We start from the raw sequence: 922,746 nt of genomic DNA, 5'->3' as shown, positions 1-922,746 counted from the left end.
TAATAGAGCCTGTCAGCAGTTCGACACGGATATCCATGCCAAAGAGCAGTTCTTTGATCGTTTCATAATGCTGGTTCGCCAAGATTTCGGTGGGTGCCATCATGCAAGCCTGATAACCGTTATCCAACGCCAACAACATACTCATCAAAGCAACCAGTGTTTTCCCGCTTCCTACATCTCCCTGCAAAAGGCGGTTCATCTGCCTGCCACTGCCGACATCGTTCCGTATTTCCTTCAATACCCGCTTCTGTGCACCTGTCAGTTGAAAAGGAAGATTCTTTGTATAAAATGTATTGAACACCTCTCCCACTTTCTCAAAGATATATCCACGATATCTTTTTTGTCTGTCTTTAGCGTAGCGGAGGATATTCAGTTGAACATAAAACAGTTCTTCAAACTTAAGGCGATATTGCGCCCTGCGAAGCACATCGGGATTGGTCGGGAAGTGGATATTCCGGAGAGCTTCCGTCAAAGGCATCAGATGATGTTCCGCCAGCAATTTGGAAGAAAGTGTTTCAGGCAGAGGCTCCTGTATTTGTTGAATCACCGTTGCCATCATCTTCTCAATCGCGTGAGAGTTGAGGAAACTGCGCTTCATCTTCTCTGTCGTATTATAATAAGGTTGCAATCCCACCGAAGAAAGTTTCAAATCTTCCGGCTTGTCTACATCGGGATGCGCCACATTGATACGTCCGTTGAAAACTGTCGGTTTACCGAAGATGATATATTCCTCGTGCAGTTTATACTTACCTAAGATATACTTAATGCCTTGAAACCACACCAGATCCACGACTCCCGTACCATCCGAAAAGTGCGCCGTCAAACGACGTTGACGTCCTTCGCCAATGGTTTCGAAACCGAGAATTTCTCCTTTCAACTGGATATACGGCATATTGCCATCTATTTCGTGAATGTAATAGATGCGGCTCCGGTCAATATATTTATAAGGGAAATAATAAATTAAATCGTGCAAGGAGTAGATTTCCAACTCCTTATTTAATACAGCGGCTTTTTGAGGGCCTACACCGGAGATAAATTTTATGTCGCGTGTGGCTAAATCGAACATTTATAAAAGAGCACTCCCTACTTTTAAATCGAAAGGAGTCGTTATTTTTATATTTTCACGGTTACCTTCCGCCAGATACACAGGTATTCCCATTGCTTCGACAACGGAAGCGTCATCTGTAAAGAAGGGAGTAAATTCTTGTGCATAGGCTTGTTTCAACAACTCTACATCGAAAACCTGCGGTGTTTGCACCAGCTTGTAATCATTCCGGCTGACCGTTTCACTTCCGGCATCTGTCAGATGGCGAAGTGTCTCTACCACATCCACCACAGGAATCACTGCTTTCTGCACTTTTGCCAAGTCATAACAACGGCGAATCACTTCTACCGACACAAACGGACGTACTCCATCATGCACCCCTACCAGTCCCGGCTCCTGCACCAGTGCCAGACCGTTCTTTACAGAGTGAAAACGTGTTTCGCCTCCATCGGCAAGGGTATGTTCCACCGCAAAGCTGTGTTTTTGGCAAAATTGCTTCCAAAAGTCCTGCTGTTCCCGTGGAAGCACTACTATGATTTGAAGTGTTTCGTCATATCTCCTGAATACTTCCAGGGTATGCATCAACACAGGTTTATCACCCATGGGAAGGAATTGTTTCGGGAGGTCACTTCCCATTCGCAAGCCCTTTCCACCGGCGACAATGATTACATATTTCTTCATGGACGGTTTAGCGTTTAACACACATCGCTTCTACCAGTTCGTCTACTTTTTCTTTACCTACCAACAGGTCAACGATTGTCAAAGCAAATTCCATGGCAGCACCCGGTCCCGTACCGGTAATGATGTTTCCATCACGTACGACAGGTTCATTTACACATTCTGCACCATCCAGATATTGTTCAAAACTCGGATAACAGGTAGCCTTCTTTCCTTTCAGCAGTCCCAGCTTACCCAACACCATCGGAGCAGCACAAATGGCCGCAATAGGTTTACCTTTTGCGGCAAAATCAAGAATCAATTTACGCAATCCTTCGTGCTTGTCAAGTGTGGCAGCTCCCGGCATTCCTCCCGGCAACAGCAGCAGTTCTGCATCGAAGAAATCGCAATTCTCGAAGTTGATATCGCAAAGGACGGATACGTCATGTGCTCCCACTACAATTTCATCCGGTGTAACGGATACGATTTCTACATTAAGTCCGGCACGTCTCAACGTGTCAATAGCAGTAAAGGCTTCAATTTCTTCAAAACCATCTGCAAAAAAAGCGTATACAGTTCCCATAATCCTTTATATATTTGGTTAATGATACTATCTCAAGTTAAAATAATAGGTGATTGTCCCTGTCTGGTTATTCACCCCATCTATCGTATTAAAACGGGCTTTCTTCGCTGCATCCTCCGCCGCCTTACGCAAAGCGGAATTTACCGTATTCGTTTGAGGGCTAATACTGGTCGATATCACTTGCCCTGCAGGATTCACGGTGATATTCACCACTACACGTCCTTCTTCCTGCACATTATATACAGGCTTCGGCAAACTGCCCGTACCTAAAGAACGTCCGCCAAGGTCAAATGTTCCGTAACCTCCGGTTCCGGTCTTCGCTCCGGTAGAAGAATTTCCCTCCTTGCTACCTTCGGTTCCCGTGCCACTAGCCGCAGTTCCTTTATTTCCTGTCATTTGCGCTCCCTTTCCAAACGCACCGGACACCCTCTTTCTGGCAGCTTCTTCGGCAGCCTTACGTTCACGTTCCGCTTTTTCTTCTGCCAGCCGTTTCGCTTCCGCAGCTTTTTCGGCTTCCGTTTTTTCGGGCTTCTTCACCGGTTCTTTCGGCTTGACCACCTCTTTAGGTTTCACCGTTTCTTTTTTCGGTTCTTCCGTCTTAGGTTTCAGGGTTACTGTTTCCTCTTCAGTCTGCGTCAATAAATCCTGTTCCGAAGGAAGTTCCGGTGCTGTTTCCGCGGGTGCTGCCGCATCTTCATCCATGATATCCACGTCTACCAGAGAGGGATCATCGAAGCCACTCGCTGCGTCTACATTTCCCATCATTACAGGCACTCCGCCTGCATCTTCATCCGGTTGAGGGACAGTAAAGCTCACCAGAATCAAAAGAGCAATCACTGCCACATGCACCAACAGTGCACCCAGCGCTCCTATGTATTCACCCTTTTTTCTTCTGTCCATTGTTTCTTATTTATTTTCAGGCGGGCGTGTAGCCAACACCATCTTAAAATGATTCTCGTTTGCAATGTTCAATACCCTTACGATCTCACGGTAAGGTACCGATTCATCTGCATACAATGCCACGTACATTTCCGGCTCCTTCTCTGCGCAACTCTGCAAGAATGAAGTCAGATCGTTCAGCGCCACCGGCTGCTCTTTTTCATTGCCGAAAGCGGCATAGAAATTCAAGTCTTTATCGATAACCACTCTTGTCAGCGGTTTGGCCGAAGTCTGCTGCTTGCCTTGCGGCAACAGGACTTTGATAGCATTGGGCGACACCACCGTAGAGGTTATCATAAAGAATATCAGCAACAGGAAGATGACGTCCGTCATGGAAGCCATGCTGAAATTGGGCGATACTCTATTTCTTCTTTTTAATCCCATCAGCCTATTATTTTGCCGGCTCGTTCAACAAGTCCATGAACTCCATTGTACGAGACTCCATTTTATTTACCACACGGTCTACCAGCATCACCAGATAATTGTAGGCAAACATAGCAATGATACCGACAATCAGACCACCGACCGTAGTAATCATAGCTTCATAGATACCACCAGAAAGCAAAGTGATATCAATGTTTCCGCTTCCGGCATTCGCCATTTCGTAGAATGCACGTACCATACCGGTCACCGTACCGAGGAATCCGAGCATCGGAGCACCTCCGGAAATAGTTGCCATTACAGTCAATCCTTTTTCCAGCTTTGCCACTTCAATATTACCTACATTCTCAATAGCTACCTGTACATCGTTAATAGGACGTCCTAAACGGCTGATCCCTTTTTCTATCATACGTGCCGAAGGGGTGTTTATCGTACGGCAATAGTTAATAGCCGCTTTGATCTCACCGCTATGAATATAGTCTTTAATCCGCTCCATAAACATCGGGTCTTCTTTTCCTGCCTTGCGAATCATGTAGTTACGTTCAAACAGGATATAAAAACAGACAACCGACAATACACCCAGCACAATCATAATCCATCCACCCTTGATAGCCATATCAAGCATGTTCATTTCAGGAGCGTTCACCTCCGTCAATACGGGGTTGGCAGTAGCCAGCGAGTCGGCCATATTCATAGCCCCTTGGGCTAACAAGATCATTTCATTCATGAGCGTAGACAGTTTTTATATTCCTGAATGGTACGTTCGAGTCCCAGATACAACGCATCGCTAATCAACGCATGTCCGATGGAAACTTCATCCACCCAAGGAATGTTTTTATAGAAATAATTTAAATTAACCAGACTCAAGTCGTGTCCGGCGTTCAATCCGATACCCAGTTTACGGGCAGTCTTCGCGGCTTCGATAAAAGGAGCGATGGCAGCTTCCGGATTCTTCGGATAGTTCGTTGCGTATGGTTCGGTATACAGTTCGACACGATCCGCTCCCGCTTTTGCTGCATATTCCACCATTTCAGGATCGGCTGCCACAAAAACGGAAGTACGAATACCGGCGCTGTTAAACTGATCGAGCACTTCAGTCAGGAATTCCAGATTTGCTTTGGTGTCCCAACCGGAATTAGAAGTAATCTGTGAAGGATCGTCGGGAACCAGAGTTACCTGATGAGGTTTAACTTTCAGCACCAGGTCAATGAACTCCGGAGCAGGATAACCTTCGATATTAAATTCCGTGCGCAGCAAAGGGCGCAAATCATATACATCTGAACGACGAATGTGGCGTTCATCGGGACGAGGATGAACAGTGATACCGTCTGCACCAAAAGATTCACAATCAAGCGCTACCTTTACTACATCGGGGACATTTCCTCCGCGAGCATTCCTTAGCGTAGCAATCTTGTTTATGTTTACACTTAATTTAGTCATAGTTCTACGTTATATTTGCCGCAAAAATACAAATATTATTATTAGTTGCCTAATAATACGAAACGCATTATGGGTTCTTTTTTGGTTATTTAAAGTAGAAATCCAAGAAAAAATGCCAAATTTGCATCCTGAACTAATGATATTGCTTATGAAATTCGCCATTTTCGGAAATACTTATCAGGCTAAAAAGTCTTCTCATGCTGTCACCTTGTTTAAACTTTTAAAGAAACAGGGAGCAGAGATTGGTATGTGCAGGGAATTTTATCAATTCCTAGTTTCTGAAAATATGGATATTAAAGCAGATCAATTATTTGATGGTGATGATTTTACTGCCGATATGGTAATCAGCATCGGAGGCGACGGAACATTTCTGAAAGCTGCCCGCCGCGTAGGAAGAAAAGGGATTCCTATTTTGGGAATTAACACAGGACGTTTAGGATTTCTGGCAGATATTTCGCCGGAGGAAATGGAGGAAACATTTGATGAAATCCAAAACGGCAGATATAGTGTGGAGGAACGGAGCATACTTCAGTTGATCTGCAACGACAAACATCTCCAAGATTCTCCTTATGCCCTCAACGAAATAGCTATTCTCAAACGAGACAGCTCCTCAATGATTAGTATCCGGACAGCTATTAATGGCGCGTATCTGAATACTTATCAAGCTGACGGGTTAGTAATTGCCACTCCAACAGGTTCCACAGCCTACTCTTTGAGCGTAGGAGGCCCGATCATCGTCCCTCATTCCAACACTATTGCCATCACTCCGGTGGCTCCACATAGTCTCAACGTCCGCCCTATCGTTATTCGGGATGACTGGGAGATTACATTAGATGTAGAAAGCAGAAGTCACAACTTCCTCGTCGCCATCGACGGGAGGAGCGAAACTTGCAAAGAAACGACTCAACTAACCATCCGTCGGGCAGATTACAGCATAAAGGTAGTGAAACGTTTTAATCACATTTTTTTCGATACACTCCGCAGCAAGATGATGTGGGGAGCTGACGGAAGACGGTAAGCAGTTCACATTATGCAACCGTTATTCCTCATCACCCGATTCAACTATACGGTACTTAAAAATAGAACTTCTAAAAAAAGGGACATTCAAGTTGTTGGGAATGCAACAAATTGGGTATAGATTCCAACTAAAGAGAAAAAGGGCCGGGATTTACTATCTTCAGAAATTAGATTAACATGATTTCCCCTTATATTTACTCAATAAGATTAAAATTATACTGATTGCATTTACAAATCATTCTTTTATAGACAACAGTCCTTCATTTTATCAATTTCTCCTTATCTTTATTCGCATACAAACTAGAGAGAAAAACTGCTTCCAATCATTCCCATATGAGTTCCTCACCGAGAAAAGAGTTGTCCCTCACCGAAGAACTTATCCTTCCTCGGTGAGGGACATCTCGTTGATTTTAATCCAACGAAGGCTTCTACGATTAAAAAGCCGCATATTGTATGCAAATTCATGCTACATTCACCCTATTTTCTGTATATTATTGCAATTATTTATGCAGCTCTTTCCCCAGTTCATCCATAAAAGAACAGCTGTTACCCGAAGAAATATTAAAAACAGACCATCGGGTTAGTTAATATAGAAGAAAATTAAAATATCGGTAGAGAAAAATAATACTCCGATATTAATTTAATGTAAACGACTGCGAACCAATCAGGTTCCCGCCTTCAAAAATATCTACCCGGTAATTTCCGGCATATAGAAACTCTTCTACATCCCAAAACACATTGATATTCTGTTCTTCTCCGTTATACTCAATATACTTCTTAATTGAATAAACCAATGTACGGTTTTCATAAGGGAAAGTATTGGATGCACTCTTGGTCAGTACATCATTATCGGGTTTGGTAATACGTATATAGATGGTACGTTCACCGTTTTCAGCAGTTATATTCTTCACGACCGTGAAACTGATTGCCAATTTCACCACGTCTTTCACTTTCTTCGCCACTTTACCGCGTTTATTGCGTGGTTCGATACGAATATTAGTTGCATCGAGTTGTGCGGCTAACGTCACCTTCTTATCCAGATTTTTCTTTTCTTCGGAAAGGTTACTGATTTGTTGTGAAGCCTGATTATATTTTTGTGTTACTTCTGCAATGACCTGTTTCTGCTGTGCAGCCAGTTTATTTAGTGAATCAATCTGATTAATATAACCAACCATTACTTTACGTAAGGTAGCCAATTCTTTCTTTAAACGACGAATCTCTGTTGCATTCGAACTCTTCACAGTACGAAGTTCTTCTAATAGACGTTGGGTCTTTAACTGTTCCTGTTCTAACAATACTCCTAATGAGTCATTAGTAACCTTAAACTTCAATTCATCATATTCTTGCACAAAACGACTATATTCGTTTTCCAGATCTTCCTTATCCAATTGGAATTCCTGCACTAACTCCCGATTAGCTTTTTTTTCGGTAAACAATAAATAAGTAATACCAATAATAGCTATCACCAAGATAGCCACGGCCGCAATAAGAAGGCTTTTTTTACTCATAGTTTCAGTTGTGAATTGATAACGTGCGCAAAAGTAATCATTTCGCAACAGAAGTCAAGCAGAAAAGCAGAGAGTTTTTTGATAACCCTCTGCTAATCCATACAATTTTAACTTATTTGCTTGCTAACTTATTCAGTTCAGCAGGTGTTACTACTGTAACCAATAAACATCTTGCTACTTTTTCTTAAAAGAATGAAAGACAAGTCCCGGAATATTATTCGTTACTAGTTTAAGATCACCCATATTTAAATACAATGCATTCTTACATTGAGTCTGATATTGTTTTACCCCAATCTGTTCCACTATATTCTGTACAACCTCTTCACAAGGAGAATTTATTCCATCGGATAGGTTCCACAATTCTTCCACATTATCTTTGCGCTTAGTAACAAACCGAAATCCCCTTTTCTTCAATTCCTGTACCAACTCTTCTTTCCCGATACGTGCATTCACATGTACGGTTTTATTCTCCAAGAGAACACCTTTTTCATAAGTATCCACCACTTTCTGTATATCACGTTTTATCCTGTCGATCGTTGATACAGGAGGAACAAACTGCCAAAACAATAATGGAATATATCCTTGAGTCAACTCATACAAAGGTTGTGATATTAAATATTCATTTAAATAAGTCCCCTGTACGGAAACCTTTGTTTGCTCCCGATTCTTATACATAAAATACATACCCATATTTGCACCGAGATTATACATATCCATCATATCATGAGTAGCAATCAAAGAATAAACTTGTGCCGGAGTATGTTCACAAATACCTTTTGATATATTATCAATCTGCCTGTTGACAACACCGCTCTCCCAATCGGCCAAGTCCTTACCTTTTTCAAGAGATAACGTATCATAGTCCACGACATTTCTTGATATCGTTTTGATGTCATGCTCTGAACCGGATTGGGTATATAAAATATAAAGAGAGCCGTCTGCATACTCCTGACCATCCACTCCGGTTTTACTAAGTTTCCGACAATAAGATTCACTTTTCACGTCTTCTCCTATGCCTGCGATAATTACATTTTCTACTTCATGTTCTATTATAAACTTCCGATATTCATCAGGCAAAGCCAATAATTTTATCCAGGCAACTCCGACACCATCCATGGAAGCATCATATCCCAATGTCGCATAACAGGGTACTCCAGCTTGCGAGGAATATTCCAATATAGAAGAAACTTCTTTGGTAGAATTGACAGAAACCAAAAAATGTAATGGCAATACGGGAGCCTCCATAGCTGCAGAAAGATAAGGAACCGCCGGTACTCCCGTAGCTATTATCACAGTTTTAAGTTTCTTCGACTTACCCAAATACTCATTATATAAATCTACTGTATGCTGAACGGATTGTTGAAGGAAATCAGGTGTCCCCCATACCGGTTTGGGACCTCCTCCCGGACCAATCCGCCATGTATGGCTCACACCTGCCGTCAGATTAGCTAAAGATTTTTGGACAGCATATTCCGCACTCATCCCACCATCGAGCATAAACACATTCAAACCTTTATATTCCTCTTTAGCAATCTGATAGGTAGTCAACATTCCGGGAGTTACCACCCTAAAATAAGAAGAATATGTCAACTGTCCCTCCTCTTTTTGATAAACACCTACGGCTGCAGGCGTAAATTCTGAAGGAACTTCCCAAACAAATGGTTCTCCGCCAATCTCCGCAAGAACCGGTTCTCCTTTCTTGGAGAGATATTTCAGTATAATCGTTTTACCTTCTGACTTCCCATCAAAAGTAAACACAACCTTCTCCCCTTGTGAATAAACGAATTTATCCGTCAGCACACGAGCTCCAATCTCTCCTCCTGCCAATAGTGCAATGAAGAAAGTTACCATCAATTGTTTTATATTCATTTCGTTAGTTTAAATCTTAAATCCGATGTTATATCAATGTTCTACTAATCTCATATTTCCAACCTGTGCACAAATAGTACGAAGCTCCTCCAATGTCAGGTACTCCATCGACTTAACCGTATTCCGATACTTCTGCACTCCAATACGTTCAATTATATCATAAGCAAATTCTTCAGCCGAACCTATTTTATGATTAATGCGTCCCAAATACTCTTCCGTTTCTCCATCATCTTCCGGATTCCATTTATCTACACTCTGCCTAATTCTAATATTCTCCGAAGTGACACCTCTTGCTGTCAGCTCGTCATAAAACTCATAGCGTCTCATATTAGAATTCAGATAGAAAGATCCCTCATACAAATGATCAACAACATCAGGAAAATACCCGGCAATAGCTGACTTCAGATAACCATCAATACGTTCTACTGTAGAAGCCGCCGAATTAAATTGCCAATATAATAAAGGTACATATCCAACAAACGCTTCATATTGAGGGTGATTCGTAAGATACTCGTTAAAAATAACTCCATTCACAAAAGGTGCCTGCAACTTGCTTTGATTCTTTTTTATATATTGAAGCGTCAGGAAAGAAGATATATTGTACAAAGCCATCATATCATCAGTCTCAATCGTATAAGCTTTCACATTTGCCATCGCTTGCGCAGAGCCGGATATATTGGCTATCTGATCATCGACAATTCCACTTTCCCAATCAGAGATATACTGTCCTTCACCCAATTTTAACTGATTATAGTCATACAACCGATGTTTCAGTGCGTCAATATCAGCATCCGAACCAAAGTTAGTATACAATATATATAAAGAACCAGGTGCATATTCATCGGTAATTGTATTCTGCGTCAAAACCCTTCGGGAATAAGACTCTCCATGTCCTTCCTGACCTACTCCATAAATATAAACTTCTTCTACCTGATGATCTTTTATAAATTGCTTATATTCTTCCGGCAAATCCAATAATTTTATCCAGGCAACTCCCACTCCGGGCATAGAACCGTCATAACCCAATGTGGCATAAGAGGCATATCCATTTTGATTGGAATAATCGAGTATAGCTTGTACTTCGGAAGCAGAATTAACCGATACCAGATAATGAATAGGTAAATAGGCTGCCCCCATCATTGTTGCAAAGTAAGAAACAGATGCGATCCCCGTTCCAATCACCACTCTCTTTATCTTTGTGGCAGCTCCGATCTCCGAATTGTAAAGCTCAACAGTTTTGCGAACGGAACGTTGCAAAAACTCCGGAGTAGGCGCAACCGGATAAGTACCACCCTGCGGAGCCTCCTCCATGGTGGCAGCTATTCCCTGATCGAAAGCAACTATCGTTTTTAATACACCGAACCCGGCACTCATATCTCCTATCTGACGATAAACAGGAAGTCCCTGATAATCTAACTTTTGAATATCGTAAGTCAACAGCGACTGCTCGTTGACAGCTCTGAAATATGTTCCGTCAATTGTAGTGGTTATCCCATCTTCAAAATCTAACAGGAACTTGACAGCACAGAAGGAAGAAGGCTTTAATGCAGCTGGAAGGGTATACAGTGTCCCGGTATCCACAGGAACAGATTGTCCCGGTTCTATTTGAATATGGGAAGCAACAGACTTTTCTGTCAATACACACCCTCCATCATCCAAGTTCTGAATCACCACTTTTACTTCACGAATATCCATCGGATAGTTCGTTTCATTTTTCAAGGTAAAAGAGCAATTTACAGGATCTCCCGGCCAATAGGCAACTTTATTTAATTTCACATCAGAGGCTTTAGCCATTGTTGTACGAAAGCCGTCATCAACAACTTCCGAATCTTTGCATCCGCTCATGATAGCCAATGCAGAAAAAGCGATGATTATACTTGAAATATAACTAATTATTCTCATTGTGTTTTTCTTTTAAAATTGAATCCTTGTATTTATTCATCAATAAAGTAGCAATCTCAACAACATTACCAACCGGTTCGGAAGGATAACGTTCATGTGACTTGACCCAGTCAATTTCAAACTGCGTCACTCTTTGATGAAAAGCATCAGCATTAAACGGCTGCTTGTTAGAAACAGAGCGAATAACTTCATCTATAAACATTTCCCAACGAGGCGCATAATATCCCGATACTAAACCTCCCCAAGTACGATTTGCGTAATCGTTTAAACTCTGATCTTTATCTCCCCAGGTTGAAACGATAGTACGGGCATTTTCTTCGTAATAGTTTTTAGAAACTTCGTCTGTACCTAATGAACGGGCATCTTCAATCCATTTTCCCAGTAAAAAAGAAGATTGTGTACTTAATAAAGTATCAACATCACGCAGTAGTTGTTTCATTTCAGCTCCTTTTTGTTTTAATAGCGGTAATTGCTTCCGGGAATAAGCTTCCGCAAATTCATCGCGAAGCTTCCCGAAATAATTCCCCAGCACTTGCCTTCCTATATTAACAACATCATATTCATAAGCAGAATGTCGATGTTCTCCGGCTTTCAACAACATCTCCCATACCTCAAACAAAGTTTCATTAGAATACGCTACCGTAGGCGTAGTTGTCCAATTGCCATTTCCTTTTAAACAAGGACGCGCATTCATCAATGCCCCTTGTCCCAAAGCAGCTGGTACTGTATAAATACTGTCATAAAGCAATTTCCATGCCCGACGCATTTGTTGGTTTCTCAAGCCAATTCGCCTGTCTGCCAGTTGTTCTATCCATACAGAGTCCGGCAGATTACAATCCCATGCTTTACTGAAAACATATTCATACATGAAAGGATTTACATCAAACCCCTCCAAAGTAGAACCCAGTCCCGAAAAGTTTTCTCCACCATTGGTATATACATTTTCGATTCGTTTCCCCACTTCTTTGGTGTTTCCGGCAAGCATTGTATTTCCTCCGAAATTTCCTAAATAGCACCATAAATATGGTTGCCCGAAATACCGATCTGTCTGCTTCCAGACTTCAGTATTCTCACAATAATAGTCCAGTAGCAACAGTTTATCTTGAGGGACTGCTTTCAAGAAAGCTTCTACCCGTTCGTTTGTCCATAAATGTCGGTCAATATAGAATAACCATGTCATTTGTAACCAAGTAGCATCCGGATCGACATGCGTCATCGATTGATAAATATGCTTCGAGCAATTGGCTAAAAATTCCGGTTCCCAACTTGGAGGGGCTACTTCATTAAAAGGATCTGCCCCATAAATATGGTCTGTTCCGAACAACTTAGTTTGCTCTTCCAGAAACTCTTTCTGTATGGTTGCAAACAATGGGTCAAGCGGATCCAGAAAGTGGCTTCTGTATTTATCCTCGAAACCTCCCCAAGAGCTCATCCGGCTAATCTTAGCTTCCGGATAGATTCTTTTAAGTTCCGACGGTACATGTCCGGCAAATGCAGGAAGTATGGGGCGCATATTAAATTGACGTTCACGGGCTACGATTTGTTTCTGCAATGCTTCTTGTGTATCCAGCCATTCTTTAGGCAGAGGCCCCTGCCAATAATCCAGGTTAGACATACGATGCCAAGGCAAGTGAGCAGGCCCTGTGAAATAGTTCCGTATTTCCTCATCCGTCAATCCTAATTTCGTCCATACGCGATACCAGACAGATTCTTGTCCGGTGATTGCCAAAGGCATATTGATTCCATTTAAAGCCATCCAGTCTATCAACCGTTCCCAATCCTTCCATGTCCACCATGGCATTGTATAACCGAAGGTACAGTAATTAAGAAAGAATCGGTTCTTGCAACGGGCAGTCGAAGTTATTTTTGCCGGTGGCATGGGTAATACTTCCGGCATCTCCACCGTATCGTTCACATACCAGGAAACAGAGGTAAGGCAGTAATGATTCAGATAATAGTTCAGCCCTACAGCCATCGAATTTGCGTTATTTCCCCGTATTCGTACTGTTCCTCCTTGCGCTTCTATTTCATACCAATCTTTATCAATCTTTTCCGATTGTTCAAAACTAAATTGGGAAGCATACTCCGGAAATAAACGTTCCACCATCTGTTGCATCGCTTTTTCATCTTCTGTACTTTCTTTGCAGGAAGAACACAATACGATCAACATCAGTAGAAATAAACATTTAATCTTACACATACTATTTATATTTTCATTTATATATTTCTTTTAAAAAACGAATGTATCCGATGTTACCCACTAGACACATTCGCTTGTCAAAGGGAGTAGTGTGATTACCGACCTAGTTGGTAATCGTCAGATGTGTAAGTCCCGCATCATCAAAATTCTTTTTAGTAAGCGGCACATCCGGTCCTATAATAACTGTGTTAAGTTTCTTCAGTTTCTTCAGAACTGTCAGGTCAACTTTCGGATTAATCGTTTTATCCACCGAGAAACCTTTACCCTTTATGATAGAAAGTGTTTCCAGATTAACAAAAGGTAAAATATCAACCAATGTTTGTATTTCTCCCTGAATCGTCAGTGATTTAAAGTTCTCTATATCCTGGCAAGCAGGCATACGGTCGGCAAATCCTATCAACCATGTGTCCCACCAATCGAAATATTCAAAACGTAAATCGGTAGTGGACCAGTCTTCGCCGATTGTAGGACCATATATCAATGCCCATTCACCGGATAATGATTTTTTAAATTCCGAATCATTGTAGAAAGGAACATTTTCCGGACGGGTGTTTGAGGCAGGTACATATTTATCCATCAAAGATTTAGTCTGTACTTCAATCGTTTGTTCCGGACCGGCAACTCCTTTCGCCAGAAGTTGTACTTTGATTGTACTCTTTTTATTATGAGGCAAATTGGCAACGTATGAATAATCCGTAGGTTTAAATTTATCCATCACCTCTTCACCATCCCGATCCGTATAAGAAACCTTTATCTCGTCAACAACGGGAGGAAATGCCCACTGCAAAACAGCAGAAGTGGCACTACTTACTCCGACAGCGGCTTCAATCGGTAAGGAAGACAAATCAATATCTGTCGTATTAATCACAGTCTGTTCTGAATAATTCCAGTAATCTCCTGCTGATTCCGTACGTCCCAAAGCTCTTAGATAATATGTGCTGTTAGGGTTTAAGAACAGAGTCTCCGTAAATTCTCCCGACAATTCTGTCAAATTCTTCTTTATTCGTTTGTAAGTATGTGAACCGCTTTCGCTTTCATTCATAGCCGTACGTTGTCCGGGATATTGCTCTTTGCCATATACCAATCCTATTTCCTGATTCTTGGAGCGTTCGTCATTTACCTGATAAGTAAAAGTAACGTTCGCTGTAATGCCGTACAACACTTCCACCTTCTTGATTTTCAATGTTACATTAGGGGTAACAATCAAGTCCATTTTCTTCAAACTACGAATATCACCATAAATGGTATCCAACTCAAAGAACGGTCCGTTCGCCCATACTTTATAGCGGGAAGGATATACTTTGGTATTGCGATATGTTCCTTCAGGAAGTGTGTTATACTCCAAGGGAACCGCTACATTTCCATACTCCAGATCAAGTAACTTTAATTTAGCTCCATAATATTCGGTAGCCACCTTTTCACCGGTCAGCCTGTCAATAAAAGCGCCTTCGTAGCCACCGGTCAAATCGTCCACACGTTCGTCAAGCTCACACCCTGACAGATTCAGTGTTAACACTGCTAAAAGTAACAGTTTGATATTTATATATAATCTAGCTCTATTCATATTCTTTTCTTTTAGGGTTATCAATTCCAACCGTCATTCTGCACGATACCCGGGCTTTTGCTTAAAGGAAGCGGACAATAATAGTCTCTTTCCTCGAACCATTTCACTCTCGTAGCCAAATCCGGTGCTTCTACTTTCTCCAACGTATAATAAACGGAGGCAGGAGAAGTTGTTTCATCGATATGAAGAATGGGATAGAGAGCCTTCAACGTTTTATTGTGCATCTTTTCTTCCCCAATGCGCCAACGCTTCAAGTCCCAATAACGGAATCCTTCATACATCAAGTCTATCCGGCGTTCATGCCGTACAACCTCCAAGTCCATCGTTTTGGCAGGCAATCCTCCATGTATACTACGCAATTGGTCAAAAGCGACTTGGGCAACCGCTAAATAGTCATTCACTCCATAGGTTGAAAGCTCAACGGCAGCTTCAGCCAAATTTAAAATAACCTCGCCATACCGAATAACGACTGCATCCTGATCGTTTTCTTGTATAAGATAATCATCCAGCCTCTTCACTCCATAAAGTGTTTTTTTCAGAAAAAATCCCCAGTTAGTAGTTCCTGCGGCAGAAAGGTTCAAGAAGATACCATCTGCTCCACTTTTCATGTATTTTTCGTGACCGGGCACTTTCCCTGCTCCCATCCAATCTTCTGATTTTTCATAAGAATATTCTTCAGTAGTTCCATCTGTCCTTTTCACAAGTGTTTTCCGGTAAATAGAGAAACGTTCTCCCAAAAACTCTCCTCCCGGATAAATAACAGTAGCATCCAGACGTTTATCACGGTTTGCAAAAAAATCTTCGGGATTATTCTTTGAAGCGGCATAATCCAATGGCTGGATCTTGCCGTCTAATGTTTCAAATTGTTCGACAACATCTAAAGGAGGAACCATAAAGGCACAATAACTAGACCGTTTGATACGATAAGATTGGTACCAGTAATCTTCATATACAGCTACTCCTGTCTTGGCAACGTTAGCAAAACGGAAAATTATCTCATTATTATTTTCATCTTTTCCATTAAACAAATCGCCAAATTCAGTAGAGAGCGCATACTTACCATCATCAACGATTTCCTTTGCTGCTTTTGCCGCTTCCAATAAATATGTTTTCGCCATTTCTTTGCGGATTCCCTGGAAACTATTATTTGAAACTTTTCCATACTTAGCAATAGTCCCCGCATACAACATAGCCCTCGACTTCAACGCCAAAGCTGTATACCGATTGGCACGGTCACGATCTTCTGCTGCAATACGCTGTACTTTCGGAAGCAATACAAGAGCCGAGTCCAAGTTATCTTTTATATAATCCCAGGATTTTTCCTCTGTAGAACGATTGTTGATGGAACTTACATCATCCAACGGACTTGAATACAAAGGCACGCCCCCATATCGTTTCACCATCTCAAAATACAGATAAGCACGAATAAAATAAGCCTCACCGACTGTACTCAACACCCCTTCATTATCCGAATTCTTATAAGTGGCGATAAACTTATTAACAATATTGATTGTCTTATAATTCCATACCGCCTCAAATATTTCACCTTTGCTTTGAGAAAAGACTCCTCCAAAAACAGTACCCGGAGTGTTATTTCTCATGACCCCATTCTCGTAGGTAATATTGCTCGCTCCATCATCGGTAAAAGCATCCAGATGATGTTGCCTGTACGACATTGCTCCGTCACCGATACAATGGATTGATTTACGTAATTCCGCATAATTGGATAAGAACTGTGCTTCTGCCAGTTCGGGATATTTGGCAATGTCCTCTTCACTAAGAATGGTTTTCGAATCGACAGTAAGCCAATCGCTACATCCACAGCACAAGCTCAATGCCAATACCATATATATGATAGATTTTACTTTCATAACCTGTTAGAATTTAAGATTTATACCTACATTAAATGACATGATTTGCGGATAGCTGGCAAACGAATACTGACTTTCAAGCTGTTCCGGATCAAAGAATTTCTGTGAGGAGAAGGTCAGGCAGTTATAAAGATTCGCATAAATCCTCAACTGTTTGATATTAGCCTTCTGGGTAATTCGTTGTGGCAAAGTATATCCCAATTCCACATTTTTCAGACGAATGTAACTTCCATTCCACATCCAAAAATTAGAACTTAGACGATTGATCGTTACTGATGTAAAATCCCGGACCGCAGGAAAATACCCGGGTATCCATTCTGAATTCGGATCAGTATAATCGGCACGATGCCAACGATCGCCGAAATATTCCCAAGTGTTCAGGTTGGTAGCCCCTTCCTGGAAAGCATCCATATCGAAAGCACCGATCTGGAAGTCCGACAATGCTCCTCCCTGCCAGAACATGGAGAAATCAACTCCCTTCCAGGAAAGTCCCAGGTTAATACCATATACCAACTCCGGATAAGCATTTCTTCCGATAGGACGTTGGTCATAATCATCAATATAGCCATCGCCATTCCAGTCTTCATACTTTAAGTCACCCGGCAATATGGCACTGTTATTATTCGAATTATTATGCATGGGCGCATTAACTATTTCTCCATACGACTGATAACGTCCAATACAGTTATATCCCCAACGTACGTTATTCCAATGTCCTTCAGTGTTCCATTTCCATTCGTCATAACCGCTTGTAAATCTTCCGTGCTCAATGTTCCCTTTCCGAGTCCTGGACCACGACATATTTCCTCCGACAAAATAGTTGACTTCTCCTATTTTATGCTGATGATTTAATGAAAATTCAAAACCACGGGTGTTGTCATGGTCTAAGTTATACCAAGTGGCTAATGCTCCTGCATTATCATTGGCCTTTTGTGCCGGAAGTCCCTTACGCTGACGATAGAACACATCTGCCGATCCGCTAAGTAAGCCATTCCACAACTTAAAATCAACACCTGCATTTATCATTGATGATGTAGCCCATGTAAAATCCGGATTAGGATTCAAAGTGGGGTTCAATCCATAGATGATGCGGTCGCCAAAATTCATCGGAGTACCCGGGTATTGATAGCCGCTTTGAAAATAGTATTGCTCATTATTGGCATAATATTGACTGGCAGCCGACAAGTCACCCAATTCTCCCCAGGAGGCACGAATTTTAAACTCATTCAAGACTTCCTTCAACGGGTTCATAAACTCTTCGTTTGTCAGCATCCATCCTACAGAGGCAGAGGGAAAGAAGCCCCACTTATCGGCAAAATACTGGGCACCATCATATCGGAAGTTGAAATCGACAAAATACTTGGAACGGTAATCATAAGAGAAACGACCGATGAAAGAAGCCGTCCTGTATTTACGGAAAACTTCACTATTTGTCACTTGTTTATTGGCAATTCCACCCGCCATCATATCCAACACAGTAGAAGGAAATTCCCCACGAGACGTAACAGTAGAACGGTTTTCCGCATCCGAAAATTCAAAGACCAGTCCGCTGTTTATATTATGATTCCCGAACGAACGGATATAATTGATAAAACCTTGTCCGGTTATATTATAGGAAAAACCATCTTCCAAACTCAAACTTGCTTTATTGGCATTAGAGGCGGAAACACTCTCATAATATTCCTGCGCATCCTCCCGATAGCCCATATAAACGATATTCATATTCCAGTTCTTATTCCACGAATCAGATTGCGTATATCCCATCGTAGCCTTCAAAGAGAGCCCCTCTACAAAGGGAACCTTATACTCCAAAGAAAAATCCACATTCAGATTCTTGGCTATTTTCTTGGAATATCCGGATGCCTCTTTATCCGCCAATGCCATCGGATTCACCGTGCCTTCCCCACCAAAAGCATAATAGTCGTCATGCCCCGGCCACTTTACCGGAATATTCGGAGCCATATCTTTCATTTTGCGGGCTATCTCATACGAAGCGGATCTCGGATAATTCAGACTGTTAATGACAGCTCCCACTCCGACAGATAACTTCAAGTTTTTCAGTATATCCGCATCCAAATTACTACGGAAATTGAAACGATTCTTATCAGTAGAATTTGTTGACCAAATACCTCCCTGATATAAATAGCCGGCTGAAATAAAATAACTGACTTTATCTGTGCCTCCCGAAATATTGATATTGGACTGGGTGATAGGAGCGTTCTTTATCATTTCCTCATACCAATTGGTATTATAAGCATAGTCACGTGTAGCCATATCAGCGGGAGTAATCACCGCGTTCTTATCATTAATCAATTTCATATTAGCATAATATTCACCGACTAATGTCTGCCACAGCGGGGTTGATGCGGGCTGTGGATAGTTATGCGGCATTTGCAATCCGAAGCGTGTATTGATATCCAATGTCGTCGGTTTGTTTTTTCCTCCTCTTTTGGTTGTTACAAGAATAACTCCATTTGCTCCCTGCATCCCATAAACAGCGGCAGCCGATGCATCTTTCAATACAGAAACGGACTCAATTTCGGAAGGATCGATATCACTATAATTTCTTCCCGGAATGCCATCCACTACCACCAAAGCAGAACCAAAACCGCGAATTTTCAAATCGGCACCATCCGAACCCGGTTCAGCACTGGTCTGACGGGAAAAGACTCCGGACACACGCCCTGTCAACGCATTCTCCAGATTGGGGACTGTGGACTTAACTAATTCCTGATTGTTTATAGTCGAGACGGAACTGATTAATTTCTCACGTGTACGGGTCGTATATCCCACCACAACCACTTCATCAATTGTTTTTGTATCTTCAACCAACACCACTTCCGCCAGCTTATTCATTTCTTTTGCCGAATAAGTCATAGGAGCAAAACCGATATAGGAGAAAATAATCTGCGAATCATCCGAAGGCACATGGATGGAATAAGCACCATTAAGATCACTGACGGTCCCGATATTAGTACCTTGCACTACAATACTAACTCCGGGCAACGGTTCACGAGACTGGTCGAATACCACTCCTTTTACAATAGAGCTTTGACCTTCTTTCTTCGTTTTTTCCTGCAATACTTTCTTTTTAATAGTTATCTGTTTTTTATTAATGCTATAGGTAAGCTCCATGTTAGCAAAAACTTTATCCAGAATTTGCTCTACTGTCATGTTTTTGAAACGTGCAGGAACCTTCACATCCTTATCTATCAATACGTCATAGTAGAAAAAGACATAATCACTCTTTTCTTCTATCTTCTTAAAAAGTTCCATTAGTCCCAACTCTTTATAGTCCAAAGTAATTGTTTTCTTCTGGGCATACAATTCAGTAGGAAAAGCGGATAGCAGAAACACACCCAATGCTAGAAAAAAGCATATAAAGGGCCTTCTCACACTTAGGCAAGTGTGATTCTTTTTTTGATGTTTTTCATTCATCTGTTTAAGAATTAAAATTATACTTCAATATTTTAAGGCTATTCTATTACGAATAAAACTGGCTGGTATCCTTTCCCTCTCAAAAGGATAAATTAGAGTATGGTTTTTCACATATTAATCATAGGCTATTTTTTCTTTATTGTTACTTTATAAACATTGTTTTCCTTACTTATTACCACAGGAGCCGTTTCTGTGATAGTATTCAATATCTGTTCGATCGTATCGTCCAAATTCAGTTTTCCGCTACAAGTGATTTGTTGTTGTTTATCATAATCAATTCTTACGTTATAGTATCTGGACAGTTGTTTGAGTATTCCGCCAAGCTCTGTGTTTTTAAACGATAATCGTCCCTCCTTCCACGACACATAATCCTCCACATTCACTTTATCTACCACATATTTATCAGTGGATTGCCTGAACCGGTCATTGGGTAAAATACGTACAGATTCTCCATTAGATGCTGTTACCTCCACTTTACCTGTAACCAGCACAACACTTTTCTCTACATCTTCCCGATAAGCCGAAACATTGAAAGAAGTTCCCAACACTTTTACTCCCATATCCGACGTCTTAATAATAAAAGGTTTCTCCGGATTAGGAGTCACGTCAATATATATTTCTCCATCTACATATATTTCACGCTTCTTATCCTCAAAATGTGTTGGATATAGAAGCACCGTTCCTGCATTCGCCCATATTTTCGTACCATCGCAAAGAGTGACACGGGCACGTTTGCCATACGAAACAACTAATTTATTAAATTCCCCTTCACCAGCATCTGTCATCATTTGATCGTAAGCCAAATCCGGATTACCTTCAAAAGTTTCTTTCAACTGATCGTCAACAAAAAGCTGCGTTTTACCACTCATAAACACAGAGTCATTCACTTGCAACAAAGCTAGATAATCAATTGCCGGAGCACTTTTCCAAATAACCTCTACCGAAACAAACAGGATAAGAATAGCTGCCGCAACTGAAGCGCTCCACCATCTCATCTTATACAATCGATGTTTACGTTGAGACATTTTCCGATTTTGAATGGCTTGTTCCAGTTTCAAACAAGCATTATCCACTTCTTTTGGGGGTAAAACCGGCTTTTCCCACTTCAACGCCGCCAGTCTCTCCATCGCTTCTTTTAAATACGGCTCACGATCGGGACAATCGGCAATGATTTTTCGATAATAATCTCCTTCTCCGGAATAATACCAGAAAAGAAATAAATCATCGTTCAAAAAATCGGCTGTAGTATATGATGAATATTCTTTCATTATTTATTTCAATTAAAGACCTGTTTACTATATATACGAGATTCGTATGCCTTTCATCTCCTTTTTTCCTCAAAAAAATAAATAAAAAAGCAGAGAGGTATAGGTTTACGCTCCCCACCTTCCGTATACAATACTCTTTTTCAATTATTTAAAGACAGAAACGCCATGCAGGTATAAGATAAGAAAAAACAGAAAATAATCTTTTGAATCCAGTTTTCTTAATTTCTCCATCGCTTTAAAGACTTGTCCGCGCACCGTTTGAATTTTCATATCCAGCATTACCGCAATCTCTTCATAAGGCATTTCCTCTATAAAATGTAAATAGACTATTTCCCGCTGATGATCTGTCAGCAAATCAAGAATTCTATTCACCCTTTTTTTCAGTAATAAGTCTTCTTCATCAGAAATAAAGCTTTCTTCAACGGATACGGATAATTTAAAACTCCTTTCCTCTTCTTCTATAGAAGATGTATCTTTCTTTGTACGCTCCCAATCAATCAGCTGATTCCTAACCGAACGCAACAAATAAAATTTTATTTTCTTCTCATCAATACACAGGCGCTCATTGAAATACAATTTTAGATATACTTCTTGAATTGCATCTTTCACATCTTCGGTATTGAACCCCAAACTCACTCCATAAGCATACAAATCTTGATAGTAGAATTTGTAAAGTGCAATAAATTGCATATCCCCTTCCTGAACAGATTGATGATTTGATTCCCAGAACTTCATTTTGATATTTTCGATATTTTCAGCAGTTCATTAAACTTTCAATTAACAGATTGGCACAAAGATAATAAGCTTTCGGACTTTATTCGTTCATTATTTAAAAAACTTGCCAGGTTCCCTGCCACTTTAACTGGTATCTTCTTTTTCCATACAAAAATGAATCAAGCATACGGTTGAAAGGTATTGCCAAAAATTCTCCATCAAGATACTATCGTTATTTCTTTCTCTGCCTAATATTATTAATCTCATTGCTTACAGGGCAGACGCATTAAAAATTATTGTTCTGTAAAAGTTGTGACAAATATTTTTCATCCCATCCGGCTTTTAGTCTTTTCAGATTCATACTTCCTTTTGTTGTTTTATCCTTCTTTAGTATGGTAAGTGCCATCTTTGTTGCCACCGAAAAGTTTCTGGCTGCATTTTTCACCTTTTTACTGTAGTCTTCTCGAAAGGTAACATCCAATTGCCAATGAAGATTATTCTCAATAGACCAATGCTGTCTGATGGCAGATGCAATCTCCTCCGGTTTGGTATTATCAAGTGAAGTTACATAGTATCTGACCTCTTGAGTATATTCTCCTGTTGCTACTATTGTTCTCTCCGACTTTATCCCTACAATAGACTTCAACCCCACAAGTTTCTTCTTAAACATTTTCTCCATTATAGAACCATAACTGACTACAGTACAGGTTCTTTTCTCAACTCTTCCATGTCCGGTATTTTCCGACACATGCCTGGTGACTCTATTGATTATTTCATCTCTATCCTGATAATCGTCAATAATTTGTTTAGCTAGTTGATAATTTTTTTTCTTATTCTCCTTTATAGCTATAATATAATTTGCATCACGCTCAATAATGGTCTGGGTTATATCTTTCTGGCATCCCATCGCGTCAATTGTAACAATACAACCACTTAGTTCCAAAGAGTTAATCAACAATGGAATAGCTGTGATTTCATTGCTTTTATCATCTACTTTTACCTGACCTAAAGAAATTCCATTAACGGCAGACCAGGCGGAAACCATCCATAATTTGAATCCTTCTTTTCCCGTAGTATGCTCTCCATCACATTGGCTTGGACCACGCATGAGCTTGCCATCTATAGCTACAACGCCTTTCACCTCCTGACAAACTTGTTTTACCCAATTACGAAAGATCAACTCAAAATACTCGGGCTTTATTATACTGAAGAATCTATTAAAAGTATCATGACTAGGGATGAACTCCAGGTCAGGTATGCGACTTTTGAAAAAAGCAATTTTCGCATTGCCAAATTCCTCAATCTCATTCCAAGACTGGGCGCCACAGATTACAGCAGCAATGGATATATAGATAATAGTTTCCATTTTATGTACTTTTTTGCGGTTCATCCTAGGATCTTCTATTTGTTTACAAAGGTCAATTATGCCAATTTTCATGTTAGTTTATGTTTTATAATATCTTATAAAGATAAGGAAAATAATCGACATATACAATAGATAATACACTAATAGTCAATAATATAAAAATAAAATACAAGTTGTAAGATAGTAAAAAATATAATGCGTCGACCCTGTCATTGCTTATTATTACTTCGTTCCACTATAGTTACTCTTGCGTTCAACTATAGTTATCCGTAAGGGACACTATAGTTATTCTTGCGGAACACTATAGTGGAACGAAATAATAGTAGCGAACGAAGTAACTCCGAATAGACAAGCAATTATAAAAAAATAGCTGAATGAATCATTTGCCATAATAGTACATTCTTACGCAGCTACATTCTGTATATAACCATGCAAAAAACAGCTTCTTCCACCCAAACTTTTTATCATACCTATATATTATCGGGAACTTCGACCTTTAACTAAAATTATTACGGAAAAATTTCTTTAATTAGGATTATCGTTGTAATTTTGTCGCGCTAAAAGATAAAACAAATTATCAACTTTTTAAATATATAGTATTATGTCAAAAGTAACCGTAGTAGGCGCAGGTAACGTAGGTGCTACATGTGCAAATGTACTTGCTTTTAATGAAGTAGCAGACGAAGTAGTAATGCTGGACGTTAAAGAAGGCGTTTCAGAAGGTAAAGCAATGGATATGATGCAGACAGCTCAATTGTTGGGTTTCGACACTACATTGGTAGGCTGCACGAACGACTATGCTCAAACTGCTAACTCTGACGTTGTTGTGATTACTTCAGGTATTCCTCGTAAACCGGGTATGACTCGTGAAGAACTGATCGGTGTGAACGCTGGTATCGTTAAATCGGTAGCAGAAAACCTGTTGAAATATTCTCCTAACGCTATCATCGTTGTTATCTCCAACCCAATGGATACAATGACTTATTTGGCATTGAAAGCTCTGGGCTTGCCGAAAAACCGTGTGATCGGTATGGGTGGTGCTCTGGATAGCTCTCGTTTCAAATATTTCTTGTCTCAAGCTATCGGTTGCAACGCTAACGAAGTAGAAGGTATGGTTATCGGTGGTCACGGTGATACTACGATGATTCCTTTGACTCGTTTCGCTACTTACAAAGGTATGCCTGTAGCTAATTTCATCTCTGCAGAGAAATTGGAAGAAGTTGCTGCTGCTACTATGGTAGGTGGTGCTACGCTGACTAAATTGCTAGGTACTTCTGCATGGTATGCACCGGGTGCAGCAGGAGCATTCGTAGTTGAATCTATCCTTCACGACCAAAAGAAGATGGTTCCTTGTTCTGTATTATTGGAAGGTGAATACGGCGAATCAGATCTTTGCATCGGTGTTCCTGTAATCCTTGGCAAGAACGGTATCGAAAAGATCGTTGAACTGAACCTGAACGAAGACGAAAAAGCTAAGTTCGCAGCTAGCGCAAAAGCTGTTCACGGAACTAACGCTGCTTTGAAAGAAGTAGGTGCTCTGTAATTAAAATCCCCTTACTTTATATATCAAGAAAGGCTGTTCCTCGCCATGAGGAATAGCCTTCTTTCTTTTCAACAGAATCCATCCCCACTATATTTCTAAAAAAAGCTAATTCGTTTTGAGTTCTCACAGAAAGCACATACATTTGCATCGTTGTTTATGCAATTATTGTTTAAGTAAACAAGTACAAAAAAACAGACTACTTCAATAAACAAATTACATAAGAACCGGGTTATTAAATATAGAAGTATCACCTTATTAATATGCAAGATGCGATGAAAAAAGTATTTCTTCTGACAATTCTGCTAAGTCTCACTTTCATAGGAAAAGCGCAGAACTTTCTAAGTCTGGATAGTTGCCGCGCATTAGCTCTTGCCAACAACAAAGATTTGTTGATAAGCAATGAGAAGATAAATGCTGCTCATTATCAACGGAAAGCTGCATTTACGAATTATCTTCCCAATTTCTCGGCAACCGGAGCTTACATGAGAAACCAGAAAGAGTTTTCATTATTAAACAACGACCAGAAAGCTGCGCTTTCAGGACTAGGAACTAATCTGGCAGGCCCTATCCAACAGGCTGCAACCGAGATTGCAACAGCACATCCTGAATTAAAACCACTTATTGCTTCCTTAAGCGGAAAACTAGGAGCGGCTCTGCCTGCTCTCGACCAAGCGGGAAACTCTTTAGTGGATGCGCTCCGCACAGACACCAGGAATGTCTATGCAGGTGCTCTTACATTGACACAGCCTTTATATATGGGTGGAAAAATCCGGGCGTACAACAAAATAACAAAGTATGCCGAAGAGTTGGCTCAAGAACAACACCACGGTGGCATGCAGGAAGTAATCATGAGTACAGACCAGGCTTATTGGCAAGTTATTTCGCTGGTTAATAAGAAGAAGTTGGCGGAAGGTTATTTAAAGCTCTTGCAACAGCTGGACGGTGATGTGGAAAAAATGATTAATGAAGGAGTAGCCACCAAAGCGGATGGCTTGTCTGTACGCGTCAAGGTGAATGAAGCAGAAATGACACTCACCAAAGTGGAAGATGGATTGAGCCTTGCCCGAATGTTGCTGTGCCAACTATGCGGTATTGATCTTAGCTCCCCCATCACGCTAGCAGATGAAAATATGGAAGATATTCCATTACTGACAACAGACCCTCATTTCGATTTATCTACCGCTTATGAGAATCGTCCGGAAATACGTAGTCTCGAATTAGCGACACAGATTTATAAACAGAAAGTAAACGTAACCCGTGCCGAACATCTTCCTTCTATCGCATTGATGGGGAATTATATGGTAACCAACCCTTCTGTCTTCAACAGCTTTGAAAACAAATTCAAAGGCATGTGGAATGTGGGAGTGATGGTACAGATACCTATATGGCACTGGGGAGAAGGTATTTATAAAACGAGAGCGGCAAAAGCCGAAGCCCGCATTGCACAATACCAGCTTCAGGACGCACGCGAAAAAATAGAGTTGCAAGTCAATCAAGCCGCTTTCAAGGTAAAAGAAGCAGGTAAGAAACTGGTTATGTCTTCCAAAAACATGGAAAAAGCGGAAGAGAATCTGCGCTATGCAACGCTTGGTTTTAAAGAGGGAGTGATTGCCACAAGTAATGTTCTTGAAGCACAAACGGCATGGCTGTCCGCTCATTCAGAAAAGATTGACGCACAAATAGATGTGAAGTTAACAGAAATCTATCTGAAGAAATCTCTGGGAACACTGAAATAAATAAAAAGCAGAAAAATAAAGTAAAGAACCCAATCAGAAACAACCCAATCCCTAACCAACTCACAATCCATAAAACATAAATCATAAATCATAATTCATAAATCATATGGCACCTATAAAATCACAAAACAGCAATATGCTGCTTGCATTCCTTACTCTACTTGGAGTTATTGCAATCGTTGCAGTCGTTGGCTTCTTCATGCTTCGCAAAGGTCCTGAAATTATACAGGGACAGGCTGAAGTTACCGAGTATCGCGTTTCGAGCAAAGTTCCGGGACGTATATTGGAATTTCGCGTGAAAGAAGGACAAAGTGTCAATGCCGGAGATACGCTGGCTATTTTGGAAGCTCCTGACGTAGTGGCAAAAATGGAACAGGCACGTGCTGCCGAAGCTGCCGCACAGGCACAAAACGCAAAAGCAATCAAAGGCGCGCGTGAGGAACAAATCCAGGCAGCATACGAAATGTGGCAAAAAGCCCAAGCAGGCGTCACCATTGCCGAAAAATCATATCAACGTGTAAAGAACCTCTATGAGCAGGGAGTAATGCCTGCACAGAAATTGGATGAAGTCACTGCGCAACGGGATGCAAGCATTGCTACAGAGAAAGCAGCCAAAGCGCAATATACTATGGCAAAGAACGGAGCGGAACGTGAAGACAAGATGGCCGCGGAAGCTTTGGTAAACCGGGCAAAAGGTGCTGTTGCCGAAGTAGAATCGTACATAAAGGAGACTTATCTCATAGCTCCGGCTGCCGGAGAAGTTTCAGAGATTTTCCCGAAGGTAGGCGAATTGGTAGGTACTGGTGCTCCCATCATGAATATCGCTGAACTCAACGATATGTGGGTAACATTCAATGTACGCGAAGATTTGCTCAAGAACCTGACGATGGGGTCGGAGTTCGAAGCTATCATTCCTGCTCTGGATAATAAAAAGATCCAGCTCAAAGTATATTATCTGAAAGACTTAGGCACTTATGCTGCCTGGAAAGCAACCAAAACGACCGGACAATTTGATCTGAAAACATTCGAGGTGAAAGCTTCTCCGGTAGAGAAAGTGGAAAATCTCCGTCCGGGTATGTCTGTTATCATTGACAAGTAACCATGAAAGAGAGAGAAAAGAAATATATAGCTTTGTGGCAGGTTATGCAAAGAGAGTGCCGGCGATTGGTATCACGCCCGCTCTATCTCTTCTGTATGGTCATTGCCCCGCTGTTTTGTTATATATTCTTCACCACTTTAATGGATTCGGGGCTTCCCAAGGATCTTCCTGCGGGAGTGGTGGACATGGATGATTCGTCTACTTCCCGTAATATTGTCCGCAATCTGGATGCTTTTTCGCAGACAGGGGTTGTAGCTCATTACAGCAATGTAACAGATGCGCGTATTGCCATGCAGGAGGGAAAAATCTACGGGTTCTTCTATCTCCCCAAGGGTTTATCGGCAGAGGCACAAAGCCAACGGCAGCCAACGATCTCTTTCTATACCAATTACTCATACCTGATTGCAGGCTCTCTATTGTTCAGGGATATGAAAATGATGGGAGAACTCACCTCAGGAGCCGCTGCAAGGACCATGTTATATGCCAAAGGTGCAACAGAGGATCAGGCTATGGCATATCTGCAACCGATTGTTATCGATACACACCCACTGAATAATCCGTGGCTAAACTATTCGGTATACTTATGCAATACACTGATACCGGGAGTACTCATGCTATTAATATTTATGGTAACTGTCTATTCAATCGGTGTAGAAATCAAAGATCGTACGGCTCGCGAATGGTTACGAATGAGTAACAACTCCATTTATATTGCATTGGCCGGGAAGTTGCTTCCCCACACTGTAGTCTTTTTCATTATGGGTATATTCTATAATGTATACCTGTATGGATTCCTGCATTTTCCTTGCAACAGCGGTATATTTCCGATGATATTTGCCACGCTCTGTCTTGTACTGGCATCCCAATGTTGTGGTATTGTCATGATAGGAACCCTGCCGACTCTACGACTCGGATTAAGTTTTGCTTCCCTATGGGGAGTCATATCGTTCTCCATTTCCGGATTTTCATTCCCGGTCATGGCTATGCATCCTGTTTTACAGGCTTTGAGCAATCTATTCCCGTTGCGGCACTATTTCCTTATTTACGTGGATCAGGCGCTCAACGGATATAGTATGGCTTACTCATGGACCAACTATATGGCACTATTAATATTCATGATGCTCCCCTTCTTCGTGGTTCACCGCCTGAAGGAAGCATTGGTTTACTATAAATATATACCCTAAATGAAAGATATAAAATTAAAAGATAAGATAGCTCAAGGCATCAATGACCTGTTTTATATCTGGAAACGGGAGTTTCAGACAACTTTCCGCGACCAGGGGGTACTGATATTCTTTATACTCGTCCCGTTAGGTTATCCGTTGCTATATAGTTTCATCTATGATAACGAAGTAGTGCGTGAAGTTCCTGCTGTTGTTGTTGACGATTCACATTCATCTCTTAGCCGCGAATATCTCCGCAAGGTAGATGCTACGCCCGATGTTAAAATCGTCTCCTACTGTGCCGATATGGAAGAGGCCAAACAAATGCTGAAAAACCGGCGTGCATACGGCATCATTTATATCCCTTCGGATTTTAGTGACAATATTGCCAAAGGAAAACAGACACAAGTGAGCATCTATTGCGACATGAGCGGATTGTTGTATTATAAATCGATGCTTCTTGCCAACACAGCGGTTTCTCTGAATATGAATAAGGATATCAAGATTGCACGCAGTGGAAATACAACCGACCGGCAGGATGAAATCACCGCTTATCCGATCGAATATGAAGAAATCTCTATCTTCAACCCGACTACCGGATTCGCTGCTTTCCTAATTCCTGCAGTACTAGTATTAATTATCCAACAAACATTATTACTTGGTATCGGTCTCGCTGCGGGAACAGCTCGTGAAAATAACAGGTTTAAGGATCTCGTGCCTATTAACCGTCATTACAACGGAACGCTACGAATTGTATTAGGAAAAGGCTTGAGTTATTTCTTGGTCTATATATTGGTAGCTTTCTACGTACTTTATGTGGTCCCAAGATTATTTAGCCTCAACCAGATCGGACAACCCAGTTCATTAGTATTATTTGTTGTCCCCTACCTTGCGGCTTGTATTTTCTTTGCCATGACAGCTTCCATTGCTATCCGCAACCGGGAGACGTGTATGCTGATTTTTGTATTCACGTCAGTCCCCTTGTTATTTATTTCCGGAATCTCTTGGCCGGGAGCAGCTATTCCCCCGTTTTGGAAGTATGTATCTTACATCTTCCCCTCTACCTTTGGAATTAACGGCTTTGTAAAAATCAATAATATGGGAGCTACTCTTAGTGAAGTAGCTTTTGAATATAAAGCTTTATGGTTGCAAGCCGGCATTTATTTCCTTACCACCTGTTGGGTATACCGCTGGCAAATACTAATGAGCCGCAAACATGCAATAGAGCGATACAAAGAATTAAAAGAGAAAGAAAACTTATCCAAGCAGATAAGTGATTAATGAGTGAAAATTACAAGAGAGAGAGTTTACGGTGTATCCTTTCCATAGAGGGTATGCCGTTTTTTTTCGAATAAGAATATAAAAATCCCCCGTTCCAAGAGAGTATAGAACGAGGGATTTTAGAGATATTATAAAGAGAGTATAATAAGTTTAGAACTTGTAACCTACACCGATAGAGAAGTTCATGTTCTTCGGAGCGCCGTCACCATCAGCAATTTTAGTTAATCCAAATTCTCCAGATAAGTCAATAAAGAATTTATTAATTTCATAAGCAACGCCTACACCGAGACCAGCATCAAATCTCTTCCACCCATCATCTCCAAAAACATCATCCTTTTCATCAACTCCATCATATTTATATTTACCTGCAACACCAAATGCAAAATAAGGACCTGCTTTTACCACGATATTCTGATTATCAGCAATGGCAAATCTTGCTGCTGCCAATATCGGCAATTCTAAATACATTGGATTACACTTCACACCATCAGCTTTATAACCTTTAGAAGTAAACATCAAAGATGGTTGAACAGACCACATTTCCGTAAATGCATATTCTGCACCTACACCAACATTAAAACCAATCTTCATGTCTGTGTCTACATCACCTGTAAGATTACTCATATTCATACCTACTTTGGCATTCCAAGAAATCTGAGAATAAGAAACGATAGAAACAAGTGCAAATAGCACAAAAATCAAACCTTTTTTCATATCATTCATTTTTTAGTTGCCTTCCTCTTCCCTCTGGTTAGCATTGTTAGTTAATAGTTTTGTTTTAAGTGCGGGGAATTATTCGCAACCGGTTAAAGCATTGAAACGCACCCTTCCACATTTAACGTATATTTTGTAGCCGCAAATATATTTCATTTATTTTATATAAAAAAATCCTAGATACTCTCTTTTTTGCATAAATGTTATTAAAGTGTGACTATTTAGGCAAAAACAATGCTCATCCGGTCTGTTTTTATGCCTAAATATTTTCAGGATCATATCACAATTAAAATATTCTTGCAAGATTTATACATTTACAATTATTAACCGACTAACTATTGCGTATTTACGAAATATTCGTAGATTTGCGAAGTATTCGTAATTAAACAACATCTCCATGGAAAAGTTAACTATACAAGAAGAAGAAGTAATGATCTACATTTGGGAGTTACAATGCTGTTTCGTAAAAGACATTGTTGCAAAGTATACGCAACCGGCACCTCCTTATACCACAGTAGCATCTATCGTAAAGAACCTTGAGCGGAAAGGATATGTCACGCCGAAACGTGTGGGTAATACCTACCAATATACTCCCGCCATTCGTGAAAATGAATATAAACGTCATTTCATGAGCGGTGTAGTTCGTAACTACTTTGAGAACTCTTACAAAGAAATGGTTTCTTTCTTTGCCAAAGACCGGAAGATTTCGGCCGATGATCTCAAAGATATTATCGATCTTATTGAAAAAGGAAAAGAAGATTAATAGAAAACATTCATCATCATGACTCCGGAACTAGCTTATTTTCTAAAGATAAATGTAGCGATAGCACTGTTCTACGCATTCTATCGGTTGTTTTTTCACAAAGACACCTTCTTCCATTGGCGCAGAATGGCTTTGTTATGTTTCTTTGCCATCTCTTTGCTTTACCCTCTACTGAATATCCAGGGATGGATAAAAGCTCACGAACCGATGGTGGCAATGGCAGATCTTTATGCAACCATCCTGCTTCCGGAGCAAGTTGTGACTCCTACACAAGAGACTGTCATAAATTGGCAAGAGGTTATCATACAGTTCGCTAAAATTATTTATTGGAGCGGAATGTTATTACTTACCGCACGTTTCTTCGTACAACTGGGTAGCATCATCCGATTGCATTTCCAATGCTCAAAAAGCAATATACAAGGAGTACGCGTACATCTATTAAAAAAAGAAACAGGTCCTTTTTCTTTTTTCCACTGGATATTCATACACCCGCAATCACATACGGAATCTGAAATCAGTGAAATCATTACGCATGAAGAGACACATGCCCGTCAATACCATTCGGTGGATGTACTTTTCAGCGAAATAATGTGCATATTCTGCTGGTTCAACCCATTTATCTGGTTAATGAAACGAGAAGTCAGAGGAAACCTCGAATACATGGCAGACCATCGTGTATTAGAGACGGGACATGATAGTAAATCATACCAGTACCACTTATTGGGACTGGCACATCACAAGGCTGCAGCAAATTTATCAAATAGTTTCAATGTTTTACCACTCAAAAATCGTATTAAAATGATGAATAAACGAAGAACGAAAGAAATAGGAAGAACAAAATATCTGATGTTTCTTCCCTTGGCTGCCATCTTGATGATTGTCAGTAACATCGAAATGGTAGCACGTACTACTGAAAAATTTGCAAAAGAAATGATGGGACAAATAACGGAAGAAGTTGCCATGCAAGCTGAAACCACAAATATTCCCGAACTTTCTACAAGAGAAATTCAAAAAATCACTCTTCCGCAAGGTACAAAAGGAAAGGAAGTAACGGAAACACAAATCAAGAGTGTACCGGATTCAGTTGTCTTTCAGGTTGTAGAAGAAATGCCGGATTTTCCGGGAGGGATGAAGGCATTGATGGATTACTTGTCGAAGAATGTCAGATATCCGGCTGAAGCACATGAAAATGGCATACAAGGACGTGTAATTGTAAGCTTTACCGTTAAAAAGGACGGAAGTATAGCCAACACAAAAGTAGAACGAAGTGTCAATCCGTATCTCGACAAAGAAGCCATGCGTGTCATTGCTGCCATGCCTAAATGGCAACCTGGCAAACAAAGAGGGGAAGCAGTAAATGTAAGATTTACAGTTCCCGTTGCTTTCAGACTATCCGATCCAGAACCACCCAAGGCCGAAGAGATCAAACAGTCTGATCTGGACGAAGTAGTTGTAGTGGGATACGGTCCACAGGAAGATTCAACTCCCGGTGCAGTAGGTGTGAAAGGAGAAAACGCAGATCAGGCTTTCACTGTAGTAGAAACAATGCCCAAATTCCCGGAGGGACAAGCCGGGTTGATGCGTTATCTTGCTAGAAGTATCAAATATCCTGTCATTGCTCAAAAAAACAAAGAACAAGGCAGGGTAATCATACAAATGATTATCGGAACAGACGGTAGTTTGTCAAACGTAAAAGTATTACGTAGCGTATCTCCGTCACTGGATGCAGAAGCCATCCGTGTAGTGGGCAACATGCCTAAATGGGAACCGGGAATGCAAAAAGGACAGGCTGTTCCTGTTAAGTATACCCTCCCTATCACGTTCCGGTTACAATAAATAACTTCCCCGATACCGCTCCCTTTCCTCATCGGTGAGGAACGGGGCGTTCATCGGTGGGGGAACCTTCTCCTCCCCGGTGCCGGACATATCTTTCCCCGGTGCCGTAAAAAGTCATTTCTTTTTCAGCTTTTTGCAAGGATAGTTATAAAAAGATCCTTATATTTGTTCGTGTAATAAAACATTATTCACATGAAAAGATTCGCATGGATTATTGGTTTAATATTCTGCACAATCTGCACCATACAAGCCAAAGACAGAGTTATCGAGCGGCCTCCTTTTCTAGCATGGAGCTCCAATAGTATTGAGATTGATAAAATTGTCATGAGTGATACCGTGACAACAGTGTATATAAAGGCTTTTTATCGTCCGAAATACTGGATTAAAATAGCAACGGGCAGTTTTCTGAAAGATAATAACGGAATGCTTTATCCTATCCGAAAGGGAGTTGGAATCACATTGGATAAGGAATTCTGGATGCCGGAATCGGGAGAAGCGGAGTTTCAACTCTTATTTCCCCCAATACCTGAAAATGTAACCAGTCTGGATTTCTCGGAAGGGGACTTCGACGGGGCCTATAAGATATGGGGAATACAATTAGACAAAGATACATTCTATAAACAAAAACTTCCCAAAGAAGCAGTCGTACACAAAATAAACAAGAAAGCGATATTGCCTACTCCAAAGTTGGTTTATGGGACTGCTACACTCAAAGGGAAAATGCTGGACTATCAGAAAGAGATGATGCAACAAATGAAGATGCATATAGAAAGCCCTGCATTGAATGTCCACAACGAACAGAATATCATAAAGATCAAAGAAGACGGCACTTTTCAGGCGGAGGTCAAAATAACGTCCGTTACAAGTGTATCATTAGAACTTCCTTTTGGCTGGATCGAGTGTCTGATAGCTCCCAACGAAGAGACATCGCTCATCATCAATACAAAGGAACTATGCCGTAGACAGGCGCATCTGCAAAAAAAGGATAAAACGTATGGAGAACCTGTATACTTTAATGGTTATCTGGCTAGTCTGCAACAAGAATTAGCTTCCGTAGATATAGATATTGTGTTGAAAAGAGTTTATTACATGGATATGTATAACGACATTGCCGGGAAAAGCGCAGATGAATACAAGGCTTATGTATTGGAGCGTCTTCCATCCATTCGAAAAGAAATTGCACAATCCCCATACAGCAATGCGTGTAAAGAGCTATTAAATATTCAGGTAGATCTGGCAGCGACTGGTAAAATCGCCATGACGGAGAGAGAACTAAAATCAGCATATATCGCTGTTAATAAACTGAATAAAGAACAGACTGACGACTATTTCTACAATACCCGCATTGATATTCCTACAGAATACTATGACACATTGAAAGAGTTCACTTCTATCAACACTCTGAAAGCGCTATACGGTAAATATTACGCATCAACAATATACTTGATAAGTTTTCTGCCAAATTCTTTAGATGTACTTAAAGAGACACTGGGAACGGGACAGGGACCCTTATTCGATAACATTAAATTTAATAAGCTGTATCAATCCATAAAGGATTTTACCCCGTTAACAACAGAGCAGAATGCCGAACTAAAAACTTTTTCTTCCCCGGCATACGCAGAGATGCTTACTCAAACGAACAAAGAAATAATAAAGAAAATAGAATTAAACAAAAGAAAGACAGGCTTCACTGTAAACGAGACGGGACAAGTCTCCAATGAGGACTTATTCCCATCCATTATCTCTAAATTCCGTGGACACACGTTGTTAGTCGATTTTTGGGCAACTTGGTGTGGCCCTTGTCGCACAGCCAATAAAGCCATTACTCCAATGAAAGAGGAATTAAAAGACAAGGATATTATCTACCTCTACATCACAGGCGAAACTTCACCCAAAGCCACCTGGGAAAATATGATTACCGACATTCATGGTGAGCATTTCCGTGTGACAAATGAACAATGGAGTTTTCTGATGTCCAGCTTCAATATCCGGGGAGTTCCCACTTATTTTATTGTTGATCCGGAGGGTAATATCACCTTCAAACAAACTGGATTTCCCGGAGTAGACACCATGAAAAAAGAGCTTATGAAAGCTTTGAATAAGTAATTCGAACGTTAAAAAGATAGTGACGGTATATGCTTAGGATAGTGACGGTATATGATAATGATACCGTCACTATTTCTATCGGATAGCGTCACTATCTTGTAGAGGAAAATCCGCCAACAACAATTGCTATATAAGTATGTCATCATAATTAGTTTATATAATATATTTAGGCACGGATTACGCGGATTATAATATAAGATTATTTTGCAAGAATACGTAATCCTAAAAATCAATAAATAAACGAGCCTCCATAGTCTTTGAAAAGACTACAGAGGCTCGTTTTATATCCTATGGATAACTTACTGCAAAGCTATCCAACTCCAGATTCCACTTATTTATGCATTTCCACGATTTGAGTCGGCGCCATCTCTACATTCCGTCGATCTACTTGGCGAACGACACTGGCAGCCAGGGATAAGAAAGCACGTCCGGTTACGGAATCTTCATCCAACGCAACAGGTGTACCATTATCTCCCCCTTCGCAAATGCTTTGTACGATAGGTATCTGTCCCAACAAAGGAACATTCATCTCTTCAGCCAGTTTCTTTGCGCCTTCTTTTCCGAAGATATAGTATTTATTTTCGGGAAGTTCGGCAGGAGTAAACCAAGCCATATTTTCAACCAAACCAAGGATAGGTACATTTACCTTATCATTGGTAAACATATTGATTCCCTTACGGGCATCTGCCAAAGCCACTGCCTGCGGAGTGCTGACAACAATCGCCCCTGTCATGGCCAGCGTTTGAACAACTGTCAAATGAATATCACTGGTTCCGGGAGGAAGGTCTATCAGAAAATAATCCAACTCTCCCCAAGCTGCATCAGCAATCAACTGTTTCAACGCATTACTAGCCATTCCACCACGCCACAAAGTTGCCTGATCCGGATCGACAAAGAAGCCGATAGATAATAATTTCACTCCATATTTTTCTACCGGAATAATCATGTCACGACCGTCGATACGTTCAGCATAAGGGCGTGCATCTTCCACCTGAAACATCTTCGGCATAGAAGGACCAAAAATATCAGCATCAAGCAAACCTACTTTATAACCTAATTTAGCCAAAGCAACAGCCAGATTCGCAGACACCGTAGACTTGCCTACTCCACCTTTACCGGAAGATATGCCGACTATATTCTTCACTTGCGGAAGGAGCTTGCCAACTTCCGGACGGGCAGCTTGTTTACTTTCCGCTGTGATCGTTACCTGCACATCAGGAGAGACATACGTATGGATAGCTGTTTCCGCAGCCTTCAACATTGATTTCATAAACGGATCAGTCGGTTTCTCAAAGATCAATGAGAAGCTGACAGTCATGCCATCAATACGGAGATTATCGGCAACCATCTCCGCTTCCACCAGATTCTTTCCCGTACCGGGATAACGCACCGTTGCCAATGCATCTAATATCAATTTAGGATAGAGAGTCATTTTATTTACTATTTGACGATTTACTATTTACAATTTAAAATCACCATTCGATTAAGTGTCAGTTCACTTTAAGGGCGATTGTTACTGCACAAAACTATTTACTTGTACTTAATCCGCTACGTTTGCTACGATTGTAACTACGATAAGGATCAAGTTCTATTTCTACATCCGGTTCTTGCAATTGACCTTCCTGCGGAAGCCGGAATTTGATATACTTAATAGCTAAACCACGATCGAGCCATTGTTGTTCATAATAAGTCTTGATACCGAGAATATCATCTACCAAATCGGAATGATATAAATCTTCGGTCATAAACTCAACGGGAAGACGGTTCGCTTCAATCATGTATTTTGTATAGGTAAACATGAAGTTGCTGTCCGTTTTCAGGTGGATAATGCCATTCGGCTGCAAGAATTTACGGTACCGTTCCATAAAATAGGTGGAAGTCAATCGCTTGGTTGCTTTCTTCATTTGCGGATCAGAGAAGGTAAGCCATATTTCACTTACTTCGCCTTCGGCAAAAAAACGTTCAATGATTTCAATATTGGTACGCAGGAAAGCGACATTCTTCATTCCGGCCTGTAATGATTCCGTTGCTCCCGTCCACATACGGGCACCTTTTATATCAACTGCTATAAAGTTCTTTTCGGGAAACATTTTACCCAAGCCGACGGTGTACTCACCACGTCCGCAGCCTAGTTCGAGCACAATCGGATGATCGTTTTTAAAAAACTCCTTATGCCATTTCCCCTTCATGTCAAAAGGCACGTTATCTACTGCCGAATAAGGATATTCGAACACGTGTGGATAACTCGCCATATCGGCAAACTTTTCTAATTTATTCTTTCCCATATCAATCCTGATTAGGCCGCAAAGGTACTGATTTTGACGCAACCGACAAAAAGAAATGGAGCACAGATTTCTCTATGCTCCATTCTTCTATAATATTGAATGATTCGTGTTATTAAATCTCAACATTCACCTCAACGTTTACTTCTACATTTCCACCTTGTTGTGCTTTCAAATCTTCATAGAAAGCTGCACGGGAAATAGCAACATACGGTTGCAGGAAAAGAAATCCGATACCAAAAGTAAAAATACAAAGGATAGCCCAACCAATGAAGCTTAAATCAAGCATGAACAACTTCATCTTGTTCCCTTCCATCATAGCCATACTTTTCTCAATAGCTGCATTGTTTTTCATTTCCGGTTCATCTTTCAAGATAAAAGATGTCATTGCATAAGAATAAGACTTAATGATACCCGGTATAACCAGCAATAATGACCACAAAACTGTATAGACAGTCTGAAGCAACATAGTTACAAAAATACGTCCATAATCCTGGAAACCTTCGAACAAAACACCAAAGTCAATGTCTTTGCCTCTACATACACCAAGCATTACAATAGTAAAACCGTATGCAACCGGAAGTCCGACAAACAATGAACATAATCCGCCAATCACAGGTATAGCAGATAATCCACCGGCAATAACTGAATAAATAAGTGCAGCAACGGCTGCCATAGGCCACTTTCCTCGAAGTGCCTCACGCGCCTGAGCACGCAGTTCTGAGTTTAGTTTTAACATAGTGAATAATATTAATTGATAAATGTGTTATTTCATTATATACAGTTATTCCACAATTGTCACCCAGCCATGTGTATCCGGCTCGTCGCCATACTGAATTCCACGCAGCTTATTGTACAATTTTGTACAGATAGGTCCCGGCTTACCGTCTTTAGAGATAACGTATGATTTTCCGTTTTCCAAATCATCGATACGCTGAATCGGGCTGATTACTGCGGCAGTACCACAAGCACCTGCTTCTTCAAACGTTTCCAGTTCTTCTTCCGGTATCGGACGGCGTTCCACCTTGATACCCATATCTTCTGCCAACTGCATCAAACTCTTATTGGTAATAGAAGGCAGGATAGAAGATGATTTCGGAGTGATATAAGTATTATCTTTAATACCGAAGAAATTGGCAGCACCACATTCATCGATATATTTTTTTTCTTTCGCATCAAGATAGAACTCGCAGGAATAACCCAGATCGTGTGCTTTCTTGTTAGCACGAAGGCTGGCTGCATAGTTGCCACCTACTTTATAAATACCTGTTCCATGAGGAGCGGCACGATCGAACTCACGAATGATAACGTACGGATTGGTAGAGAAACCACCTTTGAAATATGGACCTACCGGAGTTACGAACACTACAAACATATACTCTTCAGCAGGATGTACACCTACTTGGGCACTTGTTCCGATCAACAGCGGACGAATGTAAAGAGAAGCACCGGTTTCATAAGGAGGGATAAAACGTTCATTCAGTTTTACGACTTTCAAAATTGCTTCTTTAAACCGTTCTGTCGGAAGTTCTGCCATCAGAATTCCCTGGCAAGTAGATTGCAGACGGGCAGCGTTTTCTTCCAAACGGAAAATACGTACTTTACCATCCTTTCCACGGAATGCTTTCAGCCCTTCAAAGGCTTCCTGACCATAGTGCAAACAGGTTGCCGCCATGTGCAAATTGAGGTGTTCGTCACTACTAACCTCTAATTCTCCCCATGCACCATTACGGAAGTTGATTCTCACATTGTAATCTGTCTTCATGTATCCGAATGACAGATTCGCCCAGTCTATTTCTTTCATATTGTTATGTATTAGTTTATTTTCTATTGCATTGAAACGCAAAAATAACTTTTATTCTTCAGATAGCCTCTTTTCTTGCAATAATTTTTCGACTTCCCGGTCGGCTTTTGTCAGTTTATCCTTGCAAAAAGCAATAATCTCATTGGCTTCTTTTATTTTCTCACTCAAAATGTCGATATCCAGTTCGTTATTATCTATCTGGCGAACGATCTTTTCGAGACGTTCCATTGCTTGGGAATATGTTTCTTTTTTTGCTGCCACGATGATTGATATTTAATGGTTAATGATGAATGTTCTTACAAATACACAGTCGACGGATAGTTACTTTTCCACCACAGATTGCACTTCTCCTTTCAGCAACCGGGTTGTCAAGCGATCTCCCGGTTTCAGCGAAGATGCATCCGTCACCGCTTTCCCGTCTTTGATTGTAATACTATATCCCCGGCTCAAGAGTTTATCCGGAGAGGCGTCTGCTATTCGCTGTTGTAAAAGTTCCAACCGGTGAGACTGACGGGCCAACAATGCTTTCGCCACTTGTGACAAATCCTTCTTTGCTGCCAGCAAAGAAAAACGAGCATCCGCAAGTTTGCGGTGAACAAGATTGGGAATACGGATTTGGAGCGCCTCCAACCTTCGTTGTTCCTGCTCAAGAAGCATATAAGCTCCCTGTTGAAGACGTACAGATAATTCTTCCAGATGCTCTGCTACTTCCGTTACCTGATGAATCAGAAGCTCGGCAGCAGCCGTAGGAGTCTTTACCCGGGTATGAGCCACAGAGTCAAGCACTGTATCATCGCGTTCATGACCAATACCGGTAATGATAGGTAATGGAAATTGCGCACATGCAGCTGCTAGTAGATAAGTATCAAAACCGGATAAATCGGAAGTAGCCCCACCGCCACGAATAATGACCACTACGTCAAATTCATTGATGCGGGCATTGATACGGTCTAAAGCCACCAATACAGACTCTTCAACCTGATTGCCTTGCATTAAAGCCGGAAAAAGTTCTGTATAAAAATAGAATCCGCCCGGATTGTGCTGTAACTGATGGCAGAAATCTCCATATCCGGCTGCGGTAGCCGAAGAAATGACGGCAACACGTTGGGGAAGAACCGGCATTTCAAGTTCTTTATTCAACGTCAAGACTCCCTCCTCTTCCAACTGCAATAATATTTCCCGACGACGGCGAGCCATATCTCCCAACGTGTAAGCTGGATCAATACCAAGCACCGTCAGACTGTAACCGTATAACTCATGAAACTGAACAGTTACTTTCACCAGCACTTTAATACCGGAGGTAAATAGTTGTCCGGTACTTTCCTCAAAATAGGGTTTCAGCAAGCGGTAGATATTATTCCAAATCATCCCCCGTGCTTTGGCTACGAGATTATTACTACGAGGATCTTTCTGCACAAATTCCAGATAACAATGCCCCGTCGTATTGGAACGGACATCGCTCAACTCTGCCTGTATCCAATATTCATCGGGCAGGCATTGCTCCAGACTACGGCGGACGAGTGAATTCAGTTCTAAAAGGGAAAGAGAATCCATAAAAAAGAACAGTTAACGTTGAGTTGATTGATATGCCTTCCACAAATCAGGAATACCGTATCCATATATATTATCCGGAAAATCAGCTCTGTCACCTGACTGACGCACCAAATCAATAATCTGCTTTGCCGTCAGCTTCGGACAAGCCTGCCACAAACAAGCTACCATACCGCACATAATCGGAGAAGCAAAAGAGGTTCCATTGGCGCGACGAAGATTTCCATCCGTTCCCATCACATCCGAATTTAAACCGACAGCCACTACGTCCGGCTTCACACGTCCGTCAGCCGTATTTCCTACAGAAGAAAACGGCGCCAGTTCTCCTCTTTTTGTTACAGCTCCTACAGTTATGATATTCTCCGCATCTCCCGGAGGAGTAATCTTCTTCCACGAACCGGCACCCGAATTTCCGGCACTGCACACAACTACCATTCCTTTATCGGCAGCCTTCGCAGCTTCCCGGGACATCAGCGCATAATGACCATTCAAGTCACGGTATCTATAATTCTTCGCAGGATCGTCAAATGAGTAGTAACCAAGCGATGTATTCACTAAATCCACTCCTACACTATCGGCAAACTCGATAGCTGCCGCCCAATAATCCTGCTCTACCAAATTTTCCGAATATTCGTCTTCACTACGCAGCAACCAATAAGAAGCTTCAGGAGCAGTGCCAATCATTACATGTGGCTGGTTCATAGCCATACAGGACAATACAGACATTCCATGACTGCTTTCTGCATAAATATCTGCCTCCGGATTCACAAAGTCACGCACACCGAGAATACGGATATTTTTCATGGCATCAATCTTATCCACATTATGGAATCCGGCATCAATTACGGCAATGGTCATTCCCTGACCCTTAAAGCCGGCATCATGCAGGAGATCGACGCGGCTCATAGCCGCTTGCGTGATTGCAGGACCGTAAAGGCTATCGGTGCGCAACGGTTTATTTATCAATGAGTCTCTTTGAAATGCTCTTTGCGTGATACCTTTCCACACCCTTTCTGTAGAACGTACAAAAGGCAGTTGAGCTATTTTGCTGATTAAAGTACTGTCATTACAAGAAACAGTAACGAAATTATCCCATTTCCCGGTCACAAGTACATGAACACCAGTTTTTCGTATGGCATCTACATACGTCCTGCAAACCGGTAAATCGGTAGAATCAATGGGCAATCCCTGTTTTTTTCTCCGCTCAATAGATTTCTTAGACAAATACTTTTCCGGTTTCTGCAAAGAATAGTCCGTAGCCGCTTTGTCTTTCAGACTAATCCGGTATTTTAAGGTATCTCCCGGAATAAATTGGGCAGATACCCCCAGATACATATTTAGAGCGAAAATCAATACTATAAACTTCTTCATAAATTATCTTTCTATTTTAATCAATCATAATTCTTCATTTTCTATAATCACCAGCCCGATTCCTCTTTGGGAAGCGATGAAAGCTCCTCCCAGCACCCGTCTTCCATCATAAAACACAGCAGATTGTCCGGGAGCAATGGCCGAGGCCGTTTCGAGGAAACGTACCAACAAACGTCCGTCTTCCAATCTTTTCACCCGACAGGGAATCGGACGACTGCGATAACGAATCCGCACTGTCAGATTCTCACACCCGAACAGTTCCCGTTCATCCACAATCTTATCCTGCTCCGCCAACATGTATTCAGTTTCCAATTGGTCGGCATCTCCAAGCATCACTGTATTTTTCTGCGGATTAATTTTCAACACATAAGCAGGCTTTCCTAAAGCGATCTCCAGTCCTTTTCGTTGGCCAATCGTATAATAAGGTGCTCCTTTATGTTTCCCCAGTTTTACTCCTTCAGAGTTGACAAACCATCCCGGTCCGATTTCACTATCCAGTTCAGGACACTGCTCACGAAGAAAATCACGATAATCTCCTTTAATAAAGCAGACTTCCATACTTTCTCCTTCTTTCGACTTTGCCTCATACCCTTTCTCCGCAAGATACTCACGGACCTTTACCTTCGTATAATCTCCCAACGGGAAAATGCAACGTTTCAGCACATCCTGCCCCAATCTCCAGAGAAAATACGACTGGTCTTTCTTATCATCGTCTCCGGCTACTATATAAATGTTTCCGTTTTTCTCTTCCAATCGCGAATAATGTCCGGTAGCTACCCATGCACAATTCAACTTATCCGCCCACTCCGTCAGAACACGGAACTTAAACAACGGATTGCACATCACACACGGATTCGGTGTACGCCCCTGCTTATATTCATCTATGAAGTTTTTTACGATGGTCTCTTTAAAAGGAATACGCTCATCTGCCACATAATGTTCAATCCCCATTCGTTCAGCTAACTCCCTGGCGTCCTGCGGTTCATCTCCCCACACACGCATGGTAACTCCTACAATCTCATATCCTTGTTCTTGCAGCATCAAGCAAGTAGCGGTGCTGTCTATGCCACCGCTCATACCTACCAATACTCTCTTGTTTCGTTCTTCCATTCGAATTTTGAAAATTTACATGGTTACAAATGTACGAGATTTCAAAGAGAAAAGTTGCTTTTCTGAAAGAAAATCCTTATATTTGAAATATACCAAAAGCGAGAACAATTATGGCTAACCCTAGATTACCGGGCATTTCCGAAAACGAAGAAGCCTTATTGTATGCCAAATTGAATGAGTACAACCGAGGCAGAGCCTCTTTTAAAGAGGCAGGAGTCTACTTGGTGGTGTTGCCCCGACCGGGGAAACCAAACTATTCCCTTTGGCTGTACTCTCCCCTGCCCGAAAAGCAATCTATTCTTTATATACATGACCTGTCACCGGACATTAACGAATCCCTCCGAATGGCCAGTACAATGTTTTACTATTCAAGGCGTTGCCTTATTCTCATGGATTACAATGAGAAAAGAATGCAGAGTAACGGTGACGACCTTATCTTTTTCGGAAAATACCGGGGACATTTTCTTCATGAAATTTTGAAGATAGATCCTGCCTATTTAAGTTGGGTAGCTTACAAGTTCACCCCCAAAATACCTAAACAGGAACGCTTCGTCCAAATAGCACAGGCTTATCATTCCATACATTTGGATATCATGATCAGAAAGTCGAGAGAGAAACGTTCATCAAGCCGCTATTTGGGAGAATTAGGGGAAAAACTGACTGACTTAAAATTAAAAGTCACACGCGTACGACTGGAAGACGATCCATACAAAACAAGAGTGAACGGCACTACCCCACAGTTTTTTGTCAAGCAGATACTAACTTTAACCGATGCCAGTGGAAACCTGGTTATTATAAGTATTCCATCAAAAAATCCCAGTGCGGTTTCATGCACTCTATCAGGGATAGAACATGAATACCGACTGGGAGATATTATCTACATTGCATCGGCGAAAGTATCACGCCAATACGAAAGCTATGGTTCAAAGTACACGCGCCTTAGCCATGTGAAGTTCGCAAGCCTCAACGTTTAGTCCAATCGTCCTTGACAAAACTTGCCGGATAAGAAATTTTATCCACCACTCCGTCTTTCTGACGAATCCAGGACGTAAATGTACGAGCCCCCTCATCTAATACGATGATACGGGCCCCGTTAGGCAAATGATTATATTCCGTATTTCCACCGGTGAAGCGTCCATAAGCCAGAAGAATATCTTTCCACATCACTGCATAATCATTATCATGATCGTGTCCTACAAACATACCCATCACATCACCCGCTTCTTTCATTGCCGCAAACATTCCCGTATTCAATTTAGGTGCACAAGCTTCCTCCATACGAGTTCCGCGAAGAATCGCGTTTTCGGTACGGGCAGCTTCATTGTATTCAGGAAGAGGAATATGGAAAAAGGCAAGAGCCGGCAAAGGCTGTCCACCATTTTGCGCTTTATAAGCTGCACTCTGCTGGCGATACCAGTTTATCTGATCGAATGTAAGCCATGCATATCCCTTCACATCTTTCAAAGGAGAATAGGAATGAGAATCCATGCAATAAAGCAAAGCTGCATTCTTCTTAACATTAGAAGACGATTTCACGGTTAATACATAGTCCGGCGATAAGACTGTTCCCCGGTCAGGCAATAAATTTCCGGGAACTTTACGGATAATATCATATAACTGTTCCCGTGTCATTCCCTGTTCATTGTCATGATTACCAAAAGTGACCACGAAAGGCAGTTTGCGTTTAACTACCGGTTCCAATACCTGCAACATTCCGGAATCTGCCGGAGCAGAATAAACAACATCGCCGGTAAAAATCACCAAATCCGGGCGTTCATCATCAAGCACCTGATTTATGCGTTCCAAAGCGATATCAGAAGCCCGGTTGCCGTATTTAAAATGCACATCGGTAAATTGCACAATTTTGAATTTACCATCTTTACTAAATTTCAGTTCACTCTTTTGAGCCATACAAAAAGTTGTTACCAACAAAAAGGTAAGTGTTAAGTAAATTTTTAAGAGCCGAATCATATTTATTTGTTTTAGGGGTTAAGAAATCTTCTCTATCAATACGGTAGCATAGGCTGATATACCTTCTTCACGACCCGTAAAACCGAGTTTCTCGGTAGTAGTCGCCTTAATGGAAATATCATCCGCATCAATTCCCATGACAGTTGCCATCGTCTCTTGCATCAAAGGAATATGTGCCTTTAACTTCGGGCGTTCGGCACAAATGGTTGCATCGATATTACCCACTTTATATCCTTTGGTAGCAATCAATTCCACTGTTTTCTTCAGCAGAATTTTGCTATCTATGTTTTTAAATTCTCCAGCCGTATCGGGAAAGTGATAGCCGATATCACGCATATTCGCCGCCCCTAACAAAGCATCGCAAACCGCATGCAACAATACATCAGCATCCGAATGCCCCAACAATCCTTTTGTATGTTCCAAAAGAATACCGCCCAGCCACAATTCACGCCCTTCGACCAGCTGATGTACGTCGAAGCCAAAACCTACTCTTATCTTCATATTTTGTATAACAAATGAGTACTAATGAATAAAAAAGATCAACGGATATAGAAATCCAGCAGTTTTTCCTCTTCCAGATAACCTTGCAAACGCTGTCCGATACTAACAGGACCTACACCGACAGGAGTCCCCGTAAAGAGTAGATCACCGATTTTCAACGTTACAAACTGACTGACATAAGCGATAATATCATCTATCTTGAAAAGCATATCTGCTGTACAGCCACGCTGTACTTCTTTACCGTCGATCAACAGATTGAAGTTCAGATTTTGAATATCTTTATAATGCTCTACCGGAACAAAAGTCCCAATAGCAGCCGATGAATCAAAACCTTTACAAAGCTCCCAGGGGTTCCCCTGCTCACGGAACTTTCGTTGAAGGTCACGGGCTGTAAAGTCGATACCGACTGTCACAGCATCATAATAGCGGTTAGCAAAACGGGGAGCGATATTTTTCCCCAATCGGTTGATACGGACTACCAGTTCCGTTTCATAATGTATCTCGTTGGAAAAGTCGGGGATGAAAAACGGTTTGCCATCTTTCAGAATAGCAGAATCAGGCTTCATAAAAATCACCGGCTCCGTATTTACTTGTGTATGTCCCAGTTCTTTGTTATGCTGGGCGTAGTTCATGCCTACTGCAATAATCTTCATTATTTCTCGTTAAAATTCAATCGGTTAAACATAACAGCCAAATGAGCATATAAAGACGTATTCTGCACCACAATATTCTCGGGTACACGGATTCGGAAAGGAGTAAAGTTCCATACGGCTTTTATACCTCCGTCTACCATCTTATCTGTAATTTCCTGAGCAATATTAATAGGCACGGTCAACACACCGATATTTACATCGTATTCTTTCATCTTTGCCTCAAAATCATCAGAGTGAAAAATAGGAATACCATTCAGGTCTTTTCCCACCAATTCCGGATTCACATCAAAAGCTGCCACAATCTCCAGTCCGAAATGATGCAAACCTGAATCCCGAAGCAAAGCAGCCCCCAGGCTACCTACACCAAACAAGAAGGCTTTGTGCATATTGGTAAATCCAAGAAAACTCTCCAACACTTCAATCAGCGCATCAATGTTATACCCTACTCTCGTGCGCCCGGAGATATTGACGTAGGATAAATCCTTGGCGATTTGAGAAGCGTCAATATTTATTTCTTTAGAGATTTGTGTAGAAGAGACATACTGCTCCCCTTTTTCTTTCATTAGTTTTATGTTGGACAGATACCAGGGAAGTCTGCGCAAGGTAGGCTCCGGCACTTTATCCGCCTCTTTTCGTATAGATGTGCTCATACTTCTTACTAAATTTGGTATTTTGCAAAAGTACAATCTTTTTTGAGACTGACAACCCTATAACAGAAAACCTTAATAGAGATTAAACAAAACAATGAAAAGAGGTTCAAATTTTGCTCTTTTCCATAAGTTTAATACTTTTGAAAAGGATTAAAAATGACGAGTATGAAAAATAATGATTGGAAAGATAGATTAAACGTAGTGTATTCCACGAATCCGGACTTCGGCTATGAAATGGATAACGATGAAGAGCAAGTTACTCTCGACAAAAACAAACAAAGCCTGCGAGTTTCCATTGACAAAAAGAACCGGGGCGGTAAAGTGGTCACATTAATTACCGGATTTATAGGTACGGAAAACGACTTGAAAGAGCTGGGTAAGCTACTGAAAAGCAAATGCGGAGTAGGCGGATCGGCTAAAGACGGAGAGATTATGGTACAAGGAGATTTCAAAACCAAAATCATAGAGCTGCTCATTAAAGAAGGATACTCTAAAACAAAAGGTATAGGAGGTTAAACTAAATAGCATTTTGTAACTAGAAATTTTAAAGATATGAGAAAAGTAACATTATTCTGTGCAGCAGCGTTATTCTCACTGTTGTCATTTGCACAAGACAACAATGCTGATATCGTCAAGGTAGGCGATAGTATGCCTGCTTTCACCCTTCATTCAACAGTGAACGGTACTGTAAACTCCGAAGACCTGAAAGAGAAAGTTGTATTAATCAATATTTTCGCTACTTGGTGTGGTCCTTGCCAAAGCGAACTGGCTGAAGTTCAAAAAACACTCTGGCCTAAATATAAGGACAACAAAGATTTCTGCATGTTAGTAATCGGACGCGAACATACCGACGACCAATTAACGGAATACAACAAGCGCAAAGGGTTTACATTTCCTCTCTACCCGGACCCGAAATGGGAAGTCACAGGTAAGTTTGCCAGTCAATACATTCCCAGAAGTTACTTAATCAACAAAGAAGGGAAAGTGATATCCGCCACTGTCGGTTATAAAAAAGAAGAAATGGACAAGCTGATGAAGGAAATAGACAAAGCATTGAAATAATCCTCCCTAAGAATGTGCCTCATGTTATACATGGCAGTTTCTTGAGGAAAGGAATGATAAGATCAAATCAAAAGAAAAGGCAACTAACTCGTTATGAATTAGTTGCCTTTCTTGTATCTTCAAATAGAGAGTCTTAATGAATATCTCTATTAAGTTAACGTGTTCCGTTTTTAAGGACACATCATAGAATTTGAATCTGATTGATTATTCAGCTTTCAAAGTGAAACGCTTGAAATCAACAATCTTCAGTTCAGGGTCAGCAGCAGCCAACACTTCTCTTACAGTTTTCTTACCGTCCATGATATCTTCCTGGTTCAATAAGCAAACTTCTTTCAAGAACTTGCCCAGACGACCTTTCGCGATGTTCTGAATCATTTGTTCAGGCAGGTGTGCAGCCTTCTCTGCAGAAACAGTAGCAATGATTTCTTTTGCTTTAGCTACATCTTCAGCTGTAATCCATCCTTTAGCCATGTTGCTATCCATGTGTTCTTCGCTGTCCACATGAGCCGGGTTGATGTTAGCTTTCTTCAGAGCAGCCTCTACAGCTTTCTGTACCTGTTCTGCTTTTGTCTTCTCAATAGCAACTTCAATTTCTTTCTGTTTTACTTCTTCAGAAACGCCATCTTCATCAATAGCAATCGGGTTCATGGCAGCAATCTGCATAGCTATTTGCTTAGCCAACTGCTCGTTCACTTCCTTGTTGAAAGCAACAATCGTGCAAAGACCATTTCTGTTCATGTGATTGTAAACAGCAGTGCATACACCTTCTACAGTCATGTAACCATCCAGTTCCATTTTCTCACCTGTGATACCGCTACGGTCAGTCACTGCATCCTGTACAGTACCGTTACCCATCGGCAATGCTTTTACTTCGTCCAAAGTAGCACATTTATTAGCCACAGCAAGATCAAGAATATCCTGAGTCAGTTTCACGAAATCAGCATTCTGAGCCACAAAGTCAGTTTCACACTTCAAAGCAACGATAACAGCACGGTCACCGGTAGTTTTAGCCAAAACGCAACCTTCAGAAGCTTCACGTTCTGAACGCTTAGCAGCAACAGCTTGTCCTTTCTTACGGATAATTTCCATTGCCTTGTCGAAATCGCCTTCAGCTTCAGTCAACGCGTTTTTGCAATCCATCATACCAGCTCCGGTCATTTTGCGCAGCTTGGTAATATCAGCCATACTTACAGCCATAATAATTTCCTTTATTTAAATGAATAATAATTTTCGAAACAAAAAAATGTGCCAATCTGCCAATCAAGATACAAGCGTATAAATATACTCTTGCACATTAGCAAATTGGCACATTTTATATATTAAGCCTCTTCGTCTTCCTTGATGAAAGCAGCAGCTTTAGCTGCGTTAATAGCTTCTTCGTCAGACTTGTCGAGTCTAGCTTTCACTGATTTCTTCTTGCCTTTGTTAGCAGGAGCTTCACCAGCAGCTTCCATATCGATCTTTTCAGCTTTTCTTTCTTCCAAACCTTCGATCATTGCAGCGCAGCAAGCATCCAAGATAACTTCTACAGATTTAGTAGCGTCATCGTTAGCAGGAATTACGAAATCTACGTTTGAAGGATCAGAGTTAGTATCAACGATACCAAATACAGGGATACCCAGACGGTTAGCTTCGCGAACTGCGATATTTTCTTTCATTACGTCGATAACGAACAATGCAGACGGCAGACGAGTCAGGTCAGCGATAGATCCCAAAGTCTTGTCTAATTTTGCACGTTGACGAGAAATCTGAAGAACTTCTCTCTTAGAAAGGTTAGAGTAAGTACCATCGTTAGTCAATTTATCGATAGTAGCCATTTTCTTCACAGCCTTACGGATAGTCGGGAAGTTAGTCAACATACCACCCGGCCAGCGTTCGATTACATAAGGCATATTAACAGATTGAGCTTTCTCAGCTACAACTTGTTTAGCTTGTTTTTTAGTAGCAACAAAAAGAACTTTCTTGCCAGATTTGGCAATCTGTTTCAAAGCTTCAGCAGCTTCGTCTACTTTTGCAACTGTTTTGTGGAGGTCAATGATATGAATACCATTGCGTTCCATGAAAATATAAGGAGCCATTGCAGGGTTCCACTTTCTCTTAAGGTGTCCGAAGTGGCAACCAGCCTCCAATAATGTATCAAAATTTGTTCTTGACATCTTGTTTTTTCTTTAAATCGTTTACTTTCTTTTTTGTTTTTTCTAAACCAACCGCTGGGTAGTCTATGAGCAGAGTCCCAGTAGTTTAGATACTAAACATATTCCTCTATCAGGCAGCACATTAACGCTTGCTGAACTGGAATCTTCTACGAGCTTTCGGCTGTCCCGGTTTCTTACGTTCAACAGAACGAGGGTCACGAGTCATGAAGCCTTCTGCACGAAGAGCGGCTTTATCTTCAGCGTTCATCTTAACCAGTGCACGAGCGATTGCCAAACGCAATGCCTGAGACTGACCAGTGAAACCACCACCACACAAGTTCACCTTGATGTCATACTTCTCAGCAGCACCCAGCTTGTTCAATGGTTGTTTTACAACATACTGAAGAATAGTTGATGGAAAGTACTCTGCAAGGTCTCTCTTGTTAATAGTAATCTTTCCTGTACCTTCGCTTACGAATATGCGTGCAATAGCACGTTTACGTCTGCCTAATGCATTTACTACTTCCATTATATCTTATTTATATGAATTAATATCAATCATTTTCGGGTTCTGAGCAGCCTGTTTGTGTTCGCTACCAGCGTAAACATACAAGTTATTCAGCAATTTAGCTCCCAGGATATTCTTAGGAAGCATGCCCTTCACTACTTTTTTCAGTAATCTCTCTTCACCGTTCGGTTTTGTAATCAAACGGGCAGGAGTCATTTCTCTCTGACCACCAGGATAACCTGTATATGACAAATAAACTCTGTCATTCCATTTGTTACCAGTCAGTTTTACTTTGTCTGCATTGATGATGATAACGTTATCACCGCAGTCTACGTGAGGAGTAAAGTTTGGTTTGTACTTTCCTCTCAGCAATTTTGCAACTTTTGCTCCCAGACGGCCTAATGTTTGGTCTGTAGCGTCAACGATAACCCATTCTTTGGTTACAGTCGCTTTGTTTGCAGAAATGGTCTTGTAACTTAAAGTATCCACTCTAATTTTGTTTTTTAAATGTTACTACTAAAAATTTTCTTCACCACTCATTAGTCTTCCCCGGACAAAGGAATACTAACTTGCTATGAATTAATCTCTTATCATTTTGTGATAATAATCGGCTTGCAAAAGTACGGCTTTTCTTTGAATTGGCAAACTATTTTTGTATATTTTTCCAGTCGCCTATTCTATTGAGAGTCTTCTCAATACCCGTTATTATTCATTCCATTGAGTTTCGGATTACTTTGTATCTCTTTCAGAGGGATAGGGAAAAGTTCATGTTTACCCTCCATAAAATTCCGGTAAGCCGGATATGGTTTGTTCTCTTTCTGATTGACGGAACTGATCTCACCAAACAGTTTCAGAGCCTTTCCCAACACTCCCCAACGTATCAGATCATATTTGCGTTGTCCTTCAAAAGCCAGTTCGAAGCCACGTTCCCAGTAGAGAGCCGTACGGAACTTTCCTTCCGGTGTAGAGTCGTCGATGAAAGTCAGGTTATGTGTCTTTTTCCGTGCGCTCATCATTTCATCATAATTCGCTTCTGTAATAGAAGTTGCTTCAGCACGTGTACGTACGCTATTCAACAAATCCCATGCTTTTTGTCTGTCTGTTCCTGTTTCATTATACGCTTCGGCAGCCATCAATACCACATCAGCATAACGCAAAGGGCAATAGTTCACATCCGCATAATTGATATTCTTGTTCCATGACTCTTTCGGCATCCATTCCCGGCGCCATTTTCCCACATACCAGCTACCTGCATTTCTTTCTTCTTTTACATGCTCTTTTTTAGTACCATTCCAGGTATAACGATAGGTGCAAATAGCGACATCACGACGTTTATCGCTCGCTTCGAAGAAGTTACGCCATTCGGGGACTACTATAAAGAAACCGTTGGCACGTCCCATATACTGATTTGATTCAGATGCAGAAACTCCGGTAGGTTCCGCCACCTGCGGACCGTTATAAATCCCCCATGCTCCACCGTTACGACGTCCTTGTGAATGATAGAAAGCAATCTCCCAAAGACTCTCCTTATTATTCAGTACCCCCTGCGAGTAGCTTTTAAAGAGTGCCTCATAACCACCATCATAAAAATCATGGTACCCTTTCTTTTCAAAAGCCTCCCACTCTTTTATCACTGCATCGAAATATTCCATCCGCTTACTGTCCTCCGGACGTTTCAACTGTCCATTCGATTGAAGGCTATATCCTGCACGTTGCAAATATACACGCATCAGCAATGCACGGGCAGCCCCTTGCGTCACCCGTTCGGGACTGGAAGAAGCAGTTGCCCAATCCAGATTGTTTTTAGCGAAAGTAAGGTCAGATATAATCTCATCATAAATCACTTCCCTGTCCACACGTTCACCAAAAGCAGATTCGTAGGATGATGAATAAGATGTTTTGAAAGGCACATCTCCCCAATATCTCACCAAATCAAATGCGAGGAAAGCACGCAGAAAACGAGCTTCCGCTTCCAATGCTTTCAGACGGGTATTTTCTGCGTATCCTGTCATGCCACAGATTCCGTCAATGGTGAGGTTAGCCCGGTCGATTCCCTCATATTTCAGTTTCCAGATACTTTCAATCCACGTATTCGTGGAGTTTAGCTGATAATGTGCAATATCGTGAACCTGATTGTCAGACTGCGTACGAGCCGTATAATAGGTATCGTCTGATGCAGGAGAAGCCATTTCGTACCAACCATAATGATTAAAGTCCGACACTGAACTATATATTCCCATCACTGACATTTCCGCTTTATCTTCCGAATCGAAATAGCGGTCCCGGTCATATTTTGAGTTAGGTTCTTCCGTCAGCAAATCCTCACAAGAGGAAAATCCTGTTGCCAATAGGGCGAATACGGCATATAATAGATGTATCTTTTTCATGATTACTATGTATTTAAAGAATTAAAATGCTACGTTGAGACCAAAAATAAAAGAACGGCTAAGCGGATACGCTCCAAAGTCAACACCCGGTGTCAAACCGCTTTTCATCGTAGAGACTTCCGGATCGAAACCTGAATACTTGGTCCAAGTCAACAGATTATTACCGGTGGCATACAAACGCAAGTTCTTCAATCCCACCCTTGCAATCAGGTTTTTAGGGAATGTATATCCCAAAATCACATTACTTAGTTTCAAATAGGAAGCATCCTCCACTGCCCATGAATGAATATAATTGTCTCCTTGTTGAGCATCATGATAAGCGGCTACGGTTTTACCTGCATTCAAAGCAGCCAGTTCTCCGGGATCTGTCACTTTCCGTCCATCCGAATTGATGGTCATCCAGCGATTAGAGCTATTCATCACGTCCAATGCGTTGTAGTTCAGGCTACCCACCTTACTGGTAACCAGTTTGGTCGCATTCAGCACTTCGTTGCCATAGCTGAAAGTCAGGAATATACTTAAATCAAATCCTTTGTAAGTAAAAGAGTTGTTCAATCCTCCGTAGAATTTCGGTTGAGCGTTACCAATGACCGTTTTATCATTTTCATCAATCACATTATCATCTCCGGTCAAGTTCTTAAACTTCCACATACCCGGACGAATCCGGCCTTTATCACCATGATAAGGTACTCCATCTTTTAATGTATAAGTCTGCGTAGAAGCATCATAATTGAAATCATCTACCTGATACAGCCCCTCGGTGATGTAACCATAAAACTGTCCTAATGGTTCTCCGACAGCAATACGATGGGTATTTTGGTTAAAACCGAACTTGGCTTCATAGAGTTGTACCGCCTCACCGGTCAATGCTTTCACTGAATTTTTATTGTGCGACAGCGTCAGTGTAGTGTTCCAACTAAACTTCTTTGTAGAGAAATTCACAGTATTCACAGTCAGTTCCACACCTACATTCTTCGTTTCTCCGGCATTAATCAACATACTCTGATAACCGGAAGAATAAGGCAGCTGGGCGTTAAGCAGCAAATTACTACTCCTATTTATATAGAATTCGGGCGAAACAGTGATGCGTTGATTCAGAAATCCTAAATCGACCCCCATATTAAAAGTCTTGTTCGCTTCCCACTTCAGATCGGGATTCGGTATCTGCTTGGAAGCATAACCGGGAGTAAGCTGATCTCCCATAGCTGTGATGATGGAAGACATCAAAGCAAGGCTGTTATAACTACCGATTCTGTTGTTACCCGCCAAACCGTATCCGATACGGAATTTCAAGTCGGAGAAAACATTCAGTTTCTTTATAAAATCCTCTTCACCCACACGCCATGCTGCTGATACGGCAGGAAAATATCCCCATTTATTATTCTTACCGAATTTAGAAGAGCCATCCGCACGGAAAGTTGCGGAAAACAAATACTTATCGGTAAAGTCATAGTTGAGACGAGCGAAGAAAGAGAGCAGATTATCATCATAGTTTTCATCGGACGAAGCAACGGATGGAGTACCCAGACTCATATCTCCCAAAATGAACTCATCGGTAGGCAACCCACTGACACCGGATTCGAGTACACGAGTCCAGCGTTTTACAAATTCCTGTCCCAATTGTACCACCACTTTATGCTTCTTCTGAAAACGTTTGTCATAAGTCAGGACGTTAGAGGTCTGAAAACTTCCGGTCTCCGTATTTCTGATAGAGCCGTAAATACCGCTGCGTCTTCCCATAATAGATTGGTCGCCATAGAAAAGCTCCCGGCGGTAAAGCTGATAACGCATACCCGTATTGTTGCGGAAAGTCAATCCTTTGATGATTTTGAAAGTCAGTCCGCCATTGGCTTGCAAAGTACGTGTTTCCTTATTATCCTTTTCTTCAGCGGCGGCAATCAACGGGTTCTGCATCACGTTTCCGTCCGCATCGCTTAATACAGGGTCTTCTCCTGCCAACAAATCCGAGTCATTACCACGTATACCAATGGTAGGACGGTATTGCAAAATCTGAACCATTTTATTAAACTTTGCATCTACATTGCTTCCGCCTTCATTCGTACCGTTTCCGGCAACACCTGCTCCATACACTTTCAGATAATCGAAGTTGATACGTCCTGTAACGGAGAGCCGCTTATTCACTTCGCTTTTCACGCTAAGCGCAATATTATGTTTGTCGCTGCCGCTATATACCATCGCACCTTCATCCTTGAAGTAACCATAAGACATATTGTAGTTCAACTTATCATTACCACCGTTGACGCCTACCCGGTAATTTTGCGTAACGGTAGTGCGTCCCATCGTACGGTCCAGCCAGTCGATACCTTTACGGTTACCATAGTTTTCATGAAGATCGACAAAACCACCGTAACGATTCTGCCATGACCGCATACTTTCCTCGGGATCAGTAGCATCTCCTAATGTTCTTTCATAATCCGCCAACACAAATTCCTCTACACTTAATACATCCAACCGCTTGGCAAGCGTACGCACACCGACATAAGAATCGAAAGTAAGAGTCGCTTTCCCTTCACTTTTCGCACCGCTTTTGGTGGTGATTACCACTACGCCATTCGCTCCCCGGGCGCCGTAGATGGCTGTTGCCGAAGCATCTTTCAACACGTCGATACTTTCAATATCGGCAGGATCAAGGCTGGACATGCCATCTTCCGTCGGAAATCCGTCGATAATATAAAGCGGTTCGTTGCTTTGCGTAATTGATATACCGCCACGAACACGCACTGACATCGTAGCACCGGGCTGACCGTCTGTTTGTATAATCTGCACACCCGCCATACGTCCCGCTAAAGCCTGGGTTACATCAGACGAAGGAACTTTGAGCAAATCGTCGCTTCTCACAGAAGCCACGGAACCGGTCAGGTCTTTACGCTTTACTGTTGCATAACCGATAGCTACCACCTCATCCAACAATACCGACGCAGCTTTCATGGTCACATCAATCTGTTTTCTTCCTTTCACGGGTACTTCCATATTTTCCAATCCGATAAAAGAGAAAACCAAGACATCTTTCTGCGGATCACTAACGGTAATGGTGTATTTACCATTGATATCGGTAATGGTACCCGTGTTTTGTTTTCCTTTCACGGTTACATTTCCTCCAATCACTTCCAAGCCTTCGTTGTCCACCACCTTACCGGTAACGGTCAAACTCTGGGCATAAATGCCGGATGCACCGACAAGAAGCAACAAAATGCAAATAATTCTATTTTTCATCATATTCTGTTTGTTATTTATATTCACTATGTTTCATTGTTTATCATTGATTTACTACCCGGGTAGATATGGGACTCCGGTCGGTCATTTCAACCACCTGATAAACCCCATCTATCTCATCGTAAAGCAACGAGGAACCCGTATATTGTCGAGAGTAAAAATTGCCATTCAACGCAGGATTGTCTGTTCCATAACTAAATACTGCTTGTTCGGTGCGATGACTCACTGTCAGTTCCGGTGCCTTGGAAGCATCCAAAACCGCTTTGACCGTCCAGTCGCCTACATTAAAGGTATCACCGTCACGGTTAATAATAGAAACAGCCTCATCTCCTACCTGAATAATAGCCAGGAAACGGGTGGCAGAACAACCGTCAACCCGTGCAGTCAAATGCCACTGGTTGGGATACTCCGCTCCGATGATGGCGGGCGGCACTACAAAACGGTCCGTTTGGGACAGCGTAAAAACATGTCCTCCAAAAAGCTGCGTCACAGCCATCCATCCTTTGGTTTTATTATTTGTAGACAACGTTTTCTTTACCGCATCGATCTTAAATTCCGTAGGACTATGCAACAGCCACTCCCAGCAGACAGCCTCCGATGCTTCCAGCTCATCATACACAATCACCGTATGAGGATGAAGCATCAACACGTGCCGACGGTATTTAGTCAACGGGGTGGCACCGAATCCATTTTCAGGCGTCTGCTCAATACCTGCCTGCTTGAAGTAGCCAACCCACATCGGGTCATTGCTGATACCTCTGTAAGCATGTGAAGCATCTCCCAAACAGTAACTGATATGCTGTCCGCCCATAGCACGCATCACACTGCCATAACCTTCGGTAGAATAAGGTTGTCCGATACCGTTTACCAACAGTGAATTATGCGCCCGCGTATGGCGATAGGACATCAGATTATGAGCATCGCTGAAATTCTGATAATAGCCCGTACTGCGATACACATCGACACCCTTATACAACAGATTAAAAGCATTCTGACTGGCAGTAGTGTGACTGCCGGACCCGAATGTACTGGAACGGAACGAGAGCGCAAGATCCTTTCCCGTATCTTCCGGAGCACTGTGCATGGCTACTTCACCGGCGTCTTTATACCATACCATTTTATCAGCCCCGGCAGGAAAAGCTGTATTGTAATCCTGATCGGTACACATCCGGTAAAGACGCAATTCATAATCCCGACGCAACAGGTCCCGACATTCTCCGGCATACCATCCGGCATAGGAATTACCCGTTTCACACGCCAGATAGTCAGCAAAGGCAGCAACCAAACGGTTGGGTTCACTCCCCTTTTCACTACTGTCACCAAAGCCGTTGCTTTTCGATCCCGGCGGGCAAGTATAAACCAACGAACGTCCGGCATTCTGATACCACGGATGTGATAGAAAATCGTACCGACTGATGAATGAAAGAAGAGACGGCATATACGCCAAAGTCAAGATATTGGCACTGAAATAACCGGTACCATTGTGCCATATACCGTCGCGATTGAAACCGGAAGCAGGAGCACGGGCTGTCCACAATTCATAATAATACTCCATCATGGGCAGCACTTCGGAAGAATAGGCCGGTTTGTCGTAAAGCGACAAAGCCACTTGAAAGAGGATGCGCATATTCTGCTGCCAAAAATGATTATCAAAGAGATGGTTTTCCTGAAAACCGCAATTTACCTTGTAATAGTAACGTGCCACACGCATCATCAGTTCTTCGGCAGCAGTACGATCGGAAGCAGACAAGTTATTATAAAGCAGATCGTAGGCTGCAACAAGACACCATGCGATGTTGCTGGCAGTAAAGTTGGATGCAAAAAGCTGTCCATCAGCAGGGGGAGCGACAATCAACGCTTCGAGAAGCTGGCGTAACTTTTCGGCATAAATTTCTTTTTGGGTTAAATGATAGGCCTGATAAAGATAAGTGGCATGTTGCCGGAGCTCTTCTGCACGGCTATATAAATCAGTCATTCCGGTGTATTCGGCTTTCAATGCCTGTGAAGCACGACTTTGTAGTTCTGCATATTCAGGGTGTGAAGTGACACGGTTACGAGCCTCTCCGATACGGTCGTCTAAAAAACAGTAAATACGAGGATGCAGACGGGGAGCATTTGCTAAGAATGTCTGAAAAGGAGGTGTTACAAATTCCGGTGTATCATTCTTTACTTCGAAACGATAGATAGCACTCCATTCACCGGGCGTAGTTCCATTAAGATTGGTGGAACGAAAGCGCCAATACCATGTGCCGACCTCCAAACGACGATGAAGATTATACATACACCATTCCTGCGGTTCGGAAAGTAGCGTTTCGGAACTGCTGAAATCTTCAGTACGTGAAAGGGAAAATTGCAGTCTTTCGCCCGTCTTCATGGCTTGAGGAACAATAAGAGGAGCAGGATTCAGATACAATTCATTATCTGCTTTGGGATAAGGTTGCGTTCGTATTTTATCCTGATAGGCATCGGGAATTCCGGCAGGCGTCTCTGGCTGCGTACTGTCCGGTTCGGGCAGCGAGTCAGATGTACAGCTACAGAACAGCTGTACCATGAACAAAAGAAAAACCGATAGGCGAAATGTGGTGTGCATATTATTTTCTTTTCTTGGTATAAGATTAGAGGGCTATTTTCAAAAGTTTCAATGTAAGAAGAAGGTAAAGCGGGATGGGGGGATCCCACTTTCCTTGAATTTCTATTGAGTAAGGTCGAATATTCAGTGACTATTTAAAGATTGTAATCATTGGGCGGCAAAGAGCTTGTTGATTAAGAGCTGTCTTAACACTGATACCCGCCTCTTGTGCATTAGTAACAACACCATCAGCTACATTAATACGTACACCAGAAACATTACCTTGGTTATTGATAGTACTAGAAGCATAATTCACTGTAGCAATCGTTTCTCTATCAAACATTTTGCCATTGACAAATTCAAACTCCGACATGTTTCTGAAGTCCTCACTACCAGTAGCTGGTATCTCTTTCATAGTAAACAATGTACCCATGAACGCACTCAATTGCGACAATGTAGGAATATACCATGCACTCAAATTCTCACTATCAGGAGCATGTTCTCCCACCCATTTCTCATAAGTTGTTTTAAAGGCAACATCTCCAAGACCTGTTAATAAAACGTCCGTAGTCTGTGTACCATTTGTCATACCTGCAGCTGTTTCAGCCAAAGTAGTCAATAATTCAGTATTAAGAGTCTGACGAGCAGTCGCCACATTCTCAATCGCTACCGCATATCCGGCAATTGTCTTACCTTGAAGTGCTACAGGATAATTAGCCGGCACATCACTACCAATAGCCTCCATCTTGAAAACAATACCGACAGCATCCGCTGCATCACGTACCACTTTACCTTCTGCATTGATATAACTACCAACTTTCATTTCCAATGCTTCATAATCCGGATCCACTCCTACTTCAATGTCAAAGTTTCCATCTCCGATTTCAAATTTAGCCATAATCTGCATATTAGCGTCCAAAGGTAATGTATTTGCCGGTATTTTAATCTCTTTACTATATCCGCCACTCAATGCCATGGTTATTTCTTCTGTAAATTTACTTACATTTGAAGGAGCAAAAAAGAAATTAGCGAACCAATTGCCATCCGCAGAAGCAAAACTTGCATTTGTATAAGTCACAGGAGTCGTAGCAGAACATTTACCCTCTAAAATATCATATCCGCTCAAAGCGTTATATTTTATTTCCAGTTTATTAGCTGCCGCAGCTACTTCCGGATTCTTCGGTTTTACGCTCACATTAGCAAACGGGCGTTTCAATGTCACACTGGCATTACCAATCGTTTCCAATTTTCCGCAGAAAGCGTCGCTGGCTGCCATCAACGCATCATTTGTCAGATCGAATGACGCAGTATTATATCCTACTACTCTCAAATCAGCAGTGTTATATACTTTATTAGCGGCACCACTTTCCGGCACGTATTCAGCCCAAAACAATGCTTTCGACACTTCTTTTTGTTCATCTACGGAAATAGTGAAAGATACCTTACCGTCTGTAACCGGTTTAGTTACCTGATCGCCTATCTTATTGCCATCAGCATTCAGTAATTGCATGATACATTGCATCGTATAACCGTCAGGGATGGTAACCGCACGGCTAAAGACGTTATTTACAGGAGCCTGTACAGAGATAGTAACAGGAGCATTGATTTCTGTTCCGTTGTCCGAAACGATTTCTTCTTGTCCACAGGATGCAAAAAGCACTACGAACAAAGCCATTAGCGAATAAAATAAGTTCTTTTTCATGATCTTAATTGTTTTATGGTTAAGCAATTCTTAATTGATTTATCTATTTTATAATTCTCCAAGGTCTACCTCCAGATCACCGTCATAATCGGGGTCGATCCCTATTCCTCCATTAGCATCGGAAGTCAGGAAGTTACCGCGTACCGTTGTGTTTTTGCCCCGTTCACAAGGAATACGGAAAGCTGTACGTGCCAGCACTTCATTCTTCTCATTCAAGATTTCGAGCTCTACAGGGATGGAAACGGTTTCTCCGGCATCGGTCAACACATAGTCAAATCCCAGTATCAGTTCTTTCGTACCATCGGCAGGGCGTTCAAAGGCCACTTTATATTCCATGTACATGAGCGAGTTCTTGGGTACATCATCCCACAAATTGTAACCGGTAGGCAAATAATCACTGTACTTCACACGAGCGGTAAAACTTTCACCTTTCAGTCCGCCTGTGGACAGTTTATTGAGAAACGTTGCCACATCTTTAGCCACCAGTTCATAGCGTGCTACGGGGCGATACAGTTCAACGTCAAGACTTGTTTCAGCTCCCCAATGATTGCGGAAAGAAGTCAGGTCTGCCATAGCAGAAGCAGCAAAAACATCTTTATAGCGGCTATTCCCTATATACTTTCCGGCAGGAAGGATAAAAGCCAGATTCTTGGCATCGTAAACAAGTCCCTGTTCCGGTGTCTCCGCATTCACATAATCGGCCCACACCAGGATGCGGTAATTACGGGCGTGCAGCTTCATACTAACAGACAGACTGGCACGGTTAAAATCCTCTTCATATACCGTTTGCCGTGCCGCCACCTGTCTATCCAGATAGGCTTCTACGATGAAACGACGCAGATAGTTGGTTTCCGACGCACGGGTGATGGTCACCGGTGCTCTTTCTGCCAAACTTAGATTCATTGCCAGATTAAGGTTGAGTGTTACAGCTGTCGGGTCCACTCCCAGTTCTCCTTCGGGAGTCATTTCCGGTTCTTCGTGCAGGCTGCATCCATTCACCAGCAAGGTGATGAACAACAAGAAAGTGCACTGTGCCAGTATATATAAATTTCTTCTCATATTGTTATCTTATTTATATGTATGTTCCTATCTAAGGTTAGAAGCGGTAGACCAACGATGCTCCCACACGGGTTATCCCCCAGTAATGACGGACACGCGTATCCAGCTGTGCGCCGTTGTCTACATTATAATAGGTGTTATACTTCATGTTGGCATATCCCACTCCCAGATTAAATTCCGCTCCCCAGTGTTTGGAAAGAGGGAGTTTGTAACCGTAGCTTATTCCGGCTCCCAACAGCGGACGATCAGTATCTTGATAACGGTCATCGTTCCACTTCACGTTAAACCATGCCATGTGAGCGTGCAGTCCGACAAAGTGTCCCCGTCCTGTTTCATTTCCTATCCACCAGCGGGCTTCAGGTTGCAATGCTACCGTACGCACGCCGTGCTTATCCCCCAAGTCCCACAAACTGCAAGTCAACGGCAACTCTACCGTGATCTTTTTATGCACCTGCATTTCCACGGCAAGGTTCAGCAAAGCACAAGCATCATATACTACATTCGTTTTCAGTGCCAGATAGCGTTGACCATCAAAGGCAGCCGCTTTCTTTCCTGCATTCTCTTTGCCGGATTGGCGTTTATCCTCCTCCTTTTTTGAAGAAGTCGCAACTGCTGTTTCCTGCTTTTTGCCGTCGGGCTTGTAAACCGTAGTTTCCTCCGGAGCTGCCGAAGTCTGTACACGGGGTTTACCGGGAGTCTGTGCCGACAAGACGGTTATGCCCGATAATGCAGCCAACAGACATATAGTTCTCATATTAAAAGTAGAGTGTCTCATATATTCGTATCTTTCATGTTCATTGATCAGATTTCCAGTTCGGGCACTGTATCCCTCATTACCGTTTCGTACCCATCCTCATTGATGACAGTAGCTTCACCTTTATAAGTGATATTCACCTTCTCTTGAGTGCTGCGGATAAAGAATGAAGGAGCACCGTCGGATTTCAGGTTAACACTGATCAGCCATCCGCCCACTTTGATACGTCCGTCGGACAAGATTTCGGGATCTTTGGCAGGATATTTCAGTGCATGTGTATTGATGACAGTGGCAAAACGATATACTTGTGCCTTTTCCGATGTAGCGGTGAAATGCCAGTGATTAGGATACTTCTTGAACACCCCTTTGTCATCAGCACGTAGCCAGTTGACTGCCGGATAGAAAAAACGGCTCGTCGTATCAGTCTGCAATGTTCCGGTGGAGAAAAGATAAGCGTCTGATGCTCCTCCGCGGTTCGTGGCTTGAATATGCACGAAGCGATGATTCGATTGATCCACTGTCATGGGATTTTCTGTGGTATGCAGCAAATAACTCCAGTTTACAGGTTCGTCTGCCACGAGTTCGTCATAGATAAAGATGAGTCCTGTCTTTCCCAAATTGACAATGTGACGGCGGAAAGTTTTCACATGGTTCTCATCCCAGCCATTTTCGGGCGTATAATACACCTCCGACTGTTCGCCGCGTGTCAGCCAAAGCGGTGAAATCACTTTTCCGTAAGCATTGGAAGCATCACCCAGCACATACCCGATCTTCTCGCTGGCATAATAACGGGGAATCCATCCATATCCTTCCGTACCGATACGTTGTCCCATACCGTTCACCAGAATCGTATTGTGAGCACGCGTGGCACGATGGCACAACATACTATGTACGTCGGTAAACTCAATGTGGTGTCCGCTACTGTAAAATAATGGTTTTCCACCATAGAACGTATTGAAAGCATTCTGATTGGCAAGTGCATGAGAGGTAGAACCATAAGGGCTTGACCGGAAACTCCACATCGCATTTCCACCTACTCTGTCCCAGTTCGTCTGGAAAGAGGCAAGTCCTGTTGCGGGGAAGACGTATCCTGCAGGGAGTGCTGTCAATCCTTCACCTTCCGGCAGAGGTTTATCACATTGCAGGCGGAACCAGGCCAGATCACCGGGCTTACTCAATAAGGCTTTCTTCATATATTCCGGTTCCACTTTCAATGTACGGCGTACGAAATCAGCGGCATACGTGTTTCCGGTAAGGCGTGCCAGCGCATCCAAATAACCTATACGGATACTGTTTGGACGTGCCACATTCTGATGAGAGCTTCCGTTTCCTCCGGATTTGGAGAAAGGAGGTTGCTGGAAGATGGTATACATGATATTTCCCTGATACCAAGGATCGGAAAAGAAGTCGTAACCGGTCAGTTTGCTATAATAGTAAGGTACTTCTACTAATGTACGGGTATTGACCGTAAAGTAAGAATCGCCATTGTGCCAGCCACCGTCTTTGTTCAATCCGGGGAAACGTGCCAACCAGACGTTATAGCAGTAATCCACCCATGTGTTGGCTTCGGGCAGATCGCCATATACACTGAATGCCGCCATTGTAAGGATGCGAAGTGTCATTTGCCACACATGATTGTCGGCGATGTGGTTCTCCATCCGGTTATTAAAGTTCTCATACATTTCACCACCTTTATTTTTGATGGCTTCCAGCAATGCTTTCTTTTGTGATGTATTCAACCGGTCGTAGAAAGAATCATAAGCCATAGAGCAGAGAGACAATAAGCTAGAAGCATTAAAATCTCCTTTCACATTCTTATCTTTATCCCAGTCGGCCATGATAAATACCCGTTTGATGGCTTCGTCAGCATATTTAGTATCCTGCGTCAGCAACCAGGCCCGTATCAATGCTTCGGTATTTCCCTCTTCCGCATCGATGATGCGACGGCTCTCACGAGTGAGGTATGAATTTATCTGCATCTCGTTCTTCAGATTCTTCACCTGCGAGACATTAATATCTTTCACTGATTTCATTGGAGTCTGAAGTACCTGATCTGCACGCTCAAGATACCATTGCCTTTCTGCCTTTTGTTTGCTGTGATTTATAAAGTCCTTCCATTCGTTCTTCATGATCCACACGCGCGGATGGTCGGCAGGTAGTTTTGCCAACACTGTTTTCAATGAAGGCGGACAGAATTTGCCCGAACGATCTTCTACGGTGACTTGCTGTGTGCTTCCCCAAGTCACTTGTCCGTTTTCTACATAACCGAACTGCCAGTACCATACCCCCGGCGCAAGCGGTTGTTCCGGATTATAGAACGGCCAACGAGTTTCCACCTGAACAACTCCGGACTTCAATCCGGCATCCTGCGAATAACGTAACCGATAGGTAATCTTCGTTTTATCTACCTTCTTTACTTTGTGTTCGAATCCATCCAACGGACTGTCCTGCGAGTTCATGTCCGAACGGAGCGGCCATTGAAAAGAAACCGCACGATCATTTACCACCGCTTTATCAAGAGGATAAGGAGTGGCACGCATTTCATGCATCAACGTTGTTTCCGTCAACTTGATGACTGCTTGTTTTTGCGCATGTGTCATCTGTGCAGCCACAGACAAGATTACGAATGAAATCAATAATACTTTTTTCATGATATCAAATGATTGGTTTTTCTGTAGGCAAATGTAGATAAACTGTCCGAAACGGAACTTTCAATTCATTTCTTCCTTCTCTGATACTGTCTAACAGGACTTTGTTTTCGTTCATTTCAACTTAAAATTCGTCCAAAACAAGCGTTACAGGAAGCTACAAAGAGGGTAAAAGGGTAAAATAGCCCCCAAAACGGAATGACTGGAATTGATAGAAAGATGAAGGTTATTAGTTCTTGTTTAGGTTTTCACCACAGAGGACGCGGAGGACACAGAGGTGAATTTGGTTTATGACTTACGGTGGTGACCCTAATTTTGATGCGTAATCCTTCCTCTATAAAGTTGAAAAAACATAAAAACATCTGCCACCTGCAACCAAACGCGTGTAATGCGCTAGCTGATAAGCAGTTGGAGCGTGGCAGATACTGTTGCAGATAGGTTGCAGATCAAAGTATCTGCAACACAGTATAAGCCTTGCATAAGCCAATTCTCCAGGAGGGCAAAAGTTTATTGTATGCATTAACTTCCCGTTTCCAGGCGGGGAACTGTCGTTTCCGGCATTAGAAATTACAGTTTCCACGGCAGGAAACGAGAGTTTCTAAGGCGGGACACTACAGTTTCTACGTAAGGATACTGTCGTTTCCCCGTAGAGACACCACAAATTATCCATAGAGTCTGTACTGTACTGGATTTAGTTGACAACTTCGTTTGTTATACCTAAGTTAGTTAACTCAATATATTTTAAAACCTAAATAAGTTTACTTGTCCCTTTGTAATTCCTTAATAAGTTGTCATATTAAAGATGTTGCAAACATATGTATCTTTTCTTATAAATGCAAGACTTCGGGCTGTAAACTTCATTAAACAACAAAAACTCTTCGCTCGGGGATCGCCCTCGCGGCAAGGGGCGGGAGCACCCGTCCCGACGAGCGGGACTTCAACTACCTTTTTCCGCGTACTTACGAATATGTTCCATCGGTGTTTTCATTTGTATACCTTGATGGGGTCGAACATAATTGTATGCATATATGGCGTCGCTTATACGTTTATCCAACTGTTCAAAGCTGTCATCTTCGCAGTCAAACAACCACCCATTCTTGATCGTGTTATTCATCCGTTCAGCCAGGGCATTATGTAGCGGATCTCCACACTGCGTCATACTAATATTGATATGATGTTTCTTGAGCATATCCACATACAGGTTTGAGCAGTATTGCACTCCCCGGTCAGAATGGTGTATGAGACTACTCAAATCAACATTGTATCTGTTGTAAAAGTCTATAGCCATCCTCAGTGCCTTTAAGGGACCTTCCGCTTCAAGTGTTTTGCACAGGGCATATCCAACTATCGCCCGACTGCCCGCATCGGTAAGAAGAGACAGGTAAGCCCATCCCTGGTACGTGGCAACATAGGTTATGTCCGCTACAACCATTGAACCGAATGTGTCAGCTACAAATTTAGGAGTAACATTTAGCAAGTCCGGATAAATGTAATAATTATGATTAGAATTTGTTGTCTTTGGTCTCACATGTCTGACACGTTGACACAGGCCATTAGCACGAAAAATATTATAGCATTGATCACGCCCAATGACCATCCTGACACCAAACTTGCGGAGACAGCATGCATAGAGTTCACGTATACCAGCCTTAGGCATAAGTTTACGTAACTCATTACAATACAACACAATGCTTGATGTGAGGATGTCTATTTCCTTTTTTCTGTTGACATGCTTATAATAACCTTGTCTGGTTATGCCGAAGTAATCACAGAGGAACTGTAGCCTACCGCGCATATGACGGGCAGAGTTCCCCTGTGACAAGGTATCGATTACTTGGCATCGGAGTTTTTTCGAACCTTGATGTGATAGGTTGACTCAGCAAGATTTATTAATTCCTCACAAGCTTCATGACGAAGACTTTCCTCCTGAAGAGCACGCTGAAGTTTGCGATTTTCGGCACGCAATGCAGCGAGTTCTTTCTCCAGTTCATTGAGAGACTCAGCAGAGTATTTGTTGAAAGAGGGGTGGTCTGTACTCATAACTTTATCATTTATATGATACTTATCAAGCCAAAGAATCAGCAGACGACGGCAAATACCGGTACGTTTGGCAAACTGATACTTCGTTTCCGAAGTAGATAAATACTCACGAATATAAGACATTCGTTCGGATTCTGTGTAAGGAGTGTACTTCTTTTTTAATTCTTTCATGGGAATTTCGCATTTAAGAAGTGTCAACTTATTTAGTACACTACAGTCACCCCAATTATCCCATAGTTTTGCATAAAGGAATCAAGGCTTTTTCTTTGATTATATAACGCGTTGCAGATACTTTATCTGCAACCTATCTGCAACAGTATCTGCCACGTTCCAACTATTTGTCAATTAGTGTATTACACGCGTTTGGTTGCAGGTGGCAGATGTTTTTATGTTTTTCAGGTTCTTCGTCAAATTTGGTGGTAATCTCTTTTTTATTTCGACGGTTTCCCTCTTCTTCTTTCTTAATCCTATAAAAAGTTGTAGATATGTTTGCTTTTTAGTAACTTTAAAGACACCACATCATTAAGAGTTACAATGCAACAAGCCATATCTACAACGTACAAATATACATCAAAAAAAGAAAATACTCCTACAAATAGGGGATTATTCCATGATTTCAGATTCAGTCTTGGCTACGATAATCTGCAACAAGATGGTATCTCTGAAGCTGTTGGCTCATTGACGGTCTTTTTACATACGGCTGGCAAGGGGGCTTCCTGTCCTTATTGCGGACATTTCAGTCACCGATTGCACAGTTACTACTCCCGTCATATTCAGGATCTTGAAGTTTACGGTCATACTTTGGAGTTAGTCATAAAGGTTGGTAAATATTATTGTGACAATGTTTCTTGTCCGCAAAAAATATTCTGCGAACCGTTGTCTTTTCTGGCTCGTCGGTATGGTAGACGGAGCTATCTTGTTGAGGAACGCATCAGATCGATAAGCTTGGAACTTACTTCCCGAAAGGCCTCTTCTCTTTTGCAGCTGTTCCATATAACGGCCAGTAGCTCTTCCTGCTTACGCATCCTACAACAGTGCGGGCAACATAATCCTATGCATAATAAAAGTATTTATGTAGGTATTGATGATTTTGCCTATAAAAAAGGTAAGGATTATATGAGTGTGGTCGTAGACCAGATGACACACATGCCTATTGCTTTGTTAGAGGATAGAAGCGGAGAAGCGCTTGATAACTGGCTCGCCCGGAATCCTCAAATACAATATATAACGAGAGACCGTGGAAGATGTTTCACAGAGGCTATAAACAGAATAATCCCTGGTGTTACACAAATCTGCGACCGGTTCCATCTAACCAAGAATATGACGGACACAATGATACCGGAAATAGAGAAAATGATTCGTCAGACTAAGCAAAAGCTCAAATACGAATATCCTGACAGAGACACGGCTTCTTCGTTAATTCTTCAGGACATATTTAACATGGGAGATGTCCGACACAGAGAAAAATTGAAGATATACAGGGAAAGCCTGAACTTAAAAATGCAGGGGATGACCATTGAGCAGACAGCCGCACATTTAGGCAAGAAAAGTCGCTACATTTATAAGCTCATTCACAACAGGAGAATAGGGGCATACTTGAATGAGCAACAGAAGACAGCTCTTAAATATGTATCCGAACTGGCTACAATCATTAGTGCGGGCTGTATTACCCGAAATATATTGGCACAAAAAATGGGAAGTAAAATCAGTGGCGCACTTATTGGAAGGATAACATCCAGCTTGCGAAAAATGTATCAACAAAAGAGGAAAGAAGTCAAGGAGCATAATGAGAGCATTGAAAACGGAAGTAAAACACAGAGAGTTTCACAGAATCAGATACGCAAATACATTCTAAAGGGAGAATCGGATAATCCTAAACTAGCGGAACTGTATAAGTCCTCACCACAGATAAAAGAACTCTTAAGCGTGTGTCAGAATTTCAGAGATATGATTAATGGGAACACTTATGATAAGGATATTAGAAAGTGGATTGAAAAAGCGAAGGCAACACGGAATATGGCACTGACGAACTTTGCATATGGTATTGAAAAAGACTGGGAGGCAGTACAGGCAGCTATTGATATCCCCTTTAATAACGGATTACTGGAGGGGACAGTGAATAAAATTAAAGCGGTAAAAAGGCAGATGTACAATAGGGCAGGAAGTAAACTACTGAGAGCCAAGATTCTTTATTCACAATAGAAGAAGTACCACCAAATTTGACGAAGAACCTTTTTCAACTTTATAGTAGACAAAAAACTCTCATTCATTTCTGCACCTGCATGAACAAGATTCACCTCTGTGTCCTCCGCGTCCTCTGTGGTGAACAAATGCATAACCGCAAAACAATTACTTAGTATGCTGCTTCACATACTCCGATGGCAGACAACCGACATACTTCTTGAAACTGGTAGAGAAGTAAGAAGAAGATCCGAACCCTACCATTCCGCTAATCTCCGAAATGGAGTAGCGCCCTTCAAGCAACAATTTACACGCTTTATTAAAACGGATGCGCCGGATAAAGTTGGCAGGCGGTTCACCGGATATGGAATTCATCTTGAGATACAGTGACGAACGGCTCATACAAAGCTGGCTTGCCAACTCATCAGAGGTGAAGTCTTCATTACTGATATTTTCTTCTACCACCTGAATAGCTTTGCTCATGAATTCCTCATCCAGATTATTCGAAGTCATTTTAGCAGTATCTATATCAATCGTATTCGAATAATAGTGTTTCAACCGCTGGCGTGCTTTCAGTTGATTAGCTATTTTTCCTTTCAATAAATGAATCGAGAACGGTTTGGCAATGTAATCATCCGCCCCAGCCTGAATACCTTCCGTCTGTGCATCGACACTTCCTTTGGCAGACAACAGCAGGACGGGAATATGGCAGGTTTGCAGATTTCGTTTAATAAGCTGGCAAAGTTTGATACCGGCAATACCCGGCATCATCACGTCGGAAAGGACAATGTCCACACGGTGCTCTTTCATAATAGCCAATGCTTCTTCGCCGTTTCCGGCGGTCAGCGTCACATAGTTCTGCCGGAAATTATCTTTCAGGTAATCCACCATCTCTTTATTGTCATCTACCAACAAGATAGTAGGACGCTCTTCCTCACTGCCGGCTTCTATCTGATCACCGTCCGATAGTTCTTCTGCAACTATAGCCGACGCATCACCAGAGAAATATTCATCAGCCACCGGAAGCTCCCGGAGAGAAGCAGATGTTTCGACTTCATGTGTCGGCAATTCACGTTCTTTCTCCGTGAAGGCAGCCATATCAGCAGGTAGCGTGACTTTAAATTCGGTATATTGAGCTGGTTCGCTTGCTACCGTAATAGTGCCGTGATGCTTTTCCACAAGCATCTTCACCAATGACAGCCCGATACCCGTCCCCTTTCGCTGACCGTCTACCTGATAGAAACGTTCGAAAATACGGGTTAGCTGTTCCGGAGACATACCGATTCCGCTATCTCTTACCGTGAAACCATAGGTATCTCCCTCTGTCCATAAGGAAAGCAAAATACTTCCGCCGTCCGGTGTAAACTTAAAGGCGTTAGACAACAGGTTCATCAAGATAGTCTCTACATACGTCCGGTCCGCCGGAAACAACCGTCCTTCCAGATCGGATTTTATATGAAAGCTGATAGCACGCTTCTGCGCATTTTCTTTAAACAGGGCAAAAGCATCTTGCAACAGTCCTTCTACATTCACCTGCGCAACATGAATGGGCATTGCACCTGCTTCGGCTTTACGGAAATCCAGCAACTGGTTGACAATGTGCAACAACTTACGACCGTTCTTATAAACGTAATCCAGTTTCTGCTGTACCGGAGTTCCTTTCAGATTGCTCTGCCCCAAGAGTTCCTCCAACGGAGCCAGTATCAGACTCAACGGAGTACGCAACTCATGAGACATATTCATGTAAAAACGTACTTTCTCCTGACTGATTTCTTCTATCTTGTTTCGTTCTATCTGTTCGATCCGGACTTGCATCTTCATTTTGGCACGGGCAATAAAAAAATAGATCACAAAGACGAGAAGCCCTACAGAAAAGAAGATGAAAAGTGTCTTTGCCCACCAGGTCTGATACCACATCGGAATGATATGCACAAAAAATTCAGTGGTCGCCTCACTCCACTTTCCATTGTTGTTACATGCCTTCACCTTGAATACATACTCACCGGGCGGGAGATTGGAATAACTTGCCCGTGCAAAGGAAACATGGCGGGAGTAGTTCCACTCGGTTTCAAAGCCTTCCAATTTGTAAACGAACTGGTTCCGCTTGCCAGCCAAATAGTTGATAACGGCAAACCGGATATTAAAAAGTTTCTGATCGGAAGGGAACGACATACCCAGCATCCGCCCTTGCTCGTCCTGATAATAACGTACCCGTTCACTTTTCATATCCGTAATCACCTGATTTAAGACAACGGCTCCTGTCACTACCGCATCCGGGGAATATGGATTATCACCCAATTCGTATGGCTTGAAATAGGCAACGCCCCCAAGAGACCCCAGAAAGAATGTACCATCGTGCGCTTTGCAAGCTCCGAAATAGTTAAACTGATCGTGAGGCAATCCGTCCTGCTTCGTATAGTTGAGGAAAGTACCCTCCTCCGTATTGAAGCAAGCCAGTCCCTTGTTAGTTGTCAACCATAAACGCCCCCGTTCATCTTCCAGTATATTATAAATAAAGTCGTTCGGCAAACCGTCTTTCATCGTATAGTGTTTCCAGGCAGTCGGTGCTCCTTCCTTATAGCAATATAATCCTGTGGAAGAACCGATCCAGATTTCATGACGGCTATCCTCCTGTACACAGAAAGCCTGTATCAACCCATGCAGATAAGCCGAAGAAGAAAGATGCAGTTCTTCCAGTTTACCGCCGGCATACAAAAACAGGCTCTCTTCCGTACCAATCCATATTCTTCCTTTTGAATCGCGAAACAAGGTATATATCAATACATTCTCCAACTTTTTATGCTTTTTAGCCAACGGATGCTGTGAAAGTTCGCCGGTCTGTTTGTCGAAAAGATAAAGCCCGCTCATGCCGCCTACCCAAAGCGTTCCATCCGTTCCGTCTAATAAGGAGTAACAACTGTTAGTCAGGGAAGTAGAATGGGGAAAGGAATATGTTTCTATCCTGCCACTCCGGTGATGCAGACGACTCATTCCCCCTCCATGAGTGCCGATATAGACACTTCCATCCTTGTCCGTCCATATACATTTTATATTGTCCGACTTTAAAGCATTGGCGGAAGTACCCGTCCGGTAATATGAAAAGACTCCGGTTTTCCGGTTATAATAATTTAATCCGCCGTCGTTCGTGCCAATCCAGAGATTGCCATTATCCGGGTCTTCGGCAATACAACTCACTGTGTTATCACTTAACGAATTCCTCCAGGCGGAATGTTGCAAGCGTCCGAATGCCGGAGCGAGAGGATGATAATAATTAAGCCCGCCGTAAAATGTACCGATCCACATTCCCCCTTGATTATCTTTCAAGATAGAACGGATGGAATTATGGCCCAAGGTAGTCGGATCTTCAGGAGAAAAACGACAGATACGGAAAGTTCCCGTCTCCGGTTCAAGGATAAGCAAACCTTCCATGGTTCCTATCCAAACCCTTCCTTTATCATCTCCGGACAATGTCCTGACCGAGTTCGTAAGGAAATAAGCAGGAGTATTTTGCTTGTTATAATGATGTTTTATTTGAAAGTTGTTATCCACACAATACACCCCGTTTGTCAATGAAGCCAGCCAACAGTTGCCGGTTTTGTCGTCATAGAGCATATCGGAGATGGTTTCTCCTTTCAACTGGAGAAGAAGCCGGGTCACGTTTTCGTTGCGTACATAATAGAAATAGACACCTTCCGAAGTTCCCAACAGGAAACCGTCATTCATCCGGCAAACAGAATAGATCGTTTTTCCGGCAAGTTCCGGCTGCACTTTCATCCGCCCGGTCTTTTTATCAAAAATCACCAGACCGATATTGGTAGCAAGCAAAAGCCGGTCGCCTTCCTCCGGTTCTCCGATAGCCAATACTTGCATCGGCTGATTGTCCGGTGAAGAATAATTGGTGAAATTATTCCCTACTATATTATAACGGGATAAACCGACCTGTGTGCCTACCCATACCGTACCTTTCAAATCGGTATGAAGTGAATAGACATGATTGTTTGCCAGACTGGTCGTATCATCCGGCGCTTTATAATACGAAACGAAGCGGGAACCTTCATACCAGTTCAGTCCGTCTATGGTGCCTACCCAAATCTTATTATTATGATCTTGTGTCAGAGCGAGCACAGTATTTTGCGACAGCCCGTCATCTACGGATAATCGCTTAAAATGGATGAAGCTGTCGGCGGCCGATACAGCCAAAGGAAAAAATAAAATGCAAACGGTTAATCCGAATAGGTATCTAAATAGCAAATGTCGGTCTTTCATGAGCTAATATTGAAGAATTTATCGTAAAGATAAGTATTTTCAATTCAATCTGATAAATGAATCCCGTTTTTTAACTCATATAAAGGACCGGCATCGGCTCAAAACAGGACAACTGCGCCAAAGTCCGACAGTTATAAATTCATATTTTAGATGCGGTTGCCCTGAACTTTAAATTTTTTACGGTTTCTCTTCAAGTTAGTAAGACGGATTTTCTGATTTTTCTTTCAGATCTTTATAACGTTTCAAGGCTTCCAGATAATAATAATCAGCATAATTGAGCGGAGTATCAATTTCACTGTCATGCGGGAAACTGCCAACCGAATGTAACAGGATGAAGCCATGATTTCCTCCTTCCTGGGCCAAATAATCATCAGAGGATAACTGTTTCAGGATATGCTCCGCATAACGGAAATATTCTTCCCCTTGTTTCTTGTCGCCATAACCACTCAACTCCAGTAATGCAGAAGCTGTTACGGCAGCCGCAGAAGCATCCCGCGGTTCATTCGGAATATTAGGAGCATCATAATCCCAATAAGGTACATAGTCATTTTCGGACGGACGGTGATCGATAATGAACCGCGCTATTTTATGAGCGGCATCCAGATAGCTCTGTTGCTTAGTGAAGCGATAACACATGGTATAACCATACACTCCCCAAGCCTGTCCACGCGCCCAAGCAGAAGAATCGGCATATCCCTGAAAGGTTCCTTTCGACTCTACCTCACCGCTATCTGCCAGATAGCTCACCACATGGTAGGAGGTCATGTCCTCCCGAAAGTGATTCTTCAACGTTTTGTCGGCATGAGAGATGGCTATTTCACGATATTTCGGATTATTGGTTTGCTCCGAAGCCCAGAACAGCATTTCAAGGTTCATCATATTATCAATAATCACCGGATAACTCCAATCGCCGAAATCCCACGAACGAATCAGTCCGACTTCCGGACGAAAACGGGAGCACAAGCTTTCTGAAGAATGAATCAGAATCAAACTGTCCGTTGGCTCCGGTTTCAAACGGATGCCCTGCCCATAACTGCAAAACATCATAAAACCCAAATCGTGATTACCCGTATAATATTGCATATCCTGCAGACGGTCCGTATATTTACGCGCCTCTTTTGCGAGAGCCTCATCACCGGTCAACTCGTATGCCAGCCACATGGAACCGGGATAGAAACCACTCGTCCAATCTGTGGGGTGCTCCAGTCTGTACTTTCCTTCTTTAATAGAACGGGGAAAACAGGCGGTATCCGGTTCATTCTTCAATTGTTCTGCCATATAGAGCAACTGATGTCCCGATGTTTTCACTGCATGATCAAACCATGCCATCTCATTTCCTTTTGAAGCATCGCAAGCAGTCAGGAGCGCCATACTCCCTACCGCCAGTAAAAGTTTGTTTTTCATTGTTCCACTTTATTTTGTTACTGTATTCTATTACTGGCAACAAAGTTAGAGCAAGTCGCAGACAAACCCTTTGCAAATCTATTTTTTCATTTTTGTTTCTATTTCTACGGACTTTGATTTTGTCCAAAAGTGCTTTGTTTTTATCTTTTATAGAAAAACAGGCACGGATTTTACCAAATAAGCTGTTGTCAGGCATAACCAAACAACTATGCAGCCTTTTGCAAAATCCGTGCCTCCACCCAAAAGTACACGCTCTTTTATCTCACAATATCTTCCGGAAATTTAGCCGGCATTTCCACCCTCTTCCAGGTTTCATAATACCAGGTGTTCAACTCATTTCCATTCAAATCATTCTTGATAAAATATTTCAGATGGAGATAATCATTGTCTTTAATCTCAAATTCCAAAATATTGTCCTGATTGTCCAGCATCGGGAGATGAATGTTCTTCTCGATGCTTTCCTTATAAGAATCGTCCGTGAGTTGTTTATAAGTACCATATCCAGTAATAATTGCATCCGCACCGGGAATAATGGTAAAGTTAACGATTTGTCCGTCATCACTCAATACTTTAAATGTATTACTGGGTTTCAACGCTCCCGGAACATCGGGAGACTCGGATACATAATGGCAGAGCTGCCAAATACCTTTCAAATCGGCCGCTTTGAATTTGGTTTTCTTCTGGGCCGTCGCACCTGTTACCGCTAACAACATTATTGAAAGCATGGTAAAGAAATAGAGCTTTTTCATTGTTGTATTATTTTAGTTAACACTCTCGAATGCGTATTTCCAAATATAAAGATTTATTTTGAGAATACAGCAATTCAGAGCATAAAAAAACTCGCATAACCTGAAGATTATGCGAGTTTTACATAAATATACCGAAATATTAGAAATCAGCATTTCTTGGTGTACGCGGGAACGGTATCACGTCACGGATATTCGCCATACCTGTTACAAACAATAACAGACGTTCGAACCCTAATCCGAAACCGGAGTGAGGACAAGTACCGAACTTACGGGTATCCAGATACCACCACATATCCTTCATCGGGATGTGCATTTCTTCAATACGGGTCATCAGCTTGTTATAGTCGGCTTCACGTTCAGAACCACCGATAATTTCACCAATTTTCGGGAAAAGAACGTCCATGGCACGTACAGTCTTACCGTCTTCGTTCTGCTTCATATAGAAGGCCTTGATTTCCTTCGGATAGTCAGTCAGAATCACCGGACGTTTGAAGTGTTCTTCCACTAAGAAACGTTCGTGTTCGGAAGCCAGGTCCACGCCCCAGTAAACCGGGAATTCGAACTTATGTCCTTTCGCAACAGCTTCTTCAAGAATCTTGATACCATCTGTATAAGGCAAACGTACGAAATCATCTTTCAATACACCTTGCAGACGTTCAATCAAGCCTTTGTCGAACATATCGTTCAGGAACTTCACATCATCCGCACAGTTATCCAACGCCCATTTCACACAATATTTGATGAACTCTTCTGCCAAGTCCATGTTGTCTGTAATGTCGTTGAAAGCCACTTCCGGCTCAATCATCCAGAACTCTGCCAAGTGGCGGGGAGTGTTGGAGTTTTCGGCACGGAACGTAGGACCGAATGTGTAGATAGCGCCCAAAGCAGTAGCTGCCAGCTCACCTTCCAGCTGACCGGAAACAGTCAGACTTGCCTGCTTACCGAAGAAATCATCTTCATAAGAGATAGAACCTCTCTCGTCTTTCTTCAAGTCATACAGGTTCATGGTAGTCACTTGGAACATCTGTCCGGCACCTTCACAATCGGAAGCCGTAATGATCGGCGTATGGAAATAGAAGAAGCCCTTTTCATGGAAGAACTTGTGAATAGCAATCGCCATGTTGTGACGGATGCGGAACACAGCACCGAATGTATTGGTACGCGGACGCAAGTGAGCAATCTCGCGCAAGAATTCCATAGAGTGGCCTTTCTTCTGTAATGGATATGTATTATCGCAAGTACCCAGCACTTCGATTTCACGAGCCTGTACTTCCACTTTCTGTCCGGAACCCACTGATTCTACCATTTCTCCGTTCACGCTGATACAAGCGCCGGTAGTAATCAGTTTCAGCATCTCTTCATCGAAATTAGCCAAATCTACTACGATCTGCAAATTATTTATTGTAGAACCGTCATTCAGTGCGATAAAGTTTACTTGTTTGCTACCTCTACGGGTGCGAACCCATCCTTTCACATTAACCATAGCGCCAATGTCTGTGCGCTTCAACAGGTCAACAATTTTTGTTCTACCAATCTTTTCCATTTAACTTTTTCTTTTTAGATACAAGAAGACGAGGTTTCAAATGCAGGATGAATTCTTTCCTGCTTTCTTTCCCCGTCCTCTGTCAAGTTGTTATTTATTGACTTATTACTCAAACGAACCCATGCGGAGGTAGTTTACTTCTGCTTCCGACAGGTAACGCCAGTCTCCGCGACGCAGACCTTTTTTGGTCAGCCCGGCGAAGAATACACGGTCGAGTTTTACTACTTTATAACCCAGTGATTCGAAAATACGGCGAACGATACGGTTCTTACCGGAGTGAATTTCGATACCTACCTGGTCTTTCTTGAAATCATCTGTATAGCTGATCGCATCTGCATGGATTTCGCCATCTTCCAACTGGATACCAGCTGCAATCTGCTCCATATCTGCTTTAGTCAGGTTCTTGTCCAGATGAACATGATAAATTTTCTTCTTCAGGAATTTCGGGTGTGTCAGCTTGGAAGCCAGATCACCGTCATTCGTCAGTAACAGTACACCAGTCGTGTTACGGTCCAGACGTCCTACCGGATAAATACGTTCGTTGCAAGCGCCTTTCACCAAATCCATTACTGTACGGCGTTCCTGCGGATCATCCGATGTAGTAACGGTATCTTTCGGTTTATTCAGCAATACGTATACTTTGCGTTCGATGCTTACCGGTTCGTCGTGGAACTTAACCACATCCGAACGTTTGATCTTCGTACCCAATTCCGTTACCACTTCACCGTTTACAGAAACCACACCTGCTGTGATAAATTCATCAGCCTCACGACGGGAGCAAACACCTGCGTTAGCCAGGAACTTATTCAGACGAATCGGTTCATTCGGATCAACGAACTGTTCCTTGTACTCGATCTGTTTCTTTACGCTATACTTAGCGTTCGGATCATAATCGCCGGTACGCGGACGAGGACGATATCCTCCTTGACGGTCGTTATTATATCTCGGACGATAACCTCCACCGCCGTTGTTGCTGCGATAGCCGCCACCTTCGCCGTTATTGAAACGGGGACGATACGGACGGTCACCACCTTCACGGTTGTAAGAAGGACGTTGAGGACGGTCGCCACCTTCGCCGTTATTAAAGCGGGGACGGTAAGGACGGTCGCCACCTTCACGGTTGTAGGAAGGACGTTGAGGACGGTCGCCATAAGACGGACGCTCACCACCTTCGCCGCTATTGAAGCGGGGACGGTAAGGACGGTCACCACCTTCACGGTTGTAAGAAGGACGTTGAGGACGGTCATAAGAACCACCTTCGCGGTTGTAAGGACGTTGCGGGCGTTCACCTCCTTCATTATTGTTATTGAAGCGAGGACGATACGGACGATCTCCACCTTCACGATTGTAAGAAGGACGTTGGGGACGGTCGCCATAAGAGCGGTCACCGTACGAACGCTGCGGGCGTTCGCCTCCTTCATTGTTGGCATTAAATCGCGGGCGATACGGACGATCCCCGCCTTCACGGTTGTAAGAAGGGCGATACGGACGTTCTCCACCTTCTCTGTTGTAAGACCTGTTACCATCACGGCCGGCACCTGTATTCTCTTCATTGAAAGAATTTTCGCGCCATTCTTCGTTTTCTGTGCTCATTTTTTTATTCGAATAAAATTAGACTTTGGCCTCACGGCCTATTTAAAAAACACGTTTATTATATAAGTAAACAATTAAAGCCCCGTATATGTATGGGGAGTGATTGCTCTTAACTCTTTTTTAATATCTTCGCTTACATTCAATTCTTCGATAAACTCTTTAATAGAACTTTCTGTAATAGCTTGGTTGGTGCGGGTTAACGCTTTCAAAGCTTCATACGGATGCGGATAAGCCTCACGGCGCAGGATGGTCTGAATAGCTTCTGCCACTACACTCCAACAATTATCCAAATCACGATAAATAGCCGGTTCGTTCAATAACAGTTTGCGCAATCCCTTCAAAGAGCTCTGGATGGCAATCACGATATGACCGAAAGGTACACCGACATTACGCAACACTGTTGAGTCTGTCAAGTCACGCTGCAAACGGGAAACAGGAAGCTTCACAGCCAAATGTTCCAGAATAGACGTTGCTATGCCCAGGTTACCTTCTGCATTTTCAAAGTCAATCGGATTCACTTTATGCGGCATAGCGCTCGAGCCTACTTCTCCAGCTTTGATCTTCTGCTTGAAGTACTCCATAGAGATGTACTGCCAGAAGTCACGATTCATATCCACCATGATGGTATTGATACGCTTCATAGCATCAAAAACAGCAGAGAGGTTATCATAGTTCGAAATCTGCGTTGTATATTCTTCGCGTTCCAGTCCCAGTTTTTCTGCAACAAACCGATTGCCGAATTGTTTCCAGTCATATTGAGGATAAGCCACGTGATGCGCATTGTAGTTTCCGGTAGCACCGCCAAACTTAGCGGTAAGCGGACATGCTTTCAACATAGCCAACTGACGTTCGAGACGGTAAACAAATACCATCACTTCTTTACCCAGACGGGTAGGAGAAGCCGGCTGACCGTGAGTTTTGGCAAGCATCGGAATGTTAGCCCATTCTGTCGCATAGGTTTTCAACTGTGCAATCAGCTCTTCAATCAACGGGTAATAAACCTGATCCAATGCCTCTTTGATAGAAAGAGGAACAGACGTATTGTTAATATCCTGAGAAGTCAGTCCGAAGTGGATAAACTCTTTATAATCATCCATTCCACCCATCTTGTCAAATTCTTCTTTCAGGAAGTATTCTACGGCTTTCACATCGTGGTTAGTTACACTTTCGATATCTTTAATGCGTTGTGCGTCTGCTTCGGAGAAGTTACGGTAGATATTCCGTAAAGTTTCAAACACACTACTATCGATTCCTTTCAATTGCGGCAAAGGAAGTTCGCACAAGGTGATAAAATACTCCACCTCTACCTGTACACGGTATTTAATCAGTGCAAATTCAGAGAAATAAGCTGCCAAAGCTTTAGTTTTGCCTCTATATCGACCATCAATCGGAGATATGGCCGTTAATACATCAAGTTCCATACGTTTTCTTAGATAATTATCAGACTGCAAAATTAACTCTTTTTCCTGAGTTATAAGATAAAAGGAGAAAGAAAGTTTGTATAAAAGAGGTAAGAAATAAAAAAAGTCTCACGAATTTCTTCGTAAGACTTCCTTTTTGGCGTGGGCGTTGACGGATTCGAACCGCCGACCCTCTGCTTGTAAGGCAGATGCTCTGAACCAGCTGAGCTAAACGCCCTTGTTAATGAGCCGGAAGTGTTTCGTTTTTAGTGTGGGCGTTGACGGATTCGAACCGCCGACCCTCTGCTTGTAAGGCAGATGCTCTGAACCAGCTGAGCTAAACGCCCGTACACTTCCGTTTCAAAAGCGATGCAAAGGTACGGCATTTTTTGAATTCTGCAAACATTTCATGTATTATTTTTCAAGAAAGTTTTCATCAAATAAAGAAACACTCTGATTATCAGCAAATAATAATAAAAACTTTTTTCTTGCCACTTTCACTTCTTCCGGTTCATCTAATAAACAGAACAAAATAAAGATAGTCGCGCCTCTTTTTCTATCATTAATAATTAAAATAGAATCTGCAGGAAAACGAATTCCCAATAAAGATAGTAACGCAGGAACGCTTAAATCCGGGAAATAACTTTCCCAGTCAAACGTTAAACAACCTGTTTGCGAACAACACGTGCCGGATTCCCGACTGCCACACTGTCGTCGGGAATATCTTTCGTCACAACGCTCCCCGCCCCTATCACACAGCGATTGCCAATCGTCACGCCGGGACAGATAATAGCACCGCCACCAATCCAGCAGTCTTCGCCAATCGTCACCGGATAAGCATATTCCTTAGAGCCTCTTCTTTCCAGATAATCCATCGGATGATGCGGCGTATAAATCTGCACACAAGGTCCAACCAGCGTATGGGCGCCTATCGTAATATATCCTCCATCCAAGAAAGTGCAATTGGCATTCACAAATACATGTTCACCCAATTTGATTCCGTCTCCATGATCGCAATGGAAAGGCGGGCAGATTATTGAAGTTTCAGGAATCTCCGGTACCAGTTCTTCCAATAATTCCCGATACCCCGCATCATAAGTGCTCATTCCCCGCATACGCGCCAGCAGCTTCTTGGCATGTTCAAAACGCACCTGCAATTCCGGCGCAGCCATATCAGCCAACTGGCTACTACGCATCTTTTCTACTTCCGTCATACTTTATATTTCTTTACCGTTAGTAAATACAAACTTCTTTTCATCCGAAAGAGATTCGTTAAATTCGAATCCTTCCCAGGAGAAGCTTTTCAAACCCTCCGGATTTTCGATTCTGTTCTTCAGAATGAACCGCGTCATTTCACCACGGGACATCTTGATATAGATCACTATCGAAGCTAATTTCCCGTTCTTCCACACCTGAAATTCGGGAGTAACGACACGCACTTCTCTCTCCACACGTTTCCAATCGAACAAACTTTTCATCTCGTCGCTGGCCAGATTGCAGAGTATGCCTCCCGCTTTCTTTATATCTTCGATGAAGACATCCGTCAGACGGGATTTCCAATAAGAGAACATGGTCTGATTACCCGGTTCCGGCAACACTACATCTCCTTCCAAGCGGTAGGAACGAATGACATCTAAAGGCCTTAACAACCCATAACAAAAAGAAGTCAACCGCAGATGTTCCTGCGCATATTCAAATTCTTCTTTCGAGAAATCTTTTGCATTCAGTCGCTTGAATACAATTCCGGTATAAGCCAGCAAAGCGGGCAGTTCCGATGTGTCTTCTGCATGAAAAGCCTGATAACGCTTATAATTCTCCACCGCCATCCTAGCATTTATACGCAACAGGCGTTCCAGTTCATCCACCGAAAACTGTGACATCTGCAAAGCAATCCCGGAAGCTTCTTTTTGAAATCGTGGAACTGTCTTCAAAGGTACTTTCACCTTTGAAGTCTCACTCATAGTCTTGGCACAAGATAGAAGTACTAACATTGTTTTATCTGATTTTATCTTTTCAAGAAACAAAAATAAAAAATAAATCGCTTCTCTTGCTGATGGATAGACAGATTCTACTTAGTTTCAACCAATAATTAACTTTAATCATTTATTAATAACAAAAACACTCCCTATATAGAACACACTCTGATGTGCTATATTTACTAATAAAAAGAAACTCCCTCTTTGGACAAGCCAAAGAGAGAGTTCTCCTTATCTAATAGACAGCTAAAGCTGTTTTTATTTATATTCCTGCCAGCTCTTAATCTGAATATCATTCAGTTTCAATTCGCAGAATGCTTCAATAAAGGCGCTTGCCAAACGAGCATTGGTAATCAACGGAATGTTATGATCGATTGCACCGCGACGGATACGATAACCGTTCGTCAACTCACGCTTGCTGTGATTCTTCGGAATATTAACGATCAAATCAAACTTATGGTCAGCAATCATCTTCATGACGTTGTTCTCTGCACCCGGCTTTTCATCCGGCCAGTAAACCGGAGTAGTTTCTACACCGTGAGCGTTCAAGAAAGCTGCTGTTCCGGCAGTTGCGTAAATCTGATAGCCCTTAGCGAACAGCATACGGCTGGCATCCAGCAAATCTACTTTCGACTTCATTGCACCGGAAGAGAACATCACTGCTTTTTCAGGAATTTTGAATCCGGTAGCAATCATTGAATTCAGCAATGCTTCAGAGAAATCGTCACCGATACATCCCACTTCACCTGTAGAAGACATGTCTACGCCCAATACCGGGTCAGCCTTGTGCAGACGAGAGAAAGAGAATTGAGAAGCTTTTACACCAATCCAGTCGATATCGAATGCCGACTTATCCGGGCGTGAGTATGGAGCATCCAGCATGATGCGGGTAGCAGTTTCGATAAAGTTACGTTTCAGAACTTTAGAAACAAACGGGAAGCTACGAGAAGCACGCAAGTTACATTCGATTACTTTCACTTCGTTGTTACGAGCCAGGAACTGGATATTGAACGGACCGGAGATATTGAGTTCTTTAGCAATCTGACGGCTGATCTTCTTGATGCGACGAGCTGTTGCAAAGTAAATCTTCTGTGCCGGGAATACCAACGTAGCATCACCGGAGTGAACGCCCGCAAACTCTACGTGTTCGGAGATTGCGTATTCTACCACTTCACCATTCTGTGCAACGGCATCAAATTCAATCTCTTTCGTATTTTCAAGGAACTGGGAAACAACAACCGGATATTCTTTAGAAACTTCGGCAGCCATCTTCAGGAAGTTCTCCAATTCTTCATCGTCATAGCAAACATTCATTGCTGCTCCTGAAAGGACGTAAGAAGGACGAACCAATACCGGGTAGCCTACTTTTTCTACAAATCCCTTCACTTCTTCAAGACTGGTCAGTTCCATCCAAGCCGGTTGGTCGATACCCAGTTGGTCGAGCATAGCAGAGAACTTGTTACGGTTTTCAGCACGGTCGATAGAAATCGGAGAAGTACCCAATACAGGAACCGACTGACGGTAAAGTTTCATAGCCAGGTTGTTCGGGATTTGTCCGCCTACCGAGACGATCACACCACGAGGTTGTTCGAGGTCGATTACATCAAGTACACGTTCGAACGAAAGTTCGTCGAAGTAGAGACGGTCGCACATATCATAGTCAGTAGAAACCGTTTCAGGGTTGTAGTTAATCATGATAGACTTGTAACCCAGTTTGCGGGCAGTCTGAACTGCATTCACCGAGCACCAGTCAAATTCTACAGAGCTACCGATACGGTAAGCACCCGACCCCAGTACAACTACTGATTTTTCATTCTTATAATAGTTTACATCGTAGCCTTCCACTGCATAAGTCATATACAGATAGTTAGTCAGTTCCGGATGTTCGGAAGCAACTGTATTAATACGTTTTACAGCCGGGAGGATACCCATAGATTTACGATGAGCACGCACTGCCAGATTTTCTTTCTCCATGTTTCCGGTTGGATTCAGTACGAAACGGGCAATCTGGAAGTCAGAGAAACCTAACACTTTAGCTTCACGCATTACATCGGCAGGTATATCTTCCACCTTATTATAGGTAGACAGTTTCGCTTTGTAGTCTACGATATTTTTCAGTTTGCCAAGGAACCATGGGTCGATCTTTGTCAGGTCGTGGATACGTTCGATGGTATACCCTTCTTCCATTGCTTGCGCGATAGCGAAAACACGCAAGTCAGTCGGGCGAGAAAGTTCTTTATCAAGATCATCAAAGTGCAGTTCGTCATTACCTACGAAACCGTGCATTCCCTGACCGATCATACGAAGGCCTTTCTGGATGATTTCTTCGAAAGAGCGACCGATAGACATGATTTCACCTACTGATTTCATGCTTGAACCGATTTCACGGGATACACCGGCAAACTTCGTCAAGTCCCAACGAGGGATTTTACAGATATAGTAGTCAAGTTGCGGAGCTACGTATGCAGAGTTCGGAGTTCCCATCTCACCAATCTGGTCAAGTGTGTAACCAAGTGCCACTTTAGCAGCTACGAATGCCAACGGATAACCGGTAGCCTTAGAAGCCAATGCAGAAGAACGGCTCAAACGGGCATTTACTTCAATCACACGGTAGTCATCCGTTTCAGAGTTGAAAGCATACTGAATGTTACATTCACCCACAATACCGAGGTGACGGATACATTTGGTAGAAAGTTCTTTCAACAAAGCCAGTTCTTTATCATCCAGCGAGCAGGTCGGAGCTACTACAATTGATTCGCCGGTATGAATACCCAGCGGATCGAAGTTTTCCATGCTGGCTACTGTGAAGCAATGGTCGTTAGCGTCACGGATCACTTCAAATTCGATTTCTTTCCAGCCTTTCAAAGACTCTTCTACCAGAATTTGTTTGGAGAAAGCAAATGAGCTCTCTGCCAATTTCAGGAATTCTTCTTCATTGGCACAGATACCGCTACCAAGACCACCCAGTGCATAAGCAGAACGCACCATGACAGGATAACCAATTCTGCGTGCAGCAGCAATGGCATCTTCCATGTTTTCTACTGCCTGGCTGACCGGAGTTTTCATTTCTATCTCGTCCAGCTTCTTCACAAACAGGTCACGGTCTTCTGTATACATGATAGCTTCTACCGAAGTTCCAAGTACCTTTACTCCATACTTATCAAGAACACCTTGTGTGTAAAGTTCAGCACCACAGTTCAATGCAGTCTGTCCGCCGAATGCCAAAAGGATACCATCGGGACGTTCTTTTTTGATAATTTCTTCTACGAAATAAGTATTCACGGGAAGGAAATACACTTTATCGGCAATACCTTCAGAAGTCTGAATGGTTGCGATGTTCGGGTTTACCAATACTGAGCTGATACCTTCTTCTTTCAAAGCTTTCAGTGCTTGTGAGCCTGAGTAGTCGAACTCTCCGGCTTGTCCGATTTTGAGTGCTCCAGAACCCAAAACGAGAACTTTCTTGATTTCCTTTTCCATTTCTTTTGTTGTTATAATAAGTTGTTATTTCTAAGTTCGTTCATAAAAAAAATGCGTTACCCTCAAAAAAGGATTAACGCATTACCAAAGAACTAAAATATCGTTTTTGGAAATAAAAGAAGAAGCCTGCCGTTTCCGGGTGCAAAACATCCGAATGTAAATAATACTTGCTTCTAATTTCCTGTTGATTCATTGTTGACTTCAAAATTTGTGCAAAGTAACGACATATTTTGCACATGACAAAAAGATATGTTCACTTTTTTACTGAAATAATTTACCGCGTTAATGAAACAGTCGTTTTTCCATTGGCTTTTAATGATTACATTCTTATCTTAAGCAGGCACAAATCATGAAGTAACTGCATTTTGATGTTTCTTTCAGTTTTTATCCTTATCTTTGTCGCCATTATATAATAAGGTAATAAATATGGGAAAAGAAAAAATCATATTGACGGGCGACCGTCCTACCGGAAGACTTCATATCGGTCACTATGTAGGTTCGTTGAAACGCAGAGTTGACCTGCAAAACGCAGGTGATTATAGTAAGATGTTTATCTTCATTGCCGATTCACAGGCATTGACAGACAATATAGACAATCCGGAAAAGGTGCGTCAGAATGTAATCGAAGTTGCTCTTGATTATCTGGCTTGTGGTATTGATCCGACTAAAGCTACGATTTTCATCCAGTCGCAAATACCGGAACTATGCGAACTTAGTTTCTATTATATGGATCTTGTCAGCGTATCCCGCCTGCAACGTAACCCGACCGTGAAATCGGAAATCCAGATGCGTAACTTTGAAGCAAGTATTCCCGTAGGTTTCTTCACTTATCCCATCAGCCAGGCAGCAGACATTACAGCATTCCGCGCAACGACTGTCCCTGTGGGTGAAGACCAGGAACCGATGCTCGAACAGGCTCGCGAAATCGTTCGCCGTTTCAACTATATATATGGTGAGACATTGGTAGAACCGGAAATCCTGTTGCCGGACAATGCAGCTTGTCTGCGTCTTCCGGGAACTGACGGTAAAGCTAAAATGAGTAAATCGCTCGGAAACTGCATCTACCTTTCGGAAGAACCGGAAGAAATCCAAAAGAAAATCATGAGTATGTATACCGACCCGGGGCATCTCCGCGTACAAGATCCGGGAAAAATTGAAGGTAATACGGTATTTACTTACCTAGATGCTTTCTGCCTCCCCGAACATTTCGAACGTTATTTACCGGATTATCCGAATCTGGCAGAACTGAAAGCGCATTATCAACGCGGCGGATTGGGTGACGTAAAAGTGAAACGCTTCCTGAATTCCATCATGCAGGAGACTTTGGAACCGATTCGCAATCGTCGCAAGGAGTTCAGCAAGGATATCCCTGCTATCTACGAGATGCTTCAGCAAGGCTGCGAAGTGGCAAGGGCTGCGGCTGCCGAGACTTTGGCTGACGTGAAGAAGGCGATGAAGATTAATTATTTTGATGATAAGGAATTAATCGAAGAGCAGGTGAAACGTTTCTCGCAAGAGTAAAAGATTTCGTCTGGGAATAAACATAATTATAAGGTAAAGGCTGCCCTTCTTTTGTAGAACAGGCAGCCTTTCTTATCGGATATTTTTCAAAGATTCAGTTTGTTTCTTCCTCGTCATTCTTGAACAACACATCCTTTAGTTTCTGATAAAGGAATGAAAGTATCAGCAATATCAATCCCAGAATGATAAATACAATAATCTTGCCAATGGTCGGCATAGCCCATAAATCATCAAAGACGAGTTTGAGCAGGACTAATCCGAAAGTCGCAAGGCTCACCATGCGGAGTAGTTTCTGATGCAGGCGCATGCCCAACCCCATTTGGACGAACCCGGCAATGCTTAATGAGAGTGACAGCCCGGCACTGAAATCGTCCACTCCTACTTGCCAAAGGAAAGAGCGTACCATTGTCAGCCAAAGGAGCGTGGCAAGAATATTCAGATATACGGTGAAACGGGATTTTATGCCGATTGATATATAGTACATACGTGCTACATAATACAAATTCGCTATTACGAACACAGCTGTCAGCCATGGTAGTACAACAGGAGGGGAAGTCCATATTCTCTGGTCGCCCCATATATTTATAATATATACAAGTACGTTTGCCCCAATAGTCAAGATATAAGAAGTGAGATGTTTCGTTATCGGGAATCGTTTTCTGAAAGCATAGCAAACACTCGAAATGGATATGGCTGTAAACAAGAACATAGCTCCGCTTCTCGTCTCCCCTTCAAAATACAAATTGAATTCCATCATAAATGTATAATAAAGTATGATTACGGAGACGATAAGCATAAAAGGATTCCAAAAGCTGTATTTCAACCGGCGTGCCGTAGAGAAGAAGGAATGATAATATTCCATTAATAAAGCAAATGCTCCTGTCGCTAATCCCACAAACAAAGAGGTGGCAAATGAACTATTCAGAAAAATTGTATCCAAGGAATGATGTTCAAACATCACACCATACACATCCATCAAGTAAGAAACGAAAGTGAGTCCTACCAGGACTTTAGCCGCATACTCATATACTCTAATTTTCGACTTAACATAGAGCCACAACAGCAATACCATTTCCGATGCCCAAAGCAAGGTTATATAGTTTCCGTCCAGTTGAATCGGAACTGTAATGGAGACAAATGTCAGCACAAGCCCCAACGTGGTATGCACGAGGAATTTATATTCCTTCCTATTCTTCCACAACCAAAGAACCAGTCCTAAATTAACAAGAGCGATAAACAGGCTCAACAAGCCGCTTGCTTTGAAAGACAATCCCATATTCTGCAAGAATAAGGCTCCTGAAAGCAAATAGATAAAATTATTCGTTATAATGACGAATACTAATCCCCGGCTCATCGTCCGCATATTCTCTCCACGAAGGATAGAGAACACCGGAAGTAGAAAGATAAAATAGAACAGAGTAGCAAACCAAAACAGATGGTTCGAAATAACCATAGAACTAGAGGTATAGTTAAACAAAAGAAAGATTCCCATTATCAGGCAAGTAAAGACAAATGAAATCATTGGAAGTTCACTCCACTTTTTATAAATGGAAAGTCCGAACATACCCAGGTTTAATATGCTCACGTAAGTGAACAGTACCAAATAACTTCCTTCCCCGCTACTCACTATGAATGGCGCAAGGAATCCTCCTACAAGAGAAATGATAGCCAACTCACGCCGATTATATACCACAGACAGAATAGACATAAACACTGTGACACCAATCAGAATGATAAAGGCCATAGTCTGCGAGAAAATATGATAATAATGGAAAGCAATGGCAACTGTAAGATAGAACACAGCGAAAGCACCACCCGCAAGCAGCGAACTGAAGGTTCGGTATTTCTTTTGCAACCGTTCGGCAACAGCCAGCAATACAGTTCCCGTCAAGAAACCAAGCACGGTACGGAAGGTTTCATTAATCCAGTTTTTATCAATGGCATACTTTACAAAGAAGCCTACACCGATTACAAATATAAGGATACCAATCTTCCCGAAAAGGTTCTCACCGATGAATTTTTCATAGTTCACCTGCTTCTTTTGTTTCGGAACAGTCGGGGCAACCGGAACAACCGGAGTAACCGGTACAACTGGCACAGTCGAAGATTCAGCGGATTCCTTCCGAACAGCCTCTACGCAAACTTCCTCCATTCTTGTTTCAAGCGTCTTTTCAGGCGTCTTTTCCAATGTCTCACGGACAACTGCTTCAACAACCGGTTCGTGTTTTTCCTGAACAGCCTCTTCTCGTTGTCCGGTCTTTACTACCGTAACATGCTCTGCCGCTTGAGGCATCACAGGAATATCTTTTGTTTCTTTTTCTGATATTTCCTCTTTCGGCTTGGAGGCTTCAGCAACAGAATTTTGCTGAACCTTGAGATAATCTTCCATCCGTTTCTTGATCTCATTCAACTCTTTCTCTATCTTTCCGAAGCGATTGTCCAACCTACTCAATAAAATAAATAACATAACCAAAACGAGTAGTGCATATACAGTATTAAAGTCGTCCATAATATTCCAGATTTGAGTTCTATATCACAAATATAGATAATTATTAATAGCTCCAATCAATTGTTATTAAATTATTTGGATTATCCCAATAATGCAATTTTACATCAATTGCATAAATCAGGATACAAATCCTCTAAATCAGGAAAAAAATCTCCTCATTTTATAAAAAAGAATAGAGCTTACAAATTCCAAACAATTATACGGCTTTTATTCTTCTTTTTCCTATCTTTGCCACAATATCAATAAAAATCACACAAATTATTCACTTAAACACAAGAAGCATGAAGCACCTTAAATTTCTATTTGCACTTGGCGGCATTCTTTTCTTATCTTGCCAAACAGTATCCGCACGTGGTTTAAAAATCCCTTTCGGCGACCGCGAAGTATTAACCAAAGTAGCAGATTTGCCTGATACCGAAGAGTACCAAACAGACGATGGAAACTACATTGATCTGGCAACTTTCCATCAGGAGTTCAACATCGCTTACCTTCTCCCTCTATACATAGAGAAAGAGCCTCGCCTGGTCGGCTATTGCGAAAAGGAAGACACTTACTATGAACTGACGGAAGAACAACTGGCTACCATCCTAAAAGAAAATAATTTGGATGGAGAGAAGTTGAACAAGATCGGTTTCTATTCCCGTTATGGCGGTAAAGCTGTCGGACTTCTTATAATTGCCCTTATCATTTGGGGATGTATTCCTGGAAAAAAAAAGAAGTGAAACCCGTGGAAGTATAAAACAAACCATTATTAATAACATTAAAAAGTACAAACTATGTCTATTTACACCTTTATTCCGGTCATTTTCATTGTTCTATATCTAGGATACTGGTTTTACATGAAAAACAAAAACTCGAAACAGGCACAAGTAGTGAACAACACCGATTTCAAAGCTGAATTTGCAAATGCAGAACAGTATAAAAAACTCTGCTTAAACTCTGATTTATCTTTCCTGAAAGAAGCTATGGGAGAAGAAAAAATTGACGCTTTCAACTATGCCAGCAATGAGTATGGTGTAGCATCCGCACTCAAAGACGGAATGAAAGATAAGCTGAAAGGAATGGCCACCTTAGGAACTGTACGTTTCAATACCGTACAAACTCCCAAATATCTGGTATTGAGCGGAGACAATCTGCACCTATTCGATACAGACACAGATGGAGAAATCGACAATCATTTTGTATTCAATCAGGCGCGTCTTGAAAATTCCCGTCTCATCGCAATTCCTATGGAGGGACAAGTACAAGCACAGGCACAAGCCAGAGGAAACAACGTGAAAGCATACAAACTTTCATTGCAAACCGACGAGAAACCTGTTGAACTCATTATCTACTTCTGTCTGATATTTACAAATATCCCGGAGATTCCGACAGATCTACAAGAAACAATACAGGATATTATCATTGGCAATGACTTCTTGAAACAATTGGGTGACAAATATCCTAATTTGAAAGTCTCATTGCCGATATTTAGCTAAAGAAGGACATATACTTAGAAAAAATAACAGCGGAAGGTTAGCTAGTTACCAAACATTATGCGTCCCGGCGGATTTGCAATCCGCCGTTCTCCGAGTATCAGGATTTATAATCCGCAATACACCTATACTTTAATATATAGTTCGGATTAAAAATCCTGATGCTCAAAGCAATCGGATTACAAATCCGATTGAGACATGCGGCTAAAAGAGTATTTCAGCGATCATCAGATTATGCAACGTTCCGACTTTCAAGGCATCACGGGGATGGTACGTTCCACAGCCATGATTCATATTCGCCGACTCCGTCAGGAAGGCAAGCTGCAGAATATCGGCATTCCCAGTCAACCTATTTATGTGCCGGCCCCAGGATTTTATGGAAAGTCCAGAGATTATCAGCCTGTCAAATAAACTAAAACAAAATAAAATACCAGAGGAGATACCCCAAAATAACAGATATAAAAAAGGCGGCTGAAAGCATGAACCTCTCTTTTCAAGGTTCGCTTTCAGCCGCTATCTCTTTCCAGCAAGCGATTACAGAGAATCGCTGAATGCTGAAATCGCTTTTTTACTTTTTATTACTGTGCAGATTCTACCAATACTACACGGTTCAGAATCGGTTGACCGAATTTGTCAACACCACCACCGGCTGCAACTTTCAGTCTATCGGCAGAGATGCCATACTTCTTAACCAACAAGTCTTTAACAACCTGTGCACGTTCCAAACTTAACTTCTGATTGAAAGCAGGAGTACCGGTTGCAGAGTCAGCATATCCGTTGATTGTGTATGTAGCATTCGGAGATTCTTTTATCTTGCTGGCAAGATATGACAAGTTCATTTCTTCTTGCGGAGATAATTTATCAGAACCGATCTTGAAGAATACGGTACGCGGAGCAATGTTAGTATCTGTGATAACAACTTCTTCAGTATCTTCTACTTCTACTGGTTGTTGTGCATTTGCCAACTGTTGTTGCAATTGCATATTAGCTGCTGCCATTGCATTCATCTGATTACGCATCTGATTCAATTCGAGTTCAGAGATAATCTGTGGAGTAGGACGTTGGAATCCGCGGGTAGGGAAGTAATAAGTCACACCGAGGGTAGCACCTAAGATACCGTCATAATCGGGTTTACCTCCATGTTCTCCGTCAAACTTGCCTTCCAGCCCTGTTGCGCTCAACTCCAGATTCAAGTCAACAGCATTCGACAAACGGAAGCGGTTGATAATACCTGCATTGAAAGTAGCGGAGTTAGTGTGAGGACGAGAATAAGCATGAGCCCAACCGGCACCTATATAAGGGATAATTTCATATACGCGGTTCGGATTGTATCCACCGAAAAGTGCGTTCAGGTTAATCATCAAATCACCGTGCAAGTTCATGTAGTCCCATCTTTGTTTGTAAGAACCGTCTTCTCTCGGGCCACCCACTACATAATTAGCAGTTTCGCTGGTAGTGAATCCTTTTGCCTGCAATCCGCTGTATTGCAAACGCAGCCCGAATCCCGGAGTTACCCATTTGCCGACAGACACGTTAAATGTAGGAGCAACACGGTCTCTGAATTTGCCGATATGGTCATTGTTTCCATATAGCACCTGGGCGCCGCCTCCTACAGAGAAGAACCAGTTACTCCAGAAAGGATTAGTTATTACTTGATATTTATCTTGTACCTGAATCACTTCGTATTCAGTTACAGTCATTGTCTGCTGCGCAGAAGCGACAGACGCAACGCCGGCAAATGCCAGCAACATCAGAATCTTTTTCATATACCTAATAGTTAAGTGGTTATTTAAATCTTTTTCTTTGTTGAACTATTTAAATAACACGAACTGAACTAAAAGGTTTTAGAAAAAGATGAAATTATTTGTTTTATTTGAATAATCTTTCGATGTCTTCCTCCTTGATTGTTGTCAAAACAGTTTTCCCATCAGGGGTGTAATTCGGTGAGGGACAGGCAAAAAGGTTGTCTACAAGGCTTACCATTTCTTCATTACTCAACACCTGTCCGTAAACAATAGCCGCCGCGCGAGCCAATGTTAATGCCAGAATACTTTGAATTTCTTCCTTGACGTCACTTCCTTTTTCCATTGCCGTATGCAGCATATTACGCACCAGTTCCACCGGATTCAGACCTTCAATCCCCGAAGGAATACCATTAATGGCATAGCTACCACCTCCCAGATTACTCAAATCGAAACCGACTGCAGACAAATCATCCATAATACTTTGCAGTACAGCTGCTTCCGAAGCCGGCAACTGTAAGATTTCCGGGAACAGGACGCCTTGTGATACCCCCTGTTTTTGTTGGATCTGTACCATATAACGATCAAAAAGCACCCGTATGTGTGCCCGGTGCTGATCGATTAGCATCAAACCGGATTTAACTGAAGTCAGGATAAACCGCCCTTTAAACTGCAAATGCTGATTTCCTTTCTCTATCACCGGTTCACTGGCATACAAAGTAGAAGAAGCGGCAGAGGTGACCGTCTCCATCTTTTCTTCAACGAAAGCGGGTTCGCCGCCAATAGAAGAGTCTTCCCAATCCATTTCTGGTTCCGGTTGCGGGTTATTCATCTTACTGGCTTTCGTCAGCCCTCCGTACAAATCTTCCCATTCCACTTTCGAACGGCTGTACGATCCGCCACCACCGCCACCGGCAGAAACTTTAAACGGATTATAATCTGTATTATAATGTATCTTCGGAGGCTCGGAAGACATTTTCTCCTCAAATGCCGGAATGTCAGGCATGTCTTCCGTATCAAAATCAATAGAAGGGATCGCACTGAATTTACCCAACGACTCCTTCACGGATGCTGAAAGTATCTGCCAAATGGCCTGTTCATTTTCAAACTTGATTTCAGTCTTTGTCGGATGGATATTCACGTCAATATTAGCCGGATCTACATCGAAATAGATAAAGTAGGAAATCTGTTCACCGGTGGGAATCAACTGTTCATAAGCCTCCATGACTGCCTTATGAAAATAAGGATGACGCATATAACGCCCGTTGACAAAGAAATACTGATGTGCCCCTTTCTTACGGGCAGTCTCCGGCTTGGCTACGTATCCGGAGATTTTCACCATGGTAGTATTGACCTCTATGTTCAGTAACTGCTGATTGAGCTTCTTACCGAAAATAGCAAGGATACGTTGGCGTAATTGTGATACTGGAAGATTGAATAACTCCGAATCATTACTATAAAGCGAAAAGGCAACCTCCGGATGCACCAAAGCGATCCGTTCAAATTCGGCAAGGATGTTACTCAATTCCGTTGAATTAGCCTTTAGAAATTTACGACGGGCAGGTACATTAAAGAATAGGTTCTTTACAGAGAAGTTACTTCCTTTAGAACAGGACACAGCCTCTTGGCTTTCCACTTGAGAGCCTGCAATCACCAGCTTCGTGCCCAACTCTTCCGATTCCGGACGTGTCTTTAACTCTACCTGTGCCACAGCAGCGATAGAAGCCAATGCCTCTCCGCGAAATCCCATTGTACGCAAAGCAAACAGATCCGCCGCTTGACGTATCTTAGAAGTGGCATGTCGCTCAAAAGAAAGACGGGCATCCGTTTCGGACATTCCTTTTCCATCATCAATCACCTGAATGCTGGTTTTACCTGCATCAGTCACCAATACATGTATATTTTGTGCATCTGCATCAATCGCATTCTCCACTAGCTCCTTGATGACAGACGCGGGACGTTGTATCACTTCACCGGCAGCAATCTGGTTAGCTACCGAATCAGGTAACAAATGAATTATATCGCTCATTCTTCGTAAATTAATAATTAAAAGTTCCAGCTTCCTGTCGCCAAATAATGCCACAGATAAAGAAGGAAAGCAATGATTATCAGTATGATTCCGAAAGAGACCGGTTTGCGGCCACTCGCTTTTCTTCTTTTCAAATGCGTAGTACCTTCAATGAACTTACCGCGAATATCCTCCGGATTAAATTCCTTTTCCGGAAGCATCCCCAAGTCACGTTTGGCGTTCTCCTCCATCTTTGCGAGCTTTTCTTTCCGCTCGTCTACATAAATGTATTGATGATTAAAGCCACGGGGCTTTCTCATTGAGTTAAACATTCCCATACTACTTCATATTTATTAAGTTTCGCTTTTCTGTTTTGGGTCGCCGGTCGGTGGTCGGTTTCAGTGTATCACCCGCACGCTTACCCCGCCAGTTAAAGATATCATCCTTATTCAGCGGACGGACATAGTCGAACCAGGCAAAAGTGGGAAGACGTAATTTATCAGGCGGTATCTGGTCCATCGGATACATCGTTCCGTTGGATTTACCGATAAACAGTCCTTTTTCCATCTTCTTATCCTTCATATAAAGATGAAGCACACTACCTTCCAGACAATTAAATCCGGTCATCGTACTGTCTTTTTCTTCCGGATAGAAAGCGGTCAACACATTACCAATCACTTCAATATGACGCATATCTCCATTAATGAAATAGGCTTTCATCTCTTTGCCGGACACTTGGTTATAATGAATAGAATCTTTCATTTCCACCGTCAACGCCTGGTTGATGATGTGCGCCCAGTCAATCGTGCTGTCATTCATATAAATCTTGATCTGCTCGCCAAGTAGTTGCTGCCCTTCATTCCAAAGAATAGGGTCGGTATACATGGTCATACAGGAATCCTTCGAATTATAGACCAGTGAGTCACATACTCCCTGAACATCCGTACGATACATACGTACCTTGTGATAAGCTTTCATCAACCGGAAAACGGAATCGGTATTCAGGTTGTAAGACACCAACTGCAATGTATCGCCATGCATAAAAAGACTGTCAGGCCCTTGCGAGTAGTCGATTGCCACCGCACGTTTCGTCGCAAACGCGGAGTCTGTCAATTCATTATAGAAACAATAATCACCCGTCAGCATATTCTTATTAATGGAATCTGTCATCTTCACATTATCGAACGCCTCGCCATAACCGATGATACGGTCATAGAACAGACTGTCGCCTACCAGTTTCTTTCCCTGATTGGTCAGTACCGAACGGTCTAACAATTCGGCTTGTTCGGTCATTGTGTTATAAAATCCCCGTTCCGAATAGATATGATTATTATCACTGACGATATTGGAAGGTCCGAGAATAACTGCGATTTTGCTTTCCGTATTATACCTTAATGTATCGGAAGTCAACACAAACTTTGGGTTTACCAACTTCACATCATGATTGAATACCGACTGTTTTGTTGCAGGACTGTATTCTCCCCAATCGGAAGTCAATACATTCTCTTCATCCATCAAGGTTCCTCCCTCGAAATAATATCCGAGGTCGTAGAGACGGTCGTAATTCAAGCTATCTGTCAACAGGGTGGTGTTCCGGTTAATCATCTTCACATTTTCACGAAGCTGCGCTATTTGCGTCATGCCGTCATAATAAAGATAATCACCGTAGATGAACAAAGTGTCTCCCTGTTCCATACGTACATTACTGAAGGCCTCCACAGAGTTGGTTTTCTCAAAAATCAGTGCACTGTCACAGTACATATACATACTGTCATGGCGCAATTTCACGTTACCAATCAATACCTGCACATCCGGACGCGCCAACTTATCCGCCTGACCTTCATCAGCATGAAGCAGATAAACTTTGGTCTTTTTATTCTCCGGTTGTTTCTTGTTGTCCGATTGTTTCTTATTGCCTGCCAGTGTTTTGGCTTTTGAAGCCGACTTAGACGTATCCGCAGCCGATTTAATTGAATCCCCTGTTACAGGTTTCTGTCCCGTTGGCCTCACTTGTGCTACAAGACATACACCAAACAGGCATAGAAAGCCTATAAGGAGCCATCTATGCCTGTCTTGTTGTTTATTTTTCTTATTTGTTTTCAGCATATAAAATCAAAGCAAGGTTACATCAGTCCTTCTTGACCCAACCCGGATACTTGAAGTCACACTTCTGCCAGTTTTCGTTGATGCGTACATAAGTATGTTTCTGTTTGTCCAGAATCCATTTCTGCAACATCTCTTCACGGCGTTTGTCCATCACAATTTCTTTCAAGTCCTGATAGTCTTCTGCAATGGTTGCTTTATGACCGTTGATTTTTGCTTTCAACTTCACGATAGCACATACTTCTTTTCCATCCTTCTCATTAATCATTGTAAAGGCTTTGGAAATTTCGCCTACATTCATCTTATCCACTACTTTAGCAACGTCTTGAGGAAGATCCTGCATCTGGAACTTAGAAGTAGTCACACCTGAATTTTCATTGATGTTCACCATAATACCATGGTTGTTACGAGTATCTTTATCCTGTGAGATAACGGCAGCCGCATCATCAAATGTAAATTTGTTGGCACGAATATCATCAGCAATAGAATCCAGACGGGCACAAGCCTCGGTCAGTTCTTTTTCCGATACTTTCGGACGCAACAAGATATGGCGAGTGTTGACACGGTCACCACGTTTTTCAATCAACTGGATAATGTGGAAACCAAATTCCGACTCCACAATCTTAGAAACTTTCTTCGGATCTTGCAAACTGAACGCTACATTCGCATAAGCAGGGTCCATCATACCACGTCCCATGAATCCACATTCACCACCTTTAATGGCAGATGCCTTGTCTTCCGAATACAAACGCGCCAATGTAGAGAAGTCGATTTCTCCTTTTGTCACACGATCCGTATAATCACGCAACGTCTTTTTTACATCCTCAATCTCCGAGATAGGAATTTTCGGTTGTAAAGTAATGATCTGCACTTCTACCTGTGTCGGAATGTAAGGAATACTATCTTGTGGAAGGTCTTTAAAATAACGGCGTACTTCTGCCGGAGTCACTTTGATTTCTCCTACCAGTTTCTGCTGCATCTTCTGAACGGTCAATCCGTCACGTGCATTATCACGCAGCGTCTCACGAATCTGGGTGGAAGTTTTATTGAAATACTCCTCCATCTTCTCTCTGGAACCGATCTGCTGGATGTACATGTTGGTCATCATATCCACACGCTGGATGATTTCCGCTTCGGAAACCTCGATACTGTCCAACTTTGCCTGATGCAGGAACAACTTCTGCACAGCAATCTCTTCAGGAATTACACAATAAGGATCGCCGTCAAATCTGCGTCCATTATACAAGGCATCCATACGGGCCTCTTCTACATCTGATTTCAAAATAGCTTCGTCACCTACTACCCAAACTACTTCATCAACCACATTATCTTGTGCATAGGTTGCCACATTAGCAAATATTGCCAGGACAAGGGTAACAACAAATCTAAAGTTCACAAACTTCTTCATTCTTTGTATTTAATAATTATATATAATCTTCTTCTTACTTACTGCCTGCTGATACAAGTCGTTCTTTACCTGTTCCATAAAGCTCACCCGTTTCTGATTAACCAGTAAGTCTTTCACTTCCGAACGGGCAAATTCATACGGTTTCTCTTCACCAATTCCGCGATAATCGCTCACATTCAGGAAATAATAATAGGCCGTATCTTTCAATTCTACCTGACGGTGTTTGTCTACGTACTCTTCCGGTGCCTCTACTTTTAATGGAATCATATCCAGTACATCAGTCACGGACACCCATTTGTCATAGAAGTATTCGTATTTCACTGCATTCTGCAAGCTATATTTTTCCAGGCTCTCGACAGCATCCTGTTTTTCCGACTTATACCACCTGCGCACATTGTTCAGCTGGGGAGCCGTCAACGGCACTTTGATAAACAATCCCTTAATCAACGGGGTTTCCAGCTTAAACAGTTCTTTGTTTTTTCCGTAATATTCTGCGATCTCTTGTTCGGAAATATCATTCGACAGCTTCTGGTTTATCAACTCCTGCTGATAAGTATGCATAATCAACGCTTTCCGATAATTCTCCACTAGTTTGTCTACATCCACATTATCGGGAATATTGTTCGCAGCTTTCTCATATAATAAAATCTCTTCCGCCCAACTACGAATATAATGTTCGGTGAAGAGAATACTATCATCTTTTGACAATCCGACCGGAAGCACGGACATCAAATCTTCTTTATATAAAAAGTTACCGTCCACCTCTACCAAAGGAGTCTTTCCTTTGTGGTCGCGCTGTTCCTTGCACGCTCCACAACCAAGAAGGGTAATCAGTAAGAGGACTAATATTCGCATTGGCAACTAAAATCTACTTATTTAAGGTACGAAGATAGTGAATAATCGGTTACATCAGTTATTATTAACTGTTTTTAAAACCTCTTGGTTTATTTCAACCTTACCAAACTCCCTCAATTCCCGCGCCCAGCACGTGTCAAGATAGCTTCGATAATCCTTTCGCACCTGTTCAATTACTTCCCGATAATCATCCGGTCCTTTCATTTTTTCGCCTACAACAATGGTAAAAGGATAAGACATTACGGGTTCGAAACCACCCTTCTTAAAAACCAGTTTATCTATATATTTATTGTCTCCGTCGGCAAAAATACCTTGTTCAACCTGTATCTTTTCCGTCCCGGATGTATTAAAAGTTTGCCGAAGCTGGTCCGCCCACTCTTTTTCCGGCACTTTCTTCAGCATTTTTTTAGCTTGCTTTGCCGTCTTTTTATCAACGCAATGAAGCACGACTCCTCTATACCGGGGACTCTCCCACCGATAATCCGACGAATGAAATTTGAAATAGGTAGCCAATCCGGCCCGGTCATTAATGGCAGGCAACTCTATTTTCTGCCGTGTGATTTCTTTTACCAAATAGTTTTCGTCAGATTCCCGCAAGGCAACACGAATTTCCGGATGCTTTTTATCTATATTCCGGCTTTCATAATCCAATAATGATTTAGCAATAAACCCTTCCAACTGGCGTTTGACAGCTTGAGGATGAGAAGAGGCAAAACGCGTGAACATAGCTCCGGTATATGCCTGTCCATCAATCGTAAAGAGATTTTGTTCTGTCCGGCCTTTCGTTAACAGTTCTTCCATTGCTGCCTGATTCGGGGTATACTGCCATGACCTTTTTAATCGGTCGAGCATCGCTGCCGTGCCTTTGTCTAAAATTTCCTTACGCCGTAACCGCTCTATCAACCTGCCACTGACATTTTCATAAGCAAATGCTTCCTCCCGGTCAATCACTTTCAAGATATGAATCCCTTCAGGAGTGAAGAATGGCTGTGATACCGCAGCTTTCGCCAAAGAGAAAGCGACATCCTCAAATTCACTCGTTGTCTCCAGACCTTCTATCCATCTACTCTGCTTATCATCCGAATAGATTTCCACCAAACGGTTAAAATTCAAATCCGGCTGATTCTGTATCACCCGGTATATAGAATCCATCCGGGCTTTTTCTTCTTCCAAATGACGGGAAGTCACCGTCTGCGGTAAACGTTTAAAAATTTGCATGACTTGCACCCGGCCGTTACGTGCTTTCAGTCCCATCTTCTGATACAAGACACGGGCACAACTATCCATCACTTGTTTGTCAATCAGATAAGATTCTACCAATTCTGTCCAACATTTCTCGTGTTGTTTACGGAAAACTGTAGTCGTATCAAGCCCGGCAGCCCTGGCTGCTTCCACCTTCAACTTTGATTGAGCGAAAAGTGCCGCATACTCTTTTGGTGAAAGCTGGGCATTTGAGCGTTCTGCATAACGGCGGTATGCATTTTCAAATTCCGAACGGAGTACCTCTCTTCCGTTAACACGCATCAATACCGGATCTTCTTGCGCAAAGACCGCGACAACAAAGAGAGAAATACATCCCAACAACAGGCTTCTTTTCATCATCATTTTTTTTATTTTCCAAACAATAAACAACAAGCATCACAGAGGCAATAACAGATAAACAACAAACGGTGAGCAGTGAACACCTTGCTGACAATACAGCCTGTTCACCGTTCACCGTTAATAGTTCACCGTATCTATCTATTATTCCGGACGGCTATAGTTAGGCGATTCACTAGTAATCGTCACGTCGTGCGGATGGCTTTCCATTACACCTGCATTGGTAATGCGGGTAAACTTAGCATCATGAAGTTTATCAATATTGGCAGCACCGCAGTATCCCATACCTGCACGCAAACCACCTGACAACTGATAGACAACTTCGAAAAGTGTACCTTTATAAGGAACACGGGCAGCAATTCCTTCCGGAACAAGCTTCTTCACATCAGCAGTTCCACTCTGGAAGTAGCGGTCTTTCGAACCGTTCTCCATCGCTTCCAACGATCCCATACCACGATAGGATTTGAATTTACGTCCATTGAAAATGATTGTGTCGCCCGGAGACTCTTCTGTTCCGGCAACCAACGATCCGATCATTACACAATATCCACCGGCAGCCAACGCTTTCACTACATCGCCCGAATAGCGCAAACCACCATCGGCAATCAAAGGAATACCTGTACCCTTCAAGGCTTTTGCTACATCATAGACAGCAGACAACTGTGGAACACCTACACCGGCAACCACACGAGTGGTACAGATAGAACCCGGACCGATACCGACTTTCACTGCATCCGCTCCTGCTTCTACCAACGCTTTTGCAGCTTCTCCGGTAGCAATATTACCCACTACAATATCAATGTTCGGGAAGCGTTTCTTAGCTTCTTTCAGTTTTTCAATCACAAACATAGAGTGTCCGTGAGCCGTATCAATCACAATTGCATCCGCACCGGCATCTACCAATGCCTGCATACGATCCAGCGTATCGGCAGTCACACCTACACCGGCAGCTACACGCAAACGACCTTTGGCATCTTTACAAGCCATCGGTTTATCTTTTGCTTTTGTAATATCTTTATAAGTAACAAGACCGATCAACTTTCCGTCCATTCCGACAATCGGAAGTTTCTCGATCTTATGTTTCTGAAGAATCTGTGCAGCAGATTCCAGATCAGTAGACTGGTTTGTAGTTACCAATCTTTCTTTCGGAGTCATGACAAGATCAATATGTTTAGCCATGTCTCTTTCGAAACGCAAATCTCTGTTAGTAACAATACCCACCAAATAACCTTCATCATCTACCACAGGGATACCACCGATTTTGTATTCCGCCATGATGTCCAGTGCATCCTGCACAGTAGAACCTCTTTTAATAGTTACGGGATCATAAATCATACCATTTTCGGCACGCTTTACAATAGCAACTTGTCTTGCCTGTTCTTCGATAGACATATTTTTGTGAATCACACCGATACCACCTTCACGAGCAATGGCAATAGCCATTTTCGCTTCGGTAACCGTATCCATGGCAGCCGTCACAAAAGGAATTTTTAACTCAATGTTTTTTGAAAACTTAGTCGAGAGATCGACAGTGCGCGGTAAAACTTCAGAATAAGCGGGGATCAACAATACGTCGTCGTAAGTTAACCCATCCATTACAATCTTATCAGCAATAAATGACATAGGGCTATGCGTTTAAAAATTATTGCGTGCAAATATACGGTTTTTATTCAAAACTGCATACCTGCACGCTTATTTTTTTCGCTTTTTTAATTGGCCATTTCAGAGATGAACTTAATACGTACCAAGCGAACTTCCTCTTCAGTGAAGTCATCGCCTAATTCATCAAGCGCATCATCAATCTTATCAGTGGTAGATTCCTTGAAATAATCGTAGATATCGAGCATGTGATCTTCATCCATGATTTCTTCCAGGAAATAATCGATATTCAGTTTAGTTCCCGAATAGACGATAGCTTCCACCTCGTCCAGAAGTTCACCAAATTCGATACCTTTGGAAAGAGCGATATCATCTAACGCCACTTTACGGTCAATTGCCTGAATGATAGCTACTTTCATCTTTGATTTATTAGCAACCGTACGTACCCGCAAATCTTCAGGACGTTCTATTTCATTCTCTTCACAGTGGCGTTTGATTAATTTACAGAACTCTTCACCGTAACGTTTTGCTTTTCCGGCTCCTACGCCCGGTATATTCTGCAACTCATCCAATGTCACCGGATAAATGGTAGCCATCGCTTCCAAAGACGGATCCTGGAAGATCACATAAGGCGGCACTTCCAGTTTCTTCGAGAGTTTCTTCCGCAAGTCCTTCAACATAGAATAAAGAGCAGGGTCTACCGCACAGGAACCACCGCCACGTGCCGGAACTTCTTCTTCCGTCTCTTCAAAGTCGTTGTCTTCGGTAATCTTGAATGACTTCGGCTTCTTCAAGAACTTGTGTCCTTCCTCCGTCACTTTCAGGAGTCCGTAATGTTCCACATCCTTGCTCAAGTAACCTGCGATCAGTGCTTGACGAATCACTGCGTTCCATGTTTTATCCTCTTCGCCCATACCGGAGCCGAAGACTTCGAGGTCTTCATGCAAATGCGCCTGTACTTCGGAAGTTTCTTTACCTTGTAGTATGTCTATAATATAATCTGCCTTAAAATTTTCTTTCACCGCGATAATCGCTTCAATCACGGCACACAATAACTCTTGAGCCTCCACTTGTTTTTTAGGGTTTAAACAGTTGTCACAATTTCCACAATTCTCTTCCGTATATTCTTCGCCGAAATAATGCAGCAACGTCTTGCGCCGGCATACGGAAGATTCGGCATAAGCAGCGGTTTCCAACAGAAGCTGCTTGCCAATTTCCTGCTCTGCCACAGGTTTTCCTTGCATGAACTTCTCCAGTTTCTGCAAATCTTTGTTTGTATAAAAGGTTATGCACTGACCTTCACCGCCATCTCTACCGGCACGTCCGGTCTCCTGGTAATACCCTTCCAGACTCTTTGGAATATCGTAGTGAATCACAAACCTTACATCCGGCTTGTCGATTCCCATACCGAAAGCGATAGTTGCTACAATAACGTCCACTTTTTCCATCAGGAAATCATCCTGATTCTTAGTCCGCGCCAACGAGTCCATCCCGGCATGATAAGGACGCGCATTGATACCGTTTGCCTGAAGGATTTCAGCAAGTTCCTCTACTTTTTTCCGGCTAAGGCAATAGATAATGCCCGATTTTTCCGGATTGTTTTTGATAAACTTGATAATATCCCTGTCAATATTAGCGGTCTTCGCGCGTACCTCATAATAAAGGTTCGGACGGTTGAACGACGATTTGAAAACTTGAGCATCTACCATTCCCAGATTTTTCTGGATATCATGCTGCACCTTTGGTGTCGCTGTTGCGGTCAACGCAATCAACGGAGCCTTTCCTATTTCGTTGATAATAGGGCGAATCCGCCGGTATTCCGGTCGGAAGTCATGTCCCCATTCAGAAATACAATGAGCTTCGTCCACTGCGTAGAACGAAATTTTCACCGAACGCAAAAATTCTACATTCTCTTCTTTCGTCAGCGATTCCGGCGCCACATATAGCAATTTTGTCTTTCCGGCAAGGATGTCCGACCTCACTTGGTCTATCGCGCCTTTATTTAATGAAGAATTGATAAAATGGGCGACGCCATCTTCTTCACTGAAATTGCGCATTGCATCCACTTGATTCTTCATCAACGCAATAAGCGGAGAAATTACAATTGCCGTACCTTCCATCAAGAGCGAAGGTAGCTGATAGCATAAAGATTTCCCGCCACCGGTAGGCATCAGTACAAAGGTATCTTTACCATCGAGCAAGTTGTTAATGATCGCTTCCTGGTTTCCCTTGAACTTATTAAATCCGAAACACTTCTTCAGTTCATCTGTTAAATTAATCTTCCTTGCCATCTTAACTTAGGTTGTTTTATTCAGTTCATGGTTTAACTTTAGTAGGCTCCCTCCTTCAAGAGAGCCAAACAAAGTTATAAACAACTTCGTAATTACCAAGCAAAATGCGACTAATATTTTTAAGAAAATACAGTTACGATCATCTTTTATAGTCTTACTCTCTGATTTTAAGCAGTTTGCAGTCGTGCCATATTCGCTTTTTCCAGTTGCATCTTTGCATAATCCAGCGTCACCTTATACTCTTTTTTGTCCTCTGAAGGGATTTCAAACATGACATCCATCATGATTGTCTCCACAATAGAGCGCAATCCACGGGCACCCAGCTTATATTCTACCGCCTTATCGACGATATATTCGAAGACAGCATCTTCAAATGTGAGCTTGATACCATCCATTTCAAACAGTTTGATGTACTGCTTGATGATAGAGTTTTTCGGTTCGGTGAGGATAGCACGAAGCGCATTCCGATCCAGCGGATTCAAATAAGTCAGTACCGGAAGACGTCCGATAATTTCGGGAATCAGTCCGAATGACTTCAAATCCTGCGGAGCGATATACTGCATCATGTTATTCTTATCCACCGTCGCTGTTTTCTGCGACGCCGTATATCCTACGACATGTGTATTCAACCGTTGGGCGATCTTCTTTTCGATACCATCGAAAGCGCCGCCACAGATAAAGAGAATATTTTTGGTATTTACCGGAATCATCTTCTGGTCCGGATGTTTACGACCACCCTGGGGAGGTACGTTCACAACAGAGCCTTCGAGTAATTTCAGCAATCCCTGCTGTACACCTTCACCGCTCACATCACGAGTGATGGAAGGGTTATCTCCTTTGCGGGCAATCTTGTCGATCTCGTCGATAAACACAATACCCTGTTCAGCTTCAGGTACATTATAATCTGCCACCTGAAGCAAACGGGTTAAAATACTTTCGATATCTTCGCCTACATAACCGGCCTCTGTCAGCACCGTAGCGTCTACAATAGTAAACGGCACGTGCAGCAACTTGGCAATCGTACGTGCAAGCAACGTTTTTCCGGTTCCGGTACTACCTACCATAATAATGTTCGACTTTTCAATCTCCACATCATCCCCGCTGTCTTTTTGCAACAGACGTTTATAATGGTTATAGACCGATACGGAAAGGAAGCGTTTTGCGTCATCCTGTCCGATCACATACTGGTCGAGGAATTTCTTGATTTCTACCGGTTTGGGCAGTTCTTTTAAATTGAGTTTGGTAGCTCCCGCGCTTTTCTTGCCTTCGCCCAATGCTTCCTGAGTGATCTCGTAAGCCTGGGTAGCACAACTGTCGCAGATATAGCCGTTCATTCCCGTAATCAGGAATCCGACTTCATTCTCCGACCGTCCACAGAAGCTACACCTTTTCTTTGTCTTTGAATCAGCCATTTTTATTTCTTAATCAATACCTCATCAATCATACCGTACTCTTTCGCTTCCTGAGCTGTCATCCAGTAATCGCGGTCAGAGTCCGCCCATACCTTATCGAAATCAGTATGCGAATGATCGGCGATGATCGTATAAAGTTCTTTCTTCAATTTCTGAATCTCACGAGCTGTGATTTCAATGTCCGACGCTTGTCCTTGCGCACCACCCATCGGCTGGTGAATCATCACACGTGAATGAGGCAACGCAGAACGTTTGCCTTCAGCACCGGCAACAAGCAGTACAGCCGCCATTGAAGCTGCCATACCTGTACAGATGGTAGCAACATCACTTGAAATAAACTGCATCGTATCATAAATGCCCAGTCCGGCGTATACACTTCCGCCCGGAGAGTTGATATAGATAGAGATATCCTTACCCGGATCAACAGAATCCAGATACAGCAACTGTGCCTGAAGCGTATTCGCTGTATAGTCATCTACTTGTGTACCGAGGAAAATGATGCGGTCCATCATCAAACGGGAGAAAACGTCGAGTTGAGTAACGTTCAACTGTCTTTCTTCCAGAATATAGGGATTCAAATACCCGGCCTGCGATTTAATCACATCATCCAATACCATGCCATTCATTCCTAAATGCTTGGTTGCGTATTTTCTAAAATCATCCATGTTAATTGTTCCTTTCTTATAAATTAAAAATAAACGTAAGTACAAAGAAACGAAAAAGAATACAGAGACACAAAAAAACACAGAGTTATAATTTTATAAAAACTCTGTGTTTCTGTGACTTTATATTCTATTCAACCGAATGATTATTCAAACATCTTATTGAATTCTTCGATTGAAACGTTCTTGTTTTCCAAAGTAACCTGCGCTTTCAGAGCAGCAGCCAGCTTCACTTCTACCACACGACTTACCAAATTATTGATAGTTTCTTTCTTCTTCAACATCTCCTGTGCATAGTTATCAAGCACATCATCAGGGATAGACAACATACCGTATTGAGCAAACTGTGCCTTCGTTGTTTCTCTAGCCATCTTCAGAACATCTTCCTGTTCTACTTTGATTTCGTTTGCTTCAACCAACTGTTCCTTAATCAGGTGCCAAGTCAGTTCCTCGATGCTCTTATCATAGTTTTCAGCAACATATTCTTCGCCCTTTTCTTCGTTATTCAGCAACATGATACGTTTCAGCAGAGCGTCAGAGAATTCCAACTTACCTACTTTTTCCATCATCACTTTGCGAATATCGATCAGGAACTTATAATCGCTGTCAGCAACAAATCTTGCTGCAATTTCTTCTTTAATCTTAGCGCGGAATTCCTCTTCAGTCTTCACAACACCTTCGCCAAATGCCTGGTCGAACACTTCCTGTGTCAATTCACCCGGAACAAAACGAGTGATTTCTTCTACCTGGAAACTGAAGTCAGACTTAACATCTTTCGCGATTTCCTTGTCGATCTTCAACAAAGAACCCAGTTCAGCAGCATGTCCGTCATAAGCAACATTCGGATTGAACACCAATACATCATTTACTTTTGCGTTAGCAAAAATAGCTTTCTGATCGTCATTCTTCATATAAGCAGGCATCAACACAGCAGCTTCTACCTGAATACCACCTTCTTTTGTATTGCCTTCTTCGTCCAACTGTGCCAGCAGACCTTTCAACATATCATTATCTTCGTAAGCATCTACCTTATCATACTTACCAGTGCGTTGAGTGTACATCTTCACCTGGTTGTCGATCATTTCTTCAGAAACTTCGATAGAATAATAATCTACTTTATCTTTAGCGCTTACTTCTGCTTTAAATTCAGGTGCCAAAGCGATATCGAACACGAATTCGAACTCTTCCATTGTATCGAAATCAATATTCTGCTGCTTTTCTTCATTAGGCAACGGCTCGCCCAACATATTCACCTTATTATCTTTAATATAATTGTAAACAGCTTCTTGCAATGCCTTATTCACAACCTCTGCAATCACCGATTTACCATACATCTTTTTAATAAGACTTGTCGGCACCATACCTTTACGGAATCCCGGAATCTGTGCCTTCTGACGGAGTGATTTCAACTCTTTGTCTACTTTCTCCTGATAATCTGCTTTCTCAAGCTTTACAGTAAGCTCTGCGCTTACTTTGTCAATGTTTTGTAATGAAACGTTCATTCTGACAATTATTTATTTGATTTATACTTTGTTCTATACTCAAAGAGGGTGCAAAATTAGTGCTAATCTTTCAAATTTCAAAAGACATTGCAGATTTATTTCAGCAACGCCACCCATCTTTCACACATCTTTTATTAATTATTTCATCAATTCCTCATATATAAACAACAATAAACCATCAGCAACGACCACGCCGCAGGTCCCCCGGCCTACTTTTTTCTCCATCAAGCGAGCGCCCGTAACGAAGCGTTAAGAAGGGCAGACTGTTTGAGCGTAGCGAGTTTCTGCCCTTTAGCGTAGTGAAGGAAGCGAGTAGGAGAAAAAAGTCAGCCTTGAAAAGCCCGATTTAGTGAGTGTAGCCACAAGCTCGCTTGAGGATACCGAGCGTGAGGGCTTTCTCCAACTTTTCTTTGGTTCTTTCTTTTCTTTCAAGAGAAAAGGAAAGAACTTTTTTTTCTGATAATCCGCAAATTAACCTTCCAAAAAGATGGTTAATCCAAAAATTATTCTTTTCTTTGCTGCGGATTGATGGACCATTAGTTTCTCGATTTGATTACAAGGTTTTTACTTCCGTTACGAAACGCATTTGTAAACTCTCTGTCGTTTTAATCTTTTTATTAGTAACCATCTGTCCAGAGAGTTTTATTCATTTATTTATTTTTTATCATTTTCATTATGAACATTTATGTTGGAAACCTTAACTACCGTGTTAAGGAAGGAGATCTGCAACAAGTGATGGAAGATTACGGAGCAGTATCATCAGTTAAAGTTGTTATGGACCGTGAAACCGGTAAATCCAAAGGATTCGCTTTCATCGAAATGGAAGACGACGCTGCAGCTGCAAAAGCTATTGCTGAATTGAACGGAGCTGAATACATGGGCCGTACAATGGTAGTTAAAGAAGCTAGACCTAGAGCTTAATTGCCGACGCTAATATAGCTAAGAAAAAAAGAAACTTCTGTCATCCCGATGACAGAAGTTTTTTTATTACCCTTCCATTCCTTGCACTTCCACGTCCTTCACCTTACGGAGCAAGTCTGAAGCAAAGATAAAGTTATTCAGTCGTTCGTTGGTAGAGGTAAAGATATCATCTTTTGTCCCTTCCCACTCTTTATGTCCTTCATAAATATAAATCACCTTCTCGCCAATTCCCAATACAGAGTTCATATCATGCGTATTGATAATGGTCGTCATGTTATATTCCTGCGTAATATCATGGATCAGATCATCAATCACCAATGACGTTTTCGGATCGAGCCCCGAGTTCGGTTCATCGCAAAACAAATATTGCGGATTCAGGGCAATCGCACGTGCAATAGCCACACGCTTCTGCATCCCCCCACTGATTTCTCCCGGAAACTTATCTTTCGCCTCCCCCAGATTCACACGATCCAAGCAGAACATCGCCCGTTTGGTGCGCTCACGCAAAGTATCATTGCTAAACATATTCAACGGAAACATCACATTGTCCAACACCGTCATCGAGTCAAACAGAGCCGCACTCTGGAAAATCATCCCCATCTCCTTGCGAAGCATCTTTTTCTCCTTCTTCCCCATCAAGACAAGGTTGCGTCCGTCATATAAGACTTCCCCCTTCTCCGGAGTAAGCAATCCTACAATACACTTCATCAATACCGTCTTACCGGAGCCACTCTGACCGATAATCAAATTCGTCTTTCCATTTTCAAAACTAGCATTGATATCGCTCAATACCGTTTTGTCATCAAATGATTTATAAAGTCCTTTAATCTCAATCATCCCATCAAAAGTTTAGTTAATATCAAGTCCGCAAACAGAATCAATACACTGCTGGATACTACGGCATCCGTAGAAGCCTTTCCCACAGCAATCGATCCACCATCTACCGTATATCCGAAGAAAGCAGACACACTTGCAATAATAAACGCAAAAAAGAGGGATTTGATGATACCGGCCCAAATAAACCACTCCACAAACATATATTGCAATCCATATTCCAGATCGACCGCATTCATCACCCCGGCAAACCAACAGGTGCAAAAGGCACCGATAATTCCGGCAAAGATACTGAACGTCACTAAAATAGGAATCACAGTTACCATCGCCGTAATCTTAGGCAGAATCAGGTAGTTTGCCGAATTGATACCCATAATTTCGAGCGCGTCAATCTGCTGCGTCACCCGCATCGTTCCTAATTCCGAAGCGATATTCGATCCTACTTTTCCCGCAAGAATCAAACACATGATAGAGGAAGAAAATTCCAGCAACATAATTTCACGTGTCACATACCCCACTGTCCAGCGAGGCATCCACGGACTTTCGATATTCAACTTAATCTGGATGGTAATAACCGCGCCGATGAAAAACGAAATCAACAGCACGATGCCGATGGAGTTCACACCTAGTTGCTCCAACTCGTTAAGGTATTGCCGGAAGAACATACGCATACGTTCAGGACGGGAAAAAGTCCGTCCCATCAGCATGAAATATCTCCCGACGGTTCTCAATGCTTTTATCATAACTCACACTATTTGTCTGCAAATGTACATTATTTCAGCTTATTTTTACTACATTTGCCGCAAAATAACTAGAATATGGAAGAAAGCAAGATGGTGCTCCGCACGGAAGACCTGGTTAAGAAGTACGGTAAACGAACCGTTGTGAGCCACGTTTCCATCAATGTGAAGCAAGGTGAGATTGTAGGTTTGCTGGGACCGAACGGTGCCGGTAAGACGACTTCATTCTATATGACCGTAGGGCTGATTACTCCGAATGAAGGACGTATTTTCCTCGACGACCTGGAGATTACCAAATATCCGGTTTACAAACGAGCGCAAACGGGAATCGGCTACCTTGCACAGGAAGCTTCCGTTTTCCGCCAGATGAGTGTGGAAGATAATATCGCCGCCGTACTGGAAATGACTAACAAGCCCAAAGAATATCAAAAGGAAAAACTCGAAAGCCTGATAGCAGAATTCCGTCTGCAAAAGGTACGCAAAAACAAAGGTAACCAGTTGTCCGGAGGTGAACGCCGCCGTACGGAGATTGCCCGTTGTCTTGCCATCGACCCCAAATTCATCATGCTTGACGAACCTTTTGCCGGTGTAGACCCGATTGCTGTAGAAGATATCCAGCAAATTGTTTGGAAGCTGAAAGACAAGAATATCGGAATCCTGATTACCGACCACAACGTACAGGAGACACTTAGTATCACCGACCGCGCCTATCTGCTGTTCGAAGGAAAGATTCTTTTCCAGGGAACACCGGAAGAATTATCGGAGAATCAGATTGTGCGTGAAAAATACTTGAGTAACAGCTTCGTTTTACGCAGAAAAGATTTCCAGTTGGAGAAATAGATTCACCACAGATTAACACAGATTTCCACAGATTAAAAATAAAAAACGGGCTAATCAATTTACAAGTTTTGTATCATTTGATTAGCCCGTATTCTTTATGAAATATCTGTGGAAATCTGTGTTAATCTGTGGTGAACTTTACTTCTGTCTAATATAAATATTAACCGGAGTACCTGTCAGATTCCATTTCTCACGCATCTTATTTTCGAGGAAACGTTTGTACGGATCCTTCACATACTGCGGCAAGTTGGCAAAATAGACAAATGAAGGTACTTGCGTATTCGGCAGCTGTGTGATGTATTTAATCTTGATATACTTACCTTTATTTGAGGGAGGCGGATAAGCCTCGATCAGCGGGAGCATTTCTTCATTCAAACGAGCTGTCGGAATCTTTGTCGTCCGGTTCTCATATACATTACGTGCTTCTTCCAGCACTTTCAGAATACGTTGTTTAGTCAACGCAGAAGCAAAGATGATCGGGAAATCGACAAACGGAGCAAAACGTGAACGGACAGCTTCCTCAAATGTCTTCTGCACTTTCACTGATTTATCTTCCACCAAGTCCCATTTATTAATCACGACTACCAATCCTTTCTGGTTCTTCTGAATCAGAGAAAAGATATTCAAGTCCTGGCTCTCAACACCCCTCGTTGCATCCAACATCAGAATACAAACATCCGAACCTTCGATGGCACGAATCGAACGAATCACCGAATAATATTCCAAGTCTTCATTTACCTTGTTTTTCTTACGGATACCTGCCGTATCTACCAGGTAAAAATCAAATCCGAATTTATTGTAACGAGTGTAGATCGAGTCACGGGTAGTCCCTGCAATCTCTGTCACGATATTACGTTCTTCCCCAATAAACGCGTTTACAATGGAAGATTTTCCTGCATTCGGGCGTCCTACCACAGCAAAACGAGGAATATCATCATCCAGGATTTCAGAAGACTCCTTCTTGAAATTGCTGACAATCAAATCCATCAAATCACCCGTACCACTTCCTGTCATGGCAGAAACACAATACGGATCGCCCAATCCCAGTTTATAAAACTCGGGAGCGTTATACTGTAAATCATGATTGTCCGTTTTATTGGCAACCATAATCACCGGACTATTAGCACGGCGCAGAATAGCCGCTACCTGCATATCCAGATCGGTCACTCCGTTCATCACATCCACAACGAACAAAATAACGTCCGCTTCATCGACTGCCAATAATACCTGCTTACGGATTTCCTCTTCAAAAACATCATCCGAATTAACCACCCATCCGCCGGTATCCACCACGGAGAACTCACGGCCCAGCCACTCGGACTTGCCATATTGTCTGTCGCGGGTTGTACCCGCTTCTTCATTCACAATAGCCTGACGAGTCTTCGTCAGACGGTTAAATAAGGTAGACTTGCCCACATTCGGGCGTCCTACAATTGCAACTAAATTACCCATAGTTCAATACCTTGTTTTTTCACGACTATCACAGTCGCATGAATACTCTTAATCTAACTGATAACCAAAATTACGCAGCTCCTTATCCGAACTACGCCAATCCTTATCCACTTTCACATACGTTTCGAGGAAAATAGTCTTTCCAAAGAAACGTTCCAGTTCGCGGCGAGCCTCGGTAGCTACCTTCTTCAACGCCTTGCCCTGTTTACCGATAATAATTCCTTTCTGCGAATCACGTTCCACGTTAATCACCGCACGAATATGAATCTTCTTCGGCTCTTCCTTAAACTCCTCTACGACCACTTCCACCGAATAAGGAATCTCCTTGTCGTAGTAGAGCAGAATCTTTTCCCGGATAATCTCATTCACGAAGAAACGGGCAGGCTTGTCCGTCCACTGATCCTTTCCAAAATAAGGAGGAGAATCGGGCAACAGTTCTTTGATTCGCTTCATCACATAGTCCACATTGAACTTCGATGTAGCAGAAATCGGAATAATTTCGGCTTGGGGAAGCAGTTCTTTCCAATCTTCCACCAGCTTTACCAGTTTTTCCTGATCTGTAAGATCTATCTTATTGATGAGCAAGAGCACAGGCACCGTCATCTGGCGTACCTTCTCCATAAACTCATTATTCTTATCCGGCGTCTCCACCACGTCAGTCACATAAAGCAAGATATCCGCATCCGTCAATGCCGAAGTAGAAAAATTCAGCATCGACTCCTGTAGTTTATAATTGGGCTTCAATACTCCCGGAGTATCAGAAAAAACAATCTGCATTTCATCCGTATTATAGATTCCCATAATCCGGTGACGAGTTGTCTGCGCCTTGAAAGTAGCGATCGAAATACGTTCACCCACCAAGACATTCATCAATGTCGATTTTCCGACATTCGGATTTCCTACAATGTTTACAAAACCTGCTTTATGCATTTCTCTTCATTTTATTGGTTGAGACAAAAAAACGCATCGAATCGAAATAGGATGCGTTTTTGAGTGTTATAGTTCAGTAACTTACGTTACGATTCCTTTTTTCCGTCATAACCCCATTTCACGTAAACTGCGCCCCATGTAAATCCGGCACCGAATGCAGTGAAAATGATATTATCACCTTTCTTGAGTTTATCTTCATAATCCCAGATACACAAAGGAAGAGTAGCAGCACTGGTGTTACCGTAATGCTCAATATTTACCAACACTTTATCCATTGGCACCTCCATACGGTGAGCCACGGCTTCGATAATGCGGACATTCGCCTGATGCGGAACAATCCAGTTGATATTATCTTTCGTCAGACCATTCTTTTCTGCAATAGCAGCAGATACATCCGACATGTTGGATACAGCATATTTAAACACTGTTCTTCCTTCCTGGTGCAAATAGTGCATTTTATTGTCTACTGTGAAATAAGACGGAGGACAAACCGAACCACCAGCTTTCATGTGGAGGAAAGGCAATCCTTTGCCATCAGTTCTCAGTATCGAATCCATGATTCCGTAATCTTCCGTAGTCGGTTCCACCATAAAGGCAGCAGCACCGTCACCAAAGATAGGGCATGTAGCACGATCTGTATAGTTAACCATTGACGACATCTTATCGGCACCGACAATGATAATTTTCTTATATCTTCCCGAACGGATGAAATTAGCAGCTGTCTCCATTAAATACAGGAAACCGCTACAAGCAGCTTGCAAATCGAAAGCAAATGCATTCTTCAGTCCGAGTTTATCACAAAGAATAGAAGCTGTAGAAGGGAAGTGATAGTCAGGAGTAGTGGTAGCGACAACAACCAAATCAATGTCATCAGGATTAGCACCAGTTTTCTTCATCAACTGTTTGGCAGCTTTGCGTGCCATGTATGAACTACCTAATCCTTCCTCATTCAGAATATGTCTCTCCTTTACTCCGATACGAGTCATAATCCATTCGTCGTTGGTATCCACCATTTTTGATATCTCGTCGTTAGTTAAGATATAATCGGGAACGTACCCACCGACTCCTGTGATTACTGCATTTATTTTTTCCATCAAACCTATTTTAAATTAGCAATACTATAATACTTAAAGCAGCCGGAGAGCTTTACCCTCAGGCTGTTTTCAGTATAACTGTACTAATTATACAGCTGCTTCTTTCTCAATAGCGAGCTTACCTCTGTAATAGCCACAAGCACCACATACAGTGTGGTAAACGTGCCATTCGCCGCAATTCGGACAAATAGCCAATGTAGGAGCTACTGCCTTATCATGAGTTCTTCTCTTCGCTTGTCTCGTACTTGATTGTCTTCTCTTAGGATGTGCCATTTTCTTAAAACTTTAATTATTATCTAATATTTTTTTTAATTCATTCCAGCGAGGATCAATTTGTTCCTCCACTTCTTCCTCAATTACGATGTCATCTCCACCTGTGTCGAAAGTATCATCGCTATCCTCATTCGCATTTGTTTTCAAATGCTTGTTCAATTTACTAGTTACCGCTTTATTACACTTACCGGGAGCATGTACATGCTTCATCGGAATAGACAGCGCAACAAATTCATACATGAACCATGCAACGTTGATTTCCCCTTCTTCCTCGGGAATCACAATCAGGTTGTCACCTTCTTCTGCATATTCATGACCAAACTTTACCATCAGTTTATCAGAAGAACTGATAGGTAGCTCCATATCATCCAGACAACGGTCGCATGGTACCCATACCATACCGTCAGTTTGGAAACTCAGCTCGAAAGCACGAGAGGTTCTTTTCACAGTCAATGTAACATTGACCTTTCCTTTCTGAACTTCAGGACCATCAATGTGAGCGAAGTAAAGGTTATCCAATACAAACTCATACTTAGCAGAGTCTGCTTGCATACCTTTCAAGTCAATTTTGTATTTATCAAATTTTCCCAAAGCTTCTCTCTTTTTTAAATCGTTAGCTTACAATTCGGGCGACAAAGATACAAATAAATATCCTCATAACATACAAATTATCAGTAAATATTCACTTTTTTAATAGGTATTATGAGGTTTGTATCTGCTAAAAAGGGTGGTATAAATACCAAAGTAATAAAAAACAGAAAGCCTCGCCCGTCAATAGACAAGCGAGGCTTCTTTAAAACGGCGGCTACCTACTCTCCCACTGTTACGCAGTACCATCGGCGTGACGAGGCTTAACTTCTCTGTTCGGAATGGGAAGAGGTGGAACCCTCGTGCTATAACCACCTGAATAAGGTTATGACATGATGAAAAGTAAAATCTCAAGTTCATTACTAGTATGTTTCTGTTTACTGTTTCCAGTTTCTGTATCAGTAATCCGCTAAACGTATATACCCAACCGATACATATTTGAAAGAAAGTGAACGGGCAATTAGTAATGCTCGGCTTTGATGTTACCACCTTTACACCTGCATCCTATCAACGTCATCGTCTTTAACGACCCTAAGAAATCTAATCTTGTGGCTGGCTTCGTACTTAGATGCTTTCAGCACTTATCCAATCCCGACTTAGATACCCAGCGATGCACCTGGCGGCACAACTGGTAAACCAGCGGTCAGTCCAACACGGTCCTCTCGTACTAGTGTCAGAGCCACGCAAATTTCATACGCCCACGATAGATAGAGACCGAACTGTCTCACGACGTTCTGAACCCAGCTCGCGTGCCACTTTAATGGGCGAACAGCCCAACCCTTGGGACCTTCTCCAGCCCCAGGATGTGACGAGCCGACATCGAGGTGCCAAACCCCTCCGTCGATATGAGCTCTTGGGAGGGATCAGCCTGTTATCCCCGGAGTACCTTTTATCCTTTGAGCGATGTCCCTTCCATGCGGAAACACCGGATCACTATGCTCTAGTTTCCTACCTGATCGACTTGTCTGTCTCCCAGTCAAGCGCCCTTATGCCATTACACTCTACGGACGGTTACCAATCGTCCTGAGGGCACCTTTAGAAGCCTCCGTTACACTTTTGGAGGCGACCACCCCAGTCAAACTACCCACCAAACAGTGTCCTCGCATCTACGAGTTAGAACTCAAATAATCAAAGGGCCGTATTTCAACAGCGACTCCACAAATACTGGCGTACCTGCTTCGAAGTCTCCGGCCTATCCTACACATCAATTACCCAAATTCAATGTTAAGCTATAGTAAAGGTTCACGGGGTCTTTTCGTCCCATCGCGGGTAATCGGCATCTTCACCGATACTACAATTTCACTGAGCTCACGGTTGAGACAGTGTCCAGATCATTACACCATTCGTGCAGGTCGGAACTTACCCGACAAGGAATTTCGCTACCTTAGGACCGTTATAGTTACGGCCGCCGTTTACTGGGGCTTCAATTCAATGCTTCTCTTGCGATGACATCTCCTCTTAACCTTCCAGCACCGGGCAGGTGTCAGGCTGTATACGTAATCTTTCAATTTAGCACAGCCCTGTGTTTTTGTTAAACAGTTGCCTGGACCTATTCTCTGCGCCCAACTCTCGTTGGGACCCTTTATCCCGAAGTTACAGGGTCAATTTGCCTAGTTCCTTAACCGTGAATCACTCAAGCGCCTTAGTATATTCAACCCGACTACGTGTGTCCGTTTGCGGTACGGGTACCTTAAAGATTAAGTTTAGCGGATTTTCTTGGGAGTATGTTTACACGCACTATTACCTTATTCCGAAGAATTTGGTATACTATCAGGTTCGACTCTCTTTGTGGATTTGCCTGCAAAGATCAACATCTACACCCTTCAACGGACTATTCCGTCAGTCCGCGGCGCTATCACGCCTCCGTCTCCACGTCACTCCTTAAGGTAGTACAGGAATATTAACCTGTTCTGCCATCGGCCTCACCGTTCGGCTGAGCCTTAGGACCCGACTAACCCTGATCCGATTAGCGTTGATCAGGAAACCTTAGTCTTTCGGCGAGGGGGTTTCTCACCCCCTTTATCGTTACTTATACCTACATTTGCTTTTCCACACGCTCCAGCAAAGCTCACGCTTCACCTTCGACGCAGAGTGGAATGCTCCCCTACCGATCATTACTGATCCCATAGCTTCGGTAAATTGCTTAATGCCCGATTATTATCCACGCCAAACTCCTCGACTAGTGAGCTGTTACGCACTCTTTAAATGAATGGCTGCTTCCAAGCCAACATCCTAGCTGTCTTAGCAATCTGACTTCGTTAGTTCAACTTAGCAATTATTTCGGGACCTTAGCTGATGGTCCGGATTCTTCTCCTTTAGGACATGGACCTTAGCACCCATGCCCTCACTCCTGGGATCGAACTACTGCGCATTCGGAGTTTATCAAGACTTGATAGGCGGTGAAGCCCTCGCATCTTATCAGTCGCTCTACCTCACAGTAGTAATTCCCAAGGCTGCACCTAAATGCATTTCGGGGAGTACGAGCTATCTCCAAGTTTGATTAGCCTTTCACCCCCACCCTCAGTTCATCCGGAAGCTTTTCAACGCTTATCGGTTCGGTCCTCCAGTTAGTGTTACCTAACCTTCAACCTGACCAAGGGTAGATCACTTGGTTTCGCGTCTACTCCTTCCGACTAATCGCCCTGTTCAGACTCGCTTTCGCTTCGGCTACACATTTTGAAATGCTTAACCTTGCCGGAAAAAGTAACTCGTAGGTTCATTATGCAAAAGGCACGCCGTCACAACTTACGCTGCTCCGACCGCTTGTAGGCGCACGGTTTCAGGGACTATTTCACTCTTCTATTCGAAGTGCTTTTCACCTTTCCTTCACAGTACTGGTTCGCTATCGGTCTCTCGGGAGTATTTAGCCTTACCGGATGGTCCCGGCAGATTCACGCAAGATTCCTCGTGTCCCGCGCTACTCAGGATACCACTACGCTTCGTTTAGCTTCGAATACCGGACTATCACCGTCTATGGTTTCATTTTCCAAAGAATTCTTCTCACTAAAGGTCTTGCGACATCGTGGTCCTACAACCCCAATATTGCCGTAACAACATTGGTTTGGGCTAATCCCCGTTCGCTCGCCACTACTTGGGGAATCATTATTATTTTCTTTTCCTGCAGGTACTAAGATGTTTCAGTTCCCTGCGTTAGCCTCTTGCTATGCAAGATGTCATTCCTTCAGAATGACGGGTTGTCCCATTCGGAAATCTTCGGATCAAAGGTTATTTGCACCTACCCGAAGCTTATCGCAGCTTATCACGTCCTTCATCGCCTCCGAGAGCCAAGGCATCCGCCATGCGCCCTTGCTTACTTTCTTTCAAACGTTTTATTCTCATAATGGTATTGACCATGGAATTGCTTCCGGCTGTCAATATTGCATATTCGAACACGTACGGTTTGATATATACTTTTAGCTCTTACTTTTAATTTTACTTTTTGTACATCATGTCAAAGATCGTTTCTCTTTTCAGAGAGAGTGGAGAATAACGGATTCGAACCGTTGACCCTCTGCGTGCAAGGCAGATGCTCTAGCCAGCTGAGCTAATCCCCCAAGAGGTTGTTCAAGAATATCGTTTTTTAGCTTTTAGCTTTTAGCTTTCAGCTTTCGCTGTTCCTCGTTCTTGAGCTTGGTAGTCCCAGGCAGAGTTGAACTGCCGACCTCTACATTATCAGTGTAGCGCTCTAACCAACTGAGCTATAGGACTAGTTCAACCTTGTCTACCTGATGTTAGACTCGGCTTCTTTTTTCTCTTGTTTATCTCTATCTATACTTCTATAGATGGTTGATCTATATATTATAAATAAACAAATACCAGTAGTACAAAAAACAGAACCTTTAAAGTCACTATTTTTAACGATGGGCGTTTTACATTATTCATGTACAATTGCATCGTCTTACGACATCGCTCCAGAAAGGAGGTGTTCCAGCCGCACCTTCCGGTACGGCTACCTTGTTACGACTTAGCCCCAATTACCAGTTTTACCCTAGGACGCTCCTTGTGGTTACGTACTTCAGGTACCCCCGGCTTTCATGGCTTGACGGGCGGTGTGTACAAGGCCCGGGAACGTATTCACCGCGCCATGGCTGATGCGCGATTACTAGCGAATCCAGCTTCACGAAGTCGGGTTGCAGACTTCGATCCGAACTGAGAGAGGTTTTTGGGATTAGCATCCTGTCGCCAGGTAGCTGCCTTCTGTACCCCCCATTGTAACACGTGTGTAGCCCCGGACGTAAGGGCCGTGCTGATTTGACGTCATCCCCACCTTCCTCACATCTTACGACGGCAGTCTCTCTAGAGTCCTCAGCATAACCTGTTAGTAACTAAAGATAAGGGTTGCGCTCGTTATGGCACTTAAGCCGACACCTCACGGCACGAGCTGACGACAACCATGCAGCACCTTCACAAATGCCTTGCGGCTAACCTGTTTCCAGATTATTCATTTGCAATTTAAGCCCGGGTAAGGTTCCTCGCGTATCATCGAATTAAACCACATGTTCCTCCGCTTGTGCGGGCCCCCGTCAATTCCTTTGAGTTTCACCGTTGCCGGCGTACTCCCCAGGTGGAATACTTAATGCTTTCGCTTGGCCGCTTACTGTATATCGCAAACAGCGAGTATTCATCGTTTACTGTGTGGACTACCAGGGTATCTAATCCTGTTTGATACCCACACTTTCGAGCATCAGTGTCAGTTGCAGTCTAGTGAGCTGCCTTCGCAATCGGAGTTCTTCGTGATATCTAAGCATTTCACCGCTACACCACGAATTCCGCCCACCTCTACTGTACTCAAGACTGCCAGTTTCAACTGCAATTTTACGGTTGAGCCGCAAACTTTCACAACTGACTTAACAATCCACCTACGCTCCCTTTAAACCCAATAAATCCGGATAACGCTCGGATCCTCCGTATTACCGCGGCTGCTGGCACGGAGTTAGCCGATCCTTATTCATATGGTACATACAAAATCCCACACGTGGAATACTTTATTCCCATATAAAAGAAGTTTACAACCCATAGGGCAGTCATCCTTCACGCTACTTGGCTGGTTCAGACTCTCGTCCATTGACCAATATTCCTCACTGCTGCCTCCCGTAGGAGTTTGGACCGTGTCTCAGTTCCAATGTGGGGGACCTTCCTCTCAGAACCCCTATCCATCGTAGTCTTGGTGGGCCGTTACCCCGCCAACAAACTAATGGAACGCATCCCCATCGATAACCGAAATTCTTTAATAGTAAAACCATGCGGTTTTAATATACCATCGGATATTAATCTTTCTTTCGAAAGGCTATCCCCGAGTTATCGGCAGGTTGGATACGTGTTACTCACCCGTGCGCCGGTCGCCATCTTTAGTTTGCAAGCAAACTAAAATGCTGCCCCTCGACTTGCATGTGTTAAGCCTGTAGCTAGCGTTCATCCTGAGCCAGGATCAAACTCTTCATTGTAAAAGTATCTTTTCATCTGTTAAGATGATTTTTTGCTCTGTTCAGGATGCCGTAAATTTATTGACCTTATTCAAATACCTATTATCTTCAATCGTATCGCTACTCTCTCGGACAAGTATTGACGGTTCTATTTTTTTACTTGTACTACTTGTATTGTTTATCAATATTTCAAAGAACTAACGTGGCTTCCGCCGCGCCTGCTTTCTTTGCGAAAGCGGATGCAAAGATAAGGACTTTTTCAGATAACTTCCAAACTTTTTCGAAGTTTTTTTGTTTTTATTTTCTGATGCCTTAATCTTGTAGCAGAATGTCAACCATTAGGCTCTGTCTCTCTAGCAAAGCGGGTGCAAAAGTAGACAACTTATCAATAACATCCAAATATATCTGACTATTTTTCGGCTCTTTCTTGAAACTTTTTTTGTAACTCATTGATTGATAACGATGTCATAGAGTATGTTTTTTCAGATAGACACATCCTTATATGGAACACCTATACATTATTATATAGTGCACTCAAATGTAAGTTCTATTTTCCTATACCTAACAGAAATTCTATATACATTCAAGATTCCACGATCCACTTTTCGATATTACGAGTTTCTGCGCTAAAATTTACTCCTATTTTAAAAAGTTTTCGCTCATCCGTCTCGAAAGGTAAAGCATAATGCTTATCGTTAATCTGTTGCAAAGCCTCTTCTGCTGTGCCATTCAGTTTAAATTCCATTATATAAATAAATTTATCAGTCTGCAAGACAAGATCAATGCGCCCTTCACTCGTATGATACTCTACCTTGGTGTAGAAACCTAGCAGTTTAAAAACGATAAAAAGAACATTTTCGTAATGTAGTTCCTGATCCCGAATCACTTCGTAAGTAGTGTCTGCAAAGAAGCTTTGCAGGCGGTGGAAGAAAGAGTTATAATCACCCGCCTCCACTTCACGGACAAACTTCTGAATTTCAAACGGGGACTCGACCTTATTTACATTTGCATAATAGGGAAGCAAAAAATGAGCAGACTCTTTCCAAAACGGCGCGGACGACTCAAGAAGTAATAACTTCCGCTCTTGACCATTTGATACATTAATGCAGTTTTATCAATATAGAAATAACCGTCATTACGAATCTTTTCGAAATTCTGAATGCCGATAGGATAAATTTTATTGCTCATAATCTCTGCTTTTATAAATTAACGCCAGTCACCTGTCTTGCAAAGACATATATATTTTTAATAGAATTCCTTCTCACGCAAGGTTAAAAGATTCTTTTCCTCAAGCCACTATTACCTCTAATTTTCCCTACAATAAAGTTTGAAAAAGGTTCTTCGTCAAATTTGGTGGTAATCTCTTTTTTATTTCGATGGTTTTCCTCTTCTTCTTTCTTAATCCTATAAAAAGTTGTAGATATGTTTGCTTTTTAGTAACTTTAAAGACACCACATCATTAAGAGTTACAATGCAACAAGCCATATCTACAACGTACAAATATACATCAAAAAAAGAAAATCCTCCTACAAATAGGGGATTATTCCATGATTTCAGATTCAGTCCTGGCTACGATAATCTGCAACAAGATGGTATCTCTGAAGCTGTTGGTTCATTGACGGTCTTTTTACATACGGCTGGCAAGGGGGCTTCCTGTCCTTATTGCGGACATTTCAGTCACCGATTACACAGTTATTACTCCCGTCATATTCAGGATCTTGAAGTTTACGGTCATACTTTGGAGTTAGTCATAAAGGTTGGCAAATATTATTGCGAAAATGTTTCTTGTCCGCGAAAAATATTCTGCGAACCGTTGTCTTTTCTGGCTCGTCGGTATGGTAGACGGAGCTATCTTGTTGAGGAACGCATCAGATCGATAAGCTTGGAACTTACTTCCCGAAAGGCCTCTTCTCTTTTGCAGCTGTTCCATATAACGGCCAGTAGCTCTTCCTGCTTACGCATCCTACAACAGTGCGGGCAACATAATCCTATGCATAATAAAAGTATTTATGTAGGTATTGATGATTTTGCCTATAAAAAAGGTAAGGATTATATGAGTGTGGTCGTAGACCAGATGACACACATGCCTATTGCTTTGTTAGAGGATAGAAACGGAGAAGCGCTTGATAACTGGCTCACCCGGAATCCTCAAATACAATATATAACGAGAGACCGTGGAAGATGTTTCACAGAGGCTATAAACAGAATAACCCCTGGTGTTACACAAATCTGCGACCGGTTCCATCTAACCAAGAATATGACGGACACGATGATACCGGAAATAGAGAAAATGATTCGTCAGACCAAGCAAAAGCTCAAATACGAATATCCTGACAGAGACACGGCTTCTTCGTTAATTCTTCAGGACATATTTAACATGGGAGATGTCCGACACAGAGAAAAATTGAAGATATACAGGGAAAGCCTGAACTTAAAAATGCAGGGGATGACCATTGAGCAGACAGCCGCGCATTTGGGCAAGAAAAGTCGCTACATTTATAAGCTCATTCACAACAGGAGAATAGGGGCATACTTGAATGAGCAACAGAAGACAGCTCTTAAATATGTATCCGAACTGGCTACAATCATTAGTGCGGGCTGTATTACCCGAAAAATATTGGCACAAAAAATGGGGAGTAAAATCAGTGGCGCACTTATTGGAAGGATAACATCCAGCTTGCGAAAAATGTATCAACAAAAGAGGAAGGAAGTCAAGGAGCATAATGAGAGCATTGAAAACGGAAGTAAAACACAGAGAGTTTCACAGAATCAGATACGCAAATACATTCTAAAGGGAGAATCGGATAATCCTAAACTAGCGGAACTATATAAGTCCTCACCACAGATTAAAGAACTCTTAAGCGTGTGTCAGAATTTCAGAGATATGATTAATGGGAACACTTATGATAAGGATATTAGAAAGTGGATTGAAAAAGCGAAGGCAACACGGAATATGGCACTGACGAACTTTGCATATGGTATTGAAAAAGACTGGGAGGCAGTACAGGCAGCTATTGATATCCCCTTCAGTAACGGATTACTGGAGGGGACAGTGAATAAAATTAAAGCGGTAAAAAGGCAGATGTACAATAGGGCAGGAAGCAAACTACTGAGAGCCAAGATTCTTTATTCACAATAGAAGAAGTACCACCAAATTTGACGAAGAACCTTGAAAAATAAAAAAACATCTGCCACCTGCAACAAAATCGAAATAACAAACTGACTGATAAACAATTATAGCGTTGCAGATACCGTTGCAGATACGTTGCAGATAAAAGTATCTGCAACACAGCGGTAAGAAGAAATATTGCACACCAAGCATCAAAGTTTATTTTCCTATCATTGAAGCGCTCGTTTCCTGCGTCAGAACTCCGGTTCCCAGGCGGGAAACTACAGTTTCCGCGCATGGAAACGAGAGTTTCCAGCCAGAGATACTAGCGTTTCCCGCTAGAGACACTGGAGTTTCCATATAGAGAAACGACAGCGAAACCGTAGCTAATGTACTGTACTGGATTTAGTTGACAACTTCGTTTGTTATACCTAAGTTAGTTAACTCAATATATTTTAAAACCTAAATAAGTTTACTTGTCCCTTTGTAATTCCTTAATAAGTTGTCATATTAAAGATGTTGCAAACATATGTATCTTTTCTTATAAATGCAAGACTTCGGGCTGTAAACTTCATTAAACAACAAAAACTCTTCGCTCGGGGATCGCCCTCGCGGCAAGGGGCGGGAGCACCCGTCCCGACGAGCGGGACTTCAACTACCTTTTTCCGCGTACTTACGAATATGTTCCATCGGTGTTTTCATTTGTATACCTTGATGGGGTCGAACATAATTGTATGCATATATGGCGTCGCTTATACGTTTATCCAACTGTTCAAAGCTGTCATCTTCGCAGTCAAACAACCACCCATTCTTGATCGTGTTATTCATCCGTTCAGCCAGGGCATTATGTAGCGGATCTCCACACTGCGTCATACTAATATTGATATGATGTTTCTTGAGCATATCCACATACAGGTTTGAGCAGTATTGCACTCCCCGGTCAGAATGGTGTATGAGACTACTCAAATCAACATTGTATCTGTTGTAAAAGTCTATAGCCATCCTCAGTGCCTTTAAGGGACCTTCCGCTTCAAGTGTTTTGCACAGGGCATATCCAACTATCGCCCGACTGCCCGCATCGGTAAGAAGAGACAGGTAAGCCCATCCCTGGTACGTGGCAACATAGGTTATGTCCGCTACAACCATTGAACCGAATGTGTCAGCTACAAATTTAGGAGTAACATTTAGCAAGTCCGGATAAATGTAATAATTATGATTAGAATTTGTTGTCTTTGGTCTCACATGTCTGACACGTTGACACAGGCCATTAGCACGAAAAATATTATAGCATTGATCACGCCCAATGACCATCCTGACACCAAACTTGCGGAGACAGCATGCATAGAGTTCACGTATACCAGCCTTAGGCATAAGTTTACGTAACTCATTACAATACAACACAATGCTTGATGTGAGGATGTCTATTTCCTTTTTTCTGTTGACATGCTTATAATAACCTTGTCTGGTTATGCCGAAGTAATCACAGAGGAACTGTAGCCTACCGCGCATATGACGGGCAGAGTTCCCCTGTGACAAGGTATCGATTACTTGGCATCGGAGTTTTTTCGAACCTTGATGTGATAGGTTGACTCAGCAAGATTTATTAATTCCTCACAAGCTTCATGACGAAGACTTTCCTCCTGAAGAGCACGCTGAAGTTTGCGATTTTCGGCACGCAATGCAGCGAGTTCTTTCTCCAGTTCATTGAGAGACTCAGCAGAGTATTTGTTGAAAGAGGGGTGGTCTGTACTCATAACTTTATCATTTATATGATACTTATCAAGCCAAAGAATCAGCAGACGACGGCAAATACCGGTACGTTTGGCAAACTGATACTTCGTTTCCGAAGTAGATAAATACTCACGAATATAAGACATTCGTTCGGATTCTGTGTAAGGAGTGTACTTCTTTTTTAATTCTTTCATGGGAATTTCGCATTTAAGAAGTGTCAACTTATTTAGTACACTACATAAGATTTTCAGAGAAGGAGATATACAAGACTAACCCCAGTTATAATCCTCCACGTAACCGTCGAAATACTCATCCAGACTAACGCCAAGTTCCTTGGCTACGGCAATAATCCGCCGTTGTTCGACCGGACTAAGGTTCATGTCTCCCCTACGTTTCAAATAATAGTTCTTTCTACCCATATATTCAATCATACGATAGCGAAAGGTATCTGCCACACGAACCGTAAGAGCACTAATCGTACGCATAAAGCCGCGTGCATAACGCACTTTCTCATTGGAACGGTAATAATCACAAGCACTTTTCATCGCTTTCAGCCGGTTGGGATTCATTATTGACAGGAAAACCCGCTCCGCCGGAGCATACTCTAAGGCGATATGCCGCAGACAAGTCGTGGCACGCGGACATTCTTCGGCTGCACACAAGCCGAAAGTATAAGGAACGATGGAATAATCGAATGGTTCTTTCATTGCTGTTTATCGGTTTTATTGTTATTAAATTCTACAAATGTACGGATAAAAAGGATAAACAGATAAAATATCCATGTTTATTTGCAAGAACGGGCAAATATGACTAACTTAGCAGAATATTATTAACAAAACAAAAGATGAAAATTACTCAATTAAGAGACAAGGACAAAACTACTGCGCTGACTACAATGGATATGGAAACGTGGATAGGAAAAACACGGACAGAAACAAAGACACAGCCTGTGTCCGCCTTCAGAGAAGTGTTGCGATATTCCCTGCCCGACTCACGCTGCTACGAAGCAGACAAGCTTCCGAAGATTCTTCCGGCTGCGGAATTCCGCAGGGCGGAAGGTGGAAAACAAATGAAAAGTTATAACGGAATAGTAGAACTGACCGTCGGACCGTTGTCAGGCGGCCCGGAGATTACATTGGTAAAACAATTGGCATGGGAACAGCCGCAGACTCACTGCGTCTTTACCGGTTCGAGCGGACGGTCAGTGAAAATATGGGCGAAATTTACCCGCCCTGACAATTCGCTTCCACAGAAAAGAGAAGAAGCGGAGATATTTCATGCGCATGCCTATCGTTTGGCCGTGAAATGCTATCAGCCGCAAATTCCGTTCAGCATTTTACCCAAAGAGCCTAGTCTGGAACAGTATTCACGGCTGTCATACGACCCGGAACTTATGTACAGACCGGATTCCGTTCCGTTTTATCTCTCGCAACCGTCAGGGATGCCCGAAGAACTGACTTATCGGGAAGCGGTACGCTCGGAAAAGTCACCGTTGACACGGGCCGTGCCGGGATATGACACGGAGCGCGCTATATTTATGCTTTTCGAAGCGGCTTTGAGAAAGACCCATGAAGAAATCTACGAAGCGGAAGATGAAGGTGCCCCCGAAAGAGGGGAAGACTTTCAGGCTATGGTGACACAACTGGCTGTCAACTGCTTCCATTCGGGCATTCCCGAAGAGGAAACGGTGAAACGTACTATTTTCCACTATTACCTGCGCCGTCAAGAGGTGCTCATCCGCCAGCTGGTCAAGAATGTATATGAAGAACAAAAAGGGTTCGGAAAGAAGAGCAGCTTAGGGAAAGAACAGTACCTGTCACTCCAGACAGAGGAGTTTATGAACAGGCGCTACGAATTCCGTTACAACACCCAAGTGGGAGAAGTGGAATACCGCGAGCGGAACTCATTCCATTTTTACTTCAATCCTATCAACAAACGGGTGCTGAACAGTATCGCACTAGATGCGCAAGCCGAGGGTATTCCGCTATGGGACAGGGACATAAGCCGATATATCTACTCCAACCGCATCCCTGTATTCAATCCGTTGGAAGATTTCCTCTACCATCTCCCCGTCTGGGACGGCAAAGACCGTATCCGCGGACTGGCGCAAACCGTTCCCTGCGAAAACAAGCATTGGGTAGACTTGTTTCACCGCTGGTTTCTCAACATGGTCATGCACTGGCGTGGGACAGATAAGAAATATGCGAATAATGTTTCGCCCCTGCTGGTAGGCCCGCAAGGTTGCCGTAAATCGACATTCTGCCGCAGCCTCATCCCGCCCGCCATGCGTGCATACTATACGGACAGCATCGATTTCTCACGAAAGACGGATGCCGAATTGTATCTCAATCGTTTTGCGCTCATCAACATTGACGAGTTCGACCAGATCAGCGCCACCCAACAAGGATACCTGAAACATATCCTGCAAAAACCGATTGTAAATATGCGCAAACCTTATGGAAACGCCGTACTTGAAATGCGCCGTTATGCTTCATTCATCGCAACGAGCAACCAAAAAGATTTGCTGACCGACCCTACGGGCAGCCGCCGCTTTATCTGTATCGAAGTAACCGGAACGATAGATACAAACAAGGCGATAGATTATGAACAGCTTTACGCGCAGGCCATGTATGAGCTCGACCACGGCGAACGTTACTGGTTCGACCAGTCCGAAGAGCAGATTATGACCAGAAGCAACCGTGAATTTGAACAAGTTTCGCTCGAAGAACAGTTGTTTTACCGTTATTTCCGTCCGGCCAAAGAGAAAGAGGATGGCGAATGGCTCTCACCGGCGGAGATTTTGGAAGATATAAAGAAAAACAGTGCCATACCGTTGTCAAACAAGCGGGTAAGTGTGTTCGGGCGAGTTCTCCGTAAACATGAAATCCCGTCGAAACGTGTACACAGAGGTACTGTCTACCATGTTGTACGAGTTTTATAAGACCAACAGATGCGTTGCAGATACTACATCTGCAACGTATCTGCAACAGGTATCTGCAACGCTGTAATACGTTTATTTTCAATAAGATAATTCAATTTCGTTGCAGGTGGCAGATAAAACAGCACTTTACAAACTTATGTGTAGGTAAAGCTATCTTTCTGTTAAATTCTCAATGAGCCATAAACAAAAATCCCGCCTGTCTGTTACATTGGCAACTTAAACATAGTAACCTAAACATAAAAATTATGGCTAGAGAAAGTGTAAAAATTCTACAAGGGAAACTAGATGTAGAAAGTTTAATCGCACAGTTGAACGCAGCATTAGCTGAAGAATGGTTGGCATACTATCAATATTGGGTAGGTGCATTAGTAGTGGAAGGTGCCATGCGTGCCGATGTACAGGGTGAATTTGAGGAACATGCCGAAGAAGAGCGCAGACATGCGCAACTGCTCGCTGACCGTATCATTGAGTTGGAAGGAGTTCCGGTGCTCGACCCTAAGCAATGGTTTGAGTTGGCAAGATGCAAATATGATGCTCCGCAGGGGTTCGACTCTGTCAGTTTGCTGAAAGACAATGTAGCTTCCGAACGCTGCGCAATCCTTCGTTATCAGGAAATTGCAGATTTTACCAATGGGAAAGATTTCACTACCTGCGACATCGCCAAACATATTCTTGCCGAAGAGGAAGAACATGAACAGGATTTACAAGATTATCTGACGGACATCGCCAGAATGAAGAAATCATTCCTCGACAAGTAAATTCTAATATAATAATTAGGCAAAAGAGGGTGTATCCTGCAGGGGATATTCCCTCTTTTATCTATTATAGTACGATAAAAACAAAACTATTTTAGAGTAAATCAAGAAGAAATCTTTCTTTTTTCGTATTTTTGTCCCAATATGCACGTTTAATCCAAGTAGATAACGAACATTAGCAAAAAAAGAATGAAAGTAATTGATTTAATACATAGCAACAAGAAAACTGCTTTTTCTTTCGAGATACTTCCACCGCTGAAAGGAACGGGAATAGAAAAGTTATATCAGACAATCGATACGCTTCGGGAATTTGACCCGAAATATATCAATATCACTACTCACCGCAGCGAATATGTGTATAAAGACCTCGGTAACGGATTGTTTCAGAGAAACCGCTTGAGAAGGCGTCCAGGAACGGTTGCCGTGGCTGCCGCCATCCAGAACAAATACAATATTACGGTAGTCCCGCATATTTTGTGCAGCGGATTCACACGTGAAGAAACCGAGTATGTGTTGCTCGACCTGCAATTTCTGAATATCACGGAATTACTGGTGTTGCGTGGTGACAAAGCGAAACATGAGTCGGTATTTACACCGGAAGGTGACGGTTATCATCATGCTATCGAGTTGCAGGAGCAAATCAATAATTTCAATAAAGGTATTTTTGTGGACGGTTCGGAGATGAAAGTCAGCAGTACGCCTTTTTCATACGGGGTGGCTTGTTATCCGGAGAAGCACGAAGAAGCGCCTAATATCGAGACTGACCTTTACTGGCTGAAGAAAAAAGTGGAGAACGGGGCGGAATATGCCGTGACACAGTTGTTCTACGATAACAGGAAATATTTTGAATTTGTGGAGCAGGCGAAGGCGGCAGGTATCAATATACCTATCATTCCGGGAATCAAACCGTTCAAGAAGCTGTCTCAATTGAGCATGATTCCAAAGACTTTCAAAGTGGACTTGCCGGAAGACTTGGTGAAAGAGGCTTTGAAATGCAAAAATGACGCAGAAGCCGAGCAAGTAGGTATCGAATGGTGTGTAGCCCAGTGCAAGGAGTTGATGGCTCACGGAGTGCCGAGTATTCATTTCTACTCTATCGGAGCAGTAGACAGTATCAAAGAAGTAGCCAAAATCATTTATTGATATGTTTTTCAGAGACGTAATCGGACAGGAAGAAATCAAGCAACGGCTCATTCAGGAAGTGAATGAGGGGCGTATTCCACATGCCCAGCTTATTTGCGGACCGGAAGGGGTCGGGAAAATGCCGTTAGCTATTGCATACGCACGTTACATCAGTTGCACCAATCGGGGGGAGACTGATGCCTGCGGAACGTGTCCGTCCTGCGTGAAATTCAATAAACTGGTGCATCCCGACGTACATTTCGTATTCCCTATCGTGAAAAGCGCAAAGGGGAAAAAGGAAGTATGCGATGATTATATAGCCGACTGGCGACCGTTTGTTATCAATCATCCTTACTTTAATCTCAATCACTGGTTAGGAGAGATGGATGCGGAGAACTCACAAGCATTGATCTATGCCAAAGAGAGTGACGAGATTCTGAAAAAACTTAGTTTGAAATCCAGTGAAGGGGGATTTAAGATTACGATTGTATGGCTGCCGGAAAAAATGCATCCGGTGTGTGCCAACAAACTGCTGAAGTTGCTTGAGGAACCGCCCGAAAAAACGGTTTTCTTATTGGTATCGGAAGCGCCGGACATGATTCTGCCCACTATCCTAAGCCGTACCCAGCGCATGAATGTGCGGAAGATTGATGAAGCCAGCATCGACCGGGTATTACAGACTAAATATAACATTTTGCCTGCCGACAGTATTTCCATTGCCCATCTGGCAAACGGGAATTTTATCAAGGCACTCGAAACAATTCATCTGAATGAAGAGAACCAGTTGTTTTTTGACTTGTTTGTCAGCCTGATGCGGTTGTCTTACCAACGGAAAATCAGGGAGATGAAAATGTGGAGCGAGCAAGTGGCGGGCATGGGACGTGAACGTCAGAAGAACTTCCTGGAATATTGCCAGCGCATGATTCGGGAGAATTTTATCTTCAACTTGCACCAGCGCAATTTGACGTATATGACGATTAATGAACAGAATTTTGCAACCCGCTTTGCGCCTTTTGTCAACGAACGTAACGTGATGGGCATCATGGACGAATTAAGCGAAGCGCAACTACATATAGAACAGAATGTAAATGCTAAAATGGTATTCTTCGACTTCTCGCTGAAGATGATTGTACTGTTGAAGCAATAATAAATATATAAACTTATGGAATATAAACTTCATAATGGAAGCGGTGGCCTTTGTTGCAAAGGATGCTCCCGACAAGATAAAAAGCTGAACACCTACGATTGGCTGGCGGACATTCCGGGCAATGCGGAAGAGAGTGACATGGTGGAAGTGCAATTCAAAAATACCCGGAAGGGATATTTTCGAAACAGCAACAAGATTAAACTGGAAAAAGGAGATGTAGTTGCCGTTGAAGCGGCTCCCGGCCATGACATCGGCGTGGTTACATTGACCGGCCGGCTCGTTCCCCTGCAAATGAAGAAAGCAAACTTCAAAGCAGATACGGAAATCAAACGTGTCTATCGGAAAGCTAAGCCGGTAGATATGGAAAAATTCAACGAAGCCAAAGCCAAAGAACATGCAACGATGATTCGTGCGCGTCAGATTGCGTTGAATCTCAATCTGGATATGAAAATCGGAGACGTGGAGTATCAGGGAGATGGCAACAAAGCTATTTTCTACTATATCGCCGATGAGCGGGTAGACTTCCGGCAGCTGATTAAAGTATTGGCCGAAGCATTCCGCGTACGTATCGAAATGAAACAAATCGGTGCCCGTCAGGAAGCAGGACGCATCGGCGGTATCGGCCCTTGCGGACGCGAACTTTGCTGCGCTACGTGGATGACGAGCTTCGTCTCTGTTTCTACCAGTGCAGCCCGTTTTCAGGACATCTCATTAAATCCGCAGAAACTTGCCGGACAATGTGCCAAGCTGAAATGCTGCCTGAATTATGAGGTGGACTGTTACGTGGAAGCTCAAAAACGTCTCCCTTCGAGAGAGATAGAACTGGAAACGAAGGATGGTACTTTCTATTTCTTCAAAGCGGATATTCTAAGCAATCAGGTTTCTTATTCTACGGATAAAAACTTCCCAGCCAATCTGGTCACTATCAGCGGCAAACGTGCGTTCGAAGTAATCTCCATGAATAAGAAAGGGATGAAACCGGACAGCTTGCTCGAAGAAGAAAAGAAACCGGAACCGAGAAAACCAGTTGACTTGCTGGAACAGGAAAGTGTTACCCGTTTCGACCGCAGCCGGAATAATAAAGAGGGCGGCAATAACGCTAACCGGAATAATAAAAAGAAGAAGAAAGGAAACAATAATAACGGAAACCGCCCGCAACAGCAAGCAGAAGGTGGCAATCGTCCGCAACAACCTCAACGGGAGAATGAAAACCGCCCGCAGCAGTCAGAAAACGGCAACAGAGGGGAAAGAGACAACCGCCCGAGAAATAACAATAACAACAACCGGAACAGAGGACAGAACCAGGGACGGAACAACGAAAACAGACGTCCGGAAAGAGGATCAAATCAGGAACGTCCACAAGGACAGGAACGTCCGCAGCAACAAGACCGTCAACGGGAACAGCAAGGTCAGGAACGTCAAGAACGTCGTCCCAACCACGAGCGTCCTTCCAGACCGGAAAGAAATCAGAATCAGGAGAAACAGTCAACTAATGAAAAGCCTACTCAAGAATAGTATATTGAGTCTATTCAGCGCTTGCTTACTGACAGCCTGCAATGAACATACAGTGTATCACTCTTATCAATCCCTTCCCAACAAGGGATGGGGAAAGAGTGATACACTCTCTTTTCAGATTCCCATAACTGACAGCGTTCCCACTACTCTCCGGCTTTTTGCGGAAGTCCGCAACAGTATCGAATATCCTTATCATGACCTCCATTTATTTATCAGTCAGAATCTACAGGATTCTACGGTATGGCGCACTGATACCATTGCTTTCTGCCTGGCTGACTCTACCGGAAGATGGACGGGACACGGATGGGGAAGCATTTACCAATCGGAAACTTTTATTACATCTGTTCGCCCTTTACATCCTGCAAATTATACTATTAAAATTATGAGCGGAATGAAAGATGAAAAGTTACAAGGATTGAGCGATGTAGGTATCCGTATTGAGAAGCAGTAAGATTAAAGTCTTCTGCCACGTCCTGCATCAATACGCAGGAAGATAAACAGCAATATCGTAAATCCCCATAAAGAAGAACCTCCATAGCTGAAGAAAGGCAATGGAATCCCGATAACCGGAGTTAACCCCAGCACCATACCGATATTAATAAATAAGTGGAAAAGGAAAATACTGACGACCGAATATCCATAAACCCGCCCAAAGTTGGAAGTCTGCCGTTCGGACAGGAAGATTAATCGTAAGATCAAAATCAGGAAAGCCAACAAGACAGCAGCCGAACCGACAAATCCTTGTTCCTCACCCACTGTACAGAATATAAAGTCGGTATCCTGTTCGGGCACGTACTTTAATTTTGTTTGCGTACCATTCAGGAACCCTTTTCCTGTCAACCCACCGGAACCGATGGCAATCTTGGACTGATTCACGTTGTATCCGGCACCGGTCAAATCTTCTTCCAAACCGAGCACTACTTTGATACGGACTTGCTGGTGAGGTTCGAGCACATTATCAAATACATAGTTACTGGAATACAGGAAGCCGACAGAACCGATTGTAAACAGGGCAATCAGAAAATAAGTACGCTGCCGCTCACTTAATGCCAAATAAATCAGATAGCCTATCACCACAATACAAAGTGCCCATTGCACCCAAACGAGGCTAAAATGCACCCAATATTCGGATATTAAATAAGCAATCAGTAATATAGCCAAACTTCCACCAATGATATTGCGGGTAGCAGACCATTTCTTACGATATACCCACACCATACCACCGGCAAATAATAAGATCAATAGTAATACGATAAATTCTCCCAGTGGTGTAGGAGTATCGGCGATAAAGACTTCATCAAAACGGATGCCGACCACAAAGTAGATTACCGCACATACGCCCGCAAAAAGCACTACCCCCGGCATTCCTTCACGATAAAGAACCAGAAAAAAAGCAAGATAAACCAATGCGGACCCTGTCTCCCGCTGACCGATAATCAATAACATCGGAAGAAGAATGATGAATCCCAGGATAAAGGCACACTTTTCTTTCTTGATACTAAATGAATAAGAGTTCATGTATTTAGCCAACGCCAAGGCCGTAGCGAACTTGGCAAACTCGGCGGGTTGCAGGCTCACAGGCCCCATGACAAGCCACGAGCGTGACCCTTTGGTGTCCGGTGCTATGAAGATGGTAACAATGAGCAAGAGAATCATCCCCACATATATAATGTACGCGAACATATCATACATACGGTCTTCCAGCATCAACAGCACGAATCCGAGCCCGAAGGAACAGATAATCCACACAAACTGCTTGCCGGCACGGGTCGAGAAGTCGAGGAAGTCGCGTTCGCCATAGTCATAGCTGGCTCCGCAGACGCTAAACCATCCGCCAACAATCAGGAGCAGGTAAATAAAAATCGTTACCCAGTCCAGCGTTTTCCACAAACTATCGTTCCTCGTTACCATATAATATCACTCTGTTACTAAATTCTTCCGCCCTCAACTCGTTCTCCGGCGAGAGCTTGCCTTTCAAATACTGTTCCATCATCAGTGCGCCGAAAGGAACTCCGTAAGTAGCACCCCATCCGCCGTTCTCTACATAGACGGCAATAGCTATCTTCGGTTTGTTCATCGGCGCAAAGCCCATAAATACCGAGTGGTCGTGTCCGCGGTTCTGCGCAGTACCCGTTTTTCCACAGGCCTCCAAATCCGGAACCATCACTGACAGCATACGACAAGTTCCTCCGGTGGCTGCGCCACGCATCCCTTCTACGACTGATTCATAATGTCTTTTCTCAATAGTGGTATAGCGTGGTACGCGATAGATGCTGTCCAACTGATTGTCTTGGATTTCCTTTACAATATGCGGTGTCACAAAGTATCCTCTGTTAGCTATGGTTGCTCCCAAATTAGCAATCTGAAGGGGAGTGGATAGAATTTCCCCCTGTCCGATAGAGATACTGATTACTGTCAATCCGTTCCAATGCCCGCGATAGGCTTTATCATAAAACTGCGCATTCGGAATCAAGCCCCGTTTCTCTCCCGGCAAATCAACTCCCAGTTTGTAGCCAAATCCTTGCGAAACCATGTGGTCTTTCCAGACCGTAATGGCGTTTTGCGGCGAACCGTATTTACGATCGCCAAACATACGGAACAGTCCCCAACAGAAATAGGAGTTGCACGATGTAGCAATAGCAGGAATCAATGGCAAGGGAGATCCGTGAGCATGGCAGCCTACTGTCAATCTTCCGTAATGGAATCCATGTGAGCAAGGGAATGCCGGACTTTGTTCGGTGATGATTCCTTCTTGCAGGAACGTCAGTCCTTGCGCTGTTTTGAACGTAGATCCCGGAGGATACACTCCCATCAGGGCACGATTCAAAAGCGGTTTGGTCATATCACGTTGCAAGGCCAAATGGTTCTTGCCACGCTGGCGCCCAATCATCAAATGCGGGTCATAATTGGGAGAGGATACCAGACAAAGAATTTCTCCGGTCTCCGGTTCGATAGCCACGATACTTCCAATCTTATTCTTTAATAAACGTTCGCCCAGCATCTGCAAGTCAATATCCAGACTCAATGTCAGGTTCTTGCCGGGAACGGAAGGACGGTCATATTCACCATCCATATAATGCCCTTGGATACGACCGTGTGCATCACGAAGCAGAATCTCAATTCCTTTCTCGCCACGAAGGTACTTTTCATACGATTTCTCGACTCCTAACTTGCCGACATAATCCCCACGGATGTAGTATCCTTCTTCATCCGCTTCCATTTCTTTTGCGGAGACTTCTCCTATATCTCCCAAAGCATGGGCGGCAGCATTGTACGAATATTGACGAATGGTACGCCGTTGGATATAAAAGCCACGAAACTTAAACAGCTTTTCCTGAAAGACACCACATTCTTCCGCCGAAAGTTGCGACATAAACAACTGGTTGGTATAGCGGGAATACCCCGGATTACGGCGACGGTCTTTCATGTCGCTCATTATTTTGAGAAACTGCGCACGGGTGATATTCAGCGATTGGCATAAATCGAGTGTGTCCAGATTCTCTATTTCCTTTGGCACGATCGTTATGTCGTATGCCGGCTGGTTGAATACCAATAGTTTACCGGTCCGGTCATAAATAGCACCACGCGAGGGGTATTGGATCTTATTCAGAAAAGCGTTACTGTCAGCATTCTTCTTGTAGTCATCGGTCGTGATCTGCAATACAAAAAGACGTATCAGATAAATCAAAACAATGGAGATAGCAATGCCTCCGATTACAAATTTGCGCTTCTCTAAGATATAATCTTTTGCCATCGTTACTTCTTAATCCCTTCTATAGCTATGATACAGGTTACAGTCAGAATAGTGCAAAGAAGCACTCGCAACAGTAACAGCCAAATGCTGGTAAATGAGAAGAACTCAATGGAGAGTAATGCCAGACTGTGCACAAAAACACTTGCAGTGGTATATTTTAAGAAAGGACTGATTCCCATCGTCTTGAAAGAGGGAATAAGGCTGTCCGGATTATCACGGGGCATGAACAGACGAAGCAAAGAGGGACGGAGAAAGGCAAGCAATACGGTAGCTGCCGCATTCATTCCCGGAGTATCGGAGAATATATCAATGGTCAGCCCGAAGAAAAAAGCCCACAACATCAGTTCATTCCGGGAAGTGCCGGAGCTGAATTTCAGAATAAAATAGATATAGAGAAAAGGAGTAGCATAGCCGGCAATATGTACACTATTAAGGATTAGCACCTGAAGAAGTACCAAGCCGATAAACCATCCGATTCTATGTATATAAGTAATAATCATTCTTTCATCACCTTATTTTCAAGTTTCTTCTGTTCTTCCTGACCTGTCCGGGCTACCACCCGAACGTCACTCAACTTACCGAAATCAGTAGCCAGCTTGATTTTCAACAGATAGGAAAGTCCGTCATTAGAGTCGGACATATCATCTACCGTCCCCACCATTATACCTTCGGGAAAGACGGTGGAGAAACCACTGGTAACGACTGTATCTCCCAAATTAAACTCTGCATGACGAGGCAAGTCTTTCAGATAAGCATAGCGCGAATCTCCATGTTCCCATTTCAGGTAGCCGAAATAATCACTGCCGATAATCTTGCAACTGATATTCGACTTGCTGTTCAGTACCGAAATCACCACCGAGTAGGAAGGAGATGTTTCATAAACAATCCCTACAATCCCATTACCATCCACCACTCCCATTTCGGAGCGAATACCGGAAGAGGAACCTTTATCGAGCGTAATATAATTATCAACCAGATTCAAACTGTTCTTTATCACATGCGCTTTAAACAACTGATAATCCGCTTGCGGCACCTGCCGGATGCTGTTGATTGCCATAGAATCGAGCTGCTGCTCTCTCAATGCTTTTTCCAGATTAGTGATCTGTTGTTCGAGCACCATGTTGCGATCCAATAGATCTTCGTTGACTGATTTCAGATGAAAATAAGAGGAAATCCCTCCCGAAACTTCATAAACCGCCCCCACAACCGTATTGGCAGAAGTGAAGAATGCACTCTGCTGATAACGGTTGAACCGAAATAACAAAACAAAACTGGCTACCTCCAATAAGATGAAGAGGAACCAGTAATTGTATTTCAGAAGGAAGTTTAATAAATTCCTCATCCCCGGTTTATCTCATTAAGAAAGAGAAACGGTCTACGTTCTTCAATGCCACTCCTGTACCTTTGGCAACTGCATGCAAAGGATCTTCCGCAATATGGAAAGGAATGTTGATCTTATCGGTCAATCTCTTATCCAGTCCGCGAAGCAATGCACCACCTCCGGAGAGATAGATACCATTGTGCACAATATCAGCATACAGTTCAGGAGGTGTATTTTCCAACGCACTCAAGATAGCAGTTTCGATCTTTGAAATTGATTTCTCCAGACAGTGAGCTACTTCCTGGTAGCATACAGGCACTTCCATCGGAAGAGCCGTGATACGGTTCGGACCGTGAACGATATAATCTTCCGGAGCATCATCACCCAGTTCGGTTAAAGCAGCACCTACATTGATTTTGATACGTTCTGCCATACGCTCGCTGACTTTCACATTATGCTGACGGCTCATATATTCGCGAATATCCTCTGTCAGGTCATCACCGGCTGTGCGGATGGAGTTGTTGGAAACGATACCTCCCAAAGAGATAACGGCAATTTCCGTAGATCCACCACCTATATCGACAATCATGTTTCCTTCCGGAGCTTCCACATCGATGCCGATACCGATTGCCGCAGCCATCGGCTCGAAAATCAAATAAACATCACGACCGCCGGCATGTTCCGCAGAGTCACGGACAGCACGGAGTTCGACTTCCGTACTTCCCGAAGGAACGCCAATCACCATGCGAAGAGAAGGTGAAAACAAATGGTTGCGAGTATTCACCTGCTTTATCAAACCGCGCATCATCTGCTCGCAAGCATAGAAGTCGGCAATCACTCCGTCTCTCAACGGACGGATGGTACGTATGTTTTCGTGGGTTTTTTCATGCATCAACTTCGCCTTTTCCCCCACGGCAATCATCTTTTCTGTACGGCGATCCAAAGCTACAACCGAAGGCTCATCCACCACGATTTTTCCGTTCGTGATGATGATAGTATTGGCTGTGCCCAAGTCCATTGCTATCTCTTGTGTAAAAGAAAATAATCCCATATTTTTAAATGAAGAATTAAGAATGAAGAATTAAGAATGAGGATGCTGTCACGTACAGTCATTCTTCATTATTAGTTCTTCATTCTTCATTAATATTAGTGTTTAAAATGACGGATACCGGTAGTCACCATCGCCATACCGTGCTCATTGCAATAAGCAAATGATAAATCGTCTTTTACCGAACCTCCCGGTTGGATAACAGCCGTAATACCTTCTTTATCTGCAATTTCCACACAGTCGGGGAACGGGAAGAAGGCATCGGAAGCCATTACTGCACCATTCAGGTCGAAACCGAATGATTTGGCTTTTTCAATTGCTTGTTTCAATGCGTCTACACGTGAAGTCTGTCCTACACCGCTTGCAAGAAGTTGTTTATCCTTTGCCAATACGATGGCGTTGGATTTGCTGTTCTTTACAATTTTGTTGGCAAACAACATATCTTCCACTTCTTCCGGAGTAGGAGTTTTGTCTGTCACGGTTTTCAGGTCGGCTACCGTTTCAATATTAGTATCTTTATCCTGCACCAATACGCCATTCAGCAAAGCGCGGAATTGTTTCTTAGGCAATTTAGCTTCCTTACGAACGAGGATGATGCGGTTCTTTTTCTGTCCCAGGATTTCGAGTGCATCCACATCATAATCCGGCGCGATAATCACTTCGAAGAAAATCTTGTTGATTTCTTCCGCAGCTTCTTTGTCGATGACACCATTCGTAATCAATACACCGCCGAAAGCAGAAACCGGATCACCGGCCAATGCGTCTTTCCAAGCTTCCAAAACTGTAGCACGGGAAGCTAATCCGCAAGCGTTGTTGTGTTTCAGGATAGCGAAAGTGAGGTCATCGAATTCGTCGATCAGGTCAACGGCTGCGTTGATGTCAAGAAGATTGTTATAAGAGATTTCTTTTCCGTGAATCTGGTCGAACATTGCTTCCAGATTTCCGTAGAAATAACCTTTCTGATGTGGGTTCTCACCGTAACGAAGTTGCTTCTGGCTATTAACAGAGCAACGGAAAGCAGAACCTTCGCCGGCATCGAAATAGTTGAAAATAGCCGAATCGTAGTGAGAAGAAACGGCAAATGCTTCTTTAGCCATCCAGCGACGTTCTTCAAGTGAAGAAGTAGCGCCGTGCTCCATCAACATATCCAATAATGGTTTGTATTGAGCTTGAGAAGCTACGATGATTACATCGTTGTAGTTCTTGGCTGCGGCACGAATCAGTGAGATTCCGCCTATATCGATTTTTTCAATAATGTCTGCTTCAGATGCACCGGAAGCTACGGTAGCTTCGAACGGATACAAATCAACAATAACCAGATCTATCTCGGGAATTTCATATTTCTCAATCTGTTGCATATCCTGTTCCAGGCCGCGACGACAAAGAATACCTCCGAAAATTTTCGGATGTAATGTCTTTACTCTACCACCGAGAATAGAAGGATAAGTGGTCAAATCTTCCACTGCCTTGCAAGGATATCCCAATGATTCAATAAACTGACGAGTTCCGCCTGTCGACAAAAACTCTACTCCCTCTTCATGAAGTTTGGTAATAATTTCATCCAAACCTTCTTTATGGTATACAGATACCAATGCAGTTTTTATTCTTTTAGACTCTGACATTGAATTGCTTATTAAGTATTTGGTGTGCAAAGTTACGAAATATTGTTTATCGTACGTAATAAATAAGGTGTGAATTAATAAAAAAAAGCGTTGACTCTCCTCAACGGAAAATCAACGCCTCTTCGCATATATATTCTCTATTCAAAAACTATTACCAAATAGACACTCGTTTTTCTTTAGGTACGAACATCGAATCCTGTTCAGTGATTTTGAATGCTTCATACCAATTCTGGATATGAGGAAGAGCACCGTCCACACGCCATTTGCCTAATGAGTGAGGATCAAGTTTGGTTAATCGGAGAATTTCTTCCGGACGGATATTTCCTGCCCACACATTAGCGTAAGCCAGGAAGAAACGTTGTTCCGGAGTAAATCCGTCAACAATTTCCAACGGTGCGGCTTCTGTTGCATTCTTGAATGCCTGGAAAGAAACTTGCAAACCTCCGTGGTCGGCAATGTTCTCTCCAAGTGTCAGACTACCGTTTGCGTGTACGCCCGGAGCAACTTCGATGCTGTCAAAGAAGTTAACCATCACCTGTGCCCGTTCTTCGAACTTTTTAGCATCTTCTTCTGTCCACCAGTCTTTCAGGTTTCCGTCTTTGTCATATTGACGTCCCTGATCGTCAAATCCATGAGTCATCTCATGGCCGATTACCACGCCGATTGCACCGTAGTTCATAGCATCGTCCGCATTCATATCGAAGAACGGAGGTTGCAGGATAGCTGCCGGGAAGCAGATTTCATTGGTAGTCGGGTTATAATAAGCGTTCACTGTTTGAGGAGTCATCAACCATTCATCCTTGTCTACCGGTTTGCCGGCTTTGGCAATCATTTCGTTGTAATCCCATTCGTTGGCACGCTCGATATTTGCCCAGTAAGAATCATCTTTGATCTCCAGTGCGGAGTAATCTTTCCATTTATCAGGATAACCTATTTTTACATGGAAGGTTGCCAGTTTCTCCAACGCTTTTTCTTTGGTCGGTTCACTCATCCATTCCAAACCTTTGATACGTTCTCCTAAAGAAGTTTGCAGGTTCTTCACCAGTGTAACCATACGTTCTTTGGCAGCAGCCGGGAAGTACTTCTCTACATACATCTGTCCTACCACTTCGCCAAGAACACCATCTACGGTGCTCACGGAACGTTTCCAGCGAGGTTGCATTTCTTTCTTACCAGACATTGTCCTGCTGTAGAAGTCGAAGTTTTGTGCTTCAAAATCATCGCTTAGATAAGAAGCAGCAGCATCTATCAATCCCCATTGGAGGTACAATTTCTGATCGTCCAGTGATACGGTATTAATCACATCGGCTACTTCCTTCATGGCAGCAGGCTGACCTACGTTCACTTCTTCCAAATCTTTCAAACCGGAAACAGTGAAATAAGTATCCCAGTCAAAAGTAGGGAAGTTCTTTTTCAGCGTCGCCCTATCCATCTTGTTATAATTAGCATGAGGATCACGCAATTCCACTTGTGAACGAGCCGCTTTCGCCAGGCGAGTTTCGATGTTCATCACTGCTTTCACAGCTTTCTGTGCAGTAGCCTCATCATAACCTGCCAACTGGAACATTTTGGCGATATGTTCCTGATATTTATTACGAATGTTTTTAGTCTGCTCGTCATTCTCCAGATAATAGTCACGCTGTCCCATTCCGATACCACCTTGATAGGTCTGTACGATATTCATGGAACTGTTCATATCATCCGCACTTACGAACATGGTGAAGTAAGGACGGATGCCTTTCTTCTGGCTCTCTGCGATATATGCATAGATTTCTCCTTTATCCTTGAGAGCGTCAATGGCTGCCAGTTCTGCTTTGATCGGAGCTACACCTTCCTGGTTCAGCTTCACGCTATCCATTGCGATATTATAAAGATCGCCTATTTTCTGCGCAGCACTGCCCGGTGCATTATCTTTCTTCGCTGCCAATTCGGCAATCAATGCTTTCAGTTGTTCACGACTGTTTTCGCGCAACATGTCGAATGTACCGAAACGTGAATACTCGTCTGTCAGCGGATGATCTTTCACCCAACCTCCACAGGCATATTGATAAAAACTTGTACCCGGCATAGCCGTGGTATCCAGATTAGCAAGGTCGATACCGGACGTCAGCACGGCCTCTTTCTTACTGTTACATCCTGTTGTCATAAGGCATACGGCAAGAATTGGTAAATACTTGGTTACTTTCATATTGTATAAATAATTAAATAGTCTCTCTAATCAACAATCATCCTACCCGCAGTCCGGCACCGAGGAGGAAGGTGACCGACACCGAGGAACGCCTCGTTCCTCAACGAGAAACACCTGTTTCGACACCGAGAAACAGATACCCGCCAGGAATACCTTCTACCAAGGTATAACGTTTCTCTCACATAGTGCCCGGAAGTATGCGTTTTGTTCTAATTTTTCGTTTCTTCCAGTTCCATCGAAACCCGCTCCCACTCTTCAACGATTGTATCCAACTGCTGTTTCAGTTTTTGATGCCATTCATAGAGCTGCATATCCGAAGCTCCTTCGGGGGTTGCCATCTTCGCTTCCACGATAGCAATCGCGGATTCGGTTTCCTCTATTGAGGCTTCGCAGTCCGCCACCTGACGTTCGAGTTTCTTAATCTTCTTATTAAGTTCTTTCTGGGCTTCGTAAGAGAGCTTATTCTCCGAAGGCTGACCGGTTTCAGGTTCATTACCTTTAGCTGAAGCCGTAGGAGAAGCCGACAATCCCGCTCCTTTCTGAAGCTCGTTCAAGCTATCTATCTTTTTCTTTTGCAAGAATTCATAGATACCTCCAAGGTGTTCTTTTACAAGTCCACCGCCAAACTCATATACTTTAGTCGCAAGTCCATCCAGAAAATCACGGTCGTGGCTGACAAGAATCACTGTTCCGTCAAATTCGCGGATAGCTTCCTTCAAAACATCTTTCGAACGCATATCCAAATGATTGGTCGGTTCGTCCAGAATCAGTAGATTTACGGGTTCCAGCAGAAGTTTAATCATCGCCAATCGCGTACGTTCTCCTCCGGAAAGGACTTTCACCTTTTTATCCGAAGCTTCGCCTCCAAACATGAAAGCTCCCAGTATATCACGTATCTTCAGACGGATATCTCCTGTCGCTACCCGGTCAATCGTATCAAATACAGTCAGGTTCTCATCCAACATTTGTGCCTGGTTCTGCGCAAAATAACCGATTTGTACATTATGTCCGATCGTTAGTTTGCCTTCGAAATCAATCTCGTCCATGATACATTTCACCAAGGTAGACTTACCCTCTCCGTTCTTCCCGACGAAAGCCACTTTCTCTCCCCTGTTGATAGTCAGGTTGACATCATGGAAAACGACATGGCTGCCATACGCTTTGCGCACATCTTCGCAAATCACAGGATAGTTTCCGCTACGACTGGCTGGAGGGAATTTTAAACGCAAGGCGGAATTATCTTCCTCATCTACTTCGATGCGGTCTATCTTTTCCAGTTGCTTGATACGGCTTTGCACCTGTACGGCTTTCGTTGCTTTATAGCGGAAGCGTTCGATGAAGTCTTCTGTATCCTGTATTTGTTTCTGCTGATTTTCGTAAGCACGGAGCTGTTGTTCACGGCGTTCTTTACGCAGGACTACAAACTCATCGTACTTCACTTTGTAGTCGTAAATCTGACCGCAAGTGATTTCGATGGTACGGGTAGTTACGTTATTCAGGAAAGCACGGTCATGGCTGACTAATACGACTGCATTGGCACGTGTAGACAAAAAGTTTTCCAACCATTGGATACTTTCAATATCAAGGTGATTGGTCGGCTCATCGAGCAAAAGCACGTCCGGGCGACGTAAAAGCAATTTTGCCAATTCGATACGCATACGCCATCCACCGGAAAACTCCGAAGTAGGGCGCTCAAAATCTTCCCGGCTGAATCCCAATCCAAGAAGTGTCCGTTCGATTTCCGCCTGAAAGTTCGTACCGCCCATCATCAGGAAGCGGTCGTTTTCATGCGTGAAACGGTCTATCAACTGATGATATTCTTCCGAATCATAGTCTGTCCGTTCCGCCAGTTCCTGATTCATCCGTTCCAACTTCGCCTGAAGCTCAAATATATGTTCGAATGCCAGTTCTGCCTCTCCCATCACCGTCCGGTTGTCGGAAAGAATCATGACCTGTGGCAAATATCCGATGGTTACATCTTTCGGAGTAGCTACCACTCCGCGTGTCGGTGACTGCAAACCTGCCAATATCTTCAGCATGGTTGATTTGCCGGCACCATTTTTGCCGACCAGCGCAATGCGGTCTTTCTTATTAATTACATAGCTGACGTCCTCAAAAAGCGGCGTCGCATTAAATTCTACTGATAATCCTTCTACTGAAATCACTTCTGCTTCTGATTTATAACATTTTGGACTGCAAAGATACTGAATATTTATTAGATACTACTTAGTATGATACGTTATGAAAAACAAAAAAAGCAGTCATTCTTATGAATGACTGCTCTCTATCTTAATCAATGGCTCTTCTTTAGAACAACTTAGCAGGATATTCACCGGCATCTACCAATGCCTGAATCTTGTCTACTACGCTCTGACGGTCTTCCGGATAAGTAACCCCGAACCACTTGCTGGTAGTATCCAGTACTTCAACAGTAGCAGTTCCGTCATTAATCAATTTATCTACCATCAATGGGATGAAGAACTCGCTCTTCAGATTTTCCATATTCTTCGGATCGCTTAAGAAAGTCTTGAAGAATTCCTGGCTGTAAGCGAAGTAATCAGGAGTGAAGCCCCAGAAGTTCATACTTACCGGAGTCGTATCGGGAGTAGCCGTCCATTCGCCATCATCACCGATATATTTCACTTCACCGTCCAAACGTTGAATCTTCGTACGTTCTACTACAGATGTCAACAATCCTTTAGCATCTGTACTACAGATACCACGAGATACCGTACCGCTTTCGCTCAATGTATTTCCTACACGGAAACCTACCATTGAATAAACGTTCTTTGAATTTTCAGGAAGAGCAGAAAGGAATTTACCCATCACTTGGAAAGAATCACGACCATAGAAGTCATCACAGTTAATCACTGCAAACGGTTCTTTAATCACATCAGCACCCATCATTACTGCATGGTTAGTACCCCAAGGTTTGGTACGGTCTGCCGGGCAAGTAAAGCCTTCCGGAAGATCGTCGATTGATTGAAATACCAGTTCGCAAGGAATGTGACCTTCGTATTTGGAAATAATTTTATCACGGAAATCTTGTTCAAAATCTTTGCGGATTACAAATACAAGTTTGCCAAATCCGGCATTGATAGCATCATAGATTGAGTAATCCATAATAGTTTCGCCATTAGGACCCAGTCCGTCTAATTGCTTCAAGCCTCCATAACGGCTACCCATACCGGCTGCCAATAAGAATAAAGTTGGTTTCATAAATTGTGTAATATTAAAAGGTTAGTGATGTCAACGGCATCAGATTTCGTTGCAAATTTACAAAAACTTTCTTTCTTTTGTCTTGAAACAAAAGAAAGAAACAAAGAAAAATTCAAGACTGACTTTTTTCTCCTACTCACACCCTTCACTACGCTAAAGGGCAGAAACTCGCTTCGCTCAAACAATCTGCCCTTTTTAACGCTTCGTTACGGGTGTTCGCTTAACGGAGAAAAAAGTAGGTCGGAAAACCTTTCGGCATGTAAACCTATGCAGAATCAAAAGTACATCAATGACAAATCAAGAAATCCGGTAATTCATTAACCTATGCAGCAAACACGCCGAAAGGGGATCGGCCTCGTTTTTCCGGCGTTAAGCGCAGGCGTTTTCTCCAGCGTTAAAAAGGGCAGACTGTTTGAGCGAAGCGAGTTTCTGCCCTTTAGCCGGAGAGAACACCGGAGTAGCCGGAAAAACGCAGCCTTGAATTTTCTTTGGTTCTTTCTTTGTTTCAAGACAAAGAAAGAACGTTAGAAGGGATAACCGATAGCAAAATGTATTCCCAGATTCTTCATAAAGGATCCTGTGACATTGTAATATCCGCTTCGTTCTGTATCGTAAGGCAGATGCAAAGGAATACCGAAATCAAGACGGAACACAAGAATATCCATATCATAACGAATACCGACACCGGTGCCCAGAGCAATCTGTTTCGGGAACGTTTTCAGTTCGAGTTGTGAATTGGGACGTGCCTCATCCTTGCGCATCAGCCAAACGTTTCCCGCATCCAGGAAAGTGGCTCCCCAAATGCTCTTAAAGATACGGAAACGGTATTCTACATTTGCCTCAAAACGGAAAGTACCCGTCTGGTCGAGGTAAGAGTAGCGGCTTTCCGCCGGATGGTATCCGCCCGGGCCGATGCTACGTACCGTAAAAGCGCGGATGCTGTTGGCACCACCCACATAGAATTGTTCGCTGTAAGGGGCTATCGTTGCATTACCGTAGGCGAAGAGAGCGCCCAAAGCTACACGGGAAGCAATCTTATTATTCTTGTCCATATTCCACAAATGGCGGAATTCCGTATTCAGTTTCACAAACTGCGCGAAAGGGACGTTCAGCAAACGCTTGTCCTCTTTGCTGAAAGACTGACCGAAAGCACGGTAAATCACCGAGGTCAGGTTACCGGCAGAGGTTACAGTCGATTGCCACCAAATCGGATTTTTAATACCGCGTGCGGAAGCATTATCATACGTATAGGTATATTCCATAGCAGGAATAAACTGGTCTTTCAAACTGATATATAATGCAGGATTGGCATCGGCAATTTCCCTGAACTCTTCCGATTGGTGTTGAAGGACGTTGAATGTCAGTTTGAAAGGGGTAATACTATGACGGCTTGTACGTGTCGGTTGGAAATCGTAGGTAGCATTTCCGCCGAATGACAATAGTTTATAATACCTGGCACGGTTCAACTGGTCGATGTATAAACGGAATGTAGTGGTAGCTGGGAAGTCAAACTCCCTTTTCCCCCAATGCGGGAAAACCACGCGCGGGAAAGTCAGAGAAGTAGAAACTCCCATCTCCCAGCTGTTCATTAAAGAGCTTTTTTCTCCTCCGCCGGTTTGCCATTCATAAGAGCCTTTCAGCTTCACGTTCCAGCTCTCGCCACCTCCGAATACATTGTTCCGGGTGACGCCGAATGATGCCCCGGGACCGGTTTGGTCGTTACTTTTGGTTACGACATTCAATTCCAGTTCGGCGTCCAGCGGCTTAGCAAACGTGGCCTGCATGGTTACGTTCAGCGTATCACAAACGGCTGTCGTATCTTTCGGAGCATATTGTAAATCCAGATAACTGAAGATTCCCAACTGGCTAAGTTTCTCCTGCACCTGCTCCTGTCGATACTGACTGTAAAGACGAGTGCGATTGGAAGCCCGCATCTGTGCATTCCGCACAAACTGTTGATAGTTCAACCAACGATAAAGCATATTCGGACGTACCTGCAATTTCTTATAATAATGTATATTCAGATTCTTATACATCATGCTGTCATTGGGCGCCTCACCATTCTTGCCAAACAGGTAAACAGAAGCATCTCCTACATAGTAAGGACGTTGTGCCGCAGCGGGTAATCCCGGAACGGGAATCAGACGAAGGCTGATATGTCCACCGGGAACCAATGTCGTATCTGCCTGATAAGTCATATAATCGGGACGGAAGTAAAAATATCCCCGGTTACGCAACAGCGTACTGATACGGGTACGCTCTTCATCCAGATCGACCACGTTAAACTGCTCGCCGGGACTTATATAAGACATTCGACGTCCCCGTTCCATAATGCGCAACGTTTGGGGAGTGAAACGCTGATAATAAACCGTATCTATAAAATAAGGATTCTTCATGTCTACCGTATAAAGAATACTTGCTTTCAGGCTGTCTTTCTTATCGACCAATGTTTCATAAGTCACTTTCCCATTGAAGTAACCATAATCACGGAGCAAGTTTGTAGCCACCTTGATGCGGACCTCCGGATTGACAGTGGAAATAAATACCGGAGGGTTAGCAGCCAGACGGTTGAACATCCACTTTCCAAATCCTTTTTTATATTTCACAAAGTCATTGTACATCCACATCTTAAAAGGAATAGGCAGAAGCCCTCCCAACATCTTCGTACTGGGAGTTTTATCAAGGGCCGCCTCAATCTCTGTCAGAGCTGTCCCTCCTACCGATGTTGTCGATTTATTCTGTATGACAGTTTTTCCTCCTGTATAAAGTACCTCCCCTTCGGGCAGATGCTTTGTCACCGAACAACCCGAGAATAAGATGATACCCATCAGGCAACTTATTAATATGTTACTATATATACCTTTCATGTTTACTTCTTTTTCTTAAAGATGAACAGTTCGCTAAGTTTATCCAGCTTCTTGCGAAGTACCAGACCGACTCCGGTTTCCGTAATCTCGCCTTCGAGTACACTTTCGTAATTTTTATCGTAGAACAGACGGACATAACGGGTTCCGGTTCTATCCAAACGATATTCCAGAGAGATGTTATCGATGAAAGATTCCGCGTCATTCGTCGCATTCTCACCCGTAGAAACTTTACCTCCGATTACAATCTGGAAACGGTTATTGAAGAGACGTTGTGAATAACGGAAACTGTAATCCGTACGCTTACCACCCGTATCCGACAGATCGTGATCTTCGATACCAACAGAAACGCTGGCATTTTTCAGGTTCCCCATCAATGAGTTGATTTGGCTACTTAATACGGAGTTCAATGCAGAACCCATATTCAGTTTACCCAGTCCACCACCTCCGCCACCAATCGGTCCGGTGCCAAGGTAGGTTTTCATAACCATGATATACAGAGCCTGTTTACCTCTCTCTTCCGCTCCCATAGCCGTCAATTCATTTTGTATGGTTGCGTCTTCGGGGGCAGATACGTCAAAGGCGAAAGAAAGATTATCCAGTCGGTTCTTGACGACGATGGACACATCGAAATTAACCATACGTGTTCCGCCATTCTCTCCTTCGGAGACAGAAGCACGGATACGGTCGGTTGCTTTGAAGTTCAGCATCGGGTCCATAGGATTTCCCGTCCATTCCACATAGCTGCCGTTGTCGATAGCAAATTCTTTGGCAGCGATGACAGGCAAAGCATATTTCATCAAACCGCCGCTCAACGTATAGCGTCCGGTCAATGTCAGATCACCTTGCGGAGTATATTTCATTGAGAGATCACCTCCTCCCTCCAGTTCAACACGATTGTCATTGCTTGCGTCCAAATCGACTTTCAAACGAACGGACGGGTCGATGTGCACCATCATCACCATATCCAGCCCGCCTAAAGAAACGGTCGGAACTTCTTGCTGAACAACCGTCGTGGTGTCACTAAATGAAGTAAAGGTTACCAAACTTCCCAAACGGTCCTGCACAGTCAACGGTGAATCGGTCAATATATAAGAAACATCTGTATTGCCCAGCAAACTCATGTTTCCACGCATATTCAATCCGTCTAACGGCCCTTTCACCGTTGCCCGGAAATCAGCATATACTTTTCCGTAAACCAGACTTTCACGGGTACGTTTGGCATCCAGAAGCGTATAGTTCTGCGCCAGCAGATTCAGATTTGCCATCGGCCGGGACATATCTCTGAAATCAACAGATCCGTCAATCGTAAATGGATTCTTTCCTGTTGTATAAATAGCGAACTTATCAAATTCCAAACGATTATTCTTTATCTGCACCGGGCGGTTATCGAACCGGAAGTTAGCACCATACTGCCGGGAAAGGACAGTAACACTATCCAATATCAGTTCGCCATTAATCAAAGGTTGTTCGGTGCTACCGGTAATGTTCAGATTACCATCCATATCACCGGCTAATGTAACCATCTGATCGGGAATGAATACGTTCGCTACACGGAGTGGGAAGTGTTCCAGAGTAGCATTTACTTCCAAACTATCTTTTCCTGTCCGGGTTGGAACCAATTTGCCATCTGCCACCATCACTTCCACATTGTCATGATTCAGATAAGCGTTAAGATATTGTTTTCCTTGTTCACCCGGCAACCAGGTAGCTCCTAATGTCACATCACCAATTCGTTGACGTTCATAAGTCAGCTCGTCAATAGATGATTCAACCGAGAGTTGAAGATCTTTTTCAGTCTGCACGTAGTGTGCTTCCGCAGAGAATAAACCGGTTATTTCCGGGAAGTAAGGCAGTACTTTACTTAATTCGGCTAAACTGATTCTTCGGATTTCGACATCAATATTCTGTAAAGAAACAGTGTCCCCTTGCACCGAATGTACACGGAATCCCATTCCTTCATCATCCCACATATCTACATTAGCGTATACACGCATATTCTTATGCACATAAATCCAGTTGTGATTCTCATTAAAATGGAATTTCTGGAAGGCGATAATCGGTTCTTCCGGGATTAATGTGAAAGCTAATCCATCGCCTTTTCCTTGCCCTTCAAACAAAGGACGTGCATTGACACCGAGCAGTACGCCCGTTTCTCCTTTTCCATTCTTAAAATCTACCAGCAGTTCCGCATCCCGGTCACGAATCTCTCCTGTCAGTGTAGTAGAGAAGGAGAATTGCGGATTCTTCGGTCCGTTAATAACACCGGCACGCAATTTCATGAGTGTGGTATCTTGTTTGACTGTAAAGAAAATCGTGTCCAGTTGCAAGGTGTCTACTTTCAGAGCATGAATAGCGGCTTTTCCATTAATTCCCCGATTAGGAGCTGCTCCGAATTTCACAGAAGCATCATGGTAAGCTATCTTTTTAGTAGCCAGAAAATATGCCAAAGGGTTTTCTTGTCCTGCAGAGAAAGAGAAAACTGCCGTCGGTAACGCCTTACGCAGTTCAGCGTGGTTCAATGCTTTCTCATCAATCTGCTTCATCAATACATCCACAAAGTGAGTAGATTGGCGAATTAAAGGATTAACGCCGGAACGTGCGCTCAAGTCGAGTTTCATATCTCCGGAAACGAAATGTGCCGAGACTAAATCCCGACGAGCTTCGGCAGCTAAATTAAAAGTAAGCGGACGCTTCATTGGCTGCGGCATGATTCCTAATTCATGTAAATCCAGTTGAGTGACATCAACCGTTATCTTACCATCAGGATAACTGTGCGCCAAATTATATTCCGCATCGGTTGTCATTTTCAATAAAGCATTGTCACTTGTCAGATGTGCGGTGACCAGTGCGCCTTTAAGGTCTCCTGTCAAATTAAGATTGGAGAGATGATATTTTGCATAATGAAGCTGATCTAATGAAAGATTCAGTTTGGCAAAAGAATGATAAGACATGACATCCAGTCCACGACCATTAGCCGCAGCCGAAAGAGACAGTTCGTAGATAGAATCTTTCGGAAGGAAGTTATGGAGTTGCAGATTGTCTATCTTCAGATCAGCTTTGTAAACTTCGGTAGATGTATTTAATGCTGCATTCACGTCCATAGCTCCTTTCCCCTCTTTCAGACGGAGGCCTGCTTTGTATTCAGGACCTTTGATATCAACTTTCGCCACCAGATTCATGCTGTCAGGGACTACAATCGTACCATTGGGAGCCTCTCCTGACAGAGCGGTCAGGAAGTTCAAATTTTGAGTTGTCATTTTCAGCCCAATGGTTCCGGTACGAGTCAGGCTGTCAGCCAGGTTTTCTATCATACCGCCGCCTTCTAAAGCAAAAGCACCCGGCAAGTCTACCGTAAAACGGGAAATCTGCATTTGTTTCAAGTTACCGTCCGTACCGGCACGAATGACAAGCGGACGAAATGGATAGGCTTCTTTAAAGCTATCAGGCAATCCTCCTGCAAATAACATAACATCTTCTTTGCCGATATAGGCATTGAGATTGGCGGACAAACGTCCTGTAGTCGGGATGTTGACAAGTTCCCAATAAGTATGGGCAGATAAATCGATTTCAGAATGAGGGGTTTTTAGTTTTAAACCGGGAACACTAATGATTGAATCGTTAGAGTATGCTCTACCTGTCAGTGAAACAACACTTAATCCGGAACGTTCATTCATTGTAAACTCACGAATGACCGCATTCATGTCCCTGCCTTTATACAACAGGGAATCCAAAGCGATGCGAACATCACGAACGGCAATATGGGAAGCATCAAAACCTTCTATTGGTTGCGCAGTTCCTGTATCATAACTGGCGGAAGTTCCCGACAACAGAAACTTCTTCAAACCATAAAACTGATTTTTCAAATCAGCCTGTGCATCATCAATAGCAGCCTCCCCGATATGAGCTGCCATCCGCATGGAATCAACAGGAAGTTGCATACTGAATGATACATTCTTTAATTTCAACTGATGAAGATCCACTTTCCAGTTTACAGGAGCAGAGGCTGTGGTATCTTTAGGAGTGGTGGTAGTATCATTCATCAGCAACTGCACATGGGTATCAGACAGTTCGGCCTGATTGATAATCGCTATTTCATTGGACAAGTCAACACCATGGCTTTGCAGGAAGAAACGTCCTAAAACGCCTTTAATCTTCATTCCTTCCATCAAATTGGCTGAATTAACGGCTACCCGGCTCAAAGTGACTTCATCCACTTCGACTTTTCCTTTTATTAACGGCCATGCCTGCACACGGACATTCAGGCTTTCCAAAGACAAAAGAGTATCCGGCTGTTGAATAACCTCTACGCCACGAACCAACAGATTAAGCGGGAAACGAAGGTCTATCCGTTCCACCTGAATCTGCATACCGGTTGCCTTAGAGGCATATGCAGTAACCTCCCGACGCAAAAGATTCTGAACGGGAGGAACATAAAGCAATACCATTAGTATTACAAAGAGTATTATAGGAGTAAGCAGTATCCAGCTTACCCAGCGTATCCATTTTCGTTTCATGTAAAATGTGTCAGTGTAAATAAGGTGACACAAAGTAAACAAATTATTCCGAAAAAAGGTTGACGAGATGAGTAAAATGTTTAGGAACAAAAAAATATAGTTATTACGATTTACCGTTTTCCAATAATCTTATCTCAAAAATGACTAGACATTTCTATTCTCAAGATATTAATATTCATTATTAGTAAAGTTTTACTCCAAACAAAACATAGCAGCATAATAATATGTTGTAAAACAAAAAGTTTTATTTTTTAATCTATAAGTTATTACATATATTTGTGAAGAAGTCTATCCATAATACAATAGACAATAGATATCAAAGCATTATCTGTTATAAATAAAAAGGAAACATCTTAATTATTAATTCTAAAATTAATCATTATGAAAAAAAGAATTCGTACATTAACAATGGGAAGTATCTTAGTTTTACATTTAAGCTCATGTCAAGAATCGTTAGACTATAATTTTTACGACCTTAAAAAGATAGAACCGCCAGTAATTAAAACTCTTAGTAGTAATGAAAATGACATAGATGAGAAATTAAATACTATAATTTCTACTATATTAGATATCATCCCATCAATGTATAATGATAATACAAGATTCATTGAAGATATAGGAGCTGATGAATTGAAGATGCAAGCCTTTTTCAACAAAGTAGAAGAAACATTTAATATAAAGTTATTTGATTCTGAAAAAGACAATTGTAAAACTGTTGGAAATCTAAAAGCACTTCTAAAAAAATTATGTTATCCAAAAACACAACAATACTACAGTAATTATGGGCCTGTTATCTTCCAAACAGAAAATGACATTATACCAAATTTCGATTTATCATTTAATTTAAATTGTACTACAAAATGTATGAATCAGCGTTCCAACATTATTTCTGAAGTTACCAATATAGATGCTACAGTTACACCTTTTAATTTTTCATCTGATCAAGATTGGATAATTACAATAACATATAAGTCAGAAAAAGGTAATTACATTGCAAAAACTTTAAACACAGAAATTACATGGAAAGGAACAGTTACTTCAACTATTGCTTATACAAACGGAAATAAAATAATAGAAAAATGGGAAGTAATAATCCATGCTATAGTATCAAATGAAAGAGGGTTAGTTCTCACAACATCGAATATAGAAAAAAAAGGTAAAGAAATAAAACCTAATAAAGAGTCTGATAATAATAAAGATGATTTATCTCACTACACATTTGAATTCTTAAAAAAGATTATTTCTGAGCAATGTAATATTGACCCAGCCTTTATACATAAAGAGTCTCAACTCATTCATGAACTCAATTTAGATAGTTTAGATTTTATTGAATTAATAATGAGAATTGAAGAAGAATATGGAATTGATATTTCTGCAGAAAATGCAGAACGATTAAATACAGCTGGAGATCTATATCAATACATCATAGAACATGCCTAATAGAGAATGATTTCTAAAAAACTTATTAAATGAAAGAAGCTTTCTCTAGCCACTAAAATGAAAAAACTTTTTTATGTTTTCCAACAATAAAAGACACATAAAAATCTATTTTGGAACTATTTCATTAAAACAAGCTATATCATCATTGGCTAAATAGATAAAATCGCTATCATGTAATTTTTCAGAGATTGAATTTCTTTTTTCCCTCTAGTCAGCAACCTCCGTTATACATATTTTAGATTAAAATCAAATATATCGACATTACTCTGTGATAAAAAGAGTCACTACACATATAGAGAACTATTTTATTTTTGGAGGAGATATTGCTCGTATTCTCTAGCTTTTGTCAAAACTATCAATATCTCTTGGAGTACATGGTCGGTTTTTTCTTTTACTTTCTTCGAAAAGTCTTGCCCTCGCTGTACCTCCAACCATTCTAAAAGAGGTATTGCTTCATCCACTCCAATCATTGTAAAGAGAGGGAGGAGCTTATGCGCCATAGCAGCTATCCCGTCCACCTCTTTATCGTTCAGCGCTTGTTGCATCCGTTCGATATTCTTACCTGTTTCTTCAATAAAAGTCTGAATAATGGAGGATGCCGCTTCCGGATCGTCTTCAGAATAAGCAGTAAGTGCAGAGAAGTTTATTCCGGCTGTTGCCATATCTTCTGTGATATGCGCTTCATCAGCCGAGAGTTGTCCTTCATTTACCGTCATCAATAATTCTTTTACTGTAAACGGTTTATGCAGACAACCGGCAAAGCCATGTTCATGTAAAGCAGCCTTATCCATTTCGCTACGGGCGGTCACAGCAATGACGGGGATTGTTTTTGCTTGTGGTATATTAGAAGCCCGCAATAATTTTACCAAATCAAAACCGTTAATAGCAGGCATTTGTATATCTGTTAGCAATACATCGAAAACGGAAGAGCGAAGCTGTTCAATCAACTGCTCCAGCTGTTCACAGCATACCGCATCGATACCATGTTGTTTCAACATGGCAGCAGTCAGATTCAACTGAATCCTATCGTCATCGATCAAAAGGACACGGATGACTTTCATCGGAGGAATCACAGCCGACTCCTCTGTTATATCCGCATTTTCGCTTTCAGTAGATTCACTTTCCGCAATGGATTTACCTACCGGATAAAGAGGCAGAGTTACAGTAAAACAGCTTCCTTTTCCTAATGTGCTTTGCACGTCAATGGTTCCTTCAAGCAAGGTTACCAGTTTCTTCACAATAGAGAGTCCGAGTCCGAAACCTTCTTCCCCCTGCGCACCGGAAAGACGTGTAAACTCCTGGAAGATACGTTCACGATCTTCTGATGCCATTCCTTTTCCTGTATCGGCGATAGCAATGGTTAACTTAGAAGAATCATAGCTGGCTGTCAGACTAATCTCTCCTTTTTGAGTAAACTTTACGGCATTAGACAAAAGGTTGTTCACTATTTGCCGGAGTCGCAAAGGATCACTGATATATCTTCCGTTCAGTTCCGGGGCGACGTGACATTGCAAGGCTAAACCTTTGGCAGCGGTCAAAGGTTCGAAACTGACATAAATCTCGTCGAACAGCTGGGAAGGGTTAAAGGTTACACGGTTCACTTCCGCTTTATTGAGATCGAGCCGATGGAAATCGAGCAAGTCACTGACTAGTTTCAACAAATGTTCCGAAGAGCTTTTCATATTGTCGAGGTAGAACCGTTGCCGTTCATCTTCTGTCAGCCGGGACAGAAGTTCGGTATATCCCATGATTGACCCCAACGGCGCCTTAAAGTCATGGGTAATGGCCAGCATTAATTTCTCACGGGCAACAAGCAAATCTTCCGCGCGTTTATTCGCCACCTCCAATTGCTGACGATAACGGTTGCTGCGAGAGATATCCCGCATAATCAATATCAGGAAAAAAGCAGATAATAGTACGGCACCAACCGCGATACCGCCGATGATACGCGCCGACCGCATTCTTACCTCCTGCTGAAGCTCGGCATCCTGACGGGCACGCAGGGTCATTTCTTCCTCATATTGTTTAATCAGACTATCCATTCGTGCCGTCAACTGTGTATTCATCCGCTGGTACTTCGTACTGGTACGCCGGATGGTTTTCTTCCGTTGCAACCGTTTTTCTTCGGTAGCCATGCGGATTTTCTGCTGAAGAGAATCTTTAGAAGTAGTCGGTTGGAGAATGGTATCAGTGGCTACTTCCAGCGATGTATTAACTAATACGGCACTGTCTTGTTTAGAAGGGGAAAACACTTCGGCGAGCCGTTTGAAGAATCCCTTCTTTTTAGGAGTAGTTATTAACGAGTCACGCTTGGTAATGACCCGATGTTGTACCCGTTGCTGGGTAATGACAGAATCTTGTTCGGAAATGATTTCTTCAATCTCCGAAGCAGAGAGAAGACTGTCGTTTGCTTCACTTAACACCCGCAACATCTGAATCGTGTTTTGATCTTTCTCGTGGAGAAGGGTCAATAGACTATCAGTTCTTAAGTTCTGCTGATCGTCGGCTGCCGACAATGCTTCCATCTCACGATGTACAAACACCAGCGAGAAAAGGAGGATCGCCAGTAACAAAGTGTAACCGGCGGTTATTTTCAACTTTGTAAAACGGAAGGAAGCCATTGGGATAAAAATTTTAAGTATTAAGTATTAGGTTTTGGGGTGAGGTTCGGGAAGTTTTGTCATGTAGTGGAAACGCCACCAGAGCATTAATCCCGCACTCGTCAGACCAAAAGGAAATGCCATCCAGACACCTACTATCCCCCATCCCATTACAAAGCCGCAGAAATATCCTACGGGAAGCGAAATAACGAAATAGGCGATAAAGGCGATAACCATCATTAGTTTTACATCTGAAATTCCACGCAAAGCATTGGCGAAAGTGATTTGAAGCCCGTCGCCAAACTGATAGACAAGGAAAGGAAAAATTAAAGATGTCACCATAGCAACCACTTCCTGGCTGTCGGTAAACCAGCTTCCCAAGTAATTCCGGCAAAGGAAGACAATCAAGGAAAGCACGGCACCCAATGTCATCATCAGATGAAAACCGGCATAGGCGGAACGGCGTACATTGACGATGTCATTCTGCCCTTTGAAATTGCTGACACGAACAGCAACAGCAGCCCCCATACCGTAATACATCATAAAGGTAAACTGCGAAATAGCCAACATCACCTGATGAGAAGCCAAAGCGATCGTACCCAGCCAACCGATCATGATAGCACTCAAACTAAAGGAGGCTGTCTCCATCCCCATCTGGAAAGCAACCGGCCATCCTAGTCCATTCAAGCGTCCAAATACAGCGCGTGACCATCCCAAACGGAAAAAGCCAATCTTATAACGGACAAAACGCGGACTACGCATAAAAATGATTATAAATACAATCACCATCACAATACGCGAAAACAGCGTACTGATACCTGCTCCCAACAAACCTAATTCGGGCAATCCGAGTTTACCGTAAATCAGGATATAGTTTCCTATGATATTCAAGACATTTCCTCCAAGCAATATCCACATGGCGGTTTTGGTATCCGTTATTCCGTCTGTGAATTGCTTGAATCCATTGAAAAGCATGACAAACACTAATGAAGCAAGCAAAACAAGGTAATACGGTTTAATCAGAGGAATCAATTCTTCCGGCTGTCCGAGATGCTCTATATTCAAATAAAGAACAGTCATACATATAGTCAGTAGCAATGCAACCATCAGGTTTGCCAGCAAACTGTTGCGTAATGCCTGTCCGGCAGGAGCATACTGATGAGTCCCATACAGCCCTCCTACAATGGGAGTCAGTCCATACGAAAACCCTGTACTGAAAATAATCGCCAGATTAAACACATTATTTACGAAGGAAGCTGCTCCCAGCTCAATCGTACTATGATGCCCGATCATTAATGTATCAGCAAATCCGAGAACGATCACTCCTATTTGCCCGATCACAATCGGTAGTCCGAGAAAAATTAGTGCTTTGTAATGGTCTTTGTATATATCAAATAGTCTCTTCATCATCTTTTAAATAGGATCTTAAAATCCTCATTTACTTTTATAGTAAAGCACAACTCCGTTCTCCTTCCGGAAAGCGGATTGGGCTACTGTCCGCAATTGTTCCGCCGTGACAGAACGATAACGTTCTACTTCTTTTTCCATGTCTTCCGCTCGGCCAAGCAGTTCGAACCAAGCCAGGTTGGTTGCCACATTCAAATAATTGATGTTACCGAATATCTGGGTGGACTCAAATTTGTTCTTCACTTTTTCCAGTTCCTGTTCGTCAACCAGTTCGTGCTGCAACAGTTCCAGTTCTTCCCTTACTGCCGCTTCCGCCTGTTCCAGAGTGACACCAGCCGAAGGCTTTCCACTAATATGGAATAACCCCGCATCTACACTGCCTGAAATATAGGCATCTATGCTCGAAAATAACTGTTTCTGTTGTACCAAACGCTGGTTCAATCGACTGGAACGTCCGTTGCTCAACACATCCGACAAAATATCAAATGCATAATAATCTGGATGCCGATGGTCGGGCATGTGATAGGCCATAAACAAAGCATCGAGAGGCACATTTCTCTCTACCGTCAACCGCCGTTCTTCTGTCTGTTCCTGTTCTTGTGGCAGGTTCCGCAAAGGAACTTCCCGACGAGGAATAGAAGCGAACCATTTTTCCGTCAAAGCAACTGCCTCTTCGAAAGAGATATTGCCGGTCACGGCCAATATTGCATTATTAGGAGCATAAAAACGAAAAAAGAATGCTTTTACTTCTTCCAGCGTAGCATTGGCAATATGCGACAACTCTTTTCCGATCGTAGGCCATTGATAAGGATGCGTCTGATAAGCCAGAGGGCGCAAAAGATGTCCGACATCTCCATAAGGCTGGTTCAAACAACGCTGTTTGAACTCTTCCATTACCACTCCCCGCTGTACCTCCAGGCTCCGTTCGCTAAAGTCAAGACTCAACATCCGGTCGGATTCCAGCCAAAAGCCGGTTTCTACATTCTGACGAGGTACAGTGAGGTAGTAATTGGTTATATCATTATTCGTCCAGGCATTATTCTCTCCACCCGCCAATTGAAGCGGCATGTCATAATCGGGAATATTCACCGACCCTCCGAACATCAGGTGTTCGAACAGATGGGCAAAGCCGGTATGCTCGGGATCTTCGTCGCGAGCTCCCACATTATATAATATATTAAGGGCAACCATCTGCGTACTCTCGTCCTGCGAATGTACCAGACGTAACCCATTATCAAGAATATGCCTGTTGATTTTCATACGATTCAGTCAAGTATTGTCACCTTTGTTATCTTTACATCTTCTTCGGGACGGTCGCTGCGGTCTGTTTTCACCTGCTGGATCTTATCCACAATGTCCATTCCTTTCACCACTTCGCCAAACACGGTATATTCGCCATCCAAATGCGGAGTACCACCCACCGTAGTGTAGGCTTCAATCTGTTCCGGAGTGAAATGGAATTCCGGTTCTTTGGCAGCCATTTCCTGTGCCTGCGCAAACAGTTTTTCCTGCAAATCATAAAGACCGTTTTCATCGTTTGCTTTCCGCATCTTATAGATTTCCTTCATGTGTTTCTGTGCCAGTGTATTGAAAATAACATTTATCTTATTCTCATTCATCTGGCTTTCCATTCCCAGCAAAGTAGAGTCGTTAAACACTTTACCTGTCACGATATAGAACTGGCAACCGGAAGATTCTTTCTTCGGGTTCACATTATCCCCCTGGCGGGCAGCGGACAGGGCACCTTTCTTATGGAAATATTTAGGATATACAAATTCAGCGGGAACGGTATAACCTACGTCTCCGGTACCCAGCATTTTTCCTTTCGGCGCATTTTTTGAGTCCGGATCACCGGCCTGAATCATAAAATCTTTGATAACACGGTGAAACAGTGTACCTTCATAAACTCCGTCCTTCACCAGTTTGATAAAATTATCACGATGTTTCGGTGTCTCATTATACAGTTTCACCTCAATGTCTCCTAAAGTTGTTTCAATCTTCACCAACGTTTCTTTATCCATGTCTCCTCCTTTTTTTGTTCCGGTTTTGCAGGCAGTAAGTCCGCAAAACGATATGGTTAATATGATCAATAGAATCTTTTTCATAACACTTTTATTTAATTTAAGTTTGCAAATATACCACTTTCACCCAAAACCTCTTACCTTTGTGACTTAAAAGAATCAAAACCTGACATGATGAGCTCCATATTGATCGTTGAAGATGATATCACTTTTGGAATGATGCTAAAAACCTGGTTAGGAAAAAAAGGCTTTGAAGTATCATCAGTGAGTAATATTGCCCGTGCCCGGAAACATATCGAAAGCCAAAGCGTCGATCTGGTTTTATCAGACCTGCGGCTACCCGACCATGAAGGCATTGATCTGCTGAAATGGATGAACGAACAAGGCATGGACATTCCTTTGATTATCATGACCGGCTATGCGGATATACAATCTGCCGTGCAAGCTATGAAACTGGGAGCACGTGATTATATCGCCAAGCCGGTGAATCCGGAAGAGTTACTGAAGAAAATCTCTGAATGTTTGCAGTCCGGAGAAACTCCCGCTACTCATAACACAGCTAAATCGTCTTCTAAAAAAGGCTCTTCTACCTCATCGAAAGATTCAACAGAAAACAACCGTGCCTATCTGGAAGGAGAAAGTGACGCAGCCAAACAACTCTACAATTATGTAGGCCTGGTAGCTCCGACCAATATGTCCGTACTTATCAACGGCTCCAGCGGAACTGGAAAAGAGTATGTGGCACACCGTATTCACCAACTTAGCAAACGAAGCGATAAGCCGTTTATTGCCGTAGATTGTGGCTCTATCCCGAAAGAACTGGCGGCTTCCGAGTTTTTCGGTCATGTGAAAGGATCGTTTACAGGTGCGTTGACTGATAAAACCGGTGCTTTCGTTGCTGCCAATGGCGGTACTATCTTTCTGGATGAAATCGGGAATCTTAGTTACGAAGTGCAGATACAACTGCTCCGTGCTCTGCAAGAGAGAAAAATACGTCCGGTAGGCTCTACACAGGAGATATCGGTAGATATTCGTTTGGTATCCGCCACCAATGAGAACCTGGAACAGGGTATTGAGAAAGGCACTTTCCGCGAAGACCTTTATCATCGTATCAATGAATTTACCCTCCGGATGCCCGATCTGAAAGAACGGAAAGAGGATATTCTACTCTTTGCCAACTTCTTCCTCGACCAGGCAAACAAGGAACTGGATAAACACCTGATTGGTTTTGACGCGAAAGCATCACAGGCTTTATTGAATTATCATTGGCCGGGAAATTTGCGCCAAATGAAGAACATCGTCAAAAGAGCAACTTTATTGGCACAAAACAGTTTCATCACTTTACTGGAACTGGGAACCGAGCTTTTAGAAACTCCTGCATCAAGTAGCACCAGTATTGCACTACGCAATGAAGAGACTGAAAAAGAGCATATTCTGGAAGCACTGCGCCAAACCGGAAATAATAAGAGTAAAGCAGCGCAATTACTGAATATTGACCGGAAGACATTATATAATAAGTTGAAACTGTATAATATAGACTTATAACTCTGTAAATCTACAAGTATACTCCGTAACACCATCGGATTAACTGAATTTTCTCCGGTACTTCTGTTGAAAACTTTATTTCAGCACCAATTTGAGCAAAAATACTCTCCCTCATTAGAGGTACGATATGAACAAGAGAACAGCTGCACGAGTGTGGAATAATTCCACACTCCCCGCCACAATTTCCACACACTCCACACACACTTCCCCAACATCCTGATTGGTTCTATTTCCACATATCTTTATTTATCAACCACTTACCATACATTCTTCTATTTTGGCACACGCTTTGATATTTAATTAGACGTTAGCGAAAAAGCAATAACCAATTCCTTAACACAAGAGAGAGAATTGAAAACATATGTCTAATTATCATTAAAGCAAACGATTATGAAGAAATTAGTATTAGTAGTAGCAATGTTTATGTTTGTTTGTGGTGGTTCATTCCTTGTAAAGGCGCAGAGTTCTGCGGAAGCTGTGACAGCCCCGACAGAAATCAATGCGACAGTTGTCAATGATACAGTAGTAAAAGATACTGTAACCAAAGAAGACGCACCTGCAAAGGCATCACTGATTGCATTAGCCGCCAATGTCAATGATACAGTTGTCACAGACACTGCATCCAAAGACAAACCGGCTGTGCCTGTCAAGGAATAACCTTGCCAACAACATGCAAAACATAGTCTGCCGAAGAATAGTAAGCACACTACAAAAAAAGCCATCCCTACTTTCGTCTATTCCGGGGATGGCTTTTTTTATTATCCTATCTTCTTACAATCATTCTGTAGGAGTACTTGTTTCCAATATCGGATCTGTTTTCCAACTTGAAACAATATTTGCCGCCTCTGCTTCGAAGCTCTTTCCTGCCAAGGACACAAATGTCTTGGTATTACCATTTCCATTATTGAATAACCAATTAGCTACCATTCCATCCTTATCCTCACTCAACAACTTGCCGCTCTGCTCGGAGATCTGTTGATCCGACAAAGCTTTTGTCCAAATACGGGCATAACTGATAGCTCCGTTCAACCGGCGTTTACCATCAGACTGACCGATGTAGAAATCAGAAGTAAGATTGATCTCTTTCAAATCATCCGGCGTACCGTTTGATAATTGAAGCGTTTCTCTGACACCATTTACATACAATGCAATCCGTTCGCTTCCGCTCTTACTATTATCCAATACCACAGCCACATCATACCACTTATTGGTTTCTATCTTAGTAGAGCCCTCATAGCGAATACTACCTTTATCATCTGCAGCAAGCTGAAGGAAACGTTCTTCATCATTGCTTCCTCCCTTATGCACGTCGACACGCAGCAAGAATTTCTTCTCTATACCCATCACCGTATTAATCCGGGCATTTCCATTGTCATTGCCATTCAACGACTCAATATTGAAACGAGCCTCAAATGTGATCGTACTCAAAATCTTTAGCGATTCATCTGCCGTACCATTATATTCAAACGGTACTTTAAAGTAATTACCGCTGCCCAGGTTCGCTACTTTATCTGCCTGTACCACCGTAACGGTCAGACTTAATTCCTGTTCCGCTTCGTCTCTGACAAACACGGTAGTGATACCCGCTTTTTTACCTATTAAATTGAAACGAGTGTCATCCACCTGCTGAATAGCTACAATCTCTTCATTCTCTGCTGTCAGACTATAACCTCCGTTCCCTTTTTCTACCGTAATCATGATCTTATTGTTGACTCCCACTCTCGGTGTCAGATTGGAGACATCAATAGAAATCGGTTTTACCGTCACCTGAACCACTGCCTGTTTTCCTTTATGGTCCGTAAAAGTCACTGTTGTATGTCCGTTCTTCAAACCTGTCAAAGTATAGAAAGGACGGAATTGATCTGTATTAACCATGCTGACAACCGTTTCATCCTCCACCTCATAAGACAATTCATCATTACTGGAAAAGTTTCCCATGCTGACAATCAGTTGCTTTTCACCGGCAACTTCCAAGACCACCTCCGGTTCATTCACTTCCAATTCAAATACACCTACATTCACAGAGATATTGGCAACTACTCCTTCTCCATCCATTACTTCAACGGTAGTGGCCCCATTCTGTGAGCCACTTTTTACAGTTATTAATTCGCCGGAAACGGTAGCCGTTGCAATGGCAGTGTTGAAACTTCTCACGGTATAGTTTCCGTTTCCAACCACTACATTCACTTTGGCTTCCTCATTCTGCCCGATACGTATTACCGGTTTATTCACAATCAACTCTATCAAGTCTTTAGCCACATCGTCGTCATCATCGTCATCACAACCTGTAACGGCAAACGATAATACCGACAAGAGCAACAGACACATATATGTATAGATTCGTTTCATCTGATTTTCTTTTTAAAGTTATACATTCCTACCGGTTTACCATCCGGGATTTTGTTCAATGGTCGGTGTCTTCTGCAACTCACTCTGGCGAATCGGGAACAGATAATGCTGAATAGAGAACGTACGTTCTTCCACGCAGAAACGTTCCATTCTATATTTCACTCCGTCAACCGTAATAGCCCCATTCTCATCCTGCACCGGACGCATTCCGTTAATCATTCGCTGACAACGGGGCAATGCGCCGTTATTGGCAGCCCAGTATTTCTGCGTACGTTTTGAGTTATCGCTTCCGCTGGATTTCCAAAGGCTTTCCTTTGCTAGCTCTTCCTTACTGGTGGGTTCCAGATACAAGCGGCAAGTCCACGGACGTTTTCCCTCATAAAAGAGTTCCACGCGACGTTCGCGCTGAATGTATTCACGCATCAACTGTTGATTAGTCTTTACTTCCGGCGGCATCGGTTTCATAAAAGAACGTTCACGAACCGTATTCACCAATTTATAAGCTTCATCGATATCCTCGCCCAATTCATTACAAGCCTCTGCATAAATATAAATAAACTCCGGAAGACGCCAGATGGCTGGCGCATTGATACTGAAGTTACCGGATTTGTTCCATGACTCCTGTTGGAATTTACGTAAATAATAACCGGTAGTAGTTGCATTGGTAGCACCAATCTTATCGGAACCACTCGCCGTATTGATCGTTTTCGACTCGTTCTTATTATTACGGTAAGGAGCTCCGTGATAAATTACATCACGATAGAAACGCGGGTCACGAGTACCTTTCACATACGGATTAGTATCATCATAGCCACCTTTGCGGGCTTCTGCCGAATATACCGGATAGCCATAATCACCTACGATATATTCGTATTCATCCACTTGTTCCTGTACCGGTTGCTGGCGCGAACTTCCCTCACGGCTGGGCGGATAAATATCACCCTGCCATGCCTGATCCTTGCTCTTCGTCATAAAGAACACATACTCATTGGCAAAGGCATCCATATCATAAAACATATCCCACAAACGAGCATATACACGGCTGTCATTCAGATTACCGTCAGCCGGATCCTTGAAATCATTTGCATCATGTTTCGTATAGAGAGAATAACGCTTGGTTCCGCCGACTTCGAAATCCAGAACGGCTTTAGCCGCTTCTTTGGCTTTTCTCCAACGAGTAGCATCATAAGCATACTCATTTTCAAACACACGACGCAAGTTGTATCCATATTGAGAAGCACCGTTCCACAACGGAGTAGCCGCTACCCAGCGAACAAAAGAAATCAATCCCAGACAGGCTCCCTTATCCACACGCCCAAAATTCTCGGAAGTTTTCACATATTTATTAGGAACCATGCCATAAGCAGTTTGCGCATCCGTCACAATCTTTTCAACCATCGAATGAACAGATTCTTTCTTGAAGTCCATATTATCTCCGGCATTAATCACACGGTCAATATAAGGAGCTTCGCCATACATACGCAATAACAGCATGTGGAAATAACCACGCATGAAATACATCTCACCGATACGGTTGCGAAGATCACCATCCTGCTGTGGGTTGTCGGGCGTATTATACTTCTGTACATTTTCTATAATCAGGTTCGCTTTACGGATTCCTTCATAAAGAGCTTCCCAATATTGCCCTACACTACCGGGCAAAGAATTCGGGTTCCAGGCACCGTTATTGAAGTTATTCGTAATGTTTCCCTCTACGTTGGTTCCTTCACATTCGTCCGTAATGGCACTGTTGCTGAAGTGCTCGAAGAACACCAGCGGACGGTCTGCTTTCTTTGCAGCCGCATATACGTCGGAAACCAGTCCGTTCACTTTTTCGTAACGGGCAAAAACGTCCGCTTCCGTAATATTATCATCATCGTCCCGATCCAGGTAATCGCTACATGAAGTAAAGACCAACGGCAGGACCAATAAAGCAATTGCTGAAAATCTATATAACTTTTTCATATTTCTATCTTATTTAGAATGTTATATCAATACCAAAATTGAATACCTTTTGAATAGGATACCAGGAAGCTCCGTCTCCGGATTTCGTTTCCGGATCTATATCCACATCACCCAGTTTATCAAAAGTCAACAGATTCAGACCTTGTACATAGATACGTGCCTGTTGCACATGGAATTTACGTAATAATTTGGGTGATACATTGTAACCAATTTCCACATTCTTAAGACGCAGGTAGGAAGCATCATACAAAAACAAACTACTGTTTCCATTCTTGTTGTTATCATGTGTTCCATAATGCAATGCCGGATATTTGGCAGTAGCAGCCGTTTCCGGTGTCCAACGGTCCAGATGCATTTTCTTCACACGTCCGATCTTATCTTGTTCAAATTGCGGGAAGTCAAATACAGCAGCCCCATTCAACAGAATAGATGATTTTGTCGCACCTTGCAATAATACACTAAAATCAAAGTTCTTATACTGGAAACCGAAAGGAATACCGAACATCAGTTCCGGACTACGCGGATTTCCCATTGCTGTACGGTCTTCATCATCAATCACTCCGTTACGATCCAAATCCTTATAAACAACATCTCCCGGAATTAATTGTCCCCACGGCTGATAACCGATCTTGTTCAAACGGTCAGCCTCTTCCTGATCGGCTACAAAATGATCGAACACATAAACGAAGTTTTCGTATAAACGTTTACCGGTTTCTTTACGCCAGGAGTTCTTGCGGGCAACTTCCGCTTTATATTCCAAACGGTTGCGGGAGAAAGTCAGGTTCGGACGAATATAGTAACGGAAATCCTTTCCAATCTTATCATTCCAGCTCAATTCGATATCCACACCGCGGTTGCTTACTTCACCCAGATTCTGTAAAGCTGCATCTTTACCTACAATATCCGGATATCCCATGATACCGTCACTATTCATATCTGTAATAATGTCAAAACGATATTCATAAAATGCATCTATCGTCAATGCCAAACGTTGGTTCAGGGTAGTAAAGTCAATACCGACATTCAGTTTACGGGCTTTCTCCCAAGTCAGATTCGCATTAGCCAGATTACCTTCGGAAGTACCGCCTACATTCGTACCAAAGTTATTACCGAAATCATAACCACTGCCACCACCGTAGAAAGCCAGATATGGGAAACGGCTGCTGACATTGTCACTACCTACCAAACCATAGGAGGCTCTTACTTTCAGGAAGTCAATCCAGGAAGCCTTTTTCATAAATTCCTCTTCAGAGACTACCCAACCGATTGAACCAGCTGGGAAGAACCCGTAACGTTTGCCCGGAGCGAAGTTTTCGGAACCATTGTAACCGAAGTTAAATTCCATCAGATACTTCTGATTATAATAATAAGCAAAGCGTCCGGTGATACCCTGGCTATGATAAGCCAGTTCATTGTTAACAGTACGGTTACCACGGTTTGCCAATAACATGGCGGTCACTTCGTGGCGGTTGCTAAACAAACGGTTGTAATCCAAACGTGCCTGTATATAAGTACGTCCGTCAGAAGCGTTATGACTGAATCCGTTGCCAATAGTCTGGTCAATATCATATTTGTTACCCGTTTTGTAAGCACCCGTATAGTGTCCGCCTGCCATATAAGCATCCGAACCTTCGATCGGCATAAACGTCGCATATTTCGGATATTCACGATAACCGTCTTTGTAAGTATCCAGTTTGCGATTAATCCAGCGTCCTTCAGAAGCATCATAAGAGAACATCACTTCCGCTTTTAATCCTTTCGTCAGAAATTCCATATCCAGATTCATGGCAAAACTACCATTCAGATACGTGTTCTTTTCATTCAGATAACCGGTACGGCTCAATTCACCCAGAAGATTGTAACGGTAGATATTGTCACCATAAAGCATTCCACGAGGATTTTGCTGAATGTATTCCTCATTCTGCGGATGCGCATTTTCTTCCACCAGGATGGGCAGATATGGAGGCTGGGTAGCACAGATGGTCATCAGGCGACCGGCTGTTGTACCCGGTGCATTACGGTCGGTAATACGGGCCCCCAAATCCAAACGGGTACTCAAATAACGATTAATGTTGATATCGATGTTCGAACGGAAGTTGTAACGGGTGAACTTGGTTTGCGAGTCATATTCACCGGCATTCGAATATTTGTAGTTACCGCCTTGTGAAAAGTAATTGGCCAATACATAATAACGTACCTTGTCCGTACCTCCACGGATGGAGAGGCTGACATCTTCCTGCAAACCGGGTTTGAAGGCAAAATCATAATAATCCCAGTCATATCCCAAACCATCGGAGTTGTCTCCTTTCGCACGGCGGAAATTGTCAATCGCCTGTTGAGAGAAAAGGTTCAAACTGCTGATGTCTGCGCCCGTCATCTTGGCATCGTTCAATCTGGCTTCATTATATAAAGTTGCATAATCGGCAGAGCCTAAATATTCGGGGAAACCGATCGGCTGGTTAATACCGATAGAGGCTTTCAGGTTCACGGTTGCCTTTTCCGCTGCCTTACCACGTTTGGTAGTAATAACGATTACACCATTTGCACCACGGATACCATAAGCGGCAGTGGCGGAAGCATCTTTCAGGATAGTGAATGTTTCAATTTCATCCGGTGCGAGGTAACTCATGTCACGTTCGATTCCATCGACAATGACAATGGCACTCTGGTTACCGTAAGTTGCCTTACCACGGATAAACAATTCACTTTGATCCACACCCGGTTCACCACCCGCATACTGGTTTACAATCAACCCCGGCAGACGTCCGGCAAGCGCATTGTTGATATTGGCAGTAGGACTCTGCGTCAGATCTTTCGTTGTGATGGTAGCCACAGAACCGATCATGGTTTCTTTACGTTGTTTGGTATAACCAACTACAACCACTTCCTGCAATGCTTTCGTATCTTCCTGCAATAAGACAGTCAGTTCTTTCTTTGCACCGGGAACAATCTCCTGTGGCTGGTAACCCAGATAAGAAAACACCAACGGAGCTTCCGCATAAGGCAGTTTAAGCGTAAACTTACCATCCATATCCGTAATCGTACCTGCATTGGCTACTCCTTTCACGACAACAGACACACCGATCAACGGATCATTTGTCGTCTTGTCCAATACCGTACCCGACACTGTTATTTTATGGTTTTGTGTGGCCTGCACCTTTGCCGTTCTTCCCGTTTGCGCCACACCCTGCAAAGGTATACCTGCAAGAAGAGTGCAAGAAACAGCCACCAGACAAATATTTCTTTTTATATGTATCATCTTTCTTTTCGATTTTCTATGTGTAATAAATCAATCTTATTCCTCTGCTTTCTTACCGAAATCCGGTCCGACCCAGTTGGCCTTTTCCGTTGCTTTACCTTGTACCCAGTCTTCATAACGAGCACGGATTTCAATCATTGTTGCTCCCGGGACTTCCGCATTCAAGGAGATTGTCAGGCGATCTTCCCTGTTGTCACGATTACCGAAGGTCGGTGCTTTTGCCCAGTCGTACTCCCACACATAATAGCCTTCGGGATGAGCCAACGTCCAAAGCACATCAGAACAGCTGCGCAATGCAGCGATAAACTTATTCTTGGTCTTTTCCGGATAAAGGCTGTTAGTCGGCTGTTTCACCATATCCAGGAAGTAACGGACAAATATTCCACGGAATAAAAGATTATCTCCCGAATTTCCTTCACCACTGAATACCGGATAGTTAGAGTCCATTTTCTTATTTACCTGGTAAGAGCCGAAAGCAACCGCATTACGAAGATATTCATCCTCACCTGTAGCGTTGTACAGCTCCAGGGCAGCCGCCATAAATGTTCCCTGATTATAAGACAAGGCTACTTTATCAGGATCTCCCGGTGTTCCGTCATCTTTAATACTAAGATTATCATATACCTGTCCGGTGGAAATATCACACAGATAAGCCGTCATCCAGTTGTATACCTCTTTGGCGAAGTTCAGGTAATAAGCAGCCTGCTCTTCCCAGCCGTCTTTAGCCTCCTTAACGGTAAGTTGATACAATTTCATAGCCAGAAGGCAACCGGGACCATTGGAACAAGACATACGTGAAGCCGGCGCATCCGTTTTCCATGCCATTCCTCCTACCCCTTTATAGTCATTCTTCGCTCCCTTGATATGGTTCCACATCTTCATCAACGCACTGTAGTAATCCTGATCGCCAGTCAATTCATAAACCCGCAGACAAGACAGTGCCATCCATTCCATATCATCATAGAAGTTATTCCAGAAGTCTTTGCCACCATAACCGCAATGTTCATTCCAGTCATCAAAAGCCGGCAGGAAAGGTTTCATGATGTTTTCATACAAATGAGCTTGATATTCGGGATTGTTTGCGTGACGGATATAAGCATCGATCACGATGTCCAATGCATGTCCCTGCGACCATCCGCCGCTACCGCCCGTGCTTGCCGGTTCTCCGGTTTCCGGTGTATTCGGTTTTTCCCAGTAAATGCTTCCGCAAAAGGTATCCCGTCCGCTGGCATTCTCATAGAAATATTTGATATAAGTTCCCGTACTTTTGTCGGCTGCATCTGTCCAGTTCACATCCGACACATATTCACCGGATGAATTACCTTTGTAGATGTCTCCCAGATCGCCGTCGTCACAAGCTGTAAATATTGCCAGTGCACCGCTTAACAACAAAGCTCTTTTTGATAATGATACTATATAGTTCTTCATATTATTATTCAGTTTTAATCTTCATTCGTTTCCGAAGCTACCCAACGGTGGGTGTACGTTCCAAACTCTGCATTGAAATAGAGGGTTACATCGGTTTTCACCGTAGCATAATAGACATTTCCCTGCTTTTCGCCCCATTGCAGTAATTCGTCGCAGAAACGGAAACTGTAATCCCATGGATCTGTGCCCAATGCCAGTTGATATAAATTATAATAGCTGTTGTCGGTAGTCAGATTCGGTTGCCCTTTATCTTTCTCCTTATGTCCCCAACGGTAGGTTGTTCCGTTGATTTCCATCTTAAAGCTATGACGGGTTTCACCGCTTCCTGCCCAACTTTCCGTTTGTTTCCGGGCAGTATAATTCTTCACACCCCATTTGCCATATCCCAGATAGTTGAAATCCTGTCTATACCCACCCGAATGGTTATAAAGATATACAGCTCCTATTTCATCGTAACTGATCGTTTGTTCACCCATATTGATGGTAATCCGGTAGATGCCTGATTGAGGAACCGTAACTGTATAGTCTTCACCATCATTACGCTCACGCAACACTCCGTTGTCGTCTACATAATAATAGCATTTGCGACCTTCTACAGTAGACATAAATATAAATGGCTGGTCGGCTTTCAATTGAGTGAAAGTCTGATAGATTCCTTCATTCTGACGGAGCATTTGTTGTGCTTCCGCTTCATCACCATCATCTTCCGTGCCCACGCCAGTGATATAAACCGGCTCGTTTTCAGAAGGCATATCATCAATGCCGTCCATCATAAAAATTACGAAATAACCTTCCAGACTACTAAGAGCCTGATCCAATCCGCAATAAGCACGCACCTTCCAACGCAGTGTGCCGTTGGTATTGCAACGGAATTTAGCCAGTTTACCTATTGTGTTTGCCTGATAATGGGTTAAAGTCAACTGTGATTCCAAACCGTTATTGTCAGAAAAGATCGTTTCTACCGGTTTGGTAAAGTCTCCCCCGATCGTATCAATCAATACTTCATAACGATATACTGTATTTCCGTGTTTCTCGGTAGGCGTCCATTTCAGAACAATATCCGTCAACGAAGCACCCGAAAGTACTACCCGCTCGCCACTAGCCATTGCATCCATGGTTCTAACAGGTTCAGGCGGAACAATCGGTTCATAATCATCCGGATCAAATCCCGGATTCAGTTTATTGTCACAAGCCGTCAGTCCGATAAGAAAAAACAGCAGGGCAAATTTGATTAGTTTTTTTGTTATCATATTGTTTCTCATATTATTATATTCCTAGTTTTAGTATGAATGAGGACATTCAATTGGTTCAAAGCGGCTCTTATCTCCATTATAAGTTGCAGGAAGTTCCGCTCCCCAGGCAGGTTTATTTTCGCTTATATTCTGCAAACAAACTTGCGCATCCAATCCGTTGCCGCCATTTCCCCAATTTTCAAAAACTGTAGTACCTCCGACACCTTTCGAGAATACCCAATATCCCATCAAGTCAGAGTGTTCTTCTGCATTAAGGATTTTGCACATATTCGCTTTAATTTCACTTTCGGCCAACGCTCTCTTCCACATCCGTGCCTGATAAACTTTGCAATATCCTACCCGATATGAATCTCCGGAACGTCCAATCAACAGCGCTTTATCATTTCCACCTACATCTGTCAGATTGAGAGATGAATTAGGGGCACAATCCTCATAAGAGTTATCTGCAGGAGTCAACGTTTCTCTCACTCCGTTTATATACATTTTATAAGCCTCTTTAGTACTTGATTTCGTTCCATCATATACAATGGCTATATGATACCATTTACCCGGAGTCTTACGTCCACCTTCCGAATCATCGCAATAAATAGTTTGCTGACTACGGAAACGGGGATCACTCTTACCATTAATTTTAGTGGCTATTTCAAAACGCGGATTCACATCCTTAGCTTCTGCACGAAGCAGGAATACACTTTCCAAACCTATAAACGATTGCATAGAACGAGTATAAGTCGGGTAGAACACAACCTCAAAAGTAAGCTGATTCATACTTTTTACCTCTGAATGTGATTCGGCATACTTTTTAATATCAATTTTAAAGCATACGTCATATTCCATACGATAACATACCGGATTCACATAAACTGGTAACGTCAATTTCTGACCTGCCGCATCAGACAGTTCCAGTGTGGTAGTCCCGAGCTTCTTTCCTGTTAGTTTTAACTTGGTAGCCCCGTCTTCCGTAATCAATTCAGCGGTTTTCAAATAGGTTTTATTATCATCCGTGAGTCGTGCCAATTTATAATCACCATTTCCTCTGGTAATAGCTATTTCAGTAGATGCCTCATAACCACCAATGATTAAAGAAGTTGCTTCATTTTCCAGTTTAAGGTTATATGGATTCACTTTCACCGCAATCTCCTCCACAGAACCTTTCTGGTCTGTCACAATCACTTTCACATCACCTCTAGCTTTGGGTTTCAAGGTAATCAGGTTCTCTTTTTCAGTAGCTTCCACAATCGTTGCATCTGTAGTAGGCTCGCCGTCTCCCACCTGATAAGTGAAACGATATCCGCCATTACCTCTCTCAATAGAGATATATTGAGATTCGGCATCCGGTTCGGCAAAGTGGCTTCATTACTTTTCAGTGTCAAATCCACGATGTTCACTACCACAGGAATAGTGATTGTCTTACCTTTCTTATCTGTTATCGTAACATTTACCGGATCGGCTCCAGTCTCGAACTTGGCAGTCAACGGAATAACCTGTCCGGATAGTTCACCCACTTCCAAAAACTTATCAGCACCTTCCGGTATGGAAATCTGATAATCTCCGTTACCGGTCAAAATCTTCACCAGTCTCTTTTCACCGATAAAAAGGTCAAAACCTTCTTCCGGTGCATCTACCGTCAAATTCCAGAGTTTTGCTACCCGAACCAGCACTCTAGCCACTTTCTTACGTCCATCTACTATTAATATAGTGGTTTCCGTACGGTTATTTTCTTCCAACTGGCTATTTTCGGTAGCTTTAATAGTCACCTTATTACCATTGATTGTAGCCGTCGCCACGTTTTCATCAAATGGCTTCACATAATAATCGCCATTACCGGAGGTGATACTCACCGTAATTTCGTCTCCTTGTAGTAGTGTCACCGAATTATTATCGACAACCAGATCTGTTGCCGGTTTCACTTCCTGTTCTTCTTTATCATCACTGCACGATACCATAAAAAATGGAATGGTCAATGCTGAAAGAAATAAAAAACTAAGTTTCCTTTTCATTAGATTAAAGATTAATAAATTAATACTTTTCAAGTTTATCTACTTAAAAACTTCGATGAGACAAAGATAAAATCACTAAACTCTACCAAAAGAAAATTAACTATCCTTTTTTACCTTTTGGCACGGATATTTACTATATTAACACGGATATTTACTTCTTCTTTTTCTTTAAAAATTCCCGCCACAGGCTACTGCTGAACCTCTTCCAAATGTTTCATCCGAAACTCTTTTGGCGTGCACTCATACTTTTCACGGAACACCTTAAAGAAAGTAACTTTGTTCGAGAATCCCGAATCGAATACAATTTCATCAATCGTCTTTTTAGTGGTCAGCAATAAATCTTTCGCTATGTGCAAACGACATTCCTTAATCAGATCGGTCGGGCTATCCTCTCCTATCTCTTCCATCTTCCGATAAAGACTCCGGGGACTGATTGCCAGCCGATCGGCGATATAACGTGGAGTCAAATCTTTGTTCGTTATATTATCATTGATAATCTTCAAAACCGACTGAAGGAACTTCTTCGACTCTTTATGCGTCAACTTCCCGTCCGACTTTTCAAAAGAACTGATCGGCGAACTGAAATAATTCTTCAACACCTCTTTCCGTTCCATCACCTGACAGACAGAAATACGAAGGTACTCCGCACTAAACGGTTTCGTGATATACATTTCCGCACCGGCAGAAAGAGCTTCCATCTGTTGTTCCATCTCGTGCCGTCCGGAAACCACAATAATAGGAATATGCGCTGTCTCTTTCACCGATTTGATCCGCCTGGTCAGTTCAATGCCGCCCATTCCCGGCATCATGACATCACAGATAATCACATTCGGATAAACCTCATTCATCACCTGATCCAGCCGTTCAGGATCTTGCAAGGTTACCACATTGAAGTCAGCCGAGAAGATTTCTCCAATAAACCATAGCATTTCGATTTCATCATCGACAACCAAAAGCGTAGGACGCATCTTATCAAACTCATACTGGGGAAGTTTCAGTATCGATTGAGTATCTATCTTAGGGATGTATTCCGCTGTGAGCCGCTTGGTTTCCGACACTCCGGTAGTCAGTTTCACGACCGGCAAGGTTAGTGTAAACATCACCCATCCGTCAGGAGTATTTTCCACTTTCAACGTACCATTCAGCAACTTTGCCATATTATAAGAGATGGCTAGCCCCAGTCCGTTCCGTGAAAAGTTCTTTTCATCCTGATTCTCGAAATTATCCAAAATGGCATACCGATTAAAAATATACTGAAAATCCTTTTCCTTGATGGTACTTCCTTCATTTGCTACACGAAGAGCCAGCATATTTTCCCGGCTCGTATCCACTTCAATCTTGATACTCTGTCCGTCGGGAGTATATTTAAAGGCATTAGAAATCAGATTAATAATAATCGTATTCAGAAACCCTTTGTCCGAGTTCCACATCACCTGCTCGGGTATCTTGCTCAAGAAAGTGATGTTTCTGGATTTAGCCATTTCAACAAACGTTTTGGCTATTCCTTTCACAATGGAAGACACATTCAATGATTCAACCCGCACTTCCCTGTTTCCCGTTTCAATCCGACGAAATTCGATCAACTCATGAATCAGGTTGTTGAGACGCTCCGCATTCGTCTGAATCATCTGTACGTAGTCCACGACAAATTTACTAAGTCCCTTCGATGAAAGGATTCGTCCGCAAGGACCATAAATCAAAGTCAGCGGAGTACAAAATTCATGTGCGATATTAGTAAAGAAACGAAGTTTGGACTCAAAGACATTCTTTTGATGGCGTTTCTCTATCTCGTTCAGCAATTCCTGCTTTTTACGTTTGGAGCGCAGGATAAAGGAACGTATCAGCAAGGCTGCCAGTAAAAGCAGACACAGGGCATAAATCAAATAAGCCCACCAGGAAGCATACCACGGATCACCTATACGAATCACCAGAGAATAGACATCACTCTCTTTATCAAAGACACTATTGTAATATTTCACCAGTAAGGTATATTCGCCGGGAGCCATATTCGTAAAAGAGACTCCGCTTTCCGAACCATTGTTTACCCATTGGTCACTCAATCCTTTCAGTTTATAGAAATAGGTACAGTTATTACCATTCAGATAATCCACAGAGGCAAATGAAACAGAAAAGAAATTCTGGTCATACTGCAAATTCAAGACTTCAGTTTCTTTTTTCCGGGTGAGAAATTCGCCCAGATTGTATTGTTCACCGAAGATAGACAGCTTATCAAAATAAACAGGAGGCATATAAAGCTGCTCCGGACGGCCATCCGCCCGGATAGCTACGACTCCATTGATTCCGCCAAAGAACAGAGTACCAGTCTGGGAATCCCGAAAAGCGGCTCCGTCACTAAACTCTACCACCTTTAAACCATCTCCAAAACCGTATGAACGAAAGACATTCCTTTTCGTATCGAAATTGATTAATCCAAGATTGGTGCTCAACCAGAAGTCGTCGGACGAGTTTCTAAGAATTGCATGAATGGTATTATTCAGGAAACCATTCTTGGCATTGAAGAGCTGATAAGAGGTTTCCGATGTGTACTTTATCAATCCGTAGCTCGTTCCGAAAAGATAGTTATTGCTGCTGTCTTTACTGATAGCGAGAATATTATTCAGGGTCATGTTTTCGTATTTGTGAGTAGACACCGGTTCCAGGCCATTCGTCGTTTCGTTATAGCGGAATACCCCATATCCTTTATTGCCAAACAACAGGTTGGCTTCATTCTCCGCATAAATAGTAAAGAAATAGTTCGATCCCAGTTCGCCGTCATTGATGATGTAACGTTGCGCATCCACAATCACCGGATTGTCCGGTGTTCCGGCAATACGAGCTTTCACCACTCCCATGCCGACACTCGCCAGCCACAGTTCGGAATCTGCTGTTTCGTAAATGTCATGGATGTATTTGAAATCTTCGTTACCGATCCGTATTGGTATACTCTTGATACGTTTTTCCCGATATGAATAATAAGTTAATCCTTCTTCGTCTCCTATCCAAAGCAAATTCCGGTGGCTCTTGGCAAAACAATAAACGGCATTACTACTCAAAGCACTATTAGAGGTAGTCAACACCTCTGCCCGACAGTCGGAGATGTTTTTATCGAATTCGTAATCATAGATTTTAAGAATTCCGTTTCCTTTGGTTCCCACCCAGAAAGTACATTCATCATCAAGATAGATGGCACGCACGGGGCGTTCTATTTTCTCGGTGTAATTGCTAAGCACCATTGATTTGATAGAATAAAGCGGGTTCGAATAAAGATAAACGCCCTGTCCGTCAGTACCAATCCAGACAACATCCTGAAAACGGTCTTTCTTGAGACAGAATACACCGCTGTTGATAGGTAACGACTGAATTTGATAATGATCCGTCTCCTTCTGTTTTTCCAACAGGAGAATGCCATCCATCAAAAAGCCCACAAAATAGCTGTTATGATAATGAACAATGGACGAAATTTTGCCACGTTCCTGTATTTCCTTACCCAGATTGGCAATAAATTCATTCTTCTGGGTCGGAATATGGAAAGCATAGAAATTAAATTCCTTATCTATATAATAAAGAGATTGCTCGTCATTGAAACAATAAATCAAGGAAGTCTGATAAATCAGGTTTGTTTTCTGGGGTAACAGGGTGATATCTCCCGATGCGGCTTCCTGCTGTATGTCATAACAGCGGTTGTATCCTTTCATGACTACCCACATCCGGTTGTTACCGTCGATAAAGAAGTTTACGATATCGGAAATCGGGATTCCCGTGATATTGATTTTCTTGAAGACTCCTTCTTTTTTATGATAATAATAGATGCAGTTACTATCCTGGATAATGAACAGATTGCCATGACTATCCTTATTCATAAAGAAGAGTTTCTGAAATTCATTATAGTGAGTGATTGTATTGGTTTTCCGGTTCAAACGGTTCAACCCATAGTAGGTTTGAATCCAGTAAATATCTTCGCCCGTATACACAATATTGTCAATCAGATTACCAGATAAGTAATCCTCTTTGTCACGAGTCTTAAATTCCTCAATCTCCTGTCCATCATAAATATTCAGTCCGTCGCAGGTCCCGATCCACATCAATCCACGCTCATCCTGGCACAGAGATGTAATCGAGCTATTAGACATATACTCTTTATCTGCAACTTGCTTCAAATTATAAGCATAAGCGTTATGTATCAACAGATTAAGAAAAAATAATAGAATATAAACCGACTGTTTTCCCATAGTGTATTATTCTTAGATTTGCTATATGACAAAGGTAAACAAAAAAACATTCCGAGCTTTTTTTTTGACCGGAATATAAGTAAATTTCCGTGCCAGAGTAGTTAATTTTAGCGACAAGAGGCGATTTAACCTCTCTATTACTAGAAGCACATTCCTTTTCTCCCTATTTTCGTCGTAGAAATTATTTTCAAATCTATAAATTCATTTGTTCATGAAAACACATTTTTCATTTAAACACTTGCTATTTCTTGGAGGTGCCGTGTTGTACAGCCTGCAATCTTCTGCCGTTAAGAATCCGGTAGACTATGTCAGCACACTGGTAGGCACTCAATCCAAGTTTGAACTGTCTACCGGAAACACGTATCCGGCTACGGCATTGCCGTGGGGAATGAATTTCTGGACACCGCAGACCGGTAAAATGGGAGACGGTTGGGCGTACACGTATGATGCCGACAAAATCCGGGGATTCAAACAAACACATCAGCCCAGTCCCTGGATGAACGACTACGGGCAGTTTGCCATCATGCCTATCACCGGCGGACTGGTATTCGATCAAGACCGACGTGCCAGTTGGTTCTCTCACAAAGCGGAAGTTGCCAAACCTTATTATTATAAGGTGTACCTTGCCGACCATGACGTAACAACCGAGCTTGCTCCTACAGAGCGCGCCGTCATGTTCCGTTTCACGTATCCGGAGACAAAGAATGCCTACGTGATTGTAGACGCTTTTGACAAAGGTTCTTATGTGAAAGTGATTCCGAAAGAAAACAAGATTATCGGCTATTCAACCAAGAATAGCGGCGGTGTGCCGGAAAACTTCAAAAACTACTTTGTAGTTCAATTCGACAAACCGTTCACATTCGTTTCCACAGTTTCCGAAAACAACATTCTTCCGAATGAGATCGAAGCGAAAGGAAACCACACAGGTGCGGTAATCGGATTCGCCACGAAAAAGGGAGAAATCGTACACGCACGGGTTGCTTCCTCCTTTATCAGTCCTGAACAAGCGGAATTAAATCTCAAAGAGCTGGGCAGAAACAGTTTCGACCAATTGGTAACGAACGGAAGAGACGTGTGGAACCGTGAAATGAGTAAGATAGAGGTGGAAGACGATAACATTGATAACCTGCGCACCTTCTATTCCTGCCTGTACCGCTCCATGCTTTTCCCACGTAGCTTTTACGAGATAGACGCTAAAGGAGAAATCATGCATTACAGCCCCTATAACGGTGAAGTGCGTCCCGGCTATATGTTTACCGACACCGGTTTTTGGGACACGTTCCGTTGTCTGTTTCCTTTCCTCAACCTGATGTATCCGTCGATGAACCTGAAGATGCAGGAAGGTTTGGTAAACGCTTACAAAGAGAGCGGTTTCCTGCCGGAATGGGCTAGCCCGGGACATCGGGATTGTATGGTAGGCAACAACTCGGCTTCCGTAGTGGCCGACGCTTACATCAAAGGGTTGCGCGGGTATGACATCGAAACTCTTTGGGAAGCATTGAAGCATGGAGCAAATGCACATCTTCGCGGGACTGCTTCGGGGCGTCTCGGTTACGAGTCTTACAACCAACTGGGATATGTTGCCAACAATATCGGCATAGGACAAAACGTTGCACGTACATTGGAGTATGCTTACAACGACTGGGCAATTTATACATTAGGCAAGAAACTCGGTAAACCGGAGAGCGAAATCGACATTTATAAGAAACACGCGCTGAACTACAAAAATGTCTATCACCCGGAACGCAAACTGATGGTTGGCAAAGACAACAAAGGCGTATTCAATCCGAATTTCGATGCAGTGGACTGGAGCGGTGAATTTTGCGAAGGGAATAGCTGGCACTGGAGCTTCTGCGTATTCCACGACCCGCAAGGACTTATCAACCTGATGGGAGGCAAGAAAGAATTCAACGCGATGATGGATTCCGTCTTTGTCATCCCGGGTAAACTGGGAATGGAAAGCCGCGGCATGATTCACGAAATGCGTGAAATGCAAGTAATGAACATGGGGCAATATGCGCACGGCAACCAGCCTATTCAGCACATGGTATATCTCTACAACTATTCGAGCGAGCCCTGGAAAGCTCAATACTGGATACGTGAGATTATGAACAAACTATATACCGCCGGTCCCGACGGTTATTGCGGTGACGAAGACAACGGACAGACTTCCGCCTGGTATGTATTCTCCGCACTCGGTTTCTATCCGGTTTGCCCGGGAACGGATGAATATATCATTGGAACCCCACTCTTCAAATCAGCGAAGTTACATTTGGAGAACGGAAAGACCATCACGATCAAGGCAGATAACAACCAGCTTGACAACCGCTACATCAAGGAAATGAAAGTAAACGGGAAATCACAAACCCGTAATTTCCTTACACATGACCAGCTGATTAAAGGTGCTAATATTCAATTTCAAATGAGCCCCGTACCCAATAAACAACGGGGAACCACAGAAAAAGATGTACCTTACTCTCTTTCATTTGAATAAAATATTGTACTTTTGGAGATCAATGAATTATCTACCAAACAAACTATAAAAACATGAAACTGAAAAACCTTTTACTAATTGCCCTTGTTGCGATCGTCTTTTGCGGTTGTCAAAGTAACTATCAGCCTACTTCTATCACCGTTGCCTCCTACAATTTGAGAAACGCCAACGGTGGCGATTCAATCAACGGAAACGGTTGGGGACAACGTTACCCGGTCATTGCCCAAATAGTGCAATACCACGATTTCGATATTTTCGGCACGCAGGAGTGCTTTATTCATCAACTGAAAGATATAAAAGAGGCATTACCCGGTTATGATTATATCGGTGTAGGTCGCGACGACGGCAAAGAGAAAGGTGAACATTCTGCTATTTTCTATCGCACAGACAAGTTTGACGTGATAGAGAAAGGTGATTTTTGGTTGTCGGAAACTCCCGACGTGCCGAGCAAAGGATGGGATGCCGTGTTGCCGCGTATTTGCAGTTGGGGACACTTCAAATGCAAAGATACCGGCTTCGAATTCCTTTTCTTCAACCTGCACATGGACCATATCGGCAAGAAGGCACGTGTGGAAAGTGCATTCCTCGTGCAGGACAAGATGAAAGAACTTGGCAAAGGCAAAGAGCTTCCGGCCATCCTGACGGGAGACTTCAATGTCGACCAGACCCACCAGTCTTATGATGCTTTTGTGAGCAAAGGGGTGTTGTGCGACTCTTACGAGAAGGCCGGCTTCCGCTATGCTATCAACGGCACGTTCAACGACTTCGACCCGAACAGCTTTACGGAAAGCCGTATCGACCATATATTCGTTTCTCCGTCTTTCCAAGTGAAAAGATATGGTGTGCTGACTGATACTTACCGCAGCATCGTAGGCAAGGGAGAAAAGAAGCAGGCGAACGATTGCCCGGAAGAAATCGACATCAAGACTTATCAGGCGCGCACTCCTTCAGACCATTTCCCCGTAAAGGTGGAACTGGAGTTCGACCAGCGTCAGCAGAAATAATCTTTGTATCTAGTTATAACCTGAAAGTTTCACCACACAACCCGATATTCCTATGAGAAATATATGTTTTGTAGCCTGTATGTTATTTTGCCTTACTTCCGCAGTGGGAAAGACACCGGGAAATACCCGTTATCTTTCTATTGCCGACTCGATTCTATCTAATGTATTGAATCTCTATCAGACGAATGACGGACTACTAACAGAAACGTATCCTGTCAATCCCGACCAAAAAATTACTTATCTGGCGGGCGGAACGCAGCAGAACGGAACGCTGAAGGCTTCTTTTCTATGGCCGTATTCCGGGATGATGTCGGGTTGTGTGGCTTTATACAAAGCGACCGGAAACAAGAAGTACAAAAAGATTCTCGAGAAAAGAATTCTACCGGGAATGGAGCAGTATTGGGATAACAGTCGCTTGCCGGCCTGTTATCAGTCATACCCCACCAAGTACGGGCAGCACGGACGTTATTATGACGATAACATCTGGATTGCACTGGACTATTGCGATTATTACCAACTGACTCACAAGCCTGCATCTTTGGAAAAAGCCGTTGCATTGTATCAATATATCTACAGTGGATGGAGCGATGAGATAGGCGGTGGCATCTTTTGGTGTGAACAGCAGAAGGAAGCGAAGCATACTTGTTCCAATGCACCGTCTACTGTGCTCGGTGTCAAGTTGTACCGGCTGACGAAGAATGCCAAATACCTCAAAAAAGCAAAAGAGACGTATGCCTGGACAAAAAAGCATCTATGCGACCCTACCGACCATCTTTACTGGGATAACATCAACTTGAAAGGGAAAGTTTCCAAAGAGAAATACGCCTACAACAGTGGACAGATGATTCAGGCGGGTGTATTGCTCTATGAGGAAACGGGAGATGAGCAGTATTTGCACGATGCACAGCAGACAGCCGCAGGAACAGATGCCTTTTTCCGCACAAAAGCCGATAAGAAAGACCCGACTGTCAAAGTACATAAAGACATGGCCTGGTTTAACGTGATCTTATTCAGAGGACTGAAAGCTCTGTATAAGATTGACAAGAATCCGGCGTATGTCAATGCGATGGTGGAAAATGCGCTTCACGCCTGGGAAAACTACCGGGATGAAAACGGATTATTAGGCAGGGATTGGTCGGGACATAACAAGGAGCAGTATAAATGGCTGCTCGACAATGCCTGTCTTATTGAATTCTTTGCAGAGATTTAACACTTCTTCTCCGCAACACTTTCATAATCAATACTAATCAACAAAAAAAGACTATTACCATGAATATAACTAAAGCCTTTTGTTTGTCCATAGCACTCTTGGGCGCTAGCAATATGCAGGCTATAACGAACAGTGATTTTGTCATCCAACAAGATAATACCAAAATCAACAACTATCAGACGAACCGTCCGGAAACATCGAAACGTCTGTTTGTCTCACAAGCTGTGGAACAACAGATTGCGCATATCAAGCAACTGCTGACGAATGCCCGCTTAGCATGGATGTTCGAAAACTGTTTCCCGAACACACTGGATACTACTGTTCATTTTGACGGTAAAGACGATACGTTTGTTTATACAGGTGACATCCACGCCATGTGGTTGCGCGATTCGGGTGCACAAGTATGGCCTTACGTGCAACTCGCCAACAAAGACGCAGAACTGAAAAAAATGCTCGCCGGCGTTATCAAACGTCAGTTCAAGTGTATCAATATCGACCCGTATGCCAATGCTTTCAACATGAATTCCGAAGGCGGCGAATGGATGAGCGACCTTACGGACATGAAGCCCGAACTGCACGAACGCAAATGGGAAATCGACTCGCTCTGTTATCCTATCCGTCTCGCTTATCATTACTGGAAGACGACGGGAGACGCCAGTATATTCTCCGACGAATGGCTTACAGCCATCGCCAAGGTTTTGAAAACGTTTAAGGAACAGCAACGAAAAGAAGATCCGAAAGGTCCTTATCGTTTCCAACGCAAAACGGAACGTGCACTCGATACGATGACCAACGACGGCTGGGGTAATCCTGTAAAGCCGGTCGGACTGATTGCTTCTGCTTTCCGTCCTTCGGATGATGCTACAACTTTCCAGTTCCTCGTTCCGTCCAACTTCTTTGCTGTAACTTCATTGCGCAAAGCTGCCGAGATTCTGAATACAGTCAACAAGAAACCTGATTTAGCTAAAGAATGTACTACACTGTCGAACGAAGTGGAAGCAGCCCTGAAAAAGTATGCGGTTTACAATCATCCGAAATATGGCAAAATCTATGCTTTCGAAGTAGATGGTTTCGGCAACCAACTGTTAATGGATGATGCCAATGTGCCGAGTCTCATTGCCCTGCCTTATCTTGGAGATGTGAAAGTGAACGATCCTATTTATCAGAATACCCGTAAGTTTGTATGGAGCGAAGATAATCCTTACTTCTTCAAAGGTACTGCCGGCGAAGGAATTGGCGGTCCGCACATCGGATATGACATGATTTGGCCCATGAGTATTATGATGAAAGCATTCACCAGTCAAAACGACGCAGAAATCAAGACCTGCATCAAAATGCTAATGGATACGGATGCCGGAACAGGGTTCATGCATGAATCTTTCCACAAGAACGACCCGAAGAACTTTACTCGTTCCTGGTTTGCATGGCAAAATACGCTATTCGGAGAACTAATCCTAAAACTCGTAAATGAAGGAAAAGTAGACTTACTGAATAGTATCCAATAGTCTTCTATTATGTTTTTTATTGTATTCCCGCTTATGAGATAACTGTTTCTAACCTTGAAGCTTACGCTTCCAAAGTAGTTTCAAGGTTGAAGAACTTTAGTTTCACGCCTTTGAAACCACAGTTTCAAGTAAGAGAAACTAGAGTTTCTCACCGATGAAACTAAAGTTTCCCGCTGACGAAACAAAAGTTTCAAGCAATAGAACTTTTAGTTTCAAGTACTGAAACTCTCTCTTCCGTAATAGTCTGATAATCCTTGAATACCGCTCCGGATAGAAAAATAAGTGCCCACATAGCAGAGAAACAATAAAATCCTTGCTTTCACAACAAGGTGACAGCAAAGTTGTCGTCACCTTGCCGTCACATCATGCTGTCACACTGCAGTATATTTATAATCAATCATTTATGCCCAATCAGGTGACAGATGACAGCATTTTATTTATTTTCCAATTTATATGTAGGGAGTATATGACTCCTAAAAAATAAATGACCCATATAATATGAACAATATGAAATCAACTTTTTTATTCCTACTTACTACAACCATGATGACCTGTACTGCCTACGGACAGTCTTCCAATCATAAAGAGAACAAATTACCCGATTGGGCTTTCTGTGGTTTCGAACGTCCAAAGAATGTCAATCCGGTAATATCTCCTATAGAAAACACTAAGTTTTACTGTCCATTGACCAAAGATTCTATTGCGTGGGAATCGAACGATACATTCAATCCGGCTGCTACACTCTACAATGGTGAGATTGTCGTGTTATACCGTGCAGAGGATAAATCAGGTGTCGGTATCGGACACCGGACTTCCCGCCTCGGTTATGCCACTTCTACCGACGGCACACATTTCCAACGGGAAAAGACTCCTGTATTCTATCCGGATAATGATTCACAAAAAGAGTTGGAATGGCCCGGCGGCTGCGAAGACCCACGAATTGCCGTAACCGATGACGGATTATATGTAATGATGTACACCCAATGGAATCGCCATGTACCTCGCCTGGCAGTAGCGACCTCCCGCAACCTAAAAGACTGGACAAAACACGGTCCTGCTTTTGCCAAAGCATTTGATGGAAAGTTCTTCAACCTGGGTTGTAAGTCCGGCTCTATCCTGACCGAAGTTGTTAAAGGGAAACAGGTTATCAAGAAAGTCAACGGGAAATACTTTATGTACTGGGGAGAGGAGCATGTATTCGCAGCTACTTCCGATGACTTAATCCACTGGACACCGATTGTCAACATTGACGGCTCCCTAAAAAAGCTGTTTTCTCCCCGTGACGGCTACTTCGACAGCCATCTCACCGAATGTGGGCCTCCAGCTATCTACACTCCGAAAGGAATTGTCCTTCTTTATAATGGTAAGAACCATTCAGGAAGAGGTGACAAACGCTATACCGCCAATGTCTATGCTGCCGGACAAGCACTCTTCGACGCCAATGATCCTACCCGCTTTATCACCCGTCTCGATGAACCGTTCTTCCGTCCGATGGATAGCTTTGAAAAGAGTGGGCAATATGTGGATGGAACCGTATTTATAGAAGGAATGGTCTACTTCAAAAACAAATGGTATTTGTATTATGGTTGTGCTGACTCCAAAGTAGGAGTAGCCGTTTATGATCCGAAACGACCGGCAAAAGCTGATCCGCTTCCATAGTTATAAAAAGAGTCTTGATTACATTCTTTTTTAAAGGAAAGATGTAATCAGGACTAACTTATTTCTTAAAACTATATTCCCCAAAACGGCTGAAAACAGTAAGTTCTTGTTAAGGATTTGCTTTTCAGCCGTTTCTAGTATAAAATAAAGCTTTCCGAAGCAGAATTAAATGCTACAATCGGAAAGCCTTATAATACCTATTGAAAACTGAATTGAATATTGAGAACCAGCTTTATTCTTTCATTGTCGGAGGCTTCTTCCTCCTTTCAACAATTAGCTGTCTTTTATAAGTAAGCCATCTTTATCCATTTATCTTATTCAAAACAACCGGTCTGTTTGCCGGAGCCTTACCAAAATTCTTATTAGGCTTTTTCCCCATTACAAACTTCAATGTGCTGCCATTTATTATATCCTGATAAGTGATATAACTCTTATCATAAGGCTTGCCATTCAAATACACTTTCTGGATATAGATATTTTCTTTGCTGTTATTGGGTGCTTCTACAGTAAAAGTGTTACCACCACGTACCTTCACTTCTACTTTCTTAAAACAAGGGCTACCGAAAACAAATACACCATCCGACGGGTTCACCTGATAGAGTCCCATAGATGAAAGAAGATACCAGGCAGACATTTGGCCACAATCCTCATTACCGATGATACCGTCCGGCTGGTCTGTGTAAAAATCGCTCATGATAAAACGAACCTTTTCCGCCGTTTTCCATTGTTCACCGGCATACGCGTAAAGATAAGCAACATGATGGCTCGGTTCATTTCCATGTGCATATTGTCCGATCAATCCGGTTATGTCGCTCGATGCTTCTTCCCCCATACTGTCGGTATTGGTAAAGAAACCATCAAGCTTCGTTGTAAAAGGTTTGTCACCTTCAAACAAGGCAATCAGCCCATAGGGGTCTTGTGGAGCAAAGAAAGTATATTGCCATCCGTTTCCTTCACAGAAATCTCCAACAGTATGGATGGAACGTGCCGGATCGTAAGGAGTACGCCAAGAGCCGTCTTCCAGTTTCGGACGAATGAAATGGATAGAAGAATCAAAATAGTTCTTGTAATAATGAGCACGTTTTGAGAATGTTTCAGCATCTTCTGTCTTTCCCATCTTACGTGCCATAGCGGCAATTCCCCAGTCGTCCACTGCATACTCCATGGCTATGGAAGTAGCTTCATGAACTTTGTCGGCAGGGATATAGCCTTTTTTGACTACATAAGGTACTCCTTTCTGCTTTTCATAAGTAGCTGTAGCTATCATTGCTTGCAATGCTTCTTCCGCATCGAACCCGGTAAATCCTTTCAGATATGCATCGGCAATCACCGGCACGGAGCTATACCCCGGCATCTGATCGGTCTCTCCACTCATCAAAGGCCAGATAGGGAGTTTGTCCTGCTGACGATAGATGGAAATCATCGAATTGACTACATGGTCAACCATTTCAGGTTGAGTAATAGTCATCAAAGGATTTAATGCACGGTAGGTATCCCATAAAGAAAGAGTCGTATAGTTGGCTTTCTTCGGGTCTGTGTAAATCATGTCATTCATCCCTCTATACTCTCCATTCACATCGCAAAAAAGCGTAGGGGCAATCATAGTATGATAATGGGCGGTATAGAATACACGTTTGGAAGCCTCATCATCAGTCTCTACTGTCATCTTCTCCAGTTGCTTATTCCATCGGTCGGCACTCATATCCACCACCTTATCAAAATCCCAGTGAGTAAGTTCGGATTGCAGGTTCATCGCTGCGTTGTCACAGCTGACAGAAGAAAGAGCGACTTTTATCTTCACTTCTTTCACGTTGCCAAAAGTAAGGACACTCTTCACCGATGCCACTTTCAGTTGGTCCCAAGGTTGCGGAGCATTATCGTCATAGGCAGTAAACTGCTCTATCTTCTTATCACTTTTCAACACAAAATAAACTTTGCGGGAAGGACTCCAGCCTCTCACATAACGATAACCCTCTACTGTATAATCATCTACCTTACGGATATAGCTGTCGTAAGCATTCGATCCGTTTCCTTCACGTAAGTCGATTAATATGGAAGCCGGTTTTCCTTCAGGATAAGTATAACGATGGAAGCCTACACGATCTGTAGCTGTCAACTCGGCTTTGATATTGTAACGGTCGAGAAGCAAAGAGTAATATTCGGGACGGGCGATTTCATTCGCATGAGAATATCTGGAAGCATACCCATCACGTATATCATCCTGATTGCCTCTGGGAGTACGGATCTCATTCAATGGCATGATGAGAATATCACATAAGTCAGTACAGCCCGTACCGCTCAAATGGGTATGTGAAAAGCCAATTAAAATACTATCGGAATAATGATAACCCGAGCACCAGTCCCAACCTTTATGGATATTGGTAGGACCCAGCTGTACCATTCCATACGGAACACTCGTCCCAACAAAGACGTGTCCATGATAACCGGATCCGATATACGGATCGACGTACTGCAATAATCCTTCACTTTTTGAATAGTTCTGTTGCGCTACTCCATTTCCCGCTGTAAGCAAGACACAAGAAGTAAGTGCAAGTAGTTTAAATGCCTTCATTCGTATTTTTCTTTGGTATGATTGAAAATTATAGTTAGCGAATGATGCAAATATACTACCTATTTAGGAATTAACTAACTGTCGCTAGAGTTTACAAGAAAAATGGCAGGCAGGTTTACTCTTTTGGCAAGTTCCAACCACAGATTTACACGGTTTTCCACAGAAAAACTGCGTACCGTCTACTAAATAACATAATAAATGAATCTGTGGAAATCCGTGTTAATCTATGGCGAATCCTTTCCATAAATTCCCTTCGGGAAGAGGAGCTTCAAGCTCTATCAGTTCTTTTGAGACAGGATGTATGAACCGTACTCTCCGGGCATGCAGACAAATGCTCCCATCCGGATTGGAGCGTGGAGAGCCATATTTCAAATCTCCCTTGATAGGGCATCCCATTTTTGCCAGCTGACAACGAATCTGATGATGACGTCCGGTTTTTAAATCGACTTCGAGCAAATAGTAATTCTCCGAATGACCGATCAACCGGTAATGCAAGATCGCTTTCTTGCTGTTCGGCACTTCTTTGTCGTATGCATAACTTTTGTTCTGCTTTTCATTACGTACAAGAAAATGTACCAGTTCACCTTCCGGTTCTTGCGGAGCATTTTTCACAACCGCCCAATAAGTCTTTTTCACCTCACTGGTGCGAAACATTTCGTTGAGCCTTGTTAATGCCTTACTCGTTTTGGCAAAAATAACAAGACCGCTTACGGGGCGGTCCAACCGGTGTGTCACACCGAGGAAAACATTTCCGGGTTTCTGATACTTCTCTTTCAGATACTGTTTTACAGTCTCCGAAAGCGGCGTATCCCCCGTCTTGTCTGCCTGGACAATCTCGGAAGCGGTCTTGTTGACTACAATGATATGGTTGTCTTCGTATACAACAGTCATTCTGTTCGATTACATATTCATACCACCATCTACCTGAATCACCTGACCTGATACATAAGAAGACATATCAGAAGCCAGGAAGGTAGCGATGTTTGCCACATCTTCAGGAGTACCACCACGACGCAAAGGTATTTTCTTTGCCCATTCAGCTCTTACTTCGTCAGAAAGAGCAGCTGTCATGTCTGTCAGGATGAATCCCGGAGCGATAGCGTTGGCACGGATGCCGCGAGAACCCAACTCTTGTGCGATAGACTTAGCCAATGCAATCATACCTGCCTTAGAAGCAGCATAGTTAGCCTGTCCTGCATTTCCGTGAACACCTACAACAGAGGCCATATTGATAATGCTACCAGCTTTTTGACGCATCATGATAGGTGTACAAGCATGGATGAAGTTAAATGCTGACTTCAGGTTCACGTTGATTACCATATCCCATTGCTGTTCGCTCATGCGCATCATCAAACCGTCACGAGTGATACCGGCATTGTTTACCAATATATCGATCCGTCCGAAGTCCTTGTGGATTTCTTCAACGACCTTTGCAGTATCTTCAAAGTTAGCCGCGTTAGAAGCGTAACCTTTGGCTTTCACGCCCATTGCTTCCAATTCTTTAGCTGTATTTTCTGCATTTTCGTCAATGACAAGGTCAGTAAATGCGATGTTTGCGCCTTCGGCAGCAAACTTAAGAGCGATAGCCTTACCAATACCGCGAGCAGCACCGGTTACAATGGCTGTTTTTCCGTCTAATAATCCCATACTAAAAGTTATTTAATTAAATTTCTGTTCTATGCAGTGCGCCAAACACAATGTTGGACACATATCTATTTCTTGTATCTTCATCCAGATGTGCACCTATATGGCCTCGAATATAAGGAACTTCAATTCCTTTCACACAATAATGTATCAAGTCGGCAGTCATCTCCACATCGTCAATATGGAAAACTCCTTTTGCCTGTCCTTCCAGAAGAACGGCTTTAAAGAGCTGGACTTCCTTTGCATCAAACTTCTTGCGAACTTTTTCCACCCGCCATATATCACGGAAGAAATAAGCACGCAATGTTCCGTTTCGATAGACCACCTCTTTTACCGCGTCCAACCGGGTATATATCATCTCCAACAATTTCTCGTCCGGTGAGATATTTTTCTCGGCCACCCGCTTCATCATATCCGACAGAATATCCAATTCCGATTCCACAACAGCCAAATAAATTTCATCCTTACTTTTAAAATAAGTATAGAGCGTTCGTCTACCTTTTTTAGAAGCAAGAGCGATATCATTCATAGTTGTGTTTTCTACTCCCATCTTCGCAAAAAGCTGACGGGCTACATCTACTAATTTGGCTTTTGTCTTGGATACGGTCATAGGTTACAAATTGCACATTGCTGAATATTTTGAGCAAAAGTAATTCTTTTCTTTAGACCATACAAGAAAATAGAGAGAATATTAACATTTGTATATTAATAGGTGCTAAGAAAAAGTTTCATCATTATTTCATTCATTCTCAACCAAATAAGAAAAAAAATGATGATTTACTCGAAAAATATTCAGCTAATTATTTGTTTGTTTCAAAAAAAGCCGTACCTTTGCACCCGTTAAACATCGCGGAGTGGAGCAGTTGGTAGCTCGTTGGGCTCATAACCCAAAGGTCATTCGTTCGAGTCGGATCTCCGCAACTAAAGATAAGAAGAATCGCAGAAATGCGGTTCTTCTTTTTTATGACGACTCTTCTTTACTGACTTTATTCGGCTCAGTCTGAAACCTTGGGGGATTGCGTTAAAATTCTTATTTTTGCATCATGAAAACATCCTCTTCCCAAACGATTGATCCTGTTGCTTCTTTAAGCTTGTTCTTGCCTTCAGGAATCCTTGATTACTTTACCCTAGTCAATCATGTTTCTCAGGATACTTGCTTTATTCTTTATTTAGAGGAGAAAGCCACTATTCCTGCTGAGTACTCTGATTTCGCCTCAGTCTGAAACCTTGGGGGATTGCGTTAAAATTCTTATTTTTGCATCATGAAAACATCCTCTTCCCAAACGATTGATCCTGTTGCTTCTTTAAGCTTGTTCTTGCCTTCAGGAATCCTTGATTACTTTACCCTAGTCAATCATGTTTCTCAGGATACTTGCTTTATTCTTTATTTAGAGGAGAAAGCCACTATTCCTGCTGAGTACTCTGATCTCCATCTTCACTCAAAAGGTTTCCTCCCTGAGATTGAAGTTCAGGACTTCCCTATCCGTGGTAAAGCCGTTTATTTACGTATCAAGCGTCGTCGCTGGGAAGATCCATCCACTGGGCAGACATATAGTCGTGACTGGAGTTTGGTAGCCACCGGTACTCGCATAACCGCTGAGTTCGGTGCTTTTTTAAAAGAATTACTTAGATAATCACGCCGTTAGCTGCCAAAGTGTAGCTGAGCATTACTGTATGGATGGCAAACAGCTTCAAAGCCAATATAAAGACCACCTGAGTGACTTCCAGAATTGGGATCAGAGAGCACATGCCCAAGAGTATATCCTTTATCCAAAGAATATGGGTTATCACCTATGTATTGACGAAACGGCTTTAAGTAAGGGAGATCTTTATACCATCTTAATAAATAGAGATAAGCGAGGTAGGAAAGGTTCTATTATAGCTGTAATTCAGGGCACTAAAACCGATGATATCATTGCGGTACTTACAAAGATGCCACAGGAGCTGCGTAATCAGGTCAAAGAAATTACACTGGATATGGCCGGGAGCATGCAAAAGATTGCCAAAACGTGCTTTCCACGTGCCATGCAGGTGATTGATAGGTTTCATGTACAAAAACTTGTATACGAAGCTGTACAAGAGTTGCGCATTACATATAGATGGCAAGTGATAAAAGAGGAGAATAAAGCTATGAAAGCGGCAAAAGAGAAGGGGGAAGTATATAAAGCAGAAGAACTCGAAAACGGAGATACACTCAGGCAATTATTGGCCAGAAGCAGATATTTATTATTTAAATCACCTGATAAATGGACCAAGAGTCAGAAAATCAGGGCAGAATTACTTTTCAAGCAGTTTGAAGATATTAAGCACGTATATTACTACTCATTGGAGTTGGGAAAGATCTTTTCCACAAACTATGACAAGGATGTAGCAAGAGCAAAGCTGGCACTATGGTATAATAAGATTGAAGAATATGGATACGATACATTCACAACAGTAGCAAACTCTATTGAGAATCATTATGAAAGGATTCTGAACTTCTTTGTGAACAGGAGTACAAATGCAGCAGCGGAAGCATTTAATGCTAAAATCAAAGCATTTAGGGCATCATTTAGAGGAGTAGTGGATATGAGCTTCTTCCTTTTTAGGCTAGCAAAGGTATATGCATGAAGGGAATTGACTAAACTTAATCCCCCAAGAATTACAACTGAGCCCTGATCTCCATCTTCACTCAAAAGGTTTCCTCCCTGAGATTGAAGTTCAGGACTTCCCTATCCGTGGTAAAGCCGTTTATTTACGTATCAAGCGTCGTCGCTGGGAAGATCCATCCACTGGGCAGACATATAGTCGTGACTGGAGTTTGGTAGCCACCGGTACTCGCATAACCGCTGAGTTCGGTGCTTTTTTAAAAGAATTACTTAGATAATCACGCCGTTAGCTGCCAAAGTGTAGCTGAGCATTACTGTATGGATGGCAAACAGCTTCAAAGCCAATATAAAGACCACCTGAGTGACTTCCAGAATTGGGATCAGAGAGCACATGCCCAAGAGTATATCCTTTATCCAAAGAATATGGGTTATCACCTATGTATTGACGAAACGGCTTTAAGTAAGGGAGATCTTTATACCATCTTAATAAATAGAGATAAGCGAGGTAGGAAAGGTTCTATTATAGCTGTAATTCAGGGCACTAAAACCGATGATATCATTGCGGTACTTACAAAGATGCCACAGGAGCTGCGTAATCAGGTCAAAGAAATTACACTGGATATGGCCGGGAGCATGCAAAAGATTGCCAAAACGTGCTTTCCACGTGCCATGCAGGTGATTGATAGGTTTCATGTACAAAAACTTGTATACGAAGCTGTACAAGAGTTGCGCATTACATATAGATGGCAAGTGATAAAAGAGGAGAATAAAGCTATGAAAGCGGCAAAAGAGAAGGGGGAAGTATATAAAGCAGAAGAACTCGAAAACGGAGATACACTCAGGCAATTATTGGCCAGAAGCAGATATTTATTATTTAAATCACCTGATAAATGGACCAAGAGTCAGAAAATCAGGGCAGAATTACTTTTCAAGCAGTTTGAAGATATTAAGCACGTATATTACTACTCATTGGAGTTGGGAAAGATCTTTTCCACAAACTATGACAAGGATGTAGCAAGAGCAAAGCTGGCACTATGGTATAATAAGATTGAAGAATATGGATACGATACATTCACAACAGTAGCAAACTCTATTGAGAATCATTATGAAAGGATTCTGAACTTCTTTGTGAACAGGAGTACAAATGCAGCAGCGGAAGCATTTAATGCTAAAATCAAAGCATTTAGGGCATCATTTAGAGGAGTAGTGGATATGAGCTTCTTCCTTTTTAGGCTAGCAAAGGTATATGCATGAAGGGAATTGACTAAACTTAATCCCCCAAGAATTACAACTGAGCCCTTTATTCACAACCTAATTTCAGTTATCAACAAGGATATCAACAGGTTAATTTACTTATAATAAAGCAATTAACTATATAGATTCCTTTTCTATCAACAAGGCAGTATTTAGTTATTCACCATACAAAAGCCGGCTGATCCCTCATGAATCAGCCGGCTTTTATGTTCCTCGAAAAAGGGTATTCTATTGATGTTTATAGAACTTCAGTACCTTTTTCGCATAACGTTTTCCTAATAACAGTTGTGCTTCCGTATTAAAATGAGGGTCCTTCTCATCTTTATACCATCCCAATCCTTTCGATGATACCCAATCAGAATGGGGAATAAATGAAGAAACTTTTTTAATCATCTGATTAAAGGGGACTGTACCAGCTTCTCTTTTTGTCCAGTTCCATTGAGAAATCTGTCCTACAACAACCGGTAGATTCGGCATGCCCAGATCTTCCCGCAAGTCTTTCACCAAAGAAATCAGTTTCTGTTTATACGCTTCCGGATTCGAACAATCGGCTTCTCCCTGATGCCAAAGGATTGCTTTCAAAACACCTCCCTGCTTCATTGCAATCCGAACCCGGGAAAGAGCTTCTTCATAATATCCGTCTTTACTCCCTTTTAGCCAGGAGTTGATGGATGAGCCTCCACGCGCATTTACTACCAGTCCGACAGGACGTTTCGTTTGTCGGGCCATCTCTTTAGCAAAGCCGTAAGCCGGTCCCAAGCGTTGCATCGACAGGTCTTTACGGACTGTCGAATAACGATTGAGAGGATTTACTGCCGGTTCAAAATTCCCCTTATCATTCAATAGATATACATTTCGCAGCGTATCCATGACCTCCGGAGTCAATGTTGCACGCCCCGCCATGTTGGATTGACCGATGCATACATACAAATCAAAAGTGGATGGAACATCTTCCTTTACATTTCCTGCAAAAGCAAACAGGGATTGCAGGAGGAAAAAAGACAGTAAATAAATAGACCTAAGCATACGAACTGTGTTTATGATTAATAGTTTCTATAAATACGGATAGCATTCAGAATAGGTTCTCCTTCTTTTTTATGAAAGTCGACACTTACTCCTTTTCCATCCTTTACTGTTATTACAAACTTTTTGATAACAGCACGGGCATATCCGTAATCACGGGCTACGTTGAAATCATCTGAAACGGTTGTTCCATTGATTGAAATACCAAAGCTGCGATTTCCGGCAAATGTTTGTTCCGAGTCAGCTCCCAGATTATAAACCAATGCTTCTCTTTCTTTGTCCGACTCCAACTCTGCCCAGTGCAAATATACGGAATATTCTCCATTTGGTACATCAGCCTTAAAAGATTTTATTCCAACGCGTTGAGTCTGGAAGATTGGATTCATGTCCGTTCCGTGAATATCGATATCCGAACCAAGCATGGTGCCGAATCCTGTTTGACGACGATAAGATGTTCCGCCGATAAATCCCCAACTACCGGGCTTATATTCCTGTTCGGGAATCCATGCTACGTTTGCCGCACGGTCTTCAAAATATCTCGGAGAACCTAACATTACATTTAATTCCGTAAATGGCACAGCTTCGTCTTTCAACTGCGAGCCTACCAACTGGAACTGAATCCGAAGCATATCACGCAACTTGTTACCACCAGTCACAGCAACAGCTTCCAGCAGATTCTCTCCACCGACAAACGGTACATCAAACAAAGCATAATTATCTTCTATCTTTTTCTTTCCCAGACTCTTGTTATTCACAAACAGCTCTACTTCTTCCGCATTAGAGAATACAGGGACGGATTGGATACATTCTTTCTGTGCCGTATTCACCACTCCCCCACGGCTTTTCCACTCCCGATTACCAATGACAAGTATCGGACGACGTGACAAGGCTGTCTTATAGAACCAATAAACATCTTTCTTCTCTCTGTTTAATCCGACAACGCCTTTATTGTTTACATGAGGAACAGCATCTACACGGGATTCGGAATAAAAATCATTCAGATTCCACAGACTGGAACCGGCTACAAACGGACGTTTCATCATTTCATTGAGGTAATGTTTATGATATACCAGTCCATATTCCTGCGAGAAGTCAAAACGTTCCGGCTGGTACGAATGAACTCTCGGATCCACTCCCGGTCCATATTCCGTTACCATCAGCACTTTTCCTTTGTATACTTTATGGGCACGATCAAGCAAACGCTGGAACTCATTGATATCCGGTTCATACCAACCTTGATACAAGTTCCATCCCTGAATCATCGGGATTTCGGTGAGATGAGCGTCTTCGTAGTATTGAGGCATATTGTGATAAGCCATCATCGTATATCTTGAAGGATCTTCCTCACGGATAGTCGCCTCCAAGGCACGGGCTACTTTTTCCGTGAAACGGTAGTAATCTTCCAACTGTTTACCTTCGGTATAGGGACGACGCAGGAAAATCTCATTCATATACCCCCAAATCATTACGGAAGGACGGTTGAAATCCTGACGTACCATCTCTTTCGCCATCTCAACAGAATTATGCAGGAACTCTTCGGTTTCTGTAACAGCATTAACGACGGGAATTTCAACCGAAGTCACAATGCCCAGTTTATCACACATTTCCATGATAACAGGATCTTGGGGATAGTGTGATACACGCAGGTAGTTTCCTCCCATCTCCTTCAATAGCAATACATCCTGTACGTGCAATTCGTCACGCAAAGCATTTCCTTTCTGAAAATAATCCTGATGCCGGGCAGTTCCGATCAGTTTGCGTCCTTTGCCATTCAGGAAAAAACCTTTTTCCGAATCAAACTTGAACCAGCGCAAACCTAACGGATTCACCACTTCATCCAGCAAAGTACCCTTTCTTTTATCAAGAATACGGGTATATACCATATAGCGATAAGGATCGTCTATATCCCACAGACGAGGGGAATCTATTTTTATCTTTTTGGAGATGTCCGTCTTCGTCTCGCCGGCTGCCAGTTTTACTTCTGCCTGCGTCTTTTTCACTTCCTTGCCATCCGCATCACAGATTATATTCTCCACCCTGATTTCCGTAGCCTGGGGCATATCGTTCGTCAGTAGCGTAGTGATTTCTACCGAAGCAGCGGAGTTATTCACTTCGGGGGTACGGATATAAACTCCCGACGAAGCATAATCATTCGTTGCAATGTGCACCGGATTCATAAACTGCAAATAGACGTCCCGGTAGATACCGCCAAAGAAAGTAAAATCGGCAGATAAGGGGGGAATATTCGGATTATAGACATTGTTTACATAAATGGCAAACAGGTTTTCCTGTCCATAACGCAAATGGGAAGTGATGTCAAAACAGAAGCGGGTATACCCTCCTTTGTGCTCTCCAACGAACTGACCGTTCAGGTAGAATCGTACTTCCTGATTGGCTCCTTCAAAGTAGATCACTGCCTGACGTCCCTCCTGGCTTTTGTCTATAAACAACTGTTTTCGATACCAGACCGGCCCCCGATAGAATCCCGGAGTTTCATCGTCTGCATCTTTATCATTCCAGGTATGAGGTATATTGACCGTCTCCCATGAAGAGTCGTCACAGCCAGTCAGTTGTGCTTCAAATGGAGATCCTTTTGTAAATTTCCACCCGTCGTTGATGGTATATACCACGCGTTGCTGTGCCTGCGCCCATCCCACAATAAACAATAGAATAAAGATATAGAATAGCTTCTTCATAATCTATGTATGCATCTAATTAAAACTTTATTTTTATCTCTCTGCCTGTGTAGACACACTCTTTACTCTCAAGAGCAGCACCATCAGGCAGATATAACTTCACACGCATTTTTACTTGTTCCGGCATACCGGGATAACTTCCTTCACGCAGACCGATCGTCAGTGTCCGTTCCGAATCTTTCCATTGCATCAGTACTTTGGAACATACACCATCTTCATAGCGGTAGGAGTCGCCTTCGTCCTCATACCATAAGAAAGAAGCATTCGCTCCTCCGTAAATACGCAGTTCCAATTCACGGTCGGGGTATTCCATCGCATATTGTTTCACTTCTGCCAAAGGCAAGATAGAACCGGCTTTTACATATAGGGGAAGGATGTCAAGGGTGTTTGCCTGCATTTGTTCTCTTCCTCCTTCAAAGGCCTTTCCGGTCCAAAAATCGTACCAATATTCGCCATTGTGTTCCGGCAGATAGACACTGATGTTCTTTTCTTCCGATTGCGGATGAAATACCGGTCGTACCAATAAAGAGGTGCCGAACATATAGGCGTTATCAATATCAAAAGTCCGGGTATCTGTGGTGAAATCCATTGCCAAGCCTCTCAACAGGGTATAGTTATTGGCTGTGACTTGGTGGGACATCGAGTAAATGTAAGGCAACAGACGGTAACGCAGCTGGATATATTTCACCTGATTATCATAAGATGGTGTCCCCTTTTCACCGAATTGCCAAACTTCACGCGGCACATTCGTGCCGTGAGCACGGAAGACAGGAGTAAATGCACTGAACTGGAACCAACGGGAGTACAACTCTTTATAATCATTACTTTTCAACCCATTGGGATATTTTGCATCACGTTCTGTGACAAAGAATCCTCCTGTATCGGAAGTCCAATACGGAATACCGGACATGGATAAGTTCAAACCGGCAACCAGTTGTTTATGCATATTTTCCCATGAAGCCGAGACATCCCCCGACCATACCGCCGTACCATAATGCTGTTGTGAAGCAAAGGCGGAACGGGTTAAGATAAATATGCGCTTCTGATCGCTTTCGGCTCGAAGACGTTGATAGAAGTCCTTCAGCATTTCCAAAGAATAGGTATTCAGATAACGGTGGAAACTGCCCAGATAAGTATTTCCGGCTGCTTTCGTCCTCTCTTCCTGCTTCAACTGTGTGAATCCGTCACGGAAAGAAGGCTCTGTCGCATCCATCCACCAGGCATCCACACCCATATCATAGAGTCCTTTCTTGAGATATTGCCAAAAGATATCCCGTGCGGCAGGATTGTAAGCATCAAAGACTTTATAACCTGCCCATGTAGGTTCGCTAAATAAGGCACCGATAGAATCGAGTGACTGATAGACAGCTGTTTCCGGTCCGAATCCGGGCCATACGGAAAGCATAAAGTGAACATGATCCTGCTGATGCAGTTCTTCAATGACTTGCCGGGGATGATCGAAGTTCGCCGGATGGAAAGTCAGACTGTTCCAATGGGGTTTATCTCCCCAATACTCCCAGTCCTGCACAATGTTATCCAACGGAATCCCCCGTTTACGATACTCCTTTACAACGGCTTTCAACTCATCGAACGATTTATAGCGTTCTTTGGACTGCCAGAAACCATATACCCACTTCCCGAACATCGGCACGTCTCCCGTCAATTCCCGATAACCGGCAACGACTTCGTCCATATTCTTGCCATATACAAAATAATAGTCGGAAGCATCGCCTACCTCGGAAGTAAATGAGTATCCTTCTTTCGTATCTTCAAACTTTGTTGAAGAATAATTATCCCACAAGATACCATATCCGTTAGTCGAGATAAGGAACGGATTGACAATATCCATATTAGCCTGCAACAGTAGTACGGATTTTCCACGATAGTTCATGATTCCGTTCTGATACTGCCCCAGACCGTAAATAGCCTCATCGTCAGTAGGAACAAAGCGTTGGGTTACTTCGAGGCATTGCTCACCTCCGGTAACCGAACGTTTGAAGTGCCGTGCCTTTTTAGCTTCTTTCTCTTTCAGTAATAACTTTCCTGTCGATACTTCCTGAAAAGTGAAAGCCGCATCTTCTTTATCAAAAGCAACGGAAAGCTCACGGGTAGAAAAGATCAGTTGCTGCCCTGTATCTTTCCATTTATAATCTTTGAATGCCGGTTTTTGCGAATCGACAACCAATCTTTTTGTTACCAGCGTATCACCTTCGGGAAAAGACAGAATCCGCACGCATCCCTCCGACATAAACTCAACCCTGTATTGGATACTATCGGATACGAAAGCACATCCCCTGCCGTCTTCATGAACCGGCGAGGAACACCCGAAACAAGATAATACGGATAAAACTAAGAACCAATTTTTCAAACTCTTCATCAATACATTTATTTGACAGTGTAGATGGTATAGCCCAATGACAAATTACGGATAACGACATTTCCTTTTAAATAGAAAGTAGGCATATTGAATCCATTTACGATATTATCTTTATACAGTTCCACTTTTGCACTTTTCCATTCGCCTGTATTGTCGGTACGTATCCGGGATACAATTTTAAACGGTTCTTTCGGTTCGCGCTGTGTGGACGAACGTATAAAAAGAGATTCATTTCCTTTGTCCAGGTATTCAAAATAGAGATACCCTACATAGTTATTCATTTGCAGTTTGGAAACCAATTCTTTGGGCAAAGAGATAGAAAGCGTTTCTTCGGCATTGTAACCACCTGATTTTCGCTTTCCCTGAATCTTCATGTCCGACTCACGCAAACGCATCATCTCAACCGCCAAAGCGGATTTGGCTGTCTTGACATCATTTTCTATTTGTGACAACAAACCTATCGCCACCGGATAACGTCCCTGGCTAATCAACAACGCTGCCTTATCGAGCGAACGTTGACAAGCAGATACGTCCATCTTCGTCTTTTCCAGGAAACGGGCTTCTTTTCGCAAACGGAAAAGCATTAAAGGTAAGGTTAAGCCACGCTCGTCCGCCTGTTCGCCTTTGAATTCTGCCGCATACTTTAAAGTGGTACGTAGTTCACGGTCACCGTTTTCGATGGTAGGTTCTATTTCATGCCCTTCGGTATAGTCGCTCCACGAAGCGATAAACATCATGTCTAGACTGTCTTTCTCCGCCATACAGAACTTCCACATACTTTGGTAAGTTTCTCCATTATTGCGAGGGATATAATAGAAGTGTCCGCGTCCCCAGCCTGCACATCCCCGGTTATCCATTCCCGGCATGGCAAATCCTGACTTAATGGTATAAGCAGGATTGTTACTATGCCAAATCGAGTCACGGAAAGGTTTCATAAACTCAATAACATCATCCTGCGTGGCATAATTATCCCATTCAGCATGTGCCTGATCTCTTGTATGGACACGAGCGGGAAGCCATGCGGTCGGTATTTCTCCCACTTTTTTCCAGGCATCCATATCATCACTGCGGGTGACAGGAATGTATTTATCGTTTTCCAGTTTTCCCCAATCCGCCCAACGGCGTAAGGCTACTGGCTGCTTCATTCCTTGCGGAAACTTCACCAGTGATAATACTTTCTTGTATTCATCGACTTTTGCTCCGGGACCGAAATGATAAAAAACAGGCATCCCCTTCACCATAGGAGCAGTCGGACCGGTAAAGACACTATCTACTAAATATTGGTAACATTTAGCCATATATTCGGTCTTTGCCTCACGGGTGTTAACTTCCGGATAAATCTTCGTAATCCAGTCATAATACAACCAACCGTCGCACCAGTTTACACCGATTTCAAAGTCATACTTCGCTGCCACTTTCTGCATTTCACGCAGCAAGATGTCATTTTCGTGAGGTTTGAATCCCCATTCGATAAAGAATCCGTCTATCTTGGCAGCTTTTGCCGACAATATCTGATATTCGATATAATCAGGATCGAGATTGGACTGCATTCCGACTTGGGGATAAGCCACTGCCGCTATCTCATGTCGTCCTTCACTGTCTATCAGATCGGCATTATAACATAGGGATTTCCTTCCCGTACTTGATTTCTCCGTATTGGCATACATCTCCCAACGCCCTAACTTTCCGTCATGTTGCCGGGTATAACGCACACCGTGGAAGTCAGCATACACTTTCTTTCCGTTCTGCGCCAAGGCCGGTAATGCGATAGATACCAATAAAAAAAGAAGAAGTTTCCTCATTGTTCCAAACTTAATTATTCAACTTATGTATTTTATTACCCTTCGACGACACTTAATCAATCCTCACCCAATACGAAATCGTGCTTTTCCGGATAACTGAAAGTATTGTCTATCATCCAACGACCTTTATAAATCTTAGCTCCGTCCATCTTGAAGAGTTCTTCTCCCTTCTCATTTACAAGTCCTTCGGCCCACCACTCTTCAGTCGGTTTCAGCATCAAGATTCCGTCAGGTCCGTTACAGACACTTTTTATATCAGCTGTATTGTAAACCTTTTCACAAGTCGGAGTATCTGTAGAAATATCAAACTTATAAACAGCCGAAGCGGCAGTAAGCCATAATTTATCTTCTTCACCATATACCGGGAACAAATCGTGTCCGCCTGATTCCTTGTCGAATGTATAAATACGAGTCTGATTGGTGAGCTGCGGATTATTCCGGTCACCATTATATTTCATGCGGAACAAGGCTGTCACACCTGCCTGAATGGTAGCCGTGGCATAGATACATTCTTTTTTCCTATCCCAGACTACATTATGGGCATTACCCAATTTGAGTGTGTTAGCTTTCATTCCCAATACTTTTACCGTATCCACCACAAAGGTATTGATTTCACCGGATTTCGACTCTGCCGTAACTATATTTCCATCCGGTAAAATTTCTGCGGAATGAGGATTCTGTCCGCAGTTTGCATAAAACATCAATTTATGGTCTGACAAGCGGATTAAAGCTACCGCTCCACCGGAAGCAGTCATCAGAATATAGCGTTTATTGAATACCGGTTTTACTTCACTCGGATTAATAAACCAATCCTGATGTGCTGAAGGAACACAAGCGGTATAAGGATCCCAACTCCATACATTACGTTGGGTTTCTGCGTCCCTTATCACAATGGCACGTCTCGTTTGCTCTGCCAAGACATATGCCTTTGCGGGAAGTTGGAACGATTCATTTTTTACTACTGGTGCTGAGTCATCATCGGAGCAAGCCCCCAAAGCTATGTTAAAGCCTAAGAAAAGGGCTAATAAACTTATCTTCTTCATTGTCGTAACTATTTCAATTTATATTTTCTTTTTTTATCAAAATCTCAATGAACTATACCATTCATTGCCGGGTATCATAATAATCAATTAATGGGTAAACAGCCAAATTCAGCTGTCGAACATACGAAAGGAAAGACTCATAGGGTTCATATTCCAACGAAACGATTCCTTTATTCGAGGCACTACCATCCGATGCATAACTGTCGTTATATTCAAAATGTATCCATCCGATACAATTCCGCGTTTCAAGTAAACGGAGACAGAAGTTTTGATGAAATTCTCCTCTGTTTTTTTGTGCATGTACGAGCCAACCACCGCCTTCGGTATTTGCATATTCAACTCCTTTATAACTGGCATCCTCTGCTTTCGTATAAAACTCTGATACCAGAAATGGCTTCACAGCACACCAAGCTTTCAGATTGGCAAGAAAGTCGGTTTCCGGTTGCCAACGTCCGTAGTAATTAACAGAAACAACATCACAATAACGGGCACACGCTTCTACCACCTTCTGATTATATTTACTCCAATCGTGCAGACGCGTACCTAAGATCAGATGTTCCGTATCATAGCGACGGACAGTTGTTGTCGTTAATTGATAATAATAATCAGATACAACTCCACGAAAATCCTCCTGATCTGCTTTTGTTATTGCTGCTGGAGAAACAATCCCTCTTTCTTGCATAAACTTTTCTGCATAAGTCCGGGCTGCTTTATAACGGTCGGGCAGGGACAAAAAATGCTTCAAATCAATTCCCCTTAAAGGATCGCCATTCTGATAACTTGCAAACGGCAATTCATTATCGAGATAATATCCGATAAAATGCTTATCACCTGCAAACAAAGCTGATTTTTCCCGTACAAGATTATCAATATATGCAGCAAATGTAGGTTCGAAAAGAAGAATCAGGCGATTATATTTATCATCATCAAAAGCATATCCTAAATTTTTAGTCATATCCCACATAAAAGTGCGAAGCAAATACAGTGTTTCTGCATAGGCAATCTTCTGTGTCTTCGGAGTCAGCAGATTGGCACGTATTGCTACAGGAAATGTTTCAATACGGTTTGAGCCATACGAAATATAGTTTATATGATTATCTGCCAACAATTTACCAGTTTCCTCACTCCATCGGACCTCACTTCCATACTTTGTACTGAAAGCCTTTTGATGAGCTGTAGATTCCCCCGGACGAACATGCTGAACCCCGTGTAAAATAACAGCTCCATTATCAGGATCGAGCAGGTAAGCTCGTCCTCCACAATGGGCAACCCGGAAAAACCCCTCTTTTCCTGTTACAGAAGAGGGTTGTAATCCGTTCCGTCCTCCCCATGCAGTCCGGGTATAATCTCCCGAAGGAGCATACCGGTTCATATTATCAATGATACGGGTTTCACGGGAGTCTGCGGTAGTCCACAACTGAAAAGTTCCATTCTGCCACTTTCTATACTCTACATTCAGATAAGTATATTCATCTGTGGGAGTAGTGGGAGTTTCCGGTTCTGAAGGTTCTCCCGCATCGGCAGAACAACTTGTTGCGAACAACAATATCAGACCGGATAAATAAAAAAAACGGAAATACCGGTATATATGTCTTTCCATATTACTTTCAGTTAATACATCTATTTATTCAAGAAGCAAGTGGGATTTTACAAACAGATGCTTCAAAGCATGGAAGAAATCTGTTGATGGATAGCTATCGTGTACGAGAAAACTATCTCGTACACAACAACTAACTTCTTATCCCTCTACAATCCACCAGTTCTCTTTCTATCCATACATTTAGCCAATAGGAAAGTGGTTACTTCTTCTTGGAAAATTTGATTTCAACAGTCATTACGCGAGCGGTCGCATTATTAGAAACCAGTTCTTTAGGTTCTGTTATATTAATAACTTTCATAACTCCGATTCTTCCTCCACCTGCAGCAGAAGATCCTCCTGTACGGAAAGCTATAACATTTCCGACTGCAATAGGATCCAGTAGACTTTGAGCAATACTACTTGAAAGTATTTCCGAAGAAATAGAAGCTACAGTTGCATTCTCATAGTCGAAGTTGGATAATATCGCGAAACGTGTTAAGTTTTTCACTTTAATAGCCGATAGTTTACCAGTAGATCCGGAAAACTCACCATCCTTTCCTGTATTATCCATAGAGTATAAGCGAGGACTACCAGAAGCTCCAAAACAATAGAACTTAAAGTCTACATTCTTCGCATTAACTTCATTAGCGATTGCGTAATCAACAGAATATGTTTTCAAATCATTCAAAGATACCATTCCAAATGCATCCGGATATTTCACATGTGCATTATTAGCAAGAGGCTGGCTGCCGACATTCAATGTGGCAACATCCATATTTACATACGCTTTCATGTAACCAATCGCTTCTTTGCCCTCTCTTCCGTCAGAAACAACTACCTTAAGTTTTGAAGTAGCTTCCGTAAAATCTATTTCCGGAGCATAATTTAAAGTATGTTCCCCATTCTTCGTTTCACGCAAGGCTTCAACTTCCGATCCATTTTCAATACGATAAATCACCACTTCGTGTACTCCACGTACTGACTCAATCTGCACAGGTACTCCTTTCTTAGCATCAGTACCTGCAAAAATGGTGGACTCTGTTAAAGTTAATGAAGGTCCGGGGATAGTCTTATAAGTTACAGGCAATGTTGAAATCGTAATGTAGCCGTAGGTATCTTCCGCTTTTACTTTAAAACCTCTGTCACCTTCTTTATAATCTATCATTTCATCAAACGTATATTCTTTCTCCCCACTCAAATTGATTATTCCTTTCGACTCCTGTCCGCTAGCTGAAACCAAATACATTTCAACAGTTTTCAGACCAGCCTCCGAAGTTATTTTAAATGTAGTACGGGGAATAGTAGGATTCTCATCCATTTCATCATAGATGATCTCTTCCGGATCAAAAGTGATAACCGGACGTTCTACGACATCAGTTACCGATATGGGAAGTGTTCCTGTGATAATATGATCCAGCTTATCAGTCGCTTCAATAATAAATGCTTGATAATTTGCATTGTATTCTAAGTTCTCAGACAAACTGTAGGAGTTCGGATTGAAAAAATCCGTAACAGTTTTATACTCAACAGTCCCCTCTACAGTCTGGATTTTCATCGTTACACTCTGTAATCCCGCCTGTGACTTGATTACAGCTACTACAGGCAGATTGTCGACTTTATTCAGATCGACATCCAATTGTTCCATCGGGAATTTGATAACAGGAGCAGATGCATTTGGTTCTATGTTTTCATTGTCGTCGCCGCAAGCCACTAAGTTCAAACAAAGCCCGATTAATAAGATGGTATATAATTTACGAATCATAATAAACTCATTTTAATGTAATACTGATTATTTCTGATAATAACAATATTTCTCGAAGATGTGAATAACACCATTCGTCGGTAAAATATTACTAGTCTTGGCATTGCGTTGAGGCGATTTACCATTGCTACCCGTTTCATTCACTAAGATCTTTCCTACGGCAGCCTGCCATGGGTTCTTCCAAACAGACATCGTCATCAACCCCTTTTCTCCGGGAAGCATTGTCAATACAAACATGGCTTCCACCTGCAGTTGACCGTAAGAACTATATTCCCCATCTACAATATGGTATAAAAGCATATTTTTCACCGTTTCTTTATCACAGTCTGTAATAGAGGCTATCCCCGGGAAAACATTTTCACGGTATGATTGCATGGCCGTATTATTCAGAGCCAGATAAGTGTATTTATTTTCAGTCTGCGTATAATAGTCTTTCAAGCCTGTATACTCTATAGCAGTAGTAAATTCAGAGAAGATATCCTGATGGTCCTGAAAATACTCCCAAGCAGTTACATTTACATGAGGATCGTCGACCGATGCTTCATAATCATAATTCTTTTGCAATTCCAAGTCACACCCAGCTAGCGCAATAACGCTCAAGCAAAAGAAAATCGTTCTATATATTGTCTTTTTCATCGTTTCAATCTTTTTAATTGTTACCATAATATGGATTCTGAGTTATCTTCGGATTCTCCAATATGTGAGAATAATGAATCGGGAACAGTTCATTTCCATCCTGGCTCATGCCGTTAATAGACTCCATCACTTCTTTCCATTTCCCTGTACGTAGCAGGTCAAACCAACGACGGCCCTCACCTACTAACTCTACCTGGCGTTCACGCAGTATATAATTAACGACTTCATCTTCCGATGCAAAGCTAAGTGCAGTAGGAGTAACCAGCCCGGCACGATCACGCACTTTTTTCACTAAATCCAAAGCTTCTTCCCATTTTCCGAGACGGGCACGAGCTTCAGCCTGCAATAACAACATATCCGTGTAGCGATAAATAGGATAAGCAACCTCACAGGTTTTGTTTAATGAGTTACTAATATCACCGGCCATATATTTACGTAATTCATTTCCATTCTGATAATCCTTCACCGTATAGGCTTTGCGCAAATCACCCTGCATATCCGGCTCATTGAAGACACTCATCAATTTATCCGACAGAACGGCAGCACGGTTACCGGAACCGGAGAACCATTGATACATATAACTATATCCATTGGTTCCCACTTCATCCATATTAAAATGAATCAGGAAGATAAACTCTTTTGTTGAGTACTCATCATTTTCAGGAGTATCATCAGACGGTTTGTTATTCAGTTCTTCTGTGAACATTGTATGCCAAGTCTGAATAGAAGGTTCAAAGTCCACCAAACGACCTTTGGACGATTTAATGTCAGCCATTTTATCAATGGTTTGATCGGCCAGATTATATTCTTTACTCCACATATAAGCATCAGCCATGATAGCCCAAACACCACAGATAGAGATACGTTTACGCTCATAATTCTTGTTACGGTTTATCAGTCCTTCCGCTTTCTTCAGGTCCGGAAGAATGACATGCTCCAAAATGTAGTTTTTATCCGTACGCTCTTTATAGATCGCTTCCGAATACTTTTCAGTGGGTTCTATAAACAAAGGTACGTCTCCCCAAACACGGATAGCATAGAAGTAGGCCAAAGCACGCAACGCATACGCTTGTCCGAGGTAATCGTTACGGTCTGCCACATCAGGCATACTGATATTAGGAACATATTTAATAGCCAGATTTGCCTGGTTAATCATCTGATACAGAGTCGTCCACTTTGCACATTTCTCATCCGTAGACATCAGGTTGTTGATAACACGTGCCTGATCGGCCATTACCGGTGCTCCGGGAGCTACATTATCAGAACGGAACTCACCCCAATAGAAATAGTTCTCCCGTAAAGTGGAACGTAACAATCCATAGATTTCATTTATACCTGCCTTAGCGTCACGGGCAGTCTGCCACATGTCACCTGCCGGAATTTCACTTACCGGTTCCTCATTCAGAAAGTCTGAACAGCTATTCAATGATAGAGCCAGGCATACAGCTCCAACAAAATATTTTATATTCTTCATACGATATCTTCAATTAAAAGTTTGCAGAAAAACCAATACCATATTCTCTCTTTCTCGGATAACGGTAAGAGTCTTTACCTACCTGCAGAGGATTGTTGGTAGAGAATTCAGGATCGAATCCCGAATAGTTGGTCCATGTCAAGGCGTTGTTTACAAAAGCGTAGATATTTATATTCTTCAACATCAGCTTCTTTATCCAGTTTTCAGGAAGATCGTATGCTACACGTATGTTCTGCAAACGAATAAATGAAGCATCTTCCAGATAGAACGAGTTACCCATACGGGCATTGTTGTAATCATCATTATACGGACGCGGATAGATTGCCTGGTCACCCGGATGCAACCACATATTATGGATGACTTCCGGTGAAGGAGTAGTTCCGGTGTATTTGAACATATTACGATTATGTTCGGCTGCATTATAAATCTGTCCTCCCAATGAATAATAGAATCCTAAGTATAAACTCAAATTCTTCCAAGTCACCGTTGTATTCAAACCACCGGTTACATCAGGCATGGCATTACCGATCACCATACGGTCATTATCATCAATCACACCGTCACGGGTTCCTTCCGGTTCCTCCCAGTTGTAATCTCCCCCACGGAACGGTTTGCCGTTCGGCAACGTTTTCTGACGGATATTACCTGCATATTCCTTTCCATCCAACAAATATTTGTACTGGAATACACCATTCTCAAACACCGGAGTCAGTTGTTCCCATTTATCAGTAAAAGCATTCGATTCGTCGTATGCAAAGACACCGGCGCTTTTAAATCCGTAGAAGTCACCCACACGGCCACCTTCCTGCATCCACCAGATATCACCTTCCATATATGCCTTACCTTCAGACAGCTTCTCAATACGGTTGACGTTTCTGGAGATATTGAAAGAAGCATTCCACTTCCAGTCCTTCGTGCGGATAATATCACCGGTAACAGCAATTTCAAAGCCTCGGTTACTCATTTCACCGACATTGGTTTTCATATATGCAAAACCGGATTCTTTAGGCAATTGGTAGTTTGCCAGCAAACCGTCTGTATATTTATCGTAATAATCGGCAGTGATTGTCAAACGGCTATTCCAAAAATTCAAGTCCAAACCAAGGTTGAATTGTTTAGTTTCCTCCCATTTCAGATTGTCTTTACCGATACGAGTCGGAATAACGCCACCCACTCCGTCATAAATAGAATTCGGAGAATAAGAGTAGATATAGTCGTAGTTGCCGATTGCTTCGTTACCCGTGATACCGAAACTTGCACGGATCTTACCATCTTCGAGAAACTTTTTCGAGAATTTCATGAATTTCTCATCCGAGAAGCGCCATCCCACAGATACGGAAGGGAAATTACCCCATTTGTTCTCTTTGGCAAAACGAGAAGAACCGTCACGACGCATAATGGCATTGAGCAAATATCTTCCTTTATAATCATAAGTCACACGGGCAAAAATGGAAGCCATAGAGTGATTGCTTAATGTGGAGCCTGTAGATGACAAATCCAGGTTTGCGGCAAAAGCATTCATTGTATAGATAAAATCTGTAGACGAGTTTATCCCCACAAATGTTTCGTTTTCATAACGCCACTGCTGTGCACTAACACCTACCATGGCCGTAAAATTATGATCTTTTATTTTGCGTGCATAAGTAAGGATGTCTTCATTCATCCAGTTCCAGTTCAGGTAATTATAAGAATAACCTTTATTCTGTTTCTGCCATTCGTCGGTGATAAGACTCGGTTCGAGTTTTTTGCGTTTATCCAGATAGAAGTTGGCATTAATATTGGCTCTAAACTTCAAATACTTGTTGAATTTGATTTCAAAGAACTGGAAGAAGTTAGCCTTATAAGAATCAGTAAAGTCGGTGGTATAATTGACCTGCGCAATAGGGTTCTTCTGACCGTTAAACACTCCGACCAAAGAGCCATCCGGATAATAAGTATTGAAATAAGGACGACGAGTCAACACTGCGCTCAATAAAGTACCTTCATTCAGACCTTTCTTTTTAGAATAAGTCAAAGAAATACGGCTACCCATATTCATCCAGTCTGTCGGTGAATAATCGGAGTTGATACGAGTATTTAGTCTCTGGAAACCTGTATTGGAAATAATACCTTTCTCATTATAATAACCGGTATTGATGAAATATTTCAATTTCTTTGTACCACCCCCTACACTGATATCCACCTGATCTTTTTGTGCAGTGCTTGTAATCATGTCCAGATAATCGTTATCCACATTAAAGAAAGAGTTCAACGGATCATTCAGTATATCACTACTTTCATCCGGATTACCTCCGCCGTATGTTTCAAAATACTCTTTACGATACTGGTCGTACAACAAACGTTCTTTACGGTTTGCCTGTGGAACCTTGTGAGACAATGTACCCCACGAGTGATTATACTTGATATCAATACGGGCTTTACCTTCCTGCCCACTTTTGGTAGTGATAATAATCACACCGTTCGCCGAACGTGAACCGTAGATAGCTGCAGAAGCGGCATCTTTCAAAATCTCCATAGAAGTGATATCATTCGTATTGATACCGTCGATACTTTCCAAAGGCACACCGTCTACGATATAAAGAGGAGTAACCCCTTCGGCAGAGAACGTGGAAGTACCACGTATTTTGATAGAAGAAGATTCACCGGGCTGTCCGGAACCGGATACCACCTGTACACCGGCAGTAGTACCCTGCAATGCTTCAAAAACATTAGTAGCCATTTTTTGCTCAATGGCCTCGCTTGAGATGGAAGTAATAGCTCCTGTTACATCACGCTTTTTCATCGTACCGTAACCCACTACCACTACTTCGTCCAATAGCTTAGAGTTCTCTTCAAGCGTAATATTCATTGTTTTATCTTTCACTACCACATCTTTAGGGGTATATCCCATGAATGATACAGTCAAAGTAACTCCCTTCTTCGAAACATTCAATGAGAAATTACCATCTAAATCTGTAATTGTTCCATTAGATGTTCCCTTCTCCATCACATTGGCGCCAGGCAAAGGAAATCCTGTTTTATCCACAATAACTCCCTTCACTGCAAACCCGCCTTGAGCATAAGCCGGATTGACAAGGAAAAAGAGACTCAAGGAAATCAAAAGGAACGACTGAAGCAACCGCACTTTTGTCCTACTCTGCAAATTTTTCATAACTAGAATAAAATTAAATTGGTTAATTATCAAGGTTTTACTCACTACTTAATTAATTGGGGAAAATATATTGATTCTCTCCAATAAGATGTTATCTTTTATTTATTATATGGATATTTGTCTTTCATAATACTACACAATAATTATTATATTAGAATAAAGATTACACAGCACCCGGTCTACCAAATGAAAGTGTGTGCGGACACACCTAACCAAAGAAAACTCAAGTACAAGCTGGCATTATCCAACGCCACAAAAGTATCACATTTGAATATATTGCACCCTATCGAATTGTTCGTTTTATCTAGTCTAAAAATTCAGATGACTTATTTTAATCACTTCACAGAGGGTTCGGAGGAGGTATTATGAGCTTTTCGGTATTGCGTAGGAGCAATATCAAAAAGTTCTTTAAAGCATTTATTGAAGTATTGAGGATTTCCAAATCCTAACCGGTAAGCAATATCCGATATATTCATTTCCGGAGAATTCTGCAGAAAATATGCCGCTTTTTTCAGACGCAGATTCATGATAAAATTATTTGGCGTACTTCCCGTGATACCTTTTATCTTCTGGAATAAGACAGTACGTCCCACCCCCATCTCACGTGAGAAGACATCTACACTGAATTCGGGATTTTCCATATTATCTTCCACTACCTGCGTCGCTTGTTCGATAAACCTCTGATCGAGTTCATTCGTTGCAATCTTCTCCGCTTTGCTATCCAGCTGATGGGCATATTTATTCTGTAAAAGTCTGCGGGTATTAATCAGATTATTGCATTGCATCACCAGCCGCCGCATATTAAATGGCTTCACCACATAAATATCCGCTCCAATTCTCAATCCTTCCAACTCACGTTCGGGCGCACTAAGGGCAGTCAGAAGAACGACAGGTATATGACAAGTTTCAATATTGTTCTTAATTTTGGCACACAATTCCGTTCCAGGCATTCCGGGCATCATAATATCCGAAATAACCAGATCAGGTTGCATCATCTTTACTTTCTCATACCCTTCCTCACCATCACTTGCAGTTTCAACCGTGTACAATGGAGAAAAGATATCTACAAGGATATTTCTGATTTCTTCATTATCATCAATAACCAACAGCTTGCAGTCAGTAGTCCCACTCTCACTTTGAGCCGACTGTACCTCCTTAACCAATAGTTCTTTATCTTCCGAATAATAAATATATTCCTTATCCTGCTCCGGTTCAATCCGGGAAACAGAAGAATCAAAGTGAGCATCTCCTTTCTTCAGAGTGACCTTAAAGCATGAACCTTTCCCCAACTGGCTTTCTACAGTTATATCTCCCTGATGAGCTTTCACAATCCCCTGACTTAAAGCCAGCCCGATACCCGTTCCTCCATACTGTCCGATATTCTCGGCCTGATAGAACCGCTCGAATATCTTCACGTAATCTTCCTCGGATATTCCTGCCCCATTGTCTGAAACGGAAAACATACATTCATCCGCTCCATCAGCCAATTCCATACTGATACTTCCACCGTCTGAAGTATATTTAAAAGCATTCGACAGCAGGTTATTAACCACTTTCTGCAATTGCATACGATCTCCCCACACGAGGCATTGCTCACAGTCAGCATGCAAAACAAACGAAATATTCCTGTTAGCTGCCAATTCTTTGAACAATACATAATGCTCTTTGAGTAAAGAATATAAATCAAATTGAGAAACTTTCAGTTTCAAAAGTCCCTGCTCCTGTTTCCGGAAATCAAGCAACTCCGTTATCAATGATTTCAGGTTACCGGCATTTTTATGTATATTCAGTAATTTCGAATAAGCATACGTAGACAACTTACCGGAATTCAACAACAGATCAACCTGCCCCAGGATAAGGGTAATAGGGGTTCTGATTTCATGTGAGATATTAGTGAAGAAACGCAGTTTGGATTGGTTCATTTCTTCAATATATTGTTTCTCACGAAGTTCAAAGTCCAACGAGGTTTTCAAGAACAGCCGAATTCTATATTCTCTCACTACAAAGAATAGAATCGTCAGAATCACACACGCATAAATTGTATAAGCCCACCAGGTGGCATAAAAAGGTGGTGTGATCGTTATATGAAGAGATCTGATTACTTCCGGAAAGTTCTTCAATCTGATCTCAAAAACATAATCGCCCGGAGATATATTTGTATAGGTAATATCATTCCCCAAACGATTCTCACTCCATTCGTCATTAGAACCTATCAACCGGTATTCTACCTCACCACCGCCAATATGCAGAAAGTTATCTGTCGAGAAACCGATAGAAAACACATTCTGCAAATAATTCAATTTAATCCGGTCGGTATAGGCAAAGGACTTATTTAGGATGCCGGTTTGATCGCCTGTGGTAATCTCTTTATTATTGACATACAAATGAGCCAACTCCAAATCATATATTTTCGGAGGATAGGACAAACTACTTTCACGAATGGCAACCAGTCCGGTAGCTCCTCCCATATAAATATCATGATTGCGGGATACATGCATGGATTTCCTATTGACAAGAGTCAGCGGAAATCCTGTTTTAGAATTGAAGTTTATCACTTTCCCGTCTTTCTGTTCTAACACAGACAATCCATGTCCGGTACCAATCAATAAATTCCCGGAAGGAGTTTCGCCCAACACTCTGATATTTTCTCCCGACAATACGCTTTCAGGAGTATGTAAACGAAACAATCGCTCTTTCTTATCCAACAAGAAAAGCCCGTTGCCATGTGTTCCGACCCAAATGTTTCCCTTTCGATCTTCATAGATGACATTGACCAGCTCTTTTTGAGATCTGACCTGCTTCTTCAGACTTATCCTATACGTTTCAAACCGCCCTTCATCAATCACATAAGCTACACAACCATCATCGGAAGCAAACCATAGCCGGTTTTTCGAATCAAGCAACAAAGTGTTATAATTATGTGTAAACAACTCCTTTTGATGAAACAACACTTCAGTTTTTAAGGCCTGTTTATCCAGACTAACAACTGCAGATGTTGTACCTACATACAATTTACGAGGAGTGTCGGCCAAGGCAAACAGAGCTTCTCCCACACTTTCCTCTCCGAGCGGTTCGAGGTCATATATATCATTCCGATAGTTATCAAGATGAAAACAGTTGACCTTGTTTGTAAAGTCAGCAGCAATCCACAAGCAGTTATTAGCCTCATCAAAAACGACATCTTTCAGATAATCCGTACTAAAATGATATCCGGTATGCGCATTAAAATGTTTGAATGTTCCTTGTTCCGGTTGATATAAATCCAGTCCTCCACCTTCTGTGCAAATCCATATATTTCCGGATTTATCTTCTGCCATAGCACCCACCACCGGAAAAGACAATCCGGTATCCGAAGCATGATAATGTACAAAATGTTGATATTCCGGTGAGAAGAAGTTCACGCCGCCCCAATAGGTCCCCACCCAGACAGTTCCTTGTTTGTCCGTATAAAGAGAAGTCACCGAACGATTGGACATAGCCCCCACCCGGTTAGGATCCGCCTGATAATGAAATATTTTCCCGGTAGCCACCTCAATCTTACTCAATCCGCTTCTGTAACCTACCCATATATTCCCTTCCAAATCCTGACATAGCGCTCTTGCCATATCATCCCGGACCGTGTAAACACTCTTGTTGTTATAATCATAATGATGTATGACTGCACCTTGAGGTGAAAAACAGAAAACACCATGATCCTGCGAACCAACCCAAATATTCTGATCGTTACTTTTTATCAGTTTCATCACCTTGATTCCGGGCAAATAAAGCGACATCGATCCACAAGTATCCACACGCATCACCCCGCCATCTTTCAAAGCAACCCAAAGATTTCCTTCCGAACCTTCTACCATTGTCGGCCCGGTGTCCGGCAAATGTACCTCCGCATACATGGGTTTCACGGAACGGGTATTCTTATCATATAAGAAGAGTTTTCCCCCTTCTGCAATCCACACTCCCAACTTTCCTTTGGCAAGAGTGGAAGGAGAAGGCACCGGAAGAATATAATATTTCTCCGTTTCAAGGTCGAACTGGAAAAGTCCCGTAGAGGTCAAGAGAAAAAGACTCCCCTGGCCGTCCTCCACCATCTGGGTGACATATAGATTACCATAACTGATGGAATCGTTATGAAAATGATTAAAGACTTTGATATGATTGCCATCGAAACAATTCAGACCATCCAGTGTGGCAATCCATATACGCGACTTCTCATCCTGGCAAATATCGCTCACCGTTATTTGCGACAATCCATCCTCCACACCCAATGTTCTGAACTTATATTCCTGTGATTGAAGAGGAGATATAAATCCTAAAAGAGATAACAGAATAAGAAAATGGATCTTAGATAGTTTTTGTCCGCGCATATCAAGAATGATGGTTTATAGCACATTATCTTCGCCACAAAAGTAACAGTTTTTATGATATTCCCAAAATCAGAGCCAAATAACTAATAGATATGAACTTCATCCTATTCATTCTTCCCGCCCGAACGAACGATACTCCAACGGAGTTAGTCCCGTACGTTTCTTGAAGAAAGAGAAAAAATATTCGGTTGACTGGAAACCTAGAAAAAAAGAAATCTCTTTTACTGACTGGGAAGTTCCCACCAGCATTTGTTTAGCTTTACGAAGTTTCAATTCCTGGAAATATTTAGCCGGAGCATAACCTGTATACTCCTTAAAAACACGTCGAAACCATGAATAACTAATATTGAGTCGCATAGCCAACTCTTCCGGGTCCACATTGCCGGAAACATTTTCATTCATAATGATTTTTGCCTGTTCGATTTTCTGATCCACATCACTCATCTCGAAAACCTTATTCTTGGAGACGGAAAGAATCATCCCTATCATGTGGAGCACAATCCCGGAAAGATATTGTTGCGCGGAAATCTTATCCGCTTCGGCTACGGCAAGAGCACGGGAGAATAATGAGACTAACTCTTCATTAAGGCCTATTTCCAGTATTTGCTGTTCCTGCGACAAAAAAGCATCATCAACAATGGCGTCTATCATAGGCCCCTCGAAACCGATATAATATTCCGTCCAACCAGTCTGCCGCAACGGGCGATAAGTATGCCATTGTCCGGGAAACAATACCATCAGCCGACCTTTACAAACTTGCTTTTCAGAGGTAGAATCAGATGAAAACAAACCACGTCCCTTGGTGATATATACCAATTGATACTCACGAAGCACTCTTCCTTTTTCTGCATTAAAGAAGTAACCGGAAGGATGCTCTTTCAACGGATAAGGTGAATCAGGAGGAATGGATTGATAGCCGACGGTATTTACCCATAGCCCGAATTTACGGTCCATGTCATTTACAATCAGATATTTAAATTCTAATCCTAAACTATTATCCTCGATCATACCAGTGTGTTTTCATGTAATTGAGTTGGACAAAAATAGGAATTATTTTCAGAAAAACACCACAGATTACACAGATTTACACAGATTATTTTCTAATCGGAAGCCGATATTTAAGAATTAAATCTGTGTAAATCTGTGTAATCTGTGGTGAAAAGAACTTCCGCAAAAACTAACTTTAGAAAGCTTTGCGATATAGAGCTTCGATATCTGCTACCGAAGTAGGACGAGGATTACCGCCTGTACAAACATCATTGAAAGCAGCTACAGCCAGTGCAGGAATATCTTCTTCCTTCACATTGATTTCATGTAATTTCTGCGGTATATTGATACTGGCAGAAAGTGCTTTCACTGCCTCAACAGCCGCTTTTACTCCCTCGGCTTCACTCATTCCGGTAGTGTCCACTCCCATTGCTTTCGCAATATGGATATATTTCGGAGCTGCCGGAGATTCAGCATTGTATTCCATCACATACGGCAACAATAAGGCATTGGCTACCCCATGAGGAGTATCATAGAACGCACCTAGCGGATGCGCCATCGAATGAACAATTCCTAAACCGACATTCGAGAATCCCATACCGGCAATATATTGTGCCTGTGACATTGCTTCGCGGGCTGCCACATCTTTACCATTATCCACAGCTGCTTTCAAGTTTTGAGCAATCATTTCAATGGCTTTCAATTCGAACATATCGCTCATTACCCAAGCACCCGGAGTGATATAACTTTCGATGGCATGAGTCAAAGCATCCATACCGGTAGCAGCAGTCAGTCCTTTTGGCATTGAGTACATCAGTTCAGGGTCTACGATAGCTACGGCAGGAATGTCGTTCGGGTCTACACAAACCATTTTCTTGCGGGCATCTTCATCAATAATCACATAATTGATCGTTACCTCCGCAGCTGTTCCGGCAGTAGTAGGCAGCGCGAAAGTAGGCACCGCTTTGTGTTTGGTATCGGCTACCCCTTCCAGAGATTTCACGTCTGCAAAATCCGGATTGTTCACAACAATACCGATTCCTTTGGCAGTATCGATGGAAGAACCGCCGCCCAAAGCAACGATAAAATCGGCTCCGGAAGCTTTGTATGCCGCCACACCATTTTGTACATTTGCAATCGTAGGATTCGCTTTTACATCACTATAAAGTTCGTAAGGAATCTGATTTTCATCAAATACTTTAATGATTTCGGCAGCCACACCAAACTTGATAAGATCTTTATCCGTTACAAAAAAGGCTTTCTTAAAGCCACGTCTGGCTGCTTCCACAGCAATGACACTACGGCATCCGGCACCGAAGTACGAAGTTTCGTTTAAAATAATGCGATTCATGGTTATCTATTTGTTTAAAGGGTTAACCGCAGCACCTTCCAGGGTAGAAAATGCCACGGTTTCTAAAGTAATTAAAATCAATGACTAGTATAAATCTTATTTAGGAAGATTGAAAGCAACTGACATTTCTTTCATCTGTTCCTGACTCATACCATCCGGTTCGAAGCCCATATTTTTAGCTGCGATATAAATCAGAGCCGACTTATTGAGTACATCAATCTGATCGAATGCCTGCATCGCATCGCAATCCACTGCAAATACACCATGTTTCTCCCACATCACCACATCGTAATCCTGCAATTCTTTGATGGTAGCTTCAGCCAATTCCACCGAACTAGGTAATTTATAAGGAATGATACCCAAACCACGCGGGCAGAATGCCTTTGTTTCAGGGATCATACTCCACAACAGATTGGTAGCCACATCTTTTTCCAGAAATTTCGGACAATGTGTCATGGCAATCAGTTCAATCGGGTGTGTGTGTACAGATGCTTTATAAGGAGAGTTTTTGCTCAACAGGTCATTGTGTACGCTCAAGTGAGAAGGCAATTCCGATGTCGGGACTACGGCTTCATCCGCAATAATCACATAGCTGGCACAGTCATCCAGAATACGGATTACCGAACCATTTTCCATCGGCCAGCGGGCTAAATCACGCATGCGTTTATTAGTTCCCTTGCAGTAGAAATAGCAGCCTTTCAGATAAGGAAGAGTCACACCGATAGACTTTACTTCGCTGATCGGCTTCATCTGACGGATTTCATCGTCTACAAACTCTGTGATATTAACAGTGATATTACCACCATTACGTTCAGCCCATCCTTTCTGCCACAAGTATCCGGCAACTTCTGCTACCTTGTTTACTTCTTTGGCAAGTGCCGGACGATTCTCTAAAATTGATTTCATTATATATATATTTTAATTAGGCACGGATTACATGGATTTTGCCGCAAGTTATAAAAAAACTGCGTAATCCGTGTAATCCGTTCTTGATTTTTTTAAAACAAATTTGGGAATACTAAAGAGAAGATAAGTACAATCAGACCAGCTATCAGCACAGTTATGGTCTTGTTTGACACCCCTTTCCATTCTTTTAAAATTATTCCCCAAACATTACTAAAGGTTACGTTCAATGCCATTAGAATACACCAGGAGAAAGCCAGTAACACCGGGCTTTCGGTGAGGAAGCTCTTACCCATTTCCAATCCGAAAAACTGCATATACCATAGTACACCAGCCAACGCACAGAACACTAGATTATTGCCCCACACTTTTCCTTTAGCATAGTCACCCATCGTTTTGTTAACCACATTCTGTTGCAAACAGTAAGCTGCATTTGTCAGGAAGCCTCCAAGCGTAACCAGAAAGATAACCGGAAGACCGGCATAAAGTCCTTCCACTCCACCAGCCAAAGCGGCTTCTTTGATAGGTGTTCCCGCATCCAGTCCCAAAGCAAAGCAGGCACTCATGATACCAGCCAAAAGTGCAACCAGTAACCCTTTTGTCAATGCAAAGTCTTTTACAGCAGCACGTTTTTCTTCTTCGCTCATGTTTTGCGCACGCAAACTACCGGCATACCCGATAATAGCAATACCTGCCAACGTGATGCAAACACCCAACAAAAGAATCAGCCCGTTACCTTCAAACAAGTTTGTACCGGCAAAAAGAGCCGGAAGAAGGGTACCGAAACCGGCACAAGTACCCAGTGAGATACTCTGTCCGAGCGCAACACCCAAATAGCGCATGGAAAGTCCGAAAGTCAACCCTCCTACTCCCCACAATATACCATAAAAGATGCTCATTCCAGCACCTCCTGCTCCCCACAAGTCGAACAAACTGCTCTCTTGGGGTACACCCAGTAGTGAACCCAGGAACGGGAACACTAACCAGGCAAATACACCTTGTATTAACCAGAAGCTTTCCCAGCTCCATTCTTTTACCTTTTTGATAGGTACATAAGAACTGGACTGGCAAAAGCTACCGATAGCTATAATCAATAAGCCGATTAAGATTTCCATAACTTATCGTTTAGAAGTTACTTCGGCTTCGTACTTTTCAATTTCTGCGATGAAATCTTCACCAACAGGAACATTGTTCTTCAAGCAGAACATATCCCAAACTGCATTCCAAGGAAGCGCCTTTTCTTCTTCGAGCAAAGCCAGACGTTGGAATCCCTGTCCGTTTGCTTCGTATTCGCGCAACTTAGCAATCGGTTCGAGCAGGGCACGAGTCATACATTTCTGTGCAGCACGACTACCGATTACGTATGCACCAATACGGTTGATAGATGCATCGAAGTAATCAAGACCATAATGTACACGGTCCAAAGCACCGCAGCGAACGATTTCGCTGAACAGTTCCATTGTCGGATCATCCATGATAGTAACATGGTCTGAATCCCAACGAACCGGACGGCTCACGTGCAACATCAATTCAGGCACATAAAGCAACAGTGAAGATACTTTATCAGCTACACTTTCTGTCGGATGGAAGTGACCGGTATCCAGCGTAATCATCTTGTTACGAGAAGCACCATAACCGATATAGAAGTCATTAGAACCCACTGTATAGCTTTCCAGACCGATACCGAACACCTTAGATTCGATACAATCCTTCATATTCTTATATTCGGTAGCGAAGATCTGATCCAAAGAATCTTTCAGCAATGCACGATATTTCATACGATTTACCGTAATATCCTTGCTTCCGTCATGTACCCAAAGATTCATGATACACGGATCCCCCTGTGCCTTACCCATTTCTTCCGCAACGGCACGACAACGTTTGGTATGTTCAATCCAGAATTGACGGATACCTTCATCAGGATTAGAAAGAGACAAGTCACCTGATTTCGGATGAGAGAAAGAGGTAGAGTTGAAATCAAGCTTCATGTTATGTTCTTTACCCCATTCGATCCAGCTCTTGAAATGTTCCGGTTCTACCTGGTCACGGTCTACCACCTTACCTTGGAAATCTCCATAGATTTCGTGCAGGTTCAGACGATGAGTACCCGGAATATAAGAAGCAGCTTTCAAAATATCAGCACGCAATTCATCAATATTACGAGCTTTGCCCGGATAATTACCGGTTGCCTGAATACCTCCGGTCAATGAGCCGGCCTGTACTTCAAATCCTGCAACGTCATCAGCCTGCCAGCAGTGAAGTGACAAATGAAAACCCTGCATCGTTTTCAATACTTGTTCGGTGTCCACACCTACTGCTGCATAACGTTCCACAGCAATCTCATACGCTTTCTGAATCAGTTCTTCTTTTTTCATGATATTCTATTAGTTTAAATAAATGATTATTCTGTCGGTTGTTCAATGCATTATCGAACGCAATTCTTAAAATGGATATAAGCCGCGTCCCAAGCTTCCGTATCTTGCGGCTGATAAGTTTTCAACGGGATAGAGCGGTTGATTAACTGGCGCATACCGGCAACATCCGTTGCTTCACCTGCTGCCATTGCCTGAATCATTACATTACCGATAGCTGTTGCTTCAGACGGACCGGCTATCACAGGAATTCCTATCGCATTAGCTGTAAACTGGTTCAACAAATCATTCCGGCTACCGCCGCCAATTACGTGCAATGTATCAATCGGACGGGGAGAAAGCGAACGTAAATTCTCCAATACCTGACGATAACGCAAAGCCAGACTTTCAAAAATACAACGCACCACTTGTCCACGTTTCTCGGGAACTGCTTGTCCGGTAACCCGGCAATATTCAGCAATGGCTTTTTCCATATCTGCAGGATTCGCGAAACAATCATCATCCGGATTAATCAGACTACGGAACGGCTCGCAAGCATCCGCCTCATTGATTAATTCAGGATAGCTTGTATCTCCCCAATTCAAACGACAACGTTCCAACAACCACATTCCACAGATATTCTTCAACAGACGGATGGTTCCTTCCACCCCGCCTTCATTGGTAAAGTTCAACGCTTCCGTTTCAGCATTAATCACCGGAGCATCCGTTTCAACTCCCATCAGTGACCAGGTTCCGCTACTCAAATAAGCAAAGTTGCGATCCAATGCCGGAACGGCAGCAACAGCAGAACCGGTATCATGACCGGCTACCGCAATTACAGGAATTGCCCCCAGTCCGGTAATCTTTTGCACTTCTTCCGTCAATACTCCCACCTTTTCACCTGGGAATACAAAACGTCCGAAATTCTTTTCACTCAAACCTACTGCTTTCAGCAACTCCGGTTCCAAACGACGTGTTTGAGCATTTACCAGCTGCGCTGTCGAAGCAATTGTATATTCCGTCACCATCTCTCCGGTCAGCATATAACTTAATGCATCCGGCATAAACAGAATTTTATCTGCCGCCTCCAATGCGCTGTCGTGATTGCGACGTAAAGTATCTAATTGAAAAAGTGAATTAAAATTCATAATCTGAATACCCGTTTTGCCATAGACTTCACTACGCGAAATACGGGAAAAAAGAGCTTCCGGTGCACCTACCGTATGAGGATCACGGTACGCGTATGGTTGACGAAGCAGGTTACCGTCTTTTCCGACGCATACAAAATCCACTCCCCAGGTATCAATACCGATAGAAGCAATGGATTCGCCACGATGAGCCACCAACTTCAATCCGTCAATAATATGACGATATAATGCATAAATATCCCAATAGAAATGTCCACCCACTTCAATCAGGTGGTTAGGAAAACGATTAATCTCTTCCAGATTTAATCCGCCTTCAATGAAAGTTCCTAAGATTGTACGGCCGCTCGTTGCGCCCAGGTCGACTGCAAAAAAGTTTTGTTTCATGGTATTCTGTCTATATATTTAAGGTATCCATTTACCTACATGGCAAAGATAGGCGATTCCCTCCTCCCTTTCCTTATGTATTTTGATTGAAAGGGTATACATTTTGACACAAAACAAAAAAGCAGGCTCTCACCGTTTAGCATATTTTTCACTTTTATGCAAAAAAACTTTGGTTTTATGCATCTTTTCTCCGAAATAATGCATACTTTTGCGCCATTCTTAGAATAATTATACAATGAAGAAGAAAGCAAATCGGTTAGACGCCATCAAAATGATTATCTCAAGCAAGGAAGTCGGTTCGCAGGAAGAACTGCTGCAAGAGCTGAACCGCGAAGGCTTCGAACTGACACAGGCCACCCTCTCCCGCGACTTGAAACAATTGAAAGTAGCCAAAGCTGCCAGTATGAACGGAAAGTACGTATATGTACTGCCGAACAACATAATGTATAAACGTTCTACCGACCAGAGTGCCGGTGAAATGTTACGTAACAACGGATTTATCTCTTTACAGTTTTCCGGTAACATTGCCGTTATCCGCACCCGTCCCGGTTATGCGAGCAGCATGGCGTATGACATCGACAACAATGAATTCAGTGAAATACTGGGAACCATTGCCGGTGACGATACAATCATGTTGGTGTTGCGTGAAGGAGTTGCCATCAGCAAAATACGTCAGCTTCTGTCACTCATCATTCCCAATATCGAATAATTATACCTATTATTATATAATAAAGAAATGGACACTCAACAAATAGATGTTATGGTAGCCGACGCCTCACATGAGGTTTACGTTGACACTATTTTGGAAACTATCAGAAATGCTGCCGCCGTACGAGGAACAGGAATTGCGGAACGTACACACGAATACGTAGCGACAAAGATGAAAGAAGGTAAGGCGATTATTGCTCTTTGTGGCGATACTTTTGCCGGATTCACCTACATCGAATCATGGGGAAACAAGCAATATGTGGCTACTTCCGGTCTGATCGTTCATCCCGATTTCCGTGGATTAGGACTGGCAAAACGCATCAAACAGGCTTCTTTCCAACTGGCACGTCTCCGATGGCCGAAAGCAAAAATATTCAGTCTGACCTCCGGAGCAGCTGTCATGAAAATGAACACCGAACTGGGTTATGTGCCTGTCACCTTCAACGAACTGACAGACGACGAAGCTTTCTGGAAAGGATGCGAAGGATGTATCAACCATGATATTCTGGTAGCGAAAAACCGCAAGTTCTGCATCTGCACAGCCATGCTGTACGATCCGACAGAGCCGCGGAACATCAAAAAAGAACAAGAAAGAAATAACATTTAAAAGATACAGCACTATGGAAGAAAAGAAGAAAAAAGTAGTGGTGGCATTCAGCGGCGGACTGGACACATCGTTCACCGTCATGTACCTCGCCAAAGAAAAAGGTTACGAAGTATATGCAGCTTGTGCCAATACGGGTGGTTTCAGCGAAGAACAACTGAAAACAAACGAAGAAAATGCTTATAAACTGGGAGCAGTGAAATACGTGACGCTGGACGTTACCCAGGAATACTACGAAAAGAGCCTGAAATACATGGTTTTCGGAAATGTGCTGCGTAACGGTACTTATCCTATTTCTGTTAGTTCCGAACGTATTTTCCAGGCATTGGCTATCGCACGCTATGCCAACGAAATCGGTGCGGATGCCATCGCACACGGTTCTACCGGAGCAGGTAACGACCAGATCCGTTTCGACATGACTTTCCTCGTACTGGCTCCCAATGTAGAAATCATCACATTGACCCGTGACATGGCATTGAGCCGTCAGGAAGAAATTGATTATCTGAACAAACATGGTTTCAGCGCAGACTTCACCAAACTGAAATACTCTTATAATGTAGGTTTGTGGGGTACTTCTATCTGTGGTGGCGAAATCCTCGACTCCGCGCAAGGACTCCCGGAAACAGCCTACCTCAAACATGTTGAAAAAGAAGGCAGCGAACAGCTCCGCCTGACTTTCGAAAAAGGGGAACTGAAAGCTGTCAACGATGAGAAGTTTGACGACCCGATCAAAGCCATCCAGAAAGTGGAAGAGATTGGTGCAGCATACGGTATCGGCCGTGATATGCACGTGGGTGATACAATTATCGGTATCAAAGGCCGTGTAGGATTCGAAGCAGCCGCCCCGATGTTGATTATCGGTGCCCATCGCTTCCTTGAGAAATATACATTGAGCAAATGGCAACAATACTGGAAAGACCAGGTAGCCAACTGGTACGGTATGTTCCTCCACGAAAGCCAATACCTCGAACCGGTGATGCGTGACATCGAAGCGATGTTGCAGGAAAGCCAGCGTAACGTAAACGGTACGGCTATCCTCGAGCTTCGCCCTCTCTCCTTCTCTACCGTAGGTGTAGAATCGGAAGACGATCTGGTGAAGACTAAATTCGGAGAATACGGTGAAATGCAGAAAGGCTGGACAGCCGAAGACGCCAAAGGCTTTATCAAAGTCACTTCTACTCCGCTACGTGTTTACTATAATAACCACAAAGACGAAGAGATATGATTAAAGCAGGAATCATTGGTGGCGCAGGATATACAGCAGGCGAATTAATCCGTCTGCTGCTCAACCATCCGGAAACTGAAATCGTATTTATCAACAGCAGCAGTAATGCCGGAAACAGAATTACCGACGTACACGAAGGCTTGTATGGAGAAACAGATCTAAGATTCACCGACCAGTTACCTCTGGACGAAATCGACGTTCTCTTTTTCTGCACTGCCCACGGCGACACAAAGAAATTCATGGAAAGTCACAACATACCGGAAGACCTGAAGATTATCGACCTCTCGATGGACTACCGCATTATGAGCGACGACCACGACTTTATCTACGGCCTGCCGGAACTGAACCGCCGTGCCACTTGTACGGCAAAGCACGTAGCCAATCCCGGCTGTTTTGCAACCTGCATCCAGCTCGGTTTGCTTCCGCTTGCCAAGAATCTGATGCTGACGGATGATGTAATGGTAAATGCCATTACAGGAAGTACGGGAGCCGGAGTGAAACCGGGTGCTACCAGTCATTTCAGTTGGAGAAACAACAATATGAGTGTGTACAAAGCATTCGAGCACCAGCATGTTCCGGAAATCAAGCAATCACTGAAACAGCTGCAAAATAGTTTCGATGCGGAGATCGACTTCATTCCATACCGTGGCGATTTCGCTCGTGGTATCTTTGCAACGATGGTAGTCAAAACCAAAGTAGCACTGGAAGAAATCGTTCGTATGTATGAGGAATATTATGCAAAAGACTCCTTTGTACACATCGTAGACAAGAATATTGACTTGAAACAAGTCGTTAATACTAATAAGTGCCTGATACATCTGGAGAAACACGGTGACAAACTATTGATTATCTCTTGTATCGACAATTTGCTGAAAGGCGCCAGCGGACAAGCGGTTCATAACATGAACCTGATGTTCAATCTGGAAGAAACCGTAGGACTACGTTTGAAGCCTTCAGCGTTTTAATGAAGAATGAAGAACGAAGAATGAAGAATTGCCACAATAGAACAAATTCATTATTGAATACAAAAAGCTATTCATTTGCACTTCGAATTGTACAAATGACTAAATATCTTCGAGAAATGAAACAAGAGTTCATCCTCAGCAAACAAATTCTTCGTTCCGGCACTTCTATTGGAGCTTCAATTCGAGAATCCGAATTTGCCCAAAGCAATGCTGACTTCATTAATAAACTAAGTATATCATTAAAGGAAGCTAATGAAACCGACTATTGGTTGAATCTTTTAAAAGATTCAGATTATATCGATTCTAATGCTTTTAATAGTATGGAGATTGATTGTGGAGAACTCATAGCTCTGCTTGTTTCTTCAATCAAAACTGCCCAAAATAATCAAATGAACCATGAAGTAACCTAATTCTTCATTCTTCATTCTTAATTCTTCATTTAATTATTATGAAATTATTCGACGTATATCCTTTATATAACATCAACATTGTCAAGGGCGACGGTTGCAAGGTATGGGATGAGAACGGAACGGAATATCTGGATCTCTACGGAGGTCATGCCGTTATCTCTATCGGACATGCACACCCTCACTATACAGCAATGATAAGTAACCAGGTGGCTAAACTTGGTTTCTACTCAAACTCCGTCATCAACAAGCTCCAACAAGAGGTAGCCGAACGACTGGGCAAGATTTCCGGTTACGAAGACTACAGCCTGTTCCTGATTAACAGTGGAGCCGAAGCGAACGAAAACGCTTTGAAGCTGGCTTCCTTCTATAACGGACGTACCAAAATCGTATCTTTCAATAAGGCGTTTCACGGACGGACATCTCTTGCGGTAGAAGCGACTCACAATCCTTCCATTATCGCCCCTATCAACAATAACGGTCATGTCACCTATCTCCCGCTCAACGATATTGAAGCGATGAAGCAGGAATTGTCTAAAGGAAACACATGCGCTGTTATCATTGAAGGAATACAAGGGGTAGGCGGTATCAAGATACCGACCACCGAATTTATGCAGGAACTCCGCAAAGCTTGCAGCGAGACAGGAACGATCCTGATTCTCGATGAAATTCAAAGCGGATACGGGCGTAGCGGTAAATTCTTCGCCCATCAATATAATGACATCAAGCCGGACCTCATCACTGTAGCCAAAGGTATCGGCAACGGTTTCCCGATGGCAGGTGTCCTGATCAGCCCGATGTTTAAACCGGTATATGGTCAATTGGGAACTACCTTTGGCGGAAACCATCTGGCATGCTCGGCAGCACTCGCTGTGATGGACGTCATTGAGCAAGAAAATCTGATAGAAAACGCAAAGGTAGTAGGTAACTACTTACTGGAAGAACTGAAGAAATTCCCGCAAATAAAAGAGGTACGCGGACGCGGACTCATGATCGGACTCGAATTCGAAGAGCCCATCAAAGAACTACGCAGCCGCCTCATCTATGACGAGCATGTATTTACCGGAGCAAGCGGTACGAATGTACTTCGCCTGTTACCTCCTCTCTGTCTTACTATGGAGGAAGCAGAAGACTTCCTTGCCCGGTTCAAGAAAGTACTCTAATCGCTCATTTGATTAATAAACAGCCAACGATAAAAGCAGCCTTTATTAGAAATTTATTTCTTATTCCGGCTGCTTTTTGTTTTTTCGTAATTAACTGTTACCTTTGCCTTTAACAACTCATTAAAAATAAGCGTATATGAAAATAGCCATTATCGGTGCAGGAAACATGGGCGGCTCAATAGCCCGTGGCCTGGCAAAAGGAAGTCTGATAGACGATTCGGACATCATTGTGTCCAATCCGAGTGCCGGAAAACTAGAGAAACTGAAAAAGGAATTTCCGGGTATCTCTATCACCAACAGCAATGTGGAAGCTGCCACAGGAGCAGATATTGTCATCCTTGCTGTCAAACCGTGGTTTATGGAACCGGTGATGCGCGAATTGAAACTGAAAAGCAAACAGATACTCATCTCCGTAGCTGCCGGCATCAGTTTTGAAGAACTGGCTCATTACGTCGTAGCACCGGAAATGGCCATGTTCCGCCTGATTCCGAACACCGCTATCAGCGAACTGGAAAGTATGACGCTTGTTGCCGCCCGCAATACGAACGATGAACAAGACAAATTCATCCTCCGGTTGTTCAGCGAGATGGGAACCGTGATGCTTATTCCCGAAGATAAAATAGCGGCAGCCACCGCATTGACCTCCTGCGGTATCGCTTACGTATTGAAATACGTTCAGGCAGCCATGCAAGCCGGAATCGAAATGGGACTTCGTCCCAAAGATGCCATGCAGATGATAGCACAATCCTTAAAAGGAGCAGCCGCACTGATTCAGAACAACGACACCCACCCCAGCGTAGAAATCGACAAGGTCACCACTCCGGGCGGAATCACAATCAAGGGGATCAATGAACTGGAACACAACGGATTCACCTCCGCTATCATCAAAGCCATGAAAGCCTCCAAATAATACCATAGAATTATTAATCATAAAAATACGAACCACTTGTATGAATGAACAAATTAAACAGATCGCAGAACGCCTCCGCGGATTACGTGATGTACTGGAACTGACCGCAGAGGATATCGCCCGCGACAGCGACATCTCTGCCGAAGAATACCGACTTGCAGAAACCGGAGACTACGATATCTCTGTCAGCATGTTACAAAAAATAGCCCGCACGTATAATATAGCTCTCGACGCCCTGATGTTTGGTGAAGAGCCTAAAATGAGCAGCTACTTCGTGACCCGTGCCGGCAAAGGAGTCAGCATCGAACGTACCAAAGCTTATAAATACCAATCACTGGCTTCAGGATTCATGAACCGTACCGCCGACCCGTTCATCGTCACCGTTGAACCGAAAGCAAACGACGAACCAATCCATTATAACCAACATAACGGACAAGAATTCAACCTTGTCATCGAAGGACGTATGCTTATCAACATCGAAGGCAAAGAAATCATCCTCAACCAAGGCGACAGTATCTATTTTAACTCTAAACTTCCACATGGCATGAAAGCGCTCGATGGCAAAACAGTACGTTTTCTGGCAGTAATTATGTAATAACATCATGGTAGAAAGATTTTTATCACAGACCTCTTTCAGTTCACAAGAGGATTTTATCAAAAACTTGAAAATAAACGTCCCGGAGAATTTCAACTTCGGCTATGACGTAGTAGACGCCTGGGCTGCCGAACAACCTGACAAGAACGCTTTACTTTGGACAAATGACAAAGGCGAAAGTCGCCAATTCTCATTTGCCGACATGAAACGATCTACGGACATGACCGCTTCTTACTTCCAGAGCCTGGGTATCGGCCGTGGCGACATGGTGATGCTGATTCTGAAACGCCGTTATGAGTTCTGGTATAGCACCATCGCTCTTCACAAACTAGGAGCAACCGTTATTCCGGCTACTCACTTACTGACCAAAAAGGATATTATCTATCGTTGCAACGCTGCCGACATCAAAATGATTGTAGCTGCCGGCGAAGGAATCATCCTGCAACATATCAAAGAGGCTCTTCCCGAATGTCCCACGGTTGAAAAGTTGGTCAGTGTCGGTCCGGAAATCCCGGAAGGCTTCGAAGATTTCCATCAAGGTATCGAAAATGCTGCTCCGTTTGTACGTCCGCGCCATGCGAACACTAACGACGACATCTCTCTGATGTATTTTACTTCCGGCACTACCGGCGAACCTAAGATGGTGGCACATGACTTTACTTATCCGTTAGGTCATATCGTTACCGGTAGTTTTTGGCACAACCTAGACGAGAACAGTCTTCACCTCACCATTGCCGATACCGGCTGGGGAAAAGCAGTATGGGGAAAACTCTACGGACAGTGGATTGCCGGAGCCAATATCTTCGTCTACGACCACGAGAAGTTTACCCCGGCAGCTATTCTGGAAAAAATCCAGGAATATCATGTCACCTCTCTCTGTGCACCTCCTACCATCTTCCGGTTCTTGATTCACGAAGACCTGACAAAGTACGACTTGTCTTCACTTAAATACTGCACCATTGCCGGAGAGGCATTGAACCCTGCCGTATTTGAAACTTTCAAGAAGCTGACGGGTATCAAACTGATGGAAGGTTTCGGACAAACAGAAACAACCCTCACCATCGCCACCATGCCTTGGATGGAACCGAAACCGGGAAGCATGGGGCTGCCGAATCCTCAATATGATGTAGACTTGATCGACCATGAAGGTCGCTCTGTTGAAGCGGGTGAACAAGGACAAATTGTAATCCGCACCAGCAAAGGTAAACCTCTCGGACTTTTCAAAGAATACTACCGGGATGCGGAACGCACTCATGAAGCTTGGCACGATGGTATTTATTACACCGGCGATGTTGCCTGGAAAGACGAGGACGGCTACCTTTGGTTTGTCGGTCGTGCAGACGACGTAATCAAGAGTTCCGGTTACCGCATCGGCCCATTCGAAGTGGAAAGTGCGTTGATGACTCATCCGGCTGTTGTGGAATGTGCTATTACCGGAGTACCCGACGAGATTCGCGGCCAGGTAGTAAAAGCTACGATTGTTCTATCCAAAGACTATAAAGCACGTGCCGGAGAGGAACTGATTAAGGAATTACAAAACCATGTAAAGAAAGTGACTGCTCCTTATAAATATCCGCGTGTCATCGAGTTCGTAGAAGAGCTTCCTAAGACAATCAGCGGTAAGATCCGCCGGGTGGAAATTCGTGAAAACGATAAGAAATAAGTAAAAAAGCACCTATTTATCGATAAATCCTCCTTCACTTGTCTTTTGGCAACCGAAGGAGGATTTCTTATATGAATCATACTACAAACTGGTCAATTAATACAAATCCTGATTCAATGAATCATTTGTATACTATATATGAAACAATATTGCACCTCTATGTTGCTTTTCTCTCTTATCTTTGTCGCAGTAAAAACAAAAACACACTATAAAGATCATGATTACAAGTAGAAAGATTTCTCAAGTCAATGTTTTTGCTGGTAGTCCTTGGGAGGTAGCCAGCGTAAAAAGTTTATTGAATGCAGCCTATATCCAGGTTTCAATGAAAGACAATGGTTTAAACAGTATTTTGATTTCTGTTCCTTGCGAATACTATACTGCGGCCATGCGTGTAATTAATAACAGAAAAGTTTCATAGGTTTTAGGTTTACATATAAATTGGAGGGTTCTTATTGTCAGCAGGAGTTTTCGCTGGATAATACGGTGACTAGTAACTCATTGCACCCTGACAATAAGCTATGACAATAGGCTGACAATAAAAAGATCGTACTTTTATTGTCAGCCTGTTATTTAATAGATTAAATTCACGGCAGAATTATAGAATTCGTTTCAATCTCCTGCATATCTTTCTGATCCAGCAGTTGCTACAAATAGCGTTGTCCGACATAGAATTCTTCTCGAAGGAGCGCAGTCTTTCGTATTGTTCCTCCACCATTTTCCATAAACCGTCCAGTCGCGAACTTTGTCCTCTAATTGCCATTAATTCCTGATCCCGCATATTCAAAAGTGAAGCATACAATCTGCTGGTTTTGTTTTTTTCCATGCAAAGTTGCTCTAACTCATCGATATATTCAGACGTAATTCCCAGCTTAGTCCGTTTTATGAATTGCTGAATACTATCATCATCTATGGAAACTGTATCGTTCTCATAAGACACTGTGATTTTTTTCATTTCCACCCAGAGCCAGATATACTCTTTTTCGAGTCGGTATTTCTCGGCTGCCGCTTCTATGCTAATCCATTGTGACATAGTGTTTGTTTTTAATTTGTTATACAACAAGGAATAAATAGTGCTCTGTTGATGTTGATTCAACAAACATTCGCGCTTTTTGCATTCCGGGCGGACAGGAGATTGGGGTTGGGGATTTATAAGGATCATGAAACCAACCGGGTACAATAAAAGCGTGAATGCTGTTGAACCATTATCCGTATTTGAGGCCTAGCAAACCCGTCCGAAAGATAATGATAACAACAGACATCCACGCTAATTGTGTATATATAACACATCTTTCATCGATATGTTGACATACGGCCATTCACGTGGAATATCTGTTGAACCACCCCTCTACGGACAGAAACTTGCTAGATTTCAAATACGAGGGATAAGTCGTAAATATTCCTATTTATAAATATAAAAAACGCTTCTTACCTATTTCATCACGCTGATGAACAGAAAGCGTATGACAAAGATATGCTTTTTTTTTCGAAACAAAGTGGAAATACGGAAATAAATACAGGAAGTTTTGTATTGAAAGAGAAGAAGTTCAATATTAGCAAAGAGCGTATAAGAAATATAAACTCGCTACGAAGCGAATGTCGCCCCCGTTAAATGAATGCTGCGCATCTGGTATCTTTCACTAAAGAAGCAGGTATTGTTCTGCTAAAGTAACAGTATTGTTCAGCTAAAGCAGCAGTATTGTTCAGCTAAAGCTACGGTATCTTTACCTTCCCACGGCCGTGGTAACTTCTTTCCACAGCCGTGACGAATTCCTACCACGGCCGTGGGAAGATCTCGTCACGGCCGTGGCGAACTACCAATACCGGTAAGTTAACGTACGAATAACGGTGTCTTTATGCAACAATACACAGTGGCGAGCATATCTTTACTTACTTGTTAATGTTTCAAGTCCGCCTTCTTGAATAGAGTATAACAAGAAAACACATTCTTTATCGCGATAAAGCGCAAATAGTTTGTTTTACAAGTACCTTATCCGTACCTTTGAAACCAATAACAAACACTTACTCTCATTAAATATCAAGAGAAGAAAAATGAAGATTACACAAATCAGGGAAAACGGAGATACGGAGGCACTAAGCGTGACAGACATCGACTTGCTGATAGAAAAAATGAAAAAAGAAACCAAGCTCCGCCCGGTAACCGGATTACGTCAGGCCCTGCATTTTGTTCTACCCGACGAGCCTTGTTCCCTCGCCAACAAACTACCACGAGTGATTCCCGCAGCAGCCTTCGGACGAGTGAACGGAGTGAAGCGAATGAAAACCTACAATGGCATTGTAGAACTGACCATCGGTCCGCTAGCCGGAAAGACAGAAGTGGAAATCGTGAAGCAAAAGGCAGCCGAACTTCCCCAAACAATGCTGGCTTTTATGGGAGCAAGTGGTAAAAGCGTCAAGATATGGACTTGCTTCACCCGTCCGGACGGCACTTTACCGCAAACAACGGAAGAAGCCGAAGTGTTTCAGGCACATGCTTACCGGCTTGCCATTAAATGTTATCAGCCTCAACTTCCCTTCAACATTCTATTGAAAGAGCCGAAACTGGAACAATTCTCACGTCTTAGCTATGATCCGGACTTGATTTACCGTCCCACCCCTGTCCCTTTCTATCTTTCACAACCCATCGGTATGCCCGGCGAGATGACTTATCATGAGAAATCGAGCACTGAAGCATCTCCACTGAATCGAGCACTGCCGGGGTATGACACGGAAGATACAGTAGCATTGCTTTATGAAGCGGCATTGCGGAAGACATTCGAAGAAATAGAAACAGACTGGCATCGGAACGATCATGATTTGCAAACGTTAGTAGTCCCGCTTGCCGAAAATTGTTACTACTCCGGCATCCCGGAAGAGGAGGTAACCCGACGAACCATCATGCGTTATTACAAAAGAAAAAATCCGATGCTGATACGCGAGATGATAAGAAACGTATACAAAGAATGTAAGGGAGTGCCCAAAAGCAACTGCCTGACTAAAGAGCAACGCCTTAGCCTGCAGATGGACGAATTTATGAACCGTCGTTATGAGTTCCGTTATAATACGCAGATCGGGGAAGTGGAATACCGGGAGCGTTTCTCGTTTCAGTTTTATTTTCATCCTATTGACAAACGGGCACAAAACAGTATCATGCTTGATGCCCAATCCGAAGGTATTGGCGTATGGGACAGGGACATAGACCGATACTTACATTCCAACCGTGTGCCAATCTACAATCCGTTGGAAGAGTTCCTGTTTCATCTGCCTCATTGGGACGGCAAAGACCGTATTCATGCTTTGGCAAACAGGGTTCCTTGCAAAAATCCGCATTGGGAATTGCTTTTCCACCGTTGGTTCCTGAATATGGTTTCACATTGGAGAGGAGTAGATAAAATGCACGCGAACAATACGTCGCCCATATTAGTGGGCCGACAGGGAACTCATAAATCAACTTTCTGCCGTGAAATGATTCCGCCTGCGCTTCGCGCTTACTATACAGACAGCATTGATTTCAGCCATAAACGGGATGCAGAACTGTATCTGAATCGGTTTGCGCTCATCAACATCGATGAGTTTGACCAGATAACTCTGCCACAACAGGGATTTCTGAAACATATTCTTCAAAAGCCTGTGGTCAATCTACGGAAACCGCACGGTCGCTCGGTACTTGAATTGCAGCGGTATGCTTCATTTATCGGTACAAGCAATCAGAAGGATTTGTTGACTGATCCTTCGGGAAGCCGCCGTTTCATTTGTATTGAAGTGACGGGAAACATCGACACTACACAGCCGATAGATTATGAACAGCTTTACGCACAAGCCATGTACGAGATTCATCATGGCGAACGCTACTGGTTTGACAGTGAGGATGAGCAGATTATGACGGAAAACAACCGTGAGTTTGAGCAGACACCGGCTATGTTGCAATTGTTTTACCAGTATTTCAAGACTGCACAAACGAAAGAGGAAGGGGAATTTCTTACTCCGGTTGAAATATTGAATTATCTGAAGAAGAAAAGCGGTATGTCATTGTCTGATAACAAAGTATACCACTTCGGGAGATTGCTGCAAAAATGCGGTATTCCTTCGAAGCATACTTATAAAGGTACTGTTTATCAGGTAATAAAGCTATCATAAGAGATAAAAGCAAGGCTGACAATAAAAGTCTGGATATTTTATTGTCAGCCTATTATCAATGGTTATTGTCAGGTGATAGAACGTTGATATTCATTCACTTGAATGTATTCCTGACAGTATGACAATAAAACAGGTACAAATCATTATGAGATTCAAATTTCCAGGATACTTGTCTTCCACCTTTCTGTTGAGCTATTAAGTTTTTCTAAATAGTTGTATTTGCATCCAACTCTCCATGTAACCAATAGAGCAACCAACGAATAGCCAACGGAACAACCGGACCGCCTATTTACTCTTTCTTCTTGGGAGTAACGAAGCCGATAGGATTACGCGGCTTATCTGCTAAAGCCTTTTGCGCCTGCAATTCGGCTAACGTCTGATTTATTAATTCTAACTGCGTCCGAGTGTCGTCATTGATGTCGTTATAGTCTGCAAATACTTCCTCTATGTACTCCTTTAGTTCCTTGACTTCGTTTTGAAGTTCATATACTGGATCGGTCGGCGGGTTTAACAGTAACTGACGAACCGCAACGAAAGCACGCATTATACCCCTGTTTATTCCAATAGCAGTATCAGAGTTTAGAACACTACTAAGCATTGCTACGCCTAGTTCCGTAAAAGCAAAAGGCATATATTTAAAATTGCTGCCTCTTCCTTTGTTCAAGGTCACAATTTGTGATCTTGAAAGTTCGTCCCTCGTGAGTTCAAACATAAAGTCCTCACCTTCGAACCTTTTTAAATTACGTCTAACAGCTTGTTTTAGCACCCTGTTTTCTATTCCGTACATTTCCGCCAAATCAAAGTCTAACATCACCTTTTACCCGCGTATGTCGTAAATCTTACTTTGTATTACTTCGAGTTGTATTCAACTTGTCGAAATCAGACTGAAACACACGGTCCTGAAAGATACGGTATTTCTCAAATTCGGTTTCTGCATAATCTTTCGCTTGTTCGGCAGACATCTTTCCTGAATCATTTAATATGGGGCGGTCATCGCTATCCAAGAATTTATCTATACGTTTTGCCCAATCTTCCATTGTCATAGGAATATGCCGCTTTGCCCGGTCTTCTGCCAAATCCAGAAAAGCATTGACCAACCGTCCCATTGACTCCAGTTCTTCTTCTTTCAAATAATTCTTTGCTATCGACACATCTGTTTTTACAATCTTTCCGTTAGGAGCTTTCTCCCAGGTAGTTAGTCCCATGTGTTCCTTCTCTGCATCGGCACGCTCTACAATAAGTTCTGCCGCCGTGTGTCCATGAACTGCATAGTGCATTTTGTTCTGGACTTTTTTGAAAAACAAACGTGTGGTCGGGGCATTGAGGTTATAGTCTATGCTGGTAGCATAAATATCTGTTAGCTTTTGGTAGAAACGTCGCTCACTCAATCGTATTTCCCGGATTTCAGCAAGCAAATGTTCAAAGTAATCTTCATTGATGAATGATCCGTTCTCCATTCGCTTTTTATCAATGACATATCCACGAATGGCAAACTGCCGAAGTATAAATGTACACCATTGCCGAAATTGAGTGGCGCGCACGGAGTTGACGCGATAGCCGACTGAAATGATGGCATCAAGACTATAAATAAAAACTTCACGAGAAATATTCCGATTACCTTCTTTTTGAACTATCCGGTTTTTCCGGATAGTTGTATTCTTATCTACTTCTCCTTGCGAATATATATTTTTCAAATGTTCATTAATTGTGCGTATATCAACATCGAACAATATCGACATCGTCTTCTGCGTCAGCCACAAAGTTTCGTCCTGATAAAGCACTTCAATGCCTTCTTCTTTATTCTCTATCTGAAAAATAAGAAATTCAGCCGTACTATTGCGTATTTGCAGTTTCTTGCTTCCGTTATTACTTTCTTCCATATTCATCTTGAACATTCATTTCTTTTATCAGAAACAAATGTACTTAGAACATATCGAACTGCCAAAGATAATATCTCCTATTTTATCTCCACCTTCGTCTGTAATCTTATGTCATTGGAAGCAGCGCCAATCATTATCTGAGAAGTTCCCTAAAAAGATCATAATTACAGTAGAAAGCTTTCTCCGTAATATCTTCGCTTTATGGATTCAACAGATTTTATTCGTATTTTTCCGGTTTACATATTGGTTTACATGAACCGCATAAATTATATGTATAAAGGTACTGGCAAAAACATTTAGATGGAAAAGATATAAACAGGGGAAATAGTAACTTCTTCATAAAACAAACATAAATAAAAGAAACCTGCTTACCCAAAGAATATTATCTTTTCAGTAAGCAGGCTTTCACTCATATTCAAAAATGCAAAGAGCAAAATCTCTCACAAATTTGTGTGTTCCATTAATTGATAGCTATCGGAGCATCCAACGTCTTAATAGTAATTCCATTTGTAGTACCGTTTATACGCCCTGTGGCATCTTTGATAACTCCACCTTCCTGAGTCTCCGATCCGTCTAGTTTATAATAAAGTGCCAAGCCTTCTGAAGCAGGGTCAACACCCAGCATATTCTGCTTAAGTTGATTTTCCGTACGGGCTACACTCCAAACACGGACTTCACTCATTTTACCATGGAATGGACGTTCACCCCATTTAAAACCATAGATTCTACCAATATAAAAACCCATATCCGAATTCGGATCAAAACCGTCAATCCCCCAATCTGAACCAGCCCATTTCTCACCATTTACATAAATGCCTGTTTTTCCTGTCGGTTGATCATAAGTCAACGCTACATGATACCAACGATTTGTTAACAACGGTTTCGTTACACGGTAGTTCTGTCTTCCGGCCACTTCCAAATAATCTTTAGGAGTAATTCCTCCTCCCGCATCACCGATACGGAGGATCATCACACCTTCAGTTCCCATAATCGTATTATTATCGAGGAAATAATCCACATTAATCAATGCTTCGTAAGTGAATGACGAGAAGAAAGTACCGACAGGGAACTTCACAGAAATATAGTGATTACTGAAGTTACCAGCTTTGGTAATTTTCAACGGTTTGGAGAAAAAGAAATATGCAATGTTTGTTCCGGAAAGAGTCGACACCGAGGACGAATGCACCCGCATAGGCAAAACATACGAGTTCCCGGCTTTCAAGGCTTCTAACCCGGAAAGTTCGACTTCTACATTATCCGCATACAATTTTCCACTCGAAATAGAAGATGTCGTACTGCTTAGCTTTACCTGCGAAACATCAAGCATCTCATAATTTGTGCCATACTTTGCATTGTATTCGTCTACTACACTTGGTTCGGCTACACTATATGATACGTCTACCTGAGAGGAGGTTGCTGACGAGAGTCTTGAAACCAGATCAAATGTCATTACATCCATTTCATCTTCCACCGAGAAATTATATTCCTTGCTTTCGAAATAAACCTTAGGCTCCAGCAGGTCATTCATGCTGTCGTTGCAAGCGCCCAACAATAACGCCATACTACCTACCATCAAATAATAGAATATATGTTTATTCATCATCTTTTTACTGTTTTAGAATTTTATAAGTCCACTTATTCCTGCGGTTTATTTGCCGCTTCGTTTTGTTTCGCTTTCCATTCATTGAAAACCCGCTGATTGATTTGAATAGCCTGACGCATCCATTTATAATTTGGCGTATTGTCATAATCATTATCGAAGCGATAAGCTCCTACTCCACCTTTATAACCTTCTCGCGGCATAGCAGCTGCCTGCTTCAGCAATTGACCTCCATTAGTGGCATACTTTTCAAAGTTCTCTGTACAGATTATTTTCTTAGGATCAACGCCATAACCATCAAAACCGGGATTGGAACTACCATAACTTTGTATAATCCAATAATCGACATACTCATCCAATTCATGGGTAAGCCCATAAATATTTCCATCAATACAGATCATTTTATGTCCTTTACCTTCCGGATCGCTTTTCGGGCCAATGTAATTGTTCATCTCTTTAACCAAATGAATCAAATGCTTATTCTGACTCAATGTGCCATCCATATCAAACACACCACTACCGATTTCCCAGTCTACATCATAACCGTCCCATTCGTTTGCATACAAAGAATCGCACAGAGCTTTGGCAAACTTCGCCAGACATGCATAATGGTTTTCACTTTCAAACTGACCTTCAAATCCCCAATATTTCCAACGGGCTTGTTTCTTCGCCGTTTCCAATTGAGCCGCCGACCAGCCTTCTTCCTCCGCTTGTTTTTCCACTTCGAGGTATACCGAATTTGGTGTCGCACCCTTACCAAGATAAGAAAGCAGACTTACCTGCAACAGTTTCGTTCCTTTCACCTTTTGCACAAACTCTTTATCTGCCTTCTGCTCCGGAGTGATTTCATAACGTCCTGGAGCGCCACTCCACATTGAAACAAAATCCATACTATCGGGCATAGCAGAGAGATATCCTCTTCGATAAGCTCCAGCAGGCGCCCAATTGGAATACCATCCGAAAGCTACGGGACGATTGTAATTCCAAGCAGTCGCCTTATAGGCGCGCAGATTGGCATAATATGCCTCACTCTCCGCATTGTTCATTGTGGCATACCCGCCTATATGGTCTATCTCAATATTCTCCACATCCATGCAAGAAGTTACCATCATGCCTGTCAATGGAATAATATATAACAATTTTCTTAATGATTTCATATTCTTCATCTGTATTAAAATGATACATGTAGGTTATCTCTTACAATCCCACCACAAACGGGTAGAAGACTTATCTTCGCCACCTGCACCGTTATTGAACAACTTCAAGGCTGCTTCATAAATAGCCTTTCCCTCGTTAGTCTGAGAAAAACTAGTGGGATAAATCATACGGCGAATACCACCCTCAAGAGTTGCGCCTTGCACTGCTCCTTTCAAAGTCTTAATGACATTCAACTTCGGATAACCGGTTCTTCTCCATTCCGTCCACGCTTCCTGCCCGTTAGGAAACAAAGCAATCCATTTCTGAATCATAATTTTTTCCAACTTCTGCTCTGTTGTTCCTTCAAACTTGACAGTAGTCTCACACGGAGCAGAAAGTGTTTGCCCATACTGATAATGGGAAAAAACATATGCCCGAGGTGCCAAATTGGAATTCATATAATCGTCTACAGGATCGGTCACACCATTCTCCTGAAAAGACATATCAATGCCCTGTTTATACCATGAATCCGCACTGCCGAAACCTTCCCACACTAAAGCTGCTTCCGCACGCAAAAAATAAACTTCCGATGCACGCAGCCAATATGTAGGAGTTCCACTTTGAATATTGGGCTTTGAGCAAGATTTGTAGATATCATTCTGCGCATTGGCATGCCCTGCCGGCACCGCTTGATACGTTTTTCCGTCGAAAGCCTCAACACCATAAGAGGCATTACCATCCATCGGCAAAAAATAAACGCTCAAACGCGGGTCTTCATATCCCATCAGATAAGAAAAGATGGAAGAACCCATACGAGCTTCATTATAGTTGCCTGCCAGCCATTCAATGTTGTTGCGGAAAGTCATACCCGCTCCTTGACTCATTTGAGCCGCATCATCCTTAGCCGTCATCACACCGATAGAATGATTTACTGCTTGAGTAGCATACTTTTTCGCCAGTTCCGCATCAGCGAAGCGGACACGCATAGCCAAACGAAGCATCAGCGAATTGCCGTATTTCACCCATTTGGTAGCATCTCCGGCATATACCGCATCATAAGCGCCCATTACATTCACCCCATTTGCCGCCTTTTCTGTTAATTCTTCAATGGCTGCGGTCAATTCTTCAAACATCGCCGTATACACCTCTTTCTCCGAATCGAACGGAATGTTCATTGTAGCGTCCGCCGCATGAGAATAAGGCATCGGACCGAAACTTTCAAGTGTCTTGTGCCAAGCGGAAATCTTCAGAATTTGAGCCAAAGCAAAGACTTCGGGCGTACCATTTTTCTCGGACGCTATTTTCAATTTCTTCCAAGGATCAAGAGCATTGGTATAAGACTGTGTATAGGTCGCTTTTATCCAATTGTCCAACAAATAATAAGTAGTATTGTTACTACCTGCGTTCCAACCGTTACTGTTGTTCTCGCCAAAAAATCCACTCCAATTATCGGCCGACAGATGATAAGCTATTTGATATTCATTGATAACATCTGTATCATCAGCCTGTGTGCCTACGGGAATCACTGTCCGTTGCATAGCTGTAATCAGCCCTCCGACTTCAAAACCATCCATCGCACCTTCTCCGTCGCTCATCTCAAATTGGTTGGTATTGATTTCTTCAAAATTGCATGAGGCAAATAGCGCCATTGCGCATATCACCGCTAATAGTTTAAAATGATTCATTTTTCTCATAATAAAGAAGGTGTATTATAATTTAAATTTAATACCGAAGCCAAAGCTACGAACACTCGGTTGCATAAAATAATCATTACCTTGTCCGTAAGTACTAGTGGAAGGAGTCAGTTCCGGATCGAACGGAGCTTCGCAATACAACATCCAAGGATTGTTGGCTATAAACGAAACTGTAACATCTTTCAACACGTTACCAAACCACTTATTAGGCATAGTATAGCTAAAGGTAAGTTCTTGCAAACGAATATTGGTGGCACTGTATACATAGTAACCGGAAGTTTCATAATTTCCCGTACCTGTCATCTGATAATAAGACTTCGCATCTACCAGACCTTGTCCCTTCAACAATACGCCTCCCGCTTCACGAGCCTCAGCCGAACGTTTGGACACACCGTAACGATCAAGCAATGCCTCTGTAGAAGAGGTCACCACACCACCAAAACGCCCGTTGATTTGGAATCCGAGTCCAAAGCCTTTGTATGTCAACATATTACTCCATCCCAGATTAAAGTCAGGAGAAGTTTTTCCCAAATAAACAGGTTCCCCCTTTTCCATTCCAAAGGTTCCGTCGCTCTTTACCTCAACATATCCCAGGTGGTCTTTCTTCAAGAAGGTGTTGGCATAAATATCGTGGATACTTCCGCCTTCTTTCAAGATGACACGACCACCATCCTTCAAAACCTCCGGAATATTAATCGGTTCATCCATCAAATCCGTATGATAGTTTTCAACCATCTCCTTAATCTCGTTTATATTTCGAGAGAATGTCAATGTTGAAGAGATTCCTAATCCGAACTTAAACTGATCGGAATAGCTTAATGAAGCCTCCCAACCACGATTTTCCACATTACCGGCCTGCAAATAAATCTGCTTGTATCCGGTATATTCCGGAAGATCACCCAAGAAGGTCTGATTGTATGTATTAGAATGATAGTAGGTTACCTCCGCACTTAATTTATTCCACAACTTCAGACTTAATCCAAATTCGTATGACTTTGTACGCTCTGCCTTGAAATCAGTAAACGGATAGATACCGGTAGGATCTAATGCACCACCCACAATAGGGGTAGTTACCGTACCCGGAGTCAGTCCCGAACGGGATACAGGCGCACCGACTTCCGTATACGAACCGCGAACTTTCAGGTACGAGATAAATTCGGGCAATTTGACCATCTCGGAAATAATCCCGGACAGACCGATTGAGGGATAGAAAAAAGATTCTTCATCGGTATTCACCAAACGTGAATTCCAGTCATTACGTCCGGTCAGCGTCAAATAAAGCATACTCTTCCAACCAAGTTCCAAATTGGCAAAAACAGCATGATTACGCACACGACTATCACCACCCTTTTCTGAGATACGACCATTAGCCGGATCGATATTAGAAGCCGCAAATTTATTGGGCACTCCCAATAATGTCCCTTTGTATCCTCTCTCCAATGCCCAATAGTTAGAATAGTTCCAACCCGCATTGGCAGAAATACTAAAATCAGCAATATGTTTATTAACGTTCAACATAAAGTCGGCATATTCCTGGCGGTCTTCATAGTTATTGTATCCATACAGTCCTTTCTTTCCTTCCGCAAACTTATCGTCGGATGAAGCGTAAATCTTGCGTTCAAACAATACATGTGTGTCATCCATTCTGAAACGGGCTGTCGCATTCAACCAATCGGTAATATTATAAGTCAACCCTACGTTGAACATATAACGACTCTTTTCATTCGTAGCTACATTGCGGTAAGCAGTCCAGTAAGGGTTCTGTGAAGCATATACCGGATCTGCCACCGGCCAATACTGAACCGGAAGTTGGCGGCTTTCATCGAAATGTTCGAATGACTTAATTCCATTAAAGTCTTCACCACGAGGGAATAAATAGGCGGCCATCACCGGATTCCAATATTGTCCTTGCGATACCATATTCTTGTCTTTCTGTTTCACATACGACGCACCTAAATCGAGTTGTAATTTATCATTAAGGAAAGTTGCCGTATTACGGATTGTGAAATTCAAACGATCATATTCATTATTAGGTACAATACCATTGGAATTGGTAGAAGAAACAGAAGCAAAAGTCTGATTCGATTTCGTACCGGTGGTCAACGTAACCGAATTAATAAAGTTTGTTCCGGTATTAAAGAAATCCTTCTTGGGATCATAACTTGTAGGAGTCAACAGTTTCTCACCCCAGCTTTCATACATATCTTTTTTGTTACCATACGTATTTTGAAACTCAGGAGTCATATAAGCTTTGCTGAACTCTGAAGAAGAAGAGAACTGCACTGAAAGTTTTCCTTCTTTTCCTTTTTTAGTGGTAATCAAAATTACACCGTTAGCGGCACTACTACCATACAACGCAGCAGCCGAAGGACCACTCAAAACAGAAAGACTTTCAATATCTTCGGGATTGAAGTCGGCGATTCCTTCTGTTCCGGCCTTACCTTCACCCATAATACCACTGTCGGTATTTCCCATATTGGTATTGAACAAAGGAATACCGTCCACCACATACAAAGCATTGTTATCACCTTCAATAGATTTTGCACCACGCATTACAACACGTGTCGCACCACCAACTCCACTAGCACTTTTGTTAATACTCACTCCGGCTATCTTACCGTTCAGCGAGTTTACGAAGTTAGCATCTTTTACTGTAGTCAGAGCATCTCCCTTGACTTGTTGTACATTGTAAGACAACGCCTTTTCTGCACGTTTGATACCCAATGCCGTCACAACAACTTCATCGAGCACTTCTGTATCCTGCTTCATTACAACCGGATAGAAATCTTTCTTGGAAACAGGAATTATCTGTGCAGCATATCCGATATAAGATACTTTGAGAATAGATTTCTCTGCCGCCTTGATCGTAAAGTTACCATCGAAATCGGTAATCGTACCTGTAGAACTACCATCCACAGATATATTTACTCCAATCAACGGTTCACCGCTTTCATCAGTAACCTTTCCTTTGATATTTTTAAGGGTTTGTGCAACTACAGGCTTCTTTTCAGCTATTATGATGTAGTTACCTTGAATCTGGAATGAAAAGCCCGTCCCTTTTAAGATGGTATCAAGTGCGGTCTCGAGGGATGCATTCTGCAAGTTTAACTGGGCTATTACTTTTCCTTTTAATTCGGAATCACTATAATTTATAGACTTTTTGGACTGTTTTTCCACAGTTTTTAAGGCATCAATGACAGTGATGTTCTTCTGCTGGATAGTTATTTTACTATCATTTTGAGCCAAAGCGAAAGTCTGTATAAGAATAAGACTTAAAAAAGTGAGAAAGACCCGCTTATGAGCTATTTTTTCTGCTATTTTTTCGTAGATTTGTAGCATCTTTAGTATTAGTTAATTGGTTATTATTCTAGGATCATTCAGAATAGCGTCAATATTACGCTAATATTAAAAGAGATTGATTTCATATCCGGGAGGAACGGCCATTCCTTCCGGGTATTTTTTTGCATTACGTATTAAATTTAAAAGGTTCTACAATATATTTATTCTTTACTAGTTACATAGCACTTATTTCCCTTGATAACATAGTTTACATTTCCTACAACTTGCGATATAATCTTCATAACTTCCTCCAGATTCGCCTGTTTGGAGAAGCGGAAACTATATGTATTCTTTTTCAAGCTATGAAGGCTATATACAAAAGCATAAGGAAATTTGCGTTCAAGACTTGTAAAAATATCCTCCAGATACATATTACTAAAAACCAATTCCCCACGTTGCCATGCCGTCACATCATCTATCTCAGGCATCCGCAGATTGTGCGCTTTCGTATGTTTGTCATATACCAACTGTTCATTAGGCTTTAAAATAATATTGGACAGCAAGTTATTGAATTCAACTTTCACACTACCTTCCAGCAAAGTAGCCATCAGTTCGCTATTTTCCGGATAAGCATTTACATTAAATTCAGTACCTAAAGCAGTAACTTGATAATCATTGGCCTTTACAATGAAAGGATGCTTCTTATCCGGTTTCACTTTAAAGTTGGCCTCACCAATCAAATATACACTTCTAGTCTCTCCTGTAAATTTTTCCGGATATAGTAGTATACTCTTCGAATTCAGCATGACATTTGTACCATCCGGTAATGTAAGTTCACGAATTTCCGCTGTCGGTATATAGCATTCAACTAAATCTTTTTCCGGCCGTTCCTTTTCCAACATCAAATAAATAGAAACGGATGAGACTGCTAACAAGAAAATAGCTGCAGCTCTCCATATAAGCAACTGGTAATTTCTACGTGAAGTGATAGACTGCATTCCCAGATTCTGCCGCATTCGTTGTATTGATTGTTGCATGCCATCAGGCACTTTCTGTTCTCCTGCTTGTTTCCAAAGCTCACGAAGAGCCTCACTCTTTTCATCAACATGCTCCTCATCAGCCAACCACTGTTGCACTTTCTTCTGTGTTCCGGCTGAATAGCTATTATGGCCGAATAATTCTACGAGTTGTTGAATATAATTTTTCATGAATCTTTTTCTTTCTTTTTTGGGCTTTATACACTAAATACAACTACTACATACATACTACTTAAAAATATTAGAGAAAAAAAATAAAAAAGAGGAGTACCTTCTTTAATTCGATCAATGCCAAATAAACCTGATGCTCTATTGTTCGGATAGAAACATCGAGTTTATCAGCTATTTCTTTATGACTTAATCCCCTGAAACGACTAAGTTCGAATATCAACCTCCGACGCTTCGGCATTTTCTCCAGGGTGAGTTGAATAATCATCAACATCTCCTTATAATATACGTTATTCAAGATCTCTTCCTTTTCTGTTAATTCATAAAGAAGAGTCTTCTCTATAACTTCCGACTGATATTCCTGTTCTACTTGTTGATGTTTAAAGATATTCAGAACTATATTTCTAGTCATTATAAAAATATAATTGTCTAGTTCTTTATCATTATCCAGCCACAACTCAGGCTGCAACCAGAGCTTACAGAAAACATCTTGAGCCACATCTTCTGCATCCGCTTCCGATTTTAGCAGCATTTGAGCAAAGTTCTTTACCTTTGGAAAATTTACAGTGAAAAACCTCTGAAACTTTAATTCAATCTGCCTGTCATTATTCTCCATCTCTCTAGTATTTTTCAGTGTTAGCGGTTAAATCAAATATTACATATATTTAGGTCTAAGGAATGATTCAATATAATATTATACATTAAATCATAATCTAAAAGCAAAATAAAAGATTAATAACACAATAAAAAAATATTATAACTCTTTTTTGGTTTATTTCTTCCAAGCAGCTATCATATAGAGCTTTCCAGAAAATAAATAAAATGTATATTATACACCCATAAAAATAAAAAGGCTTCATGAATCAATGATTCATGAAGCCTTATAAAGAATACTCGTACTCGAAGCGGGACTTGAACCCGCACAGCCGCAATGGCCAAAGGATTTTAAGTCCTTCGTGCCGGGTCACCATTCGAGCATCCTAATGGCTATAAATCAGCACATTACCTAATTTACATCTATCAATGTACCCATGTGGTTTACATATTGGTTTACATCAACCATGTAAAACAAGATAAGTTATTCAATACGTTAATAATCCCTTTGCAGTATAATACTGCACTACAAAAGTAATGAAATTATTTCTGATTCTCCGCAAACACACCTAATATTTTTAGTATATTAGCGCTCAAAAAGCAGGGATTATGAACATATTCAGTTTTACGGCTCATTTCGGTTCGGAGGAAGATTGTCGTTTGCATTTCAAGGAGCAGCGTGATAAGGAAGGGGTTGTCTGCAAGCGATGCGGGGGCACTTCCCATTATTGGTTACAGGGTAAATGGAGTTATGAATGCAAAGGTTGCCGTTTCCGCACCTCGTTGCGCAGCGGTACGATCATGGAGAGCTCCAAGCTGCCGTTTCTGGTGTGGTACAAAACGATGTTCCTGATGAGTTGCACAAAAAAGGGATTCTCCACCAACGAACTCCAGAAGCAATTAGGATTGAAGCGTTACGAACCGGTATGGGCGATGGTACACAAACTCCGCAGGGCGATGGGCAACCGGGATGCAAGGTATACACTGGAAGGGATGATAGAACTGGATGAGGGTTACTTTTCGGTGGCCAGTAAGGAAATCGAGCGAGGCAAGGGTACACGTGGCCGGGGAGCCGAGGGAAAGCAGAACGTTGCGGTGATGGCCGAAAGCACCCCGTTGGAAGATATCGAAACGGGCAAAAAGGAGAAGCATGTGCGTTATTTCAAGGCCAGGGTACTGGATAGCCATCAAAGTGAAGGAATCAACGGCGTGGTCAGGGACTGCATGGAGGATGATGCCATCGTATTTTCGGACAAAAGCACTTCTTACGTTGACATCTCCGATCTGGTGGAATTGCACGTCACCGAGAAATCAGACGCCAAAACCACCAAGGAAACACTCAAATGGGTGCATATCGCAATCAGTAATGCAAAACGGACATTGCTGGGCAACTACCATAAAATCAAAAGGAAATACTTACAGTTGTATCTCAACGAGTTTATTTACAAATTAAACAGACGGTATTTTGGAGACAAACTCTTTGACAGACTAGTAATTGCGAATATAACAGGTGCATAAACGGATAATCAGAAAATTATTTGTTCCAATAGTCAAATTACAGCATATTGATAATAAAAAAACAGCAAATGAATTTCTTCAAATGCTGTTTTTATCGATGACGATTATTCTTCATATATATTCCTTATCTCACGCCAAGGAGAAGTAGTACTGTAAGAATTAAAACACCCTTTAGGAACATATAATTTAGTATATTTAGCTTGGTCAGAATTAAAAATAGAAGCTGCGGAATATGGAGCAATCCGAGTTTTTATATGTACCTCAATATTAGCAGAACACCCCCAAAATATATTATACCCTATATTCTTTAAATTTGAACCTATATTTATTTTTTTTAGACCACAGCCCAAAAACGCTTCTGTCTCAATAGTAGTCACAGCCTCTGGAATATCAATATCTTTTATTCCCGACGAAATAAACAGCTGTTTGCTTATTTTATTTAAATTAGACGGTAACTTCACTGTCTTTAGCGATGTACACTTATGGAAACTAGCATTACCTATTTCTGAAATATTATCATGTAAATTAATTTTCGACAACTGAGTACAACAAAAAAAAGCATATTCTTCTATTTTGGTTATATTATCAGGAAGGACTATTTCTTGCAAAGTCCTACAATTGTGAAATAATCTAATAGGTATAGTATTGGATTTGGTAGTATACTGTTGATGATTATGTATATAATATGTCCCTCCACCAACAAAAAATGCATTAGACAAATCAAGCTTAGTCAACTTTCCGTTTGTTACATACTCATCACCATATACATTTGTTCGGGACATCTCCCTAACAAACAACATATCATCACCATTTACATAACCTCCAAGAGTTAAGTCCGTTATTTCATTCTTTTTGTCATCACTAATATAATTACTTAATGTCCCTCCTTCACTTAAGAATATGACAGCTTTTCCCCCTTCTATCCGATTTTTACCACCTTGTATTATCTGCACCTCCCGTTTAACATCACTTTTTTCATCATAAAATAGTAAACTTGCACAGCGAATTTTATCCGTTGTATTTTGTTTGATAGTATAATAAAGAGTATGACTTGATATTCCACGAGTATGTGATGCTTCTTGTATCCAATCCACAGCAGGTAATTTTACCTTAAAATCAAAATTACTTTTAACTCTAACAGTAATCATTTCTTCACTATCACTTACTAAATACTTAGCTGAAGTAAGTAACATTCCTTCTCCTGTTTGATAAATATGTATTGTCTCTGATTTATCATTTCCTCGAATTATAATTTCCCCTTCACGTTTATCATATTCCCAACTATACTGTACAGTAAATGATAAAATATTGCTAGACAAAGAGCGAGATTTATTATTTTGAACAATCCAACTTTGATATGCTGGCGGAATAATGACTTCATATTCTATATTCGATTTTACTTCAACATCAATTATATGGTTAGATTTATCCAACTCAAAAATATTTGATGATACTAAAAGTGCGTCTTGCTGTTTTTGAGTAATCTTTATTCTTTTTTCTATTTCTCCGACTTTCAAAGTTAATATAGCATTACGTTCATCATAAAATGTGTTCTCTGTTACTTTTATCGTCAGTGATACAGTACCTGCTACTCCATTATTAGAGGAAACAGTACACCATTCTATATTAGTTGGTATAGCAATATTCCATTTCTTGTTAGTCTCGAAAGTTAAAGTTTTCTCCTCATTATTTGAGGTAAAACAGATTCCTTTTTCAAAATACCCTTCACTTTCTCCCAAAGGTATTAATATAGTCTCAACATCATGGCTTTCTTCCTCTCTTGAATCGTTGACAGGATTATCATCTCCACAACCTATCAATACAAGAAGCGCATATACAATGCTACTAATAAATACAATATAATTATTTCTCATTATTTCATTCATTTAAAAACAGTAAAGGAGTAAATGCTAGCCTAATAAGACTAGCACTATACGGTTAAATCCCAATTATTGTTTAATAAAAGTTTCTGTATGCCCTCCTTCTTCGATTAACTTCAAGCTGTTATCGGAAATTTCAACTGTATAAGTTTCAGGGTCATCATCTCCCCAATCAAGAACCAACTTAGTACTACCATCAAATGTATAAGAGAATGATTCTGTATTAGACTCATCATCATACACATCATAAGATTCCCAAGTTCCTTTACCGTCTGATTTAAAAGTAACAATTTCTTTGTTTCCACCTCCCCACGTATAAGACCAAACACCTACTAACGGATTTTCATCTTCATCATCATCGCTACAAGAAGTAAAACCTGCACATAAAGCAATAACCAATAAAGTCGCAAACAATCTAAATGTTTTCATATTCTGTAAATAATCTTTTTGTTAATAAATTAATTGTAGTATAAGCTGCTCAAAAATTGAGTTGGCTACTTAAAAGATAGTAGCAAAAGTTGTTTCTTAATGTCTGATTCGTAGTTATATATCGTTTTATCTACCCTGTTCCCTTTGGATAGTATTACACAATGAAAAAGGCGTGGAAACTATTGAATATTATCATATTGAGGCTCTGGACTGCCCAAGGTTGAATAATAAACAATAGCCCACGCCAAACGATATATAGACTATCTTAACAAGATAGGTATATAACATTGACGTGAGCGTTCTTGCCTATTATCTTCAACCTTCGAAATTGTCCAGATTCCAATATGAGATAATATCTTAAACGCTCTTCGTTAACTAATATGTCCTTTCAGACCTAACACATTAGGCATCTGAAATTGCCACAAAGTTACGAAAAGCGTTCGTAATAGCAAGAACTATTGTTTATCCTTAATTCCGCAACACTATTATAAATTAAACTTTTTAAGTACCTGAGCAACAAAAAGTTGCTCAGGATTTTGCCATGTCAGAATTTTCACTTATCTTAGTGTTGCAAAAAAAACAAGAGAATCCGACGATAGACATGGCGAAGATACAAATTAAATCTGAGAGACTCACTCCTTTTGGGGGATTATTTTCAATCATGGAGCAATTTGACTCCACATTATCATCTGTAATCGACTCAACCCTCGGTCTAAGGTGTAGATCGTTCGGTTATCAGTACAGCGAAATCATCCGTTCTCTCATGAGTATCTACTTCTGTAGCGGTTCATGTATTGAGGATGTCACTACTCATTTGATGAACCACCTCTCGCTTCATCCGACACTTCGCACTTGTAGCTCTGATACTATCCTCAGGGCGATAAAGGAGTTGACGCAAGAAAACATTTCATACACATCAGATATGGGCAAGACCTACGATTTCAATACGGCTGACACTCTCAATACTTTATTGCTCAATTGTATATTTGCATCTGGCCAACTGAAAGAGGGTGAGATGTATGATGTTGATTTCGACCATCAGTTCATAGAGACAGAGAAGTATGATGCAAAGCCTACATACAAGAAGTTCCTTGGTTATCGCCCTGGCGTGGCGGTTATTGGCGATTTGATAGTCGGTATAGAGAATAGCGATGGTAACACAAATGTTCGTTTCCATCAGAAGGACACGCTGAAGAGGTTCTTTGCGAGATTTGAACAGAATGGGCTCACTATCAATCGCTTCAGAGCTGATTGTGGATCATGTTCCGAGGAAATCGTGGAGGAAATAGAAAAACACTGCAAGTCCTTCTATATCCGTGCTAACCGCTGCAGTTCGATCTACAATGACACCTTTGCTCTCAAAGGCTGGAAAACTGAGGAAATCAATGGCATTGAGTTTGAATTGAACTCTATCCTTGTTGAGAAGTGGAAAGGTAAGGCATATCGACTTGTGATTCAAAGACAGAAACGGATGGATGGTGTGCAGGATTTTTGGGAAGGAGAATACACATACCGTTGTATCCTGACTAACGACTATGATTCTTCCGTAAGAGAAATTGTCGAGTTCTATAACCTTCGTGGAGGAAAGGAACGTATCTTCGATGATATGAACAATGGTTTCGGGTGGGACAGATTGCCCAAATCCTTCATGGCAGAGAACACAGTGTTCCTTCTTCTTACAGCACTTATCCGTAACTTTTACAAGGCCATTATTCAAAGACTTGACGTAAAGAAGTTCGGGCTCAATGCAACAAGTCGCATAAAAGCGTTTGTCTTCAGGTTTATCTCTGTACCAGCCAAGTGGATCAGGACATCAAGGCGGTATGTGCTGAACATCTATACCTGTAATAATGCTTACGCAGATGTTTTCCAGACTGATTTTGGATAATGCCTACAACTTATGGGAATGATATTGTGTATTGCCTCAAGTCACATTGTGGGGTAAGGGGATATTGTAGGCAGAAGTGGGTGCTTCAAGTTCAAATTATCTGCAAATTCAGTAATGAGAGGACGTGTAAACGCAATAAGGACGTTCAAGGGCTTAGTTGCGGATTTGAGGTTTATTAAAAGTTGAGAGCTATCCCTTCTTTATAAATCCATGGTAGTGGAAAAATTCAAGACCACCCATATAAAAACTAAATCTCTGAATTTTTCCACCCCACCGATATTTCATGCTTATGGCTTTATAAACTGATTTTTTATCCGTTGAACGGTGGAAATACCAATACTTTGTAGCTTAGCTATATTTCTGATTGAATAGCCTTTTCTTAGTAAAGCAATGACTTCTTTATATTCCTCTTTTTTCTTATCATCCGTTTTGGTTGAACCTGTCTTTCTGCCAAGTTTACCACCTTTGGCAATATAATTTGCCCTACCACTATTCAAACGGTATTGAATATTGCTTCTTTCGATATTTGCCATTTCTGCAAGTACTGTCACCATGATAGAAGCTATTGGATTAACTTCCCCATTTGGTTGCAAAGTATATAAGCCCAAGTTCTGTATGTAAACCGACACTTTCGATTCATGCAATATATCCAAAGAGCGAAGAACCTGTAATGTACTTCTTCCTAGTCTTGACAATTCAGACAAAAGTAGGATATTCACAGATTCACGTTTACAGTATTCTAAACATTCCCCTAAAATCTGTCTTTCCTCTATTTTCTTTGCACCTGAAATATGCTCCTGGAATATATTCACAATTTCTATATCCTGTGAGATAGCATATTTCTTTAAATCCTCTATTTGTCTGCTCGTGTCCTGTCTGTCATTACTTGACGAAACACGAGCGTATATTACAGCTGTTTTCATTTTATTCTTTGATTAAATTGATAACATGAAAGAATGTGTTCAAACCACCTTTACAGATTTATTTGAACACATTCCTGTTTTGAACACTAACGAGGTTTATTCGCTTCCTCAATATCCCATAAGCCAACTAAAAGAATAAGTAGGATTAACGGAACACAACCTGTTATAAAAGACAATACCACCCAAAAGAGCCAAACAAGTATCTTATAATAAAACATGATTTTTTGTTTTACGTAGTTAATAAAATAGGAGAATACCCATTTCTGAATATTCCCCTGTTTAATCAATCAATAAACCACTTATATTTAGTGTCTCCATGCAAAGCGGCATTTATTCCCGTTGCTATTTCGGTTGCATTTACCGCTCTATCCAAGAATGAATCTATATAACTGCTCTTGTTTGCTCCTGTCAATAGATTATACAATTTCCACATACTTATGTCATTCCCCAAGCTCCCAAAGTTCTTATCATTGATATATGCTTTTGCAACTGTATTTATTTGCGAATCAGTGATGAGCATTTTAGGAATATCTTTCTGATAACCTTGTGGCAATGATTGATAAAGTCTCATTCTACCAAGTAATTGGCAAAATTGATGTTCTGTGAGATATGAGTTACTAAGTGTTTGCAACAAATGTAGATGTTTTGCAGGTTGATAACTCTGAAACATTTCCAATACTGCCCGATATAAATCTTTGGTATTAGTAACTTCCAAGCAACTAAGAAAACCGTCTGTTGATACACACAAGTTTGTACAAACTTTACAAGTAAAGCCAATAAATACCTTAAACCTTTCTGCTCCTTTCTTTGAATACAGATTTGTGTGATTATAAGCTCTCACACCACCAATAGTAAGAGTTAGCTTATTTCCGTTCACCGTTTCGTAAATCGTAGGAATCTGAATAATAAAAGCACATCTTTCGTAGTAGATAGTCTTATCACTTTCAAGAAGTTGATTTGCAGGTTTGTGTATTGCTTCGGGTATTCTCCCCTTGATAATGTGACTTACACGAATATCGGGCTTATCAATACTTTCACCACTGAAAAACGTATTTGCAGCGTCATAAACAGTATCAATAAATGCAGGGTGAGGAATTGTAAGCTCATTATCTTTGGCGAATACGGGTGTAATACAATCTTCTTTTAAATGTTGCATTGTTACCTCTAGTGTATTAGCTTCCAAGAAATGAGGATTCTCTTTTTTAACTTTTGGTTGTTCTTCGATTATTGTTGCTTCTTCTGCATATTCACCAAAGTTACTTTCTCTTCTTACCTGTGGCACATTGCCAATAATTTGTAGATTTCTCATAACGAATAAAATTTTAAATGATTTATAAATTGATTACGTGGAGAATAGATATTTCACTTTTCTTCCAACTACCCTAGGGGGTTGTTAGAACTACTCTTCACGTGTTCATGTAACTTTCAATTCTGTAAATCATAGGAGAAGTAAGCTGATATATATTTAAGCTCCTATTTTTATAGGTAGGGGGGATTATATATAAGTACCTGTACTTTATTGCACGCATATCTTTCTACTCTCCATAAATGGAACTATTTTAGACCATTACAGAATGTGGCATAACTATACAACCAATGTTTGAAAAATGAGTATCATTCATTTTTTAGCTTCCCCAATTATTCGTAAATTTGTGTATTCCATGAAGGAAGGATTACCGTATTGCATTGAGGGCTTTTTATCTCCATTTCCCAATTACTACCAATGCGGTAATTTACCTTTTTCACAATCTCCCATAGATAAAGCCATGTTTGATAGATTTTATTGCAGTCGCCTATATACTAGTATTAGACGACCTTTTTCATTTTTGTAGCATAACCATAAAAAGTAGGGCAATTTGACGTCTGCCCTACCGCTTGTGGTTATGAAAATTTCTTCATATTACCTACCATGTCAGAAGTATATACCTATCAAGAATTACGTGAATTAGCCTTGAAACACGGAATCAGAGATAATAAAGTCCATATCGGTGTATGGATACAGACACAAGGCTATCAGAAACAGAGAATACAGATTAACCACATTAGAAAAACATTTTATTTAAAATCCCATGATTGAGACAAGAATCCCAATAGCACCTGACACAAGTACCACCCTTACAGATGAAACAACAGAACACATTGTAAATCGCAAGGTAACAATCAAAATAGACAGAGATTATTTAAAAAAGAAGTATGCAGAGCTATACAAGCAACTGGCAAAAGTTGCAGAAAAATATCCTTATACTCCGAAAAAACAACTTGTAAAAAAACAGGGGCACGCTCATGTAAAAAAACAGGGTGGACTATACTACTAACCATTAGAAAATAACTAATAAGCATTGCCTTCTTTCAGAAGTCAAAAGCACATTCTAAATCTTATTTTTTTCATGTATGTAAATCAACTAACCAATGAAACTTATATAGACAGAAAGGAAGCCAAAATAAGTCTCGGAACTTCCAATTTCAACAGATTATTAAAAAAGAAGATTATTTATTTTATCAACGGACAACCATTTGCCAACTATGGGATACAGAATAATACCGGCAAGCCTAGTCATAGGACTTACAACAAATGAAGCATATACTTATTTTTGTTTATTAGCGAAATCAGATTACAACACTTATATTTCACACGTAAAGCTTGAAACGCTATCCCAATTGACAGGAATAAGCAAGACCGAATATATATCCAAGCATATCGAGAAACTAATAAAGAAAGGGTTACTACGGAAAGATACACAACAGAACATTGGTAACAAAGGCGTGTTCAATACCTGTACGTATTATCTATACAAACCGCAAATTGACTGGATTAGAATTGACTTGGATTTATTGGAAGAAAACATTCCTAACAAACTCAAAGCTTTCCTCATCTTATTAAAATGTATCTGCCTAAACAACACCAATTACACAGGATACAACAAAAGTGAAATCTGCAAGAAACTAAATATATCCCGCCCGACCTTAGACTCTTATCTCAATCAGTGTATCGACAAGAAACTGATAAAAGAAGAACAAAACGGATACACACTTACAAATACACATTTATTCAAAATAGATATTGTCAAAGGAAAGGATGATGACGAAGTTTATACAAAGGTATATATACCAATGGCTGATTTTTTCGCATCACAAAACATTACAATACCACCATATAATAAAAAAATAGTAGGAAAAATCATCGACCATTATAGCGCATTACCATTTTTAGCAGCAGCACTAAAAAAACGAAAAATACCGGAAGGAACTGTTTGTACTTGGAAGTATTTAGCTAAAGTCTTGAAGGTAAATATCGTGGAAAAACCTCGTCCCATACCACCAAAGGTTACTCTTATCATGTAAAAATCAACCTTTACAAAAAGAGATTCGCTCCGTGATGAGTAAATCTCCTTTTTGCTACTAAGTTATTCTTTTAGTCGCTTATTTCAAAGTAAGGGACATTTTTCGAACAGGGTCTATAAAAGTGTTTTTCTTCAAAAAATGTCCTTCGCATTATAATATTTCCTCAATCAGCAAATAACATCTTTCACCTCTGACTTTGCATTCGGACACCATAAAAAAATCGCTTATAGTCTTACTTGTTATGGCTTTAGGGGGATGTATATTCAATAGAGCATAAATTCTCTTTATTTCTTCTTTGGTATATTTACGAGTGTATTTTTGACCAACAGTAAATGAGTTCTTTATTAAGCGAATTACCTCTGTTCCGGTTGCCTTCTCACTGTATTGCTTCTGTATCATGGCTTCCGTGATTTTCTTTTTGGAATATTTGAGTTGTTCAATCACTTCTTTACCTACCGTATCATAAGCTTCAACAATAAATGAATCAGCCGCAATCAAATCCCGCTTGTATTCCAATTCCATTTCAGTAGCACAATTTCCCAACATCTCCAACTGGCGGACTATCTCTTTACGCTTGTCTTTAATGGATTGAGATTTATTTTCCCTCTTTAACCGCTCAAAGTCACCTATCGAATAGTAAAATCCATGTTGATAAGAAATAAATGAATAACAATTATCGTATGCCTCGTTTAGAGAGCCTTTATCGTAATAATAATTTTTCATCAATTCCTCATCTATGTAGTTGTCTATTGCAAACCAATTCTCTCTCCCGTTCCTATCAAGCATCTTATTAAAAGGAAGACTTTCCAGTGCAGCACGGTAAGCATCACGGGAAGCCCTGTCTGCTGCACAATCATAAAAGTTCTTCATTGTTCGATATATCTCCTTGCTGCAAACAATATATCCTTTTATTTCTTCTTTCGTTCTTTGTGGTATACCTTCTTTAACGTTACTAATATGTGTAATTGATGATACACCATTTCTGAATCGTCCAACCATTTGGATAGCATCAGTATAAGGGTCTATCATTGTATGTTCTGCAAAGTAAACATCGGTTAACATTATTACATGAGGTTTCTGTTCTAACTCAATATCCACAGCATTGAAAAAACGGCTAGTGAAAAAATTGTACCGTTTCATTTTATCAATGCTGCACTGTTCATAGGCATTGGTAAATTTATTCCTTCCCAACTTATCAACACTCTTTGGGGCACAAAAGACTGCGGAATCTTCCAATAAATCTAGTTGCTTCATCAATGAATATATAATATCAGTTGAATTGATAAACACACAAATCGGAAGTGGTGCAGCTTCCTCATTGTTTAGCTTGGATAGTGTATCTTTAAATGCTTGCAGCGTATTATTCGTATGATGAAGCCAAATCTCCTTTTTATAATCGAAAGTCGGCTGTATTTCTATCGTCTGAAAGTTCTGCTCCTTAAATCGAGGGTCATTCAATTCTATTGGTGTGGCAGAGACCAATGCTTTTTGGTCAAATTTAAAGAAATCATCTATCGGTAGTGTTATGTTATTCCGGTAATCCGCATCCTTCACTAGCTTATGACATTCATCAAACAGAAGAAAACAAGAACAATGCGCACTCATTTCCAGTTCTTCAAATGCGTCCTTTACTTTCTGAAAACTTTCGGGAGTAGTAAGTATCTTATAATACTTATTCTTACTCTTCTCCAAATATTTTATGATATCGTCAGTATATACACCTTCATATACTCCGAACAGATTATCATCTTTATGTTTAGGGTCATTACATTTACCGATAATAACAGGAACATTCGGCTCAATGATAATCGAGTTACGTTTTGCGGTGATTTCTCCATAGGTAGCACCAAGTCCGGTCAACTTCTTATAAAGAATTGTATTCGTGGGAATTTCGGGAAGAACTTCGGTAAGGTATTGCACCCTACCGAGTTCATTAAGATTAATTTCTATTGTCATCTTCCTCATTAACGTCTATCACATCCATTCCTTCATTTTCGTACTCTTCCTGCTTGATTGCATCAAAATCGGGTGCATCTTGCAACAAATTTCCAGGAGTTTTAGCTTCATTAATGAACTGGGACAATTCTTCTACTGGTTTTACATTTAACTTTTTCATACATCTTAAATTTTAATAGATTTATAAATATAGGGAAGGAATTGCGCCTTCCCCCGTTAATAATTCAATTATGCTATCAATTCTTTTTCCAATAAATAATCATATAACTCTTCTGTCCTTTCCAACCGGAAGAAAATCTTTCCTTTTCTGAAAAAAGCACTGGCAGTAATTTTCGCTCCATACTCACGAAACGTAGGAACAAATTGTAATGCTTTTCCCGCTAAAATCAGTTGCTTAAAAATTGATAGTTGAAAATCCTTATCTTCTCCCTCACCATAAGCCGTAACACTATTAGGATTAAAACCAAAATCTTCCGCTTCTCCTGTTTCCAAATAAGTACGTAACCAACTTAATCCTTCTTGATTCAATATCAAACAGAAACCTTGAATCTTTTTGGATTCAATCCAAGCGCATGGATAGTTATCCTTGTTAGTGTAAAACTTAACATTCAATTGCTCACCTCTTTTCATCATTGCCTTTACAGTTTGCATTGCACCTTCATTATCATAAGACTTAACTACTTTCTTTTCTACAAATTCCAAATTCATAATCTTCATTTTTTTTAAATTAAACATTAATGAATCTCAAACGAGGTGCGCACCTTTGTTTTTGATTACGCTGCAAAACTACGGAGAAATAGAAGCGTATGAAATGAAGAAAAAAACATAAAGAAATCCCTTTTTTTATGCTTAATTCTTTATGTAATCACAAATATCATAAATCACAATATATCAACAAATTATGTATATTTACACAATAATCATCAATTAAATAAAGGCTATCATTTTTTATCTTTATATGTTTTACCAATATGATTTTAAATGTTCAACCGGATTATTGGGAGACGTTTTGCACATGGGAATTTTCCACCAATTTGGACGAACTTCATATTTTTGTAAGTTCCTGATTGTAGCCCGCAAATTCAATATGTCATTTTTAGGACTGTCCTCATCAATCAGTTTGAGATATTTCAGTAACCCAAGAATAAAATTCCCCTCGTTATCTGTTAATCCTTTACCTTTGGCTGCAAATGATGAGTGACGTAGTAGGTTATATATACTAAGAGTTATCGTATCAAGTATCGCATTTTCGCGTTTTCTGCCTCTTTTACCTATACTGGGATAATCTTTATCCAATTCCGTTTCCGCTTCTTCCAAAGTTGAAACTCCTAAATATTTATCAAGATATGGAGTTATCATATTGAGAAACCAACTATCATCATTCGTAAGTTCTATTTTCTGTTTGTTATATTCAATCGTGACAATATTACTCTTGGTCTTTTTCTTCTCATGAAACATCTTGTAAAGACGTAGCATATCCGGTCTAACAGAATAACTATACTTTAGTTGCGTTGGGTCAGCAATATAATCCTCAAAATCAAAATAGCCATTGGTCTGTGTGTATTTATAGTAGATACTTACAATAAGAAGAATAGCGTAAAATACATCTTGGTCTTGTTGTTCATAAGCTTCGTCTTCATCTTTATTGTATGTATTCCACAATGTTTCAATATACTCGGCTTTAAAATTACCACTTTCAAGGACTAAATTCTTTCCCACAGTCATGCTAAATTCATATTTGTCCTCATCTGTCCCGCAATTAGGATAGGGAATCTCCTGCTCTTCCTTCTTTATTGACAAGTACAAATCCTGTATTTCCATTGGGAACTTATTACCCAAAAGATATACATCAGATATATAGTCCAGTTCATTATGAAACATTGAACGGCTGAATCCCACTTCACTATTCAGCCATGATTCGATTCGTTTTATCGTATTGATTGGTATTATCTGATATTCCATATTTTCAAACTTTGTCACAAAAATAAAAAATGTCGCTTCACCATAAAAGCAAAGCGACATTTTATTTCAAAGAAGATTCTTCATTGCATCATCTAATTGTTTATTTTCAAAGCTATCCAAATAAATCTGTGTCACCCGTTCGGAACTATGTCCCAAAGATTCACTGATTACAGATGTTGAAACTCCCGAACGCTTCAAGACTGTCGCATAAGAATGTCGAGCCGTATAACTGGAAATCTTCAATTCAATACCCAATTCCTTCCCAATATCAGCTAAATATCCGTTGACATTATCCAATACATCATATATTCGGTTTCTTATCTGGCGTGGAGTTCGTTCTCTATTATCCAATATGGGAAATACATATTTACGTTGTGAGGAACGATAACGATTCACTATCTCAATTGCCTTCTCTTGTAATGGTAACATTATTTGTTTCTTCGTTTTCTGACGAATATACACCAAACGTTCACCTTCAAAGTTCTTATCAGTAAGAAACGCCATGTCAGTGAAATTAATACCACCCATTAAGTAAGAGAACGTAAACATATCAACTGCCAATCTCTTATAAAAGCGAGATTTTGACACATCATACTCAATAACCTGCTTCACCTGCTCTTTTGTTATTGCACGCTTAGCTGTCTCCTTATGTAACTTAGAAACCTTATACTTTTTGAATGGATAATTATCTGCTTTTACCAATCCCTCCACAAGGGCTAGATTATATATAGCCCGCAAAGTTCTAAAACGAATACCAATTGTATTATCAGCCAACTTATTACACCTCAACCATGATTCATAAGATTTCAGCCAATTAACATCTATATCAGAGAAATATATATCCAAATGACCTCTGAACTTGCACAATGAATTACAAACTTGCTGAACAGAAAGCGCATACCCTAACCTGCCTTCACCCTTCAGTTGAGCTATATATTCATTAAACAAATCACCAACAGTCTTTACCTTCCTTGCCGGAGCAACCGCTTCAACCAAGGTGGCAGGCGAATATTCCCGTTGTTCCATAGAGAATTCCAGTATCTGTTCTGAATACTTCTGTTCTTGCTCATTTAGAAGCTTAATAATTTGCTCCCTATTAGGACAATTGCGCTTAGGTTTATTCTTCTCAAAGTCCCAATTATTAGGTTTTACCGAAATCCCAAGACTGATATACTTTCGTTTACCCTCTTTACACACACAAATCATAAGCGGATGCTCTCCATTACGAAGAGTTTTTGACTTGTAACACAACACATTAACTGTCGCTTTCATACATTTTTCGGTTTACATCTTGGTTTACATGAACCGCATAATTCGTAGGAAATGTTACTTAATTTAAAGCCCAAGGACAGTTTATCTTAAGAAAATGCAGAAAAACAAAAAGCTCCGTAAATCAATGATTTACAGAGCTTTTAATCAGGAACGCTCGTACTCGAAGCGGGACTTGAACCCGCACAGCCGCAATGGCCAAAGGATTTTAAGTCCTTCGTGTCTACCATTCCACCATTCGAGCATCCTTTCAAAGAAAGAGCGGAAAACGAGACTCGAACTCGCGACCCTAACCTTGGCAAGGTTATGCTCTACCAACTGAGCTATTTCCGCGTTTTTTCAACGGGTGCAAAGATAAGTAGTTTACTTGTTTCTGCCAAATCTTTTCGGAGGAAAGTTTAAAAAACTATCCTCCGAAAGTCTATTTTATCTTCCAAGCAGTGCTTTCTCCGCTTTCTCCATTCCACAAAAGTTGAATCCATCAATCACTTGCTGCATCAATGCGGAGATTTCTGCATTACAGAGGTTGCCGATACTACCTTCATGAGTATGGTATACTTCTTTAGTATGCGAGAATTTACCTGCTTCAATATCCAAACCAACCTTCTTATATGCATCACGGAAAGGCATACCTTCACGTGCCAAACGATTTACCTCTTCCACGCTAAAAATAAGGAGGTATTTGTCATCATCAAGAATATGTTCATTTACCTTTATTTCATTCATGATATAGGTTGTCATCTGCAAACAGTCTTTCAGTTCCTGAAAAGCAGGAAGGAAAACTTCTTTGATAATCTGCAAATCACGGAAATAGCCAGAAGGCAAATTATTCGCAATCATCATGATCTGTTGGGGAAGCGATTGCAGTTTATTACATTTAGCACGTGTCAGTTCAAAGACATCGGGATTCTTCTTATGAGGCATAATGCTGGACCCCGTGGTACAGTCATCAGGCAACTTAACGAAACCGAAGTTTTGACTGTTAAACATACAGGCGTCAAAAGCTAATTTGGAAATCGTCCCGGCAATCGTAGCCAATGCAAAAGCAACATTGCGTTCCATCTTTCCACGCCCCATTTGAGCATATACAACATTGTAATTCATTGAATCAAAACCTAATAAGTCAGTCGTCATGGTACGGTTCAAAGGAAAAGACGAACCATATCCGGCTGCTGAACCTAATGGATTACGATTGCACATTTTAAATGCTGCCTGCAAAAACAGCATATCGTCCATAAGACTCTCGGCGTAGGCACCAAACCACAAGCCAAAAGAAGAAGGCATTGCAATCTGCAGGTGTGTATATCCCGGCATCAAAACGTTTTTATACCGTTCGCTCTGACGGATCAAGACATGAAATAGTTGTTCTACCGCTTCGGCAACCTCTTTTATTTGCGTACGGGTAAAAAGTTTCAAGTCCAACAGAACCTGATCATTTCTGGAACGACCACTATGTATTTTCTTTCCGATATCTCCCAAACGACGGGTCAACATCAATTCTACCTGCGAATGTACATCTTCCACCCCGTCTTCTATCACAAATTCGCCTTTTTCGGCCGAGGCATAAATACTCTTCAATTCCACCAGCAACTGGTCCAGTTCTTCTTTTGTCAACAACCCAATGCTTTCAAGCATCGTAATATGAGCCATAGAACCAAGCACATCATGCTTGGCCAAATAAAGATCCATCTCACGATCACGACCTACCGTGAAACGTTCGATATCCTTATTTACCTGTACGGACTTCTCCCAAAGTTTCTGTGCCATAAAAAAAAGTTTAATATCCAATAACTGCCAGCATATCAACCATCTTCTCCAAACCTTCCTGGAGAGGTTTCTGTACCATTGCTTTCATAAATGGATTAAGATCCATTCCGATAGTTACCTTCACTTTGCACTCTTCTTCTGCAGTTTCAACCAATTGAATCCACATATTAAAAGGAAGAGGAGAGTTAGTTGTTGCCAACTTTATACATTTACAAGGATCACGCTCTACAATTTGCAAAGTCAACTTTCCGATAGGAGAGACACTAAAACTCAACGTGTCCGAATCAAAACTCAAATCCTGCACCTTATCTTTTGGCAAACGGTCTTTGACTGCTTCCAGATTACTTAAATCTGAAAGTTTATTATATACGCGCTCCTGGCTGTAAGGTATTACCTTGACACTACTCTCAAAATTACTCATAATTTTCTATTAGTATAAAACAAAAAAAGAACAATCCGGCCAAATATTGCCCGAACAGTTCTTTTTACCAAATATGTTTGATCAAAAAATGAATCTTATTTTCCAGCATCCCAATGAGCAGGGTCTTTACGCCATTCGTTCAATGTCTGTATGTCTTCTTCTTCGATATAACCTGTACGAAGAGCAACATCAAGCACGGCTTCATAATTGGTCAACGTTACCAAAGTCACCTTCGCATTTTTGAACGCCTCTTCAGCTACCGGGAATCCGTATGTATACGCTGCAACCATACCGATCACTTCACAACCATCGCGACGAATTGCTTCAACAGCCTTCAAACTACTACCACCAGTAGAAATCAAGTCCTCTACGACTACGACTTTCATACCCGGACGAAGTTCACCTTCAATCAGGTTTTCTAATCCATGATCTTTGGGGGTAGAACGAACATACACGAACGGCAAATTCAATGCATCAGCCACCAAAGCTCCCTGCGGAATAGCGCCTGTAGCCACACCAGCAATCGCATCCACCTGTCCGAATCGTTCTAATATCAGACGTGTAATTTCAATCTTCACAAAATTACGAAGAGAAGGATAGGACAGAGTTTTACGGTTGTCACAGTAAAAGGGGGATTTCCATCCAGAAGCCCATGTAAAAGGGTTAGCGGGTTGAAGTTTAATAGCTTTAATCTTCAACAGTTTCTCCGCAAATAGTCTCTCTAAGTTTTTCATAACTAAACTAACTATTAATTATTTGCCGCAAAAGTACAGAAATTGAACGAGAATAAAAAGAAGAATCCGTTTATTTTTTCAGTCAATTTGTTCCTCTTCATCGGGAATGTCGATACAACGCTTAATATCTTTCAGTTCAAATCCACGACTCATGGCAAATCGCATCAGCTTTCCATTCAATTCATAATCGTCTGCCGCATGAATACTTTTCCGTTTGGAAGCCAGCAGGTCACGCAGAATAGAAAGGTATTCTTCTTCATCAATTTCATTCAGATAACGCCATGCCACATCAGAAGGGATCTTCTTCATGTAAAGCCCCTGGGCTATTTTCATTTTCCCCCACTTGGCAAAGCGGAACTTGTCATTCACAAAAGCCCTGCAGAAACGTTCATCATCAATGAACTTCTCTGATTCCAGTCGGTCAAGAATACGCGCAATGGTATCATAGGCAATTCCCCAACGTTGTAACTTCTCATTTATTTCTGCCCGGCAATGCTCGGCAGTGGAGCAGTAAGAGGCTACGCGATTTAAAGCCTCTTCATCAGTTAATTGTGCACTCATCGGTTAGCTGTAACTATTCTATCTTTTCCAAATATGTCTTTTATAACACGAACATCACGATATTGGTTCATTTCAAGTATGTGTGCTGTTTCCCGGCCATAAGCCTGGTTGATTTCAAAATAAAGTTTTCCGCCCGGCAATAGCAAATCACTTCCCAGACAAGCTATACGATTATAAAACCGTAAAGGATCCTCGTCAGGAACGAACAAGGCCAACCCCGGTTCCCAATCAAGGACATTAGCGTCCATTTCATTCTTTTCCGTTTCAGTCACATAAGGCGGATTACTGACGATCACATCAAAAGACGGCACCTTTTCCCAGTCATCAGACAATACATCTCTTTGCAGAAATCTCACCCCGGCTTCCAAGGCGTCATTGTTTTTACGAGCAATAGCCAATGCTTCTTCCGAAATATCCCAAGCTTCTACTTCTGCATCCGGAAGTTTTTTATCCAAAGAGATCGCAATACATCCGCTTCCCGTACCTATATCTAATAGACGACGAGCATTCGGACTCTCCTCTACTATTAGTTCTACAAGCTCCGCAGTCTCCGGCCGGGGAATCAGCACGCCGGAAGCAACCTTAAAATTCCTTCCACAAAACTCCGCAACACCACGAATGTACTGTATAGGTTCATTTTTCTGTAAACGGAATATAATGTTTTCTAATTCACGCTGTTTGCATTCGGATAAAATTATATCTTTGCCCATGTAAATATCGAGCGCATCTAAACCTAACATGTCGCAACAAATCAGCATCGAAAGGGCTTTTACCTCCTCCGGTGGATAGATTTCCTGCAAAGATTGGCGAATGTAAGCGGTGATACGATTCATATTTTCACAATTTCGGAGTGCAAAAGTAAGAATAATATGGCGAAGAGCACCAAAATGGAAGAAGAAAAATACATGAAACGTTGCATTGAGCTTGCAAAGAATGGGTTATGCAACGTATCTCCAAACCCGATGGTAGGGGCCGTTATCGTATGTGACGGGCGAATTATCGGCGAAGGTTACCACATTCGCTGTGGCGAGGCGCATGCGGAGGTTAATGCGATCCGTTCTGTCAAAGATGAATCATTATTAAAACATTCTACGATTTATGTCAGTCTGGAGCCTTGTTCCCACTATGGGAAAACGCCTCCTTGTGCTAATCTTATTATAGAGAAGCAGATACCACGCATTGTTATCGGTTGTCAAGACCCTTTTTCAGAAGTGGCCGGACGGGGAATTCAGAAATTACGGGATGCCGGACGAGAAGTGACAGTCGGTGTATTAGAGGAAGAATGTAAATCGCTGATTCGCCGTTTTATCACTTTTAATACGCTTCACCGTCCTTTCATTACACTGAAATGGGCAGAATCAGCCGATCACTTTATTGATATAGAACGTACAGACGGAAAACCGGTAAGCCTCTCCTCTCCTCTTACTTCCATGCTAGTGCATAAAAAAAGAGCGGAGGCGGATGCGATTATGGTAGGCAGGCGAACTGCTTTATTGGATAATCCGTCACTTACGGTACGCAACTGGTATGGGCACAACCCGATACGCGTTGTGTTAGATCGCACGCTATCCCTCCCTAATGATTTACAAATATTCGATGGCAACGTGCCTACATTTATCTTTACTGAAAAGGAACAGCCAGAAAAAAAGAACATCACATATATCACCATCAACTTTAACCATAACCCATTGAAACAGATCATGGAAGCATTGTATCAACGAAAGATACAATCATTATTGGTGGAAGGAGGCAGGCAATTGCTGCAATCATTCATTGATAATGAGCTATGGGATGAAGCCTATATCGAAAAGTGCCCCGGCCGATTACACTCCGGTGTTAAAGCACCTCAAATGGACGATAATTTTAGTTATTCGATAGAAGAACACTTCGAAAGACAAATTTGGCATTATGTTCGTCGATTATAGCTAAGATAGTTCTATTCAGGGGGTTTTACGTCGATAAAAACAGTGTTATTATCTATAATTTTATATAAAACTTACCTGTAATGTTCATTATCGGAAAAAATGTTTCTATTTTTGCAACTTGTAAATAAACACAATCTTTCAAATGAAAATAAAGTTTTTATCATTCATTGCGAGTTTTTTCATGGTGTCATTTGTTATAACGTCATGTCTTGATGACGATAATAACATCGAATATAGCCCGGATGCAACTATACATGCGTTTGCACTTGACACAGCAGGCCTTGGGAGTTATAAATTCACTATTGACCAATTATCACGTGAAATCTATAACGAAGACTCTCTTCCTGTTCATGCCGATACCATCATTGACAAGATTTTAATCAAAACATTAACAACGGCATCAGGTGTCGTTACGATGAAGGACAAAAGCGGAAACGATTCTGTCTTAAACATTAATGATTCAATCGATCTTCGGAAAGAACTTATTATAAAAGTATGGTCAACAGAAGCATTAGCGGGTATATCTCCTAATCAAACTAAGGAATACAAGATCAAAGTAAATGTGCATGACTATGATCCGGATTCGTTAAGGTGGAAATATATGAATAAAATAGATGACCAAATTGTAGGAGAACAAAAATCTATTATTTTTGGAAGTGAAGTTCTCACATACTCTGTAGTTGGCACAAAGTTATATGCATACAAAAACTCTTTAACAAACTTTGGCAGTTGGGAGTATAAAGAAATAGAGGGATTACCAAAAGGCAAACTTCCGACTTCTATCATTGCCTTCCAATTCAACAGAAGCAGAACCATGTTATATGCCACCTCCAATGGTGATGGTAAAGTATATGAATCTGCAGATGGAGAAAAATGGAATGAATCAACGATGTTTGGTGAGGGAGTGGAATTGCTACTAGCCACATTGACTAATAACGATGTCAGCAGAATTTGTTATATAAAGAAAGGAGCAGATAACCAACGCTATTTCTATTATCAAACAAATGATGTACCAAAAGAGACTTTGGATAAAGCTGAAAATGGAGGAAAAGTGCCATCTAAATTTCCAACTAAAAATATATCCTATACAGTATATAAGTCTTCGACAAATATTAATTCAGTCCTTCTAGTAGGAGATACAGAAACTGCGACTTTGGCTGATGACAGTAAATTAGAAACGACCATTGTATGGGCATATGACGGAAACAAATGGGTTGAGTTCTCAACTACTTCCTCTGTTGCATACTGCCCTAAATACACTCAACCATCTATTATATATTATAATGACTTAGTATACATATTTGGTCAAGACTTCAGTTCTATTTATGTTTCCAATCAAGGATTATTCTGGAAAAAGGCGAATCCTAAGTTCTCTTTCCCCCATAGAGATTGGAGCAAAGGAGGAACTCCAGATCCCGATGTAGATCCTGAATTCAGAGGCAAAACCAACTATTCAATGGTACTAGATCCTGACACTCAAAATCTATGGATTATCTTTAGTAAAGGAAGTGCAAGTTTTGAAGAAGAGGTAGAGAAAGAAGAAAGTACAAAGGCAACCACAACTGAACCACGCACATATGAGCATGATTCAGAGGTATGGCGTGGTCGTCTTAATCAGCTATGGTTTGATTTGGCAAATGCCAAGAAATAAAAACGTATACGTTTAAAATAAAAAGATGTCCTATATAGAACAAATAGACAAAACTCGGATACCACAACACGTAGCCATCATTATGGATGGAAACGGACGATGGGCAAAACAACGAGGGGAAGAACGTACTTACGGTCACCGTGCTGGCGCAGAAACGGTACAGAATATTACTGAAGATGCTGCCAGACTGGGGATTAAGTACCTGACACTTTATACCTTCTCAACCGAGAACTGGAATCGGCCGCAAGACGAGATAGCGGCTTTGATGAATCTATTGCTAGAATCTATTGAAGAAGAGACACTGATGAAGAACAATATTCGCTTCAACGTAATCGGTGATTTCAAGAAGTTACCGGTTGAAGTTCAGAAAAGTTTGACGTCATGTATAGAACGCACATCCAAGAATAGTGGAATGTATATGGTACTAGCTCTTAGTTACTCATCCCGTTGGGAAATAACAGAAGCGGTACGGCAAATAGCAACGCAGGTAAAAACGGGAGAAATATCTCCCGAGCAAATAACCGATGAGTGTATCTCATCTCATCTGGATACTAATTTTATGCCCGACCCGGATTTACTGATCCGCACGGGAGGAGAAATCCGGTTAAGCAATTATCTCTTATGGCAATGTGCTTATTCGGAGCTTTATTTTTGTGATACCTTCTGGCCGGACTTCGACAAAGAAGAACTCTACAAAGCCATTTGGGAATACCAACAAAGGGAACGCCGATTCGGCAAAACCAGTGAACAGATCAGCTAATATAACTCGAAACATCAAATTATAACATAAATGCATTATCGTATTTCCTTTATATTCATAACGTTTGTCTGCCTGTGCTGCTTTGCGACAACAGGCGTTGCGCAAAATGCTAACACTGATGAAGACTCAAAACCTGTCATCTTATACTCCGGAACACCCAAAAAGTATGAGATAGCAGATATTAAAGTCGAAGGCGTAAAGAATTATGAAGACTATGTATTGATTGGACTATCCGGACTATCGGTAGGACAAACAATTACTGTGCCGGGTGACGAAATCACTGGAGCAATCAAACGTTATTGGCGTCATGGTTTGTTCTCAAATGTACAAATCACAGCCGAGAAAATAGAAGGCAACAAAATCTGGTTAAAAATCAGTCTGACACAACGCCCACGTATCGCAGATGTACGCTACCACGGTGTGAAAAAGTCAGAACGTACCGACCTTGAGGCCAAGCTAGGAATGGTAAAAGGTATGCAGATTACTCCGAATACCGTAGACCGTGCCAAAACATTGATCAAACGTTATTTTGATGACAAGGGATTCAAAAATGCCGAAGTAATCATCGCACAGAAAGACGATCCTTCCAGCGAGAATCAGGTGATTGTGGATATTGATATAGACAAAAAGGAGAAAATCAAAGTACACAAAATCACCATTGCAGGAAACACTGCAATCAAGGCTTCCAAGCTGAAAAAAGTAATGAAGAAAACCAATGAGAAAGGTAAACTTCTAAACTTGTTCCGCACCAAGAAATTCGTGCCGGAAAACTTTGAAGCAGATAAACAACTTATCATCGACAAGTATAATGAGCTGGGATATCGTGATGCAATGATCGTTAAAGACAGCGTTTCACAATATGATGAAAAGACAGTAGATGTATATTTGGATATAGACGAAGGTCAGAAATACTATCTTCGTAACGTGACATGGGTAGGTAATACTCTTTATCCGTCGGAACAGTTGAACTTCCTGCTTCGTATGAAGAAAGGCGATGTATACAACCAGAAGTTGTTGAATGAGCGTGTTTCTACAGACGACGATGCTATCGGTAACTTATATTACAATAACGGTTACCTCTTCTACAACCTTGATCCGGTAGAAGTAAATATCGTAGGCGACTCTATCGACCTCGAAATGAGAATCTATGAAGGCCGTCAGGCTACTATCAATAAGATTAAGATCAGTGGTAACGACCGTTTGTATGAAAACGTCGTTCGCCGTGAACTTCGTATCCGCCCGGGACAGCTGTTCAGCAAAGAAGACTTGATGCGTTCTTTGCGTGAAATCCAGCAAATGGGCCACTTTGACCCGGAAAAACTGCAACCGGATATTCAACCGGATCCGATGAACGGAACTGTTGACATAGGCTTGCCTTTGACTTCCAAAGCCAACGACCAGGTAGAGTTCTCTGCCGGTTGGGGACAAACGGGTATCATTGGTAAGTTGAGTTTGAAGTTTACCAACTTCTCCGTAGCCAACCTGTTACACCCGGGTGAAAACTACCGTGGTATCCTGCCGCAAGGTGACGGACAGACATTGACCATCAGCGGACAGACGAATGCTAAATACTACCAATCATACAGTATTTCATTCTTCGATCCATGGTTTGGCGGTAAACGTCCGAACTCATTCTCTGTATCGGCTTTCTTCTCTGTACAGACAGACATCAGTAGCCGTTACTACAATTCCAGCTATTTCAACAACTACTACAACAGCATGTATAGTGGTTACGGTGGTTATGGTATGTACAATTACGGTAACTATAACAACTACGAAAACTATTATGACCCGGACAAGTCTATCAAGATGTGGGGACTTTCCGTAGGTTGGGGTAAACGTCTGAAATGGCCGGATGACTATTTCACTCTTTCTGCAGAATTAGCTTACCAACGCTACAACTTAAGCGACTGGCAATACTTCCCGGTAACCAACGGTAAATGTAATGACCTTAGCATTTCATTGACTTTGGCACGTAACTCTATTGACAACCCGATCTTCCCCCGTTCAGGTTCAGATTTTTCATTGTCAGTTCAGCTTACACCGCCTTACTCATTGATGGACGGTAAAGACTATAAGGGATATTATAGTAACCCTGAAACAGGTAGCATTACCCAGGACAACATGAATAAACTTCATAAATGGATAGAATACCACAAATGGAAATTCAAAGGCAAAACGTATACTCCGTTGATGGACCCGATTGCACATCCGAAATGTCTGGTGTTAATGACACGTACTGAATTCGGTTTGTTAGGTCACTACAACCAATACAAGAAATCTCCGTTCGGAACATTCGACGTGGGTGGTGACGGTATGACCGGTTATTCAACTTATGCAACTGAAAGTATCGCTTTGCGCGGTTACGAAAACAGCTCATTAACTCCATACGGATCTGAAGGTTATGCTTACGCACGCCTCGGCATTGAATTAAGATATCCGTTGATGCTGGAAACAAGTACTAACATTTATGTGTTAGGTTTCCTAGAAGCTGGTAACGCATGGCACGATATCAAGAAATTCAATCCATTCGAGTTGAAACGTTCTGCCGGTGTCGGTGTTCGTATCTTCCTGCCGATGATTGGTATGATGGGTATTGACTGGGGTTACGGTTTCGATAAAGTATTTGGTTCTAAACAATACGGAGGAAGTCAATTCCACTTTATCTTAGGACAAGAATTCTAATGTATCATCAAAAACTAAACGTTATGAGAAAGTCTGTTCTATTAATCATGATGCTGTTTGCTGTCAGCATGGCGGCAAATGCACAGAAGTTTGCACTGATCGATACGGAATATATCATGAAGAATATTCCGGCAGCTCAAAGCGCTAATGAGCAAATGCAAGAAGCTACGAAGAAATACCAGAGCGAAGTAGAAGCCCTGGCAAAAGAAGCACAGAAGATGTTCCAGGATTACCAGGCAAAATCTTCCACTCTTTCTGCCGCACAAAAGACAAAGACAGAAGATGCAATCGTAGCTAAAGAAAAAGCGGCAGCCGAGTTGAAGCGTAACTACTTCGGTCCGGAAGGCGAATTAGCCAAGATGAGAGATAAGTTGATTACTCCGATTCAGGACGATATTTATGAAGCCGTGAAAGCTATATCACAGCAACATGGATATGATTTGATTATCGACAGAGCCTCTGCTACAGGTATAATATTTGCAAATCCACGCATAGATATTAGTGATGAAATCCTAAGAAAATTAGGATATTCAAATTAATTTCATACATTTGCAGCTGGAAATAACTAAAAATCATTCAAATAAATTATAGAACTATGCTAAAAAAAATTGCACTTGTAATGTTGCTTGCACTCCCAATGGGTGTATTTGCACAGAACCTGAAATTCGGCCACATTAATGCACAGGAAATCATCACTGTGATGCCCGAATTCACCAAAGCTCAAAATGACATTCAGACTTTAGAAAAACAACTTACTGCTGAACTTCAGAGAACGCAGGAAGAATTCAACAAGAAATATCAGGAATTCCAACAAGCTATCGCTAAGGATTCTCTTCCTCCCAACATCGCTGAAAGAAGACAAAAAGAATTGCAAGATATGATGCAAAGACAAGAGCAATTCCAACAAGATGCTCAACAGCAAATGGCGAAAGCACAAAATGATGCCATGGCTCCTATCTATCAGAAGTTGGACAATGCTATCAAAGCCGTAGGCGCTGCTGAAGGGGTAATCTACATCTTCGACCTGGCAAGAACTTCGATTCCATACGTAAACGAATCACAGAGCATCAACTTGACTAGCAAGGTAAAAGCAAATCTTGGTATCAAATAGGAACTGAGCAAGAATAAAGAAATACCAAAAGGGAAAGAGAAAGAAGTTGATCCTTCTTTCTCTTTCCCTTTTTTTGGCGTACATTTGCGTATATAAATCAAGTGTGTCATGAAGCAACATCTATCCAATACGCCCGGACCGATCGGAGTATTTGACTCCGGTTACGGAGGTCTGACCATCTTAGACAAAATAAGAGAAGTATTACCGGAATATGATTATATCTATTTGGGAGATAATGCACGTGCTCCTTACGGAACACGTTCTTTTGAGGTCGTATACGAATTTACCCGGCAAGCAGTCAACAAACTATTTGATATGGGCTGCCACCTGGTTATATTAGCTTGCAATACAGCTTCCGCAAAAGCTTTGCGCAGTATTCAGATGAATGATTTACCAGGCATCGATCCGGCTCGCCGTGTGCTCGGAGTCATCCGCCCTACCGTAGAGTGTGTCGGAGAGATAAGCAAAAACCAGCATATCGGTGTACTGGCAACAGCAGGCACCATCAAATCCGAATCGTATCCGTTGGAAATACACAAGTTGTTTCCTGAAATCCAGGTCAGCGGCACAGCCTGTCCGATGTGGGTATCACTAGTTGAAAACAATGAATCACAGGACGAAGGAGCAGACTATTTTATCCGGAAGTACATCAACCAATTGCTATCGAAGGATCCTCAAATAGATACTGTCATTCTCGGATGTACTCATTTCCCCATACTTCTACCCAAAATCCGGCAATATATTCCGGAGCATATCAGTGTAATTGCGCAAGGCGAGTATGTTGCGGAAAGTCTGAAAGACTATCTGAAAAGACATCCCGAAATGGATGCAAAATGCACGAAGAATGGGAACTGTCAGTTTTACACGACCGAAGCGGAAGAAAAGTTTTCAGAATCGGCCTCTACTTTCCTGAAACAGCAGATTAGTGTAAAACACATCACGCTCGAATAAAATTTAAGAAAAAAAGTAACCGTTTCTCTCTCTTTTTTGTTATATTTGTAGATAACCCCTAATAAGCAAGATCATGAAAGAAGAAGATTATAGCAAAGCAATAGAAGTATTCTCCGGATCCCCATGGGAAGCCGAGATCATCAAAGGGCTATTAGAAAGCAATGACATCCGTTGCGTAATCAAAGATGGGATTATGGGTACACTGGCACCCTATATCGCTCCTTCCGTATCCGTTCTTGTCACCGAGGATCAATACGAAGCGGCCACCGCACTTATCAGGAGCCGGGCCGAGAAAGATAACGACTGATACGGTCGAGTCCTTCACGGATATTCTCCAATGAGTTTGCATAGGAGAAACGTACATATCCTTCGCCTCCCGTACCAAAATCTACCCCGGGAGTAATACCGACGTGTGCATGTTCGAGTACATCGAATGCAAAACGATAAGAGTCGGTAGTAAATTTGCGTGCGTCAGCAAAAATGTAAAATGCCCCTTGAGGTTCTACTTTTATTTCAAAACCCATTTCCCGGAGACGGGCAATCATATATCGGCGACGCTCATCATAAACCAGCTTCATCCGTTCCACGTCCGGTTCAGCCTGCCGCAATGCGGCAATCCCTGCCTGCTGGGCAACACTGGATGCACAGATAAACAGATTTTGCTGTAACTTTTGCAAAGATCGCATACAAGATTTAGGTGCGATCAAATAACCCAACCGAAGCCCCGTCATCGCAAAGCGTTTAGAGAATCCGTTCAGGACAAAAGCCTGATCGGTATATTCAAGGATACTGTGTGCACGCCCTTCATACACAAGGCCGTGATAAATTTCATCTGAAATGACAGGAACTCCTAATGCAGCTACGTCCTTCAAGAATTTTTCATCCAACAACATTCCGGTCGGATTCATCGGAGAATTGATAAAGATAGCCGCAGTATGCGGATTCACACATTTGCGGATAGCCTCTATGTCGTATTGCAGATATTCTTTAGACAAAGGAACCAAAACAGGTTTGGCTTGCGTAGCCAACACAAAATTGCGATAGCAAGCATACCCCGGATTGGAAAGAATCACTTCACTATCCGGATTGCAGAGCAACATCAATGCAAGAAGAATAGAAGGAGAAGACCCGGAAGTCACGACAATACAATCCGGATCTACCGTTACCCCATATTCGCGCAGATAAAAAGCGGCAATTTCCCGTCGCAGTTCCGGATCACCCAAAGAATGTGTATAATGAGTCAGATGACGATCATAAGCCGCTTTTGCCGCTTCCGCCACACAGGCCGGCACATCAAAATCGGGTTCGCCAACTTCCAGATGAATAATATCAATGCCTTGTTTTTGCAATTCGTTCGCCCTCTCCAACACATCCATTACGATGAAAGAGGTCATCTGTTCTACTTGTGGGTTTGTATGTTTCATTGCTTATCTTTTCTCTATCTGACTGCAAAGATAATTCTTTTTAGCCTGTTTTGGTAACATATCGGCAAAAAGCTCTATATTTGTGCTTTCAAATCGTTAGTAAGAATGAAACAGGAATTTACACGAATCGCAGTAAAAGTAGGAAGCAATGTATTGACACGCCGCGACGGAACGCTGGACGTTACCCGTATGTCGGCACTTGTTGACCAGATAGCGGAATTACATAAATCCGGGGTGGAAATCATTCTGATTTCTTCAGGAGCTGTTGCTTCCGGGCGCAGTGAAGTGCATCCACAGAAAAAGCTCGATAGTGTAGACCAACGCCAGTTGTTTTCTGCCGTAGGTCAGGCTAAGCTCATCAACCGTTACTACGAACTTTTCCGCGAGCATAGTATTCCTGTTGGTCAGGTGTTGACCACGAAAGAAAGTTTTGGTACCCGCCGCCATTATCTGAATCAGAAAAACTGTATGACGGTAATGCTTGAAAATAATGTTATTCCTATTGTCAACGAGAATGATACAATTTCCGTCAGCGAGCTTATGTTCACTGATAATGATGAATTGTCCGGACTCATCGCTTCCATGATGGATGCACAGGCTCTCATTATCCTAAGCAACATCGACGGAATTTACAATGGTTCTCCTGCTGATCCGGGTTCTTTTGTTATCCGGAAGATCGATCACGGAAAAGATTTATCCAATTATATTCAGGCAACTAAGTCCAGTTTCGGACGGGGAGGAATGTTGACGAAAACAAATATTGCCCGCAAAGTAGCTGATGAAGGAATTACAGTGATTATTGCCAACGGGAAACGGGATAATATTCTGGTAGATTTGCTTCAGCATCCGAAAGAAACGCTTTGTACACGTTTTATCCCTTCAAATGAACCGGTATCCAGTGTCAAAAAATGGATTGCTCATAGCGAGGGGTTTGCCAAAGGAGAAATTCACATCAACGAATGTGCGACAGAAGTTCTAAACTCTGAAAAGGCTGTCAGCATCCTCCCCATCGGAATTACTCACGTTGAAGGTGAATTTGAGAAAGATGACATTGTGCGTATCATGGACTTTCAAGGAAATCAAGTGGGCGTTGGAAAGGTGAACTGCGATTCCAAACAGGTGCAAGAAGCAATCGGTAAGCATGGAAAGAAACCGGTAGTACATTATGACTATCTATACATTGAATAATCAATAATAAGGTCAACTGTAGATAGGGTTAGTAATATTGCAAGTCAACCCGAAGCAGTGATAAGAAATTGAAGCTATTATTCTGGAGAATATTAGCATCTTGATTGAAGGAAAGCGTTTATTTTCGGTTGTATAATGTATTGTAGATAAAACATCTGCATTGAGACGCCCGTATATTGCTGATATACCACTACAAAAGCAACATTTATTTCTGTTCTCAACAAGTTTTATTCACATCATTCACTATATTTGCATAGTTTATCTTTCCATTTAATGCAAAAAAGGAGCAAATGACTACAAATTTAAACGAGACCTTTGCTGCCGTACAGGTGGCAAGTCGGGAATTAGCCTTGCTGAATGATGACATCATCAATCAGATTTTAAATGCAGTAGCTGACGCAGCAATTGCAGAAACACCTTTCATTCTTGCAGAGAATGAAAAAGACCTCGCACGGATGGACAAAAATGATCCGAAGTACGACCGGTTGAAATTAACGGAAGAACGTTTAAAAGGCATTGCTGCCGATACACGCAATGTAGCGACACTCCCCTCTCCTTTGGGTAAAGTGTTGAAAGAAAGTGTTCGCCCCAATGGCATGAGATTGACAAAAGTCAGCGTTCCTTTCGGAGTGATAGGAATTATTTATGAAGCCCGTCCGAATGTCAGTTTTGATGTTTTCTCCCTTTGTCTAAAGAGTGGAAATGCCTGCATATTGAAAGGAGGAAGTGATGCCGATTGTTCCAACCGGGCTATCATCAGTGTGATTCACGAAGTATTGAAGAAATTCAATATCAATCCACACATTGTAGAACTACTTCCGGCTGATAGAGAAGCTACGGCAGCATTGCTGAATGCTGTGGGTTACGTAGACCTGATTATCCCCAGAGGCAGCAGCAGCCTGATCCATTTCGTACGCGAAAATGCCAAAATTCCCGTTATTGAAACAGGGGCAGGTATCTGTCACACTTACTTTGATGAATTTGGAGATGTAAACAAGGGGGCAGCTATTATTCATAATGCGAAGACACGCAGGGTTAGCGTATGTAACGCGCTGGACTGCAGCATTATACATGAGAAGAGACTGACCGATCTCCCTATGCTTTGCGAGAAATTAAAAGACAGCCATGTCATTATCTATGCTGACGCGCAAGCTTATCAAGCATTAGAAGGCCGCTATCCAGCCGAACTCCTGGAACACGCCAAAGCAGAAAGTTTCGGCACAGAGTTTCTGGATTATAAAATGGCTGTCAAGACCGTAAAAAGCTTCGAAGATGCCTTAGGACATATTCAGGAAAACAGCTCCAAACATAGCGAGTGTATTGTTACCGAAAACAAGGAACGTGCAGCCTTATTCACAAAGATTGTGGATGCAGCTTGCGTATACACCAATGTATCTACTGCCTTCACTGACGGAGCGCAATTCGGATTAGGAGCAGAAATCGGAATCAGTACGCAAAAACTACATGCGCGCGGTCCGATGGGACTGGAAGAGATCACCTCTTACAAATGGGTCATCGAAGGAGACGGGCAAACGAGAAGAAATTGAGACGATACCTTTATCGTTAAAAATCAAACAAGGTATTGGACGAAACTAATTGAAAATTAAGAATTAAAAGATAAATGGTATGAAGAAATTTACTTGTGTACAGGACATCGGCGATTTAAAATCAGCCCTTGCAGAAGCATTCGAAATTAAAAAAGATCGTTTCAAATATGTAGAACTGGGACGAAACAAGACTTTGATGATGATCTTCTTCAACTCCAGTCTGCGCACCCGCCTTAGCACACAGAAAGCTGCAATCAACTTGGGAATGAATGTAATGGTACTAGATATCAATCAAGGTGCATGGAAACTGGAAACCGAACGTGGCGTAATTATGGATGGCGATAAACCGGAACATATCTTAGAAGCCATTCCGGTGATGGGCTGTTATTGTGATCTCATCGGAGTACGTTCTTTCGCCCGTTTCGAAAACCGCGACTTTGACTATCAGGAAACGATTATCAATCAATTTATCCAATACTCCGGACGTCCCGTCTTTTCGATGGAAGCGGCAACACGCCACCCATTGCAGAGCTTTGCCGACTTGATTACCATTGAAGAATACAAGAAAACAGCACGTCCTAAAGTGGTCATGACCTGGGCTCCACATCCACGTCCATTGCCACAAGCTGTTCCCAATTCTTTTGCCGAATGGATGAACGCAACGGATTACGAATTTGTCATCACCCACCCCGAAGGTTATGAACTCGCCCCGCAATTTGTAGGCAACGCAAAAGTAGAATACGACCAGATGAAGGCTTTCGAAGGAGCCGACTTTATATATGCCAAGAACTGGGCAGCTTATTCTGGCGACAATTACGGACAGATATTAAGTAAAGATCGTGATTGGACAGTCAGCGACCGTCAAATGGCAGTTACCAACAACGCTTATTTCATGCATTGTCTTCCGGTTCGCAGAAATATGATTGTGACAGACGATGTGATCGAAAGCCCGCAATCAATCGTTATTCCGGAAGCTGCTAATCGTGAAATCTCGGCAACTGTCGTTCTGAAGAGACTATTGGAAGGACTAAAATAACCGAAAAATAAAGAGGCCGAAAAGCCTTTTCCATCAACGCATAAGAACAAAAGAACATCTCCTTAAAATCCTACTTATAAATATAAAAACAGGATTTGAAAATTGAGATGTTCTTTTGTTCTTATTGTATTTAAAATAAAAGCAGGCTATTACTTACCGCCCGCTCTTTACTTTACCTTATTTCTCTATTTCTTTGCCAGCCTCCTGCCAGGAATTAAATCCTTTATCAAGCTCAAAGACCTTATAGCCCTTCTCACTCAAAATTGCCGCAGCCTTCTTGCTCCGATTACCACTACGGCAATACACAGCCACCGGTTTATCCTTCTGTAATAATGAATCAGCCATTGAAGCAAAAGAATCATCCATCACATTGATGTTGATTGTCTTCGTGATGTGCCCCTCCGAATATTCCGCAAGTGTGCGGACATCCAGACGTTGTATATCCTCATTCTGAATAAGAGAATCAAATTCCTCTACATTCATGGATTGAAAATCTCCTTTCTGCTGACAAGAGAAAAGGGAAGAGAGAAATAAAAATATCCCCACGATTAATTGATTCAATTTAAACATATATACTCTATTATTCAATTCTGCCCAGGAGTATAGTCAAACCCGGGATCACAATACTTTTCAGATACTACCGCAGATCCATCCTTATCGTACGTACAATATTTAAACTTAATATTCATAGTCCGGCCAGGATGCTCTTCATCAATATATTGCGCCAAAGGAACAGAGATGTAAGCACGCCGATTATAGTATTCTTCATCACTGTTCGCATCATGGTATAATAACATATTCACAATACCATTTGTTTTAAGTTCAGACACATCTTCCACTATGCCGAAAGTATGTCCTTTGCCTGTACTGACTTTTAGATTCAGAATCATATTCAGATAATCCCTCCCCAGCCAGATACTGACCACCTCTACCGGGTCTTGCTTTATACCGTCTTTATACACCGGATCATCTTCCGGCTTAGGCACTGGCACAATGAGCGATTGCAAAGAATATATAGTAGCCGCACTTCCATCCGGAAGCACTTCATAGTTACTCATTACACGTCTGGAGGTATTTGCGGCAATAGTAGAACCCGTACGGTCTTCCGCCACAGGCAAAGCCTCTCCCTTATCAGGAATAAGCGTTTGTATACGACCGTCTTCCCCGGCCTCTACAGTCACAAATTCCAGTTTCACTGAAGGATAATAATAATCATCATCTCCACAGGCAGTCATCAGGAAAAGCAATCCCCACAACCAAATAACATGTAATTTTCTTCTTTTCATCGGCAAGCTGCTAAATAATTAACTAACGGATTGGAATACATTAATAACAACTTCTCACGCAAAAAGTCCTCATCCTTATTCGGAATCTTGATCTTTGCCAATTGTTGTTCAATATAGTTCATAAACTGTTGTTTCTCTTCTTCCGTGTAATTGGACACGAATTCCGTCGTGCCATTCAGCCAATCGTACGCCACATAATTCCCCGGATATATCTGGTAGTTACAATGAATGTGGCGGTCAATACAGGCAGAGATACGGGCAAACAAATCCGGTTTCGGCAACGAACGGTCCAACTCTTTCAGATCATCATTCAGACAAGGGGCAACCTGAAAATGTACCCTGCCTTTATATCCGAAAAGACCGGTTTGCATATTAATCAAATCGTCCTGCGTCGTCTTCTTATACCCTTCGATGTCTCTCTTCAACTGAAACTCCTGCGCTTTCAGAAAATCACACGGGTCATATTCGTATGAAATAGCAAGCGGAGCAATATTCATTTCCATCAAACGGTCTATCAAATCACCTTCACCACCCATTGCCAGCATTTTCAACACACTGTCTTGTGTACGGTCATTCGAATCTTTTGCACGTCCTTCACGCTGCGCAATCCAAATGGACTGTTTTTTCTCCGAAATGGTGTAATGCATATAACGGGACATACGTGCTGAAGATTCCAACATCTGCCGCATTGTCAATGCCCGCTGCACAATGAATGATTTATTGACACGTACCAGTTTCTTAATCCAGGGATAAATCAGCAAATTATCTCCAATCGCTATTTCTACCGTATCCATTCCCTGGTCAATCAACAAAATAGAGAGAAAGCCCGAATCGAGAATAATGTCTCTATGATTCGATATATACGTATAAGCTTTACTTTTATCCGGTATGGCGGTATGATCCAGTGTCAGCCCGGCGGTATGATCTGCCGCTATCTTCCACAAAATGCCATAGCAAAATGCCTCCTGAAAATCAAGTTTAGTCTTACAGGCACGCATTTTCTGCGCCAGAAGTTCAAATGGAACGTTCGGTATAGCCCCGGTAGCAGCTTTCTGAAAAGCCGGATCGGCAATCAGTTCCTCAAAGATTTGAGGAAGTTCCTCATCATTGTAAGGACGAATTTCATTAAACTCTGTCAGATCCATCACGTGATTAAAATTTGTTTTCAATAATATCGGTCATCACATCCTTTATATCCAGTCCGGCTGCACGCACCTGCTGGGGAATAAAGCTGGTAGTAGTCATTCCCGGAGTAGTGTTTACTTCGAGAAGATTCAGTTTTTCACCGGCAGTCACAATATAGTCTACACGGATAATGCCGGAGCAACCTAATATATCATAGATAGCCGAAGTCAACATCTGCACACGCTTGGTCAGTTCGTCCGAGATACGCGCAGGAGTGATTTCATCTACCTGTCCATTATATTTAGCATCATAATCAAAGAACTCATTGTGCGTCACCACTTCCGTAGGCGGGAAGATTACTGTCTTCTGTTTGGTCTTATAGCAGCCGCAAGTCAGTTCCGTTCCATCCATAAACGCTTCTACAAGCACTTCTTGCGCCTCTCCGAAAGCTTTAACAATAGCCGGCTGTATTTGTTCTTTTGTTTTTACTTTCGTAACTCCGAAGCTCGAACCTCCCAGACTAGGCTTGATAAAACAAGGCAGACCGATCTTTTCCACTACTTCCTCGTCAGAAATCGATTGTCCCTGGCGCAGCAACAATGATTCGGCAATGCGCACTCCAAAAGCTTTCAGATATTGATTGCAGGTAAACTTGTCGTATGTAATGGCAGCTGCCAATACTCCACAACAGGAATACGGTATACGCATCATATCAAAATAGCCTTGCAGGCGACCATCCTCACCGGGCGTACCATGGATGGTAATATAAGCAAAGTCGAACACAACCTTTTCCGTTCCGTTCGTAAAACTAAAGTCATTTCTATCTACCGGCACTTTATTTCCGTCCGGCAATTGTACTTCCCAGCGACGGCCTTCCATCTCCACGATATACAAATTATACTTTTCCTTATCAATAAAGGAATAAATACCCTGTGCACTACGCAGGGAAACTACGATTTCAGAGGTATCCCCTCCTGCTACGATAGCGATGTTGCGTTTCATTCTAATTCTCTATTACTTATATAGCCTCTCCACTTCTCGATAAGCCGGGTCATGTCATCCGGAAGTTCGGAAGTAAAGTACATCTCCTCACCTGTGACGGGATGCACAAACCCCAACGTCATAGCATGCAAAGCCTGTCGGGGACAAGTGTCAAAGCAATTATTTACAAACTGTTTGTATTTACTAAAATGAGTTCCTTTCAGTATCTCATGCCCGCCATAGCGTTCGTCATTGAACAATACATGGCCGATATGCTTCATGTGGACACGAATCTGATGGGTACGTCCTGTTTCAAGTATACATTCCACAAGGGTTACGTAGCCCAGTCTTTCCAATACACGGTAGTGCGTAACGGCATGCTTGCCCACCGTCGGGTCGGACATCACCGCCATCTGCATCCGGTCTTTCGGATTGCGGGCGATATTACCGACAATCGTTCCTTCATCCTGTTCCACAACGCCCCACACCAGAGCACGATATCTGCGTTTGGTAGTCTTATTAAAAAATTGGAGTCCCAGATTTGTTTTGGCATCCGGTGTCTTGGCAATCACCAGCAAGCCCGAAGTATCTTTATCGATGCGATGAACAAGTCCCACGTGCGGGTCATTGGCATCGTAATCCGGTATATCCTTCATGTGCCAGGCGAGCGCATTGACCAGCGTACCGTGATAGTTTCCGTGTCCCGGATGCACTACCAACCCTGCCGGTTTATTCACCACCATTACGTATGGATCTTCATAAACAATAGTAAGGGGAATATCTTCAGGAATAATTTCGTTTTCATAACGGGGGCGATCCATCATCACCGTTATGACATCCAGCGGTTTCACTTTGTAGCTACTCTTCACCGGCTTGCCATTGGCCATAACGAACCCGCCTTCAGCAGCCTTCTGAATACGGTTGCGCGAAGCATTGACAATACGTTCGAACAGATATTTGTCGACTCTGACCATCGCCTGTCCCTTATCTACAACCACGCGGAAGTGTTCGTAAAGCTGGGATTCGTCACCGACAGGTTCTATATCGTCCAAATCATTCTCCAGTTCATCCGGAAGTTCTTCCTCTATCATGCGAGTCCGTTTCTGTTATTTATCTATTAAAACCAACTATCATCTTGAGTAGATGACGATTCTGACGTAACCGGCTGGTCCGTATCTACGGAAACATCGGCTGAATCTTCTTCCGACGTATCACCGGAGCCGTTTCCGACCATCAATGTTAACGAAGATCCCACAGGAATTTTCTCACCCGCAGCCAACTGACGTCCCTGGTACTTCACGCCGTATACCCAGTCTTTCTCACCATTTACCAATTGAACCTGATTCAGTTTGAAACCGGCATTCAGCAATTTAGCCTGCGCCTGGCGGAGCGAACTGTTGTCCGCCACATCGGGAATAGCACGCAAAGGGACATCCAACGTATTGACAGTCAGATATACCGTACGTCCTTCTTTCACTTTCTCGCCGGCTCCCGGCTTCAGTTCGAGAATGATACCTGCTGCTTTATCCTTTACATATTTGGTATCAGAAATCACATATACCAAACCGTGATTCCGGAACATTTTCGCTGCTTCGTCCACCGTCATCCCTTTCACATCGGGAACGGCAACAGTTTCACCATGATGAGTATGTATATCAAGCCATTTCAATACACCGAATATCATCACTACCACCACAACAATCATGGCGATCATGTTCACCCAGAAGAATTTATTTGTTTTAAAAGAAAAGAATTCTTTAATAGTCATACGCATTGCTGTTAATATGCGCCAAAGATACGACAAAATAGTTGAACTTTTAAAAAGTAGGCGATGAAAAATGTCCTCATCTATTATGCAAGAACGCTTATCATCGCCAGAATTGCTGCAACTATAATCCCCACTCCTATAGATTTCAACAACATTATTATATTTATGCGGGGTTTCAAATCCCCCGAATCTGCTCTTCTATTACGTATGTTTGTTTATGAGTCTTGTTCTATTCCACAAAGAAAAGCAAAAAGTCATAAACAAGAGCAAACAATAGCGCTTTTTAACATACTATTCTCCTGAAAATCAGGAAACAAAAAAGGCGAAGATTAAATTCCCCGCCTTTTTTGTTTCCTGATGACAAGTGATTATCACTTTTGTCCGTTGTACTCATCAGAAACAGTCAGTTTCTTTCTGCCTTTCGCACGACGAGCAGCTAATACTCTACGACCATTAGCCGATGCCATTCTCTCACGGAAACCGTGTTTGTTCTTTCTCTTTCTGTTAGAGGGTTGAAATGTTCTTTTCATTACTGTATCTTGTTTTTATGTTATTATTCTACGTAATCGGGCTGCAAAAATAGGCACTTTTTTTAAATTAACCAAGAGATAACTCATTTTTGCTCAAAAGTTTTTGTGTTTTTTACCGATTTAGATTACTTTTGCAGTCGAATTCCTGCGAAAACAATTAAATAACAATAATATATTAAGAAAAATAGCAGTATGATTAATGCTCAAGACATCAAAAACGGAACTTGTATCCGTATGGACGGAAAGCTCTATTTCTGTATCGAATTCCTGCATGTAAAACCAGGTAAAGGTAATACTTTCATGCGTACTAAACTGAAAGATGTAGTCAGCGGTTACGTTCTTGAACGCCGTTTCAACATCGGTGAAAAGTTGGAAGATGTACGCGTAGAACGTCGTCCGTACCAATTTTTGTATAAAGAAGGAGAAGATTATATCTTCATGAACCAGGAAACATTCGACCAACACCCTATCGCTCACGATTTGATTAACGGTGTTGACTTCCTGCTCGAAGGTGCAGTATTGGAAGTTGTTTCTGACGCTTCTACTGAAACTGTTCTTTATGCAGATATGCCGATCAAGGTTCAGATGAAGGTGACTTATACAGAACCGGGCGTGAAAGGTGATACAGCTACCAACACACTGAAACCTGCCACTGTAGAATCAGGAGCAACCGTACGTGTTCCGTTGTTCATCAACGAAGGTGAAACAATTGAAATCGACACTCGCGATGGTTCTTATGTAGGACGTGTAAAAGCATAATTGACAAGAACATATATAAAAAAACCGGAAGTTTTTGGACTCCCGGTTTTTTTATGTCTTTACCGATATTTATTTGTATCCGGCTGCTTTCGCAATTCTTTTAGGAATCTCCGTGTTATCAATCTTTTCTCCAAACAGTTGAGAACCTGCGCCGATAGCAAATACAGGTACATAACCGGCAGAGTGACCGCCACTTACCCAACCTACCATAGCAATCTCATCCATCACTTCCTTAGCACGTGCAGCCATCGGTTCACTCTTAGAGTACATACTTTCAGCAAATACGACTTTATTCTTCACGAATGATTTTTCAAACTCATCACGTAATTTCTTTTCCTGTTCCCAAGAAATAGGGAATTGTTTCCAGAAACCCATTTCTTCGCCCAAGAATGTTTTCATATCTTCCCAAGTCACTTTATTGCCTTTTGATTTTCTCAATTCGCTGATACGTTGTGAAAGTCCGTCAGCAGAATGTTTCTGATGCTGCAATGCTTTCAGGTTCAATTCATATTTTCCTGTACCCAGCACGATACCACCTGTTTCATGGTCGGCAGTAACGACAATAAGGGTTTCTTTCGGATGCTTTTTATAAAACTCATAAGCTACCTTGATAGCATTATCCATATCCTTTACTTCGTTGAACACTGTAGCAGCATCATTCGCATGACACGCCCAGTCTATTTTGCCACCTTCTACCATCAAGAAAAACCCTTTCTTATTATCTTTAGTAAGAAAATCAATGGCACTTTCTGTAATCTGCGCTAAAGTCAAATCACCTTCTTTACGATCGATAGCATAAGGTAAACAAGATGGATTAGCACCTTCTTCCTGAATCAGGATCATCTTTTCTGCTTTTGCAGCTTTTGCCTTATAGTCATTGTAGCCACGTGCTACTGTATATCCGGCTTCTTCAAAAATAGGGAAAATACTTGGAGCTTCTTTCTTGTCAAAAGATGTAGTCGGTTTAAGAAAACCACCACCTGCATAAAAATCAAAATTTGCTTTTGGCAAATCCAAAGCTATTTCATAATATCTATTACGATCGGGTTGATGTGCATAGAATGCGGCAGGAGTAGCATGATCTACACTAACAGAAGTAGTTACACCAACTTTCTTACCAGCTTTCTTTGCCTTTTCAGCTACAGTCTGAATAGCATTCTTGTCCTCTCCCACAGAAATTGCATGATTATAAGTCTTCTTGCCTGTTGCTAATGCAGTACCTGCAGCAGCAGAGTCGGTTACTGAATTTTTAGCTGAGAAAGTAGTTGCCATAGTAGCAACCGGGAATTGAGTAAATAACAAAGGTTCAACACCAATACGGCCATTTTGAATTTCCGCCTGATACATCTCCGTACCATTTACTTGGTTCACTCCCATCCCATCCCCGATGAAATAGAATACGTACTTTGCCTGACCGTTTGCAACAACGGAGATAAGAACAAAGAACAGTGTGTAGATTAACTTTTTCATTTTTTAGTAAGTTTATTATTAGATTAGTCGTCTACAAAGGTAGGAAAAAAAAGAAGAAATTATCCGGATGCCATATTACAAATTCATCACATCTTGCTCAAACCTGTCCTTATCACCGGCAGCCTTGTTACGCATCCGGCTACGATAATTATAGATAGTCGCCAAAGAGTAGCCCAGAAAATGGGCTATCTTGTTACTATCTATCACTCCCAGGCGAATAAGGGCAAAAATGCGGAGTTCCGTTGTCAGCAGTTCATCGGATTTCGGGTATATGCGCCCTTCTTCTACCAGCAGTTCATTAAAGGCGGTAATAAAGTTCGGGAACAGTTTCAGGAAAGACTTATCAAACTCATTATAGAATTCATTCCGCTCGTCACGGATAAACTGCTCGGACTTGATGGCTTTGAACAAGTCTTCAATACGTGACGCCATAGCCAGCTTCGCCAGTGAACGACGGTAAGTTTCCAGCTTATCCAGATAGTTGACGCATCTGTCCAGATAGCGGGCGATATACACCTCTTTAATTTTCCCCGTCTGTTCCAGTTCTTTGTTTACTGCCTGCATTTGTTTGTTCGCCAAGCTTAAGTCACGCCGCATGGCAGACAGTTTCTTCATCCAACGATACAAATAGAAAACAGCAATAAGGAGAAAGAAAGACAACAGACTGACGCTGACAAGCATTGCCTGTGAAACCACACGTTCTTTTTCTTCCTTCAGTTTATAAGCCTTGTCGATAATAGGAAAGAACTCCGTCACCTCAATAAAACGCAGGCGGGCATTGCAAGCTACGGCGTCTTCCATCGAACAGCTCAGATATTTGTAAGCGCGGTCTACATCGCCCAGTTCATACATCAAGTGTGCCAGTTTCTGCAATGAAGCATATTCCCTGACCGAAGATTCCAAATCGGCAATAGCTGTCAATATCAGATAATATACTTCTTTTTCCATATCGCCTTTCATGCCATATGCTTCGGACAGCGTATAGTAGATATAGACTTTCTGACGTTCGTCAACCGCATCCTTCAACGCGTCGCTGAGCATCACCAAAGCTGTATCAGCCTTACCTGTAACGATACATTTCTCAGCCAGTACAATCGTACGGTTTATTTCGGGCGGCATTATACCAATGATAGAGTCCCTGTATAAATCTGTCTTTGTCAGGTATTTCTTCTTTTCCTCTTTATTAGTGGTATAGTCTGCAAGCCAACCATAACAGGCACGATAAGTCTGATAATAGGATAGTAATGTTTGTTTGTCCAGCTTCTCCGAATTTATGCTCTCCAGTTCTTTCATGGCTTCAATATACATTCCCATCACTCCCAATACTGTTGCACGGTCAATTATTATCTCATCTGCCAATTCCGGACGGGTCAGTTGGGGGAGAAGCTGTTGTCTCCTGTTTATATAATAAAGTGCAGAATCTGCCTGATAATGAAGATAAGCATCGAACAAAGAACCATACAAGCGATATTTATCAGCAGGAGCAACCGAATGAGCGAGCTGCATTTTCAGCGCATCAATAGCTTTCTCTTTCTGAACCTGAAAAGTCTCTTTCTTATTTATAATATCATCCAGTCTTTTAAGGACTGCCGCATTATCATCCGTCTGTGTCGCAAACAGTAAAGTCGGACAAACTAAAAGAAAAGCTAAGATATAGGCTATATTTCTCATAGGTTACTTTTTAAAGATGTCACAAATATAATGAATATAGTAATGATTATGAAACAGACGGTCAAAATAATTTTAATTCCTACTTGTATTTTCTCATAGTCTTTTCACAAGCAATGCATTCATTTTCAACAAAATGAGCATCACAAGTATTTATATTTATATTCTAGTCCCCAAATGCTTTCCCCTATCCCCCTACATTTGCAACATCGGTTCGCCGAGCAAACATTTAAAATCTATGTTACCATGAAAAAGAATTTTCTATTTGTAATCTTACTTGTACTACTATTTGGTTGCAGCCCGGTATATGCCGCAACTGTCATAAAAAAAGTAGTCCCTGCTTTTTGGTGGGCAGGTATGAAAAATCCGGAGTTGCAGGTTTTGCTATATGGAGAACATATAGCATTTGCAGAAGTCAGTATCTCTTCCGAAGACATCACCTTGCAAGAGGTTGTCAAGCTAGAAAATCCAAATTATCTGATTGTCTATCTGAATATCTCGGAAGCAGCCCCGCAGACATTCAACATGATTCTGAAACAAGGTAAAAAACAGACTGTAATTCCTTATGAACTCAAAGAAAGAAAGCCGGGTTCTTCTCAGATAGAAGGTTTCAACTCTAGCGATGTGCTTTATCTCATTATGCCGGATCGTTTTGCTAACGGTGATTCTTCTAATGATATAATTTCCGGAATGTTGGAAGCCAGAGTAGACCGCAACGACTCCTTCGCCCGCCATGGAGGTGATTTCAAAGGGATAGAAAAGCATCTGGATTATATCGCAGACTTAGGTGTGACGAGCATATGGCTGAATCCGATTCAGGAGAATGACATGAAGGAAGGCTCTTACCACGGTTATGCCATCACTGATTATTATCAGGCAGACCGCCGCTTTGGGAATAATGAAGAATTCCGGAACCTTGTAGACCAGGCACATGCCAAAGGGATGAAAGTAGTCATGGATATGATTTTCAACCACTGCGGTAGTGAAAACTATCTATATAAGGATATGCCATCCAAAGACTGGTTCAACTTCAAAGGCAACTATGTGCAGACAAGTTTTAAGACTGCCACCCAACTAGACCCGTATGCTTCTGATTACGAAAAGAAAATAGCAGTTGACGGTTGGTTCAGCCAGGTTATGCCGGATTTCAACCAACGGAACCGCCATGTAGCTACTTATCTGATTCAGAGCAGTATCTGGTGGATAGAGTATGCCGGTATTAACGGAATCCGCCAAGATACGCACCCTTATGCAGACTTTGACATGATGGCTCATTGGTGCAAGGCAGTGAACGAAGAATATCCCAAATTCAATATTGTAGGCGAAACCTGGTTAGGCAGCAATGTACTTATCTCTTATTGGCAAAAAGACAGCAAACTGACCTATCCTAAAAACACCTACCTGCCCACTGTCATGGACTTCCCATTGATGGAACATATGAACAGGGCTTTTGATGAAGAAACAACCGACTGGAACGGCGGACTGTGCCGGCTTTACGAATACCTGTCGCAAGATATCGTCTTTGCTGACCCGATGAATCTATTGACTTTCCTGGATAATCACGACACTTCCCGTTTTTATCGTTCGGAAGCGGATACTAAAAACCTAAACCGATACAAACAAGCATTAGTGTTCCTTCTGACAACACGCGGAATTCCACAAATATATTACGGAACAGAAATCCTGATGGCTGCCGATAAAGCCAACGGTGACGGATTACTTCGCTGTGACTTTCCGGGCGGCTGGCAAAATGATACTCATAATTACTTCGATGCGGCAAACCGCACTCCGCTACAAAATGAAGCTTTCTCTTATCTGAAGAAACTGCTCCAATGGAGAAAAGGAAACGAAGTTATAGCCAAAGGAAAACTGAAACACTTCGCACCGAGTAAAGGTATCTATGCGTACGAAAGGAAACAGGGTGATAAATCAGTCGTTGTTCTCCTGAATGGAACAGACCGGGAACAGACTATCAGTTTGGATACTTACCGGGAAATACTGCCTGATACTTCTGCATACAATGTATTGGAAGATAAAAAAGTAGAATTAGGAAAGGATTTAACACTTCCGAGCCGTGGGATATACCTTTTATCCTTTTAAAGAAGTTCACTACGACTTATATTTATCCGAAGTACCCAAGCAGTTATTTAGCTATAAATCAAAATAATAAAGTTTATACTAACTTGTATTTTTATTCTAATTGGAAAACTCAGTTCAGACGGTCGCTACATTTGCAATATCCGAAACAAAAGGAATAAAAACATAGGTTAGCTCACAATTTAATACCATAAAAATAAAATGAAAAAGAATCTTTTGCTTATCGCATTTTTCTGTATCTCGTTTATAGCGAATGCACAACAGAAACTCACTTCGCCGGATGGAAATCTAGTAATGACCTTCCAGGTTAACAAAGAAGGTGCTCCAACGTACGACTTGATTTATAAAGGCAAAACGGTTATCAAACCAAGTACCCTGGGACTGGAATTAAAGAAAGAAGATAATACCCGCACAGATTTCGACTGGGTAGACCGCCGGGATCTGACAAAACTTGATTCAAAGACTAATCTTTATAACGGATTCGAAGTGAAAGACGTCAAGACTTCCACATTCAACGAAACTTGGCAACCGGTATGGGGAGAAGAAAAAGAAATCCACAATCATTATAACGAACTGGCAGCCACGCTGTATCAGCCCATGAACGACCGTTCTATCCTTATCCGTTTCCGGTTGTTCAACGATGGTTTAGGATTCCGCTACGAATTCCCGCAGCAGAAATCTCTGAACTACTTCATCATCAAAGAAGAACATTCCCAGTTTGCAATGGCAGGCGACCACATCGCTTACTGGATACCGGGCGACTATGACACTCAGGAATATGATTACACTATCTCCCGCCTGTCAGAAATCAGAGGTTTGATGAAAGAAGCCATTACTCCGAACTCTTCTCAGACTCCTTTCTCACAGACAGGCGTACAGACTGCACTGATGATGAAAACGGATGACGGTTTATATATCAATCTTCACGAAGCTGCTCTCATCGATTACTCATGTATGCACCTGAATCTGGACGACAAAAATATGGTATTCGAATCCTGGCTGACTCCGGATGCTAAAGGAGACAAAGGTTATCTGCAAACTCCCTGTAATACTCCGTGGCGTACCGTTATCGTCAGCGATGATGCCCGCAATATTCTTGCATCCCGCATCACTCTGAACCTGAATGAGCCATGCAAAATCGCAGATGCCGCTTCATGGGTGAAGCCTGTGAAATATATCGGCGTATGGTGGGATATGATTACCGGAAAAGGTTCATGGGCTTATACCGACGAACTGACTAGCGTAAAACTGGGAGAAACGGATTACTCTAAAACCAAACCGAACGGCAAACATTCTGCCAACACTGCCAACGTGAAACGCTATATTGACTTCGCCGCAGCAAACGGGTTCGACGCTGTATTGGTAGAAGGCTGGAATGAAGGTTGGGAAGACTGGTTCGGCAATAGCAAGGACTATGTATTCGACTTCGTCACTCCGTATCCGGATTTCGATGTAAAAGAAGTACATCGTTACGCAGCGAGCAAAGGTATCAAGATGATGATGCACCACGAAACTTCCGCATCTGTCCGCAACTACGAACGCCATATGGACAAGGCTTACCAGTTTATGGTAGACAACGGTTACAATTCTGTAAAGAGCGGTTATGTAGGCAATATCATTCCGCGCGGCGAACACCACTACGGACAATGGATGAACAACCACTACCTGTATGCAGTGACGAAAGCAGCCGACTACAAAATCATGGTAAATGCTCACGAAGCAACCCGCCCGACAGGTATCTGCCGCACGTATCCTAACTTAATCGGCAACGAATCCGCACGCGGAACCGAATACGAATCATTCGGCGGAAACAAAGTATATCACACAACTATACTTCCTTTCACCCGTTTGGTCGGCGGCCCGATGGATTACACTCCGGGTATCTTCGAAACTCATTGTAACAAGATGAATCCTGCAAACAATTCACAGGTACGTTCTACCATCGCCCGCCAGTTAGCCTTGTACGTGACCATGTACAGCCCGCTGCAAATGGCTGCCGATATTCCTGAAAACTACGAACGTTTCATGGATGCTTTCCAATTCATCAAAGACGTGGCAATCGACTGGGACGAAACAAACTATCTGGAAGCAGAACCGGGAGAATATATCACTATCGCCCGTAAGGCAAAAGGTACAGGCGACTGGTATGTAGGTTGTACAGCCGGTGAGAACGGTCATACTTCCAAACTGGTATTCGACTTCCTCACACCGGGAAAACAATACATTGCCACTGTTTATGCGGATGCTAAAGATGCCGACTGGAAAGAAAATCCGCAAGCTTATACCATCAAAAAAGGTATCCTGACAAACAAAAGCAAACTGAACTTGCGCGCTGCCAACGGTGGCGGTTATGCCATCAGTATCAAGGAAGTAAAGGATAAAGCGGAAGTAAAAGGACTAAAGAAATTTTAGGGAATAAGATTGGGAGAATATAGTTTTCAGTAGGTATTTTTTAGAGAGATATATTTGATTTTGATAAAATAACTTTAAATTAGAGACATGAAAAAGAGCTTAAGACTAAAAGCCCTGCTCACATTATTGGTGGGACTCTTCCTTTCCATTGGAGCATTTGCTCAGCAAATAGCTGTCAAGGGGCATGTGAAAGACACAACGGGTGAGCCTGTCATCGGTGCTAACGTACTGGTGAAAGGTACAACCAATGGAACAATAACTGATTTCGATGGTAACTTTATGTTGAATGTACCGAAAGATGCCATTCTTTCCGTTTCATTCGTCGGCTATAAATCAGCAGAAGTGAAAGCGGCTTCTACTGTAATGGTTACATTGGAAGATGATTCTCAAGTACTGGACGCAGTAGTCGTTATCGGCTACGGCTCGGTGAAAAAGAACGATATGACCGGTTCGGTTACGGCCATCAAACCGGACAAACTAAACAAAGGTTTGATTACCAACGCACAGGATATGATGACTGGTAAGATTGCCGGTGTAAGCGTTATCAGCAAAGGCGGAGCTCCGGGCGAGGGCGCAACGATTCGTATTCGTGGCGGTTCTTCACTGACTGCAGAAAACGACCCGCTGATTGTAATCGACGGTCTGGCAATGGATAATAAGGGAGTGAAAGGTTTGGCCAATCCTCTGTCTATGGTCAATCCGAATGATATTGAAAGCTTTACCGTATTAAAAGATGCTTCGGCTACCGCCATCTACGGTTCGCGTGCTTCTAATGGCGTTATCATCATTACAACGAAGAAAGGTCAGGCAGGCGCACGTCCTACCATTTCTTATGACGGCAATGTATCTGTCAGCACTGTAAAATCTACCGTCGACGTAATGGACGGAGACCAGTTCCGTTCTTTCATCAAAGACATTTGGGGAGAAGACAGCGAAGCTTATAGCAAATTAGGAAATGCCAACACCGACTGGCAGAAAGAAATATTCCGCCCAGCCGTAAGTACAGACCATAACCTCACCATTTCCGGTGGATTGAAGAATATGCCTTACCGTGTATCGTTCGGTTATACCAACCAGAACGGTATTGTGAAAACATCCAAGTTCGAACGTTATACGGCTTCTGTCAGCTTGGCTCCTTCTTTCTTTGAAGACCATCTGAAAGTAAATGCCAACCTGAAAGGTATGATTGCCAAGAACCGCTACGCTGACGGTAGTGCGGTAGGTTCTGCGGTCAGCTTTGACCCTACACAGTCCGTCCGCTCCGACGATCCTTACCATCAATATTATTTCGACGGATATTTCCAATGGAATACGGACGCTTCTTCTTTGAATGACGACACATGGAAACGTACTTTCAACAGCAATGCTCCGGGTAATCCGGTTGCCTTGTTGGAAGAAAAGGACGACCGTGCCATCTCCAAATCTTTAATCGGTAATCTGGAACTGGATTATAAGTTTCATTTCTTGCCGGACTTGCACGCACACGTGAACGGTGGTATGGACCTCTCTACGGGTAAGCAATATACGGATGTCTCTCCCTATTCTTCGACCAACAACTATTATGGCAGCTATGGCTGGGAACAGAAAGACAAGTACAACCTCTCTTTGAATGCTTACCTGCAATACAGCAAAGATTTTACCGACAAACATCGTTTCGATGTAATGGCAGGCTATGAATGGCAGCACTTCCATGATACGTCCGACCAGGAATATTGGGGACTCTATCCGCTGTCGAACAACGTGGTAGAGAACAGAGGTCAGCGTTACAACAATACCTCAAGTGGTTCGGCTACGGAAAGTTATCTGGTATCTTTCTTCGGTCGTGTCAATTACACACTGTTGGACCGTTACCTGTTTACGGCAACCGTACGCCAGGATGGTTCTTCCCGTTTCCACAAAAACAACCGTTGGGGATTGTTCCCGTCTTTTGCCTTGGGATGGAAGTTGAAAGAAGAAGCTTTCCTGAAAGACGTTGATGTACTTTCTGATTTAAAACTTCGTCTTGGCTATGGTATTACCGGTCAGCAGAATATCAATTCGGGCGACTATCCGTATCTGGCTGTTTATGAGACAAACAAAGACGGGGCTTACTATCCTATCCTGGGAGAAGGAACCACTTACCGCCCGAATGCATACAACCCGGACTTGAAATGGGAAAAGACGACCACTTATAATGTAGGTTTGGACTTCGGATTCCTGAACAACCGCATCAACGGTGCTGTGGATTATTACTATCGCAAGACCACCGATTTGCTGAACAGCGTATTCGTTTCTGCCGGAACGAACTTCAAAAACAAGGTATTGTCCAACGTCGGTTCATTAGAAAATTCAGGTATCGAATTCTCTATTAATTCAAAACCGGTTGTAACTACCGACTGGACATGGGACCTTGGCTTCAATATCACTTACAACAAAAACGAAATCACCAAATTAACTACCGGAGATAGCGAAAATTATTATGTTGCTGCCGGAGACAATATCGGTGGCGGACGTGATATGAAAGCAATGGCGCATGCCGTAGGGCATCCGGCTTCTTCCTTCTATGTTTACCAGCAAGTGTATGACGAGAATGGAAAGCCTATCGAGAACGAATTTGTAGACCGCAACGGAGACGGAACGATTAACGGCGACGACCGCTACTTCTACAAAAAGCCGACAGCCGACGTACTTATGGGACTTACTTCCCGTCTTTCATACAAGTCATGGGATTTCAGTTTCTCACTGCGCGCCAGCCTGAACAACTATGTGTACAACTCTGTCGAAGCAGGTGGTTCCGACTGCAACCCAACCTCTGTCTATTCATTCGGCGCACTCAACAACCGTCCGTTGATGGGAGTGGCAAATAATATCCAGAACCTGAAAGACAACACCTTATTATCCGATTACTTCGTACAGAATGCTTCCTTCATGAAATGTGACAACATCACTTTGGGATACTCGTTCAAAAAGCTGTTCGGCGCTCCGATTGGCGGACGCGTATATGCAGCCGTACAGAACGTATTCACTATCACCAAATACAAAGGACTTGACCCTGAAGTAGAAAAGGGATTGGATAACAATATTTATCCGCGTCCTCTGACTACATTAATCGGTTTAAGCCTTAATTTCTAAACCTACTAAAAATACCAATTATGAAATTCAGATATATAAAATCAATCCTATCGGCTGCCTCACTATTACTGGCAGTCAGCGTGACTTCATGTATCGGTGACCTGGATGCGACTCCTATCGACCCGAATATAGTGATGACATTCGACCAGGCAAGCGTTTTTAACAAGATATATGGAACCCTCGGACTGACAGGTCAGAAAGGCCCCGACGGAAGCGGTGACTTGGACGACATCGACGAAGGTACTTCCTCTTTCTACCGTATGACTTGGTGTGCCAACCAATTGATGACAGATGAAGCGATTGTCAATTCATGGAACGATGCCGGTGTCGCTACTATTGCCGATTGCAGTTGGAGTTCTTCCAATGAAATCGTGACAGGACTCTATTACCGTCTGACATTTGACATCACATTGTGCAACTACTTCCTGGAACAAACGGAAGGACTGACAGATGATGAAACGACACGCCAACGTGCAGAAGTACGTTTTATCCGTGCTTTGAATAACTATTACCTGATGGATATGTTCGGCAATCCGCCTTATTGCGATAAAGTATCGACAGAGAAGCCTCAGCAAATACAACGTGCGGATCTTTTCGCGAAAATTGAAGAAGAGTTGAAAGAAATCGGTGACGACGCTACCGCCACACTGGCACAGCCGCTTCAAACGACTTACGGCCGTGTAGACCGTGTTGCCGCCTGGTTATTGCTGGCACGTATGTATCTCAACGCAGAAGTCTATACCGGCACGCCTCAATGGGGAAAAGCCAAGGAATATGCCCAAAAAGTGATTGGTTCCGGCTATAAACTGGCTCCCGTCTACAAACACCTGTTCATGGCAGATAATGATGGCAGCAATGTCAACAAGGCAAGACAGGAAGTGATACTTCCCATTTTGCAGGATGGTGTGAGAACCAAGAGTTGGGGTGGTTCGCTGTTCTTGATTGCAGGTACGCACAAAAGTGACACAGGCATGAATCCCTGGGGAAGTAAGCAAGGATGGGGCGGCCCGCATTGTCGTCAGGCAATGGTAGCCAAATTCTTCCCAAACGTAAATGATGCTCCTTCCGTATTGGAAGACCAGATGGTAGTGGCAGCAAAAGATGACCGTGCCTTGATGTGCGGAGTGCAGAGAAGTACGTCGACAGGAGACAATATGAGCTTTACGGACGGATTCGCATGTGCCAAATTCTCGAACATCCGTGCAGACAACGGACTGACAAGCGATACGGATAATCCTGATATGGATATACCTCTTCTTCGTATGGCAGAAGCTTATCTGATTGTAGCAGAAGCCAGCATCCGTGCCAACAATGGTGTTTCTACTCAGGAGACCATAGACGCTATGCATGAAATCCGTAAGCGTGCGAACGCCGCCGAATCTGATTCATATACATTGACGGACATCCGTGACGAATGGGCACGTGAGTTCTGGTTTGAAGGTCGCCGCCGCATTGACTTGATTCGTTTCGGCGATTTCGGCGGACACACCGACTATAACTGGGATTGGAAAGGTGGAGAAAAACAAGGTACTGAAATAAAAGAGTTCCGCAACATTTATCCTATTCCTGCCAATGATATCAATGCGAATACAAATCTGGATCAGAATCCCGAGTATTAAATCAGACCGAAGTTATACTTTTAAATAAACAGAGTAATATGAAAAAAATAAATATATTGACGTCCATACTAGTAGCGACAGCCCTGCTGACCGCCTGCGAGGATGACAGGGACTCAAATCCTACCATACAGGAACCTACTACTTTTGTATTGAACACCCCTGCCAATGCAACGTACAACGTCTATGACCTAAATCAATCCAAGAATATCGAGTTGACTTGTACGCAACCGGACTATGGCTACCCTGCCGTAGTGACTTACACCATGCAAGCGGATTTAACAGACAAATGGACTGATGAAACGGAAACGGCAGACGCCTCTTATCTGACACTACCTTCCATATCTACATCAGCCAAAGTGGATGCCAACACACAGGAATTGAATAAGGCAATCGTAAAACTTGCCGGCTGGACATCGGAGAATGATTATGACGGCGAACCGATGAGTGTATTTGTACGTTTGTACGCACATATCGGAGATAAAGGGTATCCTATACATTCCAATTCGATTGAATTGAAAGTTATACCTTATTATATGGATATATCTGATGCCGTTCCTGCCACTTATTATTTACTGGGCGATTTCATCGGTGAAGTTCCCTGGGGAAATCCGACAATGGCAGCAGGTACCGCTTATTTCCCGATGTCACTGGTAAAAGGATATGCGTATGATGCCAATACTGGTAAAGGAGAATTTACCTACACAGGATATATCCCAGCAGATAAAGGATTTAAGGTAGTGGCTACTCCCGGTGCATGGGACGACCAATGGGGAAATGCTGACAGCGAAGGATTCACCAATTTGGTAAATGACAAGAACTCTCAAAATATTAAAGTGAATGCGGCCGGCTGGTACACACTTCATCTCAATACGCTTGAAAATAAACTGACAATGAAAGCTACTACTTTTGAAACTCAACCGACAGAATATGATGCCGTCACATTGATTTATGGTTCGGAATCTGTAAACATGACCAAAGTTACCATGGAGCATTCACATGTATGGTATGCCGACATAACAATCGCGGCAAGCTGCAAAGCCAAATTTACTTCCGGCGACAAGACTTGGGGTGGAGAGGTATTCCCATTCGGCTCATTTGTTGATGGAGCTACCATCAGTTGCAAACCGGGTGATTATACTGTACTGTTCAACGAACTGGACGAGTGCTATTACTTCAAAGCAAAATAGATTAATCTTAAATGCAGATAGATATGAAAAAATTATCAATATATATAACCGTGTTACTGGCTGCCGCACTAACAGCCTGCAACGAAGATTTTAATGAAGGGGTAGCTTCCCCACAGTCTTACGGACAGGAAGAAGCTGCCGGCAAAATAACTTTTACAGCTACAGGTGTAGCCCCGATTAATATTGGAAATGTCGAGGAAGAATCCGTAGCGGTTGCCGTATTTACAGCTCCTGCCGTTGAAGAAGAAGCCACTTTATCCTATAAAATGAAGTTAGATAATAAAGTGACTTTAATTGTAGACGACAAAGGATACGTAGCAACGGAAGATTTGCAGAATGCAGTGGCGCAAATATATGGTATCCGTCCGGTAGAACGTACCATGAATGCAGTATTAACGTCATACGTGGCTGTCGGAAAGACAGTATATGCGGCACCGGCTGAAAGCTATGAGTTGAAAGTTACTCCGGAAGCACCGGTTATTGAAAGCGCTTATTATATTAATGGCTCTCTGACTTGGGAACAGAATGTAGCATTTGTTAATACAAGTGGTGATCCTTATACCAATTCAGTCTTTACAACAACAGTTCCTGCTCTGGTTACAGATAACACCGGTGCAAAAGATGCCTATTTCCTGATTAAATCCAACTCAGGCAAATCACTTGGCGCGGTTGATGCAGACAACGATGCTCCAGAAGGCAATCTCATTTTATCAGAAACAGCAAATCCTATCAAAATATCCGGTGGCGATTATAAATCAGTTAGAATCTCCATCAACATGATGGAAGGCACTTACAAGATTGAGAAAACAATGGATGCACCTCATTTATGGATACCAGGAAATCATCAGGAATGGAAGCCTTCACAAGCACCGACTTTATATAAGCCAGAAGGAAACAATGCTTATTGGGGAATGTCGGAATTGAACGGTGGCTTTAAGTTTACCGCACAGCCCTATTGGCCGGATGGTTCGAATGGCGGACTTGATTATGGATATGACTATTTTACCTCGAAAGAAGGTATGACAAATGATGGTGGAAACTTATCTTTACCACAGGGTATTTATTACATTGTAGTCAATTTGGACGACAAGTATGCCTCTGCAACAGAAATAACATCTATGGATATTATAGGTACAGCCACAGGAGGATGGGAAAACGGCAAAGAATTAACTTATGATGCAACAGAAAAATGCTGGACTGCAAAGACTGAAATGACTGTGGGTGAATTTAAACTCCGCGTCAATTCCAGTTGGGATTCCGGTGTTAGTTTCGGGGGAACATTAGATACACCCAGTCCTTTTACTGGAGATAATATTTCAATGGACGCAACCGGTAACTATACCATCAAATTCTATCTGAACGGTAGACTAGTCCTCATTAAAGAATAATAAATGGAAAATACATTATGAAAAAAGATATAAAACATATATTCTGGATGCTGCTCTGTCTATTCACGATAGTAGCATGTTCCGACGAAAACCATGAGATGTTAATCACCGGTCCGGAAATCCCCGAACTGGATCACGAGCCGTCTATCGAAGAATTGGTAGAAGGAATCAATAATTACCCGACTAAATTCAAAGGCGACAAGCAAGGTAAAATCTGGTATAAAGCAGCAGCCGGCGACGACTTGTACGGCTATGAAGGTGATGTATATGTTCACATCGGTATCAATGACTGGATGTATGTTCCTACGGAATGGGGTGTAAATGAAGATAAATACAAGGCAGAGAAAGTGGCGGATAATATTTGGTGCTTTACACTTGCCCCGACAGTACGCGAATGGTTTGGCGCGGAAAATGCAGCAAACATTCAAAATGTCTGCATCCTCTTCCGCAATGATGAAGCGTTGACTGACGAAAAGAAAACCAGCGACTTTTTTATCACAGTAACAGGAGACAAGACTTTCACACCGGCTCCGGTAGAGATAGCTGCCTGCCCGGTAGAAGAAGCGGGTATCCATCCATCGACTGACGGAACGTCTGTGACTTTCGCACTATACGATTTGGATACGGATAACAATTATAAGGATTATGCTTGTCTCATTGGCGACTTCAATGATTGGGAACTTAGTACTGAATATCAGATGAAGCGTGATAACGACAAACACTTCTGGTGGTACACCGTTACAGGCATCGACCCCGCCAAAGAGTATGGTTTCCAATATTACATGGGTAGTGAAAAAGACGGCAATGTTCGTATTGGCGACCCCTATTGTGAAAAAGTGCTGGATGGCTCGAACGATAAATATCTTGTAGAACAAGGAGTTTATCCGGCTAGTGCCATACAGTATCCGAATGGAAAGACGACAGGCATTGTCTCCGTATTCCAAACAAAACCGGCATCCTACAATTGGCAAGTATCCGATTTCAAGATTGATAATCCTGACAATATGGTAATCTATGAGTTACTGTTCCGTGACTTCACACAAACGGGTTCCGAACTTGCTACAGGTACAATCAAAGAGGCTACTAAACATTTGGACTACATCAAGAGTCTGGGAGTGAATGCAATTGAACTGATGCCTATACAAGAATTCGACGGGAATAATAGCTGGGGATACAATCCATGTTATTATTTTGCAATGGACAAAGCATATGGAACGAAAGAGGAATATAAGCAATTCATTGATGAATGTCATAAACAAGGCATTGCAGTATTACTGGATGTAGTCTACAACCATGCTACTGGCAGTCATCCATTTGCTAAACTTTATTGGAATTCGAAAGAAAGCAAGACAGCCAAGAATAATCCGTGGTTCAATGTCGATGCTCCGCATCCATTCAGCGTATTCCATGACTTCAATCACGAATCGCCGCTTGTACGTGAATTTGTAAAACGTAACTTGAAGTTCTTGTTGGAAGAGTATAAGTTTGACGGTTTCCGTTTCGACTTAACCAAAGGATTTACTCAAAACAAGAGCAATGAATCAACGGCAAGTAACAAAGATGACTCCCGTATTGTTATCTTGAAAGATTACTATAAAACAGTGAATACGACCAATCCTAATGCAGTGATGATTCTCGAACACTTCTGCAATTTGGATGAAGAGTCAGAATTGGCTAAAGCAGGGATGAAACTATGGCATAATATGAATGAAAGCTATTGCCAATCCGGAATGGGAGAATCAAGCAATTCTGATTTTTCATACATGCGAAATAGCGGAATGCCTGCCGAAGGATGGGTTAATTTCATGGAAAGCCATGATGAAGAAAGAGTTGCATACAAGCAAACAGCTTTTGGCAATCTTCAAAATGCAGGTCTTGATATCCGCATGAAACAACTGGGAACAAATGCAGCCTTCTTCCTGACCGTTCCAGGACCGAAAATGATTTGGCAGTTTGGCGAACTAGGATATGATTATTCCATAATGTATAAGTACGATGGAACAATGGGAACTGAAAAGAATACTGATGCCAAGCCTGTGAAATGGGATTATCTTACTGACCAATATCGGAAAGGATTATACGACACTTATAGCACTTTGCTGAAATTACGCAATGATAATCCGGACTTATTCAGCGACAACGCATTCAAAGACTGGAAAGTAAGTGTTTCCGATTGGGATAAAGGTCGTTATCTAAGATTGGAATCCACTACAAAGAAACTGGTTGTAGTAGGCAATTTCAAGAATGAACAGATTAATACAGGTGTGTACTTTGGTAACACGGGAGATTGGTATGAATTGAATGGTGAAACATTGAATGTGACTAACAGTTCTGAACAGCCTGTTGTTATACCTGCTAATAGCTTCAAGTTATACACCAACTTTCCAGTAAACAATTGATTGAACGGTTGTAATCAGAGTTATCATAGAAAACAACCCATAATAATGTAATAAATCCCTGTTCCACAATGTTGGAGCAGGGATTTATTGCTTTAATTATTTCTTATCGGTAGAGATTTTTCTCTTCAAGCATGAGCTCTTTTTCAATCCTTTTAAGCGAGCTAGTTGTTTCATGCCTTGAAACTGTTTGTTTCTCACCGAGAAACGAAGTGTTTCACACCGAGAAACCATTCCGTTTCACACCGGGAAACTTTTTGTTTCAAACCGGGATGAAACTATCCGCCTCAAACCTGCGTCTCTCCTTCTATATATTCTTCAAGAAAAAGGTTCTCGCCGTCGAATACGGCATAAGAAAAGAAATTAATCCAGTCTCCAAGTATCAGCACACGTGAAGTGACACTTAGCATCAAATCAAGTTCAATGTGGCGATGTCCGTAAATAAAGAAGTTTATATTGGGATGACTTTTCAAATACTCTTTTGTATATAGTACCAGATGCTCCTGATTTTCCCCCATATAATCCGGTTCCTTTCCGTCAGTCCGTTTCTGCCTGCTGCGTTTCGCCCATGATAAACCAAGTTCCACGCTCCATCGGGGATGAATAGCGGAAAACAATGTTTGTAATGTTTTGCTGTGAAACATGGAACGAAGCAGTTTGAACTTCTTGTCCGGGTCGCCCAGCCCGTCACCATGAGCAAGATAGAACTCTTTTCCGTATATTTCGGTAGTCAGCGGTTCACGGTGCATAATGACACCACATTCTTTGGTGAGATAATCCCCACACCATATATCATGGTTGCCAATAAAGAAATGCACTTCCACTCCCATATCCGTCAGTTCGGAGATTTTTCCCAAGAAACGGGTATATCCTTTGGGGACGACCAGCCGGAATTCATACCAGAAATCAAACATATCTCCCAACAGATAAACAGCAGAAGCCTTGTGCTTTATACTATCAAGGAAGTTCACCAAACGCCGTTCCTGCGTGCGTCCATGCTCAATAGCACGGGACCCAAGATGCGCATCGGAAAGGAAATAAACGTTCTTCATGAGTTTTGAGTTGTTAGTTATAAGAGATTGATTATGAGGTTATCACTCGTAACTAGAGAAAACCGAGTTCGAGTTTCGCTTCCTCACTCATCATATCTTTGTCCCATTCCGGTTCAAACACCAGATTAATGGTAGCCGCAGTCACACCCTCCACCGATTCCACTTTCTGACGAATATCTTCCATGATAAAATCAGCAGCCGGACAGTTAGGGGCTGTCAATGTCATATCAAGTACCACTTCTCCAGTATCGGAGACATCTATCTTATAAATCAGTCCAAGATCGTATACATTCACCGGAATTTCCGGATCGTACACCGTTTTTAGCATGGCTACAATCTTTTCTTCTATTTCAATCTTTTCCATACGTCTTCTCATTTTGTTATGTATCGCAAAGATAGAGATAAAAAATGAAACATAAAAAATTAGGTACGGAATGAGCATCGTGTACCTAAAGAATATTACATCTATTCTCCATCTTCACTAATATGAAAAACGTACCCAGATGGTAAATTGTTGCAAACAGGGAATAAAGATGTAGAGGAAATTAAAGCAATCCTTCATCCGCAAAGCTAAAGAACCCGTCTTCGCAAACGACGACATGATCTATCAGGTGGATATTCATTGTATCTGCCGCTTTACGAATATGTTCTGTCAGTGTTTTGTCAGGCTGACTAGGACGGATATTCCCTGAAGGATGATTATGGACCACAGCTATTTGGGTGGCTCTTTGCAGCAATGCTTCCCGAAGGATGGTGCGTACATCGGTGTATGTTCCATCTATTCCACCGGTACTGATACGCACCTTATCAATCAGTTTCGTTGCCTGATTCAATAAAAGAACCCAGAATTCTTCTTGTTCGAGGTCGCACATCAAAGGTTGAAAGATATCATAAATATCTTTTGAACAGGTGATTTGAGGCCTTTCTTTTGTGTTTTGCAGTTTCCGACGCTTTCCAAGTTCCAATGCTGCCATCACTGTAATACTCTTCGCCGGTCCCATACCTTTAAAACGGGAATAATCGCAGACTTCCCATTTTGCCAGAGAATTGAGATTGTTATCACAAGACAGGAGCAGGCGTCGCATCAGTTCAACAGCGCTTTCTTCCGTATTTCCGGAGCCGATTAATATAGCGAGTAGTTCGGCATCGCTCAATGCCGCTGCTCCCTTTTCCATCATTTTTTCCCGTGGGCGGTCCTCCAGTGCCCATTGGTTGATGGATAGTTTGTGTTTACTTTCCATTTACTATGTTTTGAAGGTGTAAAGGTAGGCTTATTTAATTTAATGATAGAGGCAATGGGAAAAAAATTGGTTGCAGGCTTCTTCTTTTTTCTATGCAGAGACAAGTTGTACGACACCCGGGTCTCAGCATACCTGACACCCGGGTGTTGAGTAGCATGAGACCCGGGTGTCAGACGTATTGAGACCCGGGTGTCATGCAACATTCCTTTTAAGTAAAAATAGGAATGGTAGTAAACAAATTAAAAGTAGGTTACTTATAAAAATTCTTTTGGAAAGCCTCAAACTCATCTTTCCCTCTGACACAACGCTGCCACCATGCACGCCAAAAGCCTGTACCATAGCCGATAAGTTGTATAAATGCAGCGGCTATGGAATAAATGCCAATAGCCAGACTCTTATTCTGAATAGTAGAATCCATGCATACCAGCAATGCATAAAGAATGATCGGCGTAAAACTGAAAAGACAGAATGGGGTTCCTAATAATAAGAGTGCCACTCCCAGCGTAAATACAGCAGGAAGTAAATGCACCAGTTTCAGAGAGTCCGGGTATTTCTTATAAAGATTAATACGGGCAATGCCGGAGTTATGCACTTGCTTGAAGAACTTCTTCAAATCAGTACGGCGTTTGTGATACACCCAGGCATCCGGAAAAAGCCGGCAAGTATAGCCGTTCTTAAAGATACGGATACTAAAGTCAATATCCTCTCCAAAACGCATCTTTGAGAATCCGCCTAAAGCCTCATACACTGCCCGGCGAACTCCCATATTAAAACTGCGGGGATAGAATTTGTCCATCTTCTTTTTCCCGCCACGGATCCCTCCGGTCGTAAAGAAAGAAGTCATGGAATAGTTTATCGCCTTTTGGATATCCGTGAAAGAATCGTGCGCACGGTCGGGACCGCCGAAAGCATCGACAGGAGAAGCGAGAAGTTCTTTCTCTACCGCATCGAAGTATCCTTCGGGAAGAATGACATCAGAATCTAATATAATAAGGTATTCTCCTTCGCTACGTTCTGCCCCGTAATTACGGGTTTGTCCCGGACCGGAGTTAGGTTTAGAGAAGTATTTTATATTCAACCGATCTGCATACCGTTCTACTACTTCTTTACAAGGAATGGAGGAACCATCTTCTACAACAACGACTTCGAAATCTTTAAAGTGTTGCATGGTAAGACTTTGCAATAATTCATCCACTTCATCGGGACGATTATAAACGGGGATTATGACGGAGTAACGCATAGTAAATTCGTTTTAAGAATGAATTTGAGATGCAAATTAAGACAAAAAAGGGGAAACTACTCGCAAATCTCCAGAAAAACAAAAGAACTAACTATATTTCCTATCTACTTTTTATCAAGATTCCCTCAAAAAGTTTTCTATTCTCCGTTAGAATCATTATAAAAAGAGATTGAGTTTCTCCAACTATATTAGTTTTGATAAATCTTACAGAATAAAAAAGGGCGTTCCTGGGAAATAAGGGAAAATTGGAACGCCCTTCGAAATAAAGGTTTATTATTAGACTGGTCTTTCACAAGTGCAGTCTTTACCTTTTTTCATCTAATAAATTAAGGATGTCAAAAATCCTTAGTGGGAAATAACATATTCATCTTTTCACAAAGATGAATAATTCGACAAATAATATCCGATACCACCATATCGGACAATTATATTATCAATAAAAGGGTAACTCTACACAAAGGAAAAGAGTTACCCTTTCTTTCTTATTTAAAATAGGACTATTTCAAAGAAGCTTTCACAGTGATCTTATTAATAGTTTCTGTACCCCAGTTATGATTTACAGTTACTTTCACATAGATGTCCAATGACTGAACAATCGCTGTATTGTTACATGTAATCACACCTGTTGACGAATCAATAGTATAGGTACCCTCATTTACAGTAGCACTATATCCATCAATTGCATAAGTAATGGCGCCAGCAGCATCAATGCCATAAGCTGCAGCCCAAGGAGCTTTTGCTACTCCATTTTCAATAACTACATTCTTCTTGGTTACATTGATATCTTTGTCAGACATCTTGATTTCTGCTTTCGTTCCTACATTGATAGTCTTATTCTGATCACCATCTATATTCCAATCAATAGAAGACTTGTAAGACAAGACATCAAGCGGAGAACGCAATACAGGTTCACAATAAGTCACTTCTTTTCCATTTATATCAAGAATAGTAGCTTCAATATCAGTTCCTTGTATTTTAGCTCCGATCTTGATAGCACCTAAAGTCTTCACATCTACATCCGGAGTTACAGTAATAACATTACCAGCAATGCTTATCTGACTATAAACAGCTTTAACAGCATCAGACTGTTTTGCTTGCGGAGCCAGATAATATTCAATAACTTCACTAGAAGTACTGTTATCTGTATTATATGCAGCATAAAGAACTGTCAAATCAGCCGTCATACTGAATGACTTATCAGCTTCAGTCCATGCACCGGTAATAGTTGTCTTACCATTCACAACAAATGCACTATTTTGCTTGATGATCACTTTACGTTCGCACTTAACAAGATCCTTCAATTTCAAAGTATACTGTTTGTTAGAACCGTTAACACGATGAGTTGTTGTGGATTTACGCCATGCATATTCTTCAGAATTTGTAATTTCATATTTTGAGTTTCCACCACCTGGCCATGTTTCGAATGAATACAATTGCTGATCTCCATTGATAACAGTTTCGGCAGGGAATATCAATTTAAGATTATCCAAATCTGTGCTTGTACCCGGTGTGAATTCAATATATGCATCAACCTTGTTAGCATAAGTTTTACCATCTTCATTAGTCAAGTAATACAAACCATATTTAACAGGAGTTACGTTTTCATTGTCAGACATATAGTCACGTCCACCCAGTGAATTCAAGAATGCACGCACATTCAAGTCAATAGTTTGTTCACTTGTGCTATACTGCAATTTAGCTAACTTATCAGCTGCAGCTGCATCTTTCGTTTCTACATCAATATCAACCAATGCCGGAGCCACTTGCTGCTCGCGAACAGCTTTCACTGCAAAGTCATAAGAAATGATTTCCGTACCTTTTTCATTCTTATAAGTTGCTGTCACATAGCATAATTCATTGATAGCCGAAGCTTGCTCACTAGATTTAGCTGTAATAACACCGTCTTTAATTTCAAAGATACCTTTTGCCTTATCAGCTGTTTGTTTGAATTCAACAGTGATACCACTAAATCCTAAATCAGCCATTGAAATGAAATCCTCTTCCACATCATGTCCCAATGCTACAGAATCATTCAAATTATAAGATTTGTTATAAACAAATGTATATTCAACATAAGATGAAAAATCGGATTCGGTAGTTGCATCAGCCAAAACATCAGTAGGAACTTCAACTGCATCTTTTGTATGCACAAAACTCAAATCAGCCGGAGTCCATTTTTCAGCTTTGAAGTTGAAATAATCAGAGGCTGTTGTATAACCGTTAATTGTTACATCCAGAGAAGAAGCGTAAGGTTTATCAACTTCAATGTTTTCGGAAATCATATTTACACTCAAGATACCTTGTCGGTTATCCACCCATTTTGCACTACCTTCTACATATTTCAGTGCAGGAACAAGTGCTCTGGTTTTATATGTATCGGTAAATGCAAATACAGCTTTACCTAGATCCAGTGTAGTAGGCCATACTTTGAAAGTAGCTACAGAAGCACTGGTTGCCAATAATTCCGCATCAGGATCATTGGACGACATCAACCCGATTGATTTTACAAAATCATCTTTATCATTAGCAGCTTGTCTTCTGTAAATAATGCTTTGCAAACCATTATAGGCAGAACCTTCTGCCAACATTTTATATTCTTTACCGTCAAGAGTGATGACGTACAAACCATCTACCTCATTTATAACAATAGAAGGAACTTTAGTATCAGTTTTCAAGCTTGTTACCACATCACCGATAACGATATACCCATCTTTATTAATAGACACGTTAGCTGATGCATCCTGACCTGGTTCGCCAGGCTTACCAGGTTCACCTTGTTCTCCCTTCTTCCCAGTAGCATTAACCTTATTTCCATCTGCATCTAAAACATACTCATAGGTTTTGCCATCATCAGTACTTACCTGCCAATAGTTGTCACTTGATACTTTAAATTTAGGAATGACCGTTTCACCATTTAGTCCCGGCTGTCCGTTCTCTCCATCTTTACCATTGGTGATAGTCAATTTAGAACCGTCAGAAAGAGACAACTCATAACCATTTGCTACAGGAGTATAACTGACAATAAATTTACCGGCTTTCATTGCAGCATCCACCTCTTCAATTTTACTCTTATTGGCGTCGACCTGCTGTTGCAAACCATCTATATCATCATCGTAGTCTTTGCATCCTACGTAGCTGATAGTAGAAAGCGCCAGCGCCCCGAAGAGCATCACTTTTACAAACTTTTTCTTCATAACTACTTAAAAATTACATTAATAATATATTATTAAACACTAAGTTTCAATAATAGCATACCCGTTACTTCGTAGGTAACGGCAAACCTTTGTTCCTGCTCTTCTTGAGTAGTCAATACTAGAAAATGATATAATATACAATGAAACATTTTAACCCCTACTTCATGAAAGAGGTAGAGGGGAGAGAAATCTTATGCAAAATTTAGAGGTTGACATGCCCTAATACAAAGAATCTACGTGTTTTATCTGTTTATGTTCTTCTTTTGAATGCTTTATTAGAAAAAAATGTGTGATTTCGTTTGGTTGTTTTAAGAAATATGCTCATATTTGCACCGGTATTTATTCCCGTTACCTACGAAGTAACAGACTTATATTCAGCAAATTGCATTTCGAACTGAATATCGGATAAAATCAATAACCCGCTTGTTTGCTTCATCTATTTTCTTATTCTGAAAAGGTTTCAGATAAGTCTCCGTCACTGTAATGGACGAATGCCCCATCGCTTCGGAAATAATGCCCGGATGAATTTCACAATAATACGCTGTTGTGGCCCATGTATGGCGGGCGGTGTATGAACTCAATTTATCCCCCAGTCCCAACAATTCACCCAACAACATTAATTGCCGATTAAATGTGCGCAATGCTAACTGATACTCTCGACATGCTTCTTTTGTTCCTTCACGACTTTTCAACAATGAGAAAAGGTATGGAGAAGAAGGGTCACAATTCATGTACTTCTTCACCAAAAGCATTGCCTCCGGAGTCAATGTCACCGACAATGTACGCCCCGTCTTACGCCTACGATAAGTAATCACATTATCATGCAAATCACTCTTACGCAAATATGCGAGATCGACAAAAGGTAAACCACGAAGTAAAAACATCAGAGTAAATAGCTCTTGTGTACATCGCAAAGCCGGAGTTGCAACCGATGAATGTAATTTTGCAAATACCTTTTTTATGTCTTCCTCACATAAAGCTCGCTTACGGTCAGCGCGAGTACCGGTATAAACCGAATGGAACAAATTCGGCACATAAGGTGCTTTTCGAAGATCGACCGCACGATTATAGACTGCACGAAATGTGCGCAAATAAGTTGAAACTGTATTCCAACTACAACCACGGCTACGAAGATGTACCTCGAAGCCTTTCAACCATCCCGGAGTTACTTTATCAAAAGTGAAATCTCCTTTCCCACAATAAACAATAATGGCATTGAGACTACTACGATATACGTGAGCCGTCCCAAAGTTTCCCCCCATTTGTAGCCCATTAGCCACTTGCCTCATAAATGCTACTACTTTTAACATGTTACTATTACTTAATTTAATTACACAATAAACATACAGGTATTTTTAAGAACAAGCAAACCTGTTAGCTACAAATAACAATAATAATAACAATGTTGTTTCTTGGAAGTAAATGAAAGGAACCATGAGGTAAAACTAATACAAAAAAAGACGGGGATGTCCCAATCTTGGCACATCCCCGTACAATATAAATCAGTTCAGTTATTACTTCTTCAGAATATCCATTGTATCGGACGCAATCAACAATTCTTCGTCTGTCGGAATCACTACTACTTTCACTTTAGAAGCAGGAGTAGAAATAATTGCTTCCTCACCACGAACTTTAGCATTCACATCGTTGTCAAGCTCGATACCCATGAATTCCATATCCTTACAAACTTCACGGCGACATTCCATCTGATTTTCACCTACACCACCTGTAAACAGAATGATATCTACACCGCCCAATGCAGCAGCATAAGCACCGATGTATTTCTTGATACGATAATAATACATCTTCTCTGCAAGGATAGCTTTCTCATTGCCAGCCGCACAAGCAGCCAAAAGTTCACGCATATCGCTTGATACACCTGAAATACCGAGTACACCGCTCTTCTTGTTCAACAGGTTGGAAACACCCGTAGTATTCAAGCCTTCTTTTTCCATGATAAACGTCACTGCACCGGCATCAATGTCACCGCTGCGAGTACCCATCATCAAGCCTTCCAATGGAGTCAAGCCCATAGTAGTATCTATACATTTACCATCTTTGATAGCGGCAATAGAACCACCATTACCAATATGACAAGTGATGATTTTCTTTCCTACCGGATTTACACCCAAGAATTCGCATACACGTTTGGACACGTAACGATGAGATGTTCCGTGGAAGCCATAACGACGCACACCATACTTTTCATACAATTCATAAGGAATAGCATACATGTAGGCATAATCCGGCATGGTCTGATGAAAAGCCGTATCGAATACACCTACCTGCGGAATGTTAGGAAGAATAGCAGAAACTGCATTCACACCTTTCAAGTTAGCCGGATTGTGCAACGGAGCCAGATCATTGCAAGCTGTAAAGGCTTCCAATACCTCCTTATTCAGCAATACAGATTCGCTGAAACGCTCGCCTCCGTGTACCATACGGTGACCTACGGCATTGATTTCATCCAAAGATTTAATAGCGCCATATTCGGGGTGAATCAACGTATTCAGGATAAACTCAACTCCTACTGTATGTTCAGGAATATCTTTTTCCAGAATTTTCTTTTCACCATTCGGTAAAGTCAGTTTCAAGAAAGATCCTTTCAGACCGATTTTTTCGATACCACCTTGCGCAATCACTTCTTTGCTGGTCATATCGAACAATTTATATTTAATAGATGAACTTCCGCAGTTCAATACCAGAATTTTCATGTCGTTGTCGATTTAATACTTACTACTTTATATCTAATACTTATTTATTTGCCTTTGCAGCAATAGCCTGGTTAGCCGTGATAGCAATCATACGATATACATCTTCAATAGAACAACCACGAGACAAGTCGTTTACCGGGCAAGCGATACCCTGAAGGATCGGGCCGATAGCATCAGCATGTCCCAAACGTTGAACTAGCTTATAAGAAATGTTACCTACTTCCAGGCTCGGAACAATCAGTACATTTGCTTGTCCGGCTACCTCCGAACCCGGAGCTTTGCTTGCACCTACTTCAGGAACAAGAGCCGCATCTGCCTGCAGTTCACCGTCCAAATCAAGAGTCGGAGCCATTTCCTTAGCTATTTTAGTTGCTTCTACTACTTTGTCTACCACTTCATGTTTAGCAGAGCCTTTGGTAGAGAAACTCAACATAGCTACTTTCGGATTTTCGATACCGGCAACCGCCTTGGCAGTCTGCGCTGTACAAACTGCAATCTGCGCCAATTGATTAGCATCAGGAACCGGGGTTACGGCCACGTCACCCATGACCAAAATGCCATTCTTTCCGTATTCAGGAGCATGAGTCAAAAGCAACATAGCACCAGACACGCAAGTGATTCCCGGCGCAGTCTTGATAATCTGCAAAGCAGGACGCAATACATTACCAGTAGTGTTACGGGCACCAGCCAACTGACCGTCAGCATCACCGCTCTTAATCATTAAACAACCAAAGAATAAAGGATCATTCGTTAACTTGCGGGCTTCTTCGATAGTCATCCCCTTCTTTTTACGAAGTTCACACAACAACTGCGCATATTCTTCGTGTTTCGGAGAAGTTTCAGGATCAATGATAGTAGCTTTACCGATGTTTCCCAATCCCCATTTTGCAGCAAGTTCATTAATTTCTGCCGGTTTACCCAGTAAAATTAGATCGGCTACTTCGTCTGTCAAAATCATATTGGCAGCTTTCAATGTGCGTTCTTCAGTTCCTTCCGGAAGAACAATACGTTGGCGATTTGCTTTCGCACGCGCCACGATTTGGTTGATTAAATTGAGCATAGATATATTGAATATTATTATAAAACGTCCTTACAATTTGTAATTTGCGGTGCAAAAGTACTCAATTTTGCAATATCCACATTACAATTTCGCCTATTTTTCTCTTCCAAGTCTAAAATATTGTAATATTTAACACTGTACTCCTATTTTTCATACCTTTGCAGCGTTTTCAAACAAAATCAATAGGTTATTAGTTATGATACGTCAGTGCGCCATTTTATTTGGCTGTTTGGCTTTGGGTGAATTAATAGTTTATCTTACGGGTATCAAGCTCCCCTCCAGCATCATCGGTATGCTGCTGCTCACCCTCTTTTTAAAATTAGGTTGGATTAAGTTACACTGGGTACAGGGATTGTCCGACTTTCTGGTTGCCAACTTAGGATTCTTTTTCGTTCCGCCCGGTGTGGCTCTTATGCTATACTTTGATGTCATTGCGGCAGAGTTCTGGCCGATAGTGACAGCGACCATTATCAGCACCGCGCTTGTACTTGTCGTTACGGGATGGGTACATCAAATCGTCCGCAAGTTCAGGCTGGCACGTCAGATTAAGCTGGCGCGCAAACTTCACCTGACGGATTTCCATCTGTCGGAGAAACTGCACCTTAAAGATAAAATCAACTTAACGAATAAAGACAAATGAGCTTCTTAGAGAATAATTTCTTCCTGCTGGCTATCACCTTCGGGATTTTCTTCTTTGCCAAATTGCTTCAGAAGAAAACAGGACTGGTATTATTAAATCCTATATTGCTGACCATCGCCCTATTAATCATCTTCCTTAAAATGACAAATATCTCATACGAGACCTATAATAAAGGAGGACATTTGATCGAGTTCTGGCTCCGCCCGGCTGTTGTTGCTTTAGGCGTACCTTTATATCTTCAATTGGAAATGATAAAAAAGCAGTTACTGCCTATCCTTCTGTCTCAACTGGCAGGCTGCATTGTCGGAGTTATTTCAGTAGTGCTGATTGCGAAGTTCATGGGAGCTTCCCAAGAAGTAATCCTGTCTCTGGCTCCCAAATCGGTTACGACTCCGATTGCGATGGAAGTAACCAAAGCCATTGGCGGTATTCCGTCACTGACGGCGGCAGTTGTTGTGGCAGTAGGTTTATTAGGAGCGATCTGTGGTTTTAAGACCATGAAAATCATGCGTGTAGGCAGTCCGATCGCCCAAGGGCTTTCGATGGGGACAGCCGCTCATGCTGTCGGAACTTCCACCGCAATGGATATCAGCAGCAAATATGGAGCATACGCCAGTCTGGGACTGACACTGAATGGAATCTTCACCGCACTGCTCACACCTACAATCCTTCGATTATTAGGTGTCTTGTAAAAACAAAATCTCTTGATTTTCCGTTATATAAAGAGTTAAACGCAAAAAGCAATTTTATGATTCCATTTAAAGATATCACATTAGCAGACAAAGACACAATCACCTCATTCACGATGAAAAGTGATCGCCGCAATTGCGATCTTTCATTCTCCAATCTTTGCAGTTGGAGGTTCTTATATGACACTCAATTCGCAGTGGTCGACAACTTTTTGGTATTCAAGTTCTGGGCGGGAGAACAACTTGCTTATATGATGCCCGTAGGCACAGGAGATTTGAAAGCAGTATTGTGGGAACTGATAGAAGATGCCCGCAAAGAGAACCAGCATTTCTGTATGCTGGGAGTGTGCAGCAATATGCGCGCTGATCTCGAAGCTATCCTTCCGGAACAGTTCACTTTCACAGAAGACCGCGACTATGCGGATTATATTTATTTGAGAAGTGATCTATCTACGCTGAAAGGGAAGAAATTCCAAGCGAAAAGAAATCATATCAACCGGTTCCGCAACACTTATCCGGATTACGAATACACACCGATTACCCCGGACCGTATTCAGGAATGTCTGGATCTGGAAGCAGAGTGGTGTAAAGTGAATAACTGTGACCAACAGGAGGGGACAGGCAACGAACGTCGCGCCCTGATTTATGCTCTCCACAACTTCGAGGCACTCGGACTGACGGGAGGTATCTTGCATGTGAACGGTAAAATTGTCGCATTCACATTCGGTATGCCTATCAATCATGAAACATTCGGCGTACATGTAGAAAAAGCGGATACCAGTATTGAAGGTGCGTATGCCATGATTAATTATGAATTTGCCAACCGGATTCCCGAACAATATATCTATATCAACCGGGAAGAGGATTTAGGTATTGAGGGTTTACGCAAAGCCAAACTGTCTTACCAGCCGGCAACGATTCTGGAAAAATATATGGCTTGCCTCAAAGAGCATCCCATGAATATGGTAAAATGGTAAATCCATTATAAATATGATGATAAAGGAGCAAGTAAAAGCATTGTGGAAAATCTGTTTTGACGATAGTGAAGAATTCGTTGAAATGTACTTCAGACTGCGCTATAAAACAGAGGTGAATGTCGCCATCCAAAGTGGCGATGAGGTAATCTCTGCGCTTCAGATGCTTCCTTATCCGATGACTTTTGGTGGAGAGACTGTACAGACCTCCTATATTTCAGGAGCCTGTACGCATCCCGATTTCCGAAGCAAAGGGGTTATGCGAGAGCTCTTATCACAGTCTTTCGCCCGGATGCTGCGGAATGGAGTATATTTCAGTACATTGATACCGGCAGAGCCCTGGTTGTTCGACTATTATGCCCGCATGGGATATGCTTCCGTATTCAAGTATTCAACTAAAGAGATCGTTTTGCCGGAGTTTATTCCTGCTAAAGAGATAGCGGTCAGTGTGGTATCAGAGTTTCAGGAGGAGATCTATTCTTATTTGAATAAGAAGCTTTCCGAACGGGCTTGCTGTATTCAGCACACGCTGGAAGACTTTCAGGTTATTATGACTGATCTTGCCATCAGCGGAGGATACTTATTTGTAGCCAGACAAGAAAACGAAATCAAGGGGATGACTATTATATATAAAGGAGACAAACATATCATTATCAATGAGCTTTGCGCTGAAGATAAAGATGTGGAATATAGCCTATTGTATGCTATCAGGCAACACACCGGATATAAGCGCATGGTTCAACTCTTACCTCCCGAAGATCAACAGCCTCAACATCCGTTGGGTATGGCACGTATCATCAATGCCAAAGAAGTGCTGCAAATCTATGCCGCGGCTTTCCCCGAAGATGAAATGCAATTGGAATTGTCTGATAAGCAATTGTCTGTGAATAACGGTTATTATTATCTGTGTAAAGGGAAGTGCATGTATAGTACCGAGCGACTGCCCGGTACACATATACAGATGAATATTAGCGAACTAACAGATAAAATACTCCAGCCGTTAAAGCCATATATGAGCTTGATGATGAATTAAGACACGAATTACACCACCTAGGAAGAGTACGAAAAAAAGAGTTGCAGATAATTCCTTCATATCTTTACTTATTTATATTCATATCTGTTTCTAATACATATACCATTTGAGGGTCAATTTCCGCTGTACGTTCACCATCTCCCTGACGGGTGTGTTGCACAAAAAGGTGAAGTTTCCGCTGTTTCTTCCAGAGCTCCGTATCATGGGACGGTTCCCAGGCATCCACGGAAAAGTCGGTCAAATCCGTTATCGTCCATTTACTAATGCCGACGTCGGACGCATGTGCCATTGAGACACGGCTTCCCCGTTCTTCGTCGCGGAAAATATAAAAGACTTCCCCACCCTCTACCACAATACGCGGACGGGCAATAGGTATCATTTTCGTACCGCCACCCTTCAAGGTAAAAGGTGTTTTGCGATCTGTGATCTGCCGTTGATGCCATACTTTCCCATCGTTCCAGACGATACGATATTGGGGCACGTTACTGTCGGGATCCCGCCAATAAGTGGCTATATACGGATTTCCTTCTGCATCGGCACTCATACTTGTTTGATTAATCAACTCACAGTTTTGAGGCAAACGACAGGCATACTCTGCATTAGACAATTTGATAGGAAGTTCATATTGCTCTCCGCTTGATTTATACCAAGTCACTCCATTATCAAACGAACGGGCATAACATATATCATGGTTTGTTTCCACATGCCAGCTTTCGCGCCACACCCACGAAAGATGGATGGTTCCTTTCTCATCGACATACATTTGCCAATAAGCATTCCGTTTATTTTCTCCATCAATCAGTATATCCTGCACACGAGTCCATTTATGTTCTTTCAGCGAATAACGGTTCATCACCAAGTTACCACGACCGGAAGAACCGGAACGATAAACAAACAGTAAATCTCCTCCGGATAAAGAATAAAACTCCGGATAGGTTACATTTCCTTCATCAATTCCGGTCATCGGTATTTTATCTCCCAGTTTCAGAGAACCGGGAGCAATGCTCCGGCAATAATTCAGTTTATGTCCATGATGATCGAAAGACACGTGTATGTAACCTTCTCCATCCACCATCATACTGATTACATTATGAGCATCCTTTACATTTCCCTGATATTGGGTACGGTGTAAAGTCCATTGTTTCGAATCCAGTTTCCGCTTTCCAAGTATCAGATAGCCGTCGTTATCGTAATAACTGATATATTGTTCCTCACCGTGCGTCACCAGCGAGTTATTCCGAAAGACCGTCGTATTGACCGAAGTACAGCTATATCCCTTTCCTACTTCCACCAAACGCTGGGAACAGACAAGAGTAGGAACAAGTATTATTCCGCAAAGTAGTAGTAATATCCGTTTCATGCTTATCTTCTTTTTTATTTGTCAAAGATGGAAAGAGTCCATTTTTCATGCCAGGGAATTGTTATCTTTCCGTCTTTTACAAGTACAGGCAGCCATACATAGCGGGAGTCTTCCAAGTCTTTCTTTTTCCAGCGGTCGAACATAGCGATGTATGCGTCCTTCTTTCCGATAACAGGCTGAACGTAAGTACTCTGCGCGTAAAACGTTTTATCCGCATCCGGTCCCGTACAAGGATTACCGATCGTTTTCCACGTTCCCATAATAGAATCGGCCACTGCTATTTCGGCCACATTCGGATCCCAGCCTGTGCAACCGGAGCTTAACATATAGTATTTACCATTATATTTAAACACAGCCGGAGCTTCACGAGACTCTTTGACAAAATTGCGAGTAAACCGTCCGCTGGGTTTCAGGTAATCATCAGTCAAAAGACTAATATACATAGTTTCATTATTTTCCGAAGAATAGAACTGATAAGCACGTCCGTCATCATCCACAAAAACTGTCTGGTCGCGGCTCATCGCATTGTTCGGACGGAAACTTCCCTGATAGACGAACGGTCCGACAGGAGAATCGGCAACCGCCACGCCAGCACAAGCCTTACTGTAATCGGCGCTTTCCACATGTGCCCACATTACAAACTTACCGGTCTTCTTATTAAAGATGACTTTCGGACGTTCCAACACCTTGGAGGGATGCAGGTCATGATTCGGATCGTCTTTGACTGCCGAAAGCACAATTCCTTCAAATTTCCAATTCAGCAAGTCTTTAGAGGAGTAACAACCGACTCCGGTCACGTCTGTACGATAACACTCCCACGTAGCCCAGTCCGGCAAAATCGTTTTTCCTTTCTTGTATTCACCATACCAATAGTAAGTACCATTGTGATAAAGAAGTCCGCCACCATGGGCATTGATCGGATTTCCATCCGTATCATTCCACACTTGTCCGGGGATAAATGCTGTGTTCTTTTGTGCCTGCATTGATACAGGCAATAACAACGCGCAAACGACTCCTGATAATATACACTTGATTATTCTGCAATGTCTATTCATATTCATGATATTAAATAAGATTTCTTGTTTACAAAGATAGATGATACATTAAATATAAAGGTACACTTATGTGTCAAAAAAGGACTAAAAAACAATCATTCTCCGCTAAATGTATCATATTACGGAGCATTTGCACTTCAATTTTAGCCTGCGTTTACCATATAATACGATAGGGATAGGGATTTCACCTATCAGTTCACTCAATAAAAAGAACCTACCCGATTTCAACACAAAGTGATTTTCTGGTCGAGCAGGTCATTTATATATACACATAAAATGCTTTTCTGATAGTCCGGTTTCCTAATCCTATATGGCACTTCTCTATCTATGCTTCTGAAGACATACCTGACCTGCTTCCTTATCCATTACTAACTACCCTCTCTTTCATTAATAACAAACTTTCTTTTGATTATAGGTAAACTTCCTACTACCAGTATGTAAACTTACTTTTCAATAAATGCAATCTATAAATGAAAGTTGCGTTTATAAAAACAAAACTTGCAATTATATAAATGGAACTTGCATTTATATAATCAAAGCTTGCATTTATAGTTTTCTTATAATGCAAAAGAAGTTTAGGTCCTATACAAAGGAAGTTTGTCCCTTATAGAAAAGAAGTTTTCTTATAATAGTCTGGAAGCCATCTATTAATACTTCTCCTGCCAGCTATAGATAAAAGATTTAGCAGACTAGACAGCTGTAAAAGCCAGGGTAGAAAGGTGAAAGGAAGGTGAAAGCCAGCCCTTCACCCGCTAATGACGATGAACAGGGCATTGTGAAAGGTGAAGGGTCTTTTCTTGAATATGATTATTTTAGTATACCAGCGTAAGGCAATGTCTGCAACCACAACTGAATGAATTATATCCACGAAACATTTCTCAAATATGATTTCATTCAAAGAATAAAGAAAGCAGTCTATATTGTTTATATTCAAGCAATTATTCATAGCACAATTTGTGTAGCATAAAAAGTGCTACATAAATTATGCTATAAATATTGATTCTATCAAACTTTTACCGAACAATCATTGCCACATGATCCCACAACAAACGGTAGAACTATCATCTATTTGTTTACCAATACAGCACCTCCCTGCGGAAGAATCTCCAGCTGTACTTTACCGTTCTCTTTTACTTTCAACGGCACTAGCTGTGGTGCTCCTTTTTTATCATCCTTATACAGAGAAACTGTTTTTCCGGCAAACATCTCTAAATCCAGTTTCAACTTCAATGTTTCTTTTCCTGCATTAATGGCCGCCACATACCAAGTGCCACCGTGACGACGTGCCAAGACTACATATTTCCCCGGATATCCGTCAATGAAACACGTCTCATCCCACGTGGTAGGAATCGTTTTCATATAGTCCATGCAAACAGGGGAAACATCTTTCAGGTTGTTGGGGGCAAGTGCAAAGTTCTGTACCGGATTCTGGAATAACACGGTAGTGGCTAATTGAAATATATCAGTAGTGCGACGCGTAGTTCCTCCGTCATTGTTGCGGTTCAGCCGTTTGTTCAGGAAACAGCCGCCAAATTCCATGCTACCCACCGTATTGCGGATAAACGGATGCAGACAAGCATTGAAAGCCTCTTTATCGCAGAAATGCTGGTTGAATACCATATTCTCGGATGCCAGTACGGCTTCACTACCTACATAATTCGGATACATGCGTTCCCATCCGCGAGGGATTGTACAACCGTGGAAGATCACCATCAGGCCGTGATCGTCGGCATCACTCAAGATATCTTCATACAGGCGCATCGTTTCTTGCTTGTCGCCACCAAAGAAATCGACTTTAATGCCTTTTACTCCAAGACTCTGTAACCATTTCATCTCCCGTTTGCGAATAATGGCGTTGTCCATGTGATTAACCGGTCCTTGCTCAATATCATTCCAATAACCGGAAGAGCTATACCATAAGAAGAGTTCCACGCCTTTACTACGTGCGTATTCTACCAAAGACTTCATGCGGTCACGACCGATGTTCGTATCCCACCAGTTATCAATCAACGCATACTCATATCCCATTGCCGCAGCAAAATCAATATATCGCACCTGATCGTCATAGTTGATACTACCATCCTGCCAAAGAATCCAGCTCCATGTGCCGCGTCCGAAACGGTAGTCATATTTTGTTTCATAAAGAGGACGCACGACATCCCACGCAACAGTTGTTTCCACAATCGGTTTCAAAGTCTCGCCGACAGTGATGGTACGCCAGGGAGTAGCTCCCGGCAAGGCAAATGCCGGAGCAACCGTTCCGTTGCCATTATTTTCTTCTGCCATCGGGAAAGCAATCGTATACAGATTACCTTCGCTCACATCGCTTAAACGTGAGCCGCAATATCGACTGTCCACTCCTGTCTCGCTAACCAGCACCCAACCATCGTCACCAATACGGAACAGGCAAGGGAATGTGTAACCATGCCCGTACTGGGAACGGTCACTCATCGGAGCATCTGCCTTGTATTCTTCCTCATAACTGGGTTTTGTACGCTTCCATCCTATCATAGCATCGCTTTGCGGACACAAGAAAGTAGTAGTCTGTTGCGGAAAACGGAAACCGGTTTCTTCGGCAGTCACCGTTACACTTCCTTTTCCATCTTGACGCGGCAGAATATAACGGAAAGCTACATCATTGTTGCTGACACGAAAGACAACGTCTATTTTCTGCCCTTTCGGATTCTCAAAATGACAGTTCAGCTCGTTTGCCTGATAATACACTTGTGAGGTTTTAATACGATCCTGATGGTAGACAGTATCAATCGGGGTGACCGTATGCCCTGTCAGTTTCATTCCTTTAGCAAAGTCACCGATATTCGTGTTCATACCCAAAGGTGATTTCTCCAGCATGGTTTTCCCATTATAGGTAATGGAATAACTTGGCTTTTCGGTAGGAGAAGTAAAGACAACCAATTGCAGTTTTTCATCCGGTCCTTTCACGACCACGTCTTGTGCCATCAGCGAAGTCAGACAGCAACCAGCCACCAGTAGAGTGCTTATTATCTTCTTCATATTATTCATGTTATTATGTTCTTCATTTATTTCCTGTTATTTCTCATTTGCCTTTTTTATCCGGATCACCGTAAAAGAGTAGGCAGACAATTGGCAATCAAACTTTTCTGCCACTTCCACCGTATCTTCAACAGGTAGCGGAGTATCTGCCGGTTTACCGGTCAGTACGGTTCTCTTTGCAGAAGGCTGTATCACACCGATTCCGGAAAGGTCGACATGGGTATTAACCTCTACTGGAAGTAAGTTGACCAACTTTACAATCACATCTCCACTTGCCGAATCGCGGACAATGGAAGAAGCAAAACGTTTCTGCACTTTATCGTCTTTATTATCCAAAGTGATCTTCGACGGCAAATATTCGTTTCCGGCATTCTGTCCGTAGAGTTTCTGCACATAATATCCGGTGGTAGGTTTCACTTCCCGGTTATTGAAGTAAATCAAATCCGGATTCCATTGGGTATGTCCTTCTTTGGCGAGAAGAGGAGCATAGGAAGTCATGTGTACAACGTCTCCATTGCGTTCCAAGGCAGCAAGATAAAGAGCTTCCGTCAGTGCAGTTTCGATATTCGCTTTTCGTCCCGGGATATGAGTCGCATATTCGCCCAGGTATACTTTTGTCTTTTTCGAACGGTCGTATTTATCGTAGAAATCCTGATTGTTCAGGAACCATCCCGGAGTCTGATAATAATGTTCGTCCACCATCGGCACACCCAGTTTGTCGGCCAGTTTCCATCCTTCTACGTAGTCTGTTCCTTCATTGAACGGTCCTACTGTACCTACAACGACCATTTCAGGATATTTTTCTTTGATGGCATTAAATATCATTGTAAAACGTTCTTCGAAGATATCGGTGATGAGATCTTCATTTCCGATGCCAATGTATTTCAGATTAAAAGGTTTCGGATGGCCTGCTTCGGCACGTACCTTTCCCCACTTTGTCTTCTTAGCGTCGCCGTTTGCCCACTCTATCAGATCAAGAATATCCTGAATATAAGCACCCATTTCGCTCATTGGGATACCGCCTTGCTGCCCGCCTCTCAAGTCACCGTGACAGGCAGAGTTCTGGCAAGGAACACCGGCTGCCAATACCGGAAGCGGTTCTGCGCCAATATCTTCGCAGAATTGGAAATATTCAAAATATCCCAGTCCCATGCTTTGATGATATCCCCAAAGGTTACGTTGCGCCTTTCTTGCTTCTAACGGACCGACTGTGTTTTTCCATTGATAGATATTCTTCAGACCATCACCATGAGCCACACAGCCACCGGGAAAACGGATGAAACGGGGATGAATGTCAGCTAACACTTGAGCCAGATCCTTGCGGAGTCCGTTCTTGCGTCCTTTAAATGTATGCTGCGGAAATAGGGAAATCATATCCAGATTCAATTCTCCAGCAGATTGGGGAATGATTTCGAGGCGAGTATCTGCGGTTGCTTTGGCAGTAATCACTGTTTTATACGTTTTCCATTGCCGGGAAGATACAGTCAGAGAAGTCTCTCCACATATATTTCCTTCTCCATCTACCAAACGAACCTGCAATTTGTTTGATTGCCCCTGCGGAACCCTCGCAAATATGGAAAAGTCATATTTCTCTCCGACATTCAGCGCGATACCATCAAAGCCTGTATTTTCTAACGCGGCTCCCGGTCGTTCTACATTCAATACGGCATAATGTGGATTATTGGCATGAATAGGATCGGTAGTGTTAATGGTGAAAGTGGTTTTATCTCCTTTCAATGTCCAGGAATGAGTACTATTCCAGTTCTTATCCCCTTCCCTGTCTGAAGGGTCGTATTCGAAATCACGGTTCTGGATCAGCTCTGCATAGAGTCCTCCGTCTGCCGAATAATTAATATCTTCAAAGAAGACACCCAACAAGACATCGCTGATGTCTTTGGCACGTTCGGGCTGTACGGTGACCATTGCATTTACAGGCTTCAAACCGGCAAAACGTTCTCCATCCTGCACCGGACGTTCTTCATGCAATGAGTTCCGATATTGATTCCAGCCATAGTTCTTATTTAATCCATCTACCAAAGTCCACGCTACCCGGTTGATAGTTCCTTTCTGCTCCTCTCCGGCAACTACGGCTTTCACTCTTGTTCCGTCAAAATCGGAAGTAGTACGGGGATATTTCTGGCTGGTCCAGTTTATCAAGTCTTTAGAAGTGGCCTGACCGTATCCATCACGATCATTCAATTTCCAGGTACATATCCATTCGCCAGCGGGCGACTGTTTCAAATAAGGGTCGAGCATTTTCTTCTGTGATCCCCAACGGCTGTAATCACACCGGAGATATCCGTAGTTCCGGCCGACTTCAAACCAGTTTTCCTTATCCATGCTCCAGGCAAAACGAAGCCCGCTACGTCCGTCGTCTCCGGAAGTGGCAAAGGAAAAGAGATAAACCGAATCGGGGGTACTCGTCATTTCTTTGATTGCAGCTAAAGTGACTTGCTGAAACGACAAAAACAAGACAACTAAAAACAGGAATAAATTTCTCATGGTATCTATTGCATTAAGATTATCAATCGCAAAGTTAAGATTTTCATTATTCTAACTGATATATTTCAAGCTATAATTGGTTGTTTTACACTTAAAAATATATAAGAAACAAGTAAACAAGGGTAAAATATACACTTTTTCCAATATCGTATACTATTTTCCTGGATTACACTAGTGAATCCACCTTATCTTAATAACTCAAAAAAAGACGAAAGGGTGAATGTATTTATCTGGAAATGAAAATTACCCGCTTGAAATTCATTGAATTTGTAGATGAGAGGTGCCCAAATTTCCTTTCAACGAAATCATCTTCGCGACAAGAAGCTGTGGCGAGGATGATTTCTAATTTAGATGGGTTTTGACCTTCCTCCTTTAGATCAGAAACCTTCCGGTTTACCATACGCCTTGAAAAGGCGTTGCAATTCTTTTTGAGTAATCGGAATAACAGTACCGTGGCGTGGATGGAAATCCATACTGATAGCATGGTCAATCACTTTGAAGTGTTCCAGATCGACACTTTCCGTAAACTGGTATTTGCCTTTCATATACACATCATACATCAAGATGTACTTATCCGAGCCAATCAATGGAAAGATACCCGCACCCTCTACTGCATCCTTCGTCTGCTGCTTATAGTCATCTGATTCCGTCCACTGTCCGGAGATCAGAGAAGGAGAAGTAGCCTTTTTAATGCCATTTCCATTCCCTTCCGTTTTATAGAACAGGTGATAAATTCCATCTTTATAAATAATGTCGCCGTCAATACATGACTTTTCGTTTTTCGGAAGAAACAGTGGTTTCGGTTCTCCTTCTATATCGGTGAAATCCTTGTTAGCATAAGCATAATAAATGATGTCCGGGCCATTGCCATGTTGCATGGACCAATAGATCATGTATTTTCCGGCTTCCTTGTCATAAATCGTTTGTGGCGCCCACACACGTTTCAGGTTTTCCTGATCGGGATATTTCTTCTGGATATTCACGATATTGGAAGTCCAGTGTACAAGGTCTTTCGATTTCAGCAATACCATGGCGCGATTAGAACTCCATCCATTGGCAGATACCATGTCTGTAACTACCATATAAAATGTCTTCCCATCTTCACAACGTAAAATATGAGGATCGCGCACTCCGCCTGTTGAACTAATCACCCGGGAATCAAGTACCGGTTGATTTCCATTCAAAGCTTTATAATTATATCCGTCGAGACTAACAGCCATCCTGACGGCTTCTTCACTCATGCGATTGCCGGTGAAATAAACAAACAGGTAGGCAGATTGTTGGCAATATCCAGTCAACACTCCTACGAAGAGGAGTGCGAAAAGGATTATATTTTTCTTCATATCTATTATCATTTCAATGCTTGTACATCAATAGTTTAGTAATTAAAGTCGGCAGATTTCACATACACCCGATATTCTTTAATCATGCCCGGATATTCTTTTTCGGCACGGGGCAGATAGCGGAAGCCGGTCACTGTTTCCACTTTACTCAAGTCAATCACCAGTTGATGAGGATAAGGGACATTATCCACAGTCATCCAGAAAGTAGATTCCTGCAAATCAAATATTTTGTCGGCTGTACGGTTGCCGCTACGCGTTTCTTCGCTATCGGCATAACGAATCTTCCAATGCTCACGAGATACCGGTTTGCCATCAGCTCCCAGGACATCGAACTCTGCCACTGCTGCGATGTTATCATTTGCTTGCGGAGAAAGCGCTTCCAAACAGAAATAACGTCCTTTCACTGGAGCAGCAAATCGTACTTCCTGCCAGCCGTTGCCCGGAGTGAAAGCACCTTCATGTATTACTTTCTCACCTGCCAGTTTCAGTTTTTCTCCATCCTTGCGGTGTGTTTCGGGAGCTTTTTCACGAAGCATATCAAGAATAGGTTTCTTCAAGCCTTTGATAGAAGCCTTGGCAGGACCTTTCAAATCCAATACGAGAATTTCATTCTCTCCTTCTTTCAGCCAGCAGCCCGGCATAAAGAGGGTCTGTTGCGGACCGATTTCCCAGAAACGCCCCATTGCATGACCATTCACCCAAACCATACCTTTACCCCATGTACTCATATCCAGAAATGTATCTCCTACTTTATCCAGTTTAAAAGTGCTCTTGTAGTAAGCAGGCATAAACGGTAGTATTTTTGTATCGTTATATTTCTTGTCTTTAATAAAAGAATAATCTACTGGAAAGTTGTACACAGTCCAGTTTTTCAATTCCTTAGCCTGATTACCCGAAACTAGCTCCACCTTTTCTGTAATACCTTTGCGGTCGTGAATGGATTTGTCAAAGTTGACACGTCCCATTGCTTCCACCAGAATATCCAGTTGCGTACCTTTTTTTAGTGCGGGCAAAGTCGTAGTAAATTCTCCTTTGCGACGGTCCAAACGAGCCAGAAGTTTGCCGCCGGCATAGATTTGCGCCCAGTCGTGCACTTCCGTAATCTTCAAAACGGTTCCTGCGGGGATTGCTTCAGGCAGTGTGGTCCGATACAGAATAGTTCCCCATCCTTGATTGAATTGTTCCATCGGTTGAATATCCACTATTTGTTTGGCTTCCGGCAAATTCGAGAATAGTGGAGCCACTTTATTGAAATGAATTTCTGGAATCTCAATAACAGGCAAAGCAGCGGGGATTTCAGGCAATGATTCACCCGCCGAAAGATAGTTTTTCAATAAATCGCGAAGCAAGAAAAACTTTTCGGTAGTCCATCCGGCTTCACTGATCGGAGCGTCATAATCATACGAACTGCACATAGCGGAATAAGCCGGGTTGTTTGCACCTCCCCAATGACCGAAAGTCGTCCCTCCGTGAGTCATATAGAGACTGAAAGAAATATTCCGGTCGAGCATATCCTTGATGCCCTGTACCATGTCTTTCGCAGGACGTGTTTCGTGTTTCCGTCCCCAATGGTCGAACCATCCGCTCCAGAACTCACTACACATCAATGGAGTTTCGGGACGAAGCTCTTTCAGTTTCTTAAACTGCTGGTCGATATTAGCCCCAGTTCCGAAATTCACAGTCCAAATCAAATCGTCGAGTGCGTTATTGGTAAAGTTACTGCTCCAGTCACATTGAAACAGAGGCACATCGGTAAAACCGGATTCACGTACCAAATCACGTACGGCAGAAACGTATGGTTTATCGGTTCCGTAAGAGCCATACTCGTTCTCCACCTGAACCATGATAATGTTTCCTCCTTTATCCACTTGCAACGGAGCCAGTTGTTTGCCGACTTCTTTCATAAAAATGCCTACGCGTTCCATGTAATAAGGATCAAGCGTGCGCAAAGCTACGTCTTTTTTCTTTAACAGCCACCAGGGAAGTCCTCCCATCTCCCATTCCGCACACACATACGGACCGGGACGGACAATGACGTACATTCCATGTTGCTGCGCAAGTTTACAGAAAGCGGCAATATCATTCTGACCGGAGAAGTCGAACTTTCCTTCTTCCTGTTCGTGGATATTCCAGAAAATATAAATGCAAATCGTATTCATTCCCAATGCTTTGCACATCTCTATGCGATGACTCCAGTAAGCCTGTGGGATACGGGTGTAATGCAATTCAGCCGCCTTCACTACAAATGGTTTTCCATCAAGCAGGAATGTGTTCTTGCCCGCCTCAAATTTGTGGGCAGTGGTTTGCGCCTGTGCACTACTAAAGAGAATAACTGTAAAAAGTACCAGTAAAGCAATAATTTTGTTTTTCATGGTTTATTCAAAAATAGAATTTTAATAGTATACGGCAAAGGTAGGCGATTCACCTAAAAAGGAGGGGATAATTATCATTCAAAAAGGGTTAGAAATAAAGCAAAATAGCGCCAATTGGCGCTATTTTGCTTTATTTCATTTATTCCCGATCGCAGAAATACCTGGCAGAAACATAACCATTAAGTCACAAAAGGATAGTTCATATCTATTGTTATTGCCCTAAAGATAATAAATAAAACACCAATGGTCAAATAATGATAGTCATAAAACGACCATCATTATTTGACCATTGGCCTATCACTATAAAATCAGTTTTCTTTTGTCAGCAGACTTTCCAATTCTTCCGCGTTCAGACGAAGATAAAATTGTCCGCGATAGGCTACGGAGATACCGCCTGTTTCTTCCGAAACAATAATAGCATGAGCATCCGACTGTTGAGAGATTCCCATTGCTGCGCGATGTCGCAAGCCAAGTTCTTTCGGTATATTCAAATCATGGGATACAGGAAGAATACATCCTGCCGCCTTGATACGTTTTTTGCTGATTACCATTGCGCCATCGTGCAACGGACTATTCTTGAAGAATATATTTTCGATTAAACGTTGGTTGATTGCCGCATCAATCAGTTCGCCCGTACGGACAACTTCATCTAAAGGAACGTTATGCTCTATGACAATCAATGCACCGACTTTTTGCTTCCCCATATTCAAACAAGCCATTACCACCGGCATGATATCGTCATGCTTCAACGACTCTTTTTTCGAACCGTTAAAAAGACGGGCCAGTGCGCTGACATGTCGGTGAGACCCCAAAGTCAAGAGGAAACGGCGTATCTCATCCTGAAAAAGAACAATCAACGCGATCACACCCACATTCATCAATGTGTCGAAAATAGAGCCCAACAATTTCATTTCCAGCACTTGCGTCACCACCAGCCAGATCAGGATAAAAACCAAAATTCCGGTGAATACCTTGATGGAGCCGGAAGCTTTCATCAGTTTGTAGGTATAGTACAAAACAAAAGCTACCAGCAGGATATCGATAAAATCTTTTATACCAAACTCAAAAAACATGCACCCTCCTCTTATTTGTCATATCCACTCTCTATTTTTAATTTCTCTGTGATCCGGACAGCTTCCACCGCCTCACGCACATCATGTACACGCAGGATGTGCGCTCCTTTCATTAACGCAACAGTGTCCAATACGGTTGTCCCGTTTAATGAATCTTGCGGGGTTCCTCCCAATAATTTATAAATCATTGATTTCCGCGAAACTCCCACTAAAACGGGAAGTTCGAAGATATGAAACTCTTCCAGATGTGCCAATAGTTCATAATTATGTTCCAGTGTCTTTCCGAATCCGAATCCCGGATCGAGAATGATATCTTTCACTCCCAAGTCGCGAAGTTGCTGCACTTTACGGGCGAAATACAGGAAAACATCTTTTATCAGATTATCATAAGACGGTTCTTTCTGCATATTTTGGGGAGTTCCCTGCATGTGCATCATTATATAAGGTACTCCCAAGTCGGCTACTGTCTGAAACATCCGGTGATCCATTTCACCGGCAGCTATGTCATTAATAATAGCCACTCCATATTCTTTCACACATTCTTCCGCCACATCAGCCCGGAAAGTATCAACGGAAATAATGGCTTCGGGATGATTACGATTCAAAATTTCCAAACCGGTGCGCAGTCTTCGCATCTCTTCTTCAGCAGAAATATGTTCGGCATTCGATCGTGAAGAATAGGCTCCTATATCAATTATTGAAGCACCTTCATCAAGTATCTGCCGGGCCCGGGCAGCAATGTCTTCTTCAGTCTGCATCCGGCTGCCGGAATAAAAAGAATCGGGAGTAACATTTAAAATTCCCATCACCTGCGGAGTAGCAAGATCAAGCAACCGCCCTTTTACATTTATACAAATAGGAGATATAGGTTTCATCATTGACAACATTCCTTTTAAATCGCCTACAAATGTAGATAAAAAAAGCAAGTATTCGTACTAAAAAGAAGAAATAAACGTATATTTGCAAACTATAGAAGAACCCGAAAAATTCATACCATGAGCCGATTAACCCTATTTCGCGTAGGATTTCTTTTCCTCATTTTGTTCTTTACCACTACTGCTAAAGCTCAAAAAGAGGCTGAAACTTTCAATGTTGACTCTACTCTCTATGAATATTATCAACGTTGTCAAGAATACTTGTTAGAGCCTGTTGTACTTAATATGTCCGACACTTTATTCCGAATGGCCGGCGAACGGCAGGACGAACGAATGCAGGCAGTAGCCATAGCCACTCAACTGGATTATTATTATTTCCAAGGAACCAATGAAGACAGCGTAATCCACTATACCAACAAAGTAAAAGAATTCGCCAAGGCCACTCATCAGCCTAAATACTATTACTTCGCATGGGCTAATAGATTAATTACCTATTACCTAAAAACAAGCAGAACAAACATAGCACTTTATGAAGTGCAAAACATGTTAAAAGAAGCTCAAGAAGAGGATGATAAGACCGGCCTCTCCCGTTGCTATAACATCATGTCGCAAATCTACACCATCAAAAGATTCGATTCGATGGCGTTCGAGTGGCGATTGAAAGAAATCGAGCTGACTGAAAAATACAAGATCGAAAACTACAACATCTCCCAGACTTATGCCCAGATAGCCAACTATTACATCAACCAGAAAAAGCAAAAAGAAGCATTGGCTGCTGTGGAAAAAGCCATTGCGACTGCCAATTCCTCTACGCAACAAATATCTGCCAAGTTGGAATTTGTAAACTATTACAGCAAGTTCGGCGACTTTCAAGCTGCCGAAAAATTATTGAAGGAGTGTCAGGCAGCGTTTGAACAGGACAAAAGACTGGAGTCTATCAAAAAGAGACTGTATAATATAGAATGTTTATACTACCAGCAGACCAAACAATATCAGAAAGCGCTGGAAGCCGCAAAGATGCAGGAAAAAGAAGAACGTCGTTTAAGCGAAAGCATACTTAGCAGCAGCCATTATCGCACACAAGGAGAAATCTACCAAAAGATGGGGAATATGAACCTGGCGGTCAAATATCTGCAAATGTACATCAACACGGATGACTCTTTGAAAATAGCCAATGAGCAAGTGGCCAGCAGCGAATTCGCCACCTTATTAAATGTAGAAAAACTCAATGCCGAAAAGAAAGAACTCATGCTTCAGGCACAAGAGAAGGAGTTGCATAATAAAACAACCTTGATTATTTCATTGATTATTTTATTAGGTATCTTATTCATATTCCTTTATAGAGAAAACTTCCTGAAACGCAAACTGAAAGTTTCGGAAGCCGAACTTAAAACAAGGAATGAAGAGCTTATGGTATCGAGGGAAGAATTGCGTAAAGCCAAAGATATAGCGGAGGCAAGCAGCCGGATGAAAACAACATTTATCCAGAGCATGACGCACGAAATCCGCACACCGCTCAACTCTATCGTAGGCTTCTCGCAGGTATTAAGCGATCATTACAGCAATAGTCCGGAAACACAGGAGTTTGTCAATATCATCAAAAGCAACAGTAACGACTTGCTTCGACTGGTGACTGATGTGCTCACGCTGTCCGAACTGGATCAATACGAACAACTGCCCACTGACCCCGAAACAGACCTTCATGCGATCTGTCAACTTGCATCTGAAGTTGCCAAAGATAACACGCAGAAAGATGTAGAAGTTTTATTCGAACCTGAAAGAGAAAGCCTGCTCATACGCAGTAATTCGGAACGTATATCACAAGTATTGAACAACCTGGCACATAATGCCGCTAAATTTACGACTCATGGCAGTATTCGCATCGCTTATTCCGTATTGGAAGCTGAAAAGAAAATTGAAATCAGTGTGACCGATACAGGAACAGGCATCCCGAAAGACCAACAGGAAGCAGTATTTGAACGTTTCTACAAAATGAATTCTTTCACGCAGGGCACCGGGCTCGGACTTCCAATATGCCGGAGTATTGCCGAAAAGTTAGGAGGTAGTCTCCGAATCGACACTTCTTATACAGAAGGATGCCGGATGATCCTGACTCTTCCTTTGATATACGCCTAAGCAAAAAACTGTCCGAACTCCCATCAAATCCGAAAGAATAGCCTATCTTTGCAACGTTTTAAATAAAAGATCAGGTTATGAAACTTTCTGCTCTTTACCAGATTTTTCTGGATTGCCAATCAGTAACTACTGATAGCCGGAACTGCCCGGACGGTTCTTTGTTTATCGCCTTGAAAGGTGAGTCGTTCAACGGTAATGCATTTGCCAAATTAGCGCTGGACTCCGGATGCGCGTTTGCCATTATCGATGAAATACAGTATGCCATAGAAGGCGACCAACGATATATACTTGTAGACGACTGCCTGCAAACCATGCAGCAGCTTGCCAACTATCATCGCCGCCAACTCGGAACGCGAGTGATCGGCATTACGGGCACTAATGGGAAGACAACCACCAAAGAGTTAATTTCCAGCGTTCTCTGCCAAGCCCACAATGTACTCTATACTTTAGGTAATCTCAACAACCACATCGGCGTACCGACTACCCTGCTACGGTTAAAACCGGAACATGACCTTGCCGTCATTGAGATGGGCGCCAACCATCCGGGGGAAATCAAGTTTCTTTGCGAAATAGCCGAACCGGATTATGGTATTATCACTAACGTAGGCAAAGCTCATCTGGAGGGATTCGGTTCTTTCGAAGGAGTTATCAAGACCAAAGGAGAGCTTTATGATTTCCTCCGCAAGAAAGATGCCATCACCTTTATCCATCACGATAACCCCTATTTGATGAATATCTCACAGGGACTGAACCTGATTTCTTATGGAACAGAAGATGATCTCTATGTCAATGGCCGGATTACCGGCAATTCGCCTTATCTTGCTTTCGAATGGAAAGCCGGTAAGGACGGTGAACGCCATCAGGTTCGCACACAGTTGATCGGAGAATATAATTTCCCGAATGCCCTGGCTGCCATCACTATCGGACGTTTCTTCGGAGTGGAAGCAAAGAAGATCGATGAAGCTCTGGCAGAGTATACGCCACAGAACAACCGTTCCCAACTTAAAAAGACGGAAGATAACACGCTTATCATTGACGCATACAACGCAAACCCAACCAGCATGATGGCTGCCTTGCAAAACTTCCAGAACATGACAGTCCCTCACAAGATGCTCATATTAGGAGATATGCGCGAACTAGGTGCTGATAGCCCGGCCGAGCATCAGAAAATCGTTGACTACATCAAAGAAAGTGATTTTGAGAAAGTATGGCTCGTGGGAGAACAGTTTGCCACAAGTGAACATTCTTTTAAAACTTATGCAGATGTGCAGGAAGTTATAAAGGATTTGCAAGAAGATAAACCCAAAGGATATACCATTCTTATTAAAGGTTCCAATGGGATCAAGCTTAGTTCAACGGTAGAATTTCTATAAAACCGGAATGGTAAACTTCAAATGATAAATAATAAACGGTGAATAATGGTTGACTATATCATATCCATTATTCACCGTTTATTATTTGCCATCGTTCACGGCTTATCGTTCACCTTTGTTGTTCATAGGTTGCCTTTACTATTTATTTATTTTCATCCTCGGCCGTACGACATAATAGGCCACTAAACTAGCCAGAATCGCCCCTGTTGTATTGGCCGCAAAATCCAACCAGTCACCACCCCGGTAAGTAGTACAGTATTCCTGCAGCAACTCCACACAACCGCTGAAAAGCACCGGACAAAGGAATGCCCCTACCCACGCATGCCACATGGGAGCATGATCCCTGCGATGTGCACGCAAAAACTCCAGCCACAACATCCCCGACATACCGAAATACATACAAACATGAACCAGTTTGTCTAAATTGGGAATTTCATTCAAATCCGTCTTAGGCGGTTTAAAGAACGACAGATAAATCACTGTCAAAATGATAAAAAGCGAGATAGGATATTTCTTAATATAAGATAGCATATCTAAATAATATTACAATTTTCGTGCAAATATAAGTATCATTTTCTATATTTGCACTTTAACTCGCATATTTTATAACGATTTGTAAGATAAAACAAGATTTATGGCAAAAATTGATAGAGCGAACTTCGGCAGCAAATTAGGGGTCATACTCGCTTCTGCCGGCTCTGCAGTTGGGTTGGGTAATATATGGAGGTTTCCATACGAAACAGGAAATCATGGAGGTGCCGCTTTTATACTGATCTATTTAGGTTGTATCTTTCTCTTGGGATTGCCTATTATGATTGCCGAGTTCCTGATAGGACGCCGATCAAGAGCCAACACTGCAAGAGCGTATCAAACATTAGCTCCGGGAACGCATTGGCGTTGGGTAGGACGCATGGGAGTATTAGCAGGTTTCCTGATACTTAGTTATTATGCAGTAGTAGCAGGGTGGACACTTGAATATATTCTTGAGGCTGCCACCAATGGCTTTGCCGGAAAAAACTCCGGAGAGTTTATCTCTTCTTTCCAACAATTCTCCAGTAGCCCATGGCGACCGGTCGTATGGCTGGTAGCATTTTTATTGATTACTCATTTCATTATCGTGAAAGGAGTAGAAAAAGGGATTGAAAAGTCTTCGAAGATCATGATGCCTACCTTGTTTATCATTATCCTCATACTGGTAGTTTGTTCGGTCACTCTACCGGGAGCTGGTGCGGGTATTGAATTCCTGCTCAAACCCGACTTTAGCAAAGTGGACGGAAATGTGTTTTTAAGTGCTATGGGACAGGCTTTCTTCTCTTTGAGTCTGGGTATGGGATGCCTTTGCACCTACGCCTCTTATTTCAGTAAAGAAACCAACCTGACTAAAACAGCTTTCAGTGTAGGAATCATTGATACTTTTGTGGCAATACTAGCCGGATTTATCATCTTCCCGGCAGCCTTTTCGGTTGGCATACAACCGGATTCAGGTCCCAGTCTGATCTTTATCACGCTGCCTAATGTATTCCAACAGGCATTTGGCGGAGTTCCCGTACTAGCATACATATTCTCTGTAATGTTCTACGCATTGTTGGCGATGGCTGCTTTAACTTCTACCATTTCTTTGCATGAAGTAGTAACCGCTTATCTTCACGAGGAGTTTAATCTTTCCCGTGGAAAAGCAGCAAGGTTAGTCACCGGCGGTTGTGTCTTCCTCGGAATATTCTGTTCATTATCATTGGGAGTCATGAAAGGATTCACCGTTTTCGGACTGGGAATGTTCGATCTCTTCGACTTTGTAACAGCTAAAATCATGTTACCACTTGGCGGACTGTGTATCTCCCTCTTTACCGGATGGTATCTGGATAAAAAGATTGTATGGTCAGAGATTACCAATGACGGCTCGTTAAAGATACCGGTATACAAGCTTATCATCTTTATATTAAAATATATCGCACCAATCGCCATCTCACTGATATTTATCAATGAACTTGGGCTAATCAAGCTATAATGTGGAAAAACTTCCTTTATTATACTAAAACCGAACGACAAGGCATTATCGTCCTTGTCGTTCTTATTTTAGGAGTATATGCAGCTCCTGAACTCTTTACCTTTTGCACTCGTACCGAAGATACCGACTGCACAGAGAATGAGAAAGCCGATCAAGAATATAATGACTTTATTTCCTCTCTCCGGGAAACAAAACCTCACCCAAAGTCCGGTCATTCTTTTCCATCAACCCCTCAAAGGGAAATCAAGCTTACGATGTTCGATCCGAACACCGCGGACTCTACTACTTTCCTTTCACTCGGATTACCGTCGTGGATGATAAAGAATATCCTGCACTATCGCCATAAACAAGGCAAATTCCGCCATCCGGAGGATTTTCGGAAGATATACGGACTCACAGAAGAACAATACCAGACTCTTCATCCTTATATCCAAATTACAGAAGATTTCAGTTCGAAAGATAAAGATACAACACGGTTATTAACTGTACAAAGCATACAACGGGACACACTTGTGAAATACCTCCCGGGAACTGTCGTCAGCCTCAACTCTGCTGATACCACCGAACTTAAAAAGATTCCGGGAGTCGGAAGCAATATTGCCCGGATGATCGTAAATTACCGCGAACGGCTGGGGGGCTTTTGCCGGATAGAGCAGTTACAGGAGATTCATCTAAAAGTAGAAAGACTCCGCCCGTGGTTTTCTATTGACACCCATCAGATACACCGTATCAATTTAAACAAAGCCGGTATGGAACGAATGATGCGTCATCCATATATAAACTACTATCAAGCGAAGGTCATCATAGAATATCGGAAAAAGAAAGGAATCTTAAAAAGTCTGAAGCAATTATCCCTTTATGAGGAGTTCACTCCTATTGATCTTGAACGGATCGAGCCCTACATTTGTTATAATAAATAAAAAAAGATGCATTCCTATCACACCAGACAAGAATGCATCACACACAAACAAAACAAACACTCTACTATCATCTTCACAGACTTCCGTAGAGAAGCGACTATAAATATATAGCTAAAAGATAGAACACTTGCAAGGCTCTACCTTTTTGGTATACATTTTTAGAAGTTAGGTTCTCTAATTAATATTTTTTAATCATACCATCCACCATATGGACTGTCCGGTCCGTAATTTTGGCAAGTCCCTCGTCATGCGTCACTATGACAAAAGTCTGCCCCAGACGGTCCCTCAAATCGAAGAACAGTTGATGTAAATCTTCTTTATTATGTGTATCCAGACTACCGGATGGTTCGTCTGCCAGAATAACTGCCGGGTCGTTAATCAAAGCCCGCGCTACCGCTACCCGTTGTTTCTCACCTCCCGACAGTTCATTCGGTTTATGAGAAGCCCGGTCAACCAGCCCCATGAAATCCAGAATCTTCGTGGCACGGTCATTTGCCTCTTTGGAAGAAACGCCTGCAATAAGGCCGGGAATCATCACATTTTCCAATGCCGTAAACTCCGGCAACAGTTGATGAAACTGGAAAACAAAACCGATATTCTTATTACGGAACGCAGATAGTTCTTTCTCTTTCATCCGGCTTACTACTGTTCCGTCAATCTGCACCGTACCCGCGTCTGGTTCATCGAGAGTGCCCATGATTTGCAACAAAGTCGTTTTACCGGCACCGCTCGGGCCTACGATACTGACAATTTCTCCTTTATTGATTTCCAGATCAATGCCTTTCAACACCTGTAATGAGCCGAAACTCTTCGTTATACCTTCTAGTTTTATCATAATAGCCTTTATAATCGTTTAATGACATATTCAGCCAGATAGCACCCAAACACGGCCGGCATATAACTGACTGTTCCACACGTCGATTTCTTATTCTGTTCATCATCCGTCAGCAACACGGCTTTCGGATCGGCTTGTTCCGTACTGAACACTACCGGAAGTTTCCGTTTCATTCCCATCTTCTGCAAGCGTTTCCGTACCGCCTTGCTCAAACCGCAATGATACGTCTCCCAAAGATCGGCAAAACGAACTTGGGTGATGTCACTCTTCGCTCCTGCTCCCATACTGGAAACAATCTTTATACGACGTTTCATCGCCTCATAAATCAGAAAGCATTTCGGACTGATTGTATCAATAGCATCTACTATAAAATCATATTGATTGGCATCCAGCAGTTCCGGTATATTCTCATCTTTCAGGTAGACGGGCAGAACGGTCAATTCGATATCCGGATTTATATCTTTATAACGGGCAGCCAATACTTCCGCTTTCGACATTCCCAGTGTGGAATGCATGGCCGGCAACTGACGATTCATATTGGTAGGCTGCACTGTATCGGCATCTACAATCGTCATCCGTCCGACTCCTGCGCGGCAGATCATCTCGGCGGCGTAAGCCCCCACTCCACCCAATCCCACGACCAATACGTGCGCGTTCCGGATGCGTTCCATCTTTTCCTCTCCTAACAGGAGTGCTGTTCTCTGTTGCCAGTCGTATTTTTCCATCAGTTTTTCTTTAACCATTTATAGAACCATTTACCCACTTTCTCATAATGTTGAGATTCATTATGTCCGCGCGGATCAGAGAATGACACAATTTCCTGCGGTTCTCCAAACTGATCGGGATAGATGATAATCAAACTATTATTAGAGAAATATTTTCCCAGTTGCGCCGGCAGACGTTCAAAAGAGGTATCGTAAGAGATAGACCCGCGACGGGCAGAAACAACCACCAGCAAGTGGTCATAATTCACCTGTCCCGTCAATAACAGGAGATCTTCCCACTCTTCCAGGATGGAAAATTCTGTCGGGGTACCTGCATGTCTTTTCTTCACCAGTTGCTGAAGGCGCATCAATGTACGCTCATTAGCAAAGAAATGCACCCGACAGCCGAGGATACTTCCCATACGGCAGAAATGTTCCACCCACTTTGAGAAACCCGATTCATATTCAGCCTTTGGCGGAACGGCAATATTAATTCGGCGCAGGGTGTTAACCGGCATCAGGAATTTGGCAATCATCACTTCACGATGCGTACCTTTCAATAGGCTTTCAGCCAGATGTCCGAAGAAAGAGTCGACAATATTGGCCTTCCGGTGCAGACCGATCACAACATCTGTAGCTTCATATTCTTTGATCGTATGGATAATCCCCGAAGCAATATTCAAATCATAACGGCTCACCATCGTGACAGGCACATCGGCGGCAGCAGCAATCATGGCAGCCTTCTCCAAATTCCGTTTACCCTGCTGCTCTTTCTTCTCCGAACTGTTATTATCATTAATCACATTCAATGCAACCAATGCATTCTTCTGCTTGGCATCCTTTATCACCAAAGCCAGATTAACCAAATCTTCAATCGTCTCCGGATTAGCGACCGGAATCAGGATCTGCTCCTTATTTATCTGTTTAGCTTCTTCTTCCGCTTGCACATTTTCATCCAGAGCGAAACGGCGGGCCGAACGTTCGGTCACCAAAGAACTGATGACGCAAGTGAAAAGTATCATCACTACCGTACCGTTCAATACATCATCATTCAACAAGCGTTCTCCATTCTCCATAATAATTTCGTGGCCGATCAGTACTGCTGCCAGTGTAGCCGCAGCCTGCGCATTACTCAAGCCGAATATCATGCTCCGTTCATTCGACTGCATCCGATAGATCTTTTGTGTGATCCAGGCAGCCAGCCATTTACTAAAGGTTGCCACCACTGTCATCACAATAGCCACTTTCAATGCTTCACCTCCGGTAAACAGGCTTCTTACATCAATAATCATTCCGACACCAATCAGAAAATAGGGAATAAACAGTGCATTTCCCACAAATTCCAACCGGTTCATCAAAGGAGATACATGAGGAATCAGGCGATTCAATACCAAGCCCGCCAGGAAAGCTCCTAAGATTCCTTCCATTCCTACAAATTCCATCAATCCTCCTCCGAGGAAAACCATCGCCAGCACAAATACAAACTGCATCACGCTGTCATCGTACTTCCGGAAGAACCAGCGTCCGATACGGGGGAAAAAGAACACAATCAGAAATCCGAGGAAAGCCACTTTTGCCACAAGAAATACCCAGAACCAGCCATCGACAGTTCCCTTAAACATGCCTCCTATGACAGCAAGAATAATCAAAGCAAGGGTGACGGTGACAGCAGTACCACCAATGGTGATATTGACACTGCGCAAACGAGACAGTCCGTAACGACTAATAATAGGATAAGCAATTAAGGTGTGAGAAGCATACATACTTGCCAACAATACCGCCGTAAGAAAACCATATCCCAGCATACTCATACTACTCCATATTCCCAACACCATAGGAATCAGAAAGGTAAGCCAGCCGAACACGAAACTTTTCGTCCGGTTCTTCTTAAAGTCCTCCATATCCATCTCAAGACCGGCAAGGAACATGATATAATAGAGCCCTACTTTGCCGAACAGTTCGAAACTACTGTCTCGGTCGAGTACATGAAAGCCGTGTTCGCCAATCAAGACACCCGCCAGAATCATGCCTATAATATGAGGTATATGAAGACGTCCGAGGATCATCGGAGCAAAGAGAATGATAATCAATACCAAAAAGAATACCCAAGTCGGGTCGGTAATCGGTAAGGTTAAATTAAAATCAAACAGGTTCATAGGCTGTGGCTTTAGGAATTCAATGCAAAGGAACAAAAAAGTTTGCAGAATCACAATGAATGTCCAGACGTATTATTCAGTAGTCAATTACTCACCTTACTACTTCTTTTCCCCCGCTTACCTATCAAGATCTATTTCATTAGGCACTTTTATTTCGTTCTACTATAGTGTCTCTTGCGTATGACTATAGTTATACGCAAGGGAGACTATAGTTATCCTTGCGTTACACTATAGTTAAACGAAGTAATATTAGGCAATAAAGATAATCTTATCAAGCTACGAAACCAATCCGATTCGCATCGCGACGGAGAATGCATCCCTTTTGGTGCATTTATCCGATCCAACAACCACACTTGATTATACGTAAGGTTAAAGAAATCCGCCGAAAAACTGAAATATTTCTCTCAAAAGCGATGTTTATATGCTAAATTGTTATAATTTTGCAGCCAAATCTTTTCTATTCGACAGGAAAGAAATTCAATATTCACAATTTAACAAAAGAAAAAGATGAAAGTAGCTATTGTTGGCGTAAGCGGAGCCGTAGGACAAGAATTCCTGCGCGTGCTCGATGAGAGAAACTTCCCGATGGACGAGTTAGTTTTGTTCGGTTCTAAACGTAGTGCCGGAACAACTTACACTTTCCGCGGTAAACAGATCGAGGTGAAACTCTTACAACACAACGATGACTTTAAAGGGGTAGACATTGCTTTCACTTCTGCCGGTGCAGGAACATCCAAGGAATTCGAAAAAATAATCACCAAGTATGGTGCTGTGATGATCGACAACTCCAGCGCATTCCGTATGGATGCCGATGTACCTTTGGTTGTGCCTGAAGTAAATGCCGAAGATGCATTGGAACGTCCGCGTGGCGTTATTGCCAACCCGAATTGTACGACTATCCAGATGGTAGTTGCACTGAAAGCCATCGAAAAGCTTTCTCATATAAAAACCGTGCACGTGTCTACCTATCAAGCAGCAAGTGGTGCGGGTGCTGCTGCTATGGACGAATTGTACGAACAATATCGCCAGGTATTGGCAAACGAGCCTGTGACTGTAGAGAAGTTTGCCTATCAGTTGGCTTTCAACCTGATTCCGCAGATTGACGTATTCACAGAAAACGGTTATACGAAAGAGGAAATGAAAATGTACAATGAAACACGTAAGATCATGCATTCTGACGTAAAGGTTAGTGCAACTTGTGTACGTGTTCCTGCATTACGCGCTCACTCTGAAAGTATCTGGATAGAAACAGAACGTCCGATTTCCGTAGAAGAAGCTCGTGAAGCATTCGCTAACGGTGAAGGGCTGGTTCTTCAGGACAATCCGGCAGAAAAAGAATACCCGATGCCGCTGTTCCTGGCAGGTAAAGATCCGGTATACGTAGGCCGTATCCGCAAAGACCTGACAAACGAAAACGGATTGACTTTCTGGATTGTAGGTGACCAGATCAAGAAAGGCGCTGCCCTGAATGCTGTTCAGATTGCCGAATATCTGATTAAAGTAAAAAATATCTAATACAATAGACTGGATATAATATCCGGTCAATGACAGATAAGCCCAATAAATCAACCGGCTTGCAATGTGATAGTGATCGCAATGCAAGCCGTTTTTTTATTTTCTAAATTACCTATTAAAGAAAAGGTACCCATTATTAGGTAAAAGATCCCCAGTTGCAGGTATTAAGATTTGTGAAAATAACTATTTATAGTGATTGATATAAACTTGGTTTTTATCGAATTTTGCACAAAACTTATCTATGAAATATTGTCTTTTTAACATAGCATTCTGGGGGCTGCTATTTTTCAATTTATTTGAGGCCGCAGCTAATTCAAACATCTATACAATCTCGGGACGTGTGACCGAGCCCAAAACGAATTCCCCCTTGCCCGGTGCTTCCATTCTCATTAAAGGCACCTATTTATGGGCTGTATCCAATCAGAAAGGCGAATTCACGATACAAGGAGTGCAGGAGGGAAAATATAATCTGGAAGTTTCTTTTCTGGGTTATGTACCGGCAACAATTCCGGTAAATGTGCACAGTAATATCAAAAACCTACATATAGAACTCAAAGAAAACACGCTTGCACTGGATGATGTAGTCGTTACTGCACAAGCGCCCAAGAATGAGTTAAACACTACGCTCACTATCGGTAATAATGCGCTGGAACATTTGCAGGTATCCAACGTGAGCGATATCTCCGCTCTTCTTCCGGGAGGAAAGACAAAAGTGCCGGATCTTACCACTAATAATATCTTCTCATTACGCGACGGAGGGTCGACAGTCGGTAATGCAGCCTTTGGGACAGCCGTTGAAGTGGATGGGGTACGTATTGGCAATAATGGCTCATTTGGAAATATGAACGGAGCAGATACCCGTAATATCACCGTGGCGGATATTGAATCGGTTGAAGTCATCACCGGAGTACCTTCGGCTGAATACGGGGATTTGAATAGCGGAATGGTCAAGATTCACACCCGGAAAGGGAAAACACCCTGGAACATATTATTGTCCATCAATCCCCGCACCGAACAGGTTTCCTTCTCCAAAGGATTGGATTTAGGAAACGACAAAGGCGTTATCAACATAAACGGAGAATGGACAAAGGCTACCCAAAAGTTGGTATCTCCCTATTCGTCTTATACAAGAAGGGGATTCTCTGCCGGATATAGCAACACTTTCAGCAAAGTGTTCAGATTCGATATCGGTGTTACAGGTAATATCGGAGGAATGAATACCAAAGATGACCCGGATGCCTATTCGGGAGAATACAACAAAGTGAGGGATAACGTATTCCGGGCAAACACTTCACTGGCCTGGCTGCTCAATAAATCGTGGGTCACCAACCTCAAGTTCGACGCATCGGTATACTACAATGACAATAACTCCCATGCACATACTTTCTATTCGTATGCATCGGAACAGCCGGCTGTTCATGCCACGCAAGAAGGATATTTTATGGCAAGCAAACTGCCATATACCTACTTCGCAGATCAGATCATCGACTCCAAAGAACTGGATTATGCCGCATCGTTAAAGTATGAATGGAACAGACGGTTCAAGACTGTAAACAGCAACCTGAAAGCGGGTGTTCAGTGGAAAGCAACAGGGAATGTGGGTGAAGGAGAATATTACAAAGACCCTTCACTGGCTCCGAACGGTTATCGCCCCCGCCCTTACACCGCTTATCCATATATGCATAACGTTTCGCTTTATGCCGAAGAAAGTCTGTCGTTACCAGTGGGAAACACCCTGCTTAGACTGATGGCGGGAGTGCGTTGGGAACATTTGTTTATCAAGGGAACGAACTATAAAAACCTGAATACTCTTTCACCACGTTTCAATGCCAGATGGCAGTTGAACGAACATATCGCTATCCGTGGCGGTTGGGGAATCACTGAAAAGCTTCCCTCTTTCTATACCTTGTACCTCAAACAGGAATACCGGGACATACAGACATTCGGTTTTTCCTATAATAACAATGAATCATCTTATATCTATTACAGCCAGCCCTACACATTACTGCACAATGAGAATCTACGCTGGCAACGGAATCAGAATTCGGAATTGGGCATTGACGTCCATATAGCCCGGACCAGGATTTCGCTAGTCGGTTATTTCAACCGTACCAAGTTACCGTATAAATACACGAGTTCCTATAACCCGTTCTCTTACGATGTTCTCCAATTACCGGAGGGATTCACTATGCCGACTAATCCGCAAATCAATGTGGATAATCAGACGGGAATGGTGTACATACGTGACAATGCATCGAGCTACTGGACTCCTATGGATGTAAAGGTGACCGACCAGACTTTTGTCAAGTCAACCTCTCCCGATAATGGAATGGACGTCATTCGCCGTGGAGCGGAAATGATTGTTGATTTCCCGGAAATAACTCCTATCCGTACGCAATTCCGGTTAGATGCCTCCTATGCTTATACTAAATATATCGACAATTCTTTGTCCTATTATTATCAGAACGGATGGTCGCACACCAGTCTTGCCAACCGCTCCTACCAATATGTAGGTATCTATGCCAATGGCGACAACTTATCGACGACTGCCAACGGTAAACGTACCCACTCATTGGATGCCAATATCACAGCCATCACCCGTATTCCGAAAGCCAGACTGATTATTTCATGCAGACTGGAGGCTTCGCTTGTGAAGCGTTCGCAGAATATCTCCGAATATAAGGGAAAAGAATACGCGTTCAACGTAAGTGAAAGCAGCAATGCCCAAACGGGTGGAAGCATTTATAACGGTGACTCTTATACGGCTATCTGGCCGGTGGCATATCTCGACCTGAACAATGAGATGCATCCTTTCACGTCAGCCGAAGCCGAGAATCCGGAATTCTCTTATCTGATACGCAAATCGGGCAATGCCTACACATTTGCAGCGGATGGATATGATCCTTATTTCTCCGCCAATATCAACATAACCAAAGAGATTGGCGACCATGTGTCTCTTTCTCTCAACGCTATCAATTTCACCAATTCACGGCCGTATGTAAAATCTCATGCAACCGGTGTGAGCGCGCTCTTTACCCCGGATTTCTATTATGGACTTACTTGCCGTATTAAATTTTAAAGATATGAAGCAGTCTATCTACATATTATTACTAACAGTGACCGGGATCTTTGCAGGATGCACGGATCTTGATAAAGAGAATCCGTACGACGATCAGTTGCACAGCCTGCAAGTGACTGCCGTATACCCGGATGGATACTCGGAATATCTCCGGGAAGGAGTGACCGTAAAGATTGAAGATGTCGATCGTGGAAATTCTTACAAGGCTAAAACCGACAAGAACGGAGTGGCGCAATTCTCTCTGACTAAAGGTATATATCGCGTGCAGGTCAGCGACAAGGACGGACAGGATATTTTCAACGGACTGGCCGATAATGTGAAACTGACCAGCGGAAACATGGCGTTCAACCTCCCGCTCATCCATTCCAGAGCCGGGGCTATTATTATTAAGGAGATTTATTGCGGAGGATGTACAAAGTTGCCGCTGGAGGGAAACTACCAGTCCGACAAATATATAATCCTGCATAATAACGATTCGGAAGTGCAATATCTCGATAGTTTATGTTTCGGAGCGCTTGATCCTTACAATTCCCAAGCTACCAATGTCTGGGTAACGCAGGATGAAATAACCGGAGCAACCATCTTCCGGGATTTTGCTCCCATCGTTCAGTGCATCTGGCAGTTTGGCGGTACCGGCAAGACTTTCCCGCTTCAACCGGGAGAAGATGCAGTGATTGCCATCAATGGGGCAGTTGACCATGCAGCGCAATACCCGCAATCTGTCAATCTGAACAAACCGGGATACTTTGTCTGCTACAATAACGTTTATTTTCCGAATACACAGTATCATCCGGCTCCGGGGGATCAAATCACACCGGATCATTATCTGAACGTGGTATTGAAAACCGGACAGGCGAATGCTTACTCGTTCTCTATCTTTTCTCCTGCTACGGTTATCTTTAAAGCTAAGGATACCACGATACAGGACTTTGTTCTAAAAGAGGGAAGTGTGATACAAAAACCGGGAAGTACCACCGACCGGGTGATAGCAGTTCCGCTCGACTGGGTGATTGATGGAGCGGAAGTGTACTACGGTGGTTCCTCCAACAACAAGAAACGTATATCTCCTTCCATCGACGCAGGATATGTCACTCAAAGTGCGACATACAACGGACGCAGCTTATATCGACATGTGGACGAAGAAGCTACGCAGGAAGCAGGTTATGAAGTATTGATGGACACCAACAACTCTTCTACCGATTTTTATGAAAGAGAAAAACAATCTTTGCATGAGTGAGATGAAAAAAATATATATAACAGGTCTTTGGTTACTATGTATAGTGTACGGTGTTTCGGCACAGACTTACGACATTATAGAACGGCGTAATTCCTGGAATACCGGAAAAAATGTTACAGGTATCAGGATGGATAGCATCTCTTCTTCCTATGCCGAACTGTATGGTAAGAATAACCATGGTGATTTCCACCACTCTTACGAAGCGGAGAAATCATGGAATGCCGGAGCAATAGCCAAGTCTATCACTCATCTGAAAGGGTATTCGCTGACTGGTTCTTTCTCATTCGATCATACTTCCGGTAAGGACATGAGTGGTTCCATGTTTATCCAGCCGGGATTTTATCCGGTAGACATTCTAGAGTTCACTCCCGGACGCAAAGACCTGCAACGATACGCTTTTATGGGCGGTATTGCATCAGATATTGCACCTAACTGGCGATTGGGAGGAAAGATTGACTTTGCCGCCTCCAACTATTCCAAACGGAAAGACTTGCGACATACCAATTACCGGCTGGATTTGAAAGTAGCCCCCAGTGTGATGTATCACTCGGGCGATCTAGCCATCGGTTTTTCTTATATGTTCAGCAAAAACAGCGAATCGGTCAAGGCGGAAGTAATCGGGACTACCGAAAACTCCTACAACGCCTTCTTGGACAAAGGACTGATGTATGGAGCTTATGAAGCATGGGACGGCAGCGGGATTCATCTAAGCGAATCGGGAATCAACGGCTTTCCGATCAAAGAACTGTCTAACGGGGGAGCACTGCAACTTCAATGGAAGAGATTTTATGGAGATATCGAATATACCTATTCTTCGGGGTCTGCCGGTGAAAGAGATGCTATCTGGTTCAAATTCCCCACTCACCGGATTGCCTCTCATTTGAGTTATCATTTCAAACAGGGAAAGAAAGAGCATTTTCTACGATTGAACCTGCAATGGTCACATTTGGTCAACAACGAGAATGTGATTAATAAGGAGACTGTTAACGGAATAACGACGACTTATATCAACGGCTCCAACCGCATTTTCGAAAGAGATGCTTTCTCGGTCCATCCCGAATATGAATTTATAAGTCCTCGTACAGAAGTTCGTTTGGGAACACATATTTCAACTTTCAAACGACTGACTACCCAGATGTATCCGTATGTAGCGTCGGAAAAGATGCTTTGTACGCAGACGTATGTATCCAGCGTGTTTCATATAGGGAAATTTGACTTAAAGGCAGCCGCTTCCTTTGCCATAGGAAACTCTACTGAGAAAAGCAGAGTCATTACAACAGATACGGAGCCGGGTGATCCTCCCTATCGCCTGACAGATTATTATAATCTGCAGAATGAATATGCTACTGCTCCACAAGCAACGCTTCGTCTCGGTTTACGCTATCATTTCAACCATGGGATCTATGCTGAAGTACAGGGAAGTTATACACGCGGTTTCAACCTTCACTATATAGATGGTTCGAGCCGTTGGAATGAGACTATCAAGTTAGGATATACTTTTTGAGAACCGGGATATGCTTTTTGAAAACAATGAATATATATATAAACTAAATTATTAAGCAATGAAAAAGAGTTTAACATTTATCTTCGCAGCAGCACTTTTGGTATCTTGCCAACAGGAAGAGAACGAAACGACGACTCCTTCAGACAGTCGTATTACTATCTCGCCTGTTATCACACGCGCTACCGAAGTTAACTTTGAAACCGGAGATAAAATTGGCGTTACAATCATCCAAAACGGTGACTTCGTATATGCGGAAAATAAACTAATGACATTCAATGACGGAGTATTTGCAGGTGACCTGCTTTGGTACCCGGAAGGAAATGACAAATCGCAGATAGTAGCATACTATCCTTATAGAGAAGGTAATACTCCTACTTCTTTTTCTGTAGAAGCCGATCAGACCACCGGATATGGGGCATCAGACCTTATGGCAGCAAGCAATAAAGATGTACTTCCTACTGTAAATACTATAACAATGAACTTTAAGCATCTGCTTACCAAACTGGTCATTAATGTAACAAAGGAAGTAGAAGCCAACATAACATCCATTGCATTGAAAGGCTCTATCCCGACTGCAACTCTTGATCTGGCTGCCCTTACAGTTACTGCTGACGCGAATGTCGCAGCTACAAACATTACGGCACAGGTTGTTGAAACGAACAAAACTTACCGCGCCCTCATCGTTCCCCAAACGGTAGCTTTGACGCTCGAAGTAGCAACTTCTGATGGCAAGACCTTGTCGCAGAAACTCACATCTACTACTTTAGCGCAAGGAGGACAATACAGCGTAAACATCCGTGTATTGCCTGACGATATAGAGGTTAAACTTATCGGTGACATCGAAAACTGGACAGATGAAGGTGAAATCGGAGCAGACAATGAGATTCCTTTCGAAGAACATCTCAATGAGAACTATTTCTTATACGATAATGTAAAATATAACACGGTAACTTTGGCGAACGGTACTACGTGGATGGCTGAACCGCTTATTTATCTTCCGAAAGGATATACTCCTTCTACCGATCCTACTGCTGATAGTCATGTTTGGTACCCGTATGAAATCAAAGCTGACGGTGCAACCGTAGCCACAACAGAGGAAAGTGCTATCAAAGAATTAGGTTATCTATATGATTTCCAAGTTGCACTGGGCGGTAAGGAAATTACTGAAAGCAATCTGAACTCTTTTGAAGGAGCGCAAGGTATTTGTCCGAAAGGTTGGCACATACCAACACGTCTGGAATACTTTAATCTGGTAGGAAAAACAACGAATGATGTCGACGGCAAGGTACCGGCTGATGGTGATAAAGCTCTTTTCTATGATGCAGTTTATGACGGCGCCAAAATATCATCACTGAATAATGCAGGATTCAATTACCAATTCTCCGGCGTTCGTATGGCAACAAGCCTTACAGGTGCCGGCAGCTATCAAAAAACGGCAATAGCAGAAGATGCCAATATTCAAACTGCATGGCACGGAAAACCGGCAATGAATTATCTTATGACTTCGACTGCCTTCAAGCCCGTATACAATAGCACCAGCGGACTACTTACCAATATACAGTTCTTTGGATTAATGAGTACAATCAATGCAAAGTATTCGGAAGGCAGATTATCATTATCTTATGTCAGCATTAAAGCCGGTATGCAACTCCGTTGCGTAAGGGATCAAGCTGCCAACTAAAGGAGTAGTATTTGTTTCAAGCATGGTTGAAACTCCCCGCCCGTAAGGCGAACTATTAAAAGCTATAAACAAACGAAAAACAGATTACAAACTATATAAAAACGAAGCAATAACAATGAAAACAAAAAAGCTAACAATCGCAATTGCCCTTATGGCAATGACTTTTATCGGAACTTCATGTGGTAACAAACAACAGAAAAGCGCATCAGAAGCGACTACAGAACAGTCTGCATCTTCCGCTTTGGAAATTGATTCTCTCCTTGCCAATGCCGAAAACCTTGCAGGACAAGAAGTAACCATTGAAGGCGTTTGCACACATACCTGCAAACATGGTGCAAAGAAAATCTTCCTGATGGGCAGTGACGATACCCAAGTGATCCGTGTAGAAGCCGGAACATTGGGAGCCTTCGATCCTAAATGTGTGAACTCTATTGTCCGTGTTACCGGAACATTGAAAGAACAACGCATCGACGAAGCCTACCTCCAAAACTGGGAAGCACAACTCAAAGCACAAGCTGCCGAAAAACACGGAACCGGTGAAGCCGGATGCGATTCTGAAAAGAAAGCACGCGGCGAAACAGCCAACAGTCCCGAAGCCCGCATCGCAGACTTCCGCGCAAAAATAGCCGACCGCAAAGCAGAAACAGGAAAAGAGTATTTATCTTTCTATTTTATGGAAGCCAACTCGTATGAAGTGGAGTAGTACTGTTCGTAAATGGAGCCGGCTCATACACCGTGACCTGTCATTTTTCTTTTCCGGAATGGTATTGATATATGCCATCTCCGGAATTGTAATGAATCACCGTGACACGATTAATCCGAACTTCTCCATCACACGGAAAGAATATAAAATAGCGGAAAAGCTACCGGACAAAGCAGGAATGAGTAAAGAGAAAGTACTTACTCTACTGGAACCTTTGGGAGAAACCGGCAACTATACCAAATACTACTTCCCGAAAACGGACGTAATGAAAGTCTTCCTGAAAGGCGGTTCCAGCCTTCTGGTAAACGTGAAGACAGGAGAAGCGGTATATGAATCCGTCACCCGTCGCCCGCTTATCGGAGCGATGTCCCGTTTACATTACAATCCGGGACAATGGTGGACTTACTTCGCGGATATTTTCGCTATCGCCCTTATTATCATTACTCTTTCCGGCATTATCATGCTGAAAGGGAACAAGGGCATTATCGGCAGAGGAGGAATAGAACTAATAGTCGGAATCTTGATTCCCATTCTTTTCCTTTTCTTCTTTTGAATCGAAATAACAGATAAAATCAAATGGAACAAATTATCGAATGTAACAACCTGACGCACTACTACGGTAAACGGTTGATTTACGAAAACCTTAGTTTCACAGTGCCCAAAGGACGTATCCTGGGACTATTGGGAAAGAACGGTACGGGCAAAACCACCACTATCAATATCTTGAGCGGTTACCTGAAACCCCGTTCGGGAGAATGTCGCATCTTCGGACAGGAGATACAGACCATGGCACCGGCTCTGCGCCGCCATATCGGACTGCTCATCGAAGGTCATGTGCAATACCAATTCATGACCATCACCGAAATAGAAAAATTCTACGCAGCCTTCTACCCCGGCCAGTGGAAAAAAGAAGCGTACTACGAACTGATGAATAAATTGAAAGTAGCTACCGGACAGCGCATCTCACGTATGTCCTGCGGACAGCGCTCTCAAGTAGCTCTCGGACTGATTCTCGCACAAAACCCGGAACTTCTGGTACTGGACGACTTCTCGCTCGGACTCGATCCCGGCTACCGCCGCCTGTTTGTGGACTATCTCCGCGACTATGCCCGTTCGGAAGGTAAAACCGTCTTTCTGACCTCGCATATCATTCAGGATATGGAGCGTCTCGTTGACGACTGCATTATTATGGACTACGGAAAGATACTGATTCAGAAACCAATCGCCGAATTACTGGAAAAAGGACGCCGCTACACCTTCACCATTCCCGAAGGTTACGAGCTTCCTGCATCGGATGATTTCTACCATCCTTCCATCATGCGGAACCAGTTGGAGACTTTCTCCTTCCTGCAACCGGCAGAAACAGAAGCCAAACTGAAATCAATGTCAGTGCCCTATACAGACTTGCACTGTGAGCAAGTCAATTTGGAAGATGCCTTTATCGGCCTCACCGGGAAATACTGATTAAATTAAGAATAAGAGTTGGCAACTCGTAACCCATAAATCATCATTCATAAATCATAAATCCTCAAGAATGTACGCTATATTTTATAAAGAATGGATAAAGACACGGTGGTATTTTCTGCTTGCCGTGCTCGCCACACTTGGTTTTACAGGCTACTGTATGCTCCGTATCAACCGGGTGGTAGAAATGAAAGGGGCTGCCCATGTATGGGAAGTCATGCTGCAACGGGATGTCATCTTCATTGATATGTTGCAATATATTCCTCTGATTGCCGGAATCCTGATGGCAATCGTGCAATTTGTCCCCGAGATGCAACGCAAATGTTTGAAACTGACCCTCCATCTGCCTTATCCGGAACTGAAAATGACGGGCAATATGTTACTCTCCGGACTCATACTGCTTCTTGTCTGCTTCGCTTCCAATTTCCTGTTGATGGAGATCTATCTGAACGGAATCCTTGCCCATGAGCTCAAAAACCACATACTGCTTACCGCTTTAACGTGGTATCTCGCCGGCATCTCCGGCTATCTGCTCGTCGCATGGATTTGCCTCGAACCGGCATGGAAACGCCGTATCCTGAATCTCATTATCGCAGTATTGTTACTCCGAATCTTCTTCCTGTCGCCTATGCCGGAAGCATACAACAAGTTTCTCCCTTATTTAGTGGTCTATACTTTGTTGACAGCCTCTTTCTCGTGGCTCTCTATCGTACGGTTCAAGGCCGGAAAACAGGATTAACCAATAAAAAAATTAAAGATTAAAAATTAAAAGATTGAGAAATGAGACGTTTCAGTACCATACTATTATATGTAACCATCGCTTTTCTGCTTCTTTGGCAGTTGCCCTGGTGCTACAATTTCTTTGTCGTAAAGCCAGAAAAGACTCCCTTTACCCTGTATAGTTTCGTAATTGGCGATTTCGCCCAGATGGGACAAGAAGAAGGGAAAGGAACCGTGCGCCGCGACCTTGCAGGAAACATTTATTCGGAAGCTGCTTTCGACAGCATCCTGCCTATGTTTTATTTCCGTCAGTTGATGTCTGATGAGCGTTTTCCGGATACCATTCAAGGAATCGCAATGACTCCTAAAATGGTGCAGACAGAAAACTTCAACTTCCGCAGTGTGCCTTCGGATATAAACGCACCTTCTATCGGGCTTTACCCACTGATGGAATCTATGTCAGGACGTGTGGACCTGAAAATGCCGGATGACGTATTCCGTATCACCTCCAAAGGGATCGAATTTATCGACATGGCTACCAACAGCGTGAAGGAAGACAAAAGCCTTCAGTTTACCGAAGCTATGACTAAGAAGGATTTTCGTTTTCCGGCAACGGAAATCGTAGGAAATCCGACGGTGAAAAAGGAGTATGACGAAGGTTATCTTCTGTTGGATGCCGACCGTCGTCTGTTTCATCTGAAACAGGTGAAAGGACGCCCGTATGTCCGTGCCATCACCTTGCCTGAAGGCCTGACATTAGAACATCTGTATCTGACCGAGTTCAGAAACAAAAAGACGCTTGCTTTTATGACCGATGTCAACAAGGCTTTCTATGTGTTGCAGAACCGGACGTATGAAATCGTTAAAACAGGAATCCCGGCATTTGATCCGGAAACGGATGCGCTCACCATCATCGGTAATATGTTCGACTGGACAGTCCGCGTGACAACTCCGGCTTCAGATAACTATTACGCATTGGATGCCAACGATTATTCGCTGATAAAGAAGCTGGAGAACGAATCGAACGTTCATTCCATGCCAGGTATTACGTTCACATCTTACACAGATAAATATGTAATGCCACGCTTCGAATAATGTTTCAATAATTGAATGTAACATGGGTGAGGGGTTATCAAAAGTCACATTTAATTTATTGACTTTTGATAACCCCTCACTGTTTCCTTTCCACGCATTTAGAGAAAACAAAAGGATTTACAATTATTTCTTCAATAAGTATGTTTTTTCCAGCAAAAAGGTTTACCTTTGCCGACTCATTCAACTATTTAAACCGCAATTGCTTCTGCATTATACTCAAACAAATACGGTAAAACGAAATAACTCAAACTAAAAACCGTATGAAAGTTTACCAAGCATTTGCTTTCCTAAGTATCTTCATCATATTGTTCTATAATTGTTCGCTCCCTGCTGATGACGAAAAAAAGGGAGAATTAGGAGGAGGAGACACTATCACACCCGAACTTCCCTGGGAAGGAGAGATGGACAAATTCACCATCAACTCTAAAGAAGGAATCCATCTGAATGATCCACAGGAAGACGCCGGAACAGCTTATGTCACCATTCCTTCTACCTCTATAAAAAATACCCGTTGGGAATTTGGAGTTCACCTCACCTTCAACCCCTCCGCCAACAATTATGCACGATTTTATCTGACTTCTTCCTCAAACATTCTTTCCGGTAATTTAAACGGCTATTATATTCAGATTGGAGGAGCAAAAGACAATGTAGCTCTTTATCGTCAAAACGGAGAGCAGTCTAAACTACTGGCTTCGGGAAGAGAACTGATGAAAGGCGACTCATCACCGAAACTATATATAAAAGTAGAACGTGACAATAACGGTTACTGGACTTTTTGGACACGGCTTGAATCCGAGAATGAATACGTAAAAGAAAAACAGATAAAAGATACCGATATACAGACTTCCCGCTACTGCGGTATATACTGCATTTACACCAAAACCCGTTGTAAAGGATTCACGTTCCATCACATACAGTTGTCTAATGACGTAGAAACGAACACATCACCCGACGAAACACCCGATACCCCCGATACGGTTCTACCGGACAATCCCGACACTCCCGAATTACCGGAAGATGTGAGAGGTATGCTTCTTTTCAACGAAATAATGTATGATAATGCTACTGACGGTGCAGAATATGTAGAAATTTATAATCCGGGTGAAAAGACTATTACTCTGCCAACTCTCTATCTATACAAAATGTATGAAAGTGGCACAGTATACAGTACTACCACTCTTTGTAACGAGAGTTCCTCCACTCCCATCACCATTCCATCCAAAGGTTATCTTTGCTTCAGCAAATACACCAGCAAGGTCATTCGGAAACATAAAGTAAATGGAGAGAACCTGATAGAAATACCCAAATTCCCGACTCTTAATAACGACGGAGGCTATCTGGCACTCTCCTGTAGCGAGAAGCCGGAGAAAGGACAAACTTTTGATACTTGCCGTTTTAGAGATGAGATGCACGATTCTGACAACAAAAAGACAACCGGCATTTCGCTTGAAAAGAAATCTCCGGAGTTGTCCTCGCTCAACAAAAACTGGCGTTCGTCCAAACACGCGACCGGAGGCACACCGGGAATAAAAAATAGGTAAGAGTATACATATCTATGATAAATTCCCTACTTTTGTAGACAAAGATAAACTTATTCGAATCATTCATCCTCAAACGAATTTAAATAGCAGATATGAGTCCAGCCGTTATATCTATCACTATTGTGGCATACTTTATAATCCTGTTCACTATCTCTTATATAGCAGGACGCAAAGCTGACAATGAAGGGTTCTTCGTAGGAAACCGTAAATCGGCATGGTATGTTGTTGCCTTTGCCATGATTGGTTCCACCATTTCGGGAGTTACTTTTGTATCTGTTCCGGGCATGGTACAAGCTAGCAGTTTCTCTTATCTGCAAATGGTACTCGGCTTTATAGTCGGACAGTTTATTATCGCCTTTGTGCTTGTTCCACTGTTCTATCGGATGAATCTGGTTTCTATCTATGAATATTTGGAGAACAGATTCGGAGCTTCATCCTATAAAACAGGAGCATGGTTCTTCTTTATCTCAAAGATGCTGGGAGCTGCCGTTCGACTATTTCTGGTATGCCTGACGCTGCAACTGCTGATCTTCGAGCCTTTCCATCTTCCTTTCCTGTTGAATGTCATACTTACCGTATTTATAGTATGGCTCTATACTTTCCGGGGCGGAGTGAAATCATTGATATGGACGGATGTATTGAAAACATTCTGCCTGGTAGTCTCTGTGATACTATGTATCTATTATATAGCCTCCAACTTGCACCTCAACTTTAGCGGCCTGATTACTACCATATCAGATAGTGACTTCTCCAAAACATTCTTCTTCGACGATGTTAATGACAAACGCTATTTCTTCAAGCAATTCCTAGCAGGAGTGTTCACTGTCATTGCTATGAACGGACTCGACCAGGATATGATGCAACGCAATCTTAGCTGCAAGAATTTCCGGGATTCACAGAAGAATATGATTACCAGTGGAATCTCACAGTTCTTTGTCATTCTGCTTTTTCTGATGCTGGGAGTACTGTTATATACGTTTACAGCACAGCAAGGCATTGGGAATCCGGAAAAAAGCGACGAGTTGTTTCCGATGATTGCTACCGGAAATTATTTTCCCGGCATAGTCGGAATATTATTCATTATCGGACTGATAGCCTCCGCCTATTCTGCAGCGGGTTCTGCCTTGACGGCACTGACCACTTCCTTTACTGTAGATATTTTACATGCACAGAAAAAAGGAGAGGCGGCACTTAGCCAAATACGCAAACATGTACATATCGGTATGGCAGTTGTGATGGGAGCAGTCATTTTCGTATTCAATCTGCTGAACAACACGAGTGTGATTGATGCGATTTACACATTGGCCAGTTATACGTATGGCCCTATCTTAGGACTGTTCGCTTTCGGCATCTTCACCAAGAAACAAGTTTATGATAAATATATTCCGTTGGTAGCTATCGCTTCTCCTATTCTTTGCTATATCCTTCAAAGAAATTCGGAAGCATGGCTCAACGGTTACCAAATTAGTTACGAGTTGTTGATAATCAATGCCCTGTTCACATTCCTTGGACTCTGTTTGTTCATCAAAAGACAAGACAAAGAAACATCTTACACAACTCATACTACAAAACAAAAAGTAAAATAATGAAAACAACAATCAACTGTTTTCTTCCTTTCAGCCGGTTGGAAGAAACTGTGCAAACAGTTAAGGAGTTACGTGCATCGACGCTGGTAGACAAAATTTATTTATTGGCATCGCCAATTACCAATGTCTGTATTCCCGGATGCGAACTCATCTCTGTAGAAAAAATGCAGTCTACACAAGCAATGCGAGCTATTGCAGAACATTCTGATAAAACATATACCTTGCTCTATACCAAACACACTGCACTAAAAATAGGCATGTTCGCTCTTGAAAGAATGGTTCAAGTAATGGAAATGACCCAAGCTGGCATGGTATATGCAGACCATTACCAACAGATAGACGGTGTGCAAAAAACAGCTCCGGTCATTGATTACCAACCCGGTAGCCTGCGTGACGACTTCAATTTCGGCTCGGTTTTACTGTTCAATGCCAACGCATTCAAGGAAGTTATAGAAAATACGGAAGAGGAATATCAATATGCAGGCTTGTATGATTTGAGACTCAAAATATCCCAAAAGAGCAAACTGGTACACATCAACGAATATCTATATACCGAAGTAGAAAGTGACAAGCGGAAAAGCGGTGAGAAGCAGTTCGATTATGTAGACCCTAAAAACCGTCAGGTACAGATTGAAATGGAACAGGCATGCACCAACCATTTGAAGGAAATTGGCGGATATCTTTATCCTATCTTCCGTCCCGTAGACTTTTCTTCTCACACTTTTGAATATGAAGCTTCTGTCATTATACCCGTACGCAACCGTATTCGCACAGTCAAAGATGCCGTACGCTCGGCACTGAACCAGCAAACGACCTTTCCGTTCAATGTCATTATCATCGACAATCATTCAACAGACGGGACCAGTGAAGTTCTCCATGAACTTAGTTCGGACAAGCGGCTGATTCACGTCATTCCCGAAAGAGATGACCTCGGTATAGGCGGATGTTGGAACATAGGTATCCATCACGAGAAATGCGGAAAGTTTGCCGTCCAACTTGATAGCGATGACGTGTATAAAGACGAACATAGCCTGCAAATCATCATTGATACTTTCTATAAACAGAAATGTGCAATGGTAATCGGCACTTATATGATGACTAACTTTGATATGCAGGAAATTGCCCCCGGCATCATCGATCATAAGGAATGGACGCCCGACAACGGACGAAATAATGCATTACGTATCAACGGTCTGGGAGCTCCCCGTGCATTCTACACTCCCATTCTTCGGGAAATCAAAGTCCCGAACACAAGCTATGGAGAAGATTATGCTCTTGGATTGAAAATTTCACACGATTATCAGATAGGCAGAATATACGACGTGATTTACCTTTGCCGCCGTTGGGAAGGCAACTCGGATGCTGCACTGCCTGTTGAGAAAATCAACCAGAATAATCTATATAAAGACCGACTTCGTACGTGGGAATTGGAACAGCGCATCCTGCAACAAGAAACGACATTAGAGAAAATTCAGCAAAAAATCGAACAGTTATTCCAAAAGCAAACTCTTTCTTGGGAACTAGCCAAAGAGAATTACCAAGCATTGGAACAGTATCGGTCACGAACAAAAGAAATATCCAAATGGTTTGGTAATCAAGGTTTAGCTGCGAACCTATTCCTTAATCCGAAACGTATTCTTTCGGCTACCGCACAGACAAACACTGCCTCCATTCATTCACGACCTTGCTTCCTCTGCCAAACAAACCGACCGCAGGAACAAGAGTTCATCAGTTATAGGAATTATCAGATACTGGTTAATCCCTATCCCATATTCAAACACCACTTTACAATTGTAGATAAGGAACACAAGTCGCAATCCATAGTCGGGCGTTTTAAAGATATGATAGAATTCACCGACATAATGAGAGAATACTTCCTTTTGTATAATGGACCGGAATGTGGAGCTTCCGCTCCCGATCATGCCCATTTTCAAGCTTGCAGTAAAGAGGAAAGTATGCAGGGATCATATTACGATCACATGGAATTAATAGATAACGACAAGGTGCGAATTAGTTATGAAGATTTCCCGTACAGTTTCATCAGGATTCAGGCGAAAAATAAGAAAACAATGTCGAAAACCTTTCATCTGATTTACGACATTTTAGCTGCCAATAACAACGGAAAAGAACCAATGATGAATATTCTTGCCTGGTATGGTTTGGAAATCACCAAAGAGCATTTTGGAAAGAACTACGACGATCAATTTGAGTCAGTGGCCGAACACCCTTACAATTGTATTATCTTCTTACGCAGCAAACATCGTCCCGACTGCTATTACGCAAAAGGAGACGAACAAATTCTCATCAGTCCTGCTATTGCTGAAATGAACGGCATATTCCCTATAGTACGTGAAGAGGATATGGAGAAACTGACTCCTGAAAAGGTATATGATATCTATCGGGAAATATCTATATCCAAAGAAAAACTGCAAAAAATACTAGAACGTATTAAAGCTGTATTATGACTCAACCTCAAATAACAGTCGGTATCCTTTCCGGGAAAGAGATTGAATTCTCTTTCCCGGTGAAATTTAGTTCTTCTGTCGGAACGGAAATTTCCGGGACACAGAAAGTTATTTATCAGGATGGGAAGATTCATTGGCAAGGGAAAGAGTACGACGAATTATCCTTCATTCCTCCACAAAATGCACATGCTTTCTTTGAACTGAAAGATGTGACCATCGGAATCAACTTCCATTGGGAACGCAAAGAAGTCCAGAAATTCAAAGGGGAATTAAAGATTATCATCGAAGGAGAACAACTAACCGCCATCAATGTGATTTCCATTGAAGAATATCTTACCAGTGTAATTTCATCAGAGATGAGCGCAACAGCTTCTTTAGAACTACTAAAGGCTCACGCCGTCATCTCCCGAAGCTGGCTACTCGAAAAAAATAAAGAATTAAGAATGAAGAATGAAGAATTTAAAAGAACTTTGCAAAAAGACAGCGCAGCCAATTCTTCATTCTTCATTCCTAATTCTTCATTTATTAAGTGGTATGACCATGAAGCACATAAAAATTTCGATGTATGTGCCGATGATCATTGCCAGCGTTATCAGGGAATTACACGAGCCTCAACACCACAAGCCATCGAAGCAGTCTCCGCCACGCGGGGGGAAGTGCTGATGTATAAAGGAGCGATTTGTGATGCCCGTTTCTCTAAATGTTGTGGCGGAGCTTTTGAAGAGTTCCAAAATTGTTGGGAAAACGTAAAGCATCCTTATCTAATCAGACAACGGGATAGTAAGACTGAAAAACAACTTCCCGATTTGACCATAGAGGCGGAAGCTGATAAATGGATACGTACCTCACCTGTTGCTTTTTGTAATACGCAGGATAAGAAAATTCTAAGCCAAGTACTAAACAACTACGATCAGGAAACAGCAGACTTCTATCGTTGGAAAGTCAGTTATACCCAACAAGAACTTTCAACACTGATTCATCAACGTTCGGGAATTGACTTCGGACAAATTCTGGATTTAATTCCTATAGAACGTGGAACGTCGGGACGTCTTGTCCGATTGAAAATTATAGGAACCTTGCGAACGCTTATTATCGGGAAAGAACTGGAAATACGCCGTACCTTATCTACTTCCCATCTGTATAGTTCCGCCTTCGTAGTAGACAAGGAATATGAGGAAAAAGGACATAAAGAGGATAAAATCCCTTCACGATTCATCCTTACTGGAGCCGGATGGGGGCATGGAGTAGGACTTTGCCAGATTGGTGCTGCCGTAATGGGAGAGCAAGGTTACAAATATGAAGAAATACTGTCTCACTATTACCCCGGCAGTACGCTCGAGAAACAATATCAATAAAAAAGAATAATACCATGACAACCCCCACTATAAAAAGAAATCCCTGGAGCTGGATACCCACCCTCTACTTCGCAGAAGGGCTGCCATACGTAGCGGTAATGACGATTGCTGTTATCATGTACAAGCGTTTAGGATTATCCAATACGGAAATAGCCTTATACACTTCCTGGCTCTATCTTCCCTGGACTATCAAACCGCTATGGAGTCCATTCGTCGACCTGGTGAAAACGAAGCGTGCCTGGATTATTGCCATGCAAGGTTTCATCGCTGCCGGATTTGCAGGAATAGCCTTCTTTATTCCGACTGCTCATTATGTACAGTTGACTCTTGCTTTTTTCTGGCTGTTGGCGTTCAGTTCCGCTACGCATGACATCGCTGCAGACGGTTTCTATATGCTCGGGCTCAATAATAAAGAACAATCTTTCTTTGTCGGTATTCGAAATACGTTTTATCGGCTTGCCAATATTTTCGGGCAGGGAATTCTAGTCATGCTGGCAGGATGGCTGGAAACATCACAGAACAATATTCCCCTGGCATGGAGTATTACATTCTACCTCCTTGCCGGATTATTTCTGGCTCTTACTATCTATCATCGGCTTATCCTCCCCCATCCTGATTCGGACATTAAACGTCCCGGACTCACACCGGGTAAGTTGTTGGGAGATTTCCTCCTGACCTTTGTCACATTCTTTCAGAAAAAGAACCTCGGTCTCATGTTCTTTTTCCTCCTCACCTACCGGTTGGGAGAATCACAGTTAGCCAAAATAGCTTCTCCTTTCCTGCTCGACACGACCGATAAAGGTGGACTGGGTTTATCCACAGCAACTGTCGGAATGATCTACGGTACGATAGGTGTCATAGCTTTATTGCTCGGTGGAATCATTAGTGGTTTCCTCGTTTCCCGTGACGGATTCAAGAAATGGATATTCCCCATGGCATTAGCCATCAACATTCCCGATCTATTATATGTATGGATGGCTGCCGCCACCCCGGACAATCCTATATTTATAGCCATTTGTGTAGCGATCGAACAGTTGGGGTATGGTTTCGGTTTTACCGCTTATATGCTATATCTGATTTATATAGCAGAAGGTGAACACAAAACGGCGCACTATGCTATCGGAACCGGATTTATGGCACTAGGCATGATGATTCCCGGTATGCCTGCCGGATGGATACAGGAACATCTCGGATACACAAACTTCTTTATCTGGGTTTGTATTTGTACCCTACCCGGTATCGTCGCCTCATTAATGATTCGCAACCGACTGGAGGATTCTTTCGGAAAGAAACAATAAAAAACTCAAAGATATGATACTCATTGCAGATAGTGGTTCTACAAAAACCGACTGGTGCATCGTTTTCAACGACACCCCAATCAAACGAATGGGAACGAAGGGAATTAATCCCTTCTTCCAATCAGAAGAAGAAATTCAACAAGAGCTGACACATTCCCTTCTGCCACAACTACCGGAAGGAACGATCAACTCCGTCTTTTTTTATGGTGCAGGCTGCACTCCCGAAAAGGCTCCCGTCCTCCGGCGGGCCATCGCCGACAGCCTGCCTGTCATCGGAAATATCAAAGCCAACTCGGATATGCTTGCCGCTGCCCGCGGACTATGCGGACATGAAGCAGGGATTGCCTGCATCCTCGGCACAGGTTCCAATTCCTGTTTCTACAACGGTGAAGAGATTGTCAACAACATCTCCCCTCTTGGATTCATCCTGGGAGATGAAGGAAGCGGCGCAGTCTTAGGAAAACTACTGGTAGGCGATGTACTGAAAAACCAGCTTCCACCCGCCATCAAAGAAGCTTTCTTAAAACAGTTCGACCTGACGGCCCCCGAAATCATCGACCGCGTTTACCGCCAACCCTTTCCGAACCGTTTTCTGGCTAGTCTCTCCCCTTTCCTTGCACAGCACTTGGAAGAACCGGCTATCCGTTCACTAGTACTCAACAGCTTTATCGCTTTTCTCCGCAGAAACGTGATGCAATATGATTATAAGCAATATCCGGTACATTTTATTGGTTCCGTAGCTCACTGTTACAAGGAGATTTTGCAGGAGGCTGCGCAAACAACAGGAATTCAGATCGGTAAGATTCTTCAAAGTCCGATGGAAGGGCTGATTCAATACCATCAACAATAGTTCTTTTACCTATTGTAATTTATAACCAGTAATTATAAAAATGCAAATAACCGAACAACCGTCCTTTTACGATCATCTGGAAAAGAAATCTGTGCGAGAGATCTTAGAAGATATCAACCAGGAAGATCAGAAAGTAGCGTTAGCCGTACAAAAGGCTATTCCACAAATTGAAGAGCTTGTCAATCAGATTGTGCCCCGCATGAAACAAGGCGGACGCATCTTTTATATGGGGGCCGGCACAAGCGGTCGCCTGGGAGTATTGGATGCTTCCGAAATTCCTCCTACTTTCGGTATGTCTCCCAACTGGATTATCGGACTGATTGCAGGAGGCGATACAGCCTTGCGCAATCCGGTAGAAGGAGCCGAAGATGATGAAAATCGAGGTTGGGAAGAACTCGTCGAACACCAGATCAACGAAAAAGACACCGTTATCGGCATTGCCGCTTCCGGCACTACCCCGTACGTAATCGGTGCTTTACGGGAAGCCCGTAAACACGGTGTCCTGACAGGTTGTATCACCAGTAATCCCGATTCTCCAATGGCGGCAGAGGCAGATGTCGCCATCGAAATGATTGTAGGACCGGAATATGTAACAGGCAGTTCCCGGATGAAATCAGGCACCGGACAGAAAATGATTCTGAATATGATTAGCACCTCTGTCATGATTCAACTTGGACGGGTGAAAGGAAATAAGATGGTAAACATGCAGCTTAGTAATCATAAACTGGTAGAAAGAGGCACCAGGATGATTATGGAGGAACTAGGATTAAATCATGACCATGCACAAAAATTGTTACTGTTACACGGTTCGGTTAAGAATGCAATTGACGCTTACCGATATTCTCAAGATCATTAAAATCTCTACTTACTCTTGTTAAACCAACTTATATTATACGCATCACATACCAATCTTATTAATACGGAATATGACACATTAACCATCATTATTCATCCGACAGCCTCATAGATACAATACAAAAAGATTTTGAAACAAAATCAAAAACATTTATTGAACAAAGCAGTTTGTTCACACTTCTTCATTTTATCTCCGAAGAAAAAACTTCAAGAAAAAGTAAATTGGTATCAACAGTATAAATAATTGAAACATACCCAAAGCCCGTTCTTATCAATACCAACTATCTTTGCATCGTGTCACAGTACAGACAAAAATAAACCATTTTTGGGATTTAAGACACAAAGAAGATAATTTCATTAAATATAGTATTTATGAAGAAGGATATTTACATCATTTTGAGCCTGCTGTTATATACTTTTCAATTACCAATTATCTGCAAAATAGAATATCCGGTTACAGTGAAACGTAAGATCAATGATTAACAACAAATTATTAAATATTGAAACCATGAAAAGATTATTTCTATTCTTCTACCTCTCTGTTGTGAGTATAGTGGCATTTGCCGCTGAACAATTTGTAATATTCACACCGGCCGGTAATCATTTTCCGTTGATTGCCAACGGAGTTCCTTGTCCGATATATGTAGATTCTTCCGAAGACAAAGGGGTAATGATAGCTGTCGGCAATCTTCAACAAGATATACTGCAAGTATGCGGAACGAAGCCTGAATTCTTAACAAACGTAAGTTCGAAACACTGTGTCATTGTAGGTACCTATAGTACTCCTTTTGTAAAAAAACTGATAGCTGCAAACAAAATAGATAAAAAGGAGCTGGAAGGGAAAAATGAGAAATATATCCTGCAAGTTGTCACCAATCCCTGTGAAGGAGTAGATGAAGCAGTGGTTATCATCGGCAGCGACAGACGCGGTACGATCTATGGTATCTATGAACTTTCCGAACAAATAGGGGTATCTCCCTGGTATTGGTGGGCAGACGTCCCTATCCGAAAACAACAGAATGTATATGTAAAGCCGGGACAGTATACAGACGGAGAACCTGCGGTGACCTACCGCGGCATCTTCCTCAATGATGAAGCGCCCTGTCTGACCGGTTGGGTAAAACAGACCTACGGCACAAACTATGGTGACCACCGTTTTTATACACAAGTTTGCGAATTGATACTACGCCTAAAAGGTAATTTCCTTTGGCCTGCCATGTGGAGCTGGGCTTTCTATGCAGACGACCCGGAGAATAGTAAGACTGCTGATGAAATGGGAATCATCATCGGTACATCCCACCACGAACCAATGGCACGCAACCATCAGGAGTGGTCACGCAAGCGCAAAGAATATGGTGCATGGGATTATACAACTAACAAAAAAGTGATCGATCAGTTTTTCCGTGAAGGTATCGAACGGATGCAGGGCACAGAAGATATCGTAACCATCGGTATGCGCGGAGACGGTGACGCAGCCATGAGCGAAAACACCAACGTGAAACTGCTGGAAGACATAGTAAAGAACCAACGCAGAATCATTGAAAAGGTGACTAAACGACCTGCCAAAGCAACCCCGCAAGTCTGGGCACTATACAAAGAAGTACTGGATTACTATGATAAAGGTATGCGTGTGCCCGATGATGTTATCATGCTATTATGTGATGACAATTGGGGCAATGTATGCCGTCTGCCAAATGCCAAGGAACGTAAGCATCCGGGCGGTTGGGGCATGTATTACCATGTAGACTACGTAGGTGCTCCGAGAAACTCCAAATGGCTGAACGTAACCCCTATACAAAATATGTGGGAGCAACTTCAACTCACATACGATTACGGAGTAGAAAAGCTGTGGATACTGAATGTAGGCGATTTGAAACCAATGGAATATCCGATCACGCTCTTCATGGATATGGCATGGAATCCCAAGCAATTCAACGTCTCTAACTTGCTGGATCATCCCCGTCGTTTCTGCGCACAGCAGTTTGGCGAAGATCAAGCGGATGAAGCTATGCGAATCTTAAACCTGTACAGCAAATATAACGGTCGCGTAACGGGAGAAATGCTCGACCGGAATACTTATAACCTGGAGACCGGCGAATGGAAACAAGTATCTGATGAATATCTGAAACTGGAAGCGGAAGCTTTGAGACAATACATATCATTGAAACCGGAATATAAAGATGCCTACAAGCAATTAATCCTCTTCCCTGTTCAAGCCATGGTAAACCTGTACGAGATGTATTATGCACAAGTCATGAACCATAAATTGTACAAAGAAAACAATCCGCAAGCTAACGAATGGGCAGATAAAGTGGAACAGGCTTTTGCACGGGATAAAGCGTTGAGTGACGATTATAACAATGTTATGTCCGGCGGTAAATGGAAGAACATGATGATTCAGAAACATATCGGTTATACCTCATGGAATGATAATTTCCCCGCTGATACATTACCACAAACCTACCGAATCGAGCATCCGGAAAAGGCTGTCGGTGGATACGTCTTCACCGGACAAGACGGATATGTAGCTATGGAAGCCGAACACTATTACAGCACTAAAGCAGCACCAAGTACGGAATGGACAGTGATCCCCTATATGGGGCGTACCCTCAGCGGCATGGCTCTGATGCCTTATACCCAGCCGACCGACGGAGCTTCTATCTCCTACAAAATAAAATTGCCTAAAGGAGTCGACAAAGTGACTGTTCACGTGATAGTGAAATCGACTCTTGCTTTCCACGACCGGAAAGGACATGAGTACAGTATCGGATTCGAAGGAGCGAAGGAACAGACTATCAATTTCAATCATAACTTAAACGAGCTTCCTGAAAATGTATACAGCATATACTATCCGACAGTTGCAAGACGTATCGTTGAGAAAAAGGTCAAACTGAATGTGCCGAATACATCAGACGGCATGCAGACACTAATTTTCAAACCTCTTGATCCGGGCATCGTGTTGGAAAAGTTGGTTGTAGACTACGGAGGCTACAAGAAATCTTATCTGTTTATGAATGAATCGAAAAGCAAGAGAGATAATAGATAAAAAGATCAATGTAGAGACAAGTCAATTACTCACACTGATTGTATTTACATATAAATTTTGCAGTTCTTATTGTCAGCCGTCATTCCTATTCATTAGACGAATGATTTCCAGCACATTAGACGCTGACAATAAGCCCTGACAATAGGCTGACAATAACATTTTATAAGTTTTATTGTCAGCCTATTATTTTATGATTTTGCTCTCCCATATCTCATATCCCTCCAGCTTTACTTACCTTTCAAGAAAAGCCTCCATTAAACATCCGTCATACAACCGGCATACTTATATCATTCAATAACTATTGTTCGATCAGGATACCGGTATACTTAATTCTTCACGGTCGTGGTAGCTTCTTCCCACAGCCGTGACGAGTTCCTACCACGGCCGTGGGAAGATCTTGTCACGGCCGTGGGAAATTAATGATACCGGTACTTTAATAGAACAATACCGGTATCCCAACGCAACTATACCAGCTTCCCTTCTTATACCTCCCTACTTAATCAGCTTGCAAACAAGCTACTTGACAAGAGGGCAAGGCTGATAATAAATCAAAAAGAAACCGGCAGTTATTATTTTATCCTATGGAACATACAACATATATATTAGTAACATAAATATGGAAAGAAGTTACTTCCAAGGTAGATTTCAGAAACAGTTTTTTGCCTTTTGTATTGGGAAATGAGCTACCTTTGCTACAAATCCATACAATATGAACAGAAACACTTTTTTTGTATTATTCCTATTAATAAGCAACCTTGTTTCAGGACAGGACCTGAAACTGTGGTATAGTCAACCTGCACAAAATTGGTCGGAAGCTCTCCCTATTGGCAACTCCCGTCTTGGAGCCATGGTATATGGCGGAATCGAACGCGAAGAATTACAACTCAACGAAGAAACATTTTGGGCAGGTTCTCCATACAATAATAATACCCCGAATGCCGTACATGTGCTACCGGTTGTACGCAAACTGATTTTTGAAGGGAGAAACAAGGAAGCGCAAAGACTCATTGACGCCAACTTCTTAACCCAGCAACACGGAATGAGCTATCTGACATTAGGTAGTCTTTACCTGGAATTTCCGGAACACCAAAACGCATCCGGCTTTTACCGCGATCTGAATCTGGAGAATGCAACGACAACTACCCGTTATCAAGTGGATGACGTCACTTATACCCGTACCACTTTTGCATCATTTACTGATAATGTCATTATTATGCATATCAAAGCAAGTAAAGCAAACGCACTGAACTTTACTATTGCATATAACTTCCCTCTAGTACATAAGGTGAATGTTCAGAATGATAAGCTGACCGTCACCTGTCAAGGGAAAGAGCAGGAAGGTTTGAAAGCCGCACTACGGGCAGAATGTCAAATCCAGGTAAAAACGAATGGCACTCTCCGCCCGGCAGGAAATACGCTCCAAATTAATGAAGGAACAGAAGCCACCCTTTATATATCGGCAGCAACCAACTACGTAAACTACCAGGATGTCAGCGCCGATGAATCCCGACGGACCAGCGAATATCTGAAAAGAGCGACGCAAATACCTTACGAAAAAGCTCTCAAAAACCATATCGCTTATTATAAAAAACAATTTGACCGTGTACGCCTTACACTACCGGCAGGCAAAGCTTCCCAACTGGAGACTCCCAAACGAATTGAAAACTTCGGAAATGGGGAAGACATGGCAATGGCAGCTCTACTTTTCCATTATGGACGTTATCTGCTGATTTCTTCTTCGCAACCGGGTGGGCAACCGGCTAATCTGCAAGGTATATGGAACAACAGTACTCATGCACCTTGGGATAGTAAATACACCATCAACATTAATACAGAAATGAACTATTGGCCGGCAGAAGTCACTAATTTAAGTGAAACACATAGTCCGCTATTCTCTATGTTGAAAGATTTATCCGTCACAGGAGCAGAAACAGCCCGAACTATGTATGATTGTAGGGGATGGATGGCGCATCATAATACTGATTTATGGCGAATTTGCGGAGTTGTAGACTTTGCTGCAGCCGGAATGTGGCCTAGTGGGGGAGCCTGGTTAGCACAACATATCTGGCAACATTACCTCTTTACAGGAAATAAAGAGTTCCTGAAAGAGTACTATCCCATCCTGAAAGGAACAGCGCAGTTCTACATGGATTTCTTGGTAGAACATCCAGTGTATAAATGGTTGGTAGTGTCGCCTTCTGTGTCACCGGAACACGGTCCTATCACGGCAGGTTGCACCATGGATAACCAGATTGCCTTTGATGCACTGCATAATACCTTATTGGCTTCATACATCGCAGGTGAAGCCCCTTCTTTCCAAGACTCCCTCAAACAAACACTAGAGAAGTTGCCACCTATGCAAATAGGAAAACATAACCAACTACAAGAATGGCTTGAAGATGTTGACAATCCCAAGGACGAGCACCGTCATATTTCACATTTGTACGGGCTATATCCGAGTAATCAAATTTCTCCATACTCGAATCCCGAGTTATTCCAGGCAGCAAGAAACACATTGCTGCAACGCGGTGATAAGGCTACCGGTTGGAGTATCGGCTGGAAAGTCAATTTCTGGGCACGCATGCTGGATGGAAACCATGCCTTCCAGATCATCAAAAATATGATTCAACTATTGCCCAACGATCACTTGGCTAAAGAATATCCGAACGGGCGTACCTATCCCAATATGCTGGATGCCCATCCGCCTTTCCAGATTGACGGTAATTTCGGTTATACAGCCGGAGTAGCGGAAATGTTGCTCCAAAGTCATGACGGTGCCGTGCATTTATTGCCAGCATTGCCTGATGCATGGGAAGAAGGAAGTGTGAAGGGGCTAGTGGCACGTGGAAACTTTACTGTCGATATGGACTGGAAAAACAATATGTTAAATAAAGCGATCATCCGATCGAATATAGGCGGTACGCTCCGCATCCGGTCTTATGTCCCACTGAAAGGGAAAGGCTTAAAACAAGTAAACGGGAAAGAGTGCTCAAATAGATTATTCGCCACCACTCCTATCAAACGGCCTCTTGTAGCCAAAGGGGTAAGTGCGCAATCTCCCAAACTGCAGAAGGTTTATGAATATGACATCGAAACAAAGGCGGGTAAAACCTATATTGTAAATACAATCGAAGGAAAACAATAATACAGAAGAAGGGATAAATCTTTTCTCATGTTACATTATTTACAAACGATGTTACAACATCCGATTGTACTCCCGGAGCCTAATGAAAATATTCATTTTTTATTAGGTTATATTTAGGTTTTTAGTTTTCTTTGTACAACAAACAACGATCTATAACTATGAAAAATGTATTCACTTTTCTATTATTATTGTTTTCTTTGTTATGCAACGGACAATCTCCTAAGTTATTCACTACTGACAAAGAACTCTCCAGTAGTCTGATTAATCAAATATATCAAGACCGGAACGGCTTCATTTGGATTGCAACAGAAGATGGTCTGAACCGTTATGACGGTGCTAAATTTACCATATACAAACATGAACCCAATAATGAACATTCGTTAGCCCACAATTTTGTTCGTACTGTTTTTGAAGACAGCAAAGGTCATTTGCTTATCGGCACATATATAGGAATTCAAATGTATGATCCGGCCACGGACAATTTTACTCCACTTGCCAAATTGGAAGATACCGGAGAAACGCTTGAAAGCAACATCAATTCTTTCATCGAGCGAAAAAACGGAGAGATATGGGTATCCGGAAATGTGTTGTGCAAGCTGGACATCAAAGACCATCTGTTGACTGTCCGGAAAGTCGATATTGCAGTCACTTCACCCGGAAGCCTGTTTGAAGATAAAAAACAAAATGTATGGATGGCAAAAGGGGAAGAAGGAGTATATCAACTCACTCCCGACAATCAGCTTACGTTACACTTGTCTAAAGACAACGGATACGTCAAAAGTATATGTGAGGATCAACGAGGCAACATTTATGTAGGAAGTATACGAAAAGGACTATTCATTTACGATAAAGAACGTAAAACCTTTGTTCCGGTCGATTTGAAAGAGAAAGGAGAACTTCCTGTTTGCTTCCTCTATTCCGGACCGCAAAATGAATTATATATCGGAACTGATGGTAAAGGTATGAGTGTCTACAATAACCAAACTCATGAAATCTCCGAATACAATTTTGACAACAACTATTTTGATTCAAAAAATTCAAAAATACATTCTATCCTAAAAGACAATTCCGGTAACTTATGGTTGGCTGTTTATCAGAAAGGAGTCATGCAGATACCTGCCCGAACAAACAGTTTCAAGTATATAGGACATAAATCCATGGATAAAAACATGATCGGTTCCAGTTGTATAACCTCATTCTGCAAAGACAACAACGGTATGTTATGGGTTGGAACAGACAATGACGGAATTTATGCCCTGACAGAAAAGTTAGAACCGGCTAAACATTTCTCGCATACTAATCACCCTAATTCTGTGCCTTCAACAGTTATAAAACTATATGAAGATTCCGAGTACAACATTTGGGTCGGCTCCTTTATTAACGGTATGGGAAAGCTGAACAAACAGACAGGATTATGCGATTACCAGTACAAACTGGTAGATAAGAACAACAACTATATACAACGTGTATATGATTTCGCAGAAGATAAAAACAAGCGTCTTTGGATTGCGACAATGGGATTCGGGCTGTTTTATTATGATCTTAAAACCAAGGAGTTTACTTCTGTGCAATCCAATTCTTCATTGATAAATGAATGGATAGGTTGCCTGCACTACTCCAATGACAACAAGCTATATGTAGGAACTTACGACGGAATGAACTGCATTGACCTTGACACCTCTGATTTTCAGAGCTATAAGATACTACCCCAACACGTGATTTATTCAATTTATGAAGACAACCATGGAATTATATGGCTTGGAAGTTCCGAAGGGCTGTCAAGTTGGAATAAGGAGACCAAAGAAATAACGACCTATACCACCGCGGATGGATTGCCCAGCAATACAATATATGCAATACAAGGAGACGAGAATGATTTCCTATGGATAAGTAGCAACGCAGGAGTATCCCAATTCCAAAAGAAAAATAACAAATTCATCAATTATTATGTAGGTGACGGATTACAAGGGAATGAGTTCTATAAAAATGCCTCATTCAAAGATGAGCAAGGCACCATCTGGTTTGGCGGAATGAATGGTATCACCTATTTCAATCCGCAAGACATTATCAATCCGGCAAAAACATGGAATATCCGGATTACCGACTTTTTCCTGCATAACAATCCGGTTAGAAAAGGAATGAAATCCGGTATTCACAATATTATCAACTGCCCTGTATTCAACGCAAAAGAGTTTTATCTATCCCATAAAGACAATGTGTTCAGTATCGAGTTTGCCACTCTGGAATTAAATGCCCCCGAACACATCAACTACCTTTATTCTATCAACGATGAAAAATGGATTAGTTTGCCCAAAGGTGTAAACCGTATCTCATTCAGCAATCTGAAACCCGGTACCTATAACTTTAAAATCAGAGCAAAAGACAACACTGTGTATTCAAATATAAAAGAAATTACCATCTTTATATCTCCTGCATGGTATGCTTCATGGTGGGCCAAAGTTATCTACTCCTTATTATTACTGACCATTATATTTATCATTATTCTTCAGATCAGACATCGGTACAGAATGCATCAGGAAATGCTGCAACATATCCATGCCGAACAAATCAATGAAGCAAAATTGCAGTTCTTTATCAACATCTCTCATGAAATACGCACTCCGATGTCTCTAATCATCAGCCCTCTACAGAAACTGATTAAGAATGAGGAGAACAATGAACGCCTGAAAATATATCATATTATCTACAGAAATGCGGAACGTATTCTGAATCTTGTCAATCAACTAATGGATATTCGGAAAATTGATAAAGGGCAAATGTTCCTGATGTTCCGGGAGACCAATATTATTCCTTTTATAGAGGATTTATGTACAACTTTCGGCCAACAGGCAAATACTAAAAATATCCAACTACAACTTCATAGTACACTCCGGGAACTGAATGTATGGGTAGACACAAGTAATTTTGATAAAATTATCCTGAATATTCTGTCTAATGCCTTCAAGTTTACTCCTGAAAAAGGAAACATAGATATTACCATCCGTACGGGAGAAGATAATACACTGCCCGATCCCTTGAAACAATATGCCGAAATAATTATCGCGGATACCGGAACAGGCATCGATGAACAGGAAAAAGAACATATCTTCGAACGTTTCTATCAGATCCGTAACAGCCAACAGAATCCGAAAGGCGGAACAGGAATAGGATTACATCTGACTCGTTCATTAGTGGAATTACATCATGGAATTATCTATGTAGAAAATAATAAAGAACAACCGGGTTGCCGTTTTATTATCCGATTACCGTTGGGTAACAAGCATCTACGACCTGAAGAAGTTGACAACAATGAGCAAAAGGTAACAGTAGCCGTACCAACTGTTCCTGTCATCTCTCCCATTATAGAAAATGAGGAAGAAAAGAAAGTCAGGGTAAAAACTAAATATCGCGTATTAATTGTAGAAGACGATGAAGAAATCCGAAATTATATAGCGAAGGAGTTTGGGGACAAATTTCATATCATGGAAAGCCGTAATGGTAAAGAAGCATTAGAGCAAACATTTAAAAAGGCTCCGGATTTAGTCATTAGTGACATCATGATGCCCGAAATGGACGGACTTACCTTATGCCGGAAGATCAAGCAGAATGTAAATCTCAACCATATCCCAGTCATTTTGCTTACTGCGAAAACGAGGGAAGAAGACAACCTTGAAGGTCTGAATACAGGAGCCGACGCCTATATCATGAAGCCATTCAATATCGAAATTCTGCAAAAGACGGTAGAAAATCTGATTAATACACGGCAGCAGTTACGCAAAGTATTTACAGGCCAGCAAAATCTGGAAAACAAGGTTCAGAAACTGGAAGTGAAATCACCCGATGAGAAATTGATGGAACGTATTATGAAAGTGATCAATGAAAACATCAGTAACCCTAACTTGACAATAGAGACAATCACCACCGAGGTAGGTATCAGCCGCGTACATCTTCACAGGAAACTCAAGGAGCTCACCAACCAGACAACCCGTGACTTTATACGTAATATACGTTTAAAAGAAGCCGCTCGTCTATTGTCCGAAAAGCAGCATACCATATCCGAGATAGCCATGTTAACAGGATTCACTGATCCTAATAATTTCTCGACAACATTCAAAGAATTGTATGGAATGCCGCCTTCAATGTATATGAAAGAGCAGTTGAGTAAAAAAGAAGAGTAACCCAACTGCTCTCTAGCATGTTTATCTGTTAAACTTGTACCAATCAAAGTTAAACAGTTTGCAGCCTTTACGTCCTTTGAATACAAAATAAATATCTTGTATTCCTGTGACCGGTTTTACAATATCAGTCTGCAATGTTTTCCAGCATTCCCAACCTCCCGTTGAAGGAATAGTCAGTTCCGCAATTAATGGTCCGCTTATACTGTCTGTACGTACTTCAAGTGTCCCGCCACGAAGGGCACTGGCAACGGTAGCAGTAAACCATTTGGGGGATTTTTTGCCGAAATCCACTTCACGTACCTTTATATAATCTCCATTATGAATTTCAGATATATATATACCGGTTTTCGCTTTGGGTTCAGACTTCACACCTTCAGAAAACGCAATAGTTTCAGCTTCCACCCTTTCGTAAGGATTGAGCATACCTACCGGTGACACCCCTTCCCGGGTAGCATTAATAATCGGGAAAGTACCGTCAGCATTATACTTAAATTGCTCCACCGCCGCACTTCGCCCGAAGCCTCCACCACCCGGCAGCTTACCCGTATGATAGAAGAAATAAGAATTGCCTTTATAGTCTATCACTCCACAATGGTTAGTAAACGAACCCGTATCTTGTAAAGGCATGATTTCTCCCATATACTTCCACGGACCAAGAGGTCCGTCACTCATGGAATAGGCAATATGTTCGGGTACACCTCCGGCAGCATAAAGAAGATAGTATTTTCCTTCCCGTTTATGAAGCCATGGACCTTCTGTATAAGTATCTTTATACTTAACACCTTTGACACGCTTTTCCGGATTGGGTGCACCAAAGCTCTCAACAGTCTGTTCCAGTTTGCCCACTTCACCTTTCAAGGAAATCATGTCGTCATTCAGTTCTGCATAATAGATATTCGGATTTCCCCAATACAGATAAGCACGACCGTCATCATCAATGAAGACCGTAGGATCAATATAGTCCCAGCTTCCGTCATGAAGCGGTTTGCCGATGGCATCTTTAAAAGGACCGACAGGCGAATCGCCTACCGCCACACCGATTGCCATCGTATTGGAAAGTTTGGAATGCAGGCAGACATACCAATAAAACTTACCATTACGTTCGATGCACTGTGCTGCCCAGGCACGGTCGTCCGCCCAGTCGAATGATTCGATGGCAAGAGGAGAACCGTGATCGGTCCAGTTCACCATATCTTTGGTAGAATACACGCGCCATTCCTGCATCCAGAAAAAATCAGCCTTATCTTCATCATGTCCCGTATAGACATACAATGTGCCATCATGCACCATAGGAGCAGGGTCTGAAGTATAGCAAGTTTGTACAATCGGGTTCTGTGCCGACAGTCCTCCTTCGGTCATAACCGAAACGAGCAACAATATGGCTGCGATAAATGTAGATTTCATTTTCATGCTATTTTCAGTGTTTAAATAAATGTGGTACAAATTCTTTCAGGCAACGTCTCCACGTGAGCCATTCATGCGCTGTGCCTTGCGATTCGTAATAATCAACCTCGATACCCAGTTTCCGGAGTGAATCCACCATCTTCTTTGTTCCCATTTGTTCCTCCGTGCCACAGCCGAGAAAGAAATAATTCACTTTCTTATTGAACTTGTCCGCATCCGCAAACACTCCGTTAAAACAAGTCTTCATATCCAGACCGAAAATCGCCCCGCTGAAACTTCCGATATAAGAAAACTTATCGAGATGAGGCAGAACCGTATTGAAAGTCTGATGTCCTCCCCACGAGAGTCCTGCCATAGCACGGTGTTCGCGGTCGGTTTTCGTACGGAATGTCCGGTCTATCATAGGAATCAGGTCTTTCAGAATAACGTCATAAAAGGTGGCGCCATACAAAGCCCGCTCCTCGTTCACATCTTTTCCCGGACGCGGCCGGAACGGAGCTTCCACATCACCGCTATCCATCACCACGAGCATCGGCACACACTGACCGGATGCAATCAGGTTGTCCATAATATGATTCATCTTTCCCTGCGTGCTCCAGCCGGTTTCATCTTCTCCCATGCCGTGCTGCAAGTAGAGCACCGGATAGCGTTTTTGGGGGTGAGACTCATACTCTGCCGGTGTGTACACCATGCAACGACGAAACTCTTTCTTCGCTTCCGAATAATAGGTGCAGGAGCGCACTTGCCCATGCGACACTTGCTGCGGGCGATAGTAATCGCCCTCTGCCCCTTCGGGTATCTCGATGCCGCTCGCCATGCGGCAACAACCGAAGAAGGTGCACGAAGAGGGATCTACCACCCTGAATCCGTCTACCAACAGGAAATAATAGTGGAATCCCACCGGCAGCGGGTCGGTCTTCACGCTCCACCAGCCGTGCTCGTCCATGGCCATCTCATACTTCTTGCCGCAGACGTCTGCCTGCAAGCGTTTCACATCGGGAGCGTAGCAACGGAAATAAGCACGGTTGTCCTTGTCGATACGAGGGAAGTCGCTGCCGTGCATATTGGTGGGGGCTGCCACTGTGTGCTTACACACATCATCGGGCGAAGGAAGTTCAATGCCCATCAGGTGGAGTGCCTGTGCCGCATAGCGGCGTCCCAGCACCCGGTAACCGGCAGCATCGAAGTGAAGATGGTCGGGAGCACAGCTCAACCCCTTGGAGGAGACAATAGCGCAGTTCTTTATCACCTGCGGCAACATAGCAATTACCTCGTTCATGCCTGCACAAACACCACCGTGGTCGGCATTCACCACTTCACCGGCAATCAGGGGCACCTCGTCAGCCTGCAGATGAAGGTCAGCAAGCAGGTTGTCGTATACGCTCTTCACCTTTTGGGGCCACTCCTTGTCACCGGTGTTCGACTCGCCCTGATGTAGAAGTATCCCTTTTATCACACCGCTTTTCTGTGCAATGCGTGCCATCTCCACCAAATGGGTATACGGGTCGTTGTCATACTCTTTCAGCGTATTCACCATCCAGTCGGGAGCTGTTTTGATATACTCCTCGCATTTGTCTTTCTGGAAAAGCTCGATCCGGCACCCGCCTATCGCCACGTGCACCACTCCGATGCGCACATGCGGGGGCAAGTTTTCTACCAAGGTCCGTCCGAAATAATCAGCCGGTGTCAGCCCGGTGTTCGGACGGCACAGCGGAGCGCGGGCGGGATACCATTCGCCTTTCACGCGTCCCAACTCTTTATTGTCTACCGCCGCCAACACTTGGAAGCGTGCATCCACCAGCGTATCTTGTGCTTCATAGCGGGCATTGCCTTCCATGTTAGACTGCCCCAGACACAGATAAATGTAAAAGTTTGCATCCTGTGCAACCGCGCAAAGGCTTGCACACAACAAACAACTCAACAATAAAACCTTCTTCATTTACTATCTTTCTATATTATATTTATTCCAACTTCATGCTGCTTATCACAATCGGCTTGCCACCAGTCGACCAGAACCCGACAATGTAGAGGTGCGACGGGTCTACCCTATTGCCGTCAGTATCTTTCATCTGCTGCAAATCTACCACCACTCTGCGTGTCTGTCCGAAATCGTAGGTGGCGGGCTTCGTCCAGTAGTCGTTCTTGTCAAAAAGGCGGAAAGAGACACCGCACTCGTTGTCGTTGCCCAATTCCACGGTCAGCCTCCGGTAGCCCGACAAGTCAAGTCCGCCGGGGTATTTCCATCCGCCAAAGCCATATTTGCCTGTCACCAAGGTGCGGGTCGTTTCGTCAAAGGTGCCTTCTTCCCATATCGAAGGGTCAAACACGTCTTCCGTCAGCACAAAAGGCGAAACCACCGTCACCTGCAATGTCTGTTGCATGCTGTTTCCCGCTGCTGTGCGATAAGTCACCGTTACCGTAGCATTGCCTGGTGCCACTGCCACCAGTTTGCCAGTCGGCTCCACCTTCAGCACTTGTTCGTCCGAACTATTGATAGTCGCCTCGGCAGTCACCATTCGCGAGGTGCCATCTTTATACACCGCCTTCACTTTCAGGTAGTGCACTCCTCCCATCTGCAACGAGCGTGTCGCCTGCTCGCCCATCAGTTCCAGTCTCTCGGGCTCGCCATTGACGGTCACTCCTTCGGCATACTCCTTGAACCAATGATACATTGCCCACGGACAGGCTTCGGGATCGTTGAGGAACGTATAGTTGCCCTCTGTACCCGGCACGTCCTTAAACGCTGCCAGCTCGTGGCTTCTTGTAGTGAAAAAGAGCCACGACACATTTCCCGCATTGTCGGCTATATACTTGAAGTTGGCGCCGAACCCCTTGCCACCGGCTTCGCCTGTGATGCTTTTTCCCCAAGTAGCATCGTATTTCAAAGGTGCCCAATCTATTTCCGTCACCATGATGGGGGCAATCGCCGCCACCGGACCTACTTGCTTATCCCATCCGCGCTGGAAGGACTCGTAGCCGCCACCGGTAGAAGAGCCGATTCCTTCGCCACTGTCTTTTTCGGCATCGCTGCCATACCATCCGGGATAGCAGTGCACGGCAAAGCCGATGTTATCGCCCTCGATGCGGTGGGTGGCATACCCGGCATACTGCGACTGGTAGGCCAAGCCTGGCACCCAAATGATATTACGGCAATGGCTCCTTATCTTGTCTACAATGGACTGGAAGTAAATCTTTGCATTGGCAAAGCAGGCATCGGAGGTGCTGCCATAGGCTCCGTCGGTCCCTTTGATGTTGACCGGCTCATTGGCTAGTTCGAACATGATGTCCGTATTGTTCTTCACTTTGGGGTGTTGCGAAACGATGTCCCACACGTTAAGCAGAAACTGTTGATAGCTATCGCCCACCTCTATTCCCTGATAAGGAGCTTCGTTGGGGCATACCCCGGGCGGGCGCATCACCACATACATTCCCTTAGATACAAAATACTCCGCCATCGGCACAAACAGTTCGTCGAGATACTTGCGGAAACGGGTCTCGGAAAAGCGTTCGTGTCCTTCGTATCGCACAAACGGCTTTGAAGTATCATCGCTCCAATAAGGGTCGAGATGCATCCGCACGAAGTTGAACTTCCATCCGGCAGCCACAATCCCGTCTACCATACGTTTGTTATAGCTAAGACACGACTGCACATCGTAGTTAGTCCATGCGTTGTTGTTAAAAAAGGGACTGTAGGTCTGTGTAAATCCATGAAGATTGACCGTCTCGCCCTTTTCGTTTTTAAGGTAGCGCCCCTCTACGTGCAACACTGGCAACTGATGATAGTCTTTCTCCGGAGCAGGTTCGTCCTTAGGCGTTTCCGGTTCGGCAGGAATCTCCGGTTGTATAGGCAGAGAGCTTTCGTCCGAACAAGATGCCAAAGCCACACCTATCCATGCCAGCAAATAAATTATCTTTTTCATAATGATGTTGATGTTACATAATAGTTGTTGCAAAAATAACAATACTACCAATAGCGATAAAAACTATAGTTGTAAATACCGTCACCACTGATAGTTCCTTCATACAATTTATAGCCTTTTATATCACCATGATAAAAAACTAACGGAGAGCCGTTATAATCCATTTCGTAAGTTCCTTTCGTTTCCCCTTTAGGAATAGTGATTGATGCACTACTCTCATACTTTCCACCATCATTGTATGCTTCGTATGGGATTCTGCAACTTATATCTTTTTTTACGGGATAAGTTGTCGTGGCAGTAAAAATAGGATGATTGGAATACAGTTCTTTCATTGAAATCATTATGCGATTATCAATTCCATTTTGAGTAATACCAACTGTTAATGTTTTATTAGATCCCGGCTGTTTCAATACAATTTTTCCACTTCTGAGAGAGGAAGTATTGTCCTGGGCTACTACCGATAGAACATATATATCATAATACTGAAAACATATAAGATAATCCAACCATGAAGGATCGCTCACTATTTCAGGTTGCAATAATGTTTTTGTTCCATTAACCTCTACATAGGAACATAAAGTTCTACTAAGAGGTTGTGAGTCATCCTTCGGACCAATAACAAAGTCCTCCACTACATCCGAATCTGAAGCCCCAAAACAATATGTACTATCCGAATTTGCAGCCCTTGTAACTATATCTCCTACTTTATCTATATCAAACAGAATTTCATTACTACAGCTACACCAAATAATCAAACTTAAAATAAATAATATGTTTTTCATTATTATCCGACTTTTATTGAAACAATAAAGGCAGCGGATTCATGTTATATGCCCCGCTGCCTTTTCTTATCAATCTCTATTATTTACCAGCCAATCCGTCAGCAAAACCGGCATAAGTATGCTTACGGTTGTAGTTGGAATCCCATAAACCTACAGGTTCACCGCCACGCCAGTTAGAATCACCGGGGGCACCGGGAGCATCGGTAGCACACCACTGCGTGATGCCGTATTGCTGTGCCACAGGAATAATCTCGAAGTATTTCTTCACGATAAACTTATAATATTCAGCCATCGCTTTATGTTGTTCTTCTGTCATATCCTTTGTCAACACCGTAGTGCCGCTTTCATCCACATATCCCATATCCAGCTCAGATACTTTCACGAGTTTGCCACTCTTGGCTAAGATTTCAAACATTTTCACTACATGTTCTTCTTGCTTCTGCTGGTCAGCAGCATTGGCGCGATAAGCCACGTGCATCTGTGTACCGATACCGTCAATCTTTGTCACACCGTCAGATTCCCACTTCTCTATCCAGTGTACCAAGCTCTTGGCTTTCTGATTGTTATCCCAAGTGGATTCCAGATTGTAATCGTTGATGAAAAGTTTGAGAGGTTTAACACCACCGTTTTCTGCATAATATTTACGGGCGGCAGCTACAACAATACGAACATAATCTTCACTACCCAAGTAATCTTGCCAGTAGAAATTATTGGCAGCGTCAGCACCGGCATTAGATGCAGATTGCAAGACATAGAAACCTTCACCGTCGTTGCCACCACCTGAAATAGCTTCGTTCACTACATCCCAAGTAGTCACGTAACCACCAGTAGCTTTCATCATTCCTTCAATCCAATTGTTCATTGCCCGAGTAAGCGCTTCTTTTTTCTCTTCGGGAGTAAGAGGAATAGTGTTACCTTTAGTAACTATTTGCAATTTGATATTATCAAAATAATATTTATTAGCAGGTGCATTGGGCGCGCCTACATCCAAGTTCCATGCAAAAGTCTGCATGTTTCCCTCAGGAGAAAGGGTAGTGTTAATAGTAATAGTTTTTTCAAAGTGTTGCCATTCCGTAGTGAAACTAACAGCACACCCACCATCATAATGAATATAAGCTCCAGGGGCAGCATGAGCCTGAGACTCAGAATTATTGGGTGTATCTGCACGATAATCGAAAGAGATACGTACAACATCATTTTCCACCAACGGACGGTCAGCATACAAAAAGAATTGAGTATCCCAACTGTTTGTTCCTCCACCAGCAGAAGTAACAACGAAAGCACGACTACCGTCTTTACCTACTCCATCAACAATATCGCAAGCAGCATTAGCTCCTCCCACATGAGTAGAAACAAAATTGGTAGTTTCACTGCCTTGCGCATCACCATTAGTAATGATGTCAGTTAAAATCTCTACTGCCGCATCTCCCGGTGTAGGTATAATTGAATAAGAATGCGCATGCCAACTTGGTTTAGACCAATTAGAAGGCAGATTTCCTTCTTCAAAAGTTCCGTTCTTTATCATATTTTGCTCAGAACCTTTTTCAACCAGCACCATGTCATCAAACCAAAGATCTCCTCCAAACTGTCCGAAATTGAATAACAAACGAGAACAATCACTATTAGGTGTAAATTCAATGCTTATTGTGCTCCATGTAGTTCCTGCTGAAATCTGTGGTATGCCATAATGTGTATTACCAGCATTCGGTGTTTCTATCCAAAGCGGAAATGTCACAGCTGATGAAGCCTTGGTTCTCATAGAGAATACATAAGATTTCCCTTGTAAAAGAGGAGATTCCAAATCATAGTAATTTTGCCAATCCCATGGATTCGCCTTCGCTTCAGAAGTATTGATATGCAAACAATTTCCTTCTCCTACAGAGGGCGGCAATTCTTTGTCTTTAATCAAAGAATTCAAATACTTATTATTCTGCTGTGCATGCCAAGCCAATGTATGTCCATATATAGTAATTCCGGCAGCTTGGGCGGCAGTGACAAATTTATCCACAGTTTCGAAATTCATCTCCCCTTTATCGTTCACACACGAAGCATATTTCATCGCATTGCCTGCGGTCACTTCGTCGAAGTTGGCTTCCGCTAAACGAAATACCAATCCTCCTTCGATAAATTCGTTGGCTGCCAACGCTAATCCCAATTTAAAATCGGGATTAGCTGCACGGTCTATGTACGATTTCAGCGGGGCATAATCATTCAGATACTCGTATTGCGCTATCGACTCCGGTTTTGTCACCGTGACATCGGCAATCTCGGTATCCACGCAAGAAGCCAGCAAAGCTGCTACCAGCGTGCCCCATACCATATTATTTTTTCTATTCATCTTCATGTAGTTTTCTTAAATTGTTTAGATTGCGGTTCACTTCAACTTCACGTTAAAAGTTTCAAATTTGCTCTGTCTGTCGCGTGACACCAGCGCGTCCGTGCTGCTACATTTGGCAGTGCCCGTTTCACCGGTCACAGCATTCAACACATAAGGCGCATAAGTCACTTCATAGGTCAGTTCGAACAGGTCGCGGTCTTTGTCGCCCCACGCTTTCTTGGCACCATGATAGGTCCACTTGCCCGAACCGCTTGCCTGAGCCCCCGGTGTGTCGGTAGTGATGGAGCAATTGCCGTTGTCGTCAACCGTTATCACCAAGTCCATTGTCAACGTTTGCTTGGAAGATTCGCCTTTCTCATTCACCACATCCACCGAAAGCGAAAGAGGATAACGCACTTTGTTGAGGGCAATAGTTCCCAATGTACGTTGGTCTGCTTTCTCTATATTCTGCGGGTTACGGTTGAGCGTAGAAGTGTTGCCATTGATGTCGAGCTGGTCTGTGCCACGACTCAACCAAACGCCCTCATACTTGTTTTTGTAGGTCACCCCATAAAGCGCATAGTCTTTGGGAAGCACGTCCCAGTCTGCCACATTCAAGCGATTGGGAGACTCAACTTTAGGTTTGCCCGCCAAGATAGAGTCTGAAGCCTGTGCTAACCGTACCGGAATGACATAGGTGAGTTCGGGCGTGAGAGGATCATTGAAGAAAGCATCGGTCAACTGTATGTCCATACGTCCATAAATGTCTCCTTTGGGAAATACCACCTGTTCCGAAGAATAAGTATAATATTCCTTAGGCATAGGAAGTATCGGCTTGCCATTGTCGAAATAAGCATTGGTACACAAACTTTCATCGATAACAATCTGTGCTGTGCGCTCTTTGCGGTTTGACCACACACCGCCCAATGTAGCGATGATCTGCATCCGATATTCATTGTCTTGTTCGGTAGGATATACATCTTCGCCCAATGTGATGGTGCGTATAGGAGTCTGAGTAGCAAAACTGATGGTCTGATATTCGTAATCGTCGAATTCTTTGTCTCCGTTTTCACAGCCGGCAAACAACAAGCCAAGGACCATGCATTTCATTATTGTCTTATTCATAATCATTGTATGCTTTAGCATTTTATTAAATTTACACTATCGGTTTACCAACCCTGATTCTGTTTCAGTTCGTCATACTTAAGAACTTCCGAATAAGGAATAGGACCGTAATACATATACTCACTGAACGAGCGTTTGTCTACCTCCATTGGAGTATAACGGGTTCCACTGATATTCATCCCTTTAGCGGTTTCGGTCAGATTGCTCTTCCAGCGGCGCAAATCCCAGAAACGGAAACCTTCGAAACAAAGTTCGATGCGACGTTCGTTGCGGATGAGTTCCGCCATCTTTGCCTGATCGTTCTTGATGGATTCCAAGTAAGCATCACCATTGTCGCGACCGATGCCGGCACGGTGGCGCAACTTTTTCACCACATCATAAGCAGAATAGCCGTTGCCTCCTTTATCTTGCGGACCGTACGCCTGATTTGCCGCCTCGGCATACGCCAAGAATATCTCGGTATAGCGGATGCGCGGTGTGTAATGATACTGGTCGGCTTTCGCATTCGGGTCGAGGCTGATGTCCTGACGCAACAGTTTGCGCAGATAGTATCCGGTACGGGTAGAACGTCCTACCACCTTGTTCAGTGCATCATTGGTAGTTCCGTCGGCTGCCGTAAAGATTTCCTTATTCGTATTGCCTGCCTTACAACCATTATAGAGAATGTATGCTTCCAAGCGCGGGTCACGGTTGGCATACGGAAGATTTTCATCATATTCGCCGGACAGATGAGACACCGGATAACCGTTCAGCATCGGGAATGCATCCACCAGATTTTGAGTTGGGTTGATACGTCCGTTACCGTAGAGTGTGGGCGGGAAGTTATCTTCTTCGAGCGAGAGGGATTTGGCACGTTCACCACGCCACAGAATTTCAGCAGGTGATTCGGTTGGGCTAAGTTTTTCAATATCATCTACATTGCAATACCATGTCCATCCGGTAGGATCCATACCGTCTACCCCTCCGATATGATTCAGTACCTTTGCAGCACTAGCAGCAGCCGTTTTCCAATCAACGCCTGACTGGTCACTATATGCCGGACTGGCAGCAAGCAAATCCGCTTTTGCCACAAACGCTTCCACCACCTTTCCAGACATACGGCCGATAAAGTTTGCGCCAAACACACGGGTGACTTTGCCTTGGTCTGCTCCTGCATATTTAGCAGACAAGCGTTGCATTTCCGCTGCGTCACCATATTCCCAAGGCAATCCTTCGAGTGCCAACCGGGCGTCTTCTTTCAACGCCTTCATGCAATCTACAAATGTGCTGCGGGGCACATTGAAATTGGATCCGGCTGCTTCCGGTTCGGTCAGGATGGGCACCCCCATCAACACACCGTCTTCGGTATAGCCCGCATGGGCTTCGAGGAGGTAATACATATACATGGCACGCAAGCCATAGGCTTCCGCTTTCTCACGGTCGCAGAACATCTGCGCCACCACTTCGTCTTTCGCCCATTTCACCTTGTCGGCATTGGCAAGGAAAAGATTGATATACTGTATGGCGGAACGGCAGGAAGTCCAACGGTCGGCAGGATTGTTGTTTGCCGTCCACATGCCGGAGGCTATTTTACGCCAGCTGTTTTCCGCATCATTGCTCACAGCGTCATCGGTAGCCACGTCGTTGAAAGAATAGCCTGCGCAGGGTATGCGTGTATAGGCATTTGCCAGTATTCCTTCGGCATATTGCGAATTCTCGTACATATATTCCAGTCCGAGGTTGTTCTCGATAGCCGGTTCGAACAAGTCATCGCATCCGGTCAGACAAGCGGCAAAGGCACATATTGTTATAATTTTCTTCATGACTTATTTATTCTATATTTTTATATTCTACAACGAGAGACCCATCAAAAGTCTACCTTTACACCCAGTGCGTACGAACGGCATTGGGGAGAAGTCCCTACATTCATCTCCATATATTTACGCTCCTTCGCCAAGGTCAACAGGCTTGTTCCGTTGGCATAGATTTGTAAACCTTTCACAAGTTTGCCTTTCAGCATAGCAGCCGGGAAGTCGTAAGACAATTGAACACGGTTCAAATCGAAACGTGAAGTGTCGTACAACCAGAAGTCGGAAGCCACAAAGTTCAGGTCGCCACCTTGTGTTGTGAGACGCGGGTATGTGGCGATATCTGCCGTCTCTTCCGTCCAGCGTCCGCGAACCACTTCAGAATATTTGCGATCGCCATACACGTGCATATAACTATTATTCTTCAGTCCTTTGCCACCAAACGATCCGGTGCCTGCCACAAACAATGTGAAGCCTTTGTACTTGGCAGTCAGGTTGAGACCCATCACCCAGGAAGCACCCCACTTGCCCAATACCACCTGGTCTTGCTCATTGATGACACCATCGTTGTTTTGGTCTACATACTTCAAATCACCGGGTTTGGTATTAGCATTCACCTTTGCCGAGCTTTCCACATCGGCAGCGTCTTTGAAGAATCCGATGCATTGATATCCGCGCAAAGCATCAATCGCCTCACCTTCGGCTTTCAGCCAGTCATATTTCACATTCTCGTCCCATTTGGTGTTCTTGGAGGTGTAGTACATACCCACAAGCCCCACATTCCATTCAAAGTCACCGTGCTTTTTGCCCACATTTACACTCAAGTCCACACCCGTACGACGTTGGTTGTTCATGTTAATATAAGGACGCATATCGGACTTCGGATAATAAGTCTGGAAATAAGACGGATAATTTTGGGGCTGCGCCAGCAATCCTTCGGTATTGGTTACGAAGTAATTGGCATTGAGTCTCACCAATCCCTTCCAAAGAGAAGCGTCCAATCCTACCGTAAATTCCTTACGCTTGATGTAGCCGAGGTCGGGGTTTCCACCTTGCAGGAAGTCGGTGGTCTGCATCGAGTTGTTTACCTCGCTCCATCCCCACCACGTACCTGCCTGTGTAAACTTGGTAGCATACATGTAGTAATCACTGATATCCAAATCCTGATTGAGCACACTATAGCCTGCCATCAGTTTCAGGTTATCGAGCCAATCGGCATCTTTGAGGAAACCCTCTTCGGAAAGACGCCATCCCAACGTAAACGAAGGCGAAAGCCCTATCCGGTTGCCTTCGGGCAATTTGGCGGAATGAACCGCTGCCATGCTGAAATCGGCGTAATACTTACCGGCATAGTTATAATCGAGTTGCAAACCCAAGTTGGAATTGCTAGTGCGATGGTAGGTACCCGAATAGGTCTGCTGGCTGCCTTGAGCCAACAACAATGCATTCACATGATGATTGTCGGCAAAAGTGTTCTGATAGCCGAACTGTGCAGAGAAATAAATGGTCTGATACGCCGTACTGCCCGATACGTTTTGCGTACCGGTATGCTTGTCCATATTGTACTTAGTCAATGAAGTAATACGGTCGCCTCCGAAAGCATTGTTCCAAGAGGCTTCATACACTGCATAGTCGTCGTCGATAGAAGTGATGTAAGAAGTTCCGTAGTCTACGGAGAACTGTGTACGGAATGACAATCCTTTCAGTACTTTATACAAATCGAGGTTGATTCCCGCATCAAACTGGAAACGACGTGAAGTAGCTTTCTGATAACCGGACGCATACATGGCAGCAAAAGGATTAGTCATGTTCAACTGCGTACCTCCCAATAGATATTTGCCGTCAATAAGGTAATTGCTATTATTGATCAACGTCCACGAAGCAGCATCGTTTTTATCGACAAACTCAATGGGAATGAAAGGTACAAGAGGCGCCGAACCGGGAGCAGTCGGACGTAACGTAGCCGAGTTAGCCCAGTAGTCTGCCTTATCGTGACGGGAATCGTAGAAGATAGCATTTGCATTTACCCAACCGCTGATCCAATCGTTCATACGCAAATCCACATTACCGCGGATATTCAGGCGCGAATTGCGGTTGTTCTTACTTTCACCGAAGTTGAGCAAGTCGTTGGAACTCTCGTAACCGATGTTCGTATAGAAGTTGGCGTAGCGTCCGCCGCCCGAAAACTCGGCCACTCCGTTATAGTCCTGACTTGTCTTCCGAATATAGTCATCGGAAAAGAAGTTGATGTTCGGATAACGGTAAGGGTTACTTCCGCTTGCATAGTTGTAAATCTGCTCATCCGAGAAAGCGGGATCCAACCCGTCGTTACGCAACGCCTCGTTATACAACGTCATGTATTCGGCAGAAGCCAGATATTTAGGATAGCTTTTAGGCACATTGATACCGGCATTGGCACGCGCACTCACCCGCAAGTCTTTATCGCATCCGCGCTTCGTGGTGATAAGAATGACTCCCTTCGCACCACGGCTGCCGTAAAGCACCACGGCTTGCGCTGCTTTGAGGAATGTGATTTGGGCTATTTCGGTAGGACGAATGTTGTTTGCCTCACGAGGGACTCCGTCTACCAATACCAACGCTTCGCCCATGTTCCATAATTGTCCGTTGTAACCTCCCACTAAAGATTGCATATTGTCGAGACTGTACAGCGAATAACTTTTATTAGTCAGTTCCTCTACATTGACGGACGAGACACCACCCATCAAATCCGCCCGGTCCACTGTGCGGAAAGCCACATTCACTTTCTGAGCCAATGTATCAGTCTTCTCCACATCCGTCTGAGCCATCAGCCCGGCAGAAGCAAACAATAGTCCGGCGCTAAGAATTATATTTTTATGAATTTGTTTCATGATATTCTATTTCGTTTAATAAGTCACTTGTTTACCATCCCGGATTCTGATAGAACTCCGGATACAAGGTCACGTCAGACAATTTCAGAGGCAACCAGTAATGCTTCTCCGTGAAATTACGCGTCACGATTACCCGATATGTATAGCCGCTTACAGCTGTTTCCTGAGGGTTCTCGGCAAGGTCGCCTACCCGTTGGAAATCGACAGCAGTCTTTTCGGTATAAGGTTTCTTGTCGATAAGCAACCAGCGACGCAAGTCAGTGAAACGGTGTCCTTCGTATGCAAGTTCTACCGCACGTTCGCGGCGAATCTCACTGTTGAACAGATCGATTGAACCGGTATATTTGGCATTGACACCTTCTACTCTCGCACGTTTGCGGATGGTGTTGACTGCGGCCAGTGCCGTAAGTGTACAGTTGGTTGACTTTCCTGTAGACGAGCCGGTAGCATTTGCCGCAGCTTCAGCATACATCAGATAAATGTCTGCCAGACGCATATAGCTGCAATAGATATGCATCTGCGGACTCCATCCCCAGCCATCATCCCATTTATTGGCTGTCACCGGAATAAACTTGCCAAGCAGGAATCCGGTACGGCTTCCGAACTGGTCGTCACGGGCGTTTCCGCCTGTGTAGAGGGATGCAACGGCTAAGTCACCGACCTCCTCCGAATCTTTTTTTGCATCAGATACCATAGGCGAACCGTCGAAGCGAATATCATGATAGAAACGTGGGTCGCGTCCTTTCCAAGGATGAGTCTTGTCCCACTTGGATTCCTGGTCGTCGAGCGGCAATCCATTTGCCATACCGTAATAGTGTACATAGTTGGCTGTGGGCGAGAGTTGCGGATTGTTATCTTTCTTATAGCTGGCAGGCACAAACTGAAGAGCTAAACCAAAAGTTGAGTTTTGCCAGCCATCTGCCACCAATCCTCTGAACAATGCTTCTGTAGAACCCGGCATTTGGGCATTCTTTCCGTATGTGTAGAAGAGGTCGGAATAGTCCTCAAAGTCCACCAAGCTATATTGCGTCTGTCGGTTCTCTACCAGCGTAAGCAACTCCCCGAACGCTTCGGCAGCCTTCCGGCAATATTCCTGATTGTAGGATTCACTTCCTGTGGACACCTTGTTCATCAACGGACTTCCTGCCCACAAGTAGTTTTTACCTAAATAGCCCAGTGCCATGATTTTGTTGATGCGCAGTTGGTTGTATCCTTTCGTGCTCGGGCTGATAGATGTCTTGTCCCAATCAATAGGCAGCAGATCGGCAGCCATCCGGAAATCATCGGCAGCCTTGTCGGCACATTCGTGATAGCTGAGTCGCGGCTCGTTGAATGTTTCGTTGGGAGGCAACACCTTATCTATATAAGGCAATCCGCCGAAATATTGTATCAGCATGAAATGAAACCACCCGCGGAAGAAATAAAGCTGTCCGGCAATGGCGTTCTTCTGTTCCTGCGTTGCATCGGTAAGCAGGTCCAGATTTGCTAATCCCGTATTACATTTACGGATTCCGTACCAAGAAGCGGGCCACAAGTCGCGGTTCCATCTGAATCCGTCGTTCGGAGTAGTAAAGTCCAGATTCAGAGTTTTGCAATCCATAAATCCGGCCCCCCAGCCGTCGTGTTCAGCCTGCCACCCCCAAAAGTCGCCTTGGTCCACTTTATAGCCCATGTGATAATTGCAGTCTACACCAATCACTTCGTCTTCACCCCAGTTCCAAGAGTTTGACCAGTATTGTTTGACCATGTCGGGAATACAAGCATAAAGCTCTTCTACAAATCCCTGAAAATTGTGGAAGTCCTTAAAGGCATTTTCCGGAGTGACATCCGATTCGGGTGCCTTGTCCAGATAGTCGGTACACGAAGCAGTCGTACCCGTCAATCCGAGACTCAAACAAGCCATTACAGCATATTTTATAATGTATTTTTTCATAATTCGATGATGTTTTAAAGGTCAAATTTAATACCCAGATTGAAACGACGTACAGTAGGATAAGCACCTTGCGAAGCCAATCCCGTACCTGCAAAGTTCGATTCGCGGTCATCCGGCATACGCGACCATACCCAAAGGTTGTTTCCGTTCAGGAATATTTTAAATCTGTTCAATCCAATTTTCTTTACCCAAGGTTGTGTAAAAGTGTAAGCCACTTCAGCATTCTTCAGACGAATAAACGAACCGTCGTAATGGAAGCGAGTACCTTCATAATAACTCGGAGTAGAATTGATACGAGGCATGGGAGCATCTGCATCAAAACGATCTTTCGACCAGAATACTCCTTCGTCGAATACAGTATTCACGTTATTGTGCAAGGAAGTAAAACCCACATAACGGTTGACGTTGGTCACTCCATAGAACTGTACAAAGCAGCTGAATCCCTTGTAATCGAATCCGATAGTAGCGTTGTACGTATTTTCGGGAGTACCCGTATAGCCGTAAGGAGCGCTGTCGTTGGCATCTATCACGCCATCACCATTATAGTCCATAGTGATATACTGTCCGGGCAATTTCTGATCGTTCATCGTATTGTGTGTAGGCATGGCGAATACTTCGTCCCACGTGTTGGCAAATCCTGCCGTAAGATGAGCGTGGTCTTGTCCGATGGCAAATCCTTCCGACTTCTGGTATGCGGGACGCAACACAGGGTCATCGTATTTGAGAATCTTGTTTTCAGCATGAGTCATATTGAAGTTACCCCACAGACGAAGACCGTTGTTCAATGTTTTATTTACACGAAGTTCCAATTCGTATCCTTTCGTACGCACGCGTCCTAAGTTGGCAGCCGGGGCGGAAATTCCTAAATAACCGGGAGTGGCACGTTTGTCGCCGGCTACAAGAATGTCCGAACGCTTGTCATAGAAAAATTCCAAACTACCGGCAAGCAAACCATCGAAGAAAGCGTAATCAACACCGATATTCTGCTTCAAAGCTGTTTCCCAATGTACATCGGGATTACCTACCGTAGCTTCCTTGTACCAAGTGTAAGGAGACTCGGTTCGATTGTTCAAACCGTGGAAAGACTTACCTCCGTAAGCCCACTGTGTAGCATATAGAAAACGAATACCAAGATTATCGTCACCTACCTCACCGATAGAATAACGTACTTTCAACATATCTACCCACTTACGGAGAGGCTTGAAGAATCTTTCTTCGCTTATCATCCAGCCCAACGCACCTGAGTTAAACAACTCGAAACGATAGTCGGGACTAAACTTCTCGGAACCGTTGTATGCACCGTTGTATTCCAAGAAATAACGGTTGCCATAACTATAAGTGGCGCGGAACGCCCAGTCTTCACGATAGTGAGGGAATTCGCTACCAGTGCTTCGTTCGGTACGGTTGAACACTCCCATGGCGCTGACATCGTGGTCACCGAACTTGCCGCTCCATGACAATTGTCCTTGATAAAAAAGATTGCGTTGAGTAGACCAGTCCCGCACAGCACCACCTGCTGTAGACCACAAGATACCTTCCTGAAAATCGAGTCCGGTTTTAGAGTCGGTTTGCGCGTTGCTATAATGCACCTCGCCTGTTTCCGGATCTATCCATTTGGTCTGCGTCCCGTGATTCAAGTCATTGACACCACGACCGGCTTCCACAAACACGTTGTCCCACGAAATCATGGCACTTGCACGTAATCCTTTTACGAGGAAACTCAAATCCTGTTCCAATACAAAGTCAGTATTGACGCGGGTAGTAGTAAGCATTTCATAGCCTGCATTGGCGAGATTCAACACAGAGTTCGGCGCACCTTGCGAATTGGGCTTGTAGTATCCCCACGTACCGTCGGAATAACGGGGCAAGAAAGCGTCTGACGGAGAACTGTAGGCAGCCTGCCACAACTGCGAGGCACCAAATGAATCGTCGGCAACTCCCCACGGTGATTTCTTCACACCGTAAGAACCGAAAATATTGGCTTTCAATACGGTAGTTTTGGTAATCTTGAAGTCCAAATTACTACGTGCATTAATACGGTTGAATCCGTAACCTGCCTGATAACCACGGTTATTGTCCCATTCGCGGAACAAGTCACCTTCATGCAGAAAGTCTACCGCAGCGAAATATTTGACGTGGCGTGTACCACCCGACAGGTTGATGCTCGGATTGTATGACATGGCATAATCTTTGAAAAGCTCTTTCTGCCAGTCAACGTTCGGATAACGTTCGGCCTCTTCCAAATTAGCAGGATGGCGATATTTGTCAATCGTCTCCATCGGCAATATTTTATTCCAAGAAGCAGGATTCAAGCCTAACTCATATTCGGCAGCCTGATTACGCACATACAACGCATCCGCCGACTCCATTCTTCCCGGCAGAGCAGAAACCACTTTAGCCGTCATGTTCATACTTACGTCAATCTTGGCCCGACCTTCGTTACCGCGCTTAGTGGTTACAAGAATGACACCATTGGCACCCTTCACACCATAAACAGCAGTTGCCGACGCATCCTTCAATACAGATATAGACTGTACAGAACTCATGTCCACACTGCTCATCGGACGTTCGATACCGTCCACAAGGATAAGCGGTTCGCTATTATTCCACGAGCTAACGCTACGAATTACAATTTTCGGGTCTTCGTCACCCGGCATACCAGTAGAGGCAGAAGTCACCACACCCGGCAAATTACCCGTCAATGCCGCACCCACATTCGACACACCACCTGCACGCTGTAATGTCTCACCAGTGGTTTGTGCAATAGCACCTACCACAGACGCTTTCTTTTGTTGTCCGTAACCCACCACAACCACTTCTTCCAGTTGCTTGGTGTCATCTTCCAATGTTACTTTAATAAGACCTTTAGAAACCACTTTTACTTCCTGCGGTTTCATTCCTACATACGAAACAATAAGGACAGACTTCTCACCGGGCACAGTCAATACAAAATTGCCATCTATATCTGTGATTGTACCTATTGAACTATTACCTTTTAAAGTTACTGAGGCTCCAATGATTGTCTCACCATTACTGTCAAGAACCGTTCCCCTCACCGTTATCCCTTTCTGTGCTGATGCTGTTACAAAACTAAACAACATAAGGAGAAACAGGTAAGGAATTTTTTGAATTTTCTTCGTTACATTTTTCATTACCATTAGTTTAAGATGTTAATTAACTACATTGTTTTCTAATCATCATTCTTTTTTAATTGCATTAGCTATCATTATAAATATCACCCATAGTTGCTAGTATTAGATTTATATAAAAAAAATAATTATTTGCAAGTAGCGTATAATCCAATTGTAGTACCGGTAAATCCACCAGCCGTTGTAGTAGAGAGATAACTGGAATCTACATCTTTACAAAGCAGTTTCCAGCTTTTTTCACCATCAATAGAATAATAGAAGTCGTAACCAATTCCTTGAGATACTAATTTCAAATATACCTCATTTGTATCTGCGTCTATTTCATCTGAAGCCAATGTCTGTTCCTTTTCACCGATTTGTTTCAGAGAAATATTTTTATTCTCACCCACTTTATTCAAGCAGAAGAAATATTGATGCGCCTCATCTTTAAACAATAACATTCCGGCTGTTTCCTTATCGTTAGAAGGATTGAACAACATACGGGTAGCACATTCAAATTTATGATGTTGTAACCGACGGCAGACAAATGCCGGAGTTTTCTTTTCCGTAGAGCTAATATCTGCACACTTCAAGGTCAGGTATCCGGGTGTTTCCGTCAATGAATATAAATCGGAAGCAGAAGCTCTCAAAGTCATCCAAGTCATATCAAGTACAGGAGAATCAAAGTTCTCTATTAACTCGAAGTTACCATAAGTAACTATCGTATCGCGTTTCGCACCTTCACGTTTTACAATCATAGGTACTAAATCATCTCCTTGTGTCATGTACGGGAATCCATCTTCACTCCATTTCACCGGCATCATAAATGTTTCACGTCCCAAATTCTCAAACTGATTATTAATAGGGCGACAAGCCAGAAAAACAGCCCACCAATCTCCCTCTTTTGTTTGAATCAAGTCTGCATGACCAGCACAGGTTACCGAATTAGGACGGTCAGAATTCAAATGTCTTTGCGTCAGAATCGGATTGTTTTTCCATGGAAGAAATTTACCCATCGGAGAATCACCACGGAAAATCACTTCCGAATGCCAGTTACCCGTTCCACCTTCGGCGGACATCAAGAAATACTTTCCATTTATTTTATATAAATGAGGACCTTCTATCCAAATTGGTTTGTCTGCCGGTTGAGCTCCTTTGTTTACAAGAATCTTACGAGGACCGATCGTCTTATCTGTTTTCACATCAAACTCTTGTATGCGTATAGTACGGTGGCCGCTATATTCAGGTTTATTATCCGGAGCCTCATCATTATTAACAATATATGCCTTACCATCTTCATCAAAAAAGAAAGAAGGATCAATACCTCCGACCTCCGGCAACATGACGGGTTCCGACCATTCACCAAACGGGTCTTGTGTCTTAACAAAGAAATTTCCGGCTCCGACATTGGTTGTTACCATATAATATGTCTTGTTATACGGATTATAAGAAATAGCCGGAGCAAAAATACCGCCACTCACTTTCTGTCCTTCCATATTCACTAATTGCGAAGCACGGTTCAACACATGCCCTATCTGTTTCCAATTCACCAAGTCTTTGCTGTGAAAAATAGGAACACCGGGGAAATAAGTGAATGTAGATGTTACTAGGAAATAATCACCTTCTCCATTTGTACAAACACTAGGATCAGAATACCATCCCGGCAAAATAGGATTATAGAAATAGTCTTCACCTGACAGAGGATTGGAAATATAAAAATCATCATTTCCTTTATAAGAAAAATAATCAAAGAGAGCCACAGATTTTCCAATAGCCGGTAATTGTTGTTCTTTCTTTGAGTTACATGACATCATTGTTATCCCCAACATAAATATGGAGAGCCGGACGATTGACATTAATTGTATTACCTGTGTATTCTTCATAATACCTCTTATTTTCTTTATAATCAAATATGAATTACTGATCTTTTTCTGCAAAGATATGCCAGCTTATAAAACTACAAACATAATTATGTTACGGGCTTCTTTTCCTAAATAACATCTTCATTTTCAATGTTACATCTATCTTTCCCCTTGTAGCATACCCAAATAATTACACTGATTATAAGCACATTACAATCTCATTTTTTTGAATAAAAGCTATTCAAATTCCCAATAATCCAGATTGAAAAGTTTGTTTCCTTTCTCTCCTTTAAAGCAGAAATAAAGATCATGTACACCCTTTGCATTCTTTATCCGGCATGACATCTGTTTATATATATCCAGTCCTCCTGTTGGTGATATACTGACACAGCCTATTACCGGACCTTCCGTGCTGTCCAGACGAATTTCTATCATTCCGCCTTTTTCAACACAAGCTGCGCTTACACTGAATTTCTTTGCTCCCTTCTTGCCAAAGTCGACACCACGCACACACAGATATTCATTATCATCAATATCGGTTATATACAAACCACCATTCTTATGATTTTCAGCTTTCAGACCATATCCCCAAGCCATCGTTTCGGCTTCCACTCTACGGTAAGGATTAAAGTTTTCAATCTGTTCCAGTTTCGTCTCCTGCCAATAAGGAACTTCCTTAATGGTTCCATCCGGATTATAATGCATTTTTGCAACAGATACCGAACGACGTTCTTTATGGTCGAAAGTCTCCAGATGAAGCAAATCATAATTTAGGCCGAACACATAAGAACTGCCTTTATAATCAATAATTCCGGGATGATTTCCTCTGGTTCTTTCCGTTGGACGCATAATATATCCTTTTGTACTCCATGGTCCGGTAGCTTTGTCGCTCATAGCATAGCCAATCCCTTCCGGACAACAAGTAGAAGCAAAAGCCATATAATAATGACCGTTACGTTTATATACCCACGGACCTTCCTGATAATGTTCCGGTTTATCAGCCAATTTGGCTATTTCCCCCGAATATGAAATCATATCTTCATTCAGTTTCACATAATAAACATTCGGATTGCCCCAATACATATACGCTTGTCCGTCATCATCAATAAATACGGTAGGGTCAATATCATCCCAATGCTCTTTTTGCCAAACTAATGGTTTATTCAAAGGGTCTTTAAAAGGACCGTAAGGAGAGTCGGATACCAATACGCCAATACCATTACCGTGAATCGGGCAATACATGTAAAACTTGCCATTACGTTCGATGACCTGTTCTGCCCAGGCACCATTATCACGTTTCACCCAATCAAAACTCTTCAGAGAAGCGACCGCTCCGTGATCGGTCCAATTCACCATATCAGTGGAGGTATAAAGCAACCAGTCCAACATTTTGAATCCTTCGGCATCATCCTCATCATGGGTTGTATAAAGGAAAACGGTATCGTTATATACCATCGGAGCCGGATCGGCAGTATATTTTGTTTGTATAATAGGATTTTGTGCAGTTCCTGAAGTAGCGGCAGTGATTGCCAACAAAAACGACACGCCTAAAAATTTAAAGTTTCTCATATTCTTTTATTTAAAATGGTTATTTGGTTATTAATACTCCACCATTGCAAGGAATAGCCAATTGTAATTCTTGTTTCTTCCCTATTTCTATTTGTTTCACACCACCCTGCAATGCCTTATCATCACTAAATAGTCTCACCTTTTCTCCATTGGAGAACATCGGCAAATTAACTTTAAGTTTCAGTGTTTCCTTCTGCGCATTTACTCCGGCAATATACCATTTGTCACCATGACGACGGGCAAGAATAACGTATTTACCAGGATAACCGTCAATGAAACGTACTTCGTCCCAAGTCGTTGGAACCTCTTTCATAAAATCAATTGCCCACGACGGAGCATCGGTCAGGTTATTCGGTGCCAAAGCGAAATGCTGTACCGGACTCTGAAATAGCACCGCCGTAGCCAGTGCGTAGACATCTGATGTCACCCGCCGGCTTCCCCGTGGGGCATTATCCGCATTATAATATTTGTTCAATGCACTACCTCCAAAATCCATGCTACCTACCGTGTTACGGATAAACGGATGTAAGGTAGCATTAAAGGCCTCATTATCACAGCTGCCTTGAGAGAAATGAAGATTTTCACTAGCCAATACAGCCTCACTCGATGCGAAGTTAGGATACATACGTTCCCAGCCACGAGGCAAAGTGCATCCATGAAAAATAACCAGAAGGCCGTACTCGTTTGCATCCGACAAGATATCCTCATACAACTGCATAGTCATTTGCTTGTCACCTCCGAAAAAGTCAACTTTTATTCCACGAATGCCAATGCTTTGCATCCATTTCATCTCCTTACGTCTGGCTATCGCATTATCCATGATACTTCTCGGAGTTTGCGGAGCATCATTCCAATACCCATTCGAATTATACCACAAATAAAGAGCTACCCCTTTGTCCTTCCCATATTTAGCCAATTCTTCAATTTTATCACGTCCTATTTGTTTATCCCACAAGGCATCCACCAACACGGACTGATACCCCATTGCTGCCGAAAAATCAATATACCGGAGTTGCTCTTTATAATTAGTACTTCCATCCATACCGATAATCCAGCTCCATGAACCCCGTCCATACGTATACTCTCCTTTTGCCGGATAAAGCGGTTTTACAACATCAAAAGGAACCGTTGTCTCCACTATTGGAGCCAAAGTCTTGCCCACAGTAATAGTACGCCAAGGCGTCTCGCCCGGTAATGCTATCCCCGGAGAAACCGTACCATTCCCATTTGCTTCACCTTCTTGCGGAAATCCAATGGTATACACTCCTCCTTTGTGTCCCAACAGACGGCTCGCACAATATCCACCATTTACTCCCGTTTCGGAAACAAGTACCCAACCATTATCTCCATTACGGAATAGGCAGGGAAATGTATACCCTTCTCCCCAGCCATTTTTGCCTGCGACATCATCTGCCGTATAAGACGTCTCATAACTTGGAGAAGTACGGGCAAATCCTCCCATCGGTTTACTTTGCGGACAAAGGAAAGTGGTGGTTCCGTCAGGAAACACAAATCCTGTGACTTCTTGCTTAACCACGCAACTTAGTGTCTCACCTTGCGGATACATCTTATATTTAAAAGCAACATCGTTATTACTTATGCGGAATATAACATCATAAATTGTTTTCCCTTGTTGTGTAAACGAAAATACAGCTTCATTTGCCACATAATGTACCTTACTCTTTTTAATAGAAGCCAACTCGTATGTTTCATCTATTTTATTTGTTGAAACATTCTTCTCCAGCGACATCCCCGATGAGAAATCTCCTATATTTGCAATCATCCCCAATGGAGATGGTTTCAAAAAAAGAACATTGTCATAACTAACAGAATAAGAGGGTCTTCCATCCATATCTGCGACTGTTACTACCAACTTTCCATCAGGACTTGTTATCTGTTTATTTTCTGCACTTGCAACGCTACTAGCCAATAGCATAGCCATCACTATAAAAAATTTCATCATATTTCTATTTTTTAGATTCTTCTCTACTGACTTAATCACACATTCTATTATAATCAAAACCTTACAGAAATTGCCTTCCCATTATAATCGACGCTTTTTTGAGTCCCATCCTGAAGGGTTACAGTAAACTTACGGTTCTTCAACATTCCCTCATACGCACCTTTTCTTGCCCCTATCGTCAATTTACGAGATGCATTATTCCAAGAGATTGGAATTTCCGTATATGCTCCTTTTTCGTAATTATAATTATCAAATTCATCTTCATATAAAATGAAGTTTCCATTCGCACCCGCATACACCTTCAATTCAAGATGATCCCACGGTTTTTCAGTTGCATACTGAACTTGTGGACCGACGGGAATAATACTACCCGCTTTTACATACAATGGAATAACATCCAGTGTAGTCTCTTTGGTAATTTCCTTTCCGCCTTCATGTTTCTCGTTTGTCCAGAAGTCATACCATAGCGTTCCTGCCGGTAAGTATATGTTAGTAGATTTCGTTTCCATGAAATCCACAGCAGCGTCAGTTTTTGTTTTTTTCGCTCCATCTCTGTTCCATCCTTCTTCTTCGGAGACTTTTACCACAGCTTCCGGTGTATATTGTGCATGAGCAATCGGAGCCACAAGGATCGATTTTCCAAACATATATTCGTCATTGATATCCCACACCTTTCTGTCATCTACAAAATCCATCATCAAAGCGCGCATAAAACTCGATTGGCGATTACTCACCTCCCAAGAAGTAGAATAAATATAAGGCAACAGAGAGTAACGCAAACCTATCATCTTCTCGATAGCATCATATACAGGCTCACCCTTCTTTCCGAACTTATAGATTTCCCTATAAACATCCGTCCCGTGCGAACGCATCATCGGATTGAACGTTCCAAACTGCAACCAACGCACATAAAGCTCCTGATACAATGGATTTTTCGAAGCACTATCATCATTCCAGCTTTTATTATAATGTCCTGCAAAAAAGCCACCAATATCACTATTCCAGTGAGGCATACCACACAAAGAAAAGTTTAATCCGGCAGGAATCTGATTTCTAAAACTCTCCCATGTGGAAGCGACATCACCACTCCATACATTTGCACCATAACGTTGCTGCCCCAAGAATCCCGAACGGGTTAAAATAAACACGCGTTTGTCCAAAGTCACTGCACGCTGATGGTCGTAAACCCCTCCGACAGTCATCAACGGATAAGCATTGCGCACCTTACGGAACGAGCCCAGATAGGTTTTGGTATCCATATCCTCCGGCTTCCAGTCCAAATGGTCGGGTTCGGTAGAGTCCATCCACCAGGCATCCATTCCCAGCTTGAAAATTCCATCATTCAGATATTGCCAATAAATATCACGCGCTTCGGGATTGTAAGCATCATACACTCTTACACCGGAAGGATATTCCATGTTGGGGGGCCATGACTCCAATCCCGATTGCGGCCAGGTAGTGAAGTTAAACAACATCCCTTTTTTATCCAATTCTCTATAAGGCTTGGTCATCGGTCCGAATGACGACCAGATAGATATAGCCATGTGTGCGTTCATTGCATGGACATCCTCAATCATCTTTTGAGGATTATTGAAAGTCGGATTCTGAAAATCCATCGCATTCCACAAATAGTTATGCCCCCAATATTGCCAATCCTGAATAATACCATCCAAGGGAACACCCAATTCACGATATTTACGAACAACGTCTACCACTTCCTCCTGGCTCTTATATCTTTCTTTACTTTGCCAGTAACCATAAGTCCATAAAGGAAACATCGGTGCTTGCCCGGTCAGGCTGCGTACCTGTGCTATAACACCGTCGGCATTTTTCCCATACATGAAGTAATAATCCACACAGTCACCTACTTCAGAACGGAAAGATGTTTCAACTTCGTTATCCGTAAAAAGAGTCGGCGAATAGTTATCCCAAAACACACCATATCCTTTAGTAGACTGGAAGAAAGGTGACACATCTTCAACATTTCCCTGTATCAGATTTTTAGTCATGTTCCGCTGAATCATCTTTCCATTTTGCAATTGTCCCAAACCATAAATGGCTTCCTCTTTATCTAATATAAAAGGTTGATAAACCTGATAAGTTTTTGTCCCGGCATCATCGAAATCGATAAACTGCATACCGGATTTCTCTGCCAATAATGATTTGCCATCCTTTGAGAAATAAGAAACAATTCCCGTCCCGGTGTCCACACTGACACTTAGTTCACTGGTGTTCAATACAATCTTATTATCTTGTATATCAGCTTTGAAACTTACCTTTTCAGGTTTGGCAATTACAGAAAGACTCTGTTTTTCATAGGCAACACCTTCCGGTGACTTTATTACTCTCGCCACAGCAGGCGCAAAGAATTGTACTTCTATATCCACTGCATTCACAGTGGCTTTGATACCGGACGATGTTTTCTGATAGTTCTGTGCGAATAAGATATTGGTGCTGAAGCATAAACATATACCCCAAAATAGATGATGTATTTTCATAATTATAGAATGATAAGGTTTCTAATTAATAACCAACAGATGTTGCATACAGTCCAATCATTGCTCCTGTAAAGCCACCAGCCTCATTAGTAGAAAGAATATCGCCGGAAACGGTTCCTCCTAAATTTAGGAAACTCTTGCCATCAATCGAATAATTAAAACGATAATCATCTCCATTGGCTGTTACTTGCAGTGTCACAGGTTTCTCTGTTTCTATCTTCACCTCACCCAGGACACTCGCTTGTCCTTTCTCGGTTCTTTGCAGTATCAGGTAATAGTCTTTCCCCTTTTTAGTGATACCGAAAACATAGTGATATCTTTCATTTTGATAACATGTTATACCGGCAAAATCTTTCTCATTTTTCGGTTTATACTCCATGGTTGCTGCCGCTGTAAATTGATTATGCTGCTGACGGTAGAACAAGGTAGAAGTAGGTTTCACTTCATTGATATTTGAGGTAAAAGGGATGATCCGCAACCCTTTATCGGTCATCTCAACGAAATCTTCACGAGGACCTCTAAGACCGATCCATCTAAGGTCTAATGTCTTATCGGAGAAATCATCCTTAAAGACAAAGTTGCCACTAGGCAAATAACCGTTTTTCCCTGTTTGGTTCTCAACTCCCGAAGGCATCTTCAATGTAGGTTTCATAGGGATAAGCCCATTCTCGAAAACAGGAAATGTTCCGCTCCAGTCCACCGGAAGAATAAAAGTTTCGCGTCCGGTATTCACTCTGTTCTTCTCATTGGGGCGTATTCCTAAAAATACACCATAATATTTTCCGTCGGGTCCCTCCACTAAGTCTGCATGACCAGCCCAGTCTACTTTATCCGCTCGATTTGCAGGAAAATAACGTTGAGTCAAAATAGGATTATTATTTGCCGGGAGATAAGGTCCTTTCGGATGATCACTTACAAAAATGACTTCGCTATGCCAGCCTCCGGTTCCTCCTTCCGCACACATTAAATAATAACGTCCATCTTTCTTATAGATATGAGGAGCTTCAATCCATATCGGCTTTTCTTCTATATTGACGCCACCGTTTACTATGATCCGATCTGTTCCCGGAACCACTTTATCATTCTCCACATCATAATCCCATATTTTTATGACACGGTGTCCCGAGTAACGCTCGTTTGCTTTAGCAGGAGCATCATTATGTACCACGTATGCCTTGCCATTATCATCAAAGAAAAGAGAAGGATCAATGCCTTCAAATTGAAGTTTGATCGGATCACTCCAGCCATTCTCCGGATTCTTTGTCTTTACCACCATATTTCCAAAGCCACCGGAAAATTGAGTGGTTATCATATAAAACGTATCATTATTGGGATTATATCTTATAGCAGGAGCATATACACCTGCACTAATACCGCAATCTTCAACCTTTAATTGTGACGTTCTGTCCAGCACATGACCGATTTGTTTCCAGTTGACCAAATCATTAGAATGGAAAATAGGTACCCCGGGAAACATAGCAAAAGATGAGCACACCAAATAATAATCATTACCTTTCCGCGTTATACTCGGATCGGGATAGCAACCCTGCAAAATAGGATTATAGAACTCACCCGGCTTTAAAGGATTGTTTTGATAAATAGCATCCTCCCCCTGATAAATAAATTGCGTAAAGACAGGAGCATTTTTCGTTATTTTACCCTTGCCACTCACCTCCATATTAAAAAACAACATAATAAATACGACAAGCCCCACGGATTGCCAGCCCGACAAAATCAATTTTAATGTTCTCATATTATCACTTTTTATTTTCTATAATTTCCTGTTCCATAGTAGTGTTTGCAAATGTATCGATTCGGTTTTATCATATATGTACAATCATGATACAGGCATCTATATACAGGTTACATTTATCACAGACATGTAACATGATTCTTTTCTGATGTAACAAAAAGCCCCAAAACAGAAAAATGGTAAGATAAATGACTACATTACCTATTATTTCAACACTTTTATCCCCCATCATGTAAAAGACTGAATATCAAGCATTAGCAAATATTCATTTTCCTTTAAAAGAAAGCCCCCGTTGGTTTAAAAGAAACGGGGGCTTGGTTTAAAAGAAACGACCCGTTCCTTTTAAAGGAACAAGGTCGTTCTTTCTTTATTCATTCAATAAATAAATCCGGATTGTCTATCTGTAAAAATAAACAAAATTCCAAAGAGGTATTACTGTACGTTCATTACAATCGTTTTCAACTTATTTCTATCAGAAGTTCCTCCATACAGTAATTCATAAGTACCTTCCAACGGACACATCGTATTCGACTCTACATCAAACCATTCAAAGTTCTCACCGGTAAGAGGAATAGCTACTGATTCAGTTTTCCCTGCCGGAATATGAACGCGTTTGAAAGCACGCAAGGTATAACGGGGACCTTCCTTATCACCCGGACGTCTCAAATAAACCTGAACCACCTCTTCTCCATCACGTTGTCCGACATTACTTACCGGAATAGTCAATACTACATTTTCACCTTTGGCGATTGTATTCTTGCTCAATTTAGCTTCTCCATAAGTAAAGTCAGTATAACTCAACCCGTGACCGAATGGAAAAAGTGGTCGCTGTTGCATATATCGATAGGTACGCCCCTTCATGGAATAGTCTTCAAAGTCCGGCAATTGATTCACATCCTTATAGAAAGTGACCGGCAGGCGTCCACCGGGATTATACTCTCCCCAAAGAGCATCAACGATAGCTGTACCACCCGCCTGTCCCGGATACCATGCCTGCAGAATCGCTTCACAAGTAGTCGTTTCGGGCACTAGTCCGATAGCTGAACCGGAATAATTGATAAAGACAACCTTTTTACCAGCCTTCTTCAAAGCTTTCAACAAATCACGTTGAACGTCTGGAAGTTCAATATCCGTACGGTCACCACCCTTAAATCCGGGAACTTCTACCGGCATTTCCTCACCTTCCAGACTTGGAGAAATTCCACCTGCAAAAAGAATCACATCAGCATCCATTACTTTCTTCACTGCGAGGTTCAAGTCGATCCCGACCTCTTTGCCCAAATCAAAATCAAGTGTAGCCCTTTCATTCCGTTGTTTGAATAAAATCTCGATATGATACTCTTTTCCAGCTTTCGCCTGTAACGTATAGAGGTTCGTCGGATTCTTAACATATATTTTCCGAGCCACTTGTTCACTATCTATAATAAGAGTCACTTCACCATCCAGTTGGAAACGGAAAGCAACATCACCCGACTGCGAAGGACGAAAGACAGATTCATAACGAGCCGAGAAATCTGTTATCTCCACCCCAGGAGCAAAGGTAGTAGCCCCTGTCGTTGCAAAATGGAACGGAGTTGAAATCTGATCGGTGGCAACGACCTCCCCTTCACGATTACGATTATTCCAATATTCTGCCAAGAAACCGGGTTTACCATTTATGCTACATTCATCAAACAGGCTTTGGAGTGTCTTTCCGTCCACACGGTCACAACCCGGTTCGTATATGATTTGTCCTTCCGGTAGTTTGGCACGGACAGCTTCCAATAAGGTAACCGTATGTGCCGGAATACCGTTATAATTTCCCCACTGCATCACGGAGTCATTGGCATTAGGTCCCATAACGGCTACTTTCAGATGGGTATTCAGAGGCAGGATGTTGTTTTTATTCTGCAAGAGCACCAATGATTCACGAGCCATACGCAAAGCCAATGCCTGATGTTCCTTACTATTCAACACAGAGGTTGGAATTTCCGACCAAGCCGGTTGTTCGTCCATTTCTCCCAGTTCAAAACGTGCTGTCAACAAACGTTTCAATGAAATATCTATTTCTTTTTCGTCAATCAAACCGGCTTTTACAGCATCCGCCAGTGAAGCATATTCACTTCCACATTCAAGGTCTGTACCTGTCCGCACAGCAGCGGCCGAAGCGTGTTCCTTATCCGGATGAGTCCCATGCGTTCCCGGTCTATAGAAATCAGAAATCGCTCCACAGTCAGAGACTACAATGCCTTTGTATCCCCATTCATCCCGCAATATTTGCATCAACAGGCGATTGCTGCCACAACAAGGCTCTCCCTCAAAACGATTATAGGCACACATCACTTCCTTTACATGCGCTTTCTGTACCAAATCTTTAAAAGCAGGCAGATAGGTTTCCCATAAATCCCGGGGATCTATATTCTCCGCATCAAAACTATGCCGGTTCCACTCCGGTCCTGAATGAACGGCAAAGTGCTTGGCACATGCGTGCAGCTTATCATATCTGGCATCTTCCGGTCCTTGCAAACCACGGACTACAGCCATTCCCATTTGTCCTGTCAGATAAGGGTCTTCACCGTATGTTTCCTGACCGCGTCCCCAACGAGGGTCACGGAATATATTGACATTCGGTGTCCAGAATGTTAATCCCTGATAGCGTTTCAGCACGCCGCTTTCACCGAAAATACGCGATTTTACGCGAGCCTCATCGGAAGTGGCATTGAACACTTCATATAATAATGAATCATTAAAAGAAGCTCCCATACCGATAGACTGGGGAAAAACAGTAGCCAATCCGGCACGTCCCACACCGTGCAACGCCTCATTCCACCACTCATATTCTTTAATTCCCAGTCGAGGGATAGCAGGTGACGCATTTTGCATGATTGATACTTTTTCTTCCAAAGTCAACCGAGGCAACAAATCCTCCGTCCGTTGTTCCGCCGCTAAAGAAGTGTCCTGGTAAGGCAGCAATTGCTTACATGCCGAAAACGATAACACCAAACAAACACCCATAATCGGTATCCAACCTCTTTTCATAATATTATACTTATTAGTTATGATTAATTTGGAAACAAAAATAGCCTATTTTCTAATAAAACAATGTTTCATTGGTTACAAATACATATTTGTTTGTTACATTGACGCATCACAGAACGAATAATCAAAAGAGTCCACATCCACATAACCGCCCACGGAACGTGTAGCATAGTTAAATATGGCAAACTTACTACCCATGAACATACGGGTGTAGTCAAACTTCATCTTAATAGGCAGACCGACAGGTAGCCATGTTTTCCCATCAAGACTATAAGAAAAACGAGCCTCATCCCGTCCATTGGTAAAGTCACCTTCCACACGCAAGTAGACAAGCTCCTTGTTAAGAGGTATACGGGCTTGTTCGGTCATATCCACACGGCTAATGGCACGCTTCGTTTTCTCAAATACACTTTTCTGTTCACTCATCACAAGAGACAGTTTATTTCCGTTTTTTTCAATCGTAAGCACACCGCTGTCACCATTAAAAGCCGATAATCCCGCACGGTCGCCATCTTTCATCCCCCCCAGAGAGAGACTGACAGTGCCCATGCATTTCGGTCCTACCATACGTTGAGTCAACGTATTGGGAGCAACAAACAGGTTATCTACCACACGGGAGGTTTTCAAACGCAGAAATCCGGGACGGTCGGTAAGGCTCCATGCCTGATCGACGGGGTTATGATTCCACTGCCAATAGAGGGAAAGCCCGGAAGCGGAAAAATCATCCGAACCGCAGATACCCTCCATTGACATATACGATAAAGTGGTATCATTCGGAATGTGCCCGTCCTTGTCTCCCAGCATAGGCCAACCATCTTCCGTCCATGTACAAGGCATAAGACACGGTACACGCCCTACCCCGCCACGATCCTGAAAAATCAGCCCGTACCATTCACCGTTTTTCCCGTCTACGATGCATCCCTGACCAACACCGCCATGCCCATCAAACTCCGTTTCAAGAATGACACGCTTTTCGTAAGGTCCGGTAATCTTATCGGCACGATAGCATACTTCACGACGCAGACGGCCGGGAATACTCCAATCCATAGAAATCATCAGCAAATAATATTTCCCATTATGCTTGATGACGGAACTACCTTCCAACAGACCTTGTTCGTCAGCATCCCGTTCAAATATTTGCTGATTGATGCCACCGGGAAGTACATCGGTCAAATCGGGTTTCAACTCCGTAAGCTGTCCTGTACTGTGAAAGAGATACACCCGCCCGTCATCATCAAACAGAAGCGAACCGTCATGGAAATGCGGAGGACGCGAAAGAAGTTTCCAGGGACCGGCCGGATCTGTCGCAGTATAGACAAACCCGCGTCCGGGAGCGCCATTGGCTGTAAACCATACATAGAATTTTCCGTCATGATAGCGGATGGATGATGCCCATTGTCCTTGCCCGTAAGCAGTACCTTCGAGCAGATCATAACGGGGACCATCGTCAATGCGGGGAAATACGTAGCTGATAGTTTCCCAATGTTTCATGTCCGGCGAACGCATGATTGGCGCTCCCGGCATCAGGTGCATAGTAGTGGAAACCATGTAAAAGTAATCGCCTGCGCGACACACCGACATATCGGGAACGTCAGCATAAAGAATAGGATTACGGTATTGTGCTCCGGCTGATAGCGGGAAGAACAATGTAAAAAGAATACACAGCAGAATAGTGTTGATTTTTGTTTTCAGCATAATCATCGTTTTTTTATTAACTGGCTACATTATCTATTATTTGAAAGCTAATTATTTAAAATGTTCCTTGTTATCTTCCACATCACAAAAATAGAAAATGCAAACAGATATATTGCCCAAAGTATGCTACATGATTTCTTTGTGATGCTACATATCAAATGAAGAATGTTACATCTATATTTACTCATGTTACATCACCCTATCTCCCAAAGAGAGGAGACTGTATTCAGCCTCCTCTCACTTATTACATACCCGGAACAACGAGTATCAACAACTATTCTTATTACAAGAACTTATCAGAACTCAACCAGTATACGGAACACCTTTCCCGGATTAGCCGTCCATTCCTGCATAGCTTCCAAAGCTCCTTCCGGTTTTGCTATCTTCGAAATCAGTTCTTCCACCGGACAATTCCCTTCTTTCATATAATTAATAACCGCACGGAAATCTGCCGGCAACGCATTTCTGGAACCACGAATATCCAGTTCTTTCTGAACGAAATATTTCGTTTGGAAAGCTACTTCGCTTTTGGCATAACCGATGCAAACCACACGCCCCGTAAATCCGACTTCATCCACCGCCATCACATAAGTGACCGGACTGCCGACAGCTTCAATCACCACATCGGCACCGAAGCCCTCTGTTATCTGTTGCATCCGTTCGTGTACATTTTCTGTCTTGGAGTTAATCACATAAGAAGCACCTACCTTTTTCGCCAGTTCCAGTTTCTCGTCATCCAAGTCGACAGCAATGACCGTTGCCCCTCTCAAAGCAGCACGTACAATGGCACCGATACCAATCATACCGCAGCCAATAACCATCACATATTCATTATCGATCACCTGCGCACGAGATACCGCATGGAATCCGACACTCATCGGCTCAATCAACACACAATCGCGAGGAGAGATATTACCAGCCGGAATAATCTTCGTCCAAGGCAATACGGCATATTCGCACATCACTCCATTGCGTTGCACTCCTAACGTTTCATTATGCTCACAAGCATTGACACGACCATTACGACAAGAAGCACATTTACCACAATTGGTGTATGGATTCAATGTCACGTTCATCCCTTTTTCGAAGCCAGCCGGAACATTCGGACCAATCTCCTCAATCACCGCTCCGACCTCATGTCCTGGGATTACCGGTAACTTCACCATTGGGTTACGTCCTAAAAAGGTATTCAGGTCGGAGCCACAGAAACCCACATACTTGATTCTTACTAATACTTCACCGGCACCAACGGTCGGTTTTTCCAGTTCAACCACCTTCATTTCGGAGGGATTGACAATTTGAACTGCTTTCATTGGATATGTTTGATAAATAAATTTATTAATCGATTACTTTATAACCTTTCCAGCCGTAATATGCACAGAAGACAAAACAAATCATCGGTACACAATAGGCCATATAATAGATATGCTCATTGGCATGCATGAAATAAGCCGTCAACTGTGGCAGGCAGGCATTGCCGACAATAGCCATTACCAGAAATGCCGAACCGCTCTTTGTCTGATTCCCCAGTCCTTTTAGCGCCAATGAGAACTGCGTGGGATACATTATAGACATAAAGAAAGAGATAGCCAACATTGCGTATAACCCGATCATACCTCCCCATATCATCACTGCCCCGCACAAAAGAATATTCATCAAGGCGTAAACCAGTAGCATATCCTGTGGACGGAATTTCACCATCAATCCGGTACCGATCCAACGCCCCAAAAGAAATGCAAGCATATACAATCCGAAGAAGGTAGTCGCTGTATCTTCCGGCAATCCGGCATAAGTGCAACAGTAAACCAGGAACAAACTGTTTATCGCCGTCTGTCCGCCGTTATAGAAGAATTGCGCAATCACTCCCCACCGCAAATGTGAGTGCTTCAATACACCGAAGTCTATCAGTTTTTCTTTCTGGCTACCCTCTTTCGTTTTACCCGAAGAAGTCGTTTTATCGGAAGAAGCCGTTTCTCCTTCGTCCCCAATCTTCGGCAATTTTGAAAAGATGAAGACAACAGCTATGGCAATCAACAATATAGCCAATATCAGATAAGGGAGTTTCATGGCATCCGTTTCCAATTGGATATAGGCCTGCCAGCCTCCCGGATAATCTACAGGAAGGGTCTCTCGCGTGTAATGAGTTCCGCTAAGGATGAGCTTACTCAAAAACATGGCAGCGATAAAAGCTCCGAGTCCATTGAAAGACTGCGCCAGATTCAATCGGCGGGGAGCTGTTTCGGGAGCTCCTAAAACCGTCACATACGGATTGGCAGCCGTCTCCAGAAAGCACATTCCCGTAGCGATAATAAAGAAGATACAGAGGTAAGCCCAATATTCTTTTAAAATGGCGGCAGGAAAGAAAAGCAGGCCTCCGATTGCTGCTAATACCAGTCCGAAAATAATTCCCGCCTTATAGCTGTAACGTTTCATAAACATCGCTATGGGGATGGGGAAAATAAAATAAGCCAACCAGTAGGCAGTCTCGGTAAAGGAGGCTTCAAAGGTATTCAGTTCACATGTCTTCATCAATTGCCGGATCATCGTGGGAAGCAGGTTGCTGCTTATCGCCCAAAGAAAGAAAAGGCAGAAAACTAACGCTAAGGGTATTGTATATGTATTCTTTTTCATGGTATAAATATAGTTTTACGATAAGGATGTTTTCTCCATCATTCGGACATGTTCTTGATGTAAGGAAGTACGGGGAGATCCGTGAATCCATAGAAGTTCCAGGCATTTTCTCCCAAAAAGAGTCTTTTATCCTCTTCCGTCAGCTCGGAAGACTTCACTATAAAATCGTATGACATCTTATAGGTGATTGCAATAATGGTGCGCGGATAGTCCGATCCCCACATCAGTTTCTCCATGCCAACTAAATCCGCCGCTTCCCGAATGGCTTTCACTGCTCCTTTGAAAGGATAAAATTCATCATTGAAAAGCCAGGTGATTCCGCCGGATTCAATCATCACATTGGGATGACGTGCCAGGCGGATTTGTTCTTTCCAGTCCGGACGTGTCACCATTCCGAAGTGCCCGACAGCTATTTTTAGGCGGGGACATTCCTGAATAATCTCTTCCATTTCGGGAACCTGTGTTGCTCCGTCAGCCAAATCGATGGAAAGCATGACATTCTGTTCTTCCATCGAATGAAACATCTGCATCATTTCCTCATTATTCAGCATTACCCGTCCCTCTTTTAACAACAAGCGCTGGGCAGGGATTTTTATAGCCTTAAAACCTTTGGCTATAAGCTCTTTCGCCTGCTCCAAAAATCCAGGTTTACGAAACTCACACATTCCGCAAACAAAGAAACGGTTGGGATAATGGGAAACGACTTCCGACAAATAATCATTCTGAATACCGTCAATAAACTCTTGGGTAATGACAGCCGCAGCCACTTGCGCATAGTCCATATTCGAAAGAAAAACTTCCGCGCTATTCACTCCGTCTATCATAAAGGGCGGAACCATTTGCCGGATTTCTCCCATAAATTCCGAACGGCCATTTTCCAAAGTCCGGATAGGCAATCCGTCCACAACAGTATCCTGTCGTAACCACAGATGGGCGTGCGCATCAATAATTGTATAGTCCATACGAATGACGCTGTTTTATGAGTTTGCCCAACTTACACGTTTCTGCTCTCCGATAATCTCCTGCACTTCCCGAACGAGTTCCCAGTCAATAGGTTCTTCGATGAAAGCGATGTTCTTTTTCACATTCTCCGGATTAGTTGTACTAAATAAAGTCGTTGCTATACGGGGATTGCTGACGGAGAACTGCATAGCCAGTTTCTCAATCGGATAATTCTTAGCTTTGCAATGTTCCATTGCTTTACGGCAAGCCTCTACCAAGGGTTTGGGAGCCGGATGCCAAGCAGGCACGCCACGTTCACTCAACAGTCCCATTGAAAGCGGAGAAGCATTAATCACACCGATTTCTTTGGATTCGAAGTAGTCCAGGAAGTCTGCTAATTTATTATCACACAGACAATAATGGCAGAAGCTAAGCACAGATTCAATCGTACCGCTTGGTGAATGGGCAATTACCCATTTCAGGTTCTCGAGTTGCAAGTCGGTAATTCCAACGTGTCCTACCACTCCTTTTTCACGCAACTCAACCAAAGCAGGCAGAGTCTCATTAACTACCTGATTCAAATCGGCAAACTCCACATCGTGTACATTTATCAGATCGATAAAATCTATATTCAAACGTTCCATACTCTCATACACACTTTCTGTCGCACGTTTTGCAGAGTAATCCCACAGGTTCACTCCATCTTTTCCATAACGTCCCACTTTGGTAGAAAGGTAATAACGGTTACGAGGAAGATCTTTTAGCGCCTTTCCTAAAACAGTTTCCGCTTTATAATGTCCGTAATAAGGAGACACATCGATAAAGTTCATTCCTGCCTCAACAGCGGTAAACACAGCCTGAATGCCTTCTTTTTCTTTCAAATCATGGAAAACTCCTCCTAAAGAAGAAGCTCCAAAACTAAGAGATGATACTTTCATCCCTGTCTTTCCGATTTCATGGTATTGCATACTTTTAGGTTTTAAATCATTTTGTATGCGACAAAAATAAGTCAGTAATAGTTTCAGTGCAGCAGAGAGCAGTCGAAAAACCAACGTAACGGTTTACGTAAAAAATATTGCTTCAGATGCTTTTAATTTTCCGGGAATGTGCTTTCTTTGTAAAAAGAATCTAAGTTGCAGACTTTCAAATGGAAAACCGGAAACATACTTCACTCAAAGATCTCGCCCAAGCATTGGGGGTATCGATTCCTACTGTATCCAGGGCACTAAAAGATAGTCCGGAAATCAGCCGTGAACTTTGCGCCAAAGCAAAGGCACTGGCTAAAGAGATGAACTACCGTCCCAATCCTTTTGCCATGAGCCTGCGGAAAAATGCGCCACGTATCATCGGAGTGATCGTTCCGGATATTGTCACTCATTTCTTTGCATCAATTCTGAATGGGATAGAGAATATGGCTATTGCCAACGGATATTTTGTGATTATCACGACCTCGCATGAGTCTTACGAGCACGAAAAAAGAAATATTGAGAATCTGGTCAATATGCGCGTGGAAGGCATCATTGCCTGTCTGTCTCAAGAAACAACCGATTTCTCCCACATCTCCGCCTTAAAAGACATCAATATGCCACTTATCCTGTTCGACCGTGTTTGCCTAACCGACCAGTTTTCTTCGGTCGTAGCGGATGGGGTACAATCAGCGCAAATGGCAACACAACATCTGTTGGATAATGGAAGTAAACGGGTAGCCTTTATCGGTGGAGCCAATCATTTGGATATTGTAAAGAGAAGAAAACATGGCTATCTGGAAGCCTTGCGTGAGAATCGTATTCCCATCGAAAAAGAGCTAGTTGTTTGCCGGAAGATTGATTATGAGGAAGGCAAGATTGCCACAGAAACTTTACTGTCACTTCCACAGCCTCCGGACGCTATTCTTGCCATGAATGACACATTGGCTTTCGCAGCAATGGAAGTCATCAAAAATCATGGCCTCCGGATTCCGAATGATGTGGCAATCATCGGGTATACAGACGAGCAGCATGCTAATTATGTGGAACCGAAATTATCAGCAGTATCACATCAGACCTATAAAATGGGAGAAACTGCCTGCCAACTACTTATCGATCAGATAAAAGGAGATAAGACTATCAAGCAGGTGACGATTCCGACACATTTGCAGATTAGGGAGAGTAGCATAAAAAAATAAGGGAAACGTCTTATTAAAAGAAGTTTTATAGACAAACGATTCTACTTTTTATTTATAAATACTTACTTTTGCAGAAACAGATAAAACTCTATGAAACCGAACTACCTAACTATTCTAATTACAACACTATGCATTTTCTTTAATGCGTGTCATAATTCAAACACTGCCCCTCAATTACAATTAGCAGATTCATTAATAGACAAACGTGCTGACAGCGCATTATGCATATTGGAAAAGCTATCTATTGAAGAAATATCTAATAAATCAGCAAAAGCCATGTATGCACTATTATTAACAGAAGCTTTAGATAAGAATTTCAAATCTCACCGCAATGACTCTCTAATTCTAATAGCAGTTGACTACTATAAGGATAACAGTAATAATAAGCTAAAAACAAAAGCTTATTATTATCTCGGAAGAGTGTATCAAGATAACAAAGATTATGTAAAAGCAACAGAAGCCTATCTAACAGCTTTAAAAACAGCATCCCCAAACCAAGCTCCAATATTACAAATATACAATAACCTGGCTTTATGTTACGAGAGTCAAGAGTTTTATCTTCCGGCTATCAAAACATATAAAGAATCATACGCAACTGCAGAAAAAATGCAAGACAAATATGGAATTTTACACGCAACCCGAGGATTAGGCAATGTTTATGCAATACAAGATGAGGAAGAAAAAGCATTATCTTATTATCAAAAAGCATTATCAATAGCACAATCTATCAAAGATTCATTGTGGGAAAATGCAATTTTTTGTGATATAGCAAAGGTATATGACGACCAAGGGTTATATATAGAAGCTAAAAAGCAAATAGATTTAGCCTTGAGATATGCTCCTTCTAACATTAATTTATCTCCTACTTACTTTTGGAAAGGAAGTATATTGTATAATCTCGAAGAAACTGATTCTGCTATTCACTATTTATCCCGAGCTAGTACTAAGGCCAATATTTATACTAAAGCTTCTATTTATCAGACTTTGTATGAAATAAACAAAGAAAACAAAAATTATGAACAGGCAATTCTATATAACGATACAGCTTTAACCTGCTATGACTCTATCCAGAAAATTATTCACCATACTGAAATTAACAATCTCATCAAAAAACACTCAATAGATATATATAAAGAACAAATAAAAAAACAATCACAACAAACAAAAGTAATATTCATTATTGGTGGATTAGTTACAATGTTTCTGTTTATCTATACTGTAATGTATATAAGCAATCGCAATAAAAAGACACATATACACTGGCAGCAGCTACTAATGAAGAATCAGACAGAAAAAGCCACATTAAAAGAAGAAATCAGAGCACTATCTCATGCCAATGAAATCAATGAACACAGATATGCAGATATATTAAATCAAAGAATAAAGTTATGGCATCAAAGTCTTCAGATATGCGTACGTCTATTCAAAACGACTACATCTTATAAAAAAATTCAATCAATAGAAACATCTAAAAACAAAAAAGAGAAAGAGATAACTCAAGAAGAGTTATCACTGATTTATCAAGAAATAAACGAAGCCTTCATTGAAGCGATGCAAGAGTTATTAGAACAATACCCTAGTCTAACACAAGACGATCTCTATTACTGCATACTTAACTACCTCCAATTATCCAATAATACAATCAAAGTTTGTATGAAAGCCGGAAGCCAGTCTGCACTGACTCAAAGGAAATATCGTATAAAAAAACAATTATCTGACCTTAGTTTCTCTATAATTTTCGATGCTAAAGGAGAAAGCAAGTAAATAAACACAATGCCCTGTTATCACAATTAGTTTTTTGTTATATATATTTTATAACACACTGATTACCAATAGCTATATATAATCACATTGTTATTATTTGTTATTGTAACATATAGCAAATCATCCTACTTTTGCTGAAAATCAATAACAATAAAACTATTATGAAACGAAATCTACTTTTATTCACATTCATGGCTCTTTGCTCTAGCTTTATCTTTTCAATGCCATCAGACACAAGAAGACAAATAAAGATGAAAGTTAGACAACCGATAGAGCATCGCTCTACTAATCACCTTGATCCGGCACGAGTTTATGTCAGTAATTCATTATTAGAGATTGAATTTGAGAATCCATCCAAAGACGTAACAATCACAATAATTAATTCAGAAACAGGACAAACAATCTATCAGGAGAAAAGTACATCTTTAGAAAAGTACAGACTCATTGATTTATTTGGAGAAGATAAAAGTGCTGAATATACTCTTGAGATATCATCGTCTTCGTGGTCCGCAACAGGAGTATTTACAATAGATTGAAGTACACTATGAGACTTATTCCATACTACATATCAGCCATGCTGATGGTGTTATTCTATGCATCTTGCAACTCCCATCAAAGTTCCAAAGGTACCGAGAAAGATATTATAGCTGAATTTGATGGAGAAGCAATATATGCCAGTGAGATAAACACAATTATAAAACAAGAGCTTTACGACGAACTTTGCAGAATTCATAATATTAAAAAGGAAGCATTGGAGCAACTAATCAATGTTAAGCTATTACAGAAAGAGGCAAATAAAAAACAGCTCACTTATCAACAATATATAGATGAATATACAGATGCAAAAATTAAGAAAACAGGTACAGACTCTCTTTTAAAACGATATAATATAAATTCAATCACGGAATTTCGTGGGAAGAGTGCATACAGTGTACCAATAGGCTCTCCTACTGGGAAAGTGACACGATTGTTTCATTTAAAGGGAGCTATTGTCAATGAGTTACTTGATTCTTTAAAAAGGAACAAAAAGATACTCCAATATCTCTATCCTCCTAAAAGTCCTTCTATTGATTTAAATAGTTTGCATACTTATTATAGAGGAAATCTCCAATCAAAAGTTTCCATGATTATTATATCAGATTTTGATTGTGACGCCTGTATTAATGCACATTCTTTATACGACTCAATACATCAAGAGTACAAAGACAAAGTGAAATTTGGATATATCCATTACTCTACAATGCCAACATTTGCTCAAATAGCAAGTGATGCCGCTAACAAACAAAACAAATTTTGGGAATTTCATGATTCATTATATACATATAAGGGATACATAGATTCTATAGCCGCATTTAATATAGCACAGAATATGTCTATGGATATTAACAAATTCCAAAATGATATTACTAATAATGAAGGGAAAAAATCTATCGAGAAAACGATTAACCAATTAGTACTTCTAGGCATATACGCAACCCCAACTATAATCATCAATGGACGATTAATTGTTAATTCTAACTCAAAAGAAGAAATCTGTCATCTAATTGATGAAGAACTTTTAAAATAACATTACTCACTAAAAAAATGTATTATGAAAAAAATTATCTTTTTATGTTTCTGTGCTTTATTAGCGTCTTGCTCTTCAGATGAAGAATTGCAAGATATAAGTACAAATAACGAAGAGTTGGCAAACATGATCAACGACTATGAACTTGTCTTAAAAGGCTATTCTCTTGATGAATTGAACCTCAAATCCGCAACTAAGCCCTTGAACGTCCTTATTGCGTTTACACGTCCTCTCATTACTGAATTTGCAGATAATTTGAACTTGAAGCACCCACTTCTGCCTACAATATCCCCTTACCCCACAATGTGACTTGAGGCAATACACAATATCATTCCCATAAGTTGTAGGCATTATCCAAAATCAGTCTGGAAAACATCTGCGTAAGCATTATTACAGGTATAGATGTTCAGCACATACCGCCTTGATGTCCTGATCCACTTGGCTGGTACAGAGATAAACCTGAAGACAAACGCTTTTATGCGACTTGTTGCATTGAGCCCGAACTTCTTTACGTCAAGTCTTTGAATAATGGCCTTGTAAAAGTTACGGATAAGTGCTGTAAGAAGAAGGAACACTGTGTTCTCTGCCATGAAGGATTTGGGCAATCTGTCCCACCCGAAACCATTGTTCATATCATCGAAGATACGTTCCTTTCCTCCACGAAGGTTATAGAACTCGACAATTTCTCTTACGGAAGAATCATAGTCGTTAGTCAGGATACAACGGTATGTGTATTCTCCTTCCCAAAAATCCTGCACACCATCCATCCGTTTCTGTCTTTGAATCACAAGTCGATATGCCTTACCTTTCCACTTCTCAACAAGGATAGAGTTCAATTCAAACTCAATGCCATTGATTTCCTCAGTTTTCCAGCCTTTGAGAGCAAAGGTGTCATTGTAGATCGAACTGCAGCGGTTAGCACGGATATAGAAGGACTTGCAGTGTTTTTCTATTTCCTCCACGATTTCCTCGGAACATGATCCACAATCAGCTCTGAAGCGATTGATAGTGAGCCCATTCTGTTCAAATCTCGCAAAGAACCTCTTCAGCGTGTCCTTCTGATGGAAACGAACATTTGTGTTACCATCGCTATTCTCTATACCGACTATCAAATCGCCAATAACCGCCACGCCAGGGCGATAACCAAGGAACTTCTTGTATGTAGGCTTTGCATCATACTTCTCTGTCTCTATGAACTGATGGTCGAAATCAACATCATACATCTCACCCTCTTTCAGTTGGCCAGATGCAAATATACAATTGAGCAATAAAGTATTGAGAGTGTCAGCCGTATTGAAATCGTAGGTCTTGCCCATATCTGATGTGTATGAAATGTTTTCTTGCGTCAACTCCTTTATCGCCCTGAGGATAGTATCAGAGCTACAAGTGCGAAGTGTCGGATGAAGCGAGAGGTGGTTCATCAAATGAGTAGTGACATCCTCAATACATGAACCGCTACAGAAGTAGATACTCATGAGAGAACGGATGATTTCGCTGTACTGATAACCGAACGATCTACACCTTAGACCGAGGGTTGAGTCGATTACAGATGATAATGTGGAGTCAAATTGCTCCATGATTGAAAATAATCCCCCAAAAGGAGTGAGTCTCTCAGATTTAATTTGTATCTTCGCCATGTCTATCGTCGGATTCTCTTGTTTTTTTTGCAACACTAAGATAAGTGAAAATTCTGACATGGCAAAATCCTGAGCAACTTTTTGTTGCTCAGGTACTTAAAAAGTTTAATTTATAATAGTGTTGCGGAATTAAGGTTGAAAAAAGAAAAAGATGAATCGACTCCGACAACACAAGAAGAAACAGATGCAGAACCATGGCTAATTGATGCTTTAGAAAAAGCATCAGAAGAAACAAAAACTTCTAATTTTGGTAAAGTTAGAAGCGAAGCTAAAGCTTACACTAGTATAGCAAAAATCGCCGGAGTCTTTAAAATTAATTCATGTGGTAGTTACCGTGAATTTGTATACCACATGGATTGTGAAGATGGCGGTGACACTAAATCTATAGGTGATATTGGAGCAACATATGTTGATGGAAATGGCAATGTAACATTTCATTTCTGCTTAGTACCAGTAGGAAATTATGAAGGTGGGGCTTTACTTTTACATAATTACACATGGACTCCAGAAGAAGGGGATGTAGACGTTGTATTAAGACACCATGATAATGAAGATCATAACAATAAAAATCACATAGTAAACAATGGTGGATTAACGTCTACTGGAATCTCTAGATTCGATAAAAACACTGAATTTTATTGGAGATTTAGCAATAATCCAACATATACCTTAACTGGCTTCGGAGTATTAAGCAAACCAGAGCAAGGTCCCGTGCTACCTCATCAATTATTTATTGATGATGAAAACGGAAAAAATGCGAATACTGCAACCCTATGGATGCATCGAGCTAAAAAAAATACAGGAGGACTACCTCCAACAGGTACAACAACTAGTCGCAAACTAAATACAGGTGAAAATTATAGAGGAGCAATGATAGTTGATAGAAACACTATTTATAATATAAAAATATTCTAAATATAGCACATACTCTTTGGTAAAAAGAAATAAAACCTAGACTACCATTTTTTTACAAAGAATATAGGTGTTGTATCGTTTAGACGCAACACCTATATTTACATTTATTATATTGTTATAGAATTACTTCTCTACGATCTTTTCCAATCTAACATTATATACTAATGCAGAATAAGGCTGCAAAGAGCCATCGTTACCAGTACCAGAACCGTACCCACTTTGATAAGGAATATACAAAGTCCAAAAATCACCAGCCACCATATGAATCAACGTGTAAGCCCATCCCGAAATTACCTTCCCAACATTAGGGTCAGGAGAACTTAGGACAAAGATAGCCGGAGAATCAAACTCTGTCGGTTCTGTTCCTGTATAAGTCTGCTGAACTACATCTCCATTGAAATAAAACATACGGTAATGTGCACTTACTGTAGAAGTATATTTAGGAGATTCTGTACCCTCCCCCTTTTTTATCTTCTTTACATATATAGTCTGATTATTCGTCGGATCTGGAAAAGCATGAAGTTTCTCCGGATCATCATTAGCCAAAGCCTGATTTTCTGGGCTGTTATAAACATTAGCTATTGAATCAATAAAAGCTACACCACGTGCCTGCCAATTATCGTAACGGCTAGTCTCTTCCGTCTCACTGCAAGCAGTGAATGCAAGAGCCAACAATACTAAGGAGAATAAATAGATCTTTTTACTCATTCGTTAAAGGTTTATTGTAAAGTTTTCAATAGAGAAGTGATGCTTACTCTGTCTGCGATGATATTATTCAGTTCAGAGATAGCTACACGCTCTTGTTGCATGGTATCGCGATTACGCAATGTCACGCAGTTATCTTCTAATGTCTGATGATCGACTGTTACACAGTACGGAGTACCAATAGCATCCTGACGGCGATAACGCTTACCGATACTATCCTTTTCGTCATATTGGCAATGGAAGTGGAACTTCAGGCTGTCAATAACCTCACGGGCTTTTTCAGGCAGGCCGTCTTTCTTTACCAACGGCATAACTGCCAGTTTCACCGGAGCCAAAGCAGCAGGCAATTTCAGAACCACACGGCTTTCACCATTCTCCAATTGCTCTTCGCAATAAGATGCGCTCATGATGCTAAGGAACATACGGTCAACACCGATAGAAGTTTCGATTACGTACGGAGTATAAGACTCGTTCAGTTCCGGATCGAAGTATTTGATGCTCTTGCCGGAGAACTTCTCATGTTGAGACAAGTCGAAGTTAGTACGAGAGTGGATACCTTCCACTTCTTTGAATCCGAACGGCATCAGGAATTCGATATCAGTAGCGGCATTTGCGTAATGAGCCAGTTTATCGTGATCGTGATAACGATAGCTTGCATCGCCGAATCCAAGAGCTTTATGCCATTTCAAACGGATTTCTTTCCATTTCTTGAACCAGTCAAGTTCAGTTCCCGGTTTTACAAAGAACTGCATTTCCATCTGTTCGAACTCACGCATACGGAAGATGAACTGACGGGCAACGATCTCGTTACGGAAAGCCTTACCAATCTGTGCGATACCGAAAGGAACTTTCATACGCCCTGTCTTCTGTACATTGAGGTAGTTTACAAAAATACCCTGTGCAGTTTCCGGACGAAGATAAATTTTCATGGCTCCTTCGGAAGTAGAACCCATTTCAGTAGAGAACATCAGATTAAACTGACGAACTTCTGTCCAGTTCTTTGTACCGGAGATCGGGCATACGATTTCTTCATCAATAATGATCTGACGCAATTCTTCCAGATTACCGTCGTTCAGAGCTTTAGCAAAGCGAGTGTGAAGTGCGTCACGTTTTGCCTGATGCTCCAATACACGTCCGTTGGTAGAACGGAATTGAGCCTCATCAAAAGATTCGCCGAATCTCTTGGCAGCTTTCGCTACTTCTTTATTGATTTTATCGTCATACTTAGCCAGCTGATCTTCGATCAACACGTCAGCACGATAACGTTTCTTAGAGTCTTTATTGTCAATCAAAGGGTCATTGAATGCGTCTACGTGTCCGGAAGCCTTCCAGATAGTAGGATGCATAAAGATGGCAGAGTCGATACCGACAATGTTCTCGTGCAACAGCACCATGCTGTCCCACCAGTATTTCTTGATGTTATTTTTCAATTCAACGCCCATCTGACCGTAGTCATACACAGCGCCTAGTCCGTCGTAGATATCGCTCGAAGGGAATACGAAACCATACTCTTTGCAATGCGATACAAGCTTCTTAAAAACGTCTTCTTGTGCCATTTTCTTTTCTATATCTATTAATTTGAATTTGCTTTTTTCGTAAAAAGTGCCACAAAGATAGGGATTTATCTCATAAATAAGACAGGGAGGGTATTAATTTATCTTATTTACCCAACAACCACTTCCAAACCGGTATTACCTCAATCGCACATTTTTCCAACTCAATCCGTTCTTCATCGTCATACGTTATTATCAATAACTGCCGACATTCAAATACCTTATTCAATTTTACTAATGCCTGAACTTCCCGTTGGAAAGTCTCATCAGAGAGATTCATGGTATAACAGACCTGTATAGCCACTCCTGTATCAGGCAAATAAAAATCAACCTCTACATTTCTATTATAAAAGAATACAGCATCGTCCGTCCCATAACGCCGCAATAGTGTCACAGCAACCAAATTCTCAAGCAACGAGGTATCAGCATCCAAAAGAAGCAAATTGAGAATGCCATTATCCGCAAAATAATATTTCGGATTAGTTTCACGCTCCACCAATTTATCCGCAATATTTTGTATAGGAATCAGCAAGCAAGCATCTTTGGCATATTCCATGTAGTTAATGACAGTATTCTTCGATATTTTCACTCCGGTTGAAGCAACAATATTAGTTATACGAGTAAACGAAACCGGTTGCTTTATACTTTCGGCCAATTTGCGGAAAAGGATGCGTAAAGCAAAAGTATTTTCGATGGAATGTCTTGCAGCAATATCTCCTAAATATATCTTTTGGTAAACACTTGTCAGATAATCCCGTTTTGCGGCAAGCGATGCCCCTTCCGGAAAACCACCGGAACGAAAATAATCATTGAATATACGCTTTATTTCTGCCCGGCTCTCTGTTGCAAACAAAGAATTCTCTGTAACTTCAACCCCATTAGCATAAAGAAACTCTTTAAAATCATAAGGGTATACATGTACTGTAATGTATCGTCCCCCCAAAGTGGTAGCTACATCCTGACTAAGCATTTTAGCATTGCTTCCTGTCACATAAGCCCTATATTTATTATCAGCCAATCGCCGAACAAACTTGTCCCAACCATCAATATTCTGAATTTCATCCAAGAAAAGCATCGGCCTGTCTGTTGACATCTCGGCATGTACTTCCAGTATGAGATTTAAATCTGCCGCCGTCATTCCAATCAAACGTTCATCTTCAAAGTTCACATATAGCATTTCATTCCAAGTATGCCCATTATGCAAAAGTTCCTGTATCCGTTGATAAAGTAAAAATGATTTTCCTGCTCGCCGGATACCTACAAATACATAATTTCCAAACTCTTCAAACTGAAAGCTACGAGGTATAACTTGATGTTTGACCACCTCATTTCTATTATCTAATAGAACTTCTTTTAGTATTTCTCTTCTAATCATATTTCAAGATATTGTTCTAACCACTGAACAAATATAATCTAATTCTGTTCAATTAACAAGACAATATTGTTTTTTATTCAACTATTCGTCGATTTCCGGCTCTTCTATGTCGTATTCTGTTTGTTCCAGTTCCCGGTCTGCTTTCTTCATATTTTTCGTTAGCATACTTTCGGGCATATAATATTTAAAAGGTATGCGGGTACACTTTGTCTTCTTCAGTTCCCTGCTGAATTTTGAGTTTGCCACAAAATATACGCGTGAAATAGCAACTTTCCCCGGCGTTACCTGTTCGGGCAGCACACATCCCTGACTGGTCAGTGCCGTTTGAAAGGTTCCCAATCCCTCAATGGTCACCGAATGACCGGAGGAAAGCAGGTCTTGAATACTTTCAACCAACTCCGACAGGATTCCTTCTATCTGCCCACGATGAAAGCCTGTTGTCTTTGCCATCCGTACTGCAAGTTCTTTATTTTTCACTCCTCCTCTTCGCTGCATTTTACTAGGTACACCATACCATAACTCTTTCCGTTCTCCGGATGATAAATCCGCTTTCTTTCTCACTACATAAGGGATAGACATAATCTTACGCTCCTTTCTTTTTAAGTTAGTTATCATAATTTGTACGACACCCGGGTGTCATGCATACTGAGACCCGGGTGTCGAACACAACAACACCCGGGTGTCGTACAGCACGAGACCCGGGTGTCATACAAGTTTTTCTTGCTACAAAATTAAGTTTTTATTATAGGAAAACAAAGGAATTCTTCTATATTTGTGCATCCCTACATTATACTAAAGAAAAACATAGAACTATGATTAAGATTCTTCTATTGATAGACTATTCAAGCGAATTTGACAGGAAACTGCTACGGGGACTTGTCCAATACTCCAAAGAAAACGGCCCCTGGCTCTTTTACCGACTACCTTCTTATTATAGCGCAATGCATGGTGAACAAGGCATTTTAAGATGGGCGAAAGAATGGAAAGCCGACGCCATTATCGGTCAGTGGAATAATGATACGATCGATTTGCAGAAGGAGCTGAATATTCCGGTAGTACTACAAAACTACCATCACCGGAGCGTCACTTACTCTAATCTGACAGGCGACTATAAAGGAACGGGAAGAATGGCAGCCCAGTTTTTTGCCAAGAGAATGTTTCGCAATTTTGCTTATTTCGGCGTTAAAGGGGTGGTTTGGTCTGACGAACGTTGCGAAGGGTATCGGCAGGAAGTAAAACGCATCGGAGGCGAATTTTTCAGTTTCGAATCGGATAAGCAGGAAGACGAGATAAGAATGGAAGTCAGCCAATGGTTGCAGCAACTCCCCAAGCCAGTCGCTCTATTTTGTTGTGATGATGCGCACGCCCTATTCATTTCTGAAACTTGCAAAATGACGAATATTCCTATTCCGGAAGAAATTGCTTTATTAGGCGTGGACAATGACGAACTGATGTGTAATATTTCCGACCCTCCCATTTCATCCATAGAGCTCGAAGTAGAAAGAGGCGGATATTCTATCGGCAGACTTATTCATCAACAAATAAAAAAGGAACACGAAGGTACTTTCAATATTGTTATCAATCCTATCCGCATCGAATTACGGCAATCTACGGAGAAACACAATATCAAAGACCCTTATATTCTGGAAGTAGTGAAGTATATAGAGTCTCATTACAGTTCCGATTTGACCATAGAGTCTCTGCTTGCAAACATTCCGCTATCCCGCAGAAACTTCGAAGTGAAATTCAAAAACGCACTGAATACCTCTATATACCAATATATTCTGAATTGCCGGTGTAATCATCTTGCAGATCTACTGCTCACAACCGACCGTCCATTGGCCGATTTAGCAATGGAAGTAGGCTTTACAGACTATAATAACATTGCCCGGATTTTCAAAAAATTCAAAGGATGTTCACCTATTGAATACCGGCAGAAAAAGACTAGACAAAGATAAAATAAACGCTTTCTGAAGACTGTTTTTCGTTTTGACATTAAGATCATTCATGAGAATGACCTACCTTTGTTTTCATACCTTTCGAAATACATTTTAGATATTAATACTATGCAAAGACATACCATAAGAGGAAAAACAAGAACGATTATCTATCCTATTATTATTTATTTGGGGGTCACCTCAATAATGGGGTGCAAAAGATTAGAGATTAACCAGACAAAAAGAAACTGGGAGAAGCTATCCGCCTACTTTACCCCACCACCACTGTATCAGGAGAAATTTGGAACTTACCGCAATCCTCTTTTATTTTACAATGGAGATACAGTCAAAAACGCAGACGATTGGCTAAAACGAAGAAAAGAAATAAAAGACAAATGGTTGAACCTGATCGGTCATTGGCCGGCTATCATCACCAATCAAAAACTGGAGATTATAAAAACCACAGAACGCGAAGATTTCAAACAACATTTAGTGCGTTTTTATTGGACTCCTCTGGAACAGACTTACGGCTATTTACTGGAACCAAATAAGAAAGGGAAACATCCTGCCGTTATCACAGTATTCTACGAACCGGAAACAGCTATCGGATGGGGAGGAAAAGCTAATAGAGATTTCGCCTACCAATTAACCAAAAGAGGATTCGTTACTCTCTCATTAGGAACTAGACAGACCACCAAAGATAAGACTTACTCTCTCTATTACCCGACTATTAACAACTCCACTATGCAACCTCTTTCAGTACTTGCTTATGCGGCAGCCAATGCATGGGAAGTATTAGCCAGAGTCGAAAGTGTCGACTCTACCCGAATTGGTATCATGGGACACTCTTACGGTGCTAAATGGGCTATGTTTGCTTCTTGTTTATATGAAAAGTTTGCCTGCACCGCCTGGAGTGATCCGGGTATCGTCTTTGATGAAACCAAAGATAATTATATCAATTATTGGGAACCTTGGTACTTGGGGTATTATCCCCCACCCTGGAAAAAGATCTGGAGCAACAACGGCAATAACTCTTCAACAAGTGTCTATGCCAGACTATGTAAAGAGGGGCATGATTTACATGAACTCCATTCTTTATTGGCTCCTCGCCCATTTCTCGTATCAGGAGGTTATTCTGATAATGTAGACAGATGGATTCCATTAAATCACTCTGTTGCAGTCAACCGACTTTTGGGTTATCATCATCGAGTGGCAATGACGAACAGGCCCAAACATGATCCTACTCCCGAATCAAACGAAACTATATATAAGTTCTTCGAATGGTTCTTAAAAAGAAAAACGCCAAAAGAAGATTAACGATGCATTATTCTTCGTTTTTTGAAGATAGTTTTTCGTTTTTGCCACCGCACATATCTTTGAAACAGAATACTTTTGTATCATTAACTAGTTAACCGGTCTAAAGAGACTATTGTTAGAAATTAAAATTTCAAATCGACGATCTAATATTTAAAAACTTATCATGCAATGAAGAAAATCAGATGGAATCCAAGGTTAGTAACCTCGTTGTTTATTACTCTTTTAATGTGCACTCTCGATTGTCTTGCACAAGAAGTAATAAAAGGGTTTGTGAAAGATGGTAATGATGAACCATTACCTGGCGTATCTGTAGCTGTCAAGGGTGCAACGAATGTCGGTACCATTACAAATGTTGACGGCAAATATAGCATTAATGCCCATAAGAATGACGTATTGGTATTCTCCTATATCGGAATGGTCAGCCAGGAAGTCAAAGTAGGTAATAAGACGAATATCAATATCACTCTTAAAGAAGATGTTTCCTCGCTGGATGAAATCGTAGTGGTAGGCTATGGAACTCAAAAGCGCGGTAGTCTGACCGCCGCCATATCTACTGTCTCCGATAAAGAAATCCTTAAAGCCCCAACCATGGGAATCAGTAATATCATCGGTGCACGTGTTGCCGGTATTTCCGCCGTACAAGCCAGTGGACAACCCGGTGCGGATAATGCCTCCTTGTCTATACGCGGGCAAAGTGGTATTATCTATGTTATTGACGGCATCAGAAGAAGCGCAAGTGACTTCAACGGACTCGATCCGAATGAAATAGAATCTGTGTCTGTATTAAAGGATGCATCAGCCGTAGCCGTTTATGGTCTGGACGCAAATGGAGCATTCATTGTCACAACCAAAAAGGGACAAACAGATAAAGTCACCATTAGCTATACAGGTACTGTGGGTATCAGCCAGAATGCAGAAGAACAAGAATGGCTCGACGGACCGGGATATGCTTATTGGTACAATAAAGCCCGTCTTCTACAAGGTGATACGGAAGTGTTTACTGTCGACATGGTGCGCAAAATGCGCGAGGGTGTCGACGGATGGGGAAATACCAATTGGTACGATAAAGTATATGGAACCGGTGTTCGCCAACATCATAATATTTCAGCATCAGGAGGAAGTGAAAAGATTCGTTTCTTCACATCTATCGGTTATCTGGAAGAAAAAGGAAATATAGATAAGTTCAAATACCGTCGAATGAATCTTCGTTCTAATATCGATGCACAGTTGGCTAAAGGACTTAGTCTGTCATTAGGTGTTTCGGGGCGTATAGAAAAACGGGATGCTCCCAAATTTTCTGCCGATCCGGATGATTGGATGAATATTCCCCAACAGGTATGCTATGCTTTGCCATACGTACAGGACACTTATGAATATAATGGGAAAATATACGATGTTTCAACCCCGACTTCCGGTTCTCCGGTAGCTCCTATCGCATCCATATACGATTCAGGATATAACAGGTCCAACCAATCATATATGCAGTCTAATTTCAGTCTGAAATACGACACACCTTGGCTTAAAGGATTAAGTTTAAAATTCCAGGGAGCGTACGACTTAGTTCATGGGATGACTAAACAGTTGACCAAGCCGAATGAAGTCATGATTATGGATTTACCTAATGCAGCCACTACCACACTCACCTACCATAAGGACTACAGTGTTTTGAAAGATACACCTATATTATCCGAATCGGCATCACGCGCCCAAGAGTTCACTACGCAAACCAGTATCACGTATGATAACAAATTTGGAGATCACTCGATCGGAGTATTATTACTGGCCGAAACACGGGAACGTAATAGCAACAATCTCGGTGTAACGGGAACCGGATTAGATTTCATTCAGTTGGATGAGTTGAACCAAATCACAGGATTCACCAAAGAGGGGAAAGAGCAACCTGCTATACCTTCGGGTAGCAGCAGCCAGACACGTGTAGCCGGTTTTGTAGGTCGTTTGAACTACAATTACGCTGACAAATATTATTTGGAGGCTTCACTACGCCACGATGGTAGTTATCTGTTTGGTGGTATGAACAAACGCTGGGTCACCCTGCCCGGTCTCTCTCTTGCCTGGAGAATCAATAATGAAAAATGGTTTCATGCTACTTGGGTAGACAATCTGAAATTAAGAGCAGGTATTGGAAAAACTGCAACCAGCGGTATCCAGCCTTTCCAATGGAGAAATACGATGAGCACATCCCCCAATTCTGTAGTAATAGGCGGAGCCAGTCAAACTGCTATCTATCCGTCCGTATTGGGAAATCCCAATTTGACATGGGCGCAATGCCTCAACTATAATATCGGAGTAGATGTAACTTTATGGAATGGATTATTAGGAATGGAACTGGATGCTTTTTATAAATATGAATATGACAAATTATCTTCTGTAACCGGTTCGCACACTCCTTCCATGGGAGGCTATTATTTTTCAACTGCCAACGTTAATAAAGCAGATTATAAGGGTTTTGATGTCACCTTTACACATCAGAACAGAATCGGAAGTTTCAGCTATGGAGCCAAATTAATCTGGTCATACGCATACGGAAGGTGGCTCAAATATGCAGGTGACTCTGAAAACACACCGGAATACAGACGACTGACCGGAAAGCAAATCGGTTCGAAAATGGGATTCATTGCCCAAGGATTGTTCCAGAGTGAGGAAGAGATAGCCAACTCCGCTACCATGCCCGACCGACCGGCTTATCCCGGATATATCAAGTATATGGATAGAAATGGAGACGGTATTATAACAGTCAATCAAGATCAAGGGTATGTAGGTAAAAGCTCAAGACCGACCCACACAGGTTCTTTCAATTTATTCGGTAACTGGAAAGGATTCGATTTTGATATTTTGGCATCATGGGGGCTTGGCAGCGATGTTGCATTAACCGGAGTATATACGGCAACCGGTTCATCCGGAATCCAAAGCGCTACGGCCTTCACGCGTCCATTCTATCAGAATGGCAATGCACCAGTCTATCTGGTGGCAAACTCCTGGACACCCGAAAATACAAATGCAGAGTTCCCTTATCTGGAAATCAATCCGAGAAGTTTGAATAACGGGCTGGCCTCCACATTCTGGTATCGTAACGGAAACTATTTGAGAATAAAAACAGCACAAATAGGATACAATTTCCCTAAAAAATGGTTGAGCCCATTGGGAGTGGAAGCTCTTCGCCTCTATGTTGAGGGATACAACCTTCTGACTTTCAGCGCTGTGTCCAAGTACAACATCGACCCGGAATCTCCAGCTGTAAACAATGGATATTATCCGCAACAAAGGACTTATACACTTGGAGCTAAAATCACATTCTAAAATATACGCTATATGAAAAAGTTATGTATTAATATATCACTCTTCTTTATGTTGCTGACTTTAAGTTCGTGCAACGACTGGCTGGATGAAGTAAAACAAACGACTACCGTTAGTGATGAAATCATCTGGCAAGATGAAACCCAGGTTGACAAATATGTGAATAGTTTCTATCCCCTCCTGCATGATTACGGTCAATTCGGGGAGGCCCAATTCTACGGAAGTTTTACAGAAAGTCTGACTGACGCATTTAAGTATGGTTCATATACGCTGGGACACAGAGCCGGCCATCCTAATCTTTATGTACTTACACCGGATGCTATCTCTCCGGATAACTGTCTATACAGTATCTGGCTACGTTCAACAGCATACAAACAGATCCGAGAAACAAACCAATTTCTATCTCTACAAAGAAAATATTCCGAATTTTCAGCAGACAGAAATAAGCTTTGGGAAGCTCAAGTACGCTTTTTCCGTGCATTTGTATATTTCCAGTTAGCCAAAAGACATGGAGGTGTCATCTTGTATGACGATCTGCCGGTATCAACTAATAAAGCCCGCAGCAGTGCTGAAGAAACCTGGCAATTCATAGCTGACGATCTTGATTTTGCAGCCAATAATTTACCCAAGGAATGGGATGCGGCAAATAAAGGGCGTATCACCAAAGGAGCAGCCTATGCACTGAAATCAAGAGCTATGTTATATGCCAAACGTTGGCAGGATGCCTATGATGCTGCTAATAATGTAATTGCACTCAAACTATATGGTCTGACGGACAAATATGAAGATGCATGGAAAGGGAATAATAAAGAAGCGATTCTGGAGTTTGATTATGATGCTGCCAACGGGCCTAATCATCTTTTCGACCGGTATTATGTACCACAATGTGATGGTTATGACAATGGTTCAACAGGAACTCCTACCCAGGAAATGGTAGAATGTTATGAAAGCAAAAATGGAGAAAAGATAGACTGGACACCCTGGCATGGCATTACTGATGAAACTCCTCCATACGACCAACTGGAACCTCGCTTCGCCGCAACTGTAATCTATAGAGGATGTACCTGGAAAGGGAAAAAGATGGATTGCAGCCTTGACGGAAAGAATGGTGTGTTTATGCCTTACCGGGAACAGGGTACTTCATACGGCAAAACCACAACCGGTTATTTTTTAAGGAAATTGTTAGATGAAACGCTAACAGACGTCAAAAATGGGAAAAGCGCCCAACCGTGGGTTGAAATTCGCTATGCAGAAGTTTTATTGAACAAAGCAGAAGCAGCTTATCGACTCAATAAGATCGGGGAAGCCCAAAGTGCAATGAATGAGGTACGCGCCAGAGTAAAAGTGAATTTACCGGGTAAATCCTCTACAGGCGAGGCTTGGTTCAAAGATTACAGAAATGAAAGAAAGGTTGAACTAGCCTATGAAGGTCATTTATTCTGGGATATGCGTCGTTGGGAATTAGCCCATATTGAATACAACAACTATCGCACACATGGCTTCAAAATCATTGGCGCTACCAATACATACGAATATGTTGATTGCGACGGGCAGGACCGCAAGTTTATAAAGAAATTATATGTCCTTCCTGTACCGTCTGAAGAATTGAAGAATAACTCATTGATTGAGCAATATGATGAATGGAAATAACAATAAAACTCTTAGAACAATGAAAAACAAAATTATATCAATCATCCAGGCATTAGTTCTTCTATGGGGAGTAACTAGTTGTCACAGTCCTGAAGAGTTGGGTTCTGACATTCAACGCGAAGGTATCAACAGCATCACTGCATCGTTTCCGAACGATGACAGCAGCGAAAATAGTTTCAAAGGTGAGATAGATTATACCAATCATTCAATCACATTTGTTTTCCCATACAATTATCCCAAATTGTCGGATAATGTATTGCCGACCTCTGCACTAAAACGGGTAAGATTGAGTGCCAGTTTAGCGAATAATGTCAGTGTAACTCCACCATTACTTTATATGGATCTTACCCAAGACAACTATATCACAGTGAAAGATCAGACCTCCGGGACTAGTACCGAATTCAAAGTAATAGGTGAAATCCGTAAGAGCAACGAATGTAGCATCACCAAATTCGATATTCCTGCCATAGGGCTATTGGGAGTCATTAATGAAAACGAAAAAACAATTTCATTAGTAACCATAGATAATGTAGGGGAGCAGATAGCTAACATTGATATCTCACATGGAGCAACATGCAGTCCCAACCCCGAAACAGAAGCACTAGACTATGAACAAGAACAGACCATCGTCGTCACAGCACAGAATGGCATAGATAAAGCAACATATACGGTAAAAAAAGATATTCCGCAAAAAACTGTTGCAGGTATCCGCCAAGGAAGCGGTAAGCTATTATGGTCTAAAAGACTATCTGAAATAAGCGGTATTCTGCTACCGGGTAAAGTAACTGGACTTGCAGTAGTCGACAAATATGTTGTCATCAACGAACGTGCCAATGATCGTGCCATTTACTTAAATAGCCAGACCGGAGAAATAGCAGGTTCTATGGATATCAGCCAATTTGCCGGTGACAATTCAAACTTCCATGCAACAGCAGATCGGGGAAATAATATTTTATTCTGCAGCTATACTCCATCAGGAGGTACTTTCACCGTATGGAAAGCTAATGGAGTGAATGAGAAACCACAGAAATATATTGAATATAAAACTGGCACTAATATAAGATTTGGTTGGAAGATCTCTATCCAGGGAGATTTGGATGCCAATGCCCTTATCACAACTCCAGTATTCCAAAAGGATAGTAAAGTGCAATTCGCCCGTTGGCGTGTCATAAATGGTACTTTACAATCACAAAGTCCGGAATTTGTCATTATGAGTTCCTCTCTACTGACTTCAAACTGGATTAAATGGGCGGATGTGATTTATGCTGATGACACCGATACTCAAAGTGACTATTTCTTGGCCAGCCATGTCACAGATACTTCTGCCAAACGCTATTTCTACTGGTTTAAAGGAACAGACAATAGCATAAAAGCGGCAAATACGGGTGCTCCGGGTAACACAATTATCAATGCCGTAGACTATGCCGTGTTCAACAAAGTACCTTATATCATTTACAATCATGTAAATAGTTTCAACTATGCCGTAACTGGTTCTGATGCTGTCCGTATGTATGATCTTAGTAGCGGCTCGTTCGACAACCAAATAATAGTATGTCCGGACAAGATATATGGAGGTCGCGAGAATTCCGGTCAAAACACCGAAGGAACCGGAGATGTCGTATTTAAAGTTGCCAAAAATGGTTATTATCTATACGTTTATCTCGTATTCTCTAATGGAGGCATCGCCTGCTACCAATATGACTGTATTGATATGTAATACAAACAACCAGTAATCAACCTTATAATATACCACTAAATATGAAATTAAAAAATTTATGGTTAATAGCAGTTGCAATACTCATATACGCTTGCAATGCAGAAGAAACGAGATCATGGGAAGTTACTTTTGATCCAAATAAGCCCAAAGATCCAAATGAACAAAGCATTATTAATGTGGCGGCAGGCAAATTCTATAAAATGAATGTTGTAGCCAACAGTGCCTATGCTGATAAAGCCCCTCTCGATCCCTGGACATCCGGCACCAAACTGACGGATGAGGAGACCGGTACCCTCTCGACTAAAAACAGAGGAGTCGGTTGGGATGCACAAACTGTAGAAGTTATAATTGATTTGGGATCATTACGCAATATCACAGAAGTATCAGTACATGCTATTTCCGATCCGACATCACAAATTGTATTCCCTGCTCAAATAGAAGTATCAACCAGCAAGGACAAAAGCCAATGGGAAAAAGCAGCCTCACCAATTACCTATTCCGACAGCAACGGAAAGTCGGACGCTTGGGGAAAAACAGACTTTAGTAATGTAGCATGCAGATATGTGAAAGCGACTCTCAAATCTTCAGCTTCCACCAGTACGATGATGCTCATCGACGAAATCAAGGTAATGGGAGAATTTCATAATGACATGAAGTACGTCCCCGAAAAAGGGTGTTATCATGGAGCATTCCCACCATTATACGGATTCGATCCGGAAGACCGCGAAGGAAGTACTGACCAGTGTGCCGTTGCCTTATTTGAAAAATTGGTGGGAAAGCAACTATCTATGATCTTATGGTATCAGAATATGGAACCGGGACGAAATTTCAGCGAAATGCAAACAGTACGTGAGAAATACTGGGGAAAAAACTATCAGGGCAAATACCGATTCTTCCTTTACGGATGGCTGCCCGTCATTCCCACCCAACAAATGGCAAATGGCGAACTCGACGATTTTCACAAATCATACTTCGCCGAAGTAGCTGCCCAAGAAGTACGTGACATGGGACCTATCTGGTTCAGACCAGCCAACGAAATGAATGGAAGCTGGACTCCGTATTACGGAGATCCCACAAACTATGTCAAGGCTTGGAGACGTATGTATAACATTGCAGAACAGTTGGGTGTCACTGCCTACAATGTCTTCGTATGGTCACCCAACAGTGTAAGCATGCCAGGTACAGAAGCAAACGCAATGAAAAACTATTATCCAGGAGATATGTATGTAGATTGGCTGGGAGTAAGCTGTTATCCACCATCGCTTAGTGCTACTTATCCGGAAGAAAGAAGATATCCGCTCACACTGATGCAAGGAATCAAGCAGGTATCGGCAGACAAGCCTATCATGATTAGTGAAGGAGGATACTCCAGCACATGCGACCACCAGAGATGGGTAAGAGAATGGTTTAAGCTGAAGGATGAAGAGCCACGTGTCAAGGCCGTCGTATGGGAGAATCACGAAAATGCAGAGAATGGTGACCGCCGTCTGCAAAGTGACCCTCTGGCACTTGAACTGTACAAGGAACTCGTCCAGGATCCTTACTGGCTTGATTTGATCCCGGATGCTGTGTACAGTGAAATTGAAACAAGAAAGAATAATTCAAAATAATCAAAGACAACAAGTATTCTAGTATGAAAAGACTGACTCCATATAGCTGGCTGATTCTGATTATATTCTCCTCCTGTCTGACTGGTAATAAAGTAGCAAGTACTGATAAACAGATAGAAAGTTTATTATCACAAATGACTTTGGAAGAGAAAATTGGAATGTTGCACAGTAACACGATGTTTTCAAGTACCGGTGTTCCAAGGCTTGGCATCCCCGACCTGCACTACTCCGACGGACCTCACGGAGTAAGATTTGAGGGAGTAGCCAATGGGTGGGAATCCGCCCGATGGGATAACGACGCATGTAGCTATCTACCTGCATTAAGCGCCTTAGCATCTACTTGGAACCGTGATCTGGCACAGCTATATGGAGAAGTTCTTGGAGCTGAATGTAAAGCACGCGGTAAGCATGTGAGCCTGGCTCCGGGAGTCAACATTCACCGTTCCTTACTCAATGGACGTAATTGGGAATATTTCAGCGAGGATCCTTTCTTCTCCGGTGAACTGGCTGTTCCATATATACAAGGAGTACAGTCACAGGGAGTAGCCTCTTGTGTGAAGCATTTTGCTCTGAATAGCCAGGCATACAACCAGTACAAAGTGAGTGTAGAAGTAGACGAACGCACCTTACACGAAATTTATCTTCCGGCTTTTGAAGCTGCCATACAACGAGGTGGAGCCATGGCAGCCATGGCGGCATATAACAAGGTTCGAGGGTTGTGGTGTACGGAAAGTCCTTATCTTCTTGATACTTTACTTCGTGATGAACTAGGATTTGACGGATTAGTCGTATCGGACTGGAATGCAGTCCATAACACAGAGCGAACAGCTCTGTGCGGTATGGATGTCGAAATGGGAACAAGCATCAAAGAAAATGGGAAATATGCTTTCAATAAATATTATTTGGCCGATCCTTTATTGAAGAAAGTACGTAATGGAGAGATTCCGGAAGAAGCCGTCAACAAAAAAGTACGTAATATTCTGAAATTGATGATTCGACTTGATTTAATAGGACAAGTTCCTTATGACACTACAGGTATGGCAGCCAAACTTGCAATACCTGCCCATACTAAGGCTGCCAGAGAAATAGCGGAGGAATCATTGGTATTATTGAAGAATTCCAAAGATATGCTACCACTAGACCCGGCACAATACAAGAATGTCGCAGTGATTGGCGCAAATGCAACCGAAGTATTTGCAGCAGGAGGTGGCAGTACAAAACTTAAAGCTAAATATGAAGTTACTCCTTTGGAAGGGCTACAAAATCTTTTAGATGGAAAAGCCCGGATCGAATATGCACCCGGTTATCAATTGAGTAAAAAGGCGTATAAGGTTGGTCATTGGTTCACGAACGAATTTGATAAATCCGATGAAGAGCTATATAAGAAAGCAATCAATACAGCTGCCCAAGCAGAATTGGTTATCTATATAGGTGGAACCTCCCACGAACATGGTTCTGACTGTGAAGGGTACGATAAGCCGAATTTAAAGCTTCCTTACCAACAGGACAGATTATTAAAAGGTATCCTGGAGGTTAATCCCAACACTGTAGTGGTACTAATCTCCGGTGGCCCCGTCGAAATAGGAGAATGGTATAATGATGCTACGGCATTACTGCACGGCAGTTTTCTAGGGATGGAAGGAGGAAATGCACTGGCACGTACATTGTTTGGAGAAGTCAATCCTTCGGGAAAACTGACTACTACCTGGTGTAAGCGTCTGGAAGATATGCCTGATCACGTATTTGGAGAATATCCGGGTATAAACGACACCGTCCGTTTCAAGGAAGGGCTTATGGTCGGCTACCGCTACTTCGATACTTACCGTGTAGTCCCCCAATTTGAATTCGGTTATGGATTATCCTATACCACTTTTACTTATTCAAACATAAAGATGAAACCTGTATGGAAAGACTCGGACACAGAGTTTGCCGTATCATTCACCATTACTAACACGGGAAAACGATATGGCCAGGAAATTGCACAGTTATATTTGCATCAAAACAAATGTTCTGTAGAACGCCCGTTTAAAGAATTAAAAGGGTTCACTAAGGTTGGCTTAAAACCGGGTGAATCCAAACAAGTCACTATCAAGTTACCGCGCCGCGCCTTACAATACTACGATACCGAAAGTAAATGCTGGAAAGACGAACCTGGCATGTTTACAGTATTAATAGGCGCATCGTCACGGGACATCAAATTACAGAAAGATTTCGAACTGAAAAAATAAAAACACATGGGAAACAATAACCTTATAAGCAGCAAAAAGACATACTACATATCAATTGCAATTCTGGCAGGGATGTTCTTTATCTTCGGATTTGTGTCGTGGGTCAATGCCATACTGATTCCATACTTCCGCATATCCTGTGAACTGACACATTTCGAATCCTACTTTGTCGCCTTTGCATTTTATATCGCCTACTTTGTAATGGCTATCCCCTCGGGAGTACTTCTCAAGAAAGTGGGATTCAAGCGAGGTATTATGTATGGTTTTATGCTTACCGCCTTAGGAGCTTTCTTATTTGTTCCGGCAGCATTAGCCCGTCAATTCGAGATATTCCTGGCCGGTCTATTTTCCATCGGCACCGGATTAGCCATATTGCAAACTGCCGCTAATCCTTATGTCACTATTATCGGTCCTATTGATAGTGCCGCCAAACGAATCAGTATTATGGGAATATGCAATAAATTCGCAGGTATCGTCTCACCACTCATATTTGCTGCATTGATATTAAATGTTACCGACAAGGAGCTTTTTGCCACTATAGAATCGGGGACTTTAGACATAGTCACAAAGAATGCTATGCTTGACGAATTAATACAACGCGTCATTGTGCCTTATGCTGTTCTAGGCGTTATTTTACTGCTTACCGGTATCGGTATCCGTTACTCCATTCTGCCTGAAATCAATACAGACGAAGAAAACAGCACGGAAGATACAGGTAGCCACCATCACACCAGAAAAAGTATTTTCGACTTTCCCTACCTTATCTTGGGAGCAGTGGCTATATTTCTTCATGTAGGAACACAGGTTATCGCAATTGATACAATCATCAATTATGCCAATTCGATGGGTATGGACCTGCTCGAAGCTAAAACATTTCCCTCATATACATTGGCCTGTACTATGATTGGTTACCTCCTGGGGATCCTGTTAATACCCAAATATGTTTCACAAAAAAATGCACTTATAGGTTGTACCATCATCGGATTACTCCTTTCATTCGGAGTTGTATTTGCAGATTTTGAAGTAACTCTGTTCGGTCATCATGCCAATGCCTCCATTTTCTTTCTGAATGCATTGGGTTTCCCGAATGCTTTAATCTACGCAGGTATCTGGCCACTTTCCATTCATGGACTAGGAAAATTCACCAAAACCGGTTCCTCTCTTCTTATTATGGGATTATGTGGCAATGCCATTCTGCCTCTGATATATGGTCATCTGGCAGATATGTATAGTCTGCGTTTCGGTTATTGGGTATTGATTCCCTGTTTTTTATATTTGGTTTTCTTTGCAGTTAAAGGTCATAAAATAGACTCCTGGAAATAAATTAAAAACGAAATAATATGGAAAGACTCATCATAACAAATGGAAAACTCATTCTACCAACAGGCATAGAAATGGGCCAAACATTGATATGCGAAAATGGAAAAATTGAGCAGATTATTCCCAATGAAAGCTATCAACCGCTCGTTGGTGACAAGGTAATAGACGCCCGTCAGAATTATGTTTCACCAGGATTCATCGACATGCATATCCACGGAGGAGGAGGACATGACTTCATGGATGGTACTGTCGAGGCTTTTCTCGGAGTGGCCGAAACACATGCCAAGTATGGTACTACCGCAATGGTTCCCACCACACTTACCAGCACTAACGAGGAGTTAATGACGACGTTTACCGTATATCGGAAAGCCAAAGAAATGAATATCAATGGTTCGCAGTTTATCGGTTTACATTTGGAAGGACCTTACTTTTCACCGAAACAATGTGGTGCGCAAGACCCGAACTTCCTGAAAAAGCCGCAAGCTGAAGAATACAATGCCATTCTGGAAGCCTCAAAAGATATTATCCGTTGGAGCGTAGCTCCAGAGTTGGAGGGTGCTCTAGCACTAGGGCAAACTCTGCAACAACATCATATTCTGCCCTCCATCGCTCATACCGACGCGATTTATGAAGAAGTTGAGAAAGCCTTTACAGCAGGTTATACACATGTGACCCACCTTTATTCGGCCATGTCATCAGTGACCCGCAAAAATGCTTTCCGCTATGCCGGAGTAGTAGAAGCCGCCTACTTGATTGAAGATATGACAGTGGAGATTATTGCCGATGGCATACATCTTCCGAAACCCCTGCTCCAATTCGTATACAAGTTCAAAGGAGTTGATAAAACAGCCCTCTGCACTGATGCCATGAGAGGAGCGGGTATGCCGGACGGTGAATCGATATTAGGTAGCCTCAACAATGGCCAGAAAGTCATTATCGAAGACGGAGTGGCCAAAATGCCGGATCGGAAAGCTTTTGCCGGTAGTGTTGCAACAACCGACCGGCTGGTTCGAACCATGATATATTTAGCCGGTGTTCCTCTCATTGACGCCGTCCGTATGATGACCCTGACGCCCGCCCGTATTCTTCATATTGACAAAGAAAAAGGTTCTTTAGAAATCGGTAAGGATGCCGACATAGTCATTTTTGATAATCAAATAAATATAAATAATACAATATTAAAAGGCCATGTTATCTATACTAAATGAAACTAAGACCAAAGTTTTTCAGCAGGAACAATTAACAGTTCGAATTTTCCCGTCCATTCAAGAGATGGGCAGTGTAGCCGCAAAAGAAGTCGGCGACCAAATTTGTCGCTTATTGGAAAGCAAACCGGAAATAAATATGATTTTCGCCGCTGCCCCCTCACAAAATGAGTTTTTGAGTCATCTGATTCATGACAAACGCATCGACTGGACCAGAATAAACGCTTTTCATATGGATGAATACATCGGTATACATCCGGAAGCCCCACAAAGTTTTGGACATTTCCTTAGAATTCGTATCTTTGACAAAGTTCCTTTCAAGAAAGTCAACTATCTGAATGGTCTGGCGGAAAACCTTGAAGAGGAATGTCAGCGATATGCAGACTTGCTGACTAAGCATCCGGTTGACATCGTTTGTTTGGGAATTGGAGAAAATGGGCATATTGCTTTCAATGATCCGGATGTAGCAGACTTTAATGATCCCAAACTTGTGAAAGTAGTTGAACTGGACCCAATATGTCGCCAACAGCAAGTCAATGAAAAATGCTTCAAGACACTAGACTTAGTACCCAAAGAAGCTTTAACACTCACGATACCGGCTTTGCTAAAAGCTGAATGGATGTTTTGTATCGTCCCGTTCAAAAATAAAGCTCAAGCAGTCTATCAGACTGTTTATGGTGAAGTTTCAGAAAAATGTCCGGCCAGCATATTGCGAAGAAAAGAAAATTCTTCGTTATATTTGGACCCGGAAAGTGCAGAAAGAATTAATTTATAAAGGATTATGAAAAACAGAATCTCACTTCTTATACTACTGGCTATCAGCTTCAGTATACACGCACAAAAAGTTATGCGGATCGGAATTATTGGTCTGGACACATCCCATTCCACCGCTTTCACCGAATTGATTAATAGTGGTTCGGATGAGACCTTTTCCAAAGGTTTTAGGATAGTAGCAGCGTATCCGTACGGTTCAAAGACTATTCAATCCAGTTACGAACGAATCCCCGGATACATTGAAAAGGTCAAAGCAAATGGCGTGGAAATCACCTCATCAATAGCAGATTTACTGGAAAAAGTAGACTGTGTCCTTTTGGAAACCAATGACGGCAGACTACATTTGGAACAAGCCGTCGAGGTATTCAAATCAGGTAAGATATGCTATATTGACAAACCTGTCGGAGCTACTTTAGGAGATGCAATCGCTATTTATGAAATGGCAGAAAAATACAATGCACCTGTTTTTTCCTCTTCTGCTCTTAGATTTACTCCTCAAAACCAGAAATTAAGAAATGGAGAATTTGGCAAAATCCTTGGAGCCGATTGTTATTCTCCTCACAAAGTGGAGCCAACGCATCCGGATTTCGGTTTCTATGGCATTCATGGAGTAGAAACATTATACACAATTATGGGAACAGGATGCGAATCAGTCAACCGGATGTCTTCAGATAGAGGGGATGTAGTAGTAGGACGATGGAAAGATGGTAGAATCGGAACTTTCAGAGCGATTATAAAAGGACCGCAAATTTATGGTGGAACTGCCTATACTTCAAAAGGAGCAGTAGCCGCAGGAGGTTACCAAGGTTATAAAGCGCTTCTTGAACAGATTCTTAAATACTTTCAAACAGGAATCTCTCCTATCTCCAGAGAAGAAACAATTGAAATATTCACTTTCATGAAAGCATCCAATATGAGTAAAGAAGAGAATGGAAGAATTGTCACATTGGAAGAAGCTTACCAAAAAGGATGGAAAGACGCCCGGAAATTAATCAAAACCTATAATAAATAAGAAAATGAAATTTATATATAAAGGAATCGGGCTTATATCAATCTTATTTATAGTTTCTTCATGTTCTTTCTCCAAGAAACAGATTATGAATAAGGCGGAAGCCAATGATTCATGTAAAATAGAAGTAGTGGTTCTCGATCCCGGACATTTCCATGCCAGCCTACTTCAAAAAGAGACATTGACAGATGTCAGTGACACCATCCGGATATATGCCCCCGAAGGAATAGCCGTCAACCAATATCTGGAAAGCATTGATTCTTATAATCAGCGGGCGGAATCTCCTACGACATGGAAAAAACAAGTATATACCGGAGATGATTATCTCCAGAAAATGCTTGCCGATCATAAAGGTAATGTAGTAGTATTGGCCGGAAACAATCAGAAAAAGACGCGCTATATCATGGAGTCTATCAAAGCCGGATATCATGTCCTTGCCGATAAGCCACTGGCTATCAATCCACAGGATTTCAAGTTATTGACAGAAGCCTATCAACTCGCCAAAGAAAAGAATCTTCTTTTATACGATCTGATGACGGAACGTTATGATATCCTCAATATCATAGAAAAAGAGCTTTTGCATCAGACGGAATTATTCGGAGATTTACAAAAAGGTTCACCGGACAATCCATCTGTCATAATGGAAAGCGTGCATCATTTTTTCAAGACAGTTTCTGGCAAGCCATTAATTCGCCCGGCATGGTATTACGATGTAGAGCAACAAGGAGAAGGCATTGCAGATGTTACAACACATCTGATCGACCTCATCAACTGGCAATGTTTTCCTGATGAAACGATTCATTATCAATCGGATGTCACCGTGAATGCCGCCAAACACTGGCCAACTCCAATTACATTAGCAGAGTTCAGTCAATCGACACAAATCGATTCTTTTCCCGCTTATCTTAACCGATACATAAAAAACGATGTATTGGAGGTGATGGCAAACGGAAGTCTCAACTATACCGTTAAAGGGATTTGTATAGGAATGAAAGTCACATGGAATTATACTCCACCCACTAACGGAGGAGATACATTTACTTCCATAAAGAAAGGAAGTAAAGCCACTTTAAAAATCGTTCAGGATGAAAAAAATGGATTTGTAAAAGAGCTATATATACAGAAAGAACCGGACATTGACAATCGGACATTTGAAGCTCAATTGCAAAAAACAGTGGAACAGCTTCAAATAACTTATCCGTTCTTATCTGTCAAAAACAAAAAGAATGGAACTTATCTGATTGACATACCACAGGAAAAACGATTAGGACACGAAGAACATTTCAGCAAAGTGGCAAAGGCTTTCCTGCATTATGTACACAATCAGGATATGCCGGAATGGGAAAATGAAAATACACTAGCTAAATATTACATTACTACTACTGCTGTAGAAATGGCAAAGAAAGGAAACAAATAAACAAAACAATAGGTGTTAGAAACAAGATGCAAATATTATGAAAATGAAGCCATGTTTCATGGCTTCATTCCTCATATCATGGGGACCCGATTCGATATCCTGCTCATTCATTCCGATATCGACCGATTGAATACACTTTGGGCAGATATCGCCTATGAGCTGGAGCGATTGGATAAAATATTAAATCGTTTTGATCCTCATAGTGAAGTTTCCAAGATTAATAATCATGCTTCTCAAAGCAAGATTCAAATCAGTAAAGAGATGAAATCAATCTTACAGCTTTGCTCATACTATTATGAGACCACTTCACACTTATTCGACATTACATTAAAAGATTTCTCCCAAATACAACTTCATGAACATTCATATATCTCCTTTACATCTCCTGATATTTCACTTGATTTTGGAGGTTTTGCCAAAGGATATGCTTTGAAGAAAATAAGAAAATTCATTGAACAGGAGAATATTAGTGATGCATTTGCTAATTTTGGAAACAGTTCGATCCTGGGTATAGGACATCATCCTTATGGAGATTGTTGGAAAGTCAGTTTTCTGAACCCGTACAATCAGTCTCTTCTAAAAGAATTCGATCTGCAGGATACAGCATTATCCACTTCCGGCAATACGTTACAATATACCGGACACATTATGAATCCGCTTACAGGCATATTTAATAAACAACGAAAAGCAAGTTCTATCCTGTCCCCCGACCCGTTGGAAGCCGAAATTCTTAGTACGGTCTGGATGATTGCCAATGAACAGGAACAAAAAAAGATTTCAGAAAAGTTCAATAATATACAAGCAACCCTATACAATTTATGATATGAAAGAACATAAAGAAAAAGGAGTAGACTTAGGACTCAGACAATTCATCAAAAGCCTGGGATATGTTGCCGGAGGAACCGCATTATTGGCGACCACTCCTTGGCTGACTTCCTGTACTCCGGAGAAACTACAAGAGATCAAGCATGAGAAAGCACGAATCGCTTTGATTGGTACCGGGTCCAGAGGACAATACCACATCCATAACCTCAAAGAAATACCTCATGCACAAATTGTTGCCGTATGTGATAATTATGCCCCCAATCTTCAACAAGCATTAGAACTTTGTCCGGATGCAAAGCCATATACGGATTACCGCAAACTACTGGAATCGAAGGACATCGATGGAGTCATCATATCCACACCACTAAACTGGCATGCACCTATTGTATTGGACGCATTAGCTGCCGGCAAACATGTCTTTTGCGAGAAAGCAATGGCACGTACCCTTGACGAGTGCAAGGCTATCTATGACACTTACAACCAGTCAGACAAAGTCCTCTACTTTTGTATGCAGCGAATGTATGACGAGAAGTACATCAAGGGAATGCAGATGATCCATTCCGGTCTCATCGGAGATGTAGTAGGTCTTCGCTGTCACTGGTTCCGTAATGCAGACTGGCGTCGTCCGGTTCCTTCACCAGAGCTGGAACGCAAAATTAATTGGAGATTATACAAAGAGAGCTCCGGAGGATTAATGACGGAATTAGCATGCCATCAGTTGGAAGTTTGTAACTGGGCAGCCCAAAAAATGCCGGAATCCATTATGGGAATGGGTGACATTGTATACTGGAAAGACGGACGAGAAGTTTATGATAGCGTCAATGTCACTTACAGATACTCGGATGGAGTTAAGATCGCATACGAATCATTGATTTCCAACAAGTTCAACGGAATGGAAGACCAGATTCTGGGAAGTAAAGGAACCATGGAAATGGCAAAAGGTATTTATTATCTGGAAGAAGATCATTCAACTTCGGGTATCCGGCAACTGATTGACCAGGTAAAAGACAAGGTCTTTGCCGCCATCCCGACAGCAGGTCCCAGTTGGCGACCGGAAACAAAAATGGAGTACACACCACACTTTATCATTGATGGAGATATTCACGTAAACAGTGGATTGAGTATGATCGGAGCAGACAAAGACGGTTCGGACATTATCCTGTCTTCTTTCTGCCAGTCGTGTATCACCGGAGAGAAAGCACAGAATGTAGTGGAAGAAGCATATTGTTCAACGGTTCTTTGTTTACTTGGAAATCAGGCAATGGATGAACAACGCCATATCCTCTTCCCCGACGAATATAAAATACCCTATATGAAATTCTAAACTATGAAAGATATTATTATCACCTCAAAAAAGTTGAAACAAGAAAGGAATATCTTTCTTCTAAGTTTCCTGCTTGCATTTATCATCAATGTAATTGCAATCATTATCTATTCCCGCCCATGGATTGAAATAATATCCCAAATCGGGTATGTCATCGTGATTAGTTTTTTCATCTATCTCATATTATGGATTCCCCGAGGAATCCTGATATTCTTGAGTCACCTTTTCCGAAGAAAAAAATAAGAGATTTACGTTTTTTGAAGGAGAATTGACGGAAATACTCATTCACATATTCTAATAACAACCTAATTTTGGAGAAAAATAGATACTATGACAACAAGAAGAGATTTTATCAAAAAAACAGTAGCAGGTACAGCTGCACTCTCATTAGGAAGCATACTTCCAGGATTCGGTTCAAGCCGTAATCAAGATATTCTGGGAGCTAACGAAAAAATACGTATCGGAGTCATTGGAGTGAACTCGAGAGGTAAGGCCCTGGCGCAAGGATTTGCCAAACTTCCAGATTGTGAAGTTACTTACATTTGTGATGTAGACTCAAGAGCATTAGAAAAATGTCAGGCTGCTATCCACAAAATTACCGGACGTACTCCCAAAGGAGAAAAAGACATTCGTAAGATGTTAGAGTCGAACGATTTTGAAGCAGTGGTGATTGCTACCCCTGACCATTGGCATGCCAAAGCAGCCATTATGGCTATGCAGGCCGGAAAGCATGTTTATCTGGAAAAACCGACCAGTCATAATCCGGCAGAAAATGAAATGTTGGTTCGAGCCGCTTTGAAATATAACCGGATTGTTCAAGTGGGTAACCAACGCCGTTCCTTTCCCAATGTAATTAAAGCTATGGAAGAAATAAAATCCGGTTCTATCGGAAAAGTGAGATATGCCAAATCTTGGTATGTCAATAATCGCCCTTCCATTGGAACAGGGAAAGTTGTTCCTGTACCTGATTATCTGGATTGGGATTTATGGCAAGGTCCTGCCCCACGTGTTGCTGATTTCAAAGATAATTTCATCCATTATAACTGGCATTGGTTCTGGAATTGGGGTACAGGTGAAGCGCTCAACAATGGAACTCACTTTATTGATATACTCCGCTGGGGATTGGGTGTAGATTATCCTACAAAGGTTGATTCTATCGGAGGTCGGTATCGTTTTCAGGACGACTGGCAAACTCCTGACACACAACTTATCACCTTCCAATTTGGTGACGAAGCATCTTTTTCATGGGAAGGACGTAGTTGTAATACGATGCCGGTAGACGGATATGGAGTAGGAACCGCATTTTATGGAGAAACCGGAACTCTCTTCATTGGCGGTGGCAATGAATATAAAATTGCAGATTTAAAAGGTAAAACGATTAAAGAGGTAAAAAGTGATTTAAAATTTGAGACCGGCAATCTGTTGAATCCATCCGAAAAGCTGGATGCCTTCCACTTCCGAAACTGGTTTGATGCCATTCGTAAAGGAACAAAGTTAAATTCCGGAATTGTAGATGCCTGTATCAGTACCCAGTTGGTACAATTAGGTAACATTGCCCAACGTGTTGGACATTCATTACAGATTGATCCGGGAAGCGGACGAATTCTTAACGATTTGGAAGCTAATAAACTTTGGGGAAGAGAGTACGAAAAAGGTTGGGAAATACGGGTTTAAATCAACTTCTCATTAAATTATCAGAGATATGTCATGTATACGACATATCTCTTTCTACTATAAAATCCACCCATTATCATCACACTTCCTTCTCTTCATCTAAAGAAACCACCCTACAAAAAGAGCAAAGAAGCTCCCTAATTGTTCCTTAAAAGTACGGAGAGCCAGTTCTATATGTTTCTCGACAGTACGAATGGAAATACCAAGTTTATCTGCAATCTCCTGATTAGTCAGAGATTTAAAGCGACTAAGGCAAAACACACTCCGGCGTTTAGGTGGCATCGTGTTAATCACACTTTGTACTGCCTCTCGCAATTCACGATAGTCGGTAGTTGGTTCATCCATACTTGAAGGTCGCTCCAATGTCATCATGTCTTCCGTTAACACTACATGAGTATTGTATTTGGCCCGAAGATGATTAAAGACTTCACGTTTGGAGAGTACATAAATATAGTTTTTGATTGACATTGTTTCGTCCAGCGCCTCACGGTGTATCCAGATTTTCATAAACACATTCTGAATAATATCTTCCGCTGCCCCTGCATCTTTCAGCATACCTTTGGCAAAAGCAAAAAAAGTAGGATAATAACGATGAAACAAGGTTTCATAGCTCCCCATGTCCCCTTCTCTCAACCGCTGTAACAACAGTTGCTCTTCAGTAGCAGAAGATAAATCAGTTTTATTCATCGTTTTTTCTAAAAAAGATTCTAGTCAACAAAGCTATAAATAATATAGAAGATATACCAAGCCGTATTTAAAATCACATCATATTGTAATATGTAAGGGAGAAATAAACAGGGAGTAGCATACTTCTGGTGACAAAACTATGAAATTAATATGAAAAATTCAAGTCTTATTGAAAATAGTGATGATTTTAAAAAAAAGTTCAAATCCGATTACGTACCCCCGTTAGATGATGTGTTCTTCATTATAGAAACGAATCACACATAGCGCGCTATTAACCATTGAATCAATTTATTTAAAGAACATGAGAAATTTTCTACTTTTATTCCTGCTACTCATGCCCGTGATTGGCAGTTGCACCGATGACTATGATGACTCGGCTGCCTGGAAGGACATTGATGGAATCTACAAAGATCTCGATCAACTGAAAGAGAAGCTAAACAGTTTACAACTGCAAGCGAATGCGTTGAGCCAGATTGTGAAAGGAGGAGCCATCACCTCTGTCACAGAAGCTGCTAACGGTGGTTATGTCATTTCTTATAAAGGAAGTGACAATATTGAGCATAGTTTCACCATTGCTACCACTGACCAAATGGTTTCCAGTCCGATTATCGGAATACAAGAAGAAGCCGGAACATATTATTGGACTACTACCACCAAAGGTCAAACGACTTTCCTGCTGGATGCCAACAAACAAAAAATACCGGTATCAGGTAGCGCCCCTCAAATACGAGTGGATGAGAATGGATATTGGATTATTAACGGCCAGCAAATTCTAGACAGCAACCAAAAGCCGATTAAAGCTGAAGGAAAAACAACTTCACTTATTACTAAAGTAGAAATGAACGATAACGGAACTGCTTCAATTACTCTAGGCAACGGAGAAACTCTATCGGTCAATACCTTTACACTATTTAATGTGGAGTTTAAAAATACAGATCAGACTGCCATTTCTCCTATTATTATAGAGGAAGGAACAAAAAACCTTACCTTAAATTATAATATCATTGGGAAAAAGGCAGCACAAGCATTGATGCTCATCACACGCAACGACGATGGATTAGAAGCCAGGTTAAATAGTAGTAATAAAACATTGGTCGTCACCTTCGCTGATGATTTCGAAGAAGGGGTAACAATGATTATGCTTTATGACACTGAAGATAACGTACTGATCAAACCGATGCGCTTCACTTTGCCTATCATTGAAAACGGAGGCATTGCTACTGCAACAGACTTCAAAGCATTTATAGATGCTGTGACCAGTGGAAGTAGTTTGCGTAAATTCAAAGATACGGAAGGAAACGTTATTCTGTTGAACGATATTGATATGAAAGATATCACGTTGACGAGCGGTGCAGGAAGTAATGTAACAAGCAATACGACCAACGCCAATACAAAAGTGGTTTATACAATCGGCGAGCAAACCTTTAACGATGTATTTGATGGTAAAGGACATTCAGTTATTAATCTGACTTTTACATATAATCTTGAAGACGGCAATATTGCCCATGGATTATTCAATGCACTCGGCAGTTCCGGTGTCATCAGGAATTTAGTGATTTCGGGTAATGCCACCATTACAGGTAAAGCTCCGCAAGGAGCTGCTATTGGCGGCTTAGTAGGCTATTGTGAGGGAAGCATACTGGCATGTACCAACCAAATAAATCTATCTTTTGAAGGAACAGACGCTGCTAATGTAGGTGTTCGAATGGGAGGTTTAGCAGGTGTATTATACGGAAATAAAATAGGCGACACAACACAAGCAAACGGTTGCAGCAACGAAGGTAACCTGACGTGCAGCAACATAGTCAACACTGCTTCCGGTGCCTATTCAGCTTTCAACCAAGGAGGTATTGCGGGATATATAGAAAATGATGAGGCTTATATCGGCTACGCAATTAACAAAGGAAATATCAGTGCACCTTCCGGGCGTGGTGGTGGAATTGCAGGAACTCTACAGGAAGGAATTATTGAAAACAGCACTAACGAAGGAGTCATTCAAGATGACGTGAATGGTGTTTTTGCTTCAACTTCCAAACGATATAATGTGAAACGCATCGGCGGACTTGCAGGAGGTATAAATACAGATAAATACCTCAAAAATTGTATTAACAACGGAAATGTCTATTCCCAAAACGGAAGTCGTGCAGGTGGATTTGTCGGACACAATGCCGGATTTGTTCAATCGTGTACAAACAATGGAATCATCTTGTCCGATGCAACTGCTGATGGAGCCAACAAACATGGTGCCGGATGGGCCTGTGGTTATAGTGGCACCAAAAACGGTACGAACTATATCACAGATTGTCATATCGGAGGTAAAGTTGGAGATTACAGTATTTACAAAAATAATCCGGAAGATACTCCGGGAGCAACTTACAGTAACGCTGTCCGTCACGGAGCTTTCTCCAAAGAAGCCAATAATTTCTCTAACCAGGATGAGGCATACTATGACTGGCAGGTGACCGAGGACCGTGAACTAGCATCAGGTATTGTGTACAAACACTACTCCTTTATCAATTTCAATCAAAATATCTATGCTATTGAAATTGACATGAACAACCCCAAAGTTACATTCGAGACAGTCATGGCAGACGAAATTTGCCCAAACCCGAATGGTAATAATAATTCAAATAATGGTAAAGTCCTCCGCGAAACCTTATCGGAGACTTGTACCAGACGAAGAGATGAAGGAAGAAACATTATTGTAGGTATAAATACCGGCTTCTTCAATTCACATGACGGCTTCCCCAGAGGAATGCATATTGAAGAAGGAGAACCGGTATTCATCAATAACCCGTATGTACGTTCTATCTTAACTAATCATGTCTGGGGATTCACCTTCTTTGACAACCGTACGGTTAGCTTCGAAAAAAGAGATTTCACAGGCAAACTGAAAGTTGGTACCAAGGAATATGAATATTATTCAGTCAATGATACTATTGTCCGTTTGAGTGGAAAACCATCATACGATGCAAACTTGTACACCTTCAGGTATGTAAAAGAGCCCCATCCCGGATTAACTAACCCGATAGGAACTAAAGCCCTATTTATCATCGGCAAGAACAACCAACCGCTAAAGGTTAACTCTGGTGATTTTGAAGCCACAATTACTAAAATCATTGACGGACGAGGCACTACAGTAGAAGCCCCATACGTAACAGATAAAAATGAATGGGTACTGCAAGTAACAGGAGACAAAGCTGACGAACTAGTTCAAAACCTAAAAACCGGTGATAAAGTACAAATCAGTGCCGAACTTAAAATAGGCAGTTCTACTAATCCAATCAAAGTACACAACTCCAGTATGTACCGCTATGTATATAATGGCGTATACTCTGCACCTCCTAAAAAAGAAGATGCAGAGACAATCAACCCGACCACCAATCTCGGTATGACACAGGATAAATCAAAGATTGTTATTTTCTGTGTAGACGGAAGGACAGATAGTGACAGAGGACTTGATTTCTACGAAGCTTACCGTGTTTGCAAAAAGTTGGGATTATATGATGTAATCCGTTTCGATGGGGGAGGCTCTACAGTAATGTGGACTTATGAGAATGGTATCGGAAAAGTAATCAATCACGTGTCGGATACGAAAGGTGAGAGAAGTTGTATGAACTATCTGCATGTCAGAGTACTCGAATAATGAATCAAACGAATGTTAATCACTGAATATATGAAAAAGTTTATAAGTATATCATTATTTATATCTGCCTGTTTTCTGGGAAGTTGCAGTTCTTACGACGACGAACGAATCTGGCAGGACCTCAACGAAATAGAAAAGACGATCGGAGATTATGAAGCTCAAGCCGAAACATTGACCAAGCAAATGACTTCACTGTCTAAAGTGATCGGGAGTTCGTTTATCACTTTAATCAGTCAGGATGCCGATGGCAACCACGTAATATCTTACAGTGACGGTGGTGGGGAAACCCACACCGTTACGATCGCTACTCAAGAAGATGCCATCAAACTTCCTATCATCACGGCCAAACAGGATACTGACAGTAAATTCTATTGGGCGCAGACGACTGATAAAGGGAAGACTTATACATTCATTCTCGACGGTGACGGAAAGAAATTTCCGATAGGCGGAACGATGCCTGACGTTAAAATAAACGAGAACGGTTATTGGAGTGTGAATGGCGCCAGCACCGGTGTATTAGCCAATGATTTAAGTAATCTGTTATTCAAATCGGCTTATATAGATGATAAAACAGGAGAAGCCGTATTTATTCTGGCAGACGGTCAGGAATTGCGTATGAGTTTACAAGAGGCACTCGGTATCCGGTTCAACAGTCCGGTTTACAATGCAGTAACAGACTATGCTACTCCGGTTAGTATTCCATATGAAATATATGGTACCCAATCGGAAAATGCATATGTAGACTTGTTTACTGCCTACAATATGGAAGTCAAAATAGATAAAGCCTCTTCCACCCTCATCGCTACCATGAAAGAAGGAGCGACTGAAGGAAATATTCTGTTGCTGGCAAGTGCAGGAAATAATACCGTATTGAAACCGATATACTTCACATACGGTACCGCAATTCTGGACGATCCACTATACCAAGGTCATGTAGGTCCTATCCAACTCAAAGGCACCCAAATGGACATAGAAATGCAGATATCTGCCAACATATTCTATCAGGTCAGTACAGAAAACGAGTGGATCACTTACAAAGGAACCCGTGCATTAATTACAACCACACATGCCTTCACCATTCTGGCTAATGAAACGGGTGACGAACGTTCCGGGAAAATAATATTCTCTAATTCGCTGTATAATATATCTTCAAGTATCGATGTGATACAAGAAGCTAAAGAAGTGGAAGCTAAAGGAGGAATCAGTACTGCTGCCGATCTAGTTAATTTTGCAAAAGCCGTAAATAACGGAACAAGTACCTCCCGCTGGCAGAATGACGCCGGAGAGATAGTATTGTTGAATGATATTGATATGTCATCCGTGACCAGTTGGACACCTATCGGTGATATAGAAGCTTCCAACTATACTACGGCCGAACCCTATGTTTCCATACATCCGTTTACTGGAACTTTCAACGGACAAGGCCATGCTATCAAGAACCTGAATTGTAGTGCAGATATAACAAATGGTGGATTGGCGTATGGTTTATTCGGTTCGATAGAAAATGCGACAATCAAAAATTTAGTTTTAGGAGATGCCAGTACCACTATAACTTGGATGATGAGCGGAACAGCATCTAAATATACTGTCATAGCTCCTCTTGTCTGCTTCGCCAAAAAATCGGTAATAGAGGGCTGTACCAACTATTATAATATCGACTTCACAGCCGATAATAAATCCGGAGAATTTAACGCACTTTCCGGCCTGGTAGGTACAATTGTCAACACAACCATTGGAGGAGAATCCAAAGCACAAGGTTGTTCCAACAGAGGATTTGTCCGTACAGGACGCATCAGCAATACAGCTAATGGCGGTACAGGTATGCAGACAGCCGGAATCTGCGCCTTCATGGCTAAAGCAGAAGGAGGAAAATTGAATTACTGCACCAACTATGGCGATATCAGTTGTCCGAGCGGAAGAACGGGCGGAATTGTAGCAACACTAATGTATGGTAACATTTACAACTGTGACAACAGAGGAACCATTGAAGATGACAAAGTAGGGCAACATGAAGGCAAAGAAGCGAGTGTGACCTACAATTACAAACGTATGGGTGGAATTGTAGGAGGTACAGACGACCTGAAAACCAAACCGGAATATACAGTAGAGTCCTGCACGAATTACGGAAATGTCATGACTCACCTAAGTGTCCGCACAGGAGGCATCATCGGTCACTCTAACATACAGATTATCGGTTGCGTAAACAAAGGTGCTGTTTTGGGAGATGTATTCACCGAAGGAAATGGGACCAACAGACATGGTCCGGGCTGGTTATGTGGTTATTCTGGTGCTTCCACTGCAACCTGGACCAATTGCAAGGCTTGTGTATGTGGAGGCTATGTCGGTGATTACAGCAAGTATAAGGACGATCCTACTTCTGCACCAGATGCCACTAACCAGAATGCATTTTGTCATGCAAACCAAAATTTCGATCCTAGTATTAATTTCTAAAAGACACAAGATATGAAAAGAATATATTTTGTCTGTTCGGTGCTTTTTTCCCTCCTGCTCACCAGTTGTGGGGATTATGATGACTCTTCGATTCAGAATAAGCTCAATGATTTCAAAGAGCGAATAGCCGCCCTTCAAACCAAAGCGGATAAACTCAATGAAGATATCTCAAAACTGGGATATTTGACGGAAGGAAATGTAATTACCTCTGTTTCCCGAAACTCGGACGGGCAATATGTTATTACCTATAAAGACAACAATAATGAAGAAAAAGCAGTTGTTGTAGCAACCCAGGAAGATGTAATAGAAGCCCCTATACTCGGTGTACGCCTCAACGATGACGACCAGTTGTATTACTGGACCACCACTATTGGCAATGAGACAAACTGGCTCACAGATGATACCGAAAAAAAAGTACCCGTCTGTGGCTATACCCCCGAAATGGGGGTAAATGCCGACGGTTACTGGACAGTCAATGGTGAGATACTCAAGGATAACAAGGGGACTCCTATTACAGCTACAACCGACGAGACGGCCATTTTTAAAAATATTACCAAGACTGATGAGGGATATCTCAAAATCACATTGGGTAATGGGGAAACACTCACACTGGAAGTGTTCAGTTCTCTGAATCTCAGGTTAAAAGCAAATGCTGTTACAAAAATAACCGATCTTTCCAGTCCCCTAAAAATTGAATATGAAGTAACGGGAGCATCTGCAGAAGAAGCATTAGTCACTATTGCCCAAGCGGTGAACGTAAAAGCAACAATCGACAAAGAGACTCATACCCTTACTGTAATATTCGAAAACAATTTTGATGAAGGTCATGTGATCATCACAGCTTACGATCTTCAGCATCTTGTACTTCGTCCTCTTTTATTCAAAAAAAATTAATCCTTAAAATGATATGAATATGAAAAAAAGAATCTTATTCACCGGACTTCTTCTGTTGCTGACTCTAGGCACTTTTGCAGTCACTCCTGTCGCTCCGGACAAGACACATGCGCAAAAGATAGTAGAAGCCATTCACAATCCGAAAACAGACTATGTAGTGGTAGTATCCCACCGGGGAGACTGGCGGGATTATCCGGAGAACTCCATCCCTGCCATCGAATCGATTATCCGCATGGGAGTTGATGTCATGGAACTAGACCTGAAACTAACAGCAGACAGTGTACTTGTCCTTTGTCACGACGGTACTATCGACCGGACTACCACAGGAAAAGGCAGAGTCAGCGACGTAACTTACGACTATATCAAAAGCTGTTTCCTGAAAACAGGTCATAACTGCCCCACTAAATACAAGATGCCGACCTTAAAAGAAGCATTGGCCGTCTGCAAAGACCGTATAGTGGTTAACATAGACCAAGGGTACCAATATTATGATTTGGTAATGGCTATCACAGAAGAATTGGGAGTCACAGAACAAATCTTGATTAAAGGTAAAAAGTCGGTTGATTTTGTAGATGCACAAGCTAAGAAGTATAAACACGCCATGATGTACATGCCCATTATTGATATCAACAAACCAAGCGGACAAGATTTGTTCCGTCAATATATGGACAAGAAAATCATTCCTCTAGCATATGAAGTATGCTGGCAGCAAGAAACTTCGGAAGTAAAAAAATGCATGAAGGATATACTTGCACAAGGTTCTAAAATCTGGGTAAATACTCTTTGGGCCTCACTCTGCGGAGGTGAAGAAGCAGGTATGTACGATGACTATGCTTTTGAACATGGGGCAGAAGTTTACCAAAAGGTATTAGATCTCGGCACATCCATCATACAAACCGACCGACCGGAGTTATTAATCAGCTACCTGAAGAAAATCGGACGGCACAATTAATCCCCGAAAGTAATTATTCTATTTACCAGATAAGAAAACATGAGAAATTTCAGATTGCTCCTTTTGGCTTCGCTTTTGGCACCGACTATCCTATGGGGACAAAGTATAAAAGACATCCGCTATGTAGATGCCTCCCAACTGACCCTTGTAGGAAAAGCCTTGCCTACCCCACATCTATATCACCGTATAGATACGGTAGCTTTCAAGGGATTTTCAAAATCAGAAAACCAGCAAGCCAGATGTTCAGCAGGATTAGCGGTTGTTTTCAGGACCAACTCACCCCAGATTGACCTGCTTCCCTCGTATAAATGGGAATACAGGAAAGATAATGTAACAGGAATAGCAGCTGCCGGCTTCGACCTCTATATCAGACAGAATAATGAATGGATATATGCCAATTCGCTAGCTCCTGCTAAACGGAACGAAGCATTCACACTGATGTATGGTATGGAGCCAAAGGAAAAAGAATGTCTGCTTTACCTGCCGATGTACAGCGAACTCGAATCTCTGAAGATAGGCATTCAGCCGGGATCTTCAATCGAAACGATCCCGAATCCTTTTGGGCAAAAAGTCGTATTCTTCGGTTCCAGTTTTACGCAAGGTATTGGAGCAAGTCGTCCGGGGATGAGTTATCCGCTGCAAATAGAGCGTAATACAAACTTACATGTCTGCAATTTAGGATTCAGTGGCAATGCCAAACTTCAGTCTTATTTTGCGGAAGTGATAGCAGCCACCGAAGCCGATGCTTTTGTATTTGATGTGTTTTCCAACCCCGACGCAATGCAAATCAAGGAACGTTTACAAGCATTTGTAGATATCATTGTAGCCAAACACCCTAAGACTCCTCTGATATTCGTACAAACTATTCAACGGGGCAATGAAGCATTTAACACCTTGATTCGAGCCAGGGAGAGTGACAAACTGGAAATAGTAGAAACTCTTATGAAAGAGATCATCCGGAAATATCCGAATATCTACCTGATAGGCAATCCGTTGCCATCTCCCGAAAACAGGGATACCTGTACCGACGGAACCCATCCGTCTGACCTCGGCTACTACTTTTGGGCTAAGAATTTAGAGAAAAAAATAATCGAAATACTAAATAAAAACAAGTGCTTATGAATATGAGATCAGATTAAAAATACAAATCTATCCCAAATAGAATATCTTATTCAGAAATAATCAACATAATATACTCATTGATAAAGAAAAAAAATGCATTTTTGTACTTTAAACAAATACGCTATGAAGATAACTAATGACATATTAAAAGATTATTTCTATGATAAGTGTTCTCACGAGGAAGAAATAGAAATCCAAAAGTGGTTGACAGAAAATGACAATAGCCTAGTGGACCAGAGTTTCCGTGAGATTATCTCTGAAATTCAAATGGAGAATCATGAGTTATCTCAAAAAGCTTTTGAGAAATTTCAAAAAGCAACTCAACCCCAACAGGTCCGCACACCACGCCCGGGACTTCAGCGTTCAATCCGCTGGATGCAGCGTGTGGCAGCCGTCCTTTTTATACCACTCTTATTTTTAGCCGGATATTTACTTCTTGACAAGAAGGCAAATACACACTGGAATGATATCACCGTACCACACGGTATGCATCAGACACTCACTCTTTCGGATGGAACGACGCTCCATGTCAATTCAGGCACGCGAGTAATTTACCCTTCCGATTTCACAGAAAATAAAAGAGAAATCTTTGTCAGTGGAGAACTCTTTGCCGATGTGGCAAAGGATCCGGACAAGCCTTTTATCATTTCTGCTGGTGACGTCCATGTGCAGGTGCTGGGTACAAAGTTCAATCTCCGTGCCTACGAGAATATCGAGACAGTAGAAGTCGCGCTCGTAGAAGGTTCGGTACTGTTCAAAACTCCAACTCATCCTAATGAGATTTTGAAGAAAGGAGAAATGATTCAGTATAACCGAACTTCACAGAAGATTGTCCGCGATACATTCCTTGCCAATCTGTACAAGTGTCCGGCCAAAAACGAAGGATTCTATTTCAGTAATCTTCCCCTTAATGATATTGTGAAGGAACTGGAATATTATTTCGATACCAGAATCATCATATTAGATCAAAAGCTAGGTGACAGCACTTACATTGCTTACTTCACTAACGGGGAAACTCTCGATGAGATTTTATCCAATCTCAATACAGACGGACAAATGTCCATAACCCGGAGTCAGGGAGTAATCTTGATTACTTCTGCAGCTCCATAAAATTAGCAGTAGTATAACCTGATATGAAGCAAACTAATATTTATAAAAAATATATATCAACGATCTGGTTTGCTTGTGTGATGATATTTTTCTCTCAACCCATTCTAGCACAAGACATAACCTTACAATTAAAGAATGTTACTGTAAAAGAAGCAATAGAAGCTTTACATAAGACCAAAAATTATTCTGTTGTGATCAAATCCGCAGAGATCAACATGAGTAAAAAAGTGTCAGTCAATGCCACTAATGCGCCTATTAAGGCCGTTTTGGATCAGATTTTTGTGGGACAGAATGTTAGCTACGCCATCAACGGGCATAGTATCATTATCAGTAAAAAGTCAGATACCAGTCAGCAAAAGCCCGGTGAGAAAAAGAAACAGACGATTACCGGTATTGTTTATGACGAAGAAGGTAATCCTGTTATAGGCGCTTCAGTGATGAACAAAGAAACCGCACAAGGAGCAATTACCGATCTGGATGGAAAGTTTTCTTTAGAAGCTTTCATACCCTCAACAATCGAAATTTCGTACGTAGGTTATGAAATGGCAACAGTCAATGTAAAAGACAATCAGACCAAGACCATCCGCCTGATTCCTTCCAGCCTGATGATTGACGAGGTAGTCGTAGTAGGCTACGGTAGTCAACGCAGAAGTAACCTGACAGGTGCCGTTTCCACCATCTCTAGTAAAGACCTGAACAACCGCCCGGTAGTGTCTGCTGCCAATGCATTGCAGGGAGCCGATCCATCTGTAAATCTTACTTTTGGTACAGGTTCGCCCGAGTCAGGGTATTCATTAAACATTCGTGGAGGTATCTCTGTCAACGGTGGCACGCCGTTAGTATTGTGTGATGGCGTAGAAGTACCGCTAAATCAAGTCAATGCAAATGATATCGAATCGATTTCTGTATTGAAAGATGCATCTTCGTGTGCCATTTATGGAGCAAAAGCATCGGCTGGTGTGGTACTTATTACCACTAAATCGGGAAGTGCCGCAACAAAAGGAAAAGCCAAAATTTCCTATAACGGTCGTTTCGGATGGACACAGAATACGACTTCCACTGATTTTATCCGTACCGGGTATGATTATGTAACTTTCGCCAACAAGTTCTACCATGCATACAATGGTGTGAATATGTATTTGTATGAAGATGAAGAACTCCAGAAGCTCTACGACCGCAGGAATGATATGACTGAGAATCCTGAACGCCCCTGGGTAGAAATCGGAGAAGACGGGAAGTACTATTATTATGGAAATACAGATTGGTATGGACACTTCTACAATCGCACCCGCCCACAGATGGAACATAACATTTCCATCACCGGAGGTGGCGAGAAGGTGAATTATTATATCAGTGGACGCTACTATCAGCAGTATGGTATGTTCAACATTGATAAAGACCTCTATAAAGATTACTCATTCCGTGCCAAGATGGATGCCCAACTGAATAAATGGATAAAATGGTCGACAAATATCGGATTGGACAACAACAATTACAGATATAACGGAACTTCCAATTATGCAATGACCATTGCTCGTCTGGAATCGAATATCAGTCCGTCATTCGTGCCTTTCAATCCTGACGGAACAATTGTGCAATATACAAACCAACTTTATGCCAACTCCCCTCTCGGAGCCGGCGACGGTGGCTATCTGACATCTCAAAGAGGGCATAACACCAAATCCAGAACACTCTTGTCTGTAGTCAACCAGATTGATATTACTTTACTGGAAGGATTGACTTTGACTGCCAATTACAGTTATCAGCAAAGAAAACAGCTGTATCGCTATCGCAACAACTCATTTGAATATTCACGTAGTCAGGGAGTGACACAGACATTCACTTCCGGAAGTATCTTTAACAACTATGAAGAAGACGAATCTTTCCCCGTCACTCATATGCTGAATTACTATGCTACTTTTGAACATTCATGGGCAAAGAAACATAATCTTAAAGTGGTGGCAGGTAGTCAGTATGAGACTTACCGTAATGTCAACAAAGATACTTCCATGACCAACTTGTCCAATGATAACCTCGACTCCTTTTCGGCAGTAACACCCGAAAGTGTGCTTACCGTATCACAAGATATCAGTGCCTATAAGACTCTTGGTTTCTTTGGGCGTATCAACTATGACTACATGGGCAAATACTTGCTTGAGGTATCCTGCCGTGCTGATGGTTCTTCCCGATTTGCAGAAGGAGACAGATGGGGAATATTCCCCTCGGTATCAGCAGGGTGGAGAATTTCTGAAGAAAACTTCTTCAAACCTGTAAGTGACTGGTGGAGCAGTTTAAAATTACGTGCTTCTGTCGGCAGTCTGGGTAACCAACAAGTAGATTATTACGCTTATCTGCAAACAATCACTTCCGATAACCAATTCAGTTATACCTTTGATGGAGAAGGAAAAGCATACTATGCGAAAATTTCCAATCCAATCTCTTCCGGGCTGACCTGGGAAACTGTTACAACATACAATGTCGGATTGGATATGTCATTCCTTAGAAACCGTCTAAGTATGAGTGCCGACTATTACGTCCGTAAAACAACGGATATGCTGACCACCTCATTGACTTTACCGGATGTATACGGTGCTTCTACCCCAAAAGCCAATTGCGCTGACTTACGGACAAACGGATGGGAATTATCTGTTTCATGGAACGATTCGTTCAAAGTAGCCAACAAGCCTTTCCGATATGGGATACAAGCTACCTTGGGAGATTACCAGCGCACAATCACCAAATACAACAACCCGGACAAACTGATTTCCGACCACTATGTAGGAAAGAAAATGGGAGAAATCTGGGGATACCATGTAGACGGATTGTTTAAAACAGACAAAGAAGCTGCGGAATATCAGGCAAAGATTAATGACAAAGCCGTGAACGGACGTGTTTACAGTAGTAAAGTAGACGGTTATCTACGTGCCGGTGATGTACGCTTTGCCGACTTGAATGGAGACAACGTGATCGGAGCAGGAGCAGGAACCGTAGATGACCCGGGCGACAAACGGATCATCGGAAATACGACTCCAAGATACAACTATTCTTTCCGCCTGGATGCAAGCTGGAATGGTTTTGACGTATCTGCTTTCTTTCAAGGGATCGGTAAAAGAGACTGGTATCCGTCCTCCAGTTCCAGTTCACAAGGAGCGAATTCTTTCTGGGGCCCCTACTCTTTCCCTTCTACCTCATTTATAGAAAAGTCATTCCCGGAAGACTGTTGGACAGAAGACAACAGAAATGCCTTCTTCCCACGCATCAGAGGTTATCAATCCTACTCCGGAGGTTCACTCGGAACAGTCAATGACCGATATATACAGAACATTGCTTATCTGCGTTTCAAGAACCTCTCTATCGGATATACCCTGCCCATCAACAAGCGTTTTTTCGAAAAAGTCCGTGTTTATGTTTCAGGAGAGAATCTATATTATTGGTCGCCTCTGAAGAAGCATAATAAAACCATTGATCCGGAATTGGCTATCTCTAGTAGCACTTACTCATCCAACACAGGTTCGGGATATGCTTATCCACGTGTTTATACTGTTGGAGTAGATATTACTTTTTAATTAATGATTAATCAGATATAGTATGAAAGCTATCAACAAAATAATTATCCTGGGAATGGTGACAACCCTGTTCAGTAGTTGCGACCTGACACTCCTACCGGAAAATGCAGTGACACCGGAGAATTACTTTCAAAATAAATCCGACCTGGAGTTATGGACCAATCAATTTTATACTTTGCTGGATGAACCGGACGCTTCAGCCGGTACAAATGCAGACGATATGATTGACAAAGGCATGGGACAGGTGATTGAAGGTACCCGTTCGGCTGCTAGCGAAACCGGATGGTCATGGAGCAAACTCCGTCACATCAATTATTTTCTGCAACATTCCTCCAATTGTGATGATGAAACCGCCCGCAGCCAATATAACGGTGTGGCACAGTTCTTCAGAGCTTATTTCTATTTCGTAAAGGTACGTCGTTATGGAGACGTGCCCTGGTATGATCAGGTATTAGGTTCGGAAGATCAGGAATTACTGGCTAAAGCCAGAGATTCACGCGAATTTGTGATGGATCGGGTCCTCAAAGATTTCGAAGATGCCGCCACCAGCTTACCAACTAAAAGCACAGACACTCGGAATACAAGAGTCACTAAATGGGCAGCACTGGCATTTGCCAGTCAAGCTGCACTCTATGAAGGAACTTATCGGAAATACCACGGACTGGACAATTATGAGAAATATCTGGAAATTGCAGCAAGCACTGCCAAGCAGTTTATTGATGAAAGCGGCTTCAGTCTGTATAAAGAAGGAACAGAACCTTACAGAGATATGTTCTGTGCGGACAATGCCAAAACAACAGAAGTTGTACTGGCAAGAGCTTATAACTTCGAAGGTCTACAATTATCACATTCCGTACAATTCAGCATCGCCAATCTGCAGATGGGCTTCACCCGCCGGTTTATGAATCACTACCTGATGACTGACGGAACGCGTTTCACAGATAAACAAGGATATGAAACTATGTTCTATACGGAAGAGGTAAAAGACCGTGATCCACGCTTACAACAAACTGTACTTTGCCCGAACTATATCCAGAAAGGAGAAACCACCGTTACTGCTAATGATTTAACTGCCTACTGCGGATACAGACCTATCAAATTCGTAGGAACGAAAGACCATGACGGAGCCGCCAAAAGTACCTCCGACTGGCCACTGATGCGAGCCGCAGAAGTGTACCTGAATTATGCCGAGGCTAAAGCAGAATTAGGAACTCTTAAACAAGAAGATCTGGATATCTCTATCAATAAAATTCGTGAACGGGCAAAAATGCCGGATTTGATTCTTACAGACGCCAACAACAATCCTGATCCGTATTTGGGTACCTGCTATCCGAACGTTGAGCAGGGAGCGAACAAAGGAGTCATTCTCGAAATACGTCGCGAACGTACCATTGAATTAGTTATGGAAGGCTTGAGACAATGGGATTTGTTCCGATGGAAAGAAGGAAAACAAATGTTCAATCAGTACATTCCTTACTACGGCATCTATATTCCTGGAGTAGGAACGTATGACATGGATGGAGACGGAAAACCTGATTTGGAAATCTACGAAACCACAGCTACTTCGCAATGTGATAATAAAAAGAAACTGGATAAGGATATTTACCTCTCCAATGGTACATCCGGCTATATTATCGGATTTCCTAAAGTTACTTATGGCAATGACTGGAAAGAGGAAAGAGACTATTTATGGCCAATTCCTGCCGATCAACGCGTATTGACACAAGGCATTCTGACCCAAAATCCGGGTTGGGAAGACGGCTTAAGTTACTAATTAATCCACAATTTATATTTTTATCAGTAAGGTGTATCGGTAATCCCCGATACACCTTACTATCACTATTGCTTTTTTTTAAAGCAACAAACACTAATTACCATGTTAAAACAACTTATCAAATTCTATCAAATCAGTACTCCTGCACCAGTTCTTAAAGAGAACAAGAAGAAGCTCAAAAAGCTACAATGGGCAACCTTTTTTTCCGCAACTGCCGGATACGGTATTTATTACGTTTGCCGACTTAGTCTGAATGTAGTAAAAAAGCCGATTGTCGAAGAAGGTATATTTTCAGAAACCGAACTCGGTATCATTGGTGCCGTGCTGTTTTTCACATATGCCATCGGAAAATTCACCAATGGATTTCTAGCAGACCGCAGTAATATCAGACGCTTCATGTCCACCGGATTACTGATTACCGCTTTGGCTAACTTATGTTTAGGGTTCACTCATTCTTTTATTCTATTTGCCGTACTATGGGGAATCAGCGGCTGGTTTCAGTCAATGGGAGCAGCTTCCTGTGTAGTCGGACTATCCCGTTGGTTTGAGGACAAGAAACGAGGGTCGTTCTACGGTTTTTGGTCGGCAAGTCACAATATCGGAGAGGCTATGACTTTCATCATTGTCGCTTCCATTGTGAGCGTTTTAGGGTGGAGATATGGTTTCATAGGAGCCGGTAGTATTGGAATAATCGGAGTTTTAATTGTCTGGAACTTTTTCCACGACTCTCCCGAAAGTGAAGGACTGTCAGCAGTTAATCATCCACAAATAAAAGATGAAACCGATGATAAAGCTGACTTCAACAAGGCACAAAAACAGGCGTTAATGATGCCGGCAATTTGGATACTTGCCATCGCAAGTGCGTTGATGTATGTCAGCCGATATGCAGTGAACAGTTGGGGAGTCTTTTATCTGGAAGCCCAGAAAGGGTATTCTACGTTAGATGCCAGTTTTATCATCTCCATCAGTTCGGTTTGTGGAATTATTGGTACGATGTTTTCCGGGGTAATCTCCGACAAGTTTTTCAATGGACGTAGAAATGCTCCTGCGCTTATCTTCGGTTTGATGAATGTAGCAGCACTATGCCTGTTTCTACTAGTCCCGGGCGTCCACTTCTGGATAGACGCATTATCCATGGTACTATTCGGAACCGCTATCGGAGTACTTCTCTGTTTTTTGGGTGGATTAATGGCTGTCGACATTGCTCCCCGGAACGCTTCTGGTGCAGCGTTAGGTATTGTAGGCATTGCCAGTTACATCGGAGCAGGTATACAAGATATAATGAGCGGAGTTCTCATTGAAGGGCACAAAAGCATCGTTGATGGTAAAGAAATCTATGATTTTTCTTACATCAATATTTTTTGGATCGGAGCAGCATTACTTTCCGTTTTTTTCGCTTTATTGGTGTGGAATGTGAGATCAAAGGATTAACAGAACTGTCAGTATCATAAAAAACGTGAGTTCTTTTCGTCCTCATATGAATTTATTTCGTATTTTTGCGTGGACATCCCCTTTTTTGATGTTCAGGAAGATAATTTGTTGTTAAAGCAAAGCGAAGATTGATATATGAGTGACGAAATCAACGAGATAACGGAAGAACATTCAGACTACAAACCAGCGGACGCGCGGGACGAAAGCGTAAAACATCAGTTAACAGGCATGTACCAGAATTGGTTTCTGGACTATGCTTCATACGTTATTCTGGAACGTGCCGTACCTCACATCAATGACGGTTTAAAGCCTGTGCAACGTCGTATCCTGCATTCTATGAAACGTCTGGATGACGGGCGGTATAACAAAGTGGCAAATATTGTGGGACACACCATGCAGTTCCACCCGCATGGGGATGCTTCTATCGGGGATGCCCTAGTACAGTTGGGACAGAAAGACCTGTTGATTGACTGTCAGGGTAACTGGGGTAATATTCTCACCGGAGACGGTGCGGCTGCTCCCCGTTATATCGAGGCACGTTTATCCAAGTTTGCGCTGGATGTTGTCTTCAATCCCAAAACTACCGAATGGAAATTGTCATACGACGGACGAAATAAAGAACCAGTCACTCTTCCTGTGAAATTCCCGTTATTACTGGCGCAGGGAGTGGAAGGTATCGCCGTTGGACTTTCTTCCAAGATATTGCCGCATAACTTCAACGAACTTTGCGATGCTTCCATCAGCTATCTGCATGGGGAAGAATTCCAACTGTATCCCGATTTCCAGACAGGCGGATCGATCGATGTAGCCAAATACAACGACGGAGAACGTGGCGGAGCAGTGAAAGTACGTGCCAAGATCAACAAGATTGATAACAAAACGCTTGCAATTACAGAGATCCCTTATGGGAAAACCACTTCAACAGTGATCGACTCTATCCTGAAAGCAGTTGATAAAGGAAAAATCAAAATTCGCAAGGTAGATGACAACACAGCTGCCAACGTAGAAATATTAGTGCATCTGGCACCAGGTACATCATCGGACAAAACAATCGATGCATTGTACGCATTCACCGATTGCGAAGTAAGTATCTCACCCAACTGCTGCGTGATTGACGACAGCAAACCTCATTTCCTCACTGTCAGCAAAGTCTTGAGAAAGTCGGCAGACAACACGCTGGATTTGCTAAAGCAGGAACTGGAAATCAAGAAAAACGAAATACTGGAAGCGTTGCACTTTGCTTCGCTCGAAAAGATATTTATCGAAGAACGCATCTACAAGGACAAAGAGTTCGAACAATCCAAAGATATGGACGCAGCTTGTGCTCATATTGACGAACGCCTGACGCCTTATTATCCGAAATTTATCCGTGAAGTCACCAAAGAGGATATTCTCAAACTGATGGAAATCAAAATGGGACGTATTCTGAAATTCAATTCGGACAAAGCGGATGAACTGATTGCCAGGATGAAAGAAGAAGTGGCCGAGATTGATAATCATCTGGCTCACATCGTAGATTATACCGTCAACTGGTATCAGATGTTGAAAAACAAATACGGCAAGAACTTCCCGCGCCGTACAGAACTGCGTAACTTCGACACCATCGAAGCTGCCAAAGTAGTAGAAGCAAACGAGAAACTTTATATCAACCGCGAAGAAGGATTTATCGGAACAGCCTTGAAAAAAGACGAGTTCGTTGCATGTTGTTCGGATATCGATGATGTCATTATCTTCTTCCGCGACGGTAAGTATATCGTTACTCCTGTTGCCGACAAGAAATTCGTCGGCAAAAACGTTCTCTATGTCAATGTATTCAAGAAGAACGATAAACGTACGATCTACAATATAGCTTACCGCGATGGAAAAGAAGGAACGACATACGTAAAACGTTTCGCCGTTACCTCTGTAGTTCGCGACCGCGAATATGATGTCACACTGGGAACTCCCGAATCACGGATTACCTATTTCAGTGCTAATCCGAACGGAGAAGCCGAAATCATCAAGGTGACATTGAAACCGAATCCGCGTGTACGCCGTATCATCTTCGAGCATGATTTCAGTGAGGTCAGCATCAAGGGACGTCAGGCACGAGGTGTGATTCTTACCCGCTTGCCGGTACATAAGATATCCTTGAAACAAAAAGGAGGTTCTACGCTCGGTGGACGTAAAGTATGGTTTGACCGTGACATACTCCGCCTCAACTATGACGGACGAGGTGAATATCTGGGTGAATTCCAAAGCGACGACAGCATATTGATTGTTCTGAACAACGGTGATTTCTATACTACCAACTTCGACTTGAGCAACCACTATGAAGATAATGTAAGCATCGTGGAGAAATTTGATCCTAACAAGATATGGACTGCCGCGCTTTACGATGCCGACCAACAGAATTATCCGTATCTGAAACGTTTCTGTTTTGAGGCCTCCAACCGTAAACAGAACTACTTGGGAGAAAATAAGAACAACCGTCTGATCCTGCTGACCGACGAGTACTATCCTCGTCTGGAAGTCATATTTGGCGGACACGACAATTTCCGTGATCCGTTGAATATCGATGCGGATGAATTCATTGCTGTCAAAGGTTTCAAAGCCAAGGGAAAACGTATCACTACCTATGCAGTGGAGACGATCAATGAGCTTGAACCAACTCGCTTCCCCGAACCCTCACAAGAACAACAGGAAGTTCCTGAAGAGGAGCCGGAAAATCTGGACCCGGACAGCGGCAAGAGCGAAGGCGACATTATTGATGAAATCACCGGGCAGATGAAATTATTCTGATGAAGAAAAAACTAATATACCTGGGGCTGACAGGTTGCATCCTGTTCGCCCTTAGCACAAGATTACAAGCGCAGACCGACAGTCTGCAAGCCCATCGGTATGTAACACGTGCCACCATGTATGGCGTCGGACTTACTAACGTTTTCGACACCTATCTTTCACCACAGGAATACAAAGGAATCGACTTCCGTGTTTCCCGTGAATTGATTCGGATGACCAAGTTGTTTGATGGAAATGTATCTGTGCAGAACTTCTTTCAGGCAAACATCAGCTATACGCACAACCGGGCCGATAACAATAACACTTTCTCCGGATTAGTCAACTGGAACTATGGATTACATTACCAGTTCCGCCTGACAGATAATTTCAAATTATTAGCCGGAGGATTGATAGATGTCAACGGAGGCTTTGTCTATAATCTCCGGAACACCAACAATCCGGCATCCGCACGAGCATACGTCAATCTGGATGCCTCCGGAATGGCTATTTGGCACCTGAAAATCAAACGGTATCCGATGGTGCTTCGTTATCAGGTCAATCTGCCGGTTATGGGAGTGATGTTCTCTCCCCACTACGGACAATCTTATTACGAGATATTCTCTTTGGGAAATTCGAGTGGAGTAATAAAATTTACCTCCCTGCACAATCAACCTTCGTTGCGACAGATGCTCTCCGTCGACCTGCCGATAGGATATACCAAAATGCGCTTCAGCTACCTGGCTGATTTGCAGCAATCCAACGTTAACAATATCAAGACACATACCTACTCCCACGTATTCATGGTAGGATTTGTGAAAGACCTATACCGTATCCGAAATAAGAAAGGAACTGCTCTTCCTTCATCGGTTAGAGCTTACTAAGAGAACAAAATTTAATGTTGAAACTTCAAGTGAGAGATCAATTAATGATGAGAAATAAGATTAGACAAATACTTTGGCTGCTCTGCTGCCTTCCGGTGCTGACTGGTTGCATTGGGGAAGATGACTACGCCAATGATCCCAGAGGTAATTTCGAACAACTATGGAAGATCATTGACGAACAGTATTGTTTCCTGGATACGAAAGGTATTGACTGGGATGCTGTTCATGACGAATATAGCAAACTGATTATTCCGTCGATGTCCAATGATGACCTGTTCGACATCCTAAGCCAAATGCTTTATATCTTGAAAGACGGGCATGTCAATCTATCTTCTGCCAGTCGTATTTCTTATTACGATGCATGGTATCAGGGCTACCCCTGGAATTATAGAGAAGATATTCTTTATAACTATTATCTGGGTAGTGCCAATTCAGGCTACCGCACATCCGCCGGTCTTAAATATAAAATATTCGACAATAACATAGGATACATACGTTATGAAAGTTTCAGTGCCGGAGTTGGAGATGGCAATTTGGATGAGGTCCTTTACTATTTACAAATCTGCAATGGATTAATTATCGATGTCCGTGATAACGGAGGAGGTAATCTGACCAATTCTTCACGCATAGCTGCCCGGTTCACTGATAAACTGGCACTAACAGGATATATCCAACATAAGACAGGTCCGGGACACAATGATTTCTCAGAGATGGAACCCATTTATTTAGAACCCTCCAACAGTATTCGTTGGCAAAAAAAGGTCGTGATACTAACCAATCGTCGATGTTATAGTGCCACAAATGATTTTGTTAACATAATGCGCAGCTTAAACAATGATAACGAAGATAAAAGAATCATCCAGCTGGGTGACCAGACTGGTGGTGGATCAGGACTACCATTTTCATCAGAATTACCCAATGGTTGGAGCGTCCGCTTCTCAGCCAGCCCCCACTTTGATAAGTATGGAAAGTCATTGGAGGATGGAATAAAACCTGATGTATATGTAAATATGGATAAGATTCTGGAAGAAGGGATAGAGCAGGGTGACATAGAATCACAAAAGAAAGATCCACTGATTGAAAAAGCACTCGAAATCTTAAGTGAATAACTTTATTGCCGAATTATTTGCCAAATCAGAAAATCTTCCTATCTTTGCACCGCTAAACAAAAAAGCTACGCATGCGGCTGTGGCGTAATTGGTAGCCGCGCCAGACTTAGGATCTGGTGTCGTGAGACGTGTAGGTTCGAGTCCTATCAGCCGCACAAACTACACTGTATTTACAGTTAAAAAGCCCCTAAAACGGACATTTTAGGGGCTTTTTTGTGTCCTCTTCGCTGGTCATCCGAAAAATGCTAACAACAATTCGGTGCCATTCTCGGTGACAGGATTCCTTTTTTTATCTTGATTTTTTGGATTCAAAGTAGGATTCACCAAAAAAAATCAAGTATGGAAAGAAAAAAAACTTTCAACGTTCTGTTTTGGCTACGGAAAAGTCGAACAAATGAAAGTCTGTCACCTCTGTTCTGCAGAGTTACAATCATGGGGCAAAGATACGAAATTCCGACGAATTGTCATATCTCCCCCGCTTCATGGTCGGCAGTCGCCCAAAAGTCACTCGGAAAAACAGCTGTAGACAAGGAAACAAACAGGTATATCGAAGATTTAAAACTGCAAATTGAAGAAACCTGTAACAAGCTCCGGCAAAAGAACTATCCCCTCAACATCGAGAACTTTAAACTCATGTTCCAATCAGAGGATAACGAATATTCTACCATTAAAACGCTGTTCGAATATCACATGATTATGGAAGGGAAAAAACTCTCCCAGTCAACATGCTACCAATACGGAGTTACCTTGAAATATCTACTAAGCTACGTGCGAATCAAACACAAAGTGGCCGACTACGATATAAGTATCATCGACGCAGCTTTTGTCAATGAGTTTTTCGCCTATCTGCAAGGTTATTTGCGACAGGACAACATGAAACGATGCGATATTAACGGAGCATTGAAGCACATGGAACGCTTCAAAAAAGTCATGGAAATGGCTTTCAATAACGAATGGATAAATCGAAATCCGGTAAAAGCACTCAAAGCACATAAAGAAAAAACCGACATCAACGAACTGGACGAAGAAGCCGTAAAACGACTTTCCACTGTAATACTACCTCCTAATCTGGGCATTGTCAGAGACTTGTTCATTTTTGCCGTGTATACCGGAGTCTCATACGAAGATATGACACGATTAACGCAAAAGAACATCGTTATCGGCATAGACAAAAGCCTGTGGCTGCATTACAAACGGGTCAAAACAGGTGTCCGTGTATCATTGCCATTACTAGAACCTGCATTGGAAATTATCAATAGATATGACACCTACCACAAAGGCGGCAAAAAGAACCAGCCGCTATTCCCATATGTCAGCAATCAGATCATGAACCGTTATCTCAAAAAAGTAGCCAAACTCGCCGGAGTAGAAGACAGAGTTACGTATCACGTTGCAAGCCATAGTGTATTTTCTTTTTTCTTAAAAATCAATAGCTTACAAAATATCCCAGTTTGACAGGTAACGATTTAGAAACCAGCGAAAATCTGTATTCCACTTCGTTTTGCAGTAATTCAAAAGAACGCCTTTTAGCATTACAAAGATAGGCATTATAATTGGATTATAATAGGTTTTAGCCTACAAAAAGTGAATTCCATATATTTTTATTGCTCAATTACTGCTAACTTCACTAAAAATGAGTAATTTTGTACTTTAATAAGTATGAGTGTTACCATGGTTGTAAAAACAATAAAATTGACATCACTATTTGTCAATACTGAAAATTATAGATTTGAGCCTCTGTCTTCACAAAAGGAAGCGATAGACAAGATGGTAGAGGACCAAGGGGATAAATTATATTCTCTTGTAGACGATATTGTAACTAATGGTCTTAGTCCAGTCGATTTAATCATTGTAACGCCTAACGAAGATAACAACAAATATATAGTACTCGAAGGTAATAGGAGAATAACATCATTAAAATTATTAAACAATCCAACATTAATTGATGACAAGTACATTTCTTTAAGGAAAAAATTTCTGATTCTCCGCAAACACACCTAATATTTTTAGTATATTAGCGCTCAAAAAGCAGGGATTATGAACATATTCAGTTTTACGGCTCATTTCGGTTCGGAGGAAGATTGTCGTTTGCATTTCAAGGAGCAGCGTGATAAGGAAGGGGTTGTCTGCAAGCGATGCGGGGGCACTTCCCATTATTGGTTACAGGGTAAATGGAGTTATGAATGCAAAGGTTGCCGTTTCCGCACCTCGTTGCGCAGCGGTACGATCATGGAGAGCTCCAAGCTGCCGTTTCTGGTGTGGTACAAAACGATGTTCCTGATGAGTTGCACAAAAAAGGGATTCTCCACCAACGAACTCCAGAAGCAATTAGGATTGAAGCGTTACGAACCGGTATGGGCGATGGTACACAAACTCCGCAGGGCGATGGGCAACCGGGATGCAAGGTATACACTGGAAGGGATGATAGAACTGGATGAGGGTTACTTTTCGGTGGCCAGTAAGGAAATCGAGCGAGGCAAGGGTACACGTGGCCGGGGAGCCGAGGGAAAGCAGAACGTTGCGGTGATGGCCGAAAGCACCCCGTTGGAAGATATCGAAACGGGCAAAAAGGAGAAGCATGTGCGTTATTTCAAGGCCAGGGTACTGGATAGCCATCAAAGTGAAGGAATCAACGGCGTGGTCAGGGACTGCATGGAGGATGATGCCATCGTATTTTCGGACAAAAGCACTTCTTACGTTGACATCTCCGATCTGGTGGAATTGCACGTCACCGAGAAATCAGACGCCAAAACCACCAAGGAAACACTCAAATGGGTGCATATCGCAATCAGTAATGCAAAACGGACATTGCTGGGCAACTACCATAAAATCAAAAGGAAATACTTACAGTTGTATCTCAACGAGTTTATTTACAAATTAAACAGACGGTATTTTGGAGACAAACTCTTTGACAGACTAGTAATTGCGAATATAACAGGTGCATAAACGGATAATCAGAAAAAAATTTCAGAAATTGCAAAAAGAAAATCCTAATGCTATTTCTGAATTGAAGAATATTGCTTGCGCTGTTTTTGAAAACCCAACGGAAGCTGATATTTGGATAAAACGTAAACACTCGGGAGAGCTGAATGGTATCGGTACAGTTACTTGGAATGCTCAACAAAAGCAAAGATTCGAGGAGAAGACAGAAGGAAAATCATCGATTCCATTGCAAATTATCACTTTATTGAAATCACAAGATAATGTTTCTGATACGATTAAGGATTCGTTATCCAAACTAAATATTACCAACCTGCAACGTTTGATGTCAGACCCTTATGTTAGAGAACACCTTGGTTTGGGAATTAACAATGGAACTTTAGTTTCAAAGGTTGAAGTGTCAGAAGTCGTCAAGGGGCTTATAAAAGTTGTTACGGATATTCTTAATCCAGAATTCAAAGTTTCAGAAATCTATAATAGAGAAAAAAGGAAGCAATATATTGACAATTTTGACACGAACCAAAAGCCAGACCTATCTAATGAAGCGTCTGAACAATGGAGTGTTCAAGATATTGTAGACAATAAAGGGCAGGTATTAATAAATAGTGAACGCAGAGAAATAAAAAAGGCTAATAATCAGAAAGCTAGAAACAGAGCTGGCTTAGTGCCCAAGACTTTGATTTTGCATATCAACAACCCCAAAATCAATAAAATTTTTGAGGAGTTAAAACATATCCAAGTTAAAACATGTCCTAATGCATCTTCTGTACTGCTGAGAGTGTTTTTAGAATTGTCAGTTGATGCTTATTTGGAAAGATATGATTTGGTAAAAAACAATGCTATAACTGCGTGTTCTTCCAAAGAGGATTTGAACGGGAAAGTTTGTAAAGTATTAAATCATATGACCCAATTAGGAACAATGAGTAATGATTTATCTAAAGGTATAAGGTCTGAAATAAATGATAAAAATTCAGTCCTATCCATTGAATCCTTGAATGCATATGTTCATAATGAGTTTTTCTATCCTAAAGCAGACAATTTGATTATAGGATGGGACAACATAGAAAGTTTTTTTATCCAATTATGGGAATCTATAAATAAAGAATGACATTATGGAGTTTTTATCACCTTTAAGATATCCCGGTGGAAAGGCAAAAGTCGCTGATTTCGTACAGTGTTTAATCAAAGAAAATGCATTGCTTGATGGTACTTATGTTGAGCCATATGTAGGAGGTGGTTCTGTTGCTTTATCCTTGCTCTTTAATGAATATGTTAGTGATATATATATAAACGATAAAGACATATCTATTTATGCCTTTTGGTATAGTGTTCTTAATAACACGGATGCTCTTTGCCAATTAATTAAGGATACTCCCATAAATGTCGAAACATGGTTTAAGCAAAAAGAGTTTCAGCAGAATAAAGAAAATAGAAATGTTGATTTATTAAATTTAGGGTTTTCCACTTTCTTCCTAAATAGAACAAATCGTTCAGGAATTTTAAAAGCTGGAATCATAGGTGGATACGACCAAACTGGAAATTACAAGATTGATGCGAGGTTTAACAAAGAAGATTTGATAAAAAGGATTCAACGTATAGCAGACTACGCGGAGAGAATTCATCTAACAAATGACGATGCTGTTACTTTAGTGCAACGATTAAAAGATGAATTACCTTACAATACTCTATTATATTTAGACCCGCCATACTATATAAAAGGAAAAGGGCTTTATCTGAACTACTATAATGACACAGACCATCAAAACATCGCAAATGCTATAGGTGCAATAGTAAATTGTAAGTGGATTGTCTCTTATGATAATGTGCCATTCATAACCAACCTATATTCAAAATATAGGCAACAATGTTTTGAATTGAATTATAGTGCGAGTAACTCAGGAAAAGGTGAAGAAATAATGATATTTTGTGACGATATAGTTATTCCCAAACACAAATTATTTAATCATTCAACAAAGTGAAAATAACTCACATTCATATCGAAAGGTTTCGAGGCTTCCAAAATGAAGACTTTGAAGTAGGCTCTCAATTAACAGCAATTGCAGGACAAAACGGAACTCAAAAGTCAACATTACTGGGTATTGTAACACAAACCTTCACTCTTAAGCCTGAGGATCCAATGAGAGCGGAAAAACCTTTGTGTGGTGGTAGCTATATTTCTGCATTCAAAGATAAGTTTAGATTATCGCCCATTTTTGATAGACCTAAAGGTCATGAATGGACCATTTCTTTTGATATAGGAGTAGATGACTTTACTGTCGAAAGCATCAAACGTACTGGAGACCCTAATGTGCGATTTTGGAAGAAAGGAGCAAGGCAAGAAGGGGATGGATATATCTCCTTTCCCACAATCTTTTTAAGTTTAAAGCGGTTAGTTCCTATGGCAGAGGAGGCCAAGATTATAACTGATGACACATTATTAACTCCAGAGGAACTAAGTGAGTTTAAACAATTACACAATAAAATTCTAATAGTACAAACTCCCATTTCTTCTGCAACAACAATAACCTCAAAAAATAAGCAATCTATAGGCGTATCCACTGAATTATACGATTGGAATCAAAACTCTATGGGACAAGATAATCTGGGCAAAATTATCTTGGCATTATTTTCTTTTAAAAGATTGCATGACAAATATCCCCAACAATATAAAGGTGGAATTCTTGCCATTGATGAGATGGATGCTACAATGTATCCAGCGTCTCAAGTTGAGCTATTAAAGATTTTGCGCAAATATGCGTCTAAACTTAATTTGCAAATTTTATTTACTACTCATTCAATGTCTCTTCTTAAGGTTATGGACGATTTAGTTCAAGAAGTAAGTAAACAAGAAGAAACAGCTAAGTAGGTAAAGATTCTTTATCTAAAGAAAGTCGATGACAAGATAACAATCAAACAAAATGTAGATTTTAAAGGTATTAAATTGGATTTGAATGTTGTTGCAGAAGGAAAAAAACGTAAGAAAAACAAAATTACTGTATATACAGAGGATAATGAAAATATATTATTCGTTAAAGCTATTTTAAAGACTAAAGCATCTATATTAGATTTTGTAGATGTAACTCTGCCGTGTTCAACCTTAACTGAACTTGTAAATAAAAACATACCTGCATTTAAACACCCATATTCTATCATCATATTGGATGGAGATGTTAGGATGAATAGGGCGTATCTTAAGAAAATAAAAAATGCAGATAACATTTTAATATTGCCAGGGAACAACTCTCCTGAAAGACTGCTGGCATCCTATTTGTATAATCTCTCTGATGCAGATCCATTATGGGGCAATATAGCAAATGGATATACCAAACAATTATGTTTCCGAGACTATACTATGGAACAAATAAATGCAGGAGGTGAGTTGGGGCGTCAAGATGCAAAAAAATGGTTTAATGGTCAGTTGGAATATTGGGGACGAAATGGTAATAAGGTTTTTAATCCCTTTTTACGTTCGATTCCTATCGAAGTACAAGAGTTTAAAAGAAATTTTGAAAATATGATAAAACGGTATATTTATGACTAAACTTCCGGTGACCACAATAAAGGAGCTTAAATGCCGAAAGTATTCTTTGGGTTCTTGGTCGATATATAATCAGAATCAGACTTTCTCTTTCATTAACCGAATAAGATACTGTTTCTTTTAGAGCTTTTGCTCAGGCACACTCAGTGAAACAGTGTCTGATTATCAGTTATGATTGCTTGAATTTATATTTAAGTCCATACTCTTCAAGTTTACTGTATAGTGTAGCTCTGCTTATTCCCAACAGTTCGGCGGCGGCACTCCGGTTGCCGTTTGTCTGCTTTAACGCACGCATTATCCGCTCCTTATCCTCCGCATCATTGCGCAGGGCGAAGCTGACAGGTGAGGTCGGTTTCGTCACGGCAAGTTCAAGATGCTCTTTCGTGACCACACCTTCCTGAGCCTGCAACACGGCTCCCATGATTTTCTGCCGAAGCTCCCGCACGTTGCCCGGCCATGCGTGGGTCAGCAACGCTTTACGGGCTTCGGAACTGAAACCGCTCACATTGCACTCCAGTTCCTTGTTGGCTATCTCGCGGAAGAACTCCGCCAACGGCATGATGTCCTCCTGACAGTCACGCAAGGGCGGCACGGTTATCACGAAGTCTTGCAGACGGTAGAGTAAATCCTGCCGGAAACGCTTTTCGCTCACTGCCGCCTCCAGATCCTCGTTGGTGGCGGCGATGATGCGGACGTTGAAACTCTTGTCCGATTTGTCACCGACCGGGCGATACCGCCTCTCCTGTATGGCACGGAGCAACATCTGCTGGGTCTCCAACGCAAGGTTGCCCACCTCGTCAAGAAACAGCGTGCCTCCTTCCGCCTCATGGAAATATCCTTTCTTGGTGCTGTCCGCACCCGTGAACGCGCCTTTGACGTGTCCGAAGAAAGCCGACGGCGCAAGTTCTCTGGATAGCGAACCGCAGTCCACCGCCACGAAGGGCTTGCCAGCCCGTTTGCTCTTGTCGTGCAGATGGTGGGCGATATGCTCCTTGCCTGTGCCGTTCTCTCCGAATATCATCACGCTCATGTCGGTGACGGCTACCAACTTTATCCTGTGCATGATTTTCTGAAAGGCGGAACCTTCACGGGCGAAAACGGGCATCCGGCTGTGTCTCGACTGACGCTCTTTCTGTATGGAGCGGATAAGGGGGACGAGTTTGTCCTCTATCAGTTTCTTCGGAATATAGTCTATCGAACCGAGTTTCATGCTTTCGACTGCCGTATGCACTTCGGCGTAGTCGGTCATTATGATGAACGGCTGCATCTTTCCCTCCTTGCGCATCCAGCGCAGCAGGTCTATTCCGTTGCCATCGTTTAGGCGCAGGTCAGAAACTACTATATCATCATCCGTTGCCTGTTGCAGATGTTTCTTCGCTGTTGACAGGTGGTAAGCCTTCACGGTACTGTATCCCTCCCGTGCCAGCAGATTGCAGACATATTCGCAATACACGATGTTATCCTCCACCACGATTATTCTTGTCTTATCCATTTTCGTATTTTCTCCTTTCCTCCTTTGCCAACTGTATAATCTCCGCTCCTTTATCCAACACGGTGGTCACGGAATTACTTAACGCCTCGTTATCGGACTTATCCTTTCCATGAAGCACACCATAAAGCACCTTCAGCGGCTGGTCGGCACGGAGTATCTCCCACGAACTGCGTAAGTGGTGTGTCAAGGCATCAAGTTCTTGCAGATCGTTTCGCATTGCCGCATCCCGTACCGCCTGCATTTCTTTCTCGGTTTCCGTTATCAGTTTTTCCAGCATGACAACTTCATTGCCGTAGGACAACAAGGCGGAAAAATCCGGTTTACCGTCCTGTGTCGCTTTAATGGCGCACTTGTCGGAAATTTCCAGCAGTTCCGATATGGAGAATGGTTTGAACAGGCATCCGGCAAAGCCTCGTTCCAAAAGTTCCTCCGCATCGCAACTGCCCGAAGCGGTTGCCACGACCACGGGGATTGTCTGTGAATTGCCAACATTGGACGATCGGAGCAGTTCCAGCAGCTCGAAGCCGTTTATGCCGGGCATATTCAAGTCCGTCAGCAACAAGTTGTATTCTTTTCGGCGTATCATTTCCATCAGTTCCGCCGCATCGGTGCAAGTGTCGCAATGTATTCCCTCCTGTGCATACATCTCTTTCAACATCAGGAGCAGCACCTCATCATTGTCGATGGCGACAACATTGAGGTTTCTCTCCTCCCGGTGGATATAAGTCTGTATCTCTTTTTCCGGTATTTCTTCGGCTTTCTGCATGGGTATTTCCACTGTGAAACGACTTCCTTTCCCTTTCTCGCTTTCCAAATGGATTTTGCCGTCAAGCATCGCCACTATGTTATGCACGATGGCAAGTCCAAGTCCGAAACCGTCTTTTGCGGCGGCGTTTGAGAGGCGTTCAAATGCCCCAAATACACGTTGCTGTTCATCTTCTGTCATGCCTGTGCCTGTATCCTCGAAAATCAGTGTCAGCACTCCGTTGGTATAATCGATAGTCAGCGACACACCGCCTTTCTCCGTGAACTTGATGGCATTTGACAGCAGATTGTTTCCAATTTGGATGATTCGCTCCTTGTCGGTCAGTACAACCGCATCGTTTCCGTTCTTTACGGTCAAGGAAAGCCCCTTGTTCATGGCGACGGGCATGAACTCCGTTTCAAGGGTATGCGTGATTGTGGAGATGCGGCAGGGCAACAGTTTGGGCTGCTCCTTGCCGTTGTCCAAGCGGAAGAAGTCCAGCAGGGTGTTAAGCATATCCCGCATACGGTCGGAAGATTGTTGTATGCTTTGAAGAAAATTCACATTGTTCTCCTTGCTGCACTCTTTCTGTAACAGCTCAGTATAACCTGTTATTGCCGTTAGTGGTGTGCGCAGTTCGTGGGTGATGGTATGTACCGCTTTCTTCCTTGATGCTATCAGTGCCTCGTTCCGTTGTACGGATTGTTCCAGTTGCCCTATCAAATCCGTTGTCTTGCGCTTGTATTGTTTGATACTCTTTGCATCACGGTGTATGATGATGTAGGAAATTAACAACAGCAGAAGGACGAATCCCATTAAACCGCCTACCTGCATAAATGACTTTCCACGCATGGCAACTATTTCGTCTTCCCGCCCTTGCAGGTCGGCTTGTACCTTATTTTCTATTTGACAGATTAGCCCCTTCAACTGCCTGTTAAGATCTGCATTGCGGGCGGCAAGACTGTCGGCTTGTTCCGACAATCGACGGCTTTGCTCTTTCTGTTCACTGACCATGCTTCTATTGGGTGAACGAAGCGTAGTTGTTGTTGTCGGCGGCTTCGTTTCCTCTTTTTTGCCGAATATGCCCAAGAACCCTTTTCGTTTCGGTTTCTTGGGCTGTTCCTGCATACTTGTCTGAACAATGAGAGGTACTTGACTGGCAATCTTCTTGTTGATGGATTGTTGTTCGTCTATTAACCGAACAATCTGAAACATCTGCCGTTCCTTATCTTCCAAAAGACTGCGCACACTGTCAATACGTCCAATTACATGAGTTTCATTGAACAGGCACAATGTGCTGTCCAATGCAATGCGTTGGGCATGGTAATTCTCCAAATCCGTTTCGTCCCAATCCAATGCAGTTTCTCCTAATAGCGAAAACTCTATCAGTTGGATATGAATACGGTTTACCTCCTTCCTGAATTCATCTATATGCCGGTTGCCAACCTCCAATGCTTCCACTTCCTGCCATTCATTATGACAAGTAAATGCAATGGCTACTACTATTAGAATTATGAAAGTGTGACTTAATGCTATTGCCTTACGTACAAATTCCATCTATTCTCTTACGAATTAAAATCGTCCTCCTCCCAACGCGTGATAAAGTTTGATTACACTTTGTATGCGTTCAAAACGAGTTTGCAGCTGTTGCACTTCCGCTTCAAGGAGAGATTGCTGGGCGGTCAATACTTCCAGATAGGTAATATTGGAATGACGCATCAGTGATTCTGTTTTCCGCACGGCATCGCATAATGTTTCCACCTGCCGAGCATTGATTTCAAGTTGCGATTTCGCAGTCTGCCATGCGGTCAAAGCATCGTTTACCTCTTTGCCTGCGTTCAACAAAGAGTGTTGGAACAGTAACTTCGCTTCTTCCTGGCGGATTTGGGCAGTCTTCAGGTTGGCGATGTTTGCGCCTCGATTGAACAAGGGCTGTGTCAGGGAACCGATGGCATTGAGCAACCATTGTCCGGGATTGGTGATTATACCGCCACCGTTATTGGTCCATCCAAGTGTTCCCGAAAGGGTGATATGGGGGTAGAATGCGGCACGTGCCGCATTGGTTGTGTAGAACGCCTGCGCCAGTTCCATTTCTGCCTGACGCACATCGGGACGGTTGGAAAGTAACTGCAAGGGGACTCCGATAGAGACGGTATCGGGGAAAGCTGCTTCGACCAGATTACTTCGTGCTATTGAGTGTGACGGCATGGCAAGTATTGCAAACAAGGCGTTTTCTGTTTCGGAGATGCTCTTGCGGATGGATAATAGGGACGATTCGAGCTGCATCACGTTCGCTTTTGCCTGCAATACACCGGCTTCGTTTGACTGTCCGGCTTTTTTCAATGCTTCGAGAGTGCGCACGGTAGTCTGCCAGTTTTCAAGGGTGCGGTGGCTTATTGCCATTTGCGCGTCGAGCATGGCAAGGGTATAGTAACTGTCGGCAATAGTGGCGACAAGCTGAGTCTGTACGGCTTGCCGGTAATCACGGCTTCCTTGCAAGGCGGCAGCGGCACCACGTTTTGCAGCTGTGAGGTTGCCGAAGATGTCCAGTTCCCAGCTTGCTGTCGCTCCTGCATTATATGTCTTTGCCGTTGCTCCATCGTGCTTGCCGGCATTACCTTCGGCATTCAGTCCGAGTGAGGGTAGATAGGAGAGTTTAGCTGTCAGCAAGGCGGAGGCTGCCGCTTCCACCCGTAGCCGTGCCACATTGAGGTCTGTGTTTCGGTCAAGTCCTGTTTCAATCAAGGACTGAAGTTTAGGGTCGGTAAACATTTCCCGCCACGACAGGGAGGCCAGAGTGGTGGTATCGGCGTCTGCCGGAAGGGTGCTATACAGATTCTCCATCGAGAGGTCGGGGCGATGATACCGGCTGTACGTGCCACAGCCGGTAAGCATCCATCCTGACAATATGATATATATTGCTGTCTTTTTCATTTAATTATGCTTAATACGTTCTTGGATATATTGGAAGACGATGAACAATGAAGGCACGAGGAACAACAGAGCCAATGTACCTACAATCATTCCGCCGATTACACCTGTGGCAAGCGAACGGCTACCGTTGGCACCCACTCCGTGAGCCAGCATCAGCGGGATAAGGCCGAACACCATAGACAACACGGTCATCAGGATGGGGCGCAGACGGACTTTTGCCGCACTGTATGCCGCTTGTGCCAGTGTCATGCCTTCCGACCGCCGCTTGCCTGCATATTCGGTAAGCAGGATGGCGGTCTTGGCAAGCAGGCCGATAATCATAATCAGACCGGTCTGCATGTAGATGTTGTTCTCCAGACCGAAGAGCCATGCGAACAGGAAACTGCCCATCAACCCGCAAGGCACTGCCAGCAGAACCGCAAAGGGAATAAACACGCTTTCGTACAAGGCACACAGAATCATATAGACCAGGACCATACAGAGCAGGAATATCAGCGTGGCATTGTTGGTTGTCTTGCTCTCCTCGCGCGAGATGCCGCCAAACTCGTAGGTGTAATTTGCCGGGAGAACCTTGCGTGCCGTCTCACTGATGGCTTCGAGCACCTGCCCCGAACTGTAACCCCGGGCCGGAGACCCATTGATGGAGATGGCATTGAACAGGTTGAAGCGGGTGAGGTCTGACGGACCGTTGGTCTTGGTCAGACGCACGAACCGGCTCAACGGTGCCATGCCGCCATCAGAGGTGCGTACATAGATATGATGAATGGACTCTGCATTCACACGGTATTCCGCCGGAGCCTGCATGGTGACGTGGTAGAGCTTGGAGAAGCGATTGAAGTCGGAAACATATTGTCCGGTATAATAGCCCGACAGGGTGGAAAGCACCTCTGCGGGCGACACTCCCGACTGCTCGCATTTGGCGGCGTCGATATCCACCCAGTATTGCGGATAGTCTGTGGCAAAGGAGGAATAGACTTCGCCTATTTCGGGCCGCTGCGACAAGGCCTCGACAAACTTGTCCGCCTCTTTCTTGAAAGCGGTAATGTCTCCGCCTGCCTTGTCCTGCAAGTAGAGCTCAAAGCCGTTCCCCATGCCATATCCGGCTATCATTGGGGGCGACATGGCAAACACCGTGGCATCAGGGATGTCGGAGGTGGCGGCATAGATTTTTCCGATGACGTCGTTGACCGACTGCCCCTCTCCCTCACGCTGTTCCCAGTCTTTGAGTGTCACGAAATACATGGCCTGCGACGGACCGGAACCGCTGAAAGAGAAGCCGGCAACCGCACCGTTGTATTCTATCTCGCCGATACTGTCGAGGCGGCTGTTGATGCGCTCCATCACCTTGACGGTCTGCGCCATTGACGTGCCGGGCTTCGTATTCATGCTCACCATGACCGTTCCGGTGTCTTCTTCGGGGATAAGGCCCGTCTTGGTGGCGTTGACCAGCAGCACCAGCAATACAAAGGACACTGCTATAGAGCTCCACATCAGCCACCGGCGGTGGAGGATGAACATCACTCCACGCACATAGCGTCGGCTCAGACGGTAGAAAACGGCATTGAACGCCTTTCGGAAACGGGCTGCAAAGTTGTCCTTTGTATTGCCGTGCTCGTCGATATAGGGCTTCAGCAACAGGGCGCAAAGTGCCGGTGAGAGGGTGAAGGCATTGATGGCCGAGATGCCCACGGCAACCGCCATCGTGATGCCGAACTGCGCATAGAAGGCTCCCGAAGTGCCGCCCATCATGGCAACGGGAAAGAACACTGCCATAAAGATGATGGTAGAGGTCAGAATGGCCGATGAAACGTCTTTCATGGCATCATCGGCCGCAAGCACCGCCGACTGGTAGCCCTCATCAAACTTCGCCTGCACCGCTTCCACCACCACGATGGCATCGTCGACCACGGTGCCGATGGCAAGCACAAGCGCAAACAGGGTGAGCAGGTTGATGGAAAAGCCTATCATGGACATCACGGCGAACGTGCCGATGATGGAAACGAAGATGGATATGGCAGGAATAAGCGTTGACTTGATGTCCTGCAAGAATACATATACCACTACGATAACCAGCAGTATCGCCTCCAGCAAGGTGCGGATGACCGAGCGGATGGAGGCATACAGAAACTTGTTGGTGTCGGTAAGCACTACGAATTCCGCTCCTTCGGGCAGGTCACGGTCCAGTTCGTGGAGCACTTCGTGAATCTCGTTGATGGTGCTCGACGCATTGGACCCTGCCTTCTGGTTTATCATCATCATGGCTGCCGGATGGCCGTTCACTTGGGAGGAGTAGTTGTAGTATTCATCGCCCAGCTCCACATCGGCAACCTCTTTCAGCCGAAGCACGTTGCCACCCGGCAAGGACTTGACTACCAGTTCGCCAAACTCATCGGCACCGGACAAGCGTCCGCGGTACTTCATTGTGTATTCGTTGGCCGTGGGGTGATTGGCACCGAAGGAGCCGGTGGCGGCTTCGATGTTCTGCCGCGCGAGTACGGCGGATATGTCGTCGGGTATGAGCCCGTATTGCGCCATACGGTCGGGCTTCAGCCAGAGGCGCATGCTGTAATTGGAGCCGAACAGTTGCGCCTTTCCCACGCCGCTGATGCGCTTCAGTCGCGGTTCGACATTGATTTTCATGTAGTTGTTCAGAAACGTCTGGTCGAAGCGGTCATCGGGCGAGTAGAGGGCAAAGGTCAGCAGCTCGGCATTCTGCTGCTTTTCGGTGGTGACACCGGTCTTGGTGGCTTCTGCCGGAAGCTGGCTCAATGCGGCGTTCACACGGTTCTGCACGTTCACGGCTGCCATGTCGGCATTGGCTCCTTGCTTGAAGTAGATGTTGATGGAGGCGTCTCCCGTGTTCGATGCCGTGGAGGTCATATAGGTCATGTCTTCCACGCCGTTGATGGCTTCTTCCAGCGGCACTATCACGGCTTTCTGCACGGTTTCGGCGTTGGCTCCGGGATAGGATGCCCATACATTGATGGTGGGCGGGGCGATGTCGGGATATTGCTCCACCGGCAGGGAGAACATGGCGATGACGCCCAACAGCACAATCACCACCGAGATAACGCCCGAGAACACCGGGCGGTCTATAAAAAATCGTAGCTTCATTTCGTTTCGTCTTTAGGGGTTATGCTCATGCCTTCTCTCACCAGTCCCACGCCTTCGGCGATGAGGGTGTCGCCGACCGAGAGACCTTCTTTTACGATAAACCGGTTGCCATCGTTCAGGCGGTCCACCGTGAGATAGGCAGCTTCCGCCCGTCCGTTTTTCAGTCGGTAGGCGATGATTTTGTCTTGCAGTTCCACGGTGGCGGTCATGGGAATGGTGATGGCATCCGTTTGGGGGTTCCGAAGGACGATGTTGCCGATGCTGCCGCTCAGCAGTTCGCGTTCGGGATTGGGGAACAGGGCTTTGATCTGCACCGCTCCGGTCGCAGGGTCCACCACACCGCTTACGGTCTCGATGCGTCCCTTCGCTTTGTACAGACTACCGTCGTTGAGTTGCAGGCTCACTTCCGGCATCTTGGCTATCAGGCTGTCAATCGAGCCGTAGCGAGTGGATAGGTGTCGCAGCATGTTTTCCGACACGGAGAAGTAGGCATACATCTCCGCATTGTCGGACACGACCGTGAAAGGCTGCTCCATGTTGGGACTGACAAGCGCACCGATGCGGTAGGGCAATGTGCCTACCACGCCGTTACTCGGACTTTTGATTTCAGTATAAGAGAGGTTGTTTCGTGCATCCGCTTCCTGCGCCTCGGCCTGTTGGAGTTCGGCAAGTGCCACAGCTAGTTGGTTTCGGGCAAGAGAAAGGTCGTATTCGGATATTACCTTCTCATCAAACAAGGCTTGCTTACCTTGCAGTTCGATTCGTGCCGTTTCCGCTTTTGCCCGTGCTGCGCTGACATTAGCCAAAGCTGTGCGTAAGGCTGCCAGATAGGGTGTTTGGTCTATCACTGCCAGTACTTGCCCTGTCGTCACCCGTGTGCCCTCCTTCACGCATAGACGCGTGATGCGGCCGGATATTTGCGGCATGATATCCACATCTTGTCGCCCGCGGATAGTGGCGGAATAAGATTCGGATATTTCCACCGGCATGGACGATACTGTTATGACCCGATAACTCGGTACCGCATCCTGCTTACCGTCCTGCTTGCATCCAGTCGACAGAAACAGCATGACGGCAAATGCGGCGAAATTAATGATAATGAATCGCTTGTTCATATTCTTTTCTTGTTCTTAATTATTCGTAATTGATTTAGCACTGATTGAATTCCATTCTTTTTTTAGAATGGAATAAACACGGGTATCTTCATATTTCGGGGTGCCGTTAGGATTGTTTATAAATGTCACAAATTCCTTGAAGCATCCTTCGCGGCGCATACCAAGGCGTTCGCATAAGCGTTTGGAGCGAATATTGTCATCTTCCACAAATCCATAGATACGCCGTGCACCCGCCTCCCGAAAAAGATAATCCAACAATCCGATAACCGCTTCACGAGCTAATCCTTTGCCCTCAAAACGTTTGTTGAAATGCCAGCCCACATTGTAAGTATCTTCATTTTCACGCAAAACGAAAACATCACCGATTATAAAGTCCTCCTTTTTCAAACTCACTGCATAGCGTTGCATATCTTTTTGGGAATACTGCATATATACGAATGCCGCCTCTTCAGAACAAAGGCGGTCGGCGGCAAAGCAATTCACACGAGGATTTGAAAGATATTCCAAAAGTCCAACAACGTCTCTCTTTTGAAAGTCTCTGATTACAAGACGTTCTGTTTCAATTTTCATACACTTTTTTTTGAGATGCAAATTATACCCCTATAAAAGTTCTTGCAATTCAAAGAGTATCGAAGCGGATAAATTAAAGTCCGAACTATCCAAACTGACAGTTAAGACCGAAAAAAGGATAATCTTTCAAGTGCAGATCGGTTTTAACAAATACAATGTGTATTTCACCAATAGTTATTATCGTTTCGATAGTAATTTTATCCGTTTCAGCCTGTTTATCCTATCAACCAAAGGAGTAAAGCCTTATCTTTGCCGAATCAAGAGTAACTTTGCACCCGATATGACCCAAGTGAAAATGAAAATAATGAGTTGGAAGAACGGCCTGTTGCTATCTGCCGTCTCCTATGTATTCTACCTTGTCATGTGGTTTATACTCGATGACAAGACCATCGACCAATTGCCGGGAATGACAATCGCTGATTACATGGTCGATTTTCTGCTGTGTATGCTTTTTACCTACATATCCTTAGGATTCTGTTTTCTGGTCTTCAGGGTATTGCCGTTCAGGACATCCTACGTGTGGGGAATGGTCTATGCATCCTGCCTAATGGCACTGAACAATATCGTTGCGTTCGGTATGATAACCTTGTTCAATTTCCTATGGGACGAAACCGACAACGGGCTTCTCGACGAACTCCTCAACATGAAAGGCGCATACACCTTTGCCATGATATCTACCTTCCTGTCAAGCGTCTATGCCAACTCCTTCTACCTTCAGTCTTACATCAAGGTGCGCGACGAGAAACAAGCACTCGAAATGGCGCTGATGAAGGAAAAAGAGATCGCCTTGCAGTCGCAACTCAACTCGCTGAAACTGCAAATCAACCCGCACTTCATGTTCAACAACTTCAACAACCTGCTGGAACTGATTGAGGAAGATACCGAGCTTGCCGGAAAATTCCTGAGTAACCTATCGAAAGTGTACCGATACATCATCACCAATCTGGACCGCAATCTGATACCCGTTGCCGACGAAATCAAGTTTCTTGATTCATACTTGTATTTGATGAAAGTACGCCACAACGAAGGGGTCATTGCAAAAGTAAGTCCGGGCGTCAGACAATGCAAAGGTTTTCTTCCTCCGGCTGTATTGCAGCTTCTTGTAGAAAACGCAATAAAACACAACAGCTTTTCATCTGAACATCCGTTGGTTATCAACATAAAGTTGTCCGATGATTACATAACCGTCTGCAACCTGAAACGACCTTTGATGTCCCCAATCGAATCAACCGGTTTAGGACTTAAAAATATCATAGAACGATATGCTTTACTTTGTGATAAAAAGGTCAAGATAGAGAATGCCGAAAACTTCTATTCGGTAAGTCTGCCCATCATAAAAAACATCAACCCTTATGAAAATACTGATTCTTGAAGACGAACAGCGCAATGCCAAACGCCTCATAAGGCTGCTGAACGATATTGACAGAACATTTATTGTTGAAGGTCCGCTTGCCAGCATCAAAGAAACAGTCGAATTCTTTCAATCTGGCAAAACCACAGACCTCATCCTTGCTGATATCCGGCTAACTGACGGTTTGAGTTTCGAGGCTCTTAAACATGCCCAGGCAACCGTTCCCATCATATTTACCACCGCATACGATGAATATGCAGTACAGGCATTCAAGTTCAACAGTTTTGACTATCTTCTGAAACCGCTGGATCCGGATGAACTTGAAGCGGCCATTGACAAGGCAGTCAAAGCCGGAAAGAATTATACCGACGAAAACTTGCAACAGCTTTTTGACGCCTTACAGAAGAGCAAGTTCCGTTATAGGGAGCGTTTCCTGCTTCCTTATCGTGACGGATATAAGACCGTGCGAGTTTCGGACATCAACCATATCGAAACAGAAAACAAGATTGTACATCTTCGTCTCAACAATGGCACTTCCGAAGTGGTCAATGTGTCAATGGATGAACTTGAACACCAACTGAACCCGGACTATTTCTTCCGGGCAAACCGCCAATATATCATCAATGTAGAGCACGTTTTGTTCCTCGGTAATTATTTTGGAGGAAAGTTGATTGTCCGTTTGAAAGGTTATCCGAAGACGGAAATACAAGTGAGCAAGGAAAAGGCGCAGAGGCTTAAAGAATGGATTGACAGGTAGACTATTCTTGCAAAAAGAGTATCAAATATATTTAGTTTGTAAATCAAGTATCTAGATTTCTATTTATCAGTTAGAAAGCCAGATACTTGATTCTACTATATTTTCATCCCTTTCAGTTAGTTCTTATTCTTAACAGATGTCCGACAATGACATGGTCGGCAATGAAGTTACCCGTCGGACTTCGTTCACTTGCCGAACTGCGAACCAAAGGGACATCCAGCTATACCATAGAATCATCCCGTCTTTGTTGCCACTTAGCCTCCATTTCTCTTGAAAGCTCCATTATCTCCCGGCTCAGCTTCACAAGGTCGATGGTGCACTCCTCCAGCTTGTAGAGCAACGCCATCGCCTTCTTCTCCGAGAAGTGGATGCGCAGCTCCTTGACGACCTGATTGTAGTTCGTGCCTATGCCACGGAACTGGGCATGGAAATCCGACAGCTTGGTGTAGTAGTCCACCAGCGTCTTGTCCACTTTCAGCACCTTGAACTTCTGTCCGAAGAAGTGCGCCTTGAGAAAGACGGCTTTCGCGTACACGTTAGATTCCTCGTACATCGTCAGGAATCTGTTCCATTCCACATCATCGAAGCGCACCATCACGCAGTGCGTCTTCGGGTTCAACTTGGGATTTCTCCCGTACTTGCTCTTCTTTTTCATACTTCTTATTTTTTCAATTTTATGGCTTGTCCATTGTTTAATCTTTGATTAATGAACCCCGAAATTATCCGACTGCGGAGGATAATTCTGCCCACGGCGGTGAAGGTGTTTTCAGTTACTTAGAATTATTCGGGTAACTGAAAATATATCTTGCTATGTCTTTGAAGACATAACAATCCTCCGCTTGTCGGATTGTTTTCCGAGTGTAATCACTCATCTTGGGTATCGGTTAAGCCGATGAAGTGTATTCACCAGCCTAACCGACTTTCTGTAATCCCGTCAGAGCTTGCGCCACTGCTCGATGTCGTTCCGATAGGTGTCGAGGTGCAGGCGGACGAGGTTTTCAATCAGCCCCGATGCGCTCATACCCTTTCCTCCGAGGAAGCGGACAACCCTGTCCAGTTCGTCACGCACCGTCTCGCTGACAAACACGGGCTTGCGGTTGATAATCTTGGGGACTTGGAGATAGGTGGCGCGGTACTCCTCCAGCGACAGCCTGCGCTGCTTGCTGCTGACACGCTTCTGCGGCATTGCTGTTTCCCCGACCGCCTCACTTGACGGTTCATCCGCCATAGCGGTCTCCGTTTCTTCCGTGACGGTCTTGCCGGGCTGTTCCGGCTCATCCGGCTCCAGGCCGATACGCCTGTAGATGTCATTCATCGACTTGGGAGTGTAGGATTCCCTGCGTCCCATCTTTTCCACGATTTCACGAGCCTGCTGCTCTGTAATGCTTGGTTCTCTCTTCATTGTAAAAAACAAATTGATTAAGTTATTAACTGTGGTCTTGGTAAGCACCTCGACCGATTATCGGGAGCAAAGTAAGATGCTTCAGTGCAGTCTGTCAAGCACTTGGGTTCTCTTAGGCAATTTTGTATGGTTTTGCTTTATGGTGATAGAAATAACGGTGCAGACTTCACCGTTTTGCCGGATGTATATAACCGAAAGGGAAAAAGGTTTAGTTACGGGTGATTTTGAATTAAGCTCTTATTTGGGCTGTGGTGTCCTTATTAAATATAGGAATTAAGGGCTAAGGACTGGGCGGATTGGGCAATCGGTGAACCATGCCTGTGCCAACCTCTACCACCCTGTGCCACTTGCTGCCAGACCAAATTGAATCCATTGCCGGATGCCGGATTATGTATTTCTTTGCGGGAGAAGGAATGATAGCCGCCAAAGGAAAAGTCGGTATCACGGACAATGACTACCGTATCAGCGCAACATGCTACCACTTCCGGGAAACCCATTGTCAAGTAACGGATTATACATTCCTTTGCGGCATAAGAAACAGTAACAACTAAAAAAAGACAATATGGAAATCGTATCAATCGAAAGAAAGACCTTTGAGGAGCTGGTCGCCAAGTTCGACCGCTTCGTCTGCCGTATGGATGCCATCTGCCATCGGCACGGCGAAAAGAAAATGAGCGAGTGGATGGATAATCAGGACGTATGCCGGATGCTCAATATCAGCCCACGAACCTTGCAGACGCTTCGGGACAATGGGACTTTGGCATACAGCCAAATCAACCACAAGACCTATTACCGTCCCGAAGATGTGCAACGTATCGTCTCCATCGTGGAGGACAGACGGAAGGAAGCAAAGTTCAAAGGCAGGACAATCTGATAACCGAATAGAGTAATGACAATAATTCCACTAAATCCAGAGTAATATGAACGAACTGATTAACAAAGACAACGAGTGGATAATCCACTTCATGGGCAGTCTTGACCGTCTGCTGGACAACGTAGAGCATCTGACTGCCAGCTACCGCCCGACACTGAACGGGGAGCGTTTCTTCACGGACAAGGAGGTGTCGGCACGGTTGAAAGTGAGCCGCCGAACACTTCAGGATTACCGCAACGAAGGGCGGATAGCCTACATTCAGTTGGGCGGCAAAATCCTCTACCGAGAGTCCGACATCGAAAGGATGCTGACTGACAGCTACCGTACCGCCTACCGACAGACGGCTATCTGATTTTCTTGAAAGAGCGCAGTTTGCCGTCTGCCCTATGTTTGCGACAGCAATGGTACAATAAAAAAGGAACGGCTTACGGATGAAGCATCAATGTTTAGCTTCGTCTGTAAGCCGTTCCTTCTCTTTCTTCTGATTTCCCGTCAGTCGCTTGTTTCCGTTGCCGGATGCCCAAAATGCGTGTGGTTGGCAGGGGCAAGGTTTTCGGGCTGAATACGCTCAACCCCGTTGAGGAAGATTCTGCCCGAAACGGCTATGCCGCCCGACCTTGCCAATGCTGTCAGAGCCACACGCTACCTTTGCATCCGTGCATCGGGAACAGGTGGCTGACGGGAAGAACCTCGACTATACCATAGGTTGCCATTCTTACCATAGGAAACAAACAATGTAACCGGGATTCCTTTCTTGGTGGTGCAGATTTCATTTATTACGAACCGCCTGAACAAAAGGGTCTCTTTGCTACATATTCTGAAAGCGATGGCTATAATCATTTCAAAATTATACACATCATAACTGATGCCGTCAGTTTGCTTGATATACTTCATCGTATCAGTTTCGTTCAACTCTTTGTTCTTGTAAATTGCCTGTATCATCTTGCGGATATTGCAAGAGAACACCCCGAACAGGTCGGCTATCTCGAACTGGGTCATCCACACTGGGGCTGTCGGTACGGTGACCGCTCCCATTTTACTGATTGTTATTATTTCTCTGCTCATAATCCCTTTATTTTATGATGATTATATACTGTTTTCTTTCTTTTCGCCAGCCGATATTTTCTTTCTTCGCTCCATCAGTTTGTCCATGTCTTTGGAGATTTTATCATCGGTTATCCGTGCATACCCCTGAGTAGTTCTGATGTTGGAATGTCCCATCATCTTGGCGATGCTCTCAATCGGTATATCCGCTGAAATCAGGAAAGTTCCGAAGCTGTGCCGACTTTGGTGATAGCTCAGATTTTCCTCCTTGCCTATGGCAACACCCATCTCGTGGATGTCAAACCAAAGTGAATCACGGCTTGGGAGAGGAAACACGGGCTTCTCATCATCGGTTGTGTTGTACAACGACAATATCTGTTCCGCTATGGGATGTAAGGGTATGAAAGCCTCCACCTTTGTCTTCTTGCGGTTGATGCGGATATACCGTCTGCCCTCCGCATTCGTCCCGATATGATGGGGATGAAGAAGTTTGATGTCCACATACGCCAGTCCCGTCAGGGTCGAGAAGATGAAAGCCCGTCTTGCCAGTTCCATACGCTTGTCATACATCGGGGTGGAAAGTATCTTTTTGAACTCATCGCGGCTGATGTACCTGTGCCTTGCCTCCGGCTTCGGTTCATACTCCAAGTCCTCGCAGGGGTTCACACGGATAATCTCCTTATCGACTGCCAAATACAATAAACGATTAAGCCAGCACATACATTTGTTGGTTTGGGAAGAGCTGAAATTCTTGCACTTCTTCAGGAAAGCTTTATAGGACTTGCCAAAATCCTCCGTCACTTCTTCAAGAGGAATTTCCTTTTTCCCGATTGACGCTATAAAGTCCGTCAGGTATTTCTGATAATACATGGAGTGACGGTAGGAAGAAGTGGAATCTATTTCCTCGGAATGTTTCTTCAACCGCTCCCGTTCCCATTCACCCATTTGCAATAAGGTAGTCGGATGGATATTATTCAGGGAAATATGGTTCTTCAACATTTCCGCACTGACCACTCCTTGCGATTTAAGTATCTCGGTATAGGCTTCCTCAGTCAGACGCAGGTATTCCCGTAAGCGGTTGTTCTCCCTGACGGTCTTTATCTCATTCTTCCTGCCGTTCCAGTCTTCGGGGCGGCAATAGATACCTGTGCTTATGGCGGTCTGCTTGCCGTCAATGGTTATACGGCAGAGTACGGCGGTCGTACCGTCAGCCCTCACCTTGCTGCGGTTAATATATGGCAATAATGAAAATGTGCTTCGCATATTGTTGTTGGATTTATAGGGTTAGTTTGAAATCTTGTGTCGCCTCTATGAACTTGTCCATATCCTCGAAGAGTTTTTTCGGACTGACACGGGCATATACTTGAGTGGTGGAAATGTCGGAATGTCCCAGCATCCGGCTGATGGTCTCAATCGGCACACCCGCTTCGAGCGTTATCAGCGAGGCGAAACTATGCCTCGCCTGATGATAGCACAAATCATCCTTGATGCCAGCCAATGCCGCCAACGCCTTCATGTGTCTTCTAAGATTAGGCCAGCGTAGTAAAGGGAACAATGTGTCCCTGTCCTCACTGTGATACTTTTCAATCAGTGCAATCGCTTCGGGAAGCAACTTCACGCTTGCCCGATGTTCGTTCTTCTTCCTGCGGTATTTCAGCCACAACGCTCCGTTATCGTCCGTGTACAAGTTCTCATCGGTAATGGATATCACATCCGCATACGAGACCCCGGTATAACACCCGAAGAGAAACATATCCCTTGCCAGTATGTGAGATTTACGATGCGGTTCAATTTCCACATCACGGATTTTCTCGAACGATTCACGGCTCAATGCCCGTGGGGTTTTATCCGACTGCTTGGGCAGGGTGAAATGCTGGAAATGGATTTTGTCTGCATAGCCTTCCTTATAAGCCAGACGGCATATTTTTTTCAGTATGGCAAGGTGATGTCGGACAGTATCTATTGCATAACCCTTATTCTCCATAGCGAAAACCTGATAGTCATGGATGAACTGTTCCGTAAGCTGCCCAAATGCTAAATCCTTGACCTTGTACTGATGCCCAATGAACTCACCAAGTGTCAGACGCATATAATGATAAGTCGAGTAAGAAGTTTTCGCACGGTCAATACCAATACGGGCTTTGAGGTCGTCACAGACAACATCAGTCATTCGCATGAGTGTCATCTGCGTTTCCATACTTCCTTGAAAATGATTCTTCACATCGGTGGCATCGAAATCCATTTTACGGCTCACAAGGTTGTCAAAGGCGTTGTTTACCGCCAACAACAGTTTCTCAATCTTGGTGTTGGTTTCCACCGCCTCCTTGCTCTTGCCATTCAGACGGCTTTCACAGGGATTCCACAGTTCGGGAGGGCATGACAGCTTGCATCCGAACTGCGCCATCGTGCGGTTGACGGTAATGCGTCCCATGATGGGAGCCTTGCCCGACTTGTCCAGTCCGCTCTTTTTGAGGTAGAGCAGCACCTTGAATTTTTCTACTTTCATACGCTTATATTTTTAAGTGCAAATTTACTTGCCATATAAGCGTCCCTTGATGCGCAAAACACTGTGTATTAACGCAAACAAAACGGTGGGGATTTCTTTTCATCGCTTTCCGTTACCTGTTCCCGTTTCGGTAACTGCCCGGCTAACGGTTTGGTAACTGAACAACCTCAATATTCCGTTGTCGTTTGCATTTTTTCAACTTCGCAAAATACCGAAATATCGCTTATTCCTAACGGTTTACGTTTAATCTATACCTGTTCGCTGTTGCTTGCTTTGCCGTGTATATTCCATACAGCCCGCCACACGTTCGCAACGACAATCACCCTGCAACATGAAATCCCACTCGAAACCGTATCAAAAATGCTGGGACATACCAAAATCACAACGACACAGGTATATGCACGAGTAGTCGATACGAAGGTAATGCGCGATATGGCAACACTCAAAGATATGTATTCACATAAAGAAGATAAATCACCCAATAATAAAGCCGCAAACGAATGAAAGCAACCGTAATTATCAATCAGGAAGAACTGGAACTGAAAGCTATCGACAGCATGATAGCGTATGAGAAAAGCTTCATCACCTATTCAGAAATGAAGAAGGCGGTTAGTGATGCGTTGCGGTATTATGGCAGCAGGGAAGGACACCGGAAAATTGTCCTGAAAGGGTGGATTATAAAGACGATCTACGCTCTCGACAGTAACCAACTGAAGGACCTCGACCGGATTACTTTTGAATACCTGAATGAACATTAATCACTTGAATGAATATTAACCATATAAAAAGCAGAATTATGAAAACAGAAACCAACAGCATGAGAATCGTGAAACCTGAAAAGACAGATACAGCCGGAACTCCACAACAGGAAAAAGACCCTGAAAAATCGAAATACAAGCCCGTTACGCCCGTTATGCTTGACACCGTGCCCGAAGATGCTGTATTCATCCGATCGGCCGATGTATGCAAGCTGCTCAACATCAGCAACTCGACATTGAGAAACCTGCGCGCGGAGCGAGCTATCCCGTTCTATAAACTGGGTGGGACTTTCCTATACAGCAAAGAAGAAATCATGAATTACCTGGCATCTAATTACAGCAGAAGAATATGAGCAAGAACGGATTTTCCTATTACAAAGCGGAAACAGACCGCTTTCAGGACATCAAAATAAAACGCCTGAAAAAGAAATACGGGTGCGACGGCTATGCCGTATACCAATATGCATTGAACGAAATCTACCGTGTCGACGGTTCGTATATCCGCTGGACAGAAGATCAGCTTTTCGACTGTGCCGACTATTGGGGCATGAACGAGGAACGGGTGAAAGAGATTGTAGACTATTGCGCTGAAATCTGCCTGTTCGACCCCGTCGTGTGGAAGATGAAATGTATTCTCACCTCCCGGGCCATTCAGAGCCGATATATAGACATCTGCAAGCTGGCGAAGAAGAAAATGTATATCCCGCTGGATATTCTTCTCGTAGAACCGGAGCAGCCCATAAAGGAACCCGTCACTATGCCTCTGTTTGAAGCTGCGACAGCCGCAGAACCGACCGGGCAAAATGTACCGGACGTGTCGGTGTCACCGACAACGGTAGAACCTACTTTCGAGAAAGTTCCGGAAGATTTCCAGAACTTTCCGGAAACTTCTGGAAACCTTCCGGAAAAAATCGACAAAGAAAAGAAAAGCAAAGAAAAAGAAAACAAAGAAAAGTCCTCCTCTATCCCCCTACCGACTATCGGAGAACTCACGGAGGAGGAAGCGAGAGCTTTGCTTTCTTCCACTCCGTTGGGGAGAAACAAGCCTGAAACGACCATTGCAACAGGTGGCAATACTGCTTCCACAACTACCGGGAAACGCCCGCCACAAGTGGAGGCGGCGGCGCGCGAACAAAAGCCACGCAATCCCAAAGGGTTGATAGAGGCCCTAAGCCCTTACAATCTTTCCCCCCGGGAACTTGAGGAGGTGCTCAAACTGTCCGGACACGGCGAAATAGGAAATCCCGTATGGCAAATTCTAGGCGAAATGCATGGAAACAAACGCCTGCGGATGCCCCGGTTGTTCCTGTTGAAGCGGCTACGGGATACCGTGGGGGTGATAGCGGACAGCAGTCACGGAGATGACGAAATAAAAAACAAATCGGCTTCATAGCCTCACAAAAAGCAACAACGATGAGCGAAAACAAAAAAGCAACCGACACGCCGCTCTACTACCCCCGCAAAATGCGTACAGGGTGGTGCGTGGCGCACGAAGTGACAGCCGCAGGCATCACTATCGAGAGATACGGAATACACTGCCAGACGTATGCGGAAGCATACCGGCGGGCGGAAGTGATGAACCGGAAACAACAGGTGGAAGCGGAAGCGGGGCGCGCCGGAACACAAGTCGGAGAAACCACCGGTTCGCTGGAACCGTCCGCCTCCGATGGCGAGAAAGGGGGTGAACGATCATGAGCGAAAAAGTAAGCACCATCACGCTACGGTTGACTGCCGAGGAAGTCACACAGCTTGAAATTTTGAAGAATCTTACAGGAAAGCGAACGGCCAGCGAAGCAATCAAACACGTTGTGCGGGAGTACCCCCGTTTCTGTACCCACTACAAGCAGGAAGCGAAGGAACACGGAGAACTGAAACGAAGGTATCAGGAGCAGGGCGAAGCCGTGCGGGGTTTTCTGTCGGCACTCAACAGGTTGGAGAAAGCGGGCAGGGAGAAAGAGTAGGGGAAACGATTGCTAGCAAAATACGCTCCGGAAGATCTTGGCCAATGAAATATTTGCTAGCAGATGTTTCCGGATCGTGTGCTCGAGCTGCGTAAAAGTGCTAGCGGATTCTTCCGGATCGTGTGCTACAGATCGGGAATAATGCTAGCAACAGTTTCATCCTGGAAGAATCCGGCTGCCGGATTCTGCTAGCGGATTCTTGTTCCCGGTTCGTTCCGGAGCAACTAATTTGCTAGCAATTAACGGGGATATCAAGTTGATGGAGCCGGGATCCCGACAGGTATGTGATAGCAAGTGAAGGTAATAGGCAAGTGCCGAACCAAGCGGATTACTTTCGCGAGCGACTTATCGTCTGACTACTCACCGTGCCGCTGTGTGGTTCGTGGCAATGCGTGCAGCGGGAATACCGCCACCCACACAGCCCCGTCCCCCGCAGCAGCACTCCGTCAGTGTTTAATCGGAACATTCCTTCACCGGCAGCGTTTCTCGGATGGACAGTGTTTCTGTGCACCATGCCGCTTTCCTTGCTTTCCCGTAGCCGTCGGACTGGCGCAAAGAAAGCCGCCCTTTGACAGTGTTTCTATGGAACGTTCTTGGGGGAAGTCTTCCCAAAAGTTACTCCTGTGTGTAACAGTCGAGGCTTGCCAAGTGGGTGATTACGGAAGTTACTACCGCCTGACGCATACGGCTCCGGCTTCCGCTCACACCCCGGTATAGCCGGACTACAGGCGACAGCCTATGCGGTGGAAACCCTTGCGGAAGGGTATCCCCTGCGGAACGGGTGACAGCTGTGATGCCCGGTGCGGTTTCGCTCCGCCCGGCACTAACGCCGGGACTAAGGCGAGAATCCGCTACCTCTTTTCGACTGACTATAGGAACGGAAGTGTTAGCCAGGAGTGCAGCCCTGCGGTGCGGGGTTCCCGGGTTTACGGTTGAGTGGGTTTGTATTGTGGAAGTAAGCACCCTTCGCCGTCCTTCGGGCGCGTGCAGACGTGATGCTGTGTGCGCCGTGACAGCAATTGTTTTCCTTCCGCCTTCCTTTTTGGGGGACACCCAAAAAGAGACCGGCAGAAAAACAAAGGGGTAGCGATATTAAACATAACGGGTCATTATGCCCGCACGCCTTGCCATTCAGGCAAGTCGGGTGCATAATGCGTGGTTATGTTTAATATGGATTGTTTTATTTTTCCGCCCCCGGGCGAAAAAAGCCATGCGGAGTGGAAACGCCACCACTATGGCGGCAAGCCGCCACCCCGACCACCGCCCCTTAGTTACTTCTGCCAGTCCCGAGCCGTGCGGTTTTCTGACCTGTTGCGGGTGTTTGTGCTTCCTGCGGGTTGCGCCTGGCGGCGTGCCCGGCTGACTGTTTACGCCTTTCGGAACATTGGAAATTCCCGGCGGTCGGCTTCGCCGTCCGCTCCATGAAGCGGGGCGAAGCGCCCCGCCGAAAAGTGCAAATAACAAATCCGTGACAATCGGGCAAATGTCACAAAATAAAATAGTAAAAAACGTAAGTTCTCAAAACTTATATTAAACAGCATAGAAATGAAAGAATCACATACAGGTATTGGTATCTGCCGTTGCTACCAATGCCGAATGAAAAAAAAGAACTGCAGCACATCGGGACGTAAATCGCTCAAACGGGCAATCAACAAGTTTCGCCGCAAGCAATTGAAGTTAGACAAAGTAGCCAGACACAATCACTTCGGCGGATATTGGGCCTAAGACTAATACACGCTTTTATCCGCCCCACACTGCACAGGAACACATTTTTTTCCTTTTTTCTTATACATCCCCGAGGGCATGGATGAACGGCAGACAAGAAATTTCAGATAAAAATACCGCACGACGTAGGAGCGCAGGATATTTTTATCTGAAATAGCGTAGCGGTTCTTGACTGACGGGCGGCCGTGGCCTATCTTTGTAGAAGAAAAGAGGAAAAATACGCTGTAAAACAGCAAACTTATCATCTATCCCTTCCCGTCACTTTATAGATAATTGCGTTTCTGTCTGTGTCACTACGTTTATTTACAGATGGAATCATACGGGAATAAAACGTAAAAACGCCCAAAAACAGTCGGAACGGAAGTAAAAACGTACTTGAAACCCTTCGAGATGTTCTCAAAAATTCATCAGACGTTTTTTTTATTTCGTCAGACGTTTTTTGAAAAACTCCTGATGTTTTCTATGAGACTTTCAGAAGCATATTCCGTTCACCAAATACCCGCAAATGAAAAGCCCGGTGAAATGATTTCTCATTCATCGGGCTTTTTCTTTGACAGGTTTGCGATATGCGGAACGATGATAATTAAGCTGCCGGGTCCGGAGCTTCTCCGCCGCCTTCGTCAGGTTTCGGGTCTGGTTTCTCGTCTCCGCCTTCTTCATTCGCTGCGCTTGCTCCTGCTTTTGAGAAAGAATACATTGCAACGGCTTCTTTGATTTCCGTAGAAGGAACGTAGATGACACGTGCTTTCTTGACGCTGTTTGCGCCGCACTTGCTGGCATCCTCGAGACCTTTACCGGAAACGGAAGGACGGAAAGACCCAAGGTCTCCCAGGCGGACGGGTGAACCGTTTGCGAGGTTGCGCTTGATAACGACCATCAATGCGTCAAGAACTGCCTTGATGTCAGAACCGGTCAGTGTACAACGGTCTGCGATCTGGTCAACGATTTGTTTTTGTTTCATTTCCGGAGCGAGCACTACCTGCGCATAGTATTTTGCTGCAGCGGCTTTGTCCTGCGGATTCTTGCGCAAAGCGGGTTTGATTGTAATTGCCATGTTAATTAGTGTTTTAATGATTAATAATGTTGCAAATTTACATATACGTGCGTGGGCGTGCGGACGTATGTTCTTATCTGTGATGATACGTGTTTCATCATACGATTATGTACATGAAAAAAGGGCTGCGGTTTGTATTCCGCAGCCCTCCAAACAGGGGTTTTCACTCCGATCGTAAAGTTTACTCCTTAATCGTTTCTCCTTTCATCGTCTTTCACGGGACTGTCTGCCCCGGTGAGCCAAACAAAAATTTTACCGATAACTTTCAATACCTTCAACGTCGTTCTCCAAAATGGTTTCATAATGACCTCCTTTTTAATTGTTTCCCGCAAAGGTAGAAGAGAGCGATGAACGGTTAATGGTTACCGATTAGTGGCTGCGCTTTCGTGCGTATATCTACGTGTTCATCACTCACCGTTAACCGCTAAATACCCGTATTCGATGGAGACACAGAAGCAGGGGCATTGTTTGATGTACTCGCAGGGTTCTATGGTACCGTTGTGGTTGAGGTCGGGCGAGAGGTCGCGGTGACCGCAAATCTTTGCTCCCGGATAGGTGAGCAGCAGGAAGCGGAGAAGGGTTTCAAGGCTTTGTTTTTGTGCGTCGGTGCGGGTGTCGGCGGCACGTCCGGAAGCGTCCAGGCCTCCTTCGTAGGCAACTCCTATCGACGGGGTGTTGTAGCCTTTGGCGTGGGCGCCGACATGGGTGATGTCGCGCATGTGATGTATCGTTCCGTCTTTGGTGATGTAATAGTGATAGCCACATTCGGCAAAACCTTGACGTTTGTGCATGGAGTCGAGGGCTTCCGGGGTGAGGTTGCTTGTACAACGGGATGCGGTGCAGTGCACCACAATCAGGGTGATGTTTCTTTGTTTAATCATTGTTTTTTGTGGGTGATTATGTGGATGATTTTTAGTTGTGTATTCTTGTTCTACCCCCCTTCCGTCCCCCTTTGGGGGAGACGCTTGTCGGGGGAAGTGCTCTTCCCCCTTGCCGCAGGGCGTTCCCCTAGCGAAGAGGGTTCGGGCTGTAGCCGTAGGAGCTGCTGCACTAGGGCTTAAAAGGGTGAGCCGAAAGAGATGGTTATCAGTTCCTTTTGTTTGGGGGTGAGGATACGGTTACTTAACTGGTAGTTTGTTTCCTGCAATGCTTCGAGTAGTTCGGAATCGTCCTTTATCCACTGTTTGAGGCGGATAGAAGCGGATGCAGGTGCTATATTCGGGAAATAGAGAACGGCCAGTTCTTTGAAACCGTAGCTACGGTTGGTTAAACTTTGGCAGTTGTTTTGTTGGTGCACGTTGGTATACATAATTATAGTGTTGGTTTACAGATGTAAAGATAGGCTTTTTAGTGGCTGGTTGTTACCTGTATACTTGGTAGATATAGTTATATATGTTTGTTGGCAGAGGAAATTTGTGATATTCGGGCAATTGTCACGAATTTCTTTTGTCCGTAACTTTTCGGCGGGGCGTCTGCCCCGCTTCGTGAAGCGGACGGCGAAGCCGACCGCCGGGAATCTCCGATATTCTGCAAAGACTGTCCGCAGGGGGCAAACAGTCAGCCGGGCACGCCGCCAGGCGCAGCCCGCAGGAACAGGAAACCCGCAAGATGTCGGAAACCCTGCAGGGAACCGGGATAGGCAGGGGTAACTAAGGGGTGGTGGTCGGGGTGGCGGCTTGCCGCCACAGTGGTGGCGTTTACATTTCGCAGGGCGCAGTCCGCAAGGGTGAACATTAAACGGAGTAACTTTATGCCCGTTCCTGAAACAACGGAAAAGCCCGCAAACAGCAGGAATATTTGGAAGATGCTGTTATGTTGAATTAAAGCACAAAATCCGGAACGGTTTTGTGACTAATTAAACATAATTGCTCTTCCGGATTTCCTGCGCAAAAGCTGCACTCCATCAGAAAAACCGGAAGAACACGGCGCAAGCAGCATCACGTCAGCATGGCGGCGGAAGCTTGCGCCGCCTCCTATCCAAACAGACAAACCCGCTCAATCATAAAACACGGGAACCTCGCACCGCATGGCTGCACTCCTGACTAACAGCCCGTTCCTATAGTCAGACGAAAAGAGGTAGCGGATTCTCGCTTTAGTCCCGGCGTTAGTGCCGGGCGGAGCGAAACCGCACCGGGCATCGCAGCTATCACCCGTGCCGCAAGGGCTTACATTCCGCTAAGGATATCATCCGAAAGGGTCCCCATCGCATAGGGTGCTGCTTCCTTTGCTGTATTCGGCAAGTGAGGGAGCGGCAACCGGAGCCGTATATAAGACGGGAGTAACTTCTGCTATCGTCCGCAAGGGTGTCCACCGCATAGGCTGTCGCCTGTGGTCCGGCTGTGCCGGGGTGTGGGCGGGAGCCGGAGCTGAATGCATCAGGCGGTAGTAACTTCTGTAATCACCCACTTGGCAAGCCTCGACTATTATACACCGGAGTAACTTTAAAGAAACTTTCCCCAAGAATCTCCCATAGAAACACTGCCGTAGGGCGGCTTTCTTTGCGCCAGTCCGACGGCTACGGGAAAGCAAGGAAAGCGGCACGGTGCACAGAAACACTGAACGTCCGAGAAACGCTGCCGGTGAAGGAATGTTCCGATTAAACACTGACGGAGTGCTGCTGTGGGGAGCGGGGCTGTGTGGGCGGCGGTATTCCCGCTGCACGCATTGCCACGAACCACACGGCGGCACGGTGAGCAATCAGACGAAAAGTTTCAAGCATGACTTTTTTCCAGTTTGCTAGCACATACCTGGCAGGATCCCGGCTTCATCAACCTGTTATCCCCTGCCAACTGCTAGCAGAATCCGGCAGCCGGCTTCTTCCAGGACGAAACATTTGCTAGCACTATTCCCGAGCTGCAGCAGCTGATCCGGAAAAATCTGATAGCAAATCTTTCCTACTGCAGCCGATGTGAGTTATACAGCCATCGGTTCCTCTTTGATAATCGAGATTTCCAGTGCGTTTTCAATCTTGGTCAAAGTTTCGAGTGAAAGGTTCTCCCGTCCTCTCAACACCTTTGAGATGTATTGCGGGCTGCAATTCATTTTTTCAGCCAATTGCTTTTGGCTCATTCCTAATTCTTCCATCCTGTCCAGCATCAGCATGGCAATATTTTGCGAATGTCGGAGCCAAGACTTGTTTGTTTCAAGGAAGTCAAACAGCTCACGCCATTTCGAAGGCGTTGGAGAAGCATGTTCTTCAAGCCTTTGTGCGATAGATTTCATACGATTTTCCATATCATTCCTCCCAAATTATAATTCACTAATATACTCTATAAACCCTTCGTCGTCAATGATTCCTTCTTCAAGCAGGTAGCGTCGAACCCTGTCTATTTTCACAAGTTCCTGCCTGGTGTGCTCTCTTTCCTGCATCGTAGCCGTCAGCTTGATGGCGCCTCCGGTGATGATGTAGTTGCCTTGAATCAATTTGATAGCGTATAGCCGGAGCCATGACGAGTGACCGTATTTACGTTTTAACCGGGCCTTTTCTTTTTGCAGCATCATATCCGAAGCCTGGTTGTTGTCCAGCGGGCGGAATATCTTGCTTAAATCGGTTTCCGGGGAGATGTCCATTATGATGTATCGAAGGCGTTCACTATCTTCAATAGTATCGCTGATAGCTTCTTTTATATCTGTTATTTTAAAGTAGGCGTTCAAGTCATCTATATTCTCCTTGAAGAAAGTGCGTAGCCAAACCACGTCGGCCCAGTTGTTGAACACCTTATAAAATTCGTTATCATCCTCGCCTTCAAAGTGTACAGCCCATAATTTTCTGTCTCCAGTAATGTCGTCAAATGTCATATCTCCTTGTTTTATAGTAAGACAAAGATACGCAAAAGTAACGAGATAATAAACTTATAGGTTGATTATTTAGCAAGAAAAATGTTTTATTTAGTTGGTTTAGTGGTTGTATGGTAGATGGTGGTGTCTGTGTCCCAGTCATTAATTTCATCATTCGTGTTTATTTGCAGACTGTCAATGAGAGTTTTTTGATGAGTTATTTCCGGTTGTTCGCAGCCTCCTATCAGTTGTATAATGAATATTATTCCTGCTATAACGATTCCTGCTATAGTGTTATTGATAACATTTCTTTTTAAGCCTTTAATATAAGAATTCTGATACCTTTTATTTTGCATAATTTATATTTTTTACGCTGTGAAGTTAATAAATTAAATGCGATATTTATCATTATTTGTCACTTTAATTAGGTTTATCCGATTAAAAACGATACCTTTGTATTACAAATAAGAGTTCATTGATTTAGATAAAAAAAGGAGTTCGTGACTTAGTCGGTGGCTAATTCGGTGGCATTGACTAAAATGAAGGCTCTGTAAATAACTGATAATAAGTGCGAAATAGCCAAAATGTTTTACGGCTATCAGCCGCACTAAAAATAAACTAGAAGCCTTCAAGATACTATCTTGGAGGCTTTTTAATTGGTTAGACATGAATAAACATCAACTTTGCTGCATCGGTCACATCACATTAGACAAAGTAGTCACTCCCCAAAACACTGTCTATATGCCGGGAGGAACGGCTTTTTATTGTTCACATGCCATCCGCCATTTTAACGACATCAATTACGCTTTAGTAACAGCAGTTGGTGCCACTGAAATGAACGTCGTGGAGCAACTACGTGAAATGGGTATTCATGTAACCGCCCTGCCAAGCAAATATTCCGTATACTTCGAGAATATCTATGGCGCCAATCCGGACGACCGTACTCAACGTGTATTAGCGAAAGCCGATCCGTTCACTGCCGGTCAGCTGAAAGATATAGATGCGCAAATCTACCATCTCGGCTCTCTGCTGGCAGACGACTTCTCGTTGGAAGTAATCAAAGAACTATCTCAAAAAGGGTTGATTGCAGTAGACTCACAAGGCTATTTACGTGAAGTGCGTGACACTCACGTCTATCCGGTGGATTGGACAGATAAGCGGGAGGCTCTGCAATATATCCATTTCCTGAAAGTCAACGAGCACGAGATGGAAGTGCTGACAGGTCTTTCTGATCCGCATGAAGCTGCCCGCCAATTACATGAATGGGGCGTGAAAGAAGTGCTTGTCACCTTGGGAAGCATGGGATCACTTATTTTCGACGGAAAAGACTTCTATCGTATTCCGGCATATAAACCCAAAGAAGTGGTAGATGCAACAGGGTGTGGAGACACTTACACCATCGGGTATCTATACCAACGGGTATCGGGTGCCGACATCGAAGAAGCAGGACGTTTTGCAGCCGCCATGTCAACTCTAAAAATAGAGAAATCAGGTCCTTTCAATGGCAGCAAAGAAGATGTCATTCAATGTATGACCACTGCGGAACAGATGTTTTAAAACAGGAAATCATAAAACGAACAACGTATACATAGGATATACCTCCCCCGACGGAGAATCCTCATCCTATTATTCAGGCACGAACAACACCGGTTCGTGCCTGACTTTTTTCAACAGTCACCTCTCTTTTAGTGTTAAAATCAACCATTCCCTCTTTTTTCCAAAATCTTTTTTGAATTTCGTTTGTTTCCTTTGTTACTCTTGCCAAAAGACGGCAGAAAAAAGACTTCAACCTAAATAATAACAAATGGAAAAATTTAATGCAATGAGGACTAGACTTTTACAACATCTTCAGAAAAAAGCCATCAGGTCAAAGAGCATCATGACGCTTGTTTGCCTGCTACTGGCCTCTGCATCAGCCTTTGCACAGACAAAGACGGTGACAGGAACAGTGACGGACGCTGCCAATGAACCATTGATCGGCGCATCGGTACTCGTACAAGGAACTTCCACCGGAACCATCACGGACATGGACGGTAAATATTCAATCTCTGTCACTCCGGAGGACGTACTGGCATTTTCATACGTGGGGATGACTTCGCAAACCATTAAAGTGGGGACACAGAACGTCATCAATGTCACTTTAAAAGAAGATTCACAAGTACTAGCCGAAACAGTCGTTATCGGATACGGTAGTGCAAAGAAAAGAGACTTGACAGGTTCTATCACCAATATCAAAGGAGAAGAGTTAGCCAACAAACCGGCAATGAATCCGCTGTCTTCCCTGCAGGGAAAGGTAGCAGGTGTGCAGATTGTCAACTCCGGCCGGGCCGGATCTGATCCGGAAATACGTATTCGCGGAACAAACTCCATCAACGGATATAAACCGCTGTACATTGTCGACGGATTATTCAATGACAACATCAATTTCCTGAATCCGGAGGACATCGAATCTATGGAAATCCTGAAAGACCCGTCATCTCTGGCTATCTTCGGTGTTCGCGGTGCGAATGGTGTCATCATCATTACCACAAAGAAAGCCAAAGAGGGGCAGACGCTGGTCAATATCAATACTTCTTTCGGTTTCAAGAAAGTGGTGGATAAAGTGAAACTGGTGAATGGTTCACAATTCAAGGAACTATATAACGAACAGCTCGCCAATCAAGGAGACGATCCTTTCGATTATACCGGCTGGGATGCCAATACAGACTGGCAAGACGAAATTTTCCAGACTGCTTTCATTACAAACAATAACATCAGTATTACAGGGGCTTCGCCCAAACACAGTTTCTATCTGGGCGTAGGCTACTCTTACGAACAAGGCAACATCGAGCATGAGAAATTCAGCAAGGTAACCATCAACGCAAGTAATGATTATAAGATTACGGACTTTTTAAAAGTCGGTTTCCAATTCAACGGAGCACGTATGCTTCCTGCCGATTCCAAACAGGTGTTGAATGCCCTGCGTGCAACTCCTATCGCTCCGGTGTATAACAACGAATACGGATTATATACGGCTCTGCCCGAATTCCAGAAAGCGCAGATTAGCAACCCGATGGTAGACGTCGAATTGAAAGCGAATACTACCAAAGCGGAGAACTACCGGGCATCCGGTAATATTTATGGTGAAGTAGACTTCCTGAAACATTTCACGTTCAAAGCAATGTTCTCCATGGATTATGCGTCGAACAACGGACGGACGTATACACCGATCGTAAAAGTATACGATGCCGCTGTCAACGGAGGGATCTCTACTTTGGGAACAGGCAAGACCGAGGTCAGCCAGTTTAAAGAGAATGAAACAAAAGTTCAGAGCGACTATTTATTGACATACACCAACAGCTTTGATAATGGAAATCATAACCTGACAGCTACCGCCGGTTTTACTACCTATTATAATTCGTTGAGCCGATTGGACGGAGCACGCAAGCAGGGGGTCGGACTGGTTATTCCGGATAATCCGGACAAATGGTTTGTTAGCATCGGCGATGCGGCTACCGCTACCAATGGAAGTACTCAATGGGAACGCAGTACATTATCCGTACTTGCACGTGTGATCTACAACTATAAAGGTAAATATCTGTTCAACGGATCTTTCCGCCGGGATGGTTCTTCCGCTTTCTCCTACACAGGCAATGAATGGCAGAACTTCTTCTCACTGGGTGGAGGTTGGTTGATGTCCGAAGAAGAATTTATGAAAGACATCAAATGGCTGGATATGTTGAAAATCAAAGCATCTTACGGTACGTTAGGAAACCAGAACCTGGATAAAGCCTATCCTGCCGAACCCTTATTGACCAATGCTTATTCGGCTGTATTCGGTAAACCGTCCATCATTTATCCCGGATACCAGCTTGCCTATCTTCCTAATCCTAACCTGCGTTGGGAAAAAGTAGAAGCCTGGGAAGCCGGATTTGAAACGAACCTGCTTCGCAACCGCTTGCATTTTGAGGGTGTTTACTATAAGAAGAATACCAAAGATTTGTTAGCCGAAGTTCCCGGAATTTCCGGAACTATCCCCGGTATCGGAAACTTGGGAGAGATCCAGAATAAAGGAGTGGAAATGGCTGTAACCTGGCGCGATCAGATTGGTGACTGGGGATATTCCGTCAGTGCCAACCTGACTACTATCAAGAATGAGGTAAAAAGTCTTGTTCAGGAAGGATATTCCATCATTGCCGGAGATAAGCAGCAAAGTTACACAATGGCAGGTTATCCTATCGGATATTTCTATGGTTATAAAGTGGCAGGCGTTTATCAGTCACAAGCAGATATTGACGCATCACCCAAAAATACACTGGCTACCGTTACCCCCGGTGACCTGAAATTCGCCGATGTGAACGGTGACAGAGAAATCACCCCGGAAGACCGTACCATGATAGGCAACCCGACTCCAAAGGTCACTTACGGTTTTTCTCTCGGAGTAGACTACAAGAATTGGTCGTTAGGCATCGACATGATGGGACAAGGTGGAAACAAGATTTTCCGTACATGGGATAACTACAATTTTGCCCAGTTCAACTACCTGGAACAACGCTTGGACCGCTGGCACGGAGAAGGTACGTCCAACACCCAACCGTTGCTGAACACCAAACATTCCATCAACAACCTCAACTCCGACTATTACATTGAGGACGGCAAATTCTTCCGTATCCGCAACGTACAGTTAGCGTATACGTTCGACAAGAGCTTAATTGCCAAAATACGTCTGCAAGCTCTGAAAGTCTATGTCAACATACAGAACTTGAAGACATGGAAACATAACACCGGATATACTCCCGAACTTGGAGGAACTGCCACCGCATTCGGAGTAGATAACGGCAGTTATCCTGTACCTGCAGTCTATACCTTCGGTATCAACCTAACATTCTAGTGACAAGGTGCCACTGCCAGTTTTCCATGCGGAACACAACTTTAATCTTTAAAACTATCATTATATGAAACTGAATAAATATATATTTGCAACCCTTATTACTTCAACTACATTATTTCTAGGCAGCTGTAGTGACTTTCTGGATCGTAGTCCACAAGGACAGTTTACGGAAGATGATAATCCGAACGCTCTGGTCAACGGGAAGATTTATAATGTCTATACGATGATGCGTAACTATAATGTGACAGCCGGCCCTCCTGCTTTTGCCATCCACTGTTTCCGTTCGGAAGATTCGGAAAAAGGAAGTATTGCCAGCGATGGCTCTGATGTAGCCGAAATGTATGATGATTTTGTGTATACACCGACCAACGGCCTACTGGGTGCTTATTGGGGACAGAATTATGCCATCATCTACCAATGTAATGAGATTCTTGATGCCATTGCAGAAAAAGAAACAGCCGGACAAACAGAAACTGAAGACATCATCAATAAGGGAGAGGCCTCTTTCTTCCGTGCTTATTGCTACTTCAATCTGGTAAGAGCTTTCGGCGAAGTTCCTTTGGTGACTTATAAAATCAACGATGCTTCGGAAGCCAATATCCCGAAGACAAGTGCTGATAAAATCTATGAGCAAATCGACAAGGACCTGAAAACAGCAGAAGAGTCATTGCCGGAAACATGGAGCAGCGAATACACCGGACGACTGACTTGGGGAGCTGCCCGTTCCTTACACGCGCGTACTTATATGATGCGCAACGACTGGAACAATATGTACACAGCCTCCACCGACGTCATCAAAAAGGGGCTCTACAACTTAAAGACTCCGTATAATGAGATTTTCACGGATGATGGTGAAAATAACGGAGGTTCTATATTCGAGTTGCAATGTACAGCTACTGCCGCTCTTCCTCAAAGTACCGTTATCGGTAGCCAGTTCTGTGAAGTACAAGGTGTACGCGGAGCAGGTCAATGGGACTTGGGATGGGGATGGCACATGGCAACAGAGTATATGGCGCAAGCATACGAACAGGGTGATCCACGCAAAAACTCTACCCTACTCTACTTCCGCCACTCGGACAGCGATCCTATCACACCGGAAAACACCAACGAACCATACGGCGAGTCTCCGGTTTCCCCGGCAATGGGTGCTTATTTCAATAAGAAAGCCTATACCGACCCGGCATTGCGTAAAGAATATACCAACAAAGGATTCTGGGTAAACATTCGTCTGATCCGCTACGCAGATGTACTGCTGATGGGAGCCGAATCAGCTAATGAAAAAGGTATTCCGGGTGAAGCAATCGACTATTTGGAACAAGTACGCGCACGCGCCAGAGGCACCAATAGCAATATATTGCCTAAAGTGACGACTACCGATCAGGGAGAATTGCGTGAGGCCATCCGCCACGAACGCCGTGTGGAATTAGGGTTGGAATTCGACCGTTTCTATGACCTCGTTCGTTGGGGCATTGCAAAAGAAGTGTTGCGCGCAGCCGGTAAAACCAATTATCAGGACAAAAACGCACTGCTTCCACTGCCACAGACAGAGATCGACAAGTCTAAGGGAGTGTTAGTACAGAACCCCGACTACCAATAAGAAAGTTCCTCGGTGCCGAACGGTTGTTTCCTCGGTGCCGAAACTACTGTTCCTCGGTGTCGAACAATGTCCTCCTCGGTGCCGAACATTCAACGCATCAGGAGGACTTTATATGAATAGAGATAAAAGTAACTATAATAATATGATATACAAAAAGTTAAGTCTATCCGTCCTGTTGTTTGCCGCAGGTTTTCTAACCGCGTCGGCACAAAAGTCGCCACAGGATATGGATCGTTTCATCGACGTATTGATGAATAAAATGACGCTGGAAGAAAAAATCGGACAGTTAAATCTTCCTGTCACCGGAGAGATCACTACGGGACAGGCTAAAAGCAGCGACATCGCCGCAAAAATCAAGAAAGGCGAAGTGGGAGGATTGTTCAATCTGAAAGGAGTAGAGAAAATACGTGAAGTACAGAAACAGGCTGTGGAAGATTCCCGGCTGGGTATTCCGTTATTGTTCGGGATGGACGTTATTCACGGGTACGAAACGATGTTCCCTATCCCGCTCGGTTTGTCTTGCACCTGGGACATGACAGCCATTGAAGAGTCTGCCCGCATTGCGGCTGTAGAGGCAAGTGCTGATGGAATCTCATGGACTTTCAGCCCGATGGTGGATATTTCACGTGACCCTCGTTGGGGACGCGTATCCGAAGGTAGTGGCGAAGACCCGTTTCTCGGTGCCATGATTGCCGAAGCGATGGTACGCGGCTATCAGGGGAAAAACATGGAACGGAATGACGAAATCATGGCCTGCGTAAAACACTTTGCGCTATATGGGGCAGGTGAAGCCGGCCGCGACTATAACACCGTGGATATGAGCCGCCAACGAATGTTCAATGATTATATGCTGCCGTATGAAGCAGCCGTTGAAGCGGGTGTAGGCAGCGTGATGGCTTCTTTTAATGAAGTAGACGGTATTCCGGCCACTGCCAATAAATGGCTGATGACGGATATTCTCCGCGGACAGTGGGGATTCAACGGTTTTGTAGTGACTGATTATACCGGAATTTCAGAAATGATCGACCACGGTATCGGCGATCTTCAGACAGTATCCGCCCGTGCCATCAACGCCGGAGTGGATATGGATATGGTAAGCGAGGGTTTTGTAGGGACACTGAAGAAATCCGTTCAGGAAGGAAAAGTCTCTATGGAAACATTGAATACGGCTTGCCGTCGTATTCTGGAAGCCAAATATAAACTGGGATTGTTTGATAATCCCTATAAATATTGCGATCCGAAACGTCCGGCACGCGACATCTTTACCAAAGCCCATCGTGATGCAGCCCGCAGAATTGCAGCAGAAAGTTTCGTTCTTCTGAAGAATGACAGTCCCGACGGTAATCCGAACGGAAATCCGTTGTTGCCTTTCAACCCAAAAGGAAATATTGCAGTAATCGGTCCGTTGGCAAACAGCCGTAGCAATATGCCGGGTACATGGAGCGTAGCAGCTGTGCTCGACCGTTGCCCTTCTTTGGTAGAAGGATTGAAAGAGATGACAGCCGGAAAAGCGAATATCATGTACGCTAAAGGAAGCAACCTGATTAGTGATGCAAGTTACGAAGAACGGGCAACGATGTTCGGCCGTTCCCTGAACCGTGACAATCGCACCGACCAGCAGTTGCTGGACGAAGCATTGAACGTAGCCCGTCGGTCGGATATCATCATCGCAGCGCTAGGCGAATCTTCTGAAATGAGCGGTGAAAGCAGCAGCCGTACGGACTTGAATATTCCCGACGTACAACAGAATCTGTTGAAAGAACTTTTAAAGACAGGCAAACCGGTGGTACTGGTGTTATTTACCGGACGTCCGCTTACGCTGAACTGGGAACAGGAGCATGTGCCTGCCATTCTGAATGTATGGTTCGGAGGTAGTGAAGCCGCTTACGCCATTGGTGACGCCCTCTTCGGTTACGTCAATCCGGGTGGAAAACTGACCATGACTTTCCCTAAGAATGTCGGCCAGATACCTCTTTATTATGTGCACAAAAATACCGGACGCCCATTGAAAGATGGCAAATGGTTCGAGAAATTCCGCAGCAACTATCTTGATGTGGATAATGATCCGCTTTATCCGTTCGGTTACGGCCTTTCTTATACGACGTTCTCTTACAGCGACATCGACTTGAGTCATTCTTCCATGGACATGAACGGTTCGTTGACCGCGGCAGTGGAGGTTACCAATACCGGAACATGGCCCGGCTCGGAAGTGGTACAGCTTTATATCCGCGACGTTGTGGGTAGCAGTACCCGTCCCGTCAAAGAGCTGAAAGGTTTCCAAAAGATATTCCTCGAACCGGGAGAAATGAAGATTGTCCGTTTCAAGATTGCTCCGGAAATGCTTCGATACTATAATTATGACTTGCAACTGGTTGCCGAACCGGGCGACTTTGAAGTGATGATCGGTACGAACAGCCGTGATGTGAAAACCGCGAAGTTCACGTTAAACTAAACTTTTATCACCTTGATTATGAACGATAAATATAAAAGAATAATAGAAATGAGTGCACTTCCGCTCATGTTACTATTTCTATCCGCCGTTGCCCTGACTTTCCAGAGCTGTAAAGGGAAAAGCAAAAGCAATAACCTTTCCGCAGCCACCGACTCGTTATCGGACGACGCCCTGATGGATACCGTCCAGCGACGGACTTTCCTTTATTTCTGGGAAGGTGCCGAGCCGAATAGCGGCTTAGCTCCCGAACGTTATCATGTAGACGGCGTTTATCCAGAAAACGATGCCAACGTAGTCACTTCCGGTGGCAGCGGCTTCGGCATCATGGCTATCCTTGCGGGAATCGACCGCGGTTACGTCACCCGCGAAGAGGGACTGGCACGAATGGAACGCATCGTTTCTTTCCTCGAAAAGGCAGACCGTTTCCACGGAGCCTACCCTCATTGGTGGTATGGTGATACGGGCAAGGTGAAACCATTCGGCCAGAAAGATAATGGGGGCGATCTGGTAGAGACCGCTTTCCTCATCCAAGGACTGCTGGCCGTACACCAATATTACGTCAACGGAAACGAGAAAGAGAAAGCCCTCGCCCAACGTATCGACCAGATTTGGCGGGATGTCGACTGGAACTGGTATCGGCAAGGCGGGCAAAACGTTCTTTACTGGCATTGGAGTCCAACGTATGGCTGGGAAATGAATTTCCCTGTACACGGCTACAACGAATGTATGATTATGTATATTCTTGCCGCCGCTTCTCCTACACACGGAGTACCTGCGGCTGTCTATCATGACGGTTGGGCACAGAACGGAGCCATCGTTTCTCCGCATAAAGTGGAAGGAATCGAGTTGCACCTCTGCTATCAGGGCACCGAAGCCGGACCGCTTTTCTGGGCTCAATACTCTTTTCTCGGACTTGATCCGGTGGGACTGAAAGATGAATACTGCCCCAGCTACTTCCACGAAATGCGCAACCTGACACTGGTGAACCGTGCTTACTGCATCCGCAACCCTAAACATTACAAAGGTTTCGGACCGGATTGTTGGGGACTGACCGCCAGCTACTCCGTCGATGGATATGCGGCTCATTCGCCCAATGAGCAGGAGGACAAAGGAGTAATCTCCCCTACCGCCGCGCTTTCATCCATTATCTATACACCGGAATATTCCATGCAAGTGATGCGCCATCTATATGGTATGGGAGATAAAGTGTTCGGTCCTTTCGGATTCTACGATGCTTTCAGCGAAACGGACAATTGGTATCCGCAACGTTATCTGGCTATCGACCAGGGTCCTATTGCTGTCATGATCGAAAACTACCGGAGCGGATTATTGTGGAAACTCTTCATGAGCCATCCCGACGTACAGGCCGGGTTAACCAAACTTGGTTTTAACACCAACAAGCAAGACGTGAGACAGAAATAAGAGGGAATCCCGGTGTGCGGAAGTGGTCTACTGACCACCTCCACCACCGGTGTTTCCACCTCCTCCGCCGCCACCTTTCACATCGTCATTGTCGATGCTTCGTGCGGCTTTCTTCACACTGGCTTTCAACTCACCAAGCCGATAGCTAATACTGAAACCGTAATACCGGCTCGGATATTTGCTCGAACTCTTCGAAATAAAGTTAGCTCCTTCTGTGTGGTTATTGTAAGTTCTGTATTTCTCCAGAACATTGCTGCAATAAATATTCAAAGAAAGACGTTCTTCTTTCAGGAAAGAACGGCTCAATCCCAAACTATAATAACTATATCCTGAACCTTTTCCCTGCAAACTGATTCGGGGTGTGCTACCTCCACCGTTCAGGCTCAAACGTACTTTTCCCGGTAAGGTCTGCTGAATTCCTCCATAAGCAGAAGCATTCCATCCATAATTGTGCAACTCTTGGGCAGGACTCCGCAAATCGCTATAATTGCCACGTCCATTGACGTAAATTCTCGTTTTAGGAGAAGCGTTCCAGTTCAAATAAAAGTTCAATCCTGTTTCCCGGCTCTTTCCGATATTACCGTATGTGCTATACAGTGCACCGTAGGGAGCTTTATGCCCACCTTCAAAGATTTCTCCGTCTTTATCAGTAATCAAACGGCTGATTCTTTCAATTCCATTGTTATTGAAAGAATGACGCAAAGAAAGATTGATGTTGAACTTGGACGTAAAACTGCTGTAAGACAAGTCGAACGAATGACTCTTCTCACTCTTCAGGTTCGGATTTCCCTGATTGATAAACATCGGATTCTGATTATCGAAATAAGGATTCAAATTCCAGATACCCGGACGCCAGATACGCATATTATATCCACCACGCAAATTCTGCGTCTTTCCTAGTTTTATTCCCAAGGAAACGGAAGGAACCAGATCACTAAAATTCGAATCAAAGTTCTCGCCCGGACCCACCAGATACTTCACCTCTTGTATGGTTTGCTCATAACGTAATCCCGGTTTGAAAGTAAATCCCTTGTATTTCAGCGTATATCCGGCATAAGCAGAGAGAATATGATTCAAATGACGGTACTCGCTACTACGATTCTCATTATATGCATAGTTTTCACTTGCTCCCTCGGCTTCATAAAACCGATTATCACTGGAGTTACGTCGGAAAATATATTTGGCACCGGTTTCAATTGTATGCAACTTTCCAATCGGAGTAGTATAGTCCACCTGGAAAGTCTGCTCCATCGTATTTGTCTTTCCATCCGAATGGAAATTCTTTAATGACAATTCTTTAATGATATCCAGTTTATTCTCATCAGGCTCGATGTCCAGATAAGTATTATATGAATCATTCGTTTGGGGTTGGGAATTGATTTTATAAGAAAACGTAATCATCCGTTCTTTATTCTTTCGGGAAGTACGTTGATAGTCTATATTTCCGTTGATAGAATACCATGACCCTTTTCCATGATTGTCGGTTCTATAACGGTACGCAAAATCCTGTCGGTCAGCTCCGTGCATAATTGTATTTCCGTCACTGTTACTTTTGTCACTACTGCCGTACATTCCGAAAGCCACGGTCAGCAGCCTCAACGTATCAATCTCGTAACTGGCTTCCAAATTGCCATACTGGAAATTCCCTTTCGACTTGGAGCTACTTTCCGATTCCAGATATTTTTCATTCTCTTTATCCGGTTCATAGTTTTCGCGATAACTATTGGAATAGCTGCGCGGGCTATTATTATAATTGTAGTTATAGTTGGCAGAAACAGTCAGTTTACCTTGTTTCACCATTGCGTAAGTGCCGGCACCTACTCCGTTATTATTAGCATTTCCTCTGAAAGTAGCCGTGTATCCTTCAAATCCGGAACCTACTGTGACGATATTCAGAATACCTCCGATACCTTCCGCATCATATTTAGCTCCCGGTGAAGTTATCACCTCAATATATTTGATTGTGTTTGCCGGCATACTTTTCAGTACTTCCTTCGGATTATTGCTCATCATATTATTGGGCTTTCCATTCACATGTATCTTGAAACTGCTACTGCCGTTTACTTGTACATTGTCTTCTCCATCCACCGTTACCAAAGGCACTTTCCGAAGCATCTCCAATATACTGTTCGATTTTGAGTCCGGGTCATCTTCAATATTATATTCAATCTTATCCACATCTACCTTTACCAAAGGTTTTTGTGCAATTACCTCCACTCCTTTCAATACGTTATTGGATTCCGAAGAAATCATTGTGCCCAAGTCAACCTCCTTCACGGACGGTTTTAGAGTAAATTCCTTTACTATCGGCGCTTTACCAATCGAAGAAATAGTGATGATGTAATTGCCCGCAGCGACATTCAGTTTCTCCTGAAATTTACCATTCGCCCCAGTCACCGCCATCTTGACTGCTTTATCCGGAGCATTTTTCTTTGCTATTTTGATGGTAGCATACGGTTCTCCCTCTTGTGTTAAAGAATCAATAAGTACTCCTTTGACTGTATAAGAAGGAGCTGTGGATTTTTGTGCCCACCCCGCCACGGAGGTAGCGAATACGAATAGAATTAGTAGTAACAGTCTGTGTTTCATGACTAGAAATATATTAGTTTATGTTTATTAGACGCAAGACATTCAAAAATGCTGCAAATTCGGGAGCCAAAAGTAGTTGGTTTATCTACACTTACGAATTTTTCGGAGTTAAGAATATAAAACGAATGGATAAAAAATCTTACTACAGTATATTTCTAGTATTTTTAAACATTTCTGTTTAGGGATATCTTTAAATATATCTATTCAGGGTTTAAAATGAGATAAAATGGTATTTACCGTCGTATCAACCGTATCAGCCGCCTTAAGTGAGCGCAGATTCTTCCAATCCAGCAGGTACTAAAGTTCTCTTCATATTTCGTGAACACTTTCTCACAATCCCGGAGCCGGCTGTTTTGCCTTTTCATAGCTGTTTGTATCTCTTTCATTCGAGCTATTTGCTCCCTTTGATACAAGAGTTCTTTGTCTTGACAGCCAATAATTTCAGCATATAAGTTACAGATATTTGCTTTTTCAATACATAGGTCTTCCAATGTGTCGATATACTCGGCTGTAACTCGATCCTTATTCTGATGCAGGAATCCGATAAGGCTTTCTTCATCAACAGTGGTGATACCTTTCTCATACGACATCGGGAATCTTTTCATATCCGCCCAAAGCCAGATTACTTCTTTGTTGATTCCATACTTGGCCGCCGCTTCTTCTACGCTAATCCATTTTGGCATAATGCTTTTGTTTTAATGTGTTCCACAATAAAAATGGAGTATTATTTTGTTTATGTGGAGCAACGGGCATTCACGTTTTCTGTATTTCGGGCGGACGGGGAATTGTTTAGGTTAGACTTTTGGGGTAATCATAACCGACCGGACACAAAAAAGACGTGAATGCTGTTGCACCATTATCTCCACTCGAGGTCTTAGCATACCCTATAGAAAGACAATGATAACAACAGACATCCACGCCAATCGTTTATATATAACACATCTCCAACGGATATGTTGATATAAAGCCGTTCGCGTGGAATATCTGTTGAATCATCTCTCTTCTATATGAAATTGCTAAGTTTCGAGTGGGAGAGACAATACATTACATATTCCATTTAGTAATATATACCGCTTTCTACTAATTTCATCACGCTGATGAGCAGAAACCGTATGACAAAGATATACATATTTTTTTAAATGTGGTGGAAATATGGAAATAAATGCTGGAAGTTATGTATATTCAACAAGCCGACTCAATTGTAATTCTTGGAGGATTTGGTTTAGCACAGCCATATCCCTAAAATTAGATTCATTCCTGCACTGATTTGAGCCGAAATATGATCTCACAATATTTCACTAGAGATTTAAAAAGGTTCTTCTTCAAATTCCGTGCTACTTATTTATGTTCAATTACCTTATTCATGGCTATTCCGGAGTACTTTAAGATGCATATAGTTTGGATAATTTATTTGCTATTTCTAATATGCCGATATCCCTTTATCCATCGGCCTTTCAATGAGCTTTACTAGCACGGAATTTGATTAAGAACCTTTTTAAATCTCTAGTAAAGTGTTGTGAGATTATATTTCAGCTCATTCCCACACGATTTTACTCATTTCCGTACCGTTTTGAATAAAATAATGGAGTATTCTGGAAACGTTGTGGTAAATCTGAAAAAGATGATTGAGTTTTTAAGATTCCCCGTTATCTTTTTATTATAAGATATGGGTCAAAGGTGAGGGTTGGTGAGGGTAGATTTATAACTTTCGTATTTTTTTTTATAGATAAAAAAGGAGATAGTATAGAAAATAATAAAATAAAAGGTTATAAATCTACCCTCACCAACCCTCACCTTTGACCCATTCATTAGCGCACCGTTTAACTCATTTCAGTACAGTTCTTTATTAAATGGGAATTTATCGGTTAAATGAGAATTTATCGGCTAGGCTGAAAGCCTTACAATTATATATTTATTGGGGTGCCCTGAAAGGGCTTAATTATATAGCGTAGGGCAACGCCCTACGAAAAAAACACACCAGCCACAAGCCCTGAAAGGGCGGAACTGTATACAATTATGCCCTTTCAGGGCGCAAATTCAGATTGTCGTTTTTACGTAGGGCGTTGCCCTACGCTATATAATTAAGCCCTTTCAGGGCACTCCGCAAAATTATCATTTAGCTCATTTCTGCACCAAATAAATCTATTTTTAAGGAGTGATTATCCTGAATCAAATCCCCCAATTTTCAGACTGCGCCAGCAAGCTCTCTCATACATAAAAATAAAAATCCTCTTTCAATCTATCACCACTCTGTAAAAACGATGAATAAAGAGTTTCAGAACGATGGTGATAGGTTGAAAGAGGTATTGACAAAATCAATAGGGAGAGAAAGAATTATACTTCCTCTACAATTTTCCAATCACCAATACTTCTTGTCGCACTATCGAAGTTAACTCCTACTTTTACAACTTTCCGATGATCAGGCTGATAAGGAATAATATACCCCTTACTATTTATTTGCTCCAGTGCTTCCTCCGGAGTTCCATCTACCTTAAATTCAAAGACATAAATGGCATCTTGCATCTTTACTACCACGTCTGCCCGTCCGATTGCACTTTTCACCTCTGTATCTACATACTGCCCCATCAAACGGAACAACAAATAGAAAATTGTCTGATAATGTTTTTCCTGCTTATTTTCCAAATCATTGGGAATTGAAGCAAAGAAAGACCTTATTCTCTCCAGACATTCGGTCAGTTTTCCGGCACGCAAATCCTTGATAAAAGAGACTACATAAAAGGTATTCTCACGGGCAGGTAAATGCACATACGCGGGCATAAGAGATTCTATGAATCCTTTCCGCACTTCTTTGTTAGGATAAGCCAATGTGTAGAGTTGGAACTCCGGATCATATCCCTTGATGGTAAGATAGCCGCTTTGATAAAGTACAGGAAGAGGATCGGTAATAACACTCGTTGGCGCATCAAACTGTTCTGCAGTAGCCGTTGCACCATCCAATTCGCGAATGTCAAAATTACTCTGCTGCAATATATTAATTAAAAAAGTAGGTGTCCCGGTAGAAAACCAGAAATTGGCATATTTTTTCTGTGCAAATGCATTAAACAAACTAAATGGATTGTAAATGTCTTCGCAGTTCTCACTAAAATGATATCCGTCATACTGTTGTTTTAAATGCATACAGGCCTCCTCATAAGTTTCATTATTAGCCTGTGCCATCATTTCAATATCAGTTTTCAATTGTGTACGCAATTCCTGTTCGGTTATGCCACAGATAGCACTATAATCATCTCTCATGCTGATATTCTGCAAATTATTCAGTTCACTGAAAATACTCATTTGACTGAATTTGCTAATACCTGTCAGGAAAAGGAAACGAAGATATTCTCCTTGCGCTTTCAAGGGACTAAAGAATTTCCGCATTTCTTCTCGAAGTTCATTTTGCAGTTCCGGCAAATGGTTACTGTCTAATAAAGGAGCATCGTATTCGTCGATAAGTACTACTACCGGTTTGCCCGTCTGTTCATAAGCACGACGAATCACTCCCCGGAAACGTTCCGCCGGCGTACCTTCTACTTCTTCCTTTCCATAGAGTTTTTCCCAATCGTATAGATTCAGATTCAACTGTCCCAAAAGGTCGGAAAGTGCTGTGTACTTTGTCATACTGAAATCAAGGTGCAACACCGGATAGACATTCCACTCTTTCTCTAAACGCTCCATTGCCAAACCTTGAAACAATTCCTTCTTCCCCCGAAAATAAGCATGAAGAGTGGATACCAACAAACTTTTTCCGAAACGACGGGGACGAGTCAAAAAATAAGCCTTATTGGTATTAGCCAAACGATAAATCAACTCCGTCTTATCTATATAGACGTTGTTATTATTGCGTAACTGCTCAAAATTCTGTATTCCTATCGGGTATATTCTGAAAGTAGTATCCATAATGCCTATCCTTATAAAATTGAAATGTAGACAAATTTAGGCATTAAAATATAGACTTCAAACAGTACGTACTGTTTTCTACACTTCATTCAGTTAAAAGCAACTATACTTATACTTTCCTCTTTTTAAAAGCAATGAAGTACCCGGAAATTTATTACCTTTGTGTAATTGATTTATAAAACCGGAGTATATGAGCACTAAAATTTATCCCATCGGCATACAGAATTTCGAAAAGATTCGTAATGACGGCTATTTATATATTGATAAAACGGCATTGATGTATCAAATGGTAAAAACCGGTAGTTACTATTTCTTAAGCCGCCCGCGCCGCTTCGGAAAGAGTCTGCTCATCTCTACTCTTGAAGCCTATTTTCAAGGAAAAAAAGAACTGTTTACAGGACTGGCTGTAGAAAGGTTGGAAAAGGATTGGATTAAATATCCGATACTACATCTGGACCTTAATATCGAAAAATATGATACGCCGGAAAGTCTGGATAATATACTCGAAAAATCGTTGACTGCATGGGAAAAGCTCTATGGTGCCGAGCCATCCGAACGCTCATTTTCCCTGCGTTTTGCCGGTATCATAGAACGCGCCTGCAAGCAGGCAGGACAACGCGTAGTTATTTTGGTAGATGAATATGATAAGCCCATGTTGCAAGCCATCGGCAACGAAAAATTGCAAAAACAATTCCGGGACACTTTAAAACCTTTCTATGGGGCACTCAAAACAATGGATGGCTATATAAAGTTTGCGTTCTTGACCGGCGTTACAAAGTTTGGCAAAGTCAGTGTGTTTAGCGACTTGAATAATTTGGATGACATCTCAATGCGAAAAGATTATGTTGAAATTTGCGGTGTCAGCGATCAGGAGCTTCATGAAAACTTAGATATCGAACTTCATGAGTTTGCAGAGACGCAAGGTTTGTCGTATGACAAGCTCTGTACAAAACTAAAAGAATATTATGATGGCTATCATTTTACACATAATTCTATCGGTATATATAATCCGTTTAGTCTGCTCAACGCTTTCAAATATAAAGAATTCGGCAGTTATTGGTTTGAGACGGGGACACCTACCTATCTGGTTAAGTTACTAAAAAAGCATCATTATGATCTGGAACAGATGGCACACGAAGAAACTGATGCACAAGTACTGAATAGCATCGACTCCGAATCAACCAACCCGATTCCAGTGATTTACCAAAGCGGATACCTCACCATTAAAGGATATGACGAACGTTTTGGCATATACCGTTTAGGTTTCCCCAACCGTGAAGTAGAAGAAGGATTCATTCGCTTTCTGCTTCCTTTTTACGCGAATGTGAATAAGGTGGAATCCCCATTTGAAGTTCAAAAATTCGTCCGTGAAGTAGAAACGGGAGATTATGATTCTTTCTTCCACCGCCTGCAGAGTTTCTTTGCCGATACGACTTACGAAGTAATCCGGGAGCAGGAACTACATTATGAGAACGTACTTTTCATCGTTTTCAAGCTAGTTGGCTTCTATACCAAGGTGGAATACCACACTAATGACGGGCGTATAGATCTCGTGCTACAGACAGAGAAGTTCATTTATATAATGGAATTCAAGCTAAACGGAACAGCAGAAGAGGCTTTGCAGCAGATTAATGACAAACACTATGCACTGCCTTTCGAAGCGGATGGACGCAAACTATTCAAGATAGGGATTAACTTCAGTGAGAAAACCCGTAATATCGAGAAATGGGTGGTAGAATCCTGAAGTATACCCCGCCTTGACAAAGAGACTGTTATTATTAACGTGGTGATCTTATTCCAATCCCGACCACGCTTTTGTTGAATACGTAGCCTCAAGCGCATTTTCTAAATTATCATTCAGACTCGGGAAGAAATCGATTCCTGTCTTTTCTTCCAGTTCGTCTATTGATAATGCATAGTCAACAAGTTTTATTGTTTTTGCAGGTTTATTGTCTGTATGTTCCATCCAGAAGGCAATAGCTTTGAAAGAATCTCCCTTTTTAAACAACAAAGCCATATAATAATATTTAGGAACAGGCTTGCTACGGTCGCCACCTATATATTCTTTGACTTGTTCTTCTTTATCAATCGTTCCACCTTTTACCACATACAAAGTATCTGAAAATGTACAGCTACGTCCCCATGATTGCACCTGTCCCTCCAATGCTAACCAAACACCTGTATTAAAATTGTTCCGTTGTGGGCTCATATTTGTATAATAAAAGGTCTGGTCGTTAGCATCTTGTTTATAAAGTCGATCAGCGGAAGCACAGAGGTGCCCTCTATCATAACCTTTTCTCCCAAAATCTGTTTGAGTACGCTGATATTCCATATCAAGAGAAGGGTCCGGAATAAAATTATCGCCACGAGTTGCCCCTTGCAGTCTAGTTTGATTATCGAATCGAAAAGCAACCCAACGGGAATGCTTCTTACTCTTATCGTATTCCATACTGAAAGAGGTTACTTTCTGCCCATTGAAAGTGGTGCAGTGTGTTACAAACACATCGTTTGCACCATTGCGAAGTGCAGGTAGTTCTACGATACCAGTGGCAAAATTATTAGAGTTGTTGTTCTCGTCTTTATCACAAGCACAGAAATTTATACATAATAAACTTAATACTATAATATTACACTTCATTCGATCAGCCATTTCTTCATTTCACATAAAAAGAACAAGAGAGGTTGCTGTTTATGACAACCTCTCTTGCAGTCATATAGATAGTTTATATCACTTGATATTAATACCAAAAATTATAGCTCTTTTATCACTAGTTGCCCCTTCAGTAGTGAACTTAATTGTAGTCGCAGCTGTAACTCCGCTCATTGCATACTGATAGAAGTCTGTATCTGCCGGAGCAATTGTAAATGGAGGATTATCTGCAGCACCAGCCGTTTTTCCATCTAAAGCAATCACTTTGCTTGTTGCACCTCCTTCAAATGTACCACCATTTTCTATTACGACTGTCAATTGACCAGTTTTACCAGTCCAACCAACTGCAAAGAAAGACAATTTACTTGCACCTGCTTGCAACATTGGAGAGTTCCAAGAACCAGAAGCTTTGCTTGTTCCTAATTTCAAAATTGAATATTTCTGGCCTCCAATTACAACTTTTCCTCCAGATGCTTTATTAGCATCAGGATCTGTACCTTCCGGCAATGTTATACTGCTGGTATAGACCTTATCACCTGGCTGTTCCGGATCAGTTCCGCCACTTTCACCTGTTACATATTTCACGTTATCAATCTGATATGTAGGTAAACTCTTATTCACGCCTGTACTTACAACAGTATATTGGAATCCAACAAATCCTATTTTATCATTATAATCACTCAAATCGATATTGATACCTCTCACCCATTCAAAATTAGTTCCAGAAGTAGGAATTTGGTTAGCTACAACTTCATTCTTAACAACTGTTCCATCAGCACTTTTTTGTAAGAAGAAGACCTTCAATACCATATCATCTTTCCAATTTGCTCCCGCACAGTCAAATGTGAATTTATTAGCCGAATTAACAATAAAGGCGGGAGTAATAAACCATGCCTCCATTGTTGCATCAGCAGCTATATTATAAGGAGTTGCTTTAATATATTTATCACTACTGTAAGTTGCAGTTTGCCAAAGATTAGCTGCTTGAATAGCTTTATTTGTCCATCCTTCTAAAGTGTAGTTTTTATTCTGTTCTGTGATATCTTCAAAGTCTGCTTCAAAAGTTGTTTTAGGGTTAGAATCATCCAATCCGAATGGGTCATCACCACCCGGAGTTTCTGTTCCACCGCCTTCACCATATACAATATCATCAATCCCATAAGTTTGTACTTCTGCCCCACGCAATGCAACATATTGGAAGCCAACAAAACCATTCTGCCCCGCATAAGTACTTAAATCTACCTTTAAATCACTTGTCCATTGATATGTACCAGAAGTAGGGATACCAGTAACAGATATTTCATGGCGTTCCATTTTACCATCTTTCATCTGCAAGAAGAATACCTTCAGAGACATTGTTTCAGAATACTTATTTACAGTAGCTTTAAAAGTAAATTGCTTATCTGCATTAACTGTAAAATAAGGAGTCACAAACCAATATTCTGCTGTCTCACCACTATTTACTCCATAAGTTGAAGCTGCCAAATATTTTTGAGGATCATAAATAGCACCTTGCCAAATTCTATTTCCTTTAACAGCCTTATTAATCCAACCAGCTTTTGAATAATCTGCCTGATGTTGAACATCATCAAAATTATTAGATAAATCTACTAATGGAGCTACTGATGTGTCTAATCCCAGAGGATTATCAGGATCTAGGTCTTCTCCACCTTGTTCTTCGCCAATCTCTTTATTATTAAATACTGCAGCTGTTGTATTTATTAATGCTGCTTTTCCAAAACCAGCACTTAACTCACCTTGAATCAATAAGACTCCTCCTTTATTTTCAGGATGGTCTTTCAAGTTTAAAGCAGTAGACAGTTCACTTCCATTCTTTATTTTTACCGGCAAGCATTTGCTTTCATTAGTTTCATCAGGACTTTCAGCTATCAGCACATTAGATGTTATAGTAAAAGGAGCTGTAAAACTAGCCTTATTGCCTGCAAATTCTCCTTTATCATCATATACATTTTCTATAGCACCCACAATGTATCCCTGCACCCAAGCTATAGAACCATCTTGTTTCTGTTGTGCAGCCTCTATATTATATGGATTCTCTTTCGTACCATCACCCGTCAATCCCGGAACATCACCTTCTCCCAATATATCATAAGGAGCCGGTACATCACTACATGAACTAAATGTGAACACCGCAAGCAGTGTCAAGAATAAAGCATTTAGAATCTTTTTCATAATTATATGTGTTAATTGAATTAATTATTTCGTTTGATATCGCTTAAAGTACGAACAACAACCTCCCACTGGTTATTGTAACGCAACAAAATACCTGTAATATTTACACTACCTTGCGGCATTACTTCCATTGAGAAGTTTGCATAAGCACTGGTATAAAGGAATAGATTACTTCCACTCTGCGTACCGTCAGCATAAGTGAAATAACGTTTTACTGAACCTTCATCTCCTGGAGCATAAGTCGCTGTTCCATCTGCTTCGGAAAGTTTTATATCTTTGAAAGTAACCAGTACCGGAGCTTCTTTCAAGTCTATAGCAGCAAGATCAGCTGGAGTAGTAATTTCAATCGGTGTCAGTTCTGGATAGTATAATTTAGGTTCATTAATCAGACGTACATGTTGTTTCCATACATATTCCGGCATACGGCCTACAGAATTATTATATACTGTTCCGATCTGTGCCTGTTTACGATAGCTACCTATCTGCAAACCCTTACAGTCGATTACCACTTTCTGTCCTACCGAGCAGAATGCATACAATCCGGTTGCATTAACACCAATAACGATAGCACCTGTCTCATCTGCTACCACCAGCTTCTTATATAAGTTCCCACTTTCGTCATCGCAGGTAATCACTCCTTCAATGCGCGTTTCACCTTCGATAGTGGTATAGGTATCTTTACTTGTATCAATGAAATCATTGTATTTCTCTTTCAGCGCAGCTATTGAAATGGTGCGTCCTTCCGGGATTGAATTATTGCCATAAGCATTTCCCGTCACCGGATCATCATAGTTCTCACAGGAAGTGAGACCTGCGCCACATAGCAGCAATCCGGTACATAATATAGATAGTAATTTCTTCATAATTGTTTCTTCCTTTCTTATTGTTTTGGATTGATAACTACACATTCTTAAAATCTATAACCAATGTTCAAGAAAGCGTTGAACGGGAATGCGTAGAAATACTTAGAGTTCTTAGAAAACTTGTAAACACGTGCGTCACCGTCTTTGTAATTATCATCACGGTTCTGTTCGAAACCACCTGTACGCAAATCTGTATTGTTCAAGATATTAGTCAAACTCAAATTAAGGCTAATGCTCTTTCCATTGCGTAAACGAATGTATTTTCCGATGGAAGCATCCAACATAAATCCACCATCCAGTTTCTCCTGACCCGGTACATGGAGAACCGGATTTCCATTAGCATCTACGCCGGCACCATTTTTATCCAATACGCTGCCAAGACGACGATAGCTTGAGAAATCAATATATACACGATCATAATAGTTTCCGGTCAAATTGAAGAACCAACCTTTCACGTTATAATCCAAAGCAAGGCTATAAGCAGAAAGCGGAGTACCATTAGCACGCATACCTTTAGCATAAACACGATCGAGGTTTGACTCATTCTCACTTTCATATGTCAATACAGCATCCGGATTATTGGTGTATTTAGCTTCACTCCAAGTACCGATAGCCGTCAATGAAAGTTCACTTGTCAACTTAAAGGTAGCCGCTGCTTCTATTCCCCAATGTTCCTTTTCAATGCCATTCATAGAAAGATAAGTGAAACGTGCTTCGCTATCATTATAAAAAGCATCCATTTCTACCTGATTCTGGAAGCGAGTGTAATAACCAGTCAAACGTCCCATCACCCATGGAGTGTTGAAGTTATAAGTCAAATCACCACCAATGATGCGCTCTGTTTTCAAGTCTCTCACAAAGTCATTCTTAATACGTGGAGCAATAAAAGAGTTATAGGCCAACGGTGCACGTTCTTCATATCCGGCATTCAACGTGAAAGAATGGTTACCATTGATAGCCCAATTCAAACCGGCTTTTATACCTCCTTCAAGGAATTTAGCCGTACCGCTGCTACCAAGTGATTTCAACGGAGCACGTCCGTTTCTCATCAATCCATCGCGGAACATCTGTGTAGATCCTATCTTACCGGAAGCAAAATAGTTTAATGACCCGCCATTGTTACCCTGATAACGCACCCATGCACTCTGCTTATTCACATAGATGTTATAATCATAACCAAATTTATCACCTTCACCAATACGGCGGTTAGGATTATCAAGATCATTTTGCACCATACTGGAACTAGCTCCATGATCGCGCACTGCAAATTTGTCGACGTCAGTATAAAGCTGTCCGCCCAGCAAATCCTTCATTTTTTTATAATGCATACCTTTGGTTGTATTCACGGCAACTCCCGCAATGTAGCTGTTGTGTTCATTCCATTGATGATTGAATACCGAACTAAAGTTGAAAGCCAACTGATCATCATGACGTTCTTCTACATAATAAAGTGTCTCTTTACCTAATGCATTCGCCTGTTTATTGGCAAAATAAAGAGCATCCCAATCTAACTGACGATAAGCTTTATTATTTTTCCAATTATCTGTAACTTCATTAAACTGCTGCAATTCATCGGCAGTAGGAACAGATTCCCATACATCAAAGATTGAGCTAGGCAACTTTTTATAATAATCCGGGCGTGGATCGGCCGCATTACCATTCCAGCCTAGAGCACTTTTCCCATAGTTAGAATATTTGAATCCGGCACTTGTCACTAATTTCTTATTATCATCAATAGTGAAATTCCATGAAGCAATAGCCGATGGTTCGAACTGACGTACAATACGTGCATTTCGTTTTTCTCCATTCTGATATCCCCAGTTCGGATTATAATAATGACTGTTCGCTAAATAATAAGCTTCTTCGGTTGCCGCCATTTGCTGTCCTCTCTCTGTCGGTGTTCCCCAAGTTGCCAAAGAGAGACTATGGCGTTCGTTGAATACTTTCTCCGCACCGAGGAAGTAAGAAAAAGAATTATATTTGATTCCTTCAATATTTCCCTCATTACCCCAGCGATAACCTAATGATCCGGTAAATGCCCAACCATTGTTCATCAGACCTGTAGAATAAGTATACATTCCACGCAAAATGTAGTTGCGGTTACTACCTGACAGTGTTAGTTTTGAGCCAGCCGCATATTGGCTGGCACGTAAATTGATATTGGTGGCACCTCCTATCGCACCAAAAGTAAAGTTGTTAAATTCAAAAGGACCGATCCCTTCCTTATTACGGGTAGCATCGTTCAATCCTCCTATTAATCCGTAGCTGAAACGTCCTGTTTCTGCATCATTAAACTGTACCCCATTGATATACATGTCACTGTACTGGGAATCATATCCCCTTACACGAAATCTCATTGGGCTAAACAGATAACCTACATTTGACAGATAAACATCATTGTTAGAAGTGACCAATGCAGATGTGCTCTGTGCTGCATCATCATCCTCATTCAATTGTGATTCTGTAAACATGAAAGAAGCATTGTCCTCACGGGCGTTTTGCTTTGCCTTTTGCTGCGCAAAAAGTGCTGGCATTAAGCAAAATAGCACGATCGCTAACCCTAGTCGTTGTTTCATAATTTAATTTATATTAATGTTAATTGGTCTTTCATTTTGCAACATAAAAGAAATATGTTGTTACGCAAAATAACAAAGAATTTTATATATAACAATGTTTTTTGCAAAAAAAGTAACTAGCAAGGGTGGTTTTTCCGTTTTCTTTTTAGATATTTGTCATACAAATGACAAATTACCCACTTTTAAAATCAATTTTAAAGATGAAAAAAAGCTTAATGACTTTAGGTGTACTCGCTCTTTTTGTCCTCATGGCCTACGGACAAGAAAAGAAATTTGCCCTCTACAGTGTAGCGTTCTACAATATGGAGAATTTGTTTGACACCATTCATGATGAAGGTAAGAATGACTACGAGTATCTTCCTAACGGTACTAATCAGTGGAATACGATGAAGTATAAGGCTAAGCTGAAAAACATGTCGGAAATATTAAGTATGTTAAGTACCGACAAGTTACCAATGGGTCCCGCCATTATCGGCGTTTCTGAAATCGAAAATTACAGAGTATTGGAGGACATACTGAAACAACCTGCTTTAGCGGACAGAGGGTACCAATATGTTCACTACGAAGGAGCAGACCAACGTGGTGTGGACTGTGCTTTCTTCTATAATCCCAAATTGTTTGAACTGACAAATAGTAAACTCGTACCTTATGTATATATCAATGATACGGTGCATAAGACACGTGGTTTCCTGATTGCCAGCGGTAATATCGCAGGTGAGAAAATGCACTTTATCGTCAATCACTGGCCTTCGAGAGCAGCTACTTCTCCGGCGCGTGAACGCGCAGGGGAGCAGGTTAGAGCGATCAAAGACTCACTGTTAAAGGAAGACTCCGCAGCCAAAATTGTCATTATGGGAGACATGAATGACGACCCGATGGATAAAAGTATGGCTGTAGCGCTTGGAGCTAAACGGAAACCTGCTGATGTAGGACCTACGGACTTGTACAATCCTTGGTGGGATACTTTGAAAAAAGGATACGGAACTCTGATGTACAAAGGCAAATGGAATTTGTTCGATCAAATTGTATTCACCGGGAATTTGTTGGGCACTGACCGTAGTACACTGAAATTCTATAAACATGAAATCTTCTGCCGTGATTTTATGTTCCAAAAAGAGGGGAAATACAAAGGTTATCCTAAACGGACGCAAGCAGGTGGTGTATGGCTAAACGGATATAGCGATCACTTGCCTACTATTATTTATCTAATCAAAGAAGTGAAATGACAAAAGCATTATTTAGACTATTCATCCTATTCATAACCTGTAGCACTGCAATCTCATGTAGTGAACAGGATTCGCCTGACCTTCCGGACAATCCGGGCAATACCAATCAAGGAATTGCCTCTATTGACCAAACGCAAATCAATGCAAATGGAGGCGGATTTATCATCCGTGTAAAAGCTGATGGCACATGGCAGGCTTCAAGCAGTGAGACTTGGTGTACATTGAGTAGAGCATCGGGCAATGGAAATGGCTCTATCAGTGGATATATGAAAGCAAATACCGGAGCTGAACGAAGTGTCATTATTACAATCATAGCGGGGAAAGAAAAAGCAGAGTTTGCACTCAAACAATTAGCAGGCAATGGCTCAAATCCGGATCCAGACCCGGAAAAACCTTCGGGATATGCAGGGAGGATTGAAATTCCAGCTTTGCGTTCTGGAAATATGTATAAGTTCATCACGCACACTACTAAAGAGAATAACAAAGAGATTATTACTTATAGCTATGAGTATGATTGTAACAAAATGCATTCTCGTTGGGTCGCATGCACTTTTAGCACTGCCACTTCTGACAAAGATGCAGGAAGAAATGAGAACTTTACAGAAGATCTTTCATTACCTCCAGCATACAGACTTGGAGAAAAAGCTTTTTCTGGTTCTAACTACAGTAGAGGACATTTAATAGCTTCCGAAGACAGACAATATTCAGTAGCAGCCAACAAAAAAACATTCTACATGTCAAATATGAGTCCACAAATTCAAGATGGATTCAACGGAGGTATTTGGCTAAATTTAGAAAGACAAGTTCAAAGTAAAGGCTATAGCATTACTAATTCAAAAGATACATTATATGTAGTAAAAGGGGGAACAATTAGGGATGACCAGATACTAAAATATATATCTGATGGCTCTCATAATATAGCCGTTCCCAAATACTATTTTATGGCACTGTTATCCCTTAAAGATGGAAAATATTCTGCCATAGGGTATTGGTTTGAGCATAAATCTTATAATAGTAAAGAACCCTTTTCTAAATATGAGGTTACTATAGACGAGTTAGAAGCTAATACGGATATTGATTTTTTCCCTAATCTTCCTTCCGACATAGAAAAAGACGTAGAAAAGAGTAAAGACAACTGGAAATGGTAACAAGTCATACCACTACTTAAAGATATTCAACAAATATCTCACTTTGAATTTAAATGAAGAGTAAATTTTCTTTTTAATGATATTTACTCTTCATTTTTTATCCATTTCACTTTATCGAGTATAGTCGATAAAAACACATCTATTTTATCTATTATATTCGATAAAATAGTAAATTACTTGAATTGGACCAATGAAAAACGATCAATTGCTCCCTTTTCTTAAATATAAAAGAACAGCAACAAAACGAGATTACAAGCAATTACCACACCGAATCCTCCCAAAATCCAAGGACGAAGTTTACTCCCCTTCCCTGCAAAGAATAAAGCATAGAACATATTTACCATTATATTGCTAATGATAGCCTGCATACTACAAGCAGTAATTATCAATGCAGCCACACTGCCTGTATTTTGCAACAAGTTTAATATAAAAGGAGTTATATCACTAAAACCGGAAACAAAAGACAAGAGATTTAATCCGCCTGTGCCCGCATACACTAACGTATAGTGAGTTAAGAAAGTGAATATCACAAAGAGTACGGCAAAAATCAAAGCAACTTTAAATTCCAACGGGTTGCTACTATCATCCTCTTCTGTTTCAGCAGGCTGGTCTTCCGGTCGTTTTTGTCGGGAGTGGATAAACCAGGCAACAATAGCCGCCACCACCGCCATAGTCAACAGATACGGATAAATAGACAGGAAGATTTCTCTACTGAAAATAAGTATCAGTATCATAAATCGCAGAAACATCATGCTGACAGCCAGCAGCATGGCAGCAACATAATCAGTAGCTTCCTGTTCAGAGGCTTTTCGGCTTTTACGGGCAAGTACCGAGATCGTAGCCGTACTGCTGTATAATCCACCAATAATACCGGAAACTAACGTTCCGGATTCATGGAATACATACCTTTTTAATAGATAAGAGAGATAGGAAATGCCGGATACTACTACCGTTGCCAACCAGATAGAATAAGGAGTAAGATTAATATCCGGAATCAGATTCTTATGCGGAAGCATCGGTAATATGATACCGCTGATAGCCAAGAACTTGGCTAACGTAATCATTTCATCATTCTTCATCCGTTGCGCAAACTCCGTAAAAGTATGTTTGAGTTCAGTCAGCAGAAGCACAGTCACAACTACCATAACATAAAACCAGGAAGGTTGGGTAGCTACGATAGGAGCCATACAATAAGTAATCAGGGCAATAATGATGGTAGTTACACCAAAAACATGAAATTGTGATTGCTTTACATAATAGTTTAATCCCAACAGCAATCCCAATACCGCTCCACCTCCCATAAACAGACGCATATCCGTAGGGTCTAAGATATAAAGCAAGTAACCCAGTATACCAATAAAGGTAAAAGTGCGGTCGGTTCCGAAAAGAGTAGTTTCCCCCTCACGCTTCAGACTGATTCGACGTTGCGAAAGTCCGATTAATAAAGAAAACAAGGTTACTAAAACAAAAGTAACCAATTCACGCGGCACATAACTGTACAACTGTTCCATATCCATATACTGCTCTCTTTTTTATATAAGAACAAATATACGGTTTATTTGTTAACGCTCACCACGTTTTATACGGTTTTTTCATTAGCTGTGAGTTATAGTAGCGTATGTCGCCCGTTACCTCCTCACCGATAAAGTCGGGTTTTACAAAAGCCTCATCTTCCGATTCCAACTCTACTTCTGCCACAATAAGTCCTTCATTCTCACCATAAAACTCGTCGACTTCAAATACATGTTTGCCACTACGTACCAAATAACGGGTCTTGTCAATAATCCCCGGTTCGCAAAGCCTCATCAATTCTTCTGCTTCTGATAAGGCCAGCTCCTTTTCCCATTCATAACGACTGGTACCGGAAGCATTAGAAGCTCCCTTTATTGTCAGATAACCTTTTTCATCCCGAATACGAACCCGGACAGTACGCCCGCGAGCACTACTGATATACCCCTGCACAATATGACTCTGCGCAAAAGCCGAAGACTTGAATTCACCGATAACTAAAAATTTACGTTCTATTTCCTGTGCCATGGCACAAAGATAAATTAAAAATTGAGAATTAAAAAATGATAGTTTGATACCTCACATCATGTATCAGAAAACTACAATTCTTAATTCTCAATTTTCAAGTCTCTATTTATTTCAGAATCTCGTCATGAACTCAATCACGATTTTGTCCCGTTCCGATTCTTTTGGAACGCCGGAGTTCTTATAGAAATATTTCTCGAAGTTCAGTCGGAGGTCGGCAATGAAAGCTTTGGAAAGACTTAATGTGATTCCGCCTGTCACACGATGTCGGGCATAATCATTTATAATCAAAGCTTTTGTCGTTTCATCCATCTTACCATCACTATGATCGGTCATCATATCATAGCGAGCCAGGAAGGAGATTTTATTGAATACTTTCTTTAATGGTAAATCGTAATTAATAAAACTATTCACCGCATGAACATCTTTAAATGCTTCGTGACCGTACATTTTATATAGTCGCCCCTTAGAATGTGCTTTTACGCCTAATAATCAACATATTAATATATAAATTGCTTTGATATATCTGCAAGTTTTTGTATCTTTATGGTTGAAAACTTGCAGATTATTATGATAAACAAGACCACCCCTCAGCCCTCCTTGTTCAGCTCTTTGACAGACCAGCTGAATCCCAGGCATCCCTTATACCTGCTTGCCAATAAGATAGACTGGCGCCGTTTTGAAGAAGCTTTCTCCCCGCTATACTGTGCCGTCAACGGTCGTCCGGCCAAACCCATCCGCCTGATGTGCGGACTTCTGATTCTTAAGCACGTGCGTAACCTGTCCGATGAATCGGTTGTTGAACAATGGAGCGAGAATGCTTATTACCAGTACTTTTGCGGTATGTTGGAATTCACGCCTTCCTATCCCTGCAATGCAAGCGAACTGGTACACTTCCGTAAGCGTGTCGGAGAAAATGGCATGGAACTGATTCTGTCAGAAAGTATCCGCGTCAATCAGGAGGACGACGGCCCGGACCATCACTGCACGGCCTTCATCGATTCCACGGTACAGGAAAAGAACGTGACTTATCCCACGGATGCGAAGTTGCATAAAAAGATAGTCCGCAAAGTGTTGTCTGTCGTAAAATCCTTAGGGCTTCCTTTGCGCCAGAGCTATACCTTTGTCCTCAAGAAGATCTACCGTGACCAGCGTTTCCGTAACCACCCCAAGAACCGTGGCAAGGCCCTGAAAGCGGACAAGCGGCTGCGCACCATTGCGGGAAGGCTTGTCAGGGAACTGAGGCGCAACCTGAAAGAAAACCACGGCTACGACTCCCTGCTCGACCTCTTTGAGCGGGTGCTTTCACAGAAGCGCAATTCTCCCGGGAAAATCTATTCCCTGCATGAACCGGAGGTGCAGTGTATCAGCAAGGGGAAAGAACATAAGAAATACGAGTTCGGCAACAAGGTTTCAATCGTCCGCTCAATTACCGGTGTCATACTGGGTGCCAAGTCTTTCCGGAATGAATATGACGGGCATACCATTGAAGAATCCCTCAGGCAGGTGGAACGCATTACCGGAAAGAAGATCAGGAAGTTGGCCGGGGACAGGGGGTACAGAGGAAAGAAAGAGGTGGGCGGCACCGGGATACTGATACCCGATGTTCCAAACAGGAAAGACAGTTATTACACACGCAAGAAGAAACATAAGCTATTCTGCAAGCGTGCAGGAATAGAGCCGACTATCGGGCATTTGAAATCAGACTTTCGTTTAGGACGCAACTTTTATAAAGGTGTGTTCGGGGATGTTGTCAATCTGCTCTTAGCCGCAGCAGCGTACAACTTCAAAAGAGCCATGAGGGTTCTTTGGCTACTTGTTGAAAAAATCTGCGGGACACTGTTTTCTTGCAATATCCCGCAGATGAGTACTTTTTAAGGGACGACTATATAAATATTCCGCCTCAATATGAAAACGGTCATTCTGATAATAGACACCGGCATCGTACATATTAATCCGCACATTTTCCGGTTTTATCATTTGGGTGCTAAGTGTCAGATTCCAGTTCTTATTAGGCAGTAACTGCGCTTTTATGGAGTAATTCAGCGTTTTATGCCATTCTTTCTGATTTGTCAGACCGGAGCCGTTAAACAATCCCCCTTCAAGAATAAATGGGAAACCGTCTTTATTCGTATAACCAGCCGTCAAACCGACATCACGCACATTTCCTACTTGCTTGGCAATGAATGAACGGTTGGCAAAATACTGCTGATGTGGTGAGCGGTGAGCATCTATCGTGAAAGGAACGCGCATCTGACCGATCGTAAAATTCAGGTCTTTCACCGGAAAAACACGTGCATACGCATCAAGCATCTTGATAGAGCCTTCATCGGAAAGGTCGATTTCCGCTTTATAAGCAACTATCGGATGCACATTTCCCGAAACACTGAAGCGTGCATTACGTACTTCAAAACGGCTTTCACTTGTTTCTGTCTGGTATTCGTACTTTCCCCGGATTGTTCCGTGAATCTCCGGCAGATAATCCTTAAACTCCATGGTCTGTTTATCCAGCATCTTACCATCCCCTGCATCTTCTTTTGCCTGTCCAAAGGCCATTGTCGCCAGCAAAAGCATAACGACGGTTGTTCTGATTCTACTCATTTCAGTTGTCTGCTACTAAATTCACGGCAAAAGTACAACTGTGAGGATACACGGAGATGACAAATTAACTACGGGAAAATGACAGAAAAGTTACATTTATATTACAGAGAACACAAATGCATTACAAAACAAAGAGTTCGCCACAAATTACGCAGATTAACACAGATCGGATTTGATATTCATCCTATCAATAACCAAACAATCTGGGTTAACCGTATAATTTGTGGCGAACTTATCAGCCGAAAAAGGAAAATGCGATCAGCATAATCAATGCCAAAATAATTAATGAGACGAACACTATTTTGACAACCTTCTGGGCTTGTTCTTCTTCTTTCTTACTAATTGCTACTTTTTTCTTCACCTTACCCATAATAGTTAGCTTTAAAGTTCAACGCTAACAAAGTAAGTACAAATCTATTAACTTTCCAAAAATAATTCTTGCTAATTTTATTTTTTATGATTCTTGTGAAGAAAACTCCATCAGATAAGCTTTGATAAAGCCATCTATTTTGCCATCCATCACACCGTTCACATCCGAAGTCTGATAGTTGGTACGATGATCTTTCACGCGACGGTCATCAAATACGTAGCTACGGATCTGTGAACCCCACTCGATCTTCTTCTTACCGGCTTCCACTTTCGCCTGTTCTGCCATACGATGCTGCAATTCCTTATCATACAAGATGGAACGTAGTTGACGCATTGCATTCTCACGGTTCTTCGGCTGGTCACGGGTTTCGGTATTTTCAATCAGAATTTCTTCTTCCTCACCGGTATAAGGATCTTTGTATTGATAACGCAAACGGACACCGGATTCTACCTTATTTACATTCTGTCCACCGGCACCACCGCTTCGGAATGTATCCCAAGAGATGTTGGCAGGCAAAATATTTACCTCGATACTGTCATCCACCAGCGGAGTAACGAATACAGAAGCAAAGGAAGTCATACGTTTACCTTGCGCATTGTACGGAGAAACACGAACCAGGCGGTGCACACCGTTCTCTCCCTTCAAATAACCGTATGCAAAATCACCTTCAATATTGATAGTACAGGTTTTGATTCCGGCTTCGTCACCTTCCTGAAGGTTGGCAATGGTAGCTTTATAACCGTTGGTCTCGGCATAACGCAGATACATACGCATCAGCATAGAAGCCCAGTCCTGACTTTCCGTACCACCGGCACCTGAATTGATTTTCAACACACAATCCATCTGGTCGGCTTCGTCACGAAGCATATTTTTGAGTTCGAGTGCCTCTACCGCTTCACTAGCTTTGGCGTAAGCAGCGTCCACATCTTCCTCGGTCACCAGTTCTTCTTTATAGAAATCAAATGCCAGTTCAAGTTCATCTGCCAATGTCTTGAGTTCGTTGTAGCCTTCAATCCACTTTTGCAGGTCTTTCACCAATTTCATTTGAGCTTCGGCCTTCTTCTGGTCATCCCAAAATCCCGGAGCTTGTGTTCTTAATTGCTCTTCTTCGACTTGAATTTTCTTCCCGTCGATGTCAAAGATACCTCCTCAGCGCATCAGTGCGCTCTTTCACGTCTTTAAGTTGTTCAATAGTAATCATTTGATTTACAATTTTATTATTTACAAAATTCAGATATCGGGGGACAAAGATAAGCAAAAATCTGCTACCTTTGTTTTTGTTATTAAAATGTTGTCATATTATGAACAAACTATTGAAACTTTCTTGCTTGTCACTCTTCCTGACATAATATCTGGGTACTTCGGACATGACACCGGAGGAACTGAAAAGTGAATTCTATCGCTTGGCTTGTACTTTCTACGTATCTCCGGGCAACGAACGTACGTATGTCGTACTCTCCGGACTGAATGAGAATATGCCGGAATCGGAGGCTGCATTCAAACTGGCTAAAGACGGATTAACGAACCGCCTGCGTACCAAACGTATCATCAAAGGTGACATCATCTGGAGTTATATCAATGCACAGGACCTAGGCCAAAACGTAGACCCACGTATCAAGCTCTACAATGATATACAGAACATGACGCTGAAAGACATTGCCGATTTCCAAAAGCAATGGGTAAAAGGACGCACGTATGTTTATTGCATTCTGGGAGATAAGAAGGATTTGGAACTGGATAAGCTGAAAGCTGTAGGTCTTATTGAAGAATTGACGCAGGAGCAGATTTTCGGATACTAAAAAGGAACGAATAAACTAAGTCTGTCCTCTAAATAAGTTTATACTATCAAAATCAAGAAGTTTTTCTTTATAAGGAATTTGTAAAAATGAAAACAATACAAACTAATTAGGGAGATGTACTTATAAATAATAAACGGTGAACAACTCTGCCAATTGCACAGATTTTGTTCACCGTTTTATTGTTTGCGACTTATCGTTTACGGTTTACCGTTTCATATTTAACGTTCACCGTCCATCTCTTATTTCTCATTTTCTTCGTACATCTTTTCAATCTGCTCACTATAATTCTTGGCAACTACCGACCGTTTCAATTTCAACGTATTAGTCAGTTCTCCACGTTCCATACTGAACGGTTCGGGAAGCAGAGTGAAACGTTTGATTTGCTCATAGTGTGCAAACTGCTGTTGGAGTGTATCAATCCGTGCACGGAACAATCCTACAATCTTCGGATGTTTCAACAGTTCCTCCATATCTTTGTATTTAATGCCTTTTTCTTCCGCATACTCTTTCACAAACCCATATACAGGAACAATCAGAGCGGAAACAAACTTACGCTGATCGGCAATAATGGCAATCTGGTCAATATAACGGTCAATAACCAATTTCGTTTCCAAAGCTTGCGGAGCAACATATTTACCGTTCGATGTTTTGAACAGGTCTTTAATGCGTTCCGTCAGGAAAAGCTGGCCATTTTTAAAGTAACCGGCATCACCTGTATGGAACCAGCCATCGGGTTCAATGGCAGCAGCTGTAGCTTCTGCTTTCTTATAATAACCTTTGGTAATCGTCTTTCCCCGAAGAAGAATTTCATTGTCTTCACCGATTTTCACTTCAATTCCCGGAAGTACAACACCTACTGAACCGATATCATAGCCAACCGGCAATGTACAAGATACAGTGGCCGTCGATTCCGTCAAACCATATCCTACCACCATATTGATTCCTACCGAATGGACAAATTCATTGATTTCATCGGGAACGGCAGCACCGGCAGTCGGGAAAAAGTTACCGTTCTCAATACCGATTGTTTTTTTCAGTAGAGAGTAGATTGTCTTTTCGTAGAATTTATATTTCAGTTGATTCATCACCGGAGGAGTCTTACCCAAACGCAGATAATCCAGATTATGGATTCTACCTACCCGGATAGCATCCAGCATCAGTGCTTTCTTCAACCCTGCTGTTTCGTTAATTTTCTCCTGTACACCTGCATATACTTTCTCCCAGAAACGGGGAACACTACACATCAGTGTCGGACGAATTTCCTTAATCGTTGTCTGAATATCCGCCGGACGGAGATTGATACAAATCTGCACTCCTTTATGAATACAGAGATAACACCATGCTTTCTCAAACACGTGTGTCAAGGGGAGGAAGTTCATAGATACATCCTTATCCGACATGGTCGTCAAACGGTCATCGTGTGTATGAAACTGTTCCAGATAACAGGAATGATGAAGCATGACGCCCTTCGGTTCACCCGTTGTGCCGGATGTATAGAGAATGTTTGCCAAGTCATCGTATGAAGCCCGTTCGGTACGCTCTTCTACCGTATCATTGTGAGGTAATCCCTCTCCCATCGCCATAAACTCATCAAAATAGATAGACGATACGTCGCGGGGATCTTTCACTACCGAACGGTCAAAAATAATCAGTTGTTGCAGAGAGGTACAGAAACCAAAGATGCTGAAAGCAGCATCATACTGGTATTGCTCGCCTACAAAAAGGAAACGAATCTGCGCATCATTAATGATATATTGCGCCTGCGCAGGTGAACTCGTTGCATAAAACGGAATAGTAACAGCCCGATTGGCAAACGCGCCAAAGTCGACATAGAACCATTCGGGTTTATTTTGTGAAAATATACCGATATTCTCTTGTTCTTCTACTCCCAATGCCACGAAAGCATTAGCTGCTTGCCGTACTGATCCGGAGAACTGCTTCCATGAAATAGGAATCCATTGAGCTGTCTCATAGTCACGGTATTTTAAGGCTACCTTGTCGCCATATTTTTCGGCCTGACGATGGACCAGGACAGATAAATGATGATAAGTCATACTCTTTGTATTAGTAAATATGGTACAAAGGTATTGGTTTTACTTCATTTAGGCAACATTAATCCAAGAGTTTTGCAACGAACATTATGAATCAGATATTTGGCAATAAAAACCAAACGATTATAAACCAAACTATGCCAGCAAAGTATACTTCATCTTTACCGGCATAGTATAAATTACACTCTACTGTAAATTAGGAAAAATAATCATATTCCCTAACTCCTATCGATACAATCGTATTTCAGCACATAATGCATTCACAGACTCACCATTAGAGAAATTATCCAGTACATGCACTGTCAGATATCGCAGTTTTACAGGCGAATAAAAAGCTATTTCCCAAGGAGTATGATCAGAAGGCATCCCTGTTGTGCATGTCGCTATACCTATGCGCGTCAAATTATCCGGATCATCCCCACCTAATAATTCCACTTTTGAATAATCCAAATTCCATGCTCCCCAATAACCAGCAGGAGTAATTGAAAGCCCTATAATTTCCTGAGGCTCATGCATATGAAATGGTATTTTAGCATTTGGATAGTCAATATAACTCATTAGGAATGTGTTCATGTCATCATCACTTAAATCTTGTGTAGGAAGGCCATATCCTCCAATCACATCATAAGAAGTAACATCAATCATTGTTTTATCTTTCAAACTACCATTCACATCTATATTCGTGATTTCCTTATTCACTTTCCATAAATATGTACTATAATTTTCACTTATCTCAACTGCATCAGTAGTTACCAAAGACAAAGCCACCATTCCACTCTCAGCAAGTTCCTTAAGTGAACCAGATTCCTCATCAAGCGTGAAGGATATCATCTCCCCACTTTCAAGTTCTCCCTTTTTGATGGTAACCGTTTGATTCAGAAAGGAGATTGCGTCTTCTCCCAACCATGTTACGTCATCCTCTCCAGCATCCGATACCGAATTCTCCACTTTCATCGAAAAAAACAAATCCTGGGGAGCAGCATTGGTCAATTGCACCCGGAGATCCACCTGTTCGGAACCCGCAATCAAATCCCCTCCGTTTCCTGCCTGCACAACTGTAGATTCCATATAATTCTTGGGATAAAAACAACGGTTGTCAATAAATGCTTTGACAATGTCACCACTGTTTCCTTCCGGGAAAAGAGTGCTTCCCACTTCCCGTTCACTTTCACATGCAACAAACCACAATGGCAAAAGCAATACCATCGAAGTTATGATATTCTTCTTTATTGATTTCATGATATTTCAGTTATAATACATTATTTAATTGTTAGCATTGAGGCGAACATTATCTCTCCATTCAACAGGATCATTACACCATGCCTCATTTCCATTTCCTGTAGCATCGGTAAACCTGTCACCTTTTCCTTCATTGAATTTAAAATAAGCAAACAATGCATTGGAATGAGGATCGGTCGCATACAAGTTGTTGGCTATTTCCCGCTGAGATAAAGCCCGCTTCCATAAGCGGAATTCGCTCATCTGAACATCTGCTTTCAAATATTCGGCATTTCCAATTTTACATTTCGTTTTACTGAGATTGGTCACTTTACCCGGTACATCTATCGAATTATCCAATTTTCCGTCAACATACAGATACAACTTGCTGCTTGTACACACCCAAGCTATCTGATACCATTTATTCTCTTCAAACAACGTTGCACTGTTCATCTGTAAGCCCTGAGTCTTTATCTGCAAACGATTTCCTTCAATGGGGGCATCACCAAAACGAGTATAAATCTGCCCATCCGATTCGCCCAAACTGCTTGAACCATCAAAAAGGGCCTGATTATTCAATTCCCCAACCTTCTTCCCAAGTTTGCTCATATTGACACAGAACTCTAAAGTCCATTCACTTAAAGATAAATCTTCAACCAAACTGAAAGTAGCATTATGTCTAGAGTTGAAAACCGGGACTGAAGTCACAATGGCCGGATCAAGTAAATAAAGTATAGTACTTCCAGGTTTCAAGACCTCTGCCGCGCCATCTTTACTCTGAAGTGTCAAAGCAATGGCGTATTTATTTCCGCTATCTTTCATTTCCTGCGTCAAGGGAAGAATTTCCAATCCTGACGATTCCGAAAGAACCTCCCCCTGCTTTATCACAGCCTCTTTCCCCTTAAAATTATACTGTTCGGCAGGAAGAAATTTATAGGATGTATAATTAACTTCATTATACTTTGCCAATAATTCAGCATCTTCCACAAACTCAAAGTTATAGTCTTTCTCTGCCGGATCGGAAAGACGCACATTCAAATTGGCTGTCACCAAATCTTGATCAATAAACACTTTTAATGCAGTATTCGGATTCGTACCAGTTTGTGAAATATAGGCCTGATTATGTAACACCGAATATTCGGCATTATCACAACCGACAAACAGACATGTAAAGAATAATAGTCCGATTATATTTTGTTTTAATAAATATCTGTTCATTTTTTATTCGTTTTTATTTACTTAATACTTGGATTCTGAATTTGTATGGCTTTACGCAACGCCGGATAAGTTTCGCTCCCTTGTGCATTCACTTTATACTCATATTCCATATGGTAAGTTCCTACACCGCCTTTGCGATATTGTATGCCACCAACCGACGGATTCCAATAAGCAAAACCACTAAGTGAATTTATCTCCGTGCCGTCAGGAAGTATAAAAGCCGCCCCACCAGTCTTGGCATGATCCTCAAAATTCTCACAGATAATAATCTTTTTCGCAATCTCTCCAGCTGTCGCCACATCTTTAAAGTGGGCATACTGTTTGTCGAAGCGAGCATCCAGCCGACTGTTGTCTTGCTTATAATAAGTTGTATACGTTTGCAGAATCAGATAATCAAAATGGTGAAACAGCTCAGCAGGCAGTGCATCCGGTTCACCATCCACAACCAGCATTTTTCCCGTACCAGACTTCGGGCCGACTCTCTTCGACATCGTTTCCACAAACTTCGCGATTACTTGACCGTTATTTTGCCAAAGTTCCTTATTGGTAGGAAACGGATGCTGTACATTCGGTTCAGCATCGAAATCGAACCCATCATAATTATACTTTTCGATCGTATCACACAAGGCGTTCGCATATTTCTCCACTGCAACCAACCGATTCTCCAGTGAATAGTCCCACCCCCAGAACTTATGTCTCCAGTCTTCTATAGATGTACCATTGTCTATTTCCTCCTGTGGCATCGGCGGTGTAATCTGGTCGCCAATATCAAGCACCAGGAAACAGAACAATACCTTCGTTCCCTTTTTTTCTTGCACATAACGTAAATCTTCCATCATAGCAGGTGACGGATTCTTCCAGTTTCCCCACAATGACACAAAATCTACACTATCCGGCAATCCTTTTAAGGAATTCTCATAAGAGGCACCGGTTCCCGTCCAGTTACCATACCATCCGAACGCAACCGGATGATCACTCTTTTTATATTCACGCAGACGGGCATAATAAGCCTCATCCTTATTAGATATAGTCAGATTCGCAGGATCTTTAATTTCCGTATCCAACCAATCATCACAGGCCGTCAAAGCAAATGATATTCCTAAAATTCCAAAGAAATATTTATATAATCGTTTCATTTTTATAGCTTTTTACATTTAGATTTCTTACTTGTTACCGCCATTTTGCCACCACATCCTTGCAGCATAATCATCTTTCCCGCCTAACATTTCAACAGCTTTCCGATAATTTTCCTGATTATTGCCATTCATCTCTCTCGGATCAAACGGAATACGATTCGGCACATCCAGATCGTATCCATTGGTGGACTGAGCCACAGGAAATACGCAAGGATAACCGGTACGACGTATTTCATTCCATCCTTCCTGACCATCAGGAAACAAAGCAATCCATTTCTGTACAATCAGCCTTTCCATTTTTCTTTCGGGGGAATCATTATCATCCCACTTCACCGTGATTGTACTGACAGGTGCATGATTGCCTCCATATCCATCCGCAGCATCATAATAATACTCTTGTGTGTTTTCCGAATTTTCCAAGTAGTAATATTCCTGGCCGGCCACCCCCCATTGTTCAAACGACAAACGAACCGCCTGATTATAAAGCGCACCGGGAGTTCCTCCCATATCCCAACCTAACATCGCACCTTCAGCCCGGCAAAATGTCATCTCGGCAGCCGTCATCCACATTCCCCTTGAGTCTTCCTCAATATTGGCAGCAGAATATTTTTTCATAGCAAGGTCCTTATTGGTCACGTTGGCACCTGCACGGCAACCCACAACCGAACGTCTACCATATTCTTCCGTATTTTTAAAATACTGATAAATACGCGGGTCGCCAAAACCATTCATATAACTTTCCAAATCGGCACAGGCACGACTGTCTCCCCAGTCGACAGAAGTCTTATACTGTCCATTGGGAATATATGTTATAGCGCAATTGTCCTCGTTCTGTTCAATAACTCCCGCTTTATACGCTTCCACAGCAATTCGCTGAGCTTCATCCTGATTGACAAATCGCATGCGGATGGCCATACGCAACTTCAACGAGTTTGCAAATTTACACCATTGATTCATTTTACCTCCATACACCTTATCCGCATCCGCTTTCAAAACCAATCCCGGATTCGTCTCCACCAAAGGAGTTATGATGGAAATTGCTTTATCCAGAGTCTCTATGAGATGGCTATACACTTTCTCTTGAGAAGAATAAGCATTGGCATCTTCTTCCACCCCAATAGGAAGAGGACCGTATGTATCAGTAAAACGCAACATTAACTGCGCACGTAAAATTAATGCCAATGCATACATGGGGCCCTCTTCTTGTGTGAGGACAGCCACAGCATTAAATGAAGACGTCGCTTTGGCAAACACGTCCCGCCACGGTACGATTTTCCAATCGTCCGATGCATTAAAACAAGTATAATTCTTCACCGAAAAATCCGGCTTCACATAAGTCATGTAACGCCCCAAATAATTACCAATAAGATCTTCCGTATTTTGATAAGTATTCTCCTGTTCAGGAAAAGCAAAGTTCTGCAACTCTGTGATAAAAGAGGAAACCGCATAGTCGTCTCGTCCAAGCTCTTCCAACGAAGTCTCATGTCCCGGACGGTTAGCATCCTCAAACCCCGCAGTACAAGAGGTAATCCCGAATAGAACAAATGAACCGATCAACCAACTTCTCACTATATTTATTTTCTTCATCATCTTTCTTTTTTTTAAGTTAATATCAAAGTTTCAATTTGATGTTGAATCCCAGGGTACGCAAACTTGGCTGCATAAAATAATCAAACCCTTGATAATAAGTCCCTGTTGACGCAGTTGATTCCGGATCAAACGGAGCCTTCCTGTATATCATAAACAGATTATTGGCAGTCACTCCCAAGGTCAGTTCTTTACTCTTCAACCATTTTCTAGGTAAAGTATAGCTAATATGAGCTTCCTGTAAACGTACATTGGTCGCACTGTAAATATATTCGGACCATATAGGATTGTCTCCACCTACTACCGCATAATATCCTTCGGCTGAGATTTTTCCGGTATTTACTGCTATACCACCATTATTTCGTGCTTCAGCACTCACCGCTGAAACGCCATACTCATCCAGAATAGCCTGTGTCTGTGACATACATATACCTCCCAGGCGCGCAGTCAGGACAAATCCCAGATTCACACCTTTCCATGAAAAATCATTTGAAAAACCAAGATTGCCTTTAGGCAATACCGAACCCCGGTATTGTGGATTGGACAAGTTGGTCTGCATCACATTCCCGTTGGAATCAAGAGCGATATTCCCCTCAGCATCACGCTTAAAGTCAGTATATGTATAAATATCGCCCATACCACCACCTTTTTTCAGGACTACTCCGCAACCACTAAGTCCTGCCTGCCTTACCACCTCATTAGGATTCTCCAACAGTTCTACTATTTTGTTACGGTTCATACTGTAAGCCAATGAAGAGCTCCATGTAAAATCCGCCCAGGATTTAGTATATCCCACCGATAATTCCAATCCACGATTCCTGATATTACCTGTTTGAATATATTCCTTATTAAAACCTGCAGCTCCAGACGTAACATCCCGCAACAATGTCTGTTTGCGTGTATTGGATTGGTAAACAGTCAAGTCAACAGACAAAGCATTTCCAAACAAGCGTGCAGTGACACCTGCCTCCCATGAATCCGTACGTTCCGGATAAAATTTCTTCGGAAATTTGTAAGTTACTGTTTTATAAGTTCCCAAAGCGGGATTATATTCATACCTCCATGCCGATGACAGATTAGGCTCAATGGCCGAACCGACAGACGCCCACGAAGCACGTACTTTCAAATAATTAATCATTTGTGGCATCTTCGCCATTTCCGAAATAACCGCAGATACCCCTACAGAAGGATAGAAGAATGATGTTTGTGCGGTTCCATGCAAAGCTGAGTCCCAATCATTACGACCGGTCAGAGTCAAGTAAAGCATACTTCTATACCCCAACTCGGCACTGATAAACATTGAATTGATATAATGTTTGTAGCTCTCAAAAATAGGACGATTGTCATTGGTTGCGTTTCCATAATCTATAGCATTCGGCGTAAACACATTAGAAGGAGCTTTCAGACCTCCCTGAAAACCGGTAACATCATATTTCAAACGGGAAAATGAAGCACCCATATTAGAAGAAATGCTAAAATTCTCCCCTAATGTCTTATTGATATTAAGCATCAAGTCTCCATACAATGTCTGATCATTAATCTTATCATAGCCATAAAAACCGTAATCGGAAGGTGCAAACAACTTTAATGTAGAGGCATACCGTTTATCTTCCTGCTTAGTGGCAGCATCATCCCAGCGCAAACGCCCGGTAACATTCAGCCAGTCTAATATTTCATATTTCAGGCTGGCACTCACCATATAACGATTCCGGTCATTAGTGCGATTCATACGGTTTGCCACCCAATAAGGATTCTGCATCTTAAGAGCATCTCCATAGTTCCAATTTTGCACATATATCTTACGAACAGGATCATATACCTCAAATGTACGGATTGCATCAAAACTTTCTCCCCTCGGGAAAAGATAAAGAGAAGTCAAAGGGTTAAACCACTGACCTTGAGCCATCAGATTTTTATCTTTCTCACGAATATAATTAAAGTTAAAATCACAAGTCATCTTATCATTCAAGAATGAGGTGGTATTACGAAACGTAAAATTATACCGATCATATGAGTTATTAGGAATAATCCCTTGTGCATTCGTCGTACCCACAGAAAGATATGTCTGATTCTTGCTAGTACCTGCTGTCAGTGAAATATTGTTTTGAATATTAGTACCCGTATTAAAGAAATCAGCCGGTTCATAAGTACCGAATTCCGAAGCAGCTTTATCTCCCCAAGTTTTTATCTCCCCCGGACGATTCACATATTGGTCCTGAAACTTTGGCATTACAAATGGATTGGCAAACTGTGAACTATTAGAAATCGTGACGGACACTTTTCCTTCTTGCCCTTTCTTAGTAGTAATCATAACCACTCCCTGAGCAGCAGCCGAACCGTAAAGAGCGGCAGCAGCCGGTCCGCTAAGCACCGAAATAGACTCGATATCTTCCGGATTGACATCCGCAATACTTTCTGTCCCCGGCTGATTCGCATACATCATTGCATCCCCCTTCAATTCTCCCTGGCTTCTACCAGTCACAGGAATACCATCAATAACATAAAGAGCCTGATTACTTTGGCTGATAGACTTCGGACCACGCATCACCACACGGGCAGCGCCGCCCATACCAGCTGAGGAAGCATTGATATTCACTCCTGCAACCTTACCGGACAATGAATTCATGAAATTGGCACTCTTCACAGTAGTGACAGCATCATTGCCCACTTTCTGAACATTATAACTTAATGCTTTCTCTGAACGTTTAATTCCTAAAGCCGTAACGACCACTTCCCCCAGTTCCTGAGCTCCATCCTCCAAAACAATATTGACAATATTTTCTGTAGCATGAGTCTCTTTTGTCTGATAACCTACGTATGAAAAAACAAGAACAGGCGTTGCAGTCTTAGTTGTTATTTTATAATTGCCATCCAAATCGGTCACCGCACCGTTAGTTGTTCCTTTTTCAATCACTGTAACTCCGATTAACGGTTCTCCTTTCGCATCTACAACATTGCCGGATATATTTCTGCTTTTAGCCTTTTTGATATTTTGTTCCGGCACAATCATTATATAATTATCTTTTATCAAATATGTAAAACCTGTTCCTTTAAGAATTACTTTCAAAGCTTGCTCCAAAGGTTGTTTTTCAATATCTAAAGATATTCTATTCACAGGAAGTTGAGAATCATTATAAGAAATAGACATGTGGGTTAACTTCCTGACTTCAGCCAATGCTTCCTGTAGTGAAATATTTTTTCTTTTTATTGTTATTTTACTACTATTCTGAGCATAAATCGCTGACCCTACTAATAGCAGACAAATTATTAATATACTTTTTCTAATGTTTTTCAGATATAAATTCATATCTTAGTAGCGTTTTAGTGTTAAAATCATAATATTTTCTCAAGTCAAACAAAGGTAGTAAACTATTTTTTACACCATTTTAATACTAAACTTATTTCATATCCGGAGTAGGTGGGGCCTTCTCCGGATATTTTTCTACATAGGCGGAGTAAATTGAGCGTTAAATAATAAGAAAAATATTCATTACCAAATTATATGGCAGGCATTGTCTTTCAAACGATAATCAAATTGGCCGACAACCACTTGCATCACTTCCAAAACTTCTTCCAGCCCTGCATTTTCTTTAAACACAAAGTTGTAGCGATCCTGATTACGTTTCTTCGTAGAAACATAAAACATAATTCCAAAATGACGCTCCAATGTCTGTATAATTTCAGCAATTGTGGCTTTATTAAATACAATTTCCCCTCGTTGCCATGCCGTTACATCTTTCATGTTGGCAGTCAGCACTTGGCAGTCAGCTGTACATTTATTATACACAACCTGATATCCGGGAGTTAAAACATAACTAATCGTATCATTACAGTCCACTCGTACTTTCCCTTCGATCAAAGAAGTGGTTATTATATCTTCTTCCGGATAAGCTTTCACATTAAACTCTGTTCCCAAGGCAGTTATTGCCATATTTGATGATCGCACAATGAAAGGTTTCTCCGGATTTTTTGCCACTTTAAATTCGGCTTCTCCCATCAGATAAACCGTTCGGGTCTTGCCCTCCAGATTTTCAGGATAAAATACATATGAACCAGAATTCAGACATACAGTAGTTCCGTCCGGAAGACTGATTGTCTCTCTGGCCCCATTATTCACATAATGTTCCACCATTGCGATATTGTCCCTGTCAAAATGATTATAACTTACCCACAAAGTAGTTGTCACAGACAGAATGACGATAACAGCAGCTGCCGCAACAGATTTCCACAACTTCCAACGATTTACATTTGTAACCATTGGAGTATATTCAATGCCGATTTTATCCAATACCTGCTGAAACGAATGCTCCATACCGTGTCCAAACTTTCCTTTCGTCTTAAACCATAAATTATGAAGCGCCATTTCTTTCTCTTCTGCAGAATCAGGACTAATCATCCAACGATGAAATCTGTCGATTGTCCGCTTTGAATAATCAAAGTCAATAAAAGAGCGTAGCTGTTTTTCCAATTTACTTTTCATCTATACCAAATCAAGTGTTACATATAAGAGACAACTTGCCAGACATACATACTTAGTCTAAATAGAAAAAAAATAAAAATAAAATGATTTTTTTTAGATCTTGAAGGGCTTTATAGATATGTTGCTCAACTGTACGAACCGAAACATTCAACTTCTCAGCAATTTCCGGTGAAGTCATCCCTTCCTCTCTGCTCATTAAAAAAACACGCCTGCGCTGTTCCGGCATGCGTTCAAGAGCCATCTGAACAAAAAGCTCAAGTTCATGAGCACAAAATTCATCATCCGGCGTAGGCAATCCCAGTTCCGCCATTCGCATTTTTTCTGCTGCAACATCCAAGTAGTCATATTCAACAGCCTTATGCTTCAAAAAATTATAGATATGGTTTCGTACAACTGTATATAAATAACTATCCAATTTTTCACGTTCTAACCATAAATCCGGTTTCTCCCATAGCTTAACAAATATATCTTGAGCTATATCTTCTGCATCTTCTTCTGATTTTAACAATTGCCATGCGAAAGTTTTTACTTTGGGGAAATTCAGATCAAAAAACTTTTTAAAACGAAGAACTTTATCTTCCATTCGTGTGATAATCATCATGTATATCCATTAAGATTAACAAGTAAAATATAAAACCCTTCAACAAAGTTAATTATTAAATAATTTATCAACAACCTTTTTCATAAGAAAAGAATCAAAAAAAGAAAGATTTCAATAGTTTTCCGGACCTAAGCAACTAATAATCAATAGATAAGAATTAATTCATTATTTTTATTTGAAACAACTGTGCAAAACGACTATCTTTGTGCAAAGATTAAGGTATAGATAAAAGATTTGCACTATGAAATATGATATTCCGTATATGACAACAGAGGCTGTAAGCCTGCTTAAATCACTGATTAGTATTCCTTCAATCAGTCGGGAAGAAACCCAGGCTGCGGATTTCCTGCAAAACTATATTGAAATGGCAGGTATGCAGACGGGACGTAAAGGAAATAATGTGTGGTGCTTTAGTCCGATGTTTGATCTGAAGAAGCCGACTATTTTACTTAACTCCCACATAGACACAGTGAAACCGGTTAACGGTTGGCGGAAAGATCCGTTCACTCCACGTGAAGAAAACGGTAAGTTATATGGATTAGGAAGTAACGATGCCGGTGCCAGCGTTGTTTCGTTATTACAGGTGTTCCTGCAACTATGTCGTACTTCGCAAAAATACAATCTGATTTATCTAGCCTCTTGTGAAGAAGAAGTCTCAGGAAAAAACGGAATTGAAAGTGTATTGCCGGGACTTCCTCCAGTCTCATTCGCTATCGTAGGAGAACCTACAGAAATGCAACCTGCCATTGCCGAGAAGGGATTAATGGTACTAGATGTGACCGCAACAGGTAAAGCAGGCCACGCAGCACGTAACGAAGGAGACAATGCAATTTACAAGGTGTTAGACGACATAGCTTGGTTCCGTGACTATCGTTTTGAGAAAGAATCACCCTTGTTGGGTCCCGTGAAGATGAGTGTCACTGTTATCAATGCCGGTACACAACACAATGTGATTCCCGATAAATGTACTTTCATCGTCGATGTCCGGAGTAACGAGCTTTACTCAAATGAAGAATTGTTTGCTGAAATCAAAAAGCATATTTCCTGTGAAGCCCAAGCTCGTTCATTCCGTCTCAATTCTTCACGAATCGACGAGAAACATCCGTTTGTTCAAAAAGCTGTGAAGCTAGGACGCGTTCCTTTTGGTTCTCCAACATTGTCCGACCAGGCACTAATGTCCTTTCCATCAGTGAAAATAGGTCCGGGCCGTTCGTCACGCTCACACACGGCAGAAGAATATATCATGTTAAAAGAAATAGAAGAAGCTATTGGACTTTATTTAGAGCTATTGGACGGGCTTCTGATTTAAGCCATAGCTATTCATACTTGCTGTAAGAAATCCGATATAACTGTCACGGCAGGTATGAATTGTCCACCAATACGAACAAATTCATCCAGATTAGCAAATCACGATACTATAATACAACAATCATTCCAACAGATTAAACAATGTCTTTTCCAGCTTCTTACTTCTTAAATCTTTTGCAACAACAATGCCCTCCGGATCTACAAGAAAAGTTTTGGGTATTGCATAAATACCATATACATCAGCAGCATCCACATTCAATACTTGTGTCCAGTTCATTCCGAGTTCTTCAGGCTCAGTTGTAATTCTTGGGGGATTAAGTTTAGTCAATTCCCTTCATGCATATACCTTTGCTAGCCTAAAAAGGAAGAAGCTCATATCCACTACTCCTCTAAATGATGCCCTAAATGCTTTGATTTTAGCATTAAATGCTTCCGCTGCTGCATTTGTACTCCTGTTCACAAAGAAGTTCAGAATCCTTTCATAATGATTCTCAATAGAGTTTGCTACTGTTGTGAATGTATCGTATCCATATTCTTCAATCTTATTATACCATAGTGCCAGCTTTGCTCTTGCTACATCCTTGTCATAGTTTGTGGAAAAGATCTTTCCCAACTCCAATGAGTAGTAATATACGTGCTTAATATCTTCAAACTGCTTGAAAAGTAATTCTGCCCTGATTTTCTGACTCTTGGTCCATTTATCAGGTGATTTAAATAATAAATATCTGCTTCTGGCCAATAATTGCCTGAGTGTATCTCCGTTTTCGAGTTCTTCTGCTTTATATACTTCCCCCTTCTCTTTTGCCGCTTTCATAGCTTTATTCTCCTCTTTTATCACTTGCCATCTATATGTAATGCGCAACTCTTGTACAGCTTCGTATACAAGTTTTTGTACATGAAACCTATCAATCACCTGCATGGCACGTGGAAAGCACGTTTTGGCAATCTTTTGCATGCTCCCGGCCATATCCAGTGTAATTTCTTTGACCTGATTACGCAGCTCCTGTGGCATCTTTGTAAGTACCGCAATGATATCATCGGTTTTAGTGCCCTGAATTACAGCTATAATAGAACCTTTCCTACCTCGCTTATCTCTATTTATTAAGATGGTATAAAGATCTCCCTTACTTAAAGCCGTTTCGTCAATACATAGGTGATAACCCATATTCTTTGGATAAAGGATATACTCTTGGGCATGTGCTCTCTGATCCCAATTCTGGAAGTCACTCAGGTGGTCTTTATATTGGCTTTGAAGCTGTTTGCCATCCATACAGTAATGCTCAGCTACACTTTGGCAGCTAACGGCGTGATTATCTAAGTAATTCTTTTAAAAAAGCACCGAACTCAGCGGTTATGCGAGTACCGGTGGCTACCAAACTCCAGTCACGACTATATGTCTGCCCAGTGGATGGATCTTCCCAGCGACGACGCTTGATACGTAAATAAACGGCTTTACCACGGATAGGGAAGTCCTGAACTTCAATCTCAGGGAGGAAACCTTTTGAGTGAAGATGGAGATCAGAGTACTCAGCAGGAATAGTGGCTTTCTCCTCTAAATAAAGAATAAAGCAAGTATCCTGAGAAACATGATTGACTAGGGTAAAGTAATCAAGGATTCCTGAAGGCAAGAACAAGCTTAAAGAAGCAACAGGATCAATCGTTTGGGAAGAGGATGTTTTCATGATGCAAAAATAAGAATTTTAACGCAATCCCCCAAGGTTTCAGACTGAGCCGTTCTTCAATAGCAGTCCTCCAAGCTTTCTGTTTCTTATCTATAGAGATACTAATCACCTCAAATCCCTTAGAAGCATATTTCTCATAAGCAGCTTTCACATTGGGCATTTCATTCCGGCACGGACCGCACCATGAAGCCCAAAAGTCTATTAACACATACTTCCCCTTACCTACATAGTCGGACAACTGTTTTATCTCTCCAGCATTGTCTTTCACCTTAGCGTTCGGAAAACGTTCGCCAATCTTTATCTTAGCGTCCATTGCCTGCCGTTTCTTTTGTTCTTCACGCTCCTCCGGAGTCATTTTCTTTTCACGCTCGGCCTCAAAACGCCGGGCCATTTGCCTCATTTTTTCTAATTTATCTTTCACCAATACATGCTGCGCAAACACAGAAGAAGCCTCGCTCATCATATCTTCCAATAGACTGTGATATATAGACACTTCTTTTAAAGATAACAGAAATACTCCCACCAAACTGTTTTGGTGTTCTTCTACAAAAGCGCGAATCGAATCCCTCTGTGCCAAATCTATCTCCACATTTCTCCGCCATATTGCAGCAAATGCAGTATCCCGTTTCAGTGCTTCTCTAAAACTCTCTCCGGATTTTTGGCTCATGACAAGTGAAATATTACTTTTCACTATTTGTTTGTTATTATTTATCACCGACTGCATTCCTTTCCAAGCCACATCCAAAGTATCATTCAGCGGCGTACCTCCTACGGTCCTCGTGGTAAGATTGATCACAATCTTTCCTTTTTCGAGAATCAACGGATAAGTTTCTCCATCCCTATCCTTAATAAGTGCAATATTCGGTGTCTGACGTACACCAGAAAAAGAGAACTTTCCCTTTTTCACTTTTGCACTGTCGAGAACGACTTCTTTGGCTTTTTCTCCATCATCCATCAGACACAAATACAACAACTGATTATTCCATTTCTCACCAGCATTGCCTTTAATCGAAAACTTTCCTTGTGCAGAAGAAAATATAGCAATAGCACAAAACGTGCATAAAATCATAATTCGATTTCTCATACGGAATAAGTTTATACCAAAAAAAAGTTCACACTCATGTTTAATACCTACTATTGTCATTTCAAATTCTAATAATCATTTGAACTAATAATAGATCTTCTTATTTTTCTTATCGGAAACGACCTGATAATCTTTCACCTTTACATTAAAATATGATTTAGACTTTCCATCATCATTAGAAGGCAACTGTTCTTTATCTTTTTTGTGCGGCAACTCAAGAATATCTATTTCTTTCACACTCTTCTTCAGTTTCGGGAATAAAAGACTGATATAAATATATTTATGATTAAATCCTTTGACAGCCAACAGCCTCCCCATCGGAGCTCCACCATCATATCCCCGCACATTATACTCATCGCCACTTTTCTTATCGATAATCTTAAATCCCGGACTATAATACAACCATTGCCAATCCCAATAAATAGGTTGTATGAATGTCACTTTAGTATCATTCTTTCTCCTTTCAATCGAATATAAAGAAGGACTTGTAGACATCCCATTCTCATACGCTTTCTCATACACTTCTTCAGGAACTACAACTATACTATCACTAGGAAGCATATAAGCTTGTGCATATAATTCTTTATCACGTTTCTTCTTTTGCTCATATTCTTTCAACCGCTGTTCACCTCTTTTTACTCGTTCACTTTTCTCCGGCATTACCTCTTTGGACATCTCGGTATGGAGTTGCTGCACTAACAACGGCGTTGTCTCACGCATAACAATCAATGAAGCCTCTTTATATTTTTTACCTACGGGAGATTCATAAAATGCAGCAACAGCTTTTAATTCTTCCAATGTAAAATACTTCTCATAAACAGGCATATACATTTCAAACACCTTATTTTCTACTTTCTCTTTCCAGTTTTTAGAGAACTCATTCCAATAAGCCTCATCCTTTTTCGGCGCATTCAATTTCATTATAGATGATAATCTCTGGAGAAAGTCACCCGTAGTAGTCGAAGTACCAGAAAAATCCATGATTTTCTTCAACGTTTCTTTGTACTCATCTGTCGCATTTGTATTTTGTGCAGAAGCTGATAAAATTAAAGCAAGCAGTGCAATTATACACATCGTTACTTTAGGAAGAAAAATGTTTTTCATAATTATCTGATTTCATTTATTTTGATTCCATATTTTATTTTGCATTTTTTACAAAGATACACATTAAATCTATATCATTTAATAGAATAGTACAATCAATGAGGCTACTATCCGGCTGCCCTGCAATGTATAGATAAACAAAATATCCCCTATTCATCGCTAATTATAACATTCATTCCCCTCTCTTATCAAAATTACGTTGAACAATTCATTTCAGCTTTTAATATGATATTATTATCTTTTTCTCACATACTTCGTTCATTTTTCGTAATTAACGCTATCTTTGCAATAGGTCGCTAAATCTAAATAAGACTTTCAAAATACATAATATACGAATATGAAAAAGATTTTATTTTTATATATCATTCATCTAGGATTTGCCCTACAACCCATACAAATTCAAGCTTGTTGTCTCGACAATGAGGCTGTTCTCGCCAATGGGACTGCCATTATTCTACAATCACCTAAAGTGGACAATACCAAAACCATTCAGTTCATCAAAGATTTCTACGCAAACTACGTTTTTGGAGCAAAGAATTATGTTCCGGCAGTAAAAAAGCATTGTACAGCCAAATTGCAAAAGCAGCTGAAAGATAACTACGAGTATGACGGCGAAGGATATGCGATATGGAACTTCCGAACAGGTATGCAAGACGGACCAAGCGACATATCTAAAGTAACATCAGTAACTGCATTGGGAAATGGTTTATACAAGGTCAATTTCATTGATATGGGAATAAAGGGTAACCGTACTTTGAAAATTATCGACGTAAACGGGACACTGAAGTTCGATGCTATTAGATAATCCCCTCTAAGCAGATATATTATCAATTTAACAGATAACTAAAAAAGCCTTACTATTCAATCAAACAATGAAAGTAAATCATCTATAAGACTACATCCTTCACCGCTTTCACCTTCTTCCTGAAACCTCCATCCAGAGCAGGAAAGCGGGTGAAAGCGACCATGCAAAGCCCTTCTATCCTACTTTCAAAGGTTTCACCTACACAATTCAAATCGTTTCCATTTACCGCCGAAGCACATCACGAGACACCCCGTAATAACCCGCTGCAGCCACATAAATCGGCTGCATACGTTTGCCGATATTTTTCAATTTGCCTTCTTCCAGTAATCGCCGGAGATGACGATTCGCCGTAGTCCGTGTCATGCAGCATACTTCCTGAAAATCGTAACGAAGCATTACGTCATGCTCGGCGAAATATTCCTTCAGCCGCATATCTATCTCCACCTCCGACAAAGACTCCGAATGGCGCGCATACTTACTCCGGCTGGCTTTGACACCTACCAATTCACCCCGCAGGCGAGCATCCGGACGGAAACCGATTGTTTTCAACTCCATTTTCGACCATTTGTTCTTAGTGCTGCGAGTCACTTTTTGTGTACTCCGCAAGATTGGAGCAAAATAGCCAAGTCCCTCAATATGCACCTCACGTCCCTCGCGCAGTTCTTCACCACAAATTTGGGCCAGCATCTCGAACGCATTTTTTACATCACCTACGGAAAGCGAACTGCGTCCGTGAATCATCCGGCACAGTTTATCCGTTCCCACCTTACCATTCAAAAAAATGCGGGGATGCAAACCTTTCTCTTCCGAATCGTCGGACTCACCGGGATTCTCATACCAATCGTAAAGTATAGCCATTAGTAGTTAACGTTTTGATAGTGAATATATTTCATGTAAAAACTTTACAGGGCAGACGCATTAAAAATTATTGTTCTGTAAAAGTTGTGACAAATATTTTTCATCCCATCCGGCTTTTAGTCTTTTCAGATTCATACTTCCTTTTGTTGTTTTATCCTTCTTTAGTATGGTAAGTGCCATCTTTGTTGCCACCGAAAAGTTTCTGGCTGCATTTTTCACCTTTTTACTGTAGTCTTCTCGAAAGGTAACATCCAATTGCCAATGAAGATTATTCTCAATAGACCAATGCTGTCTGATGGCAGATGCAATCTCCTCCGGTTTGGTATTATCAAGTGAAGTTACATAGTATCTGACCTCTTGAGTATATTCTCCTGTTGCTACTATTGTTCTCTCCGACTTTATCCCTACAATAGACTTCAACCCCACAAGTTTCTTCTTAAACATTTTCTCCATTATAGAACCATAACTGACTACAGTACAGGTTCTTTTCTCAACTCTTCCATGTCCGGTATTTTCCGACACATGCCTGGTGACTCTATTGATTATTTCATCTCTATCCTGATAATCGTCAATAATTTGTTTAGCTAGTTGATAATTTTTTTTCTTATTCTCCTTTATAGCTATAATATAATTTGCATCACGCTCAATAATGGTCTGGGTTATATCTTTCTGGCATCCCATCGCGTCAATTGTAACAATACAACCACTTAGTTCCAAAGAGTTAATCAACAATGGAATAGCTGTGATTTCATTGCTTTTATCATCTACTTTTACCTGACCTAAAGAAATTCCATTAACGGCAGACCAGGCGGAAACCATCCATAATTTGAATCCTTCTTTTCCCGTAGTATGCTCTCCATCACATTGGCTTGGACCACGCATGAGCTTGCCATCTATAGCTACAACGCCTTTCACCTCCTGACAAACTTGTTTTACCCAATTACGAAAGATCAACTCAAAATACTCGGGCTTTATTATACTGAAGAATCTATTAAAAGTATCATGACTAGGGATGAACTCCAGGTCAGGTATGCGACTTTTGAAAAAAGCAATTTTCGCATTGCCAAATTCCTCAATCTCATTCCAAGACTGGGCGCCACAGATTACAGCAGCAATGGATATATAGATAATAGTTTCCATTTTATGTACTTTTTTGCGGTTCATCCTAGGATCTTCTATTTGTTTACAAAGGTCAATTATGCCAATTTTCATGTTAGTTTATGTTTTATAATATCTTATAAAGATAAGGAAAATAATCGACATATACAATAGATAATACACTAATAGTCAATAATATAAAAATAAAATACAAGTTGTAAGATAGTAAAAAATATAATGCGTCGACCCTGAAAAACTTTACAGGGAAAACGCACGAGTGCTAATTGTTTAATAATCAATAGTTCCCTTCTCTTCTCAAAACTTATTTAATGGCAATACTCTTGTATATCTAATAATAAATAAAGTCTTCCTAGTTACTTTTCCTCATATAGACGTGTCACAACTTTACATGGTCATGCCACCTATTGCTTTCATCCTTTTTAATCTTCGGGCTTCTTCAATTGATATATTGATTATTTATATTGTATTCATTCTGGTATTTCATTATCTTCACGTCTAAATAATAAACAGTAATGGATAAGATTGCAAAGGATTTTTTAATAAATGACGAATTGGCACGTCATATGGCTAGTATGTCTGAAGCTATTGATACAATAGACCCACGTGAAAAGAATAAAGTCACTTATTCGGGCAAATTGATAATGCTTGTCACTTTATCGGGTGTTTTTTGTGATTGTCAGAGTTGGAATGATATAGCAGACTTCGCCCGTTATAAGAAAGATTTTCTTAGGAGATTCATACCGGATTTAGAAACTACCCCCTCACATGATACATTACGCCGATTTTTTTGTATCATAAAAACAGAAAGATTAGAGAGTTGTTACAGAGAATGGGCCTGTAATATGAGAGGTGATTCACCGTCCATAGAAGATTGCGACTGGTCGAAAGTTCAAATAGGTGAGGGTAATGATCTTTATACGAATAGACATATAGCTATTGACGGGAAAACGATCTGTGGTGCCATCAATGCTGATAAACTGGTACAAGAGTCGGCGGGTAAAATAACAAAGGAGCAGGCAGCATCAGCCAAACTTCATATTGTCAGTGCCTTTCTTTCTGATATGAGTCTGTCATTAGGGCAGGAACGGGTCTCAATAAAAGAGAATGAAATAGTAGCAATACCCAAATTACTGGACGACATTGATATACGACAAGGAGATGTAGTTACCATCGATGCACTTGGCACCCAAAAGAAGATTGTAGAAAAAATAACAGAGAAACAAGCCGATTATCTTTTAGAGGTGAAAGATAATCATTTAAAACTAAGGGAAAATATCGAAAACGATGCGGAGTACTTGCTAATTTCCGGAAGAGAAAATGATTTTATCAAAAGAGCTGAAGAAACCACAGAAGGTCATGGATTTATGGTGACAAGGACCTGCATATCCTGCTCTGAACCCAGTAGATTAGGGTTCTGTTATCGCGATTGGAAGAATCTTAGGACTTATGGAATAATAAAGACCGAGAAAATAAATATAGCCACAGGGGAAATACAGAATGAGAAACATTGTTTCATCTCTTCATTAGTGAACAATCCAGAGCTTATTCTTAAATATAAGAGAAAGCATTGGGCGGTAGAAAATGGATTGCATTGGCAGTTGGATGTTACATTTAATGAAGATGATGGAAGAAAAATGATGAATTCGGCACAAAACTTTTCCACTTTAACTAAAATGGCATTGACCATTTTGAAGAATTATCAGGATGAAGACAAGAAGACTTCTGTCAATAGGAAAAGGAAGAAGGCTGGATGGAGTGATGAGTATCTAGCTAATTTGATAAACAACTTTATTAAAGCGTTTTAACTCGTGCGTTTTCCCTGAAAAACTTTAAGTTTATCATCAAACCACTACCGTGGTTCATTTAAATCACAGCTGTTATCCAAGTAAATCACTCTTGTCATTTGATTGAACCACGAAAGTGAATCAACAATAACTCTTCGTCAAAGATACGATAAAAAATAGAGAAAAGGACGATAAGAAGCCGACTTCTTCAGGTACGTAGAAATTAATATTTTTTCCGGAGAAATACTTGCAAACCGATATCATCCGATAGTACATTCGCAGTATCAGCGCTGAACAATAAACCGATTTTAATCACTTAAAAATAGAAAAAATAATGAATGCAATAACATTGATATGGAGACAGGTATTGAAGGAACTAAAATTGTTTCAAATGAAGGAGAACAAAGAAGATGCAGTTGAGAAAACAGACAAAGAGCCACAGAAAATGCTAAAATGTCATGAAGATAAATATACCATTCCCCTGCCGGACACTGCACCGCCTACTGGAAGAGAGAAAGAGGCAGAACGAAAACAACCGGTCCGATTAACCCAAGAGGTACGTACATTCCTGCAAAAACAGTATGATTTTCGTTACAACCTATTGACGGAAGAAACGGAATATCGTCCTGCCAACAAGCGTGCCGTTCCTTTCGAACCTGTAAGTAAGCGGGAACTGAACACTTTCTGCATGGAAGCACACGACCAGGGCATATCCTGCTGGGATAAAGACTTGAGCCGTTACATTTATTCCACTTGTATTCCTGAATACCATCCTTTCCGGCTTTACATGGAGGAACTGCCCGGCTGGGATGGGACAGACAGACTGGAAGCTTTGGCGCAGCGTGTCTCTGACAATCAGCTCTGGATAAAAAGCTTCCATACCTGGATGCTGGGACTCACCGCCCAATGGTTAGGCATGACGGGAATACATGCCAACAGCGTAGCCCCCATACTTGTCAGCAGCGAGCAGGGACGACAAAAATCCACATTTTGCAAGGCACTGATGCCGCCGGCATTGTCACGTTATTACATGGACAACCTGAAACTGTCTGCACAAGGAAAACCGGAAAGGTTACTTGCCGAAATGGGACTTCTGAACATGGATGAATTTGACAAGTACGGAACGCAGCAAATGCCATTATTGAAAAATCTGATGCAAATGGCAAACCTGAATATCTGCAAAGCTTATCAAAAGAATTTCCGCAACTTGCCGCGCATCGCTTCTTTCATCGGTACAAGCAACCGTTTTGACTTGCTCACCGATCCCACCGGTAGCCGGCGATTCATCTGCATTGAAGCAGAACATCTGATCGATTGCGAAGGGATCATGCACGATCAGATCTATGCCCAACTGAAAGCTGAACTACTCTCCGGCATCCGCTATTGGTTCACAAAAGAAGAGGAACGGGAACTGCAACGCCACAATGCTGCTTTTTATCATCCGTGCCCGGCAGAGGAAGTCTTTCATGCCTGCTTCCGGATTGCTAAAGATAATGAAGAGGGAAGCGAACGGCTCTCGGCTTCGGACATATTCAGGAGACTGAAGATGTATGACCCCGCTGCCATGCGTGGAAGTAATCCGGCTACGTTCGCGCAAGTTTTGCTTGCGGCAGGGGTCACCCGCAAACATACCAAATATGGGAATGTATATTTGGTGAAACCGATGAAAGCGGCATAAAGCTCCAAACAGAGGGAGGGTTCACCCGTAAAAAACTGGTAAAAAAGTGTTTACAAAGGAGTGAAAGAGGTGAAAAGAGAAAGAGGATATTAAGAGGAAAATAAGCTATAAACAGTAAGATTTTGAATAGAAAATCAGGAATAACTTGGTTATCTATTCAAAATCTTACTGTTTATAGCCTAGGATCATCTGCTTGAAGTCAGTAGTATATGCTACTTTGTTTCCGGATATTTATCCTACTATCCATTTACTGCCCGGTATAAACGAAATGATCTTAGTTGTTACAAAACAACAGATAAACGTAACCACTGCGATACATGGTATAGCGGCAACAGTGGGAAGCGCCAATGTATCTTTGAACACAGTCACCCACAGTCCGAGCCAGAATATGTGCATAAGATACATACCATAGCTAAGTTTCGATGTTTCCGTCACTAACTTGGGAGCTTGCGGACGTTTGATACATGTAAACATAAGGAATGTACCCGTTGTGAGAAGCACACAGTTAATCGTACAGAAAGCCCATCCTATTTCTATTACAGGTGTGGAATGGAGTTCGCCGGGTATAGCCTGCACATAGAATGAATAAATAGTCCATACAGCACCGATCACCATTAAAATAGTTCCTATAATGAAACGTTTGGAACGGTTCCAGGTAAGGTGTACACGAATGTAATGCGCCAGAACAAGATAGCCCAGATAACCGGAGAAGTACCACAACATGTGGTATTCATTCCAGAAACATTGTCCCCACACTTCACCGCACCAACGATTGAGATAAGGCATACAGGTTGACAACACGAACAGCCCTATAAAGAAACGCTCTTCTTTAGCCGTGGCTTTTCTCAACCATGGGGATATAATTGGGATAAACAAATAAAGGCTTATCAGAGGATACATAAACCACAAGTGTCCGGCTAGCGTCGGGAAATTCAGGAATATCCGCGACAAGTCCTTCATAGATGTTTCTCCGTCTATCTGTCCCCACAACATAGGTAGAGTGCTGTACAGTAGCATGAATATGAAAAACGGTGGAAGGATGCGAAGACAACGCTGGCGATAGAATTGCCACATAGACTGCTCTTCCTTCATCGGTGCAAGCAGGAAGGCAGAGACTATCATGAACAGAGGTACTGCCATACGTGAAAAGCCATCGTATACTGATACCCATAGCCGGTCTGCTTCATTCGCTAGAAAAGACTGCGGACCTGCCATATCAGTAGATCCGGGAGCACCATAGAAATTCTCACTGGCATGAACAAGGATGACGAGAAAGCATGCAAACACACGGATGTAATCTAAAAAAACAATACGTTTCATTTATTCTAAGTTTTCTAGTTATTAATTTATTCTTTTGTGTTCGGGAACGCAGAGATTCTCAACCGTGCCGCACCCATAGGAATCAATGTTATTTCTTCTTTATCACCTTTCACCGCATCTTCTTCCGGCAATACGCCACACAGTCCTGTTTCGTCTATCTTCCATTCAGGAACCGGACGACCGATAGCTTTTACTTCTAAAGGTACACTGGTTACTGTGAAAGGATAGTTGTCAGCCGGCCAGGATTTACGGATGACCTTGAAATTTTTCAAAGGTTCTTTCTTATCCAATACCAACGAATAATTCCAGGGGCTATCCGGATAGATTTCAGTAGTAGGCCATTTTTTCGAATCAGCACCTTTCTGCCATTTTGAATCACCGATAGCAGTCTCGCGACTGTCTTTCTCTACATATTTCTCTGCAATCTTAAGAGACAAAGTCAAAGGTCCGTAATCTACGCTTACGCTGTTTTTATTAACCTGCCAGGTACGCATAGACAAAGACATCGGAAGAGTCAATTCCACACGGTCACCATTCGCCCACTCGCGATTGATGCAAAGATATTTTCCCGCTACAGGAGCTGCACTTACCTTCTTGCCATTCACCCGTACTTCCGCCTTTTGAGTCCATGAAGGAATACGAAGATAAAATGGAAAAGCGACCTTTTCACCGGTAGAAACAGTAAAGGCAATAGCTTCTTCAAAAGGATAATTTGTCTCTTCGTGAAGAGTGATTTCCTTGCCGTCACCCACTTTCACTGTAGCTTTGCAAGCTGCATAAATAGCTGTTGCCACTCCGTTGTCGGGAGTTGCCAGTACCAGATGTTCGGTGAAGTAAGGCCAGCCCTGTGCATGATTGTGTTGGCAGCAACGACTGCTGAAAGGATTCATCGAAAGGAACGGGCCACGATTGTCAATGCCCGGATGATGATTCTTCGAATCACTGATGGCATGGTTCGGACAAGTGATATAACGCAATGCTTTAAAATCCGGCATCACGGCAGCCGGATAAGAGTTGAACGCTACTTCTTCACAGTGTTCAGCCCACATGGGATCTCCTGTCATGCAAAGCATGATTTCATCAGAAGCCATTTGTTCTACCAAACCGCAGGTTTCCACTCCCTGTCGGGGATCGATATATCCCAGACGAGCATTTTCGTCCGCACCGAACATACCTCCGGGAACCTGACCAAAAGTACGCCGAATCAGATGATGGACATTATAAGAGGCTTTCAGCATCGCTGAATCTCCGGTCTGCATATAATAAGTGGCAGGTTCACGGAAACATTGGGCGATATTTACATTGTGCCAGTTAGGTAAGGAGGTGGATTTCGTCCAGTCGGCTGTGTTACGGTGAATCTTCTCGGCTAATTCGAGTAGGAAAGCATCCCCAGTATGGTTGTAAAGCCAGTAGATACTGATGATGTTATCACCGCCACGACTTTTCTCCCAATAATCTTCCAGAAGTTGATCATCGGGAACAGTCATCTGCCACTTGAAGTAATTCGTCATCAGGTCAATGACACGCTGATCTTGAGAATATTCATAATAAGATTGCAGACACCAGAGCATAATCATCTGTGCCCAAAGTTCGCGTTTGCCGTTACGTTCATTGACCGGACCGAAATAGCCATCCGGCTGGCGACTGGCAAATACACCTTCAATCCAATATTTGGTTTCTTCAATCATCTTCGGGTCATTCAGGATATATGCCAAATTGCCATACCCTTTGAGCCAGTAAGGGACTTCCTCCCAGCCGTGGTCTCCGCCAGTTGTCAACCAGGCATTATTATCCTTTTCCAGCCAAGCGCTGATTTCTCCCAAGTGTCCGGTCAGACCGTCACGCTGCAACTCCAGATACTTCTTCACCCAGCCTTCAGGCTGAATACTACCTACCGGCAACTTTATAAAATTCAACGGTCGAAGCGGAGCGCGATACCCGATGTAATTGGTATTGACGGACTGTATGTCCGGTCGGTCCACTACCGTCACCGTACCACTAGAAGAAGCAGACGCACAAGCTGTAACCGCCACTCCAAGCACTATCGATGCAAAAAGTCCTTTCGTTTTATTTTTCTTCATTTCGTCTATTCTACTACTTCCGGAAATCATCCTAATTTCCCTATGAGCCCTATCGAGCACCAACAAATTACATTCGAAGCAAAGAACGGATAATCTCTAATCAGACAACCCGTTCTTCAATGGTATGAACTGCCTTTATAACCTATTTATCAACAGAGAATTTGAAGATACATTGGCTTGTATACTTTTCGCCCGGACGAAGTACAGCCGACGGCCATTCCGGTTTGTTCGGAGTATCCGGATATTTCTGTGTTTCGAGACATACGGAAGCACGTTGGTTGTAAGTTATGCCTTTCTTTCCGGTCAGCGAACCATCGAGGAAGTTACCTGCATATACCTGAATACCCGGTTCGTTAGTATAAACGTCGAGTACGATACCAGTCTTCGGTGATTTCAAAGAAGCGCACTTACGGGTTACGTCGCCTTTCGTGTTCAACACCCAGTTGTGATCGTAACCATTGCCATTTTTCAGCTGTACGAAATCATAGTCGTTGATACGTTCGCCTACCGGAGTCAGGGTGCGGAAATCCATCGGAGTTCCTTCTACCGGAACAATCTCGCCAGTTGTCATGAAAGTACTGTCCACCGGAGTATAATAGTCCGCATCCACCATCAACAAATGACCGGAGTTGTTGCCGGCATCGCCTTCAAGATTAAAATAAGAGTGGTTGGTCATATTTACAATCGTCGGTTTGTCTGTTTCCGCTTCGTATTGAATATCGATGGAATTATCGTCCGTCAGTTTCATCAACACTTTACAAGTGATGTTTCCCGGAAAACCTTCTTCACCGTCTTCTGCACGGTAAGTCAACTGCAATTCCTGCGGATTCAACAATGCTGCATCAAACACCCGGTATTGGAATCCTTGCGGTCCGCCGTGCAGACAATGACCGTAGTTATTGCGGGGAAGCTGATATTCTACACCATCCAAAGTGAACTGTCCCTGATTGATACGATTGGCATAACGTCCGATAGTCGCACCGAAATCCGAAGGCTTGCTGATATAGTCCTGAATAGAATCGAAACCGAGAACAACATCACGCATCTGTCCGTCTTTGTCGGGAACCATCACTGAAACAATACGTCCACCGAAGTTCGTGATACAAACTTCCATGTTGTTCTTGTTACGCAGAGTGAACAAATCAGTCTTCTTTCCATCTACTTCTGTCTGGAATTTACTCTGCAATAAACCGGAATCTGTAGCCTTTTCAGCTTTCGGAGTACAAGCTGCCATTAAAAGGGCGGCAACTGCCCATACACATAACTTTTTCATGATACAATTGTTTTTTTTAATATTAGTTTTCAGCTATTCATATTTAGATGCAGACGACACGGATAACGCGTTTTTTCTAATTTTGCATCAGAAAAAGAGCCGCATCATCCGCGTTATCCGCGTTCAATTTACTATGTCAGCATATTACTGTATACTATTCAATAAATCTACCTTTCCTTCATTAACCAGCTTCAAAATCAACTCACCGAAAAGAGTATTCTGCCAGGCAAACCATGCACGGGTAAATTTCTTCGGATTATCCTTATGGAAAGATTCGTGCATAAAGCCGGTGTCAGCATCCGTGTCCATCAACATCTTAATGCAAGTCTTGATTTCAGCATCATTCTGACTTGTGAAGGCTTTCATCATAATACTCATCGGCCACACCATATCGTAACCGATATGCGGTCCGCCGATTCCTTCGCCTGCCTTGCCTTTAAAGAAATAAGGATTGTCCTCACTCCACACAAAACGGCGGGTATTCTGATAAATCGGATCGTTTACATTCACATCACCCAAATAAGGCATCGCAAGCAAACTCGGCACATTGGCATCGTCCATCAGATGATGATTTCCAAAACCATCTACCTCGAATGCATAGATTTTACCATATTTAGGATGGTTATACACCGCATATTTCTTTAAAGCTGTTTCCACCTCCTGCGCCAAGTCCTTACATTCTTTAGACAAAGCTGTCTTCTTGTTTACCTTCTCCAAAATCTCGGCTGCCTTACGCAAAGAAGATACGGCAAAGAAATTGGAAGGAACCAGGAATTGGAGCGTAGTAGCATCGTCCGAAGGACGGAAACTGGAAACAATCAAACCGACTGGTTTCACCGGTGCTCCCAGACCGTCATTGCTCACAGTATCCAGTGCACGTTCCGTCTTACGTTGGAATTTATAAGGACCTACTCCGTCTTTGCGTTGTTGCTCTTTGAATGTTTTCAGTACATTAGTGATTGCCTGAATCCATTCTTCGTTGAATATGCTTGCATCTCCGGTAGTCTTCCAGTAATGATAAGCCAAACGCAACGGATAACACAAGGAGTCTATTTCCCATTTACGTTCGTGCAACTCCGGTTTCATGTCTGTAAGGTCACTCATCCAATGACCGTCAGGAATAGCGCCGTCATTAAAAGCGTTCGCGTACGGATCGATATTGATACATTTGAACTGGCGGAGAATAACACCTGCCAGCATTTCTTTCAGTTCAGGATCCGCATTAGCTAATTGCACATAAGGCCATACCTGTGCACCGGAGTCGCGTAGCCACATGGCGTGAATATCGCCCGTATATACGAACGTATCCGGTTTGCCATCGCTTCCTTTACGGAAATGTACGGTAGTGTCCAGTGTATTCGGGAAACAGTTGGTAAACATCCATGCCAACTTCGCATTCTTCAACAGTTTCTGTACACGGAGAATCTCCTTCTCTACCGCATTAGAACGGAACAAACGATTGGATATTTCCGGGCGGTTATCTTTCTGAATAGCATCCGCCAGACATACATGCATTTCCGTCATACGGTTGGAGGCTTGCAGCTCCCCGCCACAGAGAAGCATACCTGCCAGCATACCTGCGCTAATATATTTGATCTGTTTCTTCATGATTACTTCTTCTTTTTAAATTCGTTAGAGAAAGAATAAGGGAAATCGGACTCTTTGGTACCACGTTGCTGATTGGGTTTCGCATCCATTTTGTAAGAAATGCTAGCGCCATTCAACAGGTCCTGATGGGTCAGATAGTTTTTGGTATATTCTTTACCGTTCAATGTCATTGATGAAATGTAACGCTTGTCGTCTCCGTTATTCGGAGCAGAGATAGTCACCGTCTTTCCGTTTTCCAGATGCAGCTTCATCTCCTTGAAGTAAGGAGTACCCAAGACATATTCATCCGTACCCGGACATACCGGATAGAATCCCATTGCCGAGAATACATACCAGGCAGAAGTCTGGCCGTTGTCCTCATCACCGCAATAACCGTCGGGAGCAGGGGTATAAAGTTTGTCCATCACTTCACGAATCCAATGTTGCGCTTTCCAGGGTTGGCCGGAATAGTTGTACATATAGAGCATGTGTTGAATCGGCTGGTTGCCATGTGCATAGTTGCCCATGTTCATAATCTGCATTTCACGGATTTCATGAATAACGGCTCTATAATAACTTTCATCGAAAATCGGAGGCAGGATAAATACAGAATCCATCATCTGGTTGAATCCGTCTTTACCGCCCATCAAATCGATCAGACCTTGAGGATCGTGGAATACCGACCAGGTATAATGCCAGCTATTACCTTCCGTAAAGGCATCCCCCCACTTCAACGGATTGAACGGAGACTGGAACGTACCGTCTTCATTCTTACCACGCATCAGTTTGTGTTCGGGATCGTAGAGATTCTTATAATTCATTGCACGCTTTGCAAAGATTTCAATCTCTTTTTTCGGTTTCTTCAAGGCTTTACCCAATTGATAGATACACCAGTCATCGTATGCATATTCCAGTGTACGGGCTGCATTCTCGTTAATACCTACATTATAAGGTACATATCCCAATTTATTGTAATACTCATGTCCTAATCGTCCGGTAGAACGAACATTCGGATGCACTGCATTCGCTCCATGTTTCACGGCTTCCCACAATGTCTCGATATCGTATCCTTTCAATCCTTTCAGGTAGGCATCGGCAACTACGGAAGCGGAGTTGTTTCCAACCATGCAACCTCTGTGTCCCGGACTTGCCCATTCCGGCAGGAATCCGCTTTCTTTATAAGTGTTCACCAATCCTTCCTGCATCTTTGTGTTCATGGATGGATACATCAGGTTAAGGAATGGGAAAAGACAACGGAACGTATCCCAGAAACCGGTATCGGTAAACATATATCCCGGAAGTACTTCACCATTATAAGGGCTGTAGTGCATCACGTCTCCTTTAGCATCTATCTCGTAGAAACTTCTGGGGAACAATACCGAACGATACAAACAAGAGTAGAAAGTACGCAAATGGTCGATATCATCGTCTTTCACTTCGATACGTCCCAGAACTTCGTTCCATACCTTGCGGCCTTTCGCAGCAATCTGTTCAATGTTGTCCGTACCCAGCTCTTTCAAGTTCAATTCCGCCTGTTCAGGGCTGATAAAAGAGGAAGCTACACGCACATTTACCTGTTCGCCCTTGCGGGTTTTAAAACCGATCAGTGCACCGGCATGATTGTCTGTCGCTTCCAGTTTGTTGGTGTCAATCACACCACTGGCTACGGCAGCCGTATAAGTAAACGGTTTGTCGAATACCAGTACAAAGTAGTTTTTAAAGTTGGCAGGAACACCACCGCTGTTTTTAGTGGTATAACCGATAATCTTGTTCTCCGAAGGGATTACTTTCACAAACGAGCCTTTATCAAAAGCGTCTACCACTACATAAGAGTGGTCGTTTTCGGGGAAAGTGAAACGGAAAGCAGCCGCTCTCTCTGTCGGAGCAATTTCGGTCACTACATCATGATCGGCGAGATATACTTTGTAATAATAAGGAGTAGCCGTTTCAGCTTTATGAGAGAACCAACTGGCACGCTCATCCTGATTAAATACTGCCTTACCGGTTACCGGCATGATGGCAAATTGACCGTAATCATTGATCCAGGGACTTGGCTGATGGGTTTGTTTGAATCCTCTGATCTTGTCAGCGTCATACGTATAGGCCCATCCATCGCCCATTTTACCAGTCTGCGGAACCCAAAAGTTCATTCCCCAGGGCAGCGCAATGGCAGGGTAAGTATTTCCGGTAGATAATGCGTGCTTTGACTGCGTACCAACCAGCGGACTAACGTAGTCCACCGGTCCGGTAATTGTTTTTGCAGTCATAGCCCATGCACTAAGTAACGTAAAAGCGAATAGAGCTAGTTTCTTCATGGTATTTTTGTTTTATTTAATCAGTTTTCCTTCAAGCATTTTGATATAATATCCACCTACAACGGAACGTGCCTGGAAGCCTCTTTGATTCGGTTCGTCTGTAAATACCCAGTCGGACATCGGAACACGGTTAGGTGTAACGTTCATAAACAGATATACGGGTTCGATAAATTTCTCAAAGGTAGCTTTGTCATTTGCCAATGTAGCTGTCCACATGATCCAGTCGGTCTTTGTGTATGTTTCACGGTTATCCAACGGAAGACCATATTTATTTTGCTTCGAAAGATAGTAAGCTATTTCCGTTTCTGCAACATTTTTAGGGAAGATTTGCAGATTCAACAGTTTATCCCACACCAGGTTATACTTCTGGCTCCATGTTCCCGGTTTGTCAAATGTAAGACGATAGTGGTCACCATCATCAGCCATTTTCACCCATTCGGCAGCCATTTCTTTCGCTTTCTGTGTGTACTTTTCAGCCACATCTTTTTTGCCCAGCATATCTGCCAGATAACCGTATGAAGCAACACCCATGATTGCTTTGATAGAAAGGTTGGCATTGTGTGCAAAGTGACCTGCAAAGTCATCGGTACAAAGTTGGTTGGCCGGATCAAGTCCGTTCTCTACCAGATAGTCTGTCCACGTAGTCAGGGTTTCCCAATGTTTCTGTGCGTAATCTGCATTACCTTCTACCTTTGCAATGGCAGCAGCCAATACCACCATATTACCCGATTCTTCTACCGGCATATCACCGCCATAAGTCTGGCCGTTAGCCAATGGATAAGTACCGACATCATGCGCAGCAAATGGTTTCGCCCATTTTCCGCTTTCGCTATAATAGAAGATATGGTTCATGGTAGCTTTCACCAATTCCGGATTGTAGTATAAAAGCAGCGGAGCTCCCGGATAAGTCAGGTCGACTGTTCCGATGGAACCATTACTGAAGTTCTCCTTAGAAAGGAACACCAAGTCACCGTTCGGAGCCTGTACCAGTTTATGTGCAGCCAATGCCTGACGATAAGCCAATGCACAAAGTTCGGCATATTTACGTCCACCGGCAGCAGTAGCTTCTTCCATCAGTTTCTTGTCGAAAGCAGCGCTGTTCTTCATTTGTGTCTTGTATTCTTTCTCTGCTTTCTGGAATTGGGAAACAATCGTTTCATTGCCCTCACGATTCCAGTAAGGACGCAGGTTATCACCAAAGTATTGGATAGAATAAATATCATCATACCCGATCAACAGATGGCCATCAGCTTTTTGTGTTTCGCCCAATGAACGTACCAAAGCCAGTTTATCATAACCGTTTGTGGTAGGAGCTTCCAGTTTATTGGCTACGAAGTTCTTGCGCAGCTCTCTGCCGTCACCGATTGCAGATGTGCTGTTTTCCTTTTCAGCTGCCAGATAGAAATGTCCCCAGTCGATACGAACATCATCACCCTTTTTCTTCAGAATCTCCTGATTGCGGCTTCCGGTACGAAGGAATAACAAATCGCCGTCAGTAAAGCTGTCGGCAACAGATTCCTGGTGAGATTGGTCGATTGCCCATTGCGGAGATGCTTCGAAATACAACTCTACCTGATGTTTCTTTCCGTCATTGGAGGCTACTTCATAAGAAATATAGTTGACCGGACGTGACAACAAGTCCAGATTATCCATGAACATAGGAGCGGTAAATGTCAGTTTCAAATCTACCGGACCGCAAGTAAATGTATAATAAGTCTGCATAGGTTGTACGTCTACAGAAGTTTGTTGTGCTGTTTGATGGAAAGAACGGTAACCGTCCAATTCTACCAGCAATCCGAAATCCAGCAGTCCGTTTCCTACCCGGTTATGACAATAGCCTGCAATCAGATTCTCACCCGGTTTCAAAGAAGCTACTACTTCTTCCGACAGTTTCACCCGTTCGTTCTTTTTACAAGCATTACCTGTATCTACCACTTTGATGCCGTTGATATAAATAATAGCATCATCGTCATGAGAGAATTCAAGATATACATTCTTTCCTGTCAAGTCCTCCTGAATATCAGCTACCCGGCGTACCCAGATAAATTCTTCACCCCATTGGGTTTTGGCTGTATGTTCATTCTCCATGGTTCCGAAGGCAGCTTCGCCTTCTTTCCAGGCTTTATCATTGAATCCGGCATTCTGCCATCCGTCAGCAGGCTGTTGAGTGGTATACTTTCCTGTCCAGCTACCTTGTTCGGATGTCTTTACCAAAGGACGTAGTTCCAGTTCTTCCGTTCCCATGAAACGGTAGGTTTGTCCGTCTACTTTTGCAACACCAAGTAAAGAGAAATCCTTGCCTGTCCAATGTTTTACAGGACTGTCGTATAGATTGTTCGTAGTAGACCATGCACTAGTATAAGGATCAATTGTCACCAGCGGATATGCCGGAGCACGTAATTCATTCTTCTCGTGCTGTTCTACCTGGGTCTCACAGCTACAAAATACAGAAGCTGTTCCCAGTAACAGCATCATCAGTTGTTGTTTCATAATTTAAATCACCTGTTTATTTAATCTATTTTACGCAAATTCCGTCGTTTTCTATTTATTTCTTAGCCGGAAACAAAAGCATCAATGCCGGTATACCGGAAGCAGAATAACTGTCGATTTCCGCACCTTCCGGCAACTTTTTATAGTATTCGCCTCCACATACGTTCCGTGTCTTATCTCTGTTTGCCCAACCTGTTTTGATGGTACGTTTCAGGAACGGGAGATATTGGGTTTGTCCGCAATCATACACCAACCATGCCATATATTCCGCAAAGATGGCAGTATAGATACCCTGTTCAATACCACCTTCGAAAGGTAGCACTTTATGTTCTGCAGACATATCTTTCACTATATAGTCTGCTGCCAGAATAGCATTGTCCAGATAACGTTTCTCTCCGGTCGCCTTATAAAGCAGTATGGACGCTCCGATAAAGGTTGCCTGATTATAGACATGTGCTTTCCAGGCAGGATTACCATTTCCATGACGGCTATCGGCAATCTTTCCTGTTGCTTTATCCAAGAGATTTTCCACTCCCCATTCATAGATTTCTTTACCTTTGGCAAGATATTGAGCTTTCGTCTGATAATCCGGCCGTTTGTCGGTCGATTCTTTTCTATTTTCAGGTACGTTATTGTAGAGGGTTAATGCTGCAACAACTGTCGGAAAGTTGATACATGCCATCTTTCCATCACCGAATTTATTCGGTTTCGGATTTTGAATGGGTTGCCATTGCCAGAACATACCTCCGTTTTCTTTGTCATACGAACCTGTATCACCCACTTTTTCCGAGCCATACCATACCCGTTTGAAACTGGCTTCCGAGAGTTTCAGATATTCATCCACTCCAAAAAGTTCGTAGCCGCGTGCCAAGCTGATAGTCCACCACATGATGTCATCGTAGATGAACCAACCGGTATTTTCGTTGTTATCATCAAAATCAAACTGACAATATTGCGCTTTGTTCCCTGCGAATATTTTCTCGCAGAGTGTTTTATAATAACTTGTCTTCTTTCTGTCTTTCTGTGCCTTTGCCAGTTTATAGGCATTCATTGCCATATCCCAATAAATAGGCTGACACCAGATAGCCGCTGCTCCATTGCCACGGTCAACAGCACTCGGATAGGACGAATTTGTCTTGTAAATATATTTATTGGAGTCTAGTAGTGTATTATTAAATCCTTCATAAGCTGCCCATACATCTTCGTTCGTATACGCATGCTTCTTCTGGTTTGCTTTTCCTAAATTACCGACTGCCCATGTGGTAGTTGATACTCCCAATAGTAGTGTCAGAGCCAAAAGAATTTTGCCTTTCATGATAGTTTATAAGTTTATAGTATTTTTCCTGTTACAAAGATTGCAGAAATAGCTGAAAAAAAACGATAATATTTATTCAATAAAGAACAAATACAGACCAAAACACTTTTCTACAATAAAAAATGAGACTGTTGAATATCATTTTCCCCTAATAAATTTACTTTGCTTCAAACTAGAAAATCATTTGTACCTTTCAATAAAACACTTAGCAAAGGTACAAATGATTATTATAATGAACCTATTGATTTTCCTCTATGCAGAGATTTATAATCAGTGCTTTTTTATCTCCGGTCTTTTACATTCGGGAAAGTTAGCATTAGTGCAGGAATGCCGGAAGCTGTATAAGAAGACAGGGGGACGTTGATAATGGAACTCGCTCCAAGAACTTATTAGTCAGATTACGTTCCTTGTCACGGTTTTTCCAGCCGAGATTGATGCTGCGTTCTATGTATTCGGTGTATTGGGTTTGCCCGCAATCATTAATTAAAATAGGTATGTATTGGGCTAAGATGGCATTATAAATACCTTTTTCGTCTGTTAATTCTTCTTGAGATGGATTACCTTCCGGCCTTAAAACTTTATTTGCTGTTGACTTCTTTGCTATAATATAATCCATAGCGGCTTTTGCATGATTTAGATAAGTCTGATCTTTTGTCACAAGATAAAGCATGGCGGCAGAGCCCATGCAAGTGGCTTGGTTATAAACAAGCATTGTCCAAGCGGCATCAGCATTTCCATCATGTTTAGAGTCTGCTACTGCACCTGTTACCGGATTGAATAAATTTTCCGAAGCCCATTTATAAACGGTTTTTGCTTTTTCCAGATACTGGGAGTTGTTTGTAGCCTTATATAACTCCATTGCAGCTATGATAGTTGGATAGTTGATGCATGCCATTTTCCCTGTACGACCAAATTTCCAGTCCCAGTACATGCCCCCGCTGTTCGGATCGAACGAACCTTTATCCAAAGGATGTCCTCCTTCTGATTGTGGCTTTCCATTCCATACTCTATAAAAACCATCTTCTGATATTTTCAGGTATTTATCATCTTTGGTCAACAAGTATGCACGTGCTAACGAACCGACCCACCACATCATATCGTCATATAAATCCCAGTGGGAATAATCATACCAATCGAATGTAAACTCATTAGAACATCCCTCGAAATGCTTTTCCATCAGGTCCATATATTTTTTATCACCTGTGAGTTTATAGGCGTTTATCGTCATATCAAACATCATGGCTTGTGTCCAACCTACGGCAATCTCCGATGTTCCACTTCCTGCATCTCTACGATAAACTTGGCGGGAATCTTGGAATAAGTACTCATTAAACGAATCGTATGCTGTAATTACATCACTGTATGTAAATCCTTTATCACCGGAATTGTTGTTTTCATTGGCATCTGAATCGGAACACCCGAATAACATGGCTCCTAATATCCAGCTGAAAACGATGATTATTTTATTTTTATTCATAACTTGTTTTTTATATATGAAATTTATGAAAGAGGTTATCCACGTAAGGATAAGAGGCTAACCTCTTTTCAAAATAGGATTGTTTTAATCTAAATTCTATGCCAATAATTATGGAACTAAGACTTCCATAGGTTCACTGTAATTCCAGCGACGGACACTTTCTGTTTCGTAGTTTATACGGGCAGCTGCTCGTATAAATACTGTTCTGCCTGAAGGTATTGTACCGTTGGATTTGATGGTAACTTCCGTTCCAAAAAGAGGTTCAAAGTCTGCCCCAGTGTACTCTATCTTATTAGACCAACGATCGTCTCGTGCTCTATATCCAACAGTTGAAGAATAACTCACAAATAGTTGTATGTCAGTCATATTTAAAAAGCTGTCTTTATATTCTCCTAGAGGTTCAATTTTTTCTTTGAAGATTTCTTTGCTGACACCTCTCGTTACTTTGACCTTTACCGTAATTTTGCCATTGCTGATTGTCGGTTCACTTACGAATACTATTTTTAAGAAAGGTTCTACTTCAAAACGTACTTTTGTTATGCCTGATATTTCTTTCTCTATCGTTTCATCAGCTAAAGGCACTCCATAGTTATCTTCTCGCACTAGGGGTATGAATGGACCATCAATACGGATATTGTATGTGCCTTTGAATAATTTTGTATGCTGGAATGTGCCATCGGGCATACAATAAAAATCTGGGTTGTGCTGAACATTATCACCCCAACTGAGTTCAGTCAAGCGCACACGAATACCTTCACTGCCTTGGTCGGTCAGCACTTTTTCTCCTGTAGCTACATCTACTACTTCACCTTGCAATGTTTCCGCTGGTTCATCGTAATTGTCAACGCTGAACATGTCACAGGAACCGAAAGTGAACAGTGCACATAATAAGGTACAAAATGTTATCTTTTTCATATTCTATGTTTCTTAATTAGTTTTTTATATCACTTATCTTTTATCGGTTAGGCTGCTGATCGATTAGCGGACTCTTCGTTACTTCTCCACCCGGTATTCCGAAGTAGTAGTCAATAGTACTGTAGTCAGCAGTTCTGTTTGAAGTCCATTGGAAACGAGCGTCAAAGAAGTATTTACCAGCTTGGGTTGAGAAGAAAGGATATAATCCACGGAAACGATAACGGGAATTACTGCTAAACTTATCTTTATCTCTTGTTTCACCCCAAAATCCGCCTCTATTATTGTAATCTTGTACACGCCAACGACGCAAATCCCATTTAGTCTTATGCTCAAAGGCTAATTCTTTACGACGTTCTTTCCGTACGATGTCACGTCCTCCTTCTGTAGCTGTCAGGTTACTTGTCAACAGAGTAGCTCCTGCACGTTCACGGATATCATTTACTGCTTTGGTTGCCAGCTGGAGAAGATTTTCTCCATCAGGAGATGTTACTCCGGCTAAAGATAACTCTATTGCTGCTTCGGCCGCATTGAGCAGAACTTCAGCATAACGCATCAATATAAAAGGTTGAGCTGATTTTCCTTCGCCTGCCGCAAACGATGGATCTGGGTTAGCCATTTACGTCCATAAAATCCGGTTATTGCCGATTCTCCCTGGTCATAGAACGGACCATTTTCTCCGCCTGCAGTCATATCTTTACCGTCATATTTTACAACTTCCTGATTTTCCATCTTAGGACTGAGATATAATGTTTTGGGCTTGCCGGTATATGCATTTAAATCTTGGTAGTGAGTGTCAGCATTGGCAAAAGAGTAATCATTGAAAAAAGGTTTGATTGGAGTTGCTCCAGTATATATTCCCGCTCTGATTTCAATTTCTCTACCTTTAAACATGTCACCGGGGAAGATTACATAGGCACGTAAGCGAGGTTCCGCATTTTTAAAGAAATCCATCGGTGTATTAAACAGCAGATAGTTACCATCGGTGTTGGAAGCACCGTCAGTTACTTTCATTGTTCCGTCAGCATAATGTTCGAAGCCATCAAATAATTCTACAAAATCAAGAGTTGGACACGTTTCAGATGATAGCGGAGCGCGGAATACTAGTGGAGCACTGTAAGCGTCATATCCGTGTGTGATGGTTGGATATATGTATTTTCTTACATATATATTTTCCGGACTAGTCAGATCGCTAAACATATCTACCATATTCTGGTATTGAGCTTCTTTATCGTTTGCTGCCCATTTTTTCTTATAAAGATCATAACCGCCATTTATCATTACTTCACGGGCTGCTTTATAAGCTTCAGTGAAATATTTTTTGGATGCATCTTCCCATTGGCTCTCGTCGAATCCGATAACACGTACGCCTGTTTTGCGTCCTAATCCTGTAAGACGTCCTTGAACTGTTTCATTATATTTAGCAACGGACCCTGCGTATAGCATAGCTTCAGATTTGAATGCTAATGCGATGTATTTACTTGAATAGCCATCCTTTAACGGTTTGTTACTTAATAGTGATATGGCTGTGTCAAAGTCAGATAACACCTGGTTCCATGTCTCTTTCTCCGACGAGCGGGGAACTTCCAGCGTACTTTCGTCAGCCGGATATTGTATCACTCTCGTAACCAGCGGTACACCACCATAGCGCTTTGCCATCGTGTAAAAGACAAAAGCTCTTACGAAATAAGCCTCACCCATATAGTGATTATAAACATTACCAGCAAAGTTTCCTTCGTATTTCGGCAAGTTCTCAATTAAAAAATTGGCATCACGCAACAAAGGAAATGATTTTCCCCAGTATTGAGTATCTTCTCCTGTAAAGCTCTTGCAGATGTTATCTCTGCCTACGGCTTCACCTGTTCCTTCAATACCGAATGCACCTAACCAGGAATTGAAATCAAATCCCCATTTTGCCATATATTTAAAATCTTCGAAAGGTATATTACTGTACATTCGTGCCATATAAATATCCATTCCCGATTCGCTTCCTATTAAGTCTTTATCGGTAATGAGATTCTTGGGAGCAATATCTAGATCATTGCAACCGCTGAATAATAAGATACTAAACAATGATAATATAAATATCTTTTTCATATAGATAATATTTTAAATTATTTTTTTGTCCAAAACCTTAAAAAGAAAGAGACATTCCTACTGTATAGGTTTTGTTTAACGGATACATTCTACCCAGATCGTCGTCAGGATGTTCCGGGTCGACAAATTTCACGCCTGTTATTGTAAACAGATTGTAGGCATTGGCAAATATGCGAAGGTTCATGGTCGACAAAGCTTTTATCCGAGGAAGGGTATAGCCAATTTCTATACTCTTAAGACGTAAATAAGCTGTGCTGACGCGATTGAATTCAGAGTTCCCTTTTGGATAATGGCCCGTATATCCATAGTGACCGCTTACCCATTGAGTCTTCGGATCGTAGGGATCAGCCAGAGGGTCTGTCGGATGCCAACGATCAAGGAATTGCTCCAAAGCACCTCCGCCATTTTCACCCCATATATTGTATAAAGGTTCTTTATATTCCATAGAACCGAGGGCAGAACCTTGAAATAATATGTTCAGATCAAAATTCTTATATGCGAAATCCAAATTCAAACTGTAATTTAACCAAGGTGTTTGATCGAATGCAAAAGGATGTTCATCTTGACCATTGATTTCACCATCTCCATTCCAGTCTACATACTTGTAATCTCCAGGGAGTATATCTCTGTCTTTATAAATAGGGTATGTCCAGATATCATTCCAATCAGTGTAACGTCCTGCTGAATTATAACCGAATTGAACACCTTGATAACGATTGTTCAAATTGTCATTGCGCCATCTATCATAAGAACTGGACCAAGGACCTTTATTGACTGCAGTCATGTGTTTTCTGCGAGTAATAGTACCTATTGCTTTTACCTTATAAGAAAAATCTCCTATTTTATTCCGGTGTGTAAGCTCCAGGTCTATACCAAATTGCCGGTCGCTGTTAACGTTCTCTAATGGAGCTTCAGCGCCTACAACTGTTGGTAAATCTCCGCTACTACGGGCAAACATATTTTTGCGGCGGCGGTCGAAGTAGTCAATCACAAAACCGAATAAACCATTCCATCCCTCAAAGTCTACACCAATGTCGAATGTTCTTGATTCGTACCATGAGATACCCTCATTAGGAAGAGGTTTCGGTGAGGCGGCATAAACGAATTTATCGCCAAAGACGAAGCCGGGAGCATATTGATTATAATACCCTTTTTCAGCATTTCCGCTGGTAGCAGGATAATTATATCCTTGTGCCCATTCATAATTCCAATTATTACTTAAATCATCTCCTAATACACCGTAGCTGGCACGTACCTTCAACTGATTCACAAAAGAAAGAGCAGATATTGATTTGAAAAACGACTCTTCAGAGATACGCCATCCTGCTGATATGGAAGGGAAGAACCCCCATTTATGTCCTTTGGCAAACTTAGATGATCCATCGTAACGGAATTGTGCTTCAAGCAAATAACGGCTTCCGTAAGCATAATTTATTCTACCTATTAAAGCTGAATTAGCTTCCTCGTAAAGATCGGAGTTACCCGAATACATTCCACCTTGTTGGGCAGTGTCTTCGCCTACAAAAAGATATGGAACGCTGAAGGCAAGATTGCGTTGGGCATAGAAGTTATCTCCCTGACGTTTCTGAGTTTCCCAACCGATTAATCCACTTACGGAATGTTCTCCAAATGTGCGATTATAATTCAATATTAACTGAGCCAGAGTCTGTTGTTTATCGTACATTTTTCGAAGGAGGTTGCTCGGAGAACTGTTGTTATACAATTTTTGAGTATAGGTATCGGTCAAATCATCATAAGCATATTGATAATATTCCTTACGGTAACTTTCATTGTTGTCCAATCGGTAATCGTAACTAAACAATGCTTTTGCTGACAAGCCTTTTAAAACAGGTGTTATTGTTCCAAAATCATAATTGAGTGATGCTGAAGATTGGATATTTTTCTGTTTGTTCTTTTTGTATCCCGACACGTCGGAAGTCATGAAGGCAACCGTATTATTTTCCAATTCTAATCCTTTGTAATTTAACATTGTATTTTCCGGATCGGCATACGCTGGATACAATACCCCTTGCGACCAATAGTTGCGAATAATATCTACTGAACTGTAATAAGGAGAATTTCGTTCATCGAGGAAAGCACTAAGATTGAGTTCGAAAGTCAATCCTTTAAGAATTCTTGTCGAGATGTTAGAACGAATATTATATTTCTCATAATTCAAATCTCCTGATTTGAAAAATCCTTCCTGATAGAAATATCCCATACCTATATAATATTGGGTTCTTTCATTTCCTCCTGAGATGCTGATATCGTGTTGAGTTTGAGGAGAATGATCTGAAAATATTAATGAATTCCAATCTGTAGCTCGGCGTGAACCATTGCGGAAAGCTTCGAACTGATCTTCACCGTATATAATATTCCCACCATCTACTTTATTCATCGCCTTTTCATTATATAAAGTCATTGTTCCATACGGATCGGACAGTTTAGGCATGTCAGATGGCTGTTGGATGGTAAAGGAACCATTGTATGAGACTTTTGTCTTTCCCTCTTTTGAGCCTTTTTTAGTAGTTACTAATATAACACCATTGGCAGAACGTACCCCATAAATAGCAGCCGAAGCATCTTTCAGTACAGATATATCATCAATGTCATTAGCATTCAAACGCTGGAAGTCTTGCACGTCACGAGGAACACCGTCAATGATGACCAATGGAGCATCATATCCACGAATATCAAAATTATTACTATAAGATCCGGGTTCGGCACTTTTTTGCCATACGCGTACTCCGGAGATTTTACCGGTAAGCATATTCTGCGGATTCTCATTTTTTGTTTTCAATAGGTCGGTACTTCTCACTCCTGCTATTGCACCGGTAAGGCTCACTTTTTTTTGTACACCATATCCCACAACCACTACATCACTAAGAGTGATGTCATTGGATTTCATAGAAACATTGATTTGTGTACGTCTATTCACTTTTTCTTCTATAGAATTATAGCCTATAAAAGAGAATACTAAAGTAGCATTATCTGGAGCTTCAATACGATATTGACCATCTATACCGGTTATCGTACCTACGGTTGTGTTTTTGATTACAACATTGGCCCCGATTACAGGTTCATTGGTTTCATCTGTAACAATACCTGATATGGTTCTTTTCTGCGCCCATGATGGTGAGCTCAAAGTCAGAAGAAACACCATAAGAATGCAAGAATACAGATATTGCATTTTTTTTGCACGTTGTGTTTTCATCATAATGATAATTATTAAAATTTAGTTATGTTTTTATTCAGTATGAACTGGTTACTACTCGAATCTTTAGCCTGATAAATAGGCAAACAAGCAAAAGATTCGAGTAAGAACAGGGTCTTTTTTTAGTTTAATTCGACGCTGTGGAATACCAGCTTATTTTCATTGCTGCTCTTTTCTCCATTAAATACGCCTATGGCCAACACTACATTACTGCCGTTAAATTGAGCCAGGTCGTATACGAATGTAGCATAGGTATTAGGATTGTCCGGACCTCCTGCATCATGTTTGAACTTCCAACAACCATTTTCTGCAGCAGCTGCTTCTCTGGCCGTATTAGATATTGGATTTAGATTGATGAATGTTCCGTCTTCTTTGATAACAGTAAGTTTAAAGAATGTCCATTGATTACCAAACGTGCGGGTTGTCAACGTTAATTTATTATTTCCTTCTGCTATTGCAAATTTTGCATAGAAATAAGCCTCGGGTTTATTGGTATTAGCGGCTCCGTTCCCCGTTGTTTTTATCAGATAACCTTCACTAGGGAATACTTCTGGGTCTTTTACTGTCGGCATAAATGCCCAACAATAGGCTATATGATTTACATTTCGCCACTCACGGTATGCTGCATAATAATCGCCGCTACCACCACGAATGGGGCTTATTCCAGTGAATGATTTAGCTGTTTGAACCATTGTTGAACGGACCATTTCTGCAGTTAACTTCCATTCTTCCAAACCTGTGATAGCGGTGCCGGGCAGCCAGTTCCATCCTTCGACTTTTTGTGGAGCGAAGCGTATAGCGCGAAGAACCAATTGTTTCCAATAATCACCTGTTGCGGTACGATAGATTCCGATAGCTATAATAACTTCTTTTCCAACATAGTCACTTAAGTCAAAATCATAATCAGTATAACTTTGCGAACCACAGGTTTTGGTTCCTCCCACTTTCACAGCTACAGGTTCTGCAGCAGAAAGATCTACTACTTGCACTCCAAAATACGCAGGTGCTTTGTCATCTGCATTATGAGTGCGGATTCTTAATGACAATATCTTGTTGTCTTCCGTAATCTTCTTGCTGCCATAAGTATAAGAATCAAATGCATCCAGATTGGCCGGATTTTTTTGTTCATCCCCCGTATTTCTAATTCTTAGAGTGGTTCCTTCAGGCTGTTCTTCCATATTGCCCCAGAAACTCAAAGTACACATATAATCGGTTGACCAATCCCAATGAGGATAGCTATCAGCATTTTTTCCGCCTCTGTATTCATTATAAAGCCATTTATCAGCCTCTTTCAAATCATCAGCTGTTAAACCTGGCAATACTTCTACTCCACCCAGACGAATATCGAGAGTGGCTATCTTATCTATAAACTGGGCTTTCTTGATATCCCTTGAAACTGCTACATAACCGGTTTTACTAAATGTAATAGAATAATCATCAATAATGAGACTTTCAAATAAGTATGTACCATCATTGGCGGTAGTTGTAGTCAATGAACCCAGTTTTACTGTTACCCCTGCAAGAGGAGCATTGTTGTTCTTAGCATCAGTTACAGTACCCATAACCTTTGCTGCTGCACTTAGCATCTGAATACTTATAGATGCTACTTTATTAGCATCGAACTTGCCGGCTAAAACAGTTGCGCTGGTAGTCAGATAATCTTTTTTGGTGAATGTAATGGTACGTTTATCCATAGGTACATTAGAGAAAGAGTACTTTCCATCGGCACCAGTAGCTGTAGAACCTTCGACATCAGAAATAGTAACTGCAACGCCATTGATAGGCGTGTTGTTTTCGTCAGTTACCATACCTGTTACAGTACCATAGTCGGACTTGGTCGAATCATCGTCATCGCTACACGAACTAGTTGTGAAAGCGATAGCTCCCACTAACATAAAGAACGTAAACGTTCGTAAGTTTTTCATTAGTTTCATACGCAATTCAAAATAAAGTTTTTTGTTTTTCATAATTAAATATCTATGTATTGTAAGTTTACCGGATTTGTCAAATGTGTTTTTCTTTTTTTGATTTTTATATGCATTATAATTCGTTGTATAATTTTTGGCAAAAAAAGAGCATGACGGTTAATTTATAGGTTAAAAAGCGGTTATTTATCTAGGAAATACATTAATCTTTGCCATTTAAAGTCAATATTTTGATATATCAATAATGTTGAGAGTTCATTGTTTTTCATTAATGTAAACATATACAGAAGTTTTTTTCTATAAATATGATACCTGGATATATCTCTGTGGAACTAAGCGCTTCTTTAATAGTGGTTTATTCAAAAATAGGAGAGATGCTAGTTATGATTATTTTTTCTTGGAGAATATTTTTGAAAAAAAAATGAATATTAAAGGTGTTAAGCTTATTGCAATTTGATATTTTATTTTAAATTTGCATTCAATTCTTTGATTAGAAACACACAAATAAAATATTATGAAGTTGTCATCTTGCCATATCATAGCTACAATAAGTATATTTTTTTTATCATCAACCTTATACGGGCAAGGATTAGAATTTAAAGGGAATGATTATCCCATTGATGAGCGTACATCCTATAATGTTTTTAATGATACGCCTATTCAGTTTTCGGATAAGTTTAATATAAGTTTTGAAATGTCATTAACGCGTCCTTCTCGTTTAGGTTATATCGTTAGGATAAAGAATGAAAATAATAAGATATATAATTTATCTTATTATAACGATGGTATATTCTCTGTGTTTAAATTAAATGAAGAAGGAAAGAATAGTCTCATTGCTGCCAAATTTGAGACTAAGGATTTAGTAGCATCTCGTTGGTTTCAAGTATCAATAAAATTTGATTTACAAAAAGATTCTTTATGTCTTGCAATCAAACAACAAAAATTTTTTGTACACAACCTTGAGTTACCTTCTAAATGGACTCCAGACATATATTTTGGAAAGAGTGATTATATGATTGATGTGCCAGTTTTCTCAATAAGACAACTTATAATTTCTGATGATAAACAACAGTACAATTTTCCTTTAGATGAAAGTGAAGGAGAGGAGGTTCACTCTATTGAGGGAAAAGTATTCGGACAAGTTAGTAATCCGAAATGGCTTATAAATGAGTCTTATAATTGGGCACAGAAGTATAAGTTTACATCTTCTAGTGTAGCAGGCTATAATTTTGATGATCTTACGGACAATATCTACATATTTAATAAAGATACTCTTATTACCTATAATTTGTACTCGGGTGACGTAATATGTAATAGTCTTGCAAATAAGTGTCCTATCGATATTTTTCTGGGAACAAATTTTTGGAATAGTGGAGCTAATAAACTTTATGTATATGAAGTTCATGTAGATGATGCTGGCAAACCAACAGTTGCAACTTTGGATTTGCGAGCGAAAGAATGGACTGTAGTGAGCAATGAAAACTTACCCATGCAACTTCATCACCATAGTGTTGCTTATGATCGGGAGAATGAACGGCATTTCATATTTGGCGGTTTTGGAGACATATACTATAGTAAAGAACTGTATGTGTATAATTATAACAAAAACAGACTGGATTCGGTAGTTTTGAAAGGAGACCGGATAGAACCACGCTATTTTTCATCAATGGGATACCGTAAGGATGACAATTCTCTCTATATATATGGAGGTATGGGTAATGAATCAGGCGAACAAATAGTGGGACGTCAATATTTTTATGATTTACATAAAGTAGACTTGAACAATAACACGGTTTCCAAGCTGTGGGAAATACCATGGAATAGAGAAAACATAGTTCCTGTAAGAGAAATGGTTATTCAGGATGATTCTTATTTTTATACGCTTTGTTATCCGGAACATTGTTCTAATACTTATCTCAAATTATATCGTTTTGCATTCAAAGACGGAGCTTTTCAAATATTAGGTGACTCTATACCTATACGTTCCGAAAAGATAAAAACGAAAGCTAATTTGTATTATAGTGACAAACTCAATAAACTCTTTGCGGTGGTTCAGGAATTTGACGACGATGATATATCTTCCAGTGTGGGTGTGTATTCATTGGCTTTTCCTCCGATAAGTCATGCGCCATTGAGTGCATACAAACCTCACAGTAAAAATAGTGAATTTACTTTCCAAATATTGATAGCATTGCTTATATTATTAGTTATAGTAATTATATCTGCTTTGATCTTTTTTATCAGACGTCGCTCCCATGAGAAACAAGGAGCAAATGATAAAAAAACTATTATAAATCCAGTAAATGTAAAATGTTCCACTTCCTTGGAACAAAATTTAGTAAAAGCTAATAGCATTTATTTGTTTGGGGAGTTTATGGTACGTGACAGGCAAAATAAGGATATAACCTATATGTTTAGTACCAAATTAAAACAGGTATTCTTATCAATTCTTCAATATAGCCCTAAAGGAGGTATCTCATCACAGAGGTTAAGTGAATTGTTTTGGCCCGGTAAATCTGAAGATAAGGTGAAAAATTCACGTGGGGTTGCCATTAATCATGTAAGAGGAATCTTAAAAGAAATTGATGGAATTGAACTTGTATACGATAAAGGTTTGTTCAGGATTGAATACACGGATGAATTTTATTGTGATTATCTTGCTTGCGTCAAACTTTTGATGATAAATAATACTGGAGGAAATGCGACAGAACTAATTGGAATTGTATCTCGCGGGAAGTTTCTTCGGTCAATTGATATGCCAGAGTTCGATTCTTTCAAAGGAAATCTTGAGCAAAAATTAGAACCGGTATTATTGATTGAGATCGAAAATTGTTTTAAAAAAGAAGCATATAAGATAGTTGTTGCACTTTGTAAGAGTTTATTTCATATTGATCCTATCAATGATGAAGCTCTTTGTTATACAATTCAGTCTCTGACAAAAATGAATATGGTAAATGAGGCAAAAGTGCAATACTTGCAGTTTTGTGTTGAATACATGAATACAATAAATAGAGAATATACTTACTCCTTTATGGATTTACAAAAGAGGAGCATACACTAGTTCTCAGTAGCCATATCAACAATTATGATATATTGAATTTACAAAGGGACAAAAATAAAACAATAAATCAAAAAAAGCCCATCTTTATTAAAATATTAATCTGATTCTCCGCAAACACACCTAATATTTTTAGTATATTAGCGCTCAAAAAGCAGGGATTATGAACATATTCAGTTTTACGGCTCATTTCGGTTCGGAGGAAGATTGTCGTTTGCATTTCAAGGAGCAGCGTGATAAGGAAGGGGTTGTCTGCAAGCGATGCGGGGGCACTTCCCATTATTGGTTACAGGGTAAATGGAGTTATGAATGCAAAGGTTGCCGTTTCCGCACCTCGTTGCGCAGCGGTACGATCATGGAGAGCTCCAAGCTGCCGTTTCTGGTGTGGTACAAAACGATGTTCCTGATGAGTTGCACAAAAAAGGGATTCTCCACCAACGAACTCCAGAAGCAATTAGGATTGAAGCGTTACGAACCGGTATGGGCGATGGTACACAAACTCCGCAGGGCGATGGGCAACCGGGATGCAAGGTATACACTGGAAGGGATGATAGAACTGGATGAGGGTTACTTTTCGGTGGCCAGTAAGGAAATCGAGCGAGGCAAGGGTACACGTGGCCGGGGAGCCGAGGGAAAGCAGAACGTTGCGGTGATGGCCGAAAGCACCCCGTTGGAAGATATCGAAACGGGCAAAAAGGAGAAGCATGTGCGTTATTTCAAGGCCAGGGTACTGGATAGCCATCAAAGTGAAGGAATCAACGGCGTGGTCAGGGACTGCATGGAGGATGATGCCATCGTATTTTCGGACAAAAGCACTTCTTACGTTGACATCTCCGATCTGGTGGAATTGCACGTCACCGAGAAATCAGACGCCAAAACCACCAAGGAAACACTCAAATGGGTGCATATCGCAATCAGTAATGCAAAACGGACATTGCTGGGCAACTACCATAAAATCAAAAGGAAATACTTACAGTTGTATCTCAACGAGTTTATTTACAAATTAAACAGACGGTATTTTGGAGACAAACTCTTTGACAGACTAGTAATTGCGAATATAACAGGTGCATAAACGGATAATCAGAAATATTAATTACGGACGGGCTGAACTTTTCAGATTTTACTTAAATGGGCTTGCCTTTACTCCCTCGAAAGTCATCTTTATGGGTTTTATTTTTCCATCTTTATCAAAGTACATACGGTCAACGCAGGTCACACGAGCGTTTCCATCCGTTTCACCCAATGGATGGCGATGATAAATGATGTACCATTCATCCTCTCCCGGCCCTTTTACAACTGAATGATGGCCGGCACCTGTTCCAATATTGGGATCTCTCTGTAATATTTTTGCTTCTCTTTTGAAGGGTCCGAACGGTGAGTCGGCAATGGCATAAGCAACACAATAATCCGGTCCGGTCCAACCGCCTTCCGACCACATAAAATAGTATTTTCCGTTACGTTTCAACATAAAAGGTCCCTCTACATATTTTTCGGGGGTTACTTCCTTATAAAGGGTACCATCTTCAAACGGTACGATACTCAACAAGTCCGGGGCCAGTTTCACCATATTACAATGTCCCCAGCCACCATAATACATATAATATTGTCCGTCATCATCTTTGTAAACAAACTGATCGATCGGTTGCGCACCATTTACAAATTTATCAATCAGAGGTTTGCCTAACGCATCTTTAAATGGTCCGGCAGGATTGTCGGCCACAGCTACACCAATACCGCCCAGTTCATTATTGCTTTGGATATCATTCGCACCGAAAAATATATAATATTTATCATTCGCATGAATCACGGCAGGTGCCCACAAAGCACGTTTAAACCAACTTATATTTTCTTTTGATAACACTTTCGAGTGCTTTGTCCAGTTCACCAGGTCTTTAGACGAGAAGGCATCCATGAAAGTCTGTTCGTCATAAGGCGCCGAATACGTAGGATAAATCCAGTATTCATCCCCAAATACAACTCCTTCCGGATCGGCATACCATCCCGGGAATACAGGATTGCCACTCGTCTTCGGTTGTTGATTGGCTTTTTGTCCAAATACAGACTGGGAACAGCAAATAATACTAAGAAGGATAAGGTGCTTCAGTTTCATACAATATCAATTTTAAAGTTCGTGCTGCAAAGATGAGAAAAAACAACTAGAAAATTCAATAAATACGAACCAATTAAGGATAAATACTAACCAATCTGCAAAAAAAAGATGATTTATCAAGATTTTATGCTTTCTTTGCAATATTATTATTAAGTAAAAAATACCATGAGAAGCAGATTGTTATTCCTAACCGTACTTTTAATAATTATTTGTGCATCCTGTCAACCCAAGAAGAAAACAGAGCCGGAAAAGGAAGCCGTAACAGGAGCGACTTATACAAATCCGCTACGTGAAAGAGGAGCAGAGCCATGGGCTGTTTTTTATGAAGGGAAATATTATTATACGCAAGGCTCTGAAAGCAGAATCATGCTCTGGGAGACCAGTGATATTACAAATTTGAATGACAGTCTTAGAAAGCCGGTATGGATACCAACCGATCCAAGCAATTCCCATCACTTATGGGCCCCCGAAATGCATCGCATCAACAACAAATGGTATATTTACTTCGCAGCAGACGATGGCAACATGGACAATCACCAGATTTATGTGATTGAAAACGAGGCTGATATTCCTACAGAAGGTAAGTTTGTCATGAAAGGGCGCATACCGACCGACAAAGATAATAACTGGGCAATTCATGCGAGTACTTTCGAACACAACGGACAGCGTTACATGATTTGGTGCGGATGGCAAAAACGAAGAATTGACAGCGAGACACAATGTATTTACATCGCTTCGATGGAAAATCCGTGGACTCTTTCTTCTGACAGAGTCCTGATTTCCAAACCTGAATATGAATGGGAGTGTCAATGGGTTAATCCCGATGGCAGCAAAACAGCCTATCCGATCCATGTGAACGAAGCACCTCATTTCTTTCAGCCGAAGAATAAAGATAAAGTATGCATTTTTTATTCCGCCAGCGGTAGCTGGACTCCCTATTATTGTGTAGGATTGCTAACAGCAGACGCCAATGCCAACCTGTTGGACCCTGCTTCCTGGAAGAAACATCCGACACCCGTATTTCAGCAGAAACCGGAGAATGAAGTTTTTGGCCCTGGCGGCAGTTCTTTCGTCTCTTCACCGGATGGAAAGGAATGTTATATGCTTTATCATGCCCGTCAGATACCGAATGACGCTCCAGGTGCAATGGACTCACGTACTCCCCGCTTACAAAAAATAGAGTGGGACAAAGATGGGATGGCTATACTGGGAATACCGAATAAAACCGGAACAATATTGCCCAAACCATCAGGAACAAAAATAGCTGAAAAATAACAAAAACATTTATTCATACGATTCAGCAGTCAAACGCAAATTTACATGAACCCATAAAGGACAAAAACTGACCATCACTTCCATTCTCTATTATCCGAAGCCGCTTTATACGGGACTTTATATAAAAAAGAAGAGAATTTATTATTTTTTGAACGGTAATTTTCCTTTATTCTCTTTTATTTCCACTTTCTTTGCGATATTCCTTTTTAATGGGATACCAATTCAACAACTAATTATAAATGTATACCATGAACATGAAAAAGAATTTTCTAACAATGCTGCTTGCATTGGCTTTATGCGGTTCGACTTTTGCTCAATGGAAACCTGCCGGTGACAAAATCAAGACATCGTGGGGAGAACAGCTTGACCCTAAAAACGTATTGCCGGAATATCCGCGTCCTATCATGGAACGTAATGACTGGAAAAACTTGAACGGGCTTTGGAAATATGCAATCACAAAGAAAGGTGATCCTACGCCTGCTGCTTACCAAGGCGATATTCTTGTTCCTTTTGCCGTAGAATCGTCTTTATCAGGCGTAGGTAAAATGATAAACGAAAAAGAAGAACTGTGGTACCAACGCACTTTCGATATTCCTTCAGCCTGGCGCGGCAAACAAATCCTGCTGCATTTCGGTGCGGTAGACTGGAAAGCAGAAGTTTGGGTGAATGATGTAAAAGTAGGCGAACACACAGGCGGATTTACTCCTTTCTATTTCGATATTACTTCTGTACTTAATAAAGGAAATAATGACTTGGTAGTAAAAGTATGGGATCCTTCAGATCGTGGCGAACAACCCAGAGGAAAACAAATAGCAAATCCTCATGGCATTTGGTACACTCCGGTTACAGGTATCTGGCAAACAGTGTGGTTGGAACCGGTTGCAACACAATACATCACTAATCTGAAAACTACTCCTGATATTGACAATAATTCTGTTAAGGTAGAAGTTGCCGCTAATACGACCTCTGCCGACAAAGTGGAAGTAAAAGTATTCGATGGTAAGAACCTTGTAGCCAAAGGCGCAGCGTTGAACGGAGTACCTGTTGAACTGACAATGCCTGCTAATGCTAAACTGTGGTCTCCGGACTCTCCTTTCCTCTACAATATGGAAGTGACTCTGTATAAAGACGGAAAAGCAATAGACCAGGTAAAGAGTTATACGGCTATGCGTAAATATTCTATCCGCAAAGGTCAGAATGGCATCACTCGCCTGCAATTGAACAACAAAGACTATTTCCAGTTCGGTCCGCTCGACCAGGGGTGGTGGCCTGACGGTTTGTATACCGCACCGACAGACGAAGCATTGGTTTATGACTTGAAGAAGACGAAAGACTTCGGCTACAACATAGTACGTAAGCACGTCAAAGTAGAACCTGCACGCTGGTACACTCATTGCGACCAATTAGGATTGATCGTATGGCAAGATATGCCGAACGGTGGTCCTAGCCCACAGTGGCAGGCACGCAATTATTTCAACGGTACGGAAGTGATTCGTTCTGCTGCTTCGGAAGCTAACTATCGCAAAGAGTGGAAAGAAATCATCGACTGTCTGTATTCTTATCCGAGTATCGCTGTATGGGTTCCTTTCAATGAAGCATGGGGACAATTCAAAACTCCGGAAATCGTAGCATGGACCAAAGAATACGATCCTAGCCGCCTGGTGAATCCTGCCAGCGGTGGTAATCACTATACTTGTGGCGATATTCTCGACCTTCACCACTATCCGGGCCCGAACATGTTCCTTTACGATCCGAGACGCGCTACCGTATTGGGTGAATATGGAGGTATCGGCTTGGTAGTAGAAGGAAACACTTGGGTGAATGACAAGAAAAACTGGGGTTATGTGAAGTTCAATACATCGGACGAAGTAACGAACGAATACATTAAATATGGCAAACATCTGTTGGAATTGATCCGGAAAGGATTCTCTGCTGCCGTATATACCCAGACAACAGACGTAGAAGGTGAAATCAACGGTCTGATGACTTATGACCGTAAAGTAATCAAGATGAATGAAGCTAAAGTCAGAGAAATCAACCAACAGATCTGTAACTCTCTGAATAAATAATAAATAGAATAATACTCTTTTCCTTATTGAATATCAAGACAGCACCTTTGAATTTTTAAATTCGAGGTGCTGTATTTTCATTTATAATAAGAAAGCTCTCTCATTGCCATCGGTCAGAGAGCAATGTTTCATTTAAAGGAGATTTTTATGAACAGCAAACATATCTTCTTATCCACCTTAGTCGGTCCCTTAGTAATTCCGTCACTCAATGCAGCCGAAACCAACAGGCCCAACATACTATTTGTCATTTCCGACGACCAGTCTTACCCGCACGCATCGGCCTACGGATCACCCATAGCTAAAACACCGGCCTTTGATTTTGTAGCCCGCAACGGCTGGTTATTCAACAACGCGTTCGTTACTTCTCCTGGAAGCAGTCCCTCGCGAGCTTCTATCTTAACCGGACTTTATCCCTGGCAAATAGCAGAAGCAGGTACTCATGCTTCCTCCTTCCCTGCCGAATATAAATGTTTTCCTGATATTTTGGCCGAAGCAGGTTATCATGTTGGCTGCACAGGCAAAGGATGGGGCCCCGGCGACTGGAAAATATCGGGACGAAAACATAATCCTGCAGGTCCGGAATACAATAAAAGACACATTCAACCTCCTTTCAAAGGAGTGTCCAATACCGATTATTATCAAAACTTTAAAGAATTTCTCCACGCCAGAAAGGAGAAACAGCCTTTCTATTTCTGGGTCGGCTCACGTGAGCCGCATCGTCCTTATGAAAAGGATAGCTGGAAAAAAGCCAATAGAAAACTGGCCGATGCAAAAGTTCCTTCTTTTCTTCCCGATAAGGAGGCCATAAAAGGAGATTTATTAGACTATGGAACGGAAATAGAATGGTATGACAGCCAATTATCCCGTATCCTTGACACATTGAAAGAAGAGGGCGAATTAGAGAATACTCTGATTATTGTCATGGCAGACAATGGGATGCCTTTCCCCGCAGCCAAAGCAACTTGTTTTGAATATGGTATTCATATTCCAATGGCTATATGTTGGATAGGTAAGATTAACAAAGGAGGTATCAGTGATGAATTTGTAAGTGGAGTCGATCTGGCCCCAACAATCCTTGATGCAGTTGGCATACATAATAAAGGGCAAATGGTAGGTATCAGTCTACTACCCTATCTTCAGAAAAAGAGAAAAGACACTGGAAGAACGATGGTTTTTGCAGGAAGAGAACGTCATGCTTCTGCACGTTACAATAATTGGGGATATCCGAGCCGTGCATTAAGAACAAAAGATTTTCTTTATATCAGAAACTTCCGTCCGGAGAGATGGCCTGCAGGTGACCCTTGCGCTATTGATAAAAAAGGAAGACTAGAAGCAATGCATAGTGCTTATTACGACATAGACCAATGTCCGGCATGGGACTTCATTGTCAGCAACAGAGATGACAGAGAAATATATCTTTATTTTCTGAAAGCAGCAGGGAAACGGCCTTATGAAGAATTGTATAATGTATCTACCGATCCCGGTTGCCTTCATAATTTAGTTGGAAATGGTAAATGCACTGAAAAGCTAAATAATCTCCGTAAAGAAATGGACAAATTACTTAAAAAGACCAAAGATACACGCTACTTGGATGATCCGACCCAAGATGACATCTGGGAAACTTATCCGCGTTTGAGTGGAGCAATCCGTACCTTTCCAACACCTTTATTTTAATTGGAGGATCCAAAGGATATAAGTAATATCCTCTTTACATAAAAACGCATTGATATCCCACTCCAACAAATATAGAACCTGTTGAAGTGGGATTAGTTTATTCATATATTTAATGTATTAAAGCATAGCTAGTAAGTAATACTACCTATGTCTCCATGGTTTCCTGCTAACATGCCCGGATTATCTTACCGGCATCTCTTTCGTTCCACTCCAATGAACAGTTCCTTTCACTCCAGTGAACAAGCCTGTGCACTCTAGTAAACAATTCGTGCCACTCCAGTAGAACGAGCGGAATGTCTTATTAAAACAGGGTCGACGCATTATATTTTTTACTATCTTACAACTTGTATTTTATTTTTATATTATTGACTATTAGTGTATTATCTATTGTATATGTCGATTATTTTCCTTATCTTTATAAGATATTATAAAACATAAACTAACATGAAAATTGGCATAATTGACCTTTGTAAACAAATAGAAGATCCTAGGATGAACCGCAAAAAAGTACATAAAATGGAAACTATTATCTATATATCCATTGCTGCTGTAATCTGTGGCGCCCAGTCTTGGAATGAGATTGAGGAATTTGGCAATGCGAAAATTGCTTTTTTCAAAAGTCGCATACCTGACCTGGAGTTCATCCCTAGTCATGATACTTTTAATAGATTCTTCAGTATAATAAAGCCCGAGTATTTTGAGTTGATCTTTCGTAATTGGGTAAAACAAGTTTGTCAGGAGGTGAAAGGCGTTGTAGCTATAGATGGCAAGCTCATGCGTGGTCCAAGCCAATGTGATGGAGAGCATACTACGGGAAAAGAAGGATTCAAATTATGGATGGTTTCCGCCTGGTCTGCCGTTAATGGAATTTCTTTAGGTCAGGTAAAAGTAGATGATAAAAGCAATGAAATCACAGCTATTCCATTGTTGATTAACTCTTTGGAACTAAGTGGTTGTATTGTTACAATTGACGCGATGGGATGCCAGAAAGATATAACCCAGACCATTATTGAGCGTGATGCAAATTATATTATAGCTATAAAGGAGAATAAGAAAAAAAATTATCAACTAGCTAAACAAATTATTGACGATTATCAGGATAGAGATGAAATAATCAATAGAGTCACCAGGCATGTGTCGGAAAATACCGGACATGGAAGAGTTGAGAAAAGAACCTGTACTGTAGTCAGTTATGGTTCTATAATGGAGAAAATGTTTAAGAAGAAACTTGTGGGGTTGAAGTCTATTGTAGGGATAAAGTCGGAGAGAACAATAGTAGCAACAGGAGAATATACTCAAGAGGTCAGATACTATGTAACTTCACTTGATAATACCAAACCGGAGGAGATTGCATCTGCCATCAGACAGCATTGGTCTATTGAGAATAATCTTCATTGGCAATTGGATGTTACCTTTCGAGAAGACTACAGTAAAAAGGTGAAAAATGCAGCCAGAAACTTTTCGGTGGCAACAAAGATGGCACTTACCATACTAAAGAAGGATAAAACAACAAAAGGAAGTATGAATCTGAAAAGACTAAAAGCCGGATGGGATGAAAAATATTTGTCACAACTTTTACAGAACAATAATTTTTAATGCGTCTGCCCTGCTTATTAAAAACAAGGTGAGAACGAATGGAAAACATGAAAGCATATGGTTATCTGAATGAGAAATGCGCAATAAAAAGATGAGAAATAAATCTCTTCTAGTGCGCGCGACCGAATAACGACAAAGCATACGGAATGACATATAGCGCGGATGGCTTCGAAGGAGTTTGGGCAAACCCATTCCCTATCGCCAATCCTCCTAGGAGGCATAAACTAATCATTGATTTTTCCATCTTGTATTATTTTCAATTCATAGGGTTAACAGATTCAACGTACTACTTTCCATTCTTTAGGAGCTTTGAATCCGTCACGACCTTTACCGTAAGGTACTTCCGGTATACAAGGAGTGATCGTGTCATATTTCAGGGCAACCTCATACAAAGCCTTCACAATTTTCTCGTTTCCTGCGCTGGCATTTTTCTTTTCGTAAGGATCTGTTTTATAATCAACCAGGAAGTCCTGTTTCAAATCCAGACCCGGTTTCATACCTTTTCTTATCAGTTTATAGTCTTTATTGACTACTGCTCCGTGTCCCAGATAAAAGTCGCGGTCGATACAGGTCTTTTTACCGTTTAATACAGGGAGAATGCTAATACCGTCATATTCACGTTTCGGACGGCTGTGATCTCCTACCAAATCTTTCAACATGGGAACAAGGTCAACAAAGCCCGTCACTTGTGAGCTCAAGTTCTTATATTGTTTCTCTGCCTTCTTCCAATAAAGAACAGCCGGTGCATGTACCCCTCCATCCCACTCGTCGAATTTATGTCCACGCAAAGGTCCTGATGAGGATCCCGGAACACCGGCAGTGCCGTTATCACTAAAGAAGATAAAGAAAGTGTTGTCCATAATTCCTTTCTTCTTCAAGGCATCTACAATAGCACCGATTCCCCTGTCCATACAAGAAACCATTGCACTGTAAGTCGCTTTTTTCTGTTCTTTCGGTGTCAGGCTGTCGAAATTGTCTGTATAGAGTTTTATATCTTTTTCCTGTGCCTGCAAAGGTGTATGAGGTGCATTATAGGCCACATACAACATAAACGGACCTTCTTTCTCGTATGCATCGATACAGCGGATGGCTTCTTGGGTTATCAATTCGGTAGAATAGCCCTTGTCATGACAAGTTTCCCAATCATTATGCCAATCCAGTTCACCCTCACGCGTCAGGTCGAAATAATCTATCGCACCGTTCAGATGACCATAGAAGTGCGAAAAGCCCCTATTCATCGGATAATGCACTTTCTTCGTATGTCCCAGATGCCATTTACCGATAATGGCTCTGTTCTTATATCCGTTACGTGCCAGCATATCGGCCATCGTTTCTTCATTCTCATCCAGTCCGTCTTCACGCCAGGGCGGAATAACAGCCGAACGGACACCAAACCGGTTCGGGTAACGTCCCGTCATCAGTCCCGCACGGGTGGGCGTACTGATGGGAGAAGTGTAAAAGCGTTCGAGTTCCACTCCTTCGCCCACCAGAGCATCCAGACTGGGAGTCTTGATTTCACTACCATGAAATCCTACATCTCCCCAACCCAAATCATCGGCCAATACAATCACAATATTGGGACGCTCTGTCTGCGCATGAAGAAATGCCGGAAGCAGAGTACATCCACAAAGCAAACCAAAAAATTCTTCTTTCATGATATACGATTTATAAATTACATTCTGTGTTTTATTCGTTTTGATGTGTGACGGCTTATTTTCTCTTTCCCGGCATGTGTTCGAAGGCACGCATTTCGGTAGGTTGTCCTTCGTCTCCACAATCCTTCATCCAGCGTTTCAGCTCTTTATCCAGACGGCTGATGGTAGAAGCTTGTTTCGCGTCTTCCGCCAGATTCTTCATACAATACGGGTCGTTCTTCACATCATACAATTCGATAGCAGGACGATGCTGGTATTTAATCGTCATCGCTTTTGCATGACTATCCGTTTCCGCCAGACTTTTCCACTTTTTAAACAAAGGAGATTTTGTTTCAACATTCTGGAAAGTAGCTTCCGGGGTGAGATTGACAATATATCTGTATCGACCGTCGTATACCGAACGGATGCCATAATAAGGCGATCCGGCATTGATGCCTCTCGTGGTCTGAAGGGAGAAAGAATATTCCTTGTGTGCTTTCTTCTTGCCTGTCAATACCGGTTTGAAGCTTTCGCCATCTACTTTCGCCAGCGGTTTTCCTCCTGCTATATCGACAAAAGTAGGGACAATATCGACATATTCCACCAACGCGTCACTCACGCTTCCCAGCTTAATCACTCCCGGCCAGCGAACGATACAAGCAGAGTGTACCCCCGCATCATAACAAGTCCATTTGGCAAAAGGCAGGCTGTTGCCTTGTTCACTCAAATATACGACAACAGATTTATCCGTCATTTTTTCCTGATCCAGGATAGAAAGGACATTACCAAATTCCTGATCCATATAATTGATCTCTGCCAGATAATGAGTAAACAACTCGCGAGTCTGGGGAATATCTACATACATAGGAGGCAGTGTCAGTTTGTCCGCATTAAATTGAGAGGCATCGCCTTTATTCCAAGGAGTATGCGGTTGATTGGAGGCTACAAACAGACAGAAAGGTTCGCCTTTCGCCTTGCAATCGGAAATAAATTTCTGAATTGCTTCAAAATTCAAGTCCACACCTTTCAAAGGAGGTACATAAAGGTCGAAAGGAAATACTGATTTCGGGGCAATATGCGATTTCCCGATCAACGCGACTTTATAACCCAACGGTTGCAGATGATGTACAACGCTCAATGTGCCTTCATTGGCACAAGTGTGATTAGGGTAAGCTCCGCTGCGTACAGGCCATACACCTGTATATAGATTATGGCGGGTAGGCGATGACATCGGAACAGCCTGATAGGCTTGTGTGAAGCGTACTCCCTGTGTGGCAAAATGGTCGATATTCGGAGTCTTCGAATCAACATTGCCATAACAGCCCAGATCATAATGAGAACAGTCGTCGGCTATGAACAATAGGAAGTTCGGTTTTTCCGTTTGCTGGGCGAAAGACAGGCTGGTAGCTCCCAAGGCTACAGATGCACTTACTTAATTTATTCATTTTGTGTTCCTCCTTTATTTATTTCTTCGGATGTTTGGGTAATACAAAGTTTGCATTCGCCCATTTCTCCCATTCGGCAACTAACTTGGTAAGCACTTCAGGGTGCTGTTCCGCTAGATTGTTACGTTCGGTACGGTCTTTAACCACATCGTACAATTCCCATTCTTTTCCTTTTTCGTCGCGGATTGCTTTCCAGTTTCCCCAGCGGATCGCTCTATTGTTCTGATGTTCCCAATACATATATTCATGCAAAGAGTCTGTTTTCTTCTGAATAGCTGGGAAAAGACTACTGCCTACTAATGGATATATTCTGTTTCCACCGTGATAAGTTTCCGGATAAGTGGCTCCTGTTGCTTCCAGAATAGTCGGCATAATGTCCGGCAGATAACCGGGAACACGACACCATTCACCTTTTTTATTCTTCAGATTGCTTTTCCACGACACGATGAGAGGAGTGGAAATACCTCCTTCATAAGAACGGCATTTGTATTTCCGGAACGGAGTATTGGAAACCTGCGCCCATGCTCTTCCGTAAGAAGGGAATACGCTACAAGCCGGGTCGTTGATTTCAGACACTTTTCCGCCTCCCAATTCAGCGTATGGCTCGGCACAAGCACCGTTGTCGGATAGAAACATGACAAGCGTGTTATCCAGTTTACGATTCTTTTTCAAGTAATCCAGCAACTTTCTCACATTATAATCTACACAATGCACCTGTGCTGCATAAACAGCCATCCGATAGGCTACTTTATCTTTCTCCTGTTCCGTCAATTCATTCCATTTCCGGTTTTCCCATTCGGCAAACTCTGTATTCGGTTCGATGATTCCCAACTTGGTCATCCGTTTGCGCCTTGCTTCACGAATTTCATCCCATCCTTTCTCACGATAGATCTTCGTGAATTTTTGAATATCTTCTTCTTTTGCCTGCAACGGCCAGTGAGGAGCGTTGAAAGCTAAATAAAGGAAGAAAGGTTTATCGTCTTTCTGTTCGTCAACGAAGCGGATTGCGTAATCGGTAAATGCATCTGTTGTATAATAAGGTGCTTCCGGTACCGGAAGTTTCGTGTTATCAAGAGTCAAGCCACGTCCCCCCGATGGACGGAGATAGCTGCAAGCTCCTGCCAAAATCCCGTAGAAGCGTTCAAATCCCCGTTGCAAAGGCCACTTTTCTTCTCCATGCATCCCCAGATGCCATTTACCAGCCATATAAGTATGGTAGCCACTTTCTTTCAATACCTCGGCTATCGTAACACAGTTCCGGTTCAAGAATCCTTTATATCCCGGCACTCCCCAGTCGTTCGGGCTCTTTTGATTGGGTTGATTAAACGGGTCTTCGGACATCTGCCCGATACCCGTCTGGTGCTGATATAATCCTGTCATTAAACTAGCCCGGGTGGGGCATGAACGTGAAGTATTGTAGAATTGTGTGAAACGTACTCCTTTGGATGCCAATGCATCAATATTAGGGGTCAGTATTTCTCCACCATAGCAGCCAATATCGGAATAGCCCATATCATCTACCATAATCAGTACAACGTTCGGTTTTTCCTGTGCCGAACAAAATGACGCCATCAGTAAGGGTGCAGTCATCAAGAAATTTTTCTTTACCATAGTATTATCAATTATCTGAAAAACAAAAATAGAGAAGTTTATGCAAAAGGAAGGAAAAATGCTAATCAATAAAGAATAAAATCTGGTATATATGCTATCCAACAGATATACAATGCGTCCATGAACTTTTATTTCTACTCTGAATAGTTTTTTTCCTTTATTGAACAATTAATTTTCTATTTTTAGGTCAATATATTCTAACTTTGCATTTTAGTTAAAAACCTATTGAAATGAAAAACAAACGAATTCTTTTTCTTCTTTCTTTTTGTTTATCACTAGCAATAGCATGGGGAGAGACTCCTCCTGCCAAAGTTATATTCCAACAATACATGAACCAGGCACAGACATTTGCCAACAACTTTCCACGGGAGAAAGCGTATTTGCATTTTGACAATACGAGTTATTACGTCGGTGACACTATTTGGTTCAAAGCCTATGTTACTCTTGCCGGACAACAGATTTTCAGTCAGATCAGCCGCCCCCTGTATGTGGAATTGGTGGATCAGACAGGACATATAACAGATAAGCAAATCATCAAACTGACACAGGGGGAAGGGAACGGACAATTCGTTCTTCCCCATTCCATGTTATCCGGCTATTATGAGGTACGTGCCTATACTCGCTGGATGCTTGCCTTCAGCGAACCGCAGTATTTCTCACGTACTTTCCCTATTTATCAACTGACGAATAGTGATAAGCTGGAACGTAGCATCACGACTTACGAACTTAGTCCGTCGATGGAGAACCGTCCGTTGGAAACAAAGGAGAAGTTGAGTGTGCGCTTTTTCCCTGAAGGAGGGCAATTAGTGGAAGGAGTGACTTCGCAAGTGGCTTTCAAGGCGGAGAGTAAAGATGAAGGGAATATAGAATTGTCAGGAACGATTTATACCAAAGAAGGAGCAGAAATCTCTTCTTTCGAGACTTTGCACGATGGAATGGGGCATTTTAAATATACGCCTTCTGCACAACCGGCTGTTGCCAAAGTCGATTTTCAAGGAAAGAAGTATGAATTTACCCTTCCACAGGCGTTACCTAACGGATATGTATTGAGTACTGTCAACAATGCCGGTGCCCTTTTGGTGAAAGTATCCTGCAATGCCGCTACTCCTCAAGATACATTGGCTGTATTTATCAGTCATCAAGGGCGGCCGTATGTTCATCAACTGATTAGTTGCCGGGCGGACACTCCACAAGAGTTCATTCTGCCTACCCGCAAACTACCGGCAGGTGTACTGCAAGTCAGCCTCATCAACCGAGCTGGTAATACGTTATGCGAGCGTTTTGTCTTTTCCAATCCACGTGCCCCTCTACAACTATCCGCAGAGGGACTGAAAGAGGTGTATACTCCCTACGCTCCTATTCGTTGTGAGTTACAGGTAAAGAATGCCAAGGGAGAACCGATATCGGGAGATGTATCGGTCAGTATCCGGGATGCCGTCCGGTCAGATTATCTGGAGTATGACAATAACATTTTCACTGATTTGCTATTAACATCTGATTTAAAAGGATATATCCATCAGCCCGGTTATTATTTTGCATCGCCGTCTCCCCGGAAGCAAACGGAACTGGATATATTATTAATCGTGCATGGATGGCGTAAATATGACATGAGCCAAGCCATTTCTACTGCTCCTTTCACTCCATTGCAGTTACCGGAAGCACAATTAGTGCTGAACGGGCAGGTTAAATCAACGATCCTCAAAAATAAGCTGAAAGATATAGCACTTAGTGTAATAGTGAAGAAAGATGACCAATTTATCACTGGAGGAACCGTGACCGATGAAAACGGTCGTTTCACCATTCCTGTCGAAGACTTTGAAGGAACCACGGAAGCGGTGATCCAAACCCGGAAAGTCGGTAAAGAACGCAACAAGGATGCATCCATCCTGATCGACCGTAATTTCTCACCTGCTCCCCGAGCCTATGGTTACAAGGAACTTCATCCTGAATGGAAGGACTTGACCCACTGGCAACAAAAAGCCGAGAATTTTGATTCTCTATACATGGATTCTATCCGGAAAGTAGAAGGGCTTTATGTATTGGATGAAGTGGAAATAAAAAGTAAACGCCGACAAGGAAATAATATGGCTACTAAAATCAATGAGAAAAGCATTGACGCCTATTACGATGTACGCCGTTCTGTTGATTTATTACGTGACAATGGGAAGATTGTCACAACTATTCCGGAATTAATGGAAAAGTTGAGTCCGCAATTCGATTGGGATCGTAGTAATGACAAGCTTACTTATCGGCAGAAACCAATCTGCTATATCATGGATAATCACATTTTATCCGAGACAGAAACTCAAATGATGCTGACCGAAGTGGATGGATTGGCTTCCATAATCATCAGTAAAGGAAACAGGAGGCATCGATGACGAGATTATCCAAAACACCAAAATGTCCGAAGTTACGGATAGCACGGGAGTGGATATCAGCAAACTGGATAAATACAGTGTTTTCTACCTGATTCCCCTACCCAGACGCGATGTATTGAACAAAAGTCAGACTGCCGTACTTGGTACCCGGCAAACAGTCATTCAGGGATATACTCATGCATTGGAATATTATTCACCTGCCTACCCGACCAAAGAATTGTATATGGATAAAGTGGACAAAAGACGGACGCTCTACTGGAACCCGTCTGTACGGACAGATGAAAATGGAAAAGCGGTGATTGAATGTTACAATAACCAATATTCCACTCCAGTGATTATTCAGGCGGAAACGATGAGTAAGGATGGACAAATAGGAAGCATGAAGTATTCTACCATCGGGCAAGCGGAGCAATAGTTCTTGTTGTAGATAACCTCATAGCAGATATTATTAATGAGGATGAAGTTATTCCTGATCCGGAATCCTTCATCCCCATTATTCATTCAATTTTTTATTCATTCCGTTTTAAATGGAATGACAGTTATTTCTTTTTCTGTCCCGGGTAAGGTTCTACCACGCAATGCTTAGCCCATGCTTCGTATGCTTTTGACAGATGTCATTCCACCCACGTTCTTTTTAACTCCTTTCGGCCAATAAGCAATCATTGCCATGGGTAATAAAGCTCCCAACTAAGACAAACATTTTTAAATGTCCATAATTATTACGATTTAATTAACATTTTTGTCGGTTTCGTGTGACCGACTTACAGAACAAAAGTAGAGAAGTTTTTTAAGAGAAAGGGAAAAATACAAATCAATAAAGGAAAAAATAGATGAACAGAAATGGAAGTAACTAATCATGATCTATTATAAGTAAAGAGGGTGTCCGAAAAGGATACCCTCGTACTTAGAGTTAGTTTATCAAACTCTCTTATTTCATTCGTCCATATTACCATTCAATTTACTGGTCCTCATCTGGGATCTGTGTGTTAATATTCCGTTGAAGTGTCATCGTTCCCTTTACTTTATAAGGAATTTTGACACCTTTAGTACTTGTTACATCATTGAATTCGTATTCAATATTAAATGAGATAAATTTTCTTTTTAAATAAGAAACTGTTTAAAAATTACACAATAATTTTGTTAAGCATGATTTTGCAGAAAGCAAGTTGAACCATAGTCTCTGCAGTATCAGCATGGAACTCGTAGTCTATTGTCAGCCTTCTGAAGTTTTCCAGCCATGCGAATGCTCTTTCAACAATCCATCGTTTCGGAATGACCTTGAACTTTGACGGGCATTCATCAGGTCTGAGAACGACTTCAAGTTCCCATTTGAATTTGTCAAATACCCAATCTGCAAGGCTTCCTCTATAGCCACCATCCGCAAGGATTTTGGCAAGACGAGGAAATTTGTAGGATAGCCTCTCAATGACCTTCGGAGCACCCTTGCTGTCATGAACATTGGCTTCATGCACGGCTACAGACATCAGATAACCTTGGCTGTCAACGATTATATGCTGTTTTCTGCCCTTAATCTTCTTGTTGCCGTCAAGTCCTCGAACAGAATCTACATGATGTGAAGTCTTGACATTTCGTGAGTCTATAATGCCCATGCTGGGGCTTTCGTTGCGACCGGACTGGATGCGTACCATAGAGCGAAGTGTATCAAGGAGCTCCTCAATGATGCCCTCGTTTTTCCACTTGCTAAAATAGTAGTATACGCTCTCCCACGGAGCAAAATTCTTGGGAATCATGCGCCACTGACAGCCTGTTTTGAGAAGATATAGAATCGCATTCATGATGTTTCTGAGAGAATGTTTTCGCCTCCTTTCTTGCGGATTTATAATTTTTTCTATAACTTGCCACTGTTTATCAGTAAGGTTAGTTGAGTATTGTCCCATAACTCTAATTAATTGACACTCATAAAGTTACGAACAAACCTCCGATTAACCTACTGATTTACAATATATTATTCATTGCAATAACGTTTATTTTCAATAAATTTTAAACAGCTTCTTACCATATTCATCTAAATATCCGCACAAAGTGGAAACTACCAGTTGTGGCTCATATTCATACTTAGCCTGCGCTTTGGAAGATTGTTTTCCTATTTTTACTTCGACACTACCTTCAAAGCACAATGAAGGAGTGAGACAATAAAGACTGTTTCCTTTTGAGCTGACAACTATTGCTTCTTTCCCTCCTATTTTCACGGAAATAATAGAAGGATCCGTTCCAAAATTAGCTCCATATATCACCATTCGTGTATTTCCTCCCCCCCCAGATTTAGGAGTAAAATCTGTCACTTCTATTGGTTGGTTTGGGTCATGGGCAACTGCAGACGCATCTTTATCATCTTTACAGCTGCTAATACTAATTGTAGAGTATGAATTCAGTTATTCATGCGAATCAGTTGTTGAATGTAAGTTCTTGTTTTTAAGAAATTCTTTGATGCTAAAATAGCTTAGATACGCTCCGTAGAACAGATAGAAGGTACATTATTGAATATAAGATAAATAATAAGCAGCTTGTCATTGTTTAAATCCAGCTCAATGACAGGCTGCTTAAATTATAATTACTTATAGTATGCTGCAGATATGATTGTAAAGGATCTAATATAAATAGAAAACTTTGAGTTAAAAAAATGGAGATGTTTTGCAAATTCACTTTTAAAGATTAAATTTGCAAACAGTAAAATAAGAGCAGCAATGATAGAAAGAATATTGAAATCCAAGTTAATTGAAATGGCAAATAAATATCCGATTGTCACATTGACAGGACCTAGACAATCTGGAAAATCAACATTATTGAGAAATTCCTTTCAGGACTATGAATATGTGTCTTTGGAAGATCCTGATATGAGACTATTTGCTACAGATGATCCGAGAGGATTTCTTTCCACCTATCCAGATAAAACAATTATCGATGAAGTTCAAAGAGTTCCGTCACTTTTCTCTTATATTCAAACGCATACCGATAAAGAGAATAAAGAAGGTATGTATATGCTGGCTGGTTCTCATAACTTCTTATTAATGGAAAGTGTGAATCAATCATTAGCTGGACGTACGGCAGTACTCAAGCTACTACCGTTTTCGCATTATGAAATGGAAAAAGGAGAAATATTGCCATCCAATGTAAATGAAGAAATTTTTAAGGGAGCTTATCCACGTATTTATGATAAAGCAATAAATCCGGATGATTATTATCCTTTCTATATACAAACATATGTAGAAAGAGATGTAAGATTATTGCGTAACATTGGAGATCTAAGCAAATTTATTAAATTCCTCAAATTATGTGCAGGTCGCATAGGTCAATTATTAAATCTTTCATCATTAGCAAATGAATGTGGAATTTCTGTCACAGCAGCTACTAACTGGTTATCTATATTAGAAGCAAGTTATATCTGTTATTTACTGAAGCCAGATTACAACAATTATGCCAAGCGATTAGTAAAAACTCCTAAGTTATATTTTTATGATACAGGGCTAGCCTGTTCTTTACTTGACATACAAAATACAGAACAAATAACTACTCATTTTTTACGTGGAGGATTGTTCGAAAATCTTATCATCAATGAATTTGTAAAAGAATCCTATAATAGAGGCGTCGAACCGGGATTATCATTTTGGCGTGATAGTACTGGCAATGAGGTTGACTTATTAAGAATGGTTGGCGGAAAACAATATGCCTATGAAATCAAATCAGGAGCAACTTATTCACCGGATTTCTTTAAAGGTATTTCAAAATGGGCTAAACTATCCAATACTCCAACGGAACAATGTTTCGCGATTTATAATGGAGATAGGGATATAAAAACATCTGTCGGTCAAGTGAATGGATGGAATCATTTTAGTCTGTTCTAAATCGCCGCCACTAATATACATATCTTTATTCCATCTTATGTAAGATCCCTGAAACTGCATTTGGGGATATATTATTTCTTTGTCATGTATGAATTGTTGATATTTTGTTCTAAAATTAGAATTCGTTGAAAAAATCTGGAATACCCAAATCCAAGAAATAAATCATTTTTATAGGCCACAAAAACACCTGAAAAACCAACTAATTACAACACAAAAACAAGACATATCAACTATACGCATCTGATAATAAACTAGATAACGTGAGTTCAACGAATTCACGTTAAATATAAAGTCCGGAGTTTGTTCCAACCCAGATATTTTTGTCCACCTCTATCAGGGCTTCCACAAAATTGTTTTCTAATGAGAACTTTTCGTTGAGAACATTCCGATACACTTTATTTCCCCGTCCGTCATAACGGTTCAATCCGTCACTGGTACCCAGCCAGATAAAACCATAACTATCTTGAAGGGCGCACCACACGGTATTATGAGACAATCCATCTTCTACCTAATATTTCTTGAACGAAAAATAAGGAAACGCGGATAATGTTCCGTTCCAGAAGATCAGCAAGCATATTAGTATTTTAGTTAACTTCATTCTACGTGTTTTTTATTCAATTATCGGTTCAGCCAAGGTTCAGGATTCAACTTTTCTTTCTCCCTACGCAGCTGGAAGTGCAATACCGTCCGTCCATTATCCGTACCGTCAGAAAAGATCTGACCGATGGATTGCTTTGTCTTCACCGTATCACCGGCTTTGACGGAGGCAGAAGAAAGATTGCAATAAACAGAAATATAATTGCCATGACGAATGAGGACATTAAATAATCCGTTCAATTGGAACACAGCCGCCACCTTTCCATCAAAAATGGCACGCGCCTGTGCACCCGTTTTTCCCTGAATATCAATACCCTTGTTATCCAGTTTCACGTTACGCAAACCCTCTACAGCATATTGCCCGTAACGGCTGGTGATAATATAAGCGCCGGATATGGGCATTGGCAATTTCCCGCGATTCGCGGCAAAGTTACCTGATAATTCCCGATCCGCCTTACTCATGGTATAAGACTCAAGAGGTTTCGATTTGGCGGCTGTTTCCGTTGTAGCAGATTTTCCCTCCTTGCTTTCCTCTTTCTTACGGGCAGCCGCTTCACGACGAGCTTCTTCCTGTGCACGCTTACGGGCACGCTCTATTTCTTCCGCAATTAATTTATCGATGCGGGCATTCAGCCGATTGGCTTCCCTGCGTTTTTTATTTATCTCATTCTGCAATCCTTTCTGCTTCTTTTGCAGATTAGTCACCAACGTACGTTTCTCTTTTTCCTGCTCTTCCAACTTCACCTTTTCGCTCTCACGTTCTCGCAGCAGGTTCTCTTTGGCGGCTTTCACTTGCTGACGCTCCACTTTCTTCTTGCGTATCTGCTCTTGTTTCTTTAAAATTTCTTCCCCTTGCAGACGTTGATAAGTGGCATATTCACGAACATATCGCATACGCCGATAAGTCTGCCCCAAATTCTTTGCTGAAAAAATAAACATAAGCTTCTCCTCTATCGACTTATTCTTATACAAGTACTGGACAGAAGCTTCATATTTCTTCTTTTTATCTTTCAAATCCTTCTCCAGCCCGTGCAACTGACGCTCCAATGAAGCCAGTTCACGCTGGATAGCCTCCACATCATTGTTGATAGCCATGATATAGCGTTTCCGCTCTTCAATCTGTCCGGTCAATACAACCAGACTATTCAACTGGCTTCCCACATCTTTCTTTGTATCCTTCAATATAGATTCCGATTCGGCGATCTGTTTTTGCAACGCACCGCGTTTACTTTCCAGCTCACGAATCAACTTGTTCGATTGAGCGGAAAGAGGAACTGCCAACCACAGGCAACTGATTAGAATAACAAAGAAACGTTTCATCATAATAAAGCTACCAGCATTCTTACTAATTCTTCCAAGGGGATTTGACGATATTTGGACGTCAGTTCCGTCGGAGTCATCGAAAACTCTTGTGTGGAAAACTCATAAAGTTGGACTTTAGCCTTTTCTAATGAAGGAATTCCTATATCTTTTCCTGTCAGTTCTGTCTTTCCACTAGGAAGAGAGGCATCCATCAATATCTTTTCCAAACGGGAAAACTCCACATTCTTCGACAATACATTTTTCAATTCAGCTTTAGTGGCACGAACAAAGCGTTTATTCATCCTGTCTACCAATAAAACTTCATCGGGAGTAACTTCTATACGTGCTACTTCCGTACGCAGAATAGGCATCAATAAGGAGATTTGTACCCGCTCATGAGTTTTCATCTTCATGGTTCCCCCTACAGACATACTTCCCTTCTTGCTGGGAATAGTCAACTGAAGCTTGGAAGCCAGGTAACTGGATGTCGGAGCCTTTGTCGAAGTCTTAGTTTCCGAGGTTGCCAAGTGCTTCGAACTCTTACAGCCGGCCAACACCACTACCACCAACAACAGTAGATAAATGATTCTTTTCATTCCGCAATATATTTCTTCTTCTCTATTTTCTGTTTCAACGTTTTCGACTCGCTACCCATTTCCAGTGCCTTCTTCCAATATTTCAACGCACCTTCCACATCGCCGGTCATAAAATAAATATCTCCGCAATGCTCCACAATCACATCACTCTTCTCGCCATCGTTCTTCATTGCATTGTCAATATAAATACGGGCTTCGGCATAGTTTCCCTTTTCAAAAAGAATCCATGCATAAGTATCGAGATAGGTAGAATTATTAGGTTCGGCTTTCACCGTTTTATAACTCATCTCCTCCGCCTTGTCCAAATCATGACGTTCCACAGACAGATAATAAGCATAATTGTTCAATGCGCCAATATTGGAAGGATTGTACACCAAAGACGAATCGTAAGCAGCATAAGCCTCCGCCATCTGTTTCTTGGTATGATAAATGTCTCCCATGATTGAATAGAAATCCGAAATGACTTCTTTTCTAGTATCGGCAGTTACATGTTCCAATGCTCTGCTGCAAACACTCAATACACTATCCGTCTGTTCTGCCTGATGATAAGCAATAGCCAGATAATAATAAAGTTCCAACGCATCGGGAGTGGCTTCAATACCCGGTTCACAGACTTTGATAATTTGCTTGTAGTCTTCCTTCTTCACCGCCGCACTAACCAGCATCAACCGGGCAGCCTTATTGGTAGGGTCCAGATCAACCACCTGCTCCAATACCGGCACAGCCTCTTGTTCCATATTCTTCGACAACAAATATTGAGAATAAAGCATCGGAATCTGCGGATCATCTATATCCTGCTTCATCATCCGGTCGAACAAGGCAATCACTTGAGTGCTATCTTTGGCAGACGACTGTTCGTTTTCCACAATCACCTGTCTCATAACACTGATTTTGGTATCCGAAGTCACCTTCTTATTCAGCAATAAAGTATCCAACTGCTGTTGATACAACTCTTTCTGACCGGTCTGTTCATAATAAGAAGCCATTGAAAAAAGAGCCATCGGATTGTCAGGCTCTACCGCCAGGACCTTCTGATATGCATCGTATGCTTCCTGTTTTTTTCCATTCTGAAGATACACATCTCCCAATATCACCTGATAACGCATATCCATCGGATATTCCTGTACCAGACTTTCTATTTCCTGAAATGCCTTCTTATCATCTTTCATCTGAAGATAAATACGGAATTTCTCCATAGAAAGCTGCTCATTTTTACCTAAGCGTTTCTCTAAACGGTTCAATGTAGAAATGACATCGTTATATTTCTCCTGACGACTGTAAATATCAAGGAGACTGAACAAAGGTTCCTGCTTTGACGGGAAACGGGTTACCATTTTCTCAAGCAACGTTACAGCCTTATCCAACTCGTTCTGTTGCTGATACAGGCTGACCAGCCCCTGACTGTACCAGTAATTATCAGGAGCAAAAGCCACCGCCTGCTCCAAAGCCGCCTGACCTTGCGGCACCTGGCGGAGGAACATATAATACTGCGATATTTCATAAAGTGCCGAAGAAGCGTTCGGATTGATATCCAGACAATGCTGTAACAAACCAAATGCCGCATCATACTCATTCTTTTCTTTCATCCGCATGGCTTCCAAAAAGAAGTAGTCATATTTACGCTGTTGTTCAGCAGGAAGCAATGATTCTTTTACCGAAAAGGATGCATCTGCCTTCACTGCTGTTTTTGCTGTACGCATAGAACGAGTTCCCCCACACGAAGTGAGCACTAACACCGTCACGAACAGCCATCCTATTTTTATCTTCATTCTATTTTTTCGATTAAGCATTCATCATACTCCGGTATGTCCGAAGCCACCGGCTCCGCGTTCCGTTTCATCCAGCACCTCCACTTCCTGCCATACAGGCTGTTCATGCTTTGCTATCACCATCTGCGCGATACGTTCGCCATCTTCAATAACAAAAGCCTCGGACGAGAGATTGACTAAAATGACACAAACTTCTCCACGATAATCCGCATCAATCGTACCCGGAGAATTAAGTACTGTGATACCTTTCTTTATCGCCAGCCCGCTACGTGGACGAACTTGCGCCTCAAATCCCTTCGGCAGAGCGATATACAATCCTGTCGGCACCAGACAACGTTGCAACGGTTCCAGTGTGATAGGTTCAGAAAGATTAGCACGGATATCCATTCCTGCGGACAATTCGGTGGCATAAGCCGGAAGCGGATGCTTCGATTTATTGATAACTTGAATATTCATAAATGCATGTTTACTATTTAACGGGCGAAAATACACATTTTGAACTGAAAAATAGTTAAGTTTGCAGTTAAATAATGTACCTGCAACCAAATTGCGAATGGTAAACAACTAAATCCTAAATAAAAAGATAAGTCAAGCATCTTTAAGTTCAAATGATAAACGGAACTTCCAATCACAATGTTGCCGCCTTTAGCAACAACCGAAAGTTTCTGTTTTGTAGTCCAAAGCGGCAACCATAATTTAGTTATAATCAAAAGAATATTTACATCTTAGAAAAAGAAAGTTTATATACGATCAATCTGCCCTAAAACGTTCAGTCTGCACATCACGAGAGTTTGCTCCTACCATGACATCAAATTCTCCCGGTTCATAAACGTATTGTAATCCTGAATTATAAAATCTCAAATCGTCTTCCGTGATAACAAACTTAACTTCACGACTCTCTCCTTTTTTCAAGAAGATACGTTCAAAGCCTTTCAGCTCTTTCACTGGACGAGATATTTCAGCGTAAATATCATGCAGATACATTTGTACGATCTCATATCCGTCAAAATCTCCGTCATTGGTCACAGTCACAGACACTGTCAACTCCCCATTTTTGGACAGTACATCCGAACTAAGTTGCAAATTCCCATAAGAGAAATTTGTATAACTCAAACCGTACCCAAAAGGATAAAGAGGTTCGTTACTCATATCCAGATAGTTACTGGAGTAACGGTTAAAAGAATGACTGTCAGGATCGGGACGACCTGTATTCAAATGATTATAGTACAGAGGAAGCTGTCCCACTGAACGGGGAAAAGTCGTAGTCAGCTTGCCGCCCGGAGTCACTTTACCGAACAATACATCAGCAATAGCATCGCCTGTTTCACTTCCACCGAACCAGACATTCAAGATAGAATGAACATTGGCATCCTCCCAGTTCAGAACTAACGGACGCCCCGTAAAAAGAAGCAACACTACGGGCTTACCCGTCTTCACCAGCGCCTTCAACAAATCCTGTTGAGCATCAGGAATCCCTAGTTCCGTACGTGAAGCCGATTCACCACTCATTTCAGCACATTCTCCCAAAGCCGCAACAATCACATCTGCACGGGCAGCCGTATGCAAAGCTTCATCCAACAATTGCAGTTCATTGCCGCGTTCTAACGGACGGATACCAGCTCCTCCTTTTTCAAGTTCCGCATCATGATATATATTGCTACCTCTCGCATACAGTATTTCAGCCTTATCACCTGCTGCCGAACGAATTCCCTCCAATAATGTCCCGTGACGGGAAGGAGTACACGTCATACTCCACATCCCACACATATTATTACGGGCATCAGCCATAGGACCAATTAAAGCAATCTTACCTTTCCGTTCGAGCGGAAGCAGATGATCCTCATTCTTCAACAGAACAAATGTTTCAGCTGCGATTTTACGCGCCACCGCGCGATGAGCAGTCGTATAAAGTTCTTTTTCCACACGCAGGGTATCACAGTATTTATACGGGTCAGAAAACAAGCCCAATTTATATTTTGCTTCCAATACACGGCGACAAGCGGCATTAATCTGTTCTTCCGTAACTTTCCCTTCTTTCAGAGATTCTTCCAATGTATTCAGAAAACCGCAAGAAACCATATCCATATCCGTACCCGCCTGTAAAGCACGTACAGAAGCCTCTTTCAAAGGAGCAACCCCATGTGAGGAGATTTCGGCGATAGAATTATAATCCGTCACTAACAACCCACAAAAGCCCCATTCATTCCGGAGCAAATCGGTCAGTAACCATTTATTAGCCGTAGCCGGAATGCCGTCCACCAAATTGAAAGAACTCATCACACTACCCACACCTGCCTCAACAGCTGCCTTGTATGGGGCAAGATATTCATTATACATACGTTGGCGACTCATATCAACCACATTATAGTCCTTCCCTGATTCGGATGCGCCATATAATGCAAAGTGTTTTACACAGGAAAGAATTTCGTTTTTTCCCTGCATATTATTTCCCTGATAACCGCGTACATAGGCTTTTGCTAACAGGGAACCCAAATAAGGGTCTTCACCACTACCTTCTGCAATACGCCCCCAACGACTGTCGCGACAAATGTCAACCATCGGGCTGAATGTCCAGCAAATACCATCCGCACTGGCTTCTACAGCAGAAATGCGTGCCATACGTTCAACAGCTAGTGTGTCCCAGCTACAAGAAAGCGCTAAAGGAATCGGGAAAATGGTTTCATAACCGTGGATAACATCAGCTCCTACCAGCAAAGGAATTCCCAAACGGGTAGAATCAATGGCTATACGCTGCAAATCAACAATCTTTCTTATTCCTTTCACATTAAAAAAGCCTCCAATCTCCTGGTTACGAACCATTTTCGTAAGTTCGGCACTATTTACATTACCAGTAACCAAATCACCCCCGGAAGGAAGATTCAATTGGCCCAACTTCTCGTGCAGTGTCATCTTTCCCATCAGATTGGCAATATATCGATCCATCTCTTTATCTCCTTCTTCAGCCGACAATGAACAGGAAGACAATAACAACCCATATAGAACGCCTAATAACAAGTATTGATATTTCATGTTTATTACTTATTATATAATCACTTCATTATTTAGATACTTACATTAACGAGATAAAATCTTAATATCCGAATCACTTAACCCATAATCAACAAGCGTATATTTTTTGCCTTTATACGGAGTCGGCATAAACCGCCCAGAACCTAATGTATCGTAAATGATCGGATTGAAAGAAGCACTCCTTTTTGCCCTGAACAGCAACACACAGAACTGACCGGAAACAGCATATCCAAATTCAATATCCTCTACTCCCTCTCCCAGCACTTCATAACCTTGCAAGAGAGGTTCAACACCTTTAAACATAAAATTAAGTTTTACAGTCAAATTATCGGCTAAATCTATCTCAAGGGTATTCCGCATTGGAGAAGAAATGACAGCCCCTAATACATTCCAATTCGTATCATAATTAGCTAAAGTTGTCCATATTATCCCGTCAGAACTTACCCCTCTAAGCTTCTGCATCAAAGTCGTTTCGTAAGGATACAAGCGCTGCGAATTAGCAACTACACAATTCAGGAAAGAAAACTTATCCGCAATATCCCATCCCACCAAATCAACAGGACAATCTAGAATCTTAAAATTATCATTTAATACAGTAAAAGTAGAATTGGACAACTTCACTTTCAAATTGGGGTTATTCCCTTCTGCCTGAATAAAGCTGGTTCCAAAATTATTCAAATATGAAAAAGAAATCTGTTGGTCCAGCATCAAATCCGGACTATAACCCTCATTCACGACGATTCCTCTATCAATCGTATCATAATAGATTTGATTGAAAACAAAAAATCCGCCACTAGCTATACGTATTCCGACTGTTGAACGGTAATTCTTACCATCCTCAAGATGGGTCCCTCCGGTAGTATCCCAAGAAAGAATATGTACATTGTTCAATATATGACCGGCAGATTTCGTAACTAAAGCTTCTTTTGTACAATAAATAAAAGTGTCAGATATCTTACAATCACAACAAGATTCATCTATATAGATACCGTATACATTATCATTCGAAGAGATGCCTTGAATTGTTACATTATCTATCTTTGTATCCGAGCTACCCGTTCCACCAGTTCCAATACCTTCAGGAACGTGTATGCGGATATGTGTATTACGTCCTCGCACCAGACTCATCGTACGTATCTGCACCAACTGCTTCCTTCCGTTTACTAGAATTCCATTATCTGCATTATAACAATCCAGAATTCCTCCTTCAATATAAGAGAATCGCCGGTGTGAAACATCGGTAAAATAGGTTTCTGAATAACCTACTTTAATCAATGCTTCCAAATGGACATCACTTTTAACCGTTGCATTCTTATCAAAAATAAGATTTACATTTTTGGTATATTCCAATGGCAGAACGATAGGCTCCGTCAAGTTATAAGTTCCGGCAGGAAAATAAAGCGTTTTCCCATAAGACTGACCGACCAAATTATTAAGTTGAGAACCAATCAGTGTTCCATCATTCTTAATATCATAATCAATGACTGATACAATATCTTCATTATGCCCTTCCTTGACTTCAACAACAGCCTCCGGTAATGAATCATCATCGTTACATCCCCAAATTGGCATAAAAGATAATAAGCCTAAAAATAAAAAGTTAAGTTTCTTCATTTTTCTTGTTTTTTTTAAGTTTAACGTAAAGTTTGAAATGAAGAGGCCGGTAATCCTGCACCGTTAATTAAGTTACATGTAGGATTATCTCCCCATCCATAGCGAACAGCCAAAGGATGTTTTACCATTTCCGATGATACAATGATTTCATTTCCACAGATTTCAGCTTCCGCCCAATGATATTTTCCGTCTATCCCTGCTATGGCAAACCCTGTCAATTTTTTCCCATCAGACGTTTTTAATCCTCCGTCTGCACACTCAAAAGAGAGAATAACCTTGTCTCCTTTCACACGGTAAGTCTGATAAACCGGACCACTACAAACAATCCGCTCACCATAGGTATCGGCACGTGCTAATAAGGCAAGTCTACGCCCTACTTCCTGTTTGTTTTTGGGATGAATATCATTCATATCGCCGATGTCTATGGTAACGGCCATACCCACATTGTCATAATACAAAGCTGTCTGGCGCTGCGCTTCTCGTAATTCAGCCCACTGTGAGTCTCCCGGTTCATCTGCTCTCTCTAAATAATTAGCCAATTGCACAAGGTAGAAAGGAAAATCATTCCCCCATTCCTCACGCCAGCTCTGAATAAGTAATGGAAGCAATATCCTATATTGTGTAGCACGCCCTACATTATTCTCTCCCTGATACCAAATAACCCCACGAAATTTGTAAGGTGCTAATGGATGAATCATCCCATTATAAAGCACTGTTTGCACATTCGGATTCATCTCAAACACCGGATCAATATGAGATTGAGCGGCAACTTTACACTTCCATTCACCAGATATAAGAATCCAGTCTCCGACATCTTTGCTTAACTTCATTTCACCTCCGATGCCACACCCTCCTCCAGTATCCACGATACGAACAGTAATTACAGCTTTGCCCGCTTTTACTAAATTACCCGGTATTTCATAAGTACGGGAATGAGTATATCCTTTCGTGCTCCCTATCTCGATTCCGTTAAAATAAGTAATATCCTCGTCATCCACATACCCCATGTGTAAACTCAACGGTTTTCCCTCCCATTGTTCTGGAATATCCACCGTCTTTCGCCCCCAAACAATACCATCAAAATCAGGAAAAGTCTTTTCGATATTTCCGGGGAAAGAATGAGATATCCATCCTTCGTCATTATAAGAAAGAGTATTCCAAAAAGGCTTTCCATTTCTCATTCCTTTATCTAACGACAAAATCTTTGCCTGCCTTTGTTCTTCCTCCGCCTGTAAATCACAATCCTTGTTTCCCAATCTTCGGATAAGCTTCAATTGCTCAACAAAATCGGGAACTTCGCCCAATGCTTGAGCACTTATCCACGACTCTATATTAGTACCGCCCCAATGGGCACAGATAAGTCCTACCGGTACCTGCTGCGTGCGTGCTATTTCCCTACCGAAAAAATAGGCTGCTGCTGAAAACTCCCGGATAGTACCCGATGAACACACTTGCCATCCTCCTCCGACAGCAGTAAACTCCTGCGACGGACTTAGACTAATAGTATTACTCACAGTCATCAAGCGTATATTCGGGTAATTGGCCTGTGCCACCTCTTGTTGATAGTTTTTTACTTTGCCCCATCCTTCTACTGGCATTTGCATATTCGACTGACCGGAACAAAGCCATACTTCACCAATCATTACATTCTCCAATCTTACTTTTTCTCCATCTATTATTTCTAAATGATAAGGTCCCCCGGCTTTTGGGATTTTGATGTTTACTTTCCAATTACCCGTCCTGTCAGCTATATTCTCATATTTCTCCCCACTCCATGAAGGAATCACTATAACTCGCATTTCTGGAGATGCTTTTCCCCAAACAGGTACTTCAGCCTCTTGCTGAAGTACCATATTATCGGAAAATAAAGGAGATAACTTAACTTTGGCACAAGCGATCAGTGACGCAAATAATCCCGACATTAATATAATCCATTTATACATATCACTCCGACTTACAAATTATCACCATTCGATTGCCTGATCTTCATCCGGAATCTGAATATTAATTTTACGCTCCATATTGACTGTCCCTTCAACCGTATAACTTATAGGAGTGCCCGGGACAGAAGTGACATCATCAAACTCATATTTGAAATTCTCAATAGTAATCGTCTTATGTTTGAGATATGGCAATGATGCGTCCATCTTCTCCGTCACTTTCCATGTCGGATTTTTTATCAGTTTGAAATGAATGTCCGGATCGGGGGCAGAAAGGGTAACTGTCCCGTCGGCATTGAGCGTGAAAATAATCTTGTACTTTCTGCGTTCCAGTTCCTCTTCGTTTATCAAGCCTGCATAGAAGAATATGGAATGCTCGTCTACCACAAATGCAGTACGTTCATTAGTAGTCATTTTATTACCGGCATCCTTAAAGCCTACTTGCATAGTTGTGGTAGAATAGGTACCTGAGTAATCATTGAAAGGAATCACACGCAATAATGCTTTCTTGTAATTCTTCCTTGGATGAGGCTCATAACTGCCGGTCGGACTTTCTGCAATTGTGAGCGGCAATACCCATTTGTCGACCAAATCAATTCCACTCAGTTTAAAATTGATGTCCAAAATCCCCATGCAATCGCCTGCTGGAATCATTACTTTCATATCATTCAACTCATAATAACCGGAGGTAAGCTCTCTGTAATACAAATCCTTTCTATTATGAAAATACTCCCAGTTGATACTTTTCAAGGTGTCTGAATCTATCGCCACCTGTACCTCCGTATCACTTCCGGCCATTGTAGAGCCACTCATAATGAGAGGTAACTGATAGGTTACCATGCCATTCGGCTTGTATTTTACATAAATATCAGTCACTCCTTTTGCATAATTCATCGGCGCCTTAAATGAAACATAGTGTTCATATTGTTCGTCAGTCCATTCTTCATTACAAGCTGCGCAAAACAATACCATCAAAACAGCAAGTAACGGATAATATATTCTTTCTTTCATATTCATTTTATTATAAAGGTTAATCATAGTAAGTCCAACCGGGGTTTTGAGTCAGCCGCTTATTGCGCTGTAACTGTCCGTGACTAAAGGGCCAGAAATAGCTTTTTTCTACAAAGCGGACAGGCAACGACATAATTGCCACCGGCGTATGAAACAAATCGTGGCGAGCTTCATCCATCAGCATATTGCATCCGTAAATCAATGTTTCTTCCTCCTGAGGAGCATCTTTCCAACGTCTTAAATCGTAATAGCGGTGGTTCTCGCCCATAAACTCTATCTGACGTTCGCGCTTGAGTTTCTTCCGGAACATTTCTTTATTCTGATACTCGGAAGAGGTATAATCAGGCACACCTGCACGAATACGAACAGGCTGGATACCTTTTTTCAGTTCATTCACATCACGTCTTAATGTGTACATTGCCGAGCCATCCCAGGATGGGATGTCATAACTTCCATCCAGTTCATTTAATGCTTCGGCATAAATCAATAGGATTTCCGCATAGCGAATAGCAGTCTCTGTTTTTTGCCTGTAATAAAAACTGTTTTGGTATTTAGCATCATAAGGGTTCACATATTTTTTGATACCGATACCTGTAAATATACGATTGCCGCCATTGTATCCTTCGGAAGTCCCACGATAATACCAGACTTGCTGGTTAGGACTGGCAGCTCCATCTTTTCCATTCAATGAAGACATATTCCACACACTGCCATTGAAAGCGACTGATGCATAGAAACGGGGTTCACGATTGGCATATTGTAAAGAAACTCCGGCGCGCAAAGGTTTGTAGCGACCGGCATCTACATCTTCACTGGTCACATAACCGCTTAATCGGGCACTTCCATCTCCCCGCCCTATCTCTTTATCTTTACCCGGACAATCAGTACCGTCGGCCATGTAGTAGGAGTCACATTGTTTCTGTGTCATTCCATGCATACTCCATCCTCCGGCCACCGTCGGCAACTGATGCAATACCATGTTTGCAATGCCATCCGGTGAGTTAGTTCCTTCTCCACTATGATCGACCGTTATGTTATCCACACGTGAAAAAATAAGTTCCGGATTTGCATAAGCAGAGAGTTCGCCATTAAAAACAGAACGATATGACTCAAAAGGATCAATGTCGGCATATCCGTCCGGCCAACTTTTTTTGGAGAAGTTATTATCATCAAACGGCTCGATGGTCTCCGGATAATCGTCCGTACCGCCACCTCTTATACGATTCTTGACATACAATTGATAGCGATGACCATTATTATTTCCCGGTAACTCCATCACATCTCTTGCAGCAGCAGCTGCCCTTGCCCATTTCGATTCATCGTATTCGGCAGAAAGCAAACGATTTCCTTCGTCATCTACCATTTGTTGTGCATAAGAATCGGTATTGCCATTCATCAACGGGCTGGCGGCATATAAAAGGACTTTGGCACGGGTGGCTAAAGCAGCTCCACGGGTAGGACGCGCTATATTGTTGGCTCCTCGCTCCAAAGGAAGATCCTTGGCTGCCAACACCATCTCGGATGTGATATATTCCACGCATTCGTCATACGTATTACGCGGACGGGCTAATGCATCATAATCCTGTGTATAATCTTCTCCGGCATCCGGAATCAAAGGAATGGGACCATACTTACGCAAAAGCAACCAGTAATAGTAAGCTCGCACAAAGCGTGCCTGTGCTGCATAATCAAGCCTTTCTTCCTCTGTCAGCTGCGTATTCATGTGGATATACTTCAAAAAAACACATGCTTTATTGATACCCAAATAGCAATTAGTATAAGTCTCTTGCATCCAATCCTCATTATACTCCACATTTCGGAAATAAGAATAATAACCACCTGCTATATTCTTATTCCCCCAATTATTCCAATCTGCCCAATAAATATCATCGGCAAAATTAGTCGGCACACTCTCTTTTCCACCAATATCCTGATTTTGGTCTCTGAGATATGAATAAGTGTTGGAAAGCCACGAATCCGTATAATCCCTGTTCGTAAACACTTTCTCAATCGTCAGGCGGTCCTTGAAATTATGTTCCACCTCCAAATAATCGCTACACGATGCCAGATAGCAGACCATAAATAGTATAGCACCAGTATTATATAACCATTTCATACTTTTCATTTTTTATAAGTTTACATTTAATCCCACTGTGATAGATTTAGATAACGGATAAGCTGCTCCATTCGAACTGTTCATCTCCGGATCCCACATCTTGAACTTTGACCAAGTAAGCAAATTGGTACCAATTAAATAAATGCGTACATTATTGAAATGCATCTTGTTGACGAGAGGCTTAGGCAAGGTATAGCCTATTTCCAAAGTCTTCAAACGCACATAAGAGCCATCACGCAACCAGAAAGAGGATTCTTGATAGTTGTTGTTACTTCCGCCATAACTTAACCGGGGATATTCTGCCCGCACATTTTCTGTGGATTCAGTGCCCGATTCATCTCTTGAAATCCAACGGCCGGCTACGACGTCTTTTAATATATTGCCTTTGCTACCGTTGACGAAAGGACGGACACCGCTTCCATTGATAAAGAAAGAAGACTTACCTGCTCCTTGAAAATGCAGATTAACATCTAGCCCTTTCCACTGAGCGGAAATACCCATACCATAAATCAAATTGGGGACGGTAGTCGCTCCAATGGCTACCCTATCCATATCAGAAATAATTCCATCACCATTGACATCCTTATACTTGATGTCACCCGGTTGGTAGGCACCGAAAGTTTGCTGCGGACTATTACGAATGTCTGTATAATCCTTGAACAATCCCAACGCTATAAGACCTTTCGCCTGATTCACACGGTATTCCTGTTCCATTAAATAAGGATAAACATTGTTCTGTTCATCTTTATCTTTCACTTCATTTTTCGATAGAGTCATGTTTCCCCGCATGGTGAGTTGGACACTCCCAACCTGCTGCTTATATGCAAAGTTTCCATCCACTCCTTTTGAGAGAACTTTCCCCACATTAGCTTGCGGAAGTGTCATCCCATTTTCTACACCTGCTGTGGCAGGAAGATATCTACGGTACATGAAGATGCCCTTACGGTCTTCATGGAAGTAGTCTATTGTCAAGGTGAATTTATCGTCAAACAAACTCATATCTAATCCGATGTCATGCTTGGTGGCGATTTCCCATGTCACACCGTCATTAGCATAAGACGTATAACGTAATCCCTGAAAAAGAGTGGTTCCATACTTTTCATAACCATAATCCGCCCAGTTATATCCTCCGAAGGCAGAATAATAACCGGCATTGTCTCCCCAAATATTGGGATTGGGAGCACCCCCATAACCGATTGTATATAAATAAGGAAAACGTATCAGTGTAGTACCATTAGCTTCATACATTTTATCGTTACCGACCTTACCCCAAGAATAACGTACTTTAAACATATTTACCCACTTCAGGTTCTTCTTGACAAAGGGTTCTTCTGCTATATTCCATGCCACAGAATAGGCCGGGAAGAAACCAAATTGATGACCCGCAGCAAAATTCTCAGAACCGGTATATCCGAAATTGAAATTCAGAAAATAGCGATAATTCCAATTATAGGCAATTCTTCCAGCCAACCCTTGATGGCGCATAGGGAGCGAATTCTTGATATCATTACCAATCTCCTGGGTTTTCACCTTTGAATCCTGTGTATATTTCAATGTCCCGCTAAGAATATGGGATTTAAAATTCCGGTTATACTGGAGTTCGGCTTCAAAGTACTCTTTTCGTTCACCCGTATTGCCGGAAGTCTGGGTCATTTCTTGTTCTGCCCGCTTTCGCGTAAAATTGATAGTACCATCATCTTTTCTAAAGCGATCCGCACTCCATAAAGCCGGACATTTATAACGCTTGATAAAATTATAGTTATCTGTGTCAAAACCAAAACGCCCTATAAAATTCAATCCTTTCGTAATGAAATCTAATTTTTGATTCAAAGTAATATTAGTCTGAATATTATTCCACCACTGTTCATTATACCCACATTGAGTGGAAGCTACCCATGGGTTAATATCGCCGTCCGAATTGGTAGGAGTATATCCATTGGAGTACATAATGGGCATGCTAGTAGGAGTTTGATTTAAAATGCTATTCCAGATCTCATGTGAAGTCATACCCGATTCATTCATTTTTTTTAGCGAACCACCGATACCCACTTGCAACAAAGTAGTACGTGTTACATCAATATCCGCATTCATACGGTAGTTCCAACGCTTATTGTTACTATTGGTGTTATAGTCCTCATTCAGTGATTTGTCTACTTTATACATACCACCTTCGTCAAGATAACTGCCCGAAACGAAATAACGTGCATTCTGTCCACCGCCACTCAAATTCAATGTTGCCCGATAACTCATAGCTCCATTTTTTAACAAGGTGTCCATCCAGTCCACATTCGGTAATAAATCGGGGTCTAGTCCTTGTGTGAGAATTTTTAGTTCATTTCCACTATAAATAGGTTCGAGATTACGGGTTCTGCGCGCCTCATTAGCCAGATTAGCATAAGTAATACCGTCTACAAAATCAGGAGTAAATGTACGTGTATTGTAAATTGTCTCCACTTTCGCATCAACAGTTATTTTATTGATCTTACCACGACGGGTAGTAATCAAGACTACACCATTAGCACCACGCGATCCATAAATAGCCGTTTCCGAAGCATCTTTCAATACGGTGAAGGATTCGATATCTTCATAATTCAATTCATTCATATCACGTTCAAAACCATCGACCAGCACTAATGCACTTGACCCCGCTCCAAACGTAGAGATACCACGAATCCAAAATTCAGAAACATTTTTTCCCGGCTGCCCGCTAGTCTGACGTGCTATTATACCTGCAACATTCCCTGCCAAAGAGTTGGAAATACTACCTGTAGGAGAGGTTCTTAATTGTTCTACATTGATAGTAGACACGGCTCCGGTCACCGTTAGTTTCTTCTGTGCACCTGTAGCAGTAATCACTACTTCATCCAATGTCGTTTCGGTTTTTTCTTTCATTACTACGTTCACTGTGCGCTCTTCTCTCACAAGGATCTCTTGTGTCTCATAACCAATGTAAGAGAAAATTAAACGATTATATGGTTGCATTTTAATGCTAAATTTACCATTTATGTTCGTGATAGAACCCAACCCCGGTACGTCTTTAACGGACACATTAGCCCCGATGAGCGGTTCTTGATTTTCATCCGTAACCACTCCAGTCACAACAATCTGCCTATGGGTGGACTGCTGAGCCGAAATTCCTGCCGCAAAACAACATAGAGCGGCTATTATAACTAAGAATTGTTGTTTCATGTTTTTCATACTATTTTTTATTCCACAATAATCTGACGGATACGGTGATTATGCTGATCACCAATATAAAATATCTTATTCACTTCATCAAAGGCAATACTGTGCGGTCCGTTGAAACGGGCTTCCTGAAGCAAATCGCCGTCAACGTATCCGAAATGGCTATTATCCATTGCCACGCTTCCACGCCCTGCGTATCGGATGGCCTCGGCATTAGGAGTGACCTTCCATATCAGATCTCCAGGGTGGTTATCATACAATTCTCCATCTGCCACATAAAAGTCATAGATATCGTCTTTATGCTGCTCTATGTATTTCTCATTTTTCACAAAAGTGCCCTGCCACATCACCCCCATACGGACATTCGTTCCTACACCTTCATTGTATCCCTGATTCCAATTTCCAACATAGATACTCGGCAGTTCCAGCCAGTTTGTCGTCTTGTTAAACTGGCATTTGAAGATAGTTCCTTCACGCGGACGCATGAGATAGGCAAAGTCACCGGAAGGATGAAAGTAAACATACATCCATATCCAGTTTCCACCCACAGAAAACATTGTTTCCACTTCTTTTGTTGCCATATTATAGCGTTTGATAGTGGCATCCGATTCCTGAGCAAAATAGATGTCACCCGTCTGTGGATGAATAGTTGCCGAAATAACCCATTTATAACCGGAAAAAAGCGAATGAGCTTTCTTAAATCCTTCGCTACGCAAAAGCATAGTGACAACAATCGGAGAATCACCATTGGAATAATTACTCACAAATAGAGTATCACCAGTCAGACTCCAGCATAAAGAACGCGGATCTTGAATATTCAACTGCCCCACCGTTGCCACTGTAGTCAGTTCTTGTACCTCCATGTCGATCAAACGAATACTACTTTTATCCTCAATCATATAAATATGATTAGGGTTCTTAGGATCAATGCTCAGCCATGTAGGCGAATTCAAACCACAATCACTGAATGGGCCATCCTTCACTTCATATCGCCCAGTCTCATCCACATAGCCACATAACGTAGTAACCTGCGTATTGGCTATATAAGTAAATCTGTCAGGAGCTATAGCAGCTTGATCACCAATAGAAATTTCTATAGTCCCTTTATCGGCATTGCGAGGTACCATACAATATATGCACTCATTGTTACAGTTTACGACTCTAGTCTCCACGCCTCCCAACTTCAAGTTAATCAAGGAAGGATCATTACCGAAGTTTTTTCCATAAATAAGTAACTGTGTTCTTGGAGTGACTTCCCTGGGCTCGAAGCCCACAATTTCAATAGGCAAACTGTTATCAAAAGCTTGCTCCTTTCTCTTTTCATCGTCTTTACAACCGATGAAACAACCAAGCAAAGCAAGTAAACAAAATGCCTTAACAACATTCATTCTTTTTCCTGTCCTGTTCATCATAATAATAAATTTAGTTAATAATAAGATTTAATAGTCAATGGGCCCAAAGGTTTATTAATTACAAATATAGAAAGGAGGGCATTAATTATAGGCTAATTCCTAACTAACAAACAATAAAAACTAATCAAACAGCTCTAGAATTAAATAATTTGTGCTTTCTTTGCAAGTATTTTAGCAAAGAAAGCACTATGAAATTTCAAAATTGCTTATTTTTAATATTGCTTATCGTTTGTCTATCATGCCAAAGCAAAAAGACTGATAAACAAACAGGCATTGACTCTACACTTTTCTACACAAATCCTGTCATAGGTGGAGGATCCGAACCATGGGCCATCTTTCATGAAGGAAAATATTACTATACTCAAAGTTTAGCAGACTGTATCATATTATGGGAAACTGACGATATAACACAACTGGCAGAAGCAGCCAAAAAAAACGTATATTCGCCCCAAAATGCCCCTGGTATATCTCATCTTTGGGGACCAGAGATACACTATATGGACAATAAATGGTATATCTATTGCGCTGCTGATGATGGTAATATAGACAATCGTCAGATATATGTGCTAGAAAATGAATCTCCCGATCCTATGAAAGGAGAGTTTGTCATGAAAGGAAGAATATCGACCGATAAAAATAATAACTTGGCTATTCATGCTAATCCTTTCGAGCATAATGGCAAACGTTATCTAATCTGGTGCGGATGGGAAACCAGAAGAATTTATCAAGAAACCCAATGTATCTATATCGCTGAAATGAAAAATCCATGGACACTAGCCTCAGACCGTATATTAATATCCAAACCTGAATACGAATGGGAATGTCAATGGATCAGTGTAGATGGCAATAAAACCGGTTATCCTATCCATGTGAATGAAGCTCCACAATTTTTCCGTTCCAAAAACAAAGACAAATTATTAATATATTACTCTGCAAGCGGTAACTGGACACCTTATTATTGTGTAGGGTTATTAACAGCTGATGCTAACAGCGATCTTCTCAACCCGAATTCATGGAAGAAATCTCTGGAACCTGTATTCAAACAAGCACCAGAGAATCATGTGTATGGCCCCGGTAGCCTGTGTTTCATACCTTCACCCGACAAGAAAGAATGGTATATACTTTACCACGCTCGAAACGCCCTTCGTGACATGTTCGTTTTGGACGGTCGGACAACACGCATACAAAAGATAGAATGGGATGAAAATGGAATTCCCATTTTAGGAATCCCCCAAAAGGAAAGCACCCTGCTTCAAAAGCCGTCTGGCACCCCCACGAGTGATAGGAACTAGCTGTTATCCTTTATAATCTTTCGGTAATACCCCAAACTTTTCTTTAAAACACTTTGCAAAATACGAAGAAGTAGTAAACCCTAACTGTTCGGCAACTTCAGCTATTCGTATACCACTCATGATTAGTTCAGTCGACTTATTCAACCGAAAGTTCTTTATATAATCATGAGGCGGCATACCAGACAGAGCCTTTATCTTCCGGGAAAAATTAGAACGACTCATATTCATCTGCTCTGCTAACAAATCTATCGAGCAACTCTCATCAGCAAGCAGTTCCGACAAAATCGTATTTACCCTCTCTATAAATTCTACATCTTTTTGTGAAAGAGCAAAATCCGCCAATGAAGAAGCCGGACTTCCAGAAAGATTAATCATCAACTTATGGAAGGCCAGTCGCAGTTTTAATAAGTTTTCGATTTGTTTATGGAGCTGCTTAATAGAGAATGGTTTCTCAATATATGCATCAGCACCATTTTCAAAACCTTCCGCTTTTGAGTCTAACGTTGTCTTCGCTGTCAACAAGATAACGGGAATATGAGAGTAAACTAGATCTGATTTTATATAGTTGCATAGTTCAAGACCATTCATTTCGGGCATCATAATATCACTTACAATGACATCAATACTCTCACGTGAAAGTATTTCCAGTGCTTCTTTTCCATTGCAGGCAGAAAAAACTTTAAACCAATCACTTAGAGATTCTCTGGTCAAATTTAATAACTCGACATTATCTTCCACCAACAAAACAATGAATCTCTTATTTCCAAACTCCGAATCCGGCATTTTTTTTCCTTCCACATCTATCATCTGCATTTCAGCAAATTCATTCGGAATACTTTCCGTTACTACTGTTTCCAACGGCAAAGACAATATAAATGAGGAACCACCTTCCATCCTATTTTCTAATGATAAAGTTCCATGATGAGCTTCTGCCAAAGATTTGGCAAATGCCAAACCAATCCCTGTACCTGTAGACGTTGCCACCGGATCATCCGGCAATTGATAGAAAGCCTGAAATATCTTATTTTGCTGACCTTCAGGGACTCCGGGGCCATCATCACTCACTATTATATTTACCCTATCGCCCAATAATATTAGCCGCATCTCGACTTGAGATTTTGCATATTTAATAGCATTTCCTACCAAGTTTACCAAAATTTTACTAACTTTCTCCGAATCAATCATCACACTAATTTCTTCAGGAGGTAAACTAAGACAGATTGTTAACCCTTGCAAATCTACAGAACCATTGAACTGATTGAATATATCACTCATCAACGCATTAATACTACACTCCTTCATGCTAAGTTGCAATGCTCCACTCTCCATCTTCTGAAAATCAAGTAACTGATTCGTTATTCCCAACAGATAATTTACATTCTTATCCATCACCGAAAGGTATTTTTCTTTTCTTTCTTCTTTTTCCTCTTCCCTCAACTTTTCCAGAGGGAGCCGAATCAGACTAAGAGGAGTACGTATTTCATGTACCAGATTGATAAAAAAATTGATTTTCGATTTATACATCTCTTTTTCCTTGGCAACCTGATAATCCTCCATACGACGTTTATATTTACGCTTGACATAGAGATTCCAACGCCAACCAATATAGCAAGCTGTACACAGAAATAATAGTATATACATAAAATAAGCGACACTAGTCCGCCACCAGGGCGGAGTTATCACAATCCATAAGGAAGCCGCTTTCTCATTCCAGTGATGGTCATTGTTAGAGCCACAAACTAAAAACTCATATTCCCCAGCTGGAAGATTGGTGTATGAGGCCGTATTATTAGATGAATGTATCCACTCCTTATCAATACCTTTCAACATATAAGTATAACGATTTCTGTGTGGATCTTCATAACTAAGTGCAACAAAACGTACTGTAAAACTATTATTTGTATAGGGTAATTGGATCTTATCTGCTTTATAGAAGGGCTTATCTAAACGAAGCAGCCGTTTCACTTCTTGTTCATCTGTCAAATAAGGGAAACTAATATCAGTAACATAAACAGGGGGAAGATAGGTATTATCCGTAAACTGCCCCGGTTCAAATACATTGAAACCATTGATTCCTCCAAAATAGAACTTCCCTGTGGACGATCTCAATGAAGACTGTGCAGTAAACTGATTACCTTGCAAACCATCATTTACGGTAAATAAGTGAAAGTTCTTTTGAGACACGGGATTAATGCGGCATAATCCGGCATTACAGGAAATCCAAAAATCACCGGTCCGATCCTGTTCTATAGAGAAAATTACCTTATTAGGCAACAATGTATTTTCCGGGTCGAAGTCAATGAAAGTCTCCGTATCTTTGGAGAATGAGCATAATCCTCCTCCATTGGTTCCAAACCACATTGTTCCTTTCATATCTTCAAACAATGTAATCACAGAATTACTGGTAATAGTTGTTGTATCTTCACGTATATGTTCAAAATGTTCCCAACGATCGTTCACTGTATTATAACGAAAGACACCACTATTTGAGGTCGCAACCCAAAGACTATTGTACATATCCTCATAAATATCAGTTACAGAAGCCATAGAGCCGACATGAATGATTGTCACAAAATTATCCAATTGCGAATTGTAACGACATAACCCCCAACTTGTTCCAACAAAAACATCTCCTTTTCGGTCTTTAAAGAGACTCAAGACATCATTACTACAAATTGTATAGGGAATATCGCGAGAATGGACATAACTCTTTACTGCTCCAGTTTTCAGGTTTAGCACATGCAACCCTTCCGCATAGGTTCCTATCCAAAGGCGGTCGCCATCTAGCAGCAAGCTACGAATGTCATATCTCGCATCCACATTCTTTAAAGTATACTCCGAAAGTGAATGAATTTGTGTATTGAAAAAACATAACCCGTTCCGGGTTCCCACCCAGATATTTCCATTCTGGTCTTCACAAAGAGGGCCGATCTCCCTGCCAAGCTCTAATGTACCTGATAATGAGATAAGGGAATAGTAATCAAAACGCTTCAATTGCTTAGTCATGTAACTCACTCCGCCGGAGTTAGTCATCACCCAAAGTGTACCTTCGGCATCCCACATCATTGCATTAACAGTTGGATCGCCCAATGCCCGCAAGCCAAAGGGAGAATCGCCTCTACGAAATGTTTTAAGGTCGCGATTGAACAGATACAGTCCATTATCCGTACCAACTAACAATTCTTTTTCGTTATAATCCATCAAACAGAGAATAGCACCGAAATTCTGTGCAGACGCATCATAAATTTTCAAATCCGGGCTTCCTTCCTGATAACAACCTAATAAATTAGTACCCACACCAAACCATATTTCATTCTTAATACTATAGAGACAATTGATTCTCTGACTGCCTATGTTTGAATCTGACAGAACCGGATAATTTTGCAGAAAGGTTCCCTTCTCATCAAAACAAAATAGTCCTTCCTGCATTGAAGAAACATAAATACGGGAATCTGCACTCTGACAGATATCCCAAACAAAAGAAGTATGAATACTATTCTGTGTCAGCACACCTGTCACTGGTTCATAAATAAACACACCTTGCCCCAACGTAGCAATCCAAATCAAACCGCTTTGAGTTTTTATGATTTTCTTCACCTCACTACTGACAAATACGCCATACCGTGTTGTTTCATTAAAATAAGAAAAGCGGTCAGTAGAACGGTCATAGATATAAAGTCCCGAATTTGTTCCTACCCAGATATTTTCCCCTTCTTCCAAAAGGGAACTGACGAAATTATTACCCAAAGAATATTTATTATTCAAAGCATTCCGATACACCCTGTTGCCACAACCATCATAACAATTCAGTCCATCACTTGTGCCAATCCACAAAAAGCCATAGCTATCTTGAATCGAACACCAAGTCGTATTGTGCGAAAGTCCGTCTTCCACCTGATACCTTTTAAAAGAGAAATCAGTAGAAGCGAATATGGCTTCAAAATTGAAAACGATTATACAGATAAAGGCTGTAACCTGTTTTTTCATATAAATAAGAAGTAAAAAGATTAATCCAGATCAAGTCTACCGCCGATCCAGTCAAAACCCCGAACTTATTTTATCTTTAACGACAAATATCTCGGACAGCAGATTTAACAAGCGAAAATACACATTTTGAACTGAAAAATAGTTAAGTTTGCAGTTAAATAATAAATAATGTGCTAATAAGGCAAGGTACTAATGTACCAACTGTCAATTGACACATTCATCAATCATCAAATCGCAAATCGTTAAATCGTAAATAAAATGATGAATTGGAAACAACTAATATCAGCGAAACGTTTCGGGATGGAAGAATTCCATGAAGAACGACAGGAAAACCGATCCGAATTCCAACGGGACTATGACCGTCTTATTTTTTCGGCTCCTTTCCGCAGATTACAGAACAAGACGCAAGTATTCCCTCTTCCGGGCAGCGTTTTTGTTCACAACCGACTTACGCACAGTCTCGAAGTAGCCAGCGTTGGCCGTTCACTCGGGGACGATGTTGCCAAAGCACTTCTGGAACGTCATCCGGAACTTCAAGATTCTTTCCTGCCGGAGATTGGTTCTATCGTCTCGGCCGCTTGCCTGGCACACGATTTGGGTAATCCGCCCTTCGGTCATTCAGGTGAAAAGGCTATTTCTACTTTTTTCTCTGAAGGAAAAGGAGTTCGTCTGAAAGAAAAGCAGCCGAACGGCGAGCAACTTTCTCCGATGGAATGGGAAGATTTGACACATTTTGAAGGAAATGCAAATGCGTTCCGAATACTGACACATCAGTTTGAAGGACGTCGCAAAGGCGGATTCGTCCTGACATATACCACTCTGGCTTCTATTGTAAAATATCCCTTTTCATCGAGCCTTGCAGGAACCAAATCGAAGTTTGGATTCTTCGTCAGCGAAGAAGAAAGTTTCCAAAAAATAGCAACTGAATTAGGGCTAACCTTGCTCAACGAGCATCCTTTGAAGTATGCACGCCACCCACTAGTCTATTTAGTGGAAGCGGCAGACGATATTTGCTATCAGATGATGGATATTGAGGATGCATATAAGCTGAAGATTCTCACCACTGAAGAAACCAAAGAACTATTAATGACCTATTTCAGCGAAGAGCGACAGGAACATCTCCGGAAAACATTCCTGATTGTCAATGATGTCAACGAGCAAATCGCCTACCTGCGTTCTTCCGTCATCGGTTTATTGATCCGGGAGTGTACCCGTGTCTTTTTAGACCATGAACAAGAAATACTGTCCGGCACGTTCGAAGGATCACTAATCAAGCGCATAGCCGAACGTCCGGCAGCAGCCTACAAACACAGTGTCGAAGTATCTATCAATAAAATCTACCGTTCACGGGACGTACTGGATATCGAGCTAGCGGGATTCCGCATCATCAGTACCTTACTCGAATTGATGATAGACGCCGTAACCTCACCCGAAAAGGCTTATTCCAAACTCCTGATCGACCGGGTTTCCAGCCAATACAATATAAATTCGCCTGTACTCTATGAAAGAATACAGGCGGTACTTGACTATATATCGGGAATGACCGACGTCTTTGCTCTTGATCTTTATCGTAAAATTAACGGGAACAGTCTGCCTGCGGTGTAACCACTTTAGGAGTAAAAACCTCTTCCCCTTCACAAGAAGACAATCTCAACGCATCCGGATGGCTTTCAATAAACGTCTGGATGTGTCGAATTCGTTTATCTTCAAGAATTTCGTCTACAGCAATCAGGATACCGGTTTCTTCCACATCACCGAACTCATAATTGACAGCTGTTCCGAACATACGCATCGTAGGGCTTAAGCTCATATACGCATTTACCAACGGAGGAATATTATAGCCCAATTTACGGATTTCACAATTCAATATCTTATAGTCCTCTTTAAAAGTACTCTTGCAGAACAATGCGTTCAACTCTTCTTCGGAAGTCTCAAGTTGCAGAGGCTCAATCGGAGTAACAAGTTTCTCTTTATCATAAAAATGTTTCTTGAGGAAATGAAGAATCATATCACGGCCACGACGATGGTAGCTAGGATACATGGTCACCTTGCCAAAGAAATACTTCACATTCGGCATAACCACGGTCAACGCTCCCAACCCGTCCCACAGATTATCCAAAGCGAACAATCCTTTGCTTCCGGCACGGGTAGACTGATATTCAAGCGTAACAAACGAACGCCCCAGCTCAATTGTCTGCGGCAGGTATTCTTTAATAAAAGCATCAGAAAAATGAAACATGTGGGAAGTAGCCAGAATTGGCGCGCCTTTTTCATCAAAACGCACGTCCGTACCAAGCAGATACCGGTAACCACCCAGAATTTCTTCCGCTTCCGGATTCCATACGATCAACTGCTTATAGGGGTGTTCCATCGTGTCGTATTCATCAATATCCATTGACAGGCCTGTACCTCCACCAGCAGCACGGAAAGCTATTTCACGCAAACGACCAATCTCTCTCATTACATTAGGAGCATTCTGATGAGTAATAATATAAATCTGATTATTACTCTTATTCGTCATTCGTAAGCGTTTGTCTTCCGTCAATTCTGCCTTCAGCAGTTCTTTGCTTACCGGTTTAATAATCTCTTCCATATTCCTTGTTATAGTTGTTCTATCAGTTACAGTTTATAAACAATATCCTTCACGTATTCAGCCCACTGCGCAGGGGTTTTCGATTTATCAAAAGTCTGCCAGGGTATGGGTTTGCCAAAAGTGACAGTAAAAGTTTTGTGGCGATTCTTAAACATTTCATCCGCAAGATACAACATAGCGATGTTAAACTTGATACCCAATGCCTTGCAAATATTTGCCAGGTTGTAGAAGAAATCAGAATTCCTACCGCCGAAATGCACGGGTATTACATCACGTTTTGCTTGTATGCTCTTTACTACAAATGTCTTTTTCCATTCCAGGTCACGAATGACTCCATTCTGACGACGCGAACACAGTCCGGCAGGGAACATTATCAGCTGGTCATCCGACTGAAATCCGGCTTCCACCATTTTCGGGAAGTCTTTTGCCTGTTTGCCGGTTTTATTAATAGGTATGCAAAGGGGAGCCAATCCGCGTAGATTCATCAACAAATCATTCACCAGGTATTTCACTTTCCCGCCATAGTGCTTTCCCAACACATAACCAAGCGCAACACCGTCCTGTCCGCCTAACGGATGATTGGACACAAAAGTATACAATCCATCCTTAGGCAAATTCTCAATGCCTTTTACGTCCACTTTCGCATCCAAAAAGCCCATACATGCCTCCAGAAAGTCCACACCCAATCTATCCTTCGACTCATTCAGGAATACATTAATTTCATCCTGATGAACAATTTTCTTCAGATAAGAAACCACGAATTTAGGGATGTACTTATAATGCTTCGGAGCCTTTGTCCGAAGTATCTTATCGACATCAATCAAAAATAAAGAGTCATCAGTCATTCTTTTCAAATAAAAATGATGGCACAAAATTAACGGTTCTTTTTTATTAATCGCAATAATTTGGTAGAAAATGCAGGATTTAAGTTCAGAAGATAAAAAAATACCACCTAAAAACTATCAAAAACAACCTAAAAACTATCCGCGGATAGTTTTCGGGCATAAAAACGTCGGATTTCCCCCTATCGGGTTTCAGAAATTCACGTAAACTTGCAACATCGAAAATAACAAACGAATATTCACCTTTAAAAAGCAACACATATGAAAAGTTTAAGCTTCAGAAAAGATTTAGTAGGAGTACAAGATGAATTACTACGCTTCGCTTATAAACTGACAACTGACCGTGAAGAAGCAAACGATTTGTTGCAGGAGACATCATTAAAAGCATTAGATAATGAAGATAAATATACCCCTGATACAAATTTCAAAGGATGGATGTATACCATCATGCGCAACATCTTTATAAACAACTACCGCAAGGTAGTCCGCGACCAGACATTCGTCGATCAGACGGATAATCTTTATCATCTGAATTTACCACAGGACGGAAGTTCAGAAAGCACAGAAAGAGCATACGACCTGAAAGAGATGCACCGTGTAGTCAACAAACTCCCCAAAGAATACAGAGTTCCGTTCGCCATGCACGTTTCAGGATTCAAATACCGTGAGATTGCGGAAAAACTGAACCTCCCGCTAGGTACAGTAAAAAGCCGTATTTTCTTCACGCGCCAGAAATTACAGGAAGAATTGAAAGACTTCCGCTAGACCTTAACTATATAAATTGGTGATCTCGGATCACATACTTCTTTAATACAGATTTTAGTTTTGATAATGATTAAAAGGCAGAAATACTCCGGTATATTCTGCCTTTTCTTTTATTACTAAGATTAGTTGCACGACACCCGGGTCTCAACACCTACAACACCCGGGTCTCAATGGGTCTGACACCCGGGTGTCAGGTATGATGAGACCCGGGTGTCGTACAAGTTCCTATTGCATCAAAAGAAGTCTTCACTACCCTATTATTTAAAATTCACCTATACAGACATTTTTTCCCGTTTTACTGCCATAACTCCCCCACCAGCAGACTACTCTCAAAGCCGCATCATTTTCAAGCAAATAGACATTTAACATTCTGTTGAAAACTTCTCTGAAAGTTTTTTATGGAAAGTTGTGGGGAATTGTGGGGAATTTCATACTTTTACGGTCGCTTATTATAATAAGGTAATGATACGTTTTTTAGGAAATATTGAAGCCAGGGCGGACGCCAAAGGAAGGGTGTTCATACCCGCTACCTTCAGGAAGCAACTACAAGCAGCTTCCGAGGAGAGGCTTATTATGCGTAAAGACGTATTTCAGGACTGTTTGACCCTGTACCCCGAGAGCGTGTGGAACGAGGAGTTGAACGAGCTTCGCAGCAGGCTGAACAAATGGAACAGCAAACACCAACTCATTTTCAGACAGTTTGTGAGCGACGTTGAAGTGGTGACACCTGACAGCAACGGACGTATATTAATCCCCAAACGATATTTGCAGATTTGCAGTATTCATGGAGATATACGTTTTATCGGCATCGACAATAAGATAGAGATCTGGGCGAAAGAGCGGGCAGAACAGCCTTTCATGCCGCCTGAAGAGTTCGGTGCAGCATTAGAAGAAATTATGAACGATGATAATAGACAAGATGGAGAAAGATGAATTGACATACCATGTACCTGTATTGCTGAAAGAAAGCGTTGACGGGATGAATATCCAACCGGACGGAACGTATGTAGACGTTACATTCGGAGGAGCAGGACATTCGCGCGAAATACTTTCACGACTCGGAGAAGGCGGACGTTTATTGGGATTCGACCAGGACGAGGACGCTGAACGGAACATTGTCAACGATCCTCACTTCATCTTCGTGCGCAGCAACTTCCGTTACCTGCAAAATTTCCTGCGCTATCACGACATCGAGCAGGTAGATGCAATCCTGGCCGACCTCGGCGTATCGTCCCATCATTTCGATGATAGCGAACGCGGCTTTTCTTTCCGTTTCGACGGAGCGCTGGATATGCGTATGAACAAGCGTGCCGGAATTACGGCAGCAGACATCGTGAATACTTACGAGGAAGAACGTCTTGCAAACCTCTTCTATCTGTACGGAGAGCTGAAGAATAGCCGCAAACTGGCTTCTGTCATCGTTAAAACCAGAAGCGGACAGAATATCCGGACCATCGGTGAGTTTCTGGAAATCATCAAACCGCTTTTCGGTCGTGAACGCGAAAAGAAAGAGCTGGCAAAAGTGTTCCAGGCACTGCGGATCGAAGTAAATCAAGAGATGGAAGCGCTGAAAGAGATGTTGCTGGCAGCTACGGAAGCATTAAAGCCGGGCGGCAGACTGGTGGTAATCACTTATCATTCATTGGAAGACCGCATGGTGAAAAACATCATGAAGACGGGCAACGTAGAAGGAAAAGCAGAATCCGACTTCTTCGGAAATCTGCAAACGCCTTTCCGCCTTGTCAATAATAAGGTAATCGTTCCCGACGAGGCAGAAATAGAACGGAACCCACGGTCGAGAAGTGCCAAATTACGAATTGCAGAAAAGAAATAGAAAGATATGGAAGAAGAAGTAGTAAATAAGAAAACAGAAGAGGGCAAGAAGAAAAACCGCACCTCGCTGAAGAGTATTCTGGGTGGAGACATTCTGGCTACCGATTTTTTCCGCCGTCAAACGAAGTTGCTGGTACTTATCATGGTATTCATCATCTTCTACATTCACAATCGTTATGCCAGTCAACAGCAACAGATCGAGATAGACCGGCTGAAAAAGGAATTGATAGACATTAAATACGACGCACTGACGCGCAGCTCGGAACTGATGGAGAAGAGCCGCCAGTCACGCATTGAAGATTATATATCAAATAAGGAAAGCGATTTGCAAACATCAACCCATCCTCCTTACCTTATTAAATAAGTGGAGAGTTGAGAATTGAGAGTTTTTAAAAGACAAATACTGTGGCAGTTAATAAAAAGAACATAATGACCCGTTACTTCTTCGTCATCCTGTTGATGGCGTTGATAGGAATAGCTATTGTTGTAAAAGCAGGCATCACCATGTTTGCCGAACGACAATACTGGCAGGATGTGGCTGATCGTTTCGTAAAAGAGAATGTGACGGTGAAACCTAATCGTGGAAACATTATTTCTTCTGACGGTAAACTGATGGCCAGTTCGCTACCCGAGTACAGAATCTATATGGACTTTATGTCCGGTGAGAAGGACGAAAAACGCAGACGGAAAGATCAGGCACGCCGGGACTCCATCCTCAATGCCAATATGGATTCCATCTGTATCGGACTTCACAAGATATTCCCGGACAGGAGTGCAGCCCAATTCAAAGCACACCTCAAGAAAGGACGCCAGGCAAAAAGCCGTAATTATCTGATTTATCCGAAACGTATTTCCTATATACAATATAAAGAGGTAAAGAGACTGCCCGTCTTCTGTTTGAACCGGTATAAAGGCGGATTTAAAGAATTAGCATACAATCAGCGCAAGAAACCTTTCGGTTCACTGGCTGCCCGTACGCTGGGAGATGTGTATGCAGATACAGCCAAAGGAGCCAGAAATGGTATCGAACTTGCTTTCGACACTATCCTGAAAGGACGGGACGGACTGACGCACCGCCAAAAAGTGATGAACAAATACCTGAACATTGTCGATGTGCCGCCGGTTGACGGTTGCGATTTGATTAGTACCATCGACGTAGGCATGCAGGATATCTGCGAGAAAGCATTGGTAGACAAGCTGAAAGAGCTGAATGCCAGCGTAGGCGTGGTGGTATTGATGGAAGTAGCTACCGGAGAAGTGAAAGCAATCGTCAACATGATGCAAGGCAAGGACGGCGAGTATTACGAAATGCGTAACAATGCCATCAGTGATATGCTTGAGCCGGGGTCCACTTTCAAGACGGCTTCTATTATGGTAGCTCTCGAAGACGGCAAGATTACTCCGGACTATGTGGTAGACACCGGCAACGGACAGATGCCGATGTACGGACGTGTCATGAAAGACCACAACTGGCACCGTGGAGGATATGGGAAGCTGACTGTTACAGAAATTCTGGGAGTTTCGTCCAACGTCGGTACCTCTTATATTATAGATCATTTCTATGGTAGCAATCCACAGAAATTCGTAGACGGGTTAAAACGGATGAGTATCGACCAACCGCTCCACCTACAGATTTCAGGAGAAGGGAAGCCGAATATCCGTGGTCCGAAAGAACGTTATTTTGCAAAGACCACTTTGCCGTGGATGAGTATCGGATATGAGACACAGGTTCCACCAATCAATATTCTGACGTTCTACAACGGAATAGCCAATAATGGAGTCAGTGTACGTCCGAAATTTGTCAAAGCTGCCGTGAAAGACGGGGAAGTCGTGAAAGAATATCCGACAGAGGTTATCAATCCTAAGATTTGTTCGGATAAGACTTTGACACAAATTCGTGAAATACTGCGGAAAGTGGTTGGTGAAGGACTTGCCAAGCCTGCAGGGAGTAAGCAGTTCCACGTTTCAGGCAAAACGGGAACGGCGCAGATTTCACAGGGGGCAGCCGGATACAAAACGGGAAGAACGAATTACCTGGTTAGTTTCTGCGGATATTTTCCGTCAGAGGCACCTAAATATAGTATGATTGTCTCTATCCAGAAACCGGGCTTGCCGGCTTCGGGAGGTTTGATGGCAGGTAGTGTATTCAGCAAGATTGCGGAAAGAGTGTATGCCAAAGACCTGCGGTTGCCGCTTACCAATGCGATTGACACCAATTCCGTAGTCATTCCGAATGTAAAAGCCGGAGAGATGCGCGAAGCTCAACGGGTATTGGAGGAGCTGGAGATTAATATACAAGGTAAAGTTGCCGATTCAGGAAAAGAAGTGTGGGGGAATACGCACGTTGCTCCGCAAGCTGTGGTTCTTGAAAGCCGGAGCAATATGCAGAACTTTGTGCCGAGCGTGATAGGTATGGGAGCGAAAGACGCCGTATACTTGTTGGAAAGCAAAGGATTGAAGGTCAATCTGGTCGGGGTAGGCAAAGTGAAAAGCCAGTCGATAGCCAATGGAACCATCGTAAAGAAGGGACAGACGGTGACGCTGACGCTAAAGTAAAAATTAAAGATTAAAAATTAAATAGAGTGATGTTATTAAAGGAGTTACTGAAAGCGATCCAACCGGTAGAGGTAGCCGGAGATTCAGACATAGAAATCACCGGAGTCAATATTGACTCCCGTCTAGTGGAAGCCGGCCAACTGTTCATGGCAATGCGCGGCACACAAGCCGACGGCCACGCCTACATACCTGCTGCCATAGCGAAAGGAGCGACTGCTATCCTCTGCGAGGATATGCCGGAAGAACCTGTTGCGGGGATCACTTATATACAAGTCAAAGACAGTGAAGATGCGGTAGGAAAGATTGCTACTACTTTCTACGGCGACCCCACTTCCAAGATGGAACTGGTTGGTGTTACCGGAACGAACGGAAAAACAACAATCGCCACCTTATTATATAATACATTCCGTTATTTCGGATATAAGGTAGGGTTGATTTCTACCGTTTGCAATTATATCGACGATGAACCGCTCCCGACAGAGCATACCACGCCCGATCCCATCACGTTGAACCGTCTATTGGGACGAATGGCGGATGAAGGATGCAAATATGTTTTCATGGAAGTCAGTTCACACTCCATTGCACAGAAACGTATCAGTGGATTAAAGTATGCAGGAGGGATCTTTACCAATCTGACCCGCGACCATCTCGACTATCATAAAACAGTAGAGAATTATCTGAAAGCAAAGAAGAAGTTCTTTGACGATCTGCCGAAAAGCGCATTCAGCCTGACTAATCTGGACGATAAGAACGGACTGGTGATGACACAGAATACACGTTCTAAGGTCTATACTTATTCATTAAGAAGCCTTTGTGACTTTAAAGGGCGGGTATTGGAGTCTCATTTTGAAGGAATGTTGCTCGACTTCAACAACCACGAGTTGGCAGTTCAGTTTATCGGCAAGTTCAATGCTTCCAATTTGCTGGCAGTATTCGGGGCAGCCGTTCTGTTGGGTAAGAAAGAAGAAGAGGTGCTTGTGGCTCTTAGCACGCTTCATCCGGTAGCCGGACGTTTCGATGCGGTCCGTTCTCCACAGGGAGTTACAGCGATTGTAGATTATGCGCATACTCCGGATGCACTTATTAATGTATTGAATGCCATACATGGAGTACTTGAAGGAAAAGGGAAAGTGATTACAGTGGTGGGTGCCGGTGGCAACCGTGATAAGGGCAAACGTCCCATCATGGCAAAGGAAGCTGCCAAAGCCAGCGACCGCGTCATCATCACTTCAGACAATCCGCGCTTCGAAGAGCCGCAAGACATCATCAACGATATGCTCGCCGGACTGGATGCGGAGGATATGAAGAAAACACTAAGCATTGCCGACCGTAAAGAAGCGATTCGCACGGCTTGCATGCTGGCAGAAAAAGGAGATGTGATTCTCGTTGCCGGAAAAGGACACGAGAATTACCAGGAGATAAAAGGAGTAAAACATCATTTTGACGATAAAGAAGTACTCAAAGAAATTTTTAAATAATGAATAGATTGTGCTAATATGCCGACTGGTTCCGGTATTCATCCGGCAGAAGCGACATAGCAACACATCAATAAATTGGCAAATTATTTATGTTATATTATCTATTTGAATGGCTGCAAAAGCTCAATTTTCCAGGAGCGGGAATGTTCGGATATACTTCATTCCGTGCTTTGATGGCAGTGATCCTCGCGTTACTTATTTCAAGTATCTGGGGAGATAAGTTCATCAACCTACTCAAAAGGAAACAAATCACAGAAACGCAGCGTGATGCTAAAACGGACCCGTTCGGCGTCAACAAAGTAGGCGTGCCGAGCATGGGAGGTGTTATCATCATTGTAGCCATCCTGATTCCTTGTCTGTTGTTAGGCAAACTGCATAATATATATATGATACTGATGCTGATAACCACCGTATGGTTGGGATCGCTCGGCTTCGCAGACGACTATATCAAGATCTTTAAAAAAGACAAAGAAGGTTTGCATGGCAAGTTCAAGATTATCGGTCAGGTCGGTTTAGGTTTAATTGTCGGAATGACTTTGTATCTAAGCCCGGACGTAGTGATCCGTGAGAATATCGAAGTTCATAATCCGGGACAGGAGATGGAAGTGATACACGGAACCAATGATTTGAAATCGACCCAGACAACGATTCCTTTTTTCAAGAGCAATAACCTTGATTATGCCGATCTGGTTGCTTTCATGGGCGAGCATGCGCAAACAGCCGGATGGATTTTGTTCGTCATCGTCACAATCATCGTGGTTACCGCCGTATCAAACGGTGCCAACCTGAATGATGGTATGGACGGAATGGCGGCCGGAAACTCGGCCATTATCGGTGCAACGCTGGGGATATTGGCGTATGTATCGTCGCATATCGAATTCGCAGGCTATCTGAACATCATGTATATTCCGGGTTCGGAAGAACTGGTAATCTATATCTGTGCCTTCATCGGTGCGCTTATCGGTTTCTTATGGTACAATGCTTATCCGGCACAAGTATTTATGGGAGACACAGGCAGCCTCACCATTGGTGGTATTATCGCAGTGTTCGCCATCATCATCCACAAAGAGTTGTTGATACCGATTCTTTGCGGTGTATTCCTGGTAGAAAATCTGTCGGTAATCCTGCAACGGGCTTATTATAAGGCAGGAAAGCGGAAAGGTGTAAAGCAGCGTTTGTTCAAGCGCACACCGATTCACGATCATTTCCGTACTTCAATGAGTCTGATCGAGCCGGGATGTACGGTGAAATTCACCAAGCCCGACCAGCTGTTCCACGAATCAAAGATTACCGTCCGTTTCTGGATTGTAACGATTGTATTGGCGGCAATAACAATTATAACATTAAAAATAAGATAGAATGAAGGCACGGATTACACGGATTAACGCAGTGTTAACTGCATAATCCCTTAAAACCGTGAAATCCGCGTCATCCGTCCTTCATTAAAAATATAGAGAGCATTAACCCGATTATTAACTTTTAAAAGATGTGCGCAGCTAATAGATAAATCAATCGATTAGAAAACAAGGGCACATTATTGTAGATGAAAAGAATTGTAATTTTAGGAGCTGGCGAAAGCGGCGCAGGTGCAGCCGTACTCGCAAAAGTAAAAGGATTTGAGACGTTTGTTTCGGACATGTCCGCCATCAAGGACAAATATAAGGAACTTCTCGACAGCCATCAGATTGCCTGGGAAGAAGGACACCATACCGAAGAGCTCATTCTGAATGCCGACGAGGTTATCAAAAGCCCCGGTATCCCGAATGATGCCCCAATCATCCTGAAACTGAAAGCTCAAGGCACACCGGTGATCTCCGAGATTGAGTTTGCCGGACGCTATACTGATGCCAAAATGATCTGTATTACAGGTTCTAACGGAAAGACTACAACAACTTCCCTGATCTACCACATTTTCAAAAGCGCAGGTCTGAACGTAGGTTTGGCAGGCAACATCGGCAAAAGCCTTGCTTTGCAGGTAGCCGAAGATTACCATGATTATTATATTATCGAACTTAGCTCTTTCCAGCTGGATAATATGTATAACTTCCGTGCGAACATCGCCGTATTGATGAACATCACTCCGGACCATCTTGATCGCTACGACCACTGTATGCAGAATTACATCGACGCTAAATTCCGCATTACCCAAAACCAAACCCCGGACGATGCTTTCATCTTCTGGAATGACGACCCGATCATCAGACAAGAACTGGCGAAACATGGTCTGAAAGCTCACCTGTATCCTTTTGCCGCTGTAAAAGAAGACGGAGCGATCGCATACGTAGAAGACCACGAAGTGAAAATCACCGAACCGATTGCCTTCAACATGGAGCAGGAAGAACTGGCTCTGACAGGGCAACATAACTTATATAATTCTTTAGCCGCCGGTATCTCGGCAAACCTTGCCGGCATCGCCAAAGAAAACATCCGTAAAGCCCTCTCCGACTTTAAGGGAGTAGAGCATCGGTTGGAAAAGGTGGCACGTGTCCGCGGAATTGATTTCATCAACGACTCTAAAGCAACGAATGTCAACTCCTGCTGGTATGCCCTGCAAAGCATGACTACCAAAACGGTATTGATCCTCGGTGGTAAAGATAAAGGCAACGACTATACTGAAATTGAAGACCTGGTACGTGAAAAGTGTTCGGCACTGGTATACCTGGGACTTCACAACGAAAAACTTCACGAATTCTTCGATCGTTTCGGCCTGCCCGTAGCAGACGTACAAACCGGAATGAAGGATGCCGTAGAAGCTGCCTACAAACTGGCAAAGAAAGGTGAAACAGTATTATTAAGCCCTTGCTGCGCCTCTTTCGACCTCTTCAAAAGCTATGAAGACCGTGGCGACCAGTTTAAGGAATGTGTCCGCGCCCTTTAATTTCTAATTATTAATTTTTAATTGCTACAAGATTGGATTTATTAAAGAACATATTCAAAGGTGACAAGGTAATCTGGATTATCTTCCTCTGTCTCTGCCTCATCTCTATTATCGAGGTGTTCTCGGCAGCGTCGACACTGACTTACAAAAGTGGCGACCATTGGGGACCGATTACACAACACTCCATCATCCTGATGGTAGGTGCTGTGGTAGTAGTGTTTCTGCATAATGTTCCCTACAAATGGTTCCAGGTATTTCCGGTCTTTCTGTATCCGATTTCCCTGGTTCTATTGGCATTTGTCACGCTGATGGGTATCATCACAGGGGACCGTGTCAACGGGGCAGCCCGTTGGATGACCTTTATGGGATTACAGTTCCAGCCTTCGGAATTGGCAAAGATGGCGGTTATCATTGCCGTCTCATTCATCCTATCCAAAAGGCAGGACGAATACGGAGCCAACCCGAACGCCTTCAAATATATCATGATCCTCACCGGACTGGTATTCCTGCTTATCGCACCGGAAAACCTTTCGACAGCAATGCTGCTTTTCGGAGTAGTATGCATGATGATGTTTATCGGCCGGGTGTCAGCAAAAAAGCTATTCGGAATGTTAGGGATATTGGCACTTGTGGGCGGTGTTGCCGTAGGTATACTGATGGCTATTCCCGCCAAAACGCTGCATAACACTCCGGGACTTCACCGTTTCGAAACGTGGCAGAATCGTGTTTCCGGCTTCTTTGAGAAGGAGGAAGTGCCGGCTGCCAAATTTGATATTGACAAAGATGCACAGGTGGCGCATGCACGCATCGCCATTGCTACCAGCCACGTAGTCGGCAAAGGTCCGGGAAACTCGATACAACGTGACTTCCTTAGTCAGGCATTCTCCGATTTTATCTTTGCGATTGTGATTGAAGAAATGGGATTGATCGGAGGAATATTTGTGGTGTTCCTCTATCTATGGCTGCTAATGCGAGCCGGACGAATCGCACAGAAATGCGAGCGAACCTTCCCCGCCTTTCTCGTTATGGGCATTGCGTTGCTACTGGTGTCGCAAGCAATACTGAATATGATGGTTGCCGTCGGATTATTCCCCGTCACCGGCCAGCCTCTGCCTTTGGTCAGCAAAGGAGGTACAAGTACGTTAATCAACTGCGCTTATATCGGTATGATATTAAGTGTAAGCCGATATACCGCCTATCTAGAAGAACAAAAAGCGCACGATGCACAGATCCAACTGCAATTAGAGGCAGAGGCAGCTGCAAATTCCGAGGCACAGACTGCCGCCGAACCGACAGCACAGATTCTGAACAGCGATGCCAAGTTTGAAGATGAGCATGATATTGATAAACGGTAAGTGATGAACGATAAATGATGAACGGTGAGTAGTGAACGGTGAGTGGTGAACAGTAAACGTTGAGAAAGGACAGAAGAAAAACATTATGATGGAAAAAGAACTTAGAATTATTATCAGTGGTGGAGGAACAGGAGGGCATATCTTTCCTGCCGTCTCTATCGCAAACGCTATAATAGAGCTACGCCCCGACGCAGAAATTCTCTTTGTAGGTGCTGAAGGACGTATGGAAATGCAACGGGTTCCCGATGCAGGCTACCGTATTATCGGGCTTCCGATTGCCGGATTCGACCGCAAACGTTTATGGAAAAATATATCTGTATTGATTAAACTGATGCGCAGCCAGTGGAAAGCACGCAAAGTTATCAAGGACTTCCGCCCACAAGTGGCGGTAGGTGTAGGCGGATATGCAAGCGGCCCGACACTAAAGACTGCCGGAATGATGGGAGTACCGACATTAATCCAGGAACAAAACTCTTATGCCGGAGTGACCAATAAGCTCCTGGCACAGAAAGCAAAAGTGATTTGTGTAGCTTATGACGGAATGGAAAAGTTTTTCCCTGCCGACAAAATTATTATGACGGGGAATCCTGTCCGCCAAAACCTGACAAAGGATATGCCGTCTAAAGAAGAAGCATTGCGCTCCTTCAACTTACAGCCTGGCAAAAAAACGATTCTGATTGTAGGCGGCAGTCTGGGTGCACGTACCATCAACAATACGCTGACAGCCGGACTGGCAACCATCAAAGAAAATACGGACGTGCAATTCATCTGGCAAACGGGCAAATACTACTACCCGCAAGTGAAAGAAGCCGTGAAAGCTGCAGGTACACTTCCGAACTTATATGTAACGGATTTCATCAAAGACATGGCAGCCGCATACGCAGCAGCCGATCTTGTGATTTCCCGTGCGGGGGCAGGTTCCATTTCAGAGTTCTGCCTGTTACATAAACCTGTTATCTTAGTGCCTTCTCCCAATGTAGCGGAAGACCATCAGACTAAGAATGCCTTAGCATTGGTGAATAAGCAGGCAGCTATCTACGTCAAAGACAGTGAAGCGGAAACAACCTTGATGGATGTAGCATTATCCACCGTCAATGACGAACAGAAACTGAAAGAACTGAAAGAGAATATCGCCAAGCTGGCTTTGCCCGATTCTGCGAGAATCATCGCACAGGAGGTTATCAAACTGGCGGAAGTAAAGAGCTGATAAACAGAAGCAAAAAACAGATAAATAGATTATCGGATTGCACACAGGTTGAAGTAGCGGTATAGCTCCGGGATCAAACGACGTAATCCGTACTAAAATAAAAAACAGAAGAAATGAATATAGAAACGATAAAATCAGTCTATTTCGTAGGTGCCGGCGGCATCGGTATGAGTGCACTTGTACGCTACTTCCTCTTCAAAGGCAAGGTAGTGGCCGGTTACGACCGTACCCCTACTCCATTGACTGAAACCCTGATTGCCGAAGGCGCACAAATACATTATGAAGAAAACGTCGACCTGATTCCCGAAGCCTGCAAAGACAAGGAAAGCACGTTAGTCATATACACGCCCGCCGTTCCGCAGGAACATGAAGAAATCGTTTATTTCCGCAACAACGGATTCGAAATACAGAAACGCGCCCAAGTATTGGGAACGATTACCCATTCGAGCAAAGGTCTGTGCGTGGCAGGTACTCACGGAAAAACAACCACATCGACGATGACAGCCCATTTGCTCCATCAATCGCACGTGGAATGTACCGCTTTTCTCGGAGGAATCTCGAAGAACTACGGCACCAACCTGCTACTCTCTCAAACAAGCCCTTACACGGTGATTGAAGCAGATGAGTTCGACCGTTCTTTCCACTGGCTGTCGCCCTATATGACCGTAATTACATCTACCGACCCCGATCATCTGGACATCTACGGCACAGAACAAGCCTACCTGGAAAGTTTCGAGCATTATACCACGCTTATCCAACCGGGTGGCGCACTGATTATCCGCAAAGGCATCTCCCTGCAACCCAAAGTGCAGCCGGGCGTTCGTGTCTATACTTACTCACGCGACGAGGGTGACTTCCACGCAGAAAACATCCGCATCGGAAACGGAGAAATATTCATCGACTTTGTTGCCCCGGACACCCGTATCAACGATATTCAACTGGGAATTCCGGTTAGCATCAACATAGAAAACGGCGTAGCCGCCATGGCATTGGCACACCTTAACGGAGTGACCGATGAAGAAATAAAAAGAGGCATGGCAAGTTTCCGCGGAGTAGACCGCCGGTTCGACTTCAAGATCAAGAACGACCGTATCGTCTTTTTGAGTGACTATGCCCACCACCCCTCTGAAATCAAACAGAGCGTGTTGTCTATGCGCGAACTTTACAAAGACAAGAAGATTACAGCCATCTTCCAACCGCATCTCTATACCCGCACCCGCGACTTCTATCAAGATTTTGCCGATAGCCTGTCGCTACTCGACGAAGTGATTCTGGTAGACATCTATCCGGCACGTGAAGCACCGATTCCGGGCGTTACCAGCAAACTGATTTATGACAATCTCCGTCCGGGCATTGAAAAAAGTATGTGCAAAAAGGAAGATATACTGAACATTCTGAAAGATAAAAACATTGAAGTATTAATCACTTTGGGGGCTGGAGACATTGACAACTATGTCCCTGAAATAAAGGAACTATTAGAAACAAAAAAATTAAGAATTAAGAATGAAGAATGAAGAATCTCTATCCAGCGTATTGATGCGCAGCAATTCTTCATTCTTCATTCTTAATTCTTCATTAATAAAAAAACTATGGTAAAGAGAATCCTTCTATCCATCGTCATGCTGGTGCTTATAGCCTACCTCGCCGTAGCTATCACCGCATTCAACCGCAAGCCTGCCGACCAGACCTGCCGTGACATGGAATTGGTTATCAAGGATACCGCATACGCCGGCTTCATCACCAAAGAAGAGCTGAAAGGTATCCTTCAGCACAAAGGGATCTACCCCATCGGGAAGAAGATGGAGCGCATCTCTACCAAGTCACTGGAACGGGAACTAAGCAAACATCCGTTGATTGACGAAGCCGAGTGTTACAAAACACCCAGCGGCAAAGTATGCGTGGAAGTGACACAACGTATCCCTATTCTTCGGGTGATGAGCTCCAACGGTCAGAATTACTACCTTGACAACAAAGGAACCGTCATGCCACCGGATGCAAAATGCGTCGCTCACCGGGTAATTGTCACCGGAAACGTAGAAAAGTCGTTTGCAATGAAGGATTTATATAAGTTTGGTGTATTTTTGCATAATAATAAATTCTGGGACGCCCAGATAGAACAGATTCATGTGTTGCCCGACCAGAACATCGAATTGGTGCCGCGTGTGGGAGACCATCTCGTCTATCTCGGAAAACTGGAAAACTTTGAAGATAAACTGGCACGTTTGAAGGAGTTCTACAAGAAAGGGCTCAACCGGGTAGGCTGGAACAAATATTCGCGTATCAATCTCGAATTCAACAACCAGATTATCTGCACCAAACGAGAATAGATAATAAATGATAGTTGATAATTGATAGTTGACAGATGAGGAGTGAACAATCTTTTTTCAATCGTAAATTGTAAATCGTAAAATCGTAAATAAATATATATGGCAACAACAGAATTTATCGCCGCTATTGAACTTGGTTCATCGAAGATAACCGGTGTGGCCGGAAGAAAGAACAGTGACGGAAGTATGCAGGTATTAGCGTATGCCCAGGAAGACTCTTCTACGTTTATTCGTAAAGGAGTTATTTTCAATCTGGACAAAACAGCGCAAAGCCTGACCTCGATCATCAACAGACTGGAAGGTGAGTTGAAAAACTCAATTGCCAAGGTATATGTAGGCATCGGCGGACAATCACTCCGCACAGTCCGCAATGTAGTAAGCCGCGACCTGGAAGAAGAAGCCATCATATCCGAAGAACTTGTAAGCGCTATCGGTGATGAGAACATTGCCATCCCGGTGGTTGATATGGATATACTGGACGTAGCTCCGCAAGAATACAAGGTGGGCAATAATCTGCAAGCCAACCCGGTAGGTCTGGTAGGAAGCCACATCGAAGGACGTTTCCTCAACATCGTTGCCCGTGCTTCCGTACGCAAGAATCTGGAGCATTGCTTCCAGCAGGCAAAAATCGACATTGCCGACCAACTGATCGCCCCGCTAGTAACAGCCAATGCCGTACTGACAGAAAGCGAACGCCGTTCGGGTTGTGCACTGATCGACTTCGGAGCAGATACGACTACCATCTCTGTATATAAGAATAACATTCTCCGCTTCCTCACCGTATTACCTTTGGGAGGCAACAGCATCACGCGTGACATCACCACCCTGCAAATGGAGGAGGAAGAAGCCGAACGCCTGAAAAAAGCCTACGGTGACGCCCTCTACGAAGAAGACCCCGAACAAGAGGAAGAAGCTACCTGCAAACTGGAGGATGACAACCGTATCATCAAAGTGGCAGACCTTAATAATATCATCGAAGCCCGTGCCGAAGAAATCGTTGCCAACGTATGGAACCAGATTCAGCTATCCGGCTACGAAGACAAACTGCTGGCAGGACTTATCCTGACAGGAGGAGCCGCCAACCTGAAGAACTTGGACGAAACCTTGCGCAAACGCAGCAAGATAGAAAAGATACGGATGGCGAAACTTCCACGCAATACAGTCCATGCCCCCAACAATATACTAAAAAAAGACGGTTCACAGAACACATTGTTCGGTCTCCTGTTTGAAGGGAACCAAAACTGTTGCCTGACTGAAACCGCCCCGCAAGCTGCTGCTCCTGTACCGCCAGTCTCCAAACCGGAGCCGGAAGTGCATAGGACCGCAGATATGTTTGAAGACGATCAGGAGCTGAAGGAACAGGCCCGCCTCGCCCGCCTCAAGAAAGAGGAAGAAGAGCGTGAAGCCAAGTTAGCTGCCAAGGAAGCGGAAAAACTTCGCAAGCAAAAGGAAAAGGAAGAGAAAGAAAGACGGAAAAGAGAAGCCGGTCCGAGCTGGATTCAGCGCAAGATCGACTCGTTGACGAAAGAAATCTTCTCCGACGACGATATGAAGTGAGTTATGATTTATGAATTATGATTTATGAGTTGGCTGCGCGCTATATCATAAATCATAACTTATAAATCAAGATTCAAAAATCAGAGTTCAGAAACCAGAAATCATAAATCAGAAATCATATTATTATGGACGAGATAGTACAATTCGATTTCCCGACAGATTCACCGAAAATCATCAAAGTGATTGGTGTAGGTGGTGGTGGTGGTAACGCTGTAAACCACATGTACCGGGAAGGCATCCATGATGTAACGTTCGTTCTTTGCAACACGGACAACCAGGCATTGGCCGAATCACCTGTCCCGGTGAAACTGCAACTGGGCCGTAGCATCACGCAAGGGCTTGGAGCCGGCAACCGTCCCGAACGGGCACGCGACGCCGCTGAAGAAAGTATAGAAGATATCAAAGCACAACTGAACGACGGTACCAAGATGGTATTCATCACCGCCGGAATGGGAGGAGGAACCGGAACAGGAGCTGCCCCGGTCATCGCCCGCATTGCGAAGGAAATGGATATTCTGACTGTCGGTATCGTCACCATCCCTTTTATCTTCGAAGGAGAAAAGAAAATCATCCAGGCACTGGACGGCGTCGAACGTATCGCCCAGCACGTTGATGCCCTATTGGTTATCAACAACGAACGCCTGCGCGAAATATACGCCGATCTTACCTTTATGAATGCCTTCGGCAAGGCCGATGACACTCTTTCCATCGCTGCCAAGAGCATTGCCGAGATTATCACCATGCGTGGTACGGTCAACCTCGACTTTGCCGATGTGAAAACCATCCTGAAAGATGGCGGAGTAGCGATCATGAGTACCGGATTCGGCGAAGGAGAAAATCGTGTGACGAAAGCAATCGATGATGCCCTGCATTCTCCGTTGCTCAACAACAACGATATTTTCAATGCCAAGAAGGTTATGTTGAACGTTTCTTTCTGCCCGTCATCCGAACTAATGATGGAGGAAATGAACGAGATACACGAGTTCATGAGCAAATTCCGCGAAGGAGTGGAAGTGATCTGGGGCGTTGCCATCGACAACTCACTGGATACAAAAGTAAAGATCACCGTATTGGCAACCGGATTCGGTGTAGAAGACGTCCCCGGAATGGACAGCCTGCATGCTGCACGCAGCCAGGAAGAGGAAGAACGCCAACTGCAACTGGAAGAGGAAAAAGAGAAGAACAAAGAACGTATCCGCAAGGCATACGGCGAAAGTGCCAGCAATATCGGAAGCAAGAGCCTCCGCAAACGCCGTCACATCTATCTTTTCAACACGGAAGATTTGGACAACGACGATATCATCGCCATGGTAGAAGATTCTCCCACGTACATGCGTGATAAGACGACTCTTACTAAAATCCGGACAAAAGCTGCATTGGAAGAAGAAGTGGCAACAGAAGAAGCTACGGATGATAACGGCGTAATTACATTCTAAACAAAGAGTTTAAGAACGAAAATTATAGTCCCACAGCATCAGGCTTCAGATCTAATTTTTAATCTTCAATTTATAATTATAATAGTATGGATTTATTCGATCAAGTCAGCGAAGACATTAAAAACGCAATGAAGGCGAAAGATAAAGTAGCCCTCGAAACCTTGAGAAATATAAAGAAGTTCTTCCTCGAAGCTAAGACAGCTCCGGGAGCTAACGATATATTGACAGATGACGCAGCTCTGAAGATTATCCAGAAACTTGTAAAACAAGGAAAAGATTCTGCTGAAATCTATATCGGACAGGGTCGTCAGGACTTGGCTGACGTAGAATTGGGTCAGGTAGCCGTTATGGAAAAATACCTGCCGAAACAAATGACTGCCGAAGAACTGGAAGCTGCTTTGAAGGAAATTATCGCAGAGACAGGTGCTACGAGCGGTAAAGATATGGGTAAAGTGATGGGAGTTGCCTCCAAAAAGTTGGCAGGTCTTGCAGAAGGACGTGCCATTTCCGCAAAAGTAAAAGAGCTTTTGGGATAACTTCCGGAATTTCCACAGAACCTTTTAGTGTTCGATTTTATCTTGCATCTTACACTAACTAGAGTTTATCTATTTGATTAATAGCAGTATAAAGGGATATTCAGTAAATGTTCCTCTTTCTAAAAAATCAAGAGAAAAGCTTTGCTTTACGTGAGCTTTTCTCTTGATTTTTTCGTTCAACTCTCCCAGTCTTCTATCTTTTTTGTAGAATATTGTTTACATATTCTTATTTTTTCCTTCCCACCCATGCATTATGTACATGTCTTTTTTAGGGGAAGTTAAAACCTCTCCTGTTTTTCCTGTTATTTTAGTTAGATTATGCTGCCTTTCTTTTTTTCTTTTCGACCTTTTCTATCATACATACCGCATTGGCTGTATGTATCCCAAAGAAAATCCAAAGTACTTCCGTTTTCCTGTTTCTAGCTTTTATCCTGGCCAGTGAGTAATGTTGTTTCTGCGTTCCAAAACTTCCTTCCAGGCGGGTAGCTCTTTCACGGCTGAGTTCCGACCGTAAGATTTTCCGAAGCGGCTCATCTTTGGCAGCTCTGCCCTTACGCTTAAAGGAAGTACTTATATGATATTTTGTACAAAATTTCCGGTTGGCATTATTGGCATAGATTGAATCCGCCGCAAGCGCCTTAACCCTAACCCCGGTCAGTTGTTGTTGCAGATGAATACAGTCTTTCAAACGTACTCCTTCGTTAAAAGCCTTAAAGGAGATATGTTCTATAAAGGAGATTCCGTCTATCTGTATATTGTTGACTTTGGCTCCGAATTCAACGGATTTGGTTTCCTTGCCTCTGATAATGGGGCGAAGGTAATGCCGGTCGATACTCACGATACGGTTGGACACTTTTTTGCCTGCAAATAAATTCTTCCCTTGCTCAAGGACTGTCTGTATGACCGAGAAACGTCTTTGGTAATCAGAGGATAGTGTAAGCCTGTTCCTGTAGGATGAATGAAGCAGCTCCAGCTGGTCAAGTAACTTTTCCAATAACTGAAGTAACCTTCGTGTAAGCATACGAGTCTGTGATTTCCTGCGTTTACGCAGTTTGCTATAAGCAAGATAGGCACGGCGTACATCAAGATACTTGTTACGGGGACGTTGTATGTGCAAGGTCTGGCAATGTTTGCACAGATGACGATGAAGCCATACAATACCTTCCCATAAGAGTTTGGTATCAGTAGGGAAACGCAGATGACTTTCATAACAGGTGGCATCGGTCATACAGACATGAAGGTTCTCAAGATAAGGTGTCCAATGCTCGGCAAGAATGAGCTGGAGGGACTCAACGTCAAGGCGATCCGCTAGTTCCTGACGAATTGCACTAACGATTTTAGGATTGGTTAGTGGATGAAGCGGATCAATCTGAACACCACAAAATAACTGGTAATGAATATTACCGTTTAAATGCTCAATCAGTTGTGCATCGGAAAAGTTGGTATAGGACTTCAAGACCATCAAGGCTATTTTACCTTCGGGAGAAAAATAACTTTTACGCCCAAAAGGAGAGGACTTCAAATGCATTTGTCGGGCCAGTTCCGAGAAAGGGAACAGAGAATGGAGGCGACCTAATTCACTCGTTGCAAAACTTTGACGATATTTTTTAAGCATATCGAACTCGGTAAAACCTAAACAAGGTTCGATTTCTGAGATTTTTTGTATCTTTACCATGTGTTTTTATTTTTAATTACCCCCGTTTTGGCCGTCAAACCGTTTTTTGGGGGGAATGCTTAAAGATACAAAAAAGGCAACTAACTCGCAATGAATTAGTTGCCTTAAATTTTATTATTTTAGGAATATCCCTATAAACCTGTGCAAGATACCGTTGCAGATGCGTGCAAGATGTTTTATCTTACACACATCTGCAACTTTTCTTTAAACATAACATTCACCTCCTTCACCACTCTGAAACATCAATGAATAAAGGGATTTCGGGTGAAGGGCTGCCTTTCACATAGGTTTCACCCGATTCACTATCCCTTTCTGCCGAATTTTGATTAATAGACTGATTCCAATCTATTAGATATAAACTTATTCTCTATTGATGCCAAACTTCCTTTTCACTAATAGAAAAGATTACTAACATTAAAGGCAATCTCTAAATGAAGCTTTTGTTTTTATAAACAAAGCTTTCATTTATAAAATCAAAAGCTTCATTTGTAAGCATTCGGCCTCGCCCGTATTTCTCTCCAAGCTATAATAAAGTCAAAAGCCAAACGAAGCATGTCTGGCTTTTGACTTTATTTATCTTTCTTGTTTATCCTTTCCAATTAAATGGCAGTAAATCGGCGTAGTCGTTTTTCTTTTCTCTTTCATTCTCCTGTACCCTAATCAACACGTCCTGCATCCATAGTTTTGGGTTCACCTTATTTTCCCTGCAACATCCCATCAGTGAAAAGAATATTGCCGCTGCATGTGCCGCTTCATGTGAACCGGAGAAAAGAGTGTTTTTTCTGTTCAAAGTCAATGGCCTTATAGAGCGCTCCACTGGATTATTGTCAATGCAGAACTGTGCATCGTTGACATATCCGGACAGTTGTTCAAAACGTGTGTACATATAGAATATGGCCTTGGCAATAGGCGATTTCTCAACCGTATGTTCATACTCCTGCCTGCACCATTTTTCCAGTCCTTTGATAATAGGGTACGATTCTTCCCGGCGAAGCCTTACTACAGCTCCGCCTTCCAGATGTCCTATCCTGATTTTCTCCTCCACAGCATACAGTCTGCCTATTTGTTCAAGTGCATGCCTTGCTCTAGGAGGATCATTTCCTTCCGCTTCCACAAACTTGCGCCTGACGTGTGCCCAGCAGCACAGGTGCAACTTTCCGGGTAGTGTGTCGAACTCATCATATACTGCAAAGCCGTCACTCTGTACCACCCGAACCTGTCCTGCCAGCAGCGTGTCTATTCCGCTGCTGCCACGTCCCTTGTGATATTCAAAGAATGGGGTATGGAACCGGGGCAGATAGAAGTTCCACATATACCCGCGGTGAAGAGCACCGGGCCGGTCGCTTTCAAGTACGGGATGGGGCGTCTCATCGGCCATGACGTAATAGCTGTCCTTGACCAGTTCACGAAGCTCATTATAGATTGGCTCCAGACGCTGTGCGGCAGCCATCATCCAGTTACTTACGGTAGAAGGACTCAGATGGATGCCTTCACGCTCAAAGATGTCCAGTTGTCTGTACAGAGGCAGGTGGTCGTAATATTTGGCGGTAGCAATGTGTGACAGTACACTTTCCGACGCATTGCTGTGGGGATGTGCCATTACGGGCATGGGAGCAGTTATGATACGACCGTCGGCGAGCCGGTATTTAGGGCGGATGATGCGTCTCACATAGAATCGGGCGGGACTGACGGCATATTGTTCGCTCACTTCCTCTCCCAGCTTCGCCGCTCCCTCCAACGAAAGACCTTCCGGCATGGGAATGATAATCTCTTCACGGGGAAGGGACGGGTCGATGGGCTTACGGGCGTGGGGAGTAATCTTTTTGGTGAAGCTCTTACGGAAACGGTTGTAGCCATTCTCCGATTTGGCAGATTTCTCAGCTGTTTTCTGTTCTTCCGCTACCGGGTCATTGACATCGGACGGAGACTCAAAACAGATGCTCAACTGGCCGGCATCTTCGGGAAGATGGCGTTTTTCACTGGATTTACCCCATAAACGGCGTGTCAAGTCAGCCAATTTCCATCTCAGGTCGGCAATGACGGCTGTACAGGCTGAGATTTCTTCGACCTGGCGGGAATACTCCCGCAAAGAGGATTCGTATTTTCTCTGAAGTTCTGCATGTTCCTTTTCAAGGCGTTCACGTTCCTTGCGCAGCTCTTCGTACTCTTCCAAAGTAAGGGTAATGACCGGTTCTTTCACTGTATATCCACTTTTTTATTATCTGACAAAGTTATCAAAATAAAGCAGAACGGCTTGTAGGACGGGAGATTACTTTTCAACTGTTTTCCGATACTTTTTAACAGTAAGCAGCTCATTCAGGCGATTCCAGGAAATTTGAAGAAAATCCCTCTTCCGTTCGTCCTTTTTCAAGAGAAAAGAGCCGCGATTCAGACGACGGCATTCCAAACGGTATTCGTCGTCGCACCGATAAAGGATATGCAACCTGCTACGGGAGCGGTCAAGAAAAATATGGCAACTCTGCTCTGACACGCAAGAACTCGTGTGCCGGATGACCTCGCCACAAAGACCGTCAATGCCTTTATGGAAATTACAACCTTGGGGATAAAGGTAATAGGACCAGAAAGGACTGCTACGGAAAAGACCAAGGCCTAAAGGGAGAAGTAGGTCCTGAGGGGAATGGATACCAAGGCTGGAAGCCGAAACTTTATAACGACGACCACCATCAAATATGAAAAGAACCGAATCAAAATGGTTAGACTCGGAAAAAAGGCTACGTAGTTTATCACTTTCGCTAGAAAATACTAATACTGAACACATTATGGATTAAGATTGTAATGAAGACACAAAGGTAGGAAGGAAAAGAAGGGAAACAAACACGCACGTGACCGAATGCTTACCTTCATTTATATAATTGCAACTTGCAATTATAGATTGCGATTAATGAAAAACAAGTTTAGAATTATAGTAAAGTAATTTAGGTATTAATAGAAAGGAACTTTTCTCACTATAAATAAGAAAGAGTCTATTAATAGCTGGGAAATAATCAAATTAGATCACATGAACTTAATAAAGTAAAAGCAGATTTGAAATTAATTTAATGTATGATATAGACAGTACTAATTATTATTTCCCCGAACTAAAATAATCTCCCTATAAAAGAGCATAATATAGAAAATAAGGATTACTTTTACAACGAAACTAAACCACGACAGACAAATGAGAAAGAGTATTGCTATAATTATAACATCTATATTAGTGCTATCAGGATGCAACAAACAACAATCCGTATCTGACAGACTGCTAAATGAAGTAGAAAAAGCCATTGCCATAAATCCTGACAGCGCATCCAACCTACTAAACAGCATATCATCTCCTGAAAAACTAGACAACAAAACCTTTGCACGCTGGTGTATGTTATCAGGAAAGATTACAGACGAAATTTTTAATAGCATCCTACCAACTTACCAATTAGAAAGAGCCTATGACTGGTATTCCTCACATGGTAGCCCTGACGAACAAGTGCAAATCTTGATTTATTTAGGTCGATCCTATTTTGCTGATGGAGATTATGATAAAGCAATGTCTATTTATACCAATGCACTGGACATTGCAGAAAAGAATAAGCTTAATAACCTCACCGGATATACATATAGCTATATAGGCGATTTATATGGAGAGAAATTCATGCGGACAGAAGCTATCAAAAGATATAAGGCTGCTGCCGAATGCTTCAAAAAAGAAAATAATACAGATAGCTATGCTTGCGCATTAAGAGATGTAGGACGCGAATATGCATGCATAGACTCGTTATCACGCGCTTTAAAAATTCTAACTATAGCTGATTCTGTAGCACGTAATACTAAAAATATCGAAGTCACTGCATCAATAGACAATGCCTTAGGGAATATTTATGCAATGCAAAATAAATATGATAAAGCTGAAGAATACTTTCTCAAAGCATTGGTAGGAAGAGAAACAATGCCCGATTATATGGCACTGATAGACTTATATATTGCATCGGGGGCTATTAACAAAGCACAAGAGCTACTATCCAAAATACTACAAGATAATCCAAAGTATACATACAGCATTAAATATTTATACTACCAAATCTATAATGAAGAAAAGAATTATAAAGAAGCTCTTACTAATCTGAAAGAATACGTCGAAATAACTGATTCAATCATATATGCTGATAACCAATCTAAGATATTGAACATAGAGTCTAAATATAATCATTTAAAGATCAGCAAAGAAGTAGATAGATTAAAAATTAAACAGCAAAGCTACATTATAGTTTTAGTTATATGCATTGGAATACTATTGTTAATAATAATAGGATATCTACTATATCGAAAGAAAGCAAAAGAGAAAATCCAAAGACAACAAGAAGAGTTGAACCGAATAAAGACAGATTTGCTTTATGTTTCTTTAGAACTGGAAAAGAAAAAAAGATTGTTAGATACATTTAAGGAGAAAAATGAGAGCTATGAGGAAATGCAGGAAGAAATAAGTCTCCTAACCACCAACTATAAACAATTGCAAAATAAAATTCTAGAGAATTCACCTTTACATAAAGAACTAATACACCTAGCCAACCAAAATAAGCCCAGAAATAACAAGCCATTAATAACAGACAAGCAATGGAAACTCATTGCAGATGAAATAACATATATTTATCCGAATTTACGTAAATACATATATAGTCGATGCCCAGATTTACCAGAGCAAGACTTTTGGTATTGCTGTTTATATATATCAGGGTTTGACACTAACACAGAAGCAAAGTTACTAAACATTACAGTCGACTCAGTAAGAAAAAAAAGACTCAGACTTAGACAAAAACTGAATATAATATTACCAGATAATAATGCTACATTGTATGAGTATTTAATTGAAAACATGCACTAATACCTCTTCTCAGGAAGAAATAATCAGCAACATAAAAGGATGTCCACGCAAAACATCATAAGCGACTGATTATCAAGCACTGTTTGTCCACGCTGAAAAACTTCTTTTATTTGCATTCCCCCTCATATCTCCATAAATTTGCAAAAAACAATCAAAGATATGAGAAAACTAAGCATTTTACTATTATTAATTGGCATTCCATTCATGATAATAGAAGCCAATAATCTATCAACACAAAGAACTAAAATTATAAGATGGCATAAATGCCAAAAAACACCAAATTCTATCCCAATAGAAGCTACCCAAGACGAAAACTCTATTGAAGTTCGTTTTCTTGAAGACATCGACGATCAAGTTACTTTCCAAGTAAAAGATCAACTGGGAAATATTATCTTCCAAGATGTGATATTAACTCCTAATGAGCAAAAAACTTATAAGATTGATTTGAAAGGCTACAGAGTCGGTCATTATGAACTTCTCTACATAGAAAAAGACATAACTTTCATTGGAGAGTTTGAAATCGAATAATCAACGATAAATAATAAAAATATCAAACTTTATAAACCCTATAAAACTAATAATTATGGGAAACATTTTTAGATTCTTATTGGTGCTGCCTTGCATCACCTTGTTATTGTACTCTTGCGAAAGTGAGATTGAAAATGAGATCCAGTCATCTACAGAAAAACTGAACTTATCAGGATTGGAATCGGATAGCCTTCAATTAGAAAGTTATGAATTGTCTGAAATGACAGATGAGCTAAAAGCATTAAAAGAAAGGATAGATGAACTAAAGAAAGCGAAGACACGATCAGTAGCTTCAAGTAACTATAGCCAATATTTTTCAGAAAATATGTGGGCTATTAGAGAGTTACCCTTCACACTTAGCACTGGAGGTGGATATTTATCATGTACTGGTTGGGGACAGAGAGTGACCTATGAGGGATATAATCCTGGCTCTTATGGTAAATTCTATGTCCAAATTCCCTCATCAATTACCGGCATACCCTATTTAATTTATTCAAACTACTCGAAAACTCGTCTAGCTGTAGGACATTACACTAGTAATCCGGAATCAAAAATATTACTTGCAATGAGCAGTAATTCCACTACAGGAGCCATGGATTCCTGGGACATTATACCTGCTACTAATAATCCAGGAACTTATGTCCTTCAAAATGAGCTATATCTTGGCCAAGGAAGTAGTGGTTCATGGTGGGATGTATTCAATTATGTGGTAGATATACAAGCTAATAATGTTGGTTTCAGCCAATATACACAAAGAGCCCAACAGGAATTTACTATCACCCCTGATGCTGTATTCACACTGAAAAACCTAGAATTTATCAATCCATATTCCGCAACTGTGACCCAAAGGGAGAATGTCTCTATCAAACGAGCCATAACAAACTCTTCATCCCAATTTATACGAGAGAACCTCGTATTTGAAAAGGCTATACAAGAGGACTCCTATTTTAAAGAAGAAAAGGGAATAGCATTTAAGGTTCCAGCTTCAGATATGCTATTTGCACGCCCTACAGTTACATTAGGAGAAATAGATCTTGTTCCTAATGCAAGTATACCAATTGATACAAAATACCAGCCCAATGTACGCAGAGTAATGGAAAATACATTAAAGCATATAGAACCTGTCAAAGTTTCTCCACGTACAAAACTCACGGTGACCTATTATTTTAAAGAGTATGATGTATCAGTAGACTATGTTGCCACAATTGAATATAAAGAAAAAGATAAAGATGCTAGAATAGCCAAATTGCCTGGACGTTGGAGCGGAAGGATTCATGTAGATGAAATATCCGATGTTGATTTAGAAGAGACAAACTTGGATACTCAACAAAGTGTAAAAAGAAGAGTGAACACCAGAAATGCAAGTCAATCATCACCAATCATATTAAAAAAATAGACCTATATGAGAAAATTTACTATATTTTCATGTATCATATTGTTTGTTATAGCATCATGTAACAATGAAGACGAAATAAGTGATTCTGCTTCGCTAAACAATCAGGATGATTCAACATCAGAAATCATCTTGCAAGAACGTGACCCGAATCTACCAAAAGTTTGGTCTAAAAAGATAGCACCCAGACCCAGTACTAGGACATCATTTACCGATGCTACTGATTTTCTTGGAAATTCTTATGCCATAGAAAACGGAACATCAATTATCGGGGACTTTTCAAATGCGAGATTTCCAATTGTTAATATGGAAAAGCTACTTGAAAGATATCCTTCATATATAATTGCCAAAGAGTTAAGGACAACGTCAACAGAAGCCATGTCATACGCCAGCTTCGAACGCTTAGAAACAACTTCATCGTTTACTAAAACTGTCAAATCCGGATTCTCACTAAATATTGGTCCGTTCAAACTGGGAAGAAAGAAAACTGTAACCGATATTTTCAAGCATAACACAAGTAATTCCGAACAAGCAGTACACGGAGAACTTAGTGTTGAAGTTATTAATGGAATGATATCCTTACAAACAGCACCTAGTGCATTGAGAAGAATTTCGGCAGATTATTTGGACGAATTATTTGTAGATGCCCTTTATAATTCATCCATGGTAGAATTAATTCAAAGTTACGGAGAATTTGTCTTAACAAGCTATTATACAGGTGGGCGGGCATCGGCTTTATACTATGGTCTTGACACACAAAGTACAGATTTCAATAGTAAAGAGCGCGACATGGATAAATCAATAAACGCAACTTATTCATGGAACAAGGACTCTGTTTCAGGAGATTTTTCTGTTGGAACAAAAGATGGCAATTCTTCTACAGAGACTAAATCTTTTTCCGAATTACATGTATCTATCAAAACATTGGGCGGCGCTTATGGTTATAATGTTGCAACACCTCCTTATGACGTTAAAAGTACATCCATTAATTTAACGAGTTGGCTTCAATCATTAAATGATTCAAGAACACATACAATGATTGACATTCAAGATGGTGGGCTCTATCCAATATCGGATTTTATTTTGGAAGAAAACTTTAAGCAAAGATATAACGACACCCACATGGATTTTCAGCACCAAGAACAACTTGAAGAACCGTATATAGAAATAATGAAAGTATACGTCCGCAAAAGTAGCTCGGGAGAGAAATTATATGATATTGTACCTGTGCTAAATACAAGACAAGGAGATAAGCTCATTTTCTCAAATTCAAGTGCAGCAAGTCAATCCGATGCAGAATTAAAAGCGAACAGTGTTGCCACAACCTTTACCGAAAAAAGTAATGCTATAAAAGATGAAAAGAGCAAATATTATAAACTAGCTATCAAAGCTAATCCGAATAAAGTAATAAATCCTATCCTACAAACCACATTATCATTTTCAATAAACGATGTAGATGAGGCTGGAATGTACAAGTTTAAAAATACAAACACCAATATTTGGTATATCTACAATCCGACATCGTTATATTGTTTTGCATACTACGACGATGACTATATTCTTGATGCATACGGAATCTTAGATTGGGTAAACAGCATACCTGTAAAATCTGTTTCAATGACGACTTTATATCAACGATATAGAATATTCGGTTTGTAATGAAGAGCATTAATAGATATTCACCAATAAAAAAGACAATCCTTTTAAGGAAGAGGTAAAATACGTATCATTTATTAATTCAAATTATCCGCTTATGAAAAAATTATTGTTACCTTTGACCATTCTGCTGTTTTTCGGATTAGTCGTATCATCATGTTCTTCAGACGATGTACTTCAAAGAGAAAACAACGAACAGCCAAACATTGTAAAAAGAAACAATGAAAAAGCTCGTGAGGCTGGTATAAGATTATTAGAATCATTTGGAATGACAAAAACTCGTTCATTAAGTACTAGTGACTATCCGGACTATTATGGGGGAAGTTATATTAACGGGAATGGTAAACTTGTTGTTTTTCTTAAAGGAGAAATAGAAAGTACCAAAGCCACTCTTATAAGGTTAATAGGTGAGAATGATGTCATATATACACAAGGCAATTATTCTTATACGGAGCTGAATAATGTTCTAACCAAAATAACTTCATTTATTAGCAGTAATAAAGATTCTCAAATTGCCAAGAATATAAGATACTATTATCTGAATGATTTTGAGAACTGTGTCGTGGTAGAACTTGACAAATCTAATGAAATGGAAATAAAAGAGTTTAAATCAGAAGTAGTGAACTTTTCAGGAATTGTATTTAAACAATGCACAAGAGAATTTCAAAACCACTCATTATCGCCAGGAAGTTCTATAGGCACACCTAAAGGCACTGCGTCAATGGGATATAGAGCTACTAGATTTAACACTGACGGTTTTGTTACTGCAGGACATGCTTATAACACGGGTGACCCGGCATATTATAATAACACACTAATCGGTAGTTGTGACTTTTCAATCCAAGGTGGTTCCGTTGATGCAGCATTCATTAGTATAACTAATTTCTCCATCGTTCCCAATAATGGAAATCTTACTGGAGAAGAATATAATATTTGGGCAGGAGATAATGTAACCAAGTTAGGAGAGACTATAGCTCAATCTGAAGGTTATATTACGAGTACCAATGCAAATGTAAATGCCGATGGAATATACTATACAGATATGGGTGAAGCTACATATTTAAGTGCGTTCGGAGATAGCGGGGGACCAGTATATCTTACAGATAGTAAAAAAGTAATAGGTATACATAAAGGAAGCACAGCTTTCACATCTATATTTGTTAAGGTTGATAATATAGCATCAAAACTAAATGCTCATTTCAACTAATAATTACCAATGGATTGGATAAGTAACTTATCCAATCCATTTCATACTTAACTTATGCTCAAATTAATATCGATTTTGCTAACCAATGGAATTGTTTTATTCATGCTAATCAGTTGTCATAATAAAACAGGCAATTCTAAAAGCACTGTAAACCTTGAATATGAAAATAGTATCGACTCTCTTAATTCATATAAAATGGATATATCACATTTCATTAATTCCATCGAGCCAGGAGAAACGATTGTAGAAGAAAAACAAATGCAGGGGGAAGAATTTATTACAAGAGAAAATGAGAATATAAAAGTGCGCTTTTTATTAAAAGCCCCCTGCTCAAAAGACGGATTCTTGAAAACAGAAATTACTAATAATACAAACGATACAATTATCTATATTAGCAATACTTTCTTGCACTATAGAGAAAGTAATAATTCATGGATTCCTTTAGTTTATCCGGATAATTATGTAAAAAATGATCTTGGATATTTAATACCTTCTCATGAAAGCGCCAAAATAAGGTTCTTTTTACCTTCTCAAGAAGAATATCCTAAAGGGAAATACAAGCTTCAACTATTATTCCGCAATACTTCAAAGAGTATTGACTATTATATCGATAAAATATTTCTAAGCAACAAGTCAAACTAAGTTCCTGATAAATTAAGAAATTAAAAAAATGAATACAAAGAAAATAGTTGGGATTTTCTTATTATCCCTTTGTACTATGTGTTTCGTTAATTGTAGTGATGATGACACACCAGATGATCCGGCAGACACCATCACACTCAATATGCTTAATGAGCATAATGGAAAAACCTATTTAGGTGAATCAAATGTTTACATCAATGAAGCCAATAATTTTATCACATCTAAAAATTTCATTTCTGACGTAGGAAATGGCGCAGGAGTTGGAGCAAATATTCTGCCCTCGTTAACCAACCTCACACACGAAGTGGCGGTTACACCCGGGCATATTTATCAGATTTTTAATAAAAATACACTGATAGATTTTCCGTCAGGCAATTACGCTATTCAAGTAGAAACAAGTTATTATCAAGCCTATGTTGTATCTAAAATAGTAAATAGTGACATGAATATCGGTGCAATTGTAAAATATATATCTGTTTTCCCTAACAATAATGGACTGCCTGCATATAGGTATAATATTGGAAGCCTTTACCGCATAGGTGAAACGGTTGAATTAGCATTACCCCAAGATATTGAGTTTTTCTTGAAAGAACATAGCGCAGGTATAAAAGGATTAAATGTAACATATGCCAATAACAAATTAAGAATAACCCTAACTAAAGCACCTGACATTGTCAACGGACCTTATGGAACATTTGACCTTTATATCCGTTCAAACAATGTCTTTACGATCGTAGAAGTCCACGTGGAATAAGCAATAAAGACTTTATTAGCCAGTAAAACAAAGGGATTATCACCCATATTAGCATATATTTGCAACAAACATTTAAAAGTATGAGAATTGATAGATTTTTACTATTCGTATTATTACTGGCAACTTCGTATGGTTGCTCTGAAGAACAACCATACGAAGTTGAAAAGGAATCAGTTTCTATATGGAAAGGAGACACAAGGCATGTCATCATAGAAACAGACTTAACAGAGCACAACTATAAGTTAGAATCAGAAAATCAAGAAATTGCAACTGCAACTCTTGACGTAATGGGCGTATGCATCGCTACATACAAAAGTGGGAGCACCATGATACGACTTATTGATACTGACAATAATAAGATAGTATGTGAGATCTACGTATATGTAATATACTTCAACAGCTCGGAAATTATCAATTGGGGAATTCCGTTCGAAGGTCATCCTGGTTCTCCGGGAATAATAATAAAAGCAATAGATCTAAGAATCCCTCCAGAGATAGAAGTTGAGTTACGAGAAAAAGAGAAACCATTCATTGGTGCTACTTATACATTCAATCAGGAAACCAAGAAGTTCACAATGGAAACTGATTCGGGAATATTCAAAGAAGGTACATACGAATGGAACATTACCTCTTTAACCCTAATGTATGATAATAAAACAGAGAAATTCGGTTTTAAATTTGCCACAGGAATGTCATACGGATATATCCTACAGAGTGATAAAACAGTAGAATATCAGCAACGGTATCCTGATGCCGGTATCACAGAAGTAAAAGTTAATTATATTTGGAAGGATAATGGAATAATTCAATTAGGAGGGCTTACATTTTAATTAAATTGAAAAAAGGAAGTTATTAACAAGCGAAGATTACTCTTTCATCGCTTATCATGAAATCTATATCCAAGCCCCAACATCAGATTGTTGGGGTCTTTAAATTTGCTCAACTGATACCCCACGTGTAGAAACAAATGACGGGTGACATAAGTCTTGAGAGCCAGAACTTGGTAGAACCCTTTTGTATCATCACCGCTGTATATCAGGTTCCGACCGACGCCGACATTGATAGAGAAAACAGGCATCACCAGCTCTGCCCGAAGAGATAAACCTACGGAAAACTGCTCGCGGAAAGGAGGACGATGAAACTTCAAATCGCCCGAGTAATACTCGCCCACTCTATACTCTTTAAGATTGGCACTCTCATCATATTGCGCATCGGCAGAAAACCCTGCCCGAAAATAGTTGTTGAAATTATACATCGGGGCGAAATTGACGCCCGCCACGCCAAACGAACCGGGAATCATACTCGACACATCGTCTCCAATCAGTCCTCTTTTGCGGGTGGCTCCGTAGATCACCAGATCATAGCTGACGTGAGGTTTTATAAAGAGCCGTCCGGGAGTGATGGGACCGGGTCCCTCATCCACGCCCAAAGTACGCACGATGCCGATTCTTCCTCCAATAACATTAAGACCGCCATTGGGATAATGCGTGTTTCCATTGGAAAAATGGGTGAGATCTACACCTGCCGCCAGTTTCCAGTACTTGTGAACTTGCCAGTTCAGCAAAAAGCCGAGATTGATGTACGCATTGATCTTGGAGCCAATCAGCACGTTTTGCGGATTGGATAGTTCATCATATTTCTTCCAGCCAAAAGAAGCCCCGAAGTTCCATTCGTAATCGAACGACAGACGGGGGGACAGTTGCGCGATACGTGACCCTTGAAAAGCGTATACCGACACGGGATTTCCCAATTCAGCGGGACTAAAGAAAGTATGGTAGGAAATGCCAATACCCTGATAGGTATGGGGAAAGAGCCTGCCGAGGTTGGATTCTTTGCTGAATCTGAAAGCGTACTTGAAATGGAAGGAAAGCGATTGGTCGATTTTCTTTTGCTGCGCATTGTCTCCTTGCAGAAAACTATGGGTGGAGACGATATATCCCGGACGGATGTCGAAGCCAAGCTGATGGCAGATCAGGGGATGGCTGACGCTGTCGTTCCGTTGCCCGATGATTGTCTGGGCTTCCAGATTTGCGTTGATTGCCGGATGTACCAGAAGGTAAAGGAGGCACAGCAACCGTATGGCGTTCCTATTTCTAATCATTGATATATTAGTTGTTGATCGGTTAGTTGTTGAAAGGGATATCCTTGTGTGTTATGTAGTATTTTACAGGCATTTCGCTATGCAACGTGCCGGTTACGATTCGTTGTTTCTTGGTTTTGGGGTGAGAAACATAAAGGGTATATCTCGTTTCCAACCAATCATATACCATCGATAAGATGTAGTATCGAGAAGTCCTGGGAGGGATTATGTCTTTTTTCTGCTCCGTATTGGAGCAAGGCAACATTTGTTGCGCAGAAATGAATGGCGCCCGTTTACCGTTCATCCCTAAATATCCATCTTTCATGCTTGGTATTTCCACTGTCAGACCAGCTTCGCCCAGTAGTTGAAAGGCTTCGGGCACATCGCTTTTAAATCTCATAAAATGGTAAAAAGACTCGAAAGGAAAAAGCGTGTATGTAGACGAACCATCTGTTAAGTTATGAAAGGAGACGCCTTCTTTTTTCTCTATCTTGTTTTCCGGATCGTAAGAGTATGCATCCAAAGAATAAATGATACTATCCATCACATATCTGTCTGTCGGAGAAATCTCGACGCGTATCTCCTGCCACTCATACTCGTTGCTCGCCCTGAGCTGGAATTGAAAAGGAGCGGAAAGGGCATTCTCGCCCACCGTTATCTTCACTTCTTTGGGATGAACGCGTTCGATGGTGAAATCAATCATCTCTCCGGTGCACACAATCTTTCCCAACCCGTTCAGCGATGGACCTTGGTCGGTTGTTATCAGGCGATTGTCCGCATCATATATGTTATATTGAATGGGAAAATCGAAGGCTACATACATCCAATCCCAATTGGCAGCTGCAAATTGAATAGTGGCAACATCCCCGTTCCCGTCCAGCGTCAGTTCGGAATCGGAAGAACGGAAGTCGTCGACAAACACGTCTCCGTTACAACCATAAAACTTCCCTAGGATAAAAAAACAGACCGTCAGGTACAGGAATCTTTTCATATTGTTTCTCGCTTGTTCATTCTCTTTTGTTCTCTACCGACAAAAGTAACATATATTTTCAGGAACAGCATACAAACCTGCAAGAAATTACTAATTAATCAAACAGTTCTTTCAACACCTCCAATGATTTCAATGCCGGGAAGTCGGGCAGATGCAAGCGGTAATAATCATTCATAATCGTCAGGCAACGGGTACGCTCCGCACGGCTCATGCCAAAGAGATGCATTGTCTCATAGTTCATGCGCATCAGTTGACGGAGACGGGCAGCCTCTTCGGGATTGATATAGGAAGAATGCAGCTGGGGACGAATAGAAGTGAAGCAGGCATTCAATAAATCAAAGTAATCGCCGGTATGATAATCCTCCAGATTCGGATAAAGTCCCAGGAAACGGGAAAGACGCATCAGGAACACCAGATGGAAATTGGCAAAGCCGTCTCCACACTCATCCAGCCAAATGATGGAATGTTGCAGATAAGCAAATAACGGACGGTTCTCCGCCTCCTCCCGGATAGCCCTGTAAAGAAACTCCGACAGGAAAAGTGCCATCGAAGACTTATACGGATCGTATGGAATGGAAGAAAAAGGATAAAAGGATTTCGCTTCCTTCACACGATAGAGAGTTGCATTTGGGCGATAGTCGGCCTCGAACTCAATAAAAGACAACGGCTGGAAAAGTACGGATTTCACAGCCGCTTTCCGCGAACGGGGCACTGTTACAAGAAAAGAAGCCCTGCCGGACAACTCTGTATACATATCCACAATGATAGATGTATCATTGTATTTCAATGTATGAAGAACTATTCCTTTCGTTTTTTGCAGCATAACCGATATTTATCTCGTTTCCAATCCGAAGCAAAGCTACAAAAAAACACAAAATAATCGGAGACATACGGCGTTAAATATCGCTTCCACTTCCTTATCTTGCGCGTACATGAAACAAACCTTATAAATGATACGCTTATTTTGTAGCAGTATGCCTATAAATTCTTTGTTATCATTCATCGTCTCCGGTATTTGTTCCGTTAGTCGCCTAAAGAATCATTTAGTTACAAAAGAAGTTACCAATAAGCAGCTTTTTTATTTCGCTATATATAATAAGGTGGTAAGAAAAAATGCTTCCTACTGTTTTTCACAGGAGAGATTTTTTTATATAAAAATCACAACCATATATTTCACTGAATATCAGCCAAAAAGAAAGACATCTGTGAAAAAAAACACATATTCATTGAAAATTTTTCTATGAATCATTTGCCATTTTCAAAAAAGTTCCTACCTTTGCATCCGCAATCGAGAAACAAACACAGATTCGAGAAAGCAAAAAGCAGAAATGCTACAACAGGATGGCCCGTTCGTCTATCGGTTAGGACGCAAGATTTTCATTCTTGAAAGGGGGGTTCGATTCCCCCACGGGCTACAAGTTAAAAGAATAAAGAACTAAAAAAATAGATTAGTCGAGATGGCAAATCATAAATCATCACTGAAAAGAATCAGACAAGAAGAGACAAGAAGACTTCACAACAGATATTATGGCAAGACCATGAGAAATGCTGTTAGAAAGCTTCGTGCAACTACTGATAAAGCAGAAGCAGTTGCAATGTACCCAGGCATTACAAAGATGTTGGATAAGTTGGCTAAAGTGAACATCATTCACAAAAACAAAGCTAACAATCTGAAATCTAAGTTGGCTCTTTACATCAACAAGCTCGCTTAATAACAAGAATTTAACAATTCTATATAGCATCTAGGCTGAACTTTTAAGTTCGGCCTTTCTTGTTTATAACCCACTGAATATCAAACCTATTAACAATACAGAGAAACCGCCCGCATTCTTTATTTTTCACTGATTATTCTTCGTCAAGTCGACAATTTTCACTATATTTGCTCTGTTATTAAAGTTAGAAAGGCAATTATGAGCGAAGAACAAATCACTCCCAATAACGGGTCTTATTCTGCGGATAGTATCCAAGTATTGGAAGGTCTTGAAGCAGTAAGAAAACGCCCTGCGATGTACATTGGTGACATCAGCGTCAAGGGACTTCACCACTTGGTATACGAAATCGTTGACAACTCTATCGACGAAGCATTGGCCGGCTATTGCGACCATATCGAAGTAACAATCAACGAAGACAATTCAATCACAGTACAGGACAACGGACGCGGTATTCCGGTTGACTATCACGAGAAAGAAAAGAAGTCGGCACTGGAAGTAGCCATGACCGTATTGCATGCCGGAGGTAAATTCGACAAGGGGTCTTACAAAGTATCCGGAGGTTTGCACGGTGTAGGTATGTCCTGCGTAAACGCGCTGTCTACCCACATGACTACACAAGTATTCCGTAATGGCAAAATCTATCAGCAGGAATACGAGATCGGTAAACCGCTTTATTCTGTAAAGGAAGTCGGTACAGCCGACATTACGGGAACCCGCCAACAATTCTGGCCGGATGGTACCATCTTTACTGAAACGGTATACGACTACAAGATTCTGGCTTCACGTCTGCGCGAATTGGCTTATCTGAACGCCGGTCTTCGCATCTCTCTGACTGACCGTCGGGTAGTGAACGAAGACGGAAGTTTCAAGAGCGAGCAATTCTATTCAGAAGAAGGTTTGAGAGAGTTCGTGCGTTTTATCGAGTCTTCACGCGAGCACTTGATTAACGATGTGATCTATCTGAACTCCGAAAAACAGGGAATTCCTATTGAAGTGGCTATCATGTACAATACCGGATTCTCCGAAAACGTTCACTCATACGTCAACAATATCAACACCATTGAAGGTGGTACGCACTTGGCAGGTTTCCGCCGTGCGCTGACTCGTACGTTGAAAAAATACGCCGAAGACAGCAAGATGCTGGAAAAGGTGAAAGTTGAAATCTCGGGAGACGACTTCCGTGAAGGTTTGACTGCCGTTATTTCTGTAAAAGTAGCTGAACCACAGTTTGAAGGACAGACTAAAACAAAGTTGGGTAACAACGAAGTGATGGGTGCTGTTGACCAGGCAGTGGGCGAAGTATTAGCATATTATCTGGAAGAACATCCGAAGGAAGCCAAAACAATTGTCGACAAAGTGATTCTTGCCGCTACTGCACGTCACGCTGCAAGAAAAGCCCGTGAAATGGTACAACGCAAGTCGCCGATGTCGGGTGGCGGTCTGCCGGGTAAATTGGCTGACTGTTCGGATAAGGATCCTTCTAAATGTGAATTGTTCCTCGTCGAGGGAGACTCGGCAGGTGGTACTGCCAAGCAGGGACGTAACCGTATGTTCCAGGCGATCCTCCCATTACGCGGTAAGATTCTGAACGTAGAAAAAGCCATGTATCACAAGGCTTTGGAAAGTGATGAAATCCGCAATATCTACACAGCTCTCGGTGTGACTATCGGAACTGACGAAGACAGCAAGGAAGCAAACATACAGAAGCTGCGCTATCACAAGATTATCATCATGACCGATGCCGACGTCGATGGTTCTCACATCGACACACTTATCATGACGTTCTTCTTCCGTTATATGCCGCAAGTTATCCAGAACGGTTATCTGTACATCGCTACTCCCCCGCTCTACCTCTGCAAAAAGGGTAAAGTAGAAGAGTATTGCTGGACAGACGCACAACGCCAGAAGTTTATTGATACTTACGGCGGTGGTTCAGAAAATGCAATTCATACACAACGCTACAAAGGTTTGGGTGAGATGAACGCCCAGCAGTTGTGGGAAACAACTATGGACCCTGAAAACCGTATGCTGAAACAAGTAAATATTGACAACGCCGCAGAAGCTGATTATATCTTCTCTATGTTGATGGGTGAAGATGTAGGGCCACGCCGCGAGTTTATTGAAGAGAATGCAACGTATGCAAATATCGATGCATAATTTAAATAATACGTTTTTATAAACCAACCTCACATCTTACAACGAGGAAACGCCGATGGCGAAGGAACATCCTTCGATCGGCGTTTTTCTTTTATCTGAAGGGGCTTTCATGTTCGAATCGTTCAACCGCCCATCTCTTAATAAAACCTAACAGCAGAAACGTTTTCCATACAAAATCACTATCTTGCATAAAAAGCAAAGAAAACATAACTATGAAAATGAAAACTACTGCCCCCAATCCGTTATTTGCAAAGATCAGGTTGTTTCTTATTGTACTGACTTCCTGCGTGATCGCGACTTGTATCTTCTTGATTATTATCCATCCGGAAGCATGGATTATGCCGGCATGCGGAATCATAATCGCATTGTGCATTTTGCTTTATCAGCTATATTGCATACGCAAGAACCGGAAGAGAATTTAAATATATTGTTGCTTTTTCAGCTCTTCAGCAACAGTAACCAGCTCTTTGTACCATTCTTCACCGAACTTACGGATTAAAGGCTCTTTCAAAAACTGATATACGGGAAGATTCTCTTTTTTCCCCAGCAAAACTGCTGCTTTGCATACATCCCAACGATTATAATTCACCGCTTTATAGGGCCCGTAATCGCCGATCCGGATAGGATAAAGATGACAGGACACCGGTTTATAGAAGTCTGTTTTCCCCTCCCGATAAGCCTTCTCAATAGCACAGTAGCAACAGCCTTTTTCATCGTAGCAGGTAAACACACAGTCTTTATTATTAACAATAGAAGTCACCAGATCACCTTCCTCATCCGTATATACTACTCCTTGCTTTTCAATCACCGCACGTGCTTCCGGAGCCAGTTCATCCCAAATAACCGGCAAAACCTCTTCCAACTCCATCACCTCGTCCAGCTCTACCGGAGCACCGGCATCACCTTCAATGCAACAGGCCCCCTTACAAGCGCCCAAATCGCAAAGGAACTTCTCCTGAAATACATCAAGAGACACTACTACATCACCTATTTGTATCATTTTAAACCTTATGTGAGACAAAAAGGGCGGAGTTCTACTCCGCCCTCCCAATTATAGAAATCTAAATTACTTAATCAAAACGTTTCCGTCCATTTCTGCCGGAACTTCCAGTCCCATAATCTTTAAAATAGTCGGAGCAACATCTGCCAAACGACCATCTTCTACTTTCGCAGCCTTATTCTCTGTCACGTAAACACAAGGAACAGGATTCAAAGAGTGAGCAGTGTTCGGAGTACCGTCTTCGTTCAAAGCATGGTCAGCATTACCATGATCGGCAATGATAATTGCTTCGTAATCTTGTGCTTTAGCGGCTTCGATTACATCTTTCACACAAGCATCTACAGCAACAACCGCTTTCTCGATTGCTTCGTAAATACCGGTATGACCAACCATGTCACCATTAGCGAAGTTCACTACGATGAAATCATATTTGTTCTCGTTGATGGCAGCTACCAGTTTATCTTTTACTTCAAAAGCGCTCATTTCCGGCTTCAAGTCATAAGTAGCAACTTTTGGAGAAGGAACAAGGATACGTTCTTCTTTATCGAATGGAGTTTCACGTCCACCGTTGAAGAAGAATGTTACGTGAGCATACTTTTCTGTTTCAGCGATATGAAGTTGGCTCAAGCCTTTGGAAGCAAGATATTCGCCCAATGTGTTGGACACGTTTTCTTTGTCGAACAAGATATGAACGCCCTTGAAAGATGCATCATACGGAGTCATACAGTAATATTGCAGCCCCGGGATAGTATGCATGCCAACTTCCGGCATATCTTGTTGAGTCAGTACGACAGTCAACTCTTTGGCACGGTCGTTACGGTAGTTGAAGAAGATCACTACATCACCCTCTTTGATTGTTCCGTCGCAGTTAGCGTTTACAATCGGTTTGATGAATTCGTCTGTCACGCCTTCGTCGTAAGATTCCTGCATTGCCTGAACCATATCAGTAGCTTTCTTGCCTACACCGTTTACGAGCAGGTCGTATGCTTCTTTTACACGTTCCCAACGCTTGTCACGGTCCATTGCATAATAACGGCCGATGATAGAAGCAATCTTTCCTGCTGATTTCTCGCAGTGTGCAGAAAGTTCTTCGATAAAGCCTTTACCACTCTTCGGGTCAGTATCACGGCCATCCATGAAGCAGTGGATAAATGCATTGTTGATGTTGTATTCTTTTGCGATATCGCAAAGTTTGAAGAGATGAACGAGTGAGCTGTGTACACCACCGTTAGAAGTCAGCCCCATAAAGTGAATATTCTTTCCATTTTCTTTTGCATAAGAGAAAGCAGAAACAATTTCAGGATTTTTCATGATGCTATTGTCCGCACATGCACGATTGATTTTCACCAAGTCCTGATAAACCACGCGTCCGGCACCGATATTCAAGTGACCTACTTCCGAGTTACCCATCTGTCCGTCGGGCAAACCCACGTTTTCACCGCTTGCCTGAAGTTGAGAGTGAGGATAAGTACTCATCAGATAATCCCAATAAGGAGTGGGAGTGTTGAAGATTACGTCGTCTTTCTTTTGGTCGCCTAATCCCCAACCATCGAGGATCATTAAAAGGGCTTTCTTACTCATAATATTTTAATATTTAAATTATCACACTGATTTTCGGGTGCAAAGGTACAAAAAAGATGGTTACGTAAACGTTTAATCTATGTTAAGTTACAGGGCAGAAGTGTATCAGGCTATGGGTCTTTTTCTTACTTTGTAAAACAACTTTCAACATGTTTATCGAAAAACAGGATACAAAAGGCGGAACTTACTTCATTTTTCCGTACCTTTGCCTCGCTTTTAAATTAAAATCATAGAAATATGGACGATTCAAACCCGCGAACGTGCACAACTAGTATTAATTAAAGCGAACAGAGCCATTGAAGACTGATGCCTCTGCTCGTGTCAAACAAACGAAAGGAGGCAATAAGATGAGAACGTATCTTTATTGTGAGGCTGGCTTTGTGGAAAAAGCACAATGGCTTCCCAACAGCTGGGTAAATGTAGTATGCCCAAACAATGATGACTTTGAATTTCTAACTCAAACTCTCAACGTACCCGAATCATTTCTGAACGATATAGCCGACACGGACGAACGTCCGCGTACGGATACGGAAGGCAACTGGTTGTTGACGATTCTTCGTATCCCGGTAGTGAACAAACAGAATGGCAGTCTGCCTTTCGACACCGTACCGATTGGAATTATCACTAATAACGAGATTATTGTGTCCGTCTGTTATCACAACACAGATTTGTTACCGGATTTCATAGAGCATACCCGTCGAAAAGGGATCGTTGTACGCAACAAGCTGGATCTGATTTTCCGGTTAATCTATTCTTCTGCCGTGTGGTTCCTGAAATATCTAAAGCAGATAAACATAGACATCAGTGCCGCAGAAAAGGAATTGGAACGGAGTATCCGTAACGAGGATTTGCTTCGCTTGATGAGACTGCAAAAAACACTTGTCTACTTCAATACTTCCATCCGTGGAAATGAAGTGATGATCGGTAAGTTAAGGACTATTTTTCAGGATACGGATTATCTGGACACTGAATTAGTGGAAGATGTAATTATCGAGCTGAAACAGGCGCTCAATACGGTGAATATTTACAGTGATATCCTCACAGGGACAATGGATGCTTTTGCCTCTATTATCTCCAATAATGTGAATACGATCATGAAACGTATGACAAGCCTCTCCATCGTCCTGATGCTTCCGACATTGATTGCCAGTTTCTATGGCATGAATGTGGATATTCACCTGGAAGAAGTGCCCTTTGCTTTCTCTTTGATTGTGCTCTTTTCCATCGGATTGTCAACGCTTGCGTTTGTAATATTCCGGAAGATTAAGTGGTTCTAAAAGGAGGAACATAAAAAAACAGCTTACCATCTATGACCCTTTATAAGGATTCTTTATGACGGTAAGCTGTAATTATACGTTTTTTATTCTATAGAGAATTAATTAAAAGAGAATGTTTAGAGAGAAATTAAAATATTTATCCTTCTTTATTTGCTTTTCTTCCACCTAACGGAATAGATACCCCAACGAATCCATTAACAGAGTTAGAGTTCTTTCCTAAGAACATGTAGTCAGTTCCGACAAACAGAGGACCTAATTTCAGACCCAAACCGAAAGATTTACCAGCTGACTGGATAGCTGAATAGCTAAGCGCTACATTGAACCAGCTTTTCGGACGGTAGTTTGCGGAGAATGTTAATTCTGTAAGAGCATCAGGCTGTACAAAACGAGTTGTTGACAATACACCGACTGCTAATTTGTTATTAAAGAATCCGTATTCTGCACCTAATACAAGAGTAGAAGCAAGACGAGATTTACGAGATTCTTTAGCATCTCCTACTTCAAGTTGCAACATATCATAGTTAAGCACATCACCTTGTGTCACAAGATCCATGTAATTTTCAGCATCGTTTTGCAACTGATTCAATGCATTTGTAACACTAGATTGTGCATTGGCCGGATCAATCATGCCTGCATAAGTACTTCCTTTAATATCAATTGGATCCGGATTAGCTGATGCTATCTTTGTACTTGATTTAGACCAAGAAATAAAGCCTAAATCAAGAATAGAGGCAGATACAGTCAAATTATCCAGAATTTTATAAGATGCACCTAAGTCGATGCCAAATCCATAACCAGCAATACCTAATTTACCACTGTCAAAGTCGAAATCAGTTACATAGTCTTTACCCTCTTCTTCTTTTAATTCCAGGCCTTTGAAAGAACTCTTCAGTTCGGCACCAACAGTTAAGTTTGCATGATAATTATCAAACTTAGCTTTCAATTCTTGAGCCTTTGCAACAATTTCTGCAGAGCTGCCTGACCAATAGCTCTCACTTGACCATTGATTGATTTGTTGATCAGTAGGCAAATTAGCACTCATCGCAATTTTATTAAGTTTCAACTCCATGTTGCCGATACCTAATAAAGCCTTAACTCTAGCACCAACAGTTAAACGACTATTAATCTGACGTGAAAATCCTAAACCTATTTCCGTATAGGCATTGATATTCAGTTGCTGACCACTAATATCATAGTTGCTATTTCTCCAGTTATCCTCAATTGTTTCCATTTGATTCAGGAAACTGAACATATTCTTAGTCAAGTTAGCACCGATATCTGTACGCAGACCGATATTGAATGACCAGAAGTTCTTACCTTTGTACCATCCTGCAGAAAGAATCTCCGTACTGAAGTTCACATTCAACTTATTATTATCTTTCAGACGATTCATAAAATCTGGTTTAGTATAGAAATCGTCACCATCATCAATGATATCAATGATATCTTGATAACCTAATGAAGTAGAACCGACAGTTGCATTAACAGCACCAATCACCGGAAGGTTGAAATAACCTTTCGTCGGTGTTAAAGCCGGATTTAGTTGTTGACGATAATGAGTACCTTCCATGAAATAAGAAGTACGCAAAAACTGTGCATTTGCAGAAAGAGTGCAAACCAACATCATAAAAAATACCCCAATGATTTTAGAAGACCACAATAGTTTGTTCGTTGCCATGATTTTAAACTTTTTAATTCTTATTATTGTTTGCAAAGATATAGCATTTCAATAACAAATAAAAGCACTAGGCAACACTTTTTTAGCCTAAACAGAACAATCTTAGGGTTATCCGTAACAAAATCGTGCTTATTCTGCAAAAAAATGTAGAAAATATGTGCAAAATGAAACAAAGTGACTTTAGAAGTTCAAAGTTAGCTGTCCATCTCCTAATAGATTGAACGTCATTCGATGGTAAGGAGTGGTCCCACGTTCGGCAATGGCGGCGCGATGTTTTTTAGTTGGGTAGCCTTTATTGTGATCCCAGTCATAATAAGGAAACTCTTCGTGGAGACGGTTCATATAATCGTCTCTGTATGTCTTGGCTAAAATAGAAGCCGCAGCTATTGAAAGATATTTCCCGTCGCCTTTCACTACCGTGGTATGGGGGATATCGGGATATTTAGTGAAACGGTTTCCGTCGATTAGTAAATGCTGTGGGCGGGTAGTCAGTTGATCCACCGCACGATGCATAGCTAGGAAAGAAGCCCGCAGGATATTTATTTCATCAATTTCTTCCGGTGACACGACGCCAACCGCCCAGGCTATCGCTTCCTTCTCTATTACCTCACGTAGTGCATAACGTTGCTTTTCTGACAGTTGCTTGGAATCATTCAACAGTTCATTCTTAAAATCTTTCGGAAGAATAACCGCAGCAGCGTATACTGCTCCCGCCAAACATCCACGACCGGCCTCATCACATCCGGCTTCAATCAGATTCTCGTTCAAATAAGGTAATAACATATTTATCGCTTCTATTTTGACACAAAGGTAATTCAAATTAAAAAAGGAGACTTGTTTTGCCTCCTTTTTCTTACTTCTTTCCTGCTTTTTTTAGAATAAACTCCAGGCAACAGTAAGCCCTGCCATTACAATGGCTACCATGCTCATTAGCTTTATTAAGATATTCAAGCTCGGCCCGGATGTATCTTTAAACGGATCGCCCACGGTATCTCCTACTACGGTTGCTTTATGAACTTCACCGCCTTTTCCTCCAAAGTTTCCTTCTTCTACATATTTCTTTGCATTATCCCATGCACCGCCGGCATTAGCCATGAAGATAGCCAGTACGAAACCACTGCTCAAGCCACCAATCAGCAAACCGAGCACACCGGGAACACCGAAAATAAGACCTGTAAGGATAGGGGCAATAATAGCGATCAAGGAAGGCACAACCATTTCACGTTGCGCACCTTTTGTTGATATTGCAACACAACGTTCGTAATCCGGCTCCGCTTCTCCTGTCAAAATACCCTTTATTTCACGGAATTGGCGACGTACTTCATCTACCATGTGCCCTGCTGCACGTCCTACGGCATTCATTGTCAATCCACAGAACAGGAAAGCCATCATGGAACCGAGGAACATACCCGAAAGAACTTTCGGATTCATCAGATGTACTTCATAATAATCCATAAAGTCGATAAAAGTAGCATTCGCCACACTGATGGAACTACCATCCGCAAAGGTCAAATCTACATTACCAAGCCGTGTAAGGCCGATTCGGATTTCTTCAATATAAGAAGCCAGCAAAGCCAACCCTGTCAATGCAGCAGAACCGATTGCAAAACCTTTTCCGGTGGCAGCAGTCGTATTCCCCAATGAATCGAGCGCATCGGTACGTTTGCGGACTTCGGCACCCAAGCCGGACATTTCTGCGTTACCTCCTGCATTATCCGCAATCGGGCCGTAAGCATCCGTTGCCAGAGTGATACCTAAAGTAGAAAGCATGCCGACAGCCGCAATACCGATTCCATACAGTCCCATACCGACATTGGCAAAATCGCCGGCGGAAGCCAACAAATAGGAAGCAATGATACCAATTACGACCGCAATTACCGGAATAGCCGTAGAAAGCATACCTAAACCGATACCGGAGATAATTACGGTGGCAGGTCCGGTCTTACCGCTTTCACTTAGTTTCTGGGTAGGGCGATAGGATTGGGAAGTATAATATTCTGTAGAACGTCCGATGGTAATACCTACCAATAGTCCGACTACTACGGCACAAGAAATCCAAATCCAGTTATCAAGTTGCAGAAGCCACAGAATAAGGAATGTAGCAGCAACAATTAATACGGAACTAAGATTCGTACCGAAAGCCAAAGAGCCGAGCAAATCCTTCATAGTCGCATTCTCCTTGGTACGGACAGCAAATATACCTATAATAGAAAGGATAATACCAACAGCCGCGATCAGCATCGGGGCGATCACTGCCTTGAATTGCATCACTGTATCTGCCGAATGAATAAAAGCAGCAGCACCCAGTGCGGCTGTTGCCAGAATCGAGCCACAGTAAGATTCGTATAAATCGGCTCCCATACCGGCCACGTCGCCTACATTATCGCCCACATTATCGGCAATAGTGGCAGGATTACGAGGGTCATCTTCCGGGATTCCGGCTTCTACTTTGCCTACCAAGTCGGCTCCGACATCGGCTGCCTTTGTATAGATACCACCGCCTACACGGGCAAAGAGCGCCTGGGTAGAAGCTCCCATACCAAATGTCAGCATGGTGGTAGTGATTACACAGAGTTTATGAGTAGGTGTCAGTACATCAGCAGGAATCACTGCATTCAGCAACAGATACCAAAAAGAAATATCGAGCAGTCCCAGGCCAACGACCACCAGTCCCATCACGGCACCACTTCGGAAAGCAATTCTTAATCCTGCATTCAGAGAAGTACGGGCAGCATTAGCGGTACGAGCGGACGCGTATGTCGCCGTCTTCATCCCCAGAAATCCGGAAAGCCCGGAGAAGAATCCACCTGTAAGAAAAGCAATAGGAACCCATGCATTCTGTACATGAAAGCCGTATGCCATAATTGAAAACAAAATAACCAGCCCCAAGAATACCCAACCTACTATTTTGTATTGTTGCTTTAGATAAGACATAGCTCCTTTGCGTACAGCAGCAGCTATTTTTATCATTTGGGGTGTACCTTCACTCTCTTTCATCATTTGCTTATGAAAGTAATAAGCAAAGCAGAGGGCTAACACGGAAGCGACTGGAACGAGCCAGAAAAGAATGTTGTCCATGGGGTCAATTTTTAAAGGATTACGGAGGCTAAAAGTATGGAAATCAATCGAAATAAGCAAGTAAAAAAGAAAGAATTTACAGAGTTGAATCATTCTATTTTTTATACGTCCTTTTGGACAAATGAGCAGATGGTAGTTCTTTTTAGACATAAGAACAAAAGAACATAAAAGCTGCGCTTTGAAAATTATTTCTGTTGCTTATTGAACTGCTATTTTATTTTTTTGTTCTTATGTTCTTCTGTCTGAATTAAATTCCCATTTAACCAGAAATTGCCTGGTTTGGGATCAATTGCCACTAATGATTTTATTAGTTATTTTTAAGCAATCGTTTACCTATTAATAGTTATTTCATTGCCTAAGGAGTTTTCGTTTGACTATAGTCAAGCGATAGTTCAACATATGTCAAGCGTTCGTTCAACTATAGTCAAACGAAAACTCCTTAGGCAATTGAAAAAATAATATAAGCAAGAGAAAGAAATAAAAGCTGCATACTGACGAGTTATTGCCAGCAATAGTATTGGGGGTTATTTCCGTATAGAAATGAACTAAGTTCAGTTCAAATTCAAACAAAGAGATAACGAATAATAGTCAATAACAACTAACTATATGCCATTCTCTGCTTATTCTGCTGGGCAAACTCCATAGGAGTAACTTTAAACTGTTTCTGAAATACTTTGGCGAAGTAAGAAGGAGACTGAAATCCTACCCTGTCACAAATTTCATTGGTGCGCAGTTCTCCCTCCTGCAACAATTCCGCAGCATGTTTTAGCCGGATGATACGGATAAAATCGAGTGAGGAAAGGTCAGTCAATGCCAACGAAATGATCGTAAAAGAGATCCCGCAGATACTTGTCGAACTCGACCCAAGCTATAACATCACGAAAGACTTACGCCTCTAGCTTAGTTTCCGCTATTTCGGCAAGACGTACGCCAATCTTCAGGAAGCGCTCTACTTCAACGGCCGCTGGGAAACGTTCGGAGGAATCAACTGGAACGTAAACAAACACCTGTCTCTAGGTGCAACAGTCATCAACTTCCTGAATCAGAAAGGAGCCAGCGGAACCATCAACGGTTCGGAACTGATTACGAAAAAAGAAGCTGTCCAATACGCCGGAAATTATATGAGTGGAAATTATTTACGCCCATTCACCGTAGAATTTAGCGCAAGCATCAAATTCTAGTTCATACCAAACGAATTATAATTATCTTTGTGGCATTATATGCCCACGAACTAACTAATACCTAATTAATTATTAAAAAACCATGAAGAAACTTTTCGTATTACTTACGGCATTGTTTACCCTGGCACAAGTGAATGCCCAGGAAAAGAACGTTATCCGCATCGCAACGGACAACACAGACCTAATTCTCCAAGTAGCTCCCAACGGACGACTTTATCAGGCTTATCTGGGCGATAAGTTGCTGAACGAGAAAGACATCAACAACTTTTCTCCATACGTGAAAGGAGGCAGTGACGGCAGCGTATCCACCCGTGGATGGGAAGTATATCCGGGCTCCGGCGCCGAGGATTATTTTGAACCGGCTGTAGCAATCACGCACAATGATGGAAACCCAAGCACGATTCTCCGTTATGTATCTTCCGAACAAAAAGCAGTGGCAGGCGGCACGGAGACAGTCATCCAACTGAAAGACGATCAGTACCCGGTGGAAGTCACGCTGCATTACATCGCTTATCCGAAAGAAAACGTCATCAAGACGTGGAGTGAAATCAAACATGCTGAAAAGAAACCTGTCACCATCTGGCGTTATGCCTCGACCATGCTTTATTTCTCCGGAAACGAGTATTATCTGACTGAATTCAGCAGCGACTGGGCTAAAGAAGCACAAATGAGCACACAACCTCTATTGTTCGGCAAAAAGGTGATCGACACCAAACTGGGAAGCCGTGCCGCCATGCATACCCACCCGTTCTTCGAACTTGGTTTTGAACAACCGGCACAAGAAACACAAGGACGTGCCATGCTAGGGACGATCGGATGGACAGGCAACTTCCAGTTTACCTTTGAAGTGGACAACGTAGGCAACCTCCGTGTCATCCCCGCCATTAACCCGTACGCATCTGATTATGAACTAAAACCGAACGAAGTATTTACCACTCCCGAATTCATCTTTACTTTCAGCAACAACGGTACGGGCGAAGCCAGCCGCAACCTCCACGCATGGGCACGCAACCACCAACTGAAAGACGGACAAGGCGACCGCATGACTTTATTGAATAACTGGGAAAATACGTACTTCAAATTCGATGAGAAACTGCTTGCCGAACTGATGAAAGAAGCCAAACATCTCGGTGTAGACATGTTCTTGTTAGATGATGGCTGGTTCGGCAACAAGCATCCGCGCAACAGCGACAATGCCGGACTGGGCGACTGGGAAGTGATGAAATCCAAACTGCCGGGCGGTATTCCCGCACTCGTGAAATCGGCCAAAGAAGCCGGAGTAAAATTCGGTATCTGGATCGAACCGGAGATGATAAATCCCAAAAGTGAATTGTTCGAGAAGCATCCTGACTGGGCAATCACACTGCCCAATCGCGAAACATACTATTACCGTAACCAACTGGTGCTCGATCTTAGCAATCCGAAAGTACAGGATTTTGTGTTTGGCGTAGTGGATAACATCCTGACAGCGAACCCGGAAGTGGCTTTCTTTAAATGGGACTGCAACTCTCCCATCACAAATATTTATTCTCCCTATTTGAAGAATAAACAAGGACAACTTTATATCGACCATGTACGTGGTATATATAATGTATTGGAACGTATCAAAGACAAATATCCGAACGTACCGATGATGCTTTGCTCCGGCGGTGGCGCCCGTTGCGACTACGAAGCATTGAAATACTTCACAGAATTCTGGTGCAGTGACAATACAGACCCGATAGAGCGCCTGTTTATCCAATGGGGATTCTCACAAATCTTCCCTGCCAAAGCAATGGATGCACACGTAACCAGCTGGAACAAGAAGACAAGCGTGAAATTCCGTACCGATGTAGCAAGTATGTGTAAACTGGGCTTCGACCTCGGACTGAAAGAGCTGAATGCGGACGAACAGACTTTTTGCCAAAACGCAGTTGCCAACTGGACGCGTCTGAAGAAAGTGATTCTGGATGGTGACCAGTACAGACTGGTTTCTCCATACGATGGTAATCACATGTCTGTCATGTACGCCGCACCGGATAAGAACAAAGCAGTGCTTTATACCTACGATATCCACCCACGTTTCGGTGAGAAGCTGCTCCCGGTTAAACTTCAGGGATTGGATGCGAAGAAAATGTATAAGGTGAAAGAAATCAACCTGATGCCAAACTCTAAATCGAATCTTGCTGCTAATGAGAAGACTTATTCAGGAGATTATCTGATGAAAGTAGGAATCAATGCTTTCACTACCAATCAGGCTTTCAGCCGTGTGATTGAGCTGACTGCCGAATAATATTCACCACAGAAGTACGGAGGACACAGCGTTTTATATCATTGATAATAAACAAATTATATGCGTTGCGTCTTCCGTGTTCTGTAGTAAAAAAAACAATAATCAATTAATCCTCTTCAATCTTTACGGCTGTGCCGTTAGCAGTCACCATCAGCATACTGCCACTACCTCCAACTGTCTCATAATCCAAATCAACACCTATCACGGCATTAGCTCCCATTTGAGCTGCTTGTGCCTCCATTTCCTTCAACGCTGTATCTTTTGCCATACGCAGCACTTCTTCATAAGAACCGGAACGACCACCCACAATATCCCGAATACTTGCAAACAAGTCGCGGAATACATTGGCACCTATGATTGTCTCTCCGGAAACTATTCCATAATATTTCACTATTCGTTTTCCCTCAATGATGGGAGTGGTTGTCATCAGCATAGTTTTTTCTTTATTAGTTATACGTATTTACGTTAGACGCAAGTCCCCCTAAAAAAGTTGCAGCTACACCGTAATTTCTTACGATATAGCTGCGATTAATGTTAAAGAGAGAGAATTTATATAATATGAGCATGGTCTCACGACCCTCCTAATATTCAATGAACATTTTGTTTCTTTACCTATTAGACGCACAAAAGTGCAAATCACTGCACTTGAAGGCATCTTTTTTTAGTTAAAGAATAAAAAAAGCCGCCATCCCACAGGAATAGCGGCTTATATTGTTAGAACATCTTGCTGACGCGTTCAATTCCCGCCACCAATGTATCTATTTCCGATTTCGTATTGTACATGGCAAACGAAGCCCGTACAGTTCCTTCTATACCAAGACGTTGCATGAGAGGTTGTGCACAATGATGTCCCGTCCTCACGGCAATACCCAAACGATCCAGCAACGTTCCGAGATCGAAATGATGGATATCTCCTACCAGGAAGGAGATGACTGCTCCCCGTTCGGCTGCTTCACCGAATATACGCATCCGGGGAATCTCTTTCAGCCGTTGCAAAGCGTAAGTTGTCAGTTCATGCTCATGGGCTGCTATCTGCTCAAGTCCATGTCCATTCACGTAATCAAGGGCTTTTGCCAGTCCGGTAGTTCCGATATAGTCGGGCGTACCGGCTTCAAACTTGAAAGGAAGTTCGTTGAAAGTGGTCTTCTCAAAAGAGACATGCTGAATCATCTCTCCTCCTCCTTGATAAGGCGGAAGGCGGTCTAACCACTCTTCTTTTCCATAAAGCACTCCGACACCTGTCGGACCGTATATTTTATGGGCAGAGAACACCAGAAAATCAGCATCCAACTCCTGTACGTCCACTTTCATGTGAGGGATAGACTGTGCAGCGTCTATCAGGCAAGGTACGCCGTGCACATGAGCCGTTGCAATCATTTCTTTCACCGGATTCACCGTACCCAGCACATTCGAAACATGAACCACGCTAACTATTTTCGTTCGTTCGGAAAATAGTTTTTCGTATTCATCCAGCAAGAGTTCGCCTTTGTCATTCATTGGAATCACTTTGATGGCAATTCCCTTTCGGGCAGCCAACAGTTGCCAGGGAACGATGTTACTATGATGTTCCATCACGGAAAGAATCACTTCATCCCCCTCTTCCATAAATTCGTCGCCAAAGCTGGAAACAAGCAGGTTGATGCTTTCCGTCGTTCCGCGGGTGAAGACAACTTCGTTCGTGCTACGGGCGTTAATAAACTGACGCACCGTTTCACGGGAGGCCTCATGCAATTCCGTAGCTTGTTGCGAAAGATAATGCACGCCGCGATGCACATTGGCATTAACGGAATAATATTCATCCACCAACGCATCAACTACCAGACGGGGTTTCTGCGTCGTCGCACCGTTATCGAAATAAACCAAAGGTTTACCGTAAACCGTACGGCTCAATATCGGAAAATCCTCACGTATCTTTTGAATATCCACGTTTATTAATTATTAGTGGTTACTTACAAATGGCACAGCCCTGACATCTATTCAGCTCGCCACGGAAACGTTTCTCTACCAATAGATGCAGGCGATCTTTCAGTGCCTCCAAACGAATGGTATCAATCACTTCATTGACAAATGCGAACATCAATAACAAACGAGCTTCTTTCTCTGCAATACCTCGTGAACGCATATAGAATAGTGCACCCTCATCCAACTGGCCTACCGTTGCTCCATGCGAACATTTCACATCATCCGCGTAAATCTCCAATTGAGGTTGTGTGTACATTCTCGCATCACGCGTAGCACAAAGATTCCGGTTAGTCTGCTGGGAGTTCGTATGTTGCGCATCGGGACGCACCAATACCAATCCGGCAAACGCACCTACCGACTGATCGTCGAGTACGTACTTGAACAGCTCATTGCTTGTGCAGTTCGGTACGGCATGATCAATGCTTGTATGATTGTCTACATGCTGGTTCTTATCGGCAATTGCCATGCCACAGAGGTTTATCTCGGCTCCTTCTCCTGCCAACAATACTTCAGTAGTGTTGCGGGTAGTACCATTATGCAAGGTCATTCCATTCAACAATACATTGCTGTTTGCCTCCTGCTTTACATACAGGTTACTGATACGGACGGTGCTTGTATGTGTTTCTTCCAGTTCATACATATCGAATACCGTGTTCTCACCTGCAAAGACTTCAATCACTTGTGTTGCCAGGAAGTTCACGTTATCCATTGCATGGTCACAAATCAGCAGACGGGCTTGCGCGCCATCCTCCAGGATGATTAGTACGCGGCGGTTCACCATGAAGTTGACATCTGCACGCAGGATATTTACCAGCTGGATCGGTTTTTCTACCACTACATTCTTCGGCACATAAAATACAACGCCGTCTTGCGCAAAAGCTGTATTGAAAGCAGTCACCCCATCTTTGGAAGTATCTGCCAACTGGCCGTAATACTTCTTCACCAATTCCGGATGCTGTTCGGCCACTTCTTTCAAGCTGCCGAAAATCACACCTTCCGGCAGATTGACTTTAGGAAGTGCTCTATTATAAAATGCGTCATTTACCACAAAATACAGGGCGGTACTCATATTCGGCACATCGCACTTAAACACTTCATACGGATTGACCGGAATAGCCAGACGATTCAAGTTTAAACCATAATCCGGTTCAAAATACTTGCTCACATCCGTATATTTGTACTTCTCCATCTTACGGGTCGGAAATCCGAGGCGTTCAAAATCGGCAAATGCAGCTGCACGAGGCGCATTCAGCACTTCGGCGCTATGCTTGCAGATCATTGCTTCCGTCTGTGAGAAGAGGTCTATATATTGTTGTTCAACTATCATAACTTATTATTTGTTATTCTCCTACTTCTTTCTTGATCCAATCATATCCTTTTTCTTCCAGTTCCAGCGCAAGTTCCGGTCCGGCAGTTTTTACGATACGACCTTTATAAAGGACATGTACAATATCAGGTTTGATATAATCAAGCAAACGTTGGTAGTGAGTAATAACGATCGTGCTTGTTTCAGGAGTTTTCAGTTTGTTCACTCCTTCCGCAACAATACGGAGCGCATCAATATCCAAACCGGAGTCCGTTTCATCAAGGATGCTCAACCGCGGTTCCAACATGGCCATCTGGAAAATCTCGTTCCGTTTCTTTTCACCACCCGAAAAGCCTTCATTCACCGAACGGTTAGCCAACTTATTATCCAGCTCTACCACCGCACGTTTCTCACGCATCAGTTTCAGAAACTCACTGGCCGTCAGCGCAGGCAGACCTTTATATTTGCGTTGCTCATTCACAGCAGCACGCATAAAGTTGACCATGCTCACACCCGGAATCTCTACCGGATACTGGAAACTAAGAAAGATTCCTTCATGGCTACGATCTTCAGGACTCAACTCCAACAGGTTCTTTCCATAAAACGTGACCGAACCTTTTGTTACCTCAAAAGTCGGATTTCCCACCAATACGGAAGAAAGCGTACTTTTACCGGAACCATTCGGCCCCATAATAGCGTGCACCTCACCGGGATTCACCGTCAGGTTAATACCCTTCAATATCTCTTTGCCATTAATGCTGGCATGCAGGTCTTTTATTTCTAACATGATTATATGTACTATTTTTCCATTTACTATTTACTATTTACTATTAAAAACCTATACTACCGACAATTTACCTCCTATAAGCGCGCAGCCAAATAGTAAATCGTAAATTGCCAACTAGTAAATCACCCCACGCTTCCTTCCAATGAGATAGTAAGCAACTTCTGTGCTTCTACCGCAAATTCCATCGGAAGTTTATTCAATACTTCTTTTGCATATCCGTTCACAATAAGCCCGATCGCGTCTTCTGTCGGAATACCGCGCTGGTTGCAATAGAATATCTGGTCTTCACTGATCTTGCTCGTTGTGGCTTCATGTTCCACCACTGCCGTTTCATTGTGAATATCCATATAAGGGAAAGTATGCGCACCGCATTTATCTCCCAACAACAGAGAGTCACACTGGCTATAATTGCGGGCATTATCCGCTTTCTCGGCCACACGTACCAACCCACGATAGGAGTTCTCACTATGTCCGGCGGAGATACCTTTACTTACAATCGTACTGCGGGTGTTCTTGCCCAGATGAATCATTTTCGTTCCGGTATCAGCCTGCTGATAGTTGTTCGTTACAGCTACGGAATAGAATTCAGCGGTCGAGTTATCGCCTGTCAGAATACAGGAAGGGTATTTCCAAGTGATGGCCGAACCGGTTTCCACTTGTGTCCAGGATAGTTTACTATCCACTCCCTTGCAGTTACCACGTTTAGTCACAAAGTTGTATACACCGCCCTTACCTTCCGCATCGCCCGGATACCAGTTCTGAACAGTACTATATTTTACCTCTGCGCGGTCGTGCACGATTATCTCAACGATAGCGGCATGCAACTGATTTTCATCCCGCATCGGCGCTGTACATCCTTCCAGATAAGAAACGTATGAATCGTCGTCCGCCACAATCAGCGTACGTTCAAACTGCCCCGTGTTACGGGCATTGATACGGAAATAGGTGGAAAGTTCCATCGGACAACGTACACCTTTCGGAATATACACGAAAGAGCCGTCAGAAAAGACAGCGGAGTTCAACGCCGCAAAGAAATTATCCCGGTAACCTACCACCGAGCCCATATATTTCTTCACCAAGTCGGGATGTTCCCGCACGGCTTCACTGAACGAGCAGAAGATAATTCCTTTCTCCATCAGCGTTTCCTTGAAGGTAGTCTTTACGGAAACGGAATCCATAACGGCATCCACCGCCATTCCGCTAAGAGCCATCTGTTCCTCCAAAGGAATACCCAGTTTATTAAACGTCTTTATCAATTCAGGATCGACTTCCTCCATGCTCTTCGGTCCTTCTTTCTTCTTCGTCGGATCGGCATAATAAGAAATCGCCTGATAGTCAATTTCAGGGATACGGAGATGTGCCCAAGTCGGCATCTCCAGCGTCAGCCAGTGGCGGTACGCTTTCAGGCGAAACTCCAGCAACCACTCCGGTTCGTCTTTTTTCGATGAAATCAGACGAATGACATCTTCATTAAGTCCACGCTCAATGATGTCTGTATGCACCTCTGTGGTGAAGCCGTATTTATATTTCTCCTCCGCAAATTTCCGGACAAACTCATTATCAGTCTTCTTTTCGAGTTCGTCTTTCTGATTGGGTTTCATTTTATTGGGTTCTTCTTGTTGCATCTTTATTCTCTAATATATATTGTTGCGTCATATTCTTCGCAGCAGGGAAAAAGATCCCCGCAAACGTTTCCATCGGATAATATAACAAAGATTCTTCCTTTTTTGTTGCACTAATTAACTTATTATCGCTGTCCACAAACTCTATCGCACCAATCACTACACTTGTTAACAACAGAAACTTAAGTGCTCCCAGCCCACTCCCTAACCAGCGGTTCAGCCAGTTCAGCGAGATTGCTTGCATTGCTTTTGTCAATAACGAAGCTATCAGTACAAAAATCAACGGCACGGCAATCCAAATCATGATAAAAGCCAACACCTGCGCAACTGTCATCGAATCCGTCACTGTCGGGCAAAGTTTCTCCGCCAAAGAGGCATATAAAGTTTTCGCCGCCAGCAGCCCGACTATTAACCCCAAAATAGAAGCCAACTGGCGGATAAAGCCTTTTACAAAGCCTACCACCGCTCCGGCGCCTATTACAATAAGGATAATGATATCAATCGTTGCCACGTTGTGATTTATGATTTGTGATTTATGATTTATGTTTCTATGATTATGATCTGTGATTTATATTTCTGTCAGGTGATAAAACAATAAAGTGGTAAGGTGGTGTCCCATATAAAATAGTACCACATTACCACCCATCTATTGTTGCAACCATTACTTCGCGAATGGCCTTATACCCTTATAATTCATAAATCATAACTCATAAATCATAAAGTCTGTTTCACTTCTATTTCTTCGAATGTCTCGATCATATCGCCTACCTTCATGTCGTTGCAGTTCACCAGACTGATACCACACTCGAAGTTTGTACCTACTTCCTTCACATCGTCCTTGAAGCGCTTCAACGCGTTAATGTTTCCGGTAAAGATGACGATACCATCGCGGATCAAACGAGCCTTGTCGCTTCGTTTCACCTTTCCGGTCTTCACCATTGCACCGGCTACCAAACCCACCTTCGTAATGTTGAATACTTCGCGGATTTCGATAGTTGCCGTGATTTGTTCCTTCAGTTCCGGAGCCAACATACCTTCCATAGCAGCCTTCACCTCTTCGATTGCATCGTAGATGACAGAGTACTTACGGATGTCGACACCTTCCTGTTCAGCCATCTTAGCGGCAGCACCCGAAGGACGTACCTGGAATCCGACGATAATCGCATCCGAAGCGGCAGCCAGAGAAACATCCGACTCGGAAATTGCTCCCACACCCTTATGGATGACATTTACCTGAATTTGTTCCGTAGACAACTTGATTAACGAGTCGCTCAATGCCTCAACAGAACCGTCCACGTCACCCTTAACGATGATGTTCAATTCCTGGAAGTTACCCAAAGCAATACGACGGCCCAACTCATCCAACGTAAGGATCTTCTGCGTACGCAAGCCCTGTTCACGAGCCAACTGTTCACGTTTGTTGGTGATTTCACGAGCTTCCTGATCGCTTTCAACAACATGGAATGTATCACCTGCAGCAGGTGCACCGTTCAATCCCAATACCAAAGCCGGTTCGGAAGGTCCTGCTTCTTTGATGCGTTGGTTACGTTCGTTGAACATAGCCTTCACACGTCCGTAGCTGGTTCCTGCCAGTACGATGTCTCCCACTTTCAGAGTACCGTTAGATACCAATACAGTAGCTACATATCCACGTCCCTTATCCAGTGAAGATTCGATGATGGAACCCGTAGCATTACGGTCCGGATTTGCTTTCAGGTCGAGCATTTCTGCTTCGAGCAATACTTTTTCCAGCAAGTCTTCCACACCCATACCTTTCTTGGCAGAGATATCTTGTGACTGATACTTACCACCCCATTCTTCAACAAGGTAATTCATTGCAGCCAGTTCTTCTTTAATCTTATCCGGATTCGCAGTCGGTTTATCCACCTTATTGATTGCAAATACAATAGGTACACCGGCAGCCATCGCGTGATTGATTGCTTCCTTTGTCTGCGGCATCACATTATCATCGGCAGCCACAATAATGATAGCAATATCCGTTACTTTCGCACCACGTGCACGCATAGCGGTAAACGCTTCGTGACCCGGAGTATCGAGGAACGTAATGCGGCGACCGTCTTCCAGTTGCACGTTATATGCACCGATATGCTGTGTAATACCTCCGGCTTCACCGGCAATTACGTTCGCCTTACGGATATAGTCGAGCAAAGAGGTCTTACCGTGGTCAACGTGTCCCATCACTGTAACAATCGGAGCGCGCGGTTGCAAATCTTCCGGAGCATCTTCTTCTTCAACGATAGCTTGTGCCACTTCCGCACTTACATATTCTGTCTTGAATCCGAACTCTTCTGCCACCAGATTAATTGTTTCCGCATCCAGACGCTGGTTGATAGAAACCATGATACCAATACTCATACAAGTAGCGATAACCTGATTGACAGATACATCCATCATTGTTGCCAGTTCGTTAGCCGTAACAAACTCGGTCAACTTCAATACCTTGCTGTCTGCCATTTCCTGATCTTCCAATTCCTGCATGCGGTTGGAAGCCATTTCACGCTTTTCTTTACGGTATTTGGACGTCTTGTTCTTACCTTTGGTTGTCAGACGTGCAAGAGTTTCTTTTACCTGTTTTGCTACGTCTTCCTCGCTCACTTCCTGTTTGATAACCGGCTTCTTGAAGCGATCCTTATTATTGTTGTTATTTCTTCTGTTATTATTTCCTTGTCCGCCCTGACCGTTGTTATTGCCATTACCATTGCCGCCTTTACCTTGTATATTAGGTCTCGGCGCAGCAAAGTTGGAAGTCGCAACGTTATTAACGTCTACCTTTTCTTTATTGATACGGTTGCGTTTTTTCTTAGCAGCATCTGCGCTTTCTTTCGGACCGTTCTTCACCACTTTAGAATCATCCTTACGGATTTCTTTGATGATGGCTTCCTTCATCAGTTTCTTCTGATCCTGACGGATTTTCTCTTTCTCTTCACGTTCGCGACGCTTCTCCTCCTTCGATTTTTTCTTCGGACGAGTAGACTGGTTCAATGCAGCCAAGTCGATCTGACCGATCACATTGATCTTCGCGCCTAATTCCGGTTGACGGATTTTGAAAACACCATCATCCTCCGGAGCTTTTTCTGCTACCGGGGTTACTTCAGCCTGTGCAGTTTCCACCTTTTTTTCTTCTTTATGTTCTTCCGCCTTCACAGGTGCAGTTTCTACTACCTTCGGCTCTTCTTTTTTCACTTCTTCTACTACTTTTTCAACTTCTACCGGCTTCGTCTCCACTACAGGTTCCGGCACTACTACGGGCTCAACTACCACTGGAGTAGGCTCTACTACAGAAACAGGAGGTATCACCACCTCTTCTTTCTTCACCTCGGGTTCTCTCTTCTCGGGCTCCTTTTTTACTTCGGGTTTAACGACAGGCCGTTCTACAACAGGTTCTTCTTGTTTCTGTTCCGGTTCCTTCTCCACCTTTTCAGGTTTACGACCATTCAGTTTATCCAAATCAATTTTTCCGACAGGTTTAAACTTCGGACGTGCATCCTCAGGTACGACTGTCTTAATCACATCTTCCGACTTCTGTTTCTCCGGCTGCTTTTCGAAGCCTTCAATCGAAACAGACGCCTTATTACGTTCCTTATTCTGACGTTCCTGTATGAAACGCTCCGATTCAAGTCTAAGGTTCTTATCTGTACTAAACTCTTTTACGAGTATAGCGTATTGCTCCTCGCTAATTTTGGTATTAGGATTAGCCTCTACGGTATGCCCTTTCTTTTGCAGGAACTCAACTACCGTCGCGATTCCTACGTTCAAATCTCTTGTAACTTTGTTTAACCTTATCGTCATATTTTAAAATTAATGAATAAATGGAGCTTGTTTAAATGAAGAATTAAGAATGAAGAATTAAAAGTTACGATGTAGTATAACAGAGATAACTTTCATTTTTCAATTTTAAATTCTCAATTTTCTACTGAATTTTCACCTTCTTCTTCAAACTCCGATTTCAAAATGCGTATTACCTCGTCCACTGTCTCTTCTTCCAAGTCCGTCTTTTCAATCAACATCTCACGAGGAGCATTCAACACAGCCTTCGCTGTATCAATGCCGATAGCCTTGATGGCGTCGATCACCCATCCGTCGATTTCGTCTCTGAATTCGTCGAGATAGATATCTTCATCCGCTACATTCTCATCCAACTCACGGAACACGTCGATAGTGTACTCAGTTAACATACTGGCCAGTTTGATGTTCAAACCGCCTTTACCGATAGCCAGCGAAACTTCTTCCGGTTTGAGGAAAACCTCCGCTTTCTTCTCTTCCTCATTCAGACGGATAGAAGAAATCTTAGCCGGGCTTAAAGCGCGCTGTATAAACAATGAGATGTTCGATGTGTAATTGATTACATCGATGTTCTCATTGCGAAGTTCACGAACAATGCCATGAATACGACTTCCCTTTACACCTACACAGGCTCCTACAGGGTCGATTCTGTCATCGTAAGATTCTACCGCGATCTTGGCACGTTCGCCAGGGATACGGGCAATCTTCTTGATGGTAATCAAACCATCATTAATTTCGGGTACTTCCATCTCGAACAAACGCTGCAGGAAAACGGGAGAAGTACGTGACAAGATTATCTTAGGATTATTATTCTTGTTATCCACGCGGGCAACTACTGCACGGGCCGTTTCACCTTTGCGATAGAAATCGCTCGGGATTTGTTCGGTCTTAGGCAACAGCAACTCGTTTCCTTCATCATCTAAGAGCAACATTTCTTTCTTCCAGATCTGATACACTTCTGCATTGATGATCGTACCTACCTTATCTATATATTTATTATAAATACTGTCTTTCTCGAGTTCCAGAATCTTGGAAGCCAATGTCTGGCGGAGATTCAGGATAGCACGACGTCCGAATTTGGCAAAAATCACTTCGTCAGTCACCTCTTCACCTTCTTCGTAGGAAGCATCAATTTTCTGTGCTTCGCTCAACGAAATCTGCATATTCGGGTTAGTCAAATCTTCATCGGCCACAACTTCACGGTTACGCCAGATCTCGAAGTCACCCTTATCCGGGTTCACGATCACGTCGTAATTCTCATCGGTGCCAAACATTTTCGCGATTACGCTACGGAACGACTCTTCGAGTACGCTAACCATCGTCGTTCTATCGATATTCTTCAGTTCCTTAAATTCCGAAAATGTATCAATCAAGCTGATTGTTTCTTCTTTTTTGGCCATAACTATTTAAAGCTAATTAAGTATTTAGTATATTTTATTTGCTCATAAGTAAAGGTTTCGTCCTCTTCTTGCAGTTTCGGACGTTTTGCTCCTTCTAGTTTTACTTTCTTTTGTACGGCTACCGTAAACTTCTCTTCATCGGCATCTTTCAGTATGCCGGCCAGTTTACGTCCGTCTTTAGTCAATACCTCCACTTCTTGTCCGATGTGGATATAATACTGTTGCAGTACTTTAAAGGGCTGTCCGATACCGGCCGACCCTACTTCCAGTTCATAATCTTCCTCTTCACGGTTCAGTTTTGACTCTATGTAGCGGCTAAGCTCCACACAATCTTCGATCCAAACACCTTCTGCATGGTCAATTTCGACCACAATTTTGTCATCCGGGCTCACAGTTACTTCTACTAAAAAGTAGTCTTTTCCTTCCAGCCACTCATCTACAATCTGACAAACAGTTTTCTTTTCTATCATTTATTAACTATATAAGAACAAAAAAAGGAGCTTAATTGCCCCTCCACCTTTCATCCGTTTCCGGTTGCAAAGATATAAATAATCTATTCGACTACAAAAGATTAAAGAAAAAAAGTATGAATTAACAGTGCTATATTCGTATCTTTACGCCACAATTCAAAAAATAACGACTATGGCACATCGTCTCAACACAAATAAACAGTTTATGGTAGGTAACGGAATTCTTGCTTTTGCCGTCATTTTTGTAGTGGTTATTTTCGTATACATGAGTATGCGGCTACAACGGGAAAAGCAGGAAGAACGTCATTTCATCGAAAGCTACACAATCAGTCTGGTAAAAGGTTTTGCCGGAGATTCTATCTCTTTGTTTGTCAACGACAGTCTTATCTCCAATAAAACTATATCGGAAGAGCCTTACACTGTAGAAGTGGGACGTTTTGCGGAACAAAGCGCTTTATTGATCGTAGATAATAACACAGAATTAGTCTCTACGTTTGATCTTAGCGAAAAAGGAGGAACTTATCAGTTTGAAAAAGAATCGGACGGGATTAAACAATTAGACAAATAAACGAAATACTGTTTCAATTATCTATATTTAGAGTTGTCTTAATAACTATTCAATCTCTTCTAATGCGTTGACAAGACCTCTTTCATTTCTTGACGCAACAAGAATGTATCAAACCCATGAGATTTTATTCTTTCTTTTAATATGGAAGCCGCAAGCTGTTCCGCTTCTTTCCTTTTACCTTGTTTGAGGTATAGCATAGCGATTCTTGCTCTTGCCCATTGATTGGAAGGAAGCATATAATAAGCACTCCAATAAAATGTCTCTGCTTCTTCATACCGATTGTGCCAATATAGACAATCGCCCTTCATTCGATATAATGTGGTTGAAGGTGACAAGGAGATCGCCTTGTCTAATTTTTCAAGAAGGGTCTTTTCTTCAACTATATCCTTCGCCAGAACACAATAGTTCTGTAGAAATAAATAATCCCCTGACAATATAGGCACCAATTCATTTAGTTTTGCGGTAATATTAGTCCTATTCGTTTCCAATAATGACTGAAATTCCTGATAGGCATAATGAAACCTGATCGTATTGAAAAGTAATCCTAAAGATATGAATGCAAAAGGAAGTCCTATAATAGACCGATGTAAAAATCCAAACCGTAGCTGATACGTAACCTTGTCCTTTCGTTCATTCAGCAAACAGGCAAAGGATATGACTGCAAGCACTTGCAGAGAGAATATTTTATTGGGATATGAGAACAGCCCGAACAGAATATAGGCAGAAATTACCATTTTGGCAGCCATTGAAACGGTCTCTCGCTGTTGAGTTCGAAACAATACGAAACAAGCGAGTAACATATATATGGACAATCCTATTAAACCGTACTCTATCATTATCCGGATAGGCTCATTATATGCGGAAACCACATTCCCTGCCAGATATTTTTCAGTCTCGTCTCCTTTACCCTGTTTGAAGTATTCACCCTGATAATTCATATAATTGGCTTCAAAGCTATTGTATCCAAGACCTGTAACGAAAGTTTTCTTTATCATTTCCGATGATACTTTCCAGATAAATAGCCTTCCTTTAACCGATTCCGGTCTTACATGATATAAAAGCAGACAAGACAAAATGAATACCGCAAATAAACTTATCACGCACAAACGACCGATACTCCTTGGCAATTGTCGCAATTTGTTTTTGCTTTTAAGCAAGAACATAAAGAGAAGAACAGCACCACTTGCCAGCCATGCAGCCCTTGATGCCGAGAGAGCGAGTGCAGGAAGAGAAAAGCCGATGACACACAAGGAAACATGTTTATGGGCTTTTTCGGGAATCGTGATAACAACAGTGATTATAATAGAAATAAAGAAACAAATGAGCGCACCGTATGGTGCAGGATTATAGAAAGGTCCAGTCATGAGGTATTCTTTATTCCGAACGAGTAATACACCGGCACATTGCAAATACCCGTAGAACGATAAAGCTACAGTAAGGCATAGTATGATTATATATAAAAATTTGTAATCAAGAGCATCAGTCATCCTGATGCAAATATATAATAACAGGATGATGATATCACCCAACTGATTAAGATTAAAATCGGTATCATTCTTGAAAGCAGCAAATATAAAATAGCAAACAAACAAAATATCAGGGATTTGTATCCGCACACTTTTTTTTACCCTAAAGAAAGTTGTACGAATACAAAATAAGGCGATCAAATAAGAGACAGATATTATGGAAGAAGTTCGTTGGCTATCAAACAAACCAGCGCATAGATTAAACACCAAGCATACAAGAATAGCAGCAATAATGAATGTATCTATTTTTATTTCTATCCTCTCATTTACCACCATACCTGTTTCCCGTTTTCATAGGTAAAAATCCTCTCCTCTTTTCCTTGTGTCAGGTTTCTTAATAGGAAAAGAGCTTGAGTAGGGGCATTATCATATTCCAAGTATTGATTGGTGGCAGTCTGTATACCTAAAGATACCCACCTGTCGTTGTAATACATCAATTCATATTTATTACCCACCTCTATAACATTAAAATTATTTCTCGGAAGATATTTCACTTTCGTAATGGATTGAGGGGACTTTAAGTCCAATCCGACCCAAGAATGGGAAGGTGCATTGAAATTGGTACGTATATTATTGTCGAAAGCGTTCTCTGGTTCGCTGTTAGGAATACTGTCACTGCCTAAATGCACAATGGGCGTTCCTTCCAACATGACAGCCTTTCCTTCTCTATCTGTACCCCAGAATTGTATTTCCGCTGCAAAGATTCCCGAATGAACAGATGTATAGCGTACATATCTGTAGGAAGACATCACGTTTATGTCAACTTCTGTCAGTGAATAGGGAGCTTCTTTGATTGTAAAAAGTGTTTCCGGATGTTTAAAGTCCGGAGTGTCGCTACCTTCAAAACGTCCTCCAATCATAGACTCCGCAAATCCTTGCATCAGCAAAGAGGGCTTGCATTTTCTGGTAAGAATCATTTTTTGTTTGCGCACGGTGTCCGGTTTGAGTATTTCTGTCTTACCCAAGGAGTCCCGCAACAAGATGGGATAAGAAATAGGCACAAGCCGTTCATGCCCGTATGCGCAGACAAGATAAACGATACCGCTTCCGATATGCTCAAATCTCACTTTGTTATTTTTTACTTGGGCATAGTCTGCCTCCCTGATATGGCTTCCATAGCCAAAGACAGCCAGATAAACGGCTTCATTATCCTTAAGTTGTAGCTCGGACGGCATGTCGTATATTACAGGGTGCATGTCGAAAACATACTGATCGGACACGTTCTTAACACACGAACTACGGAAAAAGGGAGGCAAAGCATGTTTGTTCTTCGTTTTTTTTGCCAAACTGTTTCTGTTGATAGCGTATGTATAGCGAAACACATTGGAACCAAAGCCATCAGCCAAGGGGATGACAAGCCCTGCCGGAAAGGCACATCTCAAATTGTCCTTGAGGAATATTTTACCTCGTATGCGTCCTGCATCGCAGGGACGGTAATGATGCAGGCTATCCAAATAGACCACCCATTTATGGTCTTTAAATGTGTTATTGTGTTGTGGTGCATAGTCCATCATGGCAGGCACCCCCATCGCCCGTAGCAAGGAAATCATTAATACGTAACGCTGGTCGCATCCTCCGGCTTTTGCCTTTTCGAGCAAAGGAACAGACACGAAAGGAATGTCTAGTTCGTCCAGCGTCCAAAAGTCTTTTGCAATCAAGTCATTAAGATGAAGCACCAGCTCTTCTGTATCGGATACATTCTTAAGTGAATCCTTCACCCACGAATATTTCTCGTACAGATATTTCCTCCAGTCTGATATAGGTTCGTGAAGAATGCGGTAAGGCAAAATATATTCACAAAACTCATCAAATGTAAAGTGACAAGCCCAAGGTTCTTTCCAGACTTTAAATGCCAAATCTATATTTTCAATAAGGTACTTGCTTGAGATAACATCAATGTCCTTAACCATAAGCGGTACCCATCCTCCCGACAAATCTTTCAGCATATCTATCTGCTCTGCCAGAGAATCTTCGTATGCCACACGATTGTTGCGTTTATTGGCATCTTTACCGCGCAAAAACATCTCGTATGCTTGTTCGTTGCAACTATAATACTCGGCATACTTCCCTGGCATATTGGCTATGAGGAAGTATGCTGCCTTCAATTTTTGTATTTCTCCAGTGGTTTTATAGTGCTCAATCACTTTTTCCAGTTCTTGACGGTTTATTCCGGCTTGTTCTAATGCTATGCGGACATCAGAAGGGACAGAGGAGCAGCTTGTCAGCAGGAGGAATAGTAGTATGCTTTGTAATAATAAGTTCTTCATTGATTTAGTAAAAATAAGTATCAGTGGTTTTATTATAGAACATCCCTACCTTATTTTTGTTATACATATATCGGAACATGATGTAACCTTCTCTGTACCAGGTAATACTTGATGCGTCACACACATCATAATCATATCTTTCATCTATAACATGCTCAAATATATTATGATTGCCATAATAAAAGCTCAGCTTATAAGCTGTCGGATACGTATTATAATAGTTGCCAGACATGTCCAATATATCATCAAAATAGAAGATTATAGAAACGACACCTCCATCATTCTCAACTACCGCTGTTCGTGAATTAATATCTAACCGAGGTCCTCCATTTATACTTATAGAAGATATTCGAGGCCTGTATGTGTATCCGGGCTCATCCATCCGAACTGTTAGTTGACCCAAATCCAGAATAATGTCCCGGTCGGTAACATTGATAAAAGACAGTGTGAATGCCGCTTCGCCCGTCCCCGATATATAAATATTTCCTTGCGTTTCAGTTGAACCATCTGTGTAATTGAACATGCCAGAATAAAAAGAGACATAGCTCCTTCTATTCAAATAATCCGCATAATAAGTGGCAGTTGGAAAAACATTATCCAGTTGGATAGCGATATCATCATTCCATGAGGGGGCAACAGGGTGATAAAGTCGCGATTGAAGTTGCTCCAAATCAACAAAGACACAAGATTGTACATAGTACATATCATTCCTAGGAGTACCAATAGGAGTTACCTTAACCTTTCCATTAGCCTTTAGGGATGTTTCGATTTGTTCTATCACCGTAAGTGGAATATTTATTTTAGACGGATAATTAAATTCACAATATATCAGATTCCCTTGTAAATCAATCCATATTGTTGTTTTAAAGTAATCATCTTCCATTAATTGAATATTTTTTAAATAAGGCCCAATGTAAGGTTCTATATATTTAGACAGATTCTTTACTTCCCTCCAATCAAAATGATACCAATCTTGCCAATTTAAAGGATTTTCTTTTCCCGACAATGGATAAACGTTATTACCAATGGATACAAATCCTGAATAATAGTGCATATAATATGCATTATTACTCGTTGATTTATATATTATCTCCGTATCTGTTTGACCAAGTACGTGTAAACAATAGATGGAAAAACTAATCAATAAGTATATAGTTCTCATAATAACTGAATTTATTTAATAACAACTTGATGCCAATTCTAAAACTTTTGCTAACGGCTTAGGTGTATAATCTATATTGTAATTATACCCATTGTCTGGTGAATAGGTCCTGCTATTCTCGGAAAATAACGATATCCATTCTTTAAAATCATCGTTGGGAATAGAGATAGGAGTTCCTTTTTTAGTAAGTTTCGTATGCAAAGTTACTACAAAAAAGTGAAATGCGGAAGAATATGGTAATGGATTTGATTTACAGGGGTTTCATTTACGCTGCCAATTATTCCGAGAGCCATTACAATCCACGCCGAAGCCAAATCAAGACGGAGCTACGTTACTTGTTCGTAACCACGCCCAATAGGTGACGAAATGGACACGAATAACGAAACAAGGCTTTAAGGATTAGTGAGTTACTGACAACTCACGCAAAAAATCCGGTAACGAAAAAAGATTGCGCCGTTCTTCCGCGATTTGCGTATCAGAGGAGGGCTCTTCACCAACTAATTTTGAACAAAAAAAATTAAGGACGATGAAGAGTACATTTTCAGTTATTTACTACCTCAAACGTCAGGTAGTGAAAAAAGACGGGACGGTTCCCGTCATGGGACGCATCACGGTGGACGGCAGCCAGACGCAATTCAGTTGCAAACTGACCATCGATCCCAAGTTGTGGGACACCAAAGGGGGACGTGTCACGGGCAGAAGCACGGCGGCACTCGAAACGAACCGCATGCTTGACAAGATGCGGGTGCGCATCAACAAGCACTATCAGGAAATCATGGAGCGTGACAATTTCGTCACGGCAGAGAAGGTGAAGAACGCCTTTCTCGGACTGGAACACCGCTATCACACGCTGATGCAGGTGTTCCAGCAACACAACGAGGACTATGCCAAGCAGGTGGAAGCAGGCATGAAAGCCAAAGGCACGCTCTTGAAGTACAAGACCGTTTACAAGCACCTGCAAGAGTTTCTCAACATCCGTTACCACGTGAAGGACATCGCGTTGAAAGAGCTTACCCCCGCTTTCATTTCCGACTTCGAGATGTTTCTGCGCACGGACAAACACTGCTGCACCAATACCGTGTGGCTGTATGTATGCCCACTTCGGACGATGGTGTTCATCGCCATCAACAACGAATGGCTCACACGCGACCCGTTCAGGGAGTATGAAATCAAGAAGGAGGAAACGACACGCAGTTTCCTGACCAAAGACGAAATCCGCCTGCTGATGGAAGGTAAACTGAAGAACGCCAAACAGGAACTATACCGCGACCTCTACCTGTTCTGCGCCTTCACGGGCTTGTCATTCGCCGATATGCGCAATTTGACGGAAGAGAACATCCGCACCTACTTCGATGAACACGAGTGGATAAACATCAACCGCCAGAAGACGGGCGTGGTGTCTAACATCCGCCTGCTTGACATTGCGAAACAAATCATCGACAAATACCGCGGGCTGTGCGAAAACGGCAGGATTTTCCCTGTTCCCCACTACAACACGTGCCTCGCCGGAATCCGTGCCGTCGCCAAGCGTTGCGGCATCACCAAGCATATCACGTGGCATCAGAGCCGCCATACGGCAGCCACGACGGTGTTCCTCTCCAACGGTGTACCCATCGAAACAGTCAGTTCCATGCTGGGACACAAGAGTATAAAGACAACGCAGATATACGCGAAGATAACCAAAGAGAAGCTCAACCAAGACATGGAGAACCTTGCCGCAAGATTGAACCAAATCGAGGAATTTGCAGGATGTACCATCTAAAACAGAGACGCCATGAAACGTGACATAATCATTATAGAGGACAAGACGGTCAGCGTAACCGGTAACGAGGTATGGATGACCGCCGGGGAAATCGCCGAAGAGTTCCATGCCACCGTCCCGGCAGTGAACGCCGCCATCAAAGCCGTCCGCAAGTCGGACGTGCTGAACGACTACGAGGTATGCCGCTACATACAGCTTGAAAACGGCCTGTACGCGGATGTTTACTCGCTTGAAATCATCATTCCAGTAGCCTTCCGGTTGAACACCTACTATACACACGTGTTCCGCATGTGGCTGGTGGAGAAGGCACTCTCAAAGGAAAAGAGGCAGACATACGTGATGTTCATACAGAACGGGAAAACCGGATATTGCTGAACACGCATACAGACAACGAAAAAGGAAACGGACAACGCCATCGGGTGCTGTCCGTTTCCTTTTTTTCATGCAACCGCCTTATTCCAGCGGCTTGAGGTAATTCGCCTCCAACAGTTCACGCAGTCCCGATTCGGGATAAAGCACCTTACCTGCCAGAAGGATAAAGGGCAGCATCCTGTTGTTGCGATACTCCTGCAAGGTGCGGCGGCTTACCCGGAGCATTTCCGCCACCTCCTTGTCCGTCAGGTAATGTTCCCCGTCCAGTGGCGGACGGTAACTTTCCAAAAATGCGGAGAGCCATTTGGAGCCTTTGAGCATATTCTGTATCGCGGTAGCAACCGGCTCGTCCTCCATTGAGAAAACCTCGTTGTTCTCGTTCATCATAACATCGGATTAAGTGGTTAATAAAAACAGAGTCATTTTCCATCGGGATAGATCGTGCCGATAAGCGGAATAAGCCGCCTGACCTCCTCCGGCCTGTAATAGAACCTGCGGTTCATCTGCGAGTAGCCGATAAGCCGCCTGTCACGCAATGACTGCAACGTGCGCGGGCTGATTCTCAACTGCCCGCAGACCTCCTCGCCAGTGAGCCACCTTTCCAGCCGCCCGCCGTCGCTTTTGCGCCTTAGGGCGGCGACTTTCTCCGAGAGGGCGTTGAATGACGCCAGCATCATCTCGAAGGTCTTTTTCTCGATAGATACGATTTCCATATACCAAAACATTTAATGATTTACCGCAAAGGTAACGCAGCCGCCTTGAATGCGGGCCGTTTTCCGCTATATGGCAGTTTGTTGCGCCGGTTGTCCGGGTTACGGAGTCACTTTCAAAGAAAATCTTACGTGAGTCACGTAGTGAGTTGTTAAAGCTCCTTTTGTTTATTGCCGAATTTTGCCGCAGAGAAACAAAAGAAAGGACAAAATATGAAAGTGATAACGATTGAAAGTTCCGCCTTCACCGCCCTGACGGAACAGATAGCCGAGATAGCGGTCTATGTGCGTGCCGTTTCCGGTGAGAGGAAGGGAGAGTCTTCCGACATGCTGCTCACCACCCGCGAGGCGGCGCACCTGCTGAACGTGAGTACCCGTACCCTCCAACGTATGCGCAGCGAACAGCGCATCGCCTATGTCGTGCTGCGCGGCAAATGCCGCTACCGCCGGTCGGAAATAGACCGTCTGCTCGCAGACTGCACCGTGGCAGAAGATACAGCGACACTGACGGAACTGAAACGCAACCACACGCTGCGCACGGGCGGCGGCAAACCCAAAGGAAGGAGGACATAAGATATGGAACTGCTTACACGAAACAATTTTGAGGACTGGATGCAGAAGCTGATGGAACGGCTCGACCGTCAGGACGAGCTGCTGCTCTCCCTGCGACCGTCCGGCAAAGCCCCGAACCCGATGGAAAGTATCAGGATGTTCGACAACCAAGACCTCTGCATGCTGCTCCAGATAAGCAAGCGTACCCTGCAGCGCTACCGCAGCATCGGTGCATTGCCGTACAAGACGCTCGGCAAAAAGACCTATTACAGCGAGGAGGACGTACTGACATTCCTCTCCGAACACGTAAAGGATTTCCGCAAGGAAGATATAGCCTTCTACAAGGCGCGTATCCATAATTTCTTTAATAAATAACCCATTAAAACATTTTTCAAATGGCAAAGAAAACAACAGAAAAAGACGTGCTGATAGTCCGCGACGAGAAGACGGGCGAGATTAGCGTGGTAGCCGGGCTTAACGCCGACGGCTCACCCAAGCGTACCCCCGCAAAGGCGGAGAACGCGCAGAGTTTCCTGCAATTCGACAGGCACGGAGACGTGCTGGACAACTTCTTCAAGAACTTCTTCCGGCAGTGCAAGGAACCCAGCCGCTTCGGTTTCTACCGTGTCGCGGCGGACCAAGCCGACAAGCTGCTGGAAGTTATCAAGGACTTGCTGAAAGACCCCGAGGGCAACAAGGAGATGCTTGCGCCCCACAAGGTGGACACCTCCGGCTACGAAAAGAAAGTACAGGAGGAGCAGTCCGCCGAAAAGCAGGAACAACCGGAACAGAAACAAGATGACGAACCTAAAAAACAGGAAGAAATGGAACAGAAAAACGAACAGAATCAGAAAAGCCCACAGCAGGCGCAGAGCAACCGGGGCTACCAACCCATCGACGAGAGCAAGATCAACTGGAAGGAGTTGGAGGAGAAATGGGGCGTGAAGCGCGACGACCTTGAAAAGTCGGGCGACCTTGACCGGATGCTCAACTACGGCAAGTCCGACTTGGTGAGGGTGTCGCCCAATTTCGGCGGAGAGGCTTTCGAGCTGGATGCCCGCCTCTCCTTCAAGAAGGACGGCGAGGGCAACGTCAGCCTTGTGCCGCACTTCATCCGCAAGGAGCAGAAACTCGACGAGTACAAGGAACACAAGTTCTCCGACGACGACCGGAAGAACCTGCGCGAAACGGGCAACCTCGGCAGGGTTGTGGACCTCGTGGACAGGGAAACGGGCGAGATCATCCCCTCGTTCGTCAGCATCGACCGCAAGACGAACGAAATCACAGATGTCCCGGCAAACAAGGTGCGCATACCGGAGCGCATCGGCAAGACGGAAATCACCAAGCAGGAGCAGGACATGCTGCGTGCCGGGCTGCCTGTGCGCGACAAACTCATCGAGCGCAAAGACGGCAGGAAGTTCGTCACCACCCTGCAAGTGAACGTGGAGCAGCGCGGCGTGGAGTTCGTGCCGGGAATCGGCAGGTCGCCACGTGCCGCACAAGCACAGGAAGCCAAGAACAACCCCACACAGGGACAGGCGCAGGGTACGGAAAACACAGCCAACACGAACAAGGAGCAACGCCGCAACACGTGGACGAACGCCGACGGCAGCATCCGCCCCATCAGCAAATGGAGCGGCGTGGACTTCACCGAGCAGCAGAAAGCCGACTACGTGGCTGGCAAAGCCGTGAAACTGGAGAACGTGACCGACAAGCAGGGCTTCCACGCCACGATGTACATCAGGTTCAACCCGGAGAAGGGACGCCCGTACCGCTACGACACCAACCCCGACAACGCGCAGAAGGTCGCGCCTTCCAACGAGAGCCGCACGCAGGTGGCGGTGAACAGCGAGGGCAAGACCAACGAGGCTACCAAGAACCTGAAGGAGCCGTTGCGGAAGGGACAGACCGCCCCGAAGGACACCGCACAGCAACAGCAGCAGGAGAAGCCGCAAAAGAAAAACAATAAGGGCATGAAGATGTAATCCGGTGTCCGCCACTAAATCCGAAGTAACATTTGTAAAATTCAAAACGACAGAAAAATATGAAGACAATCATTGCAGAAAAGCCGTCTGTGGCACGTGAGATCGCCCGTATCGTGGGCGCGGCAAAGAGAGAGGAAGGATATTTCGAGGGAGGCGGCTACGCCGTGACATGGGCGTTCGGACACCTCGTGCAGCTTGCCATGCCCGACGGTTACGGCATACGCGGCTTTGTCCGTGACAACCTGCCCGTCATACCCGACACCTTCACGCTCGTCTCCCGTCAGGTAAAGACGGAGAAGGGCTACAAGCCTGACAGCAGCGTGGTGGCGCAGATTAAAACCGTCGCCCGGCTATTCAAGGAAAGCGAACAGATCATCGTGGCGACCGATGCCGGACGCGAGGGTGAGCTTATCTTCCGCTACCTCTACCATTATACCGGATGCACCACCCCGTTCGTCCGCCTCTGGATAAGCTCGCTTACCGACAAGGCTATCCGCGAGGGACTGCGCAACCTCGAAGCGGGCGACAAATACGACAACCTCTATCTTGCCGCCAAAGCACGGAGCGAATCAGACTGGCTCGTGGGCATCAACGGCACGCAGGCACTCTCCATCGCCGCCGGACACGGCACTTACTCCGTCGGGCGGGTGCAGACACCCACGTTGGCGATGGTGTGCGCACGCTATTGGGAGAACCGCCGCTTTACCCCCGAAGCCTTCTGGCAGCTCCATATCGCAACGGACGGCTGCGATGAAGGAACGGTGAAGTTTTCCTCTTCCGAAAAATGGAAAGAGAAAGAGTCCGCGACGGAACTGTATAATAAGGTGAAGTCGGCAGGCACAGCCACCGTCACGAAAGCCGAACGCAAGGAGAAGACGGAGGAAACACCGCTCCTGTACGACCTGACCACGCTCCAGAAGGAAGCCAACGCCAAGCATGGCTTCACGGCGGAACAGACGCTTGAAATCGCGCAGAAGCTCTACGAGAAGAAGCTCATCACCTATCCGCGAACCGGAAGCCGCTACATTCCCGAAGACGTGTTCGCGGAAATCCCCAAGCTGCTTGCCTTCACCGGCAGCCTGCCCGAATGGAAGGGCAAGTTGCAGCCGAAAGCCGTGCCGACACGCCGCAGCCTGGACGGCGGCAAGGTGACAGACCACCATGCCCTGCTCGTCACGGGCGAGAAGCCGCTGTTCCTCTCCAAAGAGGACAGCACCGTCTATCACATGATAGCCGGGCGCATGCTTGAGGCTTTCTCCGAAAAATGCGTCAAGGACACTGCCACCGTCACGGCAGAGTGTGCCGGAGTGGAGTTCGTGGCAAAAGGCAGCATCATCAGGCAAGCCGGATGGCGTGCCGTCTATGGCAAGGAGAATGGAGAAGAGAACAACAGCCAAGAGGAAACCGCCGCCATTCCCTGTTGGCAGGAAGGCGACACGCTGGCACTGAAAGCCGCCTCCATCACGGAGGGAAAGACCAAACCCAAGCCGCTGCATACCGAAGCCACCCTGCTGTCCGCGATGGAAACGGCTGGCAAGGAGATAGAGGACGACGCATTGCGGCAGGCTATGAAGGATTGCGGTATCGGCACGCCCGCCACCCGTGCGTCCATCATCGAAACGCTTTTCAAGCGCGGCTATATGGAACGCTGCAAGAAGTCGCTTGTCCCCACCGAAAAAGGGCTTGCCCTCCACTCGGTCGTGAAGGCGATGCGTATTGCCGATGTCGCCATGACGGGCGAATGGGAAAAGGAATTGGCACGCATCGAGCGTGGGGAACTGCCCGCCGATGACTTCCGCAGGAAGATTGAGGCATATACACGGGAAATTACCTCCGAACTGCTGTCGTGCGACAAGCTGTTCGCCCGCAGGGATTCCGGCTGCAAGTGTCCCAAGTGCGGAGCGGGGACGATGCAGTTTTACGGCAAGGTCGTCCGCTGCGACAACGCGGAGTGCGGTCTGCCCGTGTTCCGCCTGAAAGCAAACCGCACCCTCTCTGATGATGAAATCAAAAACCTGCTCACCGACGGACACACGAAACTGCTCAAAGGATTCAAGAGCAAGCAGGGCAAGAGTTTTGATGCCGTAGTCGCCTTTGACGGGGACTATAACACGGTTTTCGTGTTCCCAGAAAGGAAAAGTAAAGCGACCTCTGCGAAAAGAAGAAAATAAATGTTTAACTTTGCCACTGGTTCAGAGTAATGAATTGTTCTTCGATACCGGATTACACTCATACTTTGGATTTAGTGGTGGCACTCGGAGGGATACCGGGTGCCTTTTTCTTCTCGTTTTCCAACGATTATCCCTATCATCATTATCAATCCACTAAATTCCAAAGAAATGAACAACAAGAAGAAAAACGAGGGTCGGACCGACTTTTCCTATTACGGTCTGTACCTGCTGGACTACCTCACCACGAACAAGTTCGAACAGGCAGCCGATGAAGCCTTCATCCGAGAAAGAACCGACCGTGCCGCCGAAGCGTATGAACGGGCAAGGCTCGAAGGCTATCCTGCCGACGGGGCGCAGGAACTGGCGATGAAGGTGCTGACGGAGGGCCTTCGCTACTCCAAGCACGCCATCCTGCGCGAAGTCGTGGAGAACGAATTTGCGGGTGAAGTACCGGGAGAAAAATGTGAAGCCTTTACCCAGAAGCTGCTACCGCTTGTCGGAAACGTATTCTCCATCTATGACCTCTCGGACGACAATTTCGCCCTGTCGCCCGAATATGACCTGCTCTACACGGAGCTGACGGGAGCCGTCATCCTCTATATCGAAGAGTATGGCGTTTAACCGCAAACAGAGACTGCGGGACAACATCGAGGCGATACGGACGGCATTCCTCCTTGACAGGGAACAGCGCACACCCACCGCACGCGAACGGCTCTTGTTAGAACGTTATTGCGGTTTCGGGGGACTGAAGAACATACTCAACCCTGCAAGGGAACTGACGGATGCCGTCCACTGGGCGAAGTCCGACCTCGAACTGTTTGCCCCTACCGTGGAACTGCACAGGTTGCTGCGGGAGAACACAAAAGACGAGACGGAGTACAAACGGAATATGGATGCCATGAAGCAGTCCGTGCTGACCGCCTTCTATACCCCGCCGGAGATAACCGGGACCATCGCGGACGTGCTGCATGAACACGGCATCCGTCCCGACCGGGTGCTGGAGCCGTCGGCAGGTGTCGGTGCATTCGTGGACGCCGTGCTGGAGAACAGACCGGACGCGGACATCATGGCTTTTGAGAAAGACCTGATGACGGGCAAGATACTGAAGCACCTGCATCCCGGACAGAAAGTAAGGGTACAGGGCTTCGAGAAGATAGAAAAGCCGTTCATGAACCATTTTGATTTGGCTGTCTCCAATATACCGTTTGGCGATGTGGCGGTGTTCGACCCGGATTTTTCGGGCAGCAAGGATCCTGCAAGGCTCTCGGCGGCACGGACGATACACAATTACTTTTTCCTGAAAAGCCTTGACGCGGTGCGTGAAGGCGGAATCGTGGCGTTCATCACCTCGCAGGGGGTACTGGATGCCCCGACCAACGCGCCCATACGCGAGTATATGATGAACCATGCCAATCTGGTGGGCGTAGCCCGCCTGCCGAACAACCTCTTTACGGATAACGCGGGAACGGAGGTGGGCAGCGACCTGATTATCCTGCAAAAGAACAGCGGAAAGAACGGTGAACTGTATTACAACGAAAAACTCTTCGTGCAGACCGAACAGACCCCTATCGGCACTTCCGTAAATGGGTATGTATGGAGCATCGGCTCGCTTTCACACACGGATTTGATCAGAAGTACCGACCCGTACGGGAAACCAGCCTATAAACTCCTGCACTGTGGGGACATCGCACAACTGGCGGAAGACTTGCGGGAGCATCTGAAAATAGAACTGCAACAACTTGACAGGAAACTGTATGAGAGACACAGGCTGCATCCGACAAAGGAGGAAAGCACGGCTGCGGAAGTGCAACCTGCTCCGAAAACAGAAAAGGTATCACCTTCTGTAATAGCCCCCGTTTCTGTAATTGAGCCTGTCAAGGGAGTGGAGAAGCCGCAGGCACAGCCCATAGAGGAAAAGCCGGAGATTGAGCCGCGCCAACCCAATCATTCGTCAGCCGTGCAGCTTACCCTGCTCGACCTTTGGGGTATGCCCATAGAGGAACCGGTAAAAAAGAAAAAGGCAGCGAAAAAGGAAAGCAAGCCGAAGCCTATGCCGTCCACGCCTAAACCGCAAGTCAAAGTTACTCCACCCGTTGAAGCCGCCAAGCCGATAAACGGTAATAAGGAAGAAAAGCCGGAAAATGCCGAAAAGCCAAACGACCCGGACGACATTTACGCCACTCTGGATTGGGAAACCAATCCTCCCATCAACGGCTTCTATGAGACAATGATGAGCCTGACAGCGGAACGGCGCAAGGCCCTACGGCTTGAGGCAGAACGGCACAGGCAGGAACAACTGAAAAAGATGGGTATCAAAGACACGTTGAACCCTGCTTTTGCGCCTTCTTCGGACAATATGGATAAAAAGCCGGAACAAACGGAAGAAATAAAGCAACCTGAAACACCGGCAGAAGTTGTGCCTACTTCCGAAACGGTTGCCACTTCCCTGTTCCCGGAACTTGAAACGGAAAAGCCGAAGGAGGAAGTCATGGACCTTTCTCCCCGTCCGTTCAACGGCCTGCTGGAGCCACACCACCGTGACGGCTCGATGGTGCTGGATGCTTCACGCAATCTCGGTTACCTGAAAGACCTCACGCCTTACGGTGCGACCTTCCAACCGCTCGACCTCCGTGGCTATCAAAAAGAGAAAGCGATGCTGTATATATCGCTCCGTGACGCTTACGAACGTCTGTATAGCCACGAGACGGAGAACCATACGGAACACAAACCGCAGCGCGGGTATCTCAACACCTACTACGATGAGTTTGTCATGCGTTACGGTAACCTCAACGCCAGACAGAACGTGAAACTGGTGATGATGGATGCCGGAGGGCGCGACATCCTTTCGCTGGAACGTGCGGAGGACGGCAAGTTTGTCAAGGCGGACATCTTCGACCGTCCCGTTTCCTTCTCGGTGGAGAGCCGTGTCAATGCAGGCTCTCCCGAAGAAGCCTTGTCCGCATCGCTCAACAAGTTCGGCACGGTCAATCTCGGCTATATGCGGGAGATAACCGACACTACGGAAGAGGAACTGCTTGGTGCCCTCAAGGGGCGCATCTTCTACAACCCGCTCGTAACCGGTTACGAAATCAAAGACCGCTTCATCGCGGGGAACGTGATAGAGAAGGCGGAACGCATAGAGGGCTGGATGGAGGACAATCCCGAAAGTGAGCGGATGCCGGAGGTGAAACAGGCGTGGGAGGCATTGAAGGAAGCCGAACCGCAGCGCATAGCCTTTGAAGACCTCGACTTCAACTTCGGTGAACGCTGGATTCCCACGGGCGTGTATGCCGCATACATGAGCCATCTTTTCGACACGGACGTGAAAATCGCCTATTCCGCCAGCATGGACGAATTTTCCGTGGCGTGCGGCTACCGCACCATGAAGATCACGGACGAGTTTTTAGTAAAGGGCTATTACCGGAACTATGACGGTATGCACCTGTTGAAGCACGCCCTGCACAACACCTGCCCCGACATGATGAAAAGTATCGGCAAGGACGAGAACGGCAACGACATCAAGGTACGCGACAGCGAGGGCATACAGCTCGCCAACGCGAAGATAGACGAAATCCGTAACGGGTTCTCCGAATGGTTGGAAGAACAGTCGCCGCAGTTCAAGGAACGGCTCACGACGATGTATAACCGCAAGTTCAACTGTTTCGTGCGCCCGAAGTATGACGGCTCGCACCAGACTTTTCCCAACCTCAACCTGAAAGGGCTGGCAAGCCGGGGAATCAAGAGCGTTTACCCGTCGCAGAAGGATTGCGTCTGGATGCTGAAACAGAACGGCGGCGGGATCTGCGACCACGAGGTGGGAACCGGCAAGACGCTGATAATGTGCATAGCGGCACATGAGATGAAGCGTCTGAACTTGGCGCACAAGCCGATGATTATCGGGCTGAAAGCGAATGTGGCGGAGATTGCCGCCACCTATCAGGCGGCATATCCCAATGCGAGGATTCTCTACGCTTCTGAAAAGGATTTCTCGACCGCCAACCGCATGCGTTTTTTCAACAACATCAAAAATAACGATTACGATTGCGTCATCATGTCGCACGACCAGTTCGGCAAGATACCGCAGTCACCGGAGTTGCAGCAGCGCATCCTGCAGGCGGAGCTTGACACGGTGGAGGAAAACCTCGAAGTCTTGCGGCAGCAGGGCAAGAACGTGTCGCGGGCGATGCTGAAAGGGCTGGAGAAGCGCAAGCACAACCTTGTGGCGAAGCTGGAGAAGGTGGAACACGCTATCAAGTCCCGCACGGATGATGTGGTGGACTTCAAGCAGATGGGCATCGACCACATCTTCATTGACGAGAGTCACCAGTTCAAGAACTTGACTTTCAACACCCGTCATGACCGTGTGGCGGGATTGGGAAACTCGGAAGGAAGCCAGAAGGCCCTGAATATGCTCTTTGCCATCCGTACCATACAGGAACGCACGGGCAAGGACTTGGGGGCTACGTTCCTTTCGGGCACGACCATTTCCAACAGTCTGACGGAACTGTACCTGCTCTTCAAATACCTGCGCCCCAACGAACTGGAACGGCAGGACATCCGCTGTTTCGATGCTTGGGCTGCCATCTTCGCCAAAAAGACGACCGATTTTGAGTTCAACGTAACGAACAATATCGTTCAGAAGGAGCGTTTTCGCTATTTCATCAAGGTGCCGGAGCTTGCCGCCTTCTACAACGAGATTACCGACTACCGCACGGCGGAGGATGTAGGTGTGGACAGACCAAACAAGAATGAGAGACTGCACCACATACCGCCCACACCGGAGCAGGAGGACTTCATACAGAAGCTGATGCAGTTTGCCAAAACCGGCGATGCCACTCTGCTTGGCAGGTTACCCCTGTCGGAAACGGAGGAAAAGGCGAAGATGCTCATCGCCACCGACTACGCGAGAAAGATGGCTCTTGATATGCGCATGATAGACCCGAACTACGAGGACCATCCCGACAACAAGGCAAGCCATTGTGCCAAGATGATTGCAGAGTATTACCACAAGTACGAGGCGCACAAGGGTACGCAGTTCGTGTTCTCCGACTTGGGGACATACCAGCCGGGGGAAGGATGGAACGTGTACAGCGAGATAAAACGCAAGTTGGTGGAGGATTACGGCATACCGGCAAGTGAGGTGCGCTTCATTCAGGAGTGTAAGACGGATAAGGCTCGTAAGGCGGTGATAGATGCCATGAACGCCGGGACGGTGCGCGTGCTGTTCGGCTCCACAAGTATGCTCGGAACGGGCGTGAATGCGCAGAAAAGATGTGTCGCCATCCATCACCTTGATACACCGTGGCGACCGTCCGACCTGCAACAGCGTGACGGACGGGGTGTTAGAGCCGGGAACGAGATTGCCAAGCATTTTGCCGAGAATAACGTGGATGTCATCATCTACGCGGTGGAAAAGTCGCTGGACAGCTACAAGTTCAATCTGCTGCACTGCAAGCAGACGTTCATATCGCAGCTCAAAAGTGGAGCGATGGGCGCACGTACCATCGACGAGGGAGCAATGGACGAAAAATCGGGTATGAACTTCTCGGAGTATATGGCGTTGCTCTCCGGCAATACCGACCTTTTGGATAAGGCGAAATTAGAGAAGCGTATCGCCTCGCTCGAAGGGGAACGCAAGTCGTGGGGCAAGGGCAAGCGCGATTCGGAGTTCAAGCTGGAATCCAAGACGGGAGAACTGCGCAACAACACGGCTTTCATCGAAGCCATGACGGAAGACTGGAACCGTTTTCTTTCCGTTGTGCAGACTGATAGGGAAGGCAGTCGTCTTAATCTTGTCAAGGTGGACGGCGTGGATTCAACGGATGAGAAGGTCATCGGTAAGCGTTTGCAGGAAATCGCCAAGAACGCCATGACTGGTGGACTGTACAAGGCTGTCGGGGAACTTTACGGCTTTCCGATAAAGGTGGTCAGCGAGAGGACACTCAAAGAAGGTCTGGAGTTCACCGACAACCGCTTCGTGGTGGAGGGCAACTACAAGTACACCTACAACAACGGGCATCTGGCGATGGCAGACCCGATTGCTGCCGCACGAAACTTTCTGAACGCATTGGAGAGGATTCCGACCATCATCGACCAGTACAAGTCTAAGAACGAAGTGCTGGAAAAGGAGATTCCGCAGTTGCAGGAGATAGCGGGCAAGGTGTGGAAGAAGGAGGACGAGCTGAAACAGCTGAAGTCCGAACTCGCCGCACTGGACCGCAAGATACAGCTTGAGCTGGCTCCGGCTCAGGAAAACACGGAAGAGAACCGGCAAGGCAACGAGAAAAAACAGACGGAACAACAGCCGGAAAGCCCGCACGTGGACTTTGTACGCAGTCATTTAATTATAGGGAGACCCGGTTTATCGGAATCCAAAGGTGTAAAACTTTAATATCGAAGTCTTGACAGAAAAAGCCAGTGGTTGAATTTTTTCACCACTGGCTTTAATTCTAATAATTTTTCAATCTAATATGACCGAATCTATAACGTTAAATCATAGATTATGTGTCTATTTGTGAAGAAAAAGACGTAACTTTGTATCAAAATCAAATAAGCATAACAATGGAGCCATCTATATCTATATACAGTTTTTCACTTTATACCGCACTGCCGTTGATGTTATTCTTCGGCTTTTATTTTTTGTTTGCAAAGACTCCTGAAAAGAAAATTTTCAAGAATTATCTCCGCTCCCGACAGATTATGGGTATAGCTATGCTGCTGCTTTCGGCAAATTATTCGGTACATTTCTTCTTTGGTATCCGATTCAAAAATGCGGATTCTGCCATATTGATGAACATGTCCACATACTTCCTGTGCTATTCTCTGTTCAGTTCGGCATTGATAATGTTGCTTGATCGTTTTTACATTACCAAACGGCGTGTGTGGACACATATCATTTTATGGATTATATTTTCAACTCTTTCCGGAGTTGTGTTGTTCCTGTTGCCAAGCGGAATCATGCAAAAATTCTCTTTATTTGCTTTAGCTGTATGGTTAGTCGTTTTTGGAGTCGTTTTAGCTCGCAGAGTCATAATTGCATACCGTAGAGCCATTCGGATTTTCAATGAAACTCAGGCGGATGATATAGGTACATATATCGAATGGCTTTCCATATTCACTTATTGGGCTGTTATCTTCGGTGTCGGATGCGGATTGCTGACATTTCTGCCAGACAAATTTGTTTTTATCTGGATTTTGTCGTCAATACCGTTCTACAGCTATCTTTTCTACAGCTATCAGAACTACCTGCTGTTCTATGAACAGGTGGAAAATGCTTTTGAGCAAGATATACAGTCTGAAGAAGAACTTCTGACAGATACAGAAACAGAACCTAAAATAGTTTCTGAGAAAGAAGTTCCAGTGTCCTATACAGAAATTATAGAGAAAGTGGCCAACTGGATAAAGACAGACGGCTATGTCCAGCAGGGACTTACCATAAAAGAACTGTCCGAAATACTTCATACGAACCGTACCTATCTTTCCGCTTATATCAAGACTACGTATAAAATGACATTCCGCGAATGGATAACCGGTCTCCGGTTGGAGTATGCGAAAAACATGCTGAAGGAGCATCCGGAAATCAATATACAGAAGCTGGCTGAGTCCTCCGGTTTTCTTTCCCGCAGTAACTTTATCAAATTATTTTCCGAGAAGGAAGGATGTACGCCTGCCAAATGGAAAAAAGCAAATCGGGAATAATTTGTGTACTAAAAAACATTGAAAAAGGTCTCAGAAACCCATTTCCCAAAAGTGCTCAAACGACAAAAAAAGTGCTAATTCGACAAAAAGGTGCTCTAACGACAATTTGAAAAGTGCTCAAACGACTATTTTTCATAAAACGCTGTATTTCAACAGAAAAAGTTTTTGTAATATTTTGGGCGCTGAATGGCATTTATTACCTTTGGAGAAGACAAAGATAATAAATTCAAGTTTATATGAGCAGAAAAATCACTTTTCTTACCCTGTTTCTGTGGCTGATGACGGTAACTTTTCCTGTCATTGCGCAGCAGAAAGCAGACACGACCTACACCTTCCGCTTTGTTCCGCAGAAGGACATGTTCTACGTGCCTTGGAATGGCAACGACACGGAACTTGCCCGCCTGTTGGAATGTATCGAAAACAACAAAACCACAATTCTTGACGGCAAGCTGCCGCTATTGGTTGACGGCTACTGCAATTCGCTGGGCGGTGAAGCCGAGAACCTTGCAACAGCGAAGATCCGTGCCAATCGAGTAAAATCAGAACTGATTACACGCGCGAAAATCAAGGAAGAAAACTTCATTACCCACAATCATGCGACAGGGGGTGATTTTGTAATCGTGCGCCTGACGGTACTGGTAAAGGAAACAGCCGTGACGGATGCGGAAGCGGAAGCACGACGCAAGGCGGAAGCCGAACGACTGGCAGCCGAGAAGCGTGCCGAGCAGGAACGGCTTGCCGAAGAGCAACGTAAAGCGGAAGAAGCCCGACTTGCCGCTGAAAAGGCAGAAGCTGAGAAAGCCGCTCAACAAAATACACTTGCCGACACGCCGTCAGAAACCAAAATCACAACTGATTATCATCTCTCCCTGCGTGCCAACCTGCTGCGCTGGGCTACCCTGACACCCGACCTTGGCGTGGAATGGCGCATCTGCCCATCGTGGGGCATTGCCGTAAACGGCTCGTGGACTTCATGGACGTGGAGCGACAAGGACCACCGCTATGCACTCTGGGAAGTGGCTCCGGAAGTACGTTACTATATGGGTGAGAAGAAAGCCTGGTATCTGGGCGCGATGTTCAAGGCCGGACAGTTCAACTACAAGCTCTCCGAAACAGGCAAGCAGGGCGACCTGATGGGTGGCGGCATCACCGCTGGCTATCAGCTGAGGCTGAACAAGGCACTGGCTCTTGATTTCAACCTCGGTTTGGGCTACCTGAATGCCGATTTCGAAAAATATGAAGTCATCGACGGTGTACGTGTACGCCGCGGCAACGAAACAAAAGATTGGTGGGGCCCCATCAATGCCGGTGTGACATTGGTATGGAAGTTATTCTAACACGGAGGAATAGAATATGAAAGCAAGACAATATATAAATATGATGGGAATGGCAGCCGCCGTGCTGCTCTCTTCCTGCGTGAAGGACACGCTTTATGACACGCCGCATCCCGACTACGGGAAGATTGCGGTGACAGCCGACTGGTCGGCCCGCGGTGAGGGTATCGACATACCTGCCACATGGACGGTCACCATGGGCGACTATACGGGTACGGAGACTTCCGCCACCCATGCCCCCGACCATCTGTTTGCTCCGGGCAGCTACACCCTTGCGGTGTGGAACCCAACTGAAGGAATCACGGTAAATGGTACCACCGCCACCATTGCCGCAGCCACGGGAAACCGGGCAGGCACGGATGCCTTTGTGAACAATGCCCCGGGATGGTTCTTCACCTATACGAAACAGGTGAGCATCGAGAAAGACAAGGACTATCCGCTGACCGCCGCAATGAAGCAGCAGGTACGCGAATTGACGCTTGTCGTCGAACCTACTGGTGATGCCGCCAGACGCATCACGGAGATTGTTGCCCATCTGACGGGTGCAGCCGGAACACTCGACTTCGCTACCGATACCTACGGAGCCGCTTCGAACGTCGTGCTGCCCTTCACCAAGATTACCGAAGGTGACGATGCCGGCAAGTGGAAAGCCACGGTGCGGCTGCTGGGTGTGACCGGTACGGAACAACTGCTGAAGGGTGAAATCCGCTATGCTGACGGCAACCCGACCCCCACCACGCTGAAAAGCGACCTTACGGAAGCCCTCAAGGAGTTCAACACCGGAAAGGGCGAATCGCTGACCCTCAGCGGAACGCTGGTTGAGACTCCCGAAGGCATGGAAGTGGACGGAGCCGAAATCAACGGCTGGGAAGAAGTGAAAGGTGATGATGTAAATGCTGATTTGTAAATAATAAAATTATAGATATAATGAAGACGAGATTTTTTACACTTGCAACGCTCGCCCTCGCACTGGCAGCCTGCAACAACGACAACGAGAACCTGAACGGTGACCCCGTGGCCGCCCAGTTTACCGCCAACATCGCCCCCGCCACCCGCGCCAGCGGAACCACCTGGACTGGCGGCGACCGTATCGGCATCACCGACATCGGCAACGATTCCCAGTACGGCAACGTGCCTTTCATCCTGAAAAACGGGAAATTTGAGGCAGAAGGAAAGGTTATCTATATCGAAGATACAAAGACCCATACTTTCCGCGCCTACTATCCGTACAACACGACGGGAGGCATCCTCGCAGCCACGACCGATGCCACGGCGCAGCAAAACAAGCCTGCCATCGACTTCCTCTTTGCTTCAGGAGCCACGGGAGACAAAAACAACCCGGTAGTAAGCTTTACCGACAAAACCGCCAAAGGCGGTGAAGACAACTCCTTCCACCACCGCATGAGCCAGATAACCCTTACCTTCGAGGCGGGCGACGGCGTGGATTTCAGCGTGGTCAAGCCTGAACGTTACACGCTAGACGGATTGTTACTCACCGGTACGTTCAACACGGCCGACGGTATTGCCACCGCAGACAACGGAGTACAGACCGGAGAACTGGCCATGAATCTGGCAGACGGCAATCTCACGTCATCGATCATCCTCTTCCCGCAGACAGTTGCATCCCTGCCGTTGGTTGTGAATTACAAAGGTCAGGAATATCATGCCACACTCACCATGCCCGAAGGCGCACTGCTGGCGGGCAACAACTATACCTATACCGTCAAGGTACGCAACAAAGTCCTTGAAGTCAGCGAAGCCACCATTGCAAAGTGGAACGATATAGACGGTGGAGATGTGGGTGCTGACCTGTAGGATTTTAATAATTAATCGATTAGAATAAAGAATTATGAGACATAGATTATTTATCCCCGCAGCCACCGCACTGCTGTTCGCCCTCGCCGCCTGCACGCAGGACGAACTTGCTGATGATAACCGTCTGCCCGAAGGTGAATACCCCGTCGTCATCCGTGCCACCGGACTGTCCGTAGAAGCAACGCCGCTGGCAGCCCATTCCACCCGTGCCGCTGTGGACGGCGACTGGCAGGGCGTCACTTCCGTGGCACTCAAGATGGGCGATGCGGTAAAGGAATACACCGTTACGGCTTCTACCGATTTCAAGAGTGCCACGCTTTCACGCGAGAACGCCCCGTACTACTGGACCAGCCGCGACCCGATTACCGTATCGGCATGGTGGCCCTTCGACAATGCCGACATCACACAGATGCCTGCCGTGAAGGTGGCCGAAGACCAAAGCAAATTGACTGACTTCCAGAACAGCGACTTCATCTCTGCTGAGAACCGGAAGGTGGAATTTAACAACCCGACACTCGAATTTACCCACCGCACGGCACGCGTGACAATCGAACTGAAGCCCGGCACGGGATTCACGAGCGTCGCTGGTGCCACGGTGAGCCTCATGAGCCTGTCCGCCGATAACGGCAACCCGACCGCCATCAAGACCTACAACGCAAGCGGCAACACCTACGAGGCACTGACCGCCCCGCAGACCGTTGCGGCAGGCAAACCGTTCGTCAAGGTGGAACTCGGCGACGGCACCTTCTACTTCCGTCCGCAGAACAACGTCGTATTAGAAGCGGGCAGCCGCTATAAATATACCGTTAAGGTGAACGCCACCGGCTTGACGTTAGAGGGTTGCACCATCGGCAGCTGGGTTGACGGCGGCGGCGAGAGCGGCGAGGCTGAGGATTTGGGCTACATCTACGACAGCAACACCAAGACCTACACGGTCTATAACGCCAACGGCCTACTGGCATGGAACAAAGCCATACAAAAAGATGAATCGATAAATTGCACCCTCACCGCCGACATCGACCTGACGGGTAGGGAATGGACACGTTTAGACACATGGCCAGGCTACTCCGGCGTCTTTAATGGGCAGGGACACAGCATTACGGGATTAAACTTTTCAGCAGCGAGGTTTGGACTTTTTCTTTTTTTAAATCAAAGTGGAGTGATAAAGAACCTACAACTCATAGATGTGAATCTGGATGGCAGTAGTGGAGGAGCTGCTGGAATGGTGGACCGAAATCATGGCCAAATCATTGCCTGCTCTGTGACGGGAAAACTTACTGTACATAGTGGTGGTATAGCCAATGCAAATTATGGCGATATCATCGCTTGCTGGTTCAACGGCACATTGAAAGATGAGGCTGGCTGTGGAACTATAGTGCGTTTCAACTACAAGAATATAACTTCCTGTTATTGGGGAGGCAATGCCGAGCAAGGAGTACTCCGTAATGAAGGAGGAACGGTAGTTGCCACGAAGGTAGACGGCGCGACCGTGAAATGGCAGACAGCCGTCGACGGCATGAACACCGCCCTCACCGGCAACGACTACCAGTGGACACTCGGCACCGGCGGTCTGCCCGTACTGAAAAGAAACAATAAAAACCCCTAAACAACACGCATCATGAAACGAACAAACATCCATATATTCGCAGCCCTCGCCCTGCTGTTCGCCCTCGCCGCCTGCACGCAGGACGAAGCAGGCTTCCTGTCTGAAGGGGCGGAAGGCACACCCATCGTCTTCACCGCCACGGGGCTGAACCCCGCCGCGACAGCCACCGCCGGCACCCGTGCCCCGGTGGACGGCAATTGGGAGGGTGTGCAGAGCGTGGCAGTCCTGATGGACGGCACGGTGAAGGCATACGACGTGACGCCCACCAACGCCACGCTGACCTCCACCGACCCGCACTACTGGACCAACCACAAAGACATCACCGTCACGGCGTGGTGGCCCTACACCGCTGGTGAGACATCCCCGCCTGCGGTGAAGGTAAAAGCCAACCAAAGTGCCCGGAAAGACTTTGAGGGCAGCGACCTCATCGTAGCCGACGGGCAGACGGTGACCTACGGCAGCCCCACGCTCCGCTTCACCCACCGCACGGCGCGGGTGACCATCGTTCTGACGGACTACACCGAGGGGCTGGCATCCGTGCAGCTGACGGGTCTCTCCACCGAAGGCGGCAACCCAGCCGAAATCATCCCGTATGACAAGGGCAGCAACACCTACACCGCCCTCGTAGCCCCGCAAAGTGTAGCAGCTGGCACGGCCTTCATTACCTGCACCTTCACTAACGGCAAGACCTTCGTTTATAAGATGAAGAATGCTACCGACTGGCAGGCGGGCGGTGAATATACCTACACAGTCTCCCTCGCTGCGGCAAAAGACCCAGGATATACCATAGAGGGCAACGGCAGCTACACCGTGACCTCCGCTGATGGTCTGATGAATGTAGCCGAATTAGTGAACGGAGGTAAGACCGACATTAACATTACCCTCGACAAAAACATTGACCTGACGGGCAAAGACTGGACGCCGATAGGCACAAGCTTCGACAACTCATACACCGGCACCTTCGACGGCGGCGGCCATACCATCACGGGGCTGACCATTACGACAAAAGACCAATTTGTGGGTCTGTTCGGCTATCTCAATAGAGCTGGTACGGTGAAGAACGTGGTGATGGAGGGCATACAGATAACAAGCAATCACATGTTTGGCAATACTGGCGGCGTGGCAGGATTTAGCTGGGGCACCATTGAAAACTGCTCGGTGTCGGGCAGCGTCAGCGGCACGAAGTGCGTCGGCGGTGTGGTGGGTGCTCAAAAGGCCGGTTCCATCACCGGATGCAGCTCCTCGGCCACAGTGAAGGGAACGGTCGATGTCGGCGGCGTGGCAGGAGAAAAATGGGGCTCCATGACCGCTTGCTATGCCACAGGCAACGTAACCTTAGAAATAGACTCCCCAAAGAATCTCTCTGGCGGCGGTCTGGTGGGATTCAACGGAGGAAGCAGCGTCCTTGCCTGCTATGCCACGGGCAACGTAACCAGTACGGGTAGTAGCACTGGCAATGTACATATCGGCGGCTTTTTGGGAGATAACTACACCACCGTGACCGCCTGCTATTGGAAGAACAATCATGAACAAGGTATCGGCTACAATAACAAAGTCACCGAAGCCACGAAGGTGGACGGCACTGACGTTACCTGGCAGAAAGCCGTTGATGCCATGAACACCGCCTTGCAGACCGCAGGCTCAAAGTGGCGTTACGAACTTAACGGAGCATTGCCTACCTTGAGGAAGTTGTAAACCGTTGCGGGCGGAAAAGTTACGCCCGCAACGGAAAGAACCAGAGTAATAAAATAACAGATATTATGAGGATAAGATTTTTTGCACTTGCAGCGCTCGCCCTCTCACTCGCCGCCTGCACACAGGACGAAGCGGGCTTCCTACCAGAAGGGGCGGAAGGCACACCCATCGTCTTCACCGCCACGGGGCTGAACCCCGCCGCGACAGCCACCGCCGGCACCCGTGCCCCAGCGGATGGCAATTGGACGGGTGTGCAGAGCGTGGCAGTTCTGATGGACGGCACGGTGAAGACGTACAACGTGACGCCCTCCACCGTCGATCTCACCAGCGCCACGCTGACCTCCACCGACCCGTACTACTGGACCAACCACAACGACATCACCGTCACAGCGTGGTGGCCCTACACCGCTGGCGAGACAACCCCACCTGCGGTAAAGGTAAAAGCCAACCAAAGTACCCAGAAAGACTTTGATGGCAGTGACCTCATCGTAGCCGACGGACAGACGGTGACCTACGGTAGCCCCACGCTCCGCTTCACCCACCGCACGGCGCGAGTGACCGTCGTTCTGACGGACTACACCGAGGGGCTGGCATCCGTGCAGCTGACGGGTCTCTCCACCGAGAATGACAATCCAGATAAAATCACCCCGTATGACAAGGGCAGCAACACCTACATCGCCCTCGTAGCCCCGCAAAGTGTGGAAGCTGGCACGACCTTTATCACCTGCACCTTCACCAACGGCAAGGTCTTCGTTTATAAGATGAAGAATGCTACCGACTGGCAGGCGGGCGGTGAATATACCTACACCGTCTCCCTCGCTGCGGCAAAAGACCTGGGCTATACCATAGAGAGCGACGGCAGCTACACCGTGACCTCCGCCGACGGCCTGATGAATATAGCCAAATTAGTGAACGGAGGTAAGAGCGACATTAACATTACCCTCGACACAGACATTGACCTCACAGGCAAAGACTGGACACCGATAGGCACAGACTACGACAACTCATACAAAGGCACCTTCGACGGTGGCGGCCATACCATTACGGGGCTGACCTTTACGACAAATGACGAATATGCGGGTCTGTTCGGCTGGCTCAATAGAGCTGGTACGGTGAAGAACGTGGTGATGGAGGGCGTACAGATAACAAGCAATCAAATATATGGCGGCAGTATTGGCGGCGTGGTAGGATATAGCTGGGGCACCATTGAAAACTGCTCGGTGTCGGGCAGCGTCAGCGGCACGGTGTATGTCGGCGGTGTGGTGGGTGCTCAAATAGGCGGTTCCATCACCGGATGCAGTTCCTCGGCCACAGTGAAGGGAACGGTCGATGTCGGCGGCGTGGCAGGTCAGACGAATTCGAGTGCCACCCTGACCGCTTGCTATGCCACGGGCAACGTGACCATAGAAATAAACCCCGCAAAGAATATCGCTGGCGGCAGTCTGGTGGGAATGAACGCAGGAAGCAGCCTCCTTGCCTGCTATGCCACGGGCAACGTAACCAGTACGGGTAGTAGCACTGGCAAAGTACATATCGGCGGCTTTTTGGGAAATAACTACACCACCGTGACCGCCTGCTATTGGAAAAACAATCATGAACAAGGCATCGGCTACAATAGGGAAAGCACCGGAGCCACGAAGGTGGACGGCTTTGTCGTTACCTGGCAGAAAGCCGTTGATGCCATGAACACCGCCTTGCAGAACGCAGGCTCAAAGTGGCGTTACGAACTTAAAGGAGCATTGCCTACCTTGAGGAAGCAGTAAGCCGTTGCGGACGGAAATGTTCCGCCCGCAACGAACATTAACCGAAGTATAACCCCAATAAAAAAGGAGGACGTGATGGAACACACGGAGAATCCACCATATTGGTTTTGGCATCAAGGCATTGTCAATAATAATAATATAGACTCCAGTGTAAATATGGAAGCTGTAAGCCGGACATTGTCAAGATTGGTGCTCATTAAAGGCAACAAATCAAGTAATTAAATAAAAAACATGGGACTTTTTCACAGAGGCAAGAAAAATAATGACGATGAGCCGGACAGTGTTCAAACCAATTCATTCTCTGATATTATGAATGGTTTGCAGTACGCCGTAAACTGTGCACAAGATACATTAAGCAATGATAGTTCAGATAAGGGACGTTAGTTTGCAGTACGCCGTAAACTGTGCACAAGATACATTACAGAATCATCAGATACAAAATCTGACCAGACTTTTTGAAGGAACAAATGCAAATAACGCAAATTGGAGTTTTAGTTAACCAATTATATTTTTCATCAACAAACAGTGTCGCTGCGATATAAAATATTTTTCGGCTATGCCATACTTATGGCGGTCATCGGTAGCATGGCCGCCATTCTCATCCATGAACCTGCGAAGTTCCACGACCTATATGCGTATGTTGAATAACGGTATTTACACAAACAGCAAATGAGCGAACAATTCGTTACCACTACCAAGCATTTCCGCAAGCTGCTTGCCGCAGGCTATCTGCTTATAGTCCTGCTGGTGGGCGGCATCATCTGCACGTGGCTCGGCGAATGGCGCGACTTGGAGTTGCTGGAACGGGAGAACCGTGAAATCAACCGCTTCCGCAAGGAAACACACGATGCGTATGTGGGTGTGGTGGAGTTGTCTCTTTTGGGCGAGTCGGTGCTGGAATGGGACGATAAGGATGTGGCGGCATACCGGCGGCAACGGATGACGGTGGATAGTATGCTTTGCCGCTTCAAGAGCCATTACGAATCGGTGCGCATAGACAGCGTGCGCCACTTGCTGGAGGACAAGGAAAAGCGGCTGTGCGCCATCATGGAGGCTCTGGAACAACAGGCGGACATCAACCGTCGGATAGCCAAGCAGGTGCCGGTGATAGTGCAAACGAGCAGGCAGGAAGAGCCGAAGAAACAGAGGAGGAAAGGTTTTCTCGGGTTGTTCGGCAAGAAACAGGAAGCACCTCCGACGACGACCACCACGATGCTCTACACACTGAACCGTGATATGATAGCGCAACAACGTGCCCAGAGCCATCGTCTGTCGGAGTATGCCGACAGCCTTGCCAGCCGCAATGCGGAACTGAACCGCCAACTGCAAACCCTTATCCAGCAGATGGACCACAAGGTGCAGGCTGACTTGCAGGAACGTGAGGCGGAAATATCCGCTATGCGTGAAAAGTCGTTCTTGCAGGTAGGTATCATAACGGGTGTCATGCTGCTGTTGCTCATTATTTCATACATCATCATTCACCGCTATGCCACTCGCATCAAGCAGTACAAACATAAGACAACAGATTTAATCGGGCAACTGCAAAAGTCCGTAAAACAAAACGAATCGTTGATAGCCTCACGCAAGAAAGCGATGCACACCATCACCCACGAGCTACGCACACCACTGACTGCCATACATGGATATGCGGAACTGATGCAGGACAACGAAGAAGAAAAGATAAGCGGTTATGCGGACAATATCCTGCAAGCCTCCAAGAGAATGACCGACATGCTCAACTCCCTGCTTGACTTCTTCCGCTTGGACAGCGGCAAGGAACAGGCGAATGTCCGTCCGTTTCGTTTGGAAAACATCGCGGAGCTGTTGCAAACGGAGTTTACGCAACAAGCAGAAGCAAAAGATCTTAAACTTACCATCGAGTGCCCGGAGGGTATTATCCTGAATGGCGACAAGGAGCGCATCATACAGATATGCGACAACCTGCTGGGCAATGCCGTCAAGTTCACGAATGCCGGAAGCGTTTCACTTGTCATAAGCTATGACGGCAATAGGCTGACCCTTGTAGTAGAGGACACCGGAACCGGCATGAGTGCGGAAGAACAACAGCGAGTGTTCGGAGCGTTCGAGCGGCTTTCCAACGCCGCCACGCAAGACGGTTTCGGATTGGGGTTAAGCATTGTGAAACAGATAGTCGGGATGCTTGGCGGCACTATACGCTTGGAAAGCGAAAAAGGAGAAGGCAGTCGTTTTACTGTGGAGTTGCCAATGAACACTGCCGATATTGGTATTGAAGAACAGACAGCCGCAAAAAGTCTGGCTCATATAGAAAGACCTTATTCTGTCATCGTATTGGACGACAATCCGATGGTATTATCCATGACAAAGGAAATGTATGCTGGTATAGGTGTGCATTGCGACACGTTCACCACTATTGGCGATGCAATGGAAGCCATGCGGCAGCACACATACGACCTCATGATAACCGATATGAAGATGCCGGAGATTAACGGCTATGAGGTGTTGGAGTTGTTACGCTCGTCAAGTGTCAGCAACTCGAAAGAGATTCCCATTGTCGTGGCGACCGCCTCCGGCAGTTGCAGCGAAGAGGAGCTGTTGGAAAATGGATTTACCGCCTGCCTGTTCAAGCCATTTTCCATTTCCGAACTGGTTGCTGTATCAGACAAATGCCTTTTGACAAGTACGGACAAGGATGAACTTCCCGACTTGTCCTCTCTGCTTGCATATGGTGACAAACGGGCGATGCTCGACCGTTTGATAACCGAAACAGAAAAGGATATGCAGGCTGTCCGGGAAATCATGGAGAGGAATGACCGCAAGGCGTTGGACGAATGGATGCACCGTCAGCGAAGTTCATGGGCTGTTATCCGTGCTGACAAACCCTTGTGGAACCTGTATGAACTGCTGCATCAAGAATCTGAATGTTCCGAAATGGAATTGCGGAAATGCGTGGATGCCATGCTTCGTATGGGAACAGTTATCATAGAACTTGCGCAAAAGGAAAGGAGATTGTCGGATGAAAGTATTTGTGATTGAGGACAACCCCGTCTATAACGATTATGTCTGCAACCTGCTGAAGAAAGACAGCTTCGATACTATGTCGGCATATAATCTTGCCACTGCCAAGAAACTATTGGCAAAGTCAGAGGTGGATGATATTGTCGTTGCCGACCTACGCCTCCCCGACGGTGAAAGCATAGAGTTGTTACGGTGGATGCGTGCCAACGACAAACAGCAGGTGTTTATCGTTATGACCAATTACGGGGAGGTGCATACGGCAGTGGAAAGTATGAAGCTCGGCTCAAAGGATTACATACAGAAACAGTTGTTGGAGGATAAACTGATACCGCTTATCCGCACCCTGCAAAAAGAACATGAAAAGCGACTACAATGGAACATTCCGATATTCGTCCGGCAGGGCGAAGCCTATCAGAAAATCAAGAAACGTGTGCGCCTTGTAGCCACCACCCGGATGAGCGTGCTGATACTGGGCGAGAACGGTACGGGCAAGGAACATATCGCACAACATATACACCAACAAAGCAAACTTGCCGATAAACCTTTTGTGGCAGTGGACTGCGGAGCCTTGTCCCCGTCATTGATACAATCCGCCTTCTTCGGACACGTCAAGGGCGCGTTTACGGGTGCCGAAGCAAACAAGACGGGGTATTTTCTGGAAGCGGATGGCGGCACGCTGTTCCTTGACGAAGTGGGCAACCTAACAATGGAGATGCAACAGATGCTGCTCCGCGCCATACAGGAACGCCGTTACCGTCCCGTCGGTGCAAAGGAGGACAAAACAGCCAACGTGAGGATAGTGGCTGCAACCAACGAGGATTTGCAGAAAGCCGTAACGGAAAAGCGGTTCCGGCAGGATTTGCTCTATCGCTTGCAGGAGTATGTGATAACCATGCCGCCCTTGCGCGACTGCCCGGAAGACATCATGCCATTGGCCGAGTTCTTCCGTGAAATGGCAAACCGTGAGTTGGAACGTGAAGTAAAAGGTTTTGCCGCATCTGCCCGTAATGCCCTGCTCGCCCATGCGTGGCCGGGCAACGTGCGCGAGTTGAAACAGAAGATACAGACGGCAGTCCTGCAATCAGAAGGCGATATGATAACCGAAGCCGATTTGGAACTTGACAATGAACCGTCCGCTACTTCCGCTTGTTTTACATTGAAGAGCGGGGATGAAGAAAGAGGACGTATCCTGCGTGCTTTGAAACAAGCAGCCGGTAACAAGAAAATGGCTGCAAAGATACTGGGTATCGGCAGGACAACGCTGTATAATAAATTGGTAGAGTATGGATTGAATGAAGAAAACTGACCGGAGTATGGCTGTAAATGGCAATAATTGATTAACTTTGCAATTGTATTTCAGAAAATAGCAGGCGATTGGGTAACTTTTCGCCGATGATATAGACATAAGACCGCAAGGCGTTTCGAGCGAAAATCTGGTAAATTGAAACTACGGAGACGATTGCGTGATGCTTATGCTATGCCTACGCATAGCGTGCATTCACGTACTCTCCGTAAAGGCTTTACCAGAGCCATCGCTTGAAAGTAGTGTGAATTGCACGCTACTTTTTTGCCTCGCCAAAAAGGAAAGGAAATACGTTATGGCGAAAATACAATTACTTGCCGTTATCTCAATAGATGGCTGTCCGATGAAACTGCATCCCCGGAAGCGGTTGCTTCAAACCGAAGATTACGGTATGGATGAAATACGTGCCAATGCCCTGTATAAGCTGACATCCGACTATTCGGTATCCGTGCTTCAAGAATGGAGGGAGGAAGGTGGAAGCATTTGCCATTTGTTGGAAGTAACTGCCGGGAATACCGAATATGCCAACGGACTGTTACGGATGAACGTGATAGATGAAATCATACTATACGTTGTTCCAACCATCGACGGAAACGGAGCGCATTTTTTCAAGTCAGCACTACCTATGAATGACTGGCGGCTTATGGAGAACAAAACTTATAGGGACGGAGTAATCCGGCTTACCTATCATAAAGAGCCACGGGCATAAAATGTTCAGATTATGAACATCTTGGCGGGATTTCCGTGCTCAGAAAGTGAACACATGTTCAGAATCTGAACACATTTCACAAGGGATGCAATCAAGGATAAAATTATTTTTGAATTTTATCTTTCTGAAAAACAATGTAGTACAATTTTCTCACAATCTTTTCTCGTGTTTAGGGCTATGATTTGCACCATATATCAGTGTGCGCACACTGATAAACAAGTGTAAACCCTCAAAACAGAAAAGATAATGAACCATCTCATACTGGCGGAAACACAGTTTTTCGCCATGATAAACGGAAAAGACAACGGTAGCACGGAAACGGCATACGGCGGATTCGTGCAGGAAGTAATAAACCTGTGCTACGGCGGCAATGATGCCAAGCATATTATTGTGGCGTTGGCTTTTGCCGAAATCGAATTACAGCACCATCCGCAGAACTTGTCGGCATCGGAGGAGAATGTCGTCACTGTGTATATCCGCAAGGCGTTATCCTTCATCCGAAAGATGCAGAAGATGGTATCCGCTTCTGCAATTACCTCCGTGCCACCACTAACATCCACATCCGAAACCAAAGCCACAGTCCCAGCCTTGCAATGGACCGGTAATGCCGTCGAGTTGGTAGAACTAATCTATGCCCTCTACGCCACCGGCTGCATCAATGGCGGCAAGGCTTCGCTGAAAGAGCTTGCTCCTGTCCTCTATTCCTTTTTCGGTGTGGAGTCCAAAGACTGCTACCGCTTCTATACGGACATCAAACGCAGGAAAAGCGACAGTCGCACCTACTTCCTTGAAAAGATGCAGGACAAACTGAACGCGAAGATGCGACATGACGATGAATTGGAGCGGATGAGGAGATAAACGAATGCCAAACAAAGGATAAGCGGCCGGATTATACGGTTTCTTATCCTTCTTCATTTACAATCACTCTATTATCTGCCGGAAAGCCGATTAAAATCATTAACTTTGCAAGTATTAATCAATGACGGATGAAAATAGATAACCTCGAAATATTGAACGGACTGATTGCCGGAGCCGAAGGCGGGACAGTTGAGTTCAAAGAAACTACCGGGCAGTTGGAGCGTGGAATGGAAACTCTTTGTGCCTTCTTGAACGGTACGGGCGGCACGGTGCTGTTCGGTGTAACCGACAAGGGAAAGATTATCGGTCAGGAAGTGAGCGACAAGACGAAGCGCGATATTGCGGAAACCATCAGACGAATCGAGCCGTTTGCGACCATTGATATATCCTATACAGACATTCCGGGAACGAACAAAAGTGTTATAGCTTTATCAGCGGAAGAACAACGATATATGCGCCCGTTCACCTATAAGGGGAGGGCTTATCAACGGATAGAGAGCGTTACATCTGCCATGCCGCAGGGTATATACAACCTGTTGGTTATGCAGCGAGGCGGAACCTATGCTTGGGATTCCATGCAAAATCCCGGCTTGAAAATATCCGACCTTGACGAAACGGCAATCTTGGGCGCAGTACGTGGAGGAATCAGAGGCGGACGTTTGCCGGAAGGTTCTATGCAGGAGGATGTCCGAACCATCCTTGAAAAATTTGACTTGTTGAATGATGGAAAGCTGAACAATGCTTCCGTTGTCCTATTCGGACGGAACTTCTACCATTATCCCCAATGTCTGCTCCGTTTAGCCCGGTTCAAAGGAACGACAAAAGATGAATTTTTAGATAATCAGCGTGTGACAGGCAATATATTCAACTTGCTGGATGCTGCAATGGCATTTTTCTTCAAGCATTTGTCCCTCTCCGGTAAAATTGAAGGTTTGTACAGAGAAGAGGAACTGAATGTGCCATATAAGGCATTGAGAGAATGTTGCATAAATGCTTTTGCACATCGTGTTTACCATCGCCCCGGCAGTTCAGTCGGGATTGCTATCTATGATGACCGCGTGGAGATTGAAAACAGCGGAACATTTCCGCCTGATATTACCATTGAGAAACTGTTGGGTGGCCACAATTCCGAACCACAAAATCTGATAGTAGCCAATGTGCTGTACAAAAGTGCAGTATTGGAGAGTTGGGGACGTGGCATAGCCCTTATGGTAAACGAATGTCGCCGTGTCGGTATTCCGGATCCGGAGTTTCATACCGACGGCAATGCTGTATGGATTGTGTTTCATTATACAAGAACTACAGTAGGACAAGACCCCACAGCAACCCCACAGCAACCCTATAGTAACCCCACAGTAACCCCACAGTTAGGAAAACTGTTGTCTGCTATTGGGAACAACACTCTCTCTGCTAAAGAAATCATGGAGAAAACGGGAATGAAAGATAAAAGGAATTTCTTAAAGAACTATATCCATCCGGCAATAAATTCCGGTTTGGTCCTTTCACTTTATCCCATAGGCTCCAAGAGTCCGCAACAGAAATACTATCTTACTGATAAAGGTAAAGGTTTCCTGCAACAATAACGGGTATGGCTAAAAAGAAGAAACATAAGAATGATGTAAAAACTGATTTACCGATAATCATGGATTATGGTATCGGCAGTATATCCGTTTATGACCCGGCAGACATAATGCCATACAACGAGCCGCCAATTAGCGAACAAATCCGCTTCAAGAAACTCGGCAAAGAGATGAAATCCGAGTTCAAGTGGCTGGTATCTTCCGTAGTGATTGAGTATTGGCAAGAAAACCGACAGATACCTTTCGGTGAAGAAATGTCGAAACTCAGAACCAGACTGTTGAGAATGTTTGCCGAAGAATACAGCATACTGCTTAAAGACGATACAGAGCTGAAAAATTATTTGCTGACGCTTGCCATTACCACCATCAACAAGCATCTCAAATCTGAGAATAAAAAGAGGGTGTCAAAACTCTCTTTTTAACAAAATTACCCTTGCTACAGATATCTGTGACAGGGGTAATTTTCATATTTTGGGTGTTTTGACACATCCCCTTTTTCACATATAAAGGAATCTGTTATTTCTGCTGCAACAGGTGTTTCAAGTTTTCATCATTTGCGATACGTTCCAGTTCCTCTTGAACAATCTGCTTCACTTCCTCCTTGATGCGCCTGTAATTCGCCTGAACCGTTTCTTTCATGCGGTCGTTGCCGTCCCCGTCCGTAAAGTCGGTAATGACGGGGATTTTCTTGTAGGCTTTCTCCTCGCGCCTCACCTTCTCGGCATCCACGACAATCTCGCAATGGAAAATCTTCTGCTCGATACGCTCGTTGAAGTTGTCGGACACCGAACCAACAAACATACCCTGCGTCAAGCCGGAAATCTTGCTCGGCGGGATGAGTGAATCCATCTGCGTGTTGATGGAGGTGGAAACATCCTGCCGGTTGATGGAAATGGACTGCCGTTTCTGCAACACCTTACCGAAGCGTTCGGAAAGCGTCTTGGCGGTTTCACCCACCACCTGACCGGAAAAGATATTGCCGACGGTGTTCATCACGACCTTCGCTTCTTTATCACCGTAGTCGCGCACCAACTGGCTAAAATCCTGAAAGCCCAGACACACGGCAACCTTGTTGCTTCGCGCGGTGGCGATAAGGTTGTCCAACCCCTTGAAATAAATCGTGGGCAGCTCGTCGATGATGACCGACGACTTCAGCATCCCTTTCTTGTTGATGAGTTTCACGATACGGGAGTTATACAGACCGAGAGCGGCCCCGTAGATATTCTGACGGTCGGGATTGTTGCCCACACAGAGTATTTTCGGTTCTTCGGGGTTGTTGATGTCCAGCGTGAACTCGCTGTCCGACATCACCCAATAGAGCTGCGGGGAAATCATCCTTGACAAAGGGATTTTCGCGCTTGCTATCTGCCCCATCAACTGCTCCGCAGCCCCTCCGAGCCATGCGTCCATGAACGGAGAAAGATAGTTTTCCAATTCCGGGTAAGAGGTCAGTATCGGGAAAATATCCTCATAGCGGCGGTTCAGGAACTCAATCGCATGGGGGAACGTGCAGTATATGCCGCCTTGATAGATTTTGAGATACCATATAATGCTGGCAAACAAAATAATAGGTGATTCCACAAAGAAGTCGCCCTGCTTCTGCACCCACGTTTTATTGAGGTTGAGCATTATCGTATAGGCACTCTCGTAGGCATCCGTAATATCCTCCATGAAATCCGGGTGGATGGGATTACAGCGGTGCGAGCGTCGCGGGTCGTCGAAGTTTATCACATAAAACTTCGGCTTCACCTTGTAACCCTCCGGGTGGTTCAGCAGATGGTTGTAGGCGATTGTAGATAAGTCGCTGAATTTGAAGTCATATACATACATCGAAAAGCCCTTTTCAATCTGCTGCTTGATGAAACTGTTTACCACCGCGTATGACTTTCCACTACCCGGCGTACCCAACACGATGGAGGCACGAAAAGGATTCACCACATTGATCCAGCCGTTGTTCCAACGCTTTTTGTAGTAGAACCGTGTCGGAAGATTGACCGAATACTCGCTTTCGATAAGCCTTGTTTCCTGCATGAAGCTCTCGTTCTCGTTGTTGAACACATCATCCATGAGGTTGTGCTTCAACAGGCGGCTCAACCACAGACCGCCCATCAGCAGGAATACATAGCCCGCGCCAACGGTCAGGATATACAGTCCCGTCACCGCCTCCACCGGCAATGGCAGGGCCAGTATCCACCAGTTGAGGAAGAACAGCACGAAGCCCACGGCAAGGACCGCCCAGATTTTCCCCCACGTGATTTTCTCGCCCTTCACGCCCTTTGTCCCCAGACAGGACAGGGCAAGCAGGAGGACGGCAAATAGTTTCGTGTAGAGGATGGAACGGAACAGCCCCGCCGTGCGGTTGAAGTTCATCAGTATCCTGTCCACCACACCGATGTCCACACCCCAGAGCCGTATGGCTTCATAACAGAACCAGTACACGTTCATGACCACTAAAATAATACTCACGGCACGCAGAAAATCCATGATTTTCGCCAACGCCCTCAAATCGTCTTCTTGTTGTGACATACATTGATTTTTTTGATTGTTGATATTTTCGATTACATTCCCAAGCCCTTGCGCTTCTTCTTTTTCTTCTTGCGCTGCATCGCCCGGATGAAGGCTTCCTCCTCGGCGTCCACTGCCGGACCTTCGGGGGCAAACAGGTTCATACCACCCGAATGGTTCTCGTATTCCCCTCCGGAATATCCTTGTTTGTCCTCTTGTCCCTCCACCATAACGGAAAGCGGAATCGACGGCTGTCCAGCGTAAGGCTGCGTGAAGTGTTCCTGCAAGGCGTTGGCGGAAAGTTCCTTGCCCATGCGTGAGCCGTTCAGCACGCAGCCCGTACGGTGGTCGATGAACGTGGCTCCGTAGATGCGCCCTTCCTCCGTGTAGCGTAGTACGGTGTCGATGCCCTTTCCTTTGAGGGTGGCTACAAACTTCTCCTTGTCATACGTGCCTTCCAGCACGGAAAGGACGGTGCGTTTCGTCATGTCGGCAAGTTTCCTCTCCTTAAACTCCTGCTTGGAACGGGCAAACTTCTTCTGTACGGCTTCATAGCCGACGGACTTCCCGAACAGCGAGGACTTGAAAGGATTGCCGACCTTGTTGCCCTTGTCGTCCGTGACGGAATAGACCAGCCCGTGATACTCACGTCTGCGCACATTGCCATGTGCTTCCTCCACTGTCATATTATATAAGGAAAGGAGGGCACGGTATTCTCCCATCGTTTGGAAACGGTATTGCCCGTTCAAAGCCTTAACGATATTCCCCACCTGCTTCTTCACGTCGCCCGCAGAGGCGTCCACCTTGCGCAGCGGCGTGTCAAGACGGCGATTCTTGCGTTCCGCGTCATGCAGCCCGTACTTCCGTTCCAATTCGCGGGTTATCTGCTTGCTACGGTAAAAGTTGTTTCGGGTGTCTATGCTCCTGCCGTCCCCGTCCACCCGCACCGTCACGATATGCAGGTGGTGGCGGTCTATGTCCTCATGCTTGTACACCATATAGGGCTGGTTGCCGAAGCCCATCTTCTCCAGATACTCCCGCGCGATGTCCTGAAGCTCGGTGTCGGTCAGCATATCGTCGGGATGCGGGTTGAGCGAGATATGCACCACCGGCTTCTCCACCTTCGACCGCACGGGCATCAGGGCGAGGAAGTCCTCCATCGCCCGGCGGATGTCCACCGTTCCCGTACCGTCATTGTAGATGCGGTTGGTCGTCAGCAGCCGCCCTTCCTCCTTGTTGATCTTCTCCCCGTTGTAGGCAAGTGCGCCGTACAACGAGTTTCCTACGCTGATTTTTGCGACCATTTTTCCTGCATCTCTTTAGACAGTTCCACAATCTGGCGGCTCAGTTTCACGAGTTCGACGGTCTGTTGCTCCAGTTTGTAGAGCAACGCCATCGCCTTTTTCTCGGAAAAATGCAGCCTCAGTTCCTTCACGACTTGGTTGTAGTTCGTGCCTATTGCGCGGAATTGCGCATGAAAATCAGATAGCTTGGTGTAGTAATCCACCAGCGTCTTGTCCACTTTCAGCACCTTGAACGGTTGCCCGAAGAAGTGCGCTTTCAGGAAAACCGACTTGGCGTAAACGCCCGACTTCTCGAACATGGAGAGGAAACGGTTGTGTTCCTCCTCGCTGAAACGGACGGTGTATCTGAACACCGCCGGATCGAGTTTGGGATTTCTCCCGCCTTTGTTTCTTTTTTTTTCACTCATATTACTTTGGATTTAGCGGTTTGACGGCATAAGCCGCCGCTTCATGGCACAGACACCGTAGGTTTGAGAGGCTTCCCGACTTCGGAGGGTAAGCCCGCCCCCTGCAAGGGCAAGGCGTTTTCCGGGATGCTCAAAATATTTTGAGCGGCTGAAAACATACCTTGCTATGTTCAGGTGAACATAAAAATCCGTTGGGGACGGATTGGGGATGATTTCTTTCAAACTCCGGGCTGCGCCACCTGCGGCGTACCCTGCCGTTCAGGTGCAAAGTTACGCCCTTAAAGCGATGTCGGACAGAGGCTTGACCCAGACAATCAGTGTCAACCGGCGCAACGTGCTGCCACTTGCCGGAGAAGTGATACAAGTTCCAAAATATCCTTGTTTATTTGCAGTGTGATTCGGATGTGGGACTGAAAATACACTCCTTCCGCCAGATGTTCGGACAGCAATCCGGGCATCAATCCAAACGGTTGAAAACAGGTGTATGTATTCAGATAGTTTTCCAAGCACACGTCCGTGCGGACGGATAAAAGCATGGACGGTTGGACAAACCGATGAATACCCGCAGGCACAGCCGGATTAAGGAGTGAATAAATAAATGAATGGGAGTGCGTGCGTACGTACTAATGACAATACGCTACCGCCACCGGACAGATGTATAACCAAATAAATTATCAAAAAAATGAAAGAAGCAACTTATGTGGCAATCTCCACGCAGAAAGGTGGAGCGGGTAAGACAACCCTGACAGTGCTTGTAGCAAGCTATCTGCACTATGTGAAAGGCTACAACGTAGCCGTGGTGGACTGCGATTTCCCGCAGTACAGTATCCATGACATGCGCAAGCGTGACATGAAAGCCGTCATGGAGGACGGGCATTACAAGGTGCTGGCGTATGAGCAGCTCAAACGACTGAAGAAGAACCCGTACACCATCAGATGCAGCCGTGCGGAAGATGCGGTAAAGACCGCCGAAAATCTGGTGGCAGCGCAGCCCGACCTCGATTTCGTGTTCTTCGACCTGCCGGGAACAATCAACAATGCCGATGTGGTGCAGACCATTTCCCAAATGGACTATATCTTCACGCCCATCATCGCCGACCGTGTGGTAATGGAGAGTTCCATCAAGTTCGCCACTGTCATCAACGAACAGATGATAAGCACGGGCAAGTCCGGCATCAAAGGGATTTACCTCGTGTGGAACATGGTGGACGGACGCGAAAAGACTGAACTTTACAAGGCATACGACAAGGTCTGTGCCGAGTTCGCCCTGCCCATTCTGGAAACACATCTACCGGACAGTAAGCGCTTCCGCAAGGAGACGGCGGCAGAACGCAAGGCGGTATTCCGCTCCACGGCGTTTCCGGCGGACAAAATACTGGTACGCGGCAGCAACCTCGACAAACTCGTCGATGAGATTCTCGGCATCATCAAAAACTGAACGGCATGGCAAAGAAAACAAGAATCGAGGACATCGACAGCGAAGCCGTAATCAACTCATTTCGACTGGACGATACAAGCATTCCGCCGGAAGCAAGAAGCACGGACGGGAACGCTCCTGTCCCACCTCCGAAAGAAGCGATACAAGAAGCCGTTTCTCCACCCGCCTCGCACTCCAAAGAGGAGCCGGAACGCAGGCGCAGGAACAGCAAGCCGGAAAAATTGGATTATGACACAGTATTCATATGCGGTTCCAATATCACGGCAAGGCTCGGCAAGCAGGTCTATATCCGCAAGGAGTACCACGACCGCATACAGAAGATGCTTCATGTAATCGGAGGCAACGAAGTGACTATCGCGGCATTTCTTGACAACGTGCTGACACACCATTTCACGCTGTTCCAAGACGAGATAGCCGAATCGTTCAAACGGCACATGGAATCCTATAATTTATAAACACTCAAAAACAACAAAGAAGTATGAAAAGAACAAATAAGAACCGTCAGGCTGAGTATCTGCAAACAGGAAAGAGTGAAAGAACCGCTGTCCGTGCAGCAAAGTGTGTAACCGACTACGGGCAGGAAAATACCGACGTTGACTTCCGCAAGGATAAAGGCAGAGACAAACCGCTCTCGACTTTCCTGCAAGCATCGGAAATCAAAACGCGGCAATGTATATACATCAGCCGAGAAATTCATGAGAAAGTCGCTATCGTTACCAGTCGGATGGGAAACGGTTTGAGCATCGGCAAGTTTGTGGATAACATCCTCCGCGACCATTTCCGACAATACGGGCAGCAGTACATGGAACAGATTGAAAACGCCCAAAAAGTAAGATTATGACAAAGGCGTTTTTAATCGTATCGGTTGCTTGCAACGTGTGGTTTCTGTTTCTGCTGTTCTATGACCGCATCATGGACACGAAGCTCATCCGTTTCTTCAGACATATTGCCGGGCTGTGGCGGTCATTGGACAGTACGGTGGCAGAGCAAGGAAAGGATAAGGAAATACCTCACGCAGACACCTCGGACATCATTGGCAAGAGCCGTTTCAAGATGGCATCGACCCGGACAACCGCTGCCATACCGACGCAAGAAGCCGCCACTTCGGAAAAAGGCATTGAGCTGTCGGAGGAAGAGGCTACTTTTGACGACGGAAACACGGAAACCGTCTCACGCCCGACACAAGTACCGGAGGACAAACTCGATGAAACCTTCACGAGCATCCCGCCCTCGGAACTGGAGTACGGAGAAGATGAACCGGAGGATGAAGAACCAGACAAAAAGCAGGCTTCGGGAAGTAGCTTCGAGGATATTGACATGGCAGTACACACCATACGGAAGGAATCACCATCCGATGAGGAAATGCGACACGCCGGAAAGGTCATGACGGAACTGGACGGGACAGAGCTTTTCACAAGAATAACGGAACGCCTGACCGATGAAGCAATGAGCGAGAGGATTGCAAAGGCGATGGCAGTTTTCGTGGACACGGTGAACATGACCGTGACACAACAAAAGGAAAAGGTGTTCGTGATTCCCGACAACATCGAGGAGTTCGACTTCCGAAACTATGTATAACAACTAAAAAAGAATGGAAATGAAAACGTAAAATGACGACACCCACGCGCACGGCGGTACAAGGTACAGCCAACCCGCAACGGACAGCCCCAAGTCCGTAGAAACAAACGGGCAACCACTAAAACCAAAGTAAAGTAATCAAGTATCAACCGCCCGAAAAAGGACTATCCACCCTTTGGACGGCACAAAAAAAGAACAGTTTATGAACAAGAACATCAGACAAAAGTTAATCATCGCTGCGGCACTTATGATTGCCGCAACCGCCTCCGCTTTCGCACAGGGAAACGGTCTGGCTGGCATCAACGAAGCCACCTCTATGGTGAGTTCGTATTTCGACCCCGGCACGAAATTAATCTACGCCATCGGCGCGGTAGTCGGGCTTATCGGTGGCGTGAAAGTGTACGGAAAATTCTCGTCCGGAGACCCGGACACCTCGAAGACCGCCGCCTCGTGGTTCGGGGCTTGTATCTTCTTGATTGTCGCCGCCACTATCCTGCGCTCATTCTTCCTTTAATAAACAATGTATGGCTGAATACCCGATAAACAAGGGTATCGGCCGTCCGGTCGAGTTCAAGGGTTTGAAGGCTCAGTACCTCTTCATCTTCTGCGGAGGTCTGCTGGCTCTCTTCGTCCTGTTCGTCATCCTCTATATGGTCGGCATCGACCAGTGGATATGTATCGGCTTCGGCGCGGCATCTTCTTCCGTCCTCGTATGGCAGACCTTAGCGCTGAACGCCCGGTACGGCGAACACGGGCTGATGAAATTGGGAGCGGCAAGGAGCCATCCCCGATACCTTATCAACCGACGGCGGATCACCCGATTACTCAAACGGCAACGAAAGGAAGAAACGACATGAGAAATACATCCAAAATGACAACACTGGAAAACAAGTTCCCCCTGCTGGCGGTGGAGCATGGCTGCATCATCTCCAAAGACGCCGACATCACGGTGGCTTTTGAGGTGGAACTGCCGGAGCTTTACACCGTGACGGGCGCAGAGTACGAGGCGATACACGGCTGCTGGTGCAAGGCTATCAAGGTGCTGCCGTACTTCTGCGTCGTGCATAAGCAGGATTGGTTCATCAAGGAGAAATACAAGCCGGAGTTACAGAAGGACGACATGAGTTTCTTGAGCCGTTCCTTTGAACGCCACTTCAACGAGCGTCCGTACCTGAAACACTCCTGCTATCTCTACTTGACCAAGACGACGAAAGAACGTAACCGTATGCAGAGCAACTTCAGTACGCTGTGCCGGGGACATATCATCCCGAAGGAGCTGGACAAGGAAACCGCCGGGAAGTTCATGGAGGCCGCCGAACAGTTCGAGCGCATCATGAACGACAGCGGCTTTGTGAGGCTGCGCCGCCTCTCCACCGACGAGATTGTCGGGACGGAGAAGTCCGCCGGGCTGATAGAGCGTTACTTCTCGCTCATGCCCGAAGGCGACACGACCTTGCAGGACATCGACCTCTCGGCAAAAGAAATGCGTATCGGTGACAACCGCCTGTGCCTGCACACCCTCTCCGACGCGGAGGATATGCCCGGAAAGGTGGCTACCGACATCCGCTACGAGAAACTCTCCACCGACCGCTCGGACTGTCGCCTCTCCTTCGCCTCCCCCGTGGGGCTGCTGCTTTCCTGCAACCACATCTATAACCAGTATGTGATTATCGACAACAGCGAGGAAAATTTGCAGAAGTTCGAGAAGTCCGCAAGGAATATGCAGTCGCTATCCCGATACAGCCGGAGCAACAGCATCAACCGCGAGTGGATAGACCAGTACCTGAACGAAGCCCATTCCTACGGGCTGACCTCGGTACGGGCGCACTTCAACGTCATGGCGTGGAGCGATGACGCGGAGGAACTGAAGCATATCAAGAACGATGTGGGCAGCCAGCTGGCAAGCATGGAGTGCGTGCCGCGCCACAATACCATCGACTGCCCGACGCTCTACTGGGCGGCGATGCCCGGCAACGCGGCGGACTTCCCGGCGGAAGAGAGTTTCCATACATTCATCGAGCAGGCGGTGTGCCTCTTCACGGAGGAAACCAACTACCGCAGTTCGCTCTCGCCCTTCGGCATCAAGATGGTGGACAGGCTTACGGGAAAACCGTTGCACCTCGACATCAGCGACCTGCCGATGAAGCGGGGTATCACGACCAACCGCAACAAGTTCGTGTTGGGTCCTTCGGGCAGCGGCAAATCCTTTTTTATGAACCACCTCGTGAGGCAATACTACGAGCAGGGTACGCACGTGGTGCTGGTGGACACGGGAAACTCCTATCAGGGCTTGTGCGAGATGATCCGGTGCAAGACAAACGGGGCGGACGGCGTGTACTTCACCTACACGGAGGAGAAACCGATTTCGTTCAACCCGTTCTACACCGATGATTACGTGTTCGACGTGGAGAAAAAGGACAGCATCAAGACATTGCTGCTGACGCTCTGGAAGTCGGAGGACGACAAAGTGACGAAGACGGAGAGCGGCGAACTGGGCAGTGCGGTGAACGCCTATATCGAGCGTATCAGGGCTGACCGGAGCATCGTCCCCTCGTTCAACACCTTCTACGAGTATATGCGCGACGACTACCGCCGCGAACTGGCGGAACGTGAGATAAAGGTGGAGAAGTCCGACTTCAACATCGACAATATGCTCACCACCATGCGGCAGTATTACCGGGACGGACGCTACGACTTCCTGCTCAACTCCACGGAGAACATCGACCTGCTCGGCAAGCGGTTCATCGTCTTCGAGATTGACAGTATAAAGGAAAATCGCGAGCTTTTCCCTGTGGTGACCATCATCATCATGGAAGCCTTCATCAACAAGATGCGCCGATTGAAAGGCGTGCGCAAGCAACTGATAGTGGAAGAGGCTTGGAAGGCTCTATCTTCGGCGAACATGGCTGAGTACCTGCGCTATATGTACAAGACCGTGCGCAAGTATTACGGGGAGGCAATCGTGGTGACGCAGGAGGTGGACGACATCATTTCCTCGCCCGTCGTCAAGGAGAGCATCATCAACAACTCCGACTGCAAGATACTCCTTGACCAGCGGAAGTACATGAACAAGTTTGATGCCATACAGTCCCTGTTGGGTCTGACGGAGAAAGAGAAGTCGCAGATACTCTCCATCAACATGGCGAACAACCCGTCAAGGCTCTACAAGGAAGTGTGGATAGGACTGGGCGGCACGCAGTCGGCAGTCTATGCCACCGAAGTTAGTGCTGAAGAGTATCTGGCGTACACCACCGAAGAAACGGAAAAAGTAGAGGTTTACCGTCTGGCGGAACAGTTGGGCGGCGACATTGAAGCCGTCATCCGGCAGCTTGCCGAAAGGCGGAGAAAAAAGGAATAAATAGAAACAGATTCATCAACTAAAAAAGAAAATGCGTATGAGTATATCAAGAACGAAAATGCTGCAAATCAGCAAGTGTTTAATCGGGCTGGCGGTCATGGTGCTGCAATCCTGCGACATAACGGACAACCGACGCGACCTGCTTTGCGGAAACTGGGAGAGTGTGGAGGGCAAGCCCGACGTGCTTATCTACAAGGAGGGCGAAGCCTATAAGGTGACGGTATTCAAGCGGAGCGGCATCCGCCGCAAGCTGAAGCCGGAAACCTATCTCTTGCAGGAGGAGAACGGCAATCTGTTCATGAACACCGGATTCCGCATCGACGTGTCCTACAACGAGGCGACGGACATCCTGACCTTCTCGCCGAACGGGGACTACGTGCGTGTGAACCCGAAACCGGACCATCCGATAGGCGAGCAATAAATAATGAAATCCACTAAAATCCAAAGTAACATGAGAACAAGAATAACACTTATTATCTGCCTGTGCCTGTTTGCAGTCGGCAGGGCAAGCGCACAGTGGGCGGTGATAGACCCGTCCAACATCGCGCAGAGCATCGTGAACACCTCGAAGAACGTGGTACACACTTCCACGACCGCCCAAAATATGATAAAAAATTTTCAAGAGACCGTGAAGATTTACGAACAGGGCAAGAAGTATTACGACGCACTCAAATCCGTGAACAATCTGGTAAAGGACGCCCGGAAGGTGCAGCAGACCATCTTGATGGTGGGTGACATCACCGACACCTATGTGACCAGTTTCCAGAAGATGATGCGTGACGACAACTTCACGGTGGAGGAACTGGGAGCCATCGCCTTTGGCTACACCAAGTTATTGGAGGAATCCAACGATGTGCTGACGGAACTGAAGAATGTGGTGAATATCACCACGCTCTCCATGACGGACAAGGAGCGCATGGACGTGGTGGAACGCTGCTACTCCAAAATGAAGCGTTACCGCAACCTCGTGAGCTACTACACCAACAAGAACATTAGCGTGAGTTACCTGCGTGCGAAGAAGAAAAACGACCTTGACCGCATCATGGGGCTGTACGGGAACATGAACGAAAGATATTGGTAGCCTATGAATTTCGACAACCTTCACCAAATTCTGCGCTCGCTCTACGAACAGATGGTGCCGCTATGCGGGGACATGGCGGGCGTGGCGAAAGGCATCGCCGGGCTGGGCGCACTCTTTTATGTGGCCTACCGGGTATGGCAGTCGCTGGCGAGAGCCGAACCGATAGACGTGTTCCCTATGCTCCGCCCGTTCGCGATAGGCTTGTGCATCATGTTCTTTCCGACGGTGGTATTGGGTACGATAAACAGCATCATGTCGCCCGTCGTGCAGGGTACGGCAAAGATGCTGGAGGCGGAAACGCTGGACATGAACCGATACCGTGAGCAGAAGGACAAACTGGAGTACGAAGCGATGATGCGCAATCCCGAAACCGCCTACCTCGTGTCAAACGAGGAGTTTGACAAACAACTGGAAGAACTGGGCTGGTCGCCCGGCGACATGGTGACGATGGCGGGGATGTACATCGAGCGCGGGATGTACAACATGAAGAAGGGCATCCGCGACTTCTTCCGCGAGATACTGGAACTGATGTTCCAAGCCGCCGCCCTCGTGATAGACACCATCCGCACGTTCTTCCTCGTGGTGCTGGCGATACTCGGTCCGATAGCCTTCGCCATATCGGTGTGGGACGGCTTCCAAAGCACGCTTACACAGTGGATATGCCGCTACATACAGGTCTATCTGTGGCTGCCCGTGTCGGATATGTTCAGCACCATACTGGCGAAGATACAAGTGCTGATGCTGCAAAGCGACATCGAACGGATGCAGGCTGACCCGAACTTCTCGCTGGATTCGAGCGACGGGGTGTACATCGTCTTCATGATAATCGGCATCATTGGTTACTTCACCATCCCCACGGTAGCAGGCTGGATTATCCAAGCCGGAGGCATGGGAAGCTACGGTCGCAACGTGAACCAGACGGCAGGACGAGCCGGAAGTATTGCGGGCAGCGTGGCGGGCGCAGCCGCAGGAAACGTGGTCGGACGTGCCGGGAAACTGCTGAAATAATCAACTGACAATTAAAAACGAATAAACAACAATGGAATTTAAGTCACTTAAAAACATCGAATCATCGTTCAGGCAGATACGCCTGTCCGGTATCGTCTTCCTCTCGTTGTGTGCCGTAATAACGGTATGGAGCGTGTGGAGTTCCTACCGCTTCGCGGAGCGGCAACGAGAAAAGATTTACGTGCTGGATAACGGCAAGTCGCTGATGCTGGCTCTCTCGCAAGACTTGTCGCAGAACCGTCCGGCAGAAGCGAGGGAACACGTGCGCCGTTTCCACGAGCTGTTCTTCACGCTCTCACCCGAAAAGAGCGCGATAGAGCATAATGTGAAACGCGCCCTGCTATTAGCGGACAAAAGCGTGTACAACTACTATTCGGACTTCGCCGAGAAAGGGTACTACAACCGCATCATCGCCGGGAACATCAACCAAGTGCTGAAGGTGGACAGCGTGGTGTGCGACTTCAACGGCTATCCCTACCGTGCCGTGACCTACGCCACGCAGAAGATCATCCGGCAGAGCAACGTCACCGAGCGCAGCCTCGTGACCACGTGCCGCCTTTTGAACTCGTCCCGTTCGGACGACAATCCCAACGGTTTCACCATCGAGGGCTTCACCATCATCGAAAACAAGGATTTACAAACCATCAAAAGGTAACAGACATGAAGAAAATCAGAAAATCATTTTGGCGTGCGTACTGGAAGCTCCACGACAAAAAGAAAATGCTGGTGGCAAGGCTCAAAGGCTATCTGGACGGTTTGCCCCCGAAAACACGCAAGCGCATCGTGCTGGCGATGCTCGCCGCCTTCACGGTGCTTGCCCTTTACACCTTCGGCAAAGCTGTCTATGACATCGGCAGGAATGACGGCAGCCGGATAGTAACAGACCATGCCGGACAGGTGGAACTGTCCGTAAAGCCGGAAAACAATCATAATGTAATACCTTATTTATATGAAACAGACGAAGAATGAACCTAAAAACGAGAACAAGGCGGCTCCCGACAACGGGAAACCGAAGAAGGAGCGCAAGCCGCTGACCGAAGCCCAAAGGCTGAAACGTCAGAAAATGATAGTGTTGCCCGCTATGGTGCTGGTATTCATCGGTGCTATGTGGCTGATATTCGCCCCGTCTTCCGACAAGGAGCAGCAACCGGGAACGGGTGGTTACAATATCGAAATGCCCGACGCTGACAAGGCGAACCGTCAGATCATCGGCGACAAGGTGAAAGCCTACGAACAGGGGGCGATGGAGGAACGGCAGGAGAACCGCAGCCGCACCATGCAGGAGCTGGGCGATATGTTCGACCGCGAAGTGGCGGAAACGGATAGCGGCAGGGACTTCGACCTTGCCAATCCCGGAGGCATGGAAGAGAATGTGAAGTCCGCCCCGAAGACCATCCAATCATCCGCAGCCGCCTACCGCGACCTCAATGCCACGCTCGGCAACTTCTACGAGCAGCCAAAGAACGACAATGCGGATATGGACGAACTGTTAGAGCGTATCGCCTCGCTGGAATCGGAACTGGAAACCGAGAAAGGCAAGGCATCCGCTATGGATGACCAAGTGGCACTCATGGAGAAGTCCTATGAACTGGCGGCGAAGTACATGGGCGGGCAGAACGGCACACAGCCACCTGTCGGACAGGCGGCAGAGCCTTACCCCGTGCAGAAAGCCGGAAAGAACACTGCTGCACCTGTCAGGCAGGTAACGCATCAGGTGGTATCTTCGCTCTCACAGCCGATGAGCAACGCTGAGTTTGTCGCCTCCTTCTCGCAGGAGCGCAACCGCAGTTTCAATACGGCGGTGGGTGTCACGACTGTATCGGACAGGAACACCATATCGGCGTGTGTCTATGGGGCGCAGAGTGTGACTGACGGGCAGGCGGTAAGATTACGGCTGCTGGAGCCGATGGCAGTGGCGGACAAAATCATACCCCGCAATGCAGTGGTGGTAGGCACGGCAAAGATTCAGGGCGAACGACTCGATATTGAAATTACTTCGCTGGAGTACGCAGGTACGATTATCCCGGTAGAACTGGCGGTGTATGACACGGACGGACAGCCCGGCATCTTCATTCCAAACTCGATGGAGATGAACGCCGTCAGGGAGGTTGCCGCCAACATGGGCGGCTCGCTGGGCAGCAGCATTAATATCTCCACCAACGCAGGGGCGCAGCTCGCCTCCGACTTGGGCAAGGGGCTGATACAAGGCACGAGCCAGTATATCGCCAAGAAGATGCGTACCGTCAAGGTGCATCTGAAATCCGGATACAAGGTCATGCTATATCAGGACAGAGATTGAAAACAATAACAATCAACGACTAAAAAACAACAACCAAATTTTTATTTACCACTAAAATCCAAAGTAGAATGAAAAAAGTAATCATCATGCTTGTCCTCGCTATGGGCATCGCAACTGCCAACGCGCAGGAGAACGTAACCGTTGTAACGGACAACGGAAGTGAACAACCGACCTTGACAAAGGAGGTCTATCCGCAGAAGGAGGCGGACGGCGATCTGTATCACGGGCTGACAAAGAAGCTGACCTTCGACCGCATGGTTCCCCCGCACGGCTTGGAAGTGACCTACGACAAGACCGTCCACGTCATTTTCCCCTCGGAGGTGCGCTACGTCGATTTAGGCTCGCCCGACCTGATTGCGGGTAAAGCCGACGGAGCGGAGAACGTCATCCGCGTGAAAGCGACCGTGAGGAACTTCCCGAACGAAACCAATATGTCCGTGATAACGGAGGACGGGAGTTTCTATACCTTCAACGTGAAGTACGCCGCCGAACCGCTGCTGCTCAACGTGGAGATGTGCGACTTCATCCATGACGGCGAGGCAGTGAACCGCCCGAACAATGCGCAGGAAATATACCTGAAGGAGCTGGGCAGCGAAAGCCCGATGCTGGTGCGCCTTATCATGAAGTCCATCCACAAGCAGAATAAGCGCGAGGTGAAGCACATCGGCTGCAAGCGATTCGGCATCCAGTACCTGCTGAAAGGCATCTACACGCATAACGGGTTACTCTATTTCCACACGGAGATAAAGAACCAGAGCAACGTGCCTTTCGATGTGGACTACATCACATGGAAAATCGTGGACAAGAAGGTGGCGAAGCGTACCGCCGTGCAGGAGCAGATCATCCTGCCGCTCCGTGCGCAGAATTACGCCACACTCGTGCCGGGAAAGAAGAGCGAGCGCACGGTATTCACGATGGCGAAGTTCACCATTCCCGACGACAAATGCCTCGTGGTGGAACTCAACGAGAAGAACGGAGGTCGCCACCAGTCTTTCGTGATTGAGAACGAGGACTTGGTACGTGCCAATACCATCAACGAACTTCAAGTGCGCTGACCATGAGAAAGTACATCGCAATAGTCATCGCGTCGCTTGCCCTGTTCACGGGGCAGGCGCACGCCCAGCGATGCCTGCCGAAGATGCAGGGCATCGAGGTCAGGGCGAACATGGCGGACGGTTTCAATCCCGGCGGCAACGACGGCGGGCACAGCTTCGGGGCGGCTCTTTCCACCTACACGAAAAAGGGGAATAAATGGGTGTTCGGCGGCGAGTACCTGTTGAAGAACAACCCTTACAAGGACGGGAAGATACCCGTGGCGCAGTTCACGGCGGAGGGGGGATACTACTTCAAGATACTCTCCGATGCCCGTAAAATCGTGTTCGTCTATGCAGGGGCTTCGGCTCTTGCCGGATATGAATCGGTGAACTGGGGCGAAAAGGTGTTGCATGACGGCTCCACGCTCCATGACCGGGACTCCTTTATCTACGGCGGTGCACTGACGCTCGATGTGGAGTTTTACGTGGCAGACCGTATCGCTCTGCTCGCCAACCTCCGGGAGCGTTGCCTGTGGGGTGGCGACACGAGGAAGTTTCATACGCAGTGGGGCGTGGGGCTGAAATGTTATATATAACATTTCACGCCATATGTTAGCTTTCAATTTATGTTGTATAATAATTGTATTTAACTTGCGAACGGTTAGTTGTGTGTTTTTTGGACAACATATTTCTGGATGTCTACCTATGCTTTATTACTAATTAAAAAAACTGTGCTTATGATAATAACAGAACTTATCAAAGACAAGAGTCGTCATCAAGAGTATCTTGAAGCTCCGATGCTATCTGAAAGGGAGTCATATATTGAATACCTCAGAAGCAAGGGAGGCAAAGACGATTATCTAAAGAAAACATCACTATTCCTGTTAAGAATAGTTCGTATTCTCCCAATTGACAACAAACCTCTCGTATTTGAGACCGTTTCTGTATCCATTAAATGTTTCTGCCAGCAGAATCAACTTGGAATCACTTCTGAAAAACATATGATCAGAACGGCAATGAAATGGATACGCTTTATTGGCTTGTCTAATCTTGACGGACTTATGGAAGCCCCTGTTTTAAACAGCTTGTTTCCTCGACGTCAGTCACGTGTAAAAATGGCGTCTGCTCCAATGCTTGTAGAAAGGGAAGCTTTTCTAAAGCATAGTCGCAACTTGGGATATTCTGACAATTATCTCAGACTGATAGCGTATATCCAACTTCATGTCGTTCAAAATTTATCCATATGCACTCGGATTTCATTTTCAACAAAAGAAATCATTTCAAGCGCAGAAAAATACGCATGTGGAGGTAAACAAACAGATTCTAATGTAATATACCGAAAAGGGGTATTTACAAGAGTTGCTATGGGCTGGCTTGATTTTTTAGGCATACAAGTCACCAAGAGCACTTCTTTTTGTTTTAATGAATATGCAGAAGAATATTTACGTTTTCTTTCTGACGAGAAAAACTATTCAAAACATACCATTAAAGGTAAACGTAAGGTTCTATGTTGTATGTTACCCGTCCTTGGTCAAATACATCCAGAGTTGTTCTCTATGCAACCCAAACATATTGATATGTTCTTTACAAGAATCCATAAGGAATGGTATATCAATCGTAGAACATTAGCCGAATACATCAGCCATCTGCGTTCGTTCCTTCGATATGCCGCTACTCAAAGCTGGTGTTCAGACAAGTTATCCTTGGCACTCAAAGCACCACGTTTGTACTCAGAGGACGGTCTTCCTTCCGCTCCAGAGAAAGAACATGTACTCGGAGCCGTTCAATTTTATTCAGACTTCAATAGTAAAACAAACATTCGGAACTATGCTATAATGATGCTTCTGTCCGTTTATGGAATCCGCACGCATGAACTGGTCAGTCTACAACTGAATGATATAGACTGGGACAAGGAGACAATCCTGTTCCGTCGCTCCAAAGGTGAACGGGCTCAAGTCTTTCCGCTTACCGTGAACGTCGGTAATGCCATCATACGTTATCTGACAGAAGTAAGAGTAAATGATTCTTCGCAAAAATCATTGTTCCAATGTATGGTACCACCATATAGAGGAGTTAGCCACAATGCAGTATATGCTATTGTGAGCAAGGCTCTAAGAAGTCAGGGGATGGAACTTAGACACTATGGTCCCCACGCACTGAGACATTGGACTGCCACACGGCTTGTCAACGAAGGATTCCCGTTATATAATGTCAGTCGACAACTCGGACATGAAAGCCCGGATTCCACAAGGATATATGCCAAAGTGAATCTGAAAACACTAAGTATGGTCGCAGAAATGAATTGGGAGGATTTGCTATGACTGTCAAAGAAGCTGTAATCAAATATATTGAGTACAGACACAGCCTTGGAGAAAAGTTCAAATCTGCCGGTATTCTTCTTGTGAGCTTTAGCAAGTTTATCGGTGATACGACCGATATTTCCTCAATCAATATGGAATCCGTGAACTCGTTCCTCTATAAGGGGAACAAGGTTACGGCTATGTGGTTTGCTCGTCACACGTCCCTGAAGGGATTCTTTCAATGGGCTTTTCAACGAAGCCTTATTGAAACAATTCCATTGACATTGGATATGCCGAAGAGACCTGCCGGACTTGTTCCCTATATCTATAGCCGGGATGAACTCAAGCGGTTGTTCAGTTCTGCTTTGAACTATACCAGGAGAACTCAGAATGTAATCATCCCTTTTGTATATCAGACAATGCTGATTACCATGTATACGATGGGACTTCGCACTTGTGAAGTCATAGCACTGAGGGTAGGCGATATAATTTGGGAAGAGTCTTACATCATTGTACGTACTACAAAATTTTACAAATCAAGGATTGTCCCATTCAACACTCAAGCAAAAAAAAGACTTTTGAGTTATTTTGACTGGCTCAAAGAGTCCGGTTTTTCGGTTGATAAGGACGCTCCCTTTTTTGTAACCAAGCAAGCTCAGGCTGTCAACCTCCATACTTTCCGGAACAGTTTTAAACTGATACGGAAAAAGGCAGGAATAATCCGCACGGACTCGGATAGATACCAGCCACGGATACATGACCTCCGGCACACGTTTGCAATCCATCGTTTGATTCAATGGTACAAGGAAGGAGTAGATGTACAGCAGATGTTACCTATCCTTTCCACCTATCTCGGACATACTTCTATCAAGTATACAAGTGTTTATCTAACGATGACTCCTGAATTACTGGAAACGGCATTGCAACTTTTTGAGAATTACAGACTATCAAAATAATAAAATATGAATACCCATAATGAATACATAAGCTATTGGCTACGCCGGTTCTTACTGGAATATGCCACAACTGTTCGCAATCTGTCAAAGAACACTTTGTTGAGTTATCGTGACACGTTCAAGCTGCTGCTGCCGTACTTGTCAAAAATGAACAAGATCGGGATAGAAAGACTTTCCGTGAACCTCCTTACAAAGGACAATGTGCAAGACTTCCTGAAAAATCTTGAAGCCTCGCGCCAAATATCCTCTGCAAGCAGGAACCAACGGCTTACCAGCATACTTGCATTTGCCAAATATCTCTCAACTTATAACCCGGAACATGCAGAACTTTATCGGGAACTTAGACTCATACCCATGAAAAAGCACCAGAAACCAATGATTGGTTATTTGGAGAGGGACGAGATGGAAGCATTGCTTGATGCCCCGGATAAAACTACACAATATGGTTATAGGGACTATGTCATTATCCTGTTCATGTATAATACGGGAGCCAGAGTGGATGAAGTTTCCAAACTGGTTGTTGCCGATTATGACTATACCACCTCTACTGTTATACTGCATGGAAAAGGCAATAAAACACGTAGGTGTCCTCTTTGGAAAAGTACCAACCGTGAAATACGGAAACTTGTCAAAAACTTGGCTCCTACACAAAGCATATTTATAAATCGCCATCACGCCCCACTTACCCGCTTTGGTATATATGGACTGATAACAAAATATGCCGCTGAAGCTGCTAAAAAATGCACCTCTCTTAGAAAAAAGAATGTAACGCCTCATGTGATAAGGCACACGACAGCTACACATCTTCTTCAAGCTGGAGTAGACATTAATACTATCCGAGCATGGCTTGGACATGTTTCTGTGGATACAACCAATGTCTATGCAGAAGTTAGCATGAAAGCCAAATCTGAAGCACTTGATTGTTGCGAAGTGATTAGTTCCACAAAACAAAAGTGCTGGAAAGATAATCCTGACATCATGGCTTTTCTCAATGGGTTATATAAATAAATATGTTGTCCCCAAAATACACAACTAACTGTTCACGAGTTAAATACAATTATTATACAACATAAATTGAAAACTAACATATGGCGTGAAGTTCATCATAAACTGACGCACCGCATGGAACGGACGGAAATCGATGCCATGAGGCATATACCCCTTGCGGACTTCCTCGCACGGCTGGGACATGAGCCTGTACGAAGAAGCGGCAACGAATTGTGGTATCGTGCGCCATACCGCAATGAGCGCACGCCCTCTTTCCGTGTGAACGTGGCGAAACAGCTCTGGTACGACTTCGGTACGGGCAAGGGCGGCGACATCTTCACGCTTGCCGGGGAGTTTATCGGAAGCAACGACTTCATGGAACAAGTGAAGTTCATAGCGGAAACCGCCAATATGCCTATGCCTGTTCCCGAAATGAGTAAACCGACTTTCCTGCCTAAACCGTCAGAACCTGCCTTTGAAGGAGTGGAAGCCACCCCGCTGTTTCGTTCTCCACTGACGGACTATCTGGCGGAACGGGGTATTCCTTACGGCATTGCATCCCGGTATTGCTGCCGACTGAATTACGGTGCGCGTGGCAAGCGGTATTTCGCCGTCGGTTTTCCGAATGTGGCGGGTGGCTATGAAATCCGCAGCCGCTTCTTCAAAGGATGTGTGCCTCCGAAGGATGTGTCGCTGGTCAAGGCGGAAGGCTCTCCGGCTGACGTATGTAGCGTATTTGAAGGATTCATGGACTTTCTTTCCGCTGCCACGCTCGGATTGGAAACGGGTGATTGCCTTGTGCTGAACTCCATTTCCAACGTGGAAAAGGCTATGAGGTATCTGGACGGTTACGGGCGCATAGACTGTTACCTCGACCGTGACGAAGCCGGACGGCGCACGTTGGAAATGCTGAAAGGACACTACGAGGAACGTGTCTGCGACCGTTCCGCCCTCTATGATGGTTGCAAGGACTTGAACGAGTATCTGCAACTGACAACGAAAAAAGAACAATAACTTAAAAATCAAAGGACAATGAACATACTGAACAACAAGAACAAGAGAACACCAATCTTCAAGGCGTTGGCACTCTGCCTTTTCGCCGCCGTGTCGCTCACCGCCGTATCGTGTGACGACGATATGGACATCCAGCAATCCTATCCCTTCACGGTGGAAACCATGCCAGTACCCAACAAGGTGACGAGTGGGCAGACGGTGGAAATCCGCTGTGAGCTGAAAAAAACGGGCGACTTCGCCAACACCCTCTATACCATTCGTTATTTCCAGTTCGAGGGGGAAGGCACGCTGAAAATGGCGGGCGGCATCACGTTCCTGCCCAACGACCGCTACCTGCTTGAAAACGAGAAGTTCCGGCTGTATTACACGGCGGAGGGCGACGAAGCGCACAACTTCATCGTAGTGGTGGAGGACAACTTCAACAACTCATACGAGCTGGAATTTGACTTCAACAACCGCAGCGTGAAGGACGACGGGATTGTTTCCGTTATCCCCATCGGCAATTTCAAACCTCTGCCAAGATGATGCGTGTATTCATGGCTATCCTCTGTTCACTTATGGCGGTCTGTTCTGTGTCCGCACAGATCAGCCGCCAAGAGGAAACGGACGGGCAGGCGGCAATTTACCGCCTGCCGCTTATGGAACGAGCATTTTTGTGTACCCGCTACTTTGAGGGCTGGCACTCGGAGAAACACCACCCATACGTGGGCTGGGGTCACCGTGTGCAGTCGGGCGAAAGCTATTCGGCACGCACCATGACGAAACGACAGGCGGACGCACTCCTGCGGAAAGACTTGCGTAAGTTCTGCGCCATATTCCGCAAGTTCGGGCGTGACAGTCTGCTCCTTGCCACACTCGCCTACAATGTCGGTTATGTAAACGAATATGTTATGTAAAGTTGTCATATATAAATATATGTATATCAATAATATAATTCATAACAGTTGCAATTTTATTTACATAACTATTACATAGAATGAAATCATAAAATAGAATATCCTAAATCATACACAAAGTATTAAACATATTAATAAATGGTACAAAGTCAGTAATTACTCAGCGAATAATTTCATCATCTGAAAGCTTTCTGATACAAAAGTTTTTCAAATAGGTAGAATAATAAGGGATTCGTATGCAAATGGAAAGATTTATGCTCTGTTTCATAAAATTTCTCTACTTTTTCTATTTTATCATTTATGTAAAAGACTGATTCTCAATTATGATTATTCGCTGAGTAGTTACCAAAGTCGAAATATCTTTTTTGACTTGCTTATCATAAACATTTATTGTACATTTGCATAGCATTTCCAAATAGAGAACACAGAGCCTATCTTTATTTATAAGGTTAGATAAATGAAAGGAGGTGTTTGATATGCGGATAATGTGTAATTGCATTTACAAACCAGTGTCTGTGTCCGATTATTATCGGTTTCGCTATGGAAAGTGGGAATACGTTTCACCGTATTGTCGTCGTCGTCCAAGACGATAAATGCACATCTTCGGCAGCGAGATGTAAAAGAGCTGCCAATTTATACTCTCTTATTCATTATAAAAGCTCTCATATCTTCAATTGACTGGCGAATTTCGGTTTCTGTATAAGGAGTATTATGGCAATTCTCTGGATGATGAATTTGATGACGAATTTTTTCTGTTAAAGTCTTTTGCTCTGTCCTAGTTGTACCATTTGACAACTCCTTAATATAGTTGACTGTTGGTTTACCATTTTTATATTCTTCAATCCATTTTACTTCACCAGTTTTGTTCGAATAAAGATAACTATATAATTCATCATGGTACTCTTCTGTTACTTCTCCAAAAGATGTGAAATTTATTTCATTTAAAGATGGATATGGCAACTGGGATAATTCAATATTCTGAACAACCCTTTCTTCTTCTATTTCTTTTACTAATCGAATGTTATCAAACTTTAGTTGTTTTACAACATAAGAACTATGGGTTGTCAATACAACTTGTACATTCTCATTGTTGGCTAAATCTATTAAAGCTTTCATCAGGATCTTTTGGTGTGCAACATGCTGAGAAGTCTCAGGTTCTTCAATAGCGTATATTAGACCATCTGATTCTGTATTACTTTGCATTCTTTCGGCTTCAGCTCTAAAAAAGTTCAAAAGTATCAAACGCTTTACACCACTACCACGTTTATTGATAGGAATGTCATTATCTCCAGCAATAGATACATTTTTGAATAAATCAGACCATTTTAAATCAGTGAAAGATGGTATATTAGGGCTAAGACTATTTGCTAGCTCTGGATTCATTTCTCGTATTTTATCTAACGTATGATTTGAGACTTCTTGTAGTTTAGTTGTAACATGTTCTGCTATTTGCTGACACATTTGGGCTACATTTTCCTCTTTTAGTATTGATTTTACAGCCTCTTTTAAAGGATCTTGTATTTCTTTATCATGGTCATTATTACTACGATCAGCTTGAAAGAGTGAATATACAGGAAGAAACTTCTTCAAACTTTCCCAAATCGTCTTTCCGTCTTCTTTTGTTACATCAATTTCCTTTTCTTCTAAATTAAGATTATCAGCAAAATGATTCCATATTGCTGCGCGTATTACAGCCTTTCTAGTCTGATCTTCACATTCAATGTTCTCTCGATTTAATATTGCTTTAAGATCACTAATTTTTTTGCTTAACAAATCGCAACAAACTGCATTGGTCGGATGTTTAGCTCGAATATAAACTTTTTCCCTTCCAGCTTTTGGATACCTTTTCACTATTTTTAGAGTATTAGATTCTGTTAAAAGATATTCAGCTGCAAGTGTAGTTCTATTGCTTTCATCTATAACTAAACTATCTGGTAATTTGAAAAATTCTACAGCAATTATTACTTCATCGTCACCCTCATTAGAAGCACGTTTATTTATATCTTCCTTATCTAGGGAAATACATCCTTTTCCTTCGTTAAAGAAAATGTCTAAGGCTTCCAGAATTGTAGATTTTCCAATATCGTTACGACCAACAAAAGTTGTTAGATTGGAGAAAAGAACTGTAGTCTCACTTCTATAGCCACGAAAGTTTTTAAGTGTTACTGATTTTATTAACATATCAATATTTTTATATAAATTTATCACATCAATGTCGTTCGATTAAAATTTGTAGCCTACTAATATAAAAATATGAGTGGGAAAATATTTTGCTGCAAACTTAACCGAAAGCAAAATTACTGAATTTTATTTTTCAAAATGCTCTTTTCCCAATAAATTGTAGCCTTAAATATCTGTATTTAGTCATCAATATGACAAAATACACTTATGGTGATTAGACATCTCTATTATTATAAAGTTGAACTAATATAAACATGTATAAAAAATGGATTATCAAAAGTCGGAAATATCTGCATCCTTAGTGATGATACTTGTAGATATTTAAAAGAGAATTTATCCTATTTTCCTGCAACCATCAACGTATGCTGGGAATCATGAAGTCGATTGCCCGTTTTATGGAACAGTTTGATTACATAGAATACGACAGGCTCATTGATAAAATGTTCTTGGAGTTTGTTTTAAGTGAAAAGAACCTATTGTAGGATAGACGTTATCGGAAAGATCTAGTTAGAAGTATGAAATTTATGACTGGTTTTATATTGATAAAAAATAACAACTGTGCCTGAACCAGAAGGTCTCAGTAGCAATTTGGATTAAGCACAGAATAATTTCAAAATATCATATAATAAAAGAAAGATTATGTAAATCTACATAAAAATGGTTATGCAAACAAACTTACATAGAAGATATTGCTATACAGCTGATTACTATGTAATTGCAAATAAGAATGTTTACATTGTATTCAAATGAGTGAAGAGTGGTCCTTCTATTTACTACTCTTCACTCTACTTACTATTTTATTTATATTTTACTTGCAGAGCTTTTAAGAATTCCATTAAATCTCCATCTTTTTGCCATGTAGTTTTACTTTCCTGAATAATACCAGGAGTTAGTTTTTCCAATGCCTGTTCTTTTAATTTTTCACTTGCCCTGGCATATATTTCCGTTGTTGTTGTAGAAGCATGTCCAAGAAAGTCACGAATATAGACGAGATTTATACCCGCTTCCAACATATGCATGGCTTTGGAGTGCCGAAATGTATGACAGGATATATTACTTGGTATCAATCCCCAATATTGTTTCCTCGCATTTTTAGCATGTCTTTTCACAATATCTAATATGGCCATTCTCGTCAACCTTTCTCCTTTTGGATTAGGGAATAATGGATGGCATCTATATTGTGAAGCAAAAAGATTGTTCTCTTCCATATACAACCTTAAATTTTTCACTTGATTAGTAGAAAGAGGAACTACTCTAATTTTATTGCCTTTCCCATGTAATTTTACAGTAGTAGTTTCTCCTAATCTTATATTTTCTGGGGTTAGGTTTATAATCTCTTGAACTCTTGCACCGCTATCATACAATAGCCCCATAAGAATAAAGTCTCTACGCCCTTTACGAGTTGATAAATCCGGTTGTTCAAGTAATGCCTGTACTCCTTCTGTAGTCAGATAAGACATTTCCTTAAAAGGTGTTCTTTTCTGTTTGATACTCAATATAGCTTGCCAATAAGCCATGCCCTTAACTTCCCGATATTGAAGATATTTGAAAAAAGACCGTAGGGCGCTTAAACGATTATTTCTTGTTGATATTGAGCATTTTCTCGTTTCTTCCAGCCAATGCAAAAATCCTAAAACTCTTTCTTTTGTAATTTCTTTGAGGAATAGTTTTTCCGGTGCTATTAATTCAATCTTATACATGTATTGTATAAAAAGCATGAATGTTGCACTATACTGTTTTACCGTTTGATAGGAACAACCACATTCCATTGTGAGGTAACGGTTTAAATAATCTGTGAGATATTTTCCAAAATCTGTCATACATTAAATTTTTAATACATAATTAATCTGTCATTTCATCCATGTTTGGAAAAATATGATTGTGAGCCATATCTACTTGTCTTACAATTTCAGGAAACATGGTCTCCACTATTCTGACATATTTATTGGTAGCGGCAATGGATTGATGTCCCATATACGTCATTAGTATCAGCATCACATTATGTATATCTTTCCCTGATTCACATAATTGCACAAATGAATTTACACAGAATGTATGTCGAAGGTCATGCAGACGAGGTCCTTTTCGATTTTCATTTCGTACGATGCCGGCACGTTCTAAAATATGATTGAAAATGTTTGAAATAGTTTTTGATGAAATTGAAGTATCGTTACATTTTACAAAAAAATAGTTCTCTGGATTAATACTAAGCCCAAATTTCTGTTTTTTAGTTACATAATCACGGCATATTAGTGCTAAGGAAGGAGAAAGAGGGACATATCTGTCTTTCCCATTCTTACATTCTCTAAGTAATAAGCATTCATTTTTGAAATCAATATCACAGTGTTTCAATTTTATAGCCTCACCTATACGGATTCCTGTACCGTACAGCAGACGGATTAGGCATGGTATGGAAAATCGAGCTGAATTGATTACGTGGTGATAAGCATTTATTCTGTCGCACTCCTTGAAGATTCTTTCCATTTCGTCAGGTGTGTAAATGTAGGGGACAAAATTTGATTGATGTTTGGGTAATATTGGAATATATGAATCATATCCAATTGTTTGCAGGAAAGAAGAGAATCCTCGAAGAATGATAATCCTATAATAGCGATTATCTTCAGATTCTCCAGGGAATTTACAGCACCAAGCATCAGCCAAATCTTTGGAAATCCCAAGGACCTTCTCGTTTCTATCATTGGCAAACTTGTCAAAGCGCTTTAACAAACATTCCATTACAGTCGTTTTGCAACCTATATTTTTCTTGTATTCTATATATTGGGTAATTAACCCAGAGAATACACTATATAATTTACCAGTTCTCTTTCTCATATATTTCTAAGTAAAATATTTCAGGAATTTGAGGTACTTCAAGTGCGCATTGCCTTAGATGCTTCAAATCAACTTTTACATAACTCATGGTGGTTAATAAATTGGAATGTCCGAGAATTTCAGAAATAACGCTTGGGGATTCACCATTCTCAAACAAATTAATAGCAAGACTATGACGTAAAGAATGAGGACCATGTTTACGTGTTGATATATCTATCTTGGCTGCTAACATCCACTCTGAGACAATCCTGCTCAATGCCTGGGGTGAAATCCTTTGATATGGAGCCATATGTTCCAAAAAAACATGCGGACTGTCAATATCAGGTCTTCCGAACTTGATATAATCAATAATGGCACTTCCTATTTCCTCTGATAATGGAAATAAAACAGGCTTCCCCGTCTTTGCCTGCACAAGGGACAAACGGTTGAACTCCCATTCAAAATTGGCATATGTAATTCCTACTATATCCGAAGCGCGGAGTCCATAACGTGCTGCAAGTAAAAGCATTGCATAGTCGCGTTTTCCTTTAGGACAAGATCTGTCTATTGCGTCCAGCATTTTTTTTATTTCCTCCCTACTATAATATGATGGTAATTGAGGATTTTTGGGACGATGAAGGCGTAAAATCCTATTCCAGCGGGAAAAATTGCAATCTGCTAATAAATTACGCTCACAAGAGTATCTGACAAAGGCTCTTACAGAAGAGACGACGTGAGGCCAAGGACGTTTCTTTCGCTTCAATTCACGTAAAAATAACAAGCAACCGGGAATATCAAACTCTTTAACCAGTTTGTTGTTTTCTTTTAGAAAATCATACAAGTCTCTCAAATACAAGTGATGTTTGCTCACTGTTAGAGGGCTTTTAATTCTCCTTTCATGACAAATAAATTCATTGAATTGTATGCCTAAATCTCCTTTGAATTCAAACATAGGACTTCGCGGAGTTGGTTTTCCAATGATAATTCCTGTATGCAGAACTTCATTCATTATTTTTATATGTCTAACCATGTTCTTCTCAAAATCAGACAGTTGGGCGTATGCCATACTCTTGTGACGAGTTTTCAAAAAATCTTCTCCTACACGAGCAGAATAGATTTCAATTTTATTTTCCAGCATATAACATTCCAGTTTATTATAACTACTCTTAAATGCACAAATAGTTAAAGGTGCATAATGCCTTTCACGCAGTTGTTGGACAACTTGTTTCCTTAAATCATAAAAATTACTTTCTTCCATAAAACATTATTTATTGTTAGATATAAATTGAAGCTCCATCAAATCAAGTAGATGGAGCTTCAATATATCTCTTATTAGGGAATAATGCTATGATTTTAACTACTAAATTAGGAATATTATGTAAAAAGTAATCCTGTAAAAAATAAATATACCATCTGTTAGTCAATGATTTATATTTCCTTTATTTACATAATATACTCGCTTACATAACCCACATTATGTAAAAGCTTATATAATGTAGGTCCATACCGGCTTTTGGGGAGCGGAAAGATACCTAAAAGCACGCTGATCCGAAAATTGGAGGCGGGCGACAGGAACATTTACCGGGAGTATATCGCTTTCTGCAACTACAAGGGTAAACGGCACGCCATGCTGCTCAAACGGAGAAAGGCGGAGTTTGCGCTGCTGTACATTCCGTAACATGGCAAATGTCTGACAAATGAAACTCCGATGAAGCCACAACTTCATCGGAGTTTCCCATTTTGTTAGAATTGAATTCTGACTTCTTTCTCTTTAATATGTATCAAATCCCCCATAATCGTCATAGGACACATTTTCCCATTCCAAGGTTCGTCATAGCATTCCTCTTTATCACAATTTTGTTTTTCACAAAATGAATGCAATGGACAAACATAACCACATTTATGTAATCCCGTTAAATATGTGAACAGAGCATTGTGTCCAATTAAAGCTAACATATCGTCAGACAGTTTACTGGAATCTGTTAAGGACGATGGTGGTGGATTAAAATCTCCGTTGTCAGTATAGCTATAAGGCATTCCTAAAAAATCTATCAATGTTTTGATTCGTTCCTTAGATAGAGGTTGGTAATCAGTAATCAAAGTTAATATTGGAACAAAACCTTTGGCTGGACGTATTCGTTCAAGAACTTCTCCAATATAATCTATTTCTACTTGGACACTTTTAGAAAACACTTGCTTGAATGCGTCTATAAGAGTATCAAAAAAGTCACAAACTGACATTGATTTACCATTGATATTTATTTTAGCTTCATTTATGAACTGTTCAAACAGTTCTATTGCTGATAAATTCGGATTTTCATTCGCATATGCTAATTCATTGATTAAAACTTCAGCAGGAGAAAGACTAAATAAAGATATGTAGCAAATTGTTATCAATTTTATATTATCTGACGCTATTGCTGAAAAATGTTGTTCTGCAATAATCTTAACTAAATTATATGGGAGGTCATATCTTTCATGAGTTGCAGTTTCATCAATTAGCATTTGATATAATGCAGCCATACTCTCCTTGATAATATTAGCCCCCAAAGTTATTGCTTGTTTTGAACCATCTGTAAAACAGATGTCTAATGTTATCACAGGCAATATCCTATTATTCAATTGTTTATATTTTCGATGAATACAGATACGTTCATTTACATCTATCTTAAAATCATTTCTCCGTGTATCTGCAAGTGGACAATATCCCATTCCACATTTCACAATAGCTATTTTATTCGCCAGTTCTGGAGAATAATCTATATCTAATGGGAGTGTGATAGTAGATGTTGCATTTTCTACAAAAGCATATGTTTCTGCCATTATATTATATCGAACCATACTATCATATAGTCCCCACGGAGTTGATACATTTTGAAGAAAGTGAATATACTCATGAACAATAGTGCCTAATGTTGGAATATCAAGTTCATCTATATTTCCATCATATGAATCATGAATACGAATCTGCATAAACGCAGGTTTATATTCACCTCGACTATTATTCAGTTCGGTTATAATGTGTTTTTGACTTGTCGTTAATTCACACATATTTTACTACTATAATTATGAGTATTAAACTTTTGCAAAGATATTCATAATATTCCATATATCGCCAAAAGCGATTGAAACAGCGGTTTCTTTGCTACTTTCTTTGTCCGCCATCATGCTCACTGAAAGAAAGTAGGCGGCTTTCGCCGCCCACCTCTCAAAAACGGGTGTAAAGCCCCGTCACCATCGTGAACATTTCCTCCAGCATATCGCAATATATCCCCTCGTGCGTTTCAATGTCCTTCGTCCTGCTCTCGAATGTCTTTTTGCTGAACGTCCTGCGGTAGAAACGCATATTGTAGAGGTCTGCACTTCCGTCGTAAATGATGTCAAGACGGTTGGCACTCGTTTTGTTCCTCGCAAGGCTCATGCGTAAGCCGTTGCCCATGTCTATGAAGTCTTTGCTTCCCGTCATGGCGGCAAAGCGTCTGCCGCCTATCTGCTCCAAAATAGTCTTTGCTATCATATTCGTTGTTTTTAGGTGTTATGTTGTGGCGGTGCGGACACCGCCACAATGTTCAAAATTCTGTTTTCTCGGTTATGGGTGTGCATCTTTCCAGCCACTCTTTCAGACACTCCATGTTATACTCGCTCGTTATGACTGCCGTATGGCTGTCAATGGCAGTAAACCTGCTACTTTCATAGTTGTCTATCCACCCCTTTAAGGTATCAACTCCCCATGCTTCGGCATCGTCAAACATACCGTCCAATACCGTGATAGGCTCGCTGAACTTGACTATCAGCGTTTGGTAGCCTGCTTCGTTCATCGCTTGTCCTCCTTCCTTTCCTTTGCCGTTAGCCACTTGTCCCGTGCGGCTCGACATTCGTCTAATGTGGGTTTGACACAAGAGAAAAGTTCCCCGTCCGTGTGGCGGTAGTCGTATTGCACAAGGGTGCGTTTGCGTCTGCCGATACCCGTTTGGAAATTCTCGTAGTTCTCCGTTCCTGCCGATTGGCAGGTGCTTACTCTGTTAATTGTCATTTTTGTTGCCATAGTCGTTGTTATTTAGATGATTAGAAATGTACAGACAGCACTCTGTGTTGCATCACCATTTCGGGGTTACTCGTATAGCGTTGGTGCAGGTAGAAATGATGTGAGCCGAAGCCGTAAAGGAAGAACTTGCCAAGTTCGTGTTTCTCGGCAAAGTCCTTGACGCTCGCCCTTAATTGCTCCTCACTCTGACAAAGAGTGAGGAGGTTCATAAATTCAAGGAACATCGTGGGGATTTTATCATCCCATAGGAAAAGCATGCTTTCAAATCTTACTTCCATAATGTTAGTTGTTAGATGTCGATATTATGCCGCTTTCATCCGCTGGCGGATAAGGTTGGCGTTCTTGTTCACAAGGGCGATGATGCGGTCGTGGTATTCGGAGTTCTCGTTGCATACGCCACGACACTGCACCACCTCAAAAGTTTTTAGTGACACCTCTATCGTTTCAATTCGTTTTCCGTCAATGGTGGCGGATAGGATAAGGGAGTCTTTTCGTTTGTGGTAACCGCCCACACAATGGTGCATCGTCCTTCCTTCCTCTGCCATTTCTTCCACGCTCTCTATGACTTTGACGCAAATAAGGCTGTCGGTAAAGGCAAGTCCGAAGAATATGCCCTTAGCTTTCAGATATTGTTTCTCGTCCTCAATCGCTTTCCTGCGTTGCTGTTCAGTCCGCTCATGTTTCCTTTGCAGGTTGCGCTTTGCCACCAACTTGTCGTGTTCAACTTTGAGGTCGGCAGGGCAAACGTATTTCGGGCTGTTTGTGTCCTTGCCGAAATGACGCAGGAGGTCTATGGTGTCACGCCACATTGAGCCGTCCTCAATGGTATAGCCGTTGCGGATACATATCTTGATTGAAGCCCAATACTCTCCAATATTGAAAGAGTGGTACAGATAGTAGCGCAACATGGGATATTGCCCTGCCTTCAACAGCGTTTCCGCACGGCTGTCCGACAATAATGCCGGTATTAGTTTGGTGGGTACAATGTCGTGGAAATTGCCGTTAAAGCCGTTTCTGCGGAGCGTCGGCAACACCTTATATCTTGGATATATCGGGGAATATGAGATATGGCGGTACGCTTCATTGTCATTGCGGATAGCAAAAGGAGAAGCGAATGAGAACGTGTCGATGTAGCATCCCAATGTGCGTGGAATGGCAACAACAGCCTTACGCCCTTGTTCATTCCACCAATACTGCCCGATTTCAAGGGCATAGGACTTGGCATTAACCCCTTTCTCCATACCCACGACAAGCAAGAACATTCGTAGCACTTGGTATTCTCCGCTTGTGGTAAGGGTTGTGAAATACTGCTTTTGTCTTACCTTGCGCTGATAGGTGAGGCAGACTTTCAAACTTGCTCCACATTCAGGACACGTACAATGCTCGGTCTGCTCCGTCATTACCCAACTATGACCGCAATCCATACAAGTGGTACGACCTTTCGGCAAGCGGTGTGCATAATGCTCCACGCAATTACGGAATGCCCAATTAATCTGTATCGGGGTTATCGGGCGTAGTTTCTTGCTTTGGGCAAGAACTGCTTTTTCAAATTTGTTTCTCGGTTTCATAAGCCAAAATCAAATAATGAGGGTTGAACTTGGGTTTCTGTTTTCGCCTTTGTCGGCTTGGTGCGGTTCTGCAACTTGCGGAGTTCCTCGTCTTGGTATCTGCGGACTGCCTGCTGACGTGCTTCTGCTTTTTCCTCTGCCGTGAGTTCCACAATGTGGTTCACCGCCACTTGGCATTGGATAGGCTTGCCCACCTCAATCTCGTTCTCGTCATAGTAGTGTACTGCTTGTCCGTATATCTCTCCGTCCGTGAAGCCGTTACAACCGCTTTTCTGCACATAGTTCAGAATGTAGGTTACGCAATCGTCAATGTTCTTGGCTGGATTGCGGTAGTTCTTCGCAAAGAGCGTGTCTTCCTCCGCACGTTGTTCCAAATACATCTGTATCGTTCTCTTGAAATGGTCTGTTCCTTTCATATCGCTGTCGTTTTTATGAGTTGTCAAATAGTATGTTTCAAAATCTCCCTCCAATAAATCGGCTCAACCTCGCTCAATAGGAAGTCTATAAAGTCCTTCCGTGCGTCCTTGTTCAGTTCGTGGTAGAGTCCACGGAAGACGGACATATTGCCGTTGAGGTATGTTTCCACCATGTACTCGAAGATGTTGCCCACCTCGTAGTATCTGCATTGTTGCTCCACTGTCTTGCTTCTTCTCTTTGCCATGTCGGTAGGGATTAAAGGGTGAATAACCAAAGAATGAAGTCAAAGAACAGGATAACGGAAAGAATAGCCACGATTACCCCTATTGCCACTCGGAACACTCCGTTTATTATCTCTCTGACGATGTACCAAAGGATGCCGGACACCCAAAAGGCGGTGCGCATGATTGGGGTGCATATCGCAAGCCCTATGTATTGCGCCATTTGTCTGAAATTTACCGTTGCTGTCATAGCCGTATCATTTGTTAAGTTCCACGATGCTGTCTATCCTGCCGTATAGGAAACTGCGGAGTGCCGTCTTGTCGGTAGCCTTGTATTCCGCCCAATGCCCATACTGCTTTACAATGTAGGTTCGGAGAATGTCGGAAAAGTCAAACATCCAACCTTGCAAGGGTACTGCGCTCTTGAAATAGGTGTTGCTGTTCACGTTGCGTGTAAGCCAATCCTTTTCCTCTCGGCTCAATTTCTCACCATTGTTCAGTTTGGTGCGAAGTCCGTACACCTTGCTGCCTTGCAGGTTCTCCAAACTTGATACTTCCCATGCCACGAATTTTGTTGCTATTGCCGTTCTCATATCCGTTTTGTTTTTGATTTTTTGTTTTTTAATGCGGATTCAAGAGCTGAGGGAGTTGAGTTTCAAACTATCTTATCTGCCTCTCGTTTATCCGACATTTTTTTTTAATGCGTCTTTCTGTCGCATCGGTCGTTTTCGTTTCGGGTGCTTAAAAAGGTAGGGATTAGGGAATGCAAGGTTTTTCGGAAAAATACTACCCGAAGGGCTGGAGATTTTTCCAGAAAACAGGAGGCTTGACCTTGCTTTCCCGTACAATCCCGGAGTTACCTTTGCACCCAGCACGAAAATGACTGCCTGATGCGGCTCACTGAAAGGCGCGAAAATGGAGGTAAACGGAAGTGGAGGCAGATTAGACAGGAAAACTTCAAAAGAGAAATCCGTGAAAAAGACATCCCCAACAGAAAAGAACATAGCCGGTAGCGTGAAACCGGGCAAACCATCGGCAAGGAAGTATGTTTTTATCTGTTTGGCCAAACGTGTTTGGTCGGATGGATAAAATCATTCTTCCCGGTTTGTCTGCCGTGAGTGACGGCTTGTTCCATTTATGGAATGTGCGGTCATACACGGCTTTCCGCTTCCGGCGCAAAAGGACAACGAAAAAAGAAAAATCGTCAAAACCCCGTAAAAGCACCTCTTTGGCATAAGCACAAAAGAAAGGGGCCTTGTCTCATCAGTCTAAACTATTGTTTAGGCGTGAGGCAAAGCCCTTTTCTCCGCTTATGCGGCAGTCGGCACACGTTCGTTCAAAATCTTTTTGGGCGATGGTGTGCTGACGGATAAAATCGCTTTTACGGAAAAACTTGTGTGAGAAGAAAAAAACGGGAGATTCATTTCTAAATCTCCCGTTTTATTGTTACTTTTGCATACGAAGAGTTCTTTGAAGGTTACGCAACGCACAGAAGAATAATGCAGTAGATAACTAACTAATTCGTAACCTATTACTATTATGAGCGATTACCCAATGCTCATTTCCAATAAATTACACTCTTTTCGTAACTTCACTAAGCCAATTTAAATATTTTGCTTGTTTTTTATCCCATTCAACAGCTTTAATTTTATCCTCGCCTGGCCTATTCCCATACACAAACGAACTTCTTTCTACTTTTTCATACCACGCATCACTAAATTTCTTACTTCCTTTAATTTTTGAATAATACATGATATCATCTATCAATGCCCGTTCATATTCCATCATACCTCTTGATATAGTACCGCTATATACTCCTAAATGAATCTGAAAGAGGTGAACCAATTCATGAGCAAAACTTCCATAGGTTATATCATCCTCTCCTCTAAACACTAAATCTACTGTTCCATTAGATAAAATAGAATTCCCTGCATTTGCCCTTCCTCCTCCTAAATTAGGATCCATATAAACATAATTAAAAGCGAAACCTTCGCTCTCTAAATAATTAATAATCTGCTTAGCATAACATATTTTTTCCTCCATTTCTTTAATGACTCTTTCTAATTTCTCTAGTTGTTGAGGGGTTAACTTATCAGTATTCTTTATAATTTTTTTTACATGAGACTTCACCGGAACTGAAGGATCAGTGGGAGTTCCGATATAACCGCCTCCACCTCCATCAGAAGAACCATCATCATAACATTCGGTATATGGAACTTCTCGGTAAGTCCAATAACATGCAGGTGCAGTTATTGTTGGACCTTCTAATTCACCACCTTCTAGGGTAGGGTCACCTCCGCTTCCACCACTATTACCACCATTACCATCATCAATACCGCCTCCAAACTCACCGGTACCATAAAAACTCGCCCAGTCATCCATAAAGGCAGAACGTGTAATCGGAGGACAATAGTAATACGATTCGGTATAGTAATTCGTGTAACACTGTATAGCTCGAGTTGTAGCAGAAGATAGCGTATCCGATAATGCCGCCTCATCAAGAACAGGAGAAAGACGCTTTATTATCTTACCATTCTTGTACTTCCAACCGTTTACAAACTCACCGCTGGGACAAAAATATAAAACCATACCGTCAAAATGGGGAACCCGATGCAAATAATTGTTATCTGACAAATCATCGTACTTCATCAGATAATTCAGACTACCTATAAATATCATATTGAAAGTAATGATTTCTCCCGTCGTAATATCTTTCAATATAACAGACCGAGCAACGTTCATCACCCGTCTTTTTTCTTTCTTGCTCATCTTCTTTTTCTGCTTCTTCGTATCTTGGTCATAAAGGATAACATTCATGTTGGAACGCAAAGAGGCTTCCACCACTTCATACCTTCCTTTCTTCCATTCTTTAGCATGATTCCACGAAGGAGTTACCAATATTCCCGATACATTGCTTTGCGTCACCCCCATTCGGGTAACGGGAGCCCCATTGTCGACATACCATTCTTTGGCAGCTGCAACAGTTAACTCCCGATTCTTACCGACAGCCAGTTCGTTTGATAATTCCTGTTGTCTGTCCGTGAACAATTCGTCACGAACGCAAGCGTACAACAAGAGGGCGGCCATTCCAAACGCAAAAAGAATTTGTTTCTTTCTCATGTTTTCCATCTCATTAAAGGTTACTTTATTGAAAAGACGAAAATTATATCAGGATGTAATCAGTCTTTTTTATTTTTTTACGACATAATAGATGTGCTTTACACAAGGAGAATGATGCTATCCTCCATGAATAGGGAGAAGTGAAGAATGTTCTTAACAGTGAAGAATGTGAAGAATCCGTTTTTGCTCGATGAACTCCGCAAATAGGCTGATAAACAAAGACCTATTTATAGAAAGCATGAGGGATAAAAACTAACTTTATTTTATATTTCTGTACGGTACTTTCTCAATTCTCCCCGCAAGGTCAATGCTTTTCCTTCTGTATATTGATTGAGTAACGCCCAGAATCGCTCGCTATGATTCATCTCGCGGGTATGGCATAATTCGTGCAACAACACGTAGTCTATCAAATGAGAAGGCAGCAAAACCAGGTAATAGGATAAATTAATAGCTTTTCGAGCCGAACAACTCCCCCATCTGCCCTGACTGGAGTTTATTTTCACACTCGAATAGGACAATCCGCATTGCTTGGACAAGAAGGCCAGACGTGAAGGCAGAATACTTTTGGCATTTCGTCTCAATGATTCTTCAATAACCTTATGCAACCAGCTTTGCAGTTTTTCATCTGTAAAATCGGCATGAGGCGGACAAACGATCTCCATTACACCCAACCGGGAATTAGCCAGAAACTGATCTTTCTCGCCCGACACCAAAGATAGTTTAAAATGCTCCGCATCAATCTTATAATTCAAATCAATCAACGGACGAGCGATTTTTTGCCGGGAGGCCAGAAGCTTTCCACGCAGGTTCTCGATGGCCTGTTTCACTTCTTTCAGGGTAGTACCGGGAGGAACTGAAACATAAACAGCATCACTCTTGGTACGAAACACAAGACTTCTCGCACGTGAATTGACGCGTATCACCAGACGCCCTAACTCATCATCTTCTATAATCTTATCCATTATAATCCTCCTATCAACAGCCACAAAAGTAATAAAAAAGAAGACGCTAACGAAAAACTTTATGGAAGATGCAACTTTAGATCAAATTCTTCCGTCTAACCATTATATCAATCATAGAAAAGCGTAATTATGAAAACAAGTTTATTGCTCGTATTAGTCACGGGAATGTTTCTAGTACTTACTGCCGGCTCTTGCTTGCGGGGAAAACACATCGTAGGCAGTAAGAATTACATCTCCAAAGAAGTGAAAGCCGACCACTTCAATGAAATCAAACTAGTGGGAAGCGCCAACATTAGTTATTGGCAAGACACATGCAGCCATGTCGAAATTCATGGTTCCGACAACATCATACCACTTATAGAAACGTATGTGGAGGGTAGTACATTCATTATAAAATTCAAGAAGAATGTCACTATCTGGAAAGGAAAACTGGAAATAAAAGTTTTTGCTCCGGAACTGAATAAGCTGTCGGTCAACGGTTCAGGAAATATAAGATTAATCAATGGGATACAAACCTCTAAAGATATTGAGTTCCACATCAACGGTTCGGGCAACATTCAGGGAGAAGGATTCAATTGCCAAAAAATGGCCGTTTCAATTAATGGTTCGGGAGATGTAAGACTACAACAAATAGAGAGCCAGGAATGTCAGGCAAGTATTTCCGGTTCGGGCAATATCAATCTGAACGGCAAAGCCATTCAAGCGAGCTATTCTATTGCCGGATCAGGAAATATTCAAGCTGCCGATTTGCAAGCAGAAAACACAGACGCAAGCATTAGCGGCTCCGGCAACATCAGCTGCTATGCCAGTCAGAAGCTGGTTGCCCGCGTCAAAGGAAGCGGTGATATTGCCTATAAAGGAGATCCTCAAGAAGTGGATGCGCCACGAAAAAATATACGGCAGATCAAATAAAGACAGCTTAAATAAAGACAGTTTAAAAACATAAAAGGGCTACTGCATCGCGCGGTAGCCCATTTATTTAGTTAGTTTCATTATAAAAATTTGAGAGAATTGAAAACTTCACAGTTTCGCCTTCGTTGTTGTTTTAATTAAGCACACTAACTATATTATATGTTTAAAGCAAATGAAAATGTCTATTCGTTTATAACTTGCACCTTGTGGTTGATCTTCGCCAGGCTATCCGCCAGGACCTGTTCCGCTTTCACATCATTTGAGATAGCGACCGACGGTGCAGTTACTTGTTTACCAATGGTATCCGTAGCCAATACACTTCCATCATCTCCGGAGAAAGAATGTTGTGCCACATTCCCCAAAGAAAGGATGATTGCAATTACGGCAGCAGCCTTGAACAGAGGAATAAAACGACCGGTCAGTGTCAAACGTTTCGCTTTTACTACCGTAGGCTCCACCTCTGCCAGAATACGTGCATCAAAGTCTTCGCCCAGTCCTACTTCCTGCTGAACCTGCTGATAAACAAACAGATTCTTATAGCGAAGCAAATGAGCCGGAACTTCTTCCTTTGCGAAGAAGTCGCGCAATGTTGCTTCCTCCTCAACGGAAGTTTCGCATTGCCAATATCGCTCGAGGAGCTGTTCTATATCCTTATAATCCATATTCGTCAATTTCTAAATACCTTTGTTTTACTTTTTGCCTGGCTCTGAAGAGATTCACTTTGACTTGTTCCTCTGTCAGATTCAGCAAGGTTGCAATTTTTTTATAGCTTTCACCTTCAATGTCCCTCAGTTGCATGATAAGCCGCTGTTTTTCGGGAAGTTCGTTTACCAGTCTATTAATGATGTTCATTCTTTCATCATGAATCATCTGGTCATACGGACTGTTTGCATCAGGTTCTTCCGCCATTTCGGGGGTGAGTTCCACGTTTTGAGCTTCTTTCTTTTGACTCCGGTCTATCGCCAGGTTCTTTGCCACTGTCAGGCAATAGGCTTCGACCGATTCAAATTGAGACCACTCATCACGCTTGTTCCACACTCTTATCATGGTGTCCTGAACGACATCCTCGGCTTCGGCCCTATCCAGGGTGATTCTGAGAGCCAATCGAAAGAGTTTATCCTTCAACGGCAAAATATCGTTTCGGAAGCTGATTTCTTGCATCTCTATAATAATGACGGGCTAGGATATGAAAAGTTACAGTCGCCCACTACTTTTTTTTGAATTATTTTTTTATTCTCGTTCCTCCAGAGTCGTTAATCGCTGACGCTAAGGTGATTACCACTTCAGAAACTCCTGCATTTATTGCTTCAAAAGAATTTTCCAACTTAGGAATCATACCTCCTTGAATAACGCCATCGGCTACATATTGTTCAAATTCGGCACGGGTGATTTGAGGAATCACACTGTCGTCATCATTCTCGTCACGCAACACACCTTTCTTCTCGAAACAATACACCAATGTCACATCAAACAGAGCCGACAACGCTTTCGCTGTCTCCCCGGCAATGGTATCTGCATTCGTATTCAACATATTGCCGTGACCGTCATGTGTCAATGGAGCCATCACGGGAACAACGCCTTTATGTATCAAATCCGACAATAAAGTGGCATCCACCTGTTCCACATCCCCCACAAACCCGTAGTCTACTTCTTTCACCGGACGTTTCACCGAACGGATTACATTCATATCCGCTCCGGTCAATCCGAGTGCATTGACTCCGCGTGCTTGCAGACCTGCCACAATGTTTTTATTCACCAATCCGCCGTACACCATCGTTACGACTTTCAACGTTTCGGCATCGGTAATCCGACGACCATTTACCATTTTGCTTTCAATACCCAGTTGCGCGGCAATCTTTGTTGCCGAACGACCGCCACCATGAACCAACACTTTATGTCCGTCAATAGCGGCAAAGTCATTTAACAACTGACGAAGGGTGGCTTCCTCTTCTACGATTTTGCCACCCACCTTAATTACTGTTAGTTTTTCTCTCATTTCTTGATTTCTAATAAGTTCACCGAATGGAGAATCCGGCTCCGGCACCCTGCCGGTTATTCCAAATAAGTATATCCGTAAAGCCCCGAACGATAGTTGGAAAGGAATTCTTTTCCTTCTTCCAAGGAGATTTTTCCTTCTTTCACTGATTTAGTCACCCAAGTTTCGAGCGTACGTACCAGCTTCTTCGGATTGTACTGCACATAGTCCAACACCTCCGCTACCGTTTCTCCGTCGATAATCTGTTCGATATTATATCCTTTCTCGTTCACCGAAACATGCACGGCGTTCGTATCACCGAACAAATTATGCATATCTCCTAAAATCTCCTGATAAGCACCCACCAGGAATACAGCCACATAATAAGGTTCTGTTTTCTTCAGTGCATGTACAGGCAGATAATGAGCCACGTTACGGGTAGAGATAAAGTTGGCAATTTTGCCGTCCGAATCACAAGTTATATCTTGCAAGGTAGCCGAACGCTCCGGTTTTTCATCCAATCGCTGAATAGGCATGATCGGGAATATCTGGTCAATTGCCCAAGAGTCAGGAAGTGACTGAAACAGCGAGAAGTTACAGAAATATTTATCGGCAAGCAGTTTGGACAATCCACGGAATTCATCGGGTGCATGCTTCAAACCGGCTGCAATCTGATTAATCTCACGTGTAATAGACCAATACAGACGCTCGATTTGTGCGCGGGTTTTCAGATCTACGATTCCATGACTGAACAAGTCCAATGCTTCCTCCCTGATCTGCTGTGCATCGTGCCATGCTTCCAACATCTTGTTCTGATTCAGCGAATCCCAGATTCCATATAACTCCTGCACCAATTCGTGTGCATCCGGAGCAATTTCCTCCTCGTCATCCCATTCGGGTAAAGTAGCGGTTTCAAGAACTTCAAAGATAAGAACAGAATGGTGTGCCGTCAATGCACGTCCACTTTCCGTTATGATATTCGGATGCGGGATACCATTTTTATCGCTCACGTCTACCAGCGTAGAGATAGAGTCGTTTACATACTCCTGAATGGAATAGTTTACGCTACCTTCGCTATTGGATGAACGAGTTCCGTCATAATCCACTCCCAGTCCACCGCCAATATCAACAAACTCCACCTTAAAGCCCATTGAATGGAGCTGCACGTAAAATTGTGAAGCCTCGCGCAAAGCCGTTTTGATACGACGGATCTTCGTCACCTGACTGCCGATATGGAAATGAATCAGTTTCAGACAATCTTTTAAGCCTTTGCTCTCCAGAAAATCGAGCGCTTCGAGAAGTTCACTGGAAGTCAAGCCAAACTTGCTGGCATCTCCTCCCGACTCTTCCCACTTTCCGCTACCGGAAGAAGCGAGTTTGATACGTATACCGATATTAGGCTGCACATTCAGCTGCTTTGCCATTTTTGCTATCAGTTTCAGTTCGTTCATCTTCTCCACAACGAGATAGATACGTTTACCCATCTTTTGGGCAAGCAGAGCCAGTTCAATATAACTTTCGTCTTTATATCCGTTGCAAACAATCAATGAGTCAGAGTCCGTATTGACCGCAATCACCGCATGGAGTTCCGGTTTAGAGCCGGCTTCCAGTCCGAGATTGAACTTCTTTCCGTGGCTGATAATTTCTTCCACCACAGGGCGCATCTGGTTGACCTTAATCGGATAAATAATAAAGTTCTGGGCTTTATAACCATACTCCTCGGCTGCCTGTTTAAAGCAGGATGACATCTTTTCAATACGGTTGTCCAAAATATCCGGGAAACGCACCAGCATGGGAGATGCCACATCACGCAATTGTAACTCATCGACCAGTTCTTTCAAATCAACGGATACTCCATCTTTACGAGGTGTAACAACGACATGACCTTTGTCATTAATACCAAAGTACGAGGTACCCCAACCTGTGATGTTGTAGAGTTCCTCAGAATCTTCAATACGCCACTTTCTCATTTTCTGTTATTCAGTGTTTTTAGTAAATAATTGGACGGCAAAAATACGGATTAATCTACATGTTGGCAATTAATTGGACATTAATTGTTTCAAACGGTCCATATAACCACTATTTCCGTTGCGGGCGTCATAGCGAAGTGCCAGCTCTTCCGCCTGCTGATAGAAATAATTGCGAAGCTCGCTGACCTGATAAATTCCATCCGGACGATAAAGAGGGAATTCCTCCGGCAACGACAAGGAGACTTCCGGACGGGTCTCATACTTCAAGGCCTCTACCATATCGCAAGAGAAGCGATATTTCTTCAACGTATTCGTACGCAAACTCCAACCGATGCACCGCTCGGCATACTCCCAGCCTCTTTCCGGCTTCGTCATTATATTATAAGCAATAAACAATCCCAAGTAAAGCAAAAGATATTCATCCTTTTCTCTTCCCTGCAATGCTTCTTCGGCACGTGCACACATATCAGCGGCAACCTCCGGTTTGCCAGCTTTCTGTGCATAATAAGAAAGCTTCAAGTAAGCCCGCAAATTGGCTTCATAACAGGTGACCTGCTTATTAATCAATGGCTGCGCCCGGCTGTAAGCCTCATCAAACTGCCCTGTTTCCAAATAATAATCCAGCATAAAATTCAGTTCGCAAGCCTCACACGACTGACCGTCTATCTTTTCATTCAGCATCTTGTCAATGTATTCTTTTGCCTTGTCATACTGGCGCATCCAAACACATTCCACAGACCAGCGGTGATAATAACTCCGCAAAGAATATCCATTCCGCAGAATACGGGTTTTATAATCCTCACCGATCGCTTTCACCTGTTCCATCGGAATTTCCGGCAGATCGAACGTACAAGCCCAGATCCATTTATATTTCCACAACAAGTCATCTTCTTTGATTACATCCTTGTGATTCTCGTAATCATCCAGGATTTTAGAGAACACGGTAATCTCTTCCGCATCTGCCGAAAGAAGATTCAGTTCATAGATAAGATCCAGTCTCAACTCCGTAGCCCATTCCACATCTTCGTTCTCATCAGCGATGCGGATAGCTTCTTTCAATAGATTAGCTTTTTCACGGGGATGCAGGCTGTCATTCTGTGTCTGCAACAGCAGTTTTTGTATTTCAAGTGTGTATCTCATACTCTTTTTTTAATTCAGGAAATTTATAAAATCATTCATTTTCGAAGTCATCAGTTCGCTAAGCGAACGGTTGAAAAGCTCCATTTCTTCACTGTTCACCGGATATTTACCTTGTAGAAGCGATTGTACATACAATATATGCACCACATGCTGAAACAATTTATTGTCTCCCTGTATTTGCAATAAAGTCTGTACCATTTCGTTATCCGCATTGAAAGTGAGTGTCGGTGGGATTTGCTTGGCAGTATTGACAGCCCCCAATACAGCCGCCAACGGATTATTGGCACTTTTAGCTACATTCTCCTTTTCCTCCGCCACAAAGATTACCGGAATATCCACCGGAGTAAAATGTTTCAGACGACAGACACAGCCAAACCGCTTCAACAGCTCGTTCGCTTTCATTTCAAAAGCCTGAAACTCTTTATTCGCCTCCACTTCGCCAAACTGTTCCAGCAACCGTGAAGGAGATATTTCATCCAACGTAAGTTCCGGATTCAGACGGACATACTTTTTCAACAAAGTCTCATCAAAAGTGTAAGCAGCATTCACCACCAGCCATCCTTGCGCTCCGGCTATACGGCGCACCTGACGGAAATCTTCCAGATTCTTGGTATAGCATATCACATTGCTTGCCGAACGAATACTTCCAAAACCACGCAGCCCCTTATTTGTTTCAAAAGGAAGGTAATCCATAAACAAACGGAGCAGTTCATTGTCTTCCGAAGCAATCGCCTTGATATGGAAGTGATGAACATCCAAGATCCGGTTGAACATGGCTCGGTCATTCTGCACCAATCCCCGCAAATAATCCTTGATAGCTATCCCGATCTCTTTCCGCGCATCCTTCAACTGGTCATTGCTCACCAAAGACTCGCGGGAAGCAGTAGACAGCAATCCGTCCGCATTCACCAGACAACGGATAAAGAAAGCCCACGGCGGCAACAGATTACAATCGTCCTCACTCAACAGCATACGTTTAAGGTAGACCTTATGGGAATTGCGTACTGAAAATTGTGTGCGGAAAGGCAAAACATAAAGCACCCCTTCTACCTTACCACTTTCAGTATAAATCCGGAAAGCATCAAGAGCCGACGACTGAAATACTTTTGCCCCATAATCCAGCAGTTCTTTGCGAGTCGCCTTCGGGTCAAGCCATACGGGCGAAGGCGTATTTACCAACTCCTCTTCCCCCTGATAATGCAGATAGATAGGATATGGCAACACTTCCCCATAACTGACCAGTATCTTCTTAAACGTTTCATATTCAAAAAGATGCATCCAGTCTCCTTTCGGATGCAACACCACCTGCGACCCGATAGGCCGTTCTTCGTCCGATAAAGTCAGCTGATACGTCCCATCCACTTTGCCACACCAGCAAACAGGCTGTCCGCCCATTGCCGAACGACTCTCCACGGTGATTTCATTAGTCACCACAAAACAAGATAACAATCCGATACCGAACCTTCCGATAAAATCGTCCGCATCGGGAGTATCCCGTTTTGAACTCTCTCCGATAACCGTCAGAAAACGATAAACTTCCTCTTCTTTCAGTCCGACTCCATTATCCCTGAACACCACCGTTTTGTCTTCATTCAGAAAGACATCGATACGTCCTTTATAATTCTCGTCGATATTGCGTAGTGCCGTGATGGCATCTACACAATTCTGCAACAGTTCGCGAACAAAAGTATTCGGGTTACTATAAATGTGCTCTGATAACAGGGCAATCATACCTTTAAGATTGACCTGAAACAGATTATTCCCTTCTTTTTCCATGTTCCTCTTTTACTTTCTCCTCCTTCCGGTAATTTTAAGAGCTTTCTCATTGCCATTCTCTGCGGCCTTTTCGAACCATTCCATTGCAATTTCATCGTTTTCTTCCACGCCTTTGCCCGTCAGATAGGCATTTCCAAGTTCAAATTGCGCTTTGTCGCTATTTTTTTCAGCAGCTTTCAGCAGCCATTGCACCGCAGCTTCCGGATCAGGAGTACAACCTTCGCCATACATCATCATCTTACCGAGATAATAAGTCGCAGCAATATTTTCATTCCCTGCCGCATCCGTAAACCAGCGGTAAGCTTCGGCATAGTTCTGTTTCACACCTACTCCGTTGTAATAGCAAAGTCCGGTACGATACATACTCATCGTATTTCCATTATCCGCAGCCAGCGTATAATATTTAAAAGCTTCCGTTTCATTATCTTCCACTCCGATACCCATTTCATAACAGATACCCAATCCTTCGCTATACCACTCGTATTCGGCAGCTTTCTTGAAATAGGCAAAAGCCTTTTCCGATTCGTTCAGACTGTCATAATCATACAGGTAATACTCACCCATACGCAACATTGCCATTGGAATTTCGTTGGCCACAGCCTTCTCATACCATTCCATAGCCTTTTTATTGTCTTCCAGACAGGGACCGCAACCAAAGAAATAATAGTCTCCCATCTTAAACTGGGCATAACCATAGTCCTGTTCAGCAGCTTTCATCATATATTCCACAGCCTTTTGCGGATTTTCTTCCACGCCATTGCCATTTTCATAAGCCAGGCCCAGCTCTGTCAGACAACGGGACTCTTCCTTCTCCGCTCCTTTGCCGAACCATTCGAGTGCCTTATCCCAGTCTTCTGCCGTTCCGATTCCTTCTTTATAACAGCGTCCCAGAGCAAAGATCGCATCATTATCATCCGCTTCTGCCGCCTTTGTATACCAAGCGAACGCCTCTTCCGGTTTTGCTTCACCAAGAACACCTTTTTCCATATAAAGACCAGAACGGAACATCGCATAAGGATAACCCTGTCCGGCAGCCCTACTAATCAGTTCAAATGCCTTTTCATAGTTCTTCTCCACCCCATCGCCATTCTCATACAAGAACGCCAGTTCTACAAGAGCAAAGCAGGAACCCAGTTCGGCTGCTTTTTCATAACATTCTCTCGACTTATCAGCATCTTTTACACCGCTGTATCCATTAGCCAGGTAAAGCGCCATCCGACAATATCCGTCGGCATTGTTCAGCGAAGCTGCCTTTTCATAATACTCTAACGCCTTCACATAATCCGGTTGTTCAGACAAGAAGCCACGCTCATACATCCAGCCTAGACGATAAGCTGCATTTCCCGAACCCAGTTCAATAGCCTTCTCCAACAATTCTTTCGCACGATTCATGTCCTCTTCCACCAATTCACCGTTGAAATAGATATTAGCCAGTCCTTCTATACCTTGTATATAGTTATCTTCCACGCAACGGTTCAGACACATCAGTCCGCGTTCCACGTTCTTATATTCATCATTATACAGGTAGATCAGCGCCAGTTCATACGCACTGTAAGATTCACAATAAAGCATCCCCTTTTCCAGCCATTCAATAGCTTTCGGCATATCCAGCCATTCTTCTTCCTGATAATTATATCCCAGGAAGTTAGCGGCAGACCACACACCTGCATGCCAGGCTTTTTCCCAAAGTTCAAAGCCCAGTTCTTTCGGTTTATTCAGTTCCGGATAACGGAAATAAAGGGTAGCCAGATTTTTAAGACTATAAAGATTGGGAACTATCTCCAGAGACTTTTCGTAGTAAGCAGCTTCCTCTGCCACACTGCCTTCCGCCCTGTCGAGCGCGTCTCCCAGTGCTGCATATACATGAGCACGCAAACGTTCTCCTTCAGGCAGTTCGGCAAGCAGGTCATTCCGTATCTGCAACGCCTTCGCTTTATCTCCTGTAAATTCTTCGACAAAAGCACGATAATGTTTTCCCCATAAAATAGCTTCGGGAGAAGTGAGAGCGGCAAAACGTCGTTCGCCCTCTTCTTTATTTTGCTCGCAATAGAATCCCATGTATCGCCAATAGGCAACAGTTGCTTCCGCTTCAGCCCAACCCATATCGGCAGCCTTTTCGTAATACGGAAACAAATAACTCATATCCCGCTTTCCATAACGGGCTTCAGAATATTGCGCACCCTTCTGTGCCCATCCCGCACCGCTAAACACAGCTACACGGTCGCATACCTGCATTACCTTCTCCCACCAGAATTCATATTCTTCTGCGTTGAGATCGACCTCTACGTTACAGTCAAAAGCACTGAATATCAGTTCAAAAAAATCTTCTGTTAATTTCTCGTCTTCTTTTGTGTCCAAAGCATATTCACATACAGCCAATGCTTCCCACCAATTTTCCGCATTTAATAATGAGGCCGGTGTATACTGTGGAAACCATGTCCTTGCAGGCTGTCCGGACGCTTTTATTCTAGCGGATAACTCTCCAAATTTCTCTTTTAAAATTTTCATGATATAGACTTTACCTTAATTTTGTGTTATTAGTCAATAAAAAAAATCTCATAACGAGTGCAAGGTACTAATATTGACTGAATGAACAATAAAGAGTATCAAAAAAATAAAGTCTGATATACAATTTAGGCACAGATTATAATCCAAGAAGTTGTTGCAAACGTTGCACCGATGTTTCAATCTGCCAACGGTCTTCCAATTCGTCTGCATTAAAGATATATTGTGCCTGGTGATAAAAAGGTGCGCGTTTCTCAAGCGCCTGAACGATGAACGCTTTCAGTTCGTCATCCTCTTTCCCCTGAAGAATAGGGCGTTGCTGTTTAGCCACACGCAAGCGTCTGAACAGCACATCCGGATGCACATCGAGAAAAACCGTCTTTCCGGTCCGGTTCATAAATTCCATATTATCAAAAAAACAAGGCGCTCCACCTCCCGTCGAAATTACCACATTCTCAAACTCGGCTACTTCATGAAGCATATTCCGCTCCAGTTCCCTGAATCCTGTTTCGCCTCGTTCAGTGAATAATTCTCCAACGGTTTTGTGAAAACGCTCTTCGATATACCAGTCCAGATCAACGAACGGTATATTCATTTGCCGGGCAAATGCTTTACCCAACGTCGTTTTTCCGGCACCCATATAGCCGGTAAGAAAGATACGAACCATAAATGACTAATTTTGCTCACAAAATTAATCATTTAATGAAGAATGAAGAATGAAGAATGAAGAATTTTAGCCATTATGCCATCCAATTCTTCATTATTCATTCTTCATTCCCGATTTATTTAAAGATTCTCACCCGTTCTTCAAGCGGCTGAAATTCTTTTTCACCCGGTTTGCCAATAGGAAGTCCGAACGGCATTTCCGCAATCAGATGCCAATGTTCCGGCAAGTTCCATGCACGGCGCACTTCTTCATCAATCAACGGGTTATAGTGTTGCAGCGATGCTCCGAAACCTACATCCTCAAGCATCACCCAGATAGCCAGCTGGTGCATGGCAGAAGTCTGCAATGACCATCCCGGGAAGTTCTCCTGATAAGACGGGAAAGCCTCCTGAAGTCCTTTCACTACTTTTTGATCCTCAAAGAACAGTACAGTTCCGTAGCCACAGGCAAAGGAATGATCTATCTTCTCTTCTGTCTTTACAAAAGCTTCAGCCGGTACAATCTTCTTCAATGTATCTTTCACGATCTGCCACAGTTTCTTATGAGATTCTCCCAACAGGAGCACCACACGTGTAGTCTGTGAATTGAATGCTGACGGTACGTGACGCACGGTCATATTAACGATACATTCGATCTCCTGATCGGATATAGGTGACTGATTAGTAATTGAATAGTAAGTCCGACGTTGTTTCAAAGCTTCACTAAAAGATCTTTCCATCATAGTTCCTTTCTTATTTTATATTCTTAAAACTCTCTTTTTTTTATAACAAGTATCCCCCCTAACTTGTTCAGTTAGAGAATATATTTGTACCTTCGCAGCGTCAATTCATTGACTATCTAAATTTATCGTCAGAAAAATGGCAAAACAAAAATTTTATGTCGTATGGGAAGGCGTCACACCCGGGATTTACACTTCCTGGACAGACTGCCAGCTTCAAATCAAAGGATACGAAGCTGCCAAATACAAATCATTCGATACGCGCGAAGAAGCGGAACGCGCGCTGACAATGTCTCCATACGCTTATATCGGCAAAAACGCAAAGTCTAAATCAGGAGGTTCCAAACCTTCGTCAGATACTTTACCCTCTTGCGTGATCGACAACAGCCTGGCAGTCGACGCAGCCTGTAGCGGTAATCCGGGACCGATGGAGTATCGTGGAGTACACATTGCCAGCCGGCAGGAAATTTTTCATTTCGGCCCGATGAAAGGCACGAATAATATCGGCGAATTTCTAGCCATCGTACACGGGTTGGCGTTGTTGAAGAACAAAGGTTTCGACATGCCTATTTACAGTGATAGCGCCAATGCGATCAGCTGGGTACGGCAGAAGAAGTGCAAAACCAAGCTCCCCCGCACTCCGGAAACGGAAGAACTGTTTTTATTGATCGAACGGGCAGAAAAATGGTTGCGGGAAAATACATATACCACTCGTATCCTGAAATGGGAAACGAAAGAATGGGGAGAAATTCCGGCCGACTTCGGCAGAAAATAAAAGAACATAAATTTCAATCATAAGAAAAGATGAAAACATTGACTTCAAACAAAGCTTTCTGGCTGTTATTAGTCATTTGCGTAGTTACTATCCTGCCTTTCCTCGGCTTGTCGGAATACCACACGAAAGGTGAGCCTCGCGAAGCTATTGTTTCCTATTCCATGCTGGATAGCGGAAACTGGATCTTACCCAGAAACAACGGAGGAGAAATGGCTTATAAACCGCCTTTCTTCCATTGGAGCATCGCTGCTGTATCAGCAGTAGTGAACGGAGGGCAAGTCACAGAAATGACCTCCCGCCTGCCGTCCGCCATCGCCTTGATTGCCATGACTCTCTGCGGCTTTCTGTTCTTTGCCAAAAGAAAAGGAGTGCAACTGGCGTTATTGGCCGCCTTTATTACCCTGACTAATTTCGAATTACACCGGGCCGGAGCCAACTGCCGGGTGGACATGGTATTGACAGCGCTCACCGTTGGCGCTCTATATTGTCTCTACAGATGGTATGAGAAGGGGCTTAAAGGTATTCCCTGGCTGGCCATTCTCCTGATGAGTTGCGGAACACTGACTAAAGGACCGGTAGGTACTATCATTCCATGCTTAGTTGTAGGCATATTCTTGTTACTCCGGGGTGTCAACTTCTTCAAGGCATTCCTGCTACTTTCCGCCTGGGCTATCCTTTCTCTCATCCTGCCTATCTGCTGGTACGTAGCTGCTTACCAACAAGGTGGAGAAGAATTCATCGCATTAGTGATGGAGGAAAACCTCGGTCGCATGACCAATACCATGAGCTATAATTCATGCGTGAACCCCTGGCACTATAATTTCGTGACCTTGTTTGCCGGATATGTTCCCTGGACACTGTTAGTCGTACTTTCCCTGTTCAGCCTGACTTACCATAAATTCAATATCCAGCCTGCCGCTTGGTGGAAACGTTTCACTGCTTGGATAAAGAATATGGATCCGGTGGATTTATTCTCTTTCACCAGTATTGTCGTCATCTTCGTTTTCTACTGCATTCCGCAGAGCAAACGCAGCGTCTATCTGATGCCTATCTATCCTTTCATTGCTTATTTCCTTGCCAAATATCTATTTTATCTGGTCAAGAAGCAATCCAAAGTCATCAAAGTATATGGAAGTATTCTTGCGGTAATCAGCCTGTTGCTGTTCACTTGCTTCATTGTATTAAAATGCGGGCTCATCCCTGAAACAATCTTCCACGGCCGTCACGCACAGGACAACATTAATTTCATGCGCGCCATACAAAATATCAGCGGTGCAGGAGCCTTGTTGCTGATTGCCGTTCCTACCGTCCTCGGTATCTACTGGTGGTTCTATCAACGGAAACATGCATTGAGCAACCGCTTCCTGTATGCCCTCGTCGTGCTTACCATGGGATTATACCTTGCATTAGACGGTGCTTATCAGCCGGCAGCATTAAATTCGAAATCCGTCAAATTCGTCGCTGCAGAGATCGAAAAGATTGCGCCGGAAAGCGAAGGGACTATGTACGAATTCATTGAAGAAAGTCTGCATGCAGCAGGTGACCCTGTACATTACTTCGAGATTAATTTCTACCTGCATAACCGTCTCGACAACTTCTACCAAAAACGTCCTGCCAAAGGTTTCTTGTTGATCGGCACCAATGACGCAGAGAAATATCTTCCTGAATTTGAGAAAGAGGGGTATCAGTTCGAACAGGTTTACGAATCTCCTAAACGAGTGCTCCGGCAAATAGCCAAAGTATACAAGTTCGTTAAAAACGAACAGCCTGAAAAAACCGAAACTACTCCTATTGTTGAGTAACAGGGACAGAATTTACCGTTTTTCCATGCTTCACAAGGAACTCTGCCGATTGGAGCATGGAAAAACTATATTCTTTTAAAGGCAAAAAGCGATCATCCATCGGAACGGCTTTCAATTTGCCATTGTCTATATGATAAGTAAATTCCTGCTGCGTCTCGTAATTATAAAGATACAATAACGTATCATTGCGTCCCACAATCATATTGTCGGCAGTATAAAACATACAGGGACGTTCTTCTTTCAGCAAATCCACTCCAAAATTATTCTGTAGATAATCAATATTCAACAGCCCCAATATCGTAGGCTGTATATCTACCTGACCTCCAAAAGTGTTTTTCTCTTCCGGATGAATACGGCTGGAGTAAATCATCAGCGGGATATGGTTATAAGATTCCGGCAGCTCACATTCGGCGTCTCCCACCAATTTGCCATGATCTCCTTCCAACACAAATATCGTATTATCAAACCAGGGCTGTTTACGTGCCTCTTCAAAAAACTTACGCAAAGCCCAATCCGCGTACTCAACAATCTGCGTCTCGGGTTCACTCGTTTTCGGATGGAAGAAAGGAGGTATCACATACGGCGGATGATTGCTGATGGACAGCAAAGTAGCAAAGAAAGGCTCTCCGGTGGCAGCCCGCTGATTCAATACCGGAATTGCATAGTCATACAGGAAATCATCCTGTACTCCGAAGCTATTCACAACCTTATCAGCCGGATAATTTTCTTGTGAGAACACTTCATCATAGCCGTTTGTCCGGAAAAAAGCGTTCATATTATCATACTGCCCTTCGTGCGTCATAAAGAAAAGGTTATAATAACCGTTTTCTTTCAGGACAGTAGGCAGTCCCGAATAGCGGGGAATGACAGAGCCTTTCATGAGGTTTCGTTTCATCATCGCCGGGAAAGAATATAAGGTGGCATACAAACCATGATTCGTATGGATTCCTGCCGAATAGAAATTACGGAAGCTAATAGAACGGGTATACAGACTATCCAGGAAAGGAGTCAGCGTTTCTGATTGCCCGAAATGCTTCATCAGTTTACTGGACATGGATTCCATCATAATCAGTACAACATTGGGGCGACCTTGCTGCACACTATCTGCTTTTGAAGCATGTCTGTACACAGCCAACGGTGAGACAGCTACCTCTCCCTGACGGTTGAGCAGAGCTTGCGCCTTAGTTATGGCTTCCTGCTCATCCATCAGATGCAAGTATTTATTTTCAGGACGCATATCATCCATCACACTCGTCAACAGATTAAAAGTCGGACTTACTCCCAATTGATTCAGAAAAGCATCCTGACAGAAATATGCCGCACTCACTTTGATCGGATTATAACCTGTACGCCCCCGAATTCCAAAGATGCAGAGGCCGATCAGACAAGCTCCGACCAGAACCACAACTCCTCTCTTCCAAAATGGGAACGAAGCGGAAATAGTAAGGCTACGACGATGGAAATAACGCGACAGACAGACAAGCCATACTATGAACCCGGCCAAGAAGAGCAGGAATAATCCGATGGACAAGTAATAGGCACTTTCTCCCAATATCATTCCGGCGGTAGTTCCTGCATAACCGAACCATTCGAATATAGAAGAATTGATATGCTTAAAGAAATAGGCAAAGTAGGGTATGTCCGACGCACTGATTAAATAGACCAGTCCATAAAACACACTGAAAAAGATTGTGAAGAAACGGAACAATGCTTTCCCATAGTAGTTGCAGACTCCACACACCACCGCAATTGTCAGCGGCAACAAAAGTATGTAACAACCGATCACATTATCAAACCAGACACCATGCACAAAAGCAAGCATTGAAAGGCTCTTATCCGACAAGGCTTCAGAAGTCAATTGATGATAGGATGAGATAAAAAGTACCAGGCGAAACAGTCCTGCGATCAGCAAAGCCGAAACATGTATCGTAAGTATATATACAATAAGATTTAGAAAACGTTTCATAATAGCCTTTTCTTTTTATGAATTAAATGAAAGAGATTTAATAAAATTATTTTCTCCCTTTGTAGATATAAACGAAATGAAGAATTAGGAAATTGATAGGTACTACAATTATCATCACCAGTATCGGCGCCAGAAGTTCGCCTGCCCCTATCCAAAGGAAGAGATTCAATAAACCAATCTCAAGCAGATAATTAATCAGATGACTAAAGCCAAACCCAACCGCATTGCGAGACGAGGGCTTGGAACGAAAAGTAAAAAAGGTAGTCAGGAAATAATTGCAAATAAATCCGACGGCATAACCTGCCGTAAAAGAGATATTGGCGTTTGCAACCAGTAAAACCAGACAATACACTCCGTAATGAATAGCCGAGGATACAGTGCCAACAACTCCGAAACGAACGAATTGCCAGAACTTATCCCGCCAGTCCGGATGCCTGTCAAATATAGCTTTACTTATCTTGGTCATCGTATAGTACTTCTTCCACATTATAGAGCGGACGACGTTTTACTTCTTTATAGATTTTCCCAATATACAACCCGACAGCTCCTATTGACATTAGAACAATTCCACCGACAAACCAGACAGACAACATCAAAGATGCCCAGCCATGCTCTGCCGTACCCGAAATTAAAGAATACAATACATAAATTCCTATCAGTATACTGATAAAAACAAATATAATTCCCAGATAAACAATACCGTAAATAGGCTTCACCGAGAAAGAGGTTATTCCGTCCAAGGCCAGGCTGAACATCTTTCTTACTGTATATTTGGAGGTTCCGGCTGTCCGTTCCCGGATTACGTCATCTACCGTAGTAGAAGGAAAACCCAGCAATGGGATAATACCACGCAAATAGACATTACGTTCTTGATAATGAGACAGCTGTTCCAGTACTCTCCTACTCAAAAAACGGAAATCCGCATGATTGTAGATTGTCTCTACTCCCATCCGGTGCTGTAATTTATAAAAAGCGGTTGCGGAAAGACGTTTCAGCATCGGATCTGCCTGGCGGGATACTTTCACCCCGTATACGACATCATATCCTTGTGTATAAGCATCGATCATCTCCTCAATCGCATTCAGGTCATCCTGCAAATCGGCATCAATGGTAATAACGGCATCACTCCAGTCTTTAGCGGTCATCATACCGGCCATGATGGCATACTGATGTCCTACGTTGCGAGCCAGGTTCATTCCTTTTATATATGGATTCGTCCGGTGCAATTGTTTAATAATGCTCCATGTACGATCTTTACTGCCATCATTCACAAAGAGCACAAAACTGTCGGCGCTGATCTTTTTTTTCGCCACCAAGTCATCAAACAAAGCTGTCAAACGGGTGGTTGACTCTTCCAACACTTCCTCCTCATTATAACAGGGGGATACAATAGCCAATTTAATCATTTTTCGTCCGGTTTATTTAGTTCAGCCAGTTTTATCTGCGCAAACTCCGAGTAAGTCATAAAAGGGTAGCCTTTTTCTTTCAGGTTGCGGATAAGCATATCCAAACGTTCCTCCATTCCTTTACCGGAATGGTTGCGGATGATAAAAGGCATTTTAAATTCAGGGTGTTCACCCAACGGATAAAACTCCCATGGGTGGAAATAGGTCACAAAATATCCGTCATGTTTCAACACCCGGTTTACCAGGCTTTGATAAAGCCACATCGGCAGATTATGACAAGACAACCAAAATAGTGGGAAACGAATCCATGGAGTTACAGAAGCCGGGATTTGAAGTAGTTTGCCTATCATAAAGCAGGTACGCGGCTCTGATAAATGCATATATCTTCCGGGGATAAATGCGGGATTCAGTGAGGAGTTGTACACATACCCCATTCGTTCAAGTTCCGTATCTGATACGGGAAACATACGCGGTTGGCGATAGCCTTCTATCGTTCTGCCGGTAAGACGTTCCAAGATTTCTTTTGAACGGCTGACATCGGAAGCCTGCGGCTGCCAATGGTCACATCCATGCGCAGCCACTTCATGTCCTTCGTCCATAATACGCCGCATCACCTCCGGCGCATTTTCTGCAAAATTGCTTGTACAGAAGAAGGTGGCTTTCACCCCGTTTTTTTTCAGGCAGTCCAGTATCCGGTTCGTACCATAGACTGATACTTTCATCGCTTCATCCAACGGAAAGTCTACGCCATGTTCACGAGGTACATCAAATTCTTCTGTATCAAAACTTAATAATATCATTGCATTATCAAAAAATTACAATTGCCGCATTACAGTTGTTGCATATCATGCAGGCGTTTGTAATAGCCGTTTAATTCTATAAGTTCCTCATGCTTACCACGTTCTACAATCTCTCCTTCATACAACACGCAGATTTCATCTGCATTCTTAATAGTAGAAAGACGGTGGGCAATAGCAATCGTCGTACGTGTTTTCATCAAACGTTCCAACGCTTCCTGCACGAGACGTTCTGATTCGGTATCCAATGCAGAAGTAGCCTCATCGAGAATCAGAATCGGAGGGTTCTTCAGGATGGCACGGGCGATACTGATACGCTGGCGCTGACCACCGGACAATTTTCCACCACGGTCACCGATATTCATGTTATATCCTTCCGGTTTCTCCATGATGAAATCATGTGCATTGGCAATCTTTGCTGCCTCTACCACTTGTTCCATTGTCGCATTCTCCACACCAAAAGCAATGTTATTGAAGAATGTATCATTGAACAAAATAGCTTCCTGGTTTACATTACCAATCAGACTACGCAAATCAGCAATACGCACGTCGCGGATGCTCGTTCCGTCAATGGTAATATCACCTTCCTGTACATCATGGTAACGTGGCAACAAATCGACTAAGGTAGATTTACCGGAACCCGATTGCCCAACCAGTGCAATCGTTTTTCCTTTGGGAACTGTCAAATTTACATGTTTCAGTACCTCTCTCTTACCATCGTAGCTGAAAGAGATATCTTTAAATTCAATCTTGTCATTCAAACCTTTCAACGGTTTCGGATTCGGAATCTCCTTAATCTTATTCTCTGCTTTCAGGATTTTATCAACACGTTCCATAGAAGCCAAACCTTTCGGAATGTTATATCCTGCTTTAGCAAAGTCTTTCAACGGATTGATTACACTATACAGGATAACCATATAGAAGATAAATGTCGGAGCATCGATGGTTGCATTCTGTCCCAAAATCAATGTACCACCAAACCACAGTACGGCTACAATCAGAATGGTTCCCAAAAACTCACTCATCGGATGTGCCATAGCCTGACGTATAGCAACCTTGTTTGTTGCATCCCGAAGTTCGTTACTACATTTGGTGAAGCGGTTAATCATTTTATCTTCCGCAATAAAAGCCTTGATGATGCGCAAACCTCCCAGTGTTTCTTCCAATTGCGACATCGTATCACTCCACTTTGCCTGTGCTTCCAGTGACTGGCGTTTCAGTTTTCTTCCGACCACTCCCATCAACCAACCCATTCCCGGCAATACAATAATAGTAAAAAGAGTCAACTGCCAACTAACGGTGACCAATGTCACGAAATATATAATAATCAGGATTGGACTCTTCATCAACATATCCAAAGAACTAGTAATGGAGTTTTCAACCTCTCCCACGTCACCACTCATACGGGCTATGATATCCCCCTTTCTTTCTTCAGAGAAAAAAGACATTGGCAGACGCATAACCTTAGCATATACCATAATACGAATATCACGTACCACTCCTGTACGCAATGGAATCATCACAGCTGAAGAAGCAAAGTAACAACCGGTTTTAAACAATGTCATCACCATCAGGAACAATCCCAAGAAAATAAGAGCCACAGTGGGACCATTATCCACTATCATTTGAGATATGTAATAATAGAAGTTATTCTTGGCAACATCTGCTAAATCACCACTACCCCATTCCATAAAATGGTATACTTTATCCGCTCCTTCTGTTTTAAACAGAATACTCAAAATAGGAATCAAAAAAGTAAATGAGAACACGTTGAATACAGCAGACAAAATATTCAGCAAAATAGCCCAGCCGATATACTTCTTATAAGGCGACACGAAACGTCGCATTAGTTGTAGAAATTCCTTCATTATTTACCATTAAAAAAGTTAAGACCGCAAAGATACAATAAAACTGATTAACAGACAGTAGTTTCAGCTAATTATTAACGCGATTTATCGAAAAGCACGTTTCAACAAACAAAAAACGACTCAATAATTCTCTTTCAACCAAATACCCAAGAAACGATCATATATTTGATACACTCCCTTTTCCTGGGTCACAAAATCCTTTTCCAGTAACCCTTTCAATGCTGACTGCACAGAACTGGCTGAAGCCAGTCTGTATTTCTTTATGAAAGCACCGGAAGTGATAGATTTCGCTTTTCCCTCTTTAGTGATAGCAATCAGTAACTCCTTTTGCTTTTCCGGCAAACGAAAAAGGATTTCCGAATAAGTATATCTGAACGAATCAATAATCTGCCGAATGGCCTCTGACACCATTTCCACTTTACAGACTCCGTGCTCCGGGGTCATATCATAAAGTGTATTCAATACTTTTTGTATATACCATGTGACTCCTTCAAACTGTTGATAAACTGTGGTAACAGCACTTTCTTCCATTTCTTTGCCTGCACGTTTGAAATGCATACATGCAAAACGAATGTATTCTTCTAAAGGAATACTTTCCAAATGCATCATTGACACACTTTGATAAAAAGGTCTGGAAGGCGTCAAAAACATATTCCCCATCACATGCCGCTGGCTCCCGGCAAAAATAAAACGCGCATTATTACAATGCTGCACATAAGTCCGGAGAGTAGCCTCTACATTTTTCTCTGCATATCCGGTAATCTGCTGAAATTCATCAATGGCAATCAAACAAGGCTTATCCGCTTGCTCTAAATACCGGAAAATTTCATCGAGCGTAGTAGCCGGAGCTTGTATATCTCCTAGTCCCAAATTCAAAGAAGGCATACCATTCACATCAAAAGAGATACTGGCCTGCAAAGATTTCACACATTCCCAAAAACCATGCAAAGCTTTCTTCCCTATAGGTTTCAGTACTTCCAAAATCTCTTTACTAAGTGCAAATACCAAGTCGCGCAATGACCGGCTATCATATATATCAATAAAGAAGGTGTAATAGCCCTGCTTAATTTCAGGAAACTGAAAGCAATGACGGATCAGCCCCGTCTTTCCCATTCGTCGGGTAGAGACAAGAGCCAGATTATTCCCATTCATCACTTCGCGTACCAACTGTTCGCTTTCCTGCTGACGGTCACAAAAATAATCAGCAGACACATATCCACTTGTTATAAAAGGATTTCTTATCATAGTCTTCGTATATCTCACGTTATTACGCAAAGATAATTATTATAAAATAATAAAATGCACATCTCGTGCATTATTTCATCATCACCCTTGCCCAACAGCCACCACATGATAATAAACTCCGCGTGTTTTCCTGAACGACTTCACGCCCAATCTTTGCAAGATACGCCCGAAATAATTAACCTGTCCGGAAGAAATCTTCATTTTACTTGCCTTTTGTATCCGCTGAAGTATATCTGCAGCAAGTAACCATTCTCCCTCTTCTTCCTCTTCCGCTACCCGGTAATACACCTGGAACAACTGTTCGATTGCCGGCGACTGCTCAAACTCCCGGTTCGCCTCCGTCATAATAGCCTCTTCCTTCTCATCAAACCAGTAACGTTCATTACTACGCAGCAGTGCCATTGCCTGCGCATACAATTGCTCATAATCAATAGGGCGGACCACATCAATCACTCCAGTCACCTCAACACCGATAAAACGACGACTGCCGGAAGTATCCGTCAGTAAATCTTTATGGTTGCTCGTACCTATAAAAGAAGCATACCGACGAAGTTCCTCCACAGCCGAAGCATTCGGTCGTCGTGTGTTGACAACGGGCTTTTGCAGAATATGCTTGAGGAAAGACTGCTGATTGATGCCAATCTGATCGAACTCATCCATATTAATCAATAAAAAACGATTCAAGTATAACTCGGCATCCCGCTTCCGGCTGAAATCAATGCTATCCGTATAATAAGCCTGCAAGCATGGAGGCAAAATCAACCGGCAAAATGTAGACTTACGATAAGCCTGTGGACCTATCAATATAGGAGAAGTGCTATTTGCATGATTCTTTCCCATTCCACGCCAATGCGCTATCATACTAAGAAACCAACGACGAAACAATTGCGCCCAATGAGGATGATTACAAGGAACTCGTTTGGCAAGATCGCCGATGTGATCCTTACCATCCCAATGAGGAAGGTCATAAAGAAATTCCTCGATAGGCTGATAAACCGGCACATGATCCGAATTCAGGTAACGTACCACGTCTTTATCCCACAGCTTAAGCCCTTCATAATGTGCATTCATTGCAATACTTGCCATCAACCGTTTATCCACCGGATGAAAATAAAAATTAAAGCTGTTCCGTTCACGACATTCCACTTGTGATGTCAACTGGTTGAAACGAAAATCATAACGCCGTTTCATAAACTCATCCATCTGCATGACAAATAATTGTTCCGGCAACAGACTACTTTTACTCGCAAACCCTTCACAAGTGCGATATACATTTCGCACGGTTCCCCGAACCAATGTATCGTCCTTCGGCAAGCGATAATGAGCGCGAGACCATCGCACTGTATCTTCCTCCGGAATACCGGCACGGAAACAATGTCCTGCGAGGTTAATCAATAGCGATTGTTTGTCTCCTTCCGGTTGATAATCAGTCTCTTCATCCAACGCACGTGCAAAAGCAGCTTCGAAAAGGACAGAAAGCGCATTACACTTTTCATATCCCGGCGCAAGCCGTTGCAATGGCGAAGTTTCCGTTTGTACCCGTTCGCGATAAGTCACCTCACCCGGCATAGCGGCAGGCTGCTTCATATAAATAGGCATTGCTTCGGGATTAAAATACAAGTGCGGGTCAAAAGTTAAACGACAATATTGCTCCAACGAAGGTACTTTCAGCTCGATATCATAAGGAAGTTGTGGCTGATAAAATTTCACTGCCAACCGATAGGCATGCGCATGAAAAAGCTCCGCTTCTTCACTAGTTGTCGGCAAACGATCATTGGGATAAGTAAAGCGTACCCATACTTTCACAGACTTTCCGGAAGAACCGGTGAAAGCTAAGTAAGTCTGCGGAAGCTCCTTTACCCGTTCTTTCACTTCATCCGCTTCCATACGTCCGGACAAGTTGTTGACCTGAATCATCACAATTCCGTTGTATTCACTCATCGTCGTTATGCCGCCTTTGCGAAAAAAGGCGGCTGCAGGTATCAGCTTCGGCACTTTCTGTACATAGTCATTTTTATCACCCGGAAGCATAAAAGGCAGGACTTCTCTCATTTTTGAGACAGGCTGTGTTTTAGTTTCCACTTTCATTTGCTCCACGAGCTGTTCAATTCTCAACGTACGCATAGTGTTCACCTTGCCATCGTCTCTTACCAGTGTTATTCTCATTACTTCATTTATTTGTCCTGCATGTGTTTTGTAGGGCGATTATTACGATACAAATATACTGTAAATATTCCACACAAACAACTTTTCAGAGGATACTTATTTCATCTTTCTACTAGAAAAGATTTGGTTCTTCTTCAAATTCCGTGCTACTTATTTATGTTCAATTACCTTATTCATGGCTATTCCGGAGTACTTTAAGATGCATATAGTTTGGATAATTTATTTGCTATTTCTAATATGCCGATATCCCTTTATCCATCGGCCTTTCAATGAGCTTTACTAGCACGGAATTTGATTAAGAACCAAAGATTTTTGGTTCTTCGTCAAATTTGGTGGTACTTCTTCTATTGTGAATAAAGAATCTTGGCTCTCAGTAGTTTGCTTCCTGCCCTATTGTACATCTGCCTTTTTACCGCTTTAATTTTATTCACTGTCCCCTCCAGTAATCCGTTACTGAAGGGGATATCAATAGCTGCCTGTACTGCCTCCCAGTCTTTTTCAATACCATATGCAAAGTTCGTCAGTGCCATATTCCGTGTTGCCTTCGCTTTTTCAATCCACTTTCTAATATCCTTATCATAAGTGTTCCCATTAATCATATCTCTGAAATTCTGACACACGCTTAAGAGTTCTTTAATCTGTGGTGAGGACTTATATAGTTCCGCTAGTTTAGGATTATCCGATTCTCCCTTTAGAATGTATTTGCGTATCTGATTCTGTGAAACTCTCTGTGTTTTACTTCCGTTTTCAATGCTCTCATTATGCTCCTTGACTTCCTTCCTCTTTTGTTGATACATTTTTCGCAAGCTGGATGTTATCCTTCCAATAAGTGCGCCACTGATTTTACTCCCCATTTTTTGTGCCAATATTTTTCGGGTAATACAGCCCGCACTAATGATTGTAGCCAGTTCGGATACATATTTAAGAGCTGTCTTCTGTTGCTCATTCAAGTATGCCCCTATTCTCCTGTTGTGAATGAGCTTATAAATGTAGCGACTTTTCTTGCCCAAATGCGCGGCTGTCTGCTCAATGGTCATCCCCTGCATTTTTAAGTTCAGGCTTTCCCTGTATATCTTCAATTTTTCTCTGTGTCGGACATCTCCCATGTTAAATATGTCCTGAAGAATTAACGAAGAAGCCGTGTCTCTGTCAGGATATTCGTATTTGAGCTTTTGCTTGGTCTGACGAATCATTTTCTCTATTTCCGGTATCATCGTGTCCGTCATATTCTTGGTTAGATGGAACCGGTCGCAGATTTGTGTAACACCAGGGGTTATTCTGTTTATAGCCTCTGTGAAACATCTTCCACGGTCTCTCGTTATATATTGTATTTGAGGATTCCGGGTGAGCCAGTTATCAAGCGCTTCTCCGTTTCTATCCTCTAACAAAGCAATAGGCATGTGTGTCATCTGGTCTACGACCACACTCATATAATCCTTACCTTTTTTATAGGCAAAATCATCAATACCTACATAAATACTTTTATTATGCATAGGATTATGTTGCCCGCACTGTTGTAGGATGCGTAAGCAGGAAGAGCTACTGGCCGTTATATGGAACAGCTGCAAAAGAGAAGAGGCCTTTCGGGAAGTAAGTTCCAAGCTTATCGATCTGATGCGTTCCTCAACAAGATAGCTCCGTCTACCATACCGACGAGCCAGAAAAGACAACGGTTCGCAGAATATTTTTCGCGGACAAGAAACATTTTCGCAATAATATTTGCCAACCTTTATGACTAACTCCAAAGTATGACCGTAAACTTCAAGATCCTGAATATGACGGGAGTAATAACTGTGTAATCGGTGACTGAAATGTCCGCAATAAGGACAGGAAGCCCCCTTGCCAGCCGTATGTAAAAAGACCGTCAATGAACCAACAGCTTCAGAGATACCATCTTGTTGCAGATTATCGTAGCCAGGACTGAATCTGAAATCATGGAATAATCCCCTATTTGTAGGAGGATTTTCTTTTTTTGATGTATATTTGTACGTTGTAGATATGGCTTGTTGCATTGTAACTCTTAATGATGTGGTGTCTTTAAAGTTACTAAAAAGCAAACATATCTACAACTTTTTATAGGATTAAGAAAGAAGAAGAGGAAAACCATCGAAATAAAAAAGAGATTACCACCAAATTTGACGAAGAACCCCTTTCAATATAATAGTACCCTCTTCGATAATGGTTTCAGCCCCTATTACAGCTTCCGGAGCAACATAGTTTGGAAATTTTAAATTGTACATAAAAACGGTATTACACCTATCGGCGGAATTAAATATTTTATTATTAATAAGTTGCGCACTATTACTGTCATTTAGCATAATAGAAGCACCCAAGTATTTAAATCCAACAGGCGTATACACAACTAAGATGCAATATTCGCAAATAATCTTGATATTTGCAAACTGTTTGTCAATAATTTAACGTGAATTCGATATAATGACAATAATTCTCTTATTGAATAATAAAACAATAGCAAAATATTAATTTTATAGTATTAACTATAGCTTTCAAAGGTGTTTTTATTAGAAGATTAGCAAACCTTCAAAAATACCAAATAGAAGCCACAGAAGACTTACGAACTAATCATCGTTTATCAGTTCTATCTTCATGCAAAAGTATCCTACAAATTATTGCGTTAAATAAAACTAAAGTAAAAAGTTCATTATTAAACTTTCATCTTTTATATATACCTTAGCTAGAAATTGAATTATACAATATCCATATGGCATTTGAATTATTTACAAAAAATAAAAATCATCATATATTATATTCTTTATTAAATAGAAAGTGGGCTTATATTTCATATATACCTGAAGTATATTACAAAAAGAAAGATTTACATTATATGCTATCTCACCAAAATAAAAGAGAAGCTCTTATTATAGGTGAAATTTTTCATAGATTAGGATATAATGTGAAAGTAGCCTTATTTAATGACTCCAAAGAATGTGATGACAGAAAGTATGATATTATTTTTGGCCTTGAACCTAACTTCATAACAATGTGCAAAAAAAACCCCAAAGCTCTTAAAATATATTACGCGACAGGAGCATATTGGGAACACCAAATAGCTAGTGTAATCACTCAAACAGACTTATTTAATAAAACCCACAATACTCATTTACAATATTCTCGATTAGTCAAGCCACACAATAGTTGTGAAATCGCAGATACTATATTTCAAATAGGGAGTTCATTTACAATCAAAACTTATCCACAAAAACTACAACAAAAGATTAAAATAATTAATCAATCCAGCAATTTTACAGGTCTGTGCAATCTTGAGAAGAAATTAGAAACAACATCTAACACAGAGTTCATATGGTTTGGCTCTGATGGTAGTATTTTAAAAGGATTAGACATTGTCATAGAATATTTCATGCAAAACACTCAATTGAAATTACATATAGTAGGTCCCATCGATCCAGATTTCAAAGACTATTTTCAACCTAGAACTAAAAAATATACCAATATAATTTGGTATGGCTTCTTACACACATATTCTGAAGAATTTATGAATATAGCCTATAAAGCATCATTTAATATATTTCCTTCTGGAAGTGAAGGATGCCCAGGATCTGTTATTACACTAATGCAAATGGGGGTTATTCCTATCGTGTCACCATGTGCAGCTTTTGATAAAATTGAAGAATATGGCTACTTACTACCAAATTTATCCATAAAAGCAATAGACAAGGCTATGCAATGGAGCAGAGCATTATCTCCTACCCAAACCCAAGAATTAATAATAAAAAACATAAGCTATTCAAAACAAAAATGGAATATACAACAATTCGAATATGAGTTTCATAATTTGTTAAAAAGCGAAATCATCAATCATACAAAATGAAAAAACCATATATATTATACGACTCTCAAATATTTGATCTTCAAATAATTGGAGGCATATCACGCTATTTCTGTGAAATTATCTCAAGATTGCAACAACCTTTTGATATCAGTATACGATACAGCGAAAATTACTATTTAAAAAATTCAACAATAGCACGACATAGAATACCACTTCCACAATGCCTATTTAAACGGTATAAGGACAAATTACTTCACAAAAATTTCAAGTACACAAAGAATAAACTTAAAACATCATCTCCTTATCTTTTACATGCTACTTATTATGAACCTTATTTCTTAAAATATATAGGTAATAATCCTTTTGTCATAACAGTACATGATATGATATATGAAAGATTGCCTGATTACTTCTCAAAAGAAGAAACCGAACAAATTATCCAACAAAAAAAAGAAATCATATCAAAAGCAAGTCGCATTATTGCTATTAGCAAAAATACCAAAAAAGATCTAGTAGAACTATTACACATTGACCAACAAAAGATAGATGTTATCTATCATGGAACAAGCATGCAACGATTTGAAAATAAAATCACCATGCAACTACCTGAAAAATATATCCTTTTTGTTGGCAGCAGATACTCATACAAAAACTTCAATCGTTTTATAGAAGCCTTTTCCTTATTAGCCCAAAAAGACAGTAAGCTATACCTTATTTGCACAGGAAATAAGTTCAGTCAAGGTGAAGAAGATAAGCTATCAAAACTACATATTAAAAATAAAACACTACAAATTAATGCATCTGATAAAGAACTGAGCGAACTATACACCCGTGCCTCCTTATTTGTTTTCCCATCTTTATATGAAGGATTTGGTATACCTATCTTAGAAGCTTACGCCTGTCATTGCCCTATTGCAATAAGCAACACTAGTTGTTTTCCTGAAATAGCAGGAGATGCAGCCATATATTTCGACCCTTATTCTGTAAAAGACATAGCCAATACTATAGAAGCAATAATATACAATCCTCAAAAAGCCAATGAATTAATTCAAAAAGGCATTAAACGATTAGAATTATACTCTTGGGAAAAAACCGTTGTAGAAACAGAAGAGACATACAAAAAAGCGATACAAGGTTACAACTTTTAAACATACATAACAAACAAGACTGGTAGAAGTATTCAAAGGAACTGCATATACTTCAGGATAGCCCTACTTCCTACCAGAAAAAAAATCATCAGTTTTCAATATGAACCAAAGCAACGGTTTAATACGATACTGAAGTCGGCGAGTCTTACTTAAACGTAAAAAAACATCTAATAAAGGAAGTTTTTTTAATTGCTCTGCTTCTTGAAAATATTCACGTAAAACAGGTGAGAACAATTGTTTCAATACCAACTCCCTTTCTCTATTGCATTCTTTTGCTGAAAGAGAACTAACGCCACTTGTATCAAAATTACTAATCGTTCGTTTTACATGTCGATAAGAACATCCTTCCAGAATAATCTTCTTCACAAAGAATTCCCAATCCGAAACGATCTTTAAACTTTCCGTATAAAGACAATTGTGAAATAACTCTCTTTTAATAAATGTCGCAGGGTGTCCCAACGAGCGCTCCAAAAAATAATCCACTGTCAAGATATCAGGATAGATAAAAACTGTTTCTTCTCCATCCCCCCTCACAAAAACTAAATCCCCATAAACAATATCTTCCCCAGATAAGAAACCATGAATATCAGCTAACACGGCAGAATTGTTCAATACATCACCAGAATTCAAGAATAACAGATACTCACCAGAAGCCTTCTGTATCCCTTTATTCATCGCATTATAAATTCCTGAATCCTTTTCAGAACACCAGAAATCTATATACCGTTGATATTCTTGAATAACTTCTTTACTTTTATCTAAACTTGCACCATCTATAATTATATACTCATATTCATTATATGTCTGTTCCACAACACTTCGAATTGTTTTTTCCAGTCCAGAAGCATTATTATAATTGATCGTAATAATAGAAATCGGTTTCATTCTACTTCTTTTTCAAGTTACCCTTTATATATTTATAAAACAAACGGCGATACCACTTATTTTTATGCCGAGCAATTCGCGCTTTGCAATCTTCCAGCTCTTTCTCACAAAGAAACAATCGACGTAAAGGAAGAATTGCACTTCCATAATACAACGAATAACGTCTTATATGTTTCTGATAAATATAGTTCTCAACTTCTGCGATATTCTGAGCGGCGGTTACATTTTTAGAGATCGCCTTAATTCGATAAAAAAATAAAGGTTCTTGTATTTGATATACAATACTTTGCTCATCCAACAATCGTATATAAAATTCCCAATCCTCTAATCCCAAATGCATATCTTCATCAAAACCACCAATCCGGAGCATATCGCTCTTTCTAAAAACTGATGAACAAAAAATCTCGTTGTTGACTAATAACTTTGCATAACCCTTATAAGATACTTGACTATGATTAGTCGCTTCCCCAAAAAAGCCCCATTGACAATACACCAACAATGTTTCCGGATGATGAGTAAAATGCGACAAGGCCTTTTCTATATAAGTCTCCTCCAATTTATCGTCCGCATCTAAAGGTAAAATATAAGTACCTAACGCTTGTGCAGCTCCTATATTTCTTGCTTTAGAAACACCCCCATTTTCCTGAAAGACATATTTGAACCTCTCATCCTTCTTCACATATTCCAAAGCTATTTCTTCTGTACCATCAGTAGACCCATCATTTACGATGATCCCCTCCCAATTCTGAAAAGTCTGCTTTTCCAATGAATTCAAAGCATCCGAAAGATAAATTCCCTGATTATAACATGCTATAACAACCGAGATAATTGGAGCTTCTTCAGATTTCATTTTAATATTAAATAATAAACAACTTTCTTCATTTCAAATTTTAATTATACAAACATACGAAAAATAACACTAGCCCCAAACAATTACTTTAAAAACTGTCTTTATTCCAAGATAAAACGTAAGTTCCCTTGCCACTTCTATTTTTCTTCATACCTTTGTATCTAACAATTTTTACGCACTATGGATATCGATATTATAATACCCATTTATAATGCTTTTGATTTTGTCAAAAAGTGCATTGAAACAGTAATTGAGCATACAGATCTTACCCAGCACACATTATTGTTAGTCAATGATAAAAGCACAGACGAAAGAATATTGCCCTTATTGAATTCTTTTATAAAAGAAAATCAATCGCTAAATATCATATTAATAGATAACAAAGATAATCAAGGATTTGTCCGAACTGTGAATATTGGCATGCAATATTCACACCATGATGTAGTCTTATTAAATAGTGACACTGAAGTAACTAGAAATTGGCTTTCCAAAATACAAAATTGCGCATATAGTAAACCTGCAGTAGCTACTGTTACTCCCCTATCCAATAACGCGACTTTAGCATCTGTACCTATTTTTTTGGCAGAAAACACCATTCCTCCAGGTTTAAGTGTAGAAGAATATGCTGACATTGTCGAAAAATGCAGCATGAATTTATTTCCTGATATTCCTACTGCGCACGGATTCTGTATGTATATTAAAAGAGAGGCAATAGACGATCTAGGTCTATTCGACGAAGAAACTTTTGGAAAAGGATATGGGGAAGAAAATGATTTCTCATATAGATGTTTACAAGCTGGATATAGACATTTATTATGTGATAACACATATATTTATCATAAAGGAACCCAATCTTTCACTCAAGAAAAGACCAATTTGATAAACTCTCATCTACAAATATTAAAAGAGAGATACCCGGTATGCTTTGCAAACACTGAAGCTTTTGTTCAACAAAATCCGATCTCAGAGATACAACTGAATGTGCGTTATAACACAGATATGTATTCTAAAAAGAATGTACTGATTGTAATACATGAGTTCAAAGCGATCAACGAAAGGAACATCGGCGGAACAACATTGCATGTACATGATTTAATTAGAAACATGCGAAAGGAATTTAATTTTCATGTAATCTATTATTCTGTGGATGATTTCAGATACTATCTAACCTCTTATTTTTCATCTGACGAAATTACTGTTTCTCTAGGCATGTATTCTCAATATACAGCTTTAAATCTTTATAATGATGTTTTCAAGAAAGATATTGAGAGATTGATAACGGCCCTAAGAATAGATTTAATCCATATCCATCACTTAAGAAACATGTATTTGGATATTTTCAAAGTGGCACAAGAGAAGAACGTTCCCTTTATATATACAATGCATGATTTTTATTCAATATGTCCTTCGGTAAAACTCTTCGACGAGGAAACATTTCTTTGTAATTATAACAACCAAAATGGATGTAGTTCATGCATATCAAAAAAGTTTAAACTGAATATTAATTTTATACCGTTATGGAGAAAAGAATTTTATTCGAATCTTAAATTAGCAAAGAAAATAATCGTCCCCTCTTCCAATACTAAGAATATTGTTTTAGATATATACAAAGACCTAACAATCGACGTAATAGAACATGGCTACAATCAAGCAAACAAAGAATCGAATTATTCTAACATAAAGAAAAACAAAAAAGAAAAGTTTAATATCGCTTTTATTGGTGGGATTTCAGAAGAAAAAGGTTTAAGATATTTAAAAGGGTTAATAGCTGAAGCTAGAAAATCCGAGATAACAATCCATCTCTTTGGAATGGCAGAAAATAAAAAATATAACACCAATAAACAAAATTATATCTATCATGGTGAATATTTACAGAAAGACCTACCTAATCTACTACTTGAGAACGACATTAAACTAGTATGTTTAATGTCCATGTGGCCAGAAACATATTCCTATACTTTATCAGAAAGCCTTATTGCTGAAATTCCTGTAATCACATTCGATTTAGGAGCTATAGCTGAACGGGTGAAAGCAATTGATGCAGGATGGATTTTCCCCATACACAGTACCGCAAAAGATATTTTTAAGTTCATTTTAACAGTCAAATCAAACATCGCAGGAGAATATCAAAAGAAAAAAGAGAATATCAGACATTATTTAAAAGAAATGAAGTCTGTAAAAGAAATGGCTAATGAATATGCAAGAATATACAATAAAACCATCAATACATTCCCTGTTTTAGCTTATGATACCAATGACACACAATCAAAGATTGAATTCTACAAAAAAAGCAGAGAACTCAATCCATCAAGTATAAAGTCGATACAAGAAAAGAAAGAATATAAACGCATAAAAAATATCATTAAAGGATCGGCACCCTTTAAACGCGCTTTTAGAGAAATGAAGCTCTATCGTGAGACCTATAAAAATAGCAAGTGGCGAAATAAAATCCTTTTCAAATTTATATGGTATAGAATTATATGTCTTAATACTTGTAGTACTTTTACCAAAAAATATTATTAGATAGTTCATCGTAAAAAGATGCCATACACATAACAAAAGAAGTCATAAACCAAATTCAATAAAGTTCCATCAAAATGATTAACGTCTTATACATAGCAGTAGGTGAAGGAGGCTCTGACCAAGCATTAATCACTTTAATTAAAGAACTTAAAAGCAAAATAAGGCCTTATGTCACATTAGGGAAATTAGCTAGCCAATCAACCATTAATAAATTGAAATCGGAAAATATACCATATAGTATTCTTAACTACGACTTCTTCTGGTATCCCTCAAAAAAAAATTTATGGAATTATATTACTCGTCCCATATATGCCTTTAAATTAAAAAATAAAAAGAAATTCTTTACCAAACAAATCATAGAATTATCCAAACAATATAAGATTGATATTATTCATACCAATTCTTCTGCATATCAGTTTGGGGCTACTGCAGCTCAATCACTAAAGATTCCACATATATGGCACCTAAGAGAGTATCAATCTTTAGATTTTGGACATTCACACGCTTACTCACTTCCATATTTAAAAAAACAACTACACAAATCCGGCAATTTCAATATAGCAATAACAAAAGGTATATATAATTTCTACCAACTAAAGGAGGAAAACTCGACTATTATTTACGACGGTGTTTTGAGGCAAAGTTATAAACCTAAAGAGTTTCCTAAAGAAAAGTATTTTCTATTTGTAGGACGCATCGTGAAAGAGAAAGGCATATTTTCACTATTAAATAGCTATAAAGACTATCTACTAAGAGGAGGTACCTTCAAATTAATACTTGCCGGAAACTATTCTTCAAAGACAAAACAAAAAATTGATAGACTAATAGGAAAATACAATATACAAAATAATATTACGCTTAAAGGAGCATTACCCACCAATCAAATATATGATCTAATGAATCGCGCAACAGCTTTAATCGTCCCGTCACCGTTTGAAGCATTTGGTCTAATTACAGCAGAAGCTATGTTTAACAAATGCTTAGTTATTGGAAAAGATACTGCCGGAACAAAAGAACAATTTGACAATGGTCAAAAAAAATACAATAAAGAAATTGCTCTTCGTTTTACCAACGAACAGCAATTAGCCACGCATTTAACAGATATAGAACAAAAACAGATACAACAATACACTGAAATCATCGAACGAGCATATAATTATGTTTCGTCATTATACTCTATTGAGAACAATGCCAAACAGATAGAGCGTCTATATACATCTATTCTTAGAACATAGTTATTTATAAGACGTAAACAAAATTACATGCATTTACAATATCAATAATTATTTTATATTTATCTTTGCAAAAAAATTAGGCCGTGCTATTTAACTCATTCGAATTCTTAGTCTTTCTACCAATAGTATTCTTATTATATTGGTTTGCTTTCAAAAAATTAAGGGCACAAAACTTATTTGTTGTTGTAGCTAGTTATCTATTTTATGGTTGGTGGGATTGGCGCTTTCTTATCTTAATAGCGTTTACTACTTTATGTAGCTATGCAAGCGGAATCCTACTTGAACGGCAAGAAGGACATAGACACATCCAACGTTTAATAAGTATTGCCAACATTGTATTAAACCTAACCATATTAGGAATATTCAAGTATTTCAACTTCTTCTCGGAAAATTTACAACACCTGTTTCAGTGGTTTGGATTTGAATTGGATTGGGTCACATTAGATATCTTACTTCCAGTAGGAATTAGCTTCTATACATTTCAAGCACTTAGTTATACAATCGATATCTACCGTCACAAGATGAAACCCACACATGATATTGTAGCATTCTTTGCTTTTATCAGTTTTTTTCCTCAACTTGTTGCAGGTCCTATCGAAAGAGCGACCAATTTACTACCGCAGTTCGAAAGCCAACGAACTTTCGATTACACAGCGGCAGTAGATGGTATGAGGCAAATTTTATGGGGATTATTCAAAAAGATTGTTGTAGCAGACACATGCGCTGTCGCAGTCAATCAAATCTTTGCAAATTATCAAACACTTGATAGTTTGAATCTGGTTTGGGGAGCTTTCTTATTTACTTTCCAAATTTATGGAGACTTTTCTGGATACTCGGACATCGCTATAGGTACAGCAAAGTTATTTGGCATTAACTTACTACAGAACTTCAACTTTCCATATTTTTCTAGAGATATTGCCGAATTTTGGAGACGTTGGCATATTTCACTCACCACTTGGTTCAGAGATTATATTTATATCCCATTAGGAGGAAGTCGATGTAGCAAATGGAAATCTTTCCGTAACACTATGATAATTTTCTTAGTTAGCGGTCTCTGGCATGGAGCCAATTGGACGTTTATTTGTTGGGGTGCATTTCATGCTCTACTATTTCTACCATTATTACTCATGGGAAGAAACAGAAAGTATAAAGACATAGTAGCTGAAAACAAATACCTACCATCCCTCAAAGAACTTGGACAGATTATTAGTACTTTCATTCTTGTAATGATTGGTTGGGTTATCTTCCGCGCCGAAAATATAAAAGAGGCCTATCAATATATCATTTATATGTTTACTAAATGGCAACCTTCATCGCTTGAATATGGAGTTAAATGCATCCAATACATTGCTATTTTGATTATCATAGAATGGATTAACAGACGCAAAATGCACGGACTAGAAATAAATATAAAATACCCTATAATCAGATGGGGAATCTACTGTGCCATATTCTATTATATATTTTATTACTCTAATGATATTCAAACATTTATCTATTTTCAATTCTAGAACTTTATGAGAAAATTTATATTAAAATGCTTATTCACCATATTCCCTGTCATGGTATTAATATACGCATATGGTTTTTATGTGAATTTCTATTTGATAGATCGTCTAACCAAAGCCGGTGATTTAGGGAAACTTGGCTACTTTTACATAGACAAAACCCAAACCAATTTAGGTACACCATTATCAGAGAACAAGGTAGATACATATTATGACAACATACAAAGAAATTACAAAGTTATGACCATAGGAGACTCCTTTAGCCAACAAGGTTTCAGTGGTTATCAAAATTATTTAGCAGCCAAATTAGGAGAAAGAATCCTCAACTATCCTGATCCAAGAGGAAGAGGATATAGCTCTGAAGATATCGCATTGTATTTATTGAATAACGATATATATGCTAGCCTAGGATGTAAGACTGTTATTATTGAAACGGTCGAAAGAGAATTTGTACAGCATATACTTAGCTTTAGAGATATTAAAGACATCAATTATACTCTTGAGAAAGAAGACAATAAGCCAGAAAATAATTTTACAGAAAAAAGAAGAAAGATTATTTAATGGAAACGTTTAAATATATCAAATATCATTTATACAAATCAAAAAGGCCAGTAAAAGAAGTACAGTTAAACACTGATTGTTTCTCTGTTCCACCATACAACACCTTCTATTTTTACAATGACGATTTATGGAAATTATCAATCACAGAAGAAGAATACAACGCCATTTTAGACAAACTAAACTACCTTCATAAACGCTTTCAAGAAAAAGGCATTGACCTCTATTATATGATAGCTCCCGATAAATATGATGTATACCAACCATATATAATAAATAATCCATACCCGCCTAAGAAAGTAATTGATCAACTAGAAGAAAATGGAATTAACCAACTAAAATGGTTTATTAATCCTAGAGATAATTTTAGAGAAATGATTGCCAGCGGAGTCAAAGACGTTTATCATATAGATGATACGCATTGGGCAACTATAGCTAGTGAAACTGTTGGTAATATTATTGCAGATAAGATAGAAAAATCCACCGACTAAATTTACTTTTAAGTGATTATTAGCAAGTATTTCATAAACATTATCATTTCCAATAAAAACATCCAGTAATCACAGACGATCTTTATCACGAGTAATCAACCAAGGCATCAGCCAACTAAAACTTTTATTAAATCGTTCTACATAATAATCACTAGAATTTGCTTTTAAAGAAGCTACTAAGTGCAATGTAAGTTCCTCCTTGATTTCAGTAGGAACCTTAAGTCTTTTTATCTCTTTATAAAAGCTCCCATGACGCACAGTCTTTCTTTGCCTCCCTATATTAACGAGAGAATGCTCTATTCTATTTACTATATATATGTCTTCTCGAACCCCATCGCCTGTCTTTTGCCCCTTCTTGGTAGTGCTTACATTATGCAAACGAAAATTATTCAATTTTTCATAAACTTCGACTACCATTCCTTGCTTGGCCATTTCTATCCAGAAAAGCCAATCGCCACTATAGCGCATTGAAAAGCAAGACAAGTCTTTTATTTGTTCAAAACATTGTTTACGAAAGACAACACCACTAGCATTGTAAATATAGTTACGCCAATAAAGATTATGTTTTATATAATCTTCACCATCAAAAACACCCATATTATGGGAACGACTCAACTGTTTTGAAGTCCAACGATCAAAATCAGTAGTTAACTGATTACCTTCCCCATCTATACAATGTGAACCCAGAAAGCAAAAAGAAGCATCCGGATATTGTTTCAAAACAGAGACTGCCTTTTTCAAAAAAGAGGGTTCAGCCGCATCGTCACTTTCGGCAATCCAAATGTACTTTCCACGAGACAAACTAATGCCTTTCTGCCATTGAGCAAAAGGACTTCCTGTATTGACTGAGTTAATCTCCAAATGACTGACATGAGGATTAGCACTATAATGTTTTAAAATAGATGTACTATCATCCGTTGACGCATCATCCAATAATATAATCTCATAATCTGTATATGTTTGGGCCAATACCGATTCGATACGTTGCCGCAAAAAACGAGCATAGTTATAATTAGGAATGATTACACTAACTTCCACCGAATGATTTTCCATTACAAATACACTATTAATCTTAGTTATAATAACAAACTGATAGCAAAGATACAGATATTATTCTTAAAAAAGACGCTAACCCTCTAATGTTTAGCAAAAAAGCCTTTAACACTTGTCACAACCAAATAAAATGTATACATTTGTAGAATTTTAGTGCAAGCCCCCTTAACTATTTAACTAACATAGTAATAATTATATGAATAAACCAATGGCGAGCAACATAAGTACATCGCTAATTATATCCACCTATAATAGAAGCGACGCATTAGAATTATGCGTTAAAAGCGTGCTACGTCAATCTCTCCTTCCTGATGAAATTATCATTGCCGATGATGGTTCTAAAGAAGACACAGGAGAACTAATTCATCAATTGGCAGCTTCCTCTGAAGTTCCCATTATTCATGTTTGGCATGAGGATTTAGGCTTCAGACTGGCCTCCATCCGCAACAAAGCTATTGCGAAAGCATCTAAAGAATATATTATACAAATTGACGGAGATATCGTCTTACACAAAGATTTCGTCAAAGATCATGTACGTTTTGCAAAAAAAGGTAGTTTTGTAACCGGTAGCCGTGTATTAATCCGGGAAGGCTTAACGAGAAAAATGTTAGCAGAAAAAAACTGCATCATTTCCATTCACGACAAAGGTACTAAAAACACAATCAACGGAGTACATTTACCTTGGTTGAGTCCACTACTTCAACATTATCGTCAATGGGATGTTTCTTACTCGAGAGGATGCAATATGGCTTTCTGGAAAGAGGATTTGTTAAAAGTCAATGGGTACAATGAAGCTATTACCGGATGGGGAAGTGAAGATCATGAATTAGTATGCCGCCTTATCAACAGCGGTGTACGCAAGCGTACCATCAAATTTGCGGGAATCGTGTTCCATCTTCATCATGAACTACACGGAACAGATAATCTAAACAACAACCGCAGTATTTTGAACGAAACAAAAGTCAGGAAACTAACCTGGTGCGATAAAGGAATCATACAAAACTAATATGGAAAAGAATTTGAACTTTTTAGATCGAAACGAATTTAACTACAGTCCATCAAAAGAAGTAGTAGAAGCTTTAAAAAACTTCGATATAAATAAACTTTGTTTTTATACCCGCATTTATGATGAAGGAAAGAAAAGTATATTATCTGTTTTCTTGTCCGAACTATACGATATAGATGAAACTCAAGTTTTATTGGGATACGGCGGAGAAGATATCCTGAAGCAAGCCGTTCATTACTTCCTGACTCAAGAAGATGGAAACAAAACGATGTTGATTCCCAAGTTCTCATGGTGGTATTATAAATCAATTGCAGATGAGGTGAATGGCCATACTTTGCAATATCCTCTTTACGAAGACGGAAACACTTTTAAATATGACTTTGAGACGCTGAAAGATATGATTCAGAAAGAGAATCCGAAGATTCTTTTACTGGCTTCTCCCAATAACCCTACCGGCAACGGTTTAACTCCGAAAGAACTGGATGAACTGCTTGCAGAAGTACCCAGCCAAACAGTGGTACTGATAGACGAGGCATACGCTTCTTTTGTTTCAACTGATACCAGTTATATCAAAAAGCTGGTTAATAAATATCAGAATTTGATTATTTCCCGTACTTTATCCAAGTTTTATGGATTGCCCGGTTTACGTATGGGATTCGGATTTATGAGTAAGGAATTGGAAAAATTCAGCAGATACAGCAATAAATATCTGGGATACAACCGAATATCCGAAGATATCGCCATTGCAGCTCTTAAATCGGACGCACACTACCGCAACATCGCCAAACTGATGAACGAAGACCGTGAGCGTTACGAAAAGGAAATTGGCGTATTACCCGGATTCAAAGTATATGAATCGGTTGCCAATTTCATTTTAATCAAATACCCGATAGAGCTAAAAGAGGCTTTACAAAAGGCTTTTGCCGAACAGAGTTATAAAGTGAAGTTTATGAATGAACCGGATATCAACACTCATTTGCGTATCACATTGGGACGCCCAGAGCAAAACCGGATCGTTATAGATACAATTAAAGAAATCGCATCCAAATGAAAGCAGTAATATTAGCCGCAGGAATAGCATCACGCTTACGCCCGCTGACCGATACAACGCCCAAATGTCTCCTTAAGATAGGAGAACGATGTTTGCTGGAAAGGGCTTTTGATGCTCTGATACAAAATGGCTTCGACGAATTCATTATCGTCACGGGGTATCGCCAGCAACAAATCGTTGATTTTCTGCAGGCACGTTATCCAGTCCAAAATATTACTTTCATCTATAATGACAGATATGAATCAACCAACAATATCTATTCATTATGGCTTACCCGACCGTATACAGACGGGGAAGAAATATTGTTATTAGACAGCGACATTGTTTTTGATCCTCAAATTGTAAAAAGACTGCTTCATTCGGATAAAAACGACATATTGGCACTGAATCGCCATGAGCTTGGAGCGGAAGAAATAAAAGTTATCGTAGACGATGCACAAAAGGTTGTTGAAATCAGCAAAGTCTGTTCTATATCCGATGCTATCGGAGAGTCTATCGGTATCGAAAAGATGTCAGCAGAATACACCAAAGCTCTATTCCGGGAACTGGAAATTATGATTACCATTGAAGGACTGGACAATATATTCTACGAACGGGCTTTTGAACGACTGATTCCGCAAGGATATAGCTTTTACGTCATGGATACCACCGAGTTCTTCTCGGCCGAACTGGACACCGTAGAGGACTTTCAACAGGCACAGAAGCTGATTCCAGCCAGTCTTTATTAATCAAATTCAGATAGAAATGGCAAATTACGATATCCGCCCTCTACAGCTTCGCATATTAAAGAATTTATTAGCTGTTGACAAAGTTTGCAAAGAACATAATCTGCGATATTACATCATGGCAGGCACCATGCTGGGAGCCGTCCGCCACAAAGGATTTATCCCTTGGGATGATGATCTGGATATCGGTATGCCAAGAGCCGATTATGATTTATTAATGGCTAATGCCAAAGAATGGTTGCCGAAACCATACGAAGCTGTATGTGCTGAAAACGACAAGGAATATCCTCTTCCATTCGCAAAAGTACAGGATGCCGACACCACTCTAATTGAACGTATGCATCTCAAATATTTGGGAGGCGTATATATTGATATATTCCCACTGGACGGAGTTCCGGAGAGCCGCATGGCGCAAAGAATGCATTTTGCAAAGTACGAATTCTACAAACGTGTACTTTATCTGATTCATCGCGATCCATACAAGCATGGAAAAGGTCCCAGTTCATGGATACCGCTATTATGCAGAAAGCTTTTTACCCTTACCGGAGCACAGGAAAGTATCAGGAAAGTAATGAAAAAGTATGATTTCGACCAATCCGCATTGGTCTGTGATTATGATGACGGAATGAAAGGAATCATGTCTAAAGATATTCTGGGCATCCCTACTCCAGTCTTATTTGAAGATGAAGAAGTATGGGGAGTACAGAAATATGATGCCTATCTGTCACAGAAATACGGAGATTACATGACCATACCTAAACAAAGTGGGCAAAGACAACACAATTTCCATTATTTAGACCTGAATAAACCTTATCGGGAATTTGAAGTCTAACTATAATCACATAAAGGTAAGAAGTAGAAATGAGAATAGGTTTTGACGGAAAACGTGCAGTACAGAATTTCACCGGTTTGGGTAATTATAGCCGCTATATAGTGGATATTCTATGCCAATTCTATCCGGAGAATGAATATGTATTGTATGCCCCCAAGAAACGGGAAAATAAAAGGCTGAACAAATTAACGAAGCAATATCGGCAACTACAGCTTTCTTACCCCACTACTTCTTTCTGGAAAAAGTTAAGTTCGTTATGGCGAGTGTTGGGAGTCACCCGCCAATTGGAAAAAGAAAGAATTGATATTTTTCACGGACTTAGCAATGAATTACCCCTGAATATCCATAAAAGTAAGGTAAAAAGTATCGTAACAATCCACGATTTGATATTTCTGCGATACCCACAATACTATCATTCGATCGACAGGAATATATATACATACAAATTCCGCAAAGCCTGCGAAAATGCGGATAGAATCATTGCTATCAGCGAATGTACCAAACGTGATATTATTGAGTATTTCGGGATTCCTGCCGATAAGATAGAAGTTGTTTATCAGGGATGTGATACTTCATTCACGCACCCTGTAACAGAAGAGAAAAAAAGAGAAGTCCGAGCTAAATATCAGCTACCGGAACACTATATCCTCAACGTAGGAAGTATTGAAGAACGAAAGAATGCCCTTTCGGCGGTACAAGCACTGACGATGCTTCCTGAACAAATTCATCTTGTCATTGTAGGACGCCATACAGAATACACTGATAAGATTGAACGTTTTATTAAGGAGAATAAGCTGGAAGAAAGAGTGCACATCATCAGCAATGTTCCTTTTGATGATCTGCCGACTTTTTATCAGCTAGCTGAAATTTTTGTATATCCTTCACGCTTTGAAGGCTTTGGCATCCCCATTATAGAAGCTTTATACTCCGGAATTCCGGTAGTAGCCGCAACAGGTTCTTGCCTGGAAGAAGCCGGAGGTCCCGACTCAATCTATATACATCCCGACGATATCAAAGGAATGGCCAATGCTTTCAAACAGATATACTCTGACCCTGAAAGAAAGAAAGTAATGATTGAAAAAGGGCAAATATTTGCCAAAAGATTCTCTGAAGAAAAGCAAGCGGAAGAGATCTTAAACATCTACAAGAAATTAATGAGATGAACATACTTAAACACACAATAAAGAAATTTATATATGGCACTCTCCCATATTATTTCATGAAAGGATATAAGCCCGGCTCTCCTTATCTGAAATACTATGAATATATTAAAGAACATGGATATTCAAGACACCTGTATGAATTCAAAGATGAATATGCAAATATGCCCGTTGACGTACAGAAAGACGAGGAGAAAGGTTTATACTATGTTCAAAAAGAAGAGAAACGGCTCTATTTCAGAAAGAGCACTCCGGCCAGGAAAATTCAAAAATATTACAGGGCTTTGAGCATGGAACAAGACAGGCGCTCACCGCACCATTACTTCAACAGCGTTAAAGAAGTGACAGGAAAGGTATTTGTAGATGTCGGTTGCGCCGAAGGATATTCTTCATTGGAAATCATCGAAGAAGCTAAACATGTCTACTTGTTTGAGCAGGACGAACAATGGCTGGAGGCCATCAGAGCTACTTTTGAACCATGGCAAAATAAAGTTACGATTGTCCAAAAATATGTAAGCGACCATAATTCTTCGAGAGAACAAACTCTGGATGACTTCTTCAACAATCAAACGGAGGAGCATCTATTTCTAAAAATGGATATCGAAGGAGCTGAACGGCATGCATTGGCCGGATGCAAGAACTTATTCCAGAATTGCCAGAAGTTGGATTTTGCAATTTGCACATACCATCTACATGATGACGAAGCAGTCATTTCTGCATTTTTGGATAAGAATAACTGCACATATACCAATCAGAAAGGTTTTTTCAGGCATAAAATCCGCAGTGTAGTCATGCGCGGAAGTAAGAGTTAATCATTGATAATCAGCAGAAAGCAATTCGCAATAGTCATACTTACACAAGTATGTATCATAAATGCGCTTTTCTTTTTTCAATAAGAAACGTGAGATATGCGGTTCCCAGGAAAAGAACTTACGCACTGAACGGTACAAACGGAAGAATAAAATCAGGGATACGATATGCCTTTCTTTTTCTTTTCGTGCCGCACGACGATAAATATAATGAGTAAAGAACTGATCGCTATAACGAAGAGCCAGACTAACAGTAGATTCTACATCCCATCCCCTCAAAGAAGCGTATTCTGTCATTATATAAGTCAGCACTTCACGAGAGATGCATAAACGACACATATTACGGCACACAGTATCACAATCAATATCCGATAGCAACTGCATGCGATTCACGTCGACCAAGGAAAAACTATATTCATTCGCATCATTCTGATGGATCAATATATTGCCGGGAGAATAGTCCAAATGCAGGATACCTGCCTGATGCAAAGCAGCCGTGTAGCGCGCAAAAGCAGAAAGTTTATCTTCATTTCCTTCCACTTTCCCATCCATCAGGGAACGGACTGTTTCGCCACCATCATAACAACAAATGTAATAGCTATGTGAAAGAAGACCACTTTGGAATTGTTCGATCATAGCAACTGGCTCCGGAGTGTCAAAGCCATGTTGTTGAATTTCCATAGAGTAAATATAGGAACGCTCTGCTTTTGATTGCCGGAAAAACGAATATACAACACGATTGATGATGTGAGGCTTCTTAAAGCTCTTCACCACAACATCAATGCTGCCTAAGCCAATTCGTTTTAAAACATTACGCCCATCGTACACCACATCTCCTTTTTCCTGGAAGGACCTTGGAATTTCTTCTATCTCCTTCTGCAGATGCGCGTACTTGGGATTTACAATCACTCTCATTACACTCTCCTATATAATACTAATTACAAAGATGGAGCAAAGATAAAGAAATTAAGGCATATTCCGACTATATTTTTTTCTTTTCTCACAAAGATTGGCTAACTCTCTATACATATAAGTACTGTTGCGAACAACTTTAGTCGTTTTTTCTTTTTTCTTTTCATTTATATTTAGACATAAATGCTTTTTTTTAGCTATGTTTGCACGATAAAAAGCATAAAGAAGTCAAGCATGAAACCAATCAAAAAAATTCTGATTATTCGATTTAGACAAATAGGGGACTCTATTCTGGCTGTTGCATTGTGCAGTACGCTGAAAAAAAGTTTTCCCGATGCAGAAATACACTTTGTGCTGAATAAAAATATAGCATCGCTCTATGAGGGTCACCCGGACATAGATAAGGTTATTACATTTGACAAGAATGAGAATAAACCATTCACTGCTTATATAAAAAAAGTATGGCAAGTGACGCACCAAAACAAATACGATGTCATCATCGATATGCGTTCTACGATCCGGACTCTTTTTTTCTCTCTTTTTTCATTAAAAACCCCTTTCCGGATAGGGCGTATCAAGGGATACACACGTTTGCTATTAAATTATCGGACAGACACTTACAGCAATAGTCTAACAACTGATATGGTAGAACGCAACCTATTGCTTGCAGCGCCATTAGAGAAAATCAAGCCTATTCAATATACAAAAGAATTCAGGTTATACCTCACTGACCAGGAGAAAAAAGACTTTCGATATTATATGGAAAAGGAGGGGATAGATTTCGCGCGCCCTGTATTCCTAATAGGAGTCACCACCAAGCTCCTCCATAAAAAATGGAATACGGAGTTTATGATAACCACACTTAAAAGAATATTGGAAGAATACAAGGACATACAAATGATCTTCAACTATGCACCGGGGTATGAAGAAGAAGATGCAAGAAATATCTACAAGGAATTGGGATGTCCGGAACGCATCAAGATTGATATACAAGCCTCTTCATTACGACAACTGGCAGCACTTTGCGCCAACTGCTCGTTTTATTTCGGAAACGAAGGAGGAGCCCGACACATTGCGCAAGCCCTCGAAATTCCTTCATTCGCTATTTATTCACCAAGCGCCTCTAAATCAATGTGGTTACCTGCAAATTCCGTACTTGCCCGAGGTATTAGTCCCGACGATATTCTTCCGCCGGAACAACAAGCAACATTAACTTATGAAGAACGTTTCGCATCAATTACCCCGGAAAAGGTATACGATCAATTAACTTCGACATTAAGACAATTGAGCTAACTCGCGATATAAATCAAGATAAGCTTGTATATGCTTCTCGTAACTGAATGAAGCTGCATGTTCTTTCATTCTGGTCAAGCGTTCCTCATCTTTATAGAAATCAGGCAAATGTTCCCGGATACTTTGCACCATAGATTCTGTATCCAAATGTTCCCACATGATGGCATGTCCATTACAAACTTCCGGCAAACTAGTGCGATTAGCAGCAAATACAGCTTTTCCAAACTGCATAGCTTCTACCACAGGCAGCCCAAAACCTTCTCCTTCACTAGGAAACAGGAACGCTTCACAGTTCCGATACAACCAAATCTTTTCACTTTGAGTGATTACATCTGTCAAAAACACATTAGTGACTTGCTTCTCACGAATCAGATTACGCACTTCTTCAGCATAAGCGAAATGGGCATCTCCACAAATATACAAATCATATTCCGGGAAATGGCGCATTACGTCAACCAGGAGATGGAAATTCTTTTTCCTACGGATCTGTCCAATCGTAAAAAAGAAAGGACGTCCCGTCGCAAAAGACGGCTGGGTTCCTTCCAACATATCGATCCTCTCCACCCCATTATAGATGACCCGGATCTCTTTCCCCTTCAAATCTATATGTTGGCGAATGACATCTGCTACATAATGAGAAATCGTTGTGACTACTGATGCCTTATTGACCTTATTCTGCATCCGACGAAGATACATTTTAGCCTTCCAAGGCTTTTTCTCCGTTAAGAAATTAAAGTCATGTATAGTAAAGATAAACTTTGTACCACCGGCAATACGTAACAACTTCCGCTGCTGATTCACCGCATGCCATACATCTACTTTAGGAAGAGTAAAAGGGAAAAACTTATTGATACGACGTACCGGAACAGAGGTCACATTCGGGCCAAATTCCTGCATATATTTCTGTCTCAACAAATATACAAAATGAAGATCCTCTACCGGCATAGACGAAAAAGCGGCCGCATAGTTGGCCGCAATCTGTCCGAAACCAGCTGTTAGACTACCATAATTCGTAAGATCTATCAGTACCTTTTTCTTTCGTTGTATCTCTTTTTCCATCATTATTTGATTCTACGCTCTTTCGGCTCAAAAACAACTAAATTGAATTCCTGCAAATATCAACCTACAATCCCTTCTATTTTTGCAATAACCTGTTCCGGCTTTATATCTCTTAAACAGGCATAATCACCACGCCAACAAGGCTTCTGTCCATATACAGAGCAGGGACGGCATGACAAATCAAGTTGCACGGTATTAACCGGCAATTGCTTCCAGCCCATAAAACCGGCATAAGGATGAGTGGCCCCCCAAATAGAAACAACCGGAATATTGACCAAGGACGCCAAATGCATATTGGCAGAATCCATTGAAAGCATCACATCTAAATGGCTCATCAGATTCAGCTCGGTACGCATATTCAGTTTACCGATCATTGAAACAACAGAAGGATATTTAGCAATCCATGCGTCAAACACTTCCTGCTCGCTTTTACCACCTCCAAAAAGAAAAACTTTCACTTGTGGGTTAGCCGCAAAATGTGCTATAACCTGCTCCTGCAACTCTAACGGATAAATCTTACCTCTGTGTTTGGCAAAAGGGGCTATACCAATCCATTTTTGACCTTCCTTAGGTCCTGTGACTGGCTCTATCTCTGCAAAGTTGCCTTTTCCTTCGCCATAAATAGAAGAGAAATTTAATAAAACCGGCAAACCGAGCTTCTCAAGCACATCGGCATAACGGCGAAAAGAACTCTTCTGATTCTCCATCACCTTATCGTGACGACGAACCAGTTTCTTTTTACCGGCCCTTCCCTTACATATGGAAGCTACCGGTTTATTGGCAAGACGGAATCGCAGACATAAATATTTGGAACGAAGCACATGATGAAAATCAGCAATGTAATCAAAATGCATCGCTTTCAACTCCGAATAGAGGCTATTCAAGCCCCAAAGCCCCTTGTGTTTGCCTGTTAAGTCAGCTCCGACAAAACCTACATTCGTAGGCAGCCCCTGAAAGAGCGGCTGCCATACAGCACGACTTAACACTGTTATTTCGTGCTGCGGGTATTGCACAGCCAGCGAATGTATTACCGGTATTGTCATGGCTACATCGCCAAGAGCTGAAAAACGAATAATGAGAATACGCGCCATTCGTTATTTTTTAGCATAAAGCACCGGATTCAATGCCGGGTCATTATACATTTTCATCTGTTTATATACTTTCATATATTTTCTCCCGGCTTCGATATCAACCAATAACTGCTCAATAGCCGTAGAGAGGTCTTTACGTTGTTCCAGCAGGATATTCAGCTTAGTCTGACATTGAAGACGGTGTTCCTCTGTAGTATCCGTACGTTCCACTTCCTGCTGCATGTGGTAAATTTTCAATGCAAGAATTGACAAGCGGTCAATAGCCCATGCAGGACTTTCTGTATTGATCGTTGCGTCAGAAAGAGGTTTTACTTCTTTGTATTTGTCTAAGAAGTAGCTATCAATTAGTTCCACCAAGTCTGTACGATCCTGATTTGATTTATCAATTCTTCTTTTCAAAGCCAATGCTTCTACCGGATCAATCTGCGGGTCACGGATAATATCCTCAAAATGCCATTGCACAGCATCAATCCAGTTCTTTAGATATAAATAATACTCAATAGTTTTCAACTCGTAAGGATTGTTCATCGGAGCATCCACACTATCCGTTACATGGTAATCTGTTGTCGATTTCCAAAAAATCTCGTTGCAAAGGTTACTAAATGTCATAATCTTAACTAGCTAATAGATATATAATAGGGCAAATCTATGTAATATTTTTCAGACAAGCAACCCTTTCTTACTTTTTTATTTGTTACCTTTGTGGGTATAAAAGATGAATTGTATATGAAAATTATTATCGACAATAAAATACCATTTATAAAAGAAGCGGTTCAGAGAATAGCCGATGAGGTGGTTTATGTACCGGGGAAAGATTTCACTCCGGAGCTCGTACGGGATGCAGACGCACTCATTGTCCGTACCCGCACACATTGCAACCGGGATTTATTGGAAGGTAGTCGGGTAAAATTCATAGCAACGGCAACCATAGGTTTCGATCACATTGATACAGAGTATTGCAAACAGGCAGGCATAGAATGGACAAATGCTCCGGGATGCAATTCTGCTTCTGTCGCCCAATATATACAGTCATCGCTTCTGGTGTGGAAATCTTGCAGAAACAAAAAGTTAAACGAACTGACGATTGGAATCATAGGAGTGGGAAACGTAGGGAGTAAAGTAGCTAAAGTTGCCCGGGATTTTGGCATGCGCGTTTTACTGAATGATTTGCCACGGGAGGAAAAAGAAGGAACAGAGCAGTTCGCTTCACTAAGTAAAATAGCAGAAGAATGTGATATCATTACCTTTCACGTACCTTTATATAAGGAAGGGAAATATAAAACCTTCCACCTGGCAGATGAGAACTTCTTCCAGTCACTCAAACGAAAACCGGTTATCATTAATACCTCCCGAGGAGAGGTCATTGACACCAATGCTCTTTTAAAAGCCCTAGACAGCCGGATCATTTTAGATGCCATCATCGATGTGTGGGAGCATGAGCCGGAAATTAACCGTGAGTTACTGGATAAAGTATTTATTGGCACTCCCCACATTGCGGGTTACTCTGCCGATGGAAAAGCAAACGCCACACGCATGTCACTGGATGCCATTTGCAAATTCTTCCAAATAGAAGCTGATTATAAAATAAACGCACCGGCACCCGCCTCTCCTATTATACATGCCAAAAAACATGAAGAAGCAATCCTCCAAATATATAATCCAGTCGAAGATAGCACCCGATTGAAAAATCAACCGGAACAATTCGAAACCTTACGCGGGGATTATCCTTTGCGGCGAGAAGAGACAGCTTATTTAATCAAATATTAAGAAATAAGTATTAAGTATTAGGTATTAAGTATTAACCGTAGCGACCGAGAACTTCATGAAATTCCGTCAAACGATTATCTGCATGGAGTAATACTTAATACCTAATACTTATTTCTTAATACTTGTTCTATGACTTGCGGGAAGTGTTCATATTCCAAGGCATGCACTTTTTTGGCTACATCATCCGGAGAATCTGTCGGAAGAACAGGACAAGTAGCCTGGAAGATTGCATTTCCTTCGTCATAATGCTCATTTATATAATGTATAGTGATACCGCTTTCCTTTTCACCGGCAGCCACTACCGCTTCATGAACCCGGTCTCCATACATTCCTTTGCCTCCGAACCTCGGCAGAAGAGCAGGATGTATATTTATAATTTTATCGGGATAAGCATGCAAAAGCAAGTCAGGCACACGAACCAGAAAGCCAGCCAGTACGACAAAGTCGATGCGGTACTCCTGCAAAATAGCCAAAATTTCATCTCCGGCTATCCAGTCCTCCTTTGGAAACACGTTACAGGGCACTCCCAAACGATGCGCACGTTCCAAAACGTATGCATCACTTTTATTAGAAAGTACCAACGAAACCTGAACGGAATCGTTTTTTTGGAAATACCGGATAATATTCTCGGCATTTGAACCGGAACCGGAAGCAAAAATTGCGATGTTTTTCTTCATAACTCTCAAATTCGATGCACAAAACAGTGAAAAATGTGCAAAACTTTGCATTTATTTAGTCAAATATTTGCGCAAAACGATAAATATTCATTCCTTTGCACCGCAAATTTAAAGAAATAAAACTAATTATTAATTAAAAACTTAAAGTTATGTCTGAAATTGCATCAAGAGTAAAAGCGATTATCGTTGATAAATTAGGCGTAGAAGAATCAGAAGTTACAACCGAAGCAAGCTTCACTAACGACCTGGGAGCAGATTCTCTTGACACTGTAGAACTTATCATGGAATTCGAAAAAGAATTCGGTATCTCTATTCCTGATGACCAAGCAGAAAAGATTGGTACTGTAGGTGATGCTGTATCTTATATCGAAGAACACGCTAAGTAATTCGATTTCATCAATATGGAATTAAAAAGAGTGGTAGTAACAGGCCTTGGCGCCATTACTCCCGTTGGCAACAGCGTTCCCGAATTTTGGGAAAACCTTGTGAACGGGGTTAGTGGAGCAGGGCCTATTACTCATTTTGATGCGTCGTTATTCAAGACACAATTCGCATGCGAAGTGAAAGACTTCGATGCAACGAAATACATAGACCGCAAAGAAGCAAGAAAGATGGACCTGTATACTCAATATGCCATCGCTGTTGCCAAAGAAGCGGTGAGTGATTCCGGTCTTGATGTCGAGAAAGAAGACTTGAACAAAATCGGTGTTATTTTCGGCGCCGGTATTGGTGGTATACATACATTTGAAGAAGAGGTAGGCAACTACTACACTCGTCAGGAAATGGGTCCGAAGTTTAATCCGTTCTTCATTCCAAAGATGATTTCGGATATTGCAGCCGGACAGATTTCTATCATGTATGGTTTCCATGGTCCTAACTACGCGACTTGTTCAGCATGTGCTACTTCAACCAACGCTATTGCAGATGCTTTCAACCTGATTCGTCTGGGTAAAGCAAACGTAATTGTATCCGGTGGTTCGGAAGCAGCTATCTTCCCGGCAGGTGTGGGCGGTTTCAACGCTATGCACGCACTGTCAACACGCAACGACGAAGCTTCTAAAGCTTCACGTCCGTTTAGCGCAAGCCGTGATGGTTTCGTTATGGGCGAAGGTGGCGGTTGCCTGATCCTGGAAGAACTGGAACACGCTAAAGCTCGCGGTGCAAAAATCTATGCAGAAGTTGCCGGTGTAGGTATGTCTGCAGATGCACATCACCTGACAGCTTCTCATCCAGAAGGTCTGGGAGCGAAATTGGTGATGAAAAATGCACTGGAAGATGCGGAAATGGATCCGAAAGAAGTAGATTATATCAATGTACACGGTACATCTACTCCGGTTGGTGACATTTCAGAAGCAAAAGCAATCAAGGAAGTATTCGGTGATCATGCGTTCGAGTTGAACATCAGTTCAACAAAATCAATGACAGGTCACTTGCTGGGAGCTGCCGGTGCGGTAGAATCTATTGCAAGTATCCTTGCTATCAAGAACGGCATTGTTCCTCCGACTATCAACCACGAAGAAGGTGACAACGACGAGAATATCGACTATAACCTTAATTTCACGTTCAATAAAGCACAGAAACGCGAAGTTAATGTTGCCTTGTCCAATACATTTGGATTTGGTGGTCACAATGCGTGCGTTATCTTCAAGAAATACGCAGAGTAATATCGTGTTACGTAACGAAATAGATAAGATAAGGCTCTTGTTCCGCAAGGATAGAGAGTCTTATCTTTGTTTTTACCGGATACTCGGGTTCTACCCGCGCAATATCCAACTTTATGAGCAGGCTCTCCTGCACAAATCAACTTCTGTCCGCTCCGACAAGGGACGTCCCCTCAACAATGAACGGCTGGAGTTTTTAGGTGACGCCATCCTCGACGCCATCGTAGGAGATATTGTCTATAAACGTTTTGAAGGGAAACGGGAAGGTTTCCTGACCAACACACGTTCTAAGATCGTACAACGGGAGACTTTGAATAAGTTGGCCGTTGAAATCGGCTTGGATAAACTCATAAAGTATTCCACCCGCTCTTCTTCTCACAACAGTTATATGTACGGAAATGCTTTTGAGGCATTTATCGGAGCTATTTATCTGGATCAGGGGTATGAACGCTGCAAACAGTTTATGGAACAACGGATCATCAACCGTTATATCGACCTGGATAAAATATCCCGAAAAGAGGTTAACTTCAAATCCAAACTTATTGAGTGGAGCCAAAAAAATAAGATGGAGGTTTCCTTTGAGTTAATCGAGCAATTTCTCGATCACGACAGCAACCCTGTTTTCCAAACTGAAGTACGCATTGAAGGACTTCCGGCAGGAACAGGTACGGGATATTCCAAAAAAGAGTCTCAACAGAATGCTGCCCAAATGGCTATAAAGAAAGTAAAGGAACCCGTATTTATGTCAACTGTCGAAGAGATCAAAGCACAACATTCAGCAACTACAACAGAACCGGAGGTTGAACTTGCAACTAACTCTGAAACAGAATTGGCAACTGAACTTGAGAATGAATTTGAGAATGAACTTGAAGCCGAACTGAATGTAATTCCCGAGACAAAACCGAAGAATGTTTTAGAAGAAAACACCTCCGATAATGAAATTTCTACGGTACAACCTACTATGGAAGCCGAGGAGACTAGCCAAAGCAAATCCCCATGCGACGCCCCTGAATCACCAAATCGTGATCTTCAGTAACTAATTTCAGTTTTCCTGCAACTTCTTCAAGAGGGATAGATGCAATATCGTCCCCTTTTAAAGCTACCATACGCCCGAATTCACCCTTGGCGATCAATTCTGTCGCGTGGCCGCCCATACGGGTAGAAAGATTGCGGTCGAAAGGAGTAGGCGAACCACCACGCTGAATATAGCCCAGAACTGTTTCGCGAGTTTCTATACCAGTTTCATATTCAATCTCCTGCGCAATATATTCAGCAGCCCGTTTGCGTCCGTCTGTCCTAATACCTTCTGCTACCACTACAATAGAATAAGGCTTGCCCTTTTTCAGTCTTTCCAGAATCGTATTACCAATATTTTTAATGTCATAAGCAATTTCAGGGAGAAGAATCACATCCCCTCCTCCTGCCATACCGGAATACAAGGCAATCCAACCCGCCTTGTGCCCCATCACTTCAATCACCATCACCCTTTTGTGAGAACTTGCGGTGGAATGTAAACGGTCGATGGCATCGGTAGCAATACTTACTGCCGAGTCGAAACCGAAAGAAATATCTGTACCCCAAATATCATTATCAATGGTTTTAGGAACAGATACGATATTCACTCCCATCGCAGCAAACTTCGCCGCAGTCTTCTGTGTTCCATTTCCGCCGATACAAACGACACAGTCGAGTTCCATTTCCCGGATATTCTGAAGGATTAAAGACGGTTTGTCAACATCAGAGACAACGCCTCCTTTTTTGAAAGGCTTCTCACGAGATGTTCCTAACATCGTTCCACCCAGATTGAGCAAACCGGAGAGCGACTTGTCTGTAATAGATTCGACATCTTTAGTCAGCAAGCCCTGAAAACCGCTGTGAATACCTACTACTTCCATCCCGTAATAATTGATGGCAGTTTTGCACACGCCACGAATCGTGGCATTAATACCGGGACAGTCCCCGCCGGATGTTAAGATTCCAATTCTCATTGTCGCATTTTTTAGTCTAAAACTCGGGATTTATATGAAAGTCGTCTATTTTTAACGATTATTTCCGTCGTAAAGATAGAAAAAAAAGATAAATAAGTTACTTTTGCACGACTAAACATTATTATGTTAAAGCAGAAATGAATATTACAAAAATTATTAGTAAGACTTTCGATTCCCGTTTAAAACAGATAGACCTATATGCTAGTCAGGCTAGTGAGATACAGCATCGTGTGTTAAGCCGCTTAACACGCCAGGCCGCTCAAACTGAATGGGGAAGAAAGTACGATTATTCCTCTATTCGTAACTATGAAGATTTCCGTAAACGTGTTCCTATCCAGACATACGAAGAAATTAAGCCTTATGTAGAACGTTTGCGAGCTGGGGAACAGAATCTGCTTTGGCCATCGGAGATACGCTGGTTTGCAAAATCTTCCGGAACGACTAATGATAAAAGTAAATTCCTTCCTGTCAGCAAGGAAGCGCTGGAAGATATTCATTACAGAGGAGGAAAAGACGCAGCAGCTCTTTATTTCCGCATCAATCCGGATAGCCATTTTTTCTCCGGCAAGGGACTGATTCTAGGAGGGAGCCATAGCCCGAACCTCAATTCCAATCATAGTTTAGTAGGAGATTTATCCGCTATTCTGATTCAAAACGTAAATCCGCTTATCAATTTCATTCGCGTACCAAGCAAGAAAATTGCATTGATGAGCGAATGGGAAACCAAGATAGAAGCAATCGCCAACAGCACTATTCCGGTAAATGTGACAAGCCTATCCGGTGTGCCGTCGTGGATGCTGGTACTTATCAAACGTATCCTTGAAAAGACAGGAAAGCAGGCACTGGAAGAAGTATGGCCCAATCTGGAAGTTTTCTTCCATGGTGGAGTGGCTTTCACACCGTATCGTGAGCAATATAAACAGGTGATTACAACACCTAAAATGCATTATGTAGAGACCTACAATGCTTCGGAAGGATATTTCGGAACCCAGAACGACCTTTCCGATCCTGCCATGTTATTAATGATCGACTATGGAATTTTCTACGAATTTGTTCCGTTGGAGGAAGTGGGAAAAGAAAATCCACGGGCTTATTGTCTTGAAGAAGTCGAGCTTAACAAGAACTATGCAATGGTTATTTCTACTTCCTGTGGTTTGTGGAGATACATGATTGGTGATACTGTGAAGTTTACCAGCAAGAATCCCTATAAGTTTGTCATCACGGGAAGAACGAAGCATTTCATCAATGCATTTGGTGAAGAGCTGATTGTCGATAATGCTGAAAAAGGATTGGCAAAGGCTTGCGCCGAAACCGGAGCACAAATTTGCGAATACTCTGCGGCGCCGGTGTTTATGGATGAGAACGCAAAATGCAGGCACCAGTGGCTGATAGAATTTGCCAAAATGCCGGATTCCGTAGAAAAGTTCGCCGCAATACTTGACGCTACGCTGAAAGAGGTTAACTCTGACTATGAGGCCAAACGATGGAAAGATATTGCTTTGCAACCATTGGAAGTGATCGTTGCCCGTCAGGGATTGTTCCATGACTGGCTGGCACAGAAAGGAAAACTGGGAGGACAACACAAAGTACCCAGATTAAGCAATACACGCGAATATATAGAAGCAATGCTGGTGCTGAATAATAGCGCTCATCCGGAAGAATAACCAAAAACCAAAACATAACCACTACAAGTTTTTTTCCATTACAGAGGTTACTTGTATAAGGAGAGAGCGTCAAAACAACTCTCCGATTTCTTTCAGGCACGGATTACACGAATTACATGGATAAGTTTATTCTCTTTCCTTGTTTATTCGTGTAATCCGTGCCTTAGTTATGTCGATTAGCAAGCTAAGTTTTGTTTTAAAAAACTTGCGTCAGAGCGTTCATCTTCCCAATATATAAGATTACCGGGCGTTGACTATGATTCCTCCTCCTAGTAGCAATCCGTCTCCATAGAATGCAGCAGCCTGCCCGGGAGCAATGGCTGTTAATGGTTCATGGAGCTGCACGTGCAGTAAATGATCCGATGTGACGGTAATCGTGCCATAGTTTTCCTGCTTGCGATAGCGTATCTTCACAATTATGTCAGAGCGTCCTAAAGTACGCTCCTGATTTACAAGATTCCAATCTTTCAACCACATTTCTGTTTTTTCCAACGATGAAAGAGAAGCCAACATCACTTCATTCTTTTCAGGATCAATCTCTTTCACAAATACAGGACGATTCAGATGAATGCCCAAACCGCGTCTCTGCCCAATAGTATAAAAGGGATAGCCTTCATGCCAGGCAATAAAATTTCCCTTTTCATCGACAAATCTTCCTCTTCTGATTCTGTCAGACCAGGTCTGTTTATCGCTGCCCGATGTCTGACTATTGTTGATTGATGCCTCACTATTACTGACCGACATCTGACCATTTCTGACCAACCAGTCTTTTAAAAAGGTCCGATAGTCCATCGGGCAAAAACAGACACCGATACTATCCTTTTTGGTTGCCACCTTTCGAAAGCCATGTTCAGCAGCCCAGGCACGGGCTTCAGCTTTCGTAATATCGCCCATCGGCAACAGCATCCTATTAAGAATATCCTGTTTCAATCCCCATAAGAAGAAGGTTTGATCCTTATCCGAATCGGCGGCGTATGTTATATAAAAGGTTTCATTTAGTTGTATATTCTGTGCATAGTGTCCAGTAGCAATATAAAAAACTCCCATTTCATCGGCAATCTTAGCAAGCAAAGGCCATTTCAGGTAATTATTGCACAAGGTACAGGGGACCGGAGTACGTCCTGCCAGGTATTCCTGCACAAAATATTCAATAATCTGCCGGGCAAATATTTCACGGGCATCGTATGTTATATGCCGTATTCCTAAACGTTCTGCCAAATTACGGGCATCTTCCAAGTATTCTGTCGAACCATTCAATTCATAAAAACGGAAGGTTACCCCGATTACTTCATAACCGGCTTCCAGCAGTCGCATAGCAGCAACAGAGCTATCTGTACCACCACTCATTCCAAGCAATACGCGTTTGTTTTCCTCTATCATGCTGCAAAATTAAGTATTTTCCCGTATCTTTGTCAGTTAAAGCCTAAAAGAGAATGAAAGAGAGACCAACTAACGGACAAGTTATAATCGTTTTCACAGAGCATCCGATACTCGGCATATTACTGATTCCGTATATTGCGGAAAGGCTGAACGATGGCACCTTGCAATTAGTGGAGCAAGCGTTTCACGCCTCTCCGGAAGCTATGAGCATAATGAGCGAAGCGGAAAGACAAGCTATCGATATCGCTTCATACTATACAGAAAAGTATCTGATGGGCCTCTACTCCCGTGAAAAAACAGTATCACGCTTTCTACATAAGCTATCCGAAGATCCGGAACGAATTAAAAATAATATTCGTCCGTTTATCGAAAAGAAGCTGTTGGAGATGCTGGCGTTGATACGGGAAAACGGACTGCCTTTTTATCAGAAACAAGCCGGTAGCAAAATCTTATACGCCCATCATATTTATCATATCAACCCTCACGACGTAGAAATTCGCGTAACGTTTCATGTTGACAGTAAAACGTTCCGTTATCAGTTGCAGTGTTATTATGAAGGGCAACCGTTCTCTTTGAGTGAGTTAAAACCGGTAGTTGTACTGACCTCCTCGCCGACCACTCTATTATTGGGAATGGAGTTATATTTCTTTCCGCACATTGAAAGCGCACGTATCTTACCTTTCACAAAGAAAAGATCAATTAGCGTAGACGCTTTGCAGATTGAAAAATACATAGACAACATCGTTATTCCAATTGCACGTTATCACGATATCGAGACTCACGGTTTGAATATTACTGAAGAAGAATGTGCCTGTGAAGCTGTTCTCTCATTCGAAGATGCCACATACAACGGACAAGCATTGCAACTTGTCTTCCGCTATGGAGACCAGACATTTGCACCAGATAGTGCTAATGAAATGAAGAAAATCATTTATCGGAAAACATCCGGTGAAATCGGCTTTTTCCGGCGTAATATTACAGTGGAAGAACAAGCAGTCCAACTCTTAACGAATGCCGGTCTGCAACAACTCAATGCCACACACTTCCAACTATCTGCCAAAGCTCCGGAAAAGACAATTGTCGAATGGATCAACAATCATCGGGAGATGTTGCAGCAATCCTTTCACCTTACCAGTAATGTAGGGAATGCGTTGTATTGTCTGGATGAGATACGCATCGAGCAAAGTTGCGACGATGAGGTTGACTGGTTCGAACTGCACATCACTGTTGTTATCGGTAATCTGCGCATTCCTTTTTCACGTTTCCGCAAACATATCCTCGAAGAAAAGCGGGAATATCTGCTACCTGACGGGCGTATGATTCTCCTGCCTGAAGAGTGGTTCAGCAAATATGCGAACTTACTGGAGATGGGAGTACAAACAGAAAAAGGAATTCGGTTGAAACATGCATTTATAGGTGCCGTACAGACAGCTTTGGATGAAGATGGAGTGAAAAAAATCCCCGCGAAGCAGCAAATACATAACGTTGCCGTACCAAGAACGCTTAAAGCAACATTACGCCCCTATCAGCAGAAAGGATTCTCGTGGATGGTACACCTCCATAAACAAGGATTTGGCGGATGCCTGGCAGATGACATGGGACTCGGGAAGACGCTTCAGACTCTTACCCTGCTACAGTACATATATAAGCCATCCGCTCCCAAACAACCCGCTACCCTAATTGTAGTCCCCACATCACTACTTCACAACTGGCGACGGGAAGCCAAGCGCTTTACAGGGCTCTCAATGATGGAATACAACAACACCGTGGCTATAGACAAGAAACGTCCGGAAAAATTCTTCGGTCATTTTCACTTGATCTTTACTACGTATGGCATGATGAGAAATAACATTGATATACTCTCTTCCTACCGTTTCGAATATGTCGTGCTCGATGAAAGCCAGAATATCAAGAATAGCGAATCGCTCACCTTCCGGTCGGCAATTCAACTGCAAAGCAAACACCGACTCGCACTGACAGGTACTCCTATCGAAAACTCATTAAAGGACCTGTGGGCTCAATTTCATTTTATACAACCGGACTTACTGGGCACGGAAAGTGCTTTCCAAAAGCAGTTCATAATGCCGATTCGCCAGGGAAACGAACGCGTACGAGTGCAGTTGCAACAACTGACTGCCCCATTCATCCTCCGCAGAAGCAAGAAAGAGGTAGCTCCGGAACTTCCTGAACTTACGGAAGAAACAATCTACTGCGACATGACTGAAGAGCAGAACACGTGTTACGAACAGGAGAAAAACAGCCTGCGAAACATACTTCTCCAGCACCCTCAAAGTACGAACAGGCTCCATTCGTTTAGTGTACTAAATGGCATTTTGCGTTTACGACAACTCTCTTGTCATCCGCAACTCATTCTTCCTGATTATACCGGAACATCCGGAAAAACCGCACAGATAATCGAAACATTCGATACATTACAAAGCGAAGGACACAAAGTCCTAATTTTCTCTTCATTCGTCAAACATCTGGAGGCCTTGGCTGAAGCTTTCCAAGAACGAGGCTGGAAATATGCCCTATTAACAGGAGCAACCAACAACCGGCCCTCCGAAATCGCCCATTTCACCGAGCAAAAAGATGTTCAGGCATTCCTTATTTCACTAAAAGCAGGAGGTGTGGGGCTCAATCTTACACAAGCCGACTATGTATTCATCATAGATCCCTGGTGGAATCCTGCCGCCGAATCGCAAGCCATCGCCCGTGCCCATCGTATCGGTCAGGATAAGCAAGTGATTGCCTATCGCTTCATTACACAAAACAGTATCGAGGAAAAGATTCTGCATCTGCAAGATGAGAAACGAAAACTGGCGGAAACATTTGTTGCCGACAGTGAGTCATTGCCTATATTAAGCAATGAGCAATGGGTAGACCTGCTCTAATAATACATAAAGCCTCAATCTATCACAGAGGTGTGTAAAATGTATTATTTCATCGTATTCCTGAATTTTTTTATCCATATACTCTTATTTTATCCGGTTATCTTTGCCACTGTGAAAATTATAAATAACCCGAAATAATAAATGTATGAAAAACAGGAGCATTACCTACCTATTACTATTTGGTATTTGCAGCATGTTGGCAATCATGCAATCATGCCAAAAAACAGACGACCTGGAAGCAGACATCAATTCTCTGAAAGACCGTGTCGCTGCTTTGGAAAAAGCAACGGAAGGACTGAATACTTCATTTGCCAGTCTGCAAGCCCTTATGCAAAAAAACAAAATCATTATCGGAATTACTCCGACTAAAGATGGCTTAGGATATTTGCTGGAACTTAGTGACGGAACAAGCATTAAAGTCATGGAGAGTGAAGCAGTACAAGCGTCTGTCCCTGAATTTTCCGTAGACGAAGAAGGCTACTGGATATATAAAACAAGTAATGATACAGATTTCAAATATCTGCCAGGAGCCGATGGAGAGAAAATATCAGCCTGGCCCCGTGATGGAGAAGGCAATGTGGTGGCAACTCCATTAATCAGCGTATCTTCCAGTGGATATTGGCAAGTGAGCTACGATAATGGACAAACATATACAAGCTTAGGAACTAAGGCCGAAGGTGGAAGTCAGGGAGGAACCAGCATATTCAGCAAGGTAGAATATAATGAAGCAAACCATACTTTCTCATTCACCCTGGCTGATGGTGAAAAAACATATACTTTCCCAGTAGACGACAGCTTCGGACTGATCATTTATGGTCTCAATGACGCTGAAAGTGAACAAGCTGTGCAAGTTTTTGCCCCCAATGAAAGCCATAAAGAGTATAAAGTAGAACAGAATGACGTGCAACAAGCTGCAATACAAGCTCCTAAAGGATGGGATGTTCTTTTATCCGAGAACTTATTAACTATCACACCACAAGCAACTGTTGTAAAAGACGTAGAAGAAACAATTAAGATTGTACTTACTTCATCAAAGAATTATATCCGTATTGTTTCTATTGAAGTGAAACAACTTTCCAATGAAACCGGAGCAAAAGCCTGGCAACAATTTGTAAACGCAGATCAACAAAATGTATTATTGGACTTTTCATACGCCGGATATAAACATGGTGAAATAGCTCCTCCTGAAATAGAAACATTAATAGCACAAGGATATAAAGTATACGATGTTACAGATCCCCAATATGGGGCTATCCCCAACGACGGCAAATCTGACAGAGCAGCTTTCATGAAGGTACTGGAAGAAATAGCAAGAGAAACAAAGCAAGAAGATCTCAATAATATGACAGATCGATATATTAAGGAAAACGCTAAAGCTATTATCTACTTCCCAGAAGGGAATTATATTCTACAAGATGAGGATTCTAAGGATCGCAGGATTCGTATATCGATGAGTGATATTGTTTTAAAAGGAGCCGGAAGAAACAAAACAACACTCGAAATGACTGCTGCAAATAATTCTCCCAAACCTACTGAGGAAATGTGGAATGCTCCTGTTATGATGGAGTTCAAACATAATACAGGATTAGGAGAATCAATTGGTGCTATCACTGAAGACGCTCCCATAGGCAGCAAAACCATAACGGCCAGTTTAACAGGAGTAAGTGCGGGCAGTTGGGTATGTCTCGTACTGGGAACCCCCAAGTTGGGAAACACGGATAATGATGTTATTAATTCCGAACTATCGCCTTATCAATGGCAAGATATTAAGGTACAACAAGGCATTACTCCCAATATCAAAACAAATGGTATTCAAATATTCGAATACCATCAGATTGAAAAGATTAGTGGTAACAGTATTACCTTTAAAGAACCCATCATGCATGCTATTAATAAAGATTGGGGATGGAATGTACATAAATTCGCCAATTATGCCAATGTTGGCGTAGAAGACCTTACATTTAAAGGACATGCCAAAGAGAAGTTTATTCATCACGGCTCTGACATAGATGACGGTGGTTTTAAGCTTATCGATTTTGTACGTCTGACCAATTCATGGATGCGCCGGGTTAATTTTGAAAGTGTTAGTGAAGCCATGTCAATCACAAGTTCTGCCAATTGTTCTGCTTATGACATCACTATTGGTGGTAATCGTGGACATGCTTCTATCCGCTCGCAAGCTTCTTCCCGTATCTTTATTGGAAAAGTAACTGAAAGCAGCAATGGCTACACACTTAGAAAAGGAGAAGGTGAAAGCACATTGATGGAATATAAAACAAACGTTGGTCAATATCACGCTTGCGGTGTTTCAAAGCAAAGCATGGGTGCTGTAATATGGAATGTGAAATGGGGAGATGATTCTTGCTTTGAATCACATGCCACACAGCCACGTGCAACATTAATTGACTGCTGTACTGGCGGTTTCATGCATTGGAGACAAGGAGGAGACTCTGCTCAAATGCCAAATCACATGGAGAATCTGACAATATGGAATTTCTATGCAACAAATGTACAAACAGATCAGGACATCGATACAGAAGGTAAATTTACCTGGTGGGATAGTAACGGCTTTTGGTGGAAATTTATGCCTCCTATCATTGTCGGTTTCCACGGAAGTCCTTTAGATTTTGATGCTACTCAAATGAAGCGACTCGAAAGTAACGGAACTGCTGTGGAACCATATTCACTCTATGAGGCTCAATTACGTAAACGTTTGGGATATGTTCCTTCCTGGCTATCCTCTTTAAAATAATAACTTTAAAACAATATAATCATGAAAAAAGTATGGAGTATGTTCATGTTATTGGCTGTATGCCTGGTAGCATGTACCAACATTGACGATTTGGAAGATGATGTAGACGCACTGAAAAAGCGCGTTACCGCACTCGAGACACAAGTACGTGATATAAATAGTAACACAGAAGCTCTTCGCGAACTTTATAATGAAGGAACATTTATTACTAATATAGAGGAAAAGTCTGATTCCTACACACTCACTTTGAGCAATGGAAAAACAGTAAATCTATATATGAAAAACGATAATAACCTGTTATGCCCTATTATCGGTATCGATTCAGAAGGCTACTGGACTGTTCTTTACAACAAAAATGAAACTCCGGAGCGTCTGACTGTAAACGGACAACCTGTGAAAGCTAATGGAGAGAGTGGCAAGACTCCTACATTTAATGTAGATAGTGAAGGCTACTGGCAGGTTAGCTATGATGAAGGAAAAAACTATGAATATATATACAAAGAAGGAACTACTGACAAAGTCAGCGCAACTGGTGACGGTTCCGCTCCGGCAGAAGACAAAAACTTCAAGAGTGTAACAGTAGAAAACAACGAACTGGTCTTAGTACTTGCGGGTGAGGATGCTCCAACCATACGTATCCCTATCATCAGCGACTTTGAATGTAGTTTTGCGGCTGAAGATTTAGAACAAATACAAGAGTTTTCTGCAGGTGAAACGAAAGAATTTACCATGACCATGAGAGGAGTAAAAAATACAATGATTACTGCTCCAGAAGGATGGAGTGCTAAATTCTCTAAGGAAGCTGGAAAAGAAAATGTATTGATTGTTACTGCCCCTGCATCAAGCGCAAAGATGATGACTCGTGCAACAGCTGATAACAGTACTGATATTGCGATATTGGCAACAAGTGGAAAGTATGCTATGATTGCAAAGATTCAGGTTAGTATTAAGAATCGTACGGATTATAAAGCCGATTTTGATCATGGTAAAGACATTACTATCGGCGGCATCACCATCAACAACCAAATTTATTCAGATGCTGACATACAAATATTGGATGCAACAGATGCCGATGTGGCACTTGACACTTACTTTAGTGCTACAATGAGTAAACCTGTTATACTGTTCCTCACAGGTACAGCACACAATTTTACCACAACCGGAGTAAAATCAATCAGCAATGATGTTATTATCATCGGTCGATATGATGACGAGCAAGTAACACTTCGTCCTATTAATTGCTGGAAATCATGCAAAGGAAAGCTACTTTTTAAGAATATAAAAATAGATTTAAGTGATCTCAATGGAGGTAGCAATGCTGGTTATTTTATAAATAATGCAGGCGTTATCAGCAAGGGAGACTTTACTGACATCTGCATTGACAACTGTCTGATTGCGAATGTCTTGAAACCAATTTATTACGATGCAGCACAAAAGACTTACTTTGGTATAGACAACATCTCTGTTCAAGACACTCGTATTGAAGTTAATGCTATCAAAATTGCCTTGATAAATATATATAAAGGTTTCAATTTAGGAGATTATAAAACTTTCAACTTCAAGAACAATATAGTGTATAGCCAGACACCTCAAGAAGGCGTGCAAATATTAAACTGGGCTACTGGTAATATACCTTTATCAGATGGTGTACTTTCTGCCGAAATTATAAATAATACTTTTGTCAACATGATAGGTAGCAATATATTCTTCAGATATCAAAAAGGAACATCATTGACTATAAGCAAGAATATCTTTGACGTAAGTCCGGAAGCAGAATTCGGTTCCTACTATTATTCTTTCTTAGAAAGTTGCACACCTCAAATAGATGTAACCGACAATATCGTATATGGCTTAACCAAAAATTGGAATTATTATCATACAAGTTCTTTAGTTAAAGAACCAACAAGCGGTAATAACATAACCAAGCACGCAACAGCTCCTATTACTCAATATGATTATGTAAATGGTATATTTACATTAGCTAGCGATGTAGCTGGTTATGGAGCAACAATTGAATAAAACTCTTTTACCAGTTTAATAATAAAAGCCGCATAACTTTCGTTATGCGGCTTTTATTTATCTAAATGTCATATCATCAATCAAGAAATCAGAAACAGGAGAAGCTACTACATCCGAAAAATACGAGTCTGGTTCAAAAAGAAAGTCCCTGCATCTGATGCATGACAGCACGACGACTCAGATCTGAAGCTCCTTTATTAATATTCAATACTTTACAAAAACATCTGCCAAGTTGAACAAACGATGGCTGGCTTAGCTAAAGCCACATCTTTTCCCCCACCACCTTGCGGAAAAACTTTTTTAATCTATCTTTGCACCCAAAACAACGCTACATGAAATACAAACTTATCGTGCTCGACCTTGACGGCACACTCACCAATTCTAAAAAAGAAATCACTCCCCGCAACAGGGAAACTCTAATACGTATACAAGAGCAAGGAATACGACTCGTATTAGCTTCCGGACGACCTACTTATGGTATTGTACCATTAGCCAACGAATTACGGATGAATGAATTCGGAGGTTTCATCCTTTCCTATAACGGAGGTGAAATTATCAATTGGGAAACAAAAGAGATGGTATATGAAAATGTGCTACCTAATGAAGTTGTTCCGATGCTCTATGAATGTGCCCGTACCCACCAACTAAGTATATTAACCTATGACGGAGCAGATATAATAACAGAAAACTCTCAAGACCCATACGTACAGAAAGAGGCCTTTCTCAATAAAATGGCAGTACGGGAAACAAACGACTTCCTCACAGAGATCACGCTTCCTGTAGCCAAATGCCTCATCGTGGGAGACGCAGATAAACTCATTCCGCTTGAAGCAGAACTTAGTCTCCGGCTACAAGGACATATTAACGTTTTCCGTTCAGAACCCTATTTCCTCGAATTAGTTCCGCAAGGAATTGACAAAGCTCTTTCTCTTGCTGTCTTATTGAAAGAAATAGGAGTAGCACGAGAAGAAGTCATAGCAATGGGAGATGGCTATAATGACTTATCCATGATTAAGTTTGCAGGACTGGGAATTGCTATGGGAAATGCACAAGAACCTGTAAAAAAAGCAGCAAATTACATCACTCTAAGCAACGAAGAAGACGGTGTAGCAGAAGCTATTGATAAGTTTTGCAGTCAACAATAACCAAACATTTATTTTCATGCCGACAAAATTTTAGTTTCTCGGTGAGAAACCTTTGGTTTCCCGTAATGAAACCATTGGTTCCTCGGTGTGAAACTTTTAGTTTTATACCGGGAAACTAATAATATTATCAGTAAAACAACTCAAGAGCTAAAATCAACTCATCAAAGATAGAGCGCATATTCAGATTTTATACTAACTTTGCAGTTCCAATAAAACAAATATAAAATGTTATGGAACATCAACTTACCATTTACAACACCTTAGATAGAAAGAAAGAGTTGTTCGTACCGCTTCATGCACCTCATGTAGGCATGTATGTGTGCGGACCGACTGTTTACGGAGATGCACATTTAGGACACGCCCGCCCGTCTATAACCTTCGATGTGTTATTCCGCTATCTCACCCACCTAGGATATAAAGTACGCTACGTACGAAATATTACCGATGTAGGTCATCTGGAACATGATGCCGATGACGGAGAAGACAAGATTGCCAAGAAAGCACGTCTGGAAGAGTTGGAACCAATGGAGGTTGTTCAATATTTCCTGAACCGCTATCATAAAGCAATGGAAGCACTGAATGTACTTTCTCCGAGCATCGAACCACATGCTTCAGGACATATCATTGAACAAATCCAACTGGTACAGAAGATTTTGGATGCCGGATACGCCTATGAAAGCGAAGGCTCCGTTTATTTCGATGTAGCCAAATACAACAAAGATCACCATTACGGAAAACTTTCCGGACGTAATCTGGACGACGTATTGAATACCACCCGTGACCTCGACGGACAAAGCGAAAAACGCAATCCCGCCGATTTCGCCCTTTGGAAAAAGGCACAACCTGAACATATCATGCGCTGGCCGTCTCCATGGAGCGACGGTTTCCCCGGATGGCACGCCGAATGTACCGCTATGGGACGCAAATACCTAGGCGAACACTTCGATATTCACGGAGGAGGAATGGACTTGATTTTCCCTCACCACGAATGTGAAATCGCACAATCGGTAGCCTCACAAGGTGATGACATGGTTCACTACTGGATGCACAACAACATGATTACCATCAACGGAACCAAGATGGGTAAATCACTCGGCAACTTCATCACTTTGGACGAATTCTTCAACGGTACTCATAAGCTGCTAGCACAAGCCTACACACCAATGACAATCCGTTTCTTCATCCTGCAAGCTCATTACCGCAGCACGGTAGACTTTAGCAATGAAGCACTGCAAGCATCCGAAAAAGGGCTGCAACGTCTGATGGAAGCCATTGACGCATTGGATAAGATTACTCCCGCACCGGCAACTTCAGAGGGAATCAACGTGAAAGAACTGCGCGCTAAATGCTATGAAGCAATGAATGACGACTTGAATACACCGATTGTCATCGCACAGCTTTTCGAAGGTGCCCGCATTATTAACAATATCATTGCCGGCAATGCTACCATATCCGCCGAAGACCTGAAAGAGTTGAAAGAAACATTCCATCTATTCAGTTTCGACATCATGGGATTGAAAGAAGAAAAAGGCTCTTCTGATGGTCGTGAAGCAGCCTACGGCAAGGTAGTAGATATGCTACTGGAACAACGTATGAAAGCGAAAGCCAACAAAGACTGGGCTACTTCCGACGAAATCCGCAACACCCTGACAGCACTCGGATTTGAAATCAAAGATACTAAAGACGGTTTCGAATGGAGGCTGAATAAGTAATAAGAAAAGAAAGTGCTCAACGCACCATGCAAATACAAAGAAGACCGGCTCACCACGAACCGGTCTTCTCTTTTTTCATAGAAACATGATAACTAATACCTCTCTTTAAATTCTTGTTTTCTCTTATCTTATTCACTAATTATTTATTTTCCATGAGCATTTCAACCGGCTGTCCATGCTGACAGGTTACCGTCAGTACGGTCTGGTCCCCCTGCTGTTCCAACCGGACATTTTCCATCGGGCTTGTCAATCTCCAATGTCCTTTAAGCCGTATCTCCTTAGTAATAGGACGACTGGGCTCTTTCGTTGTATACGTCTTCTCTTCTATATTCAGATTCGGATCACAGACACTTAAGCGGATACCTTTATTAGGTTCCTTTACATACATCACCATTGTTTCCGCAGGAATAGTGGCGAACACTTTATCACCAGCAGGCTGATAAGTTTCAAAAGCAGCATACGCCGTGATACCTGTCTTTTTATCATAAATAACGTGAGCAGTCTGATCGCGTTGCAACACCTCGTATGGAGAAGTTTTACGCAGTTCGTCAAGATCAGAAACAGAAGGTTGTATCAAAACCATATATTCATAAGTCCCCTCTTTCGGCGCCTTGCCATGTTCTATCCAGGCAGAAGAGAATTTTCCCTTAGTTACTTCACGTGTCTTTTCGTGCCGTGATTCCTGTTCTACCACCTGTGAGCGAACGGTTCCGTCCACTACATGATAATAATTGTCATAGCCATCATGAAGCCAATAGCTATCCTCTCCTACTTTGGGCTCCTTACCATTATATTTTGTCTGGAAAAGAGTCGTTTCCGTAGGATAATCCGCATTGGAGTTCGCAATACCTGTTCCCAGGCAAACCATCCGGTTATCAAAACAGAAAACGGATTTACGGGCCACAAAGTCTGGTGTGAAGTTCTCATAATCCCGTTCTGCCAATTTCATAGCGAACATTCCATTTTTACCATCTAAAGAACTGCTTCCGGAGAAATTCTCTTTGGAGCGTGCCATAGTCGTTCCTTTCAATGGGCTATCAAGCAAGTTGAAAGGCAAATGAATGGTAGTTGTGCCCGGCAAACGGTTCCAGTCCCATCCCTCCTGCACAAAACCGCTTCCGGCACGTGACACGGGATTTCCTTTCCCCATAATCTGCACGGAGCCATAACTCTGATAACGTCCGTAACGGTTATCTTTCGTATAAATTTCAGAGCCCCATACGTCAGTGGTATACCCTTTCAATGTCACCATCCAGTCCGCACGACGGAAAATGCCTGCCGAACCATAGTTGTAAACGAAGAATCCCTGTGGAGCCTGTGCCGGTTGAATACCTTCCTTCTTGAAGAAACGCGCATTCGGAGTATCACTATTGCGTATCAGACGTAAATAGTCAGCAGCCAGACCACGATCAAACGTATTTCCCTGACCGGATAAATCACCGGATAAAGCTATATTGGCAAATGCTTCGATATCATCGCTTCCCATCTTCCCTCCAAAAGGATGACGGCCACTGATTCCGATGCCCCATTCATAGAAATTGCAATAATTGCGCATAGCAATAAAGGCTGATTTCATGTGTTTGCGCGCATCTTCGGTCAGTTCAAAACTTGTACCATTGGTAAATGCAATATATTCTCCTACAGTCGCAAGTACTCCAGTGGTATATCCCGGATAGAAACCGCCATGATGGAAAGTCGTACCGTCTACCTTTATACCACCGATCGTTCCCGGAGTATAACGCAAAGAAGAAGAAAGCCAACGTGACAAGCCGCTCAACGCTTGCGCCTGTTCTCTTGCATCGGGAAACATCATAGCGGAAATAAATTTCGCCATCAATAACGTATGCCAGGAATCCAACAATTCATCACGTGTTGGAGAGCATGGCTGACGAGTTTCTTGCAGAGCCGCCCAAAAACGCAATGTGGAGAGATAAGCATCCCGATGAGGATGTTTATAGATAGCATCACGCATCAGCCAGGCAGTTGTATATATCTTACGTACCTGATAACCATAATGATGATTGGTACCCATACCGCTACCGTATGCAAATCCCTGATCGATAGCATAGTCGAATACGGTAAAGTAGTTTTTCTTTGATGTTTCGTTCTGGTTATAATAAGCATCATAGGCAAAGCCGGAAAGCATCGTTTCAATATCGTTCCATGACATTTCTCCTTTCTTCTTGTCCTGTTCATCAGGAGCAACAATAGGAGTTCCTATAAATCCCGTCCCAGCGATGGATGGACTGATAGCCGCTTTCTCAAATGTTTTATAGGCAGCATTAATAGGCCCTTGCGGTGCCTTTTTCACTTCCAGAAAATCTGTCAAACGTTGTTCGATAGTCTTCAGCTCCTTCTTTTGTTCGCTTGTCAATTTAGAAGGCAGGGGAATATCATACGACTGTTGTTCCCATTTCCACACGAGACACCAATGCCACAGGTCACGATTAGACAGCCCATTATTGGTAGGCAACTGTTGGTCGGGAGTGGTACGAAGATTCATTTTCTTTTCCGGAAAAATCAGACGGTCAAGAAAGATACGTCCCTTCCGTTGCGGGGCAACCAGGCGATAGGCTACAATCTTCTTATCTTTCTTGTCGCCCTGCATATACTCAAAAGAGATCCAGCAAGCCCGCCAACCTGCTGCCTGCAAACGATAAGAGAACCAGTAAGAGACTTCTCCCTCCTTATTCAGAAACTCAAAACGAATAGAATCCTGCTGCGGTTTCTCATTATAAATCCACAAGGTAATGCCGAACTGCTTCTCGTTTCTCGTATTCAACGATAAAGGAGCAATTTGAACATCCAGCGTAGAACCAGGCTGAAAGTCCCATTCCAGACTACTTTCACCCTCCTTGTAAAAAAGAGAAGAGATTTTCACTTCTCCCTTTCCGGAAACTTTAAATGCTTCGGGCACTTCTTCTTCAAATCCGATGAGTTGGGCGAAAGCTGAAGGAATGATTCCCAAAAGGAATAATACTATAAAACAACTGTTTTTCATTACTATTTTCAATTTAAACGCGGATGCGGATTAACACCTATTATTGTCGCAGAGATTTACTCCTAAAATTGGCACTTATTTGCGTTAATCAGCGTTTTATAAATTACTAATCGCTAATAAGGTATCCGATCCGACAGAATCTTTTCCGTATACCAAGGATCATTAATTTCCTTCAACATAGCTCCCATTTCACCGCAAAGTTGTGCCACAATCTCCTTATTTTCTTCCAAAGGCAGGTTATGCAGTTGATATGGATCTTTTACATCATCGAATAAGAGGCTTTTCTTCAATTGCTTCGTATCACGGTCGATATATAACGCCAATGTATATTGAGCCGTCTTGATACCTCTTGAAGAAGGGAAGTAAGTCTGCACCAATCCATTTTCATCTTTATCGCCATCTACATTCTGAATATACAGTGCACCTGTAGGACGAACAATTTCAGCCTTTTCATCGAAGAAAAGAGGAGCGAAATTACGTCCCTGCACTTCCGCCGGAATAGAATCACCCAGTCCGCACAAGCCAAGCACCGTAGGCATAATATCAGGAGCGGAGAGCAATAAATCATCCACCCTCGGCTGAATCTTACCGGGAAAACGAACCAGGAACGGAATATTCATGGATTCAGAATAAGGGGAATTCTTCGGATCATCAGTGCGCTGGCTACACATCGTCTCACCATGATCGGAAGCAAAGATTACGACTGTATTCTTGTCCAATCCCAATTCTTTCAATGTCGTCAAAATCTGTCCGAAAGCACGGTCTACTCCGGTAACGGAAGCGAAATAATAACGTGCAGACTCCGCTTTCTTCATCTTCAAATCGACATTCGGACGAATCAACAGACTATCCAGAGGCTGATCTTTATAAAGATTAAAATCCTGCTCTTCACAGTCATTCAAGGAGCGATACGGGCTGTGAGGAGGATTCATGCCCACCATTATGAAGAAAGGTTTCTTGGTATCACGTACGTTACCGTCATTTTTCAGATAAGAAATGACTTTGCCTGATTCGTGCAAAGGTGACCATTCCTTCGGATCGTGTCTCTTACCATCCGTATCCCAATAATGCGGGTTCTTGTGTTCGTCAAATGTTCCGTAAGAATACCAGTAGTTAAAGCCGTGCCGGCGTTCTTTCGGTGTATAGGCATCCCATGCCGGACGTTTTTCTTCCACATACTGTCCCGGATGTTCGGGATCGTTCGGAGTCGGGAAGTCAGCGTGAAGTTTACCAAAATAAGCACAGTCATAACCTGCTTTGCTGAACACATCGCCGATACATTCCGCATCCTCGCGTAAGGAACTGATCGGACGTGTAGAGTTGCAATTCAATGGTACACCACTTTTGTTCGGGTACATACCGGTCAGTAACATTCCACGATGAGGGCTGCTCAACGGGCAGTTACTCTGTGCAGACGACAAGACCATAGATTCACGTGCAAAGGCATCCAGATTAGGAGTATGCACGGGGTCTCCTTCAAAGTTTACTTTATCCCGGAATCCGTCCTGCCTCCAGAAGCCCATCGCCTGGTTACGGTATTGATCGGGAAATACATAGATTATATTAGGATGCTCCGCTTGTTGGGACGCTTGTTTCGGAGCCTTGCAACCTTGTGCGGCAAAGAGCGTCAAGCCTCCTACAAGAAGGTTTATAGGTTTATTCATGATAGTTTATGATAAATAATTAAAACAGGTAAATGACAAACGGTCAATAGAAAGTTATAGATAATAAGTAGCGAATGATAAACGGTAAACATGTTCCGTCAGAATCCGCTAAGCATTCACCGTTCACTGTTTACCGTTCATTGTCTATTTCTTATTTCTTTTCCAAATCTCTTTTACGCATCAGTCCTTCCAGGAAGTAATAGTCAGCATAGTTCAGAGGAACGTCAATTTCCTGACCGTGAGGAATACTGCCAACCGAATGCATCAGGATAAAGTTTCCATTTGTTCCAACTTCTGCGCGATAAGCAGGTGAGCCCAAACTTTCCATTATCTTATCAGCCGTTTCCTTGTAGTGGTTGCCCGGCAGATAGCCATCCAGTTCGTAAAGGGCAGAGGCTGTACAAGCTGCTGCAGAAGCATCACGCGGTTCGTTCGGAATATTCGGAGCATCATAATCCCAGTATGGTACGAGGTCTTCCGGCAGGTTCTTATTATTAAAGATGAAGTTATAGACTTTTTGTGCCTGGTCGAGATATTTCTTATCTTTGGTATAGCGATAGCAGGTAGTATATCCATACAGAGCCCATGCTTGTCCGCGAGCCCAAGCCGATTCGTCGGCATATCCTTGTGCAGTTTGTCTCTTACGCACTTCTCCTGTCTCCGGATCGTAATCTACCACATGGTAGCAGCTGTTGTCCGGACGGAAGTGGTGAGCCATTGTTGTATCAGCATGTTTCACTGCAATATTGTAGAAAGTAGAATCTCCGGAAAGAGCTGTTGCTTCAAATAAGAGTTCGAGATTCATCATATTATCAATAATCACCGGACATTTCCATCCCCGTGTTCCCTGCCAACCTTTATCGGCATCCCATGACTGGATAACGCCTGCATTCGGACGAAAACGAGTGGACAATGATTTGGCAGCTTCTATAATGACGTCTTTGTACTCTTTCTTATCTGCCATGCGATAGCCGTTCAAATAACTGCAACCGATCATGAAACCTACATCATGATGCCATTTCAGATATTTCACAGAATCAAGAGCTTCTGTATATTTCTCAGCCAGCGGCAACCATTTCTTATCACCCGTCAGATTATAAGTCAACCATATACTACCGGGAAAGAAACCGGAGCACCAGTCTTCCATCGGTATGTAAGAGATACTCCCATCTTCGTTGATTGTTCTCGGATTCAAGATTTTACCGGACTTCTCAATAATGTCCGTCTGGATTGTGTTCTGTGCCACAGCGTTGTCGATGTTGTCCTGAATAAAGTCTACTTCAACCTTTTTTTGTCCACCGCAACTCGTAAAGATCAATAGGGAAAGTCCTAATGCGCTAAGAATTGTTTTCATAATACAGGGATTATTTGTTAAGTGATTAATTTTCCTGATGGCAAAAGTAGTGCATTTAAATAGAATTGACCGACCTAAATAATCCAAATGAAGGACAATTTTGGTACATTTCACTGAAAAATGAAGGAATGGATAGAATTATATATTCAAAAAAAACAGAGTCCAGATACAAAGAAAGTATCTGAATTCTGTTTTCTCAATTATATAATATTGCAAACTATATCTATAATTCGAATGGCTACAGATGAGTTTTTTGTTCAGCCAAATAGCTAATCCGGCTTCTTACTTTAAACTTTCACAAATTTCCGTATTTGCCCTCTTCAATTTCTGTTCATCCAGTTTTATTACTTTGCGGTCGTATGTCATCAATCCGTTCACTTCGATCTCAACATCTGTAGTCTGTGTATAAACAGCAGCCGAGAATCCACGTGCAATCATATCCTTCAGCATATTAGCATACTTCAGATACTCATCAGTAGCTTCTTTGGAAGTACTAAACTGAACATACCCCCAATTACGATTCGGCTCCCAAAGATGCTCCTTCAGCACTAAACCAATTCCTCCATACTCTCCGAGTACAGTTGCACGCTGTGCGTCATATAAATACATCTCCGGACCGGGATAATTATGCAAATCGAGCATATCACCACAGGTATAATGATTACCTCCACTGGCAGGATTCACTAAACGGGAAGGATCATATTGCTTTGTCCATTCTGCTATTTCAGGGGTTTTAAACTGCCCCCAAGCCTCATTGAAAGGTACCCATGTGCCAATACAAGGATAAGAGTAAAGGCAGTCGATAATTTCTTTCCATTCTTTACGATAAATAGCCTCTGATTCAGCAGACCGTTTAAATTCTGTTCCCTCAAAATACTTCCGATTCTGCCACTCGGGATTCTTATCGCCACTCGGCATGTCCTGCCACACAATAACCCCTAAACGATCACAATACGTATACCAACGGGCAGGCTCTACTTTTATATGTTTGCGAATCATATTATATCCAAAATCTTTTGTCTTTTGAATATCATATACTAAAGCCTCATCCGAAGGTGCCGTATACAAGCCATCCGGCCACCAGCCCTGATCTAAAAGACCAAATTGAAACAAGTCCTTATTATTCAATTGTAGACGTACAATTCCATTTTTATCGCGTTTCGTTGAATATTTACGCATGGCAGTATAGCTCTTAACCTTATCGATCAACTTATTTTCTGAATACAGACAAATTTCCATATCATATAAAAACGGAGAATCCGGTGACCACCACTTTACATCAGACGGCATAGCAATTTCAACCGGAATACCATTTACGGAACTTCCTACAGCCACCAACTGCTTTCCTTCTAATACCTTCACCTCCAATTTATCTGAAAGCATCTGATGATCTGTCATAACCTCTACTGTCAACTTATTCCTGTCAATATCAGGAGTCGTTTTGATATTGACAATCGACCGGATTGGCACGGGTTCTAGCCAAACTGTTTGCCAAATACCACTGACAGGAGTATACCAGATACCTCCCGGCTTACTAACCTGTTTTCCTCTAGGCTGAGGACCTTTATCAGTCGGGTCCCACACTTTCACGATCAATTCATTTTCCCCATTCAGCAAGGCAGGCGTGATATCAAAAGAAAAAGGAGTAAATCCTCCTGTATGTTGTCCCACCTTTACCTTATTTACCCAAACATCCGCTTTCCAGTCAACAGCCCCAAAATGCAATAAGATCCTATGTCCTTTCCATTTGGAGGGAACCGAGAATTGACGCTGATACCAAAGTTCATTCTTCTCCCCAAGACTTTTCCCCACTCCGGACAAGCTTGATTCTACAGCAAAAGGAACTAAAATCCGACCATCATAACTTTGTGGCATAGCTTGACCTACCGGAGAAATAGCATAATTCCACAATCCGTTCAGATTTATCCAGTCAGCACGTTCCATAATTGGGCGGGGATATTCGGGCAACACGTTTTCAACATCTATTTTCGCCGCCCATTCCGTCATAATTCGACCGCCAACCGGTTTCCACTGTGCAAATAGATAAACACTATTAATAAGTATCACTAAAGAACATACAACTTTTCTCATCTACATTATTTCTATTAAGAGTATTTTTACTAGGTCAAGTTATTCCAATATAATATCAAACTGATCGTAAGGTGCCGTACGATGTGCCAGATGCCTGGTCAATTTTGAAATCCCAAACAAGGGAGAATAAGTACGTACTTTGATCGTTTTACCATCCGGCATAAATTCCAGAATGCGAAGCCAACCATCCCCTCCGTTCCCTTCCGGACCGCCTCCTACATATTGTACATTAAACGTCATTTGTGATACATCTTTCCCGGCACTGTTCTTATCCACCCGATAAGCCACATTATTCTCATATTCACCGGTGCCTCTTCCCACATGTCCGCAAAGTACGAGACGGATATTGGAAGAAGGATAAATAAGTTTCTCCCAAATAGCCTGCCCCGAGTTTTGTGGAGAAATCTTATACCCATCTTTCGTAACGCGCTTATTACCTATATCAAGATAAGAATGAGTGATAAAAATCACCTTATAATTCTTGTATCTCGGCTTGTTTACCAAATCTTTCGCCCATTGCAGAACTTCATCACGAGGCACAAACTCTACTGCTATAACCAAAATCTTTCCCCATCCCGGCTCATCAAACTCAAAAGCCGAATTCTCTAAAGACGCCCTGCCTTCACGATTAGGAAATTCACTGACACAGATATTCCGCCAGGTAGAATTTCGTTCAAAAGGAATATAATCAGGAAAATAAGTACGACCGTTTTCTGCGGCTTTGTATCCATAATCATGATTGCCTGCGGCAATAATATAAGGTACTTTGTTATCCAGTCTTTTCAAAGCCTGCGATGCTGCCTCCCACATTTCACGACTGGTCTGGTTCAGCATCTTACGGTTTAATACATTATTATCATTCTGCTCCACCAAATCGCCTGTACAAAGGACAGCTTTAATTTTAAGCGACTCTATATTGTCCGCAATCCATGCGGTACAAAGATCAAAAAGCGGCTGGTTAATATCATACTTGGTATATCCCTGTGGATCACCGAGCAAAATCATAGAAAAGGATTCCGGATTGACCAATTTCTGGGGATCAGCCCGATGCTGCGCCGGGAGACAAGTGACAGAAGCACACAATATCCCGGCCAATAAATAGTTGAATAGTTTCATAGATTACTCTTTTTCTTCTTCGTTTTTAAATACAGGTGCACGAGATACGGATGCCGGTGTGCCATTAGTAATATAAGGCCAGCCATCACTGCTCCATTGTATGCGGTCACACATCAATTGACGACCATTATCTATTTTCGCTTTCTGCCAGGCATGATAGAAGAACCAGTCATTACCCTCATCATCCGTGATAATTTCGGAATTGTGTCCGGTTCCGGCAAACAGGTTATTACCCTGTAGAATTACTTCATTATAACTACTATTTTCTTTCATCACAGTACCGTTTTTACCCACATAAGGACCTTCGATATTTTTAGAACGCCCCACCACTACACGATACGTACTTCTTTCCTCTTCACAACAACTACCCGTAGAGCCAAATAGATAATAATAATTCCCGCGTTTATGAACCATGATGCCTTCTATTGAAGGACCCGCTATCTTTTCGGAAACAGCCCCTTTAATGGATAGACCGTCAGCACTTAACTCTACATAACGGATACCTCCTTCATAGCCTTTAGAAGTACTATTATAACTTCCCCAGAAAAGATACTTCTTACCATTATCTTCAAAATAACAAGGGTCGATGCACTGCATAGTACCAGAATTGTAGTCAAGAAGTTTTCCGTGATCCGTAAAAGGCCCTACAGGAGAGTCGCTGACCGCCACCCCGATACAACTATTCTTAGGCAAGTCCCAGTGCCCAAGAGTATAATAGAGCACATATTTACCATTGATATAGTTAATGTCCGGAGCCCATAAGCGAGTGTCCGGCTGCCAGTTCGGTTTTTGCAGAAAGGCTGCCCCAGCATAAGTCCACTGTGTCATATTAGTAGATTTGTAAATCGGAATATAGATATTATCCTGTTGGGTAACATACAAATAAAAGTTCCCGTCTGCCGCATGGATTATAGTCGGATCAGGCAACTGTTTGCCGACTATAGGATTGGAGAATGAAACAGGGTTAGGTGTACTCCCCCCACCCCCATTTCCATTACCGTTACCCGGCCCATCCGGTTGTTCGTCAGAGCCACCGGAACATGCCATGATACACAATGCTGTTGCAATTAAAAAAGATAATTTTTTCATATATACTTTATTAGTTAAAACTAAGATTAATTTATCCAACCTTCATTCTGTTCCAAATTCGAGTTCATTTCCATTTCTTTAGCAGGAATAGGCCAGCTCCAGCACTGATCCCCCAACCAGTACCAGGTATAAGTCGTTTCACCCCACATCTGCATCAGACCGTTACGATTATTATCAAACTTCTTATCTTTCCACGTTCCCCAACGCAATTCATGGAAATACATGGAATCTTCGCCACCGATTTCCCAGTAATACTCATTCCGGATACGTTCACGCAAATCACTCTGCCCGTTAACTTTCGTAGCAGGATAAGTTGCATTATTCAATTCGACATGCCCTGCACGACGTCTTACTTCATTAACACATCTGATTGCTTCGCTTTCATGGGTACTTCCCCATTCATTTAGCGCTTCTGCTTTCAGGAGCAATACTTCCGCATAGCGTATTAATGGAATATCCAATCCATAAGTATCACGTTCTGTCTGTTCCAGACCTTCAGGAACAAACTTTCTCCATAGATAGTAAAACTTATCGTTTGTATCAGTACGGATATCAAAAGGCTCTGCACTGTCGGAGCCACGATAAGGCCAACGCAATGTATAAGTATGAGCTATTCCAGAAGAAGCGCCATTGTATTGTGCGTAAGGGGTAATGACAGCCATTTGCAGACGTGGATCACGGCTCTCGTAAGCTTTTTTGATACGTGCTTCATTGCCACTATCCAGATATTTGTTCATATCTGCCCCATAGGCAGCCATACGTTCCTTTTCCGCCGCAGACAGTCCATCGCGTAGAAAAAACACCACACGTTCTTTTTCTTTCATCGCACTATAGCCCGGCAAGTAGTTATCCCAATTAAACTTTTCTCCGGTCGCCGTCTCAAAAGATTCTACAAAATGCGGATTAGGCAAATAGTTATTCCACATAGAACCTGCTGTACAACGGTTGCCGTAAGTGATGTTCCTTGTATTGGAGTAGCCGTATTGCTTGATGCATTGCACAGAGAATATCATTTCTTCACATTGTTCATTTGCTATTTTCAACAACTGCTTATAACTGGTAGCACCGGCCTTAGTATATAACCCGAAGCCACAGTCAGCCACAGAATTAAAATCATCAACCGCCGCCTCCCAATTCTTCTGCCACATATATACTTGTCCGCGTAATGCATAAGCAGCTCCTTTGGTTACCCGTCCATAGTTAGAGTCACCCGAATTATATTTATCCGGTAGATTGGGTTCATTCACACAATCTGTCAGATCCTGGAGTATAGCCGCCCAAACATCCGCTTCTGAAGAACGGGCTTTGTTACCGTTTTCAGGACTCGTGATTGCATTCATATATAACGGCACTCCTTTATACAAGATATTCAAGCGCATATAAGCAAATGCACGCAAGAATTTACATTCGGCGATAGCCCGTTGCTTCTCTCCGGTCGACATATCAGGAACCTGACCAATATTATCTATCACATCATTAGCACGATAGATAAAAGTATAAAAACGTTTATAAATATCACTGAACAGGCCACTTGAGGGAGTAGCTGCTCCTGTACAATTAGGCATTCGCTTAATCCAGTTCTTGTCTGTATCCATCACAGAAGAATAAGCATCCCATGGAATCCGGTGCGAATCCAAAATGCCGGAGTTAGGACAATATTGATCCAGAAAGACATTATATACGCCGATAACAGCCTGTTCGGCCAAAGTTGCTTTCGTCCAGATACTACTACCGCTTATGTTATTGGTAGGAGTAGTATCTAAAAAGTCCGCACCGCATCCAGCCATAGAGAAAGACAGCAAGGCAATAGATGCACATCTTACTAATTTCCGAAATATTTTTATTTTGTTTTTCATCATAAAATCGTTTTAGAGTAAGTTTAGAAAGTGATATTTACACCGAATGCATATTGTCTCATAGTAGAATATCCCACTGCGGTACGCATTTCCGGATCCATTCCTTCATACCCGGTAATGGTAAATAAATTTTCACCGGAAGCAAAGAAACGGATATTCTGTGCATATACTTTTTTCGACAGGACAGCAGGCAATGTATATCCGATAGTCAGGTTCTTCAGTTTAATATAATCCCCTTTTTGCAAATGTACTGATGACTGTGTCATACCACTTTGGTCGTTACCGGAGTTATTTGTCAAACGAGGATTCTTTGAACTCAAGTTCGTGCGCGGATCATTGGGATTTTTGGGATCAAAGAAATAGTGATCGTTTGCTATTGCTTCCCCAATAGCATATCCTTTGATGGTAGCACTGCTGTTCAATGCCAAACGATAGTAGTAAATCTTGAAACCTGCCGCACCGGACCAGTTCATGGAGAAATCGAAGCCTTTCCAATTAGCGCTTGCCTGCAGACCGAAGTTATACTTGGGCACATTGGAGCATCCCTGAAACTCATTATCAGCGTCATTACCATATACACCGTCGCCATTTAAGTCAGCATAGATGTAATCACCATACCAAATGCCACTCTTACTGACGTTCTGACGCGGATAGAACTTATACCCTGCCCCTACCATAGCATTCAGCCATTTCATGTCGTCTACTGTACGGATCATTCCGTCTCTCGGACCACCGTTGATATTGACTGTTCCATCTGCGTTAAAACCGTTTCCACTGCCTTTATATGGTTGCAACATATAGTATTCATTAATCATTTTACCCTCTATTACACGGGTAGATCCTCCGGTAGAGACATCGCCGATATTGGTTTGATAAACACGGTTCCCGTTTTCATCTGTCACCCAGCCACGCTGCAACTCTCCTTTGTATTTACTGACCTTGTTCTGGTTATAGGCAAAGTTACCGGATACACGATATTCTACTTTACCGATACGGTCTTGCCAATTCAGGGTCATTTCAATACCGCGGTTAGTCACTTCCGCAATGTTCTGACGAGGGCCACTGGCTGTCCCGAGAGACATATACATATCAGGGCGATATAAGATTCCATCCGTTACTTTATTATAAAATTCAGCCTCAAACGTCAGACGGTTTCTTAAAGTTGCAAAGTCGATACCAATATTCGTAATGGCAGTACTTTCCCACTCCAACAGGTTGTTGGAAATAGAAGTAATTGCCAAACCATTATTAAGGCTACCTCCAAACGCGTACTTTGCCGAGTTGTACACAGCCTGCCATTCGTAGTTACCAATCGCATTGTTCCCTAACTTACCCCACGAAGCACGTAATTTCAGATTGTCGATAGGAAGTCCTTTCATAAATCTCTCTTCACTGATTCTCCACCCGGCAGAGAAAGATGGAAAAAGCCCCCAGCGATTATCCGGAGCAAAACGGGAGGAACCGTCATAACGCATATTAACCTCGAATAAATAACGGCTGTCGAAAGCATAGTTAATACGACCGAAGTAAGAACGGGATGTAAATTCCTCACCTGTACCACCTATGGAAGAAGGAGTAGTAGCAGAACTTGAATCACCCACAGACGAATCTATTAATCCAAGTTTGGCAGTGTCGGTAGTCCGTTTGACAAAACGTTCTTCTTCAAAGCCCAATAACATACCAATATCATGCTTATAAAAAGTCTGGTTATAGTTGAGCAAGTGCGTTAATTTCCAATGGTTTTCACGGACATACGCCATACGGGTATACAAATCGGCAGGATCTTTGGGGGCAGCTATCCACTGATCTGTACTAAAACTATATTTCCCATAATCCGTATTTACGGACATCGATTCATAACGGTAATCTTTATAGTTCAGATTAACATCGTATGAAAAGTGTTTCAGAAACTTCACGTTGGCATAGAAAGTAGTAAAGAACTGCGTGTTTTTGATATGCCCTTCCGATTGTGCCATGTCCCACAGAGGATTGTGAGATTGCGGATCTTCCTCGTTCGCTTCCGGCGCACCATATTTTCCGTCATAATATGGATATACGCCCGGTATCATTTTTTGGGTATTGATATTGGTGAGTGAACCGGTATCGCTTTTCTTCTGGTCAGTGTGATACCCCCATACGCGAGTACCAATACGTAACCACTTAGTAATATCCGAATAAACATTGGCACGCAAAAAATAGCGTTGGTATCCGGTATCCTTGATTAATCCCGGATTGTCAGTATAAGATATAGAAAGATTATATCCGGTACGTCCCTCCTGTCCAGTGACGGAAAGCGAATGTTTCATCATCCAGTCGTTACTATATATCTCATCGTACCAATCTGTATTAGGATAAGCTACATAATTAGGATAGCCGGAAGCCGAAATGCCATTCGGATCTTTTTCCGCCTCACGCCATTGATTGATGGTAATGTCGCTGAAAGGAGCAGATTCTCCTATATTAGTAGCAGCTTCGTTCATCAATTCCATATACTTGGCGTAGTTAGATACCGTTTTTATCAGTTTGGTAGGTTGATTCAGTGAAAAAGTAGCATTGTAAGATACGCTGACCTTTCCTGTTTGTCCGGTTTTGGTAGTAACCAGAATAACCCCATTTGCCCCCCGGTTACCATAAATAGCACACGAGGCCGCATCTTTCAGGATGGAAATAGAAGCAATATCGTTGGGATCTACATTATTCAGACTTTGTTCCATCCCATCCACCAACACGAGTGGTGAAGAACTGTTCAGGGTACCTACTCCCCGAATATTGAAAGAAAAGCCTTCATTATATGGAGTCCCGGAGCTTTGCATCACCTGCAAACCGGCTGTCATACCGCTCAACGCCTGCGAAGCACTGACCAAAGGACGGGAAAGTGATTCCTTTTCCAAATTTACCGTAGCAACCGAACCGGTCAGGTTCACCTTCTTTTGCGTGCCATAACCAACCACTACTACTTCTGAAAGCATTTTCACATTCTCTCCCATTACAATGTTGAATGTCGTCTTGCCGGGCGACAATGAAATTTCCTGCGTGTCAAAACCGATATAAGACACTTGCAATTTCTTAGCGTCCTCCGGTATTTCCAATTCAAATTTCCCTTCCATATTACTCACCGTGCCAATATTAGTACCGGGAATTGATACCGATACTCCAATTAACAATTCATCATTGACATCGCTGATGACACCATTGATACGCCGTTTCTTATCCGATTTCTGAACGACAGGCCGGGTGATAATAATATGATTATCTTTTATTTTATAAATCAACTCCTGCCCTTTCAGAATCTGATCCAGTGCCTTGCTTATCGGTTGATTATCTACCTTTACAGTTACCTTACGGGTCAGGTCCACATCATTTTTCTCATATACTAAGGATACATTTCCTTTGACCTCCAACTCCCGGAACGCTTTGCGCACCGTTACGTCTTGCAAATGTAAGGTCACCTGTTGTGCATGAACCGACAGTGGAAGAACTGCAGCTAATAGCACGAAGAACATGCATTTGATGATTTTACTCATTGATTTAAGTTTTTATGTGTATATCTTTTGTTACTAACTCATTGTTTTACAATATTCTTATTTAAACATTATCCAGGATTGCGAACTAGCCTCATTATCCGCATTTTTAACATTGCCGTTCGTTTCCCAGTCGTATCTACCGGCTACCTTTCCTAAAGGCACCCCTCTACTATCATCCCGAATAACAACAGGACTATGATAGTTCTCACCAAACACAATGGCATCCGTACAACCCACTTCCTGCAATGCCACAGCAACTTCCCGTAAAGAAGAGCCATCACTAAAGACATTCCAAGCTGCTTTTACCGAGTTATAAGAATTCGTAAAACGATTACTTACAAAAATGACCAAGTCTCCTTCTTCCGTGATACCGACAGCCCGGCGTCCTACAGGCTTGCCATCAAAAGTCCAAATGCTTACCGGATTAGCAGCCCATGAATTACTTCCTGACAATGCTCCATCCATTCCTCTGTTACGGGTCGAAGTATTTCTTCCTTCATTAGTAGCAAATGTCTTGTAAAGTTCTGCATTTTCTCCGGCAATCATGATCTGCCCTTTTTGCAACGGATAGGAATATCCACTGACAGCACTGGTTGGGGACCACTGTACTCCATTGGCAGCTTGTTTGCCGGCTCCGCCGCTGGTAAACTTATACAAGTTATTATCTATCACTTCTGCATACGAAATCTCCGCTTTTCCATCAGCTGTAATTCCCAGAGTTCCCGGACAATACTTCAAAGAAGTAGATAGGTTATATCCGAGACGCGGTGCGGATAGCAGCCCACTATCATTCCACCCGAGGCTATAAAATATCGGTACCCAGAATTGCCCGGACAATCCCGGAACAAACAATGAATAATCCATATTATCATTCATGATAGCTGTTGTACGATGTTGAGCAGTGGGTTCAGCCCATGTTACATTGTCTTTATTCATATCCCAGCTAACCTTCATATTTATTCTACCGGCAGGAATAGTTATCAACCATCCCGTATTACCGCTCCTTCCATGCAGGTTTTTATTTTCATAGACAATCATGAAATCAGGAATACAAATACTACTGTGTTGGCTTTTTAGATCAGCAGTAATATTTTTCCAGTTTACCCCTGCGTCAATAATTCCATTTACAGCACTCAACTGATATTTTTTAGTCATGTTGTTCGTATTGTCTTTTACAGTAATAGTAAGTGTGCTACTTAGGTCAACAATCAGGTTTCCGTTTTCATCCTTTTGACTGACGGGATCCGTAGAGATGATTTCTGCGTTATCTGCCAAAGTCGGCATCAACACAACGTTTGCAAATGCAGTGTTTTGTTTGAAACGTAACGAAGCGATGCCATTAATAAAGTTAGCACTAACCTGCTCTGTGTTACAAGTAGCCGTTACGCCTCGAAGTAGCTGAGTAGAAGTGCTGAAAATGGTATATTCGATATCATCTGCTCCATCATTCACTTTAATACGGGTGATACCGCTGCTCAAGTCCAGTACAGCATCAGTAGTAAGCGGATCAATGGGCTTTGCCCATTCATCCGCCAGTTTGAGTTTCACATTCACCGCACTTTGGTCGTCCAAAATGCGAAAATCTAAGGCTATGACCCTACTGTTCTGGTCAATAAGACCATTTATCCAGTTCCCTGTGCCATCTTCTGCCTGTATGGCTACCAATGGTTCTTTTACGTACCCCGGATCTTCGGATAAGACAACACCTTTCAGTTCATCTTCTCCGCATGACGTGAATATAAACACAAGGAATGTGCTTAATAGAAAATGTAGTTTCTTCATACAATATTATTTAAATAAGAAATAGCTTATTTTCTGTTATTCCTGAAAACAATCTTTATCCTGCATGACTAAACTAAAACAGCTGTTTGTATACCTTATAACTTAAAAAAGAGTGTCGCGCTATGCTCTTTTACAATCCTTCTTTTTACCATTCATAGAGATTCAGGTTAAAATATGCTTTATTGGCCTATTCATTAATATGACAGCCAGATTAATAAAAAGTATAGTGAGAAATGATTTTTTTATTCGTTCAGCCCTTCAACTCATCTTTTTATTAGTGAGTTTGGTCATCTTACATTTTTTCAATACCTTGCCCCCGAATTATCCATCGGAGAAACAGAACCTGTGAGTATTCACCTTAATATATTAACTAATAAATCAAATATACGATTTCTGAAAGACATAATGGAAAAAAACCTGGAAACAGAGATTATCGAGGCCCTGAAATCGGGTAAAGAGGAGGCATTCCGATACATCTATAAAACTTACTATACAGATCTTTGCCGGATAGCGAGAGGGTATTTGACAGACTCTTATCTATCAGAATCTATAGTAGAAGATTTGGTGTATAGTCTATGGGAAAACCGCTCTAAAATAACAATTAACACCTCATTGAAGAACTACCTTTTCAGAAGTGTAGCCAATAAGTGTATCAATTATCTTCAGCTTGAATATGTGAGAAGGGAAACGGCCTGCTCGTCAGAAGACCTGGTCATTTACAGCGATTTATGGTCCTTGGGCGAAAATCCGGTTGAGCATTTAGAGGGTAAAGAGCTACATTCTATTATCCAGAAGACGATTGACGGCTTATCTCCGGAAACCCGGAAGGTATTTTTATTGAGTCGTTTTGAGAACAAAAGACAAGAAGAAATTGCCGAAATCATGGGAATCACTATTCATACAGTGAAATATCACATGCGAAGTGCACTGGATAAACTGAAGGAAGCAGCAAGATCTTATCTTGCCCTGATTGTAATGTTTATTACGAATATATTTAATTAATATTAAAAAGCAAAGTAATTCACTATACTTCTTCTATTGACAAACTGTCCTGATGATAGCGCAGGTATATGATTTTCAATAGATATTAAGTTTAAGATGGTATGAAAGAAGAATTTGATAAACTGATATATGATTTCCTCTCGGGAAGTATCGCTAAAGAGGACTTGCATAAGTTGAACGAATGGATATACTCCGATCCGGAGAATCAGAAATATTTTGAACAGCAGAAACGAATCTGGCTTCTGTCTGCCGAGTATAAAAATGTATCTGTACACGAAGAACAAGCCTATAACAGATTTGCGAAACGAATCCGCAAACATAAGAGTGCTCCGGCAGGAAAGATGAGAAGAGCCTTATTTGTGAAGTATGCAGGTTACGCAGCGGCAATCATTATATTACTGTTTACCACTCCTTTTATAATTTATAATTTTACAACACCTGATGATTCTTTGATTTCCGAAGTATACGCTCCAAGAAAATCGAAATTAAAAATGAAGCTTCCTGACGGTTCTATAGTGTGGTTAAACGCAGATTCCAAGCTTTCTTACTCCGAGAGTTTTAGTCGAAAGAATCGCAATGTCCGGCTGGAAGGCGAAGGGTATTTTGAGGTAGAGCATGGAGAGCATCCATTTGTTATACAAACAGACTCCGCACAGATCAAGGTACTGGGTACTAAGTTTAACGTTAAAAATTATGGTGATGAGAATTATATAAAGGTATCACTCCTAGAAGGTTCCATTGTCTTATTGTGCATCAACCAAGAGTTTATAATGAAGCCTAATCAAACGATGACAGTTAATAAGCTTGACCAAACTTATAAGCTGACCGAGAGTGCTGACTATGCTGAACAGTGGATCAACTGCAAAGTATTCTGGGATGAAGTTCCTATGTCGATCATTTCTAAAGAGTTGGAGCGCCAGTTTGATGTGACATTCGCATTTGAGTCAGAGCAACTCAAGAATTTGATTTTCCATGGAAGTTTTATTATAGAAACAAATAATTTAGAGAAAATATTGGATATTATGTCTGAAACAAATAAATTTAGCTACTCAATTGAAAAAGATAAGGTATATATCCATTCATTGAAAAAATAAGAAACGATTAAAGAATCTTCAAAAATAATATCATGACCGCACAAGAGTTTTTTAAGAACGATCTGTTTGCCGAAAATGCAGGAGTAGTACTGCTGGAAGTACGCAAAGGTTACAGTAAAGCCAAATTAGAAATAAAACCCGAACATCTTAACGCAGGTGCCCGCACACAAGGAGGAGCGATCTTTACGCTGGCAGACCTTGCGCTTGCCGCAGCTGCCAACTCGCACGGCACACTAGCTTTCTCTCTCTCGTCCACTATTACTTTTCTGCGTGCCAGCGGCCCCGGAGATACTCTCTTTGCCGAAGCACGCGAACGCTATATCGGTCGAAGTACAGGTTGCTATCAGGTAGATATAACAAACCAAGACGGAGAGTTGATTGCAACTTTTGAATCTAGCGTATTCCGAAAGGATCAGAAAGTGCCTTTCGAAGTTCAGGAATAAAACAGGAAAGCGCATCAACACTTTTAAAAGTATACCTTTTAGAAACAGATAACGCGGATGATACGGATAAAAAGATAATAAATCCGTGTCATCCGCGTTATCCGCGTCTAAAAAATAACAGGTTGGCAGGGCCATTTACTTCTGATATGCCTTCGTTTTTTCTCTATATCTATTTAACGATAGAAGTCAGCGGATGCCGGTTACCCGTCACATTATTCAGGAATGCTTTTGCCGAACCGAAGTTCAGGAATAAATCCAGACGGACAGGAAGATGGTTCAAGTCGTCCGTCACGAAGAAAGTAATCACCTCCTTTTCTTTTCCTTTCTTATCATATTCTACCAATGAGAAGATCAGGCAACGGTAAGTAACTCCATTCTCCGCTTTCACATTTTCTTTTCCACGGTAGATAAGCGTTTGCTCTTCCACTTTACGGCCCGTAGCCATCGGGAACTTGATTTTGTCTCCCACCTTATAATCTGCAGGGTCGTAAGAACGTGCCTGCGCCAAGATGCTTAACATATCGTATATACAACGGCTATCGCTAGCTTCAGATTCATCAAACGCTCCATCCCGATAAGTACGTTTCTGGTTTACGAGGCAAAGACCGTCCTTATAAGAAAACCAAGCCTCATCAACCGTGTAACGTTTTCCCTCTTCAGCACCTTTGCGGAAATAGCGCGGTTCCAGTTTTTCACCGATCACACAAGTCAGCGTATCGCGCATCTTGAAAAAGAAGTCTGCCCGTTTACTGCCCAAAGCAAGCAGATTGATCCGGTAGGCAGGTTGTGAATGATAAGTAGTAGCATTCGTCGTCAGACTGGCAAGTCCGGCTTTCACCCAGACAAACTTCCAGTTAAAATATAAATCATACATTACGTGTTCGCCGGATTGAAACGCATCATTCTTCGCTTCACATTGAGCACTGGCTGGGAGGGCGAAAGCTCCCATCAGTAAGGCCACTAATCCGATAATAAAATTGCGTCGAACGCTAACGACGGCGGTTCTGACTATTTCGTTCCCGATCCTTTTTCTTCTTGTCTTCATCTGGTTTTTGTTTTTTAAGTTCATCCAGCTTTTGCTTATCCAGCGGAACTGCATGAATATCCCAACTTTGTTCTAGATCCCAGTTGGCTTTCGGCTCTAAAATCTGATTATAATAATACACCTCTTCGGGCTGCACCCCTTTTTCAAAATTGCCGGTATCCCATTCACCGTTTCCATTCCGGTCGTTAATCAACCGGGCGGAGTACTTACCGGGATTTAAGTAATAAAAGTCGGCATAACCTCCTTCCTCTACTCTTCTTCGGCGTACCACTTTATCCTGCGCATCCAACAGTTCAACGAAAGCATTAGGTTCCGCTCCCGTCACCACAAACGTGATTTTGGCATATTCTTCCAAACTACGCACCTTGAACCCTTGTTTTATTTTGTCTGTAAACAATCCGTATATACCATGAAATGCGGTCGAATCCACCGAAAATTCATATTCCAGCGTCGGTTCCCAATCATAATACACATTAAACTTCTTCAGATTTACGGAATCCTGCTCAAATTCAAACGGTATATCCTTCCAGAGCGTATCCACCTTTTGCCGCAGATGTATGGCGGCAGTGTCGTAGCTGGCTATCGGTTCTTCAAAATTCAAAGAAATATATCCATATACATCCATTGACGAAGGGGCACTAACATTCACCGGCAAGAATTTCGTCGGTTCGGGTTCATCCTCTTCCCCTTTCTTTTTCTTCTTTTTCTTTTTGTCCTTATCCGACTCCTCTTTCTTATATTTCTGCTTCGAAACAAGATTCAGCGTATCTGTACGGGGTACTAATTGGTTTAAAGTATCTGTATAAAGATAAGTCAGACTCATGGCAAGAGTATCCTGTTTGAAGAGCAAAGAATCTTTCACCCAATAATGGATTGTATCGTTCCGCTGATTCTTTTCGATGACAAAAGCATCCTTTTCATCGAAGTTTAAGCCTTTCAAGACTGGCAAAGTGTCCGCCTTACCGGCAAAATAAAAAGTGAACTTATGAGGAACCAGTCTTTCCGACTTGATAAGATATTGCGAATAATTAAGCTCTTTAAAGGCACGGAGGATGACATCATCCGGCAAATAATGCATATATTTCTTCTCAACAATCGTGTCGTAGGTCAATGAGTCCACCCAAGCAGTATCCATGCGGATACGTTCTTCCATGCGGGGGATAATCAACGAATCATGGAAAGCGATCATCTCGCTCTTCTGATTAAAAGTAAAGTTTTGGTCGGCATCCATCAATCCATAGATGCGATATTTGCCGGGAGCTACACCACGGATGGAGAAACGTCCACGGCTGTCTGTACGTGCCACACGGTCGAAAGGCAATTTGTTGAAAGCCGAATCATTCAGGTTGGAATGTAGTCCGACAAGCATACCTTTAATAGGTTCCAGGTTAGAGGCGTCGAGCATTGTTCCTGCTACTTCCATCGTATCGATTTCCGTACCGGTAGAAAACGTAAATGCAAAATTCCCTAGCGGGTTACCTTCATTATTGTCGACAATTGCATCCGAGAAGTCAATCGTATAGGTCGTGTTAGGCTTCAAAGAGTCGAGTAGGTTGACTTGTATTCTCTTGCCGGAAGCCTTGATTTCCGGTTGCTGTATCTGGGGAGGAGAAACAACGACTTTTTCGGTTGCTTTCTCCAGCTTAATAAACTCATCAAACATCAAAGAAATTTTAGTCCTTTCATTATTCAGAGCGCCCGCAGCAGGAGTACTACCGATGAAACGGGGCGGCGTCTCATCATAAGGGCCTCCGTCCGGCCGTCCAATACTGGCGCAGGAATATAACATAGCTCCCAGCGTTACTACCGGAAGCACCTTGCGAACTATTTGCTTTATCTTTTGATTCTCAAATTGTAACATGCTGCAAAAATAAGGGTTCTTATTCAATAAACACCACACTTTCTAGCTAATTTATTAAAAAAGGAAAGGGTGACTTAAGGTAATAAACAATATTTGCGACGTTTTTATTTCTTTCCTGCTAATATAATTAGTTTTATTGCCTAAAGAGATTACCTTTGTTGCCTAATCTTTTTTCGTTCCACTATAGTGTTCCGCAAAGAACACTATAGTTTCCCTTGCGGAGCACTATAGTGGGACGAAAGAGAAACTATAGTGGAACGAAATAAAAGTAGCAAGTGAAGTAAATCCGGATAGGCAAACGGATTTATCAATGTGCCTACACTAAATAAAAACGAATATGAGTATACAATATGACCTTTACGACACGCCTGACATTCAACAAACAGGCGACGCACAACCGCTTCATCCCCGCGTAGTATTCAAAGGAACCGTCGATCAGGAAGAATTTCTAGACCGTGTACACAAATTCACAGGAATAAGTCGCAGTTTACTGGCAGGTGCTATGCAGTCTTTCCAAAACGAGTTGAGAGACCTGATTGCCAACGGATGGATTGTGGAACTGGGAGATATCGGATATTTTTCAGTGTCTTTGAAGGGACCTCGTGTAATGAAGAAAAAAGATGTACACGCACAATCCATAGAACTGAAGAATGTCAATTTCCGGGTAAGTAGCCAGTTTAAGAAAGAAGTAGGCCAGCAAATGAGACTGGAACGTGGAGAATCGATGACTCGTCACCACAGAAAAGGGCACAGCGAAGAAGAATGTTTGACAATAATCAACCAGCATCTGAACAAATATCCCTGCCTGACCCGCACCGACTATAGCCGATTGACAGGACACGACAAAAAACGTGCTTTGAAAGAACTGAATGCTTTTATCGAACGTGGACTCTTAATCCGTTATGGAACAGGCAAACAGGTGGTTTATGCAAAGAAAACAGAAAGTTAAGTTAAAATCATCTAGCAGAATTACCTAGAATTCCAATTCTGAACTGAACAAAAAAAACAATAATTCAGTGTAGGGTTCTTTTTATATTAATCATATTTATACTGACTTTTAGTAAATCAGAACTATCTATGAAATTATAAAACAAGATTACTTGCTTTATCAATATTTATTGCTACTTTTGTAGCGGTTTCCTTTCATACGTAGAGAGGAACATTTTATTTTTTTTACAGAGAACGGTTATTTATTGCACTCGGTCATAAAATTCAGCTAAATTTTCCAACGAATAGCAATAAGTGATGCCAGGTCTCGCGCACACTTCTGTATATAATTTGTTTATATACTCAAATGGGCGTGGGGCTATCACTTATGTCGTTGGAGGGTCTTAGCTGGATACCTATGGTCGCATACAGTGGTAGTTTCCCACGTATTCTATGCTAATATCCTAATCTCTTATTCCGTTTAACAATAAATTAACTTCTCGTTCTTTTTCCTTTCTATAACGGCTCAGTCTGAAACCTTGGGGGATTGCGTTAAAATTCTTATTTTTGCATCATGAAAACATCCTCTTCCCAAACGATTGATCCTGTTGCTTCTTTAAGCTTGTTCTTGCCTTCAGGAATCCTTGATTACTTTACCCTAGTCAATCATGTTTCTCAGGATACTTGCTTTATTCTTTATTTAGAGGAGAAAGCCACTATTCCTGCTGAGTACTCTGATCTCCATCTTCACTCAAAAGGTTTCCTCCCTGAGATTGAAGTTCAGGACTTCCCTATCCGTGGTAAAGCCGTTTATTTACGTATCAAGCGTCGTCGCTGGGAAGATCCATCCACTGGGCAGACATATAGTCGTGACTGGAGTTTGGTAGCCACCGGTACTCGCATAACCGCTGAGTTCGGTGCTTTTTTAAAAGAATTACTTAGATAATCACGCCGTTAGCTGCCAAAGTGTAGCTGAGCATTACTGTATGGATGGCAAACAGCTTCAAAGCCAATATAAAGACCACCTGAGTGACTTCCAGAATTGGGATCAGAGAGCACATGCCCAAGAGTATATCCTTTATCCAAAGAATATGGGTTATCACCTATGTATTGACGAAACGGCTTTAAGTAAGGGAGATCTTTATACCATCTTAATAAATAGAGATAAGCGAGGTAGGAAAGGTTCTATTATAGCTGTAATTCAGGGCACTAAAACCGATGATATCATTGCGGTACTTACAAAGATGCCACAGGAGCTGCGTAATCAGGTCAAAGAAATTACACTGGATATGGCCGGGAGCATGCAAAAGATTGCCAAAACGTGCTTTCCACGTGCCATGCAGGTGATTGATAGGTTTCATGTACAAAAACTTGTATACGAAGCTGTACAAGAGTTGCGCATTACATATAGATGGCAAGTGATAAAAGAGGAGAATAAAGCTATGAAAGCGGCAAAAGAGAAGGGGGAAGTATATAAAGCAGAAGAACTCGAAAACGGAGATACACTCAGGCAATTATTGGCCAGAAGCAGATATTTATTATTTAAATCACCTGATAAATGGACCAAGAGTCAGAAAATCAGGGCAGAATTACTTTTCAAGCAGTTTGAAGATATTAAGCACGTATATTACTACTCATTGGAGTTGGGAAAGATCTTTTCCACAAACTATGACAAGGATGTAGCAAGAGCAAAGCTGGCACTATGGTATAATAAGATTGAAGAATATGGATACGATACATTCACAACAGTAGCAAACTCTATTGAGAATCATTATGAAAGGATTCTGAACTTCTTTGTGAACAGGAGTACAAATGCAGCAGCGGAAGCATTTAATGCTAAAATCAAAGCATTTAGGGCATCATTTAGAGGAGTAGTGGATATGAGCTTCTTCCTTTTTAGGCTAGCAAAGGTATATGCATGAAGGGAATTGACTAAACTTAATCCCCCAAGAATTACAACTGAGCCTCTATAACTTCTCGTTCTTCATAATATTTGTATGTATTTTGATCATATGGTACTTTCTTCCTGACTAATGCCACTATGATTCTTATGAGTTTGTTCTTGACATTATTTAAAGCCACTTGAGGCTTCTTTCCCTTACTAATCAGTCTTTGATAGTAATCTCTAATTTCGGGATTATATATTTTGGCTATATGAGCTGCTTGTCCTAATAATGATTTAATAAGTTTATTGGCGAAATGGCTTGTATGAGCAGGTGTATTTACACTCGTTCCGGATTGTTTACCAAAGGGGGCAACTCCATAATAGCATGCAATCTTTCTTGGGTCATATCCGAATTTTTTGAAGTTGTTTGTGTAGACCAACATACAGGTTGCGTTTTGCCTGGCTACGCCTTTTATTGAGGTTATAATAGCATAATTTTCTTTCAGTTCCTCATCCGCCTCTATTATGCTATCAATGGCCTTATCGCATTCGGCAATTGTTTTGTTTATCTCCGCAATAAGGTGTTTGCTCTTGCGGTTGATGAAGGATATTGCTTTTGACTTGTTTGATTGTGATTTGTCCTCTTTTCGTAATTCCATTGCCACTCTTTGCCCAACTAGCTTATGCCTATAGAGGAAAATCTCCCTTAGTTGCGCAAGGGATTCATTCAATGGTTCAAAGGGTACAACCTTGTCCTGTTGCCTCCATGCGTATTCAGCAATGATTGCTGAGTCCGCCTTATCGTTTTTCACACGCTGGATACCACTGCTATGTTTTATGGCGTAAGCGTTCTCAATCCATATGTCATAGCCTTTTCCGTAAAGCCATTTGCTCAGTCCTATACTACATGAACCTGTGTCTTCTCCACAGAATAGCCATTCCTCAGCAATTGTATTCCAAGCGTTTGTTTTAACCCAATTACATAACTTGCGGTAGCCCGTAGTGTTATTTGGGAAACACCCATACTCACGGGAGCCTATTTCGTTCATTCCACATGCGAGAATTATCGTCGCGTCAAGTTTCTCCTTTGAAAAATCAATTCCAATAAATAATTTTTTCATATTTTTGCTGTACTTTTCTAAGACTGGTAAAAGCTGTTTGAACTCTAAACTCTAAATAGGCTCGCAACCTTGATATTCTATCGGAGCTTTGCAGCTTGGCGGAGAGAGGCCGTTACGTGGGCTAGCCTCAAGTGCTTTCTCTTTTATGGTGTCCTCTTCCCGCCTATCAGTCTTTATCTTAATACAACAAAGATAATAAGACTGATATTTTCCTGATAAGATGCGGAGGTAATTATTCGTCTCGCTTGACTTTTTTAAAATAAATTTCCGACCTCTTATCTATTAACTGCAAACTTAGAGCTCTCTTTTTTTAAACCGCGCACCACAGGGAAATGATGCGACAAACATAACAAAGATATGTACGACGACCTGAAAGAAAACATTATTTTAGTAATGCAGCACCCTATCGCGCGCCGCCCCATCTCCAACTTATCAGATGAAGAACGAGAAAAAGCATTTGACTTGTTAAACTATCTTTCAACTTTATCCGTTGACGAAAACTATACCTTGTTAGATTACATCCAAATGGCACGTCTTGAATATGCACTTGGAGAGCTTGAGTATAAAACAACCAATGATACAGAAAAAGTAATACGACATTTTAGAACCGCCCTCCAACATCTGGAGAAAGGAGGGTTCGACTTAAGTATAAGCAAGTGGACAGAGTTAGTCAGCCTGCGAACCAAAGAAGACACGGAATAATTCAGAATCATAACCCTTACCAATATATATAGAAGATAGAAAACAAAGCGAAAAAGATTGCTTGTGCAAGTAGTCCTTTCGTTCTATCTTCGAAGAGGATGCCTTCCCCACACTTGATACCCCAATATCTTGATCGGCATCCTCTTCTTCTATCTTTCTGCCAAATCTTTTTTACATAAAATTCCCCAATACAGCAGTATTCTACTTATTAACTAATTTATTAACGCACAATTCTTTTTCAGCTTGGTCATGAATTTCGGAAACCATATCTTTGCGTCGTGATCACAAAACAACAATAAAACAGATTAACTAACTATTAAAAGAAGAAAGACTATGGCATTAAAGTATGTTGTCAAGAAAAGAGTTTTCGGCTTTGACAAAACAAAGACTGAAAAGTATGTAGCACAGAATGTAATTACCAATACGGTAAATTTCAGAGATTTATGCAAGGAAGTATCCATGTTCGGTATGATTCCCGAAGGCGCAGTGAAGCACGTGATTGACGCACTGATTGATGCGTTGAACACGAACCTCAACAAAGGATTGTCTGTGCAATTAGGTGACTTCGGATGTTTCCGTCCGGGCATGAGTTGCAAAAGCCAGAAAGAGGAAAAAGATGTAGATGCCGATACCGTTCGTCGAGTGAAAATTGTATTTACGCCGGGATATAAATTTAAGGATATGCTGGATAATGTAAGTATTTACAAGACGGAAGGAAACGGCGGCACCTCTTCCGGAAATGGAGGGGGAAATAAACCGGAAAATCCGGACGAAGGCGGTAGCGGTGAGGCTCCGGATCCTGCAGCATAACGTATGAATCATATCTATATATGTATTAGTTATACGCAAGTCTACGTATAAACAGCGTATAAGAACTGACTAATATAACAGCCAATTTTTATTAACGTGAGATACCTTTTCCACCGCGGTGGAAAACTGTATCTCACGTTTTTACTGATTAGAGTAAGTAAAATACTCTATTTTCTAGCTAATTTATTAAAAACTAGCCTTAATTGAATGATTTTTTGACCTTCACTGAATAAAATATTCCCTATCTTTGACTCCCGAAATTCAAACCTAATACAAAAAACCCATGAAGAAACAACTACTCTCTTGCTGCTTGGCTGCATTGGGACTGACAGCAATTCAAGCGCAAAGCTTCAACGAGTGGAAAGATCCGGAAGTGAATTCCGCAAACCGCTCCGCTATGCACACTAATTACTTTGCTTTCGCATCGGCTGATGAAGCTAAAGCCGGCATTAAAGAAAATTCCGCAAATTTCATGACCCTGAACGGTCTTTGGAAATTCAACTGGGTGAGACACGCAGACGCACGCCCGACCGACTTTTACCAGACTAATTTCAACGACAAAGGTTGGGATGATCTTCAAGTTCCCGGTGTTTGGGAGTTGAACGGCTACGGTGACCCTATCTATGTCAACGTAGGATATGCCTGGAGAAGCCAATTCAAAAACAACCCTCCGCTAGTGCCGACAGAAAACAACCACGTAGGCTCTTACCGCAAAGAAATCATCCTTCCTGCTGACTGGAAAGGCAAAGAGATTTTTGCACATTTCGGCTCGGTAACTTCCAACATGTACCTTTGGGTGAACGGACGTTACGTAGGATATAGCGAGGACAGCAAACTGGAAGCCGAGTTCAACCTGACCAACTACCTGAAACCGGGTAAAAACGTGATTGCTTTCCAGGTATTCCGCTGGTGCGACGGCAGTTATCTGGAAGATCAGGACTTCTTCCGCTACTCTGGCGTAGGACGTGACTGCTATCTTTACGCACGTGACAAGAAATACATCCAGGATATTCGCCTCACTCCAGATTTGGATAGCCAATATAAAGACGGTACGCTGAACATAGCCGTTGATCTGAAAGGAAGCGGCACAGTTGCCTTGGACTTGACAGATACTCAAGGTAACAGTGTAGCAACTGCCGACCTGAAAGGCTCTGGCAAATTAAACACTACCCTATCCATCTCCAACCCGGCCAAATGGACTGCCGAAACGCCTAATCTCTACACGCTGACCGCTACACTGAAAAACGGCAACAACGTAGTAGAAGTAATCCCCGTTAAAGTAGGATTCCGCAAGATTGAGCTGAAAGGCGGACAGATACTCGTCAACGGACAACCGGTGCTCTTCAAAGGAGCCGACCGTCACGAAATGGACCCGGACGGCGGTTATGTCGTTTCTCTCGAACGTATGTTGCAGGATATCAAAGTGATGAAAGAATTGAATATCAACGCTGTACGTACTTGTCATTATCCGGACGACAACCGTTGGTATGACCTTTGTGACCAATATGGTCTGTATGTAGTGGCCGAAGCCAACGTAGAATCTCACGGAATGGGTTACGGCGATCAGACACTGGCAAAGAACCCGAGTTACGCTAAAGCTCACATGGAGCGTAACCAACGCAATGTACAACGTGGATACAACCATCCGTCCATCATCTTCTGGTCACTGGGCAACGAAGCCGGCATGGGACCGAACTTTGAGAAATGCTACACTTGGATTAAGAACGAAGACAAGACACGTGCCGTACAGTATGAACAAGCAGGAACCAGCGAATTCACCGATATTTTCTGCCCGATGTATTATGACTACGACGCTTGTATCAAATATAGCGAAGGCGACATCCAAAAGCCGTTAATCCAATGCGAATACGCGCACGCAATGGGTAATTCACAGGGAGGATTCAAAGAATACTGGGACATCATCCGCAAATATCCGAAATATCAGGGCGGATTTATCTGGGACTTTGTAGATCAATCCTGCCACTGGAAAAACAAAGACGGAGTAAATATCTATGGTTATGGCGGCGATTTCAACAAATACGACGCTTCGGACAACAATTTCAACGACAACGGTTTAATCAGCCCCGACCGCGTGCCTAATCCGCATGCATACGAAGTGGCTTATTTCTATCAGGATATATGGACTACTCCTGCAGATCTTGCCAAAGGTGAGATCAATATCTTCAACGAATATTTCTTCCGCGACCTCTCTGCATATTATATGGAATGGCAATTACTGGCAAACGGGGAAGTAGTGCAAACAGGCATTGTATCCGACCTGAAAGTTGCACCCCAGCAAACTGTGAAAGTGCAAATTCCGTTGGACGTGAAGAATATCTGTCCTTGCAAGGAATTGTTGCTGAATGTGAGCTATAAACTGAAAGCCGCCGAAACGTTGCTGCCGGCAGGAACGACTATCGCTTACGACCAGTTAAGCATCCGCGACTACAAAGCACCGGAACTGAAACTGGAAAATCAACAGGCTTCCAACATTCCGGTTATCGTGCCCAGTATTTTGGACAACGACCGCAATTACCTGATTGTGAAAGGTGAAAACTTCTCTATGGACTTCAATAAGCACAATGGTTACCTTTGTCGCTACGACGTCAACGGCATGCAAATGATGGAAGACGGCAGCGCACTGACTCCTAACTTCTGGCGTGCACCGACCGACAATGATTTCGGAGCCGGACTGCAACATAAATACGCTGCCTGGAAGAATCCTGAACTGAAACTGACTTCTCTGAAACATGCTATTGAAAACGATCAGGCAGTGGTTCGTGCAGAATATGACATGAAGTCGATTGGCGGAACATTATCGCTGACTTACACCATTAACAACAAGGGAGCAGTGAAAGTTACCCAAAAGATGGCGGCAGACAAGAGCAAGAAAGTTTCTGACATGTTCCGCTTCGGTATGCAAATGCGGATGCCTGTCAACTTCAACGAGGTAGAGTACTACGGTCGTGGTCCGGGAGAGAACTATGCTGACCGTAACCACGGAGCCATGTTAGGCAAATACCGCCAGACGGTGGAAGAACAATTCTATCCTTACATCCGCCCGCAGGAAACCGGAACCAAAACGGATATCCGCTGGTGGAGACTTCTGAACATTAGTGGTAACGGATTGCAATTCATATCGGATGCTCCTTTCTCTGCTTCTGCCCTGAATTATACCATCGAGTCATTGGATGACGGTGACGGTAAAGATCAACGTCACTCACCGGAAGTAGAAAAGGCAGACTTCACCAATTTCTGTATCGATAAGGCACAAGCGGGACTTGCTTGTGTGAACAGTTGGGGAGCCATCCCACTGGAAAAATACCGTCTTCCTTACCAAGATTATGAGTTAAGTTTTATTATGACTCCTGTATATCATAAAATAAAGTAAAAAACATAGTTAAAAAACACGGTATCAGAGAACAAGAATACCGAATTTAAAGTACTTTTGCAGCCGGAAACTAATTTAACCGAATTAGTTTCCGGCTTTTTCTTCCTTAACCCCCTTAATCTATATGGACGAACAGCACACTGGCAACAAACGCATTAAATTAAAAAACAGATATTTATTAAGTATGAAAAGTAGAATTGTTTTATTTGCATTTTGCGTAGCCCTCTTGTCTAGTTGTGGCAATAAGGGCAATGACACAGGAAAGGCTCCTGAATATGCAGTACAAGAGTTACAAAAAACAACTGCCAATTTAACAACCGCTTATCCGGCTACAATCAAAGGTAAACAAGATGTAGAAATCCGCCCCCAAGTATCGGGCTTCATCACGAAACTGTGTGTAGACGAAGGAGCAACTGTACGTAAGGGACAAGTGTTGTTCATTGTTGACCCGACTCAATATGAAGCAGCCGTACGCACTGCCAAAGCAGCAGTTGCTACAGCCGAAGCAGCAGTGAGCACTCAACAAATGACGTATGACAATAAGAAAGAGTTGAACAAGAAGCAAATTATCAGTGACTATGACCTGGCAATGGCAGAAAACTCTCTGGCACAAACCAAAGCACAGTTGGCACAGGCAAAAGCACAACTGACCACTGCTCAACAGAACTTGTCATTCACACAAGTTAAAAGCCCGTCAGATGGTGTTATCAACGATATTCCTTATCGTATAGGGGCACTAGTAAGCCCTTCTATCGCTACACCGATGACTACCGTATCCGAAATTGACGAAGTATACGTATACTTCTCAATGACAGAAAAGGAATTGCTGGCAATGACCAAGTCCGGTAGCACAATCAAAGAAGAAATCAGCAAGATACCGACTATCAAACTGCAACTAATCGACGGTTCCACATACGATGTAGATGGAAAAGTAGACGCTATCACAGGCGTTATCGACCAATCTACCGGTTCGGTAAGCATTCGTGCTATCTTCCCGAATAAGGAACATGTATTGCGTAGTGGAGGCACGGCAAACGCTCTGATTCCTTATACCATGGAGAATGTAATCACTATACCGCAGTCTGCAACAGTAGAGATCCAGGATAAGAAGTTCGTTTATGTTCTGCAACCGGACAACACAGTGAAATATACAGAAATCAAAATCTTTAATCTGGATAACGGGAAAGAGTACTTGGTTACTTCCGGTTTGAATTCAGGAGATAAAATTGTAATCGAAGGAGTACAAAACCTGAAAGATGGCCAGAAGGTTCAACCTATCACACCAGCGCAGAAAGAAGCAAACTATCAACAACATTTGAAAGACCAACGCGACGGTAATTTAGCCACAGCCTTCAACTAATAATCAGATAATCATATGAAATTAGATAGATTTATTAACCGTCCGGTACTATCAACCGTTATTTCTATCCTGATAGTCATCCTGGGGGCTATCGGATTGGCGACACTGCCTATCACGCAGTATCCGGACATCGCGCCTCCTACTGTTTCGGTAAGAGCCACCTATACGGGAGCCAGTGCATCGACCGTATTGAATTCCGTGATTGCTCCATTGGAGGAACAGATCAACGGTGTAGAAAACATGATGTATATGACCTCAACTGCGTCAAACACAGGTTCCGGTGAGATATCCATATATTTTAAACAAGGAACAGACCCGGACATGGCCGCTGTCAATGTACAAAACCGTGTCTCTATGGCACAAGGTCTGTTGCCTGCCGAAGTAACTAAAGTCGGTGTAACCACCCAAAAACGCCAGACTTCCATGCTGGTAGTATTCTCTCTATATGACGAGACAGATACATATAGCGAATCATTTATTGAAAACTATGCTAAAATCAACCTAATCCCACAAGTACAACGTGTTCAAGGTGTAGGTGATGCTAACGTTTTGGGTCAGGATTATTCTATGCGTATCTGGTTACGACCGGACGTCATGGCACAATACAAGCTCGTACCTAGTGATGTTTCCACTGCTCTGGCAGAACAAAATGTCGAAGCAGCTCCAGGACAGTTCGGTGAACGAAGTAACCAAACTTTCCAATATACTATCCGCTATAAAGGACGTTTGCAACAGCCTGAAGAGTTTGAAAATATCGTTATCAAATCTCTTCCTGACGGTGAAGTACTCCGTCTGAAAGATATAGCAGAAATTCAGCTGGACCGTTTGGGATATAACTTTACCAACCGGGTAGACGGTCACAAATCTGTGACTTGTATCGTATACCAGATGGCAGGAACCAATGCGACACAGACCATCAGTGATATTGAAGCATTGTTGGATGAAGCATCAAAAACGTTACCTACCGGATTGAAACTGAACATCTCCATGAATGCCAACGACTTCCTCTTCGCTTCTATCCATGAAGTATTGAAGACGTTGATCGAAGCATTTATCCTGGTGTTTATCGTAGTGTATATCTTCTTGCAGGATTTACGTTCGACATTGATTCCGACTATCGCCATTCCGGTAGCTCTGATCGGTACTTTCTTCATCCTGTCCCTGGTAGGATTCAGTTTGAACTTGTTGACGTTATGTGCGCTCGTGCTTGCTATTGCGATTGTGGTCGACGATGCGATTGTGGTCGTCGAGGGTGTGCATGCCAAGCTTGACCAAGGTTATACATCTGCCCGTCTGGCTTCTATCGATGCCATGAATGAATTGGGTGGTGCTATCGTATCTATTACGTTGGTCATGATGGCTGTATTCGTTCCGGTAAGTTTCATGGGAGGTACAGCAGGAACATTCTATCGTCAGTTCGGTATGACTATGGCTATCGCTATCGGTCTGTCCGCATTGAACGCGTTGACTTTGAGTCCGGCTTTGTGTGCCGTTCTTCTGAAACCTCACAAAAAAGAAGACGGAACAACGGAAGACTCCACATTGAAAGAACGCATGAAAGTAGCCTATACGGCAGCCCATACAACCATGATCAACAGATATACCGAGGCTATCGGAAAGATGTTGCATCCGGGAATTACACTTACTTTCACGCTTATTGCCATTCTCGGCATGATCTTTGGTTTGTTCAGTATCAATCCGATAGTTACTGCTATTTTCGTAGTGCTTAGTATTCTGGCACTGATCGGAATGAGTACGAAGAAGTTTAAAAACAGATTCAACGATACATACGAATCAATCCTGAAACGTTATAAGAAACGAGTACTGTTCTTTATCCAGAAGAAATGGTTGTCTATGGGATTAGTTGTCGCTTCCATTGCGATACTTGTATTCTTCATGAACACCACCCCGACAGGTATGGTACCTAATGAAGATACCGGAACACTGATGGGAGCAGTAACATTACCTCCGGGTACTTCTCAAGACCGTTCCGAAGAGATTTTGGCACGTGTAGACAGTCTGATCGCTTCCGATCCTGCGGTATTGTCACGTACAATGATTTCCGGATTCAGCTTTATCGGTGGTCAGGGACCTTCCTATGGTTCTTTCATTATCAAACTGAAAGACTGGGACGAACGTTCCATGATACAGAATTCTGACGTTGTGGTCGGCTCCTTATATATGCGTGCACAGAAGATTATCAAAGAAGCACAAGTATTGTTCTTCGCTCCTCCTATGATCCCGGGTTACTCGGCATCTACGGATATTGAAGTGAATATGCAGGATAAGACCGGTGGTGATCTGAACAAATTCTTCGATGTGGTTAATGATTATACGGCAGCATTGGAAGCACGTCCGGAAATTAATTCAGCAAAGACTTCCTTCAACCCGAATTTCCCGCAATACATGATTGACATTGATGCGGCAGCTTGTAAAAAAGCTGGCATCAGCCCGAGCGATATCCTCACTACTATGCAAGGATATTACGGAGGTTTGTACGCATCCAACTTCAATCGTTTCGGTAAGATGTATCGTGTTATGATTCAGTCAGATCCGTTATCACGCAAAAACCTGGAATCTTTAAAAAATATCAAGGTGCGTAATAGTGCAGGCGAGATGGCCCCGATTGCCCAGTTCATTTCTGTGGAGAAAGTATATGGTCCGGATATTATTAGTCGTTTCAACCTTTATACCTCTATGAAAGTAATGGTAGCTCCGGCAAGTGGTTATACATCCGGTCAGGCATTGACGGCTCTTGCCGAAGTTGCTCAAGAAAACCTGCCTACCGGTTATACGTATGAACTAGGAGGTATGGCGCGTGAAGAGGCTCAAAGTAGCGGAAGTGCTACCGGACTGATTTTTGTACTCTGTTTTGTATTCGTTTACTTATTGTTGAGTGCACAGTACGAAAGTTACATTCTTCCATTGGCCGTATTATTATCCATTCCGTTCGGTCTGTTAGGCAGTTTCCTGTTTGTGAATGGTGTAAGTGCTATCGGTAATATTTCGGCATTGAAGATGATTCTGGGTACGATGTCAAACAATATCTATATGCAGATCGCGTTAATCATGTTGATGGGTCTGTTGGCGAAGAATGCCATCTTGATCGTAGAGTTCGCCCTAGATCGTCGCAAGATGGGTATGAGTATCACTTGGGCAGCTGTATTGGGTGCCGGTGCTCGTCTCCGCCCGATTCTGATGACATCATTGGCGATGGTAGTCGGTTTGCTTCCGTTGATGTTTGCCTTCGGTGTAGGTGCCCACGGTAACCGTACACTAGGTACTGCCTCTATCGGTGGTATGTTAATCGGTATGATTTGCCAAATTTTCATCGTTCCTGCCTTGTTTGTTATCTTCCAGTATCTGCAAGAGAAAGTTAAACCGATGGAATGGGAAGATATTGACAATGCAGATGCCGTAACAGAGATTGAACAATACGCTAAATAATGAAATTCGATATGAAGAAACAGATTCTATATATGTTGTGCGCAACTGCTCTCTTGAGCAGCTGCCACATCTATAAGTCGTATGACAGACCCGAAGATATCACTACTTCCGGCCTGTATCGCGATCCGGTAGCGGATAATGATACACTGGCTTCGGATACAGCTAACTTCGGAAATCTGCCGTGGAGAGAAGTCTTCACCGACCCGCAACTCCAGTCACTCATCGAAGCAGGACTGAAACAAAATACGGACCTCTTGTCTGCTGCACAGAATGTGAAAGCGGCAGAAGCATCCCTGATGTCGGCACGTTTGGCTTATGCTCCGTCACTGGGATTGTCTCCGCAAGGAACGATTAGCAGCTTCGACAAGAACGCAGCTACAAAAACTTATTCATTACCTGTCACAGCTAGTTGGCAAATTGATTTGTTTGGTCAGCTACTGAATGCTAAACGGAGTGCCCAGGTTACTCTGAAGCAAACTAAGGCTTACCGCCAGGCAGTACAGACACAGGTTATCTCTAACGTCGCCAATATGTATTATACATTAATGATGTTGGACCGCCAGTTGGAAATAACCAAGGCTACAGCAGAAATTCTGAAAAAGAATGCAGAAACGATGGAAGCCATGAAAGATGCGGCCATGTATAGCATCAATTCAGCTGGTGTAGAACAAAGTAAAGCCGCTTACGCACAGGTACTTGCCAGTATTCCTGATATCGAGCAGAGTATCCGCGAAACGGAAAATGCACTGTCTACTCTTTTGGGAGAGGCTCCCCATGCCATCAAGCGTGGTGAATTGGAAGCACAAGTACTTCCAACCGAACTTTCCGCCGGTGTGCCTATTCAGCTATTATCCAATCGTCCGGACGTAAAAGCAGCCGAAATGTCATTGGCTAGTTGCTATTATAATACCAACTCGGCTCGTGCCGCTTTCTATCCGCAAATCACACTTAGCGGTTCAGCAGGATGGACAAATAATTCAGGAGCTGGAATCGTTAATCCCGGCAAATTGTTGGCCTCTGTTGTCGGTTCACTGACACAGCCATTGTTCTACCGCGGACAGAACATCGCTCGCCTGAAAGCTGCTAAAGCGCAGGAAGAACAAGCGAAATTATCTTTCCAACAAGCCTTATTGAATGCTGGTAGTGAGGTTAGCAATGCGCTAAGTTTATACCAAAAGACCAGTGAAAAGGTAGAATCTCGCCAAATGCAGGTAGAATCTGCTAAAAAAGCTTCGGAAGATACAAAAGAATTGTTTAACTTAGGGACCTCAACCTACCTGGAAGTATTGTCTGCACAACAGTCTTACCTGAGCGCACAAATCTCTCAGGTTTCTGATTGCTTTGATCGAATGCAGGCAGTAGTAAGCCTTTACCAGGCACTGGGTGGTGGAAGAGAAGAATAACTTTAAACATATACTATTATGATTAGTCCGTTAGCTTACGTAGATCCCGAAGCAAAGCTGGGCAAGAATGTAACTGTTCTGCCTTTTGCCTACATTGAAAAGAATGTAGAGATCGGAGATGACTGCGTCATCATGTCCTACGCTAGTATCTTGCAAGGTACTAAAATGGGAAAAGGAAATAAGGTACATCAGAATGCCGTCCTCGGAGCGGAACCGCAAGATTTCCACTACACAGGAGAAGAAAGTAACCTGATTATCGGAGATAACAACGATATTCGTGAGAATGTGGTAATCAGCCGCGCTACATTTGCCGGCAATGCTACCAAAATCGGAAATGGAAACTACCTGATGGATAAGGTGCATCTTTGCCATGATGTACAAATCAGCAATAATTGTGTAGTAGGTATAGGTACTACCATTGCAGGAGAGTGTATGCTGGATGACTGCGCTATTCTAAGTGGCAATGTTACCCTACACCAATACTGTCATATAGGTAGCTGGACACTGGTACAAAGTGGATGCCGTATATCTAAGGATGTACCTCCATACGTTATCATGTCAGGAAATCCGGTGGCATATCACGGTGTAAACGCTGTGGTTCTCTCGCAACATCGCAATACATCGGAAAGAGTCCTCCGTCACATCGCCAACGCATACCGTTTGATTTATCAGGGTAATTTTAGCGTTCAGGATGCTGTACAGAAGATTATCGATCAGGTTCCTATGAGTGAGGAGATTGAGAATATTGTAAATTTCGTGAAGAACTCGGAAAGAGGCATTGTGAAATAAACAAAGTGACTTCATATAAAGAAGGTTGATACTTTTTCAAGTATCAACCTTCTTTTTTTATCTTCAAATTCAGAGATTCAATTCATTATTCAAACTCCAATGTTCCGAAGAAATCGGGGCGGTGGAAATCCGGCTGTTCAATCTGTATCGGATTCCATGAAAGGAAATGAGGGGTTTGCAATTCATCGCCACACTTATAGAAATTAGCTTTTATCTCCTTTCCATCGAGCGAATCAATCTGGTGCTTAAAGAACACAGAATACGGAATGATAAGAGCCACTTCCCAGTCCGTTTCACCGATGCGTTCAGCAAAAGGCTGATTACCCAAACTAGACCAGCGTTGTACAAGAGCAGTCACCTCTTTCGGTGCATGTTCGCGGTTGTTACGCACAGGTCCGGCACCCACCAGAATAGTTCCGATGCAATTGCATTCTATATTATAATAGATCCCGTCGCCTGCAGGTATAGAAAAGAATTCCACGCAGGAGTCAGTCCATACAGAACCGTTATCTTCTCCATACTTGGCACGTACACTCTCCTCTTTCACTTTAAAATGTAGTAAAATCAAGTTCTGTGTGTGAGCAATTCGAAAATTCACTTTAGGTTTGTAAGGATATTCAGCCCAATTGACACACTGAATCGGCTGAAAATCTATTTTTTCTTCATCGAATAGTTTAGGAAGCGAACAAGCCTCCACATTAGCCGCACTAATTTTCTTTACTTTCATATATCTTTCGTTTGAATGATACAAATATAGTTACTTTCTTTGGTTTACACCTTATTTCTATGTTATTTTTAAATTGCAAATTATTATATCAAAAAATAATATTTAGTTAAATATTACTCAACTATTATATAATGAGATATTTTTTCATATATTTGCCATCACTTAACCGATTAAATAGATACTGTTTATGAAAACATCCCTTAAAGACATAGCAGAAACCTTAAAATTATCCAAGACAACAATCTCTTGGGTACTTTCTGGTAAGGGGGATGAAAAAGGTATTAGTCTTGCTACACAAGAAAAAGTCTTTCAATGCGCCAAACAGTTGAATTACCAGCCTAATTTATTAGCCAGAAGCCTAAATACGGGTATATCAGGTACAATCGGATTAATCATACCGGATATTACAGACTCTTTTTACTCCAAAGTTGCCCGTTCTATAGAAAAGGAAGCGGAAACACAAGGCTATTCATTAATGATTTGTAGCTCTGAATCTGAAATAGAAAGAGAAAACAGAATGATCCGGTTATTCAAAGCGAAACAGGTGGATGGAATTATAGTAGCCCCCACAAAAGTTTCTAAAATTGAAATACAGAATCTAGTCAAAGAAGGCTATCCATTAGTCTTATTTGACCGCTACTTTCCTGAGATGCAGACAAACTACATCATTATTGACAATGAAGGCAGTAGCTACGAGTTAGTAAAGAAAATGATCGATAACGGTTCATCTAAAATAGCTATTATTACCACGAATCCTCATCTCCGCACAATGAATATGAGACGAGAAGGGTATGCAAGAGCTTTAATTGAAGCCAACCTACCCGTTGATCCTGATCTATATGGAGAGGTGACCTTTGTTGATTATGAGAAGAATGTTTTCAAGACTCTTGATCAAATATTCAGCAAAGTACCTGATGTAGATGGGTTCTTCTTCACAACCCATATTTTGGCTCTGGAAGCATTCCGTTACTTTTATGAAAAAGGAATCAATATAAATAAAGGATATGAATTGGCTTGTATTCATGGAGTATCAGCATTCCGTGTCTTAGCACCTAATATGAACATCGCAAGAATGCCAATAGAAGAGATCGGTAAGAATGCCGTAAGGATTCTACTTGGCGATATCAAATATCGCTTGGAAAATTCGACCGAAAAAAAAGAAGTAGAAACACTTGTCCTGCCATGTTCATTACCCTAGTCATGATTTTACATTTTTTCTTCAATCACTTAACCGGTTTAGTGAAAATAAATAATGATATCAAATTAACAAATGTAACAATAAAGAAAATAGCCCTCTAATTATTAACATAAAGATACAGAATTATGAAGTTCCAAATTAAAAATGAAAAATACATGCTGGCTCTATTAGGACTTCTAGTATGGGCATGCAGCAGTAACAACATTGATATTGAAAATATGCGATGTGAATATCAAATTTCTCCAATTGGCATTGATTCACCAGCACCGCGTTTTACTTGGAATTACACAACCAATAATGAAGATGCAACAGAGTTTTCTCAAGACAGCTATCAGCTATATATCGCCACCCGGGAACAAGATTTGAGAAACTCATCCGATAATAGCTGGCAATCTGACACTATTTACTCTGACACTCCTCATGCGACCTATCAAGGATCAGAAAAATTGAAATCCAGAACTCGTTATTACTGGCAAGTAATAGCATGGGATAAAACAAAGGAACATAAGATTATCTCTCCTATATCCAGTTTTGAAACAGCTCAACTCAACCAAAGTGACTGGACAGGAGTATGGATTACTGATAATCATGATAAAGATTATACGCCAGCGCCCATGTTGCGCAAGTCGTTTATCGCTCAAGATGATATACAACAAGCAAGATTATATGTAAGTGCCGCTGCATATTATAAAATGACATTAAATGGTAAATCAATAACATCATCACATCTCAATCCGGGTTTTACTCATTATGATAAAAGAAATCTGTATAACACATACGACGTCACTTCACAACTGCTCAAAGGAGAGAACGTACTATCTGCAATACTTGGGAACGGATTCTACAACGAATCGGCCCCTGTAGCAACATGGAGCTATGAGCAAGCCCGCTGGCGTAACCGCCCAAGAATGATCTGCGAAATGGAGATATTATATAAAAATGGAGAAAAGCAAACCATCCATTCAGATTCTACTTGGAAAACGAGTACCGGTCCTTATATACAAAACAATATTTATAGTGGTGATACCTATGATGCATGTCTTGCAATTGCTGGATGGGACAAACCGGGTTTTGATGACTCTAAATGGACAAATGCAATTCAGGTGGCTGCCCCTTCTCCCCTACTAGTATCACAAAACATGCCTGCTATTGAAACGGAACAATTTATCACTCCAATCAATATGCGTTCTTTTGGTGATACAGTCTATGTATACGATTTTGGAGTTAATATGTCAGGGGTCTGTACTCTTTCTATCAATGGCAAGAAAGGCACTAAAGTCAGTATGCAACACGGCGAATTGCTAAAAGATAACGGACGCTTGGAAATGCGCAACTTAGATATTTACTACAAACCATTACCTGGCCTCGCTTTTCAAACAGACACTTATATATTGGACGGAAAACAAGGTACATTCACTCCAGATTTTACATATCATGGATTTCAATATGTAGAAGTTCGTTCAGATCGTCCTGTAAAACTTACTAAAGAGAGCTTAACCGCTCAATTCATACATACGGCTGTTCCTCCTGTTGGTAAATTCAGTTGTTCAAATGAACTATTAAATAAAATATGGAAAGCTGCTAATCAATCATATTTATCAAATCTGATGAGTATCCCGACTGACTGTCCCCAACGAGAGAAAAATGGATGGACTGCCGATGCACACATAACAATGGATTTAGGATTATTAAACTTCGATGGTATTACTTTCTATGAAAAATGGCTGGATGATATGATTGATAATCAAAATGAAGAAGGACGTATATCGGGAATCATTCCTAGTTCCGGATGGGGCTATGATGACTGGATAGGTCCTGTATGGGATGCTGCCATGTTTATCGTGCCAATGGCAATTTACCACTACTATGGAGATACAAGAAGCATCGAAAAACTATGGCCTGTATGCACCAAATACCTTGCCTACCTCGCAGGACGCGAGGACGCGGAAGGAACCGTAACTTACGGAATTGGTGACTGGGTATTCCATAAAACACAAACCCCTACAGAATTCACCACTACCTGCTATTATTATTTAGACAATCTGTATATGGCTAAATTTGCAGAACTCATTGGAAAAGATGGTAGTAGTTATGCTAAGAAAGCAGAAGAATTGAAATTGCTTATCAATCACAAATACTTCGACACATCCAAAGCTATTTATGCCAATGGTTCGCAAGCAGCACAAGGAGTTGCCTTATACCTTGGAATCGTTCCTAAAGAATACGAACAGCAGGTTGCAGATAATCTTTCTACGATGATAAAAGCCAATAAAAACCTGCTCGATTTTGGAGTTTTAGGCAGTAAAACAGTCCTGCGGATGCTTTCCAAATATGGATATGCTGACTTGGCATATCAGATGGCCGCACAAGAAGAAGCTCCATCTTGGGGCAATTGGATAAAACAAGGTTTCACTACACTAGCAGAAACATGGATACTTTCACCTGAATTTAGAGATGCCTCCGTAAATCACATGTTTCTTGGAGACATTAATGCATGGATGTACAATATATTGGCAGGCATTAATTATGATGAACAGAAACCCGGATTCAAACATATTCTTATCCAACCTCATTTCGTAAAAGGTCTTGACTGGGTAAAAGCAGAATATAAATCTGTAAACGGAATCATTCGTTCTGAATGGGAACGTAAAGGAGAACAAGTGATTCTCAAAGTCACGATCCCAGTCAATACGAATGCAACAGTAGAATATAATGGTAAAAAGATAGATTTAAGGTCAGGAAAACATCAACTCACATTTTAATTGAAACAAAAGAAAGGAGGTTTAATAGAGGTATATAAAGAAGCAAAAATGAGACCGTTATGTAATACTATAAAAATATAACACTAGTTACTTTGTCACACCATCAATCAAATCTATTAACAATGAATAAAATCAGTACACTGCTATTTTTGATATTTCTCACTTGTACAAGTGGTGTTTTTGCCGATTCCGGTAGTTCCATCTCCTTAAATGGAACATGGGAACTCTCTTATTGGATGCAACCTGAAGAACCTATAACTTCGCCCAAGGACATGCAACTAGCTGAAGTGAAACATCTATCAGCCCAAGTCCCCGGTAATGTAGAACTAGACCTAATGGCTGCCAACTTAATTAAAGATCCGATGATTGGCAGTAATGTAAATGAATTACGCAAATGGGAAGGCTATCAATGGTGTTATTCCAAATCATTCGTAGCGCCACAACTAAAACCAGGACAACAATATCAACTCTTCTTTGCCGGAATAGACTGTCTGGCCGATATATGGCTGAATGGAAAGCACATTGGCAAAGCAGAAAATATGATGATTGAACATGCTTTTAATGTAACTAAAGAAATAAAAGCAGGAGAAAGCAATCAACTCCAAGTGATACTCCGTTCATCTGTTATTGAAGGACAAAAACATCTGTTAGGGACATTCAGTATTGGAAACTTCCCGTCTGAAGAATCCGTATTCATCAGAAAAGCTCCGCACACCTATGGATGGGACATTCTGCCACGATTAGTCAGTGCAGGTTTGTGGAGAGATGTAGAATTACGCGTATTGAATCCGGCACGTCTCACAGATGTTCACTATATGGTCGCCAATGTAGACACTGCTACCAGAAATGTACGTTTGTATACTGATGTACAAGTAAAACTACCTTTCGAAAAGTTCGACAAAGTGAAAGCCGTATATACATTAAGTCGCCATGGGAAAGAAATATATAAAGGAAGCTCTGTTGTCGTTTCCCCAGCATTCCGATATATAATGGAAATCAAGAATGCTGATTTATGGTGGCCAAGAGGATATGGAGAACCGGCTTTATATGATGCAAAAGTAGAGTTAGTAGATTCTGACGGCACTATTTTATCAACAGATAATAAACGGGTAGGCCTCCGCACGATTCAACTAGACATTACAGACATCAACCTCCCACCGGATCATCCGGGTAAATTCTGTTTCATAGTCAATGGAGAACCTATTTTTATTCACGGAACCAATTGGGTACCCATGGATGCACTCCATAGCCGGGATCATTCTTTCGTAGACGAATCTATCCGCATGGCTGTAGAATTAAACTGCAATATGATACGTTGTTGGGGTGGCAACGTGTATGAAGATCATCATTTCTTTAATTTATGCGATGAAAAGGGCATTATGGTATGGCAGGATTTTACGATGGGATGTACTTTCTATCCTCAACGCAGCTCATTTACACAAGCATTGGAAGAAGAGGCCATTTCCGTTGTATGCAAGTTACGCAATCATCCATCACTCGTTTTATGGTCAGGAAATAATGAAGACGATTGTGCACTGCGCTGGTCTTTGCAACCATTTAATATTAATCCAAATCAGGATGTAGTTAGCCGCAAGGTCCTCCCGGCAGTTATTTATGAGTTTGACCCTACTCGCCCTTATCTTCCCAGCTCTCCTTACTACAGCCAAGCGGTATATGAAAGAGGAAGTGCTGACCAATATTTACCAGAAAACCATTTATGGGGTCCCAGAGGATATTACAAAGACAAATTCTATACGGATGCTACCTGCTGCTTTGTCAGTGAAATCGGCTATCACGGCTGCCCTAATTTAGAAAGTCTCCAGAAAATGATGACAAAAGATGCCGTATATCCCTGGACAAAAAATCATGAATGGAATGATGAATGGGTTACCAAATCTGTTCGTAGATTCCCAGAATGGGGAAAGACATTCGATCGCAATAATCTTATGATTAATCAGGTACGTTTACTTTTTGGTGAAGTTCCCTCCAAACTGGATGATTTTATATTCGCTTCTCAATCCGTACAGGCAGAAGCTATGAAATATTTCATAGAAATGTGGCGTGGAAAGAAGTTTGACGACAAGACTGGTATTGTCTGGTGGAACCTGCGGGATGGATGGCCAGTGATCTCTGATGCGATTGTTGACTACTACAATTCAAAGAAGATGGCATATTATTTCATCAAGAATGTTCAACAGGATGTTTGTGTACTAATCAATGATGCAGAAGGCGGAAATTACCCACTGATAGGAACGAATGACACACGCAACGTACAAAGTGGTAATGTAACGGTAACAGATGCATCCTCGGGACGTAAAATCTATGAGAGCACTTTCCGTATTCCAGCCAATCAAAAGGTCAGAATAGCCTCACTACCGGAAGAAAGCGGTCAAGGAATCTATCTGATCCAATACCAGATCGGTAATCAGAAATTCATGAATCATTACCTATACGGCAAGGCACCTTTCAACTTGAAAGAATACAAGCGGCTGTTACAAAAAACCGGATTATACGCTAAAAAATAATAGTTATGAAAGAGAACTTGTTAGGAATTGACGTAGGAGGCACCAAATGCGCCATCATCTACGGTATCAAAGAAAACGACGAGCTACATATCATCGACAAAAAGAAATTTGATACGACCACAGTCGACGAAACAATAGACAGAATTCTCTGTGAAACCGAAAAGATGATGAACCTCCACCAGCTAACCCCTACTAACACAAAAGCGATTGGAATCTGTTGCGGAGGTCCTCTCAACAGTGAAACAGGCATCGTGATGTCTCCCCCTAACCTACCGGGATGGGACAACATCCCCATTGTGGCAATGGTGGAAAAAAAGACGGGCATTAAAACCAATCTACACAATGATGCCAATGCCTGTGCTTTAGCCGAATGGAAGTTCGGAGCAGGAAAAGGAACTAAGAATATGGTCTTTCTCACATTCGGTACGGGACTGGGAGCAGGATTAATATTAAATGGCAAACTGTATACGGGCACCAATGACAATGCCGGAGAACTGGGACATATCCGCCTGTCGGATTTCGGTCCGATAGGTTACGGTAAAAAGGGCTCTTTTGAGGGATTTGCCAGCGGTGGAGGTATTGCTCAACTCTCCAAAATGTATGTGATGGAGAAATTGCAGACCGGACAGAAAGTTGAATGGTGTACCTTACAGGAACTAGATCAGCTTACTGCCCGAAAAGTGGCTGAAGAAGCTGCCAAAGGTGATAAATTAGCCCAAAGCATATATGAGACGTCTGCTATTTATCTGGGAAAAGGATTATCCATGGTGATCGATATCTTGAATCCGGAAGTCATTGTGATAGGTGGCATCTATACCCGGAATAAAAATATGATGGAACCCATCATGCAAAAGATAATCGATCAGGAAGCATTATCCTGTGCAAACAGAGTATGTAAAGTGAAACCAGCCGCCTTGGGAGAGCAGATAGGAGATTATGCAGCTCTTTCTGTAGCCGCTAACTTAACCGATTAACTATTATGAAAGAGCTTATTGAAACAACACTGGAAGAGGCTCGGCAAACGTTGGAGAGCTTTCTTGAGGAAACAACAACAGTCGGGATTATTTCACAGGCAGCCTCTACCTGCGCCGAAGCATTAAAAGCCGGAAATAAGATTATCAGCTGTGGTAATGGAGGTTCTTTATGTGACGCCACCCACTTTGCAGAAGAACTAACCGGACGTTACCGCAACAACCGCATCCCGCTACCGGCAATTGCAATCAATGACCCGGCTTACATGACCTGTGTGGGAAATGATTTTTCGTTCAACGAGATCTTCTCCCGCTATGTAGAAGCTATGGGATGTAAGGGAGATGTATTATTGGCCATCAGCACAAGCGGACATTCCGAGAACATACTGAAAGCTGCCGTACAAGCACACAACAATGGAATGAAAGTGATAGCGCTGACTTCAAAAGGAGAGAATGAACTGTCACGACTGGCAGACATTGCAGTCTGCGCGCCACGAGCAGCACATTCCGACAGAATACAAGAAATTCACATCAAAGTTATCCACATTCTGATTCAGGCAATTGAGGCAGAATTAGGCTTTGAATAATAACCTACTAAATTTAATCAATATGGCAATGAAAATGACACATATCAGTAAAACTCTATTGAGTATTGTTTGCACACTTTGGGGAATGTCCGCCTGCTCGGATGATTATAACAAATATGACGATTGCCCGGCTTGCAACTATTATCCTGTTGCAGTAGGGAATTCAACAGGAACTCCGGTTCATGCTATCGGTGTCGAGATGGATCCACACTTCTTCTCACAAAACATCACCCGCAATGATGGTTCAAAGGCTGAAGATTGGGAAAATATAGTTGTACAACGGGTAAAGAAAATGAAAGTACAACAATTCCGAATCATGATGCAGCCACAATGGTGGGAACCCTCCAATGACAACAACGATCCTAATGTCGCGGATATGAGCAAATTCACTTTTGATTCGGAAGAAATGCAATCTGTATACAAAGTATTGGATCTGGCCCAGGAGAATAATATCGGAGTGACATTAGTCGTATGGGGAGCCATTACCAATATCGACTTACTATCAGGCATTAACAATGGTCAAAAGCATTTCTTGTGTGATGCACGAAGTTATAACGTTAATCCGGGTTGGATTGCCGGTATAGATAACTATGAAGAATTTGCTGAAAACTTCTCCACAATGGTGAAATACCTGATTGAAGAAAAGCATTATACCTGTATCAATCAAATTACTCCATTCAATGAACCTGACAGTCATATAGCAGGTTACGGCCGCATCATGTGGCAAGGTGATTTTGAAACCATGGGTTGGCAGGACACCTACGCCCCCATGGTGAAAGCACTGGATGCCAAGTTTAAAGCAGATGGAATACGCAGTAAGGTACACTTCAACCTTTCTGACAATACAGACGGTACACCCGGATATATCGCTGCCTGTGTTTCCGCTTTCACAAACGATGAAGCCGACCTGTATAACTCTCATGTATACAAGTTTGACTACAACACCCCTAATTCGACTATCGTAAATTGGGAACGTCAAAATATAGCTTCTGCAGGAGGTAAAAGACATTTTGTTGGAGAATTCGGTTTTCCTGGATACGGAAGTGCCCGTCAATATGGTATAGACACGTATACGCGAGGGGTACAGATAATCCGCGTTGCTCTGAACTATCTGAATGCCGGTGCTTGCGGAGTAAGCTACTGGAGTCTGATCGATCAATATTATAACCGCAATGCCTCCTATTCGGAAATGCAGCAACTCGGTTTATGGAAATATCTAAAATCCGCTTATACCGAAGACCCAGATGTATATTCCAAAATCAAGGAAGACTACGAGGTACGTCCTCAATACTATGCATATAGTCTGTTGACACGTTTTGTCCGCCAGGGCGACGAAGTATATCCATTGGATCTCGGCGACGAGTTGATAGCCGGAAGTGCTTTTCTCAACACAGAGGGAAAATGGACGTATGTACTTTCCAACGCTACAGACAAAGACAAGATGATACAGTTGGAAAATGATAAAGAAGGTGCCAATGGAGAATACAATGTCTACAAATATATGGAAGGACGCCTACCGGAAGGTGATAATCTTATAGAATCAACAGAAACGGTCAACACGCAAGAGAATAACCTAAAACTTAAATTATCTCGTTCATCAATCAGGGTATTAGTACAAAAATAGAAGTATATACACCCCATTTAGTGGGGATATATATACACCGTATTGGGCATATATATTCACCATGTTAGCCATATATATCCGCCGTGCTGGATATATATGCCCACCAACCAAGTAATTTATCATCAAAAGTACACGAATGAAAAAAGAAATATCCATAGTAAAAATGCTCTCCGTCATGTTCGGATTCTTCGTTATGGGATTTGTTGACATTGTCGGAATAACCACGAGCTATGTGAAGAATGATTTCAGCCATCTCACCGATACGATGGTTAATCTCATCTCTCTATCCTGTTTCTTGTGGTTCCTGGTGCTTTCTATTCCCACCGGAATGTTAATGAATCGCATCGGACGCAAGAAAACCGTATTACTTAGCTTCGCATTCCATGTATTAGCTATGTGCCTTCCACTCGTTGCATATGACTTTACCGCCATATTAATCGCATTTGCCTTGATAGGTATCGGTAACACTCTATTGCAAGTTTCACTCAACCCATTAGTAACGGATGTCGTTGCAAACGATAAGTTGACAGGTACATTAACCCTAGGACAATTTGTCAAAGCAGTCAGTTCATTCCTGGGTCCTATCCTGGCAGCTTGGGTGACTGGTAGTTTTTTCGGATGGAAAATGATATTCCCCGTTTATGCCGGACTGTCACTGCTCGCTTTGATATGGCTATGGCTTACCCCTATACAAGAAAAACAACAGGAACGGAAGAACATTTCTTTCAAAGTCACTCTTGAATTATTCAAAGACAAATACATTCTTGCTTTCTTTATCGGTATTCTCGTGCTGGTAGGTGTAGACGTAGGTATCAATATGACTTTCCCTAAATTCCTGATGGAACGTTGTGATCTACCACTGACAGATGCAGGAATGGGAAATAGTGTGTATTTCTTCGCCCGCACTGTAGGAGCCTTTTTGGGTGGTATCCTACTGATGAAATATTCAGAAAGTAAATTCTATATTTATAGCGTCTGGATAGCTCTCGCAGGATTGATACTGATGACCATTAGCACTAATCTCTGGTTTATCCTCGGATGTGTAGCAGTTTTCGGGATAGGATATGCCAATCTGTTTTCCATCATCTTCTCTCTGTCTTTGAAACGTGTTCCCGAGAAAGCGAACGAAGTATCTGCACTTCTTATCGTCGGTGTATCTGGCGGTGCCGTCCTCCCGCCTATTTTAGGAGTAATTACCGATTCATTCCACAGTCAGTTATCTGCAATCATAGTACTTGCCATTGTATGGTGCTATCTGATCGGAATAATGAGAAAAATAAAAACCACATAAACCTATATTCTAATGAAACATTTCAAGAAAATCGAATCGAAATTCCTGTTCTCATTACTGATTATGAGTGTGTGGAGCATCATAGCCGTGGGTCAGACGACGGCTAAAATCTCCAAATACATTCCTGAAATCGAAAAATGGATTCAGAAACAATTCGCTAAAGGAAAAACACCTCCGTTCTCGTTTATATGTGACGGGAAACCTTCCGCAGAATTTATCCGCCAATGGGACTATTCCCAGCAAAAGATAGAATCCGAAGAAGCGGATGTGATAAAGTATCTCTTTACCTACTACAATCCTACCAACGGACTGAAAGTAGAATGTACCGTAAAAGGCTATCCCAGTTATCAGGCTGCCGAATGGGTATTGAACTTCACCAACAAAGGTACGAGCAACTCTCCCACTCTGGAACAAGTGAAAGTAGTGGACCTTGCCATGCAATACGCTTCTAAAGGAGAATTCAAGTTACACTATGCAGACGGAAACCATATCTCCAAATATGATTTCCATCCACGTTCGGTTACTCTGGCAACGGGTGAAACCAAACAGATGTCTCCACAAGGAGGACGCTCTTCAGAAGGGGACTATCTTCCTTTCTTCAACATTGAATCACCTGCCGGACAGGGAGTCATATTAGGAGTAGGCTGGTCGGGCACCTGGTATGCAGATGTATGCGCACAAGATAATCGTACAATATCCATGGCTTCGGGAATGAAAACCATGAAATTATACTTACGTCCACAGGAAACAATTCGTACCCCAAGTATCAGTCTGATGTTTTGGGAAAATATCGACCGGATGGCAGGACACAATAAATTCCGCCGTTTTGTCCTGGCACACAAGTCACGGAAAATCAACGGAAAATTTGCCGAATATCCTCTTTCCAGCGGATTCAACTATCGGGACCCCGCACCTTGTACGGAATACTCATGCCTGACAGCCGATTATGCCATTGCCATGGTGAAACGTTACATACAGTTCGGATTGAAGCCCGAAGTATTCTGGCTGGATGCCGGATGGAACACCGATGCTGCAGACTTCGAACATGGCAAGACCTGGGCCAACACAGCCGGTAACTGGACTGTAGATACATTGCGCTTCCCCAAAGGACTTCGTCCTGTAGCCGACGAAATACACAAAGTAGGAGCTAAATTCATGGTCTGGTTCGAACCCGAGCGTGTCATCCGTGGTACCCAATGGGCAGTAGAACACCCCGACTGGATGCTCGACATTCCCGAACACAACAATGACACCTACCTACTGTTCGATCTGGGAAATCCGGAAGCCTGCCACTGGATGAGTAAATATATAGGCGATATGCTCGAAGAAAACAGCATAGACTATTACCGTCAGGATTTCAATATGCAGCCGGATATCTACTGGGCAGCCAACGATGAGCCCGGACGTACAGGAATGAAAGAGATACGACACATCGAAGGACTATACTACTTCTGGGATTATCTGCTGAGCCGATTCCCGAACCTGCTCATAGACAACTGTGCCAGTGGGGGACGACGTATTGACTGGGAAACAATCGGCCGAAGCGCACCACTATGGAGGAGTGATTATTATCATTACGACGATCCGGACGGCTACCAATGTCACACGTATGGCCTGAATTTCTTCCTACCTTTACATGGAACAGGTAGTTTACAGACCGATCCGTATTCTTTCCGCTCAAGCGTCAGCACAGCTTTGATTTATAACTGGAAAATAACCGATAAAAATGCCTCCGTTTACGAAATGCAACGTTGTCTGAAAGAATTCCACGAAATCAGACCTTACTATTACGAAGATTATTACCCACTGACGGGTACAGAAGACATGACGCGGGATAATATCTGGCTAGCCTATCAAATGCATCGTCCGTCGGACGACAGTGGTATTATCGTTGCTTTCCGCAGAACCGCCTCCAAAGACAAAAAAATCACCGTCAGACTTTCAGGAGTGGATCCGGAAAAATACTATACAGTGACAGACATGGATAGCCGACAGAGCAAAATCTATCAGGGAAAAGAACTGACCAGTCAGTTGCCACTGATCCTCGAAAAGCCACATAGTTCCTTATTACTAAAATATAAAGTTACCAACGAAAAACCGAATAAAGAATGAAAAAAAGAATACTATATTATCTATTCATTCTGCTTCTGTTCCCTCATAATGGAACAGGACAGACGGTAGCCCGCATGAGCGACCGCCCGGTAAACACCAGCCAATGGATAACCACCCACTTTGCCCGCGGTGTGGTCCCTCCTTTCTCTTTCGAATATGGAGGTAAACCTTCACAGGAATTTATCAAAAGCTGGTCTTATACGGCTACGCGTCAGAAAAGTGACGATCCCAAGGTTCTGAAATACCTTTATACTTATCGTGAACCATCCGGAGGATTAAAAGTCGAATGTGAAGTGAAAGGCTTTACCGACTTCAATACGGTGGAATGGGTACTCCGTTTCACCAACCAGGGAAAGAAAAATACGCCGGAGATTGCCAACATAAAAGTGTCTGATATCACATTCCGCTACCAGCATCCGGGAGCATTCAACCTTCATCATTCCGAAGGCAGCCATGCATCCAAATCAGATTTCAGCCAGCAACTTACAATCTTGTCTCCGGGTGATAATCTTTATATGAGACCGGAAGGTGGACGCTCTTCACAAATGCGTATGCCATTCTTCAATATTGAATCTCCGGCTAATCAAGGAGTTATCGTAGCCATCGGATGGACAGGAACCTGGTTTGCCGATGTGCGCTGTGCAGACCAGCAAAGCGTAGCGCTTACCTCCGGAATTGAACGTTTGAAAACCTATCTGTATCCGGAAGAGAGCATCCGCACTTCCAGTGTATGCCTGTCATTCTGGAACGGTTCCGACCGGATGAAAGGACACAACCAGTTCCGCCGTTTCGTGCAAGCCCACCACACTTGGAAAGTAGGTGGTAAACCGACCGTATATCCAATATCGACCAGTTTCAACTACGGTGATCCTACTCCCTGTAATGAATATACCTGCCTGACTACAGATTATGCCATTGCTATGGTGAAACGGTATGAACAATTCAAATTAGTACCCGAAGTATTCTGGCTGGATGCCGGATGGTACAATCACTCTGCAGATGTAGCCAATCATAAGAATTGGGCGAACACCGTAGGAAACTGGACCGTCGACTCTATTCGTTTCCCCGAAGGATTACGCCCCATCGCCGACGAAGTGCATAGAGTTGGTTCCAAGTTCATGGTATGGTTTGAACCGGAGCGTGTTATGAAAGGCTCAGCTTGGGCACTGCAACACCCTCAATGGATGTTGGATGCCAGAGGAAAAGCCAAACAGGAAGACTGGACAAAAGATGGTGAGCACGACTCTTATCTATTCAATCTCGGAAATCCGGAGGCATGTCGATGGATGAGTAAATATATCGGAGACTTCCTCGAAGAAAATGGCATAGACTACTACCGCCAGGATTTCAATATAGAGCCGGAAGGTTTCTGGGCTGCCAATGATGAACCTGGCAGACAAGGTATCTGCGAAATCCGATACATTGAAGGACTTTATTCTTTCTGGGAATATCTGCTGAACCGCTTTCCGGGCTTGCTGGTTGATAATTGTGCCAGTGGCGGACGCCGTATTGACCTCGAAAGTATCTCACGCAGTGCACCGATGTGGAGAACAGATTACAGTTATGGAGAACCAATCGGCTATCAATGCCATACTTACGGATTGAACTTATACCTTCCCCTGCATGGTACAGGAACTGTGAGTGCCGATAAATTCACTTTCCGTTCCAGCCTCGGAACCTCTATTATCTACAACTGGAAAATAACCGAAGCTGGACAATCCATCTATGATATGCGCGACCGCCAGGCAGAGTTCAAAGAACTCCGCCCCTATTTCTATGAAGATTACTATCCGTTGAGTGGAATAAACAACATTACTTCGGAAAATATCTGGCTAGCATACCAACTTTATCGTCCGTCGGATGACAGCGGATACATCGTAGCTTTCCGCCGCAAAGACAATCCGGACAAGAGCTATACTGTCAATTTATCAGGGCTACACCCTGACCACACTTATATACTCACCAATAAAGATACAGGAGAAGCTATAAAGAAAACCGGTAAAGAACTGGCTAACGGCTTCACGCTGACACTGGATAACCCGCAAAGTAGTCTGATAATCAAATACCAAAGTTCAACAACTGCCATACAGAAACTTTCTGTAGGAAAGAAAACCGGTGTAAAGCTCCGTGCTATAGGTGCAGAACTAGATCCCCACTTTCTCTCACAAAATGTGACCCGCAATGATGGAGCTAAAGCTGAAGACTGGGATCGCATCGTTGTGAAACGTGTCAAAGAAATGGGACTGCAAAGCTTACGGGTGATGGTGATGCCACAATGGTATGAGCCAAAGAATGACAATCCGGATGCATCCAAAATCGACTGGCATAATTTCACTTTCAACTCTGTAGAAATGCAATCACTCTACAAAGTATTGGATATGGCACAAGAACAGAAAATGGAAGTCACCCTTGTACTTTGGGGAGCCCCTCCGGGACATTTCCTGACCGAAGGGAATTATGGTAACTGGGTAGTAGCCCCGACTAACTATGAAGAATGGAGCGAAAACTTTTCCGCACTTGTACAACACCTGCTCAACAACAAAAAATACACGTGCGTCAAAGAGATTACTCCGATCAACGAACCAGATTGGTCATATATCATCAAAGGTAAAGCTGCTCCCACCGCCGACTATATTGAAATGTGTAAAGTACTCGACAGACGTTTCAAAGAGGATGGAATAAGAAATAAAGTACATTTCAGCCTTTCTGACAATTCAGACGGAGGTACAGGAACGCATAAATATCTGGCAGCCTGCACGAAAGGACTGGCGAACGTTGCTGACGTATTCAACTCCCACACCTATATCTTCGGCTACGAAACTCCGAACTCCACAATTCTGGATTGGGAAAAACAAAACTCTCAATTGGCCTCTTCAGTTGGGAAAGCCCATTTCATCGGTGAATTCGGAGGTAATCAATGCGTAGGTGCCACCAGACAAAAAGATATCGACTTGTATGAACGAGGAGTACTCATGACACGCATAGCCATCAATCTACTCAATGCAGGAGCAAGCGGTGTTAGCTATTGGAGCCTGATAGACCAATACTATGGTAAGGATGCAGACTACGGAGCAATGCAGCAACTGGGTTTATGGAAGTATGTAAAGAAAACATACGCTTCGGAACCATACTACAACGATATCAAAAGTGATTACGAGGTACGCCCACAGTACTATGCCTATTCTCTGTTGACACGTTTCATACGCCCGGGAGCTGAAATCTATCCGATAGCAACACCGGAAGAATGGTATGCAGGAACTGCTGTTCGAAACACAAATGGCAAATGGGTATATGTTTTCGCCAATGGAATGGACCAGGAGAAAGCAATAAGCCTCATCAACCAACATACGCAAACCAAAGGGAATTATCAGGTTTACCGTTATATCAAAGACGGTTTACCTACCACAGACCAAATGTTGGCTCCGGACGCCCAGCCTCTCAAAGTGAACGATAAAATTCTATGTTTACTTCCGGCTCATTCTGTGATCGTCTTAAAACAAGAATAACTATGTACTCTATTTATTCATTAAACAAATAGTATTTATGAAAACACATTTCTACATTTTATTAATGCTTGGAATGGTATTCCTTTTGGGATGTGAAGACGAAAAGTTAGGCACAGACCTAGGAGTAACCAATGTAGTGCTTCCGGATATTTCGGAAGAATCCCTGGGCACAGAGATTACCATTCAGGGAAATGGCTTTATCGACTGTGATGTACTGGCTCTTTCTCCCCTTTCAGGAGGAACCGAACAGCCCATCTACATGGAAACCAGAGAAGTACAATCCGATCATATCACGGTACTTTACCCCTCTACGGCCACCAAAGATTCTTATGGACTTGTATTGGTACGCGGTAGCAAAATGCGAACATTAGGCGTCATCAACAGTACTGTTGGAGTTATGCCCGACGAAAACCTGCGTAATGCCTTGTCTGCTCTTTTCCCTGATATATTTAAAGGAGAAAAGATATCTTCCAGTGCTAAATATGTCACTTTCACTGATGGCACACTAAATATCAGCGATAAAAATATCACTTCTCTGGAGGGACTCGAATATTTCAGCAACATTCGGAAACTGATCTGCAACAATAATGATATCAGTGAAATTCCTGCAGAAGTACTATCCAGACTGTCTGAACTGACTGCACAAAACACTGGTCTGACCAAACTGGAACTAGCCACTTCGGAACAGCCGAACACGACATTGGTATCTCTCAACATAGATGGAAGTACCAAACTAGAATCTGTCGACCTGTATTATTGTTATAACATTGAGAAGTTCTCTGCTCTAAACTGTAAACTGGTATATCTGGATGTACGCAATTACCACAGTATCTATGGCGGATGTCTGAACTACAACAGCACAGACTTCAAATTTACTTTCAGCGATGACGCAAGTAAAGAACGACTCCTGAAAATGGAATCCTGGTGGATGGACTCATACTACAGCAATAGCGGTTCTATCGTAGATGCCATCAATAATGGAGTGACAGTGGAAGGGTACGACTGGATGCACGACTATCCCGATGGAAACAACAACTATTATTACAGTTACGGAAAATATCAGAAGACAATGAAAAAGTACGGAGAAATTCCTGATATCAATCTGCGAAACGCACTCAAAGCATTGGTTCCGGATGTATTCGATGGAGATAAAGTTCTGACAGTGGCTGCTCTGAATACTGAATACTTCAGGAATAACACGACCCTTGATCTTAGCAATAAGGGAATCACTAATCTGGAAGGACTACAATACTTCTGCGGATACAAAAACCTCATTCTGGATGGAAATAATCTGGGAGAAATCGATCTTAGTAAATACGCAATCAGTACCAGCTACACGGCAGGTCCGGTAGATGAGAAAGGAATTCAGACTTTCAGTGCCAAGAATGCAGGATTAACCAAATTCATTTCTGGCGATCAGTATATGATAACCTCTATAGATGTGAGCAACAATCCGGGATTAGCATATCTGGATATAAACCGGTGCAAATCCATCACATCACTAAATGCATCCGGTTGTCCGCTCACTTATGTTGATCTGCGTAATCTGGCAGGTACTTATTCCGTACTAGGTTACTCCGGTGGAGCTGTAGATGCCTCAAAAGTTCAGTTCTCATTTACCGACAGCTCTTCAACTCAAAGGAAGCTACTAGTAGAAGAATGGTGGATGGATAGCCCATGGAATGGCACAAGCCCATGTATTACCGCAAAGAATCAAGGTGTCCGGATAGAACGCTATGAATACATAGGATACGACAAGGATAAAATGTTGAGTTCATTTAATTAGACAGAAAACAATCTTAAACGTTATAGTTATGAAAAAAAGTTATTGGCTATACAAAATGTGCCTGTTGCTTGGGTTGGGAATCTGTATTCCCGTTACAGGAAATGCATCGGATATCGGAGATGCTACCCTGACACAGCAACAGTCTAAAATAACAGCCTCTGGAGTCGTCGTAGACGAGTCCGGTGAAAGCCTGATCGGAGCTTCCGTCATAGAAAAAGGAGCAGCAACGAATGGTACTATTACAGACATAGACGGTCGTTTCTCTTTATCGGTTGCCCCCAACGCTATACTGGAAATCAGTTATGTAGGTTATCAAAAGCAGGACATTCCTGCTAAAAAAGACATGCGTATCATCATGCATCCGGACGTAGCGAACCTGGAGGAAGTTGTAGTGGTAGCTTACGGTACCCAGAAAAAGGTTTCTGTCATCGGTTCCGTAGCTTCCATTGATCGAAAAGATTTGATGAAATCCTCATCGCCCAACCTAAGTTCCGCTTTATCCGGAAAACTCCCAGGATTGACAACTATCCAGACCTCCGGTGAACCGGGACGTGACGAAGTCACCATGTTCCTGCGTGGTGCTGCCACTACAAACGGAACAAACCCATTAATTATGGTAGATGGAGTAGCTGTAGACGATATGCGATCTATCGACCCGAACGAGATTGCTAATATCTCCGTATTGAAAGATGCTTCCGCAACAGCAGTATTCGGAGTACGTGGTGCCAACGGAGTGATAATGATTACCACTCGTAGAGGTGAAAAAGGAACTGCCCGTATCAGTGCCAATGTAGAATTCAGCATGCAGGAAATCGCTTTCAAGCCCGAACGTCTGGATTCATGGGACTGGGTCAGACTTCGCAATGAAGCACTCGTGAACGACGGAAATTCCGCTGAATTCCTCGGGCCGGACATTGATAAGTTCGACTCATGGAAAACAGGTAATCCTGTAGACCCGGATTTTTATCCGAATAATAACTGGCAAGATATCTTGTTCAGAGATTATGCTCCCATGACCAGAGCCAACATGAACGTTTCGGGAGGTTCGGACAAACTTCAATACTTTGTAAGTGCAGGCTATCTGCATCAGGGAGGTATGTTCAACGTAGAACCTAAATCCAGGTTGGGATACAATGCCCAGTCTTCATTAGACCGCTACAACTTCCGCTCAAATATCGACTACAAAGTCAATAAGTCGGTAAAGATTAACTTAAACGCTTCCTCTTATCTGGAACGGATCAACGGAACTTCCGCAAGTATGTCAAGTGTATTCAACAGCGCTTTGACCTCACGCCCTACTTCCATGTATCTCACCCCGGAAGGTGCATACGCTACTGATGCTATACGTACTTTCCCTATTGGTGCCGGATTATCCGTAGAAGATCCCGCCAACAATTCATTGAGTGCATATCCGCTAATCAACCGTTCGGGCTATCAACTGGAAACCAGATCGGGAATCAATGTTATCGGAGGAGTAGAAATAGATTTGGGATTTATCACTAAAGGGCTCTCTGTCAAAGGCCAGGTATCTTTCGACTCCAAAGGATTTGGGAAAACAATCGGAAAACGTTCCTATACCTGGTATACGTATCAGACATTAGCTTCAGGAGAGCATTTGTTTATCAATCGCCATCCTAGCCTGGAGGACGAAGACGGCCCGATTGAACTCACAAAGTCTTCCGAATCTTATTGGGTTATGAACTTACAGGGACAAATCAACTATAACCAGACCTTCGCTGGAAAGCATAATGTCACTGCTATGTTTCTAGCTCAACGGGACATCAAAGAATCCAAAGAAACATCCGGTGACCTACTGCTTCCTTACAACGTCATCGGTATTGCCGGACGTGCAACTTATGACTATGACAGACGTTATTTTGCAGAGGTCAACGTAGGTTATAACGGCTCTGAACAATTTTCACCGGACAAACGATTTGGTCTCTTCCCGGCTGCCTCTTTCGGTTGGCTGATTACTAATGAGGGCTTCCTTCAGGATAATCCGGTTTTGACCAATCTGAAGTTAAGAGCTTCTTGGGGAAAAGTTGGTAACGACGCCTTCGGTTCAGCCCGTTTCCTTTATCTGGATAATATCAGTCAATATTCCGTAGTCACCGACAGTAAAGGAGATCATTGGTTATCCCCAAGCTTGGGATATGCTTCCAATGGTTCCGGTTGGGGACAAGGTTACAAGATAGCCGAAAACTACATAGGAAACAAAAGCATCACATGGGAAACAGCTGAAAAACAGAATTATGGTATAGACATATCCTTGTATCATGATCTTTCCTTCTCATTTGACTACTTTGTTGAAAAAAGAAAAAATATTCTGATTATCCCGCAGACTACTCCTATGATTCAAGGTCTTCCCTCATCCGCTCTTCCACTGATGAACGATGGTGAAGTAAAGAATCAGGGATTCGAAATGGTCCTCGGATATCAGAAACAATTCAAAAACGGGCTATCTGTTTCTGCTAATGCAAACTTCAGTTATGCCAAAAACAAAGTATTGGAATATGACGAGCCACTATTAGGTAAGGATTATGCTTATCGCACCCGCACCACCGGCTTCTCATTAGGACAAAACTGGGGATATATCATCGACCACAGCTATGATCCTGAAAAAGGGCGTGACGGCACAGGATTCTTCTATAGCGACGAGAGTATTGCCAAGAGCGGACTGACTTATGAAGGTGTAGGAACACCGGAACCCGGAGACTTTATTTATAAAGATCTCAACGGAGACGGTGTCATCAATGACCGTGACAAGGCTCCCATTGGCTATTCCTCCCTATTGCCTCGCATCAACTACGGTTTCTCTTTATCTGCCAACTGGAAAGGATTCGATGTTTCTATCATGTTGCAGGGAGTAGGCCAATACAGCAAGACTTATTCAGGAGCCGGTATTTATGAAAGCAGCGGCAACTTTTACAAGATGCACATGGAACGTTGGAGCGAAGAACGCTATAATAATCACGAAAAGATTACGTATCCTCGTCTGTCCAGCAGTGGCGGCCCGAGCTTGCAGCCCAACGACTTCTTTATCATGGATGCCTCATATATACGTCTGAAAAATGCAGAAGTAGGATATACATTACCGGAAAGCATCAGCAAGAAAATCGGTGCTTCCAATGTACGTTTCTATTTAAGTGGTAACAACTTGTATACATGGACTCACCTGAAGACTGACAGCTTCGATCCCGAACAAAACAGTCCGGCAGCCTATCCAACAATGCGTACGTACAATGTAGGTTTAAATATTACATTTTAACGGCTAAAACAAAACCGATATGAAAAAAAGATTGATTTATATATGCATGTTTGCTTCCTTGCTCACATTCAGTTCTTGTAATGAAGCGTTGGATGTAGCTCCCGACGGAAGATTATCACTGGACGAAGTATTCCAAGATCCCGATCTGACTAAAGCTTATTTCAGTACTTGCTTTGACTATCTGCCTAAAAAGAGTTTACGATATCATTTCTGGAGCAACTATCCCGTAGCACTTAGTGATGAAGCGTGGGATTGCACGGATGGTTCCGGTGCCGGCTTTGCACATGCCGCATCCGGCAACTGTACCACCACCGACTTCTATCTCGACGTTCGCAGAGATATGGGTGACACCTACTCAGAAGGAGGATACTGGCAGTTATACTGGGGGCAAATCCGTATTATCAACACATTCCTCCAACGGGCAGCCACCGCCGCCATACCAAGAGAAAGCGACCGTGACCGTTGGGTAGCAGAGGCTCATGTACTCCGTGCTTATTTCTATATGGAGTTACTGAAATGGTATGGTCCTGTGCCTATTGAGAAAGAGCCATACGGTTTAGACTATGATTATTCAACTCTATCACGTCCTACTTTCGAAGACTGTGCCCGATTCATTGTAGATGATTGCGAAATAGCTTTGCAATCCAGCAACCTCCCTTGGCGACTGACAACACTCAACGAGAAGATCAGAATGACCAAAGGTATCGCAATGGCTATCCGTTCCGAAGCATGTCTATTCGCAGCCAGCACTTACAACAATGGCGGCAAAGATCTTTGGGAATGGGCTTACACAATCAACAAAGACTGTCTGGAACAGCTGAAAGCCAATGGATATGAATTGTATACTAAATGTGCGGATACTGAAAAGTACTATAACAATGCTTATATGGAGTACTTTACGCTCAATAACTATATCGGAACAGATCCCAGTGATAAAGAAACAATCTGGCAAAGTACCGAAGGCTATTGGCCCGACCCATACACCAATCCTTTGTATGACGTTATCGGAGCTCCGGTATTGGGAAACGCTCAATTAACTATTGTTCCTTCCCAAGAATTAGTAGACGCCTATGATATGCTAGCAACAGGAAAGCCTGTACTGGATTTATCGAAACCTTATAACGATGAGAAGCATCTGTCACCTAATTATAACCCTAATAGCGGTTATGACCCAGCCAACCCTTATAAGGGACGTGATCCTCGTTTCCAGGCTACAATTTTTTATAATAACAGTCCTGTGCTGTTAGGAAAGGAACCGGCAGTAGTAGAAACGTACGTGGGAGGAAATAGCGAAATCCGTACAAGTGGAAATACGAATACACGTACCGGTTATTATTGGAGAAAAAGAATGGTAAACGGTAACTGTAAGGCAGCCGGAGTGGCTGGATATGATGGCCGTTTCCGTTTTTACCGATTAGGCAAAATTTATCTGAATGCCGCCGAAGCCGCTATTGAAAGCGGACACCTTACCGAAGGCCTGGAATGGATCAATGAAATCCGTCATCGCGCAGGTTTTGATCCTTCGGTTGATCTGTCGACAAACGACAAGAACGAAGCTCGTTTATTGGTACGCCACGAACGCCAGATAGAGCTGGCTTGTGAAGAAGACAGATATTTCGATATCCGCCGTTGGACACCCGCCAATGAGAATATGGAAAATGAGAAGTTTACCACAGGTATGAGAATCACCAAAAATGGAAACTCATTCTCTTATGAAAGAATCAATCTAGGAACAGACGGCAGCAAACCGAGCAAAATGAGTTATGAAAAGAAATGGCACGTATATCCTATCCCTGCCAATGAAGCAGCCGTATTGGAAGGCACGACAGGACAGACGTGGCAAAATGCAGGATGGTAATCATAAAACAGAATGTATATGAAAAACAGAATAATCACACTTTTGTGCATCGTATGCCTGTTCACAGGCAATGAAGTATGCCGGGCACAAGTGCAAGAAGTTATATCCGGTGTGGTGCGGAATGAGAGCAACGAACCTTTAGACGGCGCAATCATTTCTGTCCCGGACAATCCCGAATACACCACAAGCAGTGATAAAGACGGAAAATTCATCATGGAGATTCCGTCGGGAGCCAGTATGGTCATTTGTAAGATTCCGGGATATCGGAACCAGACAATGAAATTCACTCTGAATAAACCGGTAGAGTTTTGTCTGATATCAGACATCGCCGGTCAGGATACATCTCTCGAAGTAGCCATGCTGCAGAAAGAGAGAAAAGGAGGTTATACAGGAGCAATCTCTACCGTTCAGGGAGAAGAGTTAGTTAAAACACCTAATAGCGGATTTTCAGCTACGCTGACCGGACGCTTGGCAGGATTGACTTCTATCCAATCCACCAGCACACCAGCCGATGATGCAACAACGATGTATATACGTGGTCTGAATTCCATAAACGGTAATTCACCTTTGGTTGTACTCGATGGAATTCCGGCTCCATTATTCGATATGAATACACTCGATGCCAACACTGTAGAATCTGTCAGTATTCTGAAAGATGCCGCAGCTAAAGCATTATATGGTCCGCGAGCTTCTTCCGGAGTAATTCTTATTACTACAAAAAGAGGCGAAATAGGACGTACTAAAGTAAATGTGAACATGGACTTCTCCATACAACAGGCTACCCAGCGTCCTAAAATAGTAAGTACCGGTGAATACGCACAAATGCGTAACCAGGCCTTACTCAATGACGGTGGCACTCCACTCTATTCTTTATATGAAATAGCCGGGTTTACAGATGGAACTATGCCGGGACACGACTGGTATGACACTTTTATGAATGATGCAGCCAGTATGCAACGTTACAACGTAAATATCAGCGGAGGTAACAACCGGGTTAAATACCTTGTTAATGCCGGTTATCTTCACCAAAACAGCCTGATTGATGCAGAGAAGAATGATAATTATAATCCTGCACTCAAATTGCATCGCTTCAACATTTTAGCTAATGTGGACGTCACTCTGCATCGTTATCTAAACTGTTTCCTTAACACAAATGTCACTATCGACCGGATGAATCAAGGATACAACGGGACAGGAGATATCATGAATTCGATCTATCAGATGGCCCCCACCGTACCTGGACCTATCACCGAAGACGGAAAAGTGATTACTGCAGAATACAATGAATATCCTACTTACGGACTTATCAACCGCTCCGGATATAGCCATCAAACAGGTATCAATCTGAACGTCGCTTATGGAATGAATCTGGATCTGGGATTCCTGACTAAAGGATTGAGCGTAAAAGGAATAGTAGGTTATGAAGCAAACTATGACGGAACAATCTATGGTTCTACTGACTACGCACGTTATGCAGCCAATGGCAGCGGACTTTTCGGTACTCACACCACTCTTCCTCTAAGTTTAAGTAAGACCGCTAATATGCGCTACTTTATCAACTTCCAAGGATTCATCAACTATAATCGTATTTTTGGAGGCAAACATGAAGTAGATGCATTTGTCAGCTATTTCAATGAGAATATGATGAAAAACGGTGATCTCCCATACGATCGTTTGTCATTAATGGGACATGTGAAATACGGCTATGATTCACGGTACTATATACAGGGAGACTTTACCTATGATGGCACAGAACAGTTCAAACCAGGTAACCGTTTTAAATTCTTCCCGACAGTATCTGCCGCTTGGGTGGTATCCAACGAAAGTTTCCTGAAAGACACAGATTGGTTGTCCTTCCTCAAAATACGCGCATCTGCCGGCTGGCTGGGTAATGACCAGATATCTGACACCCGTTTCCTGTATGCTACAGATGTACGTTATAAAGATGCAGGTTACTTACTAAGCAACTACTATGGCTTTCATACTGTAGAAGGTATGCAAGGTAATCCGTATATCCATTATGAAGAATCTTTCCAGCAAAATTACGGAATAGATGTTACCTTATTCAACTCACTAGGTATCACATTTGATTATTGGAACGTGAAACAGACCCAAATGGCTATCCAAAATAACAGTGTATCTTCTGCACAAGGTATCGCCAGTGAAAATCTGCCATTTGAAAATCTGGGTAAGATGAACAACAAAGGATTTGATCTTGAACTATCTTATATCAAGAATCTGAAATGTGGATTAAGAATGACTATCAGAGGGAATATGGGATACAATAAAAATGAAGTAACTGACATAAAAGAGTTGAACCGTACCGCCAGCGGATATTACTATCCATATCGTAAAACCGGCTATTCTGCAGGACAACAGTTCGGATATCTGATTGACTATTCCAACGGAAACGGCTACTATAATAGCCAGGAGGAAATAGATAAAAGCGGTCTGCGATTCTCTGGTGCTTCTCCGCGCCCAGGTGATTTCATTTACAAAGACTTAAATAACGACGGAAATATAGATGAGCGTGACCAGGCACCGATGGACAAAGCCCAGACACTACCTACACTTTCTTATGGTGGTTCTATTCAACTGGAATACAAAAACTTTGACTTGTATGTTCAGTTACAAGGTGTATCAGGTACAGCAGCCTATTACAGTGGATGCGGTATCTTCGATAATGCTTACCAAGGAGTGTACACAGACCTGCACCGTAATGCCTGGACAGCAGATCGCTATGCGGCAAATGAAAAAATCAGCTATCCGGCTTTGACCACAGGAAGCTCTTCAAGTCTCCAATCGAATGAATTCTTCTATTCCAAAAATAACTATATGAGATTGAAGAATGTAGTATTAGGTTATACACTTCCTAAACGTTGGAGCAGTAAGCTGAAACTGGAGAAAATGAGATTCTATATCAGCGGAGCCAATTTGTTGACCACCTCATCTCTCAAGTTCGATAATCTGGACCCGGAACAATATTCCTACTCTGTATACCCCATTTACAGAACATTTAACATAGGACTTAACCTGAATTTCTAAAGACTGAAGTTATGAAAATAAATAAAATCATATCAGGAGTATTCTCCTTGCTCATATTATCCTCATTCATAGGATGTACTGAAATTGAAGATCATCCGGACGGCCGTACGGATTACAGCGATTTGTTTACCACGAACCGTAAAACGTATACTTATATGAATCAATGTTATGGATGGATTCTGAATTACGGAATGAACTATAACTATACCATGCTAGCTGGTTGTACGGATGAAGCCAAAGATTCCTGGGAACTACAGAACGGAGTTACCCGCAAATGGAATGAAGGACAATTATCTCCCTTCAGCAATCCGCTGGAGGGCATCGAAGGAAATCCGGAAAACTACAATTATTATTATCAAGGGATTCGTGCCTGCAACATCTTTCTTGCCAATATCCCTACTGCCAGTGTCTACTCGGAAGATATACGTAACAGTTTCAAGGCACAGGTACTTACATTACGCGCTTTCTATTATCTTCAATTGGTGAAACGTTATGGAGGTGTTCCCATCATAACAACTCCCGACTACGATTATACCAAGGTTAAAAGAGGTACATTTGGCGAGTGTGCCCGCCAAATATTAGCTGATTGTCAGGCTGCTATTGATATTCCCACTGTTGAAGAATGGGGATGGCGTTCCTTAGATAAGGAGAATTACCGTCACGTTATGACAAAAGCCATCTGTGCAGCCATCCGTTCACAGATATCACTCTATGCAGCCAGTCCTCTGTACAATGACGGAACAATCACTTGGACAGAAGCCGCAGAAATTACTAAAAAGTCTCTGGATGACTGTCTGGCGAACAATTATGAACTTTATAAGAAACAGCCGAATGCTACAGCTGGTTATTCTCCTTATGATGTGTATTTCTATTCGCGCACTGACTTGCCGGTAGTTAATGACAAAGAAACCATTATGGAAGTTGGACAAATGTATATGTGGAATTATGCTGGCCTGCCAACTACCGACGGCCAGACAGATGCCGGTGCGTGTCCGTCGCAAGAGCTACTTGATGCCTATGAAGTTGTGAACGGTGACATGACAGAATCTTATCCTCTGCTCAATTTAGAGAGCCCTTATCTAGATGCCAATCATCTGCAGCCTAACTTGAATTCGGCTGTTGAAGGTCTCTACAATCGAGCCAAACCGTATGAGAACCGTGATCCGCGTCTTAAAGCTTCTATTTATTACGATGGTTCCAAACTAAACCTGGAAACCGGTGCACTACTCTCAACCAAGACAGGAGGAAACTGTGCACTTGATCCCAGTAACGCACGTTACACCTGTACCGGCTATTATACGCGTAAGTTCTCACATTATAAATCCGGACGTTCCGGCAATCTGGATGGTTACTTCAAAGAGTTCCGCCTGGCTGAATTATATTTGAATTATGCAGAGGCAGCTAATGAAGCATCTACTACCGGAACTGTACCCAATGATGCCGTAGACGCAGTCAATGCAGTACGTTCCAGAGTAGGTATGCCAGGCATTCCTTACGGATTATCCTGTGATCAATTTCGTCTGCGAATCAGGAACGAAAGACGCGTAGAACTTGCTTTTGAAGAACACCGTTTCTTTGATGTACGCCGTTGGAAGATGCTGGATCAAACAGATAAAGTAATTACCGGAATGAAGGCAAACTCAGATGGAAGTTACTCCCGTTTTGTAGTAGATAATAACCGAAAAGCATATAGTGAAAAATTCCTATTATATCCAATACCGGGTGACGAAGCGATCCGGTTACAGAATGCTTCAGGAACTAACTGTCAGAATCCGGGCTGGTAATCAAATCTAAAAAATACAGATTATGCAAAAGTGGTTATTAACTATTATTATTGCCATACTTCCTGTTATCACTGCATGTTCTAAAACCGATACGGAAGTATCTGTACCGGAAGAAGAAACAGGAAAGAAAACAGAGATTAAGTTCCTTCAACTCAACTTATGGGTGGAGTGTACCAAGGTGGAGCATGCTCCGGAATATCTGATAGAACAGATTGCTACCCTACAGCCAGACATTGCTACATTTTGCGAATTATATAAAGGTCCACAAGACGATCCCGTGATGCCTAAACTAATGCAAGGGCTTAAAGATAAGGGACTCATCTATTACGATGCACGAATAGACGGAAGAGCGGTCATATCAAAATATCCGATCAAAGAGACAGAACGCATCAACAAATGGATGTTCAAAGCGATTCTGGATGTCAATGGGAAACGAGTGGCCGTTTACCCGGCACATTCAGAGTATCGTTACTACACCTGTTACTATCCCCGGGGATACAATGACGGTAGCGTTAATTGGGATAAACTTCCGGCTCCTATCACTGATGTAAACAAGATACTTGCTGTCTGCGAAGAATCAGACCGTATAGAATCCGCCCAAGCTTTTATCAACAACGCTGCCAAAGAGCTAGAGCAAGGAGCACTCGTATTTTTTGCCGGAGATCTGAATGAGCCTTCTTATCTGGATTGGCAGGCCGATACAAAAGATCTATTCGATCATCGCGGATGTATCGTCAATTGGGGAACTTCCAAATTGTTGGTTCAACGGGGATATAAAGATGCCTACCGGGTAATTCATCCCGATCCGGTGAAATGTCCGGGATTCACTTTTCCAGCAGACAATAAATCAGTCATTCCAGAGAATCTCTCATGGGCACCGGAGGCAGATGAACGCGAACGAATTGATTTCGTTTACTATTATCCAAATAAAAATCTACAAATAAAAAGTGCCCAGATAGTAGGTCCAACAGGCTCTATTGTACGCGGACAAAGAATAGAAGAACAAACCAAAGATCCAATCATTCCGCCCGTAAACAATCAGTGGCCAAGCGATCATAAAGGAGTGCTGATTACGTTTTATATCAAAGAGTAATTACAATGATTAACAGGATGCAAAAGTGGATATACGTCATTATACTCCTGACCGGATACTCAATAAGAAGTTATACACAGAAGACCATAAATCTCAATATTCCTGTTGAGCAAAACTGGATGTTCGATAACGAACATCCAGTACGCTTCATGCTGGAATTGACATCTGCACAGTCAGGTTTTTCGGATAGGATACGCATGGACATTGCAACAGATTTCGGCAATGCTGTATCGTCTACCTTTATAACCTACTCTTTCGGAACAGATTCGATAGCTCCCGGTGGAGGCTTTCGCAGTCGTGCATCAGTCACTCTCACGAATCTCACTCCCGGATTTTACCAGGTTTGTTTCATTGCCGGCACCGACACTCTGAAACATTTCTTCTTTGGATACGAAGCCGAACAGATTTTATCCAAACCGGATGGTCCCCCTAACTTAAAAAGATTTTGGAATAAAACCATCACCGAACTTAAACGTGTACACCCTGCCTATAAAATGACACGTCTACCTGAATCTTCGAAGCCAGAGCGTGATGTTTACGAAGTAGAAATGCGCTCGCTTGAAGGAGAAATCTTACGGGGGTATTGGGCAGTCCCTACAGATGGTCAGAGTCATCCGGCCGTAGTGGTTTATCAAGGTTATGATGCCGTCACCTGGATTCCCAGTCCCGACGACTATCCCGGTTGGTGTATCTTGGTCATTCCACCCCGTGGACAAGGCCTCAACAAACCTTATAACCGCTTTGGTGAGTGGATTGCTTTCGGACTGGATTCACCCAAACATTACTATTACAGAGGTGCTTTTGCTGATACAGTCCGCAGTATTGATTTTATTTTTGCTCAGCCATGCTTTGACGGACAAAACCTTTTTGCTACAGGTATTTCGCAAGGTGGAGCGCTCACATTAGCAGCAGCGTCACTCGACCATCGTATTTCCGCAGCTGCGCCTATCGTACCCTTTCTGTCAGACTATCCCGATTATTTCCGTTTGGTTCACTGGCCTGCCAACTTGGTATTCGAAGGAGCTGCCCGGCAGAATATTGACAAAGATAAAATATTCTCATTACTAACTTACTTTGACTTGAAGAATCTGACCGGATGGATCAAATGCCCAGTATTAATGGGATTCGGACTTCAGGACAACATTACACCACCACATACAAATTTTGCAGCATACAATCACATCCGTACACCTAAACGCTGGATATGTTACCCTACATCAGGACACTTTGCAGCTTATGAGAACATGGACTCATGGATTGCTGAAAGTACTCGTTTTTTCAATCAGTATGTAGTGTGGTAATAATCTGAACTGATAAAAACGAAACAGGCACAAACACTATAACAAGAGGTTAGTTAGGTTAGAAACCGGAAGAGTAATTCTGTTAAATAGAATTCTCTTCCGGTGTTTTATAGTTACTTTCTTCTAATAAGATTCACTGAAATCGAATAAAAACAATATATTTAGATTGGGTGCTGTCTATTAGTAACTTACAAAGTTAGTTCCTCAAATTTGTACTTATCTTGCCTTGTTTGAACGACACAAAGATAGGATTAATTATGTATAAGGCATAATTTTGAGATTAGAATTTTAGTCTGCATTTAGATGTGACAATTCATATTTAGATAAAAAAAGCCAGCTATCATCTCGATAACTGGCTTTTAATTTTCAATCATTTATTTGCTTAGTATATCTTCATAATACTCGGCAAAGTTCTCTGCATAGTTCTTAGCTTCTGGACTTCCTTTAGGTTTAGGATAATTTGCATGCCAGACATCTTTATTCATTGCTTCGATTATGGCAACCATTTGTTCTATGGTCGGATTCTTGTCCTTGAAGAATTGTTTTAGTCCTTTTGCCAACCTGCCATTGTTGAATGTCTTTTCACTCATCTTACTGGCTTTAAATGCCTGTAAAAGTTTGTCGCCCATTGATTGGGTGTCCTCACTCAATCTTAGGTTCTTTGGAAGTCTATCAATGCCAACCTTCAAATCTTTCACTACATTAGCTTTTAACTCTGGTTGTCCCATTGTATAAAGTCCATAAACAAACTCTGGCTTCAAGTCGTAATCACCTATTATCCTTTCAATGTAGTCAATCTGTGCATTACCAGTACTTAGCCCAGACCCATTAAAATCTTTGTAGTTCCAAGGCTTGCCATTGTTGATTGATGCTGTAAAGAGTGGCAGACTCATCTCTTCTGGGAGTTTAACAATTTCCACCATAGATGATTCGTCAAAAGTAAACTTGCCCTCTGATTCCAAAATCCCCATAGCAATTAACCGGTGCTGTCCATCGACAGGAGATTTTGCTTTTTTCCTTTCTTCCTCATTTGTAACCTCTTCTGTTTCTACCATAAAGTTAGTTATAGATAAAGGCTTGTCATTGCGTTTGGGTATTACAGAAACTTTATACAGTTTCTCACCTTTGAGGTCATCACCCTCAACCATCTTGATTTTACCCATTGAAGGTTGAAAGCCATACTTGCTAATCATAGAATAGCATTTAACAACATTTTCAGTAACAATATCTCTGTTACTTTCATAAAAATAATATTCGAACATTTTTGTCTTGCAGTTTTTAGGCTGGTGCGCTCCAGTTTTAGATTATACTGCAAAGGTGAGGATTTTAGAAAGAAGCAAAAGGGAGAAGAATTAGTCCTATTTTCTCCTCCCCCTTAAAACAGAAGCCACATTATAATGCGATTAAAGATAGAAGTTGTTTACAGTTCTAATTTCCTTATTTTTGTATTGTTTGATAAGTTTCTTCAAAGTATCATCATCTCCTAAATATCCATCAGTTTTGGATAATTGGGTAAAGTAAATTAGATTAGATATAAGTAATAGTTTACTGAAATTCATCCCACTTCCTTTTGGTGCTCTTTGATTGTTAAATTCAGGATTAGTTTCAAAAAAATAAAGTACCATCTTCGCAAATAGATAAATACGTGCTGTATATAATTCTTTTGTTTTATATAGTGATACAATTTCTCTACTCATTCTACTATCTTGCTCAATACTTTCAAGACCATCTTCCAATAGGCAGGCTATATAGAAAATTGTATTGGGATTGGTTATGACTAAAGGATGCTTTCCTCCTTTTAAAGTCAAAGTTAGAGATTTATTAAAAGAAATACCTGATATTTTATTAACACCTTTATCTTCTTTACAAGTACTGGCAACTATATTAATAAATTTTTCTAATTCTTCTTTGGGAGAATCATACAATTTCATCCCTTCTAAACAGCTTCCATTACTATAATCAAAAACAAATAAGACTAAATACCAGAATTTGTTAATATCAATACCTATCCCCTGCAATGCTTTTTGTATGCTATCCTCTTTCTTATAATCAGCATAGCTGAATTTATTGGTAATAAACTTTTGATTATATCTATTCTTGAAAATATCAAGAGCTTGTGTCTCTAAAATATATGTGCCTTCATATACATCTGGACAAAATTCCATAGCAACTTGCTTTACATACTCTAGCAAATCATCTTCTTCTTTTACATATTTGTCTAATGTAAACTTATCTATTGGCTTTATATCTTCCATATCTCTAATCTTAAATTATGCCTTAAAGATAGAAAGAATTAGATAAAAAAATAAGGCAGTAAATGAAATTTCACTTACCACCTTATCAATGACTTAGTTTCATCATATCTCACAGGTACAAAAAATAAAATCATAAATATCTGTCATGAATCAGTTACAAGAATTGCTTTGCTTGCTACCTCAAATCGCATCCTTTTAAAGATATACGCACATATATTCCAATAATCCAGAATGTATATCTTATATTAGATTTACCTGATTCTTATCAGTACCTTTGCTATAGATAAATCAATTACTAATCTATTTATTTTTACACAAATATGCAAGTAACACCAAAAAAGAGCACCGTGATTTCTTATTTACCACAAGAGATTAGAGAAACTACATATACAGATATTATATACAGACCTGTAACAAGGGAAATGTTAGAACAACTATTCTCAAATTCAGCTAAGAAGGATAAGCATAGATTGGTTAAGAAGAGAAGGAAGTGAACTAAAAAGGCAACAAGTGAATTGTTTCAAATGCTGCCTGTTCTTGATTTATATCCTACGTTTCTCATCATATCCTAGATTATAGAACTTCTTAAACATCTCCCAAATGTAGCCAATAAATCCAATTACGATAAATGGCAGGAAAGGCAGAAGAAGGCTGCTCCAACCATATCCCAAGCATAGTCCTATAATTACGCCTATGACATATAAGACTATCATAATTCCGCAACCTATCATTACTCCTCTTCCTCCTGCCGTTGCATATTTAATTGGAGCATTAGGAGTAAAGAAATCTGGTTCTTTATTATCCTTTAGCTGTTTGGGGAATTCCTTTTTAGGATTACAAACTCCGTTTATAGGGTCATTAATATGTTTCAACTCCTCCTTATACTCTAACTTTTGCTTCTTAATATTAAGATAGCTCCATTTTACTCTTTCAATGTTCATAATTTACCTCCATTCTTATATCCTAGTTTGCCTAGCTCATTTACTTAGATTTGGGTATAAATATCTCCTTATCATTCTCATCGTATTTCACATAACAAACAGTAAATCCTTCTATGATGTAATCTCTTTTTTTGAGTATTCTATTGGATTGGCTTTATATCAATTATCCAATCTTTTATGATTACAGAATCTATTATTTCTTCTATTTGGTTTTCCGTTAATTCTCCTGCTTCATGTTTGACTAGAATTTCTTTTAATAAATTATAATAATCTTCGTTAGTCATATACATTAAGCTTCCTTCCTCCCATAGTCCTAATTCAAATATTCTTATTGGAATACATATAGATAATATATCCTCATCTGGGCATAAACCTTTATAAAAAGAATATAGATTTATACTTTCATCTGTTTTTATACATAAAGCACGATGTTTTATTACAATGGCATTACCATATTGCTTTATCAATACATTTATCTTATGGAAAAATTCTTGTTTATCAAGAGTATAATATATTTCCTTAAAATCTTTAGGAACCCAATAGTATAAACAGTTACCATATATATCTTCTTCCAATTCTTCTATAGAGCTATATTGGTCTATATATGGCTTATCCTTAGCTGTTCTATTTCTAAATATTTCAAGATAATAGGTCAGCATATCATCATCAGATAAGCTGAAATTATGAGGAATACCGTTTGGGGGACAAGTAGCTTTTACCCATGTTGGTTTGGGCATTCCATCATAGGAATATGTAGAATATGGTATTTGGCTGAATTTTATCATACTACTGTGTTCATTAATGACCGTGTTTACTATATTTTTCAAGTTCTTTAATTTGTATATCTGATTGGCAAGAAACATCGAACCCTAAAAAGTATTCTATATCATATTGGATTGCATTTATATTCTCCTTCACAAATTCAATACAAAAACGGTAACTTTTATCAATCCCATAAAAATAATTCCAACTTCCTGCCAAATCCAATCCATGACTATTTCCCCAACATCTCACACCGCCAATTCCCAATCGAACCACCGTCATATTGTTTAAACCTAATAAATGAACTTCTTCTGCCACTCCAGTACCAGCATCACCTACACCTAAAAGCAAAGTTTTTTTATCAATAGTGAAATCAATATCCTTATCTCTAATGATATATAAAGCTCCACCCTGCAATAGTGCTTTTGATGATTTATCTTTCTCCCAATTTCTCCTAACTTCATCCAAACTCTTGGAAGAATGAACGATAGCTGTAAGAGTTGCAACTTCTTTCCATAATTCATCATAAAAAGCTTCAAACCCGTTAATATTATGCATCTTTACAAATTCACGGGAAAGTTTTTGAGGATTAACCACAATAAGAAAGTCAAATAATGGAGACAGAACACTCATGCGCTCATTAGCTAATTCTATTTGTTTTCGTCCTTCAAATTTAGATGGCAGCAATATGATACATCCTCTTACAACTCCAGTATTATTGAAATTGGAGATGATTGTAGGCAAAGTTAGCGGTAAGGCATTGCTACATAAATCTGTTACAACTAAAAAAAGTTTATTCCCATTCATTATTTATACATTTCCTTCATTATCCATATTTGCTAAAGTAAGAAAATCAATAGGTGGATTGTATTCACAGAAGAAAGAGCTTCCAGTCTTTAGGTTCGTACCTATACAAGTTCCCATTTGTGGGTGCTCATACTTCCAATCTCCTATAATTTCCGTAAATGGGAAATATGGAGACATACTATTAAAAGTATGCTGTAGTTCATCATCTATGTTTCTAAGTTCTATATTTTCCATTATTTATGTGATATTAATATTGCTATTTGTTTATCTGCAATATTCATTAGATATTTTTTCTGATTTCTCCATATAAAACATTTTGTTCATTTCTCCCTTTCACTTCCATAAGGTAACTATTTATTAAATCTTTTTATCCATGGAAATCCAAATTGTATCACAACTAAGACTATCCAAAAGTACCATCCGATATTAAAAGTCCAGCTGGGTAGGAAATTTGTATCAAGTAACCAATGGTCTATACCATAAATTGCCCAAAAGAGTATTACAAATAGATAGAGAGGATTTATAGACTTGTTGAGTAGTGCCTGAAAACAGTTTTCATAATCAATTCTGAATTCATCTTTTTCTGGAAAGGTTGTCTTTAATATCTTTAAACATTCAAGTGATTTACGGTATTTACCCAATCTATACAGAACAGTCGATTTGTATTTTAATACTTCCGCATAAAAATTATTATATGTCTCTTTAGAAACAAGATGTATTCCATCTGTTAAGACGGTTAATGATTTCTCAAGATATGAAAGTGATTTTTGATAATACCCTTCATTCGCTAAATATACACCGTATCTATAATATACACATGTTAATGACATAACTTCATCATAAGTGTTGCAATTATTAATAGAACGAATATAAGTTCCATAATCATTCCATACTTGTTCAATAGAAACATGTCCCTCTAAGAGACTATTTACAATTCCTATAAGATTCTTGTTATTTACCATATTGATATAATATTATTGAGAGATAATTATTTAATCATATATAAACCTCTTAAAAGGTTTTATGCCATCTATTATCATGTAAATATATGTGTGCAACTCCCAAAAGGAATAGTTTGCCTTTCCAGATTGGAACGACAATGCCAGTCTACGTAATATCGCTCCAAAGTCTAGTACTAAACTTGCTTTCATGAAATATTAAAGTTACCTATTATTTAAGATTGAATCCTTTTACAACTGTTCTCCCTTTAGCATTTTGTAGCACTTCTTTTTCATCCAGATTTTTAAACTCTACTTTCAAACATTCATGAGCGATGAAAAAGTTATTTAAATTGGCTTGAAGATAGTTGTTAATATCAGGTATTTCTATAATGAATGGCATAACATATTTACAATGTAAACAAACTTCACTTTCTTCTTTTTCAATAGAATAAAAGATTGTGGGTCTCATACTAATATTCGTTTCATTAATAGCATCTTTTAGTTTATTTATTTCCAGATTTGCTAAACTTATTCTTGCCCAGTATGTATCCCAAATTGTAATAAATGGAGATTCATTTTCTGCATCAATAGAAAAACATTCTCCTTGATATATAAATCTTATCCTTCCCGTTTCTTTATTTTCTTCTGACTGACAACCTATATTCATTAAAGTCTTAATGAGCAAGTTCCGTGTCTTGTTATCTTCTGCATCAATTGCTTTATCAATAGCGTCATTTGTTTTTGCATATTCAGACCGTTCTTTATCTTCCTCAACAGCGAATCCAATCCTGCCAAAGAAATAGGCGATAACTATTAGTATTAAGCCTAAAACTATCCAACCTTCCATATTGTATTTGTTTAGAAATTATGCGATAAACAGTTTTTGAAAACACTACCATCTATTCATCTTCCATCAATTTACTTATCATATTACTAAGACGAGTAATAAGTTTTTCTTTTGTAAAATGAGATGTAGTTTCTTCAAATGTAATAGGCTCTTGTGTCTCTGTTATCTCTTCTTTTGTATCATTATTTGATTCAACAATAGCTGATTGGACTTGTTTACTCAATGGTTCAGGAGTAGGTTTGTAATATTTCTCAATTTCAGATTTAAGTCTTACATCATCGCTAATTTCAGCGTTCACAGAATCTTTCTTGTTATCAAAACCTGTTGCAATTAGTGTAATCTTTACATCCTCTCCTAAACTATCATCGTCATATAGTCCCCAAATAACTTCAATGTTTGGGTCTAATTCCTCCATGAATGTATTCAATTCAGACAATTCATTGATAAGAATAGGATTCTCTTTACTGGAATAGATAATATACAATAGCTTTTGTGCTTTTTCTATATCATTATCATTCAATAAAGGAGAATTGAGAGCATCCAATATTGCATTTTGTATTCTATATTTTCCTTTGGCTCTACCCATTGCCATAATAGCACTTCCACCATCTTTCATTATGGTTTCAACATCGCAGAAGTCTCTGTTTATAGTTCCTTCAATGGTGATAATTTCTGCAATACTTTTAGTTGCAGTTGTTAGAATATCATCAGCTTTACAGAACGCTTCTTTAGCTGTAGTGATTCCATCAGCGTATATTTCTCTCAAACGTTCATTGTTGATAACCAACAATGCATCCACGTTTTCTTTCATCTCATTAACTCCCTTAATAGCTTTTACTATTTTAGGCTTCATTTCAAATTGAAACGGGATTGTAACGATTCCTATCGTTAATATTCCCATTTCTTTTGCAATATGAGCTATTATGGGTGCTGCCCCAGTACCCGTTCCACCACCCATTCCCGCTGTAATAAATACCATTTGAGTAGTATCATTAAAAAGAGCTTTTATCTGCTCAATGCTTGTTTCTGCTGCTGCACGTCCTTTTTCAGGATTACCACCTGCTCCTAGACCAGTGTCTCCTAACTGTATTTTAGTAGGTACATTGGAACGGCTTAGAGCTTGGCTGTCCGTATTGCATATAGCAAAAGAAACATCTTTAATTCCTTGACTATACATATTCTTTACAGCATTTCCACCGCCACCACCTACACCTATTACTTTTATAATGTTGGAAGCCTGATTCTTGATTAAATCAAATTCAATTATACCATCCATGATTATTTTTCCATTATTTTATCAACAAATTGCCTGAAAGCATCACCTGCCATTAGTCCACCACTTGCAGGTAATCCAGTCTTATTAATAGATACAATGATACTATACTTAGGATTATCAGTAGGGAAGTAGCCACAGAACTCTACCGCATACATATTCTTAGTACTATCCTCATTAGTAGATAATGAACTAGTTCCCTGCATACCTACAACTACTACCTTATCAGACTTGGCAGGTTGACCTAATCCGTCAGTAATATTAAATACTAGAGCTTTCTTCAAACTATCAATACTAGCCCTACTTGCTATTTGTGGATTAATAACTACTACACTATCCTTATATAGTTGAGGCTGTATCATCTTCCCATTATTGGCGATAGCATTATAGAAGGTTAGTATTTGGATTGGCGATACGTGTTGGTTATAACCAATACTAGACCATACAAAGGCTGTCTTTGTCCAGTTGTTATCTTTAGGAGTTACAATGTGTGCAGGTTGTAGATTGGCTATTTCTGTGATGCTATCTGGCTTACCATAGCTCATATTAGCAAGTAAATCGAAAAAGGTTTGAGGATTATCACCAAAAGCCTTCTCCATTGTCTTATAAGTAGCAATATTGGAACCAACTGCCAATCCTTCTTGTACTGTAAGCTCACCATATCCCCCTCTATGCCAATTATGGTCTTTAAGCTCTATGCCATGAATTTGGTAGATACCATTTCCAGTATCAACCTTATCACTCAACTTCACCTTACCTGTTTCTAAAGCTGCCAATAGTGATATTGGGTGCATCAGACCAGTAGACTGCCATACAGAGAAGTTCTCACATGATTGGTAGTTCGTACTGTCTTTCCTAGTAAGTCCAACCAGAGCTTTTATTTGCCCTGATTGAACTTCCATTACTATAGCCTGCCCAGATAAAGCATCGAGTTCAGATAGTTTATTCTCCAGTAGAGAAGTTACATTTACTTGTAATATACTATCTATTGTGGAGATATTCTCTGTAACTTGTTGCCTAGATTGGCAGGAAACTAATAAGAACAATATTATTAACGCTATAAATTCGTTCTTCATTACCTTAGAGTAGTTTCTGTATTAGTTGTTCCATTCTTTACATACAGAGCAATTAGGGTCATGAATATTCTTTCCGTCTTTTAGTATAAATTGATGTTCATAGTACCCTTCTTTCTCTAGTTGTTTACACTTCTTACAGGTAGGATGATGCATTCCTTCTCCGCTTTGTGGTGTCCCATCTCTATTGTAAAACATTATATATTCATGTCCATCCGGTTTCGTAACTTTCTTACTACCTGCCAGTTTCTCATCATTTGGATAGAATACACCGTCCCTATAAGTACCACCCTTTCCTTTACAACTGAATAATGTAATTAGTGCAAATATTACACAGATGTACAATATGTTTACATTTGGTCTCTTCATTGTAAATTCCTCCTTAGCTGATTAATATATAGTTAACCCCTTTGGGATATTAAATAATAATTGTCAATAAATAACTGCGATATTTATAATTAGAATATAATTGTCACAGGCTTATTATTGATTTTAGTATTGCCGTAATATTTCTTCTTAGGATAGTCCTTTAACAGATAATTCTTTGTTTCCTTAGGAATATTGGGATTAGCTATGTCGTCTTCAATCTTACGCATAGGTACATATATACTCATCCATTTGTCTTTATTGAGTATAGCATAATCATCATACAGAGCTATGGCGGTAATTTTACCATTATCTTGTACTTTAATCTTAATAATTACACTGGTATTACTAAAACCTCTAGCTTCTCCATTTACATTTCTAATCTCATCTGCATATATGATACTTGAAATTAGAATCATCACATACAATAGAATTACTTTCTTCATATCATTAATAGATGCCCTTTTGTTCCTTAACAGGCTTTTAGTTATTAATTATAGTGTGAGGAACACAACATAGAGTTGCACACTTCTTTAATAAAGAACTGTTGAGTAGTAAAATAGACTGTCTGTTTCTTATATACCTGTATTTATGCCAACCTGTTCCCTATAGTTGGCTATTACATATAGAAAGGTGTGGGAACACTATTTGCTTTATCCTTGTAACGGGCTCTCGCATTGCCTTTGCTGTGGATAAAACAATAGCAACCCACACCAAGCGGCATATAGAAACTTTACAAACGTAAGGTAAGTATATATCCAAAGTGCGGGTGCTATTGCTATCATCTTCACAGCGTTTCAAATTTGCGAGATTTGTTACAAGAAGATAATTTCAATAACACCTTTCGTTAATATGTCCTTCCAACAACTTAACTCTCTAAGTTCTTGGAATTGGTACAAAGATAATGAAAGGTATTTTATTTTGCAATTAAATGTATCTGTTAAAATGAGAGTTGAAAGCTATTTCTACTCTGAATATCCATAAATTGAGACAGAACTATTCAGAGCATAAATAAGTAAAGTCCGATTCATTCTGTCTCAAATCTCAATTATCAGAAGCTAAGACAATCATAAGTATTTAATAGTTCTTCCTGTCTCAATCCCAAATATCTTTTAGTAATTGATACACTGGAGTGATTGAATAGCTCCATGAGCTTAACAAGTGCAAGCTCTGAATTATCGTTATTCATGTTGTAGACCTGTCTGCCAAAGGTCTTTCTAAGAGAATGGCAACTGAAATTGCCTATATGCAACTTGTACTTCTTCTTAATCTCTTTCAGCATGACATTGATTCTCTGAACTGTGTACACTGTCCCCTTCTGACTCATTAATACAGGTGCATTTATGCCAACTGGATTTATATGCCCATAACAATCTCTGATATGTTGCTGTAGCTGCATATTAATCCTAATTGTCCTTTGCTTCCCTGTTTTAATCTCTGTAATGGTAAATTCTTCCGTATCTAATATCTGATTCCACCTCAAAGCGAGAATATCAGAAATTCTTAAACCTGTGAAGCAACCTAAAGCAATAAGAAGTGACATCTTATAATTACTGTCCCTTGCCAATTTTCTTATTAGGTTCATCGCTTCGCTCCATTGCAGATAATCTGCTGTTGTACTTGAATATTTAAGTGACATAACGTTCTGTTTTATAGTGAAACTAATATAAGTGAATATTAATTTTGAGTTGGAATATCTAACCTACTGATTATTAGCTAAACATTCACTAATTAACAAAGTGAATATTATAAAGCAAGGACACTAAGCAAATAATGTCCTTACTTCATTCAACCTATATAAAAGGTAGGTGAGCTTCATCCAACACGCCACTGTCAACTATCCGTTTGCAAAGTTCGTGTGATGCCTGATTCCTAAGGTCTGTACCATAGTCCTTACTACCAACCATGCGAATAATCTCCACTATGGTTTTTATTAATTCCTGCTGTAGTGTACGGTGGTAACACTTTGTACTTTCAGCAAACCTTTTAGGATTCCAACTATAATCGTTCAAGGCTCTTTCAAGTTCTTGCGCTGCCTTGTATTCGCGACTGCCTTCTATTACCATATTCTTTAATATTTAAGAGGTTTATAAATAAAAAGAGCACCTGTATGGATGCTCTTTGTTTTTTCTGCATTTTAATGTACTACTTCACCGTAATAATCTTGTATATAGTCCAGATAATCATCAAGAAGAATACAACAGGTGAGATTGCACACGCAATAAAGAAAACTATAATCCAAAATGTAACGACTACTAACGTTTGTAACATAAATCTTTGATTATTAATAAGTGATATAATAAAGAAAGGACACCTATACTTTATTATATAGATGCCCTTTTTCTGTATTTGACAATCCTGTATATTCTCAAATACCACTAACTAAGAAACCACTGATATTTGTCATCTATTCCACGTAAAACGTTGTTAATTCCAACACTGATTTCCGTTGCATTAACTGCCCGTTGCAAATAAGTGTCCACATAACTATTTTTGTTGGATTGGGTGAGCAAATTGTGAAAATCGAAAAGAGAAATAGCATTATCTTTCATTCCAAACGCTTCGTTGTGATAGAAGTCACGGCAAACACTGTTTATCTGGCTGTCAGTTATCAATAGTTTAGGTATTGATTTCTGATAACCAATTGGCAATGCTTGATAGCAACGACAACGACCAATGATTTGTGCAAACTGTGATTCACTAAGTGAAGTGTTGGATAAAGTTTGCATCAAATGGATTTCTTTGGCAGGATTGAAATTGTTAAACAAGTCAAGCACATTTCTATAGAGTTCACCAATATTTGAAACTTCCATAGAGAACTTAACTCCTTCTCCTGTGAGTACCTGATTGCTACAAATGCGAACACGCCACCCAATAAAGCAAGAGAATTTCTCCAAACCTTTTGTTGAACGATAGAGGTTCAAGTCTGAATAGTTCCTTACTCCACCCACGCACAATTCAAGTTTCTGCCCATTTATTGTCTCATAAATAGTTGGAATGGTAAAGGCAAAAGCAAGTCTTTGATAGAATTGTGTTTTTTCACATTCCAACAGTTCAGAAGCTTTCTTTCCAAGAGCTTGGGGTATTCTGCCACGTACAATATGACTGCAACGAATATCAGGCGCATTTACTGTCTCCCCTGCATAAAAAGAACTGGCTGCATCATGCACACATGATATAAAATCCTGATGTGCGATTGTCAACTCTTGGTTTGCCCATGTAGGTACAACGCATTGAGTTGTCAATTCTTCCAATGTAACGGGATTTGTGTTAGCATCTAAAAACGATACACTTGATTTAACAACAGGCTCTTCAATTATTACCGCTTCTTCTGCATATTCACCAAAGTTTCTACTAGTTCTCTGTACTGGCATAATCTGTAATGTTGATTCCATAATCTGTAATTTATTAAGTTAATATTAGAAATTCCTCTGTCTGAAAGCTAAGCAAGCCACAATCAGTATTAATAATCCAATAAAGAACTGTGGCATTAAGACTACTGGCACAATTAGAATTATTCCAAACGTCAATAAAATCTTTAAATTCTCCATACGCATAATAATAGATTAGTAAATAGTGTATTTAAGGACAAAATGAGGGCTTGACATGAAGTACTATTCATTCACTTTCCTTTGTGCATCTTTATATGTAGACATATACAAATCGTTGATAAGTCCGCACATTTCAGAAGTTCAAAAGGTTTGTGGGCTGAATAGCAATTCATGTAATCCTTTCATTTTTCCTAATAATGGGTAAGGGGGTGTTAGTAGTTACACCGCTATAGAGTGCATAATATATACCTCATGCTCACTGTCTGACTAATAAATCCATTTTATCAAAGCATAGAATCTCAATAAGATGGATTTTCTAAAATTAAAGAGAGGGGAATAATAGTAGGTATTCTATCTATATGCCCAAATAAGTACTGTGTTTTTTATTTTGATTTAGAACAGTTTGGCTTAGTTCTTTTCCAATAAATGTACTATATTTGTGTGTTAGATATTAAATGAATTCTTATTACATAAGGGAAAGCAATAAATGAAACTAACAGACAAAAGATTGTGGTGGTTTGAAGGCATAATGTTAATATGCGGTATCTTATCTTCATATTTGTATGCTTTGAATTTTGGTATATGTATTTCACAAATACCAAGCATTGTTGTATTCTATACATTAAGTTGTTTACTAGGTAGTATAATAGCTTGGAAAGTTTATAAAAATAATGGTGTTTGGAAACTGCTCTGTTACGTTTTCTTGTTCTCCACCATTATATATTGTACTATCGACATGATACTAAGAGTTGTATATCCCAATCCCTATGGAAATTTATTTATGTTATTTGCAAACGGACTTTTTTATTGGTGCTTGTGTTCCATATTTCCAATAATTATTCTTGTATTTGGGGCTAAAAGAATCTTAAGGCTATGAAACTAACTGATAAAAATATCTGGAAGTATGAGGGTATAATATTACTTTGTTGTATAATTGCGATGTTACTTCATCCTCTTTCATTCATGGAAATTACTTGGCTGATAGAGGGTTCTGTTATTCCAACCTATCTATGCTCATACTTATTGGGTAGTATTATTGCATGGTTATTTTACAAAGGCAATTCTTGGTGGAAGTTGGCTTTACTTACATTTTTCTCCATAAACATTTTGTTCACATGTTTAATGCAAATAGAAGTCTATGACTGTGGGGATGCAATGACATGGCTCATGTTTACAACAATGAATATTTTTAATACATTGCTATCTGCTGTATTAATATGTGGGTGTTGTTACTATATCCAAAAACGATATAATATATGGAATTAACGGGTAAAAGATTCTGGATATTAGGATTACAATTGATAGTTATTGTATCAATCCTGTCATGTACAACAAAGAAAATAAGCTCTCCTGTTGCTTTAGGGAATATATTTACACCTGCGTTTTTTCAAACAGAGGAATACTTATCTGTAATAGACTATTTAGGTAAGAACTTGTGTTTACAGGATGAAATGGAACGATATACATACAAAATTTGTGTAAAGATTGATAGTTTGGGATTTGTTAAACAAGCTACGTTAATAGACGTAGTTCAACATTCGCATAATGATTCTATTTTATTATATACACTACTCAATATGCCCCAATGGCAACCTGCTAAAGAAAACGGTAAGAATATTCATTCGTCTGTTAAATTTCTCTTGCACTTATCTCCAAATCACTAAAAATAAGTATGAATTGTTATTTTAGGGGATTAATAGATTAAATATTTCACTTTATCAAAGCATAAACTCCAAATAAAAAACACTTCCTCAATAAAAGGGGGGGTATGAATTTCAGGTACCGTACATCAGAGTTGGTGTATATTAATGATTATCAATGAAAATACATAAAACTGTAATCTTACCATATATTTTTTTATCTTTGCGGTAAATAACTAATTGAATAAACTATGGAAGTTGCTTTGTCAATATTTAGTATCATTATATCAACCTTTATTGCATATCATATTTTCTTTCTTTCTAAACGATTGTCTATGCGAGATAAACTGGCTCACCAAAAAATAATTAATGAATATATATCCAGATTGAAGTCTGAAATATATAGTAAAAAACGCTGTAGTAGAGTTTATTTGGTAGATGCAGATGTTTATGAGAAATATTATCCTAACAATGATAATAAGTTTGGAAGATATTCACATATAAAAGGAGAAATAAAGGATGC

General features: G+C 42.4%; 680 protein-coding genes, 10 tRNA genes, 3 rRNA genes and 17 pseudogenes (2 of these 710 cut by a window edge). 314 read left to right on the top strand and 396 right to left on the bottom strand.

The window, feature by feature from the left end:
* The 7 genes in view from recG to INE92_RS23890 are tightly spaced (at most 27 nt apart) and all read right to left on the bottom strand, a layout consistent with a single transcriptional unit that may run on beyond the window.
* Nucleotides 1-1,066, bottom strand: partial view of an ATP-dependent DNA helicase RecG gene (gene recG / locus INE92_RS23920; protein ID WP_195436649.1) — the 5' portion only. It extends 1,031 nt beyond the left edge of the window; the window shows 1,066 of its 2,097 coding nt (coding positions 1-1,066); it begins with the start codon at nt 1,064-1,066; the stop codon falls past the left edge of the window.
* Entirely contained in the window at nt 1,067-1,726 is a 660-nt protein-coding gene (locus INE92_RS23915) for a 2-C-methyl-D-erythritol 4-phosphate cytidylyltransferase (protein ID WP_195436648.1), read from the bottom strand.
* Between the two features lie 7 nt (nt 1,727-1,733).
* The gene (locus INE92_RS23910) at nt 1,734-2,285 is read right to left on the bottom strand and encodes a DJ-1 family glyoxalase III (protein ID WP_195436647.1); all 552 of its coding nucleotides are present in this window, start codon (nt 2,283-2,285) and stop codon (nt 1,734-1,736) included.
* A gap of 27 nt (nt 2,286-2,312) precedes the next feature.
* On the bottom strand, nt 2,313-3,185 hold the full coding sequence (locus INE92_RS23905; RefSeq protein WP_015532306.1) for a cell envelope integrity protein TolA: 873 nt from the start codon (nt 3,183-3,185) through the stop codon (nt 2,313-2,315).
* Between the two features lie 6 nt (nt 3,186-3,191).
* Nucleotides 3,192-3,608 carry an ExbD/TolR family protein gene (locus INE92_RS23900; RefSeq protein ID WP_004305499.1) on the bottom strand — a complete coding sequence of 139 codons (417 nt, stop codon included), beginning with the start codon at nt 3,606-3,608 and terminating at the stop codon, nt 3,192-3,194.
* Between the two features lie 7 nt (nt 3,609-3,615).
* Complete coding sequence (locus INE92_RS23895; RefSeq protein WP_195436646.1) at nt 3,616-4,332, bottom strand: MotA/TolQ/ExbB proton channel family protein; 717 nt, start codon at nt 4,330-4,332, stop codon at nt 3,616-3,618.
* Nucleotides 4,329-5,045, bottom strand: a complete 717-nt coding sequence (locus INE92_RS23890) for a pyridoxine 5'-phosphate synthase (protein WP_004307837.1) — start codon at nt 5,043-5,045, stop codon at nt 4,329-4,331. The genes INE92_RS23895 and INE92_RS23890 overlap by 4 nt, the downstream gene beginning before the upstream one ends.
* 148 nt (nt 5,046-5,193) lie before the next feature.
* On the opposite strand from INE92_RS23890, the gene INE92_RS23885 reads away from it, so the two are divergent.
* Nucleotides 5,194-6,063, top strand: a complete 870-nt coding sequence (locus tag INE92_RS23885; RefSeq protein WP_195436645.1) for an NAD kinase — start codon at nt 5,194-5,196, stop codon at nt 6,061-6,063.
* Between the two features lie 634 nt (nt 6,064-6,697).
* Here the strand turns inward: INE92_RS23885 and INE92_RS23880 are convergent.
* The 10 genes from INE92_RS23880 to INE92_RS23835 all read right to left on the bottom strand — a co-directional run bounded on the left by INE92_RS23880 (nt 6,698) and on the right by INE92_RS23835 (nt 23,834).
* The gene (locus tag INE92_RS23880) at nt 6,698-7,570 is read right to left on the bottom strand and encodes a hypothetical protein (RefSeq protein WP_008776712.1); all 873 of its coding nucleotides are present in this window, start codon (nt 7,568-7,570) and stop codon (nt 6,698-6,700) included.
* A 174-nt stretch (nt 7,571-7,744) separates the two neighbouring features.
* Nucleotides 7,745-9,439 (bottom strand): hypothetical protein, encoded by a 1,695-nt coding sequence (locus INE92_RS23875; protein WP_015532303.1) that lies wholly within the window; start codon nt 9,437-9,439, stop codon nt 7,745-7,747.
* A 33-nt stretch (nt 9,440-9,472) separates the two neighbouring features.
* Nucleotides 9,473-11,341: a hypothetical protein gene (locus INE92_RS23870; protein ID WP_015532302.1), complete on the bottom strand. Its 1,869-nt coding sequence runs from the start codon at nt 11,339-11,341 to the stop codon at nt 9,473-9,475.
* Nucleotides 11,328-13,541: an alpha-N-acetylglucosaminidase gene (locus tag INE92_RS23865; RefSeq protein WP_229097043.1), complete on the bottom strand. Its 2,214-nt coding sequence runs from the start codon at nt 13,539-13,541 to the stop codon at nt 11,328-11,330. The genes INE92_RS23870 and INE92_RS23865 overlap by 14 nt, the downstream gene beginning before the upstream one ends.
* Nucleotides 13,542-13,644: 103 nt before the next feature.
* On the bottom strand, nt 13,645-15,105 hold the full coding sequence (locus INE92_RS23860) for a DUF3823 domain-containing protein (protein WP_134992994.1): 1,461 nt from the start codon (nt 15,103-15,105) through the stop codon (nt 13,645-13,647).
* A 20-nt stretch (nt 15,106-15,125) separates the two neighbouring features.
* On the bottom strand, nt 15,126-16,976 hold the full coding sequence (locus tag INE92_RS23855) for a RagB/SusD family nutrient uptake outer membrane protein (protein ID WP_015532300.1): 1,851 nt from the start codon (nt 16,974-16,976) through the stop codon (nt 15,126-15,128).
* 6 nt (nt 16,977-16,982) lie between these two features.
* A complete protein-coding gene (locus INE92_RS23850) occupies nt 16,983-20,252 on the bottom strand; it encodes a TonB-dependent receptor (protein ID WP_229097042.1) in 3,270 nt (1,089 codons plus the stop codon).
* Nucleotides 20,253-20,539: 287 nt separating this feature from the next.
* Nucleotides 20,540-21,682, bottom strand: coding sequence for a FecR family protein (locus INE92_RS23845; protein WP_015532299.1), 1,143 nt, complete (start codon nt 21,680-21,682; stop codon nt 20,540-20,542).
* A 144-nt stretch (nt 21,683-21,826) separates the two neighbouring features.
* Nucleotides 21,827-22,417 (bottom strand): RNA polymerase sigma factor, encoded by a 591-nt coding sequence (locus INE92_RS23840; protein ID WP_004297236.1) that lies wholly within the window; start codon nt 22,415-22,417, stop codon nt 21,827-21,829.
* A 265-nt stretch (nt 22,418-22,682) separates the two neighbouring features.
* Complete coding sequence (locus tag INE92_RS23835) at nt 22,683-23,834, bottom strand: ISAs1 family transposase (protein ID WP_008018700.1); 1,152 nt, start codon at nt 23,832-23,834, stop codon at nt 22,683-22,685.
* Between the two features lie 529 nt (nt 23,835-24,363).
* Here INE92_RS23835 and mdh point away from each other — a divergent pair.
* The 5 genes from mdh to INE92_RS23810 all read left to right on the top strand — a co-directional run bounded on the left by mdh (nt 24,364) and on the right by INE92_RS23810 (nt 30,584).
* Complete coding sequence (gene mdh, locus INE92_RS23830; RefSeq protein WP_004297234.1) at nt 24,364-25,305, top strand: malate dehydrogenase; 942 nt, start codon at nt 24,364-24,366, stop codon at nt 25,303-25,305.
* A gap of 272 nt (nt 25,306-25,577) precedes the next feature.
* A complete protein-coding gene (locus INE92_RS23825) occupies nt 25,578-27,041 on the top strand; it encodes a TolC family protein (protein ID WP_008776704.1) in 1,464 nt (487 codons plus the stop codon).
* Nucleotides 27,042-27,147: 106 nt separating this feature from the next.
* Nucleotides 27,148-28,140, top strand: a complete 993-nt coding sequence (locus INE92_RS23820; RefSeq protein WP_008776703.1) for an HlyD family secretion protein — start codon at nt 27,148-27,150, stop codon at nt 28,138-28,140.
* 2 nt (nt 28,141-28,142) lie between these two features.
* Complete coding sequence (locus INE92_RS23815; protein ID WP_015532297.1) at nt 28,143-29,324, top strand: ABC transporter permease; 1,182 nt, start codon at nt 28,143-28,145, stop codon at nt 29,322-29,324.
* A complete protein-coding gene (locus INE92_RS23810) occupies nt 29,325-30,584 on the top strand; it encodes an ABC transporter permease (RefSeq protein WP_004307831.1) in 1,260 nt (419 codons plus the stop codon).
* A 150-nt stretch (nt 30,585-30,734) separates the two neighbouring features.
* On the opposite strand, the gene INE92_RS23805 is transcribed toward INE92_RS23810, so the two are convergent.
* Nucleotides 30,735-31,298, bottom strand: a complete 564-nt coding sequence (locus tag INE92_RS23805; RefSeq protein ID WP_004307830.1) for a porin family protein — start codon at nt 31,296-31,298, stop codon at nt 30,735-30,737.
* A gap of 397 nt (nt 31,299-31,695) precedes the next feature.
* On the opposite strand from INE92_RS23805, the gene INE92_RS23800 reads away from it, so the two are divergent.
* From INE92_RS23800 to INE92_RS23790, 3 genes are all read left to right on the top strand, one after another.
* Nucleotides 31,696-32,061 (top strand): BlaI/MecI/CopY family transcriptional regulator, encoded by a 366-nt coding sequence (locus INE92_RS23800; protein WP_004307829.1) that lies wholly within the window; start codon nt 31,696-31,698, stop codon nt 32,059-32,061.
* An 18-nt stretch (nt 32,062-32,079) separates the two neighbouring features.
* Nucleotides 32,080-33,897, top strand: coding sequence for a M56 family metallopeptidase (locus INE92_RS23795; protein WP_015532295.1), 1,818 nt, complete (start codon nt 32,080-32,082; stop codon nt 33,895-33,897).
* 192 nt (nt 33,898-34,089) lie between these two features.
* Complete coding sequence (locus INE92_RS23790) at nt 34,090-36,003, top strand: TlpA family protein disulfide reductase (protein WP_015532294.1); 1,914 nt, start codon at nt 34,090-34,092, stop codon at nt 36,001-36,003.
* Nucleotides 36,004-36,334: 331 nt separating this feature from the next.
* On the opposite strand, the gene INE92_RS23785 is transcribed toward INE92_RS23790, so the two are convergent.
* From INE92_RS23785 to mnmA (INE92_RS23750), 8 genes are all read right to left on the bottom strand, one after another.
* The gene (locus tag INE92_RS23785) at nt 36,335-37,435 is read right to left on the bottom strand and encodes an Mrp/NBP35 family ATP-binding protein (protein ID WP_004309381.1); all 1,101 of its coding nucleotides are present in this window, start codon (nt 37,433-37,435) and stop codon (nt 36,335-36,337) included.
* Between the two features lie 94 nt (nt 37,436-37,529).
* The gene (trmB, locus tag INE92_RS23780; protein ID WP_004309382.1) at nt 37,530-38,288 is read right to left on the bottom strand and encodes a tRNA (guanosine(46)-N7)-methyltransferase TrmB; all 759 of its coding nucleotides are present in this window, start codon (nt 38,286-38,288) and stop codon (nt 37,530-37,532) included.
* A 112-nt stretch (nt 38,289-38,400) separates the two neighbouring features.
* Nucleotides 38,401-39,024, bottom strand: coding sequence for a DUF975 family protein (locus INE92_RS23775; protein ID WP_004314729.1), 624 nt, complete (start codon nt 39,022-39,024; stop codon nt 38,401-38,403).
* 45 nt (nt 39,025-39,069) lie between these two features.
* Nucleotides 39,070-40,101, bottom strand: coding sequence for a branched-chain amino acid aminotransferase (locus tag INE92_RS23770; RefSeq protein WP_255344345.1), 1,032 nt, complete (start codon nt 40,099-40,101; stop codon nt 39,070-39,072).
* Between the two features lie 39 nt (nt 40,102-40,140).
* Complete coding sequence (gene xseB, locus INE92_RS23765) at nt 40,141-40,350, bottom strand: exodeoxyribonuclease VII small subunit (RefSeq protein WP_004314727.1); 210 nt, start codon at nt 40,348-40,350, stop codon at nt 40,141-40,143.
* A gap of 60 nt (nt 40,351-40,410) precedes the next feature.
* The gene (gene xseA, locus INE92_RS23760; RefSeq protein WP_211421267.1) at nt 40,411-41,643 is read right to left on the bottom strand and encodes an exodeoxyribonuclease VII large subunit; all 1,233 of its coding nucleotides are present in this window, start codon (nt 41,641-41,643) and stop codon (nt 40,411-40,413) included.
* A 12-nt stretch (nt 41,644-41,655) separates the two neighbouring features.
* A complete protein-coding gene (locus tag INE92_RS23755) occupies nt 41,656-43,011 on the bottom strand; it encodes a S8 family peptidase (protein ID WP_015532292.1) in 1,356 nt (451 codons plus the stop codon).
* A gap of 24 nt (nt 43,012-43,035) precedes the next feature.
* Nucleotides 43,036-44,121, bottom strand: a complete 1,086-nt coding sequence (gene mnmA, locus INE92_RS23750; protein ID WP_015532291.1) for a tRNA 2-thiouridine(34) synthase MnmA — start codon at nt 44,119-44,121, stop codon at nt 43,036-43,038.
* 110 nt (nt 44,122-44,231) lie between these two features.
* On the opposite strand from mnmA (INE92_RS23750), the gene INE92_RS23745 reads away from it, so the two are divergent.
* Nucleotides 44,232-45,095, top strand: a complete 864-nt coding sequence (locus tag INE92_RS23745; RefSeq protein ID WP_004314722.1) for an exodeoxyribonuclease X C-terminal domain-containing protein — start codon at nt 44,232-44,234, stop codon at nt 45,093-45,095.
* Here the strand turns inward: INE92_RS23745 and INE92_RS23740 are convergent.
* From INE92_RS23740 to INE92_RS23725, 4 genes are read right to left on the bottom strand one after another with little or no spacing between them, the layout of a single operon-like run.
* Nucleotides 45,085-46,092 (bottom strand): metallophosphoesterase family protein, encoded by a 1,008-nt coding sequence (locus INE92_RS23740; protein WP_195436675.1) that lies wholly within the window; start codon nt 46,090-46,092, stop codon nt 45,085-45,087. The genes INE92_RS23745 and INE92_RS23740 overlap by 11 nt on opposite strands.
* An 18-nt stretch (nt 46,093-46,110) precedes the next feature.
* On the bottom strand, nt 46,111-46,593 hold the full coding sequence (ispF, locus tag INE92_RS23735; RefSeq protein ID WP_004308656.1) for a 2-C-methyl-D-erythritol 2,4-cyclodiphosphate synthase: 483 nt from the start codon (nt 46,591-46,593) through the stop codon (nt 46,111-46,113).
* A 38-nt stretch (nt 46,594-46,631) separates the two neighbouring features.
* Entirely contained in the window at nt 46,632-47,246 is a 615-nt protein-coding gene (locus INE92_RS23730) for a fumarylacetoacetate hydrolase family protein (protein ID WP_087318602.1), read from the bottom strand.
* Nucleotides 47,246-47,896 carry a redox-sensing transcriptional repressor Rex gene (locus INE92_RS23725; protein ID WP_004297208.1) on the bottom strand — a complete coding sequence of 217 codons (651 nt, stop codon included), beginning with the start codon at nt 47,894-47,896 and terminating at the stop codon, nt 47,246-47,248. Before INE92_RS23725 ends, INE92_RS23730 begins: the two co-directional genes overlap by 1 nt.
* A gap of 165 nt (nt 47,897-48,061) precedes the next feature.
* On the opposite strand from INE92_RS23725, the gene INE92_RS23720 reads away from it, so the two are divergent.
* Together INE92_RS23720 and INE92_RS23715 are read left to right on the top strand one after the other, a co-directional pair.
* A complete protein-coding gene (locus tag INE92_RS23720; protein ID WP_004314718.1) occupies nt 48,062-48,412 on the top strand; it encodes a translation initiation factor in 351 nt (116 codons plus the stop codon).
* Nucleotides 48,413-48,448: 36 nt separating this feature from the next.
* Nucleotides 48,449-48,958, top strand: coding sequence for a TlpA family protein disulfide reductase (locus INE92_RS23715; protein WP_211421266.1), 510 nt, complete (start codon nt 48,449-48,451; stop codon nt 48,956-48,958).
* Nucleotides 48,959-49,162: 204 nt separating this feature from the next.
* Here the strand turns inward: INE92_RS23715 and tsf are convergent, their stop codons facing one another.
* From tsf to INE92_RS23650, 13 genes are all read right to left on the bottom strand, one after another.
* Entirely contained in the window at nt 49,163-50,155 is a 993-nt protein-coding gene (tsf, locus tag INE92_RS23710) for a translation elongation factor Ts (protein ID WP_004297205.1), read from the bottom strand.
* 122 nt (nt 50,156-50,277) lie between these two features.
* Nucleotides 50,278-51,114 (bottom strand): 30S ribosomal protein S2, encoded by an 837-nt coding sequence (gene rpsB / locus INE92_RS23705; protein ID WP_004297204.1) that lies wholly within the window; start codon nt 51,112-51,114, stop codon nt 50,278-50,280.
* 121 nt (nt 51,115-51,235) lie between these two features.
* The gene (rpsI, locus tag INE92_RS23700) at nt 51,236-51,622 is read right to left on the bottom strand and encodes a 30S ribosomal protein S9 (RefSeq protein WP_004297203.1); all 387 of its coding nucleotides are present in this window, start codon (nt 51,620-51,622) and stop codon (nt 51,236-51,238) included.
* A 6-nt stretch (nt 51,623-51,628) separates the two neighbouring features.
* Nucleotides 51,629-52,090 (bottom strand): 50S ribosomal protein L13, encoded by a 462-nt coding sequence (gene rplM, locus INE92_RS23695; protein WP_004297202.1) that lies wholly within the window; start codon nt 52,088-52,090, stop codon nt 51,629-51,631.
* Nucleotides 52,091-52,293: 203 nt separating this feature from the next.
* On the bottom strand, nt 52,294-53,988 hold the full coding sequence (locus tag INE92_RS23690) for a RagB/SusD family nutrient uptake outer membrane protein (protein ID WP_074706623.1): 1,695 nt from the start codon (nt 53,986-53,988) through the stop codon (nt 52,294-52,296).
* A 21-nt stretch (nt 53,989-54,009) separates the two neighbouring features.
* On the bottom strand, nt 54,010-57,225 hold the full coding sequence (locus tag INE92_RS23685) for a SusC/RagA family TonB-linked outer membrane protein (protein ID WP_211421265.1): 3,216 nt from the start codon (nt 57,223-57,225) through the stop codon (nt 54,010-54,012).
* A 40-nt stretch (nt 57,226-57,265) separates the two neighbouring features.
* Nucleotides 57,266-59,812, bottom strand: a complete 2,547-nt coding sequence (locus INE92_RS23680; RefSeq protein ID WP_208946821.1) for a DUF4962 domain-containing protein — start codon at nt 59,810-59,812, stop codon at nt 57,266-57,268.
* A gap of 130 nt (nt 59,813-59,942) precedes the next feature.
* The gene (locus INE92_RS23675) at nt 59,943-61,493 is read right to left on the bottom strand and encodes a hypothetical protein (protein ID WP_015532283.1); all 1,551 of its coding nucleotides are present in this window, start codon (nt 61,491-61,493) and stop codon (nt 59,943-59,945) included.
* Between the two features lie 48 nt (nt 61,494-61,541).
* A complete protein-coding gene (locus INE92_RS23670; protein WP_004305572.1) occupies nt 61,542-62,552 on the bottom strand; it encodes a DUF6562 domain-containing protein in 1,011 nt (336 codons plus the stop codon).
* Between the two features lie 37 nt (nt 62,553-62,589).
* Nucleotides 62,590-63,327: a DUF3575 domain-containing protein gene (locus INE92_RS23665; RefSeq protein WP_004305573.1), complete on the bottom strand. Its 738-nt coding sequence runs from the start codon at nt 63,325-63,327 to the stop codon at nt 62,590-62,592.
* Between the two features lie 26 nt (nt 63,328-63,353).
* On the bottom strand, nt 63,354-65,957 hold the full coding sequence (locus INE92_RS23660) for a DUF4962 domain-containing protein (protein WP_211421264.1): 2,604 nt from the start codon (nt 65,955-65,957) through the stop codon (nt 63,354-63,356).
* Between the two features lie 934 nt (nt 65,958-66,891).
* Nucleotides 66,892-67,749 (bottom strand): IS3 family transposase, encoded by an 858-nt coding sequence (locus tag INE92_RS23655; RefSeq protein ID WP_015533000.1) that lies wholly within the window; start codon nt 67,747-67,749, stop codon nt 66,892-66,894.
* Nucleotides 67,750-67,784: 35 nt separating this feature from the next.
* Nucleotides 67,785-68,165 carry a hypothetical protein gene (locus INE92_RS23650; RefSeq protein WP_015532999.1) on the bottom strand — a complete coding sequence of 127 codons (381 nt, stop codon included), beginning with the start codon at nt 68,163-68,165 and terminating at the stop codon, nt 67,785-67,787.
* A gap of 363 nt (nt 68,166-68,528) precedes the next feature.
* Between INE92_RS23650 and INE92_RS23645 the strand changes: the two genes are divergently transcribed.
* A complete protein-coding gene (locus tag INE92_RS23645) occupies nt 68,529-70,196 on the top strand; it encodes an ISL3 family transposase (RefSeq protein ID WP_211421263.1) in 1,668 nt (555 codons plus the stop codon).
* A gap of 147 nt (nt 70,197-70,343) precedes the next feature.
* Here the strand turns inward: INE92_RS23645 and INE92_RS23640 are convergent, their stop codons facing one another.
* From INE92_RS23640 to carB, 11 genes are all read right to left on the bottom strand, one after another.
* The gene (locus INE92_RS23640; RefSeq protein WP_211421262.1) at nt 70,344-74,441 is read right to left on the bottom strand and encodes a hybrid sensor histidine kinase/response regulator transcription factor; all 4,098 of its coding nucleotides are present in this window, start codon (nt 74,439-74,441) and stop codon (nt 70,344-70,346) included.
* Between the two features lie 195 nt (nt 74,442-74,636).
* Nucleotides 74,637-75,845 (bottom strand): glycoside hydrolase family protein, encoded by a 1,209-nt coding sequence (locus tag INE92_RS23635; RefSeq protein WP_004308642.1) that lies wholly within the window; start codon nt 75,843-75,845, stop codon nt 74,637-74,639.
* Nucleotides 75,846-76,102: 257 nt separating this feature from the next.
* Nucleotides 76,103-76,594 (bottom strand): DUF4488 domain-containing protein, encoded by a 492-nt coding sequence (locus INE92_RS23630; protein ID WP_004305582.1) that lies wholly within the window; start codon nt 76,592-76,594, stop codon nt 76,103-76,105.
* Between the two features lie 139 nt (nt 76,595-76,733).
* The gene (gene asnS, locus INE92_RS23625; RefSeq protein WP_004297192.1) at nt 76,734-78,137 is read right to left on the bottom strand and encodes an asparagine--tRNA ligase; all 1,404 of its coding nucleotides are present in this window, start codon (nt 78,135-78,137) and stop codon (nt 76,734-76,736) included.
* A 105-nt stretch (nt 78,138-78,242) separates the two neighbouring features.
* Nucleotides 78,243-79,730 (bottom strand): pseudouridine synthase, encoded by a 1,488-nt coding sequence (locus INE92_RS23620; protein ID WP_008641865.1) that lies wholly within the window; start codon nt 79,728-79,730, stop codon nt 78,243-78,245.
* A gap of 74 nt (nt 79,731-79,804) precedes the next feature.
* Nucleotides 79,805-81,151: an adenylosuccinate lyase gene (gene purB, locus INE92_RS23615; protein ID WP_008020410.1), complete on the bottom strand. Its 1,347-nt coding sequence runs from the start codon at nt 81,149-81,151 to the stop codon at nt 79,805-79,807.
* A gap of 142 nt (nt 81,152-81,293) precedes the next feature.
* Nucleotides 81,294-81,368, bottom strand: a tRNA-Val gene (locus tag INE92_RS23610).
* Nucleotides 81,369-81,402: 34 nt separating this feature from the next.
* Nucleotides 81,403-81,477 (bottom strand) — tRNA-Val (locus tag INE92_RS23605).
* Between the two features lie 312 nt (nt 81,478-81,789).
* On the bottom strand, nt 81,790-82,344 hold the full coding sequence (locus INE92_RS23600; protein ID WP_008641864.1) for a sugar O-acetyltransferase: 555 nt from the start codon (nt 82,342-82,344) through the stop codon (nt 81,790-81,792).
* A 3-nt stretch (nt 82,345-82,347) separates the two neighbouring features.
* Nucleotides 82,348-83,121 carry a peroxide stress protein YaaA gene (gene yaaA / locus INE92_RS23595; RefSeq protein ID WP_008641863.1) on the bottom strand — a complete coding sequence of 258 codons (774 nt, stop codon included), beginning with the start codon at nt 83,119-83,121 and terminating at the stop codon, nt 82,348-82,350.
* A 243-nt stretch (nt 83,122-83,364) separates the two neighbouring features.
* Nucleotides 83,365-86,586 carry a carbamoyl-phosphate synthase (glutamine-hydrolyzing) large subunit gene (gene carB / locus INE92_RS23590; protein ID WP_004314378.1) on the bottom strand — a complete coding sequence of 1,074 codons (3,222 nt, stop codon included), beginning with the start codon at nt 86,584-86,586 and terminating at the stop codon, nt 83,365-83,367.
* A gap of 426 nt (nt 86,587-87,012) precedes the next feature.
* Between carB and trpS the strand changes: the two genes are divergently transcribed.
* Complete coding sequence (gene trpS, locus INE92_RS23585; protein WP_004314379.1) at nt 87,013-88,107, top strand: tryptophan--tRNA ligase; 1,095 nt, start codon at nt 87,013-87,015, stop codon at nt 88,105-88,107.
* Nucleotides 88,108-88,201: 94 nt separating this feature from the next.
* Here the strand turns inward: trpS and INE92_RS23580 are convergent, their stop codons facing one another.
* On the bottom strand, nt 88,202-90,616 hold the full coding sequence (locus INE92_RS23580) for a DUF2339 domain-containing protein (RefSeq protein WP_015533044.1): 2,415 nt from the start codon (nt 90,614-90,616) through the stop codon (nt 88,202-88,204).
* Between the two features lie 281 nt (nt 90,617-90,897).
* Here INE92_RS23580 and INE92_RS23575 point away from each other — a divergent pair, with 281 nt between their 5' ends.
* From INE92_RS23575 to INE92_RS23565, 3 genes are all read left to right on the top strand, one after another.
* Nucleotides 90,898-91,338: a hypothetical protein gene (locus tag INE92_RS23575; protein ID WP_195436661.1), complete on the top strand. Its 441-nt coding sequence runs from the start codon at nt 90,898-90,900 to the stop codon at nt 91,336-91,338.
* 54 nt (nt 91,339-91,392) lie between these two features.
* Nucleotides 91,393-92,094 (top strand): hypothetical protein, encoded by a 702-nt coding sequence (locus tag INE92_RS23570; RefSeq protein ID WP_195436660.1) that lies wholly within the window; start codon nt 91,393-91,395, stop codon nt 92,092-92,094.
* 264 nt (nt 92,095-92,358) lie between these two features.
* Complete coding sequence (locus INE92_RS23565; RefSeq protein WP_233476912.1) at nt 92,359-92,502, top strand: hypothetical protein; 144 nt, start codon at nt 92,359-92,361, stop codon at nt 92,500-92,502.
* Nucleotides 92,503-92,669: 167 nt separating this feature from the next.
* Here the strand turns inward: INE92_RS23565 and INE92_RS23560 are convergent, their stop codons facing one another.
* The 12 genes from INE92_RS23560 to tig all read right to left on the bottom strand — a co-directional run bounded on the left by INE92_RS23560 (nt 92,670) and on the right by tig (nt 109,272).
* A complete protein-coding gene (locus tag INE92_RS23560; RefSeq protein ID WP_015533041.1) occupies nt 92,670-93,857 on the bottom strand; it encodes an OmpA family protein in 1,188 nt (395 codons plus the stop codon).
* A 103-nt stretch (nt 93,858-93,960) separates the two neighbouring features.
* Nucleotides 93,961-95,862: a DNA mismatch repair endonuclease MutL gene (gene mutL / locus INE92_RS23555; protein ID WP_015533040.1), complete on the bottom strand. Its 1,902-nt coding sequence runs from the start codon at nt 95,860-95,862 to the stop codon at nt 93,961-93,963.
* Nucleotides 95,863-95,879: 17 nt separating this feature from the next.
* On the bottom strand, nt 95,880-96,179 hold the full coding sequence (locus INE92_RS23550) for a hypothetical protein (RefSeq protein WP_004314386.1): 300 nt from the start codon (nt 96,177-96,179) through the stop codon (nt 95,880-95,882).
* Between the two features lies 1 nt (nt 96,180).
* A complete protein-coding gene (locus INE92_RS23545; protein WP_015533039.1) occupies nt 96,181-97,947 on the bottom strand; it encodes an OstA-like protein in 1,767 nt (588 codons plus the stop codon).
* 22 nt (nt 97,948-97,969) lie between these two features.
* Nucleotides 97,970-99,352 (bottom strand): peptidylprolyl isomerase, encoded by a 1,383-nt coding sequence (locus INE92_RS23540; RefSeq protein ID WP_004314388.1) that lies wholly within the window; start codon nt 99,350-99,352, stop codon nt 97,970-97,972.
* Between the two features lie 9 nt (nt 99,353-99,361).
* Complete coding sequence (locus tag INE92_RS23535; protein ID WP_009038960.1) at nt 99,362-100,207, bottom strand: peptidylprolyl isomerase; 846 nt, start codon at nt 100,205-100,207, stop codon at nt 99,362-99,364.
* A 54-nt stretch (nt 100,208-100,261) separates the two neighbouring features.
* Complete coding sequence (locus tag INE92_RS23530; RefSeq protein ID WP_195436662.1) at nt 100,262-101,806, bottom strand: peptidylprolyl isomerase; 1,545 nt, start codon at nt 101,804-101,806, stop codon at nt 100,262-100,264.
* A gap of 144 nt (nt 101,807-101,950) precedes the next feature.
* Complete coding sequence (guaB, locus tag INE92_RS23525) at nt 101,951-103,429, bottom strand: IMP dehydrogenase (RefSeq protein WP_008020388.1); 1,479 nt, start codon at nt 103,427-103,429, stop codon at nt 101,951-101,953.
* Nucleotides 103,430-103,515: 86 nt separating this feature from the next.
* The gene (recQ, locus tag INE92_RS23520) at nt 103,516-105,696 is read right to left on the bottom strand and encodes a DNA helicase RecQ (protein ID WP_008020386.1); all 2,181 of its coding nucleotides are present in this window, start codon (nt 105,694-105,696) and stop codon (nt 103,516-103,518) included.
* A 167-nt stretch (nt 105,697-105,863) separates the two neighbouring features.
* Nucleotides 105,864-107,108 (bottom strand): ATP-dependent Clp protease ATP-binding subunit ClpX, encoded by a 1,245-nt coding sequence (clpX, locus tag INE92_RS23515; protein WP_008641838.1) that lies wholly within the window; start codon nt 107,106-107,108, stop codon nt 105,864-105,866.
* Nucleotides 107,109-107,110: 2 nt separating this feature from the next.
* Nucleotides 107,111-107,773, bottom strand: a complete 663-nt coding sequence (clpP, locus tag INE92_RS23510; protein ID WP_004297164.1) for an ATP-dependent Clp endopeptidase proteolytic subunit ClpP — start codon at nt 107,771-107,773, stop codon at nt 107,111-107,113.
* Between the two features lie 143 nt (nt 107,774-107,916).
* Nucleotides 107,917-109,272, bottom strand: coding sequence for a trigger factor (tig, locus tag INE92_RS23505; RefSeq protein ID WP_055236066.1), 1,356 nt, complete (start codon nt 109,270-109,272; stop codon nt 107,917-107,919).
* Nucleotides 109,273-109,947: 675 nt separating this feature from the next.
* On the opposite strand from tig, the gene INE92_RS23500 reads away from it, so the two are divergent.
* A complete protein-coding gene (locus tag INE92_RS23500) occupies nt 109,948-110,193 on the top strand; it encodes an RNA recognition motif domain-containing protein (RefSeq protein WP_004297160.1) in 246 nt (81 codons plus the stop codon).
* Between the two features lie 66 nt (nt 110,194-110,259).
* Here INE92_RS23500 and INE92_RS23495 read toward each other — a convergent pair whose 3' ends face one another.
* A complete protein-coding gene (locus tag INE92_RS23495; protein ID WP_004308628.1) occupies nt 110,260-111,030 on the bottom strand; it encodes an ABC transporter ATP-binding protein in 771 nt (256 codons plus the stop codon).
* Nucleotides 111,027-111,770, bottom strand: coding sequence for an MlaE family ABC transporter permease (locus INE92_RS23490; protein WP_004308627.1), 744 nt, complete (start codon nt 111,768-111,770; stop codon nt 111,027-111,029). Before INE92_RS23490 ends, INE92_RS23495 begins: the two co-directional genes overlap by 4 nt.
* A 75-nt stretch (nt 111,771-111,845) precedes the next feature.
* Between INE92_RS23490 and lptB the strand changes: the two genes are divergently transcribed.
* Complete coding sequence (gene lptB / locus INE92_RS23485) at nt 111,846-112,607, top strand: LPS export ABC transporter ATP-binding protein (RefSeq protein ID WP_004308626.1); 762 nt, start codon at nt 111,846-111,848, stop codon at nt 112,605-112,607.
* Nucleotides 112,608-112,745: 138 nt separating this feature from the next.
* Here the strand turns inward: lptB and der are convergent, their stop codons facing one another.
* The 12 genes and pseudogenes from der to INE92_RS23425 form a co-directional block, all read right to left on the bottom strand.
* Nucleotides 112,746-114,059: a ribosome biogenesis GTPase Der gene (gene der, locus INE92_RS23480; protein ID WP_004308625.1), complete on the bottom strand. Its 1,314-nt coding sequence runs from the start codon at nt 114,057-114,059 to the stop codon at nt 112,746-112,748.
* A 48-nt stretch (nt 114,060-114,107) separates the two neighbouring features.
* Nucleotides 114,108-114,989, bottom strand: a complete 882-nt coding sequence (gene era, locus INE92_RS23475; RefSeq protein ID WP_004308624.1) for a GTPase Era — start codon at nt 114,987-114,989, stop codon at nt 114,108-114,110.
* A gap of 86 nt (nt 114,990-115,075) precedes the next feature.
* Entirely contained in the window at nt 115,076-116,083 is a 1,008-nt protein-coding gene (locus INE92_RS23470) for a beta-ketoacyl-ACP synthase III (protein ID WP_004308623.1), read from the bottom strand.
* A gap of 87 nt (nt 116,084-116,170) precedes the next feature.
* Complete coding sequence (rpmF, locus tag INE92_RS23465) at nt 116,171-116,356, bottom strand: 50S ribosomal protein L32 (RefSeq protein ID WP_004296852.1); 186 nt, start codon at nt 116,354-116,356, stop codon at nt 116,171-116,173.
* Between the two features lie 12 nt (nt 116,357-116,368).
* Complete coding sequence (locus tag INE92_RS23460; RefSeq protein WP_004313594.1) at nt 116,369-116,947, bottom strand: YceD family protein; 579 nt, start codon at nt 116,945-116,947, stop codon at nt 116,369-116,371.
* A 205-nt stretch (nt 116,948-117,152) separates the two neighbouring features.
* Nucleotides 117,153-117,263, bottom strand: a 5S ribosomal RNA gene (gene rrf, locus INE92_RS23455).
* Between the two features lie 121 nt (nt 117,264-117,384).
* Nucleotides 117,385-120,264: ribosomal RNA gene (locus INE92_RS23450) — 23S ribosomal RNA — on the bottom strand.
* Nucleotides 120,265-120,424: 160 nt separating this feature from the next.
* Nucleotides 120,425-120,498 (bottom strand) — tRNA-Ala (locus INE92_RS23445).
* A 77-nt stretch (nt 120,499-120,575) separates the two neighbouring features.
* A tRNA-Ile gene (locus INE92_RS23440) sits at nt 120,576-120,652 on the bottom strand.
* A 207-nt stretch (nt 120,653-120,859) separates the two neighbouring features.
* Nucleotides 120,860-122,388, bottom strand: a 16S ribosomal RNA gene (locus INE92_RS23435).
* The 16S, 23S and 5S rRNA genes sit together here with 2 tRNA genes alongside, the layout of an rRNA operon.
* 562 nt (nt 122,389-122,950) lie before the next feature.
* Nucleotides 122,951-123,394 (bottom strand): annotated as a pseudogene (locus INE92_RS23430) (PD-(D/E)XK nuclease domain-containing protein); the annotation flags it as partial.
* Nucleotides 123,367-123,555 (bottom strand): AAA family ATPase, encoded by a 189-nt coding sequence (locus INE92_RS23425; protein ID WP_015533084.1) that lies wholly within the window; start codon nt 123,553-123,555, stop codon nt 123,367-123,369. The pseudogene INE92_RS23430 and the gene INE92_RS23425, both read right to left, overlap by 28 nt.
* A gap of 283 nt (nt 123,556-123,838) precedes the next feature.
* Here INE92_RS23425 and INE92_RS23420 point away from each other — a divergent pair, with 283 nt between their 5' ends.
* Nucleotides 123,839-125,506, top strand: coding sequence for an ISL3 family transposase (locus INE92_RS23420; protein WP_203462761.1), 1,668 nt, complete (start codon nt 123,839-123,841; stop codon nt 125,504-125,506).
* Between the two features lie 621 nt (nt 125,507-126,127).
* Here INE92_RS23420 and INE92_RS23415 read toward each other — a convergent pair.
* The 3 genes from INE92_RS23415 to INE92_RS23405 form a co-directional block, all read right to left on the bottom strand.
* Entirely contained in the window at nt 126,128-126,985 is an 858-nt protein-coding gene (locus INE92_RS23415; protein ID WP_015533000.1) for an IS3 family transposase, read from the bottom strand.
* 35 nt (nt 126,986-127,020) lie between these two features.
* The gene (locus tag INE92_RS23410; protein ID WP_015532999.1) at nt 127,021-127,401 is read right to left on the bottom strand and encodes a hypothetical protein; all 381 of its coding nucleotides are present in this window, start codon (nt 127,399-127,401) and stop codon (nt 127,021-127,023) included.
* A gap of 75 nt (nt 127,402-127,476) precedes the next feature.
* The gene (locus INE92_RS23405) at nt 127,477-127,914 is read right to left on the bottom strand and encodes a DUF6078 family protein (protein WP_004304904.1); all 438 of its coding nucleotides are present in this window, start codon (nt 127,912-127,914) and stop codon (nt 127,477-127,479) included.
* Between the two features lie 137 nt (nt 127,915-128,051).
* On the opposite strand from INE92_RS23405, the gene INE92_RS23400 reads away from it, so the two are divergent.
* From INE92_RS23400 to gldH, 6 genes are all read left to right on the top strand, one after another.
* The gene (locus tag INE92_RS23400) at nt 128,052-130,148 is read left to right on the top strand and encodes a BT4734/BF3469 family protein (protein ID WP_008645274.1); all 2,097 of its coding nucleotides are present in this window, start codon (nt 128,052-128,054) and stop codon (nt 130,146-130,148) included.
* Between the two features lie 245 nt (nt 130,149-130,393).
* Nucleotides 130,394-130,906, top strand: coding sequence for a ferritin-like domain-containing protein (locus tag INE92_RS23395; RefSeq protein ID WP_004304906.1), 513 nt, complete (start codon nt 130,394-130,396; stop codon nt 130,904-130,906).
* Between the two features lie 186 nt (nt 130,907-131,092).
* Nucleotides 131,093-132,046, top strand: coding sequence for a methylenetetrahydrofolate reductase [NAD(P)H] (metF, locus tag INE92_RS23390; RefSeq protein WP_004304907.1), 954 nt, complete (start codon nt 131,093-131,095; stop codon nt 132,044-132,046).
* A gap of 1 nt (nt 132,047) precedes the next feature.
* Nucleotides 132,048-133,172 (top strand): DNA polymerase III subunit, encoded by a 1,125-nt coding sequence (locus INE92_RS23385; RefSeq protein ID WP_004304908.1) that lies wholly within the window; start codon nt 132,048-132,050, stop codon nt 133,170-133,172.
* 15 nt (nt 133,173-133,187) lie between these two features.
* Nucleotides 133,188-134,687, top strand: a complete 1,500-nt coding sequence (locus tag INE92_RS23380) for a PSP1 domain-containing protein (RefSeq protein ID WP_004314398.1) — start codon at nt 133,188-133,190, stop codon at nt 134,685-134,687.
* A complete protein-coding gene (gene gldH, locus INE92_RS23375) occupies nt 134,665-135,138 on the top strand; it encodes a gliding motility lipoprotein GldH (protein ID WP_004299946.1) in 474 nt (157 codons plus the stop codon). The genes INE92_RS23380 and gldH overlap by 23 nt, the downstream gene beginning before the upstream one ends.
* 2 nt (nt 135,139-135,140) lie before the next feature.
* Here the strand turns inward: gldH and rodA are convergent, their stop codons facing one another.
* From rodA to INE92_RS23320, 11 genes are all read right to left on the bottom strand, one after another.
* The gene (gene rodA, locus INE92_RS23370; protein ID WP_004304911.1) at nt 135,141-136,598 is read right to left on the bottom strand and encodes a rod shape-determining protein RodA; all 1,458 of its coding nucleotides are present in this window, start codon (nt 136,596-136,598) and stop codon (nt 135,141-135,143) included.
* Nucleotides 136,579-138,441, bottom strand: coding sequence for a penicillin-binding protein 2 (mrdA, locus tag INE92_RS23365; RefSeq protein WP_004324644.1), 1,863 nt, complete (start codon nt 138,439-138,441; stop codon nt 136,579-136,581). Before mrdA ends, rodA begins: the two co-directional genes overlap by 20 nt.
* Before the next feature lie 2 nt (nt 138,442-138,443).
* Nucleotides 138,444-138,941: a rod shape-determining protein MreD gene (gene mreD / locus INE92_RS23360; RefSeq protein WP_004299943.1), complete on the bottom strand. Its 498-nt coding sequence runs from the start codon at nt 138,939-138,941 to the stop codon at nt 138,444-138,446.
* Nucleotides 138,938-139,783, bottom strand: a complete 846-nt coding sequence (gene mreC, locus INE92_RS23355) for a rod shape-determining protein MreC (protein ID WP_004299942.1) — start codon at nt 139,781-139,783, stop codon at nt 138,938-138,940. Before mreC ends, mreD begins: the two co-directional genes overlap by 4 nt.
* 7 nt (nt 139,784-139,790) lie before the next feature.
* Nucleotides 139,791-140,813 carry a rod shape-determining protein gene (locus INE92_RS23350; protein ID WP_004299941.1) on the bottom strand — a complete coding sequence of 341 codons (1,023 nt, stop codon included), beginning with the start codon at nt 140,811-140,813 and terminating at the stop codon, nt 139,791-139,793.
* 95 nt (nt 140,814-140,908) lie between these two features.
* On the bottom strand, nt 140,909-142,432 hold the full coding sequence (purH, locus tag INE92_RS23345; RefSeq protein WP_004299940.1) for a bifunctional phosphoribosylaminoimidazolecarboxamide formyltransferase/IMP cyclohydrolase: 1,524 nt from the start codon (nt 142,430-142,432) through the stop codon (nt 140,909-140,911).
* Nucleotides 142,433-142,583: 151 nt separating this feature from the next.
* On the bottom strand, nt 142,584-144,620 hold the full coding sequence (locus INE92_RS23340) for a M13 family metallopeptidase (RefSeq protein ID WP_195436590.1): 2,037 nt from the start codon (nt 144,618-144,620) through the stop codon (nt 142,584-142,586).
* Nucleotides 144,621-144,829: 209 nt separating this feature from the next.
* The gene (abc-f, locus tag INE92_RS23335) at nt 144,830-146,785 is read right to left on the bottom strand and encodes a ribosomal protection-like ABC-F family protein (RefSeq protein ID WP_195436591.1); all 1,956 of its coding nucleotides are present in this window, start codon (nt 146,783-146,785) and stop codon (nt 144,830-144,832) included.
* Nucleotides 146,786-146,927: 142 nt separating this feature from the next.
* A complete protein-coding gene (locus tag INE92_RS23330) occupies nt 146,928-147,839 on the bottom strand; it encodes a nucleotidyltransferase family protein (RefSeq protein WP_004299937.1) in 912 nt (303 codons plus the stop codon).
* A 524-nt stretch (nt 147,840-148,363) separates the two neighbouring features.
* The gene (gene tamL / locus INE92_RS23325) at nt 148,364-150,706 is read right to left on the bottom strand and encodes a translocation and assembly module lipoprotein TamL (protein WP_061448207.1); all 2,343 of its coding nucleotides are present in this window, start codon (nt 150,704-150,706) and stop codon (nt 148,364-148,366) included.
* Between the two features lie 2 nt (nt 150,707-150,708).
* A complete protein-coding gene (locus INE92_RS23320; protein ID WP_061448206.1) occupies nt 150,709-155,220 on the bottom strand; it encodes a translocation/assembly module TamB domain-containing protein in 4,512 nt (1,503 codons plus the stop codon).
* Between the two features lie 381 nt (nt 155,221-155,601).
* Here INE92_RS23320 and INE92_RS23315 point away from each other — a divergent pair, with 381 nt between their 5' ends.
* Nucleotides 155,602-156,660, top strand: a complete 1,059-nt coding sequence (locus tag INE92_RS23315) for an acyl carrier protein (RefSeq protein ID WP_004313045.1) — start codon at nt 155,602-155,604, stop codon at nt 156,658-156,660.
* A gap of 305 nt (nt 156,661-156,965) precedes the next feature.
* Here the strand turns inward: INE92_RS23315 and INE92_RS23310 are convergent, their stop codons facing one another.
* Genes INE92_RS23310 through INE92_RS23295 form a run of 4 tightly spaced genes read right to left on the bottom strand, consistent with a single transcriptional unit; the run spans nt 156,966 to nt 162,772 of the window.
* Nucleotides 156,966-159,281 (bottom strand): hybrid sensor histidine kinase/response regulator, encoded by a 2,316-nt coding sequence (locus tag INE92_RS23310; RefSeq protein WP_008645255.1) that lies wholly within the window; start codon nt 159,279-159,281, stop codon nt 156,966-156,968.
* Between the two features lie 27 nt (nt 159,282-159,308).
* Nucleotides 159,309-160,667 (bottom strand): MATE family efflux transporter, encoded by a 1,359-nt coding sequence (locus INE92_RS23305; protein WP_008645254.1) that lies wholly within the window; start codon nt 160,665-160,667, stop codon nt 159,309-159,311.
* Between the two features lie 27 nt (nt 160,668-160,694).
* Nucleotides 160,695-161,927 (bottom strand): M16 family metallopeptidase, encoded by a 1,233-nt coding sequence (locus INE92_RS23300; RefSeq protein ID WP_008645253.1) that lies wholly within the window; start codon nt 161,925-161,927, stop codon nt 160,695-160,697.
* Nucleotides 161,928-161,932: 5 nt separating this feature from the next.
* Nucleotides 161,933-162,772 carry a peptidylprolyl isomerase gene (locus INE92_RS23295; protein WP_008645252.1) on the bottom strand — a complete coding sequence of 280 codons (840 nt, stop codon included), beginning with the start codon at nt 162,770-162,772 and terminating at the stop codon, nt 161,933-161,935.
* 87 nt (nt 162,773-162,859) lie between these two features.
* Here INE92_RS23295 and INE92_RS23290 point away from each other — a divergent pair, with 87 nt between their 5' ends.
* Nucleotides 162,860-164,233: a sigma-54-dependent transcriptional regulator gene (locus tag INE92_RS23290; RefSeq protein ID WP_008645251.1), complete on the top strand. Its 1,374-nt coding sequence runs from the start codon at nt 162,860-162,862 to the stop codon at nt 164,231-164,233.
* A gap of 390 nt (nt 164,234-164,623) precedes the next feature.
* Complete coding sequence (locus INE92_RS23285; protein ID WP_007755811.1) at nt 164,624-164,890, top strand: hypothetical protein; 267 nt, start codon at nt 164,624-164,626, stop codon at nt 164,888-164,890.
* A 120-nt stretch (nt 164,891-165,010) separates the two neighbouring features.
* Here INE92_RS23285 and INE92_RS23280 read toward each other — a convergent pair whose 3' ends face one another.
* From INE92_RS23280 to INE92_RS23250, 7 genes and pseudogenes are all read right to left on the bottom strand, one after another.
* On the bottom strand, nt 165,011-166,582 hold the full coding sequence (locus tag INE92_RS23280) for a LamG domain-containing protein (protein ID WP_015533077.1): 1,572 nt from the start codon (nt 166,580-166,582) through the stop codon (nt 165,011-165,013).
* Between the two features lie 36 nt (nt 166,583-166,618).
* Nucleotides 166,619-168,547, bottom strand: coding sequence for a RagB/SusD family nutrient uptake outer membrane protein (locus INE92_RS23275; RefSeq protein ID WP_004299918.1), 1,929 nt, complete (start codon nt 168,545-168,547; stop codon nt 166,619-166,621).
* A 13-nt stretch (nt 168,548-168,560) separates the two neighbouring features.
* On the bottom strand, nt 168,561-171,806 hold the full coding sequence (locus INE92_RS23270) for a SusC/RagA family TonB-linked outer membrane protein (protein WP_008649705.1): 3,246 nt from the start codon (nt 171,804-171,806) through the stop codon (nt 168,561-168,563).
* A gap of 36 nt (nt 171,807-171,842) precedes the next feature.
* Entirely contained in the window at nt 171,843-173,234 is a 1,392-nt protein-coding gene (locus INE92_RS23265) for a glycoside hydrolase family 76 protein (RefSeq protein WP_004299916.1), read from the bottom strand.
* 14 nt (nt 173,235-173,248) lie between these two features.
* Complete coding sequence (locus tag INE92_RS23260) at nt 173,249-174,496, bottom strand: SusE domain-containing protein (protein ID WP_004299915.1); 1,248 nt, start codon at nt 174,494-174,496, stop codon at nt 173,249-173,251.
* A gap of 18 nt (nt 174,497-174,514) precedes the next feature.
* Nucleotides 174,515-176,487: pseudogene (locus tag INE92_RS27210) on the bottom strand (LamG-like jellyroll fold domain-containing protein).
* Between the two features lie 188 nt (nt 176,488-176,675).
* The gene (locus INE92_RS23250; protein WP_195436593.1) at nt 176,676-180,716 is read right to left on the bottom strand and encodes a hybrid sensor histidine kinase/response regulator transcription factor; all 4,041 of its coding nucleotides are present in this window, start codon (nt 180,714-180,716) and stop codon (nt 176,676-176,678) included.
* 211 nt (nt 180,717-180,927) lie between these two features.
* On the opposite strand from INE92_RS23250, the gene INE92_RS23245 reads away from it, so the two are divergent.
* The 5 genes from INE92_RS23245 to INE92_RS23225 all read left to right on the top strand — a co-directional run bounded on the left by INE92_RS23245 (nt 180,928) and on the right by INE92_RS23225 (nt 188,588).
* The gene (locus INE92_RS23245) at nt 180,928-183,210 is read left to right on the top strand and encodes a GH92 family glycosyl hydrolase (RefSeq protein WP_015533074.1); all 2,283 of its coding nucleotides are present in this window, start codon (nt 180,928-180,930) and stop codon (nt 183,208-183,210) included.
* Between the two features lie 53 nt (nt 183,211-183,263).
* Nucleotides 183,264-184,214 carry an endonuclease/exonuclease/phosphatase family protein gene (locus INE92_RS23240; RefSeq protein ID WP_004321023.1) on the top strand — a complete coding sequence of 317 codons (951 nt, stop codon included), beginning with the start codon at nt 183,264-183,266 and terminating at the stop codon, nt 184,212-184,214.
* 52 nt (nt 184,215-184,266) lie between these two features.
* A complete protein-coding gene (locus tag INE92_RS23235) occupies nt 184,267-185,424 on the top strand; it encodes a glycoside hydrolase family 76 protein (RefSeq protein WP_004313030.1) in 1,158 nt (385 codons plus the stop codon).
* Nucleotides 185,425-185,483: 59 nt separating this feature from the next.
* Nucleotides 185,484-186,929 (top strand): glycoside hydrolase family 125 protein, encoded by a 1,446-nt coding sequence (locus tag INE92_RS23230; RefSeq protein WP_004299909.1) that lies wholly within the window; start codon nt 185,484-185,486, stop codon nt 186,927-186,929.
* 498 nt (nt 186,930-187,427) lie between these two features.
* On the top strand, nt 187,428-188,588 hold the full coding sequence (locus INE92_RS23225) for a glycoside hydrolase family 130 protein (protein WP_004313028.1): 1,161 nt from the start codon (nt 187,428-187,430) through the stop codon (nt 188,586-188,588).
* A gap of 301 nt (nt 188,589-188,889) precedes the next feature.
* Here INE92_RS23225 and INE92_RS23220 read toward each other — a convergent pair whose 3' ends face one another.
* The 4 genes from INE92_RS23220 to INE92_RS23205 form a co-directional block, all read right to left on the bottom strand.
* Nucleotides 188,890-191,160: a GH92 family glycosyl hydrolase gene (locus INE92_RS23220; protein WP_004313027.1), complete on the bottom strand. Its 2,271-nt coding sequence runs from the start codon at nt 191,158-191,160 to the stop codon at nt 188,890-188,892.
* Between the two features lie 219 nt (nt 191,161-191,379).
* Nucleotides 191,380-192,051, bottom strand: coding sequence for an RluA family pseudouridine synthase (locus INE92_RS23215; RefSeq protein ID WP_004299905.1), 672 nt, complete (start codon nt 192,049-192,051; stop codon nt 191,380-191,382).
* A 9-nt stretch (nt 192,052-192,060) separates the two neighbouring features.
* A complete protein-coding gene (fabG, locus tag INE92_RS23210) occupies nt 192,061-192,807 on the bottom strand; it encodes a 3-oxoacyl-[acyl-carrier-protein] reductase (protein WP_004299904.1) in 747 nt (248 codons plus the stop codon).
* Between the two features lie 16 nt (nt 192,808-192,823).
* Entirely contained in the window at nt 192,824-193,414 is a 591-nt protein-coding gene (locus INE92_RS23205) for a TetR/AcrR family transcriptional regulator (protein ID WP_004299903.1), read from the bottom strand.
* Between the two features lie 238 nt (nt 193,415-193,652).
* Here INE92_RS23205 and INE92_RS23200 point away from each other — a divergent pair.
* From INE92_RS23200 to INE92_RS23180, 6 genes and pseudogenes are all read left to right on the top strand, one after another.
* Nucleotides 193,653-193,725: transfer RNA gene (locus tag INE92_RS23200), tRNA-Met, on the top strand.
* Nucleotides 193,726-193,847: 122 nt separating this feature from the next.
* Entirely contained in the window at nt 193,848-194,027 is a 180-nt protein-coding gene (locus INE92_RS23195; protein WP_233476909.1) for a hypothetical protein, read from the top strand.
* 39 nt (nt 194,028-194,066) lie between these two features.
* Entirely contained in the window at nt 194,067-194,438 is a 372-nt protein-coding gene (locus INE92_RS23190; protein ID WP_008640050.1) for an ISAon1 family transposase N-terminal region protein, read from the top strand.
* Nucleotides 194,439-194,478: 40 nt separating this feature from the next.
* Nucleotides 194,479-195,414, top strand: coding sequence for an ISAon1 family transposase (locus INE92_RS23185; RefSeq protein WP_008025715.1), 936 nt, complete (start codon nt 194,479-194,481; stop codon nt 195,412-195,414).
* Nucleotides 195,415-195,460: 46 nt separating this feature from the next.
* Nucleotides 195,461-195,670 (top strand): annotated as a pseudogene (locus INE92_RS27205) (ISAon1 family transposase N-terminal region protein); the annotation flags it as partial.
* 40 nt (nt 195,671-195,710) lie between these two features.
* Nucleotides 195,711-196,646, top strand: coding sequence for an ISAon1 family transposase (locus INE92_RS23180; protein WP_008025715.1), 936 nt, complete (start codon nt 195,711-195,713; stop codon nt 196,644-196,646).
* Nucleotides 196,647-196,874: 228 nt separating this feature from the next.
* Here the strand turns inward: INE92_RS23180 and INE92_RS23175 are convergent, their stop codons facing one another.
* The 17 genes from INE92_RS23175 to rhaB all read right to left on the bottom strand — a co-directional run bounded on the left by INE92_RS23175 (nt 196,875) and on the right by rhaB (nt 225,674).
* On the bottom strand, nt 196,875-197,672 hold the full coding sequence (locus INE92_RS23175; RefSeq protein ID WP_004313026.1) for a sialate O-acetylesterase: 798 nt from the start codon (nt 197,670-197,672) through the stop codon (nt 196,875-196,877).
* Nucleotides 197,673-197,689: 17 nt separating this feature from the next.
* On the bottom strand, nt 197,690-200,365 hold the full coding sequence (locus INE92_RS23170) for a glycoside hydrolase family 2 TIM barrel-domain containing protein (protein WP_004313025.1): 2,676 nt from the start codon (nt 200,363-200,365) through the stop codon (nt 197,690-197,692).
* 19 nt (nt 200,366-200,384) lie between these two features.
* Complete coding sequence (locus INE92_RS23165; RefSeq protein ID WP_004313024.1) at nt 200,385-202,742, bottom strand: glycoside hydrolase family 31 protein; 2,358 nt, start codon at nt 202,740-202,742, stop codon at nt 200,385-200,387.
* 8 nt (nt 202,743-202,750) lie between these two features.
* Complete coding sequence (locus INE92_RS23160) at nt 202,751-204,544, bottom strand: glycoside hydrolase family 71/99-like protein (RefSeq protein WP_004313023.1); 1,794 nt, start codon at nt 204,542-204,544, stop codon at nt 202,751-202,753.
* Nucleotides 204,545-204,600: 56 nt separating this feature from the next.
* The gene (locus INE92_RS23155; RefSeq protein WP_004313022.1) at nt 204,601-205,587 is read right to left on the bottom strand and encodes a DUF6528 family protein; all 987 of its coding nucleotides are present in this window, start codon (nt 205,585-205,587) and stop codon (nt 204,601-204,603) included.
* Between the two features lie 61 nt (nt 205,588-205,648).
* The gene (locus INE92_RS23150) at nt 205,649-207,187 is read right to left on the bottom strand and encodes a hypothetical protein (RefSeq protein ID WP_008997337.1); all 1,539 of its coding nucleotides are present in this window, start codon (nt 207,185-207,187) and stop codon (nt 205,649-205,651) included.
* Nucleotides 207,188-207,386: 199 nt separating this feature from the next.
* A complete protein-coding gene (locus INE92_RS23145; protein WP_195436426.1) occupies nt 207,387-208,928 on the bottom strand; it encodes a hypothetical protein in 1,542 nt (513 codons plus the stop codon).
* A gap of 27 nt (nt 208,929-208,955) precedes the next feature.
* Nucleotides 208,956-209,564 carry a fasciclin domain-containing protein gene (locus INE92_RS23140; RefSeq protein ID WP_008997336.1) on the bottom strand — a complete coding sequence of 203 codons (609 nt, stop codon included), beginning with the start codon at nt 209,562-209,564 and terminating at the stop codon, nt 208,956-208,958.
* A gap of 13 nt (nt 209,565-209,577) precedes the next feature.
* Nucleotides 209,578-211,038 carry a RagB/SusD family nutrient uptake outer membrane protein gene (locus tag INE92_RS23135; RefSeq protein ID WP_004313018.1) on the bottom strand — a complete coding sequence of 487 codons (1,461 nt, stop codon included), beginning with the start codon at nt 211,036-211,038 and terminating at the stop codon, nt 209,578-209,580.
* Nucleotides 211,039-211,051: 13 nt separating this feature from the next.
* On the bottom strand, nt 211,052-214,189 hold the full coding sequence (locus INE92_RS23130; RefSeq protein ID WP_008018357.1) for a SusC/RagA family TonB-linked outer membrane protein: 3,138 nt from the start codon (nt 214,187-214,189) through the stop codon (nt 211,052-211,054).
* 335 nt (nt 214,190-214,524) lie between these two features.
* Nucleotides 214,525-218,550 (bottom strand): hybrid sensor histidine kinase/response regulator transcription factor, encoded by a 4,026-nt coding sequence (locus INE92_RS23125; RefSeq protein ID WP_004315662.1) that lies wholly within the window; start codon nt 218,548-218,550, stop codon nt 214,525-214,527.
* Nucleotides 218,551-218,658: 108 nt separating this feature from the next.
* On the bottom strand, nt 218,659-219,558 hold the full coding sequence (locus INE92_RS23120) for an AraC family transcriptional regulator (RefSeq protein ID WP_004310460.1): 900 nt from the start codon (nt 219,556-219,558) through the stop codon (nt 218,659-218,661).
* A 175-nt stretch (nt 219,559-219,733) separates the two neighbouring features.
* Nucleotides 219,734-220,888 carry a lactaldehyde reductase gene (fucO, locus tag INE92_RS23115; protein WP_004299884.1) on the bottom strand — a complete coding sequence of 385 codons (1,155 nt, stop codon included), beginning with the start codon at nt 220,886-220,888 and terminating at the stop codon, nt 219,734-219,736.
* A gap of 96 nt (nt 220,889-220,984) precedes the next feature.
* Nucleotides 220,985-221,794, bottom strand: a complete 810-nt coding sequence (rhaD, locus tag INE92_RS23110; RefSeq protein ID WP_004310461.1) for a rhamnulose-1-phosphate aldolase — start codon at nt 221,792-221,794, stop codon at nt 220,985-220,987.
* A 92-nt stretch (nt 221,795-221,886) separates the two neighbouring features.
* The gene (gene rhaT, locus INE92_RS23105) at nt 221,887-222,906 is read right to left on the bottom strand and encodes an L-rhamnose/proton symporter RhaT (protein ID WP_004310462.1); all 1,020 of its coding nucleotides are present in this window, start codon (nt 222,904-222,906) and stop codon (nt 221,887-221,889) included.
* A 3-nt stretch (nt 222,907-222,909) separates the two neighbouring features.
* Nucleotides 222,910-224,166, bottom strand: coding sequence for an L-rhamnose isomerase (locus INE92_RS23100; protein ID WP_211421261.1), 1,257 nt, complete (start codon nt 224,164-224,166; stop codon nt 222,910-222,912).
* Nucleotides 224,167-224,216: 50 nt separating this feature from the next.
* Nucleotides 224,217-225,674, bottom strand: a complete 1,458-nt coding sequence (rhaB, locus tag INE92_RS23095; RefSeq protein WP_015533061.1) for a rhamnulokinase — start codon at nt 225,672-225,674, stop codon at nt 224,217-224,219.
* A gap of 235 nt (nt 225,675-225,909) precedes the next feature.
* Here rhaB and INE92_RS23090 point away from each other — a divergent pair, with 235 nt between their 5' ends.
* The 10 genes from INE92_RS23090 to INE92_RS23045 all read left to right on the top strand — a co-directional run bounded on the left by INE92_RS23090 (nt 225,910) and on the right by INE92_RS23045 (nt 234,332).
* Nucleotides 225,910-226,383 (top strand): arginine repressor, encoded by a 474-nt coding sequence (locus INE92_RS23090; RefSeq protein ID WP_004310466.1) that lies wholly within the window; start codon nt 225,910-225,912, stop codon nt 226,381-226,383.
* Nucleotides 226,384-226,410: 27 nt separating this feature from the next.
* Nucleotides 226,411-226,989, top strand: a complete 579-nt coding sequence (locus INE92_RS23085; RefSeq protein WP_004299851.1) for a GNAT family N-acetyltransferase — start codon at nt 226,411-226,413, stop codon at nt 226,987-226,989.
* Nucleotides 226,990-227,002: 13 nt separating this feature from the next.
* Complete coding sequence (locus INE92_RS23080; protein WP_004310468.1) at nt 227,003-228,211, top strand: argininosuccinate synthase; 1,209 nt, start codon at nt 227,003-227,005, stop codon at nt 228,209-228,211.
* A complete protein-coding gene (gene argC / locus INE92_RS23075; protein ID WP_004313800.1) occupies nt 228,208-229,176 on the top strand; it encodes an N-acetyl-gamma-glutamyl-phosphate reductase in 969 nt (322 codons plus the stop codon). Before INE92_RS23080 ends, argC begins: the two co-directional genes overlap by 4 nt.
* Nucleotides 229,176-229,586 carry a four helix bundle protein gene (locus INE92_RS23070; RefSeq protein WP_195436425.1) on the top strand — a complete coding sequence of 137 codons (411 nt, stop codon included), beginning with the start codon at nt 229,176-229,178 and terminating at the stop codon, nt 229,584-229,586. The genes argC and INE92_RS23070 overlap by 1 nt, the downstream gene beginning before the upstream one ends.
* Nucleotides 229,587-229,624: 38 nt before the next feature.
* Nucleotides 229,625-230,746 carry an aspartate aminotransferase family protein gene (locus INE92_RS23065; protein ID WP_074708731.1) on the top strand — a complete coding sequence of 374 codons (1,122 nt, stop codon included), beginning with the start codon at nt 229,625-229,627 and terminating at the stop codon, nt 230,744-230,746.
* A 136-nt stretch (nt 230,747-230,882) separates the two neighbouring features.
* Nucleotides 230,883-231,656, top strand: a complete 774-nt coding sequence (proC, locus tag INE92_RS23060) for a pyrroline-5-carboxylate reductase (RefSeq protein WP_004310476.1) — start codon at nt 230,883-230,885, stop codon at nt 231,654-231,656.
* A gap of 40 nt (nt 231,657-231,696) precedes the next feature.
* Nucleotides 231,697-232,251: a helix-turn-helix domain-containing protein gene (locus INE92_RS23055; protein ID WP_004313803.1), complete on the top strand. Its 555-nt coding sequence runs from the start codon at nt 231,697-231,699 to the stop codon at nt 232,249-232,251.
* Nucleotides 232,252-232,258: 7 nt separating this feature from the next.
* Nucleotides 232,259-233,914 (top strand): AMP-binding protein, encoded by a 1,656-nt coding sequence (locus tag INE92_RS23050; protein WP_004310478.1) that lies wholly within the window; start codon nt 232,259-232,261, stop codon nt 233,912-233,914.
* Nucleotides 233,915-234,131: 217 nt separating this feature from the next.
* Nucleotides 234,132-234,332 (top strand): DUF2007-related protein, encoded by a 201-nt coding sequence (locus INE92_RS23045; RefSeq protein WP_008776408.1) that lies wholly within the window; start codon nt 234,132-234,134, stop codon nt 234,330-234,332.
* 177 nt (nt 234,333-234,509) lie between these two features.
* Here INE92_RS23045 and INE92_RS23040 read toward each other — a convergent pair whose 3' ends face one another.
* On the bottom strand, nt 234,510-234,944 hold the full coding sequence (locus INE92_RS23040) for a hypothetical protein (RefSeq protein ID WP_004305010.1): 435 nt from the start codon (nt 234,942-234,944) through the stop codon (nt 234,510-234,512).
* Between the two features lie 1,019 nt (nt 234,945-235,963).
* Between INE92_RS23040 and INE92_RS23035 the strand changes: the two genes are divergently transcribed.
* Nucleotides 235,964-238,048, top strand: a complete 2,085-nt coding sequence (locus INE92_RS23035) for a BT4734/BF3469 family protein (RefSeq protein ID WP_009040255.1) — start codon at nt 235,964-235,966, stop codon at nt 238,046-238,048.
* A gap of 289 nt (nt 238,049-238,337) precedes the next feature.
* Here the strand turns inward: INE92_RS23035 and INE92_RS23030 are convergent, their stop codons facing one another.
* The 9 genes from INE92_RS23030 to INE92_RS22990 form a co-directional block, all read right to left on the bottom strand.
* Nucleotides 238,338-238,859, bottom strand: a complete 522-nt coding sequence (locus INE92_RS23030; RefSeq protein ID WP_008024499.1) for an ORF6N domain-containing protein — start codon at nt 238,857-238,859, stop codon at nt 238,338-238,340.
* A 28-nt stretch (nt 238,860-238,887) separates the two neighbouring features.
* Nucleotides 238,888-239,943 (bottom strand): virulence RhuM family protein, encoded by a 1,056-nt coding sequence (locus tag INE92_RS23025; RefSeq protein ID WP_008024497.1) that lies wholly within the window; start codon nt 239,941-239,943, stop codon nt 238,888-238,890.
* 445 nt (nt 239,944-240,388) lie between these two features.
* Nucleotides 240,389-241,531, bottom strand: coding sequence for a DUF1735 and LamG domain-containing protein (locus INE92_RS23020; protein WP_004310490.1), 1,143 nt, complete (start codon nt 241,529-241,531; stop codon nt 240,389-240,391).
* Nucleotides 241,532-241,563: 32 nt separating this feature from the next.
* The gene (locus INE92_RS23015; RefSeq protein WP_049701768.1) at nt 241,564-242,685 is read right to left on the bottom strand and encodes a glycoside hydrolase family 18; all 1,122 of its coding nucleotides are present in this window, start codon (nt 242,683-242,685) and stop codon (nt 241,564-241,566) included.
* Nucleotides 242,686-242,718: 33 nt separating this feature from the next.
* On the bottom strand, nt 242,719-244,359 hold the full coding sequence (locus tag INE92_RS23010; RefSeq protein WP_074707154.1) for a SusD/RagB family nutrient-binding outer membrane lipoprotein: 1,641 nt from the start codon (nt 244,357-244,359) through the stop codon (nt 242,719-242,721).
* Nucleotides 244,360-244,374: 15 nt separating this feature from the next.
* Nucleotides 244,375-247,698: a TonB-dependent receptor gene (locus INE92_RS23005; RefSeq protein WP_211421260.1), complete on the bottom strand. Its 3,324-nt coding sequence runs from the start codon at nt 247,696-247,698 to the stop codon at nt 244,375-244,377.
* A 161-nt stretch (nt 247,699-247,859) separates the two neighbouring features.
* Entirely contained in the window at nt 247,860-248,846 is a 987-nt protein-coding gene (locus tag INE92_RS23000; RefSeq protein WP_008645190.1) for a FecR family protein, read from the bottom strand.
* Nucleotides 248,847-248,916: 70 nt separating this feature from the next.
* A complete protein-coding gene (locus INE92_RS22995) occupies nt 248,917-249,459 on the bottom strand; it encodes an RNA polymerase sigma-70 factor (protein WP_004314638.1) in 543 nt (180 codons plus the stop codon).
* Nucleotides 249,460-249,740: 281 nt separating this feature from the next.
* Nucleotides 249,741-249,820 (bottom strand) — tRNA-Leu (locus INE92_RS22990).
* A gap of 226 nt (nt 249,821-250,046) precedes the next feature.
* Here INE92_RS22990 and INE92_RS22985 point away from each other — a divergent pair.
* Entirely contained in the window at nt 250,047-250,955 is a 909-nt protein-coding gene (locus INE92_RS22985) for an IS1595-like element ISBbi1 family transposase (RefSeq protein WP_005807145.1), read from the top strand.
* A gap of 104 nt (nt 250,956-251,059) precedes the next feature.
* Here the strand turns inward: INE92_RS22985 and INE92_RS22980 are convergent, their stop codons facing one another.
* Both INE92_RS22980 and INE92_RS22975 read right to left on the bottom strand, forming a co-directional pair.
* The gene (locus INE92_RS22980) at nt 251,060-252,829 is read right to left on the bottom strand and encodes a leucine-rich repeat protein (RefSeq protein WP_158570820.1); all 1,770 of its coding nucleotides are present in this window, start codon (nt 252,827-252,829) and stop codon (nt 251,060-251,062) included.
* Between the two features lie 75 nt (nt 252,830-252,904).
* Nucleotides 252,905-253,264, bottom strand: coding sequence for a DUF5640 domain-containing protein (locus INE92_RS22975; RefSeq protein WP_049701763.1), 360 nt, complete (start codon nt 253,262-253,264; stop codon nt 252,905-252,907).
* A 601-nt stretch (nt 253,265-253,865) separates the two neighbouring features.
* Between INE92_RS22975 and INE92_RS22970 the strand changes: the two genes are divergently transcribed.
* Entirely contained in the window at nt 253,866-255,152 is a 1,287-nt protein-coding gene (locus INE92_RS22970; RefSeq protein WP_009040242.1) for an IS1380-like element ISBf12 family transposase, read from the top strand.
* A 287-nt stretch (nt 255,153-255,439) separates the two neighbouring features.
* Here INE92_RS22970 and INE92_RS22965 read toward each other — a convergent pair whose 3' ends face one another.
* Nucleotides 255,440-256,075, bottom strand: a complete 636-nt coding sequence (locus INE92_RS22965; protein ID WP_007754395.1) for a recombinase family protein — start codon at nt 256,073-256,075, stop codon at nt 255,440-255,442.
* 283 nt (nt 256,076-256,358) lie between these two features.
* On the bottom strand, nt 256,359-257,384 hold the full coding sequence (locus INE92_RS22960; RefSeq protein ID WP_022199106.1) for a DUF3871 family protein: 1,026 nt from the start codon (nt 257,382-257,384) through the stop codon (nt 256,359-256,361).
* 760 nt (nt 257,385-258,144) lie between these two features.
* Between INE92_RS22960 and INE92_RS22955 the strand changes: the two genes are divergently transcribed.
* The gene (locus INE92_RS22955) at nt 258,145-258,390 is read left to right on the top strand and encodes a hypothetical protein (RefSeq protein ID WP_087306493.1); all 246 of its coding nucleotides are present in this window, start codon (nt 258,145-258,147) and stop codon (nt 258,388-258,390) included.
* 208 nt (nt 258,391-258,598) lie between these two features.
* Nucleotides 258,599-259,417, top strand: coding sequence for a helix-turn-helix domain-containing protein (locus tag INE92_RS22950; protein ID WP_202578423.1), 819 nt, complete (start codon nt 258,599-258,601; stop codon nt 259,415-259,417).
* Between the two features lie 150 nt (nt 259,418-259,567).
* On the opposite strand, the gene INE92_RS22945 is transcribed toward INE92_RS22950, so the two are convergent.
* The 12 genes from INE92_RS22945 to prmC form a co-directional block, all read right to left on the bottom strand.
* Complete coding sequence (locus tag INE92_RS22945; protein ID WP_202578424.1) at nt 259,568-261,373, bottom strand: DEAD/DEAH box helicase family protein; 1,806 nt, start codon at nt 261,371-261,373, stop codon at nt 259,568-259,570.
* Nucleotides 261,357-261,533 carry a hypothetical protein gene (locus tag INE92_RS22940; protein WP_007754371.1) on the bottom strand — a complete coding sequence of 59 codons (177 nt, stop codon included), beginning with the start codon at nt 261,531-261,533 and terminating at the stop codon, nt 261,357-261,359. The genes INE92_RS22945 and INE92_RS22940 overlap by 17 nt, the downstream gene beginning before the upstream one ends.
* A gap of 68 nt (nt 261,534-261,601) precedes the next feature.
* Entirely contained in the window at nt 261,602-262,090 is a 489-nt protein-coding gene (locus INE92_RS22935) for a hypothetical protein (protein WP_007754370.1), read from the bottom strand.
* 246 nt (nt 262,091-262,336) lie between these two features.
* Nucleotides 262,337-263,335, bottom strand: a complete 999-nt coding sequence (locus tag INE92_RS22930) for a hypothetical protein (RefSeq protein WP_233476908.1) — start codon at nt 263,333-263,335, stop codon at nt 262,337-262,339.
* 66 nt (nt 263,336-263,401) lie between these two features.
* The gene (locus tag INE92_RS22925; RefSeq protein ID WP_049701755.1) at nt 263,402-264,607 is read right to left on the bottom strand and encodes a site-specific integrase; all 1,206 of its coding nucleotides are present in this window, start codon (nt 264,605-264,607) and stop codon (nt 263,402-263,404) included.
* Between the two features lie 157 nt (nt 264,608-264,764).
* A tRNA-Leu gene (locus INE92_RS22920) sits at nt 264,765-264,848 on the bottom strand.
* A gap of 16 nt (nt 264,849-264,864) precedes the next feature.
* Nucleotides 264,865-264,937: transfer RNA gene (locus INE92_RS22915), tRNA-Gly, on the bottom strand.
* Between the two features lie 93 nt (nt 264,938-265,030).
* Entirely contained in the window at nt 265,031-266,371 is a 1,341-nt protein-coding gene (gene argH, locus INE92_RS22910; protein ID WP_151936358.1) for an argininosuccinate lyase, read from the bottom strand.
* Between the two features lie 10 nt (nt 266,372-266,381).
* Nucleotides 266,382-266,792, bottom strand: a complete 411-nt coding sequence (locus INE92_RS22905; protein WP_004299788.1) for an SRPBCC family protein — start codon at nt 266,790-266,792, stop codon at nt 266,382-266,384.
* A gap of 95 nt (nt 266,793-266,887) precedes the next feature.
* A complete protein-coding gene (gene pyrE / locus INE92_RS22900) occupies nt 266,888-267,526 on the bottom strand; it encodes an orotate phosphoribosyltransferase (RefSeq protein WP_004299787.1) in 639 nt (212 codons plus the stop codon).
* Nucleotides 267,527-267,604: 78 nt separating this feature from the next.
* On the bottom strand, nt 267,605-268,087 hold the full coding sequence (locus INE92_RS22895; RefSeq protein ID WP_004299786.1) for a regulatory protein RecX: 483 nt from the start codon (nt 268,085-268,087) through the stop codon (nt 267,605-267,607).
* Nucleotides 268,084-268,920, bottom strand: coding sequence for a peptide chain release factor N(5)-glutamine methyltransferase (gene prmC / locus INE92_RS22890; protein WP_004310496.1), 837 nt, complete (start codon nt 268,918-268,920; stop codon nt 268,084-268,086). Before prmC ends, INE92_RS22895 begins: the two co-directional genes overlap by 4 nt.
* Nucleotides 268,921-268,956: 36 nt before the next feature.
* Here prmC and ribD point away from each other — a divergent pair, with 36 nt between their 5' ends.
* From ribD to INE92_RS22850, 8 genes are all read left to right on the top strand, one after another.
* On the top strand, nt 268,957-270,012 hold the full coding sequence (gene ribD / locus INE92_RS22885; RefSeq protein WP_195436422.1) for a bifunctional diaminohydroxyphosphoribosylaminopyrimidine deaminase/5-amino-6-(5-phosphoribosylamino)uracil reductase RibD: 1,056 nt from the start codon (nt 268,957-268,959) through the stop codon (nt 270,010-270,012).
* A gap of 142 nt (nt 270,013-270,154) precedes the next feature.
* Entirely contained in the window at nt 270,155-271,663 is a 1,509-nt protein-coding gene (locus INE92_RS22880; protein WP_008645183.1) for a DUF6242 domain-containing protein, read from the top strand.
* 25 nt (nt 271,664-271,688) lie between these two features.
* The gene (locus tag INE92_RS22875) at nt 271,689-272,423 is read left to right on the top strand and encodes an isoprenyl transferase (RefSeq protein ID WP_004313004.1); all 735 of its coding nucleotides are present in this window, start codon (nt 271,689-271,691) and stop codon (nt 272,421-272,423) included.
* Nucleotides 272,424-272,453: 30 nt separating this feature from the next.
* Complete coding sequence (gene bamA, locus INE92_RS22870; protein ID WP_004313003.1) at nt 272,454-275,108, top strand: outer membrane protein assembly factor BamA; 2,655 nt, start codon at nt 272,454-272,456, stop codon at nt 275,106-275,108.
* Nucleotides 275,109-275,131: 23 nt separating this feature from the next.
* On the top strand, nt 275,132-275,647 hold the full coding sequence (locus INE92_RS22865) for an OmpH/Skp family outer membrane protein (RefSeq protein WP_008776422.1): 516 nt from the start codon (nt 275,132-275,134) through the stop codon (nt 275,645-275,647).
* A gap of 56 nt (nt 275,648-275,703) precedes the next feature.
* Nucleotides 275,704-276,219 carry an OmpH/Skp family outer membrane protein gene (locus INE92_RS22860; protein WP_004310501.1) on the top strand — a complete coding sequence of 172 codons (516 nt, stop codon included), beginning with the start codon at nt 275,704-275,706 and terminating at the stop codon, nt 276,217-276,219.
* A gap of 108 nt (nt 276,220-276,327) precedes the next feature.
* Nucleotides 276,328-277,170 (top strand): glutamate racemase, encoded by an 843-nt coding sequence (murI, locus tag INE92_RS22855; protein ID WP_008024472.1) that lies wholly within the window; start codon nt 276,328-276,330, stop codon nt 277,168-277,170.
* 73 nt (nt 277,171-277,243) lie between these two features.
* Nucleotides 277,244-277,477, top strand: coding sequence for a DUF2007-related protein (locus INE92_RS22850; RefSeq protein ID WP_004313000.1), 234 nt, complete (start codon nt 277,244-277,246; stop codon nt 277,475-277,477).
* On the opposite strand, the gene INE92_RS22845 is transcribed toward INE92_RS22850, so the two are convergent.
* The gene (locus INE92_RS22845) at nt 277,446-278,594 is read right to left on the bottom strand and encodes a pyridoxal phosphate-dependent aminotransferase (protein ID WP_008645180.1); all 1,149 of its coding nucleotides are present in this window, start codon (nt 278,592-278,594) and stop codon (nt 277,446-277,448) included. The two genes, INE92_RS22850 and INE92_RS22845, sit on opposite strands and share 32 nt — an antisense overlap.
* Before the next feature lie 105 nt (nt 278,595-278,699).
* On the opposite strand from INE92_RS22845, the gene proB reads away from it, so the two are divergent.
* From proB to INE92_RS22830, 3 genes are all read left to right on the top strand, one after another.
* The gene (gene proB, locus INE92_RS22840; protein WP_008645179.1) at nt 278,700-279,782 is read left to right on the top strand and encodes a glutamate 5-kinase; all 1,083 of its coding nucleotides are present in this window, start codon (nt 278,700-278,702) and stop codon (nt 279,780-279,782) included.
* Between the two features lie 290 nt (nt 279,783-280,072).
* On the top strand, nt 280,073-281,329 hold the full coding sequence (locus INE92_RS22835) for a glutamate-5-semialdehyde dehydrogenase (RefSeq protein ID WP_055235910.1): 1,257 nt from the start codon (nt 280,073-280,075) through the stop codon (nt 281,327-281,329).
* A gap of 79 nt (nt 281,330-281,408) precedes the next feature.
* Nucleotides 281,409-282,365, top strand: a complete 957-nt coding sequence (locus INE92_RS22830) for a Rossmann-fold NAD(P)-binding domain-containing protein (protein WP_008024468.1) — start codon at nt 281,409-281,411, stop codon at nt 282,363-282,365.
* Between the two features lie 177 nt (nt 282,366-282,542).
* On the opposite strand, the gene INE92_RS22825 is transcribed toward INE92_RS22830, so the two are convergent.
* The 7 genes from INE92_RS22825 to rpmH form a co-directional block, all read right to left on the bottom strand.
* Nucleotides 282,543-282,935, bottom strand: a complete 393-nt coding sequence (locus INE92_RS22825; RefSeq protein ID WP_004312995.1) for a rhodanese-like domain-containing protein — start codon at nt 282,933-282,935, stop codon at nt 282,543-282,545.
* A 14-nt stretch (nt 282,936-282,949) separates the two neighbouring features.
* Entirely contained in the window at nt 282,950-283,651 is a 702-nt protein-coding gene (locus INE92_RS22820) for a NigD1/NigD2 family lipoprotein (protein ID WP_008024467.1), read from the bottom strand.
* On the bottom strand, nt 283,648-284,796 hold the full coding sequence (locus INE92_RS22815; RefSeq protein WP_055235911.1) for a 1-acyl-sn-glycerol-3-phosphate acyltransferase: 1,149 nt from the start codon (nt 284,794-284,796) through the stop codon (nt 283,648-283,650). The genes INE92_RS22820 and INE92_RS22815 overlap by 4 nt, the downstream gene beginning before the upstream one ends.
* A 7-nt stretch (nt 284,797-284,803) precedes the next feature.
* The gene (locus tag INE92_RS22810) at nt 284,804-285,778 is read right to left on the bottom strand and encodes a D-alanine--D-alanine ligase (RefSeq protein WP_044134799.1); all 975 of its coding nucleotides are present in this window, start codon (nt 285,776-285,778) and stop codon (nt 284,804-284,806) included.
* Nucleotides 285,775-286,848 carry an RluA family pseudouridine synthase gene (locus INE92_RS22805; RefSeq protein WP_004312991.1) on the bottom strand — a complete coding sequence of 358 codons (1,074 nt, stop codon included), beginning with the start codon at nt 286,846-286,848 and terminating at the stop codon, nt 285,775-285,777. The genes INE92_RS22810 and INE92_RS22805 overlap by 4 nt, the downstream gene beginning before the upstream one ends.
* Before the next feature lie 26 nt (nt 286,849-286,874).
* Nucleotides 286,875-287,525: a PASTA domain-containing protein gene (locus INE92_RS22800; protein ID WP_008016764.1), complete on the bottom strand. Its 651-nt coding sequence runs from the start codon at nt 287,523-287,525 to the stop codon at nt 286,875-286,877.
* A 371-nt stretch (nt 287,526-287,896) separates the two neighbouring features.
* The gene (gene rpmH / locus INE92_RS22795; protein ID WP_004299762.1) at nt 287,897-288,055 is read right to left on the bottom strand and encodes a 50S ribosomal protein L34; all 159 of its coding nucleotides are present in this window, start codon (nt 288,053-288,055) and stop codon (nt 287,897-287,899) included.
* Between the two features lie 192 nt (nt 288,056-288,247).
* On the opposite strand from rpmH, the gene efp reads away from it, so the two are divergent.
* Nucleotides 288,248-288,814 carry an elongation factor P gene (efp, locus tag INE92_RS22790; RefSeq protein WP_004312989.1) on the top strand — a complete coding sequence of 189 codons (567 nt, stop codon included), beginning with the start codon at nt 288,248-288,250 and terminating at the stop codon, nt 288,812-288,814.
* A 69-nt stretch (nt 288,815-288,883) separates the two neighbouring features.
* On the opposite strand, the gene INE92_RS22785 is transcribed toward efp, so the two are convergent.
* The gene (locus INE92_RS22785) at nt 288,884-290,284 is read right to left on the bottom strand and encodes an alkaline phosphatase (RefSeq protein WP_008776432.1); all 1,401 of its coding nucleotides are present in this window, start codon (nt 290,282-290,284) and stop codon (nt 288,884-288,886) included.
* 75 nt (nt 290,285-290,359) lie between these two features.
* Nucleotides 290,360-291,955 (bottom strand): DUF6377 domain-containing protein, encoded by a 1,596-nt coding sequence (locus INE92_RS22780; protein ID WP_004312987.1) that lies wholly within the window; start codon nt 291,953-291,955, stop codon nt 290,360-290,362.
* Between the two features lie 243 nt (nt 291,956-292,198).
* Here INE92_RS22780 and INE92_RS22775 point away from each other — a divergent pair, with 243 nt between their 5' ends.
* The 7 genes from INE92_RS22775 (at nt 292,199) to INE92_RS22745 (ending at nt 306,165) form a co-directional block, all read left to right on the top strand.
* A complete protein-coding gene (locus INE92_RS22775; protein ID WP_015533048.1) occupies nt 292,199-294,052 on the top strand; it encodes a glycoside hydrolase family 13 protein in 1,854 nt (617 codons plus the stop codon).
* A gap of 198 nt (nt 294,053-294,250) precedes the next feature.
* Nucleotides 294,251-296,461: a glycoside hydrolase family 97 protein gene (locus INE92_RS22770; RefSeq protein ID WP_008776434.1), complete on the top strand. Its 2,211-nt coding sequence runs from the start codon at nt 294,251-294,253 to the stop codon at nt 296,459-296,461.
* An 87-nt stretch (nt 296,462-296,548) separates the two neighbouring features.
* Entirely contained in the window at nt 296,549-299,572 is a 3,024-nt protein-coding gene (locus INE92_RS22765) for a SusC/RagA family TonB-linked outer membrane protein (RefSeq protein ID WP_004312984.1), read from the top strand.
* 20 nt (nt 299,573-299,592) lie between these two features.
* Nucleotides 299,593-301,191 (top strand): RagB/SusD family nutrient uptake outer membrane protein, encoded by a 1,599-nt coding sequence (locus INE92_RS22760; protein ID WP_008016762.1) that lies wholly within the window; start codon nt 299,593-299,595, stop codon nt 301,189-301,191.
* A gap of 38 nt (nt 301,192-301,229) precedes the next feature.
* Nucleotides 301,230-302,378, top strand: a complete 1,149-nt coding sequence (locus INE92_RS22755) for a SusE domain-containing protein (protein ID WP_055235912.1) — start codon at nt 301,230-301,232, stop codon at nt 302,376-302,378.
* A gap of 23 nt (nt 302,379-302,401) precedes the next feature.
* On the top strand, nt 302,402-303,766 hold the full coding sequence (locus INE92_RS22750; RefSeq protein ID WP_225450259.1) for a DUF5115 domain-containing protein: 1,365 nt from the start codon (nt 302,402-302,404) through the stop codon (nt 303,764-303,766).
* Nucleotides 303,767-303,783: 17 nt separating this feature from the next.
* A complete protein-coding gene (locus tag INE92_RS22745) occupies nt 303,784-306,165 on the top strand; it encodes an alpha-amylase family glycosyl hydrolase (protein WP_195436421.1) in 2,382 nt (793 codons plus the stop codon).
* Nucleotides 306,166-306,449: 284 nt separating this feature from the next.
* Here INE92_RS22745 and INE92_RS22740 read toward each other — a convergent pair whose 3' ends face one another.
* The 8 genes from INE92_RS22740 to pta all read right to left on the bottom strand — a co-directional run bounded on the left by INE92_RS22740 (nt 306,450) and on the right by pta (nt 316,663).
* Nucleotides 306,450-307,214 (bottom strand): UDP-2,3-diacylglucosamine diphosphatase, encoded by a 765-nt coding sequence (locus tag INE92_RS22740; RefSeq protein ID WP_004314435.1) that lies wholly within the window; start codon nt 307,212-307,214, stop codon nt 306,450-306,452.
* Nucleotides 307,215-307,266: 52 nt separating this feature from the next.
* Entirely contained in the window at nt 307,267-307,578 is a 312-nt protein-coding gene (locus INE92_RS22735) for an iron-sulfur cluster assembly protein (protein ID WP_004314431.1), read from the bottom strand.
* Nucleotides 307,579-307,759: 181 nt separating this feature from the next.
* Entirely contained in the window at nt 307,760-308,455 is a 696-nt protein-coding gene (radC, locus tag INE92_RS22730; RefSeq protein WP_004314429.1) for a RadC family protein, read from the bottom strand.
* Between the two features lie 250 nt (nt 308,456-308,705).
* On the bottom strand, nt 308,706-309,695 hold the full coding sequence (locus tag INE92_RS22725) for a glycosyltransferase family 2 protein (protein ID WP_151923187.1): 990 nt from the start codon (nt 309,693-309,695) through the stop codon (nt 308,706-308,708).
* 497 nt (nt 309,696-310,192) lie between these two features.
* Entirely contained in the window at nt 310,193-312,889 is a 2,697-nt protein-coding gene (locus tag INE92_RS22720) for a PL29 family lyase N-terminal domain-containing protein (protein ID WP_195436420.1), read from the bottom strand.
* A 374-nt stretch (nt 312,890-313,263) separates the two neighbouring features.
* The gene (locus INE92_RS22715; protein ID WP_211421259.1) at nt 313,264-314,199 is read right to left on the bottom strand and encodes a tyrosine-type recombinase/integrase; all 936 of its coding nucleotides are present in this window, start codon (nt 314,197-314,199) and stop codon (nt 313,264-313,266) included.
* Nucleotides 314,200-314,403: 204 nt separating this feature from the next.
* A complete protein-coding gene (locus INE92_RS22710) occupies nt 314,404-315,603 on the bottom strand; it encodes an acetate kinase (RefSeq protein WP_004314424.1) in 1,200 nt (399 codons plus the stop codon).
* A 40-nt stretch (nt 315,604-315,643) separates the two neighbouring features.
* Entirely contained in the window at nt 315,644-316,663 is a 1,020-nt protein-coding gene (gene pta / locus INE92_RS22705; protein WP_004314422.1) for a phosphate acetyltransferase, read from the bottom strand.
* Nucleotides 316,664-316,859: 196 nt separating this feature from the next.
* Between pta and INE92_RS22700 the strand changes: the two genes are divergently transcribed.
* From INE92_RS22700 to INE92_RS22685, 4 genes are read left to right on the top strand one after another with little or no spacing between them, the layout of a single operon-like run.
* Nucleotides 316,860-317,303, top strand: a complete 444-nt coding sequence (locus INE92_RS22700) for a CidA/LrgA family protein (protein ID WP_004305056.1) — start codon at nt 316,860-316,862, stop codon at nt 317,301-317,303.
* Nucleotides 317,300-317,995: an LrgB family protein gene (locus tag INE92_RS22695; RefSeq protein ID WP_004305057.1), complete on the top strand. Its 696-nt coding sequence runs from the start codon at nt 317,300-317,302 to the stop codon at nt 317,993-317,995. Before INE92_RS22700 ends, INE92_RS22695 begins: the two co-directional genes overlap by 4 nt.
* A 56-nt stretch (nt 317,996-318,051) precedes the next feature.
* The gene (locus INE92_RS22690; RefSeq protein WP_004305058.1) at nt 318,052-318,969 is read left to right on the top strand and encodes a DUF2156 domain-containing protein; all 918 of its coding nucleotides are present in this window, start codon (nt 318,052-318,054) and stop codon (nt 318,967-318,969) included.
* Nucleotides 318,970-318,982: 13 nt separating this feature from the next.
* Nucleotides 318,983-319,999 (top strand): GNAT family N-acetyltransferase, encoded by a 1,017-nt coding sequence (locus tag INE92_RS22685; protein ID WP_195436116.1) that lies wholly within the window; start codon nt 318,983-318,985, stop codon nt 319,997-319,999.
* 64 nt (nt 320,000-320,063) lie between these two features.
* On the opposite strand, the gene INE92_RS22680 is transcribed toward INE92_RS22685, so the two are convergent.
* From INE92_RS22680 to folP, 8 genes are all read right to left on the bottom strand, one after another.
* On the bottom strand, nt 320,064-321,359 hold the full coding sequence (locus INE92_RS22680) for an alpha-l-rhamnosidase (RefSeq protein WP_195436115.1): 1,296 nt from the start codon (nt 321,357-321,359) through the stop codon (nt 320,064-320,066).
* Between the two features lie 14 nt (nt 321,360-321,373).
* Nucleotides 321,374-322,414, bottom strand: coding sequence for a glycoside hydrolase family 43 protein (locus INE92_RS22675; protein WP_055235288.1), 1,041 nt, complete (start codon nt 322,412-322,414; stop codon nt 321,374-321,376).
* A gap of 1,065 nt (nt 322,415-323,479) precedes the next feature.
* A complete protein-coding gene (locus INE92_RS22670; RefSeq protein WP_118407421.1) occupies nt 323,480-325,429 on the bottom strand; it encodes a glycoside hydrolase family 97 protein in 1,950 nt (649 codons plus the stop codon).
* Between the two features lie 36 nt (nt 325,430-325,465).
* A complete protein-coding gene (locus INE92_RS22665; protein ID WP_015532273.1) occupies nt 325,466-327,931 on the bottom strand; it encodes an alpha-L-arabinofuranosidase C-terminal domain-containing protein in 2,466 nt (821 codons plus the stop codon).
* A 377-nt stretch (nt 327,932-328,308) separates the two neighbouring features.
* Entirely contained in the window at nt 328,309-329,286 is a 978-nt protein-coding gene (locus INE92_RS22660) for a glycoside hydrolase family 43 protein (protein WP_015532272.1), read from the bottom strand.
* 23 nt (nt 329,287-329,309) lie between these two features.
* Nucleotides 329,310-331,646 (bottom strand): beta-galactosidase, encoded by a 2,337-nt coding sequence (locus INE92_RS22655; RefSeq protein WP_015532271.1) that lies wholly within the window; start codon nt 331,644-331,646, stop codon nt 329,310-329,312.
* Nucleotides 331,647-331,954: 308 nt separating this feature from the next.
* Nucleotides 331,955-332,719, bottom strand: a complete 765-nt coding sequence (cdaA, locus tag INE92_RS22650; RefSeq protein ID WP_004299718.1) for a diadenylate cyclase CdaA — start codon at nt 332,717-332,719, stop codon at nt 331,955-331,957.
* A gap of 11 nt (nt 332,720-332,730) precedes the next feature.
* On the bottom strand, nt 332,731-333,597 hold the full coding sequence (gene folP / locus INE92_RS22645) for a dihydropteroate synthase (RefSeq protein WP_211421258.1): 867 nt from the start codon (nt 333,595-333,597) through the stop codon (nt 332,731-332,733).
* A gap of 117 nt (nt 333,598-333,714) precedes the next feature.
* Here folP and INE92_RS22640 point away from each other — a divergent pair, with 117 nt between their 5' ends.
* On the top strand, nt 333,715-335,730 hold the full coding sequence (locus INE92_RS22640) for a tetratricopeptide repeat-containing sensor histidine kinase (protein WP_015532269.1): 2,016 nt from the start codon (nt 333,715-333,717) through the stop codon (nt 335,728-335,730).
* A 77-nt stretch (nt 335,731-335,807) separates the two neighbouring features.
* Nucleotides 335,808-337,103, top strand: coding sequence for a UDP-N-acetylmuramoyl-tripeptide--D-alanyl-D-alanine ligase (locus INE92_RS22635; RefSeq protein WP_015532268.1), 1,296 nt, complete (start codon nt 335,808-335,810; stop codon nt 337,101-337,103).
* Nucleotides 337,104-337,241: 138 nt separating this feature from the next.
* Here INE92_RS22635 and INE92_RS22630 read toward each other — a convergent pair whose 3' ends face one another.
* Nucleotides 337,242-337,634 (bottom strand): VanZ family protein, encoded by a 393-nt coding sequence (locus INE92_RS22630; protein ID WP_015532267.1) that lies wholly within the window; start codon nt 337,632-337,634, stop codon nt 337,242-337,244.
* 103 nt (nt 337,635-337,737) lie between these two features.
* Here INE92_RS22630 and INE92_RS22625 point away from each other — a divergent pair, with 103 nt between their 5' ends.
* Together INE92_RS22625 and INE92_RS22620 are read left to right on the top strand one after the other, a co-directional pair.
* Entirely contained in the window at nt 337,738-339,108 is a 1,371-nt protein-coding gene (locus INE92_RS22625; RefSeq protein ID WP_008642982.1) for a sodium-dependent transporter, read from the top strand.
* On the top strand, nt 339,108-340,028 hold the full coding sequence (locus INE92_RS22620; protein ID WP_008642981.1) for a helix-hairpin-helix domain-containing protein: 921 nt from the start codon (nt 339,108-339,110) through the stop codon (nt 340,026-340,028). Before INE92_RS22625 ends, INE92_RS22620 begins: the two co-directional genes overlap by 1 nt.
* Before the next feature lie 178 nt (nt 340,029-340,206).
* Here the strand turns inward: INE92_RS22620 and INE92_RS22615 are convergent, their stop codons facing one another.
* Genes INE92_RS22615 through INE92_RS22605 form a run of 3 tightly spaced genes read right to left on the bottom strand, consistent with a single transcriptional unit; the run spans nt 340,207 to nt 343,723 of the window.
* Nucleotides 340,207-340,863 (bottom strand): ABC transporter ATP-binding protein, encoded by a 657-nt coding sequence (locus tag INE92_RS22615; RefSeq protein WP_008642980.1) that lies wholly within the window; start codon nt 340,861-340,863, stop codon nt 340,207-340,209.
* A gap of 8 nt (nt 340,864-340,871) precedes the next feature.
* On the bottom strand, nt 340,872-341,606 hold the full coding sequence (locus INE92_RS22610) for a tRNA threonylcarbamoyladenosine dehydratase (RefSeq protein WP_008642979.1): 735 nt from the start codon (nt 341,604-341,606) through the stop codon (nt 340,872-340,874).
* A complete protein-coding gene (locus INE92_RS22605) occupies nt 341,588-343,723 on the bottom strand; it encodes a cation:proton antiporter domain-containing protein (protein ID WP_008642978.1) in 2,136 nt (711 codons plus the stop codon). The genes INE92_RS22610 and INE92_RS22605 overlap by 19 nt, the downstream gene beginning before the upstream one ends.
* Nucleotides 343,724-344,230: 507 nt before the next feature.
* Here INE92_RS22605 and INE92_RS22600 point away from each other — a divergent pair.
* From INE92_RS22600 to INE92_RS22505, 20 genes are all read left to right on the top strand, one after another.
* Nucleotides 344,231-345,238, top strand: a complete 1,008-nt coding sequence (locus INE92_RS22600; protein ID WP_008642977.1) for an aspartate-semialdehyde dehydrogenase — start codon at nt 344,231-344,233, stop codon at nt 345,236-345,238.
* Between the two features lie 241 nt (nt 345,239-345,479).
* Complete coding sequence (locus INE92_RS22595) at nt 345,480-348,317, top strand: TonB-dependent receptor (RefSeq protein WP_008642976.1); 2,838 nt, start codon at nt 345,480-345,482, stop codon at nt 348,315-348,317.
* A gap of 4 nt (nt 348,318-348,321) precedes the next feature.
* Nucleotides 348,322-349,554, top strand: coding sequence for a DUF4876 domain-containing protein (locus INE92_RS22590; RefSeq protein WP_008642975.1), 1,233 nt, complete (start codon nt 348,322-348,324; stop codon nt 349,552-349,554).
* A complete protein-coding gene (locus INE92_RS22585; RefSeq protein WP_008642974.1) occupies nt 349,547-351,058 on the top strand; it encodes a DUF6850 family outer membrane beta-barrel protein in 1,512 nt (503 codons plus the stop codon). The genes INE92_RS22590 and INE92_RS22585 overlap by 8 nt, the downstream gene beginning before the upstream one ends.
* A gap of 58 nt (nt 351,059-351,116) precedes the next feature.
* Nucleotides 351,117-352,739: a fimbrillin family protein gene (locus tag INE92_RS22580; RefSeq protein WP_008642973.1), complete on the top strand. Its 1,623-nt coding sequence runs from the start codon at nt 351,117-351,119 to the stop codon at nt 352,737-352,739.
* Between the two features lie 115 nt (nt 352,740-352,854).
* On the top strand, nt 352,855-353,442 hold the full coding sequence (locus tag INE92_RS22575; RefSeq protein WP_008642972.1) for a hypothetical protein: 588 nt from the start codon (nt 352,855-352,857) through the stop codon (nt 353,440-353,442).
* Complete coding sequence (locus INE92_RS22570; RefSeq protein ID WP_008642971.1) at nt 353,429-353,995, top strand: PepSY-associated TM helix domain-containing protein; 567 nt, start codon at nt 353,429-353,431, stop codon at nt 353,993-353,995. The genes INE92_RS22575 and INE92_RS22570 overlap by 14 nt, the downstream gene beginning before the upstream one ends.
* A 23-nt stretch (nt 353,996-354,018) precedes the next feature.
* Nucleotides 354,019-354,906 (top strand): ABC transporter ATP-binding protein, encoded by an 888-nt coding sequence (locus tag INE92_RS22565; RefSeq protein ID WP_004314891.1) that lies wholly within the window; start codon nt 354,019-354,021, stop codon nt 354,904-354,906.
* Nucleotides 354,907-354,976: 70 nt separating this feature from the next.
* On the top strand, nt 354,977-355,645 hold the full coding sequence (locus tag INE92_RS22560) for a hypothetical protein (protein ID WP_008642970.1): 669 nt from the start codon (nt 354,977-354,979) through the stop codon (nt 355,643-355,645).
* Between the two features lie 41 nt (nt 355,646-355,686).
* Nucleotides 355,687-356,721, top strand: a complete 1,035-nt coding sequence (locus INE92_RS22555; protein WP_008642969.1) for a DUF4857 domain-containing protein — start codon at nt 355,687-355,689, stop codon at nt 356,719-356,721.
* Between the two features lie 260 nt (nt 356,722-356,981).
* A complete protein-coding gene (locus INE92_RS22550; protein ID WP_008642966.1) occupies nt 356,982-358,262 on the top strand; it encodes a lamin tail domain-containing protein in 1,281 nt (426 codons plus the stop codon).
* Between the two features lie 92 nt (nt 358,263-358,354).
* Nucleotides 358,355-359,848: a sodium:solute symporter gene (locus INE92_RS22545; protein WP_009039796.1), complete on the top strand. Its 1,494-nt coding sequence runs from the start codon at nt 358,355-358,357 to the stop codon at nt 359,846-359,848.
* Nucleotides 359,848-362,313, top strand: coding sequence for a DUF4922 domain-containing protein (locus INE92_RS22540; protein WP_195436114.1), 2,466 nt, complete (start codon nt 359,848-359,850; stop codon nt 362,311-362,313). The genes INE92_RS22545 and INE92_RS22540 overlap by 1 nt, the downstream gene beginning before the upstream one ends.
* Nucleotides 362,310-363,668 carry a SpoIID/LytB domain-containing protein gene (locus tag INE92_RS22535; protein WP_008642960.1) on the top strand — a complete coding sequence of 453 codons (1,359 nt, stop codon included), beginning with the start codon at nt 362,310-362,312 and terminating at the stop codon, nt 363,666-363,668. The genes INE92_RS22540 and INE92_RS22535 overlap by 4 nt, the downstream gene beginning before the upstream one ends.
* A 14-nt stretch (nt 363,669-363,682) precedes the next feature.
* Nucleotides 363,683-364,966, top strand: coding sequence for an MFS transporter (locus INE92_RS22530; protein WP_211421257.1), 1,284 nt, complete (start codon nt 363,683-363,685; stop codon nt 364,964-364,966).
* A gap of 13 nt (nt 364,967-364,979) precedes the next feature.
* Nucleotides 364,980-365,816: an ATPase gene (locus INE92_RS22525; protein WP_008024377.1), complete on the top strand. Its 837-nt coding sequence runs from the start codon at nt 364,980-364,982 to the stop codon at nt 365,814-365,816.
* 40 nt (nt 365,817-365,856) lie between these two features.
* Nucleotides 365,857-366,672 (top strand): N-acetylmuramic acid 6-phosphate etherase, encoded by an 816-nt coding sequence (gene murQ, locus INE92_RS22520; RefSeq protein WP_015532256.1) that lies wholly within the window; start codon nt 365,857-365,859, stop codon nt 366,670-366,672.
* 507 nt (nt 366,673-367,179) lie between these two features.
* Entirely contained in the window at nt 367,180-369,717 is a 2,538-nt protein-coding gene (locus INE92_RS22515) for a glycosyl hydrolase 115 family protein (RefSeq protein ID WP_195436113.1), read from the top strand.
* A gap of 709 nt (nt 369,718-370,426) precedes the next feature.
* Nucleotides 370,427-372,862, top strand: a complete 2,436-nt coding sequence (locus tag INE92_RS22510) for a glycoside hydrolase family 95 protein (protein WP_151927738.1) — start codon at nt 370,427-370,429, stop codon at nt 372,860-372,862.
* A gap of 158 nt (nt 372,863-373,020) precedes the next feature.
* The gene (locus INE92_RS22505; protein WP_211421256.1) at nt 373,021-377,040 is read left to right on the top strand and encodes a hybrid sensor histidine kinase/response regulator transcription factor; all 4,020 of its coding nucleotides are present in this window, start codon (nt 373,021-373,023) and stop codon (nt 377,038-377,040) included.
* Nucleotides 377,041-377,061: 21 nt separating this feature from the next.
* Here the strand turns inward: INE92_RS22505 and INE92_RS22500 are convergent, their stop codons facing one another.
* The 21 genes from INE92_RS22500 to INE92_RS22400 all read right to left on the bottom strand — a co-directional run bounded on the left by INE92_RS22500 (nt 377,062) and on the right by INE92_RS22400 (nt 415,205).
* Nucleotides 377,062-378,450 (bottom strand): glycoside hydrolase family 43 protein, encoded by a 1,389-nt coding sequence (locus INE92_RS22500; protein WP_151926584.1) that lies wholly within the window; start codon nt 378,448-378,450, stop codon nt 377,062-377,064.
* Nucleotides 378,451-378,457: 7 nt separating this feature from the next.
* Nucleotides 378,458-380,383 carry a sialate O-acetylesterase gene (locus INE92_RS22495; RefSeq protein ID WP_195436111.1) on the bottom strand — a complete coding sequence of 642 codons (1,926 nt, stop codon included), beginning with the start codon at nt 380,381-380,383 and terminating at the stop codon, nt 378,458-378,460.
* Nucleotides 380,384-380,405: 22 nt separating this feature from the next.
* Nucleotides 380,406-382,364 (bottom strand): cellulase family glycosylhydrolase, encoded by a 1,959-nt coding sequence (locus INE92_RS22490; protein WP_151939785.1) that lies wholly within the window; start codon nt 382,362-382,364, stop codon nt 380,406-380,408.
* Between the two features lie 44 nt (nt 382,365-382,408).
* Nucleotides 382,409-383,146, bottom strand: a complete 738-nt coding sequence (locus INE92_RS22485; protein WP_149958530.1) for a hypothetical protein — start codon at nt 383,144-383,146, stop codon at nt 382,409-382,411.
* 79 nt (nt 383,147-383,225) lie between these two features.
* On the bottom strand, nt 383,226-385,490 hold the full coding sequence (locus tag INE92_RS22480) for an endo-1,4-beta-xylanase (RefSeq protein WP_015532249.1): 2,265 nt from the start codon (nt 385,488-385,490) through the stop codon (nt 383,226-383,228).
* Nucleotides 385,491-385,520: 30 nt separating this feature from the next.
* Nucleotides 385,521-386,588 carry a DUF5627 domain-containing protein gene (locus INE92_RS22475; RefSeq protein WP_224262915.1) on the bottom strand — a complete coding sequence of 356 codons (1,068 nt, stop codon included), beginning with the start codon at nt 386,586-386,588 and terminating at the stop codon, nt 385,521-385,523.
* A 44-nt stretch (nt 386,589-386,632) separates the two neighbouring features.
* Nucleotides 386,633-388,390, bottom strand: a complete 1,758-nt coding sequence (locus INE92_RS22470; protein ID WP_004309633.1) for a RagB/SusD family nutrient uptake outer membrane protein — start codon at nt 388,388-388,390, stop codon at nt 386,633-386,635.
* A 44-nt stretch (nt 388,391-388,434) separates the two neighbouring features.
* Nucleotides 388,435-391,245 (bottom strand): SusC/RagA family TonB-linked outer membrane protein, encoded by a 2,811-nt coding sequence (locus tag INE92_RS22465; RefSeq protein WP_004309632.1) that lies wholly within the window; start codon nt 391,243-391,245, stop codon nt 388,435-388,437.
* Nucleotides 391,246-391,276: 31 nt separating this feature from the next.
* Nucleotides 391,277-393,178, bottom strand: coding sequence for a RagB/SusD family nutrient uptake outer membrane protein (locus INE92_RS22460; protein ID WP_211421255.1), 1,902 nt, complete (start codon nt 393,176-393,178; stop codon nt 391,277-391,279).
* 14 nt (nt 393,179-393,192) lie between these two features.
* On the bottom strand, nt 393,193-396,336 hold the full coding sequence (locus INE92_RS22455; RefSeq protein WP_004309630.1) for a SusC/RagA family TonB-linked outer membrane protein: 3,144 nt from the start codon (nt 396,334-396,336) through the stop codon (nt 393,193-393,195).
* A gap of 119 nt (nt 396,337-396,455) precedes the next feature.
* Nucleotides 396,456-398,189, bottom strand: a complete 1,734-nt coding sequence (locus tag INE92_RS22450; protein ID WP_120067114.1) for a glycoside hydrolase family 43 protein — start codon at nt 398,187-398,189, stop codon at nt 396,456-396,458.
* Nucleotides 398,190-398,405: 216 nt separating this feature from the next.
* The gene (locus tag INE92_RS22445; RefSeq protein ID WP_015532245.1) at nt 398,406-399,737 is read right to left on the bottom strand and encodes a glycoside hydrolase family 43 protein; all 1,332 of its coding nucleotides are present in this window, start codon (nt 399,735-399,737) and stop codon (nt 398,406-398,408) included.
* A gap of 19 nt (nt 399,738-399,756) precedes the next feature.
* Entirely contained in the window at nt 399,757-401,697 is a 1,941-nt protein-coding gene (locus INE92_RS22440; RefSeq protein WP_195436119.1) for a glycoside hydrolase family 97 protein, read from the bottom strand.
* 56 nt (nt 401,698-401,753) lie between these two features.
* Nucleotides 401,754-404,198 carry a glycoside hydrolase family 31 protein gene (locus tag INE92_RS22435; RefSeq protein ID WP_195436106.1) on the bottom strand — a complete coding sequence of 815 codons (2,445 nt, stop codon included), beginning with the start codon at nt 404,196-404,198 and terminating at the stop codon, nt 401,754-401,756.
* 25 nt (nt 404,199-404,223) lie between these two features.
* The gene (locus tag INE92_RS22430) at nt 404,224-405,951 is read right to left on the bottom strand and encodes a glycoside hydrolase family 43 protein (RefSeq protein WP_154030586.1); all 1,728 of its coding nucleotides are present in this window, start codon (nt 405,949-405,951) and stop codon (nt 404,224-404,226) included.
* A gap of 432 nt (nt 405,952-406,383) precedes the next feature.
* Entirely contained in the window at nt 406,384-408,969 is a 2,586-nt protein-coding gene (xyl3A, locus tag INE92_RS22425; RefSeq protein ID WP_195436102.1) for a xylan 1,4-beta-xylosidase, read from the bottom strand.
* Between the two features lie 96 nt (nt 408,970-409,065).
* Nucleotides 409,066-410,664, bottom strand: a complete 1,599-nt coding sequence (locus INE92_RS22420) for a glycoside hydrolase family 43 protein (RefSeq protein WP_195436100.1) — start codon at nt 410,662-410,664, stop codon at nt 409,066-409,068.
* A 296-nt stretch (nt 410,665-410,960) separates the two neighbouring features.
* The gene (locus INE92_RS22415) at nt 410,961-411,977 is read right to left on the bottom strand and encodes a zinc-binding alcohol dehydrogenase family protein (RefSeq protein WP_195436098.1); all 1,017 of its coding nucleotides are present in this window, start codon (nt 411,975-411,977) and stop codon (nt 410,961-410,963) included.
* Between the two features lie 25 nt (nt 411,978-412,002).
* Nucleotides 412,003-413,295: an L-fucose:H+ symporter permease gene (gene fucP, locus INE92_RS22410; RefSeq protein ID WP_004314063.1), complete on the bottom strand. Its 1,293-nt coding sequence runs from the start codon at nt 413,293-413,295 to the stop codon at nt 412,003-412,005.
* 38 nt (nt 413,296-413,333) lie between these two features.
* Entirely contained in the window at nt 413,334-414,257 is a 924-nt protein-coding gene (locus INE92_RS22405; protein ID WP_195436096.1) for an amidohydrolase family protein, read from the bottom strand.
* Nucleotides 414,258-414,272: 15 nt separating this feature from the next.
* Nucleotides 414,273-415,205, bottom strand: a complete 933-nt coding sequence (locus tag INE92_RS22400; protein WP_195436095.1) for an aldo/keto reductase — start codon at nt 415,203-415,205, stop codon at nt 414,273-414,275.
* Between the two features lie 179 nt (nt 415,206-415,384).
* Between INE92_RS22400 and INE92_RS22395 the strand changes: the two genes are divergently transcribed.
* From INE92_RS22395 to INE92_RS22380, 4 genes are all read left to right on the top strand, one after another.
* Nucleotides 415,385-416,401, top strand: coding sequence for a LacI family DNA-binding transcriptional regulator (locus tag INE92_RS22395; protein ID WP_195436092.1), 1,017 nt, complete (start codon nt 415,385-415,387; stop codon nt 416,399-416,401).
* Nucleotides 416,402-416,491: 90 nt separating this feature from the next.
* Entirely contained in the window at nt 416,492-418,165 is a 1,674-nt protein-coding gene (locus tag INE92_RS22390; RefSeq protein WP_195436090.1) for a tetratricopeptide repeat protein, read from the top strand.
* A gap of 161 nt (nt 418,166-418,326) precedes the next feature.
* Nucleotides 418,327-418,701: a DUF3244 domain-containing protein gene (locus INE92_RS22385; RefSeq protein ID WP_195436087.1), complete on the top strand. Its 375-nt coding sequence runs from the start codon at nt 418,327-418,329 to the stop codon at nt 418,699-418,701.
* 8 nt (nt 418,702-418,709) lie between these two features.
* Nucleotides 418,710-419,732 (top strand): DsbA family protein, encoded by a 1,023-nt coding sequence (locus tag INE92_RS22380; protein WP_229096919.1) that lies wholly within the window; start codon nt 418,710-418,712, stop codon nt 419,730-419,732.
* A gap of 158 nt (nt 419,733-419,890) precedes the next feature.
* Here INE92_RS22380 and INE92_RS27020 read toward each other — a convergent pair.
* A pseudogene (locus INE92_RS27020) lies at nt 419,891-420,070 on the bottom strand (hypothetical protein).
* Between the two features lie 12 nt (nt 420,071-420,082).
* Complete coding sequence (locus INE92_RS22370) at nt 420,083-421,369, bottom strand: IS1380-like element ISBf12 family transposase (protein WP_009040242.1); 1,287 nt, start codon at nt 421,367-421,369, stop codon at nt 420,083-420,085.
* Between the two features lie 135 nt (nt 421,370-421,504).
* On the opposite strand from INE92_RS22370, the gene INE92_RS22365 reads away from it, so the two are divergent.
* Entirely contained in the window at nt 421,505-422,284 is a 780-nt protein-coding gene (locus tag INE92_RS22365) for a hypothetical protein (protein WP_233476907.1), read from the top strand.
* 123 nt (nt 422,285-422,407) lie between these two features.
* Here INE92_RS22365 and INE92_RS22360 read toward each other — a convergent pair whose 3' ends face one another.
* From INE92_RS22360 to INE92_RS22345, 4 genes are all read right to left on the bottom strand, one after another.
* Nucleotides 422,408-422,992, bottom strand: coding sequence for an FKBP-type peptidyl-prolyl cis-trans isomerase (locus INE92_RS22360; RefSeq protein ID WP_008642911.1), 585 nt, complete (start codon nt 422,990-422,992; stop codon nt 422,408-422,410).
* Nucleotides 422,993-423,003: 11 nt separating this feature from the next.
* Complete coding sequence (locus tag INE92_RS22355) at nt 423,004-424,545, bottom strand: glycine--tRNA ligase (RefSeq protein ID WP_004299629.1); 1,542 nt, start codon at nt 424,543-424,545, stop codon at nt 423,004-423,006.
* Between the two features lie 103 nt (nt 424,546-424,648).
* Nucleotides 424,649-425,917: an ATP-binding protein gene (locus INE92_RS22350; protein WP_004324509.1), complete on the bottom strand. Its 1,269-nt coding sequence runs from the start codon at nt 425,915-425,917 to the stop codon at nt 424,649-424,651.
* An 81-nt stretch (nt 425,918-425,998) separates the two neighbouring features.
* Complete coding sequence (locus tag INE92_RS22345) at nt 425,999-426,496, bottom strand: HU family DNA-binding protein (protein ID WP_004305143.1); 498 nt, start codon at nt 426,494-426,496, stop codon at nt 425,999-426,001.
* A gap of 233 nt (nt 426,497-426,729) precedes the next feature.
* On the opposite strand from INE92_RS22345, the gene INE92_RS22340 reads away from it, so the two are divergent.
* From INE92_RS22340 to INE92_RS22270, 16 genes are all read left to right on the top strand, one after another.
* Nucleotides 426,730-427,875 carry an AraC family transcriptional regulator gene (locus INE92_RS22340; protein WP_022199325.1) on the top strand — a complete coding sequence of 382 codons (1,146 nt, stop codon included), beginning with the start codon at nt 426,730-426,732 and terminating at the stop codon, nt 427,873-427,875.
* A 108-nt stretch (nt 427,876-427,983) separates the two neighbouring features.
* The gene (locus INE92_RS22335; RefSeq protein ID WP_008642909.1) at nt 427,984-429,171 is read left to right on the top strand and encodes an alpha/beta hydrolase family protein; all 1,188 of its coding nucleotides are present in this window, start codon (nt 427,984-427,986) and stop codon (nt 429,169-429,171) included.
* A 168-nt stretch (nt 429,172-429,339) separates the two neighbouring features.
* Nucleotides 429,340-432,489: a SusC/RagA family TonB-linked outer membrane protein gene (locus INE92_RS22330; RefSeq protein WP_211421254.1), complete on the top strand. Its 3,150-nt coding sequence runs from the start codon at nt 429,340-429,342 to the stop codon at nt 432,487-432,489.
* 12 nt (nt 432,490-432,501) lie between these two features.
* Entirely contained in the window at nt 432,502-434,136 is a 1,635-nt protein-coding gene (locus INE92_RS22325) for a RagB/SusD family nutrient uptake outer membrane protein (RefSeq protein WP_004299618.1), read from the top strand.
* Nucleotides 434,137-434,155: 19 nt separating this feature from the next.
* Nucleotides 434,156-435,853, top strand: coding sequence for a DUF5018 domain-containing protein (locus tag INE92_RS22320; RefSeq protein ID WP_195436083.1), 1,698 nt, complete (start codon nt 434,156-434,158; stop codon nt 435,851-435,853).
* A gap of 41 nt (nt 435,854-435,894) precedes the next feature.
* Complete coding sequence (locus tag INE92_RS22315) at nt 435,895-437,463, top strand: glycoside hydrolase family 26 protein (protein ID WP_195436081.1); 1,569 nt, start codon at nt 435,895-435,897, stop codon at nt 437,461-437,463.
* A gap of 23 nt (nt 437,464-437,486) precedes the next feature.
* A complete protein-coding gene (locus INE92_RS22310; RefSeq protein WP_004305152.1) occupies nt 437,487-439,691 on the top strand; it encodes a beta-glucosidase family protein in 2,205 nt (734 codons plus the stop codon).
* A gap of 6 nt (nt 439,692-439,697) precedes the next feature.
* A complete protein-coding gene (locus INE92_RS22305) occupies nt 439,698-441,014 on the top strand; it encodes a sugar MFS transporter (RefSeq protein ID WP_004309608.1) in 1,317 nt (438 codons plus the stop codon).
* Nucleotides 441,015-441,031: 17 nt separating this feature from the next.
* A complete protein-coding gene (gene nagA, locus INE92_RS22300; protein WP_149951185.1) occupies nt 441,032-442,219 on the top strand; it encodes an N-acetylglucosamine-6-phosphate deacetylase in 1,188 nt (395 codons plus the stop codon).
* Nucleotides 442,200-442,991, top strand: coding sequence for a glucosamine-6-phosphate deaminase (locus tag INE92_RS22295; RefSeq protein WP_004305159.1), 792 nt, complete (start codon nt 442,200-442,202; stop codon nt 442,989-442,991). The genes nagA and INE92_RS22295 overlap by 20 nt, the downstream gene beginning before the upstream one ends.
* A 6-nt stretch (nt 442,992-442,997) precedes the next feature.
* The gene (locus INE92_RS22290; RefSeq protein ID WP_195436080.1) at nt 442,998-444,002 is read left to right on the top strand and encodes a Gfo/Idh/MocA family protein; all 1,005 of its coding nucleotides are present in this window, start codon (nt 442,998-443,000) and stop codon (nt 444,000-444,002) included.
* A 4-nt stretch (nt 444,003-444,006) separates the two neighbouring features.
* Nucleotides 444,007-445,416 carry a putative oxidoreductase C-terminal domain-containing protein gene (locus tag INE92_RS22285; RefSeq protein WP_008649448.1) on the top strand — a complete coding sequence of 470 codons (1,410 nt, stop codon included), beginning with the start codon at nt 444,007-444,009 and terminating at the stop codon, nt 445,414-445,416.
* Between the two features lie 51 nt (nt 445,417-445,467).
* Entirely contained in the window at nt 445,468-446,238 is a 771-nt protein-coding gene (locus INE92_RS22280; protein ID WP_008649447.1) for an FAD:protein FMN transferase, read from the top strand.
* A gap of 1 nt (nt 446,239) precedes the next feature.
* Entirely contained in the window at nt 446,240-447,565 is a 1,326-nt protein-coding gene (locus tag INE92_RS22275; RefSeq protein ID WP_015532228.1) for a Gfo/Idh/MocA family protein, read from the top strand.
* Nucleotides 447,566-447,568: 3 nt separating this feature from the next.
* Nucleotides 447,569-447,808: a hypothetical protein gene (locus INE92_RS27015; protein ID WP_004299591.1), complete on the top strand. Its 240-nt coding sequence runs from the start codon at nt 447,569-447,571 to the stop codon at nt 447,806-447,808.
* A gap of 87 nt (nt 447,809-447,895) precedes the next feature.
* Complete coding sequence (locus tag INE92_RS22270) at nt 447,896-449,239, top strand: Gfo/Idh/MocA family oxidoreductase (protein ID WP_015532227.1); 1,344 nt, start codon at nt 447,896-447,898, stop codon at nt 449,237-449,239.
* A 99-nt stretch (nt 449,240-449,338) separates the two neighbouring features.
* On the opposite strand, the gene INE92_RS22265 is transcribed toward INE92_RS22270, so the two are convergent.
* Nucleotides 449,339-449,926 carry an RNA polymerase sigma-70 factor gene (locus INE92_RS22265; protein WP_008642883.1) on the bottom strand — a complete coding sequence of 196 codons (588 nt, stop codon included), beginning with the start codon at nt 449,924-449,926 and terminating at the stop codon, nt 449,339-449,341.
* Nucleotides 449,927-450,227: 301 nt separating this feature from the next.
* Between INE92_RS22265 and INE92_RS22260 the strand changes: the two genes are divergently transcribed.
* The 20 genes and pseudogenes from INE92_RS22260 to INE92_RS22165 all read left to right on the top strand — a co-directional run bounded on the left by INE92_RS22260 (nt 450,228) and on the right by INE92_RS22165 (nt 478,103).
* Nucleotides 450,228-453,572, top strand: coding sequence for a PL29 family lyase N-terminal domain-containing protein (locus INE92_RS22260; protein WP_008642881.1), 3,345 nt, complete (start codon nt 450,228-450,230; stop codon nt 453,570-453,572).
* 30 nt (nt 453,573-453,602) lie between these two features.
* Nucleotides 453,603-456,023 (top strand): PL29 family lyase N-terminal domain-containing protein, encoded by a 2,421-nt coding sequence (locus tag INE92_RS22255; protein ID WP_229037500.1) that lies wholly within the window; start codon nt 453,603-453,605, stop codon nt 456,021-456,023.
* Between the two features lie 12 nt (nt 456,024-456,035).
* A complete protein-coding gene (locus tag INE92_RS22250; RefSeq protein ID WP_008642877.1) occupies nt 456,036-456,917 on the top strand; it encodes a PL29 family lyase N-terminal domain-containing protein in 882 nt (293 codons plus the stop codon).
* Nucleotides 456,918-456,930: 13 nt separating this feature from the next.
* Nucleotides 456,931-457,869, top strand: coding sequence for a glycerophosphodiester phosphodiesterase family protein (locus INE92_RS22245; protein WP_008020125.1), 939 nt, complete (start codon nt 456,931-456,933; stop codon nt 457,867-457,869).
* 39 nt (nt 457,870-457,908) lie between these two features.
* Nucleotides 457,909-458,991, top strand: coding sequence for an SGNH/GDSL hydrolase family protein (locus INE92_RS22240; protein ID WP_004312647.1), 1,083 nt, complete (start codon nt 457,909-457,911; stop codon nt 458,989-458,991).
* 123 nt (nt 458,992-459,114) lie between these two features.
* Nucleotides 459,115-460,101 (top strand): FecR family protein, encoded by a 987-nt coding sequence (locus tag INE92_RS22235; protein WP_004312646.1) that lies wholly within the window; start codon nt 459,115-459,117, stop codon nt 460,099-460,101.
* Between the two features lie 23 nt (nt 460,102-460,124).
* Nucleotides 460,125-463,667, top strand: coding sequence for a TonB-dependent receptor (locus tag INE92_RS22230; protein WP_008642873.1), 3,543 nt, complete (start codon nt 460,125-460,127; stop codon nt 463,665-463,667).
* 22 nt (nt 463,668-463,689) lie between these two features.
* Complete coding sequence (locus tag INE92_RS22225) at nt 463,690-465,441, top strand: RagB/SusD family nutrient uptake outer membrane protein (RefSeq protein ID WP_004312644.1); 1,752 nt, start codon at nt 463,690-463,692, stop codon at nt 465,439-465,441.
* Nucleotides 465,442-465,543: 102 nt separating this feature from the next.
* The gene (locus INE92_RS22220; RefSeq protein ID WP_004312643.1) at nt 465,544-466,872 is read left to right on the top strand and encodes an MFS transporter; all 1,329 of its coding nucleotides are present in this window, start codon (nt 465,544-465,546) and stop codon (nt 466,870-466,872) included.
* A 135-nt stretch (nt 466,873-467,007) separates the two neighbouring features.
* Nucleotides 467,008-469,653 carry a DNA gyrase/topoisomerase IV subunit A gene (locus INE92_RS22215; RefSeq protein WP_015532224.1) on the top strand — a complete coding sequence of 882 codons (2,646 nt, stop codon included), beginning with the start codon at nt 467,008-467,010 and terminating at the stop codon, nt 469,651-469,653.
* Nucleotides 469,653-470,513 (top strand): DUF3316 domain-containing protein, encoded by an 861-nt coding sequence (locus tag INE92_RS22210; RefSeq protein ID WP_015532223.1) that lies wholly within the window; start codon nt 469,653-469,655, stop codon nt 470,511-470,513. The genes INE92_RS22215 and INE92_RS22210 overlap by 1 nt, the downstream gene beginning before the upstream one ends.
* 47 nt (nt 470,514-470,560) lie before the next feature.
* Nucleotides 470,561-471,622, top strand: a complete 1,062-nt coding sequence (locus INE92_RS22205) for a S41 family peptidase (protein ID WP_134993245.1) — start codon at nt 470,561-470,563, stop codon at nt 471,620-471,622.
* A 73-nt stretch (nt 471,623-471,695) separates the two neighbouring features.
* Nucleotides 471,696-471,777: transfer RNA gene (locus INE92_RS22200), tRNA-Leu, on the top strand.
* Nucleotides 471,778-471,961: 184 nt separating this feature from the next.
* Nucleotides 471,962-473,077: a site-specific integrase gene (locus INE92_RS22195; RefSeq protein ID WP_008997313.1), complete on the top strand. Its 1,116-nt coding sequence runs from the start codon at nt 471,962-471,964 to the stop codon at nt 473,075-473,077.
* A 216-nt stretch (nt 473,078-473,293) separates the two neighbouring features.
* A pseudogene (locus INE92_RS22190) lies at nt 473,294-473,614 on the top strand (ParB N-terminal domain-containing protein); the annotation flags it as partial.
* Between the two features lie 45 nt (nt 473,615-473,659).
* The gene (locus tag INE92_RS22185; protein WP_005807145.1) at nt 473,660-474,568 is read left to right on the top strand and encodes an IS1595-like element ISBbi1 family transposase; all 909 of its coding nucleotides are present in this window, start codon (nt 473,660-473,662) and stop codon (nt 474,566-474,568) included.
* A gap of 7 nt (nt 474,569-474,575) precedes the next feature.
* Nucleotides 474,576-475,670, top strand: a pseudogene (locus INE92_RS22180) (hypothetical protein); the annotation flags it as partial.
* Nucleotides 475,671-475,674: 4 nt separating this feature from the next.
* Nucleotides 475,675-476,541: a DNA adenine methylase gene (locus tag INE92_RS22175; protein ID WP_004312637.1), complete on the top strand. Its 867-nt coding sequence runs from the start codon at nt 475,675-475,677 to the stop codon at nt 476,539-476,541.
* Nucleotides 476,538-477,428, top strand: coding sequence for an AAA family ATPase (locus INE92_RS22170; RefSeq protein WP_004312636.1), 891 nt, complete (start codon nt 476,538-476,540; stop codon nt 477,426-477,428). Before INE92_RS22175 ends, INE92_RS22170 begins: the two co-directional genes overlap by 4 nt.
* Nucleotides 477,429-477,503: 75 nt before the next feature.
* Nucleotides 477,504-478,103 carry a hypothetical protein gene (locus INE92_RS22165; RefSeq protein ID WP_008640975.1) on the top strand — a complete coding sequence of 200 codons (600 nt, stop codon included), beginning with the start codon at nt 477,504-477,506 and terminating at the stop codon, nt 478,101-478,103.
* A gap of 166 nt (nt 478,104-478,269) precedes the next feature.
* Here INE92_RS22165 and INE92_RS22160 read toward each other — a convergent pair whose 3' ends face one another.
* The 6 genes from INE92_RS22160 to INE92_RS22135 are packed head-to-tail and all read right to left on the bottom strand — an operon-like array spanning nt 478,270 to nt 488,070.
* Nucleotides 478,270-479,592, bottom strand: coding sequence for a sigma-54-dependent transcriptional regulator (locus INE92_RS22160; protein ID WP_004312633.1), 1,323 nt, complete (start codon nt 479,590-479,592; stop codon nt 478,270-478,272).
* On the bottom strand, nt 479,585-481,894 hold the full coding sequence (locus tag INE92_RS22155) for an ATP-binding protein (RefSeq protein WP_004312632.1): 2,310 nt from the start codon (nt 481,892-481,894) through the stop codon (nt 479,585-479,587). Before INE92_RS22155 ends, INE92_RS22160 begins: the two co-directional genes overlap by 8 nt.
* Nucleotides 481,895-481,909: 15 nt before the next feature.
* The gene (locus INE92_RS22150; protein ID WP_004312631.1) at nt 481,910-483,271 is read right to left on the bottom strand and encodes an efflux transporter outer membrane subunit; all 1,362 of its coding nucleotides are present in this window, start codon (nt 483,269-483,271) and stop codon (nt 481,910-481,912) included.
* Nucleotides 483,272-486,385, bottom strand: a complete 3,114-nt coding sequence (locus tag INE92_RS22145) for an efflux RND transporter permease subunit (RefSeq protein WP_005822092.1) — start codon at nt 486,383-486,385, stop codon at nt 483,272-483,274. It abuts the gene before it with no gap.
* A complete protein-coding gene (locus INE92_RS22140) occupies nt 486,382-487,500 on the bottom strand; it encodes an efflux RND transporter periplasmic adaptor subunit (protein WP_004312628.1) in 1,119 nt (372 codons plus the stop codon). Before INE92_RS22140 ends, INE92_RS22145 begins: the two co-directional genes overlap by 4 nt.
* Before the next feature lie 15 nt (nt 487,501-487,515).
* Nucleotides 487,516-488,070: a GNAT family N-acetyltransferase gene (locus INE92_RS22135; RefSeq protein WP_004312627.1), complete on the bottom strand. Its 555-nt coding sequence runs from the start codon at nt 488,068-488,070 to the stop codon at nt 487,516-487,518.
* A gap of 280 nt (nt 488,071-488,350) precedes the next feature.
* Here INE92_RS22135 and INE92_RS22130 point away from each other — a divergent pair, with 280 nt between their 5' ends.
* Both INE92_RS22130 and INE92_RS22125 read left to right on the top strand, forming a co-directional pair.
* Nucleotides 488,351-489,442: a sensor histidine kinase gene (locus INE92_RS22130; RefSeq protein WP_168044615.1), complete on the top strand. Its 1,092-nt coding sequence runs from the start codon at nt 488,351-488,353 to the stop codon at nt 489,440-489,442.
* Entirely contained in the window at nt 489,423-490,178 is a 756-nt protein-coding gene (locus INE92_RS22125; RefSeq protein ID WP_004312625.1) for a LytR/AlgR family response regulator transcription factor, read from the top strand. Before INE92_RS22130 ends, INE92_RS22125 begins: the two co-directional genes overlap by 20 nt.
* 220 nt (nt 490,179-490,398) lie before the next feature.
* Here INE92_RS22125 and mobA (INE92_RS22120) read toward each other — a convergent pair whose 3' ends face one another.
* From mobA (INE92_RS22120) to INE92_RS22110, 3 genes are all read right to left on the bottom strand, one after another.
* On the bottom strand, nt 490,399-490,833 hold the full coding sequence (gene mobA / locus INE92_RS22120; protein ID WP_004312624.1) for a conjugal transfer protein MobA: 435 nt from the start codon (nt 490,831-490,833) through the stop codon (nt 490,399-490,401).
* A gap of 279 nt (nt 490,834-491,112) precedes the next feature.
* A complete protein-coding gene (locus tag INE92_RS22115) occupies nt 491,113-491,580 on the bottom strand; it encodes a DUF3408 domain-containing protein (RefSeq protein WP_004312623.1) in 468 nt (155 codons plus the stop codon).
* 260 nt (nt 491,581-491,840) lie between these two features.
* Nucleotides 491,841-492,077: a hypothetical protein gene (locus tag INE92_RS22110; protein ID WP_005822095.1), complete on the bottom strand. Its 237-nt coding sequence runs from the start codon at nt 492,075-492,077 to the stop codon at nt 491,841-491,843.
* 65 nt (nt 492,078-492,142) lie between these two features.
* Between INE92_RS22110 and INE92_RS22105 the strand changes: the two genes are divergently transcribed.
* Both INE92_RS22105 and INE92_RS22100 read left to right on the top strand, forming a co-directional pair.
* Complete coding sequence (locus INE92_RS22105; RefSeq protein WP_004312622.1) at nt 492,143-492,454, top strand: helix-turn-helix domain-containing protein; 312 nt, start codon at nt 492,143-492,145, stop codon at nt 492,452-492,454.
* A gap of 46 nt (nt 492,455-492,500) precedes the next feature.
* A complete protein-coding gene (locus INE92_RS22100; protein ID WP_005822096.1) occupies nt 492,501-492,806 on the top strand; it encodes a helix-turn-helix domain-containing protein in 306 nt (101 codons plus the stop codon).
* 140 nt (nt 492,807-492,946) lie between these two features.
* On the opposite strand, the gene INE92_RS22095 is transcribed toward INE92_RS22100, so the two are convergent.
* From INE92_RS22095 to INE92_RS22080, 4 genes are read right to left on the bottom strand one after another with little or no spacing between them, the layout of a single operon-like run.
* A complete protein-coding gene (locus INE92_RS22095) occupies nt 492,947-493,093 on the bottom strand; it encodes a hypothetical protein (RefSeq protein WP_008770397.1) in 147 nt (48 codons plus the stop codon).
* Between the two features lie 3 nt (nt 493,094-493,096).
* Entirely contained in the window at nt 493,097-493,519 is a 423-nt protein-coding gene (locus INE92_RS22090) for a hypothetical protein (protein WP_004313907.1), read from the bottom strand.
* Between the two features lie 21 nt (nt 493,520-493,540).
* On the bottom strand, nt 493,541-494,761 hold the full coding sequence (locus tag INE92_RS22085; protein ID WP_004313906.1) for a site-specific integrase: 1,221 nt from the start codon (nt 494,759-494,761) through the stop codon (nt 493,541-493,543).
* A gap of 13 nt (nt 494,762-494,774) precedes the next feature.
* Nucleotides 494,775-496,004, bottom strand: a complete 1,230-nt coding sequence (locus INE92_RS22080) for a site-specific integrase (RefSeq protein ID WP_004313905.1) — start codon at nt 496,002-496,004, stop codon at nt 494,775-494,777.
* Between the two features lie 150 nt (nt 496,005-496,154).
* Here INE92_RS22080 and INE92_RS22075 point away from each other — a divergent pair, with 150 nt between their 5' ends.
* From INE92_RS22075 to INE92_RS22050, 6 genes are read left to right on the top strand one after another with little or no spacing between them, the layout of a single operon-like run.
* Nucleotides 496,155-496,508, top strand: a complete 354-nt coding sequence (locus INE92_RS22075) for a tyrosine-type recombinase/integrase (protein WP_211421253.1) — start codon at nt 496,155-496,157, stop codon at nt 496,506-496,508.
* Nucleotides 496,505-496,762: a hypothetical protein gene (locus tag INE92_RS22070; protein WP_195436079.1), complete on the top strand. Its 258-nt coding sequence runs from the start codon at nt 496,505-496,507 to the stop codon at nt 496,760-496,762. Before INE92_RS22075 ends, INE92_RS22070 begins: the two co-directional genes overlap by 4 nt.
* Nucleotides 496,763-496,800: 38 nt before the next feature.
* Nucleotides 496,801-497,115, top strand: coding sequence for a helix-turn-helix domain-containing protein (locus INE92_RS22065; RefSeq protein WP_004313899.1), 315 nt, complete (start codon nt 496,801-496,803; stop codon nt 497,113-497,115).
* Nucleotides 497,112-498,155 (top strand): DUF4373 domain-containing protein, encoded by a 1,044-nt coding sequence (locus tag INE92_RS22060; protein ID WP_195436078.1) that lies wholly within the window; start codon nt 497,112-497,114, stop codon nt 498,153-498,155. The genes INE92_RS22065 and INE92_RS22060 overlap by 4 nt, the downstream gene beginning before the upstream one ends.
* A 20-nt stretch (nt 498,156-498,175) precedes the next feature.
* Nucleotides 498,176-498,457, top strand: a complete 282-nt coding sequence (locus INE92_RS22055) for a hypothetical protein (RefSeq protein WP_015532219.1) — start codon at nt 498,176-498,178, stop codon at nt 498,455-498,457.
* A complete protein-coding gene (locus INE92_RS22050) occupies nt 498,454-498,723 on the top strand; it encodes a hypothetical protein (RefSeq protein ID WP_195436077.1) in 270 nt (89 codons plus the stop codon). Before INE92_RS22055 ends, INE92_RS22050 begins: the two co-directional genes overlap by 4 nt.
* A 328-nt stretch (nt 498,724-499,051) precedes the next feature.
* On the opposite strand, the gene INE92_RS22045 is transcribed toward INE92_RS22050, so the two are convergent.
* Nucleotides 499,052-499,237, bottom strand: coding sequence for a hypothetical protein (locus INE92_RS22045; RefSeq protein WP_211421252.1), 186 nt, complete (start codon nt 499,235-499,237; stop codon nt 499,052-499,054).
* Nucleotides 499,238-499,338: 101 nt separating this feature from the next.
* Nucleotides 499,339-499,686, bottom strand: a complete 348-nt coding sequence (locus INE92_RS22040; protein WP_195436076.1) for a hypothetical protein — start codon at nt 499,684-499,686, stop codon at nt 499,339-499,341.
* Between the two features lie 582 nt (nt 499,687-500,268).
* Here INE92_RS22040 and INE92_RS22035 point away from each other — a divergent pair.
* Complete coding sequence (locus INE92_RS22035) at nt 500,269-500,448, top strand: hypothetical protein (RefSeq protein WP_195436075.1); 180 nt, start codon at nt 500,269-500,271, stop codon at nt 500,446-500,448.
* A 583-nt stretch (nt 500,449-501,031) separates the two neighbouring features.
* On the opposite strand, the gene INE92_RS22030 is transcribed toward INE92_RS22035, so the two are convergent.
* The 3 genes from INE92_RS22030 to INE92_RS22020 form a co-directional block, all read right to left on the bottom strand.
* Entirely contained in the window at nt 501,032-501,502 is a 471-nt protein-coding gene (locus INE92_RS22030; RefSeq protein WP_195436074.1) for an HU family DNA-binding protein, read from the bottom strand.
* A gap of 407 nt (nt 501,503-501,909) precedes the next feature.
* Nucleotides 501,910-502,383, bottom strand: a complete 474-nt coding sequence (locus tag INE92_RS22025) for an N-acetylmuramoyl-L-alanine amidase (protein ID WP_015532214.1) — start codon at nt 502,381-502,383, stop codon at nt 501,910-501,912.
* A 176-nt stretch (nt 502,384-502,559) separates the two neighbouring features.
* Nucleotides 502,560-502,811: a DUF4248 domain-containing protein gene (locus INE92_RS22020; RefSeq protein WP_008777676.1), complete on the bottom strand. Its 252-nt coding sequence runs from the start codon at nt 502,809-502,811 to the stop codon at nt 502,560-502,562.
* A gap of 121 nt (nt 502,812-502,932) precedes the next feature.
* Here INE92_RS22020 and INE92_RS22015 point away from each other — a divergent pair, with 121 nt between their 5' ends.
* Nucleotides 502,933-503,151 carry a hypothetical protein gene (locus INE92_RS22015; RefSeq protein WP_229096918.1) on the top strand — a complete coding sequence of 73 codons (219 nt, stop codon included), beginning with the start codon at nt 502,933-502,935 and terminating at the stop codon, nt 503,149-503,151.
* Nucleotides 503,152-503,686: 535 nt separating this feature from the next.
* On the opposite strand, the gene INE92_RS22010 is transcribed toward INE92_RS22015, so the two are convergent.
* Entirely contained in the window at nt 503,687-503,908 is a 222-nt protein-coding gene (locus tag INE92_RS22010; protein ID WP_165450649.1) for a hypothetical protein, read from the bottom strand.
* Between the two features lie 136 nt (nt 503,909-504,044).
* Here INE92_RS22010 and INE92_RS22005 point away from each other — a divergent pair, with 136 nt between their 5' ends.
* Nucleotides 504,045-504,242, top strand: a complete 198-nt coding sequence (locus INE92_RS22005) for a hypothetical protein (protein WP_133304310.1) — start codon at nt 504,045-504,047, stop codon at nt 504,240-504,242.
* A gap of 173 nt (nt 504,243-504,415) precedes the next feature.
* Here INE92_RS22005 and INE92_RS22000 read toward each other — a convergent pair whose 3' ends face one another.
* The 3 genes from INE92_RS22000 to INE92_RS21990 all read right to left on the bottom strand — a co-directional run bounded on the left by INE92_RS22000 (nt 504,416) and on the right by INE92_RS21990 (nt 505,635).
* The gene (locus tag INE92_RS22000) at nt 504,416-504,736 is read right to left on the bottom strand and encodes a helix-turn-helix domain-containing protein (protein WP_008770400.1); all 321 of its coding nucleotides are present in this window, start codon (nt 504,734-504,736) and stop codon (nt 504,416-504,418) included.
* A 15-nt stretch (nt 504,737-504,751) separates the two neighbouring features.
* The gene (locus INE92_RS21995) at nt 504,752-505,300 is read right to left on the bottom strand and encodes a hypothetical protein (RefSeq protein WP_015532213.1); all 549 of its coding nucleotides are present in this window, start codon (nt 505,298-505,300) and stop codon (nt 504,752-504,754) included.
* A gap of 86 nt (nt 505,301-505,386) precedes the next feature.
* On the bottom strand, nt 505,387-505,635 hold the full coding sequence (locus INE92_RS21990; protein ID WP_008770401.1) for a hypothetical protein: 249 nt from the start codon (nt 505,633-505,635) through the stop codon (nt 505,387-505,389).
* Nucleotides 505,636-505,945: 310 nt separating this feature from the next.
* On the opposite strand from INE92_RS21990, the gene INE92_RS21985 reads away from it, so the two are divergent.
* The 5 genes from INE92_RS21985 (at nt 505,946) to INE92_RS21965 (ending at nt 515,620) form a co-directional block, all read left to right on the top strand.
* The gene (locus tag INE92_RS21985) at nt 505,946-506,836 is read left to right on the top strand and encodes a carbohydrate kinase family protein (protein WP_211421251.1); all 891 of its coding nucleotides are present in this window, start codon (nt 505,946-505,948) and stop codon (nt 506,834-506,836) included.
* Nucleotides 506,837-507,083: 247 nt separating this feature from the next.
* A complete protein-coding gene (locus INE92_RS21980) occupies nt 507,084-510,149 on the top strand; it encodes a SusC/RagA family TonB-linked outer membrane protein (protein WP_151926841.1) in 3,066 nt (1,021 codons plus the stop codon).
* Nucleotides 510,150-510,213: 64 nt separating this feature from the next.
* Entirely contained in the window at nt 510,214-511,746 is a 1,533-nt protein-coding gene (locus INE92_RS21975) for a RagB/SusD family nutrient uptake outer membrane protein (RefSeq protein WP_004309587.1), read from the top strand.
* Nucleotides 511,747-511,888: 142 nt separating this feature from the next.
* Complete coding sequence (gene bglX / locus INE92_RS21970; RefSeq protein WP_044133041.1) at nt 511,889-514,198, top strand: beta-glucosidase BglX; 2,310 nt, start codon at nt 511,889-511,891, stop codon at nt 514,196-514,198.
* A 48-nt stretch (nt 514,199-514,246) separates the two neighbouring features.
* The gene (locus INE92_RS21965) at nt 514,247-515,620 is read left to right on the top strand and encodes a glucoamylase family protein (RefSeq protein ID WP_195365850.1); all 1,374 of its coding nucleotides are present in this window, start codon (nt 514,247-514,249) and stop codon (nt 515,618-515,620) included.
* Between the two features lie 27 nt (nt 515,621-515,647).
* Here the strand turns inward: INE92_RS21965 and INE92_RS21960 are convergent, their stop codons facing one another.
* The 3 genes from INE92_RS21960 to INE92_RS21950 all read right to left on the bottom strand — a co-directional run bounded on the left by INE92_RS21960 (nt 515,648) and on the right by INE92_RS21950 (nt 522,109).
* Nucleotides 515,648-518,209, bottom strand: coding sequence for an outer membrane beta-barrel family protein (locus tag INE92_RS21960; protein ID WP_151926843.1), 2,562 nt, complete (start codon nt 518,207-518,209; stop codon nt 515,648-515,650).
* A 233-nt stretch (nt 518,210-518,442) separates the two neighbouring features.
* Nucleotides 518,443-518,892, bottom strand: coding sequence for a hypothetical protein (locus tag INE92_RS21955; RefSeq protein ID WP_055235161.1), 450 nt, complete (start codon nt 518,890-518,892; stop codon nt 518,443-518,445).
* Between the two features lie 1,651 nt (nt 518,893-520,543).
* A complete protein-coding gene (locus INE92_RS21950) occupies nt 520,544-522,109 on the bottom strand; it encodes an ATP-binding protein (protein WP_151927029.1) in 1,566 nt (521 codons plus the stop codon).
* Nucleotides 522,110-522,299: 190 nt separating this feature from the next.
* Between INE92_RS21950 and INE92_RS21945 the strand changes: the two genes are divergently transcribed.
* Nucleotides 522,300-523,853, top strand: coding sequence for an ATP-binding protein (locus INE92_RS21945; protein WP_149951173.1), 1,554 nt, complete (start codon nt 522,300-522,302; stop codon nt 523,851-523,853).
* A 48-nt stretch (nt 523,854-523,901) separates the two neighbouring features.
* On the opposite strand, the gene INE92_RS21940 is transcribed toward INE92_RS21945, so the two are convergent.
* The 4 genes from INE92_RS21940 to INE92_RS21925 all read right to left on the bottom strand — a co-directional run bounded on the left by INE92_RS21940 (nt 523,902) and on the right by INE92_RS21925 (nt 530,391).
* A complete protein-coding gene (locus INE92_RS21940; RefSeq protein WP_149951171.1) occupies nt 523,902-524,747 on the bottom strand; it encodes a DNA/RNA non-specific endonuclease in 846 nt (281 codons plus the stop codon).
* 90 nt (nt 524,748-524,837) lie between these two features.
* Nucleotides 524,838-526,952: a choice-of-anchor J domain-containing protein gene (locus INE92_RS21935; protein ID WP_203462898.1), complete on the bottom strand. Its 2,115-nt coding sequence runs from the start codon at nt 526,950-526,952 to the stop codon at nt 524,838-524,840.
* A 20-nt stretch (nt 526,953-526,972) separates the two neighbouring features.
* The gene (locus INE92_RS21930) at nt 526,973-527,815 is read right to left on the bottom strand and encodes a DUF5689 domain-containing protein (protein WP_149951169.1); all 843 of its coding nucleotides are present in this window, start codon (nt 527,813-527,815) and stop codon (nt 526,973-526,975) included.
* A 47-nt stretch (nt 527,816-527,862) separates the two neighbouring features.
* Entirely contained in the window at nt 527,863-530,391 is a 2,529-nt protein-coding gene (locus tag INE92_RS21925) for a TonB-dependent receptor (RefSeq protein ID WP_149951167.1), read from the bottom strand.
* A 200-nt stretch (nt 530,392-530,591) separates the two neighbouring features.
* Between INE92_RS21925 and INE92_RS21920 the strand changes: the two genes are divergently transcribed.
* Both INE92_RS21920 and INE92_RS21915 read left to right on the top strand, forming a co-directional pair.
* Nucleotides 530,592-531,617: an endonuclease/exonuclease/phosphatase family protein gene (locus INE92_RS21920; RefSeq protein WP_015532204.1), complete on the top strand. Its 1,026-nt coding sequence runs from the start codon at nt 530,592-530,594 to the stop codon at nt 531,615-531,617.
* Nucleotides 531,614-532,765: a DNA/RNA non-specific endonuclease gene (locus INE92_RS21915; protein ID WP_015532203.1), complete on the top strand. Its 1,152-nt coding sequence runs from the start codon at nt 531,614-531,616 to the stop codon at nt 532,763-532,765. The genes INE92_RS21920 and INE92_RS21915 overlap by 4 nt, the downstream gene beginning before the upstream one ends.
* A gap of 218 nt (nt 532,766-532,983) precedes the next feature.
* Here INE92_RS21915 and INE92_RS21910 read toward each other — a convergent pair whose 3' ends face one another.
* The 3 genes and pseudogenes from INE92_RS21910 to INE92_RS21900 all read right to left on the bottom strand — a co-directional run.
* Nucleotides 532,984-534,276, bottom strand: a complete 1,293-nt coding sequence (locus tag INE92_RS21910) for an MgtC/SapB family protein (RefSeq protein ID WP_008776007.1) — start codon at nt 534,274-534,276, stop codon at nt 532,984-532,986.
* 58 nt (nt 534,277-534,334) lie between these two features.
* A complete protein-coding gene (locus INE92_RS21905; RefSeq protein ID WP_004305204.1) occupies nt 534,335-534,802 on the bottom strand; it encodes a CYTH domain-containing protein in 468 nt (155 codons plus the stop codon).
* 111 nt (nt 534,803-534,913) lie between these two features.
* A pseudogene (locus INE92_RS21900) lies at nt 534,914-535,258 on the bottom strand (porin); the annotation flags it as partial.
* 111 nt (nt 535,259-535,369) lie between these two features.
* Here INE92_RS21900 and INE92_RS21895 point away from each other — a divergent pair.
* Complete coding sequence (locus INE92_RS21895) at nt 535,370-536,677, top strand: IS5 family transposase (protein ID WP_008771523.1); 1,308 nt, start codon at nt 535,370-535,372, stop codon at nt 536,675-536,677.
* A gap of 9 nt (nt 536,678-536,686) precedes the next feature.
* Here INE92_RS21895 and INE92_RS21890 read toward each other — a convergent pair.
* Together INE92_RS21890 and prfB are read right to left on the bottom strand one after the other, a co-directional pair.
* Nucleotides 536,687-537,400 (bottom strand): annotated as a pseudogene (locus INE92_RS21890) (porin); the annotation flags it as partial.
* Nucleotides 537,401-537,854: 454 nt separating this feature from the next.
* Nucleotides 537,855-538,971 (bottom strand): peptide chain release factor 2 gene (gene prfB / locus INE92_RS21885; protein ID WP_117683141.1). Its coding sequence is split into 2 segments (ribosomal slippage): nt 537,855-538,907 and nt 538,909-538,971, totalling 1,116 coding nucleotides; the frame shifts between segments, so codons are not numbered across the junction.
* 271 nt (nt 538,972-539,242) lie between these two features.
* Between prfB and INE92_RS21880 the strand changes: the two are divergent.
* Nucleotides 539,243-539,569 (top strand): annotated as a pseudogene (locus INE92_RS21880) (insulinase family protein); the annotation flags it as partial.
* Nucleotides 539,570-539,808: 239 nt separating this feature from the next.
* Here the strand turns inward: INE92_RS21880 and INE92_RS21875 are convergent.
* From INE92_RS21875 to INE92_RS21840, 8 genes are all read right to left on the bottom strand, one after another.
* Nucleotides 539,809-541,623: an AMP-dependent synthetase/ligase gene (locus INE92_RS21875; RefSeq protein ID WP_015532200.1), complete on the bottom strand. Its 1,815-nt coding sequence runs from the start codon at nt 541,621-541,623 to the stop codon at nt 539,809-539,811.
* 222 nt (nt 541,624-541,845) lie between these two features.
* Complete coding sequence (locus tag INE92_RS21870; protein WP_009039753.1) at nt 541,846-542,859, bottom strand: discoidin/SUN/FTP domain-containing protein; 1,014 nt, start codon at nt 542,857-542,859, stop codon at nt 541,846-541,848.
* A 24-nt stretch (nt 542,860-542,883) separates the two neighbouring features.
* Nucleotides 542,884-544,056: a DUF1735 and LamG domain-containing protein gene (locus INE92_RS21865; protein WP_009039752.1), complete on the bottom strand. Its 1,173-nt coding sequence runs from the start codon at nt 544,054-544,056 to the stop codon at nt 542,884-542,886.
* A 17-nt stretch (nt 544,057-544,073) separates the two neighbouring features.
* Complete coding sequence (locus tag INE92_RS21860; RefSeq protein WP_009039751.1) at nt 544,074-545,192, bottom strand: glycoside hydrolase family 18; 1,119 nt, start codon at nt 545,190-545,192, stop codon at nt 544,074-544,076.
* A 27-nt stretch (nt 545,193-545,219) separates the two neighbouring features.
* Nucleotides 545,220-546,779: a SusD/RagB family nutrient-binding outer membrane lipoprotein gene (locus tag INE92_RS21855; RefSeq protein WP_004313866.1), complete on the bottom strand. Its 1,560-nt coding sequence runs from the start codon at nt 546,777-546,779 to the stop codon at nt 545,220-545,222.
* Between the two features lie 25 nt (nt 546,780-546,804).
* Entirely contained in the window at nt 546,805-550,086 is a 3,282-nt protein-coding gene (locus INE92_RS21850; protein WP_149945293.1) for a SusC/RagA family TonB-linked outer membrane protein, read from the bottom strand.
* A 183-nt stretch (nt 550,087-550,269) separates the two neighbouring features.
* Nucleotides 550,270-551,259 (bottom strand): FecR family protein, encoded by a 990-nt coding sequence (locus tag INE92_RS21845; protein WP_004309565.1) that lies wholly within the window; start codon nt 551,257-551,259, stop codon nt 550,270-550,272.
* A gap of 52 nt (nt 551,260-551,311) precedes the next feature.
* Nucleotides 551,312-551,857 carry an RNA polymerase sigma-70 factor gene (locus INE92_RS21840; RefSeq protein WP_008642840.1) on the bottom strand — a complete coding sequence of 182 codons (546 nt, stop codon included), beginning with the start codon at nt 551,855-551,857 and terminating at the stop codon, nt 551,312-551,314.
* A 244-nt stretch (nt 551,858-552,101) separates the two neighbouring features.
* On the opposite strand from INE92_RS21840, the gene INE92_RS21835 reads away from it, so the two are divergent.
* Entirely contained in the window at nt 552,102-553,169 is a 1,068-nt protein-coding gene (locus INE92_RS21835) for a M20 family metallo-hydrolase (RefSeq protein WP_008642838.1), read from the top strand.
* 120 nt (nt 553,170-553,289) lie between these two features.
* Here INE92_RS21835 and INE92_RS21830 read toward each other — a convergent pair.
* The 5 genes and pseudogenes from INE92_RS21830 to INE92_RS21810 all read right to left on the bottom strand — a co-directional run.
* Nucleotides 553,290-553,466 (bottom strand): annotated as a pseudogene (locus tag INE92_RS21830) (peroxiredoxin family protein); the annotation flags it as partial.
* A 36-nt stretch (nt 553,467-553,502) separates the two neighbouring features.
* Entirely contained in the window at nt 553,503-554,438 is a 936-nt protein-coding gene (locus INE92_RS21825) for an ISAon1 family transposase (RefSeq protein WP_008025715.1), read from the bottom strand.
* A gap of 40 nt (nt 554,439-554,478) precedes the next feature.
* Nucleotides 554,479-554,850 (bottom strand): ISAon1 family transposase N-terminal region protein, encoded by a 372-nt coding sequence (locus INE92_RS21820; protein WP_008640050.1) that lies wholly within the window; start codon nt 554,848-554,850, stop codon nt 554,479-554,481.
* The gene (locus INE92_RS21815; protein ID WP_233476902.1) at nt 554,822-555,934 is read right to left on the bottom strand and encodes a redoxin domain-containing protein; all 1,113 of its coding nucleotides are present in this window, start codon (nt 555,932-555,934) and stop codon (nt 554,822-554,824) included. Before INE92_RS21815 ends, INE92_RS21820 begins: the two co-directional genes overlap by 29 nt.
* 84 nt (nt 555,935-556,018) lie before the next feature.
* Nucleotides 556,019-557,038 (bottom strand): DUF2059 domain-containing protein, encoded by a 1,020-nt coding sequence (locus INE92_RS21810; protein WP_009039748.1) that lies wholly within the window; start codon nt 557,036-557,038, stop codon nt 556,019-556,021.
* Nucleotides 557,039-557,375: 337 nt separating this feature from the next.
* Between INE92_RS21810 and INE92_RS21805 the strand changes: the two genes are divergently transcribed.
* Complete coding sequence (locus tag INE92_RS21805; protein WP_008642832.1) at nt 557,376-557,843, top strand: hypothetical protein; 468 nt, start codon at nt 557,376-557,378, stop codon at nt 557,841-557,843.
* 82 nt (nt 557,844-557,925) lie between these two features.
* On the opposite strand, the gene INE92_RS27125 is transcribed toward INE92_RS21805, so the two are convergent.
* From INE92_RS27125 to INE92_RS21795, 3 genes are read right to left on the bottom strand one after another with little or no spacing between them, the layout of a single operon-like run.
* Nucleotides 557,926-558,054, bottom strand: a complete 129-nt coding sequence (locus INE92_RS27125; RefSeq protein WP_255344231.1) for a hypothetical protein — start codon at nt 558,052-558,054, stop codon at nt 557,926-557,928.
* Nucleotides 558,055-558,065: 11 nt separating this feature from the next.
* Nucleotides 558,066-558,701 (bottom strand): HU family DNA-binding protein, encoded by a 636-nt coding sequence (locus INE92_RS21800; protein ID WP_118196189.1) that lies wholly within the window; start codon nt 558,699-558,701, stop codon nt 558,066-558,068.
* Nucleotides 558,702-558,761: 60 nt separating this feature from the next.
* The gene (locus INE92_RS21795) at nt 558,762-559,913 is read right to left on the bottom strand and encodes an ISAs1 family transposase (RefSeq protein WP_008018700.1); all 1,152 of its coding nucleotides are present in this window, start codon (nt 559,911-559,913) and stop codon (nt 558,762-558,764) included.
* A 419-nt stretch (nt 559,914-560,332) separates the two neighbouring features.
* Here INE92_RS21795 and INE92_RS21790 point away from each other — a divergent pair, with 419 nt between their 5' ends.
* Together INE92_RS21790 and INE92_RS21785 are read left to right on the top strand one after the other, a co-directional pair.
* Nucleotides 560,333-561,625, top strand: a complete 1,293-nt coding sequence (locus INE92_RS21790; protein ID WP_004315317.1) for an ISAs1 family transposase — start codon at nt 560,333-560,335, stop codon at nt 561,623-561,625.
* A gap of 313 nt (nt 561,626-561,938) precedes the next feature.
* The gene (locus tag INE92_RS21785) at nt 561,939-563,282 is read left to right on the top strand and encodes a VapE domain-containing protein (protein WP_195436711.1); all 1,344 of its coding nucleotides are present in this window, start codon (nt 561,939-561,941) and stop codon (nt 563,280-563,282) included.
* 231 nt (nt 563,283-563,513) lie between these two features.
* On the opposite strand, the gene INE92_RS21780 is transcribed toward INE92_RS21785, so the two are convergent.
* From INE92_RS21780 to INE92_RS21725, 12 genes and pseudogenes are all read right to left on the bottom strand, one after another.
* On the bottom strand, nt 563,514-564,602 hold the full coding sequence (locus tag INE92_RS21780) for an acyltransferase (protein ID WP_055279438.1): 1,089 nt from the start codon (nt 564,600-564,602) through the stop codon (nt 563,514-563,516).
* A gap of 26 nt (nt 564,603-564,628) precedes the next feature.
* The gene (locus tag INE92_RS21775; protein WP_087322832.1) at nt 564,629-566,683 is read right to left on the bottom strand and encodes a beta-L-arabinofuranosidase domain-containing protein; all 2,055 of its coding nucleotides are present in this window, start codon (nt 566,681-566,683) and stop codon (nt 564,629-564,631) included.
* 142 nt (nt 566,684-566,825) lie between these two features.
* Nucleotides 566,826-567,956 carry an aldose epimerase family protein gene (locus tag INE92_RS21770; RefSeq protein ID WP_195436712.1) on the bottom strand — a complete coding sequence of 377 codons (1,131 nt, stop codon included), beginning with the start codon at nt 567,954-567,956 and terminating at the stop codon, nt 566,826-566,828.
* A gap of 144 nt (nt 567,957-568,100) precedes the next feature.
* Entirely contained in the window at nt 568,101-569,519 is a 1,419-nt protein-coding gene (locus INE92_RS21765; protein ID WP_229097066.1) for a glycoside hydrolase family 125 protein, read from the bottom strand.
* 47 nt (nt 569,520-569,566) lie between these two features.
* Nucleotides 569,567-571,858: a GH92 family glycosyl hydrolase gene (locus INE92_RS21760; protein WP_004312826.1), complete on the bottom strand. Its 2,292-nt coding sequence runs from the start codon at nt 571,856-571,858 to the stop codon at nt 569,567-569,569.
* A gap of 12 nt (nt 571,859-571,870) precedes the next feature.
* A complete protein-coding gene (locus INE92_RS21755) occupies nt 571,871-574,348 on the bottom strand; it encodes a glutaminase domain-containing protein (RefSeq protein ID WP_195436714.1) in 2,478 nt (825 codons plus the stop codon).
* 55 nt (nt 574,349-574,403) lie between these two features.
* A complete protein-coding gene (locus INE92_RS21750; RefSeq protein ID WP_195436715.1) occupies nt 574,404-575,663 on the bottom strand; it encodes a glycoside hydrolase family 76 protein in 1,260 nt (419 codons plus the stop codon).
* Nucleotides 575,664-575,979: 316 nt separating this feature from the next.
* Nucleotides 575,980-577,140, bottom strand: coding sequence for a glycoside hydrolase family 76 protein (locus INE92_RS21745; protein ID WP_233476901.1), 1,161 nt, complete (start codon nt 577,138-577,140; stop codon nt 575,980-575,982).
* A gap of 108 nt (nt 577,141-577,248) precedes the next feature.
* Complete coding sequence (locus INE92_RS21740; protein ID WP_015532186.1) at nt 577,249-578,055, bottom strand: DUF3823 domain-containing protein; 807 nt, start codon at nt 578,053-578,055, stop codon at nt 577,249-577,251.
* 40 nt (nt 578,056-578,095) lie between these two features.
* A pseudogene (locus tag INE92_RS21735) lies at nt 578,096-580,149 on the bottom strand (RagB/SusD family nutrient uptake outer membrane protein).
* A 37-nt stretch (nt 580,150-580,186) separates the two neighbouring features.
* A complete protein-coding gene (locus INE92_RS21730; protein WP_195436717.1) occupies nt 580,187-583,366 on the bottom strand; it encodes a SusC/RagA family TonB-linked outer membrane protein in 3,180 nt (1,059 codons plus the stop codon).
* Between the two features lie 119 nt (nt 583,367-583,485).
* Nucleotides 583,486-585,330 (bottom strand): MSCRAMM family protein, encoded by a 1,845-nt coding sequence (locus tag INE92_RS21725; protein ID WP_015532183.1) that lies wholly within the window; start codon nt 585,328-585,330, stop codon nt 583,486-583,488.
* Nucleotides 585,331-585,802: 472 nt separating this feature from the next.
* Here INE92_RS21725 and INE92_RS21720 point away from each other — a divergent pair, with 472 nt between their 5' ends.
* Nucleotides 585,803-588,349, top strand: a complete 2,547-nt coding sequence (locus INE92_RS21720; protein WP_015532182.1) for a Kelch repeat-containing protein — start codon at nt 585,803-585,805, stop codon at nt 588,347-588,349.
* 160 nt (nt 588,350-588,509) lie between these two features.
* Nucleotides 588,510-589,418 (top strand): IS1595-like element ISBbi1 family transposase, encoded by a 909-nt coding sequence (locus INE92_RS21715; RefSeq protein WP_005807145.1) that lies wholly within the window; start codon nt 588,510-588,512, stop codon nt 589,416-589,418.
* 48 nt (nt 589,419-589,466) lie between these two features.
* On the opposite strand, the gene INE92_RS21710 is transcribed toward INE92_RS21715, so the two are convergent.
* The gene (locus tag INE92_RS21710) at nt 589,467-590,456 is read right to left on the bottom strand and encodes a glycoside hydrolase family 43 protein (protein ID WP_015532181.1); all 990 of its coding nucleotides are present in this window, start codon (nt 590,454-590,456) and stop codon (nt 589,467-589,469) included.
* 165 nt (nt 590,457-590,621) lie between these two features.
* Between INE92_RS21710 and INE92_RS21705 the strand changes: the two genes are divergently transcribed.
* The 4 genes from INE92_RS21705 (at nt 590,622) to INE92_RS21690 (ending at nt 597,070) form a co-directional block, all read left to right on the top strand.
* On the top strand, nt 590,622-591,731 hold the full coding sequence (locus tag INE92_RS21705) for a glycoside hydrolase family 43 protein (protein ID WP_015532180.1): 1,110 nt from the start codon (nt 590,622-590,624) through the stop codon (nt 591,729-591,731).
* A gap of 254 nt (nt 591,732-591,985) precedes the next feature.
* Complete coding sequence (locus INE92_RS21700; protein WP_008997660.1) at nt 591,986-593,800, top strand: glycoside hydrolase family 2 protein; 1,815 nt, start codon at nt 591,986-591,988, stop codon at nt 593,798-593,800.
* A gap of 123 nt (nt 593,801-593,923) precedes the next feature.
* The gene (locus tag INE92_RS21695; RefSeq protein ID WP_015532179.1) at nt 593,924-595,474 is read left to right on the top strand and encodes a sulfatase family protein; all 1,551 of its coding nucleotides are present in this window, start codon (nt 593,924-593,926) and stop codon (nt 595,472-595,474) included.
* Between the two features lie 444 nt (nt 595,475-595,918).
* The gene (locus tag INE92_RS21690; RefSeq protein WP_008018700.1) at nt 595,919-597,070 is read left to right on the top strand and encodes an ISAs1 family transposase; all 1,152 of its coding nucleotides are present in this window, start codon (nt 595,919-595,921) and stop codon (nt 597,068-597,070) included.
* 278 nt (nt 597,071-597,348) lie between these two features.
* Here the strand turns inward: INE92_RS21690 and INE92_RS21685 are convergent, their stop codons facing one another.
* The 3 genes from INE92_RS21685 to INE92_RS21675 are packed head-to-tail and all read right to left on the bottom strand — an operon-like array spanning nt 597,349 to nt 601,760.
* The gene (locus INE92_RS21685) at nt 597,349-598,725 is read right to left on the bottom strand and encodes an arylsulfatase B (RefSeq protein ID WP_015532178.1); all 1,377 of its coding nucleotides are present in this window, start codon (nt 598,723-598,725) and stop codon (nt 597,349-597,351) included.
* A 55-nt stretch (nt 598,726-598,780) separates the two neighbouring features.
* The gene (locus INE92_RS21680; protein ID WP_134993574.1) at nt 598,781-600,118 is read right to left on the bottom strand and encodes a sulfatase family protein; all 1,338 of its coding nucleotides are present in this window, start codon (nt 600,116-600,118) and stop codon (nt 598,781-598,783) included.
* A 49-nt stretch (nt 600,119-600,167) separates the two neighbouring features.
* On the bottom strand, nt 600,168-601,760 hold the full coding sequence (locus INE92_RS21675) for an arylsulfatase (protein WP_032811581.1): 1,593 nt from the start codon (nt 601,758-601,760) through the stop codon (nt 600,168-600,170).
* A gap of 230 nt (nt 601,761-601,990) precedes the next feature.
* Between INE92_RS21675 and INE92_RS21670 the strand changes: the two are divergent.
* Nucleotides 601,991-604,553, top strand: a pseudogene (locus tag INE92_RS21670) (hypothetical protein).
* A gap of 709 nt (nt 604,554-605,262) precedes the next feature.
* Here INE92_RS21670 and INE92_RS21665 read toward each other — a convergent pair.
* Both INE92_RS21665 and INE92_RS21660 read right to left on the bottom strand, forming a co-directional pair.
* Nucleotides 605,263-606,036: an IS5 family transposase gene (locus tag INE92_RS21665; protein ID WP_004316930.1), complete on the bottom strand. Its 774-nt coding sequence runs from the start codon at nt 606,034-606,036 to the stop codon at nt 605,263-605,265.
* A gap of 93 nt (nt 606,037-606,129) precedes the next feature.
* A complete protein-coding gene (locus INE92_RS21660; protein ID WP_232286451.1) occupies nt 606,130-606,441 on the bottom strand; it encodes an IPT/TIG domain-containing protein in 312 nt (103 codons plus the stop codon).
* 402 nt (nt 606,442-606,843) lie between these two features.
* Here INE92_RS21660 and INE92_RS21655 point away from each other — a divergent pair, with 402 nt between their 5' ends.
* Nucleotides 606,844-608,001: an ATP-binding protein gene (locus INE92_RS21655; RefSeq protein ID WP_004316928.1), complete on the top strand. Its 1,158-nt coding sequence runs from the start codon at nt 606,844-606,846 to the stop codon at nt 607,999-608,001.
* Nucleotides 608,002-608,284: 283 nt separating this feature from the next.
* Here INE92_RS21655 and INE92_RS27010 read toward each other — a convergent pair.
* From INE92_RS27010 to INE92_RS21595, 12 genes and pseudogenes are all read right to left on the bottom strand, one after another.
* Nucleotides 608,285-608,599: pseudogene (locus INE92_RS27010) on the bottom strand (ligand-binding sensor domain-containing protein); the annotation flags it as partial.
* Between the two features lie 20 nt (nt 608,600-608,619).
* Nucleotides 608,620-609,921 carry a murein hydrolase activator EnvC family protein gene (locus tag INE92_RS21645; protein WP_211421250.1) on the bottom strand — a complete coding sequence of 434 codons (1,302 nt, stop codon included), beginning with the start codon at nt 609,919-609,921 and terminating at the stop codon, nt 608,620-608,622.
* The gene (locus INE92_RS21640) at nt 609,918-610,496 is read right to left on the bottom strand and encodes a DUF4292 domain-containing protein (RefSeq protein WP_004316851.1); all 579 of its coding nucleotides are present in this window, start codon (nt 610,494-610,496) and stop codon (nt 609,918-609,920) included. The genes INE92_RS21645 and INE92_RS21640 overlap by 4 nt, the downstream gene beginning before the upstream one ends.
* Nucleotides 610,493-612,265, bottom strand: a complete 1,773-nt coding sequence (locus INE92_RS21635) for a tetratricopeptide repeat protein (protein ID WP_015532175.1) — start codon at nt 612,263-612,265, stop codon at nt 610,493-610,495. Before INE92_RS21635 ends, INE92_RS21640 begins: the two co-directional genes overlap by 4 nt.
* 24 nt (nt 612,266-612,289) lie before the next feature.
* Complete coding sequence (gene dut / locus INE92_RS21630) at nt 612,290-612,721, bottom strand: dUTP diphosphatase (protein ID WP_004309527.1); 432 nt, start codon at nt 612,719-612,721, stop codon at nt 612,290-612,292.
* Nucleotides 612,722-613,015: 294 nt separating this feature from the next.
* On the bottom strand, nt 613,016-615,295 hold the full coding sequence (gene bglX, locus INE92_RS21625) for a beta-glucosidase BglX (protein ID WP_004316853.1): 2,280 nt from the start codon (nt 615,293-615,295) through the stop codon (nt 613,016-613,018).
* Nucleotides 615,296-615,340: 45 nt separating this feature from the next.
* The gene (locus tag INE92_RS21620) at nt 615,341-616,909 is read right to left on the bottom strand and encodes a hypothetical protein (protein WP_004316854.1); all 1,569 of its coding nucleotides are present in this window, start codon (nt 616,907-616,909) and stop codon (nt 615,341-615,343) included.
* 20 nt (nt 616,910-616,929) lie between these two features.
* Nucleotides 616,930-618,831 carry a sialate O-acetylesterase gene (locus INE92_RS21615; RefSeq protein ID WP_015532173.1) on the bottom strand — a complete coding sequence of 634 codons (1,902 nt, stop codon included), beginning with the start codon at nt 618,829-618,831 and terminating at the stop codon, nt 616,930-616,932.
* Nucleotides 618,832-618,873: 42 nt separating this feature from the next.
* Complete coding sequence (locus INE92_RS21610; protein WP_004316856.1) at nt 618,874-619,860, bottom strand: DUF4973 domain-containing protein; 987 nt, start codon at nt 619,858-619,860, stop codon at nt 618,874-618,876.
* A 19-nt stretch (nt 619,861-619,879) separates the two neighbouring features.
* A complete protein-coding gene (locus tag INE92_RS21605; protein ID WP_195436631.1) occupies nt 619,880-621,976 on the bottom strand; it encodes a RagB/SusD family nutrient uptake outer membrane protein in 2,097 nt (698 codons plus the stop codon).
* A gap of 12 nt (nt 621,977-621,988) precedes the next feature.
* The gene (locus INE92_RS21600) at nt 621,989-625,174 is read right to left on the bottom strand and encodes a SusC/RagA family TonB-linked outer membrane protein (protein WP_004316858.1); all 3,186 of its coding nucleotides are present in this window, start codon (nt 625,172-625,174) and stop codon (nt 621,989-621,991) included.
* A gap of 8 nt (nt 625,175-625,182) precedes the next feature.
* A complete protein-coding gene (locus tag INE92_RS21595; protein ID WP_008018855.1) occupies nt 625,183-626,574 on the bottom strand; it encodes an IPT/TIG domain-containing protein in 1,392 nt (463 codons plus the stop codon).
* A 188-nt stretch (nt 626,575-626,762) separates the two neighbouring features.
* On the opposite strand from INE92_RS21595, the gene INE92_RS21590 reads away from it, so the two are divergent.
* Nucleotides 626,763-627,866, top strand: a complete 1,104-nt coding sequence (locus tag INE92_RS21590; protein WP_008018854.1) for a glycoside hydrolase family 43 protein — start codon at nt 626,763-626,765, stop codon at nt 627,864-627,866.
* A gap of 3 nt (nt 627,867-627,869) precedes the next feature.
* Here INE92_RS21590 and INE92_RS21585 read toward each other — a convergent pair whose 3' ends face one another.
* The gene (locus INE92_RS21585) at nt 627,870-631,853 is read right to left on the bottom strand and encodes a hybrid sensor histidine kinase/response regulator transcription factor (RefSeq protein WP_004315370.1); all 3,984 of its coding nucleotides are present in this window, start codon (nt 631,851-631,853) and stop codon (nt 627,870-627,872) included.
* A 258-nt stretch (nt 631,854-632,111) separates the two neighbouring features.
* Between INE92_RS21585 and INE92_RS21580 the strand changes: the two genes are divergently transcribed.
* On the top strand, nt 632,112-633,458 hold the full coding sequence (locus tag INE92_RS21580) for a deoxyguanosinetriphosphate triphosphohydrolase (protein WP_008642786.1): 1,347 nt from the start codon (nt 632,112-632,114) through the stop codon (nt 633,456-633,458).
* Here INE92_RS21580 and INE92_RS21575 read toward each other — a convergent pair.
* Both INE92_RS21575 and INE92_RS21570 read right to left on the bottom strand, forming a co-directional pair.
* Nucleotides 633,430-634,446, bottom strand: a complete 1,017-nt coding sequence (locus tag INE92_RS21575; protein WP_004315373.1) for a GNAT family N-acetyltransferase — start codon at nt 634,444-634,446, stop codon at nt 633,430-633,432. The genes INE92_RS21580 and INE92_RS21575 overlap by 29 nt on opposite strands.
* Nucleotides 634,447-634,472: 26 nt before the next feature.
* Nucleotides 634,473-635,291 (bottom strand): 1-acyl-sn-glycerol-3-phosphate acyltransferase, encoded by an 819-nt coding sequence (locus tag INE92_RS21570; protein ID WP_195436632.1) that lies wholly within the window; start codon nt 635,289-635,291, stop codon nt 634,473-634,475.
* A 258-nt stretch (nt 635,292-635,549) separates the two neighbouring features.
* Between INE92_RS21570 and INE92_RS21565 the strand changes: the two genes are divergently transcribed.
* The 15 genes from INE92_RS21565 to INE92_RS21495 all read left to right on the top strand — a co-directional run bounded on the left by INE92_RS21565 (nt 635,550) and on the right by INE92_RS21495 (nt 653,216).
* A complete protein-coding gene (locus INE92_RS21565; RefSeq protein WP_004315377.1) occupies nt 635,550-636,053 on the top strand; it encodes an RNA polymerase sigma factor in 504 nt (167 codons plus the stop codon).
* 462 nt (nt 636,054-636,515) lie between these two features.
* Nucleotides 636,516-636,986 (top strand): division/cell wall cluster transcriptional repressor MraZ, encoded by a 471-nt coding sequence (mraZ, locus tag INE92_RS21560; RefSeq protein WP_015532169.1) that lies wholly within the window; start codon nt 636,516-636,518, stop codon nt 636,984-636,986.
* The gene (rsmH, locus tag INE92_RS21555) at nt 636,973-637,887 is read left to right on the top strand and encodes a 16S rRNA (cytosine(1402)-N(4))-methyltransferase RsmH (protein WP_015532168.1); all 915 of its coding nucleotides are present in this window, start codon (nt 636,973-636,975) and stop codon (nt 637,885-637,887) included. The genes mraZ and rsmH overlap by 14 nt, the downstream gene beginning before the upstream one ends.
* Before the next feature lie 6 nt (nt 637,888-637,893).
* A complete protein-coding gene (locus tag INE92_RS21550) occupies nt 637,894-638,250 on the top strand; it encodes an FtsL-like putative cell division protein (RefSeq protein ID WP_004315383.1) in 357 nt (118 codons plus the stop codon).
* Nucleotides 638,251-638,315: 65 nt separating this feature from the next.
* Nucleotides 638,316-640,442, top strand: coding sequence for a penicillin-binding protein (locus INE92_RS21545; protein WP_015532167.1), 2,127 nt, complete (start codon nt 638,316-638,318; stop codon nt 640,440-640,442).
* Nucleotides 640,443-640,471: 29 nt separating this feature from the next.
* Nucleotides 640,472-641,920, top strand: coding sequence for a UDP-N-acetylmuramoyl-L-alanyl-D-glutamate--2,6-diaminopimelate ligase (locus tag INE92_RS21540; RefSeq protein ID WP_015532166.1), 1,449 nt, complete (start codon nt 640,472-640,474; stop codon nt 641,918-641,920).
* A gap of 89 nt (nt 641,921-642,009) precedes the next feature.
* A complete protein-coding gene (locus INE92_RS21535; RefSeq protein WP_015532165.1) occupies nt 642,010-643,278 on the top strand; it encodes a phospho-N-acetylmuramoyl-pentapeptide-transferase in 1,269 nt (422 codons plus the stop codon).
* Between the two features lie 185 nt (nt 643,279-643,463).
* Nucleotides 643,464-644,798: a UDP-N-acetylmuramoyl-L-alanine--D-glutamate ligase gene (gene murD, locus INE92_RS21530; RefSeq protein WP_004298208.1), complete on the top strand. Its 1,335-nt coding sequence runs from the start codon at nt 643,464-643,466 to the stop codon at nt 644,796-644,798.
* Nucleotides 644,799-644,830: 32 nt separating this feature from the next.
* Nucleotides 644,831-646,153 (top strand): FtsW/RodA/SpoVE family cell cycle protein, encoded by a 1,323-nt coding sequence (locus INE92_RS21525; protein ID WP_055235124.1) that lies wholly within the window; start codon nt 644,831-644,833, stop codon nt 646,151-646,153.
* A gap of 88 nt (nt 646,154-646,241) precedes the next feature.
* Nucleotides 646,242-647,360 carry an undecaprenyldiphospho-muramoylpentapeptide beta-N-acetylglucosaminyltransferase gene (murG, locus tag INE92_RS21520; RefSeq protein WP_055235264.1) on the top strand — a complete coding sequence of 373 codons (1,119 nt, stop codon included), beginning with the start codon at nt 646,242-646,244 and terminating at the stop codon, nt 647,358-647,360.
* 113 nt (nt 647,361-647,473) lie between these two features.
* Entirely contained in the window at nt 647,474-648,874 is a 1,401-nt protein-coding gene (murC, locus tag INE92_RS21515) for a UDP-N-acetylmuramate--L-alanine ligase (protein ID WP_015532163.1), read from the top strand.
* A 75-nt stretch (nt 648,875-648,949) separates the two neighbouring features.
* The gene (locus INE92_RS21510) at nt 648,950-649,687 is read left to right on the top strand and encodes a cell division protein FtsQ/DivIB (protein WP_004315396.1); all 738 of its coding nucleotides are present in this window, start codon (nt 648,950-648,952) and stop codon (nt 649,685-649,687) included.
* Between the two features lie 99 nt (nt 649,688-649,786).
* The gene (gene ftsA, locus INE92_RS21505) at nt 649,787-651,244 is read left to right on the top strand and encodes a cell division protein FtsA (protein ID WP_015532161.1); all 1,458 of its coding nucleotides are present in this window, start codon (nt 649,787-649,789) and stop codon (nt 651,242-651,244) included.
* Between the two features lie 125 nt (nt 651,245-651,369).
* On the top strand, nt 651,370-652,680 hold the full coding sequence (gene ftsZ / locus INE92_RS21500) for a cell division protein FtsZ (RefSeq protein WP_004309506.1): 1,311 nt from the start codon (nt 651,370-651,372) through the stop codon (nt 652,678-652,680).
* Between the two features lie 86 nt (nt 652,681-652,766).
* Nucleotides 652,767-653,216, top strand: coding sequence for a GatB/YqeY domain-containing protein (locus tag INE92_RS21495; RefSeq protein ID WP_004309505.1), 450 nt, complete (start codon nt 652,767-652,769; stop codon nt 653,214-653,216).
* A 316-nt stretch (nt 653,217-653,532) separates the two neighbouring features.
* On the opposite strand, the gene INE92_RS21490 is transcribed toward INE92_RS21495, so the two are convergent.
* From INE92_RS21490 to tnpB, 3 genes are all read right to left on the bottom strand, one after another.
* Nucleotides 653,533-654,891 carry a transposase gene (locus INE92_RS21490; RefSeq protein ID WP_172725346.1) on the bottom strand — a complete coding sequence of 453 codons (1,359 nt, stop codon included), beginning with the start codon at nt 654,889-654,891 and terminating at the stop codon, nt 653,533-653,535.
* A 586-nt stretch (nt 654,892-655,477) separates the two neighbouring features.
* Nucleotides 655,478-657,091, bottom strand: a complete 1,614-nt coding sequence (gene tnpC / locus INE92_RS21485) for an IS66 family transposase (protein WP_008777519.1) — start codon at nt 657,089-657,091, stop codon at nt 655,478-655,480.
* A 69-nt stretch (nt 657,092-657,160) separates the two neighbouring features.
* On the bottom strand, nt 657,161-657,670 hold the full coding sequence (gene tnpB, locus INE92_RS21480) for an IS66 family insertion sequence element accessory protein TnpB (RefSeq protein WP_004323560.1): 510 nt from the start codon (nt 657,668-657,670) through the stop codon (nt 657,161-657,163).
* A 399-nt stretch (nt 657,671-658,069) separates the two neighbouring features.
* Here tnpB and INE92_RS21475 point away from each other — a divergent pair, with 399 nt between their 5' ends.
* The 8 genes from INE92_RS21475 (at nt 658,070) to INE92_RS21440 (ending at nt 666,774) form a co-directional block, all read left to right on the top strand.
* Entirely contained in the window at nt 658,070-659,764 is a 1,695-nt protein-coding gene (locus INE92_RS21475; protein ID WP_015532160.1) for a tetratricopeptide repeat protein, read from the top strand.
* Between the two features lie 159 nt (nt 659,765-659,923).
* Nucleotides 659,924-660,292 carry a DUF3244 domain-containing protein gene (locus INE92_RS21470; RefSeq protein WP_004309503.1) on the top strand — a complete coding sequence of 123 codons (369 nt, stop codon included), beginning with the start codon at nt 659,924-659,926 and terminating at the stop codon, nt 660,290-660,292.
* 55 nt (nt 660,293-660,347) lie between these two features.
* Entirely contained in the window at nt 660,348-661,688 is a 1,341-nt protein-coding gene (locus tag INE92_RS21465) for a hypothetical protein (protein WP_195436557.1), read from the top strand.
* Nucleotides 661,689-661,694: 6 nt separating this feature from the next.
* Nucleotides 661,695-663,344, top strand: a complete 1,650-nt coding sequence (locus INE92_RS21460) for an MAC/perforin domain-containing protein (protein ID WP_004309498.1) — start codon at nt 661,695-661,697, stop codon at nt 663,342-663,344.
* Nucleotides 663,345-663,438: 94 nt separating this feature from the next.
* Nucleotides 663,439-664,548 carry a chymotrypsin family serine protease gene (locus tag INE92_RS21455; RefSeq protein WP_004309496.1) on the top strand — a complete coding sequence of 370 codons (1,110 nt, stop codon included), beginning with the start codon at nt 663,439-663,441 and terminating at the stop codon, nt 664,546-664,548.
* Nucleotides 664,549-664,602: 54 nt separating this feature from the next.
* The gene (locus tag INE92_RS21450) at nt 664,603-665,190 is read left to right on the top strand and encodes a hypothetical protein (RefSeq protein WP_008642761.1); all 588 of its coding nucleotides are present in this window, start codon (nt 664,603-664,605) and stop codon (nt 665,188-665,190) included.
* 28 nt (nt 665,191-665,218) lie between these two features.
* Nucleotides 665,219-665,944, top strand: coding sequence for a DUF5036 family protein (locus INE92_RS21445; RefSeq protein WP_008024106.1), 726 nt, complete (start codon nt 665,219-665,221; stop codon nt 665,942-665,944).
* 80 nt (nt 665,945-666,024) lie between these two features.
* Nucleotides 666,025-666,774, top strand: coding sequence for a hypothetical protein (locus INE92_RS21440; RefSeq protein ID WP_151927147.1), 750 nt, complete (start codon nt 666,025-666,027; stop codon nt 666,772-666,774).
* 44 nt (nt 666,775-666,818) lie between these two features.
* On the opposite strand, the gene INE92_RS21435 is transcribed toward INE92_RS21440, so the two are convergent.
* The 3 genes from INE92_RS21435 to recO all read right to left on the bottom strand — a co-directional run bounded on the left by INE92_RS21435 (nt 666,819) and on the right by recO (nt 669,838).
* Nucleotides 666,819-668,045, bottom strand: a complete 1,227-nt coding sequence (locus tag INE92_RS21435; RefSeq protein WP_195436558.1) for an acyloxyacyl hydrolase — start codon at nt 668,043-668,045, stop codon at nt 666,819-666,821.
* Nucleotides 668,046-668,067: 22 nt separating this feature from the next.
* The gene (locus INE92_RS21430; protein WP_008642755.1) at nt 668,068-669,015 is read right to left on the bottom strand and encodes a hypothetical protein; all 948 of its coding nucleotides are present in this window, start codon (nt 669,013-669,015) and stop codon (nt 668,068-668,070) included.
* A 94-nt stretch (nt 669,016-669,109) separates the two neighbouring features.
* Nucleotides 669,110-669,838, bottom strand: coding sequence for a DNA repair protein RecO (gene recO / locus INE92_RS21425; protein ID WP_004309477.1), 729 nt, complete (start codon nt 669,836-669,838; stop codon nt 669,110-669,112).
* A gap of 520 nt (nt 669,839-670,358) precedes the next feature.
* Here recO and INE92_RS21420 point away from each other — a divergent pair.
* From INE92_RS21420 to INE92_RS21405, 4 genes are all read left to right on the top strand, one after another.
* Nucleotides 670,359-670,430: transfer RNA gene (locus tag INE92_RS21420), tRNA-Glu, on the top strand.
* Between the two features lie 42 nt (nt 670,431-670,472).
* A complete protein-coding gene (rpsT, locus tag INE92_RS21415; protein ID WP_004309474.1) occupies nt 670,473-670,727 on the top strand; it encodes a 30S ribosomal protein S20 in 255 nt (84 codons plus the stop codon).
* 198 nt (nt 670,728-670,925) lie between these two features.
* Nucleotides 670,926-672,884, top strand: a complete 1,959-nt coding sequence (gene gyrB / locus INE92_RS21410) for a DNA topoisomerase (ATP-hydrolyzing) subunit B (protein WP_004315406.1) — start codon at nt 670,926-670,928, stop codon at nt 672,882-672,884.
* A 212-nt stretch (nt 672,885-673,096) separates the two neighbouring features.
* Complete coding sequence (locus INE92_RS21405; RefSeq protein WP_008770429.1) at nt 673,097-673,306, top strand: hypothetical protein; 210 nt, start codon at nt 673,097-673,099, stop codon at nt 673,304-673,306.
* On the opposite strand, the gene INE92_RS21400 is transcribed toward INE92_RS21405, so the two are convergent.
* Together INE92_RS21400 and gpmI are read right to left on the bottom strand one after the other, a co-directional pair.
* A complete protein-coding gene (locus INE92_RS21400; protein WP_004315408.1) occupies nt 673,303-673,884 on the bottom strand; it encodes a DUF3109 family protein in 582 nt (193 codons plus the stop codon). The genes INE92_RS21405 and INE92_RS21400 overlap by 4 nt on opposite strands.
* Nucleotides 673,885-673,950: 66 nt before the next feature.
* On the bottom strand, nt 673,951-675,465 hold the full coding sequence (gene gpmI, locus INE92_RS21395; protein WP_004309469.1) for a 2,3-bisphosphoglycerate-independent phosphoglycerate mutase: 1,515 nt from the start codon (nt 675,463-675,465) through the stop codon (nt 673,951-673,953).
* A gap of 347 nt (nt 675,466-675,812) precedes the next feature.
* Here gpmI and INE92_RS21390 point away from each other — a divergent pair, with 347 nt between their 5' ends.
* Nucleotides 675,813-676,742, top strand: coding sequence for a magnesium transporter CorA family protein (locus INE92_RS21390; RefSeq protein WP_008770430.1), 930 nt, complete (start codon nt 675,813-675,815; stop codon nt 676,740-676,742).
* Between the two features lie 136 nt (nt 676,743-676,878).
* Here the strand turns inward: INE92_RS21390 and INE92_RS21385 are convergent, their stop codons facing one another.
* The 4 genes and pseudogenes from INE92_RS21385 to INE92_RS21370 form a co-directional block, all read right to left on the bottom strand.
* Complete coding sequence (locus INE92_RS21385) at nt 676,879-678,420, bottom strand: DUF5723 family protein (protein ID WP_195436559.1); 1,542 nt, start codon at nt 678,418-678,420, stop codon at nt 676,879-676,881.
* A gap of 180 nt (nt 678,421-678,600) precedes the next feature.
* Nucleotides 678,601-679,203 (bottom strand): ribonuclease HII, encoded by a 603-nt coding sequence (locus tag INE92_RS21380; protein ID WP_008024096.1) that lies wholly within the window; start codon nt 679,201-679,203, stop codon nt 678,601-678,603.
* 90 nt (nt 679,204-679,293) lie between these two features.
* Nucleotides 679,294-681,498, bottom strand: a complete 2,205-nt coding sequence (locus tag INE92_RS21375; RefSeq protein WP_211421249.1) for a sodium-translocating pyrophosphatase — start codon at nt 681,496-681,498, stop codon at nt 679,294-679,296.
* Nucleotides 681,499-682,096: 598 nt separating this feature from the next.
* A pseudogene (locus INE92_RS21370) lies at nt 682,097-682,312 on the bottom strand (helix-turn-helix domain-containing protein); the annotation flags it as partial.
* On the opposite strand from INE92_RS21370, the pseudogene INE92_RS27005 reads away from it, so the two are divergent.
* Both INE92_RS27005 and INE92_RS21365 read left to right on the top strand, forming a co-directional pair.
* Nucleotides 682,302-682,679 (top strand): annotated as a pseudogene (locus tag INE92_RS27005) (TonB-dependent receptor); the annotation flags it as partial. The pseudogenes INE92_RS21370 and INE92_RS27005 sit on opposite strands and share 11 nt — an antisense overlap.
* Before the next feature lie 82 nt (nt 682,680-682,761).
* Entirely contained in the window at nt 682,762-684,951 is a 2,190-nt protein-coding gene (locus INE92_RS21365; protein WP_049701631.1) for an alpha-galactosidase, read from the top strand.
* Nucleotides 684,952-685,057: 106 nt separating this feature from the next.
* On the opposite strand, the gene INE92_RS21360 is transcribed toward INE92_RS21365, so the two are convergent.
* The 9 genes from INE92_RS21360 to rimP all read right to left on the bottom strand — a co-directional run bounded on the left by INE92_RS21360 (nt 685,058) and on the right by rimP (nt 696,302).
* Nucleotides 685,058-685,384: a heavy metal-binding domain-containing protein gene (locus tag INE92_RS21360; RefSeq protein WP_004315412.1), complete on the bottom strand. Its 327-nt coding sequence runs from the start codon at nt 685,382-685,384 to the stop codon at nt 685,058-685,060.
* A gap of 281 nt (nt 685,385-685,665) precedes the next feature.
* Nucleotides 685,666-686,877, bottom strand: a complete 1,212-nt coding sequence (locus INE92_RS21355) for an aminotransferase class V-fold PLP-dependent enzyme (RefSeq protein WP_195436560.1) — start codon at nt 686,875-686,877, stop codon at nt 685,666-685,668.
* A gap of 19 nt (nt 686,878-686,896) precedes the next feature.
* Nucleotides 686,897-688,240, bottom strand: a complete 1,344-nt coding sequence (gene sufD / locus INE92_RS21350) for a Fe-S cluster assembly protein SufD (RefSeq protein WP_120144778.1) — start codon at nt 688,238-688,240, stop codon at nt 686,897-686,899.
* Between the two features lie 13 nt (nt 688,241-688,253).
* Entirely contained in the window at nt 688,254-689,006 is a 753-nt protein-coding gene (gene sufC / locus INE92_RS21345) for a Fe-S cluster assembly ATPase SufC (protein WP_141408733.1), read from the bottom strand.
* 122 nt (nt 689,007-689,128) lie between these two features.
* Nucleotides 689,129-690,631 (bottom strand): Fe-S cluster assembly protein SufB, encoded by a 1,503-nt coding sequence (gene sufB, locus INE92_RS21340; RefSeq protein WP_004309458.1) that lies wholly within the window; start codon nt 690,629-690,631, stop codon nt 689,129-689,131.
* Nucleotides 690,609-691,139: a CvpA family protein gene (locus INE92_RS21335; protein WP_004315413.1), complete on the bottom strand. Its 531-nt coding sequence runs from the start codon at nt 691,137-691,139 to the stop codon at nt 690,609-690,611. Before INE92_RS21335 ends, sufB begins: the two co-directional genes overlap by 23 nt.
* A gap of 203 nt (nt 691,140-691,342) precedes the next feature.
* On the bottom strand, nt 691,343-694,438 hold the full coding sequence (infB, locus tag INE92_RS21330; RefSeq protein ID WP_008642742.1) for a translation initiation factor IF-2: 3,096 nt from the start codon (nt 694,436-694,438) through the stop codon (nt 691,343-691,345).
* Between the two features lie 113 nt (nt 694,439-694,551).
* A complete protein-coding gene (gene nusA, locus INE92_RS21325) occupies nt 694,552-695,832 on the bottom strand; it encodes a transcription termination factor NusA (protein WP_008024083.1) in 1,281 nt (426 codons plus the stop codon).
* Between the two features lie 2 nt (nt 695,833-695,834).
* Nucleotides 695,835-696,302 (bottom strand): ribosome assembly cofactor RimP, encoded by a 468-nt coding sequence (gene rimP / locus INE92_RS21320; RefSeq protein ID WP_008642741.1) that lies wholly within the window; start codon nt 696,300-696,302, stop codon nt 695,835-695,837.
* A 172-nt stretch (nt 696,303-696,474) separates the two neighbouring features.
* On the opposite strand from rimP, the gene INE92_RS21315 reads away from it, so the two are divergent.
* Nucleotides 696,475-696,870, top strand: a complete 396-nt coding sequence (locus INE92_RS21315) for a hypothetical protein (protein WP_009039152.1) — start codon at nt 696,475-696,477, stop codon at nt 696,868-696,870.
* Nucleotides 696,871-696,929: 59 nt separating this feature from the next.
* Here the strand turns inward: INE92_RS21315 and INE92_RS21310 are convergent, their stop codons facing one another.
* The 3 genes from INE92_RS21310 to INE92_RS21300 form a co-directional block, all read right to left on the bottom strand.
* Nucleotides 696,930-698,234, bottom strand: coding sequence for an O-antigen ligase family protein (locus INE92_RS21310; protein ID WP_233476900.1), 1,305 nt, complete (start codon nt 698,232-698,234; stop codon nt 696,930-696,932).
* A 428-nt stretch (nt 698,235-698,662) separates the two neighbouring features.
* Nucleotides 698,663-700,663: a discoidin domain-containing protein gene (locus INE92_RS21305; protein WP_008642737.1), complete on the bottom strand. Its 2,001-nt coding sequence runs from the start codon at nt 700,661-700,663 to the stop codon at nt 698,663-698,665.
* A 4-nt stretch (nt 700,664-700,667) separates the two neighbouring features.
* Entirely contained in the window at nt 700,668-701,825 is a 1,158-nt protein-coding gene (locus tag INE92_RS21300) for a hypothetical protein (RefSeq protein ID WP_008642735.1), read from the bottom strand.
* Between the two features lie 526 nt (nt 701,826-702,351).
* Here INE92_RS21300 and INE92_RS21295 point away from each other — a divergent pair.
* Together INE92_RS21295 and INE92_RS21290 are read left to right on the top strand one after the other, a co-directional pair.
* A complete protein-coding gene (locus INE92_RS21295; protein WP_004308432.1) occupies nt 702,352-703,587 on the top strand; it encodes a site-specific integrase in 1,236 nt (411 codons plus the stop codon).
* A 12-nt stretch (nt 703,588-703,599) separates the two neighbouring features.
* Nucleotides 703,600-703,962 carry a hypothetical protein gene (locus INE92_RS21290; protein WP_007754501.1) on the top strand — a complete coding sequence of 121 codons (363 nt, stop codon included), beginning with the start codon at nt 703,600-703,602 and terminating at the stop codon, nt 703,960-703,962.
* 78 nt (nt 703,963-704,040) lie between these two features.
* On the opposite strand, the gene INE92_RS21285 is transcribed toward INE92_RS21290, so the two are convergent.
* Both INE92_RS21285 and INE92_RS21280 read right to left on the bottom strand, forming a co-directional pair.
* A complete protein-coding gene (locus INE92_RS21285; RefSeq protein WP_048927460.1) occupies nt 704,041-704,346 on the bottom strand; it encodes a helix-turn-helix domain-containing protein in 306 nt (101 codons plus the stop codon).
* A 32-nt stretch (nt 704,347-704,378) separates the two neighbouring features.
* Entirely contained in the window at nt 704,379-704,672 is a 294-nt protein-coding gene (locus tag INE92_RS21280) for a helix-turn-helix domain-containing protein (protein ID WP_008645715.1), read from the bottom strand.
* A gap of 210 nt (nt 704,673-704,882) precedes the next feature.
* Here INE92_RS21280 and INE92_RS21275 point away from each other — a divergent pair, with 210 nt between their 5' ends.
* The 20 genes from INE92_RS21275 to INE92_RS21180 all read left to right on the top strand — a co-directional run bounded on the left by INE92_RS21275 (nt 704,883) and on the right by INE92_RS21180 (nt 733,157).
* Nucleotides 704,883-705,242, top strand: a complete 360-nt coding sequence (locus INE92_RS21275) for a helix-turn-helix domain-containing protein (RefSeq protein ID WP_048927461.1) — start codon at nt 704,883-704,885, stop codon at nt 705,240-705,242.
* 3 nt (nt 705,243-705,245) lie between these two features.
* Nucleotides 705,246-705,596: a helix-turn-helix domain-containing protein gene (locus INE92_RS21270; protein ID WP_004308425.1), complete on the top strand. Its 351-nt coding sequence runs from the start codon at nt 705,246-705,248 to the stop codon at nt 705,594-705,596.
* 20 nt (nt 705,597-705,616) lie between these two features.
* Entirely contained in the window at nt 705,617-707,206 is a 1,590-nt protein-coding gene (locus INE92_RS21265; RefSeq protein WP_211421248.1) for a DUF3945 domain-containing protein, read from the top strand.
* 59 nt (nt 707,207-707,265) lie between these two features.
* Complete coding sequence (locus INE92_RS21260; RefSeq protein WP_211421247.1) at nt 707,266-709,377, top strand: type IA DNA topoisomerase; 2,112 nt, start codon at nt 707,266-707,268, stop codon at nt 709,375-709,377.
* A 168-nt stretch (nt 709,378-709,545) separates the two neighbouring features.
* Nucleotides 709,546-709,998, top strand: a complete 453-nt coding sequence (locus INE92_RS21255) for a DUF1896 domain-containing protein (protein WP_005643884.1) — start codon at nt 709,546-709,548, stop codon at nt 709,996-709,998.
* Nucleotides 709,988-715,768 carry an N-6 DNA methylase gene (locus INE92_RS21250; RefSeq protein ID WP_211421246.1) on the top strand — a complete coding sequence of 1,927 codons (5,781 nt, stop codon included), beginning with the start codon at nt 709,988-709,990 and terminating at the stop codon, nt 715,766-715,768. The genes INE92_RS21255 and INE92_RS21250 overlap by 11 nt, the downstream gene beginning before the upstream one ends.
* Nucleotides 715,769-715,992: 224 nt before the next feature.
* Nucleotides 715,993-717,075, top strand: a complete 1,083-nt coding sequence (locus INE92_RS21245) for a helix-turn-helix domain-containing protein (protein WP_202184690.1) — start codon at nt 715,993-715,995, stop codon at nt 717,073-717,075.
* Between the two features lie 236 nt (nt 717,076-717,311).
* Nucleotides 717,312-718,412 carry a DUF3575 domain-containing protein gene (locus INE92_RS21240; RefSeq protein ID WP_048927463.1) on the top strand — a complete coding sequence of 367 codons (1,101 nt, stop codon included), beginning with the start codon at nt 717,312-717,314 and terminating at the stop codon, nt 718,410-718,412.
* A 16-nt stretch (nt 718,413-718,428) separates the two neighbouring features.
* On the top strand, nt 718,429-719,316 hold the full coding sequence (locus INE92_RS21235) for a FimB/Mfa2 family fimbrial subunit (RefSeq protein ID WP_048927464.1): 888 nt from the start codon (nt 718,429-718,431) through the stop codon (nt 719,314-719,316).
* 20 nt (nt 719,317-719,336) lie between these two features.
* Nucleotides 719,337-720,224 carry a fimbrillin family protein gene (locus tag INE92_RS21230; protein ID WP_048927465.1) on the top strand — a complete coding sequence of 296 codons (888 nt, stop codon included), beginning with the start codon at nt 719,337-719,339 and terminating at the stop codon, nt 720,222-720,224.
* Between the two features lie 34 nt (nt 720,225-720,258).
* Nucleotides 720,259-721,830 carry a fimbrillin family protein gene (locus INE92_RS21225; RefSeq protein ID WP_048927466.1) on the top strand — a complete coding sequence of 524 codons (1,572 nt, stop codon included), beginning with the start codon at nt 720,259-720,261 and terminating at the stop codon, nt 721,828-721,830.
* Between the two features lie 12 nt (nt 721,831-721,842).
* Entirely contained in the window at nt 721,843-723,525 is a 1,683-nt protein-coding gene (locus INE92_RS21220) for a fimbrillin family protein (protein ID WP_048927467.1), read from the top strand.
* 65 nt (nt 723,526-723,590) lie between these two features.
* Nucleotides 723,591-725,288, top strand: a complete 1,698-nt coding sequence (locus INE92_RS21215; RefSeq protein WP_048927468.1) for a fimbrillin family protein — start codon at nt 723,591-723,593, stop codon at nt 725,286-725,288.
* Between the two features lie 231 nt (nt 725,289-725,519).
* Entirely contained in the window at nt 725,520-725,672 is a 153-nt protein-coding gene (locus INE92_RS27000) for a hypothetical protein (protein WP_157395836.1), read from the top strand.
* Nucleotides 725,673-725,957: 285 nt separating this feature from the next.
* Nucleotides 725,958-728,303 carry a hybrid sensor histidine kinase/response regulator gene (locus INE92_RS21205; protein WP_048927469.1) on the top strand — a complete coding sequence of 782 codons (2,346 nt, stop codon included), beginning with the start codon at nt 725,958-725,960 and terminating at the stop codon, nt 728,301-728,303.
* Complete coding sequence (locus tag INE92_RS21200) at nt 728,284-729,591, top strand: sigma-54-dependent transcriptional regulator (RefSeq protein ID WP_008019868.1); 1,308 nt, start codon at nt 728,284-728,286, stop codon at nt 729,589-729,591. The genes INE92_RS21205 and INE92_RS21200 overlap by 20 nt, the downstream gene beginning before the upstream one ends.
* Before the next feature lie 292 nt (nt 729,592-729,883).
* On the top strand, nt 729,884-730,297 hold the full coding sequence (locus tag INE92_RS21195) for a hypothetical protein (protein WP_004315319.1): 414 nt from the start codon (nt 729,884-729,886) through the stop codon (nt 730,295-730,297).
* 246 nt (nt 730,298-730,543) lie between these two features.
* Complete coding sequence (locus INE92_RS21190; RefSeq protein WP_048927471.1) at nt 730,544-731,155, top strand: RteC domain-containing protein; 612 nt, start codon at nt 730,544-730,546, stop codon at nt 731,153-731,155.
* A gap of 128 nt (nt 731,156-731,283) precedes the next feature.
* A complete protein-coding gene (locus tag INE92_RS21185) occupies nt 731,284-732,738 on the top strand; it encodes an ATP-binding protein (protein ID WP_048927472.1) in 1,455 nt (484 codons plus the stop codon).
* A gap of 5 nt (nt 732,739-732,743) precedes the next feature.
* The gene (locus tag INE92_RS21180; RefSeq protein ID WP_048927473.1) at nt 732,744-733,157 is read left to right on the top strand and encodes a hypothetical protein; all 414 of its coding nucleotides are present in this window, start codon (nt 732,744-732,746) and stop codon (nt 733,155-733,157) included.
* 94 nt (nt 733,158-733,251) lie between these two features.
* On the opposite strand, the gene mobC is transcribed toward INE92_RS21180, so the two are convergent.
* The 4 genes from mobC to INE92_RS27200 form a co-directional block, all read right to left on the bottom strand.
* The gene (mobC, locus tag INE92_RS21175; protein ID WP_138350493.1) at nt 733,252-735,261 is read right to left on the bottom strand and encodes a conjugal transfer protein MobC; all 2,010 of its coding nucleotides are present in this window, start codon (nt 735,259-735,261) and stop codon (nt 733,252-733,254) included.
* Nucleotides 735,262-735,293: 32 nt separating this feature from the next.
* Nucleotides 735,294-736,544 carry a conjugal transfer protein MobB gene (gene mobB / locus INE92_RS21170; RefSeq protein ID WP_048928301.1) on the bottom strand — a complete coding sequence of 417 codons (1,251 nt, stop codon included), beginning with the start codon at nt 736,542-736,544 and terminating at the stop codon, nt 735,294-735,296.
* Nucleotides 736,523-736,951 carry a conjugal transfer protein MobA gene (gene mobA / locus INE92_RS21165; RefSeq protein ID WP_005776212.1) on the bottom strand — a complete coding sequence of 143 codons (429 nt, stop codon included), beginning with the start codon at nt 736,949-736,951 and terminating at the stop codon, nt 736,523-736,525. The genes mobB and mobA (INE92_RS21165) overlap by 22 nt, the downstream gene beginning before the upstream one ends.
* A gap of 320 nt (nt 736,952-737,271) precedes the next feature.
* Nucleotides 737,272-737,463, bottom strand: coding sequence for a hypothetical protein (locus INE92_RS27200; protein ID WP_458693202.1), 192 nt, complete (start codon nt 737,461-737,463; stop codon nt 737,272-737,274).
* A gap of 170 nt (nt 737,464-737,633) precedes the next feature.
* On the opposite strand from INE92_RS27200, the gene INE92_RS21160 reads away from it, so the two are divergent.
* The 21 genes and pseudogenes from INE92_RS21160 to INE92_RS21060 form a co-directional block, all read left to right on the top strand.
* The gene (locus INE92_RS21160) at nt 737,634-738,389 is read left to right on the top strand and encodes a ParA family protein (protein WP_005643916.1); all 756 of its coding nucleotides are present in this window, start codon (nt 737,634-737,636) and stop codon (nt 738,387-738,389) included.
* Between the two features lie 5 nt (nt 738,390-738,394).
* Nucleotides 738,395-738,844, top strand: coding sequence for a DUF3408 domain-containing protein (locus INE92_RS21155; protein ID WP_004311202.1), 450 nt, complete (start codon nt 738,395-738,397; stop codon nt 738,842-738,844).
* Entirely contained in the window at nt 738,841-739,230 is a 390-nt protein-coding gene (locus INE92_RS21150; RefSeq protein WP_287647342.1) for a DUF3408 domain-containing protein, read from the top strand. Before INE92_RS21155 ends, INE92_RS21150 begins: the two co-directional genes overlap by 4 nt.
* Nucleotides 739,227-739,967, top strand: a complete 741-nt coding sequence (locus INE92_RS21145) for a hypothetical protein (protein ID WP_005643920.1) — start codon at nt 739,227-739,229, stop codon at nt 739,965-739,967. Before INE92_RS21150 ends, INE92_RS21145 begins: the two co-directional genes overlap by 4 nt.
* Before the next feature lie 202 nt (nt 739,968-740,169).
* Nucleotides 740,170-740,481, top strand: coding sequence for a DUF4134 domain-containing protein (locus tag INE92_RS21140; RefSeq protein WP_004311205.1), 312 nt, complete (start codon nt 740,170-740,172; stop codon nt 740,479-740,481).
* A gap of 10 nt (nt 740,482-740,491) precedes the next feature.
* Nucleotides 740,492-740,824: a DUF4133 domain-containing protein gene (locus INE92_RS21135; protein ID WP_048928299.1), complete on the top strand. Its 333-nt coding sequence runs from the start codon at nt 740,492-740,494 to the stop codon at nt 740,822-740,824.
* On the top strand, nt 740,821-743,325 hold the full coding sequence (locus tag INE92_RS21130; RefSeq protein WP_048928298.1) for a TraG family conjugative transposon ATPase: 2,505 nt from the start codon (nt 740,821-740,823) through the stop codon (nt 743,323-743,325). The genes INE92_RS21135 and INE92_RS21130 overlap by 4 nt, the downstream gene beginning before the upstream one ends.
* Nucleotides 743,326-743,362: 37 nt before the next feature.
* The gene (locus INE92_RS21125) at nt 743,363-743,746 is read left to right on the top strand and encodes a DUF3876 domain-containing protein (protein WP_055229054.1); all 384 of its coding nucleotides are present in this window, start codon (nt 743,363-743,365) and stop codon (nt 743,744-743,746) included.
* Between the two features lie 30 nt (nt 743,747-743,776).
* On the top strand, nt 743,777-744,406 hold the full coding sequence (locus INE92_RS21120) for a DUF4141 domain-containing protein (protein ID WP_004308927.1): 630 nt from the start codon (nt 743,777-743,779) through the stop codon (nt 744,404-744,406).
* A gap of 3 nt (nt 744,407-744,409) precedes the next feature.
* Nucleotides 744,410-745,414, top strand: a complete 1,005-nt coding sequence (gene traJ / locus INE92_RS21115) for a conjugative transposon protein TraJ (RefSeq protein ID WP_048928297.1) — start codon at nt 744,410-744,412, stop codon at nt 745,412-745,414.
* Nucleotides 745,415-745,445: 31 nt separating this feature from the next.
* The gene (traK, locus tag INE92_RS21110; RefSeq protein ID WP_048928296.1) at nt 745,446-746,069 is read left to right on the top strand and encodes a conjugative transposon protein TraK; all 624 of its coding nucleotides are present in this window, start codon (nt 745,446-745,448) and stop codon (nt 746,067-746,069) included.
* A 5-nt stretch (nt 746,070-746,074) separates the two neighbouring features.
* Complete coding sequence (locus INE92_RS21105) at nt 746,075-746,383, top strand: TraL conjugative transposon family protein (RefSeq protein ID WP_048928295.1); 309 nt, start codon at nt 746,075-746,077, stop codon at nt 746,381-746,383.
* On the top strand, nt 746,364-747,713 hold the full coding sequence (gene traM, locus INE92_RS21100; RefSeq protein WP_048928294.1) for a conjugative transposon protein TraM: 1,350 nt from the start codon (nt 746,364-746,366) through the stop codon (nt 747,711-747,713). Before INE92_RS21105 ends, traM begins: the two co-directional genes overlap by 20 nt.
* A gap of 68 nt (nt 747,714-747,781) precedes the next feature.
* On the top strand, nt 747,782-748,768 hold the full coding sequence (traN, locus tag INE92_RS21095) for a conjugative transposon protein TraN (protein ID WP_048928293.1): 987 nt from the start codon (nt 747,782-747,784) through the stop codon (nt 748,766-748,768).
* A 2-nt stretch (nt 748,769-748,770) separates the two neighbouring features.
* On the top strand, nt 748,771-749,343 hold the full coding sequence (locus INE92_RS21090; protein WP_211421245.1) for a conjugal transfer protein TraO: 573 nt from the start codon (nt 748,771-748,773) through the stop codon (nt 749,341-749,343).
* A gap of 141 nt (nt 749,344-749,484) precedes the next feature.
* Nucleotides 749,485-751,068 (top strand): tyrosine-type recombinase/integrase, encoded by a 1,584-nt coding sequence (locus tag INE92_RS21085; protein WP_158561365.1) that lies wholly within the window; start codon nt 749,485-749,487, stop codon nt 751,066-751,068.
* Complete coding sequence (locus tag INE92_RS21080; protein ID WP_117652438.1) at nt 751,065-752,003, top strand: tyrosine-type recombinase/integrase; 939 nt, start codon at nt 751,065-751,067, stop codon at nt 752,001-752,003. Before INE92_RS21085 ends, INE92_RS21080 begins: the two co-directional genes overlap by 4 nt.
* Nucleotides 752,004-752,009: 6 nt before the next feature.
* A complete protein-coding gene (locus INE92_RS21075) occupies nt 752,010-753,011 on the top strand; it encodes a tyrosine-type recombinase/integrase (protein WP_117652437.1) in 1,002 nt (333 codons plus the stop codon).
* Between the two features lie 114 nt (nt 753,012-753,125).
* The gene (locus INE92_RS21070; protein ID WP_048928292.1) at nt 753,126-754,004 is read left to right on the top strand and encodes a toprim domain-containing protein; all 879 of its coding nucleotides are present in this window, start codon (nt 753,126-753,128) and stop codon (nt 754,002-754,004) included.
* An 18-nt stretch (nt 754,005-754,022) separates the two neighbouring features.
* A complete protein-coding gene (locus tag INE92_RS21065) occupies nt 754,023-754,529 on the top strand; it encodes a DUF3872 domain-containing protein (protein WP_048928291.1) in 507 nt (168 codons plus the stop codon).
* A pseudogene (locus tag INE92_RS21060) lies at nt 754,526-754,876 on the top strand (lysozyme family protein); the annotation flags it as partial. The gene INE92_RS21065 and the pseudogene INE92_RS21060, both read left to right, overlap by 4 nt.
* 657 nt (nt 754,877-755,533) lie before the next feature.
* Here INE92_RS21060 and INE92_RS21055 read toward each other — a convergent pair.
* From INE92_RS21055 to INE92_RS21040, 4 genes are all read right to left on the bottom strand, one after another.
* The gene (locus INE92_RS21055) at nt 755,534-757,081 is read right to left on the bottom strand and encodes an ATP-binding protein (RefSeq protein ID WP_195335413.1); all 1,548 of its coding nucleotides are present in this window, start codon (nt 757,079-757,081) and stop codon (nt 755,534-755,536) included.
* Nucleotides 757,082-757,878: 797 nt separating this feature from the next.
* Nucleotides 757,879-758,901, bottom strand: a complete 1,023-nt coding sequence (locus INE92_RS21050; RefSeq protein ID WP_195335411.1) for a tyrosine-type recombinase/integrase — start codon at nt 758,899-758,901, stop codon at nt 757,879-757,881.
* 22 nt (nt 758,902-758,923) lie between these two features.
* The gene (locus tag INE92_RS21045) at nt 758,924-759,913 is read right to left on the bottom strand and encodes a tyrosine-type recombinase/integrase (RefSeq protein ID WP_195335409.1); all 990 of its coding nucleotides are present in this window, start codon (nt 759,911-759,913) and stop codon (nt 758,924-758,926) included.
* Complete coding sequence (locus tag INE92_RS21040) at nt 759,894-761,150, bottom strand: site-specific integrase (protein WP_195335407.1); 1,257 nt, start codon at nt 761,148-761,150, stop codon at nt 759,894-759,896. The genes INE92_RS21045 and INE92_RS21040 overlap by 20 nt, the downstream gene beginning before the upstream one ends.
* 231 nt (nt 761,151-761,381) lie before the next feature.
* Between INE92_RS21040 and INE92_RS21035 the strand changes: the two are divergent.
* A pseudogene (locus tag INE92_RS21035) lies at nt 761,382-761,570 on the top strand (glycoside hydrolase family protein); the annotation flags it as partial.
* Between the two features lie 65 nt (nt 761,571-761,635).
* On the opposite strand, the gene INE92_RS21025 reads toward INE92_RS21035, so the two are convergent.
* The 11 genes from INE92_RS21025 to INE92_RS20975 form a co-directional block, all read right to left on the bottom strand.
* A complete protein-coding gene (locus INE92_RS21025; RefSeq protein WP_229119787.1) occupies nt 761,636-762,943 on the bottom strand; it encodes a hypothetical protein in 1,308 nt (435 codons plus the stop codon).
* A 157-nt stretch (nt 762,944-763,100) separates the two neighbouring features.
* Complete coding sequence (locus INE92_RS21020) at nt 763,101-763,409, bottom strand: hypothetical protein (protein ID WP_195638106.1); 309 nt, start codon at nt 763,407-763,409, stop codon at nt 763,101-763,103.
* 52 nt (nt 763,410-763,461) lie between these two features.
* Nucleotides 763,462-763,767, bottom strand: coding sequence for a DUF6956 domain-containing protein (locus INE92_RS21015; protein ID WP_083434146.1), 306 nt, complete (start codon nt 763,765-763,767; stop codon nt 763,462-763,464).
* Complete coding sequence (locus INE92_RS21010; RefSeq protein ID WP_008778214.1) at nt 763,707-763,937, bottom strand: DUF3873 domain-containing protein; 231 nt, start codon at nt 763,935-763,937, stop codon at nt 763,707-763,709. Before INE92_RS21010 ends, INE92_RS21015 begins: the two co-directional genes overlap by 61 nt.
* Before the next feature lie 20 nt (nt 763,938-763,957).
* Entirely contained in the window at nt 763,958-764,215 is a 258-nt protein-coding gene (locus INE92_RS21005) for a hypothetical protein (RefSeq protein WP_008778215.1), read from the bottom strand.
* A 24-nt stretch (nt 764,216-764,239) separates the two neighbouring features.
* On the bottom strand, nt 764,240-765,505 hold the full coding sequence (locus INE92_RS21000; RefSeq protein ID WP_004310303.1) for a PcfJ domain-containing protein: 1,266 nt from the start codon (nt 765,503-765,505) through the stop codon (nt 764,240-764,242).
* A complete protein-coding gene (locus INE92_RS20995) occupies nt 765,502-765,921 on the bottom strand; it encodes a PcfK-like family protein (protein ID WP_004310304.1) in 420 nt (139 codons plus the stop codon). Before INE92_RS20995 ends, INE92_RS21000 begins: the two co-directional genes overlap by 4 nt.
* 23 nt (nt 765,922-765,944) lie before the next feature.
* The gene (locus INE92_RS20990) at nt 765,945-766,166 is read right to left on the bottom strand and encodes a hypothetical protein (RefSeq protein WP_008019901.1); all 222 of its coding nucleotides are present in this window, start codon (nt 766,164-766,166) and stop codon (nt 765,945-765,947) included.
* Nucleotides 766,167-766,177: 11 nt separating this feature from the next.
* The gene (locus tag INE92_RS20985; RefSeq protein ID WP_034530475.1) at nt 766,178-766,393 is read right to left on the bottom strand and encodes a hypothetical protein; all 216 of its coding nucleotides are present in this window, start codon (nt 766,391-766,393) and stop codon (nt 766,178-766,180) included.
* Between the two features lie 7 nt (nt 766,394-766,400).
* Nucleotides 766,401-766,736 (bottom strand): hypothetical protein, encoded by a 336-nt coding sequence (locus INE92_RS20980; RefSeq protein WP_048928287.1) that lies wholly within the window; start codon nt 766,734-766,736, stop codon nt 766,401-766,403.
* Nucleotides 766,737-766,823: 87 nt separating this feature from the next.
* A complete protein-coding gene (locus INE92_RS20975) occupies nt 766,824-767,210 on the bottom strand; it encodes a hypothetical protein (protein ID WP_229127933.1) in 387 nt (128 codons plus the stop codon).
* A 14-nt stretch (nt 767,211-767,224) separates the two neighbouring features.
* On the opposite strand from INE92_RS20975, the gene INE92_RS20970 reads away from it, so the two are divergent.
* Nucleotides 767,225-767,380: a hypothetical protein gene (locus tag INE92_RS20970; RefSeq protein ID WP_199163411.1), complete on the top strand. Its 156-nt coding sequence runs from the start codon at nt 767,225-767,227 to the stop codon at nt 767,378-767,380.
* A 335-nt stretch (nt 767,381-767,715) separates the two neighbouring features.
* Here the strand turns inward: INE92_RS20970 and INE92_RS20965 are convergent, their stop codons facing one another.
* Together INE92_RS20965 and INE92_RS20960 are read right to left on the bottom strand one after the other, a co-directional pair.
* Nucleotides 767,716-769,263 carry a hypothetical protein gene (locus INE92_RS20965; RefSeq protein ID WP_233476899.1) on the bottom strand — a complete coding sequence of 516 codons (1,548 nt, stop codon included), beginning with the start codon at nt 769,261-769,263 and terminating at the stop codon, nt 767,716-767,718.
* Between the two features lie 263 nt (nt 769,264-769,526).
* The gene (locus INE92_RS20960; protein WP_008642733.1) at nt 769,527-770,225 is read right to left on the bottom strand and encodes a YgjP family zinc-dependent metalloprotease; all 699 of its coding nucleotides are present in this window, start codon (nt 770,223-770,225) and stop codon (nt 769,527-769,529) included.
* Between the two features lie 129 nt (nt 770,226-770,354).
* Here INE92_RS20960 and INE92_RS20955 point away from each other — a divergent pair, with 129 nt between their 5' ends.
* Entirely contained in the window at nt 770,355-771,137 is a 783-nt protein-coding gene (locus INE92_RS20955) for a head GIN domain-containing protein (RefSeq protein WP_008024080.1), read from the top strand.
* Between the two features lie 182 nt (nt 771,138-771,319).
* On the opposite strand, the gene INE92_RS20950 is transcribed toward INE92_RS20955, so the two are convergent.
* The 9 genes from INE92_RS20950 to INE92_RS20910 form a co-directional block, all read right to left on the bottom strand.
* Entirely contained in the window at nt 771,320-771,799 is a 480-nt protein-coding gene (locus INE92_RS20950) for a hypothetical protein (protein ID WP_004315419.1), read from the bottom strand.
* Nucleotides 771,789-772,298 (bottom strand): RNA polymerase sigma factor, encoded by a 510-nt coding sequence (locus tag INE92_RS20945; RefSeq protein ID WP_009039151.1) that lies wholly within the window; start codon nt 772,296-772,298, stop codon nt 771,789-771,791. Before INE92_RS20945 ends, INE92_RS20950 begins: the two co-directional genes overlap by 11 nt.
* A gap of 61 nt (nt 772,299-772,359) precedes the next feature.
* The gene (gene argB, locus INE92_RS20940; RefSeq protein WP_044129844.1) at nt 772,360-773,133 is read right to left on the bottom strand and encodes an acetylglutamate kinase; all 774 of its coding nucleotides are present in this window, start codon (nt 773,131-773,133) and stop codon (nt 772,360-772,362) included.
* Nucleotides 773,134-773,189: 56 nt separating this feature from the next.
* Nucleotides 773,190-775,082: a biosynthetic arginine decarboxylase gene (gene speA / locus INE92_RS20935; RefSeq protein WP_008024078.1), complete on the bottom strand. Its 1,893-nt coding sequence runs from the start codon at nt 775,080-775,082 to the stop codon at nt 773,190-773,192.
* A 69-nt stretch (nt 775,083-775,151) separates the two neighbouring features.
* A complete protein-coding gene (locus tag INE92_RS20930) occupies nt 775,152-776,222 on the bottom strand; it encodes a hypothetical protein (protein ID WP_009039149.1) in 1,071 nt (356 codons plus the stop codon).
* A gap of 9 nt (nt 776,223-776,231) precedes the next feature.
* Nucleotides 776,232-777,998 (bottom strand): HSP90 family protein, encoded by a 1,767-nt coding sequence (locus INE92_RS20925; RefSeq protein WP_009039148.1) that lies wholly within the window; start codon nt 777,996-777,998, stop codon nt 776,232-776,234.
* A 9-nt stretch (nt 777,999-778,007) separates the two neighbouring features.
* Nucleotides 778,008-780,506 carry a tetratricopeptide repeat protein gene (locus INE92_RS20920; protein WP_151923435.1) on the bottom strand — a complete coding sequence of 833 codons (2,499 nt, stop codon included), beginning with the start codon at nt 780,504-780,506 and terminating at the stop codon, nt 778,008-778,010.
* A 136-nt stretch (nt 780,507-780,642) separates the two neighbouring features.
* Entirely contained in the window at nt 780,643-781,170 is a 528-nt protein-coding gene (locus INE92_RS20915; RefSeq protein WP_009039146.1) for a shikimate kinase, read from the bottom strand.
* A gap of 115 nt (nt 781,171-781,285) precedes the next feature.
* On the bottom strand, nt 781,286-781,888 hold the full coding sequence (locus INE92_RS20910) for a nitroreductase family protein (protein WP_009039145.1): 603 nt from the start codon (nt 781,886-781,888) through the stop codon (nt 781,286-781,288).
* Between the two features lie 139 nt (nt 781,889-782,027).
* Between INE92_RS20910 and INE92_RS20905 the strand changes: the two genes are divergently transcribed.
* Together INE92_RS20905 and INE92_RS20900 are read left to right on the top strand one after the other, a co-directional pair.
* A complete protein-coding gene (locus tag INE92_RS20905; RefSeq protein WP_008024073.1) occupies nt 782,028-782,663 on the top strand; it encodes a ribonuclease H1 domain-containing protein in 636 nt (211 codons plus the stop codon).
* Nucleotides 782,664-782,692: 29 nt separating this feature from the next.
* Nucleotides 782,693-784,465, top strand: coding sequence for an ArnT family glycosyltransferase (locus tag INE92_RS20900; RefSeq protein ID WP_009039144.1), 1,773 nt, complete (start codon nt 782,693-782,695; stop codon nt 784,463-784,465).
* Here the strand turns inward: INE92_RS20900 and INE92_RS20895 are convergent.
* The 8 genes from INE92_RS20895 to INE92_RS20860 form a co-directional block, all read right to left on the bottom strand.
* Nucleotides 784,452-786,431, bottom strand: a complete 1,980-nt coding sequence (locus INE92_RS20895; RefSeq protein WP_015532132.1) for an LTA synthase family protein — start codon at nt 786,429-786,431, stop codon at nt 784,452-784,454. The genes INE92_RS20900 and INE92_RS20895 overlap by 14 nt on opposite strands.
* Nucleotides 786,432-786,477: 46 nt before the next feature.
* A complete protein-coding gene (locus tag INE92_RS20890) occupies nt 786,478-786,897 on the bottom strand; it encodes a GtrA family protein (protein ID WP_004314482.1) in 420 nt (139 codons plus the stop codon).
* Nucleotides 786,881-787,837 carry a glycosyltransferase family 2 protein gene (locus INE92_RS20885; protein ID WP_004314479.1) on the bottom strand — a complete coding sequence of 319 codons (957 nt, stop codon included), beginning with the start codon at nt 787,835-787,837 and terminating at the stop codon, nt 786,881-786,883. The genes INE92_RS20890 and INE92_RS20885 overlap by 17 nt, the downstream gene beginning before the upstream one ends.
* A complete protein-coding gene (locus INE92_RS20880) occupies nt 787,834-788,637 on the bottom strand; it encodes a polysaccharide deacetylase family protein (RefSeq protein WP_008642711.1) in 804 nt (267 codons plus the stop codon). Before INE92_RS20880 ends, INE92_RS20885 begins: the two co-directional genes overlap by 4 nt.
* A 29-nt stretch (nt 788,638-788,666) precedes the next feature.
* Nucleotides 788,667-790,502, bottom strand: coding sequence for an ABC transporter ATP-binding protein (locus INE92_RS20875; RefSeq protein ID WP_120144788.1), 1,836 nt, complete (start codon nt 790,500-790,502; stop codon nt 788,667-788,669).
* A 120-nt stretch (nt 790,503-790,622) separates the two neighbouring features.
* Nucleotides 790,623-791,747: an AAA family ATPase gene (locus INE92_RS20870; RefSeq protein ID WP_151927760.1), complete on the bottom strand. Its 1,125-nt coding sequence runs from the start codon at nt 791,745-791,747 to the stop codon at nt 790,623-790,625.
* 81 nt (nt 791,748-791,828) lie between these two features.
* A complete protein-coding gene (locus INE92_RS20865) occupies nt 791,829-793,913 on the bottom strand; it encodes a virulence-associated E family protein (RefSeq protein ID WP_195436561.1) in 2,085 nt (694 codons plus the stop codon).
* Nucleotides 793,914-794,257: 344 nt separating this feature from the next.
* Complete coding sequence (locus INE92_RS20860) at nt 794,258-795,925, bottom strand: ISL3 family transposase (RefSeq protein ID WP_203462761.1); 1,668 nt, start codon at nt 795,923-795,925, stop codon at nt 794,258-794,260.
* Between the two features lie 710 nt (nt 795,926-796,635).
* On the opposite strand from INE92_RS20860, the gene INE92_RS20855 reads away from it, so the two are divergent.
* Nucleotides 796,636-797,763, top strand: a complete 1,128-nt coding sequence (locus tag INE92_RS20855) for a glycosyltransferase (RefSeq protein ID WP_008641809.1) — start codon at nt 796,636-796,638, stop codon at nt 797,761-797,763.
* Nucleotides 797,760-798,872 carry a glycosyltransferase family 4 protein gene (locus INE92_RS20850; RefSeq protein ID WP_008641806.1) on the top strand — a complete coding sequence of 371 codons (1,113 nt, stop codon included), beginning with the start codon at nt 797,760-797,762 and terminating at the stop codon, nt 798,870-798,872. Before INE92_RS20855 ends, INE92_RS20850 begins: the two co-directional genes overlap by 4 nt.
* A 63-nt stretch (nt 798,873-798,935) precedes the next feature.
* Here INE92_RS20850 and INE92_RS20845 read toward each other — a convergent pair whose 3' ends face one another.
* Both INE92_RS20845 and INE92_RS20840 read right to left on the bottom strand, forming a co-directional pair.
* Nucleotides 798,936-799,757 carry a glycosyltransferase family 2 protein gene (locus tag INE92_RS20845; RefSeq protein ID WP_008641805.1) on the bottom strand — a complete coding sequence of 274 codons (822 nt, stop codon included), beginning with the start codon at nt 799,755-799,757 and terminating at the stop codon, nt 798,936-798,938.
* A 1-nt stretch (nt 799,758) separates the two neighbouring features.
* Nucleotides 799,759-800,607 (bottom strand): glycosyltransferase family A protein, encoded by an 849-nt coding sequence (locus INE92_RS20840; RefSeq protein WP_008641803.1) that lies wholly within the window; start codon nt 800,605-800,607, stop codon nt 799,759-799,761.
* Nucleotides 800,608-800,787: 180 nt separating this feature from the next.
* Between INE92_RS20840 and INE92_RS20835 the strand changes: the two genes are divergently transcribed.
* From INE92_RS20835 to INE92_RS26990, 5 genes are all read left to right on the top strand, one after another.
* Complete coding sequence (locus INE92_RS20835) at nt 800,788-803,130, top strand: glycosyltransferase (RefSeq protein WP_008641801.1); 2,343 nt, start codon at nt 800,788-800,790, stop codon at nt 803,128-803,130.
* 74 nt (nt 803,131-803,204) lie between these two features.
* Nucleotides 803,205-804,365 carry a glycosyltransferase family 4 protein gene (locus tag INE92_RS20830; protein ID WP_008641799.1) on the top strand — a complete coding sequence of 387 codons (1,161 nt, stop codon included), beginning with the start codon at nt 803,205-803,207 and terminating at the stop codon, nt 804,363-804,365.
* 83 nt (nt 804,366-804,448) lie between these two features.
* Nucleotides 804,449-805,876: an MBOAT family O-acyltransferase gene (locus INE92_RS20825; RefSeq protein WP_008641797.1), complete on the top strand. Its 1,428-nt coding sequence runs from the start codon at nt 804,449-804,451 to the stop codon at nt 805,874-805,876.
* A gap of 6 nt (nt 805,877-805,882) precedes the next feature.
* Nucleotides 805,883-806,434: a hypothetical protein gene (locus INE92_RS26995; RefSeq protein WP_233476898.1), complete on the top strand. Its 552-nt coding sequence runs from the start codon at nt 805,883-805,885 to the stop codon at nt 806,432-806,434.
* Complete coding sequence (locus tag INE92_RS26990; protein ID WP_233476897.1) at nt 806,434-806,922, top strand: alginate O-acetyltransferase AlgX-related protein; 489 nt, start codon at nt 806,434-806,436, stop codon at nt 806,920-806,922. The genes INE92_RS26995 and INE92_RS26990 overlap by 1 nt, the downstream gene beginning before the upstream one ends.
* A gap of 69 nt (nt 806,923-806,991) precedes the next feature.
* On the opposite strand, the gene INE92_RS20815 is transcribed toward INE92_RS26990, so the two are convergent.
* Nucleotides 806,992-807,975 (bottom strand): glycosyltransferase family 2 protein, encoded by a 984-nt coding sequence (locus INE92_RS20815; protein WP_008641793.1) that lies wholly within the window; start codon nt 807,973-807,975, stop codon nt 806,992-806,994.
* A 196-nt stretch (nt 807,976-808,171) separates the two neighbouring features.
* On the opposite strand from INE92_RS20815, the gene INE92_RS20810 reads away from it, so the two are divergent.
* The 6 genes from INE92_RS20810 to INE92_RS20785 are packed head-to-tail and all read left to right on the top strand — an operon-like array spanning nt 808,172 to nt 813,561.
* A complete protein-coding gene (locus INE92_RS20810) occupies nt 808,172-808,981 on the top strand; it encodes a glycosyltransferase family 2 protein (protein WP_032841911.1) in 810 nt (269 codons plus the stop codon).
* 1 nt (nt 808,982) lies between these two features.
* Nucleotides 808,983-810,032, top strand: coding sequence for a pyridoxal phosphate-dependent aminotransferase (locus INE92_RS20805; RefSeq protein WP_004315564.1), 1,050 nt, complete (start codon nt 808,983-808,985; stop codon nt 810,030-810,032).
* Nucleotides 810,029-810,760, top strand: a complete 732-nt coding sequence (locus INE92_RS20800; protein WP_008641788.1) for a phosphocholine cytidylyltransferase family protein — start codon at nt 810,029-810,031, stop codon at nt 810,758-810,760. Before INE92_RS20805 ends, INE92_RS20800 begins: the two co-directional genes overlap by 4 nt.
* A gap of 16 nt (nt 810,761-810,776) precedes the next feature.
* A complete protein-coding gene (locus INE92_RS20795) occupies nt 810,777-811,589 on the top strand; it encodes a LicD family protein (protein ID WP_004315562.1) in 813 nt (270 codons plus the stop codon).
* Between the two features lie 29 nt (nt 811,590-811,618).
* Nucleotides 811,619-812,752: a glycosyltransferase family 4 protein gene (locus tag INE92_RS20790; protein WP_008641786.1), complete on the top strand. Its 1,134-nt coding sequence runs from the start codon at nt 811,619-811,621 to the stop codon at nt 812,750-812,752.
* Nucleotides 812,749-813,561, top strand: a complete 813-nt coding sequence (locus tag INE92_RS20785; protein ID WP_008641784.1) for an FkbM family methyltransferase — start codon at nt 812,749-812,751, stop codon at nt 813,559-813,561. The genes INE92_RS20790 and INE92_RS20785 overlap by 4 nt, the downstream gene beginning before the upstream one ends.
* On the opposite strand, the gene INE92_RS20780 is transcribed toward INE92_RS20785, so the two are convergent.
* The gene (locus INE92_RS20780; protein WP_004315559.1) at nt 813,562-814,473 is read right to left on the bottom strand and encodes a lipopolysaccharide kinase InaA family protein; all 912 of its coding nucleotides are present in this window, start codon (nt 814,471-814,473) and stop codon (nt 813,562-813,564) included.
* Between the two features lie 231 nt (nt 814,474-814,704).
* Here INE92_RS20780 and INE92_RS20775 point away from each other — a divergent pair, with 231 nt between their 5' ends.
* Nucleotides 814,705-815,763 carry a glycosyltransferase family 9 protein gene (locus INE92_RS20775; protein ID WP_195436609.1) on the top strand — a complete coding sequence of 353 codons (1,059 nt, stop codon included), beginning with the start codon at nt 814,705-814,707 and terminating at the stop codon, nt 815,761-815,763.
* On the opposite strand, the gene INE92_RS20770 is transcribed toward INE92_RS20775, so the two are convergent.
* Genes INE92_RS20770 through INE92_RS20760 form a run of 3 tightly spaced genes read right to left on the bottom strand, consistent with a single transcriptional unit; the run spans nt 815,746 to nt 818,522 of the window.
* Entirely contained in the window at nt 815,746-816,822 is a 1,077-nt protein-coding gene (locus tag INE92_RS20770) for a glycosyltransferase family 4 protein (protein ID WP_061448425.1), read from the bottom strand. The genes INE92_RS20775 and INE92_RS20770 overlap by 18 nt on opposite strands.
* Nucleotides 816,823-816,881: 59 nt before the next feature.
* Nucleotides 816,882-817,913 (bottom strand): glycosyltransferase family 9 protein, encoded by a 1,032-nt coding sequence (locus INE92_RS20765; RefSeq protein WP_009039118.1) that lies wholly within the window; start codon nt 817,911-817,913, stop codon nt 816,882-816,884.
* 3 nt (nt 817,914-817,916) lie between these two features.
* Nucleotides 817,917-818,522 (bottom strand): DUF4254 domain-containing protein, encoded by a 606-nt coding sequence (locus INE92_RS20760; RefSeq protein ID WP_015532111.1) that lies wholly within the window; start codon nt 818,520-818,522, stop codon nt 817,917-817,919.
* Between the two features lie 117 nt (nt 818,523-818,639).
* Between INE92_RS20760 and pdxB the strand changes: the two genes are divergently transcribed.
* The gene (gene pdxB, locus INE92_RS20755) at nt 818,640-819,680 is read left to right on the top strand and encodes a 4-phosphoerythronate dehydrogenase PdxB (protein ID WP_061448408.1); all 1,041 of its coding nucleotides are present in this window, start codon (nt 818,640-818,642) and stop codon (nt 819,678-819,680) included.
* 101 nt (nt 819,681-819,781) lie between these two features.
* Here pdxB and purN read toward each other — a convergent pair whose 3' ends face one another.
* The gene (gene purN / locus INE92_RS20750) at nt 819,782-820,408 is read right to left on the bottom strand and encodes a phosphoribosylglycinamide formyltransferase (RefSeq protein ID WP_032851049.1); all 627 of its coding nucleotides are present in this window, start codon (nt 820,406-820,408) and stop codon (nt 819,782-819,784) included.
* Between the two features lie 98 nt (nt 820,409-820,506).
* Between purN and INE92_RS20745 the strand changes: the two genes are divergently transcribed.
* Genes INE92_RS20745 through rnc form a run of 3 tightly spaced genes read left to right on the top strand, consistent with a single transcriptional unit; the run spans nt 820,507 to nt 823,054 of the window.
* Nucleotides 820,507-820,743, top strand: coding sequence for an acyl carrier protein (locus INE92_RS20745; RefSeq protein WP_002558672.1), 237 nt, complete (start codon nt 820,507-820,509; stop codon nt 820,741-820,743).
* Between the two features lie 15 nt (nt 820,744-820,758).
* Entirely contained in the window at nt 820,759-822,021 is a 1,263-nt protein-coding gene (gene fabF, locus INE92_RS20740; protein WP_008024013.1) for a beta-ketoacyl-ACP synthase II, read from the top strand.
* Complete coding sequence (gene rnc / locus INE92_RS20735) at nt 821,987-823,054, top strand: ribonuclease III (RefSeq protein ID WP_151921543.1); 1,068 nt, start codon at nt 821,987-821,989, stop codon at nt 823,052-823,054. The genes fabF and rnc overlap by 35 nt, the downstream gene beginning before the upstream one ends.
* On the opposite strand, the gene INE92_RS20730 is transcribed toward rnc, so the two are convergent.
* Nucleotides 822,996-824,006, bottom strand: a complete 1,011-nt coding sequence (locus INE92_RS20730; RefSeq protein ID WP_004315551.1) for an ATP-dependent 6-phosphofructokinase — start codon at nt 824,004-824,006, stop codon at nt 822,996-822,998. The genes rnc and INE92_RS20730 overlap by 59 nt on opposite strands.
* 137 nt (nt 824,007-824,143) lie before the next feature.
* Here INE92_RS20730 and INE92_RS20725 point away from each other — a divergent pair, with 137 nt between their 5' ends.
* Nucleotides 824,144-825,670 carry a GH3 auxin-responsive promoter family protein gene (locus INE92_RS20725; protein WP_015532109.1) on the top strand — a complete coding sequence of 509 codons (1,527 nt, stop codon included), beginning with the start codon at nt 824,144-824,146 and terminating at the stop codon, nt 825,668-825,670.
* A 240-nt stretch (nt 825,671-825,910) separates the two neighbouring features.
* Here the strand turns inward: INE92_RS20725 and mnmA (INE92_RS20720) are convergent, their stop codons facing one another.
* The gene (mnmA, locus tag INE92_RS20720) at nt 825,911-827,050 is read right to left on the bottom strand and encodes a tRNA 2-thiouridine(34) synthase MnmA (RefSeq protein WP_195436610.1); all 1,140 of its coding nucleotides are present in this window, start codon (nt 827,048-827,050) and stop codon (nt 825,911-825,913) included.
* Nucleotides 827,051-827,103: 53 nt separating this feature from the next.
* Here mnmA (INE92_RS20720) and INE92_RS20715 point away from each other — a divergent pair, with 53 nt between their 5' ends.
* The 5 genes from INE92_RS20715 (at nt 827,104) to cysS (ending at nt 837,572) form a co-directional block, all read left to right on the top strand.
* A complete protein-coding gene (locus tag INE92_RS20715) occupies nt 827,104-829,944 on the top strand; it encodes a DEAD/DEAH box helicase (RefSeq protein WP_195436611.1) in 2,841 nt (946 codons plus the stop codon).
* Between the two features lie 145 nt (nt 829,945-830,089).
* Entirely contained in the window at nt 830,090-832,696 is a 2,607-nt protein-coding gene (locus INE92_RS20710) for a DUF4955 domain-containing protein (protein ID WP_008024001.1), read from the top strand.
* Nucleotides 832,697-832,717: 21 nt separating this feature from the next.
* Entirely contained in the window at nt 832,718-834,715 is a 1,998-nt protein-coding gene (locus tag INE92_RS20705; protein ID WP_008023999.1) for a PL29 family lyase N-terminal domain-containing protein, read from the top strand.
* 332 nt (nt 834,716-835,047) lie between these two features.
* Complete coding sequence (locus tag INE92_RS20700; protein ID WP_004315541.1) at nt 835,048-835,860, top strand: Cof-type HAD-IIB family hydrolase; 813 nt, start codon at nt 835,048-835,050, stop codon at nt 835,858-835,860.
* 230 nt (nt 835,861-836,090) lie between these two features.
* Complete coding sequence (gene cysS / locus INE92_RS20695) at nt 836,091-837,572, top strand: cysteine--tRNA ligase (RefSeq protein WP_008023995.1); 1,482 nt, start codon at nt 836,091-836,093, stop codon at nt 837,570-837,572.
* Between the two features lie 139 nt (nt 837,573-837,711).
* On the opposite strand, the gene INE92_RS20690 is transcribed toward cysS, so the two are convergent.
* The 9 genes from INE92_RS20690 to INE92_RS20650 form a co-directional block, all read right to left on the bottom strand.
* Nucleotides 837,712-840,573 carry a chondroitinase family polysaccharide lyase gene (locus INE92_RS20690; RefSeq protein ID WP_195436612.1) on the bottom strand — a complete coding sequence of 954 codons (2,862 nt, stop codon included), beginning with the start codon at nt 840,571-840,573 and terminating at the stop codon, nt 837,712-837,714.
* Nucleotides 840,574-840,686: 113 nt separating this feature from the next.
* Nucleotides 840,687-842,237, bottom strand: a complete 1,551-nt coding sequence (locus INE92_RS20685; protein WP_004298319.1) for a sulfatase family protein — start codon at nt 842,235-842,237, stop codon at nt 840,687-840,689.
* A 151-nt stretch (nt 842,238-842,388) separates the two neighbouring features.
* Complete coding sequence (locus INE92_RS20680; RefSeq protein ID WP_004298320.1) at nt 842,389-843,591, bottom strand: glycoside hydrolase family 88 protein; 1,203 nt, start codon at nt 843,589-843,591, stop codon at nt 842,389-842,391.
* Nucleotides 843,592-843,873: 282 nt separating this feature from the next.
* Entirely contained in the window at nt 843,874-845,682 is a 1,809-nt protein-coding gene (locus INE92_RS20675; protein WP_008776093.1) for a glycoside hydrolase family 2 protein, read from the bottom strand.
* A gap of 39 nt (nt 845,683-845,721) precedes the next feature.
* Nucleotides 845,722-846,798, bottom strand: coding sequence for a metallophosphoesterase (locus INE92_RS20670; protein ID WP_008641764.1), 1,077 nt, complete (start codon nt 846,796-846,798; stop codon nt 845,722-845,724).
* Between the two features lie 3 nt (nt 846,799-846,801).
* Nucleotides 846,802-847,887 (bottom strand): family 43 glycosylhydrolase, encoded by a 1,086-nt coding sequence (locus INE92_RS20665; protein ID WP_004307466.1) that lies wholly within the window; start codon nt 847,885-847,887, stop codon nt 846,802-846,804.
* 26 nt (nt 847,888-847,913) lie between these two features.
* Nucleotides 847,914-849,746: a RagB/SusD family nutrient uptake outer membrane protein gene (locus INE92_RS20660; protein ID WP_373259801.1), complete on the bottom strand. Its 1,833-nt coding sequence runs from the start codon at nt 849,744-849,746 to the stop codon at nt 847,914-847,916.
* 20 nt (nt 849,747-849,766) lie between these two features.
* Entirely contained in the window at nt 849,767-853,267 is a 3,501-nt protein-coding gene (locus INE92_RS20655; RefSeq protein ID WP_004307468.1) for a TonB-dependent receptor, read from the bottom strand.
* Between the two features lie 57 nt (nt 853,268-853,324).
* Nucleotides 853,325-855,049, bottom strand: coding sequence for a hypothetical protein (locus INE92_RS20650; protein WP_008776096.1), 1,725 nt, complete (start codon nt 855,047-855,049; stop codon nt 853,325-853,327).
* A gap of 405 nt (nt 855,050-855,454) precedes the next feature.
* On the opposite strand from INE92_RS20650, the gene INE92_RS20645 reads away from it, so the two are divergent.
* The 3 genes from INE92_RS20645 (at nt 855,455) to INE92_RS20635 (ending at nt 857,588) form a co-directional block, all read left to right on the top strand.
* Nucleotides 855,455-856,051, top strand: a complete 597-nt coding sequence (locus INE92_RS20645; RefSeq protein ID WP_004310927.1) for an RNA polymerase sigma-70 factor — start codon at nt 855,455-855,457, stop codon at nt 856,049-856,051.
* 101 nt (nt 856,052-856,152) lie between these two features.
* Nucleotides 856,153-857,145 (top strand): FecR family protein, encoded by a 993-nt coding sequence (locus INE92_RS20640; protein ID WP_004310926.1) that lies wholly within the window; start codon nt 856,153-856,155, stop codon nt 857,143-857,145.
* A gap of 32 nt (nt 857,146-857,177) precedes the next feature.
* On the top strand, nt 857,178-857,588 hold the full coding sequence (locus INE92_RS20635; protein WP_004298330.1) for a PaaI family thioesterase: 411 nt from the start codon (nt 857,178-857,180) through the stop codon (nt 857,586-857,588).
* A 169-nt stretch (nt 857,589-857,757) separates the two neighbouring features.
* Here the strand turns inward: INE92_RS20635 and INE92_RS20630 are convergent, their stop codons facing one another.
* Nucleotides 857,758-858,633 carry a DUF3108 domain-containing protein gene (locus tag INE92_RS20630; RefSeq protein ID WP_008641759.1) on the bottom strand — a complete coding sequence of 292 codons (876 nt, stop codon included), beginning with the start codon at nt 858,631-858,633 and terminating at the stop codon, nt 857,758-857,760.
* Nucleotides 858,578-860,494 (bottom strand): Ig-like domain-containing protein, encoded by a 1,917-nt coding sequence (locus INE92_RS20625; RefSeq protein ID WP_004298332.1) that lies wholly within the window; start codon nt 860,492-860,494, stop codon nt 858,578-858,580. Before INE92_RS20625 ends, INE92_RS20630 begins: the two co-directional genes overlap by 56 nt.
* Nucleotides 860,495-860,831: 337 nt before the next feature.
* Between INE92_RS20625 and INE92_RS20620 the strand changes: the two genes are divergently transcribed.
* From INE92_RS20620 to INE92_RS20610, 3 genes are all read left to right on the top strand, one after another.
* Complete coding sequence (locus INE92_RS20620) at nt 860,832-861,443, top strand: HU family DNA-binding protein (RefSeq protein ID WP_004324286.1); 612 nt, start codon at nt 860,832-860,834, stop codon at nt 861,441-861,443.
* A 552-nt stretch (nt 861,444-861,995) separates the two neighbouring features.
* Nucleotides 861,996-862,367, top strand: coding sequence for an ISAon1 family transposase N-terminal region protein (locus INE92_RS20615; protein ID WP_008640050.1), 372 nt, complete (start codon nt 861,996-861,998; stop codon nt 862,365-862,367).
* Nucleotides 862,368-862,407: 40 nt separating this feature from the next.
* Nucleotides 862,408-863,343: an ISAon1 family transposase gene (locus tag INE92_RS20610; RefSeq protein ID WP_008025715.1), complete on the top strand. Its 936-nt coding sequence runs from the start codon at nt 862,408-862,410 to the stop codon at nt 863,341-863,343.
* A gap of 31 nt (nt 863,344-863,374) precedes the next feature.
* Here INE92_RS20610 and INE92_RS20605 read toward each other — a convergent pair whose 3' ends face one another.
* Complete coding sequence (locus tag INE92_RS20605; RefSeq protein WP_211421244.1) at nt 863,375-864,427, bottom strand: IS110 family RNA-guided transposase; 1,053 nt, start codon at nt 864,425-864,427, stop codon at nt 863,375-863,377.
* A 357-nt stretch (nt 864,428-864,784) separates the two neighbouring features.
* On the opposite strand from INE92_RS20605, the gene INE92_RS20600 reads away from it, so the two are divergent.
* The 7 genes from INE92_RS20600 to lpxA all read left to right on the top strand — a co-directional run bounded on the left by INE92_RS20600 (nt 864,785) and on the right by lpxA (nt 876,329).
* Nucleotides 864,785-865,129, top strand: coding sequence for a hypothetical protein (locus INE92_RS20600; protein WP_004307475.1), 345 nt, complete (start codon nt 864,785-864,787; stop codon nt 865,127-865,129).
* Nucleotides 865,130-865,462: 333 nt separating this feature from the next.
* On the top strand, nt 865,463-865,939 hold the full coding sequence (locus INE92_RS20595) for an HU family DNA-binding protein (protein ID WP_004298336.1): 477 nt from the start codon (nt 865,463-865,465) through the stop codon (nt 865,937-865,939).
* Between the two features lie 283 nt (nt 865,940-866,222).
* Complete coding sequence (lacZ, locus tag INE92_RS20590; RefSeq protein ID WP_008641755.1) at nt 866,223-869,330, top strand: beta-galactosidase, LacZ type; 3,108 nt, start codon at nt 866,223-866,225, stop codon at nt 869,328-869,330.
* A 184-nt stretch (nt 869,331-869,514) separates the two neighbouring features.
* Nucleotides 869,515-870,690, top strand: coding sequence for an efflux RND transporter periplasmic adaptor subunit (locus INE92_RS20585; RefSeq protein ID WP_032841908.1), 1,176 nt, complete (start codon nt 869,515-869,517; stop codon nt 870,688-870,690).
* A gap of 15 nt (nt 870,691-870,705) precedes the next feature.
* Nucleotides 870,706-874,137, top strand: coding sequence for an efflux RND transporter permease subunit (locus INE92_RS20580; RefSeq protein WP_004307479.1), 3,432 nt, complete (start codon nt 870,706-870,708; stop codon nt 874,135-874,137).
* Nucleotides 874,138-874,148: 11 nt separating this feature from the next.
* Nucleotides 874,149-875,540, top strand: a complete 1,392-nt coding sequence (locus INE92_RS20575) for a TolC family protein (RefSeq protein ID WP_004307480.1) — start codon at nt 874,149-874,151, stop codon at nt 875,538-875,540.
* A gap of 18 nt (nt 875,541-875,558) precedes the next feature.
* Nucleotides 875,559-876,329: an acyl-ACP--UDP-N-acetylglucosamine O-acyltransferase gene (gene lpxA, locus INE92_RS20570; RefSeq protein ID WP_008641754.1), complete on the top strand. Its 771-nt coding sequence runs from the start codon at nt 875,559-875,561 to the stop codon at nt 876,327-876,329.
* An 85-nt stretch (nt 876,330-876,414) separates the two neighbouring features.
* On the opposite strand, the gene INE92_RS20565 is transcribed toward lpxA, so the two are convergent.
* Nucleotides 876,415-877,056 carry a carbohydrate-binding family 9-like protein gene (locus INE92_RS20565; RefSeq protein WP_015532093.1) on the bottom strand — a complete coding sequence of 214 codons (642 nt, stop codon included), beginning with the start codon at nt 877,054-877,056 and terminating at the stop codon, nt 876,415-876,417.
* 187 nt (nt 877,057-877,243) lie between these two features.
* Here INE92_RS20565 and INE92_RS20560 point away from each other — a divergent pair, with 187 nt between their 5' ends.
* The 16 genes from INE92_RS20560 (at nt 877,244) to INE92_RS20485 (ending at nt 907,767) form a co-directional block, all read left to right on the top strand.
* Nucleotides 877,244-878,254 (top strand): LacI family DNA-binding transcriptional regulator, encoded by a 1,011-nt coding sequence (locus INE92_RS20560; RefSeq protein ID WP_004310382.1) that lies wholly within the window; start codon nt 877,244-877,246, stop codon nt 878,252-878,254.
* A 125-nt stretch (nt 878,255-878,379) separates the two neighbouring features.
* Nucleotides 878,380-881,016, top strand: a complete 2,637-nt coding sequence (locus INE92_RS20555; RefSeq protein ID WP_004310380.1) for a family 78 glycoside hydrolase catalytic domain — start codon at nt 878,380-878,382, stop codon at nt 881,014-881,016.
* Nucleotides 881,017-881,138: 122 nt separating this feature from the next.
* Nucleotides 881,139-883,541: a glycoside hydrolase family 2 protein gene (locus INE92_RS20550; RefSeq protein ID WP_015532092.1), complete on the top strand. Its 2,403-nt coding sequence runs from the start codon at nt 881,139-881,141 to the stop codon at nt 883,539-883,541.
* A gap of 5 nt (nt 883,542-883,546) precedes the next feature.
* On the top strand, nt 883,547-884,515 hold the full coding sequence (locus tag INE92_RS20545; protein ID WP_004310376.1) for an ROK family protein: 969 nt from the start codon (nt 883,547-883,549) through the stop codon (nt 884,513-884,515).
* Between the two features lie 5 nt (nt 884,516-884,520).
* Nucleotides 884,521-885,099, top strand: coding sequence for an SIS domain-containing protein (locus tag INE92_RS20540; protein WP_004310374.1), 579 nt, complete (start codon nt 884,521-884,523; stop codon nt 885,097-885,099).
* Between the two features lie 22 nt (nt 885,100-885,121).
* Entirely contained in the window at nt 885,122-886,723 is a 1,602-nt protein-coding gene (locus INE92_RS20535; RefSeq protein ID WP_211421243.1) for a glycoside hydrolase, read from the top strand.
* Nucleotides 886,724-886,859: 136 nt separating this feature from the next.
* Nucleotides 886,860-888,014, top strand: coding sequence for an MFS transporter (locus INE92_RS20530; RefSeq protein WP_008649023.1), 1,155 nt, complete (start codon nt 886,860-886,862; stop codon nt 888,012-888,014).
* 12 nt (nt 888,015-888,026) lie between these two features.
* Entirely contained in the window at nt 888,027-890,126 is a 2,100-nt protein-coding gene (locus tag INE92_RS20525; RefSeq protein ID WP_015532090.1) for a glycoside hydrolase family 36 protein, read from the top strand.
* Nucleotides 890,123-893,632, top strand: coding sequence for an alpha-galactosidase (locus tag INE92_RS20520; protein WP_015532089.1), 3,510 nt, complete (start codon nt 890,123-890,125; stop codon nt 893,630-893,632). Before INE92_RS20525 ends, INE92_RS20520 begins: the two co-directional genes overlap by 4 nt.
* A 37-nt stretch (nt 893,633-893,669) precedes the next feature.
* Entirely contained in the window at nt 893,670-895,418 is a 1,749-nt protein-coding gene (locus INE92_RS20515) for a leucine-rich repeat domain-containing protein (RefSeq protein ID WP_004310365.1), read from the top strand.
* 28 nt (nt 895,419-895,446) lie between these two features.
* Nucleotides 895,447-898,686 (top strand): SusC/RagA family TonB-linked outer membrane protein, encoded by a 3,240-nt coding sequence (locus INE92_RS20510; RefSeq protein ID WP_008776109.1) that lies wholly within the window; start codon nt 895,447-895,449, stop codon nt 898,684-898,686.
* Between the two features lie 19 nt (nt 898,687-898,705).
* Complete coding sequence (locus INE92_RS20505; protein WP_004310363.1) at nt 898,706-900,544, top strand: RagB/SusD family nutrient uptake outer membrane protein; 1,839 nt, start codon at nt 898,706-898,708, stop codon at nt 900,542-900,544.
* A gap of 12 nt (nt 900,545-900,556) precedes the next feature.
* A complete protein-coding gene (locus INE92_RS20500; protein ID WP_015532086.1) occupies nt 900,557-903,589 on the top strand; it encodes a SusC/RagA family TonB-linked outer membrane protein in 3,033 nt (1,010 codons plus the stop codon).
* An 11-nt stretch (nt 903,590-903,600) separates the two neighbouring features.
* Nucleotides 903,601-905,373, top strand: coding sequence for a RagB/SusD family nutrient uptake outer membrane protein (locus tag INE92_RS20495; protein ID WP_004310361.1), 1,773 nt, complete (start codon nt 903,601-903,603; stop codon nt 905,371-905,373).
* Between the two features lie 22 nt (nt 905,374-905,395).
* Nucleotides 905,396-906,466: an endonuclease/exonuclease/phosphatase family protein gene (locus INE92_RS20490; RefSeq protein ID WP_004310360.1), complete on the top strand. Its 1,071-nt coding sequence runs from the start codon at nt 905,396-905,398 to the stop codon at nt 906,464-906,466.
* 5 nt (nt 906,467-906,471) lie between these two features.
* A complete protein-coding gene (locus INE92_RS20485; RefSeq protein WP_004310359.1) occupies nt 906,472-907,767 on the top strand; it encodes an acetylxylan esterase in 1,296 nt (431 codons plus the stop codon).
* A gap of 374 nt (nt 907,768-908,141) precedes the next feature.
* Here the strand turns inward: INE92_RS20485 and INE92_RS20480 are convergent, their stop codons facing one another.
* From INE92_RS20480 to INE92_RS20410, 15 genes are all read right to left on the bottom strand, one after another.
* A complete protein-coding gene (locus tag INE92_RS20480; protein WP_004320991.1) occupies nt 908,142-909,029 on the bottom strand; it encodes a hypothetical protein in 888 nt (295 codons plus the stop codon).
* 141 nt (nt 909,030-909,170) lie between these two features.
* Complete coding sequence (locus tag INE92_RS20475) at nt 909,171-910,022, bottom strand: hypothetical protein (protein WP_117943097.1); 852 nt, start codon at nt 910,020-910,022, stop codon at nt 909,171-909,173.
* Between the two features lie 542 nt (nt 910,023-910,564).
* Nucleotides 910,565-910,963 carry a hypothetical protein gene (locus tag INE92_RS20470; RefSeq protein WP_229097028.1) on the bottom strand — a complete coding sequence of 133 codons (399 nt, stop codon included), beginning with the start codon at nt 910,961-910,963 and terminating at the stop codon, nt 910,565-910,567.
* 140 nt (nt 910,964-911,103) lie between these two features.
* Nucleotides 911,104-911,748, bottom strand: coding sequence for a hypothetical protein (locus tag INE92_RS20465; protein ID WP_151921630.1), 645 nt, complete (start codon nt 911,746-911,748; stop codon nt 911,104-911,106).
* A gap of 13 nt (nt 911,749-911,761) precedes the next feature.
* The gene (locus tag INE92_RS20460) at nt 911,762-912,532 is read right to left on the bottom strand and encodes a hypothetical protein (protein ID WP_149968142.1); all 771 of its coding nucleotides are present in this window, start codon (nt 912,530-912,532) and stop codon (nt 911,762-911,764) included.
* Nucleotides 912,533-912,535: 3 nt separating this feature from the next.
* The gene (locus INE92_RS20455) at nt 912,536-912,766 is read right to left on the bottom strand and encodes a hypothetical protein (protein WP_151921629.1); all 231 of its coding nucleotides are present in this window, start codon (nt 912,764-912,766) and stop codon (nt 912,536-912,538) included.
* A gap of 116 nt (nt 912,767-912,882) precedes the next feature.
* The gene (locus tag INE92_RS20450) at nt 912,883-913,494 is read right to left on the bottom strand and encodes a tetratricopeptide repeat protein (protein WP_151921628.1); all 612 of its coding nucleotides are present in this window, start codon (nt 913,492-913,494) and stop codon (nt 912,883-912,885) included.
* A 208-nt stretch (nt 913,495-913,702) separates the two neighbouring features.
* On the bottom strand, nt 913,703-914,320 hold the full coding sequence (locus tag INE92_RS20445) for a hypothetical protein (protein ID WP_151921627.1): 618 nt from the start codon (nt 914,318-914,320) through the stop codon (nt 913,703-913,705).
* 52 nt (nt 914,321-914,372) lie between these two features.
* Nucleotides 914,373-915,596, bottom strand: coding sequence for a cell division protein FtsZ (gene ftsZ, locus INE92_RS20440; RefSeq protein ID WP_151921626.1), 1,224 nt, complete (start codon nt 915,594-915,596; stop codon nt 914,373-914,375).
* A 2-nt stretch (nt 915,597-915,598) separates the two neighbouring features.
* Complete coding sequence (locus INE92_RS20435) at nt 915,599-916,669, bottom strand: penicillin-binding transpeptidase domain-containing protein (RefSeq protein ID WP_211421242.1); 1,071 nt, start codon at nt 916,667-916,669, stop codon at nt 915,599-915,601.
* 21 nt (nt 916,670-916,690) lie between these two features.
* A complete protein-coding gene (locus INE92_RS20430) occupies nt 916,691-917,035 on the bottom strand; it encodes a hypothetical protein (RefSeq protein WP_070782710.1) in 345 nt (114 codons plus the stop codon).
* An 89-nt stretch (nt 917,036-917,124) separates the two neighbouring features.
* The gene (locus tag INE92_RS20425; protein WP_005679027.1) at nt 917,125-917,478 is read right to left on the bottom strand and encodes a hypothetical protein; all 354 of its coding nucleotides are present in this window, start codon (nt 917,476-917,478) and stop codon (nt 917,125-917,127) included.
* A gap of 605 nt (nt 917,479-918,083) precedes the next feature.
* Entirely contained in the window at nt 918,084-918,671 is a 588-nt protein-coding gene (locus INE92_RS20420) for a tyrosine-type recombinase/integrase (protein WP_151936460.1), read from the bottom strand.
* A gap of 154 nt (nt 918,672-918,825) precedes the next feature.
* The gene (locus INE92_RS20415) at nt 918,826-919,098 is read right to left on the bottom strand and encodes a hypothetical protein (RefSeq protein WP_004321010.1); all 273 of its coding nucleotides are present in this window, start codon (nt 919,096-919,098) and stop codon (nt 918,826-918,828) included.
* A gap of 312 nt (nt 919,099-919,410) precedes the next feature.
* Entirely contained in the window at nt 919,411-920,427 is a 1,017-nt protein-coding gene (locus tag INE92_RS20410) for a DUF3871 family protein (RefSeq protein WP_117885428.1), read from the bottom strand.
* Between the two features lie 1,412 nt (nt 920,428-921,839).
* On the opposite strand from INE92_RS20410, the gene INE92_RS20405 reads away from it, so the two are divergent.
* Nucleotides 921,840-922,247 (top strand): hypothetical protein, encoded by a 408-nt coding sequence (locus tag INE92_RS20405; protein WP_004296535.1) that lies wholly within the window; start codon nt 921,840-921,842, stop codon nt 922,245-922,247.
* Between the two features lie 311 nt (nt 922,248-922,558).
* A protein-coding gene (locus tag INE92_RS20400) for a hypothetical protein (protein ID WP_141408708.1) crosses the window boundary here: on the top strand, nt 922,559-922,746 show its start. The gene runs 418 nt beyond the window's last position; the window shows 188 of its 606 coding nt (coding positions 1-188); it begins with the start codon at nt 922,559-922,561; its stop codon lies off the right edge, out of view.

Origin of the sequence: Bacteroides xylanisolvens, assembly GCF_018289135.1 — a bacterium.
GTDB lineage: Bacteria > Bacteroidota > Bacteroidia > Bacteroidales > Bacteroidaceae > Bacteroides > Bacteroides xylanisolvens.
The sequence above is the reverse complement of the archived record's forward strand: the minus strand, read 5'-3'. Positions and strand labels throughout refer to the sequence as shown.

Excerpts from the sequence above, each read along its gene's own strand:
- INE92_RS23725 (WP_004297208.1), bottom strand. The coding sequence starts at position 47,896 with ATGAGCACATCTATACGAAAAGAGGCGGATAAAGTGCCGGAGCCTACC.
- INE92_RS23070 (WP_195436425.1), top strand. The coding sequence starts at position 229,176 with ATGAAGAATGAAGAACGAAGAATGAAGAATTGCCACAATAGAACAAAT.
- INE92_RS23240 (WP_004321023.1), top strand. The coding sequence starts at position 183,264 with ATGAAACTGAAAAACCTTTTACTAATTGCCCTTGTTGCGATCGTCTTT.
- tsf (WP_004297205.1), bottom strand. The coding sequence starts at position 50,155 with ATGGCTGTAAGTATGGCTGATATTACCAAGCTGCGCAAAATGACCGGA.
- INE92_RS20910 (WP_009039145.1), bottom strand. The coding sequence starts at position 781,888 with ATGGAAAGATCTTTTAGTGAAGCTTTGAAACAACGTCGGACTTACTAT.
- INE92_RS21385 (WP_195436559.1), bottom strand. The coding sequence starts at position 678,420 with ATGGCAACGAACAAACTATTGTGGTCTTCTAAAATCATTGGGGTATTT.
- INE92_RS23100 (WP_211421261.1), bottom strand. The coding sequence starts at position 224,166 with ATGAAAAAAGAAGAACTGATTCAGAAAGCGTATGAGATTGCTGTGGAA.
- INE92_RS23035 (WP_009040255.1), top strand. The coding sequence starts at position 235,964 with ATGAAGATTACACAAATCAGGGAAAACGGAGATACGGAGGCACTAAGC.
- INE92_RS23720 (WP_004314718.1), top strand. The coding sequence starts at position 48,062 with ATGAAAAATAATGATTGGAAAGATAGATTAAACGTAGTGTATTCCACG.
- INE92_RS22235 (WP_004312646.1), top strand. The coding sequence starts at position 459,115 with ATGAAGATAACTAATGACATATTAAAAGATTATTTCTATGATAAGTGT.
- INE92_RS20500 (WP_015532086.1), top strand. The coding sequence starts at position 900,557 with ATGTATATGAAAAACAGAATAATCACACTTTTGTGCATCGTATGCCTG.
- rpsT (WP_004309474.1), top strand. The coding sequence starts at position 670,473 with ATGGCAAATCATAAATCATCACTGAAAAGAATCAGACAAGAAGAGACA.
- INE92_RS23080 (WP_004310468.1), top strand. The coding sequence starts at position 227,003 with ATGGAAGAAAAGAAGAAAAAAGTAGTGGTGGCATTCAGCGGCGGACTG.
- INE92_RS22220 (WP_004312643.1), top strand. The coding sequence starts at position 465,544 with ATGTTAAAACAACTTATCAAATTCTATCAAATCAGTACTCCTGCACCA.
- INE92_RS21740 (WP_015532186.1), bottom strand. The coding sequence starts at position 578,055 with ATGAAAAAGATAACATTTTGTACCTTATTATGTGCACTGTTCACTTTC.
- INE92_RS23785 (WP_004309381.1), bottom strand. The coding sequence starts at position 37,435 with ATGACTCTCTATCCTAAATTGATATTAGATGCATTGGCAACGGTGCGT.
- INE92_RS21005 (WP_008778215.1), bottom strand. The coding sequence starts at position 764,215 with ATGGAAGTAAGATTTGAAAGCATGCTTTTCCTATGGGATGATAAAATC.
- INE92_RS22295 (WP_004305159.1), top strand. The coding sequence starts at position 442,200 with ATGTTATCTATACTAAATGAAACTAAGACCAAAGTTTTTCAGCAGGAA.
- INE92_RS21305 (WP_008642737.1), bottom strand. The coding sequence starts at position 700,663 with ATGAAGAACTTATTATTACAAAGCATACTACTATTCCTCCTGCTGACA.
- INE92_RS21490 (WP_172725346.1), bottom strand. The coding sequence starts at position 654,891 with ATGGTAAAGATACAAAAAATCTCAGAAATCGAACCTTGTTTAGGTTTT.
- INE92_RS21430 (WP_008642755.1), bottom strand. The coding sequence starts at position 669,015 with ATGAAAAGATTCCTGTACCTGACGGTCTGTTTTTTTATCCTAGGGAAG.
- INE92_RS20980 (WP_048928287.1), bottom strand. The coding sequence starts at position 766,736 with ATGAGAACGGCAATAGCAACAAAATTCGTGGCATGGGAAGTATCAAGT.
- INE92_RS21015 (WP_083434146.1), bottom strand. The coding sequence starts at position 763,767 with ATGTCGAGCCGCACGGGACAAGTGGCTAACGGCAAAGGAAAGGAAGGA.
- INE92_RS20805 (WP_004315564.1), top strand. The coding sequence starts at position 808,983 with ATGGAAAAGAATTTGAACTTTTTAGATCGAAACGAATTTAACTACAGT.
- INE92_RS23580 (WP_015533044.1), bottom strand. The coding sequence starts at position 90,616 with ATGGACGACTTTAATACTGTATATGCACTACTCGTTTTGGTTATGTTA.
- INE92_RS22270 (WP_015532227.1), top strand. The coding sequence starts at position 447,896 with ATGACAACAAGAAGAGATTTTATCAAAAAAACAGTAGCAGGTACAGCT.
- INE92_RS23135 (WP_004313018.1), bottom strand. The coding sequence starts at position 211,038 with ATGAAGAATATAAAATATTTTGTTGGAGCTGTATGCCTGGCTCTATCA.
- INE92_RS22805 (WP_004312991.1), bottom strand. The coding sequence starts at position 286,848 with ATGATAGAGGAAGAACTTCCGGATGAACTGGAGAATGATTTGGACGAT.
- INE92_RS22975 (WP_049701763.1), bottom strand. The coding sequence starts at position 253,264 with ATGAAAACATTTAGATTGTTTGCGACTTTATTGGTTATTGCTTTATGT.
- INE92_RS23270 (WP_008649705.1), bottom strand. The coding sequence starts at position 171,806 with ATGATACATATAAAAAGAAATATTTGTCTGGTGGCTGTTTCTTGCACT.
- INE92_RS23500 (WP_004297160.1), top strand. The coding sequence starts at position 109,948 with ATGAACATTTATGTTGGAAACCTTAACTACCGTGTTAAGGAAGGAGAT.
- INE92_RS23805 (WP_004307830.1), bottom strand. The coding sequence starts at position 31,298 with ATGAAAAAAGGTTTGATTTTTGTGCTATTTGCACTTGTTTCTATCGTT.
- INE92_RS22155 (WP_004312632.1), bottom strand. The coding sequence starts at position 481,894 with ATGGAATTTGTACGTAAGGCAATAGCATTAAGTCACACTTTCATAATT.
- INE92_RS21215 (WP_048927468.1), top strand. The coding sequence starts at position 723,591 with ATGAGGATAAGATTTTTTGCACTTGCAGCGCTCGCCCTCTCACTCGCC.
- INE92_RS21960 (WP_151926843.1), bottom strand. The coding sequence starts at position 518,209 with ATGAAACACAGACTGTTACTACTAATTCTATTCGTATTCGCTACCTCC.
- INE92_RS20625 (WP_004298332.1), bottom strand. The coding sequence starts at position 860,494 with ATGTTACAATTTGAGAATCAAAAGATAAAGCAAATAGTTCGCAAGGTG.
- INE92_RS23305 (WP_008645254.1), bottom strand. The coding sequence starts at position 160,667 with ATGAAGAGACTATTTGATATATACAAAGACCATTACAAAGCACTAATT.
- bglX (WP_044133041.1), top strand. The coding sequence starts at position 511,889 with ATGATATACAAAAAGTTAAGTCTATCCGTCCTGTTGTTTGCCGCAGGT.
- INE92_RS23125 (WP_004315662.1), bottom strand. The coding sequence starts at position 218,550 with ATGCGCGGACAAAAACTATCTAAGATCCATTTTCTTATTCTGTTATCT.
- INE92_RS22320 (WP_195436083.1), top strand. The coding sequence starts at position 434,156 with ATGAAAAACAAAATTATATCAATCATCCAGGCATTAGTTCTTCTATGG.
- INE92_RS20915 (WP_009039146.1), bottom strand. The coding sequence starts at position 781,170 with ATGGTTCGTATCTTTCTTACCGGCTATATGGGTGCCGGAAAAACGACG.
- INE92_RS21405 (WP_008770429.1), top strand. The coding sequence starts at position 673,097 with ATGAAAATGAAAACTACTGCCCCCAATCCGTTATTTGCAAAGATCAGG.
- INE92_RS21895 (WP_008771523.1), top strand. The coding sequence starts at position 535,370 with ATGATAAACAAGACCACCCCTCAGCCCTCCTTGTTCAGCTCTTTGACA.
- INE92_RS23225 (WP_004313028.1), top strand. The coding sequence starts at position 187,428 with ATGAACAATATGAAATCAACTTTTTTATTCCTACTTACTACAACCATG.
- ftsZ (WP_004309506.1), top strand. The coding sequence starts at position 651,370 with ATGGACGAGATAGTACAATTCGATTTCCCGACAGATTCACCGAAAATC.
- INE92_RS22405 (WP_195436096.1), bottom strand. The coding sequence starts at position 414,257 with ATGGACTATACAATTATTGATGCGCACGCCCATCTGTGGTTACGACAG.
- INE92_RS21870 (WP_009039753.1), bottom strand. The coding sequence starts at position 542,859 with ATGAAATCAATAAAGAAGAATATCATAACTTCGATGGTATTGCTTTTG.
- INE92_RS20790 (WP_008641786.1), top strand. The coding sequence starts at position 811,619 with ATGAGAATAGGTTTTGACGGAAAACGTGCAGTACAGAATTTCACCGGT.
- INE92_RS20770 (WP_061448425.1), bottom strand. The coding sequence starts at position 816,822 with ATGGAAAAAGAGATACAACGAAAGAAAAAGGTACTGATAGATCTTACG.
- INE92_RS23660 (WP_211421264.1), bottom strand. The coding sequence starts at position 65,957 with ATGAAAAAAGTATTATTGATTTCATTCGTAATCTTGTCTGTGGCTGCA.
- INE92_RS23300 (WP_008645253.1), bottom strand. The coding sequence starts at position 161,927 with ATGAAAATCAACAGGCATATTCTTGATAATGGGTTACGTCTGGTACAT.
- INE92_RS22210 (WP_015532223.1), top strand. The coding sequence starts at position 469,653 with ATGAAGAAAAAACTAATATACCTGGGGCTGACAGGTTGCATCCTGTTC.
- INE92_RS22600 (WP_008642977.1), top strand. The coding sequence starts at position 344,231 with ATGAAAGTAGCTATTGTTGGCGTAAGCGGAGCCGTAGGACAAGAATTC.
- INE92_RS22995 (WP_004314638.1), bottom strand. The coding sequence starts at position 249,459 with ATGGAGAATAATGACAGGCAGATTGAATTAAAGTTTCAGAGGTTTTTC.
- INE92_RS22880 (WP_008645183.1), top strand. The coding sequence starts at position 270,155 with ATGAAAATAAAGTTTTTATCATTCATTGCGAGTTTTTTCATGGTGTCA.
- INE92_RS21600 (WP_004316858.1), bottom strand. The coding sequence starts at position 625,174 with ATGAAAAACATGAAACAACAATTCTTAGTTATAATAGCCGCTCTATGT.
- INE92_RS23820 (WP_008776703.1), top strand. The coding sequence starts at position 27,148 with ATGGCACCTATAAAATCACAAAACAGCAATATGCTGCTTGCATTCCTT.
- trpS (WP_004314379.1), top strand. The coding sequence starts at position 87,013 with ATGGGAAAAGAAAAAATCATATTGACGGGCGACCGTCCTACCGGAAGA.
- INE92_RS21715 (WP_005807145.1), top strand. The coding sequence starts at position 588,510 with ATGAACATATTCAGTTTTACGGCTCATTTCGGTTCGGAGGAAGATTGT.
- INE92_RS23250 (WP_195436593.1), bottom strand. The coding sequence starts at position 180,716 with ATGGGAAAACAGTCGGTTTATATTCTATTATTTTTTCTTAATCTGTTG.
- INE92_RS22655 (WP_015532271.1), bottom strand. The coding sequence starts at position 331,646 with ATGAAAAACAAAATTATTGCTTTACTGGTACTTTTTACAGTTATTCTC.
- mobB (WP_048928301.1), bottom strand. The coding sequence starts at position 736,544 with ATGGTCGCAAAAATCAGCGTAGGAAACTCGTTGTACGGCGCACTTGCC.
- INE92_RS22835 (WP_055235910.1), top strand. The coding sequence starts at position 280,073 with ATGACTACAAATTTAAACGAGACCTTTGCTGCCGTACAGGTGGCAAGT.
- INE92_RS21085 (WP_158561365.1), top strand. The coding sequence starts at position 749,485 with ATGATAATAACAGAACTTATCAAAGACAAGAGTCGTCATCAAGAGTAT.
- INE92_RS22575 (WP_008642972.1), top strand. The coding sequence starts at position 352,855 with ATGAAAACAAAAAAGCTAACAATCGCAATTGCCCTTATGGCAATGACT.
- INE92_RS20615 (WP_008640050.1), top strand. The coding sequence starts at position 861,996 with ATGAAAACATCCTCTTCCCAAACGATTGATCCTGTTGCTTCTTTAAGC.
- mraZ (WP_015532169.1), top strand. The coding sequence starts at position 636,516 with ATGATACGTTTTTTAGGAAATATTGAAGCCAGGGCGGACGCCAAAGGA.
- INE92_RS21535 (WP_015532165.1), top strand. The coding sequence starts at position 642,010 with ATGTTATATTATCTATTTGAATGGCTGCAAAAGCTCAATTTTCCAGGA.
- INE92_RS20530 (WP_008649023.1), top strand. The coding sequence starts at position 886,860 with ATGAAAAAAGAAATATCCATAGTAAAAATGCTCTCCGTCATGTTCGGA.
- INE92_RS22845 (WP_008645180.1), bottom strand. The coding sequence starts at position 278,594 with ATGAAACATACAAACCCACAAGTAGAACAGATGACCTCTTTCATCGTA.
- INE92_RS22385 (WP_195436087.1), top strand. The coding sequence starts at position 418,327 with ATGAAACGAAATCTACTTTTATTCACATTCATGGCTCTTTGCTCTAGC.
- INE92_RS22205 (WP_134993245.1), top strand. The coding sequence starts at position 470,561 with ATGAGAAATAAGATTAGACAAATACTTTGGCTGCTCTGCTGCCTTCCG.
- mobA (WP_004312624.1), bottom strand. The coding sequence starts at position 490,833 with ATGAAAAAGAAGAGCAAGTACGGGAGAAATCCCAAGTTGAACCCGAAG.
- INE92_RS26990 (WP_233476897.1), top strand. The coding sequence starts at position 806,434 with ATGGAAACGTTTAAATATATCAAATATCATTTATACAAATCAAAAAGG.
- INE92_RS21120 (WP_004308927.1), top strand. The coding sequence starts at position 743,777 with ATGAGAACAAGAATAACACTTATTATCTGCCTGTGCCTGTTTGCAGTC.
- INE92_RS23600 (WP_008641864.1), bottom strand. The coding sequence starts at position 82,344 with ATGACGGAAGTAGAAAAGATGCGTAGTAGCCAGTTGGCTGATATGGCT.
- INE92_RS23880 (WP_008776712.1), bottom strand. The coding sequence starts at position 7,570 with ATGAGTAAAAAAAGCCTTCTTATTGCGGCCGTGGCTATCTTGGTGATA.
- der (WP_004308625.1), bottom strand. The coding sequence starts at position 114,059 with ATGGGTAATTTAGTTGCAATTGTAGGACGCCCGAATGTGGGCAAGTCT.
- INE92_RS22150 (WP_004312631.1), bottom strand. The coding sequence starts at position 483,271 with ATGAAAAAGACAGCAATATATATCATATTGTCAGGATGGATGCTTACC.
- INE92_RS21040 (WP_195335407.1), bottom strand. The coding sequence starts at position 761,150 with ATGGAAGAAAGTAATTTTTATGATTTAAGGAAACAAGTTGTCCAACAA.
- INE92_RS21285 (WP_048927460.1), bottom strand. The coding sequence starts at position 704,346 with ATGATGAACGAGAACAACGAGGTTTTCTCAATGGAGGACGAGCCGGTT.
- sufB (WP_004309458.1), bottom strand. The coding sequence starts at position 690,631 with ATGCAACAAGAAGAACCCAATAAAATGAAACCCAATCAGAAAGACGAA.
- INE92_RS21665 (WP_004316930.1), bottom strand. The coding sequence starts at position 606,036 with ATGGGACAATACTCAACTAACCTTACTGATAAACAGTGGCAAGTTATA.
- dut (WP_004309527.1), bottom strand. The coding sequence starts at position 612,721 with ATGAATATTCAAGTTATCAATAAATCGAAGCATCCGCTTCCGGCTTAT.
- INE92_RS21990 (WP_008770401.1), bottom strand. The coding sequence starts at position 505,635 with ATGCAAAATAAAAGGTATCAGAATTCTTATATTAAAGGCTTAAAAAGA.
- INE92_RS22765 (WP_004312984.1), top strand. The coding sequence starts at position 296,549 with ATGAAAAAGAGCTTAAGACTAAAAGCCCTGCTCACATTATTGGTGGGA.
- INE92_RS21780 (WP_055279438.1), bottom strand. The coding sequence starts at position 564,602 with ATGAAACGTATTGTTTTTTTAGATTACATCCGTGTGTTTGCATGCTTT.
- INE92_RS22340 (WP_022199325.1), top strand. The coding sequence starts at position 426,730 with ATGATTAAGATTCTTCTATTGATAGACTATTCAAGCGAATTTGACAGG.
- INE92_RS22970 (WP_009040242.1), top strand. The coding sequence starts at position 253,866 with ATGGCGAAGATACAAATTAAATCTGAGAGACTCACTCCTTTTGGGGGA.
- INE92_RS20585 (WP_032841908.1), top strand. The coding sequence starts at position 869,515 with ATGAAAAGTAGAATTGTTTTATTTGCATTTTGCGTAGCCCTCTTGTCT.
- INE92_RS22050 (WP_195436077.1), top strand. The coding sequence starts at position 498,454 with ATGAGCGAAAAAGTAAGCACCATCACGCTACGGTTGACTGCCGAGGAA.
- INE92_RS23540 (WP_004314388.1), bottom strand. The coding sequence starts at position 99,352 with ATGAAGAAGTTTGTGAACTTTAGATTTGTTGTTACCCTTGTCCTGGCA.
- INE92_RS22185 (WP_005807145.1), top strand. The coding sequence starts at position 473,660 with ATGAACATATTCAGTTTTACGGCTCATTTCGGTTCGGAGGAAGATTGT.
- mutL (WP_015533040.1), bottom strand. The coding sequence starts at position 95,862 with ATGAGCGATATAATTCATTTGTTACCTGATTCGGTAGCTAACCAGATT.
- folP (WP_211421258.1), bottom strand. The coding sequence starts at position 333,597 with ATGATGAAACCTATATCTCCTATTTGTATAAATGTAAAAGGGCGGTTG.
- INE92_RS21945 (WP_149951173.1), top strand. The coding sequence starts at position 522,300 with ATGAGCACTAAAATTTATCCCATCGGCATACAGAATTTCGAAAAGATT.
- mnmA (WP_015532291.1), bottom strand. The coding sequence starts at position 44,121 with ATGGAAGAACGAAACAAGAGAGTATTGGTAGGTATGAGCGGTGGCATA.
- INE92_RS20630 (WP_008641759.1), bottom strand. The coding sequence starts at position 858,633 with ATGAAGACAAGAAGAAAAAGGATCGGGAACGAAATAGTCAGAACCGCC.
- INE92_RS21635 (WP_015532175.1), bottom strand. The coding sequence starts at position 612,265 with ATGAAGATAAAAATAGGATGGCTGTTCGTGACGGTGTTAGTGCTCACT.
- INE92_RS21280 (WP_008645715.1), bottom strand. The coding sequence starts at position 704,672 with ATGGAAATCGTATCTATCGAGAAAAAGACCTTCGAGATGATGCTGGCG.
- INE92_RS21575 (WP_004315373.1), bottom strand. The coding sequence starts at position 634,446 with ATGGAAGAGATTATTAAACCGGTAAGCAAAGAACTGCTGAAGGCAGAA.
- INE92_RS23640 (WP_211421262.1), bottom strand. The coding sequence starts at position 74,441 with ATGAAAGACCGACATTTGCTATTTAGATACCTATTCGGATTAACCGTT.
- INE92_RS20665 (WP_004307466.1), bottom strand. The coding sequence starts at position 847,887 with ATGAAAAAATTATCTTTTTTAATTGCAACAGCATTGTGTATCATGGCA.
- INE92_RS21245 (WP_202184690.1), top strand. The coding sequence starts at position 715,993 with ATGTTATTCTTCGGCTTTTATTTTTTGTTTGCAAAGACTCCTGAAAAG.
- INE92_RS21055 (WP_195335413.1), bottom strand. The coding sequence starts at position 757,081 with ATGTTAATAAAATCAGTAACACTTAAAAACTTTCGTGGCTATAGAAGT.
- pyrE (WP_004299787.1), bottom strand. The coding sequence starts at position 267,526 with ATGAAAAACTTAGAGAGACTATTTGCGGAGAAACTGTTGAAGATTAAA.
- INE92_RS21760 (WP_004312826.1), bottom strand. The coding sequence starts at position 571,858 with ATGAAGAAACTAGCTCTATTCGCTTTTACGTTACTTAGTGCATGGGCT.
- INE92_RS21790 (WP_004315317.1), top strand. The coding sequence starts at position 560,333 with ATGGATAAGATTGCAAAGGATTTTTTAATAAATGACGAATTGGCACGT.
- INE92_RS21825 (WP_008025715.1), bottom strand. The coding sequence starts at position 554,438 with ATGGATGGCAAACAGCTTCAAAGCCAATATAAAGACCACCTGAGTGAC.
- INE92_RS23810 (WP_004307831.1), top strand. The coding sequence starts at position 29,325 with ATGAAAGATATAAAATTAAAAGATAAGATAGCTCAAGGCATCAATGAC.
- INE92_RS22610 (WP_008642979.1), bottom strand. The coding sequence starts at position 341,606 with ATGGTTAAAGAAAAACTGATGGAAAAATACGACTGGCAACAGAGAACA.
- nagA (WP_149951185.1), top strand. The coding sequence starts at position 441,032 with ATGGAAAGACTCATCATAACAAATGGAAAACTCATTCTACCAACAGGC.
- INE92_RS21475 (WP_015532160.1), top strand. The coding sequence starts at position 658,070 with ATGAGAAAGAGTATTGCTATAATTATAACATCTATATTAGTGCTATCA.
- INE92_RS21180 (WP_048927473.1), top strand. The coding sequence starts at position 732,744 with ATGGCTAAAAAGAAGAAACATAAGAATGATGTAAAAACTGATTTACCG.
- INE92_RS20480 (WP_004320991.1), bottom strand. The coding sequence starts at position 909,029 with ATGTTCGAATATTATTTTTATGAAAGTAACAGAGATATTGTTACTGAA.
- INE92_RS21985 (WP_211421251.1), top strand. The coding sequence starts at position 505,946 with ATGAATAAACATCAACTTTGCTGCATCGGTCACATCACATTAGACAAA.
- INE92_RS20855 (WP_008641809.1), top strand. The coding sequence starts at position 796,636 with ATGGCATTTGAATTATTTACAAAAAATAAAAATCATCATATATTATAT.
- INE92_RS20785 (WP_008641784.1), top strand. The coding sequence starts at position 812,749 with ATGAACATACTTAAACACACAATAAAGAAATTTATATATGGCACTCTC.
- INE92_RS21695 (WP_015532179.1), top strand. The coding sequence starts at position 593,924 with ATGTTTCATTTAAAGGAGATTTTTATGAACAGCAAACATATCTTCTTA.
- INE92_RS22080 (WP_004313905.1), bottom strand. The coding sequence starts at position 496,004 with ATGAAAGTAGAAAAATTCAAGGTGCTGCTCTACCTCAAAAAGAGCGGA.
- INE92_RS22435 (WP_195436106.1), bottom strand. The coding sequence starts at position 404,198 with ATGAAAATACATCATCTATTTTGGGGTATATGTTTATGCTTCAGCACC.
- INE92_RS21235 (WP_048927464.1), top strand. The coding sequence starts at position 718,429 with ATGAAAGCAAGACAATATATAAATATGATGGGAATGGCAGCCGCCGTG.
- INE92_RS23030 (WP_008024499.1), bottom strand. The coding sequence starts at position 238,859 with ATGTTAGACTTTGATTTGGCGGAAATGTACGGAATAGAAAACAGGGTG.
- INE92_RS21240 (WP_048927463.1), top strand. The coding sequence starts at position 717,312 with ATGAGCAGAAAAATCACTTTTCTTACCCTGTTTCTGTGGCTGATGACG.
- INE92_RS23685 (WP_211421265.1), bottom strand. The coding sequence starts at position 57,225 with ATGATGAAAAATAGAATTATTTGCATTTTGTTGCTTCTTGTCGGTGCA.
- INE92_RS23870 (WP_015532302.1), bottom strand. The coding sequence starts at position 11,341 with ATGAGAATAATTAGTTATATTTCAAGTATAATCATCGCTTTTTCTGCA.
- INE92_RS20485 (WP_004310359.1), top strand. The coding sequence starts at position 906,472 with ATGATTAACAGGATGCAAAAGTGGATATACGTCATTATACTCCTGACC.
- INE92_RS20900 (WP_009039144.1), top strand. The coding sequence starts at position 782,693 with ATGAAAACATTGACTTCAAACAAAGCTTTCTGGCTGTTATTAGTCATT.
- INE92_RS20865 (WP_195436561.1), bottom strand. The coding sequence starts at position 793,913 with ATGAGAATAACACTGGTAAGAGACGATGGCAAGGTGAACACTATGCGT.
- INE92_RS23320 (WP_061448206.1), bottom strand. The coding sequence starts at position 155,220 with ATGAAACGAAAATGGATACGCTGGGTAAGCTGGATACTGCTTACTCCT.
- INE92_RS20880 (WP_008642711.1), bottom strand. The coding sequence starts at position 788,637 with ATGATATTATTAAGTTTTGATACAGAAGAATTTGATGTACCTCGTGAA.
- INE92_RS22000 (WP_008770400.1), bottom strand. The coding sequence starts at position 504,736 with ATGGAAAATCGTATGAAATCTATCGCACAAAGGCTTGAAGAACATGCT.
- INE92_RS20425 (WP_005679027.1), bottom strand. The coding sequence starts at position 917,478 with ATGAAGAAAGTAATTCTATTGTATGTGATGATTCTAATTTCAAGTATC.
- rnc (WP_151921543.1), top strand. The coding sequence starts at position 821,987 with ATGCGTGCGTTATCTTCAAGAAATACGCAGAGTAATATCGTGTTACGT.
- INE92_RS20555 (WP_004310380.1), top strand. The coding sequence starts at position 878,380 with ATGAAGTTCCAAATTAAAAATGAAAAATACATGCTGGCTCTATTAGGA.
- INE92_RS23350 (WP_004299941.1), bottom strand. The coding sequence starts at position 140,813 with ATGGGATTATTTTCTTTTACACAAGAGATAGCAATGGACTTGGGCACA.
- INE92_RS22310 (WP_004305152.1), top strand. The coding sequence starts at position 437,487 with ATGAAAAGACTGACTCCATATAGCTGGCTGATTCTGATTATATTCTCC.
- INE92_RS23910 (WP_195436647.1), bottom strand. The coding sequence starts at position 2,285 with ATGGGAACTGTATACGCTTTTTTTGCAGATGGTTTTGAAGAAATTGAA.
- INE92_RS22515 (WP_195436113.1), top strand. The coding sequence starts at position 367,180 with ATGAAAAGATTATTTCTATTCTTCTACCTCTCTGTTGTGAGTATAGTG.
- INE92_RS21905 (WP_004305204.1), bottom strand. The coding sequence starts at position 534,802 with ATGGCACAGGAAATAGAACGTAAATTTTTAGTTATCGGTGAATTCAAG.
- INE92_RS20670 (WP_008641764.1), bottom strand. The coding sequence starts at position 846,798 with ATGAAACTATTCAACTATTTATTGGCCGGGATATTGTGTGCTTCTGTC.
- INE92_RS20810 (WP_032841911.1), top strand. The coding sequence starts at position 808,172 with ATGAATAAACCAATGGCGAGCAACATAAGTACATCGCTAATTATATCC.
- INE92_RS22390 (WP_195436090.1), top strand. The coding sequence starts at position 416,492 with ATGAAACCGAACTACCTAACTATTCTAATTACAACACTATGCATTTTC.
- INE92_RS20605 (WP_211421244.1), bottom strand. The coding sequence starts at position 864,427 with ATGAAAAAATTATTTATTGGAATTGATTTTTCAAAGGAGAAACTTGAC.
- INE92_RS22240 (WP_004312647.1), top strand. The coding sequence starts at position 457,909 with ATGAGAAATTTCAGATTGCTCCTTTTGGCTTCGCTTTTGGCACCGACT.
- INE92_RS22760 (WP_008016762.1), top strand. The coding sequence starts at position 299,593 with ATGAAATTCAGATATATAAAATCAATCCTATCGGCTGCCTCACTATTA.
- INE92_RS21590 (WP_008018854.1), top strand. The coding sequence starts at position 626,763 with ATGAAATTTCAAAATTGCTTATTTTTAATATTGCTTATCGTTTGTCTA.
- sufC (WP_141408733.1), bottom strand. The coding sequence starts at position 689,006 with ATGTTAGAAATAAAAGACCTGCATGCCAGCATTAATGGCAAAGAGATA.
- INE92_RS21765 (WP_229097066.1), bottom strand. The coding sequence starts at position 569,519 with ATGCTTCTCTGTGGCGGGGAGCTGCAAGCCTCCAACCGTATGACGGAA.
- INE92_RS21105 (WP_048928295.1), top strand. The coding sequence starts at position 746,075 with ATGAAGAAAATCAGAAAATCATTTTGGCGTGCGTACTGGAAGCTCCAC.
- lpxA (WP_008641754.1), top strand. The coding sequence starts at position 875,559 with ATGATTAGTCCGTTAGCTTACGTAGATCCCGAAGCAAAGCTGGGCAAG.
- INE92_RS22745 (WP_195436421.1), top strand. The coding sequence starts at position 303,784 with ATGAAAAAAGATATAAAACATATATTCTGGATGCTGCTCTGTCTATTC.
- INE92_RS23310 (WP_008645255.1), bottom strand. The coding sequence starts at position 159,281 with ATGGCTTCCTTCCGTTTTACAAAGTTGAAAATAACCGCCGGTTACACT.
- INE92_RS22105 (WP_004312622.1), top strand. The coding sequence starts at position 492,143 with ATGGAAATCGTATCAATCGAAAGAAAGACCTTTGAGGAGCTGGTCGCC.
- rpsB (WP_004297204.1), bottom strand. The coding sequence starts at position 51,114 with ATGTCAAGAACAAATTTTGATACATTATTGGAGGCTGGTTGCCACTTC.
- INE92_RS21755 (WP_195436714.1), bottom strand. The coding sequence starts at position 574,348 with ATGAAACAACAACTGATGATGCTGTTACTGGGAACAGCTTCTGTATTT.
- INE92_RS22035 (WP_195436075.1), top strand. The coding sequence starts at position 500,269 with ATGAAAGAATCACATACAGGTATTGGTATCTGCCGTTGCTACCAATGC.
- INE92_RS22440 (WP_195436119.1), bottom strand. The coding sequence starts at position 401,697 with ATGAAATTTTTTATAGTGATGGCTATGCTATTGGCTAGTAGCGTTGCA.
- purB (WP_008020410.1), bottom strand. The coding sequence starts at position 81,151 with ATGGAACTTGATGTATTAACGGCCATATCTCCGATTGATGGTCGATAT.
- INE92_RS23790 (WP_015532294.1), top strand. The coding sequence starts at position 34,090 with ATGAAAAGATTCGCATGGATTATTGGTTTAATATTCTGCACAATCTGC.
- tnpB (WP_004323560.1), bottom strand. The coding sequence starts at position 657,670 with ATGTGTTCAGTATTAGTATTTTCTAGCGAAAGTGATAAACTACGTAGC.
- INE92_RS22980 (WP_158570820.1), bottom strand. The coding sequence starts at position 252,829 with ATGAGAAATAATTATATTGTATTTATTAGTAGCATTGTATATGCGCTT.
- INE92_RS22535 (WP_008642960.1), top strand. The coding sequence starts at position 362,310 with ATGACTCAACCTCAAATAACAGTCGGTATCCTTTCCGGGAAAGAGATT.
- fucO (WP_004299884.1), bottom strand. The coding sequence starts at position 220,888 with ATGAATCGCATTATTTTAAACGAAACTTCGTACTTCGGTGCCGGATGC.
- INE92_RS23230 (WP_004299909.1), top strand. The coding sequence starts at position 185,484 with ATGAATATAACTAAAGCCTTTTGTTTGTCCATAGCACTCTTGGGCGCT.
- INE92_RS23715 (WP_211421266.1), top strand. The coding sequence starts at position 48,449 with ATGAGAAAAGTAACATTATTCTGTGCAGCAGCGTTATTCTCACTGTTG.
- INE92_RS21745 (WP_233476901.1), bottom strand. The coding sequence starts at position 577,140 with ATGAATAAAAATAAAATAATCATCGTTTTCAGCTGGATATTAGGAGCC.
- INE92_RS23680 (WP_208946821.1), bottom strand. The coding sequence starts at position 59,812 with ATGCACACCACATTTCGCCTATCGGTTTTTCTTTTGTTCATGGTACAG.
- INE92_RS21275 (WP_048927461.1), top strand. The coding sequence starts at position 704,883 with ATGAAAGTGATAACGATTGAAAGTTCCGCCTTCACCGCCCTGACGGAA.
- INE92_RS22025 (WP_015532214.1), bottom strand. The coding sequence starts at position 502,383 with ATGATTAAACAAAGAAACATCACCCTGATTGTGGTGCACTGCACCGCA.
- gpmI (WP_004309469.1), bottom strand. The coding sequence starts at position 675,465 with ATGAGTAAGAAAGCCCTTTTAATGATCCTCGATGGTTGGGGATTAGGC.
- INE92_RS20995 (WP_004310304.1), bottom strand. The coding sequence starts at position 765,921 with ATGAAAGGAACAGACCATTTCAAGAGAACGATACAGATGTATTTGGAA.
- bglX (WP_004316853.1), bottom strand. The coding sequence starts at position 615,295 with ATGAAATATCAATACTTGTTATTAGGCGTTCTATATGGGTTGTTATTG.
- INE92_RS22695 (WP_004305057.1), top strand. The coding sequence starts at position 317,300 with ATGAGCTTCTTAGAGAATAATTTCTTCCTGCTGGCTATCACCTTCGGG.
- INE92_RS22160 (WP_004312633.1), bottom strand. The coding sequence starts at position 479,592 with ATGGATAAGACAAGAATAATCGTGGTGGAGGATAACATCGTGTATTGC.
- INE92_RS21865 (WP_009039752.1), bottom strand. The coding sequence starts at position 544,056 with ATGAACAGATATTTATTAAAACAAAATATAATCGGACTATTATTCTTT.
- lptB (WP_004308626.1), top strand. The coding sequence starts at position 111,846 with ATGGAAGAAAGCAAGATGGTGCTCCGCACGGAAGACCTGGTTAAGAAG.
- INE92_RS22460 (WP_211421255.1), bottom strand. The coding sequence starts at position 393,178 with ATGAAAAAATACATTATAAAATATGCTGTAATGGCTTGTTTGAGTCTC.
- INE92_RS21090 (WP_211421245.1), top strand. The coding sequence starts at position 748,771 with ATGAGAAAGTACATCGCAATAGTCATCGCGTCGCTTGCCCTGTTCACG.
- INE92_RS20455 (WP_151921629.1), bottom strand. The coding sequence starts at position 912,766 with ATGGAAAATATAGAACTTAGAAACATAGATGATGAACTACAGCATACT.
- INE92_RS20700 (WP_004315541.1), top strand. The coding sequence starts at position 835,048 with ATGAAATACAAACTTATCGTGCTCGACCTTGACGGCACACTCACCAAT.
- INE92_RS20885 (WP_004314479.1), bottom strand. The coding sequence starts at position 787,837 with ATGATTAAATTGGCTATTGTATCCCCCTGTTATAATGAGGAGGAAGTG.
- INE92_RS22720 (WP_195436420.1), bottom strand. The coding sequence starts at position 312,889 with ATGAAGAAAAAGTTTGTAAAAGTGATGCTCTTCGGGGCGCTGGCGCTT.
- INE92_RS23185 (WP_008025715.1), top strand. The coding sequence starts at position 194,479 with ATGGATGGCAAACAGCTTCAAAGCCAATATAAAGACCACCTGAGTGAC.
- INE92_RS21935 (WP_203462898.1), bottom strand. The coding sequence starts at position 526,952 with ATGAAAAAGATTCTAAATGCTTTATTCTTGACACTGCTTGCGGTGTTC.
- INE92_RS21360 (WP_004315412.1), bottom strand. The coding sequence starts at position 685,384 with ATGCTGATGACAACCACTCCCATCATTGAGGGAAAACGAATAGTGAAA.
- murG (WP_055235264.1), top strand. The coding sequence starts at position 646,242 with ATGGAAAAAGAACTTAGAATTATTATCAGTGGTGGAGGAACAGGAGGG.
- INE92_RS21270 (WP_004308425.1), top strand. The coding sequence starts at position 705,246 with ATGGAACTGCTTACACGAAACAATTTTGAGGACTGGATGCAGAAGCTG.
- INE92_RS22355 (WP_004299629.1), bottom strand. The coding sequence starts at position 424,545 with ATGGCACAAGAAGACGTTTTTAAGAAGCTTGTATCGCATTGCAAAGAG.
- clpX (WP_008641838.1), bottom strand. The coding sequence starts at position 107,108 with ATGGCTGATTCAAAGACAAAGAAAAGGTGTAGCTTCTGTGGACGGTCG.
- lacZ (WP_008641755.1), top strand. The coding sequence starts at position 866,223 with ATGAAGAAACAACTACTCTCTTGCTGCTTGGCTGCATTGGGACTGACA.
- asnS (WP_004297192.1), bottom strand. The coding sequence starts at position 78,137 with ATGGAAAAGATTGGTAGAACAAAAATTGTTGACCTGTTGAAGCGCACA.
- INE92_RS21205 (WP_048927469.1), top strand. The coding sequence starts at position 725,958 with ATGAGCGAACAATTCGTTACCACTACCAAGCATTTCCGCAAGCTGCTT.
- INE92_RS20635 (WP_004298330.1), top strand. The coding sequence starts at position 857,178 with ATGACCGCACAAGAGTTTTTTAAGAACGATCTGTTTGCCGAAAATGCA.
- INE92_RS23385 (WP_004304908.1), top strand. The coding sequence starts at position 132,048 with ATGTTTTTCAGAGACGTAATCGGACAGGAAGAAATCAAGCAACGGCTC.
- INE92_RS20680 (WP_004298320.1), bottom strand. The coding sequence starts at position 843,591 with ATGAAAACAATTCTTAGCGCATTAGGACTTTCCCTATTGATCTTTACG.
- INE92_RS23570 (WP_195436660.1), top strand. The coding sequence starts at position 91,393 with ATGTCTATTTACACCTTTATTCCGGTCATTTTCATTGTTCTATATCTA.
- INE92_RS23170 (WP_004313025.1), bottom strand. The coding sequence starts at position 200,365 with ATGAAGAAGCTATTCTATATCTTTATTCTATTGTTTATTGTGGGATGG.
- INE92_RS23400 (WP_008645274.1), top strand. The coding sequence starts at position 128,052 with ATGAAAATTACTCAATTAAGAGACAAGGACAAAACTACTGCGCTGACT.
- INE92_RS21495 (WP_004309505.1), top strand. The coding sequence starts at position 652,767 with ATGGATTTATTCGATCAAGTCAGCGAAGACATTAAAAACGCAATGAAG.
- INE92_RS22130 (WP_168044615.1), top strand. The coding sequence starts at position 488,351 with ATGACCCAAGTGAAAATGAAAATAATGAGTTGGAAGAACGGCCTGTTG.
- INE92_RS20860 (WP_203462761.1), bottom strand. The coding sequence starts at position 795,925 with ATGCAACAAGCCATATCTACAACGTACAAATATACATCAAAAAAAGAA.
- INE92_RS22305 (WP_004309608.1), top strand. The coding sequence starts at position 439,698 with ATGGGAAACAATAACCTTATAAGCAGCAAAAAGACATACTACATATCA.
- INE92_RS23850 (WP_229097042.1), bottom strand. The coding sequence starts at position 20,252 with ATGGAACTTTTTAAGAAGATAGAAGAAAAGAGTGATTATGTCTTTTTC.
- pdxB (WP_061448408.1), top strand. The coding sequence starts at position 818,640 with ATGAAAATTATTATCGACAATAAAATACCATTTATAAAAGAAGCGGTT.
- INE92_RS23205 (WP_004299903.1), bottom strand. The coding sequence starts at position 193,414 with ATGACCGTATCCAAGACAAAAGCCAAATTAGTAGATGTAGCCCGTCAG.
- INE92_RS22950 (WP_202578423.1), top strand. The coding sequence starts at position 258,599 with ATGGGATACAGAATAATACCGGCAAGCCTAGTCATAGGACTTACAACA.
- INE92_RS23180 (WP_008025715.1), top strand. The coding sequence starts at position 195,711 with ATGGATGGCAAACAGCTTCAAAGCCAATATAAAGACCACCTGAGTGAC.
- radC (WP_004314429.1), bottom strand. The coding sequence starts at position 308,455 with ATGGAAAGTAAACACAAACTATCCATCAACCAATGGGCACTGGAGGAC.
- INE92_RS23495 (WP_004308628.1), bottom strand. The coding sequence starts at position 111,030 with ATGATTGAGATTAAAGGACTTTATAAATCATTTGATGACAAAACGGTA.
- INE92_RS20845 (WP_008641805.1), bottom strand. The coding sequence starts at position 799,757 with ATGAAACCGATTTCTATTATTACGATCAATTATAATAATGCTTCTGGA.
- INE92_RS21845 (WP_004309565.1), bottom strand. The coding sequence starts at position 551,259 with ATGAAAAGTAAATTGGAAAAACAGCTACGCTCTTTTATTGACTTTGAT.
- INE92_RS23130 (WP_008018357.1), bottom strand. The coding sequence starts at position 214,189 with ATGAAAAATTTGCAGAGTAGGACAAAAGTGCGGTTGCTTCAGTCGTTC.
- INE92_RS21020 (WP_195638106.1), bottom strand. The coding sequence starts at position 763,409 with ATGATAGCAAAGACTATTTTGGAGCAGATAGGCGGCAGACGCTTTGCC.
- INE92_RS23045 (WP_008776408.1), top strand. The coding sequence starts at position 234,132 with ATGATTACAAGTAGAAAGATTTCTCAAGTCAATGTTTTTGCTGGTAGT.
- INE92_RS23290 (WP_008645251.1), top strand. The coding sequence starts at position 162,860 with ATGATGAGCTCCATATTGATCGTTGAAGATGATATCACTTTTGGAATG.
- INE92_RS22775 (WP_015533048.1), top strand. The coding sequence starts at position 292,199 with ATGAAAAAGAATTTTCTATTTGTAATCTTACTTGTACTACTATTTGGT.
- INE92_RS21800 (WP_118196189.1), bottom strand. The coding sequence starts at position 558,701 with ATGGCTATACTTTACGATTGGTATGAGAATCCCGGTGAGTCCGACGAT.
- INE92_RS23815 (WP_015532297.1), top strand. The coding sequence starts at position 28,143 with ATGAAAGAGAGAGAAAAGAAATATATAGCTTTGTGGCAGGTTATGCAA.
- INE92_RS23890 (WP_004307837.1), bottom strand. The coding sequence starts at position 5,045 with ATGACTAAATTAAGTGTAAACATAAACAAGATTGCTACGCTAAGGAAT.
- tig (WP_055236066.1), bottom strand. The coding sequence starts at position 109,272 with ATGAACGTTTCATTACAAAACATTGACAAAGTAAGCGCAGAGCTTACT.
- INE92_RS21255 (WP_005643884.1), top strand. The coding sequence starts at position 709,546 with ATGAACAACAAGAAGAAAAACGAGGGTCGGACCGACTTTTCCTATTAC.
- INE92_RS23055 (WP_004313803.1), top strand. The coding sequence starts at position 231,697 with ATGAATGAACAAATTAAACAGATCGCAGAACGCCTCCGCGGATTACGT.
- INE92_RS21010 (WP_008778214.1), bottom strand. The coding sequence starts at position 763,937 with ATGGCAACAAAAATGACAATTAACAGAGTAAGCACCTGCCAATCGGCA.
- INE92_RS21580 (WP_008642786.1), top strand. The coding sequence starts at position 632,112 with ATGATGAATTGGAAACAACTAATATCAGCGAAACGTTTCGGGATGGAA.
- INE92_RS23295 (WP_008645252.1), bottom strand. The coding sequence starts at position 162,772 with ATGAAAAAGATTCTATTGATCATATTAACCATATCGTTTTGCGGACTT.
- INE92_RS21995 (WP_015532213.1), bottom strand. The coding sequence starts at position 505,300 with ATGACATTTGACGACATTACTGGAGACAGAAAATTATGGGCTGTACAC.
- INE92_RS22505 (WP_211421256.1), top strand. The coding sequence starts at position 373,021 with ATGAAAAATGTATTCACTTTTCTATTATTATTGTTTTCTTTGTTATGC.
- INE92_RS20535 (WP_211421243.1), top strand. The coding sequence starts at position 885,122 with ATGGCAATGAAAATGACACATATCAGTAAAACTCTATTGAGTATTGTT.
- INE92_RS22640 (WP_015532269.1), top strand. The coding sequence starts at position 333,715 with ATGAGCCGATTAACCCTATTTCGCGTAGGATTTCTTTTCCTCATTTTG.
- INE92_RS22445 (WP_015532245.1), bottom strand. The coding sequence starts at position 399,737 with ATGAGAAACTTTAAATTTTTAGGCGTGTCGTTTTTGTTGGCAATCACT.
- INE92_RS22570 (WP_008642971.1), top strand. The coding sequence starts at position 353,429 with ATGAAGTGGAGTAGTACTGTTCGTAAATGGAGCCGGCTCATACACCGT.
- INE92_RS22360 (WP_008642911.1), bottom strand. The coding sequence starts at position 422,992 with ATGAGTAAAAAGATCTATTTATTCTCCTTAGTATTGTTGGCTCTTGCA.
- INE92_RS22710 (WP_004314424.1), bottom strand. The coding sequence starts at position 315,603 with ATGAAAATTCTGGTATTGAACTGCGGAAGTTCATCTATTAAATATAAA.
- INE92_RS20620 (WP_004324286.1), top strand. The coding sequence starts at position 860,832 with ATGAGTATACAATATGACCTTTACGACACGCCTGACATTCAACAAACA.
- traJ (WP_048928297.1), top strand. The coding sequence starts at position 744,410 with ATGAATTTCGACAACCTTCACCAAATTCTGCGCTCGCTCTACGAACAG.
- INE92_RS21190 (WP_048927471.1), top strand. The coding sequence starts at position 730,544 with ATGAACCATCTCATACTGGCGGAAACACAGTTTTTCGCCATGATAAAC.
- INE92_RS21400 (WP_004315408.1), bottom strand. The coding sequence starts at position 673,884 with ATGATACAAATAGGTGATGTAGTAGTGTCTCTTGATGTATTTCAGGAG.
- INE92_RS21910 (WP_008776007.1), bottom strand. The coding sequence starts at position 534,276 with ATGGAACAGTTGTACAGTTATGTGCCGCGTGAATTGGTTACTTTTGTT.
- INE92_RS21640 (WP_004316851.1), bottom strand. The coding sequence starts at position 610,496 with ATGAAAAGAATCATTTATCTACTGTTGTTGGTGGTAGTGGTGTTGGCC.
- INE92_RS22670 (WP_118407421.1), bottom strand. The coding sequence starts at position 325,429 with ATGAAGAAGATAATAAGCACTCTACTGGTGGCTGGTTGCTGTCTGACT.
- traK (WP_048928296.1), top strand. The coding sequence starts at position 745,446 with ATGGAATTTAAGTCACTTAAAAACATCGAATCATCGTTCAGGCAGATA.
- INE92_RS22550 (WP_008642966.1), top strand. The coding sequence starts at position 356,982 with ATGAAAGTTTACCAAGCATTTGCTTTCCTAAGTATCTTCATCATATTG.
- INE92_RS23755 (WP_015532292.1), bottom strand. The coding sequence starts at position 43,011 with ATGAAGAAGTTTATAGTATTGATTTTCGCTCTAAATATGTATCTGGGG.
- INE92_RS23315 (WP_004313045.1), top strand. The coding sequence starts at position 155,602 with ATGAAAAAAAGAATTCGTACATTAACAATGGGAAGTATCTTAGTTTTA.
- INE92_RS22415 (WP_195436098.1), bottom strand. The coding sequence starts at position 411,977 with ATGAAAGCAGTTCAAATTGTCAATCCCTCCGAAATGAAGGTGGTTGAA.
- INE92_RS22490 (WP_151939785.1), bottom strand. The coding sequence starts at position 382,364 with ATGAAAAAGATAATTTATTTGCTGGCATGGATAGGTGTGGCTTTGGCA.
- INE92_RS23855 (WP_015532300.1), bottom strand. The coding sequence starts at position 16,976 with ATGAAAGTAAAATCTATCATATATATGGTATTGGCATTGAGCTTGTGC.
- INE92_RS23165 (WP_004313024.1), bottom strand. The coding sequence starts at position 202,742 with ATGAAGAGTTTGAAAAATTGGTTCTTAGTTTTATCCGTATTATCTTGT.
- INE92_RS23145 (WP_195436426.1), bottom strand. The coding sequence starts at position 208,928 with ATGATTCGTAAATTATATACCATCTTATTAATCGGGCTTTGTTTGAAC.
- INE92_RS21260 (WP_211421247.1), top strand. The coding sequence starts at position 707,266 with ATGAAGACAATCATTGCAGAAAAGCCGTCTGTGGCACGTGAGATCGCC.
- pta (WP_004314422.1), bottom strand. The coding sequence starts at position 316,663 with ATGCTCAATTTAATCAACCAAATCGTGGCGCGTGCGAAAGCAAATCGC.
- INE92_RS22820 (WP_008024467.1), bottom strand. The coding sequence starts at position 283,651 with ATGAAAAGAAGAAAATTACATGTTATTTGGTTGTGGGGATTGCTTTTC.
- INE92_RS23800 (WP_004307829.1), top strand. The coding sequence starts at position 31,696 with ATGGAAAAGTTAACTATACAAGAAGAAGAAGTAATGATCTACATTTGG.
- INE92_RS23575 (WP_195436661.1), top strand. The coding sequence starts at position 90,898 with ATGAAGCACCTTAAATTTCTATTTGCACTTGGCGGCATTCTTTTCTTA.
- INE92_RS22945 (WP_202578424.1), bottom strand. The coding sequence starts at position 261,373 with ATGACAATAGAAATTAATCTTAATGAACTCGGTAGGGTGCAATACCTT.
- INE92_RS20840 (WP_008641803.1), bottom strand. The coding sequence starts at position 800,607 with ATGAAATCTGAAGAAGCTCCAATTATCTCGGTTGTTATAGCATGTTAT.
- INE92_RS23005 (WP_211421260.1), bottom strand. The coding sequence starts at position 247,698 with ATGCTACAAATCTACGAAAAAATAGCAGAAAAAATAGCTCATAAGCGG.
- mreD (WP_004299943.1), bottom strand. The coding sequence starts at position 138,941 with ATGATTATTACTTATATACATAGAATCGGATGGTTTATCGGCTTGGTA.
- INE92_RS21815 (WP_233476902.1), bottom strand. The coding sequence starts at position 555,934 with ATGAGAAATCGAATTATGATTTTATGCACGTTTTGTGCTATTGCTATA.
- INE92_RS23220 (WP_004313027.1), bottom strand. The coding sequence starts at position 191,160 with ATGAAGGCATTTAAACTACTTGCACTTACTTCTTGTGTCTTGCTTACA.
- INE92_RS21785 (WP_195436711.1), top strand. The coding sequence starts at position 561,939 with ATGAATGCAATAACATTGATATGGAGACAGGTATTGAAGGAACTAAAA.
- INE92_RS22580 (WP_008642973.1), top strand. The coding sequence starts at position 351,117 with ATGAAAAAGAGTTTAACATTTATCTTCGCAGCAGCACTTTTGGTATCT.
- INE92_RS21200 (WP_008019868.1), top strand. The coding sequence starts at position 728,284 with ATGAAAGTATTTGTGATTGAGGACAACCCCGTCTATAACGATTATGTC.
- INE92_RS22525 (WP_008024377.1), top strand. The coding sequence starts at position 364,980 with ATGATACTCATTGCAGATAGTGGTTCTACAAAAACCGACTGGTGCATC.
- INE92_RS20795 (WP_004315562.1), top strand. The coding sequence starts at position 810,777 with ATGGCAAATTACGATATCCGCCCTCTACAGCTTCGCATATTAAAGAAT.
- INE92_RS23545 (WP_015533039.1), bottom strand. The coding sequence starts at position 97,947 with ATGCTGAAAACAAATAAGAAAAATAAACAACAAGACAGGCATAGATGG.
- INE92_RS20965 (WP_233476899.1), bottom strand. The coding sequence starts at position 769,263 with ATGAGAAAGAAACAAATTCTTTTTGCGTTTGGAATGGCCGCCCTCTTG.
- INE92_RS22420 (WP_195436100.1), bottom strand. The coding sequence starts at position 410,664 with ATGCTGAAAACAAAAATCAACACTATTCTGCTGTGTATTCTTTTTACA.
- murQ (WP_015532256.1), top strand. The coding sequence starts at position 365,857 with ATGCAAATAACCGAACAACCGTCCTTTTACGATCATCTGGAAAAGAAA.
- INE92_RS21810 (WP_009039748.1), bottom strand. The coding sequence starts at position 557,038 with ATGAAAAACATTTTTCTTCCTAAAGTAACGATGTGTATAATTGCACTG.
- INE92_RS22335 (WP_008642909.1), top strand. The coding sequence starts at position 427,984 with ATGCAAAGACATACCATAAGAGGAAAAACAAGAACGATTATCTATCCT.
- INE92_RS23235 (WP_004313030.1), top strand. The coding sequence starts at position 184,267 with ATGAGAAATATATGTTTTGTAGCCTGTATGTTATTTTGCCTTACTTCC.
- INE92_RS21605 (WP_195436631.1), bottom strand. The coding sequence starts at position 621,976 with ATGAAATGGTTATATAATACTGGTGCTATACTATTTATGGTCTGCTAT.
- INE92_RS20450 (WP_151921628.1), bottom strand. The coding sequence starts at position 913,494 with ATGGTAAATAACAAGAATCTTATAGGAATTGTAAATAGTCTCTTAGAG.
- recQ (WP_008020386.1), bottom strand. The coding sequence starts at position 105,696 with ATGGCAAGGAAGATTAATTTAACAGATGAACTGAAGAAGTGTTTCGGA.
- purN (WP_032851049.1), bottom strand. The coding sequence starts at position 820,408 with ATGCAAAGTTTTGCACATTTTTCACTGTTTTGTGCATCGAATTTGAGA.
- INE92_RS21610 (WP_004316856.1), bottom strand. The coding sequence starts at position 619,860 with ATGAAAGAAAGAATATATTATCCGTTACTTGCTGTTTTGATGGTATTG.
- INE92_RS21080 (WP_117652438.1), top strand. The coding sequence starts at position 751,065 with ATGACTGTCAAAGAAGCTGTAATCAAATATATTGAGTACAGACACAGC.
- INE92_RS21585 (WP_004315370.1), bottom strand. The coding sequence starts at position 631,853 with ATGAAAAAACAGGTTACAGCCTTTATCTGTATAATCGTTTTCAATTTT.
- INE92_RS22315 (WP_195436081.1), top strand. The coding sequence starts at position 435,895 with ATGAAATTAAAAAATTTATGGTTAATAGCAGTTGCAATACTCATATAC.
- INE92_RS23245 (WP_015533074.1), top strand. The coding sequence starts at position 180,928 with ATGAAAACACATTTTTCATTTAAACACTTGCTATTTCTTGGAGGTGCC.
- INE92_RS22510 (WP_151927738.1), top strand. The coding sequence starts at position 370,427 with ATGAACAGAAACACTTTTTTTGTATTATTCCTATTAATAAGCAACCTT.
- INE92_RS23915 (WP_195436648.1), bottom strand. The coding sequence starts at position 1,726 with ATGAAGAAATATGTAATCATTGTCGCCGGTGGAAAGGGCTTGCGAATG.
- INE92_RS20465 (WP_151921630.1), bottom strand. The coding sequence starts at position 911,748 with ATGATAAAATTCAGCCAAATACCATATTCTACATATTCCTATGATGGA.
- INE92_RS21070 (WP_048928292.1), top strand. The coding sequence starts at position 753,126 with ATGGAACGGACGGAAATCGATGCCATGAGGCATATACCCCTTGCGGAC.
- INE92_RS23260 (WP_004299915.1), bottom strand. The coding sequence starts at position 174,496 with ATGAGAAACAATATGATAACAAAAAAACTAATCAAATTTGCCCTGCTG.
- INE92_RS23905 (WP_015532306.1), bottom strand. The coding sequence starts at position 3,185 with ATGGACAGAAGAAAAAAGGGTGAATACATAGGAGCGCTGGGTGCACTG.
- INE92_RS22615 (WP_008642980.1), bottom strand. The coding sequence starts at position 340,863 with ATGATAAAACTAGAAGGTATAACGAAGAGTTTCGGCTCATTACAGGTG.
- INE92_RS22100 (WP_005822096.1), top strand. The coding sequence starts at position 492,501 with ATGAACGAACTGATTAACAAAGACAACGAGTGGATAATCCACTTCATG.
- INE92_RS22930 (WP_233476908.1), bottom strand. The coding sequence starts at position 263,335 with ATGGAATATCAGATAATACCAATCAATACGATAAAACGAATCGAATCA.
- INE92_RS23865 (WP_229097043.1), bottom strand. The coding sequence starts at position 13,541 with ATGTGTAAGATTAAATGTTTATTTCTACTGATGTTGATCGTATTGTGT.
- INE92_RS23885 (WP_195436645.1), top strand. The coding sequence starts at position 5,194 with ATGAAATTCGCCATTTTCGGAAATACTTATCAGGCTAAAAAGTCTTCT.
- INE92_RS22370 (WP_009040242.1), bottom strand. The coding sequence starts at position 421,369 with ATGGCGAAGATACAAATTAAATCTGAGAGACTCACTCCTTTTGGGGGA.
- INE92_RS20650 (WP_008776096.1), bottom strand. The coding sequence starts at position 855,049 with ATGAAGAAACTACATTTTCTATTAAGCACATTCCTTGTGTTTATATTC.
- INE92_RS22955 (WP_087306493.1), top strand. The coding sequence starts at position 258,145 with ATGATTGAGACAAGAATCCCAATAGCACCTGACACAAGTACCACCCTT.
- INE92_RS22560 (WP_008642970.1), top strand. The coding sequence starts at position 354,977 with ATGTACGCTATATTTTATAAAGAATGGATAAAGACACGGTGGTATTTT.
- INE92_RS23050 (WP_004310478.1), top strand. The coding sequence starts at position 232,259 with ATGGTAGAAAGATTTTTATCACAGACCTCTTTCAGTTCACAAGAGGAT.
- INE92_RS23415 (WP_015533000.1), bottom strand. The coding sequence starts at position 126,985 with ATGCGCGGTAGGCTACAGTTCCTCTGTGATTACTTCGGCATAACCAGA.
- INE92_RS22045 (WP_211421252.1), bottom strand. The coding sequence starts at position 499,237 with ATGGTGCACAGAAACACTGTCCATCCGAGAAACGCTGCCGGTGAAGGA.
- INE92_RS20905 (WP_008024073.1), top strand. The coding sequence starts at position 782,028 with ATGGCAAAACAAAAATTTTATGTCGTATGGGAAGGCGTCACACCCGGG.
- INE92_RS20410 (WP_117885428.1), bottom strand. The coding sequence starts at position 920,427 with ATGGAATCAACATTACAGATTATGCCAGTACAGAGAACTAGTAGAAAC.
- INE92_RS21135 (WP_048928299.1), top strand. The coding sequence starts at position 740,492 with ATGGCTGAATACCCGATAAACAAGGGTATCGGCCGTCCGGTCGAGTTC.
- INE92_RS20430 (WP_070782710.1), bottom strand. The coding sequence starts at position 917,035 with ATGAAGAGACCAAATGTAAACATATTGTACATCTGTGTAATATTTGCA.
- recO (WP_004309477.1), bottom strand. The coding sequence starts at position 669,838 with ATGCTGCAAAAAACGAAAGGAATAGTTCTTCATACATTGAAATACAAT.
- INE92_RS21840 (WP_008642840.1), bottom strand. The coding sequence starts at position 551,857 with ATGATTATCACACGAATGGAAGATAAAGTTCTTCGTTTTAAAAAGTTT.
- INE92_RS22215 (WP_015532224.1), top strand. The coding sequence starts at position 467,008 with ATGAGTGACGAAATCAACGAGATAACGGAAGAACATTCAGACTACAAA.
- INE92_RS20550 (WP_015532092.1), top strand. The coding sequence starts at position 881,139 with ATGAATAAAATCAGTACACTGCTATTTTTGATATTTCTCACTTGTACA.
- metF (WP_004304907.1), top strand. The coding sequence starts at position 131,093 with ATGAAAGTAATTGATTTAATACATAGCAACAAGAAAACTGCTTTTTCT.
- INE92_RS22810 (WP_044134799.1), bottom strand. The coding sequence starts at position 285,778 with ATGAAACGCAACATCGCTATCGTAGCAGGAGGGGATACCTCTGAAATC.
- INE92_RS23140 (WP_008997336.1), bottom strand. The coding sequence starts at position 209,564 with ATGAAAAAGACAATATATAGAACGATTTTCTTTTGCTTGAGCGTTATT.
- INE92_RS21445 (WP_008024106.1), top strand. The coding sequence starts at position 665,219 with ATGAATACAAAGAAAATAGTTGGGATTTTCTTATTATCCCTTTGTACT.
- INE92_RS21140 (WP_004311205.1), top strand. The coding sequence starts at position 740,170 with ATGAACAAGAACATCAGACAAAAGTTAATCATCGCTGCGGCACTTATG.
- INE92_RS22140 (WP_004312628.1), bottom strand. The coding sequence starts at position 487,500 with ATGAACAAGCGATTCATTATCATTAATTTCGCCGCATTTGCCGTCATG.
- INE92_RS20445 (WP_151921627.1), bottom strand. The coding sequence starts at position 914,320 with ATGGAAGGTTGGATAGTTTTAGGCTTAATACTAATAGTTATCGCCTAT.
- rpmH (WP_004299762.1), bottom strand. The coding sequence starts at position 288,055 with ATGAAAAGAACATTTCAACCCTCTAACAGAAAGAGAAAGAACAAACAC.
- INE92_RS21720 (WP_015532182.1), top strand. The coding sequence starts at position 585,803 with ATGAAGTTGTCATCTTGCCATATCATAGCTACAATAAGTATATTTTTT.
- INE92_RS22020 (WP_008777676.1), bottom strand. The coding sequence starts at position 502,811 with ATGTATACCAACGTGCACCAACAAAACAACTGCCAAAGTTTAACCAAC.
- INE92_RS21570 (WP_195436632.1), bottom strand. The coding sequence starts at position 635,291 with ATGACTGATGACTCTTTATTTTTGATTGATGTCGATAAGATACTTCGG.
- INE92_RS21770 (WP_195436712.1), bottom strand. The coding sequence starts at position 567,956 with ATGAAAAAGTTATGTGTATGGGCAGTTGCCGCCCTTTTAATGGCAGCT.
- INE92_RS21980 (WP_151926841.1), top strand. The coding sequence starts at position 507,084 with ATGGAAAAATTTAATGCAATGAGGACTAGACTTTTACAACATCTTCAG.
- INE92_RS20520 (WP_015532089.1), top strand. The coding sequence starts at position 890,123 with ATGAAAAAAAGAATACTATATTATCTATTCATTCTGCTTCTGTTCCCT.
- mrdA (WP_004324644.1), bottom strand. The coding sequence starts at position 138,441 with ATGGCAAAAGATTATATCTTAGAGAAGCGCAAATTTGTAATCGGAGGC.
- infB (WP_008642742.1), bottom strand. The coding sequence starts at position 694,438 with ATGACGATAAGGTTAAACAAAGTTACAAGAGATTTGAACGTAGGAATC.
- INE92_RS20725 (WP_015532109.1), top strand. The coding sequence starts at position 824,144 with ATGAATATTACAAAAATTATTAGTAAGACTTTCGATTCCCGTTTAAAA.
- INE92_RS23330 (WP_004299937.1), bottom strand. The coding sequence starts at position 147,839 with ATGAAACCAACTTTATTCTTATTGGCAGCCGGTATGGGTAGCCGTTAT.
- INE92_RS23655 (WP_015533000.1), bottom strand. The coding sequence starts at position 67,749 with ATGCGCGGTAGGCTACAGTTCCTCTGTGATTACTTCGGCATAACCAGA.
- INE92_RS22485 (WP_149958530.1), bottom strand. The coding sequence starts at position 383,146 with ATGAAAAACATATTATTTATTTTAAGTTTGATTATTTGGTGTAGCTGT.
- INE92_RS27000 (WP_157395836.1), top strand. The coding sequence starts at position 725,520 with ATGGGACTTTTTCACAGAGGCAAGAAAAATAATGACGATGAGCCGGAC.
- INE92_RS23085 (WP_004299851.1), top strand. The coding sequence starts at position 226,411 with ATGGACACTCAACAAATAGATGTTATGGTAGCCGACGCCTCACATGAG.
- INE92_RS21595 (WP_008018855.1), bottom strand. The coding sequence starts at position 626,574 with ATGATGAACAGGACAGGAAAAAGAATGAATGTTGTTAAGGCATTTTGT.
- INE92_RS20890 (WP_004314482.1), bottom strand. The coding sequence starts at position 786,897 with ATGACCAAGATAAGTAAAGCTATATTTGACAGGCATCCGGACTGGCGG.
- INE92_RS23795 (WP_015532295.1), top strand. The coding sequence starts at position 32,080 with ATGACTCCGGAACTAGCTTATTTTCTAAAGATAAATGTAGCGATAGCA.
- INE92_RS23775 (WP_004314729.1), bottom strand. The coding sequence starts at position 39,024 with ATGTTAAAACTAAACTCAGAACTGCGTGCTCAGGCGCGTGAGGCACTT.
- INE92_RS20710 (WP_008024001.1), top strand. The coding sequence starts at position 830,090 with ATGAAAAACAGGAGCATTACCTACCTATTACTATTTGGTATTTGCAGC.
- INE92_RS20850 (WP_008641806.1), top strand. The coding sequence starts at position 797,760 with ATGAAAAAACCATATATATTATACGACTCTCAAATATTTGATCTTCAA.
- INE92_RS23160 (WP_004313023.1), bottom strand. The coding sequence starts at position 204,544 with ATGAGGAAACTTCTTCTTTTTTTATTGGTATCTATCGCATTACCGGCC.
- INE92_RS23645 (WP_211421263.1), top strand. The coding sequence starts at position 68,529 with ATGCAACAAGCCATATCTACAACGTACAAATATACATCAAAAAAAGAA.
- INE92_RS21690 (WP_008018700.1), top strand. The coding sequence starts at position 595,919 with ATGAAAATTGGCATAATTGACCTTTGTAAACAAATAGAAGATCCTAGG.
- INE92_RS23835 (WP_008018700.1), bottom strand. The coding sequence starts at position 23,834 with ATGAAAATTGGCATAATTGACCTTTGTAAACAAATAGAAGATCCTAGG.
- INE92_RS21700 (WP_008997660.1), top strand. The coding sequence starts at position 591,986 with ATGAAAAAGAATTTTCTAACAATGCTGCTTGCATTGGCTTTATGCGGT.
- INE92_RS21365 (WP_049701631.1), top strand. The coding sequence starts at position 682,762 with ATGAAGAAACTTTTCGTATTACTTACGGCATTGTTTACCCTGGCACAA.
- INE92_RS23150 (WP_008997337.1), bottom strand. The coding sequence starts at position 207,187 with ATGGAAAGACATATATACCGGTATTTCCGTTTTTTTTATTTATCCGGT.
- mobA (WP_005776212.1), bottom strand. The coding sequence starts at position 736,951 with ATGAGTGAAAAAAAAAGAAACAAAGGCGGGAGAAATCCCAAACTCGAT.
- INE92_RS21470 (WP_004309503.1), top strand. The coding sequence starts at position 659,924 with ATGAGAAAACTAAGCATTTTACTATTATTAATTGGCATTCCATTCATG.
- INE92_RS21185 (WP_048927472.1), top strand. The coding sequence starts at position 731,284 with ATGAAAATAGATAACCTCGAAATATTGAACGGACTGATTGCCGGAGCC.
- INE92_RS21705 (WP_015532180.1), top strand. The coding sequence starts at position 590,622 with ATGAGAAGCAGATTGTTATTCCTAACCGTACTTTTAATAATTATTTGT.
- INE92_RS20780 (WP_004315559.1), bottom strand. The coding sequence starts at position 814,473 with ATGAGAGTGATTGTAAATCCCAAGTACGCGCATCTGCAGAAGGAGATA.
- INE92_RS21930 (WP_149951169.1), bottom strand. The coding sequence starts at position 527,815 with ATGAAGAAATTACTATCTATATTATGTACCGGATTGCTGCTATGTGGC.
- sufD (WP_120144778.1), bottom strand. The coding sequence starts at position 688,240 with ATGATAGTTGAACAACAATATATAGACCTCTTCTCACAGACGGAAGCA.
- INE92_RS23845 (WP_015532299.1), bottom strand. The coding sequence starts at position 21,682 with ATGAAAGAATATTCATCATATACTACAGCCGATTTTTTGAACGATGAT.
- prmC (WP_004310496.1), bottom strand. The coding sequence starts at position 268,920 with ATGAATCGTATCACCGCTTACATTCGCCAATCTTTGCAGGAAATCTAT.
- INE92_RS22700 (WP_004305056.1), top strand. The coding sequence starts at position 316,860 with ATGATACGTCAGTGCGCCATTTTATTTGGCTGTTTGGCTTTGGGTGAA.
- mdh (WP_004297234.1), top strand. The coding sequence starts at position 24,364 with ATGTCAAAAGTAACCGTAGTAGGCGCAGGTAACGTAGGTGCTACATGT.
- INE92_RS20675 (WP_008776093.1), bottom strand. The coding sequence starts at position 845,682 with ATGAGAAAAGTTGTATGTTCTTTAGTGATACTTATTAATAGTGTTTAT.
- INE92_RS20545 (WP_004310376.1), top strand. The coding sequence starts at position 883,547 with ATGAAAGAGAACTTGTTAGGAATTGACGTAGGAGGCACCAAATGCGCC.
- INE92_RS22195 (WP_008997313.1), top strand. The coding sequence starts at position 471,962 with ATGGAAAGAAAAAAAACTTTCAACGTTCTGTTTTGGCTACGGAAAAGT.
- INE92_RS21855 (WP_004313866.1), bottom strand. The coding sequence starts at position 546,779 with ATGAAGAAAATAAATATAGTGAGAAGTTGGTTGATCGGTTCATTTGTT.
- INE92_RS22470 (WP_004309633.1), bottom strand. The coding sequence starts at position 388,390 with ATGAAGAAAATTATAACAATATGTGCCTTTGCCGCTTGTCTGACCGGA.
- INE92_RS22630 (WP_015532267.1), bottom strand. The coding sequence starts at position 337,634 with ATGCTATCTTATATTAAGAAATATCCTATCTCGCTTTTTATCATTTTG.
- INE92_RS21130 (WP_048928298.1), top strand. The coding sequence starts at position 740,821 with ATGAGAAATACATCCAAAATGACAACACTGGAAAACAAGTTCCCCCTG.
- INE92_RS23215 (WP_004299905.1), bottom strand. The coding sequence starts at position 192,051 with ATGACTGTTGTATACGAAGACAACCATATCATTGTAGTCAACAAGACC.
- tamL (WP_061448207.1), bottom strand. The coding sequence starts at position 150,706 with ATGAAAGGTATATATAGTAACATATTAATAAGTTGCCTGATGGGTATC.
- rsmH (WP_015532168.1), top strand. The coding sequence starts at position 636,973 with ATGGAGAAAGATGAATTGACATACCATGTACCTGTATTGCTGAAAGAA.
- INE92_RS23395 (WP_004304906.1), top strand. The coding sequence starts at position 130,394 with ATGGCTAGAGAAAGTGTAAAAATTCTACAAGGGAAACTAGATGTAGAA.
- INE92_RS20800 (WP_008641788.1), top strand. The coding sequence starts at position 810,029 with ATGAAAGCAGTAATATTAGCCGCAGGAATAGCATCACGCTTACGCCCG.
- INE92_RS22965 (WP_007754395.1), bottom strand. The coding sequence starts at position 256,075 with ATGAAAACAGCTGTAATATACGCTCGTGTTTCGTCAAGTAATGACAGA.
- INE92_RS23065 (WP_074708731.1), top strand. The coding sequence starts at position 229,625 with ATGAAATTATTCGACGTATATCCTTTATATAACATCAACATTGTCAAG.
- INE92_RS22345 (WP_004305143.1), bottom strand. The coding sequence starts at position 426,496 with ATGTCTATCCCTTATGTAGTGAGAAAGAAAGCGGATTTATCATCCGGA.
- INE92_RS27015 (WP_004299591.1), top strand. The coding sequence starts at position 447,569 with ATGAAAGATATTATTATCACCTCAAAAAAGTTGAAACAAGAAAGGAAT.
- INE92_RS21550 (WP_004315383.1), top strand. The coding sequence starts at position 637,894 with ATGGAAGAAGAAGTAGTAAATAAGAAAACAGAAGAGGGCAAGAAGAAA.
- INE92_RS23195 (WP_233476909.1), top strand. The coding sequence starts at position 193,848 with ATGAAAACATCCTCTTCCCAAACGATTGATCCTGTTGCTTCTTTAAGC.
- INE92_RS21125 (WP_055229054.1), top strand. The coding sequence starts at position 743,363 with ATGAGTATATCAAGAACGAAAATGCTGCAAATCAGCAAGTGTTTAATC.
- INE92_RS21460 (WP_004309498.1), top strand. The coding sequence starts at position 661,695 with ATGAGAAAATTTACTATATTTTCATGTATCATATTGTTTGTTATAGCA.
- INE92_RS26995 (WP_233476898.1), top strand. The coding sequence starts at position 805,883 with ATGAGAAAATTTATATTAAAATGCTTATTCACCATATTCCCTGTCATG.
- INE92_RS22065 (WP_004313899.1), top strand. The coding sequence starts at position 496,801 with ATGAAAACAGAAACCAACAGCATGAGAATCGTGAAACCTGAAAAGACA.
- INE92_RS22500 (WP_151926584.1), bottom strand. The coding sequence starts at position 378,450 with ATGAAAATGAAATCTACATTTATCGCAGCCATATTGTTGCTCGTTTCG.
- INE92_RS21835 (WP_008642838.1), top strand. The coding sequence starts at position 552,102 with ATGAAATATGATATTCCGTATATGACAACAGAGGCTGTAAGCCTGCTT.
- xyl3A (WP_195436102.1), bottom strand. The coding sequence starts at position 408,969 with ATGAAAAGAGGTTGGATACCGATTATGGGTGTTTGTTTGGTGTTATCG.
- INE92_RS22540 (WP_195436114.1), top strand. The coding sequence starts at position 359,848 with ATGAAAACAACAATCAACTGTTTTCTTCCTTTCAGCCGGTTGGAAGAA.
- INE92_RS20470 (WP_229097028.1), bottom strand. The coding sequence starts at position 910,963 with ATGAACATTGAAAGAGTAAAATGGAGCTATCTTAATATTAAGAAGCAA.
- INE92_RS23175 (WP_004313026.1), bottom strand. The coding sequence starts at position 197,672 with ATGCTTAGGTCTATTTATTTACTGTCTTTTTTCCTCCTGCAATCCCTG.
- INE92_RS22060 (WP_195436078.1), top strand. The coding sequence starts at position 497,112 with ATGAGCAAGAACGGATTTTCCTATTACAAAGCGGAAACAGACCGCTTT.
- INE92_RS20505 (WP_004310363.1), top strand. The coding sequence starts at position 898,706 with ATGAAAAAAAGATTGATTTATATATGCATGTTTGCTTCCTTGCTCACA.
- INE92_RS22865 (WP_008776422.1), top strand. The coding sequence starts at position 275,132 with ATGAGAAAGTCTGTTCTATTAATCATGATGCTGTTTGCTGTCAGCATG.
- INE92_RS21975 (WP_004309587.1), top strand. The coding sequence starts at position 510,214 with ATGAAACTGAATAAATATATATTTGCAACCCTTATTACTTCAACTACA.
- INE92_RS21195 (WP_004315319.1), top strand. The coding sequence starts at position 729,884 with ATGGCGAAAATACAATTACTTGCCGTTATCTCAATAGATGGCTGTCCG.
- INE92_RS20610 (WP_008025715.1), top strand. The coding sequence starts at position 862,408 with ATGGATGGCAAACAGCTTCAAAGCCAATATAAAGACCACCTGAGTGAC.
- INE92_RS21940 (WP_149951171.1), bottom strand. The coding sequence starts at position 524,747 with ATGAAGTGTAATATTATAGTATTAAGTTTATTATGTATAAATTTCTGT.
- cysS (WP_008023995.1), top strand. The coding sequence starts at position 836,091 with ATGGAACATCAACTTACCATTTACAACACCTTAGATAGAAAGAAAGAG.
- INE92_RS20705 (WP_008023999.1), top strand. The coding sequence starts at position 832,718 with ATGAAAAAAGTATGGAGTATGTTCATGTTATTGGCTGTATGCCTGGTA.
- INE92_RS23690 (WP_074706623.1), bottom strand. The coding sequence starts at position 53,988 with ATGAAAAAGATACATCTATTATATGCCGTATTCGCCCTATTGGCAACA.
- INE92_RS22115 (WP_004312623.1), bottom strand. The coding sequence starts at position 491,580 with ATGAAGAGAGAACCAAGCATTACAGAGCAGCAGGCTCGTGAAATCGTG.
- INE92_RS23120 (WP_004310460.1), bottom strand. The coding sequence starts at position 219,558 with ATGATCGAGGATAATAGTTTAGGATTAGAATTTAAATATCTGATTGTA.
- INE92_RS21380 (WP_008024096.1), bottom strand. The coding sequence starts at position 679,203 with ATGTTATTACCTTATTTGAACGAGAATCTGATTGAAGCCGGATGTGAT.
- INE92_RS20415 (WP_004321010.1), bottom strand. The coding sequence starts at position 919,098 with ATGGTAATAGAAGGCAGTCGCGAATACAAGGCAGCGCAAGAACTTGAA.
- INE92_RS22860 (WP_004310501.1), top strand. The coding sequence starts at position 275,704 with ATGCTAAAAAAAATTGCACTTGTAATGTTGCTTGCACTCCCAATGGGT.
- mreC (WP_004299942.1), bottom strand. The coding sequence starts at position 139,783 with ATGAGGAATTTATTAAACTTCCTTCTGAAATACAATTACTGGTTCCTC.
- INE92_RS20515 (WP_004310365.1), top strand. The coding sequence starts at position 893,670 with ATGAAAACACATTTCTACATTTTATTAATGCTTGGAATGGTATTCCTT.
- bamA (WP_004313003.1), top strand. The coding sequence starts at position 272,454 with ATGCATTATCGTATTTCCTTTATATTCATAACGTTTGTCTGCCTGTGC.
- INE92_RS23405 (WP_004304904.1), bottom strand. The coding sequence starts at position 127,914 with ATGAAAGAACCATTCGATTATTCCATCGTTCCTTATACTTTCGGCTTG.
- INE92_RS22330 (WP_211421254.1), top strand. The coding sequence starts at position 429,340 with ATGAAGAAAATCAGATGGAATCCAAGGTTAGTAACCTCGTTGTTTATT.
- INE92_RS22675 (WP_055235288.1), bottom strand. The coding sequence starts at position 322,414 with ATGAATAGACATTGCAGAATAATCAAGTGTATATTATCAGGAGTCGTT.
- INE92_RS20920 (WP_151923435.1), bottom strand. The coding sequence starts at position 780,506 with ATGAAAATTTTAAAAGAGAAATTTGGAGAGTTATCCGCTAGAATAAAA.
- INE92_RS21315 (WP_009039152.1), top strand. The coding sequence starts at position 696,475 with ATGGCACATCGTCTCAACACAAATAAACAGTTTATGGTAGGTAACGGA.
- INE92_RS23015 (WP_049701768.1), bottom strand. The coding sequence starts at position 242,685 with ATGAAATCATTAAGAAAATTGTTATATATTATTCCATTGACAGGCATG.
- INE92_RS22750 (WP_225450259.1), top strand. The coding sequence starts at position 302,402 with ATGAAAAAATTATCAATATATATAACCGTGTTACTGGCTGCCGCACTA.
- INE92_RS23470 (WP_004308623.1), bottom strand. The coding sequence starts at position 116,083 with ATGGAAAAAATAAATGCAGTAATCACAGGAGTCGGTGGGTACGTTCCC.
- INE92_RS23420 (WP_203462761.1), top strand. The coding sequence starts at position 123,839 with ATGCAACAAGCCATATCTACAACGTACAAATATACATCAAAAAAAGAA.
- gldH (WP_004299946.1), top strand. The coding sequence starts at position 134,665 with ATGAAAAGCCTACTCAAGAATAGTATATTGAGTCTATTCAGCGCTTGC.
- murC (WP_015532163.1), top strand. The coding sequence starts at position 647,474 with ATGAATATAGAAACGATAAAATCAGTCTATTTCGTAGGTGCCGGCGGC.
- INE92_RS21455 (WP_004309496.1), top strand. The coding sequence starts at position 663,439 with ATGAAAAAATTATTGTTACCTTTGACCATTCTGCTGTTTTTCGGATTA.
- INE92_RS21290 (WP_007754501.1), top strand. The coding sequence starts at position 703,600 with ATGAAACGTGACATAATCATTATAGAGGACAAGACGGTCAGCGTAACC.
- gyrB (WP_004315406.1), top strand. The coding sequence starts at position 670,926 with ATGAGCGAAGAACAAATCACTCCCAATAACGGGTCTTATTCTGCGGAT.
- INE92_RS21655 (WP_004316928.1), top strand. The coding sequence starts at position 606,844 with ATGATAGAAAGAATATTGAAATCCAAGTTAATTGAAATGGCAAATAAA.
- argC (WP_004313800.1), top strand. The coding sequence starts at position 228,208 with ATGATTAAAGCAGGAATCATTGGTGGCGCAGGATATACAGCAGGCGAA.
- INE92_RS22620 (WP_008642981.1), top strand. The coding sequence starts at position 339,108 with ATGTGGAAAAACTTCCTTTATTATACTAAAACCGAACGACAAGGCATT.
- INE92_RS22475 (WP_224262915.1), bottom strand. The coding sequence starts at position 386,588 with ATGAATAAGACAATAATGAAATGCATGGTCCTTGGCTTGTTGTTTGCC.
- INE92_RS22090 (WP_004313907.1), bottom strand. The coding sequence starts at position 493,519 with ATGAGCAGAGAAATAATAACAATCAGTAAAATGGGAGCGGTCACCGTA.
- INE92_RS22565 (WP_004314891.1), top strand. The coding sequence starts at position 354,019 with ATGGAACAAATTATCGAATGTAACAACCTGACGCACTACTACGGTAAA.
- xseA (WP_211421267.1), bottom strand. The coding sequence starts at position 41,643 with ATGGATTCTCTTTCCCTTTTAGAACTGAATTCACTCGTCCGCCGTAGT.
- carB (WP_004314378.1), bottom strand. The coding sequence starts at position 86,586 with ATGGAAAAGGAAATCAAGAAAGTTCTCGTTTTGGGTTCTGGAGCACTC.
- INE92_RS20765 (WP_009039118.1), bottom strand. The coding sequence starts at position 817,913 with ATGGCGCGTATTCTCATTATTCGTTTTTCAGCTCTTGGCGATGTAGCC.
- argH (WP_151936358.1), bottom strand. The coding sequence starts at position 266,371 with ATGGCACAGAAACTTTGGGAGAAGTCCGTACAGGTAAATAAGGATATC.
- INE92_RS23490 (WP_004308627.1), bottom strand. The coding sequence starts at position 111,770 with ATGATAAAAGCATTGAGAACCGTCGGGAGATATTTCATGCTGATGGGA.
- INE92_RS23895 (WP_195436646.1), bottom strand. The coding sequence starts at position 4,332 with ATGAATGAAATGATCTTGTTAGCCCAAGGGGCTATGAATATGGCCGAC.
- INE92_RS20985 (WP_034530475.1), bottom strand. The coding sequence starts at position 766,393 with ATGACAGCAACGGTAAATTTCAGACAAATGGCGCAATACATAGGGCTT.
- INE92_RS21545 (WP_015532167.1), top strand. The coding sequence starts at position 638,316 with ATGACCCGTTACTTCTTCGTCATCCTGTTGATGGCGTTGATAGGAATA.
- INE92_RS21565 (WP_004315377.1), top strand. The coding sequence starts at position 635,550 with ATGAAAAGTTTAAGCTTCAGAAAAGATTTAGTAGGAGTACAAGATGAA.
- INE92_RS20600 (WP_004307475.1), top strand. The coding sequence starts at position 864,785 with ATGTACGACGACCTGAAAGAAAACATTATTTTAGTAATGCAGCACCCT.
- INE92_RS21685 (WP_015532178.1), bottom strand. The coding sequence starts at position 598,725 with ATGAAAGAAGAATTTTTTGGTTTGCTTTGTGGATGTACTCTGCTTCCG.
- INE92_RS22680 (WP_195436115.1), bottom strand. The coding sequence starts at position 321,359 with ATGAAACGGATATTACTACTACTTTGCGGAATAATACTTGTTCCTACT.
- INE92_RS23900 (WP_004305499.1), bottom strand. The coding sequence starts at position 3,608 with ATGGGATTAAAAAGAAGAAATAGAGTATCGCCCAATTTCAGCATGGCT.
- INE92_RS20540 (WP_004310374.1), top strand. The coding sequence starts at position 884,521 with ATGAAAGAGCTTATTGAAACAACACTGGAAGAGGCTCGGCAAACGTTG.
- INE92_RS23010 (WP_074707154.1), bottom strand. The coding sequence starts at position 244,359 with ATGAGAAAAATGAATCATTTTAAACTATTAGCGGTGATATGCGCAATG.
- INE92_RS22030 (WP_195436074.1), bottom strand. The coding sequence starts at position 501,502 with ATGGCAATTACAATCAAACCCGCTTTGCGCAAGAATCCGCAGGACAAA.
- INE92_RS20660 (WP_373259801.1), bottom strand. The coding sequence starts at position 849,746 with ATGATGAAAAACAAAATAAAAATATTTCGGAAATTAGTAAGATGTGCA.
- fabG (WP_004299904.1), bottom strand. The coding sequence starts at position 192,807 with ATGGGATTATTAGACGGAAAAACAGCCATTGTAACCGGTGCTGCTCGC.
- INE92_RS21645 (WP_211421250.1), bottom strand. The coding sequence starts at position 609,921 with ATGATGAAACGTTTCTTTGTTATTCTAATCAGTTGCCTGTGGTTGGCA.
- ribD (WP_195436422.1), top strand. The coding sequence starts at position 268,957 with ATGGCGAAGAGCACCAAAATGGAAGAAGAAAAATACATGAAACGTTGC.
- INE92_RS21230 (WP_048927465.1), top strand. The coding sequence starts at position 719,337 with ATGAAGACGAGATTTTTTACACTTGCAACGCTCGCCCTCGCACTGGCA.
- INE92_RS22400 (WP_195436095.1), bottom strand. The coding sequence starts at position 415,205 with ATGCAATACCATGAAATCGGAAAGACAGGGATGAAAGTATCATCTCTT.
- INE92_RS20580 (WP_004307479.1), top strand. The coding sequence starts at position 870,706 with ATGAAATTAGATAGATTTATTAACCGTCCGGTACTATCAACCGTTATT.
- INE92_RS22450 (WP_120067114.1), bottom strand. The coding sequence starts at position 398,189 with ATGAAGAATACACAGGTAATACAATTAATGTCAATCGTCCGGCTCTCC.
- INE92_RS22255 (WP_229037500.1), top strand. The coding sequence starts at position 453,603 with ATGAAAAAGTTTATAAGTATATCATTATTTATATCTGCCTGTTTTCTG.
- INE92_RS22325 (WP_004299618.1), top strand. The coding sequence starts at position 432,502 with ATGAAAAAGTTATGTATTAATATATCACTCTTCTTTATGTTGCTGACT.
- INE92_RS22495 (WP_195436111.1), bottom strand. The coding sequence starts at position 380,383 with ATGAAGAAGGTTTTATTGTTGAGTTGTTTGTTGTGTGCAAGCCTTTGC.
- INE92_RS23630 (WP_004305582.1), bottom strand. The coding sequence starts at position 76,594 with ATGAAAAAGCTCTATTTCTTTACCATGCTTTCAATAATGTTGTTAGCG.
- INE92_RS20495 (WP_004310361.1), top strand. The coding sequence starts at position 903,601 with ATGAAAATAAATAAAATCATATCAGGAGTATTCTCCTTGCTCATATTA.
- INE92_RS23550 (WP_004314386.1), bottom strand. The coding sequence starts at position 96,179 with ATGGGAATGTTTAACTCAATGAGAAAGCCCCGTGGCTTTAATCATCAA.
- INE92_RS21925 (WP_149951167.1), bottom strand. The coding sequence starts at position 530,391 with ATGAAACAACGACTAGGGTTAGCGATCGTGCTATTTTGCTTAATGCCA.
- INE92_RS22055 (WP_015532219.1), top strand. The coding sequence starts at position 498,176 with ATGAGCGAAAACAAAAAAGCAACCGACACGCCGCTCTACTACCCCCGC.
- INE92_RS22230 (WP_008642873.1), top strand. The coding sequence starts at position 460,125 with ATGAAGCAAACTAATATTTATAAAAAATATATATCAACGATCTGGTTT.
- rpmF (WP_004296852.1), bottom strand. The coding sequence starts at position 116,356 with ATGGCACATCCTAAGAGAAGACAATCAAGTACGAGACAAGCGAAGAGA.
- INE92_RS21075 (WP_117652437.1), top strand. The coding sequence starts at position 752,010 with ATGAATACCCATAATGAATACATAAGCTATTGGCTACGCCGGTTCTTA.
- INE92_RS21675 (WP_032811581.1), bottom strand. The coding sequence starts at position 601,760 with ATGGTAAAGAAAAATTTCTTGATGACTGCACCCTTACTGATGGCGTCA.
- INE92_RS22110 (WP_005822095.1), bottom strand. The coding sequence starts at position 492,077 with ATGGGTTTCCCGGAAGTGGTAGCATGTTGCGCTGATACGGTAGTCATT.
- INE92_RS21220 (WP_048927467.1), top strand. The coding sequence starts at position 721,843 with ATGAAACGAACAAACATCCATATATTCGCAGCCCTCGCCCTGCTGTTC.
- INE92_RS20475 (WP_117943097.1), bottom strand. The coding sequence starts at position 910,022 with ATGGAAGATATAAAGCCAATAGATAAGTTTACATTAGACAAATATGTA.
- guaB (WP_008020388.1), bottom strand. The coding sequence starts at position 103,429 with ATGTCATTTATTGCTGATAAGATTGTAATGGATGGGTTAACTTACGAC.
- INE92_RS22830 (WP_008024468.1), top strand. The coding sequence starts at position 281,409 with ATGAAGAAATTTACTTGTGTACAGGACATCGGCGATTTAAAATCAGCC.
- INE92_RS20745 (WP_002558672.1), top strand. The coding sequence starts at position 820,507 with ATGTCTGAAATTGCATCAAGAGTAAAAGCGATTATCGTTGATAAATTA.
- INE92_RS22660 (WP_015532272.1), bottom strand. The coding sequence starts at position 329,286 with ATGATAATAGATATGAAGAAAAATATAATCCTTTTCGCACTCCTCTTC.
- INE92_RS21155 (WP_004311202.1), top strand. The coding sequence starts at position 738,395 with ATGGCAAAGAAAACAAGAATCGAGGACATCGACAGCGAAGCCGTAATC.
- INE92_RS20760 (WP_015532111.1), bottom strand. The coding sequence starts at position 818,522 with ATGACATTTAGTAACCTTTGCAACGAGATTTTTTGGAAATCGACAACA.
- rimP (WP_008642741.1), bottom strand. The coding sequence starts at position 696,302 with ATGATAGAAAAGAAAACTGTTTGTCAGATTGTAGATGAGTGGCTGGAA.
- proC (WP_004310476.1), top strand. The coding sequence starts at position 230,883 with ATGAAAATAGCCATTATCGGTGCAGGAAACATGGGCGGCTCAATAGCC.
- ftsZ (WP_151921626.1), bottom strand. The coding sequence starts at position 915,596 with ATGGATGGTATAATTGAATTTGATTTAATCAAGAATCAGGCTTCCAAC.
- INE92_RS21465 (WP_195436557.1), top strand. The coding sequence starts at position 660,348 with ATGGGAAACATTTTTAGATTCTTATTGGTGCTGCCTTGCATCACCTTG.
- INE92_RS22395 (WP_195436092.1), top strand. The coding sequence starts at position 415,385 with ATGGAAAACCGGAAACATACTTCACTCAAAGATCTCGCCCAAGCATTG.
- INE92_RS20875 (WP_120144788.1), bottom strand. The coding sequence starts at position 790,502 with ATGAAGGAATTTCTACAACTAATGCGACGTTTCGTGTCGCCTTATAAG.
- INE92_RS22260 (WP_008642881.1), top strand. The coding sequence starts at position 450,228 with ATGAGAAATTTTCTACTTTTATTCCTGCTACTCATGCCCGTGATTGGC.
- INE92_RS21225 (WP_048927466.1), top strand. The coding sequence starts at position 720,259 with ATGAGACATAGATTATTTATCCCCGCAGCCACCGCACTGCTGTTCGCC.
- INE92_RS22635 (WP_015532268.1), top strand. The coding sequence starts at position 335,808 with ATGAAACTTTCTGCTCTTTACCAGATTTTTCTGGATTGCCAATCAGTA.
- INE92_RS20950 (WP_004315419.1), bottom strand. The coding sequence starts at position 771,799 with ATGGATTATAAGGATATAGAACAGCTCCTCGAGCGATATTGGCAATGC.
- INE92_RS21145 (WP_005643920.1), top strand. The coding sequence starts at position 739,227 with ATGACAAAGGCGTTTTTAATCGTATCGGTTGCTTGCAACGTGTGGTTT.
- INE92_RS20565 (WP_015532093.1), bottom strand. The coding sequence starts at position 877,056 with ATGAAAGTAAAGAAAATTAGTGCGGCTAATGTGGAGGCTTGTTCGCTT.
- INE92_RS22740 (WP_004314435.1), bottom strand. The coding sequence starts at position 307,214 with ATGAAGAACGTTTATTTCCTTTCCGATGCGCATCTTGGGTCCCGTGCT.
- INE92_RS22145 (WP_005822092.1), bottom strand. The coding sequence starts at position 486,385 with ATGAAGCTACGATTTTTTATAGACCGCCCGGTGTTCTCGGGCGTTATC.
- INE92_RS22175 (WP_004312637.1), top strand. The coding sequence starts at position 475,675 with ATGGAGTTTTTATCACCTTTAAGATATCCCGGTGGAAAGGCAAAAGTC.
- INE92_RS23000 (WP_008645190.1), bottom strand. The coding sequence starts at position 248,846 with ATGAAAAATTATATTCAACAACTCGTAGAATTATTCGGCCATAATAGC.
- INE92_RS22585 (WP_008642974.1), top strand. The coding sequence starts at position 349,547 with ATGAGTGAGATGAAAAAAATATATATAACAGGTCTTTGGTTACTATGT.
- ispF (WP_004308656.1), bottom strand. The coding sequence starts at position 46,593 with ATGAAGATAAGAGTAGGTTTTGGCTTCGACGTACATCAGCTGGTCGAA.
- INE92_RS20490 (WP_004310360.1), top strand. The coding sequence starts at position 905,396 with ATGCAAAAGTGGTTATTAACTATTATTATTGCCATACTTCCTGTTATC.
- INE92_RS23275 (WP_004299918.1), bottom strand. The coding sequence starts at position 168,547 with ATGAAAAAGTTATATAGATTTTCAGCAATTGCTTTATTGGTCCTGCCG.
- INE92_RS22285 (WP_008649448.1), top strand. The coding sequence starts at position 444,007 with ATGAAATTTATATATAAAGGAATCGGGCTTATATCAATCTTATTTATA.
- speA (WP_008024078.1), bottom strand. The coding sequence starts at position 775,082 with ATGAGAAAGTGGCGTATTGAAGATTCTGAGGAACTCTACAACATCACA.
- INE92_RS21050 (WP_195335411.1), bottom strand. The coding sequence starts at position 758,901 with ATGACAGATTTTGGAAAATATCTCACAGATTATTTAAACCGTTACCTC.
- INE92_RS21750 (WP_195436715.1), bottom strand. The coding sequence starts at position 575,663 with ATGAAAGGCAAAATTCTTTTGGCTCTGACACTACTATTGGGAGTATCA.
- INE92_RS22625 (WP_008642982.1), top strand. The coding sequence starts at position 337,738 with ATGGCAAAAATTGATAGAGCGAACTTCGGCAGCAAATTAGGGGTCATA.
- INE92_RS21375 (WP_211421249.1), bottom strand. The coding sequence starts at position 681,498 with ATGGACAACATTCTTTTCTGGCTCGTTCCAGTCGCTTCCGTGTTAGCC.
- cdaA (WP_004299718.1), bottom strand. The coding sequence starts at position 332,719 with ATGTTTTTTGAGTTTGGTATAAAAGATTTTATCGATATCCTGCTGGTA.
- mnmA (WP_195436610.1), bottom strand. The coding sequence starts at position 827,050 with ATGATAGAGGAAAACAAACGCGTATTGCTTGGAATGAGTGGTGGTACA.
- INE92_RS20595 (WP_004298336.1), top strand. The coding sequence starts at position 865,463 with ATGGCATTAAAGTATGTTGTCAAGAAAAGAGTTTTCGGCTTTGACAAA.
- INE92_RS23280 (WP_015533077.1), bottom strand. The coding sequence starts at position 166,582 with ATGAAACGAATCTATACATATATGTGTCTGTTGCTCTTGTCGGTATTA.
- INE92_RS21250 (WP_211421246.1), top strand. The coding sequence starts at position 709,988 with ATGGCGTTTAACCGCAAACAGAGACTGCGGGACAACATCGAGGCGATA.
- INE92_RS21875 (WP_015532200.1), bottom strand. The coding sequence starts at position 541,623 with ATGACTTATCATCATTTATCTGTCCTGGTCCATCGTCAGGCCGAAAAA.
- INE92_RS21775 (WP_087322832.1), bottom strand. The coding sequence starts at position 566,683 with ATGAAGAAAAATAAAACGAAAGGACTTTTTGCATCGATAGTGCTTGGA.
- INE92_RS20970 (WP_199163411.1), top strand. The coding sequence starts at position 767,225 with ATGGATAAAATCATTCTTCCCGGTTTGTCTGCCGTGAGTGACGGCTTG.
- INE92_RS22665 (WP_015532273.1), bottom strand. The coding sequence starts at position 327,931 with ATGAGAAATTTATTCCTGTTTTTAGTTGTCTTGTTTTTGTCGTTTCAG.
- INE92_RS20990 (WP_008019901.1), bottom strand. The coding sequence starts at position 766,166 with ATGGCAAAGAGAAGAAGCAAGACAGTGGAGCAACAATGCAGATACTAC.
- INE92_RS22555 (WP_008642969.1), top strand. The coding sequence starts at position 355,687 with ATGAGACGTTTCAGTACCATACTATTATATGTAACCATCGCTTTTCTG.
- INE92_RS23675 (WP_015532283.1), bottom strand. The coding sequence starts at position 61,493 with ATGAAAAAGAACTTATTTTATTCGCTAATGGCTTTGTTCGTAGTGCTT.
- INE92_RS20685 (WP_004298319.1), bottom strand. The coding sequence starts at position 842,237 with ATGAATAAACCTATAAACCTTCTTGTAGGAGGCTTGACGCTCTTTGCC.
- INE92_RS22690 (WP_004305058.1), top strand. The coding sequence starts at position 318,052 with ATGATTCCATTTAAAGATATCACATTAGCAGACAAAGACACAATCACC.
- INE92_RS23635 (WP_004308642.1), bottom strand. The coding sequence starts at position 75,845 with ATGAAAAACAAACTTTTACTGGCGGTAGGGAGTATGGCGCTCCTGACT.
- INE92_RS23410 (WP_015532999.1), bottom strand. The coding sequence starts at position 127,401 with ATGAAAGAATTAAAAAAGAAGTACACTCCTTACACAGAATCCGAACGA.
- INE92_RS21300 (WP_008642735.1), bottom strand. The coding sequence starts at position 701,825 with ATGAGAACTATATACTTATTGATTAGTTTTTCCATCTATTGTTTACAC.
- INE92_RS23530 (WP_195436662.1), bottom strand. The coding sequence starts at position 101,806 with ATGAAAAGAAGCCTGTTGTTGGGATGTATTTCTCTCTTTGTTGTCGCG.
- nusA (WP_008024083.1), bottom strand. The coding sequence starts at position 695,832 with ATGGCCAAAAAAGAAGAAACAATCAGCTTGATTGATACATTTTCGGAA.
- INE92_RS23875 (WP_015532303.1), bottom strand. The coding sequence starts at position 9,439 with ATGAATATAAAACAATTGATGGTAACTTTCTTCATTGCACTATTGGCA.
- efp (WP_004312989.1), top strand. The coding sequence starts at position 288,248 with ATGATTAATGCTCAAGACATCAAAAACGGAACTTGTATCCGTATGGAC.
- INE92_RS22280 (WP_008649447.1), top strand. The coding sequence starts at position 445,468 with ATGTTTCATGGCTTCATTCCTCATATCATGGGGACCCGATTCGATATC.
- INE92_RS23535 (WP_009038960.1), bottom strand. The coding sequence starts at position 100,207 with ATGCGAATATTAGTCCTCTTACTGATTACCCTTCTTGGTTGTGGAGCG.
- INE92_RS21390 (WP_008770430.1), top strand. The coding sequence starts at position 675,813 with ATGAGAACGTATCTTTATTGTGAGGCTGGCTTTGTGGAAAAAGCACAA.
- INE92_RS23340 (WP_195436590.1), bottom strand. The coding sequence starts at position 144,620 with ATGAAAGTAACCAAGTATTTACCAATTCTTGCCGTATGCCTTATGACA.
- INE92_RS20895 (WP_015532132.1), bottom strand. The coding sequence starts at position 786,431 with ATGAAACGTTTTCTAAATCTTATTGTATATATACTTACGATACATGTT.
- INE92_RS22070 (WP_195436079.1), top strand. The coding sequence starts at position 496,505 with ATGAAAGCAACCGTAATTATCAATCAGGAAGAACTGGAACTGAAAGCT.
- INE92_RS21510 (WP_004315396.1), top strand. The coding sequence starts at position 648,950 with ATGGTAAAGAGAATCCTTCTATCCATCGTCATGCTGGTGCTTATAGCC.
- INE92_RS22275 (WP_015532228.1), top strand. The coding sequence starts at position 446,240 with ATGAAAGAACATAAAGAAAAAGGAGTAGACTTAGGACTCAGACAATTC.
- INE92_RS23190 (WP_008640050.1), top strand. The coding sequence starts at position 194,067 with ATGAAAACATCCTCTTCCCAAACGATTGATCCTGTTGCTTCTTTAAGC.
- INE92_RS21000 (WP_004310303.1), bottom strand. The coding sequence starts at position 765,505 with ATGAAACCGAGAAACAAATTTGAAAAAGCAGTTCTTGCCCAAAGCAAG.
- fabF (WP_008024013.1), top strand. The coding sequence starts at position 820,759 with ATGGAATTAAAAAGAGTGGTAGTAACAGGCCTTGGCGCCATTACTCCC.
- INE92_RS20835 (WP_008641801.1), top strand. The coding sequence starts at position 800,788 with ATGGATATCGATATTATAATACCCATTTATAATGCTTTTGATTTTGTC.
- INE92_RS21710 (WP_015532181.1), bottom strand. The coding sequence starts at position 590,456 with ATGAAACTGAAGCACCTTATCCTTCTTAGTATTATTTGCTGTTCCCAG.
- INE92_RS21860 (WP_009039751.1), bottom strand. The coding sequence starts at position 545,192 with ATGAAACGATTATATAAATATTTCTTTGGAATTTTAGGAATATCATTT.
- INE92_RS22940 (WP_007754371.1), bottom strand. The coding sequence starts at position 261,533 with ATGAAAAAGTTAAATGTAAAACCAGTAGAAGAATTGTCCCAGTTCATT.
- clpP (WP_004297164.1), bottom strand. The coding sequence starts at position 107,773 with ATGGATGATTTTAGAAAATACGCAACCAAGCATTTAGGAATGAATGGC.
- INE92_RS20460 (WP_149968142.1), bottom strand. The coding sequence starts at position 912,532 with ATGAATGGGAATAAACTTTTTTTAGTTGTAACAGATTTATGTAGCAAT.
- INE92_RS21045 (WP_195335409.1), bottom strand. The coding sequence starts at position 759,913 with ATGAGAAAGAGAACTGGTAAATTATATAGTGTATTCTCTGGGTTAATT.
- fucP (WP_004314063.1), bottom strand. The coding sequence starts at position 413,295 with ATGAAAAAGAATACATATACAATACCCTTAGCGTTAGTTTTCTGCCTT.
- INE92_RS22530 (WP_211421257.1), top strand. The coding sequence starts at position 363,683 with ATGACAACCCCCACTATAAAAAGAAATCCCTGGAGCTGGATACCCACC.
- INE92_RS20525 (WP_015532090.1), top strand. The coding sequence starts at position 888,027 with ATGAAACATTTCAAGAAAATCGAATCGAAATTCCTGTTCTCATTACTG.
- traM (WP_048928294.1), top strand. The coding sequence starts at position 746,364 with ATGAAACAGACGAAGAATGAACCTAAAAACGAGAACAAGGCGGCTCCC.
- INE92_RS23620 (WP_008641865.1), bottom strand. The coding sequence starts at position 79,730 with ATGAGCACAGAAAACGAAGAATGGCGCGAAAATTCTTTCAATGAAGAG.
- INE92_RS21295 (WP_004308432.1), top strand. The coding sequence starts at position 702,352 with ATGAAGAGTACATTTTCAGTTATTTACTACCTCAAACGTCAGGTAGTG.
- INE92_RS23020 (WP_004310490.1), bottom strand. The coding sequence starts at position 241,531 with ATGATGAATAAACATATATTCTATTATTTGATGGTAGGTAGTATGGCG.
- INE92_RS21435 (WP_195436558.1), bottom strand. The coding sequence starts at position 668,045 with ATGATTAGAAATAGGAACGCCATACGGTTGCTGTGCCTCCTTTACCTT.
- INE92_RS22960 (WP_022199106.1), bottom strand. The coding sequence starts at position 257,384 with ATGAGAAATCTACAAATTATTGGCAATGTGCCACAGGTAAGAAGAGAA.
- INE92_RS22590 (WP_008642975.1), top strand. The coding sequence starts at position 348,322 with ATGAAGCAGTCTATCTACATATTATTACTAACAGTGACCGGGATCTTT.
- INE92_RS22350 (WP_004324509.1), bottom strand. The coding sequence starts at position 425,917 with ATGATTAGAAGAGAAATACTAAAAGAAGTTCTATTAGATAATAGAAAT.
- INE92_RS22850 (WP_004313000.1), top strand. The coding sequence starts at position 277,244 with ATGAAAGAAGAAGATTATAGCAAAGCAATAGAAGTATTCTCCGGATCC.
- INE92_RS21965 (WP_195365850.1), top strand. The coding sequence starts at position 514,247 with ATGAGTGCACTTCCGCTCATGTTACTATTTCTATCCGCCGTTGCCCTG.
- INE92_RS21730 (WP_195436717.1), bottom strand. The coding sequence starts at position 583,366 with ATGATGAAAACACAACGTGCAAAAAAAATGCAATATCTGTATTCTTGC.
- INE92_RS20420 (WP_151936460.1), bottom strand. The coding sequence starts at position 918,671 with ATGTCACTTAAATATTCAAGTACAACAGCAGATTATCTGCAATGGAGC.
- INE92_RS23745 (WP_004314722.1), top strand. The coding sequence starts at position 44,232 with ATGGCTAACCCTAGATTACCGGGCATTTCCGAAAACGAAGAAGCCTTA.
- INE92_RS22135 (WP_004312627.1), bottom strand. The coding sequence starts at position 488,070 with ATGAAAATTGAAACAGAACGTCTTGTAATCAGAGACTTTCAAAAGAGA.
- INE92_RS22085 (WP_004313906.1), bottom strand. The coding sequence starts at position 494,761 with ATGCGAAGCACATTTTCATTATTGCCATATATTAACCGCAGCAAGGTG.
- rhaD (WP_004310461.1), bottom strand. The coding sequence starts at position 221,794 with ATGAAATCAATTTTAGAGAATCGTCCGGCACTTGCCAAAGAAGTAAAC.
- rhaB (WP_015533061.1), bottom strand. The coding sequence starts at position 225,674 with ATGAAACAAAACTTTTTTGCAGTCGACCTGGGCGCAACGAGCGGCCGT.
- INE92_RS20730 (WP_004315551.1), bottom strand. The coding sequence starts at position 824,006 with ATGAGAATTGGAATCTTAACATCCGGCGGGGACTGTCCCGGTATTAAT.
- INE92_RS22715 (WP_211421259.1), bottom strand. The coding sequence starts at position 314,199 with ATGTTAAAAGTAGTAGCATTTATGAGGCAAGTGGCTAATGGGCTACAA.
- ftsA (WP_015532161.1), top strand. The coding sequence starts at position 649,787 with ATGGCAACAACAGAATTTATCGCCGCTATTGAACTTGGTTCATCGAAG.
- INE92_RS21025 (WP_229119787.1), bottom strand. The coding sequence starts at position 762,943 with ATGTGTGAATTAACGACAAGTCAAAAACACATTATAACCGAACTGAAT.
- argB (WP_044129844.1), bottom strand. The coding sequence starts at position 773,133 with ATGAGAGAAAAACTAACAGTAATTAAGGTGGGTGGCAAAATCGTAGAA.
- INE92_RS23565 (WP_233476912.1), top strand. The coding sequence starts at position 92,359 with ATGGTACGTTCCACAGCCATGATTCATATTCGCCGACTCCGTCAGGAA.
- rhaT (WP_004310462.1), bottom strand. The coding sequence starts at position 222,906 with ATGGAAATCTTAATCGGCTTATTGATTATAGCTATCGGTAGCTTTTGC.
- rodA (WP_004304911.1), bottom strand. The coding sequence starts at position 136,598 with ATGGTAACGAGGAACGATAGTTTGTGGAAAACGCTGGACTGGGTAACG.
- INE92_RS23560 (WP_015533041.1), bottom strand. The coding sequence starts at position 93,857 with ATGAAAAAGATTCTGATGTTGCTGGCATTTGCCGGCGTTGCGTCTGTC.
- INE92_RS22430 (WP_154030586.1), bottom strand. The coding sequence starts at position 405,951 with ATGAGAACATTAAAATTGATTTTGTCGGGCTGGCAATCCGTGGGGCTT.
- INE92_RS21795 (WP_008018700.1), bottom strand. The coding sequence starts at position 559,913 with ATGAAAATTGGCATAATTGACCTTTGTAAACAAATAGAAGATCCTAGG.
- INE92_RS21920 (WP_015532204.1), top strand. The coding sequence starts at position 530,592 with ATGAAAAAAAGCTTAATGACTTTAGGTGTACTCGCTCTTTTTGTCCTC.
- INE92_RS23740 (WP_195436675.1), bottom strand. The coding sequence starts at position 46,092 with ATGATTCGGCTCTTAAAAATTTACTTAACACTTACCTTTTTGTTGGTA.
- INE92_RS22380 (WP_229096919.1), top strand. The coding sequence starts at position 418,710 with ATGAGACTTATTCCATACTACATATCAGCCATGCTGATGGTGTTATTC.
- INE92_RS22595 (WP_008642976.1), top strand. The coding sequence starts at position 345,480 with ATGAAATATTGTCTTTTTAACATAGCATTCTGGGGGCTGCTATTTTTC.
- INE92_RS20775 (WP_195436609.1), top strand. The coding sequence starts at position 814,705 with ATGAAACCAATCAAAAAAATTCTGATTATTCGATTTAGACAAATAGGG.
- INE92_RS21725 (WP_015532183.1), bottom strand. The coding sequence starts at position 585,330 with ATGAAAAACAAAAAACTTTATTTTGAATTGCGTATGAAACTAATGAAA.
- INE92_RS23155 (WP_004313022.1), bottom strand. The coding sequence starts at position 205,587 with ATGAAGAAGATAAGTTTATTAGCCCTTTTCTTAGGCTTTAACATAGCT.
- INE92_RS22725 (WP_151923187.1), bottom strand. The coding sequence starts at position 309,695 with ATGCGTTACTCCGTCATAATCCCCGTTTATAATCGTCCCGATGAAGTG.
- INE92_RS22290 (WP_195436080.1), top strand. The coding sequence starts at position 442,998 with ATGAAAAACAGAATCTCACTTCTTATACTACTGGCTATCAGCTTCAGT.
- INE92_RS23670 (WP_004305572.1), bottom strand. The coding sequence starts at position 62,552 with ATGAGAAGAAATTTATATATACTGGCACAGTGCACTTTCTTGTTGTTC.
- INE92_RS20715 (WP_195436611.1), top strand. The coding sequence starts at position 827,104 with ATGAAAGAGAGACCAACTAACGGACAAGTTATAATCGTTTTCACAGAG.
- INE92_RS22225 (WP_004312644.1), top strand. The coding sequence starts at position 463,690 with ATGAAAGCTATCAACAAAATAATTATCCTGGGAATGGTGACAACCCTG.
- INE92_RS22605 (WP_008642978.1), bottom strand. The coding sequence starts at position 343,723 with ATGAACCTGTTTGATTTTAATTTAACCTTACCGATTACCGACCCGACT.
- INE92_RS21160 (WP_005643916.1), top strand. The coding sequence starts at position 737,634 with ATGAAAGAAGCAACTTATGTGGCAATCTCCACGCAGAAAGGTGGAGCG.
- INE92_RS22545 (WP_009039796.1), top strand. The coding sequence starts at position 358,355 with ATGAGTCCAGCCGTTATATCTATCACTATTGTGGCATACTTTATAATC.
- proB (WP_008645179.1), top strand. The coding sequence starts at position 278,700 with ATGAAACAGGAATTTACACGAATCGCAGTAAAAGTAGGAAGCAATGTA.
- INE92_RS20510 (WP_008776109.1), top strand. The coding sequence starts at position 895,447 with ATGAAAAAAAGTTATTGGCTATACAAAATGTGCCTGTTGCTTGGGTTG.
- purH (WP_004299940.1), bottom strand. The coding sequence starts at position 142,432 with ATGTCAGAGTCTAAAAGAATAAAAACTGCATTGGTATCTGTATACCAT.
- traN (WP_048928293.1), top strand. The coding sequence starts at position 747,782 with ATGAAAAAAGTAATCATCATGCTTGTCCTCGCTATGGGCATCGCAACT.
- INE92_RS22455 (WP_004309630.1), bottom strand. The coding sequence starts at position 396,336 with ATGGTAATGAAAAATGTAACGAAGAAAATTCAAAAAATTCCTTACCTG.
- INE92_RS21065 (WP_048928291.1), top strand. The coding sequence starts at position 754,023 with ATGAACATACTGAACAACAAGAACAAGAGAACACCAATCTTCAAGGCG.
- INE92_RS22985 (WP_005807145.1), top strand. The coding sequence starts at position 250,047 with ATGAACATATTCAGTTTTACGGCTCATTTCGGTTCGGAGGAAGATTGT.
- INE92_RS21265 (WP_211421248.1), top strand. The coding sequence starts at position 705,617 with ATGGCAAAGAAAACAACAGAAAAAGACGTGCTGATAGTCCGCGACGAG.
- rpsI (WP_004297203.1), bottom strand. The coding sequence starts at position 51,622 with ATGGAAGTAGTAAATGCATTAGGCAGACGTAAACGTGCTATTGCACGC.
- INE92_RS22245 (WP_008020125.1), top strand. The coding sequence starts at position 456,931 with ATGAATATGAAAAAAAGAATCTTATTCACCGGACTTCTTCTGTTGCTG.
- INE92_RS20870 (WP_151927760.1), bottom strand. The coding sequence starts at position 791,747 with ATGATAAGAAATCCTTTTATAACAAGTGGATATGTGTCTGCTGATTAT.
- INE92_RS22875 (WP_004313004.1), top strand. The coding sequence starts at position 271,689 with ATGTCCTATATAGAACAAATAGACAAAACTCGGATACCACAACACGTA.
- INE92_RS20640 (WP_004310926.1), top strand. The coding sequence starts at position 856,153 with ATGAAAGAAGAATTTGATAAACTGATATATGATTTCCTCTCGGGAAGT.
- INE92_RS20435 (WP_211421242.1), bottom strand. The coding sequence starts at position 916,669 with ATGAAGAACGAATTTATAGCGTTAATAATATTGTTCTTATTAGTTTCC.
- INE92_RS20645 (WP_004310927.1), top strand. The coding sequence starts at position 855,455 with ATGGAAAAAAACCTGGAAACAGAGATTATCGAGGCCCTGAAATCGGGT.
- INE92_RS22825 (WP_004312995.1), bottom strand. The coding sequence starts at position 282,935 with ATGTTTAAATTGAATCAATTAATCGTGGGGATATTTTTATTTCTCTCT.
- INE92_RS22125 (WP_004312625.1), top strand. The coding sequence starts at position 489,423 with ATGAAAATACTGATTCTTGAAGACGAACAGCGCAATGCCAAACGCCTC.
- INE92_RS22815 (WP_055235911.1), bottom strand. The coding sequence starts at position 284,796 with ATGGATCTGACAGAGTTTAATGAAATTCGTCCTTACAATGATGAGGAA.
- INE92_RS21955 (WP_055235161.1), bottom strand. The coding sequence starts at position 518,892 with ATGCCAAAATGGATTAGCGTAGAAGAAGCGGCGGCCAAGTATGGAATC.
- INE92_RS22770 (WP_008776434.1), top strand. The coding sequence starts at position 294,251 with ATGAAAAAGAATCTTTTGCTTATCGCATTTTTCTGTATCTCGTTTATA.
- INE92_RS23665 (WP_004305573.1), bottom strand. The coding sequence starts at position 63,327 with ATGAGACACTCTACTTTTAATATGAGAACTATATGTCTGTTGGCTGCA.
- INE92_RS22685 (WP_195436116.1), top strand. The coding sequence starts at position 318,983 with ATGATGATAAAGGAGCAAGTAAAAGCATTGTGGAAAATCTGTTTTGAC.
- INE92_RS22780 (WP_004312987.1), bottom strand. The coding sequence starts at position 291,955 with ATGAGAAATATAGCCTATATCTTAGCTTTTCTTTTAGTTTGTCCGACT.
- INE92_RS20655 (WP_004307468.1), bottom strand. The coding sequence starts at position 853,267 with ATGAGTAAAATCATCAAATGCATGTTCTTCGTGCTATTAGCTGCAGTT.
- INE92_RS22480 (WP_015532249.1), bottom strand. The coding sequence starts at position 385,490 with ATGAAGATGAATAGAAAAAATAATATGGTATGGGGCACGCTGGTAGCA.
- mobC (WP_138350493.1), bottom strand. The coding sequence starts at position 735,261 with ATGTCACAACAAGAAGACGATTTGAGGGCGTTGGCGAAAATCATGGAT.
- murI (WP_008024472.1), top strand. The coding sequence starts at position 276,328 with ATGAAGCAACATCTATCCAATACGCCCGGACCGATCGGAGTATTTGAC.
- INE92_RS23025 (WP_008024497.1), bottom strand. The coding sequence starts at position 239,943 with ATGTTCAAGATGAATATGGAAGAAAGTAATAACGGAAGCAAGAAACTG.
- INE92_RS23840 (WP_004297236.1), bottom strand. The coding sequence starts at position 22,417 with ATGAAGTTCTGGGAATCAAATCATCAATCTGTTCAGGAAGGGGATATG.
- INE92_RS23425 (WP_015533084.1), bottom strand. The coding sequence starts at position 123,555 with ATGAGCAATAAAATTTATCCTATCGGCATTCAGAATTTCGAAAAGATT.
- INE92_RS20405 (WP_004296535.1), top strand. The coding sequence starts at position 921,840 with ATGGAATTAACGGGTAAAAGATTCTGGATATTAGGATTACAATTGATA.
- era (WP_004308624.1), bottom strand. The coding sequence starts at position 114,989 with ATGCATAAAGCAGGTTTTGTAAACATTGTAGGAAATCCGAATGTCGGA.
- INE92_RS20945 (WP_009039151.1), bottom strand. The coding sequence starts at position 772,298 with ATGCAAGAAATCAGCTTCCGAAACGATATTTTGCCGTTGAAGGATAAA.
- INE92_RS20690 (WP_195436612.1), bottom strand. The coding sequence starts at position 840,573 with ATGAAAAACAGTTGTTTTATAGTATTATTCCTTTTGGGAATCATTCCT.
- INE92_RS22905 (WP_004299788.1), bottom strand. The coding sequence starts at position 266,792 with ATGAGTAATTTTGAGAGTAGTGTCAAGGTAATACCTTACAGCCAGGAG.
- INE92_RS21950 (WP_151927029.1), bottom strand. The coding sequence starts at position 522,109 with ATGGATACTACTTTCAGAATATACCCGATAGGAATACAGAATTTTGAG.
- INE92_RS20960 (WP_008642733.1), bottom strand. The coding sequence starts at position 770,225 with ATGGATAAGATTATAGAAGATGATGAGTTAGGGCGTCTGGTGATACGC.
- INE92_RS20830 (WP_008641799.1), top strand. The coding sequence starts at position 803,205 with ATGATTAACGTCTTATACATAGCAGTAGGTGAAGGAGGCTCTGACCAA.
- INE92_RS21450 (WP_008642761.1), top strand. The coding sequence starts at position 664,603 with ATGCTCAAATTAATATCGATTTTGCTAACCAATGGAATTGTTTTATTC.
- INE92_RS23090 (WP_004310466.1), top strand. The coding sequence starts at position 225,910 with ATGAAGAAGAAAGCAAATCGGTTAGACGCCATCAAAATGATTATCTCA.
- INE92_RS23650 (WP_015532999.1), bottom strand. The coding sequence starts at position 68,165 with ATGAAAGAATTAAAAAAGAAGTACACTCCTTACACAGAATCCGAACGA.
- INE92_RS20930 (WP_009039149.1), bottom strand. The coding sequence starts at position 776,222 with ATGAGATACACACTTGAAATACAAAAACTGCTGTTGCAGACACAGAAT.
- INE92_RS22250 (WP_008642877.1), top strand. The coding sequence starts at position 456,036 with ATGAAAAGAATATATTTTGTCTGTTCGGTGCTTTTTTCCCTCCTGCTC.
- INE92_RS20955 (WP_008024080.1), top strand. The coding sequence starts at position 770,355 with ATGAAAACAAGTTTATTGCTCGTATTAGTCACGGGAATGTTTCTAGTA.
- INE92_RS21915 (WP_015532203.1), top strand. The coding sequence starts at position 531,614 with ATGACAAAAGCATTATTTAGACTATTCATCCTATTCATAACCTGTAGC.
- INE92_RS23825 (WP_008776704.1), top strand. The coding sequence starts at position 25,578 with ATGAAAAAAGTATTTCTTCTGACAATTCTGCTAAGTCTCACTTTCATA.
- trmB (WP_004309382.1), bottom strand. The coding sequence starts at position 38,288 with ATGGGAAAGAATAAATTAGAAAAGTTTGCCGATATGGCGAGTTATCCA.
- INE92_RS23040 (WP_004305010.1), bottom strand. The coding sequence starts at position 234,944 with ATGTCACAATGGATTAGCATAGAAGCGGCAGCCGAGAAATACCGACTC.
- INE92_RS23730 (WP_087318602.1), bottom strand. The coding sequence starts at position 47,246 with ATGAAGATTATTGCAGTAGGCATGAACTACGCCCAGCATAACAAAGAA.
- INE92_RS22755 (WP_055235912.1), top strand. The coding sequence starts at position 301,230 with ATGAAAAAAATAAATATATTGACGTCCATACTAGTAGCGACAGCCCTG.
- INE92_RS22895 (WP_004299786.1), bottom strand. The coding sequence starts at position 268,087 with ATGAGTGCACAATTAACTGATGAAGAGGCTTTAAATCGCGTAGCCTCT.
- INE92_RS22265 (WP_008642883.1), bottom strand. The coding sequence starts at position 449,926 with ATGAATAAAACTGATTTATCTTCTGCTACTGAAGAGCAACTGTTGTTA.
- INE92_RS22935 (WP_007754370.1), bottom strand. The coding sequence starts at position 262,090 with ATGAAGATTATGAATTTGGAATTTGTAGAAAAGAAAGTAGTTAAGTCT.
- INE92_RS22465 (WP_004309632.1), bottom strand. The coding sequence starts at position 391,245 with ATGAAACAAATTCATAAAAATATAATTCTTAGCGCCGGACTATTGTTT.
- INE92_RS23380 (WP_004314398.1), top strand. The coding sequence starts at position 133,188 with ATGGAATATAAACTTCATAATGGAAGCGGTGGCCTTTGTTGCAAAGGA.
- INE92_RS23265 (WP_004299916.1), bottom strand. The coding sequence starts at position 173,234 with ATGAAGAACTATATAGTATCATTATCAAAAAGAGCTTTGTTGTTAAGC.
- INE92_RS23860 (WP_134992994.1), bottom strand. The coding sequence starts at position 15,105 with ATGAATAGAGCTAGATTATATATAAATATCAAACTGTTACTTTTAGCA.
- INE92_RS21440 (WP_151927147.1), top strand. The coding sequence starts at position 666,025 with ATGAGAATTGATAGATTTTTACTATTCGTATTATTACTGGCAACTTCG.
- murD (WP_004298208.1), top strand. The coding sequence starts at position 643,464 with ATGAAAAGAATTGTAATTTTAGGAGCTGGCGAAAGCGGCGCAGGTGCA.
- INE92_RS22735 (WP_004314431.1), bottom strand. The coding sequence starts at position 307,578 with ATGGAAAAGATTGAAATAGAAGAAAAGATTGTAGCCATGCTAAAAACG.
- yaaA (WP_008641863.1), bottom strand. The coding sequence starts at position 83,121 with ATGTTAGTACTTCTATCTTGTGCCAAGACTATGAGTGAGACTTCAAAG.
- INE92_RS21850 (WP_149945293.1), bottom strand. The coding sequence starts at position 550,086 with ATGAATTTATATCTGAAAAACATTAGAAAAAGTATATTAATAATTTGT.
- INE92_RS21805 (WP_008642832.1), top strand. The coding sequence starts at position 557,376 with ATGAAAAAGATTTTATTTTTATATATCATTCATCTAGGATTTGCCCTA.
- INE92_RS20815 (WP_008641793.1), bottom strand. The coding sequence starts at position 807,975 with ATGGAAAATCATTCGGTGGAAGTTAGTGTAATCATTCCTAATTATAAC.
- INE92_RS21820 (WP_008640050.1), bottom strand. The coding sequence starts at position 554,850 with ATGAAAACATCCTCTTCCCAAACGATTGATCCTGTTGCTTCTTTAAGC.
- INE92_RS20925 (WP_009039148.1), bottom strand. The coding sequence starts at position 777,998 with ATGGAAAAAGAAGGGAATAATCTGTTTCAGGTCAATCTTAAAGGTATG.
- INE92_RS21310 (WP_233476900.1), bottom strand. The coding sequence starts at position 698,234 with ATGACTGGACCTTTCTATAATCCTGCACCATACGGTGCGCTCATTTGT.
- INE92_RS21540 (WP_015532166.1), top strand. The coding sequence starts at position 640,472 with ATGTTATTAAAGGAGTTACTGAAAGCGATCCAACCGGTAGAGGTAGCC.
- INE92_RS22800 (WP_008016764.1), bottom strand. The coding sequence starts at position 287,525 with ATGACTATTAAAGAATTCTTTTCTTTTAAAACAAATAAATTCTTCTGG.
- INE92_RS21620 (WP_004316854.1), bottom strand. The coding sequence starts at position 616,909 with ATGAAGAAACTTAACTTTTTATTTTTAGGCTTATTATCTTTTATGCCA.
- INE92_RS23285 (WP_007755811.1), top strand. The coding sequence starts at position 164,624 with ATGAAGAAATTAGTATTAGTAGTAGCAATGTTTATGTTTGTTTGTGGT.
- INE92_RS22925 (WP_049701755.1), bottom strand. The coding sequence starts at position 264,607 with ATGAAAGCGACAGTTAATGTGTTGTGTTACAAGTCAAAAACTCTTCGT.
- INE92_RS22785 (WP_008776432.1), bottom strand. The coding sequence starts at position 290,284 with ATGAAAAAGTTAATCTACACACTGTTCTTTGTTCTTATCTCCGTTGTT.
- INE92_RS21615 (WP_015532173.1), bottom strand. The coding sequence starts at position 618,831 with ATGTCGGGATTATTTGCGTCACTGATCGCTTGTGCCAAAGTTAAGTTA.
- INE92_RS20575 (WP_004307480.1), top strand. The coding sequence starts at position 874,149 with ATGAAGAAACAGATTCTATATATGTTGTGCGCAACTGCTCTCTTGAGC.
- INE92_RS20560 (WP_004310382.1), top strand. The coding sequence starts at position 877,244 with ATGAAAACATCCCTTAAAGACATAGCAGAAACCTTAAAATTATCCAAG.